801 protein-coding genes, 9 tRNA genes, 3 rRNA genes, 5 pseudogenes and 1 riboswitch (1 of these 819 running past the window's edge) are annotated in these 922,746 nt (G+C 68.8%); of the genes and pseudogenes, 391 read left to right on the top strand and 427 right to left on the bottom strand.

Annotated features, from left to right (window positions below):
- Positions 1 to 165: 165 nt before the first annotated feature.
- Together DKM19_RS38355 and DKM19_RS38360 are read right to left on the bottom strand one after the other, a co-directional pair.
- Positions 166 to 741: a Pycsar system effector family protein gene (locus DKM19_RS38355; protein WP_110702651.1), complete on the bottom strand. Its 576-nt coding sequence runs from the start codon at positions 739 to 741 to the stop codon at positions 166 to 168.
- Between the two features lie 304 nt (positions 742 to 1,045).
- Complete coding sequence (locus DKM19_RS38360) at positions 1,046 to 1,858, bottom strand: aldo/keto reductase (RefSeq protein WP_110702652.1); 813 nt, start codon at positions 1,856 to 1,858, stop codon at positions 1,046 to 1,048.
- Positions 1,859 to 2,024: 166 nt separating this feature from the next.
- Between DKM19_RS38360 and DKM19_RS52645 the strand changes: the two genes are divergently transcribed.
- A complete protein-coding gene (locus tag DKM19_RS52645) occupies positions 2,025 to 2,147 on the top strand; it encodes a hypothetical protein (protein ID WP_255415460.1) in 123 nt (40 codons plus the stop codon).
- Between the two features lie 194 nt (positions 2,148 to 2,341).
- On the top strand, positions 2,342 to 3,076 hold the full coding sequence (erm, locus tag DKM19_RS38365) for an ErmE/ErmH/ErmO/ErmR family 23S rRNA (adenine(2058)-N(6))-methyltransferase (RefSeq protein ID WP_369990676.1): 735 nt from the start codon (positions 2,342 to 2,344) through the stop codon (positions 3,074 to 3,076).
- Positions 3,077 to 3,283: 207 nt separating this feature from the next.
- Here erm and DKM19_RS38370 read toward each other — a convergent pair whose 3' ends face one another.
- A complete protein-coding gene (locus DKM19_RS38370; RefSeq protein WP_110702654.1) occupies positions 3,284 to 3,964 on the bottom strand; it encodes a phosphonatase-like hydrolase in 681 nt (226 codons plus the stop codon).
- An 88-nt stretch (positions 3,965 to 4,052) separates the two neighbouring features.
- Positions 4,053 to 4,814 (bottom strand): GntR family transcriptional regulator, encoded by a 762-nt coding sequence (locus DKM19_RS38375; RefSeq protein WP_204358422.1) that lies wholly within the window; start codon positions 4,812 to 4,814, stop codon positions 4,053 to 4,055.
- Positions 4,815 to 4,981: 167 nt separating this feature from the next.
- Between DKM19_RS38375 and DKM19_RS38380 the strand changes: the two genes are divergently transcribed.
- The 6 genes from DKM19_RS38380 (at position 4,982) to DKM19_RS38405 (ending at position 12,987) form a co-directional block, all read left to right on the top strand.
- Complete coding sequence (locus tag DKM19_RS38380) at positions 4,982 to 6,115, top strand: TIGR03364 family FAD-dependent oxidoreductase (protein WP_110702656.1); 1,134 nt, start codon at positions 4,982 to 4,984, stop codon at positions 6,113 to 6,115.
- A 237-nt stretch (positions 6,116 to 6,352) separates the two neighbouring features.
- Positions 6,353 to 7,282, top strand: a complete 930-nt coding sequence (locus DKM19_RS38385) for a phosphate/phosphite/phosphonate ABC transporter substrate-binding protein (protein ID WP_110702657.1) — start codon at positions 6,353 to 6,355, stop codon at positions 7,280 to 7,282.
- Positions 7,283 to 7,344: 62 nt separating this feature from the next.
- On the top strand, positions 7,345 to 8,370 hold the full coding sequence (locus DKM19_RS38390; RefSeq protein WP_204358423.1) for a phosphonate ABC transporter ATP-binding protein: 1,026 nt from the start codon (positions 7,345 to 7,347) through the stop codon (positions 8,368 to 8,370).
- 100 nt (positions 8,371 to 8,470) lie between these two features.
- A complete protein-coding gene (gene phnE, locus DKM19_RS38395) occupies positions 8,471 to 9,292 on the top strand; it encodes a phosphonate ABC transporter, permease protein PhnE (RefSeq protein ID WP_110702658.1) in 822 nt (273 codons plus the stop codon).
- Positions 9,293 to 9,514: 222 nt separating this feature from the next.
- On the top strand, positions 9,515 to 12,127 hold the full coding sequence (locus tag DKM19_RS38400; protein ID WP_110702659.1) for a DUF6493 family protein: 2,613 nt from the start codon (positions 9,515 to 9,517) through the stop codon (positions 12,125 to 12,127).
- Positions 12,128 to 12,129: 2 nt separating this feature from the next.
- A complete protein-coding gene (locus tag DKM19_RS38405; RefSeq protein WP_110702660.1) occupies positions 12,130 to 12,987 on the top strand; it encodes a hypothetical protein in 858 nt (285 codons plus the stop codon).
- 68 nt (positions 12,988 to 13,055) lie between these two features.
- Here DKM19_RS38405 and DKM19_RS38410 read toward each other — a convergent pair whose 3' ends face one another.
- The 3 genes from DKM19_RS38410 to DKM19_RS38420 all read right to left on the bottom strand — a co-directional run bounded on the left by DKM19_RS38410 (position 13,056) and on the right by DKM19_RS38420 (position 16,061).
- Positions 13,056 to 13,802: an SDR family NAD(P)-dependent oxidoreductase gene (locus DKM19_RS38410; RefSeq protein ID WP_110702661.1), complete on the bottom strand. Its 747-nt coding sequence runs from the start codon at positions 13,800 to 13,802 to the stop codon at positions 13,056 to 13,058.
- A gap of 85 nt (positions 13,803 to 13,887) precedes the next feature.
- Positions 13,888 to 15,033 carry an acyltransferase gene (locus DKM19_RS38415; RefSeq protein WP_110702662.1) on the bottom strand — a complete coding sequence of 382 codons (1,146 nt, stop codon included), beginning with the start codon at positions 15,031 to 15,033 and terminating at the stop codon, positions 13,888 to 13,890.
- A 206-nt stretch (positions 15,034 to 15,239) separates the two neighbouring features.
- Entirely contained in the window at positions 15,240 to 16,061 is an 822-nt protein-coding gene (locus DKM19_RS38420) for an NAD(P)H-binding protein (RefSeq protein ID WP_110702663.1), read from the bottom strand.
- Positions 16,062 to 16,298: 237 nt separating this feature from the next.
- Here DKM19_RS38420 and DKM19_RS38425 point away from each other — a divergent pair, with 237 nt between their 5' ends.
- From DKM19_RS38425 to DKM19_RS38435, 3 genes are all read left to right on the top strand, one after another.
- The gene (locus tag DKM19_RS38425; protein WP_110702664.1) at positions 16,299 to 16,787 is read left to right on the top strand and encodes a MarR family winged helix-turn-helix transcriptional regulator; all 489 of its coding nucleotides are present in this window, start codon (positions 16,299 to 16,301) and stop codon (positions 16,785 to 16,787) included.
- Positions 16,788 to 16,860: 73 nt separating this feature from the next.
- A complete protein-coding gene (locus DKM19_RS38430) occupies positions 16,861 to 18,351 on the top strand; it encodes a DHA2 family efflux MFS transporter permease subunit (protein ID WP_110702665.1) in 1,491 nt (496 codons plus the stop codon).
- 51 nt (positions 18,352 to 18,402) lie between these two features.
- Positions 18,403 to 18,900: a PPOX class F420-dependent oxidoreductase gene (locus DKM19_RS38435; protein ID WP_110702666.1), complete on the top strand. Its 498-nt coding sequence runs from the start codon at positions 18,403 to 18,405 to the stop codon at positions 18,898 to 18,900.
- Positions 18,901 to 18,965: 65 nt separating this feature from the next.
- On the opposite strand, the gene DKM19_RS38440 is transcribed toward DKM19_RS38435, so the two are convergent.
- A complete protein-coding gene (locus tag DKM19_RS38440) occupies positions 18,966 to 19,535 on the bottom strand; it encodes a GNAT family N-acetyltransferase (RefSeq protein WP_239513816.1) in 570 nt (189 codons plus the stop codon).
- A 522-nt stretch (positions 19,536 to 20,057) separates the two neighbouring features.
- On the opposite strand from DKM19_RS38440, the gene DKM19_RS38445 reads away from it, so the two are divergent.
- Positions 20,058 to 20,777, top strand: coding sequence for an NPP1 family protein (locus DKM19_RS38445; protein ID WP_110702668.1), 720 nt, complete (start codon positions 20,058 to 20,060; stop codon positions 20,775 to 20,777).
- A gap of 397 nt (positions 20,778 to 21,174) precedes the next feature.
- Here the strand turns inward: DKM19_RS38445 and DKM19_RS38450 are convergent, their stop codons facing one another.
- The gene (locus DKM19_RS38450; protein ID WP_162642077.1) at positions 21,175 to 22,191 is read right to left on the bottom strand and encodes a glycosyltransferase family A protein; all 1,017 of its coding nucleotides are present in this window, start codon (positions 22,189 to 22,191) and stop codon (positions 21,175 to 21,177) included.
- A gap of 380 nt (positions 22,192 to 22,571) precedes the next feature.
- Between DKM19_RS38450 and DKM19_RS38455 the strand changes: the two genes are divergently transcribed.
- The 6 genes from DKM19_RS38455 to DKM19_RS38480 all read left to right on the top strand — a co-directional run bounded on the left by DKM19_RS38455 (position 22,572) and on the right by DKM19_RS38480 (position 29,387).
- Positions 22,572 to 23,798, top strand: coding sequence for an endonuclease/exonuclease/phosphatase family protein (locus tag DKM19_RS38455; RefSeq protein WP_162642078.1), 1,227 nt, complete (start codon positions 22,572 to 22,574; stop codon positions 23,796 to 23,798).
- Between the two features lie 18 nt (positions 23,799 to 23,816).
- The gene (locus DKM19_RS38460; protein ID WP_110702671.1) at positions 23,817 to 24,902 is read left to right on the top strand and encodes a glycosyltransferase family 2 protein; all 1,086 of its coding nucleotides are present in this window, start codon (positions 23,817 to 23,819) and stop codon (positions 24,900 to 24,902) included.
- Positions 24,899 to 25,963 carry a lysylphosphatidylglycerol synthase domain-containing protein gene (locus DKM19_RS38465; RefSeq protein WP_162642079.1) on the top strand — a complete coding sequence of 355 codons (1,065 nt, stop codon included), beginning with the start codon at positions 24,899 to 24,901 and terminating at the stop codon, positions 25,961 to 25,963. The genes DKM19_RS38460 and DKM19_RS38465 overlap by 4 nt, the downstream gene beginning before the upstream one ends.
- Positions 25,964 to 26,062: 99 nt before the next feature.
- The gene (locus tag DKM19_RS38470; protein ID WP_110702673.1) at positions 26,063 to 27,094 is read left to right on the top strand and encodes a glycosyltransferase family 2 protein; all 1,032 of its coding nucleotides are present in this window, start codon (positions 26,063 to 26,065) and stop codon (positions 27,092 to 27,094) included.
- A gap of 3 nt (positions 27,095 to 27,097) precedes the next feature.
- Positions 27,098 to 28,138, top strand: coding sequence for a glycosyltransferase family A protein (locus DKM19_RS38475; protein WP_110702674.1), 1,041 nt, complete (start codon positions 27,098 to 27,100; stop codon positions 28,136 to 28,138).
- A 94-nt stretch (positions 28,139 to 28,232) separates the two neighbouring features.
- Entirely contained in the window at positions 28,233 to 29,387 is a 1,155-nt protein-coding gene (locus tag DKM19_RS38480) for an endonuclease/exonuclease/phosphatase family protein (protein WP_110702675.1), read from the top strand.
- 25 nt (positions 29,388 to 29,412) lie between these two features.
- On the opposite strand, the gene DKM19_RS38485 is transcribed toward DKM19_RS38480, so the two are convergent.
- The 7 genes from DKM19_RS38485 to DKM19_RS38515 form a co-directional block, all read right to left on the bottom strand.
- Positions 29,413 to 30,294 carry a BTAD domain-containing putative transcriptional regulator gene (locus DKM19_RS38485; RefSeq protein ID WP_110702676.1) on the bottom strand — a complete coding sequence of 294 codons (882 nt, stop codon included), beginning with the start codon at positions 30,292 to 30,294 and terminating at the stop codon, positions 29,413 to 29,415.
- A gap of 20 nt (positions 30,295 to 30,314) precedes the next feature.
- Positions 30,315 to 31,379: a UbiA prenyltransferase family protein gene (locus DKM19_RS38490; protein ID WP_110702677.1), complete on the bottom strand. Its 1,065-nt coding sequence runs from the start codon at positions 31,377 to 31,379 to the stop codon at positions 30,315 to 30,317.
- A gap of 16 nt (positions 31,380 to 31,395) precedes the next feature.
- Complete coding sequence (locus tag DKM19_RS38495) at positions 31,396 to 32,436, bottom strand: NAD(P)-dependent oxidoreductase (RefSeq protein ID WP_110702678.1); 1,041 nt, start codon at positions 32,434 to 32,436, stop codon at positions 31,396 to 31,398.
- Positions 32,418 to 33,809: an aspartate aminotransferase family protein gene (locus DKM19_RS38500; protein ID WP_204358424.1), complete on the bottom strand. Its 1,392-nt coding sequence runs from the start codon at positions 33,807 to 33,809 to the stop codon at positions 32,418 to 32,420. The genes DKM19_RS38495 and DKM19_RS38500 overlap by 19 nt, the downstream gene beginning before the upstream one ends.
- Positions 33,810 to 34,171: 362 nt before the next feature.
- Positions 34,172 to 36,526, bottom strand: a complete 2,355-nt coding sequence (locus DKM19_RS38505; protein ID WP_162642080.1) for a BTAD domain-containing putative transcriptional regulator — start codon at positions 36,524 to 36,526, stop codon at positions 34,172 to 34,174.
- A 452-nt stretch (positions 36,527 to 36,978) separates the two neighbouring features.
- Entirely contained in the window at positions 36,979 to 37,863 is an 885-nt protein-coding gene (locus DKM19_RS38510; protein ID WP_110702681.1) for an LLM class F420-dependent oxidoreductase, read from the bottom strand.
- Positions 37,864 to 38,113: 250 nt separating this feature from the next.
- The gene (locus DKM19_RS38515) at positions 38,114 to 38,956 is read right to left on the bottom strand and encodes an oxidoreductase (protein WP_204358425.1); all 843 of its coding nucleotides are present in this window, start codon (positions 38,954 to 38,956) and stop codon (positions 38,114 to 38,116) included.
- A gap of 120 nt (positions 38,957 to 39,076) precedes the next feature.
- Here DKM19_RS38515 and DKM19_RS38520 point away from each other — a divergent pair, with 120 nt between their 5' ends.
- Both DKM19_RS38520 and DKM19_RS38525 read left to right on the top strand, forming a co-directional pair.
- Positions 39,077 to 39,622, top strand: a complete 546-nt coding sequence (locus DKM19_RS38520) for a TetR/AcrR family transcriptional regulator (protein ID WP_110702682.1) — start codon at positions 39,077 to 39,079, stop codon at positions 39,620 to 39,622.
- A gap of 206 nt (positions 39,623 to 39,828) precedes the next feature.
- The gene (locus DKM19_RS38525; protein ID WP_110702683.1) at positions 39,829 to 40,341 is read left to right on the top strand and encodes a DUF6461 domain-containing protein; all 513 of its coding nucleotides are present in this window, start codon (positions 39,829 to 39,831) and stop codon (positions 40,339 to 40,341) included.
- Between the two features lie 53 nt (positions 40,342 to 40,394).
- Here the strand turns inward: DKM19_RS38525 and DKM19_RS38530 are convergent, their stop codons facing one another.
- Positions 40,395 to 40,880 carry a helix-turn-helix domain-containing protein gene (locus tag DKM19_RS38530; RefSeq protein ID WP_110702688.1) on the bottom strand — a complete coding sequence of 162 codons (486 nt, stop codon included), beginning with the start codon at positions 40,878 to 40,880 and terminating at the stop codon, positions 40,395 to 40,397.
- A gap of 200 nt (positions 40,881 to 41,080) precedes the next feature.
- Entirely contained in the window at positions 41,081 to 41,794 is a 714-nt protein-coding gene (locus tag DKM19_RS38535) for an SDR family oxidoreductase (RefSeq protein ID WP_110702690.1), read from the bottom strand.
- Between the two features lie 243 nt (positions 41,795 to 42,037).
- Here DKM19_RS38535 and DKM19_RS38540 point away from each other — a divergent pair, with 243 nt between their 5' ends.
- The 4 genes from DKM19_RS38540 to DKM19_RS38555 all read left to right on the top strand — a co-directional run bounded on the left by DKM19_RS38540 (position 42,038) and on the right by DKM19_RS38555 (position 45,672).
- Positions 42,038 to 43,246 carry a sensor histidine kinase gene (locus DKM19_RS38540; protein WP_110702692.1) on the top strand — a complete coding sequence of 403 codons (1,209 nt, stop codon included), beginning with the start codon at positions 42,038 to 42,040 and terminating at the stop codon, positions 43,244 to 43,246.
- A gap of 10 nt (positions 43,247 to 43,256) precedes the next feature.
- Positions 43,257 to 43,955, top strand: a complete 699-nt coding sequence (locus DKM19_RS38545; RefSeq protein ID WP_110702694.1) for a response regulator transcription factor — start codon at positions 43,257 to 43,259, stop codon at positions 43,953 to 43,955.
- Positions 43,956 to 44,208: 253 nt separating this feature from the next.
- Positions 44,209 to 45,096, top strand: coding sequence for a LysR family transcriptional regulator (locus DKM19_RS38550; RefSeq protein ID WP_110702696.1), 888 nt, complete (start codon positions 44,209 to 44,211; stop codon positions 45,094 to 45,096).
- Positions 45,097 to 45,297: 201 nt separating this feature from the next.
- On the top strand, positions 45,298 to 45,672 hold the full coding sequence (locus tag DKM19_RS38555) for a VOC family protein (protein WP_110702698.1): 375 nt from the start codon (positions 45,298 to 45,300) through the stop codon (positions 45,670 to 45,672).
- Between the two features lie 178 nt (positions 45,673 to 45,850).
- Here the strand turns inward: DKM19_RS38555 and DKM19_RS38560 are convergent, their stop codons facing one another.
- Positions 45,851 to 46,777, bottom strand: a complete 927-nt coding sequence (locus tag DKM19_RS38560) for a hypothetical protein (protein ID WP_162642081.1) — start codon at positions 46,775 to 46,777, stop codon at positions 45,851 to 45,853.
- Between the two features lie 275 nt (positions 46,778 to 47,052).
- Here DKM19_RS38560 and DKM19_RS38565 point away from each other — a divergent pair, with 275 nt between their 5' ends.
- The 6 genes and pseudogenes from DKM19_RS38565 to DKM19_RS52245 all read left to right on the top strand — a co-directional run bounded on the left by DKM19_RS38565 (position 47,053) and on the right by DKM19_RS52245 (position 52,104).
- Entirely contained in the window at positions 47,053 to 49,770 is a 2,718-nt protein-coding gene (locus DKM19_RS38565) for a LuxR C-terminal-related transcriptional regulator (RefSeq protein ID WP_110702702.1), read from the top strand.
- A gap of 122 nt (positions 49,771 to 49,892) precedes the next feature.
- Positions 49,893 to 50,582 (top strand): hypothetical protein, encoded by a 690-nt coding sequence (locus DKM19_RS38570; protein ID WP_110702704.1) that lies wholly within the window; start codon positions 49,893 to 49,895, stop codon positions 50,580 to 50,582.
- The gene (locus tag DKM19_RS50145; RefSeq protein WP_162642082.1) at positions 50,579 to 50,734 is read left to right on the top strand and encodes a hypothetical protein; all 156 of its coding nucleotides are present in this window, start codon (positions 50,579 to 50,581) and stop codon (positions 50,732 to 50,734) included. The genes DKM19_RS38570 and DKM19_RS50145 overlap by 4 nt, the downstream gene beginning before the upstream one ends.
- Positions 50,734 to 50,985 carry a hypothetical protein gene (locus tag DKM19_RS38575; protein WP_110702706.1) on the top strand — a complete coding sequence of 84 codons (252 nt, stop codon included), beginning with the start codon at positions 50,734 to 50,736 and terminating at the stop codon, positions 50,983 to 50,985. The genes DKM19_RS50145 and DKM19_RS38575 overlap by 1 nt, the downstream gene beginning before the upstream one ends.
- 135 nt (positions 50,986 to 51,120) lie before the next feature.
- Positions 51,121 to 51,534: pseudogene (locus tag DKM19_RS52240) on the top strand (BtrH N-terminal domain-containing protein); the annotation flags it as partial.
- Positions 51,535 to 51,591: 57 nt separating this feature from the next.
- Positions 51,592 to 52,104: a DUF4872 domain-containing protein gene (locus DKM19_RS52245; protein ID WP_369990679.1), complete on the top strand. Its 513-nt coding sequence runs from the start codon at positions 51,592 to 51,594 to the stop codon at positions 52,102 to 52,104.
- Between the two features lie 171 nt (positions 52,105 to 52,275).
- Here DKM19_RS52245 and DKM19_RS38585 read toward each other — a convergent pair whose 3' ends face one another.
- The 3 genes and pseudogenes from DKM19_RS38585 to DKM19_RS38590 all read right to left on the bottom strand — a co-directional run bounded on the left by DKM19_RS38585 (position 52,276) and on the right by DKM19_RS38590 (position 53,518).
- Positions 52,276 to 52,593, bottom strand: coding sequence for a hypothetical protein (locus DKM19_RS38585; protein WP_110702708.1), 318 nt, complete (start codon positions 52,591 to 52,593; stop codon positions 52,276 to 52,278).
- Positions 52,594 to 52,595: 2 nt separating this feature from the next.
- Positions 52,596 to 52,760: pseudogene (locus tag DKM19_RS50150) on the bottom strand (argininosuccinate synthase); the annotation flags it as partial.
- A gap of 212 nt (positions 52,761 to 52,972) precedes the next feature.
- The gene (locus tag DKM19_RS38590) at positions 52,973 to 53,518 is read right to left on the bottom strand and encodes an AAA family ATPase (protein WP_110702710.1); all 546 of its coding nucleotides are present in this window, start codon (positions 53,516 to 53,518) and stop codon (positions 52,973 to 52,975) included.
- A gap of 617 nt (positions 53,519 to 54,135) precedes the next feature.
- Between DKM19_RS38590 and DKM19_RS38595 the strand changes: the two genes are divergently transcribed.
- A complete protein-coding gene (locus DKM19_RS38595; protein WP_204358426.1) occupies positions 54,136 to 54,519 on the top strand; it encodes a hypothetical protein in 384 nt (127 codons plus the stop codon).
- 171 nt (positions 54,520 to 54,690) lie between these two features.
- Positions 54,691 to 55,467, top strand: coding sequence for an SDR family NAD(P)-dependent oxidoreductase (locus DKM19_RS38600; RefSeq protein ID WP_110702712.1), 777 nt, complete (start codon positions 54,691 to 54,693; stop codon positions 55,465 to 55,467).
- Here DKM19_RS38600 and DKM19_RS50155 read toward each other — a convergent pair.
- From DKM19_RS50155 to DKM19_RS38610, 3 genes and pseudogenes are all read right to left on the bottom strand, one after another.
- Entirely contained in the window at positions 55,464 to 56,282 is an 819-nt protein-coding gene (locus tag DKM19_RS50155; RefSeq protein WP_305000333.1) for a LysR family transcriptional regulator, read from the bottom strand. The genes DKM19_RS38600 and DKM19_RS50155 overlap by 4 nt on opposite strands.
- 294 nt (positions 56,283 to 56,576) lie before the next feature.
- Positions 56,577 to 56,885, bottom strand: a pseudogene (locus tag DKM19_RS50165) (HAD family hydrolase); the annotation flags it as partial.
- Between the two features lie 91 nt (positions 56,886 to 56,976).
- Positions 56,977 to 57,888, bottom strand: coding sequence for a hypothetical protein (locus DKM19_RS38610; RefSeq protein WP_110702716.1), 912 nt, complete (start codon positions 57,886 to 57,888; stop codon positions 56,977 to 56,979).
- A 552-nt stretch (positions 57,889 to 58,440) separates the two neighbouring features.
- Here DKM19_RS38610 and DKM19_RS38615 point away from each other — a divergent pair.
- On the top strand, positions 58,441 to 59,874 hold the full coding sequence (locus DKM19_RS38615; RefSeq protein ID WP_110702718.1) for an aldehyde dehydrogenase: 1,434 nt from the start codon (positions 58,441 to 58,443) through the stop codon (positions 59,872 to 59,874).
- A 193-nt stretch (positions 59,875 to 60,067) separates the two neighbouring features.
- Here the strand turns inward: DKM19_RS38615 and DKM19_RS38620 are convergent, their stop codons facing one another.
- Positions 60,068 to 61,204: an acetate/propionate family kinase gene (locus DKM19_RS38620; RefSeq protein ID WP_110702720.1), complete on the bottom strand. Its 1,137-nt coding sequence runs from the start codon at positions 61,202 to 61,204 to the stop codon at positions 60,068 to 60,070.
- A gap of 66 nt (positions 61,205 to 61,270) precedes the next feature.
- On the bottom strand, positions 61,271 to 62,023 hold the full coding sequence (locus tag DKM19_RS38625; protein WP_239513817.1) for an alpha/beta hydrolase: 753 nt from the start codon (positions 62,021 to 62,023) through the stop codon (positions 61,271 to 61,273).
- Between the two features lie 296 nt (positions 62,024 to 62,319).
- Here DKM19_RS38625 and typA point away from each other — a divergent pair, with 296 nt between their 5' ends.
- Positions 62,320 to 64,170: a translational GTPase TypA gene (gene typA, locus DKM19_RS38630; protein ID WP_110702721.1), complete on the top strand. Its 1,851-nt coding sequence runs from the start codon at positions 62,320 to 62,322 to the stop codon at positions 64,168 to 64,170.
- Between the two features lie 175 nt (positions 64,171 to 64,345).
- Positions 64,346 to 64,948, top strand: a complete 603-nt coding sequence (locus DKM19_RS38635) for a superoxide dismutase family protein (protein WP_110702723.1) — start codon at positions 64,346 to 64,348, stop codon at positions 64,946 to 64,948.
- Positions 64,949 to 65,282: 334 nt separating this feature from the next.
- Here DKM19_RS38635 and DKM19_RS38640 read toward each other — a convergent pair whose 3' ends face one another.
- Complete coding sequence (locus DKM19_RS38640) at positions 65,283 to 66,401, bottom strand: FAD-dependent oxidoreductase (RefSeq protein WP_110702725.1); 1,119 nt, start codon at positions 66,399 to 66,401, stop codon at positions 65,283 to 65,285.
- Between the two features lie 90 nt (positions 66,402 to 66,491).
- Here DKM19_RS38640 and DKM19_RS38645 point away from each other — a divergent pair, with 90 nt between their 5' ends.
- Complete coding sequence (locus tag DKM19_RS38645) at positions 66,492 to 66,851, top strand: helix-turn-helix domain-containing protein (protein ID WP_204358427.1); 360 nt, start codon at positions 66,492 to 66,494, stop codon at positions 66,849 to 66,851.
- A gap of 16 nt (positions 66,852 to 66,867) precedes the next feature.
- Here the strand turns inward: DKM19_RS38645 and DKM19_RS38650 are convergent, their stop codons facing one another.
- The 4 genes from DKM19_RS38650 to DKM19_RS38665 all read right to left on the bottom strand — a co-directional run bounded on the left by DKM19_RS38650 (position 66,868) and on the right by DKM19_RS38665 (position 69,952).
- Positions 66,868 to 67,320 carry a hypothetical protein gene (locus tag DKM19_RS38650; protein ID WP_239513818.1) on the bottom strand — a complete coding sequence of 151 codons (453 nt, stop codon included), beginning with the start codon at positions 67,318 to 67,320 and terminating at the stop codon, positions 66,868 to 66,870.
- Complete coding sequence (locus DKM19_RS38655) at positions 67,317 to 67,838, bottom strand: RNA polymerase sigma factor (protein ID WP_110702727.1); 522 nt, start codon at positions 67,836 to 67,838, stop codon at positions 67,317 to 67,319. The genes DKM19_RS38650 and DKM19_RS38655 overlap by 4 nt, the downstream gene beginning before the upstream one ends.
- A 231-nt stretch (positions 67,839 to 68,069) precedes the next feature.
- Positions 68,070 to 69,179: a polysaccharide deacetylase family protein gene (locus tag DKM19_RS38660; protein ID WP_239513819.1), complete on the bottom strand. Its 1,110-nt coding sequence runs from the start codon at positions 69,177 to 69,179 to the stop codon at positions 68,070 to 68,072.
- A gap of 197 nt (positions 69,180 to 69,376) precedes the next feature.
- The gene (locus tag DKM19_RS38665) at positions 69,377 to 69,952 is read right to left on the bottom strand and encodes a helix-turn-helix domain-containing protein (protein ID WP_110702729.1); all 576 of its coding nucleotides are present in this window, start codon (positions 69,950 to 69,952) and stop codon (positions 69,377 to 69,379) included.
- A gap of 104 nt (positions 69,953 to 70,056) precedes the next feature.
- On the opposite strand from DKM19_RS38665, the gene DKM19_RS38670 reads away from it, so the two are divergent.
- On the top strand, positions 70,057 to 70,887 hold the full coding sequence (locus DKM19_RS38670) for a DMT family transporter (RefSeq protein WP_239513820.1): 831 nt from the start codon (positions 70,057 to 70,059) through the stop codon (positions 70,885 to 70,887).
- A gap of 218 nt (positions 70,888 to 71,105) precedes the next feature.
- Here DKM19_RS38670 and DKM19_RS38675 read toward each other — a convergent pair whose 3' ends face one another.
- Entirely contained in the window at positions 71,106 to 71,702 is a 597-nt protein-coding gene (locus DKM19_RS38675; RefSeq protein WP_089208732.1) for a sigma-70 family RNA polymerase sigma factor, read from the bottom strand.
- 266 nt (positions 71,703 to 71,968) lie between these two features.
- On the opposite strand from DKM19_RS38675, the gene DKM19_RS38680 reads away from it, so the two are divergent.
- From DKM19_RS38680 to DKM19_RS38685, 3 genes are all read left to right on the top strand, one after another.
- The gene (locus tag DKM19_RS38680) at positions 71,969 to 73,045 is read left to right on the top strand and encodes a PLP-dependent cysteine synthase family protein (RefSeq protein WP_110702732.1); all 1,077 of its coding nucleotides are present in this window, start codon (positions 71,969 to 71,971) and stop codon (positions 73,043 to 73,045) included.
- Positions 73,046 to 73,284: 239 nt separating this feature from the next.
- The gene (locus DKM19_RS50170; RefSeq protein ID WP_162642084.1) at positions 73,285 to 73,623 is read left to right on the top strand and encodes a hypothetical protein; all 339 of its coding nucleotides are present in this window, start codon (positions 73,285 to 73,287) and stop codon (positions 73,621 to 73,623) included.
- 394 nt (positions 73,624 to 74,017) lie between these two features.
- The gene (locus tag DKM19_RS38685) at positions 74,018 to 74,473 is read left to right on the top strand and encodes a YbaB/EbfC family nucleoid-associated protein (RefSeq protein WP_110702734.1); all 456 of its coding nucleotides are present in this window, start codon (positions 74,018 to 74,020) and stop codon (positions 74,471 to 74,473) included.
- Positions 74,474 to 74,510: 37 nt separating this feature from the next.
- Here DKM19_RS38685 and DKM19_RS38690 read toward each other — a convergent pair whose 3' ends face one another.
- The 3 genes from DKM19_RS38690 to DKM19_RS38700 form a co-directional block, all read right to left on the bottom strand.
- Entirely contained in the window at positions 74,511 to 75,407 is an 897-nt protein-coding gene (locus DKM19_RS38690; RefSeq protein ID WP_162642085.1) for a hypothetical protein, read from the bottom strand.
- A 14-nt stretch (positions 75,408 to 75,421) separates the two neighbouring features.
- Positions 75,422 to 75,808: a hypothetical protein gene (locus DKM19_RS38695; RefSeq protein ID WP_110702738.1), complete on the bottom strand. Its 387-nt coding sequence runs from the start codon at positions 75,806 to 75,808 to the stop codon at positions 75,422 to 75,424.
- 184 nt (positions 75,809 to 75,992) lie between these two features.
- Positions 75,993 to 77,021, bottom strand: a complete 1,029-nt coding sequence (locus tag DKM19_RS38700) for an ABC transporter substrate-binding protein (RefSeq protein ID WP_110702740.1) — start codon at positions 77,019 to 77,021, stop codon at positions 75,993 to 75,995.
- A gap of 99 nt (positions 77,022 to 77,120) precedes the next feature.
- Here DKM19_RS38700 and DKM19_RS38705 point away from each other — a divergent pair, with 99 nt between their 5' ends.
- From DKM19_RS38705 to DKM19_RS38715, 3 genes are read left to right on the top strand one after another with little or no spacing between them, the layout of a single operon-like run.
- Entirely contained in the window at positions 77,121 to 78,173 is a 1,053-nt protein-coding gene (locus DKM19_RS38705) for an iron ABC transporter permease (protein WP_110702741.1), read from the top strand.
- 20 nt (positions 78,174 to 78,193) lie between these two features.
- On the top strand, positions 78,194 to 79,246 hold the full coding sequence (locus tag DKM19_RS38710) for an iron chelate uptake ABC transporter family permease subunit (RefSeq protein WP_239513821.1): 1,053 nt from the start codon (positions 78,194 to 78,196) through the stop codon (positions 79,244 to 79,246).
- Complete coding sequence (locus tag DKM19_RS38715) at positions 79,243 to 80,037, top strand: ABC transporter ATP-binding protein (RefSeq protein ID WP_110702744.1); 795 nt, start codon at positions 79,243 to 79,245, stop codon at positions 80,035 to 80,037. Before DKM19_RS38710 ends, DKM19_RS38715 begins: the two co-directional genes overlap by 4 nt.
- Positions 80,038 to 80,265: 228 nt before the next feature.
- Here the strand turns inward: DKM19_RS38715 and ftsY are convergent, their stop codons facing one another.
- Both ftsY and smc read right to left on the bottom strand, forming a co-directional pair.
- Positions 80,266 to 81,441 (bottom strand): signal recognition particle-docking protein FtsY, encoded by a 1,176-nt coding sequence (ftsY, locus tag DKM19_RS38720; RefSeq protein ID WP_110702746.1) that lies wholly within the window; start codon positions 81,439 to 81,441, stop codon positions 80,266 to 80,268.
- 47 nt (positions 81,442 to 81,488) lie between these two features.
- On the bottom strand, positions 81,489 to 85,172 hold the full coding sequence (gene smc / locus DKM19_RS38725; protein WP_110702748.1) for a chromosome segregation protein SMC: 3,684 nt from the start codon (positions 85,170 to 85,172) through the stop codon (positions 81,489 to 81,491).
- A 467-nt stretch (positions 85,173 to 85,639) separates the two neighbouring features.
- Between smc and DKM19_RS38730 the strand changes: the two genes are divergently transcribed.
- Positions 85,640 to 86,149, top strand: coding sequence for a hypothetical protein (locus tag DKM19_RS38730; RefSeq protein ID WP_162642087.1), 510 nt, complete (start codon positions 85,640 to 85,642; stop codon positions 86,147 to 86,149).
- 53 nt (positions 86,150 to 86,202) lie between these two features.
- On the opposite strand, the gene DKM19_RS38735 is transcribed toward DKM19_RS38730, so the two are convergent.
- From DKM19_RS38735 to DKM19_RS38780, 10 genes are all read right to left on the bottom strand, one after another.
- Positions 86,203 to 86,397 (bottom strand): hypothetical protein, encoded by a 195-nt coding sequence (locus DKM19_RS38735; RefSeq protein ID WP_089213397.1) that lies wholly within the window; start codon positions 86,395 to 86,397, stop codon positions 86,203 to 86,205.
- Between the two features lie 190 nt (positions 86,398 to 86,587).
- Entirely contained in the window at positions 86,588 to 86,863 is a 276-nt protein-coding gene (locus tag DKM19_RS38740; RefSeq protein ID WP_110702752.1) for an acylphosphatase, read from the bottom strand.
- Positions 86,860 to 87,726 carry a bifunctional DNA-formamidopyrimidine glycosylase/DNA-(apurinic or apyrimidinic site) lyase gene (gene mutM, locus DKM19_RS38745; protein ID WP_110702754.1) on the bottom strand — a complete coding sequence of 289 codons (867 nt, stop codon included), beginning with the start codon at positions 87,724 to 87,726 and terminating at the stop codon, positions 86,860 to 86,862. Before mutM ends, DKM19_RS38740 begins: the two co-directional genes overlap by 4 nt.
- A gap of 39 nt (positions 87,727 to 87,765) precedes the next feature.
- The gene (rnc, locus tag DKM19_RS38750) at positions 87,766 to 88,494 is read right to left on the bottom strand and encodes a ribonuclease III (RefSeq protein WP_110702756.1); all 729 of its coding nucleotides are present in this window, start codon (positions 88,492 to 88,494) and stop codon (positions 87,766 to 87,768) included.
- Positions 88,495 to 88,716: 222 nt separating this feature from the next.
- A complete protein-coding gene (rpmF, locus tag DKM19_RS38755) occupies positions 88,717 to 88,896 on the bottom strand; it encodes a 50S ribosomal protein L32 (RefSeq protein WP_012894381.1) in 180 nt (59 codons plus the stop codon).
- A 1-nt stretch (position 88,897) separates the two neighbouring features.
- Positions 88,898 to 89,452, bottom strand: coding sequence for a DUF177 domain-containing protein (locus DKM19_RS38760; RefSeq protein ID WP_110702758.1), 555 nt, complete (start codon positions 89,450 to 89,452; stop codon positions 88,898 to 88,900).
- A 75-nt stretch (positions 89,453 to 89,527) separates the two neighbouring features.
- Positions 89,528 to 90,004, bottom strand: coding sequence for a pantetheine-phosphate adenylyltransferase (coaD, locus tag DKM19_RS38765; protein WP_204358428.1), 477 nt, complete (start codon positions 90,002 to 90,004; stop codon positions 89,528 to 89,530).
- A gap of 23 nt (positions 90,005 to 90,027) precedes the next feature.
- The gene (gene rsmD, locus DKM19_RS38770; RefSeq protein ID WP_110702760.1) at positions 90,028 to 90,597 is read right to left on the bottom strand and encodes a 16S rRNA (guanine(966)-N(2))-methyltransferase RsmD; all 570 of its coding nucleotides are present in this window, start codon (positions 90,595 to 90,597) and stop codon (positions 90,028 to 90,030) included.
- Between the two features lie 726 nt (positions 90,598 to 91,323).
- The gene (gene recG, locus DKM19_RS38775) at positions 91,324 to 93,495 is read right to left on the bottom strand and encodes an ATP-dependent DNA helicase RecG (protein WP_110702762.1); all 2,172 of its coding nucleotides are present in this window, start codon (positions 93,493 to 93,495) and stop codon (positions 91,324 to 91,326) included.
- Positions 93,496 to 93,527: 32 nt separating this feature from the next.
- On the bottom strand, positions 93,528 to 95,117 hold the full coding sequence (locus DKM19_RS38780) for a DAK2 domain-containing protein (RefSeq protein WP_110702764.1): 1,590 nt from the start codon (positions 95,115 to 95,117) through the stop codon (positions 93,528 to 93,530).
- A 199-nt stretch (positions 95,118 to 95,316) separates the two neighbouring features.
- On the opposite strand from DKM19_RS38780, the gene rpmB reads away from it, so the two are divergent.
- Positions 95,317 to 95,502: a 50S ribosomal protein L28 gene (gene rpmB / locus DKM19_RS38785; RefSeq protein ID WP_089213390.1), complete on the top strand. Its 186-nt coding sequence runs from the start codon at positions 95,317 to 95,319 to the stop codon at positions 95,500 to 95,502.
- Positions 95,503 to 95,601: 99 nt separating this feature from the next.
- The gene (locus DKM19_RS38790; protein ID WP_110702766.1) at positions 95,602 to 96,189 is read left to right on the top strand and encodes a hypothetical protein; all 588 of its coding nucleotides are present in this window, start codon (positions 95,602 to 95,604) and stop codon (positions 96,187 to 96,189) included.
- On the opposite strand, the gene thiD is transcribed toward DKM19_RS38790, so the two are convergent.
- The 3 genes from thiD to DKM19_RS38805 all read right to left on the bottom strand — a co-directional run bounded on the left by thiD (position 96,186) and on the right by DKM19_RS38805 (position 99,139).
- Positions 96,186 to 96,980, bottom strand: a complete 795-nt coding sequence (gene thiD / locus DKM19_RS38795; protein WP_110702768.1) for a bifunctional hydroxymethylpyrimidine kinase/phosphomethylpyrimidine kinase — start codon at positions 96,978 to 96,980, stop codon at positions 96,186 to 96,188. The genes DKM19_RS38790 and thiD overlap by 4 nt on opposite strands.
- 23 nt (positions 96,981 to 97,003) lie before the next feature.
- Positions 97,004 to 98,083, bottom strand: a complete 1,080-nt coding sequence (locus tag DKM19_RS38800; protein ID WP_110702770.1) for a hypothetical protein — start codon at positions 98,081 to 98,083, stop codon at positions 97,004 to 97,006.
- Positions 98,084 to 98,182: 99 nt separating this feature from the next.
- Positions 98,183 to 99,139, bottom strand: a complete 957-nt coding sequence (locus DKM19_RS38805; RefSeq protein ID WP_110702772.1) for a thiamine-phosphate kinase — start codon at positions 99,137 to 99,139, stop codon at positions 98,183 to 98,185.
- Between the two features lie 51 nt (positions 99,140 to 99,190).
- Between DKM19_RS38805 and DKM19_RS38810 the strand changes: the two genes are divergently transcribed.
- On the top strand, positions 99,191 to 99,424 hold the full coding sequence (locus tag DKM19_RS38810; RefSeq protein WP_089213386.1) for an Lrp/AsnC family transcriptional regulator: 234 nt from the start codon (positions 99,191 to 99,193) through the stop codon (positions 99,422 to 99,424).
- 16 nt (positions 99,425 to 99,440) lie between these two features.
- Positions 99,441 to 99,878 (top strand): DUF3515 domain-containing protein, encoded by a 438-nt coding sequence (locus tag DKM19_RS38815; RefSeq protein ID WP_110702774.1) that lies wholly within the window; start codon positions 99,441 to 99,443, stop codon positions 99,876 to 99,878.
- On the opposite strand, the gene DKM19_RS38820 is transcribed toward DKM19_RS38815, so the two are convergent.
- The 4 genes from DKM19_RS38820 to DKM19_RS38835 are packed head-to-tail and all read right to left on the bottom strand — an operon-like array spanning position 99,870 to position 103,992.
- Entirely contained in the window at positions 99,870 to 100,979 is a 1,110-nt protein-coding gene (locus DKM19_RS38820) for a D-alanine--D-alanine ligase family protein (RefSeq protein WP_110702776.1), read from the bottom strand. The genes DKM19_RS38815 and DKM19_RS38820 overlap by 9 nt on opposite strands.
- A gap of 54 nt (positions 100,980 to 101,033) precedes the next feature.
- Positions 101,034 to 102,257, bottom strand: coding sequence for a PLP-dependent aspartate aminotransferase family protein (locus DKM19_RS38825; protein ID WP_110702778.1), 1,224 nt, complete (start codon positions 102,255 to 102,257; stop codon positions 101,034 to 101,036).
- Positions 102,254 to 103,264: an NAD(P)H-dependent glycerol-3-phosphate dehydrogenase gene (locus DKM19_RS38830; RefSeq protein WP_110702780.1), complete on the bottom strand. Its 1,011-nt coding sequence runs from the start codon at positions 103,262 to 103,264 to the stop codon at positions 102,254 to 102,256. Before DKM19_RS38830 ends, DKM19_RS38825 begins: the two co-directional genes overlap by 4 nt.
- A gap of 20 nt (positions 103,265 to 103,284) precedes the next feature.
- A complete protein-coding gene (locus tag DKM19_RS38835) occupies positions 103,285 to 103,992 on the bottom strand; it encodes a 1-acyl-sn-glycerol-3-phosphate acyltransferase (protein ID WP_110702782.1) in 708 nt (235 codons plus the stop codon).
- Between the two features lie 67 nt (positions 103,993 to 104,059).
- On the opposite strand from DKM19_RS38835, the gene cofC reads away from it, so the two are divergent.
- Positions 104,060 to 104,728: a 2-phospho-L-lactate guanylyltransferase gene (gene cofC / locus DKM19_RS38840; protein ID WP_110702784.1), complete on the top strand. Its 669-nt coding sequence runs from the start codon at positions 104,060 to 104,062 to the stop codon at positions 104,726 to 104,728.
- A 156-nt stretch (positions 104,729 to 104,884) separates the two neighbouring features.
- Here cofC and DKM19_RS38845 read toward each other — a convergent pair whose 3' ends face one another.
- Positions 104,885 to 106,339 carry an MFS transporter gene (locus tag DKM19_RS38845; protein WP_110702786.1) on the bottom strand — a complete coding sequence of 485 codons (1,455 nt, stop codon included), beginning with the start codon at positions 106,337 to 106,339 and terminating at the stop codon, positions 104,885 to 104,887.
- Positions 106,340 to 106,564: 225 nt separating this feature from the next.
- Here DKM19_RS38845 and DKM19_RS38850 point away from each other — a divergent pair, with 225 nt between their 5' ends.
- The gene (locus DKM19_RS38850; RefSeq protein WP_110702787.1) at positions 106,565 to 107,329 is read left to right on the top strand and encodes a TetR/AcrR family transcriptional regulator; all 765 of its coding nucleotides are present in this window, start codon (positions 106,565 to 106,567) and stop codon (positions 107,327 to 107,329) included.
- Here the strand turns inward: DKM19_RS38850 and DKM19_RS38855 are convergent.
- Positions 107,244 to 108,476, bottom strand: coding sequence for an MFS transporter (locus DKM19_RS38855; protein ID WP_162642088.1), 1,233 nt, complete (start codon positions 108,474 to 108,476; stop codon positions 107,244 to 107,246). The two genes, DKM19_RS38850 and DKM19_RS38855, sit on opposite strands and share 86 nt — an antisense overlap.
- 106 nt (positions 108,477 to 108,582) lie before the next feature.
- Here DKM19_RS38855 and DKM19_RS38860 point away from each other — a divergent pair, with 106 nt between their 5' ends.
- Positions 108,583 to 108,774: a hypothetical protein gene (locus DKM19_RS38860; RefSeq protein WP_239513822.1), complete on the top strand. Its 192-nt coding sequence runs from the start codon at positions 108,583 to 108,585 to the stop codon at positions 108,772 to 108,774.
- 331 nt (positions 108,775 to 109,105) lie between these two features.
- Here DKM19_RS38860 and DKM19_RS38865 read toward each other — a convergent pair whose 3' ends face one another.
- The 4 genes from DKM19_RS38865 to leuC all read right to left on the bottom strand — a co-directional run bounded on the left by DKM19_RS38865 (position 109,106) and on the right by leuC (position 111,758).
- Complete coding sequence (locus DKM19_RS38865) at positions 109,106 to 109,405, bottom strand: HU family DNA-binding protein (protein WP_089213375.1); 300 nt, start codon at positions 109,403 to 109,405, stop codon at positions 109,106 to 109,108.
- 143 nt (positions 109,406 to 109,548) lie between these two features.
- On the bottom strand, positions 109,549 to 109,803 hold the full coding sequence (locus tag DKM19_RS38870) for a hypothetical protein (RefSeq protein WP_089213374.1): 255 nt from the start codon (positions 109,801 to 109,803) through the stop codon (positions 109,549 to 109,551).
- Positions 109,782 to 110,369: a 3-isopropylmalate dehydratase small subunit gene (gene leuD / locus DKM19_RS38875; RefSeq protein WP_110702793.1), complete on the bottom strand. Its 588-nt coding sequence runs from the start codon at positions 110,367 to 110,369 to the stop codon at positions 109,782 to 109,784. Before leuD ends, DKM19_RS38870 begins: the two co-directional genes overlap by 22 nt.
- A 12-nt stretch (positions 110,370 to 110,381) precedes the next feature.
- Entirely contained in the window at positions 110,382 to 111,758 is a 1,377-nt protein-coding gene (gene leuC, locus DKM19_RS38880) for a 3-isopropylmalate dehydratase large subunit (RefSeq protein ID WP_110702795.1), read from the bottom strand.
- 71 nt (positions 111,759 to 111,829) lie between these two features.
- Here leuC and DKM19_RS38885 point away from each other — a divergent pair, with 71 nt between their 5' ends.
- Entirely contained in the window at positions 111,830 to 112,546 is a 717-nt protein-coding gene (locus DKM19_RS38885) for an IclR family transcriptional regulator (protein WP_089213371.1), read from the top strand.
- Between the two features lie 154 nt (positions 112,547 to 112,700).
- On the top strand, positions 112,701 to 114,431 hold the full coding sequence (locus DKM19_RS38890; protein ID WP_110702796.1) for a hypothetical protein: 1,731 nt from the start codon (positions 112,701 to 112,703) through the stop codon (positions 114,429 to 114,431).
- Here DKM19_RS38890 and DKM19_RS38895 read toward each other — a convergent pair.
- From DKM19_RS38895 to DKM19_RS38910, 4 genes are all read right to left on the bottom strand, one after another.
- Positions 114,428 to 115,702, bottom strand: coding sequence for a S1 family peptidase (locus DKM19_RS38895; RefSeq protein ID WP_110702798.1), 1,275 nt, complete (start codon positions 115,700 to 115,702; stop codon positions 114,428 to 114,430). The two genes, DKM19_RS38890 and DKM19_RS38895, sit on opposite strands and share 4 nt — an antisense overlap.
- A gap of 452 nt (positions 115,703 to 116,154) precedes the next feature.
- Positions 116,155 to 116,227, bottom strand: a tRNA-Glu gene (locus DKM19_RS38900).
- 16 nt (positions 116,228 to 116,243) lie between these two features.
- Positions 116,244 to 116,319: transfer RNA gene (locus DKM19_RS38905), tRNA-Glu, on the bottom strand.
- Between the two features lie 62 nt (positions 116,320 to 116,381).
- Positions 116,382 to 116,453, bottom strand: a tRNA-Gln gene (locus DKM19_RS38910).
- A 176-nt stretch (positions 116,454 to 116,629) separates the two neighbouring features.
- Between DKM19_RS38910 and DKM19_RS38915 the strand changes: the two genes are divergently transcribed.
- Positions 116,630 to 118,609, top strand: a complete 1,980-nt coding sequence (locus DKM19_RS38915) for a M3 family metallopeptidase (protein ID WP_110702800.1) — start codon at positions 116,630 to 116,632, stop codon at positions 118,607 to 118,609.
- A gap of 293 nt (positions 118,610 to 118,902) precedes the next feature.
- Here the strand turns inward: DKM19_RS38915 and gltX are convergent, their stop codons facing one another.
- Together gltX and DKM19_RS38925 are read right to left on the bottom strand one after the other, a co-directional pair.
- Positions 118,903 to 120,234 carry a glutamate--tRNA ligase gene (gene gltX, locus DKM19_RS38920; RefSeq protein ID WP_239514517.1) on the bottom strand — a complete coding sequence of 444 codons (1,332 nt, stop codon included), beginning with the start codon at positions 120,232 to 120,234 and terminating at the stop codon, positions 118,903 to 118,905.
- Between the two features lie 28 nt (positions 120,235 to 120,262).
- Complete coding sequence (locus DKM19_RS38925; RefSeq protein ID WP_110702804.1) at positions 120,263 to 121,039, bottom strand: fumarylacetoacetate hydrolase family protein; 777 nt, start codon at positions 121,037 to 121,039, stop codon at positions 120,263 to 120,265.
- A gap of 287 nt (positions 121,040 to 121,326) precedes the next feature.
- On the opposite strand from DKM19_RS38925, the gene DKM19_RS38930 reads away from it, so the two are divergent.
- From DKM19_RS38930 to DKM19_RS38955, 7 genes are read left to right on the top strand one after another with little or no spacing between them, the layout of a single operon-like run.
- Positions 121,327 to 121,821: an Asp23/Gls24 family envelope stress response protein gene (locus tag DKM19_RS38930; RefSeq protein ID WP_239513823.1), complete on the top strand. Its 495-nt coding sequence runs from the start codon at positions 121,327 to 121,329 to the stop codon at positions 121,819 to 121,821.
- Positions 121,818 to 122,165 (top strand): hypothetical protein, encoded by a 348-nt coding sequence (locus DKM19_RS38935; protein WP_369986964.1) that lies wholly within the window; start codon positions 121,818 to 121,820, stop codon positions 122,163 to 122,165. The genes DKM19_RS38930 and DKM19_RS38935 overlap by 4 nt, the downstream gene beginning before the upstream one ends.
- Positions 122,162 to 122,350, top strand: a complete 189-nt coding sequence (locus tag DKM19_RS50175; RefSeq protein ID WP_143653255.1) for a hypothetical protein — start codon at positions 122,162 to 122,164, stop codon at positions 122,348 to 122,350. Before DKM19_RS38935 ends, DKM19_RS50175 begins: the two co-directional genes overlap by 4 nt.
- Positions 122,347 to 122,919: an Asp23/Gls24 family envelope stress response protein gene (locus tag DKM19_RS38940; RefSeq protein WP_110702806.1), complete on the top strand. Its 573-nt coding sequence runs from the start codon at positions 122,347 to 122,349 to the stop codon at positions 122,917 to 122,919. The genes DKM19_RS50175 and DKM19_RS38940 overlap by 4 nt, the downstream gene beginning before the upstream one ends.
- On the top strand, positions 122,916 to 123,650 hold the full coding sequence (locus DKM19_RS38945) for a DUF6286 domain-containing protein (RefSeq protein ID WP_110702808.1): 735 nt from the start codon (positions 122,916 to 122,918) through the stop codon (positions 123,648 to 123,650). The genes DKM19_RS38940 and DKM19_RS38945 overlap by 4 nt, the downstream gene beginning before the upstream one ends.
- Positions 123,647 to 124,240 (top strand): hypothetical protein, encoded by a 594-nt coding sequence (locus tag DKM19_RS38950; RefSeq protein WP_162642090.1) that lies wholly within the window; start codon positions 123,647 to 123,649, stop codon positions 124,238 to 124,240. Before DKM19_RS38945 ends, DKM19_RS38950 begins: the two co-directional genes overlap by 4 nt.
- 59 nt (positions 124,241 to 124,299) lie before the next feature.
- The gene (locus DKM19_RS38955) at positions 124,300 to 124,683 is read left to right on the top strand and encodes an antibiotic biosynthesis monooxygenase (RefSeq protein ID WP_204358429.1); all 384 of its coding nucleotides are present in this window, start codon (positions 124,300 to 124,302) and stop codon (positions 124,681 to 124,683) included.
- 96 nt (positions 124,684 to 124,779) lie between these two features.
- Here DKM19_RS38955 and DKM19_RS38960 read toward each other — a convergent pair whose 3' ends face one another.
- Positions 124,780 to 125,376: an HD domain-containing protein gene (locus tag DKM19_RS38960; protein ID WP_110702811.1), complete on the bottom strand. Its 597-nt coding sequence runs from the start codon at positions 125,374 to 125,376 to the stop codon at positions 124,780 to 124,782.
- A 380-nt stretch (positions 125,377 to 125,756) separates the two neighbouring features.
- Here DKM19_RS38960 and DKM19_RS38970 point away from each other — a divergent pair, with 380 nt between their 5' ends.
- Positions 125,757 to 127,463, top strand: a complete 1,707-nt coding sequence (locus DKM19_RS38970) for a heparinase II/III family protein (protein ID WP_110702816.1) — start codon at positions 125,757 to 125,759, stop codon at positions 127,461 to 127,463.
- Positions 127,464 to 127,721: 258 nt separating this feature from the next.
- Here DKM19_RS38970 and cimA read toward each other — a convergent pair whose 3' ends face one another.
- The gene (cimA, locus tag DKM19_RS38975) at positions 127,722 to 129,299 is read right to left on the bottom strand and encodes a citramalate synthase (protein ID WP_110706299.1); all 1,578 of its coding nucleotides are present in this window, start codon (positions 129,297 to 129,299) and stop codon (positions 127,722 to 127,724) included.
- Between the two features lie 279 nt (positions 129,300 to 129,578).
- Here cimA and DKM19_RS38980 point away from each other — a divergent pair, with 279 nt between their 5' ends.
- Positions 129,579 to 130,232, top strand: a complete 654-nt coding sequence (locus tag DKM19_RS38980; protein WP_110702818.1) for an O-methyltransferase — start codon at positions 129,579 to 129,581, stop codon at positions 130,230 to 130,232.
- A gap of 102 nt (positions 130,233 to 130,334) precedes the next feature.
- Entirely contained in the window at positions 130,335 to 130,922 is a 588-nt protein-coding gene (locus tag DKM19_RS38985) for a Uma2 family endonuclease (RefSeq protein ID WP_162642091.1), read from the top strand.
- A gap of 152 nt (positions 130,923 to 131,074) precedes the next feature.
- Here DKM19_RS38985 and DKM19_RS38990 read toward each other — a convergent pair whose 3' ends face one another.
- Together DKM19_RS38990 and DKM19_RS38995 are read right to left on the bottom strand one after the other, a co-directional pair.
- Positions 131,075 to 132,169, bottom strand: a complete 1,095-nt coding sequence (locus DKM19_RS38990) for a branched-chain amino acid aminotransferase (protein ID WP_110702822.1) — start codon at positions 132,167 to 132,169, stop codon at positions 131,075 to 131,077.
- A gap of 170 nt (positions 132,170 to 132,339) precedes the next feature.
- Complete coding sequence (locus DKM19_RS38995) at positions 132,340 to 133,386, bottom strand: 3-isopropylmalate dehydrogenase (protein ID WP_110702824.1); 1,047 nt, start codon at positions 133,384 to 133,386, stop codon at positions 132,340 to 132,342.
- Positions 133,387 to 133,544: 158 nt separating this feature from the next.
- Positions 133,545 to 133,759, top strand: a riboswitch (cyclic di-AMP (ydaO/yuaA leader).
- 11 nt (positions 133,760 to 133,770) lie between these two features.
- On the opposite strand from DKM19_RS38995, the gene DKM19_RS39000 reads away from it, so the two are divergent.
- Entirely contained in the window at positions 133,771 to 134,550 is a 780-nt protein-coding gene (locus DKM19_RS39000; RefSeq protein WP_110702826.1) for a C40 family peptidase, read from the top strand.
- A gap of 291 nt (positions 134,551 to 134,841) precedes the next feature.
- Here DKM19_RS39000 and DKM19_RS39005 read toward each other — a convergent pair whose 3' ends face one another.
- Positions 134,842 to 136,014 carry an ROK family transcriptional regulator gene (locus tag DKM19_RS39005; RefSeq protein ID WP_204358430.1) on the bottom strand — a complete coding sequence of 391 codons (1,173 nt, stop codon included), beginning with the start codon at positions 136,012 to 136,014 and terminating at the stop codon, positions 134,842 to 134,844.
- A gap of 114 nt (positions 136,015 to 136,128) precedes the next feature.
- Here DKM19_RS39005 and DKM19_RS39010 point away from each other — a divergent pair, with 114 nt between their 5' ends.
- From DKM19_RS39010 to DKM19_RS39025, 4 genes are all read left to right on the top strand, one after another.
- Positions 136,129 to 137,214 (top strand): sugar ABC transporter substrate-binding protein, encoded by a 1,086-nt coding sequence (locus tag DKM19_RS39010; protein WP_110702828.1) that lies wholly within the window; start codon positions 136,129 to 136,131, stop codon positions 137,212 to 137,214.
- Positions 137,215 to 137,934: an ATP-binding cassette domain-containing protein gene (locus tag DKM19_RS39015; protein WP_110702829.1), complete on the top strand. Its 720-nt coding sequence runs from the start codon at positions 137,215 to 137,217 to the stop codon at positions 137,932 to 137,934.
- A 61-nt stretch (positions 137,935 to 137,995) separates the two neighbouring features.
- Positions 137,996 to 139,162 (top strand): sugar ABC transporter permease, encoded by a 1,167-nt coding sequence (locus tag DKM19_RS39020; RefSeq protein ID WP_110702831.1) that lies wholly within the window; start codon positions 137,996 to 137,998, stop codon positions 139,160 to 139,162.
- Positions 139,159 to 140,025 (top strand): ROK family protein, encoded by an 867-nt coding sequence (locus tag DKM19_RS39025; protein WP_110702833.1) that lies wholly within the window; start codon positions 139,159 to 139,161, stop codon positions 140,023 to 140,025. Before DKM19_RS39020 ends, DKM19_RS39025 begins: the two co-directional genes overlap by 4 nt.
- A gap of 660 nt (positions 140,026 to 140,685) precedes the next feature.
- Here DKM19_RS39025 and serA read toward each other — a convergent pair.
- Complete coding sequence (gene serA / locus DKM19_RS39030; protein WP_110702835.1) at positions 140,686 to 142,275, bottom strand: phosphoglycerate dehydrogenase; 1,590 nt, start codon at positions 142,273 to 142,275, stop codon at positions 140,686 to 140,688.
- Positions 142,276 to 142,481: 206 nt separating this feature from the next.
- Between serA and DKM19_RS39035 the strand changes: the two genes are divergently transcribed.
- On the top strand, positions 142,482 to 143,345 hold the full coding sequence (locus DKM19_RS39035) for a hypothetical protein (RefSeq protein WP_089208445.1): 864 nt from the start codon (positions 142,482 to 142,484) through the stop codon (positions 143,343 to 143,345).
- Between the two features lie 95 nt (positions 143,346 to 143,440).
- Here DKM19_RS39035 and DKM19_RS39040 read toward each other — a convergent pair whose 3' ends face one another.
- The 5 genes from DKM19_RS39040 to DKM19_RS39060 form a co-directional block, all read right to left on the bottom strand.
- Entirely contained in the window at positions 143,441 to 144,007 is a 567-nt protein-coding gene (locus DKM19_RS39040) for a hypothetical protein (RefSeq protein ID WP_204358431.1), read from the bottom strand.
- Between the two features lie 151 nt (positions 144,008 to 144,158).
- A complete protein-coding gene (locus tag DKM19_RS39045) occupies positions 144,159 to 146,783 on the bottom strand; it encodes an FtsX-like permease family protein (protein WP_110702837.1) in 2,625 nt (874 codons plus the stop codon).
- Between the two features lie 110 nt (positions 146,784 to 146,893).
- Entirely contained in the window at positions 146,894 to 149,488 is a 2,595-nt protein-coding gene (locus tag DKM19_RS39050; RefSeq protein WP_110702839.1) for an FtsX-like permease family protein, read from the bottom strand.
- A gap of 97 nt (positions 149,489 to 149,585) precedes the next feature.
- Positions 149,586 to 150,293, bottom strand: a complete 708-nt coding sequence (locus tag DKM19_RS39055) for an ABC transporter ATP-binding protein (RefSeq protein WP_110702841.1) — start codon at positions 150,291 to 150,293, stop codon at positions 149,586 to 149,588.
- Positions 150,290 to 150,817 carry a PadR family transcriptional regulator gene (locus tag DKM19_RS39060; RefSeq protein ID WP_110702843.1) on the bottom strand — a complete coding sequence of 176 codons (528 nt, stop codon included), beginning with the start codon at positions 150,815 to 150,817 and terminating at the stop codon, positions 150,290 to 150,292. The genes DKM19_RS39055 and DKM19_RS39060 overlap by 4 nt, the downstream gene beginning before the upstream one ends.
- Positions 150,818 to 150,905: 88 nt before the next feature.
- Here DKM19_RS39060 and DKM19_RS39065 point away from each other — a divergent pair, with 88 nt between their 5' ends.
- The gene (locus DKM19_RS39065; protein WP_089208450.1) at positions 150,906 to 151,451 is read left to right on the top strand and encodes a DUF1707 and FHA domain-containing protein; all 546 of its coding nucleotides are present in this window, start codon (positions 150,906 to 150,908) and stop codon (positions 151,449 to 151,451) included.
- On the opposite strand, the gene DKM19_RS39070 is transcribed toward DKM19_RS39065, so the two are convergent.
- Positions 151,432 to 152,790 carry an MFS transporter gene (locus tag DKM19_RS39070; RefSeq protein ID WP_110702845.1) on the bottom strand — a complete coding sequence of 453 codons (1,359 nt, stop codon included), beginning with the start codon at positions 152,788 to 152,790 and terminating at the stop codon, positions 151,432 to 151,434. The genes DKM19_RS39065 and DKM19_RS39070 overlap by 20 nt on opposite strands.
- A gap of 127 nt (positions 152,791 to 152,917) precedes the next feature.
- Here DKM19_RS39070 and dacB point away from each other — a divergent pair, with 127 nt between their 5' ends.
- From dacB to DKM19_RS39085, 3 genes are all read left to right on the top strand, one after another.
- On the top strand, positions 152,918 to 154,462 hold the full coding sequence (dacB, locus tag DKM19_RS39075) for a D-alanyl-D-alanine carboxypeptidase/D-alanyl-D-alanine-endopeptidase (protein ID WP_110702847.1): 1,545 nt from the start codon (positions 152,918 to 152,920) through the stop codon (positions 154,460 to 154,462).
- Positions 154,463 to 154,617: 155 nt separating this feature from the next.
- Positions 154,618 to 155,508, top strand: coding sequence for a CAP domain-containing protein (locus DKM19_RS52250; protein ID WP_110702849.1), 891 nt, complete (start codon positions 154,618 to 154,620; stop codon positions 155,506 to 155,508).
- A 330-nt stretch (positions 155,509 to 155,838) separates the two neighbouring features.
- Positions 155,839 to 156,756: a CAP domain-containing protein gene (locus DKM19_RS39085; protein ID WP_110702851.1), complete on the top strand. Its 918-nt coding sequence runs from the start codon at positions 155,839 to 155,841 to the stop codon at positions 156,754 to 156,756.
- Between the two features lie 121 nt (positions 156,757 to 156,877).
- Here the strand turns inward: DKM19_RS39085 and ilvC are convergent, their stop codons facing one another.
- The 8 genes from ilvC to DKM19_RS39125 all read right to left on the bottom strand — a co-directional run bounded on the left by ilvC (position 156,878) and on the right by DKM19_RS39125 (position 169,308).
- Positions 156,878 to 157,858, bottom strand: a complete 981-nt coding sequence (gene ilvC, locus DKM19_RS39090) for a ketol-acid reductoisomerase (protein WP_089208547.1) — start codon at positions 157,856 to 157,858, stop codon at positions 156,878 to 156,880.
- Positions 157,859 to 157,897: 39 nt separating this feature from the next.
- Positions 157,898 to 158,422 (bottom strand): acetolactate synthase small subunit, encoded by a 525-nt coding sequence (gene ilvN, locus DKM19_RS39095; RefSeq protein ID WP_110702853.1) that lies wholly within the window; start codon positions 158,420 to 158,422, stop codon positions 157,898 to 157,900.
- A gap of 82 nt (positions 158,423 to 158,504) precedes the next feature.
- Positions 158,505 to 160,292, bottom strand: a complete 1,788-nt coding sequence (locus DKM19_RS39100) for an acetolactate synthase large subunit (RefSeq protein WP_110702855.1) — start codon at positions 160,290 to 160,292, stop codon at positions 158,505 to 158,507.
- Positions 160,293 to 160,635: 343 nt separating this feature from the next.
- Positions 160,636 to 163,314 (bottom strand): bifunctional diguanylate cyclase/phosphodiesterase, encoded by a 2,679-nt coding sequence (locus DKM19_RS39105; protein ID WP_239513825.1) that lies wholly within the window; start codon positions 163,312 to 163,314, stop codon positions 160,636 to 160,638.
- A gap of 256 nt (positions 163,315 to 163,570) precedes the next feature.
- Positions 163,571 to 164,479, bottom strand: coding sequence for a 2-hydroxyacid dehydrogenase (locus DKM19_RS39110; RefSeq protein ID WP_110702857.1), 909 nt, complete (start codon positions 164,477 to 164,479; stop codon positions 163,571 to 163,573).
- A gap of 54 nt (positions 164,480 to 164,533) precedes the next feature.
- A complete protein-coding gene (locus DKM19_RS39115) occupies positions 164,534 to 166,681 on the bottom strand; it encodes a VanW family protein (protein ID WP_110702859.1) in 2,148 nt (715 codons plus the stop codon).
- A 210-nt stretch (positions 166,682 to 166,891) separates the two neighbouring features.
- Entirely contained in the window at positions 166,892 to 167,563 is a 672-nt protein-coding gene (locus DKM19_RS39120; RefSeq protein ID WP_110702861.1) for a response regulator, read from the bottom strand.
- Complete coding sequence (locus tag DKM19_RS39125) at positions 167,560 to 169,308, bottom strand: sensor histidine kinase (RefSeq protein ID WP_239513826.1); 1,749 nt, start codon at positions 169,306 to 169,308, stop codon at positions 167,560 to 167,562. Before DKM19_RS39125 ends, DKM19_RS39120 begins: the two co-directional genes overlap by 4 nt.
- Positions 169,309 to 169,480: 172 nt before the next feature.
- Here DKM19_RS39125 and DKM19_RS39130 point away from each other — a divergent pair, with 172 nt between their 5' ends.
- Genes DKM19_RS39130 through DKM19_RS39140 form a run of 3 tightly spaced genes read left to right on the top strand, consistent with a single transcriptional unit; the run spans position 169,481 to position 172,476 of the window.
- On the top strand, positions 169,481 to 170,443 hold the full coding sequence (locus DKM19_RS39130) for a tripartite tricarboxylate transporter substrate binding protein (protein ID WP_110702863.1): 963 nt from the start codon (positions 169,481 to 169,483) through the stop codon (positions 170,441 to 170,443).
- A complete protein-coding gene (locus tag DKM19_RS39135) occupies positions 170,443 to 170,979 on the top strand; it encodes a tripartite tricarboxylate transporter TctB family protein (protein ID WP_110702865.1) in 537 nt (178 codons plus the stop codon). The genes DKM19_RS39130 and DKM19_RS39135 overlap by 1 nt, the downstream gene beginning before the upstream one ends.
- Positions 170,980 to 172,476, top strand: coding sequence for a tripartite tricarboxylate transporter permease (locus DKM19_RS39140; RefSeq protein ID WP_110702867.1), 1,497 nt, complete (start codon positions 170,980 to 170,982; stop codon positions 172,474 to 172,476).
- A gap of 343 nt (positions 172,477 to 172,819) precedes the next feature.
- Here DKM19_RS39140 and gatB read toward each other — a convergent pair whose 3' ends face one another.
- The 8 genes from gatB to DKM19_RS39180 all read right to left on the bottom strand — a co-directional run bounded on the left by gatB (position 172,820) and on the right by DKM19_RS39180 (position 183,806).
- Positions 172,820 to 174,325 (bottom strand): Asp-tRNA(Asn)/Glu-tRNA(Gln) amidotransferase subunit GatB, encoded by a 1,506-nt coding sequence (gene gatB / locus DKM19_RS39145; RefSeq protein WP_110702869.1) that lies wholly within the window; start codon positions 174,323 to 174,325, stop codon positions 172,820 to 172,822.
- A gap of 85 nt (positions 174,326 to 174,410) precedes the next feature.
- On the bottom strand, positions 174,411 to 174,989 hold the full coding sequence (locus tag DKM19_RS39150) for a DUF4276 family protein (protein WP_162642093.1): 579 nt from the start codon (positions 174,987 to 174,989) through the stop codon (positions 174,411 to 174,413).
- Positions 174,986 to 176,074: an AAA family ATPase gene (locus tag DKM19_RS39155; protein ID WP_110702873.1), complete on the bottom strand. Its 1,089-nt coding sequence runs from the start codon at positions 176,072 to 176,074 to the stop codon at positions 174,986 to 174,988. Before DKM19_RS39155 ends, DKM19_RS39150 begins: the two co-directional genes overlap by 4 nt.
- Positions 176,075 to 176,123: 49 nt before the next feature.
- The gene (gene gatA, locus DKM19_RS39160; RefSeq protein WP_110702875.1) at positions 176,124 to 177,614 is read right to left on the bottom strand and encodes an Asp-tRNA(Asn)/Glu-tRNA(Gln) amidotransferase subunit GatA; all 1,491 of its coding nucleotides are present in this window, start codon (positions 177,612 to 177,614) and stop codon (positions 176,124 to 176,126) included.
- Entirely contained in the window at positions 177,611 to 177,910 is a 300-nt protein-coding gene (gene gatC, locus DKM19_RS39165; protein ID WP_089208467.1) for an Asp-tRNA(Asn)/Glu-tRNA(Gln) amidotransferase subunit GatC, read from the bottom strand. The genes gatA and gatC overlap by 4 nt, the downstream gene beginning before the upstream one ends.
- Positions 177,911 to 178,208: 298 nt before the next feature.
- Positions 178,209 to 180,308 (bottom strand): bifunctional diguanylate cyclase/phosphodiesterase, encoded by a 2,100-nt coding sequence (locus DKM19_RS39170; protein WP_110702877.1) that lies wholly within the window; start codon positions 180,306 to 180,308, stop codon positions 178,209 to 178,211.
- 129 nt (positions 180,309 to 180,437) lie between these two features.
- Positions 180,438 to 182,624, bottom strand: coding sequence for an NAD-dependent DNA ligase LigA (ligA, locus tag DKM19_RS39175; RefSeq protein ID WP_110702879.1), 2,187 nt, complete (start codon positions 182,622 to 182,624; stop codon positions 180,438 to 180,440).
- 168 nt (positions 182,625 to 182,792) lie between these two features.
- A complete protein-coding gene (locus DKM19_RS39180; RefSeq protein ID WP_110702881.1) occupies positions 182,793 to 183,806 on the bottom strand; it encodes a methionine synthase in 1,014 nt (337 codons plus the stop codon).
- A gap of 368 nt (positions 183,807 to 184,174) precedes the next feature.
- On the opposite strand from DKM19_RS39180, the gene DKM19_RS39185 reads away from it, so the two are divergent.
- The 3 genes from DKM19_RS39185 (at position 184,175) to DKM19_RS39195 (ending at position 190,028) form a co-directional block, all read left to right on the top strand.
- Complete coding sequence (locus DKM19_RS39185; RefSeq protein ID WP_110702883.1) at positions 184,175 to 186,700, top strand: serine/threonine protein kinase; 2,526 nt, start codon at positions 184,175 to 184,177, stop codon at positions 186,698 to 186,700.
- A gap of 192 nt (positions 186,701 to 186,892) precedes the next feature.
- Complete coding sequence (locus DKM19_RS39190; RefSeq protein ID WP_110702885.1) at positions 186,893 to 188,050, top strand: S8 family serine peptidase; 1,158 nt, start codon at positions 186,893 to 186,895, stop codon at positions 188,048 to 188,050.
- Positions 188,051 to 188,153: 103 nt separating this feature from the next.
- Positions 188,154 to 190,028, top strand: coding sequence for a serine/threonine protein kinase (locus DKM19_RS39195; RefSeq protein WP_110702887.1), 1,875 nt, complete (start codon positions 188,154 to 188,156; stop codon positions 190,026 to 190,028).
- Between the two features lie 214 nt (positions 190,029 to 190,242).
- Here DKM19_RS39195 and DKM19_RS39200 read toward each other — a convergent pair whose 3' ends face one another.
- Genes DKM19_RS39200 through DKM19_RS39210 form a run of 3 tightly spaced genes read right to left on the bottom strand, consistent with a single transcriptional unit; the run spans position 190,243 to position 191,792 of the window.
- Entirely contained in the window at positions 190,243 to 190,662 is a 420-nt protein-coding gene (locus DKM19_RS39200) for a YbaB/EbfC family nucleoid-associated protein (RefSeq protein WP_110702889.1), read from the bottom strand.
- Positions 190,662 to 191,474, bottom strand: a complete 813-nt coding sequence (locus DKM19_RS39205) for a hypothetical protein (RefSeq protein ID WP_110702890.1) — start codon at positions 191,472 to 191,474, stop codon at positions 190,662 to 190,664. The genes DKM19_RS39200 and DKM19_RS39205 overlap by 1 nt, the downstream gene beginning before the upstream one ends.
- A gap of 15 nt (positions 191,475 to 191,489) precedes the next feature.
- A complete protein-coding gene (locus tag DKM19_RS39210) occupies positions 191,490 to 191,792 on the bottom strand; it encodes a hypothetical protein (protein WP_110702892.1) in 303 nt (100 codons plus the stop codon).
- Positions 191,793 to 191,997: 205 nt separating this feature from the next.
- Between DKM19_RS39210 and eccB the strand changes: the two genes are divergently transcribed.
- A complete protein-coding gene (eccB, locus tag DKM19_RS39215) occupies positions 191,998 to 193,443 on the top strand; it encodes a type VII secretion protein EccB (RefSeq protein ID WP_110702894.1) in 1,446 nt (481 codons plus the stop codon).
- A gap of 149 nt (positions 193,444 to 193,592) precedes the next feature.
- On the opposite strand, the gene DKM19_RS39220 is transcribed toward eccB, so the two are convergent.
- Both DKM19_RS39220 and DKM19_RS39225 read right to left on the bottom strand, forming a co-directional pair.
- Entirely contained in the window at positions 193,593 to 194,423 is an 831-nt protein-coding gene (locus DKM19_RS39220) for a hypothetical protein (protein ID WP_110702896.1), read from the bottom strand.
- Positions 194,424 to 194,439: 16 nt separating this feature from the next.
- Positions 194,440 to 195,630, bottom strand: coding sequence for a hypothetical protein (locus DKM19_RS39225; protein ID WP_162642094.1), 1,191 nt, complete (start codon positions 195,628 to 195,630; stop codon positions 194,440 to 194,442).
- A 470-nt stretch (positions 195,631 to 196,100) separates the two neighbouring features.
- Between DKM19_RS39225 and DKM19_RS39230 the strand changes: the two genes are divergently transcribed.
- The 8 genes from DKM19_RS39230 to DKM19_RS39265 all read left to right on the top strand — a co-directional run bounded on the left by DKM19_RS39230 (position 196,101) and on the right by DKM19_RS39265 (position 201,521).
- Positions 196,101 to 196,436: a WXG100 family type VII secretion target gene (locus DKM19_RS39230; RefSeq protein WP_162642095.1), complete on the top strand. Its 336-nt coding sequence runs from the start codon at positions 196,101 to 196,103 to the stop codon at positions 196,434 to 196,436.
- 41 nt (positions 196,437 to 196,477) lie between these two features.
- Positions 196,478 to 196,780: a WXG100 family type VII secretion target gene (locus DKM19_RS39235; RefSeq protein ID WP_110702902.1), complete on the top strand. Its 303-nt coding sequence runs from the start codon at positions 196,478 to 196,480 to the stop codon at positions 196,778 to 196,780.
- Between the two features lie 82 nt (positions 196,781 to 196,862).
- A complete protein-coding gene (locus tag DKM19_RS39240; RefSeq protein WP_110702903.1) occupies positions 196,863 to 197,222 on the top strand; it encodes a hypothetical protein in 360 nt (119 codons plus the stop codon).
- Positions 197,223 to 197,285: 63 nt separating this feature from the next.
- Positions 197,286 to 198,839 (top strand): WXG100 family type VII secretion target, encoded by a 1,554-nt coding sequence (locus DKM19_RS39245; protein WP_162642097.1) that lies wholly within the window; start codon positions 197,286 to 197,288, stop codon positions 198,837 to 198,839.
- Complete coding sequence (locus tag DKM19_RS39250) at positions 198,836 to 199,252, top strand: hypothetical protein (protein ID WP_110702907.1); 417 nt, start codon at positions 198,836 to 198,838, stop codon at positions 199,250 to 199,252. The genes DKM19_RS39245 and DKM19_RS39250 overlap by 4 nt, the downstream gene beginning before the upstream one ends.
- Before the next feature lie 21 nt (positions 199,253 to 199,273).
- Positions 199,274 to 200,767, top strand: coding sequence for a hypothetical protein (locus DKM19_RS39255; RefSeq protein ID WP_110702909.1), 1,494 nt, complete (start codon positions 199,274 to 199,276; stop codon positions 200,765 to 200,767).
- 2 nt (positions 200,768 to 200,769) lie between these two features.
- On the top strand, positions 200,770 to 201,186 hold the full coding sequence (locus tag DKM19_RS39260; protein WP_110702911.1) for a YbaB/EbfC family nucleoid-associated protein: 417 nt from the start codon (positions 200,770 to 200,772) through the stop codon (positions 201,184 to 201,186).
- Positions 201,187 to 201,200: 14 nt separating this feature from the next.
- Positions 201,201 to 201,521 (top strand): hypothetical protein, encoded by a 321-nt coding sequence (locus DKM19_RS39265; RefSeq protein ID WP_110702913.1) that lies wholly within the window; start codon positions 201,201 to 201,203, stop codon positions 201,519 to 201,521.
- Between the two features lie 7 nt (positions 201,522 to 201,528).
- Here DKM19_RS39265 and DKM19_RS39270 read toward each other — a convergent pair whose 3' ends face one another.
- The 4 genes from DKM19_RS39270 to eccD form a co-directional block, all read right to left on the bottom strand.
- Positions 201,529 to 202,089 (bottom strand): type VII secretion system-associated protein, encoded by a 561-nt coding sequence (locus tag DKM19_RS39270; RefSeq protein WP_162642099.1) that lies wholly within the window; start codon positions 202,087 to 202,089, stop codon positions 201,529 to 201,531.
- Positions 202,090 to 202,103: 14 nt separating this feature from the next.
- Positions 202,104 to 203,162, bottom strand: a complete 1,059-nt coding sequence (locus DKM19_RS39275; RefSeq protein ID WP_110702917.1) for a hypothetical protein — start codon at positions 203,160 to 203,162, stop codon at positions 202,104 to 202,106.
- Between the two features lie 16 nt (positions 203,163 to 203,178).
- Positions 203,179 to 203,622 (bottom strand): YbaB/EbfC family nucleoid-associated protein, encoded by a 444-nt coding sequence (locus DKM19_RS39280; protein ID WP_110702919.1) that lies wholly within the window; start codon positions 203,620 to 203,622, stop codon positions 203,179 to 203,181.
- Positions 203,623 to 203,835: 213 nt separating this feature from the next.
- A complete protein-coding gene (eccD, locus tag DKM19_RS39285) occupies positions 203,836 to 205,281 on the bottom strand; it encodes a type VII secretion integral membrane protein EccD (protein WP_110702921.1) in 1,446 nt (481 codons plus the stop codon).
- Positions 205,282 to 205,430: 149 nt separating this feature from the next.
- On the opposite strand from eccD, the gene eccCa reads away from it, so the two are divergent.
- The 5 genes from eccCa (at position 205,431) to DKM19_RS39310 (ending at position 212,198) form a co-directional block, all read left to right on the top strand.
- Complete coding sequence (eccCa, locus tag DKM19_RS39290) at positions 205,431 to 209,429, top strand: type VII secretion protein EccCa (RefSeq protein WP_110702923.1); 3,999 nt, start codon at positions 205,431 to 205,433, stop codon at positions 209,427 to 209,429.
- Between the two features lie 220 nt (positions 209,430 to 209,649).
- Positions 209,650 to 209,949 carry a hypothetical protein gene (locus tag DKM19_RS39295; RefSeq protein WP_110702925.1) on the top strand — a complete coding sequence of 100 codons (300 nt, stop codon included), beginning with the start codon at positions 209,650 to 209,652 and terminating at the stop codon, positions 209,947 to 209,949.
- Complete coding sequence (locus DKM19_RS39300) at positions 209,946 to 211,058, top strand: transglycosylase SLT domain-containing protein (protein ID WP_110702927.1); 1,113 nt, start codon at positions 209,946 to 209,948, stop codon at positions 211,056 to 211,058. Before DKM19_RS39295 ends, DKM19_RS39300 begins: the two co-directional genes overlap by 4 nt.
- 120 nt (positions 211,059 to 211,178) lie before the next feature.
- Complete coding sequence (locus DKM19_RS39305) at positions 211,179 to 211,820, top strand: MBL fold metallo-hydrolase (RefSeq protein ID WP_110706303.1); 642 nt, start codon at positions 211,179 to 211,181, stop codon at positions 211,818 to 211,820.
- Between the two features lie 126 nt (positions 211,821 to 211,946).
- A complete protein-coding gene (locus tag DKM19_RS39310) occupies positions 211,947 to 212,198 on the top strand; it encodes a hypothetical protein (protein WP_110702928.1) in 252 nt (83 codons plus the stop codon).
- Between the two features lie 250 nt (positions 212,199 to 212,448).
- On the opposite strand, the gene DKM19_RS39315 is transcribed toward DKM19_RS39310, so the two are convergent.
- The 4 genes from DKM19_RS39315 to mnmA form a co-directional block, all read right to left on the bottom strand.
- Entirely contained in the window at positions 212,449 to 214,446 is a 1,998-nt protein-coding gene (locus DKM19_RS39315) for a hypothetical protein (RefSeq protein ID WP_110702930.1), read from the bottom strand.
- A gap of 6 nt (positions 214,447 to 214,452) precedes the next feature.
- A complete protein-coding gene (locus tag DKM19_RS39320) occupies positions 214,453 to 214,767 on the bottom strand; it encodes a hypothetical protein (RefSeq protein WP_110702933.1) in 315 nt (104 codons plus the stop codon).
- On the bottom strand, positions 214,764 to 215,159 hold the full coding sequence (locus tag DKM19_RS39325) for a YbaB/EbfC family nucleoid-associated protein (RefSeq protein ID WP_110702935.1): 396 nt from the start codon (positions 215,157 to 215,159) through the stop codon (positions 214,764 to 214,766). The genes DKM19_RS39320 and DKM19_RS39325 overlap by 4 nt, the downstream gene beginning before the upstream one ends.
- A 92-nt stretch (positions 215,160 to 215,251) precedes the next feature.
- A complete protein-coding gene (gene mnmA, locus DKM19_RS39330; protein WP_110702937.1) occupies positions 215,252 to 216,322 on the bottom strand; it encodes a tRNA 2-thiouridine(34) synthase MnmA in 1,071 nt (356 codons plus the stop codon).
- 235 nt (positions 216,323 to 216,557) lie between these two features.
- Here mnmA and DKM19_RS39335 point away from each other — a divergent pair, with 235 nt between their 5' ends.
- The 4 genes from DKM19_RS39335 (at position 216,558) to DKM19_RS39350 (ending at position 219,961) form a co-directional block, all read left to right on the top strand.
- On the top strand, positions 216,558 to 217,604 hold the full coding sequence (locus tag DKM19_RS39335) for a DUF695 domain-containing protein (protein WP_110706304.1): 1,047 nt from the start codon (positions 216,558 to 216,560) through the stop codon (positions 217,602 to 217,604).
- 282 nt (positions 217,605 to 217,886) lie between these two features.
- The gene (locus DKM19_RS39340; protein WP_162642100.1) at positions 217,887 to 218,849 is read left to right on the top strand and encodes an alpha/beta fold hydrolase; all 963 of its coding nucleotides are present in this window, start codon (positions 217,887 to 217,889) and stop codon (positions 218,847 to 218,849) included.
- Between the two features lie 105 nt (positions 218,850 to 218,954).
- Entirely contained in the window at positions 218,955 to 219,485 is a 531-nt protein-coding gene (locus DKM19_RS39345; protein WP_110702941.1) for an RNA polymerase sigma factor, read from the top strand.
- Entirely contained in the window at positions 219,482 to 219,961 is a 480-nt protein-coding gene (locus DKM19_RS39350) for a hypothetical protein (protein ID WP_110702943.1), read from the top strand. Before DKM19_RS39345 ends, DKM19_RS39350 begins: the two co-directional genes overlap by 4 nt.
- Before the next feature lie 96 nt (positions 219,962 to 220,057).
- Here DKM19_RS39350 and DKM19_RS39355 read toward each other — a convergent pair whose 3' ends face one another.
- Positions 220,058 to 221,221: a cysteine desulfurase family protein gene (locus DKM19_RS39355; RefSeq protein ID WP_239513828.1), complete on the bottom strand. Its 1,164-nt coding sequence runs from the start codon at positions 221,219 to 221,221 to the stop codon at positions 220,058 to 220,060.
- A 109-nt stretch (positions 221,222 to 221,330) separates the two neighbouring features.
- On the opposite strand from DKM19_RS39355, the gene DKM19_RS39360 reads away from it, so the two are divergent.
- Both DKM19_RS39360 and DKM19_RS39365 read left to right on the top strand, forming a co-directional pair.
- Positions 221,331 to 221,837, top strand: a complete 507-nt coding sequence (locus DKM19_RS39360; protein ID WP_089208499.1) for a TetR/AcrR family transcriptional regulator — start codon at positions 221,331 to 221,333, stop codon at positions 221,835 to 221,837.
- 157 nt (positions 221,838 to 221,994) lie between these two features.
- Positions 221,995 to 223,182 carry an MFS transporter gene (locus DKM19_RS39365; RefSeq protein WP_110702947.1) on the top strand — a complete coding sequence of 396 codons (1,188 nt, stop codon included), beginning with the start codon at positions 221,995 to 221,997 and terminating at the stop codon, positions 223,180 to 223,182.
- Positions 223,183 to 223,465: 283 nt separating this feature from the next.
- Here the strand turns inward: DKM19_RS39365 and DKM19_RS39370 are convergent, their stop codons facing one another.
- The 13 genes from DKM19_RS39370 to DKM19_RS39430 form a co-directional block, all read right to left on the bottom strand.
- Positions 223,466 to 224,419: an electron transfer flavoprotein subunit alpha/FixB family protein gene (locus DKM19_RS39370; RefSeq protein WP_110702949.1), complete on the bottom strand. Its 954-nt coding sequence runs from the start codon at positions 224,417 to 224,419 to the stop codon at positions 223,466 to 223,468.
- A gap of 18 nt (positions 224,420 to 224,437) precedes the next feature.
- A complete protein-coding gene (locus DKM19_RS39375) occupies positions 224,438 to 225,217 on the bottom strand; it encodes an electron transfer flavoprotein subunit beta/FixA family protein (RefSeq protein ID WP_110702951.1) in 780 nt (259 codons plus the stop codon).
- A 329-nt stretch (positions 225,218 to 225,546) separates the two neighbouring features.
- On the bottom strand, positions 225,547 to 226,959 hold the full coding sequence (locus DKM19_RS39380; RefSeq protein WP_110702953.1) for a serine/threonine-protein kinase: 1,413 nt from the start codon (positions 226,957 to 226,959) through the stop codon (positions 225,547 to 225,549).
- A gap of 216 nt (positions 226,960 to 227,175) precedes the next feature.
- On the bottom strand, positions 227,176 to 229,173 hold the full coding sequence (locus DKM19_RS39385; RefSeq protein WP_110702955.1) for a protein kinase: 1,998 nt from the start codon (positions 229,171 to 229,173) through the stop codon (positions 227,176 to 227,178).
- Positions 229,173 to 231,413, bottom strand: a complete 2,241-nt coding sequence (locus DKM19_RS50180; protein ID WP_369986997.1) for a protein kinase — start codon at positions 231,411 to 231,413, stop codon at positions 229,173 to 229,175. The genes DKM19_RS39385 and DKM19_RS50180 overlap by 1 nt, the downstream gene beginning before the upstream one ends.
- A gap of 116 nt (positions 231,414 to 231,529) precedes the next feature.
- Entirely contained in the window at positions 231,530 to 232,051 is a 522-nt protein-coding gene (locus DKM19_RS39395; protein ID WP_110706305.1) for a YbaK/EbsC family protein, read from the bottom strand.
- Between the two features lie 61 nt (positions 232,052 to 232,112).
- A complete protein-coding gene (locus DKM19_RS39400) occupies positions 232,113 to 233,675 on the bottom strand; it encodes a flavin monoamine oxidase family protein (RefSeq protein WP_110702957.1) in 1,563 nt (520 codons plus the stop codon).
- Between the two features lie 295 nt (positions 233,676 to 233,970).
- Positions 233,971 to 234,813 (bottom strand): M55 family metallopeptidase, encoded by an 843-nt coding sequence (locus DKM19_RS39405; protein WP_110702958.1) that lies wholly within the window; start codon positions 234,811 to 234,813, stop codon positions 233,971 to 233,973.
- Entirely contained in the window at positions 234,810 to 236,033 is a 1,224-nt protein-coding gene (locus DKM19_RS39410; RefSeq protein WP_110702960.1) for a DUF6395 domain-containing protein, read from the bottom strand. Before DKM19_RS39410 ends, DKM19_RS39405 begins: the two co-directional genes overlap by 4 nt.
- Positions 236,030 to 236,452, bottom strand: coding sequence for a hypothetical protein (locus DKM19_RS39415; protein ID WP_204358434.1), 423 nt, complete (start codon positions 236,450 to 236,452; stop codon positions 236,030 to 236,032). The genes DKM19_RS39410 and DKM19_RS39415 overlap by 4 nt, the downstream gene beginning before the upstream one ends.
- Before the next feature lie 86 nt (positions 236,453 to 236,538).
- Positions 236,539 to 237,309 carry an enoyl-CoA hydratase/isomerase family protein gene (locus DKM19_RS39420; RefSeq protein ID WP_110702962.1) on the bottom strand — a complete coding sequence of 257 codons (771 nt, stop codon included), beginning with the start codon at positions 237,307 to 237,309 and terminating at the stop codon, positions 236,539 to 236,541.
- A gap of 152 nt (positions 237,310 to 237,461) precedes the next feature.
- Positions 237,462 to 238,574: a glycosyltransferase family 4 protein gene (locus tag DKM19_RS39425; protein WP_110702964.1), complete on the bottom strand. Its 1,113-nt coding sequence runs from the start codon at positions 238,572 to 238,574 to the stop codon at positions 237,462 to 237,464.
- Between the two features lie 118 nt (positions 238,575 to 238,692).
- Entirely contained in the window at positions 238,693 to 240,813 is a 2,121-nt protein-coding gene (locus DKM19_RS39430; RefSeq protein WP_110702966.1) for a glycogen debranching N-terminal domain-containing protein, read from the bottom strand.
- A gap of 365 nt (positions 240,814 to 241,178) precedes the next feature.
- Between DKM19_RS39430 and DKM19_RS39435 the strand changes: the two genes are divergently transcribed.
- Together DKM19_RS39435 and DKM19_RS39440 are read left to right on the top strand one after the other, a co-directional pair.
- Positions 241,179 to 243,041: an FAD-dependent oxidoreductase gene (locus DKM19_RS39435; protein WP_204358435.1), complete on the top strand. Its 1,863-nt coding sequence runs from the start codon at positions 241,179 to 241,181 to the stop codon at positions 243,039 to 243,041.
- 475 nt (positions 243,042 to 243,516) lie between these two features.
- On the top strand, positions 243,517 to 245,547 hold the full coding sequence (locus tag DKM19_RS39440; RefSeq protein ID WP_110702968.1) for an N-acetylmuramoyl-L-alanine amidase: 2,031 nt from the start codon (positions 243,517 to 243,519) through the stop codon (positions 245,545 to 245,547).
- Positions 245,548 to 245,767: 220 nt separating this feature from the next.
- Here DKM19_RS39440 and glgP read toward each other — a convergent pair whose 3' ends face one another.
- On the bottom strand, positions 245,768 to 248,347 hold the full coding sequence (glgP, locus tag DKM19_RS39445) for an alpha-glucan family phosphorylase (protein ID WP_110702970.1): 2,580 nt from the start codon (positions 248,345 to 248,347) through the stop codon (positions 245,768 to 245,770).
- Positions 248,348 to 248,695: 348 nt separating this feature from the next.
- Here glgP and DKM19_RS39450 point away from each other — a divergent pair, with 348 nt between their 5' ends.
- From DKM19_RS39450 to DKM19_RS39460, 3 genes are read left to right on the top strand one after another with little or no spacing between them, the layout of a single operon-like run.
- A complete protein-coding gene (locus DKM19_RS39450; RefSeq protein WP_110702972.1) occupies positions 248,696 to 250,828 on the top strand; it encodes an alpha-1,4-glucan--maltose-1-phosphate maltosyltransferase in 2,133 nt (710 codons plus the stop codon).
- Between the two features lie 46 nt (positions 250,829 to 250,874).
- A complete protein-coding gene (treS, locus tag DKM19_RS39455; protein WP_089208514.1) occupies positions 250,875 to 252,578 on the top strand; it encodes a maltose alpha-D-glucosyltransferase in 1,704 nt (567 codons plus the stop codon).
- A 4-nt stretch (positions 252,579 to 252,582) separates the two neighbouring features.
- Positions 252,583 to 253,896 (top strand): phosphotransferase, encoded by a 1,314-nt coding sequence (locus DKM19_RS39460; RefSeq protein ID WP_110702974.1) that lies wholly within the window; start codon positions 252,583 to 252,585, stop codon positions 253,894 to 253,896.
- 148 nt (positions 253,897 to 254,044) lie between these two features.
- Here the strand turns inward: DKM19_RS39460 and DKM19_RS39465 are convergent, their stop codons facing one another.
- Positions 254,045 to 255,013 carry a GlxA family transcriptional regulator gene (locus tag DKM19_RS39465; RefSeq protein WP_110706307.1) on the bottom strand — a complete coding sequence of 323 codons (969 nt, stop codon included), beginning with the start codon at positions 255,011 to 255,013 and terminating at the stop codon, positions 254,045 to 254,047.
- Between the two features lie 173 nt (positions 255,014 to 255,186).
- Here DKM19_RS39465 and DKM19_RS39470 point away from each other — a divergent pair, with 173 nt between their 5' ends.
- From DKM19_RS39470 to DKM19_RS39490, 4 genes are all read left to right on the top strand, one after another.
- Complete coding sequence (locus DKM19_RS39470) at positions 255,187 to 255,957, top strand: dienelactone hydrolase family protein (protein WP_239513830.1); 771 nt, start codon at positions 255,187 to 255,189, stop codon at positions 255,955 to 255,957.
- 306 nt (positions 255,958 to 256,263) lie between these two features.
- On the top strand, positions 256,264 to 256,959 hold the full coding sequence (locus DKM19_RS39480) for a ThuA domain-containing protein (protein WP_110702981.1): 696 nt from the start codon (positions 256,264 to 256,266) through the stop codon (positions 256,957 to 256,959).
- Entirely contained in the window at positions 256,956 to 258,113 is a 1,158-nt protein-coding gene (locus tag DKM19_RS39485) for a Gfo/Idh/MocA family protein (protein WP_239513831.1), read from the top strand. The genes DKM19_RS39480 and DKM19_RS39485 overlap by 4 nt, the downstream gene beginning before the upstream one ends.
- Before the next feature lie 313 nt (positions 258,114 to 258,426).
- Positions 258,427 to 258,729 (top strand): YbaB/EbfC family nucleoid-associated protein, encoded by a 303-nt coding sequence (locus tag DKM19_RS39490; protein WP_110702984.1) that lies wholly within the window; start codon positions 258,427 to 258,429, stop codon positions 258,727 to 258,729.
- 12 nt (positions 258,730 to 258,741) lie between these two features.
- Here DKM19_RS39490 and DKM19_RS39495 read toward each other — a convergent pair whose 3' ends face one another.
- Both DKM19_RS39495 and DKM19_RS39500 read right to left on the bottom strand, forming a co-directional pair.
- A complete protein-coding gene (locus tag DKM19_RS39495) occupies positions 258,742 to 259,575 on the bottom strand; it encodes an alpha/beta fold hydrolase (protein WP_110706309.1) in 834 nt (277 codons plus the stop codon).
- Positions 259,576 to 259,830: 255 nt separating this feature from the next.
- The gene (locus tag DKM19_RS39500) at positions 259,831 to 260,379 is read right to left on the bottom strand and encodes a DUF4240 domain-containing protein (protein WP_239513832.1); all 549 of its coding nucleotides are present in this window, start codon (positions 260,377 to 260,379) and stop codon (positions 259,831 to 259,833) included.
- Between the two features lie 255 nt (positions 260,380 to 260,634).
- On the opposite strand from DKM19_RS39500, the gene DKM19_RS39505 reads away from it, so the two are divergent.
- Positions 260,635 to 261,471, top strand: coding sequence for a MerR family transcriptional regulator (locus tag DKM19_RS39505; RefSeq protein ID WP_162642104.1), 837 nt, complete (start codon positions 260,635 to 260,637; stop codon positions 261,469 to 261,471).
- Positions 261,472 to 261,516: 45 nt separating this feature from the next.
- On the opposite strand, the gene DKM19_RS39510 is transcribed toward DKM19_RS39505, so the two are convergent.
- The 4 genes from DKM19_RS39510 to DKM19_RS39525 form a co-directional block, all read right to left on the bottom strand.
- A complete protein-coding gene (locus DKM19_RS39510; protein WP_204358436.1) occupies positions 261,517 to 261,972 on the bottom strand; it encodes a MarR family transcriptional regulator in 456 nt (151 codons plus the stop codon).
- A 403-nt stretch (positions 261,973 to 262,375) separates the two neighbouring features.
- The gene (locus tag DKM19_RS39515; RefSeq protein ID WP_110702991.1) at positions 262,376 to 262,711 is read right to left on the bottom strand and encodes a peptidase inhibitor family I36 protein; all 336 of its coding nucleotides are present in this window, start codon (positions 262,709 to 262,711) and stop codon (positions 262,376 to 262,378) included.
- Positions 262,712 to 263,112: 401 nt separating this feature from the next.
- Positions 263,113 to 263,478 carry an iron chaperone gene (locus DKM19_RS39520; protein WP_110706312.1) on the bottom strand — a complete coding sequence of 122 codons (366 nt, stop codon included), beginning with the start codon at positions 263,476 to 263,478 and terminating at the stop codon, positions 263,113 to 263,115.
- A gap of 207 nt (positions 263,479 to 263,685) precedes the next feature.
- A complete protein-coding gene (locus tag DKM19_RS39525; RefSeq protein WP_110702994.1) occupies positions 263,686 to 264,222 on the bottom strand; it encodes a helix-turn-helix domain-containing protein in 537 nt (178 codons plus the stop codon).
- A 75-nt stretch (positions 264,223 to 264,297) separates the two neighbouring features.
- On the opposite strand from DKM19_RS39525, the gene DKM19_RS39530 reads away from it, so the two are divergent.
- The 3 genes from DKM19_RS39530 to DKM19_RS39540 all read left to right on the top strand — a co-directional run bounded on the left by DKM19_RS39530 (position 264,298) and on the right by DKM19_RS39540 (position 267,477).
- The gene (locus tag DKM19_RS39530; protein WP_110702998.1) at positions 264,298 to 265,431 is read left to right on the top strand and encodes an aminotransferase class V-fold PLP-dependent enzyme; all 1,134 of its coding nucleotides are present in this window, start codon (positions 264,298 to 264,300) and stop codon (positions 265,429 to 265,431) included.
- Between the two features lie 23 nt (positions 265,432 to 265,454).
- Complete coding sequence (locus DKM19_RS39535; RefSeq protein WP_204358437.1) at positions 265,455 to 266,846, top strand: amino acid permease; 1,392 nt, start codon at positions 265,455 to 265,457, stop codon at positions 266,844 to 266,846.
- Between the two features lie 103 nt (positions 266,847 to 266,949).
- A complete protein-coding gene (locus tag DKM19_RS39540) occupies positions 266,950 to 267,477 on the top strand; it encodes an AAA family ATPase (protein ID WP_110703001.1) in 528 nt (175 codons plus the stop codon).
- Between the two features lie 131 nt (positions 267,478 to 267,608).
- On the opposite strand, the gene DKM19_RS52650 is transcribed toward DKM19_RS39540, so the two are convergent.
- Positions 267,609 to 267,740 carry a hypothetical protein gene (locus DKM19_RS52650; RefSeq protein ID WP_255415462.1) on the bottom strand — a complete coding sequence of 44 codons (132 nt, stop codon included), beginning with the start codon at positions 267,738 to 267,740 and terminating at the stop codon, positions 267,609 to 267,611.
- Positions 267,740 to 269,056: an OFA family MFS transporter gene (locus DKM19_RS39545; RefSeq protein WP_369987010.1), complete on the bottom strand. Its 1,317-nt coding sequence runs from the start codon at positions 269,054 to 269,056 to the stop codon at positions 267,740 to 267,742. The genes DKM19_RS52650 and DKM19_RS39545 overlap by 1 nt, the downstream gene beginning before the upstream one ends.
- 586 nt (positions 269,057 to 269,642) lie before the next feature.
- On the opposite strand from DKM19_RS39545, the gene DKM19_RS39550 reads away from it, so the two are divergent.
- From DKM19_RS39550 to sppA, 6 genes are all read left to right on the top strand, one after another.
- On the top strand, positions 269,643 to 270,317 hold the full coding sequence (locus tag DKM19_RS39550) for a Tat pathway signal sequence domain protein (protein ID WP_162642105.1): 675 nt from the start codon (positions 269,643 to 269,645) through the stop codon (positions 270,315 to 270,317).
- Positions 270,314 to 271,531 (top strand): copper amine oxidase, encoded by a 1,218-nt coding sequence (locus tag DKM19_RS39555; RefSeq protein ID WP_239513834.1) that lies wholly within the window; start codon positions 270,314 to 270,316, stop codon positions 271,529 to 271,531. The genes DKM19_RS39550 and DKM19_RS39555 overlap by 4 nt, the downstream gene beginning before the upstream one ends.
- Positions 271,532 to 272,066: 535 nt before the next feature.
- Complete coding sequence (gene glgB, locus DKM19_RS39560; RefSeq protein WP_110703012.1) at positions 272,067 to 274,352, top strand: 1,4-alpha-glucan branching protein GlgB; 2,286 nt, start codon at positions 272,067 to 272,069, stop codon at positions 274,350 to 274,352.
- 518 nt (positions 274,353 to 274,870) lie between these two features.
- A complete protein-coding gene (locus DKM19_RS39565) occupies positions 274,871 to 276,493 on the top strand; it encodes a glycosyl hydrolase family 18 protein (RefSeq protein ID WP_239513835.1) in 1,623 nt (540 codons plus the stop codon).
- A gap of 149 nt (positions 276,494 to 276,642) precedes the next feature.
- Positions 276,643 to 278,628 carry a S8 family serine peptidase gene (locus tag DKM19_RS39570; protein ID WP_162642107.1) on the top strand — a complete coding sequence of 662 codons (1,986 nt, stop codon included), beginning with the start codon at positions 276,643 to 276,645 and terminating at the stop codon, positions 278,626 to 278,628.
- 30 nt (positions 278,629 to 278,658) lie between these two features.
- On the top strand, positions 278,659 to 280,359 hold the full coding sequence (sppA, locus tag DKM19_RS39575) for a signal peptide peptidase SppA (protein ID WP_110703018.1): 1,701 nt from the start codon (positions 278,659 to 278,661) through the stop codon (positions 280,357 to 280,359).
- A gap of 299 nt (positions 280,360 to 280,658) precedes the next feature.
- Here the strand turns inward: sppA and DKM19_RS39580 are convergent, their stop codons facing one another.
- The 5 genes from DKM19_RS39580 to DKM19_RS39600 all read right to left on the bottom strand — a co-directional run bounded on the left by DKM19_RS39580 (position 280,659) and on the right by DKM19_RS39600 (position 284,874).
- A complete protein-coding gene (locus DKM19_RS39580; RefSeq protein WP_110703021.1) occupies positions 280,659 to 281,138 on the bottom strand; it encodes a flavin reductase family protein in 480 nt (159 codons plus the stop codon).
- A gap of 345 nt (positions 281,139 to 281,483) precedes the next feature.
- Positions 281,484 to 282,401 (bottom strand): ABC transporter substrate-binding protein, encoded by a 918-nt coding sequence (locus tag DKM19_RS39585; RefSeq protein ID WP_110703024.1) that lies wholly within the window; start codon positions 282,399 to 282,401, stop codon positions 281,484 to 281,486.
- Positions 282,402 to 282,438: 37 nt separating this feature from the next.
- On the bottom strand, positions 282,439 to 283,110 hold the full coding sequence (locus DKM19_RS39590) for an ABC transporter permease (RefSeq protein ID WP_110703026.1): 672 nt from the start codon (positions 283,108 to 283,110) through the stop codon (positions 282,439 to 282,441).
- On the bottom strand, positions 283,107 to 283,769 hold the full coding sequence (locus tag DKM19_RS39595) for an ABC transporter permease (protein ID WP_110703029.1): 663 nt from the start codon (positions 283,767 to 283,769) through the stop codon (positions 283,107 to 283,109). Before DKM19_RS39595 ends, DKM19_RS39590 begins: the two co-directional genes overlap by 4 nt.
- A complete protein-coding gene (locus DKM19_RS39600; protein ID WP_110703032.1) occupies positions 283,762 to 284,874 on the bottom strand; it encodes an ABC transporter ATP-binding protein in 1,113 nt (370 codons plus the stop codon). The genes DKM19_RS39595 and DKM19_RS39600 overlap by 8 nt, the downstream gene beginning before the upstream one ends.
- A gap of 305 nt (positions 284,875 to 285,179) precedes the next feature.
- Between DKM19_RS39600 and DKM19_RS39605 the strand changes: the two genes are divergently transcribed.
- Both DKM19_RS39605 and argG read left to right on the top strand, forming a co-directional pair.
- Entirely contained in the window at positions 285,180 to 286,910 is a 1,731-nt protein-coding gene (locus DKM19_RS39605) for an RNA polymerase sigma factor (protein ID WP_110703034.1), read from the top strand.
- 222 nt (positions 286,911 to 287,132) lie between these two features.
- Entirely contained in the window at positions 287,133 to 288,578 is a 1,446-nt protein-coding gene (argG, locus tag DKM19_RS39610; RefSeq protein ID WP_110703037.1) for an argininosuccinate synthase, read from the top strand.
- Positions 288,579 to 288,600: 22 nt separating this feature from the next.
- On the opposite strand, the gene DKM19_RS39615 is transcribed toward argG, so the two are convergent.
- Complete coding sequence (locus DKM19_RS39615; RefSeq protein WP_110703040.1) at positions 288,601 to 289,584, bottom strand: helix-turn-helix domain-containing protein; 984 nt, start codon at positions 289,582 to 289,584, stop codon at positions 288,601 to 288,603.
- 540 nt (positions 289,585 to 290,124) lie between these two features.
- Between DKM19_RS39615 and DKM19_RS39620 the strand changes: the two genes are divergently transcribed.
- Positions 290,125 to 291,201: a glycoside hydrolase family 19 protein gene (locus DKM19_RS39620; protein ID WP_369990686.1), complete on the top strand. Its 1,077-nt coding sequence runs from the start codon at positions 290,125 to 290,127 to the stop codon at positions 291,199 to 291,201.
- A gap of 115 nt (positions 291,202 to 291,316) precedes the next feature.
- On the opposite strand, the gene DKM19_RS39625 is transcribed toward DKM19_RS39620, so the two are convergent.
- Both DKM19_RS39625 and DKM19_RS39630 read right to left on the bottom strand, forming a co-directional pair.
- Positions 291,317 to 292,219, bottom strand: coding sequence for a serine hydrolase (locus tag DKM19_RS39625; RefSeq protein ID WP_110706316.1), 903 nt, complete (start codon positions 292,217 to 292,219; stop codon positions 291,317 to 291,319).
- Positions 292,201 to 293,109 carry a LysR family transcriptional regulator gene (locus DKM19_RS39630; protein ID WP_204359232.1) on the bottom strand — a complete coding sequence of 303 codons (909 nt, stop codon included), beginning with the start codon at positions 293,107 to 293,109 and terminating at the stop codon, positions 292,201 to 292,203. The genes DKM19_RS39625 and DKM19_RS39630 overlap by 19 nt, the downstream gene beginning before the upstream one ends.
- Positions 293,110 to 293,332: 223 nt before the next feature.
- Between DKM19_RS39630 and DKM19_RS39635 the strand changes: the two genes are divergently transcribed.
- Positions 293,333 to 295,504: a transglycosylase domain-containing protein gene (locus DKM19_RS39635; RefSeq protein ID WP_110703049.1), complete on the top strand. Its 2,172-nt coding sequence runs from the start codon at positions 293,333 to 293,335 to the stop codon at positions 295,502 to 295,504.
- 16 nt (positions 295,505 to 295,520) lie between these two features.
- On the opposite strand, the gene DKM19_RS39640 is transcribed toward DKM19_RS39635, so the two are convergent.
- The 5 genes from DKM19_RS39640 to DKM19_RS39665 are packed head-to-tail and all read right to left on the bottom strand — an operon-like array spanning position 295,521 to position 300,717.
- Entirely contained in the window at positions 295,521 to 296,693 is a 1,173-nt protein-coding gene (locus tag DKM19_RS39640) for a lipid-transfer protein (protein WP_110703052.1), read from the bottom strand.
- A 34-nt stretch (positions 296,694 to 296,727) separates the two neighbouring features.
- Positions 296,728 to 297,138 carry a MaoC/PaaZ C-terminal domain-containing protein gene (locus tag DKM19_RS39645; protein ID WP_110703055.1) on the bottom strand — a complete coding sequence of 137 codons (411 nt, stop codon included), beginning with the start codon at positions 297,136 to 297,138 and terminating at the stop codon, positions 296,728 to 296,730.
- Positions 297,138 to 298,388, bottom strand: coding sequence for a bifunctional MaoC family dehydratase N-terminal/OB-fold nucleic acid binding domain-containing protein (locus DKM19_RS52255; protein WP_239513836.1), 1,251 nt, complete (start codon positions 298,386 to 298,388; stop codon positions 297,138 to 297,140). Before DKM19_RS52255 ends, DKM19_RS39645 begins: the two co-directional genes overlap by 1 nt.
- Entirely contained in the window at positions 298,385 to 299,539 is a 1,155-nt protein-coding gene (locus DKM19_RS39660; RefSeq protein ID WP_110703057.1) for an acyl-CoA dehydrogenase family protein, read from the bottom strand. Before DKM19_RS39660 ends, DKM19_RS52255 begins: the two co-directional genes overlap by 4 nt.
- Entirely contained in the window at positions 299,539 to 300,717 is a 1,179-nt protein-coding gene (locus tag DKM19_RS39665) for an acyl-CoA dehydrogenase family protein (RefSeq protein ID WP_239513837.1), read from the bottom strand. The genes DKM19_RS39660 and DKM19_RS39665 overlap by 1 nt, the downstream gene beginning before the upstream one ends.
- A 272-nt stretch (positions 300,718 to 300,989) precedes the next feature.
- On the opposite strand from DKM19_RS39665, the gene DKM19_RS39670 reads away from it, so the two are divergent.
- From DKM19_RS39670 to DKM19_RS39685, 4 genes are all read left to right on the top strand, one after another.
- Positions 300,990 to 301,604, top strand: a complete 615-nt coding sequence (locus DKM19_RS39670; protein ID WP_089213488.1) for a TetR family transcriptional regulator — start codon at positions 300,990 to 300,992, stop codon at positions 301,602 to 301,604.
- A gap of 126 nt (positions 301,605 to 301,730) precedes the next feature.
- Positions 301,731 to 302,888 carry a steroid 3-ketoacyl-CoA thiolase gene (locus tag DKM19_RS39675; RefSeq protein ID WP_110706317.1) on the top strand — a complete coding sequence of 386 codons (1,158 nt, stop codon included), beginning with the start codon at positions 301,731 to 301,733 and terminating at the stop codon, positions 302,886 to 302,888.
- A gap of 26 nt (positions 302,889 to 302,914) precedes the next feature.
- The gene (locus DKM19_RS39680; protein WP_110703066.1) at positions 302,915 to 303,934 is read left to right on the top strand and encodes an MBL fold metallo-hydrolase; all 1,020 of its coding nucleotides are present in this window, start codon (positions 302,915 to 302,917) and stop codon (positions 303,932 to 303,934) included.
- Between the two features lie 42 nt (positions 303,935 to 303,976).
- Complete coding sequence (locus tag DKM19_RS39685) at positions 303,977 to 304,651, top strand: FadR/GntR family transcriptional regulator (RefSeq protein ID WP_089213473.1); 675 nt, start codon at positions 303,977 to 303,979, stop codon at positions 304,649 to 304,651.
- Positions 304,652 to 304,815: 164 nt separating this feature from the next.
- On the opposite strand, the gene DKM19_RS39690 is transcribed toward DKM19_RS39685, so the two are convergent.
- Positions 304,816 to 305,346 (bottom strand): CGNR zinc finger domain-containing protein, encoded by a 531-nt coding sequence (locus tag DKM19_RS39690; RefSeq protein WP_204358438.1) that lies wholly within the window; start codon positions 305,344 to 305,346, stop codon positions 304,816 to 304,818.
- A 102-nt stretch (positions 305,347 to 305,448) separates the two neighbouring features.
- On the opposite strand from DKM19_RS39690, the gene DKM19_RS39695 reads away from it, so the two are divergent.
- Entirely contained in the window at positions 305,449 to 306,351 is a 903-nt protein-coding gene (locus DKM19_RS39695; protein WP_110703069.1) for an alpha/beta fold hydrolase, read from the top strand.
- An 85-nt stretch (positions 306,352 to 306,436) separates the two neighbouring features.
- Positions 306,437 to 307,198, top strand: coding sequence for an MBL fold metallo-hydrolase (locus tag DKM19_RS39700; RefSeq protein WP_110703072.1), 762 nt, complete (start codon positions 306,437 to 306,439; stop codon positions 307,196 to 307,198).
- 146 nt (positions 307,199 to 307,344) lie between these two features.
- Here the strand turns inward: DKM19_RS39700 and DKM19_RS39705 are convergent, their stop codons facing one another.
- Entirely contained in the window at positions 307,345 to 307,860 is a 516-nt protein-coding gene (locus DKM19_RS39705) for a MarR family winged helix-turn-helix transcriptional regulator (protein ID WP_110703075.1), read from the bottom strand.
- A 49-nt stretch (positions 307,861 to 307,909) separates the two neighbouring features.
- On the opposite strand from DKM19_RS39705, the gene pip reads away from it, so the two are divergent.
- Positions 307,910 to 308,860 (top strand): prolyl aminopeptidase, encoded by a 951-nt coding sequence (pip, locus tag DKM19_RS39710; protein WP_110703078.1) that lies wholly within the window; start codon positions 307,910 to 307,912, stop codon positions 308,858 to 308,860.
- 313 nt (positions 308,861 to 309,173) lie between these two features.
- Here the strand turns inward: pip and DKM19_RS39715 are convergent, their stop codons facing one another.
- The 8 genes from DKM19_RS39715 to DKM19_RS39750 all read right to left on the bottom strand — a co-directional run bounded on the left by DKM19_RS39715 (position 309,174) and on the right by DKM19_RS39750 (position 317,914).
- A complete protein-coding gene (locus tag DKM19_RS39715; protein ID WP_110703081.1) occupies positions 309,174 to 309,584 on the bottom strand; it encodes a cupin domain-containing protein in 411 nt (136 codons plus the stop codon).
- 379 nt (positions 309,585 to 309,963) lie between these two features.
- Positions 309,964 to 310,893, bottom strand: coding sequence for an aldo/keto reductase (locus tag DKM19_RS39720; RefSeq protein WP_239513838.1), 930 nt, complete (start codon positions 310,891 to 310,893; stop codon positions 309,964 to 309,966).
- Positions 310,894 to 311,160: 267 nt separating this feature from the next.
- Entirely contained in the window at positions 311,161 to 312,180 is a 1,020-nt protein-coding gene (locus DKM19_RS39725; RefSeq protein ID WP_110703087.1) for an ABC transporter permease, read from the bottom strand.
- Positions 312,180 to 313,673 (bottom strand): sugar ABC transporter ATP-binding protein, encoded by a 1,494-nt coding sequence (locus DKM19_RS39730; protein WP_110703090.1) that lies wholly within the window; start codon positions 313,671 to 313,673, stop codon positions 312,180 to 312,182. Before DKM19_RS39730 ends, DKM19_RS39725 begins: the two co-directional genes overlap by 1 nt.
- The gene (locus tag DKM19_RS39735) at positions 313,673 to 314,740 is read right to left on the bottom strand and encodes a sugar ABC transporter substrate-binding protein (RefSeq protein ID WP_110703093.1); all 1,068 of its coding nucleotides are present in this window, start codon (positions 314,738 to 314,740) and stop codon (positions 313,673 to 313,675) included. The genes DKM19_RS39730 and DKM19_RS39735 overlap by 1 nt, the downstream gene beginning before the upstream one ends.
- Positions 314,741 to 314,971: 231 nt before the next feature.
- Complete coding sequence (locus DKM19_RS39740; protein WP_110703096.1) at positions 314,972 to 315,718, bottom strand: SDR family NAD(P)-dependent oxidoreductase; 747 nt, start codon at positions 315,716 to 315,718, stop codon at positions 314,972 to 314,974.
- Entirely contained in the window at positions 315,711 to 317,072 is a 1,362-nt protein-coding gene (locus DKM19_RS39745) for an L-fuconate dehydratase (protein ID WP_239513839.1), read from the bottom strand. Before DKM19_RS39745 ends, DKM19_RS39740 begins: the two co-directional genes overlap by 8 nt.
- On the bottom strand, positions 317,069 to 317,914 hold the full coding sequence (locus DKM19_RS39750; RefSeq protein WP_110703099.1) for a fumarylacetoacetate hydrolase family protein: 846 nt from the start codon (positions 317,912 to 317,914) through the stop codon (positions 317,069 to 317,071). Before DKM19_RS39750 ends, DKM19_RS39745 begins: the two co-directional genes overlap by 4 nt.
- Before the next feature lie 443 nt (positions 317,915 to 318,357).
- Here DKM19_RS39750 and DKM19_RS39755 point away from each other — a divergent pair, with 443 nt between their 5' ends.
- Together DKM19_RS39755 and DKM19_RS39760 are read left to right on the top strand one after the other, a co-directional pair.
- A complete protein-coding gene (locus tag DKM19_RS39755) occupies positions 318,358 to 321,597 on the top strand; it encodes a glycoside hydrolase N-terminal domain-containing protein (RefSeq protein WP_239513840.1) in 3,240 nt (1,079 codons plus the stop codon).
- Positions 321,598 to 321,973: 376 nt separating this feature from the next.
- The gene (locus DKM19_RS39760) at positions 321,974 to 323,179 is read left to right on the top strand and encodes a cytochrome P450 (RefSeq protein ID WP_110703105.1); all 1,206 of its coding nucleotides are present in this window, start codon (positions 321,974 to 321,976) and stop codon (positions 323,177 to 323,179) included.
- A 116-nt stretch (positions 323,180 to 323,295) separates the two neighbouring features.
- On the opposite strand, the gene DKM19_RS39765 is transcribed toward DKM19_RS39760, so the two are convergent.
- Positions 323,296 to 323,826: a hypothetical protein gene (locus tag DKM19_RS39765; protein WP_162642108.1), complete on the bottom strand. Its 531-nt coding sequence runs from the start codon at positions 323,824 to 323,826 to the stop codon at positions 323,296 to 323,298.
- Between the two features lie 3,783 nt (positions 323,827 to 327,609).
- On the opposite strand from DKM19_RS39765, the gene DKM19_RS39775 reads away from it, so the two are divergent.
- Positions 327,610 to 328,269, top strand: a complete 660-nt coding sequence (locus tag DKM19_RS39775) for a chorismate mutase (RefSeq protein ID WP_110703111.1) — start codon at positions 327,610 to 327,612, stop codon at positions 328,267 to 328,269.
- Positions 328,270 to 328,372: 103 nt separating this feature from the next.
- Here DKM19_RS39775 and DKM19_RS39780 read toward each other — a convergent pair whose 3' ends face one another.
- The 3 genes from DKM19_RS39780 to DKM19_RS39790 all read right to left on the bottom strand — a co-directional run bounded on the left by DKM19_RS39780 (position 328,373) and on the right by DKM19_RS39790 (position 331,020).
- Positions 328,373 to 329,179 (bottom strand): SDR family NAD(P)-dependent oxidoreductase, encoded by an 807-nt coding sequence (locus DKM19_RS39780; RefSeq protein ID WP_110703115.1) that lies wholly within the window; start codon positions 329,177 to 329,179, stop codon positions 328,373 to 328,375.
- 396 nt (positions 329,180 to 329,575) lie between these two features.
- Positions 329,576 to 330,166, bottom strand: a complete 591-nt coding sequence (locus DKM19_RS39785) for a lytic polysaccharide monooxygenase auxiliary activity family 9 protein (protein ID WP_110703117.1) — start codon at positions 330,164 to 330,166, stop codon at positions 329,576 to 329,578.
- Between the two features lie 326 nt (positions 330,167 to 330,492).
- Positions 330,493 to 331,020, bottom strand: a complete 528-nt coding sequence (locus tag DKM19_RS39790) for an ATP-binding protein (protein WP_162642110.1) — start codon at positions 331,018 to 331,020, stop codon at positions 330,493 to 330,495.
- A gap of 997 nt (positions 331,021 to 332,017) precedes the next feature.
- On the opposite strand from DKM19_RS39790, the gene DKM19_RS39795 reads away from it, so the two are divergent.
- Entirely contained in the window at positions 332,018 to 332,569 is a 552-nt protein-coding gene (locus tag DKM19_RS39795) for a L,D-transpeptidase (protein ID WP_239513841.1), read from the top strand.
- A gap of 27 nt (positions 332,570 to 332,596) precedes the next feature.
- Here DKM19_RS39795 and DKM19_RS39800 read toward each other — a convergent pair whose 3' ends face one another.
- On the bottom strand, positions 332,597 to 333,625 hold the full coding sequence (locus DKM19_RS39800; RefSeq protein ID WP_110703123.1) for a GDP-mannose 4,6-dehydratase: 1,029 nt from the start codon (positions 333,623 to 333,625) through the stop codon (positions 332,597 to 332,599).
- Positions 333,626 to 333,916: 291 nt separating this feature from the next.
- Here DKM19_RS39800 and DKM19_RS39805 point away from each other — a divergent pair, with 291 nt between their 5' ends.
- The 5 genes from DKM19_RS39805 to DKM19_RS39825 all read left to right on the top strand — a co-directional run bounded on the left by DKM19_RS39805 (position 333,917) and on the right by DKM19_RS39825 (position 343,578).
- Complete coding sequence (locus DKM19_RS39805) at positions 333,917 to 335,161, top strand: glycosyltransferase family 4 protein (RefSeq protein WP_110703126.1); 1,245 nt, start codon at positions 333,917 to 333,919, stop codon at positions 335,159 to 335,161.
- A gap of 37 nt (positions 335,162 to 335,198) precedes the next feature.
- On the top strand, positions 335,199 to 335,912 hold the full coding sequence (locus DKM19_RS39810) for a class I SAM-dependent methyltransferase (protein WP_110703129.1): 714 nt from the start codon (positions 335,199 to 335,201) through the stop codon (positions 335,910 to 335,912).
- Positions 335,913 to 336,092: 180 nt separating this feature from the next.
- Positions 336,093 to 337,145: a prenyltransferase gene (locus DKM19_RS39815; RefSeq protein ID WP_110703132.1), complete on the top strand. Its 1,053-nt coding sequence runs from the start codon at positions 336,093 to 336,095 to the stop codon at positions 337,143 to 337,145.
- Between the two features lie 111 nt (positions 337,146 to 337,256).
- Positions 337,257 to 338,915: a DUF1702 family protein gene (locus DKM19_RS39820; protein ID WP_110703135.1), complete on the top strand. Its 1,659-nt coding sequence runs from the start codon at positions 337,257 to 337,259 to the stop codon at positions 338,913 to 338,915.
- Positions 338,916 to 339,132: 217 nt separating this feature from the next.
- Positions 339,133 to 343,578 (top strand): SDR family NAD(P)-dependent oxidoreductase, encoded by a 4,446-nt coding sequence (locus tag DKM19_RS39825; protein WP_110703138.1) that lies wholly within the window; start codon positions 339,133 to 339,135, stop codon positions 343,576 to 343,578.
- 186 nt (positions 343,579 to 343,764) lie between these two features.
- Here DKM19_RS39825 and DKM19_RS39830 read toward each other — a convergent pair whose 3' ends face one another.
- Positions 343,765 to 344,412, bottom strand: a complete 648-nt coding sequence (locus tag DKM19_RS39830) for a class I SAM-dependent methyltransferase (RefSeq protein ID WP_239513842.1) — start codon at positions 344,410 to 344,412, stop codon at positions 343,765 to 343,767.
- Between the two features lie 77 nt (positions 344,413 to 344,489).
- Here DKM19_RS39830 and DKM19_RS39835 point away from each other — a divergent pair, with 77 nt between their 5' ends.
- Genes DKM19_RS39835 through DKM19_RS39845 form a run of 3 tightly spaced genes read left to right on the top strand, consistent with a single transcriptional unit; the run spans position 344,490 to position 346,255 of the window.
- Positions 344,490 to 344,954 carry a pyridoxamine 5'-phosphate oxidase family protein gene (locus tag DKM19_RS39835; RefSeq protein WP_110703140.1) on the top strand — a complete coding sequence of 155 codons (465 nt, stop codon included), beginning with the start codon at positions 344,490 to 344,492 and terminating at the stop codon, positions 344,952 to 344,954.
- A 9-nt stretch (positions 344,955 to 344,963) separates the two neighbouring features.
- On the top strand, positions 344,964 to 345,158 hold the full coding sequence (locus DKM19_RS39840; RefSeq protein WP_089213676.1) for a ferredoxin: 195 nt from the start codon (positions 344,964 to 344,966) through the stop codon (positions 345,156 to 345,158).
- A gap of 11 nt (positions 345,159 to 345,169) precedes the next feature.
- Positions 345,170 to 346,255, top strand: coding sequence for a Zn-dependent alcohol dehydrogenase (locus DKM19_RS39845; protein ID WP_110703143.1), 1,086 nt, complete (start codon positions 345,170 to 345,172; stop codon positions 346,253 to 346,255).
- Between the two features lie 261 nt (positions 346,256 to 346,516).
- On the opposite strand, the gene DKM19_RS39850 is transcribed toward DKM19_RS39845, so the two are convergent.
- The 11 genes from DKM19_RS39850 to DKM19_RS39900 form a co-directional block, all read right to left on the bottom strand.
- On the bottom strand, positions 346,517 to 347,599 hold the full coding sequence (locus DKM19_RS39850; protein WP_110703146.1) for a hypothetical protein: 1,083 nt from the start codon (positions 347,597 to 347,599) through the stop codon (positions 346,517 to 346,519).
- Positions 347,596 to 348,087 (bottom strand): SigE family RNA polymerase sigma factor, encoded by a 492-nt coding sequence (locus DKM19_RS39855; protein ID WP_239513843.1) that lies wholly within the window; start codon positions 348,085 to 348,087, stop codon positions 347,596 to 347,598. Before DKM19_RS39855 ends, DKM19_RS39850 begins: the two co-directional genes overlap by 4 nt.
- Before the next feature lie 354 nt (positions 348,088 to 348,441).
- Positions 348,442 to 349,617: a macrolide family glycosyltransferase gene (locus DKM19_RS39860; RefSeq protein WP_110703151.1), complete on the bottom strand. Its 1,176-nt coding sequence runs from the start codon at positions 349,615 to 349,617 to the stop codon at positions 348,442 to 348,444.
- A 396-nt stretch (positions 349,618 to 350,013) separates the two neighbouring features.
- Positions 350,014 to 351,021: a sugar phosphate isomerase/epimerase gene (locus DKM19_RS39865; RefSeq protein WP_110703154.1), complete on the bottom strand. Its 1,008-nt coding sequence runs from the start codon at positions 351,019 to 351,021 to the stop codon at positions 350,014 to 350,016.
- A complete protein-coding gene (locus DKM19_RS39870) occupies positions 351,018 to 352,199 on the bottom strand; it encodes a Gfo/Idh/MocA family protein (RefSeq protein ID WP_110703157.1) in 1,182 nt (393 codons plus the stop codon). The genes DKM19_RS39865 and DKM19_RS39870 overlap by 4 nt, the downstream gene beginning before the upstream one ends.
- Positions 352,199 to 353,263 (bottom strand): ABC transporter substrate-binding protein, encoded by a 1,065-nt coding sequence (locus tag DKM19_RS39875; protein WP_110703160.1) that lies wholly within the window; start codon positions 353,261 to 353,263, stop codon positions 352,199 to 352,201. Before DKM19_RS39875 ends, DKM19_RS39870 begins: the two co-directional genes overlap by 1 nt.
- A 213-nt stretch (positions 353,264 to 353,476) precedes the next feature.
- Positions 353,477 to 354,676 (bottom strand): ABC transporter permease, encoded by a 1,200-nt coding sequence (locus DKM19_RS39880; protein ID WP_239513844.1) that lies wholly within the window; start codon positions 354,674 to 354,676, stop codon positions 353,477 to 353,479.
- Positions 354,673 to 356,181, bottom strand: coding sequence for a sugar ABC transporter ATP-binding protein (locus DKM19_RS39885; RefSeq protein WP_110703164.1), 1,509 nt, complete (start codon positions 356,179 to 356,181; stop codon positions 354,673 to 354,675). The genes DKM19_RS39880 and DKM19_RS39885 overlap by 4 nt, the downstream gene beginning before the upstream one ends.
- A gap of 17 nt (positions 356,182 to 356,198) precedes the next feature.
- Positions 356,199 to 357,284 (bottom strand): ROK family protein, encoded by a 1,086-nt coding sequence (locus DKM19_RS39890; RefSeq protein WP_239514518.1) that lies wholly within the window; start codon positions 357,282 to 357,284, stop codon positions 356,199 to 356,201.
- A 494-nt stretch (positions 357,285 to 357,778) separates the two neighbouring features.
- Positions 357,779 to 361,282 (bottom strand): ThuA domain-containing protein, encoded by a 3,504-nt coding sequence (locus DKM19_RS39895; protein WP_110703170.1) that lies wholly within the window; start codon positions 361,280 to 361,282, stop codon positions 357,779 to 357,781.
- Between the two features lie 312 nt (positions 361,283 to 361,594).
- On the bottom strand, positions 361,595 to 362,491 hold the full coding sequence (locus DKM19_RS39900; protein ID WP_110703173.1) for an SDR family oxidoreductase: 897 nt from the start codon (positions 362,489 to 362,491) through the stop codon (positions 361,595 to 361,597).
- A 227-nt stretch (positions 362,492 to 362,718) separates the two neighbouring features.
- Here DKM19_RS39900 and DKM19_RS39905 point away from each other — a divergent pair, with 227 nt between their 5' ends.
- From DKM19_RS39905 to DKM19_RS39920, 3 genes are all read left to right on the top strand, one after another.
- Complete coding sequence (locus tag DKM19_RS39905) at positions 362,719 to 363,777, top strand: dihydrodipicolinate reductase (RefSeq protein ID WP_110703176.1); 1,059 nt, start codon at positions 362,719 to 362,721, stop codon at positions 363,775 to 363,777.
- Positions 363,778 to 364,355: 578 nt separating this feature from the next.
- Positions 364,356 to 365,606 (top strand): ice-binding family protein, encoded by a 1,251-nt coding sequence (locus tag DKM19_RS50185; protein ID WP_162642112.1) that lies wholly within the window; start codon positions 364,356 to 364,358, stop codon positions 365,604 to 365,606.
- A gap of 573 nt (positions 365,607 to 366,179) precedes the next feature.
- A complete protein-coding gene (locus DKM19_RS39920; RefSeq protein WP_110703181.1) occupies positions 366,180 to 367,241 on the top strand; it encodes an ice-binding family protein in 1,062 nt (353 codons plus the stop codon).
- A 197-nt stretch (positions 367,242 to 367,438) separates the two neighbouring features.
- Here DKM19_RS39920 and DKM19_RS39925 read toward each other — a convergent pair whose 3' ends face one another.
- The 6 genes from DKM19_RS39925 to DKM19_RS39950 form a co-directional block, all read right to left on the bottom strand.
- Positions 367,439 to 367,945, bottom strand: a complete 507-nt coding sequence (locus DKM19_RS39925) for a flavin reductase family protein (RefSeq protein WP_110703184.1) — start codon at positions 367,943 to 367,945, stop codon at positions 367,439 to 367,441.
- Between the two features lie 124 nt (positions 367,946 to 368,069).
- On the bottom strand, positions 368,070 to 368,591 hold the full coding sequence (locus DKM19_RS39930) for an NADPH-dependent FMN reductase (protein ID WP_110703187.1): 522 nt from the start codon (positions 368,589 to 368,591) through the stop codon (positions 368,070 to 368,072).
- Positions 368,588 to 369,925, bottom strand: a complete 1,338-nt coding sequence (locus DKM19_RS39935) for an LLM class flavin-dependent oxidoreductase (protein WP_110706323.1) — start codon at positions 369,923 to 369,925, stop codon at positions 368,588 to 368,590. The genes DKM19_RS39930 and DKM19_RS39935 overlap by 4 nt, the downstream gene beginning before the upstream one ends.
- On the bottom strand, positions 369,925 to 371,016 hold the full coding sequence (locus DKM19_RS39940) for an ABC transporter permease (protein ID WP_239513845.1): 1,092 nt from the start codon (positions 371,014 to 371,016) through the stop codon (positions 369,925 to 369,927). Before DKM19_RS39940 ends, DKM19_RS39935 begins: the two co-directional genes overlap by 1 nt.
- Positions 371,009 to 371,803, bottom strand: coding sequence for an ABC transporter ATP-binding protein (locus DKM19_RS39945; protein ID WP_110703190.1), 795 nt, complete (start codon positions 371,801 to 371,803; stop codon positions 371,009 to 371,011). The genes DKM19_RS39940 and DKM19_RS39945 overlap by 8 nt, the downstream gene beginning before the upstream one ends.
- Positions 371,800 to 372,810 carry an ABC transporter substrate-binding protein gene (locus tag DKM19_RS39950; RefSeq protein WP_204358440.1) on the bottom strand — a complete coding sequence of 337 codons (1,011 nt, stop codon included), beginning with the start codon at positions 372,808 to 372,810 and terminating at the stop codon, positions 371,800 to 371,802. The genes DKM19_RS39945 and DKM19_RS39950 overlap by 4 nt, the downstream gene beginning before the upstream one ends.
- A gap of 252 nt (positions 372,811 to 373,062) precedes the next feature.
- On the opposite strand from DKM19_RS39950, the gene DKM19_RS39955 reads away from it, so the two are divergent.
- Together DKM19_RS39955 and DKM19_RS39960 are read left to right on the top strand one after the other, a co-directional pair.
- Positions 373,063 to 373,956: a glutathione S-transferase family protein gene (locus tag DKM19_RS39955; protein ID WP_110703193.1), complete on the top strand. Its 894-nt coding sequence runs from the start codon at positions 373,063 to 373,065 to the stop codon at positions 373,954 to 373,956.
- Positions 373,957 to 374,638: 682 nt separating this feature from the next.
- Positions 374,639 to 377,194 carry a glycoside hydrolase family 9 protein gene (locus DKM19_RS39960; protein WP_110706326.1) on the top strand — a complete coding sequence of 852 codons (2,556 nt, stop codon included), beginning with the start codon at positions 374,639 to 374,641 and terminating at the stop codon, positions 377,192 to 377,194.
- Between the two features lie 42 nt (positions 377,195 to 377,236).
- Here DKM19_RS39960 and DKM19_RS39965 read toward each other — a convergent pair whose 3' ends face one another.
- The gene (locus DKM19_RS39965; RefSeq protein WP_110703196.1) at positions 377,237 to 377,482 is read right to left on the bottom strand and encodes a hypothetical protein; all 246 of its coding nucleotides are present in this window, start codon (positions 377,480 to 377,482) and stop codon (positions 377,237 to 377,239) included.
- A gap of 172 nt (positions 377,483 to 377,654) precedes the next feature.
- On the opposite strand from DKM19_RS39965, the gene DKM19_RS39970 reads away from it, so the two are divergent.
- The 8 genes from DKM19_RS39970 (at position 377,655) to DKM19_RS40005 (ending at position 388,110) form a co-directional block, all read left to right on the top strand.
- Entirely contained in the window at positions 377,655 to 378,821 is a 1,167-nt protein-coding gene (locus DKM19_RS39970) for an acyltransferase family protein (protein ID WP_204358441.1), read from the top strand.
- Between the two features lie 43 nt (positions 378,822 to 378,864).
- Positions 378,865 to 379,530: a B3/4 domain-containing protein gene (locus tag DKM19_RS39975; RefSeq protein WP_110703201.1), complete on the top strand. Its 666-nt coding sequence runs from the start codon at positions 378,865 to 378,867 to the stop codon at positions 379,528 to 379,530.
- A gap of 170 nt (positions 379,531 to 379,700) precedes the next feature.
- Positions 379,701 to 383,366 (top strand): multifunctional oxoglutarate decarboxylase/oxoglutarate dehydrogenase thiamine pyrophosphate-binding subunit/dihydrolipoyllysine-residue succinyltransferase subunit, encoded by a 3,666-nt coding sequence (locus tag DKM19_RS39980; RefSeq protein ID WP_110703204.1) that lies wholly within the window; start codon positions 379,701 to 379,703, stop codon positions 383,364 to 383,366.
- A 108-nt stretch (positions 383,367 to 383,474) separates the two neighbouring features.
- Positions 383,475 to 383,654 carry a DUF6104 family protein gene (locus tag DKM19_RS39985; RefSeq protein WP_110703207.1) on the top strand — a complete coding sequence of 60 codons (180 nt, stop codon included), beginning with the start codon at positions 383,475 to 383,477 and terminating at the stop codon, positions 383,652 to 383,654.
- A 210-nt stretch (positions 383,655 to 383,864) separates the two neighbouring features.
- Positions 383,865 to 384,650, top strand: coding sequence for a DUF4097 family beta strand repeat-containing protein (locus tag DKM19_RS39990; protein WP_110703210.1), 786 nt, complete (start codon positions 383,865 to 383,867; stop codon positions 384,648 to 384,650).
- Positions 384,647 to 385,411, top strand: a complete 765-nt coding sequence (locus tag DKM19_RS39995) for a PadR family transcriptional regulator (protein WP_110703212.1) — start codon at positions 384,647 to 384,649, stop codon at positions 385,409 to 385,411. Before DKM19_RS39990 ends, DKM19_RS39995 begins: the two co-directional genes overlap by 4 nt.
- Positions 385,412 to 385,632: 221 nt before the next feature.
- Positions 385,633 to 386,295 (top strand): TrkA family potassium uptake protein, encoded by a 663-nt coding sequence (locus DKM19_RS40000; RefSeq protein WP_204358442.1) that lies wholly within the window; start codon positions 385,633 to 385,635, stop codon positions 386,293 to 386,295.
- Positions 386,296 to 386,601: 306 nt separating this feature from the next.
- A complete protein-coding gene (locus tag DKM19_RS40005; protein ID WP_110703218.1) occupies positions 386,602 to 388,110 on the top strand; it encodes an N-acetylmuramoyl-L-alanine amidase in 1,509 nt (502 codons plus the stop codon).
- A gap of 195 nt (positions 388,111 to 388,305) precedes the next feature.
- On the opposite strand, the gene DKM19_RS40010 is transcribed toward DKM19_RS40005, so the two are convergent.
- Genes DKM19_RS40010 through DKM19_RS52655 form a run of 3 tightly spaced genes read right to left on the bottom strand, consistent with a single transcriptional unit; the run spans position 388,306 to position 390,294 of the window.
- Complete coding sequence (locus tag DKM19_RS40010; RefSeq protein ID WP_110703221.1) at positions 388,306 to 389,265, bottom strand: zinc-binding dehydrogenase; 960 nt, start codon at positions 389,263 to 389,265, stop codon at positions 388,306 to 388,308.
- Positions 389,266 to 389,274: 9 nt separating this feature from the next.
- Entirely contained in the window at positions 389,275 to 390,162 is an 888-nt protein-coding gene (locus DKM19_RS50190) for a hypothetical protein (protein WP_162642113.1), read from the bottom strand.
- A 3-nt stretch (positions 390,163 to 390,165) separates the two neighbouring features.
- A complete protein-coding gene (locus DKM19_RS52655) occupies positions 390,166 to 390,294 on the bottom strand; it encodes a hypothetical protein (RefSeq protein ID WP_255415464.1) in 129 nt (42 codons plus the stop codon).
- A gap of 319 nt (positions 390,295 to 390,613) precedes the next feature.
- Between DKM19_RS52655 and DKM19_RS40020 the strand changes: the two genes are divergently transcribed.
- The gene (locus tag DKM19_RS40020) at positions 390,614 to 391,729 is read left to right on the top strand and encodes a serine protease (RefSeq protein ID WP_110703224.1); all 1,116 of its coding nucleotides are present in this window, start codon (positions 390,614 to 390,616) and stop codon (positions 391,727 to 391,729) included.
- Positions 391,730 to 391,834: 105 nt separating this feature from the next.
- Here the strand turns inward: DKM19_RS40020 and DKM19_RS40025 are convergent, their stop codons facing one another.
- Positions 391,835 to 392,299, bottom strand: a complete 465-nt coding sequence (locus DKM19_RS40025) for an SSI family serine proteinase inhibitor (protein ID WP_162642114.1) — start codon at positions 392,297 to 392,299, stop codon at positions 391,835 to 391,837.
- A 518-nt stretch (positions 392,300 to 392,817) separates the two neighbouring features.
- Between DKM19_RS40025 and DKM19_RS40030 the strand changes: the two genes are divergently transcribed.
- The 5 genes from DKM19_RS40030 (at position 392,818) to DKM19_RS40055 (ending at position 402,370) form a co-directional block, all read left to right on the top strand.
- Complete coding sequence (locus DKM19_RS40030) at positions 392,818 to 394,374, top strand: hypothetical protein (protein ID WP_239513847.1); 1,557 nt, start codon at positions 392,818 to 392,820, stop codon at positions 394,372 to 394,374.
- Positions 394,375 to 394,581: 207 nt separating this feature from the next.
- On the top strand, positions 394,582 to 395,721 hold the full coding sequence (locus DKM19_RS50195; protein WP_162642116.1) for a serine protease: 1,140 nt from the start codon (positions 394,582 to 394,584) through the stop codon (positions 395,719 to 395,721).
- A 452-nt stretch (positions 395,722 to 396,173) separates the two neighbouring features.
- A complete protein-coding gene (locus tag DKM19_RS40045) occupies positions 396,174 to 397,700 on the top strand; it encodes a serine protease (protein WP_110703240.1) in 1,527 nt (508 codons plus the stop codon).
- 787 nt (positions 397,701 to 398,487) lie between these two features.
- Positions 398,488 to 400,017 (top strand): serine protease, encoded by a 1,530-nt coding sequence (locus tag DKM19_RS40050; protein ID WP_110703243.1) that lies wholly within the window; start codon positions 398,488 to 398,490, stop codon positions 400,015 to 400,017.
- Positions 400,018 to 400,846: 829 nt separating this feature from the next.
- On the top strand, positions 400,847 to 402,370 hold the full coding sequence (locus tag DKM19_RS40055) for a serine protease (RefSeq protein ID WP_110703246.1): 1,524 nt from the start codon (positions 400,847 to 400,849) through the stop codon (positions 402,368 to 402,370).
- A 183-nt stretch (positions 402,371 to 402,553) separates the two neighbouring features.
- On the opposite strand, the gene DKM19_RS40060 is transcribed toward DKM19_RS40055, so the two are convergent.
- The 3 genes from DKM19_RS40060 to DKM19_RS40070 all read right to left on the bottom strand — a co-directional run bounded on the left by DKM19_RS40060 (position 402,554) and on the right by DKM19_RS40070 (position 406,299).
- Positions 402,554 to 403,912 (bottom strand): hypothetical protein, encoded by a 1,359-nt coding sequence (locus tag DKM19_RS40060; protein ID WP_110703249.1) that lies wholly within the window; start codon positions 403,910 to 403,912, stop codon positions 402,554 to 402,556.
- Between the two features lie 892 nt (positions 403,913 to 404,804).
- The gene (locus DKM19_RS40065; protein WP_110703252.1) at positions 404,805 to 405,587 is read right to left on the bottom strand and encodes a hypothetical protein; all 783 of its coding nucleotides are present in this window, start codon (positions 405,585 to 405,587) and stop codon (positions 404,805 to 404,807) included.
- Positions 405,588 to 405,783: 196 nt separating this feature from the next.
- On the bottom strand, positions 405,784 to 406,299 hold the full coding sequence (locus DKM19_RS40070) for an HAD domain-containing protein (RefSeq protein WP_110703255.1): 516 nt from the start codon (positions 406,297 to 406,299) through the stop codon (positions 405,784 to 405,786).
- A gap of 681 nt (positions 406,300 to 406,980) precedes the next feature.
- Between DKM19_RS40070 and DKM19_RS40075 the strand changes: the two genes are divergently transcribed.
- Positions 406,981 to 409,770, top strand: coding sequence for a LuxR family transcriptional regulator (locus DKM19_RS40075; RefSeq protein WP_110703258.1), 2,790 nt, complete (start codon positions 406,981 to 406,983; stop codon positions 409,768 to 409,770).
- A 126-nt stretch (positions 409,771 to 409,896) separates the two neighbouring features.
- Here DKM19_RS40075 and DKM19_RS40080 read toward each other — a convergent pair whose 3' ends face one another.
- Entirely contained in the window at positions 409,897 to 410,730 is an 834-nt protein-coding gene (locus tag DKM19_RS40080) for an SDR family NAD(P)-dependent oxidoreductase (RefSeq protein WP_162642118.1), read from the bottom strand.
- 873 nt (positions 410,731 to 411,603) lie between these two features.
- Between DKM19_RS40080 and DKM19_RS40085 the strand changes: the two genes are divergently transcribed.
- The 3 genes from DKM19_RS40085 (at position 411,604) to DKM19_RS40095 (ending at position 414,433) form a co-directional block, all read left to right on the top strand.
- Positions 411,604 to 412,425, top strand: coding sequence for an alpha/beta hydrolase (locus DKM19_RS40085; protein ID WP_110703264.1), 822 nt, complete (start codon positions 411,604 to 411,606; stop codon positions 412,423 to 412,425).
- 146 nt (positions 412,426 to 412,571) lie between these two features.
- Positions 412,572 to 413,423 (top strand): alpha/beta fold hydrolase, encoded by an 852-nt coding sequence (locus DKM19_RS40090; protein ID WP_110703267.1) that lies wholly within the window; start codon positions 412,572 to 412,574, stop codon positions 413,421 to 413,423.
- 263 nt (positions 413,424 to 413,686) lie between these two features.
- Positions 413,687 to 414,433, top strand: a complete 747-nt coding sequence (locus DKM19_RS40095) for an IclR family transcriptional regulator (protein WP_110703269.1) — start codon at positions 413,687 to 413,689, stop codon at positions 414,431 to 414,433.
- A gap of 340 nt (positions 414,434 to 414,773) precedes the next feature.
- Here DKM19_RS40095 and DKM19_RS40100 read toward each other — a convergent pair whose 3' ends face one another.
- On the bottom strand, positions 414,774 to 415,736 hold the full coding sequence (locus tag DKM19_RS40100; RefSeq protein WP_110703272.1) for an SDR family NAD(P)-dependent oxidoreductase: 963 nt from the start codon (positions 415,734 to 415,736) through the stop codon (positions 414,774 to 414,776).
- Positions 415,737 to 416,124: 388 nt separating this feature from the next.
- On the opposite strand from DKM19_RS40100, the gene DKM19_RS40105 reads away from it, so the two are divergent.
- From DKM19_RS40105 to DKM19_RS40110, 3 genes are all read left to right on the top strand, one after another.
- Positions 416,125 to 416,337, top strand: coding sequence for a helix-hairpin-helix domain-containing protein (locus tag DKM19_RS40105; RefSeq protein WP_110703275.1), 213 nt, complete (start codon positions 416,125 to 416,127; stop codon positions 416,335 to 416,337).
- Positions 416,338 to 416,568: 231 nt separating this feature from the next.
- Positions 416,569 to 416,814: a hypothetical protein gene (locus DKM19_RS50200; protein ID WP_162642119.1), complete on the top strand. Its 246-nt coding sequence runs from the start codon at positions 416,569 to 416,571 to the stop codon at positions 416,812 to 416,814.
- 194 nt (positions 416,815 to 417,008) lie between these two features.
- Entirely contained in the window at positions 417,009 to 417,788 is a 780-nt protein-coding gene (locus DKM19_RS40110; protein WP_110703278.1) for a hypothetical protein, read from the top strand.
- Between the two features lie 127 nt (positions 417,789 to 417,915).
- Here DKM19_RS40110 and DKM19_RS40115 read toward each other — a convergent pair whose 3' ends face one another.
- Positions 417,916 to 418,527 carry a TetR/AcrR family transcriptional regulator gene (locus DKM19_RS40115; protein WP_110703280.1) on the bottom strand — a complete coding sequence of 204 codons (612 nt, stop codon included), beginning with the start codon at positions 418,525 to 418,527 and terminating at the stop codon, positions 417,916 to 417,918.
- Positions 418,528 to 418,685: 158 nt separating this feature from the next.
- Between DKM19_RS40115 and DKM19_RS40120 the strand changes: the two genes are divergently transcribed.
- A complete protein-coding gene (locus tag DKM19_RS40120; protein WP_110703283.1) occupies positions 418,686 to 419,090 on the top strand; it encodes a nuclear transport factor 2 family protein in 405 nt (134 codons plus the stop codon).
- A 147-nt stretch (positions 419,091 to 419,237) separates the two neighbouring features.
- Here the strand turns inward: DKM19_RS40120 and DKM19_RS40125 are convergent, their stop codons facing one another.
- Positions 419,238 to 419,540 (bottom strand): hypothetical protein, encoded by a 303-nt coding sequence (locus tag DKM19_RS40125; protein WP_110703286.1) that lies wholly within the window; start codon positions 419,538 to 419,540, stop codon positions 419,238 to 419,240.
- A 137-nt stretch (positions 419,541 to 419,677) separates the two neighbouring features.
- Here DKM19_RS40125 and DKM19_RS40130 point away from each other — a divergent pair, with 137 nt between their 5' ends.
- Both DKM19_RS40130 and DKM19_RS40135 read left to right on the top strand, forming a co-directional pair.
- Complete coding sequence (locus DKM19_RS40130) at positions 419,678 to 421,093, top strand: MFS transporter (RefSeq protein WP_110706327.1); 1,416 nt, start codon at positions 419,678 to 419,680, stop codon at positions 421,091 to 421,093.
- On the top strand, positions 421,090 to 422,076 hold the full coding sequence (locus DKM19_RS40135) for a sigma-70 family RNA polymerase sigma factor (protein WP_110703289.1): 987 nt from the start codon (positions 421,090 to 421,092) through the stop codon (positions 422,074 to 422,076). The genes DKM19_RS40130 and DKM19_RS40135 overlap by 4 nt, the downstream gene beginning before the upstream one ends.
- Positions 422,077 to 422,341: 265 nt before the next feature.
- Here DKM19_RS40135 and DKM19_RS40140 read toward each other — a convergent pair whose 3' ends face one another.
- A complete protein-coding gene (locus DKM19_RS40140) occupies positions 422,342 to 423,541 on the bottom strand; it encodes an NADP-dependent malic enzyme (protein ID WP_110703292.1) in 1,200 nt (399 codons plus the stop codon).
- A gap of 264 nt (positions 423,542 to 423,805) precedes the next feature.
- Between DKM19_RS40140 and DKM19_RS40145 the strand changes: the two genes are divergently transcribed.
- Positions 423,806 to 424,339: a CGNR zinc finger domain-containing protein gene (locus tag DKM19_RS40145; protein ID WP_089213354.1), complete on the top strand. Its 534-nt coding sequence runs from the start codon at positions 423,806 to 423,808 to the stop codon at positions 424,337 to 424,339.
- 160 nt (positions 424,340 to 424,499) lie between these two features.
- On the opposite strand, the gene DKM19_RS40150 is transcribed toward DKM19_RS40145, so the two are convergent.
- Positions 424,500 to 424,805 carry a S24 family peptidase gene (locus DKM19_RS40150; protein WP_110703295.1) on the bottom strand — a complete coding sequence of 102 codons (306 nt, stop codon included), beginning with the start codon at positions 424,803 to 424,805 and terminating at the stop codon, positions 424,500 to 424,502.
- Positions 424,806 to 424,896: 91 nt separating this feature from the next.
- On the opposite strand from DKM19_RS40150, the gene sodN reads away from it, so the two are divergent.
- The 3 genes from sodN (at position 424,897) to DKM19_RS40165 (ending at position 426,751) form a co-directional block, all read left to right on the top strand.
- Complete coding sequence (gene sodN / locus DKM19_RS40155; protein WP_110703298.1) at positions 424,897 to 425,298, top strand: superoxide dismutase, Ni; 402 nt, start codon at positions 424,897 to 424,899, stop codon at positions 425,296 to 425,298.
- Positions 425,299 to 425,528: 230 nt separating this feature from the next.
- Entirely contained in the window at positions 425,529 to 425,954 is a 426-nt protein-coding gene (locus DKM19_RS40160; RefSeq protein ID WP_110703301.1) for an anti-sigma factor, read from the top strand.
- Positions 425,955 to 425,971: 17 nt separating this feature from the next.
- Positions 425,972 to 426,751: an RNA polymerase sigma factor SigF gene (locus DKM19_RS40165; protein ID WP_179282577.1), complete on the top strand. Its 780-nt coding sequence runs from the start codon at positions 425,972 to 425,974 to the stop codon at positions 426,749 to 426,751.
- Here DKM19_RS40165 and DKM19_RS40170 read toward each other — a convergent pair.
- Entirely contained in the window at positions 426,748 to 427,131 is a 384-nt protein-coding gene (locus DKM19_RS40170) for a hypothetical protein (protein WP_239513848.1), read from the bottom strand. The two genes, DKM19_RS40165 and DKM19_RS40170, sit on opposite strands and share 4 nt — an antisense overlap.
- A 78-nt stretch (positions 427,132 to 427,209) precedes the next feature.
- Here DKM19_RS40170 and DKM19_RS40175 point away from each other — a divergent pair, with 78 nt between their 5' ends.
- The gene (locus tag DKM19_RS40175) at positions 427,210 to 428,169 is read left to right on the top strand and encodes a diacylglycerol kinase family protein (RefSeq protein WP_110703308.1); all 960 of its coding nucleotides are present in this window, start codon (positions 427,210 to 427,212) and stop codon (positions 428,167 to 428,169) included.
- A gap of 282 nt (positions 428,170 to 428,451) precedes the next feature.
- Complete coding sequence (locus DKM19_RS40180) at positions 428,452 to 428,706, top strand: WhiB family transcriptional regulator (protein WP_089213359.1); 255 nt, start codon at positions 428,452 to 428,454, stop codon at positions 428,704 to 428,706.
- Between the two features lie 297 nt (positions 428,707 to 429,003).
- On the opposite strand, the gene DKM19_RS40185 is transcribed toward DKM19_RS40180, so the two are convergent.
- On the bottom strand, positions 429,004 to 430,467 hold the full coding sequence (locus tag DKM19_RS40185; RefSeq protein WP_110703311.1) for a sensor histidine kinase: 1,464 nt from the start codon (positions 430,465 to 430,467) through the stop codon (positions 429,004 to 429,006).
- Between the two features lie 68 nt (positions 430,468 to 430,535).
- On the opposite strand from DKM19_RS40185, the gene DKM19_RS40190 reads away from it, so the two are divergent.
- From DKM19_RS40190 to DKM19_RS40210, 5 genes are all read left to right on the top strand, one after another.
- A complete protein-coding gene (locus tag DKM19_RS40190; protein WP_239513849.1) occupies positions 430,536 to 431,696 on the top strand; it encodes an 8-amino-7-oxononanoate synthase in 1,161 nt (386 codons plus the stop codon).
- Between the two features lie 76 nt (positions 431,697 to 431,772).
- Positions 431,773 to 432,492, top strand: coding sequence for a GntR family transcriptional regulator (locus DKM19_RS40195; RefSeq protein ID WP_089213362.1), 720 nt, complete (start codon positions 431,773 to 431,775; stop codon positions 432,490 to 432,492).
- A 219-nt stretch (positions 432,493 to 432,711) separates the two neighbouring features.
- Positions 432,712 to 433,434: a dethiobiotin synthase gene (gene bioD / locus DKM19_RS40200; protein ID WP_110703317.1), complete on the top strand. Its 723-nt coding sequence runs from the start codon at positions 432,712 to 432,714 to the stop codon at positions 433,432 to 433,434.
- 44 nt (positions 433,435 to 433,478) lie between these two features.
- Positions 433,479 to 434,474, top strand: coding sequence for a biotin synthase BioB (gene bioB / locus DKM19_RS40205; RefSeq protein WP_110703320.1), 996 nt, complete (start codon positions 433,479 to 433,481; stop codon positions 434,472 to 434,474).
- A 243-nt stretch (positions 434,475 to 434,717) separates the two neighbouring features.
- A complete protein-coding gene (locus DKM19_RS40210) occupies positions 434,718 to 436,370 on the top strand; it encodes an acetolactate synthase (protein ID WP_110703323.1) in 1,653 nt (550 codons plus the stop codon).
- A gap of 242 nt (positions 436,371 to 436,612) precedes the next feature.
- Here DKM19_RS40210 and DKM19_RS40215 read toward each other — a convergent pair whose 3' ends face one another.
- Positions 436,613 to 438,706: a serine/threonine-protein kinase gene (locus DKM19_RS40215; protein ID WP_110703326.1), complete on the bottom strand. Its 2,094-nt coding sequence runs from the start codon at positions 438,704 to 438,706 to the stop codon at positions 436,613 to 436,615.
- A 671-nt stretch (positions 438,707 to 439,377) separates the two neighbouring features.
- Positions 439,378 to 439,560: a hypothetical protein gene (locus DKM19_RS40220; RefSeq protein ID WP_110703329.1), complete on the bottom strand. Its 183-nt coding sequence runs from the start codon at positions 439,558 to 439,560 to the stop codon at positions 439,378 to 439,380.
- Positions 439,561 to 439,720: 160 nt separating this feature from the next.
- Here DKM19_RS40220 and DKM19_RS40225 point away from each other — a divergent pair, with 160 nt between their 5' ends.
- Entirely contained in the window at positions 439,721 to 440,101 is a 381-nt protein-coding gene (locus tag DKM19_RS40225) for a thioesterase family protein (protein ID WP_239513851.1), read from the top strand.
- A 158-nt stretch (positions 440,102 to 440,259) separates the two neighbouring features.
- Here DKM19_RS40225 and DKM19_RS40230 read toward each other — a convergent pair whose 3' ends face one another.
- The 6 genes from DKM19_RS40230 to DKM19_RS40255 form a co-directional block, all read right to left on the bottom strand.
- The gene (locus DKM19_RS40230; protein ID WP_162642121.1) at positions 440,260 to 440,472 is read right to left on the bottom strand and encodes a biotin/lipoyl-binding carrier protein; all 213 of its coding nucleotides are present in this window, start codon (positions 440,470 to 440,472) and stop codon (positions 440,260 to 440,262) included.
- A 206-nt stretch (positions 440,473 to 440,678) separates the two neighbouring features.
- Positions 440,679 to 441,959 carry an HD-GYP domain-containing protein gene (locus DKM19_RS40235; protein WP_110703338.1) on the bottom strand — a complete coding sequence of 427 codons (1,281 nt, stop codon included), beginning with the start codon at positions 441,957 to 441,959 and terminating at the stop codon, positions 440,679 to 440,681.
- Entirely contained in the window at positions 441,956 to 443,305 is a 1,350-nt protein-coding gene (locus tag DKM19_RS40240) for an HD-GYP domain-containing protein (RefSeq protein ID WP_204359237.1), read from the bottom strand. The genes DKM19_RS40235 and DKM19_RS40240 overlap by 4 nt, the downstream gene beginning before the upstream one ends.
- Before the next feature lie 247 nt (positions 443,306 to 443,552).
- The gene (locus DKM19_RS40245; RefSeq protein WP_110703343.1) at positions 443,553 to 444,497 is read right to left on the bottom strand and encodes an NAD-dependent epimerase/dehydratase family protein; all 945 of its coding nucleotides are present in this window, start codon (positions 444,495 to 444,497) and stop codon (positions 443,553 to 443,555) included.
- A gap of 53 nt (positions 444,498 to 444,550) precedes the next feature.
- Positions 444,551 to 444,817, bottom strand: coding sequence for a mycothiol system anti-sigma-R factor (gene rsrA / locus DKM19_RS40250; protein ID WP_089213592.1), 267 nt, complete (start codon positions 444,815 to 444,817; stop codon positions 444,551 to 444,553).
- Between the two features lie 67 nt (positions 444,818 to 444,884).
- Positions 444,885 to 445,421: a sigma-70 family RNA polymerase sigma factor gene (locus DKM19_RS40255; RefSeq protein ID WP_239514519.1), complete on the bottom strand. Its 537-nt coding sequence runs from the start codon at positions 445,419 to 445,421 to the stop codon at positions 444,885 to 444,887.
- A gap of 351 nt (positions 445,422 to 445,772) precedes the next feature.
- Between DKM19_RS40255 and DKM19_RS40260 the strand changes: the two genes are divergently transcribed.
- Complete coding sequence (locus tag DKM19_RS40260) at positions 445,773 to 446,510, top strand: class I SAM-dependent methyltransferase (protein ID WP_110703346.1); 738 nt, start codon at positions 445,773 to 445,775, stop codon at positions 446,508 to 446,510.
- Positions 446,511 to 446,516: 6 nt separating this feature from the next.
- Here DKM19_RS40260 and DKM19_RS40265 read toward each other — a convergent pair whose 3' ends face one another.
- Entirely contained in the window at positions 446,517 to 446,849 is a 333-nt protein-coding gene (locus DKM19_RS40265) for a TraR/DksA C4-type zinc finger protein (protein WP_110703349.1), read from the bottom strand.
- A 289-nt stretch (positions 446,850 to 447,138) separates the two neighbouring features.
- Positions 447,139 to 447,918, bottom strand: coding sequence for an SOS response-associated peptidase (locus DKM19_RS40270; protein ID WP_110703352.1), 780 nt, complete (start codon positions 447,916 to 447,918; stop codon positions 447,139 to 447,141).
- Between the two features lie 59 nt (positions 447,919 to 447,977).
- Between DKM19_RS40270 and aroA the strand changes: the two genes are divergently transcribed.
- Together aroA and rsgA are read left to right on the top strand one after the other, a co-directional pair.
- Entirely contained in the window at positions 447,978 to 449,255 is a 1,278-nt protein-coding gene (aroA, locus tag DKM19_RS40275) for a 3-phosphoshikimate 1-carboxyvinyltransferase (protein WP_204358443.1), read from the top strand.
- 123 nt (positions 449,256 to 449,378) lie between these two features.
- On the top strand, positions 449,379 to 450,461 hold the full coding sequence (gene rsgA / locus DKM19_RS40280) for a ribosome small subunit-dependent GTPase A (RefSeq protein ID WP_110706329.1): 1,083 nt from the start codon (positions 449,379 to 449,381) through the stop codon (positions 450,459 to 450,461).
- A 205-nt stretch (positions 450,462 to 450,666) separates the two neighbouring features.
- Here rsgA and DKM19_RS40285 read toward each other — a convergent pair whose 3' ends face one another.
- A complete protein-coding gene (locus tag DKM19_RS40285) occupies positions 450,667 to 451,110 on the bottom strand; it encodes a DUF4442 domain-containing protein (RefSeq protein ID WP_110703357.1) in 444 nt (147 codons plus the stop codon).
- Positions 451,111 to 451,710: 600 nt separating this feature from the next.
- Between DKM19_RS40285 and hisN the strand changes: the two genes are divergently transcribed.
- The 6 genes from hisN to DKM19_RS40315 all read left to right on the top strand — a co-directional run bounded on the left by hisN (position 451,711) and on the right by DKM19_RS40315 (position 457,369).
- On the top strand, positions 451,711 to 452,514 hold the full coding sequence (gene hisN / locus DKM19_RS40290) for a histidinol-phosphatase (RefSeq protein WP_110706330.1): 804 nt from the start codon (positions 451,711 to 451,713) through the stop codon (positions 452,512 to 452,514).
- A 355-nt stretch (positions 452,515 to 452,869) separates the two neighbouring features.
- The gene (pstS, locus tag DKM19_RS40295; protein WP_204358444.1) at positions 452,870 to 453,985 is read left to right on the top strand and encodes a phosphate ABC transporter substrate-binding protein PstS; all 1,116 of its coding nucleotides are present in this window, start codon (positions 452,870 to 452,872) and stop codon (positions 453,983 to 453,985) included.
- Between the two features lie 3 nt (positions 453,986 to 453,988).
- Entirely contained in the window at positions 453,989 to 454,966 is a 978-nt protein-coding gene (gene pstC / locus DKM19_RS40300) for a phosphate ABC transporter permease subunit PstC (RefSeq protein ID WP_110703363.1), read from the top strand.
- Positions 454,963 to 455,838, top strand: a complete 876-nt coding sequence (gene pstA / locus DKM19_RS40305) for a phosphate ABC transporter permease PstA (protein ID WP_110703366.1) — start codon at positions 454,963 to 454,965, stop codon at positions 455,836 to 455,838. The genes pstC and pstA overlap by 4 nt, the downstream gene beginning before the upstream one ends.
- Before the next feature lie 14 nt (positions 455,839 to 455,852).
- Positions 455,853 to 456,629, top strand: coding sequence for a phosphate ABC transporter ATP-binding protein PstB (gene pstB, locus DKM19_RS40310; RefSeq protein WP_110703369.1), 777 nt, complete (start codon positions 455,853 to 455,855; stop codon positions 456,627 to 456,629).
- A gap of 20 nt (positions 456,630 to 456,649) precedes the next feature.
- Entirely contained in the window at positions 456,650 to 457,369 is a 720-nt protein-coding gene (locus DKM19_RS40315; RefSeq protein WP_089213581.1) for a response regulator transcription factor, read from the top strand.
- Positions 457,370 to 457,726: 357 nt separating this feature from the next.
- Here DKM19_RS40315 and DKM19_RS40320 read toward each other — a convergent pair whose 3' ends face one another.
- The gene (locus tag DKM19_RS40320) at positions 457,727 to 458,614 is read right to left on the bottom strand and encodes a phenylalanine 4-monooxygenase (protein WP_110703373.1); all 888 of its coding nucleotides are present in this window, start codon (positions 458,612 to 458,614) and stop codon (positions 457,727 to 457,729) included.
- A 120-nt stretch (positions 458,615 to 458,734) separates the two neighbouring features.
- Between DKM19_RS40320 and DKM19_RS40325 the strand changes: the two genes are divergently transcribed.
- A complete protein-coding gene (locus tag DKM19_RS40325) occupies positions 458,735 to 459,202 on the top strand; it encodes an Lrp/AsnC family transcriptional regulator (protein ID WP_110703376.1) in 468 nt (155 codons plus the stop codon).
- Between the two features lie 24 nt (positions 459,203 to 459,226).
- Here the strand turns inward: DKM19_RS40325 and DKM19_RS40330 are convergent, their stop codons facing one another.
- On the bottom strand, positions 459,227 to 459,859 hold the full coding sequence (locus tag DKM19_RS40330) for a TetR/AcrR family transcriptional regulator (protein ID WP_110703379.1): 633 nt from the start codon (positions 459,857 to 459,859) through the stop codon (positions 459,227 to 459,229).
- Between the two features lie 100 nt (positions 459,860 to 459,959).
- Here DKM19_RS40330 and DKM19_RS40335 point away from each other — a divergent pair, with 100 nt between their 5' ends.
- A complete protein-coding gene (locus tag DKM19_RS40335; protein ID WP_110703382.1) occupies positions 459,960 to 460,412 on the top strand; it encodes a nuclear transport factor 2 family protein in 453 nt (150 codons plus the stop codon).
- A gap of 272 nt (positions 460,413 to 460,684) precedes the next feature.
- Here DKM19_RS40335 and rrf read toward each other — a convergent pair.
- The 3 genes from rrf to DKM19_RS40350 form a co-directional block, all read right to left on the bottom strand.
- Positions 460,685 to 460,801 (bottom strand): 5S ribosomal RNA (gene rrf, locus DKM19_RS40340).
- Positions 460,802 to 460,984: 183 nt separating this feature from the next.
- Positions 460,985 to 464,122 (bottom strand): 23S ribosomal RNA (locus DKM19_RS40345).
- Between the two features lie 431 nt (positions 464,123 to 464,553).
- Positions 464,554 to 466,075 (bottom strand): 16S ribosomal RNA (locus DKM19_RS40350).
- Together the 16S, 23S and 5S rRNA genes form the textbook arrangement of a ribosomal RNA operon.
- 672 nt (positions 466,076 to 466,747) lie before the next feature.
- Here DKM19_RS40350 and DKM19_RS40355 point away from each other — a divergent pair.
- Together DKM19_RS40355 and DKM19_RS40360 are read left to right on the top strand one after the other, a co-directional pair.
- On the top strand, positions 466,748 to 467,149 hold the full coding sequence (locus DKM19_RS40355) for a hypothetical protein (protein WP_110706331.1): 402 nt from the start codon (positions 466,748 to 466,750) through the stop codon (positions 467,147 to 467,149).
- A 53-nt stretch (positions 467,150 to 467,202) separates the two neighbouring features.
- A complete protein-coding gene (locus DKM19_RS40360) occupies positions 467,203 to 467,430 on the top strand; it encodes a hypothetical protein (protein WP_110703384.1) in 228 nt (75 codons plus the stop codon).
- Between the two features lie 16 nt (positions 467,431 to 467,446).
- On the opposite strand, the gene DKM19_RS40365 is transcribed toward DKM19_RS40360, so the two are convergent.
- The 7 genes from DKM19_RS40365 to DKM19_RS40395 form a co-directional block, all read right to left on the bottom strand.
- Positions 467,447 to 467,866 carry a PH domain-containing protein gene (locus tag DKM19_RS40365; RefSeq protein ID WP_110703387.1) on the bottom strand — a complete coding sequence of 140 codons (420 nt, stop codon included), beginning with the start codon at positions 467,864 to 467,866 and terminating at the stop codon, positions 467,447 to 467,449.
- A gap of 121 nt (positions 467,867 to 467,987) precedes the next feature.
- Positions 467,988 to 468,064, bottom strand: a tRNA-Met gene (locus DKM19_RS40370).
- A 307-nt stretch (positions 468,065 to 468,371) separates the two neighbouring features.
- Positions 468,372 to 468,445 (bottom strand) — tRNA-Met (locus tag DKM19_RS40375).
- 74 nt (positions 468,446 to 468,519) lie between these two features.
- Positions 468,520 to 471,447 carry a UPF0182 family protein gene (locus DKM19_RS40380; protein WP_239513852.1) on the bottom strand — a complete coding sequence of 976 codons (2,928 nt, stop codon included), beginning with the start codon at positions 471,445 to 471,447 and terminating at the stop codon, positions 468,520 to 468,522.
- A gap of 283 nt (positions 471,448 to 471,730) precedes the next feature.
- Positions 471,731 to 472,774 (bottom strand): PDZ domain-containing protein, encoded by a 1,044-nt coding sequence (locus DKM19_RS40385; RefSeq protein ID WP_110703390.1) that lies wholly within the window; start codon positions 472,772 to 472,774, stop codon positions 471,731 to 471,733.
- A 156-nt stretch (positions 472,775 to 472,930) separates the two neighbouring features.
- On the bottom strand, positions 472,931 to 473,356 hold the full coding sequence (locus DKM19_RS40390; protein WP_110703393.1) for a molybdenum cofactor biosynthesis protein MoaE: 426 nt from the start codon (positions 473,354 to 473,356) through the stop codon (positions 472,931 to 472,933).
- Positions 473,357 to 473,575: 219 nt separating this feature from the next.
- Positions 473,576 to 474,652, bottom strand: a complete 1,077-nt coding sequence (locus DKM19_RS40395; RefSeq protein ID WP_110706333.1) for an NAD-dependent epimerase/dehydratase family protein — start codon at positions 474,650 to 474,652, stop codon at positions 473,576 to 473,578.
- Positions 474,653 to 474,731: 79 nt separating this feature from the next.
- Here DKM19_RS40395 and DKM19_RS40400 point away from each other — a divergent pair, with 79 nt between their 5' ends.
- From DKM19_RS40400 to DKM19_RS40410, 3 genes are all read left to right on the top strand, one after another.
- Complete coding sequence (locus tag DKM19_RS40400) at positions 474,732 to 476,054, top strand: zinc-dependent metalloprotease (RefSeq protein WP_110703396.1); 1,323 nt, start codon at positions 474,732 to 474,734, stop codon at positions 476,052 to 476,054.
- Positions 476,051 to 476,608, top strand: a complete 558-nt coding sequence (locus DKM19_RS40405; protein WP_110703399.1) for an NUDIX hydrolase — start codon at positions 476,051 to 476,053, stop codon at positions 476,606 to 476,608. Before DKM19_RS40400 ends, DKM19_RS40405 begins: the two co-directional genes overlap by 4 nt.
- A 447-nt stretch (positions 476,609 to 477,055) precedes the next feature.
- Positions 477,056 to 478,060 carry an endonuclease/exonuclease/phosphatase family protein gene (locus DKM19_RS40410; RefSeq protein ID WP_204358445.1) on the top strand — a complete coding sequence of 335 codons (1,005 nt, stop codon included), beginning with the start codon at positions 477,056 to 477,058 and terminating at the stop codon, positions 478,058 to 478,060.
- Between the two features lie 290 nt (positions 478,061 to 478,350).
- Here the strand turns inward: DKM19_RS40410 and DKM19_RS40415 are convergent, their stop codons facing one another.
- The 3 genes from DKM19_RS40415 to DKM19_RS40425 all read right to left on the bottom strand — a co-directional run bounded on the left by DKM19_RS40415 (position 478,351) and on the right by DKM19_RS40425 (position 480,389).
- Entirely contained in the window at positions 478,351 to 478,932 is a 582-nt protein-coding gene (locus DKM19_RS40415; RefSeq protein WP_239513853.1) for a hypothetical protein, read from the bottom strand.
- Positions 478,933 to 478,946: 14 nt separating this feature from the next.
- Positions 478,947 to 479,462, bottom strand: a complete 516-nt coding sequence (locus DKM19_RS40420; protein ID WP_089212150.1) for a M48 family metallopeptidase — start codon at positions 479,460 to 479,462, stop codon at positions 478,947 to 478,949.
- A gap of 141 nt (positions 479,463 to 479,603) precedes the next feature.
- Positions 479,604 to 480,389, bottom strand: a complete 786-nt coding sequence (locus tag DKM19_RS40425) for an enoyl-CoA hydratase/isomerase family protein (RefSeq protein ID WP_110703405.1) — start codon at positions 480,387 to 480,389, stop codon at positions 479,604 to 479,606.
- A 152-nt stretch (positions 480,390 to 480,541) separates the two neighbouring features.
- Between DKM19_RS40425 and DKM19_RS40430 the strand changes: the two genes are divergently transcribed.
- Together DKM19_RS40430 and DKM19_RS40435 are read left to right on the top strand one after the other, a co-directional pair.
- The gene (locus DKM19_RS40430; RefSeq protein WP_110703408.1) at positions 480,542 to 481,642 is read left to right on the top strand and encodes a ThiF family adenylyltransferase; all 1,101 of its coding nucleotides are present in this window, start codon (positions 480,542 to 480,544) and stop codon (positions 481,640 to 481,642) included.
- A gap of 63 nt (positions 481,643 to 481,705) precedes the next feature.
- Complete coding sequence (locus tag DKM19_RS40435; protein ID WP_110703411.1) at positions 481,706 to 483,049, top strand: AarF/ABC1/UbiB kinase family protein; 1,344 nt, start codon at positions 481,706 to 481,708, stop codon at positions 483,047 to 483,049.
- A 318-nt stretch (positions 483,050 to 483,367) separates the two neighbouring features.
- Here the strand turns inward: DKM19_RS40435 and DKM19_RS40440 are convergent, their stop codons facing one another.
- The 4 genes from DKM19_RS40440 to DKM19_RS40460 all read right to left on the bottom strand — a co-directional run bounded on the left by DKM19_RS40440 (position 483,368) and on the right by DKM19_RS40460 (position 487,349).
- Positions 483,368 to 483,562, bottom strand: a complete 195-nt coding sequence (locus DKM19_RS40440) for a hypothetical protein (RefSeq protein WP_110703414.1) — start codon at positions 483,560 to 483,562, stop codon at positions 483,368 to 483,370.
- 40 nt (positions 483,563 to 483,602) lie between these two features.
- A complete protein-coding gene (locus DKM19_RS40445) occupies positions 483,603 to 483,872 on the bottom strand; it encodes a WhiB family transcriptional regulator (protein WP_089212182.1) in 270 nt (89 codons plus the stop codon).
- Positions 483,873 to 484,416: 544 nt separating this feature from the next.
- Entirely contained in the window at positions 484,417 to 485,283 is an 867-nt protein-coding gene (locus DKM19_RS40455) for an acyl-CoA thioesterase II (protein ID WP_110703420.1), read from the bottom strand.
- Positions 485,280 to 487,349 carry an ATP-dependent DNA helicase UvrD2 gene (locus DKM19_RS40460; protein WP_110703423.1) on the bottom strand — a complete coding sequence of 690 codons (2,070 nt, stop codon included), beginning with the start codon at positions 487,347 to 487,349 and terminating at the stop codon, positions 485,280 to 485,282. The genes DKM19_RS40455 and DKM19_RS40460 overlap by 4 nt, the downstream gene beginning before the upstream one ends.
- 175 nt (positions 487,350 to 487,524) lie before the next feature.
- Between DKM19_RS40460 and DKM19_RS40465 the strand changes: the two genes are divergently transcribed.
- Positions 487,525 to 488,514 carry an alpha/beta hydrolase gene (locus DKM19_RS40465; RefSeq protein ID WP_110703426.1) on the top strand — a complete coding sequence of 330 codons (990 nt, stop codon included), beginning with the start codon at positions 487,525 to 487,527 and terminating at the stop codon, positions 488,512 to 488,514.
- Between the two features lie 84 nt (positions 488,515 to 488,598).
- On the top strand, positions 488,599 to 488,853 hold the full coding sequence (locus DKM19_RS40470; protein WP_089212158.1) for a mycoredoxin: 255 nt from the start codon (positions 488,599 to 488,601) through the stop codon (positions 488,851 to 488,853).
- 177 nt (positions 488,854 to 489,030) lie between these two features.
- Here DKM19_RS40470 and nudC read toward each other — a convergent pair whose 3' ends face one another.
- Positions 489,031 to 490,008 carry an NAD(+) diphosphatase gene (gene nudC / locus DKM19_RS40475; protein WP_110703429.1) on the bottom strand — a complete coding sequence of 326 codons (978 nt, stop codon included), beginning with the start codon at positions 490,006 to 490,008 and terminating at the stop codon, positions 489,031 to 489,033.
- 220 nt (positions 490,009 to 490,228) lie between these two features.
- Between nudC and DKM19_RS40480 the strand changes: the two genes are divergently transcribed.
- Genes DKM19_RS40480 through DKM19_RS40505 form a run of 3 tightly spaced genes read left to right on the top strand, consistent with a single transcriptional unit; the run spans position 490,229 to position 495,329 of the window.
- A complete protein-coding gene (locus tag DKM19_RS40480) occupies positions 490,229 to 491,656 on the top strand; it encodes a siderophore biosynthesis protein (protein ID WP_204358446.1) in 1,428 nt (475 codons plus the stop codon).
- A 14-nt stretch (positions 491,657 to 491,670) separates the two neighbouring features.
- Positions 491,671 to 493,581, top strand: coding sequence for an IucA/IucC family protein (locus DKM19_RS52835; RefSeq protein ID WP_305000276.1), 1,911 nt, complete (start codon positions 491,671 to 491,673; stop codon positions 493,579 to 493,581).
- Entirely contained in the window at positions 493,578 to 495,329 is a 1,752-nt protein-coding gene (locus tag DKM19_RS40505; RefSeq protein WP_239513854.1) for an IucA/IucC family siderophore biosynthesis protein, read from the top strand. Before DKM19_RS52835 ends, DKM19_RS40505 begins: the two co-directional genes overlap by 4 nt.
- A 219-nt stretch (positions 495,330 to 495,548) precedes the next feature.
- Here the strand turns inward: DKM19_RS40505 and DKM19_RS40510 are convergent, their stop codons facing one another.
- The 19 genes from DKM19_RS40510 to DKM19_RS40595 all read right to left on the bottom strand — a co-directional run bounded on the left by DKM19_RS40510 (position 495,549) and on the right by DKM19_RS40595 (position 521,917).
- Positions 495,549 to 496,604 (bottom strand): alanine racemase, encoded by a 1,056-nt coding sequence (locus DKM19_RS40510; protein ID WP_239513855.1) that lies wholly within the window; start codon positions 496,602 to 496,604, stop codon positions 495,549 to 495,551.
- Between the two features lie 261 nt (positions 496,605 to 496,865).
- Positions 496,866 to 497,291 carry a hypothetical protein gene (locus DKM19_RS40515; RefSeq protein WP_110703435.1) on the bottom strand — a complete coding sequence of 142 codons (426 nt, stop codon included), beginning with the start codon at positions 497,289 to 497,291 and terminating at the stop codon, positions 496,866 to 496,868.
- A gap of 17 nt (positions 497,292 to 497,308) precedes the next feature.
- Positions 497,309 to 497,536, bottom strand: a complete 228-nt coding sequence (locus tag DKM19_RS40520; RefSeq protein ID WP_110703439.1) for a hypothetical protein — start codon at positions 497,534 to 497,536, stop codon at positions 497,309 to 497,311.
- Between the two features lie 158 nt (positions 497,537 to 497,694).
- Complete coding sequence (locus tag DKM19_RS40525; protein ID WP_110706335.1) at positions 497,695 to 499,317, bottom strand: phospholipase C; 1,623 nt, start codon at positions 499,315 to 499,317, stop codon at positions 497,695 to 497,697.
- Between the two features lie 126 nt (positions 499,318 to 499,443).
- Positions 499,444 to 500,625: an iron uptake transporter deferrochelatase/peroxidase subunit gene (gene efeB / locus DKM19_RS40530; RefSeq protein WP_110703442.1), complete on the bottom strand. Its 1,182-nt coding sequence runs from the start codon at positions 500,623 to 500,625 to the stop codon at positions 499,444 to 499,446.
- Positions 500,622 to 501,824 carry an EfeM/EfeO family lipoprotein gene (locus tag DKM19_RS40535; RefSeq protein ID WP_162642122.1) on the bottom strand — a complete coding sequence of 401 codons (1,203 nt, stop codon included), beginning with the start codon at positions 501,822 to 501,824 and terminating at the stop codon, positions 500,622 to 500,624. The genes efeB and DKM19_RS40535 overlap by 4 nt, the downstream gene beginning before the upstream one ends.
- Positions 501,825 to 503,240: 1,416 nt before the next feature.
- A complete protein-coding gene (locus tag DKM19_RS40540) occupies positions 503,241 to 503,579 on the bottom strand; it encodes an Lsr2 family protein (protein ID WP_089212165.1) in 339 nt (112 codons plus the stop codon).
- A gap of 355 nt (positions 503,580 to 503,934) precedes the next feature.
- Positions 503,935 to 507,687, bottom strand: a complete 3,753-nt coding sequence (locus DKM19_RS40545; RefSeq protein ID WP_110703448.1) for a UvrD-helicase domain-containing protein — start codon at positions 507,685 to 507,687, stop codon at positions 503,935 to 503,937.
- Between the two features lie 28 nt (positions 507,688 to 507,715).
- The gene (locus DKM19_RS50210; RefSeq protein ID WP_162642124.1) at positions 507,716 to 507,874 is read right to left on the bottom strand and encodes a hypothetical protein; all 159 of its coding nucleotides are present in this window, start codon (positions 507,872 to 507,874) and stop codon (positions 507,716 to 507,718) included.
- Between the two features lie 48 nt (positions 507,875 to 507,922).
- Complete coding sequence (locus DKM19_RS40550; protein ID WP_110703452.1) at positions 507,923 to 511,078, bottom strand: ATP-dependent DNA helicase; 3,156 nt, start codon at positions 511,076 to 511,078, stop codon at positions 507,923 to 507,925.
- A 231-nt stretch (positions 511,079 to 511,309) separates the two neighbouring features.
- Complete coding sequence (locus DKM19_RS40555; protein ID WP_110703455.1) at positions 511,310 to 514,102, bottom strand: CDP-glycerol glycerophosphotransferase family protein; 2,793 nt, start codon at positions 514,100 to 514,102, stop codon at positions 511,310 to 511,312.
- A gap of 171 nt (positions 514,103 to 514,273) precedes the next feature.
- Positions 514,274 to 514,594, bottom strand: coding sequence for an MGMT family protein (locus DKM19_RS40560; RefSeq protein ID WP_089212169.1), 321 nt, complete (start codon positions 514,592 to 514,594; stop codon positions 514,274 to 514,276).
- Complete coding sequence (locus DKM19_RS40565) at positions 514,582 to 514,950, bottom strand: hypothetical protein (protein ID WP_110703458.1); 369 nt, start codon at positions 514,948 to 514,950, stop codon at positions 514,582 to 514,584. The genes DKM19_RS40560 and DKM19_RS40565 overlap by 13 nt, the downstream gene beginning before the upstream one ends.
- Positions 514,951 to 515,191: 241 nt before the next feature.
- Positions 515,192 to 516,448, bottom strand: a complete 1,257-nt coding sequence (locus DKM19_RS40570) for a S8 family serine peptidase (RefSeq protein ID WP_239513856.1) — start codon at positions 516,446 to 516,448, stop codon at positions 515,192 to 515,194.
- A complete protein-coding gene (locus DKM19_RS40575; RefSeq protein ID WP_239513857.1) occupies positions 516,442 to 517,239 on the bottom strand; it encodes a hypothetical protein in 798 nt (265 codons plus the stop codon). Before DKM19_RS40575 ends, DKM19_RS40570 begins: the two co-directional genes overlap by 7 nt.
- Before the next feature lie 283 nt (positions 517,240 to 517,522).
- A complete protein-coding gene (locus DKM19_RS40580; protein WP_110703464.1) occupies positions 517,523 to 518,761 on the bottom strand; it encodes a S8 family serine peptidase in 1,239 nt (412 codons plus the stop codon).
- Positions 518,755 to 519,489: a hypothetical protein gene (locus tag DKM19_RS40585; RefSeq protein WP_239513858.1), complete on the bottom strand. Its 735-nt coding sequence runs from the start codon at positions 519,487 to 519,489 to the stop codon at positions 518,755 to 518,757. The genes DKM19_RS40580 and DKM19_RS40585 overlap by 7 nt, the downstream gene beginning before the upstream one ends.
- A 257-nt stretch (positions 519,490 to 519,746) precedes the next feature.
- Complete coding sequence (gene moeZ / locus DKM19_RS40590; RefSeq protein WP_110703467.1) at positions 519,747 to 520,928, bottom strand: adenylyltransferase/sulfurtransferase MoeZ; 1,182 nt, start codon at positions 520,926 to 520,928, stop codon at positions 519,747 to 519,749.
- A gap of 80 nt (positions 520,929 to 521,008) precedes the next feature.
- On the bottom strand, positions 521,009 to 521,917 hold the full coding sequence (locus DKM19_RS40595; RefSeq protein WP_239513859.1) for an alpha/beta fold hydrolase: 909 nt from the start codon (positions 521,915 to 521,917) through the stop codon (positions 521,009 to 521,011).
- A gap of 589 nt (positions 521,918 to 522,506) precedes the next feature.
- Between DKM19_RS40595 and DKM19_RS40600 the strand changes: the two genes are divergently transcribed.
- The 5 genes from DKM19_RS40600 (at position 522,507) to DKM19_RS40620 (ending at position 526,865) form a co-directional block, all read left to right on the top strand.
- Positions 522,507 to 522,830, top strand: a complete 324-nt coding sequence (locus DKM19_RS40600) for a hypothetical protein (RefSeq protein WP_110703473.1) — start codon at positions 522,507 to 522,509, stop codon at positions 522,828 to 522,830.
- Positions 522,831 to 523,755: 925 nt separating this feature from the next.
- A complete protein-coding gene (locus DKM19_RS40605; protein ID WP_110703476.1) occupies positions 523,756 to 524,067 on the top strand; it encodes a hypothetical protein in 312 nt (103 codons plus the stop codon).
- A 286-nt stretch (positions 524,068 to 524,353) separates the two neighbouring features.
- Positions 524,354 to 524,719 (top strand): hypothetical protein, encoded by a 366-nt coding sequence (locus DKM19_RS50215; RefSeq protein WP_162642126.1) that lies wholly within the window; start codon positions 524,354 to 524,356, stop codon positions 524,717 to 524,719.
- A gap of 598 nt (positions 524,720 to 525,317) precedes the next feature.
- Positions 525,318 to 525,638 carry a hypothetical protein gene (locus tag DKM19_RS40615; protein WP_162642127.1) on the top strand — a complete coding sequence of 107 codons (321 nt, stop codon included), beginning with the start codon at positions 525,318 to 525,320 and terminating at the stop codon, positions 525,636 to 525,638.
- A gap of 912 nt (positions 525,639 to 526,550) precedes the next feature.
- Positions 526,551 to 526,865, top strand: a complete 315-nt coding sequence (locus tag DKM19_RS40620; RefSeq protein WP_162642128.1) for a hypothetical protein — start codon at positions 526,551 to 526,553, stop codon at positions 526,863 to 526,865.
- A 287-nt stretch (positions 526,866 to 527,152) separates the two neighbouring features.
- Here DKM19_RS40620 and DKM19_RS40625 read toward each other — a convergent pair whose 3' ends face one another.
- Positions 527,153 to 528,049 (bottom strand): Ku protein, encoded by an 897-nt coding sequence (locus tag DKM19_RS40625; RefSeq protein WP_110703484.1) that lies wholly within the window; start codon positions 528,047 to 528,049, stop codon positions 527,153 to 527,155.
- Positions 528,050 to 528,090: 41 nt separating this feature from the next.
- On the opposite strand from DKM19_RS40625, the gene DKM19_RS52260 reads away from it, so the two are divergent.
- The 3 genes from DKM19_RS52260 (at position 528,091) to DKM19_RS40640 (ending at position 529,504) form a co-directional block, all read left to right on the top strand.
- Positions 528,091 to 528,468: a hypothetical protein gene (locus DKM19_RS52260; RefSeq protein ID WP_239513860.1), complete on the top strand. Its 378-nt coding sequence runs from the start codon at positions 528,091 to 528,093 to the stop codon at positions 528,466 to 528,468.
- A 63-nt stretch (positions 528,469 to 528,531) separates the two neighbouring features.
- Complete coding sequence (locus tag DKM19_RS40635; RefSeq protein ID WP_089211866.1) at positions 528,532 to 529,161, top strand: TetR/AcrR family transcriptional regulator; 630 nt, start codon at positions 528,532 to 528,534, stop codon at positions 529,159 to 529,161.
- A gap of 106 nt (positions 529,162 to 529,267) precedes the next feature.
- On the top strand, positions 529,268 to 529,504 hold the full coding sequence (locus DKM19_RS40640) for a DUF3107 domain-containing protein (RefSeq protein WP_110706338.1): 237 nt from the start codon (positions 529,268 to 529,270) through the stop codon (positions 529,502 to 529,504).
- A gap of 365 nt (positions 529,505 to 529,869) precedes the next feature.
- Here the strand turns inward: DKM19_RS40640 and DKM19_RS40645 are convergent, their stop codons facing one another.
- On the bottom strand, positions 529,870 to 530,517 hold the full coding sequence (locus tag DKM19_RS40645; protein ID WP_110703488.1) for a ferritin-like fold-containing protein: 648 nt from the start codon (positions 530,515 to 530,517) through the stop codon (positions 529,870 to 529,872).
- Positions 530,518 to 530,887: 370 nt separating this feature from the next.
- Between DKM19_RS40645 and DKM19_RS40650 the strand changes: the two genes are divergently transcribed.
- From DKM19_RS40650 to DKM19_RS40660, 3 genes are all read left to right on the top strand, one after another.
- Positions 530,888 to 532,837, top strand: a complete 1,950-nt coding sequence (locus tag DKM19_RS40650) for a DEAD/DEAH box helicase (protein ID WP_239513861.1) — start codon at positions 530,888 to 530,890, stop codon at positions 532,835 to 532,837.
- Between the two features lie 100 nt (positions 532,838 to 532,937).
- Positions 532,938 to 533,810 carry an alpha/beta fold hydrolase gene (locus DKM19_RS40655; RefSeq protein WP_110703492.1) on the top strand — a complete coding sequence of 291 codons (873 nt, stop codon included), beginning with the start codon at positions 532,938 to 532,940 and terminating at the stop codon, positions 533,808 to 533,810.
- Positions 533,811 to 533,850: 40 nt separating this feature from the next.
- Positions 533,851 to 534,768, top strand: coding sequence for an oxygenase MpaB family protein (locus tag DKM19_RS40660; RefSeq protein ID WP_110703494.1), 918 nt, complete (start codon positions 533,851 to 533,853; stop codon positions 534,766 to 534,768).
- A gap of 139 nt (positions 534,769 to 534,907) precedes the next feature.
- Here the strand turns inward: DKM19_RS40660 and DKM19_RS40665 are convergent, their stop codons facing one another.
- From DKM19_RS40665 to DKM19_RS40675, 3 genes are all read right to left on the bottom strand, one after another.
- Positions 534,908 to 535,786, bottom strand: a complete 879-nt coding sequence (locus tag DKM19_RS40665; protein WP_110703496.1) for a PD-(D/E)XK nuclease family protein — start codon at positions 535,784 to 535,786, stop codon at positions 534,908 to 534,910.
- Between the two features lie 6 nt (positions 535,787 to 535,792).
- Complete coding sequence (locus tag DKM19_RS40670) at positions 535,793 to 536,512, bottom strand: MBL fold metallo-hydrolase (protein WP_110703498.1); 720 nt, start codon at positions 536,510 to 536,512, stop codon at positions 535,793 to 535,795.
- Between the two features lie 168 nt (positions 536,513 to 536,680).
- Positions 536,681 to 537,319: a DUF6758 family protein gene (locus DKM19_RS40675; RefSeq protein ID WP_110703500.1), complete on the bottom strand. Its 639-nt coding sequence runs from the start codon at positions 537,317 to 537,319 to the stop codon at positions 536,681 to 536,683.
- Positions 537,320 to 537,393: 74 nt separating this feature from the next.
- Between DKM19_RS40675 and DKM19_RS40680 the strand changes: the two genes are divergently transcribed.
- Complete coding sequence (locus DKM19_RS40680; protein WP_110703502.1) at positions 537,394 to 537,798, top strand: NUDIX hydrolase; 405 nt, start codon at positions 537,394 to 537,396, stop codon at positions 537,796 to 537,798.
- On the opposite strand, the gene DKM19_RS40685 is transcribed toward DKM19_RS40680, so the two are convergent.
- Entirely contained in the window at positions 537,782 to 541,000 is a 3,219-nt protein-coding gene (locus DKM19_RS40685) for a hypothetical protein (protein WP_162642130.1), read from the bottom strand. The two genes, DKM19_RS40680 and DKM19_RS40685, sit on opposite strands and share 17 nt — an antisense overlap.
- 474 nt (positions 541,001 to 541,474) lie before the next feature.
- Between DKM19_RS40685 and DKM19_RS40690 the strand changes: the two genes are divergently transcribed.
- Both DKM19_RS40690 and DKM19_RS40695 read left to right on the top strand, forming a co-directional pair.
- On the top strand, positions 541,475 to 542,149 hold the full coding sequence (locus tag DKM19_RS40690; RefSeq protein ID WP_110703506.1) for a hypothetical protein: 675 nt from the start codon (positions 541,475 to 541,477) through the stop codon (positions 542,147 to 542,149).
- Positions 542,149 to 542,772, top strand: a complete 624-nt coding sequence (locus DKM19_RS40695) for a DUF6529 family protein (RefSeq protein ID WP_239513862.1) — start codon at positions 542,149 to 542,151, stop codon at positions 542,770 to 542,772. The genes DKM19_RS40690 and DKM19_RS40695 overlap by 1 nt, the downstream gene beginning before the upstream one ends.
- Here the strand turns inward: DKM19_RS40695 and DKM19_RS40700 are convergent.
- Complete coding sequence (locus tag DKM19_RS40700) at positions 542,762 to 543,703, bottom strand: CoA ester lyase (RefSeq protein ID WP_110703508.1); 942 nt, start codon at positions 543,701 to 543,703, stop codon at positions 542,762 to 542,764. The genes DKM19_RS40695 and DKM19_RS40700 overlap by 11 nt on opposite strands.
- A 158-nt stretch (positions 543,704 to 543,861) precedes the next feature.
- Between DKM19_RS40700 and DKM19_RS40705 the strand changes: the two genes are divergently transcribed.
- Positions 543,862 to 544,434, top strand: a complete 573-nt coding sequence (locus DKM19_RS40705; protein ID WP_110703510.1) for a biotin transporter BioY — start codon at positions 543,862 to 543,864, stop codon at positions 544,432 to 544,434.
- 161 nt (positions 544,435 to 544,595) lie between these two features.
- Complete coding sequence (locus tag DKM19_RS40710) at positions 544,596 to 544,961, top strand: hypothetical protein (protein ID WP_110703512.1); 366 nt, start codon at positions 544,596 to 544,598, stop codon at positions 544,959 to 544,961.
- A gap of 105 nt (positions 544,962 to 545,066) precedes the next feature.
- Here the strand turns inward: DKM19_RS40710 and DKM19_RS40715 are convergent, their stop codons facing one another.
- A complete protein-coding gene (locus DKM19_RS40715; RefSeq protein ID WP_110703514.1) occupies positions 545,067 to 546,005 on the bottom strand; it encodes a DMT family transporter in 939 nt (312 codons plus the stop codon).
- A gap of 100 nt (positions 546,006 to 546,105) precedes the next feature.
- Between DKM19_RS40715 and DKM19_RS40720 the strand changes: the two genes are divergently transcribed.
- Both DKM19_RS40720 and DKM19_RS40725 read left to right on the top strand, forming a co-directional pair.
- Positions 546,106 to 547,386 (top strand): magnesium transporter MgtE N-terminal domain-containing protein, encoded by a 1,281-nt coding sequence (locus tag DKM19_RS40720; RefSeq protein WP_239513863.1) that lies wholly within the window; start codon positions 546,106 to 546,108, stop codon positions 547,384 to 547,386.
- Entirely contained in the window at positions 547,379 to 547,873 is a 495-nt protein-coding gene (locus DKM19_RS40725) for a DUF1003 domain-containing protein (protein ID WP_110703516.1), read from the top strand. The genes DKM19_RS40720 and DKM19_RS40725 overlap by 8 nt, the downstream gene beginning before the upstream one ends.
- A 95-nt stretch (positions 547,874 to 547,968) precedes the next feature.
- On the opposite strand, the gene DKM19_RS40730 is transcribed toward DKM19_RS40725, so the two are convergent.
- Positions 547,969 to 548,454 (bottom strand): MarR family winged helix-turn-helix transcriptional regulator, encoded by a 486-nt coding sequence (locus DKM19_RS40730; protein ID WP_110703518.1) that lies wholly within the window; start codon positions 548,452 to 548,454, stop codon positions 547,969 to 547,971.
- Positions 548,455 to 548,730: 276 nt separating this feature from the next.
- Between DKM19_RS40730 and DKM19_RS40735 the strand changes: the two genes are divergently transcribed.
- Complete coding sequence (locus DKM19_RS40735) at positions 548,731 to 549,873, top strand: Mrp/NBP35 family ATP-binding protein (protein WP_110703520.1); 1,143 nt, start codon at positions 548,731 to 548,733, stop codon at positions 549,871 to 549,873.
- Positions 549,874 to 550,113: 240 nt separating this feature from the next.
- On the opposite strand, the gene DKM19_RS40740 is transcribed toward DKM19_RS40735, so the two are convergent.
- From DKM19_RS40740 to sigE, 5 genes are all read right to left on the bottom strand, one after another.
- On the bottom strand, positions 550,114 to 550,470 hold the full coding sequence (locus DKM19_RS40740) for a sec-independent translocase (RefSeq protein WP_110703522.1): 357 nt from the start codon (positions 550,468 to 550,470) through the stop codon (positions 550,114 to 550,116).
- A 147-nt stretch (positions 550,471 to 550,617) separates the two neighbouring features.
- Positions 550,618 to 552,237, bottom strand: a complete 1,620-nt coding sequence (locus tag DKM19_RS40745; RefSeq protein ID WP_110703524.1) for a S1C family serine protease — start codon at positions 552,235 to 552,237, stop codon at positions 550,618 to 550,620.
- Between the two features lie 95 nt (positions 552,238 to 552,332).
- A complete protein-coding gene (locus tag DKM19_RS40750) occupies positions 552,333 to 553,307 on the bottom strand; it encodes a sigma-E factor regulatory protein RseB domain-containing protein (RefSeq protein ID WP_162642131.1) in 975 nt (324 codons plus the stop codon).
- Positions 553,308 to 553,342: 35 nt separating this feature from the next.
- The gene (locus DKM19_RS40755; RefSeq protein WP_089211845.1) at positions 553,343 to 553,873 is read right to left on the bottom strand and encodes an anti-sigma factor; all 531 of its coding nucleotides are present in this window, start codon (positions 553,871 to 553,873) and stop codon (positions 553,343 to 553,345) included.
- A gap of 52 nt (positions 553,874 to 553,925) precedes the next feature.
- Complete coding sequence (gene sigE, locus DKM19_RS40760; RefSeq protein ID WP_110703528.1) at positions 553,926 to 554,558, bottom strand: RNA polymerase sigma factor SigE; 633 nt, start codon at positions 554,556 to 554,558, stop codon at positions 553,926 to 553,928.
- 171 nt (positions 554,559 to 554,729) lie between these two features.
- Here sigE and DKM19_RS40765 point away from each other — a divergent pair, with 171 nt between their 5' ends.
- Positions 554,730 to 555,380 carry an O-methyltransferase gene (locus DKM19_RS40765; protein ID WP_110703530.1) on the top strand — a complete coding sequence of 217 codons (651 nt, stop codon included), beginning with the start codon at positions 554,730 to 554,732 and terminating at the stop codon, positions 555,378 to 555,380.
- Between the two features lie 93 nt (positions 555,381 to 555,473).
- Here the strand turns inward: DKM19_RS40765 and DKM19_RS40770 are convergent, their stop codons facing one another.
- Together DKM19_RS40770 and DKM19_RS40775 are read right to left on the bottom strand one after the other, a co-directional pair.
- Positions 555,474 to 556,964, bottom strand: a complete 1,491-nt coding sequence (locus DKM19_RS40770; protein WP_110703532.1) for a leucyl aminopeptidase — start codon at positions 556,962 to 556,964, stop codon at positions 555,474 to 555,476.
- A gap of 188 nt (positions 556,965 to 557,152) precedes the next feature.
- Entirely contained in the window at positions 557,153 to 557,320 is a 168-nt protein-coding gene (locus DKM19_RS40775) for a DUF3117 domain-containing protein (protein WP_089211841.1), read from the bottom strand.
- 190 nt (positions 557,321 to 557,510) lie between these two features.
- Between DKM19_RS40775 and DKM19_RS40780 the strand changes: the two genes are divergently transcribed.
- Positions 557,511 to 558,293 carry a PaaX family transcriptional regulator C-terminal domain-containing protein gene (locus DKM19_RS40780; protein WP_110703534.1) on the top strand — a complete coding sequence of 261 codons (783 nt, stop codon included), beginning with the start codon at positions 557,511 to 557,513 and terminating at the stop codon, positions 558,291 to 558,293.
- Positions 558,294 to 558,452: 159 nt separating this feature from the next.
- A complete protein-coding gene (locus DKM19_RS40785) occupies positions 558,453 to 559,235 on the top strand; it encodes an enoyl-CoA hydratase-related protein (RefSeq protein ID WP_110703536.1) in 783 nt (260 codons plus the stop codon).
- 161 nt (positions 559,236 to 559,396) lie between these two features.
- Here the strand turns inward: DKM19_RS40785 and DKM19_RS40790 are convergent, their stop codons facing one another.
- Positions 559,397 to 559,957, bottom strand: a complete 561-nt coding sequence (locus DKM19_RS40790) for a DNA-3-methyladenine glycosylase I (RefSeq protein WP_239514521.1) — start codon at positions 559,955 to 559,957, stop codon at positions 559,397 to 559,399.
- A 53-nt stretch (positions 559,958 to 560,010) separates the two neighbouring features.
- Entirely contained in the window at positions 560,011 to 560,742 is a 732-nt protein-coding gene (locus DKM19_RS40795; protein ID WP_110703540.1) for a hypothetical protein, read from the bottom strand.
- 41 nt (positions 560,743 to 560,783) lie between these two features.
- Between DKM19_RS40795 and DKM19_RS40800 the strand changes: the two genes are divergently transcribed.
- On the top strand, positions 560,784 to 561,083 hold the full coding sequence (locus tag DKM19_RS40800; protein WP_162642133.1) for a hypothetical protein: 300 nt from the start codon (positions 560,784 to 560,786) through the stop codon (positions 561,081 to 561,083).
- Here the strand turns inward: DKM19_RS40800 and DKM19_RS40805 are convergent.
- The 3 genes from DKM19_RS40805 to dapE form a co-directional block, all read right to left on the bottom strand.
- Complete coding sequence (locus DKM19_RS40805) at positions 561,060 to 561,647, bottom strand: TIGR00730 family Rossman fold protein (RefSeq protein WP_110703544.1); 588 nt, start codon at positions 561,645 to 561,647, stop codon at positions 561,060 to 561,062. The two genes, DKM19_RS40800 and DKM19_RS40805, sit on opposite strands and share 24 nt — an antisense overlap.
- A 9-nt stretch (positions 561,648 to 561,656) precedes the next feature.
- Positions 561,657 to 562,451 carry a TIGR00730 family Rossman fold protein gene (locus DKM19_RS40810; RefSeq protein WP_110706341.1) on the bottom strand — a complete coding sequence of 265 codons (795 nt, stop codon included), beginning with the start codon at positions 562,449 to 562,451 and terminating at the stop codon, positions 561,657 to 561,659.
- Between the two features lie 245 nt (positions 562,452 to 562,696).
- Complete coding sequence (gene dapE / locus DKM19_RS40815) at positions 562,697 to 563,758, bottom strand: succinyl-diaminopimelate desuccinylase (protein ID WP_110703546.1); 1,062 nt, start codon at positions 563,756 to 563,758, stop codon at positions 562,697 to 562,699.
- A 238-nt stretch (positions 563,759 to 563,996) separates the two neighbouring features.
- Here dapE and DKM19_RS40820 point away from each other — a divergent pair, with 238 nt between their 5' ends.
- The gene (locus DKM19_RS40820; protein ID WP_110703548.1) at positions 563,997 to 564,881 is read left to right on the top strand and encodes a hypothetical protein; all 885 of its coding nucleotides are present in this window, start codon (positions 563,997 to 563,999) and stop codon (positions 564,879 to 564,881) included.
- A gap of 10 nt (positions 564,882 to 564,891) precedes the next feature.
- On the opposite strand, the gene DKM19_RS40825 is transcribed toward DKM19_RS40820, so the two are convergent.
- From DKM19_RS40825 to fdxA, 3 genes are all read right to left on the bottom strand, one after another.
- Complete coding sequence (locus DKM19_RS40825) at positions 564,892 to 565,563, bottom strand: DUF4178 domain-containing protein (RefSeq protein ID WP_110703549.1); 672 nt, start codon at positions 565,561 to 565,563, stop codon at positions 564,892 to 564,894.
- Between the two features lie 11 nt (positions 565,564 to 565,574).
- Positions 565,575 to 566,654, bottom strand: a complete 1,080-nt coding sequence (gene dapC / locus DKM19_RS40830) for a succinyldiaminopimelate transaminase (RefSeq protein WP_110703551.1) — start codon at positions 566,652 to 566,654, stop codon at positions 565,575 to 565,577.
- A 144-nt stretch (positions 566,655 to 566,798) separates the two neighbouring features.
- Complete coding sequence (gene fdxA / locus DKM19_RS40835; protein WP_089211832.1) at positions 566,799 to 567,125, bottom strand: ferredoxin; 327 nt, start codon at positions 567,123 to 567,125, stop codon at positions 566,799 to 566,801.
- Between the two features lie 214 nt (positions 567,126 to 567,339).
- Here fdxA and DKM19_RS53140 point away from each other — a divergent pair, with 214 nt between their 5' ends.
- The 8 genes from DKM19_RS53140 to DKM19_RS40875 all read left to right on the top strand — a co-directional run bounded on the left by DKM19_RS53140 (position 567,340) and on the right by DKM19_RS40875 (position 578,388).
- A complete protein-coding gene (locus tag DKM19_RS53140) occupies positions 567,340 to 567,471 on the top strand; it encodes a hypothetical protein (protein WP_369987106.1) in 132 nt (43 codons plus the stop codon).
- Between the two features lie 86 nt (positions 567,472 to 567,557).
- Positions 567,558 to 568,628, top strand: coding sequence for an ABC transporter substrate-binding protein (locus tag DKM19_RS40845; RefSeq protein ID WP_110703555.1), 1,071 nt, complete (start codon positions 567,558 to 567,560; stop codon positions 568,626 to 568,628).
- Positions 568,629 to 568,733: 105 nt separating this feature from the next.
- Positions 568,734 to 569,510 (top strand): methyltransferase domain-containing protein, encoded by a 777-nt coding sequence (locus DKM19_RS40850; RefSeq protein WP_110703557.1) that lies wholly within the window; start codon positions 568,734 to 568,736, stop codon positions 569,508 to 569,510.
- 111 nt (positions 569,511 to 569,621) lie between these two features.
- Entirely contained in the window at positions 569,622 to 571,955 is a 2,334-nt protein-coding gene (locus DKM19_RS40855; RefSeq protein WP_110703559.1) for a hypothetical protein, read from the top strand.
- A gap of 4 nt (positions 571,956 to 571,959) precedes the next feature.
- A complete protein-coding gene (locus DKM19_RS40860; RefSeq protein ID WP_110703562.1) occupies positions 571,960 to 574,017 on the top strand; it encodes a UvrD-helicase domain-containing protein in 2,058 nt (685 codons plus the stop codon).
- 49 nt (positions 574,018 to 574,066) lie between these two features.
- Positions 574,067 to 575,914 (top strand): sigma factor-like helix-turn-helix DNA-binding protein, encoded by a 1,848-nt coding sequence (locus DKM19_RS40865; protein ID WP_110703564.1) that lies wholly within the window; start codon positions 574,067 to 574,069, stop codon positions 575,912 to 575,914.
- Between the two features lie 318 nt (positions 575,915 to 576,232).
- A complete protein-coding gene (gene cysS / locus DKM19_RS40870; RefSeq protein WP_110703566.1) occupies positions 576,233 to 577,624 on the top strand; it encodes a cysteine--tRNA ligase in 1,392 nt (463 codons plus the stop codon).
- 287 nt (positions 577,625 to 577,911) lie between these two features.
- Positions 577,912 to 578,388: a GNAT family N-acetyltransferase gene (locus tag DKM19_RS40875; RefSeq protein WP_239513864.1), complete on the top strand. Its 477-nt coding sequence runs from the start codon at positions 577,912 to 577,914 to the stop codon at positions 578,386 to 578,388.
- Between the two features lie 117 nt (positions 578,389 to 578,505).
- Here the strand turns inward: DKM19_RS40875 and DKM19_RS40880 are convergent, their stop codons facing one another.
- Complete coding sequence (locus DKM19_RS40880; RefSeq protein WP_110703570.1) at positions 578,506 to 579,078, bottom strand: peroxiredoxin; 573 nt, start codon at positions 579,076 to 579,078, stop codon at positions 578,506 to 578,508.
- 181 nt (positions 579,079 to 579,259) lie between these two features.
- Between DKM19_RS40880 and DKM19_RS40885 the strand changes: the two genes are divergently transcribed.
- Positions 579,260 to 580,192, top strand: coding sequence for an aldose 1-epimerase family protein (locus tag DKM19_RS40885; protein WP_162642135.1), 933 nt, complete (start codon positions 579,260 to 579,262; stop codon positions 580,190 to 580,192).
- Between the two features lie 167 nt (positions 580,193 to 580,359).
- On the top strand, positions 580,360 to 583,104 hold the full coding sequence (locus tag DKM19_RS40890) for a penicillin acylase family protein (protein WP_239514522.1): 2,745 nt from the start codon (positions 580,360 to 580,362) through the stop codon (positions 583,102 to 583,104).
- A 105-nt stretch (positions 583,105 to 583,209) separates the two neighbouring features.
- On the opposite strand, the gene DKM19_RS40895 is transcribed toward DKM19_RS40890, so the two are convergent.
- The 5 genes from DKM19_RS40895 to DKM19_RS40915 form a co-directional block, all read right to left on the bottom strand.
- Entirely contained in the window at positions 583,210 to 584,145 is a 936-nt protein-coding gene (locus tag DKM19_RS40895; protein ID WP_110706342.1) for a ribonuclease Z, read from the bottom strand.
- Between the two features lie 89 nt (positions 584,146 to 584,234).
- A complete protein-coding gene (locus DKM19_RS40900) occupies positions 584,235 to 584,666 on the bottom strand; it encodes a hypothetical protein (RefSeq protein ID WP_110703576.1) in 432 nt (143 codons plus the stop codon).
- A 115-nt stretch (positions 584,667 to 584,781) separates the two neighbouring features.
- Positions 584,782 to 585,195, bottom strand: a complete 414-nt coding sequence (locus DKM19_RS40905; protein WP_110703578.1) for a DUF6113 family protein — start codon at positions 585,193 to 585,195, stop codon at positions 584,782 to 584,784.
- A gap of 47 nt (positions 585,196 to 585,242) precedes the next feature.
- Positions 585,243 to 586,148, bottom strand: a complete 906-nt coding sequence (mshB, locus tag DKM19_RS40910) for an N-acetyl-1-D-myo-inositol-2-amino-2-deoxy-alpha-D-glucopyranoside deacetylase (RefSeq protein ID WP_110703580.1) — start codon at positions 586,146 to 586,148, stop codon at positions 585,243 to 585,245.
- 70 nt (positions 586,149 to 586,218) lie between these two features.
- On the bottom strand, positions 586,219 to 587,787 hold the full coding sequence (locus tag DKM19_RS40915; RefSeq protein ID WP_162642136.1) for a glycosyltransferase family 39 protein: 1,569 nt from the start codon (positions 587,785 to 587,787) through the stop codon (positions 586,219 to 586,221).
- A gap of 86 nt (positions 587,788 to 587,873) precedes the next feature.
- On the opposite strand from DKM19_RS40915, the gene DKM19_RS40920 reads away from it, so the two are divergent.
- The gene (locus tag DKM19_RS40920) at positions 587,874 to 589,934 is read left to right on the top strand and encodes a S9 family peptidase (RefSeq protein ID WP_204358448.1); all 2,061 of its coding nucleotides are present in this window, start codon (positions 587,874 to 587,876) and stop codon (positions 589,932 to 589,934) included.
- Between the two features lie 282 nt (positions 589,935 to 590,216).
- Here DKM19_RS40920 and DKM19_RS40925 read toward each other — a convergent pair whose 3' ends face one another.
- The 3 genes from DKM19_RS40925 to DKM19_RS40935 all read right to left on the bottom strand — a co-directional run bounded on the left by DKM19_RS40925 (position 590,217) and on the right by DKM19_RS40935 (position 594,964).
- Positions 590,217 to 591,143 carry a hypothetical protein gene (locus DKM19_RS40925; RefSeq protein WP_162642138.1) on the bottom strand — a complete coding sequence of 309 codons (927 nt, stop codon included), beginning with the start codon at positions 591,141 to 591,143 and terminating at the stop codon, positions 590,217 to 590,219.
- A gap of 280 nt (positions 591,144 to 591,423) precedes the next feature.
- On the bottom strand, positions 591,424 to 593,169 hold the full coding sequence (locus DKM19_RS40930) for an ABC transporter ATP-binding protein (protein WP_089211814.1): 1,746 nt from the start codon (positions 593,167 to 593,169) through the stop codon (positions 591,424 to 591,426).
- 103 nt (positions 593,170 to 593,272) lie between these two features.
- On the bottom strand, positions 593,273 to 594,964 hold the full coding sequence (locus DKM19_RS40935) for an ABC transporter ATP-binding protein (protein WP_110703588.1): 1,692 nt from the start codon (positions 594,962 to 594,964) through the stop codon (positions 593,273 to 593,275).
- 99 nt (positions 594,965 to 595,063) lie between these two features.
- Here DKM19_RS40935 and DKM19_RS40940 point away from each other — a divergent pair, with 99 nt between their 5' ends.
- Both DKM19_RS40940 and DKM19_RS40945 read left to right on the top strand, forming a co-directional pair.
- Positions 595,064 to 595,297: an RNA polymerase subunit sigma-70 gene (locus tag DKM19_RS40940; RefSeq protein WP_089211812.1), complete on the top strand. Its 234-nt coding sequence runs from the start codon at positions 595,064 to 595,066 to the stop codon at positions 595,295 to 595,297.
- A gap of 2 nt (positions 595,298 to 595,299) precedes the next feature.
- Positions 595,300 to 595,857, top strand: coding sequence for a Clp protease N-terminal domain-containing protein (locus tag DKM19_RS40945; RefSeq protein WP_110703590.1), 558 nt, complete (start codon positions 595,300 to 595,302; stop codon positions 595,855 to 595,857).
- A gap of 333 nt (positions 595,858 to 596,190) precedes the next feature.
- Here DKM19_RS40945 and DKM19_RS40950 read toward each other — a convergent pair whose 3' ends face one another.
- From DKM19_RS40950 to DKM19_RS40965, 4 genes are all read right to left on the bottom strand, one after another.
- On the bottom strand, positions 596,191 to 596,670 hold the full coding sequence (locus DKM19_RS40950; protein ID WP_110703592.1) for an OsmC family protein: 480 nt from the start codon (positions 596,668 to 596,670) through the stop codon (positions 596,191 to 596,193).
- Positions 596,671 to 596,835: 165 nt separating this feature from the next.
- The gene (locus tag DKM19_RS40955) at positions 596,836 to 597,573 is read right to left on the bottom strand and encodes a succinate dehydrogenase/fumarate reductase iron-sulfur subunit (RefSeq protein WP_110703594.1); all 738 of its coding nucleotides are present in this window, start codon (positions 597,571 to 597,573) and stop codon (positions 596,836 to 596,838) included.
- The gene (locus tag DKM19_RS40960; protein ID WP_089211808.1) at positions 597,570 to 599,498 is read right to left on the bottom strand and encodes a fumarate reductase/succinate dehydrogenase flavoprotein subunit; all 1,929 of its coding nucleotides are present in this window, start codon (positions 599,496 to 599,498) and stop codon (positions 597,570 to 597,572) included. Before DKM19_RS40960 ends, DKM19_RS40955 begins: the two co-directional genes overlap by 4 nt.
- Positions 599,499 to 599,767: 269 nt before the next feature.
- A complete protein-coding gene (locus DKM19_RS40965) occupies positions 599,768 to 600,532 on the bottom strand; it encodes a succinate dehydrogenase cytochrome b subunit (protein ID WP_110703596.1) in 765 nt (254 codons plus the stop codon).
- Between the two features lie 198 nt (positions 600,533 to 600,730).
- Here DKM19_RS40965 and DKM19_RS40970 point away from each other — a divergent pair, with 198 nt between their 5' ends.
- From DKM19_RS40970 to DKM19_RS41000, 7 genes are all read left to right on the top strand, one after another.
- Positions 600,731 to 601,663 (top strand): LysR family transcriptional regulator, encoded by a 933-nt coding sequence (locus DKM19_RS40970; RefSeq protein ID WP_110703598.1) that lies wholly within the window; start codon positions 600,731 to 600,733, stop codon positions 601,661 to 601,663.
- Positions 601,664 to 602,000: 337 nt separating this feature from the next.
- Positions 602,001 to 603,155: a PP2C family protein-serine/threonine phosphatase gene (locus DKM19_RS40975; RefSeq protein WP_110703600.1), complete on the top strand. Its 1,155-nt coding sequence runs from the start codon at positions 602,001 to 602,003 to the stop codon at positions 603,153 to 603,155.
- On the top strand, positions 603,152 to 604,735 hold the full coding sequence (locus DKM19_RS40980; protein WP_110703602.1) for an ATP-binding protein: 1,584 nt from the start codon (positions 603,152 to 603,154) through the stop codon (positions 604,733 to 604,735). Before DKM19_RS40975 ends, DKM19_RS40980 begins: the two co-directional genes overlap by 4 nt.
- The gene (locus DKM19_RS40985) at positions 604,728 to 605,177 is read left to right on the top strand and encodes a response regulator (protein ID WP_089212326.1); all 450 of its coding nucleotides are present in this window, start codon (positions 604,728 to 604,730) and stop codon (positions 605,175 to 605,177) included. Before DKM19_RS40980 ends, DKM19_RS40985 begins: the two co-directional genes overlap by 8 nt.
- A 332-nt stretch (positions 605,178 to 605,509) precedes the next feature.
- The gene (locus DKM19_RS40990) at positions 605,510 to 606,295 is read left to right on the top strand and encodes a hypothetical protein (RefSeq protein WP_089212327.1); all 786 of its coding nucleotides are present in this window, start codon (positions 605,510 to 605,512) and stop codon (positions 606,293 to 606,295) included.
- Between the two features lie 9 nt (positions 606,296 to 606,304).
- Complete coding sequence (locus DKM19_RS40995) at positions 606,305 to 608,218, top strand: fumarate reductase/succinate dehydrogenase flavoprotein subunit (protein ID WP_110703604.1); 1,914 nt, start codon at positions 606,305 to 606,307, stop codon at positions 608,216 to 608,218.
- 2 nt (positions 608,219 to 608,220) lie between these two features.
- The gene (locus DKM19_RS41000) at positions 608,221 to 608,982 is read left to right on the top strand and encodes a succinate dehydrogenase/fumarate reductase iron-sulfur subunit (protein WP_089212329.1); all 762 of its coding nucleotides are present in this window, start codon (positions 608,221 to 608,223) and stop codon (positions 608,980 to 608,982) included.
- A 372-nt stretch (positions 608,983 to 609,354) separates the two neighbouring features.
- Here DKM19_RS41000 and DKM19_RS41005 read toward each other — a convergent pair whose 3' ends face one another.
- The 12 genes from DKM19_RS41005 to DKM19_RS41060 all read right to left on the bottom strand — a co-directional run bounded on the left by DKM19_RS41005 (position 609,355) and on the right by DKM19_RS41060 (position 626,950).
- Complete coding sequence (locus DKM19_RS41005) at positions 609,355 to 610,806, bottom strand: hypothetical protein (RefSeq protein WP_162642140.1); 1,452 nt, start codon at positions 610,804 to 610,806, stop codon at positions 609,355 to 609,357.
- A gap of 75 nt (positions 610,807 to 610,881) precedes the next feature.
- Complete coding sequence (locus tag DKM19_RS41010) at positions 610,882 to 612,765, bottom strand: hypothetical protein (RefSeq protein WP_110703608.1); 1,884 nt, start codon at positions 612,763 to 612,765, stop codon at positions 610,882 to 610,884.
- Positions 612,766 to 612,835: 70 nt separating this feature from the next.
- Positions 612,836 to 613,249 carry a (deoxy)nucleoside triphosphate pyrophosphohydrolase gene (locus tag DKM19_RS41015; protein WP_239513865.1) on the bottom strand — a complete coding sequence of 138 codons (414 nt, stop codon included), beginning with the start codon at positions 613,247 to 613,249 and terminating at the stop codon, positions 612,836 to 612,838.
- Positions 613,246 to 614,334, bottom strand: a complete 1,089-nt coding sequence (locus DKM19_RS41020) for a C40 family peptidase (RefSeq protein ID WP_110703610.1) — start codon at positions 614,332 to 614,334, stop codon at positions 613,246 to 613,248. The genes DKM19_RS41015 and DKM19_RS41020 overlap by 4 nt, the downstream gene beginning before the upstream one ends.
- Before the next feature lie 13 nt (positions 614,335 to 614,347).
- A complete protein-coding gene (locus tag DKM19_RS41025; RefSeq protein WP_110703612.1) occupies positions 614,348 to 615,019 on the bottom strand; it encodes a hypothetical protein in 672 nt (223 codons plus the stop codon).
- 2 nt (positions 615,020 to 615,021) lie between these two features.
- A complete protein-coding gene (locus DKM19_RS41030) occupies positions 615,022 to 617,553 on the bottom strand; it encodes a type IV secretion system protein (RefSeq protein WP_239513866.1) in 2,532 nt (843 codons plus the stop codon).
- Between the two features lie 80 nt (positions 617,554 to 617,633).
- Positions 617,634 to 620,126, bottom strand: a complete 2,493-nt coding sequence (locus DKM19_RS41035; RefSeq protein WP_110703616.1) for an ATP-binding protein — start codon at positions 620,124 to 620,126, stop codon at positions 617,634 to 617,636.
- A gap of 106 nt (positions 620,127 to 620,232) precedes the next feature.
- Positions 620,233 to 623,046 (bottom strand): TcpE family conjugal transfer membrane protein, encoded by a 2,814-nt coding sequence (locus tag DKM19_RS41040; protein ID WP_110703618.1) that lies wholly within the window; start codon positions 623,044 to 623,046, stop codon positions 620,233 to 620,235.
- A 48-nt stretch (positions 623,047 to 623,094) separates the two neighbouring features.
- Positions 623,095 to 623,370 carry a hypothetical protein gene (locus tag DKM19_RS41045; protein WP_239514524.1) on the bottom strand — a complete coding sequence of 92 codons (276 nt, stop codon included), beginning with the start codon at positions 623,368 to 623,370 and terminating at the stop codon, positions 623,095 to 623,097.
- Between the two features lie 151 nt (positions 623,371 to 623,521).
- The gene (locus tag DKM19_RS41050) at positions 623,522 to 624,349 is read right to left on the bottom strand and encodes a conjugal transfer protein (RefSeq protein ID WP_239513867.1); all 828 of its coding nucleotides are present in this window, start codon (positions 624,347 to 624,349) and stop codon (positions 623,522 to 623,524) included.
- A gap of 685 nt (positions 624,350 to 625,034) precedes the next feature.
- A complete protein-coding gene (gene ychF / locus DKM19_RS41055) occupies positions 625,035 to 626,123 on the bottom strand; it encodes a redox-regulated ATPase YchF (protein ID WP_110703622.1) in 1,089 nt (362 codons plus the stop codon).
- An 11-nt stretch (positions 626,124 to 626,134) separates the two neighbouring features.
- Positions 626,135 to 626,950: a hypothetical protein gene (locus DKM19_RS41060; RefSeq protein ID WP_162642141.1), complete on the bottom strand. Its 816-nt coding sequence runs from the start codon at positions 626,948 to 626,950 to the stop codon at positions 626,135 to 626,137.
- Positions 626,951 to 627,084: 134 nt separating this feature from the next.
- Between DKM19_RS41060 and DKM19_RS41065 the strand changes: the two genes are divergently transcribed.
- Positions 627,085 to 628,389 (top strand): DNA recombination protein RmuC, encoded by a 1,305-nt coding sequence (locus DKM19_RS41065; RefSeq protein ID WP_110706344.1) that lies wholly within the window; start codon positions 627,085 to 627,087, stop codon positions 628,387 to 628,389.
- A gap of 121 nt (positions 628,390 to 628,510) precedes the next feature.
- Positions 628,511 to 629,032: a DUF6542 domain-containing protein gene (locus DKM19_RS41070; protein ID WP_110703626.1), complete on the top strand. Its 522-nt coding sequence runs from the start codon at positions 628,511 to 628,513 to the stop codon at positions 629,030 to 629,032.
- A gap of 63 nt (positions 629,033 to 629,095) precedes the next feature.
- Here the strand turns inward: DKM19_RS41070 and DKM19_RS41075 are convergent, their stop codons facing one another.
- Positions 629,096 to 630,067: a 4-hydroxy-3-methylbut-2-enyl diphosphate reductase gene (locus DKM19_RS41075; protein WP_110703628.1), complete on the bottom strand. Its 972-nt coding sequence runs from the start codon at positions 630,065 to 630,067 to the stop codon at positions 629,096 to 629,098.
- A gap of 111 nt (positions 630,068 to 630,178) precedes the next feature.
- On the opposite strand from DKM19_RS41075, the gene DKM19_RS41080 reads away from it, so the two are divergent.
- Both DKM19_RS41080 and xseA read left to right on the top strand, forming a co-directional pair.
- Positions 630,179 to 631,609, top strand: a complete 1,431-nt coding sequence (locus tag DKM19_RS41080) for a hypothetical protein (protein WP_110703630.1) — start codon at positions 630,179 to 630,181, stop codon at positions 631,607 to 631,609.
- Positions 631,610 to 631,636: 27 nt separating this feature from the next.
- Positions 631,637 to 632,845: an exodeoxyribonuclease VII large subunit gene (xseA, locus tag DKM19_RS41085; RefSeq protein WP_110703632.1), complete on the top strand. Its 1,209-nt coding sequence runs from the start codon at positions 631,637 to 631,639 to the stop codon at positions 632,843 to 632,845.
- 83 nt (positions 632,846 to 632,928) lie between these two features.
- On the opposite strand, the gene DKM19_RS41090 is transcribed toward xseA, so the two are convergent.
- Positions 632,929 to 633,399, bottom strand: coding sequence for a GNAT family N-acetyltransferase (locus tag DKM19_RS41090; protein ID WP_110703634.1), 471 nt, complete (start codon positions 633,397 to 633,399; stop codon positions 632,929 to 632,931).
- Positions 633,400 to 633,463: 64 nt separating this feature from the next.
- On the opposite strand from DKM19_RS41090, the gene DKM19_RS41095 reads away from it, so the two are divergent.
- The gene (locus DKM19_RS41095) at positions 633,464 to 633,703 is read left to right on the top strand and encodes an exodeoxyribonuclease VII small subunit (protein WP_089212362.1); all 240 of its coding nucleotides are present in this window, start codon (positions 633,464 to 633,466) and stop codon (positions 633,701 to 633,703) included.
- Between the two features lie 214 nt (positions 633,704 to 633,917).
- On the opposite strand, the gene DKM19_RS41100 is transcribed toward DKM19_RS41095, so the two are convergent.
- The 3 genes from DKM19_RS41100 to DKM19_RS41110 form a co-directional block, all read right to left on the bottom strand.
- Positions 633,918 to 634,544: a DUF305 domain-containing protein gene (locus DKM19_RS41100; protein WP_110703636.1), complete on the bottom strand. Its 627-nt coding sequence runs from the start codon at positions 634,542 to 634,544 to the stop codon at positions 633,918 to 633,920.
- Positions 634,545 to 634,865: 321 nt separating this feature from the next.
- Entirely contained in the window at positions 634,866 to 635,414 is a 549-nt protein-coding gene (locus DKM19_RS41105) for a DUF4245 domain-containing protein (protein ID WP_110703637.1), read from the bottom strand.
- 347 nt (positions 635,415 to 635,761) lie between these two features.
- Positions 635,762 to 636,367, bottom strand: coding sequence for a TetR/AcrR family transcriptional regulator (locus DKM19_RS41110; RefSeq protein WP_110703638.1), 606 nt, complete (start codon positions 636,365 to 636,367; stop codon positions 635,762 to 635,764).
- Positions 636,368 to 636,449: 82 nt separating this feature from the next.
- Between DKM19_RS41110 and glpX the strand changes: the two genes are divergently transcribed.
- On the top strand, positions 636,450 to 637,496 hold the full coding sequence (glpX, locus tag DKM19_RS41115) for a class II fructose-bisphosphatase (RefSeq protein WP_110703639.1): 1,047 nt from the start codon (positions 636,450 to 636,452) through the stop codon (positions 637,494 to 637,496).
- A gap of 37 nt (positions 637,497 to 637,533) precedes the next feature.
- Here glpX and DKM19_RS41120 read toward each other — a convergent pair whose 3' ends face one another.
- Positions 637,534 to 638,136 (bottom strand): DUF1707 domain-containing protein, encoded by a 603-nt coding sequence (locus DKM19_RS41120; RefSeq protein WP_239513868.1) that lies wholly within the window; start codon positions 638,134 to 638,136, stop codon positions 637,534 to 637,536.
- Between the two features lie 139 nt (positions 638,137 to 638,275).
- On the opposite strand from DKM19_RS41120, the gene DKM19_RS41125 reads away from it, so the two are divergent.
- The gene (locus tag DKM19_RS41125) at positions 638,276 to 639,451 is read left to right on the top strand and encodes an MFS transporter (RefSeq protein ID WP_110706345.1); all 1,176 of its coding nucleotides are present in this window, start codon (positions 638,276 to 638,278) and stop codon (positions 639,449 to 639,451) included.
- 212 nt (positions 639,452 to 639,663) lie between these two features.
- On the opposite strand, the gene DKM19_RS41130 is transcribed toward DKM19_RS41125, so the two are convergent.
- From DKM19_RS41130 to DKM19_RS41145, 4 genes and pseudogenes are all read right to left on the bottom strand, one after another.
- Positions 639,664 to 640,566, bottom strand: a complete 903-nt coding sequence (locus tag DKM19_RS41130; RefSeq protein WP_110703641.1) for a TIM barrel protein — start codon at positions 640,564 to 640,566, stop codon at positions 639,664 to 639,666.
- A complete protein-coding gene (locus DKM19_RS41135) occupies positions 640,563 to 641,540 on the bottom strand; it encodes a Gfo/Idh/MocA family oxidoreductase (protein WP_110703642.1) in 978 nt (325 codons plus the stop codon). The genes DKM19_RS41130 and DKM19_RS41135 overlap by 4 nt, the downstream gene beginning before the upstream one ends.
- 144 nt (positions 641,541 to 641,684) lie before the next feature.
- Positions 641,685 to 642,764 (bottom strand): PLP-dependent aminotransferase family protein, encoded by a 1,080-nt coding sequence (locus DKM19_RS41140; RefSeq protein ID WP_239514525.1) that lies wholly within the window; start codon positions 642,762 to 642,764, stop codon positions 641,685 to 641,687.
- Between the two features lie 501 nt (positions 642,765 to 643,265).
- Positions 643,266 to 643,556, bottom strand: a pseudogene (locus DKM19_RS41145) (GntR family transcriptional regulator); the annotation flags it as partial.
- Here DKM19_RS41145 and DKM19_RS41150 point away from each other — a divergent pair.
- Both DKM19_RS41150 and DKM19_RS41155 read left to right on the top strand, forming a co-directional pair.
- The gene (locus DKM19_RS41150) at positions 643,555 to 644,661 is read left to right on the top strand and encodes a DMT family transporter (RefSeq protein ID WP_239513869.1); all 1,107 of its coding nucleotides are present in this window, start codon (positions 643,555 to 643,557) and stop codon (positions 644,659 to 644,661) included. The pseudogene DKM19_RS41145 and the gene DKM19_RS41150 overlap by 2 nt on opposite strands.
- 507 nt (positions 644,662 to 645,168) lie before the next feature.
- Entirely contained in the window at positions 645,169 to 646,821 is a 1,653-nt protein-coding gene (locus tag DKM19_RS41155) for a fumarate hydratase (protein ID WP_089212353.1), read from the top strand.
- 18 nt (positions 646,822 to 646,839) lie between these two features.
- Here the strand turns inward: DKM19_RS41155 and DKM19_RS41160 are convergent, their stop codons facing one another.
- Positions 646,840 to 647,088 carry a hypothetical protein gene (locus DKM19_RS41160; RefSeq protein ID WP_110703644.1) on the bottom strand — a complete coding sequence of 83 codons (249 nt, stop codon included), beginning with the start codon at positions 647,086 to 647,088 and terminating at the stop codon, positions 646,840 to 646,842.
- 296 nt (positions 647,089 to 647,384) lie between these two features.
- Here DKM19_RS41160 and DKM19_RS41165 point away from each other — a divergent pair, with 296 nt between their 5' ends.
- From DKM19_RS41165 to DKM19_RS41205, 9 genes are all read left to right on the top strand, one after another.
- Positions 647,385 to 648,557 carry a serine/threonine-protein kinase gene (locus DKM19_RS41165; RefSeq protein ID WP_110703646.1) on the top strand — a complete coding sequence of 391 codons (1,173 nt, stop codon included), beginning with the start codon at positions 647,385 to 647,387 and terminating at the stop codon, positions 648,555 to 648,557.
- A 35-nt stretch (positions 648,558 to 648,592) separates the two neighbouring features.
- Positions 648,593 to 650,272 (top strand): serine/threonine-protein kinase, encoded by a 1,680-nt coding sequence (locus DKM19_RS41170; RefSeq protein ID WP_110703648.1) that lies wholly within the window; start codon positions 648,593 to 648,595, stop codon positions 650,270 to 650,272.
- Between the two features lie 316 nt (positions 650,273 to 650,588).
- The gene (locus DKM19_RS41175; protein ID WP_110703650.1) at positions 650,589 to 651,980 is read left to right on the top strand and encodes an aspartate ammonia-lyase; all 1,392 of its coding nucleotides are present in this window, start codon (positions 650,589 to 650,591) and stop codon (positions 651,978 to 651,980) included.
- 28 nt (positions 651,981 to 652,008) lie between these two features.
- Entirely contained in the window at positions 652,009 to 652,395 is a 387-nt protein-coding gene (locus DKM19_RS41180) for a tautomerase family protein (protein ID WP_110703652.1), read from the top strand.
- A 214-nt stretch (positions 652,396 to 652,609) separates the two neighbouring features.
- On the top strand, positions 652,610 to 653,356 hold the full coding sequence (locus DKM19_RS41185) for a 3-hydroxybutyrate dehydrogenase (protein ID WP_110703654.1): 747 nt from the start codon (positions 652,610 to 652,612) through the stop codon (positions 653,354 to 653,356).
- Positions 653,357 to 653,809: 453 nt separating this feature from the next.
- Entirely contained in the window at positions 653,810 to 655,660 is a 1,851-nt protein-coding gene (locus DKM19_RS41190; protein WP_369987135.1) for a helix-turn-helix domain-containing protein, read from the top strand.
- Between the two features lie 348 nt (positions 655,661 to 656,008).
- The gene (locus DKM19_RS41195; RefSeq protein ID WP_110703658.1) at positions 656,009 to 657,328 is read left to right on the top strand and encodes an MFS transporter; all 1,320 of its coding nucleotides are present in this window, start codon (positions 656,009 to 656,011) and stop codon (positions 657,326 to 657,328) included.
- An 18-nt stretch (positions 657,329 to 657,346) separates the two neighbouring features.
- Complete coding sequence (locus DKM19_RS41200) at positions 657,347 to 658,366, top strand: alpha/beta fold hydrolase (RefSeq protein WP_110703660.1); 1,020 nt, start codon at positions 657,347 to 657,349, stop codon at positions 658,364 to 658,366.
- A 3-nt stretch (positions 658,367 to 658,369) separates the two neighbouring features.
- Complete coding sequence (locus DKM19_RS41205; RefSeq protein ID WP_239513870.1) at positions 658,370 to 659,821, top strand: tannase/feruloyl esterase family alpha/beta hydrolase; 1,452 nt, start codon at positions 658,370 to 658,372, stop codon at positions 659,819 to 659,821.
- A gap of 58 nt (positions 659,822 to 659,879) precedes the next feature.
- Here DKM19_RS41205 and DKM19_RS41210 read toward each other — a convergent pair whose 3' ends face one another.
- Entirely contained in the window at positions 659,880 to 661,865 is a 1,986-nt protein-coding gene (locus tag DKM19_RS41210) for a glycosyltransferase family A protein (RefSeq protein ID WP_110703663.1), read from the bottom strand.
- Between the two features lie 60 nt (positions 661,866 to 661,925).
- Positions 661,926 to 662,630, bottom strand: coding sequence for a lytic transglycosylase domain-containing protein (locus DKM19_RS41215; protein ID WP_110703664.1), 705 nt, complete (start codon positions 662,628 to 662,630; stop codon positions 661,926 to 661,928).
- A 323-nt stretch (positions 662,631 to 662,953) separates the two neighbouring features.
- Between DKM19_RS41215 and DKM19_RS41220 the strand changes: the two genes are divergently transcribed.
- Genes DKM19_RS41220 through DKM19_RS41230 form a run of 3 tightly spaced genes read left to right on the top strand, consistent with a single transcriptional unit; the run spans position 662,954 to position 665,579 of the window.
- Positions 662,954 to 663,628 carry a response regulator transcription factor gene (locus DKM19_RS41220; protein WP_110703666.1) on the top strand — a complete coding sequence of 225 codons (675 nt, stop codon included), beginning with the start codon at positions 662,954 to 662,956 and terminating at the stop codon, positions 663,626 to 663,628.
- Positions 663,629 to 663,633: 5 nt separating this feature from the next.
- Positions 663,634 to 665,031, top strand: a complete 1,398-nt coding sequence (locus DKM19_RS41225) for a sensor histidine kinase (protein ID WP_239514526.1) — start codon at positions 663,634 to 663,636, stop codon at positions 665,029 to 665,031.
- Positions 665,028 to 665,579, top strand: a complete 552-nt coding sequence (locus tag DKM19_RS41230) for a hypothetical protein (protein WP_110703670.1) — start codon at positions 665,028 to 665,030, stop codon at positions 665,577 to 665,579. Before DKM19_RS41225 ends, DKM19_RS41230 begins: the two co-directional genes overlap by 4 nt.
- A gap of 258 nt (positions 665,580 to 665,837) precedes the next feature.
- Here DKM19_RS41230 and DKM19_RS41235 read toward each other — a convergent pair whose 3' ends face one another.
- From DKM19_RS41235 to DKM19_RS41285, 11 genes are all read right to left on the bottom strand, one after another.
- Positions 665,838 to 667,181, bottom strand: coding sequence for a PhoH family protein (locus DKM19_RS41235; RefSeq protein ID WP_089211017.1), 1,344 nt, complete (start codon positions 667,179 to 667,181; stop codon positions 665,838 to 665,840).
- 222 nt (positions 667,182 to 667,403) lie between these two features.
- On the bottom strand, positions 667,404 to 668,171 hold the full coding sequence (locus DKM19_RS41240) for an isoprenyl transferase (RefSeq protein WP_110703672.1): 768 nt from the start codon (positions 668,169 to 668,171) through the stop codon (positions 667,404 to 667,406).
- A gap of 102 nt (positions 668,172 to 668,273) precedes the next feature.
- A complete protein-coding gene (locus DKM19_RS41245; RefSeq protein ID WP_239513871.1) occupies positions 668,274 to 668,750 on the bottom strand; it encodes a hypothetical protein in 477 nt (158 codons plus the stop codon).
- Between the two features lie 88 nt (positions 668,751 to 668,838).
- The gene (locus tag DKM19_RS41250) at positions 668,839 to 669,783 is read right to left on the bottom strand and encodes a hypothetical protein (protein ID WP_239513872.1); all 945 of its coding nucleotides are present in this window, start codon (positions 669,781 to 669,783) and stop codon (positions 668,839 to 668,841) included.
- 84 nt (positions 669,784 to 669,867) lie between these two features.
- Entirely contained in the window at positions 669,868 to 670,530 is a 663-nt protein-coding gene (locus DKM19_RS41255) for a TIGR04222 domain-containing membrane protein (protein WP_110703674.1), read from the bottom strand.
- A gap of 362 nt (positions 670,531 to 670,892) precedes the next feature.
- The gene (locus tag DKM19_RS50220) at positions 670,893 to 671,333 is read right to left on the bottom strand and encodes a hypothetical protein (RefSeq protein ID WP_162642143.1); all 441 of its coding nucleotides are present in this window, start codon (positions 671,331 to 671,333) and stop codon (positions 670,893 to 670,895) included.
- 253 nt (positions 671,334 to 671,586) lie between these two features.
- The gene (locus DKM19_RS41265; protein WP_110706350.1) at positions 671,587 to 672,393 is read right to left on the bottom strand and encodes a DUF692 domain-containing protein; all 807 of its coding nucleotides are present in this window, start codon (positions 672,391 to 672,393) and stop codon (positions 671,587 to 671,589) included.
- A gap of 2 nt (positions 672,394 to 672,395) precedes the next feature.
- Entirely contained in the window at positions 672,396 to 672,656 is a 261-nt protein-coding gene (locus DKM19_RS41270; RefSeq protein ID WP_110703678.1) for a hypothetical protein, read from the bottom strand.
- Entirely contained in the window at positions 672,616 to 673,599 is a 984-nt protein-coding gene (locus tag DKM19_RS41275; protein ID WP_110703680.1) for a TIGR04222 domain-containing membrane protein, read from the bottom strand. Before DKM19_RS41275 ends, DKM19_RS41270 begins: the two co-directional genes overlap by 41 nt.
- Positions 673,600 to 674,056: 457 nt before the next feature.
- Positions 674,057 to 675,844 (bottom strand): phosphoenolpyruvate carboxykinase (GTP), encoded by a 1,788-nt coding sequence (locus DKM19_RS41280; RefSeq protein ID WP_110703682.1) that lies wholly within the window; start codon positions 675,842 to 675,844, stop codon positions 674,057 to 674,059.
- Between the two features lie 302 nt (positions 675,845 to 676,146).
- On the bottom strand, positions 676,147 to 676,674 hold the full coding sequence (locus DKM19_RS41285) for a hypothetical protein (protein ID WP_089211009.1): 528 nt from the start codon (positions 676,672 to 676,674) through the stop codon (positions 676,147 to 676,149).
- 291 nt (positions 676,675 to 676,965) lie between these two features.
- Here DKM19_RS41285 and DKM19_RS41290 point away from each other — a divergent pair, with 291 nt between their 5' ends.
- On the top strand, positions 676,966 to 677,562 hold the full coding sequence (locus DKM19_RS41290) for a TetR family transcriptional regulator (protein WP_110706351.1): 597 nt from the start codon (positions 676,966 to 676,968) through the stop codon (positions 677,560 to 677,562).
- 6 nt (positions 677,563 to 677,568) lie between these two features.
- Here the strand turns inward: DKM19_RS41290 and DKM19_RS41295 are convergent, their stop codons facing one another.
- The 3 genes from DKM19_RS41295 to DKM19_RS41305 form a co-directional block, all read right to left on the bottom strand.
- Positions 677,569 to 678,876 (bottom strand): C40 family peptidase, encoded by a 1,308-nt coding sequence (locus tag DKM19_RS41295; protein WP_204358451.1) that lies wholly within the window; start codon positions 678,874 to 678,876, stop codon positions 677,569 to 677,571.
- Positions 678,877 to 679,056: 180 nt separating this feature from the next.
- Entirely contained in the window at positions 679,057 to 679,557 is a 501-nt protein-coding gene (gene greA / locus DKM19_RS41300) for a transcription elongation factor GreA (protein ID WP_089211008.1), read from the bottom strand.
- Between the two features lie 120 nt (positions 679,558 to 679,677).
- A complete protein-coding gene (locus DKM19_RS41305) occupies positions 679,678 to 680,106 on the bottom strand; it encodes a DUF4307 domain-containing protein (RefSeq protein WP_110703684.1) in 429 nt (142 codons plus the stop codon).
- 222 nt (positions 680,107 to 680,328) lie between these two features.
- Between DKM19_RS41305 and mca the strand changes: the two genes are divergently transcribed.
- From mca to DKM19_RS41320, 3 genes are read left to right on the top strand one after another with little or no spacing between them, the layout of a single operon-like run.
- Positions 680,329 to 681,213 carry a mycothiol conjugate amidase Mca gene (gene mca, locus DKM19_RS41310; protein WP_110703686.1) on the top strand — a complete coding sequence of 295 codons (885 nt, stop codon included), beginning with the start codon at positions 680,329 to 680,331 and terminating at the stop codon, positions 681,211 to 681,213.
- Between the two features lie 34 nt (positions 681,214 to 681,247).
- Complete coding sequence (locus DKM19_RS41315; RefSeq protein ID WP_110703688.1) at positions 681,248 to 681,445, top strand: hypothetical protein; 198 nt, start codon at positions 681,248 to 681,250, stop codon at positions 681,443 to 681,445.
- A 45-nt stretch (positions 681,446 to 681,490) separates the two neighbouring features.
- Positions 681,491 to 681,808, top strand: a complete 318-nt coding sequence (locus DKM19_RS41320) for a GNAT family N-acetyltransferase (RefSeq protein ID WP_110703690.1) — start codon at positions 681,491 to 681,493, stop codon at positions 681,806 to 681,808.
- A 93-nt stretch (positions 681,809 to 681,901) separates the two neighbouring features.
- On the opposite strand, the gene DKM19_RS41325 is transcribed toward DKM19_RS41320, so the two are convergent.
- Positions 681,902 to 683,062, bottom strand: coding sequence for a hypothetical protein (locus DKM19_RS41325; protein WP_110703693.1), 1,161 nt, complete (start codon positions 683,060 to 683,062; stop codon positions 681,902 to 681,904).
- A 209-nt stretch (positions 683,063 to 683,271) separates the two neighbouring features.
- On the opposite strand from DKM19_RS41325, the gene DKM19_RS41330 reads away from it, so the two are divergent.
- The gene (locus DKM19_RS41330) at positions 683,272 to 685,311 is read left to right on the top strand and encodes a thioredoxin domain-containing protein (RefSeq protein WP_110703695.1); all 2,040 of its coding nucleotides are present in this window, start codon (positions 683,272 to 683,274) and stop codon (positions 685,309 to 685,311) included.
- 250 nt (positions 685,312 to 685,561) lie between these two features.
- Here DKM19_RS41330 and DKM19_RS41335 read toward each other — a convergent pair whose 3' ends face one another.
- Complete coding sequence (locus DKM19_RS41335) at positions 685,562 to 687,748, bottom strand: transglycosylase domain-containing protein (RefSeq protein ID WP_239514527.1); 2,187 nt, start codon at positions 687,746 to 687,748, stop codon at positions 685,562 to 685,564.
- A 108-nt stretch (positions 687,749 to 687,856) separates the two neighbouring features.
- Positions 687,857 to 688,336, bottom strand: coding sequence for an Lrp/AsnC family transcriptional regulator (locus DKM19_RS41340; protein WP_089211000.1), 480 nt, complete (start codon positions 688,334 to 688,336; stop codon positions 687,857 to 687,859).
- A 129-nt stretch (positions 688,337 to 688,465) separates the two neighbouring features.
- Between DKM19_RS41340 and hppD the strand changes: the two genes are divergently transcribed.
- From hppD to DKM19_RS41400, 12 genes are all read left to right on the top strand, one after another.
- On the top strand, positions 688,466 to 689,548 hold the full coding sequence (gene hppD, locus DKM19_RS41345) for a 4-hydroxyphenylpyruvate dioxygenase (protein WP_369990719.1): 1,083 nt from the start codon (positions 688,466 to 688,468) through the stop codon (positions 689,546 to 689,548).
- Between the two features lie 70 nt (positions 689,549 to 689,618).
- Complete coding sequence (locus tag DKM19_RS41350; protein ID WP_110703701.1) at positions 689,619 to 690,278, top strand: RDD family protein; 660 nt, start codon at positions 689,619 to 689,621, stop codon at positions 690,276 to 690,278.
- 192 nt (positions 690,279 to 690,470) lie between these two features.
- The gene (locus DKM19_RS41355) at positions 690,471 to 691,817 is read left to right on the top strand and encodes a M1 family metallopeptidase (RefSeq protein ID WP_239513873.1); all 1,347 of its coding nucleotides are present in this window, start codon (positions 690,471 to 690,473) and stop codon (positions 691,815 to 691,817) included.
- A 312-nt stretch (positions 691,818 to 692,129) separates the two neighbouring features.
- Positions 692,130 to 692,471 carry a PadR family transcriptional regulator gene (locus tag DKM19_RS41360; protein ID WP_110706353.1) on the top strand — a complete coding sequence of 114 codons (342 nt, stop codon included), beginning with the start codon at positions 692,130 to 692,132 and terminating at the stop codon, positions 692,469 to 692,471.
- Positions 692,468 to 693,529 (top strand): hypothetical protein, encoded by a 1,062-nt coding sequence (locus DKM19_RS41365; protein ID WP_110703704.1) that lies wholly within the window; start codon positions 692,468 to 692,470, stop codon positions 693,527 to 693,529. Before DKM19_RS41360 ends, DKM19_RS41365 begins: the two co-directional genes overlap by 4 nt.
- A gap of 93 nt (positions 693,530 to 693,622) precedes the next feature.
- Positions 693,623 to 694,501 (top strand): hypothetical protein, encoded by an 879-nt coding sequence (locus tag DKM19_RS41370; protein WP_162642145.1) that lies wholly within the window; start codon positions 693,623 to 693,625, stop codon positions 694,499 to 694,501.
- Positions 694,502 to 694,682: 181 nt separating this feature from the next.
- Positions 694,683 to 695,636 (top strand): hypothetical protein, encoded by a 954-nt coding sequence (locus DKM19_RS41375; protein WP_162642147.1) that lies wholly within the window; start codon positions 694,683 to 694,685, stop codon positions 695,634 to 695,636.
- 106 nt (positions 695,637 to 695,742) lie between these two features.
- Complete coding sequence (locus DKM19_RS41380; RefSeq protein WP_239513874.1) at positions 695,743 to 697,545, top strand: peptidoglycan-binding protein; 1,803 nt, start codon at positions 695,743 to 695,745, stop codon at positions 697,543 to 697,545.
- A 77-nt stretch (positions 697,546 to 697,622) separates the two neighbouring features.
- Positions 697,623 to 698,426, top strand: a complete 804-nt coding sequence (locus tag DKM19_RS41385; RefSeq protein WP_110703712.1) for an ABC transporter ATP-binding protein — start codon at positions 697,623 to 697,625, stop codon at positions 698,424 to 698,426.
- A 160-nt stretch (positions 698,427 to 698,586) separates the two neighbouring features.
- Complete coding sequence (locus DKM19_RS41390; RefSeq protein ID WP_110706354.1) at positions 698,587 to 699,762, top strand: ABC transporter permease; 1,176 nt, start codon at positions 698,587 to 698,589, stop codon at positions 699,760 to 699,762.
- 757 nt (positions 699,763 to 700,519) lie between these two features.
- Complete coding sequence (locus DKM19_RS41395) at positions 700,520 to 701,347, top strand: helix-turn-helix transcriptional regulator (RefSeq protein WP_110703714.1); 828 nt, start codon at positions 700,520 to 700,522, stop codon at positions 701,345 to 701,347.
- Positions 701,338 to 701,592, top strand: a complete 255-nt coding sequence (locus DKM19_RS41400; protein ID WP_110703716.1) for a DUF397 domain-containing protein — start codon at positions 701,338 to 701,340, stop codon at positions 701,590 to 701,592. Before DKM19_RS41395 ends, DKM19_RS41400 begins: the two co-directional genes overlap by 10 nt.
- A gap of 183 nt (positions 701,593 to 701,775) precedes the next feature.
- Here the strand turns inward: DKM19_RS41400 and DKM19_RS53145 are convergent, their stop codons facing one another.
- Together DKM19_RS53145 and DKM19_RS41410 are read right to left on the bottom strand one after the other, a co-directional pair.
- Positions 701,776 to 701,859: a VOC family protein gene (locus tag DKM19_RS53145; protein ID WP_110703718.1), complete on the bottom strand. Its 84-nt coding sequence runs from the start codon at positions 701,857 to 701,859 to the stop codon at positions 701,776 to 701,778.
- Positions 701,860 to 701,871: 12 nt separating this feature from the next.
- Positions 701,872 to 703,053 carry an FIST N-terminal domain-containing protein gene (locus tag DKM19_RS41410; RefSeq protein ID WP_110706355.1) on the bottom strand — a complete coding sequence of 394 codons (1,182 nt, stop codon included), beginning with the start codon at positions 703,051 to 703,053 and terminating at the stop codon, positions 701,872 to 701,874.
- Positions 703,054 to 703,339: 286 nt separating this feature from the next.
- Between DKM19_RS41410 and DKM19_RS41415 the strand changes: the two genes are divergently transcribed.
- Positions 703,340 to 704,737, top strand: coding sequence for a sigma 54-interacting transcriptional regulator (locus tag DKM19_RS41415; RefSeq protein ID WP_089210989.1), 1,398 nt, complete (start codon positions 703,340 to 703,342; stop codon positions 704,735 to 704,737).
- A gap of 9 nt (positions 704,738 to 704,746) precedes the next feature.
- Entirely contained in the window at positions 704,747 to 706,693 is a 1,947-nt protein-coding gene (locus tag DKM19_RS41420) for a VWA domain-containing protein (protein WP_110703720.1), read from the top strand.
- A gap of 129 nt (positions 706,694 to 706,822) precedes the next feature.
- Here the strand turns inward: DKM19_RS41420 and DKM19_RS41425 are convergent, their stop codons facing one another.
- The gene (locus tag DKM19_RS41425) at positions 706,823 to 707,245 is read right to left on the bottom strand and encodes a DUF6292 family protein (RefSeq protein WP_110703722.1); all 423 of its coding nucleotides are present in this window, start codon (positions 707,243 to 707,245) and stop codon (positions 706,823 to 706,825) included.
- A gap of 457 nt (positions 707,246 to 707,702) precedes the next feature.
- Here DKM19_RS41425 and DKM19_RS41430 point away from each other — a divergent pair, with 457 nt between their 5' ends.
- Both DKM19_RS41430 and DKM19_RS41435 read left to right on the top strand, forming a co-directional pair.
- Positions 707,703 to 708,023, top strand: coding sequence for a hypothetical protein (locus DKM19_RS41430; protein ID WP_110703724.1), 321 nt, complete (start codon positions 707,703 to 707,705; stop codon positions 708,021 to 708,023).
- 52 nt (positions 708,024 to 708,075) lie between these two features.
- Positions 708,076 to 708,501, top strand: coding sequence for a hypothetical protein (locus DKM19_RS41435; protein ID WP_110703726.1), 426 nt, complete (start codon positions 708,076 to 708,078; stop codon positions 708,499 to 708,501).
- Between the two features lie 70 nt (positions 708,502 to 708,571).
- Here the strand turns inward: DKM19_RS41435 and DKM19_RS41440 are convergent, their stop codons facing one another.
- Positions 708,572 to 709,711, bottom strand: a complete 1,140-nt coding sequence (locus tag DKM19_RS41440; RefSeq protein ID WP_110706356.1) for a cystathionine gamma-synthase — start codon at positions 709,709 to 709,711, stop codon at positions 708,572 to 708,574.
- Positions 709,712 to 710,005: 294 nt separating this feature from the next.
- On the opposite strand from DKM19_RS41440, the gene DKM19_RS41445 reads away from it, so the two are divergent.
- On the top strand, positions 710,006 to 711,244 hold the full coding sequence (locus DKM19_RS41445) for a sensor histidine kinase (protein ID WP_110703728.1): 1,239 nt from the start codon (positions 710,006 to 710,008) through the stop codon (positions 711,242 to 711,244).
- Here DKM19_RS41445 and DKM19_RS41450 read toward each other — a convergent pair.
- Complete coding sequence (locus DKM19_RS41450) at positions 711,241 to 712,611, bottom strand: cystathionine beta-synthase (protein ID WP_110706357.1); 1,371 nt, start codon at positions 712,609 to 712,611, stop codon at positions 711,241 to 711,243. The two genes, DKM19_RS41445 and DKM19_RS41450, sit on opposite strands and share 4 nt — an antisense overlap.
- A gap of 136 nt (positions 712,612 to 712,747) precedes the next feature.
- On the opposite strand from DKM19_RS41450, the gene DKM19_RS41455 reads away from it, so the two are divergent.
- From DKM19_RS41455 to DKM19_RS41465, 3 genes are all read left to right on the top strand, one after another.
- Entirely contained in the window at positions 712,748 to 713,722 is a 975-nt protein-coding gene (locus tag DKM19_RS41455; RefSeq protein WP_110703730.1) for an SGNH/GDSL hydrolase family protein, read from the top strand.
- 57 nt (positions 713,723 to 713,779) lie between these two features.
- Positions 713,780 to 715,132 (top strand): PQQ-binding-like beta-propeller repeat protein, encoded by a 1,353-nt coding sequence (locus DKM19_RS41460; RefSeq protein ID WP_239513875.1) that lies wholly within the window; start codon positions 713,780 to 713,782, stop codon positions 715,130 to 715,132.
- Between the two features lie 159 nt (positions 715,133 to 715,291).
- A complete protein-coding gene (locus DKM19_RS41465; protein WP_110703734.1) occupies positions 715,292 to 716,512 on the top strand; it encodes an acetyl-CoA C-acetyltransferase in 1,221 nt (406 codons plus the stop codon).
- Here DKM19_RS41465 and DKM19_RS41470 read toward each other — a convergent pair whose 3' ends face one another.
- From DKM19_RS41470 to eno, 11 genes are all read right to left on the bottom strand, one after another.
- A complete protein-coding gene (locus DKM19_RS41470; RefSeq protein WP_239513876.1) occupies positions 716,513 to 717,040 on the bottom strand; it encodes a PPOX class F420-dependent oxidoreductase in 528 nt (175 codons plus the stop codon). It lies immediately after the preceding gene.
- Positions 717,015 to 717,236: a DUF4287 domain-containing protein gene (locus tag DKM19_RS41475; protein ID WP_089211026.1), complete on the bottom strand. Its 222-nt coding sequence runs from the start codon at positions 717,234 to 717,236 to the stop codon at positions 717,015 to 717,017. Before DKM19_RS41475 ends, DKM19_RS41470 begins: the two co-directional genes overlap by 26 nt.
- 191 nt (positions 717,237 to 717,427) lie before the next feature.
- Entirely contained in the window at positions 717,428 to 718,204 is a 777-nt protein-coding gene (locus DKM19_RS41480; RefSeq protein WP_110703736.1) for a Bax inhibitor-1/YccA family protein, read from the bottom strand.
- An 808-nt stretch (positions 718,205 to 719,012) separates the two neighbouring features.
- Positions 719,013 to 719,085 (bottom strand) — tRNA-Leu (locus DKM19_RS41485).
- A 491-nt stretch (positions 719,086 to 719,576) separates the two neighbouring features.
- Complete coding sequence (locus DKM19_RS41490; RefSeq protein WP_110703738.1) at positions 719,577 to 720,893, bottom strand: NAD(P)/FAD-dependent oxidoreductase; 1,317 nt, start codon at positions 720,891 to 720,893, stop codon at positions 719,577 to 719,579.
- A gap of 170 nt (positions 720,894 to 721,063) precedes the next feature.
- Positions 721,064 to 721,861: a uracil-DNA glycosylase gene (locus tag DKM19_RS41495; RefSeq protein ID WP_110703740.1), complete on the bottom strand. Its 798-nt coding sequence runs from the start codon at positions 721,859 to 721,861 to the stop codon at positions 721,064 to 721,066.
- 217 nt (positions 721,862 to 722,078) lie between these two features.
- Entirely contained in the window at positions 722,079 to 723,170 is a 1,092-nt protein-coding gene (locus tag DKM19_RS41500) for a hypothetical protein (protein WP_162642148.1), read from the bottom strand.
- Between the two features lie 222 nt (positions 723,171 to 723,392).
- The gene (locus DKM19_RS41505) at positions 723,393 to 724,352 is read right to left on the bottom strand and encodes a Ppx/GppA phosphatase family protein (protein ID WP_110703744.1); all 960 of its coding nucleotides are present in this window, start codon (positions 724,350 to 724,352) and stop codon (positions 723,393 to 723,395) included.
- Positions 724,353 to 724,539: 187 nt separating this feature from the next.
- Positions 724,540 to 725,112 (bottom strand): DUF501 domain-containing protein, encoded by a 573-nt coding sequence (locus DKM19_RS41510; RefSeq protein ID WP_110703746.1) that lies wholly within the window; start codon positions 725,110 to 725,112, stop codon positions 724,540 to 724,542.
- A 40-nt stretch (positions 725,113 to 725,152) separates the two neighbouring features.
- Positions 725,153 to 725,560 (bottom strand): septum formation initiator family protein, encoded by a 408-nt coding sequence (locus DKM19_RS41515; RefSeq protein WP_089210973.1) that lies wholly within the window; start codon positions 725,558 to 725,560, stop codon positions 725,153 to 725,155.
- Positions 725,561 to 725,754: 194 nt separating this feature from the next.
- Entirely contained in the window at positions 725,755 to 727,032 is a 1,278-nt protein-coding gene (gene eno, locus DKM19_RS41520; protein WP_089210972.1) for a phosphopyruvate hydratase, read from the bottom strand.
- Between the two features lie 216 nt (positions 727,033 to 727,248).
- Here eno and DKM19_RS41525 point away from each other — a divergent pair, with 216 nt between their 5' ends.
- The gene (locus tag DKM19_RS41525) at positions 727,249 to 727,830 is read left to right on the top strand and encodes a hypothetical protein (RefSeq protein ID WP_162642150.1); all 582 of its coding nucleotides are present in this window, start codon (positions 727,249 to 727,251) and stop codon (positions 727,828 to 727,830) included.
- A 57-nt stretch (positions 727,831 to 727,887) separates the two neighbouring features.
- Here DKM19_RS41525 and DKM19_RS41530 read toward each other — a convergent pair whose 3' ends face one another.
- The 3 genes from DKM19_RS41530 to mfd are packed head-to-tail and all read right to left on the bottom strand — an operon-like array spanning position 727,888 to position 733,036.
- A complete protein-coding gene (locus tag DKM19_RS41530) occupies positions 727,888 to 728,832 on the bottom strand; it encodes a MazG family protein (protein WP_110703752.1) in 945 nt (314 codons plus the stop codon).
- A 10-nt stretch (positions 728,833 to 728,842) separates the two neighbouring features.
- Complete coding sequence (locus DKM19_RS41535) at positions 728,843 to 729,478, bottom strand: SurA N-terminal domain-containing protein (protein ID WP_162642152.1); 636 nt, start codon at positions 729,476 to 729,478, stop codon at positions 728,843 to 728,845.
- Between the two features lie 27 nt (positions 729,479 to 729,505).
- The gene (gene mfd / locus DKM19_RS41540) at positions 729,506 to 733,036 is read right to left on the bottom strand and encodes a transcription-repair coupling factor (RefSeq protein WP_110703756.1); all 3,531 of its coding nucleotides are present in this window, start codon (positions 733,034 to 733,036) and stop codon (positions 729,506 to 729,508) included.
- Between the two features lie 191 nt (positions 733,037 to 733,227).
- Between mfd and DKM19_RS41545 the strand changes: the two genes are divergently transcribed.
- From DKM19_RS41545 to DKM19_RS41555, 3 genes are all read left to right on the top strand, one after another.
- Complete coding sequence (locus tag DKM19_RS41545; protein WP_239513877.1) at positions 733,228 to 733,917, top strand: bifunctional 2-polyprenyl-6-hydroxyphenol methylase/3-demethylubiquinol 3-O-methyltransferase UbiG; 690 nt, start codon at positions 733,228 to 733,230, stop codon at positions 733,915 to 733,917.
- Between the two features lie 79 nt (positions 733,918 to 733,996).
- Positions 733,997 to 735,226: an adenylyl-sulfate kinase gene (cysC, locus tag DKM19_RS41550; protein WP_110703762.1), complete on the top strand. Its 1,230-nt coding sequence runs from the start codon at positions 733,997 to 733,999 to the stop codon at positions 735,224 to 735,226.
- Positions 735,227 to 735,342: 116 nt separating this feature from the next.
- Entirely contained in the window at positions 735,343 to 736,296 is a 954-nt protein-coding gene (locus DKM19_RS41555; protein WP_110703764.1) for a sulfite exporter TauE/SafE family protein, read from the top strand.
- Here DKM19_RS41555 and DKM19_RS41560 read toward each other — a convergent pair.
- A complete protein-coding gene (locus DKM19_RS41560) occupies positions 736,180 to 737,196 on the bottom strand; it encodes a glycoside hydrolase family 26 protein (protein WP_162642153.1) in 1,017 nt (338 codons plus the stop codon). The two genes, DKM19_RS41555 and DKM19_RS41560, sit on opposite strands and share 117 nt — an antisense overlap.
- A 462-nt stretch (positions 737,197 to 737,658) precedes the next feature.
- Here DKM19_RS41560 and DKM19_RS41565 point away from each other — a divergent pair, with 462 nt between their 5' ends.
- The 6 genes from DKM19_RS41565 to DKM19_RS41590 all read left to right on the top strand — a co-directional run bounded on the left by DKM19_RS41565 (position 737,659) and on the right by DKM19_RS41590 (position 744,847).
- Entirely contained in the window at positions 737,659 to 739,062 is a 1,404-nt protein-coding gene (locus tag DKM19_RS41565; protein ID WP_110703767.1) for a Wzz/FepE/Etk N-terminal domain-containing protein, read from the top strand.
- Positions 739,059 to 740,474: an O-antigen ligase gene (locus DKM19_RS41570; protein ID WP_239513878.1), complete on the top strand. Its 1,416-nt coding sequence runs from the start codon at positions 739,059 to 739,061 to the stop codon at positions 740,472 to 740,474. Before DKM19_RS41565 ends, DKM19_RS41570 begins: the two co-directional genes overlap by 4 nt.
- Positions 740,471 to 741,610 (top strand): phosphotransferase, encoded by a 1,140-nt coding sequence (locus tag DKM19_RS41575; RefSeq protein WP_110703769.1) that lies wholly within the window; start codon positions 740,471 to 740,473, stop codon positions 741,608 to 741,610. The genes DKM19_RS41570 and DKM19_RS41575 overlap by 4 nt, the downstream gene beginning before the upstream one ends.
- Positions 741,610 to 742,464, top strand: a complete 855-nt coding sequence (locus DKM19_RS41580) for a sulfotransferase (RefSeq protein WP_110703771.1) — start codon at positions 741,610 to 741,612, stop codon at positions 742,462 to 742,464. Before DKM19_RS41575 ends, DKM19_RS41580 begins: the two co-directional genes overlap by 1 nt.
- Positions 742,465 to 742,526: 62 nt before the next feature.
- Entirely contained in the window at positions 742,527 to 743,924 is a 1,398-nt protein-coding gene (locus tag DKM19_RS41585; protein WP_239513879.1) for a lipopolysaccharide biosynthesis protein, read from the top strand.
- Positions 743,921 to 744,847, top strand: coding sequence for a sulfotransferase (locus DKM19_RS41590; protein ID WP_110706360.1), 927 nt, complete (start codon positions 743,921 to 743,923; stop codon positions 744,845 to 744,847). The genes DKM19_RS41585 and DKM19_RS41590 overlap by 4 nt, the downstream gene beginning before the upstream one ends.
- Before the next feature lie 756 nt (positions 744,848 to 745,603).
- On the opposite strand, the gene DKM19_RS41595 is transcribed toward DKM19_RS41590, so the two are convergent.
- From DKM19_RS41595 to DKM19_RS41625, 7 genes are all read right to left on the bottom strand, one after another.
- Positions 745,604 to 746,323: a WecB/TagA/CpsF family glycosyltransferase gene (locus DKM19_RS41595; protein ID WP_239513880.1), complete on the bottom strand. Its 720-nt coding sequence runs from the start codon at positions 746,321 to 746,323 to the stop codon at positions 745,604 to 745,606.
- Between the two features lie 458 nt (positions 746,324 to 746,781).
- Positions 746,782 to 747,723, bottom strand: coding sequence for a glycosyltransferase family 2 protein (locus DKM19_RS41600; RefSeq protein ID WP_110703773.1), 942 nt, complete (start codon positions 747,721 to 747,723; stop codon positions 746,782 to 746,784).
- Positions 747,724 to 747,780: 57 nt separating this feature from the next.
- Positions 747,781 to 748,755, bottom strand: a complete 975-nt coding sequence (locus tag DKM19_RS41605; protein ID WP_110703774.1) for a sulfotransferase — start codon at positions 748,753 to 748,755, stop codon at positions 747,781 to 747,783.
- Positions 748,756 to 749,761: 1,006 nt separating this feature from the next.
- Positions 749,762 to 751,024 (bottom strand): sulfate adenylyltransferase subunit CysN, encoded by a 1,263-nt coding sequence (gene cysN / locus DKM19_RS41610; RefSeq protein WP_110703776.1) that lies wholly within the window; start codon positions 751,022 to 751,024, stop codon positions 749,762 to 749,764.
- Entirely contained in the window at positions 751,024 to 751,938 is a 915-nt protein-coding gene (gene cysD, locus DKM19_RS41615; RefSeq protein WP_110703778.1) for a sulfate adenylyltransferase subunit CysD, read from the bottom strand. The genes cysN and cysD overlap by 1 nt, the downstream gene beginning before the upstream one ends.
- Before the next feature lie 20 nt (positions 751,939 to 751,958).
- Positions 751,959 to 752,726, bottom strand: a complete 768-nt coding sequence (locus tag DKM19_RS41620; protein ID WP_110703780.1) for a 3'(2'),5'-bisphosphate nucleotidase CysQ — start codon at positions 752,724 to 752,726, stop codon at positions 751,959 to 751,961.
- On the bottom strand, positions 752,726 to 754,168 hold the full coding sequence (locus DKM19_RS41625; RefSeq protein ID WP_239513881.1) for a sugar transferase: 1,443 nt from the start codon (positions 754,166 to 754,168) through the stop codon (positions 752,726 to 752,728). The genes DKM19_RS41620 and DKM19_RS41625 overlap by 1 nt, the downstream gene beginning before the upstream one ends.
- 96 nt (positions 754,169 to 754,264) lie before the next feature.
- Between DKM19_RS41625 and DKM19_RS41630 the strand changes: the two genes are divergently transcribed.
- Positions 754,265 to 754,810: a 3'-5' exoribonuclease domain-containing protein gene (locus DKM19_RS41630; RefSeq protein WP_239513882.1), complete on the top strand. Its 546-nt coding sequence runs from the start codon at positions 754,265 to 754,267 to the stop codon at positions 754,808 to 754,810.
- A 201-nt stretch (positions 754,811 to 755,011) separates the two neighbouring features.
- Here DKM19_RS41630 and pth read toward each other — a convergent pair whose 3' ends face one another.
- The 5 genes from pth to DKM19_RS41655 all read right to left on the bottom strand — a co-directional run bounded on the left by pth (position 755,012) and on the right by DKM19_RS41655 (position 759,393).
- A complete protein-coding gene (gene pth, locus DKM19_RS41635; protein WP_110703786.1) occupies positions 755,012 to 755,617 on the bottom strand; it encodes an aminoacyl-tRNA hydrolase in 606 nt (201 codons plus the stop codon).
- 81 nt (positions 755,618 to 755,698) lie between these two features.
- Positions 755,699 to 756,295 carry a 50S ribosomal protein L25/general stress protein Ctc gene (locus DKM19_RS41640; RefSeq protein ID WP_110703788.1) on the bottom strand — a complete coding sequence of 199 codons (597 nt, stop codon included), beginning with the start codon at positions 756,293 to 756,295 and terminating at the stop codon, positions 755,699 to 755,701.
- A 362-nt stretch (positions 756,296 to 756,657) separates the two neighbouring features.
- Positions 756,658 to 757,635 (bottom strand): ribose-phosphate diphosphokinase, encoded by a 978-nt coding sequence (locus DKM19_RS41645; RefSeq protein WP_089213078.1) that lies wholly within the window; start codon positions 757,633 to 757,635, stop codon positions 756,658 to 756,660.
- Between the two features lie 67 nt (positions 757,636 to 757,702).
- Positions 757,703 to 759,154: a bifunctional UDP-N-acetylglucosamine diphosphorylase/glucosamine-1-phosphate N-acetyltransferase GlmU gene (gene glmU / locus DKM19_RS41650; RefSeq protein WP_110703790.1), complete on the bottom strand. Its 1,452-nt coding sequence runs from the start codon at positions 759,152 to 759,154 to the stop codon at positions 757,703 to 757,705.
- A gap of 164 nt (positions 759,155 to 759,318) precedes the next feature.
- Positions 759,319 to 759,393, bottom strand: a tRNA-Gln gene (locus DKM19_RS41655).
- Positions 759,394 to 759,718: 325 nt separating this feature from the next.
- Between DKM19_RS41655 and DKM19_RS41660 the strand changes: the two genes are divergently transcribed.
- The 4 genes from DKM19_RS41660 to DKM19_RS41675 all read left to right on the top strand — a co-directional run bounded on the left by DKM19_RS41660 (position 759,719) and on the right by DKM19_RS41675 (position 764,906).
- Entirely contained in the window at positions 759,719 to 760,672 is a 954-nt protein-coding gene (locus DKM19_RS41660; protein WP_110703792.1) for a fatty acid desaturase, read from the top strand.
- Positions 760,673 to 760,931: 259 nt separating this feature from the next.
- Positions 760,932 to 761,909: a TetR family transcriptional regulator gene (locus tag DKM19_RS41665; protein ID WP_110703794.1), complete on the top strand. Its 978-nt coding sequence runs from the start codon at positions 760,932 to 760,934 to the stop codon at positions 761,907 to 761,909.
- Positions 761,910 to 761,971: 62 nt separating this feature from the next.
- The gene (locus DKM19_RS41670; RefSeq protein WP_089213074.1) at positions 761,972 to 764,035 is read left to right on the top strand and encodes an RNA degradosome polyphosphate kinase; all 2,064 of its coding nucleotides are present in this window, start codon (positions 761,972 to 761,974) and stop codon (positions 764,033 to 764,035) included.
- The gene (locus DKM19_RS41675) at positions 764,028 to 764,906 is read left to right on the top strand and encodes an NUDIX hydrolase (protein WP_110703796.1); all 879 of its coding nucleotides are present in this window, start codon (positions 764,028 to 764,030) and stop codon (positions 764,904 to 764,906) included. The genes DKM19_RS41670 and DKM19_RS41675 overlap by 8 nt, the downstream gene beginning before the upstream one ends.
- 58 nt (positions 764,907 to 764,964) lie before the next feature.
- Here DKM19_RS41675 and DKM19_RS41680 read toward each other — a convergent pair whose 3' ends face one another.
- Entirely contained in the window at positions 764,965 to 766,443 is a 1,479-nt protein-coding gene (locus DKM19_RS41680; protein WP_110703798.1) for a CYTH and CHAD domain-containing protein, read from the bottom strand.
- Between the two features lie 165 nt (positions 766,444 to 766,608).
- On the bottom strand, positions 766,609 to 767,361 hold the full coding sequence (locus DKM19_RS41685; protein ID WP_110703800.1) for a trans-aconitate 2-methyltransferase: 753 nt from the start codon (positions 767,359 to 767,361) through the stop codon (positions 766,609 to 766,611).
- Between the two features lie 68 nt (positions 767,362 to 767,429).
- On the opposite strand from DKM19_RS41685, the gene DKM19_RS41690 reads away from it, so the two are divergent.
- Positions 767,430 to 767,972, top strand: coding sequence for a MarR family winged helix-turn-helix transcriptional regulator (locus DKM19_RS41690; protein WP_110703802.1), 543 nt, complete (start codon positions 767,430 to 767,432; stop codon positions 767,970 to 767,972).
- 33 nt (positions 767,973 to 768,005) lie between these two features.
- Here DKM19_RS41690 and DKM19_RS41695 read toward each other — a convergent pair whose 3' ends face one another.
- The 3 genes from DKM19_RS41695 to rsmA all read right to left on the bottom strand — a co-directional run bounded on the left by DKM19_RS41695 (position 768,006) and on the right by rsmA (position 771,709).
- Entirely contained in the window at positions 768,006 to 769,826 is a 1,821-nt protein-coding gene (locus DKM19_RS41695; RefSeq protein ID WP_110703805.1) for an ABC-F family ATP-binding cassette domain-containing protein, read from the bottom strand.
- A 26-nt stretch (positions 769,827 to 769,852) separates the two neighbouring features.
- The gene (locus DKM19_RS41700; RefSeq protein WP_110703807.1) at positions 769,853 to 770,755 is read right to left on the bottom strand and encodes a 4-(cytidine 5'-diphospho)-2-C-methyl-D-erythritol kinase; all 903 of its coding nucleotides are present in this window, start codon (positions 770,753 to 770,755) and stop codon (positions 769,853 to 769,855) included.
- Positions 770,756 to 770,845: 90 nt separating this feature from the next.
- Positions 770,846 to 771,709 (bottom strand): 16S rRNA (adenine(1518)-N(6)/adenine(1519)-N(6))-dimethyltransferase RsmA, encoded by an 864-nt coding sequence (gene rsmA / locus DKM19_RS41705; RefSeq protein ID WP_110703809.1) that lies wholly within the window; start codon positions 771,707 to 771,709, stop codon positions 770,846 to 770,848.
- A gap of 161 nt (positions 771,710 to 771,870) precedes the next feature.
- Here rsmA and DKM19_RS51310 point away from each other — a divergent pair, with 161 nt between their 5' ends.
- Positions 771,871 to 773,760 carry a serine/threonine-protein kinase gene (locus DKM19_RS51310; protein ID WP_239513883.1) on the top strand — a complete coding sequence of 630 codons (1,890 nt, stop codon included), beginning with the start codon at positions 771,871 to 771,873 and terminating at the stop codon, positions 773,758 to 773,760.
- On the top strand, positions 773,757 to 775,262 hold the full coding sequence (locus DKM19_RS41715; RefSeq protein WP_110703811.1) for a hypothetical protein: 1,506 nt from the start codon (positions 773,757 to 773,759) through the stop codon (positions 775,260 to 775,262). The genes DKM19_RS51310 and DKM19_RS41715 overlap by 4 nt, the downstream gene beginning before the upstream one ends.
- 234 nt (positions 775,263 to 775,496) lie before the next feature.
- Here the strand turns inward: DKM19_RS41715 and DKM19_RS41720 are convergent, their stop codons facing one another.
- The 3 genes from DKM19_RS41720 to DKM19_RS41730 form a co-directional block, all read right to left on the bottom strand.
- Positions 775,497 to 776,357: a TatD family hydrolase gene (locus tag DKM19_RS41720; protein ID WP_110703813.1), complete on the bottom strand. Its 861-nt coding sequence runs from the start codon at positions 776,355 to 776,357 to the stop codon at positions 775,497 to 775,499.
- A gap of 278 nt (positions 776,358 to 776,635) precedes the next feature.
- Positions 776,636 to 778,417, bottom strand: a complete 1,782-nt coding sequence (gene metG / locus DKM19_RS41725) for a methionine--tRNA ligase (protein WP_110703815.1) — start codon at positions 778,415 to 778,417, stop codon at positions 776,636 to 776,638.
- 25 nt (positions 778,418 to 778,442) lie between these two features.
- Positions 778,443 to 779,753: a glycosyltransferase family 2 protein gene (locus DKM19_RS41730; RefSeq protein WP_239513884.1), complete on the bottom strand. Its 1,311-nt coding sequence runs from the start codon at positions 779,751 to 779,753 to the stop codon at positions 778,443 to 778,445.
- Positions 779,754 to 779,867: 114 nt separating this feature from the next.
- Between DKM19_RS41730 and DKM19_RS52840 the strand changes: the two genes are divergently transcribed.
- Complete coding sequence (locus DKM19_RS52840; RefSeq protein WP_204358453.1) at positions 779,868 to 781,718, top strand: hypothetical protein; 1,851 nt, start codon at positions 779,868 to 779,870, stop codon at positions 781,716 to 781,718.
- Here DKM19_RS52840 and DKM19_RS41740 read toward each other — a convergent pair.
- Entirely contained in the window at positions 781,666 to 783,153 is a 1,488-nt protein-coding gene (locus tag DKM19_RS41740; RefSeq protein WP_369987159.1) for a dolichyl-phosphate-mannose--protein mannosyltransferase, read from the bottom strand. The two genes, DKM19_RS52840 and DKM19_RS41740, sit on opposite strands and share 53 nt — an antisense overlap.
- Positions 783,154 to 783,249: 96 nt before the next feature.
- Complete coding sequence (rsmI, locus tag DKM19_RS41745; RefSeq protein ID WP_110703819.1) at positions 783,250 to 784,104, bottom strand: 16S rRNA (cytidine(1402)-2'-O)-methyltransferase; 855 nt, start codon at positions 784,102 to 784,104, stop codon at positions 783,250 to 783,252.
- A gap of 163 nt (positions 784,105 to 784,267) precedes the next feature.
- Between rsmI and DKM19_RS41750 the strand changes: the two genes are divergently transcribed.
- The 4 genes from DKM19_RS41750 to DKM19_RS41765 all read left to right on the top strand — a co-directional run bounded on the left by DKM19_RS41750 (position 784,268) and on the right by DKM19_RS41765 (position 790,218).
- Positions 784,268 to 785,821, top strand: coding sequence for a dolichyl-phosphate-mannose--protein mannosyltransferase (locus DKM19_RS41750; RefSeq protein WP_110706362.1), 1,554 nt, complete (start codon positions 784,268 to 784,270; stop codon positions 785,819 to 785,821).
- 110 nt (positions 785,822 to 785,931) lie between these two features.
- On the top strand, positions 785,932 to 787,146 hold the full coding sequence (locus DKM19_RS41755; RefSeq protein ID WP_110703821.1) for a hypothetical protein: 1,215 nt from the start codon (positions 785,932 to 785,934) through the stop codon (positions 787,144 to 787,146).
- A 272-nt stretch (positions 787,147 to 787,418) separates the two neighbouring features.
- A complete protein-coding gene (locus DKM19_RS41760) occupies positions 787,419 to 788,714 on the top strand; it encodes an AI-2E family transporter (protein ID WP_239513885.1) in 1,296 nt (431 codons plus the stop codon).
- Between the two features lie 361 nt (positions 788,715 to 789,075).
- Positions 789,076 to 790,218, top strand: coding sequence for a N(5)-(carboxyethyl)ornithine synthase (locus DKM19_RS41765; RefSeq protein WP_110703823.1), 1,143 nt, complete (start codon positions 789,076 to 789,078; stop codon positions 790,216 to 790,218).
- Positions 790,219 to 790,357: 139 nt separating this feature from the next.
- On the opposite strand, the gene DKM19_RS41770 is transcribed toward DKM19_RS41765, so the two are convergent.
- Positions 790,358 to 791,092: a peptidase E gene (locus DKM19_RS41770; RefSeq protein WP_110703825.1), complete on the bottom strand. Its 735-nt coding sequence runs from the start codon at positions 791,090 to 791,092 to the stop codon at positions 790,358 to 790,360.
- A 150-nt stretch (positions 791,093 to 791,242) separates the two neighbouring features.
- Here DKM19_RS41770 and DKM19_RS41775 point away from each other — a divergent pair, with 150 nt between their 5' ends.
- The gene (locus DKM19_RS41775; protein ID WP_110703827.1) at positions 791,243 to 792,004 is read left to right on the top strand and encodes a group II truncated hemoglobin; all 762 of its coding nucleotides are present in this window, start codon (positions 791,243 to 791,245) and stop codon (positions 792,002 to 792,004) included.
- A 210-nt stretch (positions 792,005 to 792,214) separates the two neighbouring features.
- Here the strand turns inward: DKM19_RS41775 and DKM19_RS41780 are convergent, their stop codons facing one another.
- Positions 792,215 to 792,691 (bottom strand): NUDIX hydrolase, encoded by a 477-nt coding sequence (locus DKM19_RS41780; RefSeq protein ID WP_110703829.1) that lies wholly within the window; start codon positions 792,689 to 792,691, stop codon positions 792,215 to 792,217.
- Positions 792,692 to 792,955: 264 nt separating this feature from the next.
- Between DKM19_RS41780 and DKM19_RS41785 the strand changes: the two genes are divergently transcribed.
- Entirely contained in the window at positions 792,956 to 793,600 is a 645-nt protein-coding gene (locus DKM19_RS41785) for an SRPBCC family protein (protein ID WP_110703831.1), read from the top strand.
- A 190-nt stretch (positions 793,601 to 793,790) separates the two neighbouring features.
- On the opposite strand, the gene DKM19_RS41790 is transcribed toward DKM19_RS41785, so the two are convergent.
- The 3 genes from DKM19_RS41790 to DKM19_RS41800 all read right to left on the bottom strand — a co-directional run bounded on the left by DKM19_RS41790 (position 793,791) and on the right by DKM19_RS41800 (position 796,769).
- Positions 793,791 to 794,297, bottom strand: coding sequence for a hypothetical protein (locus DKM19_RS41790; protein ID WP_110703833.1), 507 nt, complete (start codon positions 794,295 to 794,297; stop codon positions 793,791 to 793,793).
- A 117-nt stretch (positions 794,298 to 794,414) separates the two neighbouring features.
- Positions 794,415 to 795,668, bottom strand: coding sequence for a serine hydrolase (locus DKM19_RS41795; protein ID WP_110703835.1), 1,254 nt, complete (start codon positions 795,666 to 795,668; stop codon positions 794,415 to 794,417).
- A gap of 210 nt (positions 795,669 to 795,878) precedes the next feature.
- Positions 795,879 to 796,769, bottom strand: a complete 891-nt coding sequence (locus DKM19_RS41800; protein WP_110703837.1) for an SDR family oxidoreductase — start codon at positions 796,767 to 796,769, stop codon at positions 795,879 to 795,881.
- Positions 796,770 to 796,861: 92 nt separating this feature from the next.
- Here DKM19_RS41800 and DKM19_RS41805 point away from each other — a divergent pair, with 92 nt between their 5' ends.
- Both DKM19_RS41805 and DKM19_RS41810 read left to right on the top strand, forming a co-directional pair.
- Complete coding sequence (locus DKM19_RS41805; RefSeq protein WP_110703839.1) at positions 796,862 to 797,746, top strand: helix-turn-helix domain-containing protein; 885 nt, start codon at positions 796,862 to 796,864, stop codon at positions 797,744 to 797,746.
- A gap of 105 nt (positions 797,747 to 797,851) precedes the next feature.
- Positions 797,852 to 798,193, top strand: a complete 342-nt coding sequence (locus DKM19_RS41810) for a YciI family protein (RefSeq protein WP_110703841.1) — start codon at positions 797,852 to 797,854, stop codon at positions 798,191 to 798,193.
- Between the two features lie 266 nt (positions 798,194 to 798,459).
- Here the strand turns inward: DKM19_RS41810 and DKM19_RS41815 are convergent, their stop codons facing one another.
- The 3 genes from DKM19_RS41815 to DKM19_RS41830 form a co-directional block, all read right to left on the bottom strand.
- Positions 798,460 to 799,929, bottom strand: coding sequence for a condensation domain-containing protein (locus tag DKM19_RS41815; RefSeq protein WP_110703843.1), 1,470 nt, complete (start codon positions 799,927 to 799,929; stop codon positions 798,460 to 798,462).
- Positions 799,930 to 800,811: 882 nt separating this feature from the next.
- A complete protein-coding gene (locus tag DKM19_RS41820) occupies positions 800,812 to 801,630 on the bottom strand; it encodes a VC0807 family protein (protein ID WP_162642155.1) in 819 nt (272 codons plus the stop codon).
- Positions 801,631 to 801,679: 49 nt separating this feature from the next.
- Positions 801,680 to 802,147, bottom strand: a complete 468-nt coding sequence (locus DKM19_RS41830) for an NAD(P)-binding protein (protein ID WP_110703849.1) — start codon at positions 802,145 to 802,147, stop codon at positions 801,680 to 801,682.
- Positions 802,148 to 802,233: 86 nt separating this feature from the next.
- On the opposite strand from DKM19_RS41830, the gene DKM19_RS41835 reads away from it, so the two are divergent.
- On the top strand, positions 802,234 to 802,761 hold the full coding sequence (locus DKM19_RS41835; RefSeq protein WP_110703851.1) for a MarR family winged helix-turn-helix transcriptional regulator: 528 nt from the start codon (positions 802,234 to 802,236) through the stop codon (positions 802,759 to 802,761).
- A 457-nt stretch (positions 802,762 to 803,218) separates the two neighbouring features.
- Here DKM19_RS41835 and DKM19_RS41840 read toward each other — a convergent pair whose 3' ends face one another.
- Both DKM19_RS41840 and DKM19_RS41845 read right to left on the bottom strand, forming a co-directional pair.
- Complete coding sequence (locus DKM19_RS41840; protein ID WP_110706364.1) at positions 803,219 to 803,767, bottom strand: MerR family transcriptional regulator; 549 nt, start codon at positions 803,765 to 803,767, stop codon at positions 803,219 to 803,221.
- Between the two features lie 10 nt (positions 803,768 to 803,777).
- On the bottom strand, positions 803,778 to 804,638 hold the full coding sequence (locus DKM19_RS41845; RefSeq protein ID WP_110703853.1) for an SDR family NAD(P)-dependent oxidoreductase: 861 nt from the start codon (positions 804,636 to 804,638) through the stop codon (positions 803,778 to 803,780).
- 708 nt (positions 804,639 to 805,346) lie between these two features.
- Here DKM19_RS41845 and DKM19_RS41850 point away from each other — a divergent pair.
- Both DKM19_RS41850 and DKM19_RS41855 read left to right on the top strand, forming a co-directional pair.
- On the top strand, positions 805,347 to 806,015 hold the full coding sequence (locus DKM19_RS41850; protein ID WP_110703855.1) for a Type 1 glutamine amidotransferase-like domain-containing protein: 669 nt from the start codon (positions 805,347 to 805,349) through the stop codon (positions 806,013 to 806,015).
- A 465-nt stretch (positions 806,016 to 806,480) separates the two neighbouring features.
- Positions 806,481 to 807,656, top strand: a complete 1,176-nt coding sequence (locus DKM19_RS41855) for a PQQ-binding-like beta-propeller repeat protein (RefSeq protein WP_110703857.1) — start codon at positions 806,481 to 806,483, stop codon at positions 807,654 to 807,656.
- A 242-nt stretch (positions 807,657 to 807,898) separates the two neighbouring features.
- Here the strand turns inward: DKM19_RS41855 and DKM19_RS41860 are convergent, their stop codons facing one another.
- Positions 807,899 to 808,345 (bottom strand): hypothetical protein, encoded by a 447-nt coding sequence (locus DKM19_RS41860; RefSeq protein ID WP_162642156.1) that lies wholly within the window; start codon positions 808,343 to 808,345, stop codon positions 807,899 to 807,901.
- A 208-nt stretch (positions 808,346 to 808,553) separates the two neighbouring features.
- On the opposite strand from DKM19_RS41860, the gene DKM19_RS41865 reads away from it, so the two are divergent.
- A complete protein-coding gene (locus DKM19_RS41865; RefSeq protein WP_162642158.1) occupies positions 808,554 to 809,060 on the top strand; it encodes a hypothetical protein in 507 nt (168 codons plus the stop codon).
- A gap of 99 nt (positions 809,061 to 809,159) precedes the next feature.
- Here DKM19_RS41865 and DKM19_RS41870 read toward each other — a convergent pair whose 3' ends face one another.
- Positions 809,160 to 809,747, bottom strand: coding sequence for a DinB family protein (locus tag DKM19_RS41870; protein WP_110703863.1), 588 nt, complete (start codon positions 809,745 to 809,747; stop codon positions 809,160 to 809,162).
- Between the two features lie 303 nt (positions 809,748 to 810,050).
- Here DKM19_RS41870 and DKM19_RS41875 point away from each other — a divergent pair, with 303 nt between their 5' ends.
- Together DKM19_RS41875 and DKM19_RS41880 are read left to right on the top strand one after the other, a co-directional pair.
- Positions 810,051 to 810,506: a hypothetical protein gene (locus DKM19_RS41875; protein WP_162642159.1), complete on the top strand. Its 456-nt coding sequence runs from the start codon at positions 810,051 to 810,053 to the stop codon at positions 810,504 to 810,506.
- Positions 810,463 to 811,188, top strand: a complete 726-nt coding sequence (locus DKM19_RS41880) for a hypothetical protein (RefSeq protein ID WP_110703867.1) — start codon at positions 810,463 to 810,465, stop codon at positions 811,186 to 811,188. Before DKM19_RS41875 ends, DKM19_RS41880 begins: the two co-directional genes overlap by 44 nt.
- A 78-nt stretch (positions 811,189 to 811,266) precedes the next feature.
- Here DKM19_RS41880 and DKM19_RS41885 read toward each other — a convergent pair.
- The 7 genes from DKM19_RS41885 to galU form a co-directional block, all read right to left on the bottom strand.
- Positions 811,267 to 811,343 (bottom strand) — tRNA-Ala (locus DKM19_RS41885).
- A gap of 58 nt (positions 811,344 to 811,401) precedes the next feature.
- Positions 811,402 to 812,133, bottom strand: coding sequence for a hypothetical protein (locus DKM19_RS41890; RefSeq protein WP_162642161.1), 732 nt, complete (start codon positions 812,131 to 812,133; stop codon positions 811,402 to 811,404).
- Between the two features lie 124 nt (positions 812,134 to 812,257).
- Positions 812,258 to 812,911, bottom strand: coding sequence for a GNAT family N-acetyltransferase (locus DKM19_RS41895; RefSeq protein ID WP_110706365.1), 654 nt, complete (start codon positions 812,909 to 812,911; stop codon positions 812,258 to 812,260).
- Positions 812,912 to 813,091: 180 nt separating this feature from the next.
- Entirely contained in the window at positions 813,092 to 813,565 is a 474-nt protein-coding gene (locus DKM19_RS41900) for a molybdenum cofactor biosynthesis protein B (protein WP_110703870.1), read from the bottom strand.
- Between the two features lie 25 nt (positions 813,566 to 813,590).
- On the bottom strand, positions 813,591 to 814,061 hold the full coding sequence (moaC, locus tag DKM19_RS41905; RefSeq protein ID WP_179282546.1) for a cyclic pyranopterin monophosphate synthase MoaC: 471 nt from the start codon (positions 814,059 to 814,061) through the stop codon (positions 813,591 to 813,593).
- Positions 814,062 to 814,087: 26 nt separating this feature from the next.
- Positions 814,088 to 815,275 (bottom strand): gephyrin-like molybdotransferase Glp, encoded by a 1,188-nt coding sequence (gene glp, locus DKM19_RS41910; RefSeq protein ID WP_110703874.1) that lies wholly within the window; start codon positions 815,273 to 815,275, stop codon positions 814,088 to 814,090.
- Positions 815,276 to 815,298: 23 nt separating this feature from the next.
- The gene (gene galU, locus DKM19_RS41915) at positions 815,299 to 816,198 is read right to left on the bottom strand and encodes a UTP--glucose-1-phosphate uridylyltransferase GalU (protein ID WP_110703876.1); all 900 of its coding nucleotides are present in this window, start codon (positions 816,196 to 816,198) and stop codon (positions 815,299 to 815,301) included.
- A gap of 24 nt (positions 816,199 to 816,222) precedes the next feature.
- Between galU and DKM19_RS41920 the strand changes: the two genes are divergently transcribed.
- From DKM19_RS41920 to DKM19_RS53150, 3 genes and pseudogenes are all read left to right on the top strand, one after another.
- Positions 816,223 to 816,804, top strand: coding sequence for a 5-formyltetrahydrofolate cyclo-ligase (locus DKM19_RS41920; protein ID WP_110703878.1), 582 nt, complete (start codon positions 816,223 to 816,225; stop codon positions 816,802 to 816,804).
- Between the two features lie 514 nt (positions 816,805 to 817,318).
- Positions 817,319 to 818,824, top strand: a complete 1,506-nt coding sequence (locus DKM19_RS41925) for a potassium/proton antiporter (protein WP_110703879.1) — start codon at positions 817,319 to 817,321, stop codon at positions 818,822 to 818,824.
- Positions 818,825 to 819,191: 367 nt separating this feature from the next.
- Positions 819,192 to 819,332 (top strand): annotated as a pseudogene (locus tag DKM19_RS53150) (FmdB family zinc ribbon protein); the annotation flags it as partial.
- 14 nt (positions 819,333 to 819,346) lie between these two features.
- Here the strand turns inward: DKM19_RS53150 and DKM19_RS53155 are convergent.
- On the bottom strand, positions 819,347 to 819,607 hold the full coding sequence (locus tag DKM19_RS53155; RefSeq protein ID WP_369990923.1) for a hypothetical protein: 261 nt from the start codon (positions 819,605 to 819,607) through the stop codon (positions 819,347 to 819,349).
- 257 nt (positions 819,608 to 819,864) lie between these two features.
- Here DKM19_RS53155 and DKM19_RS41935 point away from each other — a divergent pair, with 257 nt between their 5' ends.
- The 3 genes from DKM19_RS41935 (at position 819,865) to mscL (ending at position 822,069) form a co-directional block, all read left to right on the top strand.
- Positions 819,865 to 820,674, top strand: coding sequence for an S-methyl-5'-thioadenosine phosphorylase (locus DKM19_RS41935; RefSeq protein WP_110703883.1), 810 nt, complete (start codon positions 819,865 to 819,867; stop codon positions 820,672 to 820,674).
- A gap of 302 nt (positions 820,675 to 820,976) precedes the next feature.
- A complete protein-coding gene (locus DKM19_RS41940) occupies positions 820,977 to 821,582 on the top strand; it encodes a flagellar biosynthesis protein FlgA (RefSeq protein WP_239513886.1) in 606 nt (201 codons plus the stop codon).
- 64 nt (positions 821,583 to 821,646) lie between these two features.
- A complete protein-coding gene (mscL, locus tag DKM19_RS41945; RefSeq protein WP_369990735.1) occupies positions 821,647 to 822,069 on the top strand; it encodes a large conductance mechanosensitive channel protein MscL in 423 nt (140 codons plus the stop codon).
- A 30-nt stretch (positions 822,070 to 822,099) separates the two neighbouring features.
- Here the strand turns inward: mscL and DKM19_RS41950 are convergent, their stop codons facing one another.
- Positions 822,100 to 823,164, bottom strand: coding sequence for a D-alanyl-D-alanine carboxypeptidase family protein (locus DKM19_RS41950; RefSeq protein WP_110703889.1), 1,065 nt, complete (start codon positions 823,162 to 823,164; stop codon positions 822,100 to 822,102).
- Between the two features lie 932 nt (positions 823,165 to 824,096).
- Between DKM19_RS41950 and DKM19_RS41955 the strand changes: the two genes are divergently transcribed.
- A tRNA-Arg gene (locus DKM19_RS41955) sits at positions 824,097 to 824,169 on the top strand.
- Positions 824,170 to 824,556: 387 nt separating this feature from the next.
- On the opposite strand, the gene DKM19_RS41960 is transcribed toward DKM19_RS41955, so the two are convergent.
- Positions 824,557 to 825,966, bottom strand: coding sequence for an MFS transporter (locus DKM19_RS41960; protein ID WP_110703891.1), 1,410 nt, complete (start codon positions 825,964 to 825,966; stop codon positions 824,557 to 824,559).
- 90 nt (positions 825,967 to 826,056) lie between these two features.
- Here DKM19_RS41960 and DKM19_RS41965 point away from each other — a divergent pair, with 90 nt between their 5' ends.
- Positions 826,057 to 826,635, top strand: a complete 579-nt coding sequence (locus DKM19_RS41965; RefSeq protein ID WP_110703892.1) for a TetR/AcrR family transcriptional regulator — start codon at positions 826,057 to 826,059, stop codon at positions 826,633 to 826,635.
- On the opposite strand, the gene DKM19_RS41970 is transcribed toward DKM19_RS41965, so the two are convergent.
- The 3 genes from DKM19_RS41970 to DKM19_RS41980 form a co-directional block, all read right to left on the bottom strand.
- A complete protein-coding gene (locus DKM19_RS41970; protein WP_110703894.1) occupies positions 826,632 to 827,147 on the bottom strand; it encodes an Rrf2 family transcriptional regulator in 516 nt (171 codons plus the stop codon). The genes DKM19_RS41965 and DKM19_RS41970 overlap by 4 nt on opposite strands.
- Positions 827,148 to 827,439: 292 nt before the next feature.
- On the bottom strand, positions 827,440 to 828,267 hold the full coding sequence (locus DKM19_RS41975; RefSeq protein ID WP_110703896.1) for a TSUP family transporter: 828 nt from the start codon (positions 828,265 to 828,267) through the stop codon (positions 827,440 to 827,442).
- A 283-nt stretch (positions 828,268 to 828,550) separates the two neighbouring features.
- Positions 828,551 to 829,489: a sulfite exporter TauE/SafE family protein gene (locus tag DKM19_RS41980; RefSeq protein WP_110703898.1), complete on the bottom strand. Its 939-nt coding sequence runs from the start codon at positions 829,487 to 829,489 to the stop codon at positions 828,551 to 828,553.
- A gap of 836 nt (positions 829,490 to 830,325) precedes the next feature.
- On the opposite strand from DKM19_RS41980, the gene DKM19_RS50225 reads away from it, so the two are divergent.
- The 5 genes from DKM19_RS50225 to DKM19_RS42005 all read left to right on the top strand — a co-directional run bounded on the left by DKM19_RS50225 (position 830,326) and on the right by DKM19_RS42005 (position 835,211).
- Complete coding sequence (locus DKM19_RS50225) at positions 830,326 to 830,760, top strand: GNAT family N-acetyltransferase (RefSeq protein WP_162642162.1); 435 nt, start codon at positions 830,326 to 830,328, stop codon at positions 830,758 to 830,760.
- Between the two features lie 127 nt (positions 830,761 to 830,887).
- Positions 830,888 to 831,310, top strand: a complete 423-nt coding sequence (locus DKM19_RS41990; protein WP_110703903.1) for a MarR family winged helix-turn-helix transcriptional regulator — start codon at positions 830,888 to 830,890, stop codon at positions 831,308 to 831,310.
- Entirely contained in the window at positions 831,307 to 831,822 is a 516-nt protein-coding gene (locus DKM19_RS50230) for an aspartate carbamoyltransferase (RefSeq protein ID WP_162642164.1), read from the top strand. Before DKM19_RS41990 ends, DKM19_RS50230 begins: the two co-directional genes overlap by 4 nt.
- A gap of 518 nt (positions 831,823 to 832,340) precedes the next feature.
- Positions 832,341 to 833,543, top strand: coding sequence for an SMI1/KNR4 family protein (locus tag DKM19_RS42000; RefSeq protein ID WP_204358454.1), 1,203 nt, complete (start codon positions 832,341 to 832,343; stop codon positions 833,541 to 833,543).
- A 489-nt stretch (positions 833,544 to 834,032) separates the two neighbouring features.
- A complete protein-coding gene (locus DKM19_RS42005; RefSeq protein WP_110703907.1) occupies positions 834,033 to 835,211 on the top strand; it encodes a Cmx/CmrA family chloramphenicol efflux MFS transporter in 1,179 nt (392 codons plus the stop codon).
- Between the two features lie 542 nt (positions 835,212 to 835,753).
- Here DKM19_RS42005 and DKM19_RS42015 read toward each other — a convergent pair.
- Complete coding sequence (locus DKM19_RS42015; protein WP_162642165.1) at positions 835,754 to 836,287, bottom strand: nuclear transport factor 2 family protein; 534 nt, start codon at positions 836,285 to 836,287, stop codon at positions 835,754 to 835,756.
- A 206-nt stretch (positions 836,288 to 836,493) separates the two neighbouring features.
- On the opposite strand from DKM19_RS42015, the gene DKM19_RS42020 reads away from it, so the two are divergent.
- Positions 836,494 to 836,811 (top strand): DUF427 domain-containing protein, encoded by a 318-nt coding sequence (locus DKM19_RS42020; protein ID WP_162642167.1) that lies wholly within the window; start codon positions 836,494 to 836,496, stop codon positions 836,809 to 836,811.
- A gap of 85 nt (positions 836,812 to 836,896) precedes the next feature.
- Here the strand turns inward: DKM19_RS42020 and DKM19_RS42025 are convergent, their stop codons facing one another.
- The 4 genes from DKM19_RS42025 to DKM19_RS42035 all read right to left on the bottom strand — a co-directional run bounded on the left by DKM19_RS42025 (position 836,897) and on the right by DKM19_RS42035 (position 839,138).
- A complete protein-coding gene (locus tag DKM19_RS42025; protein ID WP_110703913.1) occupies positions 836,897 to 837,112 on the bottom strand; it encodes a hypothetical protein in 216 nt (71 codons plus the stop codon).
- Positions 837,113 to 837,127: 15 nt separating this feature from the next.
- Entirely contained in the window at positions 837,128 to 837,256 is a 129-nt protein-coding gene (locus tag DKM19_RS52660; protein ID WP_255415469.1) for a hypothetical protein, read from the bottom strand.
- 327 nt (positions 837,257 to 837,583) lie between these two features.
- Complete coding sequence (locus DKM19_RS42030) at positions 837,584 to 838,555, bottom strand: CU044_5270 family protein (RefSeq protein ID WP_110703915.1); 972 nt, start codon at positions 838,553 to 838,555, stop codon at positions 837,584 to 837,586.
- Positions 838,548 to 839,138, bottom strand: coding sequence for an RNA polymerase sigma factor (locus DKM19_RS42035; protein ID WP_110703917.1), 591 nt, complete (start codon positions 839,136 to 839,138; stop codon positions 838,548 to 838,550). Before DKM19_RS42035 ends, DKM19_RS42030 begins: the two co-directional genes overlap by 8 nt.
- Positions 839,139 to 839,401: 263 nt before the next feature.
- Between DKM19_RS42035 and DKM19_RS42040 the strand changes: the two genes are divergently transcribed.
- Positions 839,402 to 839,989, top strand: a complete 588-nt coding sequence (locus DKM19_RS42040; RefSeq protein WP_162642169.1) for a DUF6461 domain-containing protein — start codon at positions 839,402 to 839,404, stop codon at positions 839,987 to 839,989.
- A gap of 36 nt (positions 839,990 to 840,025) precedes the next feature.
- Here DKM19_RS42040 and DKM19_RS42045 read toward each other — a convergent pair whose 3' ends face one another.
- From DKM19_RS42045 to DKM19_RS42055, 3 genes are all read right to left on the bottom strand, one after another.
- Positions 840,026 to 840,538, bottom strand: coding sequence for a hypothetical protein (locus DKM19_RS42045; protein WP_110703921.1), 513 nt, complete (start codon positions 840,536 to 840,538; stop codon positions 840,026 to 840,028).
- A 70-nt stretch (positions 840,539 to 840,608) separates the two neighbouring features.
- Positions 840,609 to 840,983 carry an integrase gene (locus DKM19_RS42050; protein ID WP_110703923.1) on the bottom strand — a complete coding sequence of 125 codons (375 nt, stop codon included), beginning with the start codon at positions 840,981 to 840,983 and terminating at the stop codon, positions 840,609 to 840,611.
- A 178-nt stretch (positions 840,984 to 841,161) separates the two neighbouring features.
- Positions 841,162 to 842,262 carry a low specificity L-threonine aldolase gene (locus tag DKM19_RS42055; protein ID WP_110703925.1) on the bottom strand — a complete coding sequence of 367 codons (1,101 nt, stop codon included), beginning with the start codon at positions 842,260 to 842,262 and terminating at the stop codon, positions 841,162 to 841,164.
- Between the two features lie 108 nt (positions 842,263 to 842,370).
- Between DKM19_RS42055 and DKM19_RS42060 the strand changes: the two genes are divergently transcribed.
- The 4 genes from DKM19_RS42060 to DKM19_RS42075 all read left to right on the top strand — a co-directional run bounded on the left by DKM19_RS42060 (position 842,371) and on the right by DKM19_RS42075 (position 846,051).
- The gene (locus DKM19_RS42060; protein WP_204358455.1) at positions 842,371 to 843,567 is read left to right on the top strand and encodes a sensor histidine kinase; all 1,197 of its coding nucleotides are present in this window, start codon (positions 842,371 to 842,373) and stop codon (positions 843,565 to 843,567) included.
- Positions 843,564 to 844,217, top strand: a complete 654-nt coding sequence (locus DKM19_RS42065) for a response regulator transcription factor (protein ID WP_110703927.1) — start codon at positions 843,564 to 843,566, stop codon at positions 844,215 to 844,217. Before DKM19_RS42060 ends, DKM19_RS42065 begins: the two co-directional genes overlap by 4 nt.
- A gap of 120 nt (positions 844,218 to 844,337) precedes the next feature.
- Positions 844,338 to 844,727 carry a hypothetical protein gene (locus tag DKM19_RS42070; RefSeq protein ID WP_110703929.1) on the top strand — a complete coding sequence of 130 codons (390 nt, stop codon included), beginning with the start codon at positions 844,338 to 844,340 and terminating at the stop codon, positions 844,725 to 844,727.
- Between the two features lie 7 nt (positions 844,728 to 844,734).
- Positions 844,735 to 846,051 carry a DJ-1/PfpI family protein gene (locus DKM19_RS42075; protein ID WP_110703931.1) on the top strand — a complete coding sequence of 439 codons (1,317 nt, stop codon included), beginning with the start codon at positions 844,735 to 844,737 and terminating at the stop codon, positions 846,049 to 846,051.
- Positions 846,052 to 846,139: 88 nt separating this feature from the next.
- Here DKM19_RS42075 and DKM19_RS42080 read toward each other — a convergent pair whose 3' ends face one another.
- From DKM19_RS42080 to DKM19_RS42090, 3 genes are all read right to left on the bottom strand, one after another.
- A complete protein-coding gene (locus DKM19_RS42080) occupies positions 846,140 to 846,568 on the bottom strand; it encodes an MmcQ/YjbR family DNA-binding protein (RefSeq protein ID WP_239513889.1) in 429 nt (142 codons plus the stop codon).
- A gap of 214 nt (positions 846,569 to 846,782) precedes the next feature.
- Positions 846,783 to 847,559 carry an aldo/keto reductase gene (locus DKM19_RS42085; RefSeq protein ID WP_204358456.1) on the bottom strand — a complete coding sequence of 259 codons (777 nt, stop codon included), beginning with the start codon at positions 847,557 to 847,559 and terminating at the stop codon, positions 846,783 to 846,785.
- Positions 847,560 to 847,773: 214 nt separating this feature from the next.
- Positions 847,774 to 848,334 (bottom strand): hypothetical protein, encoded by a 561-nt coding sequence (locus DKM19_RS42090; protein ID WP_110703934.1) that lies wholly within the window; start codon positions 848,332 to 848,334, stop codon positions 847,774 to 847,776.
- Positions 848,335 to 848,670: 336 nt separating this feature from the next.
- Here DKM19_RS42090 and DKM19_RS52845 point away from each other — a divergent pair, with 336 nt between their 5' ends.
- Together DKM19_RS52845 and DKM19_RS42100 are read left to right on the top strand one after the other, a co-directional pair.
- Positions 848,671 to 849,306 carry a TetR/AcrR family transcriptional regulator gene (locus tag DKM19_RS52845; RefSeq protein ID WP_110703936.1) on the top strand — a complete coding sequence of 212 codons (636 nt, stop codon included), beginning with the start codon at positions 848,671 to 848,673 and terminating at the stop codon, positions 849,304 to 849,306.
- Positions 849,307 to 849,739: 433 nt separating this feature from the next.
- Positions 849,740 to 850,576, top strand: a complete 837-nt coding sequence (locus DKM19_RS42100) for an NAD(P)H-binding protein (RefSeq protein WP_110703938.1) — start codon at positions 849,740 to 849,742, stop codon at positions 850,574 to 850,576.
- A gap of 76 nt (positions 850,577 to 850,652) precedes the next feature.
- Here DKM19_RS42100 and DKM19_RS42105 read toward each other — a convergent pair whose 3' ends face one another.
- A complete protein-coding gene (locus tag DKM19_RS42105) occupies positions 850,653 to 851,636 on the bottom strand; it encodes a YafY family protein (RefSeq protein WP_110706368.1) in 984 nt (327 codons plus the stop codon).
- 245 nt (positions 851,637 to 851,881) lie between these two features.
- Here DKM19_RS42105 and DKM19_RS42110 point away from each other — a divergent pair, with 245 nt between their 5' ends.
- Both DKM19_RS42110 and DKM19_RS42115 read left to right on the top strand, forming a co-directional pair.
- Positions 851,882 to 853,000: an epoxide hydrolase family protein gene (locus tag DKM19_RS42110; RefSeq protein WP_110703940.1), complete on the top strand. Its 1,119-nt coding sequence runs from the start codon at positions 851,882 to 851,884 to the stop codon at positions 852,998 to 853,000.
- Positions 853,001 to 853,289: 289 nt separating this feature from the next.
- Positions 853,290 to 853,874 (top strand): hypothetical protein, encoded by a 585-nt coding sequence (locus DKM19_RS42115; protein ID WP_162642171.1) that lies wholly within the window; start codon positions 853,290 to 853,292, stop codon positions 853,872 to 853,874.
- Between the two features lie 237 nt (positions 853,875 to 854,111).
- Here the strand turns inward: DKM19_RS42115 and infA are convergent, their stop codons facing one another.
- The 3 genes from infA to DKM19_RS42130 all read right to left on the bottom strand — a co-directional run bounded on the left by infA (position 854,112) and on the right by DKM19_RS42130 (position 858,682).
- Positions 854,112 to 854,336, bottom strand: a complete 225-nt coding sequence (infA, locus tag DKM19_RS42120) for a translation initiation factor IF-1 (RefSeq protein ID WP_110703944.1) — start codon at positions 854,334 to 854,336, stop codon at positions 854,112 to 854,114.
- Positions 854,337 to 854,541: 205 nt separating this feature from the next.
- Positions 854,542 to 855,339, bottom strand: coding sequence for a GNAT family N-acetyltransferase (locus DKM19_RS42125; protein ID WP_110703946.1), 798 nt, complete (start codon positions 855,337 to 855,339; stop codon positions 854,542 to 854,544).
- A 331-nt stretch (positions 855,340 to 855,670) separates the two neighbouring features.
- Positions 855,671 to 858,682: an ExeM/NucH family extracellular endonuclease gene (locus DKM19_RS42130; RefSeq protein WP_204358457.1), complete on the bottom strand. Its 3,012-nt coding sequence runs from the start codon at positions 858,680 to 858,682 to the stop codon at positions 855,671 to 855,673.
- Between DKM19_RS42130 and DKM19_RS51315 the strand changes: the two genes are divergently transcribed.
- Positions 858,675 to 858,833 (top strand): hypothetical protein, encoded by a 159-nt coding sequence (locus DKM19_RS51315; RefSeq protein ID WP_204358458.1) that lies wholly within the window; start codon positions 858,675 to 858,677, stop codon positions 858,831 to 858,833. The genes DKM19_RS42130 and DKM19_RS51315 overlap by 8 nt on opposite strands.
- A gap of 373 nt (positions 858,834 to 859,206) precedes the next feature.
- On the opposite strand, the gene DKM19_RS42135 is transcribed toward DKM19_RS51315, so the two are convergent.
- From DKM19_RS42135 to DKM19_RS42165, 6 genes are all read right to left on the bottom strand, one after another.
- On the bottom strand, positions 859,207 to 860,577 hold the full coding sequence (locus tag DKM19_RS42135; protein WP_110703948.1) for an NAD-dependent succinate-semialdehyde dehydrogenase: 1,371 nt from the start codon (positions 860,575 to 860,577) through the stop codon (positions 859,207 to 859,209).
- 73 nt (positions 860,578 to 860,650) lie between these two features.
- Positions 860,651 to 861,088: a GFA family protein gene (locus DKM19_RS42140; protein WP_162642173.1), complete on the bottom strand. Its 438-nt coding sequence runs from the start codon at positions 861,086 to 861,088 to the stop codon at positions 860,651 to 860,653.
- Between the two features lie 708 nt (positions 861,089 to 861,796).
- Entirely contained in the window at positions 861,797 to 863,626 is a 1,830-nt protein-coding gene (locus DKM19_RS42150) for an ABC transporter ATP-binding protein/permease (protein WP_204358459.1), read from the bottom strand.
- A gap of 195 nt (positions 863,627 to 863,821) precedes the next feature.
- The gene (locus DKM19_RS42155) at positions 863,822 to 865,174 is read right to left on the bottom strand and encodes a HAMP domain-containing sensor histidine kinase (RefSeq protein WP_110703954.1); all 1,353 of its coding nucleotides are present in this window, start codon (positions 865,172 to 865,174) and stop codon (positions 863,822 to 863,824) included.
- Complete coding sequence (locus DKM19_RS42160) at positions 865,171 to 865,842, bottom strand: response regulator transcription factor (RefSeq protein ID WP_110703956.1); 672 nt, start codon at positions 865,840 to 865,842, stop codon at positions 865,171 to 865,173. The genes DKM19_RS42155 and DKM19_RS42160 overlap by 4 nt, the downstream gene beginning before the upstream one ends.
- 43 nt (positions 865,843 to 865,885) lie before the next feature.
- Positions 865,886 to 866,533: a hypothetical protein gene (locus DKM19_RS42165; protein WP_110703958.1), complete on the bottom strand. Its 648-nt coding sequence runs from the start codon at positions 866,531 to 866,533 to the stop codon at positions 865,886 to 865,888.
- A 449-nt stretch (positions 866,534 to 866,982) separates the two neighbouring features.
- On the opposite strand from DKM19_RS42165, the gene DKM19_RS42175 reads away from it, so the two are divergent.
- Genes DKM19_RS42175 through DKM19_RS51320 form a run of 3 tightly spaced genes read left to right on the top strand, consistent with a single transcriptional unit; the run spans position 866,983 to position 869,759 of the window.
- Entirely contained in the window at positions 866,983 to 867,828 is an 846-nt protein-coding gene (locus tag DKM19_RS42175; RefSeq protein WP_110703960.1) for a peptidoglycan-binding protein, read from the top strand.
- Between the two features lie 50 nt (positions 867,829 to 867,878).
- Positions 867,879 to 868,775 carry a peptidase inhibitor family I36 protein gene (locus DKM19_RS42180; protein ID WP_204358460.1) on the top strand — a complete coding sequence of 299 codons (897 nt, stop codon included), beginning with the start codon at positions 867,879 to 867,881 and terminating at the stop codon, positions 868,773 to 868,775.
- A gap of 33 nt (positions 868,776 to 868,808) precedes the next feature.
- A complete protein-coding gene (locus DKM19_RS51320; RefSeq protein WP_204358461.1) occupies positions 868,809 to 869,759 on the top strand; it encodes a SpoIID/LytB domain-containing protein in 951 nt (316 codons plus the stop codon).
- A 60-nt stretch (positions 869,760 to 869,819) separates the two neighbouring features.
- On the opposite strand, the gene DKM19_RS50235 is transcribed toward DKM19_RS51320, so the two are convergent.
- Positions 869,820 to 870,458 carry an NBR1-Ig-like domain-containing protein gene (locus DKM19_RS50235; RefSeq protein WP_162642174.1) on the bottom strand — a complete coding sequence of 213 codons (639 nt, stop codon included), beginning with the start codon at positions 870,456 to 870,458 and terminating at the stop codon, positions 869,820 to 869,822.
- 728 nt (positions 870,459 to 871,186) lie between these two features.
- Positions 871,187 to 871,957 carry a type I methionyl aminopeptidase gene (gene map / locus DKM19_RS42205; protein WP_110703968.1) on the bottom strand — a complete coding sequence of 257 codons (771 nt, stop codon included), beginning with the start codon at positions 871,955 to 871,957 and terminating at the stop codon, positions 871,187 to 871,189.
- 70 nt (positions 871,958 to 872,027) lie between these two features.
- Here map and DKM19_RS42210 point away from each other — a divergent pair, with 70 nt between their 5' ends.
- Positions 872,028 to 872,330 carry a helix-turn-helix domain-containing protein gene (locus DKM19_RS42210; protein ID WP_110703970.1) on the top strand — a complete coding sequence of 101 codons (303 nt, stop codon included), beginning with the start codon at positions 872,028 to 872,030 and terminating at the stop codon, positions 872,328 to 872,330.
- 227 nt (positions 872,331 to 872,557) lie between these two features.
- Here the strand turns inward: DKM19_RS42210 and DKM19_RS42215 are convergent, their stop codons facing one another.
- Together DKM19_RS42215 and DKM19_RS52850 are read right to left on the bottom strand one after the other, a co-directional pair.
- Positions 872,558 to 873,229: a response regulator transcription factor gene (locus tag DKM19_RS42215; protein ID WP_110706372.1), complete on the bottom strand. Its 672-nt coding sequence runs from the start codon at positions 873,227 to 873,229 to the stop codon at positions 872,558 to 872,560.
- Entirely contained in the window at positions 873,226 to 874,836 is a 1,611-nt protein-coding gene (locus DKM19_RS52850; protein ID WP_305000282.1) for a sensor histidine kinase, read from the bottom strand. Before DKM19_RS52850 ends, DKM19_RS42215 begins: the two co-directional genes overlap by 4 nt.
- A gap of 299 nt (positions 874,837 to 875,135) precedes the next feature.
- Here DKM19_RS52850 and DKM19_RS42230 point away from each other — a divergent pair, with 299 nt between their 5' ends.
- From DKM19_RS42230 to DKM19_RS42245, 4 genes are read left to right on the top strand one after another with little or no spacing between them, the layout of a single operon-like run.
- Entirely contained in the window at positions 875,136 to 876,026 is an 891-nt protein-coding gene (locus DKM19_RS42230) for an ABC transporter ATP-binding protein (RefSeq protein ID WP_110703974.1), read from the top strand.
- Entirely contained in the window at positions 876,023 to 877,075 is a 1,053-nt protein-coding gene (locus DKM19_RS42235) for an ABC transporter permease (protein WP_110703976.1), read from the top strand. Before DKM19_RS42230 ends, DKM19_RS42235 begins: the two co-directional genes overlap by 4 nt.
- Complete coding sequence (locus DKM19_RS42240) at positions 877,072 to 878,490, top strand: S41 family peptidase (RefSeq protein ID WP_110703978.1); 1,419 nt, start codon at positions 877,072 to 877,074, stop codon at positions 878,488 to 878,490. Before DKM19_RS42235 ends, DKM19_RS42240 begins: the two co-directional genes overlap by 4 nt.
- 12 nt (positions 878,491 to 878,502) lie before the next feature.
- Entirely contained in the window at positions 878,503 to 879,657 is a 1,155-nt protein-coding gene (locus DKM19_RS42245; RefSeq protein ID WP_110703980.1) for an alpha/beta hydrolase, read from the top strand.
- A gap of 200 nt (positions 879,658 to 879,857) precedes the next feature.
- Here DKM19_RS42245 and DKM19_RS42250 read toward each other — a convergent pair whose 3' ends face one another.
- A complete protein-coding gene (locus DKM19_RS42250; RefSeq protein ID WP_369987192.1) occupies positions 879,858 to 880,829 on the bottom strand; it encodes an NAD(P)H-dependent flavin oxidoreductase in 972 nt (323 codons plus the stop codon).
- 127 nt (positions 880,830 to 880,956) lie between these two features.
- Between DKM19_RS42250 and DKM19_RS42255 the strand changes: the two genes are divergently transcribed.
- Positions 880,957 to 881,334 (top strand): VOC family protein, encoded by a 378-nt coding sequence (locus DKM19_RS42255; protein WP_110703984.1) that lies wholly within the window; start codon positions 880,957 to 880,959, stop codon positions 881,332 to 881,334.
- Between the two features lie 125 nt (positions 881,335 to 881,459).
- Positions 881,460 to 882,146, top strand: a complete 687-nt coding sequence (locus DKM19_RS42260) for a DNA alkylation repair protein (protein ID WP_110703986.1) — start codon at positions 881,460 to 881,462, stop codon at positions 882,144 to 882,146.
- A gap of 37 nt (positions 882,147 to 882,183) precedes the next feature.
- On the opposite strand, the gene DKM19_RS42265 is transcribed toward DKM19_RS42260, so the two are convergent.
- Entirely contained in the window at positions 882,184 to 883,101 is a 918-nt protein-coding gene (locus tag DKM19_RS42265; protein WP_110703988.1) for an NADP-dependent oxidoreductase, read from the bottom strand.
- Between the two features lie 336 nt (positions 883,102 to 883,437).
- Here DKM19_RS42265 and DKM19_RS42270 point away from each other — a divergent pair, with 336 nt between their 5' ends.
- From DKM19_RS42270 to DKM19_RS42280, 3 genes are all read left to right on the top strand, one after another.
- Positions 883,438 to 884,628 carry an RNA ligase RtcB family protein gene (locus tag DKM19_RS42270; protein ID WP_204358463.1) on the top strand — a complete coding sequence of 397 codons (1,191 nt, stop codon included), beginning with the start codon at positions 883,438 to 883,440 and terminating at the stop codon, positions 884,626 to 884,628.
- On the top strand, positions 884,625 to 885,272 hold the full coding sequence (gene prfH / locus DKM19_RS42275; RefSeq protein ID WP_110703992.1) for a peptide chain release factor H: 648 nt from the start codon (positions 884,625 to 884,627) through the stop codon (positions 885,270 to 885,272). Before DKM19_RS42270 ends, prfH begins: the two co-directional genes overlap by 4 nt.
- A 62-nt stretch (positions 885,273 to 885,334) precedes the next feature.
- Positions 885,335 to 886,294 (top strand): TAXI family TRAP transporter solute-binding subunit, encoded by a 960-nt coding sequence (locus tag DKM19_RS42280; protein ID WP_110703994.1) that lies wholly within the window; start codon positions 885,335 to 885,337, stop codon positions 886,292 to 886,294.
- Between the two features lie 106 nt (positions 886,295 to 886,400).
- Here the strand turns inward: DKM19_RS42280 and DKM19_RS42285 are convergent, their stop codons facing one another.
- Entirely contained in the window at positions 886,401 to 888,002 is a 1,602-nt protein-coding gene (locus DKM19_RS42285; protein WP_239513890.1) for a HAMP domain-containing sensor histidine kinase, read from the bottom strand.
- Positions 888,003 to 888,008: 6 nt separating this feature from the next.
- Positions 888,009 to 888,692 carry a response regulator transcription factor gene (locus DKM19_RS42290; RefSeq protein ID WP_110703997.1) on the bottom strand — a complete coding sequence of 228 codons (684 nt, stop codon included), beginning with the start codon at positions 888,690 to 888,692 and terminating at the stop codon, positions 888,009 to 888,011.
- A gap of 174 nt (positions 888,693 to 888,866) precedes the next feature.
- Here DKM19_RS42290 and DKM19_RS42295 point away from each other — a divergent pair, with 174 nt between their 5' ends.
- From DKM19_RS42295 to DKM19_RS42315, 5 genes are all read left to right on the top strand, one after another.
- Positions 888,867 to 889,916, top strand: coding sequence for a tripartite tricarboxylate transporter substrate-binding protein (locus DKM19_RS42295; protein ID WP_204358464.1), 1,050 nt, complete (start codon positions 888,867 to 888,869; stop codon positions 889,914 to 889,916).
- A 1-nt stretch (position 889,917) separates the two neighbouring features.
- Positions 889,918 to 890,379, top strand: a complete 462-nt coding sequence (locus DKM19_RS42300; RefSeq protein WP_110704001.1) for a tripartite tricarboxylate transporter TctB family protein — start codon at positions 889,918 to 889,920, stop codon at positions 890,377 to 890,379.
- Between the two features lie 20 nt (positions 890,380 to 890,399).
- A complete protein-coding gene (locus DKM19_RS42305) occupies positions 890,400 to 891,905 on the top strand; it encodes a tripartite tricarboxylate transporter permease (RefSeq protein WP_110704003.1) in 1,506 nt (501 codons plus the stop codon).
- A 105-nt stretch (positions 891,906 to 892,010) separates the two neighbouring features.
- Positions 892,011 to 893,312, top strand: a complete 1,302-nt coding sequence (locus DKM19_RS42310) for an MFS transporter (protein WP_110704005.1) — start codon at positions 892,011 to 892,013, stop codon at positions 893,310 to 893,312.
- A 213-nt stretch (positions 893,313 to 893,525) separates the two neighbouring features.
- Positions 893,526 to 893,921: a nuclear transport factor 2 family protein gene (locus DKM19_RS42315; RefSeq protein ID WP_110704007.1), complete on the top strand. Its 396-nt coding sequence runs from the start codon at positions 893,526 to 893,528 to the stop codon at positions 893,919 to 893,921.
- Positions 893,922 to 894,120: 199 nt separating this feature from the next.
- On the opposite strand, the gene DKM19_RS42320 is transcribed toward DKM19_RS42315, so the two are convergent.
- Complete coding sequence (locus DKM19_RS42320) at positions 894,121 to 894,711, bottom strand: DUF4240 domain-containing protein (RefSeq protein WP_204358465.1); 591 nt, start codon at positions 894,709 to 894,711, stop codon at positions 894,121 to 894,123.
- 250 nt (positions 894,712 to 894,961) lie between these two features.
- Here DKM19_RS42320 and DKM19_RS42325 point away from each other — a divergent pair, with 250 nt between their 5' ends.
- The 7 genes from DKM19_RS42325 (at position 894,962) to DKM19_RS42355 (ending at position 902,364) form a co-directional block, all read left to right on the top strand.
- Entirely contained in the window at positions 894,962 to 896,128 is a 1,167-nt protein-coding gene (locus tag DKM19_RS42325; RefSeq protein WP_110704009.1) for an acyl-CoA dehydrogenase family protein, read from the top strand.
- Between the two features lie 726 nt (positions 896,129 to 896,854).
- Positions 896,855 to 898,429, top strand: coding sequence for a pyridoxal-dependent decarboxylase (locus DKM19_RS42330; protein ID WP_162642176.1), 1,575 nt, complete (start codon positions 896,855 to 896,857; stop codon positions 898,427 to 898,429).
- Positions 898,426 to 899,967, top strand: coding sequence for a hypothetical protein (locus DKM19_RS42335; protein WP_110704013.1), 1,542 nt, complete (start codon positions 898,426 to 898,428; stop codon positions 899,965 to 899,967). Before DKM19_RS42330 ends, DKM19_RS42335 begins: the two co-directional genes overlap by 4 nt.
- Positions 899,968 to 900,015: 48 nt before the next feature.
- On the top strand, positions 900,016 to 900,513 hold the full coding sequence (locus DKM19_RS42340; RefSeq protein WP_110704015.1) for a hypothetical protein: 498 nt from the start codon (positions 900,016 to 900,018) through the stop codon (positions 900,511 to 900,513).
- 25 nt (positions 900,514 to 900,538) lie between these two features.
- Positions 900,539 to 901,321 carry a hypothetical protein gene (locus DKM19_RS42345; protein WP_110704017.1) on the top strand — a complete coding sequence of 261 codons (783 nt, stop codon included), beginning with the start codon at positions 900,539 to 900,541 and terminating at the stop codon, positions 901,319 to 901,321.
- 39 nt (positions 901,322 to 901,360) lie between these two features.
- On the top strand, positions 901,361 to 901,819 hold the full coding sequence (locus tag DKM19_RS42350) for a hypothetical protein (protein WP_110704019.1): 459 nt from the start codon (positions 901,361 to 901,363) through the stop codon (positions 901,817 to 901,819).
- Positions 901,816 to 902,364, top strand: a complete 549-nt coding sequence (locus DKM19_RS42355; RefSeq protein WP_110704021.1) for a hypothetical protein — start codon at positions 901,816 to 901,818, stop codon at positions 902,362 to 902,364. Before DKM19_RS42350 ends, DKM19_RS42355 begins: the two co-directional genes overlap by 4 nt.
- Positions 902,365 to 902,480: 116 nt before the next feature.
- Here the strand turns inward: DKM19_RS42355 and DKM19_RS42360 are convergent, their stop codons facing one another.
- The 3 genes from DKM19_RS42360 to DKM19_RS50240 form a co-directional block, all read right to left on the bottom strand.
- Positions 902,481 to 903,131: a cysteine hydrolase gene (locus DKM19_RS42360; protein WP_110704023.1), complete on the bottom strand. Its 651-nt coding sequence runs from the start codon at positions 903,129 to 903,131 to the stop codon at positions 902,481 to 902,483.
- Positions 903,132 to 903,369: 238 nt separating this feature from the next.
- Entirely contained in the window at positions 903,370 to 904,209 is an 840-nt protein-coding gene (locus tag DKM19_RS42365; protein WP_110704025.1) for an ergot alkaloid biosynthesis protein, read from the bottom strand.
- A 12-nt stretch (positions 904,210 to 904,221) separates the two neighbouring features.
- Positions 904,222 to 904,383 (bottom strand): hypothetical protein, encoded by a 162-nt coding sequence (locus tag DKM19_RS50240; RefSeq protein ID WP_162642178.1) that lies wholly within the window; start codon positions 904,381 to 904,383, stop codon positions 904,222 to 904,224.
- Between the two features lie 83 nt (positions 904,384 to 904,466).
- Between DKM19_RS50240 and DKM19_RS42370 the strand changes: the two genes are divergently transcribed.
- Positions 904,467 to 905,045 carry a TetR/AcrR family transcriptional regulator gene (locus DKM19_RS42370; RefSeq protein ID WP_110704027.1) on the top strand — a complete coding sequence of 193 codons (579 nt, stop codon included), beginning with the start codon at positions 904,467 to 904,469 and terminating at the stop codon, positions 905,043 to 905,045.
- Here DKM19_RS42370 and DKM19_RS42375 read toward each other — a convergent pair.
- Both DKM19_RS42375 and DKM19_RS42380 read right to left on the bottom strand, forming a co-directional pair.
- On the bottom strand, positions 905,042 to 906,088 hold the full coding sequence (locus DKM19_RS42375; protein WP_110704029.1) for a LacI family DNA-binding transcriptional regulator: 1,047 nt from the start codon (positions 906,086 to 906,088) through the stop codon (positions 905,042 to 905,044). The two genes, DKM19_RS42370 and DKM19_RS42375, sit on opposite strands and share 4 nt — an antisense overlap.
- Positions 906,072 to 908,525: a glycoside hydrolase family 3 N-terminal domain-containing protein gene (locus DKM19_RS42380; protein WP_110704031.1), complete on the bottom strand. Its 2,454-nt coding sequence runs from the start codon at positions 908,523 to 908,525 to the stop codon at positions 906,072 to 906,074. Before DKM19_RS42380 ends, DKM19_RS42375 begins: the two co-directional genes overlap by 17 nt.
- Positions 908,526 to 908,884: 359 nt before the next feature.
- Between DKM19_RS42380 and DKM19_RS42385 the strand changes: the two genes are divergently transcribed.
- From DKM19_RS42385 to DKM19_RS42400, 4 genes are all read left to right on the top strand, one after another.
- Positions 908,885 to 910,234, top strand: a complete 1,350-nt coding sequence (locus tag DKM19_RS42385) for an extracellular solute-binding protein (protein WP_239513891.1) — start codon at positions 908,885 to 908,887, stop codon at positions 910,232 to 910,234.
- Positions 910,235 to 910,239: 5 nt separating this feature from the next.
- On the top strand, positions 910,240 to 911,160 hold the full coding sequence (locus DKM19_RS42390; protein ID WP_110706375.1) for a carbohydrate ABC transporter permease: 921 nt from the start codon (positions 910,240 to 910,242) through the stop codon (positions 911,158 to 911,160).
- Positions 911,161 to 911,162: 2 nt separating this feature from the next.
- Complete coding sequence (locus DKM19_RS42395; protein WP_110704033.1) at positions 911,163 to 912,074, top strand: carbohydrate ABC transporter permease; 912 nt, start codon at positions 911,163 to 911,165, stop codon at positions 912,072 to 912,074.
- Positions 912,075 to 912,359: 285 nt separating this feature from the next.
- Complete coding sequence (locus tag DKM19_RS42400) at positions 912,360 to 913,418, top strand: lytic transglycosylase domain-containing protein (RefSeq protein ID WP_110704035.1); 1,059 nt, start codon at positions 912,360 to 912,362, stop codon at positions 913,416 to 913,418.
- Between the two features lie 8 nt (positions 913,419 to 913,426).
- Here DKM19_RS42400 and DKM19_RS42405 read toward each other — a convergent pair whose 3' ends face one another.
- Together DKM19_RS42405 and DKM19_RS42410 are read right to left on the bottom strand one after the other, a co-directional pair.
- Positions 913,427 to 914,170 (bottom strand): SDR family oxidoreductase, encoded by a 744-nt coding sequence (locus DKM19_RS42405; protein ID WP_110704037.1) that lies wholly within the window; start codon positions 914,168 to 914,170, stop codon positions 913,427 to 913,429.
- Positions 914,171 to 914,403: 233 nt separating this feature from the next.
- Complete coding sequence (locus tag DKM19_RS42410) at positions 914,404 to 915,231, bottom strand: helix-turn-helix domain-containing protein (protein ID WP_110704039.1); 828 nt, start codon at positions 915,229 to 915,231, stop codon at positions 914,404 to 914,406.
- A 171-nt stretch (positions 915,232 to 915,402) separates the two neighbouring features.
- Here DKM19_RS42410 and DKM19_RS42415 point away from each other — a divergent pair, with 171 nt between their 5' ends.
- The 8 genes from DKM19_RS42415 to DKM19_RS42450 all read left to right on the top strand — a co-directional run.
- Positions 915,403 to 916,512, top strand: a complete 1,110-nt coding sequence (locus tag DKM19_RS42415) for a DNA alkylation repair protein (protein ID WP_110704041.1) — start codon at positions 915,403 to 915,405, stop codon at positions 916,510 to 916,512.
- Positions 916,513 to 916,729: 217 nt separating this feature from the next.
- On the top strand, positions 916,730 to 917,458 hold the full coding sequence (gene cseB / locus DKM19_RS42420; protein WP_110704043.1) for a two-component system response regulator CseB: 729 nt from the start codon (positions 916,730 to 916,732) through the stop codon (positions 917,456 to 917,458).
- Between the two features lies 1 nt (position 917,459).
- Positions 917,460 to 918,719, top strand: coding sequence for a HAMP domain-containing sensor histidine kinase (locus DKM19_RS42425; RefSeq protein WP_110704045.1), 1,260 nt, complete (start codon positions 917,460 to 917,462; stop codon positions 918,717 to 918,719).
- 495 nt (positions 918,720 to 919,214) lie between these two features.
- Positions 919,215 to 919,712 (top strand): hypothetical protein, encoded by a 498-nt coding sequence (locus DKM19_RS42430; RefSeq protein ID WP_110704047.1) that lies wholly within the window; start codon positions 919,215 to 919,217, stop codon positions 919,710 to 919,712.
- 50 nt (positions 919,713 to 919,762) lie between these two features.
- On the top strand, positions 919,763 to 920,263 hold the full coding sequence (locus DKM19_RS42435) for a hypothetical protein (RefSeq protein ID WP_110704049.1): 501 nt from the start codon (positions 919,763 to 919,765) through the stop codon (positions 920,261 to 920,263).
- Entirely contained in the window at positions 920,260 to 921,357 is a 1,098-nt protein-coding gene (locus tag DKM19_RS42440; protein WP_110704051.1) for an efflux RND transporter periplasmic adaptor subunit, read from the top strand. The genes DKM19_RS42435 and DKM19_RS42440 overlap by 4 nt, the downstream gene beginning before the upstream one ends.
- The gene (locus tag DKM19_RS42445) at positions 921,354 to 922,043 is read left to right on the top strand and encodes an ABC transporter ATP-binding protein (RefSeq protein WP_110704053.1); all 690 of its coding nucleotides are present in this window, start codon (positions 921,354 to 921,356) and stop codon (positions 922,041 to 922,043) included. The genes DKM19_RS42440 and DKM19_RS42445 overlap by 4 nt, the downstream gene beginning before the upstream one ends.
- Positions 922,040 to 922,746 carry the 5' portion of an ABC transporter permease gene (locus tag DKM19_RS42450; RefSeq protein ID WP_110704055.1) on the top strand. Its footprint extends 499 nt past the window's final position, so only the first 707 of its 1,206 coding nucleotides appear in the window; its start codon is at positions 922,040 to 922,042; its stop codon lies off the right edge, out of view. The genes DKM19_RS42445 and DKM19_RS42450 overlap by 4 nt, the downstream gene beginning before the upstream one ends.

A 922,746-nucleotide genomic window follows, 5' to 3' on the forward strand; every position in this document is an offset into this window, starting at 1 on the left:
ACGGGCCCCGCCCACCGGCTCACGCAACGGATCTCACGAGACCGAGAACGGACCCCGCCCACCGACTCGCACAACGGATCTCACGAGACCGAGAACGGACCCCGCCGATCCCGCCTGCCTGGACATCCGCCCCCGCGGATCGCACGGCCCGCCGGCCTCGGCGCCCTACGCCGAGAGCAGCCATCCGACGACGACCGAACCGACGCAGCAGAACAGCGCGCCAAGCAGGACGAGCATTCCGCGGCGGATAAGCGTGTACTTCATATCGACGATGACACCCAGCCGGCGAACCTGCCCACCCAGGAGGTCGAGGTTCTCGCGGGCCTCCCCGCTCAGGCCTCTTCTCTCAATTCCGGAAATCGCCCGTTCGGTGAAATCACGGAGATAGGCACGAGTGGGTGCCACCCGCACGGCCATGCTCGCAGAACGCGGGTAAATCGCCCGGCCAAGACAGAGGACAGCGAGAGAGCATAATCCCACCCCGGCCCACCAGAGCCATTCCACCGCGTCGGGGATACTGCCCGGCCCCCACCGTCCGCCGAGCGACCCGCCGATCACCGCGCCGGCCGCCACACCGATGGCGGCCAGGAGAATCGCCGCCTTCTGGTCGGCACGGCCGATCTCGGCACGGGCTTCGGCGAGAAGCGCGAGCAGCAGTTCGAACGACTCGCCTTCGGCTTTCTCCGTTGAATTAGAACTGGACTCCCGAACCGACCTGAAAAGGTTCTCCAACAACGTCATGAATACAGCTTAAGATCGTCGATCAGAGAGCTGAATGTACATTTACGCACACGGAGACGGACCCGAAGACGAACACCGGCTCCGCGGGCGTGACATGAGCCGGCAGAACGCCTCACCAAAGCGCCATCCCGACTCTTTCGGCCGCCATTCCACGACTTCGCGGGCCGGATATCGAGATAAGGCCGACCCGAATGGTGAATCGATCCCGGCGTGGCAATCCGACGGTGAATCGATCCCGGCGTGGCATCCGGCGGCGGACAGACCCCGGCGCCGCGACCCGGCGGGATCAGCCGCCCGGGCGCACTCAGCCGTTGAAGGTGTCGGGGTCCGGACCGGTGCGAGTGCCTCTGTCCAGACGGGCGATCTCCGCGATGTCACCCTCGGTCAGGGCGAAGTCGAAGATGTCGATGTTCTCCCTGATCCGTGATGGGGTGACCGACTTGGGGATCACGATGTTCCCCAGATCGAGGTGCCAGCGCAGGACGACCTGGGCCGGAGTCTTGCCGTACTTCTCGGCGATGGCGACGATCACCGGATCCTTGAGCACGGCGCCCTGGGCCAGTGGGCTCCACGACTCCGTGGCGATGCCGTGGTCGGCGTGGAACTCACGCAACTCGGCCTGTTGCAGGGCGGGGTGGAGCTCGATCTGGTTGACCGCCGGGACGATGCCCCCGTCGTCCATGAGGCGCGTCAGGTGGGCGGGCTGGAAGTTGGACACGCCGATGGCACGGACACGGCCGTCGGTGTAGAGCTGCTGCATCGCCTTCCAGGTCTCGGCATACAGGTTCTTGGCCGGTGCGGGCCAGTGAATGAGATACAGATCGAGCCGGTCCAGGCGCAGATCCGCCATGCTCGCGTCGAAGGCCGCGAGGGTCGAGTCGTAACCCTGGTCGCTGTTCCACAACTTGGTGGTGACGAACACCTCGTCACGGGGCAGACCGGAGGCGGCCAGCGCCTCACCCACACCCCGCTCGTTGCCGTAGGCCCTGGCGGTGTCGATGCTCCGATATCCCGTTTCGAGCGCCCTGGTCACCGCCTGGGCGGTCTCCGCCGGGGGCACCTGGAATACGCCGAAACCCAGCTCCGGCATGGACACGTCGTTGTTCAGAGTGGTCATCTGTGATCCCTCCCTGAGCGGCCGCGAACCGCCCCCCAACGGCCCGAATCAACCGCGAGCGGTGCGAGCCAACTGCGGATACGCATTTTTCTCGGACTTCCACAATTCCAACACGTGAGCATCGGGAATACCAAAACATGAGACGCGTGTCGGGCGGGACACGCGGGTGGAAAATCCGTTGTACGGCGACGGGGTGGGCCGTACGGTTGAAACCATGTGCTCGTTCTTCGCCTCCTCGATGGTGGGCTACGTGATCCGTCCCCGCGGCAGCCAGGCTCTGGCCCGCTAGGGACGCATCACCCTTTTTCCGTTTTCCCATGCGTCCCCGATGCGTGTGCCCAGGGCCTCCGAGACCTCATTCCTCTCGGACCCGAAAGGGCTACAGCTGTGGCGCGCTCATTCGCACACGGAAACCATTCACATACCCAGAAGCAGGTCAAGAACAGGGGCGGTCTCAGTGACCGCGACCGGGCCAGGCGTGTCCTGTCCCAGAACCTCCTCGTCGATCCGTACGCCGTCCACCAGGTGGCCAAGGCGGCCGGACCGCACGGGCTGGTCCTGGAACCGGGCGCGGGAGAGGGGGTCCTCACCCTCGCTCTCGCGGAGAGCTGCGCCAGGGTCGTGGCCTACGAGATCGACCCGCTTCCGGCGGGCAGGCTCAACGCCCGCACCCGCGACGACGACCGGATCGAGGTGGTCAGAGGTGACTTCCTGACCGCGCGGGCTCCACGCGAGCCGTTCGCGGTCGCCGGGAACATCCCCTACTCGATCACGTCCGGGATCGTCGGCTGGTGCCTGCGCGCGCCCGCGCTCACCTCGGCGACGCTGGTCACCCAGCTGGAGTACGCACGCAAGCGCTCCGGCGACTTCGGCCGCTGGAGCAGGCTGACCGTGCTGACGTGGCCCGGCCACTCCTGGGAGCTGGTCGGCCGCATCGGCCGCGAGAGCTTCCGGCCGGTGCCGGCGGTCGATTCGGCGATCCTGCGGATCGAGTCCCGGCCCGTCCCGCTGCTGCCCGCGGAGTGGGACACCACCTGGCGCGAGTTCGTCGAGTACGGCTTCACCGGCCTGGGCGGCTCGCTGCACGCCTCACTGCGGATGCGGTATCCGGCCCGCCAGGTCGACGCCGCGTTCGCGGACGCACGCGTGGATCGCGACACGGTGGTGGCGTTTGTCCACCCGGAACGGTGGCTGACGCTCTTCGAGCTGCTCCACTGACCCGCCGCCCGGGACCGGCCTCCACCGGCCGGTCCCGGGCACCTCCGCCTACGCGGGTGCCGCCCGCCGGGAACCGGATGGCACCCGCGCCGCCGACGGGCGTCCCGACTTTGAGAAGCCGGGTGAACTCCGCGGACGACACCGCCCACCGGGCAGAGGCGACGGAACGGGAACCGGCAGGGATCGGGCGAACTCCGCGGACGGGCGTCACCCGCCGGACAGGGACAGCAGGGCGGGGATGTCGGCCGCGCTGGGAAGCAGGTGGGTGTGTCGAGCGGCGCCCAGCTCGGTGGCGCCCAGGCCGCCGGTGAGCACCCCGACCACCATGGCGGCGCCGGCGTTGGTGCCGGCTTCGAGGTCACGGACCGTGTCGCCCGCGGTGAGGACGCGGCCGACATCGCGAACGCCCGTCGCCTCCATCGCCCGGAAGATCATGTACGGCGCCGGGCGCCCGGCGGCGACGTCGTCCACGCACACGACGGCGTCGAGGAGCCGGTCGTCCCAGCCGAGCTTCGCCAGCAGCGCGTCGGTCACACCGCGGTCGAACCCGGTGGTGAGCGCCACTTTGACGCCGGCGGCGCGCAACGTGGCGATCGCCTGGGGAACGCCGGGCAGGGGCGTCGGCACCCGGGCGGTGTAGGCGGCGTCCAGGCGGCTGCGGAAGTCGGCGACGGCGTCGTCGACGGTGCCGATCCCGGGCGCCCTGCCCAGCCCCTCGGTCAGCAGCGCGGTGATGGCCTCACGCTTGTCGGCGCCCATCCAGCGCTGGATGTCCGCGATGCTCGGGTGGCCGCCCGCGGCGCGTACGGCCTCTTCGAGCGCGACGTAGACGGCGCCGTGTTCCTCGACGGTGGTGCCGGCGATGTCCAGAACTGCCAGTTCGATCATGACGTGGGTCCTCACGGTTGTGGGGTGAGACGGCTCGGCGGGAGACGTCCGCGCGGAGAGGGCCGTCCTGGTTGTCGGGTGGGGCGGCTCAGCGGGAGACGTCCGCGCGGAGTGGACCGTCCTGGTTCGAACTGCGCACCAGCTCCGGGTGGGCCTGCTGGGAGTTCTCGATGGTGAAGGAGACGATGTCGGGCCGGTAGCGGTCGTCGGAGTATTCGATGAGTTCGCCCGTGGAGGAGAAGGTGCGGCGGCGTTCGCGCAGCAGGGGCGCTCCGGGATCGACGTTCAGGAGTGCGGCGTCGGTGTCGTCGGCGACGATCGCGTCGATGACGTGGCGGGCGGTGCTGAGGTCCACACCGCAGCCGCTCAGGTAGGCGAAAACCGATCCGGAGTCGCAGTCGTGGTCGAAGAGCAGCCGGCCGACGGACCAGACGAACGTCGTGCGCTCGATCATCGTGGGCAGCCCGTCCAGCAGCCGCAGTCGCAGCAGCTGGACGACCGGCTCGCCCTCGTCCAGTCCCAGAGCCTCGGCGGCCTCGGCCGTCGCCGGACGCCGGGCGATCTCCAGGGTGCGCTGACCCGGGGTCCGGCCCGTCCCCTCGGCCCATCGGGAGAACGACAGGAAGGTCTCGAAGGGCTGGGGTATCGCCTGGCTGCGCACCAGCGGGGGCTTGCCGCGCCCGCCGTCGATCAGCCCCTCCGCCCGCAGGGTGGCGAGTGCCTGGCGGACCGGCCCCCGGGAGGCCTCCCACTGCTCGCCCAGTTGCGACTCCGAGGGCACGGCCGAGCCCACCGGCAACTCGCCGGAGGCGATACGACGGCGTAGGTCAGCTGCGATGCGTTCATGCATGGGTCCATCCACGCAACTTGACAATACAGGAAGCCGAACGGGACACGAAAGCGGGCCAGCCATGAAGAAAACGCTATGAGCTGCGAAGTTAAGCTCAGAGAAACACGCGGTGACATGTGGGCCTTCGCGGTTGACAGCCTCTCTCGAAGCTGAGCATCGTACTTGTCATGACAAGTTATCTCCCGCGGAACCAGTCCCTCGACTCCGCCGATCTGGTTGTCGTCGGTGCGGGCATCGTGGGTCTCGCCCACGCCGTGGACGCGGTACGCCGCGGCTTGTCCGTCGCCGTCATCGAACGCGACGAGCGGGCCACCGGCGCCTCGGTGCGCAACTTCGGACACGGCTGCTTCACCGCCCAGGACGGCGACGCCCTCCGATACGCGATGGCGGCCCGGACCGGCTGGCTGCGCCTGGCCAAGGAGGCCGGGTTCTGGCTCCGCGACAACGGCACCGTCGTCGTCGCGCGCGCCGAGGACGAGTACGCGGTCCTGGAGGAGTTCCATGCCGTCCGCGACGACCAGGTCGTGCTGCTCGACGCCACCGAGGTGGCCGGCCGGATGCCCGCCGGCCCCGGCGTGGTCGGTGGCGCCTGGCTGCCGATGGACGTGCGCGTCGACCCGAGGGAGGCCCCGCACGCGATCGCCGGCTGGCTGGCCTCCCAAGGTGTGCGGTTCCACTGGGCCACCGCGGTGCACACCGTCGAGCCGGGTGTTGTCGGCACCAGCCGGGGGCAGGTCCGGGCAGACCGGGTGGTGATGGCGGTAGGCCACGACGTCGACCGTCACTTCCCCGAACTGGCCGAGCAGGCCGGACTGCAACGCTGCGCCCTGCACATGCTGCGCGTGCGCGACCCTCACGGCCAGAAGATCGCCCCCGCGGTGCTCACCGGCTTCTCGCTCCTGCGCTACGACGGCTTCGGGGCGTGCCCCACCCTGCCCGCACTCCGTACGCGGCTGGAGTCGGAACACCCCGACCTGCTCGACGCCGGGCTGAACCTGATGTTCACCCAGCGTCCGGACGGCGACCTCACCATCGGCGACACCCACGCCTACGCCACCACGCTTGAGCCGTTCAACGCGGACGAGCTCGACCGGCACGTCCTGGTCGAGGCCGGACGCCTGCTCGGCGTCGAGAGTCTCACGGTGCGCGAACGCTGGCGCGGTGTCTACGCCTCGGCCCCGGAACCGTTCCTGATCGCCACGCCCATGCCCGGCGTCCGCGTGGTCTCCGTGACCTCCGGCGTCGGAATGACCACCGCGCTCGGCCTGGCGCCGGAGGTCCTCGACGACCTGCTGCGCTGACCGCCGGACCCACGACCACACCGGATCTCACCGAAAAACGGCACGGCCCAGATCCCTGCCCGAACCCGGCACGACTCACAGATCCCGGCCCGCACCCGCGGCACACCCCAGATCTCCGCCCGAATCCGGCACGCCCCAGATCCCCGCCGGAAAACGGCACGACCCACATCCCCGCTCGAACTCTCGGCACGCCCCAGATCCCCGCTCGAACCCGGCATAACCTCCAGGAGATAACCCATGCGCGCACGACGTTTCCTCACCACCGTGGTGACGGCCTCGGCACTGTTCCCGCTCGTCGCGGGCTGCGGCGACACCGGGACATCCGGTACGACCGGGGCATCCGGCACGGCCGGCGTGACCTGCCCCGGCGGCAAGGTCCGCTTCGGCATCGAGCCCTACGAGGACCCGGCCAAGCTCAAACCCGCCTACGAGGTCCTGGCCGCCGCGTTGCAGCGCAAGCTCAACTGCCCGGTGGAACTGAAGATCGTCGAAGACTACTCCGCCGAGGTGCTGGCGATGCGCAACGGCCAGCTGGAGATGGCCCAGTTCGGACCGCTCGGTTTCGTCTTCGCCAGCCAGATGGCCGACGCGCAGGCCGTCGCCTCGTTCGCCGACGCGACGGGCGCCCTGACCACCTACACCGGCGGCATCTGGGTCCCCACGGACTCGCCGATCACCTCGATCAAGGACCTCGCCGGCAAGTCCCTCGCCCTGTCCAGCCCGGCCTCGACCTCGGGCGACGCCCTGCCCCGGTACGCGCTCAAGACCGAGGGCATCGCCGAGTCCGCCCTGAAGATCGACTACGCGGGCGGTCACCCCGAGGCCCTGCTCGCCCTGGTCAACGGCAAGGTCGACGCGGCCGAGATCAACAGCCAGCAGCTCGCGACCTCGCAGGCCGCCGGCACCTTCGACCCGTCGAAGTACCGGCAGATCTGGAAGTCCGAGCCGATCCCGAACGACCCGATCACCGTGTACGGCAAGCTCGACCAGAAGTTCCGTGACGCGGTCGCCAAAGCGCTGCTCGAGCTGGACACCGCCGACGTCACCAAGGTCGGCGCCTTCCTCGACGTCAACCCGCCCGGCCCGCTCGCCGCCGTGACCAAGGACACCTACAAGCCGCTGTTCGACCTCGCCACCGCACTGAACCTGACCGAGAAGGACGCCTAACGATGATGCCGACCGAGGGGGCCGGGCACGTGCCACCACTCGGTGGCCGGGCGGTACCCGGCATGAACGATGTCATGCAGACGCCCGGCACGAGGACCGGTGCCGGTGCCGGTACGGGGTCCGGTGCCGGTGCCGGTACGGGGTCCGGTGCCGGTGCCGGTACGGGGTCCGGTGCCGGTGCCGCGGCGAGCGCCACGGATCCGAGCGCCGCGCTCGTGATCCGGGGACTGCGCAAGTCCTTCTCCGGCCGTACGGTGCTGGACTCGCTGGGCTTCGAGCTGCGATCCGGCGAGTTCGTCGCGCTGCTCGGCGCCAACGGGTGCGGCAAGTCCACCGCGCTGCGCTGTGTCGCCGGGCTCGAAACGCCCGACGACGGCACGATCCTCATCCACGGCCGCGAGGTCGGCGGGCTGCGGGACGCCGAATCGGCGCAGCTGCGGCGGCAGACCGCCATGGTCTTCCAGCAGATCCACCTCGTCCGCCGCCGCAGCGCGCTCGACAACGTCTGCGCCGGTGCGCTCGGGCGGCTGCCGCTGCGGCACTCGCTCACACCCATCCTGTTCCCCCGCGAACTCCGGGAGGAAGCCATGGCCTGTCTGGACCGGGTCGGGCTGGCCGACCGCGCCGCCGAGCCGGCCGGACGCCTGTCTGGCGGGCAGCAGCAGAGGGTCGCGATCGCCCGTGCCCTGTGCCAGCGGGCGAGCATCATCCTCGCGGACGAACCGGTGTCCGCCCTCGATCCGTCCGCCGCGGAACAGGTGGTTTCCCTGCTGGCCGACCTCGCCCGCGACCAGGGTCTCGCCGTGGCCGCCGTACTCCACCAGCCCGGTCTGGCCCACCGGCACGCCGACCGCATCATCGGCCTGCGGAACGGCCGGGTCGCCGTCGACGCCCCCGTGCGAGCACTCGCCCCGACCGATCTGGACGCCCTCTACGCCCCCGTCGAGGCACTCACCGTGACCGGCCCCGCCCTCGGCTCCCCGGCCGGAACGCTCACCGTGACCACCGCGGATGCTCCCCGCTCCCCCACCGGAGCGCTCACCGTGGCCACCGATGCCCTCCACTCCCCGCCGGAGTCCTCACCGTGACCGCCGCGGATGCTCCCCGATCCCCCTGGGGGGTCCTCACCGTGACCGCCGCCAACGCCCTTCGATCCCCCGACCGCCGTCTCGCCGAGCAGGAGCCCCGATGAGTACGGATACCCTCACGCCGAGCGAGCCGCTCGCCCCGCCGAGGCGGCGCCGGCCCTCAACGATGACCGGCGCCGTCATCGTGGTCCTGGTCGTCGCGCACACGCTCGCCTGGCGCGGCACCGACTTCTCCCCCGCGGCGCTCGTACAGGGCTGGCGGGGAATGGCCGACTTCGTCGACCTGGCTCTGCCGCCGGACCTGTCGTGGTCACGGGTGCTCCTCCCCGGGATTCGGGCCGCGCTCGTCACGCTCTACATCGGACTGCTCGGCACCACGCTGTCCATACCCTTCGCGTTCGGGCTCGCGCTCCTCGCCGCGCGGACGACAACGCCGAACCGGTGGATCTACCAGGCCGCACGGTCGGTCCTGTCGTTCCTGCGGGCCGTACCCGATGTCGTCTTCGCGCTGGTGTTCGTCACGGCCGTGGGGCTGGGTCCGTTCGCCGGCGTGCTCGCGCTGATATTCCACAACACCGGGGTGATGGGCAAGCTGTGGGCCGAGGCGATGGAGGAGATCGATCTCGGTCCGCGCGACGCCCTGCGCACCAACGGCGCCTCCGGACTCCAGGTCGCCTCACACGCCGTGCTCCCCGCGGTGCTCCCGCAGTTCGTGGGCCTGCTGCTCTACCGCTTCGACGTCAACGTGCGCTCGTCCCTGGTGCTCGGTCTCGTCGGCGCCGGCGGCATCGGCTTCCTCGTCAACCAGTCCATCAAGCTCTTCCGCTTCGACGAGATGGCCACCCACCTGATGATCGTGATGGTGCTCGTCGTCGCCGTCGACCGGCTCTCCGCGTTCGTACGCCGCCGCATCGGCGCCTGACGCCCCGATCCCGATGCGGCAGGCCCGGCTTCCGTACGACAGAACACGGAGGCCGGGCCGTCATCTCTCCGGCTTGATCGATTTGTCGGAGTGGATCACTACTGTTCCCGGCATGCCCAGCGCACCGCATCGATACACCGCTCCGCCGCCCGCAGCGGAGTCCCCCACATCCAGCGATCTCATCGCCGTTCGGATCCGCTCTCGCCGCGAAGGAGCCGGCGCGTGAACGAGTGGGAGAGGCTCCGGACGTTCATCGACCATCAAAAGGCCGACGCCGTCGCGGCCCGGGTCGTCAAGCTGGACGAGGCCGCGCGCAAGGAGGTCGCCGAGGCTCTTCCCGGGCACCTGAAGGTTCTGCGTGGCAGACGCGAACCCTGGGAGGGTCTCGACGACCACGCCGAGGTGCTTCGCGCCGCCGGGGCCGGGGTCCTTCCCGGAGCGGCCGCCGTGGCGTCCTGGCTGAGCCGCCGCGAGTTCACCTCCCGGTGGGGTGGGCCGTACGGGGACACCGACCGCATCATGGCGATCCTCGCGACCAGGCCGGCGGAGTGGCGTGCCGACCTCGCCAGGCGGCTCGTGCTCAAAATCCGTACCGCGGAGGACCGCGACCTCGGACTGACGCTCGCCCTGCTCCGCGCGACAGGGATCGAGATCCCGATTCACGATCCGCTGGTCGTCGGATGGGTGAGCACCGGCAGGCTGCCCGTTCCCCACGAGGACCCGCTCTTCGACACGTTGCTTCCCCGCATCTTCGATGCCCAGGGTGTGGGACGAGCCCTCCAGCGGGAAGATCTCGCCCAGCCGTGGCTGCGCTCCCTGAGCGTGTCGGCCGCCCGGGACGGAGCGAAACGGCTGACGCTGCTGGAAGGGTGCATCAGCCGGTTCCTGCGGGGCGGATCGGCGCCGGACCTGCGGTTCTTCGCCCGCCTGCACGAGACTCTCGACCCCGCGCCACACGAGATCGAGTCACGCGCCCGTGACTATCTGCGGCTGCTGCCCGCCGCGCCCGGACCGATCGCGGAGCTGGCCCTGCGGCACCTGCGCACGCTGGACGGTCTCGATCCCCTCGACCTGGTGGAGGGGCTGGAATCGGTGCTCTTCCGGTCCGAGCGCAAGCTCGTACGCTCCGGGCTCACCTGGCTGGACCAGTTGGTACGGCTCTCGCCTCCCCTGGCCGGCTCGATCGCCGGACCGCTGGCGCCGGTGTTCGCCTCCGACTCCGTCGAACTGCAGGAAAGGGCCGTGACACTCGCGATCAAGCACGCGAGCCGCATGGGCGACGAGGGGCATGCCACCATCCGCGACGCGCTCGACACGCTCCCGTACGACCTCAGGCTGCGCGCCTTCGCCGTCTTCGGCGGGGAGGAGCCGGCCGCGCCCGATCCGCTGGACGAGTTCGTTCCGCCCGCGCTCCCACGGCCTGACGCCCCGCAGCGGATGGCCGATCCCATCGATTCGGTGGCGGGGATGCTGTCCGTCATAACCGGTCCCAGCGAATGGATGGCTTGGGAGCGGCTGCTGGCCGGCTTCGTCGCTCTCGTGTATCGGGATCGCGAGGGCGCGGCCGCCGCACTCAAGCCGGCCTTGGACGGGAAATACGACCATTTCTACCAGGACAGCAACCGATACCAGGTCCGCTATGGGGGGCAACCCCCTCACTGGAACTACGTCGACCAGTGGCTGGTCGGAGCGATGCGTTCCCTGACCGGCACCGCGTCGGCACCTGACGCCTGGAAGCACAAACTCCCCGACATCAGCGATCTCTCCACGCCCTGCCTGCTCCTCCTGCACCGAGCCGCCGAGATCCAGATGGCCGTCGAGGAGGACGTCGTCCCGCCGCTGCTGCTCTCCACTCCCACCCTCACGACCGGGCACGTGGACGCCTCGGAGCTGGTGACGAGGCTTGAGATCATCGAGGCCGCCGGGGCGAAACCGCTCGCCGCGGACCTGCAGCAGGCCCTCCTCCGGCTGCGGAGGGACCAGGACCCGCAGACGGCCGAACGCGCGAGCCGTCTCTCCTCGCCGGCCGGTCGCCTGGTCGCCCAATGGCTGGCCGGGGATCCCCTCCCGGACCCCACTGTCGAAATGAGCTGGTCCTCCTCCGGCAAGGTCGAGCGCTGGCTTGACGACGGTGAGACGGACAACCCTCACGAGGTGAGGTTCCTGCCGTCGCTGCACGCGACGGCCACCGGGTTCCCGCTCATCGACCTGGTGTTCCGCGATCCTCCGAGGGGTGGCGTGGGCATTCATCTGACGTGGTGGGCGGCGATGTTCCCTTCGCACCGGGAGGTGGCCGCCACCCACCTACTGCCCCATCTCTTCCGTCATCAATGGCATCGATCGGCGGTGCGGTCGAGCCATCTCCGCCAGATCACCCGCGGCGACGGGCCGCCGGGAGTCTCCGTGTCGCTCATCCTCGGCCTCATGCTGGGAGATCCCGACAGACCCGAGGCCGTCGACATTCTGCTGGAGACGGCGGGCCGCGGCGACCTGAACGCCGCCGAGCTCGGGCGGCAGGCGGCCCTGCTGGTCAAGCGCGAGCAGATAAAGCTCGTCCACCTGACGGCGGCTCTGGATTCGGCGTCCTCGCGGGGCGCCCACCGGGAGGTGTGGACGGCGATCGCCGCCGCGCTGCCGTTGCTCATCCCCGGATCCGGCCGGAAACCCCACCACGGGTTCGCCTCGTTCGTGGCACTGGGGGCTACGACGGCGGTGTGGTCCCACGCGCGCGGAGCGATCCCCGAGCTTGAGTCCATGGCGGCGCGCAAGGGATCGAGCGGCGTGCTCCGTGAGGCACGCCGCCTGCACGGCCTGTTGACGGCAGAGGAAGGATGACCATGCGCTCGAAGCATCAGGAGGCACATCGCCTACGGCTCACGATCGGGGACCTGGCCCGTGCCGCCGCGCCTCCCGGCTGGGCCGGGATCACGGTTCACCGTGCCCAGGTCAGCCGATTCTCCCGCACCGTCGTCACCTACGACGGGGCGGAGGCCGCCGTGCGGGAGCCGGACGAGGTTCGAGGGCTGGACGCGTCGTTCCAGCGACTCCGTGAGCTGTCCTACGTCGACGGCCGAGGGACATGGTTCTCCTGCGAGCTGCGTTTCACGCCGCGGAGCAGGTCCTACCACGGGCACGTGGACGCCGACGCGTTTCCCTTTCCCGGAGGTACGGACATCCCCGGGCTCGCGCCGCTGCAGGAGCTGGCGGCGTTTCCCCGCGACGCCGTTCCCCGCTGGCTCCTGGACGCGCTCCCGACGGCGGTTCCCTTCGGCCTCAGAGAGACCGACCGATTCAGACGCGAGCCCTCCACACCGGAACCTGCGCCGGTCTTCTCCGGAGAGCTGGTCTACACACCGATGGAGCATATGGCCGTCCACGGATTCGGGCACGGCGAGAATCGCCGTGTATTCGCCGTCGTTCTGGACGAGAGGACCACGGGTGACGGCGATCGTCTCTGCTTCATGAACAGACAATCGATGACCGGCTCGCCCTATTGGGTGACCCGTGGAGCCATGCGAGGCACCGGCGGCGGCATTACGTCCTACGTGCTGGACGATCGACGGCTCGTACTGCACCTCACTCCCGAAGCCGCGGACGATCTGGAGACCGAGACCGTTCTCACCGTCGACCTGAACCTGAAGCCCGCCGAGACGGAGGAGCTACGGGTCGCTCTCCAAAAGATCATCCTCGTCTGATCGCCCAAGCAGACTCGGAGGCTGTTTTTCCGGCCTGCCGCCAGGCGGATCACAACACGGAACAGGCCCTAGCTTCGCAGGTAGGAGGCGCCGTTCAGGTCGATGATGGTGCCGCTGGCCCACTCGGCCACAGGCGATGCGAGATACAGCACCGCGCCCGCGATCTCCTCGGGCATGGCGACCCTGCCGAACGGGCTCTGGGCACGGATCGCGTCACCCCTCGGCGCCTTGAGGTGCTCGTTGGTCATGTCGGTCTCGACGAAGCCGGGTGCCACGGTGCCCACGGTGATGCCGTGCGGGGCCAGGGCGATGGCGAGCGACTGGCCCAGGGCGTTCATACCCGCCTTGCTCGCTCCGTAGGCGGGACCGTCCGGTTCTCCGCGGAAGGCACCGCGCGATGAGACGTTGACGATCCTGCCGCCCCGCTTCATGTGCCGTACGGCGCACCACGTGACGTTGGCCGCGCCCACGAGGTTGACGTCCAGCGTCTCGCGCCACGCGGCCTGCCAGTCCTCGTACGAGACCTCCGTGATCGGGTGGTGAAAGAAGACCCCCGCGTTGTTGACCAGCACGTCGATCCCGCCGAGCGCCTCCGCCGCCTCGTCGACCATACGCCGCACCTCGGCGGGGTCGGCGAGGTCGGCCTGCACGGTCGTGTGACCCTCTCCGGGCAGCTCGGCGCGGAGCCGTTCGGCCAGGTCCGCGGAACCGCGATGGTGGATCGCGACCCGGTCTCCGGCGGCCGCGAAGGCCGTCGCGACCGCCCGGCCGATTCCTCGTGACGCCCCGGTGACCAGTACTGCTCGTCCGCTCATTCGCGGGAGACTAGCAGGGCGCCTCCCGAGCCTTCCCTCCGGGTATAACCCATTTTCTCCTGTCTCGCCTCACATCCGCGGTGCCTCATCCGGAGGACACGTCCAGTACGGGCTCCCTCGGGGAGTGCCTGGTCAGCCGCCTGCCGAGGCGCTGGGCCGGGGCCTCGACCAGGCGGTGGGTCAGGTAGCCGAGCGACACCAGGATGAGGAAGAACATCGGAAGGTTCGGGCTCACCCCCAGCAGGAGCGGATGCAGCAGATAGAGGGAGAAACTGATCACCCCGAGGTGGGCGAGCCACCGGGGGAACGCCCTGTGCCGCAGTGCGAACGCGGCCGCGAAGAAGCCGACGGCCAGCAGCATCGCCGGCGCCCAGCCGGGGTCGTCCTTGGCGAAGACCCCGCAGGCCAGGACCGTCGCCACGGTGGCGACGGCGGTACGCCACCGGATCGCCCCCTGCTCGGCGCGGTAAATGGCCGTGCCGGCGAACATCATGGCCAGGATGGTCAGGCCCTGCCACGCGCCGATCCGGCTGCCCAGGATCACCAGCGCCAGGCCGAGAAGGCCGCCCGTCACCGCGGCCGCCGCGCGTGCCCAGCCGCGCGCCCACGCCGACACGGCGATGACCACGATGCCCGTGACGCCGAGGAGCGCGGCGACCAGGTCGGCGCGGCCACTGATGACCGGGCGTGACATCAGGAGCCCGAGGGGTACGGCCGACAGCGCCAGGACGATCGCGACCGCGGCCGAGCGATGTGCCTGCCGCATGGCGAACAGCCCGACCACCAGCAGGTAGAACGACACCTCGTAGGAGAGTGTCCACATCACGCTGATGACGGCGGGCACACCGAGCAGTTCCTGCAGCATCGTCACGTTCCCGAGGACCGCGAGGGGCAGGGGGCGCGAGCTCAGGCCCGGATGAAGGGCGAACGCACCGGCGCACGCGAGGAGGAGCGCCAGGCCGAGCGCGGTGAGCAGCAGTGGGAGGAGACGGAAGACCCGGCCGATCCAGAAGGCTCGCACATCACCGCGCCGTTCCAGGGAGGCCGGGATGATGTAGCCGCTGACCAGGAAGAACACGAAGACGCCCCAGGTGCCGACGTCGATTCTGCGGTCCACCACCGCCCAGACCCCCGGAATGAAGGTCCAGGCGGAGTGGTGCAGCGCGACGGCCAGCGCGGCGGGTCCTCGCAGGGCGTCCAGCCAGGCCATCCGGGAGGGATTCGTGGACATTTGCCCGACTTTAGGCGATAGACCTGGGTCGGGCGTTCACAATTCGCGTTCGGGGCGCACCGCGACCTCCCGCAGTCGGCCGAGGATGTCGACGTCCGGGATCGCGGCCACCAGGTTGCGGGCCCTACCCGTGCCGGCCGGCACATCCGGGATCCGATTCCACGCCGGCCCGTCGCCGCAGTGCCCGGCGACGGGCGTTCAACCGGTCAGGCGCGGAAGGCGTCGGCGTGCTCGGCGGCCCACCGGGCGAACGTGCGCGCCGGGCGGCCGGTGACCTTCTCGACATTGGAATTGACGATGTTGGGCCCCTCCGGCACGTTGCCGAAGACGTTGATGAGAAACTCGATCATCTCTTCCGGCTGTCCCTCGGCCGCCATCTTCTCGCGAGCCTGCTCCTCGGTGAGCTCGACGAAGGGGACCTCCCTGCCGATCGCCTCGCCGATGATGCGGACCTTGTCGCGCGTGCTCAGTCTCTCGGGGCCGGTCAGGCCGTAGGTCCTGCCCGCGTGCCCCTCCTCCGCCAGCGCCCTGGCCGCCACCGCCGCGATGTCGGCCTCGTGGACCATGGCGGTGACGGCGTCGCCGAAGGGCTCCCGCACCACCCCGTCGGCGCGGATGGCCTCGGCCCACTGCAGCGCGTTGGACATGAACTCCGTCGGCTGGAGGAAGGTCCAGTCCAGGCTGCCGGCTCTCACGGCCGGCTCCAACGTCCCCTCGTCCCAGCCGCCCAGGACCGTGACCCTGCGTACCCCGGCCTTGGCGGCCAGCTCGACGATCTCCTGACCGTTCTGCAACGGCCCGTAGTCGTCTCCGCCGAAGGTGATCAGGTGAACCCCGATGACCCCGTCCAGCGCGGGCGCGAGGCTGTCCGTCACGGTGAGATCGCCCGACACGACCTCCACCCCGGCGGGCAGGTCCGCCCTGACCGGATTGCGGGTCAGGGCCCGCACCCGCTGCCCGGCCTGGATGAGCTCGTCGACCACGTGGCGGCCGACGGTTCCGGTCGCTCCGGTCACAAGAATCGTCATGAAGGTCTCCTCAGCTCGGTTGGGCTCCGAGAAAGACGCTACGAATCGACGCGGACAACCACTGTCCTCGTTTGCCGTTCACTTCGGAATTCAAGATCGAGATTGTTGAGCCGCACCGGCACAGGGAGCGTCCGGTCGCCCAGAGCCTCGATCCGGCCGGGACCGCCGTACGCGGCCGGATCCCGATGGGACTCTTTGTAGATAATCCAGAACGGAACCAGTTGCTACGCTGGGGACATGACTGCCATGGCGCCCGCCCGCACCGAGCCGGATCTGTCGTTCCTGCTGGACCACGCCGGCCATGTTCTGAGGACCCAGATGGCGGCGGCGCTCGCCGAGATCGGGCTGACGGCACGCATGCACTGCGTGCTGGTTCACGCCCTCGAGGAGGAGCGCACGCAGATCCAGCTCGCCGAGCTCGGCGACATGGACAAGACCACGATGGTGGTCACGGTCGACGCCCTGGAGAAGGCGGGGCTCGCCGAGCGCCGCCCGTCCAGCACGGATCGGCGGGCCCGGATCATCGCGGTCACCGAGAAGGGCGCGGAGGTCGCGAGGCAGAGCCAGGAGATCGCCGACGGCGTGCACCAGGCGGCCCTGGGAGCACTGCCCGACGATGAGAGAGAGACGCTTCTGCGAGCCATGAACCGCCTGGTTACGGGGCATCTGGCCACCCCCGTCGAGGCGCCGCAGGCGAGCCGGCGGGCACGGCAGCGCACAAAATAGATCCGCAAGGGATCGTCTACAACAAAACTATCTGCTACGGTCACTCCTGTTCCCTTTCGAACAGGAGTCGGCCATGTCGCACACCGCACCATCCCCTCAAACGCCCCCCACCGTCGCGTCCCGATCGCGCTGGCTCGCACTCATCGTGCTGTCTACCGCGATGCTGATGACGATCCTGGACGGCAGCATCGTGACCGTGGCGATGCCGGCCATCCAGCAGGACCTGGGCTTCTCCCCCGCCGGGCTCAGCTGGACGGTCAACGCGTACCTGATCGCTTTCGGCGGCCTGCTCCTCCTGGCCGGCCGGCTGGGCGACCTCATCGGCCGCAAGGCCATGTTCCTGGCGGGAAACACCGTCTTCACCGCCGCGTCGCTGCTGGCCGGAGTGTCCACCGGCCCCGGCATGCTGATCACCGCACGGTTCCTGCAGGGCATCGGCAGCGCCATGGCCTCCGCGGTCGTGCTGGGCATCCTGGTGACGTTGTTCACCGAACCCGGAGAGCGCGCGAAGGCGATCGGCATCTTCAGTTTCACCGGTGCCGCCGGAGCCTCGATCGGCCAGGTTCTGGGCGGGGTCCTCACCGATGCGCTCAACTGGCACTGGATCTTCTTCATCAACCTGCCGATCGGGCTGGCCACGATCGCGCTGGCGATCCGGGTGCTGCCCGGCGAGCGCGGGGCCGGACTCGCCGCCGGGGCCGACGTCATCGGCGCGGCACTGGTCACCGGCGGGCTGATGCTGGGCATCTACACCGTGGTCGAGATCGAGCGGTACGGCTGGCTCGCGGCACACACCCTCGGCCTCGGCGCGGTGTCGCTCGCCCTGCTGGCCGCGTTCGTCGTCCGTCAGGCCACCGCCAGGACACCGCTGATGCCGCTGCGGATCTTCCGTTCGCGCAACGTCTCCGGCGCCAACCTCGTCCAGATGCTGACGCTGTCGGCCATGTTCGCCTTCCAGATCATCGTCGCGCTCTACATGCAGAAGGTCCTCGGCTACGGCGCGCTCGACACCGGCCTGGCGATGCTTCCCGCGGCGGTGGCCATCGGCGGCGTGTCCCTGTTCGTCTCCGCCCGGCTCAACACCCGCTTCGGTGAGCGCGCCGTCCTGCTGGCCGGGCTGGTGCTCCTGCTCGGGGCGATGGGCTGGCTCACCCGCGTCCCGGTGAACGCCGACTACGTCACCGACCTGCTCCCGGTGATGCTGCTCATCGCGGGCGGCGGGCTGGTGCTCCCGGCACTGACCACGCTCGGCATGTCCTCCGCCAAGGCCGACGACGCGGGCCTGGCCTCCGGGCTGTTCAACACCACCCAGCAGATCGGCATGGCCGTCGGCGTCGCGGTGCTGTCCACCCTGGCCGCCTCGCGCACCGAAGCGCTACTGTCCGCCGGCGACAACGAGGCGTCCGCGCTGACCGGCGGCTACCACCTGGCCTTCGGCGTCGCCGCCGCTCTGCTCGTGGCCGCCTTCGCCGTCACGCTCACCGTGCTGCGGCAGCCCAGACGAGACACCACCGCCCAGGTCCCGACTCCCGCCGAGCCTGTGGCCCAGCCGGAAATCGCCTGACCACCCCACAACCGGCCCGACGACACACGGTACAGACAGGGATTGATTCGGATGACCGAGTTCACCACCACGACCGAGAACGAGCCGGGCTCCGGCCCCGCGCCGCGGATCCTCCCCGACGAGGACCTGGCGAACCTGCTCGGCGAGCAGCAGTTCGGCGTGCTGGCGACCGTGAAGCGAAGCGGTCACCCTCATCTGTCCACGGTCCTCTACCACTGGGATCCCGACGAGCGGATCGTACGGATCTCCACGACGGACGACCGCCTCAAGGCACGTCACATACGCAACAACCCCCGCCTCGCCCTGCACGTGAACGGGCCGGACATCTGGTCGTTCGCCGTCGCCGAGGGCGATGCGGAGGTGTCAGAGGTGACGACCGAGCCCGGAGACGCGATCGGCCGGGAACTGCTCTCCCTCACGCCGGGTTTCGAGGACCCGGCGCAGGAGGCGGCGTTCCTCGGGCAGGCGGTGGAGGAACGACGCGTGGTGATCAGACTGCGGGTGTCACGTCTGTACGGCACCGCCCTGGACATCCCCGCCGAGGACTGACCGTCCGGGCCGGCCCGGCCGTCGCGGCGCTGCGGGAGGAAGGCGGCTGACAGGCTCCTGTCGCCTCAGGCCGTCAGCCCCGGCGTTTCCGCACCGGGCTCGTCGTGCCAGTTCGGAGGGGTCACCGTACCGGCGAGCCAGTCCTTCCGGGTGATCGCGTACCCGATCGAGTCGTACACCGTCCCGCCCGCGCTTGGCCACGCCTCCCGGTAATGCGCCTCCTTCGCGTACCCGCAGCGGCGGAACACCCTCCGCATGGCGTGATTGTCCTGACGGGTGGTTCCCTCGATGCGCGAGATCTCCGGATACGCGCTGAACACGTGCTCCGTCAGCCAGGTGACCGCGCCTCCGCCGAGGCCACGGCCGCGGTACGCGGACCGGATGCGAAGGTCGAACATCGGCGTATCGTCATCGAGGTCCTCCAGCCGGACCACACCCGCGTGCGTGCCGTCCGCCACGATCCAGAAGGTGCGCACCCACTCGCCGTCGTAGTAGCCCTCTGCGACCCGTCGGCGGACCGTGTCCCGGTCGACCCGCTCACCGACGTGGTAGGGCCACCTCTCCCCGGCCATGAAGTCCGCCAGCAGCTCTCCCTGCGCCTCGTCTCCCACAAACCGTTCGTACTCGACGCGCACGCGAACATCACCCCTCGTCGGCCACCGCATCCGGTCGCAACCTTGTATCGCACGGGCTTCCCGGGCGGCAATCGAAATACGGGTCGCCTGGACGCTCCTGAGGCGGGCGCGTCCATCAACGCCGTGGCGGGCGTCCGCATGACCCGCGACATCGCCCGTGTCCGGTGCGGCGGCACCGGACACGGCCCGGCCGTAACGACCACGCGGAGAAGTCCTGTCCGGTCCGAGCCGCGTCGCCTGACATCCGATGTTCTCGATGCCAAAGGTTCACGCGTCATTAAACTCCAACTTATTTCAAGCTTGACTTAAAGCTGTCAAGATCCTACCGTGATCCTCGATCATGGTACGAAATGTCCTACCCTTCAGCGGCCACAGCCGTTTCAGGCTGCCAAAAATCGATAGGGAAGTTTAATGCGGCAAGTGTTATCCGGGGAATCTCCGGTCGGTGCGCCTCCGGTCAAGAGCCGGAACCGACGTCGGTTCGGAAAGCTGTCGTTCACCCTCCGCGCGTTTACGGCGGCCATGACGATGCTCGTCGTTTTTCCCGGAATCGCCTTCGCGGATCCGCCGAACGCTCTCGACTGGGCGGCTCCGTGGCCCGACCGCATATACGAGCCGGGTTTCGACTACGACGGCGACGGCTGCTACCCCACTCCGGCCATCGGGCGCGACGGAACGATCGCCCCGGGCCTGTCCCTGGGCGGCGCCGAGAACGGCCACTGCCGCGACTCGTGGGACCTCGACAACACCAACGCCTACTCACGCGTGAAATGCAACAACGGCTGGTGCGCGTACATGTACGCGCTCTACTTCGAGAAGGACCAGGCGGCACTGGGGCCCGGTAGCGCCGGACACAGGAACGACTGGGAGCACGTCGTCGTATGGGTGCAGGGCGAGTGGGGCATGTACGTCTCGACGTCCGCGCACGGCAATTACACGACCCGCCACAGAAATGACATCCCCTGGGACGAAACCGGGAAACACCCGTTTGTCGTTTACCACAAGGACGGCGCAAGCACCCACTGTTTCCGCCACGCCAATTTCGGTGAGAAGCCGGAGAACCACAAGGGGCAGTGGCAGTGGCCGACGCTGATCGGCTGGGACAACTACCCGCCCGGATTCCGCGACCGACTGGTCAACTACGATTTCGGCAGCGCCCATTTCGGGATCAAGGATGGCTCGTTCGAGGGAGAGCTCGCAAAGGCCAAGCCGGCCGGAATCCCGTTCGATCCCTACGCTTGAGCCGAGCATCCGGTTCGCGTCGGAGATCGCACGAGTTGAATTCGCAGTATTCCGGTGACACCTCGAAACGCATTCCGGTGACACCTCGCAATTTTGCCGGTCGAGGTCACCCGAGTACGGCCACCGCATGATCATGCCGTGTCCGTGAGGACATCTGAAGATCATGCGGTGGCCGGGTCCCGACCCCGGTGGAGGCGGCTTCCCGCCCTCCACCGGGGTCGGCGACCGGGCGATCTCCCGTCATCCGCTCCTCATCGGCGACAAACGCCGGCATCGCCGCAGCGAAGATCACAAGCGCCCCACCGTCACCGGCCCGGTGACGGTGGGGAAAGCACGCATTCCACTACCAAAAGGTAGAACGTCCAGGGCGGCGTTCGCGTCGACGCTCTCCCCAGCGTCATTGACTCTCCAGGTCACCGGTCCGGGGGACCCACTGAGGGCTCGGCCGTCTCCGCCCCAGGACACGCTGGAGCACTCCGATCCCCGCCCCCGTCGCTCCCACGAGGGTGACCAGAAGATGGACGGCGCTGAAGTAGAGGCCGAAGAGGAGGCCCCGGCGGGCGAACACCCGGCGGTAGGTGCTGCCGTCGAGGACCACCGCGGCGGCGACGAACAGCGGTGACACGAGGGCGCCGAGGGGGCCGAACAGCAGCGGCAACGCAAGCGCAGGCACGGCGGCGAGCAGCAGGACACCGCCGAACGCACGCGGTACGGAGTCGCCCGGCGTCTCGCCCCGGGCCCACTCCATCGCGCTCACCCGTGCGCGCCGGAACACCTTGCGCAGGATCATCCGCAGTGTGGAGTCATGGTCGGCCCGGCCGCAGACGGCGGCGGTGATGCGCACCTCGTAATCCTTCTGCATCACCCGGTAGCGGTAGTCGGCGGACACCGTGTCGCTCAGATTCGGGTTGAAGGGGCCGATCTCCTTGAACACCTCGGCCGGTATGGCGAGCACGGCCGCGTGCAGCTCAAGGGTCGGACGGTCGGTCGGCATCCACCAGTAGTGCATCTGCAGCGCGCGATACTGCGCGGCGAGACTCCGGGACGCCAGCGGCTCGGGGTGAAGGATGCCCCCCAGGGCGCCGAGCTTCGGCTCGGACCGGAGGATGTTCACCGCGTTCTCGACGCTGTCCGGGTCGAGGGCGATGTCACCGTCCAGGAAGAGCAGGATCTCGCCGTGGGAGTGCTCGGCGCCGAGGTTGCGCGCGGGCGACGCCCCGCCGTTGACCTCGGTGCGCAGCACGGTGGCGCCCATCGAGCTCGCCACTTCTGCCGCGTCCTCGGTGCCGCAGTCGTCCACCACGATGATCTCGATGGGCGAGTAGGTCTGCTCCTGGATCGCACCTACGCACAGGCGTAACACGTGGGAACGGTTGAAGCTGGGGATGATGACCGAGACTAACGGGCGTTCCATGGGTCGCTCCATTGGCTGAAGGCCGCTCTTTCCGAACCGCTGGGTGTTGGCCGGTGATGGGGGCAGGCTGCAATGGCGGTACCTCGGTCAACCGGCCACGGCTCACATCCCGACCTCGGACCGCCCTGCGCCCGGCCCACGCTAGCCGCGGCGGCTTGTCTCATTCTTGTCGTGCGCTCCGCCATGTCGTACGGTCTCCTTCCCGCATGGTCCGCGGCGCCGGACCCCACAGGAATCACGGCCGACCACCGCCGACCGCTGCCGATCGCCGAACAACAAGGAAGCGACAAGAACCGGTCAGTACGTTGAAACCGCTGAAAGTGATCGCGGATCGTCAATGGCTGTCGCCGGCCTGACCTACGTGCCGAGGTGGTGTGCTGATGGGCGACCGGGACATCATGACCGAGGATCAGCCCACGGATGTCCCCCCCGAGAAGCCGGTCGGCTGGCGGGTTCGCCTTGGCCGGTTCATCCGGCCGCGGCGACGGTGGTGCCTGGGCACCCGGCTGGTGGTGACCGCCACCACGGGGTGGCTGCTGTTCGTGGTCGCGCATCGGCTGGTGAGCGGCCGTACCTCGCTGTGGGCCCCGCTGGACCTGATCCCGCCGTTCATGTTCGTGGTGGTGCCGGCGCTGCTGCTGGTGGTGGCGCCGCTGGCGCGCCCGGTCCGGTGGCGGGTCATCACGGCGCTGATTCTCACCCTGGTGCTCGGCGCGGGACAGAGCGGGATCAACGTGGCGACCCTCTGGTACACCCCGCCGCCCGCGCCGCCCGGAGCCATCACCCTGGTGGCGTGGAACACCGAGTTCTGGGACCAGGACTGGCGCACCTCCGACGGAAACGGCTACTCGCCCGACTTCTACGACTACCTGCGCAAGATGGACGCGGACGTCTACCTGCTCGCGGAGTACCTGTACGTCGACACCTCGGCGGGGGACATGATGGCGTCGAAGTGGACCGCCGACATGGCCCTGCGCATCGACAAGCTGCCCGAACTGCGGCGCGAGTTCCCGGGATACGAGGTGGCGACGTCCGGAGAGCTGATCACGCTCTCGCGGCTCCCCATCGTCGGGCGGCAGGGTCTCGACATAACCCCGTGGCTGCCCGCCGACCAGAAGCAGGTGCCGGAGGTGATGCGGGACTGGCCGACCTCCTACACGGTCGAGACGCTGCGCACCGACATCCAGGTGAACGGCACGGTCGTCTCCTTCTACAACACGCAGGTGAACCAGCCCCCGCTCGATTGGCGGCTGTACGACGGTGGGTCCCGCGACTCCAACCAGTACGCCCATGCCCGGCGGGAGGCGAGCTATCAGGCGCTTCGGACGGACATCGAGGCCAACGACCACCCGGTGGTGCTCGGCGGCGACCTGAACACCACACCGGCGATGGGGATGCTCCGGCTGCTGCCGGAGAAGCTGGTCGATCACACCCAGGCCCTGCCGTCCCTGTATCCGGCCACGTGGACCGCCGGATACGGCGAACTCTGGCGGCTCGACTGGATGTTCACCACTCCGGACATCGCCGTGCACCGCTATGAGATGCCCGGAGCCGCCGGCCTGTCCGACCATCGCCCTCAACAAGCGGTTCTATCCGTTGGCCACTGAGTCGTGGAAGGAATTCATATGACGGAGCCGGCGACGGCGCGGCCCGAGGGTGTCGCGGTCATCGTGCCGAACTACAACAAGAGGAAGACGCTGCGAGCCTGCCTGGAGGCGGTGTACGCGCAGACGTATCCCCTGGCCGAGGTGATCGTGGTCGACGACCGCAGCACGGACGGCTCGTTGGAGATCGCGCGGGAGTTCCCCTGCACGATCATCGAGCCGCCGGCCAACCAGGGGCCGTCGGCGGCCCGCAACCTCGGGGTGGACTCCAGCAGCGCGCCCCTGCTGTTCTTCGTGGACTCCGACACGGCTCTGGCGCCGGACGCGGTGCAGAACGCGGTGCAGGCCTATCGGGACACACCCGACTGCGGCATGGTCCAGGGGATCTACGACAAGGAACCGCTGTACGACGACGGTCCGGTGGAGAGATATCGCGTCTTCTCCGAGCACTTCGACCGCCAGCGGGCGGTGTCCACGTTCCTGTCCAACTCGCTGATCCCGCGTACGGTCTACCGCGAGGCGGGCGGGCTGGACGAGCGGCTGCGCGACGGTGAGGACTTCGAGTTCGGCAACCGGGTCCCGTCCAAGTATCGGCTGGTGGTGACCGCGACCGTGGTCACCAAGGCGGACGACGTCGACCGGTTCTGGGAGTGCATGTGGGAGCGGTTCGTCAGGGCCAGCACCCTTCCGGTGATCATGTTGAGGGCGCGGCAGCTGCAGCACGACGACACGATCGGGTTCCGGCTGGACATGATCGGACCGGCTCCCCGTACCCGCCGCCTGCCGCCGCGGATCTCCTCCGTCTCGGCGGCGCTGAGCCTGTTCACGCTGCCGTTCGTCTTCTTCGTGCCGTGGCTGCTCCTGGCGCTCGCGGCGCTGCTAGCGGTGTTCGTGACGGTGAACCGTGACTTCCTCCGATACTCCTACCGGTACAAGGGCGCGGGCTTCGCGCTGCTCATGGCCTGGATGCAGTTCTGCTACCACACGGCGTTCTTCCTCGGAGCCGGGGCGGGGCTGCCACGACTCGTCTACGAGCTGCTCCGCCGCCAGGGGCACCCGGCCAAGACCGGCCTGACCCCGGTCTCCTCGGCCGGTGCGCCAGAGTGACCGCGCGCCGGCCGTGGCGCCTGCCCCGCCTGCCCCGCGCGCTCTGGCGCGTCCTGGTCATCGCGTTCGTGCTGGTCCTGGTGGGCGCGCTCGGCGCGACACTGGCCGGGCAGGACTGGAGCGTGGTCGCCGTCGTGCTCGCACAGCGCGACAGCGGGCAGATCGCCCTCCTGCTGGCCGGGGCGCTGCTGGCCAGCACGGTCGGGCTGCTCCTCGGCTTTCTGTCGTGGCGGGTGGTGCTGCTCGAACTCGGCTCGCCGGTCAGCGGACCACGGGTGGCACGCGTCTTCTTCGTGGTGTTCCTGAGCAAGTACGTGCCCGGAAAGGTGCCGGGCCTGATCGCCGCGGCCAAGGTGGCCACGGCCAACGGCGTCGGCCTGGCGCGGCTGATGAGCACCGCGGCGCTGAGCATGAGCCTGGTGCTGCTGACCGGGCTCACGATCGGGCTGCTCGCGGGTGTGCAGATGCTCGGCGCCCAGGTGGCGTGGCCGGCCGCGGCGGCGCTGCTGATCGTGGTCGTGCTGGTACGGCCGCAGCTGGTCAACCAGGGCGCGAACCTGGTGCTGCGGTTGCTGCGCCAGCCGGACCCCAAGTCGGCCTCGGCCCGCGGGATACGGCTGGCGGTCGTCGCGCAGGCGGTGTCATGGCTGGTCACCGGCTTGCACCTCTGGCTGCTGGCGGTCGCGATGGGGGCCGACCCGTTGCCGTCCCTGGGACTGTGCGTGGGCGCGTTCACCCTGGCCACGACGGTCGGGATGCTGACGGTCGTGATACCCGACGGGATCGGCGTCCGCGAGGCGGTGCTGACCGCCGCCCTGACGGTGGTGCTGCCCCCGCCGGCGGCCGCGGTGGTGGCGGTGGCCAGCCGGTTGATCTCCACGGTCAGCGAGGTGGCGCTGGGAGCGGCGGCGCTGGCGGTGGCCGAGGTCGTCATCCGGCGTGCCCCCGCCGTGGAGCCGGCGTTGGAGCCGGCCGTGGGCCCGGCGCTGGAGCCGGACGTGGAGTCGGCGGTGGAACCGGCGTTGGAGTCGGCTCCCACGAGCGTGGCGGGAGACAAGTAGCCATGTCAGGCATCGGAACAGACGAGTGCGAGCGAGCGTCCGGCGGACGGGTCCCCTCCCGTCCGATGGCCGCCCGCCAACCCGAAGGGGTCATCGATCATGGATGAACGGCAACCGCTGGTCTCGGTCATCGTGCCGAACTACAACTACGCCCGCACGCTGGACCTGTGCCTGAGCGCACTGGAACGGCAGGACTACCCGCACATCGAGGTGATCGTCGTTGACGACCGGAGCACCGACGACTCGGTGGAGATAGCCCATCGGCACGGGGTGCGGGTGCTGATCACCGACACCAACATCGGTGCGCCGGCGGCACGCAACCTCGGCGTCCAGCACGCACTCGGGGAGGTGCTGTTCTTCCTCGACTCGGATGTGGCGCTGACCCCGGACACGGTCGGGAACGCGGTGGCGCTGCTCACGTCCGATCCGACGCTGGGGGTGGTGTGCGGCACGTACGAGCCGGAGCCGCTGATCCCCGACAGCCGCGTGGAGCGGTACCGCAGCCTCCAGCTGCACTACTGGATCTCCGGCGACGCAGGCGACATCACCACGATCTACTCCGCGATCTTCGCGATGTGGACCAGGGTCTTCCACGAGATCGGCCCGCTCAACCCGGCGCTGCGCCACAGCGAGAACGCCGACTACGGTCACCGGATCACCCAGCGCTACCGGATCGTGCTGGATCTCACGATCCGGGGCGCGCACGACCATGACGACCGGCTGAGCGTGGTGCTGTCGAAGTTCTTCCACCGCGCGCGCCTGCACATCCCGCTCTACCTGCGCCGGCCGGACTTCAACGGCGGCCCGACCAACAGCAGCCGCGGCTGGGGTTCGCTCGCCGCCCTGTTCGCGGTGGTCACCGCGGTGCTGCCGGTGCTGTTCGGCCCGCTCTGGCTGCTCGTGCCGATCCTGCTGCTGCTCGGCTCCATCGCGTCGGATCTGGGGATGTACCGCTTCGTCTGGGGTTATGCCGGTGCGGCGTTCGCCCTCTACTTCGCCGCGGTCCACTTCCTGGTGAACGTCACGGTCGCGGTGGCGGTGTTCGTCGGTGTCGCGCAGTGCCTGGTGTCCCCTCGGTTCCGGCGTACCTACGACATGCCGAAGCAGTCCGCGCCGGCGATGGGTGCGTGAGCGATGAGCGACCCCCGCCCCCTCGTATCGGTGATCGTGCCCAATCACAACTACGCGACCTCGCTGGAGCTCTGCCTGCTCGCCATGCAGGCCCAGACCTACCAGCCGATCGAACTGATCGTGGTGGACGACTGCAGCACCGACGACTCGGTCGCGGTCGCGCGCCGGCTCGGTGTCCGGGTCGTCAGCACCGAGCGCAACCTGGGCGTGGCCGGGGCGCGCAACCTCGGCACCGCCCACGCCGGCGGTGAGATCCTCGTGTTCGTCGACTCCGACGTGGCCGCCTACCCCGACGCCGTCGAGGTGGCGGTGTCCATGCTCGCGGCCGACCCGCGGCTCGGGGCGGTGTGCAGCATCCACGACCCGGAGCCACTGATCCGCGACAGCCGCGTCGAGGAGTATCGGGCGCTGCAGTACTACTACTGGACGGCGAGCTCCGAGGGGCCGATCTCGTTCCTCTTCCCGGCTCTGGTCGCGATACCCCGCCACGTGTTCAACGAGGTCGGGCTGTTCAACACCCGGTTGCGCGAGACCGAGGAGGTCGACTACGGTCACCGCCTCACCCAGCGGTACGGCATGGTGCTCACCACGGCGGTGCGCTCCCGGCACGACCACGACGACAAGCTGCTCAAGTTGCTGCGCAAGCTGTTCCGGCGGGGGCGCGCCCGCGTGCCGCTGTACGCGCAGCGGAAGCGGTTCGCCCAGGGGTTCGAGACCTCGAACCGGGCCGGCGGCAGTCTCGCGGCGCTGGCGGCGGTGGTCACGGCACCGGCGGTGTTGCTCGGTCCCATCGGCGCCGCGCTGCCGGTCCTCGCCCTGGCCGTGTCGATCCTGGCGGACCTCGGCATGTACCGGTTCGTGCTGCGCCGGCGTGGCCCGCTGTTCCTGCTCTACTACGGTGCGGTGCATTTTGTGGTGAACGTGACCATCGCGGCCGGGGTGGCGGCCGGGGTCGTGCAGTGGTTCTGCTCGGCCAGGTTCCGTAGGCTCTACGAACCAGACCTGCGCGTGCGGCCCGCGGCCGCCGGAGAGGCCGCGATGTGACGACTCGTCCGTGCACACCCGGGATGCCCGCGCCCCGCCTGCGTCTCGGCGCACCCGAGACGCCCTCCCGTGTACGTCCCGAACGCGGCCGCCGGTGACCGACACCCAGGTCGCGACCGCGACCGCCGAGCCCCGGCGCGCCCGGCGGTCGCGCTGGGCGACCTGGCCGGTGATGTCGGCGTCGGTCGCCTGGCTGGTGTTCGTGGCGCTCCATCGCGCGCTGTCCGGCCGGGTGTGGTGGTGGCAGGTTCCGGAGCTCGTTCCACCGATCACGTTCGCGGTCGTCCCGGTCCTGCTGCTCGCGGTGGCCCTGCCCGCACGCCTGGCCCGAGGGTGGATCACGGCGGTGACGCTCGCCTCCGTGGCGCTCGGCGGGGGCGTGAGCGGACTCAACCCCGCCTCCCTGTGGCACCGGTCGGCCCCGGCCCCGCCGGACGCGATCACGGTGTTCTCCTGGAACACCTGGTACTGGGACCAGCCGGCGGCGGGTGGGGCGATGCCACCGCCCACCGGCACTCCGCCGCGTGAGGTCGCCGACTTCTACCGGTATCTCCGGGACCAGAGGGCGGACGTGTATCTCCTGCAGGAGTACGTCTACTTCGGCACGGATTCGAAGCCGATCCGGGTGGACGACGCGGCCAGGCTGCGCCGGGAGTTCCCCGGTTATCACATCGCCGTGGCGAGCGAGATGGTGACGGTCTCCCGGTTCCCGATCGTCTCGGAGCAAGGGATCGACCTGCGCCCGTGGCTGCCCGAAGAACGCGACGTGACCATACCGTCCAGCCCTGCTCTGCCCGATTTCCCCACGGTGAAGACGCTGCGCACGGACGTACGCGTCGGTGAGAAGACCGTCTCGTTCTACAACGCGCACATCAACTCCCCCGTCGACGCCTCTCCGCCCGGTCTGGACCCCCGCCGCCTCAACCGGACCCAGCACGAGCTGCGGCAGGCCAACCTCCGCACGCTCGCGGCCGACATCGAGAAGAACTCGAACCCGGCCGTCCTGGCCGGAGACTTCAACGCCTCACCGGCGATGGGCATCATGCGCCTGCTGCCGGATCGGATGGTCGACGCCACCCCGGTGCTCGGATCGCTCTACCCCACGTCCTGGGACGATCGATGGCCTCTGTGGCGGATCGACTGGGCGTTCACCACATCGGACGTCACCGTGCACCGGTACGAGCTGATCCGGTCGAAGGGCCTCTCCGACCACAGCGGGCAGCGCCTGGTCGTCTCGACGGGTCCGTGATCTGAGAACGCGCTCCGGAGCAGGGTCAGTGCCTGCGGGACAGCACCCGGCCGGGCACGTGGGCCGTGGGATGGACCCAGATCGGCGGTTCGGCCCGTGGCGGCTGCCCGAGTGGCACCCAGACCGGACCGGTGTGGCCGATGCCGGTCCGGACCGCCCCCTCGGCCGCCCAGGCCGGCGGGTCGTGATCGCCGTGCAGGATCTCCTGGTGCAGCGCGCGCAGCTCCGGTCCCGGCTCGATGCCCAGCTGGTCGGCCAGATACCCGCGCAGGCGTGCGTACTGGGCCACCGCCTCCGCGGTGCGCCCCAGGGCGCAGAGACCGCGCATCAGCATGCTCGCGAGCGGCTCCACGAGCGGGTAACGGGGAATGAGGGGCGTGAGCTCGGTGACCACCGCCTCGGGCCGTCCCAGCCGCAGGTGTGCCTGCGCCCAGGTGACGATGGCACCGACGAACTGCTGTTCGATGCTGTACCGGATCCTGGCCGCCCAGTCTCCCGAGATGTCGGTCAGCGGTGAGCCTCGCCAGAGCTCCATCGCCTCGGCCAGCAGCGCGACCCGGGCGAAGTCGTCGCCGGCATGGGCCTGCGCCTGCTTCGCCAGCCGGTGGAACCGGTAGGCGTCCACCCGGTCGGGGTCGCCCTCCAGCACGTAACCGCCACCGCGGCGCTCGATGGAGACCGCGGTTCCCGTCAGTGCCTGCCGCAGGCGCGCGATGTGGGCGTACAGCGAATCCGTCGCCCGGTCCGGCGGAAGATCCCAGATCCGGTCGATCAACGCCTGAAGGGATACGGGATGGTTGACATCGACCGCCAGGGCGGCCAGCACCGCACGTCGCTGAGGTGGTCCTAGAGAGACGCGCCGGTCATCGACCGTCACCTCAACCGGGCCCAATATGCGGACTTCCATGCTTTCCTTCCGTGTTGCTCTCACAGTGGGACGGCAGCAGCCAGGGCCGGATAGTGGGCGAACGCGAGCGTCACGCCCAGGGTGGCGGCCCACAACATCGAGTTGGTGACCATGACGCGGTCCCGCAGCAGGATTCGGACCGGGTCACCGCCGTCTTCGTCCATCAGCTGGATCTGCAGGTAGCGGAAGAGGGCGAAGAGCGCGAAGGGCGTGGACAGGAGCATCGCCGTCTGACCGTAGTCGGGACCGAACGGGCCCTCGTCGCGCAGATACATGAGGCCGGAGACGAGGGCGAGCACGGAGGCGATCTGCAGCAGCCAGTTGGTCAGCTCCATCGAGTAGCCGCGGAGCGCCGGCCGGTGCGCGGCGCCCGTGTCCAGGAGTTCCTGGCGCCGCTTGCCGATGAGGAGCAGCAGGGACATCGAGAACACCGTGACCAGCAACCAGGCGGCCGGCCGTCCTCCGATCGCCTCGTACCCCTGGACGACCCGGAGGACAAAACAGACCGCCACCGTGCCCACGTCGACCAGCGGTATGTGCTTGAGAAAGCCGCTGTAGGCGACGTTGATCACTAAGTACACGAGTACCGGCCAGTACGATCCCGGCGCGAGGGCGACGATGGCGCCGAGCAGCGTGAGCAGGACGGCACAGTAGACGTACGCGACCACGATCCCCACGCGGCCGGCGGCGACGGGGCGATGGCGCTTGACGGGGTGGTGCCCGTCACGGTGCCGGTCGGCGATGTCGTTGCCGACGTAGACGGCGGCGGAGGCCAGGATGAACGCGACCGTGGCCAGGATGACCCTGCCCACGGTGGCGAGGTTCCACGGGGAGGCGTCGATGAGCGCGAGCGGCACAAGGAGGATCGCCTTGGCCGCGTGCGATGGCCGTATCAAACTGAAGAGGTCCGCGACCAGGTGTGGCCGGACCTCCACGATCTGGCCCGTGGCCGGTTCCCAGATCTCCACTGTCTGGCCCGGAGCCATCTGGCCCGGAGCCGCCTCCCGGGTCTCGGCTGCCTGACCCGGCACCGGTTCGCGGTGCTGCGGGCTCTCTGGAATGCCTGTCGGCTCGACGACGTACATGATCTCCCCGGTCAGCTCAGAAGAAGACTTTCGCCAGCGACAGCGCACCCTGCCGCCACGCGTCGCGACTGGTCTGGCCGGCGCCCTGTGGCGAGCCGGCGGTGCGGTGCTCCCGCCACCACGCGTACGTACGGAGGATCGCCTCGCGGTTGGACAGCCGGGGCTGGAAACCGAGCCGTTCGCGGGCCTTGTCGGTGCTGACGTAGGAGTCGGCGAGCAGTTTGTGCACCAGCCGCCCGTAGACGGGCGACAGCCGGGTCCGCTCCAGCAGCCGGAGTCCGGCCAGGGCCGGTCGGACGGGCAGCGACACGACGCGCTTGCCGTGACCGGCCGCGTCGAGCACCGCCTGGAAGTCCTCCCGCAGCGTGCCGAACTCCGTGGCCGCGAGGTTGTAGGTGTCGTTCGCGATGTCCGCCGGTGCCGTCAGGACGCCGGCCACGGCGTCCACCAGGTCCTCGATGGCGAGCATCTGGATGCGCACGTCCCCGCGGCCGAGGACCGGGAAGTTACGGCCCTCCTCGGCCCACTCGAAGAGCATCGCGAACAGGCCCATCCGGCCGGGACCGAGGAAGGTCTTGGGGCGCAGGATCGGCACGCACATCCCGCCGGAGCGGTACTTCTCGGCCAGCTCCTCCGCCTCGGTCTTGGCCCTGGTGTAGGGGTCGACCGGCTCGCGCGGATGTTCCTCCGGCGTGGGCACCAGCTTCGGAAGCCCGTACACGGCGGTGGAGGATATGTGGACCACCCGCTCCACGCCGGCCTGGCGACCGGCCTCCAGCACGCTGTGCGTGCCTCCGACGATCAGGTTGTGGATCTGCTCCGCCGGATAGCTCGGCAGCGCGCCGGCGCAGTGCACGACCGCGTCTGCCCCGGCCATCGCCTCGGCCATCAGCGAGACGTCTCGCACGTCGCCGACCCGGTGCTGCCACTGCGGGGCCGGGTCGGACTGCGGGCGCAGATCCACGCCGATCACCTCGTGGCCCGCGAGCACGAGCCGCCGGGCCAGGTTGCCGCCGAGCATTCCGGCGCTGCCGGTCACTACGACCCGATAGGCCATCGCGACCCCACCTTCTCCCGCACGAATCGGGCGAGCAGCCGCGGCAGGCCCTTGGCCAGGGTCTTGTCGAGGCCGTCCAGGAAGTGTTCGAGGTCGTCGGGCTCGATGGCGAGGGTCGGGGCGACGACGAGGGGGTTCTCGACGTTCGGGCTGTAGTACGACACGATGTCGTGCTCGCGGTAGAGCTCGGCGATCACCGAGAGGGTGATCAGCTTGGTGCGGAAGTGCGGATCTCCGGAGAAGCCCGGCGCCAGCTTGCCGGCGATGTCGAGCACCTTGGGGCCGCCGGTCAGGAACACTCCCCACAGCGCCCCCGTTCCGGCCACCTGGCCGACCACCTCCGGGTAACGCTTCTGGATGTTCTCCAGGCCGGGCTTCAGGATGCGCTCGATCTGCCGCGCCCGCGCGGGATAGTCGTCCTCGACGACCACGTTGATCGCCTCGATCGCGGTGGCGGTCTCCTCGCCGAACCCGTAGTAGGTCGTGCTGTGCAGGATGACGTCGGAGAGCCGGTCGTACGCCTTGCGGAAGATGGGCTCGCGCGCGGTGTATCCGGCGATCGACGCCTTTCCGCCGCCCAGCGACTTCGAGTACACCAGGATGTCGGGCAGCAGGCCCTGGTAGCGCATGAAGTAGAAGAGGCTGCCGGTCTTACCCCATCCCGTGTACACCTCGTCGAAGATCAGGATGATGTCGCGCTCGTCGCAGATCCGGCGCAGCTCGTGAAGGTCCGTCTCCGACCAGCAGCGCATGCTCGACGCGCTGTACGGCTCGACCATGAGCGCGTAGACGTCGCACTTCCCGTCGGGGGTGCGCGCGGCGTCGACCGCCGCCCGCACGGCCGCGACGTCGCCGAACGGGTGGACGACGATGCCAGGAAGCCCGGGGAATCGAAACGCGTTCTCGGACGATCCGGTCAGGCTCCCCGCGCCGAGGGTCTTGCCGTGGAAGCTGATGTCGGACCGCAGGATCGTGTTACGCCGGCCGCCGTGATACTTGTACGCCATCTTGACGGCGCCCTCGTTGGCCTCCGCGCCCGAGTTCGGAAAATAGGAGATGTTCAGGTCGCCCGGCAGCAGCGTGGCCACGTTATGGCTCAGTGCGGCCAAATAGGGCGAGAAGAATGCCTTGTGCACTTCCATGCGCCGCCGCTCGGCGAAACGGCGCCGTGCCTCCAGGATGCGCGGATGGTTGTGGCCGTGGTTGAGAACGCCGACCCCGCCGGTGACGTCGAGAATCCGGCGGCCATCGCGTGTCCAGATCCAGGCGCCCTCGGCACGTTCGACAAGTTCGCGACCGAAACCGAAGGAGGTCATGAGGTTGACCTGGCTCCGGCTCACATATTTCCCGTACAGGTTCTGAACCTGCTTCACGGTAAGGCTCTCACACTCATCGATGCCGATTAACTCAGACACGTCCGCCCTTTCCCGGGGTTTTGTGCGAATTGACCGATTCTGACGTTACGGGCGCATTTCGGTCCGAGGATGAAAATCGTCGCCAGGCGGGCGCCGGTTGGATTTTCGCAGCGGTACCGCCGCTGTTTTCGGTCAGCCCTTTGGTACGCCTGCGCACGGTGCCGCCTTCTCCTAGAGGTATGAGAAAACGAGATACATGTCGCCAATAGTGTTAAATGTGGCTATACCTTGCCCTATACAAATCTGCATAGGTCGATGCCGTCGTCCGGCGAACGCCGGCAGAAAGGACAGCTCAGCGCGCGACCTCGGGGATTCGCCCGTCAGATCCCACGACCATGGCGGGTGTATCTGAGGATGGTTTCCAGCGTGTCGGATCCCGCGCCGATTTCGATCTCTCGTCTCTCATCGCCGTTGATCAGGTGGAGGGCCTGAAAGATGGTCGCGCTCGTATGCCGGCATTCGCGGGCCCGCGCCTCGTCCCCCAGGTCCTGGTATGCCCGCCCCAATCCCCACCAGTGCTCCGCCGTGCGGTAGGTCCCGACGGCGCCGCCCGCGAGATCGGCCTCCAGCGCCTCGTGATAGCAGAGGGTCGCCATGTCGGGCCGGCCGGCGAGACGGTGCATCTCCGCCAGATAGCCCAGGTCCAGGGCGGCCTTCACCGGATTCCTGATCCCCCGCAGGACGGCGGTGGTCTCGGCGTGGGAGCGAGTCGCCTCGTCGAGCGGCCCCGTGTGATGATCGGCCGTGAAGTCGTCCGGCGACGGGCCGAAGCGGCCGAGCGCCGGACGGCCGAACTTGGCGTTCCGCCTGGTCCGCAGGTTGTACACGTTGCCGATGGCGCCGGTGATGACGAGATAACTGTGAAGCACCCGCCGTATGGCCTTCGTCTGCTCCTCCTCGGTCTCCTCCTGCCGGGTCCGTTCACGGGCGAACAGGCAGAGCAGGTCGTGCATGCGATAGCGGTCTGCGTCGCCGACCTCGAGAAGCTGAACGTCGGCGAGGTGATCCAGGAGATCCGCGGTCTGCTCCTCGGAGCGGTCGGCCAGCGCCGCGGCGACCGCGACGCTGATGTCGGATCCGCCGAGCAGGCTCAGCAGCCGGAACATTCGGGAGTGCTCGGATTCCAGGCCGCGGTAGCTCATCATGAAGCAGGCCCGGACCGCCCGGTCGTCGGCCTGCAGCTCGGACAGTCGGTGATCCTCGACGGCGAGACGGTCGGCGAGGGCCCGCAGCGACAGGCCCGACCGGGCGACCAGCCGGGCGGCGGCGATCCTGATCGCCAGCGGCAGTCCCCCGCAGAGCCGTACGATCGCGCGCGCCGCCCGCGGATCGGCGGCGACGCGTTCGTCGCCGACCAGGCGGCTCAGCAGGGTGATCGCCTCGTCCTCCGCCATGACGTCGAGGCGGAGATGCGCGACGGCGTCCAGCGAGGTCAGCATCCTCCGGGCGGTGATCAGCACGCAGCACGTGGGACTGGCGGGCAGCAACGGCCGCACCTGCGCGGCGTCCCGGGCGTTGTCGAACAGGAGCAGCAGGCGTCTGCCGTCGGTCAGCGAACGGAATCGCGCGGCCAGCTCGTCCACCTCGGCCGGCGCGGCCGCGTCGTCGCCGAGGGAACGTAACAGGCGGGCGAGGACCTCGGCCGGTTTCAGCGGCTCGACGTTGGGGGTGGAGCCGTGCAGGTTCACGTAGAGCTGCCCGTCGGGAAACCGGTCCGCGACCTGGTGGGCGACGTGTACGGCGAAGGCCGACTTGCCGATCCCGGCCGCTCCGGCGACCGCGGAGATGACGATCGGGCCCGAGCCCGCGGAGGCCAGCGCCGTCCGCAACCGGGAGACCTCCGCGGCACGCCCGGTGAAGGCGGCCGAGTCGACCGGAAGCTCGGCCGGGGCGAAGAACCTGCGGACGGTGATCGACGGCGACGGCGCCGCCAGCGCGGGATCGTCGACGAGGATCTGCTGATGCACGCGGATCAGGTCCGGGCCGGGATCGACGCCCAGCTCCGCGGCGAGCATCTCCCGCGCGCCCTGGTACACCGCGAGCGCGTCGGCCCGGCGGCCGGAGCGGTACAGGGCGAGCATGAACTGCGCCCGGAGCCGTTCGTTCAGCGGATCTCCGCGGGTCAACGCCTCCAGATCGGGAAGCACCTCGCCGTGCTGGCCCAGTGCCAGCCGGGCCTCCAGCGAGGTGTCCACGACGGTCGCCCTCAATCGCTCCAACCGCGCCGCCTCGCCTCGCAACGGCTCGGGAAGGGACAGTCCCTCCAGAACCGCCTCGGCGCGCCAGAGGCCCACGGCCCGGGTGCACCGTTCGAGCGCGACGTCATTTCGCCCTTCGGATAACATTCGACGTCCTTGTGCGGCGAGTTCTTCGAACAATTTAACGTCGATTTCACCCGGGGCTACCCGGAGTACGTATCCGTTGGAGCCCGCCTCGATCCGGGAAGGGGCGCCGAGAACCCGTCGCAGCGCGGAGATATAGGTGTAGAGATTCGACTCGGCGTTGGGAGGAGCCTGTTCTTCCCACAGCCAGTCGAGCATCCGCTGGGTGGGTATCGCCTTGCCGGCATTGAGCAGCAGAGCGGCGAGCAACACCCGCTGTTTGCGCCGTCCAAGTGCGATCGGCCGCCCATTGGCCGCCCGCACCTCGATCGGTCCCAGAATCTTGAAATCCATCGGCATCACTCTTTAGCGCACACCATTCACCAACATGAACCGTACAAATGCGCATAAATCCTGTTTTGCCTAGCGACCCATGATCGTGGGTTTCCGCCTTCGAACGGTACTCACCTAAAGGGAAGAAAAAGATTACGTGAGCCGCATGCCCAAATCACTCACATTCCGGCGACGGTTCCGGCGAACGCCAGGGAAGACTGTTCGCTCTTTGGACCGTGCTAAATGAAATAAAATTTTCAGAACGCACGTACCGAGAAAATTACCTACACCGGGCCGCCGCATGAAAAAATTCACAGTGCTCAAAAATGCGAGCCCGCATTCCCTCGCGGGCCCGGTTCATGCCGGGGCAGAGGAAATGAGCGTGCTTTACCGCCGGAAAGCCCTTTCCAATGGTGCGAATGACGACCGGCGGCACCGGGTCAGGCCGTTTCGACCAGGCGACACATGTGAAATCAAAGGTTGGGGCCACCTGTTCGGCGTCCGGCCGGGGTGATGGCGGAGATCTGCGCGACGAGCGCGGCCAGGTGCGCGAGCGAGGAGTCGGCCGCGGCGTCCGGGACGGCGGTGATGACGTGGTCGATGCCCAGGGCGGCCAGGTCTCCGCAGCGCTGGACGCTCTCCCCGACGCTCTGGCCGTCGGGGATGCGCATGTGGAGGGTCTTCTCGATCTCCTCGTAGGGCCGTCCCAGTCGTTCGCAGTGGGCGCGCAGCACCCCGAGTTTGTGCGGCACGTCGGCGCCGTACAGGAAGTTGCAGGCGTCGGCGTACTCGGCGACGAGACGGAGGGTCTTCTTCTCCCCGCTGCCGCCGATCAGGATCGGCGGGCTCGCCTGCGGCGCGTTGAGCGTACGTTCCAGTCTGTAGTACCTGCCCTCGTACGGCTTGTCCTCGTCGCTCCACATCTGCTTGGCGATCTGGAGCGTCTCCTCCAGTCGCTCGAACCGCTCGGCCAGGGAGGGGAAGCGGAGGCCCAGACCTCGGGCCTCCGGCTCGTACCAGCCCGCGCCGATGCCGAGGACGGCGCGGCCCCCGGAGAGCGCGTCCAGGGTGCTGACCTGCTTCACCAGCAGCCCGGGCTCGCGGTAGACGGCTCCGGTGACGAGGGCGCCCAGCGTGACCCGGCTGGTGAGGGCGGCGGCATAGGACAGCGCGCCGTACGCCTCCAGCATCGGATCCTCCACGGCGCCGAAGTTGGGGATCTGGAAGAAATGGTCCATCACCCACAGGCTGTGCAGCCCCGCTCCGTCGGCGCCGCGGGCGACGTCCGCGAACCGCCCGGCGATGGCGGTGTCGCCACCGAGCCAGGTGAAGCGGGGGCAGGTCAGGCCGAGTTTCATCGAGCACTCCTTGATCGGGTTGGCACACCCGCCGCGGGATGACGCGCCATCGCGGTTTCGGGCATGAAAAAACCCTCTCGCCTGGGTTGCTGGACCCGAGGCCGAGAGGGCGCCGTAGGAGTGATTATCTCACGGTCGACGCACGGCACAGCCCTTTACGGGCAACGCCCCTGTCCGCCGCCCGACAGCCGTACAGGTCGACGCACGGCACAGCCCTTCCCGGTCTACGGTCCGACAGTCGTATGGAAGGTCACTCACCGGGCGGGAAGTCCGTGGAGCGGCTCACCTCCGCCCACCGCTCGGCCTCGGCGGCGTGGGCACGGGACGACCTCTCCGCCAGGTTCACCGCGTCCGACCCGAGCAGCAGACGCAGCGGCGGCTCGTCGAGGTCCACGGCGTCGAGAATGACGCGCGCCGCTCGCGCGGGATCGCCCGGCGCCGTCCGGTCATAGCCCGCACGCCGCCGGTTCATGGCGCCGACGGTCTCCTCGTAGTCCGGCCCCACGGCCGGAATGCTCATGGACGAGCCGGCCCAGTCGGTGCGGAACGCGCCGGGCTCGATGATGACGACCTTGACGCCCAGCGGCTTCACCTCGTTGTTGAGCACCTCCGAGAAGCCTTCGACCGCGAACTTCGCGGACTGGTAGGCGGCCAGGCCGGGAGATCCGCCCACGCGCCCGCCGATGGAGGAGAACTGCAGGATGTGTCCCGAACGTTGTGCGCGCAGCACCGGCAGGGCGGCCTTCGTGACGTTGACGACGCCGAAGAAATTGGCCTCGACCTGTGCGCGGAAGTCCTCGTCCGGCGTCTCCTCGATCGGGGAGGAGTTGGCGTAGCCGGCGTTGTTCACCACCACGTCGAGCCCGCCGAACTCGTCGACGGCCAGCCGTACGGCGGCGCGTGCGGCGTCGGCGTCGGTGACGTCGAGGGCGAACGTGCGCACGCGGTCGCCGTACTTCCGCACGAGGTCGTCGAGCTGTTCCGGCCGGCGGGCGGTGGCGACCACCCGATTCCCGCGCTCAAGTGCGGCTACCGCGAGCTCGCGTCCGAAGCCGCGCGAACTTCCCGTGATGAGCCAAGTCCTGATCACCATGTCTCCTTCAGATGCCTTACGAAGTATCTGTCACATCGATGTGACACTAAGAGGATTTTGTGCCGCATCTTTGTGTATGTCAAGCGGCCAGGTGTCACACCTGAGTAGACTGGCGAGATCATGAGAGCTGATGCCGTCCGCAACCTCGACGCGGTCCTGCGTACGGGCGCCCGCCTGCTGGCCGAGGATCCGTCGACCAGCATCGCCGCGATCGCCGCCGAGGCCGGAGTCGACCGGCGTACCGTCTACCGGCGCTTCCCCACCAAGGAGGCTCTGCTCGCGGCCATCTTCCAGGCGAAACTCGACTCCTCCGAGCGGGTGCTGGACACCGCCCGGCTCGTCGAGGCCCAGGTGGCGGTGGCGCTGCACCGATACGTGGAGGACATAATCCCGGTCAGCCGGGAGTGGCCGGTGGATGTGCGCCGGATGATGCGTGCGGATCCGGCCGCGAATGCCCGCCGAGAAGAACAGAGCGCCCGGCTCGACAGGTTCGTCCAGCGAGCGGCCGACGAAGGCCTGTTACGCGCCGACGTGCCCGTCGACTGGGCCCGCGCCATGCTGAGTCACCTCGTCGACACCGCCGCTCACCAGTTCCCCCTGCTCAATCCCCCGCAGGCCGCCGATCTCATCGTCGACACGCTGCTCAACGGCGTCGGACGGCGATAACCCCGCCGGGCCCCAGGAAGGATCACGATCCACCATGGGGTTGCCCGGATCCGGCGCCCTGGGCCGGCACATTCTGTCCGCAACCGGTGGAAAGCCCGCGGACCACCGGGGTGCACCGATGTCGCCTCTCAAGGTCGCACGCGATTTCCGTCGGACCCGTATGCCAGGATTCCCGTGATCTAGCCCCCCGAGAGAGCAGGGTTCCCGTGAGCGTCTACAGCTGGCTTGATGACGATGCGTTCTGCGCGACACACGTCCGCGGCCTCACCCCGCACGAGGCGCTGGCCCGCCTCGGCATCGAGGTGTTCGACGGAGATGACGAGGAAGACGAGATCGAGGAGGGTCTCATCTGCGCCCATCCGGCCGAGGGCGGCACCATTCTGAGCGAGTGGAACGGCTTCGCCGGCACGCTGGACGAGGTGCTGCGGCCCTTGTCGGCAGGAACCGTCACGGCAAGCCTCTTTGTCAACGTGAACAGGGTCGCGTCCTTCGACCACTACGCGGACGGCCGCAAGATCCTGTCTTTCGACCCGCTGATCCCCTACGACGGGGACGACGCCCCGCAGGACTACCTCGCCGACCGGATCGAGCTCGGCCTGGTCCAGGGCAACTCGGAGGGCGGGCTTGCCGCGGCGCTGCAACTGGCCCAGCGCATCACCGGGGTACGGCCGAACACTTCCAGTCACATCGCGGCCGCCCACGGCGTCCTTGAATATTGAGTCTTGTCGGCCTCATGTGGCGGGCGTCGTGAGCGCGGAGGGAGGGTCCGCCTTCAGGGGCGTGGGTCCAGAACCGGAGCGGGGTCGGTGAGACTGAACACCACGCCGTCGGCGGGGATGACGGTATCGGTGTCGTCGACGAATGCCACGCGCACCGGTCGCCCCTGGTCCACCGAACGCCTGAGAGCGCTTGGTCCCGAGGCCGGAGGCCTGTTCTCGTCACCCCACTGCTGCAGCGCGGCAAGCACCAGGAGCAGCTGCTCGCCTGCCGGAGTCAGGTGGTAGCTGTACCGGGTTCGGGCGCCCGGCTCGCGATAAGGCTGTTTCTCCATGACATCTGCGTCTACGAGAATGTTCAGGCGATTACTGAGCATGTCCGGGGCGATCCCGAGCCGGTCGCGGAAGTCCGCGAACCGGGTCACCTTCCCCAAGAAGGCTTCTCGCAAAATGAGAAAGGTCCACTTGTCGCCCACGATGTCGAGCGTGCGCGCGATCGAGCACACCTCTTCTGCCTTGTGCTTGACATTGACGGTACCCATGGCGCCAGTCTAACTCCTGAGTCGCTCATTCCTACTCAGTGCTGCTTGATCAGCGCAGTAGCGCAGATCAGGGCGGGTTCGCAACGGCGATCCTTCGCAGCGCGGGCGGCGCTCACATTCGTCAAGTCCGGCTGGGACCACCCGTACAAGCTCGGCTGGACAAAGGTGAGACGCCTGCCCACCGCCGTCTCGCCCGATGGTTACCGGGCTACGGGCAGACCGGGATAGAGCTGGTCCAGCCCACCGGAGAGCGCAGCCTTGGCATTGATGCTCTTGTCGTCGGCGACCACTTCGAGGGCGCGCGCCTGAACACCGTCCAAGGCCAGGCCCGCCACCCAGGCGGGGTCGACCTTGTCCGAGCTGTCGACGTAGTCGGCCATGTCCGTGTCCATGTAACCGACGTGGAGAGCCGTGACGTCGATACCGGCGGGGGCCAGCTCCTGCCGGATCACATTGGTCATCGCCAGCTCGGCGGCCTTGGCCGCGCTGTAGCCGCCATACGACGGATAGTGCACCCAGGACAGGACGGACAGGACATTGAGAATCGCCCCGCCCCCGTTGGCGGTGAGGACGGGAGCGAAGGCGCGGGCGACGTCAAGAGATCCGAAGAAGTGCGTCTCCATCTCGAGCCTGATGTCCGCCATGTCGCCGTCGATCAGCCCCACGTGCGTGCTGATGCCGGCGTTGTTGATCAGCAGTGTGGCGTCCGACGCGACTTTCGCCGCCTGCGCCACGGAAGCGGGATCCGTGATGTCCAGCTGAAGCGGCACGACCCCCGCAAGGTCGACCGAATCCGGACGCCGAGCGCCGGCATAGACCTTCTTGGCCCCGCGCTTGAGCAGTTCGGCGGCCAACTGCCGCCCAAAACCGCGATTTGCCCCCGTCACCACTGCGACAGCGTTCTGGATGTCCATGCGTGTCTCCCTCTGAATCCTGGATACCTATCCAGAACTTAGCCCACCTGGATAGGAATACGCAACCCAAGGGGTCGCCTGGCATGGGTGCCGGTCGGCAGACCCGCGTGTGCGGTGGGGGCACGTCCGGCTCGGGTCACCTCTTGGTCGGCATGCACGAGCCGGTGGTACGACCCCGGGCGGATACGGGTGTCCGACCGTGGGCAGATGCCAAGTGATCCGATGAGGAGATAACTTCTCGTCATGGAGTGGGCTCGGCGGCTCGGTGGAAGAGGCGTTGCCGACGCGGCGGTGGCGGTCGTCCTGGCGCTGTTCGTCGGATACGCCATCGTCGACCCGCCGGGGCCGTCGTCGTCGTGGCCACCGTGGTCGGCGTGGCCGGTGGCGGCGGTCGTGAGTTTTCCGGTCGCGGCCCGGCGGCGCTGGCCACGGGCCATGCTCGGCCTGGCGTGTGCCGCGGGCGTGCTGGCGACCGTGGCCGGTGCCATCGCGCCGAGCACGATCTGGCTGTCGTTCGTGCCGACCGTGCTCGTGCTGTACCTGGTCGCCTCCACCACCTCGGTCGGATGGTCGGTGGCGGGCTTGGCGGTGTGCGCGTTCGCCGCGGTGACCGTGGTCCTGATCTTCTACGCCCAGGTGCTCCCCGGCCTCACCCCCGCGGCCGCGCCCAGCGAGCTGCCGCCGCACTGGCCGGTCGAGATCGGTGTGATCTCTGTGCTGCTGACCGCCGGATGGGCCGTCGGGACGGTCGTGCGCTGGAAGCGGGACACGACCGCTCGCCTCGTTCGTCACCTCGCCGAGGCCGCGGTGACCGACGAGCGCAGGCGCATAGCCCGGGAACTCCATGATGTGATCGGCCACAGCATGAGCCTGATCGCCGTCAAGGCCACCGTGGCCAACCACGTCGCCGACGCCCGCCCGCAGGAGGCGCGCGCCGCGCTGGCCGTCATCGAGCAGACCAGCCGAAGCACGCTCGCCGAGATCCACCGGGTGCTCGGCCTCCTGCGGTCGGACGGCGATCTGCAGGAGGCCCCTCTGCCTGCTCCCGGCATGGCGGACCTGCCCGAACTGGCCGCCGACGCCCGCTCGGCCGGGATCGAGGTGGACCTGACCGTCCGCGAGGAGGCCGCGCTACCTCCCGCGGTCGCGGTGTCGGTGTACCGGATCGTGCAACAGGCCCTGACCAACATCATCACCCACGCGGGGCCCACCCGCTGCTCGGTCACCGTGGACATCGACGGGCGGGCAGCCGTGATCGAGGTCATCGACGACGGCCCCCGCCACGGCCGGCCACCGCGACCGGGCCACGGCGGACACGGCGGACACGGCCTGATCGGCATGCGCGAACGGGCCAAGATGTACGGAGGCACGTTCAGCGCAGAATCCCGGCCAGAAGGAGGCTTTCGCGTGGCGGCTCGACTGCCCTACGACCCGGACGGCGCCGTGACATGAGCGCCGTGACATGAGCACCGACACCGCACCGCACAATCCGCCCCCGCCCATCCGGGTGCTGCTCGCCGAGGACCAGGTCCTGGTACGCGACAGTCTCAAGGTCCTCATCGACACCACACCGGGGCTGGCCACCGTGGGCGAGGCGGGCACCGGCGCCGAAGCCGTACTCCTGGCCCGTCAGCTGCGACCGGACGTCGTCCTCATGGACGTGCGAATGCCGGACATGGACGGCATCGAGGCGACCAGGCGGATCTGCTCCGACCCGGCCGGCCCCGGCGTGCGAGTGCTGATCCTCACCACGTTCGATCAGGACGAATACGTCTACGCGTCGCTACGGGCCGGTGCCAGCGGATTCCTCATCAAGCACGCCACGGCGACCGATCTGCTGGCCGCCATCCGGGTCGTCGCCGCCGGCGAATCGCTGCTCGCGCCCACCGTCACCCGTCGGCTCATCGCCGACTTCCTGCGAAACCCTCGCCCCGCTCCGGCCACGCGAGACCTCGACGGCATCACCCAGCGCGAGCGCGAGGTGCTCACCCTCATCGGCAGGGGAATGTCCAACTCCGAGATCGCCGAGCACTTTCACCTCACCGTCGGCACGGTCAAGACCCACATCAGCCGGCTCCTGGCCAAACTGCACGCCCGTGATCGGGCCCAGCTCGTCATCGCCGCCTACGAAGGCGGGCTCGTCAACCCGTCGCCGCAATGATCACCAGGCTCGCCGGCCCCAGAGGTCGAAATGCCGGTGAGAAACGACAGCGCTCCGCCGTGATCGCGCGGAAGCGTACGGGCCCGCGAGGACCGGTCCGCACCAGGGTGACCAACGCCTGATCCCGGCCGATGAGGACTCTGCGCAGACCAGGGGCGGCCGCAAGGGAGGTCCGGCTACTCATCCGCTTCCCTTTCGACCTGATATGCCAAACTTCCCTCCGTACATGGCGCAGATAGGCGAGATGGGACCTGTGGAGCTACGGGACATCGAGATTTTCCTGACCTTGGCCGAGGAACTGCACTTCGGCCGCACCGCCGAGCGGCTGCACGTCTCCGTGGCCCGGGTCAGTCAGGCGATCAAGAAGCAGGAACGGGCCATCGGTGCCGAGCTTTTCGCGAGGAACAGCCGCAGCGTCCGGCTCACGCGACTGGGTGAACAGTTGCGGGACGATCTGCGCCCGCTGCACCAGGGCCTGGCGCAGACCTTGGAGCGGGCACGGCTGGCCGCACACGGCAAGATGGGCACGCTCCGGGTGAGCCTGTTCCCGGCCAACATCCAGGAGATGCGCCGCTACTGGGATACCTTCCGCGCCCGGCACCCGCAGTGGGAGCTGCGCCTGCGGATGTCGGCCTACCATGATCCGTTCGCCCAGCTACGCAACGGGGAGGCCGACATCCTGGTCACCTGGCTGCCGATCGAGGAGCCCGACCTCACCGTGGGTCCACTGCTTTTCACCGAGCCGAGGGTGCTGGGTGTGGCCGGCGACCATGAGCTCACCCGATGGTCCTCGGTCTCCCTGGAGGCGATCAGCGACTTCCAGCACCCCGCCCTCGAGTCTGCGCCCGACTACTGGTACGACCAGTACGTCCCGGAGCTCACCCCCAAGGGCCGCGTGATCGACCGCACCGCCAACGTGAACAGCATCGAGGACATCTTCATGAGCACGGTCCTGGGAGAGACCGTCGCCCTCTTCCCGGTCCACATGACCCGGTACTATCCCCGCCCCGACATCGCCTACCTGCCTGTCAAGGACATGGATGCGCTGCGGTACGGGCTGGTGTGGAACAGCGCCGCGGAGAACGACATGATCCGCGGCTTCGCCCGCGTCGTCCACGACCTGGGACCGCTGCCCGACTGAGATCGTCCACGGCCGGCGTCGGAAAGATCTCGATGTCGCGGATCTCCAGCGTGTCCTCCCATCCCAGGCGTGAAGTCTGCGGTTAACGCAGCGTTGCAAGATCCGGCGTTGCTCCGGCCAGGCCGTACCGACAATCTTGATCTAGGACGAATCACCTCATCTGAGGGAAAAATTGGCAAACAACCAAACACGGGCAGAATCATGAACATAGTCGCCTCAACGGTCGTCTTCACCGTTGACGATCTGGCAGGCTCCCGCCGTTTCTTCACCACTTATCTGGGTTTCCGCGAGGTGCTCGACACCCCGGATTTCACCTGGCTGAGCCGCGACGACGCGGCCGCGGACATCCTGCTGCACCAGCGCGACCTCGAACTGCCGAGAGAGCGGATCGCCCAGCCGGTGGTGGCGTTCGCGGTCACCGATCTGGCCGGGGAATCCGCGCGCCTGCACGCGGAGGACGCACCCGTCACCAGGCAGTTGTGGCGCAACCCGTGGGGTGAGTGGCTGATGCGTCTCACCGACCCCAACGGCATCGTCGTCGAGCTGACCGAATGGGTCGCGCCCGGCGGCGCCTGATCCACCCTCCTCTCCACCCGCGCGCCGGGCCGGGCCGGGCCGAGCAGGTTGAGGAACGTCCCGATGGGCGACCAGGCGGAGACGGTGTAAGCCGCAGGACGGCGGGCGATCCGATCAGCTCACCGATTGGTACCGCTCTGACCTGCGAGGAGAGGGCCAACAACCCAAAATGTGTTCCTCACTCGCGGCGCTCGGGGGCGCTCAGGACGTCGGCGAGTTCGTCCACCGCAAGCCCCCGGCCAGGCGTCGCCGCGGGCGCTTTGATCGTCATCGGCCTGTCCCAGTTCCGGTACTGCGTGGCCAGCCGCGCCTCCGGCATCCGGTCGTCTCCGAGCCCTCGGACCCCGGGCCGCTGGTTCGTGTCGAAGCCCCAGAAGATCCGGTACGGCCATCCGCGGTCGTCGTACATGTACGTCCAGGTCACCTCGGACGTGCCGAGGGCCGAGGTTCCCGCGGCCTCACGGAAGCTGGGCGAGACGCGATAGAGCTCCTTGAGCGTGATCGTCCCGGTCAGGGTGTAGATCTGCTGCCTGCGTCCGGTGGTGTTGTCCTTGACCCATGGGTTGACGGTCTTGCGGGGCTTGGTGGACAGCAGCTTGCGCAGCGTGGCCGGCTCCAGGATGTTGATGAACTGGTCGCCGTACGCGGCGGCGCCGCCACTCGCCCGGCCGGTGCGCACCCAGGTCTTCGCCCCTGGCGCGAGCTGGTACTGCCAGCCGCCCACGCTGACCGTGCGCAGCGTCCCCACCGTGCGGAGCAGGTCGGCGAAGTAGGGATCCTTGACCGCCTCGTCCACCACCAAATGCTTGTTGTCGATGCTCAGCTTCCGGGTGTGTTCCGAGGCGATCACGCCGGCCCGCCCCAGCTTGATCTTGCCGGTGCCGCTCAATTTCGTGCCGCTCCCGATGATGGTGTTCCTGCCGTTGCTCAGTTGCACCCGTCGCGTCAGATCCGTGGAGGCGCTCCCATAGAACTCGGTCGTCGCGCCGGCGCCGCGGGCGAGCAGCGAACGCACGCCCGCCACGGGGTCGGGTTCGGCGGTTCGGGCGTGGGCGGTGGCGGGAGTGGCGGTGACGAGGGCCAAGGCCATGATGATGGGGTGCATGCCGTACATCCAGGGGGTGAGTGAAGATCAAGTGTGGATGAGTGAATCTAGCGTGTGATCACGTCGGTGGGCGTGACAGTGCTCTTGATCACGAGCGGCAGAGCGGCCACTTCGACGAGTGGCGCGGGGCGCCCGCCCATCCTCCCGGCGGGTGCGGCTGACCGAGCGGTTCGAAAACCGGCCGGCGGCCACAGCGAAGAGCCGGTTGCGTGTGTACTAGCGTTGGGTGCGGCGCACCCCTCGGACACGGTTGTGCGCCTTGGAATGGGGATGCCATGGCACGCCCGGTGATCGCGACCAAGCTGTACGTCCCAAAGCTGCGACCCGGCCTGGTGGCGCGTCCCCGGCTCCGTGAGCGTCTCCGTCGAGGAGCCGAGTCGAGGCTGACGCTGGTGTCCGCCCCGGCCGGGTTCGGCAAGACGACGCTTCTCGCCGAGTGGCTGGATGAGAGGGCCGGGGAAGACCATTCCGTGGCGTGGCTCTCGCTCGATCTGGAGGACGGCGATCCCGCGTCGTTCTGGACGTGTGTGGTGACGGCGCTCCACACGGCGGTGCCCGGCGTGAGCCCGAGTGCGCTGGAGCTCGCCGCCTCCTCCCCCCTGCCGGCCGAACATCTGCTCGCCACACTGCTGAACGAGCTCGCCGCGGCGCCGGGTGAGATCTGGCTGGTGCTCGACGACTACCACCTGGTCGACAACCACGATGTCAGCGCCGGCGTGGTCTTCTTCCTGGAGCACCTTCCGCCCCACGTCCACGTCGTGCTCAGCACGCGCGCCGACCCCGACCTGCCGCTGTCTCGGTGGCGGGTGCGCGGAGAGCTGGCCGAGGTCCGTGCCGCGGACCTGCGCTTCACCTCCGACGAGGCGGCCACGTATCTCAACGAGGTGGCGGGGCTGGACCTCGCCTCGGAGGACGTCGCGGCCCTGGAAGAACGGACGGAGGGGTGGATCGCCGCGTTGCAGCTCGCCGCACTCTCCATCCAGGGGCGCGACGACGTCAGCGGCTTCATCTCACGGTTCGCCGGGAACGACCGGTACATCGTCGACTACCTCGTCGAGGAGGTGCTGCGGCACCAGACCGAGCCGGTGCGCGATTTCCTGTTGCGCTCAGCGGTTCTCGACCGGCTCACGGGACCGCTGTGCGACGCCGTCACCGACCGCGACGACGGGAGCCGCATGCTCATGGCCCTTGAGCGCGCCAACCTCTTCCTCGTGGCCCTGGACGACCGGCGGGAATGGTACCGCTACCACCACCTCTTCGCCGACGTGCTGCGGGCGCGCGTGCTCGCCGAGCAGCCGGATCTGGTTCCGCCGCTGCACCGGCGCGCCAGCCAGTGGTACGAGCGCCACGACCTGGCGGAGGAGGCGGTCAGGCACGCACTCGCCGCACGGGACTTCGACCGCGCGACCTACCTCATGGAGCTGTCTGTTCCGGCGATCCGGCGCGACCGGCAGGAGACAATGCTGCTCGGCTGGCTGAAGGCACTCCCCGACGACGCCGTCCGGCGCAGCCCGGTGCTCAGTGTCTTCTACGGATACATGCTCATGGTCTTCGGTGACCTCGACGCGGTCGCGCCCCGGCTCGACGACGCGGAACGCGCGCTGGCCGCCGTACCGGACGGGTCGGCTCCGCGGTGGGCCGAAACCGAGGAGCTCAGCACGTTGCCGGCGACCATCGCCGTCCACCGCGCCTCGCTCGCGCAGGCACGGGGCGATGTGGCGGGTACGGCGGAACACGCTCGGCACGCACTCGACCTGGCCGGCCCCACCGACCATCTCGCGCGAGGCGGTGCGGCCGGGTTTCTCGGCCTCGCCGCGTGGGCGCGGGGGGACGTGTCGAGCGCGCTGGAGACGTTCACGCAGGCTGTGGCAAGCCTGCACACGGCCGGCGCCCTCGTCGACGAGCTGAGCGGCACGGTCGTGCTCGCTGACATGTGGCTCGCGGCGGGTCGACCCGGCACGGCACGCCGGCTGTACCAGCGGGCACTGCGGGTCGCCGAGACGCACGGACAGCCCGTGGCGCGGGCAACCGCCGACCTGCACGTGGGGATCAGCGAGATCGACCGCGAAGCCGGAGACCTCGACGCCGCCAGGCGACACCTTGAGGCGGCCGCAGCCCTCGGGGAGCGTGCGCCGATGACCGAGAGCCGCTACCGGTGGTTCGTGGCCATGGGTCGAGTCGCCGATGCGGATGGCGACCTCCAGGAGGCCATCACCCTCCTGGACAAGGCGGAGGAGCTCTACCGGCCGGGCTTCTTCCCGGACGTGCGTCCCGTTGCGGCGATGAGGGCCCGGATCTGGATCAGCCGGGGCAACCTTTCGCAGGCCGTTGACTGGGCCCGTGAACGAGGCGTGTCCACCACGGACGATGCCGACTATCTGCGCGAGTTCGACCACCTCACCTTGGTGCGTCTGCTCATCGCGCAGTACCGGGCACACCCCGGCATCGGCGCGCTCGACCAGGCAGCCCGTCTGCTGGACCGGCTACACGAAGCCGCCGAGACCTCGGGTCGCGCCGGAAACCTCCTTGAGATCCGCATGCTGCAGGCCCTGGCACACGACGCGCGGGGACATCGGCCGCAGGCTCTGGAGTCCCTCGCCCGAGCCTGGGCGCAGGCGCCGGAACCAGACGAGTACGTCCGGCTCTTCCTGGACGAGGGTGTCCCGATGGCGGGGTTGCTGCGCGACGCCACCCACCACGGCGGCGCCGGCGGCCACGCGCGGCGCTTGCTCCGCCTCGGTCTCGGCGCGCCCGCCGAAGCTGAGGCCCCCGGCTCGGGGCGGCGCCCGGCGCCGTCGGCGGAGTCGTTGAGCGACCGGGAACTGCAGGTGCTCAGGCTGCTCGACAGCGCGCTGACCGGGCCGCAGATCGCCCGCGAGCTCTTCGTCTCGCACAACACGCTGCGTACCCACACCAAGCACATCTTCACCAAGCTCGACGTCACCAGCCGGCGGGCCGCGGTGCTCCGCGCCCGGGAACGCGGGCTGATGTAGCCGGCTCGGCCGGAGATCTCACCCCGTCGGTCACATCGTTGGGTGACGCCGGGTCACCACCCCCGTCCCTACCTTTGGGTCAACCTGCGGCGCCCGCCGCGGAACCCGAAAAGGAGCCGGACGTGACCATCGCCCCGACCACCCTCACCCGAGCGGCCGGTCTGTGCGCCGTCGCCGCAGGGCTGCTGTTCATCGGCGTCCAGATCAACCACCCCCACCTGGACGTCGCCTTCGTCACCACGACCGAATCGACGGTCCGTCAGAGCGCGAAGGTTCTCATGGCCGCCCTGTCGCTCGCCGGCATCACCGGGATGTATCTGCGCCAGGTGAAGCAGACCGGGGTGCTCGGCCTGCTCGGGTACGTCCTGTTCGGCGTCGGCTATCTCATCATCATGAGCATCGGAGTCGTTGCCACGGTCGTCCTCCCATCGCTCGTTCACAGTGCGCCCGGCTACGTCGACGACGTCCTCGCCGTGGCCGCCGGCGGCCACGCGACCGGCGACATCGGCCTGATGGAGCCCCTCAACCTGCTCTCCGGCATCACCTATCTGGCCGGCGGCCTCATCTTCGGCATCGCGCTCTTCCGCGCCGGCATCCTCGCCCGGTGGGCCGCGGCACTGCTCGCCGGTGGCACCCTCGCCACCATCGCGATCCCCCTGCTGCCGCAGATCAACGAGAGGCTGTTCGCCCTGCCCACCGGCGTCGCCCTGATCGGCCTCGGCTATTCGTTATGGCGCGAGCAGCGCACCCCGGCCGCTCGGCCCATGCCTGGCCCGGTCAGCTCGCGGCTCGACCCGGCAGGCACCCGGTGACCGTCCTCGGTACCAGCGAACTCACCGTCGATCTGGATCTGGATCTGGACCTGGGCACGGGCACGGGCACGGGCTGGGCCATCAACCTCGCCGTCGCCGAGCACGTCATCCGCCGTCGGACCAGCAGGGCGAGGACGCAGGTGGCGCCCTGATGGCCCGGTCACCCGGAGAACAGCCGCCGGCTTGCTACCGGCTTCGGGTCGGCGGGCACCTCGACCACCATTGGTCGGCCTGGTTCGACGACCTCACCCTGATCCACGAAAGCGACGGCACGACCAGCCTCAGTGGTCTCGTCTCGGACCAAGCGCAGCTGTACGGGTTGCTCATGAAGGTCCGCGACCTGGGCGTCACCCTGATATCCGTGGCGGTCATCGGAACGGCGACGGAACAAGAGCAGACATAGGACGAGGGTGAGTCCGGTATCGGCTGGACTCTCCCACTGCGGGAGGCCCCATGCTACTCCCAGTGGTTGATCATGAAGGTATCAAGCATGGGGACGGTGTGGCCGTTCGCCGCGTCAGCCTGAGGAGAACGACGCATGACCATCGTGAAGGACATCGAGGCCCGCGGCACGCACCACTGCGAGACGACGGCGCTGGGGGTGCTGTTGCGGCATGAGGGACTTGATCTGCCCGAGCCCATGCTGTTCGGGCTGGGTTCGGGCCTGTCCTTCATCTATTGAGACAGCAAGAGCATGGCATTCCCCTTTCTCGGAGGCCGCGTCAGGCCTTTCGAACTCACCAGGAACCTGGCCGCCAGGCTGGGACTGACGTTAACGGCCGAGGAGACCACCTCACCGCGCAAGGCGTGGGAGAACGTGGCCGCCCGCATCGACGCCGGTCGGCCGATCGGCCTTCAGCTCGACTGCTACCACCTGGACTATTTCCGCTCCAAAGTGCACTTCGGCGGCCATGTCGTCGCCATGTACGGCTACGACGAGCACGACGCCTACCTTGTGGACACCGACCAGCAGGGAGGAGCGGTGCGCACCAGCCGGACCAGCCTCGCCATGGCGCGCGCCGAACGCGGCCCGATGACCGCCAGGAACCGATCCTTCACCATCACCCTGCCGGCTCACCCTCCTTCCTGGCAGGACCAGATCATCCCCGCCATCAAAAACTGCGCCGACGCCTTCCTCGCCGCTCCCATCGCGAACCTGGGCCACCGCGGCATCGAGAAAGCCGGCAAACAGGTGCCCAACTGGCTGCTACGCACCGGCGAGCCGCAGCAGGACCTGCCGCAGGCCGCTCTCCTCATGGAGAAGGGCGGCACCGGCGGTGCCCTGTTTCGCGCTCTCTATCGCGACTTCCTCGACGAGTGCACCGGGCTGATCGACGACGGCAACCTCCGCGCCGGTCACAGGCTGTACGCCGAGGCCGCCGTCCTGTGGACGGACGTGTCCACCTTGATCACGAAGGCTGGAGAGAGCGGCGACGCGGGGTACCTCAGGCAGGCCGGCGTCATCCTCCACGATCTTTCGCGCATCGAGAAGGACGCCATGCAGGTACTGCGTCAGTTGTAGCTCAAAGGGAAACCGTTCCGCTCTCGGCACGTTGTCGTCGAATACGAACAAGGACGCCCCGTGCATAGTTTGCACAGGGCGTTTCAGCGGTTCAGGCGATGTGGTCAGGGGCGGGGTCGAACCGCCGGCCTTCCGCTTTTCAGGCGCACCAATCGCGACGTGGCCCACCGATCAGCGTGGGCGGCTGAGGGCGGCCTCGGCCAGATCCGTCCATTTCTCGGCCGAGGAGTGGGGCACGACCACCCAGTCCTTGATCACCCTGCCCTGCCCCGAGGGGTCGAACAGGGACGCCCCGGCCAACTGGAGCGCGACCGTGTGTTCGGGAGTGTCTCTGACCAGCCGGAACACCATGGCGCCGTCACGCTGCAGGCTCGCGAACACCTTCCCCGCCTGATCTTTCAGCGCGGGACTCCCCATCATCCTGGAGACCCGTACACCCAGGTCGGCCAGCTCGGCGCCGACCTGCTTGAAATCTTCTTCCGCGCTCATCGTCAGTCGGCCCCAAACTCCATGGCGGCGTGGTCGAGCAGCTCCTCATGGCCGGGGCTCTTCCCGCGTGACGCGATCGCCTCGGCCCCGCCTTCCGGCAGCACGGCGATCAGGCTAGTCGTCCTGGCGGCACCGATCAAGGCCGGATGCGGGGTGCCGATCATGCCGAATCCCACCGCCGGTCCCCGGCTGTGCGCGATAGATCACCATCAGCGCCGGCCAGGGAGAATGCGAAGATCAGAGGTTAAAAGACAAGTCGAGTGCCTGTTTCGCCGCGCCGTACCGCCGGCCGGCCCTCAGCGGTCGATGAGGTCGGCGATCTCGATGGCGGAGGCCAACGGCACCGTCGGATATCAGGAGTGTCCGAATGGGTGCTTGATCACTGGATCTTGGCCTTGTCCCATGCGTGTGTGAGGATCTCGTTGACGGTGTCGTCCGGGGTCTGGTCGGAGGTGTCGAGCCAGAGCCCGAGACGGGGAGTCTCGTTCCGGAGGCCGTCATTGAGCAGGTCGATGGTCCACCGGTCGTAGGCGTTCTTGCCCCGGGCTGCTTCACGGGCGGCGATGACCTCAGGCTGCGGGGCGAGCACCACGACGAGCAGCGGCCGCTGCCGGATGAGCTCGACCATCTCGGAGAGGTGTTCGCCGAGGATGACGTCTTGGGCGATCACCGTGAACCCTTCCCGGAAATATTCGTCGCAGGTCACCGCTGTCAGCCGGTGGCGCAGACGCAGTTGCCGTACCGCTTCTTCGGACGGATCGGGGGTCATGTCCGCCCGGCCATTGACCACCATGCGCCGGAACAGGTCGCCACGGACATGCACCGAGCGAGGCAGACGTTCGGCCAGCAGTTGCGCGATGGTCGACTTTCCTGCCGCTTGGATCCCGGTGATGAGGATGACGGCCTGCGGGAACGTTGGGGTCATTGCGCGGTGTCCTTCGTGGGTCTGCGGCTGACCTCGGCAGCGTAGGTCATCCGGTCGCCGGCGCCAGGCGGTGACACGGAGGCCTCGGCGCCGACCGGGTCGGCGAAGGCGCCGGTGTGCTCGGTGGCGTGGGCGATAAGCCGGTCACGGCAGGCGAACACCTGCCGACGGTAAGCGGTCTAGAGACGACCTCAGTTCGGTAGCGGTGCACCTGGGAGTCCGCCCGACATCCCTCCGAACCGGGGAAGTCGATCACGGGATCGCGGCCGGCCCGTGGTCCCAACGAGACCACCGCCAGGTCAGGAGCCCCACAGCTCGGAACATCGAGATCCGATCCGTCATGACGACTGACCTGCGGTGTCTTTTAAAAGGCGTTCTGAGCTGGACTTTTGGCTTTCGCCGGTTCTCATTGTTTCGTGCTGCTTCTCGTGCCCATGTGCCCTGGACGTACCCTGTGCTTCCCGGTCTGAAGGGCCGCCACCGCCGGGTCCGGCCGTGCGAAAACCGCTCGATCATAAGACTGAGCGATGGCCACGCTGGCGAGCACCTCGCATCACCTGTCGCTGTTTTCGGTGCTCTTGCGGAGCAGGGACGAAACAAGGCGGGAGGTCGGTTCCGTGGCGATCCCCAAGAAGGGCTCAAGGCTGATCGGCGTCGACGGCACCGCCTATCGCTGGCGGATCCGCCACAAGCCCACGTATTGCCAGGGAAACAGTTGGGGTCCGCTGACCTATGCGGTGGAGCCGACCGAGGGGCCGGGGCGGGTTCTCCTGGTGGAGCTCCCCCGCTCCCGGCCGGACGCCTGGCTCAGGGAGCGAACGATGACCGTACGACCGGCTCTCGTGGCGGCGACCATACGGAGAGCCCTTGACCGCGGCTGGGATCCATCGCAGGCGGGCGGCGCCTTCACCCTCAACCTCACCGAGGATGATCTGAGCGACGGGATGAACGGTCATCCACCCTCTCACGGAATCCCCTTCAGACCCGTCCGGCCGATTTAAAAGACACCCGCTTTACCGTTCGTTTCAGAGGTCTTCGAACTCACTCCTGAACGAAACAGCAGGTCATCGATACCTGGGACGCATCGCCTGATACCCGGGTCATCATTGGTCTCCCATGATCCCGGTGGTGAACTCGAAGTGTTCGCAACGGGTCAAACAGCAGGAGTTCACATGGGACAGCTCGCCGGCAGGGTCGCGGTCGTCACCGGCGGCAGCGCGGGAATCGGACTCGCCACGGCACAACGGTTCGCCGAGGAGGGCGCATTCGTCTACATCACCGGCCGCAGACAGTGGGAACTGGACGCCGCGGTCGCCAAGATCGGCCACGGCGCGGTCGGCGTGCGAAGCGATGTCACCGACCCCGAGGACGTGGACCGGCTGTACGCCAAGGTGTCCGAGGACGGCCACCGGATCGACGCCGTGGTGGCCAACGTCGGGTTCGGCGAGTTCGTCGGTTTGGCGGACGTCACCGACGAACACATGGACAAGATCCTCGGCATCAACGTGAAGGGCACGGTGTACACGGTGCAGAAGGCGCTCCCGTTGCTCAACGACGGCGCGTCCATCGTGCTGGTCACGTCGATGGCCTCCACCAGCGGTCAGAAGGGGCTGAGCGTCTACTCCGCGTCCAAAGCCGCGGTCCGGTCCTTCGCCCGTTCCTGGGCCAACGAGCTGAGCGATCGCGGTATCCGGGTCAACGCGCTGGCCCCCGGCTCCACGGACACGCCCGCGGTGGACACCGCCCTCGCCGCGTCCGGTCTGGACGCGGCGGCGCGGGAACAGTGGCGGGCGGATCACGTGGCGCCGATCCCGCTCCGCCGCTTCTCCCTGCCCGAGGAGCAGGCCGCGGCCGCGCTCTTCCTCGCCTCACCGGCCAGCAGCTACATCACGGGCATCGAACTGGCCTCCGACGGAGGCGCGACCCAGCTCGGATTCGGACTCGTCTAGGAGGCACGGTCCAGCGTGGCGCGGCCCGCCGCGACCGCCTTCGCGGTCCGGACGAACAGCGGCCGCGCCGTGTTCTGGCCGCCGTCCGGCCACGCCAGCATCAGCCGGGTCGCCGGGACGTCAGAAACGGGCACCGCCACGACGCTGTCGCCGATCCGGTTGGTGACACTCGCCCCGACGACCACGATCAACCGGCCGAAGGAGACCAGGTCGACGATCTGGTCGAGCGGGTACGGCGGGACGGAATCACGGTAGGCGTCCTCCCGGGTCAGCTCGGCGAGCGCCACCGCGGATCGCCCGGCCAGGCGGTGATCGGGCGGCAGCAGCACCACCGCGGACTCCTCGGCCACATCGACGCTCATCATTCCCCCGAGGTCATCGCGCCCGCACATCAGCCCCACGTCCGCGGCGCCGCTGCGCAGCACGCCGAGCTGGTCGTGGGTGAAGATCACCTCGACCGGCACCGCGCCGGGCAGCCGCTCGTAGGCCCGCACCACCTCGGCGAGCAGTCCGGGACCGGTTCCGGGCCTGGTGGTGACGACCAGCCGCTGCTGCTGGGCGGTGCGCCGGGTCCGCCGTACGGCCGTGTCCATCGCGTCGAGCACCCGGCGGCACTCGGCCAGGAAGACGCCGCCGGCGTCGGTCAGATCGACGCGGCGGCTGGTCCGCTCGAACAGCCGGACGCCGAGCCGGCGTTCGAGCCGGCCGATGGTCCGCGACAGCGGCGGTTGTGCGATGCCGAGCCGCTCGGCCGCCCGCCCGAAGTGCAGTTCCTCCGCGACAGCGACGAAGCACTCCACCTCGCGCGTCTCCATCCGGTCCACGCCCCTCAGGGTAACAACCGGGCACCACCATCCCTGACCTGCTCGGCGACCCCGCAAGCGTGTTAGCCGGATCCGAAGGTTGTCCGGACAGAACGAAAGGGCCGTCTCAGGTGTTCCCCTGTGACGGCCCTTCTGGCCGGCGCGGCCGAGGACTCGAACCCCCTGACCATCTGATCCGCGGTAAGGCCGAGATCGTCCACGGACGTCTACCGTGATTCCGTTCCGTCCTGTCCGCTGGATCTTGCCGAGCTGGTTGTCCGCCGTCCCGTTGGTGACGATCGCCACCTTCCAACCCGACGTGCGTAGCCGTGAAAGCCCGTCCATCACCTCGGGCCGGCAGCGGACGAGGTGCGGCATCCGCCCGCGGTACCGGCTCCACAGCTCTTCGACGGGATCGGGCAGGGTGAAGTGATCACGAACTCTGCCGAAGAAGACCTCACGATGGGGGTAGCCGGCCCGGTCCCAAGCAATCAGCCAATCGACCGCCTCGCACCCCAGGCCATACTGGTCGGCGAATTCCCCGGCCCACGCCTGGAAAGCCTCGTCCAGGTTGATGAGGGTGTTGTCCAGGTCGAAGAGCGCGAGCCGTTGCACGACAACCCGCCCTGATCAGATCGCCACTCCGGACTTGCGTGGCGCGAGGATTCCTCCACGCGGTCAGAAACCGATAGCAAGGACTGGCAGCTCAGAACATCGAGATGTGGACGTGGTCCAGGTGGTTGGCGGTGTTGCCACCCCGGTTGGACATCAGCCTCCAACCGGCGCCGGTGCGGACGTCGTAGTACTTCTGCTGCCAGATGATGTACATGACCCCGAAGCGGTTGCCGTTGGTGATGGCCCACTGGGCGAGGCGGTTACCGCGCTCCATGGCCTCCTCGGTCGGGATGCGGCCGCCGCTGCTCATCATGAAGTCGCAGGCCCGGCCGGTGCCGTGGTCTCCGGGGTCGCCCGGGCGCAGGCAGCCGTAGCCGTACGGCATCGGGAAGTTCTGGAGCACCGTGTTGCGCATGGTGACCGTGCGAGGGGTCAGGCCGTCGCTGCCCGAGGGGGTCTGGAAACCGTACTTGGCCAGGAGGCCCTCGATTTTGACCCGCTGGCTCTTGAGATCGACGATGTCTTTCTTGAGCTTGGCGATCTTGGAGTCGGCGGCCTTCTCGGCGGCCTTGGCGTCTTTGATCAGTTCCTTGATCCGGTTGAGCTGGGTGGCGCGCTGGCTGGCGAGGTAGGACATGGTGGCGGCCTGGCCGAGGACGAGGTTGGCGTCGCCGTCGAAGCTCATCAGGTTGCCGTCGTCCAGCACGCCGCCCATGTAGGTGGTCTGGGCGAAGCGCGCGATGTCGGCCTCGGCGCTCATCAGTGCCCTCTTGAGGCTCTTGGCGCTGGCGGTGGCCTTACCGGCCTGGACCCGGGTCTCCTCGAGGCTCTGCACCTGGCCCCGGTAGTCCTTGTTGAGCTGGGCGGCCTCGCTGGTCAGCTTCTTGAGCTCGGCCTCGGGGTTGGGTTTGGCGGCGCGCTGCGCGGTGGCCCCGGCCATGACCGGGGTCAGAAGCAGCAGGGCGAGCACGGCACCCAGCGTGGCTGAGCGACTCGATCTCACGTTTCGCTCACCTCCAGAGCCCTCCCACGAACGGAGCGAAACTATAGAAGACGATCTTGGGGCTCGCCACCGGAACGGGGGAACTCATGCACTATTGACGAACTATCTACCACTTTAAGGTGATTTAAATAGATACCGCCTGGCATGTCACTGTGGCAACCAGAGGCAATCTTTGCACACCGGCCCCTCTGAACACCCGAGCACCAGAGCCTTTGAGTGCCCGGCGGCCGGCCTTCCGGCGGCTCTTGCCATAAGTGACAGCTCAGCGGTCGGAGTTCTGGGCAATCCTTGCCATAAGCGGCGGCCCGGCGGCAGGCGTTTCGAGCAGCCTCCACCCGGAACGACAGCCCGGCGACCGGCGTTCCGAGCAATCCTCGCGGTAGGCGACAGCCCGCGACCTGCGTTCCGGGCAACCCTTGCCATCGGTGACAGAACATGATTCGGTCTCAAGCAACGGTGGGGCTTGTGGCGCCCTTCCCTGCGGATGACACTTGTCCAAGCAAGCATTCGCTCAAGTTTGACTCTGGCCCGCCCACCAGGAGGCAATACATCATGCGCCAGCACGACACGCTGTTCATCGGGGGCGACTGGGTGGCTCCCGCGGGCACCGGGACCATCGACGTCATCTCACCGCACACCGAGGAGGTCGTCGGCCGCGTCCCCGACGGGACCCCCGCCGACATGGACCGCGCGGTGGCCGCCGCCCGCCAGGCGTTCGACCACGGCCCGTGGCCCCGGATGACGATGGCCGAGCGCGCCGCCGTCGTCGGCAGGCTCGCCGAGATCTACGCGAGCCGCCAGACGGAGATGGCCGATCTCATCACGCTGGAGATGGGCTCCCCGATCACCTTCTCCCAGATGGCACAGGCCCCGCAGCCGCTCGGCATGCTGCAGTACTACGCCGAGCTCGGCAAGACGTTCGCGGTCGAGGAGGAGCGCTCCGGCATCTTCGGGCCGGTGGTCGTCCGCCGCGAGCCGGTCGGCGTGGTCGCCGCCGTGGTCCCGTGGAACGTCCCACAGTTCGTCATCATGATCAAGCTGGCCCCCGCCCTCGTGGCGGGGTGCACGGTCGTCGTGAAGCCCGCCCCCGAGACCCCGCTCGACTCCTACCTGCTGGCCGAGATGATCAAGGAGGCCGGCATCCCCGACGGGGTCGTCAACATCGTCGCCGCCGGACGCGAGGCCGGCGAGCACCTCGTCTCCCACCCCGGCGTGGACAAGGTCGCCTTCACCGGCTCCACCGCGGCCGGCCGCCGCATCGGCGCCATCTGCGGCGAGCAGCTCAAGCGCTGCACCCTGGAACTCGGCGGCAAGTCCGCCGCGATCATCCTGGACGACTGCGACCTGCCCTCCGCGATGGGCTTCCTGTCGGTCGCCTCGATGATGAACAACGGTCAGGCCTGCGTCGCCCAGACCCGCATCCTGGCCTCGCGCAACCGCTACGACGAGGTCGTGGACGCGGTCTCGGCGATGGTCAGGTCCATGCCGGTCGGCGACCCGGCCGACCCCGCCACCGGCATCGGCCCGCTGGTCGCCAAGCGGCAGCAGCAGCGGGTCGAGGACTACATCAGGATCGGCATCGACGAGGGCGCCAAGCCGGTCGTCGGCGGCCTGGAGCGCCCCCACGACCGCGGCTGGTACGTGGCCCCGACCGTCTTCGCCGGCGCCACCAACGAGATGCGCATCGCCCGCGAGGAGATCTTCGGCCCGGTCCTGACCGTGATCCCCTACGAGGACGAGGCCGACGCGATCAGGATCGCCAACGACAGCGACTACGGCCTGGCCGGGACGGTGTGGACCGCCGACACCGAGCACGGCATGGACGTGGCCCGCCAGGTGCGCGCCGGCACCTACGGCGTCAACCTCTTCATGATCGAGACCAGTTCGCCCTTCGGCGGGTTCAAGGGCAGCGGCCTCGGCCGCGAGCTGGGTCCCGAGGGACTCTCGTCCTACCTGGAGTACAAGTCGATCGCCCGTCTGGGCTGAGATCGAGGAGTGCTTGTACGGCTCGTCCGAGCCGTACAAGCACCCCCGCCGATGGACGGCCCAGCACGCCCCCGCGACGCTGGGCAACCGCTCGACTACATGAAGTATGTCCCACGACCACCACTAAGTGATGGTTCGTGTCCCGTGGACTTCTCCCAGCGGATTTCATCCATCCGCTGTAAGTAGACGTGCATTATTCCGAGTTGGTTCGCGAAACAATTTCCAGAGTTTGCCGGGCGATCTCGAACTCCTCGTCCGTGGGGATCACCGCGACCTTCACGACCGCGCCGTCGGGCGAGATCAGCGATTCGCCGCGCTCGTTGCGTACGGGGTCCACGGCGATGCCGAGCGCCCCCAGACCGGCCAGCGCCCTCTCCCTGACCGGCGCGGAGTTCTCTCCCACGCCCCCGGTGAAGGCGATGACGTCCACCGTGCCGAGCACGGCGTAGTAGGCGCCGACGTATTTGCGCAGCCGGTGGCAGTAGACCGACAGGGCCAGTTCGGCGTCCGGATCTCCGGCGGCCACGCGCTTCTGCACCGCGCGCATGTCGCTGTCCCCGCAGAGGCCGAGCATGCCGCTGCGCCGGTTGAGCAGCGTGTCGATCTCGTCGATGGACAGGCCCTCCGTCCGGCTCAGGTAGAAGACCACCTCCGGGTCCAGGTCGCCGCTGCGGGTCCCCATGACGAGGCCCTCCAGCGGCGTCATGCCCATCGAGGTGTCCACGCAGCGCCCGGCCGACACCGCCGAGGCGCTGGCGCCGTTGCCGAGATGCAGCACGATCACGTTGGCCGGGGGCTCGTCGGCGAGGAGGGCGGCCTTGCGCGAGACATAGGCGTGTGAGGTGCCGTGGAAGCCGTAGCGGCGGATGCCCAGCCGTACGGCGGTCTCCCGGTCGATCGCGTAGGTCGAGGCGGCAGGGGAGATCGTGGAGTGGAAGGCGGTGTCGAAGACGGCGACCTGCGGCAGATCGGGACGGAGTCTCCGGGTGACCGCGATGCCCGCCAGATTGGCCGGGTTGTGCAGGGGGGCGAGCGGGATGAGCCTCTCGATGTCCCTGACCACCTCGTCGGTGATCAGTGTCGGCTCGGTGAAGGTCGTGCCGCCGTGCACCACCCGGTGCCCGATCGCGGTGAGCTCCGCGGAGTCGATTCCCAGGCCCCGCTCCTTCAGCTCGTCCGCGACGATCTCCAGGGCCGCCTCGTGGTCGGCCACCGGGGAGCCGGGCTCGCCGATCCGCTCCACCGCTCCCGACGCCGGCCGTTCGCCGTCGGACAGCAGCTCGTACTTCACCGAAGAAGATCCGCTGTTGAGCACCAGTACGCGACTCACGTCGTCCTCCTCGCCCGGTGCCTCACCGGAGACATCTCGCCGACCGGGAGCGGAGATCCTGGGAGATCAGGATCTGGTAGTGACCCATTCCCCGACCCGGCGGATCAACTCGGGCGTGGCGGCAGACTCCGCGTGGCCGTACCCGGGTTCGATCCACAGCTCCTTGGGCTCCAGGGCGGCCTCGTAGATCTGGTAGGGGTGATCGAGCGGAAAGAAGGCGTCCGCGTCACCGTGCACGACCAGCAACGGCGTCGGCGAGATCTTCGCGGCCGCTTCGTACGGCGCCAGCGGCAGCGGGTCCCACACGCCCTTCATGATCCTTGTCCGCTTCCCCACCCTTGTGATCCACCGTCCCAGCGGTCGCTCGATCGCCCAGTGCACCTGCCGCATCGGCCGGGTCCCCCGGTAGTACCACCGCGCGGGCGCGCTCACCGACGCCACCGCGTCCACCCCGCCCAGCACCCCCGCATGCCGTACGGCCACCGCCCCGCCCATCGAGAACCCGACGAGCGCGACCCTGGTGTAACCGATCGCCCGCGCGTGCCGTACCGCCGCGTCCATGTCGAGGATCTCCAGATCCCCCACGGTCGACTCCCCGCCGGACCGGCCGTGCCCCCGGAAGTCGAACGAGATCACCCCGCCGAACCCGCTGAGCACATGGGCGATCCTCCGGGTGGAGCGTTCCCTGAGCGATCCGGTGAAGCCGTGGGCCAGGACGATCCCGAGATCGTCCGCCCCGCGCGACGGGGTGTGCGCGGCGTCGATCCGCACGTTGTCCCGGGTCCTGAACATCACGGCGAACGATGGAGCGAAAGGCATGGATCCGAGCTTAGGGAATGCTCCGCGCCCGGACACGACCGGACATGATCTGTCGCGGATACCGCGAACGCGATCTGGGCGGGAATCCACGGAGATCCACAGGGGGCTGAGTAGGCGGATCAGGCCAGTTCCGCCTACAGGAGAACTGGTCCGATCCGTACGGCGAAAGGGTGTCCAAAGGGTGAATTAGCGCACTCCATATGGCGGAGACGTGAGAGTGATTGGGCGGATCAACTAAAATGGGAAGGCCGCACGGTCCGCGGCCAGCCTCCACGATCACAGAGTGAGACTCCATCATGCCTTTGAACAGCCGCGACGACCTGCGGAACATCGCGATCATCGCGCACGTCGACCACGGCAAGACCACTCTCGTGGATGCCATGCTCTGGCAGTCCGGCGCCTTCCGCGTCAACCAGGACGTGGACGACCGCGTCATGGACTCCAACGACCTCGAGCGCGAGAAGGGAATCACCATTCTCGCGAAGAACACGGCCGTCAAGCACGGCGGCATGACCCTCAACATCATCGACACCCCCGGCCACGCCGACTTCGGTGGCGAGGTCGAGCGGGGCCTGTCGATGGTGGACGGCGTCGTGCTCCTGGTGGACGCCTCCGAGGGCCCGCTGCCGCAGACCCGGTTCGTGTTGCGCAAGGCGTTCGCCGCCAAGATGCCGGTCATCCTGTGCATCAACAAGGTCGACCGCCCCGACTCCCGGATCAAGGAGGTCGTGGACGAGGTCTACGAGCTCTTCATGGATCTGGACGCCACCGAGGAGCAGATCGACTTCCCGATCGTCTACGCCTCGGCCAAGGCCGGCCGCGCCTCGCTGAACCGCCCCGAGGACGCCGGCATGCCGGACTCCGAGGACCTCGAGCCGCTGTTCGAGGTCATCAAGAACACGATCCCCGCTCCGGTCTACGACCCGACCGCCCCGCTGCAGGCGCACGTCACCAACCTGGACGCCTCGTCCTACCTGGGCCGGATCGCGCTCTGCCGCGTCCACCAGGGCACCATCAAGAAGGGCCAGCAGGTCGCCTGGTGCCGCACCGACGGCAGCATCCAGAAGGTGAAGATCACCGAGCTGCTGATGACCGACGCGCTGGAGCGCAAGCCCGCCGAGCAGGCGGGTCCCGGCGACATCATCGCGATCGCCGGCATCCCGGACATCATGATCGGTGAGACCCTGGCCGACCCCGACGACCCCCGCCCGCTGCCGCTGATCACGGTGGACGAGCCCGCGATCTCGATGACCGTCGGCACCAACACCTCGCCGCTGGTCGGCCGGGTCAAGGGTTCCAAGGTCACCGCCCGCATGGTCAAGGACCGGCTCGAGAAGGAGCTCATCGGCAACGTGTCGCTGCGCGTCCTGCCGACCGAGCGTCCCGACACCTGGGAGGTGCAGGGCCGTGGCGAGCTGGCGCTGGCCATCCTGGTCGAGCAGATGCGCCGCGAGGGCTACGAGCTGACCGTCGGCAAGCCGCAGGTGGTCACCAAGACCATCGACGGCAAGGTCCACGAGCCGGTCGAGCGCGTGACCATCGACTGCCCGGAGGAATACCTCGGGGCGATCACCCAGCTCCTGGCGGTCCGCAAGGGCCGCATGGAGCACATGACCAACCACGGCACCGGCTGGATCCGGATGGAGTTCGTGGTCCCGGCCCGCGGCCTGATCGGCTTCCGGACCGAGTTCCTCACCGAGACCCGCGGCACCGGCATCGTCAACCACGTGTTCGAGGCCTACGAGCCGTGGTTCGGCGAGCTGCGCACCCGCAACAACGGCTCGCTGGTGGCCGACCGGTCGGGCCCGGTGACCCCGTTCGCCATGCTGAACCTGCAGGAGCGCGGCGTCCTGTTCGTCCAGCCGACCACCGAGGTCTACGAGGGCATGATCGTTGGTGAGAACTCACGCTCCGACGACATGGACGTGAACATCACCAAGGAGAAGAAGCTCAGCAACATGCGCTCCTCCACCAGCGACACGACGGAGACGCTGATCCCGCCGCGCATGCTCTCGCTGGAGCAGGCGCTGGAGTTCATCCGCGAGGACGAGTGCGTGGAGATCACCCCGGAGACCGTGCGCATCCGCAAGGTCGTCCTGGACGCCAACGCCCGCGGCCGCTCCACCGCCCGCGCCAAGCGCGGATAACCCGCACGCCGAACGACGGAAGGCGCCGGACCCTCGCGGTCCGGCGCCTTCCGTCGTTCGGCTCAGCCGCGGTCACCACGGCGTGGCTACGGGGCCGCCCGGTATCTTCTGAGGTAGAAGACCTGGACGGGCTTCTCGATATGGCAGAGGAGCTCGACTGCGTTCGGGGGTTCTCATGCATCACAAGATCCATTTGGCACTGGTCGTCGCGCTCGGCGCGGGACTGACCTCGGCGGGCTCGGTCCCTGCGGAGGCGTCTCCGAGCCCGCACGGCACAACCGAGCTGTCGGCCCGCGCCGACATCAAGGACGCCACGGGCAAGGCCGTCGGCGTGCTGCTCGTCGGGAAGATGGGCGAGGACAAAACCAAGCTCATGGTCGTCGCCAAGGACCTGGCACCCGGTTACCACGGCTTCCACATCCACTCCGTGGGCATCTGCGATCCCACGTCGAAGGATCCCGCCACCGGCAGCCCGTTCTTCAGCGCGGGCAGCCACTTCGCCCTCAACCCGGGCAACCATCCCGATCACTCCGGCGACCTGCCCGACCTCCTGGTCGCCCAGGACCGCACGGGTAGCGCCTTCATGGTGACCGATCGTTTCTCGGTGGCCCAGCTCCTGGACAAGGACGGCAGCGCCGTCATCGCCCACGCCCTGCCGGACAACCAGGCCAACATCCCCGACCGCTACCACCATGGCGAAAAAAGCCCTGACGACGCCACCCTCAAGACCGGTGACTCCGGTGGCCGCATCGCCTGCGGAGTGATCACAAAGCGCTAGGGAGCACCGGGTCTCCCTACTCCCCCAGGCTGGACGTGCCGCGGGGAGGCGTCGCAGAAGCCACCTGGCCGCCGGGTTCGTCGAGCGGCCGAGCTGGTTGCGCGCCCAGATGCCGGACCGGCTGCCGGGAACAAGCTGGGCGACACCCGTGACCGCCTTCCCCCTGGCCGCCCTTCACCGCCGCCCGATATTCGGCCTCGTATGCGCCCTTCGGCTGATACGCCGTCAACGTCCGGACGGGAAAGTCGCAGCGCATCCGCGACCTCGGCCCGGATCCCGGCGATCGGGTCTCCCCGGGCAAGGCCCGCCGGCCCGGATGACCGGCGGCATGTCGTCAGGCCTGTCCGGCGGGGGCGGGGGCGTCGAACAGCGCGGCGTTGTCGTCGACCAGCATGGCGCGGCCCTTGATGCCGGAGGCCATCTCGGGGCCGGCGATGCCGTCGTGGCCGGGGAGCTGTCCGGCGCCGCCCTCGGGGCCGAGCGGGACCACGATCGCGGTCGGCCACCGCTCATACTTGGCGAGCTCGCCCTCTCCGGTGATCAGCGTGCGGATGTTCGCGGCGAGAAGCGCGGCCTGCGCGCCGGCGAAGCCCGCCATGTTGCGGTCGGCGTCGGAGATGTCGCCGATCGCGAAGACGCGGTCCTGGCCGTCGACGAGCAGGTGCTCGTCGACGCGGACGTAACCGCGATCGTCAAGAGCCTTGGCGAGCGAGCCGCGTAGATAGCCGGTCTGGAGGCCGACGCCGAAGCAGCGGTACCAGACGTCGGCGGTCAGCTCGTCTCCCGCCTCGGTGGTGATCGCGATCGAGGCGGCGGTGGCGGGAGCCGCGCTCGGCAGCGCGCGCAGCGGGCTGCCGAGTACGAGTTCGACGCCGAGCTTGTCGAGCTGGCCGCGGAGCTCGTCTCGGAGCGCCTGATCATACGGCCCGGGCATGATGTCGGGCGCGGCGTCGGCGATGATCACGTGCTTGCCGGGGAACGACGCCTTGATCTCGCCGGCGAGTTCGAGGCCGGACGGGCCCGCGCCGACCAGGAGCACCCGCCGGGCGTCGGACAGCACCTTGTGCGCCTCCCTGATCCTGGCCCGCGCCGTCTCGGTGTCCGGCTCGTCGATCTTGGCGGGGAACGGGTACGACGATCCCGTCGCCAGGATCAGATAGTCGGGCTCAAGCCGGCGGCCCGAGGCGAGCGTGACCTGCCGGCCGTCGACCTCCACGGCACGATCGCGCAGGAAGCGTCCGTGGGTCAGGAGGCGGTCGTAGGGCATGAAGATCTTCTCCAGCCACTCCGGCTCGACCAGCGCGCGCCACGCCGCGACGTTGTGCATGAACGCGTCAGAGGGGTCGACGAGCGTCACGTCGGCGACGTCGTCGAGCGCCCTCGCAGCCTTGAACCCGCCATATCCGCCGCCCAGGACCACAACGCTCGGACGCGTGCCTGAAGTTTCGATCATTGCATCCCCCTGCTAGTAATTGGATTGCAGCGACGATAATCCTATCTGCTTCTAAAATCAAAGCGACGGTGGTTCTGCTAGTGTGGTGGCGTGACGCCGAAGCCCCCCCACCACCCCGACACGGATGACTGCATACGTGGCAGCGCCGCGTTGACCCGGGCCTTCGGCGTCCTCGGCAAACGCTGGAGCGGCGTCGTGCTCGGAAACCTCCGGTTCGGGCCTGCCGGGTTCCGCGAGCTCTCGCGTGCGACGGGAGGGGTCAGCGACTCGGTCCTGTCGGACCGCCTGTCCGAACTGACCACGGCGGGGCTCATCACTCGCACCGTCGACCCGGGGCCCCCGGTGTCGGTCTCCTACGAGCTGACCGCGAGCGGTCAGGCCCTCATGCCGGCACTTGAGCAGATCTCGCTCTGGGCCCAGGAGCACCTGCCGCCGGAATCGAGCCAGTGACCCCTTCCGCGCACCGTCAGCCTCCGAGCTCCCTCTTGCGGCGCAGCAGCGCGGCACGGGCGGCGCGGGCCCGGACGAGGATCACCAGGGCGACCGCGCCCAGCGTCACCGCGACGAGGATGCCCGCCGCGCTCACCCAGGTTCCCCGGGCGACCGCGATCGCGACCGTCCCGGCTGTGAGCAGACCCGTCGCGGTCACCGCCAGCCAGGCGGCGATCACCCGGTCGAGGGCGAACAACGGCGTCCTGCGGGTCAGCGCCCAGGTCCCGTAGCCGGCCCAGGCCAGGCCGAGCGCGACGAGCACCCCGAAGGCCAGGTGCGTACGGCCCGGCAGGGCCGGTTCGGTGGCCCAGAGCAGGCCGGTGAACAGCGCCCCGCCCAGCCCGCCGAGCAGCGCCACGACGTTGCCGATCCGGCTGCGCAGCGACAGCGGCCCGGACAGCCTGCCGATCATGTCATCGGGGTTCATCTCCGGTGTCCTTTCTCCGTGAGGTGGTCGCGCAGCATGCGCCGCGCGCGGGAGAGGCGTGACTTGACCGTGCCGACCGGGATGGCGCAGATCTCCGCGCAGTCCTCCAGGGAGAGGTCCTCCAGATAGAACAGCACGAGGATCTCCCGCTCCCGGACCGGCAGCTCCGACAGGCCCGCGAGCAGCTCGGCGCGGTCCACGAGGGCGTCGGCCGGATCGGCGGTCGCCTGCTCCTCCTCCGCCAGGACCTCGTGCCTGCCGTACTCCTCACGCAGCCGGTTGGCCACCGTGCGCCGGGCGATCGTGAACAGCCACGGCGCGAACCTGTCCGGTTCCTTCAACCGTGGCAGCCCGCGAACCACGGCCAGCCACACCTCCTGTGCCACGTCATCGGCCTGCGAGGACCCGATCATGCGCCGCACGTAGGTCCATACCGGGTCATTCCAGATCCCCACCAGCTCGGCGAACGCCTCGCGCTCCCCGAGCTGGCAGCGGACCACCAGTAATTCGTCAGTCACGCTGCCTCCTCCTCAGCACAGTCGGAGAACAGGGCCGGAAGGTTCACAGTCTCGCAACCCGGACACCGGCGGCCGATTCCGGCCGCGCCGAGGACGGATCAGCTGATCTTCCCCATGTCCACGGCCGGCAACGGAGGGCGCGGGGAGTTTCGTCCGGAAGCGTGGCATCGGCGGAGCCCATCGGACCGGTCTCAGCCGGCAACCGGACATGTCCCCGTCCGGGCGGAGACCTCAAGGTCGTGGGCGCCCTCGGGTGCCGTGGGCCGGGCCGTCGAGCGCTCTCAGCCGGGCCATGGCCGCCGGGGGAATGTTCAGGCTTCTCACCGGTCCTCCGGTCAGCGGCTCGCCGTACAGCTCCGGGATCGTCACGAACGTGTAGCCCTTGGCGGTCAGCTCGTTCAGCAGCCGGGGGACGGCCAGAACCGTCGAGGGGTAGATGTCATGCATGAGCACGATGGAGCCCGGCTGGATGTTCGCCGCACGCTCCGTGACGATCGAGGCCTTGCGGTCACGCCAGTCCACGGTGTCGACGTTCCACAGGACCTGGGCGAGTCCTTCGTGGCGGCTCACGTCGGTCACCCGGGTGTTCGTGGAACCGTACGGCGGGCGCATGAGGGTCATCTCGAACCCGATCGCATGGCGGACGATCTCCTGAGTACGGCGCAGCTGATGGATGATCTCGGCTTCCGGCAGCCCGGTGAGATCGAGGTGATCCCAGGTGTGGTTGCCCACCTCGTGCCCCTCGGCCACCATCCGGTGAAGGCTGTCCCGGTGATCCACCGCCACCATCCGGCCGAGCACGAAGAAGGTCGCCCTGGCCTGGTACCTGGCGAGGATGTCGAGCAGCATCCCGGTGTACGGGCCCGGCCCGTCGTCAAAGGTCAGCGCCACACACTTGATCTGCCTGCAGTTCACCGAGCGCGCCGGGGGCGGTAGGGGGAAGTCGCTCTCCGGCCGCCGCGGCTGGGCCGCGCCCGGTTTCACGGCCGGCGTCTCGGGCCCGGCCACCGGGGGCGCGCCCGCGGCGGGCGCGGCCGGGGCAGGACCGACCGGGACAGGCTCCGGCATGAGGGGATCGGCCGCGGTGAAGCCGGCCGTACCGGATCCGGGCGCGGCCCGGTCGGTCGCGCCGGGGCCGGGCACGACGGGGCCGGTCGTCGTGGAGCCTCCGGTAGCGGGGTCGGTCGCGGTGGAGCCGTCCGTGTCGGACCCGGCCGCGACGTGCACGATCCCGGTCGGGACGGCGTTCATCGGTCTGCCCGTGGTTCCCGCCAGGCCGATCGGAGAGGAACATCCTCCGACCGCGAACAGCAGCGTCACCGCGACGATCCGCAGCCGCATGCCCACCCCCGAAAGCGATGCGGGGGTCAGGGACAGCCTCGGCCGCCTCCCCCACAAGATCTTGGCCGGGCATTCCCAACAGGATGGGACATCGATCAGCGGATATGCGTGCCGACGCGCCATTCGAATGGCGCATTCAATGAAATCCGTATCCAGAGGACGATGTTTCCCCTGCCCCGGCGGATCGGGACGGAGCCCTACCGGTCGGGCGTTTCCCGGGGTTCCGTCACGACCATCATGAACCGCAGCGGGACGTCCCCCTCGTTGGCGTACTTGTGCGGGCGATCCGCGCTGAACACGACGGCGTCGTCCGTCTCCACGACGTGGCTGCCGCCGTACACCGACAGGGTGAGCCGCCCCTCCAGCACGGTCAGCATCTCGCGGGTGCCCGGGGGGTGGGCGTCGCCGTCATGGTGGTCGCCCGGAGCCAGCCGCCAGTCCCACAGCTCCAGGATCGCGGGAGCGTCGGTGCCGGCCAGCAGCCGGGCCGTGCTCGCCGCGCCATGCGGGAAGACGACCACATCGGTGGAGTGGACCACCCGGACCACGGGAGTGTCGGAGACATCGACGATCCGCGCGACCGTCACGCCCAGCGCGTCGGCGATGCGGGTGAGCGTGTTGATGCTCGGGTTGGTCCTTCCCTGCTCGACCTGGACGAGCATGCCCCGGCTCACCCCTGACCGCGCGGCGAGCTCGTCGAGCGTCATCTGCCGGTGCGCCCGCTGAGCCCGCACGTTGTTGGCGACCGCGGCGGTGATCGTCTCTGGGTCCATGAGTTCAGTGTAGTGAACTTGATTTGCACTGCAGTGCACTATCTGTGTAGTAATAGGTTGAACTACAAGTACAACCTATTGAACTGGGGTGAAGAGTGGCGGCTGTGGTGCTGGCAACGGTATGCGCGGTGGTGTACGGCACGGCCGACTTCTTCGGGGGCCTGGCCACCCGCCGATCCCGGGTGCTCGCGGTGGTGGTGCTCTCCCAGATAGTCGGTCTGGTCCTAGTGGTCGCCCTGCTGCCGTTCCTGCCGGGAACCCTCACGACCGGGACCCTGGCCTGGGGAATGGCCTCCGGCCTGGCCGGCTCGGCGGGACTGGTGCTGTTCTACCGGGCACTCGCCACCGGCGTGATGTCGGTGGTCGCACCCCTCACCGCGACCGCCTCGGCCATACTGCCGGTGCTGTTCGGGCTGGCCACCGGGGAGCGGCCGGAGCCGGTCGCGCTGGGCGGCGTGGTGCTCGCGCTGCTCGCGGTGCTGCTGGTGAGCCGCAGTTCCTCCCCCGCGGCGACGGCCGGGCGGAGCTACGGCTCGATCCTGACCTCGCTCGCCGCGGGCGCCGGGTTCGGCGGCTTTTTCATCCTGCTCTCACAGGCCCCCGAGGACGGCGGCATATGGCCGTTGCTCGGCGCGCGCCTGGCCTCGGTCACCCTCATCGCCCTGCTGGCCCTGGTCACCCGCCGCAGCCTGCACCCGGGATCCGGCGCGCTGCGCATCATCATCGCGGCCGGGGCCCTCGACATGATCGCCAATGTGCTCTTCATACTCGCCCAGCAGCGGGGCCTGCTGAGCCTCGTCGCCGTCCTGGTCTCGCTCTATCCGGCGAGCACCCTGCTGCTGGCCCGTTACGTGCTGGGGGAACGACTCAACACGGTCCAGGTGGTGGGCATCGGTTTCACCCTCGCGGCGGTCGCGCTGATAGCCGCGGGCTGAGGATCTCGCAACCGCGGCCCGGACCCGCACGAACAGGCCCTCCACCCGATGTGCCCGGCCCCCGCACGGCGGATCCGGATCCGCGCGGCGCGCCCGGTCCCGCATGCCGTCCCGAGGCGAACACGACAGTACGGCTCCCGCCTGGAGCGGCGGGAGCCGTACTGGAAGATCGGGATGACGGGAGAAGGGGTAGGGGACGGCCGTACGCGACGAGAAGGTCAGGCGACCTGGTGCTGCGGGGTGAGGCGGAGCCCGCCCTCTTCGCGGGCATAGCTCTCAAGCATGCCCCGGAGCTGGCGGCGACCCCGGTGCAGGCGGGACATGACGGTGCCGATGGGGGTGCCCATCCGCTCGGCGATCTCCTTGTAGGCGAAACCCTCGACGTCGGCCAGGTAGACGGCCACCCGGAAATCCTCGGGCAGGGTACGCAGGGCGTTCATCACCGCGCTGTCGGGCAGTTGCTCGAGCGCCTCGGTCTCCGCGGACTTGAGCCCGGTGGACATGTGGGACTCGGCGGCGGCGAGCTGCCAGTCCTCGATCTCCTCGGTGGCCGAGAGCTTGGGCGACCGCTGTTTCTTGCGGTAGTCGTTGATGAAGTTGTTGGTGAGGATCCGGTGCAGCCACGCCTTGAGGTTGGTGCCCTCACGAAACTGGTGGTACGAGGTGAACGCCTTGGCCACGGTCTCCTGGACAAGGTCCTCGGCATCGGCGGAGTTACGGGTCAAACGCATCGCGGACGCATAGAGCTGGTTGGTGACCGGCACGACATCACGCTCGAACCAATCCTGGCGTTGCTCTTTGGTCATCGTGATCATGTCATCCCCCTTGCGCTGTTCCCCCCATTGCCGTCCGACACAGGTGCGATGCACCCCTGCTGATGGCGGGTCTCATGTTCGCAGGCACCTTGTAAAGGGGCCGTTAAGAGGTCTGCCTGATCAGGGGATCCATCGGTGGCTGCGCTAATAGCGGGTGCGACACGCCCTACAGCCGGACAAGTCTCAGTATCGTAACATCGTTCGCCTGATTCGGACGAACATGTGTCTATCATCACATAACCCCAGTTGACGCTACCTTTAAGGTCATGCATTCCGTTGATCGACACGACCCCAAGACCCGCCACTGGGTGGCCGAGGCCATCCGTCGCGTCGAAGCCGACGCTCATCGAAGCTGCGACACCCATCTCCACGTCTTTCCGCTTCCCACACGTTGGGGGGTAAACCTCTACTTGAAGGACGAGTCGGTACACCCCACCGGTTCACTCAAACACCGGCTCGCACGTTCTCTTTTCCTGTACGGCCTCGCCAACGGCTGGATCGGCCCCTCCACCACGGTCGTGGAGGCCTCCAGCGGCTCCACCGCGGTGAGCGAGGCCTACTTCGCACGTCTCGTCGATCTGCCGTTCATCGCGGTGATGCCCGCCTCGACCTCGCCCGAGAAGATCTCGCTGATCGAGTTCTACGGCGGCAAGTGTCATCTCGTGGACGACCCCGGCACGATCTACGAGGAGTCCCGCCGGTTGACCGCCGAGACCGGCGGTCACTTCATGGACCAGTTCACCTACGCCGAGCGGGCCACCGACTGGCGCGGCAACAACAACATCGCCGAGAGCATCTTCAGCCAGATGGAGATGGAGCCCCACCCCGAACCCACCTGGATCGTGGTCGGCGCCGGCACCGGCGGCACCTCCTCCACCATCGGCCGCTACATCCGTTACCGCCGCTACAGCACCCGCCTGGCCGTGGTCGACCCCGAAGGCTCCGCCTTCTACCCCTCCTGGTGCTCCGGCGACGCCACCGTCACCGCCCCGGGCTCGGGCATCGAGGGCATCGGACGTCCCCGCGTCGAGCCGTCCTTCCTGCCCACCGTGATCGACCGCATGATCCAGGTCCCCGACGCCCGGTCCATCGCCGCCATGCGCTGGGTCCGCGAGGTCACCGGCCGCGACGTCGGCGGCTCCACCGGCACCAACGTGGCGGCGGCCGTACAGATCCTGAAGGAGATGCGGGAGGCGGGCGAGCAGGGCAGCGTCGTCACCCTGATCTGCGACGGCGGCGAGCGGTATCGGGGCACCTACGGCGACGACGCCTGGCTGGCGGAACGCGGCCTCGACATCGCCCCGCATCTGCGGGAACTGAGGTCATTTCTCGCCGACGACTAAGGCCATGCCCGTTGATGGAGCGAGCCATTTGGGCGAGCCCGCCTGCGGCCGGTCAACGTCAGCCGACCACAGGACCAAGGCCAAATACGGACAATGTCTAGCAGAGTTCGAAGTAACCCACTAATGTCGCGTTCGATACGACTCAGGACGCATCACTATGAGAAAAACATAGGGCGCGGACGGCCGTTGTGGCATGCCGTGACGAACCCGGGGGTGGCGCGTGTTTCACCCGAAGAACGATGGCCGAGCGCATCGAGGAGACCGTCGCGGCCCGGCCGCGACAGGAGGTCTTCCTGAGAGCGGCCAAGGGTGACGACGCGGGTGGTGGCAGTCCGGTCAGGACGGCGGGTGGCGACCACTCGGTCGAGGTGGCGGGTGACAGCCGGTCGAGCGGGATGGCAGGTGGCAGCGGTGCGGCGAATACCGGCGGCCCGTCAGGACCGGCCGTCCCTCTGCGCGTTCTTCTTGGCGATGGCGTCGACCACCGCGGAGACATGAGGTTCACAAACGGGGTCGAGGGAACGCCGACCGGAAAACCACAAGGTCTGGATAATGAAATCAGCCTGATGCCCACATAGGCACGTACCAGGGGCTTCCGGATCTGTCGGTAGAACCGCTGAGCGGTGAGTCACCATGCTCCTGACTTTAGTCCGCTTTGACCGATTCTCCATCAGAAGCCGAAAACTCGGTTTGGTATCGGTGCCGATTGGCGGCAAATCTCTGCCTCCGACCGTGATCGGGAGGTCAGACGACCTTCGCCGGACCCGCCGTCGATGCCTTGATCCTCGACGCGGTGAACACCGTCGCCGCGAGGATGCCCGACCGATGGAAGACGGCCGGGATCTCACTCCTCGCCTGACCGGTGCCGCGTTTATCCCGCCCCGACTCCGTCCTACCCAATCGAAATGTCCTTTTTGGCGCTAGGGTGAACGCGACTTGGATCGATCTTGAAGCCTTCGCAAGGAGGGTCACATGACAACGCCGTACAGCAACTTCGGGCAGAGCGACGACCTCAATGTGAATCGGTTGCTGGAGAACTTCGGCAAGCTCTCCCAGCAGTACGAGAAGATGATCGACGAGCTCACCGAGGCGAGCGGGCACGGAGAGGCCGCGGACGGCTTGGTCCGGGTCGAGGTGGGCCCCGAGGGCACGTTGCTGGGTGTGAAGATCGACCCTCGGGCCATGCGTCTGGGCTCCGACGCCCTGGCGGAAGCGATCATGGAGGCCGCCACGAAGGCGCTGAGCCAGGCGACGGAGCGTCTGAGCGAAGTGATGGCACCGCTGACCGGCGGGGTCGAGGAGTTCAACGAGACGGTGCGGGACCGGCTGCCGCACTCGGGCCTGAGACCCCAGGTCGGCTCCGATTCACGGGTGGCCGAAGCGCTGCGCGAACTCCAGGAGATCCGCGCCAAGTACGAGCGCCAATGATCCAAGTGGGCCGGCGCGGCGCACCGGCCCACCCGGGTCAGGTGTAGGTCCAGCCCTCGTCGCCGGACTCCTTGACGCTGCGCCGTCTGATGTCGTCGAAGTCCGTGTCGCCCGCCGAGCTCCCCCGACCGTCGCTGCCGAGGTTGAGCTGGGGTTGCGGGAACTGGTTGTCCATGGTCGCCAGTGAGGTCAGGTCTCCCATGTTGAAGAGGAGGGCCGCGCTGACACCGACGACCGCGCTTGCCGTTCCTCCCATGAGGAACAGGGCAGAACTGTTCTTCGTGGCGGTGGCCTTGGTCTTGATCGCCGCGCCTCGCGCCGCCATCTGAATGCCGCTGGACATCAGGGCCGCCCTGGCGACAGCGGTGGCGGGGGTGAGAGGCATCAGGTTGGCTCGAGTCATCGTCTCCGTACCCATGGCCTGCATTCGATGTCCGAACAGCTGCATGAGCTCCGAGGCGATGATGATGGCCAGCAGGGAGTCGACAAAAATCCCGCAGGTGTTGATGACCCGGTGAACGCTCGTCTGGGCGGACTGCACCGCGCCGGCCATCTGCCCGGTGGCGGTCTCGAACTGCTGGACCTCGTGAGAGACGATTTCCATGAACCTGTCGAAGGCGCGGCGATCGGCTCCCTCCGGCCACGCGGCCGTGATCGCCGCGATCTTCTTGTCCAGCTCTCTGGTCCTGAACTCCGTGATCTTGAGGTTCGCCACCCGCCAGTCACCCCACGCCTTGGTGACCGCGTCGTCGTCCCATGGCTGAGCGAGTGCCCAGATGGCCGTCGCTCCGCCGGCCGGAATCGCCAGTTTTCCCGCCAGCTCGATCTTGGCCATGGTGGCCGCCCAGACTGGAAAGATCTTTCCCAGGCCCAGCATCGCACCGATGGTCCCGGCCTCTATGCCGCCAAGTAGTCCAAGCTCTTCGCCCGGCACGTACCGACCTCCCCCTAGTCCGTGAGCCCCTGATCCTTCTTCTGCGCCTCGGCTAAATCGGCCCTGTCCTGCTTGAGTTTCGCCTCAAGGTCCATGATCTTCGCCGTGTCGTTGCTCGCCTTGGCCGAGACGAGCTCGGCCTCCCGGTAGTTCGCCACCACGCTGAGCAGGCCCGCGTTGATGCCGTTGAGGCAGTCGCATAAGCCGCCCGCCTGCTTGACCTGATACTCCTGGGCCGGGGCATAGTTGCCGGCCACCGTGCGCGAGCCGATGATGCCCCACGCCATAGAGCTCAGATGGGTCCCCTCGACGACAACCTTGACGTCCTCCGCCAGGGGGAGCAGCACATTGATCAAATCCTGGGTCGCGATCTTCAGCGCTTCCGTCTTGACTTCGACCATTCCGCCCGGCCTCCCGATGTGACGCATGTGAGTTATGCGACGTACGTCAGGAATGAGTAAATCAGGGTCAACAACGGTATGCCAAACAAATGATGATCTTCGATGAACATCTGGCGAACCGATCGTGGAGCGACAGAAAGGCCCGGCGCTCCACCTGGGAACGCCGGGCCCGCGGGCGGAAGGGTCAGGCGGCCTTCGCCGGGTCGACCTCGAAGATCTTGGCGAGGTCGTCGAGGATGGAGTGGGCGCCCTGGATGCCGACCGCGGTCATCCAGGTGACGTCGGAGACGTCGTGCTTGACGCCCTTGAGCTTGCCCCAGAGCGGGTTGGCCTCGAACTTCTCCTTGACCGGCCCGACCGACGGGTCGTCGTAGGCCGCGACGAAGATGTGCTCGGCGTCGAGCTGGGAGATGTTCTCCTGGCTGATGTTCACCACGATGGAGTCGCTGACGGTCGGCTGGCCCTCCGGGCGCGGGAAACCGACGTCCTTCAGCACCAGGCCGGAGTAGGAGTTCTCCACGTAGAGGCGGACGGTCGGCTCACCGGCGAACCGGGCGATGGAGACGGTGGGCAGCTCGCCGTCCTTGGCCTTGATCGAGGCGCCGATCGCGGCGGCCCGATCCTGATAGGCCTTGATCTTCTGCTCGGCGAGGTCCTCCTTGCCCAGGGCCTGGCCCATGAGCCTGAGGTTCTCCTTCCAGAGGGCGCCCGTGGTCTCGCTGAACACCGTCGGCGCGATCTGCGACAGCTTGTCGTACAGCGCCTCGTGCCGGACCTTCGCGGAGACGATCAGGTCGGGCTTGAGCGCGACGATCTGCTCGAGGCTCGGCTGCTCCAGGGTCCCGACCGATTTAGCCTCCTTGGCGTGAGCGAGGACCGGGTTCAGGTAGTCGGGAAGCTTCTCCTCGATCGACCGGTAGGTGGTGTAGCCGACGACGTCCGTCTCCAGCGTCAGCACCCCGTCCACGAAGCTCTGGTCGAGGGCCACGACCCGCAGGGGTTGCGCGGGGATCACCGTCTCCCCCATGGCATGCTTCACCGTCCGCGGAAACACCCCCACGCCGCTCGCCGCCGGAGCCGGTGTCGCACCGGAACCCCCGGGACCCCCGGAAACCTCAGCGCTCGTGCCCGAGGTGCCGGAGGAGCAGGCGGTGAGACCAATGGACAGTACGGCTCCCACCACACCGACGGTCAGGGCACGCAACGCTCTCATCTGAAATCCTCTCAGCCCAAAGTTAGGTGAGCCTAATTTAGCTTAGCTATACCTAAACTGGCATACTCATGCCGAAATCGGCAAACGAGAGGAGCGCGGGTGAGCACGGCGGCAATCACGCGAACGGCGTCCTCCGGGAGGACCATCCGGGCGATCCACCGGCATCGCCTGCTCGTTCTGGCGGGGCTGTTCGCGACCCTCGCCGTGACGGTCGCGCTCAGCGTCGCGATCGGCGCGAAGCCCGTCCCTCCGGCCGAGGTCTGGCACGCGCTGACCACCCCGACGGGCACCGAGAGCGACATCGTCGTCCGGTCGCTGCGCATCCCCAGGACCGCCATCGGCATCCTGGCCGGGATCGCGCTCGGCGTCGCGGGGGCCCTCATGCAGGGCCACACCCGCAACCCGCTGGCAGACCCCGGCCTGCTCGGCGTCACCCAGGGCGCGGGGTTCGCAATGGTCCTCAGCATCATGGTGCTCGGTGTCACCAGCCTCTACGGCTACATCTGGTTCGGCCTGGCCGGAGCGCTCCTCGCCAGCGCGGGGGTCTTCGCCCTCGGCATGGCCGGCGGCCGGAGCAGCCCCACACCCGTGACCCTGGCCCTCGCGGGCACCGCGGTCAGCGCCTTCCTCTACGCGCTCACCTCGGCCCTGGTCCTCATGGACGAGCAGGCCCTGGACGTCTTCCGGTTCTGGCAGTCGGGCTCGATCGCGGCCAGAGGCCCCGACGTCGCCTGGCAGGTGCTCCCGTTCATCGCCGTCGGCCTGCTCCTGGCGCTGTTCAACGCTCCCGGCCTCAACGCGCTCTCCCTCGGAGAGGACGTCGCCCGCGCCCTCGGCCAGAACGTCGCCCTGACCCGCGCCGTCGGCATCGCCGCCATCACGCTGCTCAGCGGGGCCTCCGTGGCGGCCTGCGGCGCGCTGGCCTTTCTCGGGTTGATCGTCCCGCACCTGGCCCGCCCGCTGTCCGGCCCCGACCACCGCTGGCTGCTGCCGTACTCCGGGCTGATCGGCGCCGCCGCGCTGCTCCTCACGGACGTGATCGGCCGGGTGGTGGCGCGTCCGGGCGAACTGGAGGTCGGCGTTGTGCTCGCCCTCATCGGCGCGCCGTTCTTCATAGCCCTGGTCCGACGGAGAAAGCCGGTCCGCCTGTGACATCCCCGTCGGAAAGACTCGTGAACGGGCGGCCGTTGCGGATCGGCTCCGCCTCCTGGCTGCTCCGCCTGCGCTCCGCCGCCGTGGCCCTGGTCCTGCTGGCCTCCGTGGTGCTGCTGATGGCGCTCACCATGCGCATCGGCGACATCCCGATGAGCGTCCCCGAGGTGTTCCAGGCGATCACCGGTGACGGCTCCAACCACTTCGTCGTCATGGAGCTCCGCCTCCCCCGCGCGCTGACCGGCGCCCTCGTCGGCGCGGCCCTCGCCCTGGCCGGGGCGATCACCCAGGCCGTCGCCCGCAACCCGCTGGCCAGCCCCGACATCCTCGGTGTCACCGGCGGCGCCAGCGTGACCGTGGTCGCGATCACCATGGCGGCGGGAGCCACCACGGGCGGCGCCAGCGGCCCGCTGGCCGCGGTGGGCATCCCCGTGGCGGCCCTGCTCGGCGGGCTGGTCGGAGCGCTGACCGTCTACCTGCTGGCCTGGCGCCGGGGCATGGACGGCTACCGCCTGGTGCTGGTCGGCATCGGCGTCTCGGCGGTCTGCACCAACGTCAAGTACTGGCTGCTGACCGTCGGGGACGTCAACGACACCGGCAAGGCCATGGTCTGGATCACCGGCTCGCTGAACGGCCGGGGCTGGGAGCACGTGGTCCCGGTCTCACTGGCGCTCGCCGTGCTCATCCCGCTGACCCTGCTCGGCACCCGCTCGCTCGGCGCGCTGCGCTTCGGCGACGACACCGTGACCGGTCTGGGCGTACGGATGAACCTCGCCAGGGGCCTGATGATCCTCGCGGCCGTCCTGCTCGCGGCGACGGCGACCGCCTCGGCCGGGCCCATCGCCTTCGTCGCCCTGGCCGCCCCGCAGATCGCGCTGCGCCTGGCGGGGGTGGCGCAGCCGCCGCTGGTCGTCTCGGCCCTGGTGGGAGCCGCCCTGACCACCGCCGCGGACCTGATCTCACGGACCCTGTTCAGCCCCGTCGAGCTGCCGGTGGGCGTGGTCACCGCCGTCCTCGGCGCCCCCTATCTGATCTATCTCCTCATCCGTGTGCGCAGAAAGGCGCGATCGTGAGACTGAAGGCCGTTGACCTCAAGCTCGGGTACGGCGACCGGATCATCGTCGACGGTCTCGACCTCGGCATCGAGGCCGGAACGGTGACCACGATCATCGGGCCGAACGGGTGCGGCAAGTCCACGCTGCTCCGCGCCCTGGGACGGCTGCTCAAGCCATCGGGCGGCGAGGTGCTGCTGGACGGCAAGCGCATCGACAGGATGCCCAGCAAGGAGGTCGCCAGGATCCTGGGCGTGCTGCCGCAGGCGCCCACGGCCCCCGAGGGGCTGACCGTGGCCGACCTGGTGGCCAGGGGACGGCATCCGCACCAGACCTGGTACCGGCAGTGGTCGTCCGACGACGAGTCGGCGGTCAGCGAGGCCCTGTCCATGACCGGCCTGCTGGAGCTGGGCGACAGGCCGCTGGACGAGCTGTCGGGCGGGCAGCGGCAGCGCGCGTGGATCTCGATGGCCCTCGCCCAGGGCACCGACCTGCTGCTGCTCGACGAGCCGACGACCTTCCTCGACCTGGCCCATCAGATCGAGGTCCTGGAGCTGGTCCGCAGACTCCACGGTGAGCTCGGCCGGACCGTGGTGATGGTCCTGCACGACCTGAACCTCGCCGCCCGCTACGCCGACCGCCTGGTCGCCATGCGCGACGGCAAGGTCATCGCCTCGGGAACCCCGGCCGAGGTCCTCACCGAGGGGCTGCTGGCGGAGGTCTTCGATCTGGACGCCAAGGTCATCGAAGACCCGGTGGCGGGCACCCCGCTGGTCATCCCCATCGGCACCCGGGCCCACCCCCCGAGCTGACCCGGGCCACGGCCACGCCGCCACGCCCAGCACCGGCCCGGCCCACGATCAGACCCGACCCGACCCAGGCCATGATCAGACCCGACCCGGGCCACCGCCACACCCGGGACCGGCCTGTCCTCACCGCCGGGTCCCCCGCCGCTCACGACCCGGGACCGCTCTCTGTCTCACGGTCGCTCGCCCGCACCGCCCCGGGGCATTCGCCCCATGGCGGTGCGGTGCCGGAGCTCAGTCTCCGAGGAGGGCGTCGACGAAGACCTCGGGGTCGAACGGCGCCAGGTCGTCGGCCCCCTCTCCGAGACCGACAAGCTTGACCGGAACGCCCAGCTCGCGCTGGACGGAGATGATGATGCCGCCCTTGGCGGTGCCGTCGAGCTTGGTCAGGGCGATACCGGTGATGTTGACGACCTCGGCGAACACCTGGGCCTGGCGCATGCCGTTCTGGCCCGTGGTGGCGTCGAGAACGAGCAGGACCTCGTCGACCACGGCCTTCTTCTCGATGACACGCTTGACCTTGCCGAGCTCGTCCATCAGGCCGGTCTTGGTGTGCAGCCGGCCCGCGGTGTCCACGATCACCACGTCGACCTTGTCCTGGATGCCCCGGGCCACGGCGTCGAAGGCGACCGAGGCGGGGTCGCCGCCCTCCGGGCCGCGCACGACCTGGGCTCCGACCCGGTCTCCCCAGGTCTGGAGCTGGTCGGCGGCGGCGGCGCGGAAGGTGTCGGCCGCGCCGAGCACGACCGTGCTGCCGTCACCGATGAGGGAACGGGCCAGCTTGCCGGTGGTGGTGGTCTTGCCGGTGCCGTTGACGCCGACCACGAGGACCACGGCCGGACGCTCACCGTGCGGCTTGACGTGCAGGGTGCGGTCCATGTCCGCGCCGATCTGGATGAGCAGCTGCTCCCTGAGCAGGGCCCGCGCCTCCGCGGGCGTCCGGCTGCCCAGGATCTTCACGCGGGTCCGCAGCTCGTCGACCATCGCCCGGGTGGGCGAGACGCCGACGTCCGCGGTGAGCAGAGTCTCCTCGATCTCGTCCCAGGCGTCGTCGTCGAGACGGTCCCTGGAGAGGAGCTCGAGGAGTCCCTTGCCGAAGGTGCTCTGCGATCGGGCCAGCCGGGTGCGGAGCCGTACCATCCTGCCCGCGGACGGCGGCGGAACCTCGATCTCCGGGGTGACGACCACGGGCTCGGCCGGCCTCGCCGGCGGCGGGACGGTGGTCGTCGCCGCGTCGTCATCCTTGGTGACGGTCCCGGCGGGCGCCTGCTCCCCGGGGAGCGGCCGCACCTCGGGCGGCTCGACCGGCGGGGCCTGCCCGCCCCCACGCCTGAAGAGCAGGAACACGCCGCCCGTCGCAAGCAGGGCGACGACAACGATGATCGCGATTATGCCGAGATAGGCTTCCACAAGACCACAGTTTTCCAGACGACCCGGAATGCTCGGACACGGTGGGGTCAGGCGGACTCGTGTTCTCTCAGGCGCTGGCTGATGACATGGGTCACGCCGTCGCCCCGCATCGACACTCCGTACAGCGCGTCGGCGATCTCCATGGTGCGCTTCTGGTGGGTGATGATGATGATCTGCGAGGTCTGCCTGAGCTCCTCGAACAGGGTCAGCAGGCGCTGGGTGTTGGTGTCGTCCAGCGCGGCCTCGACCTCGTCCATCACGTAGAACGGCGAGGGCCGCGCCTTGAAGATCGAGACGAGGAAGGCCACCGCGGTCAGTGACCGCTCGCCGCCGGACAGCAGGGACAGCCGCTTGACCTTCTTGCCGGGCGGCCGGGCCTCGACCTCGACTCCGGTGGTCAGCATGTCGGTGGGATCGGTGAGCAGCAGCCTGCCCTCGCCTCCCGGGAACACCCGCGTGAAGATCGTTTCAAACTCGCGGGCCACGTCCTCGAACGCGGCGGTGAACACCTGCTCGACCCGATCGTCGACCTCCTTGACCACGAGCAGCAGGTCACGCCGGGTCTTCTTCAGGTCCTCCAGCTGCGAGGTGAGGAACGAGTGCCGCTCCTCCAGCGCCGCGAACTCCTCCAGCGCGAGAGGGTTCACCTTGCCGAGCTGGGACATCTGGCGGTCGGCCGCCCTGGCCCGCTTCTGCTGCTCCTCCCGCACGTAGGGCACGGGGTCGCCGTCCCCCGTGGGGACCGGCTCGGCCGGGCCGTACTCGGCGATGAGGGTGTCGGTCTCGACGCCGTACTCCTCCACCGCCCGCATCTCCAGCTGCTCCAGGCGCATCCGCTGCTCGGTCCTGGCCACCTCGCTGCCGTGCGCCCGGTTGACCAGCTTGTCCAGCTCCCCCGACAGCTCACGGACCCGGAGCCGGATGGACTTGAGCGAGGCGTCGATCTGCCCGCGCGCCTGCTCGGCCTCGTCGCGCTCCGCGGTGGCGGCGACGATCGAGGTCTCCAGCATCCGCAACGCCCGCTCGATGCCCCGGACGACCGCCTGGGCCACCCGTGCGTGCCTGCGCCGCCGCTCTCGCAGGTCGGCGGCCCTGGCCCGCTCCTCGCGCTCCCGCTCCGCCGCGCGCATCAGCCCGTCGGCCTTGCCCTCGATGCCCCTGGCCCGCTCCTCGGCCGTTCGTACGGCGAGGCGGGCCTCCATCTCGGACTGCCTGGCCACCGCGCAGATCTCGGCGAGCTCGTCGCGCATCTCGGTGGTGGGCTCCGTCTCCAGCTCCCCCTCCTCGCTCGCGGCGGCGAGCCGTTCCTCGAGCTCGGTGAGACCCGCCGCGTCCCGGTCGCGGGCCTCCTGCGCCGCCCGCACGCCCCTGGCCAGCCGCTCGCACTCGTCGCGGGCGGCTCTGGCCGCGGCGTCCAGCTGGGCCAGACGCTTGGCGACCGCGGCGACGCGCTGGTCGGCGTCGCGCTGCCTGGCCCGGACCTGGTCCAGCGCGACCTGCGCCGCGTTGACGCCGGCCTGGGCGGTCTGCACGCCCGTCTGCGTCTCGGTCACCCGCGCCTGGGCGCTCTCGACCGCGAACTGCGCCTCGCCCTCGGCCTCTGCGGCCTCCTCCATCGCCGTCCCGGCCTGCTCGGCGGCGACCCTGGCCGCGGCCAGGGCGACGCCCGCCTCGTCCAGCGCGGCCCGTACCTGGAGCGCCGAGGTGCCGCCCGCCGAACCGCCCCTGGCAGCGTAGGCGCCCAGGAGGTCACCGGAACGGGTGACGGCCCGCAGCTCGGGGCGCTGCTCGACCGCCTTCCTGGCGATCGTCAGATCATCGACGACCAGCACGCCCGCCAGCAGGTGCGCGGCGGCGGCCCGCAGCTCGGCGGGGACCGTGACCAGGTTGATCGCCCATTCGGCGCCGGCCACCGGCACGGAGCCCGTCTGGATCTCCGCCCCACCGGCGGCGATGACTATGGAGGCCTGGCCGCCGTCCTCGTTTCTGAGGAACTCGATGGCGTCGGCCGCGCTCTGCAGGGACTCCACCGCGACGGCCTCGGCGGCCGCGCCGAGCACGGTGGCGACGGCCACCTCGGCACCGGGCCGTACGGTCAGCATGGCCGCCACCGGGCCGAGCACCCCGGCCAGGTCGGCGCCGAGCAGCACCGCGCCGCCGTCCGCGCCGCTGATCAGACCCAGCTCCAGGGCCTCGAACCTGGCCTCCAGCGCGGCCACCTGGCGCTGCGCCTCCTGGTCGGCCTTGCGCGCCACACCGAGGGCGGACTTGGCGGCGCCGAGCGCGGCGTTCGGCCCGGCGACGGCCGCCTTGGCCTCCTCGACCCCGGCTCTGGCCCGTTCCACGGACTCCCGGGCCTGCTCCACGACCTCCAGCGCGATCTCCAGCTCCTCGGCGAGGGCGGGATCGGCGGCGGGCTCGGCCTGCTCCTGGCCGTCGTGCTCGGCCTGGGCCTGCTCGGCGCGCTGCTCGGCCTCCTCCAGCGAGCGTGTCAGCCGCCCGATCTCCTCCTCGGCGGCCCCCGCCCGGCTGCGCACGGCACCCACCTGGCCCCTGAGCCTGGCCAGCCCCTCGCGCCTGTCGGCTGCGGCCCTGGCCTCGGCGGCCAGCCGCCGCTCCTCGGCGGCGAGCGCGCCCTCGGTCTCGGTGCGCCGGGCCACGGCCCTGGCGAGCGACTCCTGCTCGTCGGCGAGCAGCTCGGCGAGGACCCGCTCCTGCTCCCTGACCTCCTCGGCCTCGCGCTCGAAGTCTTCGGGGTCGCGCCCGCGCCGCTCCACGGCGGTGTCGGTCGCGTGGCGGTGGCGCTCCGCGGCCAGCCCGCCCAGGCCCCTGAGGCGCTCGCGCAGCGAGGAGAGCCGGAAAAAGGTCTCCTGCGCGGCGGCCAGGCGCGGCTGGGCCTCGGCCTCGGCGGCCTCCAGCTCGGACTCGGCGACCTGGCCCTGCTCCAGCTCGGTCTCCACCGCCGCACGGCGGGCGAGGACGGCGGCCTCGTCGGCCGTCTCCCGCTCCAGCGTGGTCCGCAGGGTGAGCACGTCGTCGGCGAGCAGCCGCAGGCGGGCGTCGCGGAGGTCGGCCTGGATGACGGCGGCCTTGCGCGCGATCTCGGCCTGGCGGCCCAGCGGCTTGAGCTGGCGGCGCAGCTCGGTGGTGAGGTCCTGGACGCGGGTCATGTTGGCCTGCATCGCGTCGAGCTTCCGCAGCGCCTTCTCCTTGCGCTTGCGGTGCTTCAGGACGCCCGCGGCCTCCTCGATGAACGCCCGGCGCTCCTCGGGACCCGCGTGCAGCACCTGGTCGAGCTGGCCCTGCCCGACGATCACGTGCATCTCCCGGCCGATGCCGGAGTCCGAGAGCAGCTCCTGGATGTCCAGCAGGCGGCAGGTGTCGCCGTTGATGGCGTATTCGCTCTGGCCGGCCCGGAACATCAGGCGGCTGATCGTGACCTCGGTGTAGTCGATCGGAAGCATGCCGTCGGTGTTGTCGATGGTCAGCGTGACCTCTGCGCGGCCCAGCGGGGCGCGTGAGGAGGTGCCCGCGAAGATGACGTCTTCCATCTTGCCGCCGCGCAGCGACTTGGCGCTGTGCTCGCCCATGACCCAGGCCAGGGCGTCGACCACGTTGGACTTGCCCGATCCGTTGGGACCGACGACGGCGGTGATCCCCGGCTCGAACCGGAGGGTGGTGGCCGAGGCGAAGGACTTGAATCCACGCAGGGTCAGGGTCTTGAGATACATCCGCCCCCCTGTTCTCCGGCGTGCTCCTGGGGTGAACTTTCGTCCAACACGCACGCCGCGCCTGGCGGTTCAGGCGCAAATCTCCGGTGTCTTCCCTCGTCAGTCCGTTGCTCGACTCCCGTGTGGGGGAAGACTACCGTTCTTCACCCGCGCTCGCCTGTACACCGCCTATGGTGCCGTGCATGGATGCGGAACGCGGTGAGGGCGAAGCTCCAGCAACCCCCCCAAGTGGGGAAAGCCTTCTTAAAAGGCGCACTTTTCTCATAGGCGGAGGGCTGGCCATGCTGGGCCTTGGTGGGGCCGCGCTGATAGCCGGCCCGGAGGGCATTCGGGATGCATACGCCCAGATTGTCTGCGGCCCGGTTCCCGACCCGCCGTCGGCGCGCCCCGGGGCGCGGCTGCAGAGCAAGGTGGGCAGGCACCGAGTGATCATCGGATTTCCACCGGGGGTGCGGGGGGAGATTCCTGTGGTGATCATGCTTCACGGCGACCTGGGCGACGCGTGCACACCGTTCGACCGCTATTCGGCCGATCGCCACCTGGCCGCGAGCGGCGGGCGTTTCGCGGTGGCCGCCGTCGACGACTGGCCTTCCGCCGACATCACCGGGACGGTCCTGCCCTACCTGCGGGCGAACGGACTGGACACCGAGAGGATCGGGCTGCTGGGCTGGTCGTCGGGGGGAGCCGGAGCGCTGAGGATGGCCGCGGAGCTGGGCCCGAAACGAGTGTGGGCGGTCGCCGCGGCGTCACCCGCCGTTACCGCCTCACAGGCGCCGTTGCGCGATCTCGTGGACATCCCGGTATGGCTGGGCTGTGGCGAGCGCGACGACTGGGCCCTGCAGACTCAGACGATGCTGAAGGGCCTCAGAGCGCTGGGTGCCACAGCCGAGGGAAGGGTTACCTCCGGATGCCAGGACATGGCCTACCGCCGCCGGGTGTTGCCGGAGCAGTTGGCCTTCCTTTCGCGCCATATATGACAAGGGACGCCCCGAAGAGGCGCCCCTAGGACAGTGTGTTTCCGTCCCGGCCTCTAGGTAAGGGCCGGCTCGCGATCCTGCAGACGGTTGAACTCCTCGTCGCGGGTGTTGGCCGCGAGTTCGTCGTTCTGGGCCTGGAGCCGGGTGAGCTCTCCCTCGAGATCGCGGATGCGCTGCTGGAGGCGACGCATTTCCGAGACCATTCGAGGGTCGGGACCGCCGACGTGGCCGAGTAGAGCCTTCGCCATGGTAAAGGGTCCTCCACGCTGAGTGACCAGACTGGTTCGCGCACTTCTTTGCCGCGGGAGGGGTGCGCGCGGTTCTCATCAAGAGTCGCACCGGTGAGGGAGACGGTCAAGTTGAACGCTCCAGGTGGATGCACCAGTAGGCACTCTCGACAGATAACTATACCTTATTTTGGGGGTTTTGTGGAAGCGGTCAGCGCTCTACAAAGCTCACCAAACCGCCTTTGGGCTCATTCCAGTGCTCTACGACCCCGTCGACCAGGCCGGGCGTGTCACCCCCGCGGAGAAACTGCAGCAGTTTGGCGCAGGATTCCTCCGAGCCCTCCGCGACGATCTCCACCCGGCCGTCCGCCATGTTGCGGGCCCAGCCGGTCAGCCCGAGCTCCAGCGCCCGCGACCGCGTCCACCAGCGGAAACCGACCCCCTGCACGCGGCCTCTGACCCAGGCGGTCAGCCGCCGGTCCGTCACAGCCCGGCCTTTCGCGGGCGGGGCTGGCAGCGTGGGCAACTGTAGGACGAACGGTTCATGAACGACTCCCTGATGATCGGGGCGCCACACCTGGGACAGGGCTCGTCCCGCCTGCCGTACACGGCGAGTGACCGGTCGAAGTAACCGCTCTCGCCATTGACATTCACGTAGAGACTGTCGAAGGATGTGCCGCCCTCGGACAGGGCGGCGGCCATCACCTGACGGGCGGCGGCCAGCAACTCGGCGATCTTCGGCTTGGTCAGCGCCCCGGTGGGCCGGACGCCGTGCAGGCCGGCCCGCCAGAGCGCCTCGTCGGCGTAGATGTTGCCGACACCGCTGATCAGCGACTGGTCCAGGAGCGCCCGCTTGACCTCGGTCTGCTTGGCCCGCAGGCGGCTGGCGAACTTCTCGTCGTCGAAGTGGGCCTCGAACGGGTCGGCCGCGATGTGAACGATCGGCTCCGGCACCGGTCTGCCCCCGGAATGGCCCATCGCGGTCACCAGCACGTGCCCGAAGGTCCGCTGGTCGACGAAGCGCAGGTCGGGGCCGCCGTCGGTGAAGGCGATCCGGACGCGGAGATGCTTCTCCGGAGCCGAGTCCGGCTCCACCATCAGCAACTGCCCGCTCATCCCCAGATGCGCCAGGATCGCGTCGGAGCCGTCGAGGGGCAGCCAGAGATATTTGCCCCTGCGCTCGGCGGAGCCGACCGTGCGGCCCTTCAGCCGGGAGACGAACTCCTCGGCGCCGGGGACGTGTCGCCGGATCGCCCGCGGATGGAACACCTCGGCGTGGGCGACGACCCGCCCGGACACCCAGCGCTCCAGGCCCCGCCGTACGACCTCGACCTCGGGCAACTCGGGCATGAACCCCTCCTTGAGCAGGCCGGCCGTCCCCTGGTCGGGTCAGCTGGCTTCGCGCCTGTCCCGATCCTGACGGATCCGGGTCCAGGCCGCCTCGGCGGCCTGTTGCTCGGCTTCCTTCTTCGAGCGGCCGGAACCCGAACCGTACTCCTCTCCACCGACACGAACGATCGCGGTGAAGGACTTGGCGTGGTCGGGACCACTTTCCTCGACGTGATACTCGGGCACACCCAGCGATTCGGACGCGGTGAGCTCCTGGAGCGAGGTCTTCCAGTCGAGCCCCGCCCCGAGCGAGGCGGAGCGGACGATGAGGGGGTCGAAGAGCAGGTGGACGACACGGAACGCCTCGTCCAGGCCCCTGTTGATGTAGACGGCGCCGATCAGCGCCTCAAGGGTGTCGGCGAGGATCGAGGACTTGTCGCGTCCTCCGGTGCCCTCCTCGCCGCGTCCGAGCCGCAGGAACCGGCCCAGGCCCAGCGTGCGGGCCACGTCGGCGAGGGCGCGCATGTTGACCACCGCGGCCCTGAGCTTGGCCAGCTGCCCCTCGGGCAGGTCGGGGTGGTTGCGGTAGAGGGTGTCGGTGACCACCAGGCCCAGCACCGAGTCGCCGAGGAACTCCAGGCGCTCGTTGGTGGGCAGTCCACCGTTCTCGTAGGCGTAGGAGCGGTGCGTCAGCGCCCGCTCCAGGATGGCGACGTCCAGCGTCACCGACAGGACCCGCTCCAGCTCATCTTTGACGACCTGGACGGCCACCGGTTTGATGCTGCTCATACCCACGTCTTCTCCTCGCACGTTTCTCATCGAAGGCGCGATGGCGAAGGGGAGAACGAGAAGTGCCCGAAGACGTGGTGGGCGCCGGGAGGGTACGCGATTACACGCGAACCCCGGCGTCCACCACAGCCGCGGGCGGACCGCCATCGCATGGGATTGCAAACGGTAACGCCGGCCGGGGCCGGAAAGGGACCCGGCCGGCATCCGTCAGTCAGAATGCGATCAGGCGGAGGGCTCGATCACCTGACGGCGGTTGTAGGTGCCGCAGGTCGGACACGCCACGTGCGGACGCTTGGGCGAGCGACACTGGGGGCAGCTCACGAGCGAAACCGCGGCAGCCTTCCACTGCGACCTGCGGGAGCGGGTGTTGCTCCGCGACATTTTGCGCTTGGGGACAGCCACGTCAGCTCTCCTGATCGTTGTTATGTTCGGGTATGAGATCTTGCAGCTTGGCCCACCGGGCGTCGACCACTTCGTGCTTGTGGCCAGGCTCGGCGTCGGCCAGCCTGATCCCGCACTCCACGCAGAGCCCCGTGCAGTCTTCACTGCAGACCGGGCTCAGCGGCAGTGTGAGCACCACCGCGTCGCGGAATGTGGGTTCGAGATCGAGCAGGTCACCGTCAAGAAGCGAGTCATCCTCGGCAGCATCCTCTGCCGAGTAGAAGAACAGCTCCTGGAAGTTCACCTCGGTTTGCAAGGTGACCGGTTCCAGGCAGCGTGCGCACTCCCCCCGCAGCGGGGTTCGCGCAGTGCCCGTGACGAGCACACCCTCCATGACCGCTTCAAGTCTGATGTCCAGCTCGACATCGATGTCCTTGGGGACACCGATCATGTCGACGCCGATGTCCGCCGGGGCCGGGAGAACGAGATTCATCTGGCGCATGAGCCCTGGTCGCCGCCCCAGTTCATGGGTAGAAATCACCCAGGGGGCTCGGGGGTTCAAGTTACGCTGAGTCATTCCGCTCTCATTAGGCATGTTAGGCATGGCGCATCGACGCCGTCGTGCAAGGCCGAACTCAGAGAATACCAGGGCCTAGCCCCTGAGCCGTTCGACCAGGAGTTCCTGCACAAGATCAGGCACGAGGCCGGACACGTTTCCGCCGTACTTGACGATCTCCTTGATACGGCTGGACGACAGGAACGAGACCTCCGGCGCGGTCGCCATGAACAGGGTCTCCACCCCGGACATCCGGTAGTTGAGCTGGGCCTGCTGGAGCTCGTAGTCGAAGTCGCTGACCGCGCGCAGACCCTTCACGATGGCGGGGATCTCCCGCTGCTTGCAGTAGTCCACCAACAGGCCGTGAAACTTGTCCACTCGCACGTTGCCGTACTCCTTGGTCACGGTCTGGAGCATCTGGATGCGCTCCTCCACCGTGAACAGGCTTTTCTTCTCGAGGTTGATCAGTACGGCCACGACAACCTCGTCGTACTGCCGGGAAGCCCGGCCGATGATGTCCAGATGGCCGTTGGTAATGGGATCAAACGATCCCGGACAGACAACGCGACGCAAGGTGAACCCCCTGCTCTGTGGCTTTATGGATTCCCGGCGGCGCGACCGTACCAAACGGACGCTTCGCCATAACGACGGACCCTCTCCTCTTCGTATCCGAGCGGCCAGACCAGGTCCTTACCCCTGCTCTCCCGTTCCACCGCGACCAGCGCGTCCTCGTGAAGCCAGCCGTGGTCCCTCAGCTGCCCGAGCGTCGCGTCCACCGCCTCCGCGGTCATCGCGTAGGGCGGGTCGGCGAACACCAGGTCGTACGGCTCGCCGGTGCCCCTGGCGAGCACCCGCTCGACCCTGTCGGCCGCGAGTTCGGCTCCCGGCAGCCCGAGGGCCGCGATGTTCTCCTTGATCGTCCGGACGGCCCTGGCGTCGGACTCCACGAGAAGGGCGTGGGAGGCCCCTCGCGAGAGCGCCTCCAGCCCGAGCGCGCCCGACCCCGCGTAGAGGTCGAGCACCCTGCTCCCCTCCAGCGAGCCGAACAGCGAGCCCACGGTGGAGAAGATCCCCTCCCTGGCCCGATCGCTCGTGGGGCGGGTCCCCCGCCCCGGCGGCACGGCCAGCCGCCGTCCTCCTGCGATTCCCGCGATGACTCGACTCACCTGCCCATCCTCTCAGTGCCGGTCGGATGCCGGTCGGATGCCGGTCCTGTGCCGATGCCGGTCGAATGCCGCTCCCGGACCGGTCGCGGGCCAATTGCACCTCACGATTCTGATGAATTACGGCCCAACGCTTAAGGAGTGTCATTGCCATGTATTTCGGATTAATCACCGCTCCACGGCCCGGATGATCGACGCGCCCTCACAGCGCGGCGTGTCGCGACGCATCACATAACCGCAGGTCAAAAGGGTCCTGACAGGTGATCTAGGTCAAGAGTGGGCAAGGAGTGGCGACGAAAGCGCAAGGGTCGTTCCGCCGGGTGCCGGTGCCTTGCATGATGAGTCCTGCGGCCTCCAAGTGACCCAGGGGGAGGCCGACCGGCGTGATCGTGAGCCCTTCCGCACGCCGGTGCTCTCGGCACCTGACCCGGGAGTGGGCCCAAGCGGGGACGGCATTCGGGGGGAGGCCGTCCCCGCAGTTGGGTCCATCGGCTTCTCAGCGACCGGACCGTGACCTTCCAGCGGCCGGACAGCCTTTTCCCGGCGATCGGGCACTCGCCCTTCCAACCACCGGACAGAGTCGATCGGCCTCGGGCCCTCTCCAACGAGCCCCGGCTCCTCTCGATGCCGGACCTCTTCTCGATGCCGGACGGAGCCGGTCGGCCCGGTCCCTCCCCATCGGCGGGCGGAGCCGGTCGGCCCGGGTCCCCCGATGAGCGGGCCCGAGCCTCAGGTCTTCTCGAGATATTCGGCGCGCTCGTCGGCGAGGAGCCTCTCGATCTCCATGCGGAGGACGGGGTGCCCGGCCAGATCGGGGTCGTCGGTCAGCATCGCCTCGGCGTCCAGGCGGGCGGCGTGGATCACGTCTTCGTCGCGGAGGAGCCTGAGCATCTTCAGAGACGATCTGCGGCCCGACTGGGCCACTCCCAGCACATCACCCTCCCTGCGCTGCTCCAGGTCCACACGGGACAACTCAAAGCCGTCCAGGGTCGCCGCCACCGCGTCGAGTCGCCCCCTGGCGGGCGTGCCCCCCAGCGACTCGGACACCAGCAGGCACAGACCGGGCAATCCACCACGACCGACCCGGCCGCGGAGCTGGTGGAGCTGGGAGACGCCGAACCGGTCGGCGTCCATGATGACCATGACCGAGGAGTTGGGGACGTCCACGCCGACCTCGATGACCGTGGTCGCCACCAGGACGTCGATCTCGCCCCTGGTGAAGGCCCGCATCACCGCGTCCTTCTCCTCGGGCGGCAGCTTGCCGTGAAGCACCGCCGTACGGAGACCACGCAGCGGCCCCTCCGACAGCATCTCCGCCACGTCGAGCACCGCCAGCGGCGGCCTCCGCTCGTCGTCGTCCTTCGACAGATCGCCCTCGTCGCCCTCCAGGTCGCCGATGCGCGGGCACACGATGTAGGCCTGCCGGCCCAGCTCGATCTCCTCGCGCAACCGCGTCCACGTCCGGTCGAGGAAGTGCGGTTTCTCCGCGGCGGGCACCACGTGGGTGGTGATCGGGGCGCGCCCGGAGGGCAGCTGGGAGAGGGTGGAGACCGTGAGGTCGCCGAAGACCGTCATGGCGACCGTGCGCGGGATCGGGGTGGCGGTCATGACGAGCACGTGCGGGCGCCCGCCGCCGGCCTTCTCCCGCAGCGCGTCGCGCTGCTCGACCCCGAACCGGTGCTGCTCGTCGACCACGACCAGGCCGAGATCGGCGAACTGCACACGCTCCTGGAGCACCGCGTGGGTGCCGACGACGATCCCCGCCGAGCCCGAGGCGGCGTCGAGCATGGCCGAACGGCGGGCGGCCGCGCCCAGCGAGCCGGTCAGCAGGGCGACCACCGTGCCGCCGAACATGCCGCCGGCGGCCAGCTCTCCGAGCATGGAGGAGATGGACCGGTGATGCTGCTGGGCGAGCACCTCGGTGGGCGCCAGCAGCACGGCCTGGCCTCCGGCGTCGACCACCTGGAGCATGGCCCGCAGCGCCACGATGGTCTTGCCCGCGCCGACCTCGCCCTGGAGCAGCCGGTGCATGGGATGGGCGAGCGCCAGGTCCGCGGCGATCTCCTCCCCCACGCTCCGCTGCCCCTCCGTGAGCTCGAACGGCAGCCGCCCGTCGAAGTCGGTCAGCATCCCGTCGCCGCGCGGCGGCCGGGGCGTGGCGGGCCAGGAGGCGGCGGCCATCCGGCGCTGCAGCAGCACGGCCTGGAGCAGGAAGGCCTCGTCGAACCTGAGCCGCTTGCGCGCCCTGGTCACGTCGGCGTGGTCGCGCGGCCGGTGGATCGCGAGCAGCGCCTCCGCCAGGCCGGGAAGCTTGTGCCGGGCCCGCAGGTCGGCGGGGAGCGGATCCTCCAGCTCGCCCATGGTGTCGAGGACGACTCCCATCGCCCTGCGGATGGCCCAGGGCGTCACGTCCTTGCCCGCCGGGTAGATCGGCACCAGCGCGGCGGCGAACTCCTCGGCGCCCGCCTCGGCCTCCTCGAACATCTCGAACTCGGGATGGGACAGCTGCCACCTGCGCTTGTCACCCTGACCGAACGCGCCGACCTTCCCCGCGAACATGCCCCGCCGGCCCGGCCGCAGCCGCGTCTCCGCGATGTGGGACGTCTTGCCGAAGAAGGACAGGTAGATCTTGCTGCCGCGGCCGTCGACGACCTCGACCTCCAGCCAGGTGCCGCCCTTGTTCCGCATCGGCCTGCGCATGGCCCGGGTGATCTCGCCCACCACGGTCACGTGTTCGTCGATCTGCAGGTCGTCGAGGTTCGTCAGCTCACCCCGCTCGGCGTAGCGCCGCGGATAGTGCCGCAGCAGATCGCCGACGGTGCGCAGGTCGAGAACGCTTTCCAGCAGCTTGGCCGTCTTGGGGTCCAGCGCCTTCGTCAGCGGCTCGTCGAAGCTCGTCACCCCAAGTTTCTATCGCGTCCCGGCGACAGAATTCACTCAACGCCGATGAGCAACGGGTAACCGCCCTGCCCACCCTCGTACAGAACCACCTCGATGTCGGGCCTCGTCGCGCCCAGATGCTCCTGTACGGCCCGCGCCAGTCCCGGCGGCGCGTTGACTCCTTCGAGCACGGTCACCAGCTCGCTGCTGGACGACACCATGCGGCGGACGACCTCGAGCGCGGTGCCGGCGAGGTCGGTGCCGATCACCGCGGCGTCTCCGTCGATCACGCCCAGGACGTCTCCGCGCGCGGTCAGCCCCGCGCTGGTCATGACCTCGCGATCGGCCACCCAGACGTGCCCGTGGCGGGTGTGCGCGGCGGCCTCGGTCATGGCCACCACGTCGTCGTCGAAGCGCCGCAGCGGGTCGTGGACGGCCAGCGCCGACAGGCCCTGCACCGACGCCCTCGTCGGCAGCACGCTGACCACGAGCCCCTCCTCCCTGGCGATCTCGGCGGCGGCGGCCGCGACCTCGCGCGCCCCGCCGTCGTTGGGCAGGACCACGACCTCCGAGCCCGCCTCCCGGATCGCGGCGAGCACCGCCGCGAGGGGCGGGCTGGAGCCGGGCTCGCGGCGGACCACCACGGCGCCCGACTCCTCGAACACGGCGGCCAGCGCGGGCCCCGCGGCCACGGCCACCACCCCTCGCCCGCGGGCGGCCGGGTGAGTCCTGCCGGATCCGGCCAGGTAGGTCACCTTTATCCGGTGGGGGCGTCCCAGACGCAGGGCCGCCTCGATGGCCGCGCCCGCGTCGTCCACGTGGACGTGCACATTCCACAGGTCCTCGCCGCCCACGATCACGAGCGAGTCGCCGAGCGCGTCCAGCTCCCCGCGCAGCACGCCCACCGCGGCCGCGTCGGCGTCCAGGAGATACATGACCTCGTAGCCGGGATGGCCGGACCCCTCCTCCGGCTCCGGGCGCGCGGCGCCCTGGCCGGCCGGGTGGACCGGCACCGGGATGTCCACCCGCCCGGTGTAGGAGTCGGTGATCACCGCGGCGAGGCTCTCAAGGATGATCGCCAGGCCCGCTCCGCCCGCGTCCACGACGCCGCTGCGGGCGAGCACGTCGAGCTGGTCCGGGGTACGGCGAAGCGCGGAGCGCGCCTCCTCCGCCGCCTTCCTCGCGATCGAGACGAGATCGCCGGGCAGGTCGCCCACCGCCGCGGCCACGGAGGTGAGCACGCTCAGCACCGTGCCCTCAACCGGCCGGGACACCGCCTCACGGGCCAGTTCGGCGGCTCTGACCAGGCCCCGCCCGAGGTCGGCGCCGCGGCCCTCGGCCCCCTTCAGCACCTCGGCGAGACCGCGCAGCGCCTGGCTGACGATGACCCCGGAGTTGCCGCGGGCGCCGATCATCGCTCCCTGCGCGAGCGTCCGCCAGGTGGTCGCCGCGTCCGCGTCGCCGGGCAGCCCGTCGAGCGCCTCGGCCGCCGAGAGCATGGTCAGGTACAGGTTGGTGCCGGTATCGCCGTCGGGCACGGGAAAGACGTTGAGCGCGTCGATCTCCTCGCGCGCCTTTCCCAGGGTCTCCGCGGCCAGCCGCGACCACCGCCGGATCGCGGACGGGTCGAGGACCTGCAGCATGCCTGCCCTTCCCCCCTCCGGGATGCGCTACGGTTGCCAACGGAGATTATCCCCGTTCGGTCAGTCATGGCGGCCCACGTTGCCGTGCATGGCCGAACATCGGATATCCTCATATGGCCAGCCGGTCGTCCCGGCGTGCCCGATGACCGCCCGCTAGCGCGGCGGATCGGGCCTCTCGACTGATATGAAGGAGCGAACCGTGGCTTCCGTCTGCGATGTTTGCGCTAAGAAGCCGACCTTCGGCAACAACATCTCCCACTCGCACCGACGCACGCGTCGCCGCTGGAACCCGAACATCCAGCCCGTGCGCGCAGTGGTGAACGGCACGCCGAAGCGGCTGAACGTGTGCACTTCCTGCATCAAGGCCGGCAAGGTCACTCGCTAGCCAGACCTTCACGGCAGCCCGTCGTCCCCTCCCAGGGGGCGGCGGGCTGTTGTTTTCCGTCTCACCCGATCTCCGCTCCGGATGGCTAGTGTCTGACGGGTGAGCACCCCCCACGAACCGCTGGAGCTGAGTGTCGGCGCGAGCACCGGCGCGAAGATCACCACCGGGCTCTTCTCCATTCCCTTCATCGTCATTCCGCTGTTCATGATCTCCATACTCCTGCGGCCCGACAGGTTGTTCGAGGGCAGCCTCAGCCCCCTGTCGTTCCTCGCGGCGGTGCCCCTCGCGATCATGGTCCTTTTTCTTCGTGGCGCCCTCGGCACCTTCCGCCTCCGGGCCGCGCTGAAGGGGAGCGTCCTGGAGGTCCGCAACACCTTCGTGACGCACAGGGTGGACCTCGCCCGCGCCCGCATCTGGCTGGACTCCTCCACCGAATACGCCGGAGCCGGGAGCAACCGCCGCCCGACGGGTCGCAGGATCCCCCATCTGTCCGCCCAGGAGCCGGGCGGTCCCAAGGTCCGGCTGGCCCTGCGCACGGCGGAGGGCTTCCTGCCGCCGTACGAGCTGACGGCCCTCGCCGACGCGGTCGAGTCGGGTCACCGGACCGGCCCGGAGGCCGAGGAGACCTCTCAGGCGGCCGGCCTGCTCCGGCGCCTGGGCACCGATCCCCTCACCAGGATTCTCTAGCGCAGGCGCCAGGCGTGGTCCACCGGGCCGATGCCCGCGCCCAGCGGGAAGCCGTGCGCGATCGCACCGGTGACGTATGCCTTGGCCTTCTCCACGGCGGAGGGGACGTCCTCGCCGAGGGCCAGGTGGGAGGCGATGGCGGAGGCCAGGGTGCAGCCCGTGCCGTGGGTGTGCCGGTTGTCGTGACGCTCGGCGGTGAAGCGGAACTCCCGCGTGCCGTCGGTCAGCAGGTCCACCGGGGCGCCGGGCAGATGACCGCCCTTGACCAGCACCCACGTGGGGCCGAACTCAAGGACCGCGTCGGCGGCCCGGCGCAGGTCTCCCTCGTCCTCGACCTTCACCCCGGTGAGCTGTGCGACCTCCCACAGGTTGGGGGTGACCACGGTGGCCGCCGGCAGCAGACGCGACCTCATCGTCTCCACGGCCTCCGGTGCGAGCAGCGCGTCACCGTGCTTGGACACCCCCACCGGATCGACCACCACGGGCACGTCCAGACCCCCCAACACCTCGGCAACCGTCTCCACCAGCGCGGGCGAGGCCAGCATCCCGGTCTTGACCGCCTGGGCGCCGATGTCGCCGAGCACCGAGTCGAGCTGGGCGCGGACCGCCTCCGGAGGAAGCTCCCAGTATCCCTGCACGCCCAGCGAGTTCTGGGCGGTCACCGCGGCGATCACGCTCATGCCGTGCACGCCGAGGGCCAGCATCGTCTTCAGGTCGGCCTGGATGCCCGCGCCACCGCCGGAGTCGGAACCGGCGACGGTCAGCACGCGAGGAGGGGTCGAATCGGTCATGTCCCCATCCAACCAGTCTCAGATCAGGAGACCGAGCACTCCCCCTGGCTGCTCTCACAGGTCTGGGGGATCTCCGCCCGGCCGCGCGCGGTGAAGTTGACGACCAGATCCTCACCGGGCTCCAGGTCCTTGCCCGACTCGATCACCAGGGTGTCGCCGATCTGCTTCCCGGCGGCCCCGCTCACCGAGGAGACCCTTCCGTTCACCGGCAGACTCAGCCTCAGGCCGTTGACCCTCTGACCCGCGGTGACCACGAGCCTGACGGTGTAATCCCTCGACTTCTCCCTCACGAGGTCGACGCCGACCCTGATCGCCGCGGGACCGTTCGGGGCGGGCGCCTCGGAGGTCTGGGCGGGCGCGGGCGCGGTGTCCACCGGGGCGTCGGTCTCATCGGCGGAGAGGGGTCCGGAGGCGGGGCTCGAAGAGGGTTCGGGGCTCTCCTCCGGTCCGGCCGCGGGCTCCGGCTCGTCCGCGAGCTTCGGTCCGTCCGCGGGCGAGTGCGCGCCGGTGGACAGCGGCTCGGCGGCCGCGGACCGGGGGGCGCGGGTGGCCTTGGGCGCGTGGGTCGGACTCGGAGCGGAGGAGACGACGGCGCCACTCCGGCGGGTGGCCTCGGGGGTCGGAGTGGCCTCCGACTCCCCCTGTGCCCCTTGCTTCCCCGGCTCCTGATCGGGCTCCTCGCCGAAGGTGGGATCGCCGGCCGGTTCGTCGGTCTCGGCCTGCGGCACCGGCTGGTTCGACGCCGCCAGGACGCAGCCGCCGGGCGGGCAGTCGGTGCTCGACCCCGCGGGACTGGTCATCACCTGGACACCGACCACGGTTCCGCCGAGAACCACGATCATCGCCGCGACGGCCAGCAGCATCATCTTCCGCCCGCCGGAGCGCCGTTCCTCCTCGGGCCGGACCGGATCGGACAGCGCGGTCTCGGCGGAGGACCATCCCGACCCCAGGAATCCGGTCCGCGTCTCGACGACCGCCGACTCCTCGGGACGGAGCCTGCGCCCGATCGCCCCGTCGGGGTTGCCTGGCTCCGGGGTGGCCTTCGACCTACGTTTTCCCCGGCTGGGGGAAGCGTCTTCCCCGTGTTCCGCATGGCGGCCCATACTGCCCCTTTCCTCTAGGGAATCTCGACCGCCCATCTTCATACCAGTTTAATAACCGTTTGTCGCAAATTTCACTGATGTCACAGCAGGTGGGAAACGTCACTCACGGAAGTGGTCCCAGCCGCCGCGGTCCAGCGAAACGCCCTTGACCTGCACGCCTTCCCCTTCGATCACGTGGCCCACCACGGTCCAGGCCGGCGAGAGCCGTGCGTGAACGGGAAAAGTCGCGGCGAGGGCGTGGTCCTCGCCACCGGCGAGCATCCACTCCAGCGGGTCGGCGCCGAGCTGCCGGGCGGCGTCGGCGATCGAGGGAGGGATGGCGAAGGCCTCCGGGTCGAGCACGAGGGCGACCCCGGAGGCCTTGGCGACGTGTCCGAGGTCCTGGAGCAGTCCGTCGCTGACGTCGAGCATCGAGGTCGCGCCGAGTGTGGCCGCCTCGATTCCGCAGGCGTAGGGGGGCGCTGGACGCCGGTGGGCCCCGATCAGCTCCGCCGGCTCGCCATGGCCCTCGCGGAGCAGCGCGAGCCCCGCGGCGGCGTGCCCGAGCCGCCCGGCCACCGCGACCAGGTCTCCCGGACGCGCTCCCGAACGCGTGACCGGTGCGCGCCCGCCCAGGTCGCCGAGGGCGGTGACGCCGATCACGACCAGATCGCAACGGGTGATGTCCCCGCCCGCCACGCTGGCGCCGACGAGGTCGCACTCGTCGCGGAAGCCGTCGGTGAGATCGTCCAGCCAGGTGAGGGCGGCGTCGGAGGGCAGGCCGAGGCCGACCACGATGCCGGTGGGCACGGCCCCCATCGCCGCGATGTCGGACAGATTCTGCGCCGCAGCTTTACGACCTATGTCGTAACCACTGGACCAATCACGCCGAAAGTGCCTACCCTCGATCAAGAGGTCCGTTGTCACGACGACCCGACCGTCAGGAGCGCTCAACATCGCGGCGTCGTCCCCGGGACCGAGCAATACGGTTCCACCTTGTGGCAAGCGTCCGGCAATACGTGCAATAACCCCGAATTCGCCGAGATCTCCGACTGTGATGACACACCTCCTGTTCATGACAGGGTACGGTGACCTTTCGGCACTGATCCAATCGCCCGGGAGGACGTTATGGTGCAGGCCTATATTCTCATTCAGACCGAAGTCGGCAAGGCCGCGAACGTGGCCAGCGAGATCTCCGGAATCCCCGGTGTCACGCAAGCCGAGGACGTCACCGGTCCCTACGACGTGATCGTTCGGGCCGAGGCCCGCAACGTGGATGAGCTCGGCAAGCTCGTGGTGGCGCAGATTCAGGCGGTAGAGGGAATCACACGTACCCTTACGTGTCCCATCGTTCATATCTGACCATCAGGAATGTGAGATGTCTCTCCGGTTCGCCCGCTGGACGGGGTGCGCCTGCGCCCTGCTGATCCTGGCGGGATGCGGCGGCACCGTCCGGATGGAACCGCCCGTCCCCGAGGGGGCGGCCGTGGCCGCGTGCAAGCAGCTCGGGGAGCGGCTCCCGCAGAAGCTCGACGGCGCGGACCGGGTGGAGTCCACCCCCGCCTCGCCGTACGTCGCGGTGTGGGGGGAGGCCCAGATCGCGCTGCGCTGCGGGGTGCCGCGGCCGGCGACGATGGCCGCCACCGACCAGGTGCCGGAGATCGACGGAGTGGCGTGGTTCCCCGACCCCACCAGGCCGACGCTGTTCACGGCGATCGGCCGGGAGGCCTACGTCGAGGTGACGATCTCCCAGGAGCACACACCGCAGAACGTGCTCGTCGATCTCGCGGCACCCATCAAGGCGGCGCTACCGTAGGCCGGGAGAGCGGTGCAGCGCGAGCTGGATCAGCCGCTCGACCAGCTGGGGGTAGGACAGCCCGCTGACGGCCCACAGCTGCGGCGCGACCGACATCGCGGTGAAGCCCGGCATCGTGTTGATCTCGTTGAGGATCAGCTTGCCCTCGGCGGTGTAGAAGAAGTCGACGCGCGACAGCCCCTCGCAGCCCAGCGCCTCGAACGCGCGGACGGCCATCGCCCGCAGTTTCTCCGTCACGTCCTCGGGGATGTCCGCGGGCGCGGAGAGGGACATGTCGTCGCCGATGTACTTGGCCTCGAAGTCGAAGAACTCGTGGTCGCCGCGGACCAGCACCTCGCCGGGCACGCTGGCCCGCGCGGCCTCGTCGCCCATGGACTCCAGCACGGCGCATTCGATCTCACGCCCCGCGATCGCGGCCTCGACCAGCACCTTGGGATCGTGCTCACGGGCGAACTCGATGGCCCGCTCCAGCTCCTCCAGGTTGTGCGCCTTGGAGATGCCCTGGCTGGACCCGGCTCGGGCGGGCTTGACGAAGACCGGCCAGCCGAGCTCCTGGACCTCCTTGAGGATCCGGTCGCGGTCGGTCCGCCAGTCGCGGTCGCGGACGACGACGTACGGGCCGATGGGCAGGCCCGCGGCGGCGAGCACGATCTTCATGTAGGCCTTGTCCATGCCGACCGCGCTGGCGAGCACCCCGGAGCCGACGTAGCGGACCCCGGCCATCTCCAGAAGCCCCTGGATCGTGCCGTCCTCGGCGAACGGCCCGTGCATCACGGGGAAGACCACGTCGACATGGCCGAGCTCAATCGGAATGCTGCCCGAGTCATAGGCCACCAGCGGCCCTCCGCCGGATGGCAGTGCCAGCCCGGAGCCCTGGGCGTCCACGGCGGGCAACTCACCGCCGTCGATCTCATAACGCTGGTCCCCCGAGGCGAGCACCCACCGTCCGTCCCGGGCGATCCCCACGGGAACCACCTCGTACTTGGACCGATCGATGGCCTCCAGCACGCTGCCGGCTCCAAGGATGGAGACGGCGTGCTCGGAGTTACGACCGCCGAAGACGACGGCGACCCGCGGACGGGGTTCGTGCTGTTCACTCATGAAGACCGAATCTACCCCCTCTTAGGGGGCAATCTGCCTGTTAGACGCGCCTATCTACCCGATACGGGGAAGGGAGTCCAGCGCCTTGGTCACGTCCATAATGAGGTCTTCCGCGTCCTCAAGCCCGATGGAGAACCGGACCGCCCCCGCGTCGACCCCGGAGCCGTTGCCGAGCCGGCGGTGGGTGGCCGAGGCCACGTGCGCGGCCTTGGTGCGCGTGCCGCCGGCGGAGGTGGCGATCGAGGCGAGTTTGAGCGCGTCGGCCAGCGCCGCGCCCGCGCCGTAACCGCCGTGCGGGGTGATCGTCACGCAGGCGCCGTATCTGGTGCCCTCGGGGCCGGAGTCGAACAGGCGTCTGGCGAGCTGGTGGCCCGGGTGGCCGGGCAGCCCCGGATAGTCGACCCGGCGCACGGCGGGGTGCTTGGCCACGGCGGCGGCGAACAGCATCGCGGTGGAGCACATCCGGCGCACCCGCAGCGGCAGGGTCTCCAGTCCCCTGCGCAGCAGGAACGCGTCGTCGGGGGAGAGCGTCCCGCCGGTGTCGATGCGGACCTCGCGCAGCTGGGCGACCAGGTCGGGACGGCCGACCGCGACGCCGCCGGTGCAGTCGTCGTGGCCGCCGAGGTATTTCGTCGCGGAGTGGATCACCAGGTCGGCGCCGTGTTCGAGGGGGCGGCACACGATCGGGGTGGCGAAGGTGGAGTCGACCACCAGCAGCGCCCCGGCCATGCGGGCGATCCGGTAGAGGCCTCGGATGTCGGAGACGGCCATCGTCGGGTTGGAGAGCGTCTCCGCATAGATGATCTTCGTATTGGGCCTGACCTCCGCGTGCACCCGGGCGAGATCGCCGTAGTCCACGAAGTCCGCGCCGACCCCGAACCTGGACAGCACATTGGTGATCAGGGAGTGGGTCCCGCCGTACAGGGGGGCCGGGGCCACGATGTGCGCGCCCGCGCGCAGGAACGTCATCAGGACGGTGCTGATCGCCGCCATCCCCGAGGCGAACGCCTGGCCCGCCACGTCCTCGGGCGCCGCGGCGCCCTCCAGCGAGGCCACCGCCGCGGCGAAGGCGGCGGTGGTGGGGTTGTCGATCCCGCCTTCGGCGAAACCGGAGCCCTTCTCGTCGAACGCGTCGGCGTATTCGGCGGAGTCGCCGAAGCTCCACGCGGAGTTGCGCCACACCGGAAGGCCGAAGGGGCTCTGCTGGGGCGCGAGCGCGGGAGGCAGGTGCACCGATCGGGTGTTCTCGCCCTGCCTCCTGCGTGTGCGTCTGTTCACAGACCGTACCGTTCCGCTTTGGGAGTTCGCGACATCAGCAGCACCGCGGCCTCGCTTGGTGGCATTGCGTCGTGGACCACCGCCACCACCACCTCGGTGATCGGCATCTCCACGTCGTGCTTCCTGGCCAGCTCGAGGACCGACTCGCAGGACTTGACCCCCTCGGCGGTCTGTTTCGTGGCGGCGACGACCTCGGCCAAGGTCATGCCCCGCCCAAGATTCTCACCGAAGGTACGGTTCCGGGACAATGGGGACGTACAGGTCGCTATCAGATCGCCCATCCCCGCCAGGCCCGCGAAGGTGTGCGGATCCGCGCCGAGCGCCTCGCCCAGCCGTGAGATCTCGGCCAGCCCGCGCGTCATCAGCATCGCCCCGACGTTGTCGCCGAGCCCCATCCCCGCCGAGATGCCGACCGCCAGGGCGATCACGTTCTTGATCGCTCCTCCGAGCTCGACCCCCACCACGTCGGGGTTGGTGTAGGGACGAAACCACGGCGGCATGTAGCAGGCCGCCTGGAGGCGTTCCATGGCCCGCTCGTCGGTGCAGGCGACCACGGTCGCGGCGGGCTGGCCCCGGACGATCTCACCGACCAGGTTGGGCCCCGACACCACCGCGACCCGCTCCTGGGGCACCTCCGCGACCTCGCAGATCACCTCGCTCATCCGCTTGGTGGTGCCGAGCTCGATGCCCTTCATCAAGCTGACCAGCACCGCGTCGGGCGGCAGATCCGCCTTCCACCGGCTCAGGTTGGACCGCAGTGTCTGGGAGGGCACCGCGAGCACCACGAAGTCGGCACCGTCGAGAGCCTCGGCGGGATCGATCGTGGCGCGCAGGGTCTCGGGCAGCACCGCCCCGGGAAGGTATTCCGGATTCTCGTGACGGCGGTCGATCGCCTCGACCACCTCCGCCCGCCGGCCCCACAGGGTCGTCCGGGTGCCCGCCCCCGCAAGGATCATGCCGAAGGTAGTGCCCCACGAGCCCGTGCCGAATACAGCCGCCTTGGTCATTTCATCACCGTACGCCGAAGTCAGTTGTCAACGGGTTCCGGCGCCCCTGGCGCCTTCTCCCCTCGCAGCTCGGCGAGCTGAACCGTGATCGCCGCCATGATGTCGGCGGTCGCGTCGCGCAGGACCTCCGCGTGCAGCGGCTGCCCCTCGTACTTCGACAGGTCGACCGGCGGGCCGGTCAGCACGTGGAAGGTCTTGCGCGGAAAGAGGCTGGGCCTCTTGCTCCCGTAGGGCAGGATTTTCTGGGCCCCCCAGTGAGCGACCGGGATCACCGGCGCGCCGGTCGCCAGAGCCAGCCTGGCCGCGCCGGTCTTGCCCTCCATCGGCCAGAACTCGGGATCGCGGGTGCAGGTCCCCTCCGGGTAGAACATCACGCACGCCCCGTCGGCGATCCGCCGCTCCGACTCCCCGAGCGAGCGTGCCGCGTCGGCGCTCCCCCGGTAGACCGGGATGGCCTGCAGCTCCTTCACCATGTGCCCGAGCCCCGGCACGGAGAAGAGCCCCGACTTGGCGAGGATCGTCGGCCAGCGCCCGTTGTTGTAGAGGTAGTGCGAGATCAGGATCGGATCCAGCCACGACAGGTGGTTGGTCACCAGGATGATCCCGCCGGTCTTGGGCAGGCGGTCGCTGCGCCGCCAGTCCTTCTTGACCAGGAGCCAGGAGATCGGTTTGACGATCGTGACCGCCACGGCGACCCAGAATCGCGAAGGCCATCCAGGACGTCTCATGGGCTCCTCCAGGTGAGCGGGGTGCGTCCCAAGTCTCCCGGTTGACTCCGCGAGATGTCGAGGCGGGATGCTTAAGGTTATGCCTGCTCCGGAGAGTTTCACCTGGACCCTCGTCGTGCCGGTCAAGACGCTGGTCGCCGCCAAGACCCGGCTGTCGGCGGCGGCGGGCCCGCACCGGGCCGCGCTGGCCGTGGCGATCGCCTGTGACACCGTCGAAGCGGCGCTGAGCTGCGTGTTCGTCGCGCGGGTCGTCGTGGTGACGGGCGACCCGGTGGCGGCCGAGGCGCTCGGCGGCGTCGGTGCCCACGTCGTCGGCGACCCCGAGGCGGGGCTGAACGCCGCCCTCCGCCGCGGTGCCCGGGAGGCGGTACGGCTGGCGCCCGACGACGCCGTCGGCGCGCTCCAGGCCGATCTCCCCGCTCTGCGCCCGGCGGAGCTTGCCCTCGTGCTCACCGCCGCCGCGGAGTTCGACCAGATGTTCCTGCCCGACGCCGTCGAGGTCGGCACGACCTTCTACGGGGTACGGCCCGGCGTGCCGTTCACCCCGGGGTTCGGTGGCGAGTCACGGGACCGTCACCTCCGGCGTGGCGCGAAGGAGCTCTGCCTGGACGGGATCGACTCGGTCCGGCGGGACGTGGACACCCCCGACGACCTCCGGGTGGCACTCGCCCTCGGCGTCGGCCCCCGCACCCTGGCGGTGGTGGAGAGGATCAGGGGCGGGGAGCCGGACAAGTGAGCCGGGGAGCCCCCTCCGCCTCCGCGGGAGGGGGCTCCCCGGCCGTCCGGCCTCCGTCCGTCACGAAGCTCGATCCCGGGCTCGGCGCGGAGCTCGTCGGGCTCCCCCGCCGTCTGGTCTCCGCCTGCCCCGGTCGGGGGATCGGGCTCCTTGAGCTCAATGTCCGGCGTTCTCCTCCACGGCGTGCTTCGGCAGGAGGAAGGCGGCGAGGAAGGTCGCCAGCAGCATCCCGGCGACGATCCAGAGGACGATCCGCGTCGCCCCGATGACGTCGGGATTCGCTCCGATTCCCAGCTGGTCGAAGAAGACCGTGCCGAGCAGGGCCACGCCGAAGGCCCCGCCGAGCTGCTGGACCGCGGTGAGCGTGCCGGAGGCCGAGCCGCTCTCGTGCTGCTCGACCCCGGCCAGCACGATGTTGAAGAACGGCGCCATCAGCAGGCCCATCCCGATGCCGGTGACCGTCAGCGCCGGGACGAACTGCCAGGGGGTCACCTCCATCCCCGCGAGGGTGACCGTCAGCAGGACGCCGAGCGTGCCGAGCGCCATGACGAGGACGCCGCCCTGCAGGACCTTGCGGCCGAACCGCTGCACCATCTGGGCGAGGCCGAAGCCGACGACCATTCCCAGCGACCAGGGGATCATCACCAGGCCGGCCTTCAGCGTGGAGTAGCCGAGACCGACCTGGGTGTAGAGGTTGAACACCAGGGCGAAGCCCGACATGGAGGAGAAGAAGACCAGTCCGGTCAGCAGGCCGCCGGTGAAGGCCCGCTTGCGGAAGAGGCTGGGTACGACCAGCGGGTCACCGCCCGCGCGGCTCCTGCGGGACTCGAACCAGCCGAAGATCGCGAAGACCACGACGGATGCGCCCATCATGACGAAGGACCAGGCGGGCCAGTCGCTCTCACGGCCCTGGACCAGGGGAAAGACCAGGAGCAGTCCGGCCAGGGAGGCCAGGAGCACGCCGCCGAAATCAAGCTTGAGGGGGTGTGGTGAGCGCGACTCGGGAAGGTATCGCAGCCCGGCGACGATGGCGGCCAGGCCCAGCGGCAGGTTGATCAGGAAGATCATGCGCCAGCCGGTGCCGAAGAAGTCGGCGTCGATCAGCCATCCGGCGAGGATCGGACCGCCCACCGAGGACAGGCCCATGACCGGCCCGAACAGGCCGAACGCGGCGCCCATCTCCTTCGGCGGGAACATCTCCTTGATCATGCCGAGCCCCTGCGGCAGCATGACCGCGCCGAACAGGCCCTGGACGACCCTCGCTCCGACGAGCAACTCCGGCGACTGCGCGACGGCACAGAGCAGCGAGCCCACGGTGAATCCGGCGGCGCCGATGAGGAACATCCTCTTTCGGCCGTAGATATCGCCGAGCCGTCCGCCGGTGATCAGGCCGACCGCCATGGAGAGCGTGTAGGCGGCGCCGAGCCACTGGATGACGGCGGCGGTGCCGCCGAGCTCGGCCCGGATGGTGGGCGCGGCGATGTTGGTGACCATGGCGTCGAGGAGGTCCATCACCTCCGCGGCCAGGATCACGAACAGGGCGACCCAACGCCAGCGGTAGAGCGGGGGTTCGGGTGGCGCGTCGACTGCGGTCGTCACGTCACTGGTCATGGTGCTCTCCTCAGGGGATCTGGGTGGAATTTGGGTGGGAACAGCGTCCGCCTCCGATGAACATCGTTCACTGTAGACGAGCGATGTTCTTTGGGAGAACATGGTTCAGTCCGCAGTGCGATGTTCTTAAGATATGTCGCATTGGTTGGCATGACAAGATATATCGCGAAAATGAGCGGTGTTCTCCACACCGATCATTGTTCGGCACGGCGTTACACTGACGTCATGAGCGACGAGTTGCCCGCGCTGCCCTGGGAACGGTCACGCCGGAGGACGGCTCCCGCACGGATCCCTCTCACCCGGGATCGGATCGTCGACGCGGCCTACGTCGTGCTCGACCGGGAGGGCTACGAGAAGCTTGGCATGCGCCAGGTCGCGGCCGAGCTCGGCGTCGCGGTCTCGGCCCTCTACTCCCACGTGAGCAGCAAGGACGAGCTGTTCGAGCTGATGTACGTCCGGATGTTCGACGACTGGAGCCTGCCCGAACCCGATCCGGAGCACTGGCGTGAGCAGGTCGCGGACTACGCCCGCGCCGGACGGGCCAGACTGCACAAGCATCGCGACCTGGCCCGGATCTCGATGGGCAGCATTCCCTTCGGCCCCGAGACGCTGCCGCACATGGACAAGATCCTCGGCCTCTTCCGCGCGGGCGGGCTGCCCGACCGGGTCGCCGGGGCGGCCGGCGACGTGATCTCCACCTTCATCGACGGCTTCGCCCTTGAGGAGAGCATGTGGGAGACCCGGCGCCGCGAGTCCGGTAAGAACTCCTGGGCGGAGATGCGGGAGACCCTCGAGCGATACTTCGAGGAGCTGCCGCCCGACCGTTTCCCGCACCTGGTCGCGCTCTCGAACACGATGTTCGAAAACTCCAACGACGACCGGTTCGACCTCGGCATCGAGATCATCATTCGAGGGCTGGCGTCGTTCGCGGAGGAGGCAGAAGCCGGAAGATCTTCCGGGAGGTCAGCACCGGAAGATGAGCGGTCATGATGCCGGCCGTGGCGACCCACAGCACGGTGTGCGCGTCGAAGACCTCTCCCAGCGCCCCGCCCAGCAGGCCGCCGACCGGTGCGGCCCCCCACATCAGAAATCGCATGCTGGCGTTCATGCGGCCGAGCAGGTGCTCCGGGGTGATCCGCTGGCGGTAGCTGAGCTGGTTGATGCTGAACACCGCGCCGCCGACGCCGCTCAGCAGGCAGCCGAGCGGAAACAGCGCCAGCCGCCAGCCCTCGGCCGTCAGCGGGGAGATCAGGATGGCCAGGGCCGCCAGAACGGCTCCGCCGTACATGGCGCGGCCGACGCCGAAGCGGACCGCGACGCGCGACGCGAGCACCGCACCGATCAACCCTCCGACGGCGCCGCCGGAGAGCAGCAGACCGTAGATCCCCGGACTCACTTCGAGCATCTTGATCAGGAAGAGCGGCTGGGCCACGACCCAGATGCCGTTGGACAGCATGACCAGCGCGCCGACCCCGGCGATACGGCGAAGCACCGGGTGTCCCACGACGTAACGGACGCCCTCGCCGATCTCCTCCCCGAGCCTGCGGCGCTCCGCGATCGGTGTGATCGTCTCCTCGGCGCGCACCCCGCCGAGCAACAGCGCCGAGACCAGATAGCTGACCGCGTCGGCGAGCAGCGCGATCGGCGCGCTCAGCGCGTGCACCAGCCAGCCGCCCAGCGCGGGACCCGACAGGACGGCGGTGTTGCGCAGCGTCTCCAGGGTGCCGTTTCCCCTCAGCAGATCGTCCTTGCCGACGAGCGAGGGCAGGAAGCTCATGTGCGCGACGTCGAAGAAGACCGCTCCGACACCCATGAGGAGGGCGACGACGTAGAGGTGGGGCAGGGTCATCGCGTCCAGGGCGACGGCGGCAGGGACGGACAGCAGCGCGACGCCGCGGAGCAGGTCACTCCAGATCAGGATCGGACGGCGGCGCAGCCGGTCCGCCCACACCCCGGCCGGCAGCCCCAGGAACAGGAACGCGGCCATCTCGGCCGCGGTGAGCACACCGATCTGGAAGGGGCTCGCGTCGAGGGTGAGCATCGCCACGAGCGGCAGGGCCACGAGCGTGATCTGGGTCCCGAACTGACTGATCGCGTCGGCCCCCAGAAAAAGCCGGAACGACGCATCTTGCCACATACCGGTTCTTTTGTTCCCCGCGCGCATGATGAGGCATCGTGGCGGTCCCCCGCGAAGCCGGTCAACCGCTTTTCCGGCGGGTTACGCTGATCGGGTGCAGGCAACGGTGCGGATCTTTGACGCGACGACCCGGTCGGGGTCGGTGTTCCTCGACGACGGGAGCGAGATCCCGTTCGATGCGGCGGCGTTCGACGCGGGGCCGCTGAGGCTCCTCAGGTCCGGCCAGCGGGTCAACATCGTCATGGACGGCGGCGACATCACCTACGTCACGCTCTCGACCTTCCCCGTGCCCCGATAGGCCTCGCCCCGGGTAAGGCAGCGGTTTCGGACCCGGCAACACCCCCCGCCCCCAAGATCGTGCCCCGGCGGATCCCCGGGCCGGGTGAGGCCACGATTTTCGGCCCGGACGGCCCGCCCACCCGGGCGGAACCGCCCCGGCGGACGCCCGCCCCGGGGCTCCGTGCCCGGATCGGCCCCGGAGCCCGAATGGGCCCGGGCCTCGTGCCGGGATCGGCCCCCGGCCGATCTCCCCGCACAAGGCCCTCCACCTGCCCGGCAGAGCTCTCCCCCGTAAGGAGAAGCCGGACACCCGGACTCCCGCGGCGGGAATCCGGGTGCTCGCGTGAGGGCTACTTTTTCTTCGCGCTCTTCTTGCCACCCGTGTTGACGAGTTCCTTGAAGTCGGAACCGGGCCGGAACTTCGGCCCCCAGCTCTCGGCGACGTGGATCTCGGCACCCGTCGAAGGATTGCGGGCCGTACGGGCCGGCTTGTGCACCATCTCGAAGGCGCCGAAGCCCGTGAGCGAAACCTTGTCACCGGTGGCGACCGCTGACTGAATGGTCTCGATCACCGCATTCACAGCCTCGGTGGCCGTCTTCTTGTCGCCCATCTTGTCCGCGATGGCGTCGACGAGTTCCTTTTTGTTCATAAGGTTGCTCCCCCTGTCTTACCGATGTCCGGGAGTGGGTCATGAGGCAGAAAACCCGTCTCACCCGATTTGTCACGACGAGAGGTCTCAACTCAGAGAGAAACCCCTTGCCCGCTTGAAATTAAGGGACAGAGCCGTATGACTCAATCACCTTCCGCAATGTTTCCAGCACTCGGCGTATCTGAAACCAGAACATCAAGGTCTAGAAGGAATAAATCGAGACGCCCTGCGGCATGATCAAGATCATGTTTTGACACATCGCAGATGGCGAGCAGGCGTCTGGACAGGCGCTGTCGCTCTGCCGGGGGGATGGGCAGCACGCGAACGCGGCGGTGCGCATCGCGCAACCGCCGCGCCAGCTCGTTCTCTGAACGTGTCAGACAGTCGTCGGCAGCCATGGCTGCCGACCATTCTCGTACACCGTCACATCGTCGGCGTTGCGCAGGGTCAGCCCGATGTCGTCCAGGCCCTCCATCAGCCGCCAGCGGGTGTAGTCGTCGATCTCGAATCCGGCGACCTCGCCACCCCAGCGGACCTGACGTCCTTCCAGGTCAACGGTGACCTCCAGGGCGGGGTCCGCCTCCACGGCGCTCTGCAGGGCCTCCACGACGGCGGCCGGCAGGACGACGGGGAGCAGCCCCATCTTGGTGGAGTTGTTGCGGAAGATGTCGCCGAAGCGGGCCGCGATCACGACGCGGAAACCGTACTGCTGCAGGGCCCAGACCGCGTGCTCTCGCGAGGAGCCGGTGCCGAAGTCGGGTCCGGCGACAAGGATCGAGGCGCCCTCGTAGGCGGGGTTGTTCAGGACGAAGGCCGGGTCCTCGCGCCAGGCGGAGAACAGGCCCTTCTCGAATCCGGTCCGGCTGACCTGCTTGAGCCAGACGGCGGGGATGATCTGGTCGGTGTCGACGTTGCCGCGACGCAGCGGCACGGCCCGGCCGGTGTGGGTGGTGAAGGCGTCCATCGCGAAAACTCCTTACAGGTCGGCGGGCGCGGTCAGTTTGCCGGTGACGGCGGTCGCTGCGGCGACCTGCGGGGAGACGAGGTGCGTACGGCCGCCCTTGCCCTGGCGCCCCTCGAAGTTGCGGTTGGAGGTCGAGGCACTGCGCTCGCCGGGGGCGAGGGTGTCGGGGTTCATCCCCAGGCACATGGAGCAGCCGGCCTCACGCCACTCGGCTCCCGCGGCCTTGAAGATCTCGTGCAGCCCCTCCTGCTCGGCCTGGAGCTTGACCAGCATCGAGCCGGGGACGATCAGCGTGCGGGTGACGACCTGGCGGCCGCGCAGCACGTCGGCCACGGCCCGCAGGTCCTCCAGCCGCCCGTTGGTGCAGGAGCCCACGAAGACCGTGTCCACCCGCACGTCGCGGAGCGGGGTGCCCGCGGTCAGCCCCATGTACTCCAGGGCGCGCGCGGCCGCGGCCGGGTCGTCGGTGTCCCGGGGGTCCGGCACCGACGTGCCGAGGGGAGCCCCCTGGCCCGGGTTGGTGCCCCAGGTGACGAACGGGGTCAGCGTCGTGGCGTCGATCTCCACGACCGTGTCGAAGACGGCGTCCTCGTCGGTCGTCAGCGTCTTCCAGTATTCGACCGCGGCGTCCCAGTCCGCGCCGGACGGCGCGTGGGGACGGCCCTTGAGGTATTCGAGCGTGGTCTCGTCCGGAGCGATCATGCCCGCCCTGGCGCCCGCCTCGATGGACATGTTGCAGACCGTCATCCGGCCCTCCATGGAGAGCGCCCGGATGGCCTCGCCACGGTATTCGACGATGTAACCCTGGCCGCCGCCGGTGCCGATCTTGGCGATGATCGCCAGGATCAGGTCCTTGGCGGTGACCCCGGCCGGCAGCGTGCCGGAGACCTCGATGGCCATCGTCTTGGGCCGGTAGGCGGGCAGCGTCTGGGTGGCCAGCACGTGCTCCACCTCGGAGGTGCCGATGCCGAAGGCGATTCCGCCGAAGGCTCCGTGCGTGGAGGTGTGGGAATCGCCACACACGATCGTCATACCGGGCTGGGTCAGACCGAACTGCGGGCCGATGATGTGCACGACGCCCTGGCCCGCGTCACCCATCGGGTACAGCCGGACGCCGAACTCCGCGCAGTTCTTGCGCAGTGTCTCCACCTGCACCCGTGACACGGGATCGCTGATGGGACCGCGTACGGTCGGGACGTTGTGGTCCTCGGTGGCGATCGTCAGCTCGGGCCGCCGAATGGGCCGGCCCGCCATACGCAGGCCGTCGAACGCCTGCGGGCTCGTCACCTCGTGAATGAGGTGAAGGTCGATGTAGAGCAGATCAGGCTCGCCCTCGGCACGTCGTACGACGTGCTGCTCCCAGACCTTCTCCGCCAGCGTGCGGCCCATGTCGCCTCCTTGCGATCGCCGATTTCGCACCCCACTTGCTTTCTCATATGTCGAGACGTCAGTATCGGTGCATGGACAACTCTAGCGGAGTCGGCGTACTCGACAAGGCCGTCCTCGTGCTCAACGCACTTGAAGCGGGCCCTGCATCCTTGGCACAACTCGTCCAGGCCACCGGCCTGGCGCGCCCCACGGCCCACCGGCTGGCCGTCGCGCTGGAGTATCACCGCATCGTCTCCCGCGACACGCAGGGCCGATTCGTGCTGGGCCCGCGCCTGTCCGAGTTGTCCACTGCGGCCGGTGAGGACAGGTTGCTGGCCGTCGCCTCTCCGGTGTTGACCCAGCTTCGGGACATGACTGGCGAAAGCGCGCAACTTTACCGGCGCCAAGGTGACGAACGAGTGTGCGTGGCCGCCGCCGAGCGTGCCAGCGGGCTGCGCGACACCGTGCCGGTCGGCTCGGCGCTGCCGATGCTCGCCGGGTCGGCGGCGCAGATCCTGCTGGCGTGGGAGGAGCCGGACCGCCTGCACCGGGGACTGCGCGGAGCCAAGTTCACCGCCGCCACGCTGGCGAGCGTCAGACGCAGGGGCTGGGCGCACAGCGTCGGCGAGCGCGAGCAGGGCGTGGCCAGCGTCTCGGCGCCCATCCGCGGCGCGGGGGGCAAGGTGGTGGCCGCGGTGTCGGTCTCCGGTCCGATCGAGCGCCTGACCCGGACTCCCGGCCGGCTGCACGCCGCCCCCGTCGTCACCGCCGCCGAGCGGATCACCGAGTCGATGCGGCGGGCCAACTGAGCCCTCCCACGAGGGATCGCGACGGATCACAACGGATCCACGGCGTCGTCCGCGCACGATCGGCCTGGCCTGTAGGTGAGCCACGTGAGATCGACTGGGCTGACCCGTGCGATATGAGGAGGCGAGCACCCTTGCGGCCCCCTAGGCTGGGTAGGTGACAGATCGCATCGAGGCAGCCGCCGCTGAACTGCGTCCCCTGCTCCAGAACTTCATCCTCTGGGCGCGTGAGAACGCGCCCGGCAGCGATGCCAACCTGGTCGGCTCCGTCGCCCTATGGCACCGGCTGATCGCCTCCGACGACGTCGGCCGGTGGAAGCAGGCCGATCTGCGCACGGTGCTGCTCGACCGGATGCCCCAGGTCGTGGAGGATCCGGACGCCGCCGCCGACGGCATGGTGCCCGCGGTCCGCGCCTATCTGACCTTCCTGTCGGAGTCGAACCACCTGACCAAGGGCTCCGCCTCACTCGACGATCTGCTCGTCGAGCTCGACCGTCTCGAAGACGATTTTGTCGACGCGATGGAGGATCTCGTCGTCGAACAGGACGAATACGAGGACGAGGACGAGGAGGAGTCCGAGGGACTGGGCGACTTCGAGCCGTTCGCCGACGAGCTCTCCGATCTGCCGACGATCCGGCTCCGCCCCGACGCCGAGCTGGCCGCGGCCACCCGGAAGACGACTCTGATCACCAAGGCCCGTGACCTCGCGGTCTGGGTCGGATCCGAGCGCCGCGTGGGCGAGACGAGCCTGCTCAGCGACGCCGAGATCGGCGAGGCCCTCACCGCCCTGGGGCTCGCGGCCCCCGAGCCGGGGGACAAGTCGCTGGCCGACTCGGTGCCCGCGCTCTGGAACATCTGGAACCTCGCGATCGACCTCGACTTCCTCCAGCCCGAGGGCGAAGACACCGTCAGTGCCGACGCCGACACCGCGGACTGGCCCTTCGAGGAGGACGACGACGCTCTGGACGCCTGGATGGCCGGTCTGCACTCGATCGACTACGGCGACCCCGAGCTCGAAGACGAGGAAGCCACGATCGCCCTGTCCGGGCTGACCCGGGCCCTGCTGATCCGGGTGCTCCTGGCCACCGGTTCCAAACCCCTGGCCGAGCTCCGCACCGAGCTGGCCGAGGCCGCCGCCGAATACGACGACCTGGGCGCCGACGCCTGGGCCGCGGCCGCCGAGCGGTACGGCGACCCGCTCAACCCGGTGCTCGAGTGGCTGACCGGCTACGGCATGGTCGAGGTCGAGCACGATCAGGTACGGCTGACGTCGCTCGGCATGGAGGGCCTCGTCCACCTGGTGGACGACGCCGACATCGAGCTGGACGCCCGGCCCGCCATCGACGCGATGACCGCCCTGGATCTGCTCTCCTTCAGCGCGGAGCTGCCCGAGGAGGAGGCGGACGCCGAGTTCGCCGCCTGGATGGAGCTGCGTGCCCCCGCCCAGGCCGCCAAGGAGCTGCTGGAGGCCGCGGCCGAGGATGACGCGGACGCCCTGATCCGGGTCCAGGCGGCCAGCATGGTCGGCTCGCTCGGCGAGGAGGCCGTGCCCGCCTGGAAGGACGCTCTCGACGAGCCGTCCCTGCGTCCCTACGCGGCCACCCATCTGGCCCAGCTGGGCGTCGACGACGCTCCCTCGCCCACGCAGGCCGACACCCACTGGCTGATCCTCGACATGCTGACCATCTCCGCCGGTCTCGGCCGCCCGGAGTTCGTCAGCAGCCTGGACGACATCGGCGACCTGGTCAACCTGCTCGACGTGATCTGGAAGGTGCCGCACCCGCACCTTGAAGAGTTGCTGGAGGCCATCGGCAAGGCTCACCCGGACAAGCAGGTGGGCAAGGCCGCCAAGCGGGCCCTGTTCAAGGCCCGCTCCAACCACAACTAGCGCGCTGGTACCGGCGTCCGGGTAACCGGCGCCGGTGTCGGCGTCCGGGTCGGAGTAGCCGGTGACGGCGTCCGGACAGCCGGTGAGGGAATGACGCCCGAGTCGGTCACCAGGGTCAGGCCGTAGGTCGCGAGGATCTCGTTGATCGGCTGGAAATAGGTGGTGCCGCCCGAGTTGCAGTTACCGGAGCCGCCGGAGGTGACACCCTGTGCCTGGTCGATGGAGATGAAGGATCCGCCGGAGTCGCCGGGCTCGGCGCAGACGTTGGTGCGGGTCAGCTCGAAGACGTTGCCCTGGGTGTAGGTGACGCTGGCGTCGCGCTGCAGGATCGTGCCGCAGTGCCAGTCGGTGGTGGAACCCGAGCGGCAGACCGAGGCGCCCTCGATGGCCGCCCTGGAGCCGGCGACGGGCACGGCTCCGTTTCTTCCGGTGCCACCGTTGCTCACCAGCGCCCTGGGCGTCCAGTTCCCGTTCACGAGGACCCAGGCCATGTCGCTGATCGGAAAGGCCGATCCCCGGATGACGCCCTGGGCGACCCGGTTGAAGCCGGTGGTGACGCTGCCCGCCTTACCGCAGTGACCGGCGCTGACAAATCCGTTCTGAGTGCCGCGGGTCACCGAGAAGCCGACCGAGCAGCGACTCGTGGGTCCGATGTAGTAGGCGTCGCCACCCCTCAGGTCGTAGAAGAGCCGGGGCTGCTCGGTGGACGGCACCACGCTCACCGCCGCCGTGTCCACACCAACGGTCTTGATGATCTCCACGGTCTCCGTGGGCGCCGCGGAGAGGACGACGATCTTGTTGTTCTTGACGTCGATGTAGCGCACGCTTCCCCCGCGCGGGTGGACGGGCAGGGCCTCGTCGAGCCTCCGCTTGATCGGGATGAGCTGTGACAGCGATCGGGTGACGATCTCCGGCTGGGCGCCCGCAGCGATGATCTGGGGAATGTCGGCGGCGCTGGTGGTCGCCACCACGAGGGTCTGCGCGGTGGTTCCCATGAGCCAGGAGCCGCCGAAACGGTCGCCGAGCCGTCCGCGGAGCTTCTCCTCGATCGGTGCCAGACGGGCCTCGTTGAGCAGGCGAGCCTCGGCCTGATCCCTGCTGAGGCCGAGGTCGCGCCGGAGTGCGTCGATCATGCCCGGCGGTGGTTGCCAGACGGACGGAACGACCGGAGTATCCGCTGTCCGGCGGCCGGCGACGGCCGGGACGACCATCAGGCCAAGGGCGGTGATCGCTAGGACGCATCCCGCGGTAACGGCATGTCTGTGAGACATGGGTGTCTCTCCTCGACCTCGGCTTCTCAGGTAAGAGGGAGGAGAATCGCCCTATATCGCAGGATGATCATGCGATATAGACAACGCCATCTTAATCCAGTCGTTATCTATCGAGGCCGCAGAAGCCAAGCGCCACGCGGGCGGCGATTTCGAACGGGGTCCGCCGGCGCGCGCACCGCCCTCCGCGAAACCGCCCTCCGTGAAGGAGCATCGCGGGAGCACTCTCGCCGGAGGGACTCCGCCGGACGACCGGCGGATCGCGCCGCCGACGGCCCTCCACCTGGCATCCGGCGGCCGAGGGGATGATCGTTTGAGTCGCTGCTCGGAGGTGATGCCGACCCATTTCGGGACGGCAAGGCTATCCAGTAAAGGATGCGCTCCGAAAAAAGGTGAATTTTCTCCAGAAATACAGAAAGCCCCCGAGAGCCAATGCTTTCGAGGGTTTCACGATGTAGTCCCGACCGGATTCGAACCGGCGCTACCGCCTTGAGAGGGCGGCGTCCTGGGCCACTAGACGACGGGACCTTGTAAGAGAAGACAGTGGTAGTCCCGACCGGATTCGAACCGGCGCTACCGCCTTGAGAGGGCGGCGTCCTGGGCCACTAGACGACGGGACCCTACACACTGTCACCGGATTCGGAGGGAGCTGAATCCGCAACGTCTTCCGAGGAAGACGCAGCTGGGGTACCAGGACTCGAACCTAGAACAACTGAACCAGAATCAGCCGTGTTGCCAATTACACCATACCCCACCGCACCGGACTCCCTTGCGGGATTCGCTGGCGACTCCGAAAGAATAGCCCAGGTTGGGGGTCAAGACCAAAACGATTGACCAGAGCCCGAATCGCCGTGACACCGGAGTGCCATCTGCGGGCCCGCTGTGTAACGCTGCTGAAGCGATCCCGCCTGTCTATGAGGAGTCCCCGCCTTGACCGAGAACCCGTTCTTCGCTCCGAGTACGTTGCCCTACAAGCTGCCGCCCTTCGCTGAGATCCGGGAGGAGCACTACCTTCCCGCGTTCGAGCGGGGCATGGCCGACCAGCTGCGAGAGGTGGAGGAGATCGCGAGCGAACCCGGCCCCGCGACGTTCGCCAACACCGTCGAGGCGCTGGAGCGCTCGGGCCAGATCCTGAAGCTGACCGCGACCGTCTTCATGAGCATCGCCTCCTCCGACGCGACCGACGGCATCCGGGAGATCGAGACCGAGATCTTTCCCAGACTGACCCAGCACGGCGACTCCATCCATCTGAACCGCGCCCTCTACGCCCGGATCAAGCAGGTCACCACCGAGAACCCCGAGGAGGCCTGGCTGCTGGAGAAATACCGCGTCGACTTCGTCCGGGCCGGCGCGGACCTGTCCGAAGCCGACCAGGGGCGCCTCAGGGAGCTCAACGAGGAGCTGACCAGACTCGCCACGACCTTCTCTCAGAACCTGCTGACGGCCTCCACCGCCTCCGCGCTCGTCGTGGAGGACGTCAAGCAGCTCGACGGGCTCTCCGAGAGCGCGATCAAGGCCATCGAGAAGGACGGCACGTACGTCCTGCCGCTGCTCAACTTCACCAACCAGCCCGCCCTGGCCGAGCTGACCGACAGGGAGACCCGCAGGAAGCTGTACGAGCTCTCGGTCGGCCGGGCGCCGGAGAACTTCGGGCTGGCCGCCAGGATGGCGGCGCTCCGCGCCGATCGGGCGGCCCTGCTCGGCTACCCGAACCACGCCGCCTACTCCGTCGCCGACCAGACCGCGAAGACGACCGACGCCGTCGAGGAGATGCTCGGCAAGCTGGTGGGCCCCGCGGTGGCCAACGCCCGCCGGGAGGCCGAGGCGCTGGGCGAGCAGGCCGGGTTCCCCATCGAGCCGTGGGACTGGTCGTTCTACGCGGAGAAGGTGCGCAAGGCCCGCTACGACTTCGACGGGGCGGAGCTGCGTCCCTACTTCGAGCTCGACCGGGTGCTCAGGGACGGCGTCTTCCACGCCGCCGGTGAGCTGTACGGGATCACCTTCGCCGACCGGGACGATCTGGCCGGCTATCACCCGGACGTACGGGTCTTCGAGGTGTTCGACGCCGACGGCTCACAGCTCGGGCTGTTCGTGTTCGATCCCTACGCCCGGCCCACCAAGCGGGGCGGCGCGTGGATGAACAACCTCGTGGACCAGTCACACCTGTTCGGCGAGCTGCCCGTGGTGATGAACAACCTCAACATCACCAAGCCCGCGGAGGGCCCGACGCTGCTGACCTTCGACGAGGTCAACACCGCCTTCCACGAGTTCGGCCACGCCCTGCACGGCCTGTTCTCCGATGTCCGCTTCCCCCGGGTCTCCGGCACCGCCGTGCCGCGCGACTTCGTGGAGTATCCCTCCCAGGTCAACGAGATGTGGGCCACCTGGCCGTCGGTCCTCGCCAACTTCGCCAAGCACCACGAGACCGGCGAGCCGGTGCCGGCGGAGCTCCTGGAGAAGATGAGGGCCGCCGAGAGGTTCAACCAGGGCTTCGGGACCGTCGAGTATCTCGCCGCGGCGCTGCTCGACTGGGCCTGGCACAAGCTGGTCCCGGGCGAGGTGGTCGAGGACGCCGAGGCGTTCGAGGACGCGGCCCTGGAGCGCGCGGGGATCGCCTTCAGGCTGGTGCGCCCGCGCTACCGGACCAACTACTTCGCGCACGTCTTCTCCGGCGGCGTGGGCGGATACAGCGCCGGCTACTACTCCTACATCTGGAGCGAGGTGCTGGACGCCGAGAGCGTCGACTGGTTCAAGGAGAACGGCGGTCTCAAGCGCGAGAACGGCGACCACTTCCGGTCCGCGCTGCTGTCGGTCGGCGGCTCCATGGACGCGATGAGCGCCTTCCGTGACTTCCGCGGTCGCGACCCCCGCATCGAGCCCCTGCTGGAGCGCCGCGGCCTGCTGACCTGACGGGTCTCCTCCGCGCTCGTACGGCCTCCCCGCTTCGGCGGGCAGGCCGTACGGCTCAGAGCCCCAGACAGTGGGTCACGGCATCGCGCTCGGGCTCGGCCCGGCGGGCCCACGCCGCTCGTGACCCCGCTTCACCTCCCCCGGCTCCACGCGGTGGACGGCGCCGCGGATCACCGGGCATCCTTTTCTCCGGTTCTCCGGCCAGGTTCCCGTCCGCCGGCCGCTCGCCACGGGACCTCGCCGGTCACGTGGCTCCACCCCCGCCCCGCCGGGCACTGCCCGGCCGCTCTCGCTCAGCCTTCGAGCTTGGCGAGGGCGGCGCGGAGCCGGTCCTTCGAGCGCTCCCGGCCGAGCACCTCGATCGACTCGAACAGCGGCAGGCCGACGGTCCGGCCGGTGATGGCCACGCGGACGGGGGCCTGCGCCTTGCCGAGTTTGAGGCCGTACTCGATGCCGACCTCCTCCAGCGCGGTCTTGAGCGACTCGGGGCTCATGTCGACCGTCTCCAGGCGGGCGAGGTAGCCGGTGAGGATCTCCACGGCGGAGTTCTTCATGGCCTTGTCCCATGACGCCTGATCGAAGACGGGTTCGTCCAGGAAGAGGAAGTCGACGTTCGCGGTGATCTCGGAGAGGACCGCGATGCGGGTCTGGGCGAGCTCGGCGACCTTGGCGAAGGTCTCGCGGTCCCAGCCGGGCTCCAGCCACGGCTCGCAGTGGGCGATGAAGCTCGAAAGGGGCAGCGCCCGGATGTATTCACCGTTGAACGCCCGGAGCTTCTTCTCGTCGAAGAAGGCATTCGAGGAGATGACGTCCTCCAGGCGGAACAGCGGGACCATCTCCGACCACGGCATGATCTCCCGGTCGCCGCCGGGGCCCCAGCCGAGCAGCATCAGGTAGTTGACCATCGCCTCGGCCAGGTAGCCCTCCTCGCGGTAGGACTCCAGGGCGACCTTGTCGCGGCGTTTGGACAGCTTCTTGCGCTGCTCGTTGACGATCACCGGGGTGTGCGCCCAGACGGGGGGCCGCGCGCCCAGCGCGGGCCACAGCAACTCCTGGCGGGCGGCGTTGGGCAGGTGCTCCTCGCCGCGGACCACGTGGGTCACCCGCTGCGTGATGTCGTCAACGGCGTTGGCCAAGACGTAGAGGGGGGATCCGTCGCTGCGCGCGATGACGAAGTCCTCCTGCGCGTCGTTGGGGAACTCCACCCTGCCCTTGATGAGGTCGTCGACCACGATGACCCCCTCGTCGGGGGTACGGAAACGGGCCGCGCCCTCGGTCAGGCCCCTGTCGCGGCAGAAGCCGTCGTAGCCCTTGTGCTCGGAGCCGGTCCGCGCCTGGACCTGCTCGCGGGTGCAGTCACAGTGGTAGGCCTTGCCGTCCGCAAGCAGCTTGGCGACGGCCTCGCGGTGCTGCGGCTCGTAGGCCGACTGGAAGTAGGGGCCCTCGAAGACCGGGTTGTCGCCGTTGATCCCGATCCAGGAGAGGGCCGAGATGATGCCCTCGGTCCACTCGGGACGGTTGCGGGTGGCGTCGGTGTCCTCGATGCGCAGGATGAACCGGCCGCCGGCCCCTTCGGCCAGTGCCCAGTTGAACAGCGCCGCACGGGCGCTGCCGACATGGAACATGCCGGTGGGCGAAGGAGCGAAACGAACCCTAATCACGCGAGACCACCCGGTTGCTGAGAGTGCCGATTCCTTCGATGAAAACGCTGACCTCGTCGCCGATGGCGAGCGGGCCGACCCCCTCGGGCGTCCCGGTGAGGATGACGTCACCGGGGATCAGGGTCATGACCGCGCTCACGTGAGCGATCAGCGCTGGAATGTCATACATGAGCTTGGAGGTGCGCGAGCTCTGCTTGACCTCGCCGTTCACCGACGTGGTGATGGCCAGGTCGCTCGGGTCGAGCTCGGTCTGGATCCACGGGCCGAGCGGGCAGAACGTGTCGAAGCCCTTGGCCCGGGTGAACTGGACGTCCTTCTTCTGCAGGTCCCTGGCCGTGACGTCGTTGGCGCAGGTGTAGCCGAAGATGACCTCGTGGGCCCGCTCCCTGGGCACCTCGCGGCAGAGCCTGCCGATGACCACGGCCAGCTCCCCCTCGTAGTCGACCCGCTGGGACAGCGCCGTCGGATAGGAGATGGCCTCTCCCGAACCGATCACCGAGGTCGACGGCTTGAGGAAGACCAGGGGCTCGTCGGGCACCTCGCCGCCCATCTCGCGGGCGTGATCGGCGTAGTTTCTGCCGATCGCGAGCACCTTGCTGGGCAGCATGGGCGCGACCAGCCTGACCTGGGAGAGCGAGTAACGCTCACCGGTGAGCTGGATCGACCCGAACGGGTGCCCCGAGATCCCGGCGATGAACTCCTCGCCGGGACCGCCCTCGACCACGCCGAATCCGACACCGTCACCTGTGGAGAACCTGGCTATACGCACACGACAAGGCTAGTCGCGGTCGGAGTCCTGCCGGACCGTCACCCGGAGCCGTCACGCCGCCTCGCGGGAGCGTCTGCCCGGGGCAGCGCTCGGTCCAAGCGCTCCCAAAACGTGGAGGACCAAAAATCTCAACTAACCAAATCGTCCCAATATATCCACAATCAGCCAATAAATCCCCATTATCCGATTAATAAAGCGTATGCGCTGATTGTGGCGGATGTGGAGGGTATTACGCCCTGTAGCGGTATCGGGAGGCCAGACGGTTTTCCACGGGGGAAGGAAACGACGTGACCGAAGCGAGCACGGTAAGCAAGACCAAGGGCGACGAGGGCGCGGTGGCACGCACCAGAACCGGAAGCCCCGGAATGCAGGGGGGCCTGGTCACCCCCATGGGAACCACCAGCATCGAGAGCGGGGTCGTGGCCAAGGTCGCGGGCATGGCGGCCAGGGAGATCCCAGGGGTCTACGACATGGGCGCCAGCACCGCACGCGCGTTCGGCACGGTCCGCGGCATGGTGGGCGGCCAGCAGAACGTCATGCAAGGGGTGTCCGTCGAGGTGGGCGAGCGGCAGGCCGCCGCCGACCTCCAGCTGGTCGTCGACTACGGCGTGGCCATCCCGGACGTCGCCACCGCCGTACGCCGTAACGTGATCACGGCTGTCGAGCGCATGTGCGGGCTCGAGGTCACCGAGGTCAACATCAAGGTCGCCGACGTCCACATGCCCGGTCAGGACGGCGACGGGACCGGGGAGCAGCCCGAGTCGGGGCCGCGCGTCCAGTGAACGAACCGACGCACGACACGACCGACCTGGCCGACGAGGTGGCCGGTACCGCCGGCCCTGCCGACGAGGTGGCCGGTGCCACCGACCTGGCGGACGAGGTGGCCGGCGCCGTTCGACGATGCCCGGACGTCGCCGAGCTGTCGAGCGGGCCGTTCGAGACCGTGGCGACCTACCTGCCCGGCAGAAAGGTCTCCGGTGTCGCACTGCGTGACGACGTGGTGGAGGTCTCCATCGTCGTCAGGCAGGGGCGCCCGCTCCCGGAGATCGCCGACGAGGTGCGTGCGGCGATCGCCCCGCTGGTGGGCGGCCGCCCGGTGAACGTCCATATCGGAGGTATGCAATGAACACTTTCCCAATGTGGTCCGTGATGGGCCTCATCCTCGGCATCGCCCTGGGCTTCGCTGCCGCCTTCGGTGGTCTCGGCGCCTTTCTTCTGGTGCTCGTCCTGGGCGCCGTCGGATTCCTCCTCGGCCGCATCGCCGAGAGCGGCGAGATCAGCATGTTCCGGTGGTCGGGAGGGCGGCAATGACCACCCCGGTCGAGCACCGCGCCACGGAGACGCCCGCGGACGCCGGCGACCTTCCGACCCGTCCGCCGGGAGACGACACCCCCGCGGACGAGGCGTGGTCAGCTCAGCCCGTACGGCGAGCCGTACCGGCCGGGCAACGAGGCAGGACCGAGATCGCGGAGCGAGTCGTGTCGCGCATCGCGGCTCGGGCCGCGGGGGAGGTGGCGCGGGTGCGCAAGGTCGGCGAGCGGGGGCCGCTGACCTTCCGAGGGGGCGCCCGCGCCACCGTCGACGGAGAGCTCACGGCGCTGCGGCTGGACGTGACGGTGGAGTATCCCGCCCCGCTCCTGCACGTGGCCGATGAGGTCCGGCAGCACGTCAGCGAACGGATCCACACGCTGACCGGCCTGGCCGTCGGCCACATCGACATCGACGTGACGAACGTGGTCCCTTCCCGGGTGACGCCTCTCGCCGGGTACGCCGGAAACACCGAGTACACGGTGACCCGTTCCCCGGCGGCTCCTGACGACTACTCGATGACCTGCTCCAGGACTCCGCAGGCCGAACGTCCCGAGGGAGAAGGCCGATGACGGTTCCCTCATCCGGCTCACCGGACGTTCCCGCCTCCGGCCCGCCGGACATGGTCCCGGGGATGAGGAACACCGATGAGATAAACACGCAGGAAATGCCGACCGCACCCGGTGCGGAGCTCACGGAACAGCCCGTACCGCCCGTGCCGGCCGGAGTGCCGCGGAATGCCTCCGCGGACCGGGCGGCGGTCAAAGCCTTCCGTCCGCGCCGGGTGATCCCCTCTGTGATCACGGCCCTCCTGATGCTCGTGATCGGCGGCCTGGTGGCCGCAGAGGTGATCAGTGCGCTGCTCGGCAACCCGCTGCGCCTGGTGCCCTATGACCGAGTGCTGGGCTGGGCGTCGTCCACGTCGTGGGACGACCCGTCGGTGCTCATGGGCGCCCTCGTGCCCGCTCTCCTGGGCCTGCTGCTGGTGTTGCTCGCGCTCATACCCGGACGGCCCAGGCTCATCCCGGTCAGGACCGGCGACAAGGACCTGATCATCGGCATGCGGCCCAAGGGCTTCGCCCACGCTCTGACCCACGCGGCCGAGCAGGTCCAGGGCGTCGACCATGCCCGGGTGAGGGTGCTCGGCAGGACCGCGCACGTGAAGGCGGACAGCTTCCTGCGGGACACGACCGGGGTGGCGGACGCCGTACGGCAGGCCGTTACCGCGCGCATCGCCACGCTCAGTCCCGTGCGCGACCATTCCGTACGGGTGAAACTGCGAGAAAAGGGTGAACGTTCGTGAGCCGCATGGACAGGAAGACCGCGAGGGGCAACCGGCTGGGTCTGCTGATCATCGGGCTGCTGCTGATCATCCTGGGCGGCCTCGTGATCGCCCGCGGCGCACGCCTGTTCCCGCAGAGCTTCGCGCCCGCCAGGGCGCCGCTCGTCACCGATTCGGTGCGCTCCGCCTTCGTCCATGACTACCCGCTGCTGTGGTGGATGGTCGCCGGGGCGGCGGTCGTGCTCGCGCTGCTGGGCCTGCGCTGGCTGCTGGTCCAGGGACGGAGCCAGCGACTGGGCGGCATCCGCCTGCAGAGGGGCCCCACCGGCGTGACCGAGGTCGACACGGGGCACGTGGCCGACGCGATGGCCACCGAGGTCAGCTCACAGCCCGGGGTTCTCGGTGCCACCGCCTCACTGGTCGGCACCAACGCGCACCCCGCCGTACGGCTGCGCATGGCGGTCGCCGAGACCGTCCCGATGAACGCCATCCGCGAGCAGCTGGGCGGGACCGCCCTCCCGCACATGCGCCAGGCACTGGAGACCGACCGGGTGCCGACGGTCGCCCAGGTGAGCCTGGAGTCGCCACACCCCCGGAGGAACGTCGCCTGACGGAGCGTCACCCTAGAGTGATCGGGGAAACCAACGCTTCGAGACTTCGAGGAGAAGCTGTGCCTTCGGTTGTGAAGATAAACGTGCTGACCGTGTCCGAGGAGATGCGCGAGGAGCTGGAGCGCCGGTTCTCCGGGCGGGCCGGGGTCGTGGAGTCCGCCGACGGGTTCGAGTGGTTCGAGCTGCTGCGTCCCGTGGAGGGCACCGACCAGTATCTGGTCTACACCCGCTGGCGCTCCGATGAGGACTTCAAGCGCTGGACCGAGAGCCAGTCATTCCAGAAGGGCCACGCCCAGGCCGCCGGACAGGCCGGCGGCCAAGGGCAGGGTGAGGCACAGGGACACGGGCACGGACACGGCCATGGACAGGGACCGGCCGCCTCCGGAGCCCAGCTCTGGTCGTTCGAGGTGGTCCAGAGCGCCGGCCCCAAGTCCGGCTCCTGAACGGACGCGCCTTCTCAAGCCCCGGGGACGCATCCCGGCCGGGACCGCTTCCAGGTCGCGGCCGGGAGTTCGAGCGCATGCGTGCTCCGGCCTGTCTCAGTGGTCCAGCGGGTTCGCCCTGATGCGTTCGGCGACGCCCGCGCGGACGAACACACCCGCGAGGCTGTCCGGCTTCCGCTCGGCCTGGTCCCTGAAGCACGCGATGAACTCCTCGCCGAGCCCCAGCCGGGGGTAGCGCTCCAGCACCTCGGCCCGTAGCCCGGCCGGAAAGTCCTCCGACCTCCGTCCGGAGACGTCCAGCCCCGTGGACAGCTCCAGCAGGTGCCCCTCGGGATCCTGGGTCACATCCACCTTGTCCCACATGTGCCGCACGATCACCTCCGACGCGCGCACCCGCCGCTCGACCGGCCACCCCGCGCCGGCGCCGAGGACCCACGCGACATGGCCGCCCGCCTCCTCGAACGGCACGGTGTGGCTGTCGAACTCCTTGACCAGGCCGATGTCGTGCAACATCGACGAGACGTACAGCAGCTCGGCGTCGAAGGAAATGTCGTTCATCGCCCCGTAGGCCGCCGCCCAGAGGTAGGCCCGCACGGAGTGGTTCAGCAGGGCGGGTGAGCAGTAGGCGGTGGCGACCTCCAGCGCGCCGCGAGTGGCGGAGGTGTCGGGAATCACGATGTCGGCGAATCTCATGCGTCCAGCTTGCCCCAGTCGGAGAACGGCCCGCGAGTGGCCGGAAGGTCAGCCGTCGATGGGATCCCGCCATGGGGTTCACGACTGCCGCGGTGGCGCCGTTCGACGAGATCCCGCCGTTCGAGGCCCCGGCGCCGATCGCGGTCTCCGGGGTTCGATGCCGGTCGCGGTCTCCGGGATTCGATGCCGGTCGCGGTCCTCGGGATTCGATGCCGATCGCAATATCTTCGGGAGTCGGCGCGCTGAGCCGAGAGGCGTCAAACGCGCGGCCCGCATCTAGTTGCTAACGATGTGCCGGAAGAGGTCCGCCCTGCTTGACCGATTTGCTGGGATTTGGACACCATGATCCGCCCTCTTCGTTCGGCCCGAAAGGAACTGGCGTGCGCCGCCGCACACAAGCACTCTTTCTCTCACTCGTTCTCTTCGCGACCTGCGGCGCGACGGTCGGTACGGCGGAGGGCTCGGACCAGGTCAAACGCACCTCCGAGTGTCAGGGCGACTGGCTGCCGGCCACGCCGACGGGACCGGAGATCATGGCGGGTGAGGTCGAGTTCCTCGATCTGGACCCGGTGAAGGTGGCCAAGGACGTCAACTGGCGCACCGACCCCTACCGCAACCGCTCGTGGAGCATGGTCTTCCACTCGCTGCGCTGGATGGGCCGCCTGGTCGCCGATTACGAGAACAACGGGGACAAGGCGTACCTGGACCGGGCCACCGAGGTCGCCAAGGACTGGGTGGAGGACAACCCCCTCGGCAGCGCCAAGGCCAGTTCCTACGCCTGGCAGGAGCACCCGATCGCGCTGCGCGCCCCCGCGCTGCTCTGCCTCAGCAAGCACGTCAGCGCGTCCTGGCTGACCAGCAGCCTGGCCGAGCACGCGAAGATGCTCTCCAACCCGAACCTGTACGAAAAAGGCCACAACCACGGCATCGACCAGGACATCGCCCTGCTCGGCATCGGCTGCCGCTACAAGCGCGACGAGTGGTCCAACCTCGCGATCAAGCGACTGACCGAGACCGTGAAGCTCGACGTCGACTCCCAGGGCGTGCTGCGTGAGCAGGCCCCGCGCTACGCGATCTACGTCCACGAACGCCTCAAGGTCGCGATGGACAACATCACGGCGTGCGGGCGGAAGGTGCCCGGGGAGATCGCCAAACGGTGGGAGTCGCTGGAGGGCTTCATCGCCTACTCCACCCAGCCCAACGGGTTCATGGTCCCGATCGGAGACGGCACCGCGGACGTGCGGCCGGTCGGTTACGACCAGGCCGTGAAGACGTCCGGCGACCACCCCACGAAGACCGTGCGGGTGTTCGGCAACGGCTACGTCTACGGGCGCACCGCCTGGGACAAGCCCGAGTCGGCGTTCTACTCCATCCGCTTCGGCCCCGGCCTGAAGTATCACGGTCACGAGGACCACCTCGGCGTCACCTACTACGCCCAGGGCCGCGACGTCCTGGTCGACGTGGGCTTCCACTCCTATGAGAACAGCGCCTACCGCAACTGGACCATGTCCCCCGAGGCGCACAACACCCCCGCCGTGGTCGGAGCCAAATTCCGCGGCAAGACGGCCACCACCCTGAGCAGATCCTCGATCGGGCAGGATCGGCAGAGCTACCGGCTGACCGACAAGGCCTACGGCGTGCCTCGGACCCGCTCGGTGCTGGTCAACCACGGGGAGGACGTGATGGCCGTGCTGGACACGGTCCCCAAGGGTTCTCAGGTCCGCAACGTCTGGCACCTCGCCCGCGAGTTCTCCACCGTGTCGAACTCCGGCGGCCAGGTCGTGGTCAAGGACAAGGCGGGCTGGAAGGCGACGCTGGTCCAGCTCTCGATGCCGTCCTGCAAGCCGGTGAGCGGGCTGAAGGTGGTCAAGGGACAGCAGAGTCCCTACCAGGGCTGGGTCTCCCCCGCCTACCTGCAGAAGGAGCCCGCCCCCGCGGTCGTCTCCCCCGCGTCCGACGGTCCGCTGCTGACGGTCGTGGTGCCCGGCACGGACAAGCCCTCGGTCTCATGCGCCGGAGGCAAGGTCAGCCTGGAGACGTCCCAGGGCTCGGTCGGCTTCCGGGTCAACGGCGCGGATCTCTCCTGAGGTCCGTTGCGGGCCCTCCCCCGAGGGCCCGCAACGGATCCCGCCCAAGGCCCCGCAGCGGATTCGATCACCGTCGAACGGGCTCATCCTGAAACCGCTCGCCGTCGCGGACGGGCAGGAGGGCACGGGGATCCACAGGCGTGCGGCTTGAGTCCGTACCAGAGGGCACAGGGGTCCCCCTCTCGTACGGCTTCCGTACGAGAGGGCACGGGGATCCCCGGGGCATACGGCTCGAGTCCGTACGCCCCGGGGGCCGGATCAACCGGCGACGTGGCCCGCGCGCAGGAGGCCGTAGGTGACGGCCTGCTCCAGAGCCTGCCAGGAGGCCTCGATGATGTTCTCGTCCACGCCGACGGTGGACCATTCGGTGGTCGCGTCACTGGAGGTGACCAGCACGCGCGTGACCGCGTCCGTGCCGTGGGTGCCCTCCAGGATCCGCACCTTGAAGTCGATGAGCTCGACCTCCGCCAGCTCGGGGTAGAGCCTCTCCAAGCCCAGCCGCACGGCCCTGTCCATGGCGTTGACCGGGCCGTTGCCCTCACCGGTGGCGACGATCCGCTCGCCCTTGGCGTACAGCTTGACCGTGGCCTCACTGACCAGCTCGCCGCCGCGGGTCCGCTCGACGATCACTCGCCAGGACTCGACCTCGAAGTGACGCCTGCGCTCGCCCGCCACGGTGTCGCGGAGCAGCAGCTCGAAGGAGGCGTCGGCCGCCTCGAAGGTGTAGCCCCTGGACTCCATCTCCTTGACCCGGTTCACCAGCTCGCGCGAGGTCTCCGCCGACAGCTCGTAACCCAGCTCCCGGCCCTTGAGCTCGACCGAGGCGCGACCCGCCATGTCGGAGACGAGCATGCGCATGTCGTTGCCGACCTCGGCGGGGTCGATGTGCTGGTAGAGGTTGGGGTCGACCTTGATGGCGCTGGCGTGCAGCCCGGCCTTGTGCGCGAAGGCGGAGACGCCCACGTAGGGGGCGTGGGAGTTGGGGGTGACGTTGGTGATCTCGGTGATCGCGTGGGCGATCCTGGTCATGTCGGCCAGCGCCTCCCGCGGGACGAGGTCGAAGCCCCGCTTGAGCTGGAGGTTGGCCACGACGCTGAACAGGTTGGCGTTGCCCGACCGCTCGCCGTAGCCGTTGGCGCAGCCCTGCACGTGGGTGGCGCCCGCCTTCACGGCGGCCAGGGTGTTGGCCACCGCGCAACCGGTGTCGTCGTGGCAGTGGATGCCGATCCTGGCGGACGTCCCGGCCGCGGCGTGGACGACCTCGGCGAGCTCGTCGGGAAGCATGCCGCCGTTGGTGTCGCACAGGGCGATGACGGACGCCCCCGCCTCCGCGGCGGTGCGCAGGACCTCCAGCGCGTAGGCTGGATTGGATTTGTAGCCGTCGAAGAAGTGCTCGGCGTCGAGGAAGACTCGCTGTCCCTCCGCACGAAGGTGAGAAACCGTGTCGCGGATCATCGCGAGGTTCTCCTGGAGAGTCGTGCGGAGGGCCAGCTCCACGTGCCGGTCGTGGCTCTTGGCGACAAGGGTCACGACCGGCGCGCCGGATTCGCGCAGTGCGGCCACCAGTGGGTCGTCGGCTGCCTTCGTGCCTGCCCGGCGGGTCGCGCCGAACGCGGCAAGCTGCGCGTACTTCAGGTCGAGCTCGGTCTGAGCCAGCCTGAAGAACTCTGTGTCCTTGGGGTTGGCGCCGGGCCAGCCACCCTCGATGAAACCGACGCCGAGATCGTCCAGGTGACGCGCGATGGCCAGCTTGTCGGTCACCGTGAGATTCAGGCCCTCCTGCTGGGCGCCGTCACGGAGCGTGGTGTCGTACACATGGAAACGATCATCGTTCATGTCGGTCTCCTTCGCGGGTTTGACGATTCGCCGCGCGCTCATTCGGCCTTGAGAAACAAAAATGACCCCTCACGGACGTGAGAGGTCTGCGCGCCGGCGGTGTCCCTTTTCAGCCGGCGCGCCTGCCGATAATGAGCAGAGCGTAGAACATGATGCTCAGGAGTCTGCCACACGCTGACAGCATCTGACACATCGATCTCAGGATTCGAGATCGACGGCATACCGACTCGAGCCCGGATTTCCGCTCCGAACCGGCGGCGAGCGGCGAGAATGACGGACATGAAGGCGACTTATCTCGATTCAGCGGTCGGGCAGTATCTCCTCGCGCACAGCACCTGGTCCGACGACGTCCTCGACGCGCTCGCCGTCGAGACTCGCGAGCTCACCGGGGACAGCGCGCGAATGCAGATCTCCCCGGACCAGGGACGCTTCCTCACCATGATCACCCAGGTCAGCCGTGCCCGGAACGTGGTGGAGGTGGGCACGTTCACCGGTTACTCATCCATCTGCCTCGCCCGGGGCCTCGGCGCCGGCGGCAGGCTGAACTGCTTCGACGTCAGCGAGGAGTGGACGGCGATCGCCCGGCGCTACTGGGACAAGGCCGGGATCGCCGACCGCATCGAGCTGAAGATCGGCCCGGCGGCCGAGCGGCTGAAGGAGCTTCCCGCCCAGCTCGCCGTGGACCTGGCGTTCATCGACGCCGACAAGGTCAGCTATCCCGTCTACTACGAGATCCTCCTGCCCCGCCTGGCCCCGGGCGGCCTGATCCTCGTCGACAACACCCTGTGGAGCGGGCACGTCGCCGATCCCACCAATGACGACGAGACCACCCAGCTCATGCGCGAGTTCAATGACATGGTCATGAACGACGACCGGGTCGACTCGATCATGCTGCCCATCGCCGACGGACTCACCATGATTCGAAAGCACTGACGAGAACTTCCCCGGATCTCGGGTGGGCGCGAAACTTTTCCATTACTTTAGGTGATGTGCCAAACACGTTGCGCCCACCCGCGCGGAGGGAAGGATGATCCCATGGGACTGGTCATGGAGAAATCGATCATTCGCCAGATCAACGATCAGGCGGAGCTCGAAAAGCTTTACCTGGAACTCGTCGATCGCTTCGAGAAGCATCGCATCGAGATCGTCAACGGCCGGATCGTGGTGAGAGAAGTGGCCACGATTGCTCACGCCGATGTCGTGTATCAACTCATGTCCCAGCTCATACCGTTCTCGATGGAGAAGGGATGGCGCGTTTACCCGGAGGCCAGAATCTTCCTGCAGGCGCAGGCGGATCGATACGAGCCGGATCTCATCGTCGTTCCCGCGAATCGCCGTCTCTGGGACCCCAGTCACGTGTACGCGAACGCCACGCTACTGGTCGCCGAGGTCGTCTCCCCGAGCAGCGTCCACGATGATCACGTGGTCAAGCCTCGAAACTGCGCGCTCGCGAGAGTCCCGCTCTATCTGGTGATCGACACTTTCGCGAGCCGGTTCAGACTGCTCAGCCGGCCGGGACCGGAAGGTTACGCCGACGAGGTCACCGAGTCGCTCGGCAAGCCGCTTGAGCTACCCGCGCCATGGAATCTCACGATCGACACCGCCAAGCTGATCGAGGGATAGGCCCCGTTCACGGGGAAAGCCCGGCCGGTGGGAGGCCGGGCTTTCCCTGCGCGAGGAACCGGTGGAGCGTTTCCGAGCCTTGACCGGGTCGTTTCGGAGCCGGGCGCTGTTCCCGGTCACGGGAGATCAGGCCGACGTTGTGTGCGAGGCCTCTAGCAGATCTTGTGGACCCAGCTGTGCGCGTCGGGGCGGGAACCATACTGGATGCCCACGAGCTCCTCGCGGATCCTGGAGGTGACCGGCCCCTGGGTGCCGTCGCCGATCGTCCAGGCGCGGTCGGCGCCCTTGACCGAGCCGACCGGGGTCACGACCGCCGCGGTGCCGCAGGCGAAGACCTCGGTGAGCTCGCCGGACTCGCTGCCCGCCTGCCACTCCTCGATCGACAGGCGTCCCTCCTCGGGGGTCAGGCCGAGGTCGGCGGCGAGGGTGAGGATCGAGTCGCGGGTGATGCCGGGCAGGAGCGTGCCGGTGAGTGCCGGGGTCAGCAGGCGGTCGCCGTAGACGAAGAACAGGTTCATCCCGCCCATCTCCTCGACGTAGCGGTGCTCGCCCGCGTCGAGCCAGACCACCTGGTCGCAGCCCTGCTCGACCGCCTGGCGCTGGGCCACGAAGGCCGCCGCGTAGTTGCCGCCGCACTTGACGGCGCCGGTCCCGCCGGGGGCGGCGCGGGTGTACTCCGTGGAGAGCCAGACCGAGACGGGCTTGCCGGCGCCGAAGTAGGCCGCCGCCGGCGAAGCGATCACCATGTACTTGTAGGTCCTGGACGGGTAGTTCACCCCGAGCGCCGCCTGGGTGGCGATCATGAAGGGGCGCAGGTAGAGGCTGTGCCCCGGTGTCGTGGGGACCCATTCGCGGTCGGTCTGGACGAGGAGTTCCAGCGACTCGACGAAGGTCTCCTCCGGGAGTTCCGGCATGGCCATCCGCCACGCCGACCCGTTGAACCGGGCCGCGTTGGCGTACGGGCGGAAGGTCGCGATCGTGCCGCCCTCCTGGCGGTAGGCCTTCATGCCCTCGAAGAACTCCTGGGCGTAGTGGAAGACCGCGGTCGCGGGATCCAGGCTCAGCGGGCCGTACGGCATGAGCCGCGCGTCGTGCCAGCCCTCGCCCTCGGTGTAGTCGATCGAGATCATGTGATCGGTGAAGATCTGCCCGAAGCCGGGGCTCGCCAGTACCTGCTCGCGCTCGGCCGCGGTGCGCGCGTGGTCGGAGAGCTGCACGTCGAAGCTGAGCTGCTGAGCGGTGGTCATGACGGGATCCTTCTCTTGGTGTCGGGCGGCCTGATTCCATTCTGCGACGGAACAGGTACCGGGAAAACTACTGCATCGACATCGAAAACCGGCAGTGCCGGGATAACGAAGACGCGCCTGGCGGCTCGTATGAGCCGCCAGGCGCGTCTGAAGTGAGGGAGGCGGCTTCCTCAGCCGGCTACTCGGGCGGTGATGTCGTCACCGATCTCGTGGGTGGTCCGGCCGGCCCAGCCGGTCAGGCGTTCGACCAGGTCGTCGGCCACGGCCTGCTCGACCCTGGCGGCCTCCTGGGCCAGGCCGAGGTGCTCCAGAAGCATGGCGACAGACAGGATCGTCGCGGTCGGGTCGGCCTTGCCCTTGCCCGCGATGTCGGGGGCACTGCCGTGAACCGGCTCGAACATGCTCGGCGCGGTGCGGTCGGGGTTGACGTTGCCGCTGGCCGCCAGGCCGATGCCACCGGCGATGGCGGCGCCGATGTCGGTGAGGATGTCACCGAAGAGGTTGTCGGTGACGATCACATCGAACCGCTCCGGCTGGCTGACGAAGAACATCGAGGCCGCGTCCACGTGGCAGTAGTCGGTCTCGACATCGGGGTATTCCAGACCGACCCGGTCGAAGATGCGGGCCCAGAGGTCACCGGCGTAGGTGAGCACGTTGGTCTTGTGGACCAGCGTCAGCTTCTTGCGGGGGCGGCCGGCCGCCTTCTCGAAGGCGTAGCGGACGACCCGTTCGACGCCGTGGGCGGTGTTCAGCGACTCCTGGGTGGCGATCTCGTGGGGCGTGCCACGGCGCATCACGCCGCCGGTCCCCGCGTACAGCCCCTCGGTGCCCTCGCGGACCACGATCATGTCGATGTCCTCGGGACGGGCCTTGCCCAGCGGGGTCTCCACGCCGGGGAAGAGCTTGACCGGGCGGAGGTTCACGTAGTGGTCGAGCTGGAAGCGGAGCTTGAGCAGTAGATCGCGCTCCAGGACGCCCGGGGGCACGCTGGGGTCGCCGACCGCGCCGAGCAGGATCGCGTCATATCCGCGCAGCTCATCCAGAACCGAGTCGGGCAGGGTCTCACCGGTCTCGTGATACCGCTTGGCGCCGAGATCGTAGGTGGTGGTCTCCACCTTCGTGCCGACCGCTTCCAGGACCTTCAGGCCCTCGGTGACGACTTCGGTCCCGATCCCGTCTCCGGGGATGACGGCCAGGCGAATGTTACGCGAATCCATGAACGCACCCTACCGGTCCCGTCTCGGTGATCGAACAACGATCTCATTCTGCGGACAGATTCGAGCGTACGACACGCCTGATCGTTTTGTCCATCTTTGCGAGGTATTGACCGTTTCGTTGACTTTCGTTATGGTCCTCAGCATTCGTATCGACGCCTAATTCGCGCAGGTCATCCCCTATATCGGTCTGCGCGGAGCCGGGGAACCACTTTTTCGGGATCCACGGGACATCGAGAACACTCGCTCCACCCCCGGAGCCGTTCCCGCTGTCTCATGCGATTCCTTGGGGCGAATCGGCGCATCCCTCGCGCCGTAGGGCGGCCTCCACGCCCGAGTCCGACAGCTCACCCGGCCGGCCTTATGGAAGGAACCATTTTGTCCGGCATGACCTACCCCCGTGTCCTGTCGCTGTTCGTGGCCGGCGCCGCCGTGTTCGCGACTCCGGCCGTCGCTCTGGCCGACTCCTCCCCCCTGGCCGACGCCTCTCTCACCGGGTCCTCCTTTCCCGTCACCCGGGGCGAGGCCCCCGTCCCGCCTCCCGGGCCGGCGGCTCCCGGCGCGGCGGCTCCCAGCCTGACGATCCCCGGCCTGGCGGCTCCCGGCTCGGCCGCTCCCGCTCCGGCGGCTCCCAGCCCGGCAACGCCCGGCACCTCCGGCGCACACGGCACCTCCGGTGCGCCCGGCACCGTCGAGCCCTCACCGGCGCCCGCGACCGAACAAGCCCCCGCCCCGGCTCCCAAGCCCCCCAAGCCTCCCAAGCCCGCCTGGCAGAAGGCCGTGAAGTGGGCCATGTCCAAGCGCGGCACGCCCTACGTCTGGGGCGGCACCGGCCACGGCGGCTTCGACTGCTCCGGCCTGGTGCTCCGCGCCTACGGGGCCGCCGGGATCAAGCTGCCCCGCGTCACCAACGACCAGTACAACGCGTTCTCCAAGAAGATCGCCTGGAAGGACCTCCAGCCGGGCGACCTGGTCTTCTTCAGCGGCCTCGACCACGTCGGCATGGTCAGCAAGCCGGGCTACATGGTCAACGCCCCGCACACCGGCGACGTGGTCAAGGTGGAGAAGCTCGACGCGGGGCGTCGCGCCTCCTTCGCCGGCGCCGTCCGCCCCGACCCCAAGGGGGTCAAGGCCGCGATCGAGGCCGGCACGCTGAGCGCCGGCTGAGCCTCCCGGCCCTCATCGTCCGAGGCGCCCCGATCGGCGCGTGGCGTCTCGGACGCCCGGTCCGCGCACGGCGACCACCGGCAGCGCCGACCACCGCACCCACGTGCTTCGGACGCCCGGGTCCGCGCATGGCGACCCCGGGCATCCGTCATCAAGCCGGTGCACGGCGTTCCGGTCGCCGGCGTCGGGCCGGCGCACGACTCCCGGGCGCCCGTCATCGGGTCTGCGTACGGCGAGCCGACACCCGCCGGCTTCCCCCCGTGGGCTCGCGACCGCGGGGGGAGGCCGAGGTCAGGCGCGGCGGCCGGTGAAGATGACATCCCAGGCGCGGCCCAGCGCACGGGTGACGGCGCCCAGCAGGACTCCGCTGTCGCCCAGCGTGCTCGCCACCACGGTGGGGCGCAGCGGTCCGAGTTCGGCGATCCTGGCGGTGATGGAGTCGCCGAGCAGGTCGAGGTTGCGGCCGACGCCGCCGGCGAGCACGACCACCTCCGGATCCAGGACCGCGGCCACCGCCACGATCAGCCCGCCGATCCGGCGGCCCTCGGCCTCGACGACGGCCAGCGCCAGAGGGTCGCCGGCCGCCGCGGCGCCGAAGACCTCCTTGGCCGTCTCCAGCCACAGCCCGGCGGCACGGGCCTCGCGGACCACGCCGGAGGCGCCGACCACCGTCTCGGTGAGCCCGTGCTCCAGCACCTCCTGGTCGGGGGCCAGATTCTCGGCCGCGGGCAGGTAGGAGACCTCTCCCGCCGCGCCCCGGGCTCCGGAGTAGAGCTCTCCGTTGATCACGATGCCCATGCCGACGCCGGTGCCGACGGACACCAGCGCGAAGTGGGACTTCCCCTTGCCCTCACCGTGGGCGTGCTCGCCCAGGGCCGCCAGGTTGATGTCGTTCTCGATGGCCAGGTCGGTCTCCAGCGCGGTGCGCAGCCGGTCGAGCAGGCCGGGGCTGCCCCAGCCCGGCAGGTTCGAGGCGAGGTCCAGACGCCCCGCCTCGGGGTCGTAGACACCGGGGCTGCCGACCATCGCGTAGGTGATGGAAGGCCATTCGAGGTCGGCCTCCGTCACCGCCGCACGGGCGAGGTCCCGAACCCTGGCGACCAGGTCCTCCTCGCTGCGCGCGTCGTTGCGGCCGTCGCGGCGGCCCACGAAGCGGCCCCGGAGATCGGCCACCGCCACCCGGATCCAGTCGCGGCCGATGTCGATGCCCGCGACGTGGACCGCGCCCGCGTTCATGTCGTAGAGCGAGGTCACGGGGCCGGGGCGGCCGGAGACCTCTCCGACCAGGTGGACCAGCCCGTCCGTCTCCAGGCCGGCCATCGCGGCCGAGACGGTCGGTTTGGAGAGGCCGGTCGCCTTGGCCAGATCCGCCCGGGAGGCGGGGCCGTGGTCGAGGAGCTGGTCGAGGAGCCGCCGCTCGTTCATCACCCGCAGCAGTCGTGGATTGCCTAGCTCGCCTCGCACTCAGCTCTCCTCATCCTACGATCATGGAAATAGGGCTAGCCAACGCCTTTGATAGTAAACTACCTTTCTTACTAATCAATCGCATTCGAGGTCTGCACGAAGGGAAGATGTGCGATGCACCGAGGATGGCTGGCCGTTCCTCTCCTGGCGATACTCGCCACGACCGCCTGCGGCAGCACGAACACCGCCGGAACACAGGACAGCCAGGACGGCAAGGAGGCACCCACCATCGCCCTCTTCCTTCCCGAGTCCAAGACCACCCGCTACGAAGCCTTCGACCGGCCGCTGTTCGAGGCCAAGGTCAAGCAACTCTGCGCCGAATGCAATGTTCTATACAACAACGCCGACCAGGACGCCGCCAAGCAGCAGCAACAGGTGGAGGCCGCGCTGACCCAGGGCGCGGACATCCTGGTGCTCGACGCGGTGGACGCCGGAGCCGTCGCCCCGCTGGTCAACCAGGCCAAGCAGAAGAAGATCCCGGTGATCGCCTACGACCGGCTGATCTCCGGCATCGGCTACGACTACTTCGTCTCGTTCAACAACGTCCGGGTCGGGGAGATGCAGGGCCAGGCCCTGCTCGACGCGCTCACCGCCAGGGGCACCCTGAACAAGGGCAAGATCGTGATGATTCACGGCGCCACGACCGACCCGAGCTCCGCCGACTACAAGAAGGGCGCGCACAACGTCCTGGACGGCAAGGTCGATGTGGGCAGGGAGTTCGACACCCCCGACTGGAGCCCGGACAAGGCCCAGCAGGAGATGGAGCAGGCGATCACCGCGCTCGGCCGCGACAACGTCGTCGGCGTGCTCTCGGCCAACGACGGCATGGCGGGCGGCGCGATCGCCGCGATGAAGCGGGCCGGATACAAGGACCTCCCGCCGATCACCGGGCAGGACGCCGAACTCGCCGCCGTCCAGCGGATCCTCACCGGCGAGCAGAACATGACCATCTACCTGAACATCAGGACGGAAGCGGAGAAGTCAGCCGAGCTGGCCGTCGCGCTGGCCAAGGGCCAGAAGCCCGCCGCCCCCACCACGGTGAACAACGGCACCGCCGACGTTCCCGCCTTCCTCCTCGACCCGGTCGCCGTCACGGCGGACAAGATCAAGGACACGATCGTGAAGGACGGCTTCTACAAGGCCGCCGACATCTGCACCGCGGAGGTCAAGGACGCGTGTGCGAAGGCGGGCATCGAGTAGATGATCTCGGCTACCGGCATCACCAAGCGGTACGGCGCCGTCCAGGCGCTAGACGGCGCGAACCTGGACCTGCGTGAGGGAGAGGTCGTCGCCCTGATGGGCGACAACGGGGCAGGCAAGTCCACACTGGTCAAAACGGTCTCCGGGGTCGTCATCCCGGACGAGGGGACCATCACCCTGGACGGCCGTCCGGCCAGGATCACCACCCCTCACGACGCCCAGTCCCTGGGCATCTCGACCGTCTACCAGGATCTGGCCCTCTGCGAGAACCTCGACGTGGTCGCCAACCTCTTCCTCGGCTCCGAACGCCGCCGCTGGTCGATCCTCAACCACATCAAGATGGAACGCGCCACCCGCGACCTCCTGGACCAGCTCGACGTGCGGATCCGCGACATCCGGGTGCCGGTCGCCTCCCTGTCTGGCGGCCAGCGCCAGTCCGTGGCCATCGCGCGGGCGCTCGTCGGCGATCCCCGCGTGGTCATCCTCGACGAGCCCACCGCCGCCCTCGGCGTGGAACAGACCGCCCAGGTCCTGGACCTGATCAGGCGCCTGCGCGACCGGAACCTGGCGGTGCTCGTCATCTCCCACAACCTCGCCGACGTGCGAGCCGTCAGCGACCGCGTGGTGGTTCTGCGCCTCGGGCGCAACGCGGGCGAGTTCGTCACGGCCGACACCTCCCAGGAGGCCATCGTGGCCGCTATCACCGGAGCCGCCGCATGAGCCGGTGCGGCGCACGAGCCGGCGCGGACAACCTTTCCGCCCCGAGTCCGGAGGAGGACGCATGACCGTTCTCGGCATGCCGTACAAGCTGGACCGGTTGCGGCAGGGAGACCTGGGCGCGTGGCCGGTGGTCGGCGGGCTGATCGCCATCGCGGTCGTGTTCGGGTCGCTGAACGAGCACTTCCTGTCGCCGGAGAACCTGACCAACCTGGTCCTGCAGATGGCCGCCACCGGAACGATCGCGCTCGGCATCATCATGGTGCTGCTGCTCGGTGAGATCGACCTGTCGGCGGGTTCGGTCAGCGGGCTGTGCGCGGTGGTGATGACGATCCTGTCGGTACGGCACGGCTGGAACCCCGTGCTCGCGATCGTGGTCGCGGTGCTGGTCGGATCGGCGGTCGGGCTGCTCCACGGCGTGATGCACACGCGGCTGTACATGCCCTCGTTCGTGGTGACGCTCGCCGGGCTGATCGGCTGGCAGGGACTGCTGATCTACCTGCTCGGCCAGGGCGGAACGATCAACCTGCCCTTCGACGGGTTCATCGCCGGGCTCAGCGACACCTGGCTGCCGCCCTGGCTGGCGTGGCTGCTGGTCGCCGTCCTCGTCGGCGCCTACGCGGCGGCCGGGGTGATCACCCGGCAGCTCCGGGTGGCCGCCGAGCTGCCCGTCAAGCCCTCGCACTGGATCGCGCTGCGGATCGGCGGCCTGGCCGTGCTCCTGGCCGGAGCGGTCGTGGTCCTCTCGGCCGACCGGGGCGTGCCCCTGCTGCTCGTCATCTTCGGGGCGCTGGTGATCGGCCTGGACCTGGTGCTGCGGCACACCGCGTTCGGACGCTGGATGTACGCCGTGGGCGGCAACGCCGAGGCGGCCCGCAGGGCGGGCATCAACGTGACGAGGATCCGGGTGCTCGCCTTCGTGCTGTCCTCCACGCTGGCGGCCTTCGGCGGGATCCTCGCGGCCAGCCGGCTGGCCGCGGTCAACCAGAGCTCCGGCGGCAGCGACATCCTGCTGATGGCCATCGCGGCGGCCGTGATCGGCGGCACCTCGCTGTTCGGCGGCCGTGGCCGCACCTACGCCGCGCTGCTCGGCATCCTGGTCATCCAGTCGATCACCAACGGAATGCTGCTGCTCAACGTGGACTCCTCGGTCCGTTTCATGGTCACCGCCGCCGTCCTCGCGCTGGCCGTGGCCATCGACTCCCTCGCCCGCCGGGGAAGCGCCCGGTGAGCCACGTCCTCGGCATCGACTTCGGCGGGACCAAGGTCGCCGTCGGCGTCTCCGGCTCCGACGGGCCGTCCATGGTGGACCGGATCCGGCTCGACACGGGCGAGCGGACCCTGTCCCGGACCCTCGCCGCGGCCAGGGAGCTCCTGGGCTCCCCCGCCGCCGTGGGCGTCTCGAACTGCGGGGTGATCTCAGGCGGCCGGGTGCGCCTGGCGCCGAACGTGCCCGGCTGGGAGGGGCTGGAACTGCCCCGGCTGCTCAGGGAGGAGTTCGGGTCCGTCCCCGTCGTGATCGACAACGACGTCAACGCCGCCGCCGCGGCGGAGCTCCGCTGGGGTGCGCTGCGCGGCGTCTCCACCGGGCTCTACGTGAACCTGGGCACGGGCCTGGCGGCGGCCCTGGTGGTCGGCGGGCAGGTGGTGCCGGGTGCGCACGGAGCCGCGGGCGAGATCGGCTACCTGCTGGTCGACCCCGCGGAGCCGGGCTTCGCCGACGGTCACGCGCCCCTGGAGGAACGCGTCTCCGGAGTCGCGCTGGCCGCGAGGGGCTCGGCGGCGCTGGGCCGTTCCGTGACGACCGCGGAGCTGTTCGAGCGGCCCGGAGCGGCGGAGGGGCTCCTGGACGAGGCGCTGGGCACGCTGGCGATGACCGTGGCGAACCTGTGCGTCGTCCTCGACCCCGAGTGCGTGGTGGTCGGCGGCGGCATGATGGGCGCCGCCGGCCGGATCCTGCCCGGCCTGTCGGCGGCGATCGCGCGGACGGTCCCGTTCCCGCCAGAGATCAGGGCCGCCCGGTTCGTGGACGACGCGCCCCTGCTGGGCGCTCTCGCCCTCGCCCACTCGGCCTCGGCGAAGCCGAGGCCGTAGGGCGTCCTTCAGCCCCGGCGAAGGCGAACCGACGAAGCGGCCTTCGAGCCTTGACCGGGTCGTCCCCTTGACCGGGTCGTCTCAGGGACGGCCGTCGCCTCCGGTCGCGGGAAACCCGGCCACCGTCGTGCACGGGGTCACCGGAACCCGGCCACCGTCGTGCACGGGGTCACCGGCCCGGTCGCCCGGCCCGAACCCGGGCTAACGGGCGGGAACGCCGCCGTTGTCGCGACGGTCCAGGGCTGTCTGGAGGGCCTGGGCGGCCTCGTCCTCGTTCTCTTCGGGACGGTTCCAGGGATACATGTCATACATGGCGATTCTCGTCTCGGTCGCATGCGAGCAGGAGAGGTGATCGGGACTCCGGTCACGAATCCGAATCGAGCCCGATGCCGCGAATCCGGGTCACGGATCGGCGGCGAGGGCTTGGGGCCGGCGGGCGCCATCACACCGCGGCGAGCTGCCGGTCTGCCCCTGTCAGGCCCCGCCGCGGCAGGTAATGGAGTACAAGAACCTGACGCATTTGACACCAGGTTACCTGGCCATCGAATCGCCGTCTCGCCCGCCGTACACACTTCTCACATGCTGAGACGCGGCTGCGGCCGCCGCCCGGGTCGTCGGGGCGGCGGCCGCAGCCGGAGCAAACGAGGAAACGCTGCCCGGTTACTCGGCCAGGTCGACCGAGCGACCGCTGTCGGCGCCGATCTCGGCGCCGATCTGGTCGACGACGTCCTGCGGGATGCCCGTGTCGACGGTGAGCGCGATGAGGGCCTTGCCGCCCTTCGCGTCCCGGGCCACCTGCATCGAGGCGATGTTGATGCTGTGGTCTCCGAGGATCCGGCCGACGACGCCGACGATTCCGGGACGGTCGGTGTAGGTGAAGAACGACAGGTGGTCGGTCGGCTCGATCTCCATCTGGTAGCCGTTGACCTCGACGATCTTCGTGATCTGGCGCGGTCCCGACAGCGTGCCCGAGACCGAGACCGTGCGGCCGTCGGCGAGGACGCCGCGGACGGTCACGACGTTGCGCCAGTCGGGGCTGTCGGCGCTGGTGATCAGCTCGACCGTCACACCGCGGTCCTTGGCCAGGAGCGGGGCGTTGACATAGGTCACCGAGTCCTCGACCACGTCGGTGAAGACACCCTTGAGGGCGGCCAGCTCCAGCACCCGCACGTCGTGGGCGGCGATCTCGCCGCGAACCTCGACGTCGAGCTTGGTGGCGACCTCGCCCGCGAGGGCGGTGAACACCCGGCCGAGCTTCTCGGCCAGCGGCAGGCCCGGCTTGACGTCCTCGGCGACGACGCCGCCCTGGACGTTGACCGCGTCCGGCACGAACTCACCGGCGAGGGCGAGCTTCACGCTGCGCGCGACCTGGGTGCCGGCCTTCTCCTGGGCCTCGTGGGTGGAGGCGCCCAGGTGCGGGGTGACGACGACCTGGTCCAGCTCGAACAGCGGGCTGTCGGTGACGGGCTCCTTGGGGAACACGTCGATGCCGGCGCCGGCGACGCGGCCCTCCTTGATGGCGGAGTAGAGGGCGTTCTCGTCGATGATGCCGCCGCGGGCGACGTTGATCAGGCGGACCGACGGCTTGACGATGTGGAGTTCCTTGTCACCGATGAGCCCGATGGTCTCCTTGGACTTGGGCAGGTGCACGGTGATGAAGTCGGACTCACGCAGGACCTCCTCCAGCGAGGCCAGCCGGACGCCCATCTGAGCGGCGCGGGCCGGCTGCAGGTAGGGGTCGTAGGCGATCAGCTCGACACCGAACGGCTGCAGGCGCTGCGCGACCAGCTGACCGATCTTGCCGAGGCCGAGGATGCCGACGACCTTCTCGTCGAGCTCCACACCGGTGTACTTCGAGCGCTTCCACTCGCCGGCCTTGAGCGCGGAGTGCGCCTGGGCGACGTTGCGCGCGGAGGCGAGGATGAGGGCCACGGTGTGCTCGGCGGCGCTGGTGATGTTGGAGGTCGGCGCGTTGACGACCATGACACCGGCCTTGGTCGCGGCCTCCACGTCGACGTTGTCCAGGCCGACGCCGGCACGGGCGACGACGCGGAGCTTGGGAGCGTGGGCGATGGCCTCGGCGTCCACCTGTGTGGCGCTGCGCACGATGAGCGCGTCCACGTCGGCGAGCGCGGGCAGGAACTGGGCACGGTCGGCTCCGTCGGTGTGACGGACTTCGAAGTCGGCGCCCAGAACCGCCAGACCGGCCTCGGAGAGTTCTTCTGCGACCAGTACGACGGGCTTGTTCACAGGCTAGATCCTTCTGAGACGAGGAGGCTGCACGGACCTCACCTAGTCTATCGGCGCTTGTGAACGGCTTCACGAGTGTCCCGGGATCCGAGACGGCTACCCAATCCCTACGCATCCCATGCGTAGAAAATTCAACTTGGTATTGCTCCACACAAAACTTCGCTATTACCCTGATAAGCCGTGGTTCACTACCTATCGTTCCTCATATGAGCATCGGGAACCCCGCTCTCGGCGAAGTGCTCGCGCAGCATGGCGGCCCGCACCGGCTACTGGCAGCGCTTGCCGAATGGGGACTCCTGGTTGCCGTGCGACCGGACCGCTCCGTCGTGCTCGGCACGACCCAGGCCGGTGATCGTGTGCTGCTCGGGTACACATCGGCGGGCACCTACGCACGGCACCGTGGCAGCCACTCGTTGTCGGCCTGTGACGCCGACACCATCCTCGACATCCAGCGCGTCACCGGTGTGCGGGAAATCGTGATCGACGCGGCTGGACCTGCGGCGGCGGCCGTACCCATCGAGGATCTCCAGCGATATCTGCTCTCGACGCGCAGTGGGCCCACGCCCGCGCTGTCGAGCGCGACCCCGACGACGACTCCGACGGCGTACGCGACCGGGGCGATGGCCACCGTCTCGCGTCCCTCGACGGCGCGCCCGAAGATCCCGGTGCCCGCGGCGCCGTCGGCGCCGTGGATCCCCGCGCCCCGGCCCCATCTGTCCGGGCCGATGCAGCAGGTGGACCCCGGCTACCGGCGGTGTGACCACCCGATCCTGCCCGCGCTGCGGGCCGCGATCTCGCACCTGCTCTCCGGCTACCCGCTCGTCCACCACGTGTGGATCTCCGAGGCCCGGACCTCCTCCGGCGCCCCGGGGATCATGTTGCACGTCAAGGTGCACATGTCGGCGGCCGAGGACGTGGTCAGGGACATCCATCGCGGGGTGCGCGCCCGGCTGCCGCAGCTCGCGGCGAGCGAGGCGCCGATCCTCATGGCCAGGGTCGCCGACGCGCGCAGCGAGCAGCGGATGGTCGAACTGGGCGCCCACGTGGTCTGCGCCGACGTCACCGACTGAGGACGTCACCGGCCGGCGTCTCCGGCTCGAGATCGTCATCCGGCGGGAGGTGTCCGCCGGATGACGAGGCGCTCGGGCGGCTCGCGATCCCGGCTTTATTTGATCAAGGTGTTCGCGACGACGATGGCCAGGCCCAGCAGCAGGTCGACGCACCCCACCTTCCAGGCGGCCGGCCAGGAGCCGCCGGAGGCTCTGGTGGCCCACAGTCCCCAGCCGAACAGCGTGAGCGCGTTGAACACCAGGACGACGCTGACGGCGGTGGAGGAGTTCCACCACCCCAGGTGGGCCACGAGAAGCGCGCCCGCGGTCGGCAGGGTGGCCGCCACCAGCGGCCACTCGGTCAGCACCGAGCGCGCCGTGTGGACGAGAGGCTTGTCGCCGGTCACGGTGTGATGGGCGAGCGCGTGCGCGTACCCGTGGGCGACGGCCGCCACCAGTCCGGAGATCAGCACCCACAACGCGTCATACCCGGGATTGGCGGGAGCCTGGTCCAGGGCGGCTGCCAGGCTGCTGGCCAGAACGGTGCCGTAGACGGCGCCGAACAGCAGCCGCTCGGACGGCTCGCGCCGCCGGATCCGGCCTAGCACGCCCGAGCGCCTGGGGGATCTGAGATGTTCGGTGCTGTCGGCCATCGTCTCGCTCGCTGCCGTGAACTGGGACATCACCACACCTACCAGCTCTCCCACCCGGCCCGGCGCACCCTCGCCGTAGCCCGGCCGGTGACCTTCCGCCGCCGGCCGACCACGAATGCCATCCGATCCGACGGGCCGGCGTCGCCTTCGCCCGGGCGCACGGTCCCGCCGGAGGTCTCGCCTACCCCATCCGGCGGGTCAGCGTGGTCCCGGTCCTGGCGAACGCCATCGCGATCAGTGCCACCGCCAGCGGCAGGCCGATGCCCACGGCGAGGAGCTCCGGCCACGGCACGCTGAGGATGACGCCCATCCTCTCGAACGGCACCCCGTTGAGCCCGATCTCCTGCATGGAGTCGCGCCGCAGGCTCACCTGACTCGCCAGCGCGAGCCCGGGGACCAGCCCGATGAGCAGGCCGAGGGGCACCCCGAGTCCGGCGATGAACGCCGCCTGCCCGGCCGCCACCAGCCTGCGGGTCCCGGGCCTCGCCCCGACCGCCGAGAGCGTGTCGAGGTCGGACCGGGCGTCCGCCGCGGCCAGCCCCGCGGCGGTGAACGTGCCGCCGAGCACCACCACGGAGGCGAAGGCCGCCATGACCCACAGGATGAGGTCGGGCCTTTCATCCCGCCGGCTTCCCCGTTCGGTCCGGACCGCGACCTTGGTGGTGATGGCGCGCACCGGTCCGCTGAGGCGCTGCTCCTGCTCCCGGGTCAGGCGGGCGACCGCCGGATCCACGACGAGGTGGCTCAGCTTGGCGGTGAACCCCTCCTTGGTGATCGCTCCGACCGGCATCACACCGAGCACGTTGAACGGCCCCTGGACGGTGGCCACCACCGCGGGCACGGCGACGATCCGCTCCTTCGGCTCGTCCGCTGTCCACGTCGAGAGGTTGAGGCGGATCCTGCCGTCCCTGACCGCCTTCGGATTGAAGATCACCATCTTCCCCTCCGCCAACGCCGTCTCGGCCGCCCGATCGGTACGGCCCAGCAGGAGACGGAGCAGGTCGGGCCCGCCGGCCGGAAGGTGGCCGAACCCCGATTCCGAGGTCATACAGCGGCTGCACGCTCCGTCCATTTGCTGGAACGACACCATCCCGTCGGCGTCGACCGGGACGTAGGCCTTCACCAGCGGCACGCCGGGGAGCACCCTCTCGACGATCGGCCGGATCTTCTTCCAGGACTCCTCGGTGACGTCGTTGCCGTAGACCGCCGTGGCGCCCATCGGATAGAGCATCCGGTAGTGCTCCTCGAACGCTCTCCGCTCGCTGGCGATGCCGACGGTGAACGCGCTGAACGCCGCCGCGGCGGCCAGCACCGCCACGATGGCGGGGGCCGTACGACCGCGGTTGCGGGAGGCGTCGCGGGCGGCCAGCCGGAAGGGCAGCGGGAGCCCTCCGGCCAGTCCGCCGATCAGCCGGACCAGCCGGGGCGTCACCATCACCAGGCCGAGCAGCCCGATCACCGCACCGAAGAGAACCACCGAGTCGGCCATCCGGATCCCGGAGATCATCGCCCCGACCCCCGCCACCAGCAGGATCAGACCGAGCAGCGGCCATCCGGCGCGGTCGCGCACCTTGGCCCGCCGTCCGGTGAGCGCCGCCACCACGTCCGCCCGGGCGGCCTGTACGGCGGGCACCACGGCCGCCGCCACCCCGCTGAACACCCCGAGTATCGCGACCAGCGCGATCTGCCCGGCAGGCACCTCGAACGGCCCCATCTCTCCGAGCGGCCAGACCCCGATGTAGGACGTGATTCCCCTGGCGGCGCCGACTCCTCCGGCGATGCCGAGCACCGCGGCGGCCAGTCCCAGGGTCAGTCCGTCGGCCAGCACGACCAGTTTGAGGTGGCGGGCCGAACCGCCCTGGGCGGAGATGAGCGCGAGTTCCCTGCGACGGCGTCGCAGGCCCACGGCGAAAGCGGGCCCGGCCAGCAGCACAACCTCGATCACGGCCAGCGTCACCCCCATGACACCTACGAGGAGAGCGTTGATCCCTCTGCTGTCCAGCCATCCCCTGATGTCCTGCGCCGGCCCGTCGCCCACGGACGGCGGGTCCTCCAGCACCGCTCGCGACAGCACGGTCACACCTGCCTGATTGATCCGGCGTGTCTCGTTCCAGGTGATCGGCGCCGGGGTGTCCACCAGCCAGGACCGTTCGGCCGCCCAGGGCTCTTCAACAGCGGTCGCGGTACGGACGGGGATCAGCGAGCCGGGTAGTCCGATGAGCGTGATGCCGAAACGATTCGGCTGTTTGACCACCGCCCCCACCACCCGTTTGGGCACATCGTCGCGGGTGTAGCGGATCGTCGAGCCGACTTCTGCCTTCAAAAAGGCGGTGACGACCACCTCGTCGGCGGTCTGCGGGTAGCGCCCCCGTAGAAGTGGGAACATCCCCGCCGCCATCGGGTCGCGCAGGTCGATCTCCCGGACTCCCGCGGAGGTGTAGTCGGTCCCGTTCCAGTACTCCCTGATGTCTTCACTCATCGGGATGATCCGGCCGGATCCGATCACGGCCTGGATCTCCGCCTGGGACCGCTCTCGCAGCGGCCTTTCACGTCGGGGCTCCCAGCCGTCACCTGTCACGTCCTGCCGGATCGGCTCCGCGGCCCTGTTTGTCACCTTGGCGTCGGCCGCGCCCAGGTCCATGGTCAGCCGCTCTCTCGGATCGATGTCCCGGCTGACGTCCACGGTCAACACGGCGGTGAGGGCGAGGATGGGCAGGCCGATCATCACGATGATGAGCGCGCTGCGCGCCCTGGCCCGTCCGATTCCGCGCCGGGAGAGGCGCAGCGCGGCAAGAAAAGCGCTCATCGGACCCTCTCCAGGGTGGAGGTGGGCAGGTCGAAAATCATTGTTGTGTCTCCTGCGTTCGGGGGGCTGTCAGCGGGTTCACCGATCCCTCGTGGGGCCGTGAACCGGGATCAGGTGAGGCGGCGGGTGAGCACCACCCTCGTCCGGACGCACAGCGCCGCCATCAGCGCCGCAAGCAGAGGCAGGCCGACCAGCACACCCGCCAGCGCGAGCCACGGCACGTCGACCTCGGAGGCGAACGAGCCGACCAGTTCGCTGCTCACCCTCATTCCCTCCACCCGACCGCCGGAGAACGCGTCGAGGACACCCACCACACCGAAGATCAGCCCGATGAGCATCCCTCCCGCCACACCCAGGCCGGAGACGAACACGGCCTGACCCGCGACGAGGAGACGCTGTACGCGGCCCGTAGCCCCCACGGCCGCCAGCGTGGCCCGGTCGGGGCGGCCCTCCGCCGCGGCCAGCCCGGTCGCGGCGAACGTGCCTCCGAGAACCAGGACGGCCGCGCCGAGGGCGAGGGCGAGCAGCATCGTGGCGCTGCCGTCCTGGAAACCCCGCTCGGTCCTGACATAGGCCGAGCGGCTGAGGGTCCGCACGGCGGCGTCCAGCCGCGCCTCCTGCTCCGGCGTCACACGCGGCGCGGCCGGATCGGCGATGAGAGTGTCGTAACGGACGGTGAGGCCGAGTCTGGCCGCCAGCGACACGGGCAGTATCGCGCTCACCAGCGGCTCACCCTGAGGGCGCCGGACGACGGCGGGCACCGAGTGCGAGGTGCGCTTCTTGAGCTCGGCCGTGAAGACGAGCATCCCGTCGCGCAGCACCCGCGGGTCGAACACGACCGCCTTGCCGGCCGCGAGGGCGGCCTCCGCTGCGGGGTCGGGGCCGCGCAGGAAATAGCGGGCCAGGTCGGCCCCGCCCACGAGCGGCTCCCGGAACCATGTGAAGGGTGTCGGGCAATCTCTCGCGCAGCCGGGTTGAACCACGATGTTGACATGCGAGAAGCCGGGCTTGGCGAGCTCTCCCGCCTCGATCAACGGAGCTCCCGGCAGGGCGGAGGCGGTGGCTCGTTGGATCTCGTGCCAGATCGCGGGGTTGGCTTCGTTGGAGGTCACGACCGTGCTCCCCATCAGGTACTGAGGCTCGTACCTCGTCTCCCTCTGAGCGCTCTGACTGGAAATCACCACCGCCACGCCTGCGAAGACCGCGGTCGCGGCGAGCACCGCGGCCACGGCGGGGGCCGTGCGGCCCCGGTTGCGCGCGGCGTCCCTGGCGGCCATCCGGAACGGCAGCGGCAGCCGCGTCGCCAGGCGCGCGGCGACGCCGACCAGCCCCGGCGTCAGCAGGACCAGCCCGAGTTGCCCGAGCACCGCGCCCGCCAGCAGGCTGACCTGGTACAGCCCGAAACTCACACCCCACCTCGGCAGGACGGGACCGATGACGATGACCGCTATCGCTCCCACCAGCAGCACCAGGCCCAGCACGGGCAGGCCCCGGCGTTCCCTGGCCCGGCCCCGGCGACCGGCCAGCACCTCCGCCACGTCCGCCCTCGACGCCTGGACCGCGGGGACGACCGCCGCGAGCAGGGCGCTCACCATCCCCAGGAGCACGACGAGTGTGATCCGGCCGACGGGCACCTCGAAGGGGCCGTGCAGGGCGAACGGCGTGACGGCCGCGCCGATCCCGATCCCGCCAGCGGCTCCGAGCAGGGAGGCCGCGAACCCGAGGGTGAGTCCGTCGGCGAGGACGACGCCGCGCAGGTGGCGGGGCGAGCCGCCCTGCGCGGCGATCAGCGCGAGCTCGCGCCGGCGGCGCCGGATGCCGACGGCGAACGCCGGGCCGGCCAGGAGGACGACCTCCAGCCCGATGATGACGGCGCCCAGCGCCACCATCATGACGTCGGAACCGTCCCCCGTCCCGTGGGGGAGGGGGTCCTCCGGGCCGTTCCCCGAGGGGGGAGCGTCGACCACCTCTCGCGAGAGGACCGCGACACCCTGCCGGTTCATCTCGCGAACCCGCTGCCAGGAGACGGGGGCGGGAGTGTCGATGAGCCAGTTCGTGCTGACCTTCCTGCTCCCGTCGAACACGGTTCCCGGAAGCGCGACGATCTCCGGACGGTTGGGCTCGCGCCGGGGCTCGACGACGCCGACCACGGTGACGGCGGCGTCCGTACCGCTCACCGTGACGGTGCTTCCCTCCCGCAGCTTCGCGCCGGGACTCGCCGCGACCTCCCCCGCGGCCCGCGGCAGGCGCCCGGACAGGAGCTTGTACATGCCCTTGGTGATCGGGTCTCGCAGGTCGATCTCCCGGAAGTCGTGCTCCCGGTAGCCCTTCGCCCCCTGGTAACCGGTCAAGGCGAGACGCGAGGGGACAACCCGGCTGCCCGGCCCGAAGAGGGTGAGGACATCCTGTTCCGTCAGATTCCTGTCCTGGCGGACACCATGGCCTCTCATGTTGAGCTGGACGGACCCGTCGGCGCTCTGCCTCACCGGTTTGCTGGAGGCCCCCTCCCGGACGTGGGCGTCGGCCGCGCCGATGTTCCAGTCCAGCCCCTCCTTGGGGGTGACGTCCCCGGTGGCCTGCCACGTCACCCCCGCGGTGAGCAGGAGCACCGGAAGACCGATCATGACCATGATGAGCGCGCTGCGCGCCCTGGCCCGTCCGATTCCGCGGCGGGAGAGGCGTAGCGCTGCGAGAAGTGCGCTCATGCCGTCCTCCCGCCCTGCGACCTGGATTTCGCGACCACGGGCCGCCTATTCTGCGATCCGGTGTTCACGAACGCTCGTCGCCTGTCCGTTCGCTCGTTCATCGGGCGCTCTCCAGGGGGACGGCGGTGGAGTCGGCGATCTCGCCGTCGCGCAGGAAGACCACCCGGTCGGCCCAGGCGGCGTAGCGGGGCTCGTGGGTGACCAGCAACACCGCCGCTCCCGCGTCGCAGCGGGCGCGCAGGAGCTGGAGGATGTCGTCGCCGGTGGGGGTGTCGAGCGCGCCGGTGGGCTCGTCGGCCAGAAGCAGCCGCCGTTCCCCGACCAGGGCGCGGGCGATCGCGACCCGCTGGCGCTGACCACCGGAGATCTCGTCGGGGAACCGGTCGGCGACCTCGGCGAGACCGACCTCGGTGAGGACCTCCAGGGCATCGCGACGGGCCTGCTTCGCCCTGATCCCGTCCAGCTCGCGCGGGAGCATCACGTTCTCCGCCGCCGTGAGCGACGGGATCAGGTTGAGGTCCTGAAAGACGTAGCCGACGTGGCGGCGGCGCAGCCCGGCCAGGTCGGCGGCCTTCAGGCTCATCAACGGCGTGCCCTCGATGACCACCGAGCCGGAGGTGGGCAGGTCGAGTCCGCCCGCTAGGTTCAGCAGGGTCGACTTGCCCGACCCCGAGGGGCCCATCACCGCCACCAGCTCTCCGGCGGCGACGTCCAGGCTCACCCCTCTCAGAGCCGATACGGCCTGCGGGCCGTCACCGTGCACGCGGGTCACGTCCGCAAGCCGTACGACCGGATCGAAACTCATCGTTGTGTCTCCTGCGTCTGGGGGGAGGCCGCCAACACGGCCTCGCAGTGATCGAGCCAGCGCTGTTCGGCCTCGGCCTGAAAGATCATCGAGTCCAGGACCAGCCGCTGTGCCGGTCCGCCGTCGCATCCGCGTTTGGCGCGGGTGAGCTCCTGCAGCGTGCGCATGGTCGCGGTGCGCTGGGCCTGGATGACCGGCCGCACGTCCGCCCTCGCGGTAACCGCCATGGCGAGCTTGATGACCAATTCGTCCCGGGGCCGGTCGGCCTGGGCGACGGGGGTGCCGAACCATCGCTCCATCTCGGCTCGACCGGCCTCGGTGATCGTGTAGACGACCCGGCCCTGCTCGTCCTGCTCTCCGGGGCTCACCAGACCGTCGCGCTCCAGGCGGGAGAGCGTCGTGTAGACCTGGCCGATGTTGAGTGGCCAGGTCGCCCCTGTCGACGTCTCGAACTCGGCGCGCAACTGGTAGCCGTAGCGGGGCCCCTGACTCAGCAGAGCGAGCAGTCCTTGCCGAATCGCCATGGATACTGAGTATGCATACTCAGTATGGTCACCGCAAGAGATCTGCATATTCTGGACAGGTTCCATACTTGGGCCTGATACTCAGAGGATGAGCTCGACGCATCCTCCGTCCCGCGCGTCCGACGGGGATCGCGACCGTGCGATCAACGAGCTCCGTGACCGCGCCGTCGAGGGGCATCTGTCACACGACACGTTCCTCGGCCGCGTCGACATGGCGCTTCGCGCACGCAACCAGGGCGAGCTCGACAACCTGGTCGCCGATCTCCCGCAACGCGGCCGGTTCCGGCGCATGGTCACCGAGGTCGTCTCCTCGGCCTCCGATTTCACCAAGCGCGTGGAGTCCGCCTGGCGACGCCCCAGACTGCCCAGGCTGGCGCTGCCCGGCGACGGCCGCACCCGTTACGTGGTGGGCCGCGGCTCCGCCTGCGACCTGGTCCTCGCCGACCTGACCGTCTCGCGGGTGCACGCCGAGCTCCGCCGCGACGAGGAGGACTGGATTCTCATCGACCTCGGCTCGCTCAACGGCACCCGGCTGAACGACTGGCGCCTGGTCGGACCGGCGAGGGTCCGACCGGGCGACGTCATCTCCTTCGGCGACTGCGGCTTTCTGGTGATCACACCTCAGCTGATCTGAGCTTCTCCGATCCGAGCTTCTCCGCCGTCAGGGGGTAGCGCGCCGTCAGCACGATGCTGACCACGACCACGAGCGCGGGCAGCAGCGTCGCGCCGTACAGCGCGGCCGTGATCGCGGAGTCGGGCTGCGCCACCGGCGCGGAGGGATCGGACTCGACGAACCCGGCCACGCCGAGCAGCCAGCTGAGCACCAGCGCGCCGAGCGCGAAGAACACGGTCTCGGCAGCCGTCCAGAGCCCGGTGAACACCCCGGCCCGCTGCCTGCCGGTGACCGTCGCGTCGTGGACGATCACGTCCGACAGCATCGAGAACTGCAGCATCTGCCACCCGGCATAGCCGAAGCCGATGACGAGCACGCACAGGTGCGCGTACGCCGAGCCCAACTGGCCGGAGAAGGCCATCCCGATCGCGCCCGCCAGGAACAGCACCGATCCGAGGATCATCGCCCCGCGCTTCTCGTAGCGTCTGGACAGCCACACCCAGAGCGGCATCGTGACCAGCAGCGGACCGACGATGCACAGCAGGAGCGTGGTGGTGGCCGAGGGCTCCTGCAGGATGTAGGTGGCGAGGTACGGCGTTCCCGCCAGCATGGTTCCGGCCGCGAACATCTGGGCGCAGCTCAGGCCGAGCAGCACCATGAACGGCCTGCTGGAGCGCGCCGCGGCGAACTGAGCCCTGATCGACGGCTCGGCCGTGGCCCGTACGACCGTCGGGGCGCGGGTCGTGCCGAAGAAGGCGGCGAGCATCGAGGCCAGCAGCGCGACCCCGATGACCAGGCCCATCATCCGGTAGCCGGAGGCGTCGTCGCCCGCGATCACCGGCGCGAGGGCCCCGGACAGCAGGACCGCGAGGCCGACGAAGACCATCTTCCACTGGAGGATCGACGAGCGCTCGTGATAGTCCTCGGCCATCTCGGTGCCCATCGCCTTGTAGGGCACCTCGTAGAAGGCGTAGGCCGTCGCGGTGAGGAAGTAGAAGAGCCCGACGTACAGCGCGGCGGACGTGCCGGTGAGCGGCGGGCCGGCGAAGGTGAGGGCGAACATCGCGGGGAAGGTGAGCGCGCCCAGGAGCATCCAGGGACGGCGCGCGCCGAGGCGGGAGACCGTCCGGTCGGAGCGCTGGCCCACCCAGGGGTTGATGAAGATGTCCCAGACCTTGGGGAGGAAGACCACGATGCCGGCGATCCAGGCGGGGATGGCCAGAATGTTGGTCATGTAGAACAGCAGCAGCAATCCCGGGACCGTGGTGAACGTCGCGGTGCAGACTGAGCCGACACCGTAGCCGATGCGCACGCTGCGGGGGACGGTGACGACGGCGGGAGCGAGCGCCGGTTTGATCATGACCCATTCAATCGCAGCAAGCGATCGCTCGGTAGACCCAGAAATATACGGATATTTCCGTATTGCTGCGAGAGCCGCGATTCTCCATCATGATCATCTCAAATCCTCTAACCACTTTGGAGAAGCTTTGCGGCCTTCGCGAAGAGCGACAATCTCAGTCCTCCTGCTCGCCTGTCTCACCTGGAGCTCCGCCCCGGCGAGCGCTCTCGAACCCACGTCCGGCGTCACCGACCTGGTCAAAGACCTCGACCAGATCCTCAGCGACGCGCGGCTGACCCCGGCCCAGGCGGGGGTGGTCGTCAAGAGCGCCGCCTCCGGCGAACAGCTCTACGGCCTGGACGCGGGCAAGGTCCTCACCCCCGGCTCCAACGCAAAACTGCTGACCTCCGCCACCGCGATCGACTCCCTCGGCCTGGACTTCCGCTTCACCACGAGCGTGCTGTCCACCGGTCGCGTGGCCGGATCCACCCTCGCCGGCGACCTATACCTCAAGGGCACCGGCGACCCGACCATGCTCGCCGCCGACTACGACGCGCTGGCCGCCCGTGTCGCCGACGCGGGGATCAAGACGATCGCCGGCAAGCTGGTCGCCGACGACACCTGGTTCGACTCGGTGCCGCTGGGCACCGACTGGGCCTGGGACGACGAGCCGTACTACTACTCGGCGCAGATCTCCGCGCTGACCGCCTCCCCCGACAAGGACTACGACGCCGGCAGCGTGATCGTCTCGGTCGCCCCCGGATCCGCCGCCGGCAAGCCCGCCAAGGTGTCCACCACCCCCGAGACCGACTACCTGAACATCGTCAACAAGGCGACCACCGGGACGACGACCAACGTGTCGATCGAACGGCAGCACGGCACCAACACCGTTCTGATCACGGGGACCGTCGCGGGCGGCTACGACGAGTGGGTCACCGTGAACGACCCCACCGGTTACGCCGCCTCTCTTTTCCGCAAGGCACTGACCAATCACGGCGTGCGCGTGATGGGCTCCACCACTCGTGACGCGACCCCGCAGATCGCGGCCACCGTGGCCTCCCGTCAGTCGATGCCGCTGAGCGAGCTCCTCATCCCGTTCATGAAGCTCAGCAACAACATGCACGCGGAGATCCTGATCAAGTCGGTCGGCCGCAAGGTCTCCGGAGCCGGAACCTGGAGCGCCGGACTCGCCGCCGCCACCTCCTTCGCCCACGCCAACGGCATGCCCTCGCTGCGCATGCGGGACGGCTCGGGCCTGTCCCGGGGAGAGGGGCTCACCCCGGGCGGCATCACGGACCTGCTGATCGCGCTGCGATCCAAGCCCTGGTTCTCCACCTGGTACGGCTCGCTGCCGATCGCGGGCGAGCCGGACCGGATGGTCGGCGGCACGCTGCGGAGCCGGATGGCCGGCACCCCCGCCGCCGGGAACGTCCGGGGCAAGACCGGTTCCCTGACCGGCATCTCGGCCCTGTCCGGCTACGTGACCAGTGCGGACAACGAGCCGCTGGTCTTCTCCGTGCTGCTCAACCAGTATCTGTCCGCCTCTCCGAAGGACATCGAGGACAAAATCGCCATCCGTCTCGCCCAGTTCAGCAGGACCGCGCCCGCCGACGTGGCGAACGTCCAGCTCAGGAAGGCCACGGCGGACGCCCCGGAGATCGAGTGCTCCTGGCTGAAGCCCGCGCAGTGCTGACCGGCCGATAGCCGGTCGATGATACCCCCGACGCCTCTGGAGCCACTCTGGTTTACCTGAAACCCACATTAATGTCTGAAATTTCGTGACAACAGCGGTCTATGCCGACAGAATGCGGAATCCATCCAGCGTCTAACCAATCTGGAGGAACCGACATGCGTAGACCGCTAGGGGCACTGCTGTGTCTCGGGAGTCTGGTGGCGCTCAGCACGCCGATCGCCACCGCCCAAGCCGCAGCAGGAGCCCCGCAGGTCGCGTGCCGGGTGTACGCCGCCAAGCCCTACGTCACAGCCGCCGGAAAGATCCAGGCGTCCGCCGCCCGGCTGGGCTGTGACAACAACGCATTGGTCCGCATCCGCATCAAACGCGCAGTGGCCGGGGCCGACCCGATCGTCAAGAGCGCGGCCAGGAAGGGATCCAACGGACGGGTCACCGTGAAGCTGGGGTGCGCGCCCGGCGTCTACTACGCCACCGCCACCGACTACCGAGGCCACACGAGCACGTCCAAGCCCGTCCGGCTGGCGTCCTGCACCCCCACGAGCACCCCGACCCCCACACCCACGACCACCACCGCCCCCGCGGCGACCCCCAAACCCACCCCCACGGTCAGCACGACCCCCACGACCCCCACGACCCCGACGACCCCCGGGGTCGGAACGGCCGAGGAGAACGAGGTCCTGCGGCTGGTCAACGTGGAGCGGGCGAAGGGCGGCTGCCAGCCGCTCAAGCACGACGCGCAGCTCCGCAAGGCCGCCTTCGACCACTCGGCCGACATGGCGGCCCAGAACTACTTCAGCCACACCTCCAAGGACGGCCGTGACTTCATGGCCCGCATCCGGGCGGCCGGCTTCACCGGCGGGTCCGGCTGGGCGGAGAACATCGCCGCGGGACAGACGACCCCTGCCGCCGTGATGACCGGCTGGATGAACAGCGCGGGCCACAAGGCCAACATCATGAACTGCAAGTACACCCTCATCGGTGTCGGTCTGGCCAAGGGCACCCAGGGATACAAGATCTACTGGACCCAGGACTTCGCCGCCAGGTAAATCCCGGCCTTCCCCCCGGGAGACGGCGGAGAGTGCGGCGACGCCCCCGTGACGGATGACCGTCGCGGGGGCGTCGCCGTATGCGGCCCCGCCCGGCTCCGTTCAGCTCGTGGAGGTCTCCGAGCTCGAATGCTCCCGATCGACGTTCCCCGGGTGCTTCTGGCCGAGGCCCGTGAAGCGCCGACCCAACGTCATCCCTCGCAAGCGCCTCCGGAACCACTTTGGTTCACCTGGAAATCACAATGACGCCCGGCATTCCGCGATAAGGGCGATCTACGCCTACAGAATGCGAGATCCGATCAGCGTCCAACCGAATCCGGAGGAACCGACATGCGTAGACCGCCAGGGGCACTGCTGTGCCTCGGGAGCCTGACGGCACTCGGCATACCGATCGCCACGGCCCACGCCGCGGCAGCCCCGCAGGTCGCTTGCCGGGTGAGCGCCTCCAAACCCCATGTCACCGCCGCCGGAACCATCCAGGCCTCCGCCTCCCGCCTGGGCTGTGACGACACCGCGATGCTCCACATCCGCATCAAACGCGCAGTGGCCGGGATCGACCCGATCGTCAGGAGCTCAGCCCAGAGAGTGGTCGCCGGGACCGACCCCACCGTCAAGAGCGCGATCCAGAAGGGAGTCAACGGGCGGATCACCGCGAACCTGCGGTGCGTCCCCGGCCTTTACTACACCGCCGCCACCGACCACCAGGGCAACGAGGACAGGTCCGAGGCCGTCCGGCTGTCCTGCACCACGGACGCCCCTACGCCCGCACCGGCTCCCGATGCCGGCACGGCCCTCAAACCGGCTCCCGGTGCCGACACGGCCCTCAAACCCGCTTCGGCCGCCCCCGGCCCCGCCCAGTGGCCCTCAACCGAGGAAGAGTCCGAGGTGGTGCGGCTGACCAACCTCACGCGACAGGCGAAGGGCTGCGGTCCGCTCACGCACGACGTACAACTGCACTCGGTCGCCCAGGACCACTCGGAACGCATGGCCGCCACCAACGCCCCCGACCACGAGAACGCTCTCGGTCGCATCAGGGCGAGCGGCTTCACGCCGATGTCGGTCTGGGGGGAAAACGCCGCATGGGGCTTTCCCACCCCGATCAAAGTGGTCGATGAATGGATGAAGGAGGACGAAACCCCCACCCAACGGGAAAACATTCTGAACTGCGCCTACACCCACGCCGGGGCGGGCCTCGCCTACAACGCCCAGAAGGTCCCCTACTGGACTCTGGTCTTCGCCAAGCACTGAGCCCGGACGGCCCGCGCCCCCGCGAAGTGAACCTTCGCGGGGGCGCGGGCCGTACACGTTGAGACACCGCGTGGAGCGCCAGGCACATCGAGGTGCCCGGATCGGCTCGCGGCGGATTCCGCTACTTCAGCCAGCTCATCATCGGACGGAGCTTGGCGCCGGTCTTCTCGATCGGGTGCTCGGCGAGCTCGGCGCGGTAGGCGGTGAACTTCTTCTGGCCGCCGTCGAACTCCTCCACCAGCTCCTTCGCGAACTCGCCGGACTGGATCTCGGCGAGAATGCGCTGCATCTCCTTCTTGGTCTCCGCCGTCACGATGCGCGGGCCACGGGTGTAGCCGCCGTACTCGGCGGTGTCGGAGATCGACCAGTTCATCTTGTGGATGCCGCCCTCGTACATGAGGTCGACGATCAGCTTCATCTCGTGCAGGCACTCGAAGTAGGCGACCTCGGGCTGGTAGCCGGCCTCGACCAGGGTCTCGAACCCGGTCTTGATCAGCTCGGCCAGGCCACCACAGAGGACGACCTGCTCGCCGAAGAGGTCGGTCTCGGTCTCCTCGGTGAAGGTCGTCTTCAGCGCGCCGGCGCGGGTGCCGCCGATGCCCTTGGCGTAGGAGAGGGCGAGGTCCCAGGCGCTGCCGCTGGCGTCCTTCTCCACGGCGACGAGCACCGGCACGCCGCGGCCCGCGGTGTACTGACGGCGGACGAGGTGACCGGGACCCTTGGGCGCGACCATGGCCACGTCCACACCCTCGGGGGCCTCGATGAGGCCGTAGCGGATGTTGAGGCCGTGACCGAAGAAGAGGGCGTCGCCCTCGACCAGGTTCGGAGCCACGTGGTCGGCGTAAAGGTGACGCTGGATGTGGTCCGGCGCCAGGATCATGGTCAGGTCGGCCTCTTCGACGGCCTCCCCGGGGGAGAGCACACGCAGGCCGTCGGCCTCGGCCTTCTCGCGGCTCTTGGAGCCCTCGGGCAGGCCGACTCGGACATCCACCCCGGAGTCGCGCAGGGAGAGCGCGTGGGCGTGGCCCTGGCTGCCGTAGCCCAGGACGGCCACGTGCCGGCCCTGAATGATCGACAGATCGGCCTGGTCGTCGTAGAAGATCTCAGTCACTTACTTAACCTTTCGGGTTTCCTATGCGACTCACGCGGTCCGGTCGAGGGCCCGCAGAGAACGATCGGTGATGGAACGGGCGCCGCGGCCGATGGCCACCATGCCCGACTGAACCAGTTCTTTGATGCCGTACGGCTCCAGGACCTTGATGAAGGCCTGCAGCTTGTCCGGCGTGCCGGTGACCTCGATGGTCACCGCGTCCGAGGCGACGTCGACGCAGCGGGCGCGGAACAGTGTGACCATTTCCAGGACGCTCGAACGGTTCTCGGCGTCGGCACGCACCTTGATCAGGGTGAGTTCGCGCTGCACCGACTGCACCGGGTCGAGCTCCACGATCTTCAGCACGTTGACCAGCTTGTTGAGCTGCTTGGTGACCTGCTCCAGAGGCAGGTCGGCGACGCTGACCACGATGGTCATCCGTGAGATGTCCTCGTGCTCGGTCGGCCCGACCGCCAGCGAGTCGATGTTGAACCCGCGGCGGCTGAACAGCGACGCGACGCGCGCGAGCACGCCGGGCTTGTTCTCCACCAGCACGGAGAGCGTGTGCCTGCTCATGACTTCTCCCTCAACCGGTGGCCCGCCCGCGCGTGCGCCGGGCCGCTGTGCCTGTCTGTCCGCTCGCTTCGCTCGCTCACGCCTAGTCCTCGCCGTCCCAGACCGGCGCCATGTCGCGCGCGAACTTGATGTCGTCGTTGCTCGTCCCCGCCGCGACCATCGGCCAGACCATGGCGTCCTGGTGCACGACGAAGTCGATCACGACCGGCACGTCGTTGATCTCCATCGCCTTCTGGATGGTCGCGTCCACGTCCTCGGGACGCTCGCACCGGAGACCGACACAACCGTATGCCTCGGCCAGCTTCACGAAGTCCGGAATCCGCTGGGCCGTCTGCAGGTCGCTGTTGGAGTAACGCTCGTTGTAGAACAGCCTCTGCCACTGCCGGATCATGCCGAGATTACCGTTGTTGATGATCGCGACCTTGATCGGCACACCCTCGATGGTGCAGGTGGCCAGCTCCTGGTTGGTCATCTGGAAGCAGCCGTCGCCGTCGATGGCCCAGACCACGCTGTCGGGGCGGCCCATCTTGGCGCCCATCGCGGCGGGGAGGGCGAAGCCCATCGTGCCGGCTCCCCCGGAGTTGATGAAGGTGCCCGGGTTCTCGTAGCCGATGAACTGGGCGGCCCACATCTGGTGCTGGCCGACGCCGGCGGTGTAGATGGCGTCGGGACCGACGAGCTCGCTCAACCGCTCCATGACGTACTGCGGGGCGAGGGAGCCATCCTCGAAGTTGTCATAGCCCAGCGGGTAGGTCTCCTTGTAGGCGTTGAGCGCCTTCCACCATTCGGTGTAGTCGCCCTTGCGGCCGTCGCCGCGCACCGCCGTGAGGAGGTCGGTGAGAACCTCCTTGCAGTCGCCCACGATCGGGACGTCCGCGTACCGGTTCTTGGAGATCTCAGCCGGGTCGATGTCGGCGTGGATGACCTTGGCGTGCGGGGCGAAGGTGGACAGCTGGCCGGTGACGCGGTCGTCGAAGCGGACGCCGAGCGCGATGAGCAGGTCCGACTTCTGCAGCGCGCCGACCGCGGACACCGAGCCGTGCATGCCGGGCATGCCCATGTGCTGCGAATGGCTGTCGGGGAAGGTGCCGCGCGCCATCAGGGTGGTGACGACGGGGATGTTCATCAGCTCGGCGAACTCCAGCAGCTCCGCCGACGCACCCGCCCGGTGCACGCCGCCGCCGACGTAGAGCACCGGCCGCTTGGCCTCGACGATGAGCTTGGCCGCCTCGCGGATCTGCTTGGAGTGCGGCCGGGTCACCGGGCGGTAGCCCGGCAGCTGCATCACCGGAGGCCACTGGAAGTTCATGGTGGACGTGAGCGCGTCCTTGGAGATGTCGACCAGCACCGGCCCCGGGCGTCCGGTCGAGGCGATGTGGAAGGCTTCCATGATCGTCCTGGGGATGTCCTCGGGGTCGGTGATCAGGAAGTTGTGCTTGGTGATCGGCATGGTGATGCCGGAGATGTCGGCTTCCTGGAAGGCATCCGTGCCGATGGCGCTGCTGACCACCTGGCCGGTGATCGCGACCATCGGGACCGAGTCCATGTAGGCGTCGGAGATGGGGGTGACAAGGTTGGTCGCACCGGGACCGCTGGTCGCCATGCAGACCCCGACCTTGCCGGTGGCCTGCGCGTATCCCTGGGCCGCGTGGCCGGCGCCCTGCTCGTGCCGTACAAGCACGTGCCGGACCTTGGCCGAGTCGTAGAGAGGGTCGTAGGCCGGGAGGATGGCACCGCCCGGGATCCCGAACACGGTATCGACCCCGACCTGCTCCAGCGCCCTCACGAGGGCCTGGGCTCCTGTCATCTGTTCGGTCATCGGCTCGTTCCTTGTGGCTGAGCATGCTTGACGACATAAAAAATGCCCCATTCCGCCTTGGGAGGCGGAGCTGGGGCGGCGCGCAGGTCGTAGTGCTTCGCGTTATCGGCCTGCGCGCCGGCGAAGTACTACGAGAATCCCACGGTGATGCTGCATGCCTCTACCTTGGCCGACGGAGCGTCTCCACGTCAAATTCATGGGACACATATCTCAGAGTCCGAGATACCAGATATGGGCGCGAAGGCCTGTCCCGTATGAGAAAGCGGAGGTGACAGGCCCCCTGGCCCCTGGTTCCCGAGCCTCCCCCGGCCCCCAACTTCCCAATCAGGACGAGTCTGGCACGAACCATCGCGTTCCGGACGGACGGATCATCCGGATGGGCGGATGGACGCCGTCAGACGCTGCTGTGCAGGCTGGAGAGGCTGGTACGCATCAGGGCGTCGACGCCGCGCGCCGCCATCGGCCGCGCGACCAGGAAGCCCTGGCCTCGGGTGCAGCCCATCTCCCGCAGCAGCTCCAGCTGCTCCGGCCGCTCGATGCCCTCGGCGACCACGATCAGGCCCAGGTCGTGACCGAGCCGCACGATCGTCCGGGTCAGCAACGTCAGGGTCTCGTCGCCGCCGAGACCGGACACGAACGACGGATCAATTTTGATCATGTCCACCGGGAGCTGCCGCAGCAGGGCCAGCGAGGCGTAGCCGGTGCCGAAGTCGTCGATGGCCAGTCGTACGCCGAGCCTGCGCAGCTCGGAAAGCCGGGTGATGGTCTCCTCGGCGTCCTCGACCAGCATCTCCTCGATGACCTCGAGGGTCAGCGCGCTGGGCGGCAGGCCGCTCTCCGTGAGCGCCGACTCCACGGTCTCCACGAAGCGCGGCGCCATGATCTGCCGGGACGACAGGTTGAGCGAGAGCCCGATGTCCCAGGAGGAGGCGCGCCAGGCGGCCACCTCCCGGCAGGCCTCACGCAGGATCCACTCGCTGAGCGGCACGATCAGGCCGGTGTCCTCGGCCGGGCCGAGGAACTGCTCCGGCGGCACGAACGTGCCTCCCCGCACCCAGCGGACCAACGCCTCGACCGCGGTGACACGCGAGGTGGCCAGGTCGACCACCGGCTGGTACTCGATCGCAAACTGGTTCTCCAGCAGCGCCCGCTGCAGGTCGGCGGCGAGCTCCAGGCGGCGCACCACGTCGGCGTGCATGTGCGCGGCGAACACCTCGACCCGGCGCCCGCCCAGCTCCTTGGCCCTGGCCATCGCCACGTCGGCGTTGCGGATCAGGTCCGCGGAGGACACGTCGTCGTCGGCGAAGGCCACTCCGACGCTCGCGGTCAGCGCGATGTCACGGTCTGCCACCCGGAACGGCTCGGACGAGACCGTACGGACCAGCCGCTCGGCCAGGTCCACCGCCGTCTGGGCGTCCACCGCCGACTCCAGCAGCACCGCGAACTCGTCACCGCCCCAGCGCGCCAGAGTGTCGTCGGCCCGCACCGTGGCGCGGAGCCTGCGAGCCGCCTGACCGAGCAGGTAGTCGCCGCTGGCGTGACCGACCGAGTCGTTCACCGCCGTGAAGCCGTCCAGGTCCAGGAAGACGACGACGGCGCTGCTCGCGCCGGGACGGACCAGCACCTCCCGCGTGCGTTCTTCGAAGTAGGCCCGGTTGGGCAGGCCCGTGACGCCGTCGTGGAAGGTCAGGTGGGCGACCTGGTTGCGCAGGGCCTCCTGGTCGCTGATGTCACGCGTGGTGATCAGCAGCAGCTCCTCGCCGCGCACGTGCCGGGTGGCCACCGACTCGGTGGGCCGCCAGGTGCCGTCGGACGCCCTGACCCGGCAGGCGACCATGCAGGTGCCCGGCCCAAGGGCCGGCTCCTCGTCCAGGCTCATCGCGCGCAGCGCCACCTGGACACCGGGCACGTCCTCGGGGTGGATGTAGTCGAAGATCTTCCCGCCGACCAGAGCCTCGGGGCGGTAGCCGTAGGTGGTCTCGACGCCTTCGCCGATCTCCCGCACGACGCCGTCGTAGTCGCACATCAGGACCACGTCCCCGGTGCTCTCGGCGAGATCGTGCAGCTGCCGCTCGCCGAGGTCGACCAGGCGCCGCATCCGGCCGGTCTCCACCAGCATCAGGAACAGGCGCACCGCCAGGAGCCCGACGATCGACGCGGACACCGCGGCCAGGACCTGCACCGGCCCCTGCATCCTGCCCTCGATCACGCGGAAGAGCACCACACCCGTGGCCACGACGACGAGGAGCAGCGGCACCGACGCGATCAACGAGGACGTGCTCTCGCGGACGGACAGCGTGCCCGGCTCGTCGTCGCCGTCCTCCGAGTCCGCCACCCGCGCCGTACGGTCGCTCCACGGGACCGCCGCGAGCAGCAGGAAGGCGGCGGGGGCCAGCCACACCCAGGTGAGCGAGGGCGCGGCATCGCTCACCCTGGCCAGCGCGGTGGCCATCTCGGCGATCGTGATGGCGGCGAGCACGGCCAGCGCGGCCAGGCCCACCGGCCAGGCGGATCTCCGGATCGGCACCACCGCGGGACCGACGACGCACGTGAGGATCAGGCAGAACAGCGGTGAGGCGAAGGTGACCGCGAAGTTGCCCGCGTCACCGGCCTCGCCGTAGACCGGGGCGAGCAGAAGCACCCAGGTGATCACGAAGACCGAGGCGGCGCACACGTAGCCGTCGGCGAGGTCACGCAGCAGCGCGTGCCCGTACGCGGGCCGGGTGGCGCAGAGAGCGGTGCCGACGGCGATCATGGCCGTGCCCACGAGAAGCATCAGGTCGGCGAAGGTCACCACGAAGGGCGTGCCGTCCGCGAGCGGCCGCACGCCGATCCCGACCAGCCAGGTGAGCGAGCCGCCCGCCAGCCAGCGCCAGGCCATCGCCTTGCGCCGGTCGGCCACCCTGGTCGCCGCGGTGAACAACGAGATCGCGGCGGTCGTGGCGGCGATGACGCCCGCCACCGCACCGACGACCACGGCGGAAGCGCCGCTGACAAACGCGGCGACGAGCCCCACCGCACCGATGCCGGCGGCGGCGGTCAGCGGTACCCGGGGGTCACGCCAGCGGATCAATGTCGTCTGCCCATCGGTGTCGATTCGTCTCGCTGCTGCAGCATCCCTTATTCGCTGCGCTCGCGTTGCCGTTGCCGACGCGTCATCCTCCGCGTCCGCAACGCCACATGGTCAGTGTGTGCCGTTCCGCCGGTCCGAGTGGTGACAACGCCATAGTCGTCACCGATCTGATAACCACACGGACGGTAACGATCGCAGTTATCGACCGTACGCACCCCAGGTCACGAGGTAGCCACGGTCCGGATTCCTTTGCTGGTCAGTAGGAATCCGTGATCACATTCTTCAGCGGCTCCCCCGCGAGGTAGCGCAGGAGCTGCGAGCGGAGCAGCTTCAGCATGCGCCTTTCCGAGGCCGGACTGCTGCCTGCGACATGCGGGGTGATGAAAACTCCCGGCGCCGTCCACAGGGGGTGGCCTGAGGGCAGCGGCTCGGGATCGGTGACGTCGAGCGCGGCCAGGATCCGGCCTTTCCCCAGTTCGGCGACGAGCGCGTCGGTGTCCACGACCGTTCCCCTGGCCGCGTTCACCAGGACGGCGCCGTCCTTCATCGCCGACAGGAAGTCCGCGTCCACGAGGCCGACGGTGGAGGGGGTGGACGGGACCAGCAACACCACCACGTCCGCCCTGGGCAGCAACTCCGGCAGCTCGTCCTGGCCGTGCACGTTCGCCCGCGCGGTCCTGGCCACCCGGACGACGTTCACCTCGAAACCGTCCAGCCGCCGTTCGAGGGCCTCGCCGATCGAGCCGTAACCGATGATCAGCACGGTGGAGTCGGCCAGCACGCCGGTGTGGTGGTAGGTCCACTCACCTTCCCGCTGCGCGGCGGCGAACCCCGGGAACTCCCGCAGCACGGCGATCATGGCCCCCACCGCCCACTCCGCGGTGCCCGCGTCATGCACCCCTCGCGCGTTGCACAGCGTCACGCCCTCCGGCAGGTGAGGCCGGTAGAGGTCGACACCGGCCGTGACCGTCTGCAGCAGCCGCAGCCGGGGCATCCGGGCGAGCAGTTCCGGGAGCCGCGCCACCGGGAGCAGCGGCGGGACCCAGACCTCGACCTCCTCCGCTCCTCGCGGTACGGCTTCCGTGCCGTCGTAGACGGCGCACTCCACATCGGGCAGATCGCTCAGAACATCGACGGCGGCTTTGGAGGGGACCCAGATCTTCATGCCTGCATTATCCAGCCGTGCCATCCACGAGATCATCCTGGCGTGGAGGCAGGCCTACTGGTCGACGACGGTGTCCGCGGTGTCGCCGTCATCGGAGGCGTCCACCGCGCCGGGGATGTCGGCGGTGTCGGCAGGGGTGGTCTCAGCGGGGGTGGTGGCGGCGGGGACGCACTTCAGGTCCGTCTCCGGACGGTAGACCGTGGTCTCCTTGACCCGCTTGATCTCCTTGCCACCCTGCGCGAAGACGCGCCAGACGTCGATCGTGAAGCCCGGCTGACCGACCATGGCGATGCAGGTGGGGCTGCTGTCGGTCTCGCTCTTGAACTGGGTGACGTTGTAGCGCTCGGAGGGGATCGACGTGATGTCGTAGCGCTTGGTGCTCCAGAAGGCGACCGTGACCGAACTGCTCGAGAAGGAGGTCTTCACCAGCACGCCGTACTTGGAGTCGTTCTTCCAGCGGAAGTCGGGCTCGGGCCAGGAGACCGTGGACTCGCGGCCGGCCGGGTAGCGGGAGATGTAGAACTCGTGCGCCACGTGCTGGACGTCCTCGAAGCCGCCGAAGTAGACGGCGTTGTACATGGTGGTGACGAACTGGGAGATGCCGCCGCCCACCGAGTCGATCAGCCGGCCGCCCTGGATCATCGGGGCCGGGACGAAGCCGCGGGCCGTGTCGCGCTGGCCGATGACGCCGTTGAGCGAGAAGGTCTCGCCGGGCTTGACCAGGTAGCCGTCGAGGAGCTTGGCGATCGTCTGGATGTTGGTCACCCGGGGAAGGCAGCAGTCGTACGGCGTGGTGAACTCGCTGACCTTCTCCTTGATGCCGAGCCCGCGCGCCTCGGCCTCGGAGATCCGCGGCTGGACGGTCGCGAGGGTGACCGGGATGGTCCGGCTGCCGCCCTGGGTGACCATCTCGGCCACGTCGCCGGCGAGCTTCTTGTCGTCGATGCCCTTGCCCTTGTGCCCGGGAATCAGCTTGGGCTTTCCGGCGACGATCTGGAAGGTGGGTTCGCGGGGGGCCAGGGACGGGTCGACGAGGTTCTTCTCCACGGTCGCGATGGCGCTTCTGGCGTCGAACGAGGGGCTCATGCCACCGGAGTCGTCGGGCTCGAAGGCCAGGTGCGCGGCGAGGGTCTCGACCGGCAACCGGGCCTGCTTGCCCGCGTATGTCAGAGTGACGGGACCGGACAGGGCCTTGTCCGCGTCGGCCGCGGCCTTCTTGACCACATCCGCCGTGACCTTGGGCTTGACCACCGAGACCGGCAGCCGGATCTCGGCCTCGGGGCCGAGGAAGGCCTTTCTGATCGCGCCGCCCGCGGCCTCCTGCTCCAGGATGCGGCCGTCCTGGGGCGTCACGACGACCGGCTTGACGCCTTCGAACGTCACCTTGCCCTCGCGGACCTTGACATCGATCTTCTTGGCCAGCGACTTGACCGTGCTCTCCAGAAGATCGGAGTCGACCGAGATCTGAGGCTCCAGCAGGAGGGTGCCGGTGAGCGCCCGCCAGACCTCCATGGGTGAGGGGAAGTCGCTGGGCGCCTGGTCGATGGTGGCGACGACGTCGAACTCCAGCCCGGCCTTGTCGGGGTCGATGTCGTATTTCTTGCCCGCGGCCAGAAGCGTCATCTCGCGGGAGGCCTTGTCCGCCAGCTGCGCCCTGAGCTTGTCGGCCGCCTCCGTCGCGGTCAGCCCGCCGATGTCGATGTTCTGGACCCGGGTGCCGGGGAGCATCTTGCCCGACATGACGACCGCGGGGATCGCGTAGGCGAGGCCCGCGAGCAACAGGACGGTCACGACGATGAGGACGAGCATCCGGCTCCGGCGGCGGCGCGGAAGCGGCTCCTCGTAACGGAGGGGTTCGAGCTGCGGGGAGCCGTCGCCACCGCCGGGCATGAGCCCGGGCTCGTCACGGAGGGAGCGCTGCGGGAGGGCGCGTTCGGGTGGGGCGGGCATCTGCCAGGGCTGCGGCGGCTGGGCCGCGGGCGGCAGCCCGGTCGGTCCCGCCGGGGGCCCGGCGGGAGAGCCGAAACCCGAGGAACCGAAGATGTCGGGCGAGACGCCCGGAGGAAGTCGCGATCCTCCCTGAGGCTGCACGCCGGGGGGAAGCTTGGGGCCGCGAGCGCCCGGTGGGACGGGACGTGAGGGCTTGGGTATCGCCTCGAAGGGATCCGTCGGCGGGTCGATCGACGCTCCGGCGTTCCGCACGGCCTCCGTCTCCTCCTACTTCGCAGCTTTTATCTCTGGCAACCCTAAACCACAACCGTCAGACAACATCCTCAAAGCAATAACAATTGACTGCCTCACCCGACTGGAACCGGGTGATCCCGGTAACCGGGTCGTGGAGTCGCTCCCGGGACGGTCTCCCCGGCACACGAGGCCGCACGGACAACACGGACAGCCACCCGAGGGCCGCGATCATCCCGTCCAACGGTAGCGGTGTTCGGGCCGTCCGGCGGTACCGTAACGCGGCCGGAGCTCCGCCTGCCCCACCGCGCACAGGTGTTCCAGGTAGCGGCGGGCGCTGACCCGGGAGAGGCCGGTGAGCACGGCGGCCTCGGCCGCCGACAGATCCGTGCCGCTCGCCTTGAGCGCGTCGGCGACCAGGGCGCACGTGGGGGCGGACAACCCCTTGGGCAGCGGCGGCGGCCCTCCCTTGACCAGGCCGAACAGGCTGTCGACCTCGTCCTGGCAGGCCTCGGAACCGATCCTGGCGAGCCGCCTGCGGGTCTCGGCGTACTGTTCGAGGCGTTCGGTGAGGGCCCGTGCGGTGAACGGCTTGATCAGGTAGTTCACCGCGCCTCCGCGCATGGCCGCCCGGACCGTGCTCACGTCGCGCGCGGCAGTGATCATCAGGACGTCGACCGGGTGGGAGGCGCCTCTGAGCGCCGTGAGCACGGCGAGTCCAGACATGTCGGGCAGGTATATGTCGAGCAGCACCAGGTCGGGCCTGTGCACGGCCACTCCCGAGATCGCCGCGCCCCCGGTGTGCACGGTGTCGACCACCGTGAATCCGGGCACCCGCGCCACGTAGCCGCTGTGAATCCTCGCCACCATGAAGTCGTCGTCCACCACCAGCACGCGAATCACTTCGGCGTCCCCAGACTCGTGTCCTCGCCCTGCCCGGCCGCTCCCACGGTCTCGCCGCCTCCGATGTCCCGGGCACCCCGGACGGGTTCACCGAACGAGGCCTCACCGGTCTCACCGCCTCCGGCGCTCCGGGCACCCCGGGCAGCTTCGCCGGCCGCGATCGCCGCGCCCTCACCCGTGGGCAGCAGGGCGGTGAAGACGGCGCCGCCCGCGTTGTGCACCCGCACCCAGCCGCCACGGCGCGAGCATGCCTGGCGGGTCAGGGCCAGGCCGAGGCCACGCGGTCCCGCGTGGGCGGCCTTGGTCGTGAAACCCTCGCGGAACACCTCGCCGACCAGACCGGGGGTGATCCCGGGACCCGAGTCGCCGACCCTGACGTGCAGGCCGTCCGTCTCGGTGCGGACCGAGACCTCCACCGTGCCCCCGGTCTCCTGAAGCGCGTCCAGGGCGTTGGCGACCAGGTTGCCGACGACCAGGACCGCGTCGTGCGGGTCGCCGAGCATGCCCTCCTCCACCCGGGAGTCGTCGGAGAGCACCAGGGACGCGCCCCGCTCGGCCGCCTCGGCGGACTTGGCCAGCAGCAGCGCGGCCAGCGTGGGGTCGGCGACCTTCTCCCTGATGCCGGACGCGTGCCGGCTGTAGGCCTCGGTGGTCTGGGTGATGTAGCTGACCGCCGTCTCGTGCTCGCCGAGCTCCAGCAGGCCGACCACGGTGTGCATCCGGTTGGCGAACTCGTGGGCCTGCGCGCGCAGCGCGCCGGTCGTGGTGCTGGCCTGGTCGAGCTCGCGCGCCAGCCGTACCAGCTCGGTCCGGTCGCGCAGGGTGACCACCCAGCCGCTCTGCTGCTCGCGGACCGCCACCGGGGTGCGGTTGAGCACCAGTACCCGGTCGCGGTGGAGCACCACCCGGTCGTCGCCGGAGTCCACGCCGTCCAGCACGTCGCGCATCCGGGCGGACAGGGGCATCTCCCGCAGGCCCCGTCCGACATCGTGCTGGGAGAGGCCGAGCAGGTCGCGGGCCGCGTCGTTGATCAGCGTCACCCGGCTCTGGAGGTCCAGGGCGAGCACCCCCTCCTTGACGCCGTGCAGCACGCCCTCGCGCTGTTCGAGCAGGGCCGCGATCTCCCTCGGCTCCAGGCCGAAGGTCTGGCGGCGGACCCGCCGGGCGATCAGCGCGGTGGCGCCGGATCCGGCGAGGAGTACGGCGAGCACGGTCCACAGCAGCGGCGGCAGCGCCTCGCCGAGCTGGTCGGCGACCGTTCCCTCCAGGACGCCGACCGAGGTCAGGCCGATGATCTTCCCGGAGGCGTCGAAGATGGGGGCCTTGCCGCGCACCGAGCGGCCGAGGGTGCCGGTCTGGATGCCGGTCCAGGGACGGCCGCTCACCAGTATCTCCGAGCCGTCGGTGGAGAGCTTCTTGCCGATCAGGGCCGGGTTGGGATGCGCGTAGCGGATCTGCTCGCGGTTGGCGATCACCACGTAGTCGGCGCCGGTGGCCGCCTGGACCCCCGCCGCGATCGGTTGCAGGCTGAGCTCGGGCCTGGCCTGGCCGAAGGCCTCACGCACCTGGGGCAGCCCGGCCACGGACTCGGCGATCGCCAGTGCTCGCTGCTGGTACTGCTGGTCGAGCTGGTCGCGGGTGTGCTCCACCCAGACACCTGCCGTACCACCGACCGCAAGAAATACGATCACCATCTGCAGAAAGAACAGCTGGGTGCCAAGCGAGGCGTTGAGTAGGCGTCGCACGAGGTGGCTCCCTGGTCAGGGGACCTCATGAAAGCAGCCCGAGATAACAACGGGGTCGCGGCAGCCATGACCAATACGACCGATACGACGGCAAACATGCAAAGCATCGACACCGTGATCGTTTAGCCTCAGCATCCTCACCACGCTTTCTTTATGTTGTTGGGAGTTAACGATGCGTCTTCGGAGACTGGCGGCCCTCGCTGCCCTGTCCCTCGCCCTCACCGCGTGCGGCTCGGGTGGGGGATCCGGCGCGAACGCGCTGAGGATCATGGCTCCGGCCGCGCCGGGAGGTGGCTGGGACCAGACCTCCCGCATCGCCGAGCAGGCCTTCAGGTCGGTCGACCAGTCGCGCAAGGTCGAGGTCTACAACGTGCCCGGCGCGGGCGGCAGCATCGGCCTGGCCCAGCTCGCGGGTGAGAAGGGCAACGGCGACCTGCTGATGACCATGGGCCTGGTCATGGTCGGAGCGCTGGAGCAGAACAAGTCGAAGGTCACCCTGGCCGACACCACTCCCATCGCGAAGCTCACCGAGGAGTACGAGATCGTCGTGGTTCCGGCGGACTCGCCGTACGCGACGCTGGCCGACCTGGTGACGGCGTGGAAGGCCGACCCGGCGAAGATCGCCATCGCGGGCGGCTCCGCCGGGGGCACCGACCACATCGTGGCGGGCCTGATGGCCAAGGCCGGCGGCATCGACCCCAAGTCGGTCAACTACATCGCCCACTCCGGCGGCGGGGAGGCGCTCAACGCGCTGCTGGGCAACAAGGTGGCGATGGGGATCTCCGGCATCGGGGAGTTCGCCGAGCACGTGAAGTCCGGCAAGCTGCGCGCCCTCGGCGTGAGCTCGCCGGCCCGCCTCGGCAACGTGGACGCCCCCACGCTGAAGGAGGCCGGCCTGGACGTCGAGCTCGCCAACTGGCGGGGCTTCGTCGCGCCCGGCGGCCTGGACGACGCGGCCACGAAGAACCTGACCGACCTGGTCACCAAGATGCACGACTCGCAGGCGTGGAAGGACGCGGTGACCAAGAACGGCTGGGCCGACGTCTTCCAGACCGGCAAGCCGTTCGCCGACTTCCTCACGGCCGAGCAGACCAAGATCAAGGCCGTCATCGCGGAAATGGGTCTCGTCTCCTGATGTCCCTCCCCGAAGAGCCGGGCGGCGCCACCGATCGTGGCGCCGACCCGGCGTACTCCTGGCGACGGCCCGAACTCGTCCTGGCCCTGGTCGTCCTCGCGCTGGGCGCGTTCGTGATCGTGGGCACCACGGACGTCACCGCGGCGGGCTCCACGTTCGGGCTGGGGCCCCGCTTCTTCCCGGTCATCGTCGGCTCGGCATTGCTGCTGATCGGGCTGTTCTACGTGCTCGACGTGGTCAGGGGCGGCCGTGGCGACCCCGAGCAGGCCGAGGACGCCGACACCGACGCGCCCGCGGACTGGCGGACGGTCGTGCTGGTCAGCGTGATCTTCCTGGCCTTCGCCGGGCTGCTGGACCTGCTCGGCTGGATCGTCGCGGGCGCGCTGCTCTTCTTCGGCCTGTCGGTGACGCTCGGCGCCGAACACCGGCTCCGCGCGGGCGTGATCGCCGTCGTGCTGTCCACTCTCACCTACCTGGCCTTCGTCAAGGGCCTGGGCGTGACGCTGCCCGCCGGGCTGCTCTCCGGGGTGATCTAGATGGATTCGTTCCAGCTGTTGATGGAGGGGTTCGCGACCGCGCTGACCCCGATCAACCTGATCTACGCCCTGATCGGCGTCACCCTCGGCACCCTGGTGGGCGTGCTGCCCGGCATCGGCCCTGCCATGACCGTGGCGCTGCTGCTGCCGATCACCTTCAGCGTCCCCCCGGCGAGTGCGTTCATCATGTTCGCCGGGATCTACTACGGAGGCATGTACGGCGGGTCGACCACCTCGATCCTGCTCAACACCCCCGGTGAGAGCTCCTCGATGATCACCGCGCTCGAGGGCAACAAGATGGCCAAGAGGGGCCGGGCCGCCCAGGCCCTCGCGACCGCCGCGATCGGCTCCTTCGTCGCGGGCACCATCGCCACCGGACTGCTGGTCGTCGCGGCGCCGCTGGTGGTGGACTTCGCGATCTCCTTCGGACCCGAGGACTACTTCGCCCTGGCCATCCTGGCCTTCACGGCGGTCTCGTCGGTGCTGTCGCGTTCGGTCGTGCGCGGGCTGGCGTCCCTGGGGGTCGGCCTGGTCATCGGGCTGATCGGCATCGACCAGCAGACCGGGCAGGCACGGCTGACCATGGGGGTCCCGCAGCTGCTCGACGGCATCGACGTGGTGATCGTCGCGGTCGGTCTGTTCGCGCTGGGCGAGGTGCTCTACGTCGCCTCCCGGCTACGGCACGGCGAGCCGGAGGTCATCCCGGTCGGCCGGCCGTTCCTCGGCCGCTCCGACTGGTCCCGCTCCTGGCGGCCGTGGCTGCGCGGCACCGCGCTCGGCTTCCCGTTCGGGGCGCTGCCCGGCGGTGGCGCGGAGATCCCGACGTTCCTGTCCTACACGGTCGAGAAGAAGCTGGCCCGCGGGGTCACCCGCGAGGAGTTCGGCAAGGGCGCCATCGAGGGCGTCGCCGGTCCCGAGGCGGCCAACAACGCCTCGGCCGCGGGCACCCTCGTCCCGCTGCTCACCCTGGGCCTGCCCACCTCCGCGACGGCCGCGATCCTGCTCGCCGCCTTCCAGCAGTACGGCCTGCAGCCGGGGCCCCAGCTGTTCGACCACAACCCGGCGCTGGTCTGGGGCATGATCGCCTCGCTGTTCATCGGCAACACCATGCTGCTGGTGCTCAACCTGCCGCTCGCCCCCCTCTGGGCCCGGGTGCTGCACATCCCCCGTCCGTATCTCTACTCCGGGATCGTGCTGTTCGCCGCGCTCGGCGTCTACGCGCTGAACTCCTCCTGGGTGGACATGGTCATCCTCTATGTCCTGGGCCTGCTCGGCTTCGCGATGCGCCGCTTCGGCCTGCCCATCGCCCCGGCCGTGATCGGCCTGATCCTGGGGCCGATGGCCGAGGTCCAGCTCCGCCGGGCCCTGGCCATCGGTGCGGGCGACGTGACGGTCCTGGTCAGGAGCCCGATGGCCGCGGTGCTGCTGGTGGTGGCGCTCCTCGCGCTGTTCGCGCCTCTCATCAGGAAGCTGGCCGCCCGCCGCACCACCGGCTGACGCCGCGCGGGCGGCCCATCACGCGAAACGCTCGGCTGGGGCATCCCAGCCGAGCGTCCGGTCAGACCGCCGGCCGTCTCCGGCCGGCCATCGTGGTGCGACGGTCCCGCGGGCCCGCCGATTCTCCGGCGAGCCCTTCTCCGTGAACCACCCGAGCGAACCGCTCGGGGCCCCTCCGTGAACCGCAGCATCTCTCCGTGAGCCACCCGGAGCGAACCGCTCGGAGCCTCTCCGTGAACCGCAGCATCTCTCCGTGAGCCACCCGGAGCGAACCGCTCGGAGCCTCTCCGTGAACCGCAGCGCCTCTCCGTGAGCCACCCGGAGCGAACCAGCCGGGAATGAGCTACTCGGAGACGCCGAGCTTCTCCAGCAGGAGCTCCCGGGCCCGGCCCGCGTCGGCCTTGCCGCGGCTGGCCTTCATGACGCCGCCGACCAGGGCGCCGACAGCGGCGATCTTGCCGCTGCGCACCTTGTCGGCCGCGTCGGCGTTGCCCGCCAGGACCTGGTCGATGATCGCCAGCAGCTCGCCCTCGTCGTTGACGATCTGCAGACCGCGAGCGGCCACCACCTCGTCCGGGGAGCCCTCGCCGTTCAGCACGCCCTCCAGCACCTGCCGGGCCAGCTTGTCGTTCAGTGCTCCCCCGGCGACCATCGCGCACACCCTGGCGATCTGGTCCGGGGTGATCAGCAGCTCGCTGAGCGGGATCGCGGCCTCGTTGGCGCGGCGGGACAGCTCGCCCATCCACCACTTGCGGGCGTCCGCGGGCGGTGCTCCGGCGGCGACCGTCGCCTCGACCAGGCCGATGGCGTCGTTGTTGTGCATCGCCTCCATGTCCAGGTCGGACACGCCCCACTCCTGCTGGAGCCGCTTGCGCCTCAGGCGCGGCAGCTCGGGCATCGCGGCCTTGAGCTCGGCCACCCACGCGACGTCGGGGGCGATCGGCACCAGGTCGGGCTCGGGGAAGTAGCGGTAGTCCTGCGCCTCCTCCTTGGAACGGCCCGAGGTGGTGGTGCCCGTGTTCTCGTGGAAGTGGCGGGTCTCCTGGATGATCCGGCCGCCGTCGGCCAGGATCGCGGCCTGGCGCTCGATCTCGCTGTGGACCGCGCGCTCGACGCTGCGCAGCGAGTTCACGTTCTTGGTCTCGGTGCGGGTGCCCCACTCCGAGGAGCCGCGCGGCATGAGGGAGACGTTCACGTCGCTGCGCATGGAGCCCTCCTCCATACGCACGTCGGAGACGTTGAGCGTGCGCAGAACCTCGCGCAGCTCGGTGACGTAGGCGCGGGCGACCTCGGGGGCGAGCCTGTCGGTCCCCGGGATCGGCTTGGTGACGATCTCCACCAGCGGGATGCCCGCGCGGTTGTAGTCGACGATCGAGTAGTCGGCTCCCTGGATGCGGCCGGTGGCGCCGCCCACGTGGGTGGACTTGCCGGTGTCCTCCTCCAGGTGGACGCGCTCGATCTCGATCCTCACGGTTTTGCCGTTCACCTCGACGTCGAGGTAGCCGTCGAAGCAGAGCGGCTCGTCGTACTGGCTGATCTGGTAGTTCTTCGGCATATCCGGATAGAAGTAGTTCTTCCGGGCAAAGCGGCACCATTCAGCGATCGAACAGTTCAGGGCCAGGCCGATGCGGATCGTCGACTCGATCGCCTTGACGTTGGCCGTCGGCAGCCCTCCGGGGAGCGCCAGGCAGACCGGGCAGACGTTGGTGTTCGGCGGCGCACCGAACTCGGCCTGGCAGCCGCAGAACATCTTCGACGCCGTACCCAGCTCGACGTGCGTCTCCAGCCCCAGCACCGGCTCGAAGCGCTCCAGCGCCTCGTCGTACGGCATCACCGTGTCAGTGCTCATCGGTCGTTCACCATTCCTCTTTCGCTCCGCGGAGCACTCGTTCCTCGCGCGCCACTACGCTCACTCATCGGGTTCTTTGTGGAACTCATAGGTAACCAAGTCCCTTCAATGCGTTCCTCGTCTCGGCGACCCAGTCCGCGTACGCGGGCACCTGGGCCAGGACGGCGAGGTCGATGTTGCGTCCTATGTATTCGAAGTAGTCGCGGATCGGCTTGCCCCGGCGGGGGACGGTCGCGGCCAGGAGACCGACCGGGTCCACGATCCTCTCGACGTCGCGGGGCCGTACGGGCAGCCCGCTGACGTCGCTGCCCTCCAGCCCCGCCCACACGGCGGGATCGGCGAGCATCCAGGCCTCGGTCTCACCGAGTCCGATCACCGGCACCAGGTAGTGCGAGTGGTAGCGGACCCCGTCGGCCTTGCCACCGGCCTTGCCCCGGTCCCTCTCGTCGTCGTGCGTGAAGAGCAGATGGCAGTCGGCGGCGAGCTCCTCCAGCGCCGTGACCATGTGCTCGCGGTCGCAGGAGACGACCTCCGTCGCCTCGACGTCGACCGCGTGCGGCGACATCCAGGTGAGCTCACGCAGCTGCCGGGAGATCACGATGCCCAGAAAGCCCTCGTCGGCCTCCCCCTCGGCGACCAGCCCCGCCACCAGAGGCCGGCTCATGCCGCCGCGCCCAGGTATTTGCGGACCTGCCTGGGCGAGACGAACGTGCCCGGCTCGCCGTCCGGCTGGATCTGCTTGGCCACGGTCACCCGCGACACCCGGTCGTTGTCGGGGTCGACACGGACCACGGCGTCCAGGAAGGTCAGCGCGTCCGGCTCGGTCCGGTAGATCTCGGCGACCACCACCGGGGAGTGGCTGGTGAAGATCACCTGCCGGAACGGCTCCCTGCTCCCCGGCGCGGTGACCCGCTGCCGGATCCGCCGGAGCAGCTCACCGAGACGGCTCGGATGCACGCCGTTCTCGATGTCCTCCACCATCAGCGTACCTGGATGGTCGGGGTCGTGCAGAGCCGTGAGCAGGCCGAGGACCCGCAGGATCCCGTCCGACAGCAGCGCGGCCGGCACCGTTCCCTGACCGTCGACGACCACGTCGAAGGAGCACTCCTCGCGATCGACGCGGGGAATCAGCGCGACCACGTCGGGAACCACCCCGGCGAGGTCGACCGTGAGATCGGTAAGCGCCGCCGACCGTGCCAGCCGCCCGAGCACCGCGGCGAGGTTCGCGCCGTCGGCCGCGAGGGGCCCGGTGTCCGCCGAGGAGCACCGGCGGCGCATGGCCCGCGGCGAGGGGACATAACGGCGCCACGACTGGACCGTACGGCGAGGCGTGGTCTCCGGCTCCGGATCCTCGACCATGTGGCCCAGCAGTTCCTCGGGGATCTGACGGGCCACATGGCTGACGACGATCCCGCTGGACCTGGGGATCCTGAGCACCATCTCCGCGCCCACGTCGAACCGGATCGGCAGCAACGCGCCGGGCTCCGGGGCGACCAGGGCCTCCACCGAGACGGCGAACCCGCCGATCGCGGTTCCCTGCGCGACCCGGTGGAACTGCTCGCCCGGCAGGCCCCTGGCGGCGTCGAGCAGCCCGCCGGAACCCGCGACCTCGTCCGCGACGAACCCGACGGCGTCGAACAGGTTCGACTTGCCGCTTGCGTTGGGACCGACCAGCGCGAGGAAGGGCGGCACATCGAGATCGAAGTTCAAGAAGGACTTGAACCCGTCGATCTCGATCCGAGTGATCATGCCGCCGCTCTCCCTCTCACCTGTCGCCTCCGTCTCCTCGAAAAGGTTTCTACAGCGCCGGGGCCTTGGACAGCAGGCTTCCGCCCCAACGGGACTCGAGAGCCTTCTCCACGGCCGCGCCGACCCGGTAACAGCGGTCGTCGCCGAGCACCGGGGCCATGATCTGCAGACCGACCGGCAGCCCGTCCTCGTCCGCCAGGCCGCACGGCACGGAGATGGCCGCGTTGCCCGCCAGGTTGGCCGGGATGGTGCACAGGTCCGCGAGGTACATCGACAGGGGGTCGTCGGCACGCTCCCCGATCGGGAACGCCGTGGTCGGCGTGGTCGGCGAGATGAGCACGTCCACCTGCTGGAACGCCGCCTCGAAGTCGCGCGCGATGAGCGTGCGGACCTTCTGCGCCTGGCCGTAGTAGGCGTCGTAGTAGCCGCTGGACAGCGCGTACGTGCCGAGGATGATGCGCCGCTTGACCTCGGGACCGAAGCCCTGGGCGCGGGTCAGCGCCATGACCTCCTCGGCGCTCCGCGTGCCGTCGTCGCCGACGCGCAGGCCGTACCGCATGGCGTCGAACCGGGCCAGGTTGGACGAGCACTCCGACGGGGCGATCAGGTAGTACGCCGGGAGCGCGACGTCGAACGAGGGGCAGGAGACCTCGAAGACCTTGGCGCCCATCGACTCCAGCAGCTCCACGGTCTCGTGGAAGCGGGCGAGCACGCCCGGCTGGTATCCGTCGCCGCCGAACTCCTTGACCACGCCGATGCGCAGCCCCGCCACGTCGGCGTTGCGTGCCGCCTCGACCACGGAGGGCACCGGGGCGTCGACGGAGGTGGAGTCCATGACGTCGTGGCCGGAGAACGCCTCGTGCAGCAGCGCGGCGTCCATCACGTTGCGGGCGAAGGGGCCCGGCGTGTCCAGGGAGCTCGCGAAGGCGATCACGCCGTAGCGGGACGAGCCGCCGTAGGTCGGCTTCATGCCCACGATGCCGGTGACCGCGGCGGGCTGGCGGATCGAGCCGCCGGTGTCGGTGCCGGTGGACAGCGGGGCCTCGTAGGCCGCGACCGCGGCGGACGAGCCACCCGAGGAGCCGCCGGGGATCCGCGAGAGATCCCACGGGTTGTGCGTGGTGCCGTAGGCCGAGTTCTCGGTGGAGGAGCCCATCGCGAACTCGTCGAGGTTGGTCTTGCCGAGGATCACCAGACCGGCCTCGCGGAGGCGGCGGGTCACGGTCGCGTCGTACGGCGGGCGCCAGCCCTCAAGGATCTTCGATCCGGCCGTGGTCGGCATGTCCCTGGTGGTGAAGACGTCCTTGTGCGCGATCGGCACACCGGCGAGCGGACCGAGGTCCTCCCCGGCGGCCCGGCGGGCGTCGACGACCCGCGCCTGCTCCAGCGTCGTCTCCGCATCGACGTGCAGGAACGCGTTGACCTGCGGCTCGACGGCGGCGATCCGGTCGAGATGGGCCTGTGCGACCTCGACGGCCGAAACCTCGCCGCTCGCGACCAGCGCGCCCAGATCGGCGGCGGACTTGTGGATGAGACTCATGCTTCCTCCCCAAGGATGCGCGGGACACGGAAGCGGCCGTCCTCGACCGCCGGGGCACCGGACAGTGCCTGTTCCGGCGTCAGGCTGGGCCGTACCTCGTCGGGGCGGTAGACGTTGGTGATCGGGAGCGCGTGTGAGGACGGCGGGATGTCGTCGGCCGCCACCTCGGCGACGCGGGCGACCGCACCGATGATCACATCGAGCTGGGCGGCGAAGTGGTCGAGTTCCTCATCGGCCAGCGCCAGCCGGGAGAGCCGGGCGAGGTGAGCGACCTCGTCGCGGGTTATGGCGGACATGAGTCGTTGAACCCGTTTCGTGGAATGGCAATTGGACCCTGTCATCCTATGGCTCGTGACCTAACGTGCCCGACTCATTAACGCCGCAGTAACCAAGTCAAGATCTGTTAGGGGGGTTGTCCACCCGCTCCGTGGCCTGTGAGGTGGGGCGGAACCCCTCGGCCGGGCCGCCTGAACCCTCCGGTGGGCACGGGCCCGGGGGCCTCGTCGGGGCCCGTAAGCCGACTGGACGCCTTTCGAACCCCGGCCGGCTCTTCCCGGCCCGGGAGTTTCCCGGGTGATGTCCGGTGCGGGGCCGTCAGGCGGGGTGGGGATCGAAGACCTCGGCGGGGTCGAGGGCCTCGATGGGGTCGAGAAAGTCGAGGCCGGGCTTGGCGGGGTCGCGGTGCTCGCGGAGCCAGACGGTGGCGTCGGCGGCGGACATGGGCTTGGCGAACAACCAGCCCTGGCCGAGATCGCAGCCCATGTCGGCCAGGTGGGCGGCCACCTCGGGGGATTCGACGCCCTCGGCGACCGAGCGCAGGCCCAGGGAACGGACGAGGTCGACGATGGAGCGGACGATCCGCTCGTCGTCCTTGGACTCGCCGATCCGGCGGACGAACGAGGCGTCGATCTTGACCTCGGCGACCGGCAGGCGCTGCAGGCGGACCAGCGAGGAGTAACCGGTGCCGAAGTCGTCCAGCGCGAGCGGCACCCCGAGCGAGGCCAGGGCGCGGATCGCGTCGGCGGTGTAGGCCTGGTCGGTCATCAGGATCCGCTCGGTGACCTCCAGCTGGATCGCCATGGGCGGCAGCCGGTATCGGGCCAGGCCCGCCTCCAGCCGGTCGGAGAGGGCGGAGTCGAGCAGGTCACGGGCGGAGACGTTGACGGAGATCTGCTCGTGCAGGCCGGTGTGCCACCAGTGCGCGGCCTGGGCCAGCGCGGTGTCGATGACGTATCCGGTGAGGTGGCGCATCAGGTATGACTGCTCGGCCATCGGCACGAACTCGGACGGGGGGATCATCCCGCGGTCCGGATGACACCACCGCAGCAGCGCCTCCACGCCCCGCACCTGCCCCCCGGCCAGGTCAAGCTTCGGCTGGTAGTGCAGCCGGAGCTCGGAACGGTCGATGGCCCTGCGCAGGTCGCCGAGGAGGTTGAGCCGCTCGGGACTGTTGCGGTCCTTGTCTGCGGCGTAGATCTCGACTCCCGTCCGGCCCTCCTTCGCCAGGTACATCGCCACGTCGGAGCGCTGGAGCAGCATCTCGAAGTCCGGCGCGTGGTCGGGATAGAGGGCGATGCCGAACGAGGCGTCCACGTCGAAGGTCATCCCCTCCAGGCGGACCGGCTCGGTCAGGGCCACCCGCAGGCGCGCGGCCACCTCCCTGGCCGCCGCGGCGTCCCTGATCGAGGGCAGCAGCACCGCGAACTCGTCACCGCCGAGCCGGGCCACCACGTCGCCAGGCCGCACGCTGTGGGTGAGCCGGTGCGCCACCAGCTGCAGCAGGCGGTCGCCGACCGGGTGCCCGAGGGTGTCGTTGACCTCCTTGAAGCGGTCGAGGTCGAGCAGGAACAGGCCGACCCGCTCGCCCACCCGCGCCTCGGCGAGCGCCTCCTCGGTGCTGAGCACGAGCATCTTGCGGTTGGGCAGCCCGGTGAGCCCGTCGTGCATCGCCTGGTGATCGCGGCGGACCGACATGGTGGCGGTGAAGTAAACCGCCATCACCGGTGCGAGGAACAGCGGCACCAGCGCCGGGGAGTGGTTCATCACCACCACGACCAGCGGCGCCAGGCCGAGCAGTCCGGCGTAGACCAGGCTCTGGTGGCCGATCGTGGTCTTGATCACCCGGTGGAGTGACCTGCGCTCGTGCAGCGCCACCGCGCCGGAGACCAGCAGTGCCCGGACCACGAAGTAGGCGAGCCCGGCCAGCCCGATCGCGAGCAGGTCGGACCCCCTGGGCACCCAGACGGTCACCGGGGACGGCCGGTTGTCGAAGATCCCGAGCACCGCCCCGGCCGCGGCGCAGGCCAGCGTCACCTGCGCGATGTTGAACATCACCCGATGCCATGCCTTGCGGGTGACGGCTCCGTTGACGACGATGGCGACCGTCTGCATGAGCACGGCGGTCGGCAACCCGTAGTGGAGCAGCGCGGCGAAGGTGAACATGGTCGACGGGTAGGTGCCGCCCACGGTCATCGACGACGACAGGAGCACCGGCCGCAGCTCGCCCAGCACGACCAGGATCGACAGCATCCAGAAAAGCGGGCTGCGGGCGAGCCCCGCCAGCTCCTCCTGACCGATCAGCCACTGCGTCACGGCGAGAACGGTGAACCCCGCCGCGATGACGGTGGCGAGATAGGACCACAGGGGCGAGCCAGCGCGCGGGCCAGTGTCGCGTGTGTCATTTGGGTCGGCCATGAGTAACAAAACCCCCATTAGTTCACTATGGGAGAGTACGGCCTATGGGCCACTTCGCGAAACCGGTTGCGCACGTTCCGTCACTGGCATATTGAGCGCCTTTGCCCCATTACGTCCGCCCATGGCCGACTATTCTTCGGGTTTCACCGCCATCGCGGCCGCGGCTTCGGGCCCCTCGGCGAGGAGAACCCGCAGGCCCGGCTCGTCCAGGACCGGGACGCCGAGCGTGACCGCCTTGTCGAGTTTGGAGCCGGCGTTCTCGCCGACCACCACGAAGGAGGTCTTCTTCGACACCGAGCCCGAGACCTTGCCGCCCCGGCTCGCCAGGGCCGCTCCGGCCTCGTCGCGGGTGAAGTCGGCCAGCGTGCCGGTCACCACGAAGGTCAGCCCGGCCAGGGTCTGCGGGAGCCGCTCCGCCGACCCCTCGTCCACCATCCGGACCCCCGCGGCCTTCCAGCGGGCGACGATCTCCCGGTGCCAGTCGACCTCGAACCACTCGCGGATCGCCGCTGCCACCCGGGGGCCGACCCCCTCGACCGCGGCCAGCTCCTCCTCCGAGGCCTCGGCGATCGCGTCGATCGAGCGGAACTCGGCGGCGAGCGCCCGTGCCGTGGGCGGGCCGATGTGCCGGATGGAGAGAGCGACCAGCACCCGCTGGACCGCGTCGTCCTTCGTCTTCGCCTTCTCCAGCTCCTCCAGCATCGTCTCGGCGTTCTTGCTCGGCTCGCCGCTCTGGTTGGCGAAGAGGGTGACGACCTTGGGCTCGCCGGTCTCCGGGTCGGTCTTGGGCAGGCCGGTGTCGGCGTCGCGGACGACGGACCTGATCGGCAGCAACCGCTCGATGGTCAGGTCGAACAGGTCGGCCTCGGTGCGGACCGGCGGCTCCTGCGGCGGCAGGGGCTGGGTCAGCGCGGTGGCCGCCACGTAGCCCAGCTTGTCGATGTCGAAGGCCCTGCGCCCGGCGGCGAAGAAGATGCGCTCGCGGAGCTGGGCGGGACACGCCCTGGCGTTGGGGCAGCGCAGGTCGGCGTCGCCCTCCCGCTCGTACGCCAGCTCGGTGCCGCACTCCGGGCAGTGCGTCGGCATCGTGAACTCCCGCTCGGTGCCGACGCGCAGGGCGGCGACCGGCCCGACGATCTCGGGGATGACGTCGCCCGCCTTGCGCAGCACCACGGTGTCCCCGATGAGCACGCCCTTGCGCGCGACCTCCGAGCCGTTGTGCAGCGTGGCCCGCTCGACCGTGGACCCGGCCACCACGATCGGCTCCATGACGCCGTACGGCGTGACCCTGCCGGTGCGGCCGATCCCCACCTGAATGTCCAGAAGCTTGGTGTTGACCTCCTCCGGCGGGTATTTGTAGGCGATCGCCCAGCGCGGCGCCCGGCTGGTGGAACCCAGGTTGTTCTGGAGCTCGATGCGGTCGACCTTGACCACGACACCGTCGATCTCGTAGGCCGGGTCGTGGCGGTGCTCGCGGTAGAACTCGATGAAGGCGTTGATGCCCTCAAGGTCGTCGACGACCTTGTAGAGGTCGCTGACCGGGAGCCCGAACTCCCTGAGCCGCTCGTAGACCTGGGACTGGGTCGCGGGCTCCGCGGACCCCTTCCACACGCCGACGCCGTGAACGATCATGAGCAGCGGGCGCTGCGCGGTGATCTGCGCGTCCTTCTGCCGCAGCGATCCGGCGGCCGAGTTTCTTGGATTGGCGAACGGGGCCTTGCCCTCCTCGACCAGTTGCTCGTTGAGCTTCTTGAACCCCTCGACCGGTATGTAGACCTCTCCGCGGACCTCCACCAGATCGGGCACGTCGTCACCGATCAGGCGGTGCGGCACGTTCGTGATCGTGCGCACGTTGGCCGTCACGTCGTCGCCGACGCGGCCGTCGCCCCGGGTCACCCCCCGGACCAGGCGGCCCTTCTCGTAGACCAGCGCCAGCGCCAGACCGTCGATCTTCAGCTCGCACAGGTAGGGCGCGGGGTCGCGCTCGGCCAGCCGCTCGGCCCGCGCCTGCCAGGAGGCGAGGTTGTCGGCGTTGAACGCGTTGTCCAGGCTCTCCATGCGCTGCAGGTGCGCGACCGACGCGAAGACGCCGGAGATCGGCGCGCCGATCTTCTGCGTGGGCGAGTCGGGCGTGCGCAGGCTGGGGCTCTCCTCCTCCAGCTCGCGCAGCTCCCGCATCCACGCGTCGTACTGGGCGTCGCTCACGGTGGGAGCGTCGAGCACGTGATAGTTGCGGTTGGCCTCCTCGACCAGCTCGGTCAGCTTCGCGTGCCGCTCCAACGCGGCCACCGGCACACCCTCGACCTCAGCGCCCATCGCCCGCTCTCCCCTCGTCAAAACGACCCAGGGAAACGCTATCGCCGAGCACCGACATCGCGAGTCCGCCTTACCCGGAGATGAACAAGGCCGCCTGATCGGCCGCGACAGCACGTGGGGCCCCGGCCGCCGGGCATCGCACCGCCCGGCGCTCGCTCCGGGAAGGGGTCAGTCGTCCCGCCGGCCGGGATCCTCGCCCAGCACCTGGGCCGACTTGCGGCACTTGACCAGGGCCGCCCTGGCATAGGCGGGCGAGGCTCCGGCCAGGCCGCAGGCCGGGGTGAGCACGACCTGCGAGGCCAGGCCGGCGGGGGGGAACCCGAGACGGCGCCAGAGCTCGACGGCGGGCCTGGCGACCACGTCGATGTCCGGCAGCGAGGCGTCCACCCCGGGCACGACACCGAGGAAGAACGCCGTCCCGCCCTCGATCAGCTCACCGATCTCGTCCTCGTCACGCCGCTTGAGCAGGGAGGCGTCCAGCGAGATGCCCTTGACGCCCGCCGTACGAAGGACCTTGAAGGGCACGTCTGCGGCGCAGCAGTGCACGATCGGGAACGCGTCGGCGGGGAGCACCTCCCGGAGCCGATCGGCGGCGACCTGGACGTCGACGGCGTTCAGCCGCCCGAAGCCCGACGCCGTCGGCACGGTGCCGGCGAGGACGCCGGGCAGTCCCGGCTCGTCGAGCTGTACGACGATCTCCGAGGCGCCCGGCACCCTCCGGCGGATGTCGGCGACGTGCGCGACGATCCCCTCGGCGAGGGATTCCACCAGGTCGCGCACCGCGCCGGAGTCGGCGAGCGTCTTGTCGCCGTACCGGAGCTCGATCGCCCCCGCCAGCGTCCACGGCCCGCACACCTGGATCTTGAAGGGGCCCCGGTATCCCTGGGCCGACTCCTCAAGCGCGTCGAGGTCGCGCAGAAGGTGGTCGCGGGCGCGCTTGAAGTCGCGCCCCGGCCGGTCGGCGAACCGCCAGCCGGACGGCTGCACCTCCACCGGGAGCTCCAGCAGCAGCGACGCCGTCCGCCCGATCATGTCGGCGCCGACTCCGCGCGCGGGCAGCTCCGGCAGGTACGGCAGCGCGGGCAACTCGCCGAAGACGACCTTGATCGCCTCCGCGTGATCCTCCCCCGGATGCGACCCGATGCCGGTCGCGGTCGCCTCGCCCCATGGGTACTGGCTCATGGACTGCTCCTGGTTTCGCGTCGGGACGTGGGCGACACCCACCGGCGTCTTTCCGGCTCACCCATCCCGGCCAGCTTAGGACCGCGAAATCCCGTACCCGCCTGAGCGACCTCTCCTCGCCCGACGCCGGCCGTCGATCCGCGGTATCGGGGGTCGCCGCGCCGGGTGGGTGAGCCTCGTCGCCCTCGTCACGGCGAGCGATCCCTCCGTTCCTCCGATACACGAATGGAACCCGTCATTTCGCCCCGACAGGGAAACAGGCGTGAAAAGCGGGTGAAAACGGCGATTCGGGTGGGCCGGATTTGATTGGATGGGACTTGATCAACCTGATGAGTGTCTGTACCGAGATGTGAGCTGGAAGGAATTCCATGGGTGACCTGCACCCTCTGCTGCCCGAGGATCCGGAGCGCATCGGCGTCCACCTCCTGGTCGGCCGGCTCCTCGAGGATCCCGCCCAGGCCGTTTATCTGGGTCACCTGCCCGACGAGGACACCCTTCGCGTGATCCGCGTGCTGGAACCACGCCCGGACGCCGATCCTCAGGAACGCGAACGGATCACCAACGAGCTGCACGCCGCCAGGCGCGTGTCCGGGGCGCACACCGCCCGGCTGCTCGAGGTCGGCTGGTCCGACGACTCCCCCTACCTGGTCCGCGAGCACGTCGAGGGCCGTTCGCTGCGCGAGACGGTGGCCGCCGACGGACCGCTCGGCGGAGACGCCCTGGAACGGCTCGCGGTCGGCATGCTCACCGCGCTCACCGCCGTACACCTGTCCGGTCTTGTCCACGGCGGGCTCACCCCCGACACCGTGCTCCTCGGCCCCGACGGGCCTCGCGTCTGCGACATCGGCCTCGGCGACGCCGCCGGCTCCGACCCCGGATTCCGGGCCCCCGAGCACGTCCGCCCGGGGGTCGCGTCCGGCGGCGACGCCGCGCGGATCCCGGAGACCGACCCCGGCCGGGAACCGGTCGCGGCCCCGAGCCTGGCCCCGGCCCCGGCCGCCGTGCCCGGAAGGCCCGCGGACCTCTTCGCCTGGGCCGCGACCGTCGTCTACGCGGCCACCGGGCAGCCGCCCTTCGTCGAATGGCCCGAGACGCCGCCGGAGGGCCCGGCGGACCTGACGAGCATCCCGCCCGTGCTCCGCTCCCTCGTCGTCACCTGCCTGGACGGGCGTCCGGAGGCCCGGCCCGACACCAGGGCGGCCATGCTGCGACTGCTCGGTGAGCAGCCCGCGGAACAGGCCCCGCCGGTCCTGGCGTTCCCCAGCCTCCCCGTCGTTCCCCGCCTCCCCGGCGTTCCCGGCGTTCCCGGCGTTCCCGGCGCGAACGCCCCCGCCGCCCTCGGTGCTCCCGGCGTTCTCCGCCTCCCCGGTGTTCCCGGCGCGAACGCCCCCACCGCCCTTGACGCTCCCGGCGCGAACGCTCCCGCCGTTCCCAGTGTTTCCGGCGTTCCCGGTGCGAACGCCCCCGACGTTCCCGGTACGAACACGCCCGGCGTTTCCGGGGGCCCCGAAGTTCCCGGCACGAACGCTCCCGCCGTTCCCGGCGTTCCCGGTGCGAACGCGCCCACCGCCCCCGACGGTCCTGGTTCTCCCGGCACTCCGAGCGTTCCCGGTGCGAAGGCTCCCGGAGTTCCCGGTACGAACATGCCGGGGGTCCCCGGAGTTCCCGGTACGAACGCACCTGCCGCCCTCGACGTTCCCGGCACGAACGCCCCCGGCGTTCCCGGCGCCATCGGAATTCCTGGCGTTCCCGGGGTCCCCGGAGTCCTCGATGTTCCCGGTGCCTTCGAGGCGAACGCCCCCGGCGTTCACGCCGGACCGCTTGACGGGGCCCTGTCCCCGGCGGTGGCACCGCCACCGGCGCCACCGGCGCCACCGCTCTGGGGCACACCGCCCCTACCGGGCAGTCAGCCTCCGAAGAGCGGTGCTGTGATCGCCGACTCCGTCAAGGAGCAACGGAGCGGCAACGGTTTCCCCCTCATGCTGGTGGCCGGGGTCGGCGTGGTCGCCTTGCTGTCCGGACTCGGGCTGTGGGCCGCCGGAAGTTATACCTCCCTCGGCAACGCGGAACGGGTCGCCGCCGACGGAAAGGTCTCATCGGCACCTGCGGCGAGCCAGTGGTCGGGTCAGGACACCACGGACGACCCGGCGAACCGGGTGACCGTACCCTGGGGTACGACCCCGACACCGCAGGTGGGAGATGTCGGGCCGTTGCAGCTGTCCACCGATGTCCCCACTCTCCCGGTGCCGAACCCGGTCACCCCACCGGTCCTGATGCCGACGCTCCCGCCGCCCGCCATACCGACCGCGATATCGACCGCGCCCCGGACGACGGGGAAGGCCAAGGGGACGTCGAAGCCGGTCACCAAGCCCCCGGCCGCGAAACCGACGGCCAAACCGCCTGTCGCCAAGCCGACCACGGCCGCCCCGAAGCCGACCACCAAACCATCGGCCACCAAGCCGCCGGCCGCGAAACCCACGACCGCGAAGCCCACATCCGCGAAAACGACGGCGCCGCCCGCGGCCAAACCGACCACTGCCGCTCCGAAGCCGACGACGGAGCCGCCGCGCTCCAATCCCTACAGCCCGCAGCAGGCCTGCGGGGCGGGTTTCTCCGTGCAGCAGAGTGCATCGTTCAGTGGGGGGACGGTCTACCAGCTCTACAACGCCTCCACCGGCAACAACTGCGCGGTCACGATGAAGAGCGCCGACGTCGGCAAGGCGACGCAAGTCTGGGCCACCCTGGAAGTCCAGGGAGGCGGCACCAAAACCGACCGGGGCAACTTCGATTTCTACGCGGGCCCGGCCGTTCTTCTCGGCAAGGGCAAGTGCGTGCGCGTCTCCGGCGGCGGCCCCGGCGGCAGTGCCGGCACCGACTGGGCCAACTGCGGATGACCTCGCGGCTGACACAGGAATACGGCGAGAGAAGGCGATCATGATGCCGTTCTCCCCACCCGTGACCGCACGGCCGACCGGATGCCCACCCGTGACCGCGAGGCCGACCGGATGCCCGCCGGGCCCCAGGAGCGGACGGAACGGGCGGAGGAGCAGGGTGCCGTCTGACCTCCGCCCGTTCCGGGAGTTTCGATGATCGGCTGGAAGCTTGCCGCGGGTGTGCTCGCGCTGACGATCGCGACTCCTCCCGTCGCGGCGACGGGAGGGACAGCGGGAGGGACAGCCGACTGCTCTCCGCCTCGCGGAACGGCGACCATCGGGGAGACATGGGCCCAGCGGAGGCTCAACCTGCCCGAGGTGTGGCGGCTGACCAGGGGCGCGGGAGTGACCGTCGCGATCGTCGACAGCGGCCTGGACACCGGTCACCCTCAGCTGAAGCGGGGCATCGCGGAGGACGTCACCGGGACCGGGGCGCGTGACTGCTTCGGTCACGGCACGGAGGTGGCGGGCATCGTCGCCGCGGTCCCGGTGAGGGGAGTCCCCTTCACGGGGGTCGCGCCGGAGGTGAAGCTGATCTCCGTCAAACACACCAACGACGAACGAGGGCAGGTCGGCATGCTGGCCCAGGCCATCGTGAAGGCCGTACAGCTCGGCGCCGACGTGATCAACGTCTCGGTTCAGGCCAGCGACCAGCCCGACCTGCGCAACGCGGTCGCCTACGCGCTGGCCAAGAACGTGGTGGTGGTCGCCGCGGCGGGCAACGTCAACAAGGATGACGGCTCTCCCGTGGCCGCCTATCCGGCCACCTATCCCGGGGTTCTGTCCGTCGGCTCCGCCGGTCCCGACGGGAGGAGGGCCGACTCCTCGAACCCGATCACGCCCATCGCCGTGATGGCGCCCGGCACGGGAATCACGAGCACGTTGCCCGGCCAGGTGTACGAGGAGGACCTGGAGGGCACCAGCTTCGCCGCGGCGTACGTGACCGGGGTCGTCGCGCTGGTCCGCGCCCGCTATCCGGAGCTGACCAACGAGGAGGTGGGACGGCGCATCGTGCTGACCGCCGACGGCGGATCCGGGACCGGGACCGGCGCGGGAATGGTCAACCCACTGCTGGCCGTGTCGGCGATCCTCCCTTCGGAGACGGTGGCGCTCGCACCGCAGGAGCCCGCCCCGCTCGCGCCCGACGCGATACGGCCCGCACCGGAGGAGGACGCCCGGAGCGTCTCGATCGCGACCCGGGTCGCCCTGTTCTCCCTCGCCGCGGCCATTCTGATCACGCTGGGCAGCATCACGATCCCGCTGGGGCGCCGCCGTGGATGGCGAGCCGGCCCGATGGAGAACGGGTCGTGAGAAGGATCCCGAGACCGGCGAACTACGGGGTCGACATTTATCTCGATAGCCAAATCTCGCATTATTTATGAGCTTTATGATCATTTAAGTTGAAAGGAACCCAATGGGGGATCTAGGAGCTTTACTGCCTGAGGATCCGGAACGCATAGGCGTTTACCTCCTTGTCGGGCGGCTCGGCCAGGATCCCCGGCAGACCGTGTACCTGGGCCACCTGCCCGACGACAACACCCTGCGCGTGATCCGGGTGCTCGCCCCCCGCCCGGAGGCCGACCTCCAGGCGCGCGAACAGATCACCAACGGGCTGTACGCCGCCAAACGCGTCTCCGGCGCGCACACCGTCAAGCTGATCGACGCCGGCTGGATCGACGACTCGCCCTACATCGTCCGCGAACACGTCGAGGGCCGCTCCCTACGCGAGACCGTGACCGCCGACGGCCCGCTGACCGGCGACGCGCTGGAACGGCTCGCCATCGGCACCCTCACCGCGCTGACCGCGATCCACCTGTCCGGCCTCACCCACGGCGCCCTCACCCCCGACACCGTGCTCTTCGGCCCCGACGGACTCCGCGTCTGCGACATCGGCCTCGGCGCCACCGATCCCGAACCCGACTACCGGGCCCCCGAACTTCTCCGCGTACAGGCGGGCCCCCACCCCGGACGGCCCGCCGACCTCTTCTCCTGGGCCGCGACCGTCGTCTACGCCGCCACCGGCCGGCCCCCCTTCGGCGGAGAACCCGGCAAGGTCCTCCACAACCCGGCCAACCTCATCGGCCTCCCTCCCGGACTCGCCCCCCTGCTCACCGCGTGCCTCGACAAACATCCCTACGAACGGCCGGACACCAGAGCCGCCATGCTCCGCCTGCTCGGCGAGGAACCGGCGATCCGGATCACCGGGGACGGCACGTGGCAGGGCGAGGCGTCGCCGGCCGTACCGCAGTCGGGCGTCACGGTTCCGCAGCCGGTGGCGCCGTCCGGCTGGGGTGCGCCGCCGCTCCCCCGGGACGCGGCTCCCGCCTCGCAGGCGCCGGTCGTGCTGCAGGCGAAGGCCGAGTCCGGGGATCGGCCGAAGAGCGGCGGCTTCCCCATCCTGCTGACCGCCTGCGTCGGCGTGGTCGCCCTGCTGTCCGGACTCGGCCTGTGGGCCGCCGGGAGTTACGCCTCCCTCGGCAACGTGGGGCAGGCGGCCGCCGAGGGGAAGGTTCCCCACGCGGTCCTGGGACTGGCCGACCAGTCCGGGCAGGGCGTCGGAGGGGACTCGGCGGACACCGGCAAGGTGACCGTGCCCTGGGACACCACACCCGACGTGCGGGTCCCGGACGTCGAGCCGCCGAAGTTGAGCACCCAGGTCCCGACGATCGCACCGCCGAGTCCGCTGACGACCCTGTTCGTGACCCCGCCCCCGACTCCGGCGATCACCGCGCCGGTGTCGCCGACCGCCGTTCCGACACCCGCGCCGGTGGCCACCGGCGCGTCCACCCCGGCCCCGACGGTGACGGTGACGGCGACTCCGACGGTCGAACCGACCTCGACTCCGGCCACGCCCGCGCCGAGCGAATCGCAGACGCCGGGCGAGTCCTCCACGCCGACCACGAGCGTGACCCCGACGCCCGCTCCGCCGGCCGCCGAGCCTTCACCGGAGCCGCCCGCCTCCCGCCCCAACCCCTACACCCCTCAGCAGGTCTGCGGAACCGGCTACTTCGTGCAACGGTCCGCCTCGTTCGCCGGCGGGACCGTCTACCAGTTCTACGACGCCTCCACCGGCTCCAACTGCGTGGTCACCATGAAGGACACCGACGTGGGCACCGCCACCTCGATCTGGGCCACCCTCGAGGTCCAGGGCGGAGAGAGCAAAACCGATCGGGGCGACTACGAGTACTACGCGGGCCCGGTCTTCCTTCCCGCCGCAGGCAAGTGCGTCCGCTTCACCGGCGGCGGACCCGGCGGCAGCGGCGGGGCCGACTGGGACAACTGCGGATGACGTCTCCGGAAGGCGTCCGAGCCCCCGGCCGCCTTCCGGAGACGCCGTTCCGGCCTCCTAACGAGCGATCCTCCCCGGCGCCGCCCGGAGGAGAGGCACCGACGACCGCTCGGGAAGACCTGGGGTACGGGGCCGGGCTCCGGGCAGGAATCCGGCCCCGTACTCGACCGGCTCCGGCGCGTCCGGTCAATCACGTCCGGTCCGCCAGGTCCGGTCAGTCGCGTCCGGTCAGGTCGCGCAGGGAGCGGGCCAGATCCTCGCCGATCTCCTCGAACTGGCGGCGGGCGCTCTCCATGTCCAGGGTGACCGGCTGACCGCCCGTCGCCTCCCTGATCAGCTCCTCGTTCTGGCGCTGGGCGGCATCCTGGGCGGCCAGGACCGCCTCGGTCGCCGCCTCGGCGATCGTCTGGGTGTCCAGTCGCGCGATGCGCGGGTCGAAGGTGATCTTCTGGATCCGGCCGGTGCCGTCCACCACGGCCCGGGCCAGGCCGTCTGCGCCGAAGCCCTCCCCCGTGATGGCCGCCAGCTCGCCGTAGACGCCGCCGAGCCGGCTCAGCGCCTCCTCGCTCTGCCGTACGACCTCCTCCAGGTCCTCCATGCTCTCCAGGCGCAGGTCGTCGGGGTTGAAGTTCATCACTTGTACGTCTCCGGAATTTCTTTCTTGGGGGAGAGCCACACGAAGTTCCCGGACGGCGGGAGCTGAAGCGACTGCCCGGCTTTCGGGGGTGGCGGCTGCTGGAAGGCCGGCAGGTTGTCGATCTTGATTCTGGCCGCGGTGAAATCGACCTTCGCGAGGCCGGTGGGCTCCAGGTTGAACGACTGCATCCAGGCTTTGCCGGAGAAGTAGATCGACATGCTGCTCGCCCCTGCGGCGATGACTTTCCCGAGCATGGCGGTCGAGCTTGCGATGATCTTGCTGGCCATGATGCCGAGCATCCGCAGATTGAGCGCGGCCGACGACGCGTAGGGCGTCGCGAGCATCGCGGAGGCGATCGCGGCAAGGGCGAGGAGGGTCCCGGCGACCTTCGCGATCGCCAGCCAGTAGGCACGGTAGGAGTCGCCGAGCTCGTCCACGATCCCGGCGATCGTCTTGATGTAGCCGCGCAGGCTCTCCAGCGCCTCCTGGTACCGCTGGACGGCGTCGTCGAACGCGTCGCGGTCGTCGGCGATCCAGCCTTCCTTGCCCTTGTTCAGCAGCATGGCCACGTAGCTCTTGTTGGCGGTGTCCAGGCGCGAGTGGAGGGACTCCCAGTTGTTGTAGATGTCGGCCATCCCCGGCACGTTCGCGATCGCGGTCACCGCGATCGCCACGCCGGCCCAGGCCGTGGGCGCCAGTCGCGCGCCCTTCTCCATGGTGCTGATGATCTTCGTGGAGTTGGCGATCACGCCCCGCGCGCTCTTGGCCGCGGTCAGGGGCGTCGGCGGCTTACCCGCAGGTACCGGCATGTCAGATCTTCTGGATCACTGGTAGACGACGGTGCTGTTGATCTCGGCGGTCTGCCAGTTACCCGCGGCCGTGTTCAGCGTGTCCTGCCAGGAATCCAGCACGTCCAGGGCCTGTGCCAGCTTCTCCCTGACGTCCTTCTGCACCTCGCGGTAGGGCAACCCGATGGCCAGCTCGCCGACGCCGCCCCAGCCGGCGCCGCCCAGCTCGGTGCTGTCCACCATCGCCCTCAGCTCCCTGATCTGCGGAACGACGTCGTCGCCGATCTCGGTGCCGATCCCCTTGATCGCCTTCGACGTGACGTATCTGTCCTGGGTCATGCGCCCTCCATGATCGACGGCTTTTCCGTGATATCTCCTATCACCTCGCCCAAGCCGCTCACATGCGTGTTCGGCCTGTTCCGCAGGCCTTCAATGATCGGAAACGTCGCGGACGACCGCCGTTCACCCTTCGCCCCGGTGAGGCCGTTCCATGATCATGCTTCTATGCTGTGGGCTACCGCGCACCCGGCGAAGCGGAGGTGGGATGCAGACCCGTCGCGATCTTTACCAGGCGTACAAGCTGATGACCCAGCGCCTGGGGATGGCTCTGCTCCAGGGCGAACCCGACCTTCCCGAGGCCCCGATGCGCCGGCACAACGTGGCGATGTTCGGCAGCGTGCTGGTCGCGGTGCTGGTGACGGCCGGCTTCGGCATCCTGGGGCTGCTACGGCCGGGCGACGCGACCGCGCTCACCGATCCCGGGAACGTGATCGTGGAGGAGGAGTCGGGCGCGATCTTCATCTACAGCGCCAAAGAGGGGAAGATGATCCCCGTCGACAACGTGACCTCCGCCCGGTTGCTGCTGGGCGACCAGGAGGTGAAGGTCCGTACGGTCACCGCGGCCTCGCTCGCGAAGTTCCCGCGTGGCGCGCTGGTGGGCATCCCGGGCGCGCCCAAGTCCCTGCCCGCCCACGACCATCTGGTCCGCACCCCCTGGTCGGCCTGCGTGATGGAGGGCATGGACTCGGGCGGTGAACGCAGGCCGTACACCTCGCTGATCGGCGGCCTCGACGTCGGCGGCAGACCGGTCGAACCGAGCTCGGCCATGGTCGTCCAGGAGGGGGGCCAGGTCTGGCTGCTCTGGTCGAACCGGCGGATGCGCGTGCCGGCCAAGGGCGTGCGAGCGCTGACCCAGGAACAGCCCCGCCAGGTCCCCGCGGCCTGGCTCAACGCGCTGCCCACCGGGCCTGACTTCAAGAGTCCGGAGATCCCCGATCGCGGTCGCGCGGTGACCGGGCCCGACGGCGGGAAATCCGCGGTCGGCAGGGTGTTCACCGTGCCGCCGGTGGTCGGCGGCCCCGCGAAGTGGTACGTCCTCCTCTCCGACGGCCTGGCGGACCTCACCCCGACCCAGGCCGCCCTGCTGCTGGCCGACTCCGCCAGCAAGGAGGCGTACGGCCGGGCGCCGGTCCGGGAGACCGAGCTGGACGCCGCGACCGCGAACGGGACGAAGGAGTCGACCACCGACCTGAGCGGCGACGGGCTTCCCACGACCATGCCGGAGATCATCCCGTCGTCCCCGACGAGCCCGCTCTGCGCCGTCTACTCCGACACCGAACGCGGTTCGACCCGGGCGTCGCTGACGGTGGGCGGCACGGAGCGCATCCCCGCGCCGCCGAAGGGCTGGTTCAACCAGGACGTGGTCGATCAGGTGGTTCTTCCGCCCGGCAGCGGCGCCCTGGTGGGAGTGCTTCCGGGTGACGGCAGGCTGGACGCGGTCGGACCGCTCTTCCTGATCAGCGACCAGGGCCGGCGGCACTCCATCCCTTCTCCAGGCGCGCTGCCGAGCCTCGGCTACACCCCGGAGGAGGTCGCCCCGCTCCCCGCCCACCTGATGAAGCTGATCCCCGAAGGTCCCGCGCTCGACGCCGCGGCCGCACGGGCGCCCATTCAGGTCATCCAGCCGGCACCGGTTCGATCTCAGGGATAGCTTCGTCATGGCCGGGCGGACATCTCAGAGAGGGTGCCGTCATGGCCGGGCGGACCGGGTACGGCTCGGCGGATCAGAAATTCGGCAAGTCCGGGAAACCCGGAAACCGGCCTGAGGGCCGCCCGGCTCCTCGCCATCCGCAACCGGCTTTACCAGCCGAAGTTCGGGAGCACACCCGGCTGCTCGATATCGGTGTCCACCTTGGGCACAACGGGAAGCAGCCCTCCGCTGGTCGTGTCATAACTGAGCGCCTGGGTGAATTCGGGGGTCTTCCCCTTCATGGCCTTCAAACCGGGCAACGACTGAGCCTGCTGGTTATAGTAGACGGCCACGCCGGCGACAATCACGCTGATTTTCATGATGCCTTTTACTTGTGCGTCCATAATCTTCTGCATAACGGATCCCACCGTGGTCACGATCCTCATCACCATGGTTTCGGCGGCCATCGCGGTCGGGGTAAGGCGAGCGACCGAAATGTATGCCACCAAGCCCATCAGGATCCCTGCTATGGCCGTACATGTCAGGGCACCCCAATGATAAAAATCCGCCGCCGAGTGGAGGACGTCCCCCACACCTTTACGGCGGTTCTCGAGCAGCACAAGCTGGTCGTCGAACTCCTTGAAGTTTTTCATGAACATGTCATAGGACGCACCCACCCATTCCTTGTTGGCACCGGCCGCCCTCGCCAGTCCTCCCAACTCACTCCGGAGATAAGCGATGCTGTCGCCCGTCGCACCATTCGGAGCGGCCACCGGGGAATGAGAATCGTGGAAACTAGGTGAGAAGAGAGCTGGATCCGGCCCGATATCGACGGGTGACTTGTCGTTCCATTGCGCTGCGGCCCTCTGAATTTCGGCCGGGTCGGCGATCATTAATGTCATCATGAATGCGATGGGCCGTGCGTACGGTATGACAATCGCGGCCATCCCCGCCACCGCAGCCGCATCCACGTAAAGAGTGCGATCCAAATCGTATGACATTACGAAGGTTTCTCCCCTACTCGATCACCGGAGGCGCGACGTCGCCGTCGCCGCCCCAGACGCCTTCGTCCTCCGTGAGCCACGTGGAACGCTCGCGATCCTTGTCGCCTTCGCCACCCGCCCCGCCGCCCATGGGGCTGAGCGGCATCATGGGCATACCACTGGACCCCAGGCCACGCCCTCCGAGACCCGCGCCCTGGCCGGCGGCACCACCGGGGTTCGCCCCCGAAAAACCACCGATCCCGCTTCCGGTACCGGTGCCGATGCGACTCCCCGTGGACACGCCCTCGGCCCCGGGCGACCTTAGATCTGACATTTCAGGCGCTTTAAACGCATTAGACGGAGCATTCAACCCAGCCAACTTCGGGTCATATCCGGAAAGTTCGGTCTTCAGCGGATCATTCAACGCGTTCTTGCCCAGTGCGTTTTCGTCAAGACCGTTCAACTTCGGCGGATCGACGTTACCCGCGGTCCCGGGATCCCCCTGACTCGGGTCGAAGCCGGGCGGCTTCGGAACGTCTTCCATACCGGGAGGCTTGGGAATATCACCGGAACCCGGAGGATCGAAAATGTCATCGGAACCGGGAGGCTTGGGAATGTCATCAGAACCGGGAGGATCGAAGCTGTCATCGAAATCGGGAGGCTTGGGAGCGTCGTCGGCACCCGGAGGATCGAAGCTGTCATCAAATCCGGGAGGCTGCTTGCCCAGGCCTCCGAGTCCGTTCTCACCAAGGTCGCCCAGTCCCTTGGGACCCTTTCCCAGGTCGCCCAGGCCCGCCCCCTTGAACGGTGGGATTTTCCCGCCACCGGTACCGGAAGGCTTGGGTTTACGCGGCTCCTTGCCGGCTCCGGCCTTCTCCGCTTCCTTGGTGTTCTCCGCGACCTTGGAAAGTGCCTCTTTCCACGATTCCAGGACTTCCCTGCCCTTTTCCACGGCGTCAGCGGCACTGTCACGCACCTGAGTGTGCGCCACGTTCAGGCCTCCGCCGATGGCGCCGAAGGCGAACGTGTGGATCTGGATGGCCTTGATCTTGCCGCTGAGCTCCGTCATGACCGGAGCGCGTTTCCCCATGCCGTCGCCGAGGTCTCTGACCTTTTCGTGGTCCATCTCGAACCCGGGGTCCGACAGATAGGGGTTGGCGACGCCCGATTTCATCACGGGCATGCCCGAATAGCCGTAGGGGTCGTCGGCGGGAGAGTCGGTCACGGTCGCCTCCACCGCGAGGATGAGCCCCCGCGAAAGCTGATCACATTGATCACGCAGACTACGTCAGCCGTTCGGCCACCGTACAGGGAGGCCTCGGCGTGGGGAGGCCTCGCCGGCCGCTCGGCAAGGGATCATCCGCGCGGGAGGCGGATCCCCGCCAGGTGCAGGTGACGCACCGACGTGACGGTCGCACCGACGTGCCGCCTCACCTATGACGCGAGCAGATCATAAATACCCGATATAGCCTCAAAGCGGACTTAGGATCCCATTACCCTCATCATTCGCTCGGACACCGAGAGTTGCAAATACCCCACGAGCTGCACGGACACCAAATGCATGAATGATTGTAATGAAACTGCAACTGGATCACCTGTGAGCGGTGTGACGCTTGATCGCTAATGTGATGTTTCGTCGCCATTGCCTGACCAACCGGGGGTGGGCGTGCGCGAGCAGATCACGTGGAGGTGACCGTGGCTCAGCAGACCCAGGTAAAAGAGCACGACCTGCAAGAGGCCATCAACTGGATCGTGGACTCCGCAGAGAGAATCCGCACCATCCAGAAGAACCTGGACACGGCAGGCGTCGAGCTGCAGACCAACTGGCAGGGCCAGTCGCACCAGGCGTTCAGCAAGGTCCACCTTCTGTGGCACGAGCGCATCGACGTCATCCTGAAGAGCCTCCAGGACCTCGCGCAGAACATCCAGTCGAGCAACAAGAACTACAGCGCGTTCACCCAGGAAGCACTCGCGGAGATCAGCAAGATCGAAAGCCTCATCAACGCCGCCCCTCCCGCTGCCGGCAGGTAGGCCTCCCTTGATCTGTCTTTCGAAAACGAACGGAGACCGTGATGGTTGATTTTGACGTTACCAAGGTCAATTACGGCGGGCTGGACATCGGCGAAGGCGCTTTCCAGGCGGCCTTCAACAGCCTGGTCGGCGAGCTTGAGGACCTGGAGACCAAGCTCAACCAGAAGACCGCGCTCTGGCAGGGTTCCGCCCAGGAGGCCTACAACGTCACGCGAGCGACGTGGCAGGCCGAGGCGAAGGGCCTGGCCGACATCGTGGCTCTGCTGGCCAAGAACATCAACATCACCCGAATGAACATGCAGGACGTTGAGAGAATCAACACCGCCATGTTCGACGGCAAGTGATCGAAGAAACGTTGACGATGCCCTCCCAGTCGGCTGAAGGCTGGGAGGGCATGAGCCGTGACCGTGGACGGGGAATGTAGACATGGGTCGCGATGGTGGGATCGAGGTTGCCCACAAGGCCGTCAAGGACGCCAAGACGGACCTTGAAGAGGTGCTCGAGTTGATGCGGCCCAGTCCGGGCAACCACAAGGTCACGCCCGTCTTCGCCCAGAACGGCGCCGTCCAGCAACTCCTTGGAGATCGCGCGGCGATCGGCGGTTTCTGGCCCGCCGCCCAGGGTTTCCAGACGAGCGTTCAGAACGCCGGGACCGCGGTCGGCGGCGCCTATACGGAAATCACGACGCAGCTCACATACGTGATCGGACTGCTCAACACCGCGGTCACAAAACTCGAAAACACCGAACGCGACGGCATGGAGCGCGCCGGGCAGATCCAGGTCTGACAGGTGCGGCCCCTGTGCCGTGGCGGAACACCCGGCATGTCGGCTTGAGGAGACGGGGGACTCGTGGCTGCCAAAGAAATGCCGATCAGGGAAAAAATCGACCCAGGCGAATCCGGTGAGATCACGCTGGACATGCTGAAGTCCGCTCTTGCCGACACCAAGCCGGAGCTGATCGAAAATGCGGCGGGAGAGTTCAGGTCGGCGATGGCCAACCTGAAGACCCTGATCGACTGTCTCGACCGGCACCTTGATTCCTTCGACAAGAAGTGGACCGCCGGCGAAGACGCCAAAATGGTGAAGACCCAGTTCCGGCGGCTCCGCGAGTCGGCGCAGAACATGGTCGACGCGATTGTGGGGCCGAATCCCCCCGGGATGATGGGGCCCTACGTTCCCACGGGCGTCGCTCCGGCCCTGGAGATGTACAGCTCCACCCTGAAGGAGTTCAGGGGCGACAACGTGCCGCAGAGCGCGGACCGGGATGTCTCCTTCCTTGAGGGGGCCGCTCAGGGTGGGGCGGCCGGCGCCATGGGAGGCGCGGGAGTCGGGGTGTTCGTCGGAGGTGTCGGCGCCGTGCCCGGGGCCGTCATCGGGGCCGTCGGCGGCACGATCGCCGGGGGCGTCACGACGCTGTTCACGGACGGGCCTTTTCAGAACGTGTTCGGCGACTCGAAAGCGGAGCAGGACCTGAAGGCCGCCAAGGAGCATCTGAAGAAGCTGACCCAGGCCACGGCCTCGGTCAACGAGGCCTTTCCGCACTCGGTCAAGACCGACATCCCGGAGTTCACCCCGCTTGGTTTCACCCCTCCCAATACCGGCACGCCTCCGGGGAGCGCGTACCGGCCTGGCGGCCTTGGTGCGTATCCCACGGCGTATGTCCCCGCCTCCGGCGGAAACGACTTCACCATGCCTGACTTCGGCCTGAACGGTGACGGTCCCGGCGGTCCGGAAGGTGGCACGCCCGGCGTGAACGGACCCGGCTGGAACCCATCCGACCCGAACGGACCCGGCACGAACGGGCCCGGTGCGAACGTGCCCGGCTGGAACGACCCCGGCACGAACGGACCTGGCGCGAACGGGCCGGGCGCAGGCGGGCCCGGCGCGAACGGCGGCACCGGAGCCGATGGGACCGGAGCTGGGACGAACGGCGGCGCCGGGGTCGGCGCGTATCCGCCCGGGGATCCCGGACGCGAGACCAAACTGGCCGACTACACCCCGCAGATGCCCGACCTCTCCGCCCAGCAGAGCCACCCGGGCAACTTCGGCCAGCAGGGCTACTCGGGCAGCGGCTCCGGAAATTCCGCCACGGGCAACGGCGCCCCGGGAAGCACCGTCGGCTACGGAGTCGGCGGAGGCAGCGGAACCACCAGCGGAGGCAGTGGAGGCAGCGGAGGCAGCGGAGCGGGGGCCGACTCGAGAGGCGTGGGTACCGCACGCGCCCTCAGCGCGAGCACCGGCTCGACGATGCCCTTCGTCCCACATGCCGGCGGGGCCGGCGCGAGTGAGGGTGACGAAGAGCGCGAGCGGTCGACGTGGCTGCTGGAGGACGAGGACCTGTTCATGAGCGACCGGCCGGTGACGTCGCACCTCATCGACGGGGCGCCGAAGGGTAAGGCATGAGAGACAGCGAGTTTGGCTCACCAATTCCCAAGCTTGAGCTCCGGAAGGACTGGCCCGGGCTTGACGAGGCGGGCAGAAAAGACGGCCCCGACGTCAAGCACGCCGAGATCAGAAAGATCATCCAAGTGCTGCGGAGCGAACTCGCCGCGCTGAAGGGTGGGGGCCAGGCATCGATGAGCGCCACCTGGAGTGGTCCCGGCACGCTCGGCGAGATCGCGGGACTCGGCAACGTGGGTTCCGCGGAGACCGGGACTTGGGAGACGGCCGATTATTTCGGCCGGAACATCACTCAGGCCTACACAGTGCTGAACGGTAAATATCAGGCATTCGCCGAGCAGTACGAAGCCTTGGTCGTGGCGCTCGAAAAAGCCATCAGAAATTACGAAGAGAGTCACGACGGCAGCAGCGCGTGAGGTTATGGCGGGAGTGTCACCATGGGGACTGGTCACGGCTGGGAACTCATCAAGATCTACTCAACCCTGTACGGCCTTGACGAGGGGAAGCTCACCAGGACTCAGATCGAACAGAAACTCAAGGCCACCGACCCCGACCGGCTGGAACAGGCGGGGAATGCCTTCCTTGCCGGGGCCGAGCTGCTCCGCGGTAAGTCGGGGGGCAACGGCGGAGGCGCGTCCGGAATCCAGGCCGCGATCGGCGACGCGGCCAAGCAGTTGGAAAAAGCGTGGAGCGGCAAGGACGCGGCCGAGCTGCAGACCACGCTCCGCAAGCTGCACGCCACCGCGGGGGCGCTCGGCGACGCGATGCAGGCGACCGGCGGACCGCTCTCCCGCTACGCGGAGCGGCTCCGGCACTACCGCGACACGATTCCGGCCGCTCCGCTGCCCGGCCCGGGCCAGAGCAAGCTGAACCTGGGCGCCCCGGAGGGCGTCGGGGGCGGTACCATAGGCGCACCGCCCGCCATCGTCGATCCCGACAAGCCGGCCCAGACCCATCTCCGCAACTTCAACATGGAGATCGGGGAGATAAACGCCACGCTCGCCGACGGGCTGGCCTTCGACCTTCCTCCTATCAAGCCGATCGACTTCACCCCGCACAAGGCTCCGAAGGTCCCGTTCGATACCTCTTACGTGCCCCACACTCGCTCGGAGGGGGTGTGGACCGCCGGAGGCTACGACAACGGCCAGGCCGCGGGCCAGGGCGGGTCCGGCGCGACAGGTGGGCAGAACGGGTCAGCCGGGACCGGCGGAGCGGGCGGATCCGGTGCGCCGGGCGGTCAGGACGGAACCGGCGGGGCCGGTGGATCCGGCGGTCAGGACGGGTCCGGCACGCCGGGCGGATCGGACACGCCGGGCGGCCAGGACGGAACCGGCGGGACCGGCGATCAGGGCGACCCCGGCGGTCAGGACGGATCCGGCGGGACCGATGTGCCGGGTGGCTCGAACGGCGAGGGCGGCTGGAACGACCCCGACCCGCAGGACGGGACGGGACAGGAGGCTCCGCCCGTCATCGGCGGCGCGGACGATCCGTCCCGGCAGACCCAGCTGGCGAGCGACACCCAGGGTCCCTGGAACGCCGGGCCGCCGACAAGCGGCCAGACCGGGCTGAACGCCCCGGCCACCATCGTCGACAGCCGCCCTGCCACCGCGATGGGCCCCAACCTGCTGAACCACAACGGGATGATCGGCTCCGCCCAGGAGGGCACGGTCGGCGCCCGTCCCCCCGGCGGCGGGTTCGGCGCGCAGGGGCCCGGCACCGGATTCGGCGGGCAGGGAGCCGGGGCGGGAGGCATGAACGAGGCCGGAGTCCTGCGAGCGGGCACGGGCACGACGGGCTCTTCGATGATGCCGTTCATGCCGGGGAGCGGTGCGGGCGGCGAGGACGAGCAGGAGCGCGATCGGACGATCTACTCACCGGAGGGCGACGTGTGGGCCTCCCAGCACGAGACCATCCCTCCCCTTATCTGCTGAGAGTGGCCGACGTGTATCAGGACGGGCAGCGCTTCGGCGACCTGCTGGCTCAGAGCAGCCGACTCCTCTCCGAGCTGGAGGATCCGCGGGACCCGGCGGAGCACACGTTCCAGGGCAGCGGCCAGGCGGCGAACGGGCAGGTGAGCGCCGTGGCCGGCCCGGACGGACGGATCCGCGAGCTGATCATCAACCCGCGGGTCATGCGCATGGCCTCGGAGGATCTCGCACGGGAGATCCTCACGGCGGTGAACGCCGCCCTCGACGACCTCCGTGCGAGCATCCCCGGCCTGGAGGCGGCGACCATGGACCCGAAGGCACTCGCGGGGAGCCTGGACGGCATGCAGGACGACGTGATGCGCCGCCTGGACGAGTTCGCGTCGGAGATCGAGCTCACCGTACGACGGCTGGAGGAACGCTGAACGCGAGCCACGGCGTGCAGGCCTCGCACGCGGACTTCCGGAGCGCGGACACGGGACTCACCTCGGTCGGCGCCGACCACTCCGCCGAGGTGCGGGTCCTGCGCGCCTACCTCGAGGGAGAGGGTGATCCGTGGGGCGACGACGAGCTGGGAAGCACGGTCGGCGCCGCCTATCGCGCGGTGACGCGGCAGGCGCTGGAGGCCTGCGAATCGCTGGCGCGACGCCACACGACGGCGGGCGGCGACGTCGGGACGATGTCGGTCAACTACCGGTCGGCGGAGCGGCGAGGCGAGGAGGAGGCCGACCGGATCACGCGAGCCGTCCGCCGGGTCTGACGACCGGTCACCGGCGGAGATCGGTGTGCGGCAGCACGACGCCGACGGGGCCGAAGGGATTGATCGCGACGCCGACGCCCGCGGGCAGCAGGCCGATCAGGTCGCCGCCGCGGATCCGCTGCCAGCCCGTGGAGCCCTCCGGGAATTCGCCGGGCAGATGGGCCTGCGCCGTGCAGACGAGCGCCGTCCGGCCCTCATCCGTGTCGAACACGGGAATGCCCCCGTCCGGACCGGCGGCCACGATCACATCGGCCTCCAGAAGCAGGGCAACGATGCCCTCCCCCGTGGCATAACCGGTCGAGCTGAGCTGGATGGCATCGTCCAGGGGATCGGTCGGGTCGGGGTAGTCGAGCGCCACCGGCGAGGGCCGGTAGTTCGGATTGTGGCGGAACTCACCGCTGATCTCGCCGCGCTCATCGGCCTGCCACGCGCCGATGATGCCGTACGGCGGCACCTCGCCGCCGGGGTCGAAGAAGGGGTCGATCGCGTAGAACCACTTTCCGGGACTGCGCCGCGCCTGTTCCCGCAGCTCGTCGGTGAGCGGCGGAGGCGTTGGGACGTCGTTCACTCGAATCCTCCTGGTCAGGCCTGAGAGTAGCCGGGGTAAGGATCGAAATGGGGGTTGGCAATGAAGTTACTCGGTGTTCTGGCCACTCCCGCCGGCCAGGCGCCGGAGACGTATCGCCGATGAACGCCACCGACGAAGGCGACCTCCTGTTCGTGGCCCAGCCTGGTGCTCACCGCCGGCATGGTCCTGCCGACATCGATCCCGCCGGGGGCGTCCACCTCGTAGACGTAGCCTCGCGGAAAGACGTTGTCGATGTCCTGACGTCGGCTGGTCCCCACGAAGGCTGAGGGCCTGGCCTTGTTCACGTAGTCGTCCAGCGCGGTCACGGTCGGGTCCCGCGGTTGGAATCCCTGATCGAACATCTCGTCCGGCGACCGGTCGTCAGCCCGGTAGAGCGGCTCGCGCTCCCTGCGCCACATCGGGTAGGGGGTGACTTTCCGCACGTCGACGCTCTTGTCGGCGGCCGCCTCCAGATAGTTGTCCGGACCGCGAAGGGGCGTGGGCGGGCGCCGCGGCGGCGGGGAGGCTGCGGAGCTTCGCGACGGGAGTTTACGCAGGAGATGGGAGGCCTGCGTGAAGAGGCGGAGCGCGCTGCGTTTCAGCAGGTCGACCATCTTGCGGATGGCCTGCCGTACGGCCACGCGGGCGCTGCCCACCACGGCGGGAACGGCGGTGAGGGAGGCTCCGGCGGTCGGCCCGGAGGCCGTGACGAGCTGGGACAGACGCAGTGCGAACCTTACGAGGATCACGATCAGCGCGACCTTCAGGGCGAGCGCCGCCATGGCGGAGATCTGCAGGGCGGAGCCGATGAGCAGGGCGGCGGTGACCGCGTCACCGCCCTGACTTGAGGTGTCCCGCGAGTCCCGCTCGAACGCCCTGACGTCGTCACCGTCGTTGCGGGACACGATCCGGGCGACGTGGGCGCCGGCGGCCGACACGTTGCGGCGCAGCATCATCGCGAAAGCGACCCACCGCCGGCCGGATTCGTGCAGCTTCTCCTCGTCGACCACCGGCCAGGGGACTCCGATGAGGTTGAGGGCGACGGCGAGTTCGGCCGGCGGTTGCAACGCCACGGCGAGGTACGGGCCTTCAGAGGTCGAGACGGCGGCTGATGCGGTCGAGCTCGCCCATCACGTCCTCGAAGGTCCGGTCGTAGGCCGCCTCTATCTCCCTGACCTGCTGCAGTGCCGCATCGGGGTTGTCGGCGTATCTCATGGGGTTGTCCTCCTCGCCGAACGCCTCCCCCATGAGGGTGCCGACCTGCTCCTGGAGATCCTGGGCCGCGTCGCGGACAACCATCTTGATCTTCTCGGCGAGCTCTCCCGAGCTCAGACGCATCGCCTTGGGATTGAGATCGAGCTCGCTCAGCCCGCCGCTCGTGTATTCCACGGTGACCAGGCCGTCTTCGTCCCGTGCGCGCCCGACCAGCGCGGCCATGCCCTTCTGGACTTCCTCCATACGGGCGAAGTGCTCTCCGGCGCCTCGGAGGACCTTGTCAACGTCAATGTTCTCGAAGTTCCCGAACCCCGTCATCGACTGCTCCGTTTCCACCGCAGCCAACCGGCCACACCAACATCAGAAGGCATCAGTGGCCACTTTTGCACCAATCTAGCCGCACCGCGGAGACAGGCGCAATAAAGCCCGGACGACCGGACGGACCGCTCAACCCGGTGGTCCGTCCATCCGGACGGACCGCTCACCGGACGGGCCGTTCAGCCGGACGGGCCGCTCAGCGGGGCAGACCACTCAGCCGGACAGGCCCCGCACCCAGGAGTAGACGTCCAGCACGCCGAGGGCGAGCGGGAACAGCGAGATGATCAGCAGGACCTCGATGATGTCCCCCGCGCGCCCCCAGAACGGGGACGGCTTTCCCACCGGAAGCCACAGGCCCAGACCCGCCGAGATCGCCGCGACGCACAGCAGTCCCATCACCGCGGCGATCGCCGCCACCCCGCCCAGACCGGCGACATGCGAGATCACGAAGACGACGATCCCGGTGAGTCCCGAGAGCAGCAACCAGAGCCGCTGGCCGAGCCCCTGGAAAACCCGGGCCCGCATGATGAGCGTCAACGACAGCGTCAGCGAGGTGGCCACGGCGACCCAGTCGTCGTCCGTCGCGAGGTAGGTCAGGGCGACCAGCGCCACCATGCCGACCCCCGCGACCAGCCCGGTCGCGTAGCGCTGCGCGTAGACGGTGCGCTCCCGGAGGGACGCCCCGTCGATCTGCTGGTTGTCGTTGCGGAGTTCCTCGGCGCTGGTCGGCATCGTGGGCATCGGCAGACGGGCGAACCGGAACGACAGCATCGGGATCAGCGGGCTGAGCGCCAGCAGGACCGTCAGGGTCACGGCGGCGACTCCCGCGGGGGAGGCGCCGGAGACCATCACGACGGCGGCGCTCACCGATCCGGCCATCGAGGCGACCGCGGCACCGAGAAAGCCCGGTACGCCGTCGGCGATCGCGATCACGCCGATGGTGGCCACGAGACCGAGGGAGGCGAAGGCCGCGAGCATGTTCGGCGCGCTGAACGCGAACGGGCCTCCGGCGCCCGCCGGCGCCAGGAACCCGGCGAAGAAGCCGTACGGCAGGGCCGCGTAGCCGATCAGGGCCCCCGCGGGCGAGTCGCCCACGGCCCGGGACAGCGCGGTGCCCGCGACGATCAGAAGGACCGCGAGCACCCCGGCGAGCACCGCGGAGACCGTCCACGGTGGCCCCGCCAGCGCCAGGGCCACCGACCCGGTGACGAGAACCACGGCCGCGGCCCCCACGCCCGCCAGGCGGGTGTGCCTGTCACCCCATTTCCCGGGACCTTCGGTGACGCCCGTGGCGACCACGTCGGCCACGTCGTCGAACATGGCCGGGGGCAGCACCGACTCACGCGGCCTGAGGTAGAGCACCTCACCGTCGAGCACGCCCAGGCTCCCCAGGCTCTGGCCGATGTCGAGCGGGATGCCGCCGAGCCGCTGGAGCATCCATCCGGGAGCCGCCGCCGAGTCGCCTCCCGCCTCGCCCACCGCGCGCAGCAGGCTCGGCAGCACGTGGGGCAGGGGAATGTCCGCGGGCAGCGCCAGGTCGGCCTTCATGCGCGGAGCCACGATCGTGACGTGGCACAGGGCCGGCAGCGGCGCGGGAAACTGCGCCAGCGCGCCCTGCGGCATCGGCCCCGAAGCGGGCGGTTGAGCCGGCGACCTCACAGTCGTACCCCCTCGTACCATAAGCATCGCAAACCTCACGAATATGCCGGATACGGTAGCGGGCAGAGTGAGGATCATGTGCGACAGCCGTACGTAAACGTTTTCCGGCGGGAAGAAACAGCCCGGACGATCAGAAAGGCGCTCCCAGGGTGAGCATCGTAATCGTGCGGCGCCCGGAGCGCCGTCCACCGCCCAAGCCTCCGCGGGGCGAGGTCCTGCTCGAATCTCCCCCGGAGATCCCGGAGGTCCAGCCGCAGGGCTTCATCGCGGTGCTCACCTACCTGCCGATGGTGGCGGGCGGCGCCGCGATGGGCCTGATGTTCACCGCCGGCGGCAACTCCAGCCCGATCATGTACGTGGCGAGCGGCCTGTTCGCCGTGTCCATGATGGGGATGACGCTGGGTCAGATGGGCCGCCAGTCCGGGGAGCGCAAGCAGCGGCTGAACGGCCTGCGCCGCGACTACTTCCGCTATCTCTCCCAGGTTCGCAAGAAGGTACGGCGAGCGGCCGCCCAGCAGCGCGAGGCCCTCGAATGGAGCGGCCCGGCCCCCGACTCGCTGTGGTGGGTCGCCATGAGCCAGCGCCTGTGGGAACGGCGGCCCCGTGACGACGACTTCGGCACGATCCGGCTCGGCACGGGTGTGCAGAAGCTCGCCATCCAGCTGATCCCCCCGGACTCCAAGCCCGTCGAGGACCTGGACGCCCTGTCCGCCGGCGCGCTGCGAAGGTTCGTCCGGGCGCACTCCACGGTGTCCGAGCTACCGGTCGCGGTGGCCCTGCACTCCTTCGCGCGGATCAATCTGACCGGTGACCCGCTCGCCGTCCGCGAGCTCGTCCGGGCGATGATCGCGCAGATGACCGTGTTCCACTCTCCCGACGACATGCGGATCATGGTGTGCGCGAGCAAGGAGTGGATGGCCCAGTGGGACTGGGTCAAGTGGCTGCCCCACGCGCTGCATCCCGAGCAGACCGACGCCGCGGGGCAGGTGCGGCTCATGACCGAGAACCTCGCCGAGCTCGACCGGCTGGTGGGCGGAGACCTGAAGGAGCGGGCGCGTTTCAAGCCGGGGGCCTCCGCCGACGCCCTGCCGTACCACGTGCTGATCATCGACGGCGGGCACGTCCCGCACGACTCCCAGCTCGGCACCGACGCCATCCAGGGCGTCACCGTGATCGACCTGTCCGGATCGGCGGGACCGATCGAGGAGAAGAACACGCTGCGGCTGAACATCCGGCCGGACGGCTTTTTCATGGTCAAGATCGATCACGCGGGCAAGCAGAGCTCGACCCGCCTGGGCTCCCCCGACGGGCTCGACTTCCTGCGGACCGAGGGCCTGGCCCGCCAGCTCTCCCCCTTGCGCGCCTCGACCGCCAAGGGCGGGGACACGCAGGACGTGCTCGCGGTGAACACCTCACTGACCGACCTGCTGGGCGTCGGCGACGCCTCTCTCCTCGACGCCTCGGCGACGTGGCGGCCCAGGGCCGGGCGCAACCGGCTGCGGGTGCCGATCGGTCTCGGCGTCGACGGCCGCGTGGTCGAGCTCGACATCAAGGAGTCGGCGCAGGGCGGGATGGGGCCGCACGGCCTGGTCATCGGCGCCACCGGATCGGGCAAGAGCGAGCTGCTGCGGACCCTGGTGCTCGGCCTGGCGATCACTCACTCCTCGGAGATCCTGAACTTCGTCCTGGTCGACTTCAAGGGCGGCGCCACCTTCCTCGGCCTCGACACCCTCTCCCACGTCTCGGCGGTCATCACCAACCTCGAAGACGAGCTCCCCCTCGTCGACCGCATGTACGACGCCCTGCACGGCGAGATGGTCCGTCGCCAGGAGCTGCTGCGCTCCGCCGGCAACTACGCCTCCCTGCGCGACTACGAGCGCGCCCGCGAGCAGGGCGCGGACCTCCGGCCGATGCCCACGCTGTTCGTCGTCATCGACGAGTTCAGCGAGCTGCTCGCGGCCAAGCCCGAGTTCATCGAACTGTTCGTGATGATCGGACGGCTCGGCCGCTCCCTCGGCGTGCACCTGCTACTGGCCTCCCAGCGTCTGGACGAGGGCCGGTTGCGCGGCCTGGACACCCACCTGTCCTACCGGGTGGGCCTGCGGACGTTCTCGGCGATGGAGAGCCGGGTCGTGCTGGGGGTCGCCGACGCCTACGAGCTGCCGTCGGCCCCGGGCAACGCCTACCTCAAGTTCGACACCACCGGGATGACCCGCTTCAAGGCCGCCTACGTGTCCGGGGCCTACCAGGCGGACCCCCAGCGCGCGGCGGCATCGGACGGGCGGGGCCCCCTCCGGGAGGTCGTGGAGTACGGCCCGGCGTTCGCCCCGGTCCCCGTGATCGAAGAACCCGCGAAAGAGCTGACGGCGGCGGACGCGCCCGGTGCGAAGGACTCCTCCAACCTTCTGGACATCGTGGTCGGCCGGCTGCGCGGCCAGGGCCCTCCCGCCCACCGGATCTGGCTGGCCCCGCTGGGCGATCCCCCCACCCTCATCCACCTGCTCCCGGCGCTGTCGGTCACGCCGGAGTTCGGCCTCACCACGACCGGCTGGGTGGGCCGGGGCCGCCTGCACACCGTCGTGGGCATCATCGACAAGCCGTTCGAGCAGCGCAGCGATCCGTACTGGCTGGACCTGTCGGGGGCGGCCGGCCACGTCGGCGTCGCGGGCGGGACCCAGAGCGGCAAGAGCACGGTGCTGCGCACCCTGATCTCCAGCATGGCCCTCACGCACACCCCGCGTGAGGTGCAGTTCTACTGCCTGGACTTCGGCGGCGGCTCACTCGCCTCGCTGGAGGCGCTCCCCCACGTGGGCGGGGTCGCCAGCCGCCTCGACACCGACCGCGTCCGCCGTACGGTCGCCGAGATCGCCACCCTCCTGGAGCAGCGGGAACGCAGCTTCACCGAGCAGGGGATCGACTCGATCTCCACCTACCGGCAGCAGCTCGCCGCCGGAACGATCGAGGGCGACCGGTTCGGCGACGTCTTCCTGGTGATCGACGGCTGGCTGACCGTCCGGCAGGACTTCGAAACGCTCGAACCCGTCATCACCGACCTGGCCGCCCGCGGCCTCGGTTACGGCATCCACGTCGTGGCCGCGACCAACAAGTGGTCGGAGTTCCGGCCCGGCATCCGGGACCTGTTCGGCAACCGGGTGGAGCTCAAGCTCGGCGACGCGTACGAATCCGAGGTCGACCGCAAGAAGTCGCTGGCCGTGCCCGAGGGCTCCCCCGGCCGCGGGCTCACCAAGGACGGCCTGCACTTCCTGTCCGCGCTTCCCCGGATCGACGGCATCCAGAAGGCCGACGACCTGTCGGTCGGCGTGCGCACGCTCGTCCACGCGGTCGGCGACGCCTGGCAGGGCGTACCCGCCCCCGGCGTGCGACTCCTGCCGTCCGTGCTGCCCGCCGAGACGCTGCCCGACGCGTCGCAGACCGGGCCCAACCGGATCGCCGTCGGCATCGACGAAGCCACCCTGAATCCCGTCCTCCTCGACTTCGAGGCCGACCCGCACTTCATCGTGGTGGGCGACACCGAGAGCGGGAAGTCCAACCTGCTGCGGCTCATCACCGAGGGCCTGGTCGCCCGGCACACGCCGCACGAGGCCAGGATGATCGTGATCGACTACCGGCGGTCGTTGCTGGACTCCGCCGCGACCGAGCACCGCATCGGTTACGCCGCCTCCAGCGCGGCGGCGCTCGAAATGATCAACGATGCGCGCAGCGCGCTGCTCAAGCGGCTGCCTCCCGCGGACCTCACGCCCGAGCAGCTCCGGGCCAGAAACTGGTGGCAGGGCTCGGACCTCTACATCGTCGTCGACGACTACGATCTCGTGGCGACCTCGTCGAACCCGCTGCATCCGCTGGCGGAACTGCTGCCGCAGGCCCGTGACATCGGCCTGCATGTGATCATTTCGCGGGCGATGGGCGGGGTCGGCCGGGCGATGTTCGACCCGATCATCCAGAGGATCAAGGACATGGCCAGTCCCGCCGTGATCCTCTCCGGCAACAAGGACGAGGGCTTCCTGTTCGGCAACGTGCGGCCTCATCCGCTCCCCCCGGGCCGGGGCTACTTCGTCGACAGGAAGTACGGCGCACGCCTCACGCAGACCGCGTTCCTTCCGCCCCAGGAGCCGCCGGACCCTCAGTGAGCGGGTGACTTCCCGTCGTGAGGTTCCGGAGCACCTCACGACGGGGACCCGCCCCCACGTCCGGTGGGCCCTTCCCGCGGAGGGAAGCCTCCGCGGGAAGGGCCCGGGGCGGTGAGCGCGTCCATCGGGGAAACGGAGGGCGCGCGCCCTTCCGAATAGATCTCTGTCCACTACGATCTACATTTGTCCGCTCTGTGACATCTCGGAGGGAGTCGGCCGGGTGGCAGGTCTTGATCTCCATTTCGACGCGCTTGAGCAGTGCCGGACGGCCACGAACAGAGTGGTCAAGCAGTTTCGCGCGCTGAGCGGCCTGTATCCCGCCCAGGGAGGCGACTCCTCCATCTTCGGAAAGCTGGCCGACTCCTCCGCGCTGGCCACGGCCCTCGACGACGTCGAGAAGACGATCGACAGCGAGCTCGGCAGCGTCACGAGCAAGCTCGACGCGGTCGAGCGGGCCCTGGACGACGTGCAGCGCAACGTCCGCAAGGCCGACGACCCCGACGGGACCAGGTCGTCATGAGCCTGGCCGACAGCGTCTCCATGCTGCCTGGTGGCGGCGAACTGTCCGGCTTCGTGAGCAAGCTCGCCGGCGGCAACCCCACCGCGATCCGCGCGGTCGCGACCCGCTGGCGAGGCGCGGCGGGCAAGGTGAACGAATACGCCGGCGACCTCGGCGCCGCGGTCAACACGGTCGACGCCGCCTGGCAGGGCAAGTCCTCCGAGGCCTTCGGCACTTACATGCGAAAGTACGGCAAGGCCGGCGAGGCGCTCCATGACGCGCTGTCGAACTGCGCGAGCTCTCTCGACACGGCGGCCACCGCGCTGGAGACCGCAAAATCCGAGGTCGACGCCACCTGCGGCAGCCTCCTTGAGACAAGGGACGTCGTCACCTACCTCAACAGCACGTCATCCGAGGAGCGGAAGAAGCTCGAACCGAGTGTCGCGTCGTCGGTCGGCGGCGCCACCTCCTACGCCCGCATCTCTTTCACGGCCGCCGAGAACGCCGTGACCAAAGCCATGGGCGACATCACAAAACAGATGGAGAACAGGCCGCTCTCCTTCGTCGGCTCCTACATCGGGGCACCCGGTGAGCAGACGTTCCTGCCCCAGCCGGGCCACCCCTTCCTCTGGGAGCGGACCGCGAGTTACGGCCAGGCCGGCGGCCCGGACGGCAACGGGCCCGGTGGCGCCGGCGGCAACGGTTCGGGAGGCGGCTTCGGCGGTTACGGGCCGAGTGGGCCTCCCCCGCCCGGCGGCGGCCCCGCGCCCAGCGGCAAGGTCAAGGAGTGGATCGACCAGGCGATCGAGATCCTCAAGGATCAGGGATATCCCGTCGAGAAGATGAATCCGAACGACATCTGGATGATCATCCAGCACGAGTCCGGCGGGAATCCCAACGCGATCAACGAGTGGGACTCCAACGCGGCGGCGGGACACCCGTCCAAGGGCCTCATGCAGACCATCGACCCGACCTTCAACAGCCACAAGCTGCCCGGGCACGGCGACATCTACAACCCCGTGGACAACATCATCGCCGGGGTCCGCTACGCCATCGACCGCTACGGCTCGGTCTCCAACGTGCCCGGCGTCGTCGGATCGAAGACCGGCAGCGGCTACGTCGGCTACTGACGGCGATTCCCGTCAAGGACGGGTAACGGCCACGTCGGCCACGGACCGCCCTTCCCGTCGAAGACTCATTACGGCCACGTCGGCCACGGGCGGCGATTACCGGCGATCTAAAATGTGGTGATGAAGCTCACGAAGTTAATCCACGCGTGCGTTCGCCTGGAGAAGGGCGACTCGGTCCTGGTCATCGACCCGGGATCCTTCAGTGAGGAGTCCGCGCTGGACGGCGCGGATACCGTCCTCATCACCCACGAGCACTTCGACCACGTCGCCCCCGACCGGCTGCGCAAGGCGGCCCAGGCCAACCCGTCGCTGGAGATCTGGACCAACGAGGGCGTGGCCGCCCAGCTGACCGACGTCCCGGCGAAGGTCCAGGTCGTACGGCACGGCGACGCCTTCGACACGGCGGGCTTCGGGGTGAAGGTCTTCGGCGAGCAGCACGCCCTCATCCACCCGGACATCCCGATCATCCGCAACATCGGCTTCCTGGTGGACGAGGAGGTCTTCTATCCGGGCGACGCGTTCACCGCTCCCGGGGTCGAGGTGCCCACGCTGCTGGCGCCGACCAACGCGCCGTGGATGAAGAGTCTCGAGATGATCGCCTACCTGCGCGAGGTCCGGCCCGCACGGGCGTTCTCCACGCATGACGGGCTGATCAACGAGTTCGGCCAAAAGATCATCGACAGCTGGCTGGAGATGGAGTCGGACAAGCAGAAGGCCGACATGCGCCGTCTCAAGCCGGGCGAGTCGGTCACGCTTCCGTAAAGCCGGTCCACGCCGCCGCCGCGGTGCCGCCAGGTGCCGGTCACCCGGACGGAGCGACGGCGGTCGAGCCGATCATCATGGGAAGCTTGAGCACGATCGATGGCTTCGTGCCGAAGGAGGACGCCCATGCTTCGAGACCCGAGCATCTGTGACGCGTGCGCTCGTCTTCACCGGAGACGCAATCCCGAAGCCGAGACCACGATGGACATGTGGACGCCGTACTGCGACGCCTTTCCCGGTGGGGTGCCGGACGCGATCTTCTTCGGCGGCTTCGACCACAGGGAGGAGTATCCCGGCGACGGAGGCATTCGCTTCGTTCTCCGGGAAGGCGAGGAGAACGTCCTGCGTCTGTACGAGGGGCGGACCGGCGTCTCCTGAGAGCCCGTCTGCACGAGGAGAAACGGGCGTCCCCTGAGAACCCGTCTGCACGAGAAGCAAACGGGCGTCCCCTGGGAGCCCGTCTGCACGAGAAGCAAACGAGCGTCCCCTGAGAACCGCGGATCGGAAACCCCGAGCCCGATCGCGGGGTGGAGATCCGCCCGGGCCGGCTACCCCTCCGCGCCAGATCACGCGCTCTGCAAGCGGCACGGGGAACCTCCGGCCCGAGGGCCGGAGAAGAGGTCAAGGCTCAGCCGCCGTTGTCCGCCGCCCAATGATGGGACTGCAGAACGGTGCCGATCGCGAGGGCGAGCAGACGGGGCGTCCGCGCTCCCATGTATTCGGCGAATGCCTCGGCGACCATTTCGTGCGGGTCGGTGGCCCCGTACCGCGACAGTTCCCGCTCCACTATCTGGGCGATTTCCGGACGAAACCCCACCTCGACGGCGACCCGTCGTCCGATCACCTCTCTGACCTCCTGCATCAGCTTCTGTTCCACGCTGTCGGGCAGACGTTCGAGAAGGTGATGGCCGAGCTCGTGGTAGAGGACCGCCCCGGGGTCCTCGTAGCCGCGCGACAGCCAACCGGCCTGCATCCGAGACGCGTACAGATCGGTCATCTGATGGAGGTCGCGCAGCTGGAGGGCGTTCAGGTAGATCCCCGTGTCGGGACCCCTCAGCACGGAGTAGGCCCCCACGCTGTCGACGAACCTGTTCTTCGGATCGGCCGTGCTGATGGTGCCCACCTCGCTCAGCGCCGCGGGGAACCTGTCCGCGACCTGTTCCAGCACCCGGTTGTACTCCCGCGCGACGTCGGGATGTATCGGAGCGGACGTGTAGTCGACCACGGGGGCGGAGTCGCCGAGTCTCTCCGCGAGGATCTGCCGCGCCTCGGCTTCGACATCGGTCAGCGCCTGCAACTGCTCCGGCGAGAAGTGCGGCGGCTCCGCCGCACCGTTGTGGCCGCCCCCGTCGGTGTCACCCGTGACCGCGTCGCGCGTGTCCGCCGCTCCCCCGTCCGTCCGGTCGGCCGCCTCCTCGCTGTGCGGAGCGGGGGCCTCCGGCGTCTCACCGGGCGCGTCGTCCCAGTTGATTATTCTGTCGATGCCGGACCGCCCCTGGCCTGAGCCGTCACCGGCCCGCCCTCCGGAAGCCGGCCTGGCACCCTGTTCCCCGCCGGAGCGGGCCGGGGCCTGGTGCGACACGGGGGCGGGCGCCGGAGGCGGACCATCGGCGCGGTGCGTGACGCCTTCCGGTTTCGCGACCTCCGGCCGCACCGTGCCGTCGGGTACGGCGTGCGCCAGGTTGGTGGCCGATCCGCCGCCCGGTCCCCCGTCTCCGCCCCGCGAGAACGGGTTTCCTCCCGCCCAGTGCGCGTCCGCGCCCCCGAACACCCCCGCCGTGGTCCCCTTGAGCACCGTCTCCCAGTCGAACCGGCCGCTCAATCCCAGGCTGACCGCCGTGGCGGCACCGTTGGCCAGCCCCGACTGCCCCATCAACCCCCACATCGACCGGCTCGACGCCACCAGCGTCTTCTCCAGCGCCGACATCTCCGCTCGTGACAGCCCGGCCTGCAGGCCCGCGGTCGACAAGCGTGACAGGCTCCCCGAAATCCCCGTCAGGAAAACCCCCGTCAGCGCGCCCGTCCCCGCGGACGCCAGAACCTGCTCCCAGTCGATGGAGTCACGCCTCGACTGGGATGCCTGCACCGCCAGGTCCAGCCCGCCCATCACCCCGCCGAACAAGGCGATGTTGAACAACAACCGCTTGGCGATCTGCTGGATCGTCATCCGGGTCAGTTGCGCTCTCGCACCGATCAGCGCCAGCGACACTCCGCCCCATGGCCCGGCCGCCGCCGCCAGGAGCCAGATGAGCTGGAAGATCAGGAACCAGACCGACACCTCGATCATCCGCTTGGTGTACTCGACCTGCACGCCCACCCGGTTGAACTCCAGCGCCGCCCCCACCAGCCGATCCACCAGGTCGGCCTGCTTGCCGCCCGACACTTGACGCACATGGTCGGCGAACGCCTTCAGCGCGTCCCCGTCCCAGTCGGCATCCGGCCGGGCCGCCCTCATCGTGCCGAGGCCGCCGTGCGGTCCCCCCGTCGCCACATTCCGTGCCGTCGCCGCGCACGCGTCCGCCAGCCGGAAACACCCCGACTCATCCCCCTCGGGCCAGTCCATCCCCACGGCCCACCCCACCCACGGCTTCGCCCAGTCAGGGACCAGGAAACCGTCGAAGCCCACGGAGGATCACACGCCGGGAAGGGTGCCGGCGTGCTCGGCCGCCTGGTATCCGTCGGCACTCGCGGCCAGTCGTCCGCGCACGCTCTCAAGCTCGTCGACATACGCCGTGAAAGCGTCGAGGATCGACTCTTTGATCGTCGGGAGGTTCCTCTCCAGCTCCGCGCCGTACTGGTCGTCTCCGAGCGGGCGTCCCTCCTGCAGGAACACCTGCTCCAGCGCGGCGCGCTCCCCCTCGATGTAATCACGCTGCTCGGCGAAGTCCTGGGCCCTGCGGCGGATTCCCGTCAGCGCCGCGTAGTAGCCACCGGACGGTTGCGTCATCCGCGTTCCTCGGGCGACGGCTCCACGGGCTGGGGCAGGAACGACTCAAGGCTCGCCCCCTCCCCGAAGATCTCCTCGTAGGGCAGCCCCTCCGGCACGAAGGGAGCCATCAACTCCCGTGTCCGCTCCGCGATCTCGGCGGTCGCCGCACCGATCTGCTCCATGACCGACCCTGACAGCTCTGACGGCGACAGCTTGCGGTAGACCCGGGGATCGAACTCGATCTCCCGGATCTGGCCGCGTGAGCCCACCGTCACGGTCACCATCCGGTCTTTCGAGTGGGCGGTCGCCGTCAGCTCGCTGAGTTTGCCGTACATGTCACGTAGCTGGCCGGCCTGCCGGTTGTACTCCTCGGCAAGCCCCTCCATGGCGGCCTGGAAGTCATCCGTCATCGATGATCACTTCCATCAAGCGTTCCAGACATGCCACCCATTATTGATCAAACCGGGTCGGTACGGGGACGTACGGAGAACCCGGACCCCGATCAGGCCGCGGAGGCGATGGTCGCCGAGCCGACCACGGTGTCGCCCAGATAGAACACCGCGGCCTGACCCGCGGCGACTCCGGTGGCGGGCGCGTCCAGCGTGATGTGGACCTCGTCGCCGGAGAGCTGGGCGCGGCAGCCGTACACCTCGCCGTGGGCGCGGAGCTGGACCATGCAGGCCAGCGGCTCGCGGGGCGCGTCCACCGGGCCGTTCCAGACCGGGCGCTCGGCCACGATGCTCGTGACCTCCAGGGACGAGCGCGGGCCGACCGTGACCGTGTTGGAGACCGGCTCGATGGACAGCACGTAACGCGGGCGGCCGTCGGCCGTCGGACGGTCGATGTGCAGGCCCTTGCGCTGGCCGACGGTGAAACCGAAGGAGCCCTCGTGCTTGCCGAGGACCTCGCCGGACTCGTCGACGATCGGGCCCTGCGCCGCGCCGAGACGCTTCTCCAGGAAACCGCGGGTGTCGCCGTCGGCGATGAAGCAGATGTCGTGGCTGTCGGGCTTGTCGGCCACCATGAGCCCTCGCCGCGCGGCCTCCTCGCGGACCTGGGCCTTGGTGGAGTCGCCCAGCGGGAAGATCGCGTGCTTGAGCTGGCCCCTGGTGAGCACGCCCAGGACGTAGGACTGGTCCTTGCCCTGGTCGGGGCTGCGGCTCAGCACGCCGTCGGCGATCCGCGCGTGGTGGCCGGTGGCCACCGCGTCGAAGCCCAGCGCGAGGGCGCGATCGAGCACCGCCTCGAACTTGATCTTCTCGTTGCAGCGCAGGCACGGGTTGGGCGTGCGGCCGGCCGCGTACTCGCTGACGAAGTCCTCGACCACGTCGCGGTGGAACCGTTCGGCCATGTCCCAGATGTAGAAGGGGATGCCGATCACGTCGGCGGCCCTGCGGGCGTCCCGCGAATCCTCGATCGTGCAGCACCCGCGGGCGCCGGTCCGATAGGACTGCGGGTTGGAGGAGAGGGCCAGATGGACCCCGGTGACGTCATGTCCCGCCTCGGCGATGCGGGCAGCCGCCACGGCGGAGTCGACGCCGCCGGACATGGCGGCAAGCACACGAAGAGTCATAACCCCTTGAGCGTACCCGCCCCCGTCAGACCGGGAGAATCCGCAGAGCGTACCCACGCCGGCGCGTGCCCTCGGACCGGGAGAATCCAGGCACCGCACCCGCGCCGGCCCGTGCCCCTCAGACCGGGAGAATCCGCAAGGCGGGCCCGCGCCGGCGCGTGCCCTCGGACCGGATGAGTCCGGGGAGCGTATCCACGTTGGCGTGCGCCCCGCCGGGCTGGAAGAATCCGGGGTCATGCGACTGTTCGGACGTAAGAGCGAAGCCGACGCCGGTCCGGCCGAGGGTATCGGCGAGTTCTGGACGTGGTGGGCGGAGGCGAGGCCCGAGCTGGACGCCATGGTCGCCGCCGGCGAGACCGACCGGCTGGCCGAGCTGATCGGCCCCGCGGTCCAGGCCGTCCATCCCTCCCTGGTGTGGGAGATCACCGCGGGACCGAGCGCCGGCCGGGCCCTCGTGGTCACCGCCGCCGGTGATCCCGAGTTGCGTGCCGTCGCGCACCGCTGGGCCGCCGCCGCTCCGGCCGCCGACGCCCTGTGGGAGTTCCACCCGTCCAGGTGGGCCAACCCGCAGGCCATGGACCTCACCCTCGACGTGGACGGCTACGAGCTCACCCTGGACAAGCTCATGCTGGGACTGCGCGTCCCGCACGGCAGCCTCCGCATCGAGGTGATCGCCTACCACCCGAGCTTCACCATCATGGACGACGACACCAGGGCCGAGGCGACCCTGCTCGCCCTCGACTGGATCCTCGGCGAGGACGAGGTGGCCCGCTGGGTGGGCGACGTCTCCGCCTCGGCGTTCGAGCCGATCGACGCCGTGCCCGCCGTGCACCTGCCGGGCGTGGTCGCCGACCTGGCCTCCGGCCACCAGGGCGAGCAGTGGGCGCTGATGGAGGGCGAGACCGCCACCGGGGCCCGGCTGTCCGCCACCGTCCGCTACCCGCTCCGCCCCGTCGACTATCCGCTGTTCGACCGGCACATCACCATCACGCTGCCCTACACGCACCGCGACGGCGACGGACTGCCCATCGGTCCCTCCCTGGAGGCGCTGAGCGACTTCGAGAAGCGCCTTGCCGGGCAGATCGGCAGGCTGACCGGCAAGGCCGTCCTCGCCGCGCACATGAGCGCCGAGGGCCAGCGGACGTTCCACGTCTACGCGGACCCGGCGAGCGACGCGGCCGCCCACCTCGCGAAGCTGATCGCGAGCTGGAAGGACGGCCATCCCAGGACGGACGTGGCCGACGACCCCGGCTGGATCATGATCTCGCCCTTCCTGAGCTGACGGCCCCGGCCGCACGCGCGAATGGGCTTCGGCGAGATACGCGGCTGTCACCACCGCACGCGGGCTCGCCATCCCGCGAATCGCGAATAAGGTCACACACGGCCACTCGCCGACGCGGGCGAGGTGCGAGGTCGCCCCGTAGCGGATCTTCCGCGCACCGGCGGCTCGCCGAGACGCGCGAAGGCGGACCGGCCTTTTCTAAAATGCGAGGGAACGTTTCGCTCGTTCTCCGCCTCCTTGTTGATGACGGCCCATTTTGGGCCGAAACATGAGGAGGAGCTCGTGAACGACGTAGATGTGACGACGGTGGACGGCAGCCGGCAGTGGTCGCCGGACGGCGTCACCCCGGGCGGTGAGGGGCGTTCCATCCCGGCGGTGGACGGGGTTCGGCACCGGTTCGTGGATACGCCGCGGCTGCGCTTTCACGTCGCGGAAGCCGGCTCGGGTGAGCCCGTACTGCTGCTGCACGGCTGGCCGCAGCACTGGTGGGCGTGGCGCAAGGTGATCCCGCTGCTCGCCGGTGACCACCGGGTCATCTGCCCGGACCTGCGTGGTTTCGGATGGACGGACGCGCCGCGATCGGGCTACCGGACCGAGGAACTGGTCGACGATCTCATCGCGCTGCTCGACGTGATGGGGCTGGAGCGCGTGCTCGTGGTGGGCCATGACGTCGGTGGGCGGCTCGGTTTCCACCTGAGCCTGCGTGATCCCACGCGAGTGCGCCGGCTGGTCACGTTGAACGCGGTGCACCCGTACTGGAGCGCGCGCTCGATGGGGGCCTCGGGCGCGTTGCGGTCATGGTGGACGCCGCTGGTGGAGACTCCGCTGCTGGGGCGCCAGGTCGTACGGCACCTGCCGGCCTTCACCCGGATGATGCTCCGGCTCGGCGCGGTCGACCGTGACGTCCTGTCGCCGGACGAGGTCGCGGAGTACGTCGCGGCCACGCGTGAGCCCGCGCGGGCCAGGGCCAGCGAGCGGTTGATGTACGAGTTCGCCTACCACGAGATCATCCCGACGCTGAGGGGCCGTAACCGCTCTCGCCGGCTGACGGTGCCGACGTTGATGCTCAACGGTGAGCGGGACGTGCGGCTCTCACCGCACTCGCTGGGCGGATGGGAGCCCTATGCGGACGATCTGAGCGTCCGCGTGGTGCCCGGTGGCGGACATATGCTCGCCGAGCAGCACGCCGACCTCGTGACCGAGGAGATCCGTGCGTTTTTCGCAACCGGGCGGCAGCCCGGCTAGTGCGCCGGGCGCCCCGGCCTGGCCGGGGCGTGCGGGGATCGCACGGACGGCGGATCCTCGCGGACGCACCCGGACAACGGATTCTCGCGGACGGATATGAGATCGATGCGTACCGACACGTCACAGCTCTGGGGGGACGACGTGGATCCCGCCGATCTGGTGCGGGCCGCGCAACGCGGCGACACGCGCGCGATGAGCGAACTGCTCGACCGGCTCGCGCCCTACGTCGGCCGGCTGTGCGGCCCGATCGCCCTCCAGGACGGCCCCGACGCGGCGCAGGAGGCGCTGACCACCGTGTTCCGCGAGTTACGCCGTCTGCGCGACCCCGCCGCCCTCTACGGCTGGGTCCGCATGATCGCTGTTCGCGAGGCGGTGCGCATGGCGCGACGCACCCTTCACGGCACGGATGCCGGGTTCTACGAGGAGGTGCCCGCCCGGGGAGATCCGCAGCTGGGCACGGACATCCGCGATGTCCTGAACCGGCTGTCCCCGGAGCACCGGGCGGTGCTGGTCCTGCGCGACCTGGAAGGGCTCGACGAGAAAACGGTGAGCGACCTGCTGGCGATCGAGGTCGGAACGGTCAAGTCACGGCTGCACCGAGCACGCGACAACTTCAGGAAGGTGTGGGGACGATGAGTCAGGACTGGCCCGTAGCCGAGCTGGATCCCGTACGACGGTTACGCGTCATGGCCGCCGCGAACCCCGGCGCCATGTTCGGTGAGACCGTCATCCCCGCGCGGTTCGAGCAGGTGTGGGCCGTCGCCGGCGACCTCGAGGTCGAGCTGCCACGCCTGATCCACGACATCCGCAGCGCCCGGATCACCGCCCGGGACGGCGATCGGCTCGAGGTGCGGGCACGTGGGCACCTCGGGCAACGCGCCCGGTTCGATGTGGTCCTGCGTCCCGGATGGTGCTGGATGCAGAGCCGGTACCTCCTCGGAGGAATGGCCGCCGCACCGCACCCGGACGGCACCCGGTTCGCCTTCCTCGGCGGCCTCCGGCTACCGGGCATCCGCGTCCTTCACCCGCTCCTCGGACGCGTGGCGCAGCCGCTGGTCGACGGTGCGCTCCACCGGCTCGAACTCGACGTACGGCGGCGCCTCCGGCCGTGACGTCGCTCACCCGAGCCGGGGAGCGATCAGCCGAGGCGCGCTCGACGTACGGCGGCGCCTCCCGGCCGTGGCGTCACTCGCCCTGGCCGGAAGCGATCAGCTGAGGCCCGCGCGGCGGGCGCGCTCGACGACCTGGCCGAGGACCTCGGTCAGCCGGTCCACGTCGGCCATCGTGGAGGTGTGGCCGAGGGAGAAGCGGAGGGAGCCGCGCGCACGGACCGCGTCGGCGCCCATGGCGAGCAGCACGTGGGACGGCTGGGCCACCCCGGCCGAGCAGGCCGAGCCCGTGGAGCACTCCACGCCCTTGGCGTCCAGGAGCATGAGCAGGGCGTCCCCCTCGCAGCCGGGGAAGGAGAAGTGCGCGTTGCCGGGGAGACGGTTCACCGGATCGCCGTTGAGGATCACGTCGGGCACCGTCTGACGGACCCTGCGGATCAGGTCGTCGCGGAGCTCGATCATGCGGGCCGCGGTCTCGATCCGGCGGGCCACCGCGGTCTGCACGGCCATGGCGAGACCGGCGACGGCGGGCGCGTCGAGCGTGCCCGAGCGCACGTCGCGCTCCTGCCCGCCACCGTGCAGCACCGGCACCGGATCCACGCCCCGGGCCAGCAGCAGCGCGCCGACGCCCATCGGGCCGCCGACCTTGTGGCCGGAGAGCGTCAGCGCGTCGACGCCGGAGTCGGCGAACACCACCGGGATCTGTCCGACGGCCTGAACCGCGTCGGTGTGGAACGGGATGCCGTGGTCCCGGGCGATCGCGGCGAGCACCCGGACCGGCTGGATGGTGCCGACCTCGTTGTTGGCCCACATGACGCTGACCAGGGCGACGCTGTCCGGATCGTGCTCGATGGCGTCACGGAGGGTCTGCGGGTGCACCCGGCCGAACTCGTCGACGTCGAGCAGCTCGACGGTCGCGCCCTGGCGGTCGCTCAGCCAGTGCGCCGGGTCCAGCATCGCGTGGTGCTCGATCGCGCTGATCAGGATCCGGGTCGCGCCGCGGGCGCGGCGGGCCCAGTAGAGACCCTTGACGGCCAGGTTGTCGGCCTCGGTGCCCCCGGCGGTGAAGACGACCTCGCTGGGCCGGGCGCCGAGCGCGGCCGCGATGGTCTCCCGCGACTCCTCCACGACCTGGCGGACACGGCGGCCCGTGGCGTGCAGGGACGACGCGTTGCCGACCTGGCCGAGTTGGGCCGTCATCGCCTCAATCGCCTCGGGAAGCATCGGCGTGGTCGCCGCGTGGTCTAGATAGGCGGACTTCACGGCCGCACTCCCCTCCCGGTTGTTCTCAGCCTCACAAGCGTATCCGCGCTTTCGTGGGGCCTCATACTCACATTGACTACTGAACCGTCCAGACGGTACAGTAAGCGGCATGAGACGGGAAGAGTTGCTGGACGCGGCAGAGGATCTGCTCTGCGACCAGGGCTCCCAGTCACTCACCCTCGCCGCCGTCGCCGAGCGCGCCGGATGCAGCAAGGGTGGCCTGCTCTATCACTTCGGCACCAAGGAAGCCCTGATCAAGGGCATGGTCGAGCGGCTGATCGAGGAGTTCGACGACCTCGTCGCCGCCCAGGGCCAGGACACCTATACAAAAAACTATCTGGCAGCCACATTCGCCGCCGTACAGGGGGGCAGGCTGCGTCGCTGGGCGGTGGTCACCGGAGCCTCCGGCAACCTCTACCTGCTCACACCGCTGCGCGTGGCGATGGCCCGGTGGCATCGCGAGGGGCTCGACAGCGAGCCCGACCCGGCGGCGGCACAGATCGTGCGCCTTGCCTGTGAGGGGCTGTGGGACGTGGCGAGCCATGATCCCGACCTCTACGACGACGACCACTACGCCGAGTTGAAACAGCGCTTACTGGGCCTGCTGCCCGCCTGACCAGGATCGTTCCTGGATTTGATCGCCACCCGAACGGGGGCGCCTCATCGCACAAAGTCTGGTGGTCGCTTTCGCATGCGCGAAAGCGACCGTCTTTGGTGTGCCCGAATCGGCAGTGTTCGAAACGTCTATCGACATCTATTGAAGGGATCGAATCATGACCCGCGTTCTGAGGACGGCCCGCGCCGGCGCGGTCGTCACTTTCATGCTCGCCGGACTTCTGTGCGGATCCATGACCGTGCGCATCCCCGCGCTGTCCGACAAACTCGGCCTGTCCGAGGGCTCGATCGGCATCACCCTCCTCGTCTGGGGCCTGGGGGCATTGATCACCATGCAGTCGATGCGCGGGGTGATGGCGCGCTTCGGCAGCCGGAGCATCCTGCGGGTCGGTGCTCCCCTCAGCGCGGTCGCCCTGGCCCTGCTGGCGCTGGCGCCGACGTTCCCGCTGCTGCTGGTCGCCACCGGCCTCTTCGGCATGGCGTTCGGCGCGGTGGACGTCGCGATGAACGCGCAGGGCTCGACGGTCGAGCGCGCCTACGGCCGCCCGCTGATGAACGGCATGCACGCGGGCTGGTGCGTGGGAGCGATCTCCTCCGGCCTGATCGGCACCGCGGCGATCGCGGCAGGACTCTCGCTCACGGTCCATCTGACCCTGGTCGCCCTGATCGCGCTCCCTCTGATGGTCTTCGTCAGCCGCACCTACCTGCCGGACTCCGTCTCCGTGAACGCCCGAACCGCGACCCGCCGCCGGATGCCGCCGGTGGTCTACCTGCTCGGCGTGATCGCGTTCTGCGCGTTCATGGTCGAGGGTACGGTCGCCGACTGGAACGGCCTCTACCTGCGTGACATCCTCGGCGCTCCCGAGGCCGTGGCCGCCCTGGGCTACCCGATCTTCGAGGCGGGCATGCTCCTCGGCCGCCTCACCGGCGACCGTGTCCGGGCCCGCTTCGGCGCCCGCGGCATGATCATCACCTCCGGTCTCGCCTCCGCGGCCACCTTCTCCGTGGTCCTCACGGCCCCGACGGCCCTGATCGCCATCTCGGCCATGTTCTTCGTGGGCATCGCGGTGGCGACGGTCTCCCCGATGGCGATGTCCCTCGCGGGCGACGCGGTCGCCAACCCCGGCCCGGCCATCGCCCAGACCGGCGCGATGGGCTACGCGGGGCTGCTGCTGGGCCCGGTGATCATCGGTCTGCTCTCCGACCTGGCCACGCTCAGGGTCGGGCTCGGAATCGCCGTCGTGCTCGGCGTCCTGATCGCGCTGACCGCCCGGTTCCTGCCCCGCCCCGGTACGGCCGCCGCCCCTGCCGAGGCCCCTCAGCGCGAGCTCTCCATGGCCGCCTGAGCGTCTCCGTGGCCATCTGGGGCGTGGAACGCCGGGCGCCGTCATCCCTCGCGGCCGATGAGCGTTCCCGGTCGACGGAGCACACGGGACGCCGGTTGCCGCCGCCCTCGCGGTCGAAGATCGACCCCGTTCGGCGGAGCTTCCGTGTCCGGCGGAGGACGCGGGAGCCCTCGGCGCTCACCGGCGCTTCAGCGCTCACCGAAACGCGAGACAGCCCGGAAAAAGCGAGATGGCGCCGCACGACCTGTGCGGCGCCATCTCGCGTATACGACTACTCGTACGGCTACTTGCGCTTGGTGATCTCTTCGGTGAGCTGCGGGACGACCTGGTGCAGGTCCCCCACGACGCCGAAGTCGGCGAGCTCGAAGATCGGCGCTTCGGAGTCCTTGTTGATCGCGATGATCGTCTTGGCGGTCTGCATGCCGGCCCGGTGCTGGATGGCACCGGAGATGCCCGCCGCGATGTAGAGCTGCGGCGACACGGTCTTGCCGGTCTGCCCGACCTGGAACTGGTGCGGGTACCAGCCGGCGTCGGTGACGGCGCGGGAGGCGCCGACGGCCGCGCCGAGGGAGTCGGCCAGGGCCTCGATGACCGAGAAGTTCTCGGCCGAGCCCACCCCGCGGCCACCGGAGACCACGATCGAGGCCTCGGTGAGCTCCGGACGGGCGCCCTTCTCCTGCTTGACCCGCTCCACGACCCTGGCGCCCTTGGCGGCGTCGGAGACGTTGACGGTGACCCGCTCCTCGGCGCCCGCACCCGCGGCCGCCTCGATCGGCGTCGCGTTCGGACGGACCGCGACGATCGGGGTGCCCTTGGTCACGCGCGAATGGACGTTGACCCCGCCGCCGAAGATGGACTGGTCGGCGAGCAGGCCGTCCTCCATGCCCACGGCGTCGGTGAGCACACCGGAGTCGATCTTGATGGCCAGACGGCCGGCGATCTCCTTCGCCTCGGCCGTCGCGGCGACGAACACCGCGGCCGGGGACTTCTCGGAGACGAGCTGGGCCAGCAGCTCCGCCTTGGGAGCGACGACGTAGTCGCCGATCTCGGCGGCGTCGGCCACATAGATCTTCTCCGCGCCGTATTCGGCCAGCTTGGCCTGGGCGTCGGGAGAGTAGCCCTCTCCCGCCCAGACCGCCGACGGCGTGCCCAGCTTCCGGGCGAGCGTCAGCAGCTCCAGCGTGACCTTCTTGACCTGGCCCTCGACATGGTCGACCAGAACGAGAATCTCAGACATCTCAGCTAACCCCCGTTCTCAGACGAACTTCTTCGACGCGAGGAATTCGGCGGTCTTCACGCCGCCGTCACCCTCGTCCTTGACCACCGTGCCGGCCGCGCGAGGCGGCGCGGCCGCGAAGTCGACGACCTCGCTCCAGGAGTTGGCAAGGCCCACCTGGGAGGCGTCGATCTCGGCGTCGGCGACGCCGAGCTTCTCGACCTGCTTCTTCTTGGCGGCCATGATGCCCTTGAAGGACGGGTAGCGCGGTTCGTTGATCTTCTCGACCACGGAGACGACGGCGGGCAGCGAAGCCTCGACCCTGTCGTAGCCGTAGTCGGTGACGCGCTGGATCGTGATGGACGTTCCGTCGACCTCGACCTTGTTGGCGAAGGTGAGCTGCGGCACGCCCAGACGCTCGGCCAGCATCGCGGCGAGCACGCCGGTGCGGGCGTCGGTCGACTCGGAGCCGAGCACGACCAGATCGAAGCCGATCTTCTTGAGCGTCTGCGCCAGGGCGTAGGAGGTGCCCAGCACGTCCGAGCCGTGCAGGGCGTCGTCCACCAGGTGAACGGCCTTGTCCGCACCCATGGCCAGGGCCTTGCGAATGGTGTCGGCGGCCTTGGCGGGGCCCATGGTGAGGACGGTCACCTCACCGCCGTGGGCCTCCTTCAGGCGCAGCGCCTCCTCGACCGCGTATTCACAGAGCTCGTTGATGACGCCGTCGGCGGCATCGCGGTCGAGCGTATTGTCATCGGACCTCAGCTTGCGCTCGGTCGCCGTGTCGGGGACCTGCTTCACGCAGACGACGATGTTCATGGCCGGTGGCCGACCTCCCGTGTACGCGTACGCCACCGCGTCGCTGCGGTTGGCGCCGGATTGCGGTACGCGCACGCGGGGTACGTGCACGCGATGCCAAGATTGCCAGGTGCCCGAGGGCGCTGTGACAGTGGGTGACCCGGTCGGGGACGTACCCGTTCCAGCTCCTCCAACACCATGTTACTCATCGGTAGCTTAGGCGCAAATCGCCAGGTTGCACGGCTTGCGCCACACATCCGGATGACCCGCCCGGTCAGTTATCCTCCCCACCATACCGAACTATATTCCGGAATCTGCGCGGGGATCGGCGCGGCGTACGGGCCTGCGGCTCAGCTGCCGACCAGGATCGCGACAAGGACGAAGACGACGGTCCCCAGGGCCAGCGCCAGGGTGAGCGTGCTGAAGAACGTGCCGAGAACGACCCACAACCCGACGGTGCCGGCGGCACTGGCGAGATCAATGATCATGCGCGGGCGGTTCCGGCGGGCGAACAGGGCGATCCCCCCGTCGGTGAGCATCACCAGCCCGTATCCGGTCAGGAGCAGCAGCGACACCTCCGGCAGCGGGCCCTTGGCCGCCGCGGCCATCAGGGACACGAGCAGGCCGGTGCCGACGACCCAGCGGCGGTGCACAACGGCCCTGCGGCGCTCGCGGGCCTCCTCCGGCGATGGCCTGCCTGGCTGCGGCCGACGGCCAGGACGCCACTGCCGGGTGGTCAGATCGTGCATTCCGGCCGCCTCCGCCTGAAGGGCCGCGTCCTGGACCCGCGCATCCTGAACGTGCGCGTCCCGGACGTGAGCGCCTCGGCCCCGGGCGTCCCCGGCCTGGGCGTCCCGCCGCCCGGCGGCCGGTGCTCCCTCGAACCCGGCGACATCCTGGAACGCCGCGGTGGCGAAGGCCGAACGGGTGCGCGGGGCCGACGGACCCGAGGAAACCACCGCCTGGACGACCGGGGCGGCGCTCAGCCGGACCAGGAGCATGCTCGCGGACGGCCGGGCGGCCGGGTCGCGCAGCAGGCACTCCCGGAGCAGCGGCTCCAGCCAGCCGGGAACGCCCTCCAGGTCGGGAGGGTGGTGGACGACGCGATAGCCGACCGCCGAGGCCGGGCCCGGGCCGTACGGATGCCGCCCCGTGGCCGCGTAGGCCAGAGTCGCCCCGAAGGAGAAGATGTCGGCCTCCGCCCCGGAATCCGCACCCTCCAGCACTTCGGGCGCCAGGTAGCCCGGCGTGCCGAGAATCGCTCCCGCCGTGGTGACCGAGGGGGAGTCGAGCGCGCAGGCGATGCCGAAGTCGATGACAACCGGCTCGCCGTCGGTCAGGATCACGTTGGCGGGCTTCAGATCGCGATGAACGACCCCGGTGGCGTGGATCGCGGTCAGGGCCTCGGCCAGGCCGCACGCCAGCCGTACGAGATCGTCGTCTCCGATCGGCCCGTCACCGGCGACCATCGCGCTGAGCGGACGTCCCTGCACGTAGCGGGTGACCAGGTAGGGGCGGTCGCCCTCCATCGAGGCGTCCAGGACCTCGGCGATGTGCGGGCCCTGGACGCGCCGCATGGTCTCCACCTCGCGGGCCAGCCGGGTGAGGGCGGTCGCGTCGGCCGCGACCTGCGGGTGCAGGATCTTGACCGCCACCGTGCGCCCCTCGGGATCCAGCGCGAGGTGGACCTCGCCGAAGCCTCCCGCCCCGAGTTTTGACAGGAGGCGGTACGGGCCAAGGCGTTCACCGTCCGGCGCAACCATGCGACTCCTTCCGGCCTGCTGTCATCCATGGTGCCGTAGAGTCGGCGATCGTGCACGGGGGGACGGCGAGAACTCGCCCACCTGCGGACACGAGACGCAAGCTAGACGTTTCCCATCGGCCATGGATCACGATCAGGCACGGGAGCGATGGCACGACGCCCACTCCCGGAGGGTCGCGGAGAAGATCCCCGCCTCCGGAAGGTCAGGACGCGACGCTCACTTCCAGAAGGTCAGGAAACCGAAACCGAGGCTGTTCATCAGGTCGTCGACGAGACCGCCGATGAGGTCGAGCACGCCCATCGCGCTGTCGTTCGCCGCTCTCGCCCACTCGTTGTGCAGCTTGTCGATCACATCGGTCGGCGCATCCCACGGCGCGAAGGAGGGTGACACGCTCACCACGGCCATCACCGCGAAGAACGCCAGCGTGCCCAGGGCGATCGTGGTCACCATGGCCGCGCCGGGACTGCGGATCACCCCGGTCAGCGTGCGGGACACGGCCTTGCGGGGCTTGCCCCCGCCGGGCAGCACGAACAGCCCGGCCACGAACGCGCCCGCCGCGTAGGCGGCGGCCGGATTGGTCTTCATCTGCCCGACATAGACCAGCCCGCCCCACACGCACATGCCGAACATCGCGGCCAGCGGGGCCGTGACCAGCGTCGCGAGGCCCGCCTTGATCAGCGCCCACGGGGCGCCGAGCAGCGCGAGCAGGGGGTCGGTGGCGCTGTTCCCGCGGATCGAACGGCGCTGTGCCAGGTCACCGAAGAGGTATTCGCCCACGCGCAGGCAGAGCGCCGCCACCAGCGCGAACGCGCTCACCACGACCGGCAGCACGCAGGCCAGCGCGACCAGGATCGTCAGCAGCAGCCCCGCGGCCAGCGGGTGACCCGTGCGGTAGCGCGGGCGGTCCTCCGGCGGGGTGCGGGGCTGGGTCGCCGGAGTGTGCGGCCGGAGCTGGGACTGGGGCGGCGGCGCGTACGGCCTGGCCTGGCCGGTCGGCGGCGGGGCCGGATATCCGGCGACCCGCTGATCGGCGTACGGCGGAGGCGGCGGTGCGAACCCCACCTGGGCCGAGGGCGGGGCCGGAACGTATGGAGGAGGCTTGGACGCCGGGTTGTAGGGAGGCGGAGAACCGGTGGTGGACCGGCCCTGCTGGGGAGAGGACCCGGCGGAGGGCCGGGTCGGCTCGGACCTGGGCCTGCGCTCGCGCCGCTCCGGCTTGGCGTACTCCACCGGCGGGAGCAGGTCGGAGTAGGTCCCCTCGTGGGGCAGCGCCCGGGTGCCGTTCGGCGAAGGCGAAGGTGAGGACGGGGGCGGGGCCTGGCCGTCCAGAGCCCTGGTGCCGTCGGCGTTGAGCACCCTCGTGCCGCTCTCGTGGGCGGCGGTGGGCGGCGTGTCGTGGAAGACCGTCACCGTGGGGTCGAGGGCACGCGCCATCCGGTGCAGCGCCACCGCGCTCGGCCGGGCCGTGGGGTCGACGGCCAGTGCCTGCCTGAGCCAGCCGCGCAGCCAGGCGGGGGCCAGGTCGATGTTGGCCCGGCCCTCCATGATGTTGAAGCAGACGACCTCGAAGCTGCCCGTGCCGAACGGCGGCTTGCCCGTCGCACCGAAGAAGACCGTCGAGGCCAGCGCGTGCACGTCGGCCGCCTGGGTGATCTCGGAATCCCGGATGATCTCCGGGGCGAGGTAGCCGGGGGTGCCGACGAACATGCCGGTCTGGGTCAGCCGGGTGGCGTTGACCAGGTGCGCGATGCCGAAGTCGATGACCAGCGGGTCACCGTTGACGATCATCACGTTGGACGGCTTGAAGTCGCGGTGGACGACGTCGGCGGCGTGGATCGCCACCAGTGCGGCGCACATGCCCTCGGCCAGGCGGATCACCTGGTCGGCGGGGAGCGGGCCGTCCTCGAGGACGGTCTCCTCCAGCGTGCGCCCCGGGGCGAACCGGGTCACGATGTAGGGCTGCTTGGCCGTCAGCTCGGCGTCGAGCACCTCCGCGACGTGCGGGCTGCGCACGCGCCGCATGGTCTCCACCTCGCGGGTGAGCCGGTCGCGAGCCTTGAGATCGGCGGCCACGTGCGGGTGCAGGACCTTGACGGCCACCTCGCGCCCATCCTCGTCGAGCCCCAGGTGGACGACCCCCATGCCACCTTCGCCGATCTTTCTGAGCAACCGGTATGGGCCAAGTCGCTCAGGCGCTTGCGTGTCCCCCGCCATCACGCCGCCTTCTCTCTTAGTCCGTCCAGCTCGTGCACCACCGTTCCGACATCGACCGGCGTCCAGACGGCCGGTCGAGCGTTCTTGTCCACGGTCCCGATCGCGAGAAAGACCATGAGCGCCGCCACCGCACCCAGCACCGCGGCCACGATCATCGCCGCGCTCCGGGACGGCAGCAGTGATGCCAGCGTACGTCGCATCTGGCGGCTGGGACCCTCAACTCCAGGACCTGCGCAGATGGTCCACAGCGCGACCGCCGTGCCCCAGCTCAACGTGTAGGTGGTCGGCATCGTTCCGACCAGCACGGTGAGCAGCAGCGTCACCGGCAGGCCGAGGATCAGCGCGTACGGCACGAGCGCGACGGTGATGCCCACCGACTTCAGGAGCGCGGCCGGCTGGCCGATCACCCTGAGGACGTCGGCCGCCGCCGCGCCCGCCGCCCGGCGGGCGCTGAGCTTGGGCTGGGCGATGTCGGCGGCGCGCAGCAGGATGGCGACCGGGATCACCACCACGGCGACGATGACCGGTGCCATGACGGCCGCGACCGCCATGACGACCAGCATCAGCGCGCTCGCCACGCCGTACGCCTTCGAACGCTGCAGCGCGTGGCCCGGCCGCTGGCCGGGATGGAACGCGCCCTGTGAGGGCGACTGCGACTGGTGCTGGGGCTGCTGGGGTTGCTGCGGCTGCGAGTACGGGTAGGGCGGCGGCGACGCCTGTGCGGGCGGCCGGACGTGCGGCGTCTGCTCGAACGAGACCTGACGCTGCGGATACGGCGGCGGAGGAGAGGCGGGCGCGTTCGCGGCCGGGGTGTTCGGCTGCCCGGGGTAACCGGGCTGCGGGGGGTGGTTGCGGATGTATTCCTGAAGGTCCTGAGGTCGGACCCGCTGGGTCGGGATGTCGCCGTCGGGCACCGGCTTGGTGGCGCCCTGCCGGTCGGCGGCATCCGGGTTGAGCGGGTTGGCCGGATTGGCTGGGTTGCTACCCGGCCGGGGCTGGTTGCGGACGGCGGGGCCGCGGGTGGGGATGTCCTCCGGGCTGAGCATCCCGGTGGGCATGTCGTAGACGTTCTGCTGGGCCGCCGCGAGCTGCCGCAGCTCCTCGGGCGTCACCCGGCGGGTGGCCGCCGGGTCGGAAGCCTCCTCGGGCGTCACCCGGGGGGCCGCTCCCTGGTCGGGAGCCTCCTCACCGAGCAGCGAGACGTATTCGCGCGGCTGGGCCACCGGGGTCGGGGGCCACGGCGTGGACGAAGGGACCGAGGGCCGGGAGGCCACCGGGGTCGGCACGTCGCCGGGGTCCGCCTGGACAGGCGCGCCCGGGCCGCCGCGGCCGGTCCGGCCGGCGGGACGTCCCGAGGCGCCCCCGGCGTCGGGGCTCGAGTCGTCGAGCTGCGGAAGCGTGGAGATCTCGTCGGGCATCTTGGCCCGGCCGGTGCCCGGCGACAGGCGCGCCACCTGTGCGGCCAGCTCGGCGGCCTTGGGCCGCTTGGCCGGGTCACGCTGCAGCGCGGCCCGCAGCACCGGCTGGAGCTCCCGCGGGACGGCGTCCACGTTCGCCTTGCCCGCGGTGATGTTGTAGAAGATCATTTCCAGCGTGCCCTTGCCGAAGGGCGGCTGGCCGGTGGCCGCGAAGACCAGCGTGCCCGCCCAGGCGTGCACGTCGACCTCGGGACCCGCCTCGTGACCCTCGATGATCTCGGGGGCGAGGTAGCCGGGCGTGCCGATGAACATGCCGGTCTGGGTCAGCCGGGTGGCGTCCACGGCCTGCGCGATGCCGAAGTCGATGAGGACGGGCTGGCCGTCCAGGATGAGCACGTTGCCCGGCTTGAGGTCGCGGTGGATCACTCCGACGGAGTGCACGGCGGCGAGCGCCGACGCCACTCCCTTCGCGATCTTGAGCAGCGCGGGCAGCTCCATGGGGCCGTCCTGCTTGACGACCTCGTCCAGCGGCGGGCCCGCGATGTATCGGGTCACGATGTAGGGCCGATGCCCGGTCACGTCGGCGTCGAGCACCTCGGCGATGTATTCGCTGCGCACCCTCCGCATGGTCTCCACCTCGCGCGAAAGACGGCGACGCGCGACGTCGTCGCCCGCCACCTCAGCGCGAAGAACCTTCACCGCCACCTGCCGCCCCTGGGGGTCGACAGCGAGGTGAACTACGCCCATACCCCCCTCACCAAGCCGCCGTAGCAGCCGGTAGGGGCCCAACCGGTCGTCCTGTTTCATGGCATGAAGCACCATATCGGCTTAGGCACCGCCCACGAGATGAACCATCGGGCCACATTCTTCGACTCAATAACGTCCAGCGGGACCCGACGGTTTCCCGATTCCCTCCACCACTTAATATCATTTTGGCTTCACAGCGCCAGACGAAGCACCTCAGCCGTCTTCAGCCCGGCCAGGACGGCACCGGAAAGTGCCAGTTTGGAGTGGCGGACGCCACTGCCGATCACGACCCCCGGGTGGTTGGCCACCGCCTCGTCCACCAGCACCGGCCAGCCCTCGGGCAGCCCCAGCGGAGTGATCCCGCCGTACTCCATCCCGGTGAGCCTGACCGCTTCCTCCTGCGGCGCGAACGAGATCTTCCGCGCGTCCAGGTGCCGGCGGACCACCCCGTTCACGTCCGCCCTCGCGGTCGCGAGCACCATGCACGCGGCATAGCGGACCTCCCCACCCCGTTTGGCCGCCACGATCACGCAGTTGGCCGACTCGGCCATGCCCACTCCGTACCGCTCGCAGAACGCCGCCGTGTCCGCCAGCGCCGGATCGATCTCCGCGACCTCGACCCCTTCGAGGTCGCCGATCGCCTGTGCCACCGGGTCCGCCAGCAGATCCAGCCGGTCGCCGGCGTTCGCCCAGTCCAGTGTTCCGATCGTCATCGCCATCGTCGTCTCCCTCGGATTCTCTGCTCTAGAGAGAGTACGACCGCCGGACAACAGGTCAGGAGGTCGCCTGGAGAACCCGGCTGTGGAGGTCGGTGACGGCCCTCCTCGCGGACTCCAGCGCCCCGGCCTGCCAGGCGATCAGGTGGGTGAGCCAGTCGCCGGCGAAGTAGACCCGGCCCGCCGGGCGCTGGAGCAGGGTGAAGGCGCCCTGGTAGGAGGGCCAGGTGGTCCAGCCCCCCTCGATGTACGGCTGGCGCTGCCAGGCGATCGAGAGACTCGAACGGAGCTCGGAGCGGTATTTCTCTCCGTGGATCTTCTTTCCCTGGGTGAGCGCGCGGCTGCGGCGGCCGGCGTGGGGCAGCTTGCCGTACAGCTCGGCGTTCTCGTCGGAGTTGTAGTAGCCGACCAGCAGGCCGCTCCTGGAGTGGTAACCGTACGAGGGGTACCAGATGTGGGTGATGTCCAGGTCGGTCTCGGTGATGCCGCCGTAAATCCGGTCGTCGATCTCCCACCAGCGCCTGCCGTACTCCAGGCCGATCTTGCCCGCGGCGACCGGGGTGGGGGTGCGGAGTGCGGCGGTGACCGGGGCGCCGAGGTTGTGCGGCAGCCGCGCGAACAGGTGGGGCGGCAGGGTGGCGATGCAGTAGTCGGCCTTGAACACGCCGCCCTGATGGGTGACCTCGACGCCGTCGGGCAGGTTCTTGACCCCGGTGACCCGGGTGCCCGTCCTGATCCGATCCTGCCCGACCGCCTTGACCAGGGCGGTCACGATCGAGTCCATGCCGCCCACCGGCTGGAACATGGGGGTGGCCTGGTCGTAGCCGAAGTCATTGGTGATCGCCCGGCCCGTGCCCGCGGCGAGCACGGCCCTCAGGGAGGACGGCCCGGCGATGGGGACGCCGTCCGCGACCCCGGGGTAGGTCTCGAAGCCGCGGCGCGTGGAGCCGTGGTAGCCCAGGTCGGGGCCGAGGTCGCCGAAGCGCCGCAGGAACTCCGAGAGCCGCTCGCGGTCGTCCTTCGTGAGCCGCCGGTTCAGGGCGCCCGCATTGGTCGCCTTGGCCAGCAATTCTGCGACATATCCGTATAAATCGGCCCGAGCTGTGCGGGAGCGGATCGGGGCCGTCATCCCCTGCGTGTAGACGTACGCCGAGGCGTTGTTGTTGACAAACGTCTCGATGGGAACGCCCAGCTCGCGGCAGTAGTCCATGGTGACCATCCACGGGGCGATCCGCCCGGGTCCCGCGTTGAAGTAGGTCCCCTCCTCGAACCCCGCCGTCTGCGTCTCCCCGCCCATCTCGGCCAGCCGGTCCCCGCCGCGCAGCGTGAGGTTCCTGCCCCCCACCCGGTCGGCCGCCTCCAGGATCGTGCAGTCGTATCCGGCCTTGCCCAGCTCGTAGGCGCAGGTCAGCCCGGCGACCCCCCCGCCGAGGATCACCACCTTCGCCGCGGCCCTGCCGCTGAGGGAGAAGTCGGAGGGCTGCGGGGGAACGAAGTCCTTCTCCTGGGAGTCGGGCGCGAGGCCCAGCGCGCCCATGGCCGCGAACATGGCCCCGGCGCCTCCGGCGGCGCCCACACCGACCAGCAGCGCCCTGCGTGTCAGGGCCCTGTTCTCACTCATGGGAGTTCCTCGTCCTCATCGGACATCTAGCGCGGGGAGGCGGCACTTGTCGTGTTTTCTCTGGGGGTGGGCCGGGCTCGGCGGGGTCGGGGCGTTCCGCGACGGCCAAGCGGGACGGGTGTTCGTTCGAACGCGGCGGGGGGTGCCGTGTCCGCGCGGGGAGGCTTCGGGGTCGCCCCAGCCCGTGAACCGCGAACCGACAGACCCGGCCGGCAGGCCGGGTGCTGGAATCCCCGGTTCTCGCAGCCGGGGAGGACGTCGATCATGACGGGCTCTTGTCTTCGGTTGGGGAAGGTCAGCCGTACACACCGCTGCCGCAGGCGACCTGGCCGCCGATCATGGCGAAGAGACCCAGTAGCGCCATGATCTGGGAGAAGTCATCGGTGACGAACTCGGTGTGGCGGGGCCCCGCCGACGTCACGCCGGGGATGATCGCGCAGCCGGCGGCGATGGCGGTGGAGTTCCATTCGACGCCGAGGGTGAACGGGGGTTCCGGCGTGAAGGGGCGGAAGTCGGTCACCCGGCCGAGCGCGCGGGCGGTGGCCTCGCGGATGCGGGCCTGGGCGACGGCGGGCGGCAGGAGCTCGGCGGAGAACCTGTCGACGCCGTCCTTGACCGCGACCGTCTCGACGTCGCCGAGCAGCTCGCGGGCCTCCTCGCAGACCGCCTCGTCCCCGGTCACCAGGGCCACCGGCACGCCGAGCGATCCGGCGAACGACGCGACCAGGCGGGTCTCGCCGCAGACCTCGCCGTTGAGGTAGAGGTTCTGGATCTCCTTGCCCATCCAGGTGTGGTTCAGGACGCCGTGCTGGACCCCGGCCCGCGCGTGGTAGCCGGCGAAACAGGCCACCCGGTAGCTCTCGTCGAGCCCCTGGCCCATGCGCAACGGCTTGCCGGGACCCCTGATCAGGGTCGCCCGCTCGTCGAGCAGGTCGATCCTGAGGTTCTTGGTCGAGCCGTGGGCGTCGTTGACGCGCACGGCCTCGGCTCCGGCGTCGAAGGCGCCCCGGACGACCGCGTTGGCGTCGGCGGTCATCAGCTCGCAGCCGCGTTCGTAGCCCCGGCCTCCGGCGTGCATCTCCTCCGGGTCGGTCAGCCCGGTGACGCCTTCCATGTCCACCGAGACATACACCTTCACGACATCCCCCAGGTCTCGACGCGTCGTGCCTCATCCTCGCTCATGAACCCGACCTCGTCGTCCATGAAATCGTGGATCTGCTTACGCCACGGCTCGGGGATCTCCTCGATCGCGGGCGGGTAGCAGCGATCCAGCCAGGCGGTCGAGGCCTCGGTCGCGCCGAGGAATCCCGCGGCCTTGCCGAAGGCCGTGTCCTCGATGCCGGGCACGCGTGCGCAGCCGTACTCGATCATCTCCTGCCCGCCGTACGGCGGGGGCTCCTGCCACTTGCGCGCGACCGGGCGGCCGGGGCCGATCGTGGTGCGCAGCGGGCGGCGTTCGACGGCGGCCTGGATGAGCTCCTTGTAGAGGCACTTCCCGCAGGTCCCGCACGGGCCGCTCACCCCGCGCAGGCACCAGCGGACCTGCTCGCGCAGCGTGGAGCCGAGGGCGAGCCGCATGGTGACGGCCTCGCTCACCCCTCCCACCGGGAGCACGATGTGCAGGCCGGCCGCGGCGAACGCCCGGCCCCAGGCGCCGTGCGGGGCCCACATCAGGTTGTCGGGGGTGTATCGGCGCAGGTAACGGTCGCCCCCCAGCCAGCGCGAGCCCAGCTCGTAGCCGAAGGCCAGACCCCCCAGGTCGAGCTCGTCGGCCAGCAGCAGCGCCCCCGCGGCCACCGCGTGGTGCTCGGGGTAGCCGGGGCGGGGCTCGGCGAGCGTGAACTCCAGATCGGAGCGGACGACGGTGAGGTCGCGTCCGGTCTTGCCGGCCAGCGCGGCCAGGACGTCGGAGCGGTAGTGACTCCAGCGGTTTGGCACGCGCGGGTGGGAGACCCGCTGGAAGTGAACGAACGGCGCGTCCGGCAGCATCGCGGCCACCGCCGCCGAGTCGGCGCCGCCGCTGTAGGAGATCGCCAGCCTGCCGCCGGAACGCGGCTGCCCCCCGACGGGTCCCGCCTCGATCCCCCAGCCCGACTGGATCGCCGTGGCGAGCTCCGCCGAGATCGGCCGGTCGAAGGAGATCCGGCGCCGGGTCCACGGCGCGACGACGGTCCACGCGGCGAGGGCCAGAAGATCGGGGTGGATGTCGTACGGCTTGCGGGGCAGCTCGACCCGGAAGGAGTTCGTGGCCAGCTTCAGAGGCTGGCCGTCGGCGCAGAACCCGGTGATGGCGTCCTCGGGGTCCAGCCGGAAGGTCAGCTGCCAGACGCCGCCGTCGGCCGCCCAGGTCACCCTCATGCGGCGCTCCCCGAGGAGTCGGACGGGCCCACGGAAACAACGGCGGTCACCGCGGCCGCCGAACCCACGGAGACCGCCGAGCCCCCCGAGCCCCCCGGTCCCGCCGGGAGACGGTCCACGGCCTGCCAGAGCAGCACCTCGTTCTGGAGGACACCGTCCAGGGCGACCGCGGTCTCCTCGGAGAGCCGGTGGGCGTCGTCCCAGCGTTTCGCCCGGGCCGGATCGAGCCGGACCTTCTCCACCTGCGCCCGCAGCTCACCGACCTCGGCGCGCAGCGAAACGATCTCCCTGCCCAGCGTCTGGACCTCCCAGAGCGCGTCCTTGATGTCCTGCCGATGGTCGGCTCGGGAGATGTATCTGGAGTCGAACCACCCGAGCACCACCCGTCGCAACCGGGCAGGAATCAGCGCACGCTTCACCAACCGCACCATAATCCGGCACGATACCGGCAACGCATGGCCAAACCTGACCAAACCCAACAGCTGGCCCGGGCTCAGCGCATGGGTCAGCGGCCGGTGAACGTGGCCTTGGACTTCTCCGCGAACGCCTTCATACCGAGCTTGGCGTCGTCGGTGGCGAAAAGCCCCGAGAACTGCAGGCGCTCGATCTCAAGACCGGTGTCGAGGTCGGCCTCGAGACCGTGGTCGACGGCCTGCTTGGCGGCGCGCAGGGCCAGGGCGGGGCCGCCGGCGAACTGGGCGGCGTAGGCGACGGCCTCGGTGTAGACGTCGTCGTCGGGGACGACCCTGTCCACCAGGCCGATTCGCAGCGCCTCGTCGGCGGACACGTGGCGGCCGGTGAAGATGAGGTCCTTGGCCTTGGCCGGGCCGATCAGCCGGGGCAGCCGCTGGGTGCCTCCCGCGCCGGGGATGATGCCGAGCAGGATCTCGGGCTGGCCGAGCTTCGCCGACTCGCCCGCGATGCGGACGTCGGCGCACAGGGCGAGCTCGCAGCCGCCACCGAGGGCGTAGCCGGTCACGGCCGCGACGACCGGCTTCCCGATCTTCGCAACCGTGGTGAAGCAGTCCTGCAGCACCGCCGAGTGAACCACCATGTCGGCATAGGACATGTCGGCCATCTCCTTGATGTCGGCACCCGCCGCGAAGACCCGCCCGCCGTAGACGACCACGGCGTACACGCCGGGGTCGGCGTCCACCTGCCGGGCGCACTCGGCGATCTCCAGCTGGACCTGCCGGTTGAGCGCGTTCATCTTCGGTCGATCGAGCCTGATCGTCGCGATCCCGTCAGCCGTCTCCACCCGCACGAACTCGCCCATGAACGTCCTTCCGCCTTCCGCCGAGAACTCCGTTGCCGAACACCCCTGACACCGGCGCACCGAACCGCGGCGCACCGGCACCGATGTGCCGGCGCGCGATCACGCCGGCACACGGTCCCACAAGAATGCCGCCACCCAACATAGGGCGCGCTCTAGTTGATGGGCATGACCAGGTCCCCTGTTTCCTCGGCGTTTCCGGGGCGCGTGGTCAGACCGGCGATCACCTGACGGTAGATCCCCTCGTATCCGCGGGCCATCACCTCGGCGTCGAAGCAACGCTCGACATGGGCCCGGCAGTGCAGGGGGTCGAGCCTGCCGATCGCCTCGATGGCCGCGGGAAGCTCCGCGGGATCGCTCCGGATGAAACCGGTGACCCCGTCCACGATCACCTCGGGCACGGCCCCCCTGCCGAGGGCGACCACGGGGGTGCCGCAGGCCATGGCCTCGATCATGACCATGCCGAACGGCTCCTCCCAGAGGATCGGGAAGAGCAGGCAACGGGCCGTCGCCAGCAGCCGGCGCTTGTGGTCGGCGTCGGCCTGGCCGACATACTCGGCGTCGGGACCGAGCCGGGGCCTGATGTGCTCCTCGAAGTATCGGTGCTCCACCGGTTCGGTGAGTTTGCCCGCGAGGACGATCCGCCGTCCGGCCGCGCGGGCGGCGTCGATGGCCAGGTGCGCGCCCTTGTCCTCGTTGAACCTGCCGAGCCACAGGACCCAGTCCTCCTTGTGCCCTCTGAAGGGAAAGGACGAGACGTCGACGGCGTTGTGGACCACCCCCGCCCAGCTCAGGTCCGGGGCGATCCGCCGTTGGGCCTCGGAGATGCCGACGAGCGACACCGTCTCGTTGAGCACCCGGTAGTACTCGCCGAGTTCACCGTCCACCTCACCGTGGCAGGTGACCACGGTCGGCACGATCTGCCCGGGCGCGGTCAGCGGCCCGGCCAGCGAATGGTCGTGGATGATGTCGGCGTCAAGCTTCAGGGTCATGCTGTACGCCTTGGCCGCGTGCAGAACCTCGGGCATCGACTCCCCGATCCGCTCGGAGGGCGTCTGGTCGTAGGTGGCCAGGAAACGTGCGGAGGTGCCGGAGCTGCCCGCCCCGATCAGGGTGACGTCGTGCCCGCGCCGGGTCAGCCCGGCGATCAGATCGGCCATCATCGCCTCGATGCCCCCGTAGCCCAGAGGGGGCACGTCGTACCAGGGCGGCGCGATCATCACGATGCGCATTCCCTCGGACCATGGGCGGACGTTTGAAGAAGTCATGTCAACCTCGCCTCGAACATCTTCGGATGGGACAACCGAGGGGAGAGCCGAGGGGTTGGCGACCCCGTTCAGCGGATCCGTCCGGTGGATCTGCTCGGGATCCGTTCTGCGGATCTGGTCAGCGGACCTGCGACGGAGCTGGCGTCGTGGGGCCGCGTGGCTCGTTGATCAGCGCGATCCCCTCCGGCAGCCCGGCGACGGCGACGCCCTCATCGCCGACGTCGATCGTGACCCGGGAGCCCGCGAGCGGGAGCCCCGTGATGCGCAGGCTCTCCAGCTCGACGGGGTCGAGCCACACCCGGCCGTAGGGAATGCACGGCTCGAGGCGGAGAAGGGTGCGGACCAGCTGGATGGGGCTCGCGGCGGCCCAGGCCTGAGGAGAGGACGAGGTGGGATACGGCACCGGCCAGGCGAACTCGGCCCGGTCGAACCCGCAGAACAGCTCGGGCAGCCGCCAGCCGAAGACCTCGGCCGCGTCCAGCAGGCCGTACACGATCCGCTGTGCCTCCTTCGCGAAGCCGTACCGCATCAGACCGGCGGCGATCAGGGCGTTGTCGTGCGGCCAGACCGAGCCGTTGTGGTAGCTCATCGGGTTGTAGGCGCCCATGTCGGAGGCGAGGGTGCGCACACCGTACCCGGTGAACATCTCCGGCGAGAGCAGGCGCTCGGCGACGGAGGGCGCCTTGTCCTCGTCCACGATGCCGGTCCACAGGCAGTGCCCCATGTTGGAGGCGAGGCTGTCGATGGGACGCCCGGCGCCGTCGAGACCGATGGCGTAGTAGCCCCGGTCGGGCAGCCAGAACCGCTCGTTGAACTCCTCCCGGAGCTGCGTCGCGCGGGTGAACCACTGCTCCTCCATCGCGCTGTCACCCACGTGGTGGGCGAAGTAGGCGCGTACGACGTAGGCGGCGTAGACGTAGCCCTGGACCTCGGCCAGGGCGATGGGCGCGCGGGCGAGGGTGCCGTCGGCGAAGTTGATCGCGTCGAAGGAGTCCTTCCATCCCTGGTTGATCAGGCCCTGGTCGGAGTTGCGCTGGTAGGACAGGAACGGGTCGGCGGACCTGCGGATCCAGCCGAGGGCGGCGTCGGCGTACGGCATGAGCTGCTCGACCACCTCCTCGTGCACGCCCCACCGGCGCAGCTCACCCAGGAGCATCACGAACAGCGGGGTGGAGTCCACCGAGCCGTAGTAGGCACGGCCGCCGTAGGAGGAGTCGGCGCACTGCGGCCCGAAGCGGAGCTCGTGCAGGATCCTGCCCGGCTCCTCCTCGGTCAGCGGGTCGTCGACGGTGCCCTGCAACCTGGCCAGGCGGTGCAGGGTGCCGATCGCCAGGGACTGGTCCAGCGGCAGCGCCATCCACGAGGTGAGCAGCGAGTCGCGGCCGAACAGGGTCATGAACCACGGCGCGCCCGCGGCGATCGTCGGCGGCTCGTCGGGCATGCTCGGATCGAACATCCGCAGCGCCCCGAGGTCCTCTCTGGACCGGTTCAGGACCTGGGAGAAGGCGCGGTTGGAGGTGGTGATGGTCGAGGAGAGACGGTCCCAGTCGGCACGGCGCCTGGCGGGCTCGGCGTATTCGAGCGGGTGGTGGGTGGAGAACCAGGCGGGCGACTCCTCCCCCTCCAGGATGGGGTTGACCTGCAGGCTGACGGCCCATTCGCCGCGCGCGGGGACGACGACCCGGAAGATGAGCTTGCCCGGCACCGCGAACGGCGCGGGTTCGGCCACGATCCTGGTGCCGCGGCGCCGGGTGGCGGAGACGATCAGCAGCCCCGACCCGTCGGTGGTCACCTCCACGTCGGCCACGTGCTGGACCCGGCCCGACTTCACCTCGAACAGACCGGCCACGTCGGAGGCGACCTGTATGTCGACCACGCATCCGGCCGGTTCGTCGGCCAGGTTGCGCAGGGTCAGATCCTCGCGAAGGCCCCCGCCGACATAGCGGTCCCTGATCACGAGCAGGGTGCTCTCCACCCGTCCGGGACGGGGGCAGGCCCTGCCGAGGAACGTCGCGTGGTACGGCTCGCCCGCGATCACGCGGAGCGCCTCGATCGGGCAGTCGTCCACCCGCAGCTCCCAGCGCGACAGCAACCGGGTGTCGGCGTGGTAGACCCCCTGAGCCCCTCCTTGCACGATGTCGCCGTTGCGCGCGGACACACAGAACGAACCACCCTCCACGAGAGTGACCGTGGTGTCGCCCAGCGCACCGGGCTGGCCTTCGAATGTCCAGGCGTCCAATGTCTTCTCCGGAATTCGTGAGCTTCCTCGCCCCCTCTATCTGCCCCAAATCGGATAGATATGAACAAAACCGGCACTTCCCATGCAACCTCCACCCTCACCATGACCTGCGGAAACGTCATTCCCCGGCAGGCGAACCACCCCCCACGACCCCCAGCCGGACTCCCGGCGAAGGCCGGCGAAGGCCCCGCCGCCCCGCACCGCCCGGCCCTTCGCGCTCCGCGCCCGGCGCGCGGAGATCCCGGTGGGGAAAGCCCTTGCCCTCATCGGTTGGAGCACCAGCCGGCGGGAACCTGACATTACCAATGCTTGACCCGATAGTAGTCATTCACCTACTCAGAGTGACCGTCGGGAAAGAGGTCGTAGTGACAGGTATCAACCGGCGCGGGTTCGCCAAACTGGCCGGACTGGGCGCCGTAGGGTCGGTCATGGGCTCGATCGCGGGCGAGGCTTCCGCGACCACCGTGCGGGCGCCGCACAGGGGCGCGCGCTGGAACACCTGCATGGACGTGGCGCGGGATCTGCTGCTGGTCGGCAAGGACGGATCGGACCTCAAGCTCGAATACCTCCGGACGCTGATCGACAGAGGCCTGCCCAGAACCCGCGCCCCCAAGAAGGTGCTGATCGTGGGCGCCGGGATCTCCGGGCTGGTGACCGCCACGCTGCTGAAGGAGGCCGGGCACCACGTCACCGTCATCGAGGCCAACGGCAACCGGATCGGCGGCCGGATCAAGACCTTCCGGACGGGGTTCGCCGACCGGCGGCAGTACGCCGAGGCGGGGGCGATGCGCATCCCCGACTTCCACCCGCTCACGCTGGCACTGATCGACAAGCTCGGGATCTCCCGCCGGCTGTTCTACAACGTGGACGTACGGCCCGGCGCCGAGGCCGCGGGCCCGACGCCGCCCGTCGTCCACACCTCCCACGACGGGAAGGTCTGGCGTTCCGGCCCCTCCCGGGGGGAGTTCAGGGCTCCGGAGAAGACGAACAACACCTGGATCCGGGTCAACGGCATCGCCCAGCGGCGAGACGAGTACGCCAGGGACCCGCGCAAGATCAACGCCTCGTTCGGGCTGAAGGACGGCCGGACCGCGGGAAAGATCCTGGACGACGCGCTGGACCCGGTCCGCGACCACATCTCCGTCGTACGCGGCTCGGGACGCGTCGACAAGCCGCTGCCCGAGCTGATCGAGGGCTGGGCCCGGGTGATGTACGAGTTCGACGGCTACTCCATGAACCGCTTCCTCACCGAGCACGCCAAACTGAGCGCCGCGGCGGTCGACGCCATCGGCACCATAGAGAACCTGACCTCCCGGCTCCCGCTGTCGTTCATGCACACCTTCCTCACCCGGAGCCTGGTCAGTTCGTCGGCGACCTACTGGGAGATGGCCGGAGGCAGCCGCGAGCTGCCTTACAGGCTGGCACCGGGGCTGCGCGACAACCTCCGGATGGACCGCCGGGCCGTACGGATCGAGCACACGGCCCGGGGGGTGCGGGTCGAGACGGTCACCGAGAGGGGCAGCACCGAGTCGGACTCCAAGCCGCAGGGCCGGGCCGAGACCTTCGAGGCGGACCTCGCGATCATCACGATTCCGTTCTCCGCGCTGCGCCACGTGGAGATCGCCCCGGCTCTCTCCTACCCGAAGCGGCGCGCGGTGATCGAGCTTCACTACGACTCGGCGACCAAGGTGCTGCTGGAGTTCAGCAAGCGATGGTGGGAGTTCACCGAGCAGGACTGGAAGCGCGAGCTCGGCTCCCGCTACCGCCCCGGATCCCTCAGCCACGTGACGGGCGGCGGCTCGGTCACCGACAACGCCAACCGGTTCATCTACTTCCCCTCGCACCCGGTGCCGGGCAGCGACGGCGGCGTCGTGCTGGCCAGCTACGCCTGGGCCGACGACGCCACCCGCTGGGACTCGATGGACGACGCCGAGCGCTACGGTTACGCGCTGCGAGGGCTGCAGGAGGTGCACGGGGACCGCATCGTGGAGTTCTACACCGGACGCGGCCAGACCCAGAGCTGGCTGCGCAACCGCTACGCCTTCGGCGAGGCCGCGGTCTTCACCCCGGGCCAGATGACCGAGATCCACCCGGCCATCGCGGTTCCCGAGGGCCGGCTGCACTTCGCCGGCGAGCACACCTCACTGAAGCACTCCTGGATAGAGGGCGCCCTGGAGTCCGCGGTCCGGACGGCCCTGGAGGTCAACGGCCGAGCCCTCCCCGGTTGATCCACGGTCCGGACGACCCCGGAGGTCAACGGCCGAGCTCCCCCGGCCGATCCACGGTCCGGACCACCCCGGGGACCGACGCCCGAGCTCCCCCGGCTGCTCCAACGGTCCGGACGACCCCGGAGACCGACGCCCGAGCCCTTCACGGTTCGTCCGCGCCGCCGCGCGCCCTTATCTCACCGATCGGCATCGTTCATGATCGGTGAGATAAGGGCGCGCGGCGAGCAGGGAGGGCCAGGCCCTCGACGAGGTGTCCGGCGGAGTGATCACGGGAGGCCCGCCGGGTGGTGACGGGCCCATACGGCTCTGCACCCGTCATGACAAGATCCGCGTTCCTCTCCGTGGTGTGTCGCGCCGCCAATCCGCGTCGCGAAGAAACTCTTCTTCGACGATCGTCAATGTGAAGAAACTTATTGACAGTGCGATCTTTACTTCGCAGTCTGGCTGCACCGGATCCCCCAGTCCAGGAGCCCCCATGCGACGATCGACTCCCCTTCGATCGGCGGTCGCGGCCATAGTGGCCGCCGGCGGCCTCGCCCTGATACAGCCCGCCTCCGCCGGCACCCTGACCGGCCCCCTCTCGCCGGCCGGCCCCCTCTCGGCCTCCGCTCCGGCCGGACCCGCCTCCGCCGGATCACCGGCCCGGACGGCGCTCACCGGCCAGGCCGCCCCCGGCGACCGGCAGGCGGCCTTCGCCGCGGCGGCCAAGGCCTACGGCGTGCCCGAGAACATCCTGCTCGGCGTCTCCTACCTGGAGTCCCGCTGGGACGCCAACGCCGGCCTGCCGAGCACCTCCGGGGGCTACGGCCCCATGCACCTGACCGACGCCGCCGCCCTGCTGCGGGCCCCGCAGCACCACACCGGCCCCGGCGAGGACCCCCGCGGCGACGACGCCCGAGCGGCCAGGCACCCCGTGGAGACGGCCGTCCCGGCGGAGATCCCCGCCTCGCTGCGCACGCTGGAGCGCGCGGCGGAGCTGACCGGCGAGAGCGAGGAGAGGCTCCGCGAGGACGACGCGGTCAACATCCGCGGGGGCGCCGCGCTGCTGGCCGACTACCAGAAACAGCTGGGCGCCCCGCTCGGCGGCGAAACGGCCGCGTGGTACGGAGCCGTGGCGCGATACTCCGGGGCGTCCGACGAGAGCGCGGCCAAGGCGTTCGCGGACGAGGTCTACGCCACGATCCGCTCCGGCGCCGACAGGGTCACCGGCGACGGCCAGCGCGTACGGCTGCGTGCCGCGGGGGACCTGCGGCCGCTGGAGAGGTGGCTGAACCGCCTGGGCCTCAGGAAGCACGGCGGGAGCGGCGTCGAGTGCCCGCCCACGGTCTCCTGCGAGTGGATTCCCGCCCCCTACGAGGAGTTCGGCGCCGGCGACTACGGCAACCACGATCTGTCCGACCGGCCGTCGACCCAGAAGATCGACTACATCGTCATCCACGACACCGAGACGCTGTACGACCCGACGCTCCGGCTGGTGCAGGATCCCACCTACGTGAGCTGGCACTACACGCTGCGCTCCCAGGACGGGCACATCGCCCAGCACGTGAAGACCAAGGACGTCGCCTGGCACGCCGGCAACTGGTACGTCAACGCCAAGTCCATCGGCCTGGAGCACGAGGGCTTCCTCGCCCAGGGCGGCGCCTGGTACACCGAGGCGATGTACCGCACCTCGGCCAAGCTGGTGCGGTATCTGTCCCAGCGGTACGGCATCCCGCTGGACCGCGCGCACATCCTCGGCCACGACAACGTGCCGGGCACCCTGCCGAGCACCGTCTCCGGCATGCACGAGGACCCGGGCCCCTACTGGGACTGGGCGCACTACTTCGAGTTGCTCGACAGGCCGCTGCACTCCTCCGGCCCCCGGAACGCGGGGTCGGTGATGATCCTGCCGGACTACGCCACCCACCAGCCGTACTACTACGGCTGCGACGGCGCCAACCCGTCGGCCGCCTGCCCGCCGCACGGCTCCTCCTCGGTGTGGCTGCGCACCGAGCCGCGCGAGGACGCCCCGCTGGTCAAGGACATCGGCAAGCACCCGACCGGCGACTCGCTCTACAGCGTCTACGACCACAGCGCCCGCGCCACCACCGGCCAGCGCTACGCGGTGGCCGACCGGCGGGGCGACTGGACGGCGATCTGGTATCTGGGCCAGAGGGCCTGGTTCCACAACCCCGCGGGGCATCCCACGGCGGTCCCCTCCCCCGGCCTGGTGGTCACGCCCCGGCCGGGTCTCACGAGCATCCCGGTGTACGGCAGGGCGTTTCCGGAGCCCGAGGCCTACCCGGCGGACGTGCCGGTGCAGGCGCTCACCCCGCTGCAGTACACGCTCTCGGCGGGCGAGCGCTACACCCTCGGCCTGGCCGCCCGGGGTGAGTACTACCGGGCTGTGACCTTCGACACGTCGCAGCATCAGATGGTCCGGGGCGGGCTGCGGTACTACCAGATCCAGTTCGGCCACCGGGTGATGTTCGTCAGGGCCGACGACGTGAAGGTGTCGTTCTCCTGAGGTTCACCGGGTCTCCCTGACGAGACCCGTCTCCCCCGAAGTTCGCGGGAGGCGGGTCTCGTTGAGATTCACCGGGACGCCCGAACGAGGCGTGGCCTCCCCGAGGTCCACCGGGTCTCCGGTCCCCGGAGGAGGCGGGTCTCGTTGAGATTCGCGGGGCATCCGGGTGAGGATGCGCGGGGTCTCCCGAAGGTCTACGGACCTTCGGGAGACCCCGCGATCAGCGCAGGGTGCCGTTGGTCATTCCCGCCGGCTCCTCGGGCACCGCGATCAGCCCGAGCTCGGAGGAGGACGCCACCAGAGGATGGTTGGGGACGACCCGGACGGTGTAGCCGAAGGACCCGGTGCGATCCAGGGGGACGACCCCGCTGAAGATCGCCCTGCCGTCGTCGCCGTCCGCCTCCACGGCCAGATCGGAGTACGTCGGGGCGACCAGGTCGTCATGGAGCCCGACCCTGCCGTAGGCGGCCTGGACGCGGACGTCACCGGGCTCCAGCTCGCCGAGGGCGATGGTGGCCTTCAGCTCCAGGGACGCCCCCAGCTCGGGGGTGTCTCCCAGGCCCGAGGCCTCCACGTGCTCGACCCGGACCCCCGGCCATGCCCGGCCGACCCTGAGCTTCCACGAGGCGAAGCTTCTGGCCTGCTCGTAGGAGTCACCCGACAGGACACGCGCCGACCTGGCGGCCGGGGCGTAGAGGTCGACCACGTAGTCGCGGAGCATCCGCCCGGCGAGCACCTTGGGGCCGAGCGTGGTCAGGGTGTGCCGGACCATCTCCAGCCAGCGCCTGGGCAGACCGTCGGTGCGGTCGTAGAACCGGTCGGCCACCTCGTGCTCGATCAGGTCGTAGAGCGCGGTGGCCTCCAGCTCGTCGCGGCGGTCGGGGTCGGTGACGCCGTCGGCGGTCGGGATGGACCAGCCGTTGGTGCCGTCGTACCACTCGTCCCACCAGCCGTCGCGGATCGACAGGTTGAGCCCGCCGTTGAGCGCGGCCTTCATGCCGGACGTGCCGCACGCCTCCAAGGGGCGGAGGGGGTTGTTCAGCCACACGTCGCAGCCCTGGACGAGCAGCTGGCCGAGGGCCATGTCGTAGTCGGGCAGGAAGATGATGCGGTGCCGTACGTCCTCGGAGTCGGCGAACTTCACGATCTGCTGGATGAGCTTCTTGCCGCCCTCGTCGGCCGGGTGGGCCTTACCCGCGATCACGATCTGGATCGGCTTGTCGGGGTCGAGCAACAGCGAGCGGAGCCTGTCGGCGTCGGCCAGCATCAGGGTGAGCCTCTTGTAGGAGGGCACCCGGCGGGCGAATCCGATGGTCAGCACATCCGGGTCGAGCACGTCGTCGATCCAGTTGAGCTCGGGGGGCGAGGCCCCCCTGTTGATCCAGGACTGCCGGAGCCGCAGGCGGGCCGCCTCGACCAGCCTCTTGCGCAGCCGTCCGCGGATGCTCCAGACGTCGGCGTCGGAGATCTTGTTGACGCTCTCCCAGCCCTGTGCCCGCTCGACCAGCGTGGGCAGCTCCCTGCCGGCCAGCTCCATGATCTCGCGGCCGACCCAGGTGGGCGCGTGCACGCCGTTGGTGATGGACCCGATCGGGATCTCGTCGATGTCGAATCCCGGCCACAGGCCCTGGAACATCTCCCGGCTCACCGCACCGTGCAGCTCGGAGACCCCGTTGACCCGCTGGGCCAGCCGCATGCCCATCGCGGCCATGTTGAACTTGCCCGGCTCGTCCTCGGCGCCGAGCGCCAGGATGCGGTCCACGGGGACCGTGGGCCACGCGTTGTCGCCGCCGAACTGACGGCCGATCATCTCGGCGGGGAAGCGGTCGATCCCGGCGGGAACGGGGGTGTGGGTGGTGAAGACGGTCCCGGCGCGGACCGCCTCCAGGGCCTCGTCGAAGGAGAGCCTGGCTTCGGTGAGCTCGCGGATGCGCTCCAGGCCGAGGAAGCCCGCGTGACCCTCGTTGGTGTGGAACACCTCGGGGGCCGCGTGCCCGCTGACCTCGCAGTAGGCCCGGATGGCACGGACGCCGCCGACGCCGAGCAGCAGCTCCTGCATCAGGCGGTGATCGGTGCCTCCGCCGTACAGACGGTCGGTGACGTCGCGGGCCGCGACGTCGTTCTCGGAGACGTCGGAGTCGAGCAGCAGCAGCGGGACCCGGCCGACCTGGGCCACCCAGACCTGGGCGTGCAGCGCGCGCTGCTCGGGCAGGCCGATCGTGACCCGCACCGGCTCGCCGTCCTCCCCCTTCAGGAGGGACAGCGGCAGGCCGCCGGGGTCAAGGGAGGGATAGTGCTCCAGTTGCCAGCCCTCGGGCGAGAGGGACTGGGTGAAGTAGCCGTGCCTGTACAGCAGGCCGACCGCCAGGATCGGCACGCCGAGGTCGCTGGCCGCCTTCAGATGGTCACCGGCCAGGATGCCCAGGCCGCCCGAGTACTGTGGAAGGGCGGAGGCGATGCCGTACTCGGGTGAGAAGTAGGCGATGCCCTTGGGCGCGTCGGAGATGGTCTGGTACCACCTGGGCGCGGTCATGTATTCGCGAAGATCGTCGGCCGCGTCGGCGAGCCGTCTGAGGAAACGTCGATCGGCGGCCAGTTCGCGCAGCCGACCGGCCTCGACGGCGCCGAGCATCGCGACCGGATCCTGGCCTACCCTCTCCCAGGTGGCAGGGTCCACCTCGGCGAAGAGATCCAATGTCTCGGGGTGCCATGACCAGCGCAGATTGAGCACAAGTTCGCTGAGGGAGGCCAGCTCAGGAGGCAGGACAGTACGGACGGTGAACCTACGAATTGCTCTCACGGTGCCAGACCCTAGTTACTCAGCGCCACGAGGGCGACCAAAACGCTCACGCGTCTCCCTCTCACCACTATCAATACGCCCCAAACACAACAAAGGCGGGTTGATGGGTGTTAGCTCAACTCGCCGGAGAGTAAGAGATCCCGCACTCTTCCACCGGCACGCATGAAGATGGACTATTGGGGCAACGACCTATGAGTCATAAGCCTCCACCCCGGGAGTGGTCATCCAGGTGAAGGCAGGGTTACACCTTGCCCCAAGACCGGTCACCGGAATGTTTGAAAAACGAAGATCTTTCTTTGCCGGCTTCTTCCGGCGGTACCGGGCGTGCCGCCGCTACCTTGAGACGCGATGATCGGACGAATCCCAATCCAAGACATTCACCCCACGGTCGACAGCGGGCGCCGCCCCGCCAAGGCCGCAGCGGGTGAGACCTTCGAGATCTCCGCGACCGTGTTCCGGGAGGGACACGACGCCGTCGCCGCCGGAGCCGCACTCACCGGCCCCGACGGCGTACGCGGACCCCTGCTGCCCATGAGAGAGCTGGCGCCGGGTACGGACCGCTGGGGCGTTGAGGTGACGCTGCCCACCGAGGGCGAGTGGCACTTCCGCGTGGAGGCGTGGGGCGATCCCATGGCCACCTGGCTGCACGACGCGGGTATCAAGATCCCGCGCGGCATGGACGCCGACCTGATGTGCGAGGAGGGCGCCCGGCTCTTCGAACGCGCGGCGAGGGCCGTACGGCCCGCGGACTGCAAACCCACCGACAGCAGGACCGTGAGCGGCAAGACCGCGAGCGGCAAGACTTCCACCGCCCAGGCCGGCAGGCGGCAGAAGACCGCCCTGAAGGTCACGCAGGAGCATGTGTGCGGTCACCGGGCCGCGCTGCAGGCGGTGGCGGCCAGGCTGCGCGACACGAGCATCGACCCGCGCGCCCGCTTCGCGATGGCCCAGCTCCCCGAGACGATGGGCCTGCTCCGCACCCACCCGCTCAGGGAGCTGGTGACCAAGTCGGCCAGGCGCACGATCAGGGTGGACCGGCGCAGGGCGCTGTTCGGATCCTGGTACGAGTTCTTCCCGCGCTCCGAGGGCGCGATCGTCGAACGGGACACCGCCCCCAAGTCCGGAAATTTCGCGACTGCTGCGAAGCGGCTGCCCGCCGTCGCCAAGATGGGCTTCGACGTCGTCTACCTGCCGCCGATCCACCCCATCGGGCACAGCTTCCGCAAGGGCCGTAACAACACCCTGGCACCCGAGCCGTACGATCCGGGCTCGCCCTGGGCGATCGGCTCCGAGGACGGCGGGCACGACGCCATCCATCCCGACCTCGGCACCTTCGACGACTTCGACGCCTTCGTGGCCAAGACGCGCGAGCTGGGCATGGAGGTCGCCATCGACTTCGCCCTGCAGTGCGCGCCCGACCACCCGTGGGTCAAGGAGCACCCGGAGTGGTTCAACATCCGCGCCGACGGCTCGATCGCGTACGCGGAGAACCCGCCGAAGAAGTATCAGGACATCTATCCCCTGAACTTCGACAAGGATCCGAAGGGCATCTACGACGAGATCAAGCGCGTGGTGCGGCTCTGGATGGACCACGGCGTACGGATCTTCCGGGTGGACAACCCGCACACCAAGCCGGTGGCGTTCTGGGAGCGGCTGCTGGCCGACATCCACACCACCGACCCGGACGTGCTGTTCCTGGCGGAGGCGTTCACCCGGCCGGCGATGATGCGGGCGCTGGCCAAGGTCGGCTTCCACCAGTCCTACACCTACTTCACGTGGAAGAACTCCCGCAGCGACGTCGAGGACTACCTGAGCGAGCTCTCCCACGTGACGTCGCACTTCCTGCGGCCGAACGTGTTCGTCAACACTCCGGACATTCTCCATGAATATCTACAGCATGGTGGTGTCCCGGCATTTTATATCAGAGCGATTCTCGCAGCGCTGACAATGCCGACCTGGGGCGTCTACGCCGGATACGAACTCGCGGAGAATGTTCCGATTCGACCGGGTAGCGAAGAATACCTAGATAGCGAGAAATATCAGTACAAACCACGTGATTGGGTAGCGGCCGAGCGTGAAGGCCGCAGCCTTGCCCCATTCATCACCCAACTCAATTTGTTTCGAAGAGCGCACCCGGCGCTCCAGGAATTGCGTAACCTACGTTTTCACAGCGTCGACCATCCGGATGTGGTCTGCTTTTCCAAGCGACTGCCCGGCGCCTACGACACGGCCACACGACGGCACGGCCTGGGCGACGTGGTCCTCGCGGTTGTGAATCTTGACCCACACAACACCCATGAGGCGACGGTGTCGCTGGACATGCCCACCCTCGGTCTCGACTGGCACGCCGAGTTCGTCGTGGACGACGAACTGTCGGGCGAGTCGTATCGCTGGCGGGAGACCAACTACGTGCGCCTCGATCCCCACATCCACCCAGCGCACGTCTTCACTTTGCGTTCCGCGGCGGCGAACCAGCGGTGAGCCGGCCGGGTACGCCTATACCGGCAGAACAGCGGGGAGTCCACTGGTGAGTCAGCTACCTGAGCCAATCCCGAACACCTTCGACGAGGAAAAACCGCGCGATCCCTACTGGTTCAAGCGTGCCGTCTTCTACGAGGTGCTCATTCGGGGGTTCTCCGATTCCAACGGGGACGGTACCGGAGACATTCGCGGTCTCATCCAGAAACTGGACTATCTCCAGTGGCTCGGTGTGGACTGTCTCTGGCTGCTGCCCCTTTACGAGTCACCGCTCCGCGACGGCGGGTACGACATCGCGGATTTCATGAAGATCCTTCCGGATTTCGGTGATCTCGGAGACTTCGTCAAATTGGTGGACGAGGCCCACAAGCGAGGCATGCGGGTCATCGCCGACCTGGTGATGAACCACACCAGCGACCAGCACCCCTGGTTCCAGGCCTCCCGCCATGACCCGGAGGGTCCGTTCGGCGACTTCTACGTCTGGAACGACAACGACGAGCTCTACAAGGACGCCCGGATCATCTTCGTCGACACCGAGACGTCCAACTGGTCCCACGACCCGGTCCGGGGCCAGTACTACTGGCACCGGTTCTTCTCCCACCAGCCGGACCTCAACTACGAGAACCCGGACGTACAGGACGCGATGCTGGAGGTGCTGCGGTTCTGGCTGGACCTCGGCATCGACGGGTTCCGGATGGACGCCATCCCCTACCTGTTCGAGCAGGACGGCACGAACTGCGAGAACCTGCCCCTGACCCACCAGTATCTGAAGCGGGTCAGGTCGGAGATCGACCGGCTCTACCCCGACCGGGTGCTGCTGGCCGAGGCCAACCAGTGGCCGGCGGACGTGGTCGAATACTTCGGCGACCCGGCGACCGGCGGCGACGAGTGCCACATGGCGTTCCACTTCCCGCTGATGCCGCGCATCTTCATGGCGGTCAGGCGGGAGTCCCGGTATCCGATCTCGGAGATCATGGCCCAGACGCCGAAGATCCCCGAGCACTGCCAGTGGGGCATCTTCCTGCGTAACCACGACGAGCTCACGCTCGAGATGGTGACCGACGACGAGCGCGACTACATGTACTCGGAGTACGCGAAGGATCCCCGGATGCGCGCCAACGTCGGTATCCGGCGTCGGCTCGCCCCGCTGCTGGAGAACGACCGCAACCAGATCGAGCTGTTCACCGCGCTGCTGCTCTCCCTGCCCGGCTCTCCCGTGCTCTACTACGGCGACGAGATCGGGATGGGCGACAACATCTGGCTGGGCGACCGTGACGGTGTCAGGACCCCGATGCAGTGGAGCCCCGACCGCAACGCCGGGTTCTCCGACTGCGACCCCGGGCGCCTCTATCTCCCGGTCATCATGGACCCGATCTACGGGTACCAGGCGATCAACGTCGAGGCGCAGCAGAAGAGCTCCGGCTCCCTGCTGCACTGGACCAAGCGCATGATCGACATCCGTAAGCGCCACCCGGTCTTCGGCCTCGGCGCCTACACCGAGCTGAACTCCTCCAACCCGAGCGTTCTCGCCTACGTCCGGGAGTACGGCGACGACCGGGTCCTCTGCGTCAACAACCTCTCCCGGTTCCCGCAACCGGTGGAGCTCGACCTGCGCCGATTCGAGGGGTCGATTCCCGTCGAGACCATGGGCGGAGTTCCTTTTCCAGCGATTGGCGAACTTCCGTATCTTTTGACGCTTCCTGGGCATGGGTTCTATTGGTTCACCCTGCCACCCGTATCCCAGGAGGCGTAAAGCCGTGTTGACGGAGCTCCTTACCGGCTGGATCACCCATCAACGATGGTTCGCCGGTAAGGGGCGGCCGATAGACGATCTCACCGTCGAATCAGACGTGGAGCTCGCCCACGGCCTGCGTCATCTGATCATCTCTGTGCGTCAGGGCGGGGCGCACGACCGCTACCAGCTTCTGCTCGGCAGCGGGGCGGAGGAGTCCGCCCGCTTCAAGCCCGCCCACATCGGCGACGGATACTACGACGCCGCCTACGACGCCGATCTCACCGGCGTCCTGCTCCAGGCGATGGCCGCGGGCCGCGACCTCGGGCCGCTCCGCTTCCGCCACATGGAGGGGACGGAGATCGACACCTCGCTCCGCAGCCTGGTGCTGGGCGCCGAGCAGTCCAACACCTCCCTGGTGTACGGCGACACCTACATCTGCAAGCTGTTCCGCCGCCTGATCGCCGGCGTCAACCCCGAGCTGGAGATCGTCACGGCCCTGGCCCTGCGCAGCGACTCACACGTCGCGCAGCCGTACGGCTGGATCGAGACCGACCTCGACGGAGAGCCCACGACGCTGGCGATGACCCAGGAGTTCCTGTCCAACGCCAACGACGGCTGGGCACTGGCCCTGGCCAGCGTCCGTGACCTCTACGCCTCGCTCAACCCCTCGGCCGCCGAGGCGGGCGGCGACTTCAGCGCCGAGGCCTGCCGCCTCGGCATGGCCACCGCCCAGGTCCACCACGAGCTGGCCGCCGCGTTCCCCACCGAGGTGATCGAGGCGCAGGAGGTCAAACGGATGATCGAGGATCACCGCCGCCGCCTGGACCTCGCGATCGCCGAGGTCCCCGAGCTCGGCGAATACGCCCATGTCGCCGAGGAGGCCTACCAGCGGGTCACCGACGTGGCCCGGGAGATGCCCGTCCAGCGCGTCCACGGCGACTACCACCTCGGTCAGGTGATGCGCACCACCGGCGACTGGGTCATCCTCGACTTCGAGGGCGAGCCCGGACAGCCCATCGCCGAGCGCCGGGCCCTCTCCTCTCCGCTGAGGGACGTGGCCGGCATGCTCCGCTCGTTCGACTACGCCGCCCTCCACCTGCTGACCGACCACCCCGACGCCGATGCGCTACGGCCCCGCGCCGTGGAGTGGGCCGAGCTCAACCGCTCGTCGTTCCTGGCCGGCTACTCCGCCGGAGGCGGGCACCTGCGCCCCGAGGACGCCGTACTGCTGCGCGCCCTGGAGCTCGCGAAGGCCGCCTACGAGGTGGTCTACGAGGCCCGCAACCGCCCAGCCTGGCTCTCCATCCCCATGGCCGCCTTCCAGACAGAGCGCTAGATGGACCTGCCCGCGGACGCCGGAGGCCGCCCTGGCCAGTCGGGGGCCGACGCCGTCCATGGTCGCCTGCTGCAGTGGTGCGAAGGTGGCGCCACTGGCGATCCCGATGATGGTCAAACCGGGCAGCAAGGACTCCGGGGTCACACAATCAGTCAACACGACGGAAGGCCGCGCGGTAGTCCCTCGGGCGTCGTCCGGTGTGCTTGGCGAAGAGGGCAGCGAACGTGCTGGGGTCCCTGTACCCGACTGCGGCGGAGATGCCGGCGACGGTTCGGTTCGTGGTCTCAAGGAGATGGCGGGCGCGACGGACGCGCGACGACTGCAGGTAGGCGAGCGGGCTCTGGCCGGTCTCGTCCGCGAAGCGCCGCAGCAGCGTCCGAGCGCTGACCTTGAACATGTCGGACAACGCGGCGAGGTCGTATCGGGCGGCAAGGTTCTGGTCGAGCCGTCGCATGACCTTGTGGGAGAACTCGTTTCCGGGCTGCGGAAGAAGTCGCCCGTCAACGTATGGAGTCTGGGACGATCGCGCATCGTCGATGAGCGCCACCCGCGCGGTTGTCCGTGCCACGCCGGCACCGCTGTGCTGGCGGATCAGTTCCAGCGCGAAGTCGTACATGGCACTGAAGGCCGCCGTCGTCGTCACCCCCGTGTCGGTGACGACCAGATGTTCGGGTCGGACGTCAGCGTCCGGATAGCGTCGAGCCAGTTCGTCCGCGAGGAGCCACGCGGTCGTAGCCCGGCGTCGGTTGAGGAGTCCAGCCTCGGCGAGCAGGAACGCACCGACACAGATCGAGACGACGACGTTGCCTGCGGCTGCGTGTGAGCGGATCGCCGCAATTTCAGGGGCGAGGGGTGCGAGCTTGGCGTCCACGTCCAGGCCCGGCAGGAGCTCGAACCCTGGCACGACAAGGACGTCGACCTCGCGCAGCGGAGTGACGGCCAGTGCCGCACCACCCGATGCGGCTACACGACGACGGGGCGAAACGATCGACACCTCGTATCCGGAGCCGTCCGGTCCGGCAACGTGCGTGGCCATCGTCAAGAGATCGGGGACGCCGAACACCTCGGACGCGAAGCAGCCCGGATAGGCCAGGACCCCGACCCGCAGTGCGCTCACGCTCACCTTCTCTCAATCGTGCCTTTTGGCGAGATTACCCGCATGCATGGCGATCTGGCCTCTTACCTTGTGCGGGGGCATCGGTCCACCCTGTCAGTATGAGCGCTGCCGGCGGACGACTTGACGACGTGATCACGGACTTCTCGTGCCGACTCGTGGACGTGGAGGGGGTGGTGAAGACGGTGTACGTCGCGGGTTCCGGGCCGGCCGTCGTGTTGATGCCGGAGATGCCCGGCATCAGTCCTGACGTCCTTCGACTAGCACGGTGGGTGCGAGATGCGGGTCTCACCGTTTATGTCCCCTCGCTCTTCGGGGTCGACGGTGCCTATCCCACGGTCGAGGGTGGTAGGGAGGTCTTCCGCCGCGCGTGTGTCAGTGCCGAGTTCCGTGCGTTCGCCGGGGGCGGGACCAGCCCCGTCACGGCGTGGCTACGTGGGCTCGCGCGCCAAGCCCATGCCGAATGCGGAGGTCCGGGAGTCGGCGCGATAGGACTGTGCTTCACCGGCAACTTCGCTCTCACCATGGCGCTTGAACCAGCTGTCATCGCGCCAGTGGTCAACCACCCGTCGCTGCCGCTGGACGACCCCGCCGGACTCGAGATCAGCGACGCGGACGCGCGCGCGATCCGAGACCGCATCACGCGCGACGGACTGAAGGTTCTCGCCTACCGCTTCGACGACGACCGTTGGTGCACCGGCCAGCGCTTCGCCGCCTACCAGGCACTTCTCGGCGACGCCTTCGACGGCCGTGTTCTTCCGGGCAGTTCCGCGAACACCAGCCCGCCCCCGTTCTTCGCCGACGTGGTCGGGTCCCCCCACAGCGTGGTCACCGCCCACCTCGTCGACGAGGAAGGACATCCCACGCTGAAGGCCAGGGACGAGATCCTCGCCTTCCTGACCGACCGCTTGAGCCCGTTCGGACATTCCGAGACGACATCCGGCTGAGCGGCACAACGCCGACCAGGACAGCGTCTGCCGATCGCCGATCGCCGATGATCCTGCTCACGATGGACCGGCGCCGGTGAACCATGCGGCATCCGTTCACCGCACTCGCCCGTAGGTAGGGCAGCACCCGATCATGGTCGGTCAACCGGCTCCATCGGCGGTGCAGCACCGCGAAGGTGTCCTGGACGACGTCCTCTCCCCGATCGGTGAGAGATCTGCCCCGCGGCTACTACTGCCGATCTCAGGCCTCCTTCAATATCATCAGAAATCCATCGAAGTCAGGGCAATTCACTGGGGCGGGGAGCTATGACGTCAAAGAGGGCACTCATCGTGCGGGGCGGCTGGGACGGTCACCAGCCCGTCGAGGCGACCGACCTGTTCATCCCGTTTCTTGAGAAGAACGACTACTCCGTCCGCGTCGAGGACTCGCCGCAGATCTACGCCGACGCCTCCGTCATGGGCGACCTCGACCTCATCGTGCAGTGCTTCACGATGGGTTCGATCGAGCAGGACGCACTCCGGGGACTTCGGTCCGCCGTCGAGGCGGGCACGGGTTTCGCCGGCTGGCACGGGGGGATCGTCGACGCCTTCCGCGGCAGCTCCGACTACCTGCATCTGGTCGGCGGCCAGTTCGCCTGCCACCCGGGGATACCCGAGGCCGAACAGACCGGTGAGCAGAGCGACAACTACGTGCCGTACCGGGTGAACATGCTGCCCGGCGCGGCCGATCACCCGATCACCCGGGGCATCGAGGACTTCGACCTGGTCACCGAGCAGTACTGGGTGCTGGCCGACGACTACTGCGACGTGCTCGCCACCACCACACAGGCGGTCCGCGACGGCGATCCGTGGCACCGGCCGGTCACGTCACCGGCGATCTGGACCCGGTCCTGGGGCGAGGGGAAGATCTTCGTGTGCACCCCCGGACACCGGGTGGAGGTCCTGGAGGATCCCAGCGTCCGGACCATCGTCGAGCGCGGCCTGCTGTGGGCCGGCCGATGAGCGCCCCCGACGGAGCCGACATCACGGGCCGGTCGATGAGCGCCCCCACCGGAGCAGGCATCGTGGGCCGCTCGCCGGACGCCCCCGTCGGGATCGGCATCGTGGGCTGCGGTGCGATCTCCGGCCAGTATCTCGCGACGCTGAGCACCCTGGACGGCGTGAGGCTGGTCGCCGTCGCCGACCTCGATCCGGCGCGGGCCGAGGCCGTGGCCAAGGCCCACGACGGCGTCCGCGCCCTGCCGGTCCCCGACCTGCTGGCCGACGGGGCGGTCGACGTCGTACTGATTCTCACGATGCCGGCGGCCCACGCCGAGGTGGCCCTGCAGGCCATCGCCGCCGGCAAGGACGTCTATCTCGAGAAGCCGCTGGCCGCGACGACCGCCGAGGCCGGGGCCGTCCTGGCGGCCGCCGCCGAACGCGGCGTCCGGGTCGGATGCGCCCCGGACACCGTACTCGGCACCGGGATCCAGACCGCGCGGCGGACCATCGACGACGGCCTGATCGGGCGGCCCATCTCGGCGACGGCCACCATGATGACGCCCGGCCACGAGCGGTGGCACCCCAACCCCGACTTCTACTACGTCCCCGGAGGGGGCCCGCTCCTGGACATGGGCCCCTACTACGTCACCTCCCTGGTCACGCTGCTGGGACCGGTGGTCTCGGTGATCGGCGCGGCCAGCCGTACCCACGACTCGCGGTTGATCGGTTCCGGGCCGCGCCAGGGCGAGCTCATCCCGGTCTCGATCGACACGCATGTCACCGGGGTGCTGGTCCACGCGTCCGGAGCGGTGTCGACGATGGTGATGAGCTTCGACGCGGTCGCCACCGTGTCGGCCAACATCGAGGTCCACGGCGAGCGGGGCTCGCTCGTCGTCCCCGACCCGAACCATTTCAGCGGTGACGTGAAGCTCTTCCGCCTGGGCGGCACCGATTGGGAGACGCTGCCCGAGTCGGGCGGCTACCGGAACTCCTCGCGAGGCTTCGGACTGGCCGATATGGCCGGAACCCCTGAGGGTCAGGAACCGCGCGCCGGCGGATCGCTGGCCTTCCACGTCCTGGAGGTCATGGAGTCGCTGCTGCGGTCGGCCGGAACCGGGCAGTCCATTCCGATCGTGAGCACCTGCCCGCGCCCCGAACCGGTGCCGCTCAGCTGACGGTCAGCTCATTAATGCCGCATTCATTGCGATTTATCACGTGCGGAACATGCGTGCACGATGCTCTCGTCACGATGCGGCGCACGGAACTTCGCGATCTGTTCATGGCGAGGAGACCGGCAGGCGGCCCCTCACGGTGAGGAGCCGGTAGCCGTCACCCGAGCCCGGCCCGGCTCGGGTGACGGCTACGGCCTGCCGGACGACGGGCAGGTCATGCCCATGGACGAGGACTGAGTGGAAAGATCATCGGGCGGGGCCTGCGTTCGGTCTCCTTCCCGCCCGGAGGGAAATTCACGTAGCAAAGGAGCATCCCGTGGGCTACCCGGACGACGCGACCCTGCGCCTGATGGAGGAGGGCCTGAGCGATCTCACCGGCGAGGGCACGGCCGCCGACGAGATGATCCGGGTCGTCACCGACTCGGCCGGCCGGATCCTGAAGCTCACCCTGAACCCGAATGTCATGCGCATGGACAGCCAGGAGCTGGCGGAGGAACTCTGCGCCGCCGTACAGCGGGCGCAGGCGGACGGGGAGCGCAAGACGCGGGAACTGGTCGGTGGAATCCTCGGCTCTTCGGAACAGCTCCCCGATCGCACGCAGCTCTGGAACGGGCACTGATCGGCCTGGCGATCAACCCGCCTGGGCATCCGCCGAGGCGAGAAAGTCCAGCAGCAGGTCGGTGACCTTGCCGGGCGCCTCCAGTTGCATCCAGTGGCCGATCCCGTCGAGCCGCTCGTAGCGCCACGGCGCTGTGACGTGTTCTTCGGTGCCGGTCATCGACCGCTCGGTGAGGAACCGGTCACCGCTGCTCCACACGCCCATGGTCGGCACCGAGATCGGCGGCAGGATGGCGTCGTCGTTGAGGAGCCACTCGGGCGGCACCCCCTTGCGGTAGATCGCCAGAGCCGCACTCAGTGCCCGGGGGTCACGCATGCGCTCGATGACCTCGTCCCGATCGGGATGCTCGGCCAGCATCTGCCGCATGTTGGAGAAGTCGTGCTGGCTCAGCCACTGCTCGGCGACCCCTTGGAACTGGAACAGCAGCATGTACCAGGACTTCTCCCGCTGCTCCCAGCCGGCCGACAGCATCGCGCCGCGATGGCCGACCGACAGGCAGGCCAGGTCGGTGACCCTTCCGGGCGCCATGATGGCGACCAGCTGGGCGAGGGCCGAGCCCCAGTCGTGCCCGACGAGGTGAACCCTGTCGACGCCGAGCTGGTCGAGGATGCCGATCAGGTCCCCGGCATACGCGGCGATCCTGTAGCTCTCCAGGTCCTCCGGCTTGTCCGAGGCACCGAAACCGCGCAGGTCAGGGGCGATCGTCCGATATCCGGCGGCGTTCAGCGCGGCCACCTGGTGCCGCCAGCACGCGTGGGTGTCGGGAAAGCCGTGCACCAGCATGACGGCCGGGCCCTCCCCGCTGACCTGCACCTCCAGCGCGATGCCGTTGACCTCGATACGCATCACACGGCTCCGAGCACAAAAATATTGATCATGATGCTCTCCTGAATCGGAATCGACACACATCGGAGGGCCACTCCCGGCACCCACCTTACGGCCCCTCTCCTACCCGATTTTCGCTCAGGAGTCGACGTTCGGGAGCCTCCGACCGTGAGAGACGACTCTCAGCGCCCTACGGGTTCCGGGTGCGGGCCGCCCATGCGCCAAGGGTTCCTCACGGGAGGATCTGCGTTGTGCACGAGCGTCGCGGGCCGCGGGTCAGCTGGACCAGCCGGCCGGATTCGAACACGACTCGCGTGAGATTCCCGATCCGGTGTCCGGGAAAGCTCCATGGCGCTCGCGGTGCAGGTGGGCGAAGAAGTAGCACATCTCCTCGCACTCGGCGTCCGGCACCGCCTTCTTCGGATCCTCGGCCACCGCGGCGTAGAAATCGCGGCCCAACGCGACGATGAAGCCGCGCGCATAGAGGAAACCGTCATCGGAACCGTCCGTGACCGCTTGGATATCCGCGCGGTCGATGTCATAGAGCTTGCTCTCGACCACCCGATCAAGATCCGCCAGCTCGCCCGCCGACAACCCCTCGCCGATGGAGCGGAGGTTGCTCAGGAACTCCCGCAGAGCGCCTTCGACCACGGCGAGCGGCGGCTTGCCGTGAAGGTCCTCGCCGGGGTCGGGCACCCGATGTGTCAGCGCCCGTCGCGCCTGATCGACTTCCACTCCCAGCGGTGCCCAGGCCACCTCCACCAAACTCCAGAAACGCTCCTCGTCCCCCACCGGGAGTTGCCGGTCCTTCACGTTCGTCGCCACCCCTCATGACCAACCCTGCGATCCGTACCGATCACACAACCAGACGGCACTGACAACCAACTCCCATCCGGGCGATGGCCGACCGGGCGTGGCCGGACTCATGCGTTTCCTCCTCGACAGGCGTAGACGACTGACCGGCGGCCGATCACGACGTTTTCCGATCATGAGGAGGACGATTCCTCGATGTGGCGGCCGGTTGACTTTGCCCCTGGGGCAGACCGCAGGCTCGGAGTGACCAGAACGAGGGAGGCGGCCATGGAGCTTCTGACGATTGGGGCGTTCGCGAAGGCGTCCCGGCTCTCGCAGAAAGCACTGCGGCTCTACAACGAGCTGGGCCTGCTCGTGCCCGCGCGGACCGATCCGCTCAGCGGCTACCGGCTGTACGATCCGGCGCAGCTCGAACGGGCCCGCCTGGTGGCGAGACTGCGCCTGCTGGACATGCCGCTGGCCCGGATCAAGGCCGTGTGCGACCTGGAGCCGAAGGCTGCGGCCGAGGCGATCACGGCCTACTGGGCACAGGTCGAGGTGGAGCACTCCGCCCGCAGGGACCTGGCCGCCTTCCTCGTCGAGCAGTTGACCGGAAAGGACAGTCACATGTTCGATGTCGAACTCCGCGACACCCCCGAGCGCATGGTGCTGAGCGCCAGGCGTCACCTCACCGCCGACGAGCTGGGCGGGTTCGCCACCGACCTGGTGAGACGGCTCGGCGACGGCACGGTGCCGGGGCTGCCCGGCATCGAGGGCGCGCCGTTCCTCATCTTCCACGGGGAGGTGAACGCCGACAGCGACGGCCCGGTGGAGTGGTGCAGGCCAGTACCCATCGACCAGGCCGTGCGGATCGCCGAGCGCTTCCCCGACCTGGAACTGCGCACCGACCCCGCGCACAGGGAGGCGTACGTACGGCTCACCAAGGCCCAGCTCGACCCGGTGAGCTCGGTGCGCGCACTGCAGACCCTGGGCACCTGGGCCGTCGAGCACGACCTGATGAATCACCTGGCCGGGCCGCCGCGTCAGGTCTTCTTCGCCGACCCGACCATGGCCGCCGCCGACACCCCCGTCAGCGACCTCGTCGGTCCGCTGCTCCCGGACTAGGCCGTTTCTGCGGATCATCCCGGAGCACGAGGAACGGGGAGGTGTTCAGGGAAGGTCGCTGTTGCCGCCCAGGTTGGCGATCACGCGGCGCAGGACGTTGAGAGCGGCCACATATTCGTCCGTCCCGACGCCCTCGTGCATCTGCTCGTGCGCCTGTGCGTTGCGAGCCTGGGCGCGGAGCCGCCCGGCCTCCCCGATTTCGGTAAGAGACAGGACCCCGGCCTCCTCCGTCATCCACCCGCGCGTGACCAGATCGTCGAAGACGCCTTCGAAGTCGATGCCGAGGTCGTCGAACGGGGCCAGACGATCGGCGAGCCGGGCACGACTCCACGTGCCCGGAGCGCCCGCGACGTGGTTGAGCGTCCACCAGTGCGGTTGGGTGAGCTGTTCCACGGCCAGCTCCGCCCGGATGCGTCCGACCACGACACGACCCGCCTCGCTGCTCCAGTAACCGATGGGCTGCGCGGCCAGCTCTTCCCGGGCGTACTCCTTCATGATCATTGAATGAGCTCCTTGTCAACGGTTGAACGAATGTGATCACCGTAGAAGCTCAAGCAAGGTTGAGGTCAAGCCACCCTGGTCGCCGGCTTGGCCAGGACCTTCACTCCGGCAGATCGAAATGCTCTCAGCCGGCAGAAACAAAGACAGAACCCGGCAGATCGAAAGGACAGGCTTCGGCAGATCCAAAGCAGCGCGTACGTCGTGACTTTTCCTCTTCGCAATCTCGTGCCGCGAGGCCGCCCGGTGATATCCACGTGGAATTTCGAGGGCCACGGCCAGCACCCGAGGCTGGAGTTGATCGCGGCACCGGTGCCGTATCAGCTCAGATTTCATGAGAGCGGCAACGAAAGAGCCCTTCCACCCGACTCCGAGTGAAAGGGCCCCTCAAGGTCTGAGGTAGGTGTCAGCTGGTCGCGCGGAAGCTTCGACCGTCAAAACCTGTGAAGCTGTGGATGTCGGTGGCGGGGAAGGTGAGCGCCTGGCCCGTGCAGTCCGTCGTCTTGTAGACCTGGATGGACTTGCCGGTGTTGTTGAACTCGGAGTGCACCGTGAACGGCAGCGTCGTGCAGTCGGCGCTCGGGTCCGCGTAGGTCACGGGCTGGCCGGCGAAGGCACCCGACCAGAAGGTGACACCCGAAGACGTGGCATCCGCGGACGCGGGGGCGACGGTGCCAAGGATGACGGAGAGCGAGGCAACGCTCGCGAGGCCCAATGCGAGCTTGATCTTGATAGTGGGCATGGCTTCTCTCCTTGCTTGCAACGGTGCGGCGAACTGCCGCATCCACGACGATCGCTTTACAGATGACCTGACAGACAACGCGATCATTGTGTTGAATCGTTGAAAAGTCAACGAAACTTTTCCGCAACGAGCGGTGGCGATGCGTGAAACGGGCCGCGGGGATGACCCCGGAAAGACGTGAGGACCCTGGTAGAAGGACCGGGCTTGATCACGGCCATTCATCAACGACGGCGGTGATCGCTCAGGGCGGGCATGCCGATCGGGTGATGGACGCCGCCGGAATCCGCTGGAAACAGGTGACCGTACGGTGCGGCTTGGTCAGGCGGGTTCGGCCCGCAGCGCCTCGACCGCGTCAGTGATCGATCAATGTCTCGGTCCATCCCAACGCAAACGTCCCGCCGTCAGCAGATCTTGCCCGGCTCGGCCGCGGTGGCTGTCAGCAGATCCCGTACGAGATCGAAGTCGACCTTCTCCGGCTTGCGGAAACGCAGGCAGCCCTTGCCCATGTCCTGCCCCTCCAGGCGCTGCTCGAAGGCCTCACGGACGTCGCTGCGCACAAGATAGAAGGAGATGTACTGCTTCTGACTCGCGAAGCCGATCTCAATGGTGCCGTCCCGCTCGTACCCGGGCATCCCGTACGCCATGACCTCGGTGAAGCCCGTGAGCTCCGTACGGCACAGCTCGCGCAGCCTGGTCAGGACCTCCCTGCGCTCATCGGGCACCTCGGCGAGGTAGCCGTCCACGTCTTCCGCCTTGCTCTGCACCATGCAGAGAGCGTATGTCGTGTTCGAGAATTCGATCAATGTTCAAACACTGCAGGAAGTCCGCCGGATGCCATTGCCGGCCCGCGCGGGGCACCCCTCTTGGCTCTTCTCGATCGACAGAAACAGAAAAGCACCTCCCTTGCAGGACTCCGGCCATCGCCTCGAGGCCGGAGCTCGCCGGAGTTGTCCGCTTCCCGACGGAGAGCCGGATCAGTAGCTGGGCGGGGTGACCGCGATGACGAAGTCGACGGGAGTGTCGCCGGGGTTCAGATAGCGGTGCGGCAGCGAGGAGTGGAAGTAGCAGCTGTCTCCCACGCTGAGATCGTGCTGCACGCCGGACACCTCGACGATGAGCCGCCCCTCGAGCACGAGGACGCACTCCTCCGAAGGATGCGACCAGGGCGTGGCGGCCGAATAGCCACCGGGCGGCAGGTGTCCCTTGAGCATTTCGAGGCGGCCGTGCCCGGGCGAGACCCGTGAGTAGGTGATCCCACCGACCGGCGACGCGACCAGCATCCGGTTGTTCTCGCGGATCACCGAGACGGCCTTCGTGTCCTGCTCCTGGAACAGGCTGAACAGCGGCAGCTGGAGCACCCTCGCGATCTTCCTGAGCGTCTCCAGGCTCGGATCGGTCCGATCACGCTCGACCTGGCTGATCAGCCCGGTGGACACACCCGCCGCCTCCGCCAGTTGTGCGACGGTCAATCCTCGCTGCGTACGGATTTCCCGAATTCTGGCTCCAGTCACCAGGCGATCCTAACCGCCGTCAGTCACATTGAAAATGGTTGACCTGATTGAAACAACGCATGTAATGTGCCCGAAATGTCGCAATATTTGGACGCTACGCAGTTCCGGGCCGAGTTTCCAGCACTCACCGACACGGTGCACCTGGCCAGCTGCAGTCAGGGCGCGTTGTCATCCAGGCTCGCCTACTCCCTGCAGGAGATCGGATTCTCCATGAGGGACAAGGGCGCGCCATGGGGCCTGTGGATGGCCGAGGTCGAGTGGGCCCGCGAGCGGTTCGCCCGCCTCATCGGAGCCTTCCCGCATGAGATCGCGATCCTGTCTTGCGCGTCCGAAGCCGCCTTCCAGGTCGCGTCGTCGCTGGACTGGTCCCGCCGCGCTGAGATCATCACCAGCGACCTGGAATTCCCATCCATCGCGCACGTGTGGCTCGCCCAGGCGCAGCGCGGGGCGCGGGTCCTGGTCGCCGCCGACACCGGCGAGAACATCGACGCCGAGGCCTACGCCGCGGTCGTCAACGAGAGCGTCAACCTGGTCTCCATCCCCCTGGTCACCTACCGCAACGGTGCCCGCCTGCCGGTCGAGGAGGTCATACAGCTGGCGCATGAGCGTGGTGCCCGGGTGTTCGTGGACGCCTACCAGGCCGCCGGCGTGATGCCGATCAACGTGCGCGAGCTGGACTGCGACTACCTGGTGTCGGGCTCGCTGAAGTATCTGCTCGGCCTGCCCGGCATCGCGTTTCTCTACGTGCGCGACGGGCTCGCGCATCAGCGCGATCCCGAGCTCACCGGGTGGTTCGGCCGTACGAATCCGTTCGCCTTCGACACGCGGCTGCTGGACTTCCCCGACGACGCGCGCCGCTTCGAGACCGGAACACCGCCCGTGCCGTCGGCCTACGCCGCCAACGCCGGGTTCGACCTCATCGAGCGGGTGGACCTGAACGCCGTGCAGATCCACGTCTCCGCCCTGGCCGAGGAGCTGGCCGAGCGGCTGGCCGCGGCGGGCGAGAGGGTGGCCAGTCCGGCCGGGTTCCGCGGACCGCAGGTGGCGATCGAGGACGACGATCCGAACGCGCTGGCCGAGCAGCTGGCCGCGCGCCGCATCATCACCGCGCCACGCGGCAACCTGCTGCGGCTGTCCCTCCACTACTACAACGATCGCTCCGACCTCGACACGGTCGTCGACGCCATCAGCGCATGCCGTAAGGCCTGAACCCACCCCCCAAGAGGTTTGCCGTGGAAAACGAATCCGGCCTGCACCGGGGCCTCCGTGGACGCCAGCTCACCATGATCGGCCTGGGCGGCGCGATCGGCACCGGGCTTTTCCTCGGCTCCAGCCTGGCGATCTCGCAGGCCGGACCCGCCACGATCATCGCCTACGTCGCCTGCGCGGCCGTCGCTCTGGTGATCGGATGGGCCCTGGCCGAGATGGTCGTCGTCCATCCCCAGGCGGGCGCCTTCGGCATCATCGCCCACCGTTACCTGGGCCCGTGGTCCGGATTCGTGGTCCGCTGGACCTACTGGACCGTCCAGGTCATCGCCATCGGCGGCGAGGTCATCGCGGGCGGGATCTACGTGCGATTCTGGTGGCCGTCGCTGCCGCTCTGGGTGCCCGTGGTGGTGTTCTCCGTGGTCGTACTGATCACCAACGCCGTGGCGGTGAAGGTGTTCGGCGAGGTGGAGTACTGGTTCGCGATGATCAAGGTCGCGGCCATCGTCGTGTTCATCCTGCTCGGCATCCTGCTGATCACCGTCGGCCTGCCCGGCGCCGAGGCCACCGGTACGGCGAACCTCACCGCGCACGGCGGCTTCCTTCCCAACGGGATCAGCGGGCTCTCCCTCGCCATCGTGTTCGTGCTGTTCAGCTACGTCGGCGTCGAGGTCGTCTCGGTCACCGCCGCGGAGTCGGAGAACCCCGCACGGGACATCCCCCGCGCCGCCCGCCGGATGGTCACCCGCCTGGCGCTGTTCTACATCGTGGCGATCACGATCGTGCTGACCGTGGTGCCGTGGACCACGACCGCCCAGGGCGGGACCGTCACGGAGAGCCCCTTCGTCAGGGTGTTCTCGGCCGCCGGCATCCCCGCGGCCGCGACCATCATGAACTTCGTCGTACTGACCGCCGCGCTGTCCAGCGCGAACACCAACCTCTACCTGACCACCCGCATGATGCACTCGCTGGCCACCGGCGGCTACGCGCCCGCGTGGACGGGACGGCTCAGCGGTTCGGGCGTGCCGCGCAACGCCCTCGCGCTGTCCGCACTCGGCCTGGCCCTGGCCGCGTCGCTGTCGGCCGCGAGCGAGAGCGAGGCGTACCTCGCGCTGTTCGGAGTGTCGGTCTTCGGAGCGCTGGTCGTGTGGCTGCTGATCCTCGCCACGCACTGGGCCTTCCGCCGCACCCGCAGAATCCAGGGCCTCCCGCCGTCGCCCGTACAGCTCTGGGGCGCCCCGGTCACCTCGCTTCTGGCCATGCTGTTCCTCGCCGGAGCGCTGGTCTCGACGCTGTTCATCGCACCGCTGCGGCCCGCGTGGTGGGCGGGTGTTCCGTTCTTCGCGATTCTCAGCGTCGCCTACTGGATGACCTCGCGCCGATCAAAGGCCCTGGCGTCCGCCGAGAAGCCGATCTGATCCACCGGCGGATGCCTTTCCTGCGGATTACCGAGGCTCCTTTTCCAGATCAGCTTGGGCGAATCGGCCCGTCACGATCACCTCGCGTGGATACGCTCGGGCGATGATTATCTGGTTGAACGGGACCTTCGGGGCGGGCAAGACGACCACCGCCGGGGAACTGGTCAAGCTCGTTCCAGAGGCAAGGATCTTCGACTCCGAACACGTCGGCTACATGCTGAGACATGTTCAGGGCCTCCCGGAGCTCGGCGACTTCCAGCACTGGCCCCCGTGGCGCGGACTGGTCGTGGAGACCGCCTCCCAGCTGCTCGGCTATCTCGGCGGAGTGCTCGTCATCCCGCAGACGGTCCTCGTCGAGCAGTACTGGACGGAGATCCGCACCGGCCTCGAGAAGGCCGGCATTCCCGTCCACCACTTCGTCCTGCACACCGACCACGACACCCTCATCCACCGGATCGAGACGGACGCCGTGGAAAGGCAGGCACGGCAGTGGCGTCTTGACCACCTCCCGGGCTACCGCGACGCCCTGCCCTGGCTCAGCCACGAGGCGAAGGTCGTCGACACGACCGGGATCCCACCGGAGCGGGTCGCTCAGATCGTCGCCGCCGGCGCCGGAGTCCCCCAGGGGTGATCCGCATCCGGAAACGACGCGGTCCGACGCGGACACCACGGAGCCATGCGGCGCGGGTGCCGCGGAGTCGGATGCGGCGCGGGTGCCGTGGAGCCCGCGCGCCGCATTCGACGTCGTTCGGTCTACCGCCGTCAGCCACCGAACAGCTGGGTGACCTTCTGGATGAGTTCGTAGACCCCGTAGGCGAAGGGCAGCCCGACCCATGCCCACACCAGCAGCATCAGAGGGTTGAATCCGGTGCTCGTCTCCTGGACGTCTGCCATCAGGCTTCTCCTCTCATGGCCAGCGGGCCCTGCTGACCGGCCTCTTCGACTGTCGGCTCGTGATAGACGGGGTTCACCGGGCGGATCAGCTCGTTGGCCAGGAAGCCCACCGCCAGCAATACGATCATGATGTAGAGGGACGTGGTGTACAGCGAGGGCCCGGATCTGCCGGCGGCCTCCTGGGAGTCGGCGACGGCGTTGACGATCAACGGGCCGAGCACGCCCGCGGTCGACCAGGCGGTCAGCAGCCGGCCGTGGATGGCTCCCACCTGATAGGTGCCGAACAGGTCCTTCAGGTACGCCGGGACGGTGGCGAACCCTCCGCCGTAGAAGGACAGGATGCCCATCGCGCAGACGATGAACAGGGGCGTGGAGGAGTCTCCGGCCAGTGCGATGACCAGGTAGAACAGGGCGCCCACGCCGAGGTAGACGCGGTACATGTTCTTGCGGCCGATCACGTCCGAGGTCGAGGACCACACGATGCGTCCCGCCATGTTCGCCAGCGACAGCAGCGCCACGAAACCGGCGGCGGCGCCGGCCGCGACCGGCGTGGACGTGTTCGCGAAGAAGTCGCCGATCATGGGGGCGGCCTTCTCCAGGATGCCGATGCCCGCGGTGACGTTGAAGCACAGGACGACCCACAGACACCAGAACTGCGGGGTGCGGATCGCGTTGCGCGCCGAGACGTTGGCGGTGGTGACCAGCGATCGAACGGCGGTCTTCGCCGGATCCCAGCCGGGAGGACGCCAGCCTTCCCTCGGGACCCGGATCAGGAACACGCCCATGGACATGAAGACCGCGTAGACCAGGCCGTGCACCAGGAACGTCTTGGATATCCCGCCCAGGTCGCTGCCGAAGGCGCTCAGCATCTCGGTGGACCACGGCGAGGCGATGAGCGCGCCTCCGCCGAACCCCATGATCGCTATGCCCGTGGCCATTCCCGGCCGGTCGGGGAACCATTTCATCAGGGTGGAGACCGGCGAGATGTAGCCGATGCCGAGGCCGATTCCGCCCACAAAACCGTATCCGAGGACGACCAGCCAATATTGCCCGAGGGCCACCCCGAGCGCGGAGATCAGGAATCCCGAGGAGAAACAGATCATCGAGACGAACATCGCCCAGCGCGGGCCGTTGCGCTCGACGAGCGTCCCTCCGAAGGCGGCCGACAGGCCGAGCATGACGATGCCCAGCTGGAACGGCAGGGCGCTGGCCGTGCCCGTCAGACCGAAGGCCGACTCAAGGGGCTTTTTAAAAACGCTCCACGAGTAGGCCTGGCCGATGGCGAGGTGGACCGACAGGGCAGCCGGAGGGATCAACCAACGGCTCCAGGTCGGGGGAGCAACTGTGCGTGAACGGCTGAAGAACCCGGAGGGGGTTAGAAATGTCAGCTTTTGTCCATTTTTGCCGTGCATTGGAATACAGTATGCCGTCGTCACTTATCTGTCGACAGTAATGAGCGAAACAGTCAAGGCGGATCCGTCAAGGCAACCCTTCAACCTCAGGTCCCCCACGTCACGGCATCGAGTCCTTGCACGTCGGTGTTCCCACGGTGTGCGCCGGGCAACCGGAATCGCGCTCCACGCCACGCGCCGGATAACGGATAACCGGAAATCACCTCGCACTTGACCCGTCGCCATCCACGGCGGGACATGCGCGCCCCCTCGGGGCGAGCCCGAGATCACACATCCCGAGGGTTGAAGCCGCGCCGGCCCTTCATCTCACGGTCGACCACGGCGGAGAATCCGCCGGCATCGGCGGCGCCGAGCAGAACACAGCTCCCCACCTATCTCGCAAACCACATCGTCATACACCAATGGCGCAATACGCCGTTTGATCTGCCCAGACACCCCATTGCGGCTACCGTTCGCAGTCAAAGGTCAACAATGAGTAAAGAGGGCGCTCGTGGGGCGGAGACTGATGGTGATGGCGGTCGCGGGGGCAGGGATGATGACCGTCGCCGGGGCCGTGCTGTTCATACCCGGTGAGCAGAGGTCCCAGGCGGCGGGGTCCGCGCCCCAGGTGGTCGTGCAGGGGGATCCGCTGACCGCACAGGAGATCGCGCGGGCGAGCTCGATCGCGTCGGCGGGTTCCCGGGAGCACCTGGCGGCCGGGCAGGTCAAGCTCCTCTACGTCGAGCGCGACGACGACAAGGACGCGGACGAGCGACGGCGGGCCGACGCCTACCTGTACGACTACAGCGCCGACAAGCTCATCGTGCGGACCGTCGACCTCGACCGGGGCACGGTCGTCGAGGAGAGCGTGGCGCGAGGGGTGCAGCCGCCGCCGTCCAAGGCGGAGGAGGCGACGGCCGCCGAACTGCTCCTGGCTCACCCACAGTACGGCGGGGGCGTGCGCGAGTCCTACGCCAAGGCGGGGGGCAGGCAGCTGAGGTCCGCGGCCGACCTGGGCCTGCGCGGGCTGATCTTCACACCGGCCGGTGAGCGGGGGCCCGCCCGGCACTGCGGGATCCATCGGTGCCTGCGGCTGTTCGTCCGGCTGCCCGACAAGACGTGGCTGGACACCAGCCGGATCGTCGTCGACCTGTCCGCCAAGAAGATCCACACCCTGGAGTGGTGACCGTGTTCCTCCGCCTCGCCCTCTCCTGCGCCATGCTCGCCGGAGGCCTCGGCTCGGCACGGGCCGCCTCGACACAAGCCGCGCCCGCCGCCCGGGCCGTGACCGGCGCCGGGGCATCCGCATCGGCGGCGCATGCCGTACGGGCTCCGGCGGCCCCGTGCAGCGCGCCGTACCGGATCGACAAGACCCTGCCGAACGGCGCGCGCTGGCAGCTCTGCTGGGAGATGCGCAACATCGAGGGACTGGCCCTCACCAAGGTCGTCTACACGCCGAAGGGCAACCGGGCGGTCACGGTGCTCCGCAGCACCGCGCTGGCCCAGATCCACGTGCCCTACGACAGCGGCCGGCCCCGCTACCACGACATCGGGGCCCTGGGCTACAACGCCATCGCGCTGCAGTCCGCCGACTGCCCGGGGGGTGAGCGCCGCGAGCAGTTCGTCTGCGTGACGACGCGGGCGCGTGGCCACGCGTACCTGAAGTCCGACTACGACGGGCCGAACGCATCTGCCCAGGGGCGCGATCTGGTGGTGTTCTCCGCCTTCCAGGTCGGCTGGTACACCTACCTGGTCGAGTGGGCCTTCTCCGACGACGGCTCGATCACCCCGCGCGTGGGCGCGACGGGCTCGCTGTCCGGATTCACCACCACGCCCGAGCACGGCTGGCCGATCGGGGTGGGTGCGAGGACCTTCGAGACGAGCCACAACCACAACATCTTCTGGCGCCTCGACTTCGACATCGCGGGCAAGGCCGACGACCTCGTCGAACAGTACGACTTCTCAGGATCCGGTACGGCCAAGCGGAAGCTCGAACGCACCGCGTTCGCCAGGGAGACCAAGGCCGTCAACGGGCCGATGCGCTGGTGGCGCGTGGTTGATCAGAAGGTGCGCAACGCCGACGGGCACCGCGTCTCCTGGGAGATCAACAACTCCGACAGCTCCGAATACCGGGGCCCCGCCAACGAGGCCTTCACCCGCGCCGACGTCTACGTCAGCACCTACCGCTCGTGCGAGCGCCTGGCGACCGTCAACCCCTCTCCCGGATGCGCCAAGTCCGTCGACCGCTACATCAACGGTGAGCGGGTCAAGGATCCCGTCGTGTGGGTCAACGTCGGCTACCACCACGTCCCCCGCGACGAGGACGGCGACCTCATGCCGACCCACTGGCAGGGTTTCCGCGTCACCGCCCGCGACGTCACGGCCAAGAACCCTCGCTGATCCCCATCCGATCCCGGCCGCGGCGGTCCTCCTGAAACTCCGTGATCCGCAGGACCGCCGCGATCATCCTTGAGGTCCAAAACCGCCACCACCGCGAAGCCCCGGACGGACCCACGGGAGGAAGGGCCCGGTCATCGGTTCTGCTCCGTCCCGGGCTTCGACGATCCGTCCCGTACGGCCGGCGCACGACTCCCACGACGTGCGGGAGACTTCGGGAACACGACCTTCGATCGGTCTCGCGCAACCCTCGCGCGACTCTCGTGAAGTGCGGGACGCTTCGGGAACGCGGCACTCACGCCGCGGAGAGGCCGGACGGGTGCGGGTGGCAGTGGATCATACGGATGCACGGTCACCCTCTGTGTGATCAACTCAGTGCGCGGACAGTGGTTCCCTAAGCTTCAAGGGATGCCAATCGGGATTTTTCCGCCCACAAATCCGCACCTTTTCGCGACACGCATGGTGATAGCGGACAAGGGCATGAGTTGGGTGCCCGGGTACGGCAGGGTTAGGGATATCGATCTAGCGGGAGTGAGCCATGAACGCGGACTTGGACCGGCTGGCAGGCGGTGCACACCACGATCCGCACTCGATTCTGGGGGCGCACCTGGGACCGGAGGGTGTGACCATCAGGACGCTGCGGCCACTGGCGCAGAAGGTCCAGGCGGTCGTGGACGGCCAGGCTCACGAGATGAGACACGTGGCCCACGGAGTGTTCGCGACGACGCTTCCGGGCCTTGACAAGATCCCCGACTACCGGCTCCGGATCGCCTACGCCGGGGCCGAGCCGTACGAGACCACCGATCCCTACCGGCACTGGCCCACGCTGGGCGAGGTGGATCTCCATCTGATCGGCGAGGGGCGTCACGAGCGGCTCTGGGAGGTGCTCGGCGCGCGGGTCATGCTGCACGAGGACGTGCAGGGCACGGCCTTCGCCGTATGGGCGCCGAACGCGCGCGGGGTGCGGGTCCTCGGAGACTTCAACCACTGGGACGGCACCGCGTACCCCATGCGCTCGCTTGGCAGCTCGGGAGTGTGGGAGCTCTTCATCCCGGGACTGGGCGAGGGTGACCGCTACAAGTTCGGCGTCCTCGGCGCGGACGGGGTCTGGCGGGCCAAGGCCGACCCGATGGCCCGGCGCACCGAATGCCCGCCCGCGACCGCGTCGGTGATCGACAAGTCGGAGTACGGCTGGCAGGACGAGGAGTGGATGCGGCGGCGCGCCGGCAGCAATGCCGCGGCGGAGCCGATGAGCGCCTACGAGGTGCACCTCGGCTCATGGCGGCCGGGGCTGTCCTACCGGGATCTGGCCACCGAGCTGGTCGACTACGTGGTGGACATGGGCTTCACCCATGTGGAGTTCATGCCGGTGGCCGAGCATCCGTTCGGCGGTTCCTGGGGCTACCAGGTGACGTCCTACTACGCCCCGACGGCCCGGTTCGGCTCTCCCGACGACTTCCGCTACCTGGTGGAGCGCCTGCACCAGGCCGGGATCGGGGTGCTGGTCGACTGGGTGCCCGCGCACTTCCCGATGGACGACTGGGCGCTGGCCAGGTTCGACGGGACGCCGCTCTACGAGCACGCCGACCCCGCGCGGGGCGAGCACCCCGAGTGGGGCACCTACATCTTCGACTTCGGCCGCCGGGAGGTCCGCAACTTCCTGGTCGCCAACGCGGTCTACTGGCTGCGCGAGTTCCACATCGACGGGCTGCGGGTCGACGCGGTCGCCTCGATGCTCTATCTCGACTACTCGCGGCGCGAGGGTGAGTGGACGCCCAACGAGTACGGCGGGCGGGAGAACCTCGACGCGGTGGAGTTCCTCAAGGAGATGAACGCGGTCGCCTATCGGGAGGCGCCGGGCATCACCACCATCGCCGAGGAGTCGACGGCGTGGCCGGGTGTCTCCCGGCCGGTGCACCTGGGCGGGCTGGGCTTCGGGTTCAAGTGGAACATGGGCTGGATGCACGACACGCTCGCCTATCTCAAGCACGAGCCGATCTTCCGGCGCTACCACCACCACCAGATGACGTTCTCGCTGATGTACGCCTACTCGGAGAACTTCGTGCTGCCGCTCTCGCACGACGAGGTGGTGCACGGCAAGGGATCGCTGCTCGGCAAGATGCCCGGCGACGAGTGGCAGCGGTTCGCGAACCTGCGCGCGCTGTTCGCCTTCATGTGGGCCCACCCCGGCAAGCAGTTGCTGTTCATGGGTGGGGAGTTCGGTCAGGGTTCGGAGTGGTCGGAGGAGCGCGGGCTCGACTGGTGGGTGCTCGACTTCGACGGGCACAAGGGGGTCCAGCGGGTGGTCCGCGATCTCAACCGGATCTACAAGGAGACCCCTGCCCTCTGGGACATGGACACCTCCCCCGAGGGCTTCCGCTGGATCGACGCCGACGACGCGATGGGCAACGTGTTCTCGTTCCTCCGCTACGCCAAGGACGGCTCGGCCCTGGCCTGCGTGGCCAACTTCTCCGGCTCGCCGCACGACGACTACAACCTCGGTCTGCCCTATCCGGGCTCGTGGGAGGAGGTGCTCAACACCGACGCCTACGACTACGCGGGCAGCGGGGTGGGCAACCTCGGCACGGTGGAGGCGATCGACGAGCCCCGCCACGGCCTGCCGTACTCCGCCCGCCTGCGTGTCCCTCCCCTGGGCGCCCTCTGGCTCCGGCAGGTTCCCGTTCCGGCCTACGGGGTCCAGGCCGTCGACGAGAGCGAGCGGGACGTCCAGGAGGTCCGGGATATCCAGAGCGCTCAGAGCATTCAGAACGGGCAGAGCGGCCCGGACAAACGGAGCATCGGGGAACCGGCCGCGGAGGGATGAGCCGCAGCCGGTAACCTCCGCTTCCAACCCGCATTCGGGCCGGTCACACGACAGGTGACCGGCCCGTTTCATGTCTCGGTCGAACCGGTCACCCAACAGACGACCGGCCTGCCTCACGTCTCGGTCGAACCGGTCACCCAACAGACGACCGGCCTGCCTCACGTCTCGGTCGAACCGGTCACCCAACAGGCGACCGGCCCGTTTTATATCTCTTTCAGGCTGGTCACCCGATATTCGGTCGGCCTTTTTTGCGTCCAGCGCCCATCCGGAATTCGGTTTGTCACCCCACCGGGATCCGGCGCCCATCCGCGATCCAGCCCGCGTCCTTCCTGCTCCGCCGGTCATTCGTCGCGCTCTCGACCGGTGCGTGTACGTCACGCGGACGGAAAACCTTAAATCGGCCTTATATCGACGGGCAAGGCATTGACCGCCCGCGAACGAGAACCTACGCTCTGAGAACTAATAGGAAACTTTCCTATGAATACGGGGACTAGGCACCAACTGACCTGGAGCGACCCTTGCGACGAATTACCATCGGCTCCTTCATCGCAGCGGCGGCGCTGCTCGCCCCCATGGGGATGAACGCCGCGACGGCCGCCACTCCCGCCACGGCCACCTATTCCACCGTGTCCGACTGGGGCTCAGGCTTCGAGGGCAAGGTCACCGTGAAAGCGGGGACGAGTGCCCTGACGAGCTGGAAGGTCGAGTTCGACCTCCCCGCCGGCAAGTCGATCCCCTCCGCGTGGGACGCCGATCTCACCAAGAGCGGCGATCACTACACCTTCGTCAACAAGTCATGGAACGGGGCCCTGGCGGCAGGGGCCACCGTGAGCTTCGGATTCAACGGCGCGCCCGGCGGACTGACCGGCGTGCTGAACTGCAAGCTCAACGGCGGCGCCTGCAACGGCACCGGCACCCCGGACCCCACGCCGACCCCGACGCCGACGCCGACCCCGACGGTCACCCCGACTCCGACGCCCACCCCGACCCCGACGCCGACGGTCACCCCGACCGTTCCCCCGGTCTCGGGTAAGAAGCTCGTCGGATACTTCACCGAATGGGGTGTCTACGCCCGCAACTACCACGTGAAGAACCTGGTCACGAGCGGTTCGGCGGCGAAGCTGACGCACATCCTGTACGCGTTCGGCAACACCGCGGGCGGCCGGTGCAGCATCGGCGACTCCTACGCCGACTACGACAAGGCCTACACCGCCGACCAGAGCGTCGACGGCGTGGCCGACACGTGGGACCAGCCGCTGCGCGGCAACTTCAACCAGCTCCGCAAGCTGAAGAAGGCCTACCCGAACATCAAGGTCATCTGGTCGTTCGGCGGCTGGACCTGGTCCGGCGGCTTCACCCAGGCCGCGGCCAACCCGGCGGCGTTCGCCGAGTCCTGCTACAACCTGGTCGAGGACCCGCGCTGGGCCGACGTGTTCGACGGCATCGACGTCGACTGGGAGTACCCCAACGCCTGCGGTCTGAGCTGTGACGCCAGCGGCCCGAACGCGTTCAAGAACGTGATCTCCGCTCTGCGGAGCAGGTTCGGCGCCAACGCCCTGGTCACCGCGGCGACCACCGCCGACGGCTCCAACGGCGGCAAGATCGACGTCGCCGACTACGCCGGTGCCATCAACAACCTGAACTGGCTCATGCCGATGACGTACGACTACTTCGGCTCGTTCAACGCTCAGGGACCGACGGCCCCGCACTCGCCCCTCACCTCCTACACCGGCATCCCGACGGCCGGTTTCAACTCCGACGCCGCGATCCAGAAGTTCAAGGCCAAGGGAATCCCCGCCAGCAAGCTCCTGCTCGGCATCGGCTTCTACGGCCGAGGCTGGAGCGGCGTGACGCAGGCGGCTCCGGGCGGCAGCGCGACCGGCGCGGCCCCGGGCACCTACGAGGCGGGCAACGAGGACTACAAGGTCCTCAAGACCAAGTGCCCCGCCACCGGCACCGTCGGCGGCACCGCCTACGCCTTCTGCAACGGCCAGTGGTGGAGCTACGACACCCCCAGCACCATCGCCGGCAAGATGACCTACGCCAAGAACCAGGGTCTGGGCGGCGCGTTCTTCTGGGAGACCAGCGGAGACACCGCCAACGGTGAGCTCATCACCGCGATCGCCAACGGCCTCAAGTAATATTTCGAACACTCGGCCCTCCGTGTGCGTTACGCCGCGGGGGGCCGAGCCGTTTCTGAGAAGATCCTCTAAATCCGGGGCAAAGTATTCACCAGGGACGAATCGCTACCTAGACTCCGAATCGCCTGTTGATCTCCCCCGGAGGACAAGTGCGACTTCGAGCCCTCGTGGCCATGGCGATCGTGTTCAGCCTCGCCCCCGCCGTACCTGCCTTCGCCGGGAGTTCCCCGGCGCCCGCCCCTTCCGCGGCACCCACTCCCGCCACGACCGAGAACCCCCCGGCACCCGCTCCCTCCGCGGGGGCAGAGGATCCGTCCGCCCCTCCGAAGCTGGAGGCCGGCCTCGGTGTGGACACCGACGGAGCACGGGTCATCGTCGAGGTGGCGGCCCCCGCCGAGGCGGCCCCCGTCGCCGGGGAGGCGCGGCTGCTGCCCGACGCACAGGTGGTCCTGGAGCCGCCGGACACCTCCTTCATCGTCGTCCAGGGCACCGGCGAGTCCCTGACCCGGCTGGCCGAGGACCCTCGCGTCCGCTCCATCCGCCGGGACCGCGCCTACTTCCCCACCTCGCTGGCCTCCGGCCTGCAGGTGATCGGCGCGGACAAGGCGCACACCGCCGGGTTCAGGGGTGAGGGCCAGACGATCGCGATCATCGACACCGGGATCGACGCCGATCATCCCGACCTCGCGGGCAGCGTCGTGGATCAGGAATGCTTCTCCGTGACGGACGAGAGCGAGGGCGCCCAGTCGCTCTGTCCCAACGGGCAGGAGACCGACTCCGCATCCGCCGACGCCAAGACCTCCGCCTGCCTCGACGCTGGGGTCAACCTGTGCGACCACGGCACCCACGTGGCGGGCATCGCCCACGCCGTCGCGCCCGCCGCGAAAATCGTGGCGATCCAGGTCTTCAGCCGGATCGACGACTGTGACGAGGGCGGCGCCTGCCTGACCGCCTACGAGTCCTCGCTCCTGCTCGCCCTCGATCGCGTCGCGGAGCTCAAGAACACCATTCCGGGTCTCGTCGCGGTGAACCTCAGCCTCGGCGGCGGCCTCTACGAGGGGGCGTGCGACGCCGAACCCGAGCTGGAGGCGATGAAGACGAAGGTCGAGGCCCTGCGCGCCAAGGGCGTGGCCGTCGTCGCCGCCGCCGGGAACGAGGGCGCCCTCGGCGCCGGGGCTCCCGGCTGCCTGTCCGGCGCGGTGACCGTCGGCGCGACCGACGACGCCGACCGCGTCCCCTACTGGTCCAACTACGGCTCCGTACTCGACCTCTTCGCCCCTGGCGTCGACATCGACTCCGCGGTGCCGAACAACGGACACCAGGTCTACAGCGGGACGTCGATGTCCACCCCGCACGTCACCGGTGCCATGGCGCTGATGGCGCAGAAGTCTCCCGGTACTCCGGACGCGCTGCTCGACCTGCTCAAGGCGGCGGGCCGCCCGATCGTCTACGACGGGGTGAGCACCCCGCGTCTGGACCTGGGCGTCGCGATCGCCGGGGACGCTCCCGATCCCGCCGTGACCCAGAACCCCGACCCGGGAGACGGGTCCGCCCCGGGCGACCCCGACGACGACCTGGCGGGCGACCCGAGCCCCGAGCCGAGCTCGGGTCCCTCCCCGGTCGGCGACCCGCCGGCCGCCCCCGCGCCGGAGCCGATTCCCCTGCCGCAAGTCACCGTCACCGTCACCGTGACGGCCACCCCCGCCGCTCCCGCCGCGGCGCCCGTCATGTGCAAGCGCGGCACGTCCAAGAAGACGCTGACCGCCGCGCAGTGGGCCGTGGAGATCACCCGAGGCAAGGGAACGCTGCCCGACGCGACGCTCGCCTGCTATCTCGGCATGACCGCCAAGGCCAGCAAGGTCTTCTCCGAGCTCACGCGCGTCTCCACCCTGGGTACGGCCTACCGGGTGCTCAAGCCCGCCAAGAAGACCGCCAGGGCCGGCTTCGAGAGCGAACTGCTCGCCGCCTGGCTGAACTGGGCCCATGGCGGGGTCAACTTCACCGCGAAGGTCGGCAAGACGACCACGTTCAGGGACGCGCTCACGTCGGCGGAGAAAAAGCGCCTGAAAGGTACTCCGTCCTCCACAACCACCTTGCTCCTGAGAAAGCAGGTGAACACCCGTCATGCGATATAAGTCGGCGATGTGTCGCTTAGGGTGAAGAACATGGACGCGACCAAGGTGATCATCGACACCGTCGACCGGTACCGGCAGCGGCGCACCGCTCCACTGGTCCTAGAGCTCGACCTCACCGAGGGCCTGACCCAGGGTCCCCCGGCGGATCCGCTGAGCGCCATCCTGTCGATGCGCAGGACGAGCCTGGCCGATGTGCTGTCCGGGCTGAAGCGCGGAGGGAAGGACCCCCGGGTCAAGGCGCTGGTCGTCAAGATCGGCACCCAGCCGCTGGGACTGGCGATGGTGCAGGAGCTGCGCCAGGCCGTGACCAGGTTCCGGGCGGCGGGCAAGCTGACGATCGCCTTCGCCGAGACCTTCGGCGAGTTCGGAGCCGGCACCGTCCCCTACTATCTGGCCAGTGCCTTCGAGCGGGTCTACCTGCAGCCGTCGGGTGACGTCGGGCTCACCGGCGTCGCGATGGAGCAGCGTTTCCTGCGGGGCGCGCTGGGCAAGCTCGGCGTCGAATACCAGATCGGCCAGCGGCACGAGTACAAGACCGCGGCCAACACCTTCACCCAGGACCACATGACCGACGCCCACCGCGAGTCGATGGGCCGCATCACCGAGTCGGTCACCGAGCAGGTCATCGCGGGCATCGCCGAGGGCCGCGGGCTCGACCCCGCGAAGGTCCGCGAGCTCATCGACCGGGGCCCGTTCATCGGCGCCGAGGCGGTCGAAGCGGGCCTGGTGGACCGGCTGGCCTACCGTGACGAGGTCTACGACGAGGTCAAGCAGGCCGTGGGCGACGACTCGCTGCTGCTCTACGTCGGCCGCTACGCCAAGAACCTGATCGCGAGGAAGCTCCCGCATCCCGGTGAGCAGACCGTCGCGCTGGTCCACGGCACCGGCGCGATCCGGCTTGGCCGCAGTGGCCGCAGCCCGCTGGGCGGCGGTGGCGCGATGGGCTCCGACACCATCTGCGCCGCCCTCCGCGCGGCCCGCCGCGACGACAACGTGAAGGCCGTCGTCTTCCGGGTGGACAGTCCCGGAGGCTCTTACGTGGCCTCCGACGCCATCTGGCGCGAGGTCGTGCTCACCCGCAAGGCGGGCAAGCCCATCGTGATCTCGATGGGCGACCTGGCCGCCTCCGGCGGTTACATGGTCTCGATGGCCGCCGACGCGATCGTGGCGCAGCCGGGCACGCTCACCGGTTCCATCGGCGTCTTCGGCGGCAAGGCCGTCATCGGCGGGCTGCTGGAGAAGCTCGGGGTGTCCTCCGAGACCGTCGGCGAAGGCGCCAACGCCGGGATGTTCTCCCCCACGAACGCCTTCTCCGAGGCGCAGTGGGCGCGGGTCAACGCCTGGCTCGACCGGGTCTACGACGACTTCGTGAACAAGGTGGCCGAGGGCCGCGGCCTGCCCCGTGAGCGTGCCCACGAGCTGGCCAAGGGCCGGGTCTGGACCGGCGCCGACGCGCGCGAGCGCGGTCTCGTCGACGAGCTCGGCGGTCTTGAGGACGCCCTCGCGCTGGCCCGGAGCAAGGCCAGACTCGCCGCCGACGCCCCCGTGCGGACCTATCCGAGGCTGAGCCCGCTGGAGCGCCTGCGCCCGGCGGAGTCCAGCGAGGACAAGTCCGCCGCCCTGGCCCAGGTCCGCCTGGAGGCGTGGGGCCCGATCGCCCACCTCGCCACCGAGCTCGGCCTGCCCTCGTACGGTCCGCTCATGCTCCCGGGCGGGTGGACGATCCGCTAGCGCGACGACCACGCCGGGTCCGGCGGCCCATGACATCACGTGATGTCGTGGGCCGCCGGAGACCCGGCCGAGATTCAGGTCACCGCACCCGGCGGACCGTCTCGCCCTCTGGGAGCGCGAGCAGCCGACAACCCTGCGTTCGGCGGGCGGGGAACAGGGAACGCTCTCGCCCTCTGGGAGCGCGAGCGGCCCGAGTTCCTCGCGGGCCGGCAGGCCGTGCCGATCACCGTGAGAGTCCACCGCGAACGCGCCCGGAGTGACGGCGCGGCGAGATCGTGCCGACGGAGTCGTGCCGGCGATCAGGCGGTGGGCCGGTAGCGGCCGCGGAACCGCACGAGCGGGAGAAGTGCCGAGTCCACGTAGTCGACCGCGAGGACCTTGGCGATGAAGAGCGTGTGGTCCCCCGCCGGGACGACCTGGACCGTCTCGGCCTCCAGGGCGGTCACGCCGCCGTCCACGATGAGCGCCCCGCTCAGCTCGCCCCGGTGGTGCGGCGTCCCCGCGAGCAGGAGCCGCGCGCCGGGACGGCCGGCGGTGGCGAAGCGGCTGGCGATCGTCTTCTGCCCGGTCGACAGCACACTGGCGGCCCAGCGGTCGTGGCGGAGCAGAAGCTCGTTGAGATAGCGGGTGTTCTCCATGCTCACCATCACGAGCCGCGGGTCCAGTGAGACCGAGGTGAAGGTCGCGACCGTGGTCCCCACGTCGTCACGCTCATCCTTGACGGTGATGACCGTCACGGCGGTCGGCACCTGGGCCATTGCCTCGATGAACTCACTCATGCCGGTAATCATCCCGGAAACCGGTGTCACCCTTGGCATCGCCCGTGAACGGGACCCCGGCAGGCCCGACCAACCCCGTGGGCCCGGATAACCCCGGGAGCCCGTACAGGCACCGCGAACACGGCGGCGCATGACGGTCCACGGCATCCACAGCGGCACGGCATCCACAGCGGCACGGCGTCCGCGGCATCCACAGCACCCGCGGCGTCCACGGCACCCACGGCACCCACGGCACCCACGGCACCCACGGCACCCACGGCGGAAACCGTACGGCCCGCGCCGGTGGAGCGGTGCGGGCCGTACGGGTGGATCAGATCGAAACAGGAGGGAAGCGATCAGGAACGACTAGAGCAGACCGTTCTGCGTCAGCCAGTCCTTGGCGACCGTGGCGGCGTCATCCTTGTCGATCGCCACCCGCTTCATCAGCGCGAGGAGACCGGGGGTGTCGAGCTTGGCCGAGACCGCGTTCAGCGTCGTCGTCACGGTGTCGTTCACGCCGGCCTTGTTGACCAGGGGCGCGATGTTGTCGGCGGCGAAGGCGTTCTTGTTGTCCTGCAGCGAGACCAGGTCGTTGAGCACGATCTTCGGGTCGGTGGTGAAGACGTTGCCGACCTGGACGGTGCCGTCCTTGATGGCGTCGGCGGTGGCGTCGCCGGTCTTCTTCCACTCCTTGAACTCAAGGCCGTAGGTGTCCTTGAAGTTCGTCTCCTGCCGGGACTGGAACTCCGGCGGGCCGCCGACCGTGTAGCCCTTGGCGACCTTGACGAGGTCCTCGATCGTGGTGAGGCCGTCCTTCGTGGCGGTCTCCTTGGTGACCGTCAGCGAGTTGTTGTCCTCGGCCGCGGCGGGCTCCAGGACCTCCAGCTCGGCCGGGAGCTTCTCCTTGAGCCCGGCGACGATGTCCTCCTTGCTCTTCACCGTCGTCGTCTTGTCGACGAAGGCGAGCAGCGAGCCGATGTACTCCGGCAGGATCGTCAGGCCGCCGCCCTTGACCTGGTCGAAGAGGACCTCACGGCTGCCGATGTTGAGCTTCTTCTCGACCTGCACGCCCTTGGCCTCCAGGGCCTGGGCGTAGATCTCGGCGAGGAGGACGTTCTCGGGGAAGTTGGCCGAGCCGACGACGACCTTCCCCCCGGCCGCGGGCGCGGATCCGGAGGCCGCGGGGCTCGCGGAGGCGCTGGTGAGCGGGTCGCCGCCACCGCACGCGGTAAGAGTGAGCGCCGCGGACAGAATGACTGCCGCGGTGCTGAAAAGGCGCTTCATCGTACGTTCCCTTCCAAAGCGGGGGGTAATTAGGAGATTAGCGTATGGTCAGGCGCTGGCTCACCCCCGGAGAGACCAGAAAACGCTGCACCAGGCCGAATCCCAGCTGGACGATCAGAGCCAGCAGCGCCACGAGAACGGCCCCGCCGATCGTGCTGGGGAAGTCCTTGGTCGCGAGGCCGTCGACGATGAACCGGCCGAGACCTCCCAAGCCTACGTAGGCCGCCACGGTCGCGGTCGACACCACCTGGATCGCGGCGACCCGCAGGCCGAGCATGATGAGCGGCAGCGCGGTCGGCACGAGCACCCGGCCGAGGACCTGTCCACCCCGCAGGCCCATGCCGTACGCGGCGTCTCGCAGGTCGGGATCGACGTTGCGGATGCCCTCGTAGGTGTTGACCAGGATGGGCGGCACGGCGAGTGCCACCAGCGGGATTAGCACCGGGACGATGGTGCCCACGCCCATCAGCAGCACGATGAGCACGAGCAGGCCCAGGGTCGGAAGGGCGCGGGCCGCGTTGGCGCTCAGGATCGCGAACAGCGCGCCCTTGCCGGTGTGGCCGATCCACAGCCCCAGCGGCAGCGCGATCAGCATGGCGAGCAGCAGCGAGAGGCCCGAGAACTCCAGGTGCTCCAGCAGCCGGACGGGGATGCCGTCCGGGCCGGACCAGTTGTCCGGGTTCGTGAAGAAGTCGATCACCCAGTTCACGCGGTCCTCCTTGCCCGAGACCACGGGGTGAGCAGTCGCTGCGCCAGGACCAGCAGCAGGTCGGCGACCGCCGCCAGCGCCACGGTCAGCACGATGCCCACGACGATCGGGGTGTAGAACTGCCGTTGCCAGCCGTCGATGAACAGGTAGCCCAGCCCTCCCCTGCCGACCAGCGCGCCCACGCTGACCAGGCTGATGCTGGAGACCGCCGCCACCCGGAGCCCGGCCAGCACGACCGGCACCGCGATCGGCAGCTCCACCCGGAGCAGCCTGCGCAGCGGGGTGAAGCCCATGGCCACGGCGGACTGGCGCACGTGGTCGGGGACCGAGGTGAGACCGTCCACGACGGCCGGGATCAGCACCGCCATGGCGTAGAACGTGAGCGGGACCATGACGGTCTCCCGGGTGGCGAGGCCGGTGATCGGGATGAGCACGATGAAGACGGCCAGCGAGGGCAGCGAGTAGATCACGTTCATGACGCCGACGGTCGGCTGGTAGAGCCAGCGCCAGCGGGCGCCGGCCAGCCCGAGCGGGAGCGCGATGAGCAGCCCGATGACGACCGGCACCAGCGCCATGACGACGTGGTCCATCAGCAGTCCCTGGATGTTGGGCCAGTTACGCCCGATCCAGTCCCAGCGGACCAGCGGTTCCTCAGCCACTGACGCCTCCGACGCCCCCGGCGACCAGCGCCAGCTCCTCGTCCAGCGCCTCGCGGACCGCGACGCCCACGACGCGCCCCGACTCGTCCACCGCGATCGCGCTTCCGGACGGGGACAGCAGCGTCGCGTCCAGCGCGGCGCGCAGCGAGTCGCGGCCCTTGACGAACGTTCCGTACGGCGCGAGCTCCACGTCCGCCGGCGTGCCGGACTCCGGCAGGTCCTTGGAGGCGACCCAGCCCAGCGGCCGGTTCTCCTCGTCCACCACGACCAGCCAGGGTTCGGTCGTGCCTCGCAGCGAGGAGACCTCGGCGGAGGCGGGCACGGTCAGGTCGGTGCGCAGCCGCAGCCCGTCGCCGGAGACGAAGGACAGTCGCCGGATGCCCCGGTCGCGTCCGAGGAACTCAAGGACGAAGTCGTCTGCGGGCCGGGTCAGCAGCGTCGAGGGATCGGCGAGTTGCGCCAGCCTGCCCCCGACCCGCAGCACGGCCACCCGGTCACCGAGCTTGACGGCCTCGTCGATGTCGTGGGTGACGAACACGATGGTCTTGTTGAGCTCGGCCTGCAGCCGGAGGAGCTCATCCTGCAGGCTCGCGCGCACGATCGGGTCCACCGCGCTGAACGGCTCGTCCATCAGCAGCACCGGCGGATCGGCGGCCAGGGCGCGGGCCACGCCGACCCGCTGCTGCTGTCCGCCGGAGAGCTGGAAGGGGTAGCGGTCGGCCATCTTGAGGTCGAGCCCGACCCGTTCGAGCAGCTCCATCGCCCGGGCGCGGGCTTTCTTCTTGTCCCAGCCGAGCAGGTAGGGAACCGTCGCCACGTTGTCGACGATCTTGCGGTGCGGGAAGAGCCCCGCCTGCTGGATGACGTACCCGATGCCCCTGCGCAGGGTCGGCGGGTCGATCGTCTTGACGTCCACGCCGTCGAGGAGAATCTGGCCTCCGGTCGCGTCGATCATTCTGTTGATCATGCGAAGGGAGGTGGTCTTGCCGCAGCCCGAAGGGCCGACGAACACGGTTATCTCCCCGGTGGGGACCTCAAGGCTCAGATTGTCCACGGCGACGGTTCCATCGGCGTAGCGCTTGGTGACACCGTTAAATGTGATCATGCGCAACCTCTTGTTTTCGGCAGGGTCGCGGCTCCCCACCCCATGACCGCCCCCGCGATCCACGGCGGCCCAGCCTACGGTCGTCATTTACGATCTGTCGCCCCGCCCCCGTGTCAAGAGGGGCTGGAGATGTGTATTTCTCATCAAATGGGCATTGAGTAGTGCGGGAGGTGCCCATGAGTTGACATGATTACCCACATTGCCGGAGTCAATCCCTCCGGCATCGCACGTCACAAGTTTCACAGATCTCACCACCCCCGTTCTGCACCATGCTCGCCGAACCATCCCGCGGAGGAACCGGTCCCGTGACCCAACCGCTCCTCGCTCAGCGCTCGCGCGGCGACCTCATCGCCGAGCTCTACGACCGCCATGCCACCGGGCTGTTCGCGTACTGCCACGACCAGCTCGGCGACGCCGCCTCCGCCGCCGACGCGCTGACGTCCGTCCTCGCCGTCGTCACGGCCGAGAACCCGCCGCGTGCCGCCCTGTACGCGCTGGCCCGTCGTGAGATCCACCAGCGCGACGTCGTCTACGCCCCGCTGTCCGTCGGCGTCGATCCGGCGTCCGCCCTCGTCGAGCGGGTCCTGCGCGAACTGCGCCCGCACCAGCGCGAGGTCCTTTACCTGTCCGGCATGTGCGAGATGGACACCTCCGAGCTCTCCTGGGTGCTCGACGTGGCCGGCGACACCGCCGACGAGCTGACCATGAGCGCCTGCCGCCGCTTCGCCCAGTCGCTGAGCCTGGCCCTGGCCTCGACCCAGGTCCCGGACCATCTGGCCGACGTGTTCGGCGCCATGAGCGTCGCCCCGATCCGCGACGTGCTCACCCGCGCGCCCTGGGCCGTCCCGCCCGTCGGCCTGCGCGCCGCCCTGCTGGGACCGCGGGCCGTCACGGCGACGGCCGCCCGGCGATCTCCGTCCCCGCTGGTCAAACAGCTCTGGCCGACGACTCCCGCGTGGCCGTTGCCGCTCGCCGAGACCGGCTCGCCGACCGGCACCTCCTCACCGGGACGCTTTCAGGATCCGGCCTCCCCTCCGGACCGCTTTCCGGATCCGTTCTCCCCGTCGAACCGCTCTCCGGACCCGTTCTCTCCCCCGGACCCCGCGGTGGTCTCCGCCCACGAGGCCGCCACCGCCCCGATGCCCAAGATCAGGGACTCGGTCCTGACGGCACTCGACGACGACGCGGGAGCCCGGGTCTCCCGTCTGCGGCTCCAGCGGCCGAAGCCCCGCCGGGCGATGCCGCTGTCGGCGCCGATCCCGGCGGACGTGCTCGACGACGCCCCGGCGGAGAACCTGTTCCGGCCGCTCACCCCCGACGTGCGGGTGACGCCGGCTCCCGCCGACAAGCTGGTCGCCTCGGCGTCCTCCGACGAGACGTCCTCCGATACGACATCCCCCGATACGGCGTTTGCCGATACGGCGGTCTCCGACGAGACGCCTCCCGGTGAGATGACCCTCGACGAGGCGATCCGGGACATGGCGGCCCGCCGGGAGAGGGCGTCCCGGGTGCTTCCGCTCCCCGGCTGGCCCCTGCAGACGGACCAGCTGGACGCCCTGGCACGCCACGAGCAGCCGCCGCTGCCCCAGTGGCTCACCAATCCGGATACCCCGGCAGACTCCGAACGCGCACAGCCGCCGCTCCCCGACTGGTTCACCGACAGGGATCATCCGGGCCCCGGGCCCCAGCACGACCAGCTGCCGTACGCGAAACCGGTGTTCCCCAGCTGGTCCACCCACGTCTACCAGCCGGGCGCCTCGGCACAGCACGAGGAGCGGCCGGACGGCCCGGACCTCGGCCGGGCTCCGAGGACGGCGGAGCTCGCCGAGACGAGCGAGATGGCCGCGATCCGCGAGCCCGAGGCGGCGACCTCCGCCCCGGACCCGGCAAACGGGCATGCGCGGCACAAGCACAAGATGATCAGGTACGGCCGGCGCCATCACCACGACTGGGCCTGGGAGCTGATCGGCTTTGTCATCGCCCTGGCGATCGCGATGATCGTCTTCTTCGCGGTCCCGATGCTCGGCACCCCTTAGCCGGATCTCACAGAACCCCCGTTCGTCTCTTCGGAGACGGGCGGGGGTTTTTGCGTGGTGCACGGACGAGGGCCGACCTCCCCTGGTCGCCGATAGCGGGACGGGTCAGGCGGTAAGGGCGGGCGATTCCCGTCCAGCGCCGAAGCGGCGGCCAACGAACCTCGACGCGATATGGCCACAGGGCTTTGCATGAACATGCGTTGCAGTGCATACTCTTGTCTTATGTCCAAGGTTCTCACCTCCCTGCCCACCGGCGAGCGCGTCGGTATCGCCTTCTCGGGCGGCCTCGACACCTCGGTGGCCGTCGCGTGGATGCGCGACAAGGGTGCCGTTCCGTGCACCTACACCGCCGACATCGGCCAGTACGACGAGCCCGACATCGCCTCGGTGCCCGATCGCGCGCTGGCGTACGGTGCCGAGATCGCGCGCCTGGTCGACTGCCGAGCGGCGCTGGTCGAGGAGGGCCTGGCCGCGCTCACCTGCGGTGCGTTCCACATCCGCTCGGCCGGGCGCCCCTACTTCAACACCACGCCGCTCGGTCGTGCCGTCACGGGAACCCTGCTGGTCCGGGCGATGGCCGAGGACGGCGTGCAGATCTGGGGCGACGGCTCGACGTTCAAGGGCAACGACATCGAGCGGTTCTACCGGTACGGCCTGCTCGCCAACCCCCACCTGCGCGTCTACAAGCCCTGGCTCGACGCGGACTTCGTGTCCGAGCTCGGCGGCCGCAAGGAGATGTCGGAGTGGCTGCTCGCCCACGACCTGCCCTATCGCGACAGCACCGAGAAGGCATACTCGACCGACGCCAACATCTGGGGCGCCACCCACGAGGCCAAGACCCTGGAGCACCTCGACACGGGCATCGAGACCGTGGACCCGATCATGGGGGTTCGGTTCTGGGACCCCGCGGTCGAGATCGCCACCGAGGACGTGACCATCGGCTTCGAGCGGGGCCGCCCAGTTACGATCAACGGCAAGGAGTTCGCCACCCCGGTCGACCTGGTGATGGAGGCGAACATGATCGGGGGACGGCACGGCCTGGGCATGTCGGACCAGATCGAGAACCGGGTGATCGAGGCCAAGAGCCGTGGCATCTACGAGGCGCCGGGGATGGCGTTGCTGCACGCGGCGTACGAACGACTGGTCAACGCGATCCACAACGAGGACACCCTGGCGAACTACTACAACGAGGGACGGCGGCTCGGCCGGCTGATGTACGAGGGCCGCTGGCTCGACCCGCAGGCGCTGATGCTGCGAGAGTCGCTGCAGCGCTGGGTCGGCATGGCGGTCACCGGCGAGGTGACGCTGCGGCTGCGCCGCGGTGAGGACTACTCGATCCTGAACACCTCCGGCCCGGCTTTCAGCTACCACCCGGACAAGCTGTCGATGGAGCGCACCGAGGACTCGGCGTTCGGTCCGGTGGACCGGATCGGCCAGCTCACCATGCGCAACCTCGACATCGCCGACTCGCGCGCCAAGCTCGAGCAGTACGCCAGCCTCGGCATGGTCGGCACCCACCACGCGCTCCTCGGTGCCGCCCAGGTGGCCTCGACCGAACTGGTCGGCGCGATGCCGCAGGGCGGCGCCGAGGCCATCGCCTCACGCGGCGAGGTCTCCGGCGACGACGAGATGCTCGACCGCGCCGCGATGGAGTTCGGCACCGACTGACCGGCTCGGGGAGGACGCCGAGTCAGAGCCAGCGTTCCCTGGCGGCGTGCCAGGCCAGCTGCATCCGGGTCTGCGCGCCGGCCAGCTCCATGATGTGCGACAGGCGCCGTTGCACGGTCCGCTGGCTGATCCCCAGCTGGGTGGCGATCGACTTGTCCGCCACTCCCGCGACCAGCAGTGAGAGCAGATAGAGGTCATCGGAGTTCAGCGGGCAGGTCTGCGCCCCCTCGGTGAGGGCGCCGTCCTCGGCGACCCGTAGCGGCGTCGCCCGGTCCCAGTACCCCTCGAAGAGCGCGATCAGCGCGTCCAGCAGCTGACCGCTCCGCACCAGCGCCGCCGTCGGCTCGGAGATTCCGGCCTCCTGGACGAGCGGCAGCACGCCGATCTCCCTGTCGACGACCGTCAGCCGCACCGGGAGCCGGTGTACGGCTCTGGCCTGCTCGCCCAGCTTGACGCCGTAGGCCACGTTGGCCTGCATCCCGGGCTCCTCCAGCAGGTCGCGCTCGTAGACGACCCGGTAGGCGACCCCGCGGAGCAGCGCGGCCGGCTCCTCGTCGTTGTCGGTCGCGGGCATCACGATCGCGCGCACCTTGCAGAGGGAGAGAACCTCCTCGCGGGCGTTCGCCTGCATGTGGTAGAGCTGCTCGCGTATCGCGAGCCGGTTGGGCAGCACCTCGACGAGCCGTCCCGCGTCGCGGCGGCGGGCGTTGCCCCGATACTCCTCGGAGAGCTGCTCCACCTCGCGCCGTGCCCAGTCGAGTGACTGCTGGTGATGGAGGAGCCGCGAACCCAGCACGATCTCCGGGGCCACGGCGGTGAACCGCCGCCCGTCTGGGGACGCCTCCCGGATCAGCCCCCTGTCCCGCATGGAGACCAGCACCGTCTCGGCGGTCTCGGCGTCGAGGTCCAGCTTCCCCATGAGATCGGTGACGTCCGTCTCGGCGGTCGTCACCAGAAACCGGTAGACGCGTTCCTCCACAGGATCCAGCCCGACGGATTCCAACATGCCGCAATGATGACATCCGAAATCCCCATTAACGGACACATTCACACCTAAACGGACGGGCAACCCCGAGGTGAACGGGCACGCGTTCCCCGTCTGGACGAGAGACACGCCCCGGCGGCATGAGGGAAACTCGCGGCCTCAGGGGTTGTGACAGAAGCTTGTCAAGGCTAGTATCACGGCAACTCTTAGGAAACTTTCTTAAGAGAAACGGCGAGTGGAAGCTCCGGCAACCCGCTCGCCGCTGTCCGGTCCGACCATGAGCTGCGCGAACTCGATGACGCAGGCCGTCATCGCACGGAAGTCCGACCGTCCGGACGCCCCACACCCCCCGGTTTCCCCCTGGAAGCGATCATGCGACGCACTCCTTCCCCGCTCGCCGGCGACCGGGTCCGCAAGCCTCTCGCGCGGGCCACTCGTGCCCCCGATCCGGCGGCGACCTCCCCGGGCGAGGTAACCGGTCACCGCGTCGACAGCTCGTGTAAGGACCGGCCATGTCACCGAACCTGTGCGGCCCCCACCGCACGAAGGAGTGATCAAGTGTTGAGACAGCGCATCATGGCCTCCCTCTCCGCCCTGGCGCTCGCGAGCGTGCTCGCGGTCGTCCTGCCGATGTCCTCCGCCTCCGCCGCGAGCTGCACCACCGCGTGGAGCGCCTCGACGGTGTACGTCGGCGGCACGACCGCCTCCTACAACAGCCACAACTGGTCCGCGAAGTGGTGGACCCAGAACGAGACTCCCGGCACCACCGACGTCTGGGCGGACCAGGGCGTGTGCGGCGGCGGCACGACACCGCCCCCCACCTCGGGCTGCAGCTACCCGAACTGGGTGGCCGGCAGGGCGTACGTCACCGGAAACATCGTCAAGTACACCGACGGCAGGTTCTACATCGCCGAGCACGACAACCCGGGCTACGACCCCGTGATCAGCACGTGGTACTGGGAGCCGTACACCTGCGGCACGACCCCGCCCACGAATCCCCCCACGAACCCGCCCTCGACGGGCTTCGTCGTGAGCCAGGCGCAGTTCAACCAGATGTTCCCGAACCGGAACTCCTTCTACACCTACAGCGGCCTGACCGCGGCGCTCAGCGCCTACCCCGGCTTCGCGAACACGGGCAGCGACACCGTCAAGCGGCAGGAGGCGGCCGCGTTCCTGGCCAACGTCAACCATGAGACCGGCGGCCTGGTCTACGTGGTGGAGCAGAACACCGCGAACTACCCCCACTACTGCGACACCAGCCAGTCGTACGGCTGTCCCGCGGGCCAGGCGGCCTACTACGGTCGCGGGCCGATCCAGCTGAGCTGGAACTTCAACTACAAGGCAGCGGGCGACGCGCTCGGCATCAACCTGCTCGGCAACCCGAACCTGGTGCAGACCGACTCCGCCGTGGCGTGGAAGACCGCGCTCTGGTACTGGAACACCCAGAGCGGCCCGGGCACGATGACGCCGCACAACGCGATGATCAACGGGCGCGGCTTCGGCGAGACGATCCGCAGCATCAACGGCAGCCTGGAGTGCGGCGGCAGGAACCCGGCGCAGGTGCAGAGCCGGATCAACGCCTACCAGAGCTTCACGCAGATCCTGGGCACCACCCCGGGCAGCAACCTGAGCTGCTGACCTCGGCACGGCGAAACACCCGCATGACACAGGAGGGCGCGGCCGCTCGGGGGCCGCGCCCTTCCCCGCGTCCTCGCCCGGGTTCCGGCGGCTCATCCCGGCCCGGTGGAGCCGTTCACATGTGTCGTAGCTGGTCGCGGAGCGTACGCGCGACCTGGGCCATGAGCGCCTCGGCTCCGGGCTGGCTGATGGCCGGCACGCGGGACTCGGTGAGTACGGCGACGCCGAAGACCTGGCCGTCGGCGTGCTCGACCACTCCGACCTCGTGACGGAGGTTGAGAAGCGTCCCGGTCTTGGAGGACCACCTCGACGCGTCGGAGCTGAAATCGGGTGCGAGCCGATGCCGCAGGACGTTGGCGGCCATGAGGGTCCGCACGCGTTCGGTGACGCCCGAGTCGATGGGAGACGGTGTCCACAGTGCCCGCAGGAGTTCGATGAACGCTCGCGCGGATCCCGAGTTCGCGCGCGTCACGTCCAGTTGCGAGATGCGATGTCCCCGCCCCTCCGTCCCCGCTTCGATGGCGAGGACGTAGGCGAGGTGGACGTCGGCGGAGTCGAGGCGTTCCGCCGGGGTCTCGGCAAGTTCTTGCATGGTGTGGCGGACCGTGATGCCGCGGAGCCCGAACCCGTGCATCACTGCGGAGACCTCGGCGGGCGGGGTGAGGGCGAACAGCGTGTCCGCCGCCGTGTTGTCGCTCAGGGCGGTGCTGAGGTAGAGCAGGTCGTCGATGGCGATCCGGGCCGGGTGCCGGAACCTGCTCAGCCCGGTCGGCCCCGGAGTGCTGATCTCGCCTGGCTGCACGAGGATCTGTGTGGAGCCGTCGAGCTCGCCCTTCCGGATGCGTTCGAGCGTCGCGACGGCGAGCGGGATCTTGACGAGTGAGGCGATCGGGAACTCGAGGTCCGGCTCGATGCCGATCTCGTCGCCGGAGTGCAGGTCCCGGACCAGGAACGACCCGCGCAGCCCGGCGTCGTCGAGCGATCGCCGGAGTTCACGGATCAGGCTCTCGACCTTGATGGTGTTCCTCCGTCTCGGTCGTGTGCGCCGAGGCACCGAGCGATCGCGTGCCACAGCCGGGCCTGAATGCGCTCCGCGTCGTCTCCGACGGCGGCTGATACCTCGAAGCCGCGAACGAGGCGGATCTCGCCGACCGGGCGCCAGTGTAGCCCCAGTTCCTCGGCCTGCTTGACCGAGCACAGGAGGAGATCCGTCGAGCCGAGGACCTCCGCCGTGGCGGCGGTGAGCGTGGTCGAGACGGTGACCTGCGCGGGCTGGAGACCGACGGCGTCTCGGGTCCGGAACATGCGGTCGCGGATGTGGGGGACGTCGTCCTCGGGCTGGATCCAGATCCGGCTTCTTCGCGACGACAGCGCGGCTCGGCCGGCTCGGAGGGTCTCCACATAGACGGTTTCCGCGAGCCGGTCCGTGGCGCCGGCGAGCCCGAGTCGCACGGACCAGATCGCGTCGCCGGGTGGTACGACCGTCAGAGCGGCACGGACCTCGCGGGATCGGACGAGCTCTGCCCGTTCGGCCGGCGGGGCAGCATGGAAGTCGAGGTAGATGCCGTTTTGACGGGCCTCCACGTCGAGCCGTGCAAGGTCGCGAACGGTGCAGATGCCGGGAACGGCGAGGCGAAGGGGATTGAGCTTGGCCCGTTCGGCTTCGTGCTCCATGTCGTCGGCCAGGTGGACGAGACGCTTCGCCGACGGCAGCATGTCGCGGCCGAACTGCGTGAGCATCGCCCCGCGCGACGACCGATCGAACAATCGCTCCCCGAGGTGCTTCTCAAGAGCGGCGATCCGACGGCTCGCGACCGACTGCGGCACGCGCGTGGCCGCCGCACCTTCGGTGAAGCTTCCTCGTTCGCTCACGTTGACGAACGCTCTCCAGGCTCCGAGGACGTCCACGAGGTGAATCGTATGCCATTTCAGCATAGAAGCGGCTGTTTCTGTCTTTGACGGCATCAAGCAACGACACGAGACTGCCCGTCGTATCCAGTTCATGACGGGAAGGCCCGACCATGCCCACCCAGCCTCTTCGACGCGCCTCACTCGCGCTCGTTCCTCTGACGGGTTCCGCGACGACCGGCCATGCGTCCACCGTTCTGGCTCGCGGGCTGGGCAGGCTCTGATGCCACGTCGGGGGACGGAGATCGTACGGCTCGCCGCCATCGGGGCGGCGGTGGGCGTGCTGGTCGCGGGGGTCGCGTTGCCGGCCGTGGGAGGCGCGGGCCTCGGAATCGTGTCGGCGACCAACGAGGTGAACCTCAAACCGGAAGACCTCACCGAGCCGCCGCCGGCCGAGGTCACGGTCGTGCAGGACGCCCGCGGCAACGAGATCGGGCGGTTCTACGAGGAATACCGCGAGGTCGTCAAGCTCGATGAGATGGCCGAGGTCATGAAGACCGCGATCATCTCGATCGAGGACTACCGGTTCTATGAGCACGGCGCGATCGACATCGAGGGCACGATCCGCGCGCTGGCCAAGAACCTGCAGGCCGGCGGGGTGAGCCAGGGCGGCTCCAGCATCACCCAGCAGTACGTCAAGCAGGTGCTGCTGAATTCCGCCGACACCGAAAAAGAGAAGAACGCCGCGCTGGAGTCCAGCTACGCGCGCAAGCTGAACGAGCTGCGGTATGCGATGGCGGTGGAGAAGAAGTACTCCAAGGACGAGATCTTGGAAAAATACCTGAACATCGCTTACTTCGGGGCGGGGGCCTACGGGGTGGAGGCGGCGGCCAAGCGGTTCTTCGGGGTGACCGCGGCCGATCTGACGCTGCCGCAGGCGGCGACGCTGGCCGGCGCGGTGCAAGATCCCAACTCCACCGACCCCAACCTGGGTAAGAAGAGCCGTGCGCTGCTGTTGAACCGGCGCAACGTGGTGCTGAACCGGATGGCCGACCTAGGCAAGATCACCCAAAAGGAGGCGAGCGCGGCGAAGGCCACCAAGCTCGGCTACAAGGGCACAAAACTGCCCGGTGGGTGTGAGTCCAGCAGGTACCCCTACTTCTGCATCTACGTCCGCAACGAGATCCTGGGCAACCCGGACTTCGGGAAGACGGCCAAGGCGCGTCTGGAGTTCCTCAACCGCGGCGGTCTGACGATCAAGACCACGATCGATCCGACCATGCAGGCGGCGGCGGACAAGGCGATCAAGAAGTGGGTCCATCCCTCGGACAACCCGGCGGCGGCCGAGGCCTTGGTCCAGCCGGGCACCGGGGCGATCAAGGCCATGGCGACCAGCCGGACCTACGGCCGGAGCAAGGCCAAGAACGAGATCTCCTACAACCTCGTCGCCGACGCCAAGCACGGCGGCGGCCTCGGCTTCCAGGCCGGCTCCACCTTCAAGGCCTTCACCCTGATCACCGCCCTGAAGGAGGGCATGAAGATCGACGACGGCTTCACCGCCGGCGCCGGCTACCTGGCGCCCGGCTACTCGACGTTCAAGAACTGCAAGGGCGAGAACATCGGGGACCCGACCCACACCGTCACCAACGATGAGGGCAGCCCGGGCTGGAAGACCCTGCAGACCGGCACCTGGGACTCGGTGAACACGTTCTTTCTGATGCTGGAGCAGAAGGTCGGCCTCTGCGACACGATCAAGACCGCGAAGTCGCTGGGCATCAAGCGCAGCGACGGCGGGCCGCTGACGGAGTTCGAGACCTTCACCCTCGGCACCAACGAGATGGACCCGATCACGGTGGCCAACGCGTACGCCGCGATCGGCGCCCGCGGCAGGTACTGCGCACCGATGGCGATCACCCGGATCACCGACCGCGACGGCAAGACCACCGCCTACAAGCCCAAGTGCCGTCAGGCGCTCGATCCCGAGGTCGCCGACGCGGCGGCCGACGTGCTGTCGGGTGTGTTCGACAAGGGCACGATGCGAGGCGTCGGCGGCATCGGCCGCGACGCGGCGGGCAAGACCGGCACCACCGATGACTACGCGGCCGCGTGGTTCGCAGGATTCACCCCGGACCTGGCGGGCGCGGTGAGCATCGGCGACCCGCGCGGCTCGCAGGACCACAAGCTGACCGGCGTCACGATCGGCGGGCGGTACTACGGGGCGGTGGCCGGGGCCACCCTTCCCGGGCCGATCTGGAAGGACACGATGCTGGCGGCGCTGAAGAACGTGCCGCCGACGTCGTTCGCCCCCATCGATCCGGCCCGGTTCGAGGGGTGCTCCCAGGCCTGCCGGCCCGCGCCGCAACCCACGGACGACGACACCCGGGAGACCGGTCCCGAGGACGGTGCCGTCGGGGACGCCGATGTCGGCGACGACGGCGGCGGCCCGCGCGGCTAGTCCCGTTTCTCACCCGTCATTCGGCCGACAGGATCAGCCCGCTGGTCGGCACGCCCGTGCCCGCGGTGACCAGGACGTTGTGCACGCCGGAGACCTGGTTCACCGAGGTTCCCCTGATCTGCCTGACGGCCTCGGCGATGCCGTTCATGCCGTGGATGTAGGCCTCTCCGAGCTGTCCGCCGTGCGGGTTCACCGGCAGGTGACCGTCGATCTCTATGCCGCCTCCGGCCACGAAGTCGCGGGCCTCGCCGCGCCCGCAGAAGCCGAGCTCCTCCAGCTGGGTCAGTACGAACGGCGTGAAGTGGTCGTACAGGATCGCGGTCTGGACGTCCGAAGGCCCGAGCCCGGACTGCTCCCAGAGCCGGCCGCCGACCACTCCCATCTCGGGCAGGCCCGTCATGTCGTCGCGGTAGTAACTGGTCATCATCATCTGGCCGGCGCCCGCGCCCTGGGCCGCGCCGGTGATCAGGGCGGGCGACCTGCGCAGGTCCCTGGCCCGCTCGGCGGAGGTGACCACCAGGGCCACGGCGCCGTCGCTCTCCTGGCAGCAGTCGAGCAGGTGCAGCGGCTCCACGATCCACCGGGAGGCCTGGTGCTCCTCCAGGGTGATCGGCCGCCGGTGGAACCACGCGGCGGGATTGGTGGAGGCGTGCCTGCGCATGGCCACCGCCACCCTGCCGAAGTCCTCGGACGTCACGCCGTACGCGTGCATGTAGCGCTGGGCGAACATGGCGACCCAGGCCGCGGGGGTCATCAGCCCGTACGGGACGTGCCAGCTCATCTCGAGTCCCTGGGACGAGGGCTCGCCGCCGATCCGGGCGTCGGGCTGGCCGAACCTGCGGCCCGAACGCTCGTTGAACGCGCGGTAGCAGACCACGGTCTCGGCGACGCCGGTGGCGACCGCCATCGCCGCGTGCAGCACCGTGCCGCAGGCCGCGCCGCCGCCGTAGTGGACGCGGGAGAAGAACGACAGGTCGCCGATGCCCACCTCGCGGGCCACGGCGATCTCGTCGTTGGCGTCCTGGGTGTAGGTCACCAGCCCGTCCACGTCCGACGGCGTCAGGCCCGCGTCGTCCAGCGCCGCGGACACCGCCTCGGCGGCGAGCTGGAGCTCCGACCGGCCCGACTGCTTGGAGAACTCGGTCGCGCCGATGCCGGCGACGGCCGTACTCCCCGAAAAGGAGACCACGCTGATGGAACCTCTCTGCGAAGGGGGATCTCGGTCAGCGACGGGGCAGGACGAGTCTGACGGTTCCGGAGGCGTGGTCGCCGAGGCTGACCTTGCCCCGGATCTCGACGGTGAACTCGTCGCCCTCCTGCGAGACCACGGCGCCGGTGAAGGCCAGCCTGTCGCCCGCGTAGGCGGGGGCGCCGAGCTTGACGTTGATGCCGCGGAGGATCGCCTCCGGGCCCGCCCAGTCGGTGACATAGCGCTCGACGAGGCCCATCGTGGTCAGGATGTTGAGGAAGATGTCCTTCGACCCCTGCGCCCTGGCGCCCTCGACGTCGTGGTGGACCGAGGTGAAGTCCATCGTCGCCAGCGCGGTCGAGACGATCAGCGTGGGGCTCAGCTCGATCGTGAGCTCGGGGAGAACCGCGCCGATCTCGACCTCGTCGTCGGTAAGTGTCCGCATCACGCCTCCCGGGGGATCCACATGGGCAGGGTCAGCTCGTCGTCCATCTGGCGATACGTCACGCGCACCGGCATACCGATACCCACTTCAGAAGAAGCGCATTCCGTGACGTTGCCCACCATGCGCACACCCTCCGGCAGTTCCACCACAGCGACCACAAAAGGCGTCTCGCGTCCGGGAACCGGTGGATGGTGGTGCACGACGTAGCTGTAGACCTCACCCTCGCCTCCGGCCACCACGTACGTCCGGTCGGCCGAGCGGCAGGAGGGGCAGACCGGCCCCGGCGGGTGCCGGAGCTCCCCGCAGCCCGCGCACTTCTGGATCCGGAGCTCGCCCTTGGCGACGCCCTCCCAGAAGAACTCGGTGTCCCTGTTGACCGCGGGCCTCAGCGGGTACGGCGCGCGCGGTGCGGCGTCGTCCACGGCGGTCACGGTCTTCGGCGGGTCCGGCGTGTGCGGTGCGGCGTTGACGGTCGCGGGCTCCGGCGGATCCGGCGTGCGCGCCGCGTCGTCCACGGCGGTCGCGGGCCTCAGCGGGTACGGCATGCGCGGTGCGGCGTTGACGGTCGCGGGCTCCGGCGGTGGGGCTTCCTCCCGTTCCCTGGGCCGGAATTTCAGCACCCGGAACAGCATCGTGGCCACGGGCTCCTCGCCCACGTACCAGGTGACGTTCCAGGTGACGAAGTAGCCCTCGCCGAGCGCCGTCCGCTTCGGCCCGGAGAGCCCGGCGAACCGGGTGGCCGGGACCGGCCGCTCGCCGAGCCTCACGTAGCGGTGGTAGGTCTGCTCGCAGTTGGTCGCGACCACGCCCGTGTGGCCGTTCTCGTCCAGCATCCTGAGCACGTCGTCGACCGGCGTGCTCACCTGCCTCGCGCTCCTCTTCACGCCCGGCATGCTCCAGACCTGGATCATCGCCGGGGGCGCCACGATCTCCCCGTGCACGCCGCCCGCGGCCGCCTCGGGATCGGTGTAGAGCGGGTTGGCGTCTCCTATGGCGTCGGTCCAGTGCCGGATCATCGGGATGTTCACCGGGTCCGCCGCGGCCACGCCCCGGACCTCGCCCATCTCGATCCGCCGCTCGGCCAGGGCGGTGAGCCGTTCGTGGAAGGTGCCGCCCTCCGCCGCCGTACCGGCGCCCGCCGTACCCGCCGTGTCCGGTGTGCCCGTGCCCGTCACGGCGTCCGGCACATCCCCCGTGCCCGTCACGGCGTCCGCCGGCCCACCGTCTGCCGCGCCCGTGTCCGCCGTCATCGGGGCGGCCTCGGCAGGTTCAGGCCGAGCATGGCGATGAGCTCCCGCTGGACCTCGTTGACGCCGCCGCCGAAGGTGAGGACGAGCGAACCCTTGGCGCCGCGGTCGACCCGCTCCATGAGGTCCGCGGTCTCGGGGTCGGCCGGGTCGCCGAAGCGGGCCAGGACGTCGCCGACGATCCGGCCGACGTCCTGCAGCCGCTCGGAGCCGTAGACCTTGGTCGCGGAGGCGTCGGGGGCGCCCAGCCAGCCGAGGTCCATGTTGGCCGCGACCTGCCAGTTCAGCAGCTCGTTGGTCCGGAAGTAGGCGTAGACCTGGCCGAGCGCCCGGCGTACGGCGGGCTCCTCGATCAGGCCCGTGCGGCGGGCCCAGCCCAGGAACCTGTCGTAGGTGTGGGCGATGTTGCCCGCGGGACCGAGCGTGACCCGCTCGTGGTTGAGCTGGTTGACGATCAGGTCCCAGCCCTTGTTCTCCTCCCCCACCACCATGTCCACCGGCACCCGGACATCGGTGTAGTAAGTGGAGTTGGTGTGGTGCCGCCCGTCCATCGTCCTGATCGGGGTCCAGGAGAAGCCGGGGTCGGCGCAGTCCACGATCATCATCGTGATGCCGCGGTGCTTCTTGGCGTCCGGGTCGGTGCGGGCCGCCAGCCAGATGTACTGGGAGAAGTGGGCGCCCGAGGTGAAGATCTTCTGGCCGTTGACGACGTAGTGGTCGCCGTCGCGGACGGCGGCGGTGCGCAGGGACGCCAGGTCGGTGCCCGCCCCCGGCTCGCTGTAGCCGATCGCGAAGTGGCACTCCCCGGCCAGGATGCGCGGCAGGAAGAACTCCTTCTGCTCCGCCGTGCCGTACTGCATGAGGGTCGGGCCGACGGTCTGGACCGTGATGATCGGGTAGGGCACCTCGGCGCGGGCGATCTCGTTGGCGAAGATCTGCTGCTCCAGCGGGCCGTATCCGCCGCCGCCGTACTCCTTCGGCCAGCCCAGTCCGAGCTTGCCGTCGCGGCCGAGGTTGCGGCAGTGCTCCATGTAGACCTCGCCGAACGGGTCGACGGCGATCCTCTTGCGGTCCTCGGCGGTCAGGCAGGCGCCGAAGTACTCGCGCAGCTCGCCGCGGAGCCTCTTCTGGTCGGGGGTCAGGTCGATCAGCATCAGACGCGTGCTCCGATCGTGTCGAGCCGGGCCTCCACGCCGCCCAGCAGGTGGGCGTGGTGTTTGCCCCAGGCGAAGTAGCGGTGCAGCGGGTAGGTCACGTCCACGCCGATCCCGCCGTGCAGGTGCTGGCAGGTGTAGAGCGCCCTGAGCGCCGAGTCGGTCACGCTGAGGGCCCCGACGGTCAGGTCCGTCTCGGCGTCCTCGGCCGATCCCTCGGCCAGCAGCCACGCCCCGGACCACACGGCCACGTCCAGTGCCCGCCCGGCGATGTAGACGTCGGCGATCTGCACGGTCACCGCCTGGAACTCGGCCAGGGCCCGGCCGAACTGCTTGCGGGTCCTGATGTACTCCGTGGTCAGCGCCAGCGCCCCGGCCAGGACGCCGGAGGAGACGGCGATGATCCCGGCCAGCGCCAGCCGCCGCAGCTCGTCGAACGCCTCGCCGTCCTCGGCCCCCACCAGCTCGCCGGGGGCGTCCGCCAGGATGAGCGTGGCGGCGGGCTCGCCGGTGGTGACGGTCACCGGCCGCAGGGTCATCGCCGCCGGTTCGACCAGGAACAGGCCGATGCCGCCGTCCGTCACGGCCGGGACGAGGATTCTCGACGCCTCGGCCGCATACGAGACCGTGCCCTTGGCGCCGTTCAGCACCCATCCGCCGCCGTCCCTGCGGGCGGTCGTGGTGGGCGCGGCGCCGAGATCGCGGCCGGGCTCGCGCAGCGCGGAGGCCAGCACGATCTCTCCGTCGGCCAGCGGGGCCAGCGCCTCGCGCTGCCCGCCGGAGCCGTGCCGGGCGATGACCAGCGCGGCGACCAGGCTCTGCTCGGCGGGAACCGGGGCCACGTGGCCGCCGATCTCCCGCAGGATGACGGCCAGCTCGACCGGTCCGAGCCCCGCGCCGCCCGCCTCTTCGGGGAGGCAGACGCCGAGCAGCCCGGCCTGGGCGAGGGAGCGCCAGAGGCCGACGTCGTACGGCGCGCCGCTCGCCTCGTGGGCTTCCAGCCTGCCGACGGTCACCTCCCGGCCGAGTAGCTCCACCGCGAGTTTGCGCAGTTCGGTCTGCGTCTCATCAAGATTGAAGTCCACTAGTGCTCCAGGGGTGCTGTCGACCGTGCCGATGAACCCGTCGTCGATCTGCCGGACATCCCGTTTCCCCGCAAGGAATGCCAGGGATGCCAAACCAGCCGTTCCAAAAAATAGAACAGATTCTATTCGGCGTCTAGGGTCTGCCGATCGCGGCGGGTGACGGAATAACCCCCGCACGACATATCCCATGTAAGGGTGGGGCGTCTTTGCGACCGACGAATAACTCATCCGAGCATCCAGAAATCAGATAACGTGTTCTCATGCGTACCCCGCATGTGCCCTCGGAAGTGCCGGCAAGCCCGCGCCCCGCCGGCACGACAGCCCCGAGCGACGCCGAATCGGTCACGATCAAGGGGGCATCCGACATGCAGAGCGAGCCGGCCTCCGTCGGCGTCCGCACGAGGAGTCAGCACCAGCGGCGCAAGCGCATCGTCCAGGCGGCCGCCGCCCTCGCCTCGCGTGGCGGCGTCGAGGCCATGCAGATGCGCACGGTCGCCGAGCGCGCCGGGGTCGCCCTCGGGACCCTCTACCGCTACTTCCCCTCCAAGATGGATCTCGTGGTCGCCGTCGTCGGCGAGGAGATAGACCTCCTGGAGAGCAGCATCGAGCGCCGTCCGCCCAGTGCGGTCACGGCGTCGGGGCGGGCCGTCGACATCCTGATGCGGGCCACCCGCGGCCTGATGCGCGAGCCCGAGCTCGCCGACGCGCTCATCCGGTCTCTGATCATGGCCGAGGTCGACACCCCGTTCGGCGACCGCATGGCGGGGCTGCTGCTCCGCGTCGCCGGAGACGATCTCACCGTGGAGACCGCCACCGAGGAGCAGTTCGCCCTCGCGGGCTCGCTGTCCAGCATCTGGGTGCACGAGCTGATGGAGATGCTCCGCGGCCGTCGCACGTACGAGCAGATCCAGCGCCGCATCGAGATCGCCGCCGCCCGCCTGCTCGCCGATTTCCAGGCCCCTCCTTCCGCCCGAAACTAGAACGGGTTACAGTCGCAACCGGAAGATGACCAGAGCGACGTTCTGGAGCGACGCGCGAGCGAGCGGGCCGGCAGGCATGGGGTGCTCGCGGATGCGGGTTCCGAGCCGGCGGGCGAGAGGATCCCCATGGGTGCAGTGATCGTCGAAGCCGTACGAACTCCGATCGGCAGGCGCAACGGCCGGCTGGCGGGGATGAAGCCGCAGGCGATGCTCGCCGCGGCGCTCAACGGCCTCGTCACCAGGTCGGGAATCGATCCGGCGACGGTGGATCAGGTCTTCGCCGGGTGCGTCACGCAGGCGGGCGAGCAGGGCGGGCACGTCGGGCGTCACGCCTGGCTGTACGCGGGCCTGCCGTACCGGACGGGCGTGACCACGATCGACGCGCAGTGCGGATCCTCGCAGCAGGCCGTGCACCTGGTCGCCGCCCTCATCCAGTCGGGCGTCATCGACGTCGGCATCGCCTGCGGCGTCGAGGTGATGAGCCGGGCGCCCCTCGGCAGCAACGTGCTCCCCGCGAGGCCGCGGCCGGACGACTGGGACCTCGACCTGCCCGACCAGTTCACCGCCGCCGAGCGGATCGCGCAGCGGCGCGGGCTGACCCGCGAGCGGCTCGACCACTTCGGCGCGCGGTCGCAACGGCTCGCCGCGGAGGCGTGGGCCGGCGGCCGGTTCGACCGGGAGGTCATCGAGGTGACCGCACCGGTCCTCGGTGAGGACGGCGAGCCGACCGGCGAGAGCCGTACGGTGAGCAGGGACCAGGGACTGCGCGAGACGACCGCCGAGGGGCTCGCGAGGCTCAAGCCGGTGATGGGGGACAACGGCCTGCACACCGCGGGCACCTCCTCCCAGATCTCCGACGGCGCCGCGGCGGTCCTGCTGATGAGCGAGGAGGCCGCCGCCCGGTACGGCCTGCGCCCCCGGGCGCGGATCCTCGCCCAGGCCCTCGTCGGCTCCGAGCCGTACTACCACCTGGACGGCCCGGTGGACGCGACCGCCAAGGTCCTCGCCGCCTCGGGGATGACCATCGAGGACATCGATCGGTTCGAGGTTAATGAGGCATTCGCCTCGGTAGTCCTATCCTGGTCATCGGTTCATCAGCCGGATATGGACCGGGTCAACGCCAACGGCGGCGCCATCGCACTCGGACACCCCGTCGGTGCGACCGGTTCCCGGCTGATCACCACCGCCCTGCACGAACTGGAGAGATCAGACTCCTCGACCGCGCTGGTATCGATGTGCGCGGGCGGGGCGCTCGCCACCGCCACGATCCTCGAGCGCCTTTGAACGGCGCCGATAAGGAGCATCCTCCCGTGAAGTCCCGCCGCAGGCCGTACAGCGAGCAACGCCCGATCGACGCCGGCGGCGGGGTGTGGAGCGTGCCCGTGCCCATCCCCGGCAACCCGCTCGGCTACACCCTGATCTACGCGATCGAGTCCCCCGCCGGTCCGGTGCTGATCGACGCCGGGTGGAACGATCCGGAGTCGTGGCTGGCGCTGCGTGACGGACTGGGCGCGGTCGGCATGGACATCCGCGACGTCAGGGGCGTGGTGGTCACCCACTTCCACCCCGACCACGCGGGGCTGGCCGGGCAGGTCAGGGAGGAGTCCGGGGCGTGGATCGCCATGCACGAGGCCGACGTCGCGCTGGTCGAGCTCATCCGCGACTTCGAGGAGGGCGCGCACCAGGACTTCCAGGCCGACATGCTGCGCCGCGCCGGGGCGGGCTCCGTCGAGGTGGAGGAGGTGACGGCGAACCGGCCGCGGCCGCCCGCGCGACCCGACCTCGTCCTTCGCGACGGCGACCTGATCGACGTGCCGGGGCGCAGGCTCCGTACGATCTGGACCCCCGGCCACACGCCGGGTCACATCTGCCTGCACCTTGAGGACGCCGACCGGATCTTCACCGGGGATCACGTGCTCCCGGCCATCACCCCGCACATCGGCATCTACCCGTACGACCGCTCCGACGTCGACCCGCTCAGCGACTTCCTGGACTCGCTGGAGAAGGTGAAGGGTCTCGGCGACCTCGAAGCCCTCCCCGCCCACGAATGGATATTTCCCGATACGGCGGCCCGCGCGACGGAGATCGTCGCCCACCACGAGGAGAAGCTCGTCCGGATCGCCGCTCTGCTCTCCGAGGCGGAGGAGCCTCTCACCATCTGGGAGATCGCCTCCCGGATGACCTGGAACCGCCCGTGGGCGGATTTTCCGGCGGTACTGCGCGGCATGGCGGCCGGAGAGGCGGCGGCTCATCTACGCACCCTGGAGGTGCGCGGCGTGATCCGTCGCACGACGGGAACTGATCCAGTCCGCTTCGCCCTACACTCATAGGGTAGACATCGGATGTCTGCGCGACCCTGAGGACGGTGGAGTGTGGCGGTCACCGACGCCGCGATCGACAAGATCAAGCAGATGATCCTGTCTGGCGAGCTCGCCCCGGGCAGCAGGCTGCCCAAGGAGGCCGATCTGGCCGAGCGGCTCGGCCTGTCACGAAACTCCCTGCGTGAGGCCGTCCGCGCCCTGGCCCTGATCAACGTGCTGGACGTGCGCCAGGGCGACGGCACCTACGTGACCAGCCTGGAGCCGCGGCTCCTGCTGGACGCGATGTCGTTTGTCGTGGACTTCCACCAGGACGACACCGTCCTGCAGTTCTTCCAGGTCCGGCGGATCCTGGAGCCCGCGGCGACCGCGATGGCCGCGACCCGGATGTCCGAGGCCGAGGTCGCGGAGCTGCGCAAGATCCTCGACGCGCTCCCCGTGGACCCGAGCGTCGAGCAGCTCGTCGCCAACGACCTCCAGTTCCACCAGCTCATCGCGGAGGGCTCGGGCAACGCGGTGCTGTGCTCCCTCATAGACAGTCTGTCGGGCCCCACCACCAGGGCCAGGATCTGGCGGGGCCTCACCCAGGAGAACGCCCTGGAGAAGACCCGCGAGCAGCACAGCGCGATCTGCGAGGCCATCGCCACCCGCCAGCCGGAGATAGCGCGGGCCTGGGCCACGGTCCACATCGCCGGCGTCGAGGAGTGGCTCCGCAGCGCCCTCGCCTGACCCCGATCGCGCGAGCAGAAGCAGTCGACCGGCACCTCCCAGAAGTCCCGTGGCCACGCCATGAGGCGCGGGTCGACCGTGCGCATGCCGCTACGCGCGTCGTTCGCGCCCCCGCTCGCCCGCGGGAGTGGAAGTTCCCGCGGTGACGCCCTCGGCCGCCGGTCTCAGGAGGTGACCTCGCCGGACTGGACGCGGCGGTAGTGACGCTGCGCCTTGGAGCGCGCGCCACAGGTCTCCATGGAGTGCCAACGGCGCGTCCCGTTGCGGGACGTGTCGTGGAAGTAGAGGACGCACTCGGGATGGGCGCACCGCCGTACCCGATCCGATTGCGTCTGGAGGAGCTCCGCGTACCGGCTCACCGCCATCCACGCGGGCAGCCATCCCGCGTCGGCGTCGACCGCGTGCTCCGGCCTGCCACCATGGATCTCCGTCCGCACCGAGCCGTGCGCGAGTACGGCGTTCAGCCGCGCCTCCGTGACGTCGCCCGGCCGATCGAGGGCGTCCCTCAGGGCGTCCCGGGCCTCCAGCAGCGGCGCCTTGGCGTCCGGCACCGGGTCGGTGAAGCCGTTCTCCGTCAGCCACCGCCCGACGCCAAGGTCGTCCTCGAAGAAGTCGACGGGCAGCCCACGGCTCATCCACCGGGTGTTCACCAGTTCCAGCGGCAGCGGCTCTCCTCGGTGCGGTCTCTCCAGCATGCAACCGACCTTACCACCGTAGCGAGTTTGACAGGTAAGAGAACCCCTGCATAAATTCTTACCGTTCAATCGAGTTTGAAAGGTAAGAAAGAGGGCCGAACCATGTCCGCCAACACCTCCACGCCGACCAGCGGCACCACCGCGGTCCCCATCCGGAACCGCACCGCGGTGGTCGACGGTCACACCGTCTTCTACCGAGAGGCCGGCGACCCGTCGCTCCCGACGCTGGTGCTGCTGCACGGCTTCCCGACGTCGTCGCACATGTTCCGGCGCCTCATCGAGGAGCTGAAGGACGCGTACCACCTGATCGCCCCCGACCACATCGGGTTCGGTTTCTCCGACGCACCGTCCGTCGAGAGGTTCACCTATTCGTTCGATCGCCTGACGGAGATCACACAGGGGCTGCTCGACCAGCTGGGGATCGAGCGGTTCGCGCTGTACATCATGGATTACGGCGCTCCGATCGGTCTGCGCATCGCGAGCCGCGCCCCGGAGCGCGTGACCGCACTCGTCGTGCAGTCGGGAAACGCGTACGTCGAAGGGTTCACGCCCTTCTGGGACATCCTCTTCGCTCACGCCAAGGACCGTCCGGGCAACGAGGCGGAGGTCCGGAAGCTGTTCGAGGCCGACGCCACCCACTGGCAGTACACCCACGGCGTGTCCGAGGACCGGCTCGAGCGGCTGAGCCCGGAGACGTGGACCCTGGACCAGAACCTCATGGAGCGCCCCGGCAACGTGGAGATCCAGCTGCAGCTGTTCTGGGACTACCAGTTCAACCTCGACCTCTACCCCGGGTTCCAGGAGTACTTCCGCACGCACCGGCCGCCGACCCTGATCACCTGGGGCGAGCACGACAAGATCTTCGGTGCCGACGGCGCCCGCGCCTACCTGCGCGACCTCCCGGACGCCGAACTACACCTCCTCGACGGAGGCCACTTCGCCCTCGAGACCCACGGCGACGAGATCGCGGCCCTGATGCGCGACTTCCTCGGCCGCGTCCTGTGACCCACCCCGGGCGGACGGCCACGCGGTCCGCGCCACCATCCCGTCAGACCGGCGGCACACCGAACGAGAAGAAGGACCTGACGTCATGACAGACATCGCCCTCACCTACATCGGCGGTCCCACGGCCCTCCTCGAGTACGGCGGAGTCCGTTTCCTCACGGATCCCACCTTCGACGCGCCGCAGACCTACGAACCCCGCAACGGCGTCACCCACACGAAGACCCATGGCCCAGCCCTCACTCCGAACGAACTCGGCGCGGTCGACCTGGCCCTGGTCTCACACCACCATCACGGCGACAACCTCGACGTCCTCGGCACCGCCCTCCTGCGCGACCTGCCCCTCACGATCAGCACCACCAAGGCGGCCGAGGACCTCGGCGGCACAGTCGTGGGTCTCGAGCCGTGGGCCTCCGTGCGGGTCGGCCAGGTCGGCCACGTCACGGTCACGGCCGTTCCGGCACTGCACGGCCCTCCCGGGTCGGAAGGCCGCGGTCCCGTCATCGGATTCGTCCTGCGGACGGCGGAAGCGCCCAGCGTCTACGTCAGCGGGGACAACGCCTCGCTCCTGTACGTCGAATCCATCGCCGAGCGCTTCGGGAAGATCGACATCGCGCTCCTCTTCGCCGGGGCCGCCCGCCTCCCCGTCGCCGAGGGCGACCTCACCCTGTCCTCGGCGGACGCGGCACGCGCCGCGGAGATACTGGCGAGCGACACGGTCGTCGGGCTGCACACCGAGGACTGGGGACACCTCACCGAATCCAGGGAGGACTTCCGCAGGGCGTTCACCGGCAGGGGCCAATACGTCGAGACCCCGCGCGCCCACCGCGTGATCCTGCGGAACGCCTGATCTCCAAGCCCGAGGTGCTCCGGCAGGGCGGCCGTGCCGTCCTCCATCTCCTCGACGGTCAGCGGATGGTCGATGTCGGCCGTGGCGAGGTGATCATCTGCCCGAAGGGGTGTTCGCCGGTAAGGAACGCGGCGCCGACGTCGATATCAGGGGGCCGGGGGCCGGTCGACGCGGGCCCGGGCGATGAGGTCCGGGTCCGCGGCGGCGATCCGTTCTCGCATCGGACGCCGGCGCAGGGCGTCGAGCGCCTCGTCGACGAGCCTGCTCAGGGGGAACGACAGCTCGGCCTCGAACTCGGTGGCCGCGGCGGCGGTGGCGGCCCATTCCGCTTCCAGCGTGGGCAGAAGCGGCTCGGCCTTCGGGGACAGGCCGACGATCCGCTGACGGGCGTCCTCGCCCGGGGTGATGGAGACCAGGTCCTGCCTGACCATCTGGGCGACCGTCTGGCTCGCCGCGGAATGGGTCACGCCGATCGCCTGTGCCAGGTCGCGGATGGAGCAGGGACCCGAGGCGGCCAGCACCCGGATGACCGGGGTGAAGCGCGGGCGGAATCCGTCCAGCCCGAGGTCGGTGTAGACGGCCGCGACATCGGCGTCCAGGAGATCGAACAGGTGGCGTAGCCGGGTTCCGAGCAGCTCGGGTCCGGTTGCGGGAGAAGCCATGAAAGGAATATAACAGCGCTGTTGCATTCCGCTTGAAGGGATCTTGGACATGACCGAGCTCTATCCGCCGATCGAGCCGTACGACCACGGGATGCTCGATGCCGGTGACGGCAACCTCATCTACTGGGAGGTCTGCGGCAACCCGGACGGCAAGCCCGCCCTCGTCGTCCACGGCGGGCCGGGCTCGGGGTGCTCCCCAGGCCATCGCCGATACTTCGACCCGGACCGCTACCGGGTCGTCCTGTTCGACCAGCGCGGCTGCGGGCGCAGCACGCCGCACGCGAGCGATCCGGCCACGGACATGAGCCTCAACACCACCGAGCACCTGCTGACCGACATGGAGAAGTTGCGTGAGCACCTCGGGATCGACCGCTGGCTGCTCTTCGGCGGCTCGTGGGGGTCCACGCTGATCCTCGCCTACGCCGAACGCCACCCGCAGCGGGTGTCGGAGATCGTCATCCCCTCCGTCACCACCAGCAGGCAGTCGGAGATCGACTGGCTCTACCGGGGCGTCGGGCGGTTCTTCCCCGAGCAGTGGGACCGGTTCCGGGCCGGCGTTCCCGAGCCCGACGGCGACCTCGTCGCGGCCTACGCGCGTCTCATGGAACACTCCGACCCGGGCGTGCGGGAGAAGGCCGCGACCGACTGGGTCACCTGGGAGGACGCCGTCATCTCCATGGAGCCCAACGGCGCGCCGAACGCGTACAGCGACCGCCCGCCGGCCGCCCTGCTCGCGTTCGTCCGGATCTGCTCGCACTACTTCGCGCACGGCTCGTGGCTCGACGACGACGTCCTGCTGCGCGAGGCGGAACGCCTGGCCGGGATCCCCGGCATCCTGATCCACGGCCGCCTCGACCTGGGCAGCCCGCTCGGAACCGCCTGGGAGGTGGCCCGTGTCTGGCCCGACGCGGAGCTGATCGTCGTCGACGACTCGGGACACACGGGCAGCGACGCGATGCGCGATGAGATGCGCGGTGCGCTCGACCGGTTCGCCCGGTAGCGAGCCGACGTCCGGGGAACCCCCTCGGGACGGCCCGCCAAAACCCTGCCGCCCGGGGGAAACCGCTTGGGGCGGCCCCCATGAGAGCCCCGCTCCGGGAAAACCGCCTGGGGCGGATGAGGGGCCCTGCTCCGGGAAAACGCCTGAGGCGGCCCACGAGGGCCCTGCCGTCCGGAAACCGCTCAGGGCGAAGGGCCCTGCCGTCCGGGAAACCGCTTGAGGCGGCCCGCGAGAGCCCCGCATCCGGGACGAACCGCTTGGGGCGGCCCGCGAGAGCCCGGCCTCACGCCGGACCCACGCGGGCGGTCCACGCTCAGACGACCCAGGCCGGCACGAGCTTGTCGCCGTCGGGCACGGCGCATTCCGCCGAGACCTGGATGCCGTCGGTCACGTAGGCGCGCATGCCCGCGGGGGCGACGACGATGGCGGTGAAGCCGGTCGCCGGGGCCGAGCTCAGACGGCGCGGCACGTCGGCCGGCATGACGAGGGTGTCGCCCGGCTCGACCGTGAGAGTCTCGTCGCCGAGCTCGACGGTCGCGCCGCCGTCCAGCACGGTCCACACCTGCTCGGTGTCTATGGCGTGCGGCGGCCCCACCTGGCCGGGGTTCATGTCGACGCGCCAGACGACCTGGCCGGCACCGCCCTGGGACGGGGAGGCGAGCGTGGTCATGACGGCGTTGGGCGTCTCGGTCCGGCGGCTTTCGGCATGGCGGATGACAGGCATCGGGAAATCCCTCAAATAGACAACGTGGTTGTCTAAATAGTGAACCAGGTTGTCTATCGTGTCAATCCGGTCGTGCCCTCGGCTCCCCCGTGAAATGGGTGCGCGTCTTCGGCTCCCGTGTGAAATCAGCCGGGCGTCTCGACGAGCTGTGCGCCCGTCGAGACGTCCGGCATGGCGTCTACGGCGCGAGCGGGCCCGACCATTCGAGACCGGGCCCGCCCGTTCGTGAACGGGCCCTGCCGTCTGCGAGCGGGCACGGCCGCGAGCAGGAACGGCCGTTCGAGAGCGGGCCCGGCTGTTCGTGAACCGGCCCGGCCGTTCGAGAGCGGGTCCGGCCGTTCGTGAACCCGTCCGACCGTTCGCGAGCGGGCCCGGCCGTTCAGGCCGGGATCAGTTCCTCCGCGACAAGGTCGGCCCAGAGGGCCTCGGGGACGGACTCGGCCACCAGGGCCGCGTTGGCGATGACCTCGCCGGCGGAGCGGGCGCCGACGACGACCGAGGCGATCGCCGGGTGGCGCAGGGGGAAGGCCAGTGCCGCCTGGGGCAGGGTGACGTCGTGCCGCTCGCAGACGGAGGCGATGCGGCGGGCCTTGGCGAGCAGGGGCGCGGAGGCCGGGGCGTAGTCGTAGGTGCCCGCCGGGTCGTGGGTGGCGAGCAGGCCGCTGTTGAAGGCTCCCGCCGCGAGCACCGAGACGCCACGCTCCTCGCAGAGCGGCAGCAGTTCCCCGGCCCCCGACTGGTCGAGCAGGGTGTAGCGCCCGGCCAGCATGACCAGGTCCACCTCCGTCTCGCGGACGAACGCGGCGAGCATTCCGGCCTGGTTCATCCCGACCCCGACGGCCTTGACGACACCCTGGTCGCGCAGCTCGGCCAGCGCCGGATAGGCCTCGGAGACGGCCTGCTCCCAGTGGTCGTCCGGGTCGTGGATGAGGACGATGTCGACCGCGTCGAGGCCGAGCCGCTCCAGGCTCTCCTCCAGCGACCGCCGCACCCCGTCCCGCGAGAAGTCCCACACCCGGCGGACGTCGGCGGGCACGTCGAAGCCCTGGTCGTCCCTGCCTCCGTCCGAGGAGGGGACGAGCAGGCGGCCGACCTTCGTCGACAGGGTGTAGGAGTCGCGGGGCCTTCCCGCCAGGGCCGCGCCGAGGCGCCGCTCCGACAGGCCGAGCCCGTAGTGGGGCGCGGTGTCGAAGAGGCGGAACCCCGCCTCGTAGGCGGCGTCCACCGCCGCCCGAGCCGCGTTGTCGTCCACCGCCGAGAACAGGTTCCCGATCGGTGCCGCGCCGAAACCGTACCTGCTGACCTGCACCGCTTGCTCCGTTCTGTACGGCTTGATGTTCTGTCCGGCTTGATGTTCTGTCCGGCTTCACGTCTCTCGTGCGGCCCGAGGTCTGCGCACGGCTCCGCGTCCGCACATCTCTCGTGCGGGCGCGCGCCCCGGCTTCACGTCTCTCCTACGCGCCGCGCACCTCGGGCTCGCATCTCTGCGGCTCGAGGTCTCCGTACGGCTACACGCCGATGCGGCTCGCGTCCCATCGGGGGCGAGCCGCATCGGCGGGAGGCGAGCCGTACCGCGTCAATCTTGGGCTTTACCGCCCGCCAGGCGGCTGATCATCAGGGCGATCAGGATGATGGCGCCGTAGACGAGCTGCTTCCACTCTCCGGGAACGCCCTTCAGCGTCAGGATGTTCTCGACGAGGCCGATCACCAGGACACCGGTGAGGGCGCCGAGGATCGTGCCCTTTCCGCCGTCCATGCTGACCCCGCCGATGACGGCGGCGGCGAAGGCCATGAAGATCCAGCCGACACCCTGGTTGGCGCTGATGCCGCCCAGACGACCGGTCTCCAGCACTCCGGCGAGCGCGGCGATGACTCCGCCGATGATGAAGACGACCCACAGGACCCGCTCGACCCGGATGCCGGCCGCGCGGGCGGCGTCGGCGTTGCCGCCGATGGCGTAGAGCGAGCGGCCGACCCGGAAGTACCCGAGCGCGACGATGGCCGCGGCGAAGAGCGCGCCCGTGATCCAGATGGCGGCCGGGAGGCCCAGCCAGGTGGCGCTGCCGAGGTAGAGGAACGACTCGGGCAGCTCGAACAGGCTCTTGCCCTGGGTGAGGCCGAGCTGGAGTCCGTGTACGACGATCATCATGGCCAGCGTGACGATGAAGGCCGACAGCTGGAACCGCATGATCAGGAAGCCGTTGAAGGCGCCGACCAGGCCGCCGACCAGCAGGCAGAGCGGGATCGCCAGGATCCCGGGCAGTTCGAGGCCGAACCCGCCGGCCGCCACCGGGATGACCAGCATCACGCCCACGGCGGGCGCCATGCCGACCGTGGACTCCAGCGACAGGTCGAACTTGCCGGCGATCAGGATCAGCGCCTCGGCGAGCACCACCAGCGCCAGGGCCGACTGCTGCTGGAGGACGTTGGTCAGGTTGCCCATGGTGAGGAAGACCGGGTCCACGAACGAACCGGCGATCAGCAGGACGACGATCACCGGGACGAGGGTGAGGTCCCGGAACCGCCCGAGCTGGATTCGCCTGCCCTGTGGGGCGGCCACCGCGGGAGGGGTCGGCGGGGTCTTTGTAGCGGTCATCAGTGGTGGATACCTTCCATCGCCGTCACCAGTTCGGTGTCGGTCCAGCCGCGTGGCACGTCCTTCACGATCTTTCCGTGGAACATCACCAGGACCCGGTCGCAGATACGCAGGTCGTCGAGCTCGTCGGAGACCAGTACGGCTCCGGCGCCCCGGTCGGCCGCGTCCTCCACGGCGCCGAGGAGGGAGTGCTTGGCCTTCACGTCCACACCGGCGGTCGGGTTGATGACCACGAGTGCCCGGGGGTCGTCCGCCAGCGCCCTGGCGAACACGACCTTCTGGGCGTTGCCGCCGGACAGGTCCGCCACCGGCTGGTCGGGGCCGGTCGTCTTGATGTCCAGCCGTTCGATCATCTGGGTGCCGCGCTCGCGGCGGCGGGCCGGGGAGATCGTGCCGAACCGGCCGAGCTTGCGCGCGATCGGGATGGTCGCGTTCTCCGCGATCGACAGCAGCGGGACGAAGCCCTCGTGATGCCGGTCCTGGGGGACGAAGCCGAGCCCCGCGGCGAGCGCGGACGGCACATCTCCCTGCTTGACCACGGTGCCGTTGACCGTCACCGTGCCGGTGCCGGCCTTGCGGAGGCCGACCAGGGTCTCCGCCAGGCTGACCTTCCCGCTGCTGCCGGATCCGGCCAGGCCGACGATCTCTCCGGCCCGGACGGTCAGGTCCACGTTCTCGTAGCGGCCTTCGAGTCCGAGCCCCTCGGCGGCGAGCACCACGGGGGCCGAGGCGTCGGCCGTACGGGATCGGTATTCGTAGGCGGCGGTGACCTCACCGGTCATCGCGTCGACGAGCTCGCTGTGCGGGAGGTCGCCGACCGAGGTGGTGAGGATGTGCCGGGCGTCGCGGAAGACCGAGACGCTCTGGCAGACCTCGTACACCTCCTCAAGGTGGTGTGAGATGAACATCATCGTCACGCCCTGTTCCCTGAGCGCGCGCATCCGGTCGAAGAGCCGCTGGATGGCCGGGCCGTCGAGCTGGGCGGTGGGCTCGTCCAGGATGATGAACCGGGCGCCGAACGAGAGCGCCCGGGCGATCTCCAGCAGCTGGCGCTGCTCGACGTCGAGGTCCCCGGCGAGGATGTTGGCGTCCACGTCCACGCCGTACTGCTCCAGGAGCTGCCTGGCCCGCGTGCGCATGGCCCGCCAGTTGATCGCCCCCCGCTCCGTCTGACGGTTGAGGAAGAGGTTCTCCGCGACCGTGAGCGAGGGGATGATCGTCGACTTCTGGTAGACGCACGCGACGCGCTGCCGCCAGGCGTCCCGGTCGGCCAGCGGCGGCGCGGGCTGCCCGCCGAAGCGGACCTCGCCCTCGTCGGGCCGCTGGAGGCCGGTCAGGATCGACACCAGCGTGGACTTGCCCGCGCCGTTCCTGCCGACCAGCGCGTGCGTCTCCCCCTCGGTGATGGCGATCCCGGCACCGTTGAGCGCGGTGGTCGGGCCGAAGCGCTTGGTGATCCCAAGCGCCTCAACCGCCTTAACAGAAGATGTCATCACTTAACCTGGTTGCCCCAGAGAGCCGGGTCGTCCACGTTCTCCTTGGTAACCAGCGGGGCGGGAAGCTGGTCCTCAAGACCGTTCGGCAGCTGGATGATCGTGCTGTCGTGGTCCGTCGGGCCAGGCTGGAAGGTCTTGCCGTCGAGCGCGGCCTTGGCGTAGAAGAGCGCGTACTTGGCGTAGAGGTCGGCCGGCTGGGAGACCGTGGCGTCGATCTCACCCTTGCGGATGGCCTCGAACTCCTGGGGGATGCCGTCGTTGGAGACCACGAAGACGTGCTTGGGGTCCTCCGGCGGCACGATCAGGCTCTTGGCCTTGAGCACCTGCAGGGTCGGGGCCAGGTGGACACCGCCGGCGTGCATGTAGATGCCCTTGATGTCCGGGTGCTGCTGGAGACGGGTCTGCAGCATCGAGGCGGCCTTCGTGCCGTCCCACTCGGTGGGCTCGTCGAAGACGGTGATCGCGGGGAACTTCTCCTTCATGCACGCGCTGAAGGCCTCGGCCCGGTCGCGGCCGTTGATCGAGGAGAGCGCGCCCATGAGCTGGACGACCTTGCCCTTGCCACCCAGCTTCTCGCCGAGGAACTCGCACGCCTTGGTGCCGTAGGCCTTGTTGTCGGCCCGCACGACCATGTAGACGTTGCCCTTGTCGGGGCGGGTGTCCACCGTGACGACCGGGATCTTCTTGCCCTCCAGCGTCTGCAGCGTGGAGGCGATCGCGCCGGTGTCCTGCGGAGCCATGACGATCGCCTTGGCGCCCTGGCCGATCAGTGCCTGGGTGTTGGCGACCAGCTTGGCCACGTCGTTCTGGGAGTTGGTCGGCGGCATCAGGTCGACGCCGATCTCGGTCGCCATCTGCGGGACGTACTTGTTGTAGGAGTTCCAGAAGTCGGAGTCGGCACGCGGGAAGTCGATCCCGACCTTGCCGCCTGCGGCCCCGGCGTCAGCGGTGGGCTGAGCGGCAGTGGTGGCGGCTGTGTCGGTGGGCTCCGACGAACCGCACGCCGAAAGGGTGAAAGTGATCGCAAGCAGTGCCGCGCCCGTCGCCGCAGTTCCGAGTTTCATACCGTTGCCTCGATTCGAAACCATATGGGGGGTGAATTGTCTCTAGTCTGATATCTCATTCGACAGGGTCTCTTCCCGTCGTGATCCTCACGGCTCCGCCGTCACGATCCGGTGGTCGATACGGTCTCCCGCCACGACCTCCGCGATCCTCACTGCTTCCCGTCACGATCCTCATGGCTTTACCGTCACGATTTCGTGATGCTCACGGTTTCCCGTACGACCTCGTGATTCTTACGACTTGGGCCGGAGCCTGAGCCCCTGCATCCCTCCGTCCACGGCCAGGGCCGTGCCGGTGGTGGATGCCGCGAGCGGGCTCGCGAGGTAGGCGATCGCGGCCGCGACCTCCTCCGCGCTCACCAGACGGCCCATCGGCTGACGCCCCTCCAGCGCCCCGCGTTCGGCCGCCGGATCCTGAGCCGCGTCGAGCAGGCGCTGCACCCACGGGGTGTCCGCGGTGCCCGGGTTGACGCAGTTGACCCTGATGCCGTCGCGGACGTGGTCGGCGGCCATCGCCAGGGTGAGCGACTGGATCGCCCCCTTGGACGCGCTGTAGAGCGCCCGCTGGGGCAGTCCGGCCGTGGCGGCGATCGAGCAGGTGTTGACGATCGCCGCGTTCGCCGAGAGTCGCAGGTGGGGAAGGGCCGCCCGGGTGACTCGGACGGTGCCCAGGACGTTGACGTCCAGGACCCTGAGCCACTCGTCGTAGGGGTTGTCCTCGATCGTCCCCGCGGCGCCGATTCCGGCGTTGTTGACCAGAATATCCAGGCCGCCCAGCTGCTCGACGGCCTGAGCGACCGCCGCAAGGACCCCTACCTCGTCGGTGACGTCGGCCTTGACCTCGATGAACGGCCCGCCGGACGCGTTGACGTCCAGGGAGGCGACATTCGCTCCTCGCTCGGCGAGCAGGGTGAGCGTGGCCAGACCTATGCCTGAGCCGCCACCGGTGACCAGGGCGCGCAGACCGTCGAACTCACCCATTGAGGGACCTCCAGACCGGACCGTCGGGATATGTGTGATCGGTGATCGAGGTGGCGCGCATGGCCGCGCTGAAGCCGGGCAGGCTCGGTGCGACGTAGGCGCCGTCCTTGATGACCACGGGGTCGATGAAGTGCTCGTGGAGGTGGTCGACGTACTCGATCACCTTGTTCTCCATCGAGCCGCTGACCGCGACGTAGTCGAACATCGACAGGTGCTGCACCAGCTCGCACAGGCCGACCCCGCCCGCGTGCGGGCAGACCGGGATGCCGAACTTGGCGGCGAGCAGCAGGATCGCGATGTTCTCGTTCACCCCGGCGACGCGGGCCGCGTCGATCTGGAGGTAGGAGATCGCGTCGGCCTGCAGGAGCTGCTTGAAGATCACGCGGTTCTGGACGTGCTCACCGGTGGCGACCGGGATGGGCGCGATGCCGCGGGCGATGGCGGCGTGACCGAGCACGTCGTCGGGGCTGGTCGGCTCCTCGACCCAGTGCGGCCGGAACTCCGCCAGGGCGTTCACCCAGGCGATGGCGGAGTCGACGTCCCAGCGCTGGTTGGCGTCGATCGCGATGGGGAAGTCCTCGCCGCAGGTGTCGCGGGCGATGCGCATCCGCCGCCGGTCGTCCTCCAGATCGGCGCCGACCTTCAGCTTGATCTGGGTGAAGCCCTCGGCCATGGCCTCCTTGCACAGGCGGCGCAGCTTGTCGTCGCCGTAGCCGAGCCAGCCGGGGGAGGTGGTGTACGCCGGGTAGCCCCGCTCCCGCAGGTTCGCGATCCGCTCCCGCCTGCCGGGCTCGGCGGCACGCAGGATGTCGAGTGCCTGCTCCGGGGTGAGCGCGTCGGTGAGGTAGCGGAAGTCGACCAGCGCGACGAGCTCCTCGGGCGACATCTCGGCGAGCAGCAGCCAGAGCGGCTTGCCCGCCCGCTTGGCCTTCAGGTCCCAGAGCGCGTTGACCACGGCGGAGATCGCCATGTGCATGACGCCCTTCTCCGGGCCGAGCCAGCGCAGCTGGGAGTCGTGGACCATGTCCTTCCAGAGGGCGCCCATGTCCTCGGCGTCCTTGCCGACCACGTACGATTCCAGCGCCCTGATCGCGGCGGTCTGCACCTCGTTGCCGCGGCCGATGGTGAAGGCGAAGCCGTGGCCCTCGAACCCGTCGTCGGTCTTCAGCACCACGTAGGCCGCCGAGTAGTCCGGGTCCGGGTTCATCGCGTCGGAGCCGTCCAGCTCCAGCGAGGTGGGGAAGCGGATGTCGTGGGTCTCCATCGAGGTGATGCGGTAGGCGTCGCCTCCCTTCTCCCCGGTGTCGGACGCCACGGCACTGTGCTCACTGGCCGGGCCGTTTCGCTCACTCATGCCTGTCCCACCGTCTGCCGCTGACGCCCCATGCCGTCGATCTCCAGCTCCATGACCTGGCCCGCGCGAAGGTAGGGCTTGTCCGGCAGGCCGAGCGCGACGCCGGCGGGGGTGCCGGTGTTGATGACGTCACCGGGCTCAAGGACCATGAACCGGCTGAGGTAACGGACGACCTCGGCCACGTGGAAGATCATGTTCTTGGTGCTTCCGTCCTGGTACGGCATGCCGTCCACCCAGAGCCGGAGACCGAGGTCCTGCGGATCGGCGATCTCGTCGGCGGTGACCAGCCAGGGGCCGAGCGGGTTGAAGGTCTCGCAGGACTTGCCCTTGTCCCACTGCCCCCCGCGCTCCAGCTGGAACTCACGCTCGGAGACGTCGTTGGAGATCGCGTAGCCCGCGACCGCCGCCAGGGCCTCCTCGTGACTCTCCGCGTAGCGGACGGTCTGGCCGATGACGACGGCCAGCTCGACCTCCCAGTCGGTCTTCACGCTGTCTCTCGGGATCAGCACCTCGTCGTAGGGTCCGACGATCGTGTTGGGAGCCTTCATGAAGATGATCGGCTCCGCCGGGATCGCGGCGTTCGTCTCCTCGGCGTGGTCACGGTAGTTGAGCCCGATGCACACGATCTTCCCCGGCCGGGCGATGGGCGCACCGATCCGCAGCCCCTCGCCGTCCAGCACGGGAAGCTCGTCCCGCTCCAACGCCTCGCGGACGCGTGCCACTCCCCCGGAAGCGAAGAAAGCCCCGTCGATCTCGGCTTCCGAGATTTCGCGGAGATTACCGGCGCCGTCCAGGACCGCCGGTCGCTCCTGGCCGACGGGTCCTACTCGCAGCAGCTTCACACCGCACCCTTCATTCATACATCGGATGTCTTGTCCCGTGATGCTCGATGACGCCGAACCCCCGTGTCAACCCCTCATGGACCGATACATCCGATCCGTTATAGACAAGAAACCGCAGCTGGCGGCCATATAACGGTACATCCCCGGATCGCGGGCGATCAGTCATCGGGTTGCTCTGTTCAGACGGCGGACGGGCTCACTCACGGGATCCCCGGTGCCAGCGGCCATCTGGTTGATCGAGAAGTCATAAACATCGGAGGATGAGCCTTGTTACGTCCGAATTTCAGTGCTATCTCCTAGAAGCAGATGGGCCCTGTGATCGGAGGAATTCGTTGTTCCACCCCTCAAGAAGACGACTTGCCGTTGCCTTCTTAGCCGCTCTGACCCTCACCACCAGCTTCTACGGCCAGAATCTAGCTCAGGCGAAGTCGGAAGGAGCCGTCGTGTCAGCCGATACACCCGATGACCTGACTCTCTGGTACGACAAGCCCGCCACCGACTGGGAGACCCAGGCGTTGCCGATCGGCAACGGCGCGATGGGCGCCATGGTGTTCGGCGGCGTCAACAGCGAGCAGATCCAGTTCAACGAGAAGTCCCTGTGGACCGGCGGTCCCGGCGCGAACAACTACGACTTCGGCAACTGGACCAGCCCCCGTCCCAATGCGATCGCCGAGGTTCAGGCGCAGATCGACCGCGACGGGAAGATGTCCCCCGAGGCGGTGGCGGCCAAGCTCGGACAGCCCAAGAGCGGCTTCGGCGCCTACCAGACCTTCGGGGACCTCTGGCTGGACATGCCAGAAGTCCCCGCGAGCACGGTCACCGGCTACCGCCGGGAGCTGAACCTGCGCGACGCGGTCGCCAAGGTCGGCTACACCTCGGACGGGGTGACCTACTCCCGCGAGTACTTCGCCAGCCACCCCAGCAACGTCGTCGTCGGCCGGATCTCCGCCGACAAGGGCGGCAAGGTCTCCTTCACGCTGCGCACCTCCTCGCCCCGCAACGACAAGCAGGTCTCGGTCTCCAAGGGCCGCCTCACCGTCAGGGGCACGCTCGCCGACAACGGCATGAAGTTCGAGTCGCAGGTCCAGGTGATCACCAAGGGCGGCACCCGCACCGACGGCACCGACAAGGTCACCGTCACGGGCGCCGACAGCGCGATGTTCGTGCTGTCGGCGGGCACCGACTACTCCGACGTCTACCCGACCTACCGGACCGTGGACCCGCACGCCAAGGTGACCGCGACGGTCGACGCGGCCGCCGGCAGGTCGTACGAGGGGCTCAAGGCCAAGCACCTGACCGACTACCGGAACCTGTTCGACCGGGTCAAGCTGGACCTCGGGCAGAAGGCGCCGACCATCCCGACCGACAAGCTGCGCGCGGCGTACACCGGCGGCGCCTCGACCGACGACCGGGCGCTGGAGGCGTTGTTCTTCGCCTACGGCCGCTACCTGCTGATCGCCTCCTCCAGGGAGGGGTCGCTCCCGGCCAACCTGCAGGGCGTGTGGAACAACTCCACCAATCCACCCTGGTCGGCCGACTACCACGTCAACATCAACCTGCAGATGAACTACTGGCTCGCCGAGCAGACCAACCTCGCCGAGACGACCGAGCCGTACGACCGCTACGTCCAGTCGATGATCGCGCCCGGCACGAAGACCGCCCAGGAGATGTTCGGCTCGCGCGGGTGGGTCGTCAACAACGAGACCAACCCGTTCGGCTTCACCGGCGTGCACAACTGGGCCACCTCGTTCTGGTTCCCCGACGCGGCGGCGTGGCTGACCCAGCAGATGTACGACCACTACCGCTTCAGCGGCAGCAACAAGTATCTGCGCAGCACCGCGTACCCGGTGATGAAGGGCGCGGCCGAGTTCTGGCTGGACACCCTCTACACCGACCCGCGTGACGGCAAGCTCGTGGTCTCCCCCAGCTACTCCCCCGAGCAGGGCGACTTCACGGCGGGCGCCTCGATGTCCCAGCAGATCGTCTTCGACCTGCTGACCAACACCCTGGAGGCGGCGAAGGAGCTGAAGAACGACAAGCCCTTCCAGGCCGAGCTGCAGGCCGCGCTGGACAAGCTCGACCCGGGCATCCGGATCGGTTCCTGGGGTCAGCTCCAGGAGTGGAAGGCGGACCTGGACGATCCGCGCAACGACCACCGGCACGTCTCCCACCTGTTCGGCCTGCACCCCGGACGGCAGATCACGGCCGGCACCCCGGAGGCCGAGGCGGCCAAGATCTCGCTCACCGCACGAGGCGACGGCGGCACCGGCTGGAGCAAGGCGTGGAAGGTCAACTTCTGGGCCCGCCTGCTGGACGGCGACCACTCGCACAAGATGCTCAGCGAGCAGCTCAAGAGCTCCACGCTGGACAACCTGTGGGACACCCACCCGCCGTTCCAGATCGACGGCAACTTCGGCGCCACCTCCGGCATGGCCGAGATGCTGCTGCAGAGCCAGCACGACACGATCGACGTACTGCCCGCGCTGCCGTCGGCCTGGTCCAACGGCTCGGTCACCGGCCTGCGCGCCCGGGGCGACGCGACCGTGGACGCCTCGTGGAAGGACGGCAACGCCGACAGGGTCACCGTGCACGCGGGAAGGTCCGGTCCTCTCAAGGTCCGCGCCGCCATGATCGGTGGCCGCTACCACGTCGAGGACGAGAGCGGCAAGACGATCGACCCGCCCCGCGACGGTGACGTCATCACCATCGACGCCAAGGACGGAGAGTCCTACACGATCGTCAACGGGGTGACCGTCAAGATCACCGCACCCGTGATCGCGGGCGCCGGCGAGTCGATCCCGGTCACCGTCACCGTCACCGCGCCGGGCACGAAGGACGTGCCCGCCGGCACGCTGGCCCTCACCCTCCCGCAGGGCTGGACCGCAACCCCCGCCTCGATCCAGGTGCCCGCCGTCTCGCCGGGCAACCCGAAGACCTTCTCGTTCTCCGTGGCCGTCGGCCCCGCGAACGGGACCAGGTCCGCGCGGATCGCGGCGGAACTCTCGGGCGACGGCTGGAAGGCGGGCAGCTCGGCGGCCGTCGGCCTCAACCCGTGCGTCACCCCGCCGACGGACAGGGCCGTCGTCGCGTGGGACCCGACGTCGGGCACGACCGTGACCGACAGCTCCGGCAGCGGCAGGAACGCCAACGTCGTCGGCACGGCGACCTACGACACCACGGCCCCGAGCGGCAGCGGGCTGGTCCTGAACGGCTCGACCTACCTCACCACGGCGAGCACGCTGCTGGGCTACATGCCCGAGGCGACGTTCGCGGCCGAGGTCAAGATCGGAGGGACCGGCTACCGGAGGCTCTTCGACTCCCAGCCGGGCGGCAACCCCGGCACCGACGGGATCATCGTCGACCTCACCCCCTCCAACACCCTGCGCTTCATCGGCGCCGGGCAGAACGTGGGGCTGAGCGGGACGATCCCGACCGGCCGCTACATCGACCTCGTCGTCACCATGAACCGCAACGGCGTGATCAACACCTACGTCGACGGCACCCGGGTCGGCGGCGGCACCGCGACCACCGACGGCATCACCGGCTGCACGGCACGCCCGCTCCGCTTCGGAGCGGACCAGGACGGCGGCCAGCGTCTCACCGGAGCCGTCGACCGCATGGCCATCCTTCCCCGGGCGCTGACCGCGGCCGAGGTCGGCACCTGGCGTGACATCGCCTTCTGACCCGTCAGGCGATCATCTGATCCATCCGCCGGTCATCTGAGAGGTCCGGCGGCCATCTGAGACGAGGCCCGGGGAGCAATCGCTCCCCGGGCCTCCTTGACGCCGCCCCTCTTGACGCCGTCGCCGCCACGTAATAGAACACGTTCTAGAATGCTGTCCCGTCGAGCGGTCGATCACGTGCTTGACGGCTCGGCACGGCCTTCACGGAAGGTGGGCTCCTTGACGTCCTCGCGACTCTCCCGTCCGCGACGTGCGTCCTCGCGAGGAGCTTGTCGCAAGATCAGCCGAGTGCGGCCTACCGAGCCCGTATCCACGTAGGCTGCACCGTTATGAGCCGCGTCACGAGGACGCACGCACGGTTCGCGCAGGAGGACCAATGGACATCGATCTGGTCGACAAAGACTTTTATTGGCGTAACGGAGCGCCTTATGACCAGTTGGGCTGGTTGCGAGCCAACACGCCGGTCTACCTGCACGAGGGCGACACCGAGCGCGGCTGGCCCGGGTTCTGGGCGGTCACCAAGCACGCCGACGTTGTGCACATCTCCCGCCGGTCCGACCTGTTCTCGTCGAGCAAGAAGCTCGCGCTCTTTGACGAGGTGCCCGAGGAGCAGCGTGAGCTCCAGCGGATGATGATGCTCAACCAGGACCCGCCGGAGCACACCCGGCGACGCTCCCTGGTCAACCGGGGCTTCACCCCGCGCATGATGGGCGCTCTGGAACAGCGCATCCGTGACCTCTGCAACCAGCTGGTCGACGAGGCCAAGGGCCTTCCCTCCGTCGACTTCGTCCGGGACATCGCCGCCCCGCTGCCGCTTTATGTGATCTGTGAGCTGCTCGGCGCCCCCGTCGAGGACCGGAACAAGATCTTCAAGTGGTCCAACGAGATGATCGGGGCCGAGGACCCGGACTACGCGGCCGACCCCGCCGAGGGCACGAACGCGGCCATGGAGGTCTACGCCTACGCCAACGCTCTGGCGGCCGAGCGGCACAAGAATCCCCGCGAGGACATCGTCACCAAGCTGCTCATGCCCGACGCGGCCGGCGAGACGCTCACCGAGGAGGAGTTCGACATGTTCGTGCTCCTTCTGGTCGTCGCGGGCAACGAGACCACCCGCAACGCGGCCTCCGGCGGCATGCTCGCCTTCTTCGAGAACCCCGAGCAGTGGCAGCGCCTGGTCGCCGACCCCTCCCTCGCCCGGACCGCGTCCGACGAGATCGTCCGCTGGGTCTCCCCCGTCAACCTCTTCCGCCGTACGGCCACCGTGGACACGATGATCGGTGACCAGGAGATCAAGGCCGACGACAAGGTCGTGGTGTTCTACAGCTCGGCCAACCGGGACGAGGACGTGTTCGCCAACCCCGAGAGCTTCGACATCGGCCGCGACCCCAACCCGCACATCGGCTTCGGCGGCGGCGGAGCCCACTTCTGCCTCGGCAACCACCTCGCCAAGCTGGAACTGCGGGTCCTCTTCGAGGTCCTGGCCGAGCGGCTGCCGAACCTGGCGCAGGCCGGCCCGGCCCGCCGGCTCCGTTCCAACTTCATCAACGGCATCAAGGACCTTCCGGTCACCCTCGTCTGAGGGTCGGCGCCTCGGAGGACCGGAGCGGCGCGGATATGCCCCGCGGTGTCTGACGTGGCCGGCCGGCGTGGCCGCACGCCGGCCGGCTGCCCGGCGGTTCTCTCCCGAGAGCCACGTCAGGCGACGGAGTGCGTCACCGTGCCCGTGTAGGGGCCCGCGACGGCGCTGTTCGGGATGGCCACCACGAGGGTGGGGTTCCAGCTGGTGGAGGTGCCGAGCACCCCGGCCGTCTTGGAGAACGCCGTGCGCGGGACGGAGAGGTCCTGCGCGAGCAGAGCGGTGAGCTGTCCCGGGGTCCGTATGGCGATGCCCACCGAGGCGGTGACCGGACCCGACCAGTACGACACTCTGCCCTTCCCGACGGTCTGCGCGGAGGAGCCCGCTCCCGTGGTGAAGTTCGTCGCCGACACGGTCGCCGTCCAGCTGGCCAGGATCAGCCGGTTGTCGACCACCGTGACAGTGCCCATCTGCCTGCTGATCGTGCCCCCCGGGGCCGCTCCGCCGAGGGCGACCGAGGTGGGCACGCTTATCGACAGGGCATCCGCTCGCAGCTCGGTCGTGTCCGTTGACGCGACGGCCGGCGCCGGGGGTGCGGCGAGCCCGAAGGCCAGGGCTACCGAGGCCATCAGCGGCTGAGCTGGCTGCATGGGTGTTCCTCCTTGTCAGGGCCGAAGCCGGGGGCGTGACGGCTCGGGAACGGCAGCGGACGGACCGGTACGCGTATGCCCGGCCCCGTGGACGGTTGGAATTCGCCACAGCCGACGCCCGCCGTCGTCGTCGCCGTAGCCCGAGAAAGTGATCACGTCCAGCTTATTCGGGGTCTCTGTCAATCCAAGGATCACAGGCCGTCGTCCAGAAGAATTGATAATCCGATATCGGCAGCCATATCAACAGGCCGACTTCCTGCGATTCGTAGGAAGTCGCCGATGTAAATATGCGGTCGTGAAGGACAACTAAGGACGGCCCATATGATAAGTGCCGTGCCCGGATAACACCGGGCACGGCACTCACAGCTACTCAGTCATGCTCTGACAGGAAATCAGAGCGGCGGAGTCGCATTGACGAACGAGGTGCAGTTCGCCGGGTAAGCAGGAGGCCCAAGGGGCGCTCCCGGAGCGAAGAAGCCTCCCAACACCGGGATGGGAAGTCCCAGGAGGCACCTCGAGTGAGCGATATCTCCTATTTCGTTCTGCACCGTGATGTGAAGGTACGGAAGCACCCCGTCGAGGAACTCCGTGGTAGCGACGTCGACCGCGTCTGCGGGATAGTTAGGTATCCCCGACATGTCATGCCAGACGGGAGTCGTTCGCGGGTCGCGAAGGAACAGCGTCGAGTCGGTCCGCACAGATGTGATGATCTCGTCGAGAAGCAGGAACGCCGAGTCGACAGCGGACGGCGGTGCCAGAGGGCCAACCGGGCCCGCCGGGCCCGCAGGACCCGTGGCGCCCGTGGCACCGGCCGGACCGGTGGCACCGGCCGCACCGGCCGGACCCGCAGGACCTGCCGCACCCGGAGTACCCGCAGGACCCGTCGCACCTGTCGCACCTGTCGCGCCCGCCGGGCCCGCAGGACCCGCGTCGCCCGTGGGACCGGCCGGACCGGCCGCACCCGGAGCACCCGCGGGACCCGCGGGACCCGTCGCACCCGTCGCACCTGTCGGACCCGCCGGACCCGCGTCACCCGCGGGACCGGTCGGACCGGCCGCACCCGGAGTACCCGGAGTACCCGCCGGACCCGCAGGACCCGTCGCACCCGTCGCGCCCGCAGGACCCGCCGGACCCGCGTCACCCGCAGGGCCGGCCGGACCGGCCGCACCCGGAGTACCCGCAGGACCCGCAGGACCCGTGCCACCCGTGGGACCCGCAGGACCCGTGTCACCTGTGGCACCCGTGGCACCCGTGGCACCCGTCGGACCCGCGGGGCCCGCGGGACCTGTACCACCCACGGGACCTGCCGGGCCCGCAGGACCCGTGGCGCCCGGAGTACCCGGAGCACCCGCAGGGCCCGTGTCACCCGTCGGGCCCGCAGGACCGGCCGGGCCCGCAGGACCCGTCGTACCCGGAGCACCCGCCGGACCGGGGTCACCCGTGGCGCCCGTCGCGCCCGTCGCGCCCGTGGCACCTGTCGCGCCCGGGGCGCCCGGCGAACCCGCCGGACCCGCCGGACCCGTGGCGCCCGGCGTACCCGGAACACCGGCCGGACCCGCAGGACCTGCCGGACCCGTGTCACCCGTCGGACCCGCCGGACCCGCAGGGCCCGTCTCACCAGGCGTACCCGGCGTACCTGCCGGACCCGCCGGACCCGTCGCGCCGGGGGCACCCGGCGTACCCGGAGCACCCGCCGGACCGGGGGCACCCGTGTCACCCGTGGCACCCGTCGCGCCCGTCGCACCCGTGGCACCTGTCGCGCCCGGGGCGCCCGGCGAACCCGCCGGACCCGCCGGACCCGTGGCGCCCGGCGTACCCGGAACACCGGCCGGACCCGCAGGACCTGCCGGACCCGTGTCACCCGTCGCACCCGTGGCACCCGTGGCACCCGTCGGGCCCGCAGGACCCGCGGGACCCGTACCGCCCGCAGGACCTGCCGGACCCGCAGGACCCGTGTCACCAGCCGGACCCGCAGGGCCCGGCGCACCCGGTGTACCCGGCGCACCCGGTGTACCCGGCGCACCTGGCGTACCCGGGGCACCCGGCGTACCCGGAGCACCCGCCGGACCCGCAGGGCCTGTCGCGCCCGGGGCACCCGGCGTACCCGGAGCACCCGCCGGACCTGTGCCACCCGTGGCGCCCGTGGCACCCGTGGCACCCGTGGCACCGGCCGGACCCGGGTCACCCGCCGGGCCCGCAGGGCCTGTCGCGCCCGGCGCACCCGGCGTACCCGGAGCACCCGGAGCACCCGGGGCACCCGGCGTACCTGGAGCACCGGCCGGACCCGCGGGGCCCGTACCACCGACCGGTCCCGCAGGACCCGCCGGACCCGTCTCACCAGGCGTACCCGGCGAGCCCGCGGGACCCGCAGGACCCGTGGCGCCCGTCGCACCTGGGGCGCCCGGGGCACCCGGGGCACCGTTCGCACCGTTCGCACCCGGAGCGCCGTTCGCGCCGGGGGCACCGTTCGCACCCGGGGCGCCGTTCGCACCGTTCGCACCGTTCGCACCTGCGGGACCGGACGGACCAGCAGGACCTGTGGCACCCGTCGCACCCGTGGCACCCGTGGCACCCGTCGCACCCGTCGCACCGGGAGAACCCGGCGAACCGGGAGTGCCTGGAGCACCTGGAGCGCCGGGGGCGCCGGGGGCGCCCGGAGGACCGGGAGGACCGGGAGGACCGCCCGACGGGCCTGTCGGCCCCTGTGGGCCTGTCGGTCCGGTCGGCCCTGTCGGCCCCTGCGGTCCGGGCGGTCCGGGCGGGCACTTGCAGTGCCTTCTCGGGCACTCGCAGTCCCGATCCCGGTCCCAATCCCGATCCCTGTCCCTGGCCTTTATGCCCCCGATTTTTATTCCCCTCAAATGAGGGCGCGAATTTTCGAGGGGCTGAATTCTGTGACGATCCGACGCAGGCCTGTTTTTATCTGCCTGAGTATGAGGGAGAAGGACTACCGTATTTTCGGATAGGGCAACGGCACTGGCCGGAGTCTGACATGAAAGCGCCAGAATAGCGCCGATTGCCGTCGTTCCGATTGCCGTTGTAGCGACGGCCCAACTTCTGCTTCGTTTACCGAAGCCAGCATTTGGAGCCCGCCTTTTACTGCTAGGAGTCATCGCGTTCCATGTCTTTTATGATTCCAGGGAATCAGATTCCGTGGCCGCGGCAGTGGCGGCAAACAGGAGTTACCCCATGATCGACATGGCGATGCGCCATTTCAGTTAACAATGATTAAATGGATTTGCCAACAATAAGGAAATGTCCCAATCTTTCGATTTCGTCCCTGCACTTTATTCATAATTGCCCCTTTGGTTCGCATGTTCCTTTTAGAAGGAATTAATTCCAGATAAGGGACTTTGGTCATGTTTTTCGGCATGGCTTCCCAACACCAAAAGGGCGCCGGCCGGCTCCGCGATATTCGCTCATGAGATCGGCGACGGCCGGCCGGATCCGGGCCCCGGCTGGGGCAGGAGACGACCGGGGACAGGGAAAGGTCGCGGGCTCGTCGTGTGGAGCGAGCCGACGTCAGCCCGGCCGGACCCGGGCCAGGCGACCTGACGGCGCGACACCGCGACTTCGCGCCGAAGGACCGGCTCATTGCCGGATCGACGCTCGTATCGGTTGGTCCCCGCATGACCGAACTTGCACCGGTTCCTGGTTCCCCCGCTGGTCAGGAAGCCCTTAGTCTCGATCAGAACCCTCGGAACCCATGGCCAGAGGATCGGCCACCCGGCCATCACTCACGGAGGTCTTCCACTCACGGAGGCCTTCCCGGAAGGTCTTGCCATGTCTGCCGATCTGCCGATCTCGCGTTCCACCGCGATCGTGTCCATGGTCACCGCGCTCGTGCTCGGCGGGTCGTCCGTGGCCTTCGCCGCCCCGAGCGCCCCCGTCGTCACACCGGGCCAGACCGCCGAGGGCATTCGGCAGACCGCCTCCCTCGTACCGCTGACCGACCTGGCCGTACAGCGCATCCTGCTGGCCGACAAGGTGGCCGCGGCGAAGTTCGGCACCGGCCGGCCCATCGACGATCCCGTCCGGGAGCAACAGGTGCTGGACCAGGTCACGACCCTGTCCACCGGCATGGGGCTCGACCCGGCGGACGGCACGCGCTTCTTCCGCGACCAGATCGACGCCGGCAAGGTCGTTCAGCACGGTCTGTACGCGCTGTGGGGGACACGCCCGAAGCTGCGTCCGGCCGATCGGCCCGATCTGACCACGGAGGTCCGGCCGCAGCTCGACAAGATCACTACAGAGATCCTGGAGCAGTTGAAGGCCACCGCGGACGTCCGGGGCGCGAACCACGCCTGCGACGTTCAACTGTCCGGCGCGGCGGCCTCCGCCGCGCAGCACCGGCATCTGGACAGACTGCATCGTGACGCTCTCAACGTCGCCCTCCGCTCGGTCTGCACGGCTCCCCCTCGGCCGACGAACGGGACCGGCTGACCCGGCTGCCCGCCCGGGTCCTGGACCGTCACACCCACCGGTGAGAACTTTCGAATGACGGTCCCGTCCGCCTTCAGCCCGTACGCGGCGCCTCGGTACCCGGTTAGATCTCCTTGAGGAAGCCCGCGTCGACGGCGAAGTCCGCGCCGGTGGTGCTCGCCGAGCGCGGCGAGACAAGCAGGGCGATCACATCGGCGACCTCCTGCGGCTCGACGAGACGCCCGGTCGACAGCTTCATCATCTCCGGTGCGACGCTGCTCAGCACGGTGTCACGGTCGGTGCCCGCCTGGGCGGCGATGATGTCGGCCGCGCCGCCCTCCTCGGTCCACCATGCCGTCCGAACGGGACCCGGGGAGACGGTGTTCACCCGGATGCCCTGCGGCGCGAACTCCTCCGACAACGCCTTGCTCAGGTTGTTCAGGCCCGCCTTGGCGGCGTTGTAGTCGACGTTCATGGGAGCGGGCAGCCGGGCGCCGCCCGAGGAGACGTTGACGATCGAGCCGCCGCCTCGCCGGAGCATCGGCGGGATGGCCGCGCGGACGGCGCGTACGACCGAGAACAGGTTGAACTCGAACATCACCCGCCAGTCGTCGTCGGTGGGAGCCAGGAACGAGAAGCGCGGCAGGGCCACGCCGGGCGGCGGGCCGCCGGCGTTGTTCACCAGGATGTCGAGCCCGCCGAACTCCTCCACCGCCCGCGCCACGATCTCACCGGGCGCCTCGGGGTCCATCAGGTCGACCGGTACGTGGAGCAGGTCGGCGCCGGCGAGCGCCTCCAGCTCCGGGGTGCTCTTGCGCGAGGCGGCCACGACGCGCACGCCCTCGCCGAGCAGCGTGCGGGTGACGGCCAGGCCGATGCCCTTGGAAGCGCCGGTAACCACCGCGACCCGGCCGGAAAGCTGCAGATCCATAGGATGTCCCTTCATCGTCACGTCCCATCCGTAAGAGGAGGGGATCTGGACGAGAACGACGCTATGGCGAGCATGCGATCCGGAACCGGCGGGATTCGGACCAGCAGTTCCAGCTGGATTCGGACCCGCAATCTCGTTTCTCGCGGTGTCACGGGCCGGACGTCCCACGGCCGTCCGTGTCAGGCGGCCATGGGACGCGACGGCTCCATCACGATGCCCGGCTCCAGGTCGGTCGCCGCCCAGGCGGCCGGTGACTCAGGACCCGGCCGGCGCCGTCATCCGGCCCGGGCGTCAAGACCATGGACAACGGGTCCGGGTCCGCACCGGAGACGACCCGGCATAGGCGGCGGGACGAGAACGAAGGGCACGGCGATCGCGGCTGCCAGGACGGCTCGCCTACCTCTGCAGGTCGACGCACGAGTAGTAGGCGTTTTCCGTGTCGGCGATGTTCCAGACCGCCAGCACCTTCAGCCGGCCCGTCCTGCCGTTCAGGTCCACGGTGTGGATGACCGGCGAGGTGGGCACCTCCCCCTGGCTGTCGAAGCGTGCGATCCGCGTGTCGCCGATGTAGTAATCCCACGTGCCGGTCCTGTAGGGAGCGGTCAGCACCCAGTTGAAGGTGACGGTGTTCTTCACCTTCGTGACCGGCCAGGCCTTGGTCTCGTCGTCGAGCGCGAGGAAGCGAGGGTTGTTGCCGCTGCACTTTCGCAGGCCCTTCGCCCCCTTCACGTTCTGCGGGCTGTCCTCGGCTTCACCGCAGTCCTGGACGCGTCTCGCCGCGCACATGGCCTGTCGACTCGGAGGCGAGGAGATGTATCCATGCCGTACCTGCGGGCCGAGAGCCGGCGAGTCGATGTGATCGACCTCATGCGCCGGGGAAGGCGTGGCGTGCGCGGCGGGGGCGAGGGCGAGCGGGGCGGCGATCGCGACCGCGGCGGCAAGGGCGGCGCGGCGGGTGCGATGGATGCGGTGGGTGCGGGAAAACATATGAATCCTTCTGTTGACGCGAGGTCCCGCATTGATCTGGCACGGGCCCGCGGTAGGGTCCCGGCGCTGGATACCAGCGCTCCAGAGAGCGAGCGATCACGGTGAAATCCGGCTAGGTCGAATTCACTTTAAGTCTCCGTTTGATTACCAAGCGCAACCGACACGGAGTCACTCGCATCGCATTGCCCTCCCGGCCGAGCCGCTCGATCGGCGTCGGCGGGTACGGCCCGCTCTTCCCCCGGCACGGGCTCACCGCGCACCTCGTCTCGCCGGCCACGGACGCGCCCTGTCCGTAGCCCGGCGAGGTGACGGACCGTACGCGTCCGTCACTCGGACAGCACGAGGAGGTTGGACGGGCCGGGTACGTGGGGACGTTCGGGGACCGGGTGGGTGGCGAGGGCACACCACACGGTCCAGCCCAGGCTCCGGCCGTGCTTGCGTATTCCCCAGCGCCCCCGGGAGAGCGTGTCGACGATGAACAGGCCGCGGCCGCCCTCCGTGCTCATTCGCGGCTGGACATTCATCTCCCGCGAGAGGTGGGGAGCGGTGGACGCCGAACCAGGGTCGGAGACCTCCACGTAGAGGAAATCCTCCGCGGCGGTCAAGGTTAACCTGATGAGGTCGCCTGCGTTTCCCTGATCCGAGTAGACGATGGCGTTCGTCACCAACTCGGAAACCACCAGAACGGCGTCCTCAACCGCCGGATGGTCGTAGCCGAGCCATTTACGGACTTCTGAGCGAGCCCGCGGCACCGAATCGCTGGTGCTCGTTAAGTAAATCTCTTCGAAGGTCTCCGATTTCATGCTGATAACCTTCCACTCCAGCTCTTCGTACTGGACTTTCAGTCCCACCATGCAGTCCCCACCATGCCCATCGGCCATTGGCTAAAACACCGGCATGCGTCCGGCTCCTATCCCGGCCGCCTCAAACCAGAGTCACGGCGAATGGGAATCGGCGCTCGTTTCACAGATCTCGCGAATCCGTCGCGTCAACCCGTGAACCCTGCACGAAGCTTCCGAAGGAAGACCGATAACCGTTTCCGAGGACTTCACCTCGACGGTTTCACTACACGTTCATTTCTGGACAGAACTCCACAATCAACGCAACAAGACAGGCTTGATCCCAAGAAAACTTTGCGCGGTGGCAATTCGCCCCGGCGGAGTTTTCAGGAATCGATGGCATGACATATGTCGAGTTGAAAGGAAATGGCGGTTGGCTCTCGGCGGTCGCGCGCCGGTCATGCGCCGGTCGCGCGCCCGGAGCGGCCTCCGAGCGACCCCTGGGCGACTCGGCCGTACCGGCGCGGCATTCCTTACCTCCTTTCCGTTGTTTTTGTTTTTTCATGGTGCTTGGCGGGCCGCCCCGCCGCCCGATTCTCCATTCGAGCTCCAACGGGGTTTCCATTGATTTGAGATCATGGATTGATGGTCGCTCTCAGCAGGGGGAATGCCACAAGTGCGTGGATACAACCGATTCGACCACGGGAACTCGATGAAAACTTCAACCACCCCTGCGAGACGCCGTTGCTCGCGGAGACCTGGAATTCCTCGCGGGTTTTCCGGCTACACGTCTGCCAGGACGGCAGGCATGGTCGTCCTGGCCGTCATGGCCCTGATCTCCTCCTGCGGAAGGGATGACGATTCGCCGACCGCCTCTCCGACCGTCTCTCCGACCATGCCGTCCGCGTCCTCCCCGACCGCCTCACCGCGTATCAAGCCGCTCCCGATATCAGCAGCACAAATGGCGCGCTTGCCAACTATCACCACTTATGCGACATTGCGCAGAGCCCCGGAGGATCCCGATCCTTTTCACGTCGCGGATGGATTTCTCGTACATCCGACGGCGAAACGCGTGGTCTATTCCCGCCCCGGAGGTCCACCGCTGGGAGTGTTGCCGACCACCCAGCTCCAGGACCCGACCTGGGTTCCGGTGGTCCAGCGGCTGCCGGGATGGGACCGGATACTGCTGCCGAGCCGGCCGAATCGATCCACGGGATGGATCCACACCGACGACGGAGGACTGCGGGGCGTCTACAGCACCTACCAGGTGCGGGTCGAGCTGGCCGCTCGCAGGCTCACGGTGTTCGACGCCGAACGCAGGCTCGGATCCTGGCCGGTGGCCGTGGGCGCGCCCGGCACGCCCACCCCGCGGGGGCGGACGTTCCTGCTCGCCTCCGTGACCCCCGGTCACCAGACCTACACCCCGCTGTTCCTCGCGCTGGGCGCGCACTCAGGCACCCTCGACACCTTCGCCGGCGGCCCCGCGACGATCGCCCTGCACGGCTGGCCGGACAGGTCCGCGTTCGGCCAGGACGTCAGTTACGGCTGCGTGCGCGTTCCGTCCGCCGCGCTGGACCTGCTCTCCCGCCTCCCGCTGGGCAGTCCCATCATGATCACCGACTGATCCCGGCGGAGGCCGGAACGGAGGAGTTCAGGACCAGGAGGAGTCCTGGTCGGGGTCGCCGCCGTTGGACAGCAGCTTGATGTCCGACTCGACCATCATCGTGACAAGCTCCTCGAAGGCGACCGAGGGCTCCCAGCCGAGCTGGACGCGGGCCTTTTTGGGGTCGGCGCAGAGCAGGTCCACCTCGGCGGGGCGGTGCAGGGTCTGGTCACCGACCACGTGCCGCTCCCAGTCCAGCCCCGCGGCGGTGAAGGCGGCCTCCACGAGTTCACGGACGGTGTGCGTACGGCCGGTGCCGATCACGTAGTCCTCGGGCGTCTCCGTCTGGAGCATCAGGTGCATTCCGCGGACGTAGTCGCCGGCGTAGCCCCAGTCGCGACGGGCCTCCATGTTGCCCAGACGGAGCTCGGAGGCCAGGCCGAGCTTGATCCTGGCGACTCCGAGGCTCACCTTCCGGGTGACGAACTCGGTGCCCCTGCGCGGGGACTCGTGGTTGAACAGGATTCCCGACACCGCGTACATCCCGTAGGACTCGCGATAGTTCTGGGTCAGGAAGTGGCCGTACGCCTTGGCCACGCCGTACGGAGAACGGGGGTGGAAGGGGGTGATCTCCGTCTGCGGGGTCTCGCGGACCTGGCCGAACATCTCCGAGGACGATGCCTGGTAGAAGCGGATCTGCCCGGATCCGGCGGCCGTACGCGAGGAGGAGATGCCGGAGCAGACCCGGATCGCCTCCAGCATGCGCAGCACGCCCATGCCGGTGACCTCGGCGGTGAGCTCGGCCTGCTCCCACGACATCGGGACGAACGAGATGGCGCCGAGGTTGTAGACCTCGTCGGGCTGGACCTTCTCCACGGCGGAGATCAGCGAGCCCTGGTCGAGCAGGTCTCCGCCGACGAACTGGACGTTCTGCAGAAACTTGCGCAATCGGGAGACACGGGGGTTGGCCTGCCCACGGGCCAGTCCGTAGACCTCGTACCCCTGATCGAGCAGATACTCGGCCAGATAGGAACCGTCCTGCCCCGTGATACCGGTGATCAGTGCGCGTCTGGCCAACGCGTTCTCCTCGCTCGTAGGGCGGGACTTTCGCCCGGGCTTGTGCCGTGTGATTGGCGAATGTACCGCCACACCCCTATATGGGCATCATGCCGGTCAGGCCACAACGAGAACGTGTTCCACCGAATCAAGTTCGGTGAGACTAACTTCCCAGCTCGCAGCCCGTGAGGCTCAGTCTAGGAACAATTCCACATCAGGTGCGCAAAGCTACCGAATGGTAGGGTCCGAGGACTAAGGTCATCTTTCACGGTACCTGTCCCCTTTCCGGACAGGGGGTAGGAAGGGGTTGCCGTGCCAGGTGCGGACTCACTACGGGTTGCGTTGCTGTCCTACCGCAGCAAGCCGACCTGTGGGGGCCAGGGCGTCTACCTGCGCCATCTCAGTCGCGAGCTGGTCGCCCTCGGGCATCGCGTCGAGGTGTTCTCCGGTCAGCCCTATCCCGAACTCGACGAGGGCGTCATTCTCACCAAGGTCCCCAGCCTTGACCTGTATCGCGACGAAGACCCCTTCCGCACTCCCAAGCTGCACGAGTATCGCGACTGGATCGACTGGCTCGAGGTCGCGACCATGTGGACCGCGGGATTCCCCGAGCCGCTGACCTTCACCCTGCGCGCACACCGCGAGCTGAAGAAGCGCCTCGGCGACTTCGACGTGGTGCAGGACAACCAGACGCTCGGCTACGGCCTGCTCGGCATCCAGAAGCTGTTCCCGGTGGTCGGCACCATCCACCACCCGATCAGCGTGGACCGGCGGATCGAGCTGAAGGCCGCGCCGCTGCGCAAGCAGTTCTCGCTCCGCAGGTGGTACGGCTTCGTCCGGATGCAGGCCAAGGTCGCGCCGAGACTGAGCCCGATCCTGACCGTCAGCGAGTCCTCCCTCGCCGACATCCACCGCGACTTCAACGTGCCTCAGGCCAACATGCGGCTCGTCCCGCTGGGCGTGGACACCCGCTACTTCCATCCGCGCCCGGAGATGCCCAAGCGTCCCGGCTCCATCGTGGCGGTGGCCAGTGCCGACTCCCCGATGAAGGGCGTCTCGACGCTGCTGCGGGCGGTGGCGAAGCTCGCCACCGAGCGCGACGTCAACCTGACCGTGGTCAGCAAGCCCACCCCGGGCGGCCCGACCGAGAAGCTGGTCGCCGAGCTCTCCCTGCAGGACCGCGTCACGTTTGTGCACGGCATCTCCGACGACGCGCTGGGCGAGCTGATCGCCACCTCGGAGATCTCGGTCGTGCCCTCCCTCTACGAGGGCTTCTCGCTCCCGGCCGTCGAGCACATGGCCTGCGGCACCCCGCTGGTCGCCAGCCGTACCGGCGCACTGCCCGAGGTGGTCGGCGACGCGGCGATCCAGGTTGCCCCGGGCGACCCCGAGGAGCTGGCCGCCGTACTGCGACGCCTGCACGACTCCCCCGAGGAGCGGGCCGCGGTGGGCAGGAAGGGCTACGAGCGAGTCATGGAGCGCTACACCTGGAACGTCGTCGCGCAGCGGACCGTGGAGGCCTACCACGAGGCCATCCAGGCCCGTCGCGCGAAGTGAACCCCTCTCATACCGATCACCTCAATAGGAGCGGCGAGTGCTGACTGTCGACTTCGGCCGGTTGCCCGTGGGGCCCGGAACCCGAGTTCTGGACCTGGGCTGTGGCGGCGGACGACATGCGTTCGAGGTGCTGCGGCGGGGCGCCGACGTAGTGGCCTTCGACATGGACGCCGAGGAGCTGGAAGGCGTGGCGAGCATGTTCGCCGCGATGGACAAGGCCGGCGAGGTGCCCCCGGAGGGGACGGCCGAGACCGTGACCGGCGACGCGCTCAACATGCCCTTCGAGGACGCGAGCTTCGACCGGGTGATCGCGGCCGAGGTGCTGGAGCACATCCCCGACGACATGGCCGCGATGCGGGAGATCTTCCGGGTGCTCAAGCCGGGCGGTCAGGCTGCCATCACGGTGCCGAGCTTCCTGCCCGAGCGGATCTGCTGGGCGCTGGACGAGGCCTATCACACGGCTCCCGGCGGGCACGTCCGCATCTACACGCTGGCCGAACTGAGCGCCAAGCTGAAGGCGGTCGGCATGGAGATCGGCCCGCACCATCACGCCCACGGGCTGCACGCGCCGTACTGGTGGCTCAAGTGCGCGGTCGGCGTCAACAACGACGACCACCCGCTGACCAAGGCGTACCACGAGATCCTGGTCTGGGACATCATGAAGCGCCCCGCCGCCACCAGGATCGCCGAAGCGGTGCTCAACCCGCTCATCGGCAAAAGCGTGGTGCTCTACGTCCGGAAACCCGCGTGAGCGACCCCATCAACCGGGCGCGAACCCGACGCAGTGAGCAGAGCGGTCTGCTGAGGAACGAAGCAGCCCGCGGAGCGAATGAGGAGCGGTGAGCGACCCAATCAACTGGGCGCGAACCCGACGCAGTGAGCAGAGCGGTCTGCTGAGGAACGAAGCAGCCCGCGGAGCGAATGAGGAGCGGTGAGCGACCCAATCAACTGGCCGCAGGTCGTCCAGACCGCCCACAGCATCGCGGCGGTGCAGGAACCCGACGGCGGCATCCCGTGGCCCGAAGGACATGTGGACGCCTGGAACCACATCGAGTGCCTGATGGCGATGAGCGTGGCCGGGCTCGCAGGACCGGCTCGCAAGGGCTACGACTGGCTGGCCCGTACGCAGCGGACCGACGGCTCCTGGCCGATGAAGCTCGTCGGGGGCAAGGCCGTCGAACGGGGCGGGGAGTCCAACCACGCCGCCTACGTGGCGGTCGGCGTCTGGCACGAGCTGCTGGTGACCGGGGACGAGCACTTCGCCCGTGAGATGTGGCCGGTCGTCCGATCCGCGCTGGACTTCGTGGTCGAGCTGCAGACCACCCGGGGCGAGATCGTCTGGGAGCGGGCGGCCGACGGCAGGCCCGCCGAATACGCCCTGCTGACCGGCTGCGCCTCCATCCACCAGGGCCTGCGCAGCGGCGTGCTGCTCGGTGAGCGCCTGGGCGACCCGCAGCCCGACTGGGAGCTCGCCGCCGATCAGCTCGGTCACGTACTGCTCGCGCACCCGGAGGCGTTCGCCGACAAGAGCCGCTTCTCGATGGACTGGTACTACCCGATCCTGGGCGGCGCGGTACGCGGCGCGGCCGCCGAGGCGCGGCTGGCCGAGGAGTGGGACACGTTCGTGGAGCCGGACCTGGGCATCCGCTGCGTCTCCGACCAGCCGTGGGTGACCGGCGCGGAGACGTGCGAGCTGGTGCTCGCACTGGACGCCGTGGGCGACCGGGACCGGGCGCTGAAACTCTTCGCGGACATGCAGCACCTGCGGCACGAGGACGGTTCCTACTGGACCGGCTGGCAGTTCGTGAACGAGAAATGGTTCCCGCACGAGCGCTCCGCCTACACCGCGGCCGCCGTCGTGCTCGCGGCCGACGCGCTGACCGACCACACCCCGGCCGCGGGCATCTTCCGCGACGCGGGCAAATACGTGACAGATCGTCCCACGGCAGACTGCGGGTGCAGCCACGCCCGTTCGCGAGCCTGACGTCCCCTCCCGGGCCACGGGGCCGCCAGGCCTCCAGATCTAACAATTTCTTTGCCCGGAACCAGAGGGCGGTGCTTGAAGGCCGGAATACGGCTTACTACGTTCGAGCCTGTGAGCAATGCGGAGGGCACCCGGGTAATAGCTCAGAGCGACGAGGCTGAGCGGGTCACCGCGCACAGGGTCCCCGAACCGGCGAGAGCGGACGCGGACAGGAGCGGCGCCGAGAGCGCCCCCGTCACGAACGCCGAGAAGACCCTCGACCGGGCCCAGGACGTTTCCAGGGACAGCTTCTGGGACATCCCCGCCGAGAAGACCCTGGCGGGCCATGGCACGCATCATGCCGGCACGCCCGGCCACGGCGCGGAGGCCGGCTCGCCGGACCACGGCACGGAGCAGACCCGCTCACCGAACCGCGACGCAGAGCGGGCAGAACGGACCGGCACGCCGGACCGCGGCACGGAGACCAGCCCATCGAACCGCAGCACAGAGCGGACGGAACGGACCTACGCGCCGGAGCACAGCGCGGAGACCGGTTCACCCGACCGCAGCACGGAGCGGACCGGCACGCCGGACCACAACGCGGAGACCAGCCCACCGAACCGCAGCACAGAGCGGACGGAACGGACCGGCACGCCGGACCACGGCACGGAACGGACCGGCACACCGGACCACGGCACGGAGACCGGCACGGCGCACGACACGAGGCGGACCGGTACGGAGACGCCCGGCACGGAGGACGACAGCGCCGAGGCCATCCTGAACGCCATCCAGGAGCCGGACACCTCGGAGGCCTCGGACGCCGCGAACGCCTCCGACCCGGCGGAGCTGGTGCTGACCAGGCCGGGCGGCCTGATCAACCTGCTGTGGAAGAACCCCGGCCAGGCCGATTTCGGACCTCGCCGGTTCCGGCTGGGCCCGGCCCGCGAGCGGTTGGAGACCTCGGGACGGGCATTCCTGACCGGGTTCAACGCGATGCTCGCCCGGGAGGTCGATCGGATCGACGACCTCCCCGAGGAGCTGCGCGGATTCGCCTACGAGGGTGCGGGCATGGCCTGCGCGCACCTCGACATCCTCACGATCACCGGCGGCAGGCGGCTGAGGGACCTGCTCAACGGGCAGGGGATGCGGTATCCGCACCTCATCCACATGGGCACCGGCTGGGCGTACGCCCGGCTGCACATGCGGCCGATGTGGGGCATCCGTTCGGTCCACCCGCTGCTGCGCTGGCTGGCCTTCGACGGCTTCGGCTTCCACCAGGGTTTTTTCCTCACCGACAGGACGGTGGGGCGTCAGCGCACGGCCGGCCTGATGGACCGGACCCAGCGTGCGATCTTCGACCAGGGCCTGGGGCGGATGCTCTGGTTCCATGAGTGCGCGGGCGTGGACGACGTGGTCCTGCGCATCGCCGAGTTCCCGGCCGGTCGCCGCGCCGACCTGTGGAGTGGCGTGGGTCTGGCCGCCACCTACGTCGGCGGTGCGAGCGCCGCGGACCTGGAGTGGATGGCCCTGGCCGCGACGGAGGACGGCTTCCGCGCCCACCTCGCCCAGGGCAGCGCCTTCGGCTGCGCCTCCCGGCTGATCTCGGGGATCGTCCCCGACCACACCGTCGCGGCCGCGCCCGCACTGTGCGGGGTGGAGGTGGACGAGGCCGGTGGCTGGACCGACACCGCGCTCATCGCGCTGGGCCACAACGCGCACAGCGGTGACCACTACCAGGCCTGGCGGGCGGGGATCCGGAAGGCCTGGGCGCGGCGCAACCGCGATTCATGACCCCGGCCGCGGCCCCGTTCAGGGCTTCCGCCGCACATCCGTCGGCGACCTCCGCCTCATCCCCGTTCGCAGCCTCCGCCATGCCCTCCGTTCTCCTCTTCCCCCCAGACCGCGCTCCCCTTCCGTTTCCCTCTCCGTGCCCGCTCTCGCGCGACCTCTCCGGGGCTCCCGCGGGCGTCCGGCAGTGATCCGTGCGAACGCCTGAAGGGTGCGCCGAATGTCCGTCGCGATCGTGGGGTTGGCCTGCACCTACCCGGACGCACCCGATCCGGGGGCGCTGTGGGAGACGGTGCTGTGGCGGCGGCGGGCGTTCCGGCGCATGCCGGTCGAACGGCTTGACCTGGCCGACTACCACTCCTCCGACCGGTTGGCCTCCGACCACACCTACAGCACCCGCGCCGCCCTGATCGAGGGCTGGGAGTTCGACCGGGCCGCCTTCCGCATCCCCGGTGCGGCGCACCGCGCCGGGGACCCGGCTCACTGGCTCGCCCTGGAGGTGGCGTCCCGCGCCCTGATCGACGCGGGCTTCCCCGGTGGGAAGGGGCTCGACCGCGACCGGGTCACGGTGGTCATGGGCAACACCCTGACCGGCGAGGTCTCCCGGGCCTCCACGTTGCGACTGCGCTGGCCGTACGTGCGCCGCGTGCTGGTCTCGGCCCTGGCCGGGCTTCCCGAGGAGACGGTCACCCGGGTGCTGTCCCGCGCGCGGGGCGAGTATCTACGGCCGTTCCCCGAGACCTCCGAGGAGAGTCTGGCCGGAAGCCTGCCCGGCACGATCGCCGGACGTGTCTGCGACCACTTCGACCTGCGCGGCGGCGGATACGTCGTGGACGGCGCGGGCGCCTCGTCCCTGCTGGCCGTGATCACCGCCTGCCGTTCGCTGCTGGACGGGAGCGCCGACTTCGCCCTGGCCGGGGGCGTGGACCTGAGCCTCGATCCGTTCGAGCTGGTCGGCCTCGCCAAGACGGGTGCGCTGGCCGAGGAGCGGATGCGAATCTACGACACCCGCTCGAACGGCTTCTGGCCCGGTGAGGGCTGCGGGATCGTGGCCCTGATGCCCACGGCCGGCGCCCGGGCCGCCGGGGTCCGGATCTACGCGGAGATCGCCGGTTGGGGCGTGTCCTCCGACGGCGGCGGAGGCATGACCCGTCCGGAGTCCGGCCACGGCGGCGGAGGCATGACCCGTCCGGAGTCCGACGGCCGGCTCCTGGCCCTGCGCCGCGCCTACGCCCAGGCCGGGATCTCCCCCACCGAGGTGGCCCTGTTCGAAGGTCACGGCATCGGCACCGCCGTCGGCGACACCGCCGAACTCACCGCGCTCACCCGTCTGCTGTCCGGCACCGTACGGCAGGCGGCCCTCGGGTCCGTCGCGGCCAACATCGGGCACACCAAGGCGGCGGCCGGAGCCGCGGGACTGATCAAGGCCACCCTGAGCATCGCCTCCGGTGTCCTGCCTCCCACCACCGGGTGCGGCTCCCCCCACTCCCTCCTGACCGCTCCCGGCGCCCCCCTTCGCGTCCTGGCCGTCCCCGAGCCCTGGCCCTCCGGCCCCCGCCACGCGGGGGTGAGCGCCACGGGTTTCGGGGACATCCACGCCCACCTCGTCCTCACCGCCCCGGCTCCGGCGGAGGTGAGCAACCTCACCGATCCGGTACGGCCCGCGCCCGATCGTCCGTCGCCGGACGAGCCCCTGGTGTTCGCGTTCTCGGGCGAGGACGCGGAGGCCGTACGGCCGGTGCTGGAGCGGGTGGCGGACCAGGCCGTCCGGTGGTCGGAGGCGGAGCTGTGCGATCTCGCGCACGCGTTGGGGACCGCCCCGGCCGGGTCGTTGCGGATCGCGATCGTGGCGGGGTCCGCGGAACAGCTCTCCGAGCGCGCGGAGCTCGCCCTGAAACGGCTGGACACCCTGGAGCCCGGCAGTCTCGTCGCCCTTTCCGGGCTCTACCTCGGGCAGGACGTGAAGGGGCGGGTCACACTGCTCTTTCCCAGCCAGGAGGCCCCGGCGGGGGACGTGTTCGTCGACCGCCCGATGCCGGACACGGCGTCCGCGGAGACCGCCGCCGCTCTCTGGGCGGACACCGCGATCCAGGACCTCACCGACCTCTACGGCGACCACCCGGCCAGACCCGTCGACATCTGGCGCGACCGCGTCTTCATCCCCAGCCCGTGCTCGTCCGCCCAGGTCACGGGGGCGATCGGTGAGCGGACAGGCGGTGGCCACGGGCTGGGCGGCGGCATCGCGGGAATCGTGATGGGGCTGGTGGCGGGGGTCATCTCGCGGCTGCCGTCGGCGGACACACCCGAGCCCGCCGGCCGGGCGGGGCCCGTGGCGGGGGTCGCGCACTGGGTGAGGTGTTTCGCCGAGGATCCGGACACCGGCCGGGACGTCCCCGCCGTGGCCGCGGACGGAGGCGCCGACTCGGACTGGGAGACCGACGGCCCGAAGGACACGGACATCCCGGTCAGGCGGATCGTGATCGACGACCCTCTCCGCCCCGGGGCCGCCGAGTCCCTGGTCTCGGCCGCCCGCGAGGCGGTCGCGCGCCGGGAGCGACTGGCCGTGGTCTGCGGATCGGACGCCGTGGCCGGATTCCTGGGCAGCCTGAGGCTGGAGCATCCCGAGCTCGACTTCGGCGCCGGGGAACCGCGCGGAAGAACCGTGATCGCCCTTGACGGCGAGGGTCCGCTGCCGGTCGGACCGGCGGACGTGGTGCTGGTCAGCGGGGGCGGCAAGGGGATCGGGTTCGCCTGCGCCAGGGCACTGGCCGAGGCGAGCGGGTGCGCCCTGGCCCTGCTCGGGCACCGGCGGCCGAACCACGACCCCATCCTGAGAACCAACCTGCAGATGCTGGCCGTCAAGGGCGTCCGGTACGGCTACGCCACGGCCGACGTGGGCGACGCCGACCAGGTGACGCATGCCGTACGAGAGCTGGAGGGGACGCTCGGCCCCGCCACCATGCTGATCCACTCTGCGGAGGTCAACCGGCCGGGCAGGTTCGCCGAGCTCACGGCCGAGGACTTCGAGCGGCACATCGCGCCCAGGCTCACCGGGCTGGACAACCTGCTCGCCGTGACCGCACCCCGCAGGGTGGTGACGTTCGGGTCGGTGATCGGCCTGTACGGCCTGGCCGGGGAGAGCCACTACGCGCTGGCGGGCGGGTTGATGAGGGAGCGCGTCAGAAGGATCGGCGGGCTGAACATCGACTGGTCCGTATGGTCGGGCGCCGGGATGGGCGAACGGCTGGGCGTGCTCGAATCACTGGTCAGAGCGGAGGTGACGGCCATTCCCGCGCGGGAGGGCGTGGAGCTGTTCCTCAACCTGCTCAGGACCAAGGACCTGCCGTCCAGCGTGGCCGTGCACGGCCGGCTGGGCGGACCCGCGGCGCCGTGCCCGGGGGGAGGACGGTTCCTCGAAGGGACCCGGGTGCACGTCCCCGGCGTGGAGCTGGTCGCCGACAGCCGTCTGTCGATCGAGTCGGACGTCTACCTGAACGACCACCGGATGGACGGGCAGGCGGTCCTGCCCTCGGTGGTGGCGCTGGAGGCGATGGCGCAGGCCGCGGGGGCACTGGCCGGACGACCTCTGGACGAGGCCGCGGAGATAACGTTCGACCGGCCCGTCGTCGTGCCCGACGAGGGCGGCACCACGATCCGGGTGTGCGCGCTCCGGCACGAGCAGACGGTCGAGGCCGTGGTCCGCAGCGAGGAGACCGGGTTTCACGTGGATCACTTCAGGGCGGTGTTCCCGGTGAACCCCGTGGGCGAGACGCTGTTCGTGCCGCAGCTGAACCGGGACGGCACCGAGCCCCTGGACGCCGAGGACCTGTACGGCGCTCTCTGCTTCCACACCGGGAGGTTCCAGCGGGTCAGGGAGCTGACCCTCGTCGAGGCGCGGAGCTGCCGGGGCGAGCTGCGCGGCGACGACCCCGACGGCTGGTTCCCGGACAGGCCCGTGCTGGGCAGTCCGGGACTGAGCGACGCCACGATCCACGCGCTGCAGGCGTGCGTGCCGCACCGGCGGCTGCTCCCGGTCGGCTGCGAGCGGCTGGTGATGCGGCCGTCCCAGGGCGACGTACGGCTGCACGCCACCGAGCGCGGGCACGACAGGGGTGAATACGTCTGGGACGTGACCACCACCGATGTGCGCGGGCGGCTGGTGGCCGCGTGGATCGGGCTGCGGTTGAAGGACGTCGGCCCCCTCCCCCGGCGCGATCCGTGGCCGACGAACCTGCTGGCCGTCTACCTGCAGCGGGCCGCGGTCGGTCTCGGCCTCGATCCGGCGCTGCACGTGACCATGGCCGGCGGGACGTGCCGCAGCCACCTGGACGACCTCGTGCTCGGCGTGAACGGTCCCGCGTACTGCGACTGGGAGCGGGTGGGCGGTGCGGGCAGGACGCTGGGGCCCGCGTTCGACCCGCTGGTCGCCGAGCTGCTGCCGCGCTGCGCCGAGACGGAGGAGATCGTGTCCGCCCGGATCTGGACGGCCGTCGAGTGCCTGTCCAAGGCGGGCCGTCCTCCGACGACGCCACTCGTCGTCGTGGGGGGTTACGAGGAAGGCTGGCTGCTGCTGCGCGCGGGCACCGGCCTGATCGCCTCGACGGTGGTGCGGGTGCGCGACGTGCGGGAACCGGTGGCGGTCTCCATCATGACGGAGCGGTCGTGAGACCCACGCCCGCCGAAACCGGGTCACCCGTACCTGCCGGCACCGGGTCACCCACGCCTGTCGGAACCGGGTCGTCCATGGCTACCGGCACCGGGTCGTCCATGGCCACCGGCACCGGGCCGCCCGCGAGAGACGACCTCGTGCGCTCCGATGCCGTACCGCGGCCGCGGAGCGCGTGCGCTTCGATCATCCGATGCCGGGGCCGACCCTCTCCAGCACCCGCAGCGATCCCTCGTGCCGGACCTCCTTGAACGCGCCGGAGGCGAGAACCCGCTGGTAGACGAGATATGGCCCCTGCCCGCCCTTGGCCGGGTCGGGGTAGACGTCGTGGAAGACCAGCGCGCCGCCCTCCACGATGTGCGGGGCCCATCCCTCGTAGTCCTTGGTCACCGGTCCCTCGGAGTGACCGCCGTCGATGAAGAGCATCGCCAGCGGGGTGTTCCACAGCCCGGCGACCCGCTCGGACTTGCCGACGATCGCGATGACCTCGTCTTCGAGCCCGGCGGCGGCGATCGTGCAGCGGAAGGAGGGCAGCGAGTCCATCTTGCCGAAGCGGGGATCCATCAGCGTGGGGTCGTGGTACGCCCACCCCGGCTGGATCTCCTCGGAGCCCCGGTGGTGGTCCACGGTGAAAACGACGGACCCGGTCTGCCTGGCCGCCGAACCGAGGTAGAGGGCCGACTTCCCGCAGTAACTGCCGATCTCACAGATCGGACCGAGCGGGCCGTACTCGACTGCGGTCTCGAACAGGACGAGACCCTCCGGGTGGGGCATGAATCCCTTCGCGCGCTGGGCGGCGTACAGCAGGTCGGCGGGCATGGTCGCGATGCTCATCACAGCAGACTACCCAGACCGAACAACATTCCAAATGGCCCTTGCCCGACCTTATGGAACGTGTTCTACTTTGCACCGTGAACCAGCGCACCCGCATCGTGATGTCCGACGACGAGGTGACGGCTTTCGTCCGTGAGTCGCGAAAGCTCCAGCTCGGCACGATCAATCCGGACGGGACACCGCACATGGTGACCATGTTTTACGGGCTGGTCGAAGGAAAAGTAGCCTTCTGGACCTACGGCAAGGCCCAGAAGACACTCAACATTCAGCGGGATCCCCGGGTGAGCTGCCTGATCGAGGCCGGCGACGAATACTCCGACCTGCGTGGAGTCCTGATGTACGGCGTGGCCCGGCGGATCGACGACCCGGAGGGGATCCTCGGTGTCGGCATGAACGTGGCCCGGCGGATGGCCGGAATGCCTGACGCGGAGGAGCTCCTGACGGAGTATGTCGCCTACACCGGCCGCAAGCGGGTCGCCTTCGTGGTGGAGCAGAGTCGAGTGATCTCCTGGGATCACCGTAAGCTCGCCATTCCCGCTTAGGAGGCTCACATGAAAATCAAAGTCGACTACATGGTCTGCGAGTCCAATGGGATCTGCACGGGACTCGCCCCAGAGGTCTTCGAACTCGACGACGACGACCAGCTGCACCTGCTGCTGCCTGAGCCGCCGTCGGAGATGACGGACCGCGTCCGGCACGCCGTGCGGTCCTGCCCCAAAGCCGCTCTCTCCCTCGAGGAGAACTAGGAAGGACCCCCATGCGTGGTGCGCTTCTGCATGCCGTCGGCGACGACAAGCTCGATATCCGTGATGACTTCACCCTCGCCCCGATAGGCCCGACCGATGTCCGGATCAAGATCAGGGCGACCGGCGTCTGCCACTCCGACCTGTCGGTGATCAGCGGCGTACTGCCCATGCCCCTGCCCATCATCCTCGGTCACGAGGGCGCGGGCGAGGTCCTCGAGGTCGGCGACCACGTGGCCACGGTCAAGGCCGGCGACCACGTCATCGTCAACTGGAACCCGGCCTGTGGCAGCTGCTCGAACTGCCTGGTCGGCCAGCCGTTCCTGTGCACGGTCTACCTCATGGACAGCTTCGTCAACGCCCGCTTCCGCTTCGGCGGCGACACCCCGGCGTTCGGCATGGCCGGATGCGGCACCTGGGCCGAGGAGATCATCGTGCCCTGGCAGGGTGCGATCAAGGTCGACCCCGAGGTGCCCTTCGAGGTGGCGGCGCTGATCGGCTGCGGTGTCACCACCGGCGTCGGCGCGGCGCTCAACACCGCTCGCGTCAAGGCCGGATCGACCGTGGTCGTGGTGGGCTGCGGCGGCATCGGCCTGTCGGTGATCCAGGGTGCCCGGATCTCCGGTGCGAGGACGATCCTGGCGATCGACCCGGTGGAGTCCAAGCACGAGCTGGCCAAGAAGGTCGGCGCCACCCACGCCATCACCCCCGACCAGCTCACGGATGCGATCGGCACGCTGACCGGCGGCAGCGGGTTCGACTACGGGTTCGAGGCCGTCGGCAAGTCCGCCACCATCATGACCGCCTGGCAGGCCACCCGCCGCGGCGGCGACGTGATCGTGGTGGGCGCGGGCGCGATGGACGACACCGTCCCGCTGACCGCCTTCAGCCTGCTGTTCGAGGGCAAGAACCTCCTCAGCTCGCTGTACGGCGGATCGGACGTCCGGCGGGACTTCCCGTTCTTCGCCGAGCTCTACAAGGCGGGCAAGCTCGACCTGGAGAGCATGATCAGCTCCCGCATCAAGCTGGCCGACCTCAACGACGCCGTGGCCGCGCTGAAGGGCGGCGAGGTCCTGCGTCAGGTCGTCGTCCTGGACTAGCCCGTCCTGGGGTCCGCAGCCGGGCAGAGGGCTCTCCCGGCTGCGGCCTCCCAGCGGTACGGCCCGCGACCACCGACGCGATCGGCGGACGCGGGCCGTACCCGTCCGGCGGCCACCGGCGCGACCGCCGACCGGGAGGCGGCCCCGGCCGGCGGCGCCGTCATCGGCCGGCGGGAGCACCGGCGGAGGCGGACCCCGTACCCACCCGACGACCGCCGGCCGAGAGAGGCGGCCCCGGTCGGCGGGAGCACCGGTGGATTCCTACTTCACCCTTTCGAAGAGCCCCACCGACCAGCGGACGGGACGGTTGGCCGAGGCGCCGGGCATCTCCCATCTGAGCGTGACCGTGAGCCGTTTTCCGGCGGGTGCCCCGAACTGAGTGATCGCCATCGGGTACGGGCCGCTCTCCCACACGCCGCAGGCGCCGCGGCTGCCGAGGTCACGGCCGTTCACCTGGATGGTGAAGCGCAGGCGGCCGGCCAGCTCGCCGGTGCAGAGCTGGTCGAGACCCATCTGCCGGCCCCTGCCGGTGACCTCGAACGTGACCTCCGCGTCCCGCGGCCACGTGCCCGCCTTCGTCTCGATGAGGTTTTCCCCCTTGATGAGGGCCTGCCCCTTCGCCTTGGCAGGGCCTTCCCCTCCCACCTGCTTGGGGAAGGCCCTGGGCGGCGGAGGCAGCGCGGGCGTCTCCGGCGGTGTCCACTCGTAGATCGCGAGGTTCCAGACCCGGTGATCCGGTTTCTCCACCACGGGTTCACAGGGTTGCTTGGCACTGGTCCCCGTACAGGCCAAGCTGCCGCCCTGCGACACGTCGAACGTGATCGTGACCTCCGTGGCGCCCTCGGGCACCGGCAGCGGCTTCAGCTCCATCCTCTCGGTGCACTGGTAGAAGTGCTCAGCCATCCGACTCCCCTTGATCCATATGGAGAGGGGGATGGTCGGCGTCCTGCCGCCCTCGCAGATCGCCGCCACGTCGAGTGCTCTCCCCGAGACCGGCACCGTGACGGTGACCTGCTTCTCACCGGGCGGCGCGACCCTGGTCGTGGCCACGCGCGTGTACTGCGCTCCGTCGTCGGCCGTGAACCGCTCCGGCAGATCGGAGGAGGGCTGTACGGCGACGGTGGTGTCACGCGTCTGCCCTGACGGCCCCGTCAACTCCATCAGCCCCGTCAGCGACAGGGCGAGCACGCTCGCCGTGGTCAGCGCCGCACCGGCCGCCACGAGGCGGCGACGCAGGCGGATCCGCCTGATGCGCGCGTGCACCTGGTCGTGCCGTGCCGGATTCGCCGGGGGTTCTCCACCGCCGTGCTCACGCAGGACACTCCGCAACTCCCCCAGGCTCATCGGTGCAGCTCCTTCATGATCGACTCGTCCACCCGCAGTTTGGCCAGCGCTTTCGCGCTCTGGCTCTTGACCGTGCCGATCCCACAGCCGAGCACTGCGGCCACCTCGGCGAGCGAGAGATCCTCGTAGAACCGCAGCACCACCACGGCGCGCTGTTTCACCGGCAACCTGCCGAGCGCACGCCACATGGCGTCACGCTCGTCCAGTCCTCCGCTCATGTCATGGGCGAGCAGACCCTTCGGCAGCTCGTCGCTCGGCAGTTCCTGCCGCCAGCGCAGTCGCCACCAGGAGACGTACGTCGTCACCAGCACCTTGCGCACGTACGGTTCCGGCTCGTTCAGCCTCGGCCAGGCGAACCACGCCTTGGCCAGCGATTCCTGGAGGAGATCCTCCGCGGTCGCCCAGTTGTGCGTCAGCATGTACGCGGTGCACAGTAATCGATCCGACCGCATTGCCACGAAATCCGCATAGAGCGTTCGATCTGCCAAACCCTGCCTCCAACCGTTGCCTGCCGACGGTAGTGACGCGTCGAGCGCGGCCAAAGGTTGTCTCCACCACAGAAAAACCCGTCCGGGTCCCCCGGACTCCGACGTCCTCCGTCGTGAGCCGGAGATGTCCCTTGTCACCGAAGGTGAGACATCGCACGGCTCCAACCTGTGACGCCGCAGATCGAGTGACAAGGCTCGGCCGGCTGGTCTGCCATTCAATCTGAGGCATCTCGACGGCACGGTCGCCTCAGCGATCCGGCGGGCCTTCTGACGCTCCTGCCCAGGGAACGGAATCACCGGACAGCGGGTGGTGAACGGGCGCGGTTCACCACCCGCTGTCCGCGACGGTTCGGGTCAGCCCAGCATGTTCTCGATGAGGTCGGCGGCGCGCACGGTGCCGCCCTCGGCTCGTGCGTCGGCGCGGAGCAGTGCCGAGCGGCGGGCGACCTCCGGATCGGTGGTGAGTTCGGTCAGGGTGGTCCGTAGGAGCGCGGCGGTGGCGTCCGGGGTGTCGATGCGGCGCGCCACTCCGAGTTCGACGAGGCGGTCGGCGTTGGTGAACTGGTCGACGGCCTGCGGGACGGCGATCATGGGAACGCCGGTGAACAGTCCCTCGCTGCTGCCGCCCATTCCCGCGTGGGTGATGAAGGCGTCTGCCTGCTCCAGGATCGCCAGCTGAGGCACCCAGCGGTGCACCTCGACGTTGGGCGGTACGGTGCCGAGCTCCTTCGGATCGGTGTGCCTGCCGATCTGGAGTACGACGTGCCAGCCGGGCAGGTCGCCGTAGGCCGCCAGGCACTGACGGTAGAACTCCGGCTGCCGGGTGTACGCCGAGCCCAGGGAGATGAGCAGCACGTTCTCGGCGCCGGCCGGACGCGTCCAGCCGCCCTGGTCCGTCCGTGTGCCGAAGCAGGGACCGACGAACGTCACCGCGTCGGTGTCGACCTGGTCGGCGTGCGGCTGCATGGCCTTGGGGATCAGCGCCAGAGCCCGCCGGGGCCGGCCGGAGAAGGCGTCCACGTCCGTGGTGGACGCCCCGCATCCGGCGAGCCACGCCGCGAACTTCGCCCGGTACGCGTCGGCGCCGGGCAGTTGCCACAGGGACGCCGCGACGTCCTGCTCGTAACCCTTCCAGGCCACGTAGGTCGGCGACAGCTGCAGGGTGGGGCGGTCCTGCGCCTCGGCGAGGGCGCGGGCGGCGTAGGCGCCGATGTCGTACATGTACAGGTCGGCGCGGTCGTGGTCATACGCGGTGCGCAGTTGCGGGAGTGCCCGGACGGCGTCGTCGAGGAAGACGGTCATCGCGGCGATGGGGTCGTCCGGCCAGTCGTTGTCGGCGACCGGCAGCCCGGAGTCGTACGGGACGAATTCGGCGCCGGTGGCCGTGATCAGGCCGGACACGGCCGGGTCGTTGGCATAGGTCACCCGGTGGCCGCGAGCCACCAGCTCGCGGACGATCTCAAGGCTGGGAAGGACGTGGCTGACGGCGGGGATGCCGACCATCGCGACATGGGCACGGCGACGGGACATGACAGATCACTCGTTTCAGGTCTACGGCGGAATGGACACGACGGCCCGGTACGCCAGTGGATGCCGCGACGGCACAGCCTGTCGCGCGCACACCGGGGGCACCGGGCGAGGACGGAGAACCGCCCCTGGCCGTGTCAGCCGTAGATCTGGAAGTGCATGCCCGAGAGCTTAACCCGCCTCCCCGGGCCGGGCCACTGCGATAACGGCGGAAGCCGTGGTGCGCTCGATCCGCCGAACCCCGCCTCCGGCCGCGATGCGGAACCGGCGAGGCGGTCCCCGCCACGCGATTCGGAGAGTGGCGTGTGATCGGCGGAGCCTTACGACGATCAGGCCGCCGATCCGTCCGCCGGGGCGGTGCGGATCGGCGGCCTGGTCCGCCTTGCCTCTGAGGAGGTCTTACTCCGAGGAGAAGGCCGCGTCGAAGGCCGACGACGGAGGCGTGATGGCGTTCAGCTTCCGGATGATGCCCAGCGCCTCGGGGGCGCCGTCCAGCCGGTCCATGCCCGCGTCTTCCCACTCGATGGAGATGGGACCGTCGTAACCGATGGAGTTCAGGGCCCGGAAGCAGTCTTCCCAGGGCACGTCCCCGCGACCGGTCGAGACGAAGTCCCAGCCACGCCGCATGTCCGCCCAGGCCAGGTGCGACGCGAGACGGCCACGCCGCCCGTTGCCGGTGCGGACCTTGGCGTCCTTGCAGTCCACGTGGTAGATCCGGTCGGCGAAGTCGAGGATGAACCCGACCGAGTCCAGATCCTGCCAGACCATGTGGGACGGGTCCCAGTTCAGCCCGAACGCCTCACGGTGGCCGATGGCCTCCAGAGTCCGGACCGTCGTGTAGTAGTCGTAGGCGATCTCACTCGGGTGCACCTCGTGAGCGAACCGGACGCCGACCTCGTCGAAGACGTCCAGGATCGGGTTCCACCGGTCGGCGAAGTCCTGGTATCCGGCCTCGATCATCGAGGGCGGCACCGGCGGGAACATCGCGAGCGTGTGCCAGATCGACGATCCGGTGAATCCGACGACGGTTTTCACGCCGAGCTTCGCGGCCGCCCTGGCGGTGTCCTTGATCTCCTCCGCCGCGCGCTGCCGCACCTCCTCGGGATCTCCCGACCCCCAGATCCGCCCCGGCAGGATTCCCTTGTGCCGCTCGTCGATCGGGCTGTCACAGACGGCCTGGCCGACGAGGTGGTTGGAGATCGTCCACACCTTCAGGTTGTGCTTGGCCAGCACCTCCAGCTTGCGCTCGACATAGGAGTCGTCGGCCAGGGCCTTGTCGACCTCAAAGTGGTCACCCCAGCAGGCGATCTCCAAGCCGTCGTAACCCCACTCGGCGGCCAGGCGGCAGACCTCCTCGAACGGGAGATCGGCCCACTGGCCCGTGAACAACGTGATCGGCCTGCTCATGACACCACCGTCCAGCGGCTCTCATCGGCCGCACTCGCTTCTACCGCCGCCAGCACCCGCTGCACCCGAAGACCGTCCTCGAAGGACGGCGACGGGGCGACACCGGCGGCGACCGCCTCAAGGAAATCCTTCGCCTCGTGGGTGAAGGTGTGTTCGTAACCGAGCCCGTGCCCCGGCGGCCACCAGGCCGCCGCGTACGGGTGCTCGGGTTCGGTGACCAGGATGCGACGGAAACCCGCCTCGGCCCCGCTGAGGGTGTGGTCGTGGAACCACAGCTCGTTCATCGCCTCGAAGTCGAAGGCCAGGCTTCCCTTCGACCCGTTGATCTCGATCCGCAGAGAGTTCTTGCGGCCCGCGGCGAACCGGGTGGCCTCGAACGAGGCCAGTGCCCCGCCCCGCATCCGTCCGATGAACAGCGCGGCGTCGTCGACGTCGACCGTCCCCCTCTCGGAGGTACGGCTGTCGCCGACCAGGCCGGAGGAGGCCTCGGCGAGGGGGCGCTCCTTCACGAACGTCTCGGTGAGAGCCGAGACGCCCGCTATCACGTCACCGGTGATGAACTCGGCGGTGTCGATGATGTGCGCGCCGATGTCACCGAGCGCGCCCGAACCCGCCTGGTCCCGCTGCAACCGCCAGACCAGCGGGAACTCGGGGTCGACGATCCAGTCCTGGAGATACTGCGCCCGGACGTGGCGCAGCTCCCCCAGCCGTCCTTCCTCGACCCACCGGCGGGCCAGCGCGACGGCCGGGACCCTCCGGTAGTTGAAGGCGACCATCGCGTACACACCCTTGGCCGCCGCGGCGCGAGCCGCCGCGGACATCGCCTCGGCCTCGGCCACGGTGTTGGCCAGCGGCTTCTCGCACAGGACGTGCTTGCCGGCCTCCAGTGCCGCGATGGCGATCTCCGCGTGGGAGTCGCCGGGCGTGCAGATGTCCACGATGTCGACGTCGTCGCGGCGGATCAGATCCCGCCAGTCGGTCTCGACCGCGGCCCAGCCGAGATCCGCGGCCGCGGCGGTCGTACGCTCCTTCGAACGGCCGCAGAGCGCGGCCATCGTCGGTGTGACCGGCAGGTCGAAGAACGCCGAGACGCTCCGCCAGGCCTGCGAGTGAACGCGCCCCATGAACGCGTATCCGACCATGCCGATCCCCAGTGTCGGCTTGTCGTCACGAGGCATCAGGACTCGAATCCGAGCGGCAGGTACTTGTCGACGTTGTCCTTGGTGATGGTCTCCGAGGCCAGCGTGATCGACTGAGGCACCTGGTTCTCCACCAGATCGCTCATGCCCTTACCCTGCGCGATCAGGCGGGCAAGCTTGATCGCCGAGGAGGCCATGGTCGGGCTGTAGGTGACGGTGGCCTCCAGCACGCTGTTGCCGGCCTGGATGTCACGCATCGCGTTGGCCGAACCGGCGCCGCCGACCATGAAGAACTCGCTGCGGTTGGCCTCCTTGATCGCGGCCAGCACGCCGATGCCCTGGTCGTCGTCGTGGTTCCAGATCGCGTCGATCTTCTTGTGCGCCTGCATCAGGTTGCTGGCCACCTTGGTGCCCGACTCCACGGTGAACTGCGCGTCCTGCTTGGCGGTCACGGTGAAGCCGAAGGTCTTCAGCGCGTCCTCGAAGCCCTTGCTGCGGTCCTGGGTCAGCGGCAGGGTGGCGATGCCCTGGATCTCCAGGATGACCGGGTTGGCCACCCCCTTGTCCTTGAGCTTCTTGCCGATGTAGGTGCCGGCCGCCACGCCCATGCCGTAGTTGTCGCCGCCGATCCAGGTGCGATAGGACAGCTTGTCCGGAAACACCCGGTCCAGGTTGATCACCGGGATGCCGGCGTCGCTGGCCTGACGGGCGATCTGGTTGAGCTGCTGACCGTCGTTGGGCAAGATCACCAGGGCGGCGACCTTGGCCGCGATCAGCGACTCCACCGCGGAGATCTGCGCGTTGATGTCGTTGGTCGGCTCGACCGGCTTGAACTCCACATCGGAGTAGGTCTTGGCCGCGGTCTCGGCGTTCTTGGCGATCGCGGCGATCCAGCCGTGGTCGGCCGCCGGCGCGGAGAACCCGATGACGACCTTGGTGCCGGGCGCCTCGTTGCCACCCGTCGGCGCCGGCGCCGCGGCCGGTGCCGCGGCGGTGCTCGGTGCGGCGGCCGGCTCGTTGCTGGTGCATCCGGCGACCAGCGCGCCGGCGCCTATGACGGCTCCGCCGAGGAGGAATCCTCGGCGGGCGACGTTTTCTGCCATGAACTTGCTCCTTTTGAGGGATGACACAACCAACGCTTCACCGAAGGGGGTGAAACGGCTCAAACTTCATAGCCGGAAGCGGATGACGCTTCCTCAGGGGGTGAAACGACTGGGGCTTCCCACGGGGAAGCGGGTGAGGAGTGCAGGGGTGCAGGGGTGCAGGGGTGGAGAGCCTGCCGCGGGTCTCGGTGGACAGCTCACGGCAGGCACGTTCTAGGTTCGTGATTCCAGGCTGCGGCGCTGCAGCAACACCGCCACCACGATGATCAGACCCTTGGCGATCAACTGGTCACTGGTGTTCAACCCGTTCAAAATGAACAAGTTCGTGATCACCGTGAAGATCAGCAGACCCAGGATCGACCCGATGATCGACCCACGGCCACCGGTCAGCAACGTGCCCCCGATAATCACCGCCGCGATCGCATCCAGCTCATACAGATCCCCATGCGTGGACGAGCCGGTCGTGGTCCGCGCCATAATCAACACCGCCGCGATGCCACAGCACAACCCTGAGAGCGCGTACAACATCATGGTGTGCCGGCGCACGTTGATCCCGGCCAGCCGCGCCGCCTCGGGATTGCCGCCCACCGCATAGGTGCGCCGCCCGAACGTGGTCCGGTTCAGCACCACCCAGCCCACCACGACCACCAACGCGAAGATGTAGACCAGCACCGGCACCCCGAGCACCCGCGTGGTCGACAACTGAACGATCATCTCGTTGCCCTGCTGCACCAGCTGGGTACGCCGATCCGACATCCGCTGCGCCAGACCCCGGGCGGCCACCAACATGGCCAGCGTCGCGATGAACGGCACCATCCGCCCATAAGCGATCAGGAACCCGTTGACCAGCCCCGCGGCCGCCCCCACCAGCACCGCACAGACAATCATGATCAGCGGCCCGTAGGCCTGGGTGGCCAGCGTGGTGGCCCATACCGAGGCCAGCGCCATCACCGCACCGACCGACAGGTCGATGCCCCCACCGATGATCACAAACGTCGCCCCGACCGTGATCACACCGATCGTCGCGGCCAGCGACAGAATGCTCACCAGGTTGGAGGTGGTCGCGAAGTTCTCCGGCACCGTCACCAACCCGACGATCGCCAGCAGCACCAGCGCCGCGACCAGTCCCAGGTGGCGGGCCTGGCCCAGCCGGGCCAGCGGGCCCAGCACCACCGGGGCCCGGCGCACCTGCGCCTGCCCCCGACCCTCCGAACCGTGCGGGCCGCCGGACGGCGCCGCCGCATCCGCGGTCATCGTCACCGCACCCGCCGCACCCGCACTCGCGCTCTGCGCCGGGTTCGCGCTCGTCGCCGCGGCACCCGCCGAGCTCGCACCCGCGCCCGCGCTCGCGTCCGGTGCCGGGCTCGTGCCGTCTGCCGGGCTTGCCGGGCTCTCGCTCTTGGGATCGCTCACAGCGCACTCCCCTCCATGATCATGTCCAGTACCCGATGCTCATCCAGATCCCGCGCCGGCGCCTCAGCGATGATCGTGCCCTCCCGGATCACCAACACCCGATCGGCCAACCCCAACACCTCCGGCACCTCGCTGGAGACCAGCAACACCCCGATCCCCTCATCGGCCAGCCGCCGCACCACCGCATACAACTCCGCCCGCGCCCCCACATCCACCCCCCGCGTCGGCTCATCCAACAACAGCAACTTGCGGCCATTGACCAACCACCGCGCCAACACCGCTTTTTGCTGATTGCCCCCCGACAACGTCTTGATCGGCCGCTCTGGATCAGCGGGGCGGATATCCAACGCCGCCACCAACTCCGCCGCCTCGACCGCCTCCCGCCGCCGATCCATCCAGCCCAGCCGCGAGTACTTGCCCAAACTCGCCAAACTGATATTGCGCGTCACACTCTGATCCAGCAGCAACGCCTGCGCCTTACGCTCTTCGGGCGCCAGGCCCATCCCCCGGCGCACCGCCCCCGAGGTACCAGCCCGGCTGGAGACCGCCCGCCCCTCCAACACCACCTCACCGGAAAACCGGCGCGCCCCGTAAATCGCCTCGATGATCTCCGAGCGGCCCGAACCGACCAGCCCGGCCAACCCCACGATCTCCCCCGCCCGCACCTCGAAGGACACATCCGCGAACACGCCCGGCACCGTCAGGTTCCTCACCTGCAGCACCTGCTCCCCGGCCGCCTCGGTGCGGCGCGGCGGAAACACGTACTCCACGCTGCGCCCGGTCATCAACGACACCACCTGCGCCGTCGGCGTACTCTTGGCCGGCAACCCCACCGCCGCGGTGCGGCCGTCCTTGAGCACCGTCACCCGATCCCCGATCTCGCGGATCTCCTCCAGCCGATGGGAGATGTAGACCACCGCCACCTGTTGCGCGGTCAGCTCCCGGATGATCCGAAAGAGGTTGCCCACCTCGTCATGGGCCAGCGCCGCCGACGGCTCATCCATGATGATCAACCGGGTGTCATGCGAGAGCGCCCGGGCCATGCTGACCACCTGCTTGGCCGCCGGCGACAGGCGGCCCACCTCCATCGACGGGCGGATCTCACCGTGACCCAGCCGGCTGAGCAGGGTGCGGGCGGCCCGGTTGGCCTCGCTTTGGCTGACAAAGCCCAGCCGGGAGATCTCATGGCCCAAGAAGATGTTCTCGGCCACGCTCAATCCGTCGACCAGGTCCAGTTCCTGGTAGATGGTGGAGATGCCCAGTTTGATCGCCGCGGTGGGCGAGGACAGCCGGACCTGTTGGCCGCCGAGTTCGATGGTGCCCTCGTCGGGTTGGTGGGCGCCGGCCAGCACCTTGATCAGGGTGGATTTTCCGGCGCCGTTCTGGCCGAGCAGGCAGTGCACCTCTCCGGGTAAGACCTCCAGGTCAACGCCGTCGAGTGCGCGAACGCCGGGGAATTGCTTGACGATCCCCCGCATCAACAGCAGGGGGGTGTCATCGGACATGGAGCCTCGCTGATCGCTCATGGGGCCGAGAAAACGTGGTCGCTGCTGAGCCGGGCCGCGCCGATCACACCGGCGTCGGCTCCGAGCTCTGAAAGCACGATGGGGAGATTGCCCGTCGCCAGAGGCAGCGACCGGCGGTAGACGACACTTCTGATCTCCGCCAGCAGCACGTGACCCAGCTTGGCCACGCCTCCAGCGATGATCACAAGTCCCGGGTTGAAGAAGCTGACGAGCCCGGCGAGCACCGTGCCGACTCGGCGCCCGCCGTCGCGGATCAGTCGCACCGCCTCGGCGTCACCCATCTCGGCCGCCGCGGCGACGTCCTCTCCGGTGAGCGTGCCCGTCCGCCGGAGCCGTTCGCCGAGATACGGCGAGCGCCCGGCGATGGCCGTGGCCTCCCTGGCCAGGGCGGCCCCTCCGAAGTAGGCCTCAAGACAGCCGACGTTGCCGCAGGCGCAGGTGGGCCCCTGGTCGTCGACGCGGATGTGGCCGATGTCGCCGGCGCTACCGGAGACACCCCGGTAGATCTTGCCGTCCACCACGATCCCGCAGCCGATCCCGGTGCCGATCTTGACGAACAGGAAGTCGTCCACCTGCTTGGCCAGCCCCGCGTGGAGCTCGCCCAGAGCCATGATGTTGACGTCGTTGTCGACCGCGGCGGGACAGCCGAGCTCCTGGCCGACCGTCTCCCTGACGGGGTAACGGTCCCAGCCGGGCATGAGCGGCGGGGCGACGGGCATTCCCTCCCGGAAGCTGACCGGCCCGGGGACACCGACTCCGGCCCCGTGCAGCTGGGTGAAATACCCCTGGTCGCGCAGCTTGCCGACCATCTCCATGGCCTGGTTGAGCACGATCACCGGCCCGTCGCGCACGTCGCACGGCTCGCTCACGTGGCCGAGGATCTTCAACTCTCCGTCGGTGACGGCAACATCGATCGAGGTGGCGCCGATGTCGATGCCGACGAAGCGCAGGCTTCCGGCCAGCCGTACCATGCCGGACCTACGTCCACCGCGTGAAGCCGCCAGGCCCGCCTGCTCGGCCAGGTTCAGCTCGATCAGCCGGTCGATCTCGAGGTTGAGCTTGGAACGAGACAAATCGACCACATCACCGAGCTCGGCGCGTGACCAGGCTCTATCGCGCAGCAGCCGGAGCAGCGCAGCCTGATGTGCGGTTTCCGGCCGGGCGGTAATCCGCTTCACAACACCTCCGCGTTCGGAGTTGGTTGAGCAGAAGTTAACCCACTTCTGCTCACCTTGTGAAGAGACTTTTCGTTGCGATTCGCCGACTTTTGCAGATTTCTGCAAAAGTCGGTGGACTCGGTGCTGCTCACGCTACTCGCCCCTGCCCGTTCATTCGATGGTCCTCAGCGCTGTTCGTCGTCCGATCCGCTCGGCGATGCTCGGCGTCACCCGGTACGGCCGATCCGCTCGATGACGCTCAGCGATGCTCGACGCCATGGCCTACGGCCGAGCCGCTTGGTGATGCTCGGCGCCACTGGATACGGCCGAGCTGCTCGATGATCTCAAGCCGCTCGGCCGTACCCGTCTGTGCCCGTGGTGCTCAGCGGCGTTCGATGCTCAGCGCCGCTCGATGCCGTTCAGCTCACGCGAGTGAGCTTCCACTGCTGGTTGGTAGAGCTCCCGCAGGTGGCCTGGGTGAGTTGCGTGCCGTCGGCGGTCGAGGCGCCGGGCACCTCAAGGCAGAGACCGCTGGCGGCCGAGGCGATCCTCCAGTTGCCGTTGGACCCGGCGGTGAACCTCCACTGCTGGTTGGCGGCGCTGTGACAGGTCCACTGGATGATCAGTGCCCCCGACGAGGTGGAGGCGCCGTTCACGTCCAGGCACTTGCCGCTCTGGACTCCGGTGAGGGTGAAGGCGCCGCTGGACCCGGCGGCGAACCTCCACTGCTGGTTCGTGCCGGTTCCGACCGTCCACTGCACCACCCTGGCCCCGTCGGCCGTGGACTGGCCCTCGACGTCGGCCGCCTTGGAACTGTGCGCGGCGACCATGGTGTAGACACCTCCGGCCACCGGCCCGCTCGACCCTCCTGTCGTGTTCAGGGTGAAGGAGTCGAGGTCGAACTGGTTGGCCGCGGAGGGCTTGAACACCAGGAACAGCGGGTGGCTGCCGGACAGCGACGACACTGATGTGGCGGCCGTCTGCTGGTAGGTGTCCCAGCCTCCGGTATTCGGCACGGTTGTGGTGGACAGCAGCTGCCCGGTGGGCGAGTCGGCACGCAGCTCGATGGAGCCGCCGCCCGACGGCGAGGACAGCCGGTAGGACACCGACGCGACCCCCTGGACGCTCATCGGCGAGAAGGAGATCCAGTCGTTGCCGGAGATGTCGCCGACGCGCTTGCCGTTCTGCGCGCCGGACTGTTCGACGATCCGGACCCCGGATGAGCCGGTGAAGTGCTCGGCCTGCTTCTGCCGGGGCTGCAGGATCAGGTTGGCGGTGTTGGACAGGCCTCCCGCGTCGGTGTAGGTCGCGGTGAGGACGTAGAAGGTGTTGGCGTCGGCGTCGTGACCCGAGTTCGTGGTCACCACGGTCCCCGAGCAGCCGGTGAACTGGCCCGTGTCATGGCTGTGGGTGTCGTGGCCGAGCGCCGTGACCACCTTGACCTTGGAACAGTCGATCGTGCCGTCCTCGGGGTCGGTGACGGTCACCGTGTACGGGACCGAGTCGCCGAAGTTGATGGCCGTGCCGTCGGGCGGCGAGCCGAACTTCACGACCGGCGCGGTGTTGCCGACCGTGATGGGAACCGTCGCCGAGCCGCTCTTGCCCGACGGGTCGGTGATCGTGAGCCTGGCGGTGTAGGTGCCGTTGGCGGTGTAGGTGAACGAGGGGTTCGCCGAGGTGGAATCGGTCGAGCCGTTGCTGGTGAAGTCCCACGCGTAGGTGAACGTGTCACCGTCGGGGTCCGCCGAGCCCGCCGAGGAGAACTGGACGGCGAGCGGGGCCTGTCCGGAGGTCGGCGTCCCGCTCGCCTTGGCGATCGGGGAGCGCGAACCGTTGATGTAGTCGATGCGGTAGACGCCGTCGTCGGGGTTGGTGCCGCCGTAGCCGGCGCCCCACTCGACCAGGTACATCGCGCCGTCGGGGCCGAACTTCATGTCTATCGGCGACCTGAACCCGAGGTTGGACAGGAAGCGGTTGGTCTTCAGGACGTTGCCGCTGCCGTCCAGCCGCATCTCCATCAGGTAGTTGCGGCTCCACTCGTAGAAGAACGGGGTGTCGTCGAAGTACGCGGGGAACTTCGTGTCCGAGGAGCTGGCCGCGTCGTAGTGGTAGAACGGCCCGCCCATCGGGGCCGCGCCGCCGCCGGTGCCCATCTCCGGCCACTCGGACACGAGGTGGTAGTTGTACCAGACGGTGGCGGACTTGACCGCGGGCAGGTTCGTCAGGCCCGTGTTGTTGGGCGAGTTGTTCACCGGCGCCGAGCAGTTGAACTTCGACCCCGAGGTGGAGGTGGCGAAGTTGTAGTCGTTGAACGGGATGTTGTTGCCGACGCAGTACGGCCAGCCGTAGAAGCCGGGCGCCTTGATCAGGTTCCACTCGACGGTGCCCTCGGGACCGCGGTTGGAGTTGGCCGATCCCGCGTCGGGGCCGTAGTCGGCCATCGAGATCCAGCCGGTCTCGGAGTCCACCGAGAACCTGAACGGGTTACGGAAGCCCATCGCGTAGATCTCCGGGCGGGTCTGCGCGGTGCCCGACGCGAACATGTTGCCCGAGGGGATCGTGTAGGTGCCGTTGCTCTCCGGGTGGATCCGCAGGATCTTGCCGCGCAGGTCGTTGGTGTTGGCGCTGGTCTTCTGCGCGTCGAAGTTGGCGCGGCCCGAACGCTCGTCGATCGGCGCGTACCCGTCGGAGGAGAAGGGGTTGATGTCGTCGCCGACGCCGATGTAGAGGTTCCCGCCGGGCCCGAAGGTGAGATACCCGCCGGTGTGCCCCGGCTCGTCGGTCCTGGTGGCGGGGATGGCGAGAAGCTTCTTCTCACTGGACAGGTCGAGGGTGTCGCCGTTCAGGGTGAACCGGGAGACCTGGTTGATCGCCGCCGAACCGGTCGGCGAGTAGTTGAGGTAGACCCAGCGGTTGGTCGCGAAATTCGGGTCCAGGACGATGCCGATCAGGCCGTCCTCGCCGCCGGTGTAGACGCTCAGCGTGCCGGTGGTCACGATCTGGCCGTTGCTCTTGCGGACCAGCATGAGCTTGCCGGAGCGGGCGATGTAGTAGACGTCGCCGTTGGGGGCGATGTCCAGGCCCATCGGCTGGTCGGGCGCGCTGTCGAGCGTCACCTTCTGGAACCGGTTCCACATGGTGCCGCCGCAGTCGCCCGCGGCGTTGCCGGCCGCCCACTTGACGCCGCCGAGCACGTGCTGGCGGAAGTAGGTCTCGCTGTAGGAGCCGTTCTCGTGACCCATCGCGGTCGCCCACACGCGGCCGCCCTCGGTGTTGCGGCACCAGGAGATCGGGTGGTCGGCGCCCATCTTGCTGCCGCCGGCGTCGTAGGTGGTCTCGTCGGCGGTGACCAGGACGTGGACGTCGCCCCGCATGTTCTTGCTGAAGTTGTACCACTCCTCGGTACGCGTCCAGCGGTCGGGCAGGCCCACGGTGGAGGGGTGCTTCTTGTCCAGGACCTTGGCGGTGCCCTGCACGATGCTGGAGTGCGCGGTCATGTGCGCGCCGCCCAGAACGAGCTGATCCCACCAGGGGAACTGGCTCTCGATGTTCATGTCGGTGGTGTTGTGGATCGCCACGATCCCACCGCCGTCGTTGACGAACTTCTGGGTGGCCTGACGCTGGGCGTCGTTGTCCCAGACCATGCCGGAGTTCTGCAGCATGATGATCGCGTCGAAGGTGGCCAGGTTCGAGTCGTTGAACACGCTCGAGTTCGAGGACTGGACGACCTCGAAGTTGTTGGCGGCGGCGAGCTGCTGGACCATCGTGACGCCGGACGCGATCGAGCCGTGCACGTAGTCGGCGGTTTCTGTGAACAGCAGCACGCGGAAGTCCGCCGCTGCCCGTACGGCTTGCGCGCTCGCCGTACTGATGGGTAACAGGAGCAGAAGTGGAGCCACAAGGGCGATGAGCAGGCGACGCATGGAATCTCCTGGGGGTGAGACCTGCGGAGCGGGCCGGGCGACTTCTGATCGGAGGCCCGAAGTGCCGGGAAAATCGGAGGATGTTACTAACATTTGTCGATTTCCGACTGATTTCCCCCTTGTTTCCGGATAATAAAGACCAGTTATGCCGACGGTCAAGCAAAAGTTTGGCCGATTCAATCCGAACTCCCCCCGAAGGCGGTGAAGCGTCACGGCGCGAGGAGCACCACACGGCCTCGGACGGCGAATGGACAACAGAAAGGGCGCCCTCACCTGAGAGGGCGCCCTTGAGCTCGGAAAAGTGTCAGATTGTCAGAGCATGGCCTTCATGGAGGCGGCCGCCTGCTGGCCAAGGACGATCGGGGACAGATAGGGCTGCTCGGCCATGATGGCCTCCCAGTTGTCCCGGATGTCCTCCACGGTGTGGCCGTCCTGGCTCCAGCCCGGCCCCTCCGCCACGAACACCCGGGCGACCCGCCCGGCGCCGACGCTGAAAGTTTCACCGCTGGCCTCGCAGGACTCGTGCGCCAGAAACGTCACCAGGGAGCTGACCGCCTCCGCGGTGAACTTGGCCTCGAACTCCGCGGGGAGGATCGACTCGGTCATCCGGGTCCAGGCGATCGGCGCAATCGCGTTGACCTTGATCCCGGCCCTGGCGCCCTCGATGCCGAGGGTCTTGGTCAACCCGACCAGACCCATCTTGGCCGTGGAGTAGTTGGCCTGGCCGAAGCTGCCGAACAGGCCCGCGGGCGAGGAGGTGTTGATGATCCTGCCGTAGCCCTGCTCCTTGAGATAGGGGAAGGCCTCACGGCTGACCAGGAACGATCCGCGCACGTGAACGGCGAGAACCTGGTCGAACTCCTCGACGCTCATCTTGCCGAAGGATCTGTCGCGCAGGATGCCCGCGTTGTTGACGACGATGTCCAGCCGCCCGAAGGCGTCGATCGCGGCCTGCACGATCGCCTTGGCACCCTCGGGGGTCGCGACGTTGTCGGTGCTGGCGACCGCCTCGCCGCCGTTCTTCTTGATCAGCTCCACCACGTCGGCGGCCGGCCCGGCGGAGGCGCCGGTGCCGTCCAGCATCCCGCCCAGGTCGTTGACGACCACCTTGGCACCGCGCTCGGCCAGCGACAGCGCGTGCGAGCGTCCGAGGCCGTGCCCGGAGCCGGTGATGACCGCGACCTTGCCGTCAAACCGCAACTCTGACATTCGCAACCCTCCCACGAGAATATAGTTCTAGTCTCCAGGAGAATAGCTCTCCCGATGCCCCTTATGCCATCGAATGCAAGCCACATGTTGTCGGATCGTCGCGGATAGTCACCGAGCATATTAATTTCTGCTAAAGTTTTTGCCCCGCACCGGGCGAGGGTCAATGACGACACTCCTCACTTTCTCTCTGTACGCCCCCGCCCAAAAACCCGGGCTGGAGGCCCTGCATGCCCTCATCGCCGCCCCTTCGTGTGGTCCAATGGGCCACGGGCGCCGTCGGTCGATATTCCCTGCGCAACGTGATCACCCGGCCCGAGTTCGACCTGGCCGGAGTGCTCGTCTATGACCCGGACAAAGTCGGCCAGGACGCGGGGACACTCGTCGGCCTCCCCGAGGCAGGCGTCGTCTGCACCGACGACGTCGACGAGATCCTCGCCATGGACGCCGACTGCGTTCTGCACATGCCGCTGCCCGCCTCCTACTTCGGCGGTGGCCAGCCGACCGACGTGGAGACGATCTGCGCCCTGCTCGCCACGGGCAAGAACGTCATCACCACCACCGGATTCGTCTATCCCAAGTGCTACGGCCCGGGTGTGGTGGAGCGGCTGGAGACCGCCTGCCGTACCGGCGGCTCGTCCCTGCACGGCACCGGCATCAACCCCGGGTTCATGAGCGACCTGCTCCCGCTCGCCCTGACCGGCCTGTCCAGCCGGGTCGACCACATCTACGTCCGGGAGACCTCCGACTTCCGGGGTCACCCGTCCCGGCAGATCGTGGTGGACCTGTTCGGCTTCACCCGATCGGCCAAGGACTACACCGCCGCCGTCCGCCCGTTCCGCGCCTTCCAGCGCTCGCTGTTCGCCGAGAGTGTCCAGTTCGTGGCCGAGAACCTCGACGTGGTCCTCGACGGGGTCGACGAGAGCGACGAGTTCGAGCTCGCCACCGAGGAGTTCGAGATCTCCGCGGGCCTGGTCAGGGTCGACACCGTGTGCGCGTCCCGCTGGACGTTCACCGGCCTGGTCCGCGGCCGTCCCTTCATGACGGTGGAGTGCGTCTACAAGGCCGACGCCACCAAGGTCCATCGCTGGTCCGAGCCCGGCTTCAGCATCCACATCGAGGGCATCCCCCAGATGACGCTCAGCGTCGGCGAGATCTCCCACGGCCTGGCCGGCGCCGCCGCGCACGCCGTCAACTCCGTGGCGGCGGTCTGCGCCGCCCCACCCGGCATCCACACCGCTCTCGATCTTCCCCTCGCCACCGGCCGGGGAACGGTTCGCATCGCCTGACAGCCACGTCATCTGACAGCCGCGGAGCCCGGCGGCCCCGCCTCCGACCCCTCCCGGAGGCGTCCCGGCACCTTCCGCGCCCATGCACGAATTGGTTTACCCTGTTTTAAAATGCAATTTCGCCATTCACATGGATTCCCATATCTTGCGCGCCATTTCATCTTGAGCGAGCCATTGGTCGGCATAAATACACGGCTTCACGAGCGGCAATAATATCCCGAGAAAGCCGACATCAACCTAAAGTATCCCGATCAAGTCAAATGCACTTGTTGCGCGTGAATTTGTTTCGGCACACCCCGGCCCGCCTTGGAAAATCCCCTCGAATCGGCGACAGCAACCGGTCCCCAGGGCAGCCAAATCACCTTTTATTGCGACATTTAGGTAGGATCAAAACTCGCGCATGTCGGAAAACGATGACGGCGGCGGCAATTAGTAGACTCAAATGTCATGGCACATCATCAATAATGCGCCTTGACTGCGGAATACTAAAAGAAAAGGACGGCTTTATGTTAGACCTCATTCGTCCTCGCGCCGCGCGAAACACCCTTCGTTCCCAGCTGACAACGGCTCTCACCTGCATGCTGGCAACGGGAATCGTCGTCGCGGCACCGCAAACCGCGAGCGCGGTGGCAGCACCGGTGCCGCTCGGCGCCGCCACCAACTTCGCGATCCTGGCCGGGACATCGGTCGCCAACACCGGCTTTACCATCGTCACCGGAGATGTCGGGGTGAGCCCGGGCGCGGCGGTGACCGGCTTTCCTCCCGGCGGCATAGCCGGGACCGTCCACGCGGCCGACGCCACCGCCGCACTGGCCAAGACCGACCTGGCCACCGCCTACACCAACGCCGCAGGGCAGGTCGCCGACGCCACCATCCCGGCGGCGCTCGGCGGGACCACCCGGACGCCGGGGGTCTACGCCTCCGTCACGGGCGCCTTCGGGATCACGGGAACCCTGACCCTGAACGCGCAGGGGGACCCGAACGCGATCTTCATCTTCAAGACCACCGCCGCCTCCGTCCCCCTTGTCGCCGCCGCATCCAGCAGGGTGGTCCTCGCAGGGGGAGCAAGGGCCTGCAACGTCTTCTGGCAGGTCGCCGGTTCGGCCGCGGTGGGAGGCAACACCACCTTCATGGGGAACATCCTCGCGCTGAGCTCGGTCACTCTCGGCACCAACGCGACCGTGAACGGCCGCGTCCTCACGGGCACCGGCACGGTGGCCCTGAGCACAAACGCCGTCGTACGGGCCGACTGCGGCCTGACCGCGGCCTCGGCCGAGGCCGCGGCTCCAACTGCAGCTCCGGCTGCAGCTCCGGCCGAGGCCGCGGCTCCGGCTGCGGCTCCGGCCGAGGCTGCGGCCCCGGCCGAGGCTCCGGCCCCGGCCGCGGCTGCAGCTCCGGCTCCGGGGGCCACCAGGGTGACGCTGACCTCGTCGTGCGGCTCGAGAACGCCGGGCGGCCCGGTCGTCCTCACCGCGACGGTGAGAACGGATTCGAACCCGCCCATTCCCGTCGGTCAGGTCGTCTTCAGGAACGGGACGACCGTCATCGGCTCGGCCGCGCTCAACTCCTCCGGGCAGGCCATCCTCACCCCGAACCTTCCTGCGGGCAGGTGGCGGATCACCGCCGCCTTCGAGGGCGGCTCGGGAGTGGGTTCCGGCACCTCACGGGCGCTCAACCTGCGCGTCGGTCCCGGTAGCACGTGCTGGGTGCGCGACCGAGGACGGAGGCACCACCACCACGGCGGTACCAACAACGGTAACAACAACAACAATGCGAGTGCCTTCGGAGGCGGAGGTGGGGGGCACCGCGGGGGGCACCGTCACCTCTGACCGCGTACACGCGGATGTGCCCGCGTCTCTCACGCGACCGGGGGTCCGGTCACACAGGTGAATCCGGACCGAATCGATACGTCCTCGCGGGGGGCGTCCCATGACGGGGCGTCCCCCGCGGGAGTTTTGGTGTGAGGGGTGAAACGGCCGAGGCGGCCCGAGGGTAAAACCGCCGGAACCGAGATCGGTCTCGGTGACGAGGCCGGCGACCAGGATGTGGTCCCCGATGTCAACGGTGGAGTGGGGGCGCAGATCAGCCGGGTGAAGGCGCCGCTCAGCAGGGGGATGTCCTGGGGGCCGGGGCGCCAGGCGATGAGGCGGCGAATCGGTTGATTTCCGAAATAAAGCGATATCTCATTTTTATCGCAACATTTATACAAACCCAAAACTCGCGCATGTCGGAAAACGAGACAGACGGCGTTGATTAGTAGGCTCAAATGTCATGGCACATCATCAATAATGCGCCTTGACTGCGGAATACTAAAAGAAAAGGACGGCTTTATGATAAACGCCATTCGTCCTCGTGCCGGGCGACACCCCCTTCGTTTCCGGCTGGCAACGGCTCTCACCTGCATGCTGGCAACGGGGATCGTCGTCACGACGCCGCACACCGCGAGCGCGGTGGCGGCCCCGGTGCCGCTCGGCGCGGCCACCAACTTCGCGGTTCTGGCCGGGACAACGGTCACCAACACGGGCCCCTCCATCATCACCGGAGACCTGGGAGTGAGCCCGGGCTCGGCGGTGACCGGCTTTCCGCCCGGCGCCGTCGTCGGCGGAACCATCCACTCGAACGACATGGCCGCCATCAATGCCAAGGCCGCGCTGACCGCCGCCTACAACAACGCCGCGGGGCAGCCCGCCGACGCCACCATCCCGACGGAGCTCGGCGGGACCACCCGGACGCCGGGGGTCTACAACTCCGCCGCGGGCACCTTCGGGATCACCGGAACCCTGACCCTGAACGCGCAGGGAAACCCTAACGCGATCTTCATCTTCAAGACCGCGTCCACCCTCATCACCGCCTCGGGCAGCACGGTGGTCCTCACCGGGGGCGCCCAGGCGTGCAACGTCTTCTGGCAGGTCGGCAGCTCGGCCACGCTGGGAACCGGCTCCAGCTTCGCCGGAAACATCCTCGCGCTCACCTCGATCACCGCGACCACCAACGTGACCGTGAACGGCCGTCTCCTCGCCCGCACCGCCGCGGTGACCCTGGGCACGAACACCGTCACGCGGCCCCTCTGCCAGATCCCGCCGCCGGGGACGACCACGCTGACACTGACCTCGTCCTGCACCATGAGGGGAGGGGGCCCGGTCGTCCTGACCGCGACGGTGAGGTCTTCGAACGGGACCATGCCCACGGGCATGGTCTTCTTCAGGGATCGCGGAGTCGTGGTGGGCTGGGCTCCGCTCGTCGCGTCCGGGGTCGGAACCGCGAGGGCCACGATAACCCCGAACCTCCCCGATGACAGGATCGCTCGCATCACCGCCACCTATACGGGCACTCTCCTGGTGGGTCCCAGCACCTCAACCATGCTTACCCAGAGGGTCGGCGACGACGGCCGCTGCCCAAGCCGAAGGAAACACCGGCCCGTGAACAACACCAATAACAACAACAACGCGGGACCTCGCGCGTGAGAAGGGGGCACCGTCCTCACGGAAGACGTCATCACGTCTGATCATCCGCACTCGGACGGGTCCACCCCTGTCATCCACGCCCACGGGCTCGGTCGCGCCGATGAGACCGGGCCTGTGAGCCGGAGCCGGTGAGTCCGGGCCGGAGCGCTGTGACCTCGCGGGGAACGCCTCAATGACGGGGTGTCCCCGCGGGGGGATCAGGCGTGAGGGGTGAAACGGCCGAAGCGGCCCTGATGGTAGAGGAGCGGGCGACCGCCGGGACCGAGGTTGGTCTCGGTGACGAGGCCGACGACCAGGATGTGGTCCCCGATGTCGACGGTGGAGTGGGGGGCGCAGATCAGCTGGGCGGAGACCCCGCTCAGCAGGGGGATGCCCTCGGGGCCGGGCTGCCAGGCGGTGGGGGCGGCGAAGCGGTCGACGCCCTTCCTCGCGAAGCGTGAGGCCAGCTCGGCCTGGTCGCTGGCCAGGACGTTCACCGCGAAGTGGCCGGCCTGGCGGAGCGAGGGCCAGGTGGTCGACGACTGGTCCACGTAGAAGGAGACCAGGGGAGGCGCGAGGCTGACCGAGGAGAACGAGGTGGCCGTCAGGCCGACCGGGACCTCCTCGCACTGAGCGGTGACCACGACGACCCCGGCCGCGTGAACGGCCAGCGCCTGCCGAAACCGCTCGGCGTCGATCGCCCGGCCGGACAGGGTCTCCGTCATGTTCCCTCGCTCAACAGTTCGTCTGGTGCGACCAAGGCTCTTCGCTCGGTCACCTTTTCCTCCTCGGCGGCATTAACCACACTTAAGGTCGGTAACCCATTCACAACATCTTTTCTTCCCGATATCACGTGGAAGCACCTTCCCTGAGCGCAGCGGCTACCTGAGGAGCGACCCTGGCGGCCCAGCGATCGAGGACGGGCTCCAGTTCCTGAAGCTCGGATTCCAGCAGCGCCAGGCCGGGGGTGGGGACCGTCGCGCCCAGCTCGACCAGGAGGGGCCGGAAGTGGACCTCCACCGCCAGGGCATGCCGCGCGTCCCCCATCACCAGCAGCGGGAGCGCGACGGTCGACGCCAGCGCGCCACCCGGCAGCCGGTCGAGGAAGGCCTTGAGCAGGCCGGTGTAGGTGCCCTTGTAGGTCGGGCTCGCCACCACCAGCACGTCCGCCCCGGCGACCAGCTCCAGCGCGGCCTCCACCGTCCCCGACGCCTCCGGGGCGAACAACCGCGGCGCCAGGGCCGCCAGGTCGACGACCTCGGGGGCCGTACGGTCTCCGATTCGGCGGGCAACGGTCTCGGCGGCCCGGACGGCCACCCCGTATGTGCGCGACCCGGGCCGCGGGTTTCCCACCACGATCACGATGCTCATGAGGCCACCGGTACTTTCTGGTCGAAAATGGAGCCCGGACGCGCCAGGCCATAGTTCTGCCGCAGGGTACGGCCCTCGTACTCGGTGCGGAACAGTCCGCGGAGCCGTAGTTCAGGGACGACGTGGTCGACGAAGTCCTCCAGACCGCCGGGAAGGACCGGCGGCATGATGTTGAAGCCGTCGGCGGCGCCGTTGACGAACCACTCCTCGATCTGGTCGGCGATCTGCTCGGGAGTACCGGTGACCACGCGGTGGCCCCTGCCTCCGGCCAGACGGCCGATCAGCTGCCGGAGGGTCAGCTGCTCGCGCTCGGCGAGATCGGTGACGAGCTTGACCCGGCTCTGCTGGCCGTCGGTCGCCGGGGGCACCTCCGGGAGGCGCGCGTCCAGCGGATGGTCCGACAGGTCCACGCCGAGGATGTTCGACAGCTGGTGCACGCCGTACTCGGGGATGATCAGCTCCTCGAGCTCCCTCTCCAGTTGGAGCGCCTCCCGCTCGGTGGATCCGATGATCGGCGAGATGCCGGGGAGGATGAGCAGTTCGTCCTCACGCCTGCCGTACCGGCCGAGGCGTGACTTGAGGTCGGCGTAGAAGTCCTGGCCGTCGGCGAGGGTCTGCTGGGCGGTGAAGACGGCCTCGGCGAAACGGGCGGCGAACTCCTTGCCGTCCTCGGACGATCCGGCCTGGACCAGCAGGGGGTGGCCCTGCGGCGGGCGGGAGGTGTTGAGCGGGCCGCGAACCCGGAAGTGGGGGCCGATGTGGTCGAGGGCGTGGATCCTGTCCGTGTCGGCGTAGTTCCCGCTGTGGTGGTCACCCAGGATCGCGCCGTCCTCCCAGCTGTCCCAGAGCTTGGTGACGACCTCCAGGAACTCGGTGGCGCGGGCGTAACGGTCCCTGTGCGCCGGGCGTTCGATGCCGAAGTTGTGCGCCTCGGCCTCGCTCGCGGAGGTGACGATGTTCCAGCCGGCCCTGCCGCCGCTGATGTGGTCCAGCGAGGCGAACTTGCGGGCCACGTGGAAGGGCTCGTTGTAGGTGGTGGAGACGGTCGCGATCAGGCCGATGTGGTCGGTGACCGCGGCCAGCGCGGCCAGCAGGGTCAGGGGCTCCAGCCCGCCGAGCGCGTTGTGCCTGACGTTGCCCCACAGGGCCAGCCCGTCGGCGAGGAAGACCGAGTCGAGCCTGCCCCGCTCGGCGACCTGGGCGAGACGCTGGTAGTGACGGACGTCGGTGACGTCGGCGGAGGAGGTGCGCGGGTGCCGCCAGGCCGCCTCGTGGTGCCCGACGCCCATCAGGAAGGCGTTCAGGTGCAACTTCCGTGTGGGTCGCGTGGTCATCAGGTGGTCCTCCACGTCGAGAAGCGGCGCTCCAGGCGCACGAGGAACTGGTTGAAGAGCAGCCCGAGAACGGAGATTGTGATGATTCCCGCATACATGTCGGGTACCCGGAAATTGAACTGGGCGTAGTTGATCAGGTAGCCGAGGCCGGCCTTGGCGCCGACCATCTCGGCGGCGACCAGCACGAGGATCGAGTAGGCCCCGGCCATCCGGATGCCGGTGAAGATCGTGGGCACCGCGGCCGGGAGGATCACCTTCTGGAACAGCCGGATCGGGGGCAGCCCCATCGACCTGGCCGACTTGATCAGCAGCGGATCCACGCCCTTCACCCCGGCGATCGTGTTGAGCAGGATCGGCCACGCGCAGGCGTACAGGATGATCGAGATCTTGGAGGTCTCGCCGAGCCCGAGGATCAGCACGAACACCGGGAGCAGGGCGAGCGCCGCGGTGTTGCGGAACAGTTCGAGCACCGGGTTGAGCAAATCGGCCACGGGCCTGTACCAGCCGATCAGCAGGCCGAGGGGAATGGCCACGATGATCGCCAGCGCGAGTCCCGACAGGGAGCGGATCAGGCTGGCCTGGGTGTGGTCGAGCAGCTCACCGGAGAGGAGCAGGTCCCACCAGGCCGCCAGGACCCCCGACAGCGGCGTCAGGAAGGTGGGGTCGACCACCTCCAGCCGGGGCAGGATCTCCCAGATCGCGGCGAGCGCGGCCACCGCGGCCGTGCGCCGTCCCACCGATCCGGCCACCCGTACCGAACCTCGCCACAGGCGCCGGCCCACGCTCGGACCGGTGAGAGAGCTCTCCGAGGCTTCGGCGACCGCCTCCCGCAGGACGGCGGGGATCGGCGCCGAGGGGGCGCCCGTAACCGGGGCTCCGGTCGGTGAGGCGGTCGAGGCATCGGTGGAGAAACGCGCCGGGGAAGCAGCCGAGGCGTCGGTGGAGAGGTGCGCCGGGGAGGCGGCCGAGGTGTCGGCAGGGGCATCGGCGGAGAAACGGACCGGGGAAGCGGTCAGGGTGTCGGCCGAGGCGACGGCGGGAGCATCGGCCGGAGCGCTCACGGTGGGAGCGCCGGTCGGGGTGCTAGCCAACGGAAACCGCCTCCTCGGCCCTGGCCGCCGCGACCTCGTCGCGGAGCAGCGTCCACACCTCGTGCCGGTATTCGCCGAAGCGGGCGTCGGCCCGCAGGTCGCCCTCGCGGGAGTCGAACTCCACGTCCACGACGCGCTTGATCCGGCCGGGGCGGGACGTCATGACCGCGACCCGCTGGCCGAGATAGACGGCCTCGTCGATGCCGTGGGTGATGAACACGATTGTCTTGCCGGTCTTCTCCCAGATTCGCAGCAGCTCCTCCTGGAGCGACTCGCGGGTCTGCGCGTCCAGCGCGGCGAACGGCTCGTCCATCAACAGTACGTCCGGGTCGAAGGCCAGGCTTCTGGCGATGGCCACGCGCTGGCGCATGCCCCCGGAGAGCTCGTGCGGATACCGGTTCTCGAACCCGTGCAGGCCCACCAGCTCCAGGTAGGTCCTGGCCCGCTCGGCGCGCTCCTTCTTCGACACGGCTTTCGCCTCGAGCCCGAACTCGATGTTGGACAGCGCCGTACGCCAGGGGAACAGCGCGTACTGCTGGAAGACGATCCCCCGGTCGAGGCCGGGACCGTTCACGGGGGTCCCGTTCAGGAGGATCCGGCCGGTGGTCGGGGAGTCCAGCCCGGCGAGCAGGTCGAGGAGCGTGGACTTGCCGCAGCCGCTGGGCCCGACCAGGGTGAGGAACTCCCCGGACCGTACGTCGAGGGTGATGTCGTCGAGGGCGGTGAACAGCCGGTCCGCGTCGCGGACGCGGAACTTCTTGCCGACCCCCTGGATCTGGATCTTCACTGGATGCCTCCGAACGGGTTGTACTCGTTGGTGAAGACGTCCTCTGCCTTGACCTGACCCGGTTTGATCTCGCCTTCGCGCTCCAGCCAGTCGATCCAGGTCTGGAACTCCTTGGCGTCGATCACTCCGCCCTTGTTGGCCACCCCGCTGCTCTTCCAGAACTCGATGGCGGTGGAGTCCTCGTTCCTCTTGCGTTTGGCGATGATCTCCTTCGACTTGGCGATGACCTCCTCGCGGGAGTGGGTCTGCGTCCACTCGACGGCCTTGGCGAAGGCCTCCACGAACTTCTTGACGGTGGCCGGGTTCTGCTTGATGAACTTCTCGGTGAGCACGACGCTGCCGGCGGTGAAGGGGCCGAACAGGTCGATGTCCTTGAAGAGCGGGTGGATGCCGCCGCGCTCCAGCGCCTTGTCCCGGAGGATGCCGCTCAGCGCGGCCACGTCGATCTGACCCTGGCGGAGCGACTGCTCGGTGTTGACCGGCGGCACGACGACCAGCTCGACCTGCTTGATCTCCTCGGGGGTCAGGCCGCCGCGCTTGAGATACTCCTTGACCACGGCTTCCAGGTGGGCCCCGAGGGTGTTGACCCCGATCTTCTTTCCGATCAGGTCGCGCGGGCCCTTGATCGGTGAGCCGTCGGCCACGAAGTAGCCGACGTAGCTGTCCTTGTCGCTGCCGTAGTAGCCGATCACGGCCTTGATCGGGGCCTTGGCGGCGGCGAGCTTGACGATGGCGCCGTTGAACGCGCCGCCGAAGTCGGTCTGTCCGGTCGCGGCGGCCTGGATGTCCTGCGGACCGGAGATCGTGTTGCCGATCCACGCGAGTTTGAGGGGGCTCAGGTAGCCGAGCTCCTCGGCGAGCTCGGGAAAGGTGACGGCGCCGACGCTCCCCTGGTAGCGGAGCTCCAGGGTTTCTGGCTCACCGGGTTTCGCGGAGGCCTCCCCACCGCAGGCGGCGAGGGTGGCGACGAGTGACATGGAGGTAAGGACATTTCTGATCTTGATCACGAGAGGCGTCCTGGAGAGTGGGAGGGGGGCGGTGGCGTCGGTTCGTGATCACGGACACTGAGCGCTGAACACGCGACAGAAGTCGACATGTGCGCACCTGGTCAGATAGAGGCCCATACCGGAAAAGCTACGCACGGATCCACGCTAAGTCAATATTCCCTACCGGCTTTACATGAAATACCTCTTCTCCCCCGCCATGATTGTGCCGTTAGACCCGAATCATGTTCTGTGCGGGTCCCGTACGGTTGACGCATGAAGCTGGGACGCGAGATCTCCGACGGCGGACGCTTCGTCCGGCAGCCCAACCGGTTCACCGCACGGATCGAGGCGGACGGCGAATATCCGCCCGAGGCCGGCCGATATCAGCTCTATGCCTCCTACGCCTGCCCGTGGGCGCACCGATCGCTCATCGTCCGCGAGCTCCTGGGTCTTCAGGACGTCGTCGGGGTGACGATCGTCGACCCGATCAGGGATGAGAAGGGCTGGCGTGTCCCCGGCGGCGATCCGGTCACCGGGATGGAATACCTCTCGGAGCTGTATCTGGCGACCGACCCCGACTACCAGGGCCGCTACACCGTGCCCTGCGTCTGGGACGTCACCACCAAGCGCCTGGTCACCAACGACTACCCGCAGATCACCCTCACCCTGGAGACCGCCTTCGCCCCGTGGCACGCGGAGGGCGCGCCCGACCTCTATCCGGCCGGGCTGCGCGAGGAGATCGACGCGCTGAACGCGGTCATCTTCGACGGGTTCAACAACGGCGTCTACAAGGCCGGGTTCGCCACCTCCCAGGAGGCCTACGACGACGCGGTCACCAAGGTCTTCGCCACGCTCGACCTGCTGGAGGAGCGACTCGCAGGCCGGCCGTACCTGCACGGCGACGCGCTGACCGAGAGCGACGTACGCCTCTATCCGACGCTGGCCAGGTTCGACGCGGTCTACCACTCCCACTTCAAGTGCGCGATCCGCCGCCTGGTCGACTATCCGGTGCTGTGGGCCTACGCCCGCCGGCTGTACGCGATCCCGGCGTTCCGCGACACCACCGACTTCGACCAGATCAAGCGCCACTACTTCATCACGCAGACGAACATCAACCCGAGCCAGATCGTGCCGCAGGGCCCGGAGATCGACTGGACGGCGGCCTGACGGTCTCGCCTCCCCCGCGCGCGGGAGGTGTCCTGACAGAGCAAAGGTCCCGTACGGGACCTGCCGGGCACCCGCCGGCGCCGGGGTGGACGGCGACCGCGACCCGCCGGGCGAGCAGGCCGCGGAGCCGCACGGAAGGTTCGCGGCCAGTCGGTGATGACGTTGTCGCGCGGGCCGCCGTAGACCGGGTTCCTGTCGTAGCGCTCGTCCGTGATCTGGCCGTACGCCTCCCTGTGGACGCTCTCGAATCTCGCCGGCCGTTCGTCATCCACGGGCGGTTCCCATGAACGGCCTCCTCTGTCAGCGCGAAATACGGACATCCTCCCTATGTGCGGATCGGCCCCATCATTTCTCGCCAGCCGGAGACTCTTTGGCGTATCGGCAACGCATTCGGGCGTCCCAAAAGAGCCGGATCTTCGCACAGTGGCATTTCTCCGGTCTCGACCGAGGGGGCGTCGGGCCGACGAGAAAGGGACATCTTCCGATACGAACCGGGCACCCGGCTCGACGAGAAGGCCGAACGATCAGCGAGGAGGGCGTCGCGTCGATCTTTTGAAAGTTTCATCGGGCAAATCGGTCATTCGCCCGGTCAGTGGTCAGGCGCCGGGGGCGGCTCATTGACGCTGGGGAAACCCGCTGGAAACATCGGCGCATCTCAGTGTGGGAGCGCTCCCACATGCGGATGCATCCTTCGCTCAAAGGACCCCCCGTGATCAGACCACCTGCCTGGCTCGCCCTCACCCTGGCCGCCGCCCTGGTGACCCTGACCCCACTACCCGCCGCCGCCGACGGCCCGGAACAGATCGTCAACGGCACCTTCGACACCGGTACGGCTCCGTGGTGGAGCACCGGCAACACCGCGCTCGAGATCGACGGCGGCCGGCTCTGCGCCGACGTCCCCGGCGGCACCGTCAACCCGTGGGACGTCATCATCGGCCAGGACAACGTCGCGCTGGTCAAGGACGAGACGTACGAATACTCCTTCTTCGGCATCGCGACCCCCGGCCGGGTCGCCAAGGCCCTCATCCAGCTCCCGGTCGACCCCTACACCCAGTACCTGTCGGCCAACCCCGAGCTGAGCGTGTCCGGCAACGACTACACCTACACGTTCACCTCGCCGGTCGACCTGCCGACCGGGCAGGTGGCGTTCCAGCTCGGGGGCAGCGCCACCCCCTGGAGGTTCTGCGTGGACAACGTCTCCCTCAAGGGCGGGGCCGAACCCGACGTCTACCAGCCCGACACCGGGCCGCGCGTCCGGGTGAACATGGTCGGCTACCTGCCCACGGGGCCGAAGAACGCCACCGTGGTCACCGAGGAGACCGAGCCGGTCGGCTGGACGCTGAAGCGTGAGGGCGCGACCGTCGCCCACGGCGACACCGTCCCGCGGGGAGTGGACCCGAGCTCACGCCAGAACGTGCACTCCATCGACTTCGGCGCGGTCACGACCCCCGGCACCGGCTACACGCTGGAGGCCGACGGCGAGACCAGCCGCCCGTTCGACATCGACGCGAACCTCTACGAGGAACTCAGGGCCGACGCGCTGAAGTTCTACTACACCCAGCGCAGCGGGACACCGATCCTCGACGCCCTGCGCCCGGGGTACGGCAGGCCCGCCGGGCACGTGGGGACCGCCCCCAACCAGGGGGACGTCGCGGTGCCGTGCCAGCCCGGCGTCTGCGACTACACGCTCAACGTGAAGGGCGGCTGGTACGACGCGGGCGACCACGGCAAGTACGTCGTCAACGGCGGCATCTCCGTCCACCAGCTGATGTCCGCCTTCGAGCGCTCGAAGACCGACGGGACCCACAAGGACGGGGACCTGAACATCCCGGAGAGCGGCAACGGGGTGCCCGACATCCTGGACGAGGCCCGCTGGGAGCAGGAGTTCCTGCTCAGCATGCAGGTCCCCGCCGGCAAACCGCACGCGGGGATGGCCCACCACAAGATCCACGACGCCGCGTGGACCGGATTGCCGCTCCTGCCCCACCTCGACCCGCAGAGGCGCGAGCTGCACCCGGTCTCCACCGCCGCCACCCTCAACCTGGCCGCCACCGCGGCCCAGGCGTCCCGGCTGTTCGCGCCGTACGACGCCGCGTTCGCCGCGCGGAACCTGGAGGCGGCCCGGAAGGCCTGGGCCGCGGCGAAGGCCGACCCGGCCCGGTACGCCGACCCCGCCGACGGGGTGGGCGGCGGCGCGTACAACGACAACGACGTGACCGACGAGTTCTACTGGGCGGCCGCCGAGCTCTACATCTCGACCGGCGAGAAGGAGTTCAGGGACTACGTGCTCGCCTCCCCGCACCACACCGGGGACATCTGGCGCGACCGCGGATTCGACTGGGGCAACACCGCCCAGCTCGGCCGCCTGCAGCTGGCGAGCGTGCCCAACGCCCTCCCGGACCGGGCGCGGGTGCGGCAGTCGGTGCTGGAGGGCGCCGACAAGTATCTCGCCGTCCAGAAGGCGCACCCGTACGGCCTGACGTACAACCCGCCGGACTTCGACTGGGGCTCCAACAACCTGGTGCTGAACAACATGGTCGTGATGGCCGTCGCGCACGACATCAGCGGCGCGGCGAAATACCGCGAGGGGGTGCTGGAGGGGATGGACTACCTCTTCGGCCGCAACGCCCTCAACCAGTCCTACGTGACCGGTTACGGCGAGGTCGCCTCCAAGAACCAGCACAGTCGCTGGTACGCCCACCAGCTCGACGCCGCCCTGCCCAACCCGCCGCGCGGCACCCTGTCCGGCGGGCCGAACTCGAGCATCCAGGATCCGGTGGCCCAGGCTAAGCTCCGCGGCTGCGCGCCCCAGTTCTGCTACATCGACGACATCGAGTCGTGGTCCACCAACGAGCTGACCATCAACTGGAACTCCCCGCTGGTCTGGATCTCGTCCTTCCTCGCCGCCCCCGCCCCCGCAGGCGTCTGCACGGTGACCTACACCAACCGCGACCAGTGGCCGGGCGGGTTCAACACCCAGGTCACTGTCGTCAACACCGGCAAGAAGGCGATCAACGGCTGGGCCCTGAAGTGGTCCTTCCACGGCGGCCAGGAGGTCCGGAGTCACTGGAGCGCCGACCTGTCCCAGAGCGGCGCGACCGTGACCGCCAAGAATCTCGGCTGGAACAAGACCATCAAACCCGGTGACTCGATCACCTTCGGCTTCCTCGGCGCCGAGGCCCCCGGCCCCAACCTCAGGCCGGAAAGGTTCCTCCTCAACGGAACCCTCTGCCGCTGACCCCTCGGGGCGGCCGCCCTCCCCGGCGGCCGCCCCGGGCGATCAGGCCCCTTCCGCGGGGTCCGGGCGGGGTGTGACGGCTTTGACGAGCCGGGTGGAGGCGGTGGTGGCGTAGCCGACGGCGGCCAGTACCTGCTCGCACTCCTCACGGGTCAGTTCGAGCCCTGTCAGCCGGTCGGCCAGCAGGCTCATGTGGGCGGCGTACTCGGTGCAGACGAGGATGACCGCGGCGACCGGGTCGACGTCGTCCGGTCCTGCGTCGGCGGCGGGATCAACGATGGGCGTCATACCGATCACGCTACGCCGATCGGAGCGGCGGACACGGCGAATCCCGCTCGGTACGCGGCCGATACATGGCTGAGCGTCCACGGATACGCAATCTCGGCAATACGGACATCTGCTCGGCACAGGGTGGCTGACGTGCGCCATTGCGGCGTACCGAGCCCCCGGAGGTGCCTCCATGCGTCGTCCTGCCCGCCCACCGGGCATGCCCGTCCCGGAGGCGATCACGCCGCCGCCCGTGCCCGCGAGCGACACCGGCCGGGAACGCACGATCTGGGCCGACGTGGCCAAGGGCATGTGCATCCTGCTCGTCGTGCTCTGGCACGTCGTCACCAAGCACTACCTGCGGATCGACTGGCGCGTGTCGCCGCCGATCCCCGGGGCCTGGGGCGCCCTGACCGAACAGCTCCTGCCGCTGCGCATGCCGCTCTTCTTCACCATCTCCGGCATGTTCGCCGTCGGCGCGGTGAGGAGGCCGTGGCGGGTCCTGGGCCGTTCGAAGGTGGCCAGGTTCCTCTACCTCTACACGGTGTGGCTGTTGATCCACACCATGCTGCTGGCGCTCGTCCCGGACTTCGACACCGCCCGCGCCACCGGCCCCCTCGACCTGCTGGCCCAGCTGACGATCACCCCGTCCAACCTGTGGTACCTGTACGCGCTCGCCCTGTATTTCGCCATCGCCAAGGCCGCGCGCCGCCTCCCGGCGGCCCTGGTCCTGGGAGCGGCCCTGACGCTGTCGGCCGTGGCCTCCGCCGGGCTGCTGGAGACTCCCGGCAACCGCGGCGGCCTGTACCAGAACCTCGTGTTCTTCCTCGCCGGGCTGTACTTCCGGCCGCTCGTCGAACGGCTGGCCGCCACCGCGAGCCGGCCACGCCTGGCCGCGCTCGGCGTCTCCTACGCCGCCGTCCTCCTGGCCATGACGGCCACCGGCGCGCGCGCCTGGCCCGGTGTCTGGCCGGCGGTCTGCGTCCTGGCGACGGTCCTCGGCGTGACCGCCGCCGCCCAGATCAGCCGATGGACGGCCCTGGGCGACGCGCTGGCGAGACTCGGACGCAACACCCTGCCCGTCTACATCATCCACATGCCCCTGCTCGCGCTGCTGCACCAGGCGCTCCTGCCTGCCCTGTCCACCGGCATGGACGGCAGGCTACGGCTGCCGCTCACGGTCGCCGAACCGCTCCTGATGAGCGCACTCCTGGTGTGGCTGTGCCTGACGCTTCACCAGGGGCTCCTGAGAGCCGGAGCCACCTGGCTGTTCGACCTGCCCGAAAGACGCGGTCCTCGCGAGGTGGGCGAGCCCGCCGGACACGAAACAAGTGTGAGATCCGTCATAGGGCCGCCGTAGTCCCGTCACAGGTGGGGGAACTCGCGCGACCTAAGCTGGGGGCGTGATCGAAGAGATATGGGTGGACCCCGCGGTCAGCGCGCTCAGGCCGGACTTCGCGGTGCTGGTGATGGGGGTGTACGGCCTGCGCAACGGGGCGACCGACGACAGGTCGCGGAGTTGGCTGGCGGAGGCGGCGGAGAAGGCCGTGGCGGTCGACGACCCGAAGGTCGAGGCGTGGAGAGACGCCTACCGGGCGTTCGGCGCGAAGCCGCAGCGGACCAGGCCGTCGGTGGACGCACTGGTCAGGCGTATGCCGCTGCCGGAGATCAACCTGGTGGTGGACGCCTACAACGCGATCAGCGTCAGGCACGGCCTGCCCATCGGCGGGGAGGACCTGGGCCACTACGAGGGCACGGCCAGGCTGATCCGTGCGAGTGGGGACGAGTCGTTCGAGATCGTCGAGAAGGGCGAGCCGGCGATCGACCACCCGGAGATCGGCGAGGTGGTCTGGCGGGACGACAGGGGGGTCACCTGCCGCCGATGGAACTGGCGGCAGTGCGTCAGGACCCGCATCACCGAGGAGACCACGGACGCGTTGTTCCTGCTGGAGCGGCTCGCGCCCATGTCCATGGAGGAGCTGGACGCGGCGGGAAAAGAACTCGTCAAGATGCTTGAAGAGATCACTCCGGAAGTCCGCGTCGAGTCCCGTCTCGTCGGACACGGTTGACCAGGACCGGAGTGGCGCAACAGATCTGCAAGGAGTGACCGTTTTAGACTGTGCTGAGAGGATCGACGCGGAAGCTGTGCTTCAGACTGGCGCATGTTCCGGCCGAGGCGAGTAGCCTTGGACAGGTTCTCTTTCATCAACGCCGATCTGCGGAAGAGGCGATTTCCGCCGTGTCGTCTGAGTCGTCGCGGACAAACCCGCTGGCAGCCTTTGGTCAAAACGAATGGCTTGTCGACGAGCTGTATCAGAAGTACCTCCAGGATCCCGAGTCTGTGGACCGCGCCTGGTGGAACTTCTTTGCTGACTACACCCCTGATTCCGGGTCCGGCAGAGCCGCACCCCAGGGAGCGGCCACAGCCGCGCCCGCTAGCCCACCCGCTGCGACTCCGGCGACCCCGCCTGCCGCACCGCCGACCCCCGCGCCGAGGGCCAAGGCCGCCCCCGCGGCCCAACCCAAGCAGGAGATGAAGTTGCCCGCCGGCGCCGAGGAAGTCCGACTCCGTGGGGCGGCCGCCCGAACGGCGGCCAACATGGAGGCCAGCCTCGAGGTTCCGACGGCGACCAGCGTGCGCGCGGTCCCGGCGAAGCTGCTCGTCGACAACCGCATCGTGATCAATAACCACCTGTCGCGTGGTCGCGGTGGCAAGGTGTCGTTCACGCACCTGATCGGCTATGCGGTGATCAGGGCCCTCCATCTCCTCCCGGAGATGAACCACGCCTACGCCGAGGTCGATGGCAAGCCCGTCCTGGTGAAGCCGGAGCACGTCAACCTGGGCCTGGCCATCGACATCGCGAAGAGCGACGGCACCCGCCAGCTCCTCGTGCCGTCGATCAAGGCGACCGAGGACATGGACTTCCGCCAGTTCTGGGTCGCGTACGAAGACGTCGTGCGCAAGGCCAGGTCGGGCAAGCTCGGTGTCGACGACTTCGCCGGCACCACGATCTCCCTGACCAACCCGGGCACGATCGGCACCGTTCACTCCGTGCCGCGCCTGATGCCGGGACAGGGAACGATCATCGGCGTCGGCGCGATGGAGTATCCCGCCGAATATCAGGGTGCCTCCCCCGAGACGCTCTCGCGCCTTGCGGTGAGCAAGGTCATGACGATCACCAGCACGTACGACCACCGGATCATCCAGGGCGCCCAGTCGGGCGACTTCCTGCGGCAGGTCCACCGGCTCCTGCTGGGCGAGGACGGCTTCTACGACGAGATCTTCGAAGACCTCCGGATCCCCTACGAGCCGATCCGCTGGGTCCAGGACATCTCCGCCACGCACGACGACGACGTGGCCAAGTCGGCCAGGGTCATCGAGCTGATCCACGCCTTCCGGGTCCGCGGTCACCTGATGGCCGACACCGACCCGCTCGAGTACAAGCAGCGCAAGCACCCCGACCTCGACATCAAGTCGCACGGGCTGACGCTGTGGGACCTCGAGCGCGAGTTCGCCACCGGCGGCTTCGGCGGCCGGCCCCTGATGAAGCTGCGCGAGATCCTCGGCGTGCTGCGTGACTCCTACTGCCGCACCATCGGCGTCGAGTACATGCACATGCAGAACCCCGAGGAGCGCGCCTGGATCCAGGCGCGGGTGGAGCGTCCGCACGCCAAGCCCGACCGCGAGGAGCAGCTGCGGGTCCTGGAGCGGCTCAACACCGCCGAGGCGTTCGAGACGTTCCTGCAGACCAAGTTCGTCGGCCAGAAGCGCTTCTCCCTGGAGGGCGGCGAGTCCCTGATCCCGCTGCTCGACTCGGTGCTCAGCGCCGCCGCGGAGGAGGATCTCGACGAGGCCGTGGTCGGCATGGCCCACCGTGGCCGCCTCAACGTGCTGGCCAACATCGTGGGCAAGTCCTACGGCCAGATCTTCGGCGAGTTCGAGGGCAACCTCGACCCGCGCAGCGCCCACGGTTCGGGCGACGTGAAGTACCACCTGGGCTCGTCCGGCGACTTCGTCTCTCCCGACGGCTCCAAGCTCAAGACCTCGGTCGTGGCCAACCCCTCGCACCTGGAGACGGTCGACCCGGTCCTGGAGGGCGTGGTCCGCGCCAAGCAGGACCTGCTGGAGCGCGGCGAGGAGGGCTTCACCGTCCTGCCCGTGCTCGTGCACGGCGACGCGGCCTTCGCGGGCCAGGGCGTCGTGGCGGAGACCCTGAACCTCTCGCAGCTGCGCGGCTACCGCACCGGCGGCACCGTCCACATCGTGGTCAACAACCAGGTCGGCTTCACGACGAGCCCGGCGAGCTCCCGGTCCAGCGTGTACGCCACCGACGTGGCCCGGATGATCCAGGCCCCGATCTTCCACGTCAACGGGGACGACCCCGAGGCCGTGGTCCGGGTCGGGCGCCTCGCGTTCGAATACCGCCAGGCGTTCCGCAAGGACGTTGTGATCGACCTGATCTGCTACCGGCGCCGGGGCCACAACGAGGCCGACAACCCGGGCTTCACCCAGCCGCTGATGTACGACCTGATCGACGCCAAGCGCTCCACCCGCAAGCTCTACACCGAGGCGCTGATCGGCCGGGGCGACATCACGGTGGAGGAGGCCGAGGGCGCGCTCCGCGACTACCAGGCCAAGCTGGAGAACGCCTTCGCCGAGACCCGCGCGGCGGCCAAGGAGCCCACCGGCGAGTTCGCTCGTCCGATCGACCGGGAGAACGTCCCCTGGTCGCACGACGACACTCCGACGGGCATCTCCGAGGAGACCGTCAAGCAGATCGTGGAGACCCAGCTCAACATGCCGGAGGGCTTCACGGTCCACCCGCGCCTGCTGCCGGTGCTGCAACGCCGCGGCCAGATGGTCTCCGAGGATCACATCGACTGGGGGATGGGCGAGACCCTGGCCTTCGGTTCGCTGCTGATCGACGGCCACCCCGTCCGCGTAGTCGGCCAGGACACCCGGCGAGGCACGTTCACCCAGCGCCACGCGGTGCTGGTGGACCGGGTGACGGGCGAGGAGCACACCCCGCTCAAGGCCTTCAACCAGGGCACCACGAAGTTCTACATCTACGACTCCCTGCTGAGCGAGTACGCCGCGCTCGGCTTCGAGTACGGCTACAGCGTGGAGCGTCCCGACGCGCTGGTCGCCTGGGAGGCGCAGTTCGGCGACTTCGTCAACGGCGCCCAGTCGATCATCGACGAATACATCACCTCGGGCGAGCAGAAGTGGGGCCAGCGCTCCTCGGTCACGCTCCTGCTGCCGCACGGCCACGAGGGCCAGGGCCCGGACCACTCCTCGGCACGCATCGAGCGCTTCCTGCAGATGTGCGCCCAGGACAACATGACCGTGGCCCAGCCCACGCTCCCGGCGAACTACTTCCACCTGCTGCGCTGGCAGACGAAGTCCCAGCGGCACCGTCCGCTGGTGGTCTTCACGCCCAAGTCGCTGCTGCGGCACAAGGCGGCGGTCTCGGCGGTCAGCGAGTTCACCTCGGGGTCGTTCCGGCCGGTGCTGGGCGACACCACGGTGGATCCGAGCGGCGTCCGCAAGGTCGTGCTCTGCTCCGGCAAGGTCTACTACGACATCGCCGCAGCCCGTGACAAGCAGGGCCGCAACGACGTGGCGGTCGTCCGCCTGGAGCGGCTCTACCCGTTCCCGACGAACCCGCTCCTCGCCGAGCTGGACCGCTACGCCGGTGACATCGAGCTGGTGTGGGCGCAGGACGAGCCGATCAACATGGGCCCGTGGCCGTTCCTGACGCTGAGGATGGCCGAGAACCCCGACGCGTTCGGCGGGCGTTCGATCAAGCGGGTCTCCCGCAAGGCGAACTCCTCCCCCGCTTCGGGCTCGCACTCCACGCACGATGCGGAGCTGCAGCAGATCCTGGGCGAGATCTTCGGCTAGGGATCGGCGACAGCGAAGCAGGCATCATCCCGAAGTCCCCCGCAGGGATCCCTGCGGGGGACTTCCCCGTTATGACAGGTGACGGCAGACGCCACCACGAGGAGAACGATGTACTTCACCGATCGGGGTATCGAGGAGCTCGTCGAGCGCCGCGGAGAGGAAACGGTCAACATCGTCTGGCTGGCCGAGCGGCTACGCGAGTTCGTCGACCTGAACCCCGAGTTCGAGACCCCGGTGGAGCGGCTGGCCACCTGGCTGGCCCGGCTTGACGAAGACGAGGACGAGTAACCGGGACCCGGGCCGTCGGCCCGAGCCGGCGGTCCGCACCGCCAACCCGGATGGCAGCCCACGCCGGCGGCTCCGACCGGTAGCGCGCACCGATGGCTCGAACCGGCAGTCGAGGCCGGCAGGACAACCCGTCCAGGAAAGCAAAACACGATATATCTTGACCTCTCGCATGACGCGACATATCGTGTCCGATATAAGGAGGTCACGAATATGCGGCAATGGATCATCGAGAAGCCGGAGCAACTCACCTTCGAGTCCGTGAGCAAGCTCAACGTACGAATCGTGGCGGGAAGGCTGGCGGTGCTGGCCAGCGACGGCCCTCCCACTCTTGAGGTCACCGAGGTCGGCAATCCACCATTGATCGTCACCCATGAAGATGACGGGACACTCACCGTCACCTACAAGGACCTGACCTGGGACGGCATGCTGGGCTGGCTGCGCCCCGGGAAGCGGGAGGCGACGCTGACGTTGACCGTGCCGAAGGAGTGCCCGATCAACGTGGGAGTGGTCTCCGCCTCCGCCGTCGTCGCCGGCTTCGAAGGCCGCACCTCGGTCAAGAGCGTCTCCGGTGAGATCGTGCTCGACGGGGTGAGCGGCGAGATCCACGCCGACACCGTCTCCGGCACCATGGAGAGCCGCAATCTGGTCGGCGACCTGTCCTTCAAGAGCATCTCCGGCGAGTTGACCGTGGCGCAGGGCACGCCCCGCCGCTTGCGTGCCACCACCGTCTCCGGCCGGATCACCGCCGATCTGGAGCTCCCGCCGACCGGTCACGTGACGCTGAACAGCGCCTCGGGCGACATCGTGCTCCGGCTTCCGCACGAGGTCGACACCGACGTCACGATCCGCTCCAACTCCGGAAAGATCAGCACCGCCTTCCCCAAACTCGCCCAGGGCGGGAAGACACTGACCGGCCGGATCGGTGGCGGCATGGCCTCTCTGACCGTGAGCACCATATCCGCCGACGTCACCCTGTTGAAGGGAGAGCAGGTATGAGCCCGGTCTTCGGCCACGGACGGTTGCGGCTCTATCTTCTCAAGCTGCTGGAGGAGAGCCCTCGCCACGGCTACGAGGTGATCCGGTTGCTCCAGGACCGGTTCCTCGGCGTCTACTCCCCCTCGCCCGGCACGATCTACCCGCGCCTGGCCCGTCTGGAGGAGGAGGGCCTGGTCACCCACGAGCTCGTGGACGGCAAGAAGATCTTCACCATCAGCGACCAGGGCCGCGCCGAGCTGAACGCGCGGCTCGACGAGCTCGCCGATCTCGAGCAGGAGATCTCCGACTCCGTCCGCGACATCGCCCGCGAGGTCAAGGAGGACGTGCGCGACACGGTCAAGTCGCTGCGCGAGGAGCTCACCCAGATGGCGCGCGACGTACGCCAGGGCGCCAAACAGGACCAGCAGCACAGCGGGCAGCAGGACCGGCAGGACCAGAGAGAGGCCAAGCAGAACGAGCGCGAGTCCTGGCGCGAGCAGAAGGCCGAGTGGCAGCGTCAGAAGACCGAATGGCAACGCCAGAAGCGTGAGTGGCAGCGTCAGACCAACGAGTGGAAGCACGACTGGAAGCGCGTCTGGGCCGGCACCTTCACCGGGGAGGGGTCACGTGCCAATGACGCCCGGCTCGGGCAGATGCTGGCCGACTTCGTCGAGGAGGTCCGCAGGGACGCGGCGAACGCGCAGGTGAGCGAGGAGACCCTGGCCACCGCGCAGGACGCGCTCTACGACGCCGCCCGCCGTATCCGCGACGCGCTCCGATAATCCTTTCTCGTACGGCCCGAGGCCGGGCAGTCACGGAACTGCCCGGCCTCGAAGCCGGTCTCCCGACAGGCCGGCCTTCACCAGCGAGGCTTCTCGCATCGCGGTGAGCCCGCCTCGAAGTGGCCGGCCGCCGCGGAAGTCAGTACATCCTCGCCTATGAGTGGCATAGCGATCCGCCAACGGGGTTGTTAAGGTGTGCCACGTCATGGAGAGGATCATTGTTGGCTGACAGCAGAAACGATCCCGTGGTGGTGATCGGGCTCGGCCGGTTCGGCAGTTCCCTGGCACTGGAGCTCACCCGCAGGGGAACCGAAGTACTGGCCATCGACAGCCGGCCCAAGCTCGTACAGAGCCTGTCGGGCCAGCTCACCCATGTCGTCGTCGCCGACTCCACCGATCTCGAAGCGCTGCGCCAGCTCGGGGTTCCGGACTTCTACCGGGCCGTGGTGGCCATCGGCACCGAACTCGAAGCCAGCATCCTGACCACCTCCCTGCTGGCAGAGCTGGAGATCGACGACATCTGGGCCAGGGCCGTCAACCACGAGCACGCCCGCATCCTGCAGCGCGTGGGCGCCCACCATGTGCTCCTGCCCGAGCACGACATGGGCGAACGGCTGGCGCACCTGCTCAACGGGCGCATGTTCGACTACATGGAAGTCGATGAGAACTACGCGCTGGTCAAGACCCGCCCGCCGCACGAATACATCGGCGTCCCGCTGGGAGAGTCCAACCTGCGCCGTAAGTACGGGGTGACCGTCGTCTGCGTCAAGGGCAAGGACGAGGAGTTCACCTACGCCGGCGCGGGCACGGTCCTGGCCTACGACGACATCATCGTCATCGCGGGGAAGATCAAACAGGTGGAACGGTTCGCCGAACTCCCCTGACCTCCGGCCTACCGCGGTGGTTCATCAGACGACCGGCGGCCGTCGCCGCCCGTGAAAGCCGCACGGGAAACCTCGGTTGTCTTCGGCTGTCTTCTGTCGTCCAGAGCTTCGTGGCGCCGACGATGACGTAGCCGCCGGTGGAAGGCCGGCCGGGTGGGATCGTCGTGCCCGGATCCCGGCCACCGCTCTCGCGCGCGAGTAAAGACGGAAATCTTCTTCTAACTCGCCAGTAATGTCAATTATCGACATTTGTCATGAAGAGCCCTTACTGTGCAGCCGTTGGCACCCCCCGTTCGAGGAGCGATCATGACATTTGCCCGCGCCCGATTAGCCGCCATCGCCACCCTTCTCCTCACCGCCCTCCTGATCCTCACCGGCCGTCCCGCGATCGCCGCACCCGAAACGCCGCTGGCCGCCGCGTTCGACCGCGCCGCCGCCACCCATGAAGTGCCCCGTGACCTGCTCATCGCACTCGCCTACTCCGAGACGCACCTCGACGGTCACGGTGGCGCGCCGAGCGCGAGCGGCGGCTACGGCGTGATGCACCTGGTCAGCAACCCCACGACGCACACTCTCGAGAAGGCGGCCGAGCTCACGGGAGTGCCGGCCGCGAAGCTCCGTACCGACACCGAGGCCAACATCCTCGGCGGCGCCGCCGTCCTGCGCTCCTACGCCGACGAGCTCGGTCTCGACGCGGCGGCCAGGAAGGACGCGGGCCGGTGGTACGCGGTCGTGGCCAAGTATGGGAACGCCGGGGCCCCCGAGGTCGCCCGGCTCTACGCCGACACCGTCTACCAGCTCCTCGGCACCGGCATCAAGGCGGCCGGGGTGACGGTCGCCCCGCAGGAGGTCCACGCCGACCTGGGCGCCTACGCCCGGACGGCCGACCTCAACGCGGTGGCCGCCGTCAGCCCGGACTACCCGAACGGAAGCTGGGTGGCCGCGAGCAGCGGTAACTACGTCGTCTCCAATCGCCCGACGAGCAACACGATCGACCGGGTCGTCATCCACATGACCCAGGGGTCGTACGCCGGCACCATCTCCTGGTTCCAGAACCCCAGCGCCAAGGTCTCGTCCCATTACGTCGTCCGTTCCTCCGACGGCGCCGTCACGCAGATGGTCCGCAACAAGGACGTCGCGTGGCACGCGTCGAACTACAACACCCGGTCCATCGGGATCGAGCACGAGGGCTTCGTCAGCGACGCCTCGTGGTTCACCGACGCGATGTATCGCTCCTCCGCCGCGCTGACCCGCTACATCTGCGACAGGTACGGCATCCCCAAGGACCGCACCCACATCATCGGGCACAGCCAGGTGCCCGGTGCGACGCACACCGACCCGGGAACGTACTGGGACTGGACCAGATACATGCAGTACGTGACCGGGAGCGGCGGCGGCACTCCGTCGTGGTCCGTCACCGTCGACAACGCCACCGCAGGGAAGTTCACCGCCAGCGCGAACTGGGGCACCTCCACCTACTCCAGCCAGCGAAACGGCGCCGACTACCGGTTCGCCGATCCGGTGACCGTCAGCGACTCGGCCTGGTTCCGGGCGACCATTCCCACCGCGGGCAGCTACCGCGTCGACGTCTGGTATCCGTCCGACCCCGGTTACAGCAGCTCCGCGCCCTATATCGTCACCACTTCCGCCGGTAACCAGACGGTGTACGTCGACCAGCGCTCCGGCGGCGGCGGTTGGCGCAGCATCGGCACCTTCTCCCTCAACGCCGGTGACTACAACGTCGTCGGCGTGAGCCGGTGGACCTCCGGCGTCGGCTACGTCATCGCCGACGCCGTCCGGATCACGCGGCCCTGAGACGAGTACGGCTCGCGCCTCGCGCGAAGGCGCGAGCCGTACTCCCCCGGGAGATCACGCTGGAGCGGATCTCCGATCGGCCTCCGGAGAAGCGCGAGCCGTGCTTCTCACAGAGATCGTCCTGGAGCAATTCTCCGGCCGATCCCTCGACACGCACGGGTCGCGCCCGCGCAGGGATCGCCCCGGAGCGAACCGTCAGGGCAGGGTGAAAACGATCTTTCCGAACAGGTTGCCCTCGTGCATGGCGGCGAACCCCTCGCGGGCCTCGGTCAGCGGGAGTGTCCGGTCGATCAGCGGGCGGGCTCCGGTCTGCTCCAGGAAGCGGGCGAGTCTGCCCAGCTGGTCGCGGGTGCCCATGGTCGAACCGACCACCGACAGCTGCAGGAAGAAGACCCGGTTGAGGTCGGCCGGGGGAACCGCGCCGCTGGTCGCACCGCAGATCACGATCCGGCCGCCGGGACGCAGCGCCTTCAGCGAATGGGCCCAGGTGGCCTCGCCGACGGTCTCCATCACCGCGTCCACCCTCTCGGGCAGCCGGGCGCCGCTCTCAAAAGCCTGGTCGGCGCCGAGCTCCAGTGCCCGGGCCCGCTTCTCCTCCGAGCGGCTGGTCACCCAGACCCGGTAACCACCCGCCCTGCCCAACGTGATCAGTGCCGTGGCCACGCCGCCGCCGGCGCCCTGGACCAGCACGGTCGAGCCCGGCTCCAGCTCGGCCTTCTCGAACAACATCCGGTAGGCGGTCAGCCACGCGATCGGCAGGCAGGCCGCCTCCTCGAAGCTCAGCGCGGCGGGCTTGGGCACCAGGTTGCGCCGGGGAACGGCCACCCGCTCCGCGAAGGTGCCGTCGTACTTCTCCGACAGCAGGGATCGCTTCGGGTCGAGCGTCTCGTCGGCGCCGCTGCCGATCACCGAGTGCACGATGACCTCGTTGCCGTCCTCGTCGAGTCCGGCGGCGTCACCGCCGAGCACCATCGGCAGCTGGTCCTGGCGGATGCCCACGCCCTTGAGCGTGAACAGGTCGTGGTGGTTGAGCGAGGCTGCCTTCACCGTGACGGTGGTCCAGCCTTCGGGAACCTTCGGCTCGGGGCGTTCACCGAGCGTGAGTCCGGCAAGGGGATTGTCGGGATCGATCTGGGTGGCGGTTACAGCGAACATGGCCGCACCCTACGCCACCTGCTTGATCACGATGCCGTTGATCGCCCTCTCGACGAACCCGCGCTCTCCTGAAATCGCCACGTACACCCCGTCCTGGCAGGCCTCGGCGGAGAAACGGCGTCGCTGCTGGATGACCGAGAGTTCGATCGACTCGACGTTGCAACCCGGAACCGGTGCGAGCACCAGCAACGCCTCCCTCGCCCCGCCGAACCAGAGTTGCGGCCCCACCCTCTCGCTTTCGAGGCCCTCGCCCGCCCGCGCCAGCAGGATCGGAGGCTTGGCGCTGAGCACGAGGTAGCCGCCCTTGGTCACCTTGCCGCGCAGGTTCTTGGCCCAGAGCAGCCGCTGCTCGAAGGGCATGCCGTCCCTCTCGTCGTGCAGCGCCATGTACCAGGGGCCGTAGGAGAACAGCAGCACCTCTCCCTCGGCGGGACTCATGGGGTGCCAGAGCGTGGTCTTCCCGGTCAGCTTCCGGATCATCGGCTTTCCCATGGCGACCCCGGCCGGCCCTCCCGGAGGCGCGGTCAGCTGCCGGTACAGATCCTTGCGTCCGTCCAGCCAGGCCCCCTGAGCAGGCCGTACTCCCAACTTGGCCAGGCCCAGCTCGGCGGGATAGCCGACCTCGGCCTTGGAGCCGTCGGGGAAGACCACGTCCAGGATCTCCCTGTCGCCCTCGCGCCGCGGCTTGGGGTAGAGGGCGTTGGGGACCTCCTCCACGGTGACCTGCGGCTGGATGGGTACGGGATCGGGAGACACCGGCGGCTCAGCGGGATGCCGGCTCGCCAGCAGCACGATCACCGGAACGGCCACGAGCACGGCCAGCACCGCGAACCCGATCCAGCGCCGAGGGCCCTTCGGAGCCTCCATCTCGGCGATGTCGTATCTGCCGTCGGCCATGTCTCAGGCTGCCTTTTCGGGCACGTACGGCTCTCGCCCCGGCTCCCCCGTGATGATCCGGGAGGCCGCCACCCCGAGGGGCGACTGCGGGGCCGTACCGCCGAGGTAGGGGATGCGGGCATCTCCACTCATGAAAGCATCCAACCAGAACAGAGTTCGAGTTAATAGTCCGGAGTTTCCCGAGTTGCTTGAGAAACCGGCGATAATCGCTGTTACCGATGTTGCCCGAGGTGTCGTGGAAGGCGTCAAAAACCCATATTGACCTGCATGAATACCCATTCGTTAAACTATAACTAATTGCTATTTTAATAACGGGATCGCATCGAAGGGAACCATCTCAGACTTTTTCACGTCATTTCCTCGCCGAGCGCTTGATCCATTCAGTAACGTTCCGATCGTTTTCCCGGCACGAAGATGTCCCGTCTTCACGCCGAGAACGAAAGGAGCTCCCTTGAATTCCCGAGCACGGCGCCTCACGATCCCCCTCACCGGCCTTCTCATGATCGCCGGAATGATCGGCGCCACCACCAGTGCCAACGCCGGCGCTGCCCCCAAGGACGTCGTCAGCTCCCAGGCCTCGGAGACGCCTACGGAGGCGACCTCCTTCTGGTCACCGGAGCGGATGCGCAAGGCCACGGACGCGACGGGCGACATCGACCTGAGCGTCAAGGGTGGCGCTCCCTCCACCGCCGCGGGCCCCGACGGCCCCGTCGGATCGGTCCCGCCGATCGGCGGGGAGGGCACGAAGACCCTCAAGAGCAAGCAGGTCAACCTGCCCAACACCGTCGGCCGGGTCTTCTTCACCCTGCCCAAGGCCAACCCCGCGGACCCGAAGAGCTGGAAGTACTGCTCCGGCAGCTCCGTCCAGGGCAAGTACCGCAACCTGGTCGCCACCTCGGCGCACTGCGTGTACGACGTGAAGAGCAACCAGTTCTACGACAACTGGATCTTCATCCCGTCCTACTGGGACGGCGACCAGGCGTGGGACGGCAAGAACCCCTACGGCATCTACGCGGCCAAGTGGTTCAACGCCCACGACGACTTCGTCGTGAAGGAGGACTACGACTTCGACTACGCCTTCGTCAACGTCAGCTCCGGGTTCAAGGTGAACTGGGAGAAGGGCGCCGACGGCAAGTGGAAGCCGCTCATCAAGAACGTCGGCCGGCTCGGTGACAACGTCGGCGGCCAGGGCTTCGCCTGGAACCAGAAGGTCAAGAGCACGGTCTTCTCCTTCGGCTACCCGGCCGGCCTGCACCCCGACGGGGACAAGCCCTTCACCGGCCGCACCATGAAGTGGTGCTACGGCACGACCGGCGCCATGCCGGCCGCACCGAAGTACAACGTCCAGGAGCACATCGGCTTCAAGTGCTCGTTCACCGCGGGCGCGAGCGGCGGCCCCTGGCTGCTCAAGTACAAGAACTCCACCCGGACCGGCTACCTGGTCGGCGTCAACAGCATCGCCTGGGACACCGACAAGAACGACCGGTACGACAAGATCTCCTCGCCGTACTTCAACGGCGACACCCACAAGGTCTACACGACCGCTGCCAACCGCTGGACCAAGTAACCTGCTCGATCGGCCGGTTGTAAGGCCATTCGGCCGGCCGGAGTGACGAGGGGCCCGGTCTTCGGACCGGGCCCCTTCACCCCTTCGCCTTCAGCGGTTCGCCCTTCAGCGGTTCGACAGCTTGGCGGCTCCCGCGGCTCCAGTGGTCTTGGCGGTTGCAGTGGTTTTGTCGGTTTGAGCAGTTCCAGCCGCTCCCGTGCCACCCCGGTGACGGGGACGCCACGGGCGCCACGAGCCCTTGGGGCGCCAGCCCCATGAGTCCCAGAAGGCGAAGACCGGGCCGGTCTCGGCCCACAGTGAGCAGGCGTTACCGAAGGTCCGCTCGAATCGGATGAACCGGTCGTTCCAGATACCGGTCGCGCTCACGGTGACCGGGTCGTACTGCAACGTACAGATCACCCCCCGTGGCGGGACGAGGTCGGCGGGATGACCTCCCACCTCCTCCAGCACCTCACACGCCCACTCCGGGTCGGAGTGCGTGCCGCCCGGCGGATCGCACTGGAGCAGGGCATGCCCCACCACGGGCGCGGACCTCTCTCCCTTCGCGATGGTCAGCGTGAGCGTCTTCACGGTGGGTGGAGGTTCGACAGCGCTCGAAACCGGTCCGTTCCCGACGGGACGCTCCGGATAGGGCGGAACCGGTCTCTCCGCGGACGGATCGAACCCGTCAGGCGGCGGTTCCGTGACCGCGCCGGCCGTACCGGAGAGAAGGAAGAGCCCAGCGGTGACCAGACAGAGAAGACGTCGCATGAGATCCCCCGATTGCGCGTGACGCCGGATGCCCGTTCAGCCTCCCGTGGCCGCCCCCGCCCGGGCAACAACCGCCTCCGGCGTTTTCGCAGGTCACGCTCGTGTACGGCGTGCGACTCCGCGTACGGCCGAGCACAGGTGGATCAGACGCGGATCATGAATCTCTGGTTCCACCTATTTGATAACGAAATCATATCGGTCCGAACCAATGCCCGATTTGTAGCTTTTTAACCCTTCTTTGCCTAGTACGGTCACGTCTTATCTCTTTACTCATGTGTGGATTGCGTCCCGAGTGATCCATGACCCCTCGAGTGATCCATGAAGTACAAGGAGCTAAATTGAACCCCCGAGCCAAGCGCCTGATCCTCCCCCTCGGAGGGGCCCTCGTGGTCACCTCCATGGTCGGCGCATCCTTCTCCAGCGCGGCCCAGGCCGCGCCCGACCCCGACGCCAAGACGACGGCGCTCACCTCCTCCGGTAACGCGAAGGCCATCGCGGGCTACTGGACGGCCTCGAAGCTGAAGGGGGCGACGACCTACCTCGCCGACTCCACCGTCTCCGCCAAGCTCACCAAGACCGGTGCCACCAGGGCGGCCGCCGACGGCAAGCCGGGCGTCGTCGCCCCGACCGGCGAGGGCGGCAAGACCGCCGGTGTCTCGAAGAACCTGAACCTGCCGATCACCGTCGGCAAGGTCTTCTTCATCGACGACAAGGGCAAGGAGCGTTGGTGCTCCGGTAGCTCCGTGCAGTCGAAGTACCGCAACCTCGTCGCCACGGCCGGTCACTGCGTGTACGACACCGACACGAACAAGCCCTTCAACAACTTCGTGTTCATCCCCGGCTACTACCAGGGCAAGGCGCCCTGGGGTATCTACGTCGGCGCCAAGGTCAACACCCACGACGACTTCACCGTCTACGAGGACTACGACTTCGACTACGCCTTCGTCAACGTCTACAACGGCATCAAGCAGCAGCCGGAGAAGGAAGTCGACTACAAGACCTACAAGGCACACGTCGACAAGGGCGGCGTAGGCCGTGAGAGCGCCACGACCGTCGACGCCGCGACCTACGACAAGTGGACGCAGAAGGGCGGCCTCGGCAAGGTCGACAACGTCTCCACCGAGGACGAGGTCGGTCCGCAGTACAACGGTGCCGTCGCCGTCGCGTCCGAGACCGGCAAGGAGACCTGGGACAAGATCCCCGGTCAGGTCTACGGCCTGAAGGACGACAAGGTCACCCTCAAGGGCAACGCGGTACCCCAGGCCTCGTGGCCCAAGACCGGCTCCAAGGTCGAGAGCCGTCTCGAGAACGTCACCAAGACCGAGTACGACGCCTACAAGGGCCTCGGCTACCGGAAGATCGACGCCCGCGGCAACTACACCATCACGTACTACTACGTGGTGAAGTACATCAAGAAGACCGCGACCGTGAAGTACACGATCTTCCGTCACTACATCTCGACCGTGGCCGACGCCGGCCGCCTGGGCGACAACGTCGGCGGTCAGGGCTTCAGCTGGAACCAGACGCTGGGCAAGAAGGTCTTCACCTTCGGCTACCCGACCGCCCCCCACCTGGACGGCGACAAGCCGTACTCCGGGCAGACGCAGAAGTGGTGCTACGGCACGACCGCCGCCGCGCCCGTCGTCTCGGCGTACAACGCCCAGGAGCAGCAGGCGATCAAGTGCGCCTTCACCCCCGGCGCCAGCGGTGGCCCCTTCCTGCTGCAGTACAAGAGCAGCAAGCGGACCGGTTACCTCAACGGCGTCGTGAGCCTGACGGTCGACAGCGACAAGAACGGCCGCTACGACCGGGTGACCACCCCGTACTTCAACGGTGACACCTACGGCATCTACAAGTACGCCGCCAACCTCTGGACCGGGAAGCTCCCGGCCTAGGTCACGGACGTTCCGAACGTGGAAGGACCCGGCATCCGCCGGGTCCTTCCACGGGCCTCACGGGCCGCTTATGCATCCGGAGACAGACTGGCCGGGTAACGGACTGAGAGCGGATCGGCAAAGGGAACTGCCCAAAAGTAAGTTGATCTGAAAAAATCACCCATTAGTACCTTGATTCACTCTGGGCTTCGGAAAGGAACGGTCCTCTTGTCTCCCCGCGTACGACGGCTCACGTCCACGCTCGGTGCTCTGCTCGCCGCATGCGTGACCATGACGTCCGCGTTCGCCGGGATCGCCGCGGCCACCCCTTACAACGGGATCCCCAACGGCATCACGTCGATCACCCTGACGAAGAACAGCGCCGACATGAAGCGGGTCGCGGAGTACTGGAATCCGGCCAAGCTCAAGCAGGTCATGAACAACGTCCCGGCCAATCCCGAGATGAAGTCCAGCGGCACTTCCTCAGCCTCTCCTTCGCCCACCGCCACAGCGGCCTCCGCCATGGACACCACCGCCGCGATAACCACCACGACGAGCTCCGGCACCTCCGCCCAGCTCGTCAAGCCCACCCTCCCGAAGAAGAGGCCACCGGCCACTGGCACCTCGCCGGTGACCGTCGGCAAGGTGTTCTTCCGGATCGGGGACAAGGACTTCTGGTGTTCCGCCTCGTCGGTGGCGTCGGCCAACCACGACCTGGTCGCCACGGCGGCGCACTGCGCCTATGACGCCAAGCAGGGCAAGGCGGCCAGCTACTGGATCTTCATCCCGGGCTACAACAAGGGGGAGACCCCGTACGGGATCTACGTCGGCCATTCGCTGAACCTGCACGAGAGCTTCGTCGGCCGGGGTGACTACGACTACGACTACGCGTTTGTCACCGTGCACGACGGGTTCGTATGGAAGCCGGGCAAGACGGCCGGCACCTACGAGATGCAGACCGTCGGGAGCCTGGAGGACAACGTCGGCGGGCAGGGTCTGGCGGTCAACCGCGGCGTACGCCTGTACACCCTGGCCTTCGGTTACCCCGCGGCTCCCCATATCGACGGCAGCAGACCGTACGACGGCCAGCAGCTGAAGTCGTGCGACGGGCTCACCACCCGGCAGCAGGCCCCCACCCGGCTGGTCGAGGAGGGCATCGCGCTGAAATGCGGGTTCACCGCCGGCGCCAGCGGAGGCCCCTGGCTGATCGGCTACGACACCAAGCACGCCGTGGGGTATCTCAACGGTGTCAACAGCTTCACCTGGGACACCAACACCGATCGGATCTACGACCAGATCTCCTCGCCGTACTTCAAGATGTCGACCTTCATCGTCTACCGGTGGGCGGCAAGCCAGCGAGTGAGCTAGCCCTGAAGGATCCCTTCCCCAAGCGAGGGGTTCCTCCTTCTGTCTCACACCTGCGGGACCCGGCACGCGTCGGGTCCCGCAGCCGTTTCGGGGGTCTGTGGGCTCTGCTCCAGAGCGCCCGTGGCGGCATTAGACGTAGCCGCGGGCGATTCGGTTCCATGTGATCTGCATCACATATGAATCGTTACCTAAAGTACCAAATCGCCTACGCAACATCAGTCACTTTTGCAACAAACTCGCTTTCATCTGGGCAAATGAGACACCAAGATCTCAAATACAACAAAGCTTTCATGATCACCTAAACATCACGAAGAGATCTCGACGCCTCGGATGGGCTCTTCCCATGCCAAACCGACTTCCGGTTCCCAAGATCACCACTGTATGTTTCTGGCATTCCCTTTACTGACGCATGGGACGCAGAAGCGTTCCACATCAGACCAAGGAGTTTTCCCTTGAAGCGCATCCTCCTCCCCGCCGGTGGCGCACTGCTCGCCACCGGTCTGCTGGCCGCCGGCCTGGCCGGCACCGCTAGCGCCAACGCCAACCCGGACTGGGCCACGGACACCATGGCCAAGGACGCCCCCACGGCGCAGGCGACCGTGGACTTCTGGACCCAGGCCCAGGGCACCACGAACAACCTCGCCAAGGCGACCGCTTACACCACCGAGACCACCCCGGCCTCGAAGCTGAACACCTCGGGCGGTTACACCCCCGACGGCAAGCCCGGCGTGGTCGCCCCGATCGGCGAGGAGAAGGCCACCACCTCGGTGGTCAAGAACGTCAACCTTCCCAAGTCCATCGGCAAGGTGTTCTTCGTCGACTCGAAGAACCAGCTGAAGTGGTGCTCCGCGACCTCGATCCAGTCCAAGTACCGCAACCTGGTCTCCACCGCCGGGCACTGCGTCTACGACGACAAGGCCAACGCCGCGGTCATGGACCACTGGGTCTTCGTGCCCGGCTACTACCAGGGCAAGACCCCGTGGGGCATCTACGTTGGTAAGACCGCGTACGTGCACTACGACTTCAGCGTGTACAACGACCGCGACCGCGACTACGCGTTCGTGACCGTTTACAACGGCATCCAGGTCGGCGGCGGCACCCCCAAGGTCGTCAGCGAGGCTGACTACAAGGCTTCCACCGCGAGCGCCAAGTTCTCCAAGGACGAGGCGATCAGCAAGGAAGAGTACAAGAAGATCCGTGACCTCAAGGGTGGCGAGACTTCTGACGCTTGGGCCAAGGTCGACAAGGTCTCCGAGACCGTCGGACCGGACTACCCCGGCGCCGTGGTCGCGCTGACCGAGGTCAGCAAGGACGTCTACGACGCAGCCCCCGACGGTCGCAAGAACGGCGCCAAGGCTCCGTGGAAGACCCGTACCGAGAACGTCACCAAGGCTCAGTACGACGCCTACACCGGTGTTGGTTACCGCAAGCTCGACAAGCGCGGCAACTACACCATCACCCACTACTTCACCAAGTCGTGGGTGAAGGAGACCCAGGTCAAGGGCTACTTCAAGACGACCTTCTACATCGTTGACGGCTTCATCAAGGACGCTGGTCGTCTTGGTGACAACGTCGGCGGCCAGGGCTTCACCTGGAACCAGAAGGCCGGCCAGACGGTCTACGTCTTCGGTTACCCGGCGGGCGCACACCCCGACGGCAACAAGGCCTTCACCGGCGTTACGCCCAAGTGGTGCTACGGCAAGACCCTTGCCACCAAGTACGTCTCCGCGGCCGACAAGGTCGAAGAGCACGTCGGCCTGAAGTGCTCGATGACCACCGGCTCCGATGGCGCCCCGTGGCTCGTCAAGTACAGCAGCGCCAAGCGCCTGGGCTACGTCAACGGAACCACCAGCCTGTTCGGTGACACGGACAAGAACGGCCGTATCGACGTCAACACCTCGGCCTACTTCGATGGCGAGACCGCTGCCGTCTACAACAAGGCCGCCGCTGTGTGGTCCGGCTCGATCGTCACCAAGTAGTAGTAGCTACTCGACGATCACCCGAGCACGAGGGTCCAAACCTCACGCTCACCCCAGCATCATCCGAGGGCCCCGGCTTACGCCGGGGCCCTCGGCCTTTTCACAGGCAAGAGCTCCATCGCCAGAGGAGCGAAAACCATCGAAGGGCCCGGCACACGCCGGGCCCTTCGATGGTTTTCCAGTGGAAACGGCGAAAACTGCACACACCGACCGCCCTTTCCCGAGCGCCACGTTGCAACGTCAGGCGAGGCTGAGCCCTTCGGCTCAAGCTGCTGTCCGGCTCCGTCGCCAACGACGCGGCAGCCAGAAGATCAAGGGTTGCCGGGGGGCTCTGAACGTACGTGACCGCGCCCACATCGGCCACGGCGACGGCTGTGGCCGCTCCAGCGACCGTGCCCGCATGCTCCGCGGGGCCTCACGGGTCACTCACCGCCCGGCTCGAGAGCCGATGGGCGGTTAGACGTGATCACGAGCCAATCGGTGCCATCGATTCGATGTGATCTGCGTCACATATACGCCATCACCTAAAGCGCTGATTTCATCACGAAGCGTAAGCACCTTTAAGGCAAACTTACGCCTATCTGCGAAAACGCTGTGAATTGCCTCAGCCGTCACAACAGCCTCGAGGCTCGCCAAACATCACGAAATGATCTCTGCGGGACGCGCCGGATCTTTCCCTCTCGAATCGGCTTCCGATCCCCAAGATCGACACTGTATGTTTCTGGCATTCCCTTTACTGACGCATGGGACGCAAGAAGCGTTCCACATCAGACCAAGGAGTTTTCCCTTGAAGCGCATCCTCCTCCCCGCCGGTGGCGCACTGCTCGCCACCGGTCTGCTGGCCGCCGGCCTCGTCGGCACCGCTAGCGCCAACGCCAACCCGGACTGGGCCACGGACACCATGGCCAAGGACGCCCCCACGGCCGTCGACACCGCGAACTTCTGGCTCGCGGCGAACGGCGCCACGAACAACCTCGCCAAGGCGACCGCTTACACCACCGAGACCGTCCCGGCCTCGAAGCTGAGCACCTCGGGCGGTTACACCCCCGACGGCAAGCCCGGCGTGGTCGCCCCGATCGGCGAGGAGAAGGCCACCACCTCGGTGGTCAAGAACGTCAACCTGCCGAAGTCCATCGGCAAGGTGTTCTTCGTTGACTCGAAGAACCAGCTGAAGTGGTGCTCCGCGACCTCGATCCAGTCCAAGTACCGCAACCTGGTCTCCACCGCCGGGCACTGCGTCTACGACGACAAGGCCAACGCGCAGGTCATGGACCACTGGGTGTTCGTGCCCGGCTACTACCAGGGCAAGACCCCGTGGGGCATCTACGTTGGTAAGACCGCGTACGTGCACTACGACTTCGATGTCTACAACGACCGCGACCGCGACTACGCGTTCGTGACCGTTTACAACGGCATCCAGGTCGGCGGCGGCACCCCCAAGGCCGTCAGCGAGGCTGACTACAAGGCTTCCACCGCGACCGCCAAGTTCTCCAAGGACGAGGCGATCAGCGAGGCCGAGTACAAGAAGATCCGTGACCTCAAGGGTGGCGAGACTTCTGACGCTTGGGCGAAGATCGACAAGACCGCCGAGGTTGTCGGCCCCGACTTCCCCGGCGCCGTGCTGGCGCTGACGGAAGTCAGCAAGGACGTCTACGACAAGGCTCCCGACGGTTTCAAGACCAACGGTGCCAAGGCTCCGTGGGCGACCAAGACCGAGAACGTCACGAAGGCTCAGTACGACGCTTACACCGGTGTTGGTTACCGCAAGCTCGACTCCCGCGGCAACTACACCATCACGCACTACTACACCAAGTCGTACGTGAAGAAGAGCTTCGTCAAGGGCTACTTCAAGACGACCTTCTACATCGTTGACGGCTTCATCAAGGACGCCGGTCGTCTTGGTGACAACGTCGGCGGCCAGGGCTTCACCTGGAACCAGAAGGCCGGCCAGACGGTCTACGTCTTCGGTTACCCGGCGGGCGCACACCCCGACGGCAACAAGGCCTTCACCGGCGTTACGCCCAAGTGGTGCTACGGCAAGACCCTTGCCACCAAGTACGTCTCCGCGGCCGACAAGGTCGAAGAGCACGTCGGCCTGAAGTGCTCGATGACCACCGGCTCCGATGGCGCCCCGTGGCTCGTCAAGTACAGCAGCGCCAAGCGCCTGGGCTACGTCAACGGAACCACCAGCCTGTTCGGTGACTCCGACAAGAACGGCCGTATCGACGTCAACACCTCGGCCTACTTCGATGGCGAGACCGCTGCCGTCTACAACAAGGCCGCCGCTGTGTGGTCCGGCTCGATCGTCACCAAGTAGTAGTAGCTACTCGACGATCACCCGAGCACGAGGGTCCAAACCTCACGCTCACCCCAGCATCATCCGAGGGCCCCGGCTTACGCCGGGGCCCTCGGCCTTTTCACATTCAGGCGTGAAGCCTCATCGCCATTTTCACGGGTGAAATCTCATCGCCAGAAGAGCCAAAACCATCGAAGGGCCCGGCACACGCCGGGCCCTTCGGCTTTTCAGGTGGAAACGGCGAAAAGTGCGTGCCGGCCTTCTCTTTCCGCGGCCGCCGTAGTTTCCCCCTCCGGGGCGCCACGTTGCGGCATAAGGCGGGATCGAATGCCTTGGCTGGACGGCCCTGGCTCTGTCACCGACAGCGCGGCAGTCAAAGGATCAACGAAGGCCACCGGCGTAGACCGAGTCTCAGCGGGCCATGCAACAGCTCCAGCCCCACCGTGAAGGCCTACAGGCGTCCTCCGTAAACCCCCACTCGAAGACCGCCCGCCACTCGATTCGGGGGCCTGTAGGGGTTTTAGACGTGATCGCGAACAAATCGGTGCCATCAATTCCGTGTGATCTGCATCACATGGACCTCATCACCCATCGCATTGATGTGCTCACGAAGCGTTGAAGCTTTTATGTCAAACTTACGTCTATCTGCGAAAACGCTGTGAATTTTCCCAGCTTTCACAGCAGTCTCGGAGCTCACCAAAAATCACAAAATGATCTCTGTGGGGCGTGCCGGATCTTTCCCTGCCGAATCGGCTTCCGGTCCCCAAGATCGACACTGTATGTTTCTGGCATTCCCTTTACTGACGCATGGGACGCAAGAAGCGTTCCACATCAGACCAAGGAGCTCCCCTTGAAGCGCATTCTCCTCCCCGCCGGTGGCGCAATTCTTGCCACCGGTATGCTGGCCGCCGGCCTGGTCGGCACCGCTAGCGCCAATGCCAACCCGGACTGGGCCTTCGACACGATGGCCAAGGACGCTCCTTCGGCTCGGAACGTCGCGGGCTGGTGGCTCGAGAAGAACGGCGAGACCAACCGTCTCGCCCAGGCCACCGCTTACACCACCGAGACCACTCCGGCCTCGAAGCTGAACACCTCGGGCGGTTACACCCCCGATGGCAAGCCCGGCGTCGTGGCGCCGATCGGCGAAGAGAAGAAGTCCACCTCGGTGGTCAAGAACGTCAACCTGCCGAAGTCCATCGGCAAGGTGTTCTTCGTCGACGCCAAGGGCGACCCGCGCTGGTGCTCCGCGACCTCGATCCAGTCCAAGTACCGCAACCTGGTCTCCACCGCCGGGCACTGCGTGTACGACGACAAGGCCAACGCCAGCGTCATGGACGAGTGGGTCTTCGTGCCCGGCTACTACCAGGGCAAGACCCCGTGGGGCATCTACGTTGGTAAGACCGCGTACGTGCACTACGACTTCGATGTCTACAACGACCGCGACCGCGACTACGCGTTCGTGACCGTTTACAACGGCATCCAGGTCGGCGGCGGCACCCCCAAGCTCGTCAGCGAGGCTGACTACAAGGCTTCCACCGACGTCAAGTTCACCAAGGACGTGGCGATCACCGAGGCCGAGTACAAGAAGACCCGCGACCTCAAGGGTGGCGAGTCTGCTGACGCTTGGGCGAAGATCGACAAGGTCACCGAGACCGTTGGTCCCGACCACGAGGACGCCGTCCTGGCGTACACCGAGGTCAGCAAGGACGCTTACAACGCGGCTCCCACCGGCTACAAGGTCAACGGCTCCAAGGCCGAGTGGAAGACCTGGACCGAGAACGTCACCAAGGCTCAGTACGACGCCTACCAGGGTCCCGGTTACCGCATCCTTACCCCCCGCGGCAACTACACCATCACGCACTACTACATCAAGTCGTACGTGAAGAAGAGCTTCGTCAAGGGCTACTTCAAGACCCTCTTCTACACCGTCGGGGACTTCATCAAGGACACCGGTCGCCTTGGCGACAACGTCGGTGGCCAGGGCTTCACCTGGAACCAGAAGGCCGGCCAGACGGTCTACGTCTTCGGTTACCCGGCGGGCGCACACCCCGACGGCAACAAGGCCTTCACCGGCGTTACGCCCAAGTGGGTCTACGGCAAGACCAACGCCACCAAGTACGTCTCCGCGGCCGACAAGGTCGAAGAGCACGTCGGCCTGAAGTCCTCGATGACCGTGGGCTCCGATGGCGCCCCGTGGCTCGTCAAGTACAGCAGCGCCAAGCGTCTGGGCTACGTCAACGGCGTCACCAGCCTGTTCGGTGACACCGACAACAACGGCCGCATTGACATCAACACCTCGGCCTACTTCGACGGCGAGACTGCTGGCGTCTACAACAAGGCTGCCGCTGTGTGGACCGGCTCGATCGCCAAGTAGTAGTAGCTACTTAACGATCACCCGAGCACGAGGGTCCAAACCTCACGCTCACCCCAGCATCATCCGAGGGCCCCGGCTTACGCCGGGGCCCTCGGCCTTTGCGGGCAAGCAGAAAATCGCAACACAAAACGGATGGGGGCCCGGCTTACGCCGGGCCCCCATCTCTTTGCGACCACCGCGACCTCAGGCGGGACTGAGCTCCCTGGCCCGCTCGTTCAACTCCCTCACCAGCGGCTCGGCGGCGAAGGGATCCAGCCGCCTGCGCAGGTCTGTGACGTACGACCGGGTGCGGGCCGACTGCAGGCCTCCGGCCAGATCCAGCGCGTCGGCGGCGACCGTACAGGCCTCCTCCAGCTCCCCGGATTCGACCAGCCCCGCCGACAGCAACGACAGGTTGAACATCCGCCCCCGGACGTAACGCCCGTCCATCTCCAGCGACCGTCTGGCGTGCCGCACGGCCCCCGGCCCGTCACCCAGATCGCGGAAGCAGTGGGCGAATTTGGCCGACAGGTAGGCCTCGTCGAAGTAGGCGATCCAGTCGGGTTGGTCCCCGGACCCGCGCCGGTCGAAGGCCAGCTCGGCCTCGTGCAGGGATCTGGCGCACGCCTCCCGGTCCGCCAGCACCGCGTGCGCGTGGGCCTCCAGCACGTGCGTCTCGGCCAGCAGGGCGAAGACGGCGGCCCGGCGGGCGGAGAGCTGGGCGGCCCTGGCAAGATCGAGGGCGTGCGCGGGCTGTCCTATATATATGGCCTGATGGCTCATCCCGGCGAGGATCTCCCCGCCGAGCCCGTGATCCCCGGCTCCCCTCGCCAGACGCAGCGCCTGGATCAGGTAGCGCTGGGCCAGGCCGTGCTGCTCAAGGTCGTAGGCCATCCACCCGGCCAGCCGGGTCAGCTCGGCCGCGGCCGCGGCCAGTGCCCTGCCCGTGTCCTCGCCGTACGAACCGTCACTGAGCAACGGCGCGACCGCCGTGTCCAGATATCTCACCACCGCCGAACGGACCCGGCCCCCGCCGAACCTGTTGTCCAGCTCACCGAAAGATCGGGTGACCTCCCGGATCGCGGCGATGTCGTCCATGCCGACCCTGCGGGGACCGGCCCCCGCAGGGCGACCCCCCAGGGGAAGGGTCAGCCAGCGTAAGGCTCCGGCGGATCCGGCCCCGATCGCGAAGGTGGAGTCGATCAGGAACCTGCGTCTCTCAACATCCCCGCGCCACAGTGCTGTCACGGTTGCGATCCCCTCCTGCCACGTGTGGGTGAACTCCTGTCCCAGGTCGAGAGGCGTCGAGACGGCCGGCAGACCGAGATCCTCCGTACTGACCGTCCTGCCGAGCCGGAGTGCGAAGATCTCGGCGAGAAGCCCCGGGACGGGGTCTCTCGGCCGCTGACCGGCAATCCAGCGCAGAACAGAACTGTGGTCATATTTCAGACCGGACAGGCCGCGAGCCACCCCGAGATCGTTGAGCCGTCGGGCCAGCCCCTTATGAGTGAAGTCCGCTTCGACGATGAGCCTCTGGAGTGATCTGTTGGGCTCGCGTTCCATTAGCTCTCCTCACCGTGAGAACCGAGGGCGCGCCGAGAGCGTCCACGCTTCCAACGCACATATCCATCCCTGGTGCCTATCTTGCACACATAGGTAACGGAGAGCTTTTTTTATAGCACGATCCGTGACCATTTTCGGGATTTCAAGAAATCCCAGCACCCTTCGCGGATTGGACGATCAGTGGAAGCTCCGGCCCGATCACCTGCGGGAGAGCGCACGATCGATCGCATCGCGGCGGGGTGCCCGCTTCCCGCGAACGGCCGCCGCAACCGGTCGGATGCAAAAATGCCGCCCACGTGACACCGGGCGTCCCGAGCCGCCATCACTGCGCCGCGCCGGCGTGTCGATTCCACCGGCCCGACGCCTTCCGAAACACGTCCGTGATCAAGGTAAGGATGCGGTGCTGCGCTTCATGCTCACGCTGGGCACCAACGGGCTCCCTCAGCGATTGGTCACCGTTTATCCGCAGAAGACACACGGCGGGACGGAACCAGGGAAAGAGGACAGGCGGGTCAGCGTTGAGACTCGTTACACCGGGTGGGAAGCCGGGTGACCATCAAGGCGCCGCCGGCGAGCGAGGTGGCGGTCGTGGGAAAGCGCGAACCGAACGCCCGCGGCGGCGGCCGAGGTTAGTCCCAGGGCGTAGTCAGGAGCTGGTCTATCAGCAGCAGATCCGGCCGGTGATCCGAGGGAGAACCGCGATCATGGACCGGATCTTTAAGCCATGTACAGCGTCTGTACGGCAAGAACCTCTCCACGCGTCCCGCAGGCATTTCCGACGGCCTCGGTTGCCGCCGGAAAAACTCGAAAAAGTCCGGCAAGTCGGCGGATACGACGGTTACGGCACCCCAGCTCACCCATCCGCATGGCCGCATAGCAGGGAACGAGGGCCCTATTCCTGGCCCCTGGCCGTGCCGTCGGGCGTCGCTACGGCATCGGCGGGAGGAGGCGTGATGTCGGTCCTGGCACCCCAGCCGGTCAGGCGAGCGTCAACGACATACGCGTGGCGGACGTCACCGCTCTTGGAGTACGGCTCGCCCCACGAACCCCAGGCCCTGCGCACGAGCTGGTCCTCGCCGAACCAGAGCCGCCAGGAGATCTTGGCCTCCGCCTCGTTTCCGGTGGGCTTCTCCTCAAGCCCGAAGGGGAATCCGGGAGAGGCGCTGTAGAGCCGACCGAGGGTGATCGTGCCCTGGTAGAGCATGGTGTGCGTGCCGTCGTAGATCCCCGCGGGGCGCTTGACCCTGGTGGTGGCAAGCACCGCCTTCAGCATGACCGGATCGGCGAGCTTGATCCAGTCAACATCCAATACGGGCCGGGTCTTCTTGTCCTCATAGAGGAACCAGCTTTTACCCTTGGACGCAGCTCCCTCCTGGGCATACTTGCGGCCCTCAAAAGTGATCTGCCGTACGGGGCCCGCAAAATACTTAAAGTCGGAGCGATATGTCATATCGGTAGACTGGATCTTGCCTTTGCCGAACTCGGCGACACCCTCGGTCCAGATATTCACCTTCTCCCCGCCCATTACGTCGGTGAGAACCTTCGACATCTTCACACCCCGGTTCTCGACGAGCTGACGCTTGAGCGCGTCGATCGGATTGGCCGGAGCGACCTGGGCGTTCGCGGTTACACCGAGTCCGGAGACTATGGCCGGAACGGTCAGCATGACGGCCATCGCAGCGATCCATCGCCTCATTTGAGAATGCCCCCCGTTCGCGCCCCACACCGCGAAGGGCTTTAACGCGATCTTCGCACTCCGATATCTCGCTCTAGTTACAGCATCCGGGAAAGGCCGGCTGTGAGAATTTCTCGCCTACCGCGACCGTCCTGCCTATCGCTTCATGACGACGTCTCCGAGCGGAATGCTTTGATCACGCCTGGACGTCGCCCTGAGGTGAAACGGTCGTGGTGAGCCAGTCGCGGGCCTGGGCGAGGTGGTGGTCGGTGAGGCCGGTTCGCGGGTCGACGTCGATCAGCAGGAAGGCGCCGACGCCGGGATGGGCGTGCAGGTAATCCTGGTCGGCGGGGGTGAGGTCGTCGTCGAACCAGACGAACGGGCGGTGCCGTACGTAGTCGGCGACGGGCCGGGTCTTGAAATGCTCCCCGGTTAGGGAGGTCAGGTCATCCGTCACGGTGATCACCGGCAGGTGGGGCAGGCCGATGCGCGGGCTGATCTCGGCGTTGGCGTGCTGCTCCCAGCTGGTGGCCCAGGCCAGCTCGGCACCGGTCTCGCGGGCCAGCGCCACCAGCTTGGCTCCGTACCGGGGATCGAGCAGGATCCCGTGCGCCTCGCCGTCGACGACGACTTCGTAGCGCCGAAATCGCAGGGAGGAGCGCCTCTGCGGGTTGAGCACCCCGTCCACGTCCAGGAGCACGAGCGGCTTCACCGGATCCCCCTCCCCTGTCGGTACCGGCTGTTGGGGCAAGACCGGAGGCGGACCGTCGGCCTTGCACATGTCAGGCGGACCCACCGCCCCAGTACCGACGATGCCAGACGAGGTCGGCGGCGGTGCGAGGCAGTCGTCGTGTGCCCGTGGTGGCCGGCACCGTCCTCGGCTCTCCGGCCGAGACTGTGGGCATCGGCTCGCAAGGGGCTCCGCGTTCAACCGATGAGCATGTCGAGCGATTGGAGCCGAGCGCCCCCTCCGGAGGCGTGGCTTTCATCTTTGAATCGCTCGATGAGCACGGACCGGATGCTGGACGGCACCGCAGACGGCGATGGCGAGTCCCACACCCGCCCAGCGGATCACCGCCGCTGTGGATGCCGTCTCACCGGGAATCGTCAGCGCCATGTATATGAGGCTGATACAGATGAAAATGCGGCCGATCGCGGGATGGAACTCAAACCCATTCACAGTGGCCGATCCCCGAATGACCTTGGCCCCTCATAGGTCAACTCTGCTCTACTCCGGCGTCCAATGGGCGTGGATTTTCATCCAGTGAAAGATTTTCTGCTGTGTGATGGCCGAGGGGTAGCATGACCGCCTCCTTGCAATTCAGGTTTCAAAGAATGCAGGGTTTCGACGGAATCCCGGCTCGGCGTAGACGGTTGATGGGAGCGTGACCCGGTGGGCTACGGCGACCCTTTTGAATACGGCGCCGCCGGTGCCCTGGTCGGGCGCGCCAAGCAAGTCAGACGCATATGCGACTTCCTTGCCGCCACCGACCGCGGCGGGGCGCTCCTGCTGTCGGGGCAGGCGGGAGTGGGCAAGACGGTCCTGCTCGATGCCGCGGCGGAAGCCGCGTCCTCAACCGGAACGCGTGTCCTGCGTGCTGCCGGAGTCGAGTTCGAAGCCGACGTGAGCTACTCCGGACTGAACCAGCTCCTTTTCCCCCTCTCCGAGGCGTTCGGCGATCTCGACAGCGCGCACAGCGAAGCCCTGCGTGTCGCGCTGGGCTTCGGCAGCGGACCACCACCGGACCGGCTTGTCGTGTCCAGCGCGACCTTGATGCTTCTGCGCCAGGTGGCCACCGCGGCCCCGCTGCTTCTCATCATCGACGACCTGCCCTGGGTGGACCGGGCCAGCGCCGCCGTGCTGGGCTTCGTCGCGCGCAGGCTCGGCGGCAGCCGCGTCGGTTTCCTCGGCGCCATGCGCTCGGGGAGTGAGACCTTCTTCAACCGCGGCGGGCTACCTGAATACGAGGTACCGCCGCTGGACGGGAAGTCGTCGAGGGCCCTGCTCGACGCACACTTCCCGAACCTTGCCGAGCGGGTGCGTCAGCGACTGCTGGCCGCGGCCGAGGGGAACCCGCTGGCTCTGCTCGAGTTGCCGACGGCGCTGAGCGGGCAGCAGCGCGTGGCGCTGGAGAACCTTCCTGCGGTGCTGCCGCTCAGCCAGCGGCTCCAAGCGCTGTTCGTCTTCCGGGTCTCCAGCCTCCCCGCTGCCGCGCGGCGTCTGCTGCTGCTCGCGACGATGGACGGGACCGGTGACCTCGGGGTCCTGCAGGCATCGGCGCGGCAGGCCGGCTACCACGCCGATCTCGACGACCTAGCGCCTGCTGAGCAGGACCAGTTGGTGAGCTTCGACGAGGGCACCCGGCGGCTCGTCTTCCGCCACCCCTTGATCCGCTCGGCGGTCGTGGATGCCTGCACCAGTGCCGAGCGCCGCGCGGCCCATCGTGCCCTGGCCCAGGTACTGGTGCATCAGCCCGAACGCCGAGCCTGGCATCTCGGAGAAGCGTCCGTCGAGCCGGACGAGCAGGTGGCCGCCCTGCTGGAACAGGCCGCGCATCGCATCACGGCGCGCGGAGACGCCGTCGGGGCGGTGGCGGCACTGGTACGGGCCGCCGATCTGAGCCCCCGCGGTTCGGACCGTGCCCGCCGACTGGCGGAGGCCGCCTACATCGGCGCCGACGCGACCGGCGAACTGCGCGGCGCGTCGGAGCTGCTCGAAGACGCCCGCCGGGCAGACCCGGACCTGACGGGCTCCCTGCGCTCCGCTGCCGCCGCCGTCTACCTGATCATCAACGGTGACGGAGACATCGACGCCGCTCACCGCCTGCTGGTGGGCGCCATCGAGTCCGGCACACACCGGTACGACGCCAGGGACAACGCCCTCATCGACGCAGTCCACCTGCTGCTGCTCCTGTGTTTTTTCAGCGGCCGCGCAGAGCTGTGGGCTCCCTTCTACACCGCGGTCGCCTCCCTGCGACCGGAGCCGCCCGCGCTGCTGTCCGTGGCCGGCAAGACCTTCTCCGACCCGGCACGTACGGGAGCCGCGGCTCTGGAACAGCTGCAGGCGGTCCTCAGCGGACTTCCCGAAGAGACCGACCCCGGCCGTATCGTCCGCATCGGCACCGCGTCGCTCTACCTCGACCGGCTGGCAGACCTTCGCGGGCCCTCCTGGAAAGTCGTCCTCCAGGGACGGGACGGCGGCCCGGCGCGCAGACACCTCGGCGCGCTGATGCATCTGTGCCTGGACGACTACCTGACCGGCAGGTGGGACGAGTGTGTGGAGCTGGCCGACGAAGGAATCCAGCTGTGCGAGGACTCCGGCTACCGGTTCTTCACCTGGTACTTCTGGTACTGCCGAGCCGTCATCGCCGCGGTCCGCGGGGACGACGACACGGTCGACCTCCTCACCGACCAGATCACCCGCTGGGCGACGCCTCGGGGAGTCGGGACAGCGCTGCACTACGCCCGGCAAGTACGCACCATCGCGGATCTCGGACGTGGCGACTTCGAAAGCGCCTATCAGCACGCGACGGCGATCAGCCCCGCCGGCACTTTCGCCTCCCACGTCCCACACGCCCTATGGGTGGCGATGGACCTCGTCGAAGCCGCGGTCCGCACCAACCGCCAAGCGGAGGCGGCCGCCCATGTGCGCGCTATGCAGGAGACCGGCATCGCGGCGCTCTCCCCACGGCTCGCCCTTCTCGCCGGCGGCTCGGCGGCGCTGTGTGCCGCCGAAGATGAGGACGCGGTACGCCTCTTCGACACGGCGCTGGCCGTGCCGGGCGTCGAGCGATGGCCGTTCGACCTGGCCCGGGTGCGACTCGCCTACGGTGAAAGGCTCCGACGAGCACGGGCGAACGCAGACTCCAAAGGGCCGCTGAGCCTGGCGTACGACGCCTTCACCCTGCTCAGCGCCCGTCCCTGGGCGGAGCGCGCGTCCAAGGAGCTGCGTGCCACCGGATGGATCGCGCCGAGAACCGCCGCCGCGGGTGGCCAGGTGCTCACGCCGCAGGAGCGGGAGGTAGCGGATCTGGCCGCATCCGGCCTGAGTAACAAGCAGATCGCCGAGCGGCTCTATCTCTCGCACCGGACCGTCGGCGCGCACCTCTACCAGATCTTTCCCAAGCTTGGAATCACCTCCCGAGCCGCGCTCCGCGACGCGCTTTCGGCCTTGGACGAATGACACCACCGCACCGGCACGCCCACGATCAACCAGTGGGCTCGATCCGCTTCCGTCCAAGCGGAACAGGCTTCCAGGACCGGCCCTGTGGGCAGCGGCGTCAGCCCCTTCCGTCGCACTCCCGTCCGGCTAACCGCCGCTGCCCGCGCTGCCGGTCCCCGGCCCGTCGCCGGGTGAACCCGCGGCGACCCGCAACGGACGGCTGCCCTTCGGTCCGTCCACCACGGCCGCGATGGCCCTGGCTGTCTGGGCGACGTCCGCGTCGGTGCCGGCCTGCTCCGCCAGGGTCACGTCCACGCGGTCGACCAGGCCGGGATACCGGCCCTCATACGCTTCGGCGGTCTCGGTGTCATCCGGATAGACCAGGCGCACGTGCTGGCCGGTGTCAGGCATGAGCGAACCGGAAACGACGATCGAGGTCTCTATCCCGAAGCCGGTCAGCTCTTTCGCGTAGCTCGCCGCGAGATGGTCGATCACCGTGACGGCTTCGGAGTGCAGGGCGAGGTAGGGAGCCGCATCGGCACGGTGGCCGGAGGGTACGACCCAGACCAGCAGGCCGTCCTGGCGCTCGCGCATCTGCGGCAGCACCGCACGGTTCACCCGCTGGGTGGACAGCACATGCGCGTCGTAGATCTGCGCCAGCTGGTAGGGAGTGAAGGACTCGACGGGTCCCCGGGGTACAGGTCCCATGGTGTGGATCACCACGTCGATTCGGCCGGCTTCCGCCGTGATATCCCTGACCGCGGCGGAGACCGAGCGCTGATCGGCGACATCAAGTACGAGGGGACGCAGCCGCGCGCCCTGCGCACGGGCGTACCCGTCCAGTTCGGCGATGCCGCCGGGTGAACGGCCGGAGGCGGGCCCGATTCCGGCGTAGGCGGTGTGACCGGCACCGGCCAATGCCTGCGCGGTCGCTGCCCCGAGACCGCTGGAAGCCCCGGTAATAAGAACGATCTTCGACATCAGGCTCCTCTCCTCAGCGGATGACGGGAGCGGCGAGGCGACCGTGGACATGGTGATCGTCGGGCTGCCGGCACCGATCGGGCTGTGGAACGTCACCGGCAGGTGCCTGACGTCTCACGTCATCCGCTGCGGTCGTTACCGACCTCTGCCCGTCCACGTTGCTTTCCATACGAGACCTTGCCCAACATTCGTCATGCGGTGGATGGGGCGCTCCGCCCCCTGCCCGGCTGTTCGCTCGACGCAGGAAGTGAGGTCCCACTCGACAGGTACAACGCGCACCTGACCACGTGGCCAGTGTCGGTGCTGTGAGGATCGGGCCGCCTAGGTCAAATGACTGCGCAAGAGACTGCGGTTCGTGCCGCCCGCAGCAGGGCCGCGTAAATGCCGCTCGGCACCTGGGTTCCGACCTCGGCCGCCGGGCCGCCGTGAGGCCCCTCGGAAATCGGGACCTCGGTTCGTTCACGCGCACGGAGGGCACGATGGCCGGCCCGACATGGGCAAAAGCCGGAGCGGGCCGCCTCCAAACCCTGCGTCGTGTCTGTCCGACCTGGAGGAACACCGGCGGGCTGTTGAAATGACTGTCCAGCGCGGCGCGATGGCGCAGGTTTCGGGTGGCCATTCGACGGATGCGGACGGGGCGCGTCTGGCGACACTCTGGAGAAGCGCCGCAGGATGCGTGCTCGACGTGCATCGGGGGCGGATCGCAGGGAGCGACGGTCCGGCTTCGCGTGCGGTGAGCAGCGGTCTTCGACTCCAGGTTCCTTTCCGCCGGATGGCAGGTGGGACGTGGGTCTCCCACGCGCCGCTTGTCTCCGCCGATCGGTCCGGCCCATTTAAGTGAACAGAACGTTCTATATACATTGGAGGGTTCGCATGAGTGAGTCCCAGGCCAACGAGGCCGGCACGATCGTGCTCATCCACGGCCTCTGGGTGAATCCGCGCAGCTGGGAGGGGTGGAAGCACCATTACGAGGCTCGGGGGTACAGAGTTCTCACCCCTGCCTGGCCGGGTCTCGACCGCGAGGTGGAGGAGCTTCGGCGCGACCCCACGGGCATCGCGGGAGTCGGCCTTCGCGAGGTGGTCGACCACTACGAGAGCATCATCCGCGGTCTGGATCGCCCGCCGATCATCATGGGCCACTCGTTCGGCGGCGCCGTCGTGCAGATCCTGCTCGACCGCGGCCTGGGCAGTGTCGGCGTCGCCATCGACTCGGCAGCCGTCAAGGGTGTGCTCCCCCTGCCGCTGTCGACCCTCAAGTCGGCCTGGCCGGTCCTGGGAAACCCCGCCAACAAGAACAAGGCGATCTCGCTGACGCCGCAGCAGTTCCACTACGCCATCACCAACACCCTCACCGAGAGCCAGTCCGCCGCCCGCTACGAGCGGTACGCCGTCCCCGGCTCGGCCCGCGTCCTCTTCCAGGGGGCGTTCGCCAACTTCAACCCCCGAGCCGCCACTCGAATCAACTTCCGCAACCGCCGCCGGGCCCCGCTCCTGTTCATCGCGGGACAGGCCGACCACATCGTCCCGCCCAAGGTGAACAAGGCCAACTGGCGCCTCTACCGCAAGTCCCCCGCCGTCACGGACTACCAGGAATTCCCCGGGCGCTCGCACTTCATCATCGGCCAGGACGGCTGGCAAGAAGTCGCCGACTATGCACTGAACTGGGCCGAGGAGCACATTCCCACCCGAGTGTGACCGTAGACGGCCCGCCATCCACAGCCCGGCACAACGCCACCTCCGGGCGCGGGGCGGTCCACTGATCCATCTCCACCGCCGTGCGCCCTCGCGGACAGGCATGTCCGTGCTCAACAAGCGATAACCCACCACACAAGGAGAAACCCGTGCCCAACCGTCGGACTTTCCGCATCGCCATTGCCTGCGCGACCGGGGCCGCCCTCGCCACCGGCGTGACCACCCTCGCGTCGGCCGCATCCACCCACCAGACGGCCTCGGCCCCGAAGCCGACCGTCGTCCTCGTGAACGGAGCCTGGTCCGACGCGGCCAGCTGGAGCGGCGTGATCAAGCGCCTGCAGACCAAGGGATATCCGGTCGTCGCCCCTCCCACCGCTCTGCGCAGCCTCTCCGACGACTCGGCCTACCTGGCTTCCTACCTCAAGACCATCCACGGCCCCATCGTCCTGGTCGGCCACTCCTACGGCGGATCCGTCATCACCAACGCCGCCACGGACAACACCAACGTCAAGGCCCTGGTCTACATCTCGGCCTTCGCCCCGGACGAGGGCGAGAGCGCCTCAAAGCTGACCGCGAAGTTCCCCGGCACCCACATCACCACCGACCCCAACGCGCCCGTCCCCACCGCTCTCACCCCCGTCCCCTTCACCCTGGCCAACGGCACCGCCGGAGTCGACCTGTACGCCAAGGCCGACAAATACCGGGACCTGTTCCTGAGCAACCGCCTCAGCAGCAAGGCCGCCGCCGAGCTCGCCGCCACCCAGAGCCCCGCCGCCCCGGCGGCCCTCGACGGAGAGTCTGGCAAGCCCGCGTGGAAGACCATCCCCTCCTGGTATCTCGTCTCCAACGACGACCACCTGATCCCCCCGGCGGCCGAGAGCTTCATGGCCGCCCGAGCCCACGCCCACACCGTCAAGGCCGACACCCCCCACGCCGCGCAGGTGACCAACCCGGAGATCGTCACCAACCTCATCGAAAAGGCCGCCGCGACCACCCGCTGACAACAAGCAGCAGCCATGGCATCACCGGGCGGCCCGACACCCCCCGCCGACCGACACGTCGGTTGTCCCGCGGGGAACAGCGGGGCCGCCCGGCGGTGTTTATTCAATAGCGACCGATTGATCATGTCCGGAGACATAGCGAGGTAACCCACCCGGCTACTCCGCCGACGCGACCTCTCGCCCATCGGGTCACATCATCTTCGGGTGGCTGAGCAAGCGCCCATCGAACGGCTCGGAAACCATCGCGCAGGAAGGCAGGGAACATGTCCAACGAGCACAGCATGTCGGTGACCGACAAGGTCCTGGCGTTGCTCGGAGCGTTCTCCTACGAAACTCCTGCGCTGACGCTCACCGAATTGTCGAGGCGGACGGGGCTGTCGATGCCCACCGTCCATCGTCGTGCTGCCGAACTCGTCGAATGGGGAGCTCTCGAACGTGGACCCGACCGGCGCTACAGGGTGGGTCTGCGGCTGTGGGAGGTGGCCACCCTCGCGCCCCGCGGCTCTGCCCTGCGGAATGCCGCCCTGCCGTTCCTGCAGGACCTGTACGACGTCACGAAAGAACAACATATCCACCTTTCTGTGCGAGATCACCTGGACGTCGTCTTCCTGGAACGTCTGAGCACGCCCAACGCCCCGCAGGCCGACAGCCGGGCAGGAGGCCGGTTCGGCGCATTCGCCACGGGAGCGGGATTGGTATTGCTTGCCCATGCCCCCGGCGACGTACGAGAGAAATATCTGAGCAATCCGCTGCGGCGCTATACCGAGAACACCGTTACGGACCCCGCCCGGCTCCGCTCCCTTCTGGCCGGCGTCCGCAGGGAGGGTTATTCCACCAGCGACAGAATGGTGGGGCCGGACGTCCACTGCATCGGGGCGCCGATCTACGGGGCGGACGGCTCGGTAGTGGCAGCTGTGTCCATTTGCTTCCGAGCGGGCAGCCAATCCCCCCAGACGCTTGCTCCTTCCGTTCGAGCAGCTGCCCGAAGAATTTCCCACGCCCTCCGCTGACGAACGTGAACGGCGCCCATTTCAAGGCCGCGATTCGCGACGTACCTGATCCCTGGCGCCGGCCGTGTCGTCGGCCTTCGCGTCGGTTTCATCGCCAGAGAACACCTGCGCTGCCGGGACCCGGGCCGTTTCAATTTCAATGCCGAGTTGATCTTGCAATTGTGCTGGTCACGGCGGCGTGATGGTGCCGGTAGAGCGTTACGAACGCAACGAGGCTCCCGTCGATGCCAGACGAGGTCGGCGACGGTGCGAGGCAGTCGTTGTGTGCTCGTGGTGGCCGACGCCGTCATCGGCTCTCCGGTCGAGGCTGTGGGCATCGGCTCGCGACGGGACTTTGTATTCAGCCGGTCAGCATGTCGAGCGCGACGTCCCACAGGCGTGCTGCGGCCTCGGGGTCAAGGGCGTGGGCGGCGACGCCGCCGGCCTCCATCGACTCACCCGCCGTGGTGGGATCGTGCGGAAGGGCCTCGTTGCAGTTCTCGAAGTACCGGCCGCCGATCCCGTCGAGGAGCGGTGACGCCGCGAGAAGCACCGAGGTCGCCGCACCCTGCTCCGTGCTCCGCCACGGGTAGTCGTCGAAGATCGCCTTGATCTCGGCGGTCATCTCCGCGCCTTGGGCATGGCGCTGCAGGTTGGTGTGGATGCCGCCGGGATAGAGCGCGTTGGCGACGATGCCGTCGGCGGCCCATCGCCTGGTCGCCTCGACGGCGAGGAGCACGTTGGCCGTCTTGGACTGCCCGTAGGCCGCCCACGGGTCGTACGCACGGCGCTCGAAGTGGATGTCGTCGAAGGTGATCGGAGCGCGCAGGTGCCCGTTGGAGCTGACGGCGACGATGCGTGCGCCACCCGCCGCCGCCAGGGCGTCATGCAGCCCGAGCGTCAGCCCGAAGTGCCCGAGGTGGTTCGTGGCGAACTGGAGCTCCCATCCCTCCGGCGTACGGTGCAGCTCGGGCAGGGCCATGATGCCGGCGTTGTTGACCAGGATGTGCAGCGGGCCTTCCCAGGCCGCCGTGAAAGCGGCGACGGAGGACCGATCGGTCAACTCCAGTGGGGCGGCCGAGACGGTGCGGTTGCCGGTCTTCGACGTGATCTCGGCCGCGGTTCGCTCGCCGGCCTTGATGTCGCGCACCGCGAGTGTCACCTCGGCTCCCGCCGCGGCCAGTGCGCGGGCGGTCTCGACGCCGATACCGGAGGTGCTGCCGGTGACGACGGCGCGTCTGCCGGTCAGGTCGACACTCGCGAGGACCTCGTCGGCGGTGGAATCACGGGTGAACGGGGTGGTGATCCGTGCGTGGGAAGTCATGGTGTTCCTGTTCCTGATGTCTTATCGGACGGGCCGGCGGTATCCGCCGCCCAGGCGCGTTCACGCACTCGTTGTGGACGAGATGCGCGACGAGGGCCGCGAGATCGCCGGCCGGCCGACGTACGGGCGAAGGCGTGGCCGGAGCGTGCCCACCGTGTGACACCGCTTCTCGTACGGCCCCAACAACCACTTTCCGGCCGGGCTTCACCCGTAACCAGTGCTCTGCCGACACCGGTAGTGCCAGGAGCAGGCTCCCGCCACTATTCCGGCCCGCCGGGGACAGGCACTATTCCATAGGGTTATTCATCCGTCCGTCACAAGACCTGTCTGACCAATCCGATCCAGAGCGGTGGTCCACCGAGATCACCCACCTGATCAAGGAGGCACCATGTCGAGCCACGGCGATGACGACATCCCGAGCGGCATTGGGGCACCGGCGCGCCGAGCCCTGGCCGGCGCCGGCTACACGACACTCCCCCAGGTCGCCTCAATGACCGAGCAGCAGCTTCTGCAACTACACGGCATGGGCCCCAAAGCCATCCGCCGGCTACGCGCCGCACTCGCCGAACGCGGCCTCACCCTCGCCGACCAGGAAACCTGAGCCCTGCGACCACTCTGAATCCACCCCGTCATCGAACCGGCGGATGTCGGCTCTCCGCATCTGTTTCCGTGCTCGGCCTCCCCAAATGGGTGCCGGAGAATGAGGATCGTTCTCCTTGCGATAACTCCGGAGTCGAGGCGATGTGGCCGAGCGGAACCCTCCTCGGCGCGGGATCGTTTGTGATCTCAGCGCCCTCGATACGCCGGACACGATGAAGGAGCCAGACCCCGGATGACGTCCAAAAACGAAGAGGACGTTCAACGAACCCTTGAGAATGCGCGACTGGCACGACTGGGAGAGCGCATGGTCTTCGTCGCGCACATCGTCACCGAACAATTTCGACAGACTCATGCGGCGCGGGGTGCGACCGATCTGATCGACGCCATAGAACGCGAAGGCTGGCTACTCGGCCATCTATCTGAAAGTGACTTTCCGGTACCGCATATGACCTGCATTTTTCGGCGGCACGACTGGTAGAGCGTCTCTGGTCGGGCTGTATGGCGGCCAACGAGATCCAGAGGGCTGAGAAACGGTGGTTCTCTCCGCAGCGAATTGGCGGATGTTACCTGTGGATTCATTATATGGGTTGCGCTGATCGGCGAAAAGCCACATGATTCGACCTGCTGAATCCCTGTCGACGTTCGTGAATATCCCTGCGAAAGGTTTCGTAGATGGCGCTCCAGCGTGCCTTCCTGGTCGTTGCTTCCGTTTCACTGATAACGCTCGTCTCACCGCAGACGGCTCTGGCGGCACCGGCCGACCCGGTGACGGTGTTGCAGAAGCTCCTGGTCCCGGGGCAGGGGGTGACAATCTCCGGAACGTCGAAAACCTGGATCGGCGGCGACTCGTCCAAACCTGCCAGCAAGCTCAGCGTCAAAGGCGTCCTGGCATTCGACAAGGGGAAACTCGCCGCGGGTGAGGTCACCCGTGTCACCGCCGGTGGAAACAAGTTCAGATTCCGCGTGGTCGGCGGTGTGACCTATGGTTCGGGCGGGGCTTGGTCGGACATGCTCCCGGCGGGAAAGACATGGGCGCGCAGCCCGATCCTGAAGTTTCAGCCGTACGAGCTTTCCGAGCAGAACATCAACATCTTCGAGCCCTTGACCCTGCGTAAGATCCTGATGACCACGAATACCAAGACTCCCCATCAGGTCGTCAGGGGTGTGCCCGCCACGCGCTATGCCGGTGTCATCACGGCGAAGGCGCTGTGCACGGTGTCGGCCGCCTGCCGGAAGCAGTTCGGGAAGTCGGGCGACACCCGGATCGCCTGGCAGCTCCTGCTGGACAACCGGGGTCGGGTCGTACGACTGGTCACCGCGTGGACGCGAGCCAAGAACAGCGCCGCAGGGGTGCTCGGTGGCGGCTCCGAGGTCAACACCTACTACAGCGGCTGGGGAGCCAAGGTTGTGATCAAGGCCCCGCCCGCGGGGCAGGTCGCCAAGGTGAACTGATCGCACGCTGGGCGTGCCGAAGGTGCCGGGCACGCCCACACCGAGCCTCTCGCCGAGAAGCACGCCGGGCCGTGATGAGAGGTCGGCGGACCCATCGAACAGGGTAAAACCGTCGTCGCCCCGGGGATCAGGCGGAAAACGGGGTCGGTGGGTCTGTCTCGGCCGCTTCGAAGCCGCGGCGCAGGAACTGCAGGAGCCGGCGTGCGTGGTGAGTGTCGGCGCTGACCATGGCGGCCGCGCTTGTCAGTGCGAGCAGGTCGCCCACGGAGAGGTCGGACCGGACGGCACCGGCGTCTCTCGCCCGGATGAGCAGACTTTCCGCGGTCGATCTCATCGACTCGTGCCACCGATCGAACAGCTCCGTGCGGCGACCGTCCGGGCTCTCGGTGGCGGCGAGGGCCAGGGCACGTTTTGTCGCGACGTGGACGATGAAGCCGTCCAGCCAGTCGAAGAGCGCCTCGGCCGCCGAGGGTTCGTGGAGCAGGGCTGCGCCCCGCAGGCAGAGCGCGTCCACCTCGTCCGCGTACACGGCGACGAACAGATCGCCGCGGGTGGGGAAATGCCGGTAGAGCGTCGCGTTGCCGAGGCCGGCCCGGCGCGCCACGTCGTCCAGCGCGACCTCGGGACCGTACTCGTCGAAGAGCTCCTTCGCCGCTGAGAGCAGCAGCTCGGCGTTTCGCGCGGCGTCCGCTCTCCGCGCCCGCCCGGGGGCGGCTCGCTCATCTCCGCTACGTGCCATCGGCTACTCCAGGTTGTTAAGCGGGGATTTCCCCGGTTACTCTACCAACCTAAACGGGGAAGTCCCCGTATCACCGTTCCAGGCGCGGGAAGTCACATGTCGACGGCGAGGCCGAGTTTGACCGCCGTACCGTCCCGAGCTCTGACGAGAGGACCCTGATGACACTGACCGCTGAGGACCGTACGGCCATCACAGAGCTGATCTCGCTGCACGGGCACCTGGTCGACGACGGCGAGTTCGACCGGATGCACGAGGTGTTCACCACCGACGTCACCTATGACGTCACGGACATGGGTGGTGGATCGATCGAGGGGCTGACGGCGCTTCGGGACGCCGCACTCGCGATGGGCGCGTTGAACCCCGTCGGCCACCACGTCACGAACATCGTTCTCACCGAACTCGCCGACAATCGGGTGCGAGCCCGGTCCAAGGGAATCGGCATCAACGCCGACGGCACGAGCGGAAGCGTGACCTACGAGGACACGGTCTCGTACGGTGACCAGGGGTGGAGGATCAGCCATCGCAAGGTCCTCGCCCGGCGAGCTCCCCTGGGCGCCAGGTAACGCGGCGACCGGGAAGCGGCTGAGCAAGCCGGACGCTCCGTAGCGTCGACCTACTCGCCGCTGCGCCGATCGGTCGCGGTGACCGGGAAGCGGCTGAGCGAGTCGGGCGCTCCGTGGGGTCGGCCGACTCGCCGCCGGGCCTTAGCGCTAACCGTTCGCGGGCACCACCCCGGCGGAGTACGAGCCGATCAGGGTGGCGGCGTCGCGGGCGGGACCGACGGCCAGGCGGTCGCCGAACTCGCGCTGGAACTCCTGGAAGGCGGCCAGTCCGGACAGGCCCTCACCGTCGACCACGTGGACGAAGGTGACGCCGTCTGCCAGCCGGAACGAGCTGTAGTGCAGGCCGGGTGGCGCCGTACTCGCCAGCTCCGCGAAGACGTTCTCGATCAGGTGCTGGTTCCTGTCGGCGGCCTCTGGCCTGGTCTGGTAGCGGATCACTGCTGCGGTCATCACGGTTCTCCTCGGTCGTTGGCTGTCACTTCTTCTGACCGCGCCGGCACCCCGAACTCATCGCCGCGACGAGTCGCGATGAGTTCGGTCCTCCGCCGCTGTCAGTACCGGTGACAGTGAACTTCTGGAGGACCCTCGTGAGCAGCAAGGAACGGACGACCGTCGAGCAACGCCGGGTGCTGGCCCTGGCCTCGATCGGCTCGGTGATGGTCGCGCTCGACACCCTGGTGGTCGCGGCGGCGCTGACCACCATCAGGCAGGATCTCGGCGCCTCGATCGAACAGCTGGAATGGACGGTGAACGCCTACAGCCTCAGCTTCGCGATGCTGCTGGTGACCGCGGCGGCGATCGGCGACCGGTGGGGCCGGCGCCGGACGTTCGCGGCCGGCCTGGCCCTCTTCTCCATCGCGTCGATCGCCTGTGCGCTGGCGACCTCGGTGCCGTTGCTGATAGCCGCCCGGACCCTCCAGGGAATCGGCGCGGCGGCCGTGATGCCATTGGCGATGAGCCTGCTCGGTGCCGCCTTCCCCCCTGAACGCCGCGGCTGGGCGATCGGCGTCTTCAGCGGCCTGACCGGTCTGGCGGTGCTGGGCGGTCCGATGATCGGCGGTGCCGTGACCCAGGGGCTCGCCTGGCAATGGATCTTCTGGATCAACGTGCCGGTCGGTGCCCTGGCGATCCCTCTCGTCCTCCGGTGGATCCCCGAGAGCAGGGGAACGGCTCGCCGGCTCGATCCGGGCGGCGCGGCGCTGATCACCCTCGCCGTCCTCGGCATCGTCTGGGGCGTCGTCCGCGGGCCCGCGGCGGGCTGGAACAGCCTGGAGGTGATCGGTTCGTTCGTGCTCGGAGGCCTCCTGCTGCTGGGGTTCCTGGCCTGGGAGAGTCGCGCGCCGCAGCCGATGGTGCCGCTGACGTTCTTCCGGTCGAGGGCGTTCTCGGCCGGCAACGCGGCCGGCTTCTTCCTGACCGCGGCGCTCTACGGCGCCGTGTTCTTCCTCGCCCAGTTCATGCAGGCCACCTTCGGCTCCGGTCCTCTGAAGGCCGGGCTGCAGCTCCTGCCGTGGACGGCCACGCTGTTCCTGGTGGCGCCCCTCGCCGGCCGTCTGGTGGATCGGATCGGCGAACGTCCGCTGGTGGTGACCGGGCTGGCCTTGCAGGCGGCCGGCCTGTTCTGGATCGGTCAGGTCGGCGGCGGCACGGTCCACTACTCCGAACTGGTGCTGCCGCTCATCGTGGCCGGTTGCGGCGTCTCGATGGCGATGCCGGCGACACAGAGCGCCAGTATCGGAGCGCTGCCCCGCGAATCCGTCGGGATCGCCTCCGGCATCTACAGCATGATGCGGCAGCTCGGCGGTGTCGTCGGAGTCGCCGTACCGGCCGCGGTGTTCGCCGGCGCCGGGGGCTACGAGTCCTTCACCACCGGGTTCACCCGGGCCCTGGCCGTCTGCGGCGTACTGTCGTTGCTCGGAGCGCTCGCAGGACTCGGGATCACCATGCGGCGAAGTACAACAGGTCCGGTGGCCCGGCAGGAGCTGGTCGAGGAGTTACGTTGAATCTGGAGGACGAGTTCGCGCGTTACCGGGGTGAGCTGGTCGCGCACTGCTACCGGATGTTCGGGTCGCTGCACGACGCCGAAGACGCCGTGCAGGAGACGTATCTGCGGGCGTGGCGGGGGTTCGCGGAGTTCGAGCAGCGCTCGTCGGTCAGGACCTGGCTCTACCGGATCGCGACCCGGGTCTGTCTGAACGCCCTGCAGCACAGCAGTCGCCGGATGGTGCCGTCGGCACTGGGCGCGCCCGGCGTCGACCCGGACGACCTGGAGGAGCGGGCCCTGGAGACCAGCTGGCTGGAGCCGTTCCCCGACCTGATGCTGAGCGCCGACCCGGCTCTGGTCGTGGGGACTCGGCAGAGCCTCAGACTGGCGATGGTCGCCGCCCTGCAGCACCTGCCGCCGCGGCAGCGCGCCGTACTGATTCTGCGGGATGTGCTCGCCTGGCAGGCGTCCGAGGTGGCCGGTCTGCTCGACACGACCACCGCGGCGGTCAACAGCTCGCTCCAGAGGGCCCGTGCCGAGCTGGCCAAGCTCGCACCCGCCGAGGACCAGTTCAGCGAACCGGACGAGCCCGTACGGCGGGCCCTGCTCGACCAGTACGCCAAGGCCTTCGAGAAGGCGGACCTGGCCGCTCTGGAAGGTCTGCTGACTCAGGACACCCGGTGGGAGATGCCGCCGATCCCGACCTGGTTCGACGGTCGCGACGACGTGCTGCGCCTGCTCAGGGCGAAGGTGACGCCGGGGGAAGGTCTGCGGATCTTGGTGGAGACGTCCGCGAACGGGCAACCGGCGTTCGCGAAGTACGTCCGCGGTCGCGACGGCGCCTTCCATGCGCACTCGATCGAGGTGCTGACCCTGACCGGCGCAGGCGTGTCCTCGGTGCTCGCCTTCCACCGGGCGGACCTGTTCGGCTCCTTCGGCCTCCCGATCGACCGTCTCCACCGGGATGAAGGCGCCTCGGGTACGGATGACCCACCCAACTGACCACCACCACAGCGGCGGCGGACCGATGCATCGGTCCGCCGCCGCTTCGCTTGCCGGCCGGGTTGTGCCGCGTTGCCGGCCGCCGCCCTTCCGGCGTGCCCGCTTGGCGGCGGCGTCACGGGCCGCCGGGAGCCGGTGTCCGGCCCACGACGTGATCTCCACGGCCTGACCGGTGAGACCCGGCGGGATCTCAACGAGGACAGCCGGCTCCAGAGCCCCGATGACTGGTTTCCGCCGGGACCGATTTTCGCGGCAAGGTCGGACCCTAGATGCGGGCGACCCCGTCGGCGCGGGCCTGCGCGGCGACCGCGGCGATGACGGCGGGGGCGACGCGCTCGTCGAACGGGCTCGGGATCACGTAGTCGGCCGACAGGTCGTCCCCGACCACGGCGGCCAGCGCCTCGGCCGCGGCGACCTTCATGTTCTCGGTGATGGTGGTGGCACGGACGTCGAGCGCTCCCCGGAAGACACCGGGGAAGGCCAGCACGTTGTTGATCTGGTTGGGGAAGTCGGAACGGCCGGTCGCGACCACCTGCGCGTGCTTCCTGGCGATCTCCGGATGCACCTCCGGCGTCGGGTTGGACAGCGCGAAGACGATCGAGCCGGGCGCCATCGACGCGATGGCCTGCTCGGAGACCGTCGAGCCCGACAGGCCGACGAACACGTCGGCCCCGGCCAGCGCGTGCTCCGTGGAACCTCGCAGGTCGGCCCTGTTGGTGTCGCGCGCCAGGGCCTCCTTCACCGAGTTGAGCCCCTCGCGGCCCTGGTAGATCAGGCCCTTGGAGTCGGACACCCCGATGTCACCGATGCCCGCGTTGAGCAGGATCCGGCTGACGGCGACCCCGGAGGCGCCGGCGCCGGCGACCACGACCCGCAGCTCGCCCAGCGAGCGGCCGGTCAGCCGGGCGGCGTTCTTCAGCGCCGCCAGCACCACGATCGCGGTGCCGTGCTGGTCGTCGTGGAAGACCGGGATGTCCAGAAGCTCGCGCAGCCGGTCTTCGACCTCGAAGCAACGGGGCGCGCTGATGTCTTCCAGGTTGATGCCCCCGAAGGAGGGCGCGAGCCGCACGACCGTCTCGACCAGCGCGTCCACGTCGGTGCAGTCGAGACAGATCGGCACCGCGTCGACGTTCGCGAACTGCTTGAACAGCAGGGCCTTGCCCTCCATGACCGGCATGGCGGCGGAGGGCCCGATGTCTCCGAGTCCGAGCACCGCGGTGCCGTCGGAGACGACGGCGACCACGTTGGACACCCAGGTGTAGTCCTTGGCGAGCTCCGGGTTCTCGGCGATCGCACTGCAGACCCTGGCCACACCCGGGGTGTAGGCGAGTGCGAGGTCGTCGGCGTCGCGGACCGGGACGGTCGAGCGGACCTCCAGCTTGCCGCCGCGGTGCAGGGCGAAGGCCGGGTCCGTATCAAGAGCTTCGAGCGTCTCGAGGGAAGTGGAGGATGGCGTGAAAGCCACAGTGACCCCTGTTGGTTCAGTCAGACGGATAGTTCCTTCGGAGGCGGCCGCAGGAAGCGTGTCCCGGGCTTCGGTAGCCGCTCGGGGCCTGCTCACTGAGCTCGGTCGCCTGGAGGGGTCGGGGGTCACCCGTCGCTCGATTGTGCCACATGTTGAGACTCCGCCAGATGCCAGAGGTCACTTACCTTGTTGACGTGGTGTTAATAGCGCCACTCGTGTAATACTCGAAATCCCTATTCATCGCTTACATTGACGGGTCACCCGATGGACCTGACCACCTACGCCGAGCTGGCCGTACTACTGATCAACAGCCCCGACCGGCTGACCGGTCTGGAAGGTCTGCGCGCTCTCCTGGAAGAGGGTGGCCGCTATCGGCCGGGCTGCCGTCTCACCCGCGGCGACCTCGACGCCCTGCGCGACCTCCGCGAAGAGCTCATCATCGTGTTCGAGACCGCGGACGCCGGCGACGAGCAGGCCGTGGTCGACCGGCTCAACTCGCTGCTGATCCACCATCCGGTCCAGCCGCAGATCTCCGGTCACGACGGCGAGCGCTGGCACATGCACCTCACCGAGGGCGGCCGGATGGCCGACCAGTACGCCGTGGGAGCCGTCATGGGCCTGGCCACCATCGTCACCGACCTGGGCGTGGACCGGCTCGGCCTCTGCCAGGCGCCGCCCTGCCGCAAGGCCTATCTCGACACCTCCTCCAACCGGTCCCGGCGCTACTGCTCGGAGCGCTGCGCCAGCCGGGCCAACGTGGCCGCCTACCGGGCCCGCCAGAAGGTCGGCAGCCCGTAACATCGTGGCCGCCCGCCGGACCCGCCAAAGATTTGCAGCACCGTGGCTGTTTTATCGGGCACCGCAGAAGGTGGACGGCGGTCCGTAATGCCGTGGACGACCCGTGACGCCATGACCGCCCGCCGGGCACGGCGGCCAGGCGACCCGTGGACGCCGCCGCCTAGCCGGCCCGCCGGAAGGGCGGCGGCCAGTAACGCAGCACCACCCGGCCGACGATCGACGACGGCGGCAGCGCGCCGAAGTCCCAGCTGTCGCGGCGGCCGGAGGCGCGCTGGTTGTCGCTCTCCAGCCACCATCCCCCGTCCGCCTCCCAGACGGCCCGCTTGACGATCAGCCTCGCCTGGTCGGACGGAAGGCGTGCGACGACCAGGTCCCCGGCTCTCACCGGGGCGTCGCGCCACACCCACAGCCAGTCGCCGGGCCGCAGCGCGGGCAGCATCGACTCTCCCTCGACACGCACTCTCATGGAGCGCAGCCCCCTCCCACACGGGTTTTTGAAGACGAGTAAGGTCGTTAATCGGACCATGCTGAACTCAGCATCAAGGAAGGATTTTCCGATGCTCGCACGACTTCTGCGACCCAAGCACATCGCCTCCGCGCACTGTGACCTGCCGTGTGGTGTGTATGACCCCGCTCAGGCTCGCATCGAGGCCGAATCCGTGAAGGCCATCATGGAGAAGTACGCCGCGAACGAGGACCCGGTCTTCCGCGCCCGCGCGATCACCATCAAGGAGGAGCGGTCCGAGCTCGTCAAGCACCACCTGTGGGTGCTGTGGACCGACTACTTCAAGCCTCCGCACCTGGAGACCTACCCGCAGCTGCACCAGCTCTTCTGGGACGCCACCAAGCTGGCGGGCGCCGCCGGCGGCAAGGGCACCGTCGACGTCGCCAAGGCTGACGAGCTCCTGGGCAAGATCGAGGAGATCTCCGACATCTTCTGGAAGACCAAGGCCGCCTGAGCAAGGCAGCGCCGCCGCTGATCGCGGCGTTCGGCGTCGTGATCAGCGGCGTGATCAGCACAGCAGGCCCCGCATGAGGTGCGACCATGCGGGGCTTGACCTGTTCAAGCGCCCTTTTTGGACATCTTCAGATGTTCTAGTGGTGTCAATTCACCCCGATCGCGAGTCCAATCGGGCCAAGGACCGTCCAGGGGCTGTAGGTTGCAGAGAGCGACTCTGCAAGGAGGAACGTGACCGAACACACCGAGGTGCCTGCGGCCGGTATGAGCGGTATCCGCGACGTGGTGAGCGTCCGGCTGCCGGCGGCGAGTGCCTATCTGTCCGTGCTACGTACGGCGACCGCCGGACTGGCCGCACGGCTGGACTTTACGCTGGATGAGATCGAGGATCTGCGGATCGCGGTCGACGAGGCGTGCGCGATGTTGCTGGCCCAAGCCGTTCCCGGCACCGATCTGACTGCCGAGTTCGAGCTCACCGGGCAGCTGATGCAGGTCCGGGTCGAGGTCAGCACGGTCGGTAGTTCCGCACCGAACCGCGATGACTTCGCCTGGATGGTGCTCACCGCCCTGGCTGATGATGTGGATGCCGTAACCGACTCCCCCGACCGTATGGCGATCGTGCTCCGCAAGCGCCGAGGCGCAGCGAGGCCAGCGTGACGGAAAGGACTCGTGCCATGGCCGCCAGCGACCACGCTGTGCCCGACCGGGTGCGCGCGCGCCTGCTCTTCGCGGAACTGGTGGAGTTGCCCGCCGACGACCCGCGGCGCCAGCGTATCCGTGACGAGCTCGTCGAGCTGCACCTTCCCTTGGTGGAATATCTCGCCCGCCGGTTTCGCAACCGGGGCGAGTGGCTTGACGATCTCACCCAGGTCGCGACCATCGGTCTGATCAAGTCGATCGACCGCTTCGACCTCGGCCGAGGGGTGGAGTTCTCCACCTACGCCACCCCGACGATCGTGGGCGAGATCAAGCGGCACTTCCGCGACAAGGGCTGGGCGGTCCGCGTGCCGCGCCGCCTGCAGGAGCTCAAGCTCTCGCTCACCAAGGCGATCAGCGAGCTCTCCCAGCGGGAGGGGCGAGCACCCACCGTCGCCGAGCTCGCCGGGTTCCTGAAGATGACCGAGGAGGAGGTGCTCGAGGGGCTGGAGTCGGCCAACGCCTACTCGACGGTCTCCCTTGACGCGCCTGACTCGGGTGACGACGACGCGCCCGCGGTGGCCGACTCCCTCGGCATCGTGGACGACTCCCTGGAGGGCGTCGAATATCGCGAGTCACTCAAGCCTCTGCTCGAGCGGTTGCCTCCGCGCGAGAAGCGGATCCTGCTGCTGCGATTCTTCGGCAACATGACACAGTCACAGATCGCCACCGAGCTCGGCATCTCCCAGATGCACGTGTCCCGGCTGCTCGCCAGGACCCTGGCACAGCTCCGTGAAGGCCTGACCGTGGAGGATTAGTCCTGGTCCCCGTAGAGGGCCTGGGTCGTCGGCGGGGACAGGAGCGCGACCAGTCCGATCACTGCGATGGCGATCAGCGGGATGCCGATCGCCTGCTGGTCGGACTGGATCAGCGTGACGCCCACGGGCAGGGCGAAGATCTGCGTCAGCACGCCCGGACTCCGCGTCCACCGGTCGACCTGGATCATCCCCCAGGCCACCCGGAGCAGACCCGCGCCCACGAGGATCCCGAATCCGGCGACGAAGATCGAGCTGATCAGATCGGCCGGTTTGCCGATCACTGTCTCGACGCCGACGTAACCGCCGAGCAGCAGGGCGGTGACGCCTTCCAGCCCCATGATGGCGGCGGCGACGGTGAGGGTCATCGGACGGTTCGGCACGCGCCAACCCTATCGCCGGGACATCCCGCCTGCTTCTTTACCACCCCTGTGCCGTAAACGGCGGATACGCTGAAAATTATGCGCGCGATGCTCCTGGTGAATCCGAAGGCGACGACGACCAATCAGCGGACCCGGGACGTGCTCATCAGGGCGCTGGGCGCCACCCTGGATCTGACCGTCGAGGAGACCCGATACCGGGGACACGCGGCCCAGCTCTCCCGCGGGGCGCACGCCTCCGGATACGAGGTGGTGGCCGTGCTCGGCGGCGACGGCACGATCAACGAGACCGTGAACGGCCTGCTCAACGCGGAGGACGGCAAGCGGGGGGACGACGGGAGCGCGGTGGATCGGCCGGCTCTGCTGGTGATCCCCGGCGGCAGCGCGAACGTCTTCGCGAGGGCTCTCGGCCTGCCGAACAACCCGGTCGAGGCGGTCGGCGCGGTGCTTGAGGCGATCCGTGACGGACGGCGGCGGACCGTCGGCCTCGGCCAGGCGATCTGGGACGACCAGAGCAGATATTTCACTTTCTGTAGCGGCCTGGGATATGACGCCGAGGTGATCCGGGCGGTCGAGGGCATACGGGGCACCGGCCGCAAGGCCACACCCACGCGTTACGTGAACACCGCGTTGCACCACTATCTCTCGACCGACAAACGCCATGCCGCCATGACCGTCGAGGGCCCGGACGTGCCGCCGACCGGCCACATCTTCCTGGCGATCATCTCCAACACCTCCCCGTGGAGCTACATAGGCTCCCGGCCGGTCTCCCCGACCCCGTGGGCGAGCTTCGAGACCGGCCTCGACCTGCTGGGACTCCAGCGCCTCGGCCTGCCCGCGATGGCCCATCTGATGCCCCAGATCATCGGAGCCCGCGACACCCTTCCCACCGGCGGCCACCTGGTGCAACTCCATGACGAGAAGGAGTTCACCCTGAGCGCCGGGCGCCCCGTGGCGTTCCAGCTCGACGGCGACTACCTGGGCGAGGTCGAGCGGATTACGTTCCGCTCTATCCCGAATGCGTTACAAGTCTTGGTCTAACCCGTTACATGCGGTCATTGTGTGACGCATCCGACATCCATATCAGGCAAAACGTTCCCCCAAACCTCTTGCGTGCACAGAGCGTGGCTGCCAATCTCAACATTGACGTCGGAACGTAGGACCTTTGAGCGGCCACATCGCTCCCGGGCCACCGACGATCAAGTGGACATGCCCCCGAACCAAACCAAGGGTCGGGATACTGTTCGCGCTGGCTAGTGAAAGTCTTCACAAAGTGAGCCGACGGAGCCACCGCAAGGGCTCCTCTTACGAAGGAGTGGACGCATGGACTGGCGCCACCGAGCTGCCTGCCGTGACGTGGACCCCGAGCTGTTCTTCCCCATCGGCAACAGCGGCCCCGCCCTGATGCAGATCGAAGAGGCCAAGCAGGTCTGCCGTTCGTGCAGCATTAGTGAAGCATGCCTGAAGTGGGCCCTGGAGTCCGGGCAGGACGCCGGCGTCTGGGGTGGCCTGAGCGAGGACGAGCGTCGCGCCTTCAAGCGCCGTACGGCCCGCGCCCGCACCCGCGCCACCGTCTGATCCAATCACACTCGATCGTCGGCGCCGTCAACGGGTCGCCGACACCGTCCGACGGCCGATCCGCCGGACCTCCCTGGATCCGAGAAGATCCGAGGAGATCCGCGAAGAGACGGCCTGAGGTGTTCCCCCTTCCCCGCCCCGGTTCGGAACCGCGGGGAGGGGAGTCGTGCCCGGGACGCCCGCAAGCACTACGGGACCGCAGCCCCTCGCCAGGCCCTACGGGCCCGCGCGCCACCGCCCGCTCAGACGGCGGGACCCTGCGGGGCTCGCGCACCATCGCCCCTGTTCAGGGGCCGTTCAGACCGCGGGCAGGGGGATGCCCAGGGTGACCTCCGTGCCGCCGCCCTGCCGGGGCTCGATGGCCAGCCGCCCGGACAGCTCTCCCACCACCAGGGTGCGCACGATCTGCAGGCCGAGACTGGTGGACGAGTCCAGGTCGAAGCCCTCGGGCAGACCGGTGCCGTCATCGGAGACGATCACGTCCAGCCTTTCGGCCCCGCGGGACACGATCACCTGAAGTTTGCCCGGCCGGTGTGCCAGCCCGTGCTGGACCGCGTTCTGCAGCAGCTCGGTGAGGACCATCGCCAGCGGCGTCGCGATCTCCGAACGCAGCACCCCGAACGCCCCGATGCGGCGCGGCACGACCTGCGCCTCCGGAGCCGCCACCTCGCCCGTCATCGCGATCACACGATCGGCGATGTCGTCGAAGTCGACCTGCTCCTCGGGCGTGTGGGACAGCGTCTCGTGCACGATGGCGATCGACCCGACCCTGCGCACCGCCTCTTCCAGCGCTTCCCGCCCCTCCGGCACCTGCAGGCGCCTGGCCTGCAGCCGGAGCAGCGCGGCCACCGTCTGCAGGTTGTTCTTCACCCGATGGTGGATCTCCCGGATGGTGGCATCCTTGGTCATCAGCTCCCGCTCGCGCCGCCGCAGCTCGGTCACGTCCCTGATGAGCACCAGCGCGCCGATCCGCCCGCCGCCGACGACCAGCGGGATCGCCCGGAGCTGCACGACCGTGCCGCCCGACTCCACCTCGGTCTCCCTGGGCTCCCGCCCGCTCGCCACGATCATCAGGTTCTCGTTGATGGGCTCGTCGCGGTAGCAGAGCGTCGCGGTCGTACGGCCCAGCTCGGCGCCGACCAGGTCGGCGTTGAGGCCCAGCCGCCGGTAGGCCGACAGCGCGTTCGGCGAGGCGTAGGTGACGCGGCCCGCCCGGTCCAGCCGGAGCAGTCCGTCGCCCACGCGCGGCGAGCGGACCAGGATCGGCTCCGCGCCCGAGAACGGGAACCGTCCCTCGGCGACCATCTGGGCGAGGTCGGAGGCGCTCTGCAGGTAGGTGAGCTCAAGCCTTGAGGGGGTGCGCGCGGACGACAGGTTGGTCGAGCGCTGGATGACGCCGAGAAAGTGGTCCGCCCGCCGTACCGGAATGGTCTCCTCGCGGACCGGGACGCCGCTCGACCAGTCGGGATCGCCCTCGCGGCAGATCCGCCGCTCGTCCCAGGCGATCTCCAGGAGCACCCGCTCCCCCTTGGCCGCGATCATCCCGACGATGTCGTCGTGATAGACCGTGGGCCCCGTGGTGGGCCGCATCTGCGCGACCGCGATCCATCCCGAGCCGTCCTTGAGCGGTATCCACAGGATGAGATCGGCGAATGACAGGTCCGCGAGAAGCTGCCAGTCGGAGACCAGCGAGTGCATCCACTCGAGGTCAGCATCGTCGAGCGCGGTGTGACGAACCGCCAGGTCGCTTAGAGTCGGCACCCGTGCATCATGCGTTCTTTGCAGGCCCGAACGCGAATCGGGTGGGACCGACTGGGAAAATGCCCCCTATGGAACAGACCCCCGACCCGCTGGCACGTTTCCGCGCCGCGGCGGCCTCACGGGAGGCAGCGGGTCTGAAGCGGACCCTGCGTGCCCGCACCCCGGACGACGACGGCCTGATCGACCTCGCGTCCAACGACTATCTCGGGCTGGCCAGGGACGAGCGCCTGGTGGAGGCGGCCACAGCGGCCACTCGGACCTGGGGCACCGGTTCGACGGGCTCCCGCCTGGTCACCGGCTCCACCGCCCTCCACGCCCGCCTGGAGGCGCGGCTGTGCGCGTTCGCCGAGGCGGAGGGCTCCCTGGTGTTCTCCTCCGGCTACCTGGCCAACCTGGCGGCCGTCGCGGCCCTGGGCAAGGACGCCCTGGTGGTCTCCGAGGCGGGCAACCACGCCTCGATCGTGGACGCCTGCCGGCTGTCGCGCTCGCGCGTGGTGGTCACCCCGCACAAGGACGTGACGGCCGTGGAGAAGGCGCTGGCCGACCGGCACGAGGATCACGCGATCGTGGTCACCGACGCGGTCTTCTCCGTGGACGGCGATCTGGCGCCCCTGGCGGAGCTGTACGCGGCGACCGTACGGCAGGACGCGCTGCTGGTCGTCGACGAGGCCCACTCGATCGGCGTCATCGGCCCTCGCGGGCAGGGCGCGGTGCACGCCGCGGGCCTCGCGGCCGAGCCGGGCGTAGTGAGAACCCTCACACTCTCCAAATCCCTGGGATCCCAGGGCGGAGCCGTGCTCGGAGCGCCCGAAGTGATCCAGACCCTCATCGACACGGGCCGCTCGTTCATCTTCGACACCGGGCTGGCCCCCGGCAGCGTTGCGGCGGCACTCGCCGCTGTGGATATCCTTCACAACCAGCCCGAACTGCCCGGATACGTACGGACCAGGGCGAGAGAACTGGCCTCGATGGCCCGCGAACTCGGCCTGGAGACCAACGATCCGGCAGGTGCGGTCGTCCCCATCGTGCTCGGCCCGCCCGAGACCGCGCTCCGGGCCGCCCTCGTCTGCGCGGAACGCGGAGTGCGGGCCGGATGTTTCCGGCCGCCCTCGGTGCCGGTCGGCCGCTCTTGCCTGCGGTTGACCGCACGGGCCAATCTGAGTTCAGATGATCTAGCGGTGATCAAGGGTGCGCTCACCGCCGTGGCCGAGATGAAGGTGACCATGTGAGTGAGCGAAGCGGGCGAGGCATCAGGCGAGGCATCTCCGGCCGCGCCGGTTTCGAGCCGTTAGGCGAGGTGGAGTCGTGAGCGATGACTCACCCAGAATTCCGAAGTACTACGACGTCAAGCGCAGCCTGCTCGCCCTGACCAAGAGCCTGCCCGCGGGCAGCGCGCTGCCTCCCGAGCGGACCCTCGCCGTCCGCTTCGAAACCTCGCGCACCACCGTGCGCCAGGCCCTGTCCGAGCTCGTGGTCGAGGGCCGCCTGGTGCGCATCCAGGGCAAGGGGACATTCGTCTCCCAGCCCAAGGTCGCCCAGGTCCTCCAGCTGACGTCCTACACCGGCGACCTGCGGACCGTCGGCCTCGAACCCGACACCAAGATCCTCGACATCAGCTACATCACGGCCGACGAGCCGCTGGCCCGCCGCCTGGCCATCAACCCCGGCGGCCGGGTGCTGCGCATCCACCGGTTGCGCCTGGCCAGCGGCGAGCCGATGTCGATCGACACCACCCACCTGTCGGCCCGGCGCTTCCCCAGGCTCAGGCGCGAGCTGGAGGTGCACTCCTCCCTGTACGAAACGCTGTACAACGCCTACAGCGTGCGGCTGACCGACGCCGAGGAGATCATCGAGACCGTGCTGGCCACGCCGTACGACGCGCAGGTGCTGGGCGTCGACGTCGGCCTGCCGATGCTCATGCTCACCCGGCACGCCTTCGACGCCGACGGCAACCCGGTGGAGTGGGCCCAGTCCCTGTACAGAGGCGACCGCTACAAGTTCGTCACCAGGCTGCGTCGCCCCTGAACCCGCGAAACCGAGGATTGCCACAGGTCTGTCACCGGGCCGCGCCGCCCTCGGCCCTCGCGACCTCCGCGAGATCCGAGGCCCGCCACGAGGTCGTCACCGGGCCGCGTCGCCCCGGCAGGCCGCGGGTCCGTCACCCCTGACCTCCCGCGGCACGCGACCGTGTCCGGCCGCGGGAGTTCGGGCCCGCGGGGCCGGGGTCCGCCTAAGGTGAGGTGGATGAGCATTCTCGTGGTCACCGGGACCGACACCGGGGTGGGCAAGACGATCGTCACCGCGGCGGTGGCCTCACTCGCCAGGGAGCGAGGTTCCTCCGTCGCGGTGGTGAAGCCCGCGCAGACCGGGGTGACCGACAACGAACCCGGGGATCTGGACGACGTCATCCGGCTCTCCGGGGTGAGGACCACGTTCGAGCTGTCCAGGTTCCCGGACCCGCTGGCCCCCGCGGCGGCGGCTCGCCTGGCGGGCCTGCCTCCGGTCTCCCTCGTCCAGGCCGCGGTCCGGATCAAGGAGCTGGCCGGGTCGCACCAGCTGGTGATCGTCGAGGGAGCGGGCGGGCTGCTCGTCCGTTTCGACGAGGAGGGGGCGACCCTGGCCGATCTGGCCCGGATGATCTCGGCGCCGGTGCTCCTGGTGACCAGGGCCGCGCTGGGCACGCTCAACCACACCGCGCTGACGCTGGAGGCCATGGCCCACCGGGGGCTGGAGCCGGCCGGGGTCGTGATCGGGTCGTGGCCGGCCGAGCCGGGCCTGGCAGAGCGGTCCAACGTGTCGGATCTGGAGATGCTGGCCGCCAGGCCGCTGGTGGGCGCGCTCCCCGAGGGAGCGGGGCTCCTGGATCGGGAGTCCTTCGCCCATGCGGCCCGCGCCGGGCTGGGCCCGGCTCTCGGAGGCGGGTTCGATCCCACCGCGTTCCGGACCACCCTTAGGCTTTTCCCGTAGAAGACAGGCTTTTCCCGCAGACCACGGCAGGAGATCGAAGCAACGTGAGCGACATCCTCGAGATCGCCCGGGTGCAGGTGCTGGAAGAGGGCCGGGGTCTCGACGCCGCCCAGGCCCTGCGCTGCCTGCAGCTGCCCGACGACCGCCTGGCCGACCTGCTGGCACTCGCGCACGAGGTCCGGATGAAGTGGTGCGGCCCGGAGGTGGAGGTCGAGGGGATCATCTCGCTGAAGACCGGCGGCTGTCCCGAAGACTGTCACTTCTGCTCCCAGTCGGGGCAGTTCTCCTCCCCCGTCCGCGCGGCCTGGCTGGACATTCCCTCCCTCGTGCAGGCGGCCAAGGAGACCGCGGAGACCGGGGCGACGGAGTTCTGCATCGTGGCCGCGGTCCGGGGGCCCGACCAGCGGCTGATGGACCAGGTCCGCGAGGGCGTCAAGGCGATCCAGGAGGCCGTGGACATCAACGTCGCCTGCTCGCTGGGCATGCTCACCCAGGCTCAGGTCGACGAGCTGGCCGAGATGGGCGTGCACCGCTACAACCACAACCTGGAGACCGCGAGGTCCCACTTCGAGTCGGTCGTCACCACCCACACGTGGGAGGAGCGCTGGGACACCTGCCTGATGGTGCGCGAGGCCGGGATGGAGCTGTGCTGCGGCGGCATCGTGGGCATGGGCGAGACCCTCCAGCAGCGGGCGGAGTTCGCCGGGCAGCTCGGTGAGCTGGCACCCGACGAGGTCCCCCTGAACTTCCTCAACCCGCGTCCCGGCACGCCTTTCGAGTCCTACCCGATGCTGGAAGGTTCGGAGGCGCTCAAGACGATCGCCACCTTCCGCCTCGCCCTGCCGCGCACGATCCTGCGCTACGCCGGCGGCCGCGAGCTGACCCTGGGCGATCTCGGCACCCGCGACGGCATGCTCGGCGGCATCAACGCGATCATCGTCGGCAACTACCTGACCACTCTCGGCCGCACCGCCGAGGCCGACCTCAACCTCCTGGTCGATCTGAAAATGCCGATCAAAGCGCTTTCCGACACCCTCTGAAACGCGTTCCACACCGATCGAGGCGCCGTTCCACTCCCCCTGAAACGCATCCCCAACCGTTCAGATGCCGTTCAGACTCCCCCGAATCCGGACATTCGACGCGGTGGCCGGATGACCGTAACGCAGGCCGTTCCCATCGGCCTGCGATCTCCCCCTGGTGGAGGGGGCCGTTCGGATGAGGGGATTGCGGGCAGGGGGAGCATTCCCTGTCCCGCCAAATAACTGACTGGTAGGTTGCGCGCTATGGAGTCTCCCAAGCATGCAGGCGACATCGCCGTCGCCGTCTCCAAGGCCTACGGCATCGAGACCATGTTCACCCTGTCCGGCGGCCACGTCTTCCCCCTCTACGACGGAGCGGTCCACGAGGGCATGCCCATCCTGGATGTCCGGCATGAGCAGAGCGCGGTCTTCGCCGCCGAGGCGACCGCCCGCCTGACCCGCAAACCCGGGCTGGCCGTGCTCACCGCCGGCCCCGGCATCACCAACGGCGTCAGCGGCGTCGCCACCGCCCATTTCAACGGCTCTCCAGTTGTGATCATGGGAGGCCGGGCGCCACAGTCGCGCTGGGGCTCCGGTGCGCTGCAGGAGATCGACCACCCGCCGCTGTTCGCACCGATCACCAAGCTCGCCTTCACCGGCTCGGGCGCCGACTCCATCGGCCAGGACGTGGAGATGGCCTTCCGTACGGCCCTCGCCCCGCACCGCGGCCCGGTCTTCCTCGACTTCCACATGGACCACCTGTTCTCGGCGGCGCCCCCGCTCGAAGAGGCCACCGAGACGCTGAGCCCGTCACCGCTGGAGCCGGACCCCGACGCGATCGCCGAGATCGCCCGGCTGCTCGCCGAGGCCGAGCGGCCGGTGCTGGTGCTGGGCTCGGACGTGTGGATGGACCGCGCCGAGGAGGTCGCCAGAAGCTTCGCCGAGGAATACCGCCTGCCGGTCATCCTCAACGGCCAGGGCCGCGGCATCCTGTCCGCGGGACACGAGCTCCTGGTCACCCGGGCCAGGGGGACGGCGTTCTCCCAGGCCGACCTGGTGATCGTGGTGGGCACCCCCGTCGACTTCCGCCTCGGTTACGGCTGGTTCGGCGGCAAGGACGGCGCCCCGCTCGCCAAGGTCGTGCACCTGGCCGACGCGGCCTCGCAGCTGACCACGCACATGGATCCCGCCGGCGCCGCCGCCGGTGACCTGTCGCTGGTCTTCTGGGTCCTCGGTACGGCCTGCGCCGAAGCGGGCGTGTCCCCCAAGGCCTACGCGCCGTGGCTGGCGAAGCTGGCCGAGGCCGCCTCGTATGCCGTCGCGGGGGACGTCGGCCTGCTGGCGTCCGACTCCGACCCGATCCACCCGATGCGGATCTACGGCGAGCTCAACAAGCTCCTCGCCGACGACGCCGTGGTGATCGGCGACGGCGGCGACTTCGTCTCCTACGCGGGCAAATACATCGAGACCAAGCGCCCCGGAAACTGGCTCGACCCCGGCCCGTACGGCTGCCTGGGCACGGGCCTGGGCTACGCCATCGCCGCCCGGCTGGCCCGGCCGTCCTCGCAGGTCGTGCTGCTGCTCGGCGACGGCGCGGCGGGTTTCTCGCTGATGGACGTCGACACGCTCGTCCGGCACCGCCTGCCGGTCGTGATGATCTGCGGCAACAACGGCATCTGGGGGCTGGAGAAGCACCCCATGCAGATGCTCTACGGCTACGACGTGGCCGCCGAGCTCCAGCCGCAGTGCCGCTACGACCAGGTGGTGACCGCGCTCGGCGGCGGCGGCGAGTTCGTCACCGACCCGTCGGAGATCGGCCCGGCGCTGCGCCGCGCGTTCGACTCCGGCGTGCCGTACATGGTGAACATCGCCACCGACCCCTCCATCGCCTATCCCCGCAACACCACCGGCATCTAGGAAATGGGCACCGGCGCGACGCGCCGGCGACCACCATGCTCCCCGCGGCGGTATCGAGGCCCGGGGAGGGTGCGTCGGCGAGCCGTACGACCACGGCATCCCTCGCGGTCGTCCCGGCGGTGGACGCCGGGACGACGTGTCGGCGAGCCGTACGACCACGGTGTTTCTCACGGCTGCCCCGGCAGTGGGCGATGTGTCGGCGGGGAGCACGGTCACCGTGCTCCCCGCCCCGCCACCGACGCCTAGGAGGTGGGCGTCGGGGTCGGCGTGGCGGACGGCGGGCACGGCTTGCTGATCACCGTGATGTCCACCGGCTTCTTGCTGTCCCACATGACGTTCGCGCCGGGGTCCTGCTGTGCCACCGTCAGGCACTGCGAGTGATCGATGTCGGAGCTCTCGGAGACCGTCACCTTCAGGCCCGCCTTGGCAAGCATCGCCTTGGCCGCATCCGGCGTCTGGCCCACGACGTCCGGCACCTTCTTCTTCACCACCGGCGCAGGAGTCGGCGTGGGGGTCGGCTTGGGGGAGATGATCAGTCTGACCGCCTGGGTGGCGCTCGCGTTCTCGTTGTCCGTCACCATCACGGTGAAGGAGTAGATGCCGGCCTTGAGCGGAGTGCCCGACAGCATGCCGGTGGAGAGGTTCAAGGTGATGCCCTGCGGCAGGCTGCCCGAGGCGAGCGACCAGGCGTACGGCTCGACGCCACCGTCGACGGCCAGCGAGAGGCGGTAACGCTCCCCCGCCTTACCGGCCGGCGGAGCGGGAAAGTCCAGGGATGGCGGAAGGGCCGCCGCAGCGGTCTCCTGTGGCGGACAGGCATCGACCACGATCTGCACCTTCCGCTTGGGATCCCACTGGGTCTTGGCCTCGGGATTCTGACGGACCACCTTCGTGCACTGCGACATGTCGACGCCGGCGCTCGGAATGACCGTCGCCCTCAGGCCCTCCTCCTTGAGCAGCATCTGGGCCCTCTCCGGCGACAGGCCCATGACGTACGGCACCGTCTTCTTCGCCGCCTGCGTCTGAGTGGGCTTCGACGGCTGACTCGCGCTGGGCGGCGCGGGCATCGTCTGGGGGTCCTTCGGCGCGGCGGACGCCAATCCGTTGATCGCCAACGCGACGAGGCCGACACACACCACGCCCGCCGTCGCGGACATGGCCACCAGCATGCCCTTGCTGCGCGGCTTCTTCGCGGCGCGGCGACCCTGCCCGTTGGAGACGGGCTCGATGGCCGGAACCGCGGACGGTGTCGCCCCGGACGTCCCGGCCCCCTGCCAGCCGCCCGTCTGCGCCGCGACGGATCCCTGCCAGCCCGTCTGGGCGTTCGGGGGCGGCTGCCAGCCGGTCTGGGCACTCGCGGATGCCTGCTCCTGCCAGCCTGGGGCTCCCGCCGCGACCGTCTGTCCCTGCCAGCCCGTCTGCACCGACTGCGCCGACTGCCAGCCGGTCTCCCGCGCGCCCCCGGCCTGGTGTGACGGCTGTAGGTCCGACACCTCCTCGGGGCCCAGCCCGAGGATCGACTGTCTCGCGGCGGCGCTCATGGCCATGGCGCTGGGGAATCGCCGGGCCGGGTCCTTGGCCAGGGACCGCTCCACCAGGGCCCGGATCGCGGGCGGAACGTGCTGGGGCAGCGGGGGCGGCATCTCGCGGATGTGCTTGAGCGCGACCGTGACCGGTGTGTCGCCCTCGAACGGGCGCCGTCCGGCCAGGCACTCGTAGGCCACCACGCCCAGCGCGTAGATGTCCACCGCGGGGGTGACGGGCGCGCCCTCGGCCTGCTCGGGCGCGCAGTAGGCGGCGGTGCCGAGCACCATGCCCGCGTCGGTCAGCCGGCTGGCCGCATCGGACCTGGCGATGCCGAAGTCGGTCAGCACGAGCGTGCCGTCCGACCGCACCAGGAGGTTGCCCGGCTTGATGTCCCGGTGGACGATGCCCTGGTCGTGCACGGCCTGCATCGCCGAGGCCGCCTGGGCGATGAGATCCATCGCCGCGGCGGGGGCGATGCTGCCCAGCCTCCCGAGGAGGCGGTCCAGCGGTTCGCCGTCCACGAACTTCATCACCAGGTATGCCGTCGCCCCCGCGCCGGGCACCTCGTGAATCCCGTAGTCGTAGACGTCCACGACTCCCGGATGGTTGATCGTCGCCATCGCCCGGGCCTCGCCCTGGAAACGCACCAGGAATCCCGGATCGTCCGTACGGCCGGGGAGCAGCACCTTGACGGCGACGGTGCGGGCCAAGACGATGTCCTCACCCCGCCACACCTCGCCCATACCACCGGCGCCGATGCGGGTGTCTAAACGGTACCGCGCCGCCAGCGTCGTGCCTTGGGCCACCATGGCTCCCCCGTAACCCTCTCCACTCCCGCCTCAGAATTCTCAACAAAGCGGATTTGTATCGCGGCAGGGTGACGAGAAAGTAACGAAACCCTGCGTGCCGTCCAGGTCGCGAACAAGACGCGTGCCGTAGCATCGCACAAAACTCAGCGCTTTTAGGGTTACTTGTACACCTTGCACACCTCTGCCCCAGAGATGCCCAAGCCTCCCACCGGAAACAACCCACCACGGACTGCCCCGACACCCGTGGCAACAGACCCGCGACACCTTATCGAACTCCCTAGATGCGTACAAGACCGTTCAAAGCGAACATAGATCTAGGAAGTAGACAAATATGATCAATTCACTACAAATGGGAGCAGAGTAGAACCGCCCCTGGGTGATGAGAGTGAGATCGGCCACTCATCGGGCCGCACCCTGACACAGCCGGCATCGGCCACCCGTACCCGGCACAGCCGGCGCCGGCCGCCACAAGCCATGTTCGACCCGTACTCGGCGCGGCCGACATCAAGCGCCACAGGCCCGATTCGGCACAGCCGGATTCGGCACAGCCGGCGCCGGCCGCCACAAGCCATGTTCGACCCGTGTTCGGCGCGGCCGACATCAAGCGCCACAGGCCGGATTCGGCACAGCCGGCGTCAAACGCCGTAGGTCATATTCGGCACAGCCGACGTTCAGCCGCTCAGCGAGCCGTGTTCGGCGCAGCGTGCGGACCAGCCGCCGGGGGTCACCTGGACCACCATCCGGCGACGGCAGCGGGCACAGTAGCGGGGCGGCTCCATCGCACGGGCGGCGAGGCAGGCGGCGTGGTCGCCCTCATCGGCCCGACGGCCGCAGTGATCACAGTAGAAGGTCACGGTCAGACCCTACGCCGACACGCGCGACGCTCACTTCCACTCCCCCACCACGACACGCACGTTCACCCCCGGTCTCCCGCCCCGGCACGTATGACAATCACTCCTGGTCTCCCGCCCCGGCACGCATGACGTTCGCTTCCGGTCTCCTATGCTGGCGCGCATGACGCTCACTCCCGGCCTGCGCTCCCAGCTCCTCACGATGGTCGAGAAGTCGGACACCGCGATGAAGCTCGGCAGCGGGGACGTCCCCGTGCTGGCCACTCCCCGCATGCTCGCCCTCGCCGAGCAGGCCACCATCCAGGCGGTGGCGGGCGCTCTCGACCCCGGCCAGACCTCCGTGGGCACCAAGGTCGTTCTGGAGCACCTGGCGGGCAGCCTGATCGGCACCCACGTCGAGATCACCGCCGAGCTCACCGAGGTCGACGGCCGCCGCCTGGTCTTCGGCTTCACCGCACGCGATCGGCACACCACCGTCGCCGTCGGCACGATCGAGCGCGTGGTCGTCGACCGTGAGCGCTTCCTCGCGAAACTCGCTCGCTGACCGCCGCTCGCTAACGGCCCGGCTCGACGGCATCCAGCCCGATCACACCGCCCTCACCGCCCGCCCCCGCGGGCGGTGTTCTTCCCCGGGACTCCGGACCCGCCGGCGCCGATGAGGCGAAAGCCCGCCGTACGGCGGTGACCCGGACCGTCATACGCCTACTCGATGACGGCGATGAGGTCACCCTCCTGGATGACGTCACCCTCGGCCACCTTGAGCTGAGAGATCACACCTTCGTCCTCGGTAAGAACGGGGATCTCCATCTTCATGGACTCAAGGATCACCAGGGCGTCACCCTCCGCAACGGTGTCACCCTCGGCCACGAGGATTTTCCAGACATTTGCCACCATCTCAGCGCGTACTTCAGCCACCGGGAACTCCCATCACTCGCTGTGGTTCAACTGTGCCAGAAAAGCCTGATCATGCCCTCATACGGGAGACCGGCTCCGTGTCGCAGCTTCCGTCGGTGAGCTCCGGAGTGTTCCAGCGGCTCCGCGCGGAACGACAGGTTGTTCTTGGGCTCTTCCACCTGGAAATCCACCACGGAAACCTGCGACGGTGCGAGACCGGAGCCTCCTCAGAGGCGGTGTAGCGGAGCCATCCTGTCGATCACTCGCGCCATCGCCTCGACGACGGTCGGATCATACTCGCCGCCGGAGCCGAGGCGGAGCCGCTCGAGAGCGGCTCCCGCGCGGTCTCGGTCGCTGGAACCGCCGACCAGGTCGTCGTAGGCGTTGGCCGCCTTGATGATGCGGCTGGCCAGCGGCGGCGTCTCGGCGCAGGTGTCGCACTGGCGCCGGACGATCTCGGCCACCCGGTCCAGTACACCGGTCTGCCGGATCACCTCCGCGCCCAGTTCGGCGATGCGCCGCGCCTGCTCGGGGTCGGTGAGCACCGTGGCGCCACCGGGGATCGGGTCGTGCAGCGAGAGCTGGCCGATGTCGTGCATGAGCGCGGCGTACTCCAGCTCCAGCAGCTCGGGCTCGGCCGTGCCGAGCTCCCGCCCGACCGCCACCGCCAGGCGGCTCACCCGGCGGGAGTGCCCGGGCTCGACGTAGCCTCCGACCTCGGTGACCCGTGACAGCGCCCTGACCGTCTGGAGATAGGTGGCACGGATCCCGGCGTATTTGCGGAAGGCGACCTGGGTGACCAGCAACGGCGCGGCGAACACCAGCAGGGCGGCCATGTCCATGCTGTGCGAGGCGAGCGCGAGCAGGATGCCGGAGGCCGCGACCGCGGCTCCCAGCGGCGCGGCCATGCGCATCTCGTCGCGGACGGCCACCCCGAAGGCCGCTCGCACCTGCTCGGCCCGCAGGACCGCGGCCAGCAGCACGTCGACCAGCACCATGACCAGGATGAGCAGGACCATCACCGCGAGCGCGGGCCACCAGTTGCCCTCGCCCCCCTCCGCCAGGGTGAACAGCGATCCGGCCAGTGGCCTGTAGGCCAGCGCCAGCAGAGCGCCGGTGAGCAGCCGGCGCGCCATCGCGTCCAGCCTGGGCTGACGGCCCACGGCGAGGTGGGGCAGAGCGCCGGTGACCATGCCGACCGCCAGCACCGCGACGACCTGGAGGGCCGAATGACCTGCCGGGACGCCGCCCATGTCCAGCAGAAGCGTGTAGCCGAGTGCGGCGGCGGCGCCGATCGGCGCCACCTCCCGGTTGCCGGGCATCGTGAGCCTGGCCAGCTCTCCCGCCGCGATCAACGCGCCGAAGCCGAGGGCGATCTCGGGATCGACCAGTCCGGTCGCGGCCGTGTGCGCCACCCCGGCCACCGCCAGAAGGCCGGCGGCGCAGATCAGAAGGAGCTGACCGGAGTCGAGTCCTTGAAAGGCCCGAACTCCCGAAGGACCGCTCATCGTTCGGACACCACCTGGATGGGCATGGTCGGGTCGTCGTGATCCTTGGTGGCGGTCTGCACCGCGTCGGCCGGAGGCGTGACGACCTTGCGCGGAGGCTCCCAGCCGTCGCGGTCGATGGCCTTGATGAAGGCGGTGACCATCACCGGATCGAACTGGCTGCCGGCGTTCTTACGGAGCTCGGCCATGGCGACCTCCACCGGGCGGGCGTTACGGTAGGAGCGGTCGGAGGTCATCGAGTCGAAGGCGTCGGCCACCGCGATGATCCTGGCGAACTCCGGGACCTCGTCTCCGGCCAGCCCCATCGGGTAGCCCTTGCCGTCCTGCCGTTCGTGGTGGTGCATGATCCCGGCGAACGCCTCGTCCAGGAAGTCGATGCCCCGCACGATCTCCAGCCCGCGCATCGGGTGGAGCTGGATGGCGGCGTACTCCTCCTCGGTGAGCGGGCCGTCCTTCTGCAGCACCTTGGTCGGCACGCCCAGCTTTCCCACGTCGTGCAGCATCCCGGCGTAGCGGATCGCCCGCAGCCGCTCGGGCCCCATGCCGATCTCCTGGGCGATCATGCCGGAGGCCAGCGAGACGCGGGTGCAGTGGCCCCGCGTGTAGTAGTCCTTGGTCTCCACCGCCTGGCAGAGCGCGGCGATCGTGGCGTCGTAGGAACGCTGCTGCGCGAGATACTGGCCGAAGGCCCAGCGGGCGACGAACAGCGGGAGCAGCACGAGCACCGCGGCGATCGAGTTGACCGTCGCCCACAGCCCGGCGATCAGCAGCCCGAAGGTGGCGTAGCCCAGGTAGGAGACCAGAAACTGGGCCAGGCCGCGCAGCGGCACCTGGTCGGCCTGACCGGTCACCACGAGCACGAGCGCGATCAGGATGAAGTTGAGCGGCACGAACACCGCGGCCGCGCCCGCGAAGGGCACGATCAGGTCGTCGAACCCGGCGATCGTCGGGGTGACGAGCCGGCCGCCCAGCAACCGTTGGTAGACCCAGCCCGCAACATAACCGCAGATCGCGAACTGGGCGCTGTTGAACAGGCGCTTCACCAGCGGCAGCCCCGGGCGCACGCTGAAGACGGCCGTCATGCCGACCAGCGCCGCGCCCTCCGGGCCGACGAGCACCACCGCGGCGAGCACGGCCGAGAAACTGACCGACACCGCGGCCTGCCGGACGTTCAGCAGGGTCGGCACCGACTCGCACACCAGGAACAGCAGAGCCAGCACCAACAGGGTGGACCAGTCGAGCCGCTCAAGCCGACCGCCCACCACCGCACTGTGCCCGAGCAGCGCGAACGCAGCTCCGATGACCAGGGCAAGATAAACCTTGGCAAACCACGGCAGTCCACGCAAAGCGGCCACCTTTGGATCCCACGAGCGCGCGCTTAGGTCCAGGAGATCCCAGGTTGTACCGGGTTGACCGTTTCCTTTAACATGCGCTGCCTCCACGTCGATTTCGCACTCAGGCTACAGAAGTGAGCCGGGCGTGGAGGGAGAGACCGAGAATCGCGAGCAAAGTGTAATCAATACGTCACTAAAAGTCACTCGCCGGTGTCGTTATGCTGCCATTTGCGACCGGTGTGACGGCGATTGAGGTCGTCTAACGGGCCGAGAGGCGGGTCCTGGCCCACTCCACCGTGGCCTTGAGGCCGGTGGCCAGATCCGTCTGGGGGCGCCAGCCGAGCCCTTCGAGCGCGGGAGCCGGATCCACGGCCATCGCCGGCAGGTCGCCCAGGCGCGCCTCGGCGTCGGCCGGCTCGTCGGCGGCCCCCGCCGCCCCGGCCACCAGGGAGTGCAGCCTCCGGTCGGAGGTCTCCACGCCGGTGCCCAAGTTGAACCGGCGGCCGTTCCCCTCGTCACCGCAGGCACGGACGAAACCATCCACCACGTCGTCGACGAAGACGTAGTCGCGGGTCTGGCCGCCGTCGCCGTACACCACGGTGGGGGTGCCCTTGAGCAGCGCGTCGGTGAAGATGGCGACCACTCCCGCCTCGCCGTCGGGCGACTGGCGCGGGCCGTAGACGTTGGAGAGCACCAGTGCGGTGTAGTCGATGTCGTAGAGCGCCTTGAAGGTGGCGAGGTAGGTCTCCGCGCTGAGCTTGGAGGCCGCGTACGGCGAGCGCGGGTCGGTCGCCGCGTCCGCGGGGACCGGGATGACCGCGGGCCTGCCGTAGACGGCGACCGAAGAGGCGAGGATGACCTTGCGGGTGCCACCGTGATGGGCGGCGGTGAGAACGGAGGCGGTGCCCTCGACGTTGAGCCGGGCGTCGTGGACGGGATCGGCCACGCTCCTGCGCACGCTGACCTGCGCGGCGAGGTGGCAGATGACCTCGGGCTTCCACTCGGCGGCCAGGCCGATCAGCGCGGGGTCACGGATGTCCATCACGTGCAGCGCGAAACGAGGGCTCTGCGCCGCGTCGACGAGGTTGGCGCGGTCGCCGCCGGACAGGTCGTCCACGACCGCGACCTCGTGCCCATCCGCCAGCAGCCGATCCACCAGGTTCGACCCGATGAATCCCGCTCCGCCGGTGACGAGTATCCGCATGCTGAACCCCCATGTCTTCGTATGGCCATGGCCGTACGAGAGATCTTAGGAGGTCAGCGGGCCAGCTCGGAGCGGACCTGCGCGATCCGGCTGAGGACTTTCGCGCGCAGGTCGTCCGAGGCTTGATCGCAACCGCAGTGCTTGGCGACGAGCTGTTTGACGACCTGCTCCAGGCCGTACTCCTTCAGGCAGGGGTGGCACTCGTCGAGGTGGTGGCGGATGTCACCGCAGTTGTTCTCGTCGAGCTCGCCGTCCAGGTAGGTGTAGACCTTGTCCAGGATCTCGCGGCAGTCGATGTCGTGGTGATTTCCGCAGCTCATACGATCACCCTGCCCCTGGGCCCCGCGCCCACGAGTCCGCCCTGCCTGCCCTGCCTGCCACGCTCGCTCACTTCGCACCCTCCGCGGGAACCAGACCACGCTCACGCGCGTAGTCCTCGAGCTGGATCCGCAGCTGGCGACGGCCACGGTGAAGCCGCGACATCACGGTCCCGATAGGGGTCCCCATGATGTCCGCGATCTCCTTGTAGGGGAAGCCCTCAACGTCGGCCAGATAGACCGCGATGCGGAACTCCTCGGGAAGCGCGGCGAGCGCCTGCTTCACGTCGCTGTCGGGAAGGTGCTCGAGTGCCTCGAGCTCCGCCGACTTCAGCCCGGCCGAGGTGTGGGACTCGGCCCTGGCGAGCTGCCAGTCCTCGATCTCCTCGGCACCCGACTGCTTGGGCTCCCGCTGCTTCTTACGGTAACTGTTGATGAAAGTGTTGGTGAGGATGCGGTAAAGCCATGCCTTGAGGTTCGTGCCTTCCTGGAACTGATGGAAAGACGCGAAAGCCTTGGCGAAGGTCTCTTGAAGGAGGTCTTCGGCGTCCGCTGGGTTCCGGGTCATCCGAAGCGCGGCGGAGTAGAGCTGGTCGAGATAGGGCATAACATCCCGCTCGAACCGTATGCTCCGCTGCTCCAGAGTCTCCTCGTCTGTCGCAGGGACCGGACCCACCCCCTTAAGATCGCCGGAGCCCTGCTGGCGCGGGACACCGTACTGAGCGGAGGATACCCGCTCATCAGGGAGAGACCGATCGCCGGGGCGGCTGATGGGTTCGATCAACGCGAGCATTCGCTTGCCAACCTCCGAAAGGATCGTGCGTTGTCCGCTTGCAACACGCTCGCCCAAGCATCTGTTCCCGCAAGATAGAAGGTGACGAACGACCCGGTACGGGGAAAAAGATACGTACCGGTAGGTATCTGAATTCACCGGATCCCCCGAAGCCAGGAGCTGCTTGTGCTGCCCATCCCGGCCGAAGAGCTGAACGGCTCAGGAACGCTCGGGCCGTACTGGACCTTTTACCACGCGGTCGTGGCCGAGCAGCTGAACCGATGGCTGCCGAAGAGTCCTTCCACCATCCTCGACATGTCCTGCGGAAGGGGCCGCTGGGCCTCCCAGGCGGCGAAGGCGGGGCATCGGGTCATCGAGATGGTCGACTTCCGCCGATCCGCGGAGGGCCCGCTGCTGCACGACGCCTCCAAGGTCCGCCAGGTCCGTGCCGACGACCTGCGTTTCCTGCCCGACTCCAGCATGGACGCCGTACTCGCCGAGGAGCGCGCGATGTCGGTGGAGCTCATGGCCGAGTCCGCGGTCGGCGACATCGCCCGGGTCCTGCGCCCCGGCGGCCGGGCGCTGATCTGCGTCGACTCCCTGGTGCTGGGGATGGCGATCCTCGCCGAGCAGAACTACTGGGCTCATCTGCGCCAGACGGGCGAGGTCATGCTCGTGCCCTGGCCCGACGGCAGCATCACCCGGTGTTTCAGCAGCGGCCAGCTCCGTGAGTTGCTCACCGAGGCCGGGCTGGAGGTCGAGTGGGTACGGTCCCGCACGGTGCTGTCCCCCTCGACGGTCGACCACGTGCTCGCCGCCGACTCGCGCGCCCTCACCTGGCTGGTCAACACCGAGCTGGACGCCCACCGGGACGACGACGACACGGTGGGCATCCATCTGGTCGCGAGTGCCCGGCGTGTCTGACCCGCGTCAGCGTCTGCGCTCGCGCTTGGACTGGCACTGCACGCAGCGGGCGGCCTCGGGGCGCGCCTCGAGCCTGCCCGCGGGAACGGACCCGCCGCAGTCCGTGCAGAGGCCGTAGCTCCCGTCGTCCATCCGCTGGAGCGCCGCGAGCACCGAGCGGCGCTGCCGCATGGCCACGTCCAGCATGGCCCGGTTGCGATCGGTGTCGGTCAGGGTGGATCCCGCATCCGCCCCGGACCGGTCCCACACCGCCTGGGGATCTCCCCCCAGGACCCCGATGGACCGGTCGAGCTCGGCGAGTGTGTTCTCCAGGCGCTTACGCGCGGTCGCGTTGTCCACGAATCCGCACCTCCGGGAATCGGGAGCGGCCTGTGAGGGGATTCCCCGGTTCTCCCGTCAGGCGGCAGGGGGTGAGTTCTGCGACGGTGCTCTCACTCTGAGACACCGCTTTCCCACCGGATGCCCATTTGAGCTCGGTTTTACACCGATCACAGAGCGTTTCCTAATATCAACAAAAAGTCAGGAGAATGTCTGACCCTGCGGGAGAGCGCGCGATCGCATCGCGGGCAGGGGCGCCTGCTTCCCGCGAGCGGTCGCCCCCGCTTCCCGCCCCGGCTGAAAACGTCGTTCAGAAGAGCGGCCGGCCGTCGCCTTCCCCTTCTTGCAGCGGCTCCAGAAGCTCGGGGCCGTTGTTGCGCACCGAGTTCACCGCCGTGGAGACCGGATACGCCTTCATTTTCGTGGCGATCGCGGGGATCAGGAACTCCCGCGCGTCGGGCGCCCCGGGATCGAGCCAGTCGGCCCAGCGGTCGTGCTCGATCAGCATCGGCATCCGGTCGTGGATCCTGCCCAGCTCATCTTCGGCCGAGGTCGTGATGACCGCGCAGGTCACCATCCACGCGAGCGGGTCGTCGTCGGCCCGGCTCCGGTCCCGCCAGAATTCGTACAGCCCCGCCATGGCCATGACCTCGCCGTCGGCCGGCTGGATGAAGTAGGGCTGCTTTTTCGGCTTGCCCGGTTTCCCGGGCGTGTCGGCCGCCTTGGCCTCGTCCAGCACGGCCCATTCGAAGTAGCCGTCCGCGGGAAGCAGGCAGCGGCGCTCCGCGAACGCCTTGCGGAACGACGGCTTCTCGGCGACCGTCTCCACCCGCGCATTGATCATCTTCGAGCCGATGGACGGATCCTTCGCCCAGGCCGGGACCAGACCCCACCGGACCACCCTGAGCTGCCGTACCGCCCTGCCGTCCGGATTCGCCTTGGGCGTGCGGCTCATCACCGCGTAGACCGGTTTGGTCGGCGCGACGTTGTAGTCGGGCCGGAGCTCCTCCTCGGCCGCCCCGTCGACCTCGACCTCGAACGTCTCCAGCAACTCCTGCTTGGCCCGCGCAGACGCGTATCTCCCGCACATATCTCCACCTTGCCACGCGTTCGAGGGCACGGGGTGATCCCCCCGGTAGGCTTTTGGCCATGTCCGCTCCGCTGTGGCCCGCACCGACCGCGACCGAACCCGTCCGTGCGACCGTCCCCCTGCCCGGGTCGAAGTCCGTGACCAATCGCGCGCTGCTGCTCGCCGCCCTGGCCGACGGTCCCGGCACGGTACGGCTGGCGCTGCGCAGCAGGGACGCCGATCTGATGGCGGACGCGCTGCGGGCGCTCGGCGCCACGATGAGCCCCTCCAACGAGAGCGCCTCCAGCGTCGACTGGTCGATCGTTCCCGGCCCCGTCACCGGCGGCGCGCGGATCGACGTGGGGCTCGCGGGCACCGTGATGCGGTTCGTGCCGCCGGTGGCGGCCCTGGCCGACGGCGAGGTGTTCTTCGACGGCGACCCGCACGCGCGCAAGCGTCCGATGGCGGTGATCCTGCGCGCCCTGCGCGCCCTCGGCGCCGAGGTGTCGGGCGACGCGCTGCCGTTCACCGTCAGGGGTCCGCTGACGGGTGGAGAGGTCAGGCTCGACGCCTCCGGCTCCTCCCAGTTCCTCTCCGGTCTGCTGCTGGCCGCGGCGCGGTTCGAGAAGGGCGTGACCGTACGGCACGACGGCCCCCCGATCCCCTCGCAGCCGCACATCCAGATGACCGTCCAGATGCTCCGCGAGTTCGGCGTCCGGGTCGACGACTCCGAGCCCGACGTCTGGCGGGTCGAGCCGGGCCCGATCGGGGCCAGAGACTTCACCGTGGAGCCCGACCTGTCCAACGCGGCGCCGTTCCTGAGCGCCGCCATGGTCACCGGCGGCACGGTCACCATCCCCGGCTGGCCCTCGCAGACCACCCAGCCGGGCGACCAGCTCCGCACGCTGCTGGCGGACATGGGCGCCTCGGTGGAGAGCACGCCCGGCGGGCTGGCGGTCACCGGCACCGGGCGGATCACCGGCATAGACGCGGACCTGCGTGACGTGGCGGAGCTGACGCCGACGATCGTCGCCCTCGCGGCCCTGGCCGACTCCCCGAGCCGGATCCGCGGCGTCGCCCACATCCGCGGGCACGAGACCGACCGGCTGGCCGCACTGGTCGCCGAGGTCAACGGCCTCGGCGGCGACGCGAACGAGACCGAGGACGGCCTGGAGATCCGGCCGCGCCCCCTCACCGGCGGGGTCTTCCACTCCTATGACGACCATCGGATGGCCACCGCGGGCGCGGTGATCGGCCTGGCCGTGCCCGGCGTCGAGGTGGAGAACATCGCCACCACGGGTAAGACTCTTCCCGAGTTCGCCTCCATGTGGACGGACATGCTGCGCGGCGCACGATGAAGTACGCGGTGGGTGCGCGGTGATGGCTTACCGTCAGGTAGGCCCTGAGAAATGCCCGATAGTGTCGAGTGACCGTTGTGGCTGCTCAAACGAGGGCGCCCCGGGTCTGAGAAGGCGAAGAAGCTGAAAAAGCGCGAATACGACGAGGATGACGTAAGGATCAGGCCGGGAAAGGGCTCCAGGCCCCGGACCCGTATTCGGCCTGCGCACGAAGAGGCGGTCTCGGGGTTCGTGGTGGCGGTCGACCGGGGTCGCTACACATGCCTGATCGAGTCGGAGGGCGAGAAGGGCCGCCGCCGCAAGAAGGACCACCTGGAGGGCGCCACCATGAGCGGCCGGGTCGTGGTCGCCATGAAGGCCAGGGAGCTCGGCCGCAAGGGAATCGTGGTCGGTGACCGGGTGGCCCTGGTGGGCGACATCTCCGGCATGGCCGACACGCTGGCCCGTGTCGTCCGCGTGGAGCCCCGCACCTCGATGCTCCGCCGCTCCGCGGACGACACCGACAACACCGACGGCATCGAGCGTCCCGTGGTAGCCAACGCCGACCAGCTCGTGATCGTGACGGCCCTGGCCGACCCGCCGCCCCGGCCCCGCATGATCGACCGGATGCTCGTCGCCGCCTTCGACGCCGACATCGAGCCGATGCTCTGTCTCACCAAGTCCGACCTCGCCTCACCCGACGAGTTGGTGTCGCTCTACTCCCCCCTCGGCGTGCCGTACGTGGTGCTCCAGAAGGGCAGCACCCTGGACGAGATCAGAGAACGCCTGCGAGGCCGGATCAGCGTGCTCGTCGGCCACTCGGGCGTGGGAAAGTCCACGTTGGTCAACGCCCTCGTACCGGATGCCAACCGGGCCGTCTCCCACGTCAACGCGGTGACGGGCCGGGGTCGGCACACCTCCAGCTCGGCCGTGGCCCTGGAGCTCCCCGACGGGGGCTGGATCATCGACACCCCGGGCGTGCGCAGCTTCGGCCTGGCCCACGTCTCGGTCGAGACCGTCCTCGCCGGCTTCCCCGACCTTCTTGAGGGAAGCATCCAGTGCCCCAAGGGCTGCAACCATCTCAGCGAGGAGTGCGCCCTGGACGCCTGGGTGGCGGCCGGCCACGCCGACCCCGCCCGGCTCGTCTCACTGCGCCGCCTGCTCGCCAGCCGCGAGGGGACCCCGGACGACGACCACGCGGTCGAGCCGGAGAGCCCGGGCGGCTGACAGCCGGGCCACAGGCCCGGTGAGACGCGGGGCCCAGCCGGCCGGGTCGCGGGATTCCGGCGGTCAACGGTTGAGGCGCAAGGTCCCGTCGGCCGACGGCCGGGACGCGAGGTCCAGCCGACCGACGGCCAGGTACGCGGTCCGGAGGCAACGATTGAAGCGCGGGGCCCCGTCGCCCGACGGCCGGCTCGCGGGGTTCGGACGGTCAACGGTTGAGGCGCAGGGTCCAGACGACGGTCATCTCGGAGACGAGGGTGCCGTCGGTGGTCCTGATCTCGACGGCGACCTCGAACTCGGGGCGCTCACCCGCGTCCAGCTTGGCCACGACCTCCTCGCGGGAGCCCAGGAGACGCGCCTCGGCGACGGCCTCTCCCATCGCGAGCTTGACATAACGGATCGCCGCGTTCGCGGCCAGAGGGGTCGCCCGCGACAGCTGATCGCCGAAGGCCGAGAGCATCGCGGCGCCGGAGGCCGACTCGGCGAGGCTGAACAGGGCTCCGGCGTGCGGACCGCCCACATGGTTGTGCAGATCGGGGCGGTCGGGCATGCGGGCGACCGCGAACCCCGGTTCCACCTTGTCGAAGGAGATGTCCAGCGTCCTCGCGAACGGAACGCTCTGCAGCATGAAGGCACCCACGTCGAAGGTCATGTCCCGAATGCTACTGGCCGGTAACACGAAAATTCTACTGATCGGTAACACGAGAGCCCGACGAATGTCTCATGGCCATCCCATCGATCGCCTGGATACGGGAGATGTCAGGCGGCGCGTGTGGACGCGGGAGAAATCAGGTGACCGAATGGGCACGGAAGACATCATGCGACCGCGTGGACGCGGAAGACGCCAGGTGGCCGTGTAGATGTGGGAGACATCGGCGACCTGTGGATACGGGAGACGTCAGGTGAGCGAGTGGGCGCGGGAGACACCAGGCGTCCTGTGGATACGGGGGCGCCAGGCTACCGAGTGGGTGCCGAGACGCCGGGTGTCCCGTGGATACGGAGGCGTCAGGTGACCGCGTGGGTGCGGAGACGCCGGGTGTCTCGTGGATACGCGGGGCGTCAGGTGACCGCGTGGGCGTGGAGGCTCCAGACTCGCCGCGCTGGGGCACTTCGCCTCCTTACGGTCGTGCTTCCACCGCCCTGTGAGGACCAGTCCCCTCGTGGGCTTTCCAAGTGGTGTGACGCGACACAATTCCCCCTCTTGATCCCTGCTCTCCTATAACCGACCTTCGGCACGATAGCGTTGCCCTCCGTGACGGGTTACAACGACGATCTGCGCCTCGCCCACGTCATGGCCGACGCCGCCGATGACCTGACCATGCGCCGGTTCAAGGCCATGGACCTGCGGGTCGAGACCAAACCGGACCTCACGCCGGTGAGCGATGCCGACCAGGCCGTCGAGGAGGCGATCCGCGGCACCCTCAGCCGGGCGCGCCCGAGGGACGCGGTGATCGGCGAGGAGTTCGGCAAGACCGGTTACGGCGACCGTTCATGGATCGTCGATCCCATCGACGGCACCAAGAACTACGTCCGCGGCGTTCCCGTCTGGGCCACGCTCATCGCCCTGATGGACCAGGGCCGCGTCGTCGTGGGCCTGGTCTCCGCCCCCGCGCTCGGCCGCCGCTGGTGGGCCGCTCGCGACAGCGGCGCCTGGACCGGCAAGAGCCTCACCAAGGCCACCCGCTGCCAGGTCTCCTCCGTCACCAAACTGCAGGACGCCTCGCTCTCCTACTCCAGCCTCGGCGGCTGGGAGGAGGCCGGCAAGCTCGACGAGTTCCTCGATCTCAACCGGTCCATCTGGCGCAGCCGCGCGTACGGCGACTTCTGGTCGCACATGCTGGTCGCCGAGGGCGCGGTCGACATGTCGGCGGAGCCCGAGCTCTCCCCCTGGGACATCGCGGCGCTGACCGTGATCGTCGAGGAGGCCGGTGGCATCTGGACCGATCTGTCCGGGGTCCCCGACATCGACGGAGGCAGCCTGCTCTGCAGCAACGGCTCGCTGCACGGCGAAGTCCTCAAGCGCCTCGGCAGCGGCCCGCTCACGCTCCCCGTCTAGGGAAGCCCCTTCGGAGCCCCCGCGGACCTCCCAGAGGGCCGCCTGGGAGCCCTTCGGGCGCCATGGGGTTGCCTCCAGACCCCCGGACCGCCCACAGGGCCTCCCGGGCCTCCCCAAACCCACCCAGAACCCACCGAAAGGGTTAACCGGGAGCTCAGGCCACCCGGGACCCCCTGAGGCCCCTCAGGGCCGACCAGGCCCGAGCGACCCGTTCTCACACCCCAAAACTCGCCCAAATGATCGCCACGACTGCGACCGGGGCCATTCATTTTCCGTTCATCTTTATATGGGTTTTGAGTCATCTTGCCTCCCTACTGTCCTGAATGTTGAAGGACTTAATGGGAGGAACCCAACCGTGAAGTATGCAGGCCGGCTCGCCGCGGTCACCCTTGTCGGCGCGCTTTCGCTCGCTGCGTGCGGCACCGATAACAACACCGCCAGCACCGACACCTCCAGCAGCAGCGCCGCGGCCCCTGCGGCCGGATCCGACGCCGGTCTCAGCGGCACGATCAACGCTGCGGGCTCCTCGGCACAGGCGAACGCCATGGACGAATGGAAGAAGAGCTTCCAGCAGGCCAACTCGGGCGTGAGCATCAACTACCAGCCCAGCGGCTCCGGCGCGGGTGTCCAGGCGTTCATCCAGGGCACCGTCTCGTTCGCCGGCTCCGACTCGGCGCTCAACGACGAGAAGGGCGAGCCCGCTCTGGCCGACGCCCGTTGCAAGACGGGCAAGGCGATCAACCTCCCGATGGTGACCGGCCCGGTGGCCGTCGTCTACAACCTGCCGGGTGTCGAGGGGCTGCAGCTCTCCCCCAAGACCATCGGTGGCATCTTCGACAGCAAGATCACCAAGTGGGACGACGCGGCGATCAAGGCTGACAACCCGGACGCCAAGCTCCCCTCGACCCCGATCCAGGCGTTCCACCGCTCGGACGAGTCGGGCACCAGCGACAACTTCACCAAGTTCCTCGTCAAGACCGCCGAGTGGCCGTACGAGGCCGCCAAGGCGTGGCCGACCGAGGCCAAGGGCCAGGGCGCCAAGGGCTCCGACGGCATCGCGCAGTCCGTCAAGAGCACCGCCGGTGCGATCAGCTACGTGGAACTCTCCTACGCCGAGAACTCCAGCCTGGCGAAGGCCAAGGTCGCCAACGGCTCCGGCGAGTTCGTCGAGCTGACCCCTGAGAGCGCGGGCAAGACGGTCGAGGCCGCCGAGGTCGTCGGCCAGGGCAACGACCTCAAGCTGAGCATCGACTACGCCACCCAGGCCGCCGGCGCTTACCCCATCGTCCTGGTGACGTACGAGATCACCTGCGAGAAGGGCCTGCCGGCCGAAGAGGTCAAGCTGGTGAAGTCCTTCCTGAGCTACACCTCCAGTGACGAAGGCCAGCAGGCGCTGACCAGCCTGGGCTACGCCCCGCTGCCGGCGGCGCTGCTCACCAAGGTCAAGACCGCCGTCGAGGCGATCTCCTAGCCGATGGCGACTCCCGTTCGTACCCGCGATGGCGGATCGGCCCTGGGCCGATCCGCCTCGCGGCGCAGCCGAGGTGAAGCCCCCTTCCGTTACGCCTCCACCGGCGCCGGGATCTTCCTGCTCGTGATCATGGCGGCCATCGGGGTCTTCCTCGTCGTCGAGGCGGTCCCGGCACTGCAGGCCAACAAGGGGAGTTTCTTCACCGATCTCATCTGGGAGCCGAACGGCAGCCAGATCTTCGGTATCGGGGCTCTGGCGTTCGGCACCGTGGTCAGCGCGACTCTCGCACTGATCATGGCGGTGCCGGTGGCCGTCGGAGTGGCGCTCTTCATCTCCCACTACGCGCCCCGGCGCATGGCCGGAGTCCTGGGATACGTCATCGACCTGCTGGCCGCCGTCCCCAGTGTCGTCTACGGCCTCTGGGGCGTCATCTTCCTCGTCCCGTTCATGCAGGGGCCCTCCGAGTTCCTCAACGAGTATCTGGGATTCATCCCGTTGTTCGGCGGTGACCTCGTCGCGGGCCGCTCGATGCTGACGGCGTCGATCGTGCTCGCGGTCATGATCCTGCCGATCGTCGCGGCGATCTCCCGGGAGGTGTTCCTCCAGGTGCCCAGGATGCACGAGGAGGCAGCGCTGGCCCTCGGCGCGACCCGCTGGGAAGTGATCAAGGTCGCGGTCCTGCCGTTCGGCCGTCCCGGCGTCATCAGCGCGGCCATGCTCGGTCTCGGCCGGGCCATGGGAGAGACCATCGCCGTCGCGCTCATCTTCCCCGCGACGTTCGGCATCAGCTTCGAGATCCTCACCCCCCAGGGCAACAGCATCGCCGCCAACATCGCCAACGGCTTCGGCGAGGCCACTCCGATCGGGCGTGGCGCGCTGATCGCGTCGGGTCTGGTGCTGTTCATCATCACGTTGCTCGTGAACACCGGCGCCCGCATGATCGTCGCTCGTCGCAAGGAGTTCTCAGGGGCCGCCTCATGACCACGATCCAGCGCATATCCCCCAACAGGCGGTTCAAGGACCGGCTCGTCCAGTTCCTTGTCTACCTGTCGTTCGCCATCGCCGTGGTACCGCTCGTAGCGGTCCTCTGGATGGTGATCAAGAACGGCCTCGCCCGGTTCGACATCGAGTTCCTGACGCACTCCATGCGCAACATCGGCGCCACCGATGCCGGAGGCGGTGCCTACCACGCCATCGTCGGCACCCTGGAGCAGGTCCTGCTGGCCTCGGTGATCTCGGTCCCCATCGGCCTGCTCACCGCGATCTACCTCGTGGAGTACGGCCAGGGCACCCGGCTGAGCCGGGCGATCAGCTTCTTCGTGGATGTCATGACCGGCATCCCTTCTGTCGTTTCCGGTCTGTTCATCCTGGCCTTCTGGATCCTGGTCCTGGGCTTCTCGTTCTCCGGTTTCGCCGGCGCGCTGGCTTTGTCCATCCTGATGATGCCGACGGTGGTCCGCTCCGCCGAGGAGATGCTCCTGCTGGTCCCGAACGACCTACGCGAGGCCTCCTACGCACTGGGCGTGCCGAAGTGGCGGACGATCACCAGGGTCGTCCTGCCGACCTCCTTCTCCGGCATCGCGACCGGCGTCATGCTCGCGATCGCCCGTGTCGCCGGAGAGACCGCTCCGCTCCTGCTCACGGTCTTCTTCACCGACTCCATCAACACCGACCCCTTCAGCGGGCCGCAGATGGGGTTGCCGCTCTTCGTCTTCGATCAGGCGACCCGTCCGACGGACACCGCCATCGACCGTGCGTGGGCCGGAGCGCTCACGCTCATTCTGATCGTCATGCTGCTCAACCTGGCGGCACGCCTCATTGGCTGGTGGCGTTCGCCCGCTAAGGGCCGATAGGAAGGGAAGTCGAAATGGGCCAGCAGATTCAGGTCTCCGGTCTCGACGCGTACTACGGAAAGCACAAGGCGATCGCGGACATCTCGATGACCATCGAGCCTCAGTCGATCACCGCCTTCATCGGCCCGTCCGGATGTGGAAAGTCGACCTTCCTCCGGACGCTGAACCGCATGCACGAGGTCATCCCCGGCGCACGCGTGGAGGGTAAGGTCCTGCTCGACGGAGAGGACCTCTACGCCCCCGACGTCGAGCCGGTGGCGGTGCGCCGGATGATCGGCATGGTCTTCCAGCGCCCCAACCCGTTCCCCACGATGTCGATCTACGAGAACGTGGCGGCCGGGCTCCGGCTCAACGGCAGGCACTCGAAGTCCGACCTTGACGGCATCGTCGAGAAGTCGCTGAAGTCCTCCAACCTCTGGAACGAGGTCAAGGACCGCCTCAACAAGCCCGGTGCCGGCCTCTCCGGCGGTCAGCAGCAGCGTCTGTGCATCGCCAGGGCCATCGCGGTCAAGCCCGAGGTCCTCCTGATGGACGAGCCCTGCTCCGCGCTGGACCCGATCTCCACACTGGCGATCGAGGACCTGATGGCCGAGCTGAAGGATCAGTTCACGATCATCATCGTGACGCACAACATGCAGCAGGCAGCGCGAGTGAGTGACCGCACCGCCTTCTTCAACCTCTCAGGGCAGGGCCAGCCGGGTCACGTCGTCGAGATGGACGACACCTCCCGGATCTTCACCAATCCCTCCCAGAAGGCGACCGAGGATTACATCACCGGTCGCTTCGGCTAAACCGATATTGGAGGATCTGGGTGATCCAGCCGCAGTCGGCACTTGATGTGAACGGGGACACACGCACAGCGCCCATGCTGCTGGTGGCCGATCCTGAATCGGCGCTGGTCCATGACCTGGCCGCCGCCCTCGAACGCGAGGGTGTCGAGGTCATGGGCGTCACCGACGGCGCTCAAGCCCTGTTGCAGGCCGGGGCGCTCCGGCCTGACGTCGTCCTCGTCAGCGCCTCGCTGCCGGTCATCGGGGCGGTGGAGTTCATTCGCGCCGTACGGCTGACGCGAGCGATCCCCGTCCTGCTTGGCGTGGGCGAGGGGCATGCTCAGCAGGCCGTACAGGCACTCGCGGCCGGAGCCACCGCATGCGTGGCCCGGCCGTACCGGGTGCCCGAGCTCCTGCCCCTGGTGCAGGCCGCGTTCACCGGCGAGTCAGGGATCCGCCGGATGCTCGTGGTCGGCAAGGTGGAGTTGGACGTGAACGCCTACCAGGTCAAGGTGGACGGCCGGACCGTCCACCTGCCGTTGCGCGAGTTCGAGCTGTTGCACTACCTGATGCGCAACGCGCATCGCACGGTGACCCGCGAGCAGATCATGCGGCATGTCTGGAACTCCACGGACACCACCTCGACCAACACGATCGCCGTACACGTCAAACGTCTGCGCGCCCGCCTGGGCGACAACGACGACCAGCTGATCCAGACCGTACGAGGTGTTGGTTACCGCCTGGTCGACAAGACCTCCTGACGGCTCAGCCGGAAGCGCTCCTGACAGATCCCAGCCGGCAGGCGGGACCTGTCAGCGTGCGGCACAGGGTTCGGCCGGCCAACGGGAACTGGCAGCATGCGCAGAGCATTCGGCCGGTCGACAGGACCTGGCAGCATGCGCAGAGCGTTCAGCCGGTCGACAGGACCTGGCAGCATGCGCAGAGCGTTCAGCCGGTCGGCAGGACCTGGCAACGCACACAGAGATTCAGCTGATCAACGAGGTCTGGCAGCGTGCGTCCTTCGCGCATCCTTGCTCGCCCCGGAAGGCGGCCAGGATGCGCCTGACCGCCCTTCGGCTTGCACAGGCCGGTGGTATTCGGGGCCGGAAGGCCTGCTCCTAACGAACGTCGGCGACCAGTTTGGCGATGATCTCGTCATCGCACGTCGCCCAGAACCCCCCGACCACGTCTTCGAGATGCTCCAGCGAGTCCGCCCTGAAGAGCACATCCTGATATTTCGTGATGTCGTAGTGAGTGGTTCCCATGGCGACAAGATCCAGCGGCCTGATGTCCATGCCGCGAAACTCCTCGATCTCCCCGTAGGAGGACAGGATGCCCGCGCCGTACGCCCGCAGGTCTCCCTGGTCCGTCATCACGCCGAACTCCAGCGTGAACCAGAAGATCTTCGAGATGAACTCCAGCGCCTGCTTGCTCTCGACCCTTCGCGCCGCGTTCCCGGCCAGCCGGTAGAGCCGCGAGTAGCGGTCGGAGGCGAGCGCGTTGGCGTGCCCGATCACCTCGTGGATCACGTCCGGCTCAGGCGTGTAGAGCGGCGTGGAATGGTGCCGGATGTACTGCGTGGAATAGAAGAGCCCGTCCGCCAGTACACCGTAGAAGTCCCTGAGCGGCACCAGGCCGGCCGCCGGGAGATAGCGGAACCCGGTCAACGGCTCCAGCAGGTCGCCGACCTCCTGAAGCTGGGGAATCCGCTCCGCGGGCAGCCTCAGCCGCTCGGCCGCCTCCAGGTATTCGGCGGTCGCGTATTTACGGTGCTTGATCGCCAGCGCCTCGCTGACCAGCGCCCATACCTCGTGCTCCTGATCGGTGTACTCGGCCGTCGGGATGGGAGAGCCGGGCACGTGGCTCACCGCGAGCGCGGCGATCGCATTGCGGCGGGCCCGGTAGACCGGGTCGGCGAAACCGGGATGGCTCTTGGCGAGTTCAACCTCGATCGTGCCGTCGTCACGGGTCGCCGTCGGTGCGAAGTACTGCGCTTCCTCGAACATGCATGGAATGACAGCAATTTCTCGATTCGATGGCAAGAGCGCGCAGTTTCACTGCACGATTTGCCCAGAGGAACGGAGATGCACCACCTTCGGGCTGGTCGTATCGCCTAGTCTGGTGCGATGCCTCTCGACAAGCTGGACAGCCGTCTCCTGGTGACCATGCGCGCCCACCCGCGCATCGGTCTCACCGAGCTGGCCCGCCTGCTCGGCGTGGCGCGAGGCACCGTGCAGGCCCGTGTCGAGAAGATGATCGCCCGCGGCGTCATCGCCGACTTCGGCCCCACGGTCACTCCCGAGGGCGCCGGCTACCCGATCCTGGCCTTCGTCTCCCTGCAGATCGCCCAGGGCCGCCTGACCGAGGCGGTGCAGATCCTGGAGTCCCTGCCGGAGATCCTCGAGGTCTACGGCACCAGCGGCCAGTCCGACCTGCTCTGCCGGGTGGTCGCCCGCAGCACCCCGGACCTTCAGGAGATCATCGCCCGCATCCTGGCCTCCCCCGCGGTCCAGCGCACGGACACCACGATCGCCCTGTCCGTCCAGGTTCCCTACCGGATCGAACCCCTGCTCCAGGCCACTCCAGACGCCTGATCGCGCGAGGTATGAGCCCACGCTTCAGGAATAGGTCCTGACCGCGCCTCCACGGGCTCCGAACGGGCGGAGGCCCTCAAAGACGATGGCAAGGGTACGGCGTTGCAGATCGCGGCCCCAGCCGGCGTGTAGAGCGCCCTGACAGACGCCTGTGAGCAGGGCGATCACCTCATCGAGGTGAATGTCCTCGCGGACGGTACCGGCCCGCTGAGAGCGGGTCAGAAGCGCTTCGATCCCCTCGCGCAGCAACTGCACCGAGTCGGCGACCTGGAGATCGATGCCCGCCTCCGCCAAGAGGCCGACGACGGTCCTCTTCTGCGCCGCCTGCTCGACCATCCGGGTGATGAAGGTGAAGAGCGCCTCACCGGGCGCATCGTCGGTGGCGAGCGTGTCCACCTCCTGGGTGAGCCGTGCAAGGAGGTCCTTCATGATGGCCTGCAACAGGGCCTGCTTGGTGGGGAAGTGCTTGAAGACCGTTCCTATGGCCACTCCCGCACGAGCGGCGACCTCGTCGGTCGACGCCGACGGGCCCTTCTCCGCGAAGACCGCCTCGGCCGCGGCGAGGATGCGCTCTCGATTGCGCCGAGCATCGGCACGCAACGGCCTGGCGCCGGCGGGATCGCTCGTCGCCTCCGGGGAGGACTTCGGGGAGGTCATCTGATCAGCCTTCCTACAGCGTTGACAAAGTGAGTCTCGACTCACCATTATTAAATTGAGTATTAACTCATCTTAGGAGTTCGCCAGGAAAGGATCCACCATGACCGAACCCGCCGTCGTCCCGGGGCCCATCGAGATCTTCGAGCGCATGCGGCAACAGTGGCTCAGAAACAGTGTGGACTTCGAGGAGGACCTGGCCGAGGACGTCGTCATCGAAATGCCCTTCGCCCCGCCAGGTAGCACTCGGCGCTACGAAGGACGCGAGAAGTTCCTCGCCTTCGCCACCCCCGGAAGAGCCGCCTTCGTCCAGCAGTTCACCATTGAAGAGGTCCGCAGCGTAGCCATCCATGAGACCACCGACCCCGAGGTGATCATCGTCGAGTACGAGCTCGCCGGAACGATTAACGCCACCGGCCGCCATGCGGCCTCCCCATTCATCGCAATTCTCCGGGCACGCGATGGGAAGACGGTGCACTGGCGGGAGTACCAGAACCTGCCGGCCATGGCCGCGGCTATGGCCGAAGCCCAAGCACCGATCCCGGTCGAAGAGTGATCGGCGACCGCCCTCGCGTTACCACCGCTCCGACAGATCGCCCCGCAAACGAGGAAAAGGTGTCCGCGCCCCGCAGGTGCAACCCCCTCCCCGGACACGAAGAAACACGAAAAAAGGGTCCGAACCCCGAGGGTTCAACCCCCTCCCCCGGAACACGAAGGAACACAAAAAAGGGGGCCCCGCCGTGTGGCAGAACCCCCCTCGTGAATGCCGGTGGGTGAACGCAGAAAAGGGCCACCCCAACATGGGGTGACCCTTTTCCGTGAAAGATTGTCCGGCGGTGACCTACTCTCCCACACCGTCCCCGGTGCAGTACCATCGGCGCTGAAGAGCTTAACTTCCGGGTTCGGAATGTAACCGGGTGTTTCCCCTTCGCCATAACCGCCGTAACCCTATTAAACAATCAACCACACACGGCGCATACGCCAGCGGTGTTTGCTGTTTCAGAATCACATAGTGGACGCGGGCAACACAATCTGCATACCATGAACCGATCACGCGCTGCTCCGGACCCGGCGAGGATACAGAGCGCAGCGACAACCACATTCACACACACACAGCACTGTTGCTTTGTGGTCAAGTCCTCGGCCTATTAGTACCGGTCAGCTCCACACGTTACCATGCTTCCACCTCCGGCCTATCAACCCGGTCGTCTCCCGGGGGCCTTACCCACTTTCGTGGTGGGAGACCTCATCTCAAGGCGAGCTTCCCGCTTAGATGCTTTCAGCGGTTATCCCTTCCGAACGTAGCCAACCAGCCATGCTCCTGGCGGAACAACTGGCACACCAGAGGTTCGTCCGTCCCGGTCCTCTCGTACTAGGGACAGCTCCTTTCAAGTCTCCTGCGCGCGCAGCGGATAGGGACCGAACTGTCTCGCGACGTTCTAAACCCAGCTCGCGTACCGCTTTAATGGGCGAACAGCCCAACCCTTGGGACCTACTCCAGCCCCAGGATGCGACGAGCCGACATCGAGGTGCCAAACCATCCCGTCGATATGGACTCTTGGGGAAGATCAGCCTGTTATCCCCGGGGTACCTTTTAGCCGTTGAGCGACGGCGCTTCCACATGCCACCGCCGGATCACTAGTCCCAGCTTTCGCTCCTGCTCGACCCGTCGGTCTCACAGTCAAGCTCCCTTGTGCACTTACACTCGACACCTGATTACCAACCAGGCTGAGGGAACCTTTGGGCGCCTCCGTTACTCTTTAGGAGGCAACCGCCCCAGTTAAACTACCCACCAGACACTGTCCCTGATCCGGATCACGGACCGAAGTTAGACGTTCAAAACGACCAGAGTGGTATTTCACCAATGACTCCACCGCCACTAGCGTGACAGCTTCACCGTCTCCCACCTATCCTACACAAGACGTTCCAAACGCCAATGTCAAGCTGTAGTGAAGGTCCCGGGGTCTTTCCGTCCTGCTGCGCGTAACGAGCATCTTTACTCGTAGTGCAATTTCGCCGGGTCTGCGGTTGAGACAGCGGGGAAGTCGTTACGCCATTCGTGCAGGTCGGAACTTACCCGACAAGGAATTTCGCTACCTTAGGATGGTTATAGTTACCACCGCCGTTTACTGGCGCTTAAGTTCTCAGCCTCGCACACCCGAAGATGCGCTAACCGGTCCCCTTAACGTTCCAGCACCGGGCAGGCGTCAGTCCGTATACATCGTCTTACGACTTCGCACGGACCTGTGTTTTTAGTAAACAGTCGCTTCCCCCTGGCCTCTGCGACCCCCACCAGCTCACAAAGCAAGTCTGATCACCAGCGGAGGCCCCCCTTCTCCCGAAGTTACGGGGGCAATTTGCCGAGTTCCTTAACCACAGTTCACCCGATCGCCTTGGTATTCTCTACCTGACCACCTGAGTCGGTTTGGGGTACGGGCCGCCACGACACTCACTAGAGGCTTTTCTCGGCAGCATAGGATCACCCACTTCGCCACAATCGGCTCGGCATCACATCTCAGGATCAATGGACCGCGGATTTGCCTACGGTCCTCCCTACATGCTTACCCCAGGACTACCATCGCCTGGGCTGGGCTACCTTCCTGCGTCACCCCATCGCTTACCTACTACCAGTTCAGGTCAGGCGTTCGGCCTCACCCCAAACACCCCGAAGGGTGCGTGCGGGGGACTTAAGGACCCTTAGTATCACTGGATTCAGTATTGGCGCATCGTAGCGGGTACGGGAATATCAACCCGTTGTCCATCGACTACGCCTGTCGGCCTCGCCTTAGGTCCCGACTTACCCTGGGCGGATTAGCCTGGCCCAGGAACCCTTGGTCATCCGGCGCAGAAGTTTCTCACTTCTGATTCGCTACTCATGCCTGCATTCTCACTCGCACGGCCTCCACAGCTGGATCACTCCGCTGCTTCGCCGGCCGCACGACGCTCCCCTACCCATCCACACACCTAAACCACAAAGGCTCAGCTATTGTGTGAATGCCACGACTTCGGCGGTGTACTTGAGCCCCGCTACATTGTCGGCGCGGAATCACTTGACCAGTGAGCTATTACGCACTCTTTCAAGGGTGGCTGCTTCTAAGCCAACCTCCTGGTTGTCACTGCGACTCCACATCCTTTCCCACTTAGCACACGCTTAGGGGCCTTAGTCGGTGGTCTGGGCTGTTTCCCTCTCGACTACGGAGCTTATCCCCCGCAGTCTCACTGCTGCGCTCTCACTTACCGGCATTCGGAGTTTGGCTGACGTCAGTAACCTTGTCGGGCCCATTAGCCATCCAGTGCTCTACCTCCGGCAAGAAACACGCAACGCTGCACCTAAATGCATTTCGGGGAGAACCAGCTATCACGGAGTTTGATTGGCCTTTCACCCCTAAACACAGGTCATCCCCCAGGTTTTCAACCCTGGTGGGTTCGGTCCTCCACGCGGTCTTACCCGCGCTTCAACCTGCCCATGCCTAGATCACTCCGCTTCGGGTCTACAGCATGCGACTAAAGAGCGCCCTATTCAGACTCGCTTTCGCTACGGCTCCCCCACACGGGTTAACCTCGCCACACACCATAACTCGCAGGCTCATTCTTCAAAAGGCACGCAGTCACATCACAAACAAGGCAAGCCTTGTTTACGCTCCTACGGCTTGTAGGCACACGGTTTCAGGTACTATTTCACGACCCCTCACCGGGGCGCTTTTCACCTTTCCCTCACGGTACTTGTTCACTATCGGTCATCAGGGAGTATTTAGGCTTACCAGGTGGTCCTGGCAGATTCACACAGGATTTCTCGGGCCCCGTGCTACTTGGGATCCCCTCAAACAGTCAACAGGATTTCGCCTACCCGACTCTCACGGTCTACGGCGCCCCTTCCCAGAGGCTTCGACTATCCCACTGATTTCTTACTGTTCATGATCTCGGCAGAGACCATAAGAGGGTCCCACAACCCCGCCCGCGCAACGCCTGCCGGCTATCACACGCGAACGGTTTAGCCTGATCCGCTTTCGCTCACCACTACTCACGGAATCACTATTTGTTTTCTCTTCCTACGGGTACTGAGATGTTTCACTTCCCCGCGTTACCACCAGCCGCCCTATACATTCAGGCGGAGGCAACACCACATGACTGGTGCTAGGTTTCCCCATTCGGACATCCCCGGATCAAAGTCTGGTTGGCGACTCCCCGGGGCTTAACGCAGCCTCCCACGTCCTTCATCGGCTCCTGATGCCAAGGCATCCACCGTGTGCCCTAAAAAACTTGGCCACAAAGATGCTCGCGTCCACTATGCAAATCTCAAACAACAAACAGCGACCGCATCCACCCGACCACCAGACACCCACCCTGTGACAGGTGAGCCGATGTGATCGGAGAGCGGTCCCGCACACGAGGAACAACGGCGCCCACCCCCCTCACGAAGAGGGGAGGTGAGCAAGACGCACGATCGCCACCCGACGGCGGCGACCTGCGATCCGGCCCGTTTCCTCAGGACCCAACAGTGTGTTCGGAACGGATGAACCCCCAAACCGTCGTTCCCACTCCCATGCTCCGAAGAGCGCGGGCGGTACTTGCCGGTCAGCGATCCCGCCGATCCGAGTAGCCAGTGCTCCACTAATGAGCGTGTCACGCAGGAAACATTCGCCCCTGACCGTGACGTAGACCCCGCAGCTTCCGCTGCACGGCCAAGTGCTCCTTAGAAAGGAGGTGATCCAGCCGCACCTTCCGGTACGGCTACCTTGTTACGACTTCGTCCCAATCGCCAGCCCCACCTTCGACCGCTCCCCCCAGCAAGCTGGTTGGGCCACGGGCTTCGGGTGTTGCCGACTTTCGTGACGTGACGGGCGGTGTGTACAAGGCCCGGGAACGTATTCACCGCAGCGTTGCTGATCTGCGATTACTAGCGACTCCGACTTCATGGGGTCGAGTTGCAGACCCCAATCCGAACTGAGACCGGCTTTTAGGGATTCGCTCCACCTTGCGGTATCGCAGCCCTCTGTACCGGCCATTGTAGCATGTTTGCAGCCCAAGACATAAGGGGCATGATGACTTGACGTCATCCCCACCTTCCTCCGAGTTGACCCCGGCAGTCTCCAATGAGTCCCCAACCACCCGAAGGTGTTGCTGGCAACATTGAACAAGGGTTGCGCTCGTTGCGGGACTTAACCCAACATCTCACGACACGAGCTGACGACAGCCATGCACCACCTGTCACCCGATCCGAAGAGGCACCCATCTCTGAGTGTTTCCGGGCAATGTCAAGCCTTGGTAAGGTTCTTCGCGTTGCGTCGAATTAAGCAACATGCTCCGCCGCTTGTGCGGGCCCCCGTCAATTCCTTTGAGTTTTAGCCTTGCGGCCGTACTCCCCAGGCGGGGCGCTTAATGCGTTAGCTACGGCGCGGAAACCGTGGAAGGTCCCCACACCTAGCGCCCAACGTTTACAGCGTGGACTACCAGGGTATCTAATCCTGTTCGCTCCCCACGCTTTCGCTCCTCAGCGTCAGGTAAGGCCCAGAGAACCGCCTTCGCCACCGGTGTTCCTCCTGATATCTGCGCATTTCACCGCTACACCAGGAATTCCGTTCTCCCCTACCTACCTCTAGCCAGCCCGTATCGAATGCAGACCTGGAGTTAAGCCCCAAGCTTTCACACCCGACGTGACAAGCCACCTACGAGCTCTTTACGCCCAATAATTCCGGACAACGCTTGCGCCCTACGTATTACCGCGGCTGCTGGCACGTAGTTAGCCGGCGCTTCTTCTGCAGGTACACGTCAACTTCGTCCCTGCTGAAAGAGGTTTACAACCCGAAGGCCGTCATCCCCCACGCGGCGTCGCTGCGTCAGGCTTTCGCCCATTGCGCAATATTCCCCACTGCTGCCTCCCGTAGGAGTCTGGGCCGTGTCTCAGTCCCAGTGTGGCCGGTCGCCCTCTCAGGCCGGCTACCCGTCGTCGCCTTGGTAGGCCGTTACCCCACCAACAAGCTGATAGGCCGCGAGTCCATCCCCCACCGAAAAGACTTTCCACACCCACCCCATGCGAGGAGGTGTCATATCCGGTATTAGACCCAGTTTCCCGGGCTTATCCCAGAGTCGGGGGCAGGTTACTCACGTGTTACTCACCCGTTCGCCGCTCGAGTACCCCGAAGGGCCTTTCCGCTCGACTTGCATGTGTTAAGCACGCCGCCAGCGTTCGTCCTGAGCCAGGATCAAACTCTCCAAACAATGTCTGAAAAAGTTCACCCCAGCTGAAAGCACCCACTCCACCCCGCACCACAGATGGCGCACGATGACAGCGGATGTATCAACCAAAGGAATCCGTCCCCCACCAAGTAGGTGGGATGAACGGGGTTGTGCATCATGCACTGGCTTTTAACACACTGTTGAGTTCTCAAGAAACGGACGCGTACACCCTCCGCCGACCCTGTTACGGGCCCGACGTCCGGGGCGTTCGTTCTGTTGTGCTGTGTTCCGATCTTACCAGGATCAGGCGGTTTAAGGAAAACCAGCGCTTTACACACCGTTTCGCTTGTCCCGTCGAATCCGTTAGGATCTCGACTACCCTGTTTCCAGGGCAACCCTCTAAACCTACCGAGACATCCGCTTCGTGTCAACTTTGCAGACACGTCCGATTTGCCAGGACCAGGGCAGAGGGGGTGCTGGGCGGTTCGCCTACCCGGAGATTCAAGGCCCCGGGGCTCTTCGCCCTGCAAGATGAACACTACCAGGACTCTCACGTAACAGAGACAACTTGCCAACCATCCCCGAGCCTCGCGCGTCTCAAACGTTCGTAGGAAGTCGAAGCGCGCAACCAGACGTCAAGCCGATCGCAACCGACTCTGGATACGAAGTACTCGCGAGGGTCAGAATCCTGACTCCGCCGTGGAGGTGAGCACCATGACCCGCTCGGAGTTCGACGACATCCGCGCGCACATCGACGCGGAGGCCGATCATCCAGGTGACCTGTTGAGGGTTGCCAGGTCTCTGCTGAACGACCTTGAAGACGCACGGATGCGAGAGGCGACCCTCCGCGCTTACTATCTGCGTCTTCTCACCGCGGCACGGGCAACGGTCGCCGCGGAGACGGCCGGCTATCCGGAGCCGTTGACCTTCCTCACCGACGAGCTCGCCAAACGCGGCCAGCTCCCGGTAACCGAGGAGGTGAATCGGATCCTGGCCGATGCCCACACCGCGGCCGCGTTACTGGCCTGCCTGGAGCAGTCCCCTGTCGCGGTGGCGACCACCTCCGGTCCCCGTTCCCGGAGATGCGGGGGCACAAGCCGTAGCCTCCCGCGATGAGGCATTCCGCGTCATTGACCTGGTCTTGAACCAAGATCTGTAAGACTCCAGGCATGGTGCAGCGAGGGCTGAATTGGGCTGCGACGACCCTCGTGGGCGTCTTCGGCTTTGTCTGGATCGGTGTTGTGGTGTTCGCGACCATCGACGCACCGACATGGGCACGAGTGGGGCAGGCCTCCTTCGGGGCCTGCCTTATCGCATGGGCTCTCTACAAGGCGGTCCAGCTGCTCCGCCGTACCGAGCCCAGGTTCGTCCCCCGGCACCGCCGGGTCAGAGCCTGACCGCCTGGAGAACGGGTTAGAAGCCTCTCCGGAGCGAGCGCAGCTGGTCGGCGACCTCCTGGCACGGGGCGCCGAGGTCGAACCGGCTGAGGAGGAAGATCCCCTCGCCGGTGTCGATCTCCAGAAGCTCCGTGCGAGAGGTGAAACGGGTCTGCGTGTCCACGCGCACCCGCTCGATCATGCTCCATGGCAACCGCTCGGAGCCGGCGAAGCCCTTCACCACCACGAGCCCCTCCCCGTCGGCGCTGAGCCGTACAGGAGCGAGGACGTCGCGCAGAGCCAGTACGGCCGCGACCACGGTCGCGGCGCCCGCCAGGAACGCCCCGCGCAGGTCACCGAGAGTCAGTACGGTGACCGCCGCGAGGACAAGCGTCGCGACGATCTTCAGGATGAGAAACTCCCGGCGCACGCGCCAGTGCAGGACCCCTTCGGACATGTCAGCCACGCTACCCCTCGGTTTTTTGGGACACGTACGGCGGAGCCACGCCTCGACCTTGACGCGGGGGTTTCAGGAAAACGACGAAGGCCCTGATCTCTAGGAGATCAGGGCCTTCATGTGGTAGCGGGGACAGGATTTGAACCTGCGACCTCTGGGTTATGAGCCCAGCGAGCTACCGAGCTGCTCCACCCCGCGTCGGTGTATGTCTAAACCTTATCGGTCTTCCCAGGCGGACAGCAAATCAACGCGAGGGTTACCTGGTCAGCTCGGCGGGCGACCATGACGGCCGACGGATTCCGGCCCGGAGCGGAAGCTCCTGGCCCTCTGGAACGCAAGACCGGCGATCGTCCGGTTGATCGATGTCGACGGCCGGCACGCACGGGACCCGCCCCAGAGCGCATCGGGCGATGCCTTGCCTCCGGGCTGGCCATGGCAATCCGGCCGGGGCCGGACACAAAAAAGTCCCGGCCTCCGATTTCTCGGAGACCGGGACTTCCTTTAGTAGCGGGGACAGGATTTGAACCTGCGACCTCTGGGTTATGAGCCCAGCGAGCTACCGAGCTGCTCCACCCCGCGTCGGTGTATGTCTAAAGACTACCCGGCTTTGGCGGTGGACGCGAATCAAATAGCGCTGGGCTCCGTCGAGCCTCCTAGGAACTCGGCAGTGGCGTCGGCGCCACCGACGGTGTCGCGGAGGGCACCGGTGTCGCCGACGGAGCCGGGGTGGCGGTGGACGTCGACGACGGTACGGCTGTGCCCTTCAGCTTCTTCAGGGCCGCCTCCAGCTCCTTCTGGGCCGCGCCGTACTCCGTCCAGTTGGGCGGGTTGGACGCCAGGGCCGCCTGCGCCTTGTTGTACGCCGCCTGCGCCTCGTCGATCACCTTGGCCACCTCGGTGATGGACTCGTTCCCCTCAGGCTGGGCTCCCTCAGGCTGCTGGGCGGTGTCCGGGTTGGCCGGTTCGGCACCGGCGCTGGTCCCGAAGACCTGCTCCAGCGCGCCCTTGAGCGTGTCCGCCGAGCCGACCTTGCTGCCGTACGCCACCAGGACCCGGCGAAGGATCGGATACGGCTCCTGGCCGGAGGCCGCGGCGATCTCCACGTAGACCGGTTCGACATAGACCAGACCGTCGGCGAACGGCAGGGTCAGCAGGTTGCCGTAGCGGACCTTCGCCTGTCCGAGACCGAGCAGGTTGAGCTCGCCGGAGAACTTGTTCTGGAAGTTGTTCTGCACCTGACCCGGGCCGGGGATCGTGGTGTTGGAGGGCATGCGCAGGATGCGCAGCTTTCCGTAGTCCGGTCCCGGATTGGCGTCCACGGCCATGAACGCGGCCAGGTTGGGACCCTGGCGCGGCACGAACGTGGTGGTCAGCGAGAACGACGGGTCCGAGGTCTTCGGCATCTTGACCGACAGGTAGTACGGCGGCTGCTTGATGCCGGCCTCGCCCGACGGGTCGTTCGGGACGTTCCAGAAGTCCTGACCGCTGTAGAAGGCGTTCGGGTCCTGGATGTGGTACTGGGAGAGCACGTCACGCTGGACCTTGAACAGCGCCTCCGGGTAGCGCAGGTGCTGCCTGAGCTCGGGGGACATCTCCGTCTGCGGCTTGATGACGCCCGGGAAGGCCTTGCGCCAGGTCTGCAGGATCGGGTCCTTGTCGTCCCAGGCGTACAGGCTGACGGTGCCGTCGTAGGCGTCGACCACGGCCTTGACCGAGTTACGCATGTAGTTGATCTGGTCGCGCGGCTGCGGCACCACCAGGCGCGGGTCGGTGACGGTGTCGCGCGTCATCGCCTCCAGGCTCTTGCTCTGGGAGTACGGGTAGGCGTTGGAGGTGGTGTACGCGTCGGCGATCCAGACCACCCTGCCGTTGACGATGGCCGGGTAGGGGTTGTCGTCCATGCTCAGGAACGGCGCCACCTTGGCGATGCGTTCCTGCGGGTTGCGATCGTAAAGGATCTTGGAGTTCGCGTTGACGTCGCTCGACAGCAGCAGGTTGATCTCACCGTACTTGGCGGCGTAGAGCATCCGGTTGAGGAACGAACCGACCGGAACTCCGCCCTTGCCGTCGTAGGTGGTGTTCTTCTGGCCCGTACCGCCGCTCTCGGGGTAGTCGAGCTCCTGCTTCCCCGTGCCTCCGACGATGACGTAGTCGGTCGAGCCCGGGGCCTCGCCGAAGTAGATCCGAGACTCCTTGAGCTTCGTCCGATCCACCAGGGCTCCGGTGACCGGCATGTCCTTGGCGTCGAAGTTGGGCAGGCCCTCGGAGTCGACCTCGTTGCCGGGCGCGGCCACGAAGCCGTAGCCGTGGGTGTAGACGAGGTGACGGTTGATCCAGTTGTTCTGCTCCGGCGGCGGGCCGGTGAGCTCGCGCACGGTCACGACGGTGTCGCGCATCGTGCCGTTGGGATCCGGGTAGCGGTCGACGTCGAGCGGGTCGTGGAAGTCGTAGTAACCGCGAATCCGCTGCTTCTGCTGGTAGGTCTTGGCGACCAGACTCGGGTCGAGCAGACGCACACCGGAGATGGAGCTGTCGGCGGTGACGTTGACCTTGCTCGGGTCACCCTGCGCCGTGTAGTCGATGACCTCGGATTTATCGACCCCGTAGGCTTTTCGAGTCGCGTCTATGTTGTATTTGATGTATTCCTGCTCCTTGCCCTGCTGGTTCGGCTTGACCTGGAACTGCTCGACCAGGGCCGGATAGACCCCGCCGATCAGGATGGCCGAGAGCACCAGGAGTCCGAAGCCGACGCCGGGCAGCATGCCGCCGGACCGTACGACTCCGGCGAAGAACAGGGCGGCGCAGATCAGGGCGATGATCGCCAGGATGGTCTTGGCGGGAAGCACCGCGTTGACGTCCGTGTACGAGGCGCCGTTCCGGAAGCCCCGATCGGAGAAGACCAGCCCGTACCTGTCGACCCAGTAGGCGACCGCCTTCAGCAGCACGAAGATGCCGAGCAGCACCGACAGATGCACCCGGGCCGCGCGAGACGCGTGCATGCCCGGGGACTGGATCCGGAAACCGCCGTACAGGTAGTGCACGATCGCCGACAGGATGGCGGACAGCACCACCGCCACGAACAGGAAGTTCAGCACCATCCGCAGGAACGGATAGGTGAACATGAAGAATGAGATGTCCATCTTGAACAGCGCGTCGGTCTCACCGAACGGCGTTCCGTTGATGAATTCCAGCCAGGTCTTCCACTGGCCGGAGAACGACGAGCCGGCGAACAGGCCGAGCACCGCCACGCCGATCAGGAAGATCAGCTTCCGGTGCGGGTCGAGGGCCATCCGGTATCGGTCGGCGCCGCTGGCGCCGCCGAACATCCCGGGACCGAACATCGGCCGCATTCGGTACGCCATCAGCATGTTGCCGCCGACGACGCCGACCATAACCAGGGCGCCGACGACGAACAGCAGGATCTGGGTGACGATCACACCGGAGAAGACCGCCGTGTATCCAACCGAGTTGTACCAGAGGTAGTCGGTGAAAATACCGGCGAAGAGAAAGAACAAGACGACGATCGCAACGAGGGCGATCGCGACAGGAAGTAGCAGTCGCGGCCGGCGGGGCAAGCGCATTGCCCTACCGGCTCCGGGGGTCCGGAAGCTCAAGGCCAACCCCTTGTCGTAAGAGCACGGTCGGTTTTTGGCAACCTACACCGGCGAGGGTTCGGTCGCGTTAGGCCTCTCGGGCACGGTCCGGCCACAACTCCCGCAGGTCTGGGGTCCAGCGGTACCAACGTATGGGAACCCGGATGAGTGCCCCATCCACGATCCGGAACCCTAAAAGACTTGATCGCCCTCGACGGTTCCCGCCAAACATCCTCGGCTACCGGGCGTGTTCAGGCCCGGGCCACGGCCGTCAGCTCGCCGAGCAACTCGGCGCGGAACCGCCGGTGCGGATCTTGTCGATCGCCTGCGCCGCCTCGTGGAGCGTGGCGACCTTGACCAGGGTCAGTCCGCGGGGGATCGCCTTGACCGCCTCCGCGCAGTTGTCGGCGGGGGTGAGGAAGACCGTCGCTCCGGAGTCGCGGGCGCCGACCATCTTCTGCTGGATGCCGCCGATCGGGCCGACGTCGCCCTCAGGCGTGATCGTTCCGGTCCCGGCGATGGACTTGCCCCCGGTCATCGCCCCGGGGGTGAGCTTGTCCACGATGCCGAGGGAGAACATCATCCCCGCGCTCGGCCCGCCGACGTCACCGACGTTGATGGTCACCTTGAAGGGGAACTTGTAGGCGACCTGCATGCTGATGCCCACCAGGGGGGTGCCGTCGGTGGCCGCGACGGTCGGGACGGCGACCGTCTGGCTCTGGCTGCCGCGGTTGATGACGAAGGTGACCTGCTCGCCCACCTTGTGCTTGCGAACGATGGCGGAGACGGTCTCGCGGTCCTCCGCGGGCACGCCGTCCACCGAGACGATCTCGTCGCCGCTCTTGAACTTCCCGTCGGCCGGCAGGTCCTTCTCGGTGGAGGCCACGGTCACGACCGTCCTGTAGGGGATCTTCAGCTCCGTCAGGGCCGCCGCGGTCGCGTCGTCCTGGGAGCCGGTCATCTCCTGGGTGTTCTGCTCCTCGACCTCTTTCGCGGTGGTCGCCGGCGGGAAGATCGTCTCCTCCGGCACGACCGCGATGGTCGGGTCCACCCAGCCCCTGAGTGCGCTGAACAGGCCGATTCTGGCGCTCGGCCCGCCCTGGTAGGCCACGGTGACGAGGCTGAGCGCGCCCGTGGTCGGATAGGTCTGGCGTCCCTCGATGCTGATGACAGGCTTGCCCTTGACGGCGCCGATGGTGTTCTCGGTCGGTCCGGGACTCAGCACGACGTACGGCACCGGCAGCAGGGTGCCGACAACCGCGAGTGTGAGCGTGAGAAAGCCCGCCACCATGAGGGTCAGCACTCGTCGGGACATGGGGTAGAGCTTATGCGGTACGGCCGGGCATGACGTCCTTGCGGTCCGCCCTCCCGCCGATGTCGCGGCCCACGCCCGATCTCCCTCGCGGACACCGCTCCAGCGGCCCGCGCCCGGTCTCCCTCACGGGCTCGGCGAGGCGGCCCGCGGCCGGTCTCATTCGCAGGCCCCGACCCATTCGGCTGAGCCGTCCGCGAACAGCTGGTTCTTCCAGATCGGGACCTCGCTCTTGAGGTCGTCGATCAGTCTCCGGGAGGCCTCGAACGCCTCGCCGCGGTGGGGGCAGGCGACCGCCACGATGACCGCGATGTCGCCGAGCCTCAGGTCTCCGACCCGGTGCACCGCGGCCAGCGCGGTCACCGGGAAGTCCGCCGCGACCTTCTCGGCCACCCGTCGCAGCTCATCCTCGGCGCTCGGGTGTGCCGAATAGGAGAGCAGGGTGACCGGCTTGCCGTGATCCTGGTCGCGCACCGTGCCCACGAAGATCGTCGAACCGCCCGCGGCGTGATCGCCGATGGCTCCGAACACCTCGTCGACGGAGAGCGCGCTGTCGCGAATACCGAGCAACCGGATGACATCCACGTCACAAAGAGTACCGCCCCAGGGAAAAACCCCCGGGGCGCGAGCCGTATTTAAAAACTTGGAAAAGAATTCACCCGCGGCACTCTTGGTGGCCCCGCACACGGTGCTCCCGCAGAAGGCGCCCCCCGGCGAGGCGCCTTACGGACGGCGCCTTCGACGGTGACGCCCCCTACGGACAGCACCCTCTGCGGACGGCGCCTCCTACGCGGACAGCGCCTCCTACGGGCGGCGCTTCTTGCGGGCGGCGTGGACGATCGCCGCGGTACCGAGGACGGCGACGGTGGCGCCGGCGGCGGCGGTGATCGTGGCGTCCTTGCCGGACAGACGGCGGCCGACGACCGCGTGCCGGCCCTCGCGCAGCTCCAGGAGCTGCTCGAACGAGGCCTCGTTGGTCCACAGCGGTTTCCATCCAGCCGTGCGCAACGCCGCACAGTCGACCACCCACGGGTAGACGACGTAGTGCAGGTCGGCGGCCGGTGCCGGGGTGATGCCCAGCCGGTGCAGGCGCTGGGCGGTGCCGAAGGTCAGTCCGGCGGGCAGCTCCAGCCGTTTCAGCCCGGAGATCTCCTCGACCTGCTCCTGCTCCAGCCAGCCCTCACCTCCCACGGCCACCACTCCGGAGACCGTGCCGAGCGCGGCCATCTCCAGGGCTGAGACCAGATCGTCCACATGGCAGAACTGCCAGCGGGGATCACAGCCCTTGACGGTGAGCAGCCTGGGCGCCTCGAAATGCCGGGTGACCACGCTGTCCACCCCGGGGCCGACCACGGCGGCGGGCCGGACCACGGTCACGTCGAGACCCGGATGACTGCGCAGCGACCGCCGGGCCAGCGCCTCGATCTCCAGGTGGTCACCGACCACTCCGGTATCGGGTTCGGCGGCCACCGCGGAGTCCTCCGGCAGGGGGACGGGGTTGTCGGGGACCGCGCCGTACACCATGGCACTGGTGACCAGCACGACGCGGCGCACCCGGGCGGCGGCGCTGGCGGTGAGCACCGTCTGAGCCGCGCGCAGGTTGTAGGCGCGCCGCTCCGCGGGGTCGGCGTCGAGCGCGTAGTCGGCGGACAAATGGACGAGCACATCAATGTCGGAGATCCGGTTCGCCAAGAGCGGATCTCGGACGTCGAGCACCCGCCACGTGACGTCGGGCACGTCGCCGCGCTGCTTGTCGATGGCCACGACTCTGCGGAAATCCGCAGACGAGGCGACTTTCGCGACGAAGGCACGGCCGATACCCGAGGCCGCGCCGGTGACGGCGACGACCGGGGGCCGGGAGCGTTTCGAGGTAGGCACCAGGTCCTCACTTTGCACTGACCCGCCATGCGACGGATAACGTGGCGGATGTGGACTCCTCCATCCTGCACGAGGTAGAGCGGTGACTGACTTGCCAGGTCGGGAAAACGACCCCAACGAAAATCCGTTCGCCATGTTCGGCAACCCGGAGCAGATCGCAGCGGCCATGCGGCAGTTCGCGGACATGCTCTCCGCCCCACCGAGCTCAGGTCCCGTCAACTGGGACATGGCGAAGAACATCGCACGGCACGTCGTGGTCGCCGAGGGCGACCCGAGTGTCATGGAAGGCGAGCGGCGCCAGATCGTCGACGCCCTGAATCTCGCCGACCTGTGGCTCAACGAGGCCACCGCACTGCCGAGCGGGGTGAGTAACCCCCAGGCGTGGAGCAGGTCCGAATGGATCGAGAAGACCGTTCCCGTCTGGCAGAAACTCTGCGACCCCATCGCCGCCCGCATGGTCGAGACCATGAGCGGCACGCTCGGCGCCGCGGGTCTGCCCGCCGAGGCCCAGGCCATGGCCGGGCCGCTGATGGGCATGATGAAACAGATGGGCGGCATGATGGTCGGCCAGCAGATCGGCCAGGCCATCGGCTCCCTCGCCCGCGAAGTGGTCGGCTCCACCGACATCGGCCTGCCCCTGTCGGACAACGCCGCCCTGCTGCCGGGCGGCATCGCGGCGTTCAGCCAGGGGCTGGAGACTCCCGCCGAGGAGATCCGCCTGTATCTCGCCCTGCGCGAGGCCGCCCATCACCGGCTTTTCCAGCACGTGCCGTGGCTGCGCACGCATCTGCTCGGCGCCGTGGAGGAGTACGCCAGGGGCATCACGGTCGACGCGTCCGCCCTGGAAGAGCAGCTCCGCGGACTCGACATCAACAACCCCGAGCAGCTCCAGCAGGCGCTGAGCGGCGGCAACCTGCTCAAACCCGAGGAGACCGAGCGCCAGAAGGCCGCCCTGTCCCGGCTGGAGACCATGCTCGCCCTGGTCGAGGGCTGGGTCGGCACGGTCGTGGACGGCGCCGCCGAGGGCAAGCTTCCTTCTTCGGCCGCGCTCTCGGAGACCGTACGGCGCCGCAGGGCGACCGGTGGCCCCGCCGAGCAGACCTTCGCCACACTCGTCGGCCTCGAACTGCGCCCCCGCCGCCTGCGCGAGGCCGCCGCTCTGTGGCAGGCGCTGGAGGCGGACCGGGGTGTGGACGGCCGTGACGCGGTCTGGGGCCACCCCGACCTCATGCCCACCGCCGACGACCTCGACAACCCCGAGGGCTTCGTCCGGGGCGAGCCCGAGCTCGACCTGTCGTTCCTGGACGCTCCCCGGCAGGATCCTTCCGGCGAGGGCACCGAGCACGACGAAAGCGGCGAGGACGGCGACGGCAAGAGTGGTGGCGGCAAGGGCGACGGCGCGTGAGCCTGCGTGCCGACGCACGGAGCGTGCTCGCGGGATGGACCGCGCCGACCGCCGAGGAGGAGCTCCTGCGCAAGGAGTTTCTCGAGCACGTGGACGCCCACGAGGACGCGATGTGGCGCGAGTGTGTTCCCGGTCATCTGACGGCCACGACCGCGGTGCTCTCTCACGACGGTGAGCGGGTGCTGCTCACGCTGCATCCCAAGGCCGGGATGTGGCTGCCCATGGGCGGCCACATCGAGCGCGACGACGTCTCGATCGAGGCGGCGGCGCTGAGGGAGGCCACCGAGGAGTCCGGCATCCCCGGCCTGCGGCTGCTGCCCGGCCCTCTGGCCCTCGACCGGCATCGGGTCTGGTGTCACCCACCGCACAGCCACCACCTGGACGTGGAGTACGGCGCGGTCGCCCCGGCGGACGTCGAGGCCGTGATCAGCGACGAGTCACTCGATCTGCGCTGGTTCCCGGTGGAGGAGATTCCCGAGCTCTCCGACGAGGCGACCCGCCGCCTGGCGCGCCGCGCTCGGGAGATCATGCGTGCCGAGGAACACGCTCGGTAACCGGAGGGGCGCTGAGAGCCCTGAAGGACCCTGGCCTGCCGGGAGCCCGACGGTGCTCTGGCCCGCGGGGAGTCCGGCAAGGCCCTGACCCGCCGGCGGTGCCCCCGAGGAGCACCGACGCGCGTCACGTAGGCCGAGACGCGCGCCACGCGAAGACCCTGTCCGGAAAGCCCTTGATCCCGAAGCTGGAAACCCCGTCCCAGAAAAACCTTGATCCGGAAATTCATGATCCGGAAAGGCTCCGCTCGGGGAAAAGCCATGGTCATGAAAAGTCATGACATACGCCGCTTAGGTCGATTCGCTGGACGCGACTGGCCGTTGGTGGACATGGCCGGATACCCGTAAACGGCGTTGGACCGTTTTATGCTCGTCTCACGTATCTCCGGATACCTTCGTTTCTCCGGGCACCTTCGTTTTGATCAAGCTATACGAGCGAATCAGGACAACGTGAGCGTGGACGTCATGGCCGACAGCGGCGTGGGAGGTGTGATCGTGACGCCGGTGCGCCGACGTCTGCGGATCTCCAAGGCTCTCGCCTGGGCCGCGATCACCCCCTTCGCCGCCTGGGCGCTGGCCAGGGGAACCGGGCTGGAGCGCGGATCGCTGACCACCCAGCTCATGACCGCCACACCGTACGCGGCGGCGGGTTCGCTCGTGCCCGTGCTCATCGCCGCGCTGACCCGCAACCGCGCGGCCGTCACGATCGCGCTGATCACCACCGCGGCACTCGGTTTCAGCGTGCTCCCCCGCGCCGTCGGCTCCACGGGGAGCGCGGCCGGGACTCCGCTGCGGGTGCTGACCCTCAACACGTTTTTCGGCGGAGCCGAGCCCGAGGTCGTGATGGACCTGGTCCGGCGTCTGCGGCCGGACGTGCTGAGCATTCAGGAGCTGACCCCGGGGATGGTCGAGGAGCTGGACGGGGCCGGGCTGAAGGCCCTCCTGCCGTACCGGACGCTGGAGGCCGAGTGGAACGCCGGCGGCACCGGTCTGTACGCCAGGTATCCGCTGACTCCGCTGGAGGACCTGTTCAAGGTGATCGGGCACAACATGCCCGCCGCCACGATGGCCCTCCCCGGCACCGGGCCGATCGAGATCGTCGCCGTACATCCCCGTCCGCCGCTGGGCAGCCAGGTGTACGAGTGGACGGAGGCCATAAACGCCTTTCCCTCCGCCTCCCCCGACACGATCCGCATCCTGGCGGGTGACTTCAACGCCAGCCTCGACCACGCGGTCATGCGGCGCTTCCTGAGCCGGGGCTACGCGGACGCGGCCGACAGGGCCGGGCAGGGGCTCACCCCCACCTGGCCCGCCAACAGGAGCTTTCCACCCCTCATCACCATCGACCACGTCGTCGTGGACCAGCGGGTGAACGTGAACGCGGTCAGCGTCCACACCGTCCCGGGCACCGACCACCGCGCCGTCTTCGCCGACCTGCGCCTGCCCTCGCCCTGACACGGCCCACGCGGCCCCACGTCGTCTCCTCACGACCTGGTACGGCCCCGCGAGGGCGATCCGGTTGTTGTCCCAGCCCTCGCGCCACATCCGGGCGTCGTCCCAGCCCCCGGGTCCGGGTGCCGTCTCGATCATCGGCTCCGGCCGCCTTTGCGGCCCTCGCGTCACTTCAGGTGCCGTCCAACCCTCACGTCACGCCAGGCCGTCGTCCAAGCCGAGTCGCCTCGACAGCAGCGTCCGGCTTCTCGTTCCGGCTCTCACGCCACTTCAGGTGCCGTCCAGCCCTTGGGTCACCTCGACAGCAATGCCCGGGTGTTGTCCCAGCCCTCCAGGCCGGGGTCCAGCAGGCGGACGTCGTCGGGCGCGCGCAGGCGGTGCCAGCCCGGCCCTCTGGCGACCATCCGGCTGCCGGGTGCCGAGGCGCGGAGCGTCTTGATCGGGTCGAGATCGTCGAAGTCCGCGCTCGCCCAGCCGGGATAGGGCAGGTGGGCCGCTATCGCCACCGCGCCGCCCTCCGCCGCCGGGCAGACGGCGATCTGGGCCCGGCCGAGCTCGCGGAAGAGCTTGCCGATGAGCAGCGGGGGCAGATCGGGCGCGTCGCCGCTCAGCAGGACCGCCTGCCTGCCGTACGGCAGGGCCGTGAAGGCCGCCTCGACCAGGGCGCTCCCCGACAGGTCGGGAATCTCGACGACCGGGGTGCCGGGCCAGACGATCTCCTCCATTCCCGGCACGCTCGTCACCAGGACCGGTGAGACGAAGTCGAGCCCGGCGACGAGCTCGTAGGTGTCCTCGGCCAGGGCCATCAGGAACTCGGTGGCGTCGACCCCCGGGGGGGCCGCCCTCGCGATCGAGGGTGTGACAAGAACCGCCACCAATCGATCTTCCGTCAATATTCCTCCGCAGAACCGCTGGCCGCCGTGGAGAATCCCTCGAGGAACCCTCGTGCCCGCTCGGCCTTGGGATAGTGTTCCACCAACGCCCAGAACTGCGGACCATGGCTCGGCACCAGCAGGTGGACGAGCTCGTGCATGATCACATAGTCGACCACCCACGACGGCATGCCCCGTAGCCGCGTGGAGATCCTGATGGTGCCGTGATCAGGGGTGCACGAGCCCCAGCGGTGCTGCTGGTTCTCCACCCAGCGCACGCTCGACGGATTCGCTCTGCCGTCGAGGTAGCGCGCCGACAACTCGGCCGCCCGGTCGAGTAGATCATCGTCCGAGGGCCGTCTTCGTTGCTCCTTGGCCGCTAACCGGTCGAGCATCCGGCGCACCCATTGCTCTTCATCGGTGCTGCTCAGCCCGGCAGGTAGGAGCACGATCGTTTTCTCGCCGTCGCGGTATGCAGAGACCGTCCGCCGGCGACGAGAACTTCGGCGGACCTCGACTGTCTCGGGGGGCACATATGAACGGTAGCCGAGAATGACGAATTCACACCAGAGGGTAGAACGCGTTCCCGCTGGTCAATCCCCGTTCGTTGATTGTTCAGCTATGCCTGTCAGTCATGAGGACGACCTATCTAATTAACCTGGATATCGCCTGTCTCATGAGTTGCCGAATCGCGGGACCCGCCGTTCTCTCTGGGCTGACAGCCCCTCAAGCATGTCGTCCGAGGCCATGGTGACCGGTTGGGCAAGGGATTCCCAGCGCAACGCGGCGTCGAGATCCGCGTGACCGCCCCCGGCGAGGGCGACCTTGGTGAGCCGGGTGGCGATCGGCCCGTTGGCGGCGACCGCCGATGCGATCTCCATGACCTCTGCCATCAGGGACTCGCGGGGAAACGCCCTGGTGACCAGCCCCGCCCGTGCCCCCTCCGCACCCTGCATCGTCCTGCCGGTCAGCAACATCTCCCTGGCCACCCCCACTCCCGCGACCCTGGGCAGCAGGTAGGTGGCCGCCATGCCGGGGTGTAGTCCGAGGGAGGTGAAAGGGGCGAGCAGCTTGGCGTCCTCGGCCGCGTAGACCAGGTCGCAGGCGAGGGCGAGGCAGAGCCCCGCCCCCACGGCGGCGCCGTTGACGGCGGCGATGGTCGGCACCTCCAGGTCGGCGATCGCCAGCCAGGTCCGGTAGAAGCCCAGCATCCGGTCACGCAGGGCGGGCACGCTCTCGGCGCCGCGCTCCGCGAGCCAGGAAAGATCTCCCCCCGAGCAGAACGCGTTGCCCGCGCCGGTGACCACCACGCAGCGGACGTCCCTGTCCGCGGCCAGATCGGCAATGGTCCGCCGCCACTCGCCGGTCATCCCATCGGTCATCGCGTTGCGCCGGTCGGGGTGGTTGAGGGTGAGCAGGACGACGCCGTCGTCCCGCCGGTCAAGCAAGAGCTCGTTCATGGCGGGAGCGTAATGCCAAGAGCTCGTTCATGGCGGAGCGTAACGCGCGGAGAGTTATCCACAGGCGGAGTTATCCACAGGCGAGGGAAAAGGCGTTTGGGATCTTACCGGGACGTGGCACTCTGGCCGCCCCCCTGGAGGAAGGCACCCTGATGAGGCCACGTCTCAAGCCCGCGCTGCGCCGGATCACGCGCGACGAACGCACCCTGCAGTTCGGCCTGCACCCCCGGCACGCGGTGGTGCTGACCGATCTCGAGCCCGAGGTCCGCCGGTGGGTCGAGAGCCTGGACGGCGTACGGGATCTCGCCGAGGTGCTGGTGGGCGCGGCCGACGCGGGGATCGGGGAGGATCGCGGCCGGACCCTGCTCGATCTGCTGGTCAGCCGGGGCGTGGTCGACGACGCCGGGGTGGGTCCCGGCCCGCTGCGCACGCTCACGATGGCCGAGCGCGACCGGCTCCAGCCCGACCTGGACGGGCTCTCGCTCTCCCCCGGCACGACCGACGGCGGGCTCGCCGCGCTGGAGCGCAGGCGCGATGCCCAGGTGCGCGTGTACGGCGCCGGCCGGGTGGGCGCCCAGATCGTCGCCCTGCTCGCCGCCTCGGGGGTCGGCCGGATCTGCGTCGTCGATCCCGGGACGGCCCGCAACCGGGATGTCGTCCCCGGCGGCCTCGGCTGGACGGAGGTGGGGATGAGCAGGCAGGACGGCGCTGTCGCGGTGGCCAGGAGCCTGGCGCCCGGCCTCACCGCGTGGACCGGCGACGGCGCGGCCCAGCTGGCCGACGGGGCCAGGCGGCCCGACCTGGCGGTGCTCGCGCCGGTGGTGCCGCTGGACGGCCTGCTGATCAGGGAGCTTCTCGCCTGGGAGATCCCGCATCTGCTGGTGACCGCCTTCGAGGGCTATGGGTCGGTCGGCCCGCTGGTGTTACCCGGTCGAAGCACATGTCTGCAGTGCCTAGATTTGACCCGACGAGACCGCGACCCCGGCTGGCCGATCGTCAGCGCCCGTCTGGGGGGCTTCCCCGCGGGCGAGATCGCATGTGGCACAGTGCTGTCGACGCTGGTCGCCGCGGCCGCAGCAGGTCATGCACTTGCTCTGATCGATGGCAGGGAGGTCGCTGTGACCAACGGCACAATGGATGTCATGCCCGATTGGAGATGGAAGAGGCGATCCTGGAGTGTTCATCCTCAATGTCGTTGCTTCCGAAACGAGTTGGGTTCGCTAACAATGGTCGCGTCGGCTCCATGCCGCTGACAGACACCACAGCGAAGGGAGGGAGCGGCGTCTCGCTGTACGGGGGACACGCCGCAAACCAAGGTGAGTGACCTTCCGCGCCGCGCTGTTGCGCGCTCCGCCAAGCTGGCGGCTCTCCCGATCGGGTTCGCCGGTCGCACCGCTCTAGGGTTCGGAAAACGGATCGGCGGGAAGTCCGCCGAGATCGTCGCCCAGGAAATCCAGGAACGCACCGCCGAGCAGATCTTCAAGGTTCTGGGGGAGCTCAAGGGCGGGGCGATGAAGCTCGGCCAGGCGCTGTCCATCTTCGAGGCCGCGCTGCCCCCGGAGGTCGTCGGTCCCTACCGCGCGACCCTGACCAAACTCCAGGACGCGGCCCCGCCGCTCCCCGCCAAGACCGTGCACAAGGTCCTCGTCGAGCAACTGGGAGACGACTGGCGGGAAAACTTCCAGTCGTTCGAGGACAGACCGACCGCCGCCGCCTCGATCGGCCAGGTGCACAAGGCCGTCTGGCACGACGGCCGGACGGTCGCGGTCAAGATCCAATATCCAGGAGCCGGCAAGGCCCTGCTCTCCGACTTCACCCAGCTGGCCAGGCTCGGCAAGCTCTTCGGGGTGCTATTGCCGGGGCTCGACATCAAGTCCGTCCTCAGCGAGCTGCGCGAGCGGGTGGTGGAGGAGCTCGACTACCTGCGGGAGGCCGAGGCCCAGCACGCCTTCGCCCTGGAGTTCAAGGACGACCCCGACTTCCTGATCCCGGACGTCATCGCCGCCAACGAGCAGGTGCTCGTCTCCGAGTGGGTGGACGGCACCCCGCTGTCACGGACCATCACCGACGGCACCCAGGAGGAGCGTGACCGCGCCGGACTCCAGCTCGTCCGGTTCGTGTTCTCCTCTCCGGCAAGGGTGGGCATGCTCCACGCGGACCCGCATCCGGGCAATTTCCGGATCGTCGAGGACGGGCGGATGTGCGTGCTCGACTTCGGCGCGGTCAACCGGATGCCCGACGGCTACCCCCCGCTCTTCGGGAAGCTGACCCGCATCTTCAACAACGGCGACATGGCGACCGTGATGCAGGGCCTGCGCGACGAGGGTTTCATCCGCCCGCACATCGAGGTGGACCCCGAGGCCCTGCGGGCATTCCTCGCCCCCTACGTCGAACCGACCGCGGTGGAGGAGTTCACGTTCAGCAGGGAATGGCTGCAGGACCAGGCGGCCACGGTCACCGACCTGAGGCCCGGAAACGTCGTGCGACAGCTCAACCTGCCCTCGTCCTACGTCCTCATCCACCGGGTGCACGCGGCGGGGATCGGCGTGCTCTGCCAGCTCGGCGCCACCGCCCGCTTCCGCCAGGAGGTCATCCGCTGGGTCCCCGGATTCGCCGACGCCGACGAGGATTCCGGAGAGCCCACGGCTGTCGTGAGCTGACCGCGGCAGCCGCGAACCGACCATGGCCGCCGTGAACCGACCGTGGCCGCCGTGAACCGGCTGCTGTGAACCGATCACGCCCGTCGTGACCTGAACACGGCCGTCGCGAGCCGACCCGGGCCGGCCGGTCACCCCGGAGCGGGATTCGCGTCGTGAGCGACGCGGATCCGGCGAATGCGGATCCGGTGAATGCGGATCCGGTGAATGAGACGGCCCCGACAGAAACGCGTCAGGGGTGGCCCGTTCGAACGGGCCACCCCTTTTTTACTTTTTAGCGATCTTCAGAGCGCCGGTCTCCGGAGAACCGGTCTCCGGAGATCAGACCAGGCGCAGGAGTGCGCTGCGGACGCGCGCGGACGCGCGTTCCACATCACGCTGAGCGCGCTGGAGGCGCTGGACACCGGCCGCACGGCGATGCTCCTCCGCTTCGCGGTGGAGGGTCCGTATTCGGTCTTTGACCAGTTCTTGATCCATAGAGTGCATGTCCAGGCTCCAAGCGGTGTGGAAGGTCATCGGAAATCGTCCTTTCGGGAACGTGCGGGTTCTTACGTGATCAGGCGGCGACCGGCGACTTGCGAGGACGCCCACGCGGGCGCTTCCGCGGAACGACCGCGCCTCGCAGGACGAGCTCGCCGCCCCAGACACCCCATGGCTCCTCGCGCTCGAGCGCGCGGGCCAGGCAGGCCTCGCGGATCGGGCAGCCTCCGCAGAGCGCCTTGGCGAACTCCACGTCCTCCGGAGACTCTGCGAACCACAGGTCGGGGTCGGTACGACAGGGGATTGTGGCTTCGTCGATCAGGTCCATGACCGTCTGGGCCCCCATCTGCTTCACCTCTCAGTTAGGTGTTGATCTTTGGTTACCTCGTGGGTGGGGGTCAGGAATGACGCGGACAAACAAGAAGGCCGCGGATCCTGGTGCGGATCCGCGGCCTGAAGGCTTTTTCTCTCTCGGTCAGGTTATGACCGGAGGGTGCCTCCAGGGTTGCGGACCACGCAGTCCACCGTTTCCGATGTGCTTGGTCGTTGCTGCATAGCTGCCGCCCACAGGGGCGGGGGTAGCCGGGACTCTCATCGCCGGGAAGGCGACCGGAGCGAACCCGTTGGCGGCCTGAACCAGGATCTGGACAGACTGGTCCTGCTGAAGCTGAGCCGCCGCGCCAACCGTGAGGATGACCTGGCTGCCGCGGTGCAGGACCGTGCTACGTCGCGCGGAAGTGAGCCCGAACCGGGACGACATCAGATTGCTCTTCACAGCGGACTCACCTCCATTCGTTGATGGCCGGGCACTCGGTGCCCGACTTGCTTGACATGACCCTAAACCCCGCTCGCGGGGACGGGCAACATATTTTCTACCTGCAGTTTTATCACTAGCTCACGCGGATCATCGCTTCCTGCACCACCGACACCGCGAGCTCTCCCGAGCGGGTGAACATCTCACCCTTGGCCAGGCCGCGCGCCCCACCCGACCACGGTGACTCCTGGGCGTACAGCATCCACTCGTCCACGCGGAAGGGGCGATGGAACCACATCGCGTGGTCCAGCGAGGCGCCGGAGATGTTGGAGGCTCCCCATGCCAGGCCGTGGGTCAGCAGCACGGTGTCGACCAGGGTGAAATCCGAGGCGTAGGCGGCGAGCACCACGTGCAGCAGCGGGTCGTCGGGCAGCTCGGCGTCGTAGCGGAACCACACGTCGGTCTTGGAAGTGCGCAGCGCGGGGTCTCGGTGGGCCTCCCAGGTGAGGGGGGTCACGTAGCGGGCGTCCACCGGGCGCGGCTTGGCCAGCCACTCCCGCAGCGGCGACTCATCCCCCATGACCTCCCGCATCCGGTCCTGGAACAGGGGCAGGCTCTCGGGCGCGACCACGTCGGGCATCACCACGGCCTGGTGCTCCACGCTGGTCTCCACGATGTGGAAGGAGGCCGACATGGTGAATATCGCCTTACCGTGCTGGATGCCCACCACCCGTCGTGTGGTGAAGGAACGGCCGTCGCGGACCCGTTCGACGTTGTAGACGATCGGGATCGCCGGATCGCCGGGCCGGATGAAGTAGGCGTGCAGCGAGTGGACGTAGCGATCCTTCGGCACCGTCCGGCCGGCGGCGAACAGCGCCTGGGCCGCCACCTGACCGCCGAACACGCGCTGGATGCGCTCCTCAGGGCTGCGGCCCCTGAAGATGTCGAGCTCGATCTGCTCCAGGTCGAGCAGGTCCAGCAACTCTTTGAGCGCCTCGTTCACGCGTCCTCCGTCTGGTTTGCGGCCGTGCGGCACAGATCGAGCACCGCTTCACCGTAACGGTCCAGTTTGACGCGTCCTATACCGGCGATCGCCAGCAGGTCCTGTTCGGAGGCGGGCGCCCGTTCGGCGATGGCCTGGAGGGTGACATCGGTGAAGACCGCCCACTGCGGGATCTTGTCCTTCTTCCCGACGCCCGTACGCCAGGACTTGAGCGCCTCCAGCAGGGCCTCGTCGTAGTCGACCGGGCAGGTGGGGCACCTGCCGAGCTTCTGCGCGGCGGCCGAGGTCAGGGTTCGGGCGCAGATCCGGCAGCTCACCGGCGCGGCGACCGCGCGCCGTTCCTTGGGGGCGGACTCGGGCGTACGGCTCTGCGCCCCGGAACGGCCCGTGAGGCCGTCGAGAAAGCGGGAGGGGCGCCGAGAACGACGCCCGCCCGGTGAGCGTGCCAGCGCCCACGACAGCCCCAGATGGGCACGCGCACGGGTGACGCCGACGTAGAGGAGACGGCGCTCCTCCTCGATCTGCTCGGGCGTCTCGGCATAGATGATCGGCAGCATGCCGTCGGTGACCCCGACGAGGAAGACCGCGTCCCACTCCAGGCCCTTGGCGGCGTGCAGCGAGGCCAGCGTCACGCCCTCGACCGGCGGCGCGTGCTGCTCGCTGGCCCGACGCTCCAACTCGGTCACGAAGGCGGGCAGGTCCGCGCCCTCCGCGGCGAGGTCCTCGGCGAGATCGGCCAGCGCCTTGAGCGACTCCCACTTCTCGCGGGCCTTGCCGCCGCCGGGGACCACGGGGGTGAGGCCGATGCCGGCGAGGATGTGGTGAACGGTCGTGACCAGCGTGTCGTCGGGCTCGACCGAGCGGGCGGCGCCGCGCAGCAGCACGACCGCCTGGCGGACCTCCGGACGCTCGAAGAACCGGTCGGCGCCGCGCAGCACGTAGGGGACTCCGGCCTTGCCGAGAGCCTGCTCGTACGCCTCGGACTGGGCGTTGACCCGGAACAGCACGGCGATCTCCCGGGTCGGCACACCGCCGTCGGCGAGTTTCTTCACCGCCCGTGCCACGCCCTCGGCCTCGGCGACCTCGTCGTCGTATTCGGCGAAGACGGGCTCCGGACCGTCCGGACGCTGGGCGATCAGAGAGAGTTTGTGCGGGGTCCGCGCCTTCTCCAGCACCCGGTTCGCCAGGGAGACGACCTGGGGGGTGGACCGGTAGTCGCGAACCAGCTTGATCACGGTGGCGTTGGGATGCTCGACCGAGAAGCCCGTCAGGTAACGGGGGGTCGCGCCGGTGAAGGAGTAGATCGTCTGGTTGGGGTCACCGACCACGCACAGGTCGTCGCGACCGCCGAGCCAGGTGTCGAGCAGCAGTTTCTGCAGCGGGTTGACGTCCTGGTATTCGTCCACCACGAAGTAGCGGTACTGCTCGCGGATCTGGGCGGCCACCTCGCGATGCTCGGTCATCACCGCGGAGGTGAGCTCCAGGATGGTCTCGAAGTCGACCAGGTGCCGGTCGCGGCGGAGCGTCTCGTAGGCGTCGTAGAGCCGGAAGACCTCTTCGGGCGCGACCGGCGGGGTCCGGCCGGCCTTCTTCGCGGCGTCGGCGTAATCCTCCGGGGCGATCTGGGTGACCTTGGCCCACTCGATCTCGGCGGCGATGTCCCGCAGCTCGGACCGGTCGGGGTTCTTGCGGATGGAACGGCAGGCGTCGATCAGCAGGGGCATCTTCGACTCGATCACCCTGGGCGGATCCCCGCCGATGACGCGCGGCCAGAAGTAGGTGAGCTGACGCAGCGCGGCGGCGTGGAAGGTGCGGGCCTGCACCCCGGGCGTGCCGAGCTGGCGCAGCCGCTGCCTGAGCTCCCCGGCGGCACGTGTGGTGAACGTCACAGCCAACACGCCCTGTGCATCTACCACTCCGCTGCGTACGGCGTGCGCGATGCGATGGGTGATGGCGCGCGTCTTGCCCGTCCCCGCTCCCGCGAGCACGCAGACCGGTCCCCGGACGGCTTCCGCCACGTCACGCTGCTCGGGATCCAGCCCCGCCAGGACGTCGTAGGGCTCCACGGAGACTCCTTAACATGCTGTCGAACACGCTGGCGGAAACATCCTCCCAGCCACTGGCAGAGCATCGCCCATTCTGGCATCATGCCGCCGTTCGTCGATGTCGTTCGCCGAGATGCACAACCATGCCTGTTTCCCCCACAATGGGGAACGAATTGGCTCGGGGAAGGAAGAACCTGTGCGAACTGCGGTGACCGTGAGTGCGCTTGCTCTGGCGACATTGGTGATCGGATCCGCGACGGTGCACGCGTCCCCGGCTGCGCACGCGTCTTCGACGCCTTCGCACACGAGCGCCACCTCGACGGCGAAGAAGCCCGCCAAGGGCGACCCGACATCCCCGCCGACCCCGCCGCCGCCCCCGGTCGTCGCGCCTGATCCACTCGTCCACGGCACCGACATCAAAACCATCTCGTACGGCTCGCACGTCCGCCAGCGGATGGATGTCTGGTACCAGTCCGATGGTCTGACGCGACCCGGCGTCTTCGTGATCCACGGTGGCTGGTGGTCCTCAGGGGACAAGAAGCTCATGACCGCGGTGAGCCAGAGTTACGCCGAGCTGGGCTACACGGTCTTCAACATCAACTACCGCCTCTCCACCGACGCCCCCTGGCCGGCCCAGCGCACCGACACGCTCGACGCCATCGCCACCGCGCGCAGGCATGCGCCCCTGTGGGGCTTCGACCCGAACAACTACGTGGTCGTCGGCTTCTCCGCGGGAGGCCACCTGTCCACCGCCGTGGGAACCTACAAGGACGGCCTGCCCGGCCTGCGCGGCGTGGTCGGCATCTCCCCGGTGATCTCGCCGATGACGGCCTACACCGAAGGCGCCGAGAGCCCGGATGCGAACAAGCGCAAGCTGCGCACCGCGGCCATCAAACTCGCCGGGGGCTGCGGGCCCGGCAAGTGCCCCAAGATCTGGGCCAGCATGGAGGTGCCCCTGCACGCGAGCCGCCGCGACGTGCCCGTGCTGACCGCGCACTCGGAGGACGAGTTCGTGTCGGTGGAGCACAGCCTCCAGCTCAAGTCACGCCTGCGCCAGGTCGGCGTGGACATGACGGTGCTGACCGAACCGGGCACCGGGCACAGCGCTCCCCTCTACCGGATGCCCGGCCTGGCGGAGGAGGTCCAGGAGTGGATCGGCGACAGGCTTCTCGGGCCCACCAGATAAGCTTGTTGAGCCCCCGGGAAGATGAACGGCTCTCACTTTGTTGCCAATGAGCGCCGGACATCACATGAGGGGACATTTAACAAAATGGCGCTGACTGTATACACCACCACCTGGTGCGGTCCCTGCAAGCGGCTGAAGAGCCAGCTCACCCGCGAGGGCATCTCCTACGAGGAGATCGACATCGAGCGGAACCCCGACGCGGCCCAATTTGTCATGAGTGTCAACAACGGCAACCAGGTCGTGCCCACCGTCGTGATGGACTCCCCGACCGGTCGAGTCGTCAGGACCAACCCCTCGGTGATCGAGGTCAAACGCCTCCTGGCAGGCGTCAGCGCGTAACCGCGCTCCCTCACACGGCGAGCCCCGGTCCTGTTGGACGCGGGGCTCCGTCGTGCCGGAGTTTCGGCGACCGTACCCGGCCGCTGGAGCAGCCGTGGAGCTGCGGCGGCCTTCGCCGGCGACCTCGTTCGGCGCGTGCCCGCCACCGTCATCGACGGCCGAGACGGGCCGTGCCGATCACCAGTCGCCGATCAACGGCTTTCCGTACCAGGTCTCGATCAGCCTGCGGGCGATCGAGACCTCGGACGGCAGGCGCACCTCGCCGCTCTCCATCGCGGCCAGCAGCTCGGCGCGGCTGAACCAGCGCGCCTCGGCGATCTCCTCGGGATCGAGCACGAACTCGGTCGACGTGGCCCGCGCGAAGAAGCCGAGCATCAGGCTGCGGGGGAACGGCCAGGGCTGGCTGCCCAGATAGTGCGGTTCGGCGATGCTGACGCCGACCTCCTCGGCCACCTCACGCGCCACGGCGTGCTCCAGCGACTCGCCCGGCTCCACGAACCCGGCCAGCACCGACAGCCGCCCCTCGGGCCACTGCGGCCCCCTGGCCAGCAGGCACCGGTCCTGGTCGTCGTGGATCAGCATGATCACCGCCGGATCGACCCGGGGGAAGTGCTGGCTGCCGTCCTTGGGACAGACGCGGACGTGCCCGCCCGACCGGACCTCCGTACGGCTCCCGCAGCGCGGGCAGAACTCGTGGGTGGAGTGCCACGCCTCCAGGGCGACCGCGTAGACCATCAGCCCCGCGTCCCGGTCTCCCAGCAGCGAACCCACCTCGCGCAGCCCCACCGCGACGATCTCCTCCTCCGCCAGCGAGGAGGCGGCGCGCGGGGCGACGATCCGGCCCGGGGCGGAGGTGTGGACGACACCCGGCAGCGGGGCCGTCACGGCGAAGTAGGCGACACCCTCGGCGTCCACGCCGAGCAGGTAGCGCTCCCCCTCGGGTGCGTCGGCCGTGGGCAGCAGCGTCAGCGCGACGTCCTCACCGCTCCGCCGGACCAGCGCCTTGCCGTCGTCGACGACCAGGACCCGGGTCGCACCGTCCTCCCACGCCCGTTTGAGCCACTCGGCGTCACCCCGGAACAGTGCCGAACGATCGATGGTGCTGCGCGCGAGCAGCAGCGGTCCCAGTAGTTCTTCTTGCGTCGTGATCTCCACGCCGTCCCGCCTCCCCAAACCGGTGAACAGTTTATGCCGCAGGAGAGAGGCACTTCCGCGCGTCCTCCGATCTCGGCGGCCCTCCTGCCGGATGAGAGGTCTTCAACGCCATAAGGAGGAGGACTTGTACGGTGATTACGCAATCACGCACGCACGATGATCCTCGACGGCTAGGATACCTCGAGTTAGGTTAGCCTTACCTGATATCGGGGGTCCTGCATTGCGGCTGTACCTCACAGCGCTCAAACCGACCGACTCGGTCACGGACGGATTCCTTCCGGCGGCACACGAGCTGGGCTGTGACGTCACGATCCTCACCGACCGGCCGGAGCACCACCGGCACGCCGGGACCGAGGTGCTCGGCTGCGACGTGCGTGACGCCCGCGCGGTGATCGACGTCATCGCGCACCACCACGCACCGGACGCGATCTTCTCCAACTCCGATCACCTCCAGGCCGAGACAGCCCTGGCCGCCGAATACTTCGGCCTGCCGGGCAAGGACTGGAGAGCCTGCGCCACCACCAAGAACAAGGCACTCACCCGGCGGCGGCTGGCGGCGGCCGGGGTCGAGGTCGTGCGTGCCGTACGGCTGGCGGCCGGCGACCCCGTGCCGCGGGACCTGCCCTTTCCCGCGGTGGTGAAGCCGCGCGAGGGCGTGGCCAGCGAGGACGTCGTGCTGGTGCGCGACGCGGGCGAGCTCGCGGCGGCCGTACGGGCGATCCGGGACCGGCGCCCCGACGAGGCGCTGGTCGTGGAGGAGTACCTCGACGGCCCCCTGCACACGCTGGAGACGCTCGGCGACGGCGAGAGGACCCAGGTCCTCGGCGGCTTCCGGACCAGGCTCGGGCCGCTGCCGTACTTCGTGGAGGAGCGGCTCGACTGGGAGCCGCCTCCGGGGAGCGAGCACGTGCTGCGGGCGCTGGACGCGCTGGGGGCGGGGTTCGGGGCCTGCCACACGGAGTACGCGATGACCTCGGCCGGGCCGCGGATCATCGAGGTCAACTACCGGGTGATCGGTGACCACTGCGACTTCCTCGTCGCGGACCTGCTGGGCGTTCCGCTGTTCGAGCGCATCCTGGGCGTCCACCTCGGCGCGAAACTGAGCGACCGCGGCACACCCGGCATGCTCGCCATGAGACCGGACGGTCCAAGCAAGCCCGGTACGGAGCAGGGCGAGCCTGGCATGCTCGCCATGAGACCGGACGGTCCAAGCAAGCCCGGTACGGAGCAGGGCGAGCCTGGCATGAAGCCGGGCGGTCCAAGCAAGCCCGGCGCGGAGCCGGGCGAGCCCGGCATCCTCCGCGCGAAAACAGGTGATCCGGGCACGCCCGCCATGAGGCCGGGCCGCCCAGGCAAACTCGGCACGGAGCCGGGCGGCCCCGGTGCGGCCGGAGGACACGGGACCGTGCTGAGCCTGATCGCCGACCGCTCGGGGACCGTGGTGGAGGCTCCGGGGACGATCGTTCCCGCCGCCGGGGACCGGATCCGGTTGTGGCACCGGCCGTTGCGCGCCGTAGGCGACCGGATCGATCAGAGCAATACCAACCGCGACTACATGGGCATCGTTCGCGCGATCGGACCCGACCGGGCAAGCGTGGACGCGGCCCTCACGGCCTTCACCGCCGGCAACCCGTGGGTGATCGCATGATCGGGAGAGGCACCGTGAGCGGTCGGGAACCGTACCTCGCCGCCCGTGTTCTGAACGCGCTCCTGCGCGAGGACTACGGCGGCCTGACGGCGCGGGTGACCCGGAGCAAGGACGGCGTGGCGCTCGTCCTGCCCCGGGGGCGCCGGGTACGGCTGACGCCGGGCTCGCTGTTCCAGGACTTCGTGGTGGCCCCGGAGGAGGCGCTCCGCCTGGAGGAGGTCCTGCACACGTTGCGGGAGGTCTCAGCCCCGACGGACGCCCCCGGCGTCGAGGCCTTCGTCCAGGAGTGCCTGGAGGCGCTGCGCTCCCTCGACCTCCACGACGCCCACCGCGAGGAGGTGCTCGCCCGGCTGGGCGCCGAGTCCTCCCGGCCACCGGAACGGCTCGGCGCCGTGCGGAGCCGGGCGTCCGGCACCGGGCCGAGCCAGAGCTCAAGCGCCGTGCCAAGCCGGGCATCCGGCATCGTGCCGAACCAGGGCTCGGGCACCGTACGGAGCCGGGCTCCCGGCGCCGTGCCGAGCCAGGGTTCGGGCACTGGCCCAAGCCAGGCATCCGGCGCCGTGCCGAGCCAGGGCTCAGGCACTGGCCCAAGCCAGGCACCCGACCTCGTGCCGAGCCAGGGCTCGGGCATCGTGCCGAGCCAGGCATCCGGCGCCCTTCGGCCGGTGTCGGGCGTGGGGCACGGCACCGTGCGCTACGAGACGCTGGCCGCCTTCGTCGATCATCCGGTGTACCCGACGGCCCGGTGCCGGATCGGGCTCTCCGACGAGGAGCTGACGGCCTACGCGCCGGAGTTCGCTCCCGCCTTCGAGCTGCGCTGGGCCGCGGTGCCCCGGGAGCGGCAGGCGGGGGCGGAGATGCCGGAGGCTCCGGGGTTCGCCGCGGTCGGGCTGGACGAGCGCCTCGCGGAGACGCACGTGCTGTTCCCCGTGCATCCGCTGACGGTCCCCGCGGTCGAGGAGATCCCGTGGGCGATCATGGGGCCCGAGCCGTACCTGGAGGTCAGACCCACACTGTCGATGCGCACGGTCGAGATCTTCCCCGGCACGCACCTGAAGCTGCCGCTGACCACCAGCACGCTCGGGCTGCGCAACCGGAGGTCGATCAAGCCCGACACGCTCGCCGACGGGGCGCGGGCCGAGCTGCTGCTGCGCGAGATGCCCGATCCGGGGGTGGTCCTCGCCGACGAGCAGACCTACGGGCACGCGGGACACGAGTATCTGGGCTGGCTCCTGCGCCGCCATCCGGCGGGAGAGGCCGTCCCGGTGGCCGCGCTGCTCGCGCCCCTGCCCGGCGGCGGATCCGTCGTGGAGGAGCTCGCCGGGCGCTGGTACGGCGGGGACGTGACGCGACTGCTCGGGTGGTACCTGCGGCTGCTGTTCGGGTTCCACGTGCGGCTCTTCGTCCGGTACGGCACGGCGCTGGAGGCCCATCAGCAGAACCTCTCGCTCCTGTTCGGAAACGGTCCCGCCAAGCTGCTGGTCAAGGACAACGACGGGCTGCTGACCTCGCCGGACCGGCTGAGGAGCGCGGGCGTCGCGGTGCCCGACTTCGCCGACGGACGGATGCTGACCGACGATCCCCACGCCCTCGCCGACGTGTTCGTGACCATCACCCTGCATCTGGCCGCCGCCGCGGTGACCTTCGGCGCGCTGCCGTCCCCGCAGGCCGCCCGGCTGATCCGCGACGCGCTCTCCGACGCGCTGGAGGAGTACGGGGAGGATCCGATGGCCCGGCTGCTGCGAGCCAGAACCCTCGACGCCGCCCGGCTCGTCGGCAAGTCGATGATCACCGCGGGAACGCTGGTCGACAAGGCGCGCACCGGTGCGCGCGACGTGAACAAGTTCTACGGCACCAGCGGTCCCAACTATCTCCGCCAGCCGCCCCAGGCCGTCCAGACCGTGACCATGCAGAGGACGACATGACCAGCCTCGCGCTCGACTCTCCCGCCGCCGTCGCCGAGGAGGCGTCACTGGCGGCACTGCTGCGCTGCTGTGTGAGGGAGGTGTCCGGGCCTCGCGGGCAGGTCTGGCACGCCGAGCCGTACGTGCTGCTGCGCGTCGCGGACACCCTTCTGCGGGTCCGCACGTACGGCGGGCTCGCGCTGCGCTTCGAGGGACCGGCCGAATGGCTGGAGGCCGGGGCCTGGCAGCCGCTCTCCGCCGACCTGCTCGTCCGGCTTGTGGAGCTCGAACTCGGCGGGGCCGTACCGGCGGGAACCGAACCTGGCGAGACCGGGGGTATCGGGCCTGGCGATACCGGCTCCGGACTCGGCGGGACGGGATTCGGCACGGCTGAACCCACAGAAAACAGACCCGGTGGGACCCGGCTCGCGGAAACCAGACTGGGTGAGACCAGGCCCGCGGAAAACGAGTTCGATCAGATCGGATCGGGCGGGGTCAACGACGAGTTCGCGGCGCAGGTGGCCGCGAGCAGGGAGGTCATGGCGACGCTGCTGGCGGTCCGGCGGGACGCCGATCCTCCGGCCGATCCGTGGCTGGCCTCCGAGCAGGCGCTGGTCTTCGGGCATCCGTTCCATCCCAGTCCGAAGGCACGCGGCGGCGCGGACTGGCTGCGCTACGCCCCCGAGGCGCACGCCGGTTTCCCGCTGCGGCTGCTCGGGGTGAGGGACGACGTGCTGGCCCAGGCGGGCGACACCGGCCCGCTCGACGCCCTCGGCCGGGCGCCTCGCGGCTATTCGCTGCTCCCCGCGCACCCATGGCAACTCGACCTGCTCGCGGCGGAGCTGGCCGCGCCGCTGGCCGACGGGCGGCTGGTCGATCTGGGCGACGGCGCCCGTACGGCGATCCCCACCTCCTCGGTCAGGACGGTCTACGAGCCGCAGATCGACCGGTGCCTGAAGTTCAGCCTGGACGTGCGGATCACCAACTGCGTCCGGAAGAACTCCTGGTACGAGCTGGCGGGCGCGGTCGAGCTGACCAGACGCCTCGGACCGGTGTTCGAGGATCTCGCGGTCGAGTTCCCCGGCACCCGCTGGCTTCCCGAACCCGGCTACCGCTCCGCCGACCTGGGCACCCGTCTCCTGGAGGGACTGGGTGTGATCATCCGTACCAGCCCGTGGTCGGTCTGCCATCCGGGCGTGACCCCCCTGCTGAGCGGAGCGCTGGCCGTCTCCGCCGAGCTTCCGGCCGAGCCGGTGCGCTGGTGGCGTGCCTATGTCGAGCACGTCGCCCTGCCGGTGCTCGACGCCTACCTCAGCCACGGCGTGGTGCTGGAACCCCACCTGCAGAACGTCCTGATCGGCGTGGACGCGGCGGGGCTGCCGGTGGAGGCCGTCTTCCGCGACATGGAGGGCACCAAACTCGTCGCCGGCCGTCACGACCTGTCCGGGCTGCCGGAACGGGTCGCCGAGGCGCTCACCTACGACCCTGCCGCCGGCTGGAACCGGGTGGTCTACTGCCTGATGGTCAACCACCTCGCCGAGATCGCGGCCTCTCTCGCGGGGCAGGGGCCGACACGGGAGCTGTGGATGGTGGCCGGGGAGGTGCTGGCCGGATACGCGGAGTCCAGGGGATGGCCGCGACCGCTGTCCGACCTGCTGGCCGGGGTGCCGCTGCCCGCCAAGGCCAACCTGTCGGTCCGGTGGGCACGGTCGGCCGACCGTTCGGCCGGGTACGTGCTGGTGGCCAACCCCCTGGCGGTGCTCTCCTGATCCCGGACGGACCGTCCACCCGTTCATGATGAAGGGCCCCGAGAACTCGGGGCCCTTCATCACCAATTGCCTCCGGCGTGGAAACCCTCGCCTTCGGGCGGGGAGGGAAACGCGGCACGGTGACGCGCTTCCGGGTGAGCGGTCAGTCGTGGCCATCGGCTCGCCGAAGCAGCCGGATGTGGCGGTGGCCGATGCCTTGCCGGGTGATGATCTCGGCTCTCAGCTCGCGGTCAAGTAGTGGAAGCTTGGTTTCGGATGCATCAGGAAGTCGTGGTGAGAGATGTTCCAGGCGTAGGCGCCGGCCATCGTGAACTCCACGACGTCCCCCACCTCCAGCCGTGTGGGGACCTTCCTGGCGAGGATGTCCTTGGGGGTGCAGAGCTGGCCGACGATCGTGACCGGCTCGCCCGGAGCCCCCATGACCAGCGGCTGGTCGTGCCCCTTCGTGGCGGGGGTCCGGAGGTGGTGGGTGCCTCCGGCGACCACCGCGAACAGCTCGCCGTGCACGCGCTTCACGTCGATCACCTGGGTCACGTACCGCCCGCAGTAGACCGTCAGCGAACGTCCCGGCTCGATGCGCAGCACCTCGCCGGGACGGCGCAGCCTCGCCAGGCCCTCGCCGTACGAGCGCCAGTCGAACCGGTCGTCAGGGTCGGCGTAGGACACGGCCATGCCCCCGCCGAGGTTGATCTCGGTGACGCCCAGCCCCCGGGCATAGGTCAGGACGGCTTCGGCCAGCACCAGCAACCGCGCGGCGTCGAGGCCGCTGGCCAGATGCGCGTGGATCCCGCACAGCCGTACCGTCTCCTGGTCTTCCAGCATGGCCACGCACTCGGCGATCCCCTCCGGATCCATGCCGAACGGCGTCGCGCCACCGCCCATGGCCAGCGAGGCGCCCTCGATCGGCACGTCCAGGTTGACCCGGAGCAACACGTCCGCCCGATGTCCCGACGCCAGGAGCCGCCGCAGCTCACCGGGGCTCTCGACGTGCAGCCGGGTGACCTCGCTGAGCAGTTCCTTCTCCGTCTTGCCGGGTCCGCCCAGCGCGATCGAAGCGTCCGGGAAGAGCTCGCGCACGTGGGCCAGCTCTCCGCCCGAGGCCACCTCCCAGCCGTCGACGTACGGGGAGAGCGCCCGCAACAGCTCGGGATCGGGGTTGGCCTTCACCGCGTAGTAGAGCTCGACGTCGCCCAGCGCCGCTCGCACAGCCGCCAGGTGGGCGTCCAGCTCGACCAGGTCGTAGACGTAAGCGGGCAGCTCCGCCGTGGAGGCCAATCCTGAGACTCGATCCCTCACCGGTACCGCAGATATCACTTCGGCGTCTCCGATCTTAAAACGTCCGCTGGTCAGTACATCGAGCTCAGCCTGCCCATCGGCTGATCCCGGCATGCACGGAGGTCTCTCAACCGGGGGAGAACATCCATCACCAGGCGACGGCAGGATGAGCGTCAACCCGTCTCCGCCGCAGACCGCCGGCCTCCCCGCCCTGCCGCGTCCCGGACGGTGCTTCTCAACCGCCTGGCGAAAGAAAACCGCTCAGGGCAGGATCTCCAGCCGGACATCGGCGACGTCGTCATACAGGTGCGGCACAGGGGTGATGATCCGCAAGCCTCCGCGCGCTTCGGCCAGGAGCACGGCATGGGCGGCGGCAAGGATCGTCACAATCTCGGACTTCATCGCCAGTCCTGGTGTGTACTGCTCCAGGTTCGCCGCCATCTTCGGGCCGAACCGGGCCGCGTTCGTCACCTCGGCGGCCGTTAGGCCCCCGATCGTCACCACCGGCACCGAGAACAGTGCCTCGGCCTGGCGGGACCGGAAGCCGGCCACACACTGCGCGGCTACCGCCGGAAGAAGAAGCGTGGTGTTGCGCAGCACCGACTGGCGGACGATCTCACGGCCGTAATTACTCCGCGCGTCGAGCAGGTGGTAAATCGCGTCAAGATCGAGGACATGACCGGTCACTCCTTCGGTCCCTGATGTCACGCGACATCCCGGGAGGAGCCGAACAGGCGGTTCGCGCGCGCCCTGTCCGCGTCGGTGATGCCCTCCTGCCAGTCCGGGCCCCACAGCTGCTCCAGAGCCGCCATGCCGTCCTTGATGCGGCGCCGCTCCCGCAGAGCGTCGGCGATATAGCCCGAGGCATTGCCGGACTCCTGCGCTTCGTCGGCGAGATCGTCCGGCAGGGAGATCGTGATCCGCTTGGTCATACTCGTGAGGGTATTGAGTCATACTCTCGTCGTCCACAGCGGAGAGTCACCTGAAGTGACCGGATCGGGACGCGAAGGAGGCGGCAGGTTGCTCGCCGTTGCGCCCGCCATCCGATCGGACAGCGGGCGCAACGGCCGGGATTGGCTACGGGTGACCGTTAGCTACGGGTTACCGCGCCCGAGGTCGGGTTGAGCAGTACCGGCTTCTTGTTGGGGCCGTGGCGGAAGTCGAGCATTCCGGTCAGCGGCTTGGCGTGGGCGTCGAAGGAGGAGTCACCGATACGGCCGGTGCCCCAGTTGTCCTCGACGAACTTGAGGATCGAGGTCTGGTCGGTCCGGGTGTGGTCGACGTAGTTGGTCTTGCTGTACGGGCTGATGACCAGCATCGGGAGGCGGGGGCCCATGCCGCAGCGGTCGGCGTAGCCGCCGGCCGCCGAGGCGGTGCCGCACAGCGCCGCCACGTCGTGGGCCGGGTCGGCGGAGCCGTTGAAAATGGGAGGCTTGGCGTGGTCGTACCAACCGTCGGAGTCGTCATAGGCGATGACGACCGCCGTGGAGCTCCAGTCCTTCGACCGCTGCAGCTCGTTGATGGTGTCGACCAGGAAGTGCTGCTCGTCGAGCGGGTCGGAGTAACCGGCGTGGCCGTCCTGGTACTCGCCCGCCTTGAGGAAGCTGACCGCGGGGAGGTTGCCCGCCTTGACCGCCTTGTGGAAGTCGGTCAGGTCGTACTGGTGGTTGGCCTGGTCGGTCTGACCGATCTTGGCGACCGAGGACGGCGGCAGGTGCTTGGGGTTGCTGGTGGACTCGTAGTAGGCGAACGGGTTGTGGTGCGGGCTGTAGTCGACCACGGAGTTGCCGCCGATGTTCTGGTGGGTGGCCCCGCAGACCGCGTAGCCGTTGGCGGTGCCGGTCGGCGTGAAGCCGCCCTGGAACCAGCCCCAGGTCACCTTCTGGTCGTTGAGGAGGTCACCGATGTTCTTGCCCTTCATCACGGCAAGGGCGTTGGTGGAGGTGTGGTTGGTGTCCGAGCAGTCGTCGAACGCGGGGTCCGGGTCGTTGATGACCGTTCCCACGCCCTTGGCGTTCGGCGAGGCGACCGTGTAGGCGTCGGTGACCTTCTCGTGCGTGACCGGGTTCACCGCGTACACGCCGTGGGTCTGCCCGGAGATCAGGTTGAGCGCTCCCGGGGTGGACGGCCCGAATCCCGTGTTGAAGGAGTTGTCGCTCATCGCGTAGTTCTGGGCGTAGTTCCACAGACCGGTGACGGTGTTGCCGTCGTAGTAGTCCATGACCAGGCCGGGCTCGCCGAAGATGACCGGCTGGCCCGTGCACTTGTCACGCCCGGTGTTCTCGACGAACTTGTCGGCCTTGCCGCCGTTGTAGGCGAGCTGCTCGTGGCCGTAGTCGTGGTCCATGTCGCAGGACAGGGCCTGCGACGGGGCCAGGCGCTTGGGGTTGAACTGGTTCGGGTTCTTCGTGAGGAGCTTCTTGCTCAGGCCGTCGACCTTGGGGGTCCCCTTCACGGCCTTGAACGTCGTGCCGTCGGTGTTGGCGGCCTGGGGGTACGTGCCGAAGTAGTGGTCGAACGAGACGTTCTCGTCGAAGAGGACGACGAGGTGCTTGATCGGCGTCGAGGTGCGGCTGGAGTGGTCGGCGGGCTTGGACGCCGCTCCGTGGTCGGCCCATCCGGGGCTCGCCGCCACCGTCGCCATCGCCAGGGCCGCGACCGTCGCCGCCACCGCGAGTACCTGGGTCCTTCTGATCCGGCTATGGGACTTCATGCCCATGTCGCCTTCTTCCGTAAATGAGTGGTTTAGGTGCACTCGTCAATCTTTCGGAGCGGCAGGGCAACGGCCACCACGGAATCATGACGCCAGGCCAAACACTGAGTTAACGGTCCGTCCACATCAGCCCACCAATGTCCGGCCGAAATAGTCGCCGGCATCGCGCACCCCGGGCAGGACCAGGAAGTAGCCCCCACCGACGGGCTGGATGTAGTCGACCAGTGGCTCGTCTGCCAGCCTGGTCTGCACCGCCTCGAACTGTGCCGCGAGATCCCGCTGGTAGCAGACGAAGACGAGGCCCATGTCGAGGTCGCCGACCGAGTCGACACCGAGGTCGTAGTTGTACGGCCTGCGCAGGATGCGGCTGCCGTCCGTCTGGGGGACGCGTGGATTGGCCCGGCGAATGTGACTGGTCAGCGGAATCGAGGTGCCGACCGGATCGGCGGCGAAGTTGGGCACGTCGAGCTCGTGGTCGCCGTCCAGGGGCGCCCCGGTGTCCCGGCGCCTGCCGATCATGTTCTCCTGCTCCAGGATGGAGACCCTGTCCCAGAACTCGGCCAGTATCCGGATGATCCGGATCACCTGGTAGCTGCCGCCTTCGGGCAGCCAGACCAGCCGGTCCATCAGCGCGGCGTCGGAGACGTCGAGGTTGGACGTGCCGTCCTTGAAGCCCATCAGGTTGCGCGGCGTGCCGGAGGGCCTGGGCGGGGAGACGAAGCCGTCGATCCGCCAGCGCACCTGCATCCCGCCCCTGGTGTGCTTGGCGATGTCCCGCAGGGCGTGCGACACGGTGTCCCAGTTGTCGGCGCACAGCTGCAGGCTCAGGTCCCCGTGGCACCGCGCTTCGTCGAGGTGGTCGTTGGGAAATTCGCGCATGGGGGTCAACCCGGCCGGCTTGCGGTCTGCCAGGCCGTACCTGCCGTCGAACAGGGACGCGCCCACCCCGACGGTCACGGTCAGCCCGTCCGCCGGCACCGTGGGACCGAGGACCCCGGAGTCCGTCGGCGGTGCGCCGATTCCCACCTCGGGCGGGGTGCCGCCCGAGGTGAGAAACCTGGCCCGCTCGGTCAGGGTCCGCAGCAGGTCGGTCAGCTCCCGCCGGTCGGCGGCGAGCACGTCGAAGGCCACCAGCGTGGCGTTCCGCTGCTGAGGGGTGGTGATGCCGGCCTGGTGCGCGCCGTGGAAGGCCACCACCGGATCAACGGCCGGGGCCGGGGTCGCGCGACCGGACGGCGCCCCGGCGAGCACGGCGCCCGCCACGCCCACACCCAGCGCTCCGCGCATGAACGTCCGCCGGTCCGTCATGATGTCCTCCGGGTCTCACCGATCGACGCGATCGGGGCGAGTTCCTCCAGCAGTGCGCCGATCGTGCCGTCCAGCCGCCGGCGATCGATCGTCTTCAGCGAGGCGACGGGAGTCCATCCGCCGCCGGGCCGACGTGCGTCTTTCAGCAACCGCCGGGCGCGTCCCATCCAGACGCCCACCTGATCCCAGCCCGCGTACCGGCTCCGCATGATCGGCGCGATCGCGTCCAGTACGGCCTGCGTGCCGTCGAGGTTCGCCTCGGCCGTGGCCAGGCCGGTCCCGCTGCCCTGGTCGGCGGTGCCGGTCAGCTGGGACTGGAGGGTGTCCTCCAGGATCTCGTGGGCGCGCAGCGGCAGGTCCATGGGATCGGTCCGCTGGTCGGGGAAGTCGTGCCGCAACTTCGCGACGTCGGAGGCGAGCCGGTCGCCTTCCGGAGCCAGCGACGAGGGCGTCTCGCCGTGCCAGAGTCCGTACTCGATGCGGTAAAAACCCGAGAAGTCCTTGTCGTACACACCGCCCGGCAGGCTGTCCGGCAGGCCGTCGATCATGTCGGCGAACTCGTCGAAGGTCCCGTACGCGGCGCCCAGCCGTTCGTATCCCAGGTGTGCGGTCAACCACGCGGTCCGGGCGTCGGCCCGGTCGCCGCGGTGCAACGCCCGGCGCAGGGCGGCGACGTCATCGGCCAGAACGGCCAGCCCGGCGGTCACGCCTTTCCGGTATCGGCTCACCGCGCCGGTCAGATCCTGGTCGTCCACCGGCAGGACGGCCGGGGTGCCGTCCTGTGGTCCGTCGGTGATCCGCGTGGTTGGGCCGGTCAGCATGTTCACGCCCTCCGGCAGGCAGCGGAGGGCGTAGGCACCGTGCCCCAGCCGGACGCGCAGGGGTCTGGTGGTGCCCGGCGCCAGCGACTCCACCTCCGCGTAGACCGCCCCGGTGCCCGGGTCGACGAGCTCGACGTCGGTGGTGACCGTGTCCGTGTTCTTGACCAGGAACGTCCTGTCCCCGCCGTGCCCGGTCCAGCTTGTGCCGCACACGCTCCGCGCGATGCCCATCACGCTTTCCGCGGCGGGCGGTGCGGCTTCCGCCGTGGAGGGCGAGGCTGCCGGAGCGGGATCGCTCGTGCAACCGGTCAGGGGGAGGAGGACGATCGCGGCGAGGAGCGCCCGGCGGGCGGCGGATGGCCAAGCGGGACGTGTCACCGGGAAACTCCCGTCAGATGAGCACAAAAGCGACTCTGGGGAGCATAAGCCAGCAAAACCCCCTTCAGGGCCGATCCCGAAGGCGGACAGAGAGAACTTCATCGCCGGTTCACCGGCCGTTCGGTAACGGACGCCCCAGAAGAGCCGGATCCGATACCGACCGGGCGGACCTCTCCCTCGCCTTGGCCAAGATCACAGAGGTGGCGGGGCGACCTCCGGTCAGGAGATCGCCGCCGGGCTACGGCCGTCGGAGGTTATACGTGAGCGAGCGGCGCCCGGATGGCAGACGGAGAATTCCATCGGCGATATGGAACTCCGATGAACGGCTCCTTTGATGACGCCCCTCCCGAACCGGTCGGCGTTTCTCCCCGGGGATGAGACGGAGCACATCGCAAGGCCGGCGCCGAGGGCGTGCCTCGGCGCTTTTTCAGTCAGGGTGTCCTTATTCCTGCGCCGATCACCGCACCTTGGGTCACTTACACGAGACCGGCCCCGGGCTGCCCGGACGGCCACTCCCGGCCGTCGCCGCGTTTCAGGTGGCCGGTACGGCTCGGGCATCTCACTCCCACCGCGTTCCGAATGGCGAATGTCGCGAGTAACGGCCTACGCCATCGGCAGGCGGCGGCGAAATCGGAGTGAGTCCCCGACAATCGCGAATACCTGGCGCGACCATGTGCGCAAGCCGGAGAAACGGAGGCCATGATGGTTGACGCTTCTTATCGATATATCCGCATTTCCGACCCGTTCACGGCGATTGTCGCCGCGGTCGTCGCCTTGACGTCATCAAAACGATCTTGATGTTCCCGGATGAGGCGCTGCGCAAACCACGATGGCGACTTCTCAACCCGGTCACGGTCCGCGAGTGACATCCGACCCTGGCGCCGACGGCTCCGGCGACGGTCCGTTCACGGATCCGCTTGGCAGGCCTCTCCGCGAATTGCCCGGGAACCGGCCCTTCCGCCGCCACACGCTTCCGGCGAAAAACTCTCCGCCGGAACGGCTCCATACGGCGGCACGGCGTCCGTTCCCTTCTTGGACAATGAATGAAAACCTCGAGGCAATCCGTCGCCGATTTTGAACCCCCGACCTTGGAGACACTCTTCTTACTCATCACGCATGCGACAGAAATGAGGATTCTCTCGCATTCATCACGGGTAAGGCGAATTCAATCATCGACGGGTGCGCGCCTGTCGATCATTGACCCGACGGCCCGGCAGGCATGGAGATTGCCTTCTGCCGGACGTCCGCTCCCCTGCGCGCCTTTCCATGTTTCCGTTGGCATTCGCAATTGCCACGACGCGCCCGCGCAGATCGGACCCGTTGTCCGCCGCTCCTTCGGGCAACGAAAAAAGCCCCCTCCTCCGGAGAGATCCGGAGGAGGGGGCTTTTACAGCCGAGCTCGGTAAGAGGACTTACCTAGTTGGCCGCTTCGTACTGCTCGACGATCTTCGCCGCAATCCGGCCGCGCTCGCTGACGTTCAGACCCTGGTCCTTCGCCCACGTACGAATCGCGCTGCTCTTCTCGCGCTCGAGCGCCCGGCCGGAGACGTTGAGCTTACGACCACGCCCCGGTCGCTCCTGGCGGACCGGACGAGCAGCGTTGATGAACGGTGCGAGCGCCGCGCGCAGCTTGTCTGCGTTCGAGCCTGAGAGATCGATCTCGTAGGACGAGCCTTCGATGGCAAAGGCAATGGTTCCCTCTGCCTCGCTACCGTCTAGGTCATCTACAAAAGACTCCACGATCCGCTTGGCCATGATCGTTCTCCAAATGATGTTTAGGTGTTGGCGATACCTTAGCGGTTCCGCCAGGTGCTTCGGGCCAAAGGGGCTTAGTCTCCCTGAGGCGCTCCCTCTGTCATTGCAATTCCATGCGGGCAGAGAGGGACCCGACGCCCTCGTGCAACAGTGACGGCTGGATCCGACTGCTCCACTAATCTACTCGCCTTCAATGCCGCCCTCTCCCAAAGCAAGATGGAGTGGGGTCATTTAACGCCGAGCGTTATAGGCCCAGAGCATGTCCCGCCCGTGCTGGAAGCCGGACGAAGTCACGTCCGATTTCATGCGGGCGGCCCGTGCCGCGGCCCCGGAGACGACAACCGGACGCCCCGGTTCAGCCCAGTGCGGGCACCGACTCGACGAGCGCGATAAGGCCACGCTCGTCGAGAAGGTTAACGGGCCGAACCGTCTCGTTGAGGCGAACGTAGTGGAATGCCGCGCTCACATGGTCCAGGGGGATGGCGGCCAGATGGGACCATGCCAGGCGATAGGCGGCAAGCTGGACGGAGGCGGCGGCCTCGGCCTTCTTGCCGTTGGGGCGCCGGCCGGTCTTCCAGTCGACCACCTCGTAGCGGTCTTCCGAGACCTGGAACACCGCGTCCATCCGGCCCCGGATCAACCGGTCGGCGATCATCGTCTCGAACGGGACCTCGACGTCCAGAGGTTCCCTGCCCGCCCACTCACTCTCCTCGAACCGGTCGCGCAGCTCGTCGAGATGCGCGTCGGTCTCCTCGAAGTCGTCGGACGCGCCGGGCAGCTCGAACTCGTCCATCAACCGCTGCTGCCCCCAGCGGGACTCCAGCCAGCGGTGGAAGGACGTCCCCCGGCGGGCCAGGGGGGTGGGCTTCTTGGGCACGGGACGGCGGATCTGCCGGGCCAGGGCCTTGGGGTCGGAGGCCAGCGTGACGAGCGACGAGACGGTCAGGTGAGTGGGAAGCTCCACCCGCCCGCTACCGCGCCGCCGATTCATCTCCCGTTCTCTCAGCAGGAGCTCGGTGTCGCGCTCCCAGGCCTTGGCCCGCTCCCTGTCCCATCCCCGTAGCTCCGGGAAGGCCGCGGCGCGCTCATTCTCGGGCTCCTCGAACTCGCGCTCGTACTCGGAACCGGCCGGATCGCCCCGCCGCGCGGGGAGCACCGGTCCCGGCTCCCCGTGGTCCCGGGCTTTTCCGAAGTCCTCGAAGCCCTGGGGATCCCCGGAGTCCCGGGGGCGCTCCGAGGCCTGGGGATCCGGGAGATTCTCAGAGGCCCGGAGCTCCCGGGGTTCCCGAATGCCCTCCGGATCCTGGCCTTCCCGCAGATTCGCGGGGTCCCGGGAGTCCTGAAGGTCCTGGAAGTCGTCGGGCTCCTCGAATACGGGGCCGTCCTCGTCGTCCGGAGCCTCGGGAAAGGGGATGTCCTCGTCGTCCGGGACCTCCGGAAAGGGGACGTCCTCGTCATCCGGAGCCTCCGGGAAAGGAACGTCCTCCCTCTCCGGATCAAAACCGGCCGGATGGCTCCGCCCGGCGGGGGAGATCGGCGCGGCACCGGCGAGTGCGGCGAGAGCGGATTCGACCATGGTGGCGCCGTCGAGGACGGCCCCGTACCGGAGACCGTCCGGCGTGACGGGCCAGGTGGACTCGGCGGGCTCGGTGAGGAGGGGGTTGGTGGCGCCCTCCTCCGCCTCCGGGGCCCAGAAGGCCACGCGGCCGCAGGTGTCGCGGGTCTCCACCAGGAAGTCGGAGGGCTCCAGCGGTTTGGCCGCGCTGCCCCACCGGTAACCGGAGGCGATCAGGAGGTAGTGCGCCCGGGTGACGGCCACGTAGGCGAGGCGGCGCTCCTCCATCAGGTCGCGGTCACGGCAGCGCTCGTCGAAATCGGCCAGTTCCTCCTTGGCCAGCCCGGCCAGTCCGGGCAGGTCGGAGGCGTCTCCGCGGAGCTGGTAGGGCAGTTTGCGCGGGTTCTCCGTCCACTTGGGACTGGCCGCCGCGCGGGCGGGGAACACCGTGCCGACCGTGAGCGTGCCGGCCTTCGACAGCGCCTGCGACATGCCGGGCACCACGACGACCGGCCACTCCAGGCCCTTGGAGGCGTGGATGGTCATCAGCTTCACGCTGTTGCTCTCTCCCACCCGCCCGGCGTCCAGGCCGTTCTCCTCCTCGTCCGCCGCCTTCAGGAACGCCAGGAAGGCGCCCAGCGTGGGGTCCTCCGAGTCGCCCGCGAACCGGGCGGCGGCGTCCAGGAAGGCGTCCAGGTCCGCGCGGGCGGCGAAGGCGCCGATGGCCGTCCCCCGCGCCGCCACCTCGATGTCGAGATTGAGCCTGCGCTCGATCTCGAGGATCAGGTCGGGGAGGGGCTGACCGGTGTGGGCACGCAGGATCCGCAGCTCCTGGGCCATGGCGACCAGCCGCACGCGCGCCAGGGGCGAGAACAGGTCCTGCCACTCGGGGCGGTCGGGCAGTTCGTCGAGGGCGTCGATCAGGCTGCCGCGCTCCTCGGCCATGTCCGCCACGACCTGGTCCAGCGGGTCGGCCACCGGCGACGCGCCGTCCCTGGTCTCCCGGTTCAGCTCGCGCGCCCGCTCACCCAGCTCCTTGAGGTCGGCGGGGCCGATCCGCCACCGCGGTCCGGAGAGCAGCCGGACCAGAGCGTCTCCCGCGGTCGGGTCGTAGAGCGCGCGCAGGGTGGAGACGATGTCGGAGACCTCGGGCACGGCGAGCAGGCCGCCCAGCCCGACCACCTCGACCGGGATCCCCCGGTTCTCCAGCGCCTTGCGCAGCGCGGGAAACTGCGAGCGCTTCCTGGCCAGGATCGCCACGTCGTGGGGCTGCACGCACTGCGGGCCGCCCCACGCGCTCTGCTTGGCCTTCTTGCGCTCGCCCTCGCCCCACGGCATGCCGTCGGGTGCGGTCTCGGCGCCCAGCACCTTGGCGATCCCTGCGGCGATCCACTCCGCCTCGTCGTCTGCGGTCTCGTGGAAGGCGCACACCACCCGGCCGCGCTCGATCCGGTTGCCGCCCGGCACGAGCACCGGCACCTCCCTGGCCTCCATCCGGAGCGGGATCTGCAGCCGGGCGGCGACGTCCAGTACGGCGTCGCCGTTGCGGAAGCTGACCGAGAGGCGGCGGACCGGAGCCGGCTCTCCGGCGGCGGTCCTGAAGTCGCGGGGGAACCGGGTGAGGTTGCCCGCCGAGGCTCCGCGCCAGCCGTAGATGGACTGGCAGGGGTCGCCCACGGCGGTCACCGGATGGCCGCCGCCGAACAGCGCGCGGAGCAGCACGAGCTGGGCGTGGCTGGTGTCCTGATATTCGTCCAGGAGGACGACGGCGAACCGTCCCCGCTCGATCTCGCCGACCTCGGCGTGCTTGGCCGCGATGCGGGCGGCCAGCGCCATCTGGTCTCCGTGGTCCACGACCTCGCGGCTGCGCTTGAGCCGGCTGTAGGCCTCGACCAGCGGCAGCAGCTGCTCCCTGGCCCGCTGGGTGGCCAGCGGCCTGCGCTGGTCCTTGACGGGCGTGCCGGGCAGCTCGCCGTACCGCTGGGCGAGCCAGGCCCCGACCTCCCGGACGTCCTGCGGGGAGCGCAGGTGCTCGGCCAGCTCCCCCGCCAGCTCCAGCACCGCCCGGGTGACGGTGGCCGGACCCCATTCGATCTGCTCCATCGGCCCGTCGTAGGCGCTGACCACCCGCCCGGCGAGCTGCCAGGAGACGGCCGGGGTGACCAGGCGCATGGTCGGCTCCAGCGCCTCGCGCAGGGCGTGGTCGGTGACCAGCCGGGCCGCGTAGGCGTGGTAAGTCGAGATGGTCGGCTCGCCCTCCATCAGCTCGGCGGGGACCTGATTCGCGGCGACGAGGCCGTTGAGCCGCTCGCGGACACGGATGGCGAGCTCTCCGGCGGCCTTCCTGGTGAAGGTCAGGCCGAGCACCTGCTCAGGACGGACCAGGCCGTTGGCGACCAGCCAGACGACCCGCCCGGCCATGGTCTCGCTCTTGCCCGACCCTGCCCCGGCCACCACGACCATCGGTTCGAGACCGGCCTCGATCACGTCGGCCTGCTCGGGAGTGGGTGGCAGGATCCCCAGCTTGGCCGCGAGCTGGATCGGGTTCAGCACGCGGTGACCCCGCCGCGGACGGCACGACTCACAGCATCAGCACTCTCACCACGGACGGCGCGACACACACCACGAACACTCTCGTCGCGGACGGCACGGCCCACAGCAGGAGCACCCTCACCACGAACAACACGACGCACACCCTCACCACGGGCGACACGGCCCACAGCAGGAGCACCCTCACCACGGACGGCGCGACTCAGCGCGGGGACGGCCTCGCGGCCGGTGGTACGGCTCAGCACACCTGATCTCCGTTCTTGCTGACCGGGCAGCTCGCCCGCACAGCGCAGGTGCGGCATCCATCGTTGACCTTGGCCTGGAAGAACGGCCCGGACATGCCGATCGCCACGGTGTCGACCATGTCGCGGGCCCAGCCGGGATTATCGTCCTCCCCCAGAGGCTGCTGCGCCTGCTCTTTGGCGCCCTTCTTGCCCGCGGCGTCTCCCACCTGGACCAGGGCCGCACCGCCCGGCTCTGTCATCCCGTGCCGCTGGAAGGCGCCCAGCAGCGCGGCGAGCTGGTAGACCCCGAGCTGGGGATGGCGTTCGAGCTCGGCGTCCTTCGGCCCGTTCTTACCGGTCTTGATGTCGATGATCACGGCTCGGCCCTCGCCGTCGCGCTCCACCCGGTCCACCCGGCCCTTGATCTGCACCCCCTCGGAGACCATGGCCGTGAACGCCTCCTCCAGGCCGACCAGCTCGCGGGGGTTGTCCTGGTGCCAGCGGACGAACTTGGAGATCATCTCCTCGGCGACCTTGCGCTGCTTGCGGTTGTACCAGACGCCGCCGAAGTCCAGCTCGTGCCAGACATCGTCCAGGCGCTTGCCGAGGGTGTCCTCGGTGGGCATCCCGGTCGCCGCGAGCACCGCCAGCGCGTGGATGACCGTGCCCAGGCCCCGGGCCGCGTCGGTGCCGCTCGCCCCCACCGAGGTCTCCAGCAGCCAGCGCAGGCCGCATTTGCTGAAGCTCTCCACCGCCGAGGGCGAGATGCGCACGATGTCGTCGGGCCAGCTCAGCGGGCGATCGTCGGAGATCGGGGTGAGGGCGTACCAGTCGTTGGGGTGGGCGCCGGGCACCCCGGCGGCGGCGAGCCTGGCCAGGTGTTCGGCCGCGGTCCTGCGGAGCGGGTCGGGCCTGGTGGGGTCGGAGACCGCCGAGCGCAGGTCCGCGACCAGCGCGGACATGCTCAGCCAGCGGGAGCGCTCGTCGATGCCGGTCTCGTCGGTCGACCCGGGCACCAGCTCGGTGATGAACCGGGAGGGCCGCTCCTCGGCGTCCTCTCCGCCCACGGCGGTGACGATGAGCCGCTTCCTGGCCCTGGTCGCGGCCACGTAGAACAGGCGGCGCTCCTCGGCCAGCAGCTGGGAGGCCAGCGCGGCGGAGACGGCCGCCGGGTTCTCGTGCTCGGAGCCCTCGGCCCTGGCGACCATGTCGTCGGTGCTCAGGATGGATCCGCGCAGCCGCAGGTCGGGCCAGGCGCCCTCCTGGACCCCCGCCACGACCACGACGTCCCACTCCAGACCCTTGGAGCGGTGCGCGGTCAGGATGCGGACCGTGTCTCCGTCGGGGGCCCGCTCGGCGAGGGAGTCACCGGCGATCTCCTGGGCGACCAGGTCCTCCACGAACACGTCGACGCCGGCGTGCGGCAGTCGGTCCACGAACCTGGCCGCGTGGTCGAACAACGCCACCACCGCGTCGAGGTCGCGGTCGGCCATGGTTCCCCGGAAACCGCCCCTGACGCTCGTCTCGGTCCACTTCACGGCCAGCTCGGTGGCCTGCCAGACGGTCCAGAGCACGTCTTCCGCGGTGCCGCCCTGCCGTACGGCCTCGGCGGCGCCGGCGATGAGCTTCGCCAGCCGCTCGGCGGGCAGCGCGACCTGGGGATCCACCCTGACCAGCTCCCGCACGTCCTTCAGCGCCGCGACCAGCAGCTCGCCCGACGAGCGCGGCTCGGCGGCGTCACGCTCGGCGGAGTTGTCCACCAGGTCACGCTCGTCGGGGTGCGTCAGCGCCTCGTGCTCGGCGATCCGCAGGGTACGGCGCAGGCGGCGCACCCCGATCATGTCGGTGCCGCCGAGCGCGCCGGTCAGCAGCTCCTCCGCCAGCGCCTCGTCGAGGATCTCCGGATGGAGCGCGACCTGGATCAGCCTGATCAGCGGCCGCACGCCCGGCTCCTGGAACAGCGGCACCTCGCCGCCGCCGACCACGACCGGCACCCCGGCCGAGACCAGCGCCCGGCGCAGCAGCGGCACCTGGCGCGTCGCCGACCGCACCAGCACGGCCATCCGCGACCAGGGGACGCCGTCCAGCAGGTGCGCCCGCCGGAGCGTGTCGGCGACGACCGCGGCCTCCTGGATGGCTCCGTCGGTCACCAGGACCCGGACGTCGCCGGGTTCGGTGTCCGGAAGGGGTTTCAGGTCCCGGTGCGCGGCGCCGCCCGGGGTGGCGGGCAGCCGCGCGGTGATGCGGCGGGTGGCCTTCAGAAGCTCGGAGCCGCTACGACGGCAGACGCGCAGCGCGATGACGGGCGCCTTCTCCCCCGCCGCGTCACGGAATCTATCCGGAAATTTCATGATTCCGCGGACATCGGAGCCGCGGAAGCCGTAAATCGACTGGTCGGGATCGCCGACCGCGATGAGGTCGCGCCCCTCCCCCGCCAGCTGCTGGAGCAGGAGCTCCTGCGCCGGGTCGGTGTCCTGGTATTCGTCCACGAAGACGGCGTCGTAGGCGGACCGCTCGCGCTGCCGCACCTCGGGATCGTTGAGCAGGGCGGCGGCGGCGCGGATCAGCTCCGAGTAGTCGAGCACCGGCTCCAGATCGAGGTCGAACCTGGCCTGGTAGCGGTCGGAGAACCGCCCGGCGGCCACCCAGTCGGCACGGCCGTGGCGGCGGCCCAGCTCGACCAGCTCGGCGCCTTCGAGACCGCGCTCGGCCGCGCGGGACAGGAAGTCGCGGAGCTCGGAGGCGAAGCCGCGGGTCTTGAGCGCCTCGTGCATGTCGTCCGGCCAGTGCGCGGCGCCGTCCTCCAGCTCGCCGTGGAGCAGGCGGCGGATCTCCAGAAGCTGCTCGGGACCGGTCAGCAGGCGGGGCGGCACCCCTCCGGCGAGCACGGCCTCGCGGCGGAGCAGCGCGTAGGCGTAGCTGTGGAAGGTGAGGGCGAGCGGGGTGCGGGTGGTGCGGCGCATCCGGCCGGTGATGCGTTCGCGCAGCTCCTCGGCCGCCTTGCGGCTGAAGGTGAGCACGAGCACCCGCTCGGGATCCACGCCGCGGCGCTCGATCCTGTCCACCACGGTCTCCACGATCGTGGTGGTCTTGCCGGTGCCGGGCCCCGCGAGCACGAGCAGCGGGCCGCCCTCGTGGGCCACCACCGCCCGCTGGTGCTCGTCCAGCACAGGGGCAACAGCTCTCCCCGCATCCTCACGACGCACCAGTCGCCAGCCCTGACCACTCACAACTCGCCATTCCACCAGATCTCGGACGATGATCGTGCCGAGTCGGGGTGTACGGCATGGCGGAGGCCCGGTTCCGAGAGCCGGATGATCAGCTCGTCAGGGTGTTCTCCGGTGCGAGGACCTGGGCCGGAGGTGCGGATCCCCTTTCGGGGAAGCCTCCGGCCCAGACGCTCAGGAGACGAAGACGTGGTCGACGACTCTTGCCGTCGCCTTGCCGTCGTCGCGGGGCGTGTAGACGCGCTGGAACCGTTCGTAACGCTCGGCGTGCTCGGCCGCCACCTCGTCGATCGTCCGTATGGCCTCGATCACATCCGCACTCGTGGTCAGCAGCGGGCCGGGGGCCTCGGCGGCCAGGTCGAAGTAGAGACCCCGCTTGGCCGAGTAGCGCTGCAGATCGTGGGTGAAGAAGATCATGGGCCGTCCGGTCACGGCGAAGTCGAACATGACGGACGAGTAATCCGTGATCAGCACGTCAGCGATCAACAGCAGATCAGCTATATCCGGATATGTCGTGACGTCGAGTCCGAGGCCGGCGGGCATGTTCGGCGCCGCCTGCATCGCGTGGGCCCTGATCAGGAACTCGTGACCGGGACCCAGCACCCGCCGGGCCTCGGCCAGGTCCAGCCGGAGCGTGGCGCTCTTGCGGTCGTAGTCACGCCAGGTCGGCGCGTAGAGGACCACCTTGACGCCCTCGGCGATGCCGAGCCTCCGGCGCATCGCCGCGGCCAGCTCCTCCCGCTCGGGCGACAGGAAGGCGTCGGTGCGCGGGTAACCGCTCTCCAGAACCTTGCCCTGGTAGCCGAACGCCTTGCGCAGGACCGGGGTCGCCCACGGACTCTGCGAGAGCAGCAGGTCCCAGCCGCGCACCTCGGCGACCTGCCGGTGCCACACCGGCGGCTTCGGGTCGCGGGACATGTGCGGAAGGTCGTTGCCGAGGCGCTTGACCGGGGTGCCGTGCCAGGTCTGCACGACCACCTGGTCCTCGCGTGCCCGGAACCACGGCGGGAGGAAGCCGTTGGTCACCACGTAGCGTGAGCGGGCGAGCACCGCGTAGTGCTCACGGCTGCCCGCGCGGACCACGGTCGGCTTGATGTCCGAGCCGAATCCGAGCTCCTGCGACCCCGGAGGCACGAACGCGCCGTCCTTGACCACCCAGATGTGCTCGCGATCGTCTCCGCGGCGCACCCGCTCCTCGTAGATCGCACGGACGTTGCCCTCGTACTGCCGGCCGTCGGAGGCGACGTACACGGTCGCGTCGGTCAGCTCGCGGCCCCGCTCGGCCGGGTAGAAGCCGCGCCGCAGCGAGTACAGGCCGCCGGCGCCCTTCTCGTCGTCGGGCAGGTTCTCGGCGACGGCCAGCACCGGCACGTCGAACCGGGTGGAGATCAGGCGATACTCCCGCCCGTCGCGGATCCTGGGGGCCTCGTCCAGCCCGTCGAGGATGGCGTGGTCGACGCGGACAGGGACGATCTCCCTGCCGTCGCGAACCACCATGCTCCAGCTGCCGCTGATCAGCGGCACGGTGTCTCCGAACCGGGGCATCGCGGCGGGCGCGAACCGTACCGAGAAACGGGAGTCGGCGCGCTCGAGCGGAACGGTGTAGATCAGTCCGGTCCGGTGCTTGAGCGACAGCTCCGCGGGGCCCGAGCCCGGATAGGAGCCCTCAAGGGTGAGCGTGCCGTTCTCGTCCCAGGTGGCCGCGGAGATGATCGGACGGATCCGGTGCGCGGAGACGATCACTCGGTCGCGCCGGTCGCGCAGCACCGTGATCTCCCGCTCACCGACGATCGAACGGCTCTCCTGCGCCTTGCCGAGCATGACGGAGGCGGCCGGATCTCCCTTGGGCTCGACCCAGAGCCTGCCTCCGTCGCGCTCCTGCAGCAGGGACGACACGGCGAGCGGAACGACGACGGCCGTGCCCCCCTCGACGGGGGTGAAGTCCGCGGAGATCCGGTGACCGTCCAGGCGCGCGTGGCCCTTGCCCGTCCCCTTGCCCGGCAGGAACACCGCCAGCTCCAGCTTCTCGCCCTCCAGCCGCACCCCGGTCAGCTCCGCCCGGGTGGGCTGCAGAACGATCTGGAGGGCGCGGTCGGAGGTCCAGACCGGGCGGACCCATCTGCTCGGACGGACCTCCAGACCCGAAGGACGCTCGGTGCGACCGCTGGAGGGGCCGCGGAGCAGGCCGGTGGCGCGGGCGCCCCGGCTCCAGATCACGATCTCGGCCCGCCAGGTGGTGGTGTCCTGTACGGTCGCCCGGCGGCGGAGCAGCCGCTTGGCGCCGCGCACGACGGCCCGCACGCCGGCACGCCAGCGCAGGGCCCACGGGTGCAACTCGGCGGTGAAGCCCGACCAGTCGTAGTTGCAGCCGGCCTCCTCCGCGCCGTAGGTCGCCTCGGGGTGGAAGACCCGGCGGGTGCGCAACCGCACCGGCGGCAGCCAGCGCGGGCCTCGCAGCACCACCGTCGCCCGGTTGAAGCGACGGCTTCGCACGGAGAGCCCGGCCAGATAGGCGTGGCCGCTGACACGCAGCTTCCCGTCGGACCAGGAGATGTCCTCGACCTGGGTCATCGGGATGAGGTCGGCGGCGCGCAGCCGGTACAGGGATTCGGGGAGCTCGTCCCGCAGCGGCAGGTCCGCATACCAGCGCAGGCTGGTGCGGATCCGTTTGGACGGTTCCGCGGCGGCCGTCGCGACCTTCTGCAGCGCGTCACCGTCCGCGAGGTCGTCTATCCCCCGGTGTTCGAGCAGGTGGAAGGCGATCCTGCGCGCAACCGGCAGATCACGCTTGACGCGTGCGTCCACACCGGCGATGTAGGGCTTGAAGAGCGTGACGAACTCGCGACGGCGAACGGCGCCGCGCTTGGTCGCCAGATCCAACCTCGAACCGAGCGGACCTGCCAGTGCGTCGGCGTCGAACCTGCGACGCTCACTCGGGTCCAGCCCTTCGGCCAGCACCGCCGCCATGATCAACTCAAGTGGTTCTCCCCGGTCGCAGAGATCTTGGACAGCCCGTAGACGGTCAGCGACGGGGTCGCCGCTGGCTCGTGCGGGTGTGGCGCCGGTGGCCATGGAGAAAGCACCGCCTTTCGACAGAGCGCTGTCCATGGCCATGGTAGTGGGATACGACAGGCCCGGTTACGCCGTGCTTTCCGGCCGTCCGTCCCACCTTGCGACGCGCATATCCGCGCGGGTTCCCCTCATCGGAGTCCCCTCCTGACGCCATCCGGCAAGACATCGCTGCTCATGGCCGGGAGGGGGGCTGCCGTCGGCGTGCACGACACGCCACCAGGGCACGCCGCCGCCCCAGACGGACATGACGCGGCCGACCTGACGCGGACCCCCCTCGCCGAGATATTCGGCGATGTCCCCGTAGGACATGACCATGCCCGGCGGAATGCGTTCGACCAGGTCGAGCACACGTTCCGCGTACGGGGTGGGGTGGCCTACTGACTCCATAGGGTCGGGCCGGCCGAGAGAATCTCGCCAAGTTTGCCGAATTCGTATGCCGCGGAGCCGTTCAGCTGCTCGACGAGGCCGTCACGGATCGCGTAGGACTCACCGTCCTCGCCGACCAGGCGTGCGCCGAGCAGGGAGGAGACCCGCGCCATCTGGGCCACCTGCCAGTCGGAGTCGGGCGTGCCCGACAGACAGCCGTTCCAGTCGGCGACGGCATGGATCTCGTCACCGTGCCGGGCCAGGACCTCGCCCGCTTCCTGCGAACCGCGGAACTCGAACCCCGCCTGCCCCAGCACAGTCGCGAGTTCCGCGAAGCCGAGAGGCGCAGGGCGCTCCACGCGCAACTCGTACCCCATGATCCGCGACCTTAGCGAACCTTCGCCGGTTTCCCGAGCAGGAAGGCCGACATCTAACGGACCGCGTCCGAACAGTGTCCAAAACGCGTTCGAATCGAATTCAAAATCCGCTTAGCCCTATCGTTTTCATCCCTGGAATACCGGGTTCATCCCCGAAGCGTCGCGCGCCCGTTTGCCGCGCGCTCCCGGCCTCACCACCGAGGCTCCGACGTCTCCGGTCGTGGTTCGCCGCCGGCCGCGGCTAGGGCCGCGCTCGGCCGCTCCCCCGCCGGTTCGCCGGCGGCGCCCCCGACATCGGAACGGCCGGCTCCGGGCGGCGGACGAGCATGATCACCGCTCCCGCGAACGCCAGCAGTCCTCCGAGGAGACCCCCACCGTACAGCCAGAGCCGGAGGGGCGCGGGGCCGGGCCTGGGCGGCTCCTGGACCAGGGGGCCCTTGCCGAAGTGCTGGTCCTCGACCGCGGGGACCTCCGCCGCTCCGGCCACCAGCTCTCCCGCCTTGGTGAGCGCCGCGCCCGCGTCGACGACGCCGAACCCGACGTGGTCGTCGTATCCGGCGGCCGGGGCGGACGTGGCGGTGGAGGTCAGCGCCTGCGACACCATCTGCGGTGAAATATCTGGATATTTAGCTTTTATGAGGGCGGCTACCCCCGAGACCAGCGCGGTCGCCGAACTGGTCCCCTCCGACACCCCGTAGTCGCCGCCCGGCATCACCACGGGCACGTCCACGCCCGGCGCGGAGACCAGGACCGACAGATTGTCGCTGCTGAACAGCGCCGGCTTGCCCTGCTCGTCCACCGCGGCGACCCCGACGACCCCGGAGTATCCGGCCGGGAAGTTCCAGAAGGAGGTGCCGTTCTGCATGGCGTACTCGGACTCGCCCTCGTTGCCCACGGCCGCGATCAGCACCACGCCCCTGGACAGGGCGTAGGAGATCGCCTCCCGCTCGCTCTTCTGCGCCCCGTAGGCCCCCAGCGACATGCTGACGACCTCGGCCCCGTTGTTGGCCGCGTAGCGGATCGCACGGGCCAGGGGGCTGTCCCTCTGCGAGCGCAGGTTCTCCTCGGGGATGGCCGAGCCGTCCGTCGCGTCCTGTTCTATGATCATCGGCAGTGAGAGGATCCGGGCCTCGGGCGCGATCCCGAGAAGACCGCCCTCGCCGTTGCCCGCCCCGGCGATGAGCGAGGCCATCGCGGTGCCGTGCAGACCCGCGCCCGGGTCCTTCCTGTCGTACTCCACCGACCCCATGTTGGGCCCGGAGATCACCCGGCCGCGTAGCTCGGCGACCTCGTCGTCCACCCCGCTGTCCACCAGGGCCACGGTGACCCCCGCGCCCTTGGTGACCCTCCAGGCCTGCTCGACGTTCATCTTCTCCAGCACCCAGCGCTGGTCCTCACGCACGTCCGCGGCGGCCACCGGTGCGGCGAGCGTCGTCGGAACCGTCAGGGAGACCGCGATCAGCGCTCCCGCCGCCCAGACCCGCCTCCGCCTCAGCACACGTTCCCCTGCGTGCACTGGGGGACGGCGCTGGGCTCGTCGCCGAGGGCTCGGGCGATGCGGCCCGCGACCGCCTGGGCCGTCGGCCAGAGCTCGCTGTGCAGGATCTCCTCCGGGGGGATCGACTCGCGGGTACGGCCGTCGGTGTAACCGGCGGTGGAGAAGATGATGTAGGGGCCGACGCCGACCCAGGAGTTGCGCTGCCGCTGGGCGGCGCCGAACCGCTCGGTCGCCGTGCCGGGGAACGCCACCGGCCGCACCCCCACGCGGTCGTCCACCGCCAGCTGACCGGCGGCGGCGATCCGCTTCTCCTCGCTGGCGAGCACCGCGATGCCCACCGTGAAGGCGAAGCTGGAGGTCTGGTCGACATAGGTGGCCCGCAGCAGCGTGCGGCAGCCGTACTCGGTGAGCACCGATCCCACCGGGGCGTCCACGCCGGCCGCGCAGGCGACCTCGGGCGCGAGGCCGACCCTCCGGGCGTACTGCTGCACCCGGCCGAGGCCGATGTACTGCAGCTCGACGGGGAAGACCAGGTCCGCGGGCCAGTTGTGCCAGCGGGCGGCGATGTCCTCCTGGATGTAGCGGGCCTGCTCGACGGCGGTCAGCGGGCGGGACCTGGTCTCACGCACCAGCCCGATCGTGCCGGCCAGCACGTTGGTCGCGGCGATCGCCAGAATCGTGCCCATCAGGATCAGAAAGATCGTCCGGTAGCGGATCCCCTGCTCCAGCGCCATCTGCTCGGCGCGTTCGATCGCCCCGCGGGTACGGCTCGCGCCCGGCCAGGAACGCACCCGGGCACGCCTGCCCGCGGCGCCCGGCGCCGGCACCCGCGGCGCCCGGGTGCCCCTCGAGCCGGACGTCCGGGAACCGGATGGCGGCCAGCCTCCGCGAGCACGGGATGCCGAAGCTTCCAGGGGCCGCTCCGGCTCCTGAGACCTCCCTGGCTGCGACATACTTCGATGCTACGTTGCCGAGCTCCGCCGCCCTATCGTCGGAGTGTGTTTACCCGATCACCCGCCGCGCGCGGCATACACCGCTCCCCAGTTCCCCGGTTTTCAACCGTTGGCGCGGCGGTCAGTGTGTGGAGACCGGAGCCCGTACGGGCTCCGCGAACCTGTTCGCCGACCGCGTCCGGCTGACGAACACGGCCAGCGCCGCGAGGGAGACGACGGCGCCGATCCCGGCGGCCACGGCGACCCCTCCGTACAAGTTGATCTTGTGTTGGTCCCGGTGGATCACCTGCACCGGTCTGACCCCCCTGCCCAGCGGCCGGGCGGGGTCGTAGGTGGCGCGCCCCTTGGCCGTGAGGGTGTGCCGGAAGATCTTCGTCGCGGCGGCGAGCGCCCTGGGAGCGTTGACGATGCCGAAGCCCGTGCCGGTGTCGTAGCCGCCCTTGGGCCGCCGGGTCGCTCCCACGGCGAGTGCCTGCGCGACCAACGCCGGCGACATCTTCGGGTATTTGGCCTTGATGAGGGCGGCGATCCCCGAGACCAGCGCGGTCGCCTGCGAGGTGCCGCGGCCGACCCAGTATTCGTCACCGGGGCCCGCGCCGAGGATGTCCACCCCCGGCGCGGCCACCAGGACCGAGGGGTTCCGGTTGGAGAACGAGGCCCGGCGCAGCCCTCCGTCCGCCGCGGCGACCGAGACCACCCCGGGGAAGGCCGCGGGGTAGGAGTAGGGGGCGAAGCCCGTTGAGCCGGTCTTTTTTGCGCCCTCGTTACCCGCCGCCGCGACGAGCACAACTCCCTTGGAGATCGCGTAGCGGATCGCCGCCCGCTCCTCCTTCGTCGCCAGCTCCTTGGAGATCGACATGTTGATCACGTCGGCGCCGCGGTCCACCGCGTATCTGATGCCCCTGGCCACCACGTTCTCGTAGCGCGCCGCGGTGTTGAACTTCCTGAAGCCGGGCTCCTCGTCCTCCAGGATCACCCGCACCGACAGCACCTTCGCCTTGGGCGCGACGCCGATCACCCCGTCGCCGCCGCCCAGACCGTGACCGTGCCCGGCGATGAGCGACGCCATGTAGGTGCCGTGCAGCCGCAGGGGCTCCACCCCCGGCGGGTTGGAGCCCTCGGTGAAGTCCTTGCCCACGGTCACCGAGCCCGCCAGGTCACGGTGTCCCGGATCGACCCCCGAGTCCAGCACGGCCACCGTCACCCCCAGGCCCTCGGAGATCCGCCAGGCGTCGGGCAGCTCCAGGGTCCGCAGCACCTGTCCCTGGCTGTCCCGGACGTCGTCGGCCCGTGCCACCGCCGGGGCGAGCCCCAGGGCGATCATGGCCAGCAGTACCGCGACGCCCACCCGCCTCAGCATCGCCACTCCTCAGAGGCGCAATCCGGACGTACGGGCGTGGAGATGTCCGCGAGAATCCGTTCGGCGATGTCCCCGGTGAAGGCGAAAATGGTCGGCCGCTGCTCCCCGACCGCCTTGGCGGGGCGGCCGTCGATCTGCCCGATCGTGGCCATCACCACGTACGGCCCGGCCTGCCGTACCAGGCTGCTCTGCCGCCCGGCCGAGGTGAAGCGGTCGGTGACCGTACCGGGGAAGGCCAGCGTCCGCAGGCCCGGCGAGGGGCGGCCCGCCCGGGGCAGCGACGCCTTGGCCCGTGCCGCGCCCACCTCGTCCGCGAAGGCCGCGACGCCGACGGTGAGGACGACGCCCTGGAGCGCGTCGAGATAGGTGGCACGCAGGATGCCCCGGCAGCCGGCCTGCCGCAGCGCCTTGGTCAGCTTGGCGTCCACGGCCTTGTCGCAGCGGGTCTCCGGAGAGATGCCCACGCGCCGGGCCTTCTCCTCGCCGCCCTGCTCGGCGGCGTAACCGACGGTCGCGGGGAAGATCCGCCCGGCGGGCCAGACCTGCCAGCGCAGGGCCACCTCACTGACGGCGGCCCGATCCAGCTCCGCCTGGCTCGGACCTCGGGTGAACTCCGCTCCGGCAGCGCTGGAGGCCACCCCGGCCACGACGGCGCAGCTCAACGTCAGCGCGGACGCCGTGACCAGTGCCGGCCACACTCGCCGCCGCCGACCTGGGGCTTCATTCACGTCATCGACCCTAATGCGGTGAGGAGGGTGCCATCCGCCATTCCGGATGGATACGTCGAGATCCACACGCGTTCGGTGGGCGGGATCGCCGTATCAGGCTGGGTTCGTTCGGGTCGCGACTCCATCTGACGGAGTCCCTCCCGGGAGCCGCCACGCCTGTGTCCCCGCCTCGCCGACCGCTGTGCGGCCGAGGCAACTCACCCGAAACGGCGGACGCCCCGTGGAGCGGGCTCCACGGGGCGTCGGCGGCACGGGGCCTAGTAGGCAGGCAGGCTCGGGTCGACCGTCTTGATCCAGCTCAGCACGCCGCCGCCCACGTGGACCGCGTCGGAGAAGCCGGCGTTCTTGACGATCGCCAGGACCTCGGCGGACCGGGCACCTGACTTGCAGTGCAGGATGATGCGCTTGTCCTGCGGGAGCTTCTCCAGCGCGGAGCCGTTGAGGAACTCACCCTTGGGGATGAGCACGGCGCCCGGGATGGAGACGATCTCGTACTCGTTCGGCTCGCGGACGTCGATCACGTAGATGTTCTCGCCGGCGTCCTGAAGGGACTTGAGGTCCTTCGCGGTGATGGTGGAGCCCGAGGCCGCCTCCTGGGCCTCCTCGGAGACCGCGCCGCAGAACGCCTCGTAGTCGTCCAGGAGCTGGGTGACCGTCGGGTTCTTGCCGCAGAGCACGCACTCGGGGTCCCTGCGGACCTTGACCGAGCGGTAGTTCATCTCCAGGGCGTCATAGATCATCAGACGGCCGACGAGCGGCTCCCCGATGCCGGCCAGGAGCTTGATGGCCTCGTTGACCTGGATGGAACCGATGGAAGCGCACAGCACGCCGAGCACGCCGCCCTCGGCGCACGAGGGGACCATGCCGGGGGGCGGGGGCTCGGGGTAGAGGCAGCGGTAGCAGGGGCCGTGCTCGGCCCAGAACACGCTGGCCTGACCGTCGAACCGGTAGATCGAACCCCAGACGTACGGCTTGCCGAGGAGGACTGCCGCGTCGTTCACCATGTAGCGGGTGGCGAAGTTGTCGGTGCCGTCCACGATCAGGTCGTAGCCGGAGAAGATCTCCATGACGTTGTCGGTGGTGAGCGCCGTGTTGTGGACGATCACCTTGACCAGCGGGTTGATCTCCTTGACGCTGTCGGCAGCGCTCTCGGCCTTGAGCCGGCCGATGTCGGACTGTCCGTGGATGATCTGGCGCTGAAGGTTGGACTCGTCCACGACATCAAAGTCGATGACGCCGAGCGTGCCCACACCCGCGGCCGCGAGATACAGAAGTGCGGGGGAGCCCAGGCCACCGGCGCCCACGCAGAGTACTTTCGCGTTCTTGAGACGCTTCTGACCGGCCATGCCCACGTCGGGAATGATCAGATGGCGCGAATAACGACGCACCTCTTCGACGGTCAACTCGGCTGCCGGCTCTACCAGCGGTGGCAACGACACAGTTCAGCTCCCGTTTCAGGGGGTCTTGGCGGTACGGCTAGCACAGCACGCACCATTCACAACCCAATGCGGTACCCAGGTCATTCCCCAATTGACATGGGGGCAGTCTCGCCGATCAGAAGCCGTGCCTCGCGGGCCACCCGGTCGGGGACCTCCATTTGGGCCACGTGCCCCGCGTCGGGCAGCAATACCAGCCTCACCTGCGGAAACGTCCGGCCCGCACGGGCCGCCATGCGCGGATTGACAAGCCGGTCGTGGCGGCCGTGGACGATCAACGTGGGTGCGCCGACCCGGGCCGCCTGCTGCCACAGATTCTCCTCGCCGCGCCTGAAGTACTCCGCGACGAGGCCCCGAGCCGAGCTGACCAGCGCGACCGCGGCGTACGGCAGGCCGTCCCTGCGGCGCAGCTCCTCGACCGCCTCCCTGAGGCGTTCCGGGTGGATCCGGCCGGAGTCGGCGTAACACATGGCGATCGTGGCATTGAGCCTGCGCTCCGCGGGCAGGACGCTCAGCCGGCCCGCGGCCCACTCGCCCAGCCGGGGCACCGTGGACAGGGCCACCCGCGCCGGGCCGGACCTGGGCAACAGATCGGGCAGGGCCGGCGAGACGAGCGTGAGAGAGCGGACCAGATCGGGCCGGTCGGCGGCCACCCGCACCGAGACCGCACCGCCCAGGGAGTTGCCGAACAGGTGGACGGGCCGGTCCGCGACGCGTTCGATCAGCGCGATGACGGTCCGGGCGTGGGCGCCGATGGAGTAGTCGCGGCCGGGTGGCTCGGGGGAGTATCCGGCTCCCGGCAGGTCGAGGGCGTAGCCGGTGACCACGTCGGACAGCTCGCCCATCAGGTCGGTCCAGTTGGTCGCCGAGCCTCCCAGGCCGTGTACGTAGACGGCTTTCTCGCCGGGCCCCTCCGGGGTCGACCGCATGTGGACGATCTGCTCTCCAAGGTCGACCAGCTCGCCGGGCCAGCTCGGAATCGGGTTGTCCACCACGTGTCCTCCTCTGTTCTTGCTCCGTTTCCACGATAGTTCGATGCGTGTGATGCGCCAGTTCGGGCCGCATGATGCGCCGCCGTCCGAATACCCGCGATCCGCCGCCCGATGCGTGTGATCGCCATCGTCCGGTACGCGCGGCAGGGTGCGCGTCATCCCCTGGCGACCGGCTCGGGGTTCGGCGTACGCGGGCCCCCGGCGTGCCCCCATTGGCCCGTTCGATTCATTCGGACAAAAAGGGCAAAAGTGGTCAATTCAACCCCCCGCGCGAACAACCCGCTCTTCCGAGCCCCCTCCTGCAATACCCCCAATTCTGGCTTGCGCGACAAATCCGACATTGAAGACATTTCACAGTAAAACAAACAATAAAGGTTCAATGCAATCAATAAATACACATGAAGATAGTAAAAGCCCTCTATGTCCGTTTGTCGCACCACACTAGAGGAAACCATGACAACTAGGGACGACCCATAAGCGGTCATCTCAGACATTCCAGAGAGCCAGGCATTTCAGGAACTCTGGAATTTTCCAGAAATCTGGAAATAGTCGAATTCGGGGCAACCGATCCTTTCGAGGAGGAAATGCAATGCCCAACGTCAAGAGTGTCATTGCGGGACTCGCGATCAGCACGGCACTGGCCGGCGGAGTCGTGGGCATGGGCGCGGCGACCACCGCGGCCACCGCGAGCGCCACCACGGTCACCGCGAGCGCGGGCTTCACGACCTGGGGTGGATGCGGCGGCGGCTGTGGCTGGCGCCGCGGCTGTGGCTGCCACCACCGCTGCCACCACCGCTGCTACCGCCACCACCACCGCAGCCACAGGTTCAGGCTCAACGTCAACATCAACAACAACAACACCAACGGTGCGGAAGACGAAGTCAACAACACCAACAACAACAACAACGTCTGAAATCACTGATTTAATCGCCGAATAACAACTAGCCTCCACCGTATACACAGCGTCCGGTCGAGACACGTCGACCATACGCGGGTAAATCCGGGACTGTCGAAAGCCCCGGATCCACGGCGGAGGGAAAGAGTGCCCGTGTTCACTGCGATCATCGCTCTTCACCGAAGAGTCGTCATCATCCAGAGGGCACGGGCACTCAGCATGAGGTCCCTGAGGTTCCGGTGACCCCCAACGCACGCGGCCCCTCCCATCCCGGAAAAGGCGGTTTCTCGCTTAGCGCTGCCAAGGACGGGCCACGGCCAGGCCCCGACCGTTTCGAACGGCGACTCCGCGCCTTTTCGAAATAACCCCGTAAGACGGCCCCGTACCTCTCCGAACGGTATTCCCAACCCCGCAAAAGGGAGACGGCTCCCTTGCCGGGTAGGACCGGAGAGTCTCTTCGCCGGGAGAGCGGCACGCCCGAGGCGACGACGCGCCACAACGCGCCACGGCCCCCGTTCGTCGTGTTCACCAGCTCGCCACGCCTTCCTTCCGCGCGGCCACCGGGCGCCAGCCACGTTGATCAATGCGGCAAAAATGAGTGAAGCAGATTAAACCCTCATTTCGCCCCCTCTCATATCTACGCATACCCCCTTCCCCGCCTTCCACTCCGGCGGCATCTTCACCTGCGACTCACACGACAAATCCGACATCAAAGATATTTCACATCAAAGCGATCGATAGGAGTCTAAGACCATCAATAGAGAGATAAGAAGATAGCAAAAGCCGCCAAGCTCCGTTTGTCACACGACATCCCAGGAAACTATGACAACCAGGGACGACCTATCAGCGGCCATCCCAGGCATTCCAGGGGAATCTGGAATTTCCAAGGCAATCTGGAAAATGTCGAATTCGGGGCAACCGATCCTTTCAAGGGGGAAACGCAATGCCCAGCTTCAAGAGCGTCATCGTAGGGCTCGCGATCAGCACGGCACTGGCCGGCGGAGTCGTGAGCCTGGGTGCCGCGGCCACCGCCGCCAACGCCGGTACCGCCACGGTCACCGCAGGCGCCGGCTTCCTCAACTGTGGCGGAGGTGGCTGTGGCTGGCGCCGCAGCTGCTGCCACCACCGCTGCCACCACCACAGCTGCCACCACCGCAGCCACCACAGGTTCAGGCTCAACGCCAACCTCAACAACAACAACGTCAACGACGCCGATGACGACGTCAACAACACGAACAACAACAACAACGTCTGAGATCGCTGATTAATCGCCGAATAACAACTAGCCTCCACCGCGGGCACAGCATGTAGTCGAAGAATATCGACCACATCCAACTGAATCCGGGACTGCGGAAAACCCGGATCCGCGACGGAGAAAAACGAGTGCCCGTGTTCACTGAAATCATCGCTCTTCATCGAAGAACTGCGACGACCCAGAGAGCACGGGCATTCGGCATGAAATCCCCCAAGCCCTGTCTCGCACACGGAGGTCTGGAAACCGTCGAAATCGGAGTAACCGATCATTTCGAAAGGGAAATGTAATGCTCATCGTCAAAAATGTCATCGCGGGGCTCGCACTCAGCACGGCGCTGGCCGGCGGAGTCGTGAGCCTGGGCGCGGCGACCACCGCCGCCACCGCCGGTGCCACCACGGTCACCGCGGGCGCGAGCGTCATCAACTGCGGCGGCGGTGGCTGGGGCTGGCGTCGTGGCTGCTGCTGCCGCCACCGCTGCCACCACCACCGTTTCTTCCACCACCGCAACCACCACAGGTTCAGGCTCAACGTCAACATCAACAACAACAACACCAACTTCAGCGACGATGACCGCCGCGAGGCCCTCGACGGCCGCGACGATCGCCGGAGCAGCGATGACGTCAACAACGCCAACAACAACAACAACGTCTGAGATCACTGATCAACTGCCGAACAACCACTAGCCTCCAGCCGGGGCACGGCATGCAGCCGAAACACGCAGCCCACCCGTGAAAAATCCGGGACTGCGCAAGTCCCGGGCCCCCGGCGGAGGAAGGGTGCCCGCGTTCACCGAGATCATGGCCCTTCACGAAGAAGCCACGATCACACGGCGAACACGGGCATTCGGCATGCGCCCCCCAAAAAAGACCGCGTCGCCTGCCTTGAGGAACTCCGACTCCCGTAGTTCCTTCTGCTCCTCGAAGAAGAGGACCCCCTCTTACCTCTATCGAGGAGGAGCTGCGACCGGGCTCCCTCGAGGAGAGAACCCGCGGACCTCGGACGCCTCCTCGTCGCAACTTTTGCGACAAATGCGACATCGAAGCCATTTCACAACAAAATATCTAATAAGACTCTAAGATTATCAATAAATAGATAAGAGGGCAGCAAGAGCCGTCAATAACCGTTTGTCGTAGGACATACGAGGAAAATATGACAACGAGGACGGCCCATCAGCGGCCACCCGGTCACTTTCCATGATTTTCTGGAAATGTCTAAAACGGGGCAATCGATTCTTTCTAGGGGGAAATGCAATGCCCAACGTCAAAAGCGTTATGGCAGGACTCGCACTCAGCACGGCACTGGCCGGCGGAGTCGTAAGCCTGAGCGCGGCGACCACCACCGCCACCGCCGGTGCCACCACGGTCACCGCGGGCGCGAGCGTCATCAACTGCGGCGGCGGCGGAGGCTGGCGTCGTGGCTGCTGCTGCCGCCACCACCACCGCTGCTGCCACCACCGCAGCTGCTTCCACCACCGCAACCACCGCTTCAAGCTCAACGCCAACCTCAACAACAACAACGTCAACGACGCCGATGACGACGTCAACAACACGAACAACAACAACAACGTCTGAGATCACTGATTAATCGCCGAACAACCACTAGCCTCCAGCCAGGCCACGGCATGTAGCCGAAACGCGCAAGCCACCCGTGGAAAACCCGGGATTGCGTAATTCCCGGGCCCCGGCGGGGGGAAAGTGCCCGTGTTCACCGAGATCATGGCCCTTCACGAAGAAGCCACGATCACACGGCGAACACGGGCATTCGGCATGCGCCCCCCGAAGAACCCGCGTCGCCGGTCCTGGGGAACCTCAGCTCATCCCGCTCCCAGAGAAAAGAACGCGGATTCTTTTCTCATCTCCATCGAGGGCAGGAAACGGTAGAACCCGGCCGTCTCCAGCAGAAAAGCCGCAGCTCCCGATCCCGCGACACGCGTGCCCCCTCGATCGACCGCTCCCGGCCTCCCTCTCCACCCCCTGACCTGATCCGACGACACGCGCCTGTGCCCTCCCGGACAGAACCAGGCCGTGACGGGGACCACTCGTGGACTGCGATCCCTCTTGCTCGGGGCCAGACCTTACGACCGTCGGCGCACGCCCACCGCGCCGTCGGCGACGGTGCAGCGAGTGACGGCGGTGTCGATTGATTCAGCGCAAAGTGGATTAAATGGGTTAAATACGACTCTATCCATCGCCCATATCCATACATTCGTCATTTCTCGCCTTCCATCCTCGGGGCACCCTTGCCGCATGACCCTTGCGACAAATAAGACATAAAAAACATTTCACAGCAAAAGCATTAATAAGATCCTAACATCATCAATAAAGAGATAAGAAGACAGTAAAAGCCGTCAATGTCCGTTTGTCGCATGACATCCAAGGAAACCATGACAACCAGGGACGACCCATTATCGGCATCCCGGACACTTCCAAACATTCTGGAAAATGCCGAAATCGGGGCAAACAATCCTTTTAGGGGGAAATGCAATGCCCAACGTCAAAAGCGTTATGGCAGGACTCGCACTCAGCACGGCGCTGGCCGGCGGAGTCGTGAGCCTGGGCGCGGCGACCACCGCCGCCACCGCCGGCACCGCCACGGTCACCGCGGGCGCGAGCGTCATCAACTGCGGCGGCGGCGGAGGCTGGCGTCGTGGCTGCTGCTGCCACCGCAGCCACCACCGCAGCTGCTACAACCACCACCACCGCAGCCACCGGTTCAAGCTCAACGTCAACATCAACAACAACAACACCAACGACGCCGAAGACGAAGTCAACAACACGAACAACAACAACAACGTCTGAGATCACTGATTAATCGCCGAACAACAACCAGCCTCCACCGCGAGCACAGCACGTAGTCGAAGAACGAAGAATATCGACCACACGCGGCTGAATCCGTGACTGCGGAAAACTCGGATTCGCGACGGAGAAAAAAGAGTGCCCGTGTTCACTGAAGTCATCGCTCTTCATCGAAGAACTGCGACGACCCAGAGAGCACGGGCACTCGGCATGAAATCCCGAAACCCTGCCTCAGGTGCCGGCGTGAAACTCAGCTCACGCGGCTCCCCTGTTTCCCCCGTCTCGGCACGTCATGCCGGGTGGCGCGCCTTTCGCTTTCGGGGGACCTTCTCCTGTTCGACGGCCTCCCCGTCGCGCCCGGCTTTCTCCCCGTGGCCGGCGGAGGCCCTCTCTCTGGCCGGGGTCCTGCTTCCCGCCTGCTTCTTGGCGGCCTCGACGCTGGCACGGAGCGCGGCCATCAGGTCGGCCGTCGGTCTCTCCTCGGCCGGAGCCCCGGTATGGATGATCTCCTTACCCGCGATCTTGGCCTCGATGACCTCCTGGAGCGCCTCCCGGTAGGCGTCCCTGTACTGCTCGGGGTCGAAGTCCGCGACCATCGTCTCGATCAGCGACTCCGTCATCCTCAGCTCCTGGGACCGGAGGTCGACGCCCTCCTCCTCGAACGCGAAGTCCACCGGGCGCACCTCGTCCGGCCAGAGCATCGTCTCCAGCACGAACACCCCATCCCGGATCCGCAGCACCGCGAGCGACTCGCGCTGCCGCAGCGCGACCTTGACGATCGCCACCCGGCCGGACCGCTCCAGCGCGTCACGGAGCAGCACGTACGGCCGCACGCCCACGGGGTCCGGCTCCAGGTAGTAGGACCTGTTCAGCAGGATCGGGTCGATCTGGTCGGCCGGACTGAACTGGAGCACCTCGATCCTGCGCGAGGTGGACAGCGGCAGGCCTTCGAAGTCGTCGTCGTCGAGCACCACCATCTCCCCCGCCGGAAGTTCGTACCCCTTGGCCACGTCGACGTAGGGGACCTCCTCCTCGCAGACCGTGCAGAACCGGCGGAACTTGACGCGGCCGCCGTCCTCTCGATGAACCGTGTGGAAGGTGACGTTGCGCTGCTCGGTCGCGACGTGCAGCTTGACCGGGATCGTTACCAGCCCGAACGCGACCGAGCCTCTCCAGATGCTCCGCATGGCGTCTCCTAACTTGGAGCTTCCCATCAAGTTTCGCGCACATGTTCGGAAATGCCGCCGACCGGATGGAAACCCTCACCAACGAGGCAGATACCCGTCATGGGGAATCCGATGCCCCGTCTTTCTTAGCAAGCGGGACCCGAGGTCGTACGCTGGGCGATGTCCGGCGTTCACTGGAATCGGGGGAGGGCGAAAAGATGTCAGAGATGGATGTACGCGACGAAAGCAAAGAAGAAACGACCGACGAACGCGCCGAGGAGATCTCTGTCGAGACACCCGAGGCCGACGCCGCCGAGCAGAATCGCACGATGCGCGAAGACGGGCCGAGCTGGCCTGACGACATTCCCCTGGAAGTCAACCCCGCGGATGCCGTCGAGCAGAATCGCACGGTCGACATCGATGAGGACGATTATCGCTGACCGGAGTTACCCACGCGTAGGATAAGCATCAAGACAGCAGGAGCTTCCCTCAAGGAGACCGCCGTGACCGCTACCCCGGATGCCAAGCCCCGGGGCACCCGGCTGCCCCGGACGGCTCGCCGCCGCCAGTTGCTCAGCGCGGCACAGGAAGTGTTCGTGGAGAACGGCTACCACGCGGCCGCGATGGACGAGATCGCCGAGCGGGCCGGGGTCAGCAAACCGGTGCTCTACCAGCACTTCCCCGGCAAGCAGGAGCTTTACCTGGCCCTGCTCGACCTGCACATGGACGACATGATCACCCGGTGCCGCGACGCCCTGGCCTCGACCACGGACAACAAGCAGCGTGTTCAGGCCGCGATCGGCGCCTTCTTCGACTTCGTCTCCAGCCAGGGCGAGGCGTTCCGGCTCGTTTTCGAGTCCGATCTGCGCAACGTCGCCCCGGTCCGCCAGCGCATGGAGCGCAATCTCCGCGAGAGCGCCGAGATGATCAGCCAGGTCATACAGGAGGACACCGGCTGCTCCAGCGACGAGGCCCGCCTGCTCGGCGTCGGAATGGTCGGCATGGCCGAGGTCAGCGCCCGCTACTGGATAAGCAGCAACGGCTCCATTCCCAAGGACGCCGCCACCCAGCTCATCGCCCGCCTGTCCTGGCGTGGCATCTCCGGTTTCCCCCGCACCAACGCCGATCACTGAGACGGCCGGCCTCTGAGGCGTCTGTTCGCTTGCCGCGATCAACCGACACGTCATGCCCTCGATGGGGTGACCATGGAGCGAGCAACCCTCGTCGAAAGGGAGCATGATGGAAATCAAGATCGGCGTGCGTTCGGTGCACCGTGAACTTATCGTGGAGACCGACTTCTCGGCCGAACAGGTTGAGAGCGAACTCAGCAAGGCCCTCGCCACCGAGGGCGGCAACGGCGTCTTCACCATCACCGACGTCAACGGCCGTAAGGTCCTCGTCCCCACCGCCTCACTCGGCTTCATCGAGATCGGCGAAGAGGAGGCCCGTCCCGTCGGCTTCGGCGGCACGCTCTAGACAGATCCCGTAGGGCTCGCGCCAGGTCGTCATCCCCTTGCCGGCCATGGCGCGGTCCTCGGATCGTCTCCGTACGGGCCTCTCAGCCGCCGGGACACTCATCTCGCGCCCCCAGCCCGCAGCCGCGCGGGCGGCGGACCGGGTGGAGGTGATCCCGCCTCAGACCGACTGCCGGGCAGTCCGCGCTCCCCCTGCGCAGCACCGGACGCGAAGTCCAGGGATTCGGCCCACATCTCGTCAAGGAACTGCCATAGCGGCGCGAGGCCCTCATGCCTGGCACGTTACCGCCGTTCGCCGCTCCACGCGGCTCGATCAGCAGACCGGTTTCCGTGAATCGGGGGACCACGAACCTCGCGGCCCAGGCCCTACGGCCTGGAAGGCAGGCCGAGCGCGGCCATCCGCCTGCCGTGCGCCTCGGTCAGCCGGGCGAACATCCGGGTGATGTCATCTCCCTCCGACACCAGAAGCGTCGCGAGTTCGGGCCTGGCCAGGGCCACGTGCTGCCCCTGGCTCAACGCCTCCCCCACCAGCCGTCTGGCCCACAGCGCCAGCCGCCCGCTCTGCCGGGGGTCCTCCTTGATCGCCATGCTGACGCGCTCCACCGCGAACTGTGACCGCCCCTCGTCCGCGAGAACCTCCTCGACGAGGTCCCGCGTCTCGTCGTCCACGCGGGTGGCCGCCTCCCGGTAGAAGTCGAGCGCGATCCCCGTACCGACGTACGCCTTCATCAGGGTCTCCAGCCAGTCTCCCGGCGCGGTCTGGGCGTGCCATTCGTCCAGTGGCCCGGCGAACGGAGCCATCGCCTCCTCCGGATCGACGCCGAGGGAGGCGATCCGGTCACGGAGCAACTGGAAATGCGCGTATTCCGCCGCCGCGAGACCGCCGAGAGCGGCCCGATCGGTCAGCGAGGGGGCGTGCCGCGTGGCGTCTTCGGCGAACCGGAGGAACGCGGTCAGCTCGGCGTAGGCGAGAACGCCGAGCAGGTCGGCGACACCGGGAGGGGAATCCATCATGCACGCAGCCTATGAGCTGACCCACCCGGCAATTCAGCGGGAATACTAAGAAATCGGTTCCTCGTTGTGGTATCGAGTACACTGCTCTGTGAAAGTGCGACCGCACTGTGTTAATCCAGGACATCTGCTTCTGGACGCCCCCAAAAGTCGGCGTGACGCCGCAGCGGTCGCTGATGACATGAGAGGGCTGGCCCTTCCGCGAGGACCCGGCACGGGGAAAACTTTTTTCAGCCCGTGGTCCCGGCAGGACTGCCTTCAACGGAGATTTAGGCAGGCCAAGCTGACGACGTTCCGAGACCTCGGAGTCACACCAGAGATCGCCGACGCCCTCGAGACCGAGGGCATCATCGCGCCGTTCCCAATTCAGGAAATGGCACTCCCCCTGGCACTCAACGGCCAGGACATCATCGGTCAAGCGCGCACCGGCACCGGCAAGACCTACGCCTTCGGCGTGGCCATGCTGCAACGTGTCGGCAAGCCGAGGAAAAACCGTAAGAAGCCCCGCGGGCTGGTCGTCGTACCGACCCGTGAGCTGGCCGTCCAGGTCACCGAGGACCTCGTGACGGCCGCCGGCAAGCTCGGCTCCCGGATCCTCACCGTGTATGGCGGACGTGCCTACGAACCCCAGGTCGAGGCCCTCAAACAGGGAGTCGACGTGATCGTCGGCACTCCGGGCCGTCTGCTCGACCTGGTCAAGCAGAAGCACCTCGATCTCAGCCAGATCGACGTGCTCGTCCTCGACGAGGCTGACCGCATGCTCGACCTGGGCTTCCTGCCCGACATCGAGCGGATCATCAAGCTCATCCCCGCCGAGCGGCAGACGATGCTGTTCTCGGCGACCCTTCCGGGCGAGATCGTCGCCCTGTCCCGGCGTTATCTCACCCGCCCCACCCATGTGCGGGCCGAGAACAACGACGTCGAGGCCGAGACGACGCAGACGACGCAGTTCGTCTGGCGCGTGCACCGGATGGACAAGATCGAGATCGTGGGCCGCCTGCTCCAGTGCGATGGGCGCGGGCTCACGATGGTCTTCTGTGAGACCAAGCGTGCCTGCGACATGGTCGTCGAGCAGCTCAAGGAGCGTGGCTTCGCCGCCGCGGCCGTTCACGGAGACCTGGGCCAGGGCCAGCGCGAGCAGGCCCTGCGGGCCTTCCGCAACGGCAAGATCGACGTCCTGGTCGCGACCGATGTCGCGGCGCGGGGCATCGACGTCGACGACGTCACCCACGTCGTCAACTACGACTGCCCGCAGGACGAGAAGGCCTACGTGCACCGGATCGGCCGCACCGGCCGGGCGGGCAAGACCGGTATCGCGGTGACCTTCGTCGAGTGGGAGGACCTCACTCGCTGGAAGGTCATCAACAACGCGCTCTCGCTCGACTTCCCCGAGCCGGTCGAGACATACTCGACCTCCCCGCACGTCTTCAGCGACCTGGGCATCCCCGCGGGAACCAAGGGCGTGCTACCGCGCGCCAACCGGTCCCGTGCGGGCCTGGCGGCCGAAGAGGTCGAGGATCTGGGCGAGACCGGGCGCATCCGCTCCCGTACGACTTCCCGCAAGGGACCCGAGGAGGATCGGGAGGAGCGCCGTGAGCGCCCCGCCCGCGCCCCCCGGGAGCGTCGCCGCACCCGCGGCGGCCGGATCGGCGAGGAGCCCATGGAGAACGCGGCGCCCGCAGAGGCCGTCAAGGCCACAGAGCCTGTAGAGGCTGTGGCATCCGTGGAGGCCGTCGTCACCGAGGCACCCCCGGCCGAGGCGCCCAAGCGCCGTCGTTCCCGCGGTCGAGTCATCGCGGAGACCCCGGCGCCGGTGGCCGCAGAGGAGATCCAGAGTCCTGTTGTCGAGCTCGCCGAGGTGGAGGCGGACGTGGCACCTCGCAAGGACATCCGTGACGATCAGCCCGCCGAGACCGCGCCCCGCCGGGGCCGGACTCGCAAGGCGGGGCTGAACCCCGACGTGAGTCTCGTCGGGGAGACCGAGGTTCAGGCTCGTACGGAGCCCGTGGTGGAGAAGACCCGCAGGCGTAAGCCGGCGGCCGAGACTCCGCGATGGGAAGAAGAGCCGGTGACGGAGCGATGGGAGGACGAACCTGTGAGTGATCGCTGGGAGAACGAAGCAGTGGTGGAGGCGCCCGCGCCTCGGCCGCAGCCCGAGAAGATCATCCCAGCCAGCCCGTTCTCTGTGATCTTCCAGTCGCCGGACCTGGCGGGAGAAGACGACGAGATCGCCCCGTCGGCGGCCTCGGAGCGCGTGCAGAGCCGTCGTCGCCCCCCGGTCAGGGGTCAGGCCCCGCAGCGGGGTCCGCGTCGGTCGAACTAGCAGTACCAGCATGAAAAGGGGCGCAACCATATCGGTGGCGCCCCTTTCGCATTGAGAGACGCACAGAGTCATGTCACCAGGAGAGGTATCGTGGGGCCACGTGAGTACGCCACGTTTTCTGACCCTGCCGCCTGGCGTCCGCTCCCGCTATTTCGAAACGGCGGTGGGCACGTTCGCCGCGCTTGAGGCCCTGCCCGTCAGCGGCATCCCCGAGCGCTGGCCCGCTCTGCTGGTTCCCGGTCTCACCGGCAGCAAGGAAGACTTCATCGCGGTCCTGCAGACGCTCGCCCAGTCCGGCCGCCAGGTCGTCGCCGTCGACATGCGAGGGCAGTTCGAGACGAGCGGCCCCGACGATCCTCTGGCCTACACCTGCGCCGCGCTCGGCAACGACATCGACACGCTGGCGCACGTGATCGGCCATGGAGGCCCCGTCCACCTGGTCGGGCACTCCTTCGGCGGCCTGGTGACCCGGGAGGCGGTCATCGACGGCCGGACCAGGTTCGCGTCCTTCACCCTGATGAGCTCGGGCCCCTCCTCGATCGTCGGGCCCCGCGAGCGCGCGGGCCGGATCATGATGAAGGAGCTGCCCGAGTTCGGCCTCGAAAGCATCTGGCACACCCGGATGGAGCCGGAGGCCCTGGCTGCCGGGGTGCCTGACGAGATCATCGCGTTCCTGCGCAAGCGACTGTTCGCCAACTCCCAGACCGGCATGTTCGCCATGACCGGGGAGGTGCTCTCCGCGCCCGACCGGTCGGAGGAGCTCACCCAGGTCGAGGTGCCCACCCTGGTCCTGTACGGCGAGCACGACGACGGCTGGCCGCCGAAGACGCAGTCCGAGATGGCCCGCCGCCTGCACGCCGACTGCGTCGTCGTCCCCGGCTCGGCCCACTCCCCCGCGGTGGAGGCCCCGGAGACGACGGCCGCCGCACTCACCCGGTTCTGGAACGCGGCCGAGGCCCGCCTGCCGGGCTGAGGCCCCCGCCCGGGGCGGGAGCCATGCGTTTTTACCTACTATGTCGAGTATCAAAGACATCGTCGTCCAGCCTCCGCACACCGCGACCTGGCTGGTGCACATCGACCGCTCCATGTGGATCGGCGGGGTCCGGGGCCTCATGCTCCAGGCCCTGCACCCCCTCGCGATGCGTGGGGTCTGGCAGAACTCCAACTTCCAGGAGGATCCCTTCGGGCGGCTCCGCCGTACGGCGGACTTCGTGGGCCGGGTCACCTTCGGCAGCCCGGCGGAGGCCGGCGAGATCGGCCGCCGGATCCGGGGGATCCACCGGGCGCTGCGCATCGACGATCCCGACACGGGAAAGATCCACCGCGTGGACGACCCGGAGTTGCTGCTCTGGGTCCACTGCGCGGAGGTCTCCTCCTACCTGTCCGTGGCACGGCGGGCGGGCCTCGGCCTCAGTGACCGCCAGGCCGACCGATATCTGGCCGAGCAGCGCCACAGCGCCACCTACGTGGGCCTGCACGCCGAGGACGTGCCCGGCTCGCTCGCGGAGATGGACGACTACTTCGCCGCGATGCGGCCCCGGCTGAAGGTCACCCCCGAGTCCGCCTCCACGGTGCGCTTCCTGCTGTGGCCGCGCCTGCCCGCCGGGCTGCGCCTGCTCGCCCCGGGCAAGCCGGCGTACTTCCCCTTCGGCGCGCTGTGCTACTACTCGCTGCCCGCCTGGGCCAGGCAGATGTACGGCGTCCTGCCCGAGGCGCCGCGGAGCGCCGTGACCGCGGCGCTGAGGACGTTCAGGACGGCGATGAACTCGATCCCCGAGCATGTCCACGACCGCGCCTTCATGCCGTACACCCGCGAGATGCTCGCCGCCTCCCGGATGCGTCTGGGCGCCGCGGGCTACGACGTGAGCAGGGGGCTCAAGGGCCTGACCGACCCCCGCCGCTGGCCGGAGGGAACGCCAGGCGTCACCTGAGCACCCCCGGGCGGAGCGGGGGGGACGGTGCGGCGGGGACCCGGCACGGGTACGGCGGCGGGGACGGTGCGGCGAGGGACGGGTACGGCGGCAGGGACGGCGCGGCAGGGGACGGGTACGGCGCGGGACGGCGTGGCCGTCAGTCGGCGAGGCCGTCCCAGGGCTGGCGATCACCCGAGGCGGCCTGCCCCTCGGGGCAGTGACGGCGGAAGTCGCACCAGGAGCAGAGCGGGCCCGTCCTGGGCGGGAAGAGCGCGTCGATCGCCTCGGGAACCCGCGGCGGGTTGCGCTCGGCGCCCTTGACACGCACCCCGGCCCAGGCCCTGTAGTGCTCGTCGGCCGCCGAGGCCTCGGTCGCGATCTCCTCGGCCCGCCCCAGATGGCGGGCCAGGGACTCGTCGGTGTGCTCCCACTCCACGACCGAGCCGGTCGGCAGGTGATGGAGCTCGACCTTGTGGCACGGGCGGTGCATGACCCTGGAGGAGGCGACGGCGTAGACGGCCAGCGCGAGCGAGGATCGGGCGTCATCGGCGGTCAGGGGACGTCGGCCGGTCTTGTAGTCGACCACGACCAGCTCCTCCCCACGCCGGTCGAGCCGGTCGATGCGGCCGGAGACGGCCATGACGGAGGTGCGGGTGGCCACCGTCCGCTCGACGCCGACCGGCTCGTCGGAGGGGTCGAGGCTCGCGACGTATCCGGAGACCATCTCGCGGGCGCGGTCACGCCAGGTCGTCGACTGCTCGGCGTCGCGGAACCCCTCACCGATCCATTTGCCGGTGACCAGGGTGCCCGCCGTCACCGGCGTCCGCCGTTCGTACGGCTCGCGCCACCACGCGGCCAGCGCGTTGTGCACGCTGGCGCCCACGCTGTTGTGCGCCCATGGCGGCCCCTTCTGCGGCGACGGCCGGTCCATGTAGGTGAACCGGTATCGCCGGGGGCAGTCGAGCCAGTTGTTCAGCCGCGACGGCGTGCAGGTGTAGAGCCGCCGCGGCATGCCCTCTAAGGGGAGCTGGTCCATGAAGGCCTATTCGCCCGGGAGGTTCAGCCGGATCCCCGCCGCGCGGGTCCCGTCGGTCAGCGGACCCTCGGGCTCGTCCTCGGCCGCCGTACCGCGGATCAGCGAGCCGGAGAGCCAGGCGTCGAACTGGGGCTCCAGGTCGCCGATGGTCGTCTCCTCCCCGTGCGCGGGCAGCACGCGGGTGCCGTGCTTCAGGGTGAACAGCGCACTGCCGATCGAACTGAGCTGGTCGGCCAGTGCGGGATACTCCCCGCCGATCTTGCCGGGGCCGTCAGCCTGAAGGGTCTTGCCGGTGAAGACCGCGCCCAGCGCCTCGCAGTACAGCGAGACACCGCCCAGGGAGACTCCGGGCGTGGACATGACCTCAAGCTGGACGTCGGCGACCTCGAACAGGCCCTCGTCCTCCATGTCGATGTCCGGCCAGGTCTGAGGCCAGGTCTGCCTCCACAGCGGCCGGTCCTTGGGATTAAGGGCGACGACGGCCTCGTCTCTGGCCGCCACCTCGATGGCCGCGCCCACGTGGTCGGGCAGGCCGTGGGTGCAGATAACCGCCAGCACCTCACGCTCGCCGACCTTCTCCAGGATCTTCTCCGCGTCGCGCGCGGGGTCGATGACGATGACATCCTCATCGTCGCCCAGAATCCAGGTATTGTTCTCGACCTTGTGTTCGACGCCGTCTACGTCGACGACGCCCTCGGTCACTACTCGCTCGATACGCGCTGTCACGCTTCCGAACTTTACTGCCTTCCCCCCGCCCCGCGGTTCGAGCGGAGGTAACGGATGACGCCGGGGCGCAAGAGGCTCAAGGGATGGCAAATCCCGCGAGGACGTCACAGAGGACGTCCCGCCGCACTTCACCCGGCCGTCGAAACGGCCGGGTTCGCCGCCGTCGGTTCAGAGGATCCCGCTGTCCAGTCGCGGGGAGAACGCGCCGAAGGGCAGGTCAAGCGCCTGGTCGTTGTCGCGCAGGTCCCGCAGGGAGAGTTCGGCCAGGGTGAGGATGTAGCCCGCGTCCGGAGGCCAGACGATCGCCCACAGCCAGTTTCCCAGCGCCTCGCCCGCGTAGACCGCCCGGTCCGGGGCACCGCCCACACACCACAGCGCGGCCGGGTGACCCTTGACATCGATCTTGGCGTGCGGCGGGCCGTCGTCGAACCCGGTGCCCGGATCGGTGGCGTCGAGCCCGGCGAACGCCGCGCCGAGACCCACTCCGGGCTCCTCGGCGATGAGCAGCAGGTCGGCGGGGCCCTGGGTCAGCGAGGGGCCGGAGAGCGCGACCACGGTGGCCCTGATGCCGCTGCGCTCGTCGCCCGCGTCGGCGAACCCCGTGACCAGCCATCCCGCGGGCAGGGGCCACGGCAGCCAGACGGGGACGCGGGCATCAGTGATCATCTTCACGGCTGCGGAGGACGGATGTCTCGGCGGCTGCAGGGGCAGGACGTCACCATGCGTGCCGCATCTCCAGGCGCTTGACCAAACGCCCGGCGGACGGAGCGGGCCGAAACACCGGGGGCAGATAGGCGTGGCTTTCACGCCTACTCACGCTGCTGTGTCCACGGTCCATCCGTCAAGGGTGTTCACCGTTATGTAGACGTAATCTTATTCACGTGCGCGTAAATTGTGTCGGGGCGATCATCGTCGACTCCGGGCGGATACTCCTCGTCCGCCGGGGCCATCCGCCCGGCGAGGGCCTCTGGTCCATCCCCGGCGGCCGGGTCGAACCCGGCGAGTCCGACATCGAGGCGGTGGCGCGCGAGGTTCTGGAGGAGACCGGGCTGAACATCGTCCCCGGCCGCCTGGCGGGCACCGTCGACCGCCCGGGACCCGGCGGCGTCGTCTACGAGATCCGCGACTACCTGGCCGCGCTCCCCGACGGATCCGACGGCACGCTCTCCGCCGGATCCGACGCCGCCGACGCCCGCTGGTTCACCCCCGACGAGCTCGTACGGCTCCCGCTCACCACCGGCCTCCTGGACGCCCTCGTCGAATGGGCGGTCATCGGGAGGAGGTGAGGGTCGAGCGCCACAGGGTGAGGTGGTCGGCGCTGTAGGTGGTGGAGCGGCCCAGGGCCACGACCTGACCGCCGGAGGAGACCGCCACCGCGCCGAGCCACTGGGAGCCGTCACCGTCCAGGCTGCCCTGGCTGGGGGCGTGACGCTGCCAGTTCAGCCCGTTCTCGGAGGTCCAGGCCACGCTGTCGCCCGCGCCCGGGACGCCGTGCCAGCCGACCGCCACCACACCCTCCGCCGTCGCCGCGAGGTCCTGGACGGCGGACGACCGGTCCGCGGGGAGCCAGGAGAACTCCCAGGTCGACCCGTTGTCCGCCGACACCGCGCCGAAGGCCCTGCGCCCCTCCTCGGTCAGGGCGGTGCCCGCGGCGACGATGTGCCCGCCGTACAGGACCACGTGCCGCAGCCCGGCCGACGTCGCGCCGGGGGGCAGGACCGGCTTCCTCGCCGTCCAGTTGACCCCGTCCGCCGACACCCAGACCACACCGGTCTCGCGCTCCGCCGTACCGGCGCCGCCGACGGCCACGTATCCGGACGAGGTCGCCGAGACGTCGTGCAGCCGCACGCCGATGCCGCCCGCCGGAAGCTTGGCCGCCCTGGTGTAGCGCTTGAGGTCGGGGGAGAACCACAGGACCGGGACGACGGTGGCGGGACCGCGGTCCTCTCCCGCCATGACGTAGCCGGACGGTCCGGCGGCCACCGCGTGCGGGGCGAGGAAGTCGTGGTCGGCGGCCGGGGCGAGGGAATCCAGGACCGGGACCCTGCGCCAGTTCTCGCCGTCCGTGGAGGTGACGAGCAGGGGTTCGGTGGAGGAGGCGTCGGTCATCGTGCTGCCCACGGCCAGCCAGCCCCGCCTGCCGTGCGCGACGTCGCCCAGCGTCTGCCGCAGCGGGCCTCCCAGGAGTTGCGCCGGGCCGCCGGCCTTCCAGCTCTCTCCGCTCGTGCTGGTCCAGATCCCGGCGTCGCCGGAGGCGGAGCCCACGGCGACGAACCTGCCGTCTCCCGCCGCCACCCTGGACGTCTCGCGGGCGGCCCTCGCCAGCCCCTCGATCCCGCTGAGGGAGACCGGTCTCGCCTCGCCGCCCTTGGGCGCGGTGATGAGGACCACGCGGTTGTCCACGTCGGCGGCGCGCTCGTCGCCGCCGATGACAAGCGTGCCGGCGTCGGACAGGGCCAGCGCCCGGAGCGAGCCCGGCACCTCGCCGAGGTCGGTGGTCTTGCTCCACTCGTGGCCGTCCGCGCTGCTGTAGACGGCGTAGCGCTCGAAGCCCGACTCGGCGACCGCGGCCACCCCCGCCGAGGAGGAGGTCAGGCCCTTGACGCCCGAGCCGTCGCGGGCCAGGCCGGTGATGGTGCCGCACCCCGCCCAGTCGACCCCGTCCGCCGAGCAGTAGACGCGGACCTCGCCCTTGTCGCTGCGCTGCTGGGTCGGGACGAGCACGAACCCGTCGGCGGCCACGGCCAGCGCGCCCGGCTCCGGGATGACGTCGTTCAGTGCCGCGCCGGTCCGCAGCCAGCTTCTGCCTCCGTCGGACGAGCGCAGGATGACCGAGGTGGACTGGCCCTGGGCCGGATCGGCCAGCGCGACCACGGCGTCGCCCTTGGCGACGACCGCCTTGATGCCCCGGACCTTGTCCGGCATGCCGATCGCCTGGGTCTCCACCCGCTCCCATTCACGGCCGTCGGGCGAGACCCAGGCGACGGCTCCGTTCGTGCCGTCGGGCAGCATGACGGTGCCCACCGCGACGAAGCCCGAGGAGGTCCTGGCCAGGTCCATGATCTTGTCTCCGACCCCGAAGGCGTCCAGCTTGGCGGGGTCGACCGCGTTCCAGCTGGAGCCGTCGGCGCTGGTCCACAGGCCGCGCCCGGCGCCGAGGATGTCGTTGCCCGCGGCCAGCCAGAGGCCGTCGCCGCCCGCCACCCGGCCCACCGTGGTCGGACCCGTCTCGTAACCCGCGGGCCCGGTCACCTTGCCCAGCCGCCACGTCGTGCCGCCGTCGGGCGAGACCAGGAACAGCGGCCTGGGGACCGGGCTGGTGGTGTCGCTGCCGACCGCGACCATGACGGAACCCACCGAGGCCACGGCGTTGAGCACCTGGTTGGAGCCGTCGCCGCCGATGCCCGCCCGCGGTACGAAGTTGGCGTCTCCCGAGCGCACCTCGTCGCCGACCAGCCGGAGGCCGGTGGCGAACGGGCTGCTCACCCAGCCCCACAGCACCAGGCCGCCGCCGACCGCGACGGTCACGACGAGGACCATGAGGAACGGTATGACCAGGCCCCGGCCGCGCCTGCGCCTGGTCGGGCTGGAACGGCGCACGGCGGAGGGCGCGGCGGCCGCACGGTGGTGGCGCCCGCCGTTCGGCCCCCGCCTGCTGGGCGAGCCCTGGGCGACCAGCAGATCGGGCCTGGCCGGCCTGCCGCCGGGAGGACGTCCCACGCGGCGGACCGGCTCGAAGTCGTCCTGATCCTGCTCGGACTCCGGTTCGGAGGTCCATTCGGGCTCCGGAACCGGGGTCCATTCGGTCGCCGGGCGCGGGATCGGTTCGGGAGCCGGTTCGGGAGTCGCCGTGATGTCCGGCTCCATCCTGATCCGGTCATCGGGTCCGCGCGGCGGGGACGGCGGGGGCGGCGGGGGCGGCGGGGGCTCAGCCCGCCGATGCTCCTCGCCGGACGGGCCCGAGGCCACCAGGAGGTCGGGTCTGTTCGCTCTCCCGGGGCTCCTGCGCTCGCGCGCCGGGCCCGAGGCGACAAGAAGGTCCGGGCGGTCCACCAGACGCGGACGTCCCTGTCCCTGTTCCTGCCCCTGGGGAGCATGGCGTCCGGGCTCGGGGGACCGTTCGTCCGCGGGCCGTTGATCATCCGCGGCGTGGTGGGAATCCGGGGGGAACCGCGGCGCCGCCGGCGGAGGAGCGGGGGCGTAGGGCTGGGTGTGGGGGCGGCGGCGCTCGCCGCCCAATCCCTCGGGACGCGCCTGCGGGGGTTCGCCGTCGTCCGGAGTCGGCGCGGCGAACGGAGGAAGCATCCAGGGGGAGGACAGGGGAAGCCCTCTGGTGCTGTCGTCGGAGGGGCCGGGGGGGAAGTGCTGGATCGTCGGCGGGGACGTGTGGGGCTCCTGTGACTCGCCTTCGTGTGTCGCGTCGTCGTAAACGTCGTCGTCGTCCGCCGGCCACTCTTGCGAGCGCGGGTCGTGGGGGCCCGAGGCCACGCTCAGCACCTCCTCGTAGGAAGCCCGTCTCAGTCCGGAGCCATCGCCCCGGATCGTTCCAGCCGTCTCCGCAGCGCTAAACCGCACCCCTTACGGAAGCGGCAAATCGCACGGCGACCCTACTCCTACCCCGTTCTGTTGAAACGATCACCTTTACCATCCGGGATCCATGGATTCTCCATGCGCGCCCCAAGATGTGCCATACATACTCCAGAGCAACACGTTCGGGCCGCGATGACGAGACCTCTCTAGTCATATTTATGGGCCATGAACCCGAATTTGTCGGCTATGCGCCCGATTTGTCACACTTTAGGCACATTGTTCTGAAATCATCGGTCGCCAAGAGGCCCTCCCCATCCCCCGTTACGGCAGGGATCTGGTTTTTCCCCTCTTGTATGGATTAGTTCACAGACCCCGCGCCCCCGCCTGGAGTACACCTGTGCTCAGGCAACCACCACTCTCAGGGAGCAGACAATGACACGGCTGGGGCCTGTCTACACGCTGGCGGCAGGAGCGGCGATAGTCGTCGCCCTCGGCACGTTCAGTGCCACCACCTCACCAACGACTCAGAACGTGAACGCGCAGGACGAAGTGGCCGCGCCGGCGGCCCCCGAGGTGATCGTGACCACCGCGGAGGCCACTCCGACCCCGGAGGTCACCAAGACCGCCAAGCCCACCCCCGTCAAGGCCGACTACGCCGGGCGGGTCCAGGGCAACGGCGGGCTGATCGCCATCTCCATCCGGAACGGCAAGGCGGTCGGCTACTTCTGCGACGGCAAGATCGAGGCCTGGCTCAAGGGCAAGGCCGCCGACGGCAAGGTCACCCTGTCCGGGCCGCACAACGCCTCGCTCATCGCCCAGATCGGCGCCGGCAGGGCCGGAGGAGACCTCGAGTTCGGCGGCAAGGAGTGGAGCTTCAAGGCCCCCACCGTGAAGAAGCCCTCCGGGCTCTACCGGGCGAGCGCGATCGTCCGCGGCGCGAAGGTCCGCGCCGGCTGGATCTACCTGGACGACGGCAGCCGGGTCGGCCTGACCCTCGTCGACGACAAGCCCGCCGACGTGGCGATCCCGGAGCCCGGCCAGAACGCGACCGTCAACGGCGTCGAGGTCGACCCCCAGGACGTCGACGAGTTCATCGGAGGACTGTGATGGACGACAACACCCAGGACAGCACGCAGGCCATGAGGGTGCCGGGGCAGAATTACGTGACGGACAGCACCCAGGCCATCCAGGTGCCGGACCAGAAGCAGAACCTCGCCCCGCTCCTCCTGCCGCTCGTGATCGGCGGGCTGGTCGCGGTCGGCCTGGGCCTCTACGGGCGCGTCCACACGCCCACCGGTTACGCGATCGGCCCGGCCGGGTTCTCCGGAGCCCTGGCCATGAAGGCCTGGTTCACCACCGGCGCGTTTGTGCTGGCGCTGGTCCAGATCTTCTCCGCCCTGGTGATGTGGGGCCGGATCAAGCTGGACGTGCCGTGGATCGGCACCCTGCACCGCTGGTCGGGCCGGGTGGCGTTCCTGCTGACGCTCCCGGTGGCGTTCCACTGCCTGTACGCGCTGGGCACCCAGTTCGACGTGCCGCGAGTGATGATCCACTCGCTGCTGGGCTGCTTCTTCTACGGTGTGTTCACCGCGAAGATGCTGGCGCTTCCCAAGCGGGGACTGCCCGGCTGGACCCTTCCCGTCCTCGGCGGGCTGACGTTCACCGCGCTGACCGGGCTCTGGTTGACCTCGTCGCTCTGGTTCTTCACGACGATCGGAATCAAGTTGTAGGCGGTGTGAAGGTGCCGGTCCGTCCCAGGCCCGCCGCCCTGCCCTTGGCGGCCACCACCAGGGCCATCTTCCGGGACGCCTCATCGATCATCTCGTCGCCGAGCATGACCGCGCCGCGCCTCTCGACCGTCGTGTAGTAGTCGTACGCGTCGAGAATCAGCTCGGCGTGGTCATAGTCCTCCTGGGACGGCGAGAACACCTCGTTGGCCGCATCGACCTGGGAGGGGTGAAGCACCCACTTGCCGTCGAACCCGAGCGCCGCGGCCCGCCCGGCCACCCGCCGGTAGCCGTCCAGATCCTTGATCGCGAGGTACGGGCCGTCGATGGCCTGCAGGTCGTGCATGCGCGCGGCCATCAGGATGCGCATCAGGATGTAGTGGTAGGCGTCGCCCTCGGTGTAGCCCGGCGGCTGCTCGCCGACCACCAGGGTCCGCATGTTGATCGAGGCCATGAAGTCGGCGGGGCCGAAGACCAGCGTCTCCAGGCGCTTGGACGAGCCGCCGATGGCGTCCACGTTGACCAGGCCCCTGGCGCTCTCGATCTGGGCCTCGATGCCGATGCGGCCGACCTCCAGCCCGTTCGCCTTCTCGATCTGGGTGAGCAGCGTGTCGAGCCAGACCACCTGGGTCGGATCCTCCACCTTGGGCAGCATCAGGCAGTCGAGAAACTCTCCCGCGCCCTCCACGACCTCGATGACGTCCCGGTAGGTCCACTGGGTGCCCAGGTCGTTGACCCGCACGACCCTGGTCTTGCCCGACCAGTCGCCCTCGCGCAGGGCGGCCACGATGTTCTTGCGCGCACCCTCCTTGGCGAGCGGCGCGACGGAGTCCTCCAGGTCGAGGAAGATCTCGTCGGCACCGATCCCCTGGGCCTTCTCCAGGAAGCGGGGGTTGCTGCCGGGCACCGCGAGACACGAACGTCGGGAGCGCATGGACACACGCTAGCGGCCGGTCGGGCGCCGATGGCAGCCCGGGGCCGCCTATGGCGTCCATACAAAGACGGCGGCCCGTTCTTGGCGGCGATCGCGTAGGGCTCTCGCCGGAGATGTCAGAACAATGGACATCAAGCATCGGCTAAGGGAGACACAAGATGGCAAACGCTTCTTCGGTAGCCGGCAGGCCCGCCGTACTGTCCGATCTCATCCCGGGTTCCCGCGTCCGCGACATCGCGCTCGTGGTCGGCGGCGCGGGCCTGACCGGTCTGGCCGCGCAGCTCACCTTCCCCATGTGGCCCGTTCCGTTCACCGGTCAGACCTTCGCGGTGGTGCTGGTCAGCGCGGCCCTCGGGATGAACCGTGCGGTGCTGAGCATGGCGCTCTACATGCTTGTCGGCATCGCGGGCGTCCCATGGTTCGCGGAGGGCGCCTCGGGCTTCGGCGGTGCCACCTTCGGTTACATCATCGGCTTCATCGCCGCGGCCGCCCTCGTCGGCAAGCTCGCCGAACGCGGCGGCGACCGCACCGTCCTGCGCACGGCCGGCACGATGATCCTCGGCAACCTGGTCATCTACGCCTTCGGCCTGCCGGTCCTCATCGCCGTCACCGGCATGGACCTGGGCGCCGCGCTGGCCGCGGGCGTGACTCCCTTCCTCATCGGCGACGCGCTCAAGATCGCGGTTGCGGCCGGCCTGCTCCCGGCGGCGTGGAAGCTCTCCCGCCGTTGATCGGCCGATCCACCGCCCGTCGGGGCTCCGGGAGCCTTCCCGTTCCCGTCTCCTCCCCTGTCTGACGGCCCGGGCATCCTCGGAAGCTCGGAAGAACGTAGTGATGCGGCGATACGGCCTGCCCACCCTGGATCGGGAGGCGCAGGCCGTACATTCGTCTTATGGGTGTGATCGAAGAGGGTGCCAAGAAGTCGAGCGTCCTTTGGCTCTCACTGGACCGGCCCCGGCTGGCCTGGCACACGTGGCACGACGGCGCGATCTACCTGGTCACCGGCGGCGGCGAGCAGTCACTGCCGGGGCTGGCCGAAACGGACCAGGTCCAGGTGACGCTGCGCAGCAAGGACAACGGGGGGCAGCTGGTGGCCTTCGACGCCTCCGTCGAGGTGGTGAACCAGGCCGAGGCCGCCGAGGCGGTGGCCGCGCTCGCCAAGGAGCGGCTCAACGCCGTCGACGGCGCGAGGCTGGCGGAGCGCTGGGCCACCCGCTCCCAGGTGGTACGGCTCACACCCCGCGAACCGGCTTCCTGACCTCGGGGCTCACGCTCCCCGACGCCGGGAACGGCTCTCACGCCACGCGAGGCGGCTTCCCCGCCGAGCGGGGGCTCGCACCGCCACGACCTTCTCCGGTACGGCTCACGCCACGCCGACCGGCTCCCTGACCTCGAGCGCGGGCAGGCTCGCCGTCGCCCGCTGGGCCAGGTAGGCGCCGAACAGGACGATGAGGCCGCCCACGATCTGGAAGGGCCCGAGGGCCTCGCCCACCAGGACCCAGGCGATCACCGCTCCGGCGACGACCTCGACCGAGGCGACCGTCGAGCCGATGGCGGCCGACAGGCGGCGGACCGCGGTGACTCCGAGGATGTAGGCGGCGACCGTGGCGATCACGATCATCCAGATCACGGCCGCCAGCGCGGGCAGCAGGTAGCCGCCCTCCGGCGCCACGGTCCGGGTGAACGCCTCCCAGGGGATGTTCCACGGCTGGGAGATCGGCAGGAGCACCAGGGCCGAGCCCAGCAGGCCCCAGCCGATCAGGCCGAGCGGATCGACGTCGTCGCCGAAGCCGTCGCTGAGCAGGAAGTATCCGGCGCAGCACACCGCGGCGCAGCAGGCGAGCAGCAGGCCCACCGGGTCAAGGCTCAGCCCCGACCAGATCTCCACCACGATGCCGAGCCCGATCACCGCGACCACGGCGCCGATGAAGGCCGCGCGCGGCAGCCGTACCCGCCGGACGAAACGCACCCAGAGCACGACCAGTACCGGCGAGGTGTATTCGATCAGCAGGGTGACGCCCACGGGCAGCCGGGTGATCGCCGCGAAGAACAGCGCCTGCACCCCGGCCACCGCGATCACCGCGTAGGCCGCGAAGAACAGCAGCCGCGAGCGCGGGATGCGCAGGGCCCGAGGCTTGACGAACGCGAGGACGCCGACGAGCAGCAGCCCGGCCCCGGCCATCCGGACCCAGACGGACTCCAGCGGGGCCAGCCCCGCGGCGCCCAGATATTTGGCCATGGGCCCGGAAAAGGCGAAGAACCCGGCTGACGCGAAGGCGATCGGCAGTCCAGCACGTCTCATAGCCACCATCCACGTAATTACCGTTAAATGCATTTGATGCTGTCATGTCGCGATATACACGGGCAAGGGGACGTCCGAAATGTGAGCGTGGGAGCGTGGCTTGGCCCGGAGCATCGGGCACGCGGCCTACGCTTCGGATGTGCAGATCTTCATTGCCCGCCTCGCCGGCACCCCGGTCTTCGACCCGGCCGGTGACCAGATCGGCCGTGTGCGCGACGTCGTGGTGTCCATCGCCGGCACCACGTCACCGCGCGTGCACGGCCTGGTCGTCGAGGTGCAGCCCCGGCGGCGGGTCTTCCTGCCGATCACCCGGGTGCGGTCGATCGAGGCCGGGTCGGTCGTCTTCAGCGGCCGGATCAACATGCGCCGGTTCGAGCAGCGGACGACGGAGACCCTGGCCATCGGCGAGATGCTCGACCTCAGTGTGGAGATCGGCGGCAAGCCGATGACGGTCCTGGACCTCGCCATGGAGGAGACCAAGCGCGCCGAGTGGCTGATCACCAAGGTGGCGCTGGTCAAGGGCACCTCCGGCCTGGGACTGCGGCGGCGCGGCACGCCCAGGATCGTGGACTGGGCCGAGGTCCGCGGCTTCGGCGCCGTGCAGCAGGACCAGGGCGCCGCGAACCTGCTGGTCACCTTCGAGGCGATGCGCGCCGCCGACCTGGCCGGCGCCCTGCACGCGCTGCCGGACAAACGGCGGGCCGAGGTGGCCGCGGCCCTCGACGACGTACGGCTCGCCGACGTGCTCGAGGAGCTCCCCGAGCGCGACCAGATCGGCATCCTGAGCTGGCTCGCCCCCGAGCGGGCCGCGGACGTGCTGGAGGAGATGGACCCCGACGACGCGGCCGACCTGCTGCAGGACCTCCCCGCCGAGCAGGCCGAGGCGCTGATGGCGCTGATGGAGCCCGAGGAGGCCGCGCCGATCCGGCGGCTGCTGATCTACCCCGAGAACACCGCGGGCGGCATGATGACCAACGAACCCGTGGTGCTCCCCCCGAACTCCACGGTCGCCGAGGCGCTGGCCCACATCCGCCAGCGGGGCATCACCCCCGCGGTGGCCGCGCAGGTCTACGTGGCCCGGCCGCCCGTCGAGACGCCCACCGGCCGCTTCCTCGGCCTGGCCCACTTCCAGCGGATGCTGCGCGAACCCCCCTCCACCCTGCTCGGCAGCATCCTGGACACCTCCCTCGACCCGATCAGGCCCGAGTTCACCCTGAACCAGGTGACCTTCTACCTGGCCACCTACAACCTGGTGGCGGTGCCCGTGGTGGACGAGGTCGGCCGCCTGGTCGGCGCCGTGACCGTGGACGACGTGCTCGACCACCTGCTCCCCGAGGACTGGCGAGAGCAGGACGACGTGTCGGGAGCCGAACGTGGCTGACCGGCTCGATCAGCCCAGGCAGCCGGGACTGCGCCTGCGCCCGCACTACGACCCGGAGACCTTCGGGCGGCTCTCGGAGCGGATCGCCCGCTTCCTCGGCACCGCCAGGTTCCTGGTCTACATGACCGTCTTCGTCGCCGTCTGGGTCCTGTGGAACATCTTCGCCCCGGCGCCCTGGCGCTTCGACTCCTACCCGTTCATCTTCCTCACGCTGATGCTGTCGCTCCAGGCGTCCTACGCCGCGCCGCTGATCCTGCTCGCCCAGAACCGGCAGGACGACCGGGACAGGATCCAGGGTGAGTACGACCGCGGGGCCGCCGAACGGAACCAGGCCGACGTCGAGTATCTGACCCGGGAGATCGCCGCGCTGCGCATGGCGCTCGGCGAGGTGGCCACCCGCGACTACATCCGCTCGGAGCTGCAGCGCCTGCAGGAGGAGCTCCAGGGGCAGGGTCAGACGACCCCCGGGCCCAGGGAGCTTCGCTGACCTCGGCCCGCGTCTCCCGATCGATGATCAGCAGGAGTCCCGGCCGGTGCGGTCGGGCCAGGTCCGCCCCAGCGGCACCCCGGTCCGGTCGGTGATCAGCAGGAGTCCTGGCCGGTGCAGGGGTCGGGAAAGAGCTTGTTCAGCATGGCCGCGCACTGGCGCAGCTCGTCGCCGTCGAGCACGTCCAGGAACTGGGCGCGGATACCGCGCAGGTAGGTGGGGGCGGCCTCGGCCAGCCGCGCGGTGCCACCGTCGGTGAGAACCGCGTACAGGCCCCGCGCGTCGCTGGTGCAGGCCTCCCGCTCGACCAGGCCGTCACGCTGGAGACGGTCGATGAGGCGGGTCAGGCCGCTGCGCGACAGGAGCACCCGGTCGGCCAGGTCGTTCATCCTCAGTCGCCGGCCCGGCGACTCCGACAGCTGCAGAAGCACGTCGTAGGAGGCGAGGGCCAGGTCGTGCTCGACCAGCAGATCGGCCTCCAGCGCCCGGGTGATGCGGACCTGGGCTCGCTGAAGCATGCGCCAGACCTCCAGCTCCTCCGAGCTGATGGCCTCTCTTGACTCGCCTGCTGTGATGGTCACGGAGTAACCTTAGAACGTTGTACGCGCATCTACACAGTGAATTGTCCGGATTTGACAGTCACAGCCGGATCCGGAATTCCTGCCAGCGCCCCTGGGTTGACATCAGTTGACACCAAGGGGACATGACATTTCTCCGCTCCTCCGGGAGCGGCTTCTCGTCAAGCAAATGGGCGTCACGACGGACAAGCCCTGCCCGTAGACCGTCTGAACGACAAAAGACAAGGAGGGACGGCATCCCCCGTCGCCTCAGGGTGGCGGTGCATTGCCGACACTTCGATGGCACCTACCCCGGAACTGGTGATGGCCGCTCTCGCGACCGTCAACGACCCTGAGATCCGTCGGCCGATCACCGAACTCGACATGGTCAAGAGCGTCGACATCTCCCCCGAGGGGGCGGTGCGCGTCGCGATCTTCCTTACGGTGTCGGGCTGCCCCATGAAGGACACCATCACCCGCGACATCACCGGCGCGGTCTCCAAGGTCGGCGGCGTCACCGGCGTCTCGGTGGAGATGGACGTCATGAGTCAGGAGCAGCGTAAGACGCTCCAGACGAAGCTGCGCGGCAACAAGGGACCCGAGAAGGAGATCCCCTTCTCCCAGCCCGGCTCGCTGACCCGCGTCTTCGCGGTGGCGTCCGGCAAGGGCGGTGTCGGCAAGTCGTCCGTCACCGTCAACCTGGCCGCCGCGATGGCCATGAGCGGGCTCAAGGTCGGCGTCGTCGACGCCGACATCTACGGCCACAGCATCCCTCGCATGCTCGGCGTCTCCGAACGCCCCATCAAGGTCGAGGACATGATCATGCCGCCGGTGGCGCATGACATCAAGGTCATCTCGGTCGGCATGTTCAAGCCGGAGGGCAACACCCCGGTCGTGTGGCGCGGTCCGATGCTGGACCGGGCCCTGCACCAGTTCCTCGCCGACGTCTACTGGGGCGACCTCGACGTCCTGCTGATGGACCTGCCTCCCGGCACCGGCGACATCGCGATCTCCGTGGCACAGCGCATGCCGTCGGCGGAACTCCTCGTGGTGACCACCCCGCAGCAGGCCGCCGCCGAGGTGGCCGAGCGCGCGGGGTCGATCGCCGTGCAGACCCACCAGCAGATCGCCGGTGTCATCGAGAACATGTCATGGCTGCCCTGCCCGCACTGTGACGAGCGGATCTCGGTCTTCGGCGAGGGTGGCGGCCAGACCGTGGCCGACGCGCTCACCCGCACCCTCGGCGCCCGCGTGCCGCTGCTCGGCCAGGTGCCGATCGACATGCGACTGCGCGAAGGAGGCGACGAGGGCAAGCCGCTCGTCATCACCGACCCGGACACCCCGGCAGCGCTCGAACTGAGCCGTATCGCCGCCGGTCTCAGCAAGAAGTCGGGCAGCCTCAAGGGCCTCCAGCTCGGCATCTCCCCCACCAGGGGCCGCTAGGCCACCCGTCCCGTTCAGCAGCACAGGAAACGACGCGGGCGCCCCCTTTCGAAAAGAGGGCGCCCGCGTCGTTTCTCATATGGGGCCGTACGGGGCGCGCAGGGCATGCACAGAGCGCCGCAGAGTACATAAAGGACAAAAGGTACGAATGGGTTCCTACGAGCCCGTACGGGCTCGTACGGGGCTCGGCGTCAGGTCACACCTGGGCGGACGGGATTTCGGGCGGGCGTCTCTCCCGGCCTACGTCGCCTCCGAGTCGTACGGGGGGATCTGCCCGTAGTCCAGCCCATCGGCCGCGTCGGCGTGGGCGGGCACGGGGGCCGGCGTCGCGGTGGAGGTGGCGTTCCAGTCGTCCTCAAGGTCACCGAGCAGGTGCTTGCGGACGAAGTTCTTCGGGTTGAGGTCCGCCGGGTCGAAGTTGGAGAACTCCGGGCCCAGGCCCGCCTGTAGATCGTCCCGCGCGTTGTTGGCCATCCGGCGCAGGTTGCGCAGCGTCTTGCCCGCCTGGGAGGCGGCCTGTGGCAGTTTCTCCGGGCCGAAGACAAGCAGGGCGATGACCACCAGCGCCACGATCTCAAGCCAACCGAGTCCGAACACGGTGATCTCCTACCGGGACAATGCCAGGGGCGTCTTCTCCGGGACATACACCAGAGAACTTTCAGACTAATACCCGCAAGCCTAAGCATGCGCCCCCGTGCGGCCCACACCGGAGGGCTCCGGTGTGGGCCGCACGGGCGACGTCACTCAAGAAGGCTGCGGTGTGGGCTCGACGGGCGCGGCACCGACGGTCACGGTGGCCGTCTTCTCCTGGCCTCCGCGCTGGTACTTGACCGTCAGCTTCTCTCCCGGCGCCTTGTTCCGGATCAGCGCGATCAGTTCGTTGCCGTCCTGCAGCACGACGCCGTCGATCTCCAGGATGACGTCGCCGGGCTTGAGACCCGCCTGGGCGGCGGGGCCGTTCGGCTCGATCGGCTGGATGCCCTGCTTGGACTCGGACGCGATCTTCACGCCGGAGCCCTCGAAGGTCGAGTCGATGGTGACGCCGATCCGTGACTTCTTGGCCGAACCGGTGGCGATCAGCTCCTGGGCGACCCGGCGCGCGTGGTTCACCGGGATGGCGAATCCGAGCCCGATGCTGCCGCTCTGGCCGCCGACCGACCTGCCGAGGGTGGCGATCGCCGAGTTGACGCCGATGACCTCGCCGTTGGTGTTGACCAGCGGCCCCCCGGAGTTACCCGGGTTGATGGCCGCGTCGGTCTGGACGGCGCTGAGCCACGTGGTGTCGGAGCTGTTCTCCTCGCCCGCCTGGACGGGGCGGTTGAGCGAGCTGACGATGCCGGAGGTGACGGTGCCGGTCAGGCCGAGCGGGGATCCGATGGCGATGACCGGGTCGCCCACGACCACGTTGTCGGAGTTGCCGAGGGTGATCTCCGGGGCGCCGAAGGTCTCCTCGGGCTTGACCACGGCCAGGTCGGACTCGGGGTCGACGCCGACGACCCTGCCGGGGGTGGACTTGCGGTTGTTGAACTGGATCTGGATCTGGCTCTGGCCGCCCGCCGCGGCCCCGGCGACCACGTGGTTGTTTGTCACCACGTAGCCCCCCTTGATCAGGAAGCCGGAGCCGGTGGCCGCGCTGGTCCCGCCCTCGACGGTCAGGGAGACCACGCTGGGCAGAACCTTCGCGGCCACACCCGCGATCGACTCGGGAGGCCGGACGTTGGAGCCGCTCGGCGCCTTTCCCAGATCGAAGGAGGGATCGTGGCTCGAACTCGCCGGGCGGGTGAGGAAGTAGGTCCCGAAGCTCCCCAGCGTCGAGGCCAGGAGTGCGATCACCAGGGCGAGAACGACCATCGTGCCCGTGCGCGGCCCGCGACGGGCGGGAGACGCGGCGCCTCCGAAGCCTCCGGGACCGCCGGCGCCGGGAGGCGGCGCCCAGCCCGGGCCCATGCCGAACGCCTGTGACGGCGGGGGCGGAGGGACGCCGGGGGAAGTGAAGATCGTCGTTTCCTGCCGGGCCCTGCCGGACGGATCGCCCCAGCCGTCCTCGGCGGGATAGGCGCCCTGGCCGGTCTGTCCGCCATCACCGAACAGGGAGCCCCGGTCGTCATACCGGAGCTGCTCGGTGTAGCCCTGCTGTCCTGAATGCTGTCCGGGCTGCTGATTCCGCTGACCGTAGCCCGGCGGGCCGCCCAGCTGGCTCCAGCCGTCGTCTCGGGGCGGTTCACCGTGAAAAGGCGCCTCGCCCGCGGGCAGGAACTCCGGGCGGGAGAACTCCGGGGCCGCGCCTCTGTCGTCGGTGAAGTCCGACGGCGTACGCCCCTCAGCACCACCATGCGCCTTGTGGGTACCAGCGTCGTCGGTCATCGAATACTCACTACTCCTTGCCTCGTATGAGGCCGCTCACCGAGTCAACCCGGCAATCTTCCCCTGAGCGGCATACGAGAGATGTAAAGCGCGCTTTATCCGAAGGGATTGACCCAGGACAGCAGACGGCTCGCACCTCGGCCGAGCCGTGTCCAGAGATCGGGCACGGGCTCGTGAGGCAACGCTGCGACGGCGGCGTCGACCATGTCGGCCGGAGCGTCCGCGAAGACGGTGTAGACATGACCCCCACTCGCCCAAATCGTCTCCTGCCCAGCTGAGTCCCGGATCCAGATCGTATGCCCACTGCGCTGCTCCGCATGCCACCCCTGGAGACGTTCCTCGTCAAGCACACCAGACTGGATGAAAACCGATACAACGGACAATCCATCCGAATATCCCAGATATAAGTACCCAGGAGAAGTGTTGTGCGCGGCGAACAGCTCAAGGCGGCCGGGCAGGGCACGGGGGAAATGCCAGCCTCCGGCGAAAAGCCGGGGAACCTCGGTCAGGGAGAAACCGCCGGTGGTCATCACCGGAACGGCGCCTTTTCTCGCCGGGTCGAGGGTCAGATCGACGAAGGCGCCGGCGTGGACGACCTTGCCGTGGCCGTCGAGGAGCTCGCGGCGGAGCACCAGCCCCCCGGCCTCGTCGAGCCAGTAGCGGGCGGCGACCGTACCGTCCTGGCGCAGGACGTTCGCGAGGCGGGCCGGGCGGCCGCAGGCGCGGCCCCTGCCCGCGGCCACGACCCGGTAGTTTCTGGCCAGGACCTCCAGCATGAACTCGGAGGGGCTGGTCATGCCGCCCGCGGGGGTGCCGGGATCCGCCGTCTGGACGGGGTCCGACGGGCGGGAGTGCATCATCAGCCCGCGCCCCGGAACATTCCGGACCTCAAGCACCGAGGAGACGGCGCCTGAGCGGCCCCAGGTGGTGACGTACTGCGTCCCGGAGTATCCACGGGTCCGGCCCGCGATCGCCGCCTCACGGAGCAGGTGGAGGCCGGTGTCCTCGCTTTCGGCCTCGTCCGGCGGGGCGGCGTGCGCCGGAGTGCCCACCACCAGTCCCAGCAGCATGACTGCCGCCAGAAACACGGTGACGGGCAGCCGGATCACGGAGTGGGCGAGAGGGTCGGCTGCGCCGACCCGCCGAAGGGCGCGGTGTTTCCGTGCTGGTTGGCGAACATGTCGATCGGCGGCACGACGCGCGGGTTGGGATTGGCCCCGCCTACGACGAACAGCGTGCCGATCGCCACGGCCGCGGAGGCGACGCCCACCGCGACGTAACCGGCCCTTCTCGAACGGCGGGGGCCTCCGGCACGGCCGCGAGGCCGGTTGTCCGGGGGCGCGACGCTGTGCATGCTCGGGATCGGGGCCCCGGCGAAGGTCCGCGGGGCCGGAAAGGGCCGCTCACGAGGCGGTATCGGCCCCCCAGGCTCGGACATCCGCAGCAGCGACATGGTCAGGTCCGCCGGCATGGCGGGCCCGTCGAGGGACCTCAGCCGGCTCTTCAGCGCCCGTACGGCGTCGACCTCGGCCCGGCAGTCCGCGCAGAAGGTCAGATGGGACAGGGCACGGTCGCGCTCGTGATGATTCAGCTCACCGTCGACCAGTGCGGAAACACGCTCTCCAAGGTGACTCATGTTCACTCCTTGCCAAGTGGCTTGTCGTGACATTCGTCATGACTGTGGTTTCTCATGCGAACTCCTCCCCGTGAGTGACGTTCGGGGGGAGCCGGTCGTTGCGCGGCGCGCGGTGATCCAGCGCCTCGCGCAACTGTGCCCGGCCGCGATGGATGCGGCTGCGGACCGTGCCGAGCTTCACACCCAGCGTGGCCGCGATCTCCTCGTAGGACAGTCCCTCGATGTCGCACAGAACGACGGCAGCGCGGAACTCGGGCGCGAGCGCGTCGAGTGCCGCCTGGATGTCGGGCTCCAGGTGCGTGTCGTCATACACCTGAGCGGGGGACGGCTCTCGCCCGCGCAGCCGTTCGGCGGCGTCGTCGGCGAGTCCCTCGAACCTGATGCGCTGCTTGCGCCGGGCGGTGTCGAGGAACAGGTTGGTGGTGATGCGATGCAGCCAGCCCTCGAAAGTGCCTGGCGTGTAGTTCGACAAAGATCTGAAAACCCGGACGAAGACTTCCTGAGTGAGATCCTCGGCATCGTGCACGTTGCCGGTCAGCCGATAGGCCAGCCGATATACGCGCGCAGAATGCGTCCGGACCACCTCTTCCCACGTGGGGGGTGTCCAGTCAGACACGGGAGCATCGGCCTGGTGGTCGGACTCCTCCACCAGCACTCCTCTCTCCGGGACCACCGCTATCGCCATAGTGCCTGGTTTCGTCCCTTCGTGCGCACTCACTACCTTCAGGACCGGCAAAGGCCGCTTAAACCGTGCAACGCACCGGGCGCGACATGAGTTCCCGATCGGGCCTGCCTCCCTTAGGCTGCGACCCAGTGCCTATATGACTGTGTACGGAGAAAGCGGGAGGAGAGGCCGATGGCTGAGGCGCCGACAAGTCCGTTGGAGGCCACTCTGGCCTATGCGGAGGAGTTCCACACGGAAGACGAGGTCCTGCAGGCCGCGCGGCAGCACGGTGTGCAGGTGGGGGCGCGCCCGATCCTGCCCGGAGGCGGCGCCGCCCTCTGCTTCCTCGCCACCGCCATCAACGCCCGTGCCGTCGTCGAGATCGGCACCGGCTGCGGGGTGTCCGGTCTGTGGCTGCTCCGCGGCATGCGCCAGGATGGCACGCTCACCAGCGTGGACGTGGAGCCCGAGCACCAACGCCTGGCCCGGCAGAGTTTCGCTCAGGCCGGTTTCTCCGGCGGCCGGATCCGGTTGATCACCGGCCGTGCCCTCGACGTGCTCCCCCGCCTGTCCGACGGGGGCTACGACCTGGTCTTCTGTGACGGCGCCATGCAGGAGTACGCCGACTATCTCGCGGAGTCCGTCCGGCTGCTGCGTGTCGGCGGCATCGTCGTCTTCGACAACGCCCTGTGGCACAACAGGGTCGCCGACCCGGCCCAGCGCGACCCGGACACCGTCGCCGTGAGGGAGCTGGGCAAGCTGTTCCGTTCGGACGAACGGCTCCGCCCCCTGATGATCCCCCTCGGCGACGGCATCCTGGCCGCCATCAAGCTCTCGGACTAGCGCTCTCGAAGCCTCACCGCGGGAAGCCCGGGCCGCGGAACGCGGACCGTGAACCACATCCCACGGGCCGCGTTCCGCGGCCCGTGGGGGTTTTCACCGTGCGGACAGCCATTCGAGCAGCAGGCGCACGCCGTACCCGGTGGCGCCCTTGCTGAGGAAGCCCTCGTCGGCACCGCTGCGGCCGACGCCCGCGATGTCCAGGTGCGCCCACGGCCGCTTGCCGGTGAACTCACGCAGGAACAGCGCCGCGGTGATGGAGCCCGCGCCGTAGGTCGATCCGATCTCGATGTTGGACAGGTCGGCCACGCTGGAGTCGAGACCCGGGACGTAGTCGTCGATCAGCGGCATCCGCCAGAGCCGCTCACCGCTGCTCTCGCCCGCGTCGATCAGCTCGGCGGCCAGATCGTCGTCCGAGGCGAAGATCGCGCCGAGGCCCTGGCCCAGGGCGATGCCGATCGCTCCGGTCAGCGTGGCGATGTCGATCATGAGATCGGGGTCCAGCTCCGCGTCGGCGTAGGCCAGCGCGTCGGCCATCACCAGGCGGCCCTCGGCGTCGGTGTTGAGCACCTCGACGGTCCGCCCGCCGTACTGCGTGATCACGTCTGAGGGGCGCTGGGCCGTGCCGGAGAAGGAGTTCTCGGCGGCGGCGATGAGACCGGTGACCCGGACCCGCACACCGAGGGAGGCCAGCGCGCCCAGGACCGCGATGACAACCGCGCCGCCGGCCATGTCGGTCTTCATGAACTTCATGCCCGCGGTCGGCTTGAGCGACAGGCCGCCGGAGTCGTAGGTGATGCCCTTGCCGACCAGGACCACGTGCTCGGTCGCGCCCTCCGGCTCGTAGGAGAGCTGGATCAGCCTCGGCGGGCTCACCGAGCCCTGGCCGACGGCGACGATGCCGCCGAACCCGCCGGACCGCAGCTCCTCCTCGTCCCACACCCGCGCGGTGACGCCCTGTTCCAGGGCGCGCTCGGCGAGCCAGGCGGGGTTCTTCACCGAGGAGGGCGTGTTGGCCAGGTCCCTGGCGAGCGCGACGGCCTCGGCGATCAGCTTGCCCTTGGCCACCTCCGCCTCGGTTCCCTCGCCGACGAACTCGATCATCGCCACCGAGGTGGACTTCTTCTCGCCCATCCGGAAGGCGTAGGTGGCCAGCAGCGCGCCCTCCACGAACGCGGCCACCGGCCCCTCGGGCAGCACGATCCTGATCGTGTCCTTGCCCTTGCCGCGCCGGGCCACCGCCGCACCGGCCTTGCGCAGGTCCGCGGCCGAGCCGTCCCCGACCCCGTAGAGCAGCACCCGGCCCACGGCGTCGCCGTTGGCGACGGGAACCTCGATGATCTCTCCGGCCTCGCCCTTGGCCTGGTAATGGTCCAGCAGAGCGGCCGAGGGCACCGGCAGCTCGATGGCGGGGGCGGCGTCCGCCGCGAAGGGGACCGCGAGCAGCTCCGCGTCCTTCGCGATCGAGGTCTCCGTGACCTCTCCGCTCGACGAGGGGGCCGGATCGCCGCCCTCCGCAGGGGTAGCGGCGGACAGTCCGTGTCCGTAGATCGTGTGAGGTAGTAGCTGGTAGGGCGAGAGGGGCATGGGTTAACTCCAGTCATCGGCTCATGGGCCGGGGAAACGCCGCGGCCCTGGCGCGAGCCACCGTGAGGCAGTCCGACGGCCAGGGCCGTGTTGATCATCGGTTGCGGTCGCGCGGGTCGTCGCAGGCGTCATGCTCCCCGAGCAAGCTCAAATAGGACCCGGCTTCACCGCTTGTTCTCAGATCGGGATCAGCCGACGATCTTCTTCAGTTCCTCACCAAGGGCATTGGCCTCGTCTGCCGAGAGCTCGACGACAAGGCGGCCGCCACCCTCCAGAGGAACCCGCATGACGATCCCCCTGCCTTCTTTGACGACCTCCAGCGGACCATCACCGGTCCTCGGCTTCATAGCCGCCATGCGTGTATCCCTTCCTGCATCGGTCTCCGGATCTCCGACTGACCCGAGGGTGGCCGACGCATTCACGTCTTCTGTGATGTCCTATTATCCCGCCTCCGCGCGGAGAATGGGAACGATCAGTCTCAGCATCGGCTGATCCGGCAATCAAGACCGTTGTCCGGGACCCCTTCCGGCGACCAAACTTGTCATCGTGAACGCCCGCGCCGCTCTGTTCGATCTGTACGGGGACCACTTGCGGTCCCGAGGCGGCCGCGCGTCCGTGGCCGCCCTCGTCCGTCTGCTCGCACCGTTGGGTATCGCCGCCCCCGCCGTACGCACCGCCGTCTCGCGGATGGTGCGGCAGGGCTGGCTGGTCCCGGCCCGACTGTCCCAGGGGCCCGGCTACGAGGCCACCTCCAAATGCGTGCGCCGCCTCGACGAGGCGGCGCTGAGAATTTACCGAGTTGGGACGATCACCTGGACCGGCCGGTGGCACATGCTCGTGGTGGAACCTGTGCGCGAGCGGTCCAGGCGGGAGCGGCTCAGAGCCGACCTGTCTTTTCTCGGGTACGCCCCGCTCTCGGAGACGACGTGGATCGGCCCGCGCCCGTCCGCCGAGCTCGACCCGATCCTCAACGGCGAGAGCATCCGCGCCGACCGGTTCGAGGCGGTGCTCGACGGCGATCCCCGGACACTCGTGGCCAGGACCTGGGATCTGGAGGGCATCGGGTCGGCCTACGAGGAGTGGCTGGTCCAGGCGACGAACCTGGTCGGCGGGCTGCCCCAGGACGCCGCCGCCGCCCAGGTGTTCGCCACCCGGAGCAGGTTGCTGCACGGCTGGCGCAACTTCCTGTTCCGCGATCCCGGGCTCCCCGCCGAGCTTTTGCCGCCGGGCTGGCCGGGGGAGAAGGCCAGGCTCTACTTCGAGCGGGAGGCCACCCGTCTGCTCCCCGCCGCCGCCGCGTTCGTCGACCGCAACCTGACCGAACCGTAGTCGCGCCGAAACCCCAGGAACCCAGGAAAACCCGAAAAACTGGGCAGATCAGAGACCAGGAAACCCAGCAGCGACCAGGCAACCGGGAGGGCGGGCAGCCAGGCAACCTGCCGACCACAGCCGCAACCGTAGAAGCCACAACCGCAGAAGGAGCCTCCGTTGGACGACGTTCTCTACTCGGTCGACGACGCCGTCGCCACCGTCACCCTCAACCGGCCCGAGGCGATGAACTCGCTGACCACGCAGGCCAAGGCCGATCTGCTGGAGGCGCTGACCACGGCCTCCCAGGCCTACGCCGTACGGGCGGTGCTGCTGACCGGATCGGGGCGGGCGTTCTGCGCCGGCCAGGACCTGAACGAGCACGCGGCCAACCTGGAGGCGGGCCGCGGTCTGAACGACACCGTACGCGCGCACTACAACCCGATCGTCCGCACGATCACCGAGATGGGCAAGCCGGTCGTCGCGGCGGTGAACGGCGTCGCCGCGGGCGCGGGCGCCGCCCTGGCCTTCGCCTGCGACCTTCGGGTCGCGTCGGAGAAGGCCAAGTTCGCGATGGCCTTCGGCTCCATCGGGCTGGCCCCCGACTCCGGCTCGTCCTGGACCCTCCAGCGCCTCGTCGGCCTGGCGCGCGCGAGCGAGCTCCTGCTGCTCGGCGAGCCCCTCGACGCGATGCGCGCGCTGGAGCTCGGGATCGTCTCCAGGGTCGTCCCCGCCGACGAGCTGGGCGCCGCGGCACGCGAGCTGGCCGTACGGCTGGCACGGGGCCCGACAGGCGCCTACGCGGCGACCAAGCGGGCCCTGAACCACGCCGCGAGCAGCTCCCTGGCCGACGCCCTGGCCCTGGAGGCGGACCTCCAGGACGCCTGCGCCAAGACCGACGACCATCTGAACGCCACTCGCGCCTTCCTCAGCAAGGAGCGCCCCGTCTTCGAAGGTCACTGACAGCCGTCATCGACGCGCGCGAAGGCGGCCAGGTCGCCCGCGCGCGTGAAAGCGGGACCCGGTCACCCACGCGTGCGGAAGCGGGGCTCTACCGCGAAGCCGTTGGCCGCCGTCATGCCCCGGTCACCCACGCGTGCGGAAGCGGGGCTGGAAAGGCGGGGCTAGAGGGCCTCGCGCGTCCAGCAGTCCGCCAGGTGATCGTTGACCAGGCCGATGGCCTGCATCAGCGAGTAGACGGTGATCGGGCCGACAAAACGGAAGCCGTGGGACTTGAGCTCCTTGGCGAGCGCCTTGGAGGCCGAGGTCTGCGCGGGCATGTCCGCGAGGGTCTTGGGCGCGGGAGAGCTCGGATCCGCGTAGCGCCAGACGAGATCGGACAGCTCGACGTCGAGGGCCGCCCTCGCGTTGGCCACCGCGGCCTCGATCTTGGCGCGGTTGCGGATGATGCCGGCGTCGCCGAGCAGGCGGTCCACGTCGGCCTGGCCGAACGCGGCGACGGCCGGGATGGAGAAGCCCGCGAAGGCCGCCCGGAAGTTCTCCCGCTTGCGCAGGATCGTGATCCACGAGAGACCCGACTGGAAGGCCTCCAGGGTGAGCCGCTCGAACACCCGGTCGTCGCCCGTGACCGGACGGCCCCACTCCTCGTCGTGGTAGGCGATGTAGTCGGGCGCGGTGGTCGGCCAGCAGCGGACCCGCTCAGAAAGGATCGGCGCGGAAAGGATCGGCGCGGAAAGAATCGGCGCGGGCGAGATCGACGGGGAAACGGCCGGTTCGCTCACCGCGACTCCTCCTTTCCGAGGCGCTCGCCTGCCGTCCATGCGCCGAAGGAGCCCGCCGGCGCCTCGGACGGCGATTCCGGCGCCTCGGACTCGGACGCGTACGGCGACTCGGCCGAGGAAGGCGAATCAGGCGAGGACCCGGACCGCGACTCGGTTGAGGAAGACGGCTCAGGCGAGGACCCGTACGGCGACCCGGTCGAAGAAAGCGACTCGGACTCCGACCACGACTCGGACGCGGACCGCGACTCGGGCGAGGAGGACGGCTCAGGCAAGGACCCGTACGACGACTCGGGTGAGGAAGACGACTCGTACCGCGACCCGGGCGGTTCGGGAAGCTCCTTCAGCTCGGCAAGCTCCTTGGGCTCCTCGGGCTCGTGCTCGGTGCGCGGGCCGTTCAGGGGGCTCGCGTGGACCTCCTGACGGGCCTGGAGCCTGCTGGAGAGCAGCTCCGACACCCGCTGCTCCAGCACGGCGATCCTGGTGTCACGCTCGCTCAGGGCGTTCGCGACCCGGTTCAGCGTCTCGTCCACACTCTGCGTGTGATAGCCGACGATGCTTACCGGGAGCTGAAGCGCCATGAAGTCTACGGCGCTGAGCTGCCCGGCGGCGGGCAGGTCAAGCGGCGGCACGTCCGGGGCGAACTCGCTCAGCTCACCTCCCCGGCCCATGGCGACCACCGTGACACCGGCGATGACGGTTACGGCAGCGAGAACGAGTACGACCAGCACATACGAATCGTGCCACAACTCCTCTGATCTAGGATCGTGTCATGGCTGCTGCCGTGATACTCGGACCCGACGACCACCACGAATCCGGCTGGGTCGAGGCCCGTTCGATCGCCGAAATCGAGGAATTCGTCCGCGCCGGGCGCACCGTCGCCGTCACGCCCGCCGCACTGGCCGGAGACGACGACGAGGCCGCGGAGCTCACCGCGGCCTCGATCTGCGCCTGGGCGGGCGCGCGCGTCTTCCGGACCAACCGCCCCGGCCGGGTACGGCTCGCGGTCGAGATGACCGACTCCCTGGCGGGGCGGCGTCCGCCCGCGTTAACCCGCCGTGGCCTCGCCTAGCTCCTCGGGACTCGGCGTCAGGTGCCCGGCCGTCTTCTCCAGAAGCTGGAACGCCTCCTCGACCGTGGTGGTCCAGGAAATGGCGTCGAAGACGTTCGGGCGGGTGAACCCCGCCTCGTGCATCCCCTCGACCAGTTCCTTCAGCGGCGTGTAGAGGCCCCACGGGTCCAGCAGCACCAGCGGCTTGTCGTGCAGGCCGAGCGTCCGGGTGGTCCAGATCTCGAACAGTTCCTCCAGCGTCCCGATGCCGCCCGGCAGGACCAGGAAGGCATCGGAGCGGGCGTCCATGATGCCCTTGCGCTCGCGCATGTCGGTGGTCACCACCAGCTCGTCGGAGTCGTGGTCCGCGACCTCGATGTCCACGAGAGCCTGCGGGATCACTCCCACGGTACGGGCGCCGCCGGCGCGGGCGGCCCGGGCCACCGCGCCCATGCACGAGACCTTCGCACCGCCGCTGACCAGGCTGTGCCCACGCCTGGCGAGCTCGGTGCCCACTTCCTCAGCCAGCGCCAGATACTTCTGATCGATCTTCTGACTTGATGCCAGGAATACGCATATAAACACTCTTAGACCCTATTGGGCGTCGCCAACGGTGTTCAGTGCCGCCCTCTCCTCATCCCCGAGCCGCTCCCCCCGGTTCTGGTCGGCCTTGGTGATGATCCGGACGGCCTCGTCCACGTCGTCGGTGACCTGGATGAGGTCCACGTCCGCCGGGGAGATCTTTCCGGTCCCCACGAGGGTCGACTTGATCCAGTCGAGCAGCCCGCCCCAGAACTCCGTTCCCATCAGCACGACGGGGAAGGAGGTGACCTTGCGCGTCTGGACCAGGGTCAGCGCCTCGAACAGCTCGTCCATCGTGCCGAACCCGCCCGGCAGCGTGACGAAGCCGCAGGAGTACTTCACGAACATGGTCTTGCGGACGAAGAAGTAGCGGAACTCGACGCCCAGGTCCACGTACTCGTTCATGCTCTGCTCGAAGGGGAGTTCGATGCCCAGGCCGACGGAGACGCCGCCCGCCTCCCTGGCGCCCTTGTTGGCCGCCTCCATGCAGCCGGGCCCGCCGCCGGTGATCACGGCGTAGCCGGCCCTGGACAGTTTCTGGCCGAGCTCGACGCCCATCTCGTACTCCGGCGAGCCGGGAGGGGTCCGCGCGGACCCGAAGACGGTCACCGCCTCGGGCAGTTCCGCGAGCTGGCCGAAGCCCTCCACGAACTCCGACTGGATGCGCATCACCCGCCACGGGTCCATGTGCAACCAGTCCGCCGGCCCTCTTTTGTCGAGAAGCCGCTGGTCATGGGTCGAATCGGAGACGAGGTCGCCGCGGACCACGGCGCCTCCCTGACGGCGCTCCGGACGTGTTTTCTTCATGCGGGTCACCGTAGCGCCGTCTTCGGAAAAATCTTGAAAAATCTCCCCGAAAAGACGGAACCGGATTTCGAGGAGGGCGCGTCTAATTGCCGAGGGTGCTGCTCGGGACTGAAAGTGGCTTTCCCCGCCAAATGGCCGGCGAGGAAAGCCACTTTCATTTGTGCCCGGCCCCCGGAGCGGGGATCCGCAGGTCAGAACCCGCGCTCCGAGCCTCTCCCCTGCGGGCCGCCGAGATCGCGAACCCGTCAGGCGAGCCAGTCGAGCATTCCGCGCTCGCAGTCGGCGATCTTTTCGAGCGACACGAACTCTCCTTGCTGATGTGCCAGATTCGGGTCGCCCGGACCGTAGTTAACCGCGGGAACGCCGAGGCTCGAGAAGAGCGAGACGTCGGTCCAGCCCAGTTTGGCCCTCGGCTCGCCCCCGACGGCGTCCACGAAGGCCGCCGCCACCGGGTGGTTGAGGCCGGGCCGCGCGGCGGGGGCGCCGTCGGTGAAGCGGACTTCGAAGCCCCTGAACACCTCGCTCACGTGCGCCCGCGCGTCCTCCAGCGACAGGTCGGGGGCGAAGCGGTAGTTCACGGTCACCACGCACTCGTCGGGGATCACGTTGCCCGCGACGCCCCCGGTGATCGCCACCGCGTTCAGGCCCTCGTGATATTCCAGCCCGTCCACGATCGGGAGCCTGGCCTCGTAGGCGTTGAGGACCTCGAGCACGGGCTGTGCGGCGTGGACGGCGTTGACCCCGAACCAGGATCTGGCGCTGTGCGCGCGCTTGCCCCGGGTGATGATCTGGGCCCGGAGCGTGCCCTGGCAGCCGCCCTCGATCATGCCGTCGGTGGGCTCCATGAGCACCGCGAAATCCCCGGCGAGCCAGTCGGGATGGCTGCGGCTGAGCCGGAGCAGGCCGTTGCGCTCGGCCTCGATCTCCTCGCAGTCGTAGAAGACGTAGGTCACGTCCCGGCTGGGCGCCTGGAGCGCGGCGGCCAGCTTCAGCGCGACCGCGACGCCGGCCTTCATGTCCGAGGTGCCGCAGCCGTACAGCCGGTCGCCCTCGACCCGGCTGGGCAGATTGCCGGCGAGCGGGACGGTGTCGAGGTGCCCCGCGATCACCACCCGCTCTCCCCGGCCGAGGTCGGTGCGGGCCACGATCGAATCTCCGTCGCGGTCCACGGTCAGATGCGGAAGCGTTCTGAGCGCCTCCTCGACCGCATCGGCCAGTTCTTTCTCGTGACCACTCACCGATTCGACGTCCACGATCAGCGCGGTGAGCGCCCCGACGTCCTGCGTGAGATCCAGACGCGTACTCATGCTCGCGACCCTATCTGTGCCCGCGGCCTCGCCGGGAGCGGCGTCATCCGCGCCGGGCGGGCCTCGCCGGGAGCCGTGTCGCGCGTCGGCGTCCGTGCCCGCCGATCTCACCCGGAGCCGTGTCGAGGCCGGCGTCCGAAGCCGTGGAACGGTGTCACTCTGCGTAACATGATGGAAGCCCGGTGTCCGTGGACTTCCGCCGCGCCGCGCATTCGCCGCGGACCGATAGGTTCTCAACGTGCGAAGTTTCTCCAAAGGAGTCATCGCGATCATCGCGATCGTGACCGTGCTCGCGGTGGCCGTGGCCGTGGGTCTCTTCACACTGTTCAACCGGGTCACGCCGCTGCCCACCCTCGGTGAGGGATGTACGGTCACCACCCCCGTGGGCTCGCTGGACCTGGAGATCGAGCAGGCTCAGGTGGCCGCGACCATCGCGACCGTGGCAGCCCGCAGGAACCTGCCCGAGCGGGCCGTCGTGATCGCCTACGCCACCGCCATCCAGGAGTCCAAGCTGCTCAACCTGGAGTCCGGCGACGGCGACCGTGACTCGGTCGGGGTGTTCCAACAGCGGCCCTCGCAGGGCTGGGGCAAGATCGAGCAGCTGATCGACCCGGTCTACGCCTCGGGCAAGTTCTTCGCCGCGCTGGTGAAGGTGAAGAACTACCGGAAGCGACCGCTCTACGAGGCGGCGCAGGAGGTGCAGCGCTCAGCCGACGGGTCGGCCTACGCGCAGCACGAGGACGACGGGAAGCTCCTGGCCGCGGCGTTCACCGGACGGGTCCCCAAGGCCGTGCGCTGCTGGTTCTCGGTCCCCACGGACAAGGCGACGGCTCCCACGGGCAAGGTGACGCCCGCGGGCGAGAAGCGGGCCACGGACGGGGCGCCGCTCTCCGCCGCGGAGAAGGCCAGGCGCCAGCTCGTCAAGACGCTCGGTCCGGGGAGCACGCTCGAGGCCTCCTCACAGAAGCGCGGCTGGCTGATGGCCAGCTGGTCGGTCGCCCACGCCCAGGAGTTCGGCCTGCGCCGGGTCCGTTACGACGGCCAGGCCTGGAGCTCCGCGACGGGCGACAAGGGCTGGAAGGCCGACGCGGCGGCCTCCGCGGGCCGGGTCGAGATCTCCTGATCCCGGGGTATCAGACCTTCTTCTCCTGGATCCTGATGGTGCCCGGGGGCAGGGGCTGCGCGTAGGAGGAGCTCCAGCGCTGGCCCTGGAGCCGTTCGAAGCTGAGCAGGCGGCCGTCGGCGGCCCGGTAGTCGGCGAAGTCGAGCAGGCCCCGCTCGGGCATCGAGGTGACGCCCTCCGCGCGGAAGGCCGCGGTGCCCCGGTCCCCGGGAAAGAAGTCGACGCCCTCGACGCTCAGCGTGGTCTTGGCGGGGACCATGCCCTGCGTGGGCACCGAGGTCCACAGCAGCACCTCAAGGTGGGGCAGGTCCCCGAGGGCCAGGCCGGGACGTGCCTCGATCGACAGCCACTGGTAGCGGCGGGTGCCGTCGTCGAGGAGGTACTCGGTCCACTGGTTGCCCTGCCACGACAGGTACATGGCGCCCAGGACGCGGCTGCGTACGCCCTGGCAGTCGATCGTGTCGCCCACCTTGATCATGCGGGGGTCGGGATAGTCGATACCGACCTGGCCCGCACTCGGCTGAGGCGGCTGCTCGACGTCAACCGGCTGGAGGGGGCTCTCGCCGGGGGGCTCGGGTTCGCGGGACTCCCTGCCCTGACGCGTGGTCGCGAAGAACGCGCCAAGCAACAGAACGAGCGTGATCGCGCTCAATCCGAGTATCACGGCGACCACGGGCGTCATGTCGCGCGATCCTACTGGAGGCGGCGCACCGCCGCACTGATCCGTTCGTCACTGGCCGTCACGGCAATTCGGATATGCGCCTCGCCGGCTTTTCCGTAGAAGTCACCCGGCGCGACCAAAATCCCCTTATCGGCTAGCGCGCGTACCTGCTCCCAGCAGTCCGTCCCGTTGGACGCCCAGAGGTACAGGCCCGCGGTGGAGTGCTCGATCTTCCAACCGGCCGCCTCCAGGGCGGGGCGGAGCACCGCGCGGCGGGCGGCGTAACGGGCCCGCTGCTCCTCCGCGTGCTCGTCGTCGTCCAGCGCCACGGCCATCGCCGCCTGGACCGGCGCCGGCATGATCATGCCCGCGTGCTTGCGGACCTCCAGCAACCGCTGGATCAGCGCGGGGTCGCCCGCCACGAATCCGGCGCGGTAGCCCGCCAGGTTGGAACGCTTGGACAGCGAGTGCACCGCGAGCAGACCCTCGTGCGAGTCACCGCACACGTCCGGGTGCAGGATCGAGATCGGCTGCTCTTCCCAGCCCAGCTCGATGTAGCACTCGTCGGAGGCCACGATCGCACCGCGCTCGCGCGCCCACGCGACGATCTTGCGCAGGTGGTCGACGGGCAGGACCCTGCCCGTCGGGTTGGACGGGGAGTTCACCCAGACCAGCGGCACCGCCTCCGGCCCGAGCGCGAGCAGCCCGTCCGTGGCGTACGGCTCGGCGCCCGCGAGGCGGGCTCCCACGTCGTAGGTGGGATAGGCCAGCTCAGGAAGGATCACTCGCTGGCCGGGACCGATGCCGAGCAGCGTCGGCAGCCAGGCGACCAGCTCCTTGGAGCCGATCAGCGGCAGCACGTTCGCCGGATCGAGGGCCACACCGTGCCTGCGCCGCAGCCAGCCCGCGGCGGCGGCGCGAAGCCGCTCGGTGCCGTAGGTCAGCGGGTATCCGGGACTGTCCGAGGCCTCCGCCAGCGCCTGCCGTACGACGGCCGGCACCGGGTCGACGGGGGTGCCCACCGACAGGTCGACGATCCCGCCGGGATGCTCCTGCGCCCGCTCCTTCAGCGGCGTCAGTCGATCCCATGGAAAGTCAGGCAGCCCGATCACAGCTCTCCCGTAAGTGCATGTCCCCGCCCTGGCCGGGCCGGGAAAAGGCTTGGTGGAGGCCGGGCTCAGAGGTGAGCCCGGCCCCTCCGGGAACCCGGACGGGCAGGGGCGGCCACCGTGCGCCGCCCCTGCCCGCAGAGGCTCTTAGTTGCCCTCGGCCTGCGGGGGCAGTGCCGCGACGACCGGGTGGTCCTTTTCGATCTTGCCGACCTTGGAGGCGCCGCCGGGCGACCCCAGGTCCTCGAAGAAGTCCACGTTGGCCTTGTAGAAGTCCTTCCACTGTTCCGGAAGATCATCTTCATAGAAGATCGCCTCAACGGGACACACAGGTTCGCACGCACCGCAGTCCACACACTCGTCAGGGTGGATGTAGAGCATGCGTTCGCCCTCGTAGATGCAATCGACGGGGCACTCCTCGATGCACGCCTTATCCAGGACGTCCACGCAAGGCTGCGCGATGACGTAGGTCACCTCGGGCTCCTTCTTCTTTACGCACCTAGGCACGACTTCGACCGCGGGTTGCTACGCCCTAGTATTGCCGTGCCCGCCAGATGTCGGAAACGGGAGGGGGCAAAAGGCGATGTCCCATGGCTTCAGTGCTCGCCTGAATGTCACTCTAACCCCATCTGACGTGGGCAAAAGAGTTACCACGCGGCGACGGGTTCCCGAGGGGTTTCGCGACGCGGTGGGCACGCTCGAGTTCTGGCGGGACGGCGCACTGGGTGTGCGCAAGCGCGACGGCACCCTCGTCGAGATCGCCGAGGACACGCTCGCGGCGGCGAAGGTCGTTCCGGACTCACCACGACCCCGCGGATAAGCCGGATCCCGCTCGCACGTAAGCCATTCACCAAAAAACGCCGCGCCTCCTCGACCTGCCACATGGTCGCCAGGAGTATTCGACTGGTGACCGTACGCACCAGCGCCACCGCCGCCGCCGTGATACTCACCGCCACGATCGCGGGATGTAGCGCCCCGGCTACCGAGAACAACGACGTCAAACTTCCGCCGGTCAACCCCCAGGCCGCCTCCCTCAAGGCCGGCTTCTCGACGATGGAACGCCTCGTCGAGACGGCCAGAAAAGAGGGCTCGCTCACCGTGATCGCGCTGCCACGCGACTGGGTGAACTACGGCGAGATCATCGACGCCTTCTCCGACGAATACGGAATCAAGGTCAACCAGCTTGAGCCCGGGGCGAACAGCCAGCGGGAGATCGAGGCCGCGGCCTCGCTCAAGCCCGACGTGTTCGACCTGAGCATGGACGTCGCCGTGGCCAACGCCGCCGCCTTCGCGCCCTACAAGGTCCAGAGCTGGCAGGACATCCCCGACACCCTCAAGGACTACCGCGGGGGCTGGTACGCCGGATACGGCGGCTACATGTCCATCGGCTACGACCCCCGCAAGATCCCGGCCCCGGCCTCCTTCGCCGACCTGCTCAAGCCCGGCCACAGCGTCGCCCTGCCCGGCGACCCCCGGCAGGCCGCCGCCGCCTTCAACGCGGTGATGGCGACCTCGCTCAAGGGCGGCGAGGCCAGGGCGGAGCGGGGCGTGGAGTTCTTCGGGCGCCTGAAGAGCTCGGGGAACCTCGCCGCCAAGGGACAGACGGCCACGGCCGTCATCGACTGGGACTACCAGAACGCCGAGCGGGCGGCCGAGAACGGCGAGTGGAAGGTCACGATCCCGGGCGACGCCGTGCTCGGCTCGTACTACGTCCAGGCCATCAACAAGAAGGCCCCGCACCCGGCCGCGGCCCGGCTGTGGCAGGAGTTCCTCTTCTCCGACAAGGGCCAGAACCTGTTCCTCAAGGGTTACGCCCGTCCCGCCAGGATGGAGGCCCTCCAGATGCGCGGCACACTGGACGGAGAGCTCGCGGCCAAGCTCCCCGCCACCACCGCCAAACCCGTGTTCCTCACCATTCCCGAGACCGATACCGCCAAGGCGTACGTCCAGCGCGAGTGGGCGAAAAAGGTCGGATAAGCCTGAGGCTGAGGGGACTGATATGTCGCGACTTCTCTAAGGCTCTAAAGTGTCTGGAGAGTAGCGATAAGAGACCCTGGCGTCTCAGAATGTGAGCTGATCGTCTTGCGATACGACACCCCGAGCTTGATGAGGTGGAACGCTCGCGCCTATGACAGCAGCTTTGGGTACGTTTCAGCACATGGCGCCCCTCTGGTCGAATTGCTCGACCCCCAACCCGGGGAGCGCATCGTGGATCTCGGCTGCGGCACCGGGGTGCTGACAGCCGAGATCACCTCCCGGGGCGCCCGCGTCCTGGGGATCGACGGATCGCAGGCGATGATCGAGAAGGCCCTGGCGCAGTATCCGGGGCTGGACTTCATCGCCGGCGACGGCCGCGACTTCACGGTCGCCCAGCCGTACGACGCGGTCTTCTCCAACGCGGCCCTGCACTGGATGGGCGAGGAGCCCGACGCGGTGATAGCCAGCGTTCGCGAGGCGCTGACCCCCGGCGGGCGGTTCGTGGCCGAGATGGGCGGCGCGGGCAACTGCGCGGCGCTCACGGCGGCGCTTTTCACGGCGTGGCGGGAGCACGGGCTGCGAGAGCCCGGCCTGCCCTGGTACTTCCCCACTCCCGCCGAGTACGCCACGCGCCTGGAGAAGGGCGGGTTCACCGTTCGGCTGCTGGAGTACTTCGACCGGCCGACCCCGCTCGACGAATGCCCCAACGGAGCGGCCGACTGGGTGCGGATGTTCGCCGGGTCACTGCTCCGCGGCGTGCCCGCCGACCTGGTCGAATCGCTGCTCCATCGGGTGAACGAACTGGCCGCCCCCGCCCTGCGGCGGGAGACCGGTTGGATGGCTGACTACGTACGGCTCCGGTTCGCAGCCGTACGCCGCTGACCAGACCCGATGCGCCAGGGCGATTTGCCAGACTATGGTCTGTTCCATGAGTCTCGTTCCTCGGCGATGTGGAGTGACTCGGGCGGCTTGAGGGGCTGGTGAAGGGAACGGATGAACTTCAGTCTGAGTGACCTCGTGCCGCCGCTACGCTGGAGCGACGCGGCCACGATCTCACTTCTGCGTGACCAGCCGGATCTCCCGGACGCCTGGTGGCGGAGCCTGCCGATGTCCCGGGTGCTCGCCGTGCTGGGCCCCGAGAGGCTTGCGGAGATCCTCTCCGAGATCGCCCTGCGGCACTGGCCGGCGGCCTCGGTGGGCGACATCCTTCCCGCCCTGCACGTCCTGGACCCCGAAGAGGCGGACGAGCCCTGCACGGCCATCGCCCTGGACCGCACCGGATCCTGGCCGGGTCTGCTCGCCCTGACCGGTCACGACCTACGCGACCAGCCCTTCATCCAGCCGCTCCCCGTGCTGAACGCCCTGTTCACGGCCGCGTTCGCCCGCCTGGTCACCCCCGCCCCCGCATCGTCGCCGATGTCCGCCGTCGCCTTCGGCCGGAGAGCCGAGGCCCCGGAGTCCGAGGAGTCGCTCTTCGGAGCCCGCGCGGCCGTCGTCCCCGCGACCCGCGCGGTGGCGGCGGAGACCGGCGCGGAACTCCACGAGGCCGCCCCCGCGCGGGAGCCACAGACCGCGGACGCCGGAGCCGGTTCCGCATCGGCGGCCGGCGACGCGGAGCACCCCGAGGCGAGGCCGAGCGCCGCGCCGGAGACCGTCTTCGTGGCCAAGGGCAAGGCCGGGCCTCTGCCCGGGGCGGCCCTCGGATCCGCGGCGAAGGCCGCCGAGCCCAAGCCGGAGCCCGAAGCCGTACCCGTCCTCGACGCCGACCCCGCACCGGTCCTCGGAGCCGCGCCGGCATCCGAGGCCGGGCCCACCGCGGGCAAGCCCGCGGGCAAGGCCACCGCCGAGCCTGAGCCGGAGGCCGGGGCGCTCGACGCTCCGGAGTCGAAGTCGGCCGCCGAGGCTTCCCGGCAGCCGGCGCGGAAGCGACAGGCCGAGGCGAACGCGGTCTCGGCGGGGGATGTGCCCAAGGCCCGGCTGCCCGTGGAGAACCTCCACGCGTTGGTGGACGGCATCTTCGCGAACATCGAGGACAAGCGCTGGGCCGTCGCGCAGAACAGGCTGTTCAGCGATGCCCCGGCGGCCCTGGAGGCGCTGGCCAATCTCTTCGCGGTGCCACCCGAGGTCATCCAGGACCTGGAGGCCGACCTGCGCAGGGAGCTGAAGGAGTGGCTCGCCTCGGACGAGGCCGCGCCCTACCGGGACCATCTGGACAGGGTCAAGAAGGTCATCGGCAAGGCCGCCCCCAGGGAGCGGTTGATCAACGCGGCCGACTGGCACAGCCGCGAGCTCCACTCCCTCGACGTGCCGGCCTGGCAGTTCGTGCTGGCCACCCTCCCGGACTACCACCTGGTCGACGAGTGGCTGGTGGAGGGCGACATCGCCGAGCTTCGCCACCGCACCCGCGACATGATCAGTAGTGCCAAATCACCGCTGACCATCAACAAGGCCCTCGACATGGTCTCCTCCCTGGGCATTCACCCCGAGGTGTCCAAGGAGTGGCTGGAGAACGTCCCCCAGCTCCGGATCCTCGGCGCCGGCGAGCGGCCGCCCCAGCGTTCGAACGGCTCGGCCGCCCCGGCCAAGCCCGCGCCCAGGGGGGCCAAGCAACCCCCGGCCCTGTCGGCGGGGAAGCCTGCGCCCAAGGCCACCGAGCGCCTCTCGAACGGATCCGCCGGACTGCCCCCGGCCGTGGCGGCCGAACCCGTTCCGGGCGAACCCGCCGGACGACCTCCGGCCGTGGCCGAGCACCTTCCGAGCGGACCCGCCGAGCAGCCGGAGCCGGAGGAGAGACCGGTCAAGGAGCCGTTTCGCCCGCTCAAGGACGTCTCGCTGACCCGGCGCTGCTTCCGGCAGCCGGACGGGCGGTGGTGGCTCAGGATCGACGTCACGCCCGAGCACATCCAGGGCGCCGAGTGCCCGCTGCCCAGCGGGTTCGCCGCCTACCTCGGGATGTCGCCCGGCGTCGGCCGTACGGTCAACAGCGCGGTGGGCGAGCTCGCCCTGAGCTGGCAGGACAGGCCCGTCCTCGAATCGCTCAGGACGCTCCTGGACGATGTGGGTGCCAAGGAGGGAAGCCACCTGTTCCTGACGCTGTCCGACGAGGGGGTCCTCCGGGCCAGGCACCTGCCGGCCGCGGCGAAGGACGCGGATCCGACCGCGCACGCGTTGCGGCTGGTCGGTTACACCGCGGCGGGCGGCACCCACGAGCAGGCCTGCCGGGTCATCGCCACCCGGGTCGGCATGACGGGGCCCGTGGGCCTGCCCGACCTTCTCATCCGGCTGCGAGAACGCGGGGACCGCGATCTACTGTCCCTCCTGGCCTGACCCCATGCCCCGCCTCGCGATCTCCCCGGAGTTCCCCGTAGAACTCAGCGCCCTGGCTCAGCCGGTGCGCCGGGACGTCGTTGTCGCGGCGCGGCGGTTCCTGCAGAACGTGGCGGGCGCGCCGCACCCCGAGCGGGTCAGGGGGGCCAGGGACCCCCGGGTCGCCACGCTGAGGCTGGCCGACCGGCACCGGGGCGTCGTGGTCAAGCAGCGGGACGTCTACTGGCTGCTGACCGTGCTTCCCGACGCCGAGGCGTGGGCCTACGCCCAGCGCCACCGGTTCGGGGTCAACACCGCGCTGGGCGTGGTCGAGATGTGGGACGCCGTGGCGCTGGACCGGGTACGGCCCGCGGTCCGCAGATCGGCCGAGGCGTCCCGGACACGACTGTTCGCGGACATCTGCGACACCGACCTGGCCGAGCTGGGCGTCGACAGCAGGTTCCTGCCGCTGGTGCGGCAGATCACCGACCAGCTCACCCTGGAGGCGCTCGAACCGCTGCTGCCCCCGACGCAGTACGAACCGCTGGCCGCGCTGGCCAGGGGCGAGTCGATGACCGGGGCCTGGCGGGAGCTGGAGAACTGCCGCCCCCTCGCCGCGGACCCGGAGCCGATCAACCTCGAGGACTTCGGCGCAGCCCTCCGGCGCAGCCCGGATCGCGCCGTCTTCACCGACTCCCCTCGCGAGCTGAACCGCGTGCTCGACGCGCCGGGCTGGTGCGTGTTCCTGCGCCCGCCGCAGTACCGGATGGCCTACTGGGAGTCCTACCAGCAGCCGACCCTGGTCACCGGCGGCGCGGGCACCGGCAAGACGCTCGTCGCCCTGCACAGGTCCGCCTACCTCGCCAGGCGCGGCACCGGGCAGATCCTGCTGGTCACCTTCTCCCAGGGGCTGAGCTCCGAACTCGCGGCCAGGCTCGATCTGCTGGTCGAGGACGAGGTGACCCGCAAACGGATCGAGGTCGGCAACGTGGACCGGCTGGCCCACCGCATCGTCTCCGAGGCCGAGGGACGGCCGCCCTCGCTGGTCGGCGCCACCGAGCTGACCGCGCTCTGGGAGGAGACCGAGACCGGTCACAGCCCGGCGTTCCTGCTGCGGGAGTGGGAACAGGTGGTGCTGGCCCAGAACCTCCAGACCCTGGACGAGTATCTGAGCGCGCCCCGCCCCGGCCGCAGCGTCGAGCTCACGGACGAGGAGCGGACCGCCGTCTGGCACGCCATCGAGCACGTCACCGAGCAGCTGAGAGAACGCGGCAAGCGGACCCTGCTCCAGCTGGCCTCGGAGGCGTCCGTGCTGCTCGGTCAGACGACCGGCGACCTGCTCGAGGAGGCGGAGCCGAAGCGGGAACCGTACCGGCACATCGTGGTGGACGAGGCGCAGGACCTGCATCCCGCGCAGTGGCGGCTGCTCCGCGCGGCGGTGCCGCACGCCCGCGACGACCTGTTCATCGTGGGCGACCCGCACCAGCGCATCTTCGACACGCGGGTGACCCTGAGCGCGGTCGGGATCGACGCGATTCAGCAACGGCTTCAAGTGTCATACCGGCTTCCGCAGGAGATCCTGTCCTGGGGGGTACGACTACGCGGAGGCGGACCCGCGGACGGGCTCGTGAGCGGCGTGCAGGAGCTGTACGGCCTGCGCGCCATGCGACACGGGCCCCGTCCGATGGTCCGTGCCTACGATTCACCGGAGGGCGAACTGACGGGTCTGATCGCACAAGTGGGACAGTGGGTGCGGGACGGCGTGCCGCCCCAGGAGATAGCGGTCGCCGCAAGGACCGCCGGCCTCGTGCGCAATGCCCGAGCCGCTCTTCGCGAGCTGGGAGTACGGGTGACGACGTTGCACGGTATGAAAGGCCTGGAGTTCCGGCGTGTCGCCGTCATCGGCGTGACGGACGGGATCGTGCCCGACCCCGACGCGCTCACCCCCGTCGGGGAGGACCCGGCGGCGAGGGCACACGACCTCCAGCGCGAGCGCGGGCTGCTCTATGTGGCCTGCACCCGAGCCAGAGAACTACTTTATGTGTCCCACTCCGGGCGAGCCAGTCCCTTCCTTCCCACCTGATCACATACTCTGAACTGCGGATATATTCCCCTTTGCCGGTTGGACCTCAATGAACCTCAGCCTGAGCGACATCGCGCCACCCCTGCGCTGGACCTCCCCCGGCCAGGTAGCGCCGATCGCAACCGACCCCCGTCTCCCTGAGGCGTGGTGGCAGGCGCTTCCGCTCGACCGGGCCTGCACCACCATCGGGACCTCCGAGGTCGCCGGACGTCTGACCGATCTTGCCCTGACATGTTGGGGACATCTGATGCTCGGCGACGTCCTCCCCGTACTCAGGTTCGCCGACCCGGCTTCGAGCGTCCGTACGCCCGAGGGGCTCGGCCGCGAGATGGTGCACAAACTGTTCACCGGCGTACTGGAACGACTCCTTGAACCGGTCACCGAGGAGAGCGTCGCCAAGGTGCGCCCCTCCCGTCCCGACCGGCCTTTGCCCGAGTTGATCGACGAGCTCTTCGGCACGTTGGACGAACGGCAGCGGGCGATCGCCAGGGACCGGCTCTACGCCTCCCAGCGGGCCACGCTCGACGACCTGGCGCAGCGGTTCTCGGTCACCAGGGAGCGCATCCGGCAGATCGAGCGCGACCTGCGCGACCACGTCGAGGCCTGGCTGACGGGTGAGGACGCGGCACCGCTGATCGCCCACGTCTCCTGGCTGCGGGGCCGGCTGGGCTCCGCCGTACCGGCCGACGACCTGGCCGCGGCGGTGCCGTGGCACCGCACCGAGCTGGCCACGCTGGGCATCCCCTCCTGGCGGTTCGTACGGACCCTGCTGAGCGGCTACGACCAGGTGGACGGCTGGCTGGTCGCCGGCGGCGCCGACGAGCTCAGGGAGAAGACCCGGCAGCTGTTCACCGACGGGCCGCGCCCCCTGGACGAGGCCGTCACGATGGTCAGCCAGCTCGGCATCCGCGAGGACGTGGCCGAGCGGTGGCTGATCGCCGTACCCCAGCTGAGGGTGCTGGAGGACCACGTGGTGCCGTGGCCCCGCAGCGTCAACGACAAGGCCCAGGCCGTGCTCGCGGTGGCCGGGAGCCCGCTGACCCCCGAGGAGATCCAGGAGCGCATCGGCGAGGACTACAGCCTCGTCGGCATCCGCAACCAGCTCACCGCCGACGACCGGTTCCTGCGGGTCGACCGGAACAAGTACGGGCTGTCGCGCTGGGGCGGCGAGCAGTATCTGGGCATCCGGGAGATGATCGTCCGGGAGATCGAACGGTCCAGCGGCGAGGCGTCGGTCAACACGATCGTCACCAACCTGACCGCCCGCTACGACGTGAGCGAGAGCTCGGTCCGCGCCTACGCGGGCGGGCCCGGCTTCGAGCGCACCCAGCGCGGATGGATCCGGGTGGCCGGCGCCGAGCAGGCCGACTACCACCCGCGCCGCGACGTCGCGTCGACCCGCCGCTGCTTCCGCAGTCGCGACGGGCGCTGGTGGCACCGGGTGGACGTCAACGCCGAGCACCTGCGCGGCTCGGGCTCTCCCCTGCCGACCGGCTTCGCGGCGCATCTCGGCATGGCCCCCGGCGGGCAGCTGACCGCCTCCACCCCCTCCGGCGACGTGGTGATCAGCTGGCACAACCAGCCGACCATGGGCTCCATCCGCCCGGTCCTGATCGCCGCCAACGCCGCCGAGGGGGACCACGTCTTCCTGACCGTGTCCGACGGCGGCGAGCTGCTGACCCGCTACCTTCCCGCCGCGTCCCCGGCCATCCCCGCCCTGAACCGGGCCCTGCACCTGATCGGGTACACCGCCCCCGTCGCCTCGGAGGCCGAGGGCGTCCGCCTGATCGGCGCCCGGATCGGCCTGTCCGACGGCTGCACCCGCGAGGAGGTCATCGCCCGTCTCCGCGATCGCGGAGACCGGGAGATCCTCGTCTTCCTGGAGGGTCCCGCCTGAAGAGAAGCGCCCACGGGAGAGCCGGCGGGCGCCGCCTGAGGAGAACCGGGGTCACCGCCCAAGAAAGAACCGCCCCGGGAAAACCGAGGCACGCCCGAAAGAAGCCAGAGGGAACCGTCCAAGAACGAACCGCTCCGGAAAAACCTGAGGGCACGGTCGAAGGAACCGGAGGGCGCCGCCCTGGGAGAGCCGGGGGCACGCTCGAAAGAACCGGGGGCGCCGCCCGAGAAAGAACCGCCCCGGGAGAAGCGGAGGCGCGCCCGAAAGAACCTGAGGCGTCGCCCGAGGAGAACCGCCCGGGGCGAATAGGCTCGGGACATGCTGCGCCTGTATGACACGCGGAATCGCCAGGTTCAACAGATCGTCCCCGACGGGGCCCGGTCGCTGCGGATGTATACCTGCGGCCCGACCGTCTACAGGTACGCCCACGTGGGCAACCTCCGGTCGTATCTGCTGTCGGACCTGATCAGACGGGTCAGTGAGCGGCAGCGGGTCCGGGTGGTCGTCTGCCGCAACATCACCGACGTCGGGCACCTGGTGGACGACACCGAGCTCGACCCGGCCGGTGAGGACAAGGTCCTGGCCCAGGCACGGACCGAGGGGCGCACCGCGCTGGAGATCGCGCGGTTCTACGAGGACGCCTTCCTCGCGGACGCGGCCGCGCTCAACATGCGCCCGCCCGAGCACTCCCCCCGGGCCAGCGAGACGATGGACACGACGATCGAGCTGATCGCCAAGCTGATCGGGAAGGGACACGCCTACGCGGTCCCCGACGGATCGGTCTTCTTCGACGCCGCCTCCTTCCCGACCTACGGCGAGATCTCGGGCAACCGGCTCGACCAGCTGAGGCCCGGCCACCGCACCGAGGGCGTCGACCCCCGCAAGCGGTTCCACGCCGACTGGGCCCTGTGGAAGCCCTCGGACCGGGAGCTGACCTGGGAGACCCCGTGGGGCCGGGGCTTCCCCGGCTGGCACATCGAGTGCTCGGCGATGGCGCTGAAGTTCCTCGGCGAGCACATCGACCTGCACACCGGCGGGATCGACCTGCGCTTCCCGCATCACGAGGACGAACGCGCCCAGTCCGACTCCGCCGCCGGGCACGAGGTGGTGAAGCACTGGGTCCACGGCGAGCACCTGCTCTTCGACGGGCGCAAGATGTCCAAGTCCACCGGCAACGTGGTCCTGCTCCGGGACGTGGTGGACGAGGGCCTGGATCCGCTGGCCGTACGGCTGGCGTTCATGGAACATCGCTACCGCCAGCAGATGAACCTCACCTGGGACACCCTGCGGGCCGCCGACAAGACCCTGCGGCGCTGGCGCTCCCGCGTCGCCGAGTGGTCGGAGTTCCCCAGCCGTCCGATGCCCGCCGACCAGGTCTCCCTGATCGAGGCCGCCTTCGACGACGACCTCGACACCCCCCTGGCCCTTCGCCTCCTCCGCGAGCTGGAACGCGACGACTCGACCGCCCCCGGATCCCGGCTCGAGGCCTTCCTCCATCTCGACCAGATCCTCGGCCTGGACCTCTCCCTCGACATCGGCAGGTCCAGGACCCTTCCCGCGGGCGCCGCCGAACTGCTGGAACAGCGCGAGCGGGCGCGCGAGGCCAAGGACTGGCCCGCCGCCGACCGCCTCCGCGACGAGCTGGCCGCGCTCGGCGTGAAGGTCGCCGACACCCCCGAGGGCCAGACCTGGTCGGCCTTCTGGGACTGACCCGGACGGCGGACCCGGCCGATCTTCCGGAGCCGGCCCGGACGAGAACCAGACCCGGCCGGCCTTCCGGGGCCGGCCGGGACGGCGGGCCGGACCCGGCCGATCTTCCGAAACCGGCTCGAAGGGCGGGGCCGCCCCGGGGCCGGATTCGACCGGGTTTCCCTTGTCGGCGCCGGAGACGGACGGGCGGCGGTGACCTTGTCGATCCAGCATGAAATGGTCATGTTTCCGCAGGTCGTAGTAGCAGATCGCGTCTAATGTCGGTGGCGGCCGATAGCGTCCCGATCATGAGCGAGAGCGGCGTTGTCGTACGGCCTGCCACGGTTGCGGACCTGGGAGGAGTAGTGGCCTGCAGTTCCGCGCTGTTCACCGAGGACGCCGGAGCCCACGACCTCACCCTGAACCTGAACTGGCCCACGGAGCACGGTCTGGCCCGGTTCACGAAGGCATTGAGCGACCCGGACCGCCTGGTGATGGTCGCCGAGGACGGCGACCAGATCATCGGCCACCTGACCGGCTCGCTGTCCGGCCCCAGCCTGATGCGGCCGCTCCTGGTGGCGACGCTGGGCAGCATCTACGTGCGGCCCGCCTACCGCGGCCAGAAGATCGGCGTCAATCTGGTGGAGGAGTTCAAGGCGTGGGCCCGTCGCCACGGGGCGCAGTACGCCGGAGTGACGGCATACGCCGGCAACGAGGGAGCAGTGCGCTTCTACGAGCGCAACGGCTTCGCCATGCGGTCCGTGGTCCTGGAGACCTCCCTTTGACGTCCTCCCCCCTCTGAAGGACGGGGCCTCCGCCCTGGAGGTCCGGTCATCGCGACGCCGGCCGGTTGGGAGTCGGAAAGCACCTCCATCGGTTGACCTCGCTCGCGCTCATGGCGGTCAGCGGTCAGCCGGATTAGCCCGCAGCCAGGCCAGGACCTGCCGGGCGTGCTCGTTCGGCGGGAAGACCGGGTAGAAGACGTGCTCGATCACCCCGTCACGGATGATCAGCGTGAGCCGTTTGTAGAGTGTCATCCCGTCCGCCTCGAACGTCGGCAGGTCCAGCTCGCCGGCCAGGCGCAGTCCGGGGTCGGAGAGCATCGCGAACGGCAGGTGGAGGCGCTCGACGACCTCTCGCTGGTATTCGTCGTCCTGGCTGGACAGACCGAACACCCGGACCGCACCGGCGGCGGCCAGCTCCCCGTGGTGGTCACGGAAGTCGCAGGCCTCGGTGGTGCAGCCGCGAGCTCCGGGGATGTCGTTCCATCCTTGCGGCAGGTCGCCGCCCGGACGGCCGGTCAGCGGATAGATGTAGATCACTGAACGGCCTGAGCCCAGCGCGTCGAGGGCGACCGGCTCACCCGCCGTACCGAGCAGCTCGACATGGGGCGCCCGGCGGCCCGGGAGGTGGTCCGCCGCTCCGTCGTCCTCGGGGACGGGCAGGTCGGCGGGAAGCTCGTACAGGTTGCTCATGAGGCCTCCTCTTCCGTCGATGATCCTCTCCAGGTCTATCCGATTTTCCGGATATGCCCAATTCGGCGGCGGGCCCTCGCCAGGTGACCGAGATTCCCGCGTCGCCGAGGTGGAGCCCCGGCACGGCCCGAACACGGAGACCACAGGTGTTCACAGATGTTCACAGGTGTTCAATGACCCAATGAAGAACATCGCACCCACCGGGGCTCAGCACACCATCGCCGCCGACGGTTTCCAGGCGATCCTCACCGAGCTCGGAGCCGGTCTCAGGAGCCTCACCCTGAACGGCCGGCCGCTTGTCGTCGACTATCCCGAGGACCTGTCCCCGGTCGGCGGGGCGGGGCTGCCGCTGCTTCCCTGGCCGAACCGGATCGAGGACGGCCGCTACACGTTCGACGGCGAGGACAGGCAGCTCGCGCTGACCGAGCCCAAGACCGGCAACGCGATCCACGGCTTCTCCCGGTCTCATTCCTGGCAGGTCCTCTCCCACGACGCCGCCTCCATCAGGCTCGGCCTGCGGCTGTTCCCCCAGACCGGTTACCCGCACATCCTCGACCTCTCCATCCTGTACGCGTTGAGCGCCTCCGGCCTGGAGGTCGAGGTGGCCGCGGAGAACGTCGGCGACACCGTCGCGCCGTACGGTTTCGGCGCCCACCCCTATCTCGCCCTCGGCACCCTCGACGACGCCGTTCTGGAACTTCCCGCCGCCCAGTGGCTCACGGTGAACGACCGGAAGATTCCCACCGGCCGCCGGGGTGTCGAGGGGACCGAGTACGACTTCCGGACCGCCCGCCCGATCGGTGAACTGGAGCTCGACACCGCGTTCACCGGGCTGGAGCGCGGCGCCGACGGGCTGCTGCGGGTCAGCCTCCGCGCCGCGGACGGAACCGGCGGGGTCGAGCTGTGGGCGGGCGACGGGATCAACTGGCTCCAGCTCTACACCGGCGACACCCTCCCCGACGAGTATCGCCGCAGGGGGCTCGCGGTGGAGCCGATGAGCTGCCCGCCGAACGCCTTCCGCACCGGCGAGGACGTCATCCGGCTGGCCCCCGGGGACCGCGTCGCTCACCGCTGGGGAATCGGCCCGATCCCCTCGGCGGAAAAGATCGTCTGAGCCGGACGCGCGCCGTGCCCAGCGGCATCGACCAGGTCAGCGACAGGGAGCCCCATACGTCGCATTTCGGCGAATGCGAGTACGGTGTCGGGGCCCCGGAGGTGCTGCCAAACTTGCTGGGACATGTCGTGTAGGAGGTTTTTGTGAGGTTCCGTCCGTATGCCTGGATGCCCCGACCGCTCAAGTGGCTCTCTCGAATGGTCACCGTCTTGGTGGTATTCGGACTGATCCTCGCGGGAGCCGGCATCTGGACCGTACGGGCATCCTTTCCCCAGCTCGGGGGTGAGCTCAAGGTGGCCGGCCTGACGGGAAAAGTCACCGTCTACCGCGACAAAACAGGAATCCCACATATCTATGCGGACTCCCCCAACGACCTGTTCATCGCCCAGGGTTACGTGCACGCGCAGGACCGGTTCTTTGAGATGGACTTCCGCCGCCATGTGACGGCCGGCCGGTTGTCGGAGATGTTCGGCTCGGCGACGCTGCCCGAGGACAAGGTCATCCGCACCATGGGCTGGCGGCAGGTGGCCGAGGAGGAGCTGCCTCTGCTCAGCGAGCAGACCCGGCTCTACCTGGACGCCTACGCCAAGGGCGTCAACGCGTGGATGGGGCAGAACAAGGGCTTCGCGGGCAAGAGCCTCGAATACGCGATCCTGCAGTTCACCGCCGCCGGTTACGAGCCCGAGCCGTGGACCCCGGTCGACTCGATCGCCTGGCTCAAGGCCATGGCCTGGGACCTGCGCTCCAACATGGAGGACGAGATCGGCAGGGCGCTCGCGGCGAGCAAGCTGCCGCGCGGCCGGGTGGAGCAGCTCTGGCCCGGATACCCCTTCGACACCCGCCAGCCGATCGTCACCCGAGGGTCGGTCACCGAGCGTGGATTCGACCAGTCCAAGGAGCCGGTGAAGACCGTCGCGGACACGGGAACCGGCACCGGCACGAGACTCGGAACGGGAACGGGAACGGGAACCGGCACAGGAACGGGGACCGGGACCGGCACCGGGACGGATGCGGGCACGGGAACAGGTACGGGCAGGGGTACGGGTACCGACACGGGAACGGGTACGGGTACGGGTACGGGTACGGGTACCGACACGGGAACGGGTACCGGTACGAATGCGAGCGCGGAGACGGACACCGGCGTGACCGTGGGCGCGTTGACCAGGGCGGCCGAGGCCATGCGCGTGGTGCCGAGCCTGATGGGCGACTCCGAGGACGGCAGCGGCATCGGCTCGAACTCGTGGGTGGTCAGCGGCAAGCACACCACGTCGGGCAAGCCCCTGCTCGCCAACGACCCTCACCTGTCGGCCGGCATGCCCTCGGTCTGGTACCAGACCGGGCTGCACTGCCGTACGAAGAGCGCCAAGTGCCCGTTCGACGTCACCGGGTTCACCTTCTCCGGTGTGCCAGGTGTGATCATCGGCCACAACGACAAGATCTCCTGGGGTTTCACCAACCTCGCCCCCGACGTCACCGACCTGTACCTGGAGCGGTTGAGGGACGACTCCTTCCTGTTCATGGGCAACTGGAAGCCGCTCGTCACCAGGATCGAGACCATCAAGGTGGCCGGGCATGAGCCGGTCGAGCTCAAGGTCCGCGAGACCATGCACGGGCCGATCATCTCCGACGTCATGTCGGACGTGAAGGACACGCTGCCGGGCACGGCCAAGATCTTCAACGCGGAGGCCGACGCGGTGGCGCTCAAGTGGACGGCGCTGGACCCGGGCAGCACCGTCGACGCGATCTTCGCGCTCGACACCGCGCAGGACTGGCAGCAGTTCCGGGCGGCGGCGAGCAAGTTCGACGTGCCCGCGCAGAACCTGATCTACGCCGACACCGAGGGCAACATCGGCTACCAGTCCCCCGGCAAGATCCCGGTCCGGACCCGGGGCGACGGCACCTGGCCGGTGCCGGGCTGGACCGGCGAATACTCCTGGCAGTCCACGATCCCCTTCGACGAGCTGCCCAGCGTCTACAACCCGCCGGAGGGCTACATCGTGACCGCCAACAACGCGGTCATCGATCCCGAGCGCTACCCGCACATGCTCACCAAGGACTGGTCCTACGGCGACCGCTCCCAGCGCATCCTGGACCGTCTCCAGGAGGCGCTGAAGAAGGGCAAGGTGGACGCCGCGACGATGAGCGACGTGCAGCAGGACACCCGGAACGGCTTCGCCCCCTTCCTGGTGCCCAAGCTGATGGACGTCAAGGTTGCCGGACCCTCCGAGGACGCCCGCAAGCTTCTGGACGGCTGGGACTACTCCCAGGACGCGGAGTCGGGTCCGGCGGCGTACTTCAACGCCGTCTGGCGGCACCTGCTCATCGAGACGTTCAACGACGACCTGCCGGAAAGCGCCTGGCCCGGCGGCGGCGGCCGCTGGTTCGAGGTGGTCCGCGCCATGCTGGACAGAAGCGACGACGCGTTCTGGGACGACACGCGAACCTCGATCAAGGAGACCCGCGACGACATGCTGCGCCGGGCCATGGCCGCGGCCTACGACGAGCTGAGCGCTCGTCTCGGACCGGACGTCAAGGCCTGGCGCTGGGGCGACCTGCACTCGCTGAAGCTCGTCAACCAGAGTTTCGGCACCTCGGGGATCGCCCCGGTCGAGTGGCTGTTCAACCGGGGTCCGTTCCCGGTGGGGGGCAGCAAGGACGCGGTCAACGCCACGAGCTGGGACCCCCAGCAGGACTACACGGTGACCTCGCTGCCGTCCATGCGCATGATCGTGGACCTCGCGGACCTGGACAAGTCCCAGTGGATCAACCTGACCGGCGCCTCCGGCCATGCCTTCCACGACAACTACTGGGACCAGGCGCCGCTCTGGGCGAGCGGGAAGACCACCCCGATGCTCGCCCGCGAGGAGTCGATCAAAAAGGCGGCCGCCCACACCCTGATCCTCACCCCGTGAGAGTGCGGGTCGCACCGCCACGGTGAGCGAGGGTCACGGAGACGTTCGTTCACGCGGTGGCGGTGCGGGAGGGCCGGCGTTCGTTCACGGCGTGGCGGTGGAAGGTCACGCGCCCTGGTCGGACCGCCGCCTGGGAACGGCGACCCGGGTGAGGTCACGGGCGACGACGACCTCCCCCGGGAAGTGGGAGTGGGCCTCGTCGAGGAACCTCTGCTCGTCGTCGGCGTCGTAGCGCTCGGAGAAGTGGGTGAGCACCAGGCGGCGCACACCCGACTCGGCCGCGACCCGGGCGGCCTGGCCGGCGGTGAGGTGACCGTACTCCTCGGCGAGCCTGGCCTCGGCGGCCAGGAACGTCGACTCGATGACGAGCAGGTCGACGCCTTCGGCGAGCGCGAAGGCGTTGTCGCACAGCCGGGTGTCCATGACAAACGCGGCGCTCTGCCCGGGACGCGGGCGGCTGCACTCCTCAAGGGTGACGGTGGCGCCTTCGACGGTGACCGTTCCTTCGCGCTGGAGTTCGCTGATGAGCGGCCCGTGGACGCCGCGGGCGCGCAGACGCTCGGGGATCATCTGGCGCCCGTCCGGTTCGTCGAGGCGGTAGCCGTACGCGGGGACGGGATGGGAGAGCGGGCGCGCGGTGAGGGTGACGGGCCCGGCGGGCAGGCGCACCACCTCGCCGTCGAGCGGGTGCTCGACGATGTCGGCGGTGTCGTGGAAGACGGTGGCGTGGCGCAGCCGCCGCCAGTAGGCCTGCCCGCTCAGCGGATAGGCGGCCCCGATCCGATGCCCGACGCCGTCGCGAGAGATCCGCTGGACGACTCCCGGCACGCCGAGACAGTGGTCCCCGTGCAGGTGCGTGACGCAGATCCAGGTGATGTCGCCGGCGCTGACCCTCGCGTGGGTCATCTGCCGCTGCGTGCCCTCACCCGGGTCGAACAGGAAACCGGCTCCGTCCCAGAGCAGCAGATATCCGTTCTGATTGCGGTTGCGGGTGGGCACCGCGCTCGAGGTGCCGAGGATGACGAGTTCGCGAGGAGACACGGTCGCCATGTTAGGACGTGGCGCCGGCCCCGCCGGAGGGCTCGGTCGATGTGGACGACCACCGGGCGGGGCCGGTGATCGCCGCCTCCCTACCGGGGGGTTCTCCTCGCCCGGCGCCACCACGGCGACTTACGGGAGTAGTTTCCGTCCTCCAGGTTCGCCAGCCGCTCGAAGACGTTCCATGCGGCCCGGTCCCAGCAGATCAGCATGGAGGCGGCCGTCGCGACGAGATAGAGCAGCAGCATCGGCAGGCCCACGCAGAGCATGTACTGGGAGGCGTGCCGATCCTCGTGCCTGAGCAGGCTCCCGGTGAGAAAGCCCTCCTCGTACTTGGTCAGCACCACGTTGCCGACGGTGAACGCCCTGGCGATCGGGAACCGGAAGCGGTAACCGTACGCCAGGATCAACCCGTCGGGTCCCGCCGTCACCCGGGCGTGGCCGAGGCGCGCCACCAGCAGCCCCAGTGGCGTGGACAGGTTCGCGTAGTTGAGGGTCCGCCGCACCCGATGCAACCGCCGCATACCGCAAATTGTGCGCTCCTCCGGTCACCGTGCGCCAGCGGTCCGGCCCACCCGCTCCGACTTCGCACCGACCGGGCCCGCTCCACGCGACTACGGGCCGGGCCGCTCCACGCGACTACGGTGAATGCGGTTCGACGGGGCGGCGACCGTACGAGTGCTTGGTGAGCAGCCAGGACTCGCCGCCCGCGGAGGGCGAGAGCAGCACGCCCGCCAGGATCCCGGCCAGGCCGCCGTAGAGGTAGACGTAACCGGAGAGGTCATTGGCGATGATCACATCGCCCTCCGGGCGGTTGGCGAGCCAGATCATCGTGATGACCATCCACCCCGCCGCGGGCGCCAGGGCGGCCAGCTTCCCACCCATCATCCGGCCCGCGCCGTAACAGACCGCGAACAGCGCGGCGACCCAGCCGATGGCCGAGACCGGGACGGGCCAGATGTACCACGAGTGCTGGAATCCGCCGAGGACGCCCATCAGGAGTCCGAGCATGACAAGCACGGCGTACGCCGCGGCGGTGACCGCCGTCGTCACTGAAGGTTTCTCCGCCACCGGGACCTGCTCCGTCACAAGCACCGAGGCTAGTCGATCCCCGCGAAGAGGTCGTCTTCGCGGTCATAGGGCTCGCCGAGGCCTCCCACCTCGATCGGCGCTCCCGGAGCGGCGGGCCCCCGAACCCCGGCGCGAAGGATGAAGTGCTCCACCCCGAACGTCTGCTGGCCGGCGTTGTTGGACAGGGCGAACCACGGCGGGTCCACCCTGATCTGGGTGGCGTGCGCCCGCATCGCGCCGAACTTCTCACCGATGTGGGCGCGGCCGTCGATCTCGGTGGTGACGTCCTGGTCCGCGCAGCCGAACGGCAGGTCGCCGACCTCCTCGACGAAAAAGCCGACCTCCCTCTCGCGCAGCGCCTCCTCGGCCCCGCGCATCACCGACGTGGGCATGGCCGTGAAGTAGAACTTGGCGATCCGCCACGGCTCGCCCTCGCCGAACGCCGGATCGGCGGCCAGCTCGAAGGCCCGCCAGGAGACGCGGTGGGCCTGGATGTGGTCCGGGTGGCCGTAGAAGCCGTTCTCGTCATAGGTGACGAGAACCTGGGGCCGCACCTCGCGGATGATCTTCACCAGCTCCCCCGCGGCCTCGTCCAGGTCGGCCCGCCAGAAGGCGGTGTCGCGGTCGTTGGAGGCGACGCCCATCATCCCGGAGTCGCGCCAGCGGCCGGGACCGCCCAGGAAACGATGGTCGGCGACGCCGAGTGCCTCGCAGGCGTCGGCGAGCTCGCCGACGCGGTGCTTGCCCAGGGTGTCGTCCCGGTCGGCGGTCAGATGCGCCAGCTCCGGGGGGATGACCTCCCCCTCCTCGCCGAGCGTGCAGGTGACGAGCACGACGTGGGCCCCCTCCGCGGCGTATTTGGCCATGGTGGCTCCGCTGCCGATCGTCTCGTCGTCGGGGTGCGCGTGCACGAGCATCAGGCGCCGATCGGTCATCGAGTTCCTTCTGTGTGGAGACCCGGGTTTCGGTCCCGGGCAACCCCAGGCTCCGGCCGTGGGGAGGATGTCAGGCGTTCGAGGATATCCGTGACCTGGTGTACAGGGTGAGACGGACCGCCCCGAACGCCCGGGTGCGCCCTCCGCGAAACTCCTTTTTCAGCTCCTTGAGCCTCGGATCGTCCTCCCACGTGGTGCCGCGCAGGCGGGGCGAGACCAGCCACACCCGGGTGGAGCGGGCGCCGGGCTCCACCAGCTTGCCGTACGGCTCGCCGTACACGGCGACGAACAGCCGGTATTTCACCGGCACGTAGAGCACCGCGTCTCCCGGCCGCTGCTCGGCGCTCAGCACCGCCGCGAGGGTGCGCAGGTCGTCGGGGCGGGCGTCGGGCTCGCGGATGGCCAGGTGGGCGCTCGCCGAGAGCACGGCCAGGGCCGTGAAGACGGCCAGGCCCACGGGAGTACGGCGCGCCGCCGCCAGACCCGCTCCGGCCAGGAGGGCGAGGGCGGGGATCACGAAGAAGACGTAACGCGCGTTGTAGATCGGGTAGACCTGGGAGATCGCGAACGACAGCGCCACCGGGAGGATCAACCACGGGAGCGTCACCGAGGCCAGGAGCGCTCCTCCGGGCCCCGTCCCCGCCGGTCCGCTCGCACCGGCGCTCGGACCCCGCTCCGGCAGCACCTCCACACCGGTCCTCGGACCCGCCCCCGGCAACGCGTCCACACCGGCGCTCGGGCTCCTCCCCGGCACCGCGTCCGCACCGGCCCTCGGACCCGTTCCCGGCGGCGTCCCCGCGCCGGTGCCCGCGCTCGTGCGGGAACGCGCACCGGCCCGGAGCGCCCACCAGGTTCCGAGCAGGGCGAGGACGAGCAGCAGGCCGAGGAACAGCATCGGCAGGGACGTGGCGTCCCACGCCTTCGGGCCGCCCGCGAGCTCCACCCCGAAGGTTCCCAGATCGGCCAGGCCGGGGACCTTGAGCCAGAAGAGCTGCTCGTCGCGCTGCCCCGACGCGATGAGCGCGAGGGGCACGAGCAGCACTCCCGCCCCGACCATCGAGGCCAGCCACGGGACGATCTCCGAGCGTTTGCGCAGGAGGATCGTGACGGCGTGGGCGGGCACCAGGAGCAGCGCGTAGAGGTGGAACCAGCCGAGCAGGGCGATCAGCAGGCCGTACCCGAGATACCGTGACCGCCGCTCACCGAGCAGGACCCAGGTGGCCGCGACCGCCACCGCGCTGACCAGGGCGTAGCTCCGCGCCTCCTGGCCGTAGCGGCTGACCATGGGCAGCACCGCGTAGACCAGCCCGGCGAACATGCCCACCTGCGGCGTGGCCACCCTCCGCCCGATGGCCACGATCCCGAACGTCGCCCCGGCGACCGCGAGCGCCGAGGGCAGCCGGGCCGCGAGCTCCCCGTCGAAGGCCGCGAACGGCCGGAGCAGCAGATAGTAGAGCGCGTGCACGGCGTCGATCTTGTCGAGCAGCTTCCACAGCTCGTCGAACGACATGGTCGCCGCCATCACGCTCACCGACTCGTCCCGCCAGAAGGACGGGATGCCGATCCTCCAGAGGACGAACACGAACGCCAGTGCGGCGAGCGCTCCCGGGGAGCGGGCAATTCGCGCGATAAGGGTCACTTGCCCAAGCTTCCCCCATGTTTTGACCATCCGAGCTCCACCCCCGGGAAATCCGGGGCGCGGCCCGGGCTGGCAAGATGGCTGGTATGAGTGACAGCTTTCCTCGTCTGCACGCCAGGACCCGCCGATTCACCCTGGGGGTACCGCGTGGTTTCACCATCGCCCCCGCCGGCGACCGCATCGTCTTCCTTCGGACGAAGGGCGGCTCCGACCCGGTCACCTGCCTGTGGGAGTTCGACGTTCTCAGCGGCAAGGAGCGGCTGATCGTCGACCCGCGCACCCTGTCCGCGGACGAGGAGGACCTGCCGGCCGAGGAACGGGCCCGCCGCGAGCGCAGCAGGGAACAGGCCGGCGGCATCGTCGGCTACAGCACCGACGCCGGGGTGACCGCGGCGGTGTTCGCGCTCTCCGGCGGCCTCTACACCGTCGACCTGAAGACCAAGTACGTGCGGCTGCTGAAGACGCCGGGGTCGGTGATCGACCCGCGGATGTCCCCCACCGGCGTCCACGTCGGTTACGTGAGCGGCGGAGCGTTCCACATCCAGGACCTTGAGGACGAGGTGGACCACGTGCTGGCCCGCCCCGAGGCGCCCGGGGTCACCTACGGCCTGGCGGAGTTCATCGCCGCCGAGGAGATGGACCGCATGCGGGGCTACTGGTGGTCCCCGTTCGGCGACGCGGTGCTGGTCGAACGGGCCGACGAGTCGCCGGTCCAGAAGTGGTACATCGCCGACCCGGCCAACCCCTCCCGCCCCGCCGTCGAACAGCGCTACCCCTCCGCGGGCACGGCGAACGCCACGGTCGAGCTGTTCGTCCTGACCCTGAGCGGCTCCCGCATCCCCGTTCCCTTCGAGGACGAGTACCTGGTCAACGCCACCTGGGACGCCCACGCCCTGTCGATCGTCACCATGTCACGCGACCAGAAGAGCCTGCGGCTGCTCACCGTCGACCCGGCCACCGGGAGCTCCACCGTCGTCCGCCAGGACACCGACGCCGCGTGGGTCGACATCGCCACCGGCGTGCCCGGCCACCTGTCCGACGGCACTCTGGTCTGGGTGGCCGCCGCCGACGGAGGCCACCGTCTGATCATCGGCGACCAGCCCGTCACGCCGCCCACCCTCCAGGTTCGCGAGGTTCTCGACGTCGACGGCGACGCCGTGCTCTTCCGCGCCAGCGGCGAGCCCACCGAGATCGCCCTGTGGGCCTACAGGAACGGCCGGATCACCCTGGTCAGCCCGGCCGAGGGCGGCGTCTACAACGGTCACACGGCGGGCGGCACCCTCGTGGTCACCGGCCAGACCCTCCACAGCGAGGGCTCGACCGCGCATGTCTCCCACAACGGAACGCCCCGGGGCAACATCGTCTCCCACGCCGAACGGCCCGGCCTGGACCTGAGGGTCTCCCTGATCCGCGCGGGCGAGCGCGACCTGTCCACCGCCGTGCTCTTCCCCTCGGGACACGTGCCCGGCTCCGCGAAACTGCCGGTCCTCATGGACCCGTACGGCGGGCCGCACGCCCAGCGCGTCCTGTCCGCCGCGGGCGCCTACCTGACCAGCCAGTGGTTCGCCGACCAGGGCTTCGCGGTGATCGTGGCCGACGGCCGCGGCACCCCTGGCCGCGGTCCCGAGTTCGAGCGGGCCGTCCTGCACGACCTGGCCTCCCCGGTCCTGGAGGACCAGGTGGACGCCCTCCACGGTGCCGCCGCGCAGTTCCCCGACGATCTGGACCTGTCCCGGGTCGGCATCCGGGGCTGGTCCTTCGGCGGATTCCTGGCCGCCCTGGCCGTCTTCCGCCGTCCCGACGTGTTCCACGCGGCCGTCGCGGGGGCCCCGGTGACCGACTGGCGCCTTTACGACACCTGCTACACCGAGCGCTACCTCGGCCACCCCGACGAGGGCCACTACGACTCCTCGTCCCTGTTCGCCGACGCCGAGAAGCTGGACCGCCCCCTCCTGCTGATCCACGGCCTGGCCGACGACAACGTGGTCGCCGCGCACACCCTGCGTCTGTCCTCGACCCTGCTGGCGGCGGGCCGCCCGCACAACGTCCTGCCGCTGTCCGGCGTCACCCACATGACCCCTCAGGAGGTCGTGGCCGAGAACCTGCTCCTGCTCCAGGTCGACTTCCTCAAGAAGTCCCTGGCCTGAAACGGCGGGGCACGGTAAGAAGTCCCTGGCCTGAATCACGGGGGCACGGTGCCGGCGACTTGAGAGGCGGTCCCCGATCTCAAGGCGCCGGAGGGCCCCCGGCCTGAAATGGCGGGGGGACGGCTCCGGAGGCCCGGCGCCGTCCTCCCGGCACAGTGGTTCCCGCCCCACCTCGACGTCCTGGGCCGGTACGGGGTTTTCCCACGCGTATCGCCTCTCAGCTCACCGGCTCGACGTCACGAGCCGGTACGGGGCTTTCCCGCGTGATCGCCTCTCAGCCCACTATCTCGGGCCCGAGTTCAGCCTCTTCATCATCCTGTGGCCGAGCCTGTCACCGTGCTTTCCGTTCTTGCCTCCGCGCTTCTCCTCGCCTGCCCTGCCCTGGTGACCCTCGTGCTTCTTGTCACCCGGCTTGTCCGCGCCGGCCAGAGGCGCGTGCTTCCCGCCTGACCGGTTCTCGCCTGCCTTGCCCTGGTGGCCCTCGTGCTTCTTGTCGCCCGGCTTGTCCACGCGGCCCAGAGGAGCGTGCTTCCTGCCCGACCGGTCCTGGCCCGCCCTACCCTCGTGCTTCTTGTTGCCTGCCCTGTCCGCACCGGCCTGAGCCGCGTGCTTCCTGCCCGACCGGTCCTGGCCTGCTCTGCCCTCGTGCTTCTTGTTGCCCGCCTTGTTAGCGCCGGCCGGACCCGCGTCCTTCTTCCCGCCCGCCGCGTTCGCGCCGGCCGGACCCGCCTTCTCCTGCCTGCCCGCCGCGTCGGCGCCGCCCGGAGCCGGGGACGCCTCCCCGCCGACGGCGCCCTCCCCGGCCGGAGCCGCGTCCTTCTTCCCGCCCGCCGCGTTCTGGCCTCCCGGATCCGCGTCCTTCTTGTCGCCGGCCGCATCCTTGCCCGCCGCGCCCGTATTCCCCGGCTTCCCAGGCCGGCCATCCCGGTGGCCTCGGCGATCCCCGTCATCCCGGTGACCTCGATGGCCCCTTCCCGGGCCGGGGGCCGCCACGACCGCGGAGAAGGACACAGCGGCGGACGGGAGCGAGCACAAGCAGGTGACACCGGAGGTCGTGTGGGCCAACGGCGCCGCGGTGGAGGCCATGGCGACGCCCCCGTAGGACACGACGGGGACGACAACAAAAGCACCCATCAGAAGCTTGCCCAGCGCCGCACGTCGGCGGAGGCCCGCGCGGTCCGCGACGGACTCGATCAATTCAGGTGACATGAGAAGTGACACCCCTTTCGGTTCAGTCTCGTGACTACATGCATTTGACTGACTACTGTCAGCAATGGCCACTGTAGCCGTCGAAGACCGTTTCGAGCCGCAAGGGGAGCCGTCGTCAGCGGCGGCGCGCGAACATGCCACGGCGCGGCGCCGTCCTCCGTGAACGCGCCACGCCGCGCCCTGGGCACCGCTTCACCCCCGTGCCACGCCGCGCCACGGGCACCGCCTCAGCCGCCCGCGCGGCGCCGCGCCACGGCGCCGCCTCGCCGCGAGCGCCGCCTTACTTGGAGGTGCCGTGCCAGCTGCTCCACAGGGCGGCGTAGGACCCTCCGGCGGCGACGAGCTCGTCGTGGGAACCGAGCTCGCTGATCCGGCCGTCCTCGACCACCGCGACCCGGTCGGCGTCGTGTGCCGTGTAGAGGCGGTGGGCGATGGCGATCACCGTACGGCCCTCGAGGACCGCCGCCAGGGACCGCTCCAGGTGGCGGGCGGCCCGGGGGTCGATCAGCGAGGTGGCCTCGTCGAGGACGAGGGTGTGCGGGTCCGCCAGGACCAGCCGGGCCAGGGCGGCCTGCTGCGCCTGGGCGGCGGAGATCGACTCACCGCCGGAGCCGACGACCGTGTCCAGTCCCTCGGGCAGTGCCTCGACCCATCCCCAGGCGTCCACGGCCTCCAGCGCCGCACGGATCTGGGCCTCGTCCGCCTCGGGACGGGCGATCAGCAGGTTTTCGCGCAGGGTGCCCCGGAAGATGTGGTGCTCCTGGGTCACCAGGGCGACGTGACCTCGCAGGTCGTCCAGCGGGAGCTCGACCAGCGAGGTGCCGCCGACCGTGACCGAGCCGGTGCGCGGACCGTGGATGCCCGCGAGCAGGCGGCCCAGCGTGGACTTGCCCGCGCCGGACGGACCCACCATGGCCAGCCGCTCTCCCGGCTTGACCACCAGATCGATGCCGTGCAGCACGTCGTGGCCCTCCCGGTAGGCGTAGCGGACGCCGTCGGCCTCCAGCTCCTCGCCGTCGGGAACGCCGGAGCCGGCCTCGCGGTCGTCGGGCACCTCGGCGACGCCCAGCAGGCGGGCCATGGAGGCCCCGCCGACCTGGAGCTCGTCGATCCACATGAGCAGCCGGTCGAGCGGGTCGATGAGCTGCTGCACGTACAGCGTGGCCGTGGTGACCTGTGCGATCGTGACCCAGCCCTCGATGTAGAACATGCCGCCGATGACCAGCGTCGCCACGATCGGGATCACGTAGCCGAGCTCGACCGTCGGGAACCAGATCGTGCGCAGTCCGAGGGTGTAGCGTTCGGCGGCCCAGGACCGGGAGATGTCGGTGTCGGTACGGCGGTGCCGCCGCTCCTGCAGGCCCAGGGCCTCCACGGCGCGAGCGCCGCTGACCGTCTCGGCCAGCCCGTCCGTCATGTCCGCGTAGGCGGCGCTCTCCCGCAGATACCCGTCCCTGGCCCGCTTGAGGTACCACCGGGTGGAGATCCACAGGATCGGAACGGCCAGCAGCGAGGGCAGGGCGAGCAGCGGTCCCACGATCAGCAGGGCGCCGACGGTGATCACGCAGGTGACCAGCGCGATCATCGTCTCCGGCACGGCGTGCCGTACGGTGCGCGACAACGAGTCCACGTCCCGCGAGGTCCGGGTGATCAGATCGCCGGATCCGGCGCGCTCGACCGTGGACAGCGGCAGGCCGAGCACCCGGCCGACGAACTCCTGGCGCAGCTCGGCGAGGACCTTCTCGCCCAGCTTGGAGGAGGCGTAGACGGCGAACCTGACCAGCACCGCCTGGGCGGCCAGGAAACCGCCGATGCCCAGCGACACCCCGGTGACGTCGACCCCGGTGCCCGCCTGGACTCCCTCGACGAGCCCGCCCAGCAGCCACGGAGCGGCCAGGCCCGCGACGGCGGCCAGGCCGTGCAGGCCCAGCGCGATCGACAGGTCCCGGGGATATTTCAGTGTGAGCCTGCGTGCATAGGCTCGGACCTGCGCCTGGTCGGCGACCGGCAGAATCTGCTTGCTCATGCGATCACCTCTCCTGGCGACTCGGTTTTCGACGTGGTTGCCGGCCGCGACATGATTCCCGGCCTGGTCTGTGACGTGGTTCTCGTCCCGTCGGCTCGCTCGCTCACGCGTCGGCGCCGCGGGTGACGACGGCGGTGTAGGCCGGCTCGGTGGCCAGCAGTTTCCTGTGCGTGCCCTGAGCCTGCACGACGCCGTCCCTGACGTAGATCACGTAGTCGGTCCGGTCGAGCACCAGCGGGCTGGTCGTGCAGACCAGCGTGGTCCTGCCCGCGCGGGCCTTGACCAGCCGGTCCGCGATGCGCGCCTCGCTGTGGGCGTCCACCGCGCTGGTGGGCTCGATGAGGATGAGCACCTCCGGATCGGCGGTCAGCGCCCTGGCGAGCCGTAGCCGCTGCTGCTGGCCGCCGGAGAACTCCCGGCCCGCCTCGGCGACGTGCCCGTCGAGGCCGTCGGGCAGCGCGTCGACGATGTCCTCCGCGCACGCGGTGTACAGCGCGTCGGCGATGTCCTGGGCGGAGGCCTCTCCGGTGATGTCCAGCTCGTCCCTGAGCACTCCGGCGAACAGCTTGGCGTCGTTGTCGGCCACCAGGATCCGGCGGCGGACCTCGGCGATCGGCAGGGTGTCCAGCGGCACGTCGCCGAAGTCCACGTCGCCGTCGCTGTAGCGGCCGAGCCGGTCGGCGATCGCGATGCCCTCCTCGGGCACGGCCGCCACGACGGCGGTGAACACGCCGGGGCGGACCGCCACCCCGGAGGCCACGTCGCGCAGCAGACCGCCGCCGGACTCGCCGGAGCCGCCCTGCACCTCGGGCTCCAGATCGAGGATCCGGATCACCCGGCGGGCGGCGACATGTCCCTTGGTCAGCTTGTCTGCCGCCTCGGTGAGTGTCCGCAGGGGGGCGATCAGAAAGGCCGCGTAGCCGTAGAAGGAGACGAGCTGGCCGATGGTGATCTGGTCCCGTATCGCGAAGGTCGCGGCGAGCCAGGTCACGCCCGCGATCAGCAGGCCCGGCAGCAGGATCTGCGCGCCCTCCAGCGTCGACTCGGCCGAGGCCACCCGCACACCCGCGTGCCGTACTTTCTGGGACTCCGCGGTGTAGCGGTCGGCGAAGACCTGCTCACCGCCGATGCCGCGCAGCACGCGCAGGCCCGCGACGATGTCGGCGGCCCTGGTGGAGAGGTCGCCCTGCAGGTCGCGGTAGGCGTGCTGACGCCTGTGCAGCGGCCTGAGCAGGGGCGCGACGGCGACGGTCATGAGCGGCACGCCGATCAGCACCGTCAGGCCCAGCGGCAGCGAGGTCCTGATCATGATGACGGTCACCACGACGATGGCGACGATCGCCCCGATGCCCCGGAGCAGGATGTCCATCGCGTTGCCGATGTGGGCGATGTCGGAGTTGCCGATGCTGACCACCTCGCCGGTGGACATGCGCTTGGGCAGGGTCGCGCCCAGGCGGGTCGACTGCCTGACGGTGACCTGAACGGTCCTGTAGGCGGCGTTCAGCCAGTTGTAGACGGCCATCCGGTGCCGGAGGGTGCCGGTGACGGCCTGCACGACTCCCAGGCCGAACAGCGCCGCGCCCCAGGTGATCAGAGCTGACATGTCCTCGGCCTTGATGGCGTCGATGCCCTTGCCCATGGTGACGGGGACGAGTGCCATCGCGAGCCACCACACGATGGCGTAGGTGATACCGATAAGCAGGGAGCCCGCCTGCTTGCGGGCCACCCAGCGCAGGTACCGGAACGGACTTCGGGCGTCTGGAGTGCCGGGATCCGCGGCAGGTAGGGAGCGCATAGCTTTACCAGGCTGACAACCTTGCCCTGATCAAGCAAACCATTTTCGGTGGTGACGGCGGGATTGACAGCCCCGTCGTGTCAACCTATGTTGACACCTATGAGCGATACGGCACAGCTGGCCTCCGACGCCGGCAGCCGCGATCCGGCCGTCGGCCTGCGGGCCGTACGGGCGCTGCGGATGCTGGTCGACCGGCTCGAGGCCCTTCAGGTGGAGAACGCCAGGGACCAGGGCTGGTCCTGGCAGGAGATCGCCAACTGTTTGGAAGTCACCCGGCAGGCGGTGCACAAGAAGTACGCGGGCGGCCGGGGCCTGCTACGACGGGAGAGATAGCCATGTTCGAACGGTTCCATCACGACGCCCGCCAGGCGGTCGTCCTCGCCCAGGAGAACGCCCGGACCCTGCACCACGACATCATCGGCACCGAGCACCTCCTCCTCGGCCTGCTCGCCCAGCCGGACGCCCTCTCGGCCCGCGTGCTGGGCCGGCACGGCCTCGACCACGACCGGGCCCGCCAGAGCGTCATCAGCCTCGTCGGGCAGAAGCCGGAGGACGCCCTCGACGCCGACGCCCTGGAGTCGATCGGCATCGACCTGTCGGCGATCCGCGAGAAGGTCGAGGCCGCCTTCGGCCCCGGCGCACTGGACCGCAAACCCCGGACCAACCGGCGGGGCCACCTGCTCAGCGGCCACGTTCCCTTCAGCTCGCGGGCCAAGAAGACCCTGGAGCTGTCCTTGCGCGAGGCGATCAACCTCAAGCACAGGCACATCGCCGACGGCCACCTCCTGCTCGGCATCCTCCGCGAGGGTGAGGGCCTGGCCTCCCGCGTCATCGCCGACGCGGGCATCGACTCCGCGGCCCTCCGCCGGGAGATCGTCTCCGAACTCGGCTGATCCCGGCTCCACTTCCCGGAGCCGGGGCCGCCCGTCAGTCACCGGCCAGAGCCTCGGCCTCCGCGTGCAGTGCCTCGACGAGAACCAACTCCAACAGGAAGTCCTTGTCCACCAAGGCGTCGGGTGCTTCCATAGCCCCTCCTCGCGGAGAAGACGCCCTGTCCGCATCCCGGGGCTACGGCCATACCAAAAAGGGCTCAAACAGCAAAACCCTCCGCCCGAACTGGACGGAGAGCCCTCGACATGTCTCAGGTCCTGCCAGGACGCAGGACATCCTTCAGACGAGCGGCCAACACGTCCCGCTCTTGGATCCCCAGGGGCCGGCGGCCCCGCTCAGACCTCCTGGACCCGGAGTACGGGCGCGTGGGTGATGGGAAAGTTCACCGAGCGGGCGATGAAACACACCGTGTGCACATCGCCGTGCAGCGCGCGGGCCTTCTCCACCATCGACGCGTCGGCGACCGTCACCTCGGGGCGCAGGAGGACCTCGGTGATCTGGCCTCCTCCGCCGCTCTCGTCCATCGTCATGACCCCGTGGGCGTGGTCCTCGTACTCGGTGACGACGACCCCGCCGACGGCGCAGAGGTGGAGGTACCAGAGCATGTGGCACTGGGCGACGGAGGCCACGAGCAACTCCTCGGGATTCCAGCGCGCGGGGTCGCCGCGGAAGGCGGGGTCGGAGGAGGCGGCGATCGCGGCCTTGCCGTCCGCCAGCACCTCGTGGTCACGGCTGAAGGACCGGTAGCTTTCCGTGCCCGATCCGAGGTTGCCCGTCCACTCGACCGTGACGTCGTAGGAGTGCGTTGTCGTCATGGGATCAGAGCTTAGAACGCCCTGAAAATCGGTACTGCGGGGCAGGTCACCATGCCGGTGCCGCTCTGGATTGTGGCCTGCGGGAGAGGTCGGTCCTCGCTCCGGCAGGCCGCGGGCCGTGCCTCCCGGGATGGAGGCACGGCCCGCGCGACGGTTTTACCTGGGTTACCTGGAGGCCCTGAGGTAGTCGCGGTTCATCTGGGCGATGGTGTCCAGCGAGATGCCCTTGGGGCAGACCGCGGTGCACTCCCCGGTGTTGGTGCAGCCGCCGAAGCCCTCGGCGTCCATCTGCTCGACCATGGCCTTGGCGCGCGCGTCGCGCTCGGGCTGGCCCTGCGGGAGAAGGCTGAGATGGGTGATCTTGGCTGCGGTGAAGAGGGAGGCCGAGCCGTTCGGGCAGGCGGCGACGCAGGCTCCGCAGCCGATACAGGTGGCCGCGTCGAACGCCGAGTCCGCGTCGTCCTTCTTCACGGGGATGCTGTGGGCGTCGGGAGCCGATCCGGCCGGGACGGAGATGAAGCCGCCGGCCTGGATGATCCGGTCGAACGAGGAGCGGTCCACGACCAGGTCCTTCACCACCGGGAAGGGCGCGGCACGCCACGGCTCGATGGTGATGACCGCGTTGTCCTCGAAGTGCCGCATGTGCAGCTGGCAGGTGGTGGTGGCCACCTGCTCGCCGTGGGCGACACCGTTGATGACCATGCCGCACATGCCGCAGATGCCCTCGCGGCAGTCGTGGTCGAACGCGATCGGGTCGTCGCCCTCCAGGATGAGCCGCTCGTTGAGCACGTCGAGCATCTCCAGGAAGGACATGTCGGGAGACACGTTCTCGACCCCGTAGGTGACCATACGGCCCTTGTCCCGGGGACTGCTCTGACGCCAGACCTTGAGGGTGAGGTTCACTTGTAACTCCGCTGGCTCATCTTGACGTACTCGTAGTCGAGGTCTTCCTTGTGCAGGACCGGGCCCTGCTCGCCGTACTCCCAGGCCGCGACGTAGGCGAAGTGCTCGTCGTCACGCAGGGCCTCGCCGTCCGCGTCCTGCGACTCGGCGCGGAAGTGGCCGCCGCACGACTCGGTGCGGTGCAGCGCGTCGATGCACATGAGCTCGGCCAGGTCGAAGAAGTCGGCCACCCGGCCGGCCCGCTCCAGCGCCTGGTTGAGCTCGTCGGCCTCGCCGGACACCTTCACGTTCTTCCAGAACTCCTCGCGAAGCTCCGGAATCCGCTCCAGCGCCTTGCGCAGCGACTCCTCGGTGCGTTCCATGCCGCAGTAGTCCCACATGAGCTTGCCCAGCTCGCGGTGGTAGGAGTCGGCGGTGCGGTTGCCGTTGGTCGCCAGCAGCCTGGCGATCTTGTCTCGGACCGCGATCTCGGCCTCGGCCACGGCCTCCTCGTCGACCTCCCCGTAGGGGCCGTTCGCGAGGTAGTCCCCGATCGTGGTCGGGAGCACGAAGTAGCCGTCGGCGAGTCCCTGCATCAGCGCGGACGCGCCGAGGCGGTTGGCCCCGTGGTCGGAGAAGTTGGCCTCACCGATCACGAACAGGCCGGGGATCGTGGACTGCAGGTCGTAGTCCACCCACAGGCCGCCCATCGTGTAGTGCACGGCCGGGTAGATGCGCATCGGCTGGGTGTAGGGGTCCTCGCCGGTGATGCGCTCGTACATCTCGAAGAGGTTGCCGTACTTCTCCTCCACCGCGGCGCGGCCCAGACGCTTGATCGCGTCGGCGAAGTCGAGGTAGACGCCCAGACCGCCGGGGCCGACGCCGCGGCCCTCGTCGCAGACGTTCTTGGCGGCGCGGGAGGCGATGTCACGCGGGACCAGGTTGCCGAACGCCGGGTAGATGCGCTCCAGGTAGTAGTCGCGCTCCTCCTCGGGGATCTCCGAGGAGGGCCGGGCGTCGCCCCGCTCGACCGGCACCCACACCCGGCCGTCGTTGCGCAGCGACTCCGACATGAGGGTCAGCTTCGACTGGTAGTCGCCGCTGACCGGGATGCAGGTCGGGTGGATCTGGGTGTAGCAGGGGTTGGCGAACATCGCGCCGCGCCGGTGCGCCCGCCAGATCGCCGTGGTGTTGCAGCCCTTGGCGTTGGTGGACAGGAAGAACACGTTGCCGTAGCCGCCGCTGGCCATCACGACCGCGTCGGCCAGATGCCGCTCGATCTCGCCGGTGACCATGTCCCGGACGATCACGCCGCGTGCCCGGCCGTCGGAGATGATCAGGTCGAGCATCTCGTGGCGGGTGTGCATCTTCACGGTCCCGGCCGCGATCTGCCGCTCCAGCGCCTGGTAGGCGCCGAGCAGCAGCTGCTGGCCCGTCTGGCCTCGGGCGTAGAAGGTCCTGGAGACCTGCGCGCCGCCGAAGGAGCGCGTGTCGAGCAGGCCGCCGTACTCGCGGGCGAACGGCACGCCCTGGGCCACGGCCTGGTCGATGATGTTCGCGCTGACCTGGGCGAGCCGGTAGACGTTGGACTCCCGGGCGCGGAAGTCGCCCCCCTTGACGGTGTCGTAGAACAGCCGGTGGACCGAGTCGCCGTCGCCGCGGTAGTTCTTGGCCGCGTTGATGCCGCCCTGGGCCGCGATGGAGTGGGCGCGGCGGGGCGAGTCCTGGTAGCAGAACGACGTGACGTTGTAGCCGAGCTCGCCGAGGGTCGCGGCGGCGGAGCCGCCCGCCAGGCCGGTGCCGATGACGATGACGTTGAGCTTGCGCTTGTTGGCGGGGTTGACCAGCTTGGCGCCGAACTTGCGCTTCTCCCAGCGGTCCTCGATCGGACCGTCGGGAGCCTTCGTGTCGCGGATCGGTTCGCCTTCGGTGTACTGCGTGATCATCGTTCGCTCACCACTCCTCATTCGCTACGCGGAAGGCTTGCTTCGCCGCGCCTGCCACTGCGCTCACTGCGTCGGGCTCGCTCACAGTGATCATCGTTCGCTCACCACTCCTCATTCGCTACGCGGAAGGCTTGCTTCGCCGCGCCTGCCACTGCGCTCACTGCGTCGGGCTCGCTCACAGTGATCATCGTTCGCTCACCACTCCTCATTCGCTACGCGGAAGGCTTGCTTCGCCGCGCCTGCCACTGCGCTCACTGCGTCGGGCTCACTCATTTGATGACTCCGGTCAGGACGCCGGCGGGTACCGCGAGGAAGCCGAGGACCATCACCACGGAGATCGCGGCGGCGGTGCCCTTCAGCGCCCGGTAGCCACGCCCGCCCGCCAGGCCGAGCGTCTGGAACGCGCTCCACAGGCCGTGCCGCAGGTGCAGGCCGACCATGATCACGGCGAGCGCGTAGAAGAGGGTGACCGGCCAGCGCGAGGGGGCGAAGCCCTGGACCAGCCGCTCGTACGGCGTGCCGTCCCAGCCGGCCGGGTTGACCGTGCCGAACGTGAGGTCCAGCAGGTGCCAGATCACGAACAGGACGATGACCACGCCGCCGTAGCGCATGGTGTGCACGGCATAGCCGCTCGCCCGGGACTTGCGCTTGGCCGCGTACTTGACCGGGCGGGCCTTCCTCGCCCGGCGGGCCAGGGAGATCGCCGACCACATGTGCAGGCCGACCGCCACGGTCAGCACGACCTCGACCAGGGTCAGCAGGACCCGGCGGGGAAGGATCGGCTCACCCATGGTCCGCAGGAAGTCGGCGTAGGCGTTGAAGGTCTCGGCGCCGAAGAAGCTCTTGAGGTTGCCGGCCATGTGGCCGATGAGGAAGAGGACCAGGATGGCGCCGGTGACGGCCATCACGGCCTTTTTTCCGTTGGAGGAGGCCAGGAACCGACCGGACCTCTTGGGCGTCTCGGTCCTTGCGGGGGTGTTCCCCGGAGGGTTAACCGGCGCGGTGGCGGATCCGCGCTCAATCGTGGCAGTCACACACGTGACGCTAGGTAAGGGTATTTACCTTCGTCCAAGTCATCGTGGATGTCGTTTCCATAGCCACCGGCTATTACCTCTGCGTCCGTGCCTCTTCCATGTCCGCGCATTGTCCGGTAGTGCGAGCAATCTCACATCTTCCCTCACATCGGGGGTCGCCCCGGATCCGCGGCCACGAGGTCCGTACGCTAGGGAAACGTGCAGCTCCAGCAACTGGCCTACTTCGTGGCGGTCGCCGAGACACGCCACTTCACCCAGGCCGCCGAGCGGATGCGCGTCGCCCAGCCCTCACTGAGCAAGCAGATCAAAGCCCTGGAGGCCGAACTCGGCGCACCGCTGTTCAGCCGCGCCCGGGGAAACGTCACCCTCACCCCCGCGGGGGAGGCACTGCTGCCACTGGCCCGCCGGATGCTGGCCGACGCCGAGACCGCGCGGAGCGAGATCGGCGAGCTGGCCGGGCTGCGCCGTGGCCGGGTCAGGCTGGGGGCCACGCCCTCGCTCTGCTCGGGACTGCTGGCCGACGCGCTGGCGAGGTTCCACCACGCCTATCCCGGCATCGAGCTGTTCGTGGAGGAGGGCGGCTCCCGCGACCTGGTCCGCACCCTCGCCCGCGGCCAGCTCGACCTGGCTCTGATCATCATGCCGCTGCAGACCGACGACCCCTCCCTGGTCACCGAGGAGATCCTGCGGGAGAACCTGGTGGTCGTCTCCCCCTCCACACCCCACGTGCGCAAGCCGTACCTGCGGATAGAGGAGCTGCGCGGGCGGCCGATGGTGATGTTCCGCCGCGGTTACGACCTGCGGGAGGCCACGATCAGCGCCTGCCGCCAGGCCGGGTTCGAGCCCAGGTTCGCGGTGGAGGGCGGCGAGATGGACGCCGTACTGCGTTTTGTGGAGGCCGGGCTGGGGATCGCGCTGGTCCCCTCGATGGTCCTGGACGGCCGTCCGGGCCTGACCGGAACCCCGCTGGCGCCTCCCGGGCTGCGCCGCACCATCGCCATCGCCCACCGCAAGGACGTCGAGCCCACCCGCGCGGCCCAGGCCTTCCGCTCGACCCTGCTCTTCTTCCTCGCCGAGGCCGCCCATGACGGAAGCCTGCCCCAGGGACTCGACCTGATCACCGAGTCCTGATCCGTACGGCTCCCGCCTCATCAGGACACCGGTCCTGATCCCTGTGGCCCCCGCCTCATCAGGACACCGGTCCTGATCCCTGCGGCCCCCGCCTCGTCAAGACGGCAGTCCTGATACGTATGGCTCCCCCGTCAGGACACCCTCGTGTCACTCCCGCGGGAGGATTCCCTTCCCGGTGACGGCGGCCTCTCCTCGGAACGTCCGGGCTCTTCGGAGCGTCCAAAGGTACGTCGGCCGCCACGTAAAATAGGGAGATTGATCAACACCCTGTAAGTCCCGGTGTCACACTATTCTGCGTACCGTTAATAGGTGTCCCCGAGTTCACGAAGAGGCGTCCGTGACCGCCCCCGACAATGAAACGCTCACGCTTCTCCTCATCGAGGACGACGCGGGCGATGCCTTCCTTGTGGAGGAGCTACTCGGCGAGGCGAACAACCCACCCAAGATCATCTGGGTGCGCAGCCTCGCGGAGAGCCGGGTCCGGCTGACCACGGACGTGCACTGCGTGCTCGTCGACCTCTCGCTCCCCGACGCGAGCGGCCTGGAGGCCCTGGAGCAGGTGCTGGCGATGGCGCCCCACGCCGCCGTGCTCGTGCTGACCGGGCTGAACGACACCCACGTGGGCGCGGCGGCCGTGGCCGCGGGCGCCCAGGACTTCCTGGTCAAGCAGGACGTGGAGGCCCGGCTGCTGGCGCGGGCGATCCGCTACTCCATCGAGCGCAAACGCGCCGACCTGGCCCAGCGCAGGCTGGTCGAGGCGGAGCTGCTGACCAAGGAGAACTCCCGCCTGGAGCGGGGGCTCCTGCCCGTCCCGCTGCTGGTCCCGGGGACCCTGGATCACCAGGCCCGCTACCTGCCGGGCCGGCGGCGCGCCCTGCTCGCCGGCGACTTCTGGGACACCGTGCAGACCCCTGACGGCTCCGTGCACGTGGTGGTCGGCGACGTCTGCGGGCACGGCCCGGACGAGGCCGCGCTGGGGGTCGCGCTCAGGATCGCCTGGCGGACCCTGGTCCTGGCCGGGCACACCGGCAACGACCTGCTGAACACGCTCGACTCGTTGCTCCGTCTGGAGCGCAAGTCCGCGGAGATCTTCACCACGCTGTGCATCGCCACGATCGACCCCGCGCTCGACCGCGTGCGGATGCACGTGGTCGGTCATCCGCCGCCGCTGCTGATCCGCGACGGCGTGATCGAGGTGGTTCCGGGCACCCCGTCGGGACCGCCCCTGGGGATCTTCCAGAACGTGGAGTGGTCGGAGCTCGACGTGCCGCTCGGCGGCGACTGGTCGATACTCCTCTACACCGACGGCCTGATCGAGGCCACCGTGGGCGGCGGGCCCGACCTGCTCGGCACCGAGGGCCTGCTCAACCTGGTCCATGAGCAGGGCGGCATCCACCTCGACCGTCTCATCGAAAAGGTCATCGAACTGAACCGCGACGCGCTCAGCGACGACCTGGCCACCGTTCTCATCTCACGGAACGGGAAGCGATGAGCAACCGCGCCCGTCCGCACCCCCTGCCCGCGCCCGCCCCGGCGACGGGCTTCGGGAAGCTGCCCCTGGGCCGCTGGTTCCTCATCTCAGGAGCGGTCATCGCGCTGGTCTTCACGATCGCGACCGTCATCACGGTCGCCTCGCTCGTGGAGACACGCGCGGCCCGGGTGGACGTGGTGGACGTCGTCGACCCCGCGGCGCTGCGGGTCCTGGAGATCTCCAACGCGCTGACCTCGCAGGAGAGCTCGGTGCGGGCGTACGGCAGGACCAACGAGGCGACCGCTCTCCAGGACTACAGGAAGGCGATCGCCTCCGAGGTCACCGCGCTGGCCGCGCTGGCCACGCTGATGCCCCGGATGCCGGAGAAGGCCGTGGTGAGCGCCGAGGTGGCCCGGCTGAAGGCCGCGGGAGAGGCCTGGCGGCGTGACTACGCGGAGGTGGTCGTCGTCTCCGTTCCAACCCTGAAGACGGAGGCCTCCAGGCAGAGCGCGCCGATCAACGCCGCAAGATACAACGACGTCCGCCAGTCGCTCACCCAGCTCCAGACCCACCTGAACCGGCTGCACGCGACGGGCAGCGCCCGGCTCGAACGGGGTTGGCAGGCTCTCTACCTCGCGCTCGGCGGAGTGGCCGCGGTGCTGGTCCTGGCCGGGATCGCCGCCGTGCTCATCGTGCGTTACGCCGTACTCCGCCCCCTGGCCGAGCTGAACGCACAGGTCCGCGCGGTCGCCCAGGGAGACTTCGACCACCGGCTCAAGGTCGAGCGTCCGGCCGAGCTGACCGAGCTCTCCGGCCACGTGGACGCGATGCGCCGCCGCATCCTCAGCGAGTGGCGCCGGGCATCCGAGACGCAGGCCAAACTGGAGGATCAGGCGGCGGAGCTGCGGCGCTCCAACGGCGAGCTGGAGCAGTTCGCCTACGTGGCCAGCCACGACCTGCAGGAGCCGCTGCGCAAGGTGGCCAGCTTCACGCAGATGCTGGAGCAGCGCTACGGGGACCGGCTCGACGACCGCGCCAAGCAGTACATCGCCTTCTCCGTCGACGGCGCCAAGCGCATGCAGCTCCTGATCAACGACCTGCTCGACTTCTCCCGGGTCGGCAGGCTCGGCGGCGAGCGGACCGTGATCGACGCCAACCTGCCGCTGAAGGCCGCGCTGAACAACCTCGGCGCGACGATCGAGGACGCGGGCGCGACGGTGACCTCCGACGAGCTGCCCGAGGTGCGCGGCAACCGGGCGCAGCTCACCCAGCTCTTCCAGAACCTCATCGGCAACGCGGTCAAGTTCCGCTCGCAGGAGCCACCGAAGATCCACATCGGCGTACGGCGCGACGGCGACATGTGGGAGTTCTCCTGCACCGACAACGGGATCGGCATCGAGAGCAAATACACTGACCGGATCTTCTTGATTTTTCAGCGCCTGCACGGACGCGACGCGTACGCGGGAACCGGCATCGGGTTGGCGCTGTGCAAGAAAATCGTCGAGTACCACGGTGGTCGCATCTGGGTGGACGACGATGAACCCGGCATGGCCGGAACGACTTTCCGCTGGACGCTTCCTCCTGGAGACACCGATGAATGACCTGCGCTGGATCGACGTACTCCTGGTCGAGGACGACCCGGGCGACGTCCTGCTGACGCGGGAGGCGTTCGAGCTCAACAAGGTCAGGAACAAGCTGCACGTGGTCAACGACGGCGAGCAGGCCATGGCCTTCCTCCGCAAGGAGGGCGACTACGCCGACGTGCCCCGGCCGGACCTGATCCTGCTGGACCTCAACCTGCCCCGCAAGGACGGCCGTGAGGTCCTCCAGGACATCAAGGCGGACGAGAAGCTCCGCGGGATCCCGGTGGTCGTGCTGACGACGTCGGAGTCCGAAGAGGACATCCTGCGCAGTTATAATCTGCATGCCAACGCGTACGTCTCCAAGCCGGTGGACTTCGAACAGTTCATCAGCGTGGTTCGGCGGATCGACGACTTCTTCGTGACCGTGGTCAAGCTGCCCAACTCCGGCCAGCACTACTGACCGTTGAGCACCACCACCCGGCGATCAAGGGGTCGACAGGTCAGCTGACCTGGCCGTCGGGGAACTCCTCGGCGCTGTCCAGCCTGTGAGACACTGACAAATGCACGGCTCCTTCCTGACCAACGTGACAGGAATCACACCGGAGTAGTGAAAATGTGAGTGACCCTTCTCACCTAAGCACCGGGCTGCGTCGTAACGTATCCCCACCAATATGCGCGCGCACGTGTGAGCCGGCGCGACGATGGCCCAGCGCGCAGCACCAATGAGCGGCACAACTGAAACGACCCGGACCTCTTTGGCGAGCGAGGTCCGCGGGAGGTGGAGAGGTCTTGATGACCCAGACAACGGCCGACAGCCCGGCCAGACGACAGCGCGCACAGATCAAGGAGCGCACGTTACGAACGGATCCGTGGTGGCGCTATCCACTGATCACGTTCATCATCTTCATGGCATTCCTCGTCTACGCCACGTGGGCGATCTTCGATACAAGCTACTTCATGGCCCCGTACCACGCGCCGTTCGCATCGCCCTGTCTGGCGACGAGCTGTCCGGAGGGGGCGCGGCTCTTCGGCTTCGCGCCCTTCGGTGACTGGTACACGCTGCCTCCGGGGTTGTTGATCCTCGGCCTTCCCGCCGGGTTCCGCTTCACCTGCTACTACTACCGCAAGGCCTACTACAGGGGCTTCTGGCTGTCCCCGCCGGCGTGCGCGGTGAACGAGCCCCACAAGAAGTACACCGGTGAGTCGCGCTTCCCGCTCATCCTGCAGAACGTCCACCGTTACTTCTTCTACGCGGCCATCGTCGTCGGCCTCATCCTCGCCTACGACGCGGTGAAGGCCCTGATCGAGAAGCCTGACGGCCTCGGGACCTGGATCCTGATCGTCAACGCGATCCTCATCAACCTGTATTCCCTGTCGTGCCACTCCTGCCGTCACATCACGGCCGGTCGCCTGAACCACTTCTCCAAGCACCCTGTCCGTTACAGGGCCTGGAACGTGGTCTCCAAGCTCAACGCCAAGCACCAGGAGCTCGCGCTGGTCTCCATGTTCTCCGTCATGGGCGCGGACCTCTACGTCCGCCTGGTCGCCAAGGGCATCATCGCCTTCTCGTTCGCATAAGGATCACCTGTGGAAATCGAGCGTCACGAATACGACGTCGTCGTCATCGGCGCCGGCGGTGCGGGACTGCGGGCGGCCATCGAAGCCCGCCAGCAGGGCAAGCGAACGGCGATCGTCTGCAAGTCGCTGTTCGGCAAGGCGCACACGGTCATGGCCGAGGGCGGCGCGGCCGCGGCCATGGGCAACGTCAACAGCAAAGACAACTGGATGGTGCACTTCCGCGACACCATGCGCGGGGGCAAGTTCCTCAACAACTGGCGGATGGCCGAGCTGCACGCCAAGGAGGCCCCCGACCGGGTCTGGGAGCTGGAGGCCTGGGGCGCGCTGTTCGACCGCACCAAGGACGGCAAGATCAGCCAGCGTAACTTCGGCGGGCACGAGTACCCGCGGCTGGCACACGTCGGCGACCGTACCGGCCTGGAGCTGATCCGCACCCTGCAGCAGCGCGTGGTCGCGCTCCAGCAGGAGGACGAGAAGCTGCACGGCGACGCCGAGGCGTACATCAAGGTCTTCCAGGAATGTACGGTCACCCGCCTGCTGAAGGACATGAGCCCCGCGCACGGCCCCAGTGGGGCGATCGCGGGCGCCTTCGGCTACTGGCGGGAGAACGGCAAGCTCATCCTGTTCGACGCCCCCGCGATCGTGCTGGCCACCGGCGGCATCGGCAAGTCCTACGTGGTCACGTCCAACTCGTGGGAGTACACCGGAGACGGTCACGCGCTGGCCCTGCTGGCCGGGGCGAAGCTGATCAACATGGAGTTCATCCAGTTCCATCCCACCGGGATGGTCTGGCCCCCCTCGGTCCGCGGCATCCTCGTCACCGAGTCCGTCCGCGGCGACGGCGGGGTGCTGAAGAACTCCGAGGGCAAGCGCTTCATGTTCGACTACGTCCCCGAGGTGTTCAAGGCCCAGTACGCCACCACCGAGGAGGAGGGCGACCGCTGGTACACCGACCAGGCCAACAACCGCCGCCCTCCGGAGCTGCTCCCGCGTGACGAGGTGGCGCGAGCCATCAACTCCGAGGTGAAGGCGGGTCGCGGATCGCCCCAGGGTGGTGTCTACCTGGACGTCTCCACCCGGCTCCCCGCCGCGGAGATCATCAGGCGGCTGCCGTCGATGCACCACCAGTTCAAGGAGCTGGCGGACGTCGACATCACCAAGGAGGCCATGCAGGTCGGCCCGACCTGCCACTACGTCATGGGTGGCGTCGAGGTCGACGCCGACACCGCGGCGGCGGCCGTCCCCGGCCTGTTCGCGGCCGGCGAGGTCTCCGGCGGCATGCACGGCTCCAACCGGCTCGGCGGCAACTCGCTGTCCGACCTCCTGGTGTTCGGCCGCCGCGCGGGCGCCGGAGCCGCTTCGTACGTGAACGCGCTCGCGGGCCGTCCGAAGATCTCCGATGAGGCGGTGACCGACGCGAAGGCGGAGGCGCTGGCCCCGCTGCAGCGTTCCGGTGAGAACCCCTACGAGGTCCACCACGAGCTGCAGCGCACGATGAACGAGCTCGTGGGCATCATCCGCAAGGAGGAAGAGGTCTCCGAGGCTCTGGAGTCGGTGGAGAAGCTCAAGGAGCGGGCCCAGGGGGTGGGCGCGGCCGGCAGCCGGATCTACAACCCCGGCTGGCACCTCGCGCTCGACCTGCGCAACATGCTCCTCGTCTCCGAGTGCGTGGCCAAGGCGGCCCTGCTCCGTCAGGAGAGCCGTGGCGGTCACACCCGCGACGACTTCCCGGGCATGTCGCCCGACTGGCGCACCAAGATCCTGCTCTGCGAGCTCACCCCTGACGGCTCGGAAGTGATCGTCCAGGAGCAGGTTCAGCCTCCGATGCGCGACGACCTGATCCAGCTGTTCGACCGCGACGAGCTGAAGAAGTACATCACCGAGAAAGAGCTGGCCGACTTCGACGCGCTGGCCAAGGAGTAACCATGAGTTACAAGGCGAAGTTCCGCGTGTGGCGGGGCGAGGGCGGCGAAGGCAAGCTCGAGGACTTCACCGTCGAGGTGAACGAGGGTGAGGTCGTCCTCGACATCATCCACAGGCTCCAGGCCACCCAGGTCCCCGACCTGGCGGTCCGCTGGAACTGCAAGGCGGGCAAGTGCGGCTCCTGTTCCATGGAGATCAACGGCCGGCCGAAGCTCGGCTGCATGACCCGGATGTCCACCTTCACGGAGGACGAAACGGTCACCGTGACGCCCATGCGGACGTTCCCGGTGATCAAGGACCTGGTCACGGACGTGTCGTTCAACTACAAGAAGGCGCGGGAGATCCCGTCCTTCACCCCTCCGGCGGAGGTGAAGCCGGGCGAGTTCCGCATGCAGCAGATCGACGTCGAGCGGTCCCAGGAGTTCCGCAAGTGCATCGAGTGCTTCATGTGCAACAACGTCTGTCACGTCATCCGTGACCACGAGGAGAACAAGAGCAACTTCGCCGGTCCGCGTTTCCTCATGCGGATCGCCGAGCTGGACATGCACCCCTACGACGTGGCCGACCGCAAGGACTCCGCGCAGGAGGAGCACGGCCTCGGCTTCTGCAACATCACCAAGTGCTGCACCGAGGTCTGTCCCGAGCACATCAAGATCACTGACAACGCGCTGATTCCCATGAAGGAGCGCGTCGTCGACCGCAGGTACGACCCGCTGGTCTGGCTGGGCAACAAGATTTTCAAGCGCTCCAGCTCTAACAGCTGACATCTCCGGCAGCGCCGGTCGCGGAGGCTCGCGACCGGCGCTGCCGCGTTTCCCAGGGAATTCGGGGCCACGCCCGGTCGGCCGGAGCCCCTCTTTCGCCGTGGCACCGTCACGCCCGACAACGGTTCGTCTCTGCCCGGGAATTCGGGGCCGCCCGGAGCGACGGCCTCTCAGAGGTCTCCGCCTACCCGCTCAAGCCTCCCTCAGGGAGATCCCACCGTCAGGGGAGGACACGGGACGGCTCTGAGGCCGGAGACGACGGTGACCTCGATGGCGTCGGAGCCGTTCGACGATCCAGTCGTCCTTGACCCGGCCCGCCGGGACGGGGAAGAAGCCGTCGGCGGGCCGGCCTGACGGCCGACCCGCACCGCCTTACTTGGAACGCCCGAACAGCCCGCGCTTCTTCTTGCCCGTGTCCTGGCCGGGAAGCGGGTAGACCGCCGTGCCGGTGGGATCGGCGGGAGGCTGCGGGTCCGCGAGCGGCTCCTGGCCGGGGCCGTCCTGGTCCACCGGCCCCTGCGGGAGACGATCCCCCTGGGGCTCGAAGACCGAGGGGTCGCCGGGCTCCTGCGAGGAACCGCTCTGGGACTCGGAGGCGGGCGGCGGACCATCCTGGAGACGATCGGGGAACGGGTCCTGCCCATGGCGACCGTGCCGCATCGGCTCCTGCGGGAACGGCGCCCCCGGGAAGTCACCTTGCGTCTGGGGGAAACGATCTCCCTGGAGATCGGAGCCGTACGGCGCAGCACCCTGGTCGAAGGGAGCGGCGTCGCCCACCGGGCCCTGGACCGTCTGCTCGTGATCCACCGAGCCGTGGGCCGTCTGCTGCCCCTGACCCGCCTGCGGGCCGTACTGCTCGCCCTGGCCGGCGGTCTGCTGCTCATGACCCGGAGCCGGCATGTAGGCCGTCTGGCCGAACTGCTCCGGCGCCTGGGCGTACTGCTGGCTGTACGGCTCCGGCGTCTGGGGGTACTGCTGGTCGTGCTGCTCCGGCGAGTAGCCCTCCGGATAGACGGGGGCGTACATCTGCATCGGAACGAAGCTGATGATCGGGGCGTAGGCCGTACCGCCCTGATAGGCCCCGTGCGGGTAGCCGGGCGCGGGTCCGTAGCCGGGGCCCGCGGGATATCCCATGGGGTCGCGGGACAGGCCCCGGGGACCGGCCCTGCGGATGGCCGCGGCGTGGGCCAGGCGGCGCAGCCTGCCTTCGAAGATCAGTACGGCGAACAGCACCAGCAGGACCAGGATCAGCGCCGGGATGCCGAGCTGGTGGCTCAGCGTGGCGCCGTCGAACTCGGAGCCCGCGTTGCGGATCTCGTAGAGCTCGGAGGTCGGCGGTGCCTCGGTCGGCGGCGTTTCGGCCGGAGGCGGCGTGACGGTGGGGATGGTCGGGGTCTCCTCGGAAGGAGGAAACACGACCTCCGGGTCCGCACTCGGCGGCGGTGTGTCGGCCGGTGGCGGGACGATCGGCGGCGGGACGACCGGAGCGCTCGTCTTCGGCGGGGCCGCGGGAGGGGTCGTCGCCGGGACGGTGATCGTGGTGGTCACGGTCTTCTGCGGCACCTGGGTGCTCGGTGGCGGTGCCGGGTTCTCCGGGTCGTCGGTGACCGTGACGGTCACGACCGGCGTGGGCTCCTCGGCACACGGAGCCGCCGGATCGGCGTCACACCCCGGGATCGACGAGGGGTCAGCCCCGACCATCCGAACCGCCGCGTCTGCCCGGATGGGACCGGTGAGCGGCGCGACGGCGAGCAGCATCACCCCGCTCAGTCCCAGGGACATGACAACGGCGGTGACAGCTGCCGTACGCCGTGCTCGCGTCACCGGTGCCCTCCGAGAATTCCTACACAAACATGTCAAGGAGATACTAGTTGGGCAAAAGTAACAGCAAAGCGCCTTTTACAAAACGGGTCGCGCTCCACGGCGACGCCGGACCCTCATCTGCAGCCAGAGAAGGCCCAGTAGCGCCGCCATCGCGATCCCGACCGCCGGAAGACCCCGTACTCCCGACAGCAGCGAGCTTGACTCGGCGGCCGCCGGTGCGATCTCCGTGTTCGGGCCGTCCACATCTCGGGGAAGCGGTGCGCCCTGGAGCTGCGAATCGGCCGATGCCCCCAGAGGCTGGGACATGATCGACGCCGGTGACGGCATCGCCGGCGGCATCTGCGGGGTGGAGCCGTTCAGCATGGGCGGCATTCCCGGCCCAGCCGACATTCCCGGCCCAAGCGGCATTCCCGGTCCGCCCGGCATTCCCTGCCCGCCCGGTGCCATCGGCAACATCGGCGGCACGGCAGCCTGCTGCGGCCCGACCACCGGAGGTCCGGCCATCTGCGGCCCGGGCATCTGCAGCCCCGGCATCTGAGGTCCCGCCATCTGGAGTCCGGGCATCTGCGGGCCGGCCATTCGCGGTCCGGCGGCCGCGCCCTTGGCCGCTCCACCCGCCATCCCCGGCTTGCGGAGCGAGGAGGCGGAACGCACCTTGGCCGCTCCCGAGCCGTCCTGTCCCGCGCTGCGGGGCATGCGGGACTTCTGATCCGGTGCGGTGCCCGGCGCCACGCCCCCGAGCCCTCCGGGGACCTGAGGCACCGGCTGCCCGGCTGCCGCCCCCTCGGGGGCCGGAGCCATGGAGAGCCCTGGGACCGGCACACCCTTCTCCGCCTGCGGAGCGCCCTGCCCGGCCTCGGGCACGGGCACGGGAAGCCCCGGGACCATGCCCTTCTCCATCTGCGGGAAGCCCTGCCCGGCCTCCACTCGCGCGTCCGGCGGTGCGGCCTGCGCCTGCGACGTCACCGGGGCCTCCGCGGCCTCACCACTCGGCGTCACCGGGGCCTGCGCGACACCGTCCTTGGGCGCGACGGCCTCCGCCGGAGCCATAGGCATCTGCCCTTCGGCCACCGTGGACCCGGCCGGAGCCAGCCTCTTCGCGGGCGCGAACGACGTGTCGAGAATCTTCACAAGGGCGGCCATGGCGGCCTTCTCCCTGTCTACGGCGGCCGCATCCTCCGGGGCTCCCGACCCCCCGGCGGAGGCCTCGGACGCCCTGAGGACGTCGACGGCCTCGGCCCCGGAAATCTCGGGCGCCATTTCGCCTGTCCCGAAGGCTCCGTCGCCATCAGAGGCACCGGGGGCGTCAATCGCCCCGGGAACCTGACCCGCCGTTCCGAAAGTTCCGGAGTCGTTGGAGGCGTCGAGCGGCCCGACATGCCTGGGAGCCGCGCCGGGAGTGGGCTCGACCAGGCCGGGAGCGGATCCGGGCAGGGCGGGACGAGCCTCTTCCCCTGTGCTCACCTCGGACTCGGCGCCCACGGTGGCCGCCCGGATCGTGCCCTGGGCCTTCCTGGTCATCCATTCGCCCCCGGGCCCGCGCATCCGGGTCACCGCGGTCACCCCGATGTCCTGCGTCCCCTCAGGCACGTTGAGCAGCACGTCCACGGACTTCTCCTGGCCGAGATCTCCCACCCTGCACACCTGCAGGCCGTCCGGGAGCGGCACCCGGCTGCCCGACGCGTCGGGGCATTCGATGCTCCTGAGCGCATCGGCGGGCGTCGTGACGATCGCCAGACGGGCGTCGGCTCCCGGCCCCTCCAGCCGCACCGGGAACCGGATCACGTGGTCGGAGCCCTGCCACCGCGACCCCACACTGGAGCCGTCGGCCGCCAGGTCGAGGGGCACCGAGGCGGGTCCCGACGCCCCGACCGCGTATACCGCCGACCCGCCGCTCAGTAGGAGCGCCCCCGTTCCGACGGCCGATACGATCCGGACACCCCGCCACCATCTGATCACTGCACTTCTCCGATCCCCCGATACGGACACGCAACATCGACACTCACAGTAATCGATGTGTGGCGCGGAGTTACCCCGTTCGGCTCTCGTCGAGACGCTCTTGCACGGCCCGCACGACCGGCAGGTCTGCGGGCAACCACGGGACGTCATAGAGTTCGTCAACACCCAGCCAGCGCAGGGCCAGATGCTCCCTGGTCTCCGGCTCCCCCTCCGAGAGCTTCGCCAGCCAGACCCTGAGAACGTAACCCCCCGTCAGCGGCCAGTCGCCGCCGACCTGCTCGCCGATCTTGACCAGGACCCCGAGCTCCTCCTGGCACTCCCGGACCAGCGCCGTGTGATCGTCTTCTCCCGGGTCGACCTTTCCACCGGGGAACTCCCACCCGCCGGCCAGCTCGGGCGGCCCGGCACGCTGGGCGGCGAGCAGTCTCCCGGTGTCGTCGACGATCGCGGCCCCCACCACGACTCTGGGATCCGATGGTGTCAACCTTGCTCCTTCAGTTTGAGCTGAGCGAGAACCTGAGGATTCTGCAACGGCCGGGTGAACCCCACGATGCCGGTCCGTTCCTTGTAGGACGTGACCTTGATCGGCCCACACAGGGTGCACCTGGCCTCGACCATCTTGCCGGGCGAGACCACCATGCCCACGTGCCCGGGGTTGCTCGGACCCGTACCCGGACCGGCGTTGAAGAAGACCAGGTCCCCGGCCTGTTCTTCCCCCTCCGGCACGTTCACCCCGAACGGCCACTGGCCGAACGTGGTGCGCGGAATGGTCAGGCCGACGCTCCGGTAGGCCATGTAGATGATCCCCGAGCAATCGTAGCCCGCGGGCCCCGTGCCACCCCAGATATAGGGTTTGCCACGCTGGGCCAGCGCGTATTCCATGATCCCGGCGACCGTTCCGGTCGGCGCCGCCTCCAGCAGGGTCTCGTCGCAGACCCCCTGCGCCTGCGGCGGGACGCTGACCGCACCGTCCTTGGCGTACTTGCCGGCGATCTCCATGACCTGGTCCACGTACCACCAGGCCCGGTTGTAGATGAAGAGCGAGCGCCGCACATCCTCCGGCGCGCCGTTCCGCTTGAGCATCTTCGCCGCGCCTAGGATGGCGTCTGCCGGGTTGTACACGTCGGCCCAGCCGTCTCCGTCGCCGTCGGAGGCGTAACCGTTGAACTGAGACGGGATTTTGATCTTTGCCTTGCCGCCCCACGTGCTGATCAGAAACTGCATCGGCCCGGCGGCGCCGGCGTAGTTGGTGCCGCTCTGCACGCCGGGCAGCGTGGAGCGGCCGTGGTTGGTCTCGCGCTTGCCGACCCCGGCGAGCACGTTCCACTGCACGCCGACCTTCTTGCCCTGCTCGCGATAGAGCTTCAGATACTCCGCGGGGATGTCGGACGTCGCGGTCTCGGACTCGTTGTCCGCAGCCTGAGCGTTCTCCTCGCAGTCGGCCGTCTGGCCGCCAGTGAGGGCCGGGAAGCTGCTCATCATCAGCATCGGTGCCATGACCAGTGTGATCAGGCAGAGCGCCGCCACGGCGAAGATGAGCACGAAGCGGATCTTCCTGCTGTCCGTCATACGATTCCGCCGTTCATTCCGTCCCGCCGGTCTCCGAGGGCTGGTCGTCTCCCTCCTGGCCGGAGTCCGCCGGTTGCAGGTCGTGGACCCTCCAGTCGGTGCCGACCTCGATGAGCGTGACGGCGTACTCCTCGACCCGTTCCTTCGCCCCGCTCCTGGCCGTGACGTTCTGGGTGCCGACGACCACGAAGACCACCGAGGCGCTGTTCACCTGCCGGATCTCCTTCACCCGTGCCGTCCCGACGGAGACGACCTGGTCGGCCTTGTTCGCCTCGACGGTGCCCGGCGAGGTGACCGTGCGCAGCAGCACCTCGGCGAACTCGTTCGTGGTGTAGCCCTCCAGCCGGCTCCCGTAGGTCGCCGGGTCCTCGTCGTAGCTGAACGTGCCGTACTCGGCCGTGAACCGCTGGGCGTAGTCGGCGGCGGCGGCCAGCTCCTGCTTGGTCATCGGCAGGTAGGAGTAGACGTCGAAGGGCGCGTTGCTGGCCGTCGCCGACGGGCGCGGAGCCGCCGCGCTCACCTGCTCCTGCGATCCGAGCACGGTACGGCCCACGCCCGCCGGTTCGGCCGAATCCTGCCGCTCGTCGCCGGAACCCGACCCCATGGTCAGATAGATCCCGACCGCGGCGAGCAGCACCACCAGCGCCGCGAAGACGAGTCCACGCCGGTTGCCGCCTTCGTTCATCGTCAGTCCTTGCTACGAGGGCGAAGCCAGAACGGCGCGGCCGCCTCGTCGGCCTCCCTGCCTCGCTCCGACCGCTTGGGCACCCAGAGCGGAGGCGCCTCGGACCTGTCCGGACGCCCGGCCCCGTTGTCTCTCGAAGAGCCGCCGAACGGGCTGCTCCCGGATCTCGAAGAGCCGCCGAACGGGCTGCTCCCGGATCTCGAAGAGCCGCCCGAACCGCCCGAGCCGCCGCCGAAGATGCTCCCGCCGGATCTGGAGGAGCCCCGGGAGCCGCCGTTCTGCGATCCCGAGCCGGAACCGCCCCGCGACGAACCGGACTCCGAACGGCGCGGACCGCCACCCCCGAAGATGCTCCCGCCCGACCGGCCGCCCCCGGAAGAGGGCGCGGAGGACCTGCCACCCGAGGAAGGAGCGGAGGACCTGCCGCCCGAGGAGGGCGCCGAGGACCTGCCGCCGGAGGAGGGAGCGGACGGCCTGCCGCCCGAGGAGGGGGCCGCGGAGGATCCGCCGCCCGATCCCGAGCTGCCCTGGGGGGCCCAGCCGCCGCCGGAGCGACCGCCGAACCAGCCGCCCCCGCCTCGTGCGGGAGAACCGCCCGACCTGGTCGGAGGTGCGCTGCCCGCCTTACCCGCGCCGGAGAGGTTGAGCGGTGGCGCCGCGCCGGGGCGTGCCGCGGTCACCGGACGGCCGGTGGCCTTGCGCCGGCCACCCGCCTGCGCGTCGGTGTCCAGCGGCGCCGGCTGCGCGCCGGTCGGGACGCGGGTGCCCGAGGGTGTGCCCGTCGCCGAGGCGCCGCCGTCCTCGCCGCGGACCTTGCCCTGGGCGACCGTCGCGGCCGCCGTGGCGACGGAGGCGCCGCCGGCGATCGCCGCCGCCTGCAGCACGGGCTCCGCCTTCCGCATGCCCCACCGGCCCGCCCTGGCCGCCGCGACCGGTGGCAGCACGCCCGCCGCCCGCTGCAGGGTCGGAGCGCTGGCCGCGTCGCCCAGCATCCGGGTGGTGAGCGTGTGCCCGTCCATGGACGAGAACAGGTGCTGGAACGGCCGCCGGTAGAAGAACACCGCGATCGTCAGCAGCGCCATGAACATGACCTGCATGCCCCACGGCATCGCCATGGAGATGATCAGCGCGTATCCGTATATCAGCAGGCCCAGGACGAGGGCCAGCACCGCCTGCCTGAGCAGTGTGCCGACCACCATCTCCACCCAGCGCATGGCGATGATGCGGCCGGACCCCGGATGGACGCCGATCAGCAGGAAGACCGGCGCGAGTATCAGCAACAGCAGGAACCCGACCTTGAGCGCCAGCAGCGAGATCGCCACCAGGAAGATCAGCAGCCCGGCGATCAGCGCGGCCATCAGCGCGCCGATCGCGACTCCCAGCCGGTTCGTCCAGTCCTTGCCCTGGAAGAGGAAGAAGATCGGGGTGTTCTGCAGCTTGTCCGCGACCTCCGTCTGGTACCGCGCCTGGTGGGCGCTGGTGCCGAGGGTCTCGGTGGCCTTCATCTCGGTCGCGTCGAGCGCCTGGATGCCCAGCAGCGTGGCCCCGAACGTCTTCACCACGGGGGCGTTGGCGTCGGCCGTGCCGAACTCGCCCATCAGCCACGGCTTGCAGACCAGGATCGACCAGAGCGCGTCGGCGTTCTGGTCGACGCCGGGCGAGCCCTGCTGCCCGTATCCGCCGGCCTTGGGCTGGGGGTTGGTCTCGCCCTCGCTCGGCAGGCACGTCGCCCCGCCGGCGCCGGGAAGCCCGGAGAAGGCGGAGTTGACGACCTCGCCGGTCGCGTCGGTCACGGTTTTGCCGAGTCCGGTGAAGTCGCCGGGGCGGCTGAAGAACCAGACCGCCACGGTGACCGCGAGGACCATCCAGATGACGCCCTCGGCGGTTGTGGTCGCACGCTTGCGGATCAGGCCGTACCAGGCCAGCCAGATGGCCCCGAGGATCACGATCGGCCGCAGGAAGGGCCAGTACAGGGCGTCGGACAGGCGGGTCACGATGTCGTCGACGACGTTTTTGATCGACTCCAGCGGGCCCTCGGTGGCCGCGGCCTGGTAGGTGGTGATGGTCAGCCGGTCGAGGGCCTTGGCCCAGGAGAAGACCGTGTTGGCCATCGCGTTGCCCATCACCGCGGCGACGTCGTCACAGCCGAGCAGGTGGGTGTGCCAGAACTGGCCGCTCATGCCGTATCTGGCGTAGTTGCCCTCCGTGGCGGGGTCGGGCGCCGCCGGGGCGGCGACGGCCGGGGCGCCCGCCTTGGGCGCGTCCGGGGGCGGCGGCTGGAGCAGGCCGTCCACGCCTCCGCCGACGACCTCGGGAGCCAGGTCCGGCGAGAGGTCGCAGGGCGCGGCGGCGACGGCGGTGGACGTCTCCGCCGGGAGCACCAGCGGCACCACGAGAAAGGCGGACAGGGCCACCAGCCCGATGGCGATCCGCCTGCCCAGCCGTCTCTTGCGGGAGCGCTTCGGCCCCTTGCCCGGCCTCGACCCTCCGTCCGGGTCCTTCGACCCCTTGCGGGGCCGATGGATTCCGGCCAAGCCCTTCAGCCCCTCACCGAGACCCTTCGGCCCTCTGCTCGGCCCTCTGACTAAACCCCTCAGCCCTTTGCGGGAGCTCTTCATGACCGCACCTCCAGCGCCGCAGCCCCCGGCCTACTGACTCTGTCTCCCCCGAGCAGATCATGCACGTTCTCATCTGGTTTGTCGTGGGTCGGATTCGTATCGAGCCAGCGCAGCAGGTCGTCGGAGATGAGGTCCACTCCGATACGGCCCGCGCGACCGTCCAGATCTCGGAAGACGCACTCGCCGTTGCCCAGCGAGCGCAGCACCGCCTTGTGCTCCTCGGAGGGTTCGACCCCGAGCAGCGCCATCACGTGCTCCACCTCGACCCGCTCGGTGGACCGGAACGCGAACACCGAGGAGAGGCAGTTCGTCACCTGCTCGCTCAGCAGGTCGCCGGCGTTCTGCGAGACCAGGACCAGCGCGGTGTTGCGGGAACGACCCATCCGGCTCACCTCGGGCACCAGCTTGGCGCCCTCGGGGGTGGAGGTGATCGCCCACGCCTCGTCCAGGAAGATCGCCTTGGGTGTCCGCCGGTCCAGGCCGTTCATCAGGCCCCGCGCGAACTGCGCGACCAGATAGAGCAGCGCCACCGACAGCCGCTGCTCGTAGGAGTAGTCGTCGCGGCCGGTGGAGGCGTCGGGAAGGGTCAGCCCTCCGAGGGTGAAGACCGTGGTCCAGCCCTCGGTGTCGATCTGGTCGCCGCCGGAGGGGTCGAAACAGAGCCGGGCGAGATGCATCTCCGACATCGAGCGGAGCACCGCGCCCAGGTTCTTCGAGGCGGCGTCCTCGGTGTGCTCCAGGTAGTCGACGACCTTGCCCAGCGAGGGGTCCTCGGCGTTCGAGACCGCCGCGACCGCCTGGATCATGGCCGACTCGCGCTCCTCCGACATGCGCGGCAGCAGCAGACGCAGGGTCTCGGTGGCCATCGTCTTCTTGGCCGCGAGGTCGTCGCCGAACGAGAACGGGTCGAGCAGGCCCGGCGCGGCCGAACCGAGAGGGATGATCCGCGCCTTCCTTCCCCGCTTCTGCAGCAGCTGCACCAGGGAGTCGGCGTCGCCCTTGGGGTCGATGACCGCGATCGTCACACCGCGCAGCGCCATCTGATAGATCATCAGCAGCGCCAGCGTGGTCTTGCCGCCGCCCGGCTCACCGGTGATCGCGATGGCCGTCGGCCGGTTGCGCGTGGCCGCCACCAGCGGGTCGAAGTGCACGATGCTCCGGGCACGGCCCAGGCTCTCCCCGATGTACGGTCCCATCCAGCCGGCCTTGCTCTCGTCGACCCGGTCTCCCAGGTCGACGGTGGCGGTCGCCATGCCGCCCGCGATGGTGCGCAGCGGCTGCCGCTGGGCGTAGGCGTTGACCCGGACCTTCTCACCCGGCAGGGTCTCGCAGAACAGCGAGAACTGGTCACCCGTGGAGCTGACGATGTCGATGCCCATGTCGCGGTAGTGCTCCACGACCGCCTCGACCCGCTGCACGCAGATCTCCTCGGTCGGGGCGGACACGATCAGCCGGTGCCAGCCGTACACGAACGGCAGGCGCTCCTTGGTGATGCCGTGTTCGAGCATCCTGGCCGCGTCGATCTGCTCGGCCAGTGCCAGCGGCGCCTCCGCTCCCGCCTCCCGGATGTGGATGTCCATGTCGCGGGCGTGGGCGAGCTTGCGCGCCACGTCCTTGCTGGCCTTCACCGGCGGGATCAGCCGCATCCTCGAGCTGACCTCCACCGGGAAGGGCATCTGGTCGGCGAAGTGCATCCACGGCTCACCGTCGGGGAACGGCATGAGGTCGGGGAACCGGGCGAAGGACAGGTGCGCGACGTAGGAGTCGCCGTACGGCTGCTCGATCCGCAGCAGCGACCTGCCGTTGTGGATCTGCCCCTCGACCAGGGACTCGATCTCGCCCCTGCCCCACCGCCGCTTGGGACTGGCCGAGGTCGGCGGGTCGCCCAGGGATCCGGTCGCGGCGTGCTGGAACAGCCAGGCGATCTCGGCGGAGGTCGCGTGCCTGGCGTACAGGGCGCTGGACGACAGCGCCCTGCCGAGCCGCTCCGCCTGGTCGGTCCACTTGGTGATCTCGGCCGTCGGGACGTGGTCGTCCTCGATGCCCAGGGCCTTCTCGCTGCGCTGGTAGAAGCCCAGGAGCTGGGAGAGCACCCCTTCGCCCAGCTGCCGCCCGCGGGCGCCGAGCCGTACGCCGAGGTAGACCTCCTTGCTCCAGAAGTCCTTGGCCCAGACGTGCCGGTACATCTCCTCGAGGTAGTCGCGCCAGCCGGCGCCCTCGTCGGAGGTGGAGTTCAGGGCCATCGCCCACTCGGCCGCCGGGTAGGTGCGGTGCGCCACACGCAGGTGAACCTCCGCGTCCGGCATCCGGATGGTGGCCAGCGCGATCGTGATGTTGGTGGCCAGCGCCTCCCGCTCCTCGGGCGTGATGAACTCGTAGCTCACGGTCGGCAGCCGGAAGTAGGCCCACACCGACGATTCGGTCAGCAGGATCCGGTCGTCGAAGTATCGGACGGCGAGGCGATTGCTCGCCCGCGACGCACGGCTCACCCGACCTCCTCGGTCGACCGTACGGCCGGACCTTCGTGCCTGCCGGTTCGCTCACTCACCTGGATCTCGTCACGCCCGTCCACCACATCTCCTCGTGCCCGGGGGATCACTGAGCTAATTCCTCCTCGCTGGGTCGAGCCGTCTGCACCGCTCCGAAGCCCGCCACCACGACCCCGGCCAGGGCGAGATACGCCCGGCGGCCCGGCGTGCGCAGGTGGGACGGCTCCACCCTGTCGGATCTGCCGGGGGCCAGCTCGTCCTCCCAGGGCACCCGTACGATCGCCCGGCACCTGCCCCGCGCGACCGCCTCCGCCTGCTCCACGTCGCCCATGCTGCGGCGGCTCACCCCGTTGACGACCATGATTGCCCGTTGGCGAAGGTCCGCGCAGCCGTGTCCGTCAAGCCACTCGTAGGTCATGGCCACCGCGTCCGGCCCGTCCTCGCTGGCCGGAACGACCAGGACGAGCTGGTCGGCATAGGGCAGCACCCGGGCGGCCAGCGCCGCCGCCGGGTCCATGACCATCAGCTTGTAGTGCCGGTCCAGCATGTCCATGGTCTGGCCGAGCCGCCGGTCGGAGAAGAGCGAGCGGTCGGAGAGCCGCTGCTCGGCACCGGCGTCGGCGTCTCCGGCGAGGACCTCGAGACCGGAGGCGCAGCGGCTGGTGTAAGCGCGCATGCCCAGGTAGCCGTGGACGTTGTCCAGGCCGGTCAGCAGGGAGCTCAGCGTCTCGGGGGACTCGACCTGGATCCGGCTGGACAGGGCGTGGGTGCCGATGTTCGCGTCGACCGCGAGCACCCGGTCCTCGCGGTATCGGGCGAAGGTGTGGGCGAGCATCAGCGCGGTCGTGGTCTGCCCGGCGCCGCCGGTGCATCCCAGCACCACCACCCGCCGGCTGCCGCTGAACACCGCCCTGGCTCGCGCCTCGTCGATCTCCGACCCGTCCGTACGGCCTCCGCCTCCGGGACCGATGACCACCTGGGCCAGCCGCCGCCAGCCACCGGAGGAGTCGCGGCCGACGACCGATTCCACCCGGCGGACCCTGGGCTCCTCGTGCCGGCGGACACCGGTCTCCTCGTGGCCGGGCCTGGGCACCGGCACCGAGGGCGTCACCGGATCGGCCTTGGCGGCGGACGCCGAGGGAACCGCGCGGATCGACATGTTCGCCGGCATCCCCGTGGACCGTTCGGACGGCCACACCTTCGACGTCTCGGCGGGCTTCCCCACCGGCTGCCCCTTGCGATGCTGAGCCCACGCGCTCTCGTCGGTCTCCGCGGGAGGCCGCCCCTGCTCCGAGGCCCGCAGCCCGATCGGAGCCGGTCCGACGAACCTCGGCACGATGGAGGGGACAGCCGGAGCGGAGGGCCGCTCGACGGGGTCGGGCACGATCGCGGGCCGCTCGGGAGCCTGGCCAGCGGAAGCGCGCTTCGGCGCCTGACCACGGAGCTGCGCCGGTGTCCGGGGCTGCGCCTGGACGGGGCCCTGAGCCTGGCCCTGGCCCTGAGCCTGTGCCTGGCGCTGAGCCTGCGTTTCGGGCTGTGCCTGGGCTTGGTTCTGAGCCTGCGCCTGGACGGGGCCCTGTGCCTGTGCCTGGGTCTGATCCTGAGCTTGCGCTTGAGCTTGTGTCTGATCCTGAGGCTGGGACTGGGCTTGCGCCTGGGCTTGAACCGGGATTTTGGTCGGGGCCGGGACCTCGGCAGGATCGGAGATCCGAGCTGCGGCAGGGGTCTCGACCGGACCGTGACTCGGAGTCCGACTCGGACGCGGGTCCGGAACCTGAGCCGGAGTCACGGCGGCCGGCGAAGGCTGGTCGGGCATGGCCGGAACGCCACGCTCGGCTCCGGCGGAGGCCGCGAGCCGGCGCAGCCGCTTCAGCGCCTCGGTGCCGATCGGGGCCACCGGGGCGTCCGATGCCGCCGAGGCGGCCGGAACGACCGACGCGGCAGGAGCCTGCTCACCTGGCGAGGCCGATGCGGCGGGAGTCTTCTCACGCGCGGAAACCGCCTCGACCGGCACAGCCGGAACCTGCTCGCGCGGCGAAGCCGATTCGGCGGGAGCCTTCTCGCGCATGGAAGCCGCTTCAACCGATACGACGGGAACCTGCTCATGCGGCGAGGCCGATGCGGCGGAAGCCGCTTCGAACGACACGGCGGGAACCTGCTCGCGTGGCGAAGCCGGTATGGCCGGAACCGGATCAGCCGGAACCTTGAACTGCGCGGCGGGAGCCGGCGGGAGAAAGTTTCTCTCGGCGGGCATCGCGGGCGAAACGGCGGTCCCCTGTAGGGAGGACACGGAGATGGCGGGGACGATCGGCAGGACAGCGGGGAACGTCTCCGGGGAGACGGCCTGGCCGAGAGCCGGAGCGGTGCCCTTGCGAGGGCGGGCCACCGTACCCCAGGCGATGCGCTCGCCGGTGACCGGAGCGGCCGTGGCCGCCGCCGCGGCGGCGGCCACGGCAGGACGAACCTCGCGGGCGGAGGCGACTGCGACGCGCTTGGACTGGGCGTGACGGGCCTTGCGCGAGACCCTGGCCCGGGCCGAGGCCGCCGACTGCGGCGTGGCCTGCCAGACCCGGCCGGTCAACGTGATCTCGGAGGGCTCGTAGGCGGGAGCCATCCGGCACCAGGTGCGCGGTTCACCCATGTAACGCATTTGGGACTGGAGCAGCTCGGTGAGCCGCTTGCTCTCGATCACCGGCCGGGTGGAGAGCCAGGTGACGACGCCGGGCGGCACCAGATACACCACGTGCCAGGGCGCGCCGAAGGGCAGGCCGACCAGGTAGAGCAGCAGCGACCACGGTGCCAGCACGCCCACGAACACACCGATCCAGACAATCGGAAGCGGCATCGGTAGCCGTAGGTCGTACAGCTTGTAGAGCCGCTTCTCGATCCGCCAGATATTGGTATACGTGGGCAGGTCCACGCGCTCCTCCTTTTCCGCCTCTCCTTGTTTGACCGCTCAGACGCGGTCTCAATCCCCCCGGATGCCCAGTGCGCTCGCGATCGCCTTGGCCGTCACCTCAATGATGTTGGGCACGTAGAAGATCACTCCGATGGCGATCGCGAGAATGATGAACTGGACAAACCGGGTGATCTCACGGGTGAAGAGGAAGAAGAGGGCCACAACGGAGACGATGACCAGGAAGAGCGGGGCGAAGAAGCTGCGGAGAAAGTCGGCAAGACCCTCGGTGTTCACGCCTGCCGGAGGAGCGGTTGGCTGAGCGAGCTCCAGCACGCTCAGCAGCATGGATTTCAGAATCACTTGTCGTCCTCCGTACTCATGATCGTGCCCGCCGGGCGGTGGCGGGAACGTGGCACACGCACGCACGGCTTCCCCACCGGCAGCTCATCGATCAGGGGGGGTCTGTCCACTGTGGACCGGCATCGTTCGATCATGGTTACCCCACGGACCGTTCCGCGCCGCGGATGCCCTTGACGAACCACTTGTCGCCCTGCTTGACCACAGTGAGCAGGTAGGCCTGCTCCAGCTTCCCTCCCATGTCACCGGGGTCCGCGGTCGGATCGGCGGACGGGGCCGCGCCCGCGGGCACACCCCACACGACCGTGGCGGTCACCTCCCGGGTGGCGCCGCCGGGAAGCGGCACCACGAGGTCCTTGAGCTCCACGAAGGTGAACGCGCCCCCGAACCCCTCCAGGGTGATCCCGGCGTCGGCGTAGCGCTGCAGGGAAGCGGTGTCGCTCGCGGCGTAGGCCTTGAAGAAGTCGGCCAGGGGGGTGCGGAGCTCGAGCTCCGCGGCCTCGTCGCGGTCGGGTCCCGACTGGGCGGGCAGGTTCGCCTGCGACGGCGCGGGCAGGATGCCCGGACGCCCGGAGACCACGAACTTCTTCGTGTCCGTGTCGTAGAAGACGGGCACGGACAGGAGCTGGCGGCGGCTCCCCGACTGGTACGTCAGGGTGACGACGGCGTTCTCCCGGTCGGTGACCTCGACGCCGTACGGTTGCACCGCTCCAGCGGCCATATGGCCGAACCCGTCCCAGCCGAACTGGGGTTCCGCGCCGTCGGGCAGGAATGGGGCGAGTCTCGCCGCCCTCTCCTGCGAGCGGACGGCCTCGAAATTCAGGTAGACGGCGGCGAACTGGCTCGCGAAAGAGGTGCCCTGGGTGACGGGAAATCCGTCCGTGGAAACAACGGCCGCGCCGGTGGTGGCGTTCTGCTGAGTGAACCGCTCAAAAGGTGCACGGACCCCATTTACGACAATAACCACTATTAGTGCCCAAAGCACTGCACGGCCTGTCCATACCAGCCAGCGTCCGCCTCCGCCCGACCATCGGCCCCGGGACGACGCACCTCGCCCGCGCGCCGGAGCGCGATCAAAATCGGGGTCGTGAGACGCTCCTGGGTATGCCGAAAGCTCGGGGTCGCCGGCGATCCGAGGATCACGCTGGACCGTCGCCCTTCGAGCCATCACGCCTCCGCTCGCGCCAATCCCCCGGCCGGCGCGGTGTCGTATTACCGCCGATCCCGTTAGCCATGGTGAAGCTCTTACTCTAGCCGCCCCGCCGATTCTTCCAGGAAAGCCACGCCTATGCTGCAGGGATCGTCGTGACTGAGCAAACTGAGTCTGGAATCCGTCCAGACCTGCTATCGCGCCGACACCTCGCTCTATCGTGTGTTATCCCTGGCCAGCGCATGGCCTGGTTACTCAAACGCCACCCATTGCTATCCAAACGGCACCCGCACTGTCGCGACCTGCACATTTAACGCGAAATACATCACGCAACGTCACCAAGGCGCAGACCGGACACGGACAGCGTCAGACCCGTCACCCCGGGAGCCCGGCGCGACATCGCCGACACGGCGCTTCAAGATCATGCGGACCCGTGCGGGCCGAGGCGGCTACGAGAAGGGCCCCGACGCCGGCGGCGTCGGGGCCCTTTCCATGAGGTCTTCTACACGTTGAAGCGGAACTCCACGACGTCGCCGTCGCGCATCACGTAGTCCTTGCCCTCGATGCGGGCCTTGCCCACCTGGCGGGCGGCGGCGATGGACCCGGCCTCCACCAGCTCGTCGAAGGAGACGATCTCGGCCTTGATGAAGCCGCGCTGGAAGTCGGTGTGGATGACCCCCGCCGCCTCGGGGGCGGTGGCGCCCTTGCGGATCGTCCAGGCCCTGGTCTCCTTGGGGCCGGCGGTCAGGTAGGTCTGCAGGCCGAGGGTCTCGAACCCGATGCGAGCCAGCTGGGCCAGGCCCGACTCCTCCTGGCCGACGGACTGCAGGAGCTCGAGCGCCTCGTCGTCGGGAAGCTCGACGAGCTCAGACTCGATCTTGGCGTCCAGGAAGACGGCGTCGGCGGGTGCGACGATCGCCGACAGCTGCGCCCGCAGCTCCTCTTCCACCAGCTCGTCCGCGTCGAGGTTGAACACGTAGAGGAACGGCTTGGCGGTCAGCAGGTGCAGCTCGCGCAGGTCCTTCGGGTCGATCCCCGCACCCTTGGCCCCCGCGTACAGCGTCGTGCCGCCGTCGAGGAGCTTGACCGCCGCCTCCGCCGCGTCGAGCGTCGCCTTGCGATCCTTGTTGGTCCTGGACTCCTTCTGGAGGCGGGGGATCGCCTTCTCCAGCGTCTGCAGGTCGGCGAGGATCAGCTCGGTGTTGATCGTCTCGATGTCGCGCCCGGGGGCGACCTCGCCGTCCACGTGGGTCACGTCGGGGTCGGTGAAGACCCGGATGACCTGGCAGATGGCGTCGGTCTCGCGGATGTTGGCGAGGAACTGGTTGCCTCGTCCCTGCCCCTCCGAGGCGCCGCGGACCAGTCCGGCGATGTCGACGAACTCGACCTTCGCGGGCAGGATCTTCGCGGAGCCGAAGATCTCGGCCAGCTTCTCCAGGCGCGGGTCGGGAACACCGACGATGCCCACGTTGGGCTCGATGGTGGCGAACGGATAGTTCGCCGCCAGGGCGTTGGCGGTCTTCGTCAGCGCGTTGAAAAGCGTTGACTTACCGACGTTGGGCAATCCGACGATGCCGATGCTCAGGCTCACGTGAGATGAGTTTACGTGGAATCACCCAGTGCTACCCGCCGCAGGCAGATCACAGGCCGGTAGACATTGCGCTCGCGCGCCCGCAGGTAGCGGTCGGAGCCCTCGGGACAACCGTCCAGGGATCGGGCCCTGGCGGTCACCTTCGCCCAGGCCGCGGCCGACTCGCAGGAGGTCCTGACAAGCGTCTCGCGGCTCACCAGACCGCTGTCCGGCTCCGCCACGCAGTTCCCCGCGGTGAGAACCCGGCCGCCCCTGCCCAGGCAGGCGACGGCCCCGGGGCCGACGATGAGCGTGTCGAGGGTGCGCTCCGGGCAGTCCGCAGCCCGGTCCACCACGGCCACCGCCCTCCCGTACCAGCCCTCCTCGGCGCACGGCCGCTCCCCGCCGCGCAGCGCCACGCAGTCGCCCGCGCGCAGCAGTCCGCCGCCCGCGCCCGGGTCGCCGGAGTGCGTGGGACCCAGATTCCGTACGCACGCCGTACGGCTCGTCCCCCCGGCGCCCGGCGAGCCGGCGACCGTACCCCTCGCCACCGTCTCGATCCTGACGAACTCGTCGGTGTCGGCCGGGCAGTCCGACGCCCGGGCGCCCACCGAGGTCACCCGGCCGTCGGCCCCCGCGCAGGAGACCAGGTCGAACCGGGCCTCCTTCCGCCTCACGCAGGCGTCCTTCCGCCAGGTCATCGGGGTCGGCGCCGTCGCTGTCGCGTCGGGCCCCGAATCGGACCCACCCGCGATGAACGCGCCCGTGGCGGCGATCGCCGCCACGGCGACGACGATCGTGACACCCAGTGCCGACACCACTTTCCGACGTGAGCCATGCTTGCTCACCAATCACCTCCGTGTTCGCAATGAAACTCTGCGTGACGAAATGTGTTCGCACAAGCGGAATGCGCGGGCCGACCCCGAAAGCGTGTCGGCAAGCCAGGAGTCATCGGGCCTGCCATCATTCCGAGGTGGACGTCATGGCACTCGTTTTTCAGCTCGCCGTGGGACTCGCCGCAGGACTCGCGATCGGTTTCCTGCTGGGCCGGGCACGTGCCTCCTCCGGAGCGACGGATGTCGCCGTCCGCCTGGCGGACGCCGAGGCCCGCGCGAAGATCGCCGAAGAGAAGGTCGTTTACATCGAGGGGCAGCTCACCGATCGTTTCCAAGCCCTGTCGAGCCGGGCGCTCGACGTCAACAACCTGCGCTTCCTGGAGCTGGCCGAGACCCGCCTCGCCGCCAACCGCGCCGAGGCCGCCGGCGAGCTGGAGCAGCGCAAGCAGGCCGTCGAGCATCTGATCGAGCCGCTGAAGGACACGCTGGCCCGCGTCGAGACGCAGCTGCGCGACACGCAGACGGGTCAGCGGGCCGCCCACGCGGAGCTGGCCAAGCACATCGACGTCGTGCGCGAGAGCAACGACCAGCTCCGCACCCAGACGACCGCGCTGGTGCGGGCCCTGCAACGGCCTGAGGCCCGGGGCCGGTGGGGGGAGCTCCAGCTCCGCAGGGTCGCCGAGATCGCCGGGATGCAGCGGTTCTGCGACTTCGACGAGCAGGCGAGCATCACCACCGTCGACGGCGTGCTCCGGCCCGACATGGTCGTACGGCTGGCCGGCGGCAAGAACATCGTGATCGACTCCAAGGTCTCCCTGGCCGCCTACCTGGAGGCCGCGGAGTCCACCGATCCCGACTACCAGTCGGCCCGGCTCGACTCCCACTCCCGGCACGTGCGCGAGCACGTGGACCGGCTGGCCGCCAAGTCCTACTGGCAGGCGTTCAGCCCGGCGCCGGAGTTCGTCGTGCTCTTCATCCCCGGCGAGGCCTTCCTCGCCCCGGCGCTGGAGCGCGACCCCGCCCTGCTGGAGTACGCCATGCGGCGGCGGATCCACATCGCCACGCCCACCACGCTGATCACCATGCTCCGCACCGCGCAGTACGCCTGGCAGCAGGCCGCGCTCAGCGAGAACGCGCTGGCCGTCTTCCAGGTCGGCAAGGAACTCTACGAGCGGCTGAGCACCATGGGACGGAACATGGAGGCGATGGGCCGGTCGCTGAGCCGGACGGTGGAGTCCTACAACAGGACGGTCGGTTCCCTGGAAACCCGGGTGCTGGTGAGCGCGCGGAAGCTCAACGACCTGGGGCTGGTCGAGGCGGATCTGGAGAAACCACAGACGGTCGAGGATCTGCCGCGTCCGCTGACCTCTCCCGAACTGCTGGGAGAAGAGGAGTCAAGCTCGCCTCTCATCTCCCGGCTGAACGGTAAGTTGGCCAACGACCTGCCCTAGAGCTGTTCCCTGAAGACGCTGACAGCCGGACACTGGAGGCGGAGAGGGTGACGATGAGGGGGCCGAAGGGGCAACCGATGGACGAGCGAGGCTACGGGCAGCCACCTGGTGGGGTGATCTCATGAGTGAGCGGGGCCGGAGTTCCGGCATCCGGCTGACCGCCCGGGGTGCGGTGGCCTTCGTGCTGGCGTTCACCCTGGTGGGCAGCGTCGCGCAGGTGTTGTCCGGGTGGCCGGTGATCGGGCCCGCGTTCGTGGCCGGCTGCGTGGTCGCGGTGTCGCTGGTGAACCGGCGGGACCTGCTCTCGCTGGTGGTGTCCCCACCGCTGACCTTCTTCGTGGCCACCGTGGTCACCGAGCTGGTCCGCGCGCTGACCACGGCCTCACCGATCCAGTCCTTCGGGCTGGGCGTGTTCACCGCGCTGTCCGGAGGTGCCCCGTGGCTGTTCGGCGGCTCGCTCCTGGTCCTGGTCATCGCCTGGCGGCGGGGCCTCACCCAGTGCGTTCGCGAGCTGCGCGACGAGCTCCGGGCCGCCGGTCCCAAGGTTCCCCGCCCGAGGACCGGCGACGGCACCGGTTTCGCCCCCGAGCCGGAGGGCTATTTCGAGCCCAAGGTGTACGGCACGCCGCGCGAAGGCCAGTAGGGGCGAGCGCGGGGCGGCGCCCGCCGTACGACGGCCTCGGGTGGCCGCCGTACGGAGAGCGGATCAGACGGTGGTGGCGCGCAGGTCCTTGCGGAGCTCGTGCGGGAGCGCGAAGCGGACGCTCTCCTGGACGGACTCGACCTCTTCGACGTCGTTGAAGCCGTGCTTGGCGAGACGGACCAGGACCTCGGCGACGAGCTCCTCGGGAACCGAGGCGCCGCTCGTCACACCGACCGTGGTGACGCCGTCGAACCACTCGTCCTTGATGAGCGAGGCGTCGTCGACCAGGTAGGAGGCGTCCGCGCCGTGGTCGAGGGCGACCTCGACCAGTCGCTTGGAGTTGGAGGAGTTCTCCGAGCCGACGACGATGACCAGCTGGGCCAGGGCCGCGATCTCCTTCACCGCGACCTGGCGGTTCTGGGTGGCGTAGCAGATGTCGTCGCTCGGCGGGTCGATCAGGTTGGGGAAGCGCTCCCTGAGCCGGGAGACGGTCTCGATCGTCTCGTCCACCGACAACGTGGTCTGCGACAGCCAGACCAGCCGCTGGGGGTCCTTCACCTGAACGGTGCCGACCGAGTCGAGGCCGTCGACGAGCTGGATGTGATCGGGTGCCTCACCCGCGGTGCCTTCGACCTCCTCGTGGCCTTCGTGACCGATGAGCAGGATGTCGTAGTCTTGAGAGGCGAAACGCTTGGCCTCGTTGTGCACTTTGGTCACCAGCGGGCAGGTAGCGTCAATCGTCCTCAGGCTGCGCCGGGCGGCCTCCTCGTGGACTGCCGGAGACACTCCATGGGCGGAGAAGACCACAATGGCTCCCTCGGGCGCCTCCTCGGTCTCCTCAACGAAGATCGCTCCGCGCTCCTCCAGCGACTTGACCACGTGAGTGTTGTGAACGATCTGCTTACGCACATATATCGGAGCCCCGTACTGTTCAAGGGCTTTCTCCACAGCTTGGACCGCACGATCGACCCCCGCGCAGTAACCACGGGGCTTCGCCACAAGTACGCGTCGGGTCGCGGGGGTCTTTGAAGTCATGTTCTTATGCTACGTGGAACGCCCGCCGGGGCCGCCCACCCGTCCCATGAGCTACTCGGCACACAGTCCTGCCACATACAGCCTTCCCATACTGACCTCCCAGGAGACGACATGTCAGTCCCCGACATGATCCGTAACATGAGCAAATTCGCCGAGAAAGCGAAGGACCTTCCGCTTCACATGCTGCAGACGGCGCTGAGCGGCGTCGGCCAGGCCCTTCTGCTCGGCGACCGGGTGAAAACCAGGATCAAGGGTCTCGGCGGCCAGGAAGAGGACCGCGACGCGTCCGGCAAGCAGACCGCCGGCCAGCTGACCGACCTTGAGGAGAAGGGTGGCGAGAAGGCCGAGGAGAAGCCGGCCCGCCGCGCGCCGGTCATCTTCGCCCCCCGCCCGGAGAAGGCCGCCGCCAAGGCCACCACCGCCGAGAGCAACGGCACGAAGGCATCCGAGCCGGTCATCTTCACCCCGGCCAAGCCCGCCGCGACCGAGACCGCCGTCGCCAAGCCCGCCGAGGCTCCCGCTCCCGAAGCCGTCCCCGCCGAGCCCGTCAAGGCGGCCGAAGCCGAGGCTCCTGCTCCCGAGGCTCCCGTTACCGAGGCTGTCGAGGTCAGGGCCGCCGAAACCGAAGCCCCCGCCGCCGAGACCGTCGAGGCCGCGGCTCCCGTTACCAAGGCCGTCGAAGCCGACACTGCCGCTTCCGAGACCGTCGAGGCCAAGCCCGCCGACGCTCCCGCTCCCAAGGTCACCGAGCCCGCCAAGCCCGCCGACGCTCCCGCTCCCGAGGCTGTCGAGGCTGTCGAGGCTGTCGAGGCTGTCGAGGTCAAGGCCGTCGAAACCGAAGCCCCCGCCTCTGAGCTCGTCGAGGCCAAGCCCGCCGACGCTCCCGCTCCCAAGGTCACCGAGGCCAAGCCCGCCGAAGTCGACGCCTCCGCCCCTGAGACCGCCGAGCTCAAGCCCGTCGAAGTCGAAGCTCCCGCTCCCAAGGCCAAGGCCAAGGCCAGGCCGAGGGCCTCCGCGGCCAAGGTCGTCGAAACCGAAGCTCCCGCTCCCGTGTCCACCGCGCCGGAGACCGGGGCCGAGATCACCACCCCCGAGGTCGCACAGGCTGAGGTCGCACAGGCCGACACCGCGGACGCCGGGATCGCGCAGGCCAAGGTCGCGAAGCCGAGGACCACAAAGCCGAGGGTCGCGAAGCCGAGGGCCGCGAAGGCAAAGGCCGCCGACCCCGAAGCCGCGAAGCCCGAGGTCACGGACGTCGAAACCGTGAAGCCCGGCACCGTGGACGCCGCTGTGGCCGAGATCACGGAGACCGAGGCCGCGCAGCCGGCCGGGGAGCAGCTCCTCGCCAAGGCGGTCGCCGCCCCGGCCGAGCCGATGCCCGGTTACTCGGAGCTGACGGTCGCATCCCTGCGCGCCCGGATGCGCGGCAAGACCGCCGTGCAGATCCAGGAGCTCATCGCCTACGAGCGGGCCACCTCCGCCCGGGACGCCGTCGTGCGGATGTATGAGAACCGCCTCGCCAAGCTGGAAGCCGCGGAATAGCCGCGTCTGACGCGTAGGCTTCCGGCCATGAGTTCGAAGACCACCCCCGAGCAGCCCCTCCCGGTCCGCACGGTGTTGCAGATGGTCGGCGGCTGGATCGGCAAGCTCGGCACCATCTGGGTCGAGGGACAGATCACCGAGCTGACCGCCCGAGGTGGCACGGTGTTCCTGACGTTGCGTGACCCGGTGGCCAACGTGTCCGCCCGGGTCACCTGCCCTCGTGGCGTCTACGAGGCGACCGTTCCCCGGCCGGTGGACGGCGCCCGGGTTGTCATGCATCTGAAGCCGGACTTCTGGGTCAACAAGGGTTCCTTCGCGTTCACCGCCCTGGAGATGCGCCCGGTCGGCGTCGGGGAGCTGCTGGCGCGGCTGGAACGGCTGCGCCAGGTGCTCGCCTCCGAAGGACTCTTCGGGATCGACAGGAAGCGGCGACCGCCGTTCCTGCCCGGAACGATCGGGCTGATCTGCGGCCGTGACTCGGCCGCCGAGCGCGACGTGCTGGAAAACTCGCGGCGCCGCTGGCCGGCGGTGCGGTTCAAGGTCGAGCCGGTGGCCGTGCAGGGACCGTACGCGGTCGGTGAGGTCACCGAGGCACTGCGCAAGTTCGACGCGGACGACGACATCGACGTCATCGTGATCGCGCGGGGCGGCGGGTCGATGGAGGACCTGCTGCCCTTCTCCGACGAGGCGCTGATCAGGGCGGTGGCCGCGTGCCGTACACCGGTGGTCAGCGCGATCGGCCACGAGCAGGACAGCCCGCTGCTCGACCTGGTCGCCGACGTGCGGGCGTCCACGCCCACGGACGCGGCGAAGAAGGTCGTGCCGGACGTCGGCGAGCAGCTGACGCTGGTCCGCCAGCTCCGTGACCGGGGGCGTAGGGTGGTCGGCGGCTGGCTGGACCGCGAGACGGCCTGGCTGTCCGCGGTCCGCTCCCGGCCCTCCCTCGCCGACCCGGTACGCGAGATCGAACGCAGGGCCGAGCAGGCCGAGCAGCTCAGGGACCGGGCGAGGCGCTCCCTCACCGGCTCCCTGGACCGCGCCCAGGACTCGCTGCAACACCTGCGCGCCCGCCTGATCACCCTGTCCCCCGCCGCCACCCTGGAGCGCGGCTACGCGATCGTGCAGCGCCCGTCGGGTGACGTCGTACGGCTCGCGCGGAAGGTCGTCCCCGGTGAGGAGCTGACCATCCGGTTCCCCGACGACCGGGTGACGGTCAGGAGCGACCCCGCCCCGTGACGAGGGACGTGCGCGATTCCGCCACGTGAATGACGCCTTTCACACCGGCCCGGCGGTGTGGGTGGTCACGGAGCCGGGGCCGATCAGGAACGGTCCCGCCACGTGAGCGAGGGGTAGCCGTCGTCGACGAAGCCGAACTCCCGGTAGAGCGGCTCCCCGTCGGAGGTCGCGTGCAGGTCCACCTTGCGGATCCCGCTGTCGCGATACCACTGCAGGAGCGACACCATGATGGACCGGCTGTGCCCCCGGCGCCGGTGAAGGGGGTCGGTGGTCATGCCCTGGATGTAGCCGTAGCGGCCGTCGGGGAGGCTGGGGCCGGGAAAACGCTCGAAGATCAGGCCTATCCCACAGGCGGCCAGCCCCTCTTCGGGGGCGTCCACCACGTAAACGGCCGTGTCGAGGCTGCCCAGCCGGTCCTTGAGGCTTTCGGCGTACGCCTCCTGCCACTGGCTCTCGATCGGGTAACTGCCGTCCTGGGCCATGCGGTCGGCCAGAATCTCGCGGAGACGGACCAGCTCGGGGATGTCCTGGGGGTTCGCACCACGAACACTCATCCACGCAGTCTCGCAGGCCGTCGAACTGGGGCGTGTGTCGGCCGGTGACTCTAGGGTGGGGGATGTGGCCGATGAGAAATCCGAGAAGACACCGTCATATGAGCAAGCGCGCGAGGAGCTGACCGAGGTGGTCCGCCGTCTCGAGACGGGTGGGCTCACCCTGGAGGAGTCGATCGAGCTCTGGGAGCGCGGTGAGAAGCTGGCCGCGCTCTGCGAGGAGTGGCTCCAGGGCGCCCGGGTGAAGCTCGCGGCGGCCATGGCCCAGCGTCGGCAATCCGACTCCGTCGGGGACACGCCCTTCTGAGCGACCCGGGGGTCCGGCCGGAGTCATCCCTTTCCCCGTCGGCCAGGTTCCGGCCCGGGACCTGCCCGTTCGGAGCGCCGGATTCCGGTCCAGGCCCTTCCGGGCGGCCGGGTTCCGACCCGGGATCCACCCTTCGGAGAGCCGGCCTCCAGTCCAGGACTCACCCTTCCGGAGAGCCGGATTCCAACCGAAGCTGGGCGGTCGCCCTGGCTCCTCACCCGTAGAGACGGTCGAGCTGGGCGGCCCGGAGCTTCTCGATGCTCCCGGCGAGTTCTCTGGTGGCCTGGTCGGCGCCCGCTCCCTGTTCGCCGCGGGACAGCAGGACCCCCTGTTCCAGATGCTCGCGCATGTTCTTGGCGAAGAGCCCGTCAAACGCGGCGCCCTTCGTCTGATCGATGACGCGGAGGTCATCCGCGGTGACCATGCCCGGCATGTCGTGACCCTCGTGCACGTTGGTCTTGGGCGCACCCGACCGGTCCATCAGCGCGCGCAGCTTCAGGAGCTCGGCGCGGTGATCGGCGGCGAACAGCTTGGCCAGCCGGATGACCTTCGGATTCGAGGTCCGCTCCGGGGCCATCTCCAGCATGCTCAGCAGCTGCTCGTCCATCGGGATCATCAGCTGCATCCAGCCGACGTCGGTGCCGTTGAAGGCCCCCGACGGCGTACTCGCCGCAGGGGACACAGGAGACGCAGGAGACACAGCCGGGGGCGGGGACACCGCGCTCCGGCCGCTCGGCGCCGGCGGGTGGTACGCGTGCTCCGAAGCGGGGCCGCCGCATCCCGCGACCAGCAGCGCGGCGACCAATGCCGCCAGTGGCATACCGACGGCGGTGGCTTTCATGAGGTTCCTCCCTCGCCGGACGCTCCTGCGACCACACCAGGAACGCTACTTAGTCAGCATCCTTAAAAAAAGGGGGAAACATCAACGGAAAGCAGCGACGGAAACCCGGTGGAGACGCTCCTTCTCCATTTCAGGCCGCCGACCTGGCCGTCGACCCCCGCCCCCTGGTTCACGGCCGATGCCATCGATCAGAAGAGGGCGTGCGGATTTTCCCGCCGGCCGAAGCAGGCCGTGCCGCGCGAGAACGAGGGCGCGATGCGAGAACGGCTCGGCCCGGAATCAGAGGGCGACGATCCTTGTAACGCCGAGACCCGCGTGGTGCTACGAGGGGAGCTTCGACTGCTCCTTGAGAGATCCGGCGAGGGCGGACAGCTCGTCCCACTGGGCGGTACCGGTGACGACGATCGTGACGTCGGGCAGGAGCCGTACGAGGGAGCGCTGGTCCTTGTCCTCGCGGAAGCGCTGCTGCCAGGTCACGCCGTTGATCTGGACGTTGCCGGTGGCCTTGTCGGTGTTGGCCATCCGGTTGGCGAACTCGGCCGCGGGCTTCTCGTCGCTCTGGGCGAGGCTCGCGTGGGAGCGCTCGTCGTCCGGGCCCTTGGCGGTGGCGAAGCCGAGCTGCCAGGTCACCACGCCCTTGGTGTTCGTGGCCCGGGAACTGGTCGGAATCCATCCGGCGGGCACCGGCTCGGGAGACCAGACCTGGTAGGGCGCCATATGACGCATGTTGGCCACGTCGATCGAGAAGTCGATCTCTGGTATGTGCTCGGTCCTGCTCTGTGGCGTGATCAGCAGAAAGATGCCGACGCCGACCAGGCAGACCAGCACCGCGACCACGTAGCCGTAGAAACCCTGAGTGAACCTCTGCACGACTGTCAACCCTATCCATACGGGGGCGCGGGCCGGTCCCAGGGGCAGTCGATCTTCCCGACGACGGTGGACGCCGCTCCAGCCCGAGCACGGGAGCTGCCCTCGGAATGCCCGATGACGGCCGGCACGCCCCGGCCAGGACGCGAGAACCACCTTCGGGAGCGACGGATCCACCCGAACACGGGTCGGCACACCCTTGATCAGAACGTGGAAGACGCGCTCAAGGACGGCAGCTCTGCCCGATCACGACCGACATACCCCAGCCAGGACACGAGAACCGCCCTCGGAAGCGGCAGACCTTCCCGATCACAGTCGGCGCGCCCCTGACCAGAGCGTGGAAGGCGCGCTCAGGGACGGCGGATCTGCCCGATGATGGCCAGCACGCCCTCGGCCAGAACCCGGGAGGCGTCCTCGTCCTCGGACAGGGCGACCTCGGAGACGGCCGCGGCGAGCGCGCCGGTGAGGACCACGACCAGGGCTCCCTCGTCGCCCTCGAACAGGGTGGCGTTGCGCTTGGCCCACTGGCGCAGCCGGTCGCGCATGATGACCTCGAATCCCGGCGGCCCGTCACCGCGCAGGAACAGCGCCGAGATCTCCCGCTCGGCCAGGCAGCCCTCCAGGTAGGCGCGGGCTCCGGCGATGAACAGCCGCATCGGGTCGTTCTCGCCCTCGGCCCGGGCCGCCTGGACCGCCTGCTTGGTCCGCTGGGTCTGCCGGATCTGGAACTCGTCGAACAGCGTCAGGTAGAGATCGGCCTTGCCGGAGAAGTGGTGGTACAGGCTGCCGACACTCGCCCCGGCCCGGGAGACCACGTCGGTCACCCCCGACTCCGCGAAGCCGCTTTCGACGAAGACCTCCCTGGCCGCCACGAGGAGTGCGACGCGCGTGGCGGCACCTCGCTCGGAGGTCCGTGCGGTCACGCCTGTCACCAGCCGGTCCGTGTCGCTGCTCATGGTGGGCACATTATCCTCCGGCAGGCGGTCAGAGGGGGGCAACTACGATCGTTGGAGTAATCCATGAGAGGGGTTCCTCACCATGTCCGATCAGACTTCCGACCAGACGTCCGTCCCCGCCGCGCTCGCGACGGGCGATCGCGCACCTGATCGCAACCTTGCTCTCGAACTGGTCCGTGTCACCGAGGCGGCCGCGATGGCCGGGGCTCGCTGGGTCGGGCGCGGTGACAAGAACGGCGCGGACGGCGCCGCCGTGAACGCCATGCGCCAATTGATCAACACGGTGTCGATGAACGGTGTGGTGGTGATCGGCGAAGGTGAGAAGGACAACGCGCCGATGCTCTACAACGGTGAGCAGGTCGGTGACGGCAGCGGCGCCCAGTGCGACGTGGCCGTGGACCCGATCGACGGCACCCGGCTCACCGCACTCGGCATGCCCAACGGGATCTCGGTCATCGCGGTCAGCGAGCGTGGCTCGATGTACGACCCGTCGGCCGTCTTCTACATGGACAAGCTGGTCACCGGCCCCGAGGCCGCCTCGTCGGTGGACATCAACGCGCCGGTGGCCGACAACATCGCGGCGGTGGCGCGGGCCAAGGGCGGCGCGCCCTCGGACGTGACCGTGGTCGTCCTGGACCGCCCCCGCCACGAAAAGATCATCAGGGAGATCCGGGAGACCGGCGCGCGGATCCGGCTCATCACCGACGGCGACGTGGCCGGTGCGATCATGGCCGCTCGCATGGGCACCGGTGTGGACCTGATGCTCGGCGTCGGCGGCACCCCCGAGGGCATCATCGCGGCCTGCGCGCTCAAGTGCCTGGGCGGTGTCATCCAGGGCAGGCTGTGGCCGCAGGACGACGCCGAACGCCGCCGGGCGCTGGACGCGGGTCTCGACCTCGACGCCACGCTGAGCACCGACGACCTGGTCAGTTCGGACGACGTGTTCTTCGCGGCCACCGGGATCACCGACGGCGAGCTCATGCAGGGCGTCCGCTACCGCGGCGGCGCCGCCGTCACCAGTTCGCTGGTCATGCGGGGCCGTTCCGGGACGATCCGCAAGATCGAGAGCGAGCACCAGCTCTGGAAGCTGCGCGCCTACAGCGCGATCAACTTCGACAGCGCCACCTGAGACGGCGTCGTCCGAAGACGGCTCCGGGCGGCGGCGCTCAGCGGCGGAACCAGGAACGGCGAGGTCGCTTGGGGTGCTTGGCGACGACACTGCCCATCGTGATGAATCCGGTGATCTCGATGACCGGGCCGTCCGGGGCGGGCCGGACCTGGTTCGTCTTGCCCGCCATGAAGCCGGAGGCGGGCATCTCGATCCGGACGCCCTCCGGGACGATCAGCGTGAGGGTCCCGGCCATCACGGTGACCTGGAGGGTCACGTGGCTGGTCTGGAGCAGCGCCTCGCGCAGGTCGAGCGTGACGTTGGCACAGATCGCGGTGGCGGAGAACCTGCTGGGCACCACCCATCGTCCCGAGCGCTTCTCCGAACCGAAGAACGCCGTCACCGGGCGGACGTCGACCTGCAGCGGCTGGGCCTCGGGCGGGAGCAGGTCGGCGGTGAAGGCGGTGAGCTCTCCCAGGGTGCGGGCGCGGTAGAGCGCCGCGAGCCGCTCCTCGTACTCGTCGTGGTTCAGCCGCCCGTCGGCGAGGGCGTCGCCCAGTACGGCGGCCACCCGCTCGCGGTCGGCGTCTCCTGCCCGCAGGTCGCCGGGGCGGGGCTGAGGGGCGTGGTGACGAATGGCCGGGGGCCAGGGATTGTCCACCCTTCGACGATAATCCTCGCCGGGTCTCGGAGGGCCGCCCATCCGGCGGAAATACCAGGTAACCGATCATTGACCCTTGGAGACCGCGCCCATACCCTGACGAGAACTTGAACCCCCCTCATGTTCTATGGAGGTCGTGGTGCCGACCCCACGTGACACTCAAGCCCGTGTGGCGACCTGGGCCGTGTTCTTCGTCCAGGGCCTCTGCTTCGCCACCCTGCTCACCCATGTGATCGATCTGCAGCACAAGTTCGGGCTGAGCGACGGCGACCTCACCCTGGTCCTGCTGCTCGTACCGGTGATCGCCGGCGTCGGGAGCGCCGTCGCCGGTCTCCTGGCGGGGCGGTACGGCAGCCGCCTGGTCCTGCGGATCTCCCAGGTGGGCGTCTGCGCCGCCGTGATCCTGTCGGGCTGGAACGGCCAGCTCGCCGGGCTGTACGTGATCAGCGCGGTGTTCGGCCTGTTCGTCGGGGCGGTGGACGCGGCGATGAACATGCAGGCGGTCGCGGTCGAGCGCCGGTACGGCATGAGCGTGCTGACCGGTTTCCACGCGGTGTGGAGCGTCGGCTCGATGCTGGGCGCCGGGTTCAACTCCGCTTTCAGCGCGCTCGGGATGGACCTGGCCTGGTCGTTCTCCATCCCGGTGATGATCGGCGTGGTGATCTCAGTGATCATGCTGCCCCGGCTCTACAGCCGGGAGGAGGAGCGGGCGACCGAGCAGGCCGTACAGACGACGGCCCGGGTGCCGTGGCGGCCGATCATCCCCCTCTGCCTGGCGATGGCGTTCCTCTACGTCGGCGACGCGGCGGTCTCCAACTACAGCACCGTCTACATGGAGAAGGCGCTGCTGGCGACCGGCTGGCTGCTGCCCTTCGCCTACCTCGTCTACCAGGCGGCCATGCTCATCGCGCGGGTCCCGGGCGACTTCGCGGTGCGCAGGTACGGCCCGGCCCCCGTCGTCCGCGTGGGCGCGGTGATCGCGGCCGTCGGCACGCTCGGCATCGTCGTCGCCCCCGGCGTCCTCGTGGCCGTCATCTCGTTCGGCCTGGTCGGCATCGGCCTGTCCGTCATCGCCCCGCAGTCGTTCTCGGCCGCGGGCCGCCTCGGGACCGGGGCGGAGACGGCGATCGCGCGGGTCAACATGTTCAACTACATCGGCTTCCTCGTCGGTGCGGCCGTGGTGGGCACCCTCAACGACACCGTGGGGCCGCGGGAGGCGTTCATACCCGCCGTGGTCATGGTGGCCCTGATCGTGTTTCTGGCCAAGGGCTTCGAGCCCAGGACGGAGCTCGCCGCCCAGAGCCCCCAGAGGTAGGGGCGGCGATCCGGCTCGCCACCAGCACCGGGGCCGAGGTCCTTCCTCGCCGGGAACCTCGGCAGCGCGCCGATCGGCGTTATGGCCGGGCGGCGGCCACGTTGGCCGCGCCTTCCCCAGGCACTTTCCGGGGGTCTCCACCTCCCGCGGGGACACCCTCACCTGGAGCGGGTGGATGTCCACCCTGACCAGTCCCCTGGTCAAGACCCCGATCAGGCGCGTCCCTCACCCCGCCCGGCCTGATCGGCCCGCTCGGGCTGACCGCTCGTGAGCCTCCGCAGGTAGGCCAGGCTCTCGCGGACGTCCTCCTTCGGGTCGGCGTCGCCCGGACCGAGGATGACGTCCTGCTCCATGACGTACCACCCCTGGTATCCGGCCCTCGTCAGGCCCGCGACGATCCCGGCGATGTCCACGTCGCCCTGACCGAGAGGGCGGTAGATGCCCGCCCCGACCGCCTGGGTGTAGGTCAGCTCACCCGCTCCGACCCGCTCGGCGAGTGCGGCGTCCACGTCCTTGAGGTGAACGTGCGCGATCCGCTTCGCGGCTCGGGTGACCAGCTCGCCGGGGTCGGTACCGCCGATGAGCAGGTGACCGGTGTCCAGGCAGAGCGGCATCGCGCTGCCGTCGAGCACCCGGTTCACCTCGTCGCGGTTCTCCACCATGGTCCCCACGTGCGGGTGCAGGGTGACCGTACGGCCGAACTCCCTGGATTCCTTGAGGATCCGACGCAGGTTTCCCAGCAGGGTCTTCCAGCCGCGCGCGTCCAGGACCGGCTTGTCGTCGTAGCTCTCGCCCCCGGTGGACGCGGCCAGCACGACCACCTCCACGTCACCGTCCCTGAAGGCGCGCATGGCCGCCCGGACCACCGGTAGCGGATCCAGCTCCGCGTCGTGCAGCATCACGGGGACGAACCCGCCGACCGCACGCAGGCCGTACTGCTCCAGCAGGGAGCGGCAGCGCGTCGGCGAGGGCGGCAGGAACCCCTCCGGCCCCAGCTCGGTGGCCGTCAGGCCCAGCTCCGCCATCTCCGACAGCACGCGGGAGCGATCGAGCTGCGGGCCCCAGCCGGGAACCTCGCAAACCCCCCAGGAGATCGGTGCACCGGCCGTCTTCAACGGACCACCTCCGTCACGCGAACCGGACGTCCTTCGTGCCGGGAGAGCTCGGCGGCCTCCGCGAGATAGAGGGCGGACAGGGCGTCCTCGACCGTGCAGGGACTGTCCGCCTCCCCACGTGCCGCGCTGAGAAACGCGCCGAGCTCGGCGACGTAGGCGGCCCCGAACCTGGTCACGAAGTCCGGCCAGGGATCGCCTGGCGGTTGCAGACCTTCGGCGCCGGTCAACGGCGTGCGCGGGTCGAGACCGACCACCTGGGTCTTCAGCGTGCCCGCCAGCTCCATGCGGACGTCGTATCCGGCTCCGTTGTGGCGGGACCCCTGCACGGTGACCAGCGTGCCGTCGTCCAGGGTGAGCAGCGCGGCGCTGTTGTCCACGTCACCGGCCTCGGCGAAGAACGCCTCGCCCCGGTTGGAACCGGTCGCGTAGACGGTCTCGGCCTCACGGCCGGTGACCCAGCGCAGGATGTCGAAGTCGTGGATATGGCAGTCGCGGTAGATGCCGCCCGAGGTGAGGATGTAGTCGGCGGCGGGTGGGTGGGGGTCGGCGGAGAGCAGGTGCACCCGGTGCAGCGTGCCCAGCTCACCGTTGCGCAGCGCATTTCTCGCCCGGACGTAACCGGCGTCGAAGCGGCGCTGGAAGCCGATGTGCACGACCGTCCCGCTCTGCTTGGCCGCCTCGAGCACCCGGACCGTGTCGTCCACGCCTGCCGCGACCGGCTTCTCGCAGAACGCCGGCACCCCCTGGGCGCAGGCACGCATCAGGAGCCCGGCGTGGGTCGCCGTGGGGGTGGCGATGACCACCGCATCGGCGTCGAAGGCGTCTCCCACCTGGGCTCCCAGCCCCGCGGCCACCTCTGCCGCCCGCGCGCCGTCCACGTCGCTCACGACCAGTTCGTCGACCCAGGGATGCGCGGCCAGGGTCGCGGCATGAAACGCCCCGATTCTGCCAAGGCCCAGCAGACCAACACGCATGATGCCTCCCTGGGAGAAAGCAGCCGGTCTTCAGTTCTAAGCGAACCGTCCGGAAAACGTCAAGACTTTGTCAGGACATTCGGATGATCTATCAACCTCGAAGATGAGGCGGCGATCCGGACCGGGAGACGAGCGGTCTCACGATCAACGCGGCAGATCGGCCGCGAAAGTCCGGACGATCTCGTCGGCGTGGTGGACGGGGAGGCGGGCGAAGCCCATCACCAGAGCGGGCGGGCCAGACGCGTGCCGCATGGGGCCCACCGGCTCGGCGGCGAGGCCGCAGGCCTGGGCCGCCCGGACGGCGGACAACTCGTCCCAGCCGTCCGGCAGCTCCGCGAACAGGTGCAGTCCCGCGGAGACACCGTGCACCGTGATCTCGGGAAGGTGATCGGCGAGGGCTCGTACGAAGGCGTCGCGCCGGGCGCGGTACTCCCGGCGCACCCTTCTCAGGTTCCGGTCGTAACCACCGGTCCTGACGAAGTCCGCCAGGGCGTGCTGCTCCAGGACCGACGAACCGAGGTCCAGCTCACCGCGGGCCTGCCGCACCGACTCGGCGAGCTCGGGCGGGGCGGCGACCCAGCCCAGGCGGAGTCCCGGGGCCAGGGACTTGCTGATGCTTCCGGTCAGCACCACCCGGCCCGGGGCGAGCCCCTGCAGGCAGCCCACCGGGTCGCGGTCGAACCGGAGCTCCGCGTCGTAGTCGTCCTCCAGGATCATCGCCCCCGTCCCGGTGGCCCACTCGATCAACTCGGCGCGGCGGCAGGGGGAGAGCACGACCCCCGTCGGGTACTGGTGCGCGGGGGTGAGCAGCACCGCCCGCGCCCCGGTCTTCGCGAGGGCCTCGACGTCGACGCCCTCCCCGTCCACGGGGACCGCGACCAGGTCGGCGCCCGCGGCGCGGAGCAGCGGAAGCTGGCGCAGGCCGGTGGGATCCTCGACGGCCAGCCGGATCCGGCCGGGACGCGAGGCGGGATGCGCGACCGAGTCGACGAACCAGTCGAGATCGTGGCTCGCCCGGCTCCAGGGAAGCCGTCCGGCGAACGCCTGGACCGTCAGGCTCAGCCCCTGTGCCACCCCGCTCACGATCACCAGGTTGTCCGGGGTGACGTCGGCCGCACGGACCCTTCCCAGGTAGGCGGCCAGTTCCTCGCGCAGCTCCGGGATCCCGCCGGGGTCGCCGTAGTCCAGCGCGTCGGCGGGCAGGGTGGTGAGGACCCTCCTCATCGAGGCCAGCCACCGCTCGCGGGGAAAGGCCGTCAGATCCGGGGACGTGGAACGGCGCCCGTAATACGGCCCGGGTACGGACATCGCGGGACCGCGCCCGGAAGACGGCCCACCGGGCATCGCCGGATCACCGTGGGGCAACCCACGGCCGGACGGCACGGGGTCGCCATGAGGCGACAACCCACGACCGGGCATCGCCGGATCACCGTCGGACGACCCACGGCCGGGCGATAGGGGGTCGCCGTGGCGTGACCCACGGCCGGAAGGCACGGGATCACCGTCGGACGACCCGCGACCGGGCGGTACGGAATCGCCGTGGCGCGGCCCACGGCCGGAAGGCACGGGATCACCGTCGGACGACCCACGGCCGGGCGGTACGGGATCGCCGTGGCGCGACCCGCGACCGGGTGGCACGGAGTCGCCGTGGCGCGGACCGCGCGGTGCGAAGCCGTCTCCGGAATCCTCAGGAAGCCGGCACGCCGCCGGGGCCACACTGGTGCCCGCGCCGACCCGCGAAATCAGGAAACCCTCGGCGACAAGCTGCTCGTAGGCCTCCACGACCACTCCGCGAGACAGCCCGAGATCCCTGGCCAGCTCGCGGCTGGCGGGCAACCGGACCCCGGCCGTCAGGCGGCCCCGCCGTACGGCCTCGCGAAGCTCGCGGGCGATCTGGCCGGCGATACCGCCCGCCGCGCGGTCGACGGTGAGATGCAGGTCGGCCAATTGGTCCTCTGTTTCGCCGCTCCATTGGACCCGACAAGGGAACCATTGCCTTCCTAGCATTCCCCACATGAACGCAAATGTCAGCACCCCCAACCCTCGCGTGGAGATCCGCGGCCTGGGCGAGGCGGCGGGGGCGATGTTTCTGGTGGGCACCCTGGCCGGGGTCTCCGGTGTGATCCAGGACTATCCGATCTACGGCGGTCAGGCACTTCGCTACCTTCTCGCCGCCGTCGTCCTGTTCGCCGTCGCCCGGATCGCGGGGCTCGGGTTCGTCCGGCTCACGCTCCGCGAGACCCTGCTGCTGGCCGCGCTGTCCCTGACGGGGTTGGTGATCTTCAACGTTGCCGTGATCGAGGCCACCCGGCATGGCGGTCCGGCCCTGGTCGGCACCGTGCTCGGCACCGTCCCGCTGGCGCTGGCCCTGCTCGGCGGCCGTCCGACGCCGCGGGTCATCGGGGCGGCGACGGTGGTCGTGTCCGGCGCGACGCTCGCCACCGGGCTGGGCAGCGGCGATCTGCCCGGGCTGCTGTGGTCGCTGGTCGCGCTGTTCTGCGAGGTCTGCTTCTCGCTGCTGGCCATCCCGCTCCTGCCCAAGCTGGGCGCGGTCCGCATCTCGGCCTACACCGCGACGCTGGCCGTACCGCTGCTGGCCGTCGCCGGCCTGCTCGTGGACGGCACCGCGATGCTCCGCGTGCCGAGTTCGTCCGAGGCCCTGGGCCTCGGCTACCAGTCGGTGATCGTCACCACCGTGGCGTTCTTCCTCTGGTACGACGCCCTGCCCCGGCTCGGCCCGGGGACCGCGGGGCTGTTCGCGGGGCTGATCCCGGTGGGCGCCATCGCCACCGGCGCACTTCTCGGCCTCGGCACGCCCTCGGTCCCCGACCTGGTCGGAGCCGCCCTGGTGGTCGCCGGAATCGTCATCGGTCTCAGCGCGACGGCCTCCCCCTCACCGGCGACCGCGGCGGGCGCACCCGCTGCCGAGGCACGTCCACCGGCGTCTCCGCCGAGCTCGCCGTCTGTCGGGACAGGCTCTCCGACGGCTCCGGCGGGCTCACCTGTCCCCGGGGTGGATCCATCGAGGATTCCGGCGTTTCCGCCCGCTGCTGAAGCACGTCCACCGGCGTTTCCGGCCAGCTCGCCGGTGAATGGGGGCACTTCCCATCAACGCTCTTGATGCTCTGAAGGGCGATCGCGATCAGCGATGCCGCGAGCCCCGCGACCACGATGAGCGCGATGATCGCCATCATAATGATGGTGCTGGTCATATCAGCATTTCCGGTGTTCATGATGTTCTCCGGCTTCCGGACGTTCAGTCCGCTCTCTCTTTCAGCTTCCTCTGTGGTTTCGAACGCTTGCCCCCGATGGACGCCACGAATGATCCACGCTTGTCCCAAATGCGGATTTAAAAGCTGATTTCTCCCTATAAGCCGTACGGCAGGCAGGAGGTCGCGGCGCCTTCCGTACACGGTCACGACGGGCGGGCGGGCGGCAGGCCCGCAGGTAGAACCGGCGGAAGCCCGTGGCACCCGGCCTGCCCGGCCATGCCGAACGGGCCGGGTGATGCGCCGGCCGGCGGGCCCTGCGGGCAGGTCGGGCGGGAGGGCTCATCGGGTGAGTCCGGGAGAGGCCGTACCCTCTTGGAGGACCGGAGATGGCGCCCCCGCACGGAGGATCGAAGACGATGCCCGAGTTCGACTACACCGACCTGCTTCCCCTGGGACCGGATGAGACGGAATACCGTCTGATCAGCGCAGAGGGGGTGCGCGTGGTCGAGGCTGCGGGACGCAGGTTCCTGGAGGTCGAGCCCGAGGCTCTGCGGCTGCTGACCGAGACCGCGATTCACGATATTTCCCACTATCTGCGGTCGTCCCACCTCGCCCAGCTCCGCAAGATCATCGATGACCCCGAGTCGAGCGGAAACGATCGCTTCGTCGCCCTCGACCTGCTGAAGAACGCCTCGATCTCAGCGGGCGGCGTGCTCCCGATGTGCCAGGACACCGGTACCGCGATCGTCATGGGCAAGCGCGGCCGCCACGTGCTCACCGACGGCGCCGACGCCGAGCACATCTCCCGCGGGGTCTACGACGCCTACACCAGGCTGAACCTGCGTTACTCCCAGATGGCCCCGATCACCATGTGGGAGGAGAAGAACACCGGCTCCAACCTCCCCGCCCAGATCGAGCTCTACGCCGAGGACCCTGCGGGCCACCCCGACGAGTACAAGATGCTGTTCATGGCCAAGGGCGGCGGCAGCGCCAACAAGTCGTTCCTGTACCAGGAGACCAAGGCGGTCCTCAACGAGAAGCGGATGCTCCAGTTCCTGGAGGAGAAGATCCGCTCCCTCGGCACCGCCGCCTGCCCGCCGTACCACCTGGCGATCGTCGTCGGCGGCACCTCCGCCGAGTTCGCCCTGAAGACGGCCAAGTACGCCAGCGCCCGCTACCTGGACACCATCCCCACCGAGGGCTCCGCCTCCGGCCACGGCTTCCGGGACCGCGACCTGGAGGCCAAGGTCTTCGAGCTCACCCAGAAGCTCGGCATCGGCGCGCAGTTCGGCGGCAAGTACTTCTGCCACGACGTCCGCGTCATCCGCCTCCCCCGCCACGGCGCCTCGTGCCCCGTCGCCATCGCGGTCTCCTGCAGCGCCGACCGCCAGGCCCTGGCCAAGATCACCTCAGAGGGGATCTTCCTGGAGCAGCTGGAGACCGATCCGGCGAAGTTCCTCCCGGAGACCACGGACGAGCACCTCTCGGACGACGTCGTGAAAATCGACCTCAACCGCCCGATGCAGGAGATCCTCGCCGAGCTCACCAACTACCCGGTCAAGACCCGCCTGTCGCTGACGGGACCGCTCGTGGTCGCCCGCGACATCGCCCACGCCAAGATCGGCGAGCTCCTGGACGCCGGCGGCGAGATGCCGCAGTACCTCAAGGACCACGCCGTCTACTACGCCGGTCCCGCCAAGACCCCCGAGGGCTACGCCTCCGGCTCCTTCGGCCCGACCACCGCGGGACGCATGGACTCCTACGTCGAGCGCTTCCAGGCCGCCGGTGGCTCCAAGATCATGCTCGCCAAGGGCAACCGTTCCAAGCAGGTCACCGACGCCTGCAAGGCCCACGGCGGTTTCTACCTCGGCTCCATCGGCGGCCCCGCCGCCCGCCTCGCCCAGGACTGCATCCGGAAGGTCGAGGTCCTGGAGTATCCCGAGCTCGGGATGGAGGCCGTCTGGAAGATCGAGGTCGAGGACTTCCCCGCCTTCATCGTGGTCGACGACAAGGGCGACGACTTCTTCACCGACTCCACCGGCCCCGTCCTGTCCATCGGCCGCCGCTGAGCGGTCGCTTCCGGATTCTCAGGCTCCGCCGTACAGGCGCCCGATGTCGATGAGTTCGACATCGGCGCGCCCCGCGGCGGTGTGCACGAGGTCGTCGGTGAAGCCCGACCGGGCGAGCAGCAGCAGTTTGGGCGGCGCGCCGGCCCTGGCGCTCGGGAGCGGTCCGCGCAGGTGCTCAAGCCGCTGGAGCTGGGCGACGGCCGTGGGCGCAGCCGTGCCCTCGGCCTCTCCGATCGCGATGATCCGGTCGGCGGCGCCATCAGGCAAGGGAACCCGTCGATGACGACGGGTACGGCGCGCTCCTCGCCAGGGCGGAGCAGTTCGTCCAGCGCCTCACGCCCTGGCGGCGCCTCGGGCCTTCGGCGTCCGAAATCGCTCCTATCGCCGCCGACTACCGCAACGCCCGTATCGGTTACGCGGAGAAGCGGTAGGGTCTGACCAACCAGGCGAATGTCACTCAGCGTGTCCCAACAGTTACGAGCATGAAAATCTGACCGAAGTTGGCAAGAATATTCGGCCCGGTCTCTACTGGTCTCATTACGCAAATCGGTAAGCTGCACCACATGCGTGCGCCGCCCGGATACCTCCTAGCAGCGCGCTATCGGCTGTCGGAGCCGGTTGGGCGCGGCGGCATGGGGACCGTATGGCGAGCATACGACGAGCTCCTCGACCGTGAAGTCGCGGTCAAGGAGGTTCGACTGCCCTTGATCCTCGACGAAGAACTCCGTGCCGAGCTGTGCGCCAGGACCGAGCGCGAGGGCCGGGCGACCGCGATGGTCGCCCACCCGTCGGTCATCACCGTCTTCGACGTCGTCACCGAGGACGAGCGTCCCTGGATCGTGATGGAGCTGCTCCGTGCCCGATCCCTGGAACAGCTTCTCCAGGACGAGGGCCCGTTGCCTCCGCAACGGGTGGCGGAGATCGGGTGGCAGGTCCTGGGCGCGCTGCGTGCCGTGCACGCCAAGGGGATCCTGCACCGCGACGTGAAACCCAGCAACGTCCTGGTGACCGAGGACCGGGCCGTGCTCACCGACTTCGGCCTCGCCGCCCTCGAAGGCGATGTGTCGATCACTCAGGCGGGCATCGTGCTCGGCTCCGCCGGATACATCGCCCCCGAACGCGTGCTCGGCGCCAAGGCCAACTCGGCCGCCGACCTGTGGTCACTCGGCGCGACCCTCTACACCGCCGTCGAGGGCCGTGGCCTGCACGGACGCCGTACGGCTGCCGCCGCGCTGGCCGCCCTGACCAGCGGCGAGCCGATTCCGCTGGAAAAGGCGGGGCCGCTGACCCCGGTGCTGCAGGGGCTTCTCAAGATCGACCCGGTCGTACGGCTCGACGCGACGCGCGCCGCGCTGATGCTCGCCCGGGTGGCGGCCGGCGGAACGGCCGAGGAGCCGCTCACCAGACCCGCGAACAGAACCGTCCGGAACACGACGACGATCGCCGCACCCTCGTTCGGCCGGCGCTCACAGCACCGCGGGCTGCACCGGGTCGGCCCCCCGCCGCCCGCACCGACTCCGCTGTCGGCCCCGCTGTCGGCCCCGCTGCCACCCCTGCGTCCCGGCCCGTCCTCGATGCCGCACCCGCGGGGGCAGCGCCGCCCGGGTGAGGGCATGCATCGCAAGCCGACGGAGGCGCCCCCCACCAAGAGGCCGTTTATCCGATTTGTGGCACCCCTTATCAGGCTGGCGCTGCCTCGTCTTCTGTGGCCCCGCGAACTCCGTAAGCGGGGATAAAGCACTTCTCAAGAAGAAATGGCTATCTTCTTCTCATGCCGGAACAGCAGATGCGCGTGCTCGCGGACCGCTACGAGCTGATCGCGCCGCTCGGCCGGGGCACGATGGGCACCGTTTGGCGTGCCCACGACCGTTCCCTGGGTCGCGAGGTCGCGATCAAGGAAATCCGTCAGGAGCCCGGGCTCAGCGAGGCCCAACGCACCGAACTTCGGGAACGCATGATCCGTGAGGGTCGTATGGCCGCTCGCATCAGCCATCCCTCCGTGGCCACGATCCACGATGCGATCGTCGAGGACGGCAGCCCATGGATCATCATGGAGCTGGTCCAGGCGCGCTCCCTCGAAAGAGTGATCGAGGAGGAGGGGCCGCTGCCACCCCGGCTCGTCGCCGAGATCGGGGTAGATCTTCTGGGCGCGCTGCGGGCCGCCCATGCCCAGGGCGTGCTCCACCGCGACGTCAAGCCCGGCAACGTGCTGATCACCGAGAGCGGCCGGGTGGTGCTCACCGACTTCGGCATCGCCAAGGCCCAGGGCGACACGAGTCTCACCAGGACCGGCATGGTGATCGGTTCCCCCGGATACACGGCGCCCGAGCGGGCCCGCGGCGAGCACACCGGGCCCGAGTCGGACCTCTGGTCGCTGGGAGCCACCCTGTACTTCGCGGTGGAGGGCCGCCCGGCCTACGAACGCTCCTCGGTGTCGGAGACCCTGGCCGCTCTGATGAGCGAGCAGGTGGACCCTCCGACCCAGGCCGGACCGCTCCGCCCGGTGCTGGAGCAGCTCCTGAACAGGGACTACAAGACGCGGCTGACGGCCGCCCAGGCGAACGCGATACTCCGGGCCGTGGCCGACACCCCCTCGCATCTGGCGGATTCGACGCCGGCCCCCGCACCCACGCCCCCCGCCTCACAGGCACCCAGGGCGGCGGCCCCGACGGACGAGGGGTACGACGCCGACCGCACCATGATGATCATCCGGCCCAAGGGCGGCCTCCGCATCCCCGGCAGCGGCCCGGCCCCCGTCGCCGAGCCTCCCGCTCTCGCGTCTCCGGCCCCTCCCGCGGCCGCCTCGGCGACCCCGCCTCCGAGCGGCCCCCCGGAGACCGGATGGGTGGAGAGACCGGTCGTCCCGGGGCTGGGAAGGCCGGTCGCGGGACGGCCGAGCCCACCCGGCCCTCCCGGACCCGGCGCGCCCACCGCGGGACGACAGGGCCAGCCCGGCCCCGTCGGACCTGGCACGCCCCCCGCGGGACGACAGGGACCGCCCGGCTCCCCCGGACTCGGCACGCCCGTCGCCGGGCGGCAGGGCCCACCCGGCGCCTACCCTCAGCGGCCTCCGGAGGGTTCGGCGCAGTGGCCGCCGGCCGGCGCGCCGCACGGATTCTCCCCGGCCGCGAGGCCGGATCTGACGGACACGCCGCCGCACGGATTCCCGACCGTGCCGGGACAGGAAGCCCCCGTCCAGGGACAGCAGGGCCCCGGGGGGACGCCGTCGACCTGGCAGCCCGACGCGTTCAACGGAAACTTCCCGCCGCCTCCCGGGCTGGGGACCGACCTCTTCGCGATCGCCGGCCAGGGCGGCCCGGCCGTTGATCCCGGCCAGGAGGAGCGGAAGGCCTCGGTGCAGAGGAAGCGGACCGGCATATTCGTCCTCATGGGCGTGGCGGTGTTCGCCCTGTTCGTGATCATGATTCTGGTCATGTCGACCTTCACCTAGTCCGTGTGATCCCGGGGACGGCTCGCGCCGGCGATGACGACCTCCATCTGACGCGCGTGCCCCGAGAGGAGTTCGCGGCCACGGTGGCGACCTCCACGTGACGCGCGCGTGCCCCGGGAGCACTCGTGATCACGGTGGCGACCTCCACGTGACACACGTGGTTCCGGGAGCGGCTCGTGGCCGCGGCGGGCGACCTTCGCGTGGCGTGTCGTGGTTCTCCCCAAGGGGGTCGTCGCATGGCGAGCGTGAGCGTCGTCACGGCGACCCAATGGCCGGATCCCGGTTTGTTTCATCACACAGGACGCAGACTGGATCCATGAGCGAGTATCGGATCGAGCATGACTCGATGGGCGACGTACGAGTTCCGGCGGACGCGAAGTGGCGGGCGCAGACCCAGAGGGCGGTGGAGAACTTCCCGGTCTCCGGGCGCGGGCTGGAGAGCCCGCACATCGCCGCCCTCGGCCTGATCAAGGCGATCGCCGCCGAGGTCAACGCCGAGCTGGGGGTGCTCGACAAGGAGCTGGCCCAGGCCATCGCCGAGGCCGCCACCGACGTCGCCGAGAACGAGTGGGACGGTGAGTTCCCCGTCGACATCTTCCAGACCGGGTCGGGCACCTCCTCCAACATGAACGCCAACGAGGTGATCGCCACCCTCGCCGAGGAGCGTCTGGGCCGTCCCGTCCACCCCAACGACCACGTCAACGCCTCGCAGTCCTCCAACGACGTGTTCCCCACCTCCATCCACGTCGCCGCCATGACCGAGGTGACCTACCACCTCATCCCGTCGCTGCGGCACCTGGCCACCGCGCTGCGGAACAAGTCGCTCCAGTTCGAGGGGGTGGTCAAGGCGGGCCGTACCCACCTGATGGACGCCACCCCGGTCACGCTGGGCCAGGAGTTCGGCGGCTACGCCACCCAGATCGAGAACGCGATCTCCCGGGTGCGGAGCTCGCTCCCCCACCTCTCCCAGCTCCCGCTGGGCGGCACGGCGGTCGGCACCGGCATCAACATCCCGCCCGGCTTCGCCCCCAAGGTCATCGAGAAGCTCCGGGAGGCCACCGGGCTCTCGTTCTCCGAGGCTCCCGACCACTTCGAGGCCCAGGGTGCCCGGGACGCCATCGTGGAGCTCTCCGGCCATCTCCGCACGGTCGCGATCTCACTCAACAAGATCGCCAATGACCTCCGCTGGATGGGGTCCGGGCCCCGCACGGGGCTGGGCGAGATCAACCTGCCCGATCTCCAGCCCGGTTCCTCGATCATGCCCGGCAAGGTCAACCCGGTCGTCCCCGAGGCCGTGTGCATGGTCGCCGCCCAGGTCATCGGGAACGACGCGGCCATCGCTTTCTCCGGCGCCTCGGGCAACTTCGAGCTCAACGTGATGCTCCCGGTCATCGCGCGCAACGCCCTGGAGTCCATCCGGCTGCTCGCCAACGTCTCCCGGCTGCTGGCCGACCGGTGCGTGCACGGCATCACCGCCAACGCCGACCGCATGCGTGAGTACGCCGAGTCCTCGCCGTCGATCGTCACGCCGCTCAACACCCACGTCGGCTACGAGGAGGCCGCCAAGATCGCCAAGCAGGCGCTGGCGGAGCGCAAGACCATCCGCGAGGTCGTCATCGAACGCGGGCACGTCGCCAACGGCACCCTCACGGAGGAACAGCTCGACACCCTCCTCGACGTGCTGTCCATGACCCGTCCGCCCTCGTAGATCATCCGGGTCTGAAAGACTTCGAGACATGACCCAGATCAAGTTCTACGGACGCCGCGACGTCTGGTCCGACCTGCGCCAGGAGATCTCCGACACCGTTCACGACTGCCTGGTCGAGGCGTGGCGGCTTCCTGCGGACAAGAGGTTCCACCGGTTCTTACTCATGGACGCCGAGGACCTGATCTGCCCGCAGCGGAGCGAGCGATATCTCATCGTGGAGATCATCTGCTTCCTGGGCCGGACGGACGAGGCCAAGCGTGACCTCATCCGCACGCTGTTCGCCCGGGCCCAGGAGAACCTCGACCTCCCCGCCGAGGACCTGGAGATCGTGATCCTGGAGGCGCCCATGGTCAACTGGGGCATCCGCGGTCTCCCGGGCGATCAGCTGGCGCTCACCTACCCGGTCACGCTCTGACCGCCCCGCACCCCTGGCCGCCGCCGCACGACGCGGCGGGCCGGATCCCGGCGCGGTGCCGTACGGCACCGTGGGAGACCGGCATCGCCATGACGCCCGGAGCGAGGCCGACCTTGCGGGACGGCCAGGCGGAGTCTCCCCACATAAGCGCTCGGATGAGTGTGTCGACCAGCTACATGGGCCGGGATTCACGTCATTGCCTAGATTCGGCACCATGATTGACCTAGCGGGGCGGCGGGCCGTGGTGACCGGGGCGGGCAGCGGGATCGGGCGCGCCTGCGCGCACCGGCTGGCCGCCGCCGGAGCACATGTGGTGGTAGTCGACATAGACGCCGAGACCACGGCGAAGGTCGCCATGGAGATCTCGGGGACACCGGTGGTCGCGGACCTGTCGGTTCCCGGGTTCGTGGACGCGCTCCCCGGTGACGTGGACATCGTGGTGAACAACGCCGGGTTCCAGCACGTGGCCCCGATCGAGGAGTTTCCTCCGGAGGTGTTCTCCAAGATCATGAAGGTCATGGTGGAAGCGCCGTTCCTGCTGGTCCGGGCGGTCCTGCCGGGGATGTACGAGCGAGGGTGGGGGCGCATCGTCAACATCTCGTCGGTTCACGGGCTCCGCGCCTCGCCGTATAAATCCGCGTACGTAACCGCAAAGCATGCCCTTGAGGGGCTGTCCAAGGTCATCGCCCTCGAAGGCGCCTCGCACGGCGTCACCTCCAACTGCGTGAGCCCCGCCTACGTCCGCACGCCGCTGGTGGAGAACCAGATCAGCGCCCAGGCCGAGACGCACGGCATCGGCAGGGACGAGGTGATCGAGCAGATCATGCTGGCCCCCGCCGCGATCAAACGGCTGATAGAGCCGGACGAGGTGGCCGAGCTGGTCGCCTACCTGTGCGGCCCGCACGGCTCGTTCATCACCGGGATATCCCTGCCCGTGGACGGCGGCTGGACCGCACGCTGAAACGCGACGCGCAGCGTCGCCATGACACCGTGAGGGCGCGCCGGTGACCTGGACCGAGGAGCGTCGTGAGGGCGCGCCGGTGACCTGGACTGAGGAGCGTCGTGAGGGCGCGCCGGTGACCTGGACTGAGGAGCGCGGGAGCGGAGCGGACGCGTGACGAGGGAAGCTCACCGGATAAGAGCGCCCGAACCGCGACGCGCAGCGTCGCCATCAGCGCAGAGCGGAGCGGACGCGTGACGAGGGAAGCTCACCGGATAAGAGCGCCCGAACCGCGACGCGCAGCGTCGCCATCAGCGCAGAGCGGAGCGGACGTGTGACGAGGGAAGCTCACCGGGTAAGAGCGTCCGAACCGCGATGCGCAGCGTCGCCATTGACGCAGCGTGTGACGAGGGAAGCTCACCGGGTAAGAGCGCCCGAACCGCGGCGCGCAGCGTCGCCATGAGAATGGACGGCATGAGCGCACGGGTCTTCCTCGAATTACTGGCCAGAGAAGCATCGGCGGTCGAGTTCGAAGGGCCCATCCTCGCCGCCAGGACCGGCGGAGCCGACGCGGTGACGCTGGCCGAGCTGGAGGAGGCCAAGCTCACCGCGCTCAAGGTGCGGGCGCTGCTGCGGCGCAGGGCCAAGCGGGAGGCGGAGCTGTCGGCGCTGTTCGACACCGCGGGCGACCTGGCCGGGCTGCGGGATCTGGACGCCGTCCTGGAGGCCATCGTGCACCGGGCCAGGCAACTGCTCGGCACCGACGCCGCCTACATGACGTTGCACGACTCCGAGCGGGGCGACACCTGGATGCGGGTGACCGACGGCTCGGTGTCGGCCAAGTTCCGCGCGCTGCGGCTGGCCATGGGCGCCGGTCTCGGCGGGCTGGTGGCCCAGACCGCCACGCCGTACTCGACGGCCGACTACTTCGCCGACGGGCGCTTCCGCCACAAGACCCACATCGACGACGCCGTGCTGGAGGAAGGCCTGGTCGCCATCCTGGGCGTGCCGCTCAAGCTCGGCGCGCGGGTGATCGGCGTGCTGTTCGCCGCCAACCGGAGCGTACGGCCGTTCACCCAGGACGAGGTGGTCCTGCTCGGCTCGCTGGCCGCGCACGCGGCGGTGGCGATCGACAACGCCCGGCTGCTGCAGGAGACCAGAAACGCGCTGGAGGAGCTCAGCGAGGCCAACCGGCAGGTGAACGCGCACAGCCAGGCCGTGGAGCGTGCCGCGCTCGCGCACGACCGGATGACCGGGCTGGTGCTGCGCGGCGGCGGGGTCGAGGACGTGGCCGCGGTGGTGACGGAGGTGCTGGGCGGCTCGCTGGCCGTACTGGACGACGCCGGACGGCCGATCACCGGGGACGCGGGTGAGCTGGACGCCGGGGTGTTCGACGCCGCCCAGTCGTCGCGGGCGCTGGGCCGCACCGTGAAGAAGGGAAACCTGCTGGTCGCCTCGGTGGACGTGGGGGCCGAGCCGCTGTGCACGCTCGTGCTGCGGGCGGACGGCCACGTGGCGGACACCGACCAGCGCATCCTCGAACGGGCCGCCCTGGTCACCGCGTTGCTGCTGCTGTTCCGCCGTACGGTGGCCGAGGCGGAGGGCCGGGTCAGGGGCGAGCTGCTCAACGACCTGATCTCCCGTCCCGCCCTCGACGGCCTGGCCGAACGCGCCAGGCGGGTCGGGGTGGACCTGGACGCCGGCCACGTCGTGGTCGTGGTCCGTCACGGCGGCCAGCGTGAGCGCGCCGCCTTCTGGGCCTCCTCCCAGGCCACGCTGAACCACGGCCTCGCCGCCCAGCACGGGGACGAGGTGGTGCTGCTGCTGCCCGGCGACCGGCCAGGACACCTCGCCAAACGGGTGGCGTCCGAGCTGAGCGCCTCGCTCGGCCATCCGGCCACCGCGGGCGCCTCCGGCCCGGTGCGCGGGCCCGCCGCGGTCGCCACCGCTCACCACGAGGCGCGGCGCTGCGCCGACGCCCTGCTGGCCCTGGGCCGGGCCGGTGACGGGGCGAGCCCCACCGAGCTGGGCTTCGTCGGGCTCCTCGTCGGCGACGGACACGACATCGAGTCGTTCCTCGGCTCGGTGATCGGCCCGGTGATCGACTACGACGCCCGCAGGGGCACCGCGCTGACCCGCACGCTCACCGCCTACTTCGGCGCGGGCGGCTCGCTCTCCCGTACGGCCGACGCCCTGCACATCCACGTCAACACCGTCACCCAGCGGCTGGACCGGATCGCCCAGCTCCTCGGCACGGGCTGGCAGGAGCCCGAGCGCGCCCTGGAGATCCAGCTCGCCCTCCGCCTCCACCGCCTCAGCCAGTAGCCGATCCCCCTGACCGCCGCGGTGGTCCGCCGCAGGTCACCCCCGGCCGGTGAGCCCGTGACGAGGTGGAACGCCTGCGGTCCTCCGCCCGCCGCCGGTTCCGTCGTGATCTACGTCATGGCCCGTACCGTGACCTCGCAGCCCACGTCCTGGATCCGCCTCGTGACCCGCTTCCGGCGGGGCGGTCATCCGCTTCTTCCCGCGTCGCCCGCCTCGCCTTCCATGACAGTCGCATACATCCACATAGCCCCGCCATTCGGTATGGAGACCATCGCCATAGGAGTGACGCCGGTCACTACGTACCGTGAGCCGACATCCCCCCAACAGCTCTACCCATTGGTGAGTGAGATGGCAGAAAACACCCGCACCCCCATCGGAAGGATCGTCGCCGCCAGTCTCGTCGGCACGACGATCGAGTGGTACGACTTCTTCCTGTACGGCTCGGCCGCCGCCCTGGTCTTCCCGGCCCTGTTCTTCCCCTCGTCGGACCCGCTCACCGGCACCCTTCTGGCGCTCCTCACCTACGCGGTGGGCTTCGTCGCCCGCCCGGTGGGCGCCCTGGTCTTCGGCCACTTCGGCGACCGGCTCGGCCGCAAGAAGCTCCTGGTCCTCAGCCTGCTGATGATGGGCGGCGCGACCTTCCTGATCGGCTGCCTGCCGACCCACGCGGCGGTCGGCGCGCTGGCTCCGCTGCTGCTGACCCTGCTCCGGCTCGTCCAGGGATTCGCCCTCGGCGGCGAGTGGGGCGGCGCGGTGCTCATCGTCTCCGAGCACGGCGACGCGAAACGCCGCGGCTTCTGGGCCTCCTGGCCTCAGGCGGGCGTGCCCAGCGGCAACGTGCTGGCCACCGCGGTGCTCGCGATCCTGGCCGCGGTCCAGACCGACGAGGCCTTCACGAGCTGGGGCTGGCGCATCCCGTTCCTGCTCTCCGGCGTGCTGGTGCTGATCGGCCTGTGGGTCCGGCTGTCCATCGACGAGTCGCCGATCTTCCAGCAGGCGCTCGCGAACAGCAAGCCCTCCCAGAGCATGCCGATCGTGGACGTGTTCAGGTACCACTGGCGGGACGTGCTGATCGCGATCGGCGCCCGCTTCGGGGAGAACGTCTCCTACTACGTGATCACCGCGTTCGTGCTGGTCTACGCGACGACCGCGGCGGGGCTGTCGAGGTCCCTCGTACTCAACGCGGTGCTGATCGCGTCCATCGTGCACTTCGTCACGATCCCCATGTGGGGCGCGCTCTCCGACAAGCTCGGCCGCCGTCCGGTCTACCTGCTCGGCGCCGCCGGGGTGGGCCTGTGGGCCTTCGCGTTCTTCCCCCTGATCGACACCAAGAACTTCGCCGCGGTCACCCTGGCGGTGACGGTCGGGCTGATCCTGCACGGCGCGATGTACGGCCCGCAGGCCGCGTACTTCTCGGAGCTGTTCGCCACGAGGATGCGCTACTCGGGCGTGTCCATCGGCTCCCAGCTCGCCTCGATCGTCGCGGGCGCCCTGGCGCCGCTGATCGCGGTCGCCCTGCTGGACGCCTACGACTCGGCCTTCCCCGTCATGCTCTACATGGCCGGCGCCGCCGCGATCACCCTGATCACCGTGTATGTCTCCCGTGAGACCAAGGACCGCGACCTCGCCACCCTCGGAACCCCCGAAGAAGTATCGACCACTCGCTAAGCCGTACGGAGATATCTGATGGACCTTGAGAACCGGCCGGTCCCCACCGCCCGGATCACGCAGAACGTCCTGTCGACCGGTAAGACCGGAGGCGAGGCGGTGCTGTTCGTGCACGGCAACGTGTCGAGCGCCGCCTTCTGGCGGGACACGCTGATCGCCCTGGCGGACGACTACCGGCCGCTCGCCGTCGACCTGCGGGGCTTCGGCGACACCGATCCCGCGCCGGTCGACGCCACCCGCGGCCTGCGCGACTACTCCGACGACGTGCTCGCGCTGATCGACGCCCTCGGGCTGGACGGCGTGCACCTGGTGGGCTGGAGCATGGGCGGTGGGGTGGTCCTGCAGGTGTTGCGCGACCGGCCGGCCGTCGTGCGGAGCGTGACTCTGGTCAACCCGATCTCGCCGTACGGCTTCGGCGGCACGCACGGGGCGGACGGCGCGCTGAACCACCCCGACGGGATCGGCGGCGGGGCCGGGGCGGCGAACCTCGACTTCGTGAAGCTGCTCGCGGCCGGGGACACCTCCGCGGACTCCCCGGTGTCTCCGCGGAACGTGTTCAGGACGACGTACGTCAAGCCCGGCACGGTGATCGAGGACGCGGACGAGGACGTCTTCGTCGCCTCCATGCTCTCCACGAGGATCAGCGACGACCACTACCCGGGCGACGCGGTCAGCTCCGACATCTGGCCCGGGGTCGCCCCCGGCACGCGAGGTGTTCTCAACTCGTTCGCGCCGACGCACTTCCGGCTCGACGACCTGCACACGATCGACCCCAAGCCGCCGATCCTGTGGATCAGGGGCGAGGCGGACGTGATCGTCTCCGACACCTCGCTGTTCGACCTGGCCCACCTGGGCGCCCTCGGCGCCATCCCCGGCTCGGACGGCACCCCGGCGCAGCCGATGGTCTCCCAGACCCGGGCCGTGCTCGAACGGTACGGCAACCACACCGAGGTCGTCCTGGACTCCGGCCACAGCCCTCACATCGAACGCCCCGGAGAGTTCCGCAGCGCCCTCTCCGACCACCTGAAGCGGAGCTGACCGATGCGTAAACCCTCAAGCCTGCGTTTATGGCCGCGCGCCACCCAGGACACTCCGGACATGCCGGCCCAGGCGGGATCACGCGAGACCGCGTCCGCGGGACCGCGCAGAGCCATGATGGCCGCCGGACTCACCATCGCCACCGCGGCCGCCCTGGTGACGGGTGCGCCGGCCGCGGGCGCCGGAGTGACGGAAGCCTCGTCGAACGGGCACTGCGCGCGGGTGGACCGGGTGAAGGTCCCGGGGGCCGAGCTCCAGGTGAAGGCCTGCCTGGACGATCTCACCACGGCGGGCACCACCGTCTCGGGGCACACCGACCCCGCCGACTGGGCGGGGCTGCACCCCGCGGGGGCGGTCAACCCCACGGGCGTCCCCGGCATCCAGATCGACGGCTACTTCCCCGACACCTCGACCTTCAACACGAGCCACGGCTGGAACCACGACTCCCAGTTCGTGCTCCGGCTGCCCGACCGCTGGAACGGCGGGCTGGTCGTGACGGGCACCCCCGGCAACCGGGAGCAGTACGCCAACGACTTCACCATCTCCGACTGGGCGCTGGCCAAGGGCTACGCGTACGCCGTGACGGACAAGGGCAACGTCGGCGCCACCTTCTACCTCGACGGCCGCAAGCCCGGCGACGCGGTCGCCGAGTGGAACGACCGGGTCACGCAGGTCGCGATCGCGGCCAAGGCGGTCGTCGCGCAGCGGTACGGCAAGGCTCCCCAGCGGACCTACGCCGCGGGCATCTCCAACGGCGGCTACCTGGTCCGCTGGCAGCTGGAGAACCAGGCCAAGCTCTACGACGGCGGGGTCGACTGGGAGGGCACGCTCTGGCGGACCGAGGGCGACAACCTGCTCAACTACCTGCCTCCGGCACTGCGCGCCTACCCCAAGGGCGACACCCAGGGGATGTACGACGCCGGTTTCGCCAAGGGCTCGGAGTTCCTGTGGCCCTACCACTACCAGTACTACTGGGACCTCACCCAGCGCGTCTACCGCGAGGAGCTGGACCCCTCCTTCGACGGTGACACGGTGGCGGGCACTCCCTTCTGCGCCTCGGGCACCCCGGCGTGCGACGCCGACTACGACTACGACGCGCGCAAGCCGTACAAGGCGATGAAGAAGATCGGCCTCACCGGCAAGATCGGCAAGCCGCTGATCACGATCCACGGCACGCTGGACACGCTGCTGCCGATCTCCCGTTCCAGCGACGTCTACGCGGACATGGTCGGCGACCGCAGGCCGTTCCGCTACTACCGGATCACCGACGGCAACCACGTGGACGGCCTCTACGCCACCTACCCCGACAAGCTCCGGCCGCTGCTGCCGTGCTTCCGCAGCGCGTTCGAGTCCCTGGAGGGCTGGGTGGAGCGGAAGCAGAGCCCGCCGCCGAGCGCGACCCTGCCGCGTCCGACGAGCGGGGACCTCGCCAACGAGTGCCGGCTGGGCGGGTGACCTCCTCTCCGGCGTCGGTAGCTGTCAGTGCAGAAGAGGCTCCCCGCCGGCTGAGGCGCTAACCCGCGTCCTGGTAACGCCGCCGCACGGTCCGGATCGCCCGGACCGTGCCGCGGGCCCCGGGAATCCGCAGCCCGACACGCCTCAGCACCGGATACCAGGGCCCGGGGTTCCGGGCGGCGGTGGACTCCCGGATCTCCACCCGTCCGCCCCGCCTCATATCCACCGTGAAACGGAGCGCGACCTCCTGGTCGTCCACCCGCAGGAACGGCGACCAGTCGCCCGGGGTCAGAAAGCCCTCCCCGCGCACCCGCCGGACCGGAACCTTGGCGATCAGCCGTCCGGCGAGCTCCCCCGGGACGCCCGGCTCGACCAGGGCGGGCACGCAGACCTCGCGTTCCCTGCCCGTGGGACGGCGCAGCACCAGCTCGGCGGGCGGTCCTCCGCTCGGCGGCACGTACGGCACGGGCACGACGACAAAAACGTGCCCGCGCTGCTGGGTGATCGTCGTCCCCGGCGAGACCAGGACGATCGACTCGGAGAACGAGCGGGGCTCCACGCAGATGCCCAGCTCACCCTGGTCTGACCACCAGGGGATGACCAGCCGCTTGGAGTAGTCGGCCAGCGTCCCCGTGCAGTTCAGCGGTGACCCGGTCACGCGGGTGCGCGCCTTGTGCGTCCCGGCGTACATGCGCACGTGGATCTCCCAGCGTCCCGGCGGCAGCGGACGGCCGAGAGCCGCGGAGTTCACGTCCAGCCGGGCCGTCCCCGTGACCTGCAGTCTGACCTTGACTCCGTCGCGCTGCCGGATGCGGGTCATCGAGCAGCTCACGGGCAGGAAGTAGACGACCCCGGTGCCGGAGTGCCTGATGTAGACCTCCAGCCGGGCCCGGGAGGCGGCGTGGCCGACGTCGGCCAGTTCGGGCGGGAGGCGGATCCCGTCGAGGAGCACCGGCGGCTCCCAGAGCAGGCCGTCCTCACCGTGCGGGAGGAACCGGATCGGGGTGCCGTCGGCCTGCATGATCTCCACGGTGAGCCCCATGGTGAACACGCCGTCGTCCCAGAGGACCTCCTGGAGGTCGGCCTGCAGGCGGGTGCCGCGCATGGCCTTGTCCAGCACGAGGAGCTGGTCGAGCCTTCCCGCGCGAAGCAGCGCGGCGCGGGCCCGCAGATGCACGGGCACGTAGTGGTCCAGGCGCTGGGGGAAGCGCTGGACGACCACCTCGCGCAGGGTCGTGAAGACGGTCGCCCGGTTCCGGGCGGATGAGACGAACTCGGCTCCCCCGAGCCGGCGCAGCACCGCGGTGCGGAACCAGTGCGCGTACATCCGGTCCCGCTGGCGTCCCTCGGGGACCTCTCCGTCGATGATGTCGAGCAGCTCGCGCAGCTCGGCGGCCCACACGTAGGGGTCGGCGGGCGGCTCGGGCTGCTCCTCGACGTGGCAGCAGACCTGGTCGGCCAGAATGGTGATGACCTTGGCCCGCAGGTAGGCGCGGACCACGAACGCCTGTTCGGCCAGGCGTCCACCGGGGTCCGCGAAGTTCAGCGCCTCGGCGTCCAGGAACGCCCTGCGGAAGAGCTTGTGCGGCGTGAGCAGCGACAGCAGCCGGTCCTTGACGATGTCGGCGCGCTCGCGGTTGGCGTCGAAGATCGTGGACGGGGGTGCCTGGTCGTTGACCAGCCGCCCGATGAGGATGTCGGCCTCGGTCTCGACGGCGCGCTCGTACATCTTCTCCAGGGCGGTGCGTTCCAGGCGGTCCGTCTGCCCCATCAGGTAGACGTACTCGCCCCTGGCGACCACCAACGCGACGTTGCGGCCGCGCATCGGCGACCCCGTCGGCGTCAGATGGAGCACCCTCACGTTCGAGCGCACGGCGGCGACGGCGTCGAGACGCTGCTGGATCCCGTCGTCCGATCCGTCGTCGGCGAAGATGACCTCGTATTCGTCCGAGGCCATCGACTGTTCCAGCACCGACCGGATACAGGCGTCGGCGCCATCACCGGGGTTGTGCACCGGCACCACCACGCTGACCTTCACATTCATGCGGCCAAGGGTGCGACGCCCGCGCCCGGTACGCGGTAAGACTTGCCGACTCCTGGCCTCTCAGTACCAGCCCTTGGCCTGGGAATGGCCCCAGGCGCCACAGGGCGTGCCATAGCGGGCCTTGATATAGCCGAGCCCCCACTCGATCTGGGTGGCCGCATTGGTCTGCCAGTCGCCGCCCGCGCTGGCCATCTTGGAGCCGGGAAGCGACTGGGGGATGCCGTAGGCGCCGCTGGAGGTGTTCATCGCACGCTCGTTCCAGCCGCTCTCCTTCGTCCACAGTGACTCGAGGCAGCCCCACTGGTCGGACCAGCCGCGCGCGTCGAGCATCTGCTTGCCCAGCGCCTTGTTGCCGGTCGGGTTGGACGTGCCGGGAGGAAGCTTCTGCGGGGCGAATCCGTCGCCGCCCGGAGCCTCTTCGACGATCTTGATCGGGTTGAGCACCTTGCGATGGTCTCTCTCGGCCGCCAGCGCGTCGGCCTTGAGCGCCTGGGCGGCCTGCTCCTTGAGCATGTCGGCCTGGAGGTCGGGACCGAACGGGTCGCCACCGAACATCTTCGCCATGTCGTCCAGCGAGACGGGCGGTCCCTGCGGGGCCGACTCGTTCTGGATCGCGGTGTAGGCGGTGAAGGTTCCGCCGCCCACGAAGATCACGATCAGGGCGCCGGAGATCAAGACACGCTTGGGGGTCAGCCAGCCCGGTGTCTTGGCCTTGGCCGACCTTCTGGTCGAACGGCGGGCACGGGGAGCTGAGCGCTCCTTCAAGTGTGGCGATCCTGGACTCACGACCTATGAGCTTGCCGTGCACAGGGGGGTGGTCCGCAACCGAAACCAGAGAGTTGGTTGGTGTTACCTAGGACGTTTCCCGGCTTTTTCATGACTTAAGCGCCAGGTCACATGCGCTTTCATGGTGTTTAGCATACTAATGTGACTTTGGTCACAATTTAGGAACAAGCCTGGCCTTACGCGCTTTTATGGCGAAAAGGAGGCCTCATGAGCCTTCCGGCGCCCCACGAGACCCCATCCACCCCATGTCACGGTTCTGTGTCGAAGCGGTCATTACCGGACATTGGCAGAATAATGTCCGGGTGGCTGGCATCCTCCTTGTTGAAGACGATCTTTCGGTCCGAACCGGACTGGAGCTCGCGCTGACCCGTCAGGGCCACACCGTCACCTCCTACGCCAGCGGCGAGGAGGCGCTCGAGCACATCCGCTCGCGCCGTCCCGAGATCGCCATCCTCGACGTGATGCTGCCGGGCATCGACGGAGTCGAGGTGTGCCGCCGCATCCGCAAGATGGACCAGCTGCCGGTGATCCTGCTCACGGCCAGGGGCGACGACCTCGACGTGGTGGTGGGACTGGAGGCGGGCGCCGACGACTACGTGGTCAAGCCGGTCGAGCCCCGCGTGCTGGACGCCCGGATCCGTGCCGTCCTGCGGCGGGTGGAGTCGGTCGCCTCCGACCGCATCACCTTCGGTGAGCTGGTCATCGACCGGGGGGCGCTCAAGGTGTCGCTGGAGGGCCGGGAGGTCCACCTGACCCCCACGGAGCTGCGGCTCCTGCTCGAACTGGTCCGCCACCCCGGCCAGGTGCTCAATCGCAGATACCTGCTGCGGGCCGTCTGGGACCACACTCACGTCGCCGACTCCCGGCTGGTGGACGCCTGCGTCCAGCGGGTCCGGGCCAAGATCGAGGCAGTGCCCGCCGAGCCCGAGTTCATCCACACGGTCCGCGGATTCGGCTACCGTTTCAGCCCGCCGTGAAGCGGATGTACGTCGGGCTGCGCGGACGTCTGGTCATCATCTTCACCCTGATCGCCATCACGGCCTCCGCGCTGGTCGCGGGGATCGGCTACGAGCTCGTCAAGCGACGGGTGATCGACCGCGCCGAGCAGGTGGCCGTGAGTGACGTGCGCGACACGCTCGAAGGCATCAGGGTGCCCATCGGCGCGCTCTGGCCGGGCGACAGCCCGCCGACCAACGCGCAGATCAGCACGTTGCAGAAGAGCCTGCGCTCGCAGGGCGGCAAGGTGGTGGTCCGCTACGAGAACTACCTCTACCCCGACGGGGACTTCACCATGAGCGACGTCCCCTCCGACGTCGCCGTCCGGGCCACCCAGCGGATGGTGGCCAAACGTCAGGTGGTCAAGGGGAGCATGTGGCTGATCGTCGCCACCCCCGTCTGGCGGATAGAGCCCATCCACACGGCCCAGCCCACCGGGATGAGCGTCTTCGTGTTCGTCCCCCTCGCCGAGGAGGAGCACCTCCTGACCGGGATGCGGCAGCCGCTGGCGGCCGCGGGGGCCATCATGCTGATCATCGCCCTCGCCCTGGCGCTGGTGTCGGCCCGGCAGGTCCTGCTGCCGGTCAGGAGGCTCGGCTCCGCGGCCCGCGCGCTCGGCGCCGGTCACCTGGACACCCGCCTGCCCGTGAACGGCCAGGACGAGCTCTCCGAGCTCACCGCCACGTTCAACGACACCGCGGCGGCCCTGGAGCAGAGCGTGTCCGAGCTGCGCTCGCTGGAGGCGATGTCCCGCCGGTTCGTGGCCGACGTCTCCCACGAGCTCAGGACCCCGCTGACCGCGATGACGGCGGTCACCGACATGCTTTCCGAGGAGGCCGACCGGCTGCCCCCCGAACCCGCGGCGGCCGTACGGCTGGTGCTGCGGGAGATCAAACGGCTGCGGACCCTGGTGGAGCAGCTCATCGAGGCGAGCCGGTTCGACTCGGGCACGGCGACGCTGAACGTGGACACCGTGGGCATCGCCGATGCGATCTGCGACTGCCTGGAAGTGCGAGGCTGGTCGGAGCAAGTACGGGTGAACGTCCCGCAGGGACTGACCTTCTCCGTCGATCCCCGGCGCTTCGACGTGATCCTGGCGAACCTCGTGGGCAATGCCCTGCGCCATGGCGAGCCTCCCGTGGTGGTGACCGCCAGGAGCACGCCGAACGGACTGGAGGTAAAGGTGCGCGACCACGGCAAGGGAATCCCCGCGGCTGATCTGCCCCACGTGTTCAACCGTTTCTACAAGGCGGGCGCCCGGGGCGACGGCAGCGGGCTCGGCCTGTCCATCGCACGGGCCAACGCCCATCTGCACGGCGGCACGATCTCGGTCCGCTCGCAGGAGTTCAACACCCTTTTCACGGTCTGGCTGCCCCCGGCATGAAACGGCTCGCCTGCCTGTTCGCGGCCATCCTGACCCTCGCCGGATGCGGCATCTCCCCCAGCGAGGTCCAGGACCAGGGCCGCCCGCCGGTGATCAGTTACAGCCCCACGTGGGTGACGGTCTACCTGCTCCGCGACGGCCGGCTGGAGCCCGTCAGGATCCCGGTGAGCTCCGACTCCGTCAAGAACGTCGTCGACACCCTGTTCCGGGCCGGGAAACAGCCGCCGAAACCGGGTCTGACCAGCGCGCTCAACGGTTTCAGCTCCTACGACACCAAGACCACCAGATACTCCGACGACGTCAGGAACAAGCAGAACGACCTCGAGGAGAATCTGGGCTACCGGCTGAACGTGATCATCACGGGCGAGGGCAGGATCTCCACGGCGGGGCTCGCCCAGATCACCTGCACCATCCGGCAGAACAAGCAGGAGAGCATCTGGAGCGTCGAGGTGACCCGGCTGTTCCCGGGGACCCCCGATTCGATGGGGGAGCACACCTGCTTCGAATACCGCGGGCTCGCGGCCCCGGGAGTGCGGCTCCCGCCGTGAGGGCTCTCCCGAGACCGGAGAACCCACGGCCGAAGGTCGACGGCCGAGGCCCGACGACTGAGGATCGACGATCGGAAACCGACCGCCGGGAATCGACAGCTGAGGACTGACCGTCGGGGTCTGACCGCTGGGAATCGACGGCTGAGGACTGACGGTCTGAGACTGACCGCCGGGAATCGACTGACGGGGATCGACCGACGCCACTCGTGGACCGGCGCCCGGCGAACGCGCGTTCGCCGGGCGCCGGTCTTCCGGCGGTTAAATCGTGACGTCTTCCAGCATCTCGGTGACCAGTGCGGCGATCGGCGAGCGCTCCGAGCGGGTCAGCGTGACGTGCGCGAACAGCGGATGGCCCTTGAGCTTCTCCACCACCGCGACCACACCGTCATGCCGGCCCACCCGCAGGTTGTCCCGCTGGGCGATGTCGTGGGTGAGCACGACCCTGGAGTTGGCGCCGATTCGGCTCAGCACCGTGAGCAGCACCCCGCGTTCCAGCGACTGCGCCTCGTCCACGATGACGAACGCGTCGTGCAGGGAGCGACCTCGGATGTGGGTGAGGGGAAGCACCTCGAGCATGCCCCGGTCCATGACCTCCTCGATCACCTCGGGCGTGGTGACCGCGCCGAGGGTGTCGTAGACGGCCTGCCCCCACGGCCCCATCTTCTCGCTCTCCGAACCGGGCAGGTATCCCAGATCCTGGCCGCCCACGGCGTACAGCGGGCGGAAGACGATGACCTTGCGATGCTGGCGGCGCTCCAGGACCGCCTCCAGGCCCGCGCAGAGGGCCAGCGCGGACTTGCCGGTGCCGGCCCGGCCGCCCATCGAGACGATGCCGACCTCCGGGTCCATCAGAAGGTCGAGCGCGATCCGCTGCTCGGCCGAACGGCCGTGCAGTCCGAACACCTCGCGGTCTCCGCGCACCAGCCGCACCGATTTGTCCGGCAGTACGCGTCCCAGCGCCGAGCCCCTGCTGGACAGCAGTCGCAGGCCGGTGTGGGTCGGCAGGTCACGGGCGTCCACCAGGTCGGCGGTGCCGTGTTCGAAGAGCGTCTCGACGTCCTCCGTGGTCACCTGCAGCTCGGCCATGCCGGTCCAGCCGGACTCCACGGCGAGCTCGGCGCGGTATTCGTCCGCGGTGAGTCCGATGGAAGCGGCCTTGACGCGCATGGGCAGGTCTTTGGAGACCAGCACCACGTCATGTCCCTCTGCGGCGAGGGTACGGGCCACGGTCAGGATGCGGGTGTCGTTGTCGCCGAGCCGAAAGCCTACGGGCAGGATCGACGGGTCACTGTGATTGAGCTCGACCCGTATGGTGCCCTCGCCGATCGGCATGGGCTCGTCCAACCGCCCGTGTGTCACCCGGAGGTCGTCGAGGTACCTCAGCGCCTTGCGCGCGAAGTATCCGAGCTCTGGATGATGGCGTTTGCCCTCCAACTCGGTGATGACGACGATCGGGAGGACGACCTCATGCTCGGCGAAGCGGCCCATCGCCGCTGGATCCGCCAAGAGGACTGAGGTGTCCAGGACGTACGTACGCCGCTTGGTGACCGACGACGTAGGTGAGGACGAAGGGTTTGCCACGCGTTCTCCCCCGGGCGCCATGGGAGGCGCCCTGCCATGAGCTGGGATGCGGACCGGCCCCGGGCCCACGCTCGCGACTGTCGAGGAGGAACCGTTGACCGGCCCTCCTTGGCAGGTCGTGACGCAAAGGCGGGCCCTCTTCCGGCGTAGGTGAGCTGTGCTCTCCTACTTCTTACGGTACGTCCTGAATGCCCGTCTTCCAATGGTCCAAGCTTGACCGAAAGATGGTGTTCATGTGGTATTTCAGGAGCCGTACCGTCGGTTTCGCGCGGCATATGAGCGGAGAGCCCGCAAGAAGTCGACTCTGCGGAAGTCAGGCCAGTAGGCCTCGCAGAAGTAGAACTCGGAGTGAGCGCTCTGCCAGAGCAGGAAGCCGGAGAGGCGCTGCTCTCCCGAGGTCCGGATGACCAGATCCGGGTCGGGCTGACCGCGCGTGTAGAGATGCTCCGCGATGTGCTCAACATCGAGGACCTCGACCAGGTCCTCGATGCTTGCGCCCTTGCTCGCATGCTCCTGAAGAAGGGAGCGCACCGCATCAGCGATCTCACGCCTTCCTCCATACCCAACGGCAACGTTCACAATCAAACCCGGACGATGTGATGTTGCTTCTTTTGCATTTTTCAGGACATGGGCCGTGTGATCGGGCAGAAGATCAAGCGCTCCCATGGGCTTGATGTGCCATCCATCGACCACGAGCTCCTGGACCACGTCCTCAATGATCTTCATCAGGAGGTCCAGCTCGTCCTTGGAACGGTTGATGTTCTCGCTGGACAGCAGCCAGACCGTGACAACCTCAACACCGGCCTCCCGGCACCAGCCGAGCAACTCGGAGATCTTGTCGGCACCTTTTCTGTGGCCTCGGCTCACATCGTCGATGCCCATCGAGCGCGCCCAGCGCCGGTTACCGTCGACGATCACGCCGACGTGCCGGGGAGCGGTCTCCTTCTGCCGGGACAGCTTCGCTTCCAGCCTTCGTTCGTACAGCCGGTAGACGAGATCGCGCACGCCCATTGGAGTCCTCCCCCTCAACGCCCGCCGTCGAAGGGCGCTGACAGGCAATTATCACCGCCCCGCGGACCCCTCTGCCCCCTCTACAGGGTTCTGACGGAGTTGCTACAGGCTTCTGGCGGAGTTGCCGGACTTCTGCGGGCTCAGGCATTCCTCGGCCTCCGCGACGAGAGCCTCCACGAAGACACCCAACTCCGCCGAGGTCAGAACCGCTCGCAGATCCGCCCCGTCACCGTCTCCGGCCTCCACAAAGGCTCTCCTGGTGAGCCGCCACTCCCCGCCCGGCCCTCGCCATTCGGGAATCCAGGTCGGAACCGTCCGCAGCCGGCACCGGAGTTCGCCCTCGCCGACGACCCCGTTCCTGGTCCGATAACGAAAGGCGAACAGTTCTTCGTCGTCGGGGAAGCGGTCGTCGGGGTCGGGCCAGTGCGCCTCATGGCCGGCGCGGGCCTCGGCGACCCCCCTGGCCAGCCGGGTGAGGAGCCGGCCGCACCGCTCACCCACCGTTCCGTACAGCGCGCCGTCGCGGTGGAGTTCAAGCGTGATCTCGTACGGCGAGCCGACACCGTCCCGGCACGCCACCGGCGTAACAGTCAGATATGAACCATCAAGACAACGCAGTCCCCCCACCTCAGAGAGGTTATCCCTGACGAAGGCCGCCAAAACATGATCAACGCCACTCATGCCTCTGCCACCCGGGCGGCTGGTGCCATTCCGTCCAGCCGTGACCCGAGCGGCCGTCGGCGGCCTCGAACCGGCACAGGGCCCGGGGAAAGTGCGCGATCGCACCGTCCGGGGAGGTCATCGCGACCGGCGCGAAGCTGATGGGCACGACCGTCAGCGGGGCTCCCGGCACGGCCAGCCACGACTGGGCGGGGAAGCCGTCCTCACCGAACTCGCTGGTCGCGGTGAAGCCCTCGCGGTGGTCCAGCACGCCGTCGGGCGGGACCGTGAAACACGGCCAGGGCATCTCGAAGCCGACGTTGGCCCGCATGCCGTGAAAGAACGTCCCGTCGTCGAGACGTCCGGAGCTCCACAGCCACGAGACCTGCCACCAGTCGCGCTCACCCCAGCTGTGGTCGCGCTCACCGTGCCCAGTGAAGGGGATCTCCTCATCACCGACCCTGATCACCCCGGCGACCTCACAGGGGATCTCGTAGCGCGGGATGAACCCGTAGGGGTAGACCCCGCCGACGGTCTTCCACTCCAGGTCGAACTCCAGCGAGGTCGTCCGGGCTCCGGCCGTGTCCGTGTAGGCCTGCGCCGGGTCGTCCAGCACGACCGCCGCCTCGGCGTTCAGGGTCAGTCTGAAGGAGCGCATGGGGAGCGTCACGTCGTGGGTGGCCCGGTATCCCTCGCCCTTCACGGCGAGGTCGGGCCCGGGGAGCGGGGCGTGGTTGTCGGCCAGCAGCACCGTCGGCCGGTCCTTGCCGACCAGGCATGCCCAGTACCAGGCACGATTCCAGTTGGGATACAGCCCCAGCCGGATATATCCGGCGATCGAGCCGTCCTGGGTCGTGAAGTCGAGATAGACGGACTCGCTCCACAGGGGCTCCACGCCGACCGGATGCGCCCCCTCGTCCTCGTCCCGCAGGGGCCACGTTCCGTGATCCACGATTTTCACCACGGTCACTCCGATGCAAGCGCTTGGTCAGATATCGGCTCAATTTAGCCGACCGCGCCGCGCTCGGACAGTCCCTCAGCGCCTGCCCGCCCTGGCCGGGCCGGACGACGGCAACACGCCGCTCATGGAGAGCACCGTGGCCAGCTCGCGGTCCACCACTTGGCCCAGGCCGTACAGGGCGACGCCGAAGAGGTTCGACGCGTCCACGGTGACATGATCCCGGGAGCGGGGCGGCAGCGATCTGCCCTCGCGGTGGCGCAGACGGTAGTGGGCCAGCGCGGCCTGCCCGGCGCGCGTGGGGACGACCTGCCTGGAGTCGCCGGCGACGACCAGCCCCAGCTCCTCCAGCCGCGCGATCAGCGCGGTGACGGCGGCCCCCTGGACCAGCGCCGCCTTGATCTCCCAGACCGGCAGGCCGTCGCGCCGGCCTTCGAGCAGCCCGAGGACCTCGGCTTCCACCGGCTCCATGACCTTCACCGGATGCGCGGGGTCGGTGGACGTGGAGCCCGTCAGGGTCAGAATTCCGGTGGGCGGGATCCGGACCCTCTCGTCCGCCGCCAGGGACGCCAGGGCGGTGTTCAGCACCCGGAATCGCCCCGCTGCGAGCAGGGCCAGCTCGTACGGACCCAGATCGGGGCCCGCGTAGCCCCTCGGCGCGTGCATGGCCAGCCGCAAGGCGATCAGCCCCGCCACCATCAGGAGCGCGACGGTCACGACGACGATCAGAACGGCGACCATGACGACCTCCGTAAACGCATGTCTCCCGCAGGACTTCTTTACCCGTTCTGACGAATATCAGTGGCTGGAGAGGCAACGATCGCCGCGCGTGGCACCCGCCGGCGGCGGACATCGTGATCGCCGCACCGGACGCCGCCACCGGCAGATGCCATGACCCGCGTCGACCACGACCGCCACAGACCTCGCGATCACCGCGCCGGACGCCGATGGTCAAACGTCACGGCCCACGTCGAACGCGACCGTCACGGACATCGTGAGCACCAGACCGGACGCCGCCACCGGCGGACCTACACGACCCGCGTCGTACGCGACCGTCACAGGCCCCGCGATCACCGCGCCGGACCCCACACATACGCCGGACCTCACGACCGCCGGAAACGCCACCAGCGGGACGCGGGAGACGGCTCTGGCTCCTCGGCCTCCTCGGGCCGACCGGGCAGGCGCCCCGTCGCCTCGAGCCTGCCGGCGAAGTCCCGCGCGTCGGCGCGGGAGCCGCCGGGCGGCTTGGGACGGCCCCGCGCGTAGGCCTCGAACTCCCCGGCGAAGTCGCCGCCGAGCAGCGCGACCAGATCGGGACGGAGCCTGGCCACCGTCCCCCTCCGCTTGGAGATCAGGCTGAACTCCTGGATGCGCAGTCGTTTCTCGTCGAACCCGGGAGGCGTCTCCCCACCGGCCACCAGGGCGGCCAGCAGCCCGGACTGCGCCCTGGCCAGCGCGGCGCGGGCCTCACCCTCCGAAAGCACGTCCCCGGCCGTAGCCGGGATCGGAACCGCGCCTGCGCCCGCGTCCTGGACCGAAGGCACGGACCCGATCACGTCAGAGACCGGAACCGCGTCTGCGCCCGCGTCCTGAACCGAAAGCGTGGACCCGATCACGTCCGGGGTCGGACCCGCGCCTGCGCCCATGTCCTGGACCGAAGGCACGGACCCGATCACGTCAGAGACCGGAACCGCGTCTGCGCCCGCGTCCTGAACCGAAAGCGTGGACCCGATCACGTCCGGGACGTCGCTCCGCGGCCGGGCGCCTCCGCCGGCCGAAGCCTCGCGAGCGGCGTCGTCAGACACGGGCCATCGCGCCGCGGATCCGGCCGAGCTCCGCTTCGAGGGCGGCGTCGCTGGGATAGTCGTCGTCCCATTCGAGCAGCACACCCGGCGGATCGACCCGGGCGCAGAGCTCGGACAGGATGTCCAGCACGTCGGCGGGGACGTGCGCGGTGTGGGTGTCGTGCCAGACGCCGTCGCGGGAGTGCCCGCCGGCGACGTGGACGTACGCGAGCTCGGACAGCGGCAGGCCGTCCAGCGCGCCGACGGCCGACAGCCCCAGGTTGACCTGGTTGGTGTAGAGGTTGGCCACGTCGATCAGGAGCCGGACACCGGTCATCTCCACCAGCTCGCCGAGAAACTGCGCCTCGGTCATCTCGTCCTCGGGCCAGCCGAACAGGGCCGCCACGTTCTCCAGGGCCAACGGGACGGGAAGCGCCGCCTGCGCCCGCCGTACGTTGTCCGCGACGACGGAGAGCGCGGCCCTGGTGCGCGGGACCGGGAGCAGGTGACCGGCCTCCATGCCGCCGGAGCGCACGAAGGCCAGATGCTCGCTGACCAGAGGCGCGTCCAGCGCCCGCGCGCAGGCCGCCAGGTGCGCCAGCCGTGCCGGGTCGGGCGGTTCGGCCCCGCCCACACCGAGCCCGACCCCGTGCGGGATCACCGGCACCCCGCGGGCGCGGAGCACCCGCAGGGACTCCGGGAGCCGGTCGGGATGCACGTTCTCCGCGACGACCTCGACGAAGTCCACCCCGGGCAGCCGCTCCACGGTCAGGTCGATCTCCGACCGCCAGCCGATGCCGACACCCAGTGATCCGGCCACCGTCACACCCCCATTCCGATCGCCCGCACCGGTCGACCGGGCGCCATCGTGAGCGTCCCGATCTCCCGGAGGAACCGGTCAGGTGCCGTCGTGAGCGTCCCGATCTCCCGGAGGAACCGGTCGGGTGCCGTCGTGACCATCCCGATCTCCCGCACAAGCCGATCGAGTGCCGCCGTGATCGCCTGGATGAGCCGGCCGCGTGCCTCCGTGACCGTCCCGGTCTCAGCCGCCACCGCAACCGCCCCCTCCACAGCCGCCGCCACCGCCGCAGCTCGACCCGCCGCCCGAGTCGCCGCCCGAGCCACCTCCCGAGTCGCCCGAGCCTCCGGAGTCGCCGCCCCAGCCTCCGGAACCGAAGGAGCCGTCCCCCGAGCCGAAGGAGCCGCCTCCGCAGGAGCCGGCGGCGCATCCGGTCGTCGAGGTGTATCCGCTGTCGCGTTTGAGCTCCTCCTCCAGGGTCGGGTCTCCGAGCTCGCCCAGGCCGTACAGGGCGACGGGAACACCGACCGCGAAGGCCAGATCGGGGGTCATGGGGCGGGCACCGCGCACGTGGAGCCGCCGGGCGGAGTCGAGCGCCTCGCGCCCGGCCTGGCTCAGGATGCCGCGCAGCGCCCGCTTCTCGGTGGAGTAGGTGACCAGGCCTCTGAGCGCCATGAAGGCGCCGAGCAGTGGCACCACCACCCCGGGGAAGCTCGTGAAGATGCCGGCCAGCAGCATGCCCACGTTGACGACCAGGGCGAGCACCGAGAGGATCAGAAGCCGGTTCAGCAGCTTCCACGCGTGACCGAGCGCCTCGTCGGGCACGATCAGGCCCATGCCCATCAGGCGGTAGCGCAGCCCGCTCATGGTCTCGCCGTCGGCCACCGTACGGCGGAGCTCTCCCACCGAGCAGGAGCCGCCGCGGACCTGGAGGGACTCCAGGAGGGCGTGCTCGACCGGATCGGGGGAGATGCGGGTCCCGGCGACGAGACTGACCTGGCCGCCTCGTGAGACCCGGATGGCGCCGGCCCTGGCCAGCATGCCGAGCGCGGTGTTGATCACGCGGCGCGGCCCGCCCGCCAGGTAGGCGAGCTCGTACGGGGTCATCTCACCGCGATGGTGGGTCACGGCCGAACGCACCCGGCGGTGCTCACGGCGCAGCGCCGTCCTTGCGAAGCCGCCGAGCAGAATGAGGACGATTACTACGACGTACGGGATCGCCTGCATGCCCGTCTCCCCAGGGGAAAGAAGGGCTCGCGCCCATCTTGTCCTGATAGACGCTCACAGACCCCGGGAAGTTTCCCCTCAACCGCCACAACTATGACGAGCCGTCCCGGGCGACCGGGGTCACCGGTCGTGACCCCGGTGTCGAAGGACCGGTACGGAGTCAGGACGGAAGCCGGTCGATCGCCCCTTCTCCCGGCCAGGAGGCGCCGCCCCTCATGGCTCTCATGGCCGAGGAGGCACGGCCTCTCATGGCTCTCCTGACCGAGGAGGCGCTGCCTCTCGTGTCCGGGCCGGGAAGGCATCGCCTCTCATGCCCGAAGGGGCACTGCTTCTCATGCCCGGACCGGGGAGAGGCGCCGCCTCCCGTGTCCAGGCTGGGAAGCACCGCCTCTCATGCCCGAAGAGGAACCACGCGGTTGCCGTACCCCCCGGGAGCGGGGCACGGCAACCCCGGGGATCAGCCCAGCCGTTCGACGAGCGCGTTGTACTCGTCCCAGAGTTCCTTGGGGAACCGGTCGCCGAAGGTCTCGAAGAAGGCGGGCATCAGCGACGCCTCCTCCTTCCAGGTCTCCCTGTCGACGCTCAGCAGGGTCCGCAGGTCCTCGTCGGAGATGTCCAGGCCCTCGGTGTCGAGCTCGGCGGGGAGCAGGCCGATCGGCGTGCGCACGGCCTCGGCCTCACCGTTGAGGCGCTCGACGATCCACTTAAGCACGCGGATGTTCTCGCCGAAGCCCGGCCAGATGAACGTGCCGGCGTCGTTCTTGCGGAACCAGTTCACGTAGTAGACGCGCGGCAACCGGACGTTCTTCCGCTGGCCCATCTTGATCCAGTGGGCGAAGTAGTCGCCCATGTTGTATCCGCAGAACGGCAGCATCGCGAACGGGTCGCGGCGCAGCTCGCCGACCTTGCCCTCGGCCGCGGCGGTCTTCTCGGAGGCGACGTTGGCTCCGGTGAAGACGCCGTGCTGCCAGCTCAGCGACTCGCTCACCAGCGGGACCGCGCTGGCGCGGCGCCCGCCGAACAGGATCGCGGAGATCGGCACGCCCTTGGGGTCCTGCCACTCGGGGGCGATGATCGGGCACTGGCCCGCGGGGGTGGTGAACCGGGAGTTCGGGTGGGCGGCGGGCTCGTCGCTGTCCGGGGTCCAGTCGCGGCCCTTCCAGTCGGTCAGGTGCGCCGGGGGCTCATCGGTGAGGCCCTCCCACCACACGTCGCCGTCGTCGGTGAGGGCGACGTTGGTGAAGATGCTGTTGCCCCAGAGCGTCTTGATCGCGTTGGCGTTGGTGGACTCGCCGGTGCCGGGGGCGACGCCGAAGAAACCCGCTTCGGGGTTGATGGCGTACAGGCGGCCGTCGTCGCCGAAGCGCATCCAGGCGATGTCGTCGCCGATCGTCTCGACCTTCCAGCCCGGGATGGTCGGCTGGAGCATGGCCAGGTTCGTCTTGCCGCACGCGCTCGGGAACGCCGCCGCGACGTAGCGGGTCTCTCCCGAGGGCGGGGTGAGCTTGAGGATGAGCATGTGCTCGGCGAGCCAGCCCTCGTCGCGGGCCATCGTGCTGGCGATGCGCAGCGCGTAGCACTTCTTGCCGAGCAGGGCGTTGCCTCCGTAGCCCGATCCGTACGACCAGATCTCGCGGGTCTCGGGGAAGTGGCTGATGTACTTGGTGGAGTTGCACGGCCATGGCACGTCGTCCTGGCCGGGCTCGAGCGGGGCGCCGACCGAGTGCACGGCCTTCACGTAGTCGCCGCGTTCCTCGATGAGCCGCAGGGCCTCCTCCCCCATGCGGGTCATGACGCGCATCGACACGGCCACGTAGGGCGAGTCGGTGATCTCGACGCCGAGCTGGGAGATGTCACCGCCCAGCGGACCCATGCAGAACGGCACGACGTACATGGTCCGGCCGCGCATGCTGCCCTGGAAGATCTCGCCGAAGGTCCGGCGCATCTCGGCGGGGGCGATCCAGTTGTTGGTCGGCCCCGCGTCCTCTTCGCGCTCGGAACAGATGTAGGTGCGGTCCTCGACCCGGGCGACGTCGCTGGGATCGGAGGCCGCGTGGAAACTGTTCTGCCGTTTGGCCAGACGTTTGAAGGTTCCCTGCTCGACCAGCAGATTCGTCAGGCGGGTCCACTCGGCCTCGGAGCCGTCGCACCACTCGATCCGATCCGGCTGGGTCAGCTCGGCGATCTCTCTGACCCACGCGACCAGCTCGGTATGGGTGGTCGGGCTCAGGGCGGTCACGTCCATGGTAAGAGACACTGCTGGGGCTCCTTTGCATTTCTCAGGGCCAAAACATCATTGACCACCAAACCGCACGTAATCCAATTGGCGTAGACCAGTGAATTTGCAGGATTGGCGTCGCGGCGTCGCCGGTCCCCCTGCCCTGTCGGGCATACGGGCTGGCAGTGGTCGCGATGTTGAGGAGACCTACCCAAAAGAAGTGCGATTAAAAAAAGCCGTCCCCGCAGTGGTATAGGCCAATCACAAAGGTCTAAACCAATCAATCAACAGGTTCAGACCAATTGCGCGGCCATTTCCCCTGCCCAGACTCAGGAATTCACGTCGGGGCCCGCGGCGCGAACGCGGTCCACATGCTGAAGCGCGTCCCGCAAATCGGTGAGCCAGGTGTCGGTGTGGTTGCCCACCAGGCGCACGCACCAGGCGAGCGCGTCGCTACGACTGCGGGCCACCCCGGCGGCGACGAGCGTGTCCAGAACCCGGCGCTCGGACTGGCGCAGCCTGGTCATGACGGGGATCGACAGTGTGGTGAACATCACCGTCTCCTCGCCGACGGCGATCCCCCAGGAAACCTTCCTGCGGAAGCGGTGTTCCGCCTCCAGCGCGATCTCGATGCGGCGCTCCCTGGTCTCCTCCCGGAAGCGCTGGATGCCGCCCTCCATGGCGGCCGTCCGCTCCACCTCGGAGGCGTCCTCGCCGAGCACGGGCGCCTGGAGCCTGCCGACCACCGTGATCTCCTCACGGTCCAGCACGATCTCCGGCTGGCCTTCGAACCACTCCTCGGGCAGCCGCCCCAGGAACCAGCCTCGTAGCTTCGCCGCTGCTTCATCATTTTCCATGTAATTTAGATTACAACGCTTTAGTTGAAGACACCAGCATCGTGTATCGGTGATGACATGACCACGATCGGGGCACCCCCTCGGTCACGGCGACGGTCGGAGCGTTCGGCTCGTGTGCCGTCACGTGACACCGGTGACACGCCGAACACCCGGCATCACGGCGACGGGCGCCGTACCCGGGAACGGCGCCGTGCTCGGAACGGCGCTCCGCTCGGGAACGGCGCGGCACCCTGGATGATCTCGGCGCTCGCGGCGGTGTTCATGAGCGTCGCCGGGCGCGAGAATCAGCGCATGAGCTCACCTCCGCGCGCCGAGGGACTGCGCGAACGCAAGAAGGCGAAGACCCGCTGGACGATCCAGGAGCACGCGTTGCGCCTGTTCGTCCGGCAGGGCTACGAGGCCACGACCGTCGAGCAGATCGCCGAGGCCGCGGAGGTGTCGCCGAGCACGTTCTTCCGTTACTTCCCGGCCAAGGAAGACGTGGTCGTGCAGGACGAGTACGGCCCGCTGACCATCGCCCTGTTCCGCGAGGTCCCTCCCGGCACGCCGCTGATCGACGCCTTCCGGCAGGCCGTACGGACGGCGTTCGGCGGATTCACCCCCGCCGAGTTCGAGAAGGTCTCCATCCGGGCACGGCTCATCTTCTCGGTGCCCGCGCTGCGCGCCAGGCAGCTCCAGAACGCCGTCGACACGCACGCGATGATCTGCGCGGAGGTCGCCTCCCGCACCGGCCGCGACGCCGGCGACTTCGAGGTCCAGACCTTCGCGGCAGCGGTGATCGGCGTCATGATCACCGCGATCACCCGCTGGGCCGGGAATCCGGCGGAGAACCTGCCGGAGCTCATGGACACGGCCCTCGCCCACCTCGCGGCCGGTCTACCCCTCTAGGCGCTCCTAGCGGACCTGGGCGGCGACCCCGGGGCTGATCCGCACGGCACCGGCGAAGTTGCGGGTGCTGACAGGGACGATCTTGACCACGTCTCCGGTCCTGGGGGCGTGCAGCATCTTGCCGTCACCCCAGTAGATCGCCACGTGCGAGACGTAGCCGGGGTTGGTGGGGTCGTTCCGCCAGAACAACAGGTCTCCCGGCTGGGCCTGGTCGAACGGGATCTGCGGACCCGAGACGAACTGCTGGTGCGTCACCCGGGGCACCGTGATGCCCGCCTGGGCGTAGGCCCACTGGACCAGCCCCGAGCAGTCGAAGGAGTCGGGTCCCTCGGCACCCCACACGTAAGGACGGCCGAGCTTGCTGACCGCGGCGGTGAGGACGGTCCTGATCTGCGGCGCGGCCAGGAAGGCGTCCGCCGGCCACACCGTGCGGCCGGGATTCACCGCCTGACCGGGAGCCTCGGGAGACTTCAGCACGGGATTGATCACCGCGATCTGACCGCCCCTGGGCAGGATCCTCAGCAGGGTGCTGCGCAGCGCGACGGAGTCGACCTGGGGAGCGCTCACCACCAGCGCGTTGTTCTCCGGGATGCCCAGCGCGCGTGCGGTCGGCTTGGAGACCACGGCGTCGATGGAGCCCATGCCCATCGTGGCGTAGGCCCCCACCCGCAGCGTCCGGCTGGCGGTGGTGAAGGTCTTGCCCAGCGGCATGCCGCCGTCGTTGCCGAGGACGAAGGAGACCGCGACCTCCCCGGCGGAGACGTTGCGCCAGAGCCTGTCGGACCCCGCGGTCGGCTTGGGGGTGTACGCGCGGAAGGTCGAGGGGTTCACCCCGAGCGTCTGCACCCGCTTGCCGTCCAGCGTCACCTCGGCGGCGTCGGCGCGCTCCACCGACCGCACCCCCCTGGTCTTGGTGATCTTCGCCACCACGGCCGGGCTGAGCGGCTTGTTCGCGACGATGAACAGGTGCGGCCGCCGGATCGCGGTCAGCGGGGCCACCGGCGGCGGAGCGGCGGCCTGCGTGGGCCGGGTCTCGACCAGGCCGTCCTGCGCGCCTCGTACGGGCTGGGCGGGCCCGGTGGGCTGGACGACGACGGACCGGCGCAGGGCGACCGCCTCCGAACTCCGCCCCGACAGCTGCACGAGGATCATCAGATCGGCGGCCAGCACGGTGACGACGAGGACCGAGATGACGGGGACGGCCCGTCTCATGATGTGGATGGCGCGATGGCCGTACTTCACCCGGGGGCGATATGCGAGATCCTGGCGGGCCTCACGGATCAGGCCGGAGACACGCGTCCGCCGCTCGAACACGACGTCTCCCCTTCCCGTCCGGAGTCAGCCATACGAGGGTGCCGTACACCGAGCCATAATGCACGCGAATCCACCGAAAAGCGCCTTATCTTCGACGCGATCACACGCCGGATGGAGTCTTCGGACACACGGCGATCCGCCGGGACCAGGGTCCCGGCGGATCACTGGATTCGGGTGAGGTCAGTTACCGATGTACGGAACGGCCTCAAGAATCTCGACCGTGTTGGAGCGGCCGTTCGGCATCGTGTAGGAGGCCTTCTCACCGATCTTCTTGCCGTTGATCGCCGCGCCAAGCGGCGATTTGGGCGAGTAGACGTCGATCGGGGCGCCGCTCTCCTCACGGGAGGCGAGCAGGAAGGTGACCTCTTCGTCGTCGCCCTGGAAACTGACGGTGACGGTCATTCCGGGGCCCACCACACCTTCGGTGCGGGGCGCCTCGCCCACCCGGGCGTTCTCGATGATCTGATGGAGATGGTAGATGCGGGCTTCCATCTTGCCCTGCTCGTCCTTGGCGGCGTGGTAGCCGCCGTTCTCCTTCAGGTCGCCCTCTTCGCGGGCGTCTTCGATCTTCTTGGCGATGTCGGTGCGCCCGGGCCCCGAGAGGTATTCGAACTCCGCCTTCAGGCGGTCGTACGCCTCCTGAGTGAGCCAGGTGACGCTCTCGTTGTGGGAGTCGGCCACGGGTTCTCCTTGCTTCCTCTTGGGGGCTTCGTTCTGGTGTAGCGGATGATCTGGGTAGCGGGCGGTCGAATTTCGAAAGGCTAACAAGTTAACCGCTCAAACGCTTCCCCAAATGTCTCACTATACGAGATAGCAGTAGTGCACGGCACCCGAAGTAGCCTGGGCACTGGTCTCTAGCCGTTCGGTAAGCCGAACATATCCCTCACCAGGTGGAATATTGACCTCACGGCTTCCCACCTCCACGTGGTTGACATCCGTGGCCTGGAGCTGGCACAGCACAGCACGGTCGGATGGCTTGCTCACTTCGAAGGTGATTTGCACAGAATCACCGCTGCTGGCATCAAAAGCAATGACTTGGTTGCTGACTTCGGTGTCACCTCCCGCCGCCCACATCACATAACCCCACCCACCTGCGCACACGGCGCAGAGGATCGCGATCACGACGTGCACGACGAAGCGCCCCTTGCGCTCCGGACGATCGGGGAAGTCGCCCGGGGTGCCAAGGATCGGGCCGTCCTGACGGCCCCTCTCGGCCTCGCTGGTGGCCATGACGGAATCTCCCTGCACTACCTCGGCGTTGTCCGAGACAATTGTCCCTCGCGGGGGCCTCGCCCTCGCGACCGCCCAAGAGAAACTAACCTCTCCCTAGAGTGACTTAAGCCCAGGGAGCGGTGCGGCACGAGCGAGCGAGGCGAACGGCATGTCGAGACATGACGTCCGCGAGGCAAGCGAAGACCCGAGCGCAACCGACATAGAGGAGACATCGAGCCCGTGAGTGCACCGCTGAGGCTGATGGCCGTTCACGCGCATCCCGACGACGAGTCGAGCAAGGGCGCGGCCACCATGGCGCGCTATGTCGCGGAAGGCATGGACGTGCTGGTCTGTACCCTCACCGGGGGTGAGCGCGGTTCGATCCTGAATCCCAAGATGGATCGCCCTGACATCCTCGAGAACATCGGCGAGGTCCGGCGACTGGAGATGGAGCGCGCACGGGAGATCCTCGGCGTGCAGCAGCGTTTCATGGGATTCGTCGACTCCGGCCTGCCGGAGGACGAGAGCGAGCCGCTGCCCGAGGGCTGCTTCGCCGTCCAGCCGCTCGAGATCGCCTCCGCGCCGCTGGTCGCCGCCGTACGCGAGTTCAGGCCGCACGTCATCCTCACCTACGACGACGACGGCGGTTACCCGCACCCCGACCACATCATGACCAACCGCGTCTCGGTGGAGGCCTTCGAGGCCGCCGGCGACCCCGACCGCTACCCGGAGGCCGGGGAGCCCTGGCAGCCCCTGAAGCTCTACTACCAGATGGGCTTCACCAAGGAGCGGTTCGAGGCGCTGCACGAGGCGATGACCTCACGCGGCATCGGCTCCCCCTACGCCGACTGGATCTCCCGGTGGGAGGACCGCCCGCAGAAGTGGCCGGTGACCACCAAGGTTCCTTGCGGCGACTACTTCGAGGCCCGCGACGAGGCGCTGCTCGCGCACGCCACCCAGGTCGACCCCGACGGCTCCTTCTTCGTCTGCCCGCGTGACCTGCAGCGTGAGGTCTGGCCGACCGAGGACTACCACCTGGCCCGATCGCTCGTGGATGTCGAGCTTCCCGAAGACGACCTGTTCACCGGTATCCACGCGGAGAACGTCTCGCACGCCTGCCACTGACACGACTGTGGGGGGTCGGTGGCAAACTTGAGATGTGATTGCATTCGACAGCGCCATCAAAGGTGAGATCGGTCCCGGCCTGGTGGGATTCCTCGTCGTCGCGGCATTGGGCTTCGCCCTGTTCCTGCTCGTGAAGTCGATGAGGAGACACGTCGCCAAGATCGAGGTTCCGTCCGAGGCGGAGCTGCGGAAGCAGAAAGACACCACCCCCACTTCCCCCACCTCCCCCTAGCCGATCTCCCCGGAAGATCCGGCGCAGACCCATCTGAGGACGGGCATGCCTGAGAACATCGAGGTCTCCGACCATCCGGAAGCCTCTCGCTTCGAGATCCTGGTCGACGGCGAGGTCGCCGGGTTCGCCCAGTACCGGCGACGCCCCAATAAGATCTTTTTCACGCACACCGAGATCCTCCCCAAGTTCGAGGGAATGGGCCTGGGCAGCCGCCTGGTCGTCGCGGCCCTGGACCAGAGCCGTACGGCGGGCCTGCCGGTCGTGCCGCTCTGCCCCTTCGTCGCTCGATACATCCGGCGACACCCTGAATACAAAGATCTGGTGCACGAGGACTACCTCGACCTGGTCGAGGACGGGGCGTGACAGTGGGGCGGCGCGTGTAGACCGTACGGCGCACCGCCCCCCACCCTCGGAGGCCGTACCGCCCCGGCCTCCGAGCCGCACCGCCCTCACCCGTCAGTCGCCGAGCACGTCCGTCGACGACCAGGCCCGCTCCAGGGCCCTGGGCAGGCCCCAGCGGCCCAGCGGGGTGAGCACCTCGGTCCTGTCGACGATCCCGAGACACGCCCACAGCGGTGTCACCGAGCTGAAGAGCGTCTCCGCCGCCTCCAGGTCCTCCGGCTCGTCCAGCGCGACGTCGATGTCCTCGGACTCGGCGATGAGCCGGGCGATCCGCTCGGGCGAGGCCAGGACCCCCGGACCGCGTCTGGCCAGGGCGGCGACCACGGCCAGCCAGTCCGCGTGGTGGATCGCGCACAGCGCGGCCAGCACGGAGTCCTCGTGGCTGAGCTCGTTGTCCAGGTTGGAGAACTCCTCGGGGCTGTCGTCCTCATCGGGCAGGTCCGAGATCGGCCCGGCGATGCCCGCCGTGACGGTCAGCCAGAGGTCCTCGTCGTCGGCGGGCAGCGGCTGCCCGTCGTATCCGGCGCACGCCCGCAGCACGTTGCCTGGGTAGCCGGGCTCGGCCAGCACCTCGCGCAGCCGCGTGGCGGCGGCCTTCAGCTCCTTGACGGGCCGCTCGGGATCGGGCAGCTCCGCCAGGATGCGGCGCAGCTCGCTGAGGGCGAACGCCTCCTCCTCGTCCCAGGCGGCGAACAGCTCCTCATCCTGCTCGTCGCTCACCGCGGCCCCCGGCACCCTCCCGTCGGGCAGCGGGCTGGTGAGCCAGCGCTCCTGCAGGTCCGCGTAGACCTCCCTGGCGTCCTCGTCGCCCTGAGCGAGCGCGTCGGGATCGATCTCCCCGGCGGCGACCCGTTCTTCCAGATAGGCGACCAGGCCGCGGAACATCTCCGCGCCGATCGGTCCCCGCTCGTCCTCCTCGGGCCAGACGAAGAAGCTGCGGGTGAGCAGCAGCGGCTCGGTGCCGGTGGACTCCAGCCACCGTTGCACGTCGCCCACCGTCGCCCCACCGGACTCGATCGCGCTGAGCGTCGTCTTGGCGGAATCCCAGAAGGGCAGTGACAGCGGGTTGCCCACCGCCATCAGCGCTCTCCTCAGATCGGGGATGGCCACCAGCGCCACCCCTGAGGGCACGGCAAGCAGCGCGCGAGCCACATCACGCCGGGTCAGCTCGGAGGCTGTCCTGCCGGCGTGCACACAGACGAAGTCGAGATCCACGCCCAGAGAGCCTACGCCCGATGCCGCACCAGCACATCTCCCCAGCTCAGTTGGGCGCGAGCCGCGTCGGGTACGACCCCGCATGTTCACGGTGTGGCCCCATGTTCGGTTTAGTGTGAGGTGAGGCCGTGGAGGTAGAACGAGTACGCGCGATCCGAGCACGTCTCGCGCGACGAGAACGCACGCACCACTTACGCAGGAGGGTCTCGATGAACAGGTTGAAGGACGCCACCAGTCCCTATCTGCGGCAGCACGCTGACAACCCGGTGGACTGGTTCGCCTGGGGGGATGCGGCCTTCGAGGAGGCCAGGCGGCGGGATGTGCCCCTGTTGATCAGCGTCGGGTATTCGGCGTGTCACTGGTGTCACGTGATGGCGCACGAGTCGTTCGAGGACGGCGGCACGGCCGCGATGATGAACGAACGCTTTGTCAACGTGAAGGTGGACCGCGAGGAGCGTCCGGATGTGGACGCGGTTTACATGGCGGCCACCCAGGCCATGACCGGCCAGGGCGGATGGCCGATGACGGTCTTCGCCACCCCGGAGGGGCATCCCTTCTACACCGGCACCTACTTCCCCAGGGAGCAGTTCCAGCGGCTGCTGACCGGGGTGTCGAACGCCTGGACCGGCGACCGGGCCGCGGTGCTGGAACAGGGATCGAAGATCGTGGAGGCTCTGAACGAGCGGTCGGCTCTGCCGTCGGGACCGCTGCCCACCCCGAGCACGCTGGCGCGGGCCGTGCACGGCCTGGCCGAGTCCTTCGACCAGGTGCGCGGCGGATTCGGCGGGGCGCCCAAGTTCCCGCCGTCGATGGCGCTGGAGTTCCTGCTGAGATACCGCGGAGCCCCCGTGATCGAGAGCGGGCAGACGAGCCCGGAGCCGAAGGAACCCCGGGCCACCGCGAGCGCGGCGAGGTTGATGGCCGACCGGACGCTGGAGGCGATGGCCAGGGGCGGGATCTACGACCAGCTCGCCGGTGGATTCGCCCGCTACAGCGTGGACGCCGGCTGGGTGGTGCCGCACTTCGAGAAGATGCTCTACGACAACGCGCTGCTCCTGCGGGTCTACGCGCACTGGTGGCGCTCGACCGGCTCGGTGCTGGGCAGGCGGATCGCGCTGGAGACGGCCGACTGGCTGCTGGCCGAGATGCGCACCCCGGAGGGGGGTTTCGCCTCCGCCCTGGACGCCGACAGCGAGGGTGTGGAGGGCAAGTTCTACGCCTGGACCCCCGAGGAGCTCCACAAGGTCCTCGGCGAGGAGGACGGCGCCTGGGCGGTCGGCCTGTTCGAGGTGACCGGAACGTTCGAGCACGGCACCTCGGTGCTCCAGCTCCTGTCCGATCCCGAGGACGCCGAGCGGTTCGCCCGGGTTCGCTCCGCGCTGCTGGCCGCGCGGGCCCATCGGGTACGGCCGGGCCGCGACGACAAGGTGGTGGCCGCCTGGAACGGCCTGGTCATCGCCGCCCTCGCCGAGACCGGGGCGCTGTTCGACCGTCCGGACCTCGTCGAGGCTGCGCGAGCCGCGGCCGTGCTGCTCGACGAGCTCCACATGGACGGCGACCGGCTGCTGCGCACGTCGCGCGACGGCAGGGCGGGCGACAACGCCGGAGTCCTGGAGGACTACGCGGACCTCGCCGAGGGCCTGCTCGCCCTGTACGGCGTGACCGGGGAGGTGCGCTGGTTCCATCGGGCCGGGGCGCTGCTGGAGAACGTGCTCGGCCGGTTCTCCGACGGGTCGGGAGGGTTCTTCGACACCGCCGACGACGCCGAACGGCTCTTCCAGCGCCCGCAGGACCCCACCGACAACGCGACCCCCTCCGGGCAGTTCGCCGCCGCCGGGGCCCTGCTCTCCTACGCGGCCCTGACCGGTTCGGCCAGGCACAGGGAGGCGGCCGAGGCGGCTCTCGGCACGGTGACCGTACTCGCGGACAAGCACGCGCGGTTCGCCGGGTGGGGCCTCGCGGCGGCCCAGGCGGCCGTCTCCGGTCCGATCGAGGTCGCGATCGTGGGCTCGCCGGATGATCCGGCGACGGCGGCGCTGCACAGGACCGCCCTGCTCTCGTCTCTGCCCGGCCTGGTCGTGGCGCTCGGCGAGCCCGGCTCCGAGGAGGTCCCGCTGCTCTCCGGCCGCGGCCTGGTGGGCGGCCAACCGGCCGCCTACGTGTGCCGCCGCTTCGTCTGCAAGCTGCCCGTCACGACCCCCGCGGGGCTCCTGGCCGAGCTGGAGAACGGGAGCGGAGACGACGACTAGACGGAGAACCTGATGTTCCGGGGCCGGCGGCGCCGGTTGCGATGACCATGAAATTCGACCGGGTTTTCGGTCGCCGCCTCGCCGAAGCCGCCGCCGCACGTCGCGAGTCGGCGAGCCCGGCGATCGCACGCGGTCAACGCGTCAGCCCCGTTTTCCGCACGTGCCGCATCGTTGAGGGTCGGCAGACATATCTGATCCAGCGCTGTGGGTGATCACCCCGGTCGATGGGGGTCACGTGCGGAATGCGGGACTAGCCCTGGCCCTGGCCCTGGTCCTGGCCGTTGCCCTGCCACTGGCCCTGGCCTTGGTCCTGGCCGTTGCCCTGACCTTGACCCTGGCCCTGGCCGTCACCGAACCCGTTGTCCGTCCCGTCTCCCGTGCCGTCGGGAACCTGGTTCTGGTCGGGGGACGAGGGCTGGTCGGGGACCGGGTTTCCCGTCTCCTGCGGGTCGGGGGTGACGGGGTCGCCGTTCTGGTCGAGCCCGTCGCCGTAGTCCTGTCCGTCGCCGTAGTCCTGGCCGTAGGGTCCGTCGGACGGGCCGTTGGACGGGTAGTCGCCGTAGGGCGTGGAGTAGCCGTAGTTGGACGGCTCGGGGAAGTCCTTGACCGGTTTGCCCGCCATCGCCTCGGTCATGAAGGCGTGCCAGACCTGAGCCGGGTAGCTCCCGCCGAACTGGGCGCTGCCGCCCACCACCACCGGCTTGTTGTCGTCACGGAACATGTCCACCGCGGTCGCCAGCTGCGGGGTGAACCCGGCGAACCACGCGGCCGCCGACTCGTCGGTGGTGCCGGTCTTGCCCGCCACCGGACGGTCGTAGAGGCGGGCGGCCGAGCCGGTTCCGGCGTTGACGACCTGGGTGAGCGCGTAGGTGGCGTCGATCGCGGCCTGCTCGCTGAAGGCCCGCTTGCCCTTGGTGGTGCTCTTGGTGACCTTGCCCTGGGCGTCGGTGATCGAGCGGATCACGTGGGCCTCGCGGTGGACGCCCTCGGCGGCGAACGCGGCGAAGCCGGAGGCGTTCTGCACGGCGCTCACGGACGCCACCCCCAGCGGGAGCACGGCAGCGGCCTTGTGCGGGGTGAGCTGCGCGGCGGGGATGCCCGCGCTCTCGGCGAGCTTGACCACCTTGTTCAGGCCGACCCTCTGTCCGAGATCCACGAAGGCGGTGTTCACCGAGTTCTGGGTCGCGGTGACCAGGTTGATCTCGCCGTACGACTCGCCCTCCGAGTTGGGAATCGGATGCTCGGGGTCCGAGGCGACATGCATCGGCGAGTTGCCGTTCACGCGGGTGTCGAGGCCGAGGCCGTCGTCCAGGGCTGCGGCCAGGGTGTAGGCCTTGAACGTGGACCCGGCCTGCACCTTGGCCGAGAAGGAATTGTCGAACTTGTTGGCGGTGTAGCTACGGCCGCCGTAGAAGGCGACGACCTCGCCGGTCGCGGGGTCCACCGCGGCCAGGCCGGTGCGGACCTTCTTGGAGGTGTCCTCCGGCAGCACCGAGGTGACGGCCCGTTCGGCGGCGGCCATCAGGTTCTTGTCGAAGGTCGAGACGATCTTCAACCCGCCCTGGTTGATGACCTCGTCGGTGTAGCCCCTCTGCTTGAGCTCGGCCGCCACCTGGTCGAGCATGTAACCCTCCTGGCCCTTGGGCTCGAAGATCGCCTTGGGTGCCTTGAGGGTGGGGAACTTGACCGCGGCGGCCTGTTCGGCGGTGATCGCCCGGGTCTCCACCATTCCGTCGATCACCGATCGCCAGCGCGCCTTGGCCGCGTCGAGGTCGGCGCCCTTGGGGTTGGCGAACCGGGACGGCTGCTGGATCACCGCGGCGAGGTAGGCGCTCTCGGCGAGGGTCAGCTTGCCGACGTCCTTACGGAAGTAGGCGTTGGCCGCGGCCTGGACACCGTCGGCGCCCCGGCCGAAGTAGATCGTGTTGAGATACTGCTCCAGCACCCATTCCTTGGACTTCGACTGGTCCACCTTCAAGGAGATCATGACCTCCTTGAGCTTACGGACGACGGAACGCTCCTGGCTGAGGCCGCTGTAGTAGTTGCGGACCATCTGCTGGGTGATCGTCGAGCCGCCCTGGAGCTGCTGGCCGCTGACCGTGGACCACATGGCGCGGAAGGTGCCCGACACGGACACGCCCTTGTCGTCGTAGAACGAGCGGTTCTCGGCGGCGATGACCGCGTTTCTGAGAGTCTCCGGCACCTTCTGCAGGGGCACGCTCTTGCGGTTCACGCCCTGCTTGGCCAGCACGGTCTTGCCGTCACGGTAGTAGATCACCGAACCCTGCGCGGTGGCCTTGGGCTGCGTGCTGTCCGGGATGGGGGTGACCGCCCACACCACTGCGAGCAGGCCGATGACCGAGAAGAGACCGATGCCGAAGACGATGAGTGTGATCCGCAGGAGTCGTCTCCCGGGTCTGCCCTTCCCGCCGCCCATTCGCACGCGTGCCCCCGATCAAATCCGCACCAGACCCCCGTCGGTTGTGCGGATCGTTAAGGTTAAACGATGGATAACGGTGTCTGGACCCTCCTTGGGATGGTACGGCTAGCCACTCCCCTGGCGTGGGACATCGGCCACCAAAGGCAGAACCCGGTATGGCACGGGAGTGTCCAGTGCTATCACCGTTGAGGTCCTGACAACACCGTGCACGTCAACGATCAGGTCAATGACCCGCTGCAGATCGGCATTGCTGCGTGCCACCACCCGGCAGTGCATGTCGTCACCCCCGGTGATCGTGTGCACCTCCAGGACCTCGGGGATGGCCGCGAGCTGGTCGGCGACCGGCTCGTGCCCGCTGAGCTGCCGGATCTGCAGGGTCACGAACGCGGTCACGTCGTAGCCGAGCGCCGCGGGGTCGACGTCGGGACCGAAGCCGGTGATCACTCTCCGTGCGGCCAGCCGATCGAGACGCGCCTGCACCGTCCCCCTGGCCACGCCGAGCCGCCGCGAACACTCCAGCACGCCGAGTTTGGGCTCCGCGGCCAGAAGGGCGATGAGCCGGGCGTCGAGTTGATCAATTGTCATGGTGTACAGGCATCCCGATGATACGCGCGAATAGCTGTACATATTGTCTACCCATTTTAGTGGCTGTTGCACAAAGCGCCCATTAAAACGGACAGTATCCACATGAATGACATCTTTCCTGTGAACGGTATGGACGCCGTGGTCTTCGCCGTGGGCAACGCCAAGCAGGCAGCCCACTACTACTCCAGCGCTTTCGGCATGCGGCTCGTGGCCTACCGGGGGCCGGAGAACGGCAGCCGTGACGAGGTGGCGTACGTCCTCACCTCCGGCAGCGCCAGGTTCGAGTTCCGTGGTTCCGTACGGCCCGGCACCGAGATCGCCCGCCACGTGATCGAGCACGGTGACGGTGTGATCGATCTGGCCATCGAGGTCCCCGACGTCGAGGCCGCCTACGCCCACGCGATCGCCCGGGGCGCCAAAGGCCTGGAAGAGCCGCACCTGCTGGAAGACGACCACGGCAAGGTGATGTCCGCGGCGATCGCGACCTATGGCGAGACCCGGCACACCCTGATCGACCGGTCCGCCTACAGCGGCGCCTACCTGCCCGGCTACGTCGCGGCGGAGCCTCTCGTCCCGGCCCCCGACGTGCGCAACGGCCGTCTGTTCCAGGCCATCGACCACTGCGTCGGCAACGTGGAACTCGGCAAGATGGACGAGTGGGTGGAGTTCTACAAGCGGGTCATGGGCTTCACCAACATGGCGGAGTTCGTCGGCGACGACATCGCCACCGAGTACTCGGCGCTGATGTCCAAGGTGGTCGCGGACGGCACCCGCAAGGTGAAGTTCCCGCTCAACGAGCCGGCGATCTCCAAGAAGAAGTCGCAGATCGACGAGTACCTGGAGTTCTACGGCGGCCCCGGGGTGCAGCACATCGCGCTGGCGACCAACGACATCCTGAGCACCGTCGACCACATGCGCGAGGCCGGGGTGGGGTTCCTGGACACGCCCGACTCCTACTACGACGACCCGGAGCTTCGTAGCCGGATCGGCGAGGTCCGCGCGCCGATCGAGGAGCTGAAGAAGCGCAAGATCCTGGTCGACCGCGACGAGGACGGCTACCTGCTGCAGATCTTCACCAAGCCCGTGCAGGACCGTCCCACGGTGTTCTTCGAGCTCATCGAGCGGCACGGCTCGCTCGGCTTCGGCAAGGGCAACTTCAAGGCGCTCTTCGAGGCGATCGAGCGCGAGCAGGACCTCCGCGGCAACCTTTGACCAGGATTTCATGGAGAGTCTTTAACAACGCTTGACTTTGGGCTGGCCGGTACATGGCGATCAAGGTCACATGGCATCACCACCACCGCCGGACGAGCCGCGATCGAACCCCTCGCCCTCTCCTCCGCCCGATCCCCCACCCGGCCAAGGTCGCCAAGGGCCCGGTCCCGGCACGTTCGGCGGTGGAACACCCGGCTACGCCGCACCTGAGCGCGACTCCGGCCCATCCGGCCACGGCGCACCGGAGCAGGGCCCCGGCCTGATCGGGCCGGGGCCCTGCTTCGGTCTGCCCGGACCGGTGCCCGCCAGGCTGGGCGGGCGCTGGCGCCGCCTGTTCGCGGGCATCCTCGACATCATCATCGTCAGCCTCATCTCCTCGCCGTTCACTTACCGGACATACGGCACTATCTTGGACATCGAGTCGGGCGTCTTCGTCCGGATCCCCATCCAGCACACCCTGCTCGCGGCCCTTGTCGGTTTCCTCTACTACTGGCTGCTGACCGCTTTCTGGAACGGCCAGACCCTCGGCAAGAAACTTCTCCACCTGCGAGTGACCGACGTCAGCGGGCAGAGGGTCGGCGTCGGGCAGGCAGCCCTCCGCGAGGCGGCGTCGTGGGTGATGTACGCGACCTGTTGCCTGGGCTGGATTGACCTGGCATTCATCCTTTTCAACCAACGCAAACAAGCCCTCCACGACATAGTCGCCAAGACGCTTGTCGTAGATACCTGATGGTCAGAGGCCGTTCGCGTAGTCTGCCGTCGATGCGGCTCGGTGGGACCCGGGCCAGAAAAAGGGGGGCTTCAGGACATGGCGTCCAGTCGGCTTATCGTGGTAACCGCTACTCTTCTCGGCACATTCGGGGCAGTTGCCTGCTCGGCGTCGAGCGGGGAAAGCGCCCCCGCCTCAGCCGTCGACAACCCGGTGCCCGCAGGCGGCACGCGCTCCGTCTCGCAACACGCGGGCAGGGCCGGCGCCCCGGGGATCGGCGATCCGGACTTCCCGACCGACGGCAACGGCGGCTACGACGTCGCCCACTACCGGCTCAAGATCGACTACGACCCGCCCACCAAACGCCTCTCCGGCGTGGCCGGGATCGAGGCCACGTCCACCCAGGACCTGTCCAGCTTCAACCTGGATCTGGCCGGCTTCGACGTCAGCAAGATCACCGTGGACGGCAAGCCCGCGACGTTCGAGCGGGCCAAGCAGGAGCTGACCGTGACCCCGGCCGCGTTCATCCCCGACAAGACCCCGTTCAAGGTCGAGGTCTCCTACGCCGGAGAGCCCAAGCCGGTCCAGCACTCCACCAACCTGGGCACCTACGGTTTCATTCCGACCAAGGACGGCGCCTTCGTCGCGTGCGAGCCCAACGGCGCCAGGACCTGGTTCCCCGGCAACGACCACCCGGCGGACAAGGCACGCTACGACTTCGAGATCACCGTCCCCAAGGGGACCACCGCGCTGGCCAACGGCGAGCTCGTCGGTGAGCCGAAGACCGGCAACGGCAAGACGACCTTCCTCTGGAAGGAGAAAAACCCGATGGCGAGCTACCTGGCCACCATGACGCTGGGCAAGTTCGAGCTGCGCCAGGGCAAGACCGCCGGGGGGATCAAGAACCTGGCGGCCGTGGACCCGAAGTTCCGCGACACGCTGGACAATCTGTACACGGAGTCGGGGAAGGTCACCGACTACTGGAGCACCGTGTTCGGTCCCTACCCGTTCTCCTCCACCGGTGGCGTGGTCGACGACTTCTCCGCGGGCTACGCCCTGGAGAACCAGACCAAGCCCCTCTACGGCGGGTTCACTCCGGACAGCGCGATCATCGCCCACGAGCTGGCCCACCAGTGGTTCGGTGACAGCCTGACCATCAGGCGGTGGAGGGAGCTCTGGCTCAACGAGGGCTTCGCGACCTACGCCGAGTGGCTCTGGTCCGAGCACAACGGCGGCAAGACCGCCGAGCAGCAGTTCCAGAAGGAGTACGCCGCTCCGGCGGACGACCCCATCTGGAAATACCCGGCGGGTCACGCCAGGCCCGACGACCTCTTCAACAGCTCGGTCTACACCCGCGGCGGCATGACGCTCCAGGCGCTCAGGCAGCGGATCGGCGACCCGGCGTTCTTCAAGCTGCTGAAGACCTGGACCGCAGACCACAAGTACGGATACGTCACGACCGAGGAGTTCATCGCGCTGGCGGAGAAGGTCTCCGGCAAGCAGCTCGACAAGCTCTTCGACGCCTGGCTGTTCACCCCCAGCAAGCCGACGACCTGGTAGTCCCGGCGTCCCGCGCCATACCGAGGCGGTCACCTCGATTTCGAGGTGACCGCCTCGGTCCGTGTGGACGCGTCTCCCGACCCTTCTCGACCGGTTGACGACCCTGGCCTGAATGGGGCTTGAGGTGCCGCGCCGCGCCCCGGTTGACCGGCCCGAGTCGATGGCGAGCCCTTCGATCACGTCAAGGCAACCGCCTCGGCCGATGCGGACGGGGTTCTCCGCCGCCCAGGGCGGTTCCCCAATCGGTGCGGGAAAGGTCTCCTCGGAGGCACAATTTGACCATACTTCGCCGGGCGAAGTATGGTCTTCCGCATGGCTAAAGGATCAACCACGGTCAGCGAGCCGACCTACTTCATCCTCGCCTCACTGCTCGACGGCCCCCTTCACGGGCACGGCATCATCAAGCAGACCCTGAAGCTCTCGGAAGAGCGGATCAGGCTCCCGGTCGGCACGCTCTACGGCGCGCTCGACCGGCTGGCGGCGGGCGGGCTGATCGCCGTCGACCGCGAGGAGATCGTCGAGGGACGGCCGAGGAGATACTTCGTCCTCACCGACGAGGGCCAGAACCTGGTCTCCGCCGAGGCCCTGCGCATGCAGCAGGCGGCGTCGGTCGTGACCAGCCGGGTCCTCCGTCTCGGATCGGCGTTCTCATGACCGTCGCCACGAACTCGCCCGCCTCCGCAGGGGCGGGCGTCACCACGGGTCCGAACGCTCGCGCAGGAACGGGCGAGCGTTCGGACCCGAACTCCCCCGCGGGGACGAGCATCGGAACCGGCTCGGACGCCACCACGGACTCGCGCACCGCCACGGGGGCGGGCGCGGGGGTCCTGGAGCGACGGTATCGACGGCTGCTGCTGGGATACCCCCGCAGCTACCGGTCCGGATACGGCGGCGAGCTGATCGCCACCCTGCTCGACACCGCCGAGCCGGGGCGCACCCTGCCCTCGGCCCGGGAGTCCTTCGCGCTGATCGTCGGCGGGCTGCGGACGAGAGTGACCTACGCGACGGAGAGGCCCGCCTGGGTCGACGGGGTTCACCTCGGAGTCCTGGCGTTGTCGGTCGCCCAACTGGCGATGCTGGTGCCGTACGCGACCGCCATTCCGCTCTGGGTGGGGCTGTCGGCACTCGCCGTCGTCCTGATCATGCGTGGGTGGGTGCGTACGGCGCTGCCGGTGACGGTGCTGGTCGCGGTCAAGGTCTGCTCGATCACGCTCGGCCGCACCTGGCTGGACGTGACACTGCTACCGGTCTATCCCGACCCGATCTGGGGCGGCGGGGCACTCTACGGGGGCGGCGGCCCGGTGGCGCCGATGATCGGTTACACACTGATCGTGCTGGGTCTGCTGGCGCTGGCCGCCCGCGAGCCCCGGTCCATCGGGGCTCGGTCGTGGCTGTGGTGGGCGGCGATCCCGGCACTCGCCGGTGCCGACCCTGCCGGGCTCGACTTCACGGGCGGGCCCGGCCCCCTCGCAGCGGCCAGGGTCGCCGTGGAAATCGGGATCCTCGCCCTCGCGATCTGGGCCGGCCACGTGGCCCGCGACCCGCGCTGGGCCATGGCCGCGGTCATCTATCTCATCCCGGTCTGCGCCGTCTACGCCGAAAACCTCGGCGCCCAATCCAGCCAGGACGTGGCGCACCTGGCCCTGCTCGTCTTCCTGACGGCGCTGGCCGTGATCGTGCCGTACCGCGCGAAACGACACGTCCTTCTCTAACCTGCCCGATCGAATCGCGGGCGGCAGCCGCTGCCTCCTGACCATGCCCGCATGCCGAAACGGAGTCACCCCATGCCACGAGTTCTCACAGTCATGCCCGCCGCCACCCTGTCGCTGGCCCTACTGGCCGGTTGCGGCGCGGAGTCGGCGCCACCCGCCGCGCCCGCCGCCGGGAAGGCGTCCCCTGCCACCGATTCACACGGAAAACGCCGCCAGATGGAGGCGATGCGCGCCGACTGCATGAAACAGAAGGGCTTCAAGTACGTCCCGAACGTCCCCGCCCCACTGCAGACGATAAGCGAGGAGCGCCGCCTTGAGATAAGCGGCGACTACCCGGCGATGCTCAAATATCGCGAGAAGCACGGCTTCGGGGTTTACTTCACCTTCGCCTATCCAGACGATCCTGAGGAGGGCATCCCGGATCCCATTTCCGACCCCAACATGGAGCTGGCGCAGTCGCTCTCCAAGACCCAGTACAACGCCTGGACCGCCGCCGACAACGCCTGCTATGCGGCGGCGTTCACCACGCTCACCGGCAAGAAGGCCTCCTCCATGGACGACGTCTACGCGCAGGCGGACAACCTCTACGTAAAGACCAAGGAGCGCCGGCTCGATGGCGACCCCCGGCTGGTCGAACTGGCCGGTGACTTCGGCGACTGCCTCAAGAGCGAGGGTTACCCGGTGGCCTCGCTCAAGCCCACCGCGATGGCATTCAGCACCGGGCTCCTCTTCGAAGAAGAGCGCACCGCCAACATGGTCAAACGCATGAAATCGGGCGAGGCGCAGACCGTTGAAGCCGTGCGGATGCCGCCCGGCGAGGCGAGGCCGCACCTGGCCAAGGAGATCAAGGCCGCGCTCGACGACCTGGAATGCGGCAAGGATTTCTACGCCGCGTTCCGGCCCCGGGACTCGAAGCTCCTGGAAGAAACCTGGAATGGGTTCGGCCGGAAAGACGGTCTGCTGCCGTATTGAGACCGGAGAGGTGAAGATTCGCAGCGGATCCGGACACCGCAGCCCGGAAGCGTTCCGCCGAAGGTCGCGCCGTACCGCGCGAAACAGCACGTTCGCCTCCACCCCCACGGAGAATCCCTTCCCGCCGCGGGCGGTGCCATCGCCTCTCGCACACGCCCACACAGCGAAACGAGGTCGCACCATGCCACGAGTTCTCGCAGTCATGCCCGCAGCCGTCCTGGCCCTGGCCGTGCTGTCCGGTTGCGGTGGGAATTCGGTGTCCGGGGCACCCGCCGCCGGAAAAGCCCCCGCGACCGCCGATCCGCAGGGCATACGCCGTCAGACGGAGGCGGCGATCGGGGACTGCATGAAGCGGAAGGGCTTCAAGTACAACCCGAGCCTGCCGTCGGACCAGAAGACCGACGAGGAGGTCAAGCGGGAGACGGGCGACTACCGGTCGGTGAGAGAACAGCGGGAGAAGTACGGCTTCGGCCTGTACTCCGGATACGTGTATCCGGAGTACAGGCCGGCCGGGGGCATGAACTTCTCCGACCAGGACCCGAACAATCCGATCATGATGGCGCTCTCCTCGACTCAGCTGGCGTCCTGGCGGACCACCCGAGACACCTGCTACTCGGCGGCCGTCAAAAAACTCACCGGCAGGACCGTGAGCTCGGAGATCGATCTGTCCATGCAGGCCCACACGATGCTCGAACAGGCGGAGAGCCGGGAGCTCGACGGCGACGCGCGGCTTCTGGACCTGGCCGGGAGATTCGGCGACTGCCTCAAGACCAAGGGCGTCAGGGTCCGCTCGCTCAAACCCACCGCGGTCGGCGACGCGAGCGAGGCTGCCATCCGGGTGGAGATGTCCGCTCTCGGCGACAAGCAGCTGCTCGACAGGGGTACCGACCCCGCCGCCCTCAGGAAGATCTCCGTCACAGAGCCGGGCGGCGAGAAAAACGCCCCCGGTGAGAGCGTGTTCCTGCCCAGCCTGACGCCTGACGAGGCCAGGCCGTACCTCGCCGGGGAGATCAAGGCCGCGCTGGATGACCTGGAATGCGGCAAGGACTTCTACGCCGCGTTCCAGCCCAGGGAACGGCAGATCCGCGACAGGATCGACCGGGAGTTCGGCTACCACGCCGGACTGACGTCGTGAAACACGTTCGACCATTACGCCGGGCCGACGTCGCGAAACACCTTCGGCCACTACGCCGGGCCGACGTCGCGAAACACGCTGCGGCGCTCGGAGCGGAACGGCCGTGGTGACGTCGAGGCATCGCGTGCTGGGCGGCCTCGTGGCCGGGGTCGTCCTGATCGCCGGCGGCGGGTGGGCGGTCGGCACGCGGCTGCGTTCCCCCGCCGACGAGGCCGCGCTCCGGCAGCCGCCCAAGCCGTCGCTGATCACCTCTCCCGTCGTACGGCGGAAGCTCACCAGCACGGTCGCCGTCAGCGGCACCCTGGCGTACGGCTCACCGTTTCCTGTCGCCCTCGCCGGGGTGGTGGGCGGCGCCGCCGAGGCTCAGCGGGTCACCCGGGCTCCGCACCCCGGCAGGATCGCCGAGGGCTCGGTGCTGATGGAGGTCAACGGCCGCCCGGTGTTCGCCCTGCGCGGCAAGGTTCCCATGCACAGGACCATGACCCCCGGCGCCACCGGCGCCGACGTCAGGCAGCTCCAGGCGGCGCTGCGCCGCCTCGGGTTCGGCGCGCCGGGCACCGGTGTCTTCGACTCCGCGACCACGTCCGCCGTCCAGCGCTGGTACGCCAAGCGGGGATACGCGGCGCAGGAACCCGACCTCACCGCCAAACAGACCAGGGAGCAGCTGCGCCAGGCCGTACAGACCGCCGAGGAGACCCTGCTCACCGACCGCAAGGCTCTCGAGGCTGGACGTGACGTCCTGCCGCTGAAACTCAAACTCGGCAACGCCCGCGAGGACCTGCGAGCCGCAGAGGACGCGCTGGAGGAAGAGGACTCCGCAGACCTCACCCCCGAGGAGACGCGCCAGCTGGAGGACCTGCGCCGAGCCGTACGGACCGGAGAGGAGGAGGTGCTCGCCGCCGAGCAGGCCCTCACCGCGGCCAGGTCTCCGCAGACCCTGCCCACGGCCAAACCCGAGGCGACTCCTCCCACGCCCGGGCCCGAGGCGACTCCTCCCACGGCCGAATCGGAGGACAGGCGACTGCTGGAGCTGAGGGTCTCCAATGCCCGGCAGAACCTGGAATCCGCGCGTACCACCCTGTCCGATTTCGCGGACCAGGCGAGCGCGGGCAAGGAGAAACGCCTTGGGGAACTGCGCAGGGCCGTACGGCTGGGCCGGGAGACCGTGGCCGTCGCCGAGCAGGCGCTGCGCCAGGCCCGCCAGAACTCCCCGCTCCGGCTGAAGGTCACCAACGGCGGCAAAAACGTGGCGAGCGCCAGAGCGATCCTGGCCGAATACCTGAAGACGTACGGCATCGGCGTCCCACCCGGCGAGATCGTCTTCCTTCCCTCGTTGCCCGCCCGGCTGGACAAGGTCGGGGTGAAGCCCGGCGACGCCGTCGAGGGCGAGGTCGCCACGGTGACCAGCGCGGCCTTCGCGGTGACCGGTTCGGTGGAGAGCAGGGAGGCCAAGCTTCTGCGCAGAGGCATGAAGGCCACGCTGGAGACGGCTGACGAGACGCGGTTCCCGGCGGTGCTGAGCGCGACCGGCGACGCGGCCAGACCCGCCGAGGCCGATGGAAAGACCGAAGGCGCCGGGGCCGCCGGGGTCGCCGACGAGAAGCTGGACTCGGTACCGGTGCTGCTCACCCCGACGGTCGTCAAGGGCCTGCGGGAGCTGGTCGGCGCGCCGGTCACCGTGAAGATCTCTGTCGGAGCCACCGATAATGCCGTGCTCACCGTTCCGGTGGCCGCGGTCGTCACCTCGGCCGACGGCCGGCCCCGTGTCCAGGTGGAACTACCCGGCGGCGACAAGACCGGCGACGTGGAGGTCAGGACCGGCCTCACCGCCGACGGCACCGTGGAGGTGACGCCCGTGAAGCCAGGCACGCTGAAGGAGGGCGATCGGGTAGTGGTGAGCGGTGCCTGAGGAAACGGCTCCCCCAAGCGGCGAAACCCATCCACGGCGCGCCGGGAACGGTAAGTGGCCATGAACGGTAATGAACTGTGAACCTCGTCATCCACCTGAACGACGTCAGCCGGGTGTTCCCCGCGGATCCGCCCGTGCACGCGCTCTCCAAGATCCGCCTACGTGTTGAGCGGGGGGACTATATGGCCATCGTGGGCCCCTCGGGGTCCGGGAAGTCCACCCTGCTCAACACGTTAGGCCTGCTCGACCGCCCCACCTCGGGCTCCTACCTGCTGGACGGGATCGAGACGACCACGCTGAAGGACGGCGCCAGGACCAGGCTTCGGGGGCACCGGATCGGCTTCGTCTACCAGTCCTTCCACCTGCTCGACCACCGGACCGTGGCGGAGAACGTCATGCTCGCCGAAATGTACGGCCGGAGCGGCGGAGCCGGGGGTGAGAGAGCGAGGAACGAGCCAACGAGCACCCGAGCGAGCGCGACCACCAACCCGCGCGGCGGAGCCGGGGGTGAGAGAGCGAGGAACGAACCCCCAGGCGCGGCCATCGGCGGGTACGGTCGCCGGGGCTGCCGCAGGCGTGCCGAGGAGATGCTGGAGAAGGTCGGCATGAGCCATCGAGTCGACTTCATGCCCGGCCGCCTGTCCGGCGGCGAGCGCCAGCGTGTAGCCATCGCCCGCGCGCTGATGGGCGGGCCGTCGCTGCTGCTGTGTGACGAGCCCACCGGCAACCTCGACAGCAGGAACACCGGAGCGGTGCTCGACCTGTTCGACGGCCTGCGCGACCAGGGCCTCACGCTCCTGGTCATCACCCACGAGGACGCGGTGAGCGCCCGCGCAAACCGGCGGGTCCGCATCAGCGACGGCGTCCTCACCGAGGAGTGACACGCACCCCACGTCACATGCGGTGCCGCCCTCCTGCGCACTCACATCCCACGCGGCACCACTTCTGTCCCGTACGTCCCCATGTCCTATGTGGTGCGCCCGTTCGCTCTCTCACCTGCCGGGCGAACCGCCCTGCCCGCTCTCCCGAAGGGATGTGACCGTGGACATCCGCGATCTCTGGTCCGAGGCCCTGGCGGGCATACTCGCCCGCCCGGTTCGCTCCGCCCTGACCACGCTCGGCACCGTCCTCGGCATCGCCACCCTGGTCATCACCCTGGGCGTCGCCGCCACCGCCGGAAACCAGATCGTCGGACGGTTCGACGAGCTCACCGCCACCGCGATCACCGTCGAGGTGCCCGGCAGACCCGACCCGCTGGTCACCTGGGAATCCCCAGCCTCCCTCACCCGGCTGCGCGGGGTCGTCTCGGCCGTCGCGCTCGCCCAGACCGACACAAGCTCCAACCTCCAGGTCACCTCCAATACCCTGGTGGACCCCACCAGGGTTACCGGCCAGACCCTGGCCGTGGTGGCCACCGGGCCCGAACTCCCGCGAGCGGTCCACGGCCGGATGACCGGGGGCCGTTTCTTCGACGCCGGTCACATCGGGCGCCGCGACCGCGTGGTGGTCCTTGGCGAGCAGGCCGCCAGGATGCTCGGCGTCACCCGCCTCGCGAACGCCCCCGCCGTGTTCATCGGCGACCGCGCCTACACCGTGATCGGTATCCTCGGCGATCTGCGCCGCGAACAGATCCTGTCCACCGCAGTGATCGTGCCCTCCACGATCGGCGCCGACTTCGGCCTGAAGAACGTCACCCGTGTCCTGGTCAACACCACGCTGGGCGCCGCCGAGCTGATCGCTGGGCAGGCCCCCGTCGCGCTGAGCCCCAACCATCCCGGCGAACTCCAGGTCATCGCCCCGCCCAGCCCCAAACGCGCCCGCGACGGCGTCCAGGACGACGTCAACGGCCTGTTCCTGATCCTCGGCCTGGTCTCCCTGGTGGTCGGCGCGGTGGGCATCGCCAACGTCACGCTGGTCACCGTGATGGAGCGCATCGCCGAGATCGGCCTGCGCCGCTCCCTGGGCGCCGCCCGCCGCCACATAGCCGCCCAGTTTCTGCTGGAGTCCACGTTGATCGGTATGAGCGGCGGCGTGATCGGCGCCGGTCTCGGCCTGGTCTCCGTCGTGGCCGTCTCCGCCATCCGGGAATGGACTCCCGTCCTCGACACCCGTCTGGCCCTGGCGGCCCCCGTCGCCGGTGCCCTGGTAGGCCTTCTCGCGGGCCTCTACCCGGCCCTCCGCGCAGCCCGCATGGAGCCCGTCGACGCCCTGCGGTGAACGGAGCCGCCACCCTCGCCAACAAAAGCAGACACTTCATCACTCGCCCCCATGAGGGCGTTACCTACCAAATCGACCATGACGGGTCAGCGATGATTTCCATTTCCCGCATGTCCCGTTCCATCGGCATACGCTCCCCGAGCCCGCGAACGACGGCACGGTCGGACGGGTGGTCAAATCCATATAATCGACGTGGTCCAGCGGGCCCGTCATTTCATTGCGCCGCCTCACGGATACGCCGAAACGCATCGGCTTCGGGCGTCCGCACTCGCCGGCCCGGCTCCGGGTCCAGGAGAAGAGCCAATCGACGGCATACGGCCGTCTCTTACTTTCAACGGACCCTTCACCCGCCGAATCAGCACGACGAGATCCTCTCCGGAAGGCCGGCGGTCACGCTCAAGTCCGCCACGTAGATCTCACGCCGGCCATACCGGGTGAATGAACCACTCCCACCCCTTACACATTGCCGTAGTCCAGCCCCTCCGGGCTCCTCCCACGCGTACGGCCGAGGTGTGAAAAATCGCCATGCCGGTCGTGCGATCCTCACCACGACACATGTGCGATAAACCCCGGGTGAAGCCATCCTCACTAAGAGTTATGGACTCTTTTCTGGATTGCCCCTAAGCTCGGAGAGTCCGCAACCGGATTTCCAGCTCAAACAAGTCCAGATAATGACGGCCGCCGGTTTTTCCTGACCTGGGTCCGGTATAAGCGCTCTGTCGAAGGCCCCCTTTTCCCCCAATTCGTGGAGGTTGCGATGGGCACTGAGTCCTCCTCTGGCCCCGGGTCTCCCCGCGTGCGCTTCGGTGCCGAGATGCGCCGCCTGCGCGAGGCCGCGCAGCTGTCGCAGGCCGCCGTGGCCGCACGCCTGGGGTGCACGCAGACGCAGGTGAGCCGCCTGGAGGTCGCAAAACGGACTCCGTCGAAGTACGACGCGGAGAAACTGGACCAGATCTTCGGGTTGACCGACAGCGGGCACTTCTCGGGGTTGCACCGGCGCATCACGTCTCGCCCGAGCGCGCCCGGGTGGTTCATGAGCTGGGTCGAGGAGATCGAGCCCACCGCCCTCGTCCTCCGGTCCTGGGATCCCCTCCTGATCCCAGGACTGTTCCAGACCGAGTCCTACGCCCGGCAGGTCTTCGCCCTGGAGCCTCGGATCACTCCGGAAGAGGTGGAGGACCGCGTTCAGGCCCGCATACGGCGCCGGCGGATCCTCGACAAGAACGATCCTCCGTCGTTTCTGGCTCTCATCAACGCGTGCGTGCTGCGCCGTTCGGTCGGAGGCGGCGCGGTGATGCGAGAACAGCTTGATTATCTGCTCGAGGTCGCCTCACGACCCGCCGTCTCCATCCAGCTCGTCGCTCCAGAATGCCTGCCCGGAATGCTGGGCGCCTTCATGATTGCCAAACTTCCCGACGGGAGGCCGGACACCATTCACGCGGACTCCTCGGCCGAAGGCCAGATCTCGTCCGACCGCGATCTCGTGACCTCCGTCTGGAACCGCTATGAAGCGATACGACTCTGGGCCTATCCTGAACACGCATCACTCCGAATGATCGAGGAAGCGAAACAGGAATGGACCTGAGCGCCGCCGTATGGCGAAAGTCCTCTCGCTCCGGCGGGAATGGCGGACAGTGCGTCGAGGTCGCCGACAATCTTCCGGGCGTGATCGCGGTCCGCGACAGCAAAGACCCCGACGGCCCCAAACTGCTCTTCGTCCCCACCGAATGGAATGCCTTCGTCAACGGCATTAAAAACGGTCGATTCGACCAGTTCCAACCGTCCGGTTCTCACCATCCAAGAAACGGCGGCCCCCTCACCCGACGGTGAGAAGACCACCGCCATCCCGTCGCCGCCAAGACGGAGATTACCCGCGAGGGCGTTACCCGTCTCAGTCGCGTGAGGCCCGGTGCCGACGCGGTTATCATCCGGCCGCGATCGTGCCCTCGGTTCCGCCGCACGATGCCGGCGCCGAACACCCCCACGCGAAGCAGACCTCGGCCTTCGAGCGAATCAGGCGAGGTCCAGCTGCCAGGAGACGCCGAACCGGTCGCCGATCCAGCCGAAGCGCCTTGCTGAAACAGCAGGCGCGGCCAAGCCTCAGCGGGATCAGGGGCCGTCGGCGGGTGTGCCGGAGGAGAAGACGAGCACGGAGGCGGTGAAGCCGTGCACGTGGTTGTGGCCGCCCACGGGCCCCACCTCGCCGGCCGCGAAGAACCCGGCCACGCCGATGGGGCCGAGCGTGTCCCGGACGGCGACGGCATCGTGGTCGGCGCTGCCGAACATGGCCGAGCCCCGGCCGTTGCAGGAGAACAGCAGCGCGCCGTCCACCCTGCCGAACTCCTCGCGGTGCGCGTCGAGCAGCTCGTACAGGTCCTCGTCGGCGGTGGCGGCGTCGCGGACCTGGAAGCGGACGGTACGGCCCACCTCGACGACATCGCCGATGGCCACGGCCTCCCGCTCGGGATCGATCCCGATCACGCCCCGGATCAGGAAGTCTCCGCGCTCGTGCCGCTCGGCGTACTCGTTCATGGCGATGCCGATCTGCAGCCCCGAGGCGACCAGGTCGCGGTCGTCCTCGTCCAGCGCGCTGACGATCTCCTCAAGCCGCGCCAGGGCCGGCTGGCCCGCGAGCTCCAGGAGCAGGTTGTCCTCGACCTCGGTGACGGCCATCGTCGGGCCGATCGGGCGGCAGCCCTGGCTGACCACGGTGCTGACGTTGACGGGGCCACTGAGCAGCACCCCGACGGCTCCCTCGGAGTAGATCTCCCCGTCGGCGAACAGCCGGACCGCGCCCCGGCCCTGGATCGCGTTGGCCAGGCCTCCGATCAGCGGAAGGTCTCCCAGCACCTCCTCGGAGCGCTCGACGAAGCCGTCGGTGGGAAAACTGTAGGGATCGGCGAGCAGGATGGCCGCCTGGTCGTCGGGGTGGCGCTCGGGCAGGCCGACCACGACGAAGCGGTCATCGGCCCGGAGGGTGTCGAGTGCGAAGGTCGTCAGCCGGGCGCCGTCCAGGGTGGCGGCCCAGGCGCTCACGGAGGGGGTGACCTCGACTCCCTGCCCGTCACCGATCACTCCCGTGGCGCTGCAGCCGAGAACCGCGGCCCTGGGCGCCATCCGCATCGCCCGCAGGCCCGCGCGGCAGACGTCGTCGGGATCATCCCCGCAGATGAAGAAGCAGAGCAGGTCAGCGGGTCCGGACAGGCCGGACAAGGCTTGGCGCACCGCGGTCTCGGCCGTGGCGACCAGGTCGGATCCCACCGCCAGGCCATCGGCGAAACGACTCGTCATCAACGCCATTCGTCTCGCCTCTCTTCCTCTGCCCGAGTCCCCGTCCGGGATCTTGCTCAGATCCCTCGAACGGAGCCTTACCCGAAGTTTGTCCTGAATTTCCGTCCGCAGCCCGCCCACCGAGACATACCCGAAATGTGGATCCGAGGGCCTGCCCGAAGCCTTGCCTTGGAACGATTCTCCCCACTGCGGGGACAAGCACGCACGCCGACCGTCACCCAATAGTCAAGATCCGAAAGTGGGATGAGAGTGCCGGATCGGGCGTTGGGGACGTAGGCTCGATCCCGTGCCTCAAATCCCAGAGCCACGTACTCTGCGCGAGCTCCGCGCGAGCGGCCATATTCACCGTACGGTAAAGGCCGAGATCCGCGAGAACCTCCTGGCCCGTCTGCGGGCCGGAGAGCCGCGGTTCCCCGGCATCATAGGCTTCGACGACACCGTCCTGCCCTACCTTGAGCGAGCGCTGCTGGCCGGGCATGACCTGGTCCTGCTCGGCGAGCGCGGCCAGGGCAAGACCAGGCTCATCCGCACCATCACGACCCTCCTGGACGAGTGGACCCCGGTCGTCGCCGGCTGTGAGATCAACGACCATCCCTACGAACCCTCGTGCGTCCGCTGTCGCCGCCTGGCCGGTGAGACCGGCGAGGAGCTGCCGATCTCCTGGAAGCACCGGGACGAGCGGTACGGCGAGAAGCTCGCCACGCCCGACACCTCCGTCGGCGACCTGATCGGCGACATCGACCCGATCAAGATCGCCGAAGGACGCACGCTCGGCGACCCGGAAACCGTCCACTACGGCCTTGTTCCGAGAAGCAACCGGGGCGTGTTCTCCGTCAACGAGCTGCCCGACCTGGCCGAGCGGATCCAGGTGTCGCTGCTCAACGTGCTGGAGGAGCGCGACATCCAGGTCAGGGGATACAACCTGCGCCTGCCGCTGGACATCCTGCTGATCGCCAGCGCCAACCCCGAGGACTACACCAACCGCGGCCGGATCATCACCCCGCTCAAGGACCGGTTCGGCGCCGAGATCCGCACCCACTACCCCCTCTCGATCGAGAGCGAGCTCGTCCTCATCCGCCAGGAGGCCGCGCTCGAGGATGTGGGAGCCGACGTCCCCGACCACCTGATCGAGGTGATCGCCCGCTTCACCCGGCTCGTCCGCGAGTCCACCGCGGTCGACGCGCGGTCCGGCGTGTCGGCCCGCTTCTCCATCGCCGCCGCCGAGACCGCGGCCGCCTCCGCCGTACGGCGTGCGGCCCTGACCGGCGAGGAACACGCGGTGGCCCGGGTGGCCGACCTCCCGGGAATCGTGCACACGCTGCGCGGCAAGGTGGAGTTCGAGGTCAGCGAGGAGGGCCGGGAGACCGACGTCCTCGCCCACCTGCTCCGCAGGGCCGTGGCCGAGACGTTCAGGGGCACGCTCGGCGGCACGGATCTGACCGCGCTGCTGGACAGGTTCTCCGAGGGCGTCCAGGTCGAGTCGGGCGCCATGATCCCGGCCGCGGAGCTGCTCCGCAGGATCGGCCCGGTGCCCGGCCTGGCCAAGATCATGTCGCAGCTCGGCATCGGCGACGAGTCCCCGGGACACGCCGCCGCCGCTCTGGAGTTCGCCCTGGAGGGGCTCTACCTCCTGCGCCGGCTGTCCAAGGACGAGGTGGACGGCACGGCGGTCTACCGCACCTGAGGTGTCTGCATGAGCTATCGCTATGGCCAATACCGGGACGGGCCCGACCCGCTCGCCCCGCCGTACGACGTGCGTTCGGCGCTCGACAAGATGGGCGACTCCATCCTGTCGGGCTCCAACCCCAGCCACGCCCTGCGTGATCTGCTCAAGGAGGGCCTGCCCGGCGCGCAGGACCGGCGTGGGCTGGACGACCTGCTCCGCGAGGTACGGCGACGCCGGCGCGAGCTGCGCGAGCGTGGCCGCCTCGACGGGACCCTGGAACGAGCCAGGGCCCTGCTGGACAAGGCGATCGGCCAGGAGCGGGCGGAGCTGTTCCCCGACCCCTCCGACGACGCCCGGCTGCGTGAGTCGGAGCTGGCCGGTCTTCCCGACGACACGGCGAGCGCGATCCAGGAGCTGAACAACTACCAGTGGCGCTCGGCCGCCGCCCGGCAGACCTTCGAGGAGCTGCGCGACCTGCTGCGAAGGGAGGTGCTCGACAGCCAGTTCCGCGGCATGAAGCAGTCTCTGGCCAATCCCGACCCGGCCGCGATGGAGCGGGTCAGGGAGATGATGTCCGAGCTGAACGACATGCTCGACCGGGACGCGCGTGGCGAGCACACCCAGGATGACTTCGACCAGTTCATGTCGAAATATGGAGACATGTTCCCGGAGTCGCCGCGGAACCTGGAGGAGCTGGTCGACACCCTCGCCCGCCGGGCCGCGGCCACCCAGCGTCTGCTGGCCTCACTGACCCCCGCCCAGCGCGAGGAGCTTGAGGAGCTGATCAACCAGACCCTGCAGGATGCCGGGCTGGCCGAGCAGATGCAGCGCCTCGGCGAGTCCCTCTACTCCCGCCGTCCCGACCTCGCCTGGAACACCCCGGAGCGGATGGGCGGCGAGGAGCCGATGGGGATGGGCGACGCGGTGACCGCCCTGGACGAGCTCGCCGACCTGACCCAGCTGGAGGCCGCGCTCCGCCAGGACTATCCCGGCGCCCGGATGGACGACATCGACGAGGACGCGATCCGGCGCGCCCTGGGCCGCTCGGCCGTCGACGACCTGGAGGCGCTCAAGCAGATCGAGCGTGAGCTGGAGCAGCAGGGCTACCTCCGCCGCCAGCGCGGCAAGCTGGAGCTCACCCCCAAGGCCGTCCGCCGCCTCGGCGAGACGGCGCTGCGCCGCGTCTTCGCCTCCCTCGACGCGGGCCGCCGCGGAGACCACGACCAGGTCGACGCGGGCTCCGCGGGGGAGCTCACCGGGTCCTCCCGGCCCTGGCGGTTCGGCGACGAGCAGCCCATCGACGTGGTCCGCACGGTGGTCAACGGCGTACGGCGCGGCGGGAACACCGGAACGGTGACCCTGTCGGTCGACGACTTCGAGGTGGCCGAGACCGAGAGCCGTACGGCCGCCGCGGTGTGCCTGCTGGTGGACCTGTCCTACTCGATGGCCCTGCGGGGCACCTGGGCCGCGGCCAAGCAGACCGCGATGGCCCTGCAGGCGCTGGTCGCCTCGAAGTTCCCCCAGGACTCGGTGCAGATCATCGGCTTCTCCAACTACGCCCGCATCCTGCAGCCCGACGAGCTGGCCGGGCTGGAATGGGACATGGTCCAGGGTACGAACCTGCACCATGCGCTGCTGATCGCCGGGCGCCACCTGGACCGCCATCCCGACTTCGAGCCGGTCGTGCTCGTGGTCACCGACGGCGAGCCCACCGCCCATCTGCGGCGTAACGGCTCGGCCGCCTTCGAGTGGCCGCCCACTCAGGAGACGCTGGAGCTGACACTCTCCGAGGTGGACAAGATGACCCGGCGCAGGGCGACGCTCAACGTGTTCATGCTCGCCGACGACGAGCGCCTGAAGGAGTTCGTGAACGAGGTCGGCCGTCGCAACGGCGGCCGGGTCTTCTCCACCGGCGCCGACCGCCTGGGCGAATACGTCGTCAGCGACTTCCTGCGGACTCGCCGGACGCGTTGATCGATGTCTGTTGACCGGACGCGCCGGACGCGTTGACCAACGTTCCGGGCCCGATGCTCGCCGGACGCGCCGGTCGGCACCGTACGACGCGATGAGGCCTCTCGGGAGACACTCCCGGGAGGCCTCCTCTCAAGCGCCGACGTAGGCGACGTAGCCGTTGAGCGCGAGGTCGAAGCCGTCGCGGTAGTGGCGGTAGGACCGGTAGCAGGGCCGCCACGCCGTGCTGTTGCCGACACCCGCGCGGGCGTCGACGACGGCGGAGGGGAGACGCTCGGGCCGGAGCAGCAGGCCTCCGCCGAGGTAGCGGGCGTCGGCGAGGACCGTGCGGGTGTCGCGGTCGCCGGACACGTAGCGGCCACGGCGCCAGCCGCTCTCCTCGTCCCACACCAGCGTGTCCTCGCCGGTCAGCCGGATCGTGACGGTGCGCGGGTCGCAGGGGCCCTGCCACCAGTCACGGACCTCGTCGCCCAGCGCCTCGACGACGCGGCCGGCGTAGAGGGCCGGCTGGTGCCGCCACTCCTCGGTATACGGCTCGACATGTTTCACAGCCACAACGGGCACTCCCTATGTGCCTTCGCGCACGATTGGTTGATCTTGACGAACGTGGTTGAGCGCGCGTCCGGCACGACCGCGGCATCACCGCCGACGGTCCCATCACACGGGAACACGCGATAGTGATCCTACTCACCTCGCAGGTGTGCTCAGGGCGAATGTGAAGATCGCTTTCCACCCCCGCCCTTCCTCTTCCGTTCACCGCCGCCCGTCGCCCACCATGGGACGGCTTTTGTTGGCCGAATCGTGACCTGATCTCGACAACTTCTCCGCCATCGACTTCGTCTCTCCAGTAATGGCATTTGCCATTGCGGAACGGGAGGAAGTGGGTCTGATGGTCGCGGGGATTCTCGTGGCGTTGATGCTCATCACCTGCGTTGGTTTCGAGTTATGCATGGCTCCGCGCGGCCGCGACGAGCAGGACGTCAACGAAGGGGAGTAACGCAGCACTGGCTTGATGCACGGCGATATCCGGGAAATGCTTATTCAAGTCGCCCCGGAGGACATCATGTGGATAGCGATCGCGGTAACGGGCGCAATCATCATCGTCTGTTTTCTGATCGTCCTCGTGGTCGTCGTGATCAGCATTCATGTCGAGGACAACCGCGCGACGATCACCAGTCGCGCACCGGGGGCGGCCGCCGCGCGAACGCGCAGGGTGCTGGGGCTGAAAGTCGACCACAGCGCCTGCCGGAAAGTGGCGAATCCGGAGCATGCGTGTCCGCTGTGCCGCCGTGGCCTTCAAAGGATCATTCAGGAAGACGCCGCCGGGCAATGACGCTTGCGCGAGCCGTACCCAAGGGAGATCACCGGGGACTAATGTCTGGCGCATGACGAACCTGCTGCTCTGGCTACACCTCGGTTTTGCGATCTTCGCCCTCGGGCCGGTCACCGCCGCCACCATGTCGACCCCCCGATTCATCCGCGCCAAGGACCTGAACGTCCTGCGTTATCTGCACAAGACCACGCGCATATATGCCATTGCGGCCGTCGGCGTATTCGTGTTCGGGGTGCTGCTGGGACGCGACTACCTCGGCAAGCCTTATCTTTCGGTCTCGATGACGCTCTTCGTCGTCGCCGCGGTGCTCCTGGTCATCGTGGACCGGGACCAGATCACCGCCATCCGGGTCCTCGGCAACGAGAACCCGGATGACGACGCCAAGGTTCAGACCGGGCGGATCGCCACGCTCTCCAGCATCGTCACACTGATCTGGTTGATCATTCTGGTTCTGATGGTCTGGGGGAGCCCGGCCTGAGGCACCGCACCCGTTCCGGTGCGGAGCCTCCGTCCGCGCCCGGTCTTCCGAACCGGAGCGTCAACCGGCCCTAGCCCAGCGCCTGGCTGAGGTCGGCGAGCAGGTCGTCGATCGTCTCGATGCCGACCGACAGGCGGACCAGATCGCCGGGGACCTCCAGCGGCGAGCCCGCCACGGAGGCGTGGGTCATCCGGCCGGGGTGCTCGATCAGCGACTCCACCCCGCCGAGCGACTCGGCCAGCGTGAACAGCCTGGTCCGGTTGCAGAGCTCGACCGCCTCGGCCTCTCCCCCGGCGACCCGGAAGGAGACCATGCCTCCGAAACGCTTCATCTGCTTGGCCGCCACCTCGTGACCGGGGTGCTCGGCCAGCCCCGGGTAGAGCACCGAGGTCACCTTGGGGTGGGCGAGCAGCAGGTCCACGACCCGCTCGGCGTTGTCGCAGTGACGGTCCATCCGCACCCCGAGCGTCTTGAGACCCCGCAACGTCAGCCAGGCGTCGAACGGCCCGGCCACCGCGCCCATCGCGTTCTGGTGGAAGGCGAGCTCCTCGCCGAGACCGGCGTCACGCGCGACAAGCGCCCCGCCGACCACGTCGGAGTGGCCGCCCACATATTTGGTGGTGGAGTGCACCACGATGTCCGCGCCCAGCGCCAGCGGCTGCTGGAGGTACGGCGAGGCAAACGTGTTGTCCACCACCAGCAGCGCGCCGTTGTCGTGCGCGAGCTCGGCCAGGGCCGTGATGTCGGAGATGCCGAGCAGCGGGTTGGTGGGGGTCTCCACCCACACGACCCTGGTCTTCTGGGTCATGGCGGCCGCCACCGCGCGCAGGTTGCCCAGCGGCGCCGGGTCGTAGCGCAGGCCCCAGCGCTCGTGGACCTTGGAGAACAAGCGGTAGGTGCCACCGTAGGCGTCGTTCGGGATGATGGCGTGGTCGCCGGGCTTGCAGATCGTACGGAGCACGGCGTCCTCGGCGGCCAGCCCCGAGGCGAAGGCCAGACCCCGGCTGCCGCCCTCGACGGCGGCCATGGCCTCTTCCAACCCGGTCCTGGTCGGGTTGGCCGACCGGCTGTACTCATATCCGGAGCGCAGTCCGCCCACGCCGTCCTGCTTGTATGTGGAGACCGCGTAGATCGGCGGCACGACGGCCCCTGTGTGGGGGTCGGGCTCCTGACCTGCGTGAATGGCCAATGTCTCGAATCCTTCACTCATGAGGTCCACGTTACCGGGACGCGGGCCGGCCCTCGGGCTTTCACCCTGGAGGGTGAGAGGCCGCGCGGGAGCGCCCTCTGAGGCGTCGTCGCGCCCCGGGCGAGACTCCGTGGAGCGAGAGGGTCACGCGGAGTGCGCATCACCCATCGCCGGGCAGATGTTCCAAAACCAAGCGGTCGATGAGATCGTGCGGCGATTTTTTCGCCCGCAGGGGACGGGGATTGACTCAAATGCGGACATATCCACCGAACGGTCGATACAACATGTCGGCCGTTCGGCCTAGGCTCAACGGCCGTGGGGAAAACGCACCGGATCGTCCGCTGGGCCCAGAGGCTCAGCGAGATCGCGATGGTCGGCTGGCTCCTGTTGCTGCTCCTGCTCGACCTCGTGATGGCGGCGACGAGCGGTTCTGCGCCGCTGTGGCCGAACGTCGCGTGCGGCGTCGTCGGCGTTCTGGCGGTGCTGTGGCGCCGGACCCAGCGGGTCAGAGGGTTCGCCGTCCTGCTCGCGCTCTCCTTCGCCTGCTCCCTGATCATCGGAATCATCGGGGTCACCGGCAGGCCGGGCCTGGCCGAGACGGGGTCGCTGCTGATCCTCACCGTCGGCGGGCTGCGCTGGATGGAGCCGATCAGACGGGGCGCGCTGTTCTCCCTGGCCTCGGTGATCGTGCTGGAGGCCTCCGCGGGGCGTCTGCTCGAGGACGCCCCCTCCGTGGCCGTCGGTTTCTCCATCTTCGTCACCTGGTCCGCCGCCGCCGGGATCGGCGCCTACCTCCGTTTCCAGCTGGAGCGCCGCAAGGAGGCCGTGCACTCGGTACGGCGCGCCGAACGCCTGGAGCTCGCCAGGGAGCTGCACGACCTCGTCGCCCACCACATCACCGGGATCGTGGTCCAGGCACAGGCGGCCAAGGTCGTCGCCGAGCAGAGACCGGAGGCGGTGGTCCCCTCCCTGGAGGCGATCGCCAACGCCGGATCCGAGGCGCTCACCTCGATGCGCCGCCTGGTCGGCGTGCTGCGAGCGGAGGACGAGGCCGCCCGCTCCCCCGGCAGCACGTTCATGGACATGCGCACGATGGTGGAGCGCTTCTCCGCCGGAGGTCCCAAGGTCGCCTTCGACATCGGCCAGGGCCTCACCGACGGCACCCTGCCGCCGGAGGTGATGACCACCGTCCACCGGGTCCTGCAGGAGTCCCTCACCAACGTCCGCCGGCACGCCCCCGGCACCGGCTGGGTCGAGGCGGACCTGAGGCTGACGGACGGCTCGGACATGCGGGCCTGGGCCGAAGGCATGCGCGCGAACGGCCGGCAGGAGCCCCGTGGCCAGCGAGGCTCCTCGGCGATCACGGCCACGGTGCGGCTGCGGGTCCGTAACCACGGCTCGGCGGCCGACATCAGGGTCTCGCGCCTGGGGGGCGGATTCGGCCTGGTGGGCATGGCCGAGCGCGTCGAAGCGCTCGGCGGCCGCCTCACCGCCGGCCCCGTCCCCCCGGGGGCCTGGGAGGTGACGGCGGAGTTTCCGCTCAGGGACTCCTAGTGGTTGACCAGGAAGGCCAGCAGGTCCTGGCGGGTGAGCAGACCGACGGGCTTGCCGTCGTCGAGGACGACCGCGGCGTCGGCCTTCTCCAGCGCCTCGACCGCGGTGGCGACCGTCTCGCCCGCGCCGATCGTCGGCAGCGGCTGGGACATGTGCTCGGCCAGCGGGTCGGTCGGCCGTACCCGGCCGCGGTAGAGGGCGTCGAGCAGATCGCGTTCCAGGATCGAGCCGACCACCTCGGCGGCCATCACCGGCGGCTCCTCCTTCATCACCGGAAGCTGCGACACGCCGTACTCCCGCATGATGGAGATCGCCACCTCCACCGACTCGTGCGGGTGGGTGTGCACGAACTCCGGCAGTCCGGAACCCTTGCGGCTCAGCACGTCCTTGACCAGTCCCTCGTCGGTGGAGGTGGTCAGGAAGCCGTAGTCGGCCATCCACTCGTCGTTGAAGATCTTCGACAGGTATCCCCGTCCGCCGTCCGGCAGCAGCACCACCACCACGTCGTCAGGGCCGGCCTGCCTGGCCACGCGCAGGGCCGCGACCGTGGCCATGCCGCAGGAACCGCCCACGAGCAGGGCCTCCTCGCGGGCCAGGCGGCGGGTCATCCCGAAGGAGTCCCTGTCGGAGACCGCGATGATCTCGTCGCAGACCGTGGTGTCGTACGTGGCCGGCCAGATGTCCTCGCCGACGCCCTCCACCAGGTACGGGCGGCCGGTGCCGCCGGAGTAGACCGAACCCTCCGGGTCGGCCCCGATGATCTTCACTCGGCCGCCGGAGACCTCCTTGAGGTAGCGTCCGACGCCGCTGATCGTGCCGCCGGTGCCGACACCCGCCACGAAGTGGGTGATCCGCCCCTCGGTCTGCTCCCAGATCTCCGGGCCGGTGGAATGGTAGTGACTGTCCGGATTGTTTGGGTTGGAATACTGGTCGGGCTTCCAGGCGTTCGGCGTCTCCCTGGCCAGCCGGTCGGAGACGGAGTAATAGGAGTCCGGATGGTCGGGCGAGACGGCCGTCGGGCAGACCACGACCTCGGCGCCGTAGGCCCTGAGCACGGCGACCTTGTCCTGGGCCACCTTGTCGGGCACCACGAACAGGCACTTGTAGCCGCGCTGCTGGGCCACGATCGCCAGGCCGACACCGGTGTTTCCCGAGGTGGGCTCCACGATCGTGCCCCCCGGAAGCAGCGCGCCCGACTTCTCGGCCGCATCGATCATGCGCACCGCGATCCGGTCCTTCACCGAACCGCCGGGATTGAAATATTCGACCTTGGCCAGCACCTGGGCCGGCAACCCCGCCGTCACCTTCTGCAATCGGACGAGAGGGGTGTTACCCATCAGCTCAACCAGCGAGTCATAAACGCGCACCGCGATGATCACCTCGAAATACCAAAGCTCTGTCAGCTTGTTTTGTGGAACGCCGTGATCCCATAGGGGTGGCGGGTACTCAGCTAGCTTTCTAGGACAACGCTACCGCCGCACCGTGTAAGGGAGGCAACGCCACGTGATCTGGACTCCCGGGGTCGCACGGGCGGCACGGCGCATCGCGGCGGCCGCGGCCGTGGGCGGGGGCGGACTCACCGCGCTGGGCGCGGCGACCTACGGGTTGCTGTTCGCCGAGGGCGTGCTGGCCCGCCGCATCGTCGGCCGGCCTCACGGCATGGAGGGTCCCCCGTCGGACGGGGTCTACGGGGACTTCGACGGCGAGCCGATCCGGATGGTCATGCTCGGCGACTCCCTCTCCGTGGGACTGGGCACCACGGATCCGGCCGAGACCCCGGGCGTGCTGATCGCCTCCGGGCTGGCGATCATCGCCGAGAGGCCGGTGCGGCTGACCGTGGCCGGCAAATCGGGGGCGGTCTCCGCCGAACTCGGCGACCAGGTGGATCAGGCGCTCAGGAGCCGGCCCGAGGTCGCGATCATCTTCATCGGCGCCAACGACGTCACCACGCAGACGATGCCCGCGCGGGCCGTACGGCACCTGCAGAAGGCGGTGTGGCGGCTGCGGGTGGCGGGGGCCGAGGTGATCGTGGGAACCTGCCCCGACCTGGGCACGGTCCGGCCGATCGCGCAGCCGCTGCGCTGGGTGACCCGGCGCTGGAGCCGCCAGCTGGCCGCGGCGCAGACCGTCGCCGTGGTCGAGGCGGGCGGGCGGACGGTGGCCTTCGCGGACCTGCTGGGGCCGGAGTTCGACACGAACCCGACGGAGATGTTCGGCCTTGATCGTTTCCACCCATCCGCTCAAGGCTATCTACAGGTTGCTTACGCAGTGCTACCTTCTGTATGCACTGCGTTGGAGCTGTGGCCCGAGCCCCAGCCTCGGCGCAGTGAGCCGATCTACCTCGCGGCAGCCATGGCCGCGGAGGAGCCCGGGGCCGAGGTCTCCGCAACCCGCGTCGCCGGTCGAGCAACCGGGGTCCACGGACGGTGGGCGACCCTGCTCCGCCGGAGGCCAGTGGTGATGCCTGACGACGCCTGAGCATGGTCACCCTCCGCGGCGAAGTCATAACCCCTCGCCCATTGGAGTGGAATACCCGTGATCCGGCCCCACGCGAAACTGGCTCTGGTGCTCGCCGGAGTCCTGACCCTGGCCGGTTGTTCCGGCGGTAAAGCCAGTGAAGCGGCCACACCGGCCTATCCCGCCTGGCACAACACCGAGATGAACGCGGTCAGCCGTACCACCGTCGCCGGCGGTGTCGCCACGACGACCTCGATGAAGCCCGACGGCACCCTGGAGACGGTGGCCGTAGACCTCGCCTCGGGCAAAAAACTGTGGGCCCATCCCACGACCATGGCGGGCCGCCTGCCGGGGATGGGGGTGCCCGCTCCGGCGATCGTCGAGACCGGCAGGGGCCAGGCCGTCACGGTGACGGTCGGTCCCGCGAAAAAGGGCCGATGGAAGGCCACGCTCGTCGGCCTCGACGCCAGGACCGGGACGCGCAGGTGGACCCGCCCGGTGCACTCCACGTTCGGCCCCCAGAAGTGCGGGCCGTACGTGTGCGTGTCGGAGAACACCGCGCTCACCACCGCCCGGGTCGTCGTACTCAACCCCGTCACCGGCAAGGTGATGTGGAAGCTGCCCGGAATCGCCGAGGTCGAGTGGTCCGACGCCTCCCGGGCGGTGTTCCTCCGGCTCGCCCAGCACCCCGTCCTGGAGTCGTACGACCTGAAGACGGGGAAGGTCGGCTGGCAGCTCCCCATCGAGCGGGCACTGGGCATGGGGGTGGACATGTCGGGCGGCTGGTCGTTCGGCGCGACGACCGGCAACCTCGTCGGCTACATCGCCCCGTACACCAACCCCAAGACGAAGAAGGTCTCCGCCTTCGGCATGTTCTCCGCCAAGCTCTCCGACGGCACGGTCAACTGGATCCGTCCCTCGGTGGTGCGGGTCTATCCCAGCGGCAGCCCCGGCTTCGCGCCGGTGGTCCGCCCGGTCGACCAGCAGGGCCAGTACGGCGGATTCGCCCGGCTGGACGCCGAAAACGGCCGGGTCCTCGGCCAGATCCCGGTGGCCCAGGTTCCCAGCGCGGGATGGTGGCTGTCCTTCCCCTCCCGGATGGAGAAGATCGGTTTCCTGCGGCACGACAAGCCGGGCAACTCCTTCGACCTGGCCACCGGTCAGGCCGCCGAGGTCAAGAACGAGCGCGGCTGGTCCTTCTGCGTCACCGACCCCAAACCCCTCCCGCTCAAGAACCAGAACCCCGGCTTCTACTCCGTGGCCTCGCTGTGCGAGTTCAAGCTGGCCGACGGCAAGCGGGTGGCGGGCTCGGGCATCCCGCCCGTCTGGTTCACCGGCAGCCAGGACGGCTGGCGGACATGGCGTGACGAGAAGGGCGGACTGCGCGCGATCAAGGACGGCTCCGGCCCCACTCCCGGCATGTACGGCTGAGCCCCGCGTCGTGTCCTCGTGACAGGGGTCCCACCTCAGGGTGGGACCTCTGTGCATGCCGTACAAAGTTCTGTTTCATCGTCCCCGGGGCGTGGCTTCCGGCATACCGCGCGGTACGCTCCGCAGGAGGAGCGAGTATCGAGAACCCAGGAGAGCCACATGCCCGAGGCAGTCATCGTCGCAACCGCGCGCTCGCCGATCGGACGCGCCTTCAAGGGGTCCCTCAAGGACATCCGTCCCGACGACCTGACCGTACAGATGATCCAGGCCGCGCTGGCCAAGGTCCCCCAGCTCGACCCGACCACCATCGACGACCTGATGCTGGGCTGTGGCCTGCCGGGCGGTGAGCAGGGCTACAACATGGGCCGCGTGGTCGCCACCCTGCTCGGCCTGGACACCGTGCCCGGAACGACCGTGACGCGCTACTGCTCGTCCTCCCTGCAGACCACCCGGATGGCCCTGCACGCGATCAGGGCGGGCGAGGGAGACGTGTTCGTCTCGGCGGGTGTGGAGTGCGTCTCCCGCTTCGCCAAGGGAAGCTCGGACGCGTGGCCCGACACCCGAAACGAGCTGTTCGGCGGCGCTCACGACCGTTCGACCAGGGCCGCCGAGGGCGGAGGCGGAGTCTGGCACGACCCGCGCGAGGATGGCGAGCTGCCCGACGTCTACGTCGCGATGGGTCAGACGGCCGAAAACCTCGCCGGGCTGAAGGGCGTCTCCCGCCAGGAGCAGGACGAGTTCGGCGTCCGCTCCCAGAACCTGGCGGAGAAGGCCATCGCCAACGGCTTCTGGGAGAAGGACATCACCCCGGTGACCCTGCCCGACGGGACCGTGGTCAGCAAGGACGACGGCCCCAGGGCCGGAACCACCTACGAGGCGATCTCCCAGCTCAAGCCGGTCTTCCGCCCCGACGGCACGGTCACCGCGGGCAACTGCTGCCCGCTGAACGACGGCGCCGCCGCGGTGATCGTGATGAGCGACATCAGGGCCGCCGAGCTCGGCATCACCCCGCTCGCCCGGATCGTCTCCACCGGCGTGACCGGCCTGTCCCCCGAGATCATGGGCCTGGGCCCGGTCGAGGCCTCAAAGCAGGCCCTGGCAAGGGCGGGCATGTCCATCGGCGACGTGGACCTCGTCGAGATCAACGAGGCCTTCGCCGCCCAGGTCATCCCGTCCTACCAGGACCTCGGCATCGACCTCGACCGGCTCAACGTCAACGGCGGCGCCATCGCGGTGGGCCACCCCTTCGGCATGACCGGCGCCCGGATCACCTCCACGCTGATCAACAGCCTCGCCTTCCGCGACAAGTCGATCGGGCTGGAGACCATGTGCGTGGGCGGCGGCCAGGGCATGGCCATGGTCCTGGAGCGCCTCAGCTGATCAGCCGTGAACGTCAGGGCCCGCGCGGGTGATCCCGATCCTCAGGATCACCCGCCGTTCCCGCTCCATGCTCGCCCGATAGTCGTCCCAGTCCGGATGCTCGCCGGAGATGTCGCGGTAGTAGCCCACCAGGGTCTCCATAGCCTCGGGCAGCGGAACGATCTCCGCGGTGCCCTCGACCTGGATCCACGAGCCGAAGAAGGCGTCGGTCATCACGCAGAGCGTCACCTTGGGGTTCTCGCGAAGGTTGCGGACCTTCGCGGCGGTCTCCCTGGTGCTGACGATCGCGTTTCCCTCGGCGTCCAGTCCCACCACGACCGGCGACATCTGTGGTCGCCCGTCGGCGTGCGAGGTCAGCATCACCGCCCGGTGGTTGTCACGAATGAAGTCACGTGCCTTGTCGAGATCCATGAGCCCATCATGCTCGATCATGCCCGCGCACAGGAAAACCCGCGCCACCTGAGCGGTGACGCGGGCCTCACAGAGATAGGCGGTGTGAAACTCAGCGGGTACGGCGGCGCCGCTCATGCTCCTGCACGATGGCGGCGGCATAGCCGTGGGTCAGCCCGTGCTCGTCGGCGAGCCAGTTGGCGCGCTCTTCACAACGAAGGAAAGCCGGGCCGTTGTCGATTGCTTGGAACCACTCTGGGAGTGCGCGTCCTGTGATGACAGAGACCCTTGCGATCAGCTTGCTCTGCGTCTCCAGTGAGTGGTTCAACGACATGGGCACCTCCACGGATAGGCTCCTTTGCTCGACAGTGCATCACGAATCCCCAGATGGCAAGCCCTTACACCTGGCCTTCGATGTCACTTCGTCGATCACCGGTTGCCCTGCGTTCACCTGAGCGCCCGCCGGACAGAGAAAAAACCCCGCCGAAGTCGCTCCGGCGGGGTCCTTCTGCTCGCGATGAGTTTCTAATCTCGGAGGTAGCTCAGCAGGCGCAGGATCTCCAGGTAGATCCAGACCAGGGTGACCGTCAGGCCGAAGGCCATCAGCCAGGAGTACTTCTCCGGGGCACCGGCCTTCACACCCTGCTCGATCTCGTTGAAGTCGAGCATCAGGAAGAAGCAGCCGATCAGGATCGCCGCGATGCTGAACACGTAGGCCAGCGGGCCGCCCGACCGGATGCCGATGCCGTCCTCGATGAAGAAGCCGGCGACCAGGTTGATCAGCACGAGGCCCATCAGGCCCAGACCCGCGGCCACGACGAATTTCGTGAACTTCGGCGTGACCCGGATGATGCGCAGTGCGTACACGGTCAGCATGGCGCCGAACGCGAGAGCCGTGCCCACAACCGCCTGGAAGACGATGCCGCTGTACAGATCGTTGTACATGTGGCTGACCACGCCGATGGCCACGCCGTAGGCGACCGAGTAGCCGAGGATCAGCACCGGGTTCGTGCTCTGCTTGAACGAGACGATCAGGCCGAGAATCAGGCCGACGACCACGCCGATCAGCAGCGCGACCGTACCGAGGTTGAGTGCCCAGGCCACCGCCGCCGAGACGGCCAGCGTGCCCAGCGTGATGAACCCGCGCACGACCACGTCGTCGATCGTCATCGTCCGCTGCGCGGGGGGCGCGTACGACGGCGAGTTGTACATGCCCTGAAGCTGTTCAGCTGTCGGAGTCGGCGTCCCCCAGGCCTGCTGGCCATTGGACTGCCGACTGAAAATCGGGTTCTTACTCTCCATCGGTGCCTCCACGCTGCGACCTACGCGATCAGCGTATTAGATCGGTTGTCACATGGCCGTATCGTGCTGATATCCATGGTGTTCAAGTTGCCGTACGGCTCCCGCCGATGTGCCCAACGAATGGCCCACAGGTCTGGTTCCCGGTTTCACGGCGCTCTATCGAGGGCTCGCGGAAAAGGCGCCGGGACGCCTCGCCGCGTGCGCCACCCGCACCCGCGCTGACCGAGCCCCTCCTCACGGGCCCTTGAGCCGTGGGAACCCCGGGCCTCGTGCCCCGGAGCGGCGTCACCGGCGGCGATCGCCCGCCCCGACGCGACCGGGCACCCGCCGCTCGGGCGCGTCGCCCCCGAGCGTCGGCTCGGGACCCGCCTCTTCCTTCACGGTTACTATTTTATACCGGAGACCCGTTGAATCCCAGGTCCGATGGGAAATCTGTTCGCCGGCCATACTCTCACCGGCCGGGAGCGCATTCATAAAGAATGGAATGGGGAATCCCGGAACAGCCGGGCCGGCCTCTGCTTGAGTGTCTGTTTCCTCCGCCCGCAGTATCTTCGCGTCAACGCCTAACGCCGCTGGAACGTGACATCACGGTCACCTAAACCTTCGGAGAAGGGAAGCCGAGGGCCGAGTCAGCCGGGGGCGCACAGACTGTTAGCCGCTTGTAATAAAGTCGAGTCCACATTCGGCGCGGAGCTCTTCCTGCGGGTCATCGACCGCCATCGGCCGCGATGGGCGGCCGGATGGCGAGATGAGGTCGTTGAACAGCGTTTCCGCAGGTCAACGACCTCATCTCGGAAGTAACAGCAAGTGCCCCCGGAGGGACTCGAACCCTCACTCGAACCCTTTTAAGGGGTTTGCCTCTGCCTTTGGGCTACGGGGGCGCCGTAATCATACGGAACCGACCACTCATACGTAACTGTTCAAGCCATCCGTCACACGACTCCCTGCTCTAAACGACGGATCGTCCAGGCTCCTGGTACTGGATCCAGGAATAGCACACTGCCAAGGTGATCCAGCTGATGCTGGATGGGTCGGGCTTCGAAGGCTGCGACGAGCCGGCCGCATGACCGCATGGCCGGCGGCGGCCCGGGCGTCCGGGTCTTCAGGAAGGGCCTGGGCGTGCCGGGGCGGGCTCGGGAGTGCCGAGCCCGGCGTCGACGGATTCACCGCCATGCCGCATCCGAGATCGCGGCGGAGATCGGCTCCTGCGATCTCGGTGGCCGTTCCAGGCCTGTCGGCCCCTGGCGCGGCCGTCACGGGCAGACGCCCACGACCCCCTCCCGGCCGGAGCCGGCTTTCAAGGGAAGGTCGTGAGAATCAGCGACGTACCCGGACGGGAACCCGGCAACCATCTATTTCGGGGATCGAGAACTCAGCTCGTCGTCGCGGCGCGGAACTCGTTGTGCGGCGCCTCGAGCTCTCCGAGCGACACGGTCTCCCGCTTGAAGAAAAGCGCCAGGGTCCAGTCGGCCATGACACGGACCTTGCGATTGAAGGTAGGCACTCGCGACAGATGGTAGGTGCGGTGCATGAACCATGCGGGAACTCCGCGGAGCTTGATCCCATAGACGTTGGCGACGCCCTTGTGGAGGCCGAGACCGGCGACCGATCCGACATACTTGTGCCGGTAGTCGACCAGCTTCTTCCCGTGCAGTTGACGGGTGATGTTGTCGGCGAGGACCTTGGCCTGCCGTACGGCGTGCTGGGCGTTGGGCGCGCAGTACTGACCGGGGCTCGTCACGTCGGGCACGCCGGCCACGTCTCCGGCGGAGAAGGCGTCCTTGACCCCGACCACCGTCAGAGCGGCTGTCGCCTTGATCCGGCCGCGCTCGTCCAGGGGCAGGTCACCGGCGTTGACCACCGGGCTGGGCTTCACCCCGGCGGTCCACACGATGGTGGCCGACTGGAACTCGTCACCGTCGGAGAGCTTGACCAGACCGCCCACGCACGAGTCCAGGCGGGTGTTCATCTTGACCTCGATGCCGCGCTCGCGGAGCTGCTCGGCGGTCCACTTGCCCATCTCCGGGCCGACCTCGGGAAGGATGCGGTCGGTGGCCTCGACGAGGACCCAGCGCATGTCCTTGCGCGAGACGTTGCGGTAGTAACGGGCGGCGTCGACCGCCATGTCCTCCAGCTCGGCGAGCGCCTCGATACCGGCGAAACCGCCGCCGACCACGACGAACGTCAGCGCCCGCTGCCGCAGCTCCGCGTCCTCGTCACTCTCGGCCCGGTCGAGGAGCTCCAGCACCCGGTTGCGCAGCGCGATCGCCTCGCCGACCGTCTTGAAGCCGATGGCGGCGTCGGCGAGACCGGGGATGGGAAGCGTGCGGGAGATCGAACCGGCGGCCATGACCACGATGTCGTAGCCGATCTCGTGGGGGGTGCCGACGTTCGGCGCGAAAGTGACGGACTTGGCCGCGTGGTTGACCTTGGAGACCTTGCCGTTGAGGATCGTCGCCGCGCGCAGCACGCGGCGGAGCGGCACCACCACGTGCCGGGGCGAGAGGTTCCCGGCGGCGGCCTCGGGGAGGAAGGGCTGGTAGGTCATGTGGGATTCGGGGGTAAGGACAGTGATCCGCACGCTGCCCTCGCGCAGCTCCTTGCGGAGCGTGTGCTGCAGGCGCAGCACGGTGTAGAGGCCGACGTATCCTCCGCCGACGACTACGATGTGCTTCGAGTTGGGGTTCACTACGACGCCATCCTTAGGTTTGAGGCTTGTGAAACCTTTCACAAGCATACGTCCCCCTCGGCGATCGCGCCATGTCCGGGTCAGCTAATTTGTTCGATGGTTCCCCAAACCGGGATAAAACGCCCTTCTTGCCGTGAAATTTTTGCTGATTTTCTCTTGGTGAGCGGGGCTCACGCGCCACGGAGGGCGTTCGCCCTGGTGAAGAGCCGGTCAAGCATCTCGGTGGTCACCCGGCCCGTGAAGGTGTTCTGCTGGCTCGGGTGGTAGCAGCCGAGGAGGTGCACCGGACGTCCGTGATGGGAGATCTCCACCTCGGCCCCGTGGCCGAAGGCCGGCCTCGGACGCGGCAGGACGTATCCGGCGTCCTTCAGCGCGGGCCAGATCGCCTGCCAGGCGAAGCCTCCCAGGGCGACCACCACCCGTACGCTGCCGGCGACCAGCGCGACCTCCCTGGCCAGCCAGGGGAAGCAGGCGGCTCGTTCCGACGGCTCAGGCTTGTTGGCCGGCGGGGCGCATCGGACCGCCGCCACCATGCGTGCGCCGATGAGCCTCTGCCCGTCGCCGGCCCGGACGCTGGTCTCCTGCGCGGCCAGGCCCGTGCGGTGGAGCGAGGCGAACAGCCAGTCCCCGCTGCGATCCCCGGTGAAGACGCGCCCGGTGCGGTTGCCCCCGTGCGCCGCCGGGGCAAGCCCGACGATGAGCACCTCCGGTTTCTCCTCGCCCCACCCGGCGATGGGCCGCCCCCAGTAGGTCTCCTCGGCGAACGCCCGTCTCTTGACCGTCGCGACCTCCTCCCGCCACTCCACCAGGCGCGGGCAGGCCCGGCAGACGGACTGCGCGGCCGTGAGCTCCGCGAGGGTACGGCTCGCACTCGCCAGCTCCCGCACCTCGGCGGGATCGTGGGCGACGGGGGTGTCCGGCTGGGCGGGATCATCGGGCCAGCCGGATCCGGGAGGAACATGGGTCATGCCCTCGATGGTGCCCGATCCGGAAGACCACCTGCTCCGAGGCCGTACGGTCCGCGGGTCCTGGGCTGGACGCGCATCCTCGGCGGTGAGCGGAAACCCGGGCTGAGCGGGGCTGCGAGGACCAAGCGGAGAGCCGGGCCCGAACAGGGCCGGAGAAGCGAAAAAGCGGCGCCCGCTGGATGCGGGCGCCGCCTGTTCTCACTTCAGATGGAACTCACTACCAGTTGTTGCCAGGCGTGAGCGACGCGGCCGGCTCCGGGGTCTGAACCGGAAGCGGCTTCGGGGTCGGGGTCGGGGTCGCGCTCTTGCAGATGACCTTGGTCTCCGCGGTGGCGCTGGTCGGACCGTTGTAGACCTCGATGGAACGCTTGGCCTCGCCAGAGGCCGAGGTGCTCCAGGAGTCGCTCACGGTACGGCTCTGCGAGCCGTAACCGCTGAAGTGGATGCTCTCCCAGCCACCCGCGACACCGTTACGGATCCAGCGGTACTTCACGTCACCGCGGTGCGAGGCGCTGATCGTACCGGTGAAGGTACGGGCGACCGGGCAGGAACCGTAGTAGGTGCTCGGAGCGCTGATGGAGACCGAGACCCGCGGGGACGGGTTCCAGTCCCTGCAGTCGATCTTGAAGTAGTCGCGGCTGGACGAGGGTCCACCCACGATCTTCAGGACAGCCCAGCCCCTGAAGTCGTCGTGCGTCCGGATCACGTGAGCGACCCTGCGCGAGCCCTTGACGTAGACAGCGTCACTGTCGACGACGCGGCCGTTGACGATCCACTGGTAGCGCACCCAGCGAGAGCCGGAGATGCTGATGCGACCGTTCAGGGTCGCCCGGCAGTTGTCCTCGTCGACCCACACCTGAGCGCTGCTCTTGTGGGGCGGGTTGAGGACGGTCCAGTCGTTGCCACAGGAGACCGAGAAGTACTTCTTCCCGGAGGTGGCGGCACGCGGCGACAGGACCTGGATGGCCTGCCAGCCCTTGGTGTCGCGCTTGAAGGTGCCGGTCTCCTTGACGGTGACGCTCTTGGTGCCCTTGCCCTTCAGGGCGAAGGACTTGACGCTGCTCTTGGAGCCGTCGCCGCGCAGCCACCGGTAGGTGACCTTGGTCTTGCTGGCGACCGTCTTCACCTTGACGCTGGTGGAGAAGGTCACTTTGACGGGACAGGCACCCTTGTACTTCGTGACAGAGGCACTGGGGGTGTTGGCCCAGACCGCGGGCCTCGTCGTGGAGGCAGACGCCGCCGTCTGGGTCGACCCACTGGCCGCCGCTGCGGGCGTGGCCAGCAAGCCGGTTGCCATCGTCGCCAGCATGGCCGCGCCGGCTCCTACTGCGGCTAGCCTGCGTGCTAGTCCGGAATTCATGAGGGGATGCTCCGTTTCGTTTGGAAGCAAAATGTGCTTCGAAGACGGTTGCCGCCCCGGCACCAGCTGTGCCCGGGTCCCACGGCAAAGTCTCACTAAAGCATGTTTACTTAACCATAAAACAGAAGCGGTCCTCAATACTCCCCAAATACGTGAATTGTCCAGATATCATTAAGATTCGGTGACAGACCAGGCGATTCCGTCCAGAATGTCGTGTTCGCTGACGACCACCTCGGTGAAGCCGTACCTCTCGACGATCCGATCCAGGATGAGCGCCCCCACCCCGATCACGTCGACCCGGCCGGGATGCATGACGGGAATGGCGGCCCGCTCCTGGGTGGTCATAGCCAACAAACGCACAGAAATCCCATGTGTCTGATTTGCCGTAATTCGCGAATGGTGAATTCTCGCCGGATCGTATTCGGGCAGCTCAAGTGCCATTCCCGCGACGGTGGTGACGGAGCCCGCGAGTCCGACCAACGTCAGCGCCCGCTCCACCGGCACCTCCGCCGCGACCCGGTCGAGCGCGTCGTCGATGTCGGCGACCACGGCCTCCACCGCCTCGGCCCTCGGCGGGTTGCCCGCCTCGCGCAGATGCCGCTCGGTCAGCCGGACGCACCCGATGTCCACCGACAGCGCGGCCTCCACGTGCGTCGAACCGACCACGAACTCGGTCGAGCCGCCGCCGATGTCGACCACGAGGTACGGCGGGCGGGTGCCGTCGGGAGTGGGCAGACCGGTTTCGGGCGAGAGGCGCGTCAGATCGCGGGTGGCACCGGTGAAGGACAGCTCCGCCTCCTCGGCGCCCGTGATCACCTCGGGATCCACCCCGAAGATCTCACGTACGCCGTCCACGAAGTCCTGCCGGTTGACGGCGTCGCGGGTCGCGCTGGTGGCCACCACCCGGACCGCTGAGGCCTCATGCTGGGCGATGAGCTTCGCGTAGCCGCGCATGGCGGTGAACGTGCGATCCAGAGCCTCCGGCGCCAGCCTGCCGGTCTTGTCCACCCCCTGGCCCAGCCGGACGATCTCCATGCGCCGTTCGACGTCGGTCAGGGTGTCTCCGTCGATGTCCGCGATGAGCAGGCGGACGGAGTTGGTGCCACAGTCGATCGCGGCGACACGGGTCACTTGGTCTCCCCCTTGGGCTTCGGTGCTCACGGTCGTGATCGGTTCCGGTCCTCTTCGATGATCGGGTCCGGCCCTCTTCGACGCCTGGTCTCAGTCTGGGTGTTCGATCTCGGCGCTCGGTTCCGGTCCTCTTCGGTGATCGGGCCCGGCCCTCTTCGACGCCTGGTCTCAGTCTGGATACTCGATCTCAGTGCTCGGTTCCGGTCCTCGCCGGCCGGAGCGGCTCCGCGTTCGCACCGCCGCCCCCTGCCCCGGCCGCTTCCCCGGCCTTGCAGCACGACCCCGTCGCCCACCACTCGCCGAGCGCGTCGAGGGCCTCGCGGCCGAAGGGGTTGCTCCCCGGCACCGCGAGTTCGTGACCGACCAGGGCGTGCAGGCACTTGACCCGATTGGGCATGCCCCCGGTGCTCTGCATATCCCTGGGCAGCGGCTCCAGCCCACCATCGGCCGCGGCCTCGTCGCGGCGCGCGATGTAGTCGGTGTGGGCGGCCAGGTAGGCCTCCGCCAGGGCGGGATCCTCGGCGAGCCTGGCCTGCATGCTCCGCATCATCCCGGAGGTCTCGAGCGTTCCGATGGCCGAGGCGGCCTTCGGGCAGGTCAGGTAGAAAAGCGTCGGAAACGGCGACCCGTCGGGCAGCCGCGGCGCGGTCTCCACCACGTCCGGCAGCCCGCACGGGCAGCGGTGCGCCACCGCCCGCAGTCCTCGTGGCGCCCGGCCGAGCTGCCGCTCCACCGCGGCCACGTCGCGATCATCGATCATTCGTGACACCCCCTGAAAGACGACATCCAGGTTATCCGTGTCACCCCGCGGCCTTGGCCGCCTTGGTGCCCTTCCCCGTGTCCGCCGCCTCGACCGACTCCCAGAGCGTCTGGTACCACGGTGGCCTCACGGCCTTCTTCTCCCCCGCCGTGCCCTTGCCCGGTGAGGGCTGCTCGCCCATGACGACGTAGCACTTCTGTCCGGGGTCGCAGTAGAACAGCCGCTCCCTGGCCTGCCGCTTGATGTAACCGGGGTCCTGGAGCTGCTTTCTGCGGTCATCCAGATCCTTGATCGCGGCGAGCTCCCTGGCCTTCTCCTGCTGAAGCTGGGCGATGGTGCGACGCTGGGCGACATACTCCCTGATCGGGTAGGCGAGGCTCATCGCGATCGCACACACCACGACCGCGAGGACCGCGGCCCGTCCCGTCAGCTGCGGTCGTTTCGCCATATGCCCCTCTTCCGTCCATGCTCTCCCCCGCGTCGCCGTGCCGCGCACGACGGCTCGGGCACCGGCTGGACCGGTCGCCCACCTCGCTCCGCGACGCGGCGCCGGCGGACCGGCAACCTACCTCGCGACACGGCCGGCGACCTTCCTCGCCGTACGGTTTGCGCCCGGATAAGGGCGCAAACCGTAGGACGAAGCTACCGCTGGAAGCGCGGGAACGCCGCGCGACCCGCGTAACGGGCGGCGTCGTCGAGGAGTTCCTCGATACGGAGCAGCTGGTTGTACTTGGCCACGCGGTCGGAGCGGGCAGGCGCACCGGTCTTGATCTGGCCGCAGTTGGTGGCCACGGCGAGGTCGGCGATCGTGGTGTCCTCGGTCTCACCGGAACGGTGGCTCATCATGCAGCGGTAACCGTTGCGATGGGCCAGGTCCACCGCGTCGAGGGTCTCGGTCAGGGTGCCGATCTGGTTGACCTTGACCAGCAGCGCGTTGGCGGTGCCCTCGGCGATGCCGCGGGCCAGGCGCTCGGGGTTGGTCACGAACAGATCGTCGCCGACCAGCTGGACCTTGTCGCCGAGTGCCTTGGTGATGGCGTTCCAGCCCTCCCAGTCGCTCTCGTCCAGCGGGTCCTCGATGGAGACCAGCGGGTAGTTCGCGACCAGGTCCTCGTAGAAGGAGATCAGCTCGGCGGAGGACACGCCCTTGCCGTCGATGGTGTAGACGCCGTCCGAGTGGAACTCCGAGGCCGCCACGTCGAGCGCCAGCCCGATGTCCTCGCCGGCCACGTAGCCGGCCCTCTCGATGGCGACCAGGATCAGGTCCAGCGCGTCGCGGTTGGAGGGCAGGCTCGGGGCGAAGCCGCCCTCGTCGCCCAGCCCCGTGGAGTAGCCCTTCTCCTTCAGCACGGCCTTGAGCGTGTGGTAGACCTCGGTCCCCATCCGCACGGCCTCGCGGAACGTCTCGGCCCCGATCGGGGCGATCATGAACTCCTGGATGTCGACGTTGCTGTCGGCGTGCGCGCCACCGTTGAGGATGTTCATCATCGGGACGGGCAGCACGTGCGCGTTCGGCCCGCCGAGGTAACGGAACAGCGGCAGCTCGGCGCTGTCGGCGGCGGCCTTGGCCACCGCCAGGGAGACACCTAGAATGGCGTTGGCGCCCAGCTTGGCCTTGTTCGGCGTGCCGTCCAGGTCGATCATGACCTGGTCGATGCTGCGCTGCTCGGTGGCGTCGAAGCCGAGGATCTCGTCGGCGATCTCGTCGGTCACACCGAGAACGGCCTTCTCGACCCCCTTGCCGCCGTAGCGCTCATCGCCGTCACGCAACTCGACGGCCTCGAACTGGCCGGTGGACGCACCACTCGGAACCGCGGCACGCCCCTGGCTGCCGTCGTCCAGGAGGATGTCGACCTCGACCGTCGGGTTGCCCCGGGAGTCAAGGATCTCGCGGGCGGTAACGCCCTCGATGGAAGCCACGAAGCGCTCCTAAAGTCGCAGGACAGTTTGCCTCAGAAGCTTACCGAGGCCTACTAACCGGTACGGTGGCCGCCATCGGGGCGGGGAGCGAACTCCCGGTGTCCGGCGGCCCCGAAGGCGGCGGCGCCGGAGGCCGAGCAGCCGCACCCGGTCCGCCGGGCGGCCCCGAGCGCGCCTTTTACACGGGCCTTACCGGCGGTGGATCATCGTCCGATCATGTCCATCGGCGTAGGTACCGCGGGGAGGCGGGCACGCCCCGCGCCCAGGACGGCGCTGCTGCTCATGGCCCATCTGCCGTTGACCGGCGTGAACGTCACAGTGCTCACCTTCGTCGCGATCGACCAGGCTCTACGGCTCGCCGCTGAGACGATGCGGACGAGCGACAAGGACGAGTACACGAACATGGGCACGGGCGAGTTCTACATGGGCCAGGCCGCCGGGACCGCGTGGACGTACGCCATGCTCCTTGCCGTCGCCGGAGCCATCGCCCTGGTGATGACCTGGATCGCCCGGCGTCACGGGGTCACCGCCCCCCTACGGGCCGGGCTGGTGGTTTTCGCGATTCCCTTCCTGTTCCTGCTGCTGGTGGTGACGCTGGGCATGCCCTTCTGGCTCAGCGGGGCCAACGGCGAGCCCGTTCCCAAGGTGCTCGGGGACGGGCCGCCCTGGTATCTGACCGCGATCACCACCCAGACCTCCCTCGCGGCCGTGGCGTACATCGCCGGCGCGGTGCTGATGCTCAGGGGCGGGGGCGTGCGACGGCCCGGTCACCAGGCCGCGGGGCCGGCCCGCCGGTGAGATCGGTCCGGTTCCGTAGACGAGCCGTGACGGCTTGGACGCGGTCGCGGCTCCCCGTCACGACTCCCGGTCGCGGACCCGGTCGCGGTAGACGCGGGCGACGGCGCGCAGCTCGGCCTCCGGGTCGAGGCCGGCCGCGTGCGCCTGCCGTACGAGCTCGAAGAGCCGCGCCCCGAGTCCCTCCGCGGGAAGCTCGGAGGGCAGCTCGGCGGGGGCTCCCACGCGCTCGGCACGCCGCAGCAGCTGGGCGGCGAGGGAGAGGGCGGGCTGGCCCATCGGGACGCCGTCCACGACCGAGCCCGAGTCGCCGCCGTTCTTGGCCGCGCGCTCGGCCGCCTTGATGGTCTCCCAGTTGTCGCTGACCTCCTCCGCACCGTCGACCTTGGTCTCGGCGAACACGTGCGGATGACGGCGGACGAGCTTGGAGACGATCGCGTCGGCCACGTCGTCGATGTCGAAGCCGTCGGGGCGCTCATGGGCGACCCGCGCGTGGAAGGCCACCTGGAGAAGCAGGTCGCCCAGCTCCTCCCGCAGGGCGGCGTGATCGCCCTCCTCGATGGTCTCCAGAACCTCGTAGGCCTCTTCGAGGAGGTACGGCGCCAGCGACTCGTGGGTCTGCTCGGCGTCCCACGGGCAGTTCACCCTGAGCCGGTCCATCACCGAGACCAGGTCGAGCAGCCGCGCCCCCGGCAGGTCGTAGGAGCCGGGCACGACCTCGATCACCGGCGGATCGTCGAGCGCCACCGCGGCGTAGCCGATGGAGCGCATCATCGCCTCGTCGGCCTCCAGCCACACGACCGTCCCGGCCTGGGCCTCACGGACCAGCGCGGCCGGGTCCGGCGTCACCACCTCCACCCTCACCCCGGCCTCCGCGAGGTAGGGCAGAAGCGGATGATCGACGGCCCCGGTGCGCACGGGACCGTCCTCGAGGACCTGCCACGCGTGACGGCTGAGCAGCCCCGGGGCGACCCGGGGCGAGGTGGTGACGACGATCAGCGGCATGTCCCCGAGGCTACTGCTGCGGAGGAGCGGCAGGAGGAGCGGCGGGCACCGCGCCGAAGCGGGCGCTCTCGACGAAGAGGTTCGGCTGCTGCTCGCTCCGCTGCTCGTTGATGGTGCCGTAGCGCGGGTTCCAGGTGATCGGCACGGACTGCAGATCCTTGATCACCTGAGCCTGGCCCTTCTGGATGGCGGCCTCGTCGGTGCCGCCGCCGTACTTGGCCATGAGCTTGGTGATCAGCAGGCTGGCCCGGGTGAACTCGCGTACCTTCGAGGGCGCCACCGCCTGCTGGAGCATCTGCTGCTCATACCCGGCCGCCCCGCCTTCGCCGCTCGAGATCACCTGATCGATCTCGGCCTCGGTGACCGTGACGCCCTTGCTCTCGGCGACCTTCGCACGCTGCGCGGAGGTGGCGAGCTGGAAGAGCACGACCTGCGGGACGCTGCCCGGGAACTGCAACTGGGAGGCGGAGACATTGGCCTTGGCCAGCGCGGCCTCGTACTCCCGCACGTTTTTGTCCAGCTCGCCGGCGCTGATCCGATCCTTACCCACGATGGCGGCGGCGCCGGCCTGCGACGGAGAGCAGGCGGTCAGCGCGACACCCGCGGCGGCGACCGCCAAGATGACACGAACTCGAGTCGACTTCACATGCGTTCCCTTCACGACAAACGTCGCTTACTTTACCGGCATGCTCTCGAGGAACATGGCCTCGACCAGATCGCCACACCACTTGAGCAGATCCAGGTCGCGCAGCGGCTGTCCGCCGAGCGGCCTGGTCTTGGGTACCGGCACCAGCAAGGTACCGGCTGCCTGCTTCAGCAGTGCTTTCGGGTACAGCCGTTCGAGCCTGACCTGCTGGGAGTCCCTGAGCGCCACCGGAGCGAACCTGACGTGCTGGCCCTGCAGGGTGACGTCGGTGAGCCCGCCCCTGCGGGCACGGATCCGGAAGCGGGCGACCTCCAGGAGGTTCTCCACCTCCTGCGGCGGCTTGCCGTACCGGTCGACGAGCTCCTCGCGCACCGCGGCGACATCGGCGTCGGAGCCGATCCCGGCGATCCGCCTGTAGGCCTCCAGGCGCAGTCGCTCGGAGGTCACGTACTCGTGCGGGATGTGGGCGTTGATCGGCAGCTCGACCTTGACGTCCGGCCGCTCCTCCTCCTGGTCCTCGCCCGACAGCTTTGCCTTCTGCTCCTGTACGGCCTCCGCCATCATGCGCACGTAGAGGTCGAAGCCGACGCCCGCGATGAAGCCCGACTGCTCGGCGCCCAGGATGTTGCCCGCGCCGCGGATCTCCAGGTCCTTCATCGCCACGTACATGCCCGCGCCCATCTCGGTGTGCTGCGAGATGGTGGCCAGACGCTCGTGGGCGGTCTCGGTGAGCGGCTTCTCCGGCGGGTACAGGAAGTAGGCGTAGCCGCGCTCGCGCCCCCGGCCGACCCGGCCGCGGAGCTGGTGGAGCTGGGAGAGCCCGTAGTTGTCGGCCCGGTCCACGATCAGGGTGTTGGCGTTGGGCACGTCCAGCCCGGATTCGACGATCGTGGTGCAGACGAGCACGTCGAAGTCGCGCTCCCAGAAGCCCACCATGATCCTCTCAAGCTGATGCTCCTGCATCTGGCCGTGCGCGACGGCGATCCTGGCCTCGGGCACGAGCTCGTGCAGCATGGCCGCGACCTTGTTGATGCTCGCGACGCGGTTGTGGACGAAGAAGGTCTGGCCGTCGCGCATCAGCTCGCGCCGGATCGCGGCGCCGATCTGCTTCTCGTCGTAGGGGCCGACGAAAGTGAGGATCGGGTGCCGCTCCTCCGGCGGGGTGAGGATCGTGGACATCTCGCGGATGCCGGTGAGGCCCATCTCCAGCGTGCGGGGGATCGGCGTCGCCGACATGGCCAGCACGTCGACCTGCGTCCGCAGGTGCTTCATGGCCTCCTTGTGCTCGACGCCGAACCGCTGCTCCTCGTCGATGATGATCAGGCCGAGCTGCTTGAACCTGATCTCCGGCGAGAACAGCCGGTGCGTGCCGATCACCACGTCCACCGAGCCCTCGGTGAGACCCAGCATGGTCTCCTTGACCTCGCCGTCGCTCTGGAACCGCGACATGGGCCTGACGTTCAGCGGGAACCCGGAGAACCGCTCGGCGAAGGTGGACATGTGCTGCTGGACCAGCAGCGTGGTGGGCACCAGCACGGCCACCTGCTTGCCGTCCTGCACGGCCTTGAACGCCGCCCGCACCGCGATCTCGGTCTTGCCGTAGCCGACGTCGCCGCAGATCAGCCGGTCCATCGGGATCGGGCGCTCCATGTCGCGCTTGACCTCGTCGATGGCCTCCAGCTGGTCGCCGGTCTCGGCGTAGGGGAAGGCGTCCTCCATCTCCCGCTGCCACGGCGTGTCCGGCGCGAACGCGTGCCCCGGCGAGGCCATCCGCGCGGAGTAGAGGCGGATCAGCTCCCCGGCGATCTCCTTGACCGCCTTCTTCGCCTTGGTCTTGGCCTTGGCCCAGTCGCCGCCGCCCATCCGGTTGAGCGTGGGCGACTCGCCGCCGACGTAGCGGGTCACCTCGTCGAGCTGGTCGGTCGGCACGTAGAGCCGGTCGCCCTTGGCGTACTCGATCACGAGGTATTCGCGGGTGGCGCCCTGCACGGTCCGCTGCACCATCTCGACGTAGCGGCCCACGCCGTGCTGCTCGTGCACCACGTGGTCGCCGACCTTGAGCTGGAGCGGGTCGACCATGTTGCGGCGCCGCGACGGCAGCCGCCGCATGTCCTTGGTGGACGCCTTCTGCCCGACCAGGTCGAGGTGGGTCAGCACGGCCAGCTGCGGGGTGACGAAGCCGTGCTCGACCAGACCGGTGGTGACGTGGACGACCCTGGACTCCGGAGCCCGGTCGAGGCCCCTCTCCAGCCGCGCGGGCAGGTCCACGCCCTTGAGCAGCTCGACCATCCGCTCCGCGGGACCGTGGCCCTCGCTGAGCAGGACGACGACCTTGTCGTCGGCCAGCCAGCCCTTGATGTCGGTCAGCGCCCGCTCGGTGTCTCCCCGGTAGGCCTCCGACTCCTGTGCCTCCAGGAGCAGCCCCCCACCGAGGTCGTCGCCGCCGAACGGCGCGATCGACCACCAGGGCTGGCCGAGCTCGCGCGCGTGGTCGCGGATGTCCTCCAGCGTGCGGAACGCCGCCGCTCCCAGGTCGATCGGTGCCTCTCCCCCGGACGCGGCGTTGATCCAGGACGCCTCCAGGAACTCCTGGCTGGTCCGCACGAGCTCGTCGGCGCGGCTGCGGATGCGCTCCGGGTCGCACACGAACACCGCCGCCTGCCCCGGCAGGTGATCGATCAGCAGGTCCATCTCCCCGGAGAGCACCGGCGCGAACGCCTCCATGCCCTCCATCGGAACGCCCTCGGCCAGCTGCTCCAGGATCTCGGCCAGCGAAGGGTGCTCCTCGGCGAGCTCCCGCGCCCGCTGCCTCACCTCGTCCGTCAGCAGCATCTCCCGGCAGGGAGCGGCGAACAGGCCGTCCTCCGCCACCTCCAGCGACCGCTGGTCGGCGACCTTGAACCAGCGGATCTCCTCGACGGTGTCGCCCCAGAACTCCAGCCGCAGCGGGTGCTCCTCGGTCGGCGGGAAGACGTCCAGCAGACCGCCTCTGACGGCCACCTCACCGCGCTTCTCCACCATGTCGACCCGGTGGTAGCCGTTCTCCACAAGCCTGTGGACGACGCCTTCGAGGTCGATGTCGTCGCCGGCGCGCAGCCGTACCGGCTGGAGGTCGCCCAGACCGCGCACGATCGGCTGGAGCAGCGCCCTGATCGGCGCGACGATCACGTGCAGCGGCCCCGCCGAGAGGTCTCCCTCGATCGGGTGGGCCAGCCTGCGCAGTACGGCGAGGCGCTGGCCGACGGTGTCGCTGCGCGGCGACAGGCGCTCGTGAGGCAGCGTCTCCCAGGCGGGGAAGACCGCGACCGCGTTCTCGTCCAGGAGGCTGGTGAGCGCCGAGGCGAGGTCCTCGGCCTCGCGCCCGGTGGCGGTCACCGCGAGCACGGTCCGCGCCGTCCCCTTGGCGCCCTCTCTGGCCAGCGCGGCCACGGCGAAGGGACGCAGCGCGGGCGGCGCGATCAGCGCGACGTCGGAGGAGTCACCCCCGCGCACGTCCTCGAGGACGCCAGCCAGTTTCGATTCCCCAACGACAAGGTCCAGCAGTCCGGAAAGGCTCATCAGATTCGCCCACAGCCCCACGACGGCAACACGACAGGCCCCGGCCGGAAAGGGCACGGGGGTACCGCCCAAGGTTACTTGCACTGGCGCTCTCACCCGTAAGGAGCCGGAAATGCACTACTAATCGTGAGTGATTGACTACTCTCGGTGGCATGTCTGAGGTGAGGTCGGTCGTCGCGCGAGACGACCTGTTGAGTCGGCGCGTCCGGGAGCAGCGGATCGGCCAGTTCGGCCGGCGGCTCGACGTCCTGATCGCCGGGTGCGGCTGGCCCAACGCGCTGGAGCCCGCGCAGTCGGAGACCCGGGTCGTCGGGATCGACGAGGACCTGCCGGCGCTGCGGGCGTGCATGTCCGCCCGCAAGGGCATCGACTCCTGGACGCTGGGCGACCTGCGGTCGGTGCCGATGCCCCCGCGGTCGTTCGACGTCGTCTACGTGTCGTTCCTGCTGGAGCGGATCGAGCATCCCGAGCTGGTGCTCGACCGGATGCTCACCGGCCTGCGGCCGGGCGGGCTGCTGCTGATCCGGATGCGCGACCGGACGTCGGCCTACGGGACGTGCGACCGGCTGATGCCCTCCGCGCTGCGGCGGATGCTCTGGCGCAGGTTCGTCCCCGCCGGCACGGTGGGCCCGTTGCCCGCCGTCTACGATCAGGTCGCCTCGCGCGAGGGGATGCACTCCTTCTGCCTGATGCGCGGGCTGATGGTGACGGACGACGTGTTCGCGACCAGCGGGCCGGCGCTGGGCGGGCCTCTCGGTAAGCTGGTCCGTGCCGCCTGCTCGGTGGTGGAGATCCTCTCCAGGGGACGGCGGCCCGCCTCGCACGACGAGATAACCATGGTGATCCGCAAGCCCCAGAATCACTTCGCCCGGTTGATCTGAGAGTCACCCGGTCGATGTGGGACAACTGGAGTAGGTAGAGTGACGAAATTCGACTAAGTCGATCGGGATTGTGGAGCAAATGACGGCGCCTTTCGAATGGACCCCCGACGCCCGCGAGCTCGCAGATCTGGAGTTGCTGCTCTCCGGCGCCTTCCATCCGCTGAAGGGCTTTCTGAGTTCGGCCGACGCGCACTCGGTGGACGAGCACGGCACGCTGGCCGACGGCACGCCGTGGCCCGCGCCCGTCACGTTCACCCTTCCCGACGACCATCCGGCCGCCCCCGGTGACCAGGTCACCCTCCGCGACCCCGAGGGCGCCGCGCTCGCCGTGCTGACCGTCACCGAACGGCAGGACGGTTTTGTCGCCGGCCCGGTGGAGTCCCTGGGCACACCCGAGCACGGGCCGTTCGCCCGGCTCCGCCGCAGCCCGGCCGAGATCCGCAAGGAGCTGGGCGAGCAGGACGTCCTGGCGGTCACCATGCGCGGCCCGCTGGACAACCTGGACGAGATCACCGCGATCGCCGAGGAGCTGGAGGCGACGATCCTGCTGCTCCCCCTGGCGTTCGGCGAGGGCGGCCCCGCCGTGGTCCGGGCCGCGCTCAAGGCCCGTGACCGGCTACCCGAGGGCACGCTCGTGGCCGTGGTGCCGCTGGCGCCCCGGGAGGAGCCCTCCATCGACCTGGAGCTGCGCGAGCACGTGGCCGAGGCCTACGGCGCGACCGAGCACCTGGCCGGGCCCGAGCCCATCACGCTTCCCGGGCCTCCGCACCGGCGAGGGCTGGTGGTCTTCTTCACCGGGCTGTCCGGCTCCGGCAAGTCCACCGTCGCCCGGGGGCTGCGCGACGCGCTGCTGGAGCGCGGGAGCCGTACGGTGACCCATCTCGACGGCGACGTGGTCCGCCACCTGCTGTCGGCGGGGCTGACCTTCTCCAAGGAAGACCGCGACCTCAACATCCGCCGGATCGGATTCGTCGCCGCCGAGGCCGCCAGGCACGGCGGGCTGGCGATCTGCGCGCCCATCGCCCCCTACGCCGCCACCCGGGACGAGGTCCGCACGATGGTCGAGGGCGTCGGCGCCGACTTCCTGCTGGTCCACGTGTCCACGCCGCTGGAGGAGTGCGAGCGCCGCGACCGCAAGGGCCTCTACGCCAAGGCCCGCGCCGGGCTGATCCCCGGGTTCACCGGGATCTCCGATCCGTACGAGGAGCCGGAAGACGCCGACCTGGAGATCGACACCACCGACATCAGCGTGGAACAGGCGGTTCACCAGGTGCTGGATCCGCTGATCCAGGGCGGCTGGATCCGTTGAGCGGGCGTCTCTTGAGCGGTCGCCCCTTGAACGGACAGCCCTTAAGCGGACAGCACTTGAACGGGCTTTGCTTGGACGATCGTTTCCGTCAGGCGGACGAGGAGCACTGAAGGCCGATGGGCATCGACATCCCTCTCGCCGTCGGGTCGTTCCTGGTGGCGATCATCATCGGCCTGACCGGCATGGGCGGCGGCGCGCTGATGACGCCGATGATGATGTTGTTCTTCAACGTGCCACCCCTGGCGGCCGTCTCCAGCGACCTGGTCGCCTCGGCCATCATGAAGCCGGTGGGCGGGGCCGTCCACATGCGGCGGGGCACGGTCAACCTGCGGCTGGTCGGCTGGCTGTGCGCCGGATCGGTGCCGGCGGCCTTCTGCGGGGTGCTCGTGGCGAGGGCCTTCGGGGACGGCGAGCAGGTCCAGCAGACGATCAAATATGCCCTGGGCATCGCGCTCCTGCTGGCCGTCGCCGGACTGGTCGTCAAGGCCGTCCTCGCGCGGCGCGAAGGGGCGGTCTCGGAGGACCTCGGGAATATCATCGTGCGCCCAATTCCGACCTTACTGGTCGGTATGGTTGGCGGCCTGGTCGTCGGCATCTCATCCGTGGGCTCGGGATCGCTGATCATCGTGGCGCTGCTCATGCTCTACCCGGCGCTGAAGGCCAACCAGCTCGTCGGGACCGACCTGGTCCAGGCCGTCCCGCTGGTCGCCTCGGCCGCCCTCGGTCACCTGCTGTTCGGCGACTTCAAGCTGGACGTCACCGCTTCGCTGCTGGTCGGCTCGATCCCCGGCGTCTATCTGGGAGCGCGCATCTCCTCCCGGGCACCCGGCGGAATCATCCGGGCGCTGCTCGCGGTGGTGCTGCTGGCCTCGGCGCTCAAGCTCCTCGAGGTGAGCAACACCGCCACGCTCTGGATCCTGGGCGCCGCGGTGGCCGCCGGAGTCGGCGGGTGGTCACTTCTGCGGAACCGCGGCGGCGCGGAGGTAGGGATCGTCGGCGAGGTCGCCGAAGGCTCTGAGCCCGCCGGGGGTGGTGTCGAAACGGGTGTCCCCCCGGGGGGCGTGCGGTGAGTCGAAGTAGACCAGCGCCTTGATCTGCGGATAGTCCCGCATCTCCTGGCGCACCGATGTGAAGAACGACTCCTTGAACCGGGGCTGGTCGTAGCGCTCGAACACACCCCACTCGGCGACCATGACGGGCTTGCCGGGGAAGCGCGCCTGCATCCAGCGGTAGAACCCGGGCCATTCGTCGAACCCCTCACGGGCCTTGTTGACCAGCCCGTCGAAGGACTGGACCTTGTCGTCGACATAGGGGTCCATGGCCACCCAGTCGACCACGTCGTCGCCGGGGTAGAGCTTCTCGAACCAGGGTTTGGCCGCCCAGTTGGGCGCGCCCATGTAGGTCATCACCGTGACCGCGTTGTCCACGCCCTTCTGGCGCAGGCGCAGCACCACGTGCCGGAACATCGCCGCGTAGTCGTCGGCGGTCATTCCCGAGGCGGGCCGCTCCCGTACGTCGTTCTCCGGTTCGTGATGAACGGTCAGGAAGAACCTCTGGGGGAAGTTCTTCCTGATGTGGCCGGCCAGCCGGTCGATCCGCTCGTCCAGCGCGCCCCGGGCGATCTCCGCCCAGGTGCGGTCGAAGGACGGCTTCCAGTTGATCAGCAGGAGCCTGTTGCCGACCTGGTCGCGGGCGATCGCCCGCTCCTCGGCGGTCGGGAAGAGATCCTGCTCCCGGTGGTAGACGTGGACGATGTCGGCCGGGCGGCCCATGCGTTTCTCCGCGCGCTTCAGCGCCTGCCCGGGACTTCTCCCGGTGAAGACCTCCGGCGCGACTCCCCACCAGGCCCCGCACGAGGGGATGAGCTTGGCGGTGACCTCGCAGGCGGACGCCGTCGGATAGGCGCTCGGCAGGCCACCGATCTCGGCCTGGGCGGGCGCCGACGGCTGCCCCGGCACCCATGGGCTCACCGACGTCTCCGCCCCTGCCGAAACGGCCGGCTTCTCCGAGACGCCCGAGGCCCCGCTGCACCCGCTCAGCCCCGCCCCGCCCAATGCGAGCGCGCCCAGTCCCGATGCCAGGACGAATCGCGATCCGCCGATTCCGGCTCCCCGCGAAATAAGTCTTAAATCGGTATTTGTCCGATACAACGGTTCCTCGCAGATGTTCAACGTGCACATTTTCCAGCCCTTCGGGAGCACACCCTCCCACCACCAGGACGTGCGATGTCGCAGACTTTGCAGGTCCGTTCCCGAACCCCATGGCAATAGATGGGAAATATCGTATAAACGATATTTATCGCGCCGTGATTGGCGAGATCACTACGAAGAAAATCTTGCATATTGGGCCAGTAAAATGGAAAGCCAACCTATAGTTCTGAGGATTAGTTCGTAGGTTCCGAAACCGATTCCGCCCGAGAGGGACCCCTGCGCATGAGCCCTTCGCCGGACGCCCTCGTTCACCGCTCCGGCGGAGATCTGGCGGACTACGCGTCCCTTCTCCGCCGTCAATGGCCGATCTTTCTGCTCCTTCTCGCGGCCGGAGTCGGCGGCGGCGTGGTCACCCTGGTGGCCGCGCCCTCCGCCTACACCGCGTTCGCCCAGGTCCTGGTCGTCACGACGGGCCCGCAGGAGCAGACCAACCAGGTCACCAGCCGGCAACGAGAATCACTCAACCTCGACACCGAGGCCCAGATCGTCCAGTCCGCTGTGGTCGCCAAGAAGGCCGAGAGGGTGCTCAAAGGCATTCCCGGGCCCGTCGAGGTCTCCGTTCCCCCCAACACCTCGGTCCTGCAGATCTCCTACACCGCCGATGCTCCGGCAGCCGCGGCCGCCGGAGCGAACGCCTATGCCCGCGCCTACCTGGCCTACCGGAGTGAGTCCTCCACGGGCGCTCTGACCGCCCAGCTCAAGGTGCTCCTCATCAAGTTGAAGCAGGTCAACGCGGGTCTGGCCAAGGTGGCCGCCACGCTGCCGGGGCTGGCGAAGGGCACGGCGGAGCGGACCATCGCCCTGCAGCAGCAGAAAGTCCTGAGCCGCCAGAGCTACACCCTCACCGCCAAATACGACGCGTTCAAGACCGTCGCCGTCATTCCCGGATCGGTGATCAGCGACGCGGTGGCGCCCACCGAACCCAGCGCGCCCAGCCCTCCCCTCCACCTCGGCGGCGGCCTCATGGCCGGGCTGCTCTCCGGGGTCGGGGCCGCCTGGCTCCGCGACCGCCTCGGCACCAGGCTTCGCAGGAAACCCCGCACCAGGCGACCGGCCGGCACCGGCACCGCCGGTGGAGAGAGGCCGGACGGACCCGCAGGTGCGGCCACCATGCCCGGGGCGTCCTCACGCGAGGTGGCGCGTGCCGCGCGCAGCCTGCACGAGCACGAAACCCCGGTGCTCGGCACCCTGATCACCAACCGAAGCAGGGTCCCCGCCGCCCCTCCCCACCCGGAGCGGGACCGCATCCCGGCCCCCTCTCCCTATCCGGAGCGAGACAGGATCCCGGCCACTCCTCCCCAGCCGGAGCGGGACAGGCTCCCGTTTGTCCCTCCCCGCTCGAAGTGGGACAACATCCCGGCCGACGCCCCCCACATGGAACGCGACAGAATCTCGGCCTCCTCTCCTTATCTGGAAGGGGACATGCTCCAGGTCATCCCTCCCCGGCCAGAGCAGGACAGGCTTCCGACGGCCCCTCCCCACCCGGAGACCGCCGAAGCGGCCCATGGAGCCGAGCCGCCGTCCACCGGTCTGAAGGGCCGCAGCCGATCCGTGCCCGGATCCCGCAGGGCGACTCCTCCGCAGGCGCCGCCGTCGGCGGCCTCGCGGACGACTCCCCGGCCGTGACGGTCCCGCACCGGGCGGCCTGGCCGATCGCCGCGCTGCTGGTGGCGTATCCGCTGTGGTGGGCGCTGGGTTTCGGCGGCCTGGCGGTGATCGTGCTGGCCCCGTGGATGTTGCTGATCCTCCTGCGGAGACGACCGATCAGGGCGCCGCGTGGGTTCGGGCTCTGGCTGCTGCTCCTGGCGGGATATGTGATCAGCGCACTCATGCTCGGCGAGATGCCGCCGGACACCTACGGCGAGTTCTCCGCTGGACGGATGCTCGGCTACCTCATGCGCCTGGCCCTCTACGCCTCATTAATGATCATGGTGCTCTACCTGGGCAACCTGACGGAAAGCGAGCTGCCGCAGCTCATGCTGGTGCGCATGCTCGGCGCGATGTTCGTCGCGACCGTCGCCGGCGGTCTGCTGGGCGTGTTCGCGCCGCGTGTCGAGTTCACCTCGCCGATCGAGTGGATCCTGCCCGAGTGGATCAGCGGCAACTCCTTCGTCCGGAACCTGATCCACCCCACCGCGGCCCAGATGCAGAAGGTCCTCGGCCACGCCTCCCCCCGCCCGGAGGCGCCGTTCGAGTGGGCCAACGCCTGGGGAAGCAACGTCTCGGTGCTGCTCATCTGGTTCGTGGTCGGCTGGTGGGTGTACGGCGGGCGGCGCAGGCGTCTGGCCGCGGTCCCGCTGGTCGTTCTGGCCGCCATCCCGATCGTCTACTCGCTCAACCGCGGCCTCTGGATCGGCCTGGGCATCGCATGCGCCTACCTGTTCCTCCGCCTGGGCGCGCGGGCCCGCATCGCGGTCGGCTCCGCCGTCGCCGCCGGGGCGCTGATGTTCTTCCTCAGTCCCCTTCAGACGATGGTGGCCCAGCGGCTGGACAGCCCGCACAGCAACGACATCCGCGCCTTCACCGTGTCGGCGACCATCGCCGCCGCCGGCACCTCGCCGCTCATCGGCTACGGCAACACCCGCAACGCGATGGGCAACCACCGGACGATCACCACCGGCAAGACCGGCTGGTGCCCCACCTGCGGCCATCCGCCACTGGGCAGCGACGGCCAGCTCTGGCACCTGATGATCACCCAGGGATTCGCCGGGGCCGCCCTCTACGTGGCGTTCTTCGCCGGGGCCATCCGCCGCCACTGGCCTGACCGGAGCCCGATCGGCATGGCCGGGGTCCTGGTGATGATCCTCACCCTTCTCTACATGTTCGTCTACGACGGGCTGGTCACGCCGCTCAGCCTGTATCTCATCTCATTCGCGCTGCTCTGGAGGAACTCGATGACGAGCAGGGAGGAACCGGCTCACGGACCCCGCGATGCGATATCCGCCACGCGAGATGGGTGGGAGGAGATCCGGGTGCCGGGTCGTTCCCCGCTCCCTTCTTCACCTGAGCGACGGAGCCACGGCCGGGGAGAGGAATGAACGACGCCCGCATCCGTCTGCGCTATCTCGACCAGACGATCAACCTGCTGTTCCCCGGTCCCGGCGAGGCCCGGCCCTACACCCTGCTCCCCCATCGCCTGCTCCCCCGCAGGCTGGTTCCCCGCGCGTGGTGGCATCTCGGTGGAAAGGTCATGGTCCCCTCGGGGGAGGGCGGCATCGAGACCTACCTGCGCGAGGTGCTCGGCACCCCCGTCCGCGTCGTGCTGCACGTCCGCCCGGCCAGGCGGGCCAACCGCAAGCCGCTCCTGGAGGTCCACGCCCCCGACGGGCCGGTCGCCTTCGTGAAGATCGGCGACACCGACCGTGCCCGCGAGCTCATCGCGAACGAGGCACGGACCCTCGACCTGCTCGCCGGCATGCCACTGAAGATCGTCGTCCCGCCGACCGTGCTGCACTACGGGTCCTGGCGCGGCCTGTCCGTGCTCGCGCTGACTCCGCTTCCCGTACGGCGGGGTCCGATTCCCGAGAGTCTGCTCGTCGACGCGATCGCCGAGATCGCCCGCATTCCGGCCTCCCGGCCTCCCGGCCTCCAACCTCCGGTCATCCAACCCCCTCGTTCCCAGCCCTCCGGCCCTCAGCGCCCGGGGTCCCAGACTCATGGCCACCGGCCCTCCAGCCCTGAGCTCCCGGCCTCCCGGCCTCCCGGCCTCCAACCCCCTCGTTCCCAGCCCTCCAGCCCTGAGCCCGCGCGGTCCCGGCCTCCCCGACCCCTGCCCTCCGGCCCCCAGCACCCGAGTTCCCCGTCGCGTGGCCGCCTGTTCACCTGGCACGGGGACTTCGCGCCGTGGAACATCGCGCGAGGGGCCGACGAGCGGCTGCTGGTATGGGACTGGGAGCGGTTCGGCACCGGGGTGCCGCTCGGCTTCGACGCCGTCCATCACTTCTTCCACCGTGCCCTGCGCCGTACGGATCCGGCCGCCGCGGCCATGACCTGCCTGGCGCAGGCCCTGCCGACCCTCGCCCCGTTCGGCCTGTCCGCCGCGGAAGCCCGGCTGACCGCGATCCACTACCTGATCACGCTCGCGGACCGGCACGCGGCCGACGGCCATGAGCCTCTCGGCCCGCCCGCCCGCTGGCTCAATCCCGTCGTCGACCATCAGGAGGTTCTGGTGTGATGCGCACCTTGAAGTGTTCCGTCCACACCATGTCGCGAGCCGCCGGGCGTCTCACCGCCGGGAGCAGGGTCCTGCCCTCCTTCCTCATCATCGGAGCGCAGCGTTGCGGCACAACCTCCCTCTACCGGGCTCTGTCGCAGCACCCGCTATTGCTCAAGCCCGTGCTCCACAAGGGCGTGCACTACTTCGACATGGCCTATGACCAGGGCCTGCCGTGGTATCGAGCGCACTTCCCGCTGCGGCCGCGAGTCTCCCGGCTGGCATACAGGTACGGCTACCGCCCCCAGGCGTTCGAGTCCTCGCCCTACTATCTGTTCCACCCGCTGGCCGGCGCCCGGATCGCCTGGGACCTGCCCGGTGTGAAGCTGATCGTGCTGACTCGCGACCCGGTCGAGCGCGCCTTCTCGGCTCACGCGCACGAGCTGGCCAGAGGTTTCGAGACCGAGACCTCCTTCGCCAGAGCTGTGGAGCTGGAGGAGGAGCGGCTGGCCGGGGTCGAGGACGACCTGCGCGCCTTCCCGCACTCGACGAATCACGCCCACCGGCACCTCGCCTACCTCGCCAGGGGCCGCTACGCCGAGCAGCTCGCCCGGCTCGAACCGCTGGTCGGCCGGGAACGGCTGCTCGTCCTGGACAGCGGGCGGTTCTTCTCCGAGCCGGAGGTCGTCTACGACCGGGTGCTGGCGTTCCTCGGGTTGCCGCACATCGGTGACCCGGTGTTCGAGCCGCACAACGTCCGGTCCCGGCCCGCGCCGATGCCCGCCTCGCTCCGCCGCGAGCTGACCGATCATTTCGAGGGCCAGGACTCCCTTCTGAGCTCATGGCTCGGCGCGGTGCCGTCTTGGCGGCGTTGATCTCCGCAGGCCTGTCCGGCCTGTCCAGATTGAACGGAACCGCGCGAGGCGGGCTGTCCAGATTGAACGAGACCGCGCGGGGCGGGCTGTCCGGATTCAACGGGACGGCGCGAGGCAACCTGTCCAGGCTGAACGGATCAACGCGAGACAGACTGTCCAGATTGAACGAGACGGCGCGAGGCAACCTGTCCAGGCTGAACGGGACAGCGCGGAGCGGGCTGGCCGGACTGGCCGGGGCGGGGGTCGGTGCCGTCGCGCAGTTCCTGATGGTCGTTCTGGTCACCCGGGAAGCGGGCCAGGAGACGGCGGGCGCCTTCTTCGCCGCGACCGCCCTGTGCATGATGGTCGCCGCGATCCTGCGGATGGACGCCGGCAACGGGCTGATCTACTTCATCGTCCGCTCGCGGCCGTTCGGCTACCGCTGCACCTCCGGTTACGTACGCGCGGCCCTCGTCCCGGTCACGACGCTCTCACTGGCCGTCGGCGCGGCGGTCTTCGTCAACGCCTCCGACCCCGCGCTGCGCGTGCTGGCCGTGGCCCTGCCGGTGGTGACGTGCTCGGGCATCGTGGTGAGCGCGACCCGTGGGTTCGGCGCGATGCGGCCGACCGTGCTGCTGGACGGCATGTTCCAGCCGGTGGCCCAGCTTGTCCTGGTCGGGACCGCGTTGCTGGCGGGCCTGAGGTCGGTGCCGGTGCTTGCCGCCGCCTGGGCGCTGCCCTCCCTGCCGGTCCTGCTGCTGGCCTCGCTCTGGCTGCACCGGCGGCTGCCGTACACACCGTATCTGCCGGGAACCGCCCGCGACCTGTGGCGCCACACCTGGCCTCGGTCGCTGGCCGCCGCGATCCAGGCGGTGTTCCAGCGGCTCGACATCGTGATCGTGGCAATGCTCGCCGGGCCGGCCGAGGCCGCCGTCTACACCGCCGCCACCCGGTTCAAGGTCGTGGGTCAGCTCGCCGGCCAGGCTCTGGCTCAGGCCACACAGCCAAGGCTGGTGCGCGCCCTGGCCAAGGGCAACCTGCCGCGCGCCCGCGAGCTGTACCAATCCGCCGCCATGTGGCTCGTCCTGATGACCTGGCCGATCTGGCTGGGCTACGCCGTACTCGCCCCGTGGTTGCTCGGCGCCATCTTCGGTGACGGCTACGCCTCCGGTGTTCCGGTGGCGCTCGTACTGGCCGCGACGATGATGCTCTCCACCGCCTGCGGCATGGCCGACGTGGTGCTGACCTCCGCGGGGCGCACTGGTTCCAGCCTGGCCAACCTGGTCGCCGCCATCACGGTGACCGTGGCGCTGGACGTGCTGTTGATTCCCGGCTTCGGCGCGCTGGGCGCCGCTCTCGGCTGGGCCGGAGGCATGGTGGTCAAGAACCTGCTCCCGCTCTGGCGGATCCACCGCCTGTACGGCCTGCGTCCCTTCGGTGTCCACAGCCTGGCCGCGCTGAAGCCGTGGCGGGCGTCATGACCCCCGTGCTGGTGACCGGGTTGCCGAGGAGCGGAACGAGCTGGACGGGCAAGATGCTCGCGGCGAGCGGCGAGCTGGTCTACGTGAACGAGCCGCTCAACCCCGAGCACCCGCCGGGCCATTCCCCCGGTGTCCTCAACACCACCGTCACCCACCGTTTCCAGTACATCTGCCCGGACAACGAGGATGCCTGGCTGCCCGCCTTCGCCTCCACCGTCGCGCTGCGCTACGGGTTCCTGGCCGAGCTGCGCCGCAACCGTTCACCGTACGACCTGGCGAGGATGGTCAGGTACGGCACATCGTTCACGCTGGGACGGCTGGGCGGGCGCCGGGCGTTGCTGGACGACCCGTTCGCGCTCTTCTCCGCCGGATGGTTCGCCGAGCGGCTGGGCTGCCGAGTGATCATCCTGCTGCGCGATCCCGTGTCGTTCGTCGGCAGCTGGCAGCGGCTCGGCTGGACGGTCTACTTTCATGAGCTGCTCGAACAGCCGCTGCTGGTCCGCGACCATCCCCACCTTTCCGCGTTACGCCTCCTGGTCGGCTCGCAGGACCGCCTCGCCAAGGCCGTCGCCCTCTGGCGTGCGGCCAGAACCACCGCCATCGACCTGGCGGCCCGGTCTCCCGGAGTCCTGCTGGCCGACTACGAGCACCTGGCCGCCGATCCACGGGCGGGCTTCCGCCGTCTGTACGAATGGTCGGACCTGACCTGGTCCGCCCGAGCCGAAGAACGCGTCATGCGCGCGTGTACGGCCACCACCGACGGCACCGGCCGCACGGGGCGCACGGGTGGCTTCGCGTGGAGCGGCCTGTCCCGCACGGCATACCAGCCGATGGACTCCCGCCGCGCCCTCGCCACGGCCGCCACCCGGCTGAGCCAGGAGGAGATCCACCGGGTCAGGGAGCTGGCCTTCGCCCCGGAATGAGGGAAGGCCCGCTCAGAGAACTGGCGCCCGCCCCGGAACGACCGAAAACCTGATCGGAACACCGGCCTACCCCGAGCAGGGAATGGCCTGCTCAGGCACCTGGACCTGTCACAGAGCAACGGAAGACCCGCTCAGGCACCTGGACCCGCCACGAAGCAACGGAAGACCTGGCCAGGGAACCGACCCCGCCACAAAATCGCGGAAGACCACCTGATCGGGGAGCTGGCCCCGCCCAGAAACGGCGGAAGACCCGGCCAGAGAGCCGACCCCCCAGAAGCGACGGAAGACCAGGCCGAAGAGCCGGCCCCCGCCCAGAAGCGACGGAGGCCGGCGGCGCAGGATGATTTTCACGACCCTGCTCCCGAGGTGCGATCGCGGTGGCCAGGCCCTTTGAGCTGACGTCCTCTCGCCTTGAAAGCCGCGAACCGCCGGCACCCGGTTGGAAGGCCGGGTGCCGGCGGTTCGCGGTTCACCGGCCCGGGCAACCCCTAAGCCTCCCGCGCAGATGCGGCAACGCCCTGCCGCGCTCAAACACACACATCCCACGTGGCCATCGCGGAACACCCAACCCTGTTGAGCCCCATCCGCGCACCACGAGGCTGAGCCCCACCCACGCACCACGAGAAAGCACAAGAAGTGCCCCCTCCCGACCCGAAGGACGGAACATCCGCCCTAAGTTGTCCGGGCAGAATGTCCGGCGACGAAAGTCGATGACGCAGATGCTTTCAGGAGAGCGGGCAGCTTCTCGCGGGACTTTCAGGAAAAGAGGCCCCGGACCAGGGAGACGGTGAGCAGGCGGAGCGCGTACGGCAGGTCATCCATCAGGTAACGACGGGCCAGTCTGCCCGGCTCGCTGATCAGGCGGAAGAGCCACTCCAGGCCGCTGCGCTGCGCCCAGACCGGGGCTCGCTGGACGGTGCCCGCGGCGAAGGCTATCGCCGAGCCGCAGCCGACGAACCAGGTGCCGGGCAGGTCCTCGCGGAGCGCCGCAATGAGCCGGTCCTGCTTGGGAAAGCCGAGCCCGACGAAGACCAACCGAGGCCCGGTCGCGATCACATCGTCTCTCACCCTGGCGTAGCTCTCGGGAACATCCTCGAACCCGAGCGTCGGGGCATCGACCCCCGCGACGACCAGTCCCGGATAGCGGCCGATCAGGTTGCACGCCGCCTGAGCGGCCACGCCCGGCGGACCGCCCAGCAGGTAGACCGGGTAGCGGTAGAAGGCGGCGGCCTCCGACAGAGACCAGATCAGGTCGGCGCCGGTGATCCGGCCCGGGACCGGGGTGCCGAGCAACTTCGCCGCCCACACCAGCGGCATGCCGTCCGCCACCGCCAGATCGGCGTCTTCGACGAGCCGACGCGCCTCCGGATCGCGGGAAACGATCCGGCTGATGTCCACATTCGGTGTGACGATGTGGCCGCCCTCGCCGCGCTTCAACGCGGCGACCACGTGGTCGACCACGTCGCTCTCGGTCATCGGGTCGATCCCGATGCCCGCCACGTGCACGCGCTTGCGCAGTCGCCGGCGAGTGGCCTTGTCGGGCCGCGGCCGCTGGCGAGGAACGGCGGGCGCCGTCCTCTGCCTCGCGACCGGCGCCCCGGTCTGTCCAGCGACGGTGGACAGACCGGGTATCTGAGGATGCTGGCCGGTGGCTCTTGCACCGCGTCCGGACAACATCGCGTCCTGGTCGAAAGGCTCGGAGTCTCGACCGGACAGCATCGCATCGCGCCCGAAAGGCTCGGAACCTTGACCGGACAGCATCGCATCGCGGCCAAAAGGCGCGGAGTCATCCCCGGACAACATCGCGTCATAGCCGAAGGGCGCGGATCCCGGACCGGACAACGTCGCATCGCGGCCAAAAGGCGCGGAGTCATCCCCGGACAACATCGCGTCATAGCCGGTGGCGGCAGGTCTGTGACCTGTGGTGGGCGGCATCAGATGCCGTGCCCTCGGTGGTGAAGGAGACCGAGCATGGCCCGAGCCGAGACAAGGCCCGTCGCCACAGCGAGCGCGATGGGTGCGCGGGGTTCGCCACGGCGAGCCGCGAAGGCTCGCCAGGCCCAGCGGCCTGCCTCCCACCGCTGGCCGAGGGCAGCGTGATGGAAGGCAAGCTGACCGTAGATCCGCGCCGCGCCGCGCGGATCCACGGCCAGATCAGGGTGCCGGGCCAGCATCCACTGCAGCCCGGCGATTCGGTCGGCCCAACGGGTCACGTAGGCGGAGCCGCCCCAGCGCACACGCACCAGGGGACGGTCCACATGCACGATCGGGTGGCGGGCAGCGGCGCGCAATGCCAGATCCCAGTCCTCGTTCTGGCCGTTGGGGGCGCTTTCGTCCACCCAGAGCGCGCCGCGCCGGAACAGGAACGTCGAGGAGTGCACCATCGCCATACGCGAGCGCACCAGGTGCTGACGGGTGATCAGTTGGGTCCCCGCCAGGCGGGGAACGCGGCGCGAGCCGTACTCGACCTCGATGGCGCAGCTGGAGAACTCCGCGTCCGGCTCCGCCTCCAATGCGGCGACCTGGGCACTGATCTTGCCGGGCAGCCACTGGTCGTCGTCGTCGCAGAAGGCCACCAGATCGGTGCCGAGCGCCGCGATGCCCGTGTTGCGCGTCCCGGGCAGACCGGGACTGAGCCGGTTGGCCATCACCCACGCGCTGCGCGAGAACGGCTGCTCCCGCCCGGCCGTCAGGGCCTGGCCCGACATGAGGTCGGCCATCTGGTCGGTGACCTGGATCGGGTCGCCACGGTCCACCACGATGACGACCTCGACGGCGCCGGGGTAGTCCTGGCCGAGTACGGCGAGCGCGGCCGAGCGCAGAGTGTCAGGCCGATGCCCGCGGGTGGGAATCACCACGCCCACAGATGGATTCACCGGACACCTCCGGCGTGGATGCCCCGTCCTTCGGGGCGGGAGGGAAACACGGAACGGTCAGACACGGATCTCTCCTTGCAGGGCACGGCGATAGCCGTACTTGATCATGAGCGGCCAGGTCAGTGCGGTGACCAGGTGCCGGTGTCGGGACGGTGCGGCGGTGCGCCAGCCGTCGTCCCTGGTCAGCCGAATTCGGCCGACCGTGAAACGCATTGGGTTGCCAGAGGCCGTGTGGGCCGTCGAGAGCTTGGCTTCACCGTCCGCGAGAAAGCCCAGGCGGGGCGGGAGGCCGATCCTGGCGGTCAGCCGCCTGAGCGTGTTGGCGGGTGCTTCGAGCAGGTCCTCGTAGCGGACTCGGGTGACCGGGACGCCGCTGCGGGCCAGGAGTTCGAGGCTGAGGTTCTCTGTCAGCCAGTGCAGCGAGGTGCGGGCCGGAGACCATGAGGTCATCGGACGCCCGTCCTCGGGGCGCTCCACCCGCCTGTGCCAGGAGTGCGCGACCGCGCGGGGGTCACGGACCACGTGAACGACGTGGACATCGACTCCGGCCACCGCGAGGCAGAAGGCCAGAGAGGCATGCTTGCTGGAATCGACCACGACCGGGCAGTCAGCGATCTCTCCCGCCGCGTCGTACAGGCTGCGGTAGGTGGCGACGTATTCGTCCAGCTCGACGGTGCCGAGCGTCGGCCACCAGCCGGCCACCGCCTGCTTCTCGGCGAGGAGCCGGGCCAGAACGGGGATGCGTCGGGTGCGGTCCACCCGGGACCTGAGCGTGAGCATCCGCCGAGCCTGCTCCTCGGACCATCCGCCGAACGCGCGCTCGCCGACCTTGCACCAGAAGGGGCAGGCGGCAAACAGCTCGCGACACCCGCACGCCTCGTCCGCCAGCACGCTCCTGGCCCAGAGGTGGACGACCTCACCGAGCGGCGCGATGCCGGGGACCTCGCCGAGGAGACGCTCCAGCAAAGTGGTCCCGCTACGGCCAAGGCCGCCCAGGAAAACCACCCGCGCAGGGGATGGACTATCAGACACAGGCACGAATCCTTACCCGATGGATACGGAACGTGCCGAGGCTAGCGCGCAGAGTAATCGGGCGGTCAGCGAACAGACAAAGGATCTACCCAGAATGCTGTAACGAGCGTTTCGTCAGACCGGGCAGGAATGTCTTCCCAGTTCAAGCCGGTGGAGCATCTTCCCACCTCAGACCGGCGGAGCCCTCAGACCGGCGGAGCCCTCAACCGGTGGAGCGTCTTCCCATCTCAGGCCGGTGGAGCCCTGAGACCGGCGGAGCCCTCAACCGGTGGAGCATCTTCCCACCTCAGACCGGCGGAGCCCTGAGACCGGCGGAGCCCTCAACCGGTGGAGCATCTTCCCACCCCAGACCGGCGGAGCATCTTCCCACCCCAGACCGGCGGAGCCCTGAGACCGGCGGAGCCCTCAACCGGTGGAGCATCTTCCCACCCCAGACCGGTGGCGCCCTCAGATCAGCGGGGCATCTTGCCGCTTCAGACCGGTGAAACCCTCAGACCGGCGAAGCGTCTTGCCGCCTCAGACCAGTGGCGCCCTGAGACTGGCGAAGCGTCTTGCCGCCTCAGACCAGTGGCGCCCTGAGACTGGCGAAGCGTCTTGCCGCCTCAGACCGGTGAAACCCCTCAGACCGGTGGAGCGTCTTCCCACCCCGGACCAACGGTGGCGCCCGGTGCACGCTTTCGCGCTCGCCCCGGACGCAACCCCCGCCGCACATTCGCCCCAGCTACAGGCCTAGGTAACAGGCCCGCGCCCATGAACAGGGCCCGGGCCACCCGCCACCGTCGCCGCGCCCTTGAAAACCCACGCGGCCCCGCACGCGTGAGCAGGGCCCGGGCCACCTACCTGCCGTCGCCGCGCCCTTGAAACCCACACGGCCCCGCACGCGTGAACGGGGCCCGGGCCCGCCCACCTGCCGTCGCGCCCTTGGCTCTGGATCCCACGCGGCCCGGCACTCGTGAATCAGGCCCAGGCCACCCGTCGTCGCCTCGCGGCCCCTACTCGGCCTCGACTACTTCGCCTCGACGATCATCCCTGCGCCCACGGTGTTGTTCGTCGCGTCGTCCACGAGGATGAATCCACCCGTGAGGCGGTTTCTCGCATAGTCGTCCACGAACAGCGGCTGGGTGACACGGAGCGAGACGCGCCCGATCTCGTTCAGGCCAAGCGACTGGGCTGATTCGTCCCTGTGCAGGGTGTTGACGTCCAGCCGGTAGTGCAGGTCCCGGACCACCGCGCGGGCCGTACGGGTGGTGTGCTTGATGGTCAGCTTGGTGCGCGGGCCCAGCTTGGCCACGTCGGCCATCCAGCAGACCATCGCCTCAAGCTCCTGGGCGACGTGCGGCTGGTTGTTCGGACGGCAGATCATGTCGCCGCGCGAGATGTCGATGTCGTCTTCCAGCCTGAGGGTCACCGACATCGGCGCGAACGCCTCGTCCACCGGCCCGTCGAAGGTGTCGATCGAGGCGATGCGCGTGGTCAGGCCCGAGGGCAGGTGCATGACCTCGTCGCCCGGCTTCAGCACGCCACCGGCGACCTGGCCCGCGTAGCCGCGGTAGTCGTGAAAGGCCGGGTCGGTGGCCCGCTGCGGGCGGATGACGTACTGGACGGGGAAGCGCACGTCGACCAGATTGCGGTCGGAGGCGATGTGCACGTGCTCCAGGTGGTGCAGCAGGGAGGAGCCGTTGTACCAGGGCATGTTCTCCGAGCGGGACACCACGTTGTCGCCGTGCAGCGCCGAGATCGGGATGAACGTCAGGTCGGGCGCGTTCAGCTTGGAGGCGAAGGAGGAGAACTCCTCACGGATCTCCTCGAACCGCTCCTGCGAGTAGTCGACCAGGTCCATCTTGTTGACGGCCAGGACCAGGTGCGGCACCCGCAGCAGCGTGGTCAGGAACGCGTGCCGCCGTGACTGCTCCAGCACGCCCTTGCGCGCGTCGATCAGGACGATCGCCAGGTCGGCGGTGGAGGCGCCGGTGACCATGTTCCGGGTGTACTGGATGTGCCCGGGAGTGTCGGCGATGATGAACTTGCGCTTGGGCGTCGCGAAGTAACGGTAGGCCACGTCGATCGTGATGCCCTGCTCCCGCTCGGCTCGCAGGCCGTCGGTGAGCAGCGACAGGTCGGTGTATTCGTTACCGCGGTCGCGAGAGGTGCGCTCGACCGCCTCAAGCTGATCCTCGAAGATCGCCTTGGAGTCGAAGAGCAGCCGGCCGATCAGGGTCGACTTTCCGTCGTCGACGCTTCCCGCCGTGGCAAAGCGAAGGATGTCCATCAGAAGTAGCCTTCCCTCTTACGGTCTTCCATGGAGGCCTCGGAGGCGCGGTCGTCGGCGCGGGTGGCGCCACGCTCGGTGATGCGGGTGGCGGCGATCTCGTCGATGATCTCCTCGACCGTCGCCGCGGCCGACTGCACCGCGCCGGTGCAGGTCACGTCGCCGACCGTGCGGTAGCGGACCACCATGTCGAAGAGCTGCTCGTCCTCGTCTCGGATGATGAACTCGCTGTCGGCCAGCAACATGCCGTCGCGCTCGAACACCTTGCGGGTGTGCGCGTAGTAGATCGAGGGGATCTCGATGCCCTCGCGCCGGATGTAGTCCCAGATGTCGAGCTCGGTCCAGTTGGACAGCGGGAACACCCGGATGTGCTCACCCTTGCGGATCTTGGCGTTGTAGAGATTCCACAGCTCGGGACGCTGGCTCTTCGGATCCCACTGGCCGAACTCGTCGCGGAAGGAGAACACCCGCTCCTTGGCGCGGGCCTTCTCCTCGTCGCGGCGGGCGCCGCCGAACACCGCGTCGTACTCGTTGTCCTCGATCGCGTCCAGCAGCGTGGTGGTCTGCAGCCGGTTGCGTGACGCCCTGCGTCCGGTCTCCTCCACCACTCGTCCGGCGTCGATGGAGTCCTGGACGCTGGCCACGATCAGGCGCGCGCCGAGCTCCTCCGACCGGCGGTCGCGGAACTCGATGACCTCCGAGAAGTTGTGCCCGGTGTCCACGTGCATCAGCGGGAAGGGGATCGGCGCGGGCCAGAACGCCTTCTCCGCGATACGGAGCATGACGATGGAATCTTTACCACCGGAGAAGAGAAGACAGGGACGCTCGAATTCGGCCGCCACCTCACGCATGATGTGGATGGCCTCTGCCTCGAGGACGTCGAGCTGCGACGTTGTGTAGTCGCACTGGAGCATCAGACTCTCCTAGCGGGGATTTATCGGTGCAGATCCCGGATTCCAGCGAGCAACGTTGGCGCTAGTCCCGGTAGGGATACAAGAATATCCGGCAGTGAGGGGTCACCTTGGTTGTAGACCAGGGGCGAGCCGTCGATGCGGCTCGCATGGGCCCCACAGACGAGGGCCACGGCCACGGGCGCGGCGGAGTCCCATTCGTACTGACCACCGGCGTGCACATAGGCCTCGACCTCCCCGGTGAGCACCGCGGAGATCTTGGCTCCCGCCGATCCGATGGGCACCAGGTCGGCGCCGACGAGGTCGGCCAGCTTCTGGACGAACTCCGGCGGGCGGGTCCGGCTGACCGCGATCCGCGGCCTGGCCTCCGGCCCGAGCTCCGGCAGCATGGGTGGTTCGAGGGTGGACAGCGTCCGGCCCTGCGCGGGCAGAGCCACCGCTCCGGCGGTCAGCGTGCCACGCTCCCAGAGCGCCACGTGGACCGCCCAGTCCTTGCGACCCTCCTCGGCGAACTCACGGGTGCCATCCAGCGGGTCGACGATCCACACCCGCTCGGCCCTGAGGCGGCGAGGGTCGAGACGCTCCTCGCTGGTCGCCTCCTCGGACAGCACACTGTCACCCGGCCGTAACCGTGTCAGGGCCTCCATCAGAAACAGGTGCGCCGCGGCGTCGCCTTCCTTGCGGAGCGCGGAGGGATCGTCGAACCCCTCCCCCTGGCGCAGGGCCAGCAGTTTCTCGCCGGCCGCCGTCGCCAGTTCCCTGGCGAGGGCGTGATCGTCTCCAATTGCCATCAGTATGCTCCAGCCCCTCGCGCGACAGCTGACCAAGTCTTCCATAGAATCTGCAGGTCCAGCGTGAGGGACCAACTCTCCACGTAACGCAGGTCCAGCCGTACCGATTCCTCCCAGGACAGATCGGATCTTCCGCTCACCTGCCATAAACCGGTCATCCCGGGCTTGACCAACAGCCTGCGCCTGACATCGTCGCCATATCGTGCGACCTCCTCGGGCAGCGGCGGCCTGGGGCCCACCAGCGACATGTGACCGAGCATCACGTTGAGCAGCTGGGGCAGCTCGTCCAGGGAGCGGCGGCGCAGCCAGGCGCCCAGCGGGGTCACGCGGGGATCATTTCGGATCTTGAAGAGCACGCCACGCTCATCGCTGGAGAGGTCGATCTTCTGACGCTCGGCGTCGGCGCCCATCGTCCGGAACTTGTAGATGGTGAACTCGGCGCCGTCCCGGCCCACCCGCGTCTGCCGGAAGAAGGCAGGCCCGGGACTCGACGTCCGGATGGCCGCCGTCACACCGGCGAAGAGCGGCAACAGCACCAGCAGGAGCAGCCCCGCCCCGATCCGGTCGAAAAGGCTCTTGACCAGCCGGCGCAGGCCCGAGATCTCTGGATGGTCCACGTGCAGCAGCGACAGTCCAGCGGCCGGGCGGATGCTGATCCGCGGCCCGGCCACCTCCATCAGCGCCGGAGCCACGACCAGGTCGGTGCCGGTCTTCTCCAGACGCCAGGCCAGCCGCCGCAGTGCCACCCCGTCCATCTCCGGGCAGGCGAGCACGGCCACGGTGTCCGCCTCGATCTGTCCGACCACGAGAGGAACGTCGGAGAAGTCTCCCAGGACCGGGACGCCCTCCACGTCGCCCATGCCGTCGTGCGGCAGGCAGGCCCCGACGACCTCCATGCCGTGATAGCGCTCCAGGCGGAACCGGCGCACCAGCTCGGCGATCGTCGTCCGGTGACCCACCGCCAGGACCCGCCGCATGCACCTGCCGTGCGCCCGCATCCGGTGCAGGGAGCGGCGCAGGCCGTATCGCGTGAGGAGGGTCAGCAGCGTTGCCAGCGGGATCGCCAGCACCACGTAGCCGCGGGCCACCTCGGTCCTGGTCATGTAGGCGCCGACGGCGAGGGCCGCGGTGAGCATGAACCCGCACTGGAAGATCCGCTGGAACTCCTCGGAGCCCAGGCCGATCAGGCGGGGCTCGTAGGCGCGGTTCAGCGCGACCAGGCAGACCCAGACGATGGGGAGCGCCACGCTCAGCACGACGTACGGGATGACGTAGGGAGTAACCTCGCCGAAGCGGACGAACAGCGCGACGGCTCCGGCCAGAGAGGCGGAGCCGATATCGCCGACGACAGCCCGCCGCCTGTGCCTTCGCACCCACTTCGGCATGCGCCGCAGAGGCGCCCCCGATCTCGGCGCAGCCTGGACGACGGTTACGTCACGCATGCGCTCCCCCTGCGTAACCATTTACGAACGGACAGTCACCGAATGTTAGCGGCGACAGGAGAGGCCCGAGGGTTGAAAACCGAAACGTATATCTCTGTGGATATTGAAGCCGATGGCCCCATTCCCGGCCCATATTCGATGGTCAGCTTCGGCATGACCGTGGCCGGGCGGATGACCGGAAAGATCTTCGAACCGGTCGACGCGGAGGCTCACACCCTCTACGCCGAGCTGAAGCCCATCAGTGACGACCACGTTCCCGAGTCGCTCGCCGTCAGCGGGCTGGACCGGGAGGCACTGATCCGCGAAGGCCTGGATCCTGCCGAGGCCATGCGGACCGCCGCCACGTGGATCAGCGAGGTGTGCGGGAACAGCACACCCGTGCTGGCGGCCTATCCGCTCTCCTACGACTGGATGTGGATCTACTGGTACTTCATGCGCTTCGCCGGCGCCTCGCCGTTCGGGCATTCACGCTGCATCGACATCAAGACGCTCTACGCCGTCAAGGCGGGAGTGCCGATCGGCTGGGCCACCAAGCGGCAGATGCCCAAGCATCTGCGTTCTCGCCGGCCGCACACCCACAACGCGCTTGACGACGCGATCGAGCAGGCCGAGTTGCTGCAGAACCTGATGGCCCTCGACTGAGCGCGGCGCGGACGGGCGGATCACCCGTGACAGGCCGGACGCGGCGGTGACCGGTGGGCCGCCCGGGACAGGCAGAACGGCGACGGTGACCGGGGGACCGCTCCCCGGACCGGGCACCGCGGTGATCGGCGGACCGCCCAGATGGACGGGACAAGCAGAACGCGACGGTGACCGGCCGTGCGCCGCCTGGGCACCGCGGGACTACCTCGGTGGTCCGGAGACGTTCAGGTCACCCGCGTGGAAGGCGTTCTGGGTCGGCTCAAGGCCCACCTTGATCAGCGACTCCACCACGTCGGCGGCGCGGTCGACCAGGAACGGCAGATCCTTGCGCTCGACGGTGGCGAAGTCCTTCAGGACGTAGGCCGCGGTGTCCATCCGGCCGGGCGGGCGTCCGATACCGAACCGCACCCGCAGATAGTCCTTCGTCGCCAGGGACTTGGTGATCGACCTCAGCCCGTTGTGACCGTTGTCACCGCCGCCCAGCTTGACCCTGAGCGCGCCGTACGGGATGTCCAGCTCGTCGTGAACCGCGATCACGCAGGCCGGATCGATCTTGTAGAAGTCGGTCAGGGCCTTGACCGGCCCGCCCGAGAGGTTCATGAAGGACAGCGGCTTGGCCAGCACCGCGGAGACCCCCGCCAGGCGGCCCTCCAGCACCTCGGCCCGCGACTTGTGCGTCTTGAACCGCCCGCCGGCCCGTGCGGCGAGCTCGTCCAGCACCATGAACCCCGCGTTGTGCCGGTTCGCAGCGTATTCCGGCCCGGGATTTCCCAGGCCAACGACCAACCAGCGGTCCACGGTCGGCATCCCTTCATATACGCGTCAGGGCAGCCCGGTCTCGGACTGCCCTGACAGATGTAGCAGAAAAACCACTTCGTAGCGGAAGAGCTACTCGGCGGACCCGTTGGCCGGCTCCGCGGCGGCCTCGGCGGCCTCGGGCTCCGGCTCACCGGTCGGGGCGCCGGTGACGTGCAGGACCAGGGTGTCCGGGTCGGCGATCAGGGTGGTGCCCTCGGGCAGCTTCAGGTCGCCGGCGGTGACCTGGGTGCCGACCTCCATGCCCTCGACGTTGACTTCGACGCCGGTGGGGATGTGGGTGGCCTCGGACTCGACCGAGATGGAGACCAGCTGCTGGTCGAGGATGCCGTCGGCCACCTCGCCCACGACGGTGACGGGGATGTCGATGGTGACCTTCTCGCCACTCTTGACCAGAAGAAGGTCGACGTGCTCCAGGAAGCCCCTGATCGGGTCACGCTGAACACCCTTGGGCAGCGCCAGCTCGGTCGACGCGCCCTGAAGGCGGATCAACACGTTCGGCGTGCGCAGTGCGAGCAGGAGCTCGTGCCCAGGGAGGGTCATGTGCTGCGGGTCGGTACCGTGCCCGTAGAGGACGACGGGCACCTTGCTCTCGCGACGAACCTTGCGGGCGGCGCCCTTGCCGAACTCAGTGCGCGGCTCAGCGTTGATGACAACTTCGTTGGACACGGTAGATCTCCTAGGGATCTTCGAAAATTGAAAGGTGCGCTCCCCCTCACCCGCCCTAGCGGAAGGCGTTACGAACGCACGCAATCTCACTACCCTACAGCGCTCGCTGCCGGGCTACGCCCGATGGCTGTTACATGGCGCCGCTGCGCATCGCGATTCGGACGCTCCTACCCGGCGAGCTTCCCTCGTCACACGTCCGCTCCGCACTGCGCTGATGGCGACGCTGCGCGCCGCGGTTCGGACGCTCTTACCCGGCGAGCTTCCCTCGTCACACGTCCGCTCCGCTCCCGCGCTCCTCAGTCCAGGTCACCGGCGCGCCCTCACAGCGCTCCTCAGTCCAGATCAGCGGCGCGCCCTGGGGGTCAGCTGTCGCCTTCGAACAGACTCGTCACCGAACCGTCGCTGAACACCTCGGTGATCGCGCGGGCGATCAGCGGGGCGATCGACAGGACGGTGAGTTTGTCGAACCTGTTCTCCTCGGCGATCGGCAGCGTGTTGGTGACGATCACTTCGGAGATCTTGGAGTTCTTCAGCCGGTCCACCGCGGGGGTGGAGAACACCGCATGCGTGGCGGCCACGACCACGTTGGTCGCACCCTGCTCGTACAGCGCGTCGGCCGCCTTGCAGATCGTGCCCGCGGTGTCGATCATGTCGTCGATCAGCACGCAGGTGCGGCCCTGCACCTTGCCGACGACCTCGCTCACCTTCACCTGGTTGGCCACCTCGAGGTCGCGGCGCTTGTGGATGAAGGCCAGCGGGGTGCCCAGCGTGTCGGCCCAGCGCTCCGACAGCCGCACCCGGCCGGTGTCGGGCGAGACGACGGTGGTCGTCTCCAGATCGAGCTTGTCCTTGAGGTAGTTGACCAGGACCGGCATGGCGAACAGGTGGTCCACCGGGCCGTCGAAGAAGCCCTGGATCTGGGAGGTGTGCAGGTCGATCGACATCAGCCGGTCGGCGCCCGCGGTCTTGAGCAGGTCTGCCATCAACCGGGCGGTGATGGGCTCGCGGCCCCTGCTCTTCTTGTCCTGGCGGGCGTAGCCGTAGAACGGCATGATCACGGTGATCCGCTTGGCGGAGGCGCGCTTGAGCGCGTCCACCATGATCAGCTGCTCCATGATCCACTGGTTGATGGGCCCGGTGTGGCTCTGGATGACAAACGCGTCACAGCCCCGGACCGACTCCGGGTAGCGGGCGTAGATCTCGCCGTTGGCGAAGTCACGCAGTGTGGTGGGGGTGGTGTCGACCCCGAGGTGGTCGGCCACCTCCTCGGCCAGCTCCGGGTACGCCCGCCCGGAGAAGAACATCAGCTTCTTCTCACCTGGCTGCTTGATGCCACTCATGCCGTCCTCCCCATCTGACGGCTTGTCCTTGCCTTCGCGATGCCGTTGTGCCCCATGGCCCGCTCACTCACGTCTTGCTCCCCTGCTCATTCCCGGCTTCGGCTGCCCGCAGTGCCGCCTGGGCCGATTTGGTGCCCGCACGCTTGCGTGCGACCCACCCTTCAATGTTGCGCTGCCGCCCGCGGGCCACCCCGATGGCCCCCGGAGGGACATCGCTGTCGATGACCGAACCCGCGGCGGTGTAAGCGCCGTCACCGATGTTCACCGGCGCGACGAGCATGGTGTCGCATCCGACGAAGGCGTGCTCGCCCACCGTCGAGTGGTGCTTGTTCACCCCGTCATAGTTGACGAAGATCGACGAGGCCCCGATGTTGGCCCCCGCACCAATCGTGGCGTCGCCCACGTAGGTGAGATGGGGCACCTTGGCTCCCTCGCCCACCTGGGCGTTCTTCATCTCGACGTAGGTGCCCGCCTTGGCCTTGCGTGCGAGCACGGTGCCCGGCCGCAGGTAGGCGTACGGTCCGACCAGGGCCTCGGGACCGATCTCGGCCTCGACGCAGACGGCGTTGCGGACCAGGGCCCCCTCGCCGACGACCGTGTCCGTCAGCGTGGTGGCCGGTCCGATCTCCGCGCCCTCCGCGACGGTCGTACGGCCGTGCAGCTGGGTGCCCGGATGGATCACCACATCCTGCTCCAGGGTCACGTCGACGTCCACCCACGTGCTCGCGGGGTCGATCACCGTGACTCCGGCCCGCATGTGGGCCTCCAGCAGCCGGGAGTTGAGCACCTTCTGGGCGAAGGCGAGCTGCACGCGGTCGTTGACGCCCTCCACCTCGACGTAGTCGGCCGCGACGTGCGCGCCGACCCGGTGGCCGTCCTGCCTCAGGATCGACAGGACATCGGTGAGGTATTCCTCGCCCTGGACGTTGGAGGTGGACACCCGCTTGACCGCGTCGGCCAGGAGGAACCCGTCGAAGGCGTAGACGCCGGAGTTCATCTCCTTGATCGCCCGCTGCTCCGGGCCGGCGTCCTTCTCCTCGACGATCTCCAGCACCGCTCCGCCGGCGTCACGGACGATCCGGCCGTAGCCGTACGGGTCGGGGACCTCGGCGGTCAGCACGGTGACGGCGTTGCCGTCCTCACCGTGCCGTTCCAGGAGTGCGGCGAGGGTCTCGGCGCGCAGGAGCGGCGTGTCGCCGTAGGTCACCAGGACCGTGCCACCGATGGTGCCGACCGATTCCAGGACAGTCCGTACGGCGTGACCGGTCCCCTTCTGCTCGGACTGGACGACGGTCTGCGCGTCGGGACTGGTCTGCGCCAGATGCGCCTGGACCCGATCCCGCGCGTGGCCGACGACAACGATAAGCCGCTCGGGTTCGAGACCTCGAGCGGCGGTGAGCATGTGGTCGACCAGGGTACGGCCGGACACCTCATGCAGGATCTTGGGTGTTCTCGACTTCATCCGGGTGCCCTCACCTGCGGCAAGGACGATGACGGCGGCCGGGCGCGGCACACTCACGGACGAGGCTCCCTCGGCGTCGCGGCTGAGACATGACAGAGCATGACGACGTACGGCTACCGCCAGGGCACCGCACTGTCACCTGCTCGACAACGTGAGGATACCTTCCCCTCCGGGAAGGCACCCAGCCGACCAGCCGCACCAAATAAAGCGGACAGCAAGGATGGCTCCGGCACCAGGACTCGAACCTGGACAACAAGGACCAAAACCTTGCGGGCTGCCAATTACCCAATGCCGGATCGGCCGTACGAAGCAGACTATGTCCGCGCGCTCGGCACCCCCCTACGATACCGAGCCCAAGCTGTCGAACGCGCCTCGTTTTGGGTCCTCCCCGGCCACGGGGTCGGCAGGCCCGGCGAGGAGCCCGGCGCGGGCGGTGCGGGATCCACCGTTTAGCAGGTCAGGCTAGTGGTAGACCAGAGATGAACCCACCGCGGATGACTCTTCGATAGTCATTTTCCCCACATTAAATGTCCAGGGACTCCTAACTTACGATTGCGTAGGTTACGTTGGCGTAGCCAGACAAAAGTCCATCCCCCTCTTTCCGAGCCTTCGAGGTAGCGCATGACCGCCATCGCAGAAAGCCCTGCTCCAGGCCCGACACCGGGGCCCAAGCCGGATGCCGATCCCGAGCAGAAGACCCTGCCCGAGCTCATCGTTTTCGGGGTGATCGTGGCCGCGCCGCTGCTCGCCCTGATCGCGGCCGTTCCGCTCGCCTGGGGATGGGGACTTGGCTGGTCCGACATTGTGATCGCCAGCGTGTTCTACGTGGTCACCGGGCTGGGGGTCACCGTCGGCCTGCACCGCCACTTCACGCACGGGTCGTTCAAGGTCAAACGCCCGTTGAAGATCGTGCTGGGCATCGCGGGCAGCCTCTCCATGGAGATGTCGGTGCTGGACTGGGTGGCCACCCACCGCAAGCACCACAAGTTCTCCGACAAGGACGGCGACCCGCACTCGCCGTGGCGCTTCGGACCCGGTTTCGTCGCCGTGGCCAAGGGCCTGCTCTGGGCCCACATGGGCTGGCTGTTCGAGACCGACCGGGCCAACCGCGAGAAGTACGCGCCCGACCTGGTCAAGGACCCGGACATCATCAAGCTGCACAAGCTCTTCCCCGTGCTGGCGATCACCACGCTGGTGCTTCCCGCCCTACTCGGCGGCCTGCTGACCTGGTCGTGGTGGGGCATGGCGACCGGCTTCTTCTGGGGCACCCTGGTCCGGATCGGCCTGCTGCACCACGTGACCTGGTCGATCAACTCCATCTGCCACGTCTTCGGTGTGGAGGCCTTCGAGTCTCGTGACAAGTCGCGCAACGTGTGGTGGCTGGCCATCCCATCGTTCGGCGAGTCCTGGCACAACCTGCACCACTCCGACCCGACCTGCGCCCGGCACGGCGCGCTCAAGGGTCAGATCGACCTCAGCGCGGGCGTGATCCGCTGGTTCGAGAAGGCGGGCTGGGCCTACGACGTCCGCTGGCCGACGCCCGAACGACTGGCCGCGAAGCGCATCGCCGCCTGACGGCTCGCGAAGCGCATCACCACCCGACGGTTCCAGGGCCGCCCGGAGCGGCGGCCCCAGCTGACGACCCCGCCTGACGACAGGGCGACCCGACATATCCAGACTTGCATACCTATCAGGAGCCGGCGTAACAACGATGCCTTCCGACCTTGCGACGACGATCAACCCAACTGTCGCGATTGAAGCGGTCCGTGGCATAGGTCCCGCTTCCCAGCCAGGGGGCACCATTATTAGAACCGTGAGCGAACCTCGACGACGAATGTCAGGCAAGGAACGCCGGGAACAGCTGATCCAGATCAGCCGGACCCTGTTTGCGGAGAAGGGGTTCGACGGCACGTCGGTCGAGGAGATCGCGGCGACCGCCAACGTCTCCAAACCGGTGGTCTACGAGCACTTCGGTGGCAAGGAAGGGGTATACGCGGTCGTCGTCGACCGGGAGATGCAGAAACTGCTCAGCATGGTGACCGAGGCTCTGTCGGCCTCGCACTCCCTGATCAAGCTGGAACGGGCCGCCCTGGCACTGCTGGCCTACGTGGAGGAGAACAGCGAGGGTTTCCGGATCCTGGTCCGCGACTCGCACGCCGCCTCGGGGACCGGCACGTTCGCCAGCCTGATCAATGACATCGCCAGTCAGGTCGAAGACGTCATGGTCAACGAGTTCATCGAACGCGACTACGACCCGAAGCTGGCTCCGATGTACGCGCAGATGCTGGTCGGCATGGTCGCGCTGACCGGTCAGTGGTGGCTGGACGTGCGCAAGCCCCCTCGCGAGGAGGTGGCCGCCCACCTGGTCAACCTGGCCTGGAACGGTCTCACCGGGCTGGACCCGCGACCTCGCCTGACCGCCTCCTCCAGGGGCCTGGAGCAGCGGCGGACGCCGCTGCCGCCGCGCCCCACCGACAAGGAGCTGCGGGAGATGGAGAAGGCCCGCGAGCGGGACCTGCGGGAGCAGGAGAAGCTCCGCGAGCGCGAGCAGCGCGAGGCCGAGAAGCTCGCACGGGAGCAGGAGAAGCTACGGCTCCGCGAGCAGCGCGAGCTGGAGAAGGCACGGGAGCGGGAGTTCCGCGAGCAGGAGCGGCTGTTCAGGGACCAGGAGAAGGCCCGCGAGCGGGAGCTCAGGGAGCAGGAGAAGATCCGGGTTCGGGAGGCGAAAGCCGCCGAGAAGGAGGCCGCCAGACAGGCCGAGTCGGCCGAGCGCCTCGGCATGGAGCAGGAAAAACTTGAGCCAACCGAGTAAGCAACAGCGGTCGTTGAGCCGAAATTAACGTTCCATTTGATTAAATCGGGCATTCTGGTCATATGTCCGCTGAACCCGCTCACCCCACCCTCGAAGGGTTGCCCCTTCCGCAAGAACGTTTTCTCAACCGCGAGGAGAGCTGGCTCCAGTTCAACCAGCGGGTTCTGGAGATGGCGGAGGATCCATCCCTCCCCCTGCTCGAACGGGTCAGGTTTCTGGCGATCTTCGCCAGCAACCTGGACGAGTTCTTCCGCGTGCGCGTGGCAGGACTGAAGCGGCGGATGGCCACCGGCCTGCTGCTACGGACGAAAAGCGGGCTCAAACCCCGCGAGGAGCTGGCCAGGATCGCCGCGATCGCCGACGACCTCGCGCAGCGGCACTCGACCTGCTTCCAGGAGCGGGTGCTCCCGCAACTGGCCGCCGAGGACATCGAGATCGTGCGCTGGGACGACCTGGGCCGTGAAGAGCGCAGCGAGATGCGCAAGCTGTTCCGGGAGAGAGTCCGGCCGGTGCTGACCCCGCTGGCCGTCGATCCCGCCCACCCGTTTCCGTATATTTCTGGCTTGTCGCTCAACCTTGCCGTTACCGTCCGCAATCCCTCCAGCGGTCACACCGTGTTCGCCCGGGTGAAGGTGCCGAGCCAGCTGCCCCGCTTCGTCGCGGCGTCCAAGGCCCGCTTCGTCCCGCTGGAAGATGTGATCGCCGCCCACCTCGGCCAGCTCTTCAAGGGCATGGAGATCGTCGAGCACCACGTCTTCCGGGTGACCCGCAACGAGGACCTGGACGTGGACGAGGACGTCACCGAGAACCTCATGCAGGCGCTGGAGCGCGAACTGCTCAAGCGCCGCTTCGGCCCGCCCGTCCGGTTGGAGGTCGAGGACACCATCACGCCCGAGGTGCTCGACCTTCTCGTGGAGGAGCTGGGGGTGGCCGATCACGAGATCTACAGGCTGCCCGGCCCGCTGGACCTGACCGGGCTGCACGCGATCGCCGACCTGGAACGGGGCGAGCTGAGCTTCCGTCCCTTCGTTCCCGCCGAGGTCGTCCACGTCGACGACGACATCTTCGCCGTGCTCCGCGAGCGGGACGTGCTTCTGCACCACCCGTACGACTCGTTCTCCACAAGCGTTCAGCGCTTCATCGAGCAGGCCGCCGCCGACCCGAACGTGCTGGCCATCAAGCAGACGCTCTACCGGACCAGCGGCGACTCTCCGATCGTGGACGCACTGGTCGACGCGGCCGAGGCGGGCAAGCAGGTCGTCGTGGTCGTGGAGATCAAAGCCCGTTTCGACGAGCACGCCAACATCACCTGGGCCCGCAAGCTGGAGCGGGCCGGCTGCCACGTGGTCTACGGCGTCGTCGGGCTGAAGACCCACTGCAAGCTGGCCCTCGTCGTACGGCAGGAGCCCTCCGGCGAGCTGCGCAGCTACTGCCACATCGGCACGGGGAACTACAACCCCAAGACCGCCAGGCACTACGAGGACCTGGGACTGCTCACCGCCGACCGGCTGGTCGGCGAGGACGTCACGGACCTGTTCATCCACCTGACCGGCTACTCCAACCACTCCGCCTACCGGCGGCTGCTGGTCGCGCCGCACTCCCTGCGCGGCGGGCTGCTGGCCAGGATCGAGCGGGAGATCTCCCACCAGGAGGCGGGCCGCCCCGCCAGGATCAGGATGAAGACGAACTCCCTGGTGGACGAGCCGATCATCGACGCGCTCTACCGGGCCTCGCAGGCGGGCGTCCCGGTGGACCTGTGGGTGCGCGGGGTGTGCACCCTGCGGCCGGGTGTCCCGGGGCTGTCGGAGAACATCCGGGTCAGAAGCGTGCTGGGCCGGTTCCTCGAGCACTCGCGCATCTACGAGTTCGGACACGGCCGCAGGCCGGAGATCTGGATCGGCAGCGGCGACGTGATGCGTCGTAACCTGGAACGGAGAGTGGAGGCGCTGGTCAAGGTCGCCAGCCAGCAGCAGCGGGTCTACCTCAGCGAGCTTCTCGACCGGGGGATGTCGGACGACACCCTGACCTGGTGGCTGAACTCCGACGGGACCTGGACCCGGCACCGCGGCGAGGACCTGCAGACCCACCTGATCAGTACCCGGCGGTGGAGGACGATCGATGACTGAGCCGGAGGCACATCCGACAGACCTGATCCGTGCCGCCGGGGCGGTGGTGTGGCGCGGTACGGAGAGCTCGCCGGAGGTCGCACTCGTCCACCGGCCCCGGTATGACGACTGGTCCTTTCCCAAGGGGAAGGTGAAACCCGGCGAGCACATCATCGCCGCGGCGCTGCGCGAGGTGACCGAGGAGACGGGGATCACCGTCGAGCTCGGCCGCTCCCTGCCGTCGATCCACTACCGGAAGGGCAAGCGTCTCAAACGCGTCGACTACTGGGTGGCCCGGATGATCTCCGAGGACCGTCACCTCGACGTCGACGAGGTGGACGAGATGGTCTGGCTGCCGGTGGAGGAGGCCGGGCGGCGGCTCAGCTACGCGCCGGACGCCGGAGTGCTCCGCGCGTTCGCCTCGGCGCCGCCGGCGACCACCCCGCTCATCCTCGTACGGCACGCCCTGGCCGGGGCGCGCAAGAACTGGAGCGGTGACGACGACGAACGGCCGCTCGACGACAGGGGCGATACGCAGGCCAAGGTGCTCGCCGAGGTGCTGTCCGGCTACCGCCCCGCGACGCTGGTCAGCTCGCCCAGCAAACGATGCGTGCAGACCCTGGAACCGTACGCCGAGCGGGCGGGCCTGGAAATCGGCCTTGAGCCCTCGCTGTCGGAGAGCCGGTACGACCCCCAGACCTCCCTGCGCCTGGTCACGGAGGCCGTGGCCTCCGAACGGCCCACGGCGTTCTGCAGCCACGGCAAGGTCCTGCCCGACCTGATCTCAAGGATCACCGACCGGGCGGGGGACGCGCGGCTGCGCAAGGGCGAGTTCATGGTGCTGCACTACGCCGACGGCCAGATCGTCGGCGTGGACCGCTACACCACCTGACACCGGTGGGCATCCGGCACCGGTGTCAGGTGGACACCCGGCGCCGGCGCTCTCCGGGTCACAGAAGCTCCGCGACCGCGGCCGTGGTCTCGACCCAGACCTCGGGGAACTCCTCGTGGGCGCGCTGGGCCGCGGCCCGTTCCACGCCGGTCAGCACGCCGTAGGTGAAGGTGTCCTCCCCGGCCAGCCGCGCGGTCTCCGCCTCGGCCATCAGCCGCTCCTGCGCGACGATGCCGTCCCGGTAGGTGCCCAGCACCTCCTGTACGGCCTCCGCCCGCTTGGCCAGCTTCTTCTTCCCGAGCGTTTCCGCGGTGTAGCGGGCCCGCTTGGCCGCCTTGCGCACCTCGTGCATCGCGAGCTCGTGCTCGACGGGCTCCTCGATGACCTGGGCGGCCTCGTAGGCCTTGACGACCCGGCGCCAGCTCTTGGCGGCGACGGCGTCCAGGGCGTCGGCGGGCTTCTTGGCGGCCTTGGTCAGCACCGGGGTGCCGACCAGGTCGTCGAGGGCGTCGAGCAGGGCGAAGTAGCGTTCGCCGCCGAGCGCCTCCCTGATCCGGTCGTAGGCCTCGTGCTCCTCGTCCAGCAGGTCGGAGCTGAGGCGGGCCCTGATCGGGCCCACGAGCAGCCCCTGGTCCAGGCTGTCGAGCCTGTGGGCGAACCGCTCCCGGATGACCTCCAGGTCACGTGCCTCACCGAGGACCTCGCCCAGCCACTTGAGCTCGTCCTGGACGTTCTCGGTCCCCTCGATGACCGTCTTGAACGACTTCAGCACGCTGCGGAGCCGCCGGCAGGCGACGCGCATCTGATGCACGGCGTCCTCCTCCGCCCCGCGGACCCGGGGATCCTGCGCGAGCAGCGCGGAGACCTGGGAGGAGATGTAGTCGACGACGACCTCGCCCGCGGAGCCCTTCTGGGTCTCCGCGTGCTGCTGCTCGGGGACGGGCCCCGCGGCGTTCAGCAGGCGCGCGAGCTTGCTGGCCGAGTCGGCGGGGCTGGCACCGGCCTTGATCAGCTGCTTGCCGATCTTCTTGAGCAGCTTCTCCTCACCCTCGATCAGCTCCGCCTCGACCTCGCGCCACCGCTCGACGTGCTTCTCGTCGTTGAACACGGTGCCCTTGACCCGGTCGTCCGCGATCTCCACCAGCCGCACGCCCGCCGCGTTGACCAGCGTGGTGACGGTGCGGCGGGTGTCGAGCTCGGCGATCGGCGCGAGGGGGGTCCCCCGCGTGTAGGCGAGCACGAGGTCGACCAGCTCGGGGGGGACGATCTTGGCGCTCCGGGTCAGCGGACGGGCGATCTCCTGCCGGACGCCCTTGGCCTTGGGCAGCTTGAGGTGCCAGCCGGGATCGGTGCCGCCTCTACGCCGGCGCAGGGTGATGCCCCGCGCGGCGAGCCGCAGATCAGGGGTGTCGAAGTAGAGCGCCACGAGCTGGTGGGTCTTGGGACCCACGATCTCCGTGCCGCTGGGAAGATTCGCCGGTTCCGGGACCTCGTAGTCCAGCGGAACGTCGAACTTGTCTTCGATCTCTATCGCCACAGGTCATCCCCTGATTTGCATACATATCACTGCCTACTCGCAGTATTTATTGATGCCCGGTTATTCGTCCAGAAACCCCACTCAATTACCTTCGAGATCATCAACATGACAGGGCACCCATCCGGCGGCGGATCATGCCCTGCCCCCGCCGGGCCGGGCCGGCGGTCACTTCTGAGCGACCACGAAGATCCGGCGGAAAGGGAAGATCGTGCCGTACGGCCTGCGGGGATAGGCCTCCCGCAGCGGCGCGGCGAGGTCGGCGAGGAAGGCGTCCGCCTCGTCGGGCTCCAGCCGGTCGAGCATGGGACGCAGGGCGGTGCCGGTGATCCATCTGAGCACCGCGTCCTCCCCCGGGAGCACGTGGAGATAGGTGGTCTCCCACGCGTCCACCCGGCAGCCCAGGCCGGCGAACAGGCCGAGGTAGCCGGCCGGGCCGTCGACCGGATCCTCCCTGACCAGGTCGCCCAGCCGGTCGCGCCAGGTGGTGCGGCACAGCTCACGGGTCAGCACGTGGCTGGGAGCGTCGAAGGTGCCCGGGACCTGGAAGGCGAGCCAGCCTCCCGGCGCGAGCGCGTCCACCCAGCGCGGCAGCAGTTCGCGATGCTCGGGCACCCACTGCAGGACCGCGTTGGACACGATCACGTCCACCGGGTGCTCCGGCCGCCATCGGGTGACGTCGTCGACGGAGAAGCTCAGCCGACCGCCCCCGGGAGCCTTCTCGATCATCGCGGGCGAGGAGTCGAACCCGTGGACGTCGGCGTCCGGCCAGCGACCGGCCAGTGTGGCGGTGAGCTCGCCGGTGCCGCATCCCGCGTCGATCACATGGGCGGGTCTCTCTGCGGCTATCCTGGCGACAAGATCGAAGAAGGGCCGCGAGCGCTCGTCGGCGTAGCGGTTGTAGATTTCGGGATCCCACATATCTCTTGACATCAAGATGATTGATATCCGGCCAAGTATCTCGATGTCAAGACAGATACACTCGCGACATGACCCCGCCCCACGTGGACCACGACGCCGAGCGCTCGGAAGACGAGGTCGACCGGCTGGTCGCCGCCTGGCGCCAGGAGCGTCCCGATCTGGACGTAGAGCCGCTCCAGGTGCTCAGCCGAGTCTCCCGGCTCGCCCGCCACCTCGACCGCGCCCGCCGCGCCTCCTTCGCCGAACACGGCCTGGAGACCTGGGAGTTCGACGTGCTCACAGCCCTGCGCCGGGCCGGCGAGCCGTATGAGATGAGCCCGGGGGCCCTGCTCCGCGCGACCCTGGTGACGTCCGGGACGATGACCAACCGGATCGACCGTCTCACCGCGGCCGGTCTGGTCAGGCGCCGTCCCGACACCGAGGACCGGCGAGGGGTCCTGGTCTCCCTGACCGAGGCCGGGCGGGCGCGGGTCGACAGCGCCTTCGCCGACCTGCTGCGCCGCGAGCACGAGTTGCTGGCGAACCTCGGAAAACATGAACAGCAGGCCCTTTCGGGCCTGCTGCGCACGTTACTTGTCCCTTTTGACGCCACCGACACAGGAGCGCGCTGAGCTCTCTGCCCTGCCGGGAGAAGCTAAACCCCTTTACTCACCCAGGCGGTCGGCCAGCTCCAGCCACGCGCCCTCGATCGTGTCCTTCTCCACGAGGATCTCCTTGAGCTCGGCGTCGAGGGAGGCCAGACGGCCGTAGTCGGCGGCGGCATCGGCCATGGAGGCATGGAGCTTGGCCTGGCGACCGTCCAGCTTGCTGAGCTGGCGCTCCAGGCGGGAGAGCTCCTTGCGGAGCTCGCGCTCGTCCTTCGCGGACAGACCGGAGTCGGCCGCCTGGGGAGCCGTCGCCGCGGCCGAGGTCGCGGAGGCCGTACCGGACGTCGCGCCGGAGGCCGCGCGCGCGGACAGCGCCGCGCCCGAGGAGCGCCGCGCCAGGTATTCGTCCACGCCGCCGGGGAGCATCGACAGCTTGCCGTCACCGAGCAGGGCGACGGTCTTGTCGGAGACCCGCTCCAGGAAGTAGCGGTCGTGGCTGACCAGGATCAGCGTGCCCGGCCAGCCGTCGAGGAGGTCCTCCAGCTCGTTGAGCGTCTCGATGTCGAGGTCGTTGGTCGGCTCGTCGAGCAGCAGCACGTTGGGGTCGTCCATCAGCAGGCGGAGCAGCTGGAGGCGGCGCCGCTCGCCGCCGGACAGGTCTCCGACGACCTTCCACTGGGCGTCGCCCTTGAAGCCGAGGCGCTCCAGCAGCTGGGAGGCGGTCCACTCCTTCTTGCCGACCTGGATGAACTTGCGGACCTCCTCGACGGTCTCCAGCACCCGGCGCGTGGGGTCGAGCTCGCTCAGCTCCTGTGACAGGTGTGCCAGGCGGACCGTCTTGCCACGCACGACCTTGCCCGAGTCGGGCGTGACCGTGTCGGCGAGCAGGCGGAGCAGCGAGGACTTGCCGGAGCCGTTCACGCCGATCAGGCCGACCCGGTCACCCGGGCCGAACTGCCAGGTGGAGTGGTCGAGGACCAGAGGACCCTCGCCGGGACCGCCGGCGTGCAGGGTGACGTCCTCGAGGTCGTAGACCGTCCGGCCCAGCCTGGCGGCGGCGAACTTGACCAGCTCGACGCTCTCCCGGGCGGGAGGCTCGTCCGCGATCAGCGCCTGGGCGGCGTCGATGCGGAACTTGGGCTTGGAGGTGCGCGCGGGCGGGCCCCGGCGGAGCCAGGCGATCTCCTTGCGCATGAGGTTCTGGCGGCGGGCCTCGGTGGAGGCCGCGACCCGGGCGCGCTCGGCCTTGGCCAGCACGTACGCGGCGTATCCGCCCTCGTAGCGCTCGACCGAGCCGTCCACGACCTCCCAGGTCCTGGTGGACACCGCGTCCAGGAACCACCGGTCGTGGGTGACGACCACCAGCGCCGTCCTGCGGCCCGACAGGTGCCTGGCCAGCCAGTCGATGGCCTCGATGTCGAGATGGTTGGTGGGCTCGTCCAGAATGATCAGGTCGTGCTCGTCGATGAGCAGCTTGGCCAGGGCCGTACGGCGCCGCTCACCACCCGACAGGCTTCCGGCGAGCGCGGCCAGGTCGATGTCGCCGAGCAGGCTGGCGAGGATCTCGCGGATGCCCGCGTCGCCCGCCCATTCGTGCTCGGACCTGCCGCCGAGGACGATGTCCTGCACAGACCGCGCCGGGTCGAGGTCGTCGCCCTGCGACAGCGACCCCACCTGGAGTCCTCGGCTGTGCGTGACCCGCCCGCCGTTGTTGGGCTTGAGGTCACCGGCGATCACTGAGATAAGGGTTGTCTTGCCGCCGCCGTTGCGGCCGACCACGCCGATGCGATCGCCCGTCTCGATGCCGAGAGAGACGTCGCCGAGCAGGGGCTTGGGACCGTAGGAGTGGGAGACCGACTCAAGATTGACCAGATTCATCGCTCTGCAAGCGTATCCGGTCCGGCCTACACCACCGTCGGGCCGGGAACGGGACCGTAGGCGGTGATGAGGTCGCGAGCCACCCCGGCGCTCTTGAGGGAGGCGGCCAGCTCTCCGGCGTGGGCCTCGGACTCGGCGAGGAAGGCGCAGGTGGGGCCGGAGCCGGAGACCAGGGAGCCGAGGGCGCCCTGCTCGCGGCCGGCGTCCAGCGTGCGGGCCAGGGAGCGGCGGAGCATCACGGCGGCGGGCTGAAGGTCGTTGGTCAGCTCGGCGCCGAGCGCCCTGGCGTCCCCGTCGCGCAGTGCGGCCAGGAGGGACTCTCCGGCCCGGGGCCAGGCGACCTTCTCTCCCATCGCCTCGCGCATGCGGTCGCACTCGGCGTAGACCGTGGCCGTGGACAGGCCGCCGTCGGCCAGCGCGAACACCCAGTGGAACGTCCCCGCGACCTCCAGCGGAGTGAGCCGCTCGCCCCTGCCGGTGCCGACGGCCGTGCCGCCGAGCAGCGCGAACGGGACGTCGCTGCCGAGATCGGCGGCGATCTCCAGCAGGTCGTCCATCGGCAGGCCGAGGCCCCACAGCTCGTTGCAGGCGACCAGCGCGGCGGCGGCGTCGGCGCTGCCGCCCGCCATGCCGCCCGCCACCGGGATCGACTTGCGGATGATCAGGTTCACGCCGTAGGAACGGCCCGCGTGCCTGGCCAGCGCGAGGGCGGCCTGGATGGCGAGGTTGTCGTCGTCCTCGGGCACCTGGTCGGCGGACTCGCCCTCGACCCGGACGCTCATCCCGGTCTCCGCGGTGGCCGTGACCTCGTCGAAGATGGAGACGGCGTGGAAGACGTTCACCAGATCGTGGTAACCGTCATCGCGCAGCGGCCCGACGGCCAGCTGCAGATTGACCTTGGCGGGCACACGGACGGTCACGGAATTCATGCGGCCCTCATCGGCACTCGCTGACTGGTCACAGTCTCAGATGGTAATGGGATCCGCTTCTTCCTCACGCAAACGCCTCAACAAATCGAACTATCCGCGGTGCTCGGCCTGTCCACGGTGCTCGGCGATCCGCGAGAAATCTTCGACGGTGAGCTGTTCTCCACGCTCGGAGGGGTCGATCCCGGCGGCCCGCAGCGCCTGCTCGGCGGCGGCCGCCGTACCGGCCCAGGAGGCCAGGGCGGCGCGGAGGGTCTTGCGGCGCTGGGCGAAGGCGGCGTCCACGACGGCGAAGACCTCCTCGCGGGTGGCCTTGGTCGAGGGAGGCTCGCGGCGGGTCATCGCGACGAGGCCGGAGTCGACGTTGGGGGCCGGCCAGAAGACCGTACGGCCGACGGGACCGGCCCGGCGGACGTCCGCGTACCAGGCGGCCTTGACCGAGGGGATGCCGTAGATCTTGGAGCCGGGGGCGGCGGCCAGCCGGTCGGCGACCTCGGCCTGGACCATGATCAGGATGCTGCGCAGCGAGGGCAGGGTCTCCAGCATGTGCAGCACCACCGGGACGGACACGTTGTAGGGCAGGTTGGCGACCAGCGCGGTCGGCTTCTCCTGCGGCAGGTCGCCGGGAAGGATGCGCATGGCGTCGCCGAGCACCACGGTGAGGCGGTCGGCGAGCTCCGGAGCGTGCTCGGCGACGGTCAGGGGCAGCTGGGCCGCCAGGACCGGATCGATCTCCACCGCGACCACGCTGCGGGCCTCGGGAAGCAGCGCCAGGGTGAGCGACCCCAGGCCGGGACCCACCTCGATGACCACGTCATCGGGCCTCAGCCCGGCGATCCTCACGATCTTGCGGACGGTTCCTCCGTCAATCACAAAGTTCTGGCCAAGTTTTTTTGTGGGACGAATATCGAGCTTCTCTGCCAAATTACGTATTTCCACAGGACCGAGAAGGCTCATGCTGGTTCCTCAAACGGCTGATCGAATCCGGCACCCGCCGGATTGCTGTTGATATCGACTCGTTCGCCGCGCTCACCCAAGGTTGTACTCCAATGCCATCCGACAAGTTTCCCGCATCGAACCCCCCGCAAGGACGAGCGATGGACATGGGAGGTTCCGTTGTGGATAACGTTGCCATACAGGGGGCCATCGGCCAGGAAAGGAACCCCAGTGAGGCGGACGTGAACCAGCCCGGCGTCGAAGGGCTGCGCCCCAACGATCCCGAGCAGATCGGGAGCTATCGGCTTCTCGGCCGCCTTGGTGAAGGCGGCATGGGAACCGTTTACCTCGCGCTCGCCCCGGCCGGTCGGCCGGTGGCGGTCAAGGTGGTCAAACCGGAGTTCGCGATCGAGGACGGGTTCGCCGCGAGGTTCCACACGGAGGTGGAGAACGCCCGGCGGGTGGCGTCGTTCTGCACCGCCCAGGTGCTCGACAACGGCAACGACGACGACGGCCGACCCTACATGGTCACCGAATACATCGCGGGCACCCCGCTGTCCCGCCAGATCACCGAGCACGGCGCGCTGGAGCCGGGGACGCTGCACGGCGTGGCCCTCGGGGTGGCCGCCGCGCTGGCCGCGATCCACGTCGCCGGACTGGTTCACCGAGACCTCAAGCCCGCCAACGTGATCCTCTCCATGTCCGGGCCCCGAGTGATCGACTTCGGTATAGCCAGGGCGCTGGACTCCACGCACAGCTTCACCCGATCGGGCGAGGTGCTCGGCAGTCCCGGCTGGTGGGCTCCCGAGCAGGTCCGCGGCCTGGAGATCACCACGGCGGCCGACATCTTCGCCTGGGGCTGCATGGTCGCCTACGCGGGTAACGGCCGCCACCCCTACGGCCGGGGCGACATGATGACCATGGCCACCCGGCTGCTCACCATCCCGCCCGACCTGGGCGCGCTGCCCAGCCCGCTCAACGAGCTGGTCCGCCAGGCCACCTCCATGGACTCCTACCAGCGGCCCACCGCCCAGGACCTGCTGATCGCCCTGGTCGGCGGCGCGATCGCCGCGCCGACCATGGCCCCGCCCACCCGGGTGGATCCGCCCACCCTGATCGCCACCGACATGCTCAACGAGTCGTGGCAGCCCCCGGCCAACGTGGAACCGGACTCCACCCAGACCCTCAGCGCCCTGAACCTGGAGCTGCCGCAGGCTCCCCCGGCCGAGGCGTCGACCCCCGCCCCGACCTCGACTCCGACTCCGATTCCGGCCCCGTACCCGTACACGAGCGGGTTCCCGACCGTGCCCCCCGCCTCGCCTTCGACCTCGCCCTCCACCGCGATGCCAGGCCCGGCTGCGACGCCCGCGAGCCCCACCCCGACGCCCGCGCCGGCCCCGCGCCCGACGCCGACGCCCCGCCCGCACCCGGCCCCGACCCAGCCGTCGCCCTCGAGGCCGTCGCCCGGCCAGGCCGAGCCCCTGGTTCCGCTCGCCGCCGGTACGGCCACCGCAGGTAAGGCTCCGCCCTGGCGCTGGTTGTTCGCCGGGCTGGCCGTACTGGCGGCACTGGCGGTCACGGCCTTCGTGCTGATCAACCTCGGAGGCGGTGCGACCAGCGGAAACAGCGTGAGCGGTGGAGGCGGAACGACCGCCGACGGACAGGGACAGCAGGCCGGGGTCCCCACCCCCGTCACCGACGTGAACAAGAGGATCGCGACCGGCTCCTACATCGAGGACCCCCAGTTGATCATCACGCAGGTTCCGCGATGCGACCTGACCGGCTATCAGGGCGCCGTCCCGTCACGCGGCCGGTTCTGCGCGGTCCCGTGGACCCTGATCAACACCGGCGGAAAGCTGGTCCCGCTCAGCCGTACCCCGCTCAGCCTGATGGACGACCGCGGCGCCTCCCATGTGCCCGAGCCGATCTCGAAGGGCCTGCCCGCCACCCTCGCTCCCGGCGGCAGGGCGGACGGCGTCCTCATTTACGATCTTCCTCCGGCGCGTAAGCCGCTGACATTGACCGGCAGCGTGATCGAAGGAGGCAAAGAGATCACGGTGAGGCTCTCATGAGACCTCTGCTCTGGCTGCTGGTCGCGGCCACGCTTCCGATGCTGCTCACCGTCTCCGCCGCCTTCGCCGCTCCCGCGGCGGCCTCCGTGGCCCTCGCCACCACCGGTGTCGTTCCCGCCGCCGCGATGGCCACCGTGACCGCTCTCACCGCCGCCGGGTCCGCACTCGCGATGGCGGCCGGTCCCGCCGACTGCACCGCGGCGAGCGCGAACGACTTCAACGGCGACGGCGTGGACGACACGGTGGTCGGCGACCCGTTCGCGAGCCCCGGCGGGCGCAGCGGCGCCGGGGCCGTGCACGTGCTGTTCGGGCGGGGTGAGAGCGGGGCTGCCGTGACCGCCCCCGAGGTCGAGGCGGGCGACGGCTTCGGGTGGTCGGCGCGGCTGGCCCACCTCGACGCCGACCGCTGCGCGGACCTGCTGATCGGCGCCCCGTACACCGACGTGGCGGGCAGGCAGGACGCCGGCGCGGTCTATGCCGTGTACGGCGGGCCGCAGCAGAGGACGGTCCGCATGGCCGCCCCCGAGCCAGAGGCCGACGCCCACTTCGGCTGGTCCCTGGCGGCGGGCGGGACCCTGGTGGCGGTCGGGGCGCCGCACGAGAACGCCGACGGGGTGGCCGACGCGGGCGCGGTCCATCTCTTCGAGACCGGCGCGCTCGACACGTCCAAAAAGATCTCCCAGGGCAACGGGGGCGTGGCCGGCAACAGCGAGGACGGTGACATGTTCGGCTGGTCCCTGGAGATCGGCCGGCTGAACGGCGACGGCGCCGAGCTCGACCTCGCGGTCGGCGCGCCGTACGAGAACGACGACGGGATAGGACAGCAGGTCGACGCGGGCAAGCTCGACGCGGGATCGATCACCATGATCTTCGACGTGCGCGAGGCCGGGGATACGTACGCGAGCAAGAAGTGGGATTTCAACGAGATCCCCGACCCCGATCCCGACGACCGGTTCGGCGAGGCGGGCGACCGGTTCGGCTACGCGATGTCCTACGCGGAAGAGGGCGACACTCGCTATCTCGCGGTGAGCGCGCCACTCGGCGACGGCGCGTCGGTGAAGGACTCCGGCCTGGTCCAGCTCTTCCAGTCCTCCGGCACCGCCGCGATGGCTCCTTCCGCCACCTTCGACCAAGGCCCGGAAGGCGTCACGGGTGATGGTTACGGCTTCTCGCTGGCCCTCACCGGAGAGGGAGGTGCCCGGATGGCCGTGGGGGTGCCCTTCGACGGGCCGGACCGGCGAGGCGGCGTGCACCTGGTGCCGGTGGGTGACGCGTCGCAGGCTCGGATGATCAATCAGAGCGAGCCCGGCGACCACTTCGGCTGGTCGGTGGCGTTCAGCGGTAACCGGCTGGTGATCGGCGCGCCCGACCGGGGTGCCGCGGGGACCGTCTTGCTGCTGGGCCGTAACGACGCCGAGGGCATACCGCTCTCACCGGGAGCCGGGAAGGTGCCCGCCCTCGACGGCGGCGTCTCGGCCGACTTCGGCGCGGCGGTGAGCTGAGCCGGAGGGGCGCCGAACGGCAGGGCGCAGAGCCGAGCAGGTTGGGCACCGAGCGGGCGGCGCACCAAGCAGGCCGGGCGCCGAACCGAATGAGCAGGGCACGGAGCGGGCGGGGTACCGAGCCCAAGCGGACGTGACCTCGAGCGGGCTGGGCACCGAGCCCGAGCGGACATGACGCCGAGCGGGCAGGGCACCGAGCCCGAGCGGGCGGGACCCCGAGCGGGCCGGGCCGGCTCACCAGGAGCCGAAGACGGTCTCTCCGTTCGTGCCGATGGCGACCGCGAGATCGGCCGGCTCGATCTTCTTGACCTCGGCGAGGCAGCGCAGCGTCAGGGGGAGCAGGTAGGGAGCGTTGGGCTTGCCCCGGTGAGGCACCGGCGGGAGGTAGGGCGCGTCGGTCTCGACGAGGATCAGCTCCTTGGGCGCGATCCTCGCGGCCTCGCGGAGGTAGGCGGCGTTCTTGTAGGTGACCGGACCGGAGAAGGACATGAAATATCCGGCCTCGACACACTTTTTCGCCATCTCGGCGTCGCCGGAAAAACTGTGGAAAACCACGATTTCCGGAGCCCCCTGCTCGGCCAGCACCCGGAGCACGTCGTCGTGCGCCTCCCGATCGTGAATCACCAGGGCCTTGCCCGTCCGCTTGGCGATCTCGATGTGCGCACGGAAGCTGGCGTGCTGGTCGTCCTTGGACGCCCAGTCGCGGTAGTAGTCGAGCCCCGTCTCTCCCACCGCCCTGACGTGCGGCAACCGGGCCAGCTCCTCGATCTCGGCGAGGACCTCCGGCGTCGAGGCGTGCGCCTCGTTGGGGTGGATCGCCACCCCGGCGTAGATGTCGGCGTGGAGCCCGGCCGTCTCGGCGTTCCAGCGCGAGGACGGCAGGTCGTAGCCGATCGTGACGAGCCGCGTCACGCCGACCGCACGGGCCTCCCCGAGGATTCCCTCGACGCTCGCCCGAGCCGCCTGAGCGGCCTGCGCGACGGGGTCTCCCGAGGACGCCTGGCGGTTGCCCACCATGATGTCCAGGTGACAGTGGCTGTCGAACACCTCGGCGGTCAGGGGCTTGGGGGCTGCGGGAAGATTCGTCGTGCTCACGACTCCCAACCTACCGAGGAGCCGGTACGGCTCGCGCCCGTCACCGGACGCGAGCCGCGAAGGACCTCACCCGACCACACAGACCCGAACCGGGAAAGCCCCCGCCCGACCGCACAGACCCGAACCGCGAAGGACCTCACCCGACCACACAGACCCGAACCGGGAAAGCCCCCCGATCGACCGCACAGACCCGAACCGCGAAGAACTTCACCCGACCACACAGGCCCGGGCGGGGAAAGACCCCCGCCCGGTCATGCGGACACGAGCCGCGGGGGGCCTCACTCGGCCAGGCGGGCGAGCTCCTCATCGACGATCTTCGGGTCGAGCTTGGTGAACAGCGGGGTCGGCGGGGCGAGCGGGGTGCCCACCCGGATCGGGGTGGACTCCCAGCGGGCCGCGCCCTCGTAGGAGCCCGTGATGATCGGGTAGCTCCGGCCGTCCTCGTCGGTGACCTCCTGGATCTCCGGCATGCCGGACCACACGCCGGTGCCGCCGAACATCGCGTAGATCTTGTTGGAGGAGTTGGGCAGAACCGGGGTCAGCAGGGTCTTTGCGTCGTCCACGACCTGCAGCGCCACATGGAGAATGGTCTTGACCCGGGCGGGATTGTCCTTGATCTTCCACGGCTCCTGCTCGGCCAGATATTTGTTGGCCTCGCGGATGACCTCAAACGCCTCGGTCGTCGCGTTCTTGAAGCGGGAGTGCTCGAACTCGGCGGCGACCTTCGGGAAGGCGGCACGGCTCCGCTCCAGCATCGCGCGGTCGGCGTCGGTGAGGTCGCTCGCCTCGGGGATGACGCCGAAGTTCTTGGCGGCCATCGAGATCGAGCGGTTCACCAGGTTGCCCCAGGCCGCCACCAGCTCGCCGTTGTTGCGGTTGAGGAACTCCGACCAGGTGAAGTCGGTGTCCTGGTTCTCCGGGCCCGCCACCGCGATGTAGTAGCGCAGCGCGTCGGCGTCGTAGCGGGCCAGGAAGTCGCGCACGTAGATCACGACCTGACGCGAGGAGGAGAACTTGCGCCCCTCCATGGTCAGGAACTCGCTGGAGACGACCTCCGACGGCAGGTTCAGCGCGCCGAGCGAACCCGGCTTGCCGTCCCGGGCGCCCTGGCCGTTGTAGCCGAGCAGCATCGCCGGCCAGATCTCCGCGTGGAAGACGATGTTGTCCTTGCCCATGAAGTAGTAGCCGCGGGCCTCGGGGTCCTGCCACCACTGCCGCCAGGCCTCCGGGTCGCCGGAGCGGCGCGCCCACTCGATGGAGGCGCTGAGATAGCCGATGACCGCGTCGAACCAGACGTAGAGCCGTTTGTTGGTCTGGTCGCTCCAGCCCTCCAGCGGGATCGGCACACCCCAGTCGAGGTCGCGGCTGATCGCGCGGGGCTGCATGTCACCGAGCATGTTGAGCGCGAACTTCAGCACGTTCGGCCGCCACTCACCCTCCTTGGACTGCAGCCAGGAGGCCAGCACCTCGGCGAAGGCGGGCAGGTCGAGCATGAAGTGCTCGGTCTCCACGAAGATCGGCGTCTCGCCGTTGACCTTGCTGACCGGGTTGATGAGCTGGACCGGGTCGAGTTGGTTGCCGCAGTTGTCGCACTGGTCGCCGCGGGCGCTGTCATAGCCGCAGATCGGGCAGGTGCCCTCGATGTAGCGGTCGGGCAGGGTGCGCCCGTTGGACGGCGAGATCGCGCCCATCGTGGTGTGCGGGAAGATGTAGCCGTTGGCGTGAAGACCCTTGAAGATCTCCTGCGCCACCGCGTAGTGGTTGTCCGTCGTGGTCCGGGTGAACAGGTCGTAGGAGAGCCCGAGTGCCTGGAGGTCCTCGACGATCACCCTGTTGTAGCGGTCGGCGAGCTCGCGGGCGCTGACGCCCTCCTTGTCGGCCTGCACCTGAATCGGAGTGCCGTGCTCGTCGGTCCCGCTCACCATCAGGACCTTGTTGCCCGCCATCCGGTGGTACCGGCTGAAGACGTCGGATGGCACGCCGAATCCGGAGACGTGCCCGATGTGGCGAGGGCCGTTGGCGTAGGGCCAGGCGACCGCGGTCAAGATGTGCTGGGACATGATGCCAAGCCTAAGGGACGCGGGCTCAGGCCTTGGTGCTCTCGCGGCTACCGGTGCCGCTGTCGCTGCCGTTGCCGTCGCCGCCGGCGACCTTCTCCATGGCTGTGCCCTCGTCGACACCGGTGGCGTCTTCGCGGGTGACGGCCTCGGCGGCCTCCTCCGCGGCCGAGGCGGCCACGTCGATGGACGTCTCCTTCGTACGGCGGATGCCGAGGATGCTGATGAACAGCGCCGCGAAGATGGTCTGGAAGCTCACGATCAGCGCGGTGGCCGAGGGCACGACCAGGCGGAGCGACTCCGAGGGGATCAGCGGTCCGAAGCTGCGCGTCTGCCAGTGGACCAGCGAGGCGACCAGGCCGCCCAGACCACACACGGCCAGCAGCCCACCGACGATCAGCCCCTTCTCCAGGGTCACGATGTCGACAAGCTTGCGCACCCGCCTGTCCTCGGGCAGGAAGCCCTCCTCGGCCGCGTACACCTTGGTGAACACGGCGAACAGCACCGCCTGGAAACCGATCACCACCATGGCCGAGGCGCCGACCAGGGTGTCGACGTCGAAGGCGAGCTTGCCGATGTAGACCGGGCCGAAGGTGAGGGTGGCGCCCGCGACCAGGCCGATGGTCATCAGGATCATGCCGGGGATCAGGAACAGCCAGCGCGGGCTGTAGAGCATCAGGAACCGCAGGTGGCGCCAGCCGTCGCGCCAGGAGCGCAGGTGCGGCGGGCGGGTCCGGCCGTCGGGCGACAGCGTGGTGGGCACCTCGCGCACGTCCAGCCCGGACAGCGTCGAGCGCACCACCATCTCGCTGGCGAACTCCATGCCGCCGGTCTGCAGGCCGAGCTTGAGGATGGAGTCACGCCTGAAGCCGCGCAGGCCACAGTGGAAGTCGCCGATCGCGCTGGGGAAGAACAGGCGGCCGATGAAGGAGAGCACCGGGTTGCCCAGGTAGCGGTGGAGCGGGGGCATGGCGCCCGGCGCGATGCCACCCTTGAACCGGTTGCCCATCACCAGGTCGGCACCGTCACGGAGCTGCTCAACAAATGGCAACAGGCCAGTGAAATCATAGGAATCATCGGCGTCACCCATGATGACGTATTTGCCGCGAGCGGCCCGAATTCCGCCCATCAACGCGTTGCCATATCCCTTGGCATCGATGTGCACGACGCGGGCTCCGGCCTCCCGCGCGAGCTGCTGCGAGCCGTCCGTGCTGCCGTTGTCGGCGATCAGGACTTCCCCGTCGATCCCGTGTTCCCGCATGCAGGCCAAGGCCTTGCGTACGCAGGTTTCCACGGTTTCCGCCTCGTTTAAACAAGGCATGACCACGGTCAGTTCCACGTCTCAACCCTTCAGTTACAGCACACAGTCACAGCACACGCCAATCTCACCATGATGCCCTCTACGGCCTACTGCCCGGGTCAACTCCATGAAACGGCTGGCATCCTGTATTACATGGTGACCGCCGCCGAACTTCCGCGTCTGGACGAGCCTTCAGCCGCCAGGATCACACGTCTGTGGGCGTTCCTGCGCAGGCATCGCCTGTTCGTGGCCTTCCTCGCGCTGGCGTTCGCGCTGCGTCTGGTCACCATGCTCGGGTACGGCCCGGCCCTGTGGTTCAACGACTCGTACGAGTATGTCTCCGGTGCGGTGAACCCCGACAGGCCCAGTGCCCTGCGCCCGAACGGCTACTCATTCTGGCTCCTGCTGCTGAGGCCCCTGCACAGTTTCGCCCTGGTGACCTTCGTCCAGCATCTGATGGGCCTGGGCATCGCGGTCCTGGTCTACGCCCTGCTGCGCAAGAAGTTCGGGCTGCCGGGCTGGGGGGCGACGCTGGCCGCGGTGCCGGTGCTGTTCGACGCCTACCAGATCCAGCTCGAACACCTGATCATGTCCGACACGATGTTCATGCTGCTGGTCGTGGGCGTGATCACGCTGGTCCTGTGGCACAGGAAGATGTCGTGGCGGCTGGGCGCGGTCGTCGGCCTGCTCCTCGCCCTCACCGCGCTGACCCGGTCGATCGGCCTGCCGATCCTGGCTCTGGTCGTGGTCTACATGCTGGTCAAACGCACCGGCTGGAAGACGATCACAGCCATGGTGACCGCGTGCGCGCTCCCGGTGCTCGGCTACATGGCCTGGTTCGCCTCGGCGCACGGAAACTTCGCGATGACCAACAGCGACGGCGCAATCCTCTACATGCGGACCGCGCTGTTCGCCGACTGCAAGAAGATGGCGGTCGACCCCCGCAAGGAGCTGGAGCTCGCGCTGCTGTGCATCAGCGCCCCGCCGAGCGAGCGTGACTTCTCCGGTCAGAAATACCTCTGGTGGGCCCAGAACGGCCAGCGGTTCCACGCCTTCGGGGTCGGCAGCACGTTCACCCCCGAGATGAACCAGGCCGCCGGGACGTTCGCCAAGCGGGCCATCCTCTCCCAGCCGCTCGACTATCTCGCCATCGTGGCCGGTGACTTCTTCCGCGCCTTCCACTGGGGCCGGCCGCGCTTCCCCGACGCCAACACCTACCGGCAGTACGAGTTCCTGCCCGAGAACAAGATCCTTCCCGCCTGGGCGTCCAACCGGGGCAGCACCGACACCGACGCGCTCAAATACGATCCGGGCCTGCGCACCGCTCTGATCCGGGGCAAGACGAGCGTGATCGGCACCGAGGTCCACGACCCCTGGGGTGTCTTCATGCAGGGCTACCAGCGCGTCGTCCGGCTGCCCGGCATCGTGCTCGGCGTCCTGCTGCTGATCGGCCTGGCCGGGGTGGCCGTGCGCTGGCGCAAGCTGGGCGGGCCGTTGCTCCTGCCGTGGCTGGCCTCCTTCGGCCTGATCCTGGCCCCCGCCGCGACCGCCGAGTTCGACTACCGCTACCTGCTGCCCGCGGTGCCCCTGGCGTGCATGGCCGCCGCGATCGCGTTGCGCCGCGGGTTCGCCCGGCCCGGCTCCATGGCCACCCCCGGCGCCCTGCCCACGCCCGGCTCCGCGGTCGACACCGATCCCCCGGCCGACACCGACCCCCTTCCCGAGTCCGCTCCCGAGTCCGGCCCCCTCCCGGAGCCCAGCCCTCTCCCCGTGCCCAGCTCCATGACCACTCCCGATCCCCTGCCCGCGCCCGGCTCCGCGGCCGATCCCGGATTCCTGCCGGCGTCCGGCTCGATGACCGGCCCCGGCTTCCTGCCCGTGCCCGGCTCCGTGACCGTGCCCGGCTCCGCGGCCGGCAGGCCCGGTTCCCCGGCCATGCCCGGCTCCTCGATCAGGCCCAGCTCCGAAACAGCATTCGCGTCCACCACTGCGAGTGCGGAATGACCTCGGCGACCAGCACCGGATAGAGCCATCCGAGGTTGATCAGCGCGAGGAGCGTGAAGGCCCCGACCACCGCGGCCCCGAGCGCCCTGCGGTTGGGCGCGGCGTCCGCCCGCCCGATGATCAGCCCGGCGGTCAGGGTGAGCGCGAGGATCATGAACGGGGTCATGGTGATCGCGTAGAACAGATACATCGTCCGGTTGTCGGAGATGGCGTAGTAGAACCAGGGAAGCCAGCCGAAGGCGTAACTCGCCAGCACCGCTCCGGCACGCCAGTCCCTGGTCGCCACGTACCAGACGATCATCGTCAGGAGCGCGACCAGCCCGCCGTACCAGATGACCGGGGTGCCGACCCCGAGCACGGCCTGGGAGCAGCTGTCCGCGCCGCATTTGGTCGCGGGCGTCTCGTAGAAGAACGCCACCGGGCGCAGCAGCAGCGGCCAGCTCCACGGCTCCGACTGGTAGGGGTGCGTGGACGCCAGGCCGGTATGGAAACCGAGGACCTGCATGTGGTAGCTCAGCCACGAGCGGATCGAGTCGAAGACGAAAAACGCCGGGCCCTGCGAGGTGGCCTGTGCCCAGTTGCGGCCCCAGCCCAGCGGTGAGGCGAACCAACCGGCCCACGAGACCACGTAGACGAACGCCGGGAGAAGACCCATCGCCAGCAGGATGGAGGTCAGGTCCTTGCCGAACGCCCCCCGGTACGGCTCCCGCAGTCCGACCGCCCTGCGTGCTCCGGCGTCCCAGAGCAGGGACATCACGGCGAAGCCGATCAGGAAGAAGATGCCCGACCACTTGACCGCGCACGCCGCGCCCAGGCAGAGCCCGGCGGCGATCCGCCACGGCCGAAGACCCAGCCCGGGACCCTGGTCGCTCAACGGCGACGATTCGTACCAGGTGACGAGCCGCCCACGCGCCCAGTCCCGATCCGCCACCAGGCAGGCGAAACCGGCCAGCACCCAGAACATCAGGAAGATGTCCAGCAGCGCCGTCCGCGACAGCACCAGGTGCAGTCCCTCGACCGACAGCAGCAGACCGGCCAGGCAGCCCAGCAACGTCGAGCGGGTCATTCGGCGGGCCACCCGGGCCAAAATCAGGATGGACAGCACCCCCACCACCGCCGCGGCGAAGCGCCAGCCGTAGGGATTCAGGCCGAAGATCTGCTCGCCGACGCCGATCATCCACTTGCCCAGCGGCGGATGGGCCACGTAGAGCGGGCAGGGATCGGCGTCCGGCGGGGTGCACTTGACCAGGAAGTCGGTGTTACCGGAGAGGAGCATCCGGTCGGCGATCGGGTCTTCCGTCGTCCCGAGCGACGCCCGCTCCACGCCGTAGTGGAGCAGCGCGTACGCGTCCTTGATGTAGTACGTCTCGTCGAACACGACCGCGTGCGGCCGTCCGAGGTTGACGAACCGCAGGATCCCCCCGAAGACCGCCACCAGCAACGGTCCCAGCCAACCCCATAGGACATTTACCGGCATGGGCGGTAAGAGACGATCCCGTGTTGATCCCATTTAGGAAAGTATGGTGATAAATCAGCTTCGATGGACAGCGTCATAGAGATCCCGTTTCGGGATTCCCGCCAACTTCGCGACGTCCACGATCGCCTGTTTCTTTGGCACGCCCGTCTCCTCGCGGCGGGCGACCTCCGCGACCAGGTCCTCGATGACCGGCGGCAGGGCCTGCGGGACGTGCCCGGCGACGACGACGGTGATCTCGCCCTTGACGCCGCCTGCCGCCCATTCGGCCAGCTCTCCCAGGCCGCCTCGCCGTACTTCCTCGTAGGTCTTGGTGAGCTCCCGGCAGACCGCCGCCCGGCGGTCCGCGCCGAACGCCTCGGCCATCGCCGCCAGCGCGACCTGCAGCCGGTGCGGCGCCTCGAAGAACACCATCGTCCGCTCTTCCTCGGCGAGGGCGGAGAGCTTGCGGGCCCGCTCGCCGGGCTTGCGCGGCGGGAAGCCCTCGAAACAGAACCGGTCACTGGGCAGGCCGGAGACGGCCAGCGCGGTGGTGACCGCGGACGGCCCCGGCAGCGAGGTGACCTTGATCCCGGCCTCGACGGCCAGGTGGGTCAGGCGGTATCCGGGGTCGGAGACGCCGGGCATGCCCGCGTCGGTGATGATCAGAACGGTCTTGCCCTCCTGGAGCACCTGGAGGAGCTCCGCGGCCCTGGCGATCTCGTTGGCGTCGTAGTAGGAGACCACCCGGCCTCTGATCTCCGCGCCCAGATCACTGACCAGGCGGCGCAGGCGGCGCGTGTCCTCCGCCGCGACCACGTCGGCGGTCTCCAGCGCCTCCCGCAGCCGGGGAGAAACGTCGCCCGCCTGCCCGATCGGGGCCCCTGCCAGCACCAGCCTGCCGTTGTCAATCACTGTTCCATCTTCCCTCATTACGGATGGCCCCCCACCCTGGGGCGAAGTTCCCTAATTGGGCATGTAGGCGGTGTTTCTTGGGTTCGTGGGGTTGAGAGGCCCGTACGATGTCCGAGTGGCCGTGACCGACTTCACCAACCAGGCGTTCGAGCAGCCGGAGTCTGAGCCGAGCACCGAACCGATGCGTTCCGTGCGCGACCGGCTGGTGCCCCCAATGCCCGGTAACGCCTGGTGGGGATGGCTGGGCCCGCTGCTGGTGACGGCATTCGGGGCGATCCTGCGCTTCACGGACCTGGGCCGTCCGAACGCGGTCATGTTCGACGAGACGTACTACGCCAAGGACTCCCTGGCCCTGTACTTGTTCGGCGCCGAGCACAACGTGGTCAAAGACGCCGACAAGATCCTGATGCAGGGCGGCACCCAGATCTGGCAGCAGTGCGCCCCCGCCGACCTGGACAAGTGCGCCTCCTACGTCGTCCACCCGCCGCTGGGCAAGTGGATGATCGGCATCGGCGAGCAGATCTTCGGCATGAACCCCTACGGCTGGCGCTTCGCCGGAGCCGTGGTGGGCGTGCTGTCCATCCTGATGCTGGCCCGGGTGGCCCGCCGGATGACCCGCTCGACATTGCTGGGCTGCCTGGCCGGTCTGCTGCTGTCGGTCGAGGGACTGCACCTGGTGCTGTCACGGACGGCACTGCTGGACATCTTCCTGATGTTCTGGGTACTGGCCGGTTTCGCCTGCCTGGTGATCGACCGCGACTGGGCTCGCGGCCGGCTCGTCACCTGGTACGAATCGTCGCCGCTGAGCGACCAGGGTCCCGGGCTGGGCCTGCGACCATGGCGGATCGCCGCCGGAATCTGCCTGGGCGCGGCGTGCGCGGTCAAGTGGTCGGGCATCTTCTTCCTGATCGGCTTCGCCGTGATGTCCCTGCTCTGGGACGCCGGAGCACGCAAGGCGGTCGGGCTGCGCAGGCCGTACGGCGGGGCACTGACCAAGGACATGCCTCCCGCCCTCCTGGCGATGGGCCTCCTCCCGGCGCTCACCTACATGGCCTCGTGGACCGGTTGGTTCGCCTCCTCCGCCGGCTGGGGCCGCAACTGGGCACAGGCCACCTCGCAGGGCCCGGTCTTTTTCGTCTTCGACTCGATCCGCTCGTGGCTGAGCTACCACATGCAGGTCCTCAGCTTCCACACCGGCCTGGCGACCCACCACAACTACCAGTCGACGCCGTGGAGCTGGCCGCTGCTGCTGCGCCCGGTGGCGTTCTTCTACGAGAGCCCCAAGACCGGCTGCGGGGCCGGCCAGAGCTGCTCCCAGGCCGTGCTCGGGGTCGGCACCCCGGTCATCTGGTACGGCGCGCTGGCCGCGCTGATCGCGATGATCGCCTGGTACGTCGCCACCCGCGACTGGCGTGCCGGAGCGGTGCTGATGGGCTACGCCGTCGGCTGGCTGCCCTGGTTCTACTGGGCGATCGCCGACAACCGGACGATGTTCCTGTTCTACGCGATCCCCATGGTCCCGTTCATGATCCTGGCGATCGTGCTCGCGGCCGGACTGATCATCGGTCCCGCGGACGCCCCACCGGTCCGGCGGATGGTCGGCGCCCTGGGCGTCGGCGTCTTCACGCTGCTGGCACTTCTCAACTTCTGGTGGCTCTATCCGGTGCTCACCGCGGAGGTCCTCCCCTATGCGGAGTGGAGTGCACGCATGCTTTTCAAGAAGGGTTGGATCTGACCGTCCACCTATGAGCCACTTAAAGCAGATTCCTTAGGGTAGGCAGCGTGCACGATCCATTACGTCACGTTCATCGTCAGGGCAGGCCCGCATACGGCAGACTTCGCAATATGCCTGCACCGGACGTGGCCGCGCTCCTCTTCGAGCTGGAGCGTTCCGAGCCTGACTACGCCGAGCACGCCCGAAGCGCGATCGACTGGCTGACCGGTGGCGAGCCACTGGAGACGATCACCGAGCTCAACATGTGCGAGTTCCTCTGGTACACCCTGCCCACCAAGATCAGTGGTGATCGCGCCGCGGTCGCCCACGCGCTCGGCCGGCTCCTGCGGCTGGGCGGTCTCGAGCGCTACGCCGCTCTCTGCTCCTCTCCCACGACCGCGCAGATCCTCCGCACCTACAGCCGCCTCGGCGAGAGCGCCGGGATGGCCGCCTACCAGAGCTCCCTCGAGGCCACGGGGGTGTTCCCTCCCGACGTGCCGGAGCTGCGGTGGAGCTCGATCATGGGCCCCGAGGAGCTCGGCGCCCACGGCGCCTGCTCGGCCGCGCTGGAGCTGGCCATCGTCTCCGGAGAGCTCGCTCCCGATTCCCCCGAACGGGAGACCCTCACCCGCCACTGGCTGACCACGCCCCGCGCCGAGCTGGGCGGCGACAACTGGCTCCACCGGGTCCAGGGCGAGCGGCTGAACCGCTGGGTCCTCGGCCGGGGCACCGCCTGGCGCGAGCTGGCCCAGCCCTTCGAGGTGCGCCTGCACGCTCCCATCCCGGCTCCGGAGGAAGACCACCTGGAGGCGTTGCGCTGGCTGCTGGCCATGGGCTGCCGGCCCGGAGGGATCGCGCTGACCCAGCGGCACAACCTCGCCCGGTCCGTGCTCGCCGAGAGCACCTGGAGCGGCACGGAACTGGCGGCGGCCCGCGAGGTGGCCCAGGGACAGCTGAACGCGCTGACCCAGGCCGGAAGACGGCTGGTGACCACTCCCGCGGGCAAGCTCCTGCTCGACGACCCCGACCTGCTCTGGGAGGCCGCGGCCGCCGCGCTGCTGGCGCCGGCGTCGGGAGAGAACGGATTCCGGGCCTCGGCCAGAGAGGTGGCGCTGATGCTCCTCGCCGACGACTCACCCCTCGACCGTGACCGCGTCACCGCGGTGATCGACTGTGCGGAGTGGCAGACCCTGGAGGTAGACGCCTCGCTGACCGAGCTGGGGCGGCGCCTGGACGCCTTCGGTCTCCGGGTGGAGGGCAAGCTCACCCCCGCGGGCCGATCGGCCGCCCTGGCCGCGCTGCGAAACCACGCCCTGCGGCCACGCCAGTACGTCAACATCGCCTGAAGCCGTGCCATCTCCAGTCTTCTCCAGGCTTTTCCCGCTATTTCCAGCGGAGCCGGTACGGTGGTGACGTGAGGAAGGCATCCGGCGCAGCCATATGGTCGCGCGCCGAGGGTTCTCAGCGCAGCCGTATGTTCTCGGGCCGAGATGGTGCTCAGCGCGACCGTACAGCCGCGGGCCCGGGTGGTTCTCGACGCCACGTGTGGCTGATTATTCCGTTTCATCGTGGGCAGTGAGTGAACGTGCCCGAGCCCACCTCCGTTGACCGCCCTTCAGTGCCGGCAACGTCCCCGCCCACCACCGGCGCATCATCGGCCGACTCGGGCGCCCTCACCGTCGACTCCGCCGGCGTCTCATCGCAGCCCAGACCGACGGCCTCCACCGACGCCCCCTCACCGCCCAGACCGGCGACCCCGGGCGACGACCTCGGCGCCGGTCTCCCCGTGCCCGAACCGCTTCTCACCTCCGCCGGTCCCGTGCTCCCGTTGAGCGCCCCGTCCGCCTCCGAGCCCGCGTCCAAGCTCCCCTTCGGCCGCCCGGGGCGCTCGATGAGCGGCAACCCCTTCGTGTTCGGCTTCACCGCCGCCCTCGGCGTGCTCACCGCATGGTGGCTGGTGCAGGCCGTGATGAGCGCGAGTTCGGTGCTGATCCTCATCATCGTCTCGCTCTTCCTCGCCATCGGCCTGAATCCGGCCGTCGAGGCCCTTCAGAAGCGCAGGCTCCCGCGCCTGGTCGCGATCACCATCGTCTTTCTCGGCGTCATCCTGGTCTTCGTCGCCTTCGGCCTGGCCGTGGTGCCTCCGCTCACCACGCAGTCCACGGAGTTCGTGGACAAGCTCCCGCAGTACGTCCAGGAACTGCAGAACAACCCGACGATCCGCGACCTGGACCAGCGGTTCCAGTTGCTGACCAAGCTCCAGCAGTATGTGACGAGCGGCGACTTCGGCACCCAGATGTTCGGCGGGGTGCTCGGCATCGGGTCGGTCGTCATCGGGGCGGTCTTCAACTCGCTGACGGTCCTGGTCCTGACGCTCTACTTCCTGGGCTCTCTGAACTCGCTCAAGAAGCTGGCCTACCGCCTGGTCCCCCGGTCCCGCCGGACCCGTGCCAGCCTGCTCGGCGACCAGATCATCGAAAGCATCGGCGGCTACGTCGCCGGGAATCTGATCATCTCGCTGATCGCGGGCGTGACGACCTTCTTCTTCCTGACCTTCATGAAGGTGCCCTACGCCCTGGCCCTCGCCCTCCTCGTGGCTCTGACCGACCTCATCCCGCTGGTCGGCGCCTTCATCGGGGCGGGCGTCGCCTCCCTGGTCGGTTTTTTCGTCTCACCCACCGTCGGCATCGTCTGCCTGATCTTCTTCACCATCTACCAGCAGATCGAGAACTACTGGATCGCGCCGAGCGTGATGAAGAGCTCGGTGGACGTTCCTCCACTCGCCACGATCGTCGGCGCCCTGCTCGGCGGTGCGCTGCTCGGCGTGCTGGGCGCGCTGCTGGGCATCCCGCTGGTCGCGGCCATCCTGCTCATCCTCCGCGAGGTGGTCTTCCCCCGTCAGGAACGGGCCTGATCGTTCCGGGGGCGGGATATTCCCGCCCCCGGGACGCCGCCGGTTCCCTTCGGGGGATTTCCGGTAGGGCGTCACGGCAGACGCGCTCTCCACTCGGCGCGATTACCGACGAATATTCGCCATAAAGATGAATATCTGTCACAAAAAGGACACGATCGAACGCCGGAGTCGAGGCCGGGATTCCATCTTCCGAGTGCGGGCCGCGCGGACGGAGGTCCACCCGTAGAGGGGACGTGGCCTACGGTTTCGACCCTCCCGGCACGTCCTGCCGCAGCGTGCGAAGGCCTGCCGTACGCGGGCATGCGACGGAACGCCGTGCGGCAGAGCCTGTGCTAGACAGGGAGTCAATCAAGGGAGCCGTATGGATCAGCTCAGTCTCGGAGTCATCTCACGGTCCCGCAAGGAGAACGAGCGCCGGCTGGCGATTCACCCCCTGCACCTCGATCGGATCGACGCCGATCTGCGGGGTCGTGTCTACCTCGAACGTGATTACGGCGAGCGCTTCGGTCTCTCCGACAAGCAGCTGGAGCCGCACGTCGCCGGACTGCTTCCCCGGGAGCAGCTTCTCGCGGAGTGCGATGTCATCGTGCTCCCCAAACCGCTGGCCGAGGATCTCGCGGAGCTGCGCGAGGGGCAGATCCTCTGGGGCTGGCCGCACTGCGTCCAGGACCAGAAGGTGACCCAGCTCGCGATCGACCGGCGGCTGACCCTCATCGCCTTCGAGGCGATGAACCACTGGACCAGCGAGGGCGCGTTCAACCTGCACGTCTTCCACAAGAACAACGAGCTGGCGGGTTACTCCTCGGTGCTGCACGCCCTGCAGCTCATCGGGACGACGGGCGACTACGGCCGGCGGCTGCGTGCGGTCGTCATCAGCTTCGGGGCGACCGGCCGGGGCGCGGTGACCGCCCTCAACGCGCACGGCGTGAACGACATCGACCTTCTCACCTTCCGTGACGTCACCGCGGTCGCCTCACCGATCCACTCGGCGCGCATCGTACGCTTCGAGCACGAGGCCGACGATCCCAACCGCAGCTACGCGCTCACCGAGAACGGCCGGATACCGCTGGCGGCCTTCATCGCCGACCACGACATCGTCGTCAACTGCGTGCTGCAGAACACCGACGATCCGCTGATGTTCGCCACCGACGACGACCTGGCCGCCTTCGCGCCGGGCACCCTCATCGTCGACGTGTCCTGCGACGAGGGGATGGGCTTCAGCTGGGCGCGGCCCACGTCGTTCGCGGAGCCGATGTTCGACGTGGGGGACAACGTCCACTACTACGGCGTCGACCACAGCCCGTCGCACCTGTGGAACTCCGCCACCTGGGAGATCAGCGAGGCACTGCTGCCGCACCTGCGGACGGTGCTCGCCGGCCCCGGGGCCTGGGACGAGGACGACACCGTCCGGCGGGCCATCGAGATCCGCGCCGGCGTCATCCAGAACCCCGCCATCCTGTCCTTCCAGCACCGCTCGCCGGACTACCCGCACCTGGCCGGCTAGGGCGACACCGGTCACCGGCGCGCGGCGGGCCGCCGGTTCGGCGGCGTTCGCGCTCATGGTCGGCGGGTCTCCGTACCGGCCTCCCGGGCGAGCTGAGCGGCGCTCGCCCGGGAGGTCTGGAACGCGCCGACGGCCGGTCTCAGGGCAGCCAGTGACGAGCGGGAAGGGCTTTCTCCCGGTACTGCCCCGCGCCATCGGATTCGACGAACCACGCGTGCCGGTCCGGAAGGACGCCGAGGACCTCGTGGAGCCGGGTGCCCACGTAGTGCAGGGCGACGCCGTCCTCGGTCGCGTAGCCCGAGGGGAGGTCGCCCTTGCCGACGAGCTCACGAAAACGCCGGCGCCGAGGTTGGTCGTCCAGGTCGTCGTGGACTCCGTTGCTGAACGGCAGGAGGCCCAGCCCGTTGTCGACGGGGCCGAGGTCGTCGCCAAAGGAGTCGGTCACTCCGCCCAGATGCCAGCAGAGGCTGCCCGCGCTCTGCCCGGCCAGCACCACCCCCGCCTCCCAGCACTCCCGCAAGATCGCGTCCAGCCGATGCGCACGCCACACCGCCAGCAGGTTCACCACGCTGCCACCCGATACGAAGATCACGTCCTGAGCCAGCAGATGAGCCCGTACGTCGGCGACGTTCGGCCGGACGAACAGCTCCAGGTGTGACAGGTCGGCGTCCCCGAAGGACCCGGCCCGCGCATACCAGTGATCGATGTATTCGCGGGAGTCACCCACCGCGGTGGCGATGAGACACATGCGCGGCCTGGGCACACCGGTGAGCCGCATCGCTTGCCATATCTGAACGCCCACCCGCTCCGGAGGGAAATCCTCGGGCGGATTGAGCACTCCCGAACACGCCAAGATCTGCCGCTCTCTGACCATGAACACATCGTCTTGCCTGGTAGAGGTCCCTGCAAATCAGCGTCGCCCGCGCACAGGCCTCCGTGACATGACCGGCGTACACTCTCCCGAAACCTTGCCAATCCTTGATTACAAGATTACGTTGATTCGCGTCGAGCCCCGGAGATCCGTGTGACCGTCGAATACATCCGCTACCGCGTTCCCGAAGACCAGCACGACAGGTTCGAGGCCGCCTACACACGAGCCGCCGCCTGTCTCCGCGCCGCCCCGCAGTGCGTGGACTACGAGCTCGCCCGGTGCGAGGAGGAGCCTTCCTGCCACATCCTGCGGATCACCTGGACCTCGGTGCACGACCACCTGGAGGGGTTCCGGAAGAGCGAGAACTTCACAGCCTTCTTCGCCGAGATCCGGCCGTACGTGCCGTACATCGAGGAGATGCGCCACTACCGTCCCACCGCCGTCCACGGCCAGGGCGGCTCGATCCCGACGCTCTACGAGTGGGCCGGCGGAGCCGAGGCCCTTGAGCGGCTGACCGAGCGGTTCTACGAGCACGTCGTGACGGACGACCTGCTCAAGCCGCTCTTCGCCCACATGGACTCCGACCACCCGCGCTACGTGGCCATGTGGTTGTCGGAGGTCTTCGGCGGACCTTCCCGCTACACGGACGAGCGCGGTGGTTACCCGCACATGCTCTCCCAGCACCTCGGCAGGGCGATCGGCGAGCCGCAGCGCCGCCGCTGGGTGAGCCTGCTGCTGGACGCGGCCGACGAGGTCGGCCTCCCCGGCGACCCGGAGTTCCGTGCGGCCTTCGCCGGCTACCTCGAGTGGGGCACCCGCCTGGCGGTGGAGAACTCCCGGCCCGGCGCCGACCCGATCCGGCAGGCTCCCGTCCCCCACTGGGGCTGGGGCGTCGCCCCGCCGTACCTGCCCTGAGAGACATCCCCCGGCGGCCTTCCCTGCCCCTCGCGCAGGAGCTCGGCGATCTCCGCGGGCAGGGAGAGAAAGGGCGAGTGGGAGGTGTCCACGCAGGAGCACGGCCGTGCTCGCCGACGAGCTCGGTGCCTGGCCCCCGACGAGCTCGACACGCTCATCTCACTGCTCCAGAAGGTCAGCGGCACCTGAATCCCTCGTCCGCGGCCGGCGTCACCCGGCCCGGAGCGCCTCGCCGTGCTCCAGGTAGACGGTCTCGCCCAGCGTGCGGGCGGTCGCGGCGGCTCTGACCCGGCGGGCCAGGCGCCCGGTCAAAAGGCCGTCCACGTCCTCGACCGCGTGAAAGGCGAAGGCGGTCAGCTCGTTGTCGGCGAAGGTGATCGCCCCGAGCGTCTCCGCGTCGAGCACGCCGCCGTCGAAGACGAACAGGACGATGTCCCCCACGTCCGGACCGGGCGCCCAGTCGGCCACGAGAAGGCGTCCGATCGGCGGCCGAATGCCCAGCTCCTCGCCGATCTCCCGCACGCAGGCCTCGTACGGCGTCTCCCCCGGCTCCACGCACCCCCCGGGGATGTCCCGCTGTGGCTTGTAGGACGGCTGGACGATCATGATCCGGTCGTCCTCGTCGAAGAAGAGCGCGCCCGCGGCGGCGCGCGCCCGGGCGAAGAACGGACCCTCCTGCTCGCTCATGATCTCGACCCTACGGGAATCCAATCATCCGGACGAGGCTCGGGCGACGAGCCATCGCCGTCATTACAACACCGCCGCATAAGCACCTTGTAGCGTTCCACACATCTTAAATGGACTAAACATTGGATAGGCGATTAAAAGGATCAAACGGGACGGAAGATGCGCAAAGGGTTTTGGGTCTCTTCGGCGCAGAATTTCCTAAATCGTGGCTATATGCGATAGAAGATCACTCGCACCTACTGCCTGTCTCTTCTTGAGGTATACGTGAAGCTTCTCCGGCTCCTTGCGGCTCAGCTGTTCGCCGCGACCTTCGTTCTCGCCACCCTCTCCAGCCCCGCCCACGCCGACGCCCCCGAGGGCGACGCCCAGCTCGCCCTCGAATGGCAGACCGCGTGGGACACCTACAAGTTCTACGACTCCACGCCCCCTCCCCATCCGGGATCGGGGCGAAGCCGGGCCAAGAGCAGCATCTCCATCACCATCAACGCTCCGATCGAGCGCGTGTTCTCGTTGTACTCGAATATCAACAACCACGTCGGCATGCACTCGTTCCTGAAGAAGGTCGTCACCCACAAGGACTGGTACCGGGGCCGCACGCGCTACATCAACTTCACCGCGGTCGAGGAGATCCCGTACGAGGGTGCGATCGTCGTCAGCAACACGCACGCGCAGCAGCGCATCAACCGCGACAAGTTCTTCTATGAGACGGACACCTGGTCGCTGCCCAATGTCGTCACGCACCAGAAGATCGTCTTCGAGAAGCGGCCCGGCGGGAAGACCGAGGTCACCGAGAACCTCACCTTCGACGCGGACACCTCGCTGATCGATTTTGTCGTCGCGAACGGCACCGCCTCCCACGAGGTGAACCAGACGGCCCTCAAGCAGGCGATCGAGAGCGGCGAGCTCTGATCCACCCCGGCGTGGGGCGCACCCTCCGGGCGCGCCCCGCGCGACCACGCCGAATGGGCCCGCGACCACCTCGCGGACTTTCGCTGACCGCTCATGCGGGACGTTTTCGATGTGGCCATGAGCCCCAGGACTTCGGCACGAGGAAGGAGACGTTCCTGCTGTGGCATTCTCGGGCGTCGATACAGCAGGCTTAAACGCAGTTCGCGGGATCCTGACCTTCGCGCTCGAATTCCCGCAGTGACATCACAACGTCAACGGCGTCTTGCTTCTTCTCGTCATACCTTTGGACCAGCACCAGACCGGGCTTGAGCTTGGCCACATCGCCGGCCTCGAAGCCCACATTCGCGGTCGAACTGCTGTTGTCATGAGTCGCGCCGTAAACCCTGTACGTAACCCCCGGGGCCGGAATCAACGGCTTGGGCACGACCGTCCATCCGTCGGATGGCGCATCGAACCGAAACGACGCGCCCTTTCCACCCAGTGCGGGCGGGCGATATTCCGCGTCGACGGCAGCCGGGTTCGTCTCCGGGCCGACAGGATCGTGGTAGACGATCACGACATCCGGGCCCCGTCCGCACCAGGCGAGGACCACGGTGAGATGACCCGCATCGTCGACGCTGATTCCGGTAATTCCGCCGGTGCGTACCGAACAGCCGGTGAGACCGGCCAAGAGCGCGACCCCCAGCACCGCGCTCATCCATTTACGCATGTTCCGACAATACGGTGGAACAGCGATCTTTCCGGAAGTCCCGGGATCACGACTGCCCGCCCCCGCCGTAATCCGTGACCGGTCCGGCGGGGGCGGGAGAGGGGCTCAGAAGTAACGGGAGCTGAGGTCGGTGGTGGGCCAGGTGGTGACCTTGCCGATCTCGGTGTTGATCTGCGGGCTCAGCACGTTGAAGTCGAGGCTGCCGCTCTCCTCCCGGCGGTTGAACAGCGCGGCGTAGGTGAAGCCGTTCTGCAGCCGGGCCAGGTAGGTGTAGGTACCGGGCAGCGAGCCGTCATGCCAGGTGTTGAGATGCCCGGTCACCTGGCGCACCCACAGGCCCGCGCCGTACCAGGAACCGCTCGACGTGACGCCGATCTCCGGCTTGGCGACCATCCTGCCGATGGAGGTCGCGTTGAGCACCGGGCCGGGAGCGTCGAAGATCTTCGCGAACCTGACCAGGTCCACCGCGGAGGCCAGCCAGCCGCCGCCGGGGGCGCGGTTGGTCATGCTGAAGCCGCCGTACGGGGTGGGCACCACGGTGTTCCCAGGACCCGTGACGGTTTTACTGGTGTAGCGCGACTCGTAGAACACCTCGCCGGGCGCGGCCTCCGCGCGGAGCGTACGGCCGAGCCGCAACCGGGTGATGCCGACGGGCGCCAGCAGCTTCTGCTTGACGTAGGACTCGTAGCTCTGGCCGGAGACCTTCTCGATGATCCGGCCGAGCAGCATGTAGCCGTAGTTGCTGTAGGCGTAGCGGCTGCCGGGGGCGAAGTCGAGCGGGCGGCTGCTCGCATACTTGATGATGTGGTCCTGGGTGATCGGCAACGGTACGCCGAGCGTGCCCGCGATCACTTGATCCAGATACAGATAGTCCTGCGAGACGGCGAGGTCCCAGCCTCCGGTGTGCTGCAGCAGCCGCCACACCGTGACATCGGCCAGCCGGGGATCCGCGGCGGTGGACAGGCCGAGCAGGCTCGCCACCGAGGCGCCCAGGGTGAGCTTGCCGTCTTGGACCAGGCGCATGACGGCGGCGGCGGTGATGTGCTTGCTCAGGCTCGCGATCCGGAAAAGCGAGGTGGGCGACACCGTAGGGACGGTCCGGCCGTCGCTGGAGTATCGGTAACCACGCGCCAGGACGAGCTTGCCGTTCTTGGCGATGGCGAGCTGAGCGCAGGAGATGTCGCGCTCGGTGATGTAGGTCTTCAGCACTCGGTCGAACCCGGCGAGCGCGGCGGGCACGACCCCGGACACCTGCACCGCCGGGGCGCTGCTCGCCCGTACGGGCGGTGCGCCGAACACGACCGCGGGTACCATCGCGGTACCTGCCTGGAGAAGTCTTCGCCTGCTGAGCAGCGTCACATGCGCTCCTTGGATCGGCGGTTCGATGGGGATCTTGACATCGGTAGCGGATCTTAGAGCGCATTTTTGGCTTGCGCCAACCAGGACTTTTCGGGGCACCGTATTCGGTGCCCCGAGCACCTTCGGGAGCCCGGCCGCTCCGGAAGTCAGGCGACGATCCCCCTGGTGGCCGGTCCGACGTGCCGGTCAGGCTGGTCGCACGGCCCGCACCTACCTGTCGCGTTTCTCGGCGTCCAGGTCGGCCGGGCCGCCTGTGGTCACGCCCTCCAGCGGGGCGTCCGTCGCCGCCGCCGACTCGCGCTGGGTACGGACATCGGCCAGTCGGGTGTTCAGTGCGTTTTCGATGGCCTGGTAGGCATCGCTGCCCAGGACCAGACGGCGGGGTGCCGGGTCCTGGTCGACGCTGGCGATCATCGCGGCGGCCATCAGGGCCGGGTCGCCTACGCCTTGGGTCGTGCGTTCGGTGAGGATGCGGCGGATTCCCGCGACGGGCGTGCCGTTGTAGGCCTCGATGCCGTCGGCCAGCACCGAACCGCCGTAGCGGAAGTTGGTGCGGGCGCCGCCCGGTTCGACGATGGTGACGTCGATGCCGAACGGGGCCACCTCGCCCGCCAGCGCGTCCGCGAAACCCTCGACGCCCCATTTCGTGGCGTGGTAGAGGGACCCGCCCGGCCACGCCGCCTGGCCGCCCACCGAGGACAGTTGCAGGATCCGGCCACCGCCCTGCCGTCGCAGGTGCGGCAGCGCGGCCCGGATCAGCCGGATCGAGCCGGTCAGGTTGGTCGCGATCTGGTGCACCATCTGCTCGTCGGTCAACTCCTCGGCCGCGCCCATCAGGCCGTACCCGGCATTGCTGACCACGACGTCGATCCGGGCCAGGGCGGCCCAGGCCTCGTCGACCACCGCGGTGATCTCGGCCGGGTCGGTGACGTCGAGGTGGGCCGCGCGGAAGGCATCCGGCCAGCGGGCCGACAGATCCGCGACGCTGCCCGCAGCGCGGAAGGTGCCGACGACGCGGTCGCCGCGGGACAGGAGTTGCTCGCTGAGGTGCCGGCCGAAACCGCTGTTCGCGCCGGTGATGAGCCAGGTTCGTGAAGTCATGCCGGCAGCGTGCGCCAAATCCCGGCAAATCAGCCATTCCCCTGGTGAGAGGGGTGCTGCCAGGGCTACCCAGAAGGGACTCCAATCCGCTTATGGTCGAGAGTGTGAACCTGATCGGCGAATACCTGCGGGCCCGGCGCGAGCTGATCCGGCCCGAGGATGTCGGGCTGCCCGACAACGGCCATCGGCGCGTGCCGGGGCTGCGACGGGACGAACTGGCCATGCTCGCCGGGATCAGCACCGAGTACTACACGCGGCTTGAGCAGGGCCGCGACCGGCGCCCCTCTCCCCAGGTGCTCGATGCGATCGCCCGCGCGCTCGGCCTCGACGAGGACGCCACCGCGCACCTGCACGCGCTCGGCACCCCGCAGGAGCCTCGGCGGCGGCGTCCGGCGCGGGTCCGGCCAGGTGTGCAGCCCCTGCTTGATGCCTGGCACGGCACTCCCGCCTACGTCCAAGGGCCGTTCCAGGACGTCCTGGCGGCCAACCGTCTCGCCGTGGCGTTGTCGCCGGTCTTCACCCCGGGCAGCAACATTCTTCGTTCGGTGCTGCTCGACCCCACCTCGCAGGAGTCTCTGCCCGACTGGCAGAACCGGATCGGCAGCCTGGTCGCCGCCCTGCGGGTGATGGCCGGTCCGGACGTCAACGACCCGCGCTTGACCGACCTGGTCGGCGAACTGTCGGTGAAGAGCGAGCTGTTCCGCCGCCTCTGGTCGCGCCACGACGCCAAGCCGCATCCGGGTGGTGGTGTGCACCACCTGCGCAACCCGATCGTCGGCGACCTCGAACTGCACTACGAGAAGTTCGCCGTCACCGGTGCCGACCGGCAACTGCTCGTCGTCTACCGCGCCGAGCCGGGCTCGCCGAGCGCCGACGCCCTCGCCCTGCTGGGGTCGCTGCCGGAGGAATTCACTCCTCGCCGTCCCCGCACACCGGATCGAAGCGCGTCTCGAAGCCACGCGCGTCCTGCTCACTGACCGTCGGATGCTCCGGCCTGGGCGAACCTCACCTCCTGCCCGGTGCCGCCAGGCGATCCGAGGAGCACCTCGACGATGTCACCCGGCGCACGGCAGGATCGAGGGATGACGCATTTTCTCATCTCCTTCCCCAGTGCCGCCATGGTGATCTCGGACGAGGATTTTCCTGACGTGGTACGCGACTCCCACGCGGTCATCCAGGAGGCCAAGGATGCCGGCGTGTACGTCTTCGGCGGCGGGATAGACGAAGACGTCGATCCCGTCCTCGTGGCCGGTGACGGTACGGTGACGGACGGCACCTATCCGCAGACCACGCAGTTGAACGGCGGGTACACCATCCTGGACCTGCCCTCCCGCGAGGCGGCGCTGGAGTGGGCGAAGAAGATCGCGGCCTCCTGCCGCTGCTCGCAGGAGGTCCGGGCGTTCCGGTACGACCCGCTCGCCTGACGGCGCACGGCCACCCCCGTGCCGTCCACGTACCCCGCCTTCTCACACGCGGGCGGTGCGACGCGGCCGGTCGGCGTCGATGCGGTCGAGGAGGTCCTTCAGGGCGTCGCTTGACAGCCCCCGGATCAACAGAAGTTCCTCCCTCGTTAAAGCACCCCCGCGGCCCTCGTCAAAGCACCCCGCGGCGAGTTTCAAAAAGCGCTCTCACGGTGACCGAATCCGGTGAGATCCCACGCGGGCGGTTCGGGTCACCGCGCCGGTCGTTTTCAGTCGACGGCCCGCACGTAGTCGCTGGGTGCGACCACTCCGTGGCGTCCTTCGCGCAGGACCGCGTCGACCACCGCCTTGGCGGCCGCAGCGACGTCGGTGTCGCGCCCGACCTGGGCGATGAGCTCGTCGCCGACGACCTCGATCCGCGCGACACCGAGGCCAAGGGCAAGGTCCACTGCCGCCTGGACACCGGCGAGATCGACCCAGCACGAGCGGGCACATACCCAGCCCGGCCCTCGTTCCGCCGGGGGAATGCCGAAGTCGGCCGGATCGACATCGCCGTCAGCGGCGGCGATGATGAGCCGCTCGACTCCGCCGAGGATGCCGGCGGTCTCGCCGGCGGTGGCCAAGCGGGCATCGAGGCTGAGTCCGCAGCCGAGCTTGCCCTCCAGTCGGTAGACGTCGAACCCCACGGGGGCGTCGAACACGTGGTCGCCTATGCCGGGTTCCACGCCGGCTCTCGGCAGGATCGCACGCGAGTGGCCGGTCGTGTTGTTGACGACCACGTCCCGGTGACAGCGCATGCCGCGGGCCCGTTCTGCCTCGCCCTTCGCCTCGGACAGCCGAACCGGGTCGTACCGGCCGTACTTGTAAGCCGCCAAGGCCGCGGCGTCCGTCTGGGAGACCGACCGCAGGAAAGAAGGCGACGCGGTGAACGGGATGATCGTCTCCTGGGCCACCGTGCCGACGTAGTCGCGCAACTCCGGGGAGAAACGGTTGTTGCACAGGCAGTTCAGCTGGCATCCCGGGGCTCCGGTCCAGTTCGTCAGGAGCGCCGCGAACGCGGCCATCACGACCGCCAGCGGCCGCACACCCGTATTCGCCGCGATGTGGGCCACCGCCTCCGCGGCGGGCCCGGAGCCCAGCAGGACGTGATGATGGCCGCGGGCGTCGGGAAAACGGAAGGGCAGACCGAGCGCGCACAACGGCTTTTCGGCCACCTGGCGGGCCCAATACCTGACCGAACCCTCCAGCCGGCGCTGCCCGGCCGGGGTGAGTTCGTAGGTGGCACGGTCGGCGGGATGGTACGCGGCGGGAGGAAGCGATCGGTTCGCCAGCAGGGCGGCGAGTTCGGCGCGCAGAATCGTCATCGCCAACAGGTCTGCCGCCACATGCGACACGTGCAGGACGACCAGGAACGGAGATCCCGACCGGGTTACCACGCTCGCCCTTATCGGAAAGTCGGCGGCTGGATCGAAAGCCCGGCCGGGCGAGAACCAGCCCTGATGAGTGCCCTTGGCCTCGATCACCTCGGCGACGAGCGTGCCCGACGCGTGCACGAACTGCTCCCCGTCCCGTAAGAGGGTCCGCAGCGCCTCCTGGCGACCGATCAGCGCGCCCAGAGCCGCACCGACCGCGTCCATGGTGCTTCCCCGGGGCACGCGCACCATCGTTGACAGGATGTCGGCCGGCCCCGGCAGGTCCGGACTGATCCACTCCAGCACGTTCCTCTGACCGACCGTCATGGGCCACCGCCCCGATCGGGGACCCGAGAAGCAGACCTTCAGGTCATTCACCTCCGACCGCTACCGGTCATCGCGGTCTGCCTCGCACCGGGGCCGCACAGAACCTGGCGCGTGTTCCCCGAGAGTCGCCGGCGTGTAGTCCGGCCGAGAGCGATGGTCCTGGCGAGTCGACCCGCCACGGCCGAATTGCTCGTTCAAGCCCACCCCTTCGCACCCATCACGTTGTCATCGAGACGCACGCCGATATGGCACCCGACCACGTTCTCGGCTCGAGTTCCGTATTGAGATTCGTCACCGATCGGCCCTCTCCCGACCTCGGTGGGAGAATGGTAAGGAGCGCCATTGGGGGCGTCAATATGTTAAGCAATATTCAGTTTTTTCTCTTTTCGGCCTCGGTCCGACACTTCCTCGATTTAGCCCCATGAGGCAAGAAAATCGGCCGGTGCAGGCATAAAAACCCCAGGAATCGGCTTCACGGCCGTTCGGAGATTGACATTTCTCAATCAAGCAGTCGAACGGAATCCTGTCATCCATTCTCGAACCAACTCAAGAACGGCTCCTGGTGGGGTGTTCATGAGTAGGGATGGCCTGGGGAAACGGAGGGGCTGAGAAGATCGCTTCCCGACGGGGCCAGTCCGTCTCTGCGAGGGGCCGATCGGCCTCCAGCCGCTCGGTCTCGTACGCGCGCCTCCCTCGGCCACCGGTGGGCTGACACCCCCGAGGCAGAGAACCACCGCGAGCTCGACGGCGCCGCCACGCCCGCCGGTGAGCCGAACCCTGTGGGAACACCCACCTCAACGGCCGCCTTCTGCCCGCTGAAGGGGATCACGGTGCCAGAGCGGTGGAAACGATGTCCGCCATCCACGCCCGCTGTGCGCGCTCTCACCGACACCCCGATACGGAATCGCCGGCCGGCGGTTTCGGCAACTCGGCGTCGAGCAAACGCTCGGCTCGGGGTACCGCGAGGCCGCGGCCGGCTGCGAACCACAGCCCGATCAGCACGAACAGGGGAAGCTGGGAGGTGAGGGACGACTGGAGCACATCTCCTGCCGGGCTGCCGTAGATGATCACGACGCGCAGTACCGCGTCGGCGAGCAGCACCGCTCCGAGACCGGCGGTCATCGCCCGGTAGAGCATCCGGAACCGCCGTGAGTTCCGCCATGCTCGCTCGAACGCCTCGGCGCGCGCCGGGTCACCTTTCGAGGCCACGGGCTTGAGGGCGACTCGCATCAACGGCCGGTCCGACCACGTGGTCGCCAAGACGAAGACTCCTGCGACGGCGACGTAGAACGAACTCCGGGCGAGCGCGAAGCGCGCGTCGCCGCTGATCGCGGTCAGCACGACGCCGACCGTGACCTCTACCAGCACCAGTAGGGCGAAGCCGTCGATCGGGTGTCCGGCCTTACCGCGTATTCGAGTTCGCAGCAGATCGGCGACGACGACCGCGCCGGAGGCAACCGCGCCCGCCACCATGCTCGCGGTGCTGCCGAGGCCCGCGAGATAGCAGCCGGCGATGGCCACGGTGGGCACGAGTGCCACGACCACGGCCAGCCTCCAACGGAACTCCCCGGATTCGACTCGACCGCCGATCGCCTTCCCGGTCAGAAGGGTTCCGCCGATGGCCAGCCGCACCGGGGCGGGCATGCCGGTCGGCGCGAGGGCGGCCAGGACCAGCGTCGGAAGGAGCAGATCGACAGCCATATTCGCGATCATTATGACGAAATACATGGCTTTACGCCGTGCACTGATTTCAGGCATGGGACGCTTCCCGGGCTCCGTAACTCGCCGACCGTTCAAGGGCCGCACCCGCTGTGATGCGCATTTCGGTGTGGTAGCGGGCGATCGATGCGACCCGTCTCCCGAAGCGAACCCGGCCCGCGAGGCCGTCGGCGAGCACCCGCCGCAGCGTTCCCCCGCTGACGGCCCCGGGCGACGGCGGCGTCTCGTTTCGCGACAGCAGTCGCCGCGTGGGCGAATACAGGTACGCCCCTGGGTCGCTCTGGCGGTGCAGCGTGCGCTCGTACGCCTCGAAGTGCGCGTCTGCCAAACATGCCCGCAACGCGTTGTGCCCGGCCGCGTTGACGTTGATTCGACGGCCCAGACCGACGTCGCGGAACCCGTCCTGCGCTTCGACTACCTCGACGTCCACCCCCGACTTGTGCAGTCCTTTGGCCACGCACAGCCCGCCCGGTCCCGCCCCTACCACCACTACTCGCACCTGGCCTCCTGGTTCGACCGCCTAAAGCCTTCGACAGTAAGTCTCTTAGCAACAAAGATAACTAGAAGCTAAGGTACATTGAGAAGGTGACGCAAGACGCACCTGCCGACGGTCAGGCGGCCGCGCTGCTCGGCCGCGAGTTCGCGACGGCGATCGTGGTGTTCCACGAGGCGGTCGGCAGACTGATGGGGCTCAGCTCGGTCGAGCGAAAGTGCATCGACGTGCTCCAACGGCTGGGACCGGTGACGGCCGGAGCGATCGCGGAACACACAGGCCTGACCACCGGCGCCGTAACCGGTTTGGTGGACCGGCTCGAGACCGCCGGCTACGTTCAACGCGCACGTGACCCGCACGACCGTCGCAAGGTCGTCGTACGGCTACTGCCGAACGAGCAGATGGATGCGCTGATGGCCGCCGCGTTCGGGACATTCGTCGAAGACATGACGGAGATAACGACCAGATACAGCGACACCGAGCTCTACGCGATCACGGACTGGATACGCAGAACCACCGACGCGCTGGTGGCCAACACCCGCAGAATCATGAGTCTCGACGCGCTTGGAGCCGACCCGAGCAGCTCTGCCCATCCGGGTCGGCCGAACATCCGCCGCTGACGGCCGCGGACTGCGATCTCCTCCGAACTCGAGGGAATCCTTCCTCGTCGCCGCAGCCGGATGCTGCACGAACCGGGCAACCTCGACCGCATGGTCGATACCGCGATGACCCGTCCTAAATTCCGCCATCGCGCCTCGGGCGGTCGAGGAGAAAGTGGAAACGGTCGCAGCGTGCTAGATCACGCGAACGAATTCACCGCTCCTGGGGATGAGCCCCAAGTGATGATCGGCAACGTCGTCACTCAAGTAGTCACCCGGCAATGCAGAAGGCCGTTCCCGACTGCTCGGAAACGGCATCTGACCTGGTAGGGAGTTCACGAGTGCAGTTGAACTTGGAGAATGTGAGGCCTTGAAGATCGTTTCCCAGCGGAGAAGTGATCGTTTACCGCGGGGGCTGTGGCCGGAGATCGGAGGGAGGCCGGACTACCGCTGGCAGCCCGGCGAGCGTCGGCGTCCCTCACTCTGCCGGGAGTGCCCGTCGCAGCGGCTCGTCCGGCAGCGCCGTGCGGTCGGTACCGGTGGTGGCGCCGAGGGCCTGAACGTCCGGCCCGGTCGAGCCCCCGTACGTGGCGATCTTGTATTCGACCGCCGTGAGGGAAAGGGTCAGCTCACGGATCCGGCGGCGGATGGTGTCACGATGTTCGACCAGCACGTCGAGCCGCTCCGGCACCGTGTGCCCTCCGGCATCGACGAGCGAGATGTAGTGCTGCAGGTCACGCATCGGCATACCGGACAGCCGCATCCGGGTGAGGAACACCAGGCGCCGAACCGCTGCGGCGTCGTAGACGCGATGACCATTACCGTCGCGGGCCACCTCGACCAGCCCGGCCCGCTCGTAATAGCGCAGCGTGTGGGGCGAGATGTCGAGGAGGTCGGCAACCTCGGCGATCGTCATCGTCTCGGGCAGATCAGCCAGGTCGGCGAGGCGGTGGATCGCCTCGACCGACAGCGGACCGGCGTCCCCAAGCGCTTCGAGCGCCCTGGTCATCAGATCGTCGATGGCCATGACCACGAGCCTAGATGGGCCGTACCGATGCGGAGACACCCTCGAAGTCGGCGCTGCGGGCGGTCTCGGCCCACCGCTCGACCTCGTCCAGGCCGCGCCGGTAGGCACGCGAGATACGCTCGACCGCCTCGCGCCCGAGCGGCAGCCGCAGCGGCACCTCGTCGCCGTGCGCGAGGGACACGATGATCTCGGCCGCCCGCGCCGGGTCACCTTCCTGGCGGCCGTCGGTCCCGGCCATGTCCGCACGGACGTTGGCGAGCACGTCACGGTAGGTCGCGGACGGCTCGACGAACTCGAGCACGTCGCTCCCGTTGAAGCCGGTCCTGAACCGGCTGGGCTCGACGAGCATCACCCGGATCCCGAACGGCGCGACCTCCCCGGCCAGGGCCTCGGACCAGCCTTCGAGGGCGAACTTCGACGCGGAGTACGCCGACACGCCGGGGAACGACGTCCGCCCACCCTGGCTGCTCATCTGCACGATCGTCCCGGTGCCCCGCTCACGCATCGTGGGCAACGCCGCCCGGACGAGCGCGGCGGGGCCGAACAGGTGCAGATCCATCAACTCGCGCAACTGCGCGTCGCCGACCTCCTCGACCGCTCCGACCACGGCCCGGCCCGCGTTGTTGACCAGCACATCGAGCCGACCGAAGCGGTCGAGGGTGTCGCGCACGAGGTCCGCGGCCGCGGCGATGTCCCGGGCATCGAACTTCGCGATCAGGCAGTCGTCCGGGTACTTGGCCCCCAGATCGGCCACACTCTCGGGCCGGCGCACCGCCGCCACCACGTGGTCGCCCGCCGCGAGCGCCGACTCCGCCAGCGCGCGTCCGAACCCGCGGGACGCGCCGGTGATGATCCAGGTCTGTGTCGTCATGGCGGGGACGCTATGCGTTCGAGCGCGCTCGAACGCAAAACCGAAATCCCTGAAACGACAAGATCCCGTCACCTTCGGTCCGGCCGTTTCAAGAACGGCCCCTGGTGGAGATGAGGGGATTCGAACCCCTGACCCCTTCGATGCGAACCCCGGTGGGACGCACCGTTTCCGATCAACGGATGCCGTTCGGTGTCGTCAGATGCCACGACGATGACGTCCATCTGTCTCGGCTGCGCTCCCGTGTCAGCGGATTCGCTGACTTTTCGCTGACTCCGCCCAGCCGCCCGACCTGGGGCGACCATGGCTACGGGAAGCCGCGTTTCTCGCGGTCGGCACGAATTTGTCGGCCTTGTACGCCATGATCGGCGCTCGTACTAGTACATCCCTCTCAAGGAGTGCCATGGCCGTCACCGACAGAGCCGGATAGTCCGGCATGGGCTGGAACGGCTGGACGCATCTCGCTCTACTCCATGCCCAGCTCGACGCGGGCGCCGACCCGAATTCGGGAACAGACTTCCATGGACGCCCCCTCCACCAAGCAGCCGAGCGCGGCTCGCCTGAAGCGGCTCTCGCGGTGGCCGCCCGGTCAGCCATGATCCAGAGCTCTGAGAACAGCTCAACACGACCGAACACCGCGTCAACCTTCCTATGCACCGATCTCCCAGCTCTCGACGAGAGCGTCATGACCGCTACGTACAGGAGGCAAGCGTGAAGCTTCTTCTCACTTCCGCCGGCGTCAAGAATCCGAGCATCCACAGCGCGCTGGTCGACTTACTGGGCAAACCGATCGCCGACTCCAACGCCCTCTGCATCCCCACCGCCGGCTACGGGCACCCCCAGAGCGGTCCCGGTGGGGCATGGAGTTTCATCAGCGGCCGGTCCTCCACCCCCATGTGCGAGCTGGGCTGGAAGTCCTTGGGAGTGCTGGAACTCACCGCGCTGCCCAGCATCGACGAAGCACGCTGGATCTCCTGGGTCCGAGAGACGGACGTCCTGCTGGTGAACGGCGGCGACGCCCTGTACCTGTGCCATTGGATGCGGCAGTCCGGGCTGGCGGATCTCCTGCCGTCGCTGCGCGAGACGGTCTGGGTGGGACTGAGCGCCGGAAGCATGGTGATGACCCCACGTATCGGAGAGGACTTCGTCGGCTGGCAGCCGCCCGCCGGGGGCGACAGCACACTGGGCATCGTCGACTTCTCGATCTTCCCGCACCTGGATCACGAACTCCTGCCGGAGAACACCATGGCCGAGGCGGAAAGATGGGCGGCCGGAATCCCAGGCCCGGCGTATGCGATCGACGACGAGACCGCCATCAGAGTGACCGAGGGCACCGTCGACGTCGTGTCCGAGGGGCACTGGAGGCTGTTCTCCTCCTGACACCAACAGGGCTCGCACAGTGGTCGCCGGCTTTTCGCCGATCCCGGTCCGCGAAAGTCCTTCGGAGGCCGTACGCCCCCGGAGGACGAAGTGACCTCATAGCCTCTGAGCAGCAAAAAGGCCCGGCTCCATGATCTGGAACCGGGCCTTCCGTCTTGTGGGATGTTCACGAGTGGGTGTGACCTGGGATGCAGTAGGGGCCTGAAAGATCGCTTCCCGAGACCGGCATGATCGTTGCCCAGGTTGGATGGGGGGGCTCGTCTCGACGCAGCAGGCTCGATCGTCGGTTCCGCGGCCGACGAGGACGCCGATGGCCGTGGGGGCGCGGGTCCACAGCAGGGACTCCGGGGGCAGAAGGATGCGGAACGGAATCTGGTGTAAATGAGGTTCCCGCACGTCAGCAGGCTTTCGAACGGACTTCGTTTTTGCCGCATTCATCGCATTGAAGGGCCATGCTAAGCCCTTATGCGGTTGATCCAGATCATGTCATGCGCCGTCGTCAGCATCCTGCTGCTGCTCGGCCTCGTCGGCTGGCCCGGCGAGACCATGACGCGAATGGGGAACTCCTCCTATCCCTGGCGTCCGGCGGGATGGGGGACGCCAGGGATCGACGTCCTCGGTAGGGCTCCCTTCGCGGCCGAGGTCTACGGTGACGTGGCGGTGGACCGGCGGCGGGGCCTGCGTACCGAGAGACTGGTCGCAGAGCGGATCACGGACGGATCCACGGCCTGGCTGTACGAGAACGGCTGGGCCGACGACTCGTTGGGGCCCGTCCGGGTGGACGATCGCCGGGTCGCGGCCATCTGGCGCGATGGCCGGGTCAGCCTCATCGACGTACCGGACGGCCGCATCGTCTGGCAGGCCGACCTGCCGGCAGGCCCGGGCCACGAGGCCAACCGGGCCTACGACGAGGAATGGGCTGCGGCCTGGGAGATCTCCGTGGCCATGGACGGCTCCGTTCCCCTCGTGGTGGTCCTGCACGACGGCCGGCTCGACGTGCTGGACGGCCGCACGGGGGCGATCCGCTGGTCCAACCCGCCTGACTCGTCCGCTTCCTGCCCTATAGAAAAATCCGGCCTCGGAGTCCGCAGCGCGGGCGAGACCGTACTCGCCTTCCGGCACTGCGCGGGCGAGGAGTCGAACGTCGCGCTCAGCGCCGCGGACGGCAGGCGGCTGTGGGGGTTCGACGGTGGAGAGCTGTGGCACGCGCGTGCGCTCGGTGCCGATCGCCTGGCGTCGGTGGACGACAACGGTGCTCTGGTCGTCCGCAGAGTTCACGACGGGAAGGTCCTCTGGCGCGCCTCGTCGGCGGGGCTCAAAGACAACTCCTACGGGGAAGCGATGGGGGTGTCGGACGAGTTGGTGACCGTACGCTCGGAGACCGCGGTGGCCGCCTACCGTATCGTCGACGGCCAGGTCGCCTGGCGCCGCGCCCTGGGCGGTGCCAGGGACCACACCGTGCTGACGGACGGCGTGGACGCCTACGTCGCCGAGGACGCGACGACGCTCGTCAAGCTCGACGCCCGCACGGGACGCATCATCGACCGGCACCGCTTCGAGGACGACATCGCCCCGCGATGGATGCGCGACGGACTGGCCGGGATCGGCGTGGGCACCGGCGACGACGTGGTGATCGGCTGACTCGCCCGCCGGTATGTGCCGGGCGCGTCGTTGATGTGGGGATCCGGTGCAAGGCGGCTGGGGCGTGAACCCGGGCATGGCTCTGGCTTCGTTGCGGAAGTTGTGGCATGAGCAACTAACAACCCTTGAGTTCCTCCTGGCTTCTCAGGTCTCCTTAGCCGCAGGACCTGGGGCTTATCACTGACAGCGCTCTGTGCGCGGCATACATCGGCGTGGAACCGGGAGGTCGTGCATCGTGGGGTTCAGGGCCCCTCGGTCCAGATGTACCAAGGGCCCTTAAAATGCTCGTACCAGGCCTCGTCCGGGCCCGGTACCCGATCCGGAATGTAGGCGAAGCCGTAGCTCCGCCAATCCATCGTAAGCGAGGTGACCATGAACCTCGCTCCCCTGGGGATCTTCTCCACGCGATTCACCCGATACAGGCCCCGCCACCGATCACGGCCATCGTCGTCGTCGCGCACCGACCGGGCGTAGCGCTCCAGACTCGACTCCGACAGGGCAAAGCGCGCGCGAAAGGGCGCGTCGACCGTGACCAGCAGCACGGTGCCCAGCACCAGTACGAGTGGGACGAACATCCAGGGCGCCCGCCCCCGCGCGCCTTCACCCAACAGTGCGGACCAGGTGATGGCGAGCGCCAGCCAGTACAGCGCCAGCAGCAATGCCCAGTAGGACAGGCCGGGAGTGCTCACCTCAAAGAGCGTCAGGAGCGAGGCGAGCCCGATAGCGCCGGTGAAAATCAGGGCGAGGGGGTGCGAGTCAGGCGCATGGTGCGATCTTGCCTGAAGGTGAGACGCAGCGCAGCGCCCCAGCGAAGGACAAGAAGTGCGTCTGGATCTCTCCCCTTAGTGACTGCCAGTGCTTTGCCGTTTACAGTGTGGAGCTGCAGGACTGCATGACGTGAATGCAACACGTGAGGGTGACTGCTTTGTCTTCAGGGAGACGATGGTGACGTCGCTGCTGGAACGCTTGGCCCGGGCCGAGAGGTCCGCACTGCAGCAGGTGGATGAGCTGCGAACGCGACTGGCTGAAGCCGAAGAGCAGGTCCAGCGGTTGTCCATCACCCGGCAGACCCTGACGTTGCTCGCGGATCACGACGGTGAGGACGAAGGCAGGGACGCCGGAGAGCAGCCCGGCCTCGACCCCCATGATCCGGAGGGTGCGACATCGCCGTTGCCTGCCTTGCGCGGCTGGCGGGAGCAGGCGGTGGCGTTGCTGGCCACGGCGGAGCGACCGATGCGGGCGAGGGAGATCGTGCAGGCGCTGGGCAGGCCGGACACCCGTTCCCAGGTGGAGGGAATGCGGTCCCGCCTGCAGCGGCTGGTGACCGACGGGTGGTTGCGACGCGATGGTTCTACGCGTGAGTTTTGGTACCGGTGCCGTGTGAGCCTTGGTACCAGCGTGTAGCCGGGCGGTGACGGGTCAGCGAGTCTGGATACCACTGCCCAAGTTGTGCGGAGGTGAACCGTGGCCCCCAAGGACGGGGCCACGGTGGCGCGATTGTGGTTAAGCCTTGATTGGTGCGGCCGCCCTGGCGGTCAGTTCGATCTTCGCGCAGTAGGCTGCACGGGCTTCCTCGTCGATCTGCTCCTCGTATTCGGGGCGCAACCCGGTCCGGCCGTCGAGGCCCTCGCGCAGGATATCGGCGTGCCCGGCATGCCGGGTGGACTCGCCGAGGACATGGACCATGATGGCGAACAGGTTCGTGTGCCAGGCCGGCGTCGACTCCGGCCACCACGGCACGTGGCCGGGGGCGTCGAGGGGAAGCTCGTTGATCGTCGCGTCCGAGTGTTCCCACGTGCGCCGGTAGAACCCGATGATCTGATCGCGGGTCTCGTCCTCGGTCGCCCAGTGGCTGCCGTCGGAGTCCTGCCACCGGGGCAGGGATTCCGGGGAAGGGCGGTCGAAGACCTCGCCGAAGTACCTGGCCTCGACGGTGGCCACGTGTTTGACCAGGCCGAGGAGGTTGGTCCCGGTCGCTGTCAAAGGTCGGCGGGCGTCGTATTCGGACAAGCCGTCGAGTTTCCAGAGCAGCGCCTTGCGGTCCCGCCGCAGTCTCTCGTGCAGGTTGTCTTTCGCGAAATCGTCGATCATGGGTCGCGATTCTGTCATGCTGCGCCGGTGGGCTCAGGTTGCGAGCTGCCTGGCGTCAGACGATCGACGCGTTCGTCCTGACCGGCTGCACCGACCTGGCCCCGAGTTCGGCGCAGACCTACCGGGCCTGGCTGCGGCACATGCGCGCCACGCTGGCCTGGCTGGAACGCGGCGAGCAGGCGCCGCCGCCGATGAAAGCCCCCAAGAGGGTCAGCCCCGCCGTACTCGCCGGCCCAGCTCGGACGCCTGCGCGGCTGGGCCGAACACCTGCCCGGCCAGGCCAGAGGCGACGCGCTGGCGTTGATGGCGCTCGCCTTCGGTTGCGGTCTGACCTCTGGGGAGGTGGCCGCCGTCCGGACCGGGCATCTGCGTCGCCTGGGCTCTGGCGCGATCGTGGTCACCGTCCCCGGCACCCAGCGGTTGATCGTCTGCCGCGCCGCCTGGGAGGACGTGCTGGTTCACGCCGCAGACCGGCCCGGCGACGCCTTCGTCTTCCGGCCCGGGCGCGCCGCCCGGCACTCCAAGAACCTGTTCAGCTCCTGGACGGCCTGCCACACCCCGACCGGCGGCCTGCCCGCCTTGTCGGTGCGCCGGCTGCGCTCCTCGTGGATCGTCGAGCTGTTGAGCGCGAGGATCGATCTGGCAGTGGTGGCCGCCGCGGCCGGGATGAGCGCCTCCGCGCTGGCCCGCTACCACCATTTCGTCCCAGCTTTGGATGAGCCCACCGCGGTCGCGCTGCTGCGCGGCCGCGCCCTATGAGCACGGCGAAGCCACGCGCCTGGCCGCCGCGCACCCCCCGAGCCCGGACCATCCGACCCCGCCCTCCCGCCCTCCCGCCAAGCAACCGGCGCAGGTCCCCGACGCCGTCACCACCTTGAAACCCCTGACCGCGCTCGACTTCCCCGCCGCCTTCGCCGTCGTCGACCGCGCCTACACCGATCAGCAACCCGCCCACTTCGCCCAGCCCGCACGCGAGCTCGGCTACCGGCTCGCACTCGATTACAAAGTGGATCAGCGGGGAGTGCAGGGCAGCGCCCACGGCGCCCTGCTCATCGCCGGCTCCCTGGCCTGCCCGCTGATGCCCGCCAAGCTCGCCCGCGCCACTACCGGCCTGGACGACGCTGCCATCCGCACGCCGTCGGAAGAACTCACCGCGTTGATCGCCGCGCGAGAGCCGTACTTGCCGCGTCTCAAGCAGAGCGCGAACGCAGACGGCGCCATCCGCTCGACCGCTCGCCGCTCACGGGCCGGAGCAGGCCACCACCCGTCCCATAACCCGCACTTCAGATCACCGTGTCGCAGCACCCAGCCCGAAGCCGGCATCGCCATGGCCAGCGACGCGAACTCCGACCTCCACCAGCGCCCTGACACCACCCGGGCCTTCCCGGACACCTGCTCCGCAGCTCCCAAACCAGGACGACCCCGGTTCGGAACTCCCTGAAACGACAAGATCCCGCCTGATCTCGATGATCAGACGGGATCCCGTCAACTTCAGTCCGGCCGTTTCAAGAACGGCCCCTGGTGGAGATGAGGGGATTCGAACCCCTGACCCCTTCGATGCGAACGAAGTGCGCTACCGGACTGCGCTACATCCCCAAGACGTGGACTAGATTAGCAAACTTCCCGGGGCACTCGCGCCATACGGCGCCGGTTGTCAGTCTCCAACCGCACGGCGGGGCATCTCGGCGTACTGGTCGAACAGCTCGTCGCGGTGGGCATCCAGGTCGATGATCTCCGCCACGGGTCGCTGGGCTTCCAGCTCGATCAGCTCGGCGGCCCGCCTGCGGGCGCGCTTGGCGCGCTTCACACGGGCCTGAACGGCGGCTCTGCGCCGCTCGGCGTCGATCTGGACCGATACCCGCAGGACCGCGAGATAGGCGCCCAGAAGGACCACGGAGGGCGCCACGCCCCACCAAGGGATCACCTGGACAGCGGCCGTCACCACGGAGGCGAGAAGCAGCAGCGTGCACCAGAACGTCAGCCGTCGGCGCTTGGCCACCTGCAGCGCCCGGCGGCGATGCATGGCACGACGGCGCTCCGCGGATTTTCTGGCTGTAGGCTGCCCGCCCGGGGTTCGCGCGGGCCGGGGGTCGGACTGGGTCTCAGACTCGACCTCGGACCGGGACTCGGACTCGGACCAGGACTCAGACCGGAACTCGGCCTGGGTCGTCTCAGGCGAGGACATGGGCATGGGCATGGGTGCGGACAGGGTGTCGGCCATCGCGGCGGCGGACTCCTCGTCGACCGCCTGCTCATCCGCCCCGTACGGCTCGGCGCCCTCGTGGGCGTCGGCCATGACGGTCTTGTCCCGGCGCAGCCACATGGGCACGAGCACGCACAACCACATGACGACGATGGCCAGATAAAGGAAAACACTGCCGCTCACGGCCACCTCCGGGCAGCATGAAGACGCCTGTGGTCTCCTGGCGTCCTCAATGTGCTCATGTCACGCACCGTAAGACCGCGTGTCACTATTTGACGAGCATTCGATGCGGTGTGTCGCCAGATCTTCAAACCTCTTCGTGGGGAGCTCCACCGTGGGCCGCCGATTCACGGGCCCGCCGCCACTGCACCAGCAGCCCTCGTGGCGCGTCCTCGACCGTGAGCGCGTAACAGATGTGATCGCGCCAGGCGCCGTCGATGTGCAGATGCCGGCGCCTGATGCCTTCCTCCCGGAAGCCGAGTTTTTCGACCACTCTGCGGCTCGCATGATTTTCCGGACGGATATTGGCCTCGACGCGGTGCAGCCCGGTGGTGAAGAAGCAGTGGTCCACCGCCATGGCCACTGCGGTGGGGGTGATCCCTCGCCCCGCCAGGGCACCGTCCACCCAGTAACCGATCTGGGCCGACCTGGCCGAACCCCAGACGATGGCGCCCACGGTGAGCTGCCCGGCGAAAACGCCCTGGTAGGTGACGACCCAGGGCAGCGCGAGCCCCTGCCTGGCCTCCCTGCGAAGGGTCCCGGCCATCGAGATGTAGGGGCCGAGGCCGGTCTTGAACAGGGGGGTCTCGGGATTGCTCGGCTCCCAGGGGCGGAGCCAGTTTGCGTTACGCAGCCGCGATTCCCGCCAGACGCGCACGTCTCGCAGCCGCAGCGGCCGAAGTCCCACCGGGCCTTCCGTCAGGGTCACCGGCCAGCCACGAAGTCGATCCACATCATCCATCATCCCCCCAAGACACCTCAGCGTGCCACGGAGTAGGTAAGGCGTCTCAGCGAGGGTGTTCTTCCACACCGGCCGGAGCCGGCGGGACACCCCGGCGAGGGTGATCCCCCACACTGAACGGAGGCGACAAGACACCCCGATGAAGGCAGCCCCACGTCGAGCGGAATTCGGCAGGACATCTCAGCGAGGATGGTCTCCCCCACGGATCTGGTCCACGGCATGCCGGAGGACGGGCGAGAGTACGGCCATGCCGTCCCGGACCCCGCCCGAGGAGCCCGGCAGGTTGACGATCAGGGTGTTGCCCGTCTGCCCGGCGAGCCCGCGAGACAGGATCGAGGTGGGCACCTTGTCACGGCTCACCTGACGAATGGCCTCGGCGATGCCGGGAATCTCCCTGTCGATCACCCGCGCGGTCATCTCCGGGGTGAGGTCCGCCGGGGTCAGGCCGGTGCCGCCGGTGGTAACGATCACGTCGTATCCCTCGGCCACCCCGGCCCACAGCGCCGACTCCACCGGAGCTCCGTCGGGAACCACCCGGGGACCCTCCACGTCACATCCGGCCTCCGCGAGAAGCTCGACCAGCAGCTTCCCGGATTTGTCTTCGTATATACCGGCGGAGGCCCGGTTGGACGCGGTGATCACCAAAGCTCTCATGCGGACATTCTCCTGATCGCGGCGGTTACGGACGGGTCCAGCGGCCCGTCTTGCCGCCGGTCTTCTCCTCGACCCTGACGTCGGTGATCACAGCCGCCGGATCCACCGCCTTGACCATGTCGATCAACGCGAGGGCGGCGACCGAGACCGAGGTCAGCGCCTCCATCTCGACCCCGGTCCGGTCCGCGGTCCTGACCAGGGCGGTGATCTCCACGCCCTCGTCGACCACGACCAGCTCGACCTTCACGCCGTGCAGCGCGATGGGGTGACAGAGCGGGATCAGGTCGGGGGTCCGCTTGGCGCCCATGATGCCGGCGATCCGCGCGGTCCCGATCGCGTCACCCTTGGGGATGTCCCCCGACCGCAGCAGGGCCACGGCCTCGGCGGACAGCAGCACCCTGCCGGTGGCGCTCGCCGTACGGACTGAGACGTCCTTGGCCGAGACGTCCACCATGCGCGCCGCGCCGGTCTCGTCGATGTGTGTGAAACCGCTCACACGGGCTCCTTCCTCATCTCCCTCGCTCACAGCGGGATGACCTCCACCGTCGTGCCCTCGGGGAGTTCGGTGACGCCCTCGGGGACCACGATCAGGGCGTTGGCCGCGGCCAGGGCGGCGAACTGGTGGGAGCCCTGCCGCTGCACGGGGGAGACGGCGCCGTCGGCCGTCAGCACTCCACGCAGGTGCGACCGCTTGCCCTGGGGCGAACGGAGCGCGGACGTGGTCACCGCCCGCACGGTCCGCGTGGGCTCCGCGGGCAGGCCGCGCATCTTCCGCAGCGCGGGCCGGACGAAGACCATGAACGACACGAAGGACGACACGGGGTTGCCCGGCAGCGCGAAGAGCGGAACCTGGTCCTCACCCACCACGCCGAACCCCTGGGGCATGCCCGGCTGCATGGCGACGCGGTCGAAACGGACCGTGCCGAGGGGACCGAGCGCCTCCTTGACCGGCTCGTAGGCTCCCATCGAGACGCCGCCGCTGGTGATCACGACGTCGGCCCGCAGGAGTTGCGCGTCGAGCTGGTCGAGGAACCGGGTGGCGTCGTCGGCCACGATCCCGGCCCGATATCCCTGGCCTCCGGCCTCGCGGACGGCGGCGATCAGGGCGTAGCTGTTGGACTCCCAGATCTGACCGGTGCCCAGGGGCGTGCCGGGCTCGACGAGCTCGGCCCCCGTGGAGATCACCACGACCCGCGGCCGGGGCCGTACCAGCACCCGGCGGCGGCCGACCCCGGCCAGGACGCCGAGTTGCGCGGGGCCGATGGCGGTCCCGACGGGCAGCACGACGTCGCCGGCGTGCACGTCCTCGCCCGCCCTGCGGATCGCGTGCCCCTCCTGGACCGGGCGTGAGATCGTGACCCGCGCCGTGCCCCCGTCGGTCCACTCGACCGGGACCACGGCGTCGGCGCCCACGGGCATCGGGGCGCCGGTCATGATCCGCGTGACCATGCCGGGACCTATGACCAGCATCCGGCCGTCCCCGGCCGCGACGTCGTCGATCACCGGCAGCGTCACCGGTGCCTGCTTGACGTCCTCGGCCCGTACGGCGTAGCCGTCCATGGCCGAGTTGTCGAACGGCGGCAGCGGGATGGGAGAGAGGACCTCCTCGGCCAGCGTGGTGCCCAGCGCATGGTCGAGTTCGAGCTCGAGCGGGGCGAGCACCCGCACGGTGCGCAGGATCTCGGTGAGGTGCTCGTCGACCGATCTCATCGGGCTGACCCGACTTGTCTCGCTCATCGGGAGGCCAGGAATTCCTTCAGCCAGGGCATGAACTCGGGCGCCAGGTCGGGGCGCTCGGAAGCGAACTGCACCACCGTGCGCAGGTAGTCGAGCTTGTTGCCGGTGTCGTAGCGGCGTCCGCGGAACAGCACACCGTGGACGGGGCCGCCCTGGTCACTCCCGCGTCCGGCCAGGGTGCGCAGGGCGTCGGTGAGCTGGATCTCGTTGCCGCGGCCCGGAGGGGTGTTCTCCAGGACCTCGAACACGGCCGGGTCGATGACGTAGCGGCCGATGACGGCCCAGTTGGAAGGGGCCTCCTCCTGCGAGGGCTTCTCCACCAGGTCGGTCACCCGGACCACGTCGTCCTCGGAGGTGGGCTCGATGGCGGCGCAGCCGTACAGGGAGACCTGCTCCTTCGGCACCTCCATCAGCGCGACCACGCTGCCGCCGTAGCTGCCGCGCACCTCGATCATGCGCTTGAGGAGCTCGTCGCGGTAGTCGATCAGGTCGTCGCCGAGCAGGCAGGCGAACGCGTTGTCGCCCACGTGCTGCTTGGCGCAGAGCACGGCGTGGCCGAGACCTCGCGGCGCGCCCTGCCGTACGTAGTGAAGGGTCGCCAGGTCGGCGGGCTCGCGCACCTGGGAGAGGCCGTCGCCGTCGCCCTTCGCCTCCAGGGCTTCCTCAAGCTCGATTGCCCGGTCGAAGTGGTCTTCTATGGAACGCTTGTTCTTGCCCGTGACCATGAGGACGTCGAGCAGTCCGGCGGAGACCGCCTCCTCGACGACATACTGGATGGCGGGCTTGTCGACGATCGGCAACATCTCCTTGGGGGTCGCCTTGGTCGCCGGAAGAAAGCGGGTGCCCAAGCCCGCCGCGGGAACGACGGCTTTCGTCACAGCATCAAAGTCGGCCATGCCAAAACCTTAGTGGAGGGATCTGTGGACAAGCTGAAGTTGCGCTCCACCATCGAGGCGGCACGTGCTTCGATCCCGGAGGACGAACGGCATGCGGCCTCCGTCCAGATACGGGAGTCCCTGCTGGACCAGCCGTGGGTCCAGATGGCCGGGCTGGTCGCGTGCTACTGGTCGATCGGTACGGAGCCCGCGACGCACGGGCTGGTCTTCGCCCTGTGGAAGCACGGCACGACCGTCATCCTGCCGGTGCTCAGGGACGACAACGATCTCGACTGGGCGGTGTACGACGGACCGGACACCCTCGCCGCGGGCCGTTTCGGAATCATGGAGCCGGTGGACACCCGGCGCGGCGTCGACACGATCAGGACCGCCGCCCTGGTGATCGTGCCCGCCCTGGCGGTCGACAGGTCCACCGGGATCCGGCTCGGCCGCGGCGGCGGCTCCTACGACCGGGCGCTCGCGAGGGTCGGCCCGAACGTTCCGACGGTGGCCCTGTTGCACGAGGGCGAACTGCTCGACGGCGTCCCCGCCGAATCCCACGATCTTCCGGTCCGCTACGCGGCCACGCCCGGAGGGATCGTCCGGACCGCCCCACATCTCACATGACGTCCCACCGGACCGCTATGGAACGCGCGTAACGGCCTGCCGGTCCGCCTGGAAGGATTCCCGCCCGGGCACCGCACGCACAACGGAACGCGCGTGACGGCCCACCCGGGATCCCGCCCGGACATCAACACGCACAACGGCCCACCAGGCCGTTCGGACCGCCACGGAGCGCGCGACGGCCTGCTGTCGGTCCGCCTGGAGGGATTCCGCACGCACAACGGCCCGCCAGGCCGTTCGGATCGCCAGGCCGTTCGGATCGCCAGGCCGTTCGGATCGCCACGGAGCGCGACGGCCCGTCATCGGTCCGCCTAGGGATTCCGCACGCACAACGGCTCACCGGGCCGTTCCGACCGCCACGCCGGAGAGATCGTCCAGACCGCCGCGAAGCATGAGCGGCGACTCACCGATTCGCTACGCCGCCGCGCCTGGAGAGGTCATCCGGACGGCCACGGGGTGTGCATAACGGCCCAACCGAGTGCGACACAATGGTCCCCGGGGTCGGAGAGGGGGCCAGATGGAGCTGCATGTCTGGCTGCTTCTCGGTGCCGGGGTCGTCATCGCGGCCATCGTCGCGGTGCGTGTCGCCCACCGGAGCGGCCTTCCGAGCCTTCTGATCTTCCTGGGCCTCGGCGTGCTCATCGGCGAGTCCGGACTCGGGCTGCAGTTCGAGGATCCGCAGCTCGCCCAGCAGATAGGCCTGATCGCGCTGGCGATCATCCTGGCCGAGGGCGGTCTGACCACCACCTGGAGCCACGTCAAGGGCTCCATCCCCACGGCGCTGGTGCTGGCCACCGTCGGCGTCGGCGTGAGCATCGCGGCCGTCGCGATCCCGGTGCATCTGCTCCTCGGCATGGACGTACGGACCTCGCTCCTGCTCGGGGCGGTCCTCGCCTCCACCGACGCCGCTGCGGTCTTCTCCGTCCTGCGCCGTCTGCCCCTGCCCTCGCGCCTCTCGGGCATCCTGGAGGCCGAGTCCGGCCTCAACGACGCGCCCACGGTCATCGCCGTCATGCTGCTGAGCGCCAGTGCCTCGCCCAGTCTGGGAGGCGCGCTCTTCCAGGTGCTCTTCGAGCTGGTGGTGGGCACCGCCGTCGGCCTGGCGGTCGCGCCGCTCGGCGCCTACGCGCTGCGCCATATCGCGCTGCCCATCTCCGGTCTGTATCCGATCGCGGTGCTCGCGCTCGCGTTCGTCGCCTACGCGGGAGCCGTGCTCCTGCACGGCAGCGGCTTTCTCGCGATCTATCTGGCGTCCCTGGTCATGGGCAACTCCCGGATGCCTCACCGGGCGGCCTCCCGGGGCTTCGCCGAAGGTGTGGCCTGGCTGGCCCAGATCGGCCTGTTCGTCATGCTCGGAATGCTGGCCAGCCCCTCGGAGATGCCGACCGCGATCATCCCCGGCCTGGTGGCCGGGCTGATCCTGGTCGCGGTGGCCCGGCCACTGTCGATCATCGCCTCCACCCTTCTGGTACGGCTGGCGCGGATCGACCGGCTGAACTGGCGAGAACAGGCCTTCCTGTCCTGGGCGGGGCTGCGGGGTGCGGTGCCGATCGTGCTCGCCACCATCCCCTGGGCCGCCACCTCGGTCGATGACAGCGCCGCCAAGTTCGTGTTCAACGAGGTCTTCGTGATCGTCGTCGTCTACACCCTGCTGCAGGGGCCGACGCTGCCGTTCGTGGCGAAGAAGCTCGGGCTCACCACACCTGACGAGGCTCGCGACCTGGAGGTGGAGTCGGCTCCGCTGGAAGAGCTCAACGCCGACCTGCTCCAGGTCAGGGTGCCGCCGACCTCCAAACTGCACGGTGTGGAGATCTTCGAGCTGAGGCTGCCGACCGACGCCCAGGTGACATTGATCGTCAGAGACGGCCGGACGTTCGTTCCCGCCGACTCCACGAGGATCAGGATCGACGACCAGCTCCTGATCGTGACCGCCGCCGCCTGCAGGGACACCGTCGAGCGGCGGATGCGCGCGATCAGCCGCAAGGGCAAACTCGCCGGCTGGTTCGGCGAGATCGGCAACTGATCACGATGGGGACGCGCGGACTCCGGCTCTGGATCCGCGGGCTCTACCCTGGCAACGCTCAGGCCGCTGGGAACACTCGGGCTCCACTCCAGAAATACGCGGGCTCCACCCCTGCAATCCGCAGACTTCGGCCCAGGACGCGCAGGCCTCACTCCAGAATCACGAGCTCCAGCCCCGGAAAGCGCAGGCCCCAGCCCTGGAACGCGCGAGTTCCACTCCCGGAACGCGCAAGCTCCGGCCCCGGGGCGTACGGGCCCGGCCTCTGGAATGCGCAGGCTCCGACTCGCGTTTAAGCTTGTCGGCTGCGTACCATTAGCAGTCGCGCCACTAGAGTGCCAATCGGCGCGGACCATACGAGGAGGAGCGCGTGCCCACCTACCAGTACGCCTGCACTGCATGCAATAACCAGTTCGACATCGTCCAGAAGTTCTCCGACGACGCGCTCACCGAGTGCCCGAGCTGTGCGGGCGACCTGCGCAAGGTGTTCTCCGCGGTCGGCATCGTCTTCAAGGGATCGGGTTTCTACCGGACCGACAGCCGGGCCTCCTCGTCCAGCACGGTGAGTTCCGCGGCCTCGACGTCGACATCGACGTCAAGCTCCTCGGGCTCCTCGAGTTCGTCTTCGTCGGACTCGTCGAGCTCTTCGTCATCGTCGTCTTCTTCGTCATCGTCGTCGAAGGACTCCGCCCCCGCGAAGACGAAGGCCAAGAGCGGCTCGGCGGCCGCGGCCTCCTGAGCCCGGTCTCCTGAGCCGGCCTCCCCCGAACCGGTCGCCGCCCCCATTCACGCCCCAGAGGGCACTCCCGCGCCGGGCCTACCCCAGGGTTTCAGGGGGCTGCGCCCGGCACCCACGGTATGGCCCGAAGCCAGGGCCGGTGCCCGGCATTCACGATCACGGCCCCCTGCGGCGTATGGCAGATCTTCCTGCGGTGACCGAACGACCGCATAGGGGACGCCGTTATCCACAGGGCCTCGCTCCGATATCCACAGGACGCCACCCGGGCTCCTCGCAGCCCGCCCGTGGCGATAATCTCTGCGCCATGGTCACTCGCGCGGATATCGGGGTCATCGGCGGTTCGGGCTTCTACTCCCTGCTCGACGATGCCACAGAGGTCGAGGTCACCACACCGTACGGCCCGCCCAGCGACGTCATCACCGTGGGCCGGATCGGCTCGCGCTCGGTGGCCTTCGTGCCCCGCCACGGGCGCGACCACCACTTCCCGCCCCATCGCATCCCCTACCGCGCCAATCTGTGGGCACTGCGCTCCCTCGGGGTGCGCCAGGTCCTCGCCCCCAGCGCGGTCGGCTCCCTACGCCCCGAGATCGGCCCCGGCGCCCTCGTCGTCCCCGACCAGATCGTCGACCGCACCTCCGGCCGCGTGCAGACCTACTACGACGCCGGAGGCGTCGTCCACGTCGCCTTCGCCGACCCCTACTGCCCCTCCGGCCGCGCGGCGACCATCTCGACCGCCCGGTCCGCCGATTGGGATCTGGTCGAGGACGGCACCCTGGTGGTCATCGAGGGCCCCCGCTTCTCCACCCGCGCCGAGTCCCGCTGGTTCACCGCCAACGGCTGGTCGATCGTCGGCATGACCGGCTATCCCGAGTCGGTCCTCGCCCGCGAGCTTGCCCTCTGTTACACCTCGCTCTCCCTGGTCACCGACCACGACGCCGGAGTCGAGGCGGGCGAGGGGGTCACCCACGAAGAGGTCCTCGCCTTCTTCGCCACCAACGTCGCCCGCATGCGCTCCCTCGTCGCCGATGTCGTCACCGCCCTTCCCGAAGAACGCACCTGCCTCTGCGCCACCGCCCTGGACGGCCTCAAGCTCCCCTTCGACCTGCCCGACTGACCTCGCCCCGCCGTACGACGAGGCATCTCTCGCCCCGCCCTCTGATCTCGCCCCGCCCTCTGATGGGGCGCCTCTCGCGCGGTGACATGCCGGCCGCCCGGCGGTTCAAGGGGCTCGTCCCGCCTCTGAGGAAGCGCCTCTTGCCCCACCCTGTGGTGGGGCGCCTATTGCCCCGCTTCACGGTGGAGCGCCTCCCCCAGCGGCCGCTTCGCCTGCCTTCCGCCTCCCCGCCCGCCCCCACAGGGGGTGGGCATCCCATCACGGGCCCCGCGCCGCCCGGCTCCCACCCATTGGAGTCAGTCATGCGCGCCCTTCGCCGTCTCTTCGGCCGCCGCCACCGCCTCATCGCCACGGTCGTCGCCGCCCTGGCGATGGCGTGCGCCGTGATCGCGCTACAGCCGGACACCGCGTCGGTGACCGTTCTGGCCGCCGCCAGAGACCTCCACAGCGGCGTGCTGGACGCCGCAGACCTGAAACCGGTGGCCCTGCGGCCCGACACGGTCCCCGACGGCGCTCTGAGGCCCGGGGCGCCGATCGCCGGGAGGGTCCTGGCCGGTCCCATGCGCCGGGGAGAGCCCCTGACCGACGTCCGGCTGCTCGGCCCGAGCCTGCTGGCCACCCACGGCCCCGGAACGGTGGCCACCCCCGCCCGTGTCGCCGACCCCGAGACCGCGCGCCTGCTGTCCCCCGGCGACGTCGTGGACGTGCTCGCCGCCCCCTCCACCTGGGACGGCTCCGCTCCCGCGAAGATCGTGGCCGAAGACGTCACGGTCCTGAGCACGCCCGCCGGCGAATCGGACCGGGGCGCCCTCGTCGTGCTGGCCACCACCTCGGATCAGGCGATCGAGCTGGCCTCCGCCCAGGCCGGTGGACGGCTCTCCATCACCATCGGGTCTCACGCACGGTGATTCCAGGCCACCTGAGGGCCCTAAGATCTTCGCCGTATCGGGCACACAAACGGTGGCCGAGGACATGCGCCAAGGAGCCAAGTTGCTAAGTGGATTCAAGAAGTTTCTGATGCGTGGAAACGTGCTCGAGCTCGCCATCGCGGTAGTGGTCGGCACGGCGTTCACCGCCATCGTGACTTCGTTCGTCAAGGACGTTCTCACCCCGCTGCTCGCCGCGATCGGAGGACAGCCCGACTTCTCCGCCCTGACCCTGACGATCGGTAGCAGCGAGATCAGGTACGGCGCCTTCCTCAATGCGGTGATCGCATTCGTGATGGTGGCGTCCGTCATCTACTTCTTCGTCCTCACCCCCTACGAGAGGCTCACCGCCCGGTTCAGCAGGCAGGAGGAGGTCACCCACCGAGAGTGCCCGGAGTGCCTCTCGGAGATCCCCAAGGCCGCCGCCCGCTGCTCCCAGTGCACCGCCCAGGTACTGCCGCTCGTCTGAGGAAGTCGCCTTGCAGCCCTGAGATCGCCTTTACAGCAGGGAGCCGACCTTGACGTCGTACTCCCAGTGCCAGGGCTCGAAGGGGCTGACGTAGGCCCAGTCGGGGTGAATCCAGCCAAAAGTCTTGCCGTTGGCCTCCAGCCAGTTGAACTCGACCGATCGAAAGCGCTCCACGCCTCCGCACAGGTCGACGGCAAGCCCCAGCCCGTGATTGCTCCGGCCCGGCACCGCGGCCAGGCCGGGTCGGGTGTAGTAGACCGACTGCTGCTCGGACAGGCTTCGATAACTGTCCGTCACGCACATGGGCTTGCCGAACCGCTTCCGGTAAGCCTCGTTGAGGCTGATGAACGCGAGCGCCGCGTCCCCTCTCAATTCCTCGCCCCGCTGCTGGAGCGGGCAGAGATAGGCCTTGGGGATCAGCCCGTTGGCGAACACGTCCATCGTCGTCGCCCTGGTCGGATCGCAGCCGGCCGCAGGCTTGCCCGACTTGTCGAGCTTGACTCCCAGCTTTACCAGCGCCTGGGTCAGTGACTTCACGATCTTCTGCGAGCGCTCCTGGAGCGTCTTGATCTCGGCGCCCATCTGCGCCTCCGACAGCAGGCTGTTCGCCCGCAGCTCCTGTGCTTCGCTCGCCAGTTTCTCCTGCTCGGCCTGCAGGCGACTGCTGTCCTCAAGGACCAGGTTCCGCTGGGCCACGAGCTGGGTGGTGCTGGCCATCGCCTGAAGGGTGCCCACGTCGGAGGTGCCGGACAGGAAACCGGACACATCGCCGCCGACGGGCTGCTGGTAGAGCAGTTCGACCATGTCCGACAGCGGCTGCCGTACCTGGGCGAAGGCCTTCTCCGCGGCCTGCAACTGGCTCAGCTTGGCCCTGAGCTCCTTCTGCGAAGCCGCGATCTTGGCCCGTCGCTGTTCCAGCGCCTTCGTCGCGGCCTCGAGCTCTTTGGATGCTTTTTCCGCATCACGGCGTAGCTCGGTGAGATTCACCGGCTCACGGCGGAGCTCTGTGGAATTCACCGACTCAAGAACGGCGACAGCCTGGGCCTTCACCGGCGCCTGCTGCGCGGCAGCGGCTCCCGGCAAAAGGGAAGTCATCGTCGCGACGACGGCGATCAGACCCGCTGATCGACGAGGTGGCACGTTCGACCCCTCCGTTTGCGAACTCGTGACCTGGGTCAGGCACGCACGCTACTACAGCTCTCCGAGTGTCCGGGCCAGACTCCTCGCGACCGGTATGCGCCGAACACCCCAATTTGACAGCCGACAACTTATGCCTCTTGTCGCACATGCTCCTTACAGACCTCCCAGAGCCAGGTCTCCCGCCACTCCCCCGGGCACGTCTCCTCGGCCTTCGCCAGCTCCCGGTGAGGCGTCCGCCTCACCGGAGGCGCCGGAGGTTTCACGGGCGCGCGAGGCACCACATTTCGCACCATCGGAGGGGCCTCAACAGGGGCGTCATCGGCGGTCGAGTGGTGCTTATCCACCACAACCGGGATCATCAAACCCTCATACGTCGGATACGGACGGGGCGGCGGCGGCACCGCCCTCGGCCCAAAGGCGACACTCCGCGCAAGCCCGTCAACAACCGGCGGTGTGGCCGCCGCTCTCTTCCGAGGCCCCAGATTTCCCCGAGAACTCCCATCGAATTCCGTATCGGAGGGTTCCGTCCTGGACCTCGCATTCGATCCCGCACCGGAGGATTCCGCGTTGGATCCCGCATCGGCGACAGCCATCCGGACGGCCGCCTCATAGCCGGTAGCCTCGGCCACCAGGAGGCCCCCGGCCAGAAGCGCGGGTGCCAGCATGGCTCCGCACAGCACCAACGGCCGCAGACCGCGATGCCCCCTAATCCGCTTCCGTCGCTTTTGGATCACGGAGCGTGACGTTAGCCACGCTCATCCCCCTCTCCCGGCCACTTGCCGCCCCTTTTACCCCAGCTCAGCGAACGGATAACTCACTGTTCGCTCCCAGACCCCCTCTAGGCGCACATCTACTCCCCGCTTTCGCTACTCTTACAAGGAGCCCCTGCCTCCGTAGCTCAGGGGATAGAGCACCGCTCTCCTAAAGCGGGTGTCGCATGTTCGAATCATGCCGGGGGCACTTTTCTGACCAGCGAAAATGTCCTTGACCTGGGGTTATCCTTGATCGCGTTTCCGCGTACGTAGGCAGTGGAGTGCAGCCGTAGGCAGCCGTGTGCCAGCGGTCGCGGAATATACGTGGAATGATCTTGAAGGTGTTTCCGCAGGTCCTCCCGTGGTTCCGCGAACCTGCGACCTCCAACATGTCTCCATTCCACGGGCACCCCAGATCCCGGGAAGTTGACGATTTAGGATGATCCACCGTGCGACGACTCGCGCTCCTCGGCCTGGACGACACCCTCGTAAATCTCGACGAGACGCCTCAGGCCGCCTGCAATACCGCGGCGCGGTCGTCGGCGACAGGCATGGGACTGGGTGAGGCCGTAGGGGCGCGAGTTCCCCGGTGTGGCTAGGAGGGGGCTTGGCCCTGTCGCTCTGAGCGGCCGGGTGTCACCATCGCGGCCGCGACAGCACCGGCCGCTGCCGCGACCGCCGCCACGGTGAATCCGCTGGTGAAGCCGCTCAACGTGTTCCCGACCAGGCTCGCGGCTGCAACGCTCGACACGACTGCGGCTCCGATGGAGGCGCCGAACTCGTGGAAGGTGCTCACGATGCCGGAGGATATCCCGGCCTCGTGCGGCGCCACCTGGCCGAGTGCGGTAGCCGAGGCGATGACGAACATCGCGCCGGTGCCCGCCGCCGCGACGGCCACGCCGACCACGACGCTGACGGGACTCATCGACACCGCCGGAACGGCCATGCCGATCGCCGCGACCGTCAGACCCGCGACGGCCAGAGCGCGTGCACTCCATCGGCCGAGCATGCGTCCGGTCAGGTTGGCCCCGAGCATCGTCGACAGCGCCACCGGCAGGAACAACAGCCCTGTCTGCAACGCGCCGTATCCCCGAGCATGCTGGAAGTAGAAGGTACCCAGGAAGAACACCGCGATCATCAGTGCCGTCGCCATCAGGATGAGGAAAGCGCCGGTCGCCACGGGCCGCCGAGCCAGCAGCCGGACATCCATCAGGGGTGAGCGCGCCCGCCTCTGCCACAGCACGAACAGCACGTAGCCCACGGCAGCCGCCAGGACGAGCCATCCGGTGAGCGCGGTGAGCCATCCCCTCTCACCGGCGGCGATAAGAGCGTAGATCAATGACGCGGAGGAGGAGGTCACCAAAATCGCGCCGAGGACATCGAGTCGGGACCGGTTGGCGGATGCGGATGGCTGGGCCGGCAGCAGAGTGGCGAGCATCGCGGCGAGTACCAGTCCGATGGGCACGTTGACGTAGAAGATCCACGGCCACCCAGGGCCGGCGGTGAGCAGGCCGCCAAGCAGGACGCCGAGGGCGGCGCCACCGCCGCCGAGCGCGGACCAGACGCCCAGGGCCTTGTTCCGCTCTTCCCCATCGAACAGGGCCACCACCAGCGACAGGGCCGCGGGAGACAGCAGCGCCGCCCCGACACCCTGTGCGACGCGACCGCCCACCAGCATGCCTGCCGACCCGGCCAGCCCTGTGACCAGCGATGCCATGGTGAACAGGAGTAGTCCGGCGAGCACGACCCGCTTGGCTCCCACCAGGTCCGTGATTCGTCCGCCGAGCAGCATCAGTCCGCCGAAGGTGAGCGTGTAGGCGCTGACCATCCAGGTCAGCGCTTCGCGGCTGAGCCCGAGGTCCGTCTCGATGTGGGGCAGCGCGATGGCCACGACGGTGACGTCGAGGATCAGCATGAGCTGTGCCACCCCGAGGAATCCCAGGATGCGCCACCGCGCCGGATCTGGCTCGTGGGGCGATGTCTGCCGTACTGCCGGTTGGGTCATCGGATCCTCCGTACGGATAACTCGTACTCTAATGTACGAGTTTTGCCCTCACTATAATCCGTACATGCGCATACGCGTTAGGGTGAGGGCATGGCTGCACCCTCCGCCGGTTCCAGGCGCCGGGCCGATGCCGAGCGCAACATCGCTCGCATCGTGTCGGCAGCGCGCGCGCTACTGAGTTCAGATCCGAACGCGACCACCGACGACATCGCGCGCTTTGCCGGCATCGGGCGGATGACGCTGTACGGGCACTTCCGCACCCGGGCCGACCTGGTCGAAGCCGCGCTGGTGGACGCGCTGCGAGCCGGTGACGAAACCTTGTCGTCCATCGACCTGACGGGAGACGCCCGCCAAGCCATGACCCGCCTGCTGGTGTCGAGTTGGGAGCTTGTGGCCGAGTCCGCGGCCCTGATGACCGCCGCCGATGGGGTTCTGCCTGCGGGACGGCTGCGAGAACTGCACGCCGAACCCGTCCGGCGCATGGCCGAGCTCATCGGCCGCGGCCAGAACCAAGGCGCCTTCCGCACAGACTTGCCCACCGGTTGGCTGGTGAGCGTCGTGCACTACATCCTGCACGGCGCAGCGGATGAGGTGCGCGCGGGACGTCTGCCCTCGCAGGACGCCGCTGACGTGGTGACCAAGTCCGTCCAGTCGCTACTGACCGGCTAGGTGTCCTGTCCCGTGAGGTCGGCGCCTGGCTGATGGCCGAAAGGCCGTTCAGCGCGGTATGGCCGCCTTTGGATCTTTTCCTGCACGGCCGGGCTCTGATGGCCGACTGGTGTCGCGGGGCGGTCGTCACACTGGGGGGCGGCCACGATCTGCGCGAGGGTGATCTCGCTCAGCAAGGTGTGCTGGTGCTGTCGCATCTCTGCCCAGATGTCCGCCAGTGGCGCGGCGACGCCGGGGAAGTGCTCGGTGCCCTCGGTCACTCCCTCGCTCACGCGGATCACGTCGGCGAGGGTGATCTTTTCGGCGGGGTGGGCCAGCCAGTAGCCGCCGTCGGGTCCGCGCTGGCTGTGGATGAGGCCGGCGCGGCGGAGCTGGAGCAGGATGTTGTCGCAGAATCGGCGGGGGATGTCCTGGGTGGTGGCGATCCGCTCGGCGTTGATCGGGCCCTCGGCCGCCGCCAGGGTGACCATGGCGCGTAGCGCGTACTGGGTGCGGGCGGAGATGCGCATCATGTGCCGCGCTGCGGAAGGTCGCAGTAGCGTGCGAAAGCCGTTTGAGGCGGCCGTTGAGACGGGCGGCAGAGCCAGGCATGCACATCATGAGGCGATCGGCGTGGCGTGGTCGTCGAGGGTGCCGAAGACCGGCGTTGTGACTGCCGCCATGACGAGTGGTGACTCGACCCCAAGGGATACTCCTATTTCTCGACCCATTTGGTAGGTTTACCGTAATTTGACGTTGTGGATTTAGCAATCATGAAAGCGCATCCATACTCCGGCGCATGGCGGCTGCGGCTCCGCTGCGAGGTCAAGCTCTGAGGAGGTAGCTGATCGCGGTCACGGTCGCGATGGCGCCCAGCAGTGCGGTCAGGAGGCGTTCGCCGAGGCGGTGTTGCAGCAGGCGGTGCTGCAACGCGGAGGCGACGGAGGCGCCGCCGAGCCCACCGAGACCAAGGGCCAGGCCGATGCCCCAGAATGGTGCGGCGGGGGCCGCCCCGATATCGGCGGCATCCAGAAGGGTGTAGGCGAGCAGCCCGGTCACCGAGGTCGACAGGGTGGCCGTCAGGGCCAAAGGTGCCGCGCGGCGCACCGGCCAGCCGGCCAGGCCGACCAGGGCGGGGGCCAGCAGCGAACCACCACCGATCCCCAGCACGCCGCCGATGCACCCGCCGATGAACGCCAGGCCCGCCAACGGCCTCACACGCCCGCCACCCATCGGGTCGCGGACTGGCATCCGGGTCTTGCTGGTGCCGCGCACGCTGCGCATCAACAGGTTCACCCCCAGCGGGAGCAAGACCGCGACCAACAGCAGGCGAAATCGACTGGGATCGGCCAGGACGCTGACTCGCATATAAGCGCCGAGTACGGCCGCGGGCACGCACACGGCCGCGACCACCCCAACGTGGTCGGTGCCCAATCGTCGCGATGAGGGCTCTGTCTTCACCCGTAAACGCCGCAGGGCGGCGGGGGTGGAGATGACATTGAACAGCAGATTGGTGGAGCTGACCGCCGGTCCGGACACACCCAGCACGCTCAGCTCCACCGGAAGCAGGAACACCGCGCCCGACACGCCGACCGCGGTGCCCAGCAGCGCCACCACGAACCCCGCGATGACGGCCAGCATCAGCTCACCCATCAACGGCTTTCGCCGTCGGCTGGGCGATGAGGCCGGCTCTCCCTTGAGCGTGCATACGGATCACGGTGCCATGACACGGCACGCAGCACGCAGGCGGCCCCACGAAGCGCACCGCGCCGGGGCGGCAATCGGAGCGGTGCATCACATGTCCCACGACAGTTGGAGTGATCACATCGTGCGGCCCGCATCGGCGTCCAATGACCACCGGGCTCCGCATCGGCGACGACACGAAGCCCGGCAGGACAGTTCTCACGGGTGGGGCGACGGGTGGGCAATGGCCCAATCAGGCCGGGGCGGTCTCCTCCTCGTCCGCGCGGCGCCGCAGCTCGGCCTCGATCGCCTCGACCGACTCATTCGCCTTGTCGCGGCGGTACTCGCGCACCGAGTAGGCGATCGCGGCGACCCAGATGAGCGCGATGGTGATGTAGGCGACGGTCTGCACGCCGCCGGAGGCGCCGATCCAGTCGCTGCGCAGCAGGGTGCGGATGTTGGTGAGGATGATGACGCCGCCCACGGCCGAGCCGAGAATGCGCGGCGGGATGTGGCGCACCAGCCAGGCGGCGATCGGGGCGGCGATCACGCCGCCGAGCAGCAGCACGCCAACCCAGGCGAAGTTGATGTTCTCGGAGCCGATACCGATCAGGAAACCGAGGCTGGCGGCGATGGCGACGAGGAACTCGCTGGCGTCGATGGAGCCGATCACCTTACGCGGGGGGATGCGGCCGCTGGCCAGGATGGCCGGGGTGCCGACCGGCCCCCATCCGCCGCCGCCGGTGGCGTCGACGAAGCCGGCGACCAGGCCGAGCGGCGCCAAAAAGCGCTTGCGCAACGGCTTGCCCAGGTTGCCGCGCGGCAGGCCGAAGGCGGTGAAGCGGATCAGGATGTACACGCCCAGCGTGAGCAGGATGATCGACATGATCGGGGCCGCGACCTCGGTAGAGAGGCCGGACAGGAACGTCGCGCCGGCGAACGCGCCGACGGCGCCGGGGATACCGATCTTGGCGACGACCTTCCAATCGATGTTGTTGAAGCGCCAGTGGGAGATGCCGGAGGCGAGCGTGGTGCCGATCTCGGCCAAGTGCACGGTGGCCGAAGCGGCCGCGGCGTTGGTTCCGATGGCGAGCAGCAGGGTGGTCGAGGTCACGCCGTAGGCCATGCCTAGGCTGCCGTCGACGAGCTGGGCCAGGAACCCGACCAGCCCGAGCAGGATGAGTGCGCGCACGGCATCCCCTTTCCAATGTTTCCTACTTTGTAAGTTGGAATTATCGTTTATTAGGCTGGTGGATCAGTCAAGTCACATTTCGAACACCCATCTTGCTATCCGGACACCGAGGAAAGCCGCCGGAAATGACGCCTCCGGCAGAGCGTTGGGCCCCGGGGGTCGTGAAGAACGATGACGCGGCCGATCACCGCGGTCGCCACCGAAAAGATCATCATCCTGGCTGACGCCAAATCCGACAATGCGGGTCTGGATCGGGTCGCCTGAGCCCCACCTGTTTCTACCGCTGCCACAACCTGCACTTGGTCTACTTCTGGATTACTCAATTCCAGAAGTAGACCGACTGTCGGCTTCCGGAAACACGCTCGTTGCACCTGGCGACACACCAATTCGCGACGATCCTGTCAACGGATGTGGCACCGACCGGGGCTCACCGATCCGTTCCTACTGGACCCCAACGCCTCTGGCCCCGTGCTTGCTCAGCTCGCCTGGCCCGCAACCTCCCACGTCAAGCCAGCGACTTGGCGGCATGACGTCGCCTTCGGGCGGACATCACCGCAATACCCCGCCCCCCTATGGTATAACTAACTCGTATATCAATGATTGAGTTAAGGATTCATGATTCACACCCGTTCCCTCTTCGCGCCTGTGTCGGCACACAGATTCCGCGAATGGCACGGAACTGGGACGACGAGGCCTGGATCGCCAGGAACGCACGGAAGAAACGACGCCCCCATGTCCGGGGCGGTCGAGTTCGACCACAGGGCCGATCCGAGGTTTCGGCCCCTTTCGGCACAGCTTCCGTTATCGCAAAGCACGTGAACCAAGGAGGATTCGCCATGGTGTCGATCCGTCGCGCGACAGCCAAGGACGCATCGGTTATTCATGGACTGATGCGTGGCTTGGCCGAGCATCAGAATCATGGGTCCGCGGTGAGCGTGAGCGCCGAGCGCCTCGAAGAACTGCTCGGCCGACCGGAGATCACATACTTGATCGCTGAGCGTGGTGGCCGGGCGATCGGTTACGTGTCCTGGCTCGAAAGGATCAGCTTGTGGTCAGGCGGCGATTATCTCGCGCTGGACGATCTGTTCGTATGTTCCGAACACCGCGGAGAGGGAGTCGGCGATCGGCTGATGCAGGCGGCCCGCGAGGCCTCCGAGGGCAGGGTGATCCGCTGGGAGGTCGCCGAGGACAACATGGCGGCACAGCGTTTCTATGAGCGCATCGGAGCGAGTCTCGTCTCCAAGAAGATCTGCCGATGGCAGGTCGCATAGCAGCACCATCAGAGCTGATCTACCCACCGGTCCAGGCGGCCGGACGCCTCGTCCTCCTTCAGGCGTGTATGACCACCCAACCTCAAACTAGTTGTTTACTACAACAATCTAGTTGTATGGTCGAACTATGGCGGATGAGCGTGAACTCCAAGAAGCCGTAGGGCGTTTCGTGCGGGCTTTCGGTCTCCATCAGCCTGACCAGACTCCCTGCGGCCGACCCATCCCGGTATCGGAGGCCCACGCACTGGGCGAGCTGGCCAGGGACGGTGCCCTGCGGCAGAACGACCTGGCTCACCGCCTCCGCCTGGAAAAGAGCAGCACCAGCCGCCTGGTCACCCAACTCATCAACCGCGGCTGGGCCGAGCGCACTGCGGCCCCCGATGACGGGCGAGGCGTGCTGGTGCAGCTCACACCCGCAGGGGAGAACGCCGCAGCACAGCTGGCCGAGGCCAGGGCGGCGCGCTTCTCCGCGCTTTTGGACCGTGTTCCCCCGGGTGAACGCGCCGGCGTGCTGCGTGCCCTCGACATCCTCACGGAGGCAATCGAATGAAACTCAAAGATCGACCCGTCCGCCTGCTCATGGCAGCGCTCGTGGCCATCGCCGGCGCCTTAGCCGTCTATGTGCTCATCGGCCGGAACGGGCAGCAGGCGATGGCCGACCGCCAGGTGGAGATCGCGGCCAAGGGCGCTCAGGTGATGCCGTTCGACCTGGAGCGCACCACCCACCGCTTCACCAAGTCGGCCAACGGCGGCCTGCAAACGGTCACCGCAGATGACCCGGCCGACGCGCGACAGGTCACGCTCATCCGCGAGCATCTCGCCAAGGAGGCCGCGGGCTTCGGCCAAGGCGACTTCGGCGATCCCGCCTCCATCCACGGCACCGACATGCCGGGCCTGCGCGAACTCGAACAAGGACACAGCCGCATCGACATCCGTTTCGCCCAAACACCGGCCGGCGCCCAGATCACCTACACCACCTCCGACCAACCTCTGGTGAAGGCGATGCACGCCTGGTTCGATGCCCAGGTCTCCGATCACGGGCAGCACGCCGAACACGGATAGAACGCCCCTGCGACACCTACCGGCATACCCGTGCCTGCCCTTTTCACGGGACCTCCCCGAAGCACCTATCGAGGGACATTCCCGAGCTCGATATACCCTACCTGGGTACAGTTCAGCCCGGTTACGGCAAGTGCTCGATGTAGTCGTGATCATGAAGGGATGTCCTATCACCTTGGTCTGTGCCTCTCCCGCGACCGCGAAGTACCGAGGGAGCACGCTCCCGGCGTAGTCGTAGCAGTCCGCACACAGCGGCTCATCGAGGCATGCCTCGTCGGAGCCGTGCCGGGCCGTGCAGCACATGACGTGCCCATGCGAGCAGGTGACAGCGCCGGGCGTGGCACGGCAGGACCCTGCCGTGCTTTTGCTGCCGGTCGGTATCCGGTGAGCAGTGCTCTCGAGCGATGACCTTCCCGAGAGATCGTATGGCAATGGCAAAATCACCAGTCATGGACGCGAATGCTTACCTCGGCCTCCTTTCTCGGGTGGAAGCCGACCCGATCGAGGTTGATTGGGAGGTAGTGGAGTCTCACATCGGCATCGCGCTGCCCTCGGACTACAAGGCTCTCGCCGCCTATGGCCCGCTCGACATCGGCGACTTCGTCTGGCTATACACGCCATGCGTTCAGGAGTACGAGTTCAACCGGCTCGACGCCTTTGACTACGTCGACTGGTTGAAGCAGACGCATCGCCACTGCCGCATCGCCGCCCGAGACGTACCGCCGCACGCGCCGCCACCCTTCCACCCCTTGGAAGGTGGGCTGCTCGCCTGGGGAAGTACGCGACGCAGCTCTTACCTGTTCTGGGACACCTCCGTGTCCAAGGATCCGGACCGATGGCCCGTCGTGGTCTTCGAACAGGACTCCGCCCTCAAGGGCGACAACCCCTGGCTCACCCTCAACACCCCCCTGCTCGAGACCCTGACGCTCATCCTCAGCGAGGGGATCTCTCTGCCGAGCGGCCAGATGCTCGGCCCGCTTCCGCCGATTGCGCGCAGGACCCGCTTCCTGCGGGCGGCCACGCCCTGGACCCCACCCGAGAAGTCACCCGAACGGGGCCCGGAAAACGAGCGCCGGGCCGCACTCACCGAGGGAGCCGGCCTCGCCGCTCTCCGCCTCCTTGCCCCGCCGCCCGAAGCCCCCTACCTAGGCGAGCTCACCTGGGAAGAGGTGTTCGCGGCCCTCGGCACGCGGCTGCCCTCCGAATACGTCGAGCTGATGGAGGTCTACGGAACCGGCTGCTTCAGCGGCTGGATGCGGTTCGTCGCACCCTTGCGCGGCGAACAGTACGGTCTCATCCAGACGGCGTCCACGGTCAGCGACGGCTACCGTGACCTCCGAGAATCGTTCCCTGAGAACTTCCCACTGGCCGTCTGGCCGGAGCCCGGAGGCTTCCTGGCGTTCGCCGACTCCATCGACGGCGACCAGCTCGGATGGCTGACCCAGGGAGACCCCGACCAATGGCCGGTCATCGTCTTCCCGCGCCACGATGACCAGGGCTCTCCGCTGCCCGGTACTCTCACCGAGACCCTCCTCGACTGGATGCGCGGCCGCCTGGACGAAGCAGGCTTCGCGACCCTCGATCCGGACGACGACCCGCTCGAGTTCCTCGGATTCGTCCCGAACACCGCCGACGACTTCGCCGAGCAGGAGCGAGAACGCCGGGAGTGGGAGTGCCAATTCGCAGCTGACACACCGGAGTCACCGGCGCAAGGGACCGCGTGACCGCTCTAGCCATATGCCTATGTGCGTGGCATGAGGCTGACCGGCAGCACGGTTCGTGGACTCGGCATTGGTGATCGCCTTCCTCCCGGGCATCGTCCTGTGGCCGGTCTATCCCGATAGCCGGAGGAAATGGCTGCTAGAGCTGATCCCTCACCTGGTCGAATGGGTGAGGGCGCCGTTCGGCGACAGACACGACGATGACGATGACGATGCCTGACCGGCTGTTGAGCCAGGACGTTGGTGACGCGCTCGAATGGCTCGTAGCCGGGAGGAAAACCAATGTGCACCGAGTGGTTCGACTGAGTATCGTGCTTGCCATGTCGAGCCCAGAGGCATCCAAGGTGGGGGCTTTCGGTCACCCGTCAGCCCCCTGAACCACTGAATGGTCCTGTTCTGCTGCACGGTGGTGGCAGATGACAGGAGTAGTTGGGCCGCTGACCGCGGTGACGAGACGTTTCATCTGATCTCTCATCACCTCGGAGTTTCTCGATGCCTCTACCTCTCTATCTGCTTGCCGTGGCGCTCTTCGCCATGGGCACCTCAGAGTTCATGCTCGCCGGCCTGCTGCCGGACATCGCCGCAGACTTCGGCGTTCCGGTTTCGACGGCGGGACTGCTCACATCGGCCTTCGCCATCGGAATGGTCGTCGGTGCCCCGCTCATGGCGGGACTCGCGCGCCGGTGGCCACGGCGATCCAGCCTGCTGGGCTTTCTCGGCCTGTTTCTGGCCGCACACGTCCTCGGCGCCTGCACCGGCAGCTTCACAGTTCTGCTCGCCACCCGAGTCATCGCGGCGCTTGCCAATGCCGGCTTTCTGGCGGTCGCGCTCACCGCAGCCGCTGAACTGGTCCCTTCCGACCGGAAGGGCCGGGCCCTGGCCGTCCTGCTGGCGGGCACCACGGTCGCCACCATCGCAGGGGTTCCCGGGGGTGCCTTGCTGGGGACACTGCTCGACTGGCGCGCCACCTTCTGGGGGATGGCGGTGTTGTGCCTACCCTCGGCGCTCGGCATAGTGCGTGGCATTCCCGCCAAGACAGAACAACCGAACGGGCCGGCAGGCCCGGATCTACGTCAGGAGCTCACCGAACTACAGCGTCCACGACTGATCCTGGTCCTGCTGCTGGGCGCGCTGGTGAATGCCGCGACGTTCGGCACCTTCACCTTCCTCGCTCCGATCGTCACCGATGTCGCTGGGCTGGATCCGCTGTGGGTCTCTGCCGTGCTGGTGCTGTTCGGCCTGGGGTCCTTCGTCGGCGTCACCGTCGCCGGGCGGTTGTCCGATCAGCGGCCCGGTGTCGTCGTCGCAGTCGGCGGGCCGTTGCTGCTCGGCGGCTGGGTCGCCCTCGGCCTCGTCGCGTTCAATCCGATCGCTCTGCTGATCCTTGCATTCACCCAGGGTGCGCTCTCCTTCGGACTCGGGAGCACGCTGATCGCACGCGTGCTGTATGAGGCCGCAGGAGCGCCGACCATGGCAGGCTCCTACGCCACCGCTGCCCTCAACGTCGGGGCTACCGCCGGTCCCGTCATCGCCGCCGCCACGTTGAGCACGTGGTTGGCCGAACGGGGACCCGTCTGGGCCAGTGGCGCCTTGGTCGCAGTCGCACTCCTCCTCGCTCTGCTTTTCCGCCAGGCCCTCGAACACAGCGATTACGAGGGGAGCATGCGATGACGCGCCGTTGAACATCGAAGGTCGACACACCGAATCACTGCCCTGCGAAAAGGCCGCCACCGACCGCACACCACGATCGGGAACCAGCCACCAGCATCACGACTGCACGACCGTGCAACCGACGTCGTGACCTCCTACAACCGGCAAGAGACCCGGAGGGGGAATGCCTACCCCGCTCCGGGTCTCTTCGTGTTCCGACTTCAGTCGAGTGCCTCGTCAATCTTGCTGTTGGCACGAGCCTGTTGGCCATCGAGGCACTTGGCATAGACCCTCAGGAGCACATCAACACTGTGCCCGGCCCGCTTGGCCACCTCGGTTGCCGGGACCCCGGCATTCAGCCACAGGGACACGGCCGCGTGGCGCAGGTCGTACGGCCGAGCCGCGAGCGGGGGTGCGACCTGCGAAGCGGCGTGAAACGTCCGCTCATGCCGCTATGGGTGCGCTCACGCCAAGTGCGGCACCGGTATCGAGGCATACCCAGTGGGGCCTACGCCCAGGCCGTCCGGCCCGGCAACGCAGCAGCGGACAGCAGCGTCACCAGGTCATTGGTTCCTGGGCCATCTTGGCTTGACGCGATCTGGATCAGCGAGCGGAACGAGCCGTCGCTCGCCGAGACGGGTAATGACCGCCAGCGGCCTGGTCGCCAGGTTGACGACTCTGGCGAGCCCCGGGCGGCCCTGCCGCTGAAGTAGCCGGGGGCCGATGTCGGCCATGACCGCAGCAAGGCCGGGCATTGGGCGACCGAACAGGGTCAGTTCATGGATCAGGCCGGCTGGGTCAAGCCGCAGGAGCTGGGCTTCCTCGATTGCCTCCCGACCAGCATGGGCGTGGTAGAACAACGCACGGGTATGACCGGTGCCGACCGCCGTATGGAAGCGGATGCCGCTGATGACATCGAATGCGGCGCCCAGCATCTCAACGACTTGATCTCGGCCGCGGAAGCGGAACTGTGCGGTCAGCGGTGAAATCACCTCTACGTCGTCCGCCAGACACCGAGCGGCCGCCAGCACGTCACCGCTTTCCCCGGCGGCTTGCCACGCTGCGATCGTCTCGTCGTACGAGTCGGCTTCGCTCACGGCGTCCATCGTAGCCTCTCGCTTCGCGATCGCCGGGTTGGTTGATCTCGGCGATACGACCCCCTGAGTTGTGCTGGCTACCGACGCCAGAGCGTCCTCAACTGCCGCGAAGCGTTACGCTGGCGGCCACGGGGGATGTTTGATGGGATCGGTCTATGAACACACGAGGACATGAAATCGAGGTCACGCCTGTATCGGATCAGGTCGTGGTGCGAGTCAAGGACGTGGTCGTCGCGACCTCCTCCCGGTCGATCGTGCTCACCGAGACGGGGTGTCCGCCGCGGTACTACCTGCCGTCGGCGGACGTGAAGATGGACATACTCAGATCATCGACAACGACGTCGCACTGCCCGTTCAAGGGCGACGCCGCCTACTGGTCGGTTCAGATCGGTGACGGTGTGGTCGAGGACGTGGTCTGGTCCTACTCGGAGCCGTTCCCGCGGGTGGAGGAGATCGCCGGACTGCTCGCCTTCTGGGCCGAGAAGCCAGGCGTCACGCTCGAGGTGAACGGGCAGGCCGCGTAAGCGTCGCGGGTTGCGATCGCCGCCACGCGCAACAGACTGTCCGCCCTGACGGCGCTGAACATCCGCTTCTGCCGGTCCAGCGGTGCTAGAGCCATCCGATCGTCGCTCGTCGTGAGTACTCGCGCCGGTCGCGCAGGTGCGGGGCATGCGCCAGTCCCGGAAGGGATGCCGTGTGGGTCCAGTAGCGGGCCAACGCGACAAGGAACGCGTCGACCTTTTCCGGTTCGGCGGCCTCGCCGACCGGGTGTCCAACGAAGATCTCCTCGGGATCGACGTCACCTAGATCGGGCTGCAGCAGCAAGCAGACCAGGTCACCTCAGGCAGGGCCGATACAGGCGCGCCTCCAGTCGACGAGATGTGCCGTGCCGCATGGGCTGATGAGGATGTCGTCGAAGCGGGGGTCGAAGTGCATGAGCGTGTCGCCGACCGCGAGCTCGGTCCGCATCGCCTCCATGAAGGCGAGCCGTGGCAGGTGGTCGCGTTCCCATTCGCCAATGCCGTCGACGGTCCACCCAGAAGGCGGCCGTCGGATGGCCTCTAACTGCGTTGGTTCTCTCCTCGACAAAGCCCCCAGGCCCCGCCGCTCGGAGGACTGGGTCAGATGGAGCTCCCGCAGGCGAGGCCGAGGACGAACGATCTTGCCCCGGAAAGGAGGGGCAACCTCCATTCCGGGGCGAGGAAGAACGGTCCCGCCGGGCCGAAGCCCAGGGGGCACGGCGACGAGACATGGCGACGTCGTACCTCGCCGGCTTCCCGCCCGTACGGTGAGCGCTCAGTCCCGCAAGCCGGGACGATCGACGATCACCGACGACAGCAGGGCCGTGTTCCACACCGCGCCCTTGCGAAGCATGGGCTCGCTGTCGCCGGGCCTGAGGTAGTCGCGCAGCCAGAGCATCTGACGGCCCAGGTAGCGGTAGGTGACCGGGTCGAGGATGTCGTAGCGGCGCTCGGGTGTGTCAAAGTCTCCCTCCCGCCAGACGCCCAGACCGCTGCGGCCCGCGGCGTCCCACACGCCCTGCTCGATGTGGACACCGGGAATGAGCGCCAGGGCGCGGAACATGGCCGCCTCCAGCCGCGGTGGCATCGAGCCGTACCTGCTCAGGTAGAGCATGATCACGCTGTAGGCACGGGCGTCGTCCGGTGCGACGCTCTTGGGGACGCCTTCCTCATGTGCCCCCTTGATCCAGTGGCGATCACCTGTGACCTTGGCCAGCAGCTTCCTCGGGTCGGTCGGCAATGCGCGGAGCTTGGCGTCGTACTGCTGCGGCGACAGGTCGTCGTCGCCCGGGTCCGGGGGGATGTCACGGATGACCAACTTGCCGTCCCGGCCGAAGACGGCGCGCTGTTTGCCGTCGTAGCGCATCCATTCTTCGCGGGCCTTGACCGTGTCCGAGTTCGGCTGTTTGTCCAGAATCTTGGTGTAGTGCCACTGCGTCGGCAGGGGCACATGGGCGCTCTCCCTCCCACCCGCCACCTCGGCGGCGTGGGCCAGCACCACGCTGGAGTCGAGCCGAACGACCGACGGTGTGTTCGTCGGCCCCGAGGCGGGCGATTCCGGCCGCAGGATGGCCACGGCGAGCACGGTGGCGGCCCCCAATGCTCCAACGACGAGCAGGCGGCGCCTCAGCGCCTGCCCGCGCCCCCGCATCCGCGTCAGCAACCGCCGTCGCTCCGGGATGATCCATTCCTGGCCCGGCTCGGGGACCTCGGCGCGCCACTCGCGCAGTGATCGCAGGTCATCCATCGAAAGACTCCTCTCTGGTCACCGCGGGGTTGGATCCGCCGAGCGCCTGGCGCGTCCTGGCCCTGGCCCGGTGCAGGCGGGATCTGACGGTGCCGACCGGGATGTCCAGCGCACGGGCAACGTCCTCGTACGACATGTCGGCCCAGGCCACGAGTAACAGCACCTCCCGGTCACCGGGTGACAGCCCCGCCAGCGCCGCCGCCAGTCCGGCCTGCTGCGCGGCGATTCGGTCGTCGACGCGCTCGGTGTACGGCACGGCGATCTCGTCGACGCCGCTGCGGACCAGCGCCCGGTAGAATCGGATCTCCACTCGCCGATGCCGGCTGATGAGCCGGGCGGCGATTCCGTACAGCCAAGGCCGTGCGTCAGGGTGACTCGCGTCGTAACGGTTGCGGCGCCGGAAGGCGGCCAGGAAGGCGTCGGAGACGATGTCGTCGGCCAGGGATGGTCCCAGCCGCCGGGCGACATAACGCCGCAACGCGGGCGCGTGCCGGTCGAAGAGGTCGGCGAAGGCCTCCGGGGTGTGCTCCGAGCGCCGTATCAGCTCGGCGTCGTCGGCCCTGCCGGATTCTTCGGCGATCACATGGTGCTCCCGTCCCTGCGCATTGGTTCGCCAGCTTTCGCCCGCACGCACGTCGTGAGTTCACGTTATGGGGTGTGACCCGCATCACAACGGATCCAGCACCGAACTCGTACCGCCCTATGTCAACCCGATCCTCGCGGCCTGCCTCATCCTCACCGTCACCTTTATCGTTCTGGCCTGGAGGGCAAGGTGGGCCAACGCCGGCAAGCGGGCGTCCTGACCAAGTAACTTCCAGGTCACTGAAGACAAGACGTAGAACGAGGATGGCGATGGTCGAGGTAAATCACGCTGACGTCGCATGGTTATACGACATCAGCGTTTTAGGTGATGCGTGCAGTCTGACCTTCATTCGGGGAGTCGATGAGGTCGAGGCACTGCGCCGGCTGGGTGCGAGTGAGGATGACATCCACCTGTACACCAGCGACGATTGCCCACTACCCGAAGCCGTACGCGCATGGCAGTGCGGCGAATGGACCGTCATCATCGAGGTGTCCGACGAGCGACTGGTCGACCCGAAGATCATGGACGCCGTTTCGGCAGGAACAGAAGCAATCATGATCTTCGAGAACATCAACGCCTGGAGCCGATTCGAGTACTTGGCCGACGGGGAGGTAGTAGCCTCCTTCGATCCCGCGGGGCCGGGCCACCGCCAGGGGAACGATCCTGATCGGTTCGTCGAGGAGATGCGCGCATCAGGATTCGATCCGGATATCGACATCGAGGAAAGTGACACTGAGGCCGATGCGCCCGGGTTCACCGAGCTGTTGCTCCTCGCCGCTCGACTGACCGGTGTCGTCCTGACTCCGGAGATCTTCAACGGCCCGCTTCCGGGCGCCTGCGTGAAGTCGTAGACCGCTGAAAAGCAGGAAGATGGCTGCGACTCGTATTCAGTCGTCTGCGGCAACCAGGAGCGACAAGGTCTCGGCGACGCGGTCGATGAGGATCAGTTCGTGGAACTCGTCATGAATTCCACCCCAGTCATGAAATGCCTCACGACCTATATTTTTAAGCTGATGTCTTCCCGTGGCTCCTGAGATCAGTGGATGAACCTCACGCTCCAGCCGAGCGGACAGAACCGTGGGAAGTTCGCCATACTGCTCTGCCCACCTGCGAAATATGGCCTTCGCATCCACCTCGTCGACGTGCGCATATGCGGTCGGGCTCAGGTTTCGCAGCCAGTAAGGGCCGTGACGGACTCCGTCGATATCCACTCCTCCTCCGGCATAGTCGTCTCGGTACTGTTCATGTCCGATCAGTTCCGCCAGCAGGTGAGCATCATCGGTGTCCGGCCGGGGCAAGCCGAAGCGCTTGATGTCGACCCAGCGGTAACCGTGCCCCTCGAAGTGAAAATCACTGAAGTTGACGAAAAGATGATCTTGATACGTGAGGACTTCTTGCATGCCTCAACGATAGGAGCAGCCGGATCGATGGATCCGGCTGCTCCATCCATCCCAGGGTGCGCGGTAAGTCTTACGTCTCCAGGGCTTTGGTGATCTGCCCGTTCACGCGAGTTCGTTGCCCCTCGATGCACTTCGCATGGACAAGGAGAAGCACGTCGACGCCATGTCCGGCACGTTGGGCCACCTCGGTCGCTGGGACACCCGCGTTCAGCCAGAGGGAAACCGCCGCGTGCCGCAGGTCATACGGCCGGGCTGCCAGCGGAGAAGCGATCTGTTCGACGGTGAATGCCAGCCGCCGGGCTTCCTGCCAGACGGAGGAGTAGGCCGAGGAGGAGAAGGACTGCCCCTTGCTCGTGCGGAAGATCCGACCGTCCTTCTCGGTGCCGTGTTTGTCGATGTGCTCTTTCCCGCCTGATGCTTGACGGCCGGCCAAGGGATCGTGCATCGATTCCTCATCGTCCGTGCCCGTAGGCTCAAGAGGGAGCCGCTACGTCCGCTCATGCCAAGGTGAGCGCGTCAGTATTGGGGCCAATCCGCCAGCGGTCGCCGGTAGGTGATCGACGTGTCGGCCGCGGCGCAGATGCGCGAGTTCGCCGAGCACCGCTGTGGCATGCACCTGGAGGTCAGTGATCGACGACGCGGCTGAGGAAGCGTTCACCGATCTCGGTGATGTCCTCGGTGGTCCACTCGAGAGCGGGCGTGGCGACGGTGATCTCGGTCATCGCCATGCCCGGTACGTCTGTTTCCTGCCAGCCGGCGACGAACCACACCTTCTCCTCTTCGGCGAGTGCCAGCGCCGCGTCGTTGAGTGCTTGCGCCGGGTGGGGCAGCCAGAGACGGAATCGATGGGTATGCGGAGGTTCTGGATACACCCGCGCCCCGGGAAGCGCGGTGAGTGCCGCAGCGACCGTCCTCGCGTGCCGTACGTAATCGGGGATGCGCGGCAGCTCCCTGTTGAGACCGGCGAGTGCGGTCAGGGCGGCCGGCCACTGCTGGAACACCTCGCCGCCGTAGCGGTGCCGCCAGATGCGGGCGTAGGAGGCGAGCTGCGTGGTGCCCGCGAGCGCCGCACCGCTGATGCCGCCGATCGTCTTGTAGAACGAGACGTAGGTGCTGTCGGCGAGGTCGGCGATCTCGCCGAGGGTGTGCGCCAGGTACGGGGTGGACTCCCAGATCCGGGCGCCGTCGAAGTGTACGCGTGCACCGATGGCGCGCGCCGCGCCGGATATGGCGGCGAGTTCGCTCCAGGAGGGGAGGACGAAGCCGGCGTCGCGCAGCGGGAGTTCGACGACGACGGTGCTCACGGGTTCGGCGAGCGCGGTGATCTCGTCGGCGGTGGGGTTGCGGGGCGCGGTGGTCGGCCAGGTACTGCGCAGGCCGCTCAGATGGGCGTAGGCATGCCGTTCGTGCACCTCCAGGTGGCCGAGCGGGTGGAGAGCGACCGTCGGGTGCCCGCTGCGGTCAGCGCCATAGCGCAGCGCGACCTGCTGGGCCATCGTGCCGGTGGGGAAGAAGACGGCGGCCTCGGTTCCCAGTAGGTCTGCCACGCGTTCTTCCAGCGTGGTCACCGGACCGTCACCGTAGAAGTCAGGCTGACCATCCAGATCACCGCCTGCGTCCATGTCTGCGAACCGGTCCCTCATGGTCATGGGCCGGGTGCCGGAAAGGATTCGGTCGCAGGCCTGCAGAGCGGCAAGCCGACGCTGCCTTGTGTTGTGGGACATCGGCAGATCATCGCATGTCAGCGCATTAGCGGGTCAATCGGTCTCCGGAGGCAGGAGATCATCTTATGCACGGCTCTCGGCCGACAGGTGCTGTGCAGGCCGCGGCGCTTGAAGGAGCGAGCCGGGGCCAACCTCGGCGAGGAGACTAAGATCATTGCGCGTTTCCACCGTAGGTTGACCGTGCGCCACCGGACGGTCCACAGTGAGCGCATGAACAGGGCTCTGGCCGCGCTGACCTTCGGCGCGCTGCTCACGCTGCTGATCGGGGTCGTCGCATCTGGAGAGTCCCTGCCGTCGCTTGTGCTCGGCGCGGTGTTCACCGCATTGGTCACCTTCGGCTTCTCGCGGGTACGTGCGCGCAATCAGCTGACCTGGTCGTTCGGGTACGTGGCCGTGCAGCTGCCGATCGCGTTCGTCGTGTTCTCACTGAACGCGGGGGTCGCCGCGACGCTTCTGCTCGTTGTGCTGGTCAGCCAGTGCGTGCTGCTGCGGTTGCCGATCGCCGCGACGGCGGTCGTGGTCGGGCTGGTCCCGTTCGTCCACCTCGGCATGTCGTGGGGCGAAGGGCTGCGGGAAGGGCTTGGAATGCTTGTCACCGCGGTGTTCGCCGCGATCGTGACGGAGTTGCTACAACGCGAACAACGCGCCCGTGTCGAACTAGCCGAGGCGCATGAGCAGTTGCGTGACTACGCCGCGCAGGTGGAGCGGCTCGCAACCGTGCAGGAACGAAACCGGGTCGCACGCGACATCCACGATGGACTCGGGCACTCGCTCACCGTCGTCCAGATGCAGGTCAAGGCCGCCCGTGCGGTCCTGATGACCGACACCGCCAAGGCCGACGAGGTACTCGCCAAGGCCCAGGACCAGGCCGAGGCCGCACTCGCCGAGGTACGCCGCTCGGTCCGCACATTGCGCGAACCACGCGAAACCCCTCCCCTGCCTGACGCCTTGCAGGCGTTGGCCGAGCTGACATCCGCCGCGGGCGTGACCACCAGCGTCGCGATATCCGGCGAGCAACGACCGTTGCCCGACGAGACGCGCGAGGCCTTGTTCCGTGCGGCGCAAGAGGGTCTGACCAACGTCCGCAAGCACGCCCAGGCAACCCGTGCCGACTTGGTCCTGGACTACGCTGACACCGCCGTCCGGCTGGCCATCCGCGACGACGGCGCCGGCTCCGCTTCGACGTCTGCGTCCGGTTTCGGCCTGGTCGGGCTCCGGGAACGCGCCGAGCATCTGGGCGGACGGTTGAGCGTCGAGTCGGCATCGGGCGCGGGCTACACCTTGAGCATGGAGGTTCCCGGATGAGTCCGGTCCGCGTCCTGTTGGTCGACGACCAGGCTCTGTTCCGCGAAGCCCTGGCCACCCTCCTGGCCACGCACGACGCCATCGAGGTCGTCGGCGAGGCGGGCAACGGCGACGAGGCGATCCGCCGGGCCGCCGAGCTCACCCCGGACGTCGTCCTGATGGATCTGCGCATGCCCGTCCTGGACGGCGTCGCCGCGACCCGTCGCCTGCGTACCGACCACCCCGGCATCGGCATCGTCGCGCTGACGACGTTCGACGACGACGAGGACGTGTTCGCCGCCCTTCGCGCTGGAGCTTTGGGCTACCTGCTCAAGGACGTCTCCTCGGCTCAGCTGATCGAGGCCGTCCTGGCCGCCGCCCGCGGCGAGTCGGTGTTGCAGCCGTCCGTCGCCGCGAAGGTGGTCGCCCAGTTCGTCCGCCTGCCCTCGACCAGCGCCCCGGAACCGCAGCCATTGGTCGTGCCGCTGTCCGACCGCGAACTCGAAGTCCTCCGCCTCCTCGCCACCGGCCACAGCAACCGCGAAATCGCCGCAACGCTTTACCTGGCCGAGGGCACCGTGAAAAACCACGTCACCAACGTCCTGTCAAAACTGAACGCCCGCGACCGCACCCAAGCCGCATTACGCGCACGGTCACTCGGTTTGCTCTGACCGTTTCCGCCCGGGTCATGACCGCCTCATGACCTCGGGCATGACCTTCGGCACATGGCAGGACGGCGGCCGGCGGCGACTCTTGTCGGTATCAGTCGATGCCGAATCCAAGGGGACGTCATGACGACCGTGGAAACCACCCGAAGTACGAGTCGCAAGCTGGGCCGGTTCGTCTGGCACTACGTCGAGATGGTGATCGCCATGCTCGCCGGGATGTTCGTGCTGGCGCCGCTGTGGCCGGACGCCTGGCTGGCGCGGCCGGAGGTCGACGCGCTCGTCATGGCGACCAACATGACCATCGGAATGACCATGGCGATGGTCTTGCACAGGCATTCGTGGGCGCGGATCGGTGAGATGGCGGCCACGATGTACTTACCGTTCCTCGTCTTGCTGGTGCCGTTCTGGCTCGGGGCACTGTCCGCCATGGGGTTGATGATGGCCGGGCACGTGATCATGTTCCCGCTCATGCTGGCCGCCATGGTGTGGCGCCGCGACCACTACTGGCACTGAGGTTTCGATGCGCACCTTCCTGCGCCGCGCGCTCGCGGTGATCGCGGTTCTCCTGATTCCGGTGGCGGGCGGGGCGATCTCCGCCTTCGCCACGTTCGACGCCCAGTACGCACCCGGGCCGGACCGGCCCGTTCCCGCCGCCACCTCCCCGGCCTTCGACCCCGCCAAACCGACCGCGGTCGTGGTGATCGGCGACAACGGGGCCGTCGTGTCGGATGCCCTTGCCCCATACGAGATCCTGGTCGCCTCGGGCCGGTTCAACGTCTACACCGTCGCGTCGCGAAGGCGCCCGCTGCCGTTGACCGGTGGTCTGGACCTGGTGCCGGATCTGAGCTTCGCGGATCTCGCCGAACTCACCGGCGGTGCCGCGCCGACGCTCGCGGTCATCCCGGCGATACCGGACGTCGGCGAGCCCAGTACCGGGCCGGTCACGACGTGGCTGCGTGATCAGGTGAGCCGCGGCACGCTGTTGCTGAGCGTGTGCAACGGCGCCGGTGTCCTCGCCTCGGCGGGTCTGCTCGACGGCCGGCCCGCGACCGCGCACTGGATGCGGATCGGCTCGTTCGAGTCGGACTATCCCGCGGTGAACTGGGTGCACGGCAAGCGTTTCGTCGACAGCGGTACCGTCGTCACGACCGCGGGCGTGTTGTCCGGCATCGACGGAACCCTGCACATGATCGAGCGCCTGGCCGGTTCGACGGTGGCGGCGAACGCGGCCAAGGCCGTGGGCTGGCGGTACTACGGCAACACGCCGCCGGTCGTGACCGGCATCGCCATGCCCGCCCCGGCCGCGATCGTCAACGCGGGTTGGACGTGGGCGCCGCCGACCGTCGGCGTGATGCTGACGCCGGGCGTCGGCGAAATCGACCTGGCGTCGGTGTTCGAAACGCACGACAAGTCGCTCGCAGACCGGACGTTGGCCGTGAGCGCGGACGGCGGCCCGATCCGGTCACGGCATGGACTGACATTCCTGCCCCGCGCCGATCTCGCTGGCGCGGCCCCGGACCTGGATCGCCTGCTCGTGCCCGGAGCCGGCGTTCGCCTGGGCCAGGTCCCCGACGGTCTGGAGCCGGTGTACGTCCACTCCGGACAGGACTTCGCCTACAACGACGCCGTGCGGGACCTGGCCCGGACAACGGATGTGGCCACCGCCCGCTGGACCGCTGAGACCATGGAACTGCCGACCGACGGCCTGCGACTGGACGGCCCGGCGTGGCCGTGGCAGCAGACGGCGCTGCCCATCCTGTTGATCCTTTTGGGTATTGCCGCGGTGATCTGCCTTCCGCGCCTTCGGACCGCTGTGGACACTCCCGTCCGGGCCTGATCGCGGCGGCTCCCTCGTGACGCGAGGGAGCCGCCGCCGTCAGAACGGCCCTTGATCAGCGGGTACAGCACAAGGAGGTGAGGTGTGATCATGCCGGGTGACGTGCGCGGAGCCAGACCGCCGCTCTGCGCGCTGATGCACGGGACAGCCAGGCGTCCTGGACCACCTCGGCCAGCTCGTTCCGGGTGAGCTCACCGATCCGACTGGCCCGCAGCAGCACCGACGGGTGACCATCGAAGTGCGCGGTGGTGAAGAACTGCGACGCCTCGTCCTGAACCAGTGCCTGCTTGTCCGCCTCGGACTCAACCCAGAAGACGATCACATCCGCATAGCGCTCCCCGGTGTCAGGGTCGACCGCGTCCGGCCGTGGGGTGCGAAAGAAGACGAACGACTTCCCGCCCACTTGGTAGACCGGATTGTCGCCGGTCCCGTACTCGACGGTGACGTGCGGCATGGCCAGAGCCAGCTCGTGCACGTCCTCGACGCGGGCCGGCCGGCTTCCGTTATCGTCGGACACAGCCCCAGCGTAGGCGGCTCCCGGTGGAACGTCAGGTCATGCCGCAAGCTGGGCGGTCGGTCAATGGGTCTGCTCTGGTCTTCCCTGTGAGCCGCCCACGTTCACGCCGGCGCCTGATCTACACGAACGACCGCAATCCGGCTCCGGCATCTGCCCTGTCCGCGGGCGCCCCGCAGCGAATTGTCTTCGCGCGGGGTTCGCCCGCCGTATTCGGTCAGCCGGCTTGGGTGAGGGCGTCGATCGCGGCGACGTCTTCGGCTGTGAGGTCGAAGCCTTGCAGGTCGAAGTTGGTGGCGACGCGTTCCCGGCGGGAGGACCTGGGCAAGATCACGATGTCGTGTTCCAGATGCCAGCGCAGGACGACCTGGGCGGGAGTGACTCCGTGCCTCTGGGCGATCCCGGTGAGGACCGGGTCGTTCAGGTCGGTGTTCTTGAGGCCGCTGTAGCCCTCGACGACCACGCCTCGGCGGCGGTGCTCCTCCAGCAGGGCCGGGTCGTGCTGCGCCGGGCTCCACGGAATCTGGTTGACCGCCGGCTGCCGTCCGGTGGCCTTGGTCAGCAGGTCGATCAGTTCCGGGCTGTAGTTGCTGACCCCGACGTTGCGGACCAGCCCGGCGTCCTTGGCGGACAACAACTCCTGCCACGTCGAGACGAGCTCGTCCTGGTCCGTCGGCCAGTGGATCAGCCAGAGATCCAGGTAGTCGGTGCCGAGCAGCCGAAGACTCGACTCCAGGGTACGGCGGGCATGCCGCGCGTCCTGCGGGCGGAGCTTGGTGGTGATGAAGACCTGCTCCCGGTCCAGGCCGCTGTCTTTGACGGCTCTGCCGACGTCCGACTCGTTCTGATACAGGGTCGCGGTGTCGACATGCCGGTAACCGATCTCAAGCGCCGCACGCACCGACTCGTACGCCGCCTCGGGCTGCAGCTGCCAGGTCCCAAAACCGATCAACGGCAGCGCGGTACCGTCAGGCAGGTTCACTGTCTTAGTCATGCGGAGCATTCTGCACCAACGCCCCGCCTTGGCCGACGGCCGCTCCTAGCCACGGGCAGCTGTGGCACTTTGTCGAGCTGCCGGTACGGCCCTCTGCCGCCGCGCCAGCCGAGGCGGGTTCCATCAAGATCGACAGTAGATGCCGGGTCGGCGACGTTCTCCCCGACCGGGCCGGCCCCCGAAGACGACGACGTCGTAGGTGTTGCCGTCCATGTCAGTTTCCCTTTGCGGCGCGGCCGAGACGGAGGGCCGAGATGAGGAAGAAGATGCCACCGGGGATGGCATAGCCGGCCGCGTTGGTCAGCGTCGGGTTGTCCGCGGAGGCACCGATGATGAACGATGCACCGGCGAGTACGGAGATGCCGCCGCTGATGATCATCGGCCACTGGCCGCCCATCTTGCGGCGGGTGACACCCACGATCAGCTGGACCAGCCCGGCCACGACCGCCCAAGCGCCCCACACGCGCAGCACCGCCGGGATACCGGACGCGCAGGCGATGGCCACGCCGATGGCGGTGATCAGACTGACCGCGATGTTCACGTACAGCAGGGCAGGTGATCCGGTGGTGCGCGACGCGCGGGCGTCGACGATGGCGGCGGCCACGTCGAACAGCGGGTAGAGCACGAGCAGAGTGACCGCGAGCGGACCCAGTTTCGAGGCGGTCGTGAACATCACGAGGGCCCAGACGATGGCGAACGCGAACCGGACGAAGTACAGCCGCCGCAGTGCGGACGCGGTCCTGGAAATATCGGGCGAAGCAGCGATAGTGCTCATGATGATCCTTTCAGTGGATGAGTGACGAGGGGAGCGGTTCAGCGCGTCCCGCGGCCGGCCTTCTCGATCAGGTGGGCATGGCCGACCATGAAAGCGGGCGAGGAGGCTTCACGAAGGCCGGGGAGACCGAGGTCCGCGCCGCGGACGCCGAGACCGCCGACAGACCGACCGCGAGTGACCACGGCCGTACCGATGGACAGCGGGGTGGTGCGTACTTGCGTACACGAGCCACTGGAACAACTCCTCCCGCGAGACCGAACGTTCTATCGCGCCACAGCATGGCAATTTATCGTGTGGGCTGTCAAGACCGAACGTTCTACTCGCTAAGATGGCGGCATGCGCAGCCAATCCGAAGGCCGGCCGTCCGAAGCGCGATCCCGGCTGCTCAACACGGCCACCCGGCTCTTCTACGCGGAGGGCCTCCACGCCGTCGGCATCGATCGCATCGTCACGGAAGCGCAGGTGACGCGGGCCACCCTCTACCGGCACTTCCCCGGCAAGGAAGACCTTGTCCTCGCCTACCTGAACGAGGTCGACCGGGCCATGCGGAGCCAGGCGGACGAGGCCGTCGCCGCCGGACTCCCGGCCGCCGGCACCATCCAAGCCCTCAGCACGTCCATCGCCCAGGGCATCCAGTCCCCCGGCTTCCGGGGATGCGCCTTCCTCAACGCCGCCGCCGAGTATCCCGACCCCGAGTCCCCGGTGCGCAAGGCCGTGCTCGCCCACCGCCAATGGTTCCTGGAAACCGTCACGGAACTGCTGGCCAAGATGCGGGAGACAGGCGCCGAGCCTGCCGGCCGCCACTTCGTGATGATGCGCGACGGCGCCATGGCCGCCGGCTGCCTGTTCGACCCGGCGCTGGTCTGCGAGACCTTCCTGCATGGAGTCGAGAGGCTCCTGCAGGTTTATGCCGCCACCGACTACAGCGGACCGGCGGGGCCTGAAGACACCATCGACGCACCTACACGTTGACCGGCTCTGCGGTGTCGTCGACGGTCACGCCGAGGATCTTTCGAGTGTGCGCCCGGCCGACCTAGAACGATCTTGCATCGTGAGGTGCGCCGATGGTCGGTCCTGTCAACCTCGACGTCCTGGTCACCATCATCCGGCCAGGCCTCAAACCGCGCGTGCTCTTGCCGGCTCAAGACCCCGGCCGAGCCGCCTGCGCTCGTCGACCATCAGGGTGACCGCGACGCCTCGGAGGTTCCCGGTTCCCGAGCGAGCGTGACGGCCTTGTCATATTCGGGTCGGCGGATGGCGCGTGGAGATCTTCTCGCAGAAAGATCCGGGTGACGCCACGTCATGGATCAACGAGGACTGAACCTGTCCTGCTTGGGTGACAGAGTCGTCATCAACAGGGCAGCGGACAACAGGTCCCGTCCCTTGGGTATCTCGTGGAGTGAGCATGTTTCTGGTCACCGGCGCCACCGGCAACGTCGGACGCAACGTCGTCGAGCGACTGCTTGCCCGTGGTGAGAAGGTGCGGGCGCTGGTGCGGGATCCGCAGCGGGCGAACCTGCCGGCTGATGTCGAGGTGGTGGAGGGCGACCTGTCACGACCGGACACCCTCGCTGCGGCACTCTACGGCGTCAGCGGCGTGTTCCTGTTCGCGGTGCCCGGCAGCGGGCCGGCCTTCGCCCAAGCGGCACAGCGGGCCGGGGTCGAACGCGTCGTCCTGCTGTCGTCCAACGGAGTCGACGACACCGCCGCCGAGCAGGCCAACCCGATCGCGGCCTACCACGCCGAGATCGAGCAGGCGCTGCGCGCCGCCGAGCCGGCCTGGACGCTCCTGCGTTCGGCGCACATGGCCACCAACGCCCTGCCCTGGGCGGGGCAGATCCGCGCCGGTGACGTGGTCCGCGCACCCTACGCCGGCGCCACCAGCGCGCCGATCCACGAGGTCGACCTCGCCGAGGTCGCCGTCGTCGCGCTGACCCAGGACGGCCACGCCGGCCAGGTGTACGCGCTCAGCGGCCCGCAGTCCCTCACCGCGGCCGAGCAGGTCGCCCTGATCGGCCAGGCGCTCGGCCGTCCGCTGGTCTACCAGGAGCTGACCCCCGAGGTCGCCCGCGAGCAGATGGGCCGCTTCATGCCGCCGTTCGTCCTGGACACCTTGTTCGAGCAGTGGGAGCAGTCGGTCGGCCATCCCGCGCAGGTGTACGACACCGTCGAGCGGCTCACCGGCCGCCCGGCCCGTACCTTCGCGCAGTGGGCCGCCGACCGCGCGGCCGACTTCTCCTGAACAGGCAGCGCGCCGCAGACCGGTCGGGGTTCCCTGTCTGGCGGGACTGCTCACGCGCCCCGGCAGGGCCCGCCGGTCATCCGGTCGGCGGGCCGCCCTCGGCTGATGCGCCGAGCGCGTGACCGATGCGCGCGTGCAGCGTCCGGAAGTGCTCGACGAGCTCGGCCGGCTCGTGGACGGTGAAGTCGAAGCCGAGCAGGGTCACGTGCAGGGCGAGCCCGTCCAGGGAGTTCGAGCCGGCCCGCAGGACGCAGCTGCGCTCGTCGACCGCTTCGACCACCCCCGCGTCGGCCGGTACCCGCTCGACCACCTGTGCCGCAGGGGCATACATGGTGAATCGCGCCTGGTAGCGATACCGATCGACACCCACCGCCCAGGACGCGTACTCGCCGATGTCGTCGGCAGGCGGCTCGCGTGGGCTGAACCGTGGACCGGCCGGGGTCCGCGGCCGCAGCCGGTCGACCCGGAAGGTCCGCCAATCCGCCCGGTTGAGATCGTAGGCCACCAGGTACCAGCGGCGCCCGGCGTGGACAAGCTTGTGCGGCTCCACCGTACGAGTGGTGTCGGTGCCGTCGTGGCTGCGGTAGTCCATGCGCAACCGCTGGTGGTCGCGGCAGGCCGCGGCGATCGTGGTCAGCACCTCAGCCGAGACGACCGCACCCGGCCGGTGCTGGGCCACGGTGGCCGCGTCCAACGCCGAGACCCGGTACCGCAATCGCGGAGGCAGGATCTGTTCCAGTTTCGCCAGGACCCGCACCGACGTCTCTTCGATCCCGGCCACCGTGCCGTTCGCCGCGGTGCGCAATCCCACCACGACCGCGACGGCCTCCTCGTCGTCGAGCAGCAGCGGCGGCATGGCGGCCCCGGCGCCCAGCCGGTACCCGCCGATGTTCCCGATCGTGGCGTGCACCGGGTAACCGAGCTCGCGCAGCCGATCGACGTCACGGCGCACGGTGCGCACCGTCACCCCCAACCGGTCGGCCAGCTGCGGACCGGACCAGTCCCGGTGTTGCTGCAAAAACGACAACAGCCGGAGCAACCGAGCAGACGTTTCAAGCATGCCTGCATTGTGCACCGCAACGAGGACCATAGCTGACCTCCTTGGCTGACACTCTTATCTCAGTGATCGCCGCTGACCGGACCTGACGCCGGACACGGCGGTGTCGACAGGTCCCTTGCCTGGAACCCCGGTCGTCTCGGCCTCCGAGCAGGCCCGTGACCGGGCCCTGTGGCGCGAATGCCCAGCCAGGGCGCCATCCCCGTGCACGTGGCCGAGCGCTTCGTGCGACAGAAAGGAGTCGTCTGTTGAACAGCGAGATCAAGCCGTTCCACGTCCACATCCCGCAAGCCGAGCTGGACGATCTGCGGCGGCGCCTGTCGGCCGTTCGCTGGCCCAGCCAGATTCCCGACGCCGGCTGGAGCCGTGGCGTGCCGGTGGCCCACCTGAAGGACCTGACCGAGTACTGGACCACGACGTACGACTGGCGCGCGACAGAGAAGCGGCTCAACCGGTATCCGCAGTTCACCACCCAGATCGACGGACTGGACCTCCACTTCCTGCACGTCCGCTCTCGCCACCGGCAGGCGTTCCCGCTGATCCTCGCGCACGGCTGGCCCGGGTCGATCGCGGAGTTCCTGGAGGTGATCGAGCCGCTGACCGATCCCGCCGACCCTGCCGACGCCTTCCACCTCGTGATCCCCTCGCACCCGAACTTCGGGTTCACCGGGCCGGCCGCGGCAGGCTGGGACTCGCGCCGCATCGCCACCGCCTATGCCGAGCTGATGGTCAGGCTCGGCTACGACCGGTACGGGGCACAGGGCGGCGACTTCGGTGCGTTCATCGCACCCGACCTCGGGCGGGTGGACCCCGAACACGTCGCCGGCGTGCACGTCAACGCCGCCACCGCCGGGTTCATCCCGTTCGGCGGTGTGCCCGAGGGCACGGTGCTCACCGACGCCGAGCAGGCCCGGATCGACCGGATGAACCGGTTCCTCTCCGATGGCAACGGCTACTTCCAGATCCAGGCCACCCGTCCGCACACACTCGGCTTCGGCCTGGCCGACTCCCCGGTCGGCCAGCTCGCCTGGATCGGCGAGAAGTTCCACGACTGGGCCCACCCCGCCGGCTCGATCGGATTCGACCAGGTCATCACCCATGCGATGATCTACTGGCTGACCAACACCGGCGCGTCCTCGGCACAGATGTACTACGAATCCATGCACACCAACAGCTGGCCCACGCCTTCGCAGGTACCCACCGGCGTGGCCAACTTCGCCGAGGACATCGCGATCCGCCACTTCGCCGAATCGCTCAACAACATCACCCACTGGGCCGAGTACGACCGCGGCGGGCACTTCGCCGCGCTCGAGGTCCCCGACCTGTTCGTGGACGAACTGCGCACCTTCTTCCGCACCGTCCGCTGAACAACCGGTCGGCAATCGGAGTCCGAGGTGTTCGCGCCGGCACGATCGAGCGCGATCACGGTGATCACAACCTTGTCCACGGTCACCGTCGTGACGCTGATCTGACGGCTTTCGCAAACCGTCCCGTCGACTGACGGAAACATCGTCATTTCTCGGTACGGACGGTGAGTCGCCGAGCCGGGAACGCGCTGCGCCTCTTTATATTGCCGGAGGGTGGGCGTGCGTTGTGCCCGGAATCGTGAGTCCGGCAGCTCGCCCCGGTGGCTGGTGTTGAGCGGTCGGAGTGAACATGGTTGGTGAAGCGTCCCGCGATCCCAGCCCGAAAGGGAAGCACGGCTTCCCCGAAATCGACCCCACTCTCCGGGCCACCGCGGCAGCATCGGCGGGTGGCACGCTCGTCATCCTGTGGCCCGCGTTCACGCTGGGCGCGTACGGCGCCATCTTCTTCGACGCCGTGCTGGCAATCTGGGCCGTGGCCACGGCGGTGCTGCTCTCGGGTCTGATGCTGCACGCCAGAGGTGCGCTGCCCTGGGCAGGCTGGGTCGCTCTGACCCTGCCCTCGGTCTGGGTCGTTCTGGCCGTCGTGGCGCCGAGAGCTCACGGGTTTCGCTACCTTCACTACTTCGAGGTGGTGCTCACCCTGGTGGGAGCGCCGGCCCTGGCCTGGCTGCTGTCGAGAATCCTGCTGCCCGACTACGCCGAGCTCCCCGAACGGCACCGGCTGCGGGCGGTCGCCGTCACAATCGCCGTCGGAGTCCTGGCCTTCCTGCTCGGCAAGTTCAATTACCTGTTCCTCACCTGTGCCGATTTCGACATCAGCGGTAACAACACCCCTTCCGGCTGCGCGCATGGCCCGCCTTTCCACCTCCTTTGAGAACCTCGCGCCCGTGGATGGCCCGTAGAAGTGGATAGGTCATCCCTGACCGGCACACGGAGGCCGCCATGGGTAAAGCTCTCGGTGACGTACGCGGTCTGGCGGCTTGACGCGCCTACCCGGCCGAGATGCGGGAATCAGAACCGAGCCAAGTCGTCGATTCCGATTCCCGCATCCAGCATGTTTCCGATCCAGGTCGGAGGCTTCTCTTCCTATTTCGGCGCGTCCCGCCCGCCGCTACGTCCTGTAGCGGAAGAGGATCCGGCCGCGGGTGAGGTCGTACGGGCTGAGCTCCACGAGCACCCGGTCATACGGCAATATCTTGATGTAGTTCTTCCGTATCTTCCCGCTGATGTGCGCCAGCACCTTGTGCCCGTTCTGGAGCTCCACCCTGAAGGTGGCGTTGCGCATGCACTCGACGACGGTGCCCTCGACTTCGATGCCGTCTGTTGTTCTTGCCATATTCTCGCCCTTCTCCGGTCGGTGACTGTGGGGGTCGGTGAGGAAACGAATTCCGCTGACGCAACCGTGATCGAGACGCCTCGGCAGACACGGTTGTCGCGGACGGCCATCCCGCGCGCTACGGGAACCGAAGCCCGCTCATCGGCTCGGCCTGTGCCGCGCGTGCTTCGGGTCCGGTCCCCTCCCGCGGTGACGCGGTGGGGCGTCAGCGGAGCACCAGCTCCAGGTTGCTGCTCGCACGCCGGGCGCCGACGCCCTCGAACAGCGCCATGGCCGCCCCGTTGGATTCGTTCACCTCGGCCGATGCCGTTGCGATCCCGCCGCGGTGCAGCGAACCCAGCACGTGGGCGAGCAGCGCCCGAGCGATACCGCGGCGGTGCTGGTCGGACCGGACCGCGATCAGCCCGATCCGTGGCTGCCGGGTCACCGGCGCCAACCGGACCAGTCCCACGTATTTATCGGACTGTGCCGCCACCGCGTACTTCGACGGGTTCCGCAGGGTAGCGCCGTCCAGGCGGGGCAATACCTCAGCCGGCATCTCCTGCCATCCGACGGTGGCCTCGACCTCGTCGCGAATCACGCGGTCCAACGTGCGCAGAGGGCCCTCCTCCGCCTCGCCGACGGCCACTATCGTCACGTCCGACGGCGGTAGCACTGAGCCGAGTCCCGTGACCCGCGGGTCGGTGGGCACGAGGTACTCCCACTCGCGGCGTCGGGTCGTGAAGCCGACTCGCTCCCAATGGGACGTCAAGTCGGGGTCGGCCTCGTCGACCACCGTGTACAGCGGCTTCGGTAGGTCCGCCAGCATGGCATCGGCGAGTTGGTCAAAGACCGCGCCGTGCCACGCGTCGATGCTGAGGAAGGTCCGTCCGTCGGGCCTGAGCGAAGCGTCGCCGCGGCCGACCACCCGGTCGTCCTCCACAGCGTGCCATTGACTCTCCGCGACCCGCGTGATCACTACGGCAGGCTCGCCCACGCCCGAAGTGAAATGCACAGAATTCATAGGTTGTTGCCTTTCGGGATTGCCTTGTCGAGGCGCTCCCGGCGACACCTACGTCAATCGCCCAACCGTGAAGAAGATAGGGAGCACCCATATCGATACAGCGTTCATGGGTCTCACCTCCTAGCGCGATGCCACGGTCTGCGGGACGCTATCAGCCCGAATGTCGTCCCGTCCAACCATTTTCCCGCCGACCAACTCGGCGGGCCGCCAATGCGCGTCTCTATCGGGCTATCGGGGCGCCGCCTACAGCAGGCGTTCACGGTCGGCCCGGTACGCGAAGGGGCCGCCTTCGACACAGATCGAAGGCGGCCCCATCTCCATCGGTCTCTGGTCAGTCGACGGGCTGCCAGGGGCCGTAGAGCTGGCCGGGGGCCTGGTTACGGGTCCACCACTGTGCCTTGTACTTCTTGTTCTTGTACGTGACGACGTCGCCGATGTTGAAGACCCGGGAGGGGGTCCAGATGACGGTGCCGTCGGCCGCGGTCTCGATCTGCTCCCACGGTCCGTTGGGGTCGCCCGGCTTCTGGTTCTGCGTCCACCACATGGCCCGCCAGGTCGAGCCCTGGTAGGTCACCGTGTCGCCGGTGTTGTAGACCTTCGAGGCATTCCAGGCCGGCGCGACGGGCGTGACCGGAAGGTTCAGCCCGACGATTACCGGGTCGTGATCGGAGGCCGCGAACGGCTCGGCGCCGTCGAACAGCTGGGCGGCGTTGTAGTTGTAGCGGCTGTAGTTGTAGGCCACGGACTCCTGCGCGTTGATCTGCCACACGTCCGCGCCGGTCACCATCGCCTTCGCGGCCGGGTTGGCCAGCACGTGGTCGAGCGAGCCCTGCATGCCGTTGAAGGAGTACGTCGACTCCGACGGGTCGAACGTGCTGCCCAGGTCGGTGTAGCCGTCGGTGTACAGGACCTGCATCGGGTCCTCGTGCGTGTAGGCGTTGAAGTCGCCGAGCAGGAAGATCCGGTCGGTGCCGAGATCGGCCGCCGCCTGCGAAGCGAACGCGGAGACGGCCTGCGCCTGGCGGACCCGGGTCGCGTTGAACGCGCCCTGGTCGACGGCCGGGGACGAGGTGTCCTCGGCGTCGCCGTCGTAGAGCGGGGTGCCGGCGCCCTTCGACTTCAGGTGGTTGGCCACGACAAGGAACGCGTCCTTGTCGGTGGCGCCGACCTTCTTGAAGCCCTGGGACAGCGGCTGACGGGCGATCGAGAACGGCTGGCCGGGACCGGAGTCGCCGGTCAGCACGGTCGACGGTCCGACCAGGGTGACGTTGGCCGGCTTGTAGATGAAGGCGGTACGGATGACGTCCTGCTGGGACAGCGGCGGCAGCTTGTCGGCGGACGGCGAAGGCGCGTAGGCCCAGACCTTCGAGCCGGCGGCCGCGTTGAGCGCGTCGACGAGGCCGGCCAGCGCGGTGTCACGCGGCTCGCCGAACTTGACGGAGTTCTCGATCTCCTCCAGCGACACGACGCTCGCGCCGAGCCGGTTGATGCCGGTGACGATCTTCGACTGCTGGCGGGCGAAGTTGGCCTGGTCGGCCGCGCCGCGCGGGCCGGAGCCGCCGTCCGTGCCGGTGCAGGTGTTGACAGCGATCCGGTTGCCCTGCCGGTCCGTGTAGTACGTGCACTTGCCCAGTCCCTTGGCGACGTAGTCCTCGCCGGTCATGGGGAAGTAGTTCTCGACGTTGAACGTGGCCAGGCTGATGTCACCACCGACGGCCGACGGCTGCTGGTTCCCGGTGCGAAGGTCGCTGAAGGTGGCGACCTTCGCACCGTCGTCGGTGACCTGCTGCCTCGGCTGGAAGTTCCACAGCGAGAACCGGTATTCGAGGATCACCGGCTCGTGGAAGGTCACCTTGGCCCCCACCGTGACCGCTTTGGTGGTGGTCAGCCACGGCAGCGGAGTGTCGCGGGAGGTGCTGGTGCTGTAGTTCGAACTGGAGCCGTCGTCGAGCGTCACCATCCGGGCGGCGTTGTCGGCCGCGGCGGCCTTCGCGTCGGCGCTTCCCGCGGATCCGACGTCGGTCGGCTGGCGCAGCGGCGTGTCGCCCGCGGCCAGCGTGAAGGAGCCGTAGAAGTTCGCGTCGTAGTTGTCCGACACCGTGAAGTCGCCCTGCGGCGCGATCAGCTCGCCCTCGTGCTCCTCCTTCGCGGCGTCGGTCGCCATGTCCGGCCACGGAATCCGGCCCGGGACAACGGCCGCCAACGCGGTGTCGAGCTTGGTCACCGTCGGCGACTGGATCTCGGTCTCGCCCTGGAACTCCGTGACCTCGCCGGTTACCCGGACGCTCTCGCCGATCGCGACCTGGCCGGCCGACTCCGACCCGTAGACGAACACCGCGTCGGAAGCGCCGGGAGTCTTGTCGTTGGCCTTCGTACCGCCGGCGCCGCCGGTTTCCAGGAAGAAGCCGTTGAAGCCACCGGTCGCGTAGACCGCGGTCACGACACCCTCGGTCGTCACCGTCTGCCCCTTGTACGGCGAGGTGTCGGTGTTCGTGCCCTGGATCGACGCGATCGGGACGATGGTCGAACCGTCCCCGGCGACCTGGAACCTGAAGGTCGCCGAGCCGGTCGCGCCGGCCGAGTCGGTGGCGGTCACCGTCACCGACGCCGTACCGGCCGAGGTGGGAGTGCCCGAGACCGTACCGGCCGAGGAGATCGTCAGCCCGGCGGGCAGCCCGGCCGCCGTCCAGGTGTACGGCTCGGTACCGCCGGAGGCGTGCAGGGCAAGCGGTGTGATCGCCGTGCCGGACGTGGCGCTCTGCGAGCCGGGGTCCGTGATCGTGATCGTCCCGGTGCCTTCGCCCGGGTTGCCGGCGTCAGAGGCCGCGTTCTGGGGAGTCGGAGCGACGACGTGGAAGTCGGCGACGTTGTCATCCGTGTCCGCACCGGCCGCGTCACGCTGGTAGCTCAGGGTCAGCGAGTTACCCGTCGGAGCGCTCTTCTCCGGAGAGTTGCTGGTTCCCCAGCCGATCTTGTCGATCACCGTATCGTCGGTGGGAAGCACGCCCGAGGTGCTGGCCGCGATGAACAGCGTGCCGCCCCCCGCGCCCGGGTTGACGCTCCCGCCGGTGCTCAGATCGGGTGTCGGCAGCGGTGCCCCGGGGTTGGCGCTCGCGTTGTTGCCCGGCAGTTGGATGAGGAGGTGGCCATGGCCTGCGACCGTCCCCGAAAGCGCGAACACCTGCGAACCGCTCGGGATCCCGGTGCTCGTGGGTGCGCGGTACTGGAGGGTGTCGCCGGCGAGGGAGACGGCGTTCTGCGTCGGGTTGTAGAGTTCGACGAATTTGTTGAGATAGCTCGCGCCGGACGAGCCTCCGTTGACGTACGCTTCACTTATGATCAAGCCGGTCCCGGCCGAGTTGGCGGATGCCGGGGCGGCGAACAGCGAGCAGGCAACGCCTGTCGTGGATAGCGTCAATGCGGCGATGATGACTCGCCGGAAAAGCGGCGCAGACAAAGACCGCACCTCCAAATGGATCGCTGGCGTGCTATGACCTGGTGTCGCAGCAGGGCCAACGGGGAACCTTAGGCGGAGATCTTTGACCGCGCGCGGCCGGGACCTGAACAGTGCGCTACAGCTTGGCGACGTGGTGGGACTGATCGCTGACAGGCATGAACGGCCGAGACGCGATGGCCCGCACGTTCGGATCCGGATGATTTTTCAGACGGCATCGGCCGGGCGCGTCCGTCCCGGTGCCGCTACCCCAGCGCACGGCGTCCGACAGCCACCGCCCCCGGCATGGAAGACAACCACCACGCCCATCGAGCCGGCGAAACATTTGATTCGATCACCAGCGGCGCCGACGGCAACCTGGACTCGATGGGCGAGGAGTGTCACCGTCCGCGTCGCCCGCCCATCCGTTCGCGCTACGGCGCGACCCTCACCAGTTTGCGGTTGAGGAATTCGCCGATGCCCAGTTCCGACAGTTCACGTCCGAATCCGGAGTTCTTGACCCCTCCGAAGGGCAGGCTCGGCGAGTCGGCGAAGCAGGAGTTGATGTACACCATGCCGGACTCGATGCGGGTCGCCACCTGCTGGGCATGTTCGACGTCGGCATCGAAGACGTAGCCGCCCAGGCCGAACCTGGTGGCGTTGGCCAGCCGGATCGCCTCTTCCTCGCTGTCCACGACGTAGAAGGACAGCACTGGTCCGAAGGCCTCTTCCCGGTAGAGCGGGTTGTTCTCGCCGATGTCCGTGATGATCGTCGGTTCGAGATAGAACCCGGGGCGGTCGACGCGGTGGCCGCCGTGAACGATTCGCGCTCCCGCGGCCTCTGTGTCCTCGATCAGCCGAAGCAGTCCCTCCAGGGCGCGTTCACTGGCCAGGGGGCCGACCTGAGTGGCCTCGTCCTTCGGGTCACCCACCTTGATCGCGGCAAAGCGCTCCTTCAGGGCGGCCAGCATCTCCTCGCCCCGGGCCCTGCCGACCACGATCACGCGCTTGATGTTGACGCAGCCCTGCCCCGAGTTGTAGGTGCGTCCCATCACCACTTGCTCGACCGCATGCTCCAAAGGAGCGCCTTCGAGGATCAGAGCGGGATCGCTGCCGCCCAGTTCCAGGACCGCCTTCTTGAGGTTTCGTCCGGCGCGTTCCCCAACCGAAGTCCCCGCCCTCTCGCTACCGGTCAAAGTGACGCCGCGTACGCGGAAGTCGTCGACCAGCTTGGCGATCTGCTCGACGCTGCAGAAGAGATTCGTGTAAGCCCCTTCCGGAGCTCCCACCTCCTCGAACAGCCGAGCGAAGGCCAGAGCGCACTGCGGCACGCTCTCGGCGTGCTTCATCATGACCACGTTGCCCGCCACCAGCTGGGACGCGGCCACACGGGCCGGCTGGTAGTAGGGGAAGTTCCACGGCTCGATCGCCAGGATGACGCCGATGGGTTCGGCGATCAGCTTTGCGCCGGGCTCGCCCGGCAGCGACTGCTCCGCGAGGAACTTCTCCCCGTGCTCGGCGTAGTAGTCCAGAATGTCGGCTACGAGATCGACTTCGAAGTAGCCGAAGCGGGTGACCTTCCCCATCTCCAGGGTCAGGTACTCCACGTACTCATCCCGCTTCTCGCGCAGGATCCGAGCGGCACGGCTGACGATTCGAGCCCGTTCCGCGACGGGCCTGAACTTCCAGTCTTCGCGGTAGAGCCTGTCCGCGGTTTCCAGGGCGGCGAATACCTCTTCATCCGACTGCAGCGGGAACTCGGTGACGAATTCGCCGGTGGCCGGGTTGATCGTACGAAAGCTCATGATCCACTCCTCGTTCTGGCGTTTCGAATTGATGCCGGGTGAGATCGGTGCCGCGATTTCCTCGACGCGCGTATTACTTCGCGTCGCCGTCGAACCTCACTCGGTCCGGGTTCGGTTCGATCCAGTCCTGGGCTCGACGCCACCACACCTCGGCGGACGGCTTCAGCCTCGTGGGGTCATCGAGGGTTCCGGCCTTGACGATCATGAGATCGGGCCGTTCGTGCATGACGGTGAAGATCGGAGTACCGCAGTCGCCGCAGAAAAGCCTGTCCCGCAGGTTGCCGTTTTCGACTCCGACGGTCTGGTAGGACTTGGGCGTCCCCTTGATTTCCAGGGAATCGCGCGCCACCAGCACGTTCACCGAGAACGCCGCACCGCTGTTCCGCTGGCAATGAGCGCAGTGGCAAAGGACGACGGCCTCGGGCTCCGCGTCGAACCGGTAGCCGATCGAGCCGCACAGGCAGTGTCCGGTTCGCACGCTGGAGTCGGGCACCGGATCGATGTCGCTCATTTGAGGATCTCCCTTGTTCGGTTCGCTGGGTCGTCCCCGGCGATGGGTCTTTTGCGCGCGGCACCGTGAGTTGTGTGTGGTGCCCTGACGGGAGGGCCGGCAAAGGCAGGCCAGGCCGTTGCACCGGTGATGTGGGGGGCTGGGCCAGGGGCTTGCAAGCTGTTGCCCGGGACACATCGAGCGTGCTTCGAGCGCGCGGGGTTAGCCAGACACCCGCTTCGCCTACGTCTCGTGTGGCTATCACCCGCAGAGACAGGCTGGGCTGCGGACTCCGCGCGATACCCGGAACGTGGCAGCCCACCACGCCGCTCGCACCTGGCCATCAGCCGCCCCGAAATCGGCTCCGGAACCGGACCTGTAGGAGGGACTCGACCCGGGTGCAGAGCCGAGCGAGCTCCTGCGCACTCGCGGGACGCGCCTCAAATCGGCCGATGCAGGGCTACCGACCACAGCCGACGGCGCCGCGTGCCGGGCCTGCGGCGCGAGGAGCCGGCGCAGCTCGCCGGAGTCTCCATACGATTCGAGCAGGGCAACGGCTCACGCGAAGCACTGGACACGATCTCCCGCGTGCTCAAGCTCTCCGACGCCGAGCACGCCCACCTGCTACGCCCGGCCCAGGCCAAGCGGCATCAGCCGGCAACCCGAGCCGCCGCGCCAACAGGTGAGGCACGCGCTGAACATCCACTCCTCGGCCAGAGCCGGCCAGATCTACCCGCCTCCCGGCGCCATGCCCCAGCGGCCCGCACCGAGCAGTTCCAGGTAGTGGGTGTGGAAGGCGTTCAACGTGCTGCGATGGCCGACGCTGACGAGGATGCACTGGGGCAGGCGATCACGGATCAAGCTGTACAGCGCGTGTTCGAGACCTTCGTCGACGGCGGAGGTCGCCTCGTCGAGGAAGGCCAGGTGGGGCCGCTTCAGCAGGACCCTGGCGAAACCGAGGCGCTGTTGCTCGCCGGGAGACAGGGTGCGGGACCAATGGGCCTCATCGTCGATCTGATTCGACAGGTGGCCGAGCTGTACCCAGCGCAACGCCTCGCACGCCTGCTCGTCGTCGATCCGGTGCGCGGGCTCGGGGTAGGCCAGGGCGGTACGCAGGCTTCCCAGGGGCAGATACGGCTGCTGCGACAGGAAGATCGTGTGAGCTCCGGTGGGCCGGCGGACGGTGCCATGGGCGTGCGGCCAGAGACTGGCCAGGCTGCGCAGCAACGTGGTCTTCCCGCTTCCCGAGGCTCCTTTGACCAGCAGTGCCTGCCCTGGGCTCATGCTCAGCGTCAGGCCCTCGATCAGCGGTTGCCTGTCGGGACGCCATACCCCCAGGCCCTCGATCTCCAGCGCGTCGGGACGATGAGCGAAGATCGGCGACGACAGGCCGCGCGACTCCCCGTTCGCGTCCATCAGCGCCGTCAGCCGGTTCAGCGTCGCCCGGTAGGTGGCGAAGGAGTCGTAGGCGTTCCTGAAGAAGGACAACGAGTCGTGCACCTGGCCGAAAGCACCGGCGGTCTGGGTGATGTCACCGAGTGAGATCGTCCCGCTGAAGAAGCGCGGCACCTGGATGAGGAAGGGGAACACGACCGAGATCTGGGTGACCGCGTCGTTGAACACCTGAAGCTTCAGGGACCGCTTGGTGATCGCCCAGGTGTTCCCCATGACGGTGGAGAACCTGGCCGACAGCGCCGCCCGCTCGACGTTCTCGCCGCCGGAGAACGCGATGCTCTCGGAGTTGTCCCGCAGGCGGACCAGGGCGTAGCGGAAAGAGGCGGAGAGGCCCTCCCGCAGGAAGTTCAAGTGGATCAGCGGGCGACCGATCCTGAAGGCGAGGAACGACGCCATGATCACGTAGGTGTAGGCGAGGAAGACCATCGCACGTGGTACCTCGTGGCCGAAGACGGGCATCGGCCCTGACAGCCCCCAGAGAATGGCGGTGAACGACACCAATCTCAAGGCGGCGCCGATCGCACCGATCGACAGGTCGTATGAGTTCTCGACGAACTGCGTGACGTCTTCCTCGATGCGCTGATCCGGGTTGTCGACCGGGGAACTCACGAACTGGCCCCGATGGTAGGCGTGCCCGTCCAGCCAGTCGGCGATCATGTGCTCGTTGAGCCAGGTCCGCCAATGGATGAACAGCCGCTGGGTGATGAGGTACGCGAGCTGTGCGCTGGAGACGGCGATCACCGCAAGGATCATGAAAACGGTGACGCAGAACCAGAACTTCTTCGCGTCCAGTCCCTGCAGCGCCGTGTAGAGGCCGTTCGTCGCATACGAGATCAGCACTTCGAGACGTACCGCGAGGACCGTCAGCCAGAGCAGCAGCAGGAGAGTGAGCAGCGGTCGCCAGGTGATCCGGCTACGCCCGGGCTTGAGATAGGGAAAGGCGAGTCGCCGGAACTGCCGTCCCCAGTGCGTGCAGCGGGTCAGCAGCCAGACCACCAGGGCACCGACCAGGATGGTGACGACCCAGGTCATCGCCGTCGAGGTGAGGGACGTAAGCCATTCGTGCTGCCAGTCCATGGCGCCGGTGGCGGATCGAGTCGACACCCTTAAGAAGGTACGTCCAAAAGTCCGATTTATACCATTTTGGGTAGATAGTTGAAGTTTGTCAGTTTATCAATCGTCCTGCGGGTGTCGATCAATCATCCGTCCAGGTCAAGCCGCATGCCGGTACTCCCCCGAGGACGCCGCCGAGTCGATCATCTTGACGGAGGTCAAGTCGCGTGATCAGGGCCTGGGTCGCTACCGGGGCTCCGCGTGTTCGCTACACACCGGCAGTACCAGCCGCAGTATCGCGCCACTTTGACACGGCACGGCTTCTGCCGTCCCGCCATGAGCCTCGGCGACCTGCCGGACGATGGCCAGGCCCAGTCCGGAGCCAGGGTGCGCGCGGGCTGCGGGTGAGCGGTAGAACCGGTCGAAGACGAATTCGAGGTCGCTGTCGGGGATCCCTGGGCCGGCGTCCGCGACGTCGAGGGTGCCCGCCTTGACGCTGATCCGGACCCGGCCGCCGGACGGACTCCATTTCACGGCGTTGTCGACGAGGTTCGCGACGGCGCGTTCCAGGGCGTCGGGGTCTCCGTGGACGAGGGTGGGCGCGCAGGTCAGCTCGAATCCGATCTTTGGTGCCCGATGCGCCGCGCGGGCTGCGACGCGCTCGGCGACCAGGTCGAGGCGGACGTCTTCGGTGTGGAACGCGGGTTGGCCGTAGCGGGCCAGGTCGACCAGGTCGTTGACCAGTGTTTTGAGTTCGCCGACCTGGCCGAGCGCTTCGGCGGCAAGGAGCGGGGCCTGCGCGTCGGCCAGGTTTTCCGCCAGCAGCTCGAGGTTCACGGTCAGGCTCGTCAGCGGTGTTCGGAGCTCGTGCGAGGCGTCGGCCACCAGGCGGCGCTGGGCGCCGACCGACTCGTCCAGGGCAGCGGTCATCGCGGCGAACGCGGAGCCGAGCCGGCCGATCTCATCCCGGCCGTCGGCGGGGATCGGGATGGCAAGATCGCCCGTCGTGCGGATCAGTTCGACGGTCTCGGTGAGCCGGCCTACCGGGCGTAGGACGCGGCGTGCCGCCAGACGTGAGGCCAGCGCCGCCAGGAATCCGGAGGCCACCGTCGAGCCGGCGAGCAGCCAGGCGAGTTCGCGCAGCGTGGGTACGGGATCGGATTCCGGGATGGCCGTGCGCACGAGCACCCCGGGTGATCCGGGGAATTGGGCGGTGTAGACGCGGTAGCCGACGCCGTTGTACGTCGCGTCACGGAAGTAGGCGGTGGCGGTGCCGTCCGCGACGGCGACGTCGCGGGCGGTGAGGTCGACGAACTGCGTCGACGGCCCGATCCGGACCGGGTCCGGCACGATCTGCAGCTGGGTGCTCCCGATCCCCAGCGGAACCGCCGGAAAGTCCGGCTCCGCGTTGGACATGCTGTACTTGGCCTTGATGGCCATGGCCACGGCCGGTGCCTGGCCGACCGCCACGACCAGTGAGCTGTCGATCTGGCCGCGGAGGTTGGCCTCCACCGCCGGATACAGGACAACCGACACGAGCACCAGCGCGCCCGCGACCACGGAACCGCCGGCGATGGCCAACCGGGTGCGCAGGTTCATGGCTCCTCGCGCAGGACATAACCCAGGCCGCGCACCGTCTGGATCAATCTGCTGCCGCCGCCCGCCTCGAGCTTGCTCCGCAGGTAGCTGATGTAGACCCACAGCGCGTTCGACTCCGGGCCGAAGTCGTAGCCCCAGACGGACTCGAAGATCTGGGTCCGGCTCAGTACGCGGCCGGGATTGCGCATGAACAGCTCCAGCAGCGACAGCTCCGTCTTGGTCAGCTCCAGGCGTCGGCCGGCACGCTCGGCCCTGCAGCCGCTCAGGTCCAGGTCGACGTCGGTGAAGCGCAGCACCTCGGCCCTGGCGCCGCTGCGCCGGAGCAGGGCTCTGAGCCGGGCCCGCAGCTCGTCCAAGGCGAAGGGCTTGACCAGGTAGTCGTCGGCCCCCGCGTCGAGCCCGGCGACCCGGTCGGTGACCAGGTCCCGGGCCGTGAGCATCAGGATCGGCGTGTTGAGCCCGCCCGAACGCAGCGTCCGGCACACCTCCAGCCCGTTCGGTTCGGGCATGAGGACGTCGAGCACCACCGCGTCCGGGCGGAACACGCCGTGCTCGGCGAGGGCGGACACCCCATCGGCGGCGGATGACACGTCATAGCCGTCCCGGCGCAACGCATGCTCCAAGGACCGCCGCACAGCCGGGTCGTCGTCCACCACGAGTATCCGCATGATCGCCCATCCTCATTGTCGATCCCGAAGGATCCGGCGGCTGTCAGCCGTTGGCCGACGACCGCTTCAGATCCGCCAACGCGCTGGTGAGCCGGTCGGAGCTGACCCCGAGCGAGGCGGCGATGTCGCCGAAGGCCTTGGACGTCGGATCGACGCCGCCGGAAGCCGATCCCAACGCCACCACAGCGGTCAGAGCGGCCTTGGCCCTAGCCTGATCGACGCCGAGCGCCGCGGCAACAGAGGCCGCCGCGGCGTCCGTGGTGAACGGCGAGTCCTGCGGGCCGTCCACGCCCTTCTTCTCCTTGCTGTTCTGCTTGCCGTGGTCGTCACCCGGCGCGGGCTTGGAGACCAGCGGTCCCAGAGCGTCCTGGACCCGCGAGACCGGCAGCCCCAGGTTGGCCGCGACCGCCGCGACGAAGGCATCCGGTGTAACGCCGGTCGAGGTGGCCGTCGACGTCTTGGCCGCGATCAGCGCGGCGTCGAGCCGGTCGGTCGTCACCCCGAGCTTCGCCGCGATCGCGACGAAGTCGGCATCCGCGGCGACCGTGGACTTCCCGTCCGGATTGACCGTCACGGAACAGGACTTCGCGTCACCCGGTGTCGGGGCCGGACCGGATGCCGCCGCCGTACCGGTCGCGGCCAGCGCGGCGAGCGTTGCCGCGGCCACCACCAGCCGTGTGCGTTTCATCATCGTGATGCCTTTCGTCCACTGAGCGCACCGGACGAGAACCGGCGCCGTGGCGACAACACAAACACCGCGGCCTCAGGTGCGGTTTCGGCCGGCTTTAGAGGTTCCTTAGAGGCGAAGATCCAGATCTCCACGTCATGGGAGGCGGTCATGCCGCCTCCCGGAGAGTGTCCGGCCGGGTCGCGAAGTCGCTCCGCCCGACGCGGATCTCTCCGTCGGGCGGCTTGACGCACGTGGGCGCGTGACCGAGCTCGCGCCGGAGACAGAACGTCCGGCGCGAGCGTCCGCCCAGCTCATCAAGCACCCGAGGAACCGTCAGGCGGCGCGTACGCCTGTACGGAGAGCCTGTCGAACAGGCTGACAACACGATCTTGTTGAGGACAGCGTGAGCGATCCGAAACTGTGGATCCCGCCGCAGGAATCACCTCCCAGCGTCCGAAACAGGAGAAACGATGAAGTTGCCCTCATGCGCCGCCACCCTCGTGGCGGCCGCCCTGCTCGCTTCCTTGACCGGAGCGTCCGGGATGTCGGCGGCACAGGCGGCCGACATCAGGGCCCTTCCAAGCGTGAACATGGAAGCCGCCGTCAAGGCGGCCCAGATCGACCCGCGGCGGCCCGACAACACGCTGACCCCGGGCGCCAAGGCCGGCGTGCTCCTCATTGAGCAGGCGCTGCGCGACCGGCGCCTGCTCGACGCGAAGTGGGTGGACGGTTACTTCGGCACCACCACGGTCACCGCCTTCGCGAAGTACCAGAAGTCGCTCGGCTTCACCGGTCTCGCCGCCAACGGCCTGCCGGGCAAGACGTCGCTCGCCGGGCTCGGAGCCGGCCGCTTCGGGGTCACCCGCATCATCGCCCCGGGTGCCCGGGTGTCCGTCGGTGGCGTCGTCGTCGACACCCGCACGCGGAGCATGCTGGCCGAGGCGAAGCGGCTGCTCGGCCGCGACCTCGTGCTGCTGCAGGGTTCGTACAACCGCGGCGGCGACCCCACGTCCGCGGGCACCCACGACGGCGGCGGCGTCGTCGACATCTCGGTCAAAGGGATGAGCTCGGCCACCCGTACCGCGGTCGCCCGCGCGTTGCGAAATGTCGGCTTCGCGGCATGGGTGCGTAGCCCCGACCAAGCCGACTGGCCGTGGCACATCCACGCCGCCGCCATCAACGACACCGACCTCTCCGGCCAGGCCCAGCACCAGATCGGTGACTACTACCTCGGCCTGAACGGGCTCGCCGGCCGTGGCCCGGACGACGGCCCGAAGGTGACCATCCGCACCTGGGAGGAGTACCAGCGCCGCTGACCATCCCAACCCCAGGCTGCACAGACACCAATAGACACAAGGAGAACACCATGAGAATGCTCAACAAGATCCTCACCACCGCGGCCGCCGCGATGACGCTCGGCGGGGCGGTGCTCGCCACCGCCTCACCCGCCTCGGCAGCCGGACGCAACGGCGTGTGCGAGACCGGCGAGTTCTGCTACTACTTCAACAGCAACAACCAGGGATCACTCTCCGACTTCACCGGATCCGTCGGCGACTACGCCACCAAGCAGCCCTCCTGCTACGACTTCAAGGGACCCGGCACCGGCAAGGGCAAGTGCATCAAGAACGCCGCCGCCTCCGTCTGGAACCGCAGCGGCAAAACCGTCCGCGTCCACTACAACAGCAACTACGCCGGCAGCACCTACCAGGACTTCGCCGCCGGCGCCAAGGGCAACCTCACCGCCGCCCTCAAAAACCAGAACGCCTCACACCAGTTCAGCCCGTCGTCATCTGCGCGCGTCGACATGTCGTACGGGCTGTACAAGACCGGCGGCGGCCACATCAGCTGCGCCTTCGACGGTTACACCAACACGGCCGGCCGGCACGAGGGCATCGACATCGCCCGCGGCGTGGGCTCGGATGTCCACGCCCTGGTGAGCGGTCAGGTCATCAACGTCGCGCGCGGGTTCAACGGCGGCTCGGGGCTCTCCACGATCGCCATCTACAACGCCTCGCTGAACAAGACGATCATCTACCTGCACTCCGCTCCGCGGTCCTCCCTGAGCGTGGGCCAGCAGATCTCGCGCGGCCAGATCATCGCCGACGAGGCATGGCACGGGGTGTCGTCCAGTGGGGCCGCGCACACCCACGTCGAGATGCGCCCCGGACGGCAGACGCGCGCCTCCAAGAGCGTCGGCGACCCGACTCTGAGCAACCCGAACCCGAACTCGTTCTGGATCTCCCAGAACTACAACCTCCGCTAGCGCACCGCGGCCTTTGATGAGAGGAAGGCAACTGTGTCCCCACGAACCGCACGGCCGATCTCGCGGCTCATCGCGGCGGCCGCCGCGATGACGCTCGGCGGGGCGGTGCTCGCCACCGCCTCACCCGCCTCGGCAGCCGGACGCAACGGCGTGTGCGAGACCGGCGAGTTCTGCTACTACTTCAACAGCAACAACCAGGGATCACTCTCCGACTTCACCGGATCCGTCGGCGACTACGCCACCAAGCAGCCCTCCTGCTACGACTTCAAGGGACCCGGCACCGGCAAGGGCAAGTGCATCAAGAACGCCGCCGCCTCCGTCTGGAACCGCAGCGGCAAAACCGTCCGCGTCCACTACAACAGCAACTACGCCGGCAGCACCTACCAGGACTTCGCCGCCGGCGCCAAGGGCAACCTCACCGCCGCCCTCAAAAACCAGAACGCCTCACACCGGTTCGTGAGCTCCGCACCGCCGACCGGGTGCAAGACCGACGGCACGCACGGCAAGCTGCCCACGACGATCCTCGTCTACCGGAAATCCCTCAATCGCGTGGACCGGGTGGAGTTCAAGACCTACATCAAGAATGTCCTGCCCAACGAGTGGCCGTCGTACTGGCCGGCGGAGTCCCTCAGGGCCGGGGCGATCGCCGTCAAGAACTTCGGCTGGTACTGGGCGCTGAGATCGGCGAGCAAGACGCCGAGCGGCCAGTGCTACGACGTCTCCGACCACACGGCCAGCCAGGTGTACAAGCCCGGCTCCGCGACGGCGGCGACGAACGCCGCGGTGGACGCGACGTGGGGCACCCGGATGACGCGCAACGGGGAGATCTTCAAGGCCCAGTACTGCTCCACGACGACGGCCTGCGGCCATTGGGTCACCGGCGACTGGATGTCGCAGACCGGCTCTCGCGATAAGGCCAAGGCGGGCTGGAGCCACTCCAGGATCCTCAAGGACTACTACAAGGGGATCGTTCTCACATCCTGAACCCCCTGAAGACCGTCCGCCCCTGTTCCCCGCCGTGTGATGCGCGGCGGGGAACAGGCGTCAGTCGACGATGACCTGGAAGTTGAGCGGCCTGCCTCCGGGGAACGCGACTCGTCCCGAACCATCCATCAGCTTGAACCGCACGTAGCACAGGCCTGGGTTCCTCGGCGTGGTGACGTTGGTCCGGATGTCGACGCTCTCTCCGGGTCGCGTGTCCTCGATCGGTACGTCGGAGATGGTCTGGCATTGATCAGGTCGCTGCGGGAGGTCGAGGCGATGTAACGAATATCCCTTCCACGGCACGGTCCCGGCGTTCTTGAGCCGCCATACCTTGGTCTTGGTCTGGCCGGGGCCGACGCGTGTGCAGTCGGGCAGTGTGATGTCCCCGATGAACACCGCCGAATCGCCCTCGTGCACAGGCGGGCTCCACGGCGGGTTGGTCGCGCGCACCGGGCAGTCGGCTGCCGACGGCGCGGCCTCCGATGGACTGCCGGACGGGTTCGGGATGTGCCCGTCGGTCTCGGAGCCGCGATTGGCGGTGGCCGCGATGAGGACCGCTGCCCCCATACCGACGGCCGCCGCTGCGAGCGCGGCCGCGGCCGGGCGGGTCAGCCGGAGTCGCCCTCTGCCCTCCGGCGCGGGGAGGACCGGCTGAACGTCGCCCGCGATCTCGTCGGGCGGTGGCGGTGGCGTGGGCACAGGCGCCGAGGTCTCACCAGCCGATCGTGGCGCTTGCGACCCGATGGCGGTGTGCACGGTATGACCTTCCGCGGCGCCCGGGGCGGAGGCTGCGAGTCCGCCAAGCGGACGGGCCGCCGAGGTGCCCGCGCGGATTGAAGGATCTCCGGCACCCGCCGATCTGACCGCCAGGTTCGCCCTCTCCCAGCGTTCGCGGTACGCGGCCGGGTCCGCGCCGCACGCCTTGACGAACTCGACGGTGGTCTCCCAACTCGGGAGCCGGTTACCCTTCGTGGCTTCGTGCAACGTCGTGTGCGAGATCGCCCCCGACCGGCCAGACATCTCCCGAAAAGGTGGGTTGCCGATCGATTTGCGAAGTTCTCGCAGAGCCGCCGCGAAGTCCTCGATCGTCTCCGTCCGTGCAGGCATGTCGTCCACCCAGGTGAAGCTAACAGCGCCCACGGTATTTACTCAAGCTCGAACCCACAGTGGTGGGCGAAGTAAGGCGGCCGGCGCCGCTGGCCGGATGTACCGATCGAGGGCGTTGATCAATCGCGTGCAGGGCGGACGCAGCCGCGACCTCACTCATCGGCCGGCCTTCGTCGACGACAGGACGAGCGACGATGAGACGGTGTCGAGGAGTCGGTGCGGCGTTGACATGAGATCTCGGAAGGCTGCTTTTCACCGGTGGTTCACGATGAGGCGCCCGGAGAATGGAAACACGCGTGGCTCCGGCCTCACGGTTGCGCCTACTTCGGCAAGGTGAGGATTTCGGCTCCGTCGTCGGTGATGGCGATCGTGTGCTCGCTGTGTGCCGTCCGGCAGCCCGTCGCGCTTCGGAGCGTCCACCCGTCGGCATCCGTGACGAGCTTGGCGGTGTCCGCCATGACCCACGGCTCCAGTGCGAGCAGCAGCCCCGGGCGCAGCCTGTATCCACGGCCGGGCCGTCCGGTGTTCGAGACGTGCGGGTCCTGGTGCATCGTCGATCCGATGCCGTGACCTCCGAACTCGGTGTTGATCGGATACCCCGCCTCGCTGAGGACCGAGCCGATGGCATGGGAGATGTCGCCGATGCGGGCTCCGGGCCCGGCAGCCGCGATGCCCGCGCTCAACGCGCGTTCGGTTGCGCTGATCATCGCGACGCTCTCCGGAGGCTTTGAGTCGCCCACGATGAAGCTGATGGCGGAGTCCGCGGCGACTCCGCCTTTGGAGACGGCGAGGTCGAGCGTCAGCAGGTCGCCGTCGGCAAGCCTGTAGTCGTACGGCAGTCCGTGGAGCACGGCGTCGTTGACGGCCGTGCAGATGTAGTGGCCGAACGGCCCGCGTCCGAACGACGGCTCGTAGTCGACGTAGCAGGACAGCGCTCCGGCCTCGACGATCATGGCCTGGGCCCACCGGTCGATGTCCAGGAGGTTCGTGCCTACCGCGCTGCGGCTCTTCAGCGTCTGCAGGATGTGAGCGACCAGGGCGCCTGTCTCTTTTGCTCGAGCCAGTGCGGGGGGACTCAGGATCTCGATCATGCGGCGCCCTTCTCATGCAACCAATAACTATCCCGGCCATATTATCCCGGCACCCGGTACTATCGGAGCCATGGTCAGGTTGCCGCTCACACCCGCAGAGGTCGAGCGCGGACAGCGCCTCGGCGCCCTGTTGCGTCGCGCCAGGGGAGAGCGCTCGATGCTCGAGACCGCGCTCGACGCATGTGTCTCACCGGAGACCCTCCGGAAGATCGAGACGGGCCGCGTGGCGACCCCCGCCTTCTCGACCGTCGCGGCGATCGCCGATGTCCTCGGCCTCTCCCTCGACGTGGTGTGGGCCGAGATCAGCCGGCCCGAAAGTGGTGCGGAGCCGACCGGCTCCGGTCACAACGCACGTGAGCGGCTGGCCTCGTAGGTCTCGATCCCGCAGCCGCGTCGGAGGCGTCGAGGAGCGAGCAGGCGTGGGTGCGGCTCTCAGCCGATGTCCCCGGTCAGTACGTCGAGATCGAGCGGTGAGCAGGTCACCCGTCACCTCGTTGACGAACACGGCCGGGGCATGACACCCCTCCGCGCCGGCCTGGGACGCGCCGTTCGCTCGCGAGCGGGCCGGCCGGCCGGGAGTCGTCGTCCGGTGGACTCGGGTCAGACGGTGCCACCGGGGGAGATCAGGCCGGTCTCGTAGGCGACCACCACGGCCTGGACGCGGTCACGCAGGCCGAGCTTGGACAGGATCCGCGCGACGTGGGTCTTCACCGTGGCCACGCTGAGGGTCAGCTGGTCGGCGAGTTCGGCGTTGCTCAGGCCGGTGGCGAGCAGGCGCAGCACGTCCAGCTCCCGGGGCGTCAGCCGGGACAGATCGCGGTGGAGGGTGGGCTTCACGTTGTCGCGGCGGGCGAAACGTTCGACCAGGCGGCGAGTGATGGTGGGCGCCAGCAGGGCGTCTCCGGAGCGCACCAGGCGCACCGCGGCCACCAGGTGTTCGGGGGTGACGTCCTTGAGCAGGAACCCGCTCGCCCCCGCGGCGAGCGCGGCGTACACGTAGTGGTCGAGGTCGTAGGTGGTCAGGATCAGCACACGGGTCTCCTCGGCACCGCCCGCGAGGATCCGCCGGGTGGCCTCGAGACCGTCCATCTGCGGCATCCGGATGTCCATGAGCACGACGTCGGGCCTGGTACGGCGGACCGCGGCGACGGCCTCTTCCCCGTTGGCGGCCTCGGCCGCCACTTCGATGCCGTCGGCGGCGAGGATCATGCGGAATCCCGTGCGTACCAGTGCCTGGTCGTCGGCGATGACGGCGCGCAACCGCTCGGTCATGTTGTCCTCCACGGGATGCGGGCCTTGATCCGGAATCCTTCCCCGGCCGTCCGTCCGGCGTCCAGAGTCCCACCGTAGACACCGAGCCGCTCGCGCAGTCCGATCAGCCCCCTGCCGTCGCCGGTCCGCGGTCCGGTGCTCCGTGCCCCGCCGGTGTCGGTCACCTCGATCTCCAGCCAGTCGCCGTCATGACCGATCGTCACGAACGCGGCGGCCCCGGCCGCGTGCTTGATCGTGTTGGTGAGGGCCTCCTGCACGACGCGGTAGGCGGCGAGGTCGATTCCGGGAGGCAGCGGCTCAGGAGGCGACACCTCGACGCTCACCGGCACGCCGGCGGCGCGGACCCGTTCCACCAGGGCGTCGAGCTGATGGAGCCCGGGTTGGGGTTCGAGCCCGTCGGAAGGCCCGTCGAGACGCTCGCCGCCCGGGCCGGCGAGCAGGCCCATGACGTGGCGCAGCTCGGCCATGGCGGCCCGGCCGCCGGACTCGATCGCGAGCAAGGCCTGCTTCGACTGTTCCGGCTCCACGTCCATGACCTTGCGGGCCGCGCCGGCCTGGATCACCATCACGCTGACGTTGTGGGTCACCACATCGTGGAGTTCGGCGGCGATCCGGGAGCGCTCCTCCGCGACGGCCCTGTGCATGGCGTCTGCCTGCGCCTGCTGCAGTTCGGCGAACCGATGCCGGCTGGCGCCCAGCTGTCGCCGCCAGAAACGGATGAAGCTCCCGAAGACGCCGACGCTCAGCAAGACGACGAACGGCCCCATCCAGTTCGGTAGCGCGGGCGCGACGTCCCGGAAGGCACCGCCGGCGAGCCCGGCCGCGAGCACGAGGCCGCCCATTGCCAGGAACCGGTTACGGCTGTAGGCAACGGCGCCGTACGCGGCGACAGCGCAGGTCAGCACGGTGATCCAGGTGGCGCTCGCGTGCGTGGCCAGCGCCGCGGCCAGCACCGCCCAGAAGGTGATGAGCGGGTACCGGCGCCGCACGGCCAGCGGTAACGCCGTCAGCGCCACAAGAAATACGGGCGGGTCGTAGGACGAGGGCTGGGCCGGCACGCCAGAAGGTGGTGGGTAGCCGATCGGGGCATCAGGACCCGGCGGGCGATCAGGACTCGGTGGGCGATCAGGACCCGGCGGTGCGAACGGGCCGGGCGGGTTGCCGGCGGGTGAGGATGGGCCGTTGGACAGGACGCCGGGAGGCGGTGGGTAGCCGGCCGGGGCATCAGGGGCGGCCGGGAGATCAGGAGGCGCGGGCCGGGTGGCAGGAACCGGCGGCGCGGGCGGGGTGGCGGGAACCGGCGGCGCGGGCGGGGTGGCGGGAACCGGCGGCGCGGGCGGGGTGGCGGGAACCGGCGGCGCGGGCGGGGCGTCAGGTCGGAGCTGTAAGTACTCGATCACTTTGGGCTGATCACCGATCGGGCCGGTCACCGGATATCTCGCCGATACGGTCACCGCGATGACCGCCAGGACGATCGCGACCACCGCGTCGGCGACGAATGCCCTGCGAGACGGCCTCGGAGGTCCGTCGCCACTCAGCCCCGGCGTGTCCCGTACGCCTCGCCGGTCCGGGTGGTTCTCGTCCAGCCGGCTGTTCAGGTTGAGCACATGCCGCCACCACGGTGGTCGTTCACCCGTTCCCATCGGCACATTGTCACGCCTGCCTGTCCGGCCCGCATCGGCCGCTGTGACGGGGCTCATGGTCTTGAGGAGTACATCGCAGGGATGACCTGGCAGCCCTTCGTTCTCAGGCGGTACGCGATCTCGGTATGACGGCCGACGCGCACCGGCAGGGGCGGTGCCTAGTTTCGTTCCTGTCATCACGCCGCTCTGGAGCCGCGACCTCACCGAAAGCATCGCGGCGCTGTTCATGACCACCCTTCGGACCCCTCTCAGGAGGACATAGCGTGACTTCTGTCTTGCAGGCCCAGGCACTGGGCAAGAGGTACGGCAAGCGCTGGGCGCTGCGCGAGTGCACCATCGACATCCCGGCGGGCCACGTCGTGGGGTTGGTGGGCCCCAACGGAGCCGGCAAGACGACGCTGCTGAAGCTGGCCGGCGGCCAGCTCGAACCCACGGCGGGCGACATCACCGTGCTCGGCGGGCGGCCCGGGGGCACGCCCGCACAGCTGGCCAGGGTCGGGTTCGTCGCCCAGGACACCCCCGTCTACGCGGGACTGACCGTTGCCGATCACCTGCGGTTGGGGGCGCGGCTCAACCCCCGCTGGGACGACGGCATGGCGCGAGAGCGCATCGCGCAACTCGGTCTCCTCCCCGCGCATCGAGCGGGCAAGCTGTCCGGCGGCCAGCGCGCCCAGCTCGCCCTGACCCTGGGCCTGGCCAAGCGGCCCGAGCTGCTGATCCTGGACGAGCCCGTGGCCTCGCTCGACCCGCTCGCCCGCCGGGAGTTCCTGCAGGGGCTGACGGAGGCCGTCGTCGCGCACGATGTCAACGTCGTGCTCTCCTCCCACCTGGTCTCCGACCTGGAACGCGTCTGCGACTTCATGATCGTGCTCGTCGACTCGCGCGTTCAGATGGCGGGAGAGGTCGACAGGCTGCTGGCCACCCATCACCGGCTCACCGGCCCGCGTCACGATCCCGACCGGCTCCCCGCCGACCAACATGTGGTCTCCGCGCGCCACACCGACCGGCAGAGCACGTTCGTGGTCCGTACCGACGCCCCGATCCACGATCCCGCCTGGACGGTCACCCGGCTCAGCCTGGAAGACCTCGTCCTGGCCTACATGGACAGGCAGGCCGCGGAGAACCGGCGAGTCGCGCTGGAGGTGCAACGATGATCTGGCTGACCTGGCGCCAGTTCCGCGGCTCGGCCGTGATGACGGCCGCCGTACTCGTCATTCTCGCCGTCGTACTGGCCCTGACCGGTCCGGACCTTGCCTCCCGCTACTCGGCCGGGATCGCCGGCTGCGTCTCGGACGACACCTGTGAGCGGTTCTTCGACCGCTTCTTCGACGGATACGAGCTCCTCTTCGTGGCCGTCAGCTTCGTCGTGCTGGCCCTGCCCGCTCTCATCGGGCTCTTCTGGGGAGCACCGTTGATCACCCGCGAGCTGGAGGCGGGCACGCACCTGCTGGTGTGGAACCAGAGCGTCACCCGTGGCCGCTGGCTGGCGGTCAAGCTCGGGCTCATCGGCCTGGCGGCCATGGCCGCCGCCATCGCGAGCGGCCTCGCGGTGACGTGGTGGTCCGATCCCCTGGACAAGTCGGCCGTTCCGGACCTGGCTCTGATGGCTCCCCTGGTGTTCGGCGCGCGTGGCATCGCCCCGATGGGTTATGCGGCCTTCGCCCTCGTCCTGGGCGTGACCGTGGGCATGCTGGTGCGCCGTACGTTGCCCGCCATGGCCCTCACCCTGGCCGTCTTCGCCGCGGTCCAGTTCGCCATGCCGCTGCTCGTCCGTCCCCACCTGATGCCCCCGGTCACCGGAATCTTCGAGCTCAACCAGGAGAACATGAGCGGCATCCACGTAGAGGAACAGGGCGGGCCCGTGCGGATTTCCACGAGATCGGCGGTTCCCGGCCACGCGGGCTCCTGGGTCCTGCTCAGCGACCTCCTGGATCCGTCCGGACGGAGGATCGCCGGCAGCGGTGAAGAGGCGCCCGTCCCCGTCTCGGTGACGTCGGGCCCCTGCTCGCCGCGGGAGACGGGACCACAGGGCCTGGACGCGTGCTGGGTCGAGATCAACCGGCTCGGCTACCGGCAGCAGGCGACCTACCAGCCCCTCGACCGCTTCTGGCCCTTCCAATGGATCGAGACCGGGATCTACGCCCTCCTCACCCTCGGCCTCACGTGGTCGTCCTTCTGGTGGATCCGGAGACGCCTGTCATGACCATCCTCAGGATCGCGGCCGCCGGGCTCGCACTCCTCCTGGCGGCGGCCTGCACCGCACCCACGCCGCCGCGCGGCCAGGTGAGCGCGGCAGCCGGTACGGTCTGCGCGCCGCCCCGGGCGACCCCCGAGGCGGAGATGGCCACCACGATCGACGTCATCGAGCAGGCGTACTTCTGCATCCTCGGCAACTACTACAGCGGCACCACGCTGGACGTCCGCTCGCTGCTGGCCGCCGGGCTCGTCGCCCTGACGCAGGAGCTCAACCGCAACGGGCGCGACGTGCCCGAGGCGGGCATGCCGGCGCTGACCGGCGACCGCAGAGCCGACTGGACCGCCTTCGAGACCACCTACCGGAAGATCACCGACCAGGTCCCCGGCCTGCGCGACAGGCTGGCCGTCGTCACCCTCGAGTCCATCGTGGCCGCCCTCGGCGACAACCACGCCCGCTGGACGCACGACGTCAAGCGGCCGCCCGACTACTACGACGGCGACGGCTACGGCCTGGGGCTCCAGGCGAACGTCAACGGCCCGCAGCTGGACGCCGGCCCCGGCGCCGCCCTCCCCCCGCTGTTCGTCACCATCGTGCAGGGCGGCGCGGCGCAGGCCGCCGGGCTGCGCCCCGGCGACGTCATCGAGTCGATCAACGGATCGGCGCCCTTCATCGACGGGAGGTCCACCCCCGCGATCGCCGCCCTCTACCCGCAGTACCCGGACGCGCGCCCGGTGCGGCTGCGGCTCCTGCGGCAGACCACCGGCCGCCACTGGACCGTGACGCTCAAACCCGGCCTCTACCAGCGGGATCTGGCCACCCTGCAACTGGTGAGGTCGAAGCTGCTGGAAGACGACATCGCCTACGTGCGGATGACCGGGTTCGCGCCCGGCTCCGCGAACAGGGTCCTCAAGGCGATCTCCAGGCTGCGCACCGGCCGGACGCTGTCGGGCGTCGTGCTGGACCTGCGCGGCAACGGCGGCGGCAGCCCCGTGGAGGCGATCCGGCTGCTGAGCGCGTTCGTCCACGGCAAGGTCACCGCCTACCAGTGCACCGTGGACGGCAGGTGCGTGACCTCGTGGACCGATGACACCGTCGAGCTGCTTCACCTGCCGCTGGCGGTGCTCACCGACCGCGGCTGTGCCTCGGCGTGTGAGCACTTCAGCTCCGCGGTGAAGGACCTGCGCATCGGCCGGCTGGTCGGCACCAGGACCGCCGGTGTGATCTCCGGCCCGGCGCGGGGGTACCTGCTCGCCAACAACACCCTCCTGAGCTTCCCCGACAGGCACCACCTGGGACCCGATCGCGAGGTGATCGACCGGATCGGCGTGCCGCCCGACCACTACGTGCCCCTGACCCCGAAGGACGCGGCCGCCGGGCACGACCCCGCCCTGGCCAAGGCCCTGACCCTGCTGCACACGTGAAGGGACCTCGCCATGAGAAGACTCCTGACCCTCGCCGCGGGACTGGCCGTCCTCGCCGCGTCCGCCTGCTCCGCTCCCGCGCCGCCCAGGTCCGACGCCCCGCCGGCCAAACCGCCCGGCCCCGCCACCCTGCCCGCGCCCACCGGCACCCTTCCGGTCGGCACCACCGCCCTGCATCTGAAGGACGCCTCCCGCCCCGATCCCTGGGACCTCGACGTCGACGCCAGGGAGCTCAAGGTCACCCTGTGGTATCCGACCAAGCAGCGCGAGGGAGAGCGCGCGCCGTACATGACGGCCGAGGAATCGGAACTCTTCCTGAAAGGCTCCGGGCTCGCGCCCACGCCGTACGACACGCTGAGCAGGACACGCACGAACGCCGTCAAGGACGCCGAACCGGCGGGGCGGAAGCTTCCGCTGGTGGTGCTCTCTCCCGGCTTCACCAAGCCGATGAGCACGCTCACGTCCCTGGCCGAGGATCTCGCCAGCCGAGGCTACGTCGTGGCCGGGATCGACCACACCTACGAGAGCTACGCCACCACCCTGTCCGACGGGCGGGTCGCCGAATGCCTCGCCTGCGACAGCGACACCGACCCCGGCTCCCGCACCGCGCTGGTCCAGGGCCGGGCCGCCGACGTCTCCTTCGTCCTCGACCGGCTGACCTCCGAGTGGGACGGGCACGACCTGATCGACCCCACCCGGATCGCGATGGTAGGCCAGTCGGCCGGCGGAGCCGGCGCCATGGCGGCCATGGTCAAGGACCCGCGCATACGCGCCGGAGTCGACATGGACGGCACCACCTACGCCCGGATCCCCAGGAGCGGCCTCTCCCGGCCGTTCATGTTCCTGGGTTCGCAGGAGCATGTCCCGGGCAGCCTCGACAATTCGTGGGACCGTGACTGGAAGCTGCTGACCGGGTGGAAGCGCTGGCTCGTGCTGTCGGACGCCGAGCACCAGTCCTTCACCGACATCCCACTGGTGGCAGACGTCCTCGGTCTCAAACCTCTCCCTGGCATGATGCCCGCGGCCCGTGGCGCGGAGCTCACCCGCACGTACGTGGCGGCCTTCCTCGACCAGCACCTGAAATCACAGCGGCAGCACCTCCTGGACGGGCCGTCATCGCGCTACCCCGAGGTCACGTTCTGCCCCACGACCTGTGGTCGATCCTGAGACCCCGCGCCGCCGAACGCGATGCGGCGCGAGTCTCGCCGACGGGGGCCGGACGGTCGACCGCATCCTCATAGATGAGCTGCGCGAAGCCGAGCAGCTCCTACAGGCGGCGCAGCTCGGCGGAGACGTCGAGGAGCCGGACCGGATGCTCGACGAGCGGCTCGTCTTCACCGGGCCGCCGGAGGGCGGGGCCACTCCGGTCAGTGCCTTCCCGCTCGGGCCAGTGCGTCCTCAGCCTGCGCAGCGAGGGCCCCGACAAGGTCGGCTGCGGAGGGCCGGTCGTTGATGAGATCGACGGCCTCGCCGGCCCACACCGGCAGCGCGGGTATCTCGCCTCGTGCCACGCCGTCTTGGTAGGCCTGTCTGGCCTGGGGATCGGCGGCGAGTTCGGCTTCTCGGCCCCGCCATCGATCAAGGAAGGGGTGGCCGAGGGTGCGGGCGGTGTATTTCGACGGCCACCGGGAGCCTCGGGCGATATCGAGCACGCTGCTGCGCTCGGTGTCCTCCCCGCGTCCCTCAACGATCGCCTCGACGGTCGAGAGGGCGACCAGGGCCTCGGTCGTGGCCTGAAAGCGGGTGCCGATGAGTGCCCCGGCGGCCCCCAGAGCCAGAACGGCGGCCACGCCGCGGCCGTCGGCGATCCCACCGGCCGCCAGCACCGGCACCGGCGCGGCCAGGTCCACCACGATCGGCACGAACGGCAGCGTGGACCGCCCGTGCCGAGCGCCATGCCCACCGCTTTCGACCCCCTGCGCCACGATGACATCGGCGCCCAGGTCCACCGCCCGCCTGGCCTCCTCCAGATCGGTGACCTGAATGATCAACGCCGCACCCGCCCGGCGGATGCGTTCAGCGAACGGACTCGGGTCTCCAAAGGACAACATCACCGCCCGAGGGGCGTACTCCAGTGCACGCTCAACCGCCCCGCCGTCGATCGCCCAGGTCAGGAAACCGATCCCCCATGGCTTGGTGCCCTCGGCAACGATGGGCAGCTCGCGGGCCATCCAGTCCCGATCCCCGTTGCCGCCGCCCAGCAGCCCGAGCCCTCCGCCGCGAGAGACGGCCGCCGCCAGCGCACCACCGGCCGACCCGCCCATCGGCGCCAGGGCAATCGGGTGCCGCACACCGAACAACCTCGTGAACGCCGTCGACAACGCCATAACCGCAATCATCGCCCCCTACCGTCGCACAAGGGCGTCAGGCGGTTGAGCCGGCCGCCGACGCCCCGATTTTCCGCATCTTTCCCGATGAGAAAAGCTGTTTGTCGTTTTCACCATCCCGCCCCTGGAAGGAAGACACGTGATCGGCAACCTGCAGTGCGTGGTGCTGGACTGTTCGGACGCCCTGGAGCTCGCCCGGTTCTACCGGTCGCTCCTCGGTGGCACGGTCAACCAGCCCGATCCCCGGTGGTCGCTCGACGACAACTGGACGACGCTCCACCTCGAGACCGGCATGGTGCTCACCTTCCAGGGCGTTGACGACCATCGGCCGCCGCAGTGGCCGGATCCCACCCGCCCTCAGCAGTTCCACCTCGACGTCGGCGTCAAGGACCTCGACGAGGCCCAGCGGCAGGTCCTCGCTCTCGGCGCCACCATTCTCGACCCCGGTGACGCTACCCGCTGCTGGCGCGTCTACGCCGACCCCGCAGGCCATCCCTTCTGCCTCGTCTGGGAGTGACTCCCCGCGCCTCGGCGCGGTGTTCCTCCAGCCGTCCGGGTCGGTGGCCGCCGCCGAACCGGCGTGCAAGACAGGAGGCCGGCTTCCGTCGTAGTCTGCTCGCACGTGATGGACAGGAGTCTGAAGTGGCCGAGACGACGCTGACCGAGACGACGGTGGCCGAGGTGCTGGCCGAGCTGGCCGAGCTCGAGGACCCGAAGATACGCGCGGTGAACGAGAGACACGGTGACGATCACGGTGTGAACCTCGGCAAGCTGCGCGCGCTCGCGAAGCGGCTGAAGACGCAGCAGGAACTCGCGTGCCGGCTCTGGGAGACGGATGACACCGCGGCGCGACTGGTGGCGATCCTGATCTGCCGCCCGAAGGCGTTCGGGCGGCAGGAGTTGGACGTCATGGTGCGCGAGTCGCGCGTACCCAAGGTGCACGACTGGCTCGTGAACTACGTGGTGAAGAAGAGTCCGCACTCCGAAGAGCTGCGCCTGGCCTGGTCCGCCGATCCGGATCCGGTGGTCGCGAGTGCCGGCTGGGCGCTGACCACCGAACGCGTGGCGAAGAAGCCCGAGGGCCTCGACCTCGCAGGACTGCTCGACGTCATCGAGGCGGAGATGAAAGACGCCCCGGATCGCCTGCAGTGGGCGATGAACCACTGCCTGGCTCAGATCGGGATCGAGCGCGCCGAGCACCGCGTTCGTGCGATCGACATCGGTGAGCGCCTGAAGGTGCTCGAGGACTACCCGACTCCCCCGGGCTGCACGTCTCCGTTCGCGCCCATCTGGATCACCGAGATGGTGCGCCGGCAACACGACAAGTAGGAAGGTTCGCGCGACCGCTCCCCCCGGCGGTCACCGGTCAGGGCTGGAGCACGTAGCGACCGCGCACCCCACTCTTCGCCATGGCCCGGTGGGCGTCGGCGACCTGGTCCAGCGGCACGACCGTGTGCACTCGGGCCGGCAGTTCGCCGGACGCGGTGCGGGCGAGCAGATCACCCAATCGCGGGCCGTCGAGGTGCGTTTCCACGACGGCCACGGTGATCCCGCGCTCCGTGGCCGGCACGGCGTTCGGCCGGACCCCGACGAACGCCCCGCCGTCGCGGACCAGGGCGAGACCCTGCTCCTGCAGTGCGCCACCGTCGGCGACCGCGTCCCAGCCCGGCTCGGCCTGCGTGGTGAAGCCGGCGCCGAGGCTGCGGACGAACTCCTCGTCCTCGGCTCGGGCCAGGCCGGTCACCCGCCAGCCGCGGTCCTGCGCGAGCGAGCAGACGTACCCCCCGACCGCGCCGGCCGCGCCGGTCACCAGCAGCCGGTCACCGCCGGCGGGCGCGTCGCCGAGCAGGTCGACGATCTGCGCCGCGGCCAGCCCGTTGAGCGGCACCGTTGACGCCGCGACCAGGTCCAGCCCGGCGGGCACGACGGCGAGGCCGGCGGCCGGTACGACGAGTTGCTCGGCGTAGGTGCCGAAGTCGCGGTCGAACCCGACCACCAGACCGGCGACCCGGGTACCGGCGGCCAGGTCACCGCCGCGGCCGGTGGCCACGACGATGCCGGCGAAGTCCCACCCCAGGCCGGTACGCTCCGGCTGATCGATCAGCCCCACGGTGTGGAAGAAGCCACCGGCGACCCCGAGGTCGACGGGGTTGACCGGCGCAGCGGCGATCGCGACCCGGACCTCGCCGGGTCCGGGCTCGGCAACGGGAACGTCAATGATCTCGATCGCGTCGGGTCCGCCCGGGGTGCGCACGACGGCGGCGCGGAAGGTGGACATGCTCATGGGTTCGCTCCTTGTGGGCCTGTGTTCGGCGGTCATCTCGCATCACTATCGAGGGGTAACTCTCCATAAGGAAGTACGCACCTCAGAGTGCGTAGGGCACCGCCCGGTAAGGAGGAACGGTCGATGCCGACATCGACGGCAGCCCAGAAGCGGACACGGGCGCAGGCAGATTACGACGCGTTCCCGGCGAAAACCGTTTGCCTCACGTGGTGGGGCTCAGGGAACGTGGTGTCCACGATGTTCTAACGGACAGCACCCCGCTACTCCGAGATGCCACAGCGCCGACTCGCGCCGCGATGCTCCCGCCCACACCCTTTTTGAGGGAAGAGAACCTCCTTGTCCCAGCAACACTCCCGGCAGGAGTCCCCGCCGCCGTCCACCGCGGCCATGGGTTCGGCCACCGTCACCGTGTTCGCCTCCCCCACAAGCTGGATCGAGTCCGACGCCCTCGCGCAGTGCCACCAGGTGGCCGCCCTCGACGGCATGACGCACGTCGCCGCCATGCCGGACCTGCACCCCGGCAAGGGCGCTCCCATCGGCGCCGCCATGGCATCGACCGTGCTGTACCCGTTCCTGGTGGGCTCCGACATCGGTTGCGGCATCGCCGTGTTCCCCATGAAGCTCAAGCGCGCCGTACCCGAGAAGCTCGCCGCCCGGTTCCCCGACCTCGATCGCGCGCTGGATCCCGAGCGGGATGCCGACGACCCGGCCTGGGCCGTTGTGAAGGGCGATATCCCCGCCGGTCACACCGAGGGCTTCGGGACGGTCGGCCGGGGCAATCACTTCGTCGAGCTGGCGCGGATCGGGACCGTCTTCGATCCGGACCACGCGAGCCGTCTCGAACTCGCCGCCGACGACCTGGTCCTCATCGTCCACAGCGGTTCCCGAGGGCTGGGCGAACGGATCCTGCGGGCGCACACCGCGGTCCACGGCGCGGGCCCCGCCCCTGATCCCGGCGCCTACCTGGCGATGCATGACGACGCCGTACGCTGGGGATCACTCAACCGGCGGCTGATGGCCGCCCGCGTCGCCCATGCCCTGGGGACCGAACCCACCGAGCCGATCGTCGACCAGTGCCACAACCTGGTCGAGATCCGCGACGGGGTCTACCTGCACCGCAAGGGGGCGGCGCCGGGTGACGGCCGCGACGTGCTCATCGCCGGTACGCGAGGCACCCCTTCCTACCTCGTGGCCGCCCACGCCGGGCCGGAGGCCAACCACTCCGTCGCGCACGGCGCGGGCCGCAAGATGTCGCGTGCGGACGCGCTGCGCCGGGGCCGGGCCAAGCACACGGTCGAGGAACTGCGCCGCACGCCGGTGGGGTCGCTGGTGGTGTGCGGCGACCGCCAGCTCCTCTTCGAGGAGGCGCCGACGGCCTACAAGCGCATCGAGCAGGTGATCGCCGACCTCGTCGACCATGACCTGGCCACGCCCGTGGCCACCACGGTCCCCCTGGTCACCTACAAGACGCCCGACCTCGGGTCCACGTCCCAACGGGACCGGCGCCGCAAGCGAGGCCGGTCGTGAGCGTCCACCTGCTTCTGTCGGCCGGGCGCGGCCCGCAGGAGTGTGCCTGGGCGCTGGCACGGCTGCTGCTCCGCCTGGAGGCCGACGCCACCCGGCAGGATCTGGAGACCCATCGAGTTCAGACCGTTCCCGGCGACCGGTCCGGCACCTACCAATCGGTCCTGGTCCAGATCTCAGGAGCCGGCGCCGAGGCGTTCGCCGCCTCGTGGACCGGAACCCTGTGCTGGCAGGCCCCCAGTCCATACCGGGCCAACACGAGCCGAAAGAACTGGTACGTCATCGCCCAACCGTGCCAGGTCGACACCCCGCGCACGACGTTCGCGGAAGCGGACGTCGACATCGTCGCCTGCCGTACCGGCGGCCCCGGCGGTCAACATCGGAACAAGGCCAGCACCGCGGTACGGGCGACCCACCGGCCCTCGGGAATCGTCGTCGTGGTCGACACCGAGCGGCAGTTCAGCCTCAACCGCCGCATCGCCTTGCAACTGCTGCGACAGCGCCTCGAGCACGGCGACGAGGTGGCAGGGCGCGCCGTCACCACCGCCCGCCGGCGCATCCACGATGAGCTCGTACGCGGCGACCCCACCCGTGTCGAACGTCCGGAGACGTCGAAGCGGGACCGGCACCGTCATCTGCAGCCGTAGGTCGATCGAGCTCTCCGTGGCCGACGTCGGCGGCCGAGGGCCGTCGTCCGTATCATCTCGGCATGGCGCTGAACCCGGAGCTACGGCTCGGCCGGCGGGCGGTGCTCCTGGCCGCCGGAGGGCTGCTCGTCGGTTGCTCCCGGCGGCCCGAGGCCGACAAGATCCACCTGCGACTGGCCACCGGGCCGGCGGGGGCGGTATACCGGCGCATCGGCGGTGCGCTGGCCGAACGCATCTCCGAGCAGGTGCCGGGTGCCACGGTGGTCACCGTGCCGAGCGGAGCGTCCACCGACAACATCCGGATGCTGCGGGCGGGCGAGGTGCACCTTGGGCTGACGAGCCTGGACGCGCTGATCACGACCGACGGCCGCGCGCCCGAGGGGCTCTCGGCGATATGCCGGCTCTACGACAGTCACCTGCATCTCGTGGTCATGGCCGGTTCGGCGATCGACGGGTTCCGGGACCTCGAGGGTAGGCGCATATCCCTCGGTGCCCGTGACTCGGGCACCGAGTTCACGTCGCTGCGGGTTCTGAAGCTCGGCCTGGTGAACGCCGACGGCCGGTACCTCAGCCAGGCCGAATCGGCGGCGGCACTGCGCGACGGCGAGATCGACGCGATGTTCTCCCTGACCGGCGTCCCGACCCCCGCCATCACGGAGCTGGCGCAGCGGCACCCGATCCGGCTGATCCCGCTGGACACGCAGGCGGACGCGCTCTTCACGGCGTTCCCAGGTCCCTACACCCCGGCCATGATCCCCGCGACCGCCTACGCCGGTGTCCCGGCCACCCGCACCATCGCGGTGCCGAACGTGCTTCTCGTGCGCGACGACCTGCCCGACGACCTGGTCCACGCCATCACCGACACGATCTTCACGCACACCGGCACGATCGCCTCCGGCGGCCGCGACGACGCCGAAGCCGTCCCCGAAGCGTGGCAGATCAACGTGCGCACCGGGATCTCGACCGCATCGATCCCGCTTCATCCGGGCGCGGCCGCGTGGTTCCGCGACCGCAAGCCCTGACCCGGGCAAGACCGGACCCGAGACGGCGACGGACCGGCGGCAGAGCCCGGGTCCTCAGGTCGGCGGCAGATCCCAGGCCCTCCAACCTGCGCCGGAGCCCATGTCCTCAGACCGGCGACGGAGCCGGGGCGCCGGACGGCGACGCCCCCCGCGGAGCGATCGGCAACGCGACCACCGCGGCGAATCCGTACCCGGATCCGTCCGGGCGCGGCAGGCCCTCCTCCAGCCGCAGCTCGCCCCCGGCCGCCCCGACCAGGTCGGCGCAGATCGCCAGTCCCAGGCCGGTCCCGGGCACGTTCTGGTGCCGCGGCGACCGCCAGAACCGCCGTGGCGCCTGGGCCCGCTCGGACGCGTCGAGCCCCTGGCCGTCGTCGCGGACAGCGATCGTGACCACGCCGGCGGCCGCGGAGACGTCGCGGTGCCCGGCCGCGGAGACGTCGCGGTGCCCGGCCGCGGAGACGTCGCGGTGCCCGGCCGCGGAGACGTCGCCGTATTCGGCCGCGGAGGCGTCGCCCTGTCCGGCCGCGGAGGTGCTGCCGTGTCCGGGGCCCGCACCGCCGGGGACGACTCGGGCGGTCACCTCCACCACCTGCGCGTCCGACAGCCGTAACGCGTTGCTGATCAGCTCGTCCAGGATGCTGCCCAGTCCGCCCGGCGGCTCCAGCAACCGCAGCCCCGGCGGCACGTCGACCGCCAGCGTCTGCCCCGCCGTCGCCGTCAACGCCCGCCACCGGTCCACCCGGGTCGCCAGCACCGCGTCGAGATCCACCGGCGACGCCGTCCGTATGCTCTCCATCCGCGCACTGGCCTGCAGCGAGTTCAGCATCCGCTGCATCGCCTTCAGCTCGTCGACGGCGACGTCGTACAGCTGCCGCCCGTCGCCGGCCGCGCGCAGATGCGGTTCCAGACTCTCCACGGCGAGCCGGAGGCTGGTCAGCGGATTGCGCAACTGATGCGACGCGTCGGACACGAATGCCCGCTGCCGCTGCACGGCGTTCTCGACCGCGTCCATCATGGTGTTGAACGACTCCGCCAGCCGCCGCAGCTCGACCGGGCCGGCCTCGGCGTCCGCCCGGATGGTGAGGTCGCCCTGGGAGATCCGCGAGCTCGCCGCGTCCAGCTCCCGCACCGGCCGCAGCACCCACGCCGACACCGGCCAGGCGACGGCCACCAGCGCGATCAACGGCAGCAGCCCGAGCCCGGCGAGCTGGGCCCATCGTACGAGGATGCGGTAGCGCGTCTTCGACAGGTCGGAAATCGTCACGACGGCGCCGACGACCTCGCTGTCCCGGCCCACCGGCTCCGCGACCACGAGTGCGGAGTCGTCCCACGGCGCCCATTCCCAGGACGGTTCGGACCTCGCCCCGGCCAGCGCCGCGGTCACGATCCGGGGCAGTGCCGGCTCGGCCCGCGCCGCCTCCCGGTACGCACCGGCCGGTCCGAGCAGCACCGTGCCCGAGGTGTCGATCGCCGCGACCGGGATGCCGTACAGCTCGTGGTAACGCGCCAGCTCCTGGTGGAGCGCCTCGGTCCGCCCGGTCGACAGCGCGGTCTCGGCCAGCGACGCGAACCGGCCGACGTCGTTGAGCCGGTCGACGTAGGTCTCCTGCATCTCCCGTTCGGCCACGGTGACGCTGAGCGGCACCCCGAGCGCCGCGACGAGCAGCACCGCGAGGGGCACCAGGACGGCGAGCAGTCGACGGTGCACGGCGCGTCAGCCGATCAGCTCCGGCTGGTCGGCCAGGAGCCGATAGCCGACCCCGTGGATCGTGCGGATGAGCACGGACGGCCTGAGCTTGTGCCGCAACGCCGCGATGTGGGTGTCCAGGGTGCGACTCGAGGACTCCCAGGTCGCGCCCCAGATCTGGTCGAGGATGACATCGCGGCTCACCACGTTCGGCGCCCGCCGGGCCAGCAGCAGGAGCAGCTCGAACTCCTTGCGGGTCAGCGTCACGGGCGTGCCGGCGACGGTGACCTCGCGGGTGCCGACGCCGATCCGCATCGGGCCGAGGACGAGCGGCTCATCCGGGTGGCTCAGGGCCCGAGCCACCCGGGTGCGCCGCAGGACGGCGTCGATCCGGGCCAGCAGCTCCGAGGTGCCGAACGGCTTCACGATGTAGTCGTCCGCGCCGGCGCGCAGGCCACGGACCCGCTCGTGCTCCTCCGACCGTGCTGTCACGGCGATGACGGCGGTCTCCGGGCGGTCACGCAGCTTGCGGATCACGTCGAGTCCGTCGCCGTCGGGCAGACCCAGGTCGACGAGGACCACATCGGATGGGGCGGCACACACGGCCTCCGCGGCGGTGGCGATGCGGTGGACCTCGAAGCCCGCCTGGGTCAGGACGGTCACCAGACCCCGCGCCACGCGGTCGTCATCCTCAATGATGGTGATCCGCATACCGGCGGATTGTACGGCCCGGACCGACGCTTGCGTTAGCCCCTTCAGGTCCTGGGATTTCTGGCCTTCGGCGCATTCTTGGGATTTCTCTGACACCATCCGCGTCCCCGTCAACCGAGACTGAGTCCACGCACTCACCGATAAATGCGCATGCGCTGACGAGGAGGCCGCGATATGAGAACGACCAGCAGATACCGTGCCGCGCGGATGATCGCCGCGATCGGCGTCGCTTCGCTTGTCGCCGCCTGTGCCGGCAACGGAGGCACCGCCGGCGGAGGCGGCACCGGCGGTGGCAGCACCGGCGGAGGCGACGCCGGCGGCTATCCGGACCAGAACATCACATTCATCGTGCCGTTCAGCGCGGGCGGCCCGACGGACACCGTCACCCGCATGATCGCCGAGCCGATGGCCGCCAAGCTCGGCGGCAAGATCGTCGTCCGGAACGTCGAGGGCGCGGGCGGCACGGTCGGCGCCGGCGAGGTCGCGCGAGCCAAGCCCGACGGCTACACCGTGCTCATGCACCACATCGGCATGTCGACGGCGCCCGCCCTGTACAAGGACCTGGGCTACAAGCCGCTCGAGGACTTCGAGATGGTCGGGCTCGTCACCGAGGTGCCGATGACGGTCGTCGCCCGCAAGGACTTCGAGCCCAAGACGCTCCAGGAACTCGTGACCTACGTGAAGGCGAACGCCGGCAAGGTCACGCTGGCCAACGCCGGCATCGGCGCAGCGTCCCACCTGTGCGGCCTGCTGTTCCAGACCGCCGCCGGTGTCAAGCTCCAGGAGGTCCCGTACGAGGGCACCGGCCCCGCGCTGACCGATCTCGTCGGCGGCCAGGTCGACTTCATGTGCGACCAGACGACCAACACCAGCGGCCAGATCTCCGCGAACGAGGTGAAGGCGTACGCGGTCACCACGCCGGAGCGGGTGAAGAGCCTGCCCGACCTGCCCACCACGACCGAGGCCGGGCTGCCCCAGCTCCAGGTCAGCGTGTGGCACGGTCTCTACGTCCCGAAGGGTACGCCGCAGGGGGACGTCCAGAAGCTGTCCGAGGCGCTGAAGGTGGCGCTGGCCGACCCGGGGGTCATCGACCGGATGGCCAAGCTCGGCACCGCGCCGGTCCCGGCCGGGGACGCGACCCCGCAGGCGCTCCGGACCAAGCTCGAAGAGCAGCTCGGCACCTGGGCGAAGGTCATCGCCGACGCCGGCGTCAAGGCCTCCTGAGATGGAGCGCCGCCGGTCCTTCCCGGACGTCCTCGCCGGGGGAATCTTCGTCCTGATCGGTGGCGCGTTCGTGGTGGGGTCGCTCGGCTACGAGCTGGGCACCCCGCTGCGGATGGGCCCCGGCGCCTTCCCCGCGCTGGTCGGCGGGGCCGTGATCGCCCTGGGCCTGGCGATCGTCATCAAGGGGCTCATCGCCGGCGAGGTGGTCTCGTTCGGGCCGATCCCCTGGCGTGCGGTCACCGTCATCGTGCTCGCGGTCCTGTTCTTCGGATTCACCGTCGAGGGCTTCGGATTCGTCCCGACGTCGGCGGTGACCGCCCTGCTCACCACGCTGGCCAGCTCGCGCGTACGGCCGCTCACGGCCGTGGCCGTGGCCGCCGGGCTGACCGTGGCCGGCACGCTCATCTTCGTCTTCGGACTTCAGCTGCGGATCCCGCTATGGGGCCCGTGGCTGGGACTCTGACGCGGCATCCGGATTGAGGCATGGAACTTCTCGACAACCTCGCGCTGGGCTTCTCGACCGCCTTCATGATCCAGAACGTCCTCTACTGTTTCGTGGGAGTACTGCTCGGGACGGCGGTCGGCGTGCTGCCCGGCATCGGGCCGACGGCGACGGTGGCGATGCTGCTGCCGATCACGTTCAGCTTCGAGCCGGTGACGGCGCTGATCATGCTGGCCGGCATCTACTACGGCGCGCAGTACGGCGGCTCGACGACCGCCATCCTGATCAACCTGCCCGGTGAGTCGTCGGCGGCGGTCACCGCGCTGGACGGGCACGAGATGGCCCGGCAGGGCCGGGCCGGCGCGGCACTGGCCGCCGCTGCGATCGGGTCCTTCATCGCGGGTACGGTGTCCACCGTCGTGCTGGCCGTCGCGGCCCCACCGCTGGCCCGCGTCGCGTTGAAGTTCGGCCCGGCCGAATACTTCTCGCTGGTGCTGCTCGGCCTGATCGTGTCGATCACGCTGGCGCGTGGCTCGACGCTCAAGGCACTGGCGATGATCGCGCTCGGAGTCCTGTTCGGCACGGTCGGCCAGGACATCTACACCGGCACGCCCCGGTTCGTGTTCGGCCAGCGCGAGCTGTACGGCGGCATCGACTTCGTGTCGGTCGCCGTCGGCATGTTCGGGGTGGCCGAGATCCTGCGCAACCTGGAGAACGAGCAGACCCGTACGGCGGTCATCAGCAAGGTGAAGAACCTCTGGCCGACCCGCGAGGACCGGCGCCGGATGATCGCCCCGATCCTGCGGGGCACCGGTCTCGGCGCCGCGCTCGGCGTCCTGCCCGGCGGTGGCCACGTGCTGGCCTCGTTCGCCTCGTACGCCGTCGAGAAGCGGGTCTCGAAGCGTCCCCAGGAGTTCGGGCGCGGCGCGATCGAGGGCGTCGCCGGCCCCGAGTCGGCGAACAACGCCGCCGCGCAGACGTCGTTCATCCCGCTGCTCACCCTGGGCCTGCCCGCACACCCGGTGATGGCACTGATGGTCGGCGCGTTCATCGTCCACGGCATAACCCCCGGCCCGAACGTCATCACCGACGAACCGGCGCTGTTCTGGGGCCTGATCGCGTCGATGTGGATCGGCAACGTGCTGCTCGTGCTGCTGAACCTGCCGCTGATCGGCGTCTGGGTGCGCATGCTGCGCATCCCGTACCAGGTGCTGTTCCCGATGATCATCCTGTTCGCCGCGATCGGCACCTACTCCCTGGAGTTCAACGCGTACGACGTCTACGCGATCGCGTTCTTCGGGATCCTGGGCTACATCCTGATCAAGTGCGGCTGCGAGCCGGCGCCGCTGCTGCTCGGTTTCGTCCTCGGACCCTTGCTTGAGGAGAACCTGCGGCGGGCGCTCATCATCTCCCGCGGCGACGCGTCGGTCTTCCTGACCCGGCCGATCTCCGCGGTGCTCCTGGTCCTGGCCGTGGCAGCGCTCGTCGTCGCCGTCCTCCCTGCGATTCGCAAGCGCCGCGAGATCGTGTTCACCGAGGACGAATAGAAACCCTTACAGCTTCACCGTCCGTTCCGCCTGAAGCGGCCCGCGGAGAAATCGGCGGCCTGCAGCCGATTTGCCGTGGTGGGCGGTCATGTGAAGGATGCGGGGATGATCTCCCCCAGCCTGTTCCGGCAGCGCCGCTTCCTGCTGTTCGTCGGCGGCAGCGCGGGCTCCTGGGCCGCCGTGTACGTCCAGGGTTCCGTGTCCGCCTTTCTGCTCTTGACGATGTCCGGAGACCACTCCCTGTTCGGCTGGACGGCCACGATCGGGTCCGTGGCGGGCTGGACGGACACGGGCGGGGATCTGCTGTTGCTGCTGCTCGCCCTGCCCCTCGGCGTGCTGGTCGACCGGGTACGGCGCCGGTCGGTGCTGGTGGCGATGAGCCTGCTGGGGGCGGTGCTGCTCGCCTCGGTTCCGGTCGCGGCCTGGCTGGGTGCGGCGACCTGGCCGCACGTCGCCCTGGTGGGAATGATCATCGGGATGCTGCAGGGGACATCGATCGCCCACGATGCCTACCTGCCGGCCGTCGTCGGACGCGACCGGCTGCTCTCGGCGAACGCCGTGCTGACCGTCGTGCCGGCGATCGTCGTGCTCGGCGTCATGCTGGTGACCGTCTATCTCACGGACGGCTCCGAGTCCTCGGTCCTGCTCGTCATGGCCGTGGTGCTCGCCCTCTCAGCGTTTCTGTTTCGCGGGATCGACGCTCCGGAGGAGCCGCCGGGTCCGCGAGCGGGCCTGTGGCGGGAGCTGGCCGAGGGCGTGCGCTTCACCCTGACCCATCCGGTGCTCCGGGCCATCGCCCTGTTCCTGGTGCTGTCGCCGTTGTTCGAGGAAGTGGTCGAGGAGGCGACCAGCGAGACGGTCCATGCGGCGCTTCTTTCGGATCGCATCGATCTGGGATGGACGACGCTCGCCGGCTCCGTGGCGTCCCTCGCCGTGGTTCTGCCGGTTGTGCTGCTGCACCGGCGCGTCGGCGTCTTCCGGATGGCCTGGCTCGCAGCCTTGGTGACCCCTCCGTTCGCGCTCCTGTCCGCGCTGGCCGACACGGCGTGGGGTGCGGTCTGGTACGCGATCGGCACGGTCGTCCCACAGGCCGGATGGACGGTCATCGCGGTCGCCCTGCTCAGTCACCGCCAGGCGATCACGCCCGACCGGCTGCTGGGCCGTACCGGCGGCACGCTGCTCCTGCTCACCGGCCTGACCGGATTCGCCGACGAGTCGCTGGAGAACTTCGCCGAGCTGCTCCTGCGGGGATGGGGGTCGCCACCCGTCCTGGCGTTGGGTATGGCGGGCATGCTCGCCGCGGCCATCCCGCTGCTGAAGGTCCGCCACCTCGCCACGTCCGCATCTCCACGCGCGACACCTGACGACAAGGTCATTGGCAGCGTAGGTCCGGACCTGGAAACCTGAGGCCGAACCTGGCAGGGTTCCTCGAACAGGACATTCACCCCGGGCCGATTGTGTCTGTGAACGCTACCTTGTCACCGTTGACGTGGAGAACCGGCAGAACAGGTGCTCCGAGCCATAGCGAGAATGGGCCTCGGCTTCATCCATGAAATGTCCGAGCGGGGTTGTAATGTCCACATCGGGCCGTAGGGGGATCATCAATCTCGGAGGACTGTGATGGATGTTCGCGAAGCCGCGCTGCGTTGGGCGAATACGTGGGCCGCAGCTTGGGAAGGACAGAACGCCGAAGCCATCGTCGCCTGCCAGGCCGAAGACGGCGTTCACTGGTCGACGCCCTTCGCAGCCCCTCACCGAGGACGTGACGGGCTCAGAAAATACCTTCGGGACGCGTTCGCGTCGGAGGTCGAGCCGACACGGGCTCGTTTCGCCGAGCCCGTGGTCGAGGGTGACCAGGCCGCCGTCGAGTACTGGGCGCTGTCGCGCTATGAGAGTGGCCCGCTGACCATCTCCGGATGCACAATGTTGCGATTCAACCCAGACGGCCTGGTCAGCGAATCTCGGGACTACTCATTCGTTGAGTCCGGTCATCACCCGTTCCCGTTCGGGTGGTGAAGCCGGATCCTTCCTGAAATCCCGGTGAGCCGAATGGCGCCGATCGCCGCCATAACCATGTCCGACCGGTCAGAGATCTGTGAGACGGAAACCGGCGCGACCCGTACGGCGTGCACGGCCGAACGGCTGGAGGTCATGTCGCAGCGGGTCAGCGCCTTCACCGGTTCGAGGCGTTCCCGGTCGAACTCATCGTCCGGGTTCAGCTCTCCTGATCGATAAAAAGAGCGGCGAGGCGGGGAAGGCGTCGGCGGGTCTCCTCCTCGTCATCCACGTCCCAGTTCTCACCCGCCGGGCGGCCGGGCCGGTCTAGCCCCGGCACCGTGGCCTCCATCACCGCATCGAACGAGTCCGTCTCCCCCTGCACACGTCCGTACGCCTCCCGTGGCGCATACGACAGGTCCTCACAGCCGATCCAGCCCTGCTCCTCACGGCTCATCCGCGCGACGACGGGCAGCTCGGCAAGCGAGTCGGGATCGGCGACGGCGCGGGTGAACGTCGTGCGCCCCAGCAGCACGAGCCCACCGCGGAAGTCCCTGAAGCCATCGTCGCCGCAACCGCCCTCGATGAGCTGCGCCGCGTTCCACAGCGGCCACCGGTACGCGGAGTCACGAACCCGGATCAGGAGCTGTGCGAACGCAATGATCTCGGCGGCCTCCAGCTCGGAGAGCAGGGTGGTCAGCACCGGCACCAGCGGGTCGCCGGGCGGGTCTCGGTCATCGGCACGCTCACCGACCGCGGCCCGGGCCCGCTCGATAAGATCCCACCAGACATCGATCTTCACGCCGGTCACTCTAACGACGACGGCCCTCTGCCCCATGACCCTGGGGTCGCCTCATCCCCCGGGCGATCACCGCCGTGGAGATCCACCGGCATCCGGCCAGACTGTCAGAGCAAATCGACGCGGCACGTTCCGCACGACCGACCCCTACTCCGCTCCGTTGCCCCGGTTTCCACCGGTTACCGGCTCTGGACAACGTGGCGCTTACGTGATCTGACTGAAGAGTACGAGCGCCGTCGATCACGAACAGGAGCACCTGGAAATGAGCGTCACGCCGCGACTGCACACCGCCGGCACCACCCTGCTGGACCGAGCCCGCGTCCTGCGCCCACTGATCGAGCGCGAGGCGGCCACGGCCGAGGCGCAGGGCATGCTCACCACCCCCGTCGTGGACGCCCTCCATGAGGCAGGACTTTTCGGCGTATGGGTGCCCGCGTCGCTGGGCGGCGCGGAGCTGTCCCCCAGGGAGCTGATCGCCGTCTTCGAGGAGCTCTCCTACGCCGACCCCTCGACGGGCTGGGTGGTCATGGCCACCACGCTGGAGAACGGCACGGCCGGCGCCTACCTGGGTGACGAGGCCGTCGAACGCATCTTCAAGGGCCCGCGGATGCCGCTCTTCGCGGGCCAGGGCACCCGGCCGGGCACAGCCGTACGCGAGGACGGCGGTTTCCGTCTCAGCGGCCGGTGGAGCTTCGCCTCGGGCATGCCGCACGCCCAGTACGTCCACAGCCTGGGCGCCATCGAGGGCACCGACGAGGCCCGGATCTTCATCACCCCGATCGAGGACGTCAAGATGCTCGGCAACTGGGACGTCCTGGGGCTGCGCGCGACGGGCAGCATCGACTACGCCATCGACGGAGCCTTCGTCCCCGAGTCGCAGACGCACATCTTCACGCAGAACGAGCCGCTGCGCGGCGGCGCGATCTACCGGCTCGGCGTGCTCGACCAGGCACTGATCTGCCACTCCGCCTGGGCACTCGGTGTCGGCCGCCGGCTGCTCGACGAGTTGAGCCGTTACGCCCGGGCACGGACCGGACGGCCCGGCCAGATCGCCGACAGCAACGCCTTTCACGCCGATTTCGCCCGCGCCGAGGCGAAGTTCCGCGCAGCGAGGGCCCTGGTGCACGAGACGTGGGAGGACACGGAACGCACCCTCGACTCGGGCCGGACACTCGACGTACGCCAGGAGACCCTGGTGCGGCTCACGCTCAACCACGTCACGTCGACGGTCGCCGAGGTGGCCCGCTTCGTCTACGCGTCGGGCGGCACCACGGCGCTGCGCGACGGGCTGATCCAGCGGCTGTTCAGGGACGTCAACGCCGGCACCGCGCACATCACCTCGGGCCCGCAGGCGCTTCAGGAGTGCGGCCGCGAACTGGCCGGCCTGGCTCCGGATCAGTCCTGGATGCTCTTCGCCCTGGAGGCGTGAGGGGTGGTCCGACGCGCCGGGAAAGATTGGCCCATCGAGGCTTCTGTCATATTTTGGAGCATATAACCACGTGTAATAATAATGTCCTGCTAATAGGATTGCCCGCCAAGGCGGCGTCTCGCATGCCGAGATTGGTGCAAGTTTGTGAGAAAAACTCATAGGCTCCAAAGCAGCTGAGACTCACCGAACATCTCCCCATTTCAATCATTATGCGCAAGTGACCGTGGCCGGAATCTGCCACTCCACCTGCAGCCGAGGCCTTGCGCCTCTCCCGCCATCAATGATTAGCTCCCTTACATGACGGGCGTGCCAACGTATATTGCGGCTGAAATTCAGGCCGAATCAATCGCGATTCATCCACGACGCGTCTCCTCCAGATCCTGATCGCCGGCGACCTCATCGCCCGACTGATTCGAACCGCTTGAACAGGGCATGAGCAGAGGGCGGCGAAGCCCTCTCATGCCATCCCCCACCACCACCGATCGACATCCCCTCCCAAAGATGGACCGTTCCAACCTGCCGGAACGGCCCATCGACGGCACGAATTCCGTCTCGTGTCCCCGGATGCCGGGGATCCCCTTCTCGTTCGACGCATCGCCGCAGATCACGCATTTATTCGCGAGAACCTTCATGTGATTGCCCGGAGTTCAATTCATCATGTCCGAACTCTTGTCCGGGCGCGATCGCATGGGCGTTCTCAATGCCGGATCGTTTGGAGTCTCCTCCGTGACGAATTCGCTTTCCGATGTCCACAATTCCTTTCCAGAGCCGACGACCGGCGAAGGCTACCGGTCACCCACGCCGGGCCTCACCGCGGCCTTCGATCCCGGACGTTTCCACGACGGCGCCGTGGACATCGTCAGCCGCCTGACGACGTATCTGGGCGACCGGTCGGTCCGGGGGCTCGACCTTCTCGATCCGGCGGTGCTGCTGAAGGCCGCGCGGGGACTGATGACCCCGGAACGGCAGCGCATCGCCGACTTCGACGCCGACCGGGTGAACCAGATCGTCGACCTGTACACGGGGACCGGCATCCCGGTCTACTCACCCGGCTACATGGGACGGCAGTTCTCCGGCGTGGTGCCGCTGGCCAGCCTTATCGACCTGGTCGGCTCGGTGGTCAACCAGCCTTCCTCCTTCTACGAGGCCGGGCAGCTCCCCAGCGTCGCCGAGCGGCTCATGGCCGAGGAGCTCAACCGATTCATCGGCTGGAACCGCGACCGGTTCGCCATGGTGACGACCTCGGGGGGCTCCCTGGCCAACCTGACCGCGCTGCTGGCCGCCCGCGACCGCGCCTTCCCGCAGATCTGGACGCGCGGCACCGGCGGCATGTCCGGCTCCCCGGCCATCGCGGTCAGCGAGGAGGCCCACTACAGCGTGACCCGGGCGGCCGGGGTGCTCGGCATCGGCGAACGGCAGATCGTCCGGCTCCCGGTCGATCGGGCCGGGCGGATCCGTCCCGATCTGGCCGGCCCCGTACTGGACGAGGCGCACCGGCGCGGGCTGCGTCTGTTCTGTCTGGTGGCCTCGGCCGGGACCACGTCGATGGGCGCCTTCGACCCGCTGGACGAGCTCGCGGCCGTGGCACGCCGGCATGGGCTCTGGCTCCATGTGGACGGGGCGCACGGGGCGAGCCTGCTGCTGTCGGACCGGCACCGGGACAGGCTGCGCGGCATCGAGCAGGCCGACTCGCTGACCTGGGACGCCCACAAGATGCTGTTCATGCCGGCGCCGTGCACGCTGCTCTTCTACCGCGACGGCGCGGCGGCGCGCGGCGCGTTCCGGCAGCGCGCCAGCTACGTCTTCGACGAGGAACCGGACATCTACAGCGCCTACGACAGCGCGGACAAGAACTTCGAGTGCACAAAACGCCCGATGATCATGCCGCTCTGGACGGTCTGGTCGGTCTACGGCCCGGCGCTGTTCGCGCAGAAGATCGACCGGCTGTGCGCGGTGACCCGGCAGGCGTACCGGATGATCGCCGACGAGCCGGACTTCGCCGTGGTGCACGAGCCGGAGTCCAACATCCTGTGCTTCCGGTACCGGCCGGACGGCCTGGACCCGGCGACCGTACACCGGCTGCAGCTGGAGATCCGCAACCGGATCCGGGACGGCGGGCGCTTCTTCATCTCCAAGGTCGACATCGACGGGGTGGCGGCGCTGCGCGTGGTGGTGATGAACCACCTGATCGACGCCGACCACCTGACCATGCTCATCGCCGAGATCAGGGAAATCGGGCAACGGGTGCTGCGCGCGAGCGCCGCGGCCCGGCACGACCAACGGAATGGGAGTCACTCATGACCATGACGGATCTGGACATCGCCGCCTCGACGGAGCTGGCGGCACAGCTGATCCCCGAGGAGGAGCTGCGGCCCCGCTCGGTGGACGACGTCACCCGGCTGCCGTCGTTCGCGGAGAAGCTGGAGGAGTGCGGGCGGCTCACCGGAACCCCGTACTGCGAGTCCTCGCTCGACCTCCAGAACGCGCTGGTGTTCCGCCGGCTTCAGCAGCTCGTCGGCATCACCCTGCTCAACCCGCTGTGGCGCGAGCGGCTGAACTACTTCGGGATCCGCAGCGCCCCCGCCGACATGTCCGAGTGGGAGCGGATCCCCCTCTCGGACAAGACCGTTCAGCGGGACATGTTCATGGGCGCGCGAGCCGGGATGGTCGTGCCTCTCGGCCACGGCGGGTTCGAGGTGGTGGCCAGCGGCGGCACCGGTGACGGCATGCCCCTGGAGATCGTGTACTCCCTGCGGGAGCTGCGCGACACCTACCGCATCGCCGGGGAGTTCATGGGCGCCTACCAGCTCGGCCGCTACCTGCGCGGTCCCGCGCCGCGCTGGCTGTTCACCACCCTGGCCGACTACCAGATGTGGAGCAGCGGGACCATGGTCGGCGGCGTCCTGTCCCACGTCCCGGACGTCAACTACATCGGCGCGGGACCGGTGAGCGCGCCGGTGCTGGAGCACATGTTCTCCTACCCGGGCCCCAAGGCGCTGATGGGCATCACCGCCGGCATCGCGCTCCTGCCCGAGCTGGGCGCGGGCCTGACCCCGCAGGCCAGGGCGAGCTTCCGGGTCGCCATGTACGGCAGCGGCTCCCTGCCGCAGCGCAAGCGCGACGAGCTGCAGGCGTTCTTCCCCAACGTGTCGATCCTCAGCTACTTCGCCGCGACCCAGGCCGAGTGCGTCGGGCTCCAGCTCGACCACACCTCGCCGGAGCTCTCCGCCGTGCCGGGGCTGCACCTGGTGGAGATCGTGGACGAGCACGGCCGTGCCGTCGCCGAAGGCGAGGAGGGCGAGCTGGTCGTCACCCGGCTGCACGCCGACGAGACGCCGCTGCTCCGGCTCAAGCTCGGCGATCGGATGATCCGCCGCTCCGCCCTGAACGGGCCCGGGCTGCGCACCGAGCGTTTCGAGTTCGCCGGGCGCACCGCCGACGTGCTGCACCTCAACGACAGCCAGTATTCGGCGACGCTGGCCTACGCGGCCCTGCGCGGACGGCTGCGCTCGACGGCCGGCATCGACCTGGACCTGGTCGCGCACGAGGTCCAGTTCCACAACCACCGTGAGGACCGGACCCTCACCCTGCTGGTCGCGGTGGACGACGCCGAGGGCACGGCCGCGGCCGTCGAGCACGCCCTCGGCCCGAGCGGGACGCGGCGGCTGTTCACCCAGGCGCTGCCGAGCTCCCTGTCGCTCTTCAACGACCGGGAGGCCAACGCGGCGGCCATCGAGCAGACCGGGTACGGGTTCCGGCTGGCGTTCGTGCCGCCCTCCTCACCACAGATCGAACGGACCACCGTCGGCAAGACGCCGCTGGTCAGGGACCGGGGCTGAGCACGTGGTGGCCCGTACGCCCGGATGACATCCAACAAGGGAGGATCGATGAAAGACAGGATCAGCATCGTCGTGATGGTCGACGCCGTAGGGGCGTTGTCCGACAGGACGTTGCACAACGGCAACCTCTCGCTGGTCGACGACAGCTCGGCGGGGAGCAGGCTCCAGGGGACCCCCGATCTCATCACGGCGGTGGTCCCGGGGCAGGTGGTCCAGTGGACGCCCATCCACGTGGACGTGCAGACTCCGGTCGAGATCCAGGCCATCGAGTTCCTGTCCGGTGGCGCCGTCCCGCTCACGGCCGACCAGGCCGTGCCGCCGCACCCGGTGGAACCCCCCGCTCCGGCACCCGGTGCCGTGCCCACGACGGGGGCCGACGCCATGGCTTCCAACGGGTACGAGAACCACGACCTCCTGGTGTGGGAGGGCGTCGTGCCCTACGACATGACGCCCGGTGTCCCGTACCGGTACCGGCTCTCCCTCAGGCTCCACGAAGGACCCAACAGCGTGCTGCACATCGACTCGCCCGCGCTTCTGCGCGTGTGAGCCACGTTCTGCGAAAGGCGGTTTCATGGCCCAGCAACACGGGATCATCGTGCTCTTCGACGTCGAGAACGCGCTTCGGACGCGGTCGCTCGACGGCAACACGTACTGGTTCGACAACATGAAGTTGTTCGGCTCGGAGGGAGTGGGCACCGAGCAGCTGGTGACGATCGTGCCCGGCACCCATTACCTCGACGGGTCGCAGGCGACCGAGCAGGTGCTGAACTGGTTGCCCGAGGCACTGGGGTCGATCCCCTCGACGGTGCCGCGCAACTACCTGGCCGAGCAGGAACGCGCCGACGACCGGCGCACGCTGGAGGAACTGGCCGCGCTCGGCGGCGAGGACGGTGCGAGCAGCACCGATCTCAAGCGGCTGCAGAAGCGGGTCGGCAAGCGCGCCCGCAAGTCGGGCAGCGGGCGCGGCCTCACCGAGGCCAAGCTGCTGGACGTCACCGGTAAGACCACGGGCAGCCCCGGCGCGTACAACTATCCGTCTCCGGTGATCACCGATATCACCGGTCCGGCCGTCACCGAGAAGATCATGTACCCGGCCCAGTACGGATCGCCCGACATGGTCTACGACGGCTGGTACTGGGCCGCGACCGTGGACACGAGCCGGCCCGGGGTCTACCCGTACATCCTGCACATCCAGCTGCACGAGCTGGTCGCGCACAACGACGAGCTGGTCTGGGAGTCCGTGGAGATGACCTGCGAGTCCAGCCTCAAAGTCATCACCGATCCGAAGCGCAACGGATTCACCGGCAACGGGCTGGGTGTTCTTCCCCTCCCGTCCGTCCCGGCCGCCGGCTGACCCGGTCCGCGCCAGAGCATCTTCGAATGGAGGAGCCGCATGCCCCCGAAGAACAAACAGCCCGAACGCCGGCCCGCCCGGCCCGTGACGATCACCGCGGTGGTCGACCCCGTGGCCGCGCTGGCGTCGGAGAACCTGGACGACAACCTCTATCTCTACGACACCAACATCGCCGCGGGGTCCACCGGTTTCGGCACCCCTGAGCTGCACAGCCGAGTGCGCAAGGGCGACACCCTGCTCTGGAACGTGATCCCGCTGGAGTGCGAGACCTACGTGGCCCTCACCGACGTCGAGATCGACCCGCGGATCGCCGAGCCCACGCAGGAGGTGTATCCCGGCACCGACATCGTGTACTGGACCGCCGAGGTCAAGCAGGACCTCACCGAACCGCTCCCGTACCGGCTCTCGTTCCTGCTCGGCACCGTCACCACGCCGTTCACCCCCAACGCCCGGCCGGCCCTGGCCGGTCCCGCCAAAGAGGGAAAGGAAGGCCGATGACCCAGGCGTACGCGGCCTCGGACTTCACCGAGCACGGCCAGCTCAACTCCGTCCAGCTGAACGTGGTGACCCTCGTCGACATGGAGAAGGCCGCCGCGACGAAGTCCCTGGACGGCTGCCTCTACATGATGGACAACAGCGTCGGCGGGGTCGGGCAGGGCGCCGACAATCTGGAGACCATCTGCAAGCAGGGTCAGGTGGTCAACTGGATCATCCGCCCGATCGACATGCACCGCCGTCCTGACGGCACCTGGCCTCCGATGCCGAAAATCAACAATCTGGTCTTTCTCGACATCGAGAAGGGCGACGAGGACGACGTCGCCGAACGCCGGATCATGACCGAGCTCAAGGTCTACGGCGCTCCCGACCGGATGCGCGACCAGTACACCGCCGTCTACTACTACTGGGCCGGGGCGGTGATGAGCGACGCCCGGCCGGGGCTCTACCGCTATCGGTTCGTCCTGGAGCTGGAGAAGGAGCACGGCACCGACAAGCTGTATCTGAACTCGCCCCGCTATCCCGCCCTGCGGGTACTGCCCGTCTGACGGTCTCCGGGGCCGCGAACGCGGTGTGGTGAAGGTGGAGGTCATGGTCGCCGCCGGGCGGCGGCCATGGCCGGCCGGCGCGGGCGCCCGGCCTGCTCCTCGAAGATGAGGAGGACCTACCGGAGCATGCGCTCGACTGTTTCCTCGGTCGAGGGCACCGCATGAGCGAGGAATCGGTAGTTGACGATCGCCGCTTCGTAGCCGTCGCCCCAGTCCGGATGCCGCGGTCCGGCGGTCGCGTCCCTGACAACCGCCACCTCGAAGCCCTGCTCGAGAAATTCGCGCAGGTGGGATTCGACGCACAGGTTCGCCAGCATGCCACCAAGAACGATCTTGTTGATTCCCCGCTTGCGCAGTTGCAGGACCAGATCGTTGGTCTGCGGCCCGAACACCTTGTGTGGACTGGCGACGATCGTCCTGCCGTCTTCGATGTAGGGCTTGAAACGATCCAGCCAGTCCGCGCCGGAGTCGCGGAAACCGGTCAGATCCAGCGGGCCGCTCCGCGCGAAGGTGCCCGTCCGGAGCTCGTCGGTCTCCAGCGGTCCGTTGAACGTCCAGCCGCTGTCGGTGGGATAGAAATAGTGGGGCGATATGAAAACGTCATAGCCCCGCTCCTTTGCGGCCCTGAAGATGCGCTCCATGTTCTCGACCGTGCCGTTTTCGGTGACGCTCGCACCGACCACCGCCCAGCTCGTTCCTTTTTCGCTCAGCACGTCGTTCTGCGGGTCGATGAACACCACCGCAGTGTCGGACCGCTGAATTTCCATTGCCCCGGCCCCTTTACCGTTCCCGGCTCGCCGTCGGCAAGACCGGCCCCCCATCCGGATGGCTCAGGCTGCGAGGCATACCCCTTCCGATCGGCCGGCAATCGTCAGCCGCCCGCAGGGACCGAGGTCGGCTGCCGAGTTCGGGCAGCTCAGAGGGCTGGACGCCCTCGCCGCCGGGGAGGACGGCCCGTCACGGTCTCAACCCAGGACCGGGCATCGTCCTCGAACGGCGACCGGTTCACCGCATCACTTTTTCGGCGTACTCGCGGAAACCACGAGCCGGATGGCCGGTCATCCGCTCGACGGTGTCGGTGGTGCGGTCTTCCGCCCCCTCGGCGATGGCGCAGTCCATACCGGCCAGCATCGCGGCGAACTCCTCGGGGATGCCCGCGGCGGTCAGGCGGTCGCGCATCTGCTCGTAGGTGAGCGGCCGATGGGAGACGGTCCTGCCCGTGACCTGGGCGATGATGCCCGCGACGTCGTCGTAGCTCAGAGCCTCGGGCCCGGTGATCACCAGGTCGGCATTGGGTGCGGTCTCGTCGGTGAGGGCTCGTACGGCGACCGCCGCGATGTCGTCGGCGTCGATGAAGCCGACCCGGCCCGTACCGGTCGCGGTCAGGATGGCGCCGTCGTTGCGGATGCTGTCCGCGTGCGGGTGCTGATCGGTGAAGTTCTGCATGAACCACGACGGCCGCAGCACCGCCCACTGGTCGAACAGGCCGGCGAGCAGGCCGTGGACCTGGCCGACTCCGGGTCCCCCTGCGGGTATGGCCGAGGAGCTGAGAAGTGCCACGCGCCGCACACCGGCGGAACGGGCCTGCTCCAGGAAGGACACCATGACGGCGGCCGGGTCCGGGTCGCCGATGGGCGGAACGAGGTAGACCCGGTCCGCGCCGTGCAGCGCGCCGCCGTAGGTGGCGGAGTCGTGCCAGTCGAAGCGGACGGCCCGGGCGCCGTCCTGCGCGGTGGCGCGGCGACTGGCCGCCGTGACCGTGTGGCCGAGGGCGACGAGCCGGGACACGACGCGGCTGCCGGTGTTGCCCGTGGCTCCGGTGACCAGGATGGCGAGGTCGGTCATTTTCGTCTCCTCTTATCGTGCGGCGGGGAAGAACTTCGCGTCGTCCAGGGAGCCCGGGATCGCGAGGGGGTTCCAGTAGTCGCGGTAATGAGCGATGAGGCCGTCCATGTCCTTGCCCAGCAGCAGGTCCAGGCTGCGGCGGTACACGTCCGCCGCGGTGGTGGGCTCTGTCATCGGAATGCGCCATCCCCTAACATATGGACTATGAGTCCGTTTAAGCATATGGACCGCTGGTCCGTTTCGCAAGTGGAGAGGCCATGATTCAGCGCAAGGAGCGCGCGGATGCCCTGCGCAACCGCGAGGCCGTCCTGGCCGCGGCCGACGATCTCTTCGCCCGCAGCCAGAGCCCCGGCAGCGTTTCCATGGACGACGTCGCGGCGGCGGCAGGGGTCGGCAAGGGCACCCTCTTCCGCCGGTTCGGCGACCGGACCGGCCTCATCCGCGCACTGGCCGAAGCGCGTATCCAACCCTTGCGCGATGCCGTGGAGGCGGGGCCGGCGCCCCTCGGCCCCACCGGCCCGCCTCGCGAACGCGTGCTGGCCATGCTCGACGCCGTACTCCGCTTCAAGCTCGACAACCGCCACCTCTCCCTGGCCCTGGAAGAAGCCGGCAGCGGCAGCCCCTATCAGGCGGGTCACTACACGTGGTGGCACCGCACGCTCCGGGACACCCTGCGGAGGATCCCCGGCGTTCCGGACGACGACTTCACCGCACACGCCCTGCTCGCCGCCACCCGCGCCGACCTCGTCGAGCACCTCGTCGGCCAGGACGGCATGACCGCCGAGCACATGAGGGCGCACCTGGCGAACTACACGGCCAAAATCCTGGGCGGCTAGCGGCGGCTGGAGGAGCCTTCGGGCGAGGCGGGTGAGGTGGAGCCGCGTGCCACGAGTTCGGTGGCGAGTTCGACGTGGTGGGAGTCGACACGTTCGCCCGCCGCCAGGCGCAGGGCCGTGCGTACGGCGACGCCGCCCATCTCTCGCAGCGGCTGGCGCACGGTGGTCAACGGGGGCGAGGCCATGCGGGCGACCTGGGTGTCGTCGAAGCCGACGATGCTGAGGTCCTCGGGCACGCGCAACCCTCGTGCCCTGGCCGCCTCCAGCACGCCGAGTGCGATGTCGTCGCAGCCGGCGAAGATGGCCGTGGGGGGCTCGGGCAGGTCGAACAGGGCCGCGCCGCCCGTCACGCCCTCCTGGTAGACGAAGTGCCCCGACCGTACGTAGCTCGGGGGAACCGACTCGCCCGCGGCCTCCAAGGCGGCGCGGTAGCCGTGCAGCCGGGCCTGGTTGCAGGCGGCGGTGGCCGGGCCGCCGAGGTAGGCGATGCGCCGGTGCCCGAGCGAGAGCAGGTGCTGCGTCGCGGCCAGGCCCCCGGCGAAGTTCGTCGAGCCGACGCTGGTGACCCCCCTGGTCTGCGGCAGGTTCATCGGGTCGATCACGACCAGCGGCAACCGCACGCGCGACAGGGCGGCGAGCTGGTCGGCGGTCAGCTCGCTGGTGACGGCGATCAGGGCCCGCCGCCCGGCCGTGGCCAGGCCGCGCGCCCAGGCTCCGGCGCGGTCGTCGTTCGTCCGGATGCTCACCACGATCGCCGCGTCGACCTCGGCCCCGGCCCGCACCGCGCCCTGGACGATCTCAGTCGAGTACGCGTTGAGATCGGCGTCGAGCTCCACCTCGATCGTGTCCATCACGGCCACGTCGCCCCGGCGGCGCTGCGGCAGCGCGACGTAGTGGTGCTGCTCCAGCAACGACTCCACGAGGGAGCGGGTCACCGGGGAGACGTCGCCTCGGCCGTTGAGCACCTTCGACACGGTCGCGACCGACACACCCGCCGAGGCCGCGACCGTGGCCAGCGTGGCCCGTCTAGGACTGGCCGGCATCTGTTCCTCCCTGCTGTGTGGCGGAAGAGCCCGGTGTCGGTTCCACGGCCACGTGGGTGACCAGCCGGCGGTCTGGGCCGACGTGACGCAGTGGGCCGGTCAACCGGATGTTGCCCCGGCAGGGCAGGTCGGACGCCGACGCGCCCACGAACACCTCAAGGTCCCCTGGCTCGACGACGCGCCGCAGGTCACGCCCGGTGAACGCGGTCCGGTCCGCGTGCACGGTGAAGGTCGTCAGGGCGCTCGCGCCGGGCTCCAGCCGGACCCGGGCGAACCCGGTGAGCTGCAGCACCGGCCGGGTGACCTGGGCGACCACATCGTGCAGGAAGAGCTGGACGACCTCCTCGCCCGCCCGGCCGCCGGTGTTGCGCACGCGCACCGACACGGTGAACTCGCCGTCGGTGGGCACCTCGGCGTCGCTGATCTGCAGGTCGTCGATCGCGAAGGTGGTGTACGAGGTGCCGTGCCCGAACGGGAACAGCGGGGTCGGGTCGAGGTTGCTGATGCCGTGGCTGTTGGAGCCCAGCGGCGGCTGCAGGTAGGTGCCCGGCTGCCCGCCCGGGCCGCGCGGGACCTGCACCGGAAGCTTCCCGCTGGGCTGTACCCGGCCGGACAGGACCCCGGCGACGGCCGCCCCGCCCTCCTCGCCGGGCATGAACGCCTGGACGAGCGCGGCGGCCGTCTCGGACACGGCGCCCAGAGCGTACGGGCGGCCCGAGACGACGACCACCACGACCGGTGTGCCGGTGGCGGCCAGCTCGACCAGCAGGTCCTCCTGCACGCCGGGCAGCCTCAGGTCCTCGGCGTCGCAGCCCTCGCCCGACGTGCCCAGCCCGAACATCCCCGCCAGGTCTCCGACGACGACCACGCACACGTCGGACTCGCGGGCCGCCCGGAGCGCGGCGGCGAAGCCGGAGCGGTCGTCGCTCCGCACGTCGCAGCCCGGCTCGTGGATCAGCTCGGCATCGGGCAGCTCGGCCCGCAGCGCGTCGAGCAGGCTGGGCGCGGCCACGCCGAGCCCGAGTCCCGGGTGATGGGGCAGCACGTGGTTGGGGAAGGCGTAGCAGCCCATGAACGTGCGCGGGTCGTCGGCGCAGGGGCCGACCACGGCCACCCGGCGCGGCTCCGGACGCCCCTCGCCGAGCAACGGCAGCGCGGTGCCCGCGTCGAGCAGCACGATCGACCGCTCGGCCAGCTCCCGGGCCAGTGCCCGGTTGTCCGGCGAGTCCAGGTCCACGGCCCCCGCCCCGGCCACCGACTTCTCCGGCGTCCAGTCCTCCTCCAGCAGCCCGAGCTGCACCTTCTGCGTGAGCAGGCGCCGGGCGGCCCGGTCGATCAGGGACTCCGGCAGCTCGCCCCGCCGTACCCGCTCGACGAGGTGCCGGCCGAAGCCGAGCGTGTCGGGCAGCTCGACGTCGACGCCCGCGGTCAGCGCCTGCACCCCGGCCTCGTCGGTGTCCGCGGCGATCTGGTGCATCGTCGCGAGGAACGGGATCCCCCAGTAGTCCGACACCACCGTCCCGGTGAACCCCCACTCGTCGCGCAGCAGGTCGGTCAGCAGCCACGAGTCGGCCGTGGAGGGAACGCCGTCCACGTCGGAGTAGGAGCTCATGACCGAACGCGCGCCGCCCTCGACGAGGGCGGCCTCGAACGTCGGCAGGATCATGTCCATCAGCTCGCGCCGGCCCATCGGCACCGGGCCGTGGTTGCGGGCCGCCCGGGAGGCGGAGTAGCCGGCGAAGTGCTTGAGTGTGGCGATGATCCCGGCGCGCTCAAGGCCGCGCACGTAGGCCGCGCCGAGCATCGAGACGAGGTACGGATCCTCGCCCATGGTCTCCTCGACCCGGCCCCAGCGGTAGTCGCGCACCACGTCCAGCACCGGCGACAGGCCCTGGTGGACGCCCACGGCGTGCATGTCCCGCCCGATGGCGGCGGCCATCCGCTCCACCAGGTCCGGGTCGAACGTCGCCCCCCAGGCGATGGCCGCCGGGTAGACGGTCGCGCCGTAGGTGGTGAAACCGGTCAGGCACTCCTCGTGGACCAGCGCCGGAATGCCGAGCCGGGACTGCTTCACCACCTCGGACTGCAGCCGTACCACCTCCGCGGCGCCCTCCACCGCGGTCAACGGAGCGCTGCCGAACACCCGCGTCAGGTGGCCGAGCCCGTGACGGGCCGCCTCCTCGATGGGCACGTTCCCCGAAGCCGCGAAGACGTCCTGCATCGGGGCCACGTTCGCCGTGCCTTCGGCCTCCTCGGACTCCCCGCCCTGGTCGGCCTTCATGTCGTTGCCGAGCCACCGGCTGCCGAGCTGGCCGACCTTCTCCTCCAGGGTCATCTCCTCGAGGAGGGCGTCGACCCGGTCGGACACGGGGAGTGCCGGGTCCTGCCACGGACGGAGGATCCGCCCCGCCGCGGAAGTCCCATCTAGCGCCGTCATCTGCTATCTCCTCAAGGAAACAATCAATTCTCGCAACTTTTCGAAACATTTCGGCATGTTTCGGTAGCTCTGCGCGACATTCTGGCGCACGCGAGGTGACCAGCAAAATCCCAGATGAGAGTACCTTACATATCCAAGATATAGAGCTCATACCGACATGAGACCACCCCTTGACAGACACGTAGTGGAAATCTAAATTGGCGTGCCACGCGGCCTGTTTCGGAAATGTTTCGACATGCTGGGCCCACGAAGAGCGGACGCCTGGCATCGGAGGTGCTGATCCACGACCGACGGCCACCGCCACTGATGTTTCACATGGAGCCGCGCCCAGCCTGGGCATTCGACATACGGAGATCAGCGTGGAGTCAAAGACACCATCTCGCCGCACTTTCCTCGCCCTTTCCATGGGCATTCCGCTGGGGGCCGCGTTAGCGGCCTGCGGCACTTCCGGCCCCACCCCCGCAGGTGGGGGCGCCTCCAGCGGAGGCACCGCGAACAACAAGGCCACCTACTGGTTCCTGTCGGTCCAGCCGCAGGAGGGTGTCCGCACCAGGGCCGTGGAGCGCTTCAACAAGGCCAACCCCAACGGGCAGATCGCCTTCACCGCCCTCCAGAACGACGCGTACAAGACGAAGATCAAGACGTCGATCGGCGCGGGTCAGGCACCCACCATCATCTGGGGCTGGGGCGGCGGGACCCTGCGCACGTACGTGCAGGCCGGCCAGGTGGAGGACCTCACCCCGTGGTTCGAGCAGAACCCCGCCGTGAAGGACCGGCTGTTCGCCTCCTCCTTCGGGGCGGCCACGATCGACGGCAAGATCTACGCGATGCCTGCCGAGACCATGCAGCCCATCGTCCTGTACTACAACAAGAAGGTCTTCGACCAGGTCGGCGTGAAGCCCCCGGAGTCCTGGGCCGACATCATGGCCCTGGTCCCCAAGTTCAACGCCGCCGGCATCGCCCCGTTCTCCCTCGGCGGCCAGTCCCGCTGGACGAACATGATGTGGCTGGAGTTCCTCTTCGACCGCATCGGCGGCCCCGAGGTCTTCCAGGCCGTGTTCGACGCCAAGAAGGACGCCTGGTCCAACCCCGCCGCCCTCGACGCCCTGACCAAGCTGCAGGAGCTCGTCAAGGCGAACGGGTTCATCAAGGGCTTCTCCTCGATCACGGCCGACTCCAACGCCGACCAGGCCCTGCTGTACACCGGCAAGGCCGCGATGATGCTGCACGGCGGCTGGACGTACGGCAGCATGAAGACCGACGGCGGCGACTTCGTCTCCGGCGGCCACCTCGGCTACATGAACTTCCCGCCGGTTGACGGCGGCAAGGGCGACCCCAGCAACACCGTCGGCAACCCCGGCCAGTACCTGTCGATCTCCTCCAAGGCGACCCCCGAGCAGAAGGAGATCGCCAAGAAGTTCTTCGCCACCGCCGTGCTCAACGACGAGGACGTCAAGGAGTGGGCCGGCACGGGCGCGGTGCCGATCGTCAACGGCGCCGACAGCGCGTTCGCCACCTCCGAGGACGCGGACTTCCTGAAGTTCGTCTACGGCATCGCCAGTAACGCCAAGACGTTCGCCCAGTCCTGGGACCAGGCCCTCAGCCCCGCCGCGGCCGAGGTGCTGCTGGACAACATCGCCAAGCTGTTCCAGCTGTCGATCACGCCTCAGGAGTTCGTGACCAACATGAACGCGGTCATCGGCAGTTGAGCACAATCACCACCCCTGCTCGGAGAGGGACGCCGCCGCCCGCCGCACGTAAGGCCCGCGGCGGCGGCGTCCTGCCGTGGCTGGCCGTGCCGGCCCTGGTGCTCTTCTTCGCCTTCGGGGTAATTCCGCTGATCGGGGTCCTGTTCCTCAGCTTCACGTCCTGGGACGGACTCGGTGAGATCCAGCTGTCCGGGCTCACGAGCTGGCGGGCCGTTCTCGGCGACCCCGGCCTCCTGCACGCGCTGTGGGTGACGCTGCTGGTGATGGTCGTCTCCTGGGCGGTCCAGACGCCGGCCAGCATCCTGCTCGGGACGTTCCTGGCCGGGCGCCAGCGCTACCGCACGGTGCTGGCGGTGCTGTACTTCATCCCGCTGCTGCTCAGCCAGGCCGCCATCGCCATCGCCTACAAGGCGCTGCTCGACCCGAACTTCGGGCTCGGCGCCGGGCTGCACATCGACCTGCTCGTCCAGGACTGGCTCGGCAAGCCCGTCCTCGCCTTCAGCGTCGTGATCTTCGTGGTGTCGTGGCAGTTCATCCCCTTCCATTCGCTGATCTACCAGGGCGGCGTACGGCAGATCCCGCAGTCCCTGTACGAGGCCGCCGAAATAGACGGCGCGGGCCGCGTCCGCAAGTTCTTCAGCATCACGCTGCCGCAGCTCAAGTACACGATCATCACGTCCTCCACCCTCATGGTCGTCGGGTCCCTGACCTTCTTCGACCTGATCTTCGTGCTGACCGCGGGCGGTCCTGGCGACGCCACCCGGGTGCTCGCCCTGGACATGTACAAGCGCGGGTTCCAGGCCAGCCAGATGGGACCGGCCAGCGCCATCGCCGTCATCCTCGTCCTCGTGGGCCTCGCCCTCGCGTTGCTCCTGCGGCGGCTAGGCGGCCGCGACGCCAACGCCAGCCAGATGGAAGGGGCCTGACCATGAGCTTGACCCAGACGACGGGGATCAAGCGGGCCGAGACGCTCGAATCAGAACCGCACGGGCACCGCCGCAAGCGCCGGCGGCGTCCGGGCAGCGACGGCCCCAACTGGCTGGGCGGGGCGGCGAGCTGGCTGTGGCTGGCGGTCGTGATCGTGCCGATCTACTGGATCGTCATCACCAGTTTCAAGGCGCAGAGCTCCTACTACGCCACCAACCCGCTGGCGCCGCCGACCGATCCGACCCTCGCCAACTACCAGATGGTCATCGAGTCCGACTTCCCGCTGTACTTCGTCAACAGCCTCATCGTGACCGTCGGCGCGGTCATCCCGGCGGTCGCGGTCTCGTTCATGGCGGCGTACGCGATCGTCCGGGGCGGCCGCCTCCGCTTCCTGCGGGGGGTGAACTCGCTCTTCCTCATGGGACTGGCCATCCCGCTGCAGGCGACCATCATCCCGGTCTTCCTGATCATCATCCGGCTGCACCTCTACGACTCGCTGCTGGGGCTGATCCTCCCGTCCATCGCCTTCGCGATCCCGCTGTCGGTGCTGATCCTGTCCAACTTCATCCGTGACGTGCCCAAGGAGCTGTTCGAGTCGATGCGGCTGGACGGCGCGGGCGAGTTCGCGACGCTCCTGCGTCTGGCCCTGCCGCTCACCATGCCGGCCGTGGTGACGGTGACGATCTACAACGCACTGACGATCTGGAACGGGTTCCTGCTGCCGCTGGTCCTCACCCAGAGCCCCGACAAGCGCACGCTGCCGCTCGCGCTGTGGAGCTTCCAGGGGCAGTACAGCGTGAACGTGCCCGCCGTACTCGCCTCCGTCGTGCTGACCTCGCTCCCCATCCTGGCCATGTACGTCATCGGCCGCCGTCAACTGCTCAGCGGCCTGACGGCCGGTTTCAGCAAGTGACCGCACCCGGCCGTCCGGCTCACCGTCTCGCGGCCCGTCCGAATGCCCGGGTTCGCGAGCGGCGCCGGAACGGCGGGGGCGGACCTCGGTCAGGCGAGGAAACTCGATCGGAATCGGTTCCCGTCGTGCCGACGGCCTTCCCGGCGCCCCACAGGTCCCGGGACTGACGCAGGTCCCCCCTCGGCACGCACGGCGACGGTTTCGGGGTCGTCCGAACCGACGCGATCCCCGTAGAGCACCCGGAAAACGCACCTGAGAGATCGTGCTCGGGATACGTTGGGGGCGATGAAGGATCAGCGCGCGGAGATCGCACAGCCGGAGCACGGCCACCGGCCGAGCGGGCGGACGATGCCCGCCCTGAGGGACGTCCCGGGTGACAGGCCGCCGGGCAGGCGCGCGGGCCGGTCGCAGGTGAGGCCGATGGTCGCCTCACTCGTCGGCCTGGCCGTTGCGATCTCCGGTTGCGCCGGCGCGCAGGGCGCCGCCTCACCGGGTGCTGCTCCCCGCCAGACGGCGACACAACCGGCTCCGGAGCGGTCGGCGACGCCCCCGGCGAAGGAGCCCGTACGCCAGGCGCCCGCCCTGCCCGACCCGGACGCTCCGATCCCCAAGGACCCGGCGCGGCTGGCTCGTTCCCTGACCGACACCGTCGCGGCGCTCCGGCGTGCCACGGACGACTGGACGCGCAAGGGGAACCCCGCCAAGGGGCAGCCCCCGGAGCCGATGGTGCTGCTGGCCCTGCAGCAGCAGCGCATCTACCGCTACCTCGCCCGCAATCCACAGGTCGCCTCCCGCACCTACGCCAAGCTGCCGAAGGCCCTGGCCGGGCAGGCGAAGGACAACGTGACGGCCGCCCGGGATCTGCTCTCCCTGGTCCACCCCATCAGCGGGTCGGCGAAATTCCGCGTCCAGCCGCCCAAGCCGGCGGATGTCCTGCTCGACCACTTCCGGTATGCCGAGCGCAGGTTCGGCGTCGAGTGGGAGGTGCTGGCGGCGGTGATGTTCGTCGAGACCAAGTTCGGCCGCGTGAGGTCACCGAGCCACACGGGCGCCCAGGGACCCATGCAGTTCATGCCGCGAACGTGGGACGCCTACGGGATGGGCGGCGACGTCCAGGACACCCGGGACGCCCTGCTCGCCGCGGCCAACTACCTGCACGCCTCGGGGGCGCCGCGCGACTACCGGCGTGCGCTGTACGCCTACAACCACTCCCAGGCGTACGTCAACGCGGTGCTGCTGCACGCCCGCCAGATCAAGCAGGACATCAGAAACTACTACGCCTACTACAACTGGCAGGTGTTCGTGGTCACCACCCGTGGAGACCGCCGCCTCACCGGCCCCTGACCCCGCGATCAGCCCTGGGCGATGGGGCGGACGACGAGTTCGTTGACGTCGACGTCGCCGGCCTGGCCGATCGCGTATCCGATGGCGTCCGCGACCGCGGAGGCCGGGATGGCGAGTTGTTCCATCGCGGCCCGCGCGACGGCCTGTGTCTCCGGGTCGCCGCCGCGGTCGGTGAGTTCCGAGCGGGTGAAGCCCGGGCTCACGACGGTCACGCGGATGTCCCGGCTCTCCTGGCGCAGTCCCTCGGAGAGCGCCCGGACGGCGTACTTGGTGGCGCAGTAGACGGCCGCCGTGGGGTCGACCCGGTGCGCCGACGTCGAGGCGACGTTGACGATGTGGCCGGCGCCTCGGGCCCGCATGTGCGGCAGGACGGCCGCGATGCCGTGCAGGGTGCCGCGCAGGTTCACGTCGATCATCTGGTTCCACTCGTCGATGCGCAGCGCGTCGATCGTCGACAGCGGCATCACGCCCGCGTTGTTGACGAGCACGTCGATGCGGCCGTGACGCTCGTGGGCGGTCTCGACGAAGGCGCGCACGCTGTCGAGGCTCGTCACGTCGAGCTCCCCGTGGTCGGCTCGGCCGCCCGCGGTGCGGATCTCGCCGGCGAGCGCCTCCAGCCGGTCCACGCGCCGCGCGCCGAGGACGACGTGGTGGCCGTCGGCGGCCAGGCGGCGGGCGGTCGCCTCACCGATGCCGCTGCTGGCTCCGGTGATGAGGACGATCTTGCTGTCGGCGGTCGACGGGCTGCTCATGAGAACTCCTGGAAAGCGCTGGGCTCGCGGCGGGAGTGCCGCGAGACCAAGCGTGCGTCCGCCGCCGCGCCGGGAGAAGGGCCTGTCTTCCTAGGTGCGCCGCACCCGGGAAGACACGCCCTTCTCCGCCCGCCCGTGGTCACGCAGAATCAGGGCATGGCGGATGTGGAACAACGAGGTCCGAGCGATCGGGGACCGTATCGCCTGATCGGCCGGGGCTCCGTACTTGCGGCTCAGGCCGTGGCGTGCACGGAACCCAGGTGGGCGAGGGCGTCGGCGCTGCGGCTTCCGGGCTCCGGTGTGCCGACGAGCAACTGCTGGCCGGGAGCGTCGCGGACGTCGAAGGTCTGGTAGGTCAGCTCGACGCGGCCCACCTCCGGATGGTCGAAGACCTTGAACGTGCGGGGGAGCCCGCTCACGGCCTGGTCCTGCCACAGGGCCCGGAACTCGGGAGAGGTCCGCAGAAGCTCGTCGACGAGCGCCCTGATCTCCGGATCGTCCGGGTGGCAGCCCGCGTTGAGGCGCAGGGCATGGACGGTCTGCTCCGCCAGGGTGGGCCATTCGACGAACACGGTCCGCGCCTGCGGGTGCTGGAACAGCACCCGGACCATGTTGGTCATGCCGGAGAAGGGCGAGAGCAGCGCGGCGGCGACGGCGTTGGTGGCGAGCACCTCGAACGCGGGGCTCAGCACGTATGCGGCCGCGGAGGGGAAGGAGTCCAGCAGCCGCAGCAGCGCCGGGTGGACCAGGTCTCGCGAACCGCCCGGTGCCAGGCGGGGGTTCAGCCCGGCGAGCCGGAAGATGTGGCCGCGGGCGTCGAGGTTGAGCTTGAGCGCCCGTCCGATCGCGTCCAGGACCTGGGCGGACGGATTGCGCTCTCGCCCCTGCTCCAGCCGGGTGTAGTAGTCGATGCTCACCCCGGCGAGCACGGCGACCTCTTCGCGACGGAGCCCGGCGACCCTGCGGTCGCCTCCCCCGCGCAGGCCGACATCCACGGGATCGAGGCACGCGCGATGGGCCCGGAGGAACTCCCCGAGCTTGTTCGTGGACGCGGCCGGCATGCAGGCCACGCTACCCCTCGCTTCCAGGTGCGACGCGCCCGGGCAGACCGTACGGCTCCCCCTCGCCGTCCGCGCGATTGATCGCGCCGGCACCGGCGGCGGCCGGATACCGGCTCGGCACACGAGAGAATTCACACCGGTGGCAGCCGACTCGACACACGGGAGAAACCCATGCCCTTCGCCGACGAGCTCATCGGTGATCACACCGCCAAGGCACTGATCGAGGCGATCGCGGCGGCCGCGCCCGGCGCACCGCTCACCGCGCTCCGCACCGCCGCCGGCGAGCTGGCGCCCCTGTCGCTGCGGGAGCGCAGCGACCTGCTCAGGGACGCCCTGCTGCGGGACCTGCCCGGCGACTACGACGCGTTCGCCCGCACGATCCGTGCGGCGCGGGACGGGCTGCCGCCCTTCAGCGGGTGGCTGATCTGGCCGGTCACCAGCGCGATCGCCGCGAAGGCGATCGACGACGGCGGCACCGACGCCTTCGACGACGCCATGGCCGTGCTCGCCGAGCTCACCCCCCGCCTTACGTCCGAGCTCGCCATCCGAGCGCTCCTCGACCATGACATCGACCGCGCCCTCGCCGCCGTCCTCACCTGGACCGCCTCGCCCGACGAACACGTCCGCCGCCTGGCGTCCGAGGGCACCCGGCCGTTCCTGCCCTGGGCGAAGCGGGTGGCGGCGATCATGGCCGATCCCCGGGCGACCCTCCCCATCATCAATGCCCTGTACCGCGACGAGAGCGAATACGTGCGACGTTCCGTCGCCAACCATCTGAACGACCTGAGCAGGCAGCAACCGGAGATCGTCGTCGAGACCGCGGCCGCCTGGCTCTCGGAGCCGGACAAGAACACCCCGCGCCTCGTCAGGCACGGGCTCCGCACCCTCGTCAAGAAAGGCCATCCCGGCGCGCTCGGCCTGCTGGGCTTCACGCCCGCCGCCGCCATCGGCGTCGTCGGGCCGGCCCTCGCAGCGACGCGGATCCCGTTCGGCGGAACCGTCGGTTTCACCGCGACGATCACCAACACCGCTACCGCGCCGGCGACGCTCGCCGTCGACTACATCGTGCACCACATGAAGGCGAACGGCAGTCAGACCGGCAAGACCTTCAAGCTCACCACCATGACGCTCGCCCCCGGCGAACGACGGCAGCTCTCCCGCGAGCACTCCTTCCGCGAGATCACCACCCGGCGCTACCATCCCGGCGAGCACGCGATCGAGCTCCAGATCAACGGCGTCGCCTCCGGCCGGAGCGAATTCATCCTCCTGGCGGCCACCTGACACGCGTGGTCCCACGGATTGATTCACGGCTGATACACGGCTGAGCCGTCACGGAGGTCCGGCACCGGCACCATGGGCACCTGCGGTTCTGCGGGGTGGCCGGGGTGCTCTGCCGTGGCGTACCGGTCACCGGAGGAGGTCCGGCGACGCCTTCGCGCTCCCACAGAGAGAGTCCTTATATTGTCTTTTATACCTTTTTAGTCATATTTGGGGAGAAATGTCGGTTTCAGAGGTCGGCGGCGGCCCACCGGATCCTGTCGCGGTGCTGCTCGTCGAGGACGACGAGGTGATCCGCAGGGCGGTCGGGATGGCCCTGGAGCGTTACGGCTATCGCGTGAGCACCGCGGGCGACGGTCTGACCGGCCTCGAACTGTTCAGGGAGCAGCAGCACGATCTGCTGCTGCTGGACGTGATGCTGCCGGGGCTGGACGGCATCGGGCTGTGCCGGAAGATCAGGGAGTCGAGCCTGGCCCCGATCCTGATGATGTCCGCGCGCGGTGACGCCCTGGACGTGGTGTCGGGCCTGGAGGCGGGGGCCGACGACTACGTCGTCAAGCCGGTCGACACCTCCGTACTGGTGGCCAGGATCCGTTCCCTGCTACGCCGGGCCTCCTTCGCCCCGAGCCCCGAGCACGCTCCGGAGCCCGCTTCCGACGGCGCCGGCGACCTGGTCTTCGGGGACCTGACCATCGATCCCCAGGGCCTGGAGGTGCGCCGGGCCGGTGAGCCGGTGGGGATGGCCCCCACCGAGTTGCGGTTGCTGCTGGAGTTCGCGGCGAACCCGGGGATCGTGCTGGACCGGCAGACACTGCTGCGCAACGTCTGGGACTACGGTTGGGACGGGGACAGCCGCGTCGTCGACCTGTGCGTCCAGCGGCTGCGCAAGAAGATCGGCCCCGACCGGATCGAGACGGTCCGCGGCTTCGGTTACAAGTTGCGGCGCTGAGATGGGACACACCATCGCCCAGGCGGCTCGCAGGCTGCTGAACTGGAGGTCGCTGCGCTGGAAGATCGCGGCCTTGGTGGCCATGGCGTCCTGCGCGGTCGCGCTGGCCGTCGGGATACTGGTCCACCAGAGCACCCGTGAGCGTTCCATGAGCCTGGGCGAAGATCGGGCTTACCTCGACATGCAGAAGGCGGAGAGCGACTACCGGCGCACGGGCGACGCGTCGGCCGGCTACAGCGGGGAGATTCCGGCCGCACTGCTCCAGCAGGTCAGGAGCACCGGGCGATTCAGCACCTGGTACGACGACCGCCGGCCGGAGGTCCTCTGGATGTGGGCGGCCGAGCCCATCGACGATCAGGTGCTGGCCGTGCAGACCGACATGGGCACCGAGATGCGCAACCTGCGGGCCCTGGACCGGCACATCGTGATGGCCTCGCTGGCCGTACTCGCCGTTGTCGTGCCCCTGGCGGCGCTGGCCGCCGAGCTGCCCAACCGGCGGCTGAGGCGGGTGGCCCGGACCGCGCGGCGTATCGCGGACGGCGATCTGAACGCCCGGACCATGGTGGGCGGCCGGGGCGGCGACGAGATCACCGAGATCTCGGCGGCCGTCGACTCGATGGCGGACAGCCTGCAGGACCGGCTGCTGAGCGAGCAACGCTTCACCGCCGACGTGGCCCACGAGCTGCGTACCCCGCTGATGGGCCTGGTCACCTCCGCCGAGCTCCTCCCCGAGGGGGAGGTCACCGAGCTGGTCAGGGACCGGGTGCGGGTGCTGAGGGCGCTGATCGAGGACCTGCTGGAGATCTCCCGCCTCGACGCGGGCGCGGAACAGGCCGATCGCACCTCGGTGCCGCTCGACCAGGTCGTCGAGGAGTCCGTACGCCGGACGGGGCTCCAGGTCCGGCTGGCGGTGAACGGCGACCCGGTCGCCGACACCGATCCGCGCCGCCTCGACCGGATCGTCGCCAACCTGGTCGCCAACGCGCACCGCCACGGACGGCCTCCGGTCGAGGTCACCGTGGACGGCACGACGATCGTCGTACGCGACCACGGCCCCGGATTCCCGGACGAGTTGCTGGCGGAGGGACCGCAGCGCTTCCGCACCGGCGCGGCCGAACGCGGCCGGGGTCACGGCCTGGGCCTGACCATCGCCGCCGGCCAGGCCCAGGTGATCGGCGCCGAGCTCACCTTCGGCAACGCCCCGGACGGCGGCGCGATCGCCACGCTCCACCTGCGGGACGGCATCGGCTCCGAGAGCTGACACCTGCCTGACGCTGGGCGATTCACCACCGAGGACCGACGCCCATCCGACGCTCCCGAAGCTGGGCGATTCACCACCGAGGACCGACGCCCATCCGACGCTCCCGAGGCTGGGCGATCCGCAGCCAAGGGCCGACACCCGTCCGGCGCTCCCCGGGAACTTCCAAAGCCGGGCGACCCGCGACCACTGGCCGACGCCCGTCCGGCGCTCCCCCGGGAACTTCCGAAGCCGGGTGATCCGCGATCAAGGGCCGACACCCGTCCGGCGCTCCCCGGGGACTCCTGAAGCCGGGTTCATACGCGGCCAGGGGCTGATACACGCCCGATGCGCACCCAAGCGGCCGTGGATACGCGACCGCGGCGGCGCGGACACCCGCACCGCGCATGGTGGCTGATGTGCGCCGCAGCGGCGTACCGACCTCTCGGAACAGAGCTTTTCACGTGCTCTGTCCCGCGCCTGATCACTGGGCGACCACAGCCACCGAAAGAAAGAATCATGCCCAGCACACTCCACCTCCCTCGTACTCGCGTCGCGTTCGCGGCCTTCGCCTGCCTCGCGGGTCTGCTGGCCGGTTGCGGCAATGCGAATGAGACGAGCGGCACGGCGAGCGACTCGTCGACCTCCACTTCCACTTCCGATTCGGGTTCCGCCGGTACGGCCGACCAGAAGTACGACGCGTGGGAGGCCAAATTCCGGTCGTGCCTGAGCGAAGCGGGCTTCGAGCTCCCGAAAGAGGCCGGAAAGATCGACTTCGGCGACCGGCAGGACGCCTACAAGGTCGCGGAGGACGCCTGCCTGAAAAAGATCGGCAAGCCGCCGACGGCCGATGACGGGCCCAAGCTGACCGACCAGGAGATGCAGGACCTGAGTCTCGAGAGGACCAAGTGTCTCCGCGACCGCGGATACGAGGTCGACGATCCCAAGCCGGGAACGGCCATGGTCGTGCCCGAGGGCGTCAAGCAGAGCGATCTGGATGAGTGCTTCAAGCCATGACGCACTCCGAACAGCCCGTAATCGAACCAGCGCTGCAAAAAGGAAGAGCCATGTCCTTCACCTTCCATGTTCCTCGTGCTCGCGTCGCACTCGCGGCCTTCGCCTGTCTCGCGGGCCTGCTGGCCGGGTGCGGCACCGCGAATGAGGCGAGCAGTACGGCGAGCGACTCCTCGACCTCCACTTCCGGTTCGGCTTCCACCTCAGAGTCCGCCGGCACGGCCGACCAGAAGTACGACGCGTGGGAGGCCAAATTCCGGTCGTGTCTGAGCGAGGCGGGCTTCGAGCTTCCGAAGGGGGATGGACAGATCGACTTCGGCGACCGTCAGGACGCCTACAAGGTCGCGGAGGACGCCTGCCTGAAGAAGATCGGCAAACCGCCGACGGCCGATGACGGGCCCAAGCTGACCCCCCAGGAGCAGCAGGCCGTGAATCTCAAGAGGAGCCAGTGTCTCCGCGACCGCGGATACGACATCAAGGATCCCAAGCCTGGGGGCTTCTTCTGGCCCGCGTTCGTTTCGGATGCCGACGTGCAGGGGTGCCTGAACCCATGAAGCCCTCCGAACAGCAGGCGGAGCCGGTGCCGCGAAAGCGCGGCCGTGCCTGGGTCTGCTCGATCGCGGCCGTCGTGGCCATCGGTGCCGCCGTGGCGGTCGTGGTCACGCGGTCCGGAGGCGGTGCCGCCGAGGAGACCGGGCACAAACGGGTGGCGGGCACCGCTCTCGTCGAGCGGAAGACGCTCCAGGAGACCGTCACCTCGCCCGGATCACTCGGCTACGGCGGAGCGAGCGAGATCGACGCCGGACGCGCCGGCACGATCACCCGTCTGCCGCGAGAAGGCGGCAGGGTCAAGATCGGCGGCGTCCTGTACGCGACCGACAATCAACCCGTGGTGCTGCTGCGCGGCAGGCTTCCCGCCTGGCGCGCCTTCAAAAGCGACATGAGCGACGGACCGGACGTTCGGCAACTGGAACAGAACCTCCACGCTTTCGGCCACTTCACCGGAACTCCCGACACCCACTTCGACTGGTACACCAAGGCCGCGATCCTGCGCTGGCAGGATGCCCTCGGGATGAAGGAGACGGGATCGATCGACCATGGCCTGGTCGTCTTCGCTCCGGGCGAGGTGCGCGTGGCGGAGACCGTGGCAAAGGTCGGCGACCAGGTCGGGGCGGGCACCGCCGTGCTGAGACTGTCGGGGCTCACCAAGCTCGTTACCGCTGAGCTCGCGACCGCGAAGCAGGCTCTCGCCAAGGCGCGCGGCAAGGTGACCGTGAACCTGCCGGCGGGCAAGACGACGACCGGCACCATCTCCGGAATCGGTTCTCCCCGGCAGCAGAAGGGCGGCGACGGGAAGGCGATCGTCGTTCCGGTGACCATCACCCTCGACCACCCTGCCGCCACGGGGCGTCTCCAGGAGGTCTCCGTATCGATCGACTTCCCCACCGCCAGTCGCAAGAACGTCCTGACCGTTCCGGTCGCCGCGCTCATCGCCCTGCCGGAGGGTGGGTACGGCGTCGAGGTGGTTCGCGACGCGGGAACGACCCAGACGGTCGCGGTGAAGCCCGGACTGTTCGCCGCCGGCTCCGTGGAAGTGACCGGCGACGGACTCGACGCCGGGCAGAAGGTCGTGGTTCCGACACTATGAGCGATTCCGTCATCGAGCTCGACCAGGTGGTTCGCGACCACGGCAGTCCACCGGTGCGAGCGGTCGACCACGTGTCGCTGTCGGTCGCCCGCGGTGAATTCGTCGCCATCGTGGGACCCAGCGGCTCGGGCAAGTCAAGCCTGCTCAACATCATCGGCACCCTTGACCGGCCCACGAGTGGGCGTACGACCATCGACGGCCACGATGTCGACGCGATGAGCGACGCCGAACTCTCGGCGTTGCGCGCCTACCGGATCGGGTTCGTCTTCCAGCAGTTCCACCTCGCGGACGGGATCAGCGCGCTCGACAACGTCGCGGACGGCCTTCTTTACACGGGCACGCCCCGTGCCGAGCGGCGGCGCCGGGCGCAGGCGAGCCTCACCCGCGTCGGCCTCGCGCACCGCCTCGGCCACAAGCCCAACCAGCTGTCCGGCGGCGAACGGCAACGCGTCGCCATCGCCAGGGCGACGGTGTCCGATCCGACCCTGCTGCTGGCGGACGAGCCCACCGGCAACCTCGACCAGAGCTCCGGCGCGAGCGTGATGGAGCTGCTGCACGAGCTCAACGCCACGGGCACCACCGTCGTCGTGATCACCCACGATGTGCAGCTCTCCCGGCAGATGCCGAGACGGATCACCATCCGCGACGGCCGCGTCGTCGATGACGATCGGGAAGCGTCGGCATGAGGCGCGGCAACCAGACCGAGATACGCCGGTCACGCCTGCTCCGCTCCGACGTGTACCGCGTGGGCGCGTCGGGACTGAGCTCACGGCCCACCCGGGTCATTCTCTCCGCACTCGGCATCGCGATCGGCATCGCGGCGATGATCGCCGTCGTGGGCATCTCCACCTCCAGCCGGGCGAAGCTCGACGCGCAGCTGGCGTCGCTGGGCACGAACCTGCTGACCGTTCAGCCGGGTACGTCGTTCACGGGCGAGGACACCTCGTTGCCGGTCGAGTCCACCGGCAAGGTCGGACTGATCCGGGGAGTCGAGAAAGCCGGAGCGGTCGCCGCGCTGCCGGACGTGAACGTGTACCGGAACCGGCTCATCGACCCGGGCAAGTCGGGTGGCATCGACGTCCAGGCGGCCGGCCTCGATCTTCTCAGTCTCCTCGACGGCACCCTGCGCGAGGGAACATGGCTCACCGAGGCGACCGCGAGCTACCCCACCGTCGTGCTCGGCGGCATCACCGCCGAGCGGCTCGGCATCGTGAGCACGGGCAGTCAGGTCTGGCTTGGCGACACCCAGGTCACGGTCATCGGGATACTCGACGCCCTGCCGCTCGCCCCGGAACTGGACACCTCCGCGTTCATCGGGGAGGCGTTCGCCACCTCGCGCTTCGGCTGGGACGGCAAACCGACCGTCATCTTCGAGCGCTCGGCCGACGC

The organism is Streptosporangium sp. 'caverna' (assembly GCF_003203775.1).
Classification (GTDB): Bacteria; Actinomycetota; Actinomycetes; order Streptosporangiales; family Streptosporangiaceae; genus Streptosporangium; species Streptosporangium subroseum.

What these genes read in the sequence shown, in the direction of transcription:
- DKM19_RS38375 (WP_204358422.1), bottom strand. Translation starts at nt 4,814, where the DNA reads ATGCATGAACGCATCGCAGCTGACCTACGCCGTCGTATCGCCTCCGGC.
- DKM19_RS40430 (WP_110703408.1), top strand. Translation starts at nt 480,542, where the DNA reads ATGAGGCCACGTCTCAAGCCCGCGCTGCGCCGGATCACGCGCGACGAA.
- DKM19_RS40825 (WP_110703549.1), bottom strand. Translation starts at nt 565,563, where the DNA reads ATGACGCCCGTGGTCGCCGTGATACTCGGATTGAGCGCGATCACGCTC.
- DKM19_RS39780 (WP_110703115.1), bottom strand. Translation starts at nt 329,179, where the DNA reads ATGGATCTGCAGCTTTCCGGCCGGGTCGCGGTGGTTACCGGCGCTTCC.
- DKM19_RS40540 (WP_089212165.1), bottom strand. Translation starts at nt 503,579, where the DNA reads ATGGCCAAGCGGATCGTGGAGTCTTTTGTAGATGACCTAGACGGTAGC.
- DKM19_RS41070 (WP_110703626.1), top strand. Translation starts at nt 628,511, where the DNA reads ATGAGTGAGCGGGGCCGGAGTTCCGGCATCCGGCTGACCGCCCGGGGT.
- DKM19_RS41855 (WP_110703857.1), top strand. Translation starts at nt 806,481, where the DNA reads ATGCGGTTGATCCAGATCATGTCATGCGCCGTCGTCAGCATCCTGCTG.
- DKM19_RS39450 (WP_110702972.1), top strand. Translation starts at nt 248,696, where the DNA reads ATGATCGGACGAATCCCAATCCAAGACATTCACCCCACGGTCGACAGC.
- DKM19_RS40505 (WP_239513854.1), top strand. Translation starts at nt 493,578, where the DNA reads ATGACCAGCCTCGCGCTCGACTCTCCCGCCGCCGTCGCCGAGGAGGCG.
- DKM19_RS39745 (WP_239513839.1), bottom strand. Translation starts at nt 317,072, where the DNA reads ATGAGTGAGCGAAACGGCCCGGCCAGTGAGCACAGTGCCGTGGCGTCC.
- DKM19_RS38665 (WP_110702729.1), bottom strand. Translation starts at nt 69,952, where the DNA reads ATGGACCCAGAGACGATCACCGCCGCGGTCGCCAACAACGTGCGGGCT.
- DKM19_RS41950 (WP_110703889.1), bottom strand. Translation starts at nt 823,164, where the DNA reads ATGACTTCCCTTTTGCCGGGAGCCGCTGCCGCGCAGCAGGCGCCGGTG.
- DKM19_RS42105 (WP_110706368.1), bottom strand. Translation starts at nt 851,636, where the DNA reads ATGCTTGAAACGTCTGCTCGGTTGCTCCGGCTGTTGTCGTTTTTGCAG.
- DKM19_RS39935 (WP_110706323.1), bottom strand. Translation starts at nt 369,925, where the DNA reads ATGACCACGCGACCCACACGGAAGTTGCACCTGAACGCCTTCCTGATG.
- DKM19_RS38895 (WP_110702798.1), bottom strand. Translation starts at nt 115,702, where the DNA reads ATGTCTCACAGACATGCCGTTACCGCGGGATGCGTCCTAGCGATCACC.
- DKM19_RS39045 (WP_110702837.1), bottom strand. Translation starts at nt 146,783, where the DNA reads ATGAGCGCTTTTCTTGCCGCGCTGCGCCTCTCCCGGCGCGGAATCGGA.
- DKM19_RS39185 (WP_110702883.1), top strand. Translation starts at nt 184,175, where the DNA reads ATGGGTGACCTGCACCCTCTGCTGCCCGAGGATCCGGAGCGCATCGGC.
- DKM19_RS40285 (WP_110703357.1), bottom strand. Translation starts at nt 451,110, where the DNA reads ATGACCTTCGACGTGGGTGCCTTCATGCTGCAGAGCGTTCCGTTCGCG.
- DKM19_RS42290 (WP_110703997.1), bottom strand. Translation starts at nt 888,692, where the DNA reads ATGCGGATCACCATCATTGAGGATGACGACCGCGTGGCGCGGGGTCTG.
- DKM19_RS41170 (WP_110703648.1), top strand. Translation starts at nt 648,593, where the DNA reads ATGCCGGAACAGCAGATGCGCGTGCTCGCGGACCGCTACGAGCTGATC.
- DKM19_RS41025 (WP_110703612.1), bottom strand. Translation starts at nt 615,019, where the DNA reads ATGAACGAAGGCGGCAACCGGCGTGGACTCGTCTTCGCGGCGCTGGTG.
- DKM19_RS39155 (WP_110702873.1), bottom strand. Translation starts at nt 176,074, where the DNA reads ATGATCACTCGGATCGAGATCGACGGGTTCAAGTCCTTCTTGAACTTC.
- DKM19_RS38540 (WP_110702692.1), top strand. Translation starts at nt 42,038, where the DNA reads ATGGAGTGGGCTCGGCGGCTCGGTGGAAGAGGCGTTGCCGACGCGGCG.
- DKM19_RS42295 (WP_204358464.1), top strand. Translation starts at nt 888,867, where the DNA reads ATGAGAACGACCAGCAGATACCGTGCCGCGCGGATGATCGCCGCGATC.
- gatA (WP_110702875.1), bottom strand. Translation starts at nt 177,614, where the DNA reads ATGAGTCTCATCCACAAGTCCGCCGCCGATCTGGGCGCGCTGGTCGCG.
- DKM19_RS39775 (WP_110703111.1), top strand. Translation starts at nt 327,610, where the DNA reads ATGTCTGCCGATCTGCCGATCTCGCGTTCCACCGCGATCGTGTCCATG.
- DKM19_RS41255 (WP_110703674.1), bottom strand. Translation starts at nt 670,530, where the DNA reads ATGGTCGCCGTTCTGATCGTCGTCGTGACCGTCGCGCTCCTGATGGTG.
- map (WP_110703968.1), bottom strand. Translation starts at nt 871,957, where the DNA reads ATGATCGAGATCCTGAGTCCCCCCGCACTGGCTCGAGCAAAAGAGACA.
- DKM19_RS39385 (WP_110702955.1), bottom strand. Translation starts at nt 229,173, where the DNA reads ATGGCGGGGGACACGCAAGCGCCTGAGCGACTTGGCCCATACCGGTTG.
- DKM19_RS41205 (WP_239513870.1), top strand. Translation starts at nt 658,370, where the DNA reads ATGCGTAAACCCTCAAGCCTGCGTTTATGGCCGCGCGCCACCCAGGAC.
- DKM19_RS41165 (WP_110703646.1), top strand. Translation starts at nt 647,385, where the DNA reads ATGCGTGCGCCGCCCGGATACCTCCTAGCAGCGCGCTATCGGCTGTCG.
- DKM19_RS40710 (WP_110703512.1), top strand. Translation starts at nt 544,596, where the DNA reads ATGGGTGTGATCGAAGAGGGTGCCAAGAAGTCGAGCGTCCTTTGGCTC.
- DKM19_RS39520 (WP_110706312.1), bottom strand. Translation starts at nt 263,478, where the DNA reads ATGGTGCAGAGCAAGGCGGAAGACGTGGACGGCTACCTCGCCGAGGTG.
- DKM19_RS38830 (WP_110702780.1), bottom strand. Translation starts at nt 103,264, where the DNA reads ATGACCAAGGCGGCTGTATTCGGCACGGGCTCGTGGGGCACTACCTTC.
- DKM19_RS52245 (WP_369990679.1), top strand. Translation starts at nt 51,592, where the DNA reads ATGGCGCGCGCCGAACGCGGCCCGATGACCGCCAGGAACCGATCCTTC.
- DKM19_RS39515 (WP_110702991.1), bottom strand. Translation starts at nt 262,711, where the DNA reads ATGCCCACTATCAAGATCAAGCTCGCATTGGGCCTCGCGAGCGTTGCC.
- DKM19_RS38515 (WP_204358425.1), bottom strand. Translation starts at nt 38,956, where the DNA reads ATGGTGATCAGGACTTGGCTCATCACGGGAAGTTCGCGCGGCTTCGGA.
- hppD (WP_369990719.1), top strand. Translation starts at nt 688,466, where the DNA reads ATGGACGCCGTGGTCTTCGCCGTGGGCAACGCCAAGCAGGCAGCCCAC.
- DKM19_RS42405 (WP_110704037.1), bottom strand. Translation starts at nt 914,170, where the DNA reads ATGAGCAGCCCGTCGACCGCCGACAGCAAGATCGTCCTCATCACCGGA.
- DKM19_RS38490 (WP_110702677.1), bottom strand. Translation starts at nt 31,379, where the DNA reads ATGTACGTCGTCGAGCCGACAGGCATTCCAGAGAGCCCGCAGCACCGC.
- DKM19_RS40960 (WP_089211808.1), bottom strand. Translation starts at nt 599,498, where the DNA reads ATGATCACGCAGTACACCGAAGGCGAACCGATCCGCGACACGAAGGCT.
- DKM19_RS40565 (WP_110703458.1), bottom strand. Translation starts at nt 514,950, where the DNA reads ATGGGGTACGAGTTGCGCGTGGAGCGCCCTGCGCCTCTCGGCTTCGCG.
- DKM19_RS40765 (WP_110703530.1), top strand. Translation starts at nt 554,730, where the DNA reads ATGGCTGAGGCGCCGACAAGTCCGTTGGAGGCCACTCTGGCCTATGCG.
- DKM19_RS41175 (WP_110703650.1), top strand. Translation starts at nt 650,589, where the DNA reads ATGAGCGAGTATCGGATCGAGCATGACTCGATGGGCGACGTACGAGTT.
- DKM19_RS41935 (WP_110703883.1), top strand. Translation starts at nt 819,865, where the DNA reads ATGGTCACTCGCGCGGATATCGGGGTCATCGGCGGTTCGGGCTTCTAC.
- DKM19_RS41880 (WP_110703867.1), top strand. Translation starts at nt 810,463, where the DNA reads ATGAGCCCACCGCGGTCGCGCTGCTGCGCGGCCGCGCCCTATGAGCAC.
- DKM19_RS50155 (WP_305000333.1), bottom strand. Translation starts at nt 56,282, where the DNA reads ATGGAGACGCGCGAGGTGGAGTGCTTCGTCGCTGTCGCGGAGGAACTG.
- DKM19_RS41200 (WP_110703660.1), top strand. Translation starts at nt 657,347, where the DNA reads ATGGACCTTGAGAACCGGCCGGTCCCCACCGCCCGGATCACGCAGAAC.
- DKM19_RS38960 (WP_110702811.1), bottom strand. Translation starts at nt 125,376, where the DNA reads ATGAGATTCGCCGACATCGTGATTCCCGACACCTCCGCCACTCGCGGC.
- DKM19_RS39100 (WP_110702855.1), bottom strand. Translation starts at nt 160,292, where the DNA reads ATGGGGCATTTTTTATGTCGTCAAGCATGCTCAGCCACAAGGAACGAG.
- DKM19_RS42360 (WP_110704023.1), bottom strand. Translation starts at nt 903,131, where the DNA reads ATGGAAATTCAGCGGTCCGACACTGCGGTGGTGTTCATCGACCCGCAG.
- DKM19_RS38885 (WP_089213371.1), top strand. Translation starts at nt 111,830, where the DNA reads ATGGACAACTCTAGCGGAGTCGGCGTACTCGACAAGGCCGTCCTCGTG.
- mnmA (WP_110702937.1), bottom strand. Translation starts at nt 216,322, where the DNA reads ATGACTCTTCGTGTGCTTGCCGCCATGTCCGGCGGCGTCGACTCCGCC.
- DKM19_RS42340 (WP_110704015.1), top strand. Translation starts at nt 900,016, where the DNA reads ATGAAAGACAGGATCAGCATCGTCGTGATGGTCGACGCCGTAGGGGCG.
- DKM19_RS39300 (WP_110702927.1), top strand. Translation starts at nt 209,946, where the DNA reads ATGAGCCTGGCCGACAGCGTCTCCATGCTGCCTGGTGGCGGCGAACTG.
- DKM19_RS40360 (WP_110703384.1), top strand. Translation starts at nt 467,203, where the DNA reads ATGGTGCAGCGAGGGCTGAATTGGGCTGCGACGACCCTCGTGGGCGTC.
- DKM19_RS40620 (WP_162642128.1), top strand. Translation starts at nt 526,551, where the DNA reads ATGCCCAACGTCAAAAGCGTTATGGCAGGACTCGCACTCAGCACGGCG.
- DKM19_RS41320 (WP_110703690.1), top strand. Translation starts at nt 681,491, where the DNA reads ATGCCTGAGAACATCGAGGTCTCCGACCATCCGGAAGCCTCTCGCTTC.
- DKM19_RS52660 (WP_255415469.1), bottom strand. Translation starts at nt 837,256, where the DNA reads ATGCGGACCGAGCTCGCGGTCGGCGACACGCTCATGCACTTCGACCCC.
- DKM19_RS38575 (WP_110702706.1), top strand. Translation starts at nt 50,734, where the DNA reads ATGGCCCGGTCACCCGGAGAACAGCCGCCGGCTTGCTACCGGCTTCGG.
- DKM19_RS40875 (WP_239513864.1), top strand. Translation starts at nt 577,912, where the DNA reads ATGAGCGAGAGCGGCGTTGTCGTACGGCCTGCCACGGTTGCGGACCTG.
- DKM19_RS39060 (WP_110702843.1), bottom strand. Translation starts at nt 150,817, where the DNA reads ATGGCGATTCGGCAAGGACTGCTCGCTCTGCTGAGTCAGGGGCCCCGC.
- DKM19_RS41715 (WP_110703811.1), top strand. Translation starts at nt 773,757, where the DNA reads ATGAGACCTCTGCTCTGGCTGCTGGTCGCGGCCACGCTTCCGATGCTG.
- DKM19_RS41150 (WP_239513869.1), top strand. Translation starts at nt 643,555, where the DNA reads ATGAACGCAAATGTCAGCACCCCCAACCCTCGCGTGGAGATCCGCGGC.
- DKM19_RS40900 (WP_110703576.1), bottom strand. Translation starts at nt 584,666, where the DNA reads ATGCGGCGGTTGCATCGGGTGCGGCGGACCCTCAACTACGCGAACCTG.
- DKM19_RS39480 (WP_110702981.1), top strand. Translation starts at nt 256,264, where the DNA reads ATGACGTCAAAGAGGGCACTCATCGTGCGGGGCGGCTGGGACGGTCAC.
- DKM19_RS39715 (WP_110703081.1), bottom strand. Translation starts at nt 309,584, where the DNA reads ATGCCTGTCATCCGCCATGCCGAAAGCCGCCGGACCGAGACGCCCAAC.
- DKM19_RS39990 (WP_110703210.1), top strand. Translation starts at nt 383,865, where the DNA reads ATGCGGCAATGGATCATCGAGAAGCCGGAGCAACTCACCTTCGAGTCC.
- DKM19_RS41580 (WP_110703771.1), top strand. Translation starts at nt 741,610, where the DNA reads ATGCGCACCTTGAAGTGTTCCGTCCACACCATGTCGCGAGCCGCCGGG.
- DKM19_RS42425 (WP_110704045.1), top strand. Translation starts at nt 917,460, where the DNA reads ATGGGACACACCATCGCCCAGGCGGCTCGCAGGCTGCTGAACTGGAGG.
- DKM19_RS39760 (WP_110703105.1), top strand. Translation starts at nt 321,974, where the DNA reads ATGGACATCGATCTGGTCGACAAAGACTTTTATTGGCGTAACGGAGCG.
- DKM19_RS40065 (WP_110703252.1), bottom strand. Translation starts at nt 405,587, where the DNA reads ATGGCCGTCATGCTGACCGTTCCGGCCATAGTCTCCGGACTCGGTGTA.
- DKM19_RS41750 (WP_110706362.1), top strand. Translation starts at nt 784,268, where the DNA reads ATGCGTTCCGTGCGCGACCGGCTGGTGCCCCCAATGCCCGGTAACGCC.
- DKM19_RS41875 (WP_162642159.1), top strand. Translation starts at nt 810,051, where the DNA reads ATGGCGCTCGCCTTCGGTTGCGGTCTGACCTCTGGGGAGGTGGCCGCC.
- DKM19_RS42365 (WP_110704025.1), bottom strand. Translation starts at nt 904,209, where the DNA reads ATGACCGACCTCGCCATCCTGGTCACCGGAGCCACGGGCAACACCGGC.
- DKM19_RS41800 (WP_110703837.1), bottom strand. Translation starts at nt 796,769, where the DNA reads ATGACTTCACGAACCTGGCTCATCACCGGCGCGAACAGCGGTTTCGGC.
- DKM19_RS40855 (WP_110703559.1), top strand. Translation starts at nt 569,622, where the DNA reads ATGAACTTCAGTCTGAGTGACCTCGTGCCGCCGCTACGCTGGAGCGAC.
- DKM19_RS39395 (WP_110706305.1), bottom strand. Translation starts at nt 232,051, where the DNA reads ATGACGATCGGAACACTGGACTGGGCGAACGCCGGCGACCGGCTGGAT.
- DKM19_RS39485 (WP_239513831.1), top strand. Translation starts at nt 256,956, where the DNA reads ATGAGCGCCCCCGACGGAGCCGACATCACGGGCCGGTCGATGAGCGCC.
- DKM19_RS39955 (WP_110703193.1), top strand. Translation starts at nt 373,063, where the DNA reads ATGAAGCTGGGACGCGAGATCTCCGACGGCGGACGCTTCGTCCGGCAG.
- DKM19_RS38615 (WP_110702718.1), top strand. Translation starts at nt 58,441, where the DNA reads ATGCGCCAGCACGACACGCTGTTCATCGGGGGCGACTGGGTGGCTCCC.
- DKM19_RS39055 (WP_110702841.1), bottom strand. Translation starts at nt 150,293, where the DNA reads ATGAGTTTCGATCCGGTCGTACGGCTTGCGGACGTGACCCGCGTGCAC.
- DKM19_RS39850 (WP_110703146.1), bottom strand. Translation starts at nt 347,599, where the DNA reads ATGAGCCTGGGGGAGTTGCGGAGTGTCCTGCGTGAGCACGGCGGTGGA.
- DKM19_RS52650 (WP_255415462.1), bottom strand. Translation starts at nt 267,740, where the DNA reads ATGGCAGACGTCCAGGAGACGAGCACCGGATTCAACCCTCTGATGCTG.
- DKM19_RS42155 (WP_110703954.1), bottom strand. Translation starts at nt 865,174, where the DNA reads ATGAACCTGCGCACCCGGTTGGCCATCGCCGGCGGTTCCGTGGTCGCG.
- DKM19_RS40605 (WP_110703476.1), top strand. Translation starts at nt 523,756, where the DNA reads ATGCCCAGCTTCAAGAGCGTCATCGTAGGGCTCGCGATCAGCACGGCA.
- DKM19_RS40380 (WP_239513852.1), bottom strand. Translation starts at nt 471,447, where the DNA reads ATGCGCTTGCCCCGCCGGCCGCGACTGCTACTTCCTGTCGCGATCGCC.
- rsrA (WP_089213592.1), bottom strand. Translation starts at nt 444,817, where the DNA reads ATGAGCTGCGGAAATCACCACGACATCGACTGCCGCGAGATCCTGGAC.
- DKM19_RS42085 (WP_204358456.1), bottom strand. Translation starts at nt 847,559, where the DNA reads ATGACTAAGACAGTGAACCTGCCTGACGGTACCGCGCTGCCGTTGATC.
- DKM19_RS38980 (WP_110702818.1), top strand. Translation starts at nt 129,579, where the DNA reads ATGAAGGCGACTTATCTCGATTCAGCGGTCGGGCAGTATCTCCTCGCG.
- DKM19_RS39110 (WP_110702857.1), bottom strand. Translation starts at nt 164,479, where the DNA reads ATGAAGATCTGGGTCCCCTCCAAAGCCGCCGTCGATGTTCTGAGCGAT.
- DKM19_RS39015 (WP_110702829.1), top strand. Translation starts at nt 137,215, where the DNA reads ATGATCTCGGCTACCGGCATCACCAAGCGGTACGGCGCCGTCCAGGCG.
- DKM19_RS39615 (WP_110703040.1), bottom strand. Translation starts at nt 289,584, where the DNA reads ATGTTGGAATCCGTCGGGCTGGATCCTGTGGAGGAACGCGTCTACCGG.
- DKM19_RS40770 (WP_110703532.1), bottom strand. Translation starts at nt 556,964, where the DNA reads ATGCCCCTCTCGCCCTACCAGCTACTACCTCACACGATCTACGGACAC.
- DKM19_RS40095 (WP_110703269.1), top strand. Translation starts at nt 413,687, where the DNA reads ATGTCCAACGAGCACAGCATGTCGGTGACCGACAAGGTCCTGGCGTTG.
- DKM19_RS39495 (WP_110706309.1), bottom strand. Translation starts at nt 259,575, where the DNA reads ATGCGTATCGAGGTCAACGGCATCGCGCTGGAGGTGCAGGTCAGCGGG.
- DKM19_RS42250 (WP_369987192.1), bottom strand. Translation starts at nt 880,829, where the DNA reads ATGATTGCGGTTATGGCGTTGTCGACGGCGTTCACGAGGTTGTTCGGT.
- DKM19_RS41140 (WP_239514525.1), bottom strand. Translation starts at nt 642,764, where the DNA reads ATGAGGAGGGTCCTCACCACCCTGCCCGCCGACGCGCTGGACTACGGC.
- DKM19_RS39900 (WP_110703173.1), bottom strand. Translation starts at nt 362,491, where the DNA reads ATGTCAGAGTTGCGGTTTGACGGCAAGGTCGCGGTCATCACCGGCTCC.
- DKM19_RS39000 (WP_110702826.1), top strand. Translation starts at nt 133,771, where the DNA reads ATGACCTACCCCCGTGTCCTGTCGCTGTTCGTGGCCGGCGCCGCCGTG.
- glgB (WP_110703012.1), top strand. Translation starts at nt 272,067, where the DNA reads ATGAACGCGGACTTGGACCGGCTGGCAGGCGGTGCACACCACGATCCG.
- DKM19_RS42345 (WP_110704017.1), top strand. Translation starts at nt 900,539, where the DNA reads ATGGCCCAGCAACACGGGATCATCGTGCTCTTCGACGTCGAGAACGCG.
- DKM19_RS41430 (WP_110703724.1), top strand. Translation starts at nt 707,703, where the DNA reads ATGCACGGCGATATCCGGGAAATGCTTATTCAAGTCGCCCCGGAGGAC.
- leuD (WP_110702793.1), bottom strand. Translation starts at nt 110,369, where the DNA reads ATGGACGCCTTCACCACCCACACCGGCCGGGCCGTGCCGCTGCGTCGC.
- DKM19_RS40225 (WP_239513851.1), top strand. Translation starts at nt 439,721, where the DNA reads ATGACGCTCACTCCCGGCCTGCGCTCCCAGCTCCTCACGATGGTCGAG.
- DKM19_RS39190 (WP_110702885.1), top strand. Translation starts at nt 186,893, where the DNA reads ATGATCGGCTGGAAGCTTGCCGCGGGTGTGCTCGCGCTGACGATCGCG.
- DKM19_RS41645 (WP_089213078.1), bottom strand. Translation starts at nt 757,635, where the DNA reads ATGAGTGGCATCAAGCAGCCAGGTGAGAAGAAGCTGATGTTCTTCTCC.
- DKM19_RS39220 (WP_110702896.1), bottom strand. Translation starts at nt 194,423, where the DNA reads ATGTCATACGATTTGGATCGCACTCTTTACGTGGATGCGGCTGCGGTG.
- DKM19_RS40890 (WP_239514522.1), top strand. Translation starts at nt 580,360, where the DNA reads ATGCCCCGACCGCTCAAGTGGCTCTCTCGAATGGTCACCGTCTTGGTG.
- DKM19_RS40660 (WP_110703494.1), top strand. Translation starts at nt 533,851, where the DNA reads ATGTCGAGTATCAAAGACATCGTCGTCCAGCCTCCGCACACCGCGACC.
- DKM19_RS39280 (WP_110702919.1), bottom strand. Translation starts at nt 203,622, where the DNA reads ATGACGGGGTTCGGGAACTTCGAGAACATTGACGTTGACAAGGTCCTC.
- DKM19_RS38870 (WP_089213374.1), bottom strand. Translation starts at nt 109,803, where the DNA reads ATGGCTGCCGACGACTGTCTGACACGTTCAGAGAACGAGCTGGCGCGG.
- DKM19_RS40180 (WP_089213359.1), top strand. Translation starts at nt 428,452, where the DNA reads ATGGACTGGCGCCACCGAGCTGCCTGCCGTGACGTGGACCCCGAGCTG.
- DKM19_RS39995 (WP_110703212.1), top strand. Translation starts at nt 384,647, where the DNA reads ATGAGCCCGGTCTTCGGCCACGGACGGTTGCGGCTCTATCTTCTCAAG.
- DKM19_RS40920 (WP_204358448.1), top strand. Translation starts at nt 587,874, where the DNA reads ATGAGTGACAGCTTTCCTCGTCTGCACGCCAGGACCCGCCGATTCACC.
- DKM19_RS38435 (WP_110702666.1), top strand. Translation starts at nt 18,403, where the DNA reads ATGACCGAGTTCACCACCACGACCGAGAACGAGCCGGGCTCCGGCCCC.
- DKM19_RS42440 (WP_110704051.1), top strand. Translation starts at nt 920,260, where the DNA reads ATGAAGCCCTCCGAACAGCAGGCGGAGCCGGTGCCGCGAAAGCGCGGC.
- DKM19_RS40525 (WP_110706335.1), bottom strand. Translation starts at nt 499,317, where the DNA reads ATGAAGTCCCATAGCCGGATCAGAAGGACCCAGGTACTCGCGGTGGCG.
- DKM19_RS38800 (WP_110702770.1), bottom strand. Translation starts at nt 98,083, where the DNA reads ATGGGCCGCCATGCGGAACACGGGGAAGACGCTTCCCCCAGCCGGGGA.
- DKM19_RS40005 (WP_110703218.1), top strand. Translation starts at nt 386,602, where the DNA reads ATGACATTTGCCCGCGCCCGATTAGCCGCCATCGCCACCCTTCTCCTC.
- DKM19_RS40645 (WP_110703488.1), bottom strand. Translation starts at nt 530,517, where the DNA reads ATGATGGATTCCCCTCCCGGTGTCGCCGACCTGCTCGGCGTTCTCGCC.
- DKM19_RS53155 (WP_369990923.1), bottom strand. Translation starts at nt 819,607, where the DNA reads ATGGGGGCGGCGACCGGTTCGGGGGAGGCCGGCTCAGGAGACCGGGCT.
- DKM19_RS42370 (WP_110704027.1), top strand. Translation starts at nt 904,467, where the DNA reads ATGATTCAGCGCAAGGAGCGCGCGGATGCCCTGCGCAACCGCGAGGCC.
- DKM19_RS42375 (WP_110704029.1), bottom strand. Translation starts at nt 906,088, where the DNA reads ATGCCGGCCAGTCCTAGACGGGCCACGCTGGCCACGGTCGCGGCCTCG.
- DKM19_RS41185 (WP_110703654.1), top strand. Translation starts at nt 652,610, where the DNA reads ATGATTGACCTAGCGGGGCGGCGGGCCGTGGTGACCGGGGCGGGCAGC.
- DKM19_RS41510 (WP_110703746.1), bottom strand. Translation starts at nt 725,112, where the DNA reads ATGATCGATGATCGCGACGTGGCCGCGGTGGAGCGGCAGCTCGGCCGG.
- DKM19_RS39150 (WP_162642093.1), bottom strand. Translation starts at nt 174,989, where the DNA reads ATGAGCCGGCCTCTGGTGGCGGGGCTGGTCGCCGAGGGGGAGGCCGAC.
- DKM19_RS41925 (WP_110703879.1), top strand. Translation starts at nt 817,319, where the DNA reads ATGGAGCTGCATGTCTGGCTGCTTCTCGGTGCCGGGGTCGTCATCGCG.
- DKM19_RS42050 (WP_110703923.1), bottom strand. Translation starts at nt 840,983, where the DNA reads ATGCACGATCCCTTGGCCGGCCGTCAAGCATCAGGCGGGAAAGAGCAC.
- DKM19_RS38700 (WP_110702740.1), bottom strand. Translation starts at nt 77,021, where the DNA reads ATGAGAGCGTTGCGTGCCCTGACCGTCGGTGTGGTGGGAGCCGTACTG.
- DKM19_RS42410 (WP_110704039.1), bottom strand. Translation starts at nt 915,231, where the DNA reads ATGCCGGCCGCGTCCACGAACAAGCTCGGGGAGTTCCTCCGGGCCCAT.
- DKM19_RS40010 (WP_110703221.1), bottom strand. Translation starts at nt 389,265, where the DNA reads ATGTTCGCTGTAACCGCCACCCAGATCGATCCCGACAATCCCCTTGCC.
- argG (WP_110703037.1), top strand. Translation starts at nt 287,133, where the DNA reads ATGTCCAAGGTTCTCACCTCCCTGCCCACCGGCGAGCGCGTCGGTATC.
- DKM19_RS42045 (WP_110703921.1), bottom strand. Translation starts at nt 840,538, where the DNA reads ATGCAAGAAGTCCTCACGTATCAAGATCATCTTTTCGTCAACTTCAGT.
- DKM19_RS38385 (WP_110702657.1), top strand. Translation starts at nt 6,353, where the DNA reads ATGCGCGCACGACGTTTCCTCACCACCGTGGTGACGGCCTCGGCACTG.
- DKM19_RS41820 (WP_162642155.1), bottom strand. Translation starts at nt 801,630, where the DNA reads ATGGCTGTCGATCTGCTCCTTCCGACGCTGGTCCTGGCCGCCCTCGCG.
- DKM19_RS39440 (WP_110702968.1), top strand. Translation starts at nt 243,517, where the DNA reads ATGCGACGATCGACTCCCCTTCGATCGGCGGTCGCGGCCATAGTGGCC.
- DKM19_RS40100 (WP_110703272.1), bottom strand. Translation starts at nt 415,736, where the DNA reads ATGACTTCCCACGCACGGATCACCACCCCGTTCACCCGTGATTCCACC.
- DKM19_RS41845 (WP_110703853.1), bottom strand. Translation starts at nt 804,638, where the DNA reads ATGACGACACAGACCTGGATCATCACCGGCGCGTCCCGCGGGTTCGGA.
- DKM19_RS38360 (WP_110702652.1), bottom strand. Translation starts at nt 1,858, where the DNA reads ATGACCACTCTGAACAACGACGTGTCCATGCCGGAGCTGGGTTTCGGC.
- DKM19_RS42210 (WP_110703970.1), top strand. Translation starts at nt 872,028, where the DNA reads ATGGTCAGGTTGCCGCTCACACCCGCAGAGGTCGAGCGCGGACAGCGC.
- DKM19_RS39425 (WP_110702964.1), bottom strand. Translation starts at nt 238,574, where the DNA reads ATGACTTCTTCAAACGTCCGCCCATGGTCCGAGGGAATGCGCATCGTG.
- gltX (WP_239514517.1), bottom strand. Translation starts at nt 120,234, where the DNA reads ATGTTCCATGTCGGCAGCGCCCGTGCGGCGCTGTTCAACTGGGCACTG.
- DKM19_RS38660 (WP_239513819.1), bottom strand. Translation starts at nt 69,179, where the DNA reads ATGCGGCTGCGGATCGTCGCGGTGACGCTGCTGTTCGCGGTCGGAGGA.
- DKM19_RS38835 (WP_110702782.1), bottom strand. Translation starts at nt 103,992, where the DNA reads ATGAGACGTCCTGGATGGCCTTCGCGATTCTGGGTCGCCGTGGCGGTC.
- glpX (WP_110703639.1), top strand. Translation starts at nt 636,450, where the DNA reads ATGTCCGATCAGACTTCCGACCAGACGTCCGTCCCCGCCGCGCTCGCG.
- DKM19_RS38415 (WP_110702662.1), bottom strand. Translation starts at nt 15,033, where the DNA reads ATGTCCACGAATCCCTCCCGGATGGCCTGGCTGGACGCCCTGCGAGGA.
- DKM19_RS41975 (WP_110703896.1), bottom strand. Translation starts at nt 828,267, where the DNA reads ATGGGTGAGCTGATGCTGGCCGTCATCGCGGGGTTCGTGGTGGCGCTG.
- gatC (WP_089208467.1), bottom strand. Translation starts at nt 177,910, where the DNA reads ATGTCCGCCATAACCCGCGACGAGGTCGCTCACCTCGCCCGGCTCTCC.
- DKM19_RS38845 (WP_110702786.1), bottom strand. Translation starts at nt 106,339, where the DNA reads ATGACCAGTGACGTGACGACCGCAGTCGACGCGCCACCCGAACCCCCG.
- DKM19_RS39510 (WP_204358436.1), bottom strand. Translation starts at nt 261,972, where the DNA reads ATGATCATGAAGGAGTACGCCCGGGAAGAGCTGGCCGCGCAGCCCATC.
- DKM19_RS39645 (WP_110703055.1), bottom strand. Translation starts at nt 297,138, where the DNA reads ATGCGGACACTTACCGACGACGAGGTCGAGATCGGCGCGGTTCTCCCC.
- DKM19_RS39325 (WP_110702935.1), bottom strand. Translation starts at nt 215,159, where the DNA reads ATGACGGATGACTTCCAGGCCGCCATGGAGGGGCTTGCCGAGGAGTAC.
- DKM19_RS40580 (WP_110703464.1), bottom strand. Translation starts at nt 518,761, where the DNA reads ATGCTGAGGCGGGTGGGCGTCGCGGTACTGCTGGCCATGATCGCCCTG.
- pstC (WP_110703363.1), top strand. Translation starts at nt 453,989, where the DNA reads ATGGCGACTCCCGTTCGTACCCGCGATGGCGGATCGGCCCTGGGCCGA.
- DKM19_RS40560 (WP_089212169.1), bottom strand. Translation starts at nt 514,594, where the DNA reads ATGGAGTCAGTAGGCCACCCCACCCCGTACGCGGAACGTGTGCTCGAC.
- DKM19_RS42435 (WP_110704049.1), top strand. Translation starts at nt 919,763, where the DNA reads ATGTCCTTCACCTTCCATGTTCCTCGTGCTCGCGTCGCACTCGCGGCC.
- DKM19_RS41240 (WP_110703672.1), bottom strand. Translation starts at nt 668,171, where the DNA reads ATGGGCGTGCGCGATCTCGTCTACCGGCTGTACGAACGAAGGCTGGAA.
- DKM19_RS39035 (WP_089208445.1), top strand. Translation starts at nt 142,482, where the DNA reads ATGAGCATCGGGAACCCCGCTCTCGGCGAAGTGCTCGCGCAGCATGGC.
- DKM19_RS40245 (WP_110703343.1), bottom strand. Translation starts at nt 444,497, where the DNA reads ATGCGGATACTCGTCACCGGCGGAGCGGGATTCATCGGGTCGAACCTG.
- DKM19_RS40665 (WP_110703496.1), bottom strand. Translation starts at nt 535,786, where the DNA reads ATGGACCAGCTCCCCTTAGAGGGCATGCCGCGGCGGCTCTACACCTGC.
- DKM19_RS40425 (WP_110703405.1), bottom strand. Translation starts at nt 480,389, where the DNA reads ATGAACGAGCTCTTGCTTGACCGGCGGGACGACGGCGTCGTCCTGCTC.
- cysD (WP_110703778.1), bottom strand. Translation starts at nt 751,938, where the DNA reads ATGCTCCAGTGCGACTACACAACGTCGCAGCTCGACGTCCTCGAGGCA.
- DKM19_RS39600 (WP_110703032.1), bottom strand. Translation starts at nt 284,874, where the DNA reads ATGATCACATTTAACGGTGTCACCAAGCGCTACGCCGATGGAACCGTC.
- DKM19_RS41285 (WP_089211009.1), bottom strand. Translation starts at nt 676,674, where the DNA reads ATGGAAAATGATGAAGCAGCGGCGAAGCTACGAGGCTGGTTCCTGGGG.
- DKM19_RS52260 (WP_239513860.1), top strand. Translation starts at nt 528,091, where the DNA reads ATGTTCGGAAATGCCGCCGACCGGATGGAAACCCTCACCAACGAGGCA.
- DKM19_RS39360 (WP_089208499.1), top strand. Translation starts at nt 221,331, where the DNA reads ATGAGACGGGAAGAGTTGCTGGACGCGGCAGAGGATCTGCTCTGCGAC.
- DKM19_RS42055 (WP_110703925.1), bottom strand. Translation starts at nt 842,262, where the DNA reads ATGTCCCACAACACAAGGCAGCGTCGGCTTGCCGCTCTGCAGGCCTGC.
- DKM19_RS41595 (WP_239513880.1), bottom strand. Translation starts at nt 746,323, where the DNA reads ATGACCGAGAGCGACGTGGTCGACCACGTGGTCGCCGCGTTGAAGCGC.
- DKM19_RS50175 (WP_143653255.1), top strand. Translation starts at nt 122,162, where the DNA reads ATGAACACTTTCCCAATGTGGTCCGTGATGGGCCTCATCCTCGGCATC.
- DKM19_RS39200 (WP_110702889.1), bottom strand. Translation starts at nt 190,662, where the DNA reads ATGAACTTCAACCCCGACGACCTGCGCCTGGAGAGCATGGAGGACCTG.
- DKM19_RS38990 (WP_110702822.1), bottom strand. Translation starts at nt 132,169, where the DNA reads ATGACCACCGCTCAGCAGCTCAGCTTCGACGTGCAGCTCTCCGACCAC.
- DKM19_RS41565 (WP_110703767.1), top strand. Translation starts at nt 737,659, where the DNA reads ATGAGCCCTTCGCCGGACGCCCTCGTTCACCGCTCCGGCGGAGATCTG.
- DKM19_RS41350 (WP_110703701.1), top strand. Translation starts at nt 689,619, where the DNA reads ATGGCATCACCACCACCGCCGGACGAGCCGCGATCGAACCCCTCGCCC.
- pstA (WP_110703366.1), top strand. Translation starts at nt 454,963, where the DNA reads ATGACCACGATCCAGCGCATATCCCCCAACAGGCGGTTCAAGGACCGG.
- DKM19_RS39530 (WP_110702998.1), top strand. Translation starts at nt 264,298, where the DNA reads ATGTCGCAATATTTGGACGCTACGCAGTTCCGGGCCGAGTTTCCAGCA.
- DKM19_RS42040 (WP_162642169.1), top strand. Translation starts at nt 839,402, where the DNA reads ATGGCGATGGTCGAGGTAAATCACGCTGACGTCGCATGGTTATACGAC.
- DKM19_RS40885 (WP_162642135.1), top strand. Translation starts at nt 579,260, where the DNA reads ATGAAGAACATCGCACCCACCGGGGCTCAGCACACCATCGCCGCCGAC.
- DKM19_RS42315 (WP_110704007.1), top strand. Translation starts at nt 893,526, where the DNA reads ATGGATGTTCGCGAAGCCGCGCTGCGTTGGGCGAATACGTGGGCCGCA.
- DKM19_RS40150 (WP_110703295.1), bottom strand. Translation starts at nt 424,805, where the DNA reads ATGAGAGTGCGTGTCGAGGGAGAGTCGATGCTGCCCGCGCTGCGGCCC.
- DKM19_RS42310 (WP_110704005.1), top strand. Translation starts at nt 892,011, where the DNA reads ATGATCTCCCCCAGCCTGTTCCGGCAGCGCCGCTTCCTGCTGTTCGTC.
- DKM19_RS39705 (WP_110703075.1), bottom strand. Translation starts at nt 307,860, where the DNA reads ATGGCTTCTCCCGCAACCGGACCCGAGCTGCTCGGAACCCGGCTACGC.
- DKM19_RS40165 (WP_179282577.1), top strand. Translation starts at nt 425,972, where the DNA reads ATGGCCGCCAGCGACCACGCTGTGCCCGACCGGGTGCGCGCGCGCCTG.
- DKM19_RS40940 (WP_089211812.1), top strand. Translation starts at nt 595,064, where the DNA reads ATGAGCGATACGGCACAGCTGGCCTCCGACGCCGGCAGCCGCGATCCG.
- DKM19_RS38760 (WP_110702758.1), bottom strand. Translation starts at nt 89,452, where the DNA reads ATGACTCAGCGTAACTTGAACCCCCGAGCCCCCTGGGTGATTTCTACC.
- DKM19_RS39695 (WP_110703069.1), top strand. Translation starts at nt 305,449, where the DNA reads ATGTCCGCCAACACCTCCACGCCGACCAGCGGCACCACCGCGGTCCCC.
- DKM19_RS40930 (WP_089211814.1), bottom strand. Translation starts at nt 593,169, where the DNA reads ATGAGCAAGCAGATTCTGCCGGTCGCCGACCAGGCGCAGGTCCGAGCC.
- DKM19_RS40745 (WP_110703524.1), bottom strand. Translation starts at nt 552,237, where the DNA reads ATGACCGACGACGCTGGTACCCACAAGGCGCATGGTGGTGCTGAGGGG.
- DKM19_RS39925 (WP_110703184.1), bottom strand. Translation starts at nt 367,945, where the DNA reads ATGACGGAGACCCTGTCCGGCCGGGCGATCGACGCCGAGCGGTTTCGG.
- cysN (WP_110703776.1), bottom strand. Translation starts at nt 751,024, where the DNA reads ATGGACATCCTTCGCTTTGCCACGGCGGGAAGCGTCGACGACGGAAAG.
- DKM19_RS38650 (WP_239513818.1), bottom strand. Translation starts at nt 67,320, where the DNA reads ATGAACCCCGATGACATGATCGGCAGGCTGTCCGGGCCGCTGTCGCTG.
- DKM19_RS41475 (WP_089211026.1), bottom strand. Translation starts at nt 717,236, where the DNA reads ATGTCGTTGAACCACTCACTGGAGACGCAGAGCAAGCTGATCGCAAGG.
- sigE (WP_110703528.1), bottom strand. Translation starts at nt 554,558, where the DNA reads ATGGCGATAGCGGTGGTCCCGGAGAGAGGAGTGCTGGTGGAGGAGTCC.
- DKM19_RS39050 (WP_110702839.1), bottom strand. Translation starts at nt 149,488, where the DNA reads ATGAGCGCACTTCTCGCAGCGCTACGCCTCTCCCGCCGCGGAATCGGA.
- DKM19_RS39930 (WP_110703187.1), bottom strand. Translation starts at nt 368,591, where the DNA reads ATGAGCATCGTGATCGTGGTGGGAAACCCGCGGCCCGGGTCGCGCACA.
- DKM19_RS41100 (WP_110703636.1), bottom strand. Translation starts at nt 634,544, where the DNA reads ATGAAAGCCACCGCCGTCGGTATGCCACTGGCGGCATTGGTCGCCGCG.
- DKM19_RS41900 (WP_110703870.1), bottom strand. Translation starts at nt 813,565, where the DNA reads ATGAGAGCTTTGGTGATCACCGCGTCCAACCGGGCCTCCGCCGGTATA.
- DKM19_RS52655 (WP_255415464.1), bottom strand. Translation starts at nt 390,294, where the DNA reads ATGAGTGGAGATGCCCGCATCCCCTACCTCGGCGGTACGGCCCCGCAG.
- DKM19_RS42325 (WP_110704009.1), top strand. Translation starts at nt 894,962, where the DNA reads ATGAGCGTCACGCCGCGACTGCACACCGCCGGCACCACCCTGCTGGAC.
- DKM19_RS38520 (WP_110702682.1), top strand. Translation starts at nt 39,077, where the DNA reads ATGAGAGCTGATGCCGTCCGCAACCTCGACGCGGTCCTGCGTACGGGC.
- DKM19_RS40860 (WP_110703562.1), top strand. Translation starts at nt 571,960, where the DNA reads ATGCCCCGCCTCGCGATCTCCCCGGAGTTCCCCGTAGAACTCAGCGCC.
- DKM19_RS41685 (WP_110703800.1), bottom strand. Translation starts at nt 767,361, where the DNA reads ATGTGGGATCCCGAAATCTACAACCGCTACGCCGACGAGCGCTCGCGG.
- DKM19_RS40215 (WP_110703326.1), bottom strand. Translation starts at nt 438,706, where the DNA reads ATGGTGGCCCAAGGCACGACGCTGGCGGCGCGGTACCGTTTAGACACC.
- DKM19_RS39965 (WP_110703196.1), bottom strand. Translation starts at nt 377,482, where the DNA reads ATGACGCCCATCGTTGATCCCGCCGCCGACGCAGGACCGGACGACGTC.
- DKM19_RS40365 (WP_110703387.1), bottom strand. Translation starts at nt 467,866, where the DNA reads ATGTCCGAAGGGGTCCTGCACTGGCGCGTGCGCCGGGAGTTTCTCATC.
- DKM19_RS40080 (WP_162642118.1), bottom strand. Translation starts at nt 410,730, where the DNA reads ATGTCGAAGATCGTTCTTATTACCGGGGCTTCCAGCGGTCTCGGGGCA.
- DKM19_RS39240 (WP_110702903.1), top strand. Translation starts at nt 196,863, where the DNA reads ATGGGTCGCGATGGTGGGATCGAGGTTGCCCACAAGGCCGTCAAGGAC.
- rnc (WP_110702756.1), bottom strand. Translation starts at nt 88,494, where the DNA reads ATGAGCAGCATCAAACCGGTGGCCGTCCAGGTCGTCAAAGATGAGCTG.
- DKM19_RS50230 (WP_162642164.1), top strand. Translation starts at nt 831,307, where the DNA reads ATGAAACTCAAAGATCGACCCGTCCGCCTGCTCATGGCAGCGCTCGTG.
- gatB (WP_110702869.1), bottom strand. Translation starts at nt 174,325, where the DNA reads ATGAGCACTGACACGGTGATGCCGTACGACGAGGCGCTGGAGCGCTTC.
- mscL (WP_369990735.1), top strand. Translation starts at nt 821,647, where the DNA reads ATGCGCCAAGGAGCCAAGTTGCTAAGTGGATTCAAGAAGTTTCTGATG.
- DKM19_RS40865 (WP_110703564.1), top strand. Translation starts at nt 574,067, where the DNA reads ATGAACCTCAGCCTGAGCGACATCGCGCCACCCCTGCGCTGGACCTCC.
- DKM19_RS40440 (WP_110703414.1), bottom strand. Translation starts at nt 483,562, where the DNA reads ATGACCTTCCACACCGCTTGGAGCCTGGACATGCACTCTATGGATCAA.
- DKM19_RS38505 (WP_162642080.1), bottom strand. Translation starts at nt 36,526, where the DNA reads ATGGATTTCAAGATTCTGGGACCGATCGAGGTGCGGGCGGCCAATGGG.
- DKM19_RS39840 (WP_089213676.1), top strand. Translation starts at nt 344,964, where the DNA reads ATGAAAATCAAAGTCGACTACATGGTCTGCGAGTCCAATGGGATCTGC.
- infA (WP_110703944.1), bottom strand. Translation starts at nt 854,336, where the DNA reads ATGGCAAGAACAACAGACGGCATCGAAGTCGAGGGCACCGTCGTCGAG.
- DKM19_RS41840 (WP_110706364.1), bottom strand. Translation starts at nt 803,767, where the DNA reads ATGGCCATCGACGATCTGATGACCAGGGCGCTCGAAGCGCTTGGGGAC.
- sodN (WP_110703298.1), top strand. Translation starts at nt 424,897, where the DNA reads ATGCTCGCACGACTTCTGCGACCCAAGCACATCGCCTCCGCGCACTGT.
- DKM19_RS39790 (WP_162642110.1), bottom strand. Translation starts at nt 331,020, where the DNA reads ATGGTGGGACTGAAAGTCCAGTACGAAGAGCTGGAGTGGAAGGTTATC.
- DKM19_RS41810 (WP_110703841.1), top strand. Translation starts at nt 797,852, where the DNA reads ATGACGCATTTTCTCATCTCCTTCCCCAGTGCCGCCATGGTGATCTCG.
- DKM19_RS40615 (WP_162642127.1), top strand. Translation starts at nt 525,318, where the DNA reads ATGCCCAACGTCAAAAGCGTTATGGCAGGACTCGCACTCAGCACGGCA.
- DKM19_RS38590 (WP_110702710.1), bottom strand. Translation starts at nt 53,518, where the DNA reads ATGACCCCAACGTTCCCGCAGGCCGTCATCCTCATCACCGGGATCCAA.
- DKM19_RS41370 (WP_162642145.1), top strand. Translation starts at nt 693,623, where the DNA reads ATGCCCGCCGCCACCCTGTCGCTGGCCCTACTGGCCGGTTGCGGCGCG.
- DKM19_RS41690 (WP_110703802.1), top strand. Translation starts at nt 767,430, where the DNA reads ATGACCCCGCCCCACGTGGACCACGACGCCGAGCGCTCGGAAGACGAG.
- DKM19_RS39895 (WP_110703170.1), bottom strand. Translation starts at nt 361,282, where the DNA reads ATGCGTCGCCTGCTCATCGCCCTTGTGGCTCCACTTCTGCTCCTGTTA.
- DKM19_RS50170 (WP_162642084.1), top strand. Translation starts at nt 73,285, where the DNA reads ATGGCCGAGCGCATCGAGGAGACCGTCGCGGCCCGGCCGCGACAGGAG.
- efeB (WP_110703442.1), bottom strand. Translation starts at nt 500,625, where the DNA reads ATGACGGACCGGCGGACGTTCATGCGCGGAGCGCTGGGTGTGGGCGTG.
- DKM19_RS38450 (WP_162642077.1), bottom strand. Translation starts at nt 22,191, where the DNA reads ATGGAACGCCCGTTAGTCTCGGTCATCATCCCCAGCTTCAACCGTTCC.
- DKM19_RS39985 (WP_110703207.1), top strand. Translation starts at nt 383,475, where the DNA reads ATGTACTTCACCGATCGGGGTATCGAGGAGCTCGTCGAGCGCCGCGGA.
- DKM19_RS41190 (WP_369987135.1), top strand. Translation starts at nt 653,810, where the DNA reads ATGAGCGCACGGGTCTTCCTCGAATTACTGGCCAGAGAAGCATCGGCG.
- DKM19_RS39580 (WP_110703021.1), bottom strand. Translation starts at nt 281,138, where the DNA reads ATGAGTGAGTTCATCGAGGCAATGGCCCAGGTGCCGACCGCCGTGACG.
- DKM19_RS42100 (WP_110703938.1), top strand. Translation starts at nt 849,740, where the DNA reads ATGTTTCTGGTCACCGGCGCCACCGGCAACGTCGGACGCAACGTCGTC.
- DKM19_RS40980 (WP_110703602.1), top strand. Translation starts at nt 603,152, where the DNA reads ATGAGCAACCGCGCCCGTCCGCACCCCCTGCCCGCGCCCGCCCCGGCG.
- DKM19_RS41700 (WP_110703807.1), bottom strand. Translation starts at nt 770,755, where the DNA reads ATGAATTCCGTGACCGTCCGTGTGCCCGCCAAGGTCAATCTGCAGCTG.
- DKM19_RS40750 (WP_162642131.1), bottom strand. Translation starts at nt 553,307, where the DNA reads ATGCTGCTGGGACTGGTGGTGGGCACTCCGGCGCACGCCGCCCCGCCG.
- DKM19_RS40715 (WP_110703514.1), bottom strand. Translation starts at nt 546,005, where the DNA reads ATGAGACGTGCTGGACTGCCGATCGCCTTCGCGTCAGCCGGGTTCTTC.
- DKM19_RS39660 (WP_110703057.1), bottom strand. Translation starts at nt 299,539, where the DNA reads ATGCTGATCGACCTGACCCCCGACCAGAAGAGGCTCCGCGGCGAGCTG.
- DKM19_RS52250 (WP_110702849.1), top strand. Translation starts at nt 154,618, where the DNA reads ATGCGTAGACCGCTAGGGGCACTGCTGTGTCTCGGGAGTCTGGTGGCG.
- DKM19_RS38555 (WP_110702698.1), top strand. Translation starts at nt 45,298, where the DNA reads ATGAACATAGTCGCCTCAACGGTCGTCTTCACCGTTGACGATCTGGCA.
- DKM19_RS40775 (WP_089211841.1), bottom strand. Translation starts at nt 557,320, where the DNA reads ATGGCGGCTATGAAGCCGAGGACCGGTGATGGTCCGCTGGAGGTCGTC.
- DKM19_RS39690 (WP_204358438.1), bottom strand. Translation starts at nt 305,346, where the DNA reads ATGCTGGAGAGACCGCACCGAGGAGAGCCGCTGCCGCTGGAACTGGTG.
- DKM19_RS40105 (WP_110703275.1), top strand. Translation starts at nt 416,125, where the DNA reads ATGTCGAGCCACGGCGATGACGACATCCCGAGCGGCATTGGGGCACCG.
- DKM19_RS40235 (WP_110703338.1), bottom strand. Translation starts at nt 441,959, where the DNA reads ATGAGCGGTCCTTCGGGAGTTCGGGCCTTTCAAGGACTCGACTCCGGT.
- DKM19_RS41045 (WP_239514524.1), bottom strand. Translation starts at nt 623,370, where the DNA reads ATGCTGCTGAGCGTGCTGGAGCTCGCTCAGCCAACCGCTCCTCCGGCA.
- ilvN (WP_110702853.1), bottom strand. Translation starts at nt 158,422, where the DNA reads ATGAGCAGGCACACGCTCTCCGTGCTGGTGGAGAACAAGCCCGGCGTG.
- DKM19_RS41365 (WP_110703704.1), top strand. Translation starts at nt 692,468, where the DNA reads ATGACCGTCGCCACGAACTCGCCCGCCTCCGCAGGGGCGGGCGTCACC.
- DKM19_RS38430 (WP_110702665.1), top strand. Translation starts at nt 16,861, where the DNA reads ATGTCGCACACCGCACCATCCCCTCAAACGCCCCCCACCGTCGCGTCC.
- DKM19_RS41135 (WP_110703642.1), bottom strand. Translation starts at nt 641,540, where the DNA reads ATGCGTGTTGGTCTGCTGGGCCTTGGCAGAATCGGGGCGTTTCATGCC.
- DKM19_RS39670 (WP_089213488.1), top strand. Translation starts at nt 300,990, where the DNA reads ATGCAGAGCGAGCCGGCCTCCGTCGGCGTCCGCACGAGGAGTCAGCAC.
- DKM19_RS40190 (WP_239513849.1), top strand. Translation starts at nt 430,536, where the DNA reads ATGGAACAGACCCCCGACCCGCTGGCACGTTTCCGCGCCGCGGCGGCC.
- DKM19_RS40145 (WP_089213354.1), top strand. Translation starts at nt 423,806, where the DNA reads ATGGACCTGACCACCTACGCCGAGCTGGCCGTACTACTGATCAACAGC.
- DKM19_RS42355 (WP_110704021.1), top strand. Translation starts at nt 901,816, where the DNA reads ATGACCCAGGCGTACGCGGCCTCGGACTTCACCGAGCACGGCCAGCTC.
- DKM19_RS52255 (WP_239513836.1), bottom strand. Translation starts at nt 298,388, where the DNA reads ATGACGGCGGACACGGGCGCGGCAGACGGTGGGCCGGCGGACGCCGTG.
- DKM19_RS40625 (WP_110703484.1), bottom strand. Translation starts at nt 528,049, where the DNA reads ATGCGGAGCATCTGGAGAGGCTCGGTCGCGTTCGGGCTGGTAACGATC.
- DKM19_RS41290 (WP_110706351.1), top strand. Translation starts at nt 676,966, where the DNA reads ATGAGCTCACCTCCGCGCGCCGAGGGACTGCGCGAACGCAAGAAGGCG.
- DKM19_RS38560 (WP_162642081.1), bottom strand. Translation starts at nt 46,777, where the DNA reads ATGCACCCCATCATCATGGCCTTGGCCCTCGTCACCGCCACTCCCGCC.
- DKM19_RS42395 (WP_110704033.1), top strand. Translation starts at nt 911,163, where the DNA reads ATGAGCTTGACCCAGACGACGGGGATCAAGCGGGCCGAGACGCTCGAA.
- DKM19_RS41870 (WP_110703863.1), bottom strand. Translation starts at nt 809,747, where the DNA reads ATGATCGACGATTTCGCGAAAGACAACCTGCACGAGAGACTGCGGCGG.
- DKM19_RS40385 (WP_110703390.1), bottom strand. Translation starts at nt 472,774, where the DNA reads ATGTCCCGACGAGTGCTGACCCTCATGGTGGCGGGCTTTCTCACGCTC.
- DKM19_RS41500 (WP_162642148.1), bottom strand. Translation starts at nt 723,170, where the DNA reads ATGCTGGCGACGATGGCAACCGGCTTGCTGGCCACGCCCGCAGCGGCG.
- cysS (WP_110703566.1), top strand. Translation starts at nt 576,233, where the DNA reads ATGCTGCGCCTGTATGACACGCGGAATCGCCAGGTTCAACAGATCGTC.
- DKM19_RS38535 (WP_110702690.1), bottom strand. Translation starts at nt 41,794, where the DNA reads ATGGACATCCAGAACGCTGTCGCAGTGGTGACGGGGGCAAATCGCGGT.
- DKM19_RS41080 (WP_110703630.1), top strand. Translation starts at nt 630,179, where the DNA reads ATGTCAGTCCCCGACATGATCCGTAACATGAGCAAATTCGCCGAGAAA.
- DKM19_RS38475 (WP_110702674.1), top strand. Translation starts at nt 27,098, where the DNA reads ATGAGCGACCCCCGCCCCCTCGTATCGGTGATCGTGCCCAATCACAAC.
- DKM19_RS38735 (WP_089213397.1), bottom strand. Translation starts at nt 86,397, where the DNA reads ATGGCGAAGGCTCTACTCGGCCACGTCGGCGGTCCCGACCCTCGAATG.
- DKM19_RS40175 (WP_110703308.1), top strand. Translation starts at nt 427,210, where the DNA reads ATGCGCGCGATGCTCCTGGTGAATCCGAAGGCGACGACGACCAATCAG.
- DKM19_RS39865 (WP_110703154.1), bottom strand. Translation starts at nt 351,021, where the DNA reads ATGAGCAGGCCGATCACGTTGTTCACGGGCCAGTGGGCCGATCTCCCG.
- DKM19_RS41695 (WP_110703805.1), bottom strand. Translation starts at nt 769,826, where the DNA reads ATGAATCTGGTCAATCTTGAGTCGGTCTCCCACTCCTACGGTCCCAAG.
- DKM19_RS39970 (WP_204358441.1), top strand. Translation starts at nt 377,655, where the DNA reads ATGCGTCGTCCTGCCCGCCCACCGGGCATGCCCGTCCCGGAGGCGATC.
- DKM19_RS42300 (WP_110704001.1), top strand. Translation starts at nt 889,918, where the DNA reads ATGGAGCGCCGCCGGTCCTTCCCGGACGTCCTCGCCGGGGGAATCTTC.
- DKM19_RS38940 (WP_110702806.1), top strand. Translation starts at nt 122,347, where the DNA reads ATGACCACCCCGGTCGAGCACCGCGCCACGGAGACGCCCGCGGACGCC.
- DKM19_RS39180 (WP_110702881.1), bottom strand. Translation starts at nt 183,806, where the DNA reads ATGAGCCAGTACCCATGGGGCGAGGCGACCGCGACCGGCATCGGGTCG.
- DKM19_RS42265 (WP_110703988.1), bottom strand. Translation starts at nt 883,101, where the DNA reads ATGAGCATGTCCACCTTCCGCGCCGCCGTCGTGCGCACCCCGGGCGGA.
- DKM19_RS39870 (WP_110703157.1), bottom strand. Translation starts at nt 352,199, where the DNA reads ATGCCTCGTGACGACAAGCCGACACTGGGGATCGGCATGGTCGGATAC.
- DKM19_RS42165 (WP_110703958.1), bottom strand. Translation starts at nt 866,533, where the DNA reads ATGATGAAACGCACACGGCTGGTGGTGGCCGCGGCAACGCTCGCCGCG.
- pip (WP_110703078.1), top strand. Translation starts at nt 307,910, where the DNA reads ATGACCGAGCTCTATCCGCCGATCGAGCCGTACGACCACGGGATGCTC.
- DKM19_RS38470 (WP_110702673.1), top strand. Translation starts at nt 26,063, where the DNA reads ATGGATGAACGGCAACCGCTGGTCTCGGTCATCGTGCCGAACTACAAC.
- eccB (WP_110702894.1), top strand. Translation starts at nt 191,998, where the DNA reads ATGCAGACCCGTCGCGATCTTTACCAGGCGTACAAGCTGATGACCCAG.
- DKM19_RS40800 (WP_162642133.1), top strand. Translation starts at nt 560,784, where the DNA reads ATGGCTGCTGCCGTGATACTCGGACCCGACGACCACCACGAATCCGGC.
- DKM19_RS40320 (WP_110703373.1), bottom strand. Translation starts at nt 458,614, where the DNA reads ATGTTCGAGGAAGCGCAGTACTTCGCACCGACGGCGACCCGTGACGAC.
- DKM19_RS41420 (WP_110703720.1), top strand. Translation starts at nt 704,747, where the DNA reads ATGAGCTATCGCTATGGCCAATACCGGGACGGGCCCGACCCGCTCGCC.
- DKM19_RS42125 (WP_110703946.1), bottom strand. Translation starts at nt 855,339, where the DNA reads ATGAATTCTGTGCATTTCACTTCGGGCGTGGGCGAGCCTGCCGTAGTG.
- DKM19_RS40985 (WP_089212326.1), top strand. Translation starts at nt 604,728, where the DNA reads ATGAATGACCTGCGCTGGATCGACGTACTCCTGGTCGAGGACGACCCG.
- DKM19_RS41375 (WP_162642147.1), top strand. Translation starts at nt 694,683, where the DNA reads ATGCCACGAGTTCTCGCAGTCATGCCCGCAGCCGTCCTGGCCCTGGCC.
- DKM19_RS41670 (WP_089213074.1), top strand. Translation starts at nt 761,972, where the DNA reads ATGTCCGCTGAACCCGCTCACCCCACCCTCGAAGGGTTGCCCCTTCCG.
- DKM19_RS39020 (WP_110702831.1), top strand. Translation starts at nt 137,996, where the DNA reads ATGACCGTTCTCGGCATGCCGTACAAGCTGGACCGGTTGCGGCAGGGA.
- DKM19_RS40445 (WP_089212182.1), bottom strand. Translation starts at nt 483,872, where the DNA reads ATGGGGGCCCAGACGGTCATGGACCTGATCGACGAAGCCACAATCCCC.
- DKM19_RS39735 (WP_110703093.1), bottom strand. Translation starts at nt 314,740, where the DNA reads ATGAAACTCGGAACTGCGGCGACGGGCGCGGCACTGCTTGCGATCACT.
- DKM19_RS39505 (WP_162642104.1), top strand. Translation starts at nt 260,635, where the DNA reads ATGGAGCTTCTGACGATTGGGGCGTTCGCGAAGGCGTCCCGGCTCTCG.
- DKM19_RS41660 (WP_110703792.1), top strand. Translation starts at nt 759,719, where the DNA reads ATGACCGCCATCGCAGAAAGCCCTGCTCCAGGCCCGACACCGGGGCCC.
- DKM19_RS40945 (WP_110703590.1), top strand. Translation starts at nt 595,300, where the DNA reads ATGTTCGAACGGTTCCATCACGACGCCCGCCAGGCGGTCGTCCTCGCC.
- DKM19_RS39740 (WP_110703096.1), bottom strand. Translation starts at nt 315,718, where the DNA reads ATGGGTGAGTTCGACGGTCTGCGCGCCCTGGTCACCGGTGGCGGCTCA.
- DKM19_RS40270 (WP_110703352.1), bottom strand. Translation starts at nt 447,918, where the DNA reads ATGTGCGGGAGATACGCGTCTGCGCGGGCCAAGCAGGAGTTGCTGGAG.
- DKM19_RS40355 (WP_110706331.1), top strand. Translation starts at nt 466,748, where the DNA reads ATGACCCGCTCGGAGTTCGACGACATCCGCGCGCACATCGACGCGGAG.
- DKM19_RS40880 (WP_110703570.1), bottom strand. Translation starts at nt 579,078, where the DNA reads ATGAGCAACCTGTACGAGCTTCCCGCCGACCTGCCCGTCCCCGAGGAC.
- DKM19_RS41180 (WP_110703652.1), top strand. Translation starts at nt 652,009, where the DNA reads ATGACCCAGATCAAGTTCTACGGACGCCGCGACGTCTGGTCCGACCTG.
- DKM19_RS41675 (WP_110703796.1), top strand. Translation starts at nt 764,028, where the DNA reads ATGACTGAGCCGGAGGCACATCCGACAGACCTGATCCGTGCCGCCGGG.
- DKM19_RS40700 (WP_110703508.1), bottom strand. Translation starts at nt 543,703, where the DNA reads ATGCGCTCCCGACGTTCGTGTCTCGCGGTGCCCGGCAGCAACCCCCGC.
- xseA (WP_110703632.1), top strand. Translation starts at nt 631,637, where the DNA reads ATGAGTTCGAAGACCACCCCCGAGCAGCCCCTCCCGGTCCGCACGGTG.
- cseB (WP_110704043.1), top strand. Translation starts at nt 916,730, where the DNA reads ATGTCGGTTTCAGAGGTCGGCGGCGGCCCACCGGATCCTGTCGCGGTG.
- leuC (WP_110702795.1), bottom strand. Translation starts at nt 111,758, where the DNA reads ATGGGCCGCACGCTGGCGGAGAAGGTCTGGGAGCAGCACGTCGTACGA.
- DKM19_RS40650 (WP_239513861.1), top strand. Translation starts at nt 530,888, where the DNA reads ATGGCACTCCCCCTGGCACTCAACGGCCAGGACATCATCGGTCAAGCG.
- DKM19_RS50240 (WP_162642178.1), bottom strand. Translation starts at nt 904,383, where the DNA reads ATGACAGAGCCCACCACCGCGGCGGACGTGTACCGCCGCAGCCTGGAC.
- DKM19_RS39380 (WP_110702953.1), bottom strand. Translation starts at nt 226,959, where the DNA reads ATGGTTGCGCCGGACGGTGAACGCCTTGGCCCGTACCGCCTCCTGTCA.
- DKM19_RS41495 (WP_110703740.1), bottom strand. Translation starts at nt 721,861, where the DNA reads ATGACCCATGTTCCTCCCGGATCCGGCTGGCCCGATGATCCCGCCCAG.
- DKM19_RS40640 (WP_110706338.1), top strand. Translation starts at nt 529,268, where the DNA reads ATGGAAATCAAGATCGGCGTGCGTTCGGTGCACCGTGAACTTATCGTG.
- DKM19_RS40950 (WP_110703592.1), bottom strand. Translation starts at nt 596,670, where the DNA reads ATGACGACAACGCACTCCTACGACGTCACGGTCGAGTGGACGGGCAAC.
- DKM19_RS39785 (WP_110703117.1), bottom strand. Translation starts at nt 330,166, where the DNA reads ATGTTTTCCCGCACCCACCGCATCCATCGCACCCGCCGCGCCGCCCTT.
- DKM19_RS40330 (WP_110703379.1), bottom strand. Translation starts at nt 459,859, where the DNA reads ATGACCTCCCCGAAGTCCTCCCCGGAGGCGACGAGCGATCCCGCCGGC.
- DKM19_RS41075 (WP_110703628.1), bottom strand. Translation starts at nt 630,067, where the DNA reads ATGACTTCAAAGACCCCCGCGACCCGACGCGTACTTGTGGCGAAGCCC.
- DKM19_RS42140 (WP_162642173.1), bottom strand. Translation starts at nt 861,088, where the DNA reads ATGAGCGACATCGATCCGGTGCCCGACTCCAGCGTGCGAACCGGACAC.
- rsmA (WP_110703809.1), bottom strand. Translation starts at nt 771,709, where the DNA reads ATGAGCCTTCTCGGTCCTGTGGAAATACGTAATTTGGCAGAGAAGCTC.
- DKM19_RS41625 (WP_239513881.1), bottom strand. Translation starts at nt 754,168, where the DNA reads ATGCGTGACGTAACCGTCGTCCAGGCTGCGCCGAGATCGGGGGCGCCT.
- DKM19_RS52840 (WP_204358453.1), top strand. Translation starts at nt 779,868, where the DNA reads ATGGTGACCGCCGCCGAACTTCCGCGTCTGGACGAGCCTTCAGCCGCC.
- DKM19_RS40520 (WP_110703439.1), bottom strand. Translation starts at nt 497,536, where the DNA reads ATGACCAAGCGGATCACGATCTCCCTGCCGGACGATCTCGCCGACGAA.
- DKM19_RS40115 (WP_110703280.1), bottom strand. Translation starts at nt 418,527, where the DNA reads ATGGCACGTAGCGGAGATGAGCGAGCCGCCCCCGGGCGGGCGCGGAGA.
- DKM19_RS39140 (WP_110702867.1), top strand. Translation starts at nt 170,980, where the DNA reads ATGGATTCGTTCCAGCTGTTGATGGAGGGGTTCGCGACCGCGCTGACC.
- DKM19_RS50185 (WP_162642112.1), top strand. Translation starts at nt 364,356, where the DNA reads ATGCTGGCAACGGGAATCGTCGTCGCGGCACCGCAAACCGCGAGCGCG.
- DKM19_RS39875 (WP_110703160.1), bottom strand. Translation starts at nt 353,263, where the DNA reads ATGGCAGAAAACGTCGCCCGCCGAGGATTCCTCCTCGGCGGAGCCGTC.
- galU (WP_110703876.1), bottom strand. Translation starts at nt 816,198, where the DNA reads ATGGCCGACTTTGATGCTGTGACGAAAGCCGTCGTTCCCGCGGCGGGC.
- DKM19_RS39135 (WP_110702865.1), top strand. Translation starts at nt 170,443, where the DNA reads ATGTCCCTCCCCGAAGAGCCGGGCGGCGCCACCGATCGTGGCGCCGAC.
- DKM19_RS41965 (WP_110703892.1), top strand. Translation starts at nt 826,057, where the DNA reads ATGGCTGCACCCTCCGCCGGTTCCAGGCGCCGGGCCGATGCCGAGCGC.
- DKM19_RS38680 (WP_110702732.1), top strand. Translation starts at nt 71,969, where the DNA reads ATGCATTCCGTTGATCGACACGACCCCAAGACCCGCCACTGGGTGGCC.
- dapE (WP_110703546.1), bottom strand. Translation starts at nt 563,758, where the DNA reads ATGAGTACGCGTCTGGATCTCACGCAGGACGTCGGGGCGCTCACCGCG.
- DKM19_RS39310 (WP_110702928.1), top strand. Translation starts at nt 211,947, where the DNA reads ATGCTTCGAGACCCGAGCATCTGTGACGCGTGCGCTCGTCTTCACCGG.
- DKM19_RS41465 (WP_110703734.1), top strand. Translation starts at nt 715,292, where the DNA reads ATGCCCGAGGCAGTCATCGTCGCAACCGCGCGCTCGCCGATCGGACGC.
- DKM19_RS38545 (WP_110702694.1), top strand. Translation starts at nt 43,257, where the DNA reads ATGAGCACCGACACCGCACCGCACAATCCGCCCCCGCCCATCCGGGTG.
- DKM19_RS39210 (WP_110702892.1), bottom strand. Translation starts at nt 191,792, where the DNA reads ATGACCCAGGACAGATACGTCACGTCGAAGGCGATCAAGGGGATCGGC.
- DKM19_RS40110 (WP_110703278.1), top strand. Translation starts at nt 417,009, where the DNA reads ATGGCGCTCCAGCGTGCCTTCCTGGTCGTTGCTTCCGTTTCACTGATA.
- DKM19_RS42240 (WP_110703978.1), top strand. Translation starts at nt 877,072, where the DNA reads ATGACCATCCTCAGGATCGCGGCCGCCGGGCTCGCACTCCTCCTGGCG.
- DKM19_RS50225 (WP_162642162.1), top strand. Translation starts at nt 830,326, where the DNA reads ATGGTGTCGATCCGTCGCGCGACAGCCAAGGACGCATCGGTTATTCAT.
- DKM19_RS41770 (WP_110703825.1), bottom strand. Translation starts at nt 791,092, where the DNA reads ATGGTCAGAGAGCGGCAGATCTTGGCGTGTTCGGGAGTGCTCAATCCG.
- DKM19_RS39845 (WP_110703143.1), top strand. Translation starts at nt 345,170, where the DNA reads ATGCGTGGTGCGCTTCTGCATGCCGTCGGCGACGACAAGCTCGATATC.
- DKM19_RS42160 (WP_110703956.1), bottom strand. Translation starts at nt 865,842, where the DNA reads ATGCGGATACTCGTGGTGGACGACGACCCGGCTGTGCGGCGGTCCTTG.
- DKM19_RS39305 (WP_110706303.1), top strand. Translation starts at nt 211,179, where the DNA reads ATGAAGCTCACGAAGTTAATCCACGCGTGCGTTCGCCTGGAGAAGGGC.
- DKM19_RS38945 (WP_110702808.1), top strand. Translation starts at nt 122,916, where the DNA reads ATGACGGTTCCCTCATCCGGCTCACCGGACGTTCCCGCCTCCGGCCCG.
- DKM19_RS39085 (WP_110702851.1), top strand. Translation starts at nt 155,839, where the DNA reads ATGCGTAGACCGCCAGGGGCACTGCTGTGCCTCGGGAGCCTGACGGCA.
- DKM19_RS41400 (WP_110703716.1), top strand. Translation starts at nt 701,338, where the DNA reads ATGGACCTGAGCGCCGCCGTATGGCGAAAGTCCTCTCGCTCCGGCGGG.
- DKM19_RS42245 (WP_110703980.1), top strand. Translation starts at nt 878,503, where the DNA reads ATGAGAAGACTCCTGACCCTCGCCGCGGGACTGGCCGTCCTCGCCGCG.
- DKM19_RS41620 (WP_110703780.1), bottom strand. Translation starts at nt 752,726, where the DNA reads ATGGCAATTGGAGACGATCACGCCCTCGCCAGGGAACTGGCGACGGCG.
- typA (WP_110702721.1), top strand. Translation starts at nt 62,320, where the DNA reads ATGCCTTTGAACAGCCGCGACGACCTGCGGAACATCGCGATCATCGCG.
- DKM19_RS41330 (WP_110703695.1), top strand. Translation starts at nt 683,272, where the DNA reads ATGAACAGGTTGAAGGACGCCACCAGTCCCTATCTGCGGCAGCACGCT.
- DKM19_RS42175 (WP_110703960.1), top strand. Translation starts at nt 866,983, where the DNA reads ATGAAGTTGCCCTCATGCGCCGCCACCCTCGTGGCGGCCGCCCTGCTC.
- DKM19_RS38625 (WP_239513817.1), bottom strand. Translation starts at nt 62,023, where the DNA reads ATGCCTTTCGCTCCATCGTTCGCCGTGATGTTCAGGACCCGGGACAAC.
- DKM19_RS42305 (WP_110704003.1), top strand. Translation starts at nt 890,400, where the DNA reads ATGGAACTTCTCGACAACCTCGCGCTGGGCTTCTCGACCGCCTTCATG.
- DKM19_RS41225 (WP_239514526.1), top strand. Translation starts at nt 663,634, where the DNA reads ATGTACGTCGGGCTGCGCGGACGTCTGGTCATCATCTTCACCCTGATC.
- pth (WP_110703786.1), bottom strand. Translation starts at nt 755,617, where the DNA reads ATGCCGACCGTGGACCGCTGGTTGGTCGTTGGCCTGGGAAATCCCGGG.
- DKM19_RS41235 (WP_089211017.1), bottom strand. Translation starts at nt 667,181, where the DNA reads ATGGCGCCCGGGGGAGAACGCGTGGCAAACCCTTCGTCCTCACCTACG.
- DKM19_RS38695 (WP_110702738.1), bottom strand. Translation starts at nt 75,808, where the DNA reads ATGGTCGAAGTCAAGACGGAAGCGCTGAAGATCGCGACCCAGGATTTG.
- DKM19_RS50200 (WP_162642119.1), top strand. Translation starts at nt 416,569, where the DNA reads ATGACGTCCAAAAACGAAGAGGACGTTCAACGAACCCTTGAGAATGCG.
- DKM19_RS38805 (WP_110702772.1), bottom strand. Translation starts at nt 99,139, where the DNA reads ATGAACAGGAGGTGTGTCATCACAGTCGGAGATCTCGGCGAATTCGGG.
- DKM19_RS40210 (WP_110703323.1), top strand. Translation starts at nt 434,718, where the DNA reads ATGGAGTCTCCCAAGCATGCAGGCGACATCGCCGTCGCCGTCTCCAAG.
- phnE (WP_110702658.1), top strand. Translation starts at nt 8,471, where the DNA reads ATGAGTACGGATACCCTCACGCCGAGCGAGCCGCTCGCCCCGCCGAGG.
- DKM19_RS40255 (WP_239514519.1), bottom strand. Translation starts at nt 445,421, where the DNA reads ATGCCCTATCTCGACCAGCTCTACTCCGCCGCGCTTCGGATGACCCGG.
- DKM19_RS39700 (WP_110703072.1), top strand. Translation starts at nt 306,437, where the DNA reads ATGACAGACATCGCCCTCACCTACATCGGCGGTCCCACGGCCCTCCTC.
- DKM19_RS38420 (WP_110702663.1), bottom strand. Translation starts at nt 16,061, where the DNA reads ATGACGATTCTTGTGACCGGAGCGACCGGAACCGTCGGCCGCCACGTG.
- glp (WP_110703874.1), bottom strand. Translation starts at nt 815,275, where the DNA reads ATGAGATCGGTCGACGAGCACCTCACCGAGATCCTGCGCACCGTGCGG.
- DKM19_RS39320 (WP_110702933.1), bottom strand. Translation starts at nt 214,767, where the DNA reads ATGACGCAACCGTCCGGTGGCTACTACGCGGCGCTGACGGGAATCCGC.
- DKM19_RS42065 (WP_110703927.1), top strand. Translation starts at nt 843,564, where the DNA reads ATGAGTCCGGTCCGCGTCCTGTTGGTCGACGACCAGGCTCTGTTCCGC.
- DKM19_RS41530 (WP_110703752.1), bottom strand. Translation starts at nt 728,832, where the DNA reads ATGCCGCTGATCGTCGTCACCACCTCGCCCCGGGTCGCCCCGGGGCTG.
- DKM19_RS42415 (WP_110704041.1), top strand. Translation starts at nt 915,403, where the DNA reads ATGCCCTTCGCCGACGAGCTCATCGGTGATCACACCGCCAAGGCACTG.
- DKM19_RS39765 (WP_162642108.1), bottom strand. Translation starts at nt 323,826, where the DNA reads ATGCAGCCAGCTCAGCCGCTGATGGCCTCGGTAGCCCTGGCCTTCGGG.
- DKM19_RS42350 (WP_110704019.1), top strand. Translation starts at nt 901,361, where the DNA reads ATGCCCCCGAAGAACAAACAGCCCGAACGCCGGCCCGCCCGGCCCGTG.
- thiD (WP_110702768.1), bottom strand. Translation starts at nt 96,980, where the DNA reads ATGACCGATTCGACCCCTCCTCGCGTGCTGACCGTCGCCGGTTCCGAC.
- DKM19_RS39860 (WP_110703151.1), bottom strand. Translation starts at nt 349,617, where the DNA reads ATGTCCCGTCGCCGTGCCCATGTCGCGATGGTCGGCATCCCCGCCGTC.
- DKM19_RS38495 (WP_110702678.1), bottom strand. Translation starts at nt 32,436, where the DNA reads ATGGCCTATCGGGTCGTAGTGACCGGCAGCGCCGGAATGCTCGGCGGC.
- DKM19_RS40120 (WP_110703283.1), top strand. Translation starts at nt 418,686, where the DNA reads ATGACACTGACCGCTGAGGACCGTACGGCCATCACAGAGCTGATCTCG.
- DKM19_RS39250 (WP_110702907.1), top strand. Translation starts at nt 198,836, where the DNA reads ATGAGAGACAGCGAGTTTGGCTCACCAATTCCCAAGCTTGAGCTCCGG.
- DKM19_RS38445 (WP_110702668.1), top strand. Translation starts at nt 20,058, where the DNA reads ATGACGATGCTCGTCGTTTTTCCCGGAATCGCCTTCGCGGATCCGCCG.
- DKM19_RS41230 (WP_110703670.1), top strand. Translation starts at nt 665,028, where the DNA reads ATGAAACGGCTCGCCTGCCTGTTCGCGGCCATCCTGACCCTCGCCGGA.
- DKM19_RS39410 (WP_110702960.1), bottom strand. Translation starts at nt 236,033, where the DNA reads ATGAGGGTGACCTGGGCGGCCGACGGCGGCGTCTGGCAGCTGACCTTC.
- DKM19_RS41555 (WP_110703764.1), top strand. Translation starts at nt 735,343, where the DNA reads ATGGGCATCGACATCCCTCTCGCCGTCGGGTCGTTCCTGGTGGCGATC.
- DKM19_RS42335 (WP_110704013.1), top strand. Translation starts at nt 898,426, where the DNA reads ATGACCATGACGGATCTGGACATCGCCGCCTCGACGGAGCTGGCGGCA.
- DKM19_RS40555 (WP_110703455.1), bottom strand. Translation starts at nt 514,102, where the DNA reads ATGGCGGCGGTGCTGGCCGAAGGGCTGGACCCGAGTGAGCGTCGCAGG.
- DKM19_RS40470 (WP_089212158.1), top strand. Translation starts at nt 488,599, where the DNA reads ATGGCGCTGACTGTATACACCACCACCTGGTGCGGTCCCTGCAAGCGG.
- DKM19_RS39255 (WP_110702909.1), top strand. Translation starts at nt 199,274, where the DNA reads ATGGGGACTGGTCACGGCTGGGAACTCATCAAGATCTACTCAACCCTG.
- mshB (WP_110703580.1), bottom strand. Translation starts at nt 586,148, where the DNA reads ATGACCGATCGGCGCCTGATGCTCGTGCACGCGCACCCCGACGACGAG.
- DKM19_RS41590 (WP_110706360.1), top strand. Translation starts at nt 743,921, where the DNA reads ATGACCCCCGTGCTGGTGACCGGGTTGCCGAGGAGCGGAACGAGCTGG.
- DKM19_RS41755 (WP_110703821.1), top strand. Translation starts at nt 785,932, where the DNA reads ATGCCTGCACCGGACGTGGCCGCGCTCCTCTTCGAGCTGGAGCGTTCC.
- DKM19_RS41765 (WP_110703823.1), top strand. Translation starts at nt 789,076, where the DNA reads ATGGATCAGCTCAGTCTCGGAGTCATCTCACGGTCCCGCAAGGAGAAC.
- DKM19_RS41515 (WP_089210973.1), bottom strand. Translation starts at nt 725,560, where the DNA reads ATGGCGAAACGACCGCAGCTGACGGGACGGGCCGCGGTCCTCGCGGTC.
- metG (WP_110703815.1), bottom strand. Translation starts at nt 778,417, where the DNA reads ATGTCCCAGCACATCTTGACCGCGGTCGCCTGGCCCTACGCCAACGGC.
- DKM19_RS38510 (WP_110702681.1), bottom strand. Translation starts at nt 37,863, where the DNA reads ATGAAACTCGGCCTGACCTGCCCCCGCTTCACCTGGCTCGGTGGCGAC.
- DKM19_RS39830 (WP_239513842.1), bottom strand. Translation starts at nt 344,412, where the DNA reads ATGAGCATCGCGACCATGCCCGCCGACCTGCTGTACGCCGCCCAGCGC.
- DKM19_RS41435 (WP_110703726.1), top strand. Translation starts at nt 708,076, where the DNA reads ATGACGAACCTGCTGCTCTGGCTACACCTCGGTTTTGCGATCTTCGCC.
- DKM19_RS39065 (WP_089208450.1), top strand. Translation starts at nt 150,906, where the DNA reads ATGAGCTCGACGCATCCTCCGTCCCGCGCGTCCGACGGGGATCGCGAC.
- DKM19_RS51315 (WP_204358458.1), top strand. Translation starts at nt 858,675, where the DNA reads ATGATCAAGCCGGTCCCGGCCGAGTTGGCGGATGCCGGGGCGGCGAAC.
- DKM19_RS39375 (WP_110702951.1), bottom strand. Translation starts at nt 225,217, where the DNA reads ATGAACATCGTCGTCTGCGTGAAGCAGGTCCCCGACACGGCGACCGAG.
- DKM19_RS38855 (WP_162642088.1), bottom strand. Translation starts at nt 108,476, where the DNA reads ATGTGGCAAGATGCGTCGTTCCGGCTTTTTCTGGGGGCCGACGCGATC.
- DKM19_RS42445 (WP_110704053.1), top strand. Translation starts at nt 921,354, where the DNA reads ATGAGCGATTCCGTCATCGAGCTCGACCAGGTGGTTCGCGACCACGGC.
- DKM19_RS41990 (WP_110703903.1), top strand. Translation starts at nt 830,888, where the DNA reads ATGGCGGATGAGCGTGAACTCCAAGAAGCCGTAGGGCGTTTCGTGCGG.
- DKM19_RS40695 (WP_239513862.1), top strand. Translation starts at nt 542,149, where the DNA reads ATGGACGACAACACCCAGGACAGCACGCAGGCCATGAGGGTGCCGGGG.
- DKM19_RS41470 (WP_239513876.1), bottom strand. Translation starts at nt 717,040, where the DNA reads ATGAGCGGCGCCGCCGTACCCGCTGAGTTTCACACCGCCTATCTCTGT.
- DKM19_RS41360 (WP_110706353.1), top strand. Translation starts at nt 692,130, where the DNA reads ATGGCTAAAGGATCAACCACGGTCAGCGAGCCGACCTACTTCATCCTC.
- DKM19_RS39675 (WP_110706317.1), top strand. Translation starts at nt 301,731, where the DNA reads ATGGGTGCAGTGATCGTCGAAGCCGTACGAACTCCGATCGGCAGGCGC.
- DKM19_RS38635 (WP_110702723.1), top strand. Translation starts at nt 64,346, where the DNA reads ATGCATCACAAGATCCATTTGGCACTGGTCGTCGCGCTCGGCGCGGGA.
- DKM19_RS39585 (WP_110703024.1), bottom strand. Translation starts at nt 282,401, where the DNA reads ATGAAGCGCCTTTTCAGCACCGCGGCAGTCATTCTGTCCGCGGCGCTC.
- ligA (WP_110702879.1), bottom strand. Translation starts at nt 182,624, where the DNA reads ATGGGCGCTGAGGTCGAGGGTGTGCCGGTGGCCGCGTTGGAGCGGCAC.
- DKM19_RS39040 (WP_204358431.1), bottom strand. Translation starts at nt 144,007, where the DNA reads ATGTCCCAGTTCACGGCAGCGAGCGAGACGATGGCCGACAGCACCGAA.
- DKM19_RS38995 (WP_110702824.1), bottom strand. Translation starts at nt 133,386, where the DNA reads ATGGATTCGCGTAACATTCGCCTGGCCGTCATCCCCGGAGACGGGATC.
- DKM19_RS39420 (WP_110702962.1), bottom strand. Translation starts at nt 237,309, where the DNA reads ATGGGCGAGTTCGTGCGGGTGGAGACGGCTGACGGGATCGCGACGATC.
- DKM19_RS39010 (WP_110702828.1), top strand. Translation starts at nt 136,129, where the DNA reads ATGCACCGAGGATGGCTGGCCGTTCCTCTCCTGGCGATACTCGCCACG.
- DKM19_RS38410 (WP_110702661.1), bottom strand. Translation starts at nt 13,802, where the DNA reads ATGAGCGGACGAGCAGTACTGGTCACCGGGGCGTCACGAGGAATCGGC.
- DKM19_RS38405 (WP_110702660.1), top strand. Translation starts at nt 12,130, where the DNA reads ATGCGCTCGAAGCATCAGGAGGCACATCGCCTACGGCTCACGATCGGG.
- mfd (WP_110703756.1), bottom strand. Translation starts at nt 733,036, where the DNA reads ATGAGCCTTTCCGGACTGCTGGACCTTGTCGTTGGGGAATCGAAACTG.
- DKM19_RS40755 (WP_089211845.1), bottom strand. Translation starts at nt 553,873, where the DNA reads ATGAGTCACCTTGGAGAGCGTGTTTCCGCACTGGTCGACGGTGAGCTG.
- DKM19_RS39335 (WP_110706304.1), top strand. Translation starts at nt 216,558, where the DNA reads ATGCGACTGTTCGGACGTAAGAGCGAAGCCGACGCCGGTCCGGCCGAG.
- DKM19_RS40810 (WP_110706341.1), bottom strand. Translation starts at nt 562,451, where the DNA reads ATGAAGAAAACACGTCCGGAGCGCCGTCAGGGAGGCGCCGTGGTCCGC.
- DKM19_RS39345 (WP_110702941.1), top strand. Translation starts at nt 218,955, where the DNA reads ATGCGTACCGACACGTCACAGCTCTGGGGGGACGACGTGGATCCCGCC.
- DKM19_RS39725 (WP_110703087.1), bottom strand. Translation starts at nt 312,180, where the DNA reads ATGACCGCTACAAAGACCCCGCCGACCCCTCCCGCGGTGGCCGCCCCA.
- DKM19_RS41805 (WP_110703839.1), top strand. Translation starts at nt 796,862, where the DNA reads ATGGTCGAGAGTGTGAACCTGATCGGCGAATACCTGCGGGCCCGGCGC.
- DKM19_RS41940 (WP_239513886.1), top strand. Translation starts at nt 820,977, where the DNA reads ATGCGCGCCCTTCGCCGTCTCTTCGGCCGCCGCCACCGCCTCATCGCC.
- DKM19_RS39540 (WP_110703001.1), top strand. Translation starts at nt 266,950, where the DNA reads ATGATTATCTGGTTGAACGGGACCTTCGGGGCGGGCAAGACGACCACC.
- DKM19_RS41575 (WP_110703769.1), top strand. Translation starts at nt 740,471, where the DNA reads ATGAACGACGCCCGCATCCGTCTGCGCTATCTCGACCAGACGATCAAC.
- DKM19_RS40600 (WP_110703473.1), top strand. Translation starts at nt 522,507, where the DNA reads ATGCCCAACGTCAAGAGTGTCATTGCGGGACTCGCGATCAGCACGGCA.
- DKM19_RS38425 (WP_110702664.1), top strand. Translation starts at nt 16,299, where the DNA reads ATGACTGCCATGGCGCCCGCCCGCACCGAGCCGGATCTGTCGTTCCTG.
- DKM19_RS41970 (WP_110703894.1), bottom strand. Translation starts at nt 827,147, where the DNA reads ATGATGCGCATCTCCGCCCGCACCCAGTACGCGCTACGCGCCATGGTC.
- DKM19_RS41960 (WP_110703891.1), bottom strand. Translation starts at nt 825,966, where the DNA reads ATGACCCAACCGGCAGTACGGCAGACATCGCCCCACGAGCCAGATCCG.
- pstB (WP_110703369.1), top strand. Translation starts at nt 455,853, where the DNA reads ATGGGCCAGCAGATTCAGGTCTCCGGTCTCGACGCGTACTACGGAAAG.
- DKM19_RS50190 (WP_162642113.1), bottom strand. Translation starts at nt 390,162, where the DNA reads ATGGCCGACGGCAGATACGACATCGCCGAGATGGAGGCTCCGAAGGGC.
- DKM19_RS41090 (WP_110703634.1), bottom strand. Translation starts at nt 633,399, where the DNA reads ATGAGTGTTCGTGGTGCGAACCCCCAGGACATCCCCGAGCTGGTCCGT.
- DKM19_RS40935 (WP_110703588.1), bottom strand. Translation starts at nt 594,964, where the DNA reads ATGCGCTCCCTACCTGCCGCGGATCCCGGCACTCCAGACGCCCGAAGT.
- DKM19_RS50180 (WP_369986997.1), bottom strand. Translation starts at nt 231,413, where the DNA reads ATGGTGCTTCATGCCATGAAACAGGACGACCGGTTGGGCCCCTACCGG.
- cimA (WP_110706299.1), bottom strand. Translation starts at nt 129,299, where the DNA reads ATGAACGATGATCGTTTCCATGTGTACGACACCACGCTCCGTGACGGC.
- DKM19_RS42380 (WP_110704031.1), bottom strand. Translation starts at nt 908,525, where the DNA reads ATGACGGCGCTAGATGGGACTTCCGCGGCGGGGCGGATCCTCCGTCCG.
- DKM19_RS39730 (WP_110703090.1), bottom strand. Translation starts at nt 313,673, where the DNA reads ATGACATCTTCTGTTAAGGCGGTTGAGGCGCTTGGGATCACCAAGCGC.
- DKM19_RS39070 (WP_110702845.1), bottom strand. Translation starts at nt 152,790, where the DNA reads ATGATCAAACCGGCGCTCGCTCCCGCCGTCGTCACCGTCCCCCGCAGC.
- DKM19_RS38370 (WP_110702654.1), bottom strand. Translation starts at nt 3,964, where the DNA reads ATGATCGAACTGGCAGTTCTGGACATCGCCGGCACCACCGTCGAGGAA.
- DKM19_RS42115 (WP_162642171.1), top strand. Translation starts at nt 853,290, where the DNA reads ATGGTTGGTGAAGCGTCCCGCGATCCCAGCCCGAAAGGGAAGCACGGC.
- DKM19_RS41340 (WP_089211000.1), bottom strand. Translation starts at nt 688,336, where the DNA reads ATGACAATTGATCAACTCGACGCCCGGCTCATCGCCCTTCTGGCCGCG.
- DKM19_RS42030 (WP_110703915.1), bottom strand. Translation starts at nt 838,555, where the DNA reads ATGGATGACCTGCGATCACTGCGCGAGTGGCGCGCCGAGGTCCCCGAG.
- DKM19_RS39905 (WP_110703176.1), top strand. Translation starts at nt 362,719, where the DNA reads ATGCCCTCATCGCCGCCCCTTCGTGTGGTCCAATGGGCCACGGGCGCC.
- DKM19_RS41335 (WP_239514527.1), bottom strand. Translation starts at nt 687,748, where the DNA reads ATGGGCGGCGGGAAGGGCAGACCCGGGAGACGACTCCTGCGGATCACA.
- DKM19_RS41815 (WP_110703843.1), bottom strand. Translation starts at nt 799,929, where the DNA reads ATGACGGTCGGTCAGAGGAACGTGCTGGAGTGGATCAGTCCGGACCTG.
- DKM19_RS38675 (WP_089208732.1), bottom strand. Translation starts at nt 71,702, where the DNA reads ATGATCACGATGACCAAAGAGCAACGCCAGGATTGGTTCGAGCGTGAT.
- DKM19_RS38455 (WP_162642078.1), top strand. Translation starts at nt 22,572, where the DNA reads ATGGGCGACCGGGACATCATGACCGAGGATCAGCCCACGGATGTCCCC.
- DKM19_RS41525 (WP_162642150.1), top strand. Translation starts at nt 727,249, where the DNA reads ATGTCCATCGGCGTAGGTACCGCGGGGAGGCGGGCACGCCCCGCGCCC.
- DKM19_RS41000 (WP_089212329.1), top strand. Translation starts at nt 608,221, where the DNA reads ATGAGTTACAAGGCGAAGTTCCGCGTGTGGCGGGGCGAGGGCGGCGAA.
- DKM19_RS41665 (WP_110703794.1), top strand. Translation starts at nt 760,932, where the DNA reads ATGTCAGGCAAGGAACGCCGGGAACAGCTGATCCAGATCAGCCGGACC.
- DKM19_RS40325 (WP_110703376.1), top strand. Translation starts at nt 458,735, where the DNA reads ATGCCTCTCGACAAGCTGGACAGCCGTCTCCTGGTGACCATGCGCGCC.
- DKM19_RS38390 (WP_204358423.1), top strand. Translation starts at nt 7,345, where the DNA reads ATGAACGATGTCATGCAGACGCCCGGCACGAGGACCGGTGCCGGTGCC.
- DKM19_RS39350 (WP_110702943.1), top strand. Translation starts at nt 219,482, where the DNA reads ATGAGTCAGGACTGGCCCGTAGCCGAGCTGGATCCCGTACGACGGTTA.
- DKM19_RS41275 (WP_110703680.1), bottom strand. Translation starts at nt 673,599, where the DNA reads ATGCAGGCGATCCCGTACGTCGTAGTAATCGTCCTCATTCTGCTCGGC.
- DKM19_RS41780 (WP_110703829.1), bottom strand. Translation starts at nt 792,691, where the DNA reads ATGAGCGAGCAGGAGGGTCCGTTCTTCGCCCGGGCGCGCGCCGCCGCG.
- DKM19_RS39370 (WP_110702949.1), bottom strand. Translation starts at nt 224,419, where the DNA reads ATGTCTGAGATTCTCGTTCTGGTCGACCATGTCGAGGGCCAGGTCAAG.
- cysC (WP_110703762.1), top strand. Translation starts at nt 733,997, where the DNA reads ATGACGGCGCCTTTCGAATGGACCCCCGACGCCCGCGAGCTCGCAGAT.
- DKM19_RS41790 (WP_110703833.1), bottom strand. Translation starts at nt 794,297, where the DNA reads ATGAGCGCGGTGCTGGGGGTCGCGCTCTTGGCCGGTCTCACCGGCTGT.
- DKM19_RS41020 (WP_110703610.1), bottom strand. Translation starts at nt 614,334, where the DNA reads ATGACGGACAGCAGGAAGATCCGCTTCGTGCTCATCTTCGCCGTGGCG.
- DKM19_RS38380 (WP_110702656.1), top strand. Translation starts at nt 4,982, where the DNA reads ATGACAAGTTATCTCCCGCGGAACCAGTCCCTCGACTCCGCCGATCTG.
- DKM19_RS42400 (WP_110704035.1), top strand. Translation starts at nt 912,360, where the DNA reads ATGAAGGATCAGCGCGCGGAGATCGCACAGCCGGAGCACGGCCACCGG.
- DKM19_RS38585 (WP_110702708.1), bottom strand. Translation starts at nt 52,593, where the DNA reads ATGAGCGCGGAAGAAGATTTCAAGCAGGTCGGCGCCGAGCTGGCCGAC.
- DKM19_RS39960 (WP_110706326.1), top strand. Translation starts at nt 374,639, where the DNA reads ATGCATCCTTCGCTCAAAGGACCCCCCGTGATCAGACCACCTGCCTGG.
- DKM19_RS41305 (WP_110703684.1), bottom strand. Translation starts at nt 680,106, where the DNA reads ATGGCCACCAGCGAGGCCGAGAGGGGCCGTCAGGACGGCCCGATCCTT.
- DKM19_RS39195 (WP_110702887.1), top strand. Translation starts at nt 188,154, where the DNA reads ATGGGGGATCTAGGAGCTTTACTGCCTGAGGATCCGGAACGCATAGGC.
- DKM19_RS38460 (WP_110702671.1), top strand. Translation starts at nt 23,817, where the DNA reads ATGACGGAGCCGGCGACGGCGCGGCCCGAGGGTGTCGCGGTCATCGTG.
- DKM19_RS40335 (WP_110703382.1), top strand. Translation starts at nt 459,960, where the DNA reads ATGACCGAACCCGCCGTCGTCCCGGGGCCCATCGAGATCTTCGAGCGC.
- DKM19_RS38820 (WP_110702776.1), bottom strand. Translation starts at nt 100,979, where the DNA reads ATGAGTGAACAGCACGAACCCCGTCCGCGGGTCGCCGTCGTCTTCGGC.
- DKM19_RS39205 (WP_110702890.1), bottom strand. Translation starts at nt 191,474, where the DNA reads ATGCCGGTACCTGCGGGTAAGCCGCCGACGCCCCTGACCGCGGCCAAG.
- cofC (WP_110702784.1), top strand. Translation starts at nt 104,060, where the DNA reads ATGCTTAAGGTTATGCCTGCTCCGGAGAGTTTCACCTGGACCCTCGTC.
- DKM19_RS38485 (WP_110702676.1), bottom strand. Translation starts at nt 30,294, where the DNA reads ATGGAAGTCCGCATATTGGGCCCGGTTGAGGTGACGGTCGATGACCGG.
- DKM19_RS38850 (WP_110702787.1), top strand. Translation starts at nt 106,565, where the DNA reads ATGAGCGACGAGTTGCCCGCGCTGCCCTGGGAACGGTCACGCCGGAGG.
- DKM19_RS40990 (WP_089212327.1), top strand. Translation starts at nt 605,510, where the DNA reads ATGACCCAGACAACGGCCGACAGCCCGGCCAGACGACAGCGCGCACAG.
- DKM19_RS39170 (WP_110702877.1), bottom strand. Translation starts at nt 180,308, where the DNA reads ATGGCCGACCCAAATGACACACGCGACACTGGCCCGCGCGCTGGCTCG.
- DKM19_RS41210 (WP_110703663.1), bottom strand. Translation starts at nt 661,865, where the DNA reads ATGAATGTGAAGGTCAGCGTGGTGGTGCCGGTGCACAACCCCGGTGAT.
- DKM19_RS40705 (WP_110703510.1), top strand. Translation starts at nt 543,862, where the DNA reads ATGGCAAACGCTTCTTCGGTAGCCGGCAGGCCCGCCGTACTGTCCGAT.
- DKM19_RS39400 (WP_110702957.1), bottom strand. Translation starts at nt 233,675, where the DNA reads ATGAGTGAGAACAGGGCCCTGACACGCAGGGCGCTGCTGGTCGGTGTG.
- DKM19_RS41410 (WP_110706355.1), bottom strand. Translation starts at nt 703,053, where the DNA reads ATGACGAGTCGTTTCGCCGATGGCCTGGCGGTGGGATCCGACCTGGTC.
- DKM19_RS41195 (WP_110703658.1), top strand. Translation starts at nt 656,009, where the DNA reads ATGGCAGAAAACACCCGCACCCCCATCGGAAGGATCGTCGCCGCCAGT.
- DKM19_RS42070 (WP_110703929.1), top strand. Translation starts at nt 844,338, where the DNA reads ATGACGACCGTGGAAACCACCCGAAGTACGAGTCGCAAGCTGGGCCGG.
- DKM19_RS42215 (WP_110706372.1), bottom strand. Translation starts at nt 873,229, where the DNA reads ATGACCGAGCGGTTGCGCGCCGTCATCGCCGACGACCAGGCACTGGTA.
- smc (WP_110702748.1), bottom strand. Translation starts at nt 85,172, where the DNA reads ATGTATCTCAAGACCCTGACCCTGCGTGGATTCAAGTCCTTCGCCTCG.
- DKM19_RS42135 (WP_110703948.1), bottom strand. Translation starts at nt 860,577, where the DNA reads ATGAGCTTTCGTACGATCAACCCGGCCACCGGCGAATTCGTCACCGAG.
- DKM19_RS39235 (WP_110702902.1), top strand. Translation starts at nt 196,478, where the DNA reads ATGGTTGATTTTGACGTTACCAAGGTCAATTACGGCGGGCTGGACATC.
- DKM19_RS42180 (WP_204358460.1), top strand. Translation starts at nt 867,879, where the DNA reads ATGAGAATGCTCAACAAGATCCTCACCACCGCGGCCGCCGCGATGACG.
- DKM19_RS39920 (WP_110703181.1), top strand. Translation starts at nt 366,180, where the DNA reads ATGCTGGCAACGGGGATCGTCGTCACGACGCCGCACACCGCGAGCGCG.
- DKM19_RS42005 (WP_110703907.1), top strand. Translation starts at nt 834,033, where the DNA reads ATGCCTCTACCTCTCTATCTGCTTGCCGTGGCGCTCTTCGCCATGGGC.
- DKM19_RS41480 (WP_110703736.1), bottom strand. Translation starts at nt 718,204, where the DNA reads ATGGAGAGTAAGAACCCGATTTTCAGTCGGCAGTCCAATGGCCAGCAG.
- DKM19_RS42090 (WP_110703934.1), bottom strand. Translation starts at nt 848,334, where the DNA reads ATGAGCACTATCGCTGCTTCGCCCGATATTTCCAGGACCGCGTCCGCA.
- DKM19_RS38565 (WP_110702702.1), top strand. Translation starts at nt 47,053, where the DNA reads ATGGCACGCCCGGTGATCGCGACCAAGCTGTACGTCCCAAAGCTGCGA.
- DKM19_RS38600 (WP_110702712.1), top strand. Translation starts at nt 54,691, where the DNA reads ATGGGACAGCTCGCCGGCAGGGTCGCGGTCGTCACCGGCGGCAGCGCG.
- DKM19_RS41155 (WP_089212353.1), top strand. Translation starts at nt 645,169, where the DNA reads ATGCCCGAGTTCGACTACACCGACCTGCTTCCCCTGGGACCGGATGAG.
- DKM19_RS41110 (WP_110703638.1), bottom strand. Translation starts at nt 636,367, where the DNA reads ATGAGCAGCGACACGGACCGGCTGGTGACAGGCGTGACCGCACGGACC.
- DKM19_RS38985 (WP_162642091.1), top strand. Translation starts at nt 130,335, where the DNA reads ATGGGACTGGTCATGGAGAAATCGATCATTCGCCAGATCAACGATCAG.
- DKM19_RS39885 (WP_110703164.1), bottom strand. Translation starts at nt 356,181, where the DNA reads ATGTCCGATGACACCCCCCTGCTGTTGATGCGGGGGATCGTCAAGCAA.
- sppA (WP_110703018.1), top strand. Translation starts at nt 278,659, where the DNA reads ATGGACGCGACCAAGGTGATCATCGACACCGTCGACCGGTACCGGCAG.
- DKM19_RS38640 (WP_110702725.1), bottom strand. Translation starts at nt 66,401, where the DNA reads ATGATCGAAACTTCAGGCACGCGTCCGAGCGTTGTGGTCCTGGGCGGC.
- DKM19_RS52845 (WP_110703936.1), top strand. Translation starts at nt 848,671, where the DNA reads ATGCGCAGCCAATCCGAAGGCCGGCCGTCCGAAGCGCGATCCCGGCTG.
- DKM19_RS38815 (WP_110702774.1), top strand. Translation starts at nt 99,441, where the DNA reads ATGTCTCTCCGGTTCGCCCGCTGGACGGGGTGCGCCTGCGCCCTGCTG.
- DKM19_RS40925 (WP_162642138.1), bottom strand. Translation starts at nt 591,143, where the DNA reads ATGTCACCTGAATTGATCGAGTCCGTCGCGGACCGCGCGGGCCTCCGC.
- DKM19_RS50215 (WP_162642126.1), top strand. Translation starts at nt 524,354, where the DNA reads ATGCTCATCGTCAAAAATGTCATCGCGGGGCTCGCACTCAGCACGGCG.
- DKM19_RS42430 (WP_110704047.1), top strand. Translation starts at nt 919,215, where the DNA reads ATGCCCAGCACACTCCACCTCCCTCGTACTCGCGTCGCGTTCGCGGCC.
- bioD (WP_110703317.1), top strand. Translation starts at nt 432,712, where the DNA reads ATGAGCATTCTCGTGGTCACCGGGACCGACACCGGGGTGGGCAAGACG.
- mutM (WP_110702754.1), bottom strand. Translation starts at nt 87,726, where the DNA reads ATGCCCGAGTTGCCCGAGGTCGAGGTCGTACGGCGGGGCCTGGAGCGC.
- aroA (WP_204358443.1), top strand. Translation starts at nt 447,978, where the DNA reads ATGTCCGCTCCGCTGTGGCCCGCACCGACCGCGACCGAACCCGTCCGT.
- DKM19_RS38685 (WP_110702734.1), top strand. Translation starts at nt 74,018, where the DNA reads ATGACAACGCCGTACAGCAACTTCGGGCAGAGCGACGACCTCAATGTG.
- DKM19_RS40060 (WP_110703249.1), bottom strand. Translation starts at nt 403,912, where the DNA reads ATGGAACGCGAGCCCAACAGATCACTCCAGAGGCTCATCGTCGAAGCG.
- DKM19_RS42075 (WP_110703931.1), top strand. Translation starts at nt 844,735, where the DNA reads ATGCGCACCTTCCTGCGCCGCGCGCTCGCGGTGATCGCGGTTCTCCTG.
- DKM19_RS41895 (WP_110706365.1), bottom strand. Translation starts at nt 812,911, where the DNA reads ATGGATGATGTGGATCGACTTCGTGGCTGGCCGGTGACCCTGACGGAA.
- DKM19_RS41440 (WP_110706356.1), bottom strand. Translation starts at nt 709,711, where the DNA reads ATGAGTGAAGGATTCGAGACATTGGCCATTCACGCAGGTCAGGAGCCC.
- DKM19_RS40125 (WP_110703286.1), bottom strand. Translation starts at nt 419,540, where the DNA reads ATGACCGCAGCAGTGATCCGCTACCAGACCAGGCCAGAGGCCGCCGAC.
- DKM19_RS38780 (WP_110702764.1), bottom strand. Translation starts at nt 95,117, where the DNA reads ATGCTGCAGGTCCTCGACCCGTCCGCGATCCGGCGGTGGTCGCGGCTG.
- DKM19_RS38355 (WP_110702651.1), bottom strand. Translation starts at nt 741, where the DNA reads ATGACGTTGTTGGAGAACCTTTTCAGGTCGGTTCGGGAGTCCAGTTCT.
- DKM19_RS41395 (WP_110703714.1), top strand. Translation starts at nt 700,520, where the DNA reads ATGGGCACTGAGTCCTCCTCTGGCCCCGGGTCTCCCCGCGTGCGCTTC.
- DKM19_RS39825 (WP_110703138.1), top strand. Translation starts at nt 339,133, where the DNA reads ATGTCCGTCGCGATCGTGGGGTTGGCCTGCACCTACCCGGACGCACCC.
- DKM19_RS38865 (WP_089213375.1), bottom strand. Translation starts at nt 109,405, where the DNA reads ATGAACAAAAAGGAACTCGTCGACGCCATCGCGGACAAGATGGGCGAC.
- DKM19_RS40735 (WP_110703520.1), top strand. Translation starts at nt 548,731, where the DNA reads ATGGCACCTACCCCGGAACTGGTGATGGCCGCTCTCGCGACCGTCAAC.
- DKM19_RS41065 (WP_110706344.1), top strand. Translation starts at nt 627,085, where the DNA reads ATGGCACTCGTTTTTCAGCTCGCCGTGGGACTCGCCGCAGGACTCGCG.
- DKM19_RS42280 (WP_110703994.1), top strand. Translation starts at nt 885,335, where the DNA reads ATGGCGCTGAACCCGGAGCTACGGCTCGGCCGGCGGGCGGTGCTCCTG.
- DKM19_RS40690 (WP_110703506.1), top strand. Translation starts at nt 541,475, where the DNA reads ATGACACGGCTGGGGCCTGTCTACACGCTGGCGGCAGGAGCGGCGATA.
- rsmI (WP_110703819.1), bottom strand. Translation starts at nt 784,104, where the DNA reads ATGAGGGAAGATGGAACAGTGATTGACAACGGCAGGCTGGTGCTGGCA.
- DKM19_RS38530 (WP_110702688.1), bottom strand. Translation starts at nt 40,880, where the DNA reads ATGGGTACCGTCAATGTCAAGCACAAGGCAGAAGAGGTGTGCTCGATC.
- DKM19_RS39365 (WP_110702947.1), top strand. Translation starts at nt 221,995, where the DNA reads ATGACCCGCGTTCTGAGGACGGCCCGCGCCGGCGCGGTCGTCACTTTC.
- DKM19_RS39635 (WP_110703049.1), top strand. Translation starts at nt 293,333, where the DNA reads ATGCCACGTCGGGGGACGGAGATCGTACGGCTCGCCGCCATCGGGGCG.
- DKM19_RS39130 (WP_110702863.1), top strand. Translation starts at nt 169,481, where the DNA reads ATGCGTCTTCGGAGACTGGCGGCCCTCGCTGCCCTGTCCCTCGCCCTC.
- DKM19_RS42235 (WP_110703976.1), top strand. Translation starts at nt 876,023, where the DNA reads ATGATCTGGCTGACCTGGCGCCAGTTCCGCGGCTCGGCCGTGATGACG.
- DKM19_RS38810 (WP_089213386.1), top strand. Translation starts at nt 99,191, where the DNA reads ATGGTGCAGGCCTATATTCTCATTCAGACCGAAGTCGGCAAGGCCGCG.
- DKM19_RS40085 (WP_110703264.1), top strand. Translation starts at nt 411,604, where the DNA reads ATGAGTGAGTCCCAGGCCAACGAGGCCGGCACGATCGTGCTCATCCAC.
- DKM19_RS41280 (WP_110703682.1), bottom strand. Translation starts at nt 675,844, where the DNA reads ATGGACGTGACCGCCCTGAGCCCGACCACCCATACCGAGCTGGTCGCG.